Origin of the sequence: Leclercia adecarboxylata, assembly GCF_006874705.1 — a bacterium.
Taxonomy (GTDB): domain Bacteria; phylum Pseudomonadota; class Gammaproteobacteria; order Enterobacterales; family Enterobacteriaceae; genus Enterobacter; species Enterobacter adecarboxylatus_C.
Genome location: NZ_CP035382.1, coordinates 2,005,407 through 2,928,152, shown reverse-complemented (window position 1 = coordinate 2,928,152; position 922,746 = coordinate 2,005,407). Strand labels below are relative to the sequence as shown.

The 922,746-nt window shown below is 55.9% G+C and carries 818 protein-coding genes, 19 tRNA genes, 6 rRNA genes, 1 other RNA gene, 8 pseudogenes, 2 riboswitches and 1 other annotated feature (1 of these 855 cut by a window edge); of the genes and pseudogenes, 380 read left to right on the top strand and 472 right to left on the bottom strand.

All coding sequences use genetic code 11. The features are described 5' to 3' along the window. Nucleotides 1-177 precede the first annotated feature (177 nt). Nucleotides 178-1,746, top strand: coding sequence for an EAL domain-containing protein (locus tag ES815_RS14890; RefSeq protein WP_142488460.1), 1,569 nt, complete (start codon nt 178-180; stop codon nt 1,744-1,746). A gap of 32 nt (nt 1,747-1,778) precedes the next feature. Here the strand turns inward: ES815_RS14890 and ES815_RS14885 are convergent, their stop codons facing one another. From ES815_RS14885 to ES815_RS14870, 4 genes are all read right to left on the bottom strand, one after another. Further along, on the bottom strand, nt 1,779-2,132 hold the full coding sequence (locus ES815_RS14885) for a DUF1428 domain-containing protein (protein ID WP_142488459.1): 354 nt from the start codon (nt 2,130-2,132) through the stop codon (nt 1,779-1,781). A 59-nt stretch (nt 2,133-2,191) separates the two neighbouring features. After that, a complete protein-coding gene (locus ES815_RS14880; protein WP_142488458.1) occupies nt 2,192-5,278 on the bottom strand; it encodes a beta-galactosidase in 3,087 nt (1,028 codons plus the stop codon). A 103-nt stretch (nt 5,279-5,381) separates the two neighbouring features. Further along, nucleotides 5,382-6,455, bottom strand: coding sequence for a LacI family DNA-binding transcriptional regulator (locus ES815_RS14875; RefSeq protein WP_142488457.1), 1,074 nt, complete (start codon nt 6,453-6,455; stop codon nt 5,382-5,384). A gap of 76 nt (nt 6,456-6,531) precedes the next feature. Next, entirely contained in the window at nt 6,532-7,140 is a 609-nt protein-coding gene (locus ES815_RS14870; RefSeq protein ID WP_142488456.1) for a YczE/YyaS/YitT family protein, read from the bottom strand. Nucleotides 7,141-7,224: 84 nt separating this feature from the next. Between ES815_RS14870 and ES815_RS14865 the strand changes: the two genes are divergently transcribed. After that, the gene (locus tag ES815_RS14865) at nt 7,225-8,646 is read left to right on the top strand and encodes a PLP-dependent aminotransferase family protein (RefSeq protein ID WP_142488455.1); all 1,422 of its coding nucleotides are present in this window, start codon (nt 7,225-7,227) and stop codon (nt 8,644-8,646) included. A 145-nt stretch (nt 8,647-8,791) separates the two neighbouring features. Here ES815_RS14865 and ES815_RS14860 read toward each other — a convergent pair whose 3' ends face one another. The 3 genes from ES815_RS14860 to ffs all read right to left on the bottom strand — a co-directional run bounded on the left by ES815_RS14860 (nt 8,792) and on the right by ffs (nt 9,660). Next, nucleotides 8,792-9,010 (bottom strand): hypothetical protein, encoded by a 219-nt coding sequence (locus tag ES815_RS14860; protein WP_142488454.1) that lies wholly within the window; start codon nt 9,008-9,010, stop codon nt 8,792-8,794. After that, nucleotides 9,007-9,258, bottom strand: coding sequence for a hypothetical protein (locus ES815_RS14855; RefSeq protein ID WP_142488453.1), 252 nt, complete (start codon nt 9,256-9,258; stop codon nt 9,007-9,009). The genes ES815_RS14860 and ES815_RS14855 overlap by 4 nt, the downstream gene beginning before the upstream one ends. A gap of 305 nt (nt 9,259-9,563) precedes the next feature. Continuing rightward, nucleotides 9,564-9,660: signal recognition particle sRNA small type (ffs, locus tag ES815_RS14850), an RNA gene on the bottom strand. A gap of 166 nt (nt 9,661-9,826) precedes the next feature. On the opposite strand from ffs, the pseudogene ES815_RS14845 reads away from it, so the two are divergent. After that, nucleotides 9,827-10,150: pseudogene (locus ES815_RS14845) on the top strand (MGMT family protein); the annotation flags it as partial. 33 nt (nt 10,151-10,183) lie between these two features. Here the strand turns inward: ES815_RS14845 and ES815_RS14840 are convergent. After that, the gene (locus ES815_RS14840) at nt 10,184-10,753 is read right to left on the bottom strand and encodes a YbaY family lipoprotein (RefSeq protein WP_142488451.1); all 570 of its coding nucleotides are present in this window, start codon (nt 10,751-10,753) and stop codon (nt 10,184-10,186) included. A gap of 208 nt (nt 10,754-10,961) precedes the next feature. Here ES815_RS14840 and tesB point away from each other — a divergent pair, with 208 nt between their 5' ends. Further along, the gene (tesB, locus tag ES815_RS14835; protein WP_106992157.1) at nt 10,962-11,822 is read left to right on the top strand and encodes an acyl-CoA thioesterase II; all 861 of its coding nucleotides are present in this window, start codon (nt 10,962-10,964) and stop codon (nt 11,820-11,822) included. Between the two features lie 95 nt (nt 11,823-11,917). Here tesB and amtB read toward each other — a convergent pair whose 3' ends face one another. From amtB to ES815_RS14810, 5 genes are all read right to left on the bottom strand, one after another. Then, a complete protein-coding gene (gene amtB, locus ES815_RS14830; RefSeq protein ID WP_142488450.1) occupies nt 11,918-13,204 on the bottom strand; it encodes an ammonium transporter AmtB in 1,287 nt (428 codons plus the stop codon). A 33-nt stretch (nt 13,205-13,237) separates the two neighbouring features. Next, complete coding sequence (gene glnK / locus ES815_RS14825; protein ID WP_142488449.1) at nt 13,238-13,576, bottom strand: P-II family nitrogen regulator; 339 nt, start codon at nt 13,574-13,576, stop codon at nt 13,238-13,240. 196 nt (nt 13,577-13,772) lie between these two features. After that, nucleotides 13,773-15,551: a SmdB family multidrug efflux ABC transporter permease/ATP-binding protein gene (locus tag ES815_RS14820; RefSeq protein ID WP_142488448.1), complete on the bottom strand. Its 1,779-nt coding sequence runs from the start codon at nt 15,549-15,551 to the stop codon at nt 13,773-13,775. Beyond that, the gene (locus ES815_RS14815; protein ID WP_142488447.1) at nt 15,544-17,316 is read right to left on the bottom strand and encodes a SmdA family multidrug ABC transporter permease/ATP-binding protein; all 1,773 of its coding nucleotides are present in this window, start codon (nt 17,314-17,316) and stop codon (nt 15,544-15,546) included. Before ES815_RS14815 ends, ES815_RS14820 begins: the two co-directional genes overlap by 8 nt. Nucleotides 17,317-17,358: 42 nt before the next feature. Further along, complete coding sequence (locus ES815_RS14810; RefSeq protein ID WP_106992153.1) at nt 17,359-17,817, bottom strand: Lrp/AsnC family transcriptional regulator; 459 nt, start codon at nt 17,815-17,817, stop codon at nt 17,359-17,361. A 115-nt stretch (nt 17,818-17,932) separates the two neighbouring features. Here ES815_RS14810 and ES815_RS14805 point away from each other — a divergent pair, with 115 nt between their 5' ends. Beyond that, the gene (locus ES815_RS14805) at nt 17,933-18,979 is read left to right on the top strand and encodes a PLP-dependent cysteine synthase family protein (RefSeq protein ID WP_142488445.1); all 1,047 of its coding nucleotides are present in this window, start codon (nt 17,933-17,935) and stop codon (nt 18,977-18,979) included. 40 nt (nt 18,980-19,019) lie between these two features. Here ES815_RS14805 and cof read toward each other — a convergent pair whose 3' ends face one another. Then, nucleotides 19,020-19,838: an HMP-PP phosphatase gene (gene cof / locus ES815_RS14800; protein ID WP_142488444.1), complete on the bottom strand. Its 819-nt coding sequence runs from the start codon at nt 19,836-19,838 to the stop codon at nt 19,020-19,022. Between the two features lie 102 nt (nt 19,839-19,940). Here cof and ES815_RS14795 point away from each other — a divergent pair, with 102 nt between their 5' ends. Further along, entirely contained in the window at nt 19,941-21,641 is a 1,701-nt protein-coding gene (locus ES815_RS14795; RefSeq protein ID WP_142488443.1) for an SgrR family transcriptional regulator, read from the top strand. 66 nt (nt 21,642-21,707) lie between these two features. Continuing rightward, a complete protein-coding gene (queC, locus tag ES815_RS14790; RefSeq protein WP_142488442.1) occupies nt 21,708-22,403 on the top strand; it encodes a 7-cyano-7-deazaguanine synthase QueC in 696 nt (231 codons plus the stop codon). 54 nt (nt 22,404-22,457) lie between these two features. On the opposite strand, the gene ES815_RS14785 is transcribed toward queC, so the two are convergent. The 9 genes from ES815_RS14785 to bolA all read right to left on the bottom strand — a co-directional run bounded on the left by ES815_RS14785 (nt 22,458) and on the right by bolA (nt 32,808). Further along, complete coding sequence (locus tag ES815_RS14785) at nt 22,458-22,856, bottom strand: YbgC/FadM family acyl-CoA thioesterase (RefSeq protein WP_142488441.1); 399 nt, start codon at nt 22,854-22,856, stop codon at nt 22,458-22,460. Between the two features lie 96 nt (nt 22,857-22,952). Beyond that, nucleotides 22,953-23,321 carry a helix-hairpin-helix domain-containing protein gene (locus ES815_RS14780; protein ID WP_142488440.1) on the bottom strand — a complete coding sequence of 123 codons (369 nt, stop codon included), beginning with the start codon at nt 23,319-23,321 and terminating at the stop codon, nt 22,953-22,955. A 148-nt stretch (nt 23,322-23,469) separates the two neighbouring features. Then, nucleotides 23,470-25,341 (bottom strand): peptidylprolyl isomerase, encoded by a 1,872-nt coding sequence (ppiD, locus tag ES815_RS14775; RefSeq protein ID WP_142488439.1) that lies wholly within the window; start codon nt 25,339-25,341, stop codon nt 23,470-23,472. Between the two features lie 211 nt (nt 25,342-25,552). Beyond that, nucleotides 25,553-25,825 (bottom strand): nucleoid-associated protein HU-beta, encoded by a 273-nt coding sequence (hupB, locus tag ES815_RS14770; protein ID WP_002444653.1) that lies wholly within the window; start codon nt 25,823-25,825, stop codon nt 25,553-25,555. A gap of 210 nt (nt 25,826-26,035) precedes the next feature. Next, entirely contained in the window at nt 26,036-28,390 is a 2,355-nt protein-coding gene (gene lon / locus ES815_RS14765; RefSeq protein ID WP_142488438.1) for an endopeptidase La, read from the bottom strand. 184 nt (nt 28,391-28,574) lie between these two features. Then, the gene (clpX, locus tag ES815_RS14760; protein ID WP_032616836.1) at nt 28,575-29,849 is read right to left on the bottom strand and encodes an ATP-dependent protease ATP-binding subunit ClpX; all 1,275 of its coding nucleotides are present in this window, start codon (nt 29,847-29,849) and stop codon (nt 28,575-28,577) included. A gap of 127 nt (nt 29,850-29,976) precedes the next feature. After that, nucleotides 29,977-30,600 (bottom strand): ATP-dependent Clp endopeptidase proteolytic subunit ClpP, encoded by a 624-nt coding sequence (clpP, locus tag ES815_RS14755; protein WP_032616835.1) that lies wholly within the window; start codon nt 30,598-30,600, stop codon nt 29,977-29,979. Nucleotides 30,601-30,860: 260 nt separating this feature from the next. Beyond that, nucleotides 30,861-32,159, bottom strand: coding sequence for a trigger factor (tig, locus tag ES815_RS14750; RefSeq protein WP_142488437.1), 1,299 nt, complete (start codon nt 32,157-32,159; stop codon nt 30,861-30,863). A gap of 331 nt (nt 32,160-32,490) precedes the next feature. Further along, complete coding sequence (gene bolA, locus ES815_RS14740; protein WP_039032378.1) at nt 32,491-32,808, bottom strand: transcriptional regulator BolA; 318 nt, start codon at nt 32,806-32,808, stop codon at nt 32,491-32,493. A 303-nt stretch (nt 32,809-33,111) separates the two neighbouring features. Between bolA and ES815_RS14735 the strand changes: the two genes are divergently transcribed. The 8 genes from ES815_RS14735 to ES815_RS14700 all read left to right on the top strand — a co-directional run bounded on the left by ES815_RS14735 (nt 33,112) and on the right by ES815_RS14700 (nt 41,983). Continuing rightward, nucleotides 33,112-33,690: a lipoprotein gene (locus ES815_RS14735; RefSeq protein WP_142488435.1), complete on the top strand. Its 579-nt coding sequence runs from the start codon at nt 33,112-33,114 to the stop codon at nt 33,688-33,690. A 45-nt stretch (nt 33,691-33,735) separates the two neighbouring features. After that, nucleotides 33,736-35,211, top strand: a complete 1,476-nt coding sequence (gene ampG / locus ES815_RS14730; RefSeq protein ID WP_142488434.1) for a muropeptide MFS transporter AmpG — start codon at nt 33,736-33,738, stop codon at nt 35,209-35,211. Between the two features lie 477 nt (nt 35,212-35,688). Beyond that, a complete protein-coding gene (gene cyoA / locus ES815_RS14725; RefSeq protein WP_142488433.1) occupies nt 35,689-36,636 on the top strand; it encodes a cytochrome o ubiquinol oxidase subunit II in 948 nt (315 codons plus the stop codon). A gap of 16 nt (nt 36,637-36,652) precedes the next feature. Then, entirely contained in the window at nt 36,653-38,644 is a 1,992-nt protein-coding gene (gene cyoB / locus ES815_RS14720) for a cytochrome o ubiquinol oxidase subunit I (RefSeq protein ID WP_142488432.1), read from the top strand. Next, on the top strand, nt 38,634-39,248 hold the full coding sequence (locus ES815_RS14715; protein ID WP_142488431.1) for a cytochrome o ubiquinol oxidase subunit III: 615 nt from the start codon (nt 38,634-38,636) through the stop codon (nt 39,246-39,248). Before cyoB ends, ES815_RS14715 begins: the two co-directional genes overlap by 11 nt. Continuing rightward, nucleotides 39,248-39,574, top strand: a complete 327-nt coding sequence (locus tag ES815_RS14710) for a cytochrome o ubiquinol oxidase subunit IV (protein WP_142488430.1) — start codon at nt 39,248-39,250, stop codon at nt 39,572-39,574. Before ES815_RS14715 ends, ES815_RS14710 begins: the two co-directional genes overlap by 1 nt. A gap of 11 nt (nt 39,575-39,585) precedes the next feature. After that, complete coding sequence (gene cyoE / locus ES815_RS14705) at nt 39,586-40,473, top strand: heme o synthase (protein ID WP_142488429.1); 888 nt, start codon at nt 39,586-39,588, stop codon at nt 40,471-40,473. Between the two features lie 148 nt (nt 40,474-40,621). Then, complete coding sequence (locus ES815_RS14700) at nt 40,622-41,983, top strand: MFS transporter (RefSeq protein ID WP_142488428.1); 1,362 nt, start codon at nt 40,622-40,624, stop codon at nt 41,981-41,983. 29 nt (nt 41,984-42,012) lie between these two features. Here the strand turns inward: ES815_RS14700 and ES815_RS14695 are convergent, their stop codons facing one another. Then, a complete protein-coding gene (locus ES815_RS14695; protein ID WP_106992136.1) occupies nt 42,013-42,504 on the bottom strand; it encodes a YajQ family cyclic di-GMP-binding protein in 492 nt (163 codons plus the stop codon). A 129-nt stretch (nt 42,505-42,633) separates the two neighbouring features. Between ES815_RS14695 and panE the strand changes: the two genes are divergently transcribed. Continuing rightward, complete coding sequence (gene panE / locus ES815_RS14690; protein ID WP_142488427.1) at nt 42,634-43,545, top strand: 2-dehydropantoate 2-reductase; 912 nt, start codon at nt 42,634-42,636, stop codon at nt 43,543-43,545. Next, entirely contained in the window at nt 43,508-44,101 is a 594-nt protein-coding gene (gene yajL, locus ES815_RS14685) for a protein deglycase YajL (protein ID WP_142488426.1), read from the top strand. Before panE ends, yajL begins: the two co-directional genes overlap by 38 nt. Before the next feature lie 83 nt (nt 44,102-44,184). Here the strand turns inward: yajL and thiI are convergent, their stop codons facing one another. After that, nucleotides 44,185-45,633, bottom strand: coding sequence for a tRNA uracil 4-sulfurtransferase ThiI (thiI, locus tag ES815_RS14680; RefSeq protein ID WP_142488425.1), 1,449 nt, complete (start codon nt 45,631-45,633; stop codon nt 44,185-44,187). A gap of 193 nt (nt 45,634-45,826) precedes the next feature. On the opposite strand from thiI, the gene xseB reads away from it, so the two are divergent. The 4 genes from xseB (at nt 45,827) to ES815_RS14660 (ending at nt 49,896) form a co-directional block, all read left to right on the top strand. Further along, a complete protein-coding gene (gene xseB / locus ES815_RS14675) occupies nt 45,827-46,069 on the top strand; it encodes an exodeoxyribonuclease VII small subunit (RefSeq protein WP_142488424.1) in 243 nt (80 codons plus the stop codon). After that, nucleotides 46,070-46,969, top strand: a complete 900-nt coding sequence (ispA, locus tag ES815_RS14670; RefSeq protein WP_142488423.1) for a (2E,6E)-farnesyl diphosphate synthase — start codon at nt 46,070-46,072, stop codon at nt 46,967-46,969. Nucleotides 46,970-46,993: 24 nt separating this feature from the next. After that, on the top strand, nt 46,994-48,856 hold the full coding sequence (gene dxs / locus ES815_RS14665) for a 1-deoxy-D-xylulose-5-phosphate synthase (RefSeq protein ID WP_142488422.1): 1,863 nt from the start codon (nt 46,994-46,996) through the stop codon (nt 48,854-48,856). A 65-nt stretch (nt 48,857-48,921) separates the two neighbouring features. After that, on the top strand, nt 48,922-49,896 hold the full coding sequence (locus ES815_RS14660; protein ID WP_142488421.1) for an aldo/keto reductase: 975 nt from the start codon (nt 48,922-48,924) through the stop codon (nt 49,894-49,896). A gap of 86 nt (nt 49,897-49,982) precedes the next feature. On the opposite strand, the gene thiL is transcribed toward ES815_RS14660, so the two are convergent. The 5 genes from thiL to nrdR form a co-directional block, all read right to left on the bottom strand. Beyond that, complete coding sequence (gene thiL, locus ES815_RS14655; RefSeq protein WP_142488420.1) at nt 49,983-50,954, bottom strand: thiamine-phosphate kinase; 972 nt, start codon at nt 50,952-50,954, stop codon at nt 49,983-49,985. A 78-nt stretch (nt 50,955-51,032) separates the two neighbouring features. Then, nucleotides 51,033-51,452 (bottom strand): transcription antitermination factor NusB, encoded by a 420-nt coding sequence (gene nusB, locus ES815_RS14650; RefSeq protein ID WP_032616814.1) that lies wholly within the window; start codon nt 51,450-51,452, stop codon nt 51,033-51,035. Between the two features lie 21 nt (nt 51,453-51,473). Next, nucleotides 51,474-51,944: a 6,7-dimethyl-8-ribityllumazine synthase gene (gene ribE / locus ES815_RS14645; RefSeq protein WP_142488419.1), complete on the bottom strand. Its 471-nt coding sequence runs from the start codon at nt 51,942-51,944 to the stop codon at nt 51,474-51,476. A gap of 90 nt (nt 51,945-52,034) precedes the next feature. Continuing rightward, a complete protein-coding gene (ribD, locus tag ES815_RS14640; protein WP_142488418.1) occupies nt 52,035-53,141 on the bottom strand; it encodes a bifunctional diaminohydroxyphosphoribosylaminopyrimidine deaminase/5-amino-6-(5-phosphoribosylamino)uracil reductase RibD in 1,107 nt (368 codons plus the stop codon). Between the two features lie 4 nt (nt 53,142-53,145). Then, nucleotides 53,146-53,595, bottom strand: coding sequence for a transcriptional regulator NrdR (gene nrdR, locus ES815_RS14635; RefSeq protein ID WP_032616812.1), 450 nt, complete (start codon nt 53,593-53,595; stop codon nt 53,146-53,148). Between the two features lie 153 nt (nt 53,596-53,748). Here nrdR and ES815_RS14630 point away from each other — a divergent pair, with 153 nt between their 5' ends. Next, the gene (locus tag ES815_RS14630; RefSeq protein ID WP_142488417.1) at nt 53,749-54,288 is read left to right on the top strand and encodes a DUF3251 domain-containing protein; all 540 of its coding nucleotides are present in this window, start codon (nt 53,749-53,751) and stop codon (nt 54,286-54,288) included. A 262-nt stretch (nt 54,289-54,550) separates the two neighbouring features. Next, nucleotides 54,551-55,435 carry a nucleoside-specific channel-forming protein Tsx gene (locus tag ES815_RS14625; RefSeq protein ID WP_039032359.1) on the top strand — a complete coding sequence of 295 codons (885 nt, stop codon included), beginning with the start codon at nt 54,551-54,553 and terminating at the stop codon, nt 55,433-55,435. Between the two features lie 130 nt (nt 55,436-55,565). Here ES815_RS14625 and ES815_RS14620 read toward each other — a convergent pair whose 3' ends face one another. The 7 genes from ES815_RS14620 to queA form a co-directional block, all read right to left on the bottom strand. After that, nucleotides 55,566-56,246 (bottom strand): helix-turn-helix transcriptional regulator, encoded by a 681-nt coding sequence (locus ES815_RS14620; protein ID WP_142488416.1) that lies wholly within the window; start codon nt 56,244-56,246, stop codon nt 55,566-55,568. A gap of 25 nt (nt 56,247-56,271) precedes the next feature. Continuing rightward, nucleotides 56,272-56,637 (bottom strand): VOC family protein, encoded by a 366-nt coding sequence (locus tag ES815_RS14615; protein ID WP_142488415.1) that lies wholly within the window; start codon nt 56,635-56,637, stop codon nt 56,272-56,274. A 141-nt stretch (nt 56,638-56,778) separates the two neighbouring features. Continuing rightward, nucleotides 56,779-57,750 (bottom strand): protein translocase subunit SecF, encoded by a 972-nt coding sequence (secF, locus tag ES815_RS14610; protein ID WP_142488414.1) that lies wholly within the window; start codon nt 57,748-57,750, stop codon nt 56,779-56,781. Nucleotides 57,751-57,760: 10 nt separating this feature from the next. Continuing rightward, nucleotides 57,761-59,608: a protein translocase subunit SecD gene (secD, locus tag ES815_RS14605; RefSeq protein WP_142488413.1), complete on the bottom strand. Its 1,848-nt coding sequence runs from the start codon at nt 59,606-59,608 to the stop codon at nt 57,761-57,763. Between the two features lie 25 nt (nt 59,609-59,633). Further along, on the bottom strand, nt 59,634-59,966 hold the full coding sequence (yajC, locus tag ES815_RS14600) for a preprotein translocase subunit YajC (RefSeq protein WP_142488412.1): 333 nt from the start codon (nt 59,964-59,966) through the stop codon (nt 59,634-59,636). Between the two features lie 22 nt (nt 59,967-59,988). Further along, nucleotides 59,989-61,116, bottom strand: a complete 1,128-nt coding sequence (gene tgt, locus ES815_RS14595) for a tRNA guanosine(34) transglycosylase Tgt (protein WP_106992120.1) — start codon at nt 61,114-61,116, stop codon at nt 59,989-59,991. A 53-nt stretch (nt 61,117-61,169) separates the two neighbouring features. Beyond that, nucleotides 61,170-62,240, bottom strand: coding sequence for a tRNA preQ1(34) S-adenosylmethionine ribosyltransferase-isomerase QueA (queA, locus tag ES815_RS14590; protein WP_142488411.1), 1,071 nt, complete (start codon nt 62,238-62,240; stop codon nt 61,170-61,172). Nucleotides 62,241-62,331: 91 nt separating this feature from the next. On the opposite strand from queA, the gene acpH reads away from it, so the two are divergent. Then, on the top strand, nt 62,332-62,913 hold the full coding sequence (gene acpH / locus ES815_RS14585; RefSeq protein ID WP_142488410.1) for an ACP phosphodiesterase: 582 nt from the start codon (nt 62,332-62,334) through the stop codon (nt 62,911-62,913). Between the two features lie 127 nt (nt 62,914-63,040). Then, nucleotides 63,041-63,643 carry a peroxiredoxin C gene (locus tag ES815_RS14580; RefSeq protein WP_142488409.1) on the top strand — a complete coding sequence of 201 codons (603 nt, stop codon included), beginning with the start codon at nt 63,041-63,043 and terminating at the stop codon, nt 63,641-63,643. Nucleotides 63,644-63,758: 115 nt separating this feature from the next. Here ES815_RS14580 and malZ read toward each other — a convergent pair whose 3' ends face one another. The 5 genes from malZ to phoB form a co-directional block, all read right to left on the bottom strand. After that, nucleotides 63,759-65,576, bottom strand: coding sequence for a maltodextrin glucosidase (gene malZ, locus ES815_RS14575; RefSeq protein WP_142488408.1), 1,818 nt, complete (start codon nt 65,574-65,576; stop codon nt 63,759-63,761). A gap of 131 nt (nt 65,577-65,707) precedes the next feature. Beyond that, nucleotides 65,708-67,081 (bottom strand): proline-specific permease ProY, encoded by a 1,374-nt coding sequence (gene proY / locus ES815_RS14570; RefSeq protein WP_142488407.1) that lies wholly within the window; start codon nt 67,079-67,081, stop codon nt 65,708-65,710. A 79-nt stretch (nt 67,082-67,160) separates the two neighbouring features. Next, complete coding sequence (brnQ, locus tag ES815_RS14565) at nt 67,161-68,480, bottom strand: branched-chain amino acid transporter carrier protein BrnQ (RefSeq protein WP_142488406.1); 1,320 nt, start codon at nt 68,478-68,480, stop codon at nt 67,161-67,163. A 409-nt stretch (nt 68,481-68,889) separates the two neighbouring features. Then, nucleotides 68,890-70,185 carry a phosphate regulon sensor histidine kinase PhoR gene (gene phoR, locus ES815_RS14555; RefSeq protein WP_142488404.1) on the bottom strand — a complete coding sequence of 432 codons (1,296 nt, stop codon included), beginning with the start codon at nt 70,183-70,185 and terminating at the stop codon, nt 68,890-68,892. Nucleotides 70,186-70,206: 21 nt separating this feature from the next. Next, on the bottom strand, nt 70,207-70,896 hold the full coding sequence (phoB, locus tag ES815_RS14550; RefSeq protein ID WP_032616792.1) for a phosphate response regulator transcription factor PhoB: 690 nt from the start codon (nt 70,894-70,896) through the stop codon (nt 70,207-70,209). Between the two features lie 194 nt (nt 70,897-71,090). Here phoB and sbcD point away from each other — a divergent pair, with 194 nt between their 5' ends. Next, on the top strand, nt 71,091-72,296 hold the full coding sequence (sbcD, locus tag ES815_RS14545) for an exonuclease subunit SbcD (RefSeq protein ID WP_142488403.1): 1,206 nt from the start codon (nt 71,091-71,093) through the stop codon (nt 72,294-72,296). Continuing rightward, nucleotides 72,293-75,424, top strand: a complete 3,132-nt coding sequence (gene sbcC / locus ES815_RS14540; RefSeq protein ID WP_142488402.1) for an exonuclease subunit SbcC — start codon at nt 72,293-72,295, stop codon at nt 75,422-75,424. The genes sbcD and sbcC overlap by 4 nt, the downstream gene beginning before the upstream one ends. 36 nt (nt 75,425-75,460) lie before the next feature. Here sbcC and mak read toward each other — a convergent pair whose 3' ends face one another. Further along, a complete protein-coding gene (gene mak / locus ES815_RS14535; protein WP_185902337.1) occupies nt 75,461-76,366 on the bottom strand; it encodes a fructokinase in 906 nt (301 codons plus the stop codon). A 124-nt stretch (nt 76,367-76,490) separates the two neighbouring features. Here mak and rdgC point away from each other — a divergent pair, with 124 nt between their 5' ends. Continuing rightward, complete coding sequence (rdgC, locus tag ES815_RS14530; protein ID WP_142488400.1) at nt 76,491-77,402, top strand: recombination-associated protein RdgC; 912 nt, start codon at nt 76,491-76,493, stop codon at nt 77,400-77,402. Nucleotides 77,403-77,458: 56 nt separating this feature from the next. Here the strand turns inward: rdgC and ppnP are convergent, their stop codons facing one another. The 5 genes from ppnP to ES815_RS14505 form a co-directional block, all read right to left on the bottom strand. Further along, nucleotides 77,459-77,743 carry a pyrimidine/purine nucleoside phosphorylase gene (gene ppnP / locus ES815_RS14525; protein ID WP_106992107.1) on the bottom strand — a complete coding sequence of 95 codons (285 nt, stop codon included), beginning with the start codon at nt 77,741-77,743 and terminating at the stop codon, nt 77,459-77,461. Between the two features lie 72 nt (nt 77,744-77,815). After that, entirely contained in the window at nt 77,816-78,493 is a 678-nt protein-coding gene (locus tag ES815_RS14520) for an AroM family protein (protein WP_142488399.1), read from the bottom strand. Nucleotides 78,494-78,732: 239 nt separating this feature from the next. After that, a complete protein-coding gene (gene yaiA / locus ES815_RS14515) occupies nt 78,733-78,924 on the bottom strand; it encodes a protein YaiA (RefSeq protein WP_142488398.1) in 192 nt (63 codons plus the stop codon). Nucleotides 78,925-78,969: 45 nt separating this feature from the next. Beyond that, entirely contained in the window at nt 78,970-79,494 is a 525-nt protein-coding gene (gene aroL / locus ES815_RS14510; RefSeq protein ID WP_142488397.1) for a shikimate kinase AroL, read from the bottom strand. A 273-nt stretch (nt 79,495-79,767) separates the two neighbouring features. Beyond that, complete coding sequence (locus tag ES815_RS14505) at nt 79,768-80,226, bottom strand: YaiI/YqxD family protein (RefSeq protein ID WP_142488396.1); 459 nt, start codon at nt 80,224-80,226, stop codon at nt 79,768-79,770. Nucleotides 80,227-80,312: 86 nt separating this feature from the next. Here ES815_RS14505 and proC point away from each other — a divergent pair, with 86 nt between their 5' ends. Then, nucleotides 80,313-81,122: a pyrroline-5-carboxylate reductase gene (gene proC, locus ES815_RS14500; protein WP_142488395.1), complete on the top strand. Its 810-nt coding sequence runs from the start codon at nt 80,313-80,315 to the stop codon at nt 81,120-81,122. A gap of 14 nt (nt 81,123-81,136) precedes the next feature. Here the strand turns inward: proC and adrA are convergent, their stop codons facing one another. The 6 genes and pseudogenes from adrA to ES815_RS14470 all read right to left on the bottom strand — a co-directional run bounded on the left by adrA (nt 81,137) and on the right by ES815_RS14470 (nt 85,655). After that, nucleotides 81,137-82,252: a diguanylate cyclase AdrA gene (gene adrA, locus ES815_RS14495; protein WP_142488394.1), complete on the bottom strand. Its 1,116-nt coding sequence runs from the start codon at nt 82,250-82,252 to the stop codon at nt 81,137-81,139. Between the two features lie 90 nt (nt 82,253-82,342). Continuing rightward, entirely contained in the window at nt 82,343-82,663 is a 321-nt protein-coding gene (gene psiF / locus ES815_RS14490) for a phosphate starvation-inducible protein PsiF (RefSeq protein ID WP_142488393.1), read from the bottom strand. 82 nt (nt 82,664-82,745) lie between these two features. Continuing rightward, nucleotides 82,746-82,950: pseudogene (locus tag ES815_RS23965) on the bottom strand (alkaline phosphatase); the annotation flags it as partial. A gap of 99 nt (nt 82,951-83,049) precedes the next feature. Then, on the bottom strand, nt 83,050-83,310 hold the full coding sequence (gene iraP / locus ES815_RS14480) for an anti-adapter protein IraP (protein WP_142488392.1): 261 nt from the start codon (nt 83,308-83,310) through the stop codon (nt 83,050-83,052). A gap of 238 nt (nt 83,311-83,548) precedes the next feature. After that, nucleotides 83,549-84,772, bottom strand: coding sequence for a multidrug efflux MFS transporter (locus ES815_RS14475; protein WP_142488391.1), 1,224 nt, complete (start codon nt 84,770-84,772; stop codon nt 83,549-83,551). 133 nt (nt 84,773-84,905) lie between these two features. After that, a complete protein-coding gene (locus ES815_RS14470) occupies nt 84,906-85,655 on the bottom strand; it encodes an extensin family protein (RefSeq protein WP_185902336.1) in 750 nt (249 codons plus the stop codon). A 76-nt stretch (nt 85,656-85,731) separates the two neighbouring features. Between ES815_RS14470 and ddlA the strand changes: the two genes are divergently transcribed. Continuing rightward, on the top strand, nt 85,732-86,832 hold the full coding sequence (ddlA, locus tag ES815_RS14465) for a D-alanine--D-alanine ligase (RefSeq protein WP_142488389.1): 1,101 nt from the start codon (nt 85,732-85,734) through the stop codon (nt 86,830-86,832). Here the strand turns inward: ddlA and ES815_RS14460 are convergent. Further along, a complete protein-coding gene (locus ES815_RS14460) occupies nt 86,829-87,047 on the bottom strand; it encodes a DUF2754 domain-containing protein (protein WP_142488388.1) in 219 nt (72 codons plus the stop codon). The genes ddlA and ES815_RS14460 overlap by 4 nt on opposite strands. A gap of 247 nt (nt 87,048-87,294) precedes the next feature. Here ES815_RS14460 and ES815_RS14455 point away from each other — a divergent pair, with 247 nt between their 5' ends. Next, the gene (locus tag ES815_RS14455) at nt 87,295-87,597 is read left to right on the top strand and encodes a DUF2755 family protein (protein WP_106992096.1); all 303 of its coding nucleotides are present in this window, start codon (nt 87,295-87,297) and stop codon (nt 87,595-87,597) included. Here ES815_RS14455 and ES815_RS14450 read toward each other — a convergent pair. Both ES815_RS14450 and sbmA read right to left on the bottom strand, forming a co-directional pair. Beyond that, a complete protein-coding gene (locus ES815_RS14450; RefSeq protein WP_142488387.1) occupies nt 87,594-88,694 on the bottom strand; it encodes a DUF1615 domain-containing protein in 1,101 nt (366 codons plus the stop codon). The genes ES815_RS14455 and ES815_RS14450 overlap by 4 nt on opposite strands. A gap of 14 nt (nt 88,695-88,708) precedes the next feature. Then, entirely contained in the window at nt 88,709-89,929 is a 1,221-nt protein-coding gene (gene sbmA, locus ES815_RS14445) for a peptide antibiotic transporter SbmA (protein ID WP_142488386.1), read from the bottom strand. A 286-nt stretch (nt 89,930-90,215) separates the two neighbouring features. Here sbmA and ampH point away from each other — a divergent pair, with 286 nt between their 5' ends. Next, entirely contained in the window at nt 90,216-91,385 is a 1,170-nt protein-coding gene (gene ampH / locus ES815_RS14440; RefSeq protein WP_142488385.1) for a D-alanyl-D-alanine-carboxypeptidase/endopeptidase AmpH, read from the top strand. Here ampH and ES815_RS14435 read toward each other — a convergent pair. Continuing rightward, nucleotides 91,382-92,008: a helix-turn-helix domain-containing protein gene (locus tag ES815_RS14435; protein ID WP_142488384.1), complete on the bottom strand. Its 627-nt coding sequence runs from the start codon at nt 92,006-92,008 to the stop codon at nt 91,382-91,384. The two genes, ampH and ES815_RS14435, sit on opposite strands and share 4 nt — an antisense overlap. 67 nt (nt 92,009-92,075) lie before the next feature. Continuing rightward, nucleotides 92,076-94,850 (bottom strand): autotransporter outer membrane beta-barrel domain-containing protein, encoded by a 2,775-nt coding sequence (locus tag ES815_RS14430; protein WP_142488383.1) that lies wholly within the window; start codon nt 94,848-94,850, stop codon nt 92,076-92,078. 529 nt (nt 94,851-95,379) lie between these two features. Between ES815_RS14430 and hemB the strand changes: the two genes are divergently transcribed. Further along, nucleotides 95,380-96,354, top strand: coding sequence for a porphobilinogen synthase (gene hemB / locus ES815_RS14425; protein ID WP_106992090.1), 975 nt, complete (start codon nt 95,380-95,382; stop codon nt 96,352-96,354). 118 nt (nt 96,355-96,472) lie between these two features. Continuing rightward, nucleotides 96,473-98,161, top strand: coding sequence for a lysophospholipid acyltransferase family protein (locus ES815_RS14420; protein WP_142488382.1), 1,689 nt, complete (start codon nt 96,473-96,475; stop codon nt 98,159-98,161). 468 nt (nt 98,162-98,629) lie between these two features. On the opposite strand, the gene tauD is transcribed toward ES815_RS14420, so the two are convergent. The 4 genes from tauD to tauA are packed head-to-tail and all read right to left on the bottom strand — an operon-like array spanning nt 98,630 to nt 102,041. Continuing rightward, on the bottom strand, nt 98,630-99,481 hold the full coding sequence (tauD, locus tag ES815_RS14415) for a taurine dioxygenase (RefSeq protein WP_142488381.1): 852 nt from the start codon (nt 99,479-99,481) through the stop codon (nt 98,630-98,632). Next, complete coding sequence (gene tauC, locus ES815_RS14410) at nt 99,478-100,305, bottom strand: taurine ABC transporter permease TauC (RefSeq protein ID WP_142488380.1); 828 nt, start codon at nt 100,303-100,305, stop codon at nt 99,478-99,480. The genes tauD and tauC overlap by 4 nt, the downstream gene beginning before the upstream one ends. After that, nucleotides 100,302-101,069 carry a taurine ABC transporter ATP-binding subunit gene (gene tauB, locus ES815_RS14405; RefSeq protein ID WP_142488379.1) on the bottom strand — a complete coding sequence of 256 codons (768 nt, stop codon included), beginning with the start codon at nt 101,067-101,069 and terminating at the stop codon, nt 100,302-100,304. Before tauB ends, tauC begins: the two co-directional genes overlap by 4 nt. A gap of 9 nt (nt 101,070-101,078) precedes the next feature. Continuing rightward, a complete protein-coding gene (tauA, locus tag ES815_RS14400) occupies nt 101,079-102,041 on the bottom strand; it encodes a taurine ABC transporter substrate-binding protein (RefSeq protein WP_142488378.1) in 963 nt (320 codons plus the stop codon). 290 nt (nt 102,042-102,331) lie between these two features. Between tauA and ES815_RS14395 the strand changes: the two genes are divergently transcribed. The 10 genes and pseudogenes from ES815_RS14395 to ES815_RS14350 all read left to right on the top strand — a co-directional run bounded on the left by ES815_RS14395 (nt 102,332) and on the right by ES815_RS14350 (nt 112,558). Beyond that, nucleotides 102,332-102,961, top strand: a complete 630-nt coding sequence (locus ES815_RS14395) for a response regulator transcription factor (RefSeq protein WP_142488377.1) — start codon at nt 102,332-102,334, stop codon at nt 102,959-102,961. Then, nucleotides 102,961-104,502 (top strand): MASE1 domain-containing protein, encoded by a 1,542-nt coding sequence (locus ES815_RS14390; RefSeq protein WP_142488376.1) that lies wholly within the window; start codon nt 102,961-102,963, stop codon nt 104,500-104,502. The genes ES815_RS14395 and ES815_RS14390 overlap by 1 nt, the downstream gene beginning before the upstream one ends. Before the next feature lie 85 nt (nt 104,503-104,587). After that, entirely contained in the window at nt 104,588-105,889 is a 1,302-nt protein-coding gene (gene uhpC, locus ES815_RS14385; protein WP_142488375.1) for an MFS transporter family glucose-6-phosphate receptor UhpC, read from the top strand. 13 nt (nt 105,890-105,902) lie between these two features. Next, nucleotides 105,903-106,934 (top strand): ABC transporter substrate-binding protein, encoded by a 1,032-nt coding sequence (locus ES815_RS14380; protein WP_106992080.1) that lies wholly within the window; start codon nt 105,903-105,905, stop codon nt 106,932-106,934. Nucleotides 106,935-107,004: 70 nt separating this feature from the next. Next, complete coding sequence (locus ES815_RS14375) at nt 107,005-109,083, top strand: ABC transporter permease (protein ID WP_142488374.1); 2,079 nt, start codon at nt 107,005-107,007, stop codon at nt 109,081-109,083. A gap of 4 nt (nt 109,084-109,087) precedes the next feature. Further along, complete coding sequence (gene fbpC / locus ES815_RS14370) at nt 109,088-110,134, top strand: ferric ABC transporter ATP-binding protein (protein ID WP_142488373.1); 1,047 nt, start codon at nt 109,088-109,090, stop codon at nt 110,132-110,134. A gap of 398 nt (nt 110,135-110,532) precedes the next feature. Then, nucleotides 110,533-110,986, top strand: a pseudogene (locus ES815_RS14365) (hypothetical protein). A 176-nt stretch (nt 110,987-111,162) separates the two neighbouring features. Beyond that, entirely contained in the window at nt 111,163-111,726 is a 564-nt protein-coding gene (locus tag ES815_RS14360; protein WP_142488372.1) for a type IV secretion protein Rhs, read from the top strand. After that, entirely contained in the window at nt 111,723-112,055 is a 333-nt protein-coding gene (locus ES815_RS14355; protein ID WP_142488371.1) for a putative T6SS immunity periplasmic lipoprotein, read from the top strand. Before ES815_RS14360 ends, ES815_RS14355 begins: the two co-directional genes overlap by 4 nt. A gap of 2 nt (nt 112,056-112,057) precedes the next feature. Beyond that, nucleotides 112,058-112,558 carry an Hcp family type VI secretion system effector gene (locus tag ES815_RS14350; RefSeq protein WP_142488370.1) on the top strand — a complete coding sequence of 167 codons (501 nt, stop codon included), beginning with the start codon at nt 112,058-112,060 and terminating at the stop codon, nt 112,556-112,558. A gap of 169 nt (nt 112,559-112,727) precedes the next feature. Here the strand turns inward: ES815_RS14350 and mmuM are convergent, their stop codons facing one another. Together mmuM and mmuP are read right to left on the bottom strand one after the other, a co-directional pair. Continuing rightward, on the bottom strand, nt 112,728-113,660 hold the full coding sequence (mmuM, locus tag ES815_RS14345; protein ID WP_142488369.1) for a homocysteine S-methyltransferase: 933 nt from the start codon (nt 113,658-113,660) through the stop codon (nt 112,728-112,730). Continuing rightward, on the bottom strand, nt 113,647-115,044 hold the full coding sequence (gene mmuP / locus ES815_RS14340; RefSeq protein WP_142488368.1) for an S-methylmethionine permease: 1,398 nt from the start codon (nt 115,042-115,044) through the stop codon (nt 113,647-113,649). The genes mmuM and mmuP overlap by 14 nt, the downstream gene beginning before the upstream one ends. Before the next feature lie 420 nt (nt 115,045-115,464). Here mmuP and ES815_RS14335 point away from each other — a divergent pair, with 420 nt between their 5' ends. The 9 genes from ES815_RS14335 to ES815_RS14295 all read left to right on the top strand — a co-directional run bounded on the left by ES815_RS14335 (nt 115,465) and on the right by ES815_RS14295 (nt 125,373). Beyond that, entirely contained in the window at nt 115,465-116,574 is a 1,110-nt protein-coding gene (locus ES815_RS14335; RefSeq protein WP_142488367.1) for an AI-2E family transporter, read from the top strand. Nucleotides 116,575-116,588: 14 nt separating this feature from the next. Further along, nucleotides 116,589-118,373, top strand: coding sequence for a diguanylate cyclase (locus ES815_RS14330; RefSeq protein WP_142488366.1), 1,785 nt, complete (start codon nt 116,589-116,591; stop codon nt 118,371-118,373). 78 nt (nt 118,374-118,451) lie between these two features. Next, nucleotides 118,452-118,784, top strand: coding sequence for a DUF1294 domain-containing protein (locus tag ES815_RS14325; RefSeq protein ID WP_142488365.1), 333 nt, complete (start codon nt 118,452-118,454; stop codon nt 118,782-118,784). A gap of 60 nt (nt 118,785-118,844) precedes the next feature. Then, complete coding sequence (locus ES815_RS14320; RefSeq protein ID WP_185902335.1) at nt 118,845-119,789, top strand: bifunctional helix-turn-helix transcriptional regulator/GNAT family N-acetyltransferase; 945 nt, start codon at nt 118,845-118,847, stop codon at nt 119,787-119,789. A 253-nt stretch (nt 119,790-120,042) separates the two neighbouring features. Continuing rightward, nucleotides 120,043-120,717, top strand: coding sequence for an aldehyde dehydrogenase iron-sulfur subunit PaoA (gene paoA / locus ES815_RS14315; RefSeq protein ID WP_142488364.1), 675 nt, complete (start codon nt 120,043-120,045; stop codon nt 120,715-120,717). Then, the gene (locus ES815_RS14310) at nt 120,714-121,670 is read left to right on the top strand and encodes an FAD binding domain-containing protein (protein WP_142488363.1); all 957 of its coding nucleotides are present in this window, start codon (nt 120,714-120,716) and stop codon (nt 121,668-121,670) included. Before paoA ends, ES815_RS14310 begins: the two co-directional genes overlap by 4 nt. After that, nucleotides 121,667-123,865 carry an aldehyde oxidoreductase molybdenum-binding subunit PaoC gene (paoC, locus tag ES815_RS14305; RefSeq protein ID WP_142488362.1) on the top strand — a complete coding sequence of 733 codons (2,199 nt, stop codon included), beginning with the start codon at nt 121,667-121,669 and terminating at the stop codon, nt 123,863-123,865. Before ES815_RS14310 ends, paoC begins: the two co-directional genes overlap by 4 nt. Before the next feature lie 9 nt (nt 123,866-123,874). Beyond that, the gene (locus ES815_RS14300; RefSeq protein WP_142488361.1) at nt 123,875-124,810 is read left to right on the top strand and encodes an XdhC family protein; all 936 of its coding nucleotides are present in this window, start codon (nt 123,875-123,877) and stop codon (nt 124,808-124,810) included. After that, entirely contained in the window at nt 124,810-125,373 is a 564-nt protein-coding gene (locus tag ES815_RS14295; RefSeq protein WP_142488360.1) for an NTP transferase domain-containing protein, read from the top strand. The genes ES815_RS14300 and ES815_RS14295 overlap by 1 nt, the downstream gene beginning before the upstream one ends. Nucleotides 125,374-125,390: 17 nt before the next feature. On the opposite strand, the gene ES815_RS14290 is transcribed toward ES815_RS14295, so the two are convergent. Both ES815_RS14290 and ES815_RS14285 read right to left on the bottom strand, forming a co-directional pair. Further along, nucleotides 125,391-125,783, bottom strand: a complete 393-nt coding sequence (locus ES815_RS14290; protein WP_142488359.1) for a VOC family protein — start codon at nt 125,781-125,783, stop codon at nt 125,391-125,393. Between the two features lie 33 nt (nt 125,784-125,816). Next, a complete protein-coding gene (locus tag ES815_RS14285) occupies nt 125,817-126,728 on the bottom strand; it encodes an alpha/beta fold hydrolase (protein WP_142488358.1) in 912 nt (303 codons plus the stop codon). 92 nt (nt 126,729-126,820) lie between these two features. Between ES815_RS14285 and ES815_RS14280 the strand changes: the two genes are divergently transcribed. The 4 genes from ES815_RS14280 (at nt 126,821) to ES815_RS14265 (ending at nt 130,215) form a co-directional block, all read left to right on the top strand. Beyond that, a complete protein-coding gene (locus ES815_RS14280; RefSeq protein WP_142488357.1) occupies nt 126,821-127,396 on the top strand; it encodes a CGNR zinc finger domain-containing protein in 576 nt (191 codons plus the stop codon). A 130-nt stretch (nt 127,397-127,526) separates the two neighbouring features. Beyond that, nucleotides 127,527-128,093 (top strand): TetR/AcrR family transcriptional regulator, encoded by a 567-nt coding sequence (locus tag ES815_RS14275; RefSeq protein WP_142488356.1) that lies wholly within the window; start codon nt 127,527-127,529, stop codon nt 128,091-128,093. A gap of 480 nt (nt 128,094-128,573) precedes the next feature. Continuing rightward, nucleotides 128,574-129,050, top strand: a complete 477-nt coding sequence (locus ES815_RS14270) for a DUF1348 family protein (protein WP_106992061.1) — start codon at nt 128,574-128,576, stop codon at nt 129,048-129,050. A 190-nt stretch (nt 129,051-129,240) separates the two neighbouring features. After that, complete coding sequence (locus ES815_RS14265) at nt 129,241-130,215, top strand: alpha/beta hydrolase (RefSeq protein WP_409518836.1); 975 nt, start codon at nt 129,241-129,243, stop codon at nt 130,213-130,215. 443 nt (nt 130,216-130,658) lie between these two features. On the opposite strand, the gene ES815_RS14260 is transcribed toward ES815_RS14265, so the two are convergent. The 12 genes from ES815_RS14260 to ES815_RS14205 form a co-directional block, all read right to left on the bottom strand. Then, a complete protein-coding gene (locus ES815_RS14260) occupies nt 130,659-132,437 on the bottom strand; it encodes an ATP-dependent nuclease (protein ID WP_142488354.1) in 1,779 nt (592 codons plus the stop codon). Between the two features lie 676 nt (nt 132,438-133,113). After that, nucleotides 133,114-133,386, bottom strand: a complete 273-nt coding sequence (locus tag ES815_RS14255; protein ID WP_142488353.1) for an ogr/Delta-like zinc finger family protein — start codon at nt 133,384-133,386, stop codon at nt 133,114-133,116. A 279-nt stretch (nt 133,387-133,665) separates the two neighbouring features. Continuing rightward, a complete protein-coding gene (locus ES815_RS14250; RefSeq protein WP_142488352.1) occupies nt 133,666-136,350 on the bottom strand; it encodes a DUF927 domain-containing protein in 2,685 nt (894 codons plus the stop codon). Then, on the bottom strand, nt 136,347-136,757 hold the full coding sequence (locus ES815_RS14245) for a hypothetical protein (protein ID WP_142488351.1): 411 nt from the start codon (nt 136,755-136,757) through the stop codon (nt 136,347-136,349). Before ES815_RS14245 ends, ES815_RS14250 begins: the two co-directional genes overlap by 4 nt. Beyond that, nucleotides 136,747-136,986, bottom strand: coding sequence for a hypothetical protein (locus tag ES815_RS14240; protein WP_142488350.1), 240 nt, complete (start codon nt 136,984-136,986; stop codon nt 136,747-136,749). The genes ES815_RS14245 and ES815_RS14240 overlap by 11 nt, the downstream gene beginning before the upstream one ends. Then, entirely contained in the window at nt 136,983-137,555 is a 573-nt protein-coding gene (locus ES815_RS14235; protein ID WP_375373819.1) for a host cell division inhibitor Icd-like protein, read from the bottom strand. Before ES815_RS14235 ends, ES815_RS14240 begins: the two co-directional genes overlap by 4 nt. 107 nt (nt 137,556-137,662) lie before the next feature. Further along, nucleotides 137,663-138,667 (bottom strand): P2 family phage major capsid protein, encoded by a 1,005-nt coding sequence (locus tag ES815_RS14230; RefSeq protein ID WP_142488348.1) that lies wholly within the window; start codon nt 138,665-138,667, stop codon nt 137,663-137,665. An 18-nt stretch (nt 138,668-138,685) separates the two neighbouring features. Further along, nucleotides 138,686-139,552, bottom strand: a complete 867-nt coding sequence (locus ES815_RS14225; protein ID WP_142488347.1) for a hypothetical protein — start codon at nt 139,550-139,552, stop codon at nt 138,686-138,688. A 47-nt stretch (nt 139,553-139,599) separates the two neighbouring features. Further along, a complete protein-coding gene (locus tag ES815_RS14220) occupies nt 139,600-139,806 on the bottom strand; it encodes a helix-turn-helix transcriptional regulator (protein ID WP_142488346.1) in 207 nt (68 codons plus the stop codon). Between the two features lie 106 nt (nt 139,807-139,912). Beyond that, nucleotides 139,913-140,707 carry a hypothetical protein gene (locus ES815_RS14215; RefSeq protein WP_142488345.1) on the bottom strand — a complete coding sequence of 265 codons (795 nt, stop codon included), beginning with the start codon at nt 140,705-140,707 and terminating at the stop codon, nt 139,913-139,915. A 6-nt stretch (nt 140,708-140,713) separates the two neighbouring features. Next, a complete protein-coding gene (locus ES815_RS14210) occupies nt 140,714-141,895 on the bottom strand; it encodes a phage integrase central domain-containing protein (RefSeq protein ID WP_142488344.1) in 1,182 nt (393 codons plus the stop codon). 164 nt (nt 141,896-142,059) lie between these two features. Next, nucleotides 142,060-142,135, bottom strand: a tRNA-Thr gene (locus tag ES815_RS14205). A 317-nt stretch (nt 142,136-142,452) separates the two neighbouring features. On the opposite strand from ES815_RS14205, the gene ES815_RS14200 reads away from it, so the two are divergent. Further along, nucleotides 142,453-145,086: an EAL domain-containing protein gene (locus ES815_RS14200; RefSeq protein ID WP_312845870.1), complete on the top strand. Its 2,634-nt coding sequence runs from the start codon at nt 142,453-142,455 to the stop codon at nt 145,084-145,086. A 30-nt stretch (nt 145,087-145,116) separates the two neighbouring features. On the opposite strand, the gene proA is transcribed toward ES815_RS14200, so the two are convergent. Beyond that, nucleotides 145,117-146,370 carry a glutamate-5-semialdehyde dehydrogenase gene (proA, locus tag ES815_RS14195; protein ID WP_142488343.1) on the bottom strand — a complete coding sequence of 418 codons (1,254 nt, stop codon included), beginning with the start codon at nt 146,368-146,370 and terminating at the stop codon, nt 145,117-145,119. A gap of 10 nt (nt 146,371-146,380) precedes the next feature. Then, complete coding sequence (gene proB / locus ES815_RS14190; protein ID WP_032616689.1) at nt 146,381-147,484, bottom strand: glutamate 5-kinase; 1,104 nt, start codon at nt 147,482-147,484, stop codon at nt 146,381-146,383. 304 nt (nt 147,485-147,788) lie between these two features. On the opposite strand from proB, the gene phoE reads away from it, so the two are divergent. Further along, nucleotides 147,789-148,841 carry a phosphoporin PhoE gene (phoE, locus tag ES815_RS14185; RefSeq protein WP_142488342.1) on the top strand — a complete coding sequence of 351 codons (1,053 nt, stop codon included), beginning with the start codon at nt 147,789-147,791 and terminating at the stop codon, nt 148,839-148,841. Between the two features lie 67 nt (nt 148,842-148,908). Here the strand turns inward: phoE and crl are convergent, their stop codons facing one another. The 3 genes from crl to gpt all read right to left on the bottom strand — a co-directional run bounded on the left by crl (nt 148,909) and on the right by gpt (nt 151,169). Beyond that, complete coding sequence (gene crl, locus ES815_RS14180; protein ID WP_142488341.1) at nt 148,909-149,310, bottom strand: sigma factor-binding protein Crl; 402 nt, start codon at nt 149,308-149,310, stop codon at nt 148,909-148,911. Nucleotides 149,311-149,367: 57 nt separating this feature from the next. Then, nucleotides 149,368-150,612, bottom strand: a complete 1,245-nt coding sequence (gene frsA, locus ES815_RS14175; RefSeq protein WP_142488340.1) for an esterase FrsA — start codon at nt 150,610-150,612, stop codon at nt 149,368-149,370. Between the two features lie 98 nt (nt 150,613-150,710). Continuing rightward, the gene (gene gpt, locus ES815_RS14170; protein WP_106995995.1) at nt 150,711-151,169 is read right to left on the bottom strand and encodes a xanthine phosphoribosyltransferase; all 459 of its coding nucleotides are present in this window, start codon (nt 151,167-151,169) and stop codon (nt 150,711-150,713) included. Between the two features lie 260 nt (nt 151,170-151,429). Between gpt and pepD the strand changes: the two genes are divergently transcribed. Next, nucleotides 151,430-152,887 (top strand): cytosol nonspecific dipeptidase, encoded by a 1,458-nt coding sequence (gene pepD, locus ES815_RS14165; protein WP_142488339.1) that lies wholly within the window; start codon nt 151,430-151,432, stop codon nt 152,885-152,887. A gap of 92 nt (nt 152,888-152,979) precedes the next feature. Here the strand turns inward: pepD and dinB are convergent, their stop codons facing one another. Next, on the bottom strand, nt 152,980-154,038 hold the full coding sequence (gene dinB / locus ES815_RS14160) for a DNA polymerase IV (protein WP_142490061.1): 1,059 nt from the start codon (nt 154,036-154,038) through the stop codon (nt 152,980-152,982). 159 nt (nt 154,039-154,197) lie between these two features. On the opposite strand from dinB, the gene ES815_RS14155 reads away from it, so the two are divergent. Next, nucleotides 154,198-155,043: a glycerophosphodiester phosphodiesterase family protein gene (locus ES815_RS14155; protein ID WP_142488338.1), complete on the top strand. Its 846-nt coding sequence runs from the start codon at nt 154,198-154,200 to the stop codon at nt 155,041-155,043. 31 nt (nt 155,044-155,074) lie between these two features. Here ES815_RS14155 and nqrM read toward each other — a convergent pair whose 3' ends face one another. Genes nqrM through ES815_RS14120 form a run of 7 tightly spaced genes read right to left on the bottom strand, consistent with a single transcriptional unit; the run spans nt 155,075 to nt 161,131 of the window. Continuing rightward, entirely contained in the window at nt 155,075-155,290 is a 216-nt protein-coding gene (gene nqrM, locus ES815_RS14150) for a (Na+)-NQR maturation NqrM (RefSeq protein WP_185902334.1), read from the bottom strand. Next, nucleotides 155,290-156,513 (bottom strand): NADH:ubiquinone reductase (Na(+)-transporting) subunit F, encoded by a 1,224-nt coding sequence (gene nqrF, locus ES815_RS14145; protein WP_142488336.1) that lies wholly within the window; start codon nt 156,511-156,513, stop codon nt 155,290-155,292. The genes nqrM and nqrF overlap by 1 nt, the downstream gene beginning before the upstream one ends. An 11-nt stretch (nt 156,514-156,524) precedes the next feature. Next, complete coding sequence (nqrE, locus tag ES815_RS14140) at nt 156,525-157,121, bottom strand: NADH:ubiquinone reductase (Na(+)-transporting) subunit E (RefSeq protein ID WP_142488335.1); 597 nt, start codon at nt 157,119-157,121, stop codon at nt 156,525-156,527. 6 nt (nt 157,122-157,127) lie between these two features. Further along, a complete protein-coding gene (locus ES815_RS14135; RefSeq protein WP_032616678.1) occupies nt 157,128-157,766 on the bottom strand; it encodes an NADH:ubiquinone reductase (Na(+)-transporting) subunit D in 639 nt (212 codons plus the stop codon). Continuing rightward, complete coding sequence (locus ES815_RS14130; protein WP_142488334.1) at nt 157,759-158,553, bottom strand: Na(+)-translocating NADH-quinone reductase subunit C; 795 nt, start codon at nt 158,551-158,553, stop codon at nt 157,759-157,761. Before ES815_RS14130 ends, ES815_RS14135 begins: the two co-directional genes overlap by 8 nt. Then, nucleotides 158,546-159,784, bottom strand: coding sequence for an NADH:ubiquinone reductase (Na(+)-transporting) subunit B (locus tag ES815_RS14125; protein ID WP_142488333.1), 1,239 nt, complete (start codon nt 159,782-159,784; stop codon nt 158,546-158,548). The genes ES815_RS14130 and ES815_RS14125 overlap by 8 nt, the downstream gene beginning before the upstream one ends. 3 nt (nt 159,785-159,787) lie before the next feature. Next, a complete protein-coding gene (locus ES815_RS14120; protein WP_142488332.1) occupies nt 159,788-161,131 on the bottom strand; it encodes a Na(+)-translocating NADH-quinone reductase subunit A in 1,344 nt (447 codons plus the stop codon). Nucleotides 161,132-161,556: 425 nt separating this feature from the next. On the opposite strand from ES815_RS14120, the gene dpaA reads away from it, so the two are divergent. After that, entirely contained in the window at nt 161,557-162,297 is a 741-nt protein-coding gene (gene dpaA, locus ES815_RS14115) for a peptidoglycan meso-diaminopimelic acid protein amidase (protein WP_142488331.1), read from the top strand. Here dpaA and ES815_RS14110 read toward each other — a convergent pair. Together ES815_RS14110 and lpcA are read right to left on the bottom strand one after the other, a co-directional pair. Continuing rightward, nucleotides 162,268-163,035 carry a class II glutamine amidotransferase gene (locus ES815_RS14110; RefSeq protein WP_142488330.1) on the bottom strand — a complete coding sequence of 256 codons (768 nt, stop codon included), beginning with the start codon at nt 163,033-163,035 and terminating at the stop codon, nt 162,268-162,270. The genes dpaA and ES815_RS14110 overlap by 30 nt on opposite strands. A gap of 46 nt (nt 163,036-163,081) precedes the next feature. Then, the gene (lpcA, locus tag ES815_RS14105; protein ID WP_059308682.1) at nt 163,082-163,660 is read right to left on the bottom strand and encodes a D-sedoheptulose 7-phosphate isomerase; all 579 of its coding nucleotides are present in this window, start codon (nt 163,658-163,660) and stop codon (nt 163,082-163,084) included. A 238-nt stretch (nt 163,661-163,898) separates the two neighbouring features. Between lpcA and fadE the strand changes: the two genes are divergently transcribed. Continuing rightward, nucleotides 163,899-166,343, top strand: coding sequence for an acyl-CoA dehydrogenase FadE (gene fadE, locus ES815_RS14100; RefSeq protein ID WP_142488329.1), 2,445 nt, complete (start codon nt 163,899-163,901; stop codon nt 166,341-166,343). Nucleotides 166,344-166,452: 109 nt separating this feature from the next. Beyond that, nucleotides 166,453-167,223 (top strand): amidohydrolase, encoded by a 771-nt coding sequence (locus ES815_RS14095; protein ID WP_142488328.1) that lies wholly within the window; start codon nt 166,453-166,455, stop codon nt 167,221-167,223. Between the two features lie 101 nt (nt 167,224-167,324). On the opposite strand, the gene ES815_RS14090 is transcribed toward ES815_RS14095, so the two are convergent. Then, nucleotides 167,325-167,401: transfer RNA gene (locus tag ES815_RS14090), tRNA-Asp, on the bottom strand. Between the two features lie 130 nt (nt 167,402-167,531). Continuing rightward, a complete protein-coding gene (gene dnaQ / locus ES815_RS14085; RefSeq protein WP_142488327.1) occupies nt 167,532-168,275 on the bottom strand; it encodes a DNA polymerase III subunit epsilon in 744 nt (247 codons plus the stop codon). 145 nt (nt 168,276-168,420) lie between these two features. Between dnaQ and rnhA the strand changes: the two genes are divergently transcribed. Then, a complete protein-coding gene (gene rnhA, locus ES815_RS14080) occupies nt 168,421-168,888 on the top strand; it encodes a ribonuclease HI (protein WP_103793497.1) in 468 nt (155 codons plus the stop codon). On the opposite strand, the gene ES815_RS14075 is transcribed toward rnhA, so the two are convergent. Next, nucleotides 168,889-169,605, bottom strand: coding sequence for a class I SAM-dependent methyltransferase (locus tag ES815_RS14075; RefSeq protein ID WP_142488326.1), 717 nt, complete (start codon nt 169,603-169,605; stop codon nt 168,889-168,891). A gap of 32 nt (nt 169,606-169,637) precedes the next feature. On the opposite strand from ES815_RS14075, the gene gloB reads away from it, so the two are divergent. Continuing rightward, the gene (gene gloB / locus ES815_RS14070; protein WP_142488325.1) at nt 169,638-170,393 is read left to right on the top strand and encodes a hydroxyacylglutathione hydrolase; all 756 of its coding nucleotides are present in this window, start codon (nt 169,638-169,640) and stop codon (nt 170,391-170,393) included. Nucleotides 170,394-170,464: 71 nt separating this feature from the next. Further along, nucleotides 170,465-171,832, top strand: a complete 1,368-nt coding sequence (gene mltD / locus ES815_RS14065) for a murein transglycosylase D (protein ID WP_142488324.1) — start codon at nt 170,465-170,467, stop codon at nt 171,830-171,832. A gap of 53 nt (nt 171,833-171,885) precedes the next feature. Here mltD and ES815_RS14060 read toward each other — a convergent pair whose 3' ends face one another. From ES815_RS14060 to ES815_RS14050, 3 genes are all read right to left on the bottom strand, one after another. After that, nucleotides 171,886-172,656, bottom strand: a complete 771-nt coding sequence (locus ES815_RS14060) for a class I SAM-dependent methyltransferase (RefSeq protein WP_142488323.1) — start codon at nt 172,654-172,656, stop codon at nt 171,886-171,888. 78 nt (nt 172,657-172,734) lie between these two features. Further along, complete coding sequence (locus ES815_RS14055) at nt 172,735-173,535, bottom strand: endonuclease/exonuclease/phosphatase family protein (RefSeq protein ID WP_032616661.1); 801 nt, start codon at nt 173,533-173,535, stop codon at nt 172,735-172,737. Nucleotides 173,536-173,674: 139 nt separating this feature from the next. Continuing rightward, nucleotides 173,675-174,850, bottom strand: a complete 1,176-nt coding sequence (locus tag ES815_RS14050; protein WP_142488322.1) for an MFS transporter — start codon at nt 174,848-174,850, stop codon at nt 173,675-173,677. Between the two features lie 104 nt (nt 174,851-174,954). On the opposite strand from ES815_RS14050, the gene yafC reads away from it, so the two are divergent. Next, the gene (gene yafC, locus ES815_RS14045) at nt 174,955-175,857 is read left to right on the top strand and encodes a DNA-binding transcriptional regulator YafC (protein ID WP_142488321.1); all 903 of its coding nucleotides are present in this window, start codon (nt 174,955-174,957) and stop codon (nt 175,855-175,857) included. A 34-nt stretch (nt 175,858-175,891) separates the two neighbouring features. Here yafC and dkgB read toward each other — a convergent pair whose 3' ends face one another. From dkgB to gmhB, 8 genes are all read right to left on the bottom strand, one after another. Beyond that, the gene (gene dkgB, locus ES815_RS14040; RefSeq protein WP_142488320.1) at nt 175,892-176,695 is read right to left on the bottom strand and encodes a 2,5-didehydrogluconate reductase DkgB; all 804 of its coding nucleotides are present in this window, start codon (nt 176,693-176,695) and stop codon (nt 175,892-175,894) included. A gap of 163 nt (nt 176,696-176,858) precedes the next feature. After that, nucleotides 176,859-176,935, bottom strand: a tRNA-Asp gene (locus tag ES815_RS14035). A 55-nt stretch (nt 176,936-176,990) separates the two neighbouring features. Then, a 5S ribosomal RNA gene (gene rrf / locus ES815_RS14030) occupies nt 176,991-177,106 on the bottom strand. 91 nt (nt 177,107-177,197) lie between these two features. Then, nucleotides 177,198-180,103: ribosomal RNA gene (locus ES815_RS14025) — 23S ribosomal RNA — on the bottom strand. A gap of 207 nt (nt 180,104-180,310) precedes the next feature. Further along, nucleotides 180,311-180,386, bottom strand: a tRNA-Ala gene (locus ES815_RS14020). A gap of 110 nt (nt 180,387-180,496) precedes the next feature. Then, a tRNA-Ile gene (locus ES815_RS14015) sits at nt 180,497-180,573 on the bottom strand. A 71-nt stretch (nt 180,574-180,644) separates the two neighbouring features. Then, a 16S ribosomal RNA gene (locus ES815_RS14010) occupies nt 180,645-182,186 on the bottom strand. The 16S, 23S and 5S rRNA genes sit together here with 3 tRNA genes alongside, the layout of an rRNA operon. Nucleotides 182,187-182,555: 369 nt before the next feature. After that, the gene (gmhB, locus tag ES815_RS14005) at nt 182,556-183,122 is read right to left on the bottom strand and encodes a D-glycero-beta-D-manno-heptose 1,7-bisphosphate 7-phosphatase (RefSeq protein ID WP_142488319.1); all 567 of its coding nucleotides are present in this window, start codon (nt 183,120-183,122) and stop codon (nt 182,556-182,558) included. A gap of 187 nt (nt 183,123-183,309) precedes the next feature. Here gmhB and metN point away from each other — a divergent pair, with 187 nt between their 5' ends. From metN to proS, 6 genes are all read left to right on the top strand, one after another. Further along, the gene (gene metN / locus ES815_RS14000; protein ID WP_142488318.1) at nt 183,310-184,341 is read left to right on the top strand and encodes a methionine ABC transporter ATP-binding protein MetN; all 1,032 of its coding nucleotides are present in this window, start codon (nt 183,310-183,312) and stop codon (nt 184,339-184,341) included. After that, nucleotides 184,334-184,987 (top strand): methionine ABC transporter permease MetI, encoded by a 654-nt coding sequence (locus tag ES815_RS13995; RefSeq protein WP_142488317.1) that lies wholly within the window; start codon nt 184,334-184,336, stop codon nt 184,985-184,987. The genes metN and ES815_RS13995 overlap by 8 nt, the downstream gene beginning before the upstream one ends. Nucleotides 184,988-185,026: 39 nt before the next feature. Then, complete coding sequence (metQ, locus tag ES815_RS13990; protein WP_142488316.1) at nt 185,027-185,842, top strand: methionine ABC transporter substrate-binding lipoprotein MetQ; 816 nt, start codon at nt 185,027-185,029, stop codon at nt 185,840-185,842. Nucleotides 185,843-185,949: 107 nt separating this feature from the next. Continuing rightward, nucleotides 185,950-186,354 carry an Rcs stress response system protein RcsF gene (rcsF, locus tag ES815_RS13985; protein ID WP_142488315.1) on the top strand — a complete coding sequence of 135 codons (405 nt, stop codon included), beginning with the start codon at nt 185,950-185,952 and terminating at the stop codon, nt 186,352-186,354. After that, nucleotides 186,351-187,058 (top strand): tRNA (N6-threonylcarbamoyladenosine(37)-N6)-methyltransferase TrmO, encoded by a 708-nt coding sequence (gene tsaA / locus ES815_RS13980; RefSeq protein ID WP_142488314.1) that lies wholly within the window; start codon nt 186,351-186,353, stop codon nt 187,056-187,058. The genes rcsF and tsaA overlap by 4 nt, the downstream gene beginning before the upstream one ends. Before the next feature lie 111 nt (nt 187,059-187,169). Beyond that, a complete protein-coding gene (gene proS, locus ES815_RS13975; RefSeq protein WP_142488313.1) occupies nt 187,170-188,888 on the top strand; it encodes a proline--tRNA ligase in 1,719 nt (572 codons plus the stop codon). A 40-nt stretch (nt 188,889-188,928) separates the two neighbouring features. Here proS and nlpE read toward each other — a convergent pair whose 3' ends face one another. The 3 genes from nlpE to ES815_RS13960 all read right to left on the bottom strand — a co-directional run bounded on the left by nlpE (nt 188,929) and on the right by ES815_RS13960 (nt 190,626). Then, the gene (nlpE, locus tag ES815_RS13970; protein WP_409518835.1) at nt 188,929-189,576 is read right to left on the bottom strand and encodes an envelope stress response activation lipoprotein NlpE; all 648 of its coding nucleotides are present in this window, start codon (nt 189,574-189,576) and stop codon (nt 188,929-188,931) included. Nucleotides 189,577-189,661: 85 nt separating this feature from the next. Then, nucleotides 189,662-190,084 carry an alternative ribosome rescue aminoacyl-tRNA hydrolase ArfB gene (arfB, locus tag ES815_RS13965; RefSeq protein WP_106994315.1) on the bottom strand — a complete coding sequence of 141 codons (423 nt, stop codon included), beginning with the start codon at nt 190,082-190,084 and terminating at the stop codon, nt 189,662-189,664. Beyond that, nucleotides 190,081-190,626 carry a YaeQ family protein gene (locus tag ES815_RS13960; RefSeq protein WP_142488311.1) on the bottom strand — a complete coding sequence of 182 codons (546 nt, stop codon included), beginning with the start codon at nt 190,624-190,626 and terminating at the stop codon, nt 190,081-190,083. Before ES815_RS13960 ends, arfB begins: the two co-directional genes overlap by 4 nt. Before the next feature lie 198 nt (nt 190,627-190,824). Between ES815_RS13960 and ES815_RS13955 the strand changes: the two genes are divergently transcribed. Both ES815_RS13955 and rof read left to right on the top strand, forming a co-directional pair. Next, the gene (locus ES815_RS13955) at nt 190,825-191,025 is read left to right on the top strand and encodes a YaeP family protein (RefSeq protein WP_142488310.1); all 201 of its coding nucleotides are present in this window, start codon (nt 190,825-190,827) and stop codon (nt 191,023-191,025) included. Continuing rightward, nucleotides 191,012-191,272: a Rho-binding antiterminator gene (gene rof, locus ES815_RS13950; RefSeq protein ID WP_059308693.1), complete on the top strand. Its 261-nt coding sequence runs from the start codon at nt 191,012-191,014 to the stop codon at nt 191,270-191,272. The genes ES815_RS13955 and rof overlap by 14 nt, the downstream gene beginning before the upstream one ends. A 28-nt stretch (nt 191,273-191,300) precedes the next feature. Here rof and tilS read toward each other — a convergent pair whose 3' ends face one another. The 20 genes from tilS to rpsB all read right to left on the bottom strand — a co-directional run bounded on the left by tilS (nt 191,301) and on the right by rpsB (nt 214,775). Further along, nucleotides 191,301-192,587, bottom strand: coding sequence for a tRNA lysidine(34) synthetase TilS (tilS, locus tag ES815_RS13945; protein WP_142488309.1), 1,287 nt, complete (start codon nt 192,585-192,587; stop codon nt 191,301-191,303). Nucleotides 192,588-192,649: 62 nt separating this feature from the next. Then, nucleotides 192,650-193,039, bottom strand: a complete 390-nt coding sequence (locus ES815_RS13940) for a VOC family protein (RefSeq protein WP_142488308.1) — start codon at nt 193,037-193,039, stop codon at nt 192,650-192,652. A 59-nt stretch (nt 193,040-193,098) separates the two neighbouring features. Continuing rightward, nucleotides 193,099-195,237 carry a lysine decarboxylase LdcC gene (locus ES815_RS13935; RefSeq protein ID WP_142488307.1) on the bottom strand — a complete coding sequence of 713 codons (2,139 nt, stop codon included), beginning with the start codon at nt 195,235-195,237 and terminating at the stop codon, nt 193,099-193,101. Between the two features lie 100 nt (nt 195,238-195,337). Further along, nucleotides 195,338-196,297, bottom strand: coding sequence for an acetyl-CoA carboxylase carboxyl transferase subunit alpha (gene accA, locus ES815_RS13930; protein ID WP_106994311.1), 960 nt, complete (start codon nt 196,295-196,297; stop codon nt 195,338-195,340). A gap of 12 nt (nt 196,298-196,309) precedes the next feature. Next, entirely contained in the window at nt 196,310-199,792 is a 3,483-nt protein-coding gene (gene dnaE, locus ES815_RS13925) for a DNA polymerase III subunit alpha (RefSeq protein WP_142488306.1), read from the bottom strand. A gap of 34 nt (nt 199,793-199,826) precedes the next feature. Continuing rightward, nucleotides 199,827-200,423: a ribonuclease HII gene (rnhB, locus tag ES815_RS13920; RefSeq protein WP_142488305.1), complete on the bottom strand. Its 597-nt coding sequence runs from the start codon at nt 200,421-200,423 to the stop codon at nt 199,827-199,829. Then, the gene (lpxB, locus tag ES815_RS13915; protein ID WP_142488304.1) at nt 200,420-201,568 is read right to left on the bottom strand and encodes a lipid-A-disaccharide synthase; all 1,149 of its coding nucleotides are present in this window, start codon (nt 201,566-201,568) and stop codon (nt 200,420-200,422) included. The genes rnhB and lpxB overlap by 4 nt, the downstream gene beginning before the upstream one ends. Beyond that, nucleotides 201,568-202,356, bottom strand: a complete 789-nt coding sequence (gene lpxA / locus ES815_RS13910) for an acyl-ACP--UDP-N-acetylglucosamine O-acyltransferase (protein ID WP_142488303.1) — start codon at nt 202,354-202,356, stop codon at nt 201,568-201,570. Before lpxA ends, lpxB begins: the two co-directional genes overlap by 1 nt. A gap of 3 nt (nt 202,357-202,359) precedes the next feature. Next, nucleotides 202,360-202,815, bottom strand: a complete 456-nt coding sequence (gene fabZ, locus ES815_RS13905; RefSeq protein WP_007373234.1) for a 3-hydroxyacyl-ACP dehydratase FabZ — start codon at nt 202,813-202,815, stop codon at nt 202,360-202,362. A 102-nt stretch (nt 202,816-202,917) separates the two neighbouring features. Then, nucleotides 202,918-203,943 carry a UDP-3-O-(3-hydroxymyristoyl)glucosamine N-acyltransferase gene (gene lpxD, locus ES815_RS13900; protein ID WP_142488302.1) on the bottom strand — a complete coding sequence of 342 codons (1,026 nt, stop codon included), beginning with the start codon at nt 203,941-203,943 and terminating at the stop codon, nt 202,918-202,920. Nucleotides 203,944-203,946: 3 nt separating this feature from the next. Next, nucleotides 203,947-204,441 carry a molecular chaperone Skp gene (skp, locus tag ES815_RS13895; RefSeq protein WP_032616621.1) on the bottom strand — a complete coding sequence of 165 codons (495 nt, stop codon included), beginning with the start codon at nt 204,439-204,441 and terminating at the stop codon, nt 203,947-203,949. A 118-nt stretch (nt 204,442-204,559) separates the two neighbouring features. Next, nucleotides 204,560-206,977 (bottom strand): outer membrane protein assembly factor BamA, encoded by a 2,418-nt coding sequence (bamA, locus tag ES815_RS13890; RefSeq protein ID WP_142488301.1) that lies wholly within the window; start codon nt 206,975-206,977, stop codon nt 204,560-204,562. 29 nt (nt 206,978-207,006) lie between these two features. Continuing rightward, a complete protein-coding gene (rseP, locus tag ES815_RS13885) occupies nt 207,007-208,359 on the bottom strand; it encodes a sigma E protease regulator RseP (RefSeq protein ID WP_142488300.1) in 1,353 nt (450 codons plus the stop codon). Between the two features lie 11 nt (nt 208,360-208,370). Then, nucleotides 208,371-209,228, bottom strand: coding sequence for a phosphatidate cytidylyltransferase (cdsA, locus tag ES815_RS13880; protein ID WP_142488299.1), 858 nt, complete (start codon nt 209,226-209,228; stop codon nt 208,371-208,373). Between the two features lie 12 nt (nt 209,229-209,240). Next, complete coding sequence (gene ispU / locus ES815_RS13875) at nt 209,241-209,999, bottom strand: (2E,6E)-farnesyl-diphosphate-specific ditrans,polycis-undecaprenyl-diphosphate synthase (protein WP_142488298.1); 759 nt, start codon at nt 209,997-209,999, stop codon at nt 209,241-209,243. Between the two features lie 185 nt (nt 210,000-210,184). Then, on the bottom strand, nt 210,185-211,384 hold the full coding sequence (gene ispC, locus ES815_RS13870; RefSeq protein WP_142488297.1) for a 1-deoxy-D-xylulose-5-phosphate reductoisomerase: 1,200 nt from the start codon (nt 211,382-211,384) through the stop codon (nt 210,185-210,187). Between the two features lie 95 nt (nt 211,385-211,479). Beyond that, nucleotides 211,480-212,037, bottom strand: coding sequence for a ribosome recycling factor (gene frr / locus ES815_RS13865; protein ID WP_032616614.1), 558 nt, complete (start codon nt 212,035-212,037; stop codon nt 211,480-211,482). Nucleotides 212,038-212,204: 167 nt separating this feature from the next. Continuing rightward, a complete protein-coding gene (gene pyrH / locus ES815_RS13860) occupies nt 212,205-212,930 on the bottom strand; it encodes a UMP kinase (protein WP_032616613.1) in 726 nt (241 codons plus the stop codon). 150 nt (nt 212,931-213,080) lie between these two features. Then, on the bottom strand, nt 213,081-213,932 hold the full coding sequence (gene tsf, locus ES815_RS13855) for a translation elongation factor Ts (protein WP_142488296.1): 852 nt from the start codon (nt 213,930-213,932) through the stop codon (nt 213,081-213,083). Between the two features lie 117 nt (nt 213,933-214,049). Further along, nucleotides 214,050-214,775, bottom strand: coding sequence for a 30S ribosomal protein S2 (gene rpsB / locus ES815_RS13850; RefSeq protein ID WP_032616611.1), 726 nt, complete (start codon nt 214,773-214,775; stop codon nt 214,050-214,052). A gap of 321 nt (nt 214,776-215,096) precedes the next feature. On the opposite strand from rpsB, the gene map reads away from it, so the two are divergent. The 4 genes from map (at nt 215,097) to ES815_RS13830 (ending at nt 219,985) form a co-directional block, all read left to right on the top strand. Further along, nucleotides 215,097-215,891 carry a type I methionyl aminopeptidase gene (gene map, locus ES815_RS13845; RefSeq protein WP_142488295.1) on the top strand — a complete coding sequence of 265 codons (795 nt, stop codon included), beginning with the start codon at nt 215,097-215,099 and terminating at the stop codon, nt 215,889-215,891. A 62-nt stretch (nt 215,892-215,953) separates the two neighbouring features. Beyond that, nucleotides 215,954-218,629 (top strand): bifunctional uridylyltransferase/uridylyl-removing protein GlnD, encoded by a 2,676-nt coding sequence (gene glnD, locus ES815_RS13840; RefSeq protein WP_142488294.1) that lies wholly within the window; start codon nt 215,954-215,956, stop codon nt 218,627-218,629. Between the two features lie 30 nt (nt 218,630-218,659). Beyond that, nucleotides 218,660-219,484: a 2,3,4,5-tetrahydropyridine-2,6-dicarboxylate N-succinyltransferase gene (dapD, locus tag ES815_RS13835; protein WP_008501915.1), complete on the top strand. Its 825-nt coding sequence runs from the start codon at nt 218,660-218,662 to the stop codon at nt 219,482-219,484. Nucleotides 219,485-219,595: 111 nt separating this feature from the next. After that, entirely contained in the window at nt 219,596-219,985 is a 390-nt protein-coding gene (locus ES815_RS13830; protein WP_032616607.1) for a DUF3461 family protein, read from the top strand. Nucleotides 219,986-220,079: 94 nt separating this feature from the next. Here ES815_RS13830 and cdaR read toward each other — a convergent pair whose 3' ends face one another. From cdaR to dgt, 3 genes are all read right to left on the bottom strand, one after another. Beyond that, on the bottom strand, nt 220,080-221,237 hold the full coding sequence (gene cdaR, locus ES815_RS13825; RefSeq protein ID WP_039030313.1) for a DNA-binding transcriptional regulator CdaR: 1,158 nt from the start codon (nt 221,235-221,237) through the stop codon (nt 220,080-220,082). Between the two features lie 159 nt (nt 221,238-221,396). Then, the gene (degP, locus tag ES815_RS13820; protein ID WP_142488293.1) at nt 221,397-222,827 is read right to left on the bottom strand and encodes a serine endoprotease DegP; all 1,431 of its coding nucleotides are present in this window, start codon (nt 222,825-222,827) and stop codon (nt 221,397-221,399) included. 130 nt (nt 222,828-222,957) lie between these two features. Continuing rightward, nucleotides 222,958-224,472: a dGTPase gene (gene dgt / locus ES815_RS13815; RefSeq protein WP_142488292.1), complete on the bottom strand. Its 1,515-nt coding sequence runs from the start codon at nt 224,470-224,472 to the stop codon at nt 222,958-222,960. 82 nt (nt 224,473-224,554) lie between these two features. Between dgt and mtnN the strand changes: the two genes are divergently transcribed. Genes mtnN through ES815_RS13800 form a run of 3 tightly spaced genes read left to right on the top strand, consistent with a single transcriptional unit; the run spans nt 224,555 to nt 226,687 of the window. Continuing rightward, a complete protein-coding gene (gene mtnN / locus ES815_RS13810; RefSeq protein WP_142488291.1) occupies nt 224,555-225,253 on the top strand; it encodes a 5'-methylthioadenosine/S-adenosylhomocysteine nucleosidase in 699 nt (232 codons plus the stop codon). Beyond that, nucleotides 225,246-226,061 (top strand): vitamin B12 ABC transporter substrate-binding protein BtuF, encoded by an 816-nt coding sequence (gene btuF / locus ES815_RS13805; RefSeq protein ID WP_142488290.1) that lies wholly within the window; start codon nt 225,246-225,248, stop codon nt 226,059-226,061. The genes mtnN and btuF overlap by 8 nt, the downstream gene beginning before the upstream one ends. 2 nt (nt 226,062-226,063) lie before the next feature. Further along, a complete protein-coding gene (locus tag ES815_RS13800) occupies nt 226,064-226,687 on the top strand; it encodes a TRIC cation channel family protein (RefSeq protein WP_142488289.1) in 624 nt (207 codons plus the stop codon). 40 nt (nt 226,688-226,727) lie between these two features. On the opposite strand, the gene erpA is transcribed toward ES815_RS13800, so the two are convergent. After that, nucleotides 226,728-227,072, bottom strand: a complete 345-nt coding sequence (gene erpA, locus ES815_RS13795; RefSeq protein ID WP_142488288.1) for an iron-sulfur cluster insertion protein ErpA — start codon at nt 227,070-227,072, stop codon at nt 226,728-226,730. Nucleotides 227,073-227,151: 79 nt separating this feature from the next. Next, the gene (clcA, locus tag ES815_RS13790; RefSeq protein ID WP_142488287.1) at nt 227,152-228,528 is read right to left on the bottom strand and encodes a H(+)/Cl(-) exchange transporter ClcA; all 1,377 of its coding nucleotides are present in this window, start codon (nt 228,526-228,528) and stop codon (nt 227,152-227,154) included. 177 nt (nt 228,529-228,705) lie between these two features. Here clcA and hemL point away from each other — a divergent pair, with 177 nt between their 5' ends. After that, nucleotides 228,706-229,986: a glutamate-1-semialdehyde 2,1-aminomutase gene (gene hemL / locus ES815_RS13785; RefSeq protein WP_142488286.1), complete on the top strand. Its 1,281-nt coding sequence runs from the start codon at nt 228,706-228,708 to the stop codon at nt 229,984-229,986. Nucleotides 229,987-230,081: 95 nt separating this feature from the next. On the opposite strand, the gene fhuB is transcribed toward hemL, so the two are convergent. From fhuB to hrpB, 6 genes are all read right to left on the bottom strand, one after another. Beyond that, complete coding sequence (fhuB, locus tag ES815_RS13780) at nt 230,082-232,064, bottom strand: Fe(3+)-hydroxamate ABC transporter permease FhuB (RefSeq protein WP_142488285.1); 1,983 nt, start codon at nt 232,062-232,064, stop codon at nt 230,082-230,084. Next, nucleotides 232,061-232,951, bottom strand: coding sequence for a Fe(3+)-hydroxamate ABC transporter substrate-binding protein FhuD (gene fhuD / locus ES815_RS13775; RefSeq protein WP_142488284.1), 891 nt, complete (start codon nt 232,949-232,951; stop codon nt 232,061-232,063). Before fhuD ends, fhuB begins: the two co-directional genes overlap by 4 nt. Continuing rightward, nucleotides 232,951-233,748, bottom strand: a complete 798-nt coding sequence (gene fhuC / locus ES815_RS13770; RefSeq protein ID WP_142488283.1) for a Fe3+-hydroxamate ABC transporter ATP-binding protein FhuC — start codon at nt 233,746-233,748, stop codon at nt 232,951-232,953. The genes fhuD and fhuC overlap by 1 nt, the downstream gene beginning before the upstream one ends. Before the next feature lie 54 nt (nt 233,749-233,802). Continuing rightward, the gene (fhuA, locus tag ES815_RS13765) at nt 233,803-236,013 is read right to left on the bottom strand and encodes a ferrichrome porin FhuA (RefSeq protein ID WP_142488282.1); all 2,211 of its coding nucleotides are present in this window, start codon (nt 236,011-236,013) and stop codon (nt 233,803-233,805) included. 231 nt (nt 236,014-236,244) lie between these two features. Beyond that, nucleotides 236,245-238,770 (bottom strand): bifunctional glycosyl transferase/transpeptidase, encoded by a 2,526-nt coding sequence (gene mrcB / locus ES815_RS13760; protein ID WP_142488281.1) that lies wholly within the window; start codon nt 238,768-238,770, stop codon nt 236,245-236,247. Between the two features lie 139 nt (nt 238,771-238,909). Next, the gene (gene hrpB, locus ES815_RS13755; protein WP_142488280.1) at nt 238,910-241,339 is read right to left on the bottom strand and encodes an ATP-dependent helicase HrpB; all 2,430 of its coding nucleotides are present in this window, start codon (nt 241,337-241,339) and stop codon (nt 238,910-238,912) included. A gap of 73 nt (nt 241,340-241,412) precedes the next feature. Between hrpB and thpR the strand changes: the two genes are divergently transcribed. The 14 genes from thpR to ES815_RS13685 all read left to right on the top strand — a co-directional run bounded on the left by thpR (nt 241,413) and on the right by ES815_RS13685 (nt 254,215). Further along, entirely contained in the window at nt 241,413-241,943 is a 531-nt protein-coding gene (gene thpR, locus ES815_RS13750) for an RNA 2',3'-cyclic phosphodiesterase (protein WP_142488279.1), read from the top strand. A gap of 12 nt (nt 241,944-241,955) precedes the next feature. Further along, nucleotides 241,956-242,660, top strand: a complete 705-nt coding sequence (sfsA, locus tag ES815_RS13745) for a DNA/RNA nuclease SfsA (RefSeq protein ID WP_142488278.1) — start codon at nt 241,956-241,958, stop codon at nt 242,658-242,660. A 177-nt stretch (nt 242,661-242,837) separates the two neighbouring features. Next, complete coding sequence (dksA, locus tag ES815_RS13740; RefSeq protein ID WP_012016093.1) at nt 242,838-243,293, top strand: RNA polymerase-binding protein DksA; 456 nt, start codon at nt 242,838-242,840, stop codon at nt 243,291-243,293. Between the two features lie 69 nt (nt 243,294-243,362). Next, entirely contained in the window at nt 243,363-244,253 is an 891-nt protein-coding gene (gluQRS, locus tag ES815_RS13735; protein WP_409518834.1) for a tRNA glutamyl-Q(34) synthetase GluQRS, read from the top strand. 53 nt (nt 244,254-244,306) lie between these two features. Continuing rightward, nucleotides 244,307-245,704 carry a polynucleotide adenylyltransferase PcnB gene (gene pcnB / locus ES815_RS13730; RefSeq protein WP_221888537.1) on the top strand — a complete coding sequence of 466 codons (1,398 nt, stop codon included), beginning with the start codon at nt 244,307-244,309 and terminating at the stop codon, nt 245,702-245,704. Beyond that, entirely contained in the window at nt 245,701-246,180 is a 480-nt protein-coding gene (gene folK, locus ES815_RS13725) for a 2-amino-4-hydroxy-6-hydroxymethyldihydropteridine diphosphokinase (RefSeq protein WP_142488275.1), read from the top strand. Before pcnB ends, folK begins: the two co-directional genes overlap by 4 nt. 122 nt (nt 246,181-246,302) lie before the next feature. After that, the gene (panB, locus tag ES815_RS13720) at nt 246,303-247,094 is read left to right on the top strand and encodes a 3-methyl-2-oxobutanoate hydroxymethyltransferase (RefSeq protein WP_142488274.1); all 792 of its coding nucleotides are present in this window, start codon (nt 246,303-246,305) and stop codon (nt 247,092-247,094) included. 11 nt (nt 247,095-247,105) lie between these two features. Continuing rightward, nucleotides 247,106-247,960: a pantoate--beta-alanine ligase gene (gene panC, locus ES815_RS13715; protein WP_142488273.1), complete on the top strand. Its 855-nt coding sequence runs from the start codon at nt 247,106-247,108 to the stop codon at nt 247,958-247,960. An 84-nt stretch (nt 247,961-248,044) separates the two neighbouring features. Then, nucleotides 248,045-248,425 carry an aspartate 1-decarboxylase gene (panD, locus tag ES815_RS13710; RefSeq protein WP_032616579.1) on the top strand — a complete coding sequence of 127 codons (381 nt, stop codon included), beginning with the start codon at nt 248,045-248,047 and terminating at the stop codon, nt 248,423-248,425. Nucleotides 248,426-248,585: 160 nt separating this feature from the next. Next, complete coding sequence (locus ES815_RS13705) at nt 248,586-249,329, top strand: fimbrial chaperone (RefSeq protein ID WP_260609622.1); 744 nt, start codon at nt 248,586-248,588, stop codon at nt 249,327-249,329. Between the two features lie 40 nt (nt 249,330-249,369). Continuing rightward, nucleotides 249,370-251,889: an outer membrane usher protein gene (locus tag ES815_RS13700; RefSeq protein ID WP_142488272.1), complete on the top strand. Its 2,520-nt coding sequence runs from the start codon at nt 249,370-249,372 to the stop codon at nt 251,887-251,889. Nucleotides 251,890-251,903: 14 nt separating this feature from the next. After that, nucleotides 251,904-252,485, top strand: coding sequence for a fimbrial protein (locus ES815_RS13695; RefSeq protein ID WP_260609621.1), 582 nt, complete (start codon nt 251,904-251,906; stop codon nt 252,483-252,485). Nucleotides 252,486-252,508: 23 nt separating this feature from the next. Then, entirely contained in the window at nt 252,509-253,063 is a 555-nt protein-coding gene (locus ES815_RS13690) for a fimbrial protein (RefSeq protein ID WP_142488271.1), read from the top strand. A gap of 57 nt (nt 253,064-253,120) precedes the next feature. Further along, nucleotides 253,121-254,215 carry a fimbrial protein gene (locus ES815_RS13685; RefSeq protein WP_142488270.1) on the top strand — a complete coding sequence of 365 codons (1,095 nt, stop codon included), beginning with the start codon at nt 253,121-253,123 and terminating at the stop codon, nt 254,213-254,215. A gap of 2 nt (nt 254,216-254,217) precedes the next feature. Here ES815_RS13685 and ES815_RS13680 read toward each other — a convergent pair whose 3' ends face one another. The 4 genes from ES815_RS13680 to ES815_RS13665 form a co-directional block, all read right to left on the bottom strand. After that, nucleotides 254,218-255,465 (bottom strand): polysaccharide deacetylase family protein, encoded by a 1,248-nt coding sequence (locus ES815_RS13680; protein ID WP_185902333.1) that lies wholly within the window; start codon nt 255,463-255,465, stop codon nt 254,218-254,220. Between the two features lie 62 nt (nt 255,466-255,527). After that, nucleotides 255,528-255,968, bottom strand: a complete 441-nt coding sequence (locus tag ES815_RS13675; RefSeq protein ID WP_142488268.1) for a PTS sugar transporter subunit IIA — start codon at nt 255,966-255,968, stop codon at nt 255,528-255,530. A 105-nt stretch (nt 255,969-256,073) separates the two neighbouring features. Next, nucleotides 256,074-256,844 carry an ABC transporter permease gene (locus ES815_RS13670; protein ID WP_032616576.1) on the bottom strand — a complete coding sequence of 257 codons (771 nt, stop codon included), beginning with the start codon at nt 256,842-256,844 and terminating at the stop codon, nt 256,074-256,076. Further along, nucleotides 256,841-257,767, bottom strand: coding sequence for an ABC transporter ATP-binding protein (locus ES815_RS13665; protein WP_106994272.1), 927 nt, complete (start codon nt 257,765-257,767; stop codon nt 256,841-256,843). Before ES815_RS13665 ends, ES815_RS13670 begins: the two co-directional genes overlap by 4 nt. 107 nt (nt 257,768-257,874) lie before the next feature. On the opposite strand from ES815_RS13665, the gene can reads away from it, so the two are divergent. After that, complete coding sequence (can, locus tag ES815_RS13660; protein WP_142488267.1) at nt 257,875-258,537, top strand: carbonate dehydratase; 663 nt, start codon at nt 257,875-257,877, stop codon at nt 258,535-258,537. Between the two features lie 102 nt (nt 258,538-258,639). On the opposite strand, the gene hpt is transcribed toward can, so the two are convergent. Further along, a complete protein-coding gene (hpt, locus tag ES815_RS13650; protein WP_142488266.1) occupies nt 258,640-259,176 on the bottom strand; it encodes a hypoxanthine phosphoribosyltransferase in 537 nt (178 codons plus the stop codon). A gap of 205 nt (nt 259,177-259,381) precedes the next feature. Between hpt and ES815_RS13645 the strand changes: the two genes are divergently transcribed. Beyond that, entirely contained in the window at nt 259,382-261,769 is a 2,388-nt protein-coding gene (locus ES815_RS13645) for a glucose/quinate/shikimate family membrane-bound PQQ-dependent dehydrogenase (protein WP_142488265.1), read from the top strand. Between the two features lie 73 nt (nt 261,770-261,842). Here the strand turns inward: ES815_RS13645 and cueO are convergent, their stop codons facing one another. Further along, nucleotides 261,843-263,384: a multicopper oxidase CueO gene (gene cueO, locus ES815_RS13640; RefSeq protein WP_142488264.1), complete on the bottom strand. Its 1,542-nt coding sequence runs from the start codon at nt 263,382-263,384 to the stop codon at nt 261,843-261,845. Between the two features lie 145 nt (nt 263,385-263,529). Between cueO and ES815_RS13635 the strand changes: the two genes are divergently transcribed. From ES815_RS13635 to speD, 3 genes are all read left to right on the top strand, one after another. After that, nucleotides 263,530-263,877: a YacC family pilotin-like protein gene (locus tag ES815_RS13635; RefSeq protein WP_103178301.1), complete on the top strand. Its 348-nt coding sequence runs from the start codon at nt 263,530-263,532 to the stop codon at nt 263,875-263,877. A 110-nt stretch (nt 263,878-263,987) separates the two neighbouring features. Further along, the gene (gene speE, locus ES815_RS13630) at nt 263,988-264,845 is read left to right on the top strand and encodes a polyamine aminopropyltransferase (RefSeq protein ID WP_142488263.1); all 858 of its coding nucleotides are present in this window, start codon (nt 263,988-263,990) and stop codon (nt 264,843-264,845) included. A gap of 5 nt (nt 264,846-264,850) precedes the next feature. Continuing rightward, nucleotides 264,851-265,645 carry an adenosylmethionine decarboxylase gene (gene speD / locus ES815_RS13625; RefSeq protein ID WP_142488262.1) on the top strand — a complete coding sequence of 265 codons (795 nt, stop codon included), beginning with the start codon at nt 264,851-264,853 and terminating at the stop codon, nt 265,643-265,645. A gap of 30 nt (nt 265,646-265,675) precedes the next feature. Here speD and yacL read toward each other — a convergent pair whose 3' ends face one another. Both yacL and acnB read right to left on the bottom strand, forming a co-directional pair. Further along, a complete protein-coding gene (yacL, locus tag ES815_RS13620) occupies nt 265,676-266,038 on the bottom strand; it encodes a protein YacL (protein WP_142488261.1) in 363 nt (120 codons plus the stop codon). A gap of 163 nt (nt 266,039-266,201) precedes the next feature. Then, on the bottom strand, nt 266,202-268,799 hold the full coding sequence (gene acnB, locus ES815_RS13615) for a bifunctional aconitate hydratase 2/2-methylisocitrate dehydratase (RefSeq protein ID WP_142488260.1): 2,598 nt from the start codon (nt 268,797-268,799) through the stop codon (nt 266,202-266,204). Nucleotides 268,800-269,208: 409 nt separating this feature from the next. Here acnB and ES815_RS13610 point away from each other — a divergent pair, with 409 nt between their 5' ends. Both ES815_RS13610 and ES815_RS13605 read left to right on the top strand, forming a co-directional pair. After that, complete coding sequence (locus ES815_RS13610) at nt 269,209-270,804, top strand: DUF3300 domain-containing protein (RefSeq protein WP_142488259.1); 1,596 nt, start codon at nt 269,209-269,211, stop codon at nt 270,802-270,804. Between the two features lie 11 nt (nt 270,805-270,815). Beyond that, entirely contained in the window at nt 270,816-271,610 is a 795-nt protein-coding gene (locus ES815_RS13605; protein WP_142488258.1) for a DUF2950 family protein, read from the top strand. 58 nt (nt 271,611-271,668) lie between these two features. Here the strand turns inward: ES815_RS13605 and lpdA are convergent, their stop codons facing one another. The 4 genes from lpdA to pdhR all read right to left on the bottom strand — a co-directional run bounded on the left by lpdA (nt 271,669) and on the right by pdhR (nt 278,743). Further along, nucleotides 271,669-273,093: a dihydrolipoyl dehydrogenase gene (gene lpdA, locus ES815_RS13600; RefSeq protein WP_142488257.1), complete on the bottom strand. Its 1,425-nt coding sequence runs from the start codon at nt 273,091-273,093 to the stop codon at nt 271,669-271,671. 175 nt (nt 273,094-273,268) lie between these two features. Next, the gene (gene aceF, locus ES815_RS13595; RefSeq protein ID WP_142488256.1) at nt 273,269-275,179 is read right to left on the bottom strand and encodes a pyruvate dehydrogenase complex dihydrolipoyllysine-residue acetyltransferase; all 1,911 of its coding nucleotides are present in this window, start codon (nt 275,177-275,179) and stop codon (nt 273,269-273,271) included. Nucleotides 275,180-275,193: 14 nt separating this feature from the next. Continuing rightward, nucleotides 275,194-277,857: a pyruvate dehydrogenase (acetyl-transferring), homodimeric type gene (aceE, locus tag ES815_RS13590; RefSeq protein ID WP_142488255.1), complete on the bottom strand. Its 2,664-nt coding sequence runs from the start codon at nt 277,855-277,857 to the stop codon at nt 275,194-275,196. 121 nt (nt 277,858-277,978) lie between these two features. Continuing rightward, nucleotides 277,979-278,743: a pyruvate dehydrogenase complex transcriptional repressor PdhR gene (gene pdhR / locus ES815_RS13585; RefSeq protein WP_103947083.1), complete on the bottom strand. Its 765-nt coding sequence runs from the start codon at nt 278,741-278,743 to the stop codon at nt 277,979-277,981. Between the two features lie 538 nt (nt 278,744-279,281). Between pdhR and aroP the strand changes: the two genes are divergently transcribed. The 3 genes from aroP to ES815_RS13570 all read left to right on the top strand — a co-directional run bounded on the left by aroP (nt 279,282) and on the right by ES815_RS13570 (nt 283,172). Continuing rightward, nucleotides 279,282-280,652, top strand: a complete 1,371-nt coding sequence (aroP, locus tag ES815_RS13580; protein WP_142488254.1) for an aromatic amino acid transporter AroP — start codon at nt 279,282-279,284, stop codon at nt 280,650-280,652. A 161-nt stretch (nt 280,653-280,813) separates the two neighbouring features. Further along, a complete protein-coding gene (locus ES815_RS13575) occupies nt 280,814-282,211 on the top strand; it encodes a glycoside-pentoside-hexuronide (GPH):cation symporter (RefSeq protein WP_142488253.1) in 1,398 nt (465 codons plus the stop codon). Nucleotides 282,212-282,221: 10 nt separating this feature from the next. Next, nucleotides 282,222-283,172 (top strand): family 43 glycosylhydrolase, encoded by a 951-nt coding sequence (locus tag ES815_RS13570; RefSeq protein WP_142488252.1) that lies wholly within the window; start codon nt 282,222-282,224, stop codon nt 283,170-283,172. A gap of 18 nt (nt 283,173-283,190) precedes the next feature. On the opposite strand, the gene ampE is transcribed toward ES815_RS13570, so the two are convergent. Together ampE and ampD are read right to left on the bottom strand one after the other, a co-directional pair. Beyond that, the gene (ampE, locus tag ES815_RS13565) at nt 283,191-284,045 is read right to left on the bottom strand and encodes a beta-lactamase regulator AmpE (protein WP_142488251.1); all 855 of its coding nucleotides are present in this window, start codon (nt 284,043-284,045) and stop codon (nt 283,191-283,193) included. Beyond that, nucleotides 284,042-284,605 (bottom strand): 1,6-anhydro-N-acetylmuramyl-L-alanine amidase AmpD, encoded by a 564-nt coding sequence (ampD, locus tag ES815_RS13560; protein WP_142488250.1) that lies wholly within the window; start codon nt 284,603-284,605, stop codon nt 284,042-284,044. The genes ampE and ampD overlap by 4 nt, the downstream gene beginning before the upstream one ends. 87 nt (nt 284,606-284,692) lie before the next feature. Here ampD and nadC point away from each other — a divergent pair, with 87 nt between their 5' ends. The 4 genes from nadC to hofC all read left to right on the top strand — a co-directional run bounded on the left by nadC (nt 284,693) and on the right by hofC (nt 288,791). Continuing rightward, nucleotides 284,693-285,586: a carboxylating nicotinate-nucleotide diphosphorylase gene (gene nadC / locus ES815_RS13555; RefSeq protein WP_142488249.1), complete on the top strand. Its 894-nt coding sequence runs from the start codon at nt 284,693-284,695 to the stop codon at nt 285,584-285,586. 184 nt (nt 285,587-285,770) lie between these two features. Beyond that, on the top strand, nt 285,771-286,223 hold the full coding sequence (gene ppdD, locus ES815_RS13550; RefSeq protein WP_142488248.1) for a prepilin peptidase-dependent pilin: 453 nt from the start codon (nt 285,771-285,773) through the stop codon (nt 286,221-286,223). After that, nucleotides 286,220-287,605, top strand: coding sequence for a type II secretion system protein GspE (gspE, locus tag ES815_RS13545; protein WP_142488247.1), 1,386 nt, complete (start codon nt 286,220-286,222; stop codon nt 287,603-287,605). The genes ppdD and gspE overlap by 4 nt, the downstream gene beginning before the upstream one ends. Continuing rightward, complete coding sequence (gene hofC / locus ES815_RS13540; RefSeq protein WP_142488246.1) at nt 287,595-288,791, top strand: protein transport protein HofC; 1,197 nt, start codon at nt 287,595-287,597, stop codon at nt 288,789-288,791. Before gspE ends, hofC begins: the two co-directional genes overlap by 11 nt. 31 nt (nt 288,792-288,822) lie before the next feature. On the opposite strand, the gene ES815_RS13535 is transcribed toward hofC, so the two are convergent. After that, nucleotides 288,823-289,866 carry a GMP reductase gene (locus tag ES815_RS13535; protein WP_142488245.1) on the bottom strand — a complete coding sequence of 348 codons (1,044 nt, stop codon included), beginning with the start codon at nt 289,864-289,866 and terminating at the stop codon, nt 288,823-288,825. 235 nt (nt 289,867-290,101) lie between these two features. Between ES815_RS13535 and coaE the strand changes: the two genes are divergently transcribed. The 3 genes from coaE to yacG are packed head-to-tail and all read left to right on the top strand — an operon-like array spanning nt 290,102 to nt 291,660. After that, a complete protein-coding gene (gene coaE, locus ES815_RS13530; protein WP_142488244.1) occupies nt 290,102-290,713 on the top strand; it encodes a dephospho-CoA kinase in 612 nt (203 codons plus the stop codon). After that, entirely contained in the window at nt 290,713-291,456 is a 744-nt protein-coding gene (gene zapD, locus ES815_RS13525) for a cell division protein ZapD (protein ID WP_142488243.1), read from the top strand. Before coaE ends, zapD begins: the two co-directional genes overlap by 1 nt. A gap of 9 nt (nt 291,457-291,465) precedes the next feature. Further along, the gene (yacG, locus tag ES815_RS13520) at nt 291,466-291,660 is read left to right on the top strand and encodes a DNA gyrase inhibitor YacG (protein ID WP_142488242.1); all 195 of its coding nucleotides are present in this window, start codon (nt 291,466-291,468) and stop codon (nt 291,658-291,660) included. Between the two features lie 34 nt (nt 291,661-291,694). Here yacG and mutT read toward each other — a convergent pair whose 3' ends face one another. The 23 genes from mutT to leuO form a co-directional block, all read right to left on the bottom strand. Further along, nucleotides 291,695-292,087: an 8-oxo-dGTP diphosphatase MutT gene (gene mutT, locus ES815_RS13515; protein ID WP_142488241.1), complete on the bottom strand. Its 393-nt coding sequence runs from the start codon at nt 292,085-292,087 to the stop codon at nt 291,695-291,697. 57 nt (nt 292,088-292,144) lie between these two features. Then, nucleotides 292,145-294,850: a preprotein translocase subunit SecA gene (gene secA, locus ES815_RS13510; RefSeq protein ID WP_142488240.1), complete on the bottom strand. Its 2,706-nt coding sequence runs from the start codon at nt 294,848-294,850 to the stop codon at nt 292,145-292,147. Nucleotides 294,851-294,909: 59 nt separating this feature from the next. Next, entirely contained in the window at nt 294,910-295,413 is a 504-nt protein-coding gene (gene secM, locus ES815_RS13505) for a secA translation cis-regulator SecM (RefSeq protein ID WP_142488239.1), read from the bottom strand. Nucleotides 295,414-295,664: 251 nt separating this feature from the next. Beyond that, nucleotides 295,665-296,582 carry a UDP-3-O-acyl-N-acetylglucosamine deacetylase gene (lpxC, locus tag ES815_RS13500; RefSeq protein WP_142488238.1) on the bottom strand — a complete coding sequence of 306 codons (918 nt, stop codon included), beginning with the start codon at nt 296,580-296,582 and terminating at the stop codon, nt 295,665-295,667. 101 nt (nt 296,583-296,683) lie between these two features. Continuing rightward, nucleotides 296,684-297,835, bottom strand: coding sequence for a cell division protein FtsZ (ftsZ, locus tag ES815_RS13495; RefSeq protein ID WP_142488237.1), 1,152 nt, complete (start codon nt 297,833-297,835; stop codon nt 296,684-296,686). A gap of 63 nt (nt 297,836-297,898) precedes the next feature. Beyond that, on the bottom strand, nt 297,899-299,155 hold the full coding sequence (gene ftsA, locus ES815_RS13490) for a cell division protein FtsA (protein WP_032616543.1): 1,257 nt from the start codon (nt 299,153-299,155) through the stop codon (nt 297,899-297,901). Between the two features lie 2 nt (nt 299,156-299,157). Next, nucleotides 299,158-299,994, bottom strand: coding sequence for a cell division protein FtsQ (gene ftsQ, locus ES815_RS13485; protein WP_142488236.1), 837 nt, complete (start codon nt 299,992-299,994; stop codon nt 299,158-299,160). A 1-nt stretch (nt 299,995) separates the two neighbouring features. Continuing rightward, entirely contained in the window at nt 299,996-300,916 is a 921-nt protein-coding gene (locus ES815_RS13480; RefSeq protein ID WP_142488235.1) for a D-alanine--D-alanine ligase, read from the bottom strand. Continuing rightward, on the bottom strand, nt 300,909-302,384 hold the full coding sequence (gene murC / locus ES815_RS13475) for a UDP-N-acetylmuramate--L-alanine ligase (RefSeq protein ID WP_142488234.1): 1,476 nt from the start codon (nt 302,382-302,384) through the stop codon (nt 300,909-300,911). Before murC ends, ES815_RS13480 begins: the two co-directional genes overlap by 8 nt. 59 nt (nt 302,385-302,443) lie before the next feature. Continuing rightward, the gene (gene murG, locus ES815_RS13470) at nt 302,444-303,508 is read right to left on the bottom strand and encodes an undecaprenyldiphospho-muramoylpentapeptide beta-N-acetylglucosaminyltransferase (RefSeq protein ID WP_142488233.1); all 1,065 of its coding nucleotides are present in this window, start codon (nt 303,506-303,508) and stop codon (nt 302,444-302,446) included. Beyond that, the gene (gene ftsW / locus ES815_RS13465; protein ID WP_142488232.1) at nt 303,505-304,749 is read right to left on the bottom strand and encodes a cell division protein FtsW; all 1,245 of its coding nucleotides are present in this window, start codon (nt 304,747-304,749) and stop codon (nt 303,505-303,507) included. Before ftsW ends, murG begins: the two co-directional genes overlap by 4 nt. Continuing rightward, entirely contained in the window at nt 304,749-306,065 is a 1,317-nt protein-coding gene (gene murD, locus ES815_RS13460) for a UDP-N-acetylmuramoyl-L-alanine--D-glutamate ligase (RefSeq protein WP_142488231.1), read from the bottom strand. The genes ftsW and murD overlap by 1 nt, the downstream gene beginning before the upstream one ends. A 2-nt stretch (nt 306,066-306,067) precedes the next feature. Beyond that, nucleotides 306,068-307,150, bottom strand: a complete 1,083-nt coding sequence (gene mraY / locus ES815_RS13455; RefSeq protein WP_142488230.1) for a phospho-N-acetylmuramoyl-pentapeptide-transferase — start codon at nt 307,148-307,150, stop codon at nt 306,068-306,070. Beyond that, nucleotides 307,144-308,499: a UDP-N-acetylmuramoyl-tripeptide--D-alanyl-D-alanine ligase gene (murF, locus tag ES815_RS13450; protein WP_142488229.1), complete on the bottom strand. Its 1,356-nt coding sequence runs from the start codon at nt 308,497-308,499 to the stop codon at nt 307,144-307,146. The genes mraY and murF overlap by 7 nt, the downstream gene beginning before the upstream one ends. Beyond that, on the bottom strand, nt 308,496-309,983 hold the full coding sequence (gene murE / locus ES815_RS13445; RefSeq protein ID WP_142488228.1) for a UDP-N-acetylmuramoyl-L-alanyl-D-glutamate--2,6-diaminopimelate ligase: 1,488 nt from the start codon (nt 309,981-309,983) through the stop codon (nt 308,496-308,498). The genes murF and murE overlap by 4 nt, the downstream gene beginning before the upstream one ends. Beyond that, nucleotides 309,970-311,736, bottom strand: coding sequence for a peptidoglycan glycosyltransferase FtsI (locus ES815_RS13440; RefSeq protein ID WP_032616530.1), 1,767 nt, complete (start codon nt 311,734-311,736; stop codon nt 309,970-309,972). The genes murE and ES815_RS13440 overlap by 14 nt, the downstream gene beginning before the upstream one ends. Before the next feature lie 15 nt (nt 311,737-311,751). Next, the gene (ftsL, locus tag ES815_RS13435; protein WP_142488227.1) at nt 311,752-312,117 is read right to left on the bottom strand and encodes a cell division protein FtsL; all 366 of its coding nucleotides are present in this window, start codon (nt 312,115-312,117) and stop codon (nt 311,752-311,754) included. Next, entirely contained in the window at nt 312,114-313,055 is a 942-nt protein-coding gene (rsmH, locus tag ES815_RS13430; RefSeq protein ID WP_142488226.1) for a 16S rRNA (cytosine(1402)-N(4))-methyltransferase RsmH, read from the bottom strand. Before rsmH ends, ftsL begins: the two co-directional genes overlap by 4 nt. Before the next feature lie 2 nt (nt 313,056-313,057). Then, nucleotides 313,058-313,516: a division/cell wall cluster transcriptional repressor MraZ gene (gene mraZ / locus ES815_RS13425; RefSeq protein ID WP_103178262.1), complete on the bottom strand. Its 459-nt coding sequence runs from the start codon at nt 313,514-313,516 to the stop codon at nt 313,058-313,060. Nucleotides 313,517-314,114: 598 nt separating this feature from the next. After that, nucleotides 314,115-315,119 carry a catabolite repressor/activator gene (gene cra / locus ES815_RS13420; protein WP_142488225.1) on the bottom strand — a complete coding sequence of 335 codons (1,005 nt, stop codon included), beginning with the start codon at nt 315,117-315,119 and terminating at the stop codon, nt 314,115-314,117. A 178-nt stretch (nt 315,120-315,297) separates the two neighbouring features. Further along, nucleotides 315,298-315,789, bottom strand: coding sequence for an acetolactate synthase small subunit (ilvN, locus tag ES815_RS13415; protein ID WP_032616525.1), 492 nt, complete (start codon nt 315,787-315,789; stop codon nt 315,298-315,300). Between the two features lies 1 nt (nt 315,790). Then, nucleotides 315,791-317,515: an acetolactate synthase 3 large subunit gene (ilvI, locus tag ES815_RS13410; RefSeq protein WP_142488224.1), complete on the bottom strand. Its 1,725-nt coding sequence runs from the start codon at nt 317,513-317,515 to the stop codon at nt 315,791-315,793. Nucleotides 317,516-317,901: 386 nt separating this feature from the next. After that, entirely contained in the window at nt 317,902-318,846 is a 945-nt protein-coding gene (gene leuO, locus ES815_RS13405; RefSeq protein ID WP_142488223.1) for a transcriptional regulator LeuO, read from the bottom strand. Between the two features lie 635 nt (nt 318,847-319,481). On the opposite strand from leuO, the gene leuL reads away from it, so the two are divergent. The 5 genes from leuL to leuD all read left to right on the top strand — a co-directional run bounded on the left by leuL (nt 319,482) and on the right by leuD (nt 324,343). Next, nucleotides 319,482-319,568, top strand: a complete 87-nt coding sequence (leuL, locus tag ES815_RS24155) for a leu operon leader peptide (protein ID WP_142490058.1) — start codon at nt 319,482-319,484, stop codon at nt 319,566-319,568. 93 nt (nt 319,569-319,661) lie between these two features. Then, nucleotides 319,662-321,233, top strand: coding sequence for a 2-isopropylmalate synthase (gene leuA, locus ES815_RS13395; protein ID WP_142488222.1), 1,572 nt, complete (start codon nt 319,662-319,664; stop codon nt 321,231-321,233). Next, complete coding sequence (gene leuB, locus ES815_RS13390) at nt 321,233-322,324, top strand: 3-isopropylmalate dehydrogenase (protein WP_142488221.1); 1,092 nt, start codon at nt 321,233-321,235, stop codon at nt 322,322-322,324. The genes leuA and leuB overlap by 1 nt, the downstream gene beginning before the upstream one ends. A gap of 2 nt (nt 322,325-322,326) precedes the next feature. Then, nucleotides 322,327-323,727 carry a 3-isopropylmalate dehydratase large subunit gene (leuC, locus tag ES815_RS13385; RefSeq protein WP_142488220.1) on the top strand — a complete coding sequence of 467 codons (1,401 nt, stop codon included), beginning with the start codon at nt 322,327-322,329 and terminating at the stop codon, nt 323,725-323,727. A gap of 10 nt (nt 323,728-323,737) precedes the next feature. After that, on the top strand, nt 323,738-324,343 hold the full coding sequence (leuD, locus tag ES815_RS13380; protein WP_142488219.1) for a 3-isopropylmalate dehydratase small subunit: 606 nt from the start codon (nt 323,738-323,740) through the stop codon (nt 324,341-324,343). 89 nt (nt 324,344-324,432) lie between these two features. Here the strand turns inward: leuD and ES815_RS13375 are convergent, their stop codons facing one another. The 3 genes from ES815_RS13375 to sgrT form a co-directional block, all read right to left on the bottom strand. Next, complete coding sequence (locus ES815_RS13375; RefSeq protein ID WP_142488218.1) at nt 324,433-324,585, bottom strand: Hok/Gef family protein; 153 nt, start codon at nt 324,583-324,585, stop codon at nt 324,433-324,435. A gap of 197 nt (nt 324,586-324,782) precedes the next feature. Beyond that, on the bottom strand, nt 324,783-325,988 hold the full coding sequence (locus ES815_RS13370; RefSeq protein WP_142488217.1) for a sugar efflux transporter: 1,206 nt from the start codon (nt 325,986-325,988) through the stop codon (nt 324,783-324,785). A gap of 103 nt (nt 325,989-326,091) precedes the next feature. Continuing rightward, nucleotides 326,092-326,244, bottom strand: a complete 153-nt coding sequence (gene sgrT, locus ES815_RS13365; protein ID WP_142488216.1) for a glucose uptake inhibitor SgrT — start codon at nt 326,242-326,244, stop codon at nt 326,092-326,094. Nucleotides 326,245-326,331: 87 nt separating this feature from the next. Here sgrT and sgrR point away from each other — a divergent pair, with 87 nt between their 5' ends. The 4 genes from sgrR (at nt 326,332) to thiQ (ending at nt 331,406) form a co-directional block, all read left to right on the top strand. Next, complete coding sequence (sgrR, locus tag ES815_RS13360; RefSeq protein WP_142488215.1) at nt 326,332-327,987, top strand: HTH-type transcriptional regulator SgrR; 1,656 nt, start codon at nt 326,332-326,334, stop codon at nt 327,985-327,987. 36 nt (nt 327,988-328,023) lie between these two features. Further along, nucleotides 328,024-328,123, top strand: a riboswitch (TPP riboswitch). A 34-nt stretch (nt 328,124-328,157) separates the two neighbouring features. Continuing rightward, a complete protein-coding gene (thiB, locus tag ES815_RS13355) occupies nt 328,158-329,141 on the top strand; it encodes a thiamine ABC transporter substrate binding subunit (protein ID WP_142488214.1) in 984 nt (327 codons plus the stop codon). Then, nucleotides 329,117-330,727: a thiamine/thiamine pyrophosphate ABC transporter permease ThiP gene (gene thiP, locus ES815_RS13350; RefSeq protein WP_142488213.1), complete on the top strand. Its 1,611-nt coding sequence runs from the start codon at nt 329,117-329,119 to the stop codon at nt 330,725-330,727. The genes thiB and thiP overlap by 25 nt, the downstream gene beginning before the upstream one ends. Further along, a complete protein-coding gene (thiQ, locus tag ES815_RS13345) occupies nt 330,711-331,406 on the top strand; it encodes a thiamine ABC transporter ATP-binding protein ThiQ (RefSeq protein WP_142488212.1) in 696 nt (231 codons plus the stop codon). The genes thiP and thiQ overlap by 17 nt, the downstream gene beginning before the upstream one ends. Nucleotides 331,407-331,412: 6 nt before the next feature. Here the strand turns inward: thiQ and ES815_RS13340 are convergent, their stop codons facing one another. Then, nucleotides 331,413-332,180: a DedA family protein gene (locus ES815_RS13340; protein ID WP_142488211.1), complete on the bottom strand. Its 768-nt coding sequence runs from the start codon at nt 332,178-332,180 to the stop codon at nt 331,413-331,415. 129 nt (nt 332,181-332,309) lie between these two features. After that, a complete protein-coding gene (gene araC, locus ES815_RS13335; RefSeq protein ID WP_142488210.1) occupies nt 332,310-333,155 on the bottom strand; it encodes an arabinose operon transcriptional regulator AraC in 846 nt (281 codons plus the stop codon). A gap of 335 nt (nt 333,156-333,490) precedes the next feature. Between araC and araB the strand changes: the two genes are divergently transcribed. The 6 genes from araB (at nt 333,491) to rluA (ending at nt 343,647) form a co-directional block, all read left to right on the top strand. Next, nucleotides 333,491-335,200 carry a ribulokinase gene (gene araB / locus ES815_RS13330; RefSeq protein WP_142488209.1) on the top strand — a complete coding sequence of 570 codons (1,710 nt, stop codon included), beginning with the start codon at nt 333,491-333,493 and terminating at the stop codon, nt 335,198-335,200. A 10-nt stretch (nt 335,201-335,210) separates the two neighbouring features. Next, complete coding sequence (araA, locus tag ES815_RS13325) at nt 335,211-336,713, top strand: L-arabinose isomerase (RefSeq protein WP_142488208.1); 1,503 nt, start codon at nt 335,211-335,213, stop codon at nt 336,711-336,713. A gap of 51 nt (nt 336,714-336,764) precedes the next feature. After that, a complete protein-coding gene (gene araD / locus ES815_RS13320; RefSeq protein ID WP_142488207.1) occupies nt 336,765-337,460 on the top strand; it encodes an L-ribulose-5-phosphate 4-epimerase in 696 nt (231 codons plus the stop codon). Between the two features lie 121 nt (nt 337,461-337,581). Continuing rightward, on the top strand, nt 337,582-339,939 hold the full coding sequence (polB, locus tag ES815_RS13315; protein ID WP_142488206.1) for a DNA polymerase II: 2,358 nt from the start codon (nt 337,582-337,584) through the stop codon (nt 339,937-339,939). A gap of 129 nt (nt 339,940-340,068) precedes the next feature. Further along, the gene (gene rapA, locus ES815_RS13310) at nt 340,069-342,975 is read left to right on the top strand and encodes an RNA polymerase-associated protein RapA (protein ID WP_142488205.1); all 2,907 of its coding nucleotides are present in this window, start codon (nt 340,069-340,071) and stop codon (nt 342,973-342,975) included. 12 nt (nt 342,976-342,987) lie between these two features. Beyond that, nucleotides 342,988-343,647 (top strand): bifunctional tRNA pseudouridine(32) synthase/23S rRNA pseudouridine(746) synthase RluA, encoded by a 660-nt coding sequence (gene rluA / locus ES815_RS13305; RefSeq protein WP_142488204.1) that lies wholly within the window; start codon nt 342,988-342,990, stop codon nt 343,645-343,647. A gap of 39 nt (nt 343,648-343,686) precedes the next feature. Here rluA and djlA read toward each other — a convergent pair whose 3' ends face one another. Next, a complete protein-coding gene (djlA, locus tag ES815_RS13300) occupies nt 343,687-344,505 on the bottom strand; it encodes a co-chaperone DjlA (protein ID WP_142488203.1) in 819 nt (272 codons plus the stop codon). Nucleotides 344,506-344,744: 239 nt separating this feature from the next. Between djlA and lptD the strand changes: the two genes are divergently transcribed. Genes lptD through apaH form a run of 6 tightly spaced genes read left to right on the top strand, consistent with a single transcriptional unit; the run spans nt 344,745 to nt 351,469 of the window. Continuing rightward, nucleotides 344,745-347,093, top strand: coding sequence for an LPS assembly protein LptD (gene lptD / locus ES815_RS13295; protein WP_142488202.1), 2,349 nt, complete (start codon nt 344,745-344,747; stop codon nt 347,091-347,093). 53 nt (nt 347,094-347,146) lie between these two features. Beyond that, complete coding sequence (gene surA, locus ES815_RS13290; RefSeq protein ID WP_142488201.1) at nt 347,147-348,433, top strand: peptidylprolyl isomerase SurA; 1,287 nt, start codon at nt 347,147-347,149, stop codon at nt 348,431-348,433. After that, nucleotides 348,433-349,419: a 4-hydroxythreonine-4-phosphate dehydrogenase PdxA gene (pdxA, locus tag ES815_RS13285; RefSeq protein ID WP_142488200.1), complete on the top strand. Its 987-nt coding sequence runs from the start codon at nt 348,433-348,435 to the stop codon at nt 349,417-349,419. Before surA ends, pdxA begins: the two co-directional genes overlap by 1 nt. Further along, nucleotides 349,416-350,237 carry a 16S rRNA (adenine(1518)-N(6)/adenine(1519)-N(6))-dimethyltransferase RsmA gene (gene rsmA / locus ES815_RS13280; protein WP_142488199.1) on the top strand — a complete coding sequence of 274 codons (822 nt, stop codon included), beginning with the start codon at nt 349,416-349,418 and terminating at the stop codon, nt 350,235-350,237. The genes pdxA and rsmA overlap by 4 nt, the downstream gene beginning before the upstream one ends. A gap of 3 nt (nt 350,238-350,240) precedes the next feature. Further along, the gene (gene apaG, locus ES815_RS13275) at nt 350,241-350,618 is read left to right on the top strand and encodes a Co2+/Mg2+ efflux protein ApaG (protein WP_142488198.1); all 378 of its coding nucleotides are present in this window, start codon (nt 350,241-350,243) and stop codon (nt 350,616-350,618) included. A 2-nt stretch (nt 350,619-350,620) separates the two neighbouring features. Next, complete coding sequence (gene apaH / locus ES815_RS13270) at nt 350,621-351,469, top strand: bis(5'-nucleosyl)-tetraphosphatase (symmetrical) ApaH (RefSeq protein WP_142488197.1); 849 nt, start codon at nt 350,621-350,623, stop codon at nt 351,467-351,469. Nucleotides 351,470-351,512: 43 nt separating this feature from the next. Here the strand turns inward: apaH and folA are convergent, their stop codons facing one another. From folA to ES815_RS23960, 4 genes are all read right to left on the bottom strand, one after another. Further along, nucleotides 351,513-351,992, bottom strand: coding sequence for a type 3 dihydrofolate reductase (gene folA, locus ES815_RS13265; RefSeq protein ID WP_039030411.1), 480 nt, complete (start codon nt 351,990-351,992; stop codon nt 351,513-351,515). A 114-nt stretch (nt 351,993-352,106) separates the two neighbouring features. Beyond that, nucleotides 352,107-353,972 carry a glutathione-regulated potassium-efflux system protein KefC gene (gene kefC / locus ES815_RS13260; RefSeq protein ID WP_142488196.1) on the bottom strand — a complete coding sequence of 622 codons (1,866 nt, stop codon included), beginning with the start codon at nt 353,970-353,972 and terminating at the stop codon, nt 352,107-352,109. Then, nucleotides 353,965-354,495 carry a glutathione-regulated potassium-efflux system oxidoreductase KefF gene (gene kefF, locus ES815_RS13255; RefSeq protein ID WP_142488195.1) on the bottom strand — a complete coding sequence of 177 codons (531 nt, stop codon included), beginning with the start codon at nt 354,493-354,495 and terminating at the stop codon, nt 353,965-353,967. The genes kefC and kefF overlap by 8 nt, the downstream gene beginning before the upstream one ends. 363 nt (nt 354,496-354,858) lie before the next feature. Beyond that, nucleotides 354,859-355,470: a hypothetical protein gene (locus ES815_RS23960; RefSeq protein WP_231313090.1), complete on the bottom strand. Its 612-nt coding sequence runs from the start codon at nt 355,468-355,470 to the stop codon at nt 354,859-354,861. A gap of 283 nt (nt 355,471-355,753) precedes the next feature. On the opposite strand from ES815_RS23960, the gene ES815_RS13250 reads away from it, so the two are divergent. After that, on the top strand, nt 355,754-357,697 hold the full coding sequence (locus tag ES815_RS13250) for an autotransporter outer membrane beta-barrel domain-containing protein (protein ID WP_260609620.1): 1,944 nt from the start codon (nt 355,754-355,756) through the stop codon (nt 357,695-357,697). A 51-nt stretch (nt 357,698-357,748) separates the two neighbouring features. Here the strand turns inward: ES815_RS13250 and ES815_RS13245 are convergent, their stop codons facing one another. The 11 genes and pseudogenes from ES815_RS13245 to ES815_RS23955 all read right to left on the bottom strand — a co-directional run bounded on the left by ES815_RS13245 (nt 357,749) and on the right by ES815_RS23955 (nt 370,584). After that, a complete protein-coding gene (locus ES815_RS13245; RefSeq protein WP_142488194.1) occupies nt 357,749-357,982 on the bottom strand; it encodes a YgdI/YgdR family lipoprotein in 234 nt (77 codons plus the stop codon). Between the two features lie 92 nt (nt 357,983-358,074). Beyond that, on the bottom strand, nt 358,075-358,563 hold the full coding sequence (locus tag ES815_RS13240) for a toxin-antitoxin system YwqK family antitoxin (protein WP_142488193.1): 489 nt from the start codon (nt 358,561-358,563) through the stop codon (nt 358,075-358,077). A gap of 126 nt (nt 358,564-358,689) precedes the next feature. After that, the gene (gene carB, locus ES815_RS13235; RefSeq protein WP_142488192.1) at nt 358,690-361,914 is read right to left on the bottom strand and encodes a carbamoyl-phosphate synthase large subunit; all 3,225 of its coding nucleotides are present in this window, start codon (nt 361,912-361,914) and stop codon (nt 358,690-358,692) included. An 18-nt stretch (nt 361,915-361,932) separates the two neighbouring features. Continuing rightward, nucleotides 361,933-363,081, bottom strand: a complete 1,149-nt coding sequence (carA, locus tag ES815_RS13230) for a glutamine-hydrolyzing carbamoyl-phosphate synthase small subunit (RefSeq protein WP_142488191.1) — start codon at nt 363,079-363,081, stop codon at nt 361,933-361,935. Between the two features lie 455 nt (nt 363,082-363,536). Then, entirely contained in the window at nt 363,537-364,358 is an 822-nt protein-coding gene (gene dapB, locus ES815_RS13225) for a 4-hydroxy-tetrahydrodipicolinate reductase (protein ID WP_142488190.1), read from the bottom strand. Between the two features lie 192 nt (nt 364,359-364,550). After that, nucleotides 364,551-365,501 (bottom strand): 4-hydroxy-3-methylbut-2-enyl diphosphate reductase, encoded by a 951-nt coding sequence (ispH, locus tag ES815_RS13220; RefSeq protein ID WP_142488189.1) that lies wholly within the window; start codon nt 365,499-365,501, stop codon nt 364,551-364,553. After that, nucleotides 365,482-365,952, bottom strand: coding sequence for an FKBP-type peptidyl-prolyl cis-trans isomerase (fkpB, locus tag ES815_RS13215; RefSeq protein WP_142488188.1), 471 nt, complete (start codon nt 365,950-365,952; stop codon nt 365,482-365,484). The genes ispH and fkpB overlap by 20 nt, the downstream gene beginning before the upstream one ends. Nucleotides 365,953-366,069: 117 nt before the next feature. Further along, nucleotides 366,070-366,570 (bottom strand): signal peptidase II, encoded by a 501-nt coding sequence (gene lspA / locus ES815_RS13210; RefSeq protein ID WP_039030431.1) that lies wholly within the window; start codon nt 366,568-366,570, stop codon nt 366,070-366,072. After that, nucleotides 366,570-369,386 carry an isoleucine--tRNA ligase gene (ileS, locus tag ES815_RS13205; protein ID WP_142488187.1) on the bottom strand — a complete coding sequence of 939 codons (2,817 nt, stop codon included), beginning with the start codon at nt 369,384-369,386 and terminating at the stop codon, nt 366,570-366,572. The genes lspA and ileS overlap by 1 nt, the downstream gene beginning before the upstream one ends. A 33-nt stretch (nt 369,387-369,419) precedes the next feature. Further along, the gene (ribF, locus tag ES815_RS13200; RefSeq protein ID WP_142488186.1) at nt 369,420-370,358 is read right to left on the bottom strand and encodes a bifunctional riboflavin kinase/FAD synthetase; all 939 of its coding nucleotides are present in this window, start codon (nt 370,356-370,358) and stop codon (nt 369,420-369,422) included. Between the two features lie 7 nt (nt 370,359-370,365). Then, a pseudogene (locus ES815_RS23955) lies at nt 370,366-370,584 on the bottom strand (DUF2575 domain-containing protein). Between the two features lie 101 nt (nt 370,585-370,685). On the opposite strand from ES815_RS23955, the gene rpsT reads away from it, so the two are divergent. After that, nucleotides 370,686-370,949, top strand: coding sequence for a 30S ribosomal protein S20 (gene rpsT, locus ES815_RS13185; protein ID WP_012015991.1), 264 nt, complete (start codon nt 370,686-370,688; stop codon nt 370,947-370,949). Nucleotides 370,950-371,006: 57 nt separating this feature from the next. Here rpsT and nhaR read toward each other — a convergent pair whose 3' ends face one another. From nhaR to dnaK, 4 genes are all read right to left on the bottom strand, one after another. Then, nucleotides 371,007-371,906 (bottom strand): transcriptional activator NhaR, encoded by a 900-nt coding sequence (gene nhaR / locus ES815_RS13180; protein WP_142488185.1) that lies wholly within the window; start codon nt 371,904-371,906, stop codon nt 371,007-371,009. 59 nt (nt 371,907-371,965) lie between these two features. Then, nucleotides 371,966-373,141, bottom strand: coding sequence for a Na+/H+ antiporter NhaA (gene nhaA, locus ES815_RS13175; RefSeq protein ID WP_142488184.1), 1,176 nt, complete (start codon nt 373,139-373,141; stop codon nt 371,966-371,968). A 172-nt stretch (nt 373,142-373,313) separates the two neighbouring features. Further along, nucleotides 373,314-374,450 carry a molecular chaperone DnaJ gene (dnaJ, locus tag ES815_RS13170; RefSeq protein WP_142488183.1) on the bottom strand — a complete coding sequence of 379 codons (1,137 nt, stop codon included), beginning with the start codon at nt 374,448-374,450 and terminating at the stop codon, nt 373,314-373,316. An 86-nt stretch (nt 374,451-374,536) separates the two neighbouring features. Beyond that, on the bottom strand, nt 374,537-376,456 hold the full coding sequence (gene dnaK / locus ES815_RS13165; RefSeq protein ID WP_142488182.1) for a molecular chaperone DnaK: 1,920 nt from the start codon (nt 376,454-376,456) through the stop codon (nt 374,537-374,539). A 296-nt stretch (nt 376,457-376,752) separates the two neighbouring features. On the opposite strand from dnaK, the gene satP reads away from it, so the two are divergent. The 4 genes from satP (at nt 376,753) to ES815_RS13145 (ending at nt 380,579) form a co-directional block, all read left to right on the top strand. Beyond that, complete coding sequence (satP, locus tag ES815_RS13160) at nt 376,753-377,322, top strand: acetate uptake transporter (protein WP_142488181.1); 570 nt, start codon at nt 376,753-376,755, stop codon at nt 377,320-377,322. A gap of 255 nt (nt 377,323-377,577) precedes the next feature. Continuing rightward, nucleotides 377,578-378,651: a FecCD family ABC transporter permease gene (locus ES815_RS13155; protein WP_142488180.1), complete on the top strand. Its 1,074-nt coding sequence runs from the start codon at nt 377,578-377,580 to the stop codon at nt 378,649-378,651. Further along, a complete protein-coding gene (locus ES815_RS13150) occupies nt 378,648-379,424 on the top strand; it encodes an ABC transporter ATP-binding protein (protein WP_142488179.1) in 777 nt (258 codons plus the stop codon). Before ES815_RS13155 ends, ES815_RS13150 begins: the two co-directional genes overlap by 4 nt. An 18-nt stretch (nt 379,425-379,442) precedes the next feature. After that, nucleotides 379,443-380,579, top strand: a complete 1,137-nt coding sequence (locus ES815_RS13145) for an ABC transporter substrate-binding protein (RefSeq protein WP_142488178.1) — start codon at nt 379,443-379,445, stop codon at nt 380,577-380,579. A gap of 33 nt (nt 380,580-380,612) precedes the next feature. Here ES815_RS13145 and ES815_RS13140 read toward each other — a convergent pair whose 3' ends face one another. The 3 genes from ES815_RS13140 to tal all read right to left on the bottom strand — a co-directional run bounded on the left by ES815_RS13140 (nt 380,613) and on the right by tal (nt 383,677). Continuing rightward, nucleotides 380,613-381,902: an MFS transporter gene (locus tag ES815_RS13140; protein WP_142488177.1), complete on the bottom strand. Its 1,290-nt coding sequence runs from the start codon at nt 381,900-381,902 to the stop codon at nt 380,613-380,615. A gap of 123 nt (nt 381,903-382,025) precedes the next feature. Beyond that, nucleotides 382,026-382,613, bottom strand: coding sequence for a molybdopterin adenylyltransferase (mog, locus tag ES815_RS13135; RefSeq protein ID WP_077227125.1), 588 nt, complete (start codon nt 382,611-382,613; stop codon nt 382,026-382,028). A 110-nt stretch (nt 382,614-382,723) separates the two neighbouring features. Next, on the bottom strand, nt 382,724-383,677 hold the full coding sequence (gene tal / locus ES815_RS13130) for a transaldolase (protein ID WP_142488176.1): 954 nt from the start codon (nt 383,675-383,677) through the stop codon (nt 382,724-382,726). A gap of 261 nt (nt 383,678-383,938) precedes the next feature. Between tal and ES815_RS13125 the strand changes: the two genes are divergently transcribed. Further along, nucleotides 383,939-385,369, top strand: coding sequence for an alanine/glycine:cation symporter family protein (locus tag ES815_RS13125; RefSeq protein WP_142488175.1), 1,431 nt, complete (start codon nt 383,939-383,941; stop codon nt 385,367-385,369). Nucleotides 385,370-385,435: 66 nt separating this feature from the next. After that, entirely contained in the window at nt 385,436-386,209 is a 774-nt protein-coding gene (yaaA, locus tag ES815_RS13120) for a peroxide stress protein YaaA (protein WP_142488174.1), read from the top strand. A gap of 30 nt (nt 386,210-386,239) precedes the next feature. Here the strand turns inward: yaaA and ES815_RS13115 are convergent, their stop codons facing one another. The 7 genes from ES815_RS13115 to yjjY form a co-directional block, all read right to left on the bottom strand. Then, nucleotides 386,240-386,527 (bottom strand): DUF2502 domain-containing protein, encoded by a 288-nt coding sequence (locus tag ES815_RS13115; RefSeq protein ID WP_142488173.1) that lies wholly within the window; start codon nt 386,525-386,527, stop codon nt 386,240-386,242. Nucleotides 386,528-386,809: 282 nt separating this feature from the next. After that, nucleotides 386,810-388,096, bottom strand: a complete 1,287-nt coding sequence (gene thrC, locus ES815_RS13110; RefSeq protein WP_142488172.1) for a threonine synthase — start codon at nt 388,094-388,096, stop codon at nt 386,810-386,812. Between the two features lie 3 nt (nt 388,097-388,099). Further along, the gene (gene thrB, locus ES815_RS13105; protein WP_142488171.1) at nt 388,100-389,029 is read right to left on the bottom strand and encodes a homoserine kinase; all 930 of its coding nucleotides are present in this window, start codon (nt 389,027-389,029) and stop codon (nt 388,100-388,102) included. 1 nt (nt 389,030) lies between these two features. After that, nucleotides 389,031-391,493, bottom strand: coding sequence for a bifunctional aspartate kinase/homoserine dehydrogenase I (gene thrA, locus ES815_RS13100; protein WP_142488170.1), 2,463 nt, complete (start codon nt 391,491-391,493; stop codon nt 389,031-389,033). A gap of 25 nt (nt 391,494-391,518) precedes the next feature. Then, nucleotides 391,519-391,636: a sequence feature (Thr leader region), on the bottom strand. Beyond that, nucleotides 391,575-391,643, bottom strand: coding sequence for a thr operon leader peptide (gene thrL / locus ES815_RS13095; RefSeq protein WP_103181027.1), 69 nt, complete (start codon nt 391,641-391,643; stop codon nt 391,575-391,577). It overlaps the preceding feature by 62 nt. Nucleotides 391,644-391,854: 211 nt before the next feature. Continuing rightward, entirely contained in the window at nt 391,855-392,541 is a 687-nt protein-coding gene (locus tag ES815_RS13090; RefSeq protein ID WP_142488169.1) for a tRNA/rRNA methyltransferase, read from the bottom strand. Nucleotides 392,542-392,940: 399 nt separating this feature from the next. After that, the gene (gene yjjY / locus ES815_RS13085; RefSeq protein WP_001541509.1) at nt 392,941-393,081 is read right to left on the bottom strand and encodes a protein YjjY; all 141 of its coding nucleotides are present in this window, start codon (nt 393,079-393,081) and stop codon (nt 392,941-392,943) included. Between the two features lie 95 nt (nt 393,082-393,176). Here yjjY and arcA point away from each other — a divergent pair, with 95 nt between their 5' ends. Further along, complete coding sequence (gene arcA / locus ES815_RS13080) at nt 393,177-393,893, top strand: two-component system response regulator ArcA (RefSeq protein WP_032616427.1); 717 nt, start codon at nt 393,177-393,179, stop codon at nt 393,891-393,893. Nucleotides 393,894-393,938: 45 nt separating this feature from the next. On the opposite strand, the gene creD is transcribed toward arcA, so the two are convergent. The 4 genes from creD to creA are packed head-to-tail and all read right to left on the bottom strand — an operon-like array spanning nt 393,939 to nt 397,945. Next, nucleotides 393,939-395,288 (bottom strand): cell envelope integrity protein CreD, encoded by a 1,350-nt coding sequence (gene creD / locus ES815_RS13075; RefSeq protein ID WP_142488168.1) that lies wholly within the window; start codon nt 395,286-395,288, stop codon nt 393,939-393,941. Between the two features lie 58 nt (nt 395,289-395,346). Then, nucleotides 395,347-396,771 (bottom strand): two-component system sensor histidine kinase CreC, encoded by a 1,425-nt coding sequence (creC, locus tag ES815_RS13070; protein ID WP_142488167.1) that lies wholly within the window; start codon nt 396,769-396,771, stop codon nt 395,347-395,349. Beyond that, nucleotides 396,771-397,460 carry a two-component system response regulator CreB gene (gene creB / locus ES815_RS13065; RefSeq protein ID WP_142488166.1) on the bottom strand — a complete coding sequence of 230 codons (690 nt, stop codon included), beginning with the start codon at nt 397,458-397,460 and terminating at the stop codon, nt 396,771-396,773. The genes creC and creB overlap by 1 nt, the downstream gene beginning before the upstream one ends. 14 nt (nt 397,461-397,474) lie before the next feature. Further along, complete coding sequence (gene creA, locus ES815_RS13060) at nt 397,475-397,945, bottom strand: protein CreA (RefSeq protein WP_142488165.1); 471 nt, start codon at nt 397,943-397,945, stop codon at nt 397,475-397,477. A 213-nt stretch (nt 397,946-398,158) separates the two neighbouring features. On the opposite strand from creA, the gene robA reads away from it, so the two are divergent. Next, a complete protein-coding gene (gene robA / locus ES815_RS13055) occupies nt 398,159-399,028 on the top strand; it encodes an MDR efflux pump AcrAB transcriptional activator RobA (RefSeq protein ID WP_142488164.1) in 870 nt (289 codons plus the stop codon). On the opposite strand, the gene gpmB is transcribed toward robA, so the two are convergent. Then, entirely contained in the window at nt 399,025-399,672 is a 648-nt protein-coding gene (gene gpmB / locus ES815_RS13050) for a 2,3-diphosphoglycerate-dependent phosphoglycerate mutase GpmB (RefSeq protein WP_142488163.1), read from the bottom strand. The genes robA and gpmB overlap by 4 nt on opposite strands. Before the next feature lie 49 nt (nt 399,673-399,721). Here gpmB and yjjX point away from each other — a divergent pair, with 49 nt between their 5' ends. Beyond that, nucleotides 399,722-400,237, top strand: coding sequence for an inosine/xanthosine triphosphatase (gene yjjX / locus ES815_RS13045; protein ID WP_142488162.1), 516 nt, complete (start codon nt 399,722-399,724; stop codon nt 400,235-400,237). A gap of 41 nt (nt 400,238-400,278) precedes the next feature. Here the strand turns inward: yjjX and trpR are convergent, their stop codons facing one another. Together trpR and sltY are read right to left on the bottom strand one after the other, a co-directional pair. Beyond that, complete coding sequence (trpR, locus tag ES815_RS13040) at nt 400,279-400,608, bottom strand: trp operon repressor (protein ID WP_142488161.1); 330 nt, start codon at nt 400,606-400,608, stop codon at nt 400,279-400,281. Nucleotides 400,609-400,664: 56 nt separating this feature from the next. After that, nucleotides 400,665-402,602, bottom strand: a complete 1,938-nt coding sequence (gene sltY / locus ES815_RS13035) for a murein transglycosylase (protein ID WP_142488160.1) — start codon at nt 402,600-402,602, stop codon at nt 400,665-400,667. 220 nt (nt 402,603-402,822) lie between these two features. Here sltY and ettA point away from each other — a divergent pair, with 220 nt between their 5' ends. Then, entirely contained in the window at nt 402,823-404,490 is a 1,668-nt protein-coding gene (gene ettA / locus ES815_RS13030) for an energy-dependent translational throttle protein EttA (RefSeq protein ID WP_106994160.1), read from the top strand. A 96-nt stretch (nt 404,491-404,586) separates the two neighbouring features. On the opposite strand, the gene nadR is transcribed toward ettA, so the two are convergent. From nadR to serB, 3 genes are read right to left on the bottom strand one after another with little or no spacing between them, the layout of a single operon-like run. Then, nucleotides 404,587-405,819 (bottom strand): multifunctional transcriptional regulator/nicotinamide-nucleotide adenylyltransferase/ribosylnicotinamide kinase NadR, encoded by a 1,233-nt coding sequence (gene nadR, locus ES815_RS13025; protein ID WP_142488159.1) that lies wholly within the window; start codon nt 405,817-405,819, stop codon nt 404,587-404,589. Between the two features lie 35 nt (nt 405,820-405,854). Then, entirely contained in the window at nt 405,855-407,240 is a 1,386-nt protein-coding gene (gene radA, locus ES815_RS13020; protein ID WP_106994158.1) for a DNA repair protein RadA, read from the bottom strand. An 11-nt stretch (nt 407,241-407,251) separates the two neighbouring features. Beyond that, nucleotides 407,252-408,220, bottom strand: a complete 969-nt coding sequence (serB, locus tag ES815_RS13015) for a phosphoserine phosphatase (protein ID WP_142488158.1) — start codon at nt 408,218-408,220, stop codon at nt 407,252-407,254. Nucleotides 408,221-408,341: 121 nt separating this feature from the next. Between serB and ES815_RS13010 the strand changes: the two genes are divergently transcribed. Beyond that, nucleotides 408,342-408,986, top strand: coding sequence for a YtjB family periplasmic protein (locus ES815_RS13010; protein ID WP_142488157.1), 645 nt, complete (start codon nt 408,342-408,344; stop codon nt 408,984-408,986). A 39-nt stretch (nt 408,987-409,025) separates the two neighbouring features. Beyond that, nucleotides 409,026-410,042: a lipoate--protein ligase LplA gene (gene lplA, locus ES815_RS13005; protein WP_142488156.1), complete on the top strand. Its 1,017-nt coding sequence runs from the start codon at nt 409,026-409,028 to the stop codon at nt 410,040-410,042. Nucleotides 410,043-410,116: 74 nt separating this feature from the next. On the opposite strand, the gene deoD is transcribed toward lplA, so the two are convergent. From deoD to deoC, 4 genes are all read right to left on the bottom strand, one after another. Next, complete coding sequence (deoD, locus tag ES815_RS13000) at nt 410,117-410,839, bottom strand: purine-nucleoside phosphorylase (protein WP_010427122.1); 723 nt, start codon at nt 410,837-410,839, stop codon at nt 410,117-410,119. Between the two features lie 104 nt (nt 410,840-410,943). Further along, entirely contained in the window at nt 410,944-412,167 is a 1,224-nt protein-coding gene (gene deoB / locus ES815_RS12995; RefSeq protein WP_142488155.1) for a phosphopentomutase, read from the bottom strand. A gap of 51 nt (nt 412,168-412,218) precedes the next feature. Continuing rightward, nucleotides 412,219-413,541: a thymidine phosphorylase gene (deoA, locus tag ES815_RS12990; protein WP_142488154.1), complete on the bottom strand. Its 1,323-nt coding sequence runs from the start codon at nt 413,539-413,541 to the stop codon at nt 412,219-412,221. Nucleotides 413,542-413,596: 55 nt separating this feature from the next. After that, nucleotides 413,597-414,376: a deoxyribose-phosphate aldolase gene (deoC, locus tag ES815_RS12985; RefSeq protein WP_197090557.1), complete on the bottom strand. Its 780-nt coding sequence runs from the start codon at nt 414,374-414,376 to the stop codon at nt 413,597-413,599. 261 nt (nt 414,377-414,637) lie between these two features. On the opposite strand from deoC, the gene ES815_RS12980 reads away from it, so the two are divergent. After that, on the top strand, nt 414,638-416,188 hold the full coding sequence (locus ES815_RS12980) for a YjjI family glycine radical enzyme (protein ID WP_142488152.1): 1,551 nt from the start codon (nt 414,638-414,640) through the stop codon (nt 416,186-416,188). Next, nucleotides 416,160-417,020, top strand: a complete 861-nt coding sequence (locus tag ES815_RS12975) for a YjjW family glycine radical enzyme activase (protein ID WP_142488151.1) — start codon at nt 416,160-416,162, stop codon at nt 417,018-417,020. The genes ES815_RS12980 and ES815_RS12975 overlap by 29 nt, the downstream gene beginning before the upstream one ends. Here ES815_RS12975 and ES815_RS12970 read toward each other — a convergent pair. The 8 genes from ES815_RS12970 to ES815_RS12935 all read right to left on the bottom strand — a co-directional run bounded on the left by ES815_RS12970 (nt 417,015) and on the right by ES815_RS12935 (nt 423,422). Next, the gene (locus tag ES815_RS12970; RefSeq protein ID WP_142488150.1) at nt 417,015-417,797 is read right to left on the bottom strand and encodes a metal-dependent hydrolase; all 783 of its coding nucleotides are present in this window, start codon (nt 417,795-417,797) and stop codon (nt 417,015-417,017) included. The two genes, ES815_RS12975 and ES815_RS12970, sit on opposite strands and share 6 nt — an antisense overlap. Further along, the gene (locus tag ES815_RS12965; RefSeq protein ID WP_142488149.1) at nt 417,794-418,864 is read right to left on the bottom strand and encodes a patatin family protein; all 1,071 of its coding nucleotides are present in this window, start codon (nt 418,862-418,864) and stop codon (nt 417,794-417,796) included. Before ES815_RS12965 ends, ES815_RS12970 begins: the two co-directional genes overlap by 4 nt. 149 nt (nt 418,865-419,013) lie before the next feature. Continuing rightward, nucleotides 419,014-419,175, bottom strand: a complete 162-nt coding sequence (locus ES815_RS12960; protein ID WP_002887716.1) for a DUF1328 domain-containing protein — start codon at nt 419,173-419,175, stop codon at nt 419,014-419,016. A 124-nt stretch (nt 419,176-419,299) separates the two neighbouring features. Further along, nucleotides 419,300-419,917 carry a molecular chaperone OsmY gene (gene osmY / locus ES815_RS12955; protein ID WP_142488148.1) on the bottom strand — a complete coding sequence of 206 codons (618 nt, stop codon included), beginning with the start codon at nt 419,915-419,917 and terminating at the stop codon, nt 419,300-419,302. 304 nt (nt 419,918-420,221) lie between these two features. Beyond that, the gene (prfC, locus tag ES815_RS12950) at nt 420,222-421,811 is read right to left on the bottom strand and encodes a peptide chain release factor 3 (protein WP_142488147.1); all 1,590 of its coding nucleotides are present in this window, start codon (nt 421,809-421,811) and stop codon (nt 420,222-420,224) included. 90 nt (nt 421,812-421,901) lie between these two features. Further along, complete coding sequence (gene yjjG / locus ES815_RS12945) at nt 421,902-422,579, bottom strand: pyrimidine 5'-nucleotidase (protein WP_142488146.1); 678 nt, start codon at nt 422,577-422,579, stop codon at nt 421,902-421,904. Between the two features lie 17 nt (nt 422,580-422,596). Next, entirely contained in the window at nt 422,597-423,040 is a 444-nt protein-coding gene (gene rimI / locus ES815_RS12940) for a ribosomal protein S18-alanine N-acetyltransferase (RefSeq protein ID WP_142488145.1), read from the bottom strand. Then, the gene (locus ES815_RS12935) at nt 423,009-423,422 is read right to left on the bottom strand and encodes a DNA polymerase III subunit psi (RefSeq protein WP_142488144.1); all 414 of its coding nucleotides are present in this window, start codon (nt 423,420-423,422) and stop codon (nt 423,009-423,011) included. Before ES815_RS12935 ends, rimI begins: the two co-directional genes overlap by 32 nt. Before the next feature lie 102 nt (nt 423,423-423,524). Between ES815_RS12935 and rsmC the strand changes: the two genes are divergently transcribed. The 4 genes from rsmC (at nt 423,525) to ES815_RS12915 (ending at nt 425,012) form a co-directional block, all read left to right on the top strand. After that, complete coding sequence (gene rsmC / locus ES815_RS12930; protein WP_142488143.1) at nt 423,525-424,553, top strand: 16S rRNA (guanine(1207)-N(2))-methyltransferase RsmC; 1,029 nt, start codon at nt 423,525-423,527, stop codon at nt 424,551-424,553. Between the two features lie 140 nt (nt 424,554-424,693). Beyond that, nucleotides 424,694-424,779, top strand: a tRNA-Leu gene (locus tag ES815_RS12925). A 29-nt stretch (nt 424,780-424,808) separates the two neighbouring features. Next, nucleotides 424,809-424,894, top strand: a tRNA-Leu gene (locus ES815_RS12920). 32 nt (nt 424,895-424,926) lie between these two features. Beyond that, nucleotides 424,927-425,012, top strand: a tRNA-Leu gene (locus tag ES815_RS12915). A gap of 39 nt (nt 425,013-425,051) precedes the next feature. Here the strand turns inward: ES815_RS12915 and ES815_RS12910 are convergent. After that, on the bottom strand, nt 425,052-425,282 hold the full coding sequence (locus tag ES815_RS12910; RefSeq protein WP_142488142.1) for a DUF1435 domain-containing protein: 231 nt from the start codon (nt 425,280-425,282) through the stop codon (nt 425,052-425,054). Between the two features lie 156 nt (nt 425,283-425,438). On the opposite strand from ES815_RS12910, the gene fhuF reads away from it, so the two are divergent. Further along, nucleotides 425,439-426,227, top strand: a complete 789-nt coding sequence (gene fhuF / locus ES815_RS12905; protein WP_142488141.1) for a siderophore-iron reductase FhuF — start codon at nt 425,439-425,441, stop codon at nt 426,225-426,227. Between the two features lie 60 nt (nt 426,228-426,287). Here the strand turns inward: fhuF and ES815_RS12900 are convergent, their stop codons facing one another. Then, on the bottom strand, nt 426,288-427,631 hold the full coding sequence (locus ES815_RS12900) for a PTS sugar transporter subunit IIC (RefSeq protein WP_142488140.1): 1,344 nt from the start codon (nt 427,629-427,631) through the stop codon (nt 426,288-426,290). A 328-nt stretch (nt 427,632-427,959) separates the two neighbouring features. On the opposite strand from ES815_RS12900, the gene ES815_RS12895 reads away from it, so the two are divergent. After that, complete coding sequence (locus ES815_RS12895) at nt 427,960-428,418, top strand: YbaK/EbsC family protein (RefSeq protein ID WP_142488139.1); 459 nt, start codon at nt 427,960-427,962, stop codon at nt 428,416-428,418. 44 nt (nt 428,419-428,462) lie between these two features. On the opposite strand, the gene bglJ is transcribed toward ES815_RS12895, so the two are convergent. Together bglJ and ES815_RS12885 are read right to left on the bottom strand one after the other, a co-directional pair. After that, on the bottom strand, nt 428,463-429,098 hold the full coding sequence (gene bglJ, locus ES815_RS12890) for a DNA-binding transcriptional activator BglJ (protein WP_142490054.1): 636 nt from the start codon (nt 429,096-429,098) through the stop codon (nt 428,463-428,465). Then, complete coding sequence (locus ES815_RS12885) at nt 429,098-429,829, bottom strand: helix-turn-helix domain-containing protein (RefSeq protein ID WP_142490055.1); 732 nt, start codon at nt 429,827-429,829, stop codon at nt 429,098-429,100. Before ES815_RS12885 ends, bglJ begins: the two co-directional genes overlap by 1 nt. A 436-nt stretch (nt 429,830-430,265) precedes the next feature. On the opposite strand from ES815_RS12885, the gene ES815_RS12880 reads away from it, so the two are divergent. From ES815_RS12880 to opgB, 8 genes are all read left to right on the top strand, one after another. Then, complete coding sequence (locus tag ES815_RS12880; RefSeq protein WP_142488138.1) at nt 430,266-431,042, top strand: threonine/serine exporter ThrE family protein; 777 nt, start codon at nt 430,266-430,268, stop codon at nt 431,040-431,042. Continuing rightward, the gene (locus tag ES815_RS12875) at nt 431,033-431,506 is read left to right on the top strand and encodes a threonine/serine exporter (RefSeq protein ID WP_142488137.1); all 474 of its coding nucleotides are present in this window, start codon (nt 431,033-431,035) and stop codon (nt 431,504-431,506) included. The genes ES815_RS12880 and ES815_RS12875 overlap by 10 nt, the downstream gene beginning before the upstream one ends. 66 nt (nt 431,507-431,572) lie before the next feature. Then, entirely contained in the window at nt 431,573-432,214 is a 642-nt protein-coding gene (locus tag ES815_RS12870) for a TetR family transcriptional regulator (RefSeq protein ID WP_142488136.1), read from the top strand. Between the two features lie 32 nt (nt 432,215-432,246). Beyond that, entirely contained in the window at nt 432,247-432,675 is a 429-nt protein-coding gene (locus ES815_RS12865; RefSeq protein WP_142488135.1) for an organic hydroperoxide resistance protein, read from the top strand. 105 nt (nt 432,676-432,780) lie between these two features. After that, complete coding sequence (gene dnaT / locus ES815_RS12860; RefSeq protein ID WP_142488134.1) at nt 432,781-433,326, top strand: primosomal protein DnaT; 546 nt, start codon at nt 432,781-432,783, stop codon at nt 433,324-433,326. Continuing rightward, nucleotides 433,323-434,060, top strand: coding sequence for a DNA replication protein DnaC (gene dnaC / locus ES815_RS12855; RefSeq protein ID WP_039030489.1), 738 nt, complete (start codon nt 433,323-433,325; stop codon nt 434,058-434,060). The genes dnaT and dnaC overlap by 4 nt, the downstream gene beginning before the upstream one ends. 84 nt (nt 434,061-434,144) lie before the next feature. After that, the gene (locus ES815_RS12850) at nt 434,145-434,651 is read left to right on the top strand and encodes a DUF2501 domain-containing protein (protein WP_142488133.1); all 507 of its coding nucleotides are present in this window, start codon (nt 434,145-434,147) and stop codon (nt 434,649-434,651) included. 211 nt (nt 434,652-434,862) lie between these two features. Next, nucleotides 434,863-437,154 carry a phosphatidylglycerol--membrane-oligosaccharide glycerophosphotransferase gene (opgB, locus tag ES815_RS12845; protein ID WP_142488132.1) on the top strand — a complete coding sequence of 764 codons (2,292 nt, stop codon included), beginning with the start codon at nt 434,863-434,865 and terminating at the stop codon, nt 437,152-437,154. Between the two features lie 116 nt (nt 437,155-437,270). Here opgB and tsr read toward each other — a convergent pair whose 3' ends face one another. After that, complete coding sequence (tsr, locus tag ES815_RS12840; protein ID WP_142488131.1) at nt 437,271-438,935, bottom strand: methyl-accepting chemotaxis protein; 1,665 nt, start codon at nt 438,933-438,935, stop codon at nt 437,271-437,273. Nucleotides 438,936-439,020: 85 nt separating this feature from the next. Continuing rightward, complete coding sequence (gene hpaR / locus ES815_RS12835) at nt 439,021-439,461, bottom strand: homoprotocatechuate degradation operon regulator HpaR (RefSeq protein WP_142488130.1); 441 nt, start codon at nt 439,459-439,461, stop codon at nt 439,021-439,023. Nucleotides 439,462-439,733: 272 nt separating this feature from the next. Between hpaR and hpaG the strand changes: the two genes are divergently transcribed. The 10 genes from hpaG (at nt 439,734) to ES815_RS12785 (ending at nt 449,593) form a co-directional block, all read left to right on the top strand. Continuing rightward, a complete protein-coding gene (hpaG, locus tag ES815_RS12830) occupies nt 439,734-441,020 on the top strand; it encodes a 4-hydroxyphenylacetate degradation bifunctional isomerase/decarboxylase (protein WP_142488129.1) in 1,287 nt (428 codons plus the stop codon). Beyond that, nucleotides 441,020-442,486: a 5-carboxymethyl-2-hydroxymuconate semialdehyde dehydrogenase gene (hpaE, locus tag ES815_RS12825; RefSeq protein WP_142488128.1), complete on the top strand. Its 1,467-nt coding sequence runs from the start codon at nt 441,020-441,022 to the stop codon at nt 442,484-442,486. The genes hpaG and hpaE overlap by 1 nt, the downstream gene beginning before the upstream one ends. A gap of 1 nt (nt 442,487) precedes the next feature. Beyond that, nucleotides 442,488-443,339, top strand: coding sequence for a 3,4-dihydroxyphenylacetate 2,3-dioxygenase (hpaD, locus tag ES815_RS12820; protein WP_142488127.1), 852 nt, complete (start codon nt 442,488-442,490; stop codon nt 443,337-443,339). A gap of 9 nt (nt 443,340-443,348) precedes the next feature. Further along, a complete protein-coding gene (locus ES815_RS12815; RefSeq protein ID WP_142488126.1) occupies nt 443,349-443,729 on the top strand; it encodes a 5-carboxymethyl-2-hydroxymuconate Delta-isomerase in 381 nt (126 codons plus the stop codon). A 202-nt stretch (nt 443,730-443,931) separates the two neighbouring features. After that, the gene (gene hpaH, locus ES815_RS12810; protein WP_142488125.1) at nt 443,932-444,735 is read left to right on the top strand and encodes a 2-oxo-hept-4-ene-1,7-dioate hydratase; all 804 of its coding nucleotides are present in this window, start codon (nt 443,932-443,934) and stop codon (nt 444,733-444,735) included. Nucleotides 444,736-444,744: 9 nt separating this feature from the next. After that, nucleotides 444,745-445,542, top strand: coding sequence for a 4-hydroxy-2-oxoheptanedioate aldolase (gene hpaI, locus ES815_RS12805; RefSeq protein ID WP_142488124.1), 798 nt, complete (start codon nt 444,745-444,747; stop codon nt 445,540-445,542). Nucleotides 445,543-445,563: 21 nt separating this feature from the next. Beyond that, on the top strand, nt 445,564-446,910 hold the full coding sequence (gene hpaX, locus ES815_RS12800) for a 4-hydroxyphenylacetate permease (protein ID WP_142488123.1): 1,347 nt from the start codon (nt 445,564-445,566) through the stop codon (nt 446,908-446,910). A gap of 9 nt (nt 446,911-446,919) precedes the next feature. Continuing rightward, nucleotides 446,920-447,810, top strand: coding sequence for a 4-hydroxyphenylacetate catabolism regulatory protein HpaA (gene hpaA, locus ES815_RS12795; RefSeq protein ID WP_142488122.1), 891 nt, complete (start codon nt 446,920-446,922; stop codon nt 447,808-447,810). A gap of 99 nt (nt 447,811-447,909) precedes the next feature. Beyond that, nucleotides 447,910-448,683: a type IV toxin-antitoxin system AbiEi family antitoxin gene (locus tag ES815_RS12790; protein WP_142488121.1), complete on the top strand. Its 774-nt coding sequence runs from the start codon at nt 447,910-447,912 to the stop codon at nt 448,681-448,683. A gap of 94 nt (nt 448,684-448,777) precedes the next feature. Further along, nucleotides 448,778-449,593, top strand: a complete 816-nt coding sequence (locus tag ES815_RS12785; RefSeq protein ID WP_260609705.1) for a nucleotidyl transferase AbiEii/AbiGii toxin family protein — start codon at nt 448,778-448,780, stop codon at nt 449,591-449,593. A 99-nt stretch (nt 449,594-449,692) separates the two neighbouring features. Here the strand turns inward: ES815_RS12785 and ES815_RS12780 are convergent, their stop codons facing one another. Beyond that, nucleotides 449,693-450,148 (bottom strand): hypothetical protein, encoded by a 456-nt coding sequence (locus ES815_RS12780; protein WP_142488120.1) that lies wholly within the window; start codon nt 450,146-450,148, stop codon nt 449,693-449,695. Between the two features lie 377 nt (nt 450,149-450,525). On the opposite strand from ES815_RS12780, the gene hpaB reads away from it, so the two are divergent. From hpaB to ES815_RS12655, 25 genes are all read left to right on the top strand, one after another. Then, nucleotides 450,526-452,088, top strand: a complete 1,563-nt coding sequence (gene hpaB / locus ES815_RS12775) for a 4-hydroxyphenylacetate 3-monooxygenase, oxygenase component (RefSeq protein ID WP_142488119.1) — start codon at nt 450,526-450,528, stop codon at nt 452,086-452,088. A gap of 17 nt (nt 452,089-452,105) precedes the next feature. Next, complete coding sequence (locus ES815_RS12770) at nt 452,106-452,618, top strand: 4-hydroxyphenylacetate 3-monooxygenase reductase subunit (RefSeq protein ID WP_142488118.1); 513 nt, start codon at nt 452,106-452,108, stop codon at nt 452,616-452,618. Between the two features lie 484 nt (nt 452,619-453,102). Beyond that, the gene (locus ES815_RS12765) at nt 453,103-453,477 is read left to right on the top strand and encodes a hypothetical protein (RefSeq protein ID WP_032174571.1); all 375 of its coding nucleotides are present in this window, start codon (nt 453,103-453,105) and stop codon (nt 453,475-453,477) included. Between the two features lie 17 nt (nt 453,478-453,494). Then, nucleotides 453,495-455,258, top strand: coding sequence for a polysaccharide biosynthesis/export family protein (locus tag ES815_RS12760; protein WP_032174572.1), 1,764 nt, complete (start codon nt 453,495-453,497; stop codon nt 455,256-455,258). A 53-nt stretch (nt 455,259-455,311) separates the two neighbouring features. Next, entirely contained in the window at nt 455,312-456,112 is an 801-nt protein-coding gene (locus ES815_RS12755; RefSeq protein ID WP_142488117.1) for an ABC transporter permease, read from the top strand. A gap of 10 nt (nt 456,113-456,122) precedes the next feature. Further along, nucleotides 456,123-456,773: an ABC transporter ATP-binding protein gene (locus ES815_RS12750; RefSeq protein ID WP_142488116.1), complete on the top strand. Its 651-nt coding sequence runs from the start codon at nt 456,123-456,125 to the stop codon at nt 456,771-456,773. A gap of 14 nt (nt 456,774-456,787) precedes the next feature. Continuing rightward, a complete protein-coding gene (locus tag ES815_RS12745) occupies nt 456,788-457,990 on the top strand; it encodes a sugar transporter (RefSeq protein ID WP_142488115.1) in 1,203 nt (400 codons plus the stop codon). A 142-nt stretch (nt 457,991-458,132) separates the two neighbouring features. Continuing rightward, complete coding sequence (locus ES815_RS12740; RefSeq protein ID WP_241097578.1) at nt 458,133-459,125, top strand: glycosyltransferase; 993 nt, start codon at nt 458,133-458,135, stop codon at nt 459,123-459,125. A 48-nt stretch (nt 459,126-459,173) separates the two neighbouring features. Next, a complete protein-coding gene (wecB, locus tag ES815_RS12735; protein ID WP_142488114.1) occupies nt 459,174-460,349 on the top strand; it encodes a non-hydrolyzing UDP-N-acetylglucosamine 2-epimerase in 1,176 nt (391 codons plus the stop codon). A gap of 69 nt (nt 460,350-460,418) precedes the next feature. Then, nucleotides 460,419-461,669, top strand: coding sequence for a UDP-N-acetyl-D-mannosamine dehydrogenase (gene wecC, locus ES815_RS12730; protein ID WP_142488113.1), 1,251 nt, complete (start codon nt 460,419-460,421; stop codon nt 461,667-461,669). Between the two features lie 53 nt (nt 461,670-461,722). Further along, nucleotides 461,723-465,985, top strand: coding sequence for a glycosyltransferase (locus ES815_RS12725; RefSeq protein WP_142488112.1), 4,263 nt, complete (start codon nt 461,723-461,725; stop codon nt 465,983-465,985). Continuing rightward, complete coding sequence (locus tag ES815_RS12720; protein ID WP_221888526.1) at nt 465,975-468,113, top strand: glycosyltransferase; 2,139 nt, start codon at nt 465,975-465,977, stop codon at nt 468,111-468,113. Before ES815_RS12725 ends, ES815_RS12720 begins: the two co-directional genes overlap by 11 nt. Continuing rightward, nucleotides 468,110-471,181: a heparinase II/III family protein gene (locus ES815_RS12715; RefSeq protein ID WP_142488111.1), complete on the top strand. Its 3,072-nt coding sequence runs from the start codon at nt 468,110-468,112 to the stop codon at nt 471,179-471,181. Before ES815_RS12720 ends, ES815_RS12715 begins: the two co-directional genes overlap by 4 nt. A gap of 86 nt (nt 471,182-471,267) precedes the next feature. Continuing rightward, entirely contained in the window at nt 471,268-472,323 is a 1,056-nt protein-coding gene (locus ES815_RS12710) for a galactosyltransferase-related protein (protein WP_221888525.1), read from the top strand. 217 nt (nt 472,324-472,540) lie between these two features. Continuing rightward, nucleotides 472,541-473,626: a dTDP-glucose 4,6-dehydratase gene (rfbB, locus tag ES815_RS12705; RefSeq protein ID WP_142488110.1), complete on the top strand. Its 1,086-nt coding sequence runs from the start codon at nt 472,541-472,543 to the stop codon at nt 473,624-473,626. After that, entirely contained in the window at nt 473,626-474,513 is an 888-nt protein-coding gene (gene rfbD, locus ES815_RS12700; protein ID WP_142488109.1) for a dTDP-4-dehydrorhamnose reductase, read from the top strand. The genes rfbB and rfbD overlap by 1 nt, the downstream gene beginning before the upstream one ends. A 147-nt stretch (nt 474,514-474,660) precedes the next feature. Further along, the gene (rfbA, locus tag ES815_RS12695) at nt 474,661-475,533 is read left to right on the top strand and encodes a glucose-1-phosphate thymidylyltransferase RfbA (RefSeq protein WP_142488108.1); all 873 of its coding nucleotides are present in this window, start codon (nt 474,661-474,663) and stop codon (nt 475,531-475,533) included. 52 nt (nt 475,534-475,585) lie between these two features. Continuing rightward, the gene (gene rfbC / locus ES815_RS12690) at nt 475,586-476,134 is read left to right on the top strand and encodes a dTDP-4-dehydrorhamnose 3,5-epimerase (RefSeq protein WP_142488107.1); all 549 of its coding nucleotides are present in this window, start codon (nt 475,586-475,588) and stop codon (nt 476,132-476,134) included. 50 nt (nt 476,135-476,184) lie between these two features. Beyond that, the gene (locus ES815_RS12685) at nt 476,185-478,188 is read left to right on the top strand and encodes a capsular polysaccharide biosynthesis protein (protein WP_142488106.1); all 2,004 of its coding nucleotides are present in this window, start codon (nt 476,185-476,187) and stop codon (nt 478,186-478,188) included. An 89-nt stretch (nt 478,189-478,277) separates the two neighbouring features. Next, nucleotides 478,278-479,522, top strand: coding sequence for a capsule biosynthesis protein (locus ES815_RS12680; protein ID WP_113412065.1), 1,245 nt, complete (start codon nt 478,278-478,280; stop codon nt 479,520-479,522). A gap of 206 nt (nt 479,523-479,728) precedes the next feature. Continuing rightward, entirely contained in the window at nt 479,729-480,484 is a 756-nt protein-coding gene (locus tag ES815_RS12675) for a helix-turn-helix transcriptional regulator (protein ID WP_142488105.1), read from the top strand. Between the two features lie 200 nt (nt 480,485-480,684). Beyond that, nucleotides 480,685-482,835: a carbon starvation CstA family protein gene (locus tag ES815_RS12670; RefSeq protein WP_142488104.1), complete on the top strand. Its 2,151-nt coding sequence runs from the start codon at nt 480,685-480,687 to the stop codon at nt 482,833-482,835. Nucleotides 482,836-482,920: 85 nt separating this feature from the next. After that, nucleotides 482,921-483,124, top strand: coding sequence for a YbdD/YjiX family protein (locus ES815_RS12665; RefSeq protein ID WP_032616354.1), 204 nt, complete (start codon nt 482,921-482,923; stop codon nt 483,122-483,124). Nucleotides 483,125-483,134: 10 nt separating this feature from the next. After that, complete coding sequence (yjiA, locus tag ES815_RS12660; RefSeq protein ID WP_142488103.1) at nt 483,135-484,088, top strand: GTPase; 954 nt, start codon at nt 483,135-483,137, stop codon at nt 484,086-484,088. A gap of 364 nt (nt 484,089-484,452) precedes the next feature. Next, nucleotides 484,453-484,998 carry a YfaZ family outer membrane protein gene (locus ES815_RS12655; protein WP_142488102.1) on the top strand — a complete coding sequence of 182 codons (546 nt, stop codon included), beginning with the start codon at nt 484,453-484,455 and terminating at the stop codon, nt 484,996-484,998. Nucleotides 484,999-485,092: 94 nt separating this feature from the next. On the opposite strand, the gene ES815_RS12650 is transcribed toward ES815_RS12655, so the two are convergent. From ES815_RS12650 to ES815_RS12620, 5 genes are all read right to left on the bottom strand, one after another. After that, nucleotides 485,093-487,630: a penicillin G acylase gene (locus tag ES815_RS12650; protein ID WP_142488101.1), complete on the bottom strand. Its 2,538-nt coding sequence runs from the start codon at nt 487,628-487,630 to the stop codon at nt 485,093-485,095. Between the two features lie 223 nt (nt 487,631-487,853). Beyond that, entirely contained in the window at nt 487,854-489,224 is a 1,371-nt protein-coding gene (locus ES815_RS12645) for an NAD-dependent succinate-semialdehyde dehydrogenase (RefSeq protein ID WP_142488100.1), read from the bottom strand. Between the two features lie 131 nt (nt 489,225-489,355). Then, nucleotides 489,356-489,835 carry a type VI secretion system tube protein TssD gene (locus ES815_RS12640; RefSeq protein WP_142488099.1) on the bottom strand — a complete coding sequence of 160 codons (480 nt, stop codon included), beginning with the start codon at nt 489,833-489,835 and terminating at the stop codon, nt 489,356-489,358. Between the two features lie 250 nt (nt 489,836-490,085). Next, a complete protein-coding gene (locus ES815_RS12630; protein ID WP_142488097.1) occupies nt 490,086-490,778 on the bottom strand; it encodes a hypothetical protein in 693 nt (230 codons plus the stop codon). Between the two features lie 442 nt (nt 490,779-491,220). Beyond that, nucleotides 491,221-491,643 (bottom strand): hypothetical protein, encoded by a 423-nt coding sequence (locus ES815_RS12620; protein ID WP_142488096.1) that lies wholly within the window; start codon nt 491,641-491,643, stop codon nt 491,221-491,223. Nucleotides 491,644-491,802: 159 nt separating this feature from the next. Between ES815_RS12620 and ES815_RS12615 the strand changes: the two genes are divergently transcribed. Both ES815_RS12615 and ES815_RS12610 read left to right on the top strand, forming a co-directional pair. Beyond that, nucleotides 491,803-492,546: a helix-turn-helix transcriptional regulator gene (locus ES815_RS12615; RefSeq protein ID WP_142488095.1), complete on the top strand. Its 744-nt coding sequence runs from the start codon at nt 491,803-491,805 to the stop codon at nt 492,544-492,546. Nucleotides 492,547-492,593: 47 nt separating this feature from the next. Next, on the top strand, nt 492,594-493,250 hold the full coding sequence (locus ES815_RS12610; protein ID WP_142488094.1) for a LysE family translocator: 657 nt from the start codon (nt 492,594-492,596) through the stop codon (nt 493,248-493,250). 37 nt (nt 493,251-493,287) lie between these two features. On the opposite strand, the gene ES815_RS12605 is transcribed toward ES815_RS12610, so the two are convergent. Together ES815_RS12605 and ES815_RS12600 are read right to left on the bottom strand one after the other, a co-directional pair. After that, nucleotides 493,288-493,593, bottom strand: a complete 306-nt coding sequence (locus ES815_RS12605; RefSeq protein WP_142488093.1) for a type II toxin-antitoxin system YafQ family toxin — start codon at nt 493,591-493,593, stop codon at nt 493,288-493,290. Then, complete coding sequence (locus tag ES815_RS12600; protein ID WP_106995684.1) at nt 493,580-493,852, bottom strand: type II toxin-antitoxin system RelB/DinJ family antitoxin; 273 nt, start codon at nt 493,850-493,852, stop codon at nt 493,580-493,582. The genes ES815_RS12605 and ES815_RS12600 overlap by 14 nt, the downstream gene beginning before the upstream one ends. Nucleotides 493,853-494,067: 215 nt before the next feature. Here ES815_RS12600 and ES815_RS12595 point away from each other — a divergent pair, with 215 nt between their 5' ends. Next, a complete protein-coding gene (locus tag ES815_RS12595) occupies nt 494,068-495,348 on the top strand; it encodes a DUF445 domain-containing protein (protein WP_142488092.1) in 1,281 nt (426 codons plus the stop codon). A 3-nt stretch (nt 495,349-495,351) separates the two neighbouring features. On the opposite strand, the gene ES815_RS12590 is transcribed toward ES815_RS12595, so the two are convergent. The 9 genes from ES815_RS12590 to ES815_RS12550 form a co-directional block, all read right to left on the bottom strand. Next, on the bottom strand, nt 495,352-496,419 hold the full coding sequence (locus ES815_RS12590; RefSeq protein ID WP_142488091.1) for a DUF2955 domain-containing protein: 1,068 nt from the start codon (nt 496,417-496,419) through the stop codon (nt 495,352-495,354). Between the two features lie 5 nt (nt 496,420-496,424). Further along, complete coding sequence (locus ES815_RS12585) at nt 496,425-497,492, bottom strand: HlyD family secretion protein (RefSeq protein ID WP_142488090.1); 1,068 nt, start codon at nt 497,490-497,492, stop codon at nt 496,425-496,427. Further along, nucleotides 497,492-497,959 carry a MarR family winged helix-turn-helix transcriptional regulator gene (locus ES815_RS12580; RefSeq protein ID WP_142488089.1) on the bottom strand — a complete coding sequence of 156 codons (468 nt, stop codon included), beginning with the start codon at nt 497,957-497,959 and terminating at the stop codon, nt 497,492-497,494. The genes ES815_RS12585 and ES815_RS12580 overlap by 1 nt, the downstream gene beginning before the upstream one ends. A gap of 115 nt (nt 497,960-498,074) precedes the next feature. Next, the gene (locus tag ES815_RS12575) at nt 498,075-498,416 is read right to left on the bottom strand and encodes a hypothetical protein (protein WP_142488088.1); all 342 of its coding nucleotides are present in this window, start codon (nt 498,414-498,416) and stop codon (nt 498,075-498,077) included. A 17-nt stretch (nt 498,417-498,433) separates the two neighbouring features. Further along, nucleotides 498,434-498,997, bottom strand: coding sequence for a helix-turn-helix domain-containing protein (locus ES815_RS12570; RefSeq protein ID WP_185902332.1), 564 nt, complete (start codon nt 498,995-498,997; stop codon nt 498,434-498,436). 307 nt (nt 498,998-499,304) lie between these two features. Then, on the bottom strand, nt 499,305-499,694 hold the full coding sequence (locus ES815_RS12565; RefSeq protein ID WP_142488086.1) for a hypothetical protein: 390 nt from the start codon (nt 499,692-499,694) through the stop codon (nt 499,305-499,307). Nucleotides 499,695-499,989: 295 nt separating this feature from the next. Further along, on the bottom strand, nt 499,990-500,685 hold the full coding sequence (locus tag ES815_RS12560) for an ArsR/SmtB family transcription factor (RefSeq protein ID WP_142488085.1): 696 nt from the start codon (nt 500,683-500,685) through the stop codon (nt 499,990-499,992). Next, the gene (locus ES815_RS12555) at nt 500,660-501,055 is read right to left on the bottom strand and encodes an amino acid-binding protein (protein ID WP_142488084.1); all 396 of its coding nucleotides are present in this window, start codon (nt 501,053-501,055) and stop codon (nt 500,660-500,662) included. Before ES815_RS12555 ends, ES815_RS12560 begins: the two co-directional genes overlap by 26 nt. Continuing rightward, nucleotides 501,048-501,371, bottom strand: coding sequence for an antibiotic biosynthesis monooxygenase family protein (locus ES815_RS12550; protein ID WP_142488083.1), 324 nt, complete (start codon nt 501,369-501,371; stop codon nt 501,048-501,050). Before ES815_RS12550 ends, ES815_RS12555 begins: the two co-directional genes overlap by 8 nt. Nucleotides 501,372-501,533: 162 nt before the next feature. On the opposite strand from ES815_RS12550, the gene ES815_RS12545 reads away from it, so the two are divergent. Continuing rightward, nucleotides 501,534-501,803, top strand: coding sequence for a DUF1778 domain-containing protein (locus ES815_RS12545; protein ID WP_142488082.1), 270 nt, complete (start codon nt 501,534-501,536; stop codon nt 501,801-501,803). Nucleotides 501,804-501,827: 24 nt separating this feature from the next. Then, complete coding sequence (locus tag ES815_RS12540; protein ID WP_142490051.1) at nt 501,828-502,328, top strand: GNAT family N-acetyltransferase; 501 nt, start codon at nt 501,828-501,830, stop codon at nt 502,326-502,328. Nucleotides 502,329-502,416: 88 nt separating this feature from the next. On the opposite strand, the gene ES815_RS12535 is transcribed toward ES815_RS12540, so the two are convergent. Next, a complete protein-coding gene (locus ES815_RS12535) occupies nt 502,417-503,832 on the bottom strand; it encodes an aldehyde dehydrogenase family protein (RefSeq protein ID WP_142488081.1) in 1,416 nt (471 codons plus the stop codon). A 100-nt stretch (nt 503,833-503,932) separates the two neighbouring features. On the opposite strand from ES815_RS12535, the gene ES815_RS12530 reads away from it, so the two are divergent. Next, a complete protein-coding gene (locus tag ES815_RS12530; RefSeq protein WP_142488080.1) occupies nt 503,933-504,835 on the top strand; it encodes a LysR family transcriptional regulator in 903 nt (300 codons plus the stop codon). Here the strand turns inward: ES815_RS12530 and ES815_RS12525 are convergent. Next, the gene (locus tag ES815_RS12525) at nt 504,822-505,301 is read right to left on the bottom strand and encodes a carboxymuconolactone decarboxylase family protein (RefSeq protein WP_142488079.1); all 480 of its coding nucleotides are present in this window, start codon (nt 505,299-505,301) and stop codon (nt 504,822-504,824) included. The two genes, ES815_RS12530 and ES815_RS12525, sit on opposite strands and share 14 nt — an antisense overlap. A 100-nt stretch (nt 505,302-505,401) precedes the next feature. Here ES815_RS12525 and ES815_RS12520 point away from each other — a divergent pair, with 100 nt between their 5' ends. Both ES815_RS12520 and ES815_RS12515 read left to right on the top strand, forming a co-directional pair. Then, on the top strand, nt 505,402-506,793 hold the full coding sequence (locus ES815_RS12520; protein ID WP_142488078.1) for a PLP-dependent aminotransferase family protein: 1,392 nt from the start codon (nt 505,402-505,404) through the stop codon (nt 506,791-506,793). 114 nt (nt 506,794-506,907) lie between these two features. Continuing rightward, complete coding sequence (locus ES815_RS12515) at nt 506,908-507,162, top strand: DUF4282 domain-containing protein (RefSeq protein ID WP_142488077.1); 255 nt, start codon at nt 506,908-506,910, stop codon at nt 507,160-507,162. 90 nt (nt 507,163-507,252) lie between these two features. Here ES815_RS12515 and ES815_RS12510 read toward each other — a convergent pair whose 3' ends face one another. Further along, nucleotides 507,253-507,414, bottom strand: a complete 162-nt coding sequence (locus tag ES815_RS12510; protein WP_142488076.1) for a DUF1127 domain-containing protein — start codon at nt 507,412-507,414, stop codon at nt 507,253-507,255. Nucleotides 507,415-507,590: 176 nt separating this feature from the next. Here ES815_RS12510 and ES815_RS12505 point away from each other — a divergent pair, with 176 nt between their 5' ends. Next, nucleotides 507,591-509,006, top strand: coding sequence for a PLP-dependent aminotransferase family protein (locus ES815_RS12505; protein WP_142488075.1), 1,416 nt, complete (start codon nt 507,591-507,593; stop codon nt 509,004-509,006). A gap of 98 nt (nt 509,007-509,104) precedes the next feature. On the opposite strand, the pseudogene foxA reads toward ES815_RS12505, so the two are convergent. The 3 genes and pseudogenes from foxA to ES815_RS12490 all read right to left on the bottom strand — a co-directional run bounded on the left by foxA (nt 509,105) and on the right by ES815_RS12490 (nt 512,696). Continuing rightward, nucleotides 509,105-511,214: pseudogene (foxA, locus tag ES815_RS12500) on the bottom strand (ferrioxamine B receptor FoxA). Nucleotides 511,215-511,334: 120 nt separating this feature from the next. Then, the gene (locus tag ES815_RS12495; protein WP_142488073.1) at nt 511,335-512,315 is read right to left on the bottom strand and encodes a helix-turn-helix domain-containing protein; all 981 of its coding nucleotides are present in this window, start codon (nt 512,313-512,315) and stop codon (nt 511,335-511,337) included. Nucleotides 512,316-512,462: 147 nt separating this feature from the next. Then, complete coding sequence (locus ES815_RS12490; RefSeq protein ID WP_106995659.1) at nt 512,463-512,696, bottom strand: DUF2171 domain-containing protein; 234 nt, start codon at nt 512,694-512,696, stop codon at nt 512,463-512,465. Nucleotides 512,697-512,908: 212 nt separating this feature from the next. On the opposite strand from ES815_RS12490, the gene ES815_RS12485 reads away from it, so the two are divergent. From ES815_RS12485 to ES815_RS12470, 4 genes are all read left to right on the top strand, one after another. Continuing rightward, nucleotides 512,909-513,094 (top strand): DUF2767 domain-containing protein, encoded by a 186-nt coding sequence (locus ES815_RS12485; RefSeq protein ID WP_142488072.1) that lies wholly within the window; start codon nt 512,909-512,911, stop codon nt 513,092-513,094. A gap of 386 nt (nt 513,095-513,480) precedes the next feature. Beyond that, a complete protein-coding gene (locus ES815_RS12480) occupies nt 513,481-514,815 on the top strand; it encodes a DUF262 domain-containing protein (protein WP_142488071.1) in 1,335 nt (444 codons plus the stop codon). Further along, nucleotides 514,805-516,757, top strand: a complete 1,953-nt coding sequence (locus ES815_RS12475; RefSeq protein ID WP_142488070.1) for a DUF262 domain-containing protein — start codon at nt 514,805-514,807, stop codon at nt 516,755-516,757. Before ES815_RS12480 ends, ES815_RS12475 begins: the two co-directional genes overlap by 11 nt. A 29-nt stretch (nt 516,758-516,786) precedes the next feature. Continuing rightward, the gene (locus ES815_RS12470) at nt 516,787-517,446 is read left to right on the top strand and encodes a hypothetical protein (protein ID WP_142488069.1); all 660 of its coding nucleotides are present in this window, start codon (nt 516,787-516,789) and stop codon (nt 517,444-517,446) included. 51 nt (nt 517,447-517,497) lie between these two features. Here the strand turns inward: ES815_RS12470 and ES815_RS12465 are convergent, their stop codons facing one another. Beyond that, nucleotides 517,498-518,619, bottom strand: a complete 1,122-nt coding sequence (locus ES815_RS12465; RefSeq protein WP_142488068.1) for a cupin domain-containing protein — start codon at nt 518,617-518,619, stop codon at nt 517,498-517,500. A gap of 206 nt (nt 518,620-518,825) precedes the next feature. On the opposite strand from ES815_RS12465, the gene ES815_RS12460 reads away from it, so the two are divergent. Next, the gene (locus ES815_RS12460; RefSeq protein WP_142488067.1) at nt 518,826-519,122 is read left to right on the top strand and encodes an SH3 domain-containing protein; all 297 of its coding nucleotides are present in this window, start codon (nt 518,826-518,828) and stop codon (nt 519,120-519,122) included. On the opposite strand, the gene ES815_RS12455 is transcribed toward ES815_RS12460, so the two are convergent. Next, a complete protein-coding gene (locus tag ES815_RS12455; RefSeq protein ID WP_142488066.1) occupies nt 519,119-519,889 on the bottom strand; it encodes a DeoR/GlpR family DNA-binding transcription regulator in 771 nt (256 codons plus the stop codon). The two genes, ES815_RS12460 and ES815_RS12455, sit on opposite strands and share 4 nt — an antisense overlap. A gap of 98 nt (nt 519,890-519,987) precedes the next feature. On the opposite strand from ES815_RS12455, the gene ES815_RS23755 reads away from it, so the two are divergent. The 6 genes from ES815_RS23755 to ES815_RS12430 all read left to right on the top strand — a co-directional run bounded on the left by ES815_RS23755 (nt 519,988) and on the right by ES815_RS12430 (nt 523,768). Beyond that, entirely contained in the window at nt 519,988-520,146 is a 159-nt protein-coding gene (locus ES815_RS23755) for a hypothetical protein (RefSeq protein WP_156262813.1), read from the top strand. Beyond that, nucleotides 520,143-521,300, top strand: a complete 1,158-nt coding sequence (locus tag ES815_RS12450) for an MFS transporter (RefSeq protein WP_142488065.1) — start codon at nt 520,143-520,145, stop codon at nt 521,298-521,300. Before ES815_RS23755 ends, ES815_RS12450 begins: the two co-directional genes overlap by 4 nt. Nucleotide 521,301: 1 nt before the next feature. Next, a complete protein-coding gene (locus tag ES815_RS12445; protein WP_142488064.1) occupies nt 521,302-521,688 on the top strand; it encodes a VOC family protein in 387 nt (128 codons plus the stop codon). A gap of 155 nt (nt 521,689-521,843) precedes the next feature. After that, nucleotides 521,844-522,305, top strand: coding sequence for a helix-turn-helix domain-containing protein (locus tag ES815_RS12440; protein WP_106995644.1), 462 nt, complete (start codon nt 521,844-521,846; stop codon nt 522,303-522,305). A gap of 71 nt (nt 522,306-522,376) precedes the next feature. Continuing rightward, complete coding sequence (locus ES815_RS12435; protein ID WP_231313182.1) at nt 522,377-522,880, top strand: PIN domain-containing protein; 504 nt, start codon at nt 522,377-522,379, stop codon at nt 522,878-522,880. A 288-nt stretch (nt 522,881-523,168) separates the two neighbouring features. Continuing rightward, nucleotides 523,169-523,768: a response regulator transcription factor gene (locus ES815_RS12430; protein WP_142488062.1), complete on the top strand. Its 600-nt coding sequence runs from the start codon at nt 523,169-523,171 to the stop codon at nt 523,766-523,768. Nucleotides 523,769-523,777: 9 nt separating this feature from the next. Here ES815_RS12430 and ES815_RS12425 read toward each other — a convergent pair whose 3' ends face one another. From ES815_RS12425 to ES815_RS12405, 5 genes are read right to left on the bottom strand one after another with little or no spacing between them, the layout of a single operon-like run. Continuing rightward, nucleotides 523,778-529,381, bottom strand: a complete 5,604-nt coding sequence (locus ES815_RS12425) for an ATP-binding sensor histidine kinase (RefSeq protein ID WP_142488061.1) — start codon at nt 529,379-529,381, stop codon at nt 523,778-523,780. Nucleotides 529,382-529,437: 56 nt separating this feature from the next. Then, nucleotides 529,438-529,806: a response regulator transcription factor gene (locus tag ES815_RS12420; protein WP_142488060.1), complete on the bottom strand. Its 369-nt coding sequence runs from the start codon at nt 529,804-529,806 to the stop codon at nt 529,438-529,440. Nucleotides 529,807-529,832: 26 nt separating this feature from the next. Beyond that, nucleotides 529,833-530,090: a DUF1427 family protein gene (locus ES815_RS12415; RefSeq protein WP_142488059.1), complete on the bottom strand. Its 258-nt coding sequence runs from the start codon at nt 530,088-530,090 to the stop codon at nt 529,833-529,835. Further along, complete coding sequence (locus ES815_RS12410) at nt 530,087-530,296, bottom strand: DUF1427 family protein (protein WP_032616311.1); 210 nt, start codon at nt 530,294-530,296, stop codon at nt 530,087-530,089. Before ES815_RS12410 ends, ES815_RS12415 begins: the two co-directional genes overlap by 4 nt. Nucleotides 530,297-530,355: 59 nt before the next feature. Beyond that, nucleotides 530,356-531,048: a hydrolase gene (locus ES815_RS12405; RefSeq protein ID WP_142488058.1), complete on the bottom strand. Its 693-nt coding sequence runs from the start codon at nt 531,046-531,048 to the stop codon at nt 530,356-530,358. A gap of 239 nt (nt 531,049-531,287) precedes the next feature. Here ES815_RS12405 and ES815_RS12400 point away from each other — a divergent pair, with 239 nt between their 5' ends. The 4 genes from ES815_RS12400 to ES815_RS12385 are packed head-to-tail and all read left to right on the top strand — an operon-like array spanning nt 531,288 to nt 536,034. Continuing rightward, complete coding sequence (locus ES815_RS12400; protein WP_142488057.1) at nt 531,288-533,159, top strand: amidohydrolase; 1,872 nt, start codon at nt 531,288-531,290, stop codon at nt 533,157-533,159. 5 nt (nt 533,160-533,164) lie between these two features. Then, nucleotides 533,165-533,575, top strand: a complete 411-nt coding sequence (locus ES815_RS12395; RefSeq protein WP_142490050.1) for a DoxX family protein — start codon at nt 533,165-533,167, stop codon at nt 533,573-533,575. Beyond that, a complete protein-coding gene (locus ES815_RS12390; protein WP_142488056.1) occupies nt 533,572-535,182 on the top strand; it encodes an MFS transporter in 1,611 nt (536 codons plus the stop codon). The genes ES815_RS12395 and ES815_RS12390 overlap by 4 nt, the downstream gene beginning before the upstream one ends. Before the next feature lie 30 nt (nt 535,183-535,212). Continuing rightward, on the top strand, nt 535,213-536,034 hold the full coding sequence (locus ES815_RS12385; protein WP_142488055.1) for an alpha/beta fold hydrolase: 822 nt from the start codon (nt 535,213-535,215) through the stop codon (nt 536,032-536,034). A gap of 52 nt (nt 536,035-536,086) precedes the next feature. On the opposite strand, the gene ES815_RS12380 is transcribed toward ES815_RS12385, so the two are convergent. The 6 genes from ES815_RS12380 to ES815_RS12355 all read right to left on the bottom strand — a co-directional run bounded on the left by ES815_RS12380 (nt 536,087) and on the right by ES815_RS12355 (nt 540,917). After that, nucleotides 536,087-536,512, bottom strand: a complete 426-nt coding sequence (locus tag ES815_RS12380; protein ID WP_142488054.1) for a FosA8 family fosfomycin resistance glutathione transferase — start codon at nt 536,510-536,512, stop codon at nt 536,087-536,089. Then, the gene (locus ES815_RS12375) at nt 536,488-536,943 is read right to left on the bottom strand and encodes a hypothetical protein (protein ID WP_142488053.1); all 456 of its coding nucleotides are present in this window, start codon (nt 536,941-536,943) and stop codon (nt 536,488-536,490) included. The genes ES815_RS12380 and ES815_RS12375 overlap by 25 nt, the downstream gene beginning before the upstream one ends. A gap of 226 nt (nt 536,944-537,169) precedes the next feature. Continuing rightward, entirely contained in the window at nt 537,170-537,562 is a 393-nt protein-coding gene (locus tag ES815_RS12370; protein WP_142488052.1) for a hypothetical protein, read from the bottom strand. Between the two features lie 11 nt (nt 537,563-537,573). Next, nucleotides 537,574-537,858, bottom strand: coding sequence for a hypothetical protein (locus ES815_RS12365; protein ID WP_142488051.1), 285 nt, complete (start codon nt 537,856-537,858; stop codon nt 537,574-537,576). A gap of 120 nt (nt 537,859-537,978) precedes the next feature. After that, nucleotides 537,979-539,403 (bottom strand): aminobutyraldehyde dehydrogenase, encoded by a 1,425-nt coding sequence (patD, locus tag ES815_RS12360; RefSeq protein ID WP_142488050.1) that lies wholly within the window; start codon nt 539,401-539,403, stop codon nt 537,979-537,981. A 32-nt stretch (nt 539,404-539,435) separates the two neighbouring features. Then, nucleotides 539,436-540,917, bottom strand: a complete 1,482-nt coding sequence (locus tag ES815_RS12355; protein ID WP_142488049.1) for an APC family permease — start codon at nt 540,915-540,917, stop codon at nt 539,436-539,438. A 353-nt stretch (nt 540,918-541,270) separates the two neighbouring features. Here ES815_RS12355 and glaH point away from each other — a divergent pair, with 353 nt between their 5' ends. Genes glaH through csiR form a run of 5 tightly spaced genes read left to right on the top strand, consistent with a single transcriptional unit; the run spans nt 541,271 to nt 547,028 of the window. Then, a complete protein-coding gene (gene glaH, locus ES815_RS12350; RefSeq protein WP_142488048.1) occupies nt 541,271-542,248 on the top strand; it encodes a glutarate dioxygenase GlaH in 978 nt (325 codons plus the stop codon). 11 nt (nt 542,249-542,259) lie between these two features. Continuing rightward, nucleotides 542,260-543,528, top strand: a complete 1,269-nt coding sequence (gene lhgO / locus ES815_RS12345; protein ID WP_142488047.1) for an L-2-hydroxyglutarate oxidase — start codon at nt 542,260-542,262, stop codon at nt 543,526-543,528. 21 nt (nt 543,529-543,549) lie between these two features. After that, nucleotides 543,550-544,998, top strand: a complete 1,449-nt coding sequence (gabD, locus tag ES815_RS12340) for an NADP-dependent succinate-semialdehyde dehydrogenase (protein WP_142488046.1) — start codon at nt 543,550-543,552, stop codon at nt 544,996-544,998. A 17-nt stretch (nt 544,999-545,015) separates the two neighbouring features. Further along, nucleotides 545,016-546,299, top strand: a complete 1,284-nt coding sequence (gene gabT / locus ES815_RS12335; RefSeq protein WP_142488045.1) for a 4-aminobutyrate--2-oxoglutarate transaminase — start codon at nt 545,016-545,018, stop codon at nt 546,297-546,299. A 45-nt stretch (nt 546,300-546,344) separates the two neighbouring features. Then, nucleotides 546,345-547,028 carry a DNA-binding transcriptional regulator CsiR gene (gene csiR, locus ES815_RS12330; protein WP_142488044.1) on the top strand — a complete coding sequence of 228 codons (684 nt, stop codon included), beginning with the start codon at nt 546,345-546,347 and terminating at the stop codon, nt 547,026-547,028. A 184-nt stretch (nt 547,029-547,212) separates the two neighbouring features. Here csiR and ES815_RS12325 read toward each other — a convergent pair whose 3' ends face one another. Both ES815_RS12325 and ES815_RS12320 read right to left on the bottom strand, forming a co-directional pair. Next, complete coding sequence (locus ES815_RS12325; RefSeq protein ID WP_142488043.1) at nt 547,213-547,446, bottom strand: type II toxin-antitoxin system CcdA family antitoxin; 234 nt, start codon at nt 547,444-547,446, stop codon at nt 547,213-547,215. Between the two features lie 358 nt (nt 547,447-547,804). Continuing rightward, nucleotides 547,805-548,136 (bottom strand): annotated as a pseudogene (locus tag ES815_RS12320) (DUF1493 family protein). A 219-nt stretch (nt 548,137-548,355) separates the two neighbouring features. Between ES815_RS12320 and symE the strand changes: the two are divergent. Further along, nucleotides 548,356-548,688, top strand: a complete 333-nt coding sequence (gene symE / locus ES815_RS12315) for an endoribonuclease SymE (protein WP_142488042.1) — start codon at nt 548,356-548,358, stop codon at nt 548,686-548,688. Between the two features lie 109 nt (nt 548,689-548,797). On the opposite strand, the gene ES815_RS12310 is transcribed toward symE, so the two are convergent. Both ES815_RS12310 and ES815_RS12305 read right to left on the bottom strand, forming a co-directional pair. Further along, entirely contained in the window at nt 548,798-550,468 is a 1,671-nt protein-coding gene (locus ES815_RS12310; protein ID WP_142488041.1) for a DnaJ-like cysteine-rich domain-containing protein, read from the bottom strand. Between the two features lie 295 nt (nt 550,469-550,763). After that, nucleotides 550,764-551,792 carry a hypothetical protein gene (locus ES815_RS12305; protein ID WP_142488040.1) on the bottom strand — a complete coding sequence of 343 codons (1,029 nt, stop codon included), beginning with the start codon at nt 551,790-551,792 and terminating at the stop codon, nt 550,764-550,766. Between the two features lie 230 nt (nt 551,793-552,022). Here ES815_RS12305 and ES815_RS12300 point away from each other — a divergent pair, with 230 nt between their 5' ends. Together ES815_RS12300 and ES815_RS12295 are read left to right on the top strand one after the other, a co-directional pair. Then, nucleotides 552,023-553,036 (top strand): HNH endonuclease domain-containing protein, encoded by a 1,014-nt coding sequence (locus ES815_RS12300; protein ID WP_142488039.1) that lies wholly within the window; start codon nt 552,023-552,025, stop codon nt 553,034-553,036. Then, the gene (locus tag ES815_RS12295; RefSeq protein ID WP_142488038.1) at nt 553,036-553,614 is read left to right on the top strand and encodes a class I SAM-dependent methyltransferase; all 579 of its coding nucleotides are present in this window, start codon (nt 553,036-553,038) and stop codon (nt 553,612-553,614) included. The genes ES815_RS12300 and ES815_RS12295 overlap by 1 nt, the downstream gene beginning before the upstream one ends. 123 nt (nt 553,615-553,737) lie before the next feature. On the opposite strand, the gene ES815_RS12290 is transcribed toward ES815_RS12295, so the two are convergent. Both ES815_RS12290 and ES815_RS12285 read right to left on the bottom strand, forming a co-directional pair. Then, entirely contained in the window at nt 553,738-554,451 is a 714-nt protein-coding gene (locus ES815_RS12290; RefSeq protein ID WP_142488037.1) for a hypothetical protein, read from the bottom strand. 231 nt (nt 554,452-554,682) lie between these two features. Beyond that, a complete protein-coding gene (locus ES815_RS12285; RefSeq protein WP_142488036.1) occupies nt 554,683-555,690 on the bottom strand; it encodes a restriction endonuclease in 1,008 nt (335 codons plus the stop codon). A 426-nt stretch (nt 555,691-556,116) separates the two neighbouring features. Between ES815_RS12285 and ES815_RS12280 the strand changes: the two genes are divergently transcribed. From ES815_RS12280 to ES815_RS12270, 3 genes are read left to right on the top strand one after another with little or no spacing between them, the layout of a single operon-like run. Further along, nucleotides 556,117-558,708, top strand: a complete 2,592-nt coding sequence (locus ES815_RS12280) for a type I restriction-modification system subunit M (protein WP_142488035.1) — start codon at nt 556,117-556,119, stop codon at nt 558,706-558,708. A 1-nt stretch (nt 558,709) separates the two neighbouring features. Then, nucleotides 558,710-559,930 (top strand): restriction endonuclease subunit S, encoded by a 1,221-nt coding sequence (locus tag ES815_RS12275; RefSeq protein WP_142488034.1) that lies wholly within the window; start codon nt 558,710-558,712, stop codon nt 559,928-559,930. 17 nt (nt 559,931-559,947) lie between these two features. Then, entirely contained in the window at nt 559,948-563,175 is a 3,228-nt protein-coding gene (locus tag ES815_RS12270) for a type I restriction endonuclease subunit R, EcoR124 family (RefSeq protein ID WP_142488033.1), read from the top strand. A 182-nt stretch (nt 563,176-563,357) separates the two neighbouring features. Here the strand turns inward: ES815_RS12270 and ES815_RS12265 are convergent. The 4 genes from ES815_RS12265 to rraB form a co-directional block, all read right to left on the bottom strand. After that, nucleotides 563,358-563,442: transfer RNA gene (locus tag ES815_RS12265), tRNA-Leu, on the bottom strand. A gap of 104 nt (nt 563,443-563,546) precedes the next feature. Further along, nucleotides 563,547-564,278 (bottom strand): topoisomerase II, encoded by a 732-nt coding sequence (locus ES815_RS12260; protein ID WP_142488032.1) that lies wholly within the window; start codon nt 564,276-564,278, stop codon nt 563,547-563,549. Nucleotides 564,279-564,312: 34 nt separating this feature from the next. Beyond that, nucleotides 564,313-565,071: a tRNA isopentenyl-2-thiomethyl-A-37 hydroxylase MiaE gene (miaE, locus tag ES815_RS12255; protein ID WP_142488031.1), complete on the bottom strand. Its 759-nt coding sequence runs from the start codon at nt 565,069-565,071 to the stop codon at nt 564,313-564,315. A gap of 45 nt (nt 565,072-565,116) precedes the next feature. Continuing rightward, nucleotides 565,117-565,539: a ribonuclease E inhibitor RraB gene (gene rraB, locus ES815_RS12250; protein WP_142488030.1), complete on the bottom strand. Its 423-nt coding sequence runs from the start codon at nt 565,537-565,539 to the stop codon at nt 565,117-565,119. Here rraB and argL point away from each other — a divergent pair. Both argL and argF read left to right on the top strand, forming a co-directional pair. Next, on the top strand, nt 565,429-565,794 hold the full coding sequence (argL, locus tag ES815_RS24150) for a putative translational regulatory protein ArgL (protein ID WP_409518826.1): 366 nt from the start codon (nt 565,429-565,431) through the stop codon (nt 565,792-565,794). The genes rraB and argL overlap by 111 nt on opposite strands. Then, nucleotides 565,704-566,708, top strand: a complete 1,005-nt coding sequence (gene argF, locus ES815_RS12245; RefSeq protein ID WP_142488029.1) for an ornithine carbamoyltransferase — start codon at nt 565,704-565,706, stop codon at nt 566,706-566,708. The genes argL and argF overlap by 91 nt, the downstream gene beginning before the upstream one ends. A gap of 84 nt (nt 566,709-566,792) precedes the next feature. Here argF and ES815_RS12240 read toward each other — a convergent pair whose 3' ends face one another. Beyond that, nucleotides 566,793-567,152 (bottom strand): hypothetical protein, encoded by a 360-nt coding sequence (locus tag ES815_RS12240; RefSeq protein ID WP_221888534.1) that lies wholly within the window; start codon nt 567,150-567,152, stop codon nt 566,793-566,795. Between the two features lie 268 nt (nt 567,153-567,420). Here ES815_RS12240 and ES815_RS12235 point away from each other — a divergent pair, with 268 nt between their 5' ends. Beyond that, entirely contained in the window at nt 567,421-568,179 is a 759-nt protein-coding gene (locus tag ES815_RS12235; protein ID WP_142488027.1) for an IclR family transcriptional regulator, read from the top strand. 33 nt (nt 568,180-568,212) lie between these two features. Here ES815_RS12235 and ES815_RS12230 read toward each other — a convergent pair whose 3' ends face one another. From ES815_RS12230 to ES815_RS12220, 3 genes are all read right to left on the bottom strand, one after another. Continuing rightward, nucleotides 568,213-570,180, bottom strand: coding sequence for a YjhG/YagF family D-xylonate dehydratase (locus tag ES815_RS12230; RefSeq protein ID WP_142488026.1), 1,968 nt, complete (start codon nt 570,178-570,180; stop codon nt 568,213-568,215). A 14-nt stretch (nt 570,181-570,194) separates the two neighbouring features. Further along, nucleotides 570,195-571,103 carry a dihydrodipicolinate synthase family protein gene (locus ES815_RS12225; protein WP_142488025.1) on the bottom strand — a complete coding sequence of 303 codons (909 nt, stop codon included), beginning with the start codon at nt 571,101-571,103 and terminating at the stop codon, nt 570,195-570,197. A 188-nt stretch (nt 571,104-571,291) separates the two neighbouring features. Beyond that, complete coding sequence (locus ES815_RS12220) at nt 571,292-571,744, bottom strand: YhcH/YjgK/YiaL family protein (RefSeq protein ID WP_142488024.1); 453 nt, start codon at nt 571,742-571,744, stop codon at nt 571,292-571,294. Nucleotides 571,745-571,947: 203 nt separating this feature from the next. Here ES815_RS12220 and ES815_RS24145 point away from each other — a divergent pair, with 203 nt between their 5' ends. The 5 genes from ES815_RS24145 to gbpA all read left to right on the top strand — a co-directional run bounded on the left by ES815_RS24145 (nt 571,948) and on the right by gbpA (nt 575,596). Further along, nucleotides 571,948-572,052 (top strand): pyrBI operon leader peptide, encoded by a 105-nt coding sequence (locus ES815_RS24145; protein WP_185902407.1) that lies wholly within the window; start codon nt 571,948-571,950, stop codon nt 572,050-572,052. A 34-nt stretch (nt 572,053-572,086) separates the two neighbouring features. Then, nucleotides 572,087-573,019 carry an aspartate carbamoyltransferase gene (gene pyrB / locus ES815_RS12210; RefSeq protein WP_142488022.1) on the top strand — a complete coding sequence of 311 codons (933 nt, stop codon included), beginning with the start codon at nt 572,087-572,089 and terminating at the stop codon, nt 573,017-573,019. Nucleotides 573,020-573,031: 12 nt separating this feature from the next. Beyond that, a complete protein-coding gene (pyrI, locus tag ES815_RS12205) occupies nt 573,032-573,493 on the top strand; it encodes an aspartate carbamoyltransferase regulatory subunit (protein WP_142488021.1) in 462 nt (153 codons plus the stop codon). A gap of 72 nt (nt 573,494-573,565) precedes the next feature. Beyond that, a complete protein-coding gene (gene ridA / locus ES815_RS12200) occupies nt 573,566-573,952 on the top strand; it encodes a 2-iminobutanoate/2-iminopropanoate deaminase (protein ID WP_142488020.1) in 387 nt (128 codons plus the stop codon). A gap of 183 nt (nt 573,953-574,135) precedes the next feature. Further along, the gene (gene gbpA / locus ES815_RS12195) at nt 574,136-575,596 is read left to right on the top strand and encodes an N-acetylglucosamine-binding protein GbpA (protein WP_142488019.1); all 1,461 of its coding nucleotides are present in this window, start codon (nt 574,136-574,138) and stop codon (nt 575,594-575,596) included. Nucleotides 575,597-575,722: 126 nt separating this feature from the next. Here the strand turns inward: gbpA and ES815_RS12185 are convergent, their stop codons facing one another. Both ES815_RS12185 and mgtA read right to left on the bottom strand, forming a co-directional pair. Further along, entirely contained in the window at nt 575,723-578,107 is a 2,385-nt protein-coding gene (locus ES815_RS12185; protein ID WP_142488017.1) for a beta-N-acetylhexosaminidase, read from the bottom strand. Nucleotides 578,108-578,261: 154 nt separating this feature from the next. Then, nucleotides 578,262-580,964 carry a magnesium-translocating P-type ATPase gene (gene mgtA, locus ES815_RS12180; RefSeq protein ID WP_142488016.1) on the bottom strand — a complete coding sequence of 901 codons (2,703 nt, stop codon included), beginning with the start codon at nt 580,962-580,964 and terminating at the stop codon, nt 578,262-578,264. A gap of 390 nt (nt 580,965-581,354) precedes the next feature. Between mgtA and treR the strand changes: the two genes are divergently transcribed. The 5 genes from treR to nrdG all read left to right on the top strand — a co-directional run bounded on the left by treR (nt 581,355) and on the right by nrdG (nt 588,633). Beyond that, nucleotides 581,355-582,302 carry a trehalose operon repressor TreR gene (gene treR / locus ES815_RS12175; protein ID WP_142488015.1) on the top strand — a complete coding sequence of 316 codons (948 nt, stop codon included), beginning with the start codon at nt 581,355-581,357 and terminating at the stop codon, nt 582,300-582,302. 125 nt (nt 582,303-582,427) lie between these two features. Beyond that, nucleotides 582,428-583,846: a PTS trehalose transporter subunit IIBC gene (gene treB / locus ES815_RS12170; protein ID WP_185902406.1), complete on the top strand. Its 1,419-nt coding sequence runs from the start codon at nt 582,428-582,430 to the stop codon at nt 583,844-583,846. Between the two features lie 48 nt (nt 583,847-583,894). Then, nucleotides 583,895-585,550, top strand: a complete 1,656-nt coding sequence (gene treC, locus ES815_RS12165; protein WP_142488013.1) for an alpha,alpha-phosphotrehalase — start codon at nt 583,895-583,897, stop codon at nt 585,548-585,550. A gap of 373 nt (nt 585,551-585,923) precedes the next feature. After that, nucleotides 585,924-588,062, top strand: a complete 2,139-nt coding sequence (gene nrdD / locus ES815_RS12160) for an anaerobic ribonucleoside-triphosphate reductase (RefSeq protein ID WP_142488012.1) — start codon at nt 585,924-585,926, stop codon at nt 588,060-588,062. 106 nt (nt 588,063-588,168) lie between these two features. Further along, nucleotides 588,169-588,633, top strand: coding sequence for an anaerobic ribonucleoside-triphosphate reductase-activating protein (gene nrdG / locus ES815_RS12155; protein ID WP_142488011.1), 465 nt, complete (start codon nt 588,169-588,171; stop codon nt 588,631-588,633). A gap of 2 nt (nt 588,634-588,635) precedes the next feature. On the opposite strand, the gene ES815_RS12150 is transcribed toward nrdG, so the two are convergent. From ES815_RS12150 to ES815_RS12105, 10 genes are read right to left on the bottom strand one after another with little or no spacing between them, the layout of a single operon-like run. Beyond that, complete coding sequence (locus tag ES815_RS12150) at nt 588,636-590,546, bottom strand: BglG family transcription antiterminator (RefSeq protein WP_142488010.1); 1,911 nt, start codon at nt 590,544-590,546, stop codon at nt 588,636-588,638. A 19-nt stretch (nt 590,547-590,565) separates the two neighbouring features. Further along, on the bottom strand, nt 590,566-591,702 hold the full coding sequence (locus tag ES815_RS12145) for a lactonase family protein (protein ID WP_142488009.1): 1,137 nt from the start codon (nt 591,700-591,702) through the stop codon (nt 590,566-590,568). A 58-nt stretch (nt 591,703-591,760) separates the two neighbouring features. Beyond that, nucleotides 591,761-592,501 (bottom strand): 2-dehydro-3-deoxy-phosphogluconate aldolase, encoded by a 741-nt coding sequence (gene dagF / locus ES815_RS12140; RefSeq protein ID WP_142488008.1) that lies wholly within the window; start codon nt 592,499-592,501, stop codon nt 591,761-591,763. After that, complete coding sequence (locus ES815_RS12135) at nt 592,498-593,616, bottom strand: DgaE family pyridoxal phosphate-dependent ammonia lyase (RefSeq protein ID WP_142488007.1); 1,119 nt, start codon at nt 593,614-593,616, stop codon at nt 592,498-592,500. Before ES815_RS12135 ends, dagF begins: the two co-directional genes overlap by 4 nt. Then, a complete protein-coding gene (locus tag ES815_RS12130; protein WP_142488006.1) occupies nt 593,600-594,733 on the bottom strand; it encodes an amidohydrolase/deacetylase family metallohydrolase in 1,134 nt (377 codons plus the stop codon). The genes ES815_RS12135 and ES815_RS12130 overlap by 17 nt, the downstream gene beginning before the upstream one ends. A gap of 42 nt (nt 594,734-594,775) precedes the next feature. Further along, a complete protein-coding gene (locus ES815_RS12125; RefSeq protein WP_142488005.1) occupies nt 594,776-595,417 on the bottom strand; it encodes a DUF4310 family protein in 642 nt (213 codons plus the stop codon). 13 nt (nt 595,418-595,430) lie between these two features. After that, nucleotides 595,431-596,207, bottom strand: a complete 777-nt coding sequence (locus tag ES815_RS12120; protein WP_142488004.1) for a DUF4311 domain-containing protein — start codon at nt 596,205-596,207, stop codon at nt 595,431-595,433. Nucleotides 596,208-596,229: 22 nt separating this feature from the next. Next, nucleotides 596,230-596,529, bottom strand: a complete 300-nt coding sequence (locus ES815_RS12115) for a DUF4312 family protein (RefSeq protein WP_142488003.1) — start codon at nt 596,527-596,529, stop codon at nt 596,230-596,232. 2 nt (nt 596,530-596,531) lie between these two features. Then, the gene (locus ES815_RS12110) at nt 596,532-596,894 is read right to left on the bottom strand and encodes an SFCGS family glycine-rich protein (RefSeq protein ID WP_002437459.1); all 363 of its coding nucleotides are present in this window, start codon (nt 596,892-596,894) and stop codon (nt 596,532-596,534) included. Nucleotides 596,895-596,904: 10 nt separating this feature from the next. Continuing rightward, entirely contained in the window at nt 596,905-597,243 is a 339-nt protein-coding gene (locus tag ES815_RS12105) for a glycine dehydrogenase (RefSeq protein WP_106994092.1), read from the bottom strand. 299 nt (nt 597,244-597,542) lie between these two features. Between ES815_RS12105 and ES815_RS24060 the strand changes: the two genes are divergently transcribed. After that, nucleotides 597,543-597,818 carry a Hok/Gef family protein gene (locus ES815_RS24060; protein ID WP_312845928.1) on the top strand — a complete coding sequence of 92 codons (276 nt, stop codon included), beginning with the start codon at nt 597,543-597,545 and terminating at the stop codon, nt 597,816-597,818. A 70-nt stretch (nt 597,819-597,888) separates the two neighbouring features. Here ES815_RS24060 and cybC read toward each other — a convergent pair whose 3' ends face one another. Together cybC and pmbA are read right to left on the bottom strand one after the other, a co-directional pair. Then, the gene (gene cybC, locus ES815_RS12095) at nt 597,889-598,272 is read right to left on the bottom strand and encodes a cytochrome b562 (RefSeq protein WP_142488001.1); all 384 of its coding nucleotides are present in this window, start codon (nt 598,270-598,272) and stop codon (nt 597,889-597,891) included. Nucleotides 598,273-598,326: 54 nt separating this feature from the next. Further along, nucleotides 598,327-599,679: a metalloprotease PmbA gene (gene pmbA / locus ES815_RS12090; protein ID WP_142488000.1), complete on the bottom strand. Its 1,353-nt coding sequence runs from the start codon at nt 599,677-599,679 to the stop codon at nt 598,327-598,329. Nucleotides 599,680-599,774: 95 nt separating this feature from the next. Between pmbA and yjgA the strand changes: the two genes are divergently transcribed. Then, nucleotides 599,775-600,326, top strand: a complete 552-nt coding sequence (gene yjgA / locus ES815_RS12085) for a ribosome biogenesis factor YjgA (protein WP_142487999.1) — start codon at nt 599,775-599,777, stop codon at nt 600,324-600,326. 105 nt (nt 600,327-600,431) lie between these two features. Here the strand turns inward: yjgA and mpl are convergent, their stop codons facing one another. Next, nucleotides 600,432-601,805 (bottom strand): UDP-N-acetylmuramate:L-alanyl-gamma-D-glutamyl-meso-diaminopimelate ligase, encoded by a 1,374-nt coding sequence (gene mpl / locus ES815_RS12080; protein WP_142487998.1) that lies wholly within the window; start codon nt 601,803-601,805, stop codon nt 600,432-600,434. Nucleotides 601,806-601,984: 179 nt separating this feature from the next. Between mpl and fbp the strand changes: the two genes are divergently transcribed. Together fbp and ES815_RS12070 are read left to right on the top strand one after the other, a co-directional pair. After that, entirely contained in the window at nt 601,985-602,983 is a 999-nt protein-coding gene (gene fbp / locus ES815_RS12075) for a class 1 fructose-bisphosphatase (protein WP_032616238.1), read from the top strand. 203 nt (nt 602,984-603,186) lie between these two features. After that, nucleotides 603,187-603,540: a LysR family transcriptional regulator gene (locus tag ES815_RS12070; RefSeq protein ID WP_142487997.1), complete on the top strand. Its 354-nt coding sequence runs from the start codon at nt 603,187-603,189 to the stop codon at nt 603,538-603,540. Here ES815_RS12070 and ES815_RS12065 read toward each other — a convergent pair. From ES815_RS12065 to ytfQ, 5 genes are all read right to left on the bottom strand, one after another. Then, nucleotides 603,515-605,083 carry a methyl-accepting chemotaxis protein gene (locus ES815_RS12065; protein ID WP_142487996.1) on the bottom strand — a complete coding sequence of 523 codons (1,569 nt, stop codon included), beginning with the start codon at nt 605,081-605,083 and terminating at the stop codon, nt 603,515-603,517. The two genes, ES815_RS12070 and ES815_RS12065, sit on opposite strands and share 26 nt — an antisense overlap. Before the next feature lie 96 nt (nt 605,084-605,179). Continuing rightward, nucleotides 605,180-606,178 carry a galactofuranose ABC transporter, permease protein YjfF gene (yjfF, locus tag ES815_RS12060; RefSeq protein ID WP_142487995.1) on the bottom strand — a complete coding sequence of 333 codons (999 nt, stop codon included), beginning with the start codon at nt 606,176-606,178 and terminating at the stop codon, nt 605,180-605,182. Continuing rightward, nucleotides 606,165-607,190, bottom strand: coding sequence for a galactofuranose ABC transporter, ATP-binding protein YtfT (ytfT, locus tag ES815_RS12055; RefSeq protein ID WP_142487994.1), 1,026 nt, complete (start codon nt 607,188-607,190; stop codon nt 606,165-606,167). Before ytfT ends, yjfF begins: the two co-directional genes overlap by 14 nt. 10 nt (nt 607,191-607,200) lie before the next feature. Then, nucleotides 607,201-608,703, bottom strand: coding sequence for a galactofuranose ABC transporter, ATP-binding protein YtfR (ytfR, locus tag ES815_RS12050; protein WP_142487993.1), 1,503 nt, complete (start codon nt 608,701-608,703; stop codon nt 607,201-607,203). Between the two features lie 103 nt (nt 608,704-608,806). Beyond that, complete coding sequence (ytfQ, locus tag ES815_RS12045) at nt 608,807-609,763, bottom strand: galactofuranose ABC transporter substrate-binding protein YtfQ (protein ID WP_032616231.1); 957 nt, start codon at nt 609,761-609,763, stop codon at nt 608,807-608,809. 309 nt (nt 609,764-610,072) lie between these two features. Here ytfQ and ppa point away from each other — a divergent pair, with 309 nt between their 5' ends. Both ppa and ES815_RS12035 read left to right on the top strand, forming a co-directional pair. Then, nucleotides 610,073-610,600: an inorganic diphosphatase gene (gene ppa, locus ES815_RS12040; protein ID WP_103178006.1), complete on the top strand. Its 528-nt coding sequence runs from the start codon at nt 610,073-610,075 to the stop codon at nt 610,598-610,600. 219 nt (nt 610,601-610,819) lie between these two features. After that, nucleotides 610,820-612,403: a methyl-accepting chemotaxis protein gene (locus ES815_RS12035; RefSeq protein WP_142487992.1), complete on the top strand. Its 1,584-nt coding sequence runs from the start codon at nt 610,820-610,822 to the stop codon at nt 612,401-612,403. 37 nt (nt 612,404-612,440) lie between these two features. Here ES815_RS12035 and ES815_RS12030 read toward each other — a convergent pair whose 3' ends face one another. From ES815_RS12030 to tamA, 3 genes are read right to left on the bottom strand one after another with little or no spacing between them, the layout of a single operon-like run. Further along, complete coding sequence (locus ES815_RS12030; RefSeq protein ID WP_142487991.1) at nt 612,441-612,785, bottom strand: gamma-glutamylcyclotransferase; 345 nt, start codon at nt 612,783-612,785, stop codon at nt 612,441-612,443. Nucleotides 612,786-612,787: 2 nt separating this feature from the next. Then, the gene (tamB, locus tag ES815_RS12025) at nt 612,788-616,564 is read right to left on the bottom strand and encodes an autotransporter assembly complex protein TamB (RefSeq protein ID WP_142487990.1); all 3,777 of its coding nucleotides are present in this window, start codon (nt 616,562-616,564) and stop codon (nt 612,788-612,790) included. After that, on the bottom strand, nt 616,561-618,294 hold the full coding sequence (tamA, locus tag ES815_RS12020; RefSeq protein ID WP_142487989.1) for an autotransporter assembly complex protein TamA: 1,734 nt from the start codon (nt 618,292-618,294) through the stop codon (nt 616,561-616,563). Before tamA ends, tamB begins: the two co-directional genes overlap by 4 nt. Nucleotides 618,295-618,518: 224 nt before the next feature. Between tamA and msrA the strand changes: the two genes are divergently transcribed. Beyond that, nucleotides 618,519-619,160, top strand: coding sequence for a peptide-methionine (S)-S-oxide reductase MsrA (gene msrA / locus ES815_RS12015; RefSeq protein WP_142487988.1), 642 nt, complete (start codon nt 618,519-618,521; stop codon nt 619,158-619,160). 188 nt (nt 619,161-619,348) lie between these two features. Beyond that, nucleotides 619,349-620,686: a hemolysin family protein gene (locus tag ES815_RS12010; RefSeq protein WP_142487987.1), complete on the top strand. Its 1,338-nt coding sequence runs from the start codon at nt 619,349-619,351 to the stop codon at nt 620,684-620,686. Nucleotides 620,687-620,744: 58 nt separating this feature from the next. Here ES815_RS12010 and ES815_RS12005 read toward each other — a convergent pair whose 3' ends face one another. Further along, complete coding sequence (locus ES815_RS12005; protein ID WP_032616223.1) at nt 620,745-620,951, bottom strand: DUF1107 domain-containing protein; 207 nt, start codon at nt 620,949-620,951, stop codon at nt 620,745-620,747. A gap of 325 nt (nt 620,952-621,276) precedes the next feature. On the opposite strand from ES815_RS12005, the gene ES815_RS12000 reads away from it, so the two are divergent. Next, complete coding sequence (locus ES815_RS12000) at nt 621,277-621,834, top strand: YtfJ family protein (RefSeq protein ID WP_142487986.1); 558 nt, start codon at nt 621,277-621,279, stop codon at nt 621,832-621,834. Here ES815_RS12000 and cysQ read toward each other — a convergent pair. After that, a complete protein-coding gene (gene cysQ / locus ES815_RS11995) occupies nt 621,828-622,568 on the bottom strand; it encodes a 3'(2'),5'-bisphosphate nucleotidase CysQ (protein WP_142487985.1) in 741 nt (246 codons plus the stop codon). The two genes, ES815_RS12000 and cysQ, sit on opposite strands and share 7 nt — an antisense overlap. 190 nt (nt 622,569-622,758) lie before the next feature. Here cysQ and cpdB point away from each other — a divergent pair, with 190 nt between their 5' ends. Then, nucleotides 622,759-624,702 (top strand): 2',3'-cyclic-nucleotide 2'-phosphodiesterase, encoded by a 1,944-nt coding sequence (gene cpdB / locus ES815_RS11990; RefSeq protein ID WP_142487984.1) that lies wholly within the window; start codon nt 622,759-622,761, stop codon nt 624,700-624,702. Nucleotides 624,703-624,750: 48 nt separating this feature from the next. Here cpdB and ES815_RS11985 read toward each other — a convergent pair whose 3' ends face one another. After that, nucleotides 624,751-625,131, bottom strand: coding sequence for a winged helix-turn-helix transcriptional regulator (locus tag ES815_RS11985; protein WP_185902405.1), 381 nt, complete (start codon nt 625,129-625,131; stop codon nt 624,751-624,753). An 89-nt stretch (nt 625,132-625,220) separates the two neighbouring features. Between ES815_RS11985 and ES815_RS11980 the strand changes: the two genes are divergently transcribed. From ES815_RS11980 to ES815_RS11970, 3 genes are all read left to right on the top strand, one after another. Continuing rightward, nucleotides 625,221-626,069 carry an SDR family oxidoreductase gene (locus ES815_RS11980; protein WP_142487982.1) on the top strand — a complete coding sequence of 283 codons (849 nt, stop codon included), beginning with the start codon at nt 625,221-625,223 and terminating at the stop codon, nt 626,067-626,069. Nucleotides 626,070-626,149: 80 nt separating this feature from the next. Beyond that, on the top strand, nt 626,150-626,974 hold the full coding sequence (locus ES815_RS11975; protein ID WP_142487981.1) for an AraC family transcriptional regulator: 825 nt from the start codon (nt 626,150-626,152) through the stop codon (nt 626,972-626,974). 75 nt (nt 626,975-627,049) lie between these two features. Further along, nucleotides 627,050-628,015 carry a DMT family transporter gene (locus tag ES815_RS11970; protein WP_142490049.1) on the top strand — a complete coding sequence of 322 codons (966 nt, stop codon included), beginning with the start codon at nt 627,050-627,052 and terminating at the stop codon, nt 628,013-628,015. Between the two features lie 116 nt (nt 628,016-628,131). Here ES815_RS11970 and ES815_RS11965 read toward each other — a convergent pair whose 3' ends face one another. Continuing rightward, complete coding sequence (locus ES815_RS11965; RefSeq protein WP_142487980.1) at nt 628,132-629,781, bottom strand: methyl-accepting chemotaxis protein; 1,650 nt, start codon at nt 629,779-629,781, stop codon at nt 628,132-628,134. Between the two features lie 242 nt (nt 629,782-630,023). Here ES815_RS11965 and ytfE point away from each other — a divergent pair, with 242 nt between their 5' ends. Continuing rightward, nucleotides 630,024-630,686, top strand: a complete 663-nt coding sequence (gene ytfE / locus ES815_RS11960; protein WP_106994067.1) for an iron-sulfur cluster repair protein YtfE — start codon at nt 630,024-630,026, stop codon at nt 630,684-630,686. Between the two features lie 65 nt (nt 630,687-630,751). Here ytfE and cycA read toward each other — a convergent pair whose 3' ends face one another. Both cycA and fklB read right to left on the bottom strand, forming a co-directional pair. Further along, nucleotides 630,752-632,161, bottom strand: coding sequence for a D-serine/D-alanine/glycine transporter (cycA, locus tag ES815_RS11955; protein WP_142487979.1), 1,410 nt, complete (start codon nt 632,159-632,161; stop codon nt 630,752-630,754). A 306-nt stretch (nt 632,162-632,467) separates the two neighbouring features. Continuing rightward, nucleotides 632,468-633,088, bottom strand: coding sequence for an FKBP-type peptidyl-prolyl cis-trans isomerase (fklB, locus tag ES815_RS11950; protein WP_185902404.1), 621 nt, complete (start codon nt 633,086-633,088; stop codon nt 632,468-632,470). Between the two features lie 231 nt (nt 633,089-633,319). On the opposite strand from fklB, the gene ES815_RS11945 reads away from it, so the two are divergent. Next, complete coding sequence (locus ES815_RS11945; protein ID WP_142487977.1) at nt 633,320-633,955, top strand: OapA family protein; 636 nt, start codon at nt 633,320-633,322, stop codon at nt 633,953-633,955. A gap of 23 nt (nt 633,956-633,978) precedes the next feature. On the opposite strand, the gene ES815_RS11940 is transcribed toward ES815_RS11945, so the two are convergent. From ES815_RS11940 to rpsF, 5 genes are all read right to left on the bottom strand, one after another. Further along, complete coding sequence (locus tag ES815_RS11940; RefSeq protein WP_142487976.1) at nt 633,979-634,920, bottom strand: DMT family transporter; 942 nt, start codon at nt 634,918-634,920, stop codon at nt 633,979-633,981. Nucleotides 634,921-635,072: 152 nt separating this feature from the next. Further along, nucleotides 635,073-635,522, bottom strand: coding sequence for a 50S ribosomal protein L9 (gene rplI / locus ES815_RS11935; protein ID WP_142487975.1), 450 nt, complete (start codon nt 635,520-635,522; stop codon nt 635,073-635,075). Between the two features lie 41 nt (nt 635,523-635,563). Then, on the bottom strand, nt 635,564-635,791 hold the full coding sequence (gene rpsR, locus ES815_RS11930) for a 30S ribosomal protein S18 (protein WP_000135199.1): 228 nt from the start codon (nt 635,789-635,791) through the stop codon (nt 635,564-635,566). A 4-nt stretch (nt 635,792-635,795) separates the two neighbouring features. Then, nucleotides 635,796-636,110 carry a primosomal replication protein N gene (gene priB, locus ES815_RS11925; protein ID WP_006178996.1) on the bottom strand — a complete coding sequence of 105 codons (315 nt, stop codon included), beginning with the start codon at nt 636,108-636,110 and terminating at the stop codon, nt 635,796-635,798. 6 nt (nt 636,111-636,116) lie between these two features. Beyond that, a complete protein-coding gene (rpsF, locus tag ES815_RS11920; protein WP_011915632.1) occupies nt 636,117-636,512 on the bottom strand; it encodes a 30S ribosomal protein S6 in 396 nt (131 codons plus the stop codon). 343 nt (nt 636,513-636,855) lie between these two features. On the opposite strand from rpsF, the gene yjfY reads away from it, so the two are divergent. Further along, nucleotides 636,856-637,131 carry a DUF1471 family protein YjfY gene (gene yjfY, locus ES815_RS11915; protein WP_142487974.1) on the top strand — a complete coding sequence of 92 codons (276 nt, stop codon included), beginning with the start codon at nt 636,856-636,858 and terminating at the stop codon, nt 637,129-637,131. A gap of 79 nt (nt 637,132-637,210) precedes the next feature. On the opposite strand, the gene ES815_RS11910 is transcribed toward yjfY, so the two are convergent. Genes ES815_RS11910 through ulaA form a run of 6 tightly spaced genes read right to left on the bottom strand, consistent with a single transcriptional unit; the run spans nt 637,211 to nt 641,619 of the window. Next, complete coding sequence (locus ES815_RS11910; protein ID WP_142487973.1) at nt 637,211-637,897, bottom strand: L-ribulose-5-phosphate 4-epimerase; 687 nt, start codon at nt 637,895-637,897, stop codon at nt 637,211-637,213. After that, a complete protein-coding gene (locus ES815_RS11905) occupies nt 637,884-638,750 on the bottom strand; it encodes an L-ribulose-5-phosphate 3-epimerase (protein ID WP_142487972.1) in 867 nt (288 codons plus the stop codon). Before ES815_RS11905 ends, ES815_RS11910 begins: the two co-directional genes overlap by 14 nt. Before the next feature lie 9 nt (nt 638,751-638,759). Beyond that, a complete protein-coding gene (locus tag ES815_RS11900; RefSeq protein ID WP_142487971.1) occupies nt 638,760-639,410 on the bottom strand; it encodes a 3-keto-L-gulonate-6-phosphate decarboxylase UlaD in 651 nt (216 codons plus the stop codon). 12 nt (nt 639,411-639,422) lie between these two features. Next, entirely contained in the window at nt 639,423-639,890 is a 468-nt protein-coding gene (gene ulaC, locus ES815_RS11895; RefSeq protein WP_142487970.1) for a PTS ascorbate transporter subunit IIA, read from the bottom strand. A 10-nt stretch (nt 639,891-639,900) separates the two neighbouring features. Next, nucleotides 639,901-640,206 carry a PTS ascorbate transporter subunit IIB gene (ulaB, locus tag ES815_RS11890; protein ID WP_108476136.1) on the bottom strand — a complete coding sequence of 102 codons (306 nt, stop codon included), beginning with the start codon at nt 640,204-640,206 and terminating at the stop codon, nt 639,901-639,903. Nucleotides 640,207-640,218: 12 nt separating this feature from the next. Beyond that, nucleotides 640,219-641,619 carry a PTS ascorbate transporter subunit IIC gene (gene ulaA / locus ES815_RS11885; RefSeq protein WP_142487969.1) on the bottom strand — a complete coding sequence of 467 codons (1,401 nt, stop codon included), beginning with the start codon at nt 641,617-641,619 and terminating at the stop codon, nt 640,219-640,221. Nucleotides 641,620-641,973: 354 nt separating this feature from the next. On the opposite strand from ulaA, the gene ulaG reads away from it, so the two are divergent. Both ulaG and ulaR read left to right on the top strand, forming a co-directional pair. Then, nucleotides 641,974-643,038, top strand: coding sequence for an L-ascorbate 6-phosphate lactonase (ulaG, locus tag ES815_RS11880; protein ID WP_142487968.1), 1,065 nt, complete (start codon nt 641,974-641,976; stop codon nt 643,036-643,038). Nucleotides 643,039-643,146: 108 nt separating this feature from the next. Continuing rightward, a complete protein-coding gene (gene ulaR, locus ES815_RS11875) occupies nt 643,147-643,902 on the top strand; it encodes an HTH-type transcriptional regulator UlaR (protein WP_142487967.1) in 756 nt (251 codons plus the stop codon). Here the strand turns inward: ulaR and yjfP are convergent. After that, nucleotides 643,899-644,630, bottom strand: a complete 732-nt coding sequence (yjfP, locus tag ES815_RS11870; RefSeq protein ID WP_142490048.1) for an esterase — start codon at nt 644,628-644,630, stop codon at nt 643,899-643,901. The two genes, ulaR and yjfP, sit on opposite strands and share 4 nt — an antisense overlap. A 138-nt stretch (nt 644,631-644,768) precedes the next feature. Here yjfP and bsmA point away from each other — a divergent pair, with 138 nt between their 5' ends. From bsmA to ES815_RS11855, 3 genes are all read left to right on the top strand, one after another. After that, nucleotides 644,769-645,098, top strand: coding sequence for a biofilm peroxide resistance protein BsmA (bsmA, locus tag ES815_RS11865; protein ID WP_142487966.1), 330 nt, complete (start codon nt 644,769-644,771; stop codon nt 645,096-645,098). Between the two features lie 136 nt (nt 645,099-645,234). Next, nucleotides 645,235-645,522: a DUF1471 family protease activator YjfN gene (yjfN, locus tag ES815_RS11860; RefSeq protein WP_142487965.1), complete on the top strand. Its 288-nt coding sequence runs from the start codon at nt 645,235-645,237 to the stop codon at nt 645,520-645,522. Nucleotides 645,523-645,694: 172 nt separating this feature from the next. Beyond that, the gene (locus tag ES815_RS11855) at nt 645,695-647,620 is read left to right on the top strand and encodes a methyl-accepting chemotaxis protein (protein ID WP_142487964.1); all 1,926 of its coding nucleotides are present in this window, start codon (nt 645,695-645,697) and stop codon (nt 647,618-647,620) included. A 3-nt stretch (nt 647,621-647,623) separates the two neighbouring features. On the opposite strand, the gene ES815_RS11850 is transcribed toward ES815_RS11855, so the two are convergent. Further along, on the bottom strand, nt 647,624-649,246 hold the full coding sequence (locus ES815_RS11850; protein ID WP_142487963.1) for an isovaleryl-CoA dehydrogenase: 1,623 nt from the start codon (nt 649,244-649,246) through the stop codon (nt 647,624-647,626). Between the two features lie 183 nt (nt 649,247-649,429). Between ES815_RS11850 and ES815_RS11845 the strand changes: the two genes are divergently transcribed. Further along, nucleotides 649,430-650,719 carry an MFS transporter gene (locus ES815_RS11845; protein ID WP_142487962.1) on the top strand — a complete coding sequence of 430 codons (1,290 nt, stop codon included), beginning with the start codon at nt 649,430-649,432 and terminating at the stop codon, nt 650,717-650,719. 91 nt (nt 650,720-650,810) lie between these two features. On the opposite strand, the gene rlmB is transcribed toward ES815_RS11845, so the two are convergent. The 4 genes from rlmB to ES815_RS11825 all read right to left on the bottom strand — a co-directional run bounded on the left by rlmB (nt 650,811) and on the right by ES815_RS11825 (nt 656,013). Next, nucleotides 650,811-651,542: a 23S rRNA (guanosine(2251)-2'-O)-methyltransferase RlmB gene (gene rlmB, locus ES815_RS11840; RefSeq protein ID WP_142487961.1), complete on the bottom strand. Its 732-nt coding sequence runs from the start codon at nt 651,540-651,542 to the stop codon at nt 650,811-650,813. Between the two features lie 63 nt (nt 651,543-651,605). Next, nucleotides 651,606-654,047: a ribonuclease R gene (rnr, locus tag ES815_RS11835; protein WP_142487960.1), complete on the bottom strand. Its 2,442-nt coding sequence runs from the start codon at nt 654,045-654,047 to the stop codon at nt 651,606-651,608. Nucleotides 654,048-654,085: 38 nt separating this feature from the next. Beyond that, complete coding sequence (gene nsrR, locus ES815_RS11830) at nt 654,086-654,511, bottom strand: nitric oxide-sensing transcriptional repressor NsrR (RefSeq protein WP_142487959.1); 426 nt, start codon at nt 654,509-654,511, stop codon at nt 654,086-654,088. A 203-nt stretch (nt 654,512-654,714) separates the two neighbouring features. Beyond that, complete coding sequence (locus tag ES815_RS11825; RefSeq protein ID WP_142487958.1) at nt 654,715-656,013, bottom strand: adenylosuccinate synthase; 1,299 nt, start codon at nt 656,011-656,013, stop codon at nt 654,715-654,717. A gap of 371 nt (nt 656,014-656,384) precedes the next feature. Between ES815_RS11825 and ES815_RS11820 the strand changes: the two genes are divergently transcribed. Next, complete coding sequence (locus ES815_RS11820; protein WP_142487957.1) at nt 656,385-656,675, top strand: hypothetical protein; 291 nt, start codon at nt 656,385-656,387, stop codon at nt 656,673-656,675. A 52-nt stretch (nt 656,676-656,727) separates the two neighbouring features. Here the strand turns inward: ES815_RS11820 and hflC are convergent, their stop codons facing one another. The 9 genes from hflC to nnr all read right to left on the bottom strand — a co-directional run bounded on the left by hflC (nt 656,728) and on the right by nnr (nt 666,985). Next, entirely contained in the window at nt 656,728-657,729 is a 1,002-nt protein-coding gene (hflC, locus tag ES815_RS11815) for a protease modulator HflC (protein WP_142487956.1), read from the bottom strand. A gap of 2 nt (nt 657,730-657,731) precedes the next feature. Then, the gene (hflK, locus tag ES815_RS11810) at nt 657,732-658,985 is read right to left on the bottom strand and encodes an FtsH protease activity modulator HflK (protein ID WP_142487955.1); all 1,254 of its coding nucleotides are present in this window, start codon (nt 658,983-658,985) and stop codon (nt 657,732-657,734) included. Nucleotides 658,986-659,101: 116 nt separating this feature from the next. Next, on the bottom strand, nt 659,102-660,382 hold the full coding sequence (gene hflX / locus ES815_RS11805) for a ribosome rescue GTPase HflX (protein WP_142487954.1): 1,281 nt from the start codon (nt 660,380-660,382) through the stop codon (nt 659,102-659,104). A gap of 77 nt (nt 660,383-660,459) precedes the next feature. Further along, nucleotides 660,460-660,768: an RNA chaperone Hfq gene (gene hfq, locus ES815_RS11800; protein ID WP_032616179.1), complete on the bottom strand. Its 309-nt coding sequence runs from the start codon at nt 660,766-660,768 to the stop codon at nt 660,460-660,462. Between the two features lie 85 nt (nt 660,769-660,853). After that, nucleotides 660,854-661,804, bottom strand: coding sequence for a tRNA (adenosine(37)-N6)-dimethylallyltransferase MiaA (gene miaA / locus ES815_RS11795; protein WP_142487953.1), 951 nt, complete (start codon nt 661,802-661,804; stop codon nt 660,854-660,856). Next, nucleotides 661,797-663,644, bottom strand: a complete 1,848-nt coding sequence (mutL, locus tag ES815_RS11790; RefSeq protein WP_142487952.1) for a DNA mismatch repair endonuclease MutL — start codon at nt 663,642-663,644, stop codon at nt 661,797-661,799. Before mutL ends, miaA begins: the two co-directional genes overlap by 8 nt. A gap of 9 nt (nt 663,645-663,653) precedes the next feature. Continuing rightward, the gene (amiB, locus tag ES815_RS11785; RefSeq protein WP_142487951.1) at nt 663,654-664,988 is read right to left on the bottom strand and encodes an N-acetylmuramoyl-L-alanine amidase AmiB; all 1,335 of its coding nucleotides are present in this window, start codon (nt 664,986-664,988) and stop codon (nt 663,654-663,656) included. Nucleotides 664,989-665,004: 16 nt separating this feature from the next. After that, entirely contained in the window at nt 665,005-665,466 is a 462-nt protein-coding gene (tsaE, locus tag ES815_RS11780; RefSeq protein ID WP_142487950.1) for a tRNA (adenosine(37)-N6)-threonylcarbamoyltransferase complex ATPase subunit type 1 TsaE, read from the bottom strand. After that, nucleotides 665,459-666,985: a bifunctional ADP-dependent NAD(P)H-hydrate dehydratase/NAD(P)H-hydrate epimerase gene (gene nnr, locus ES815_RS11775; RefSeq protein ID WP_142487949.1), complete on the bottom strand. Its 1,527-nt coding sequence runs from the start codon at nt 666,983-666,985 to the stop codon at nt 665,459-665,461. Before nnr ends, tsaE begins: the two co-directional genes overlap by 8 nt. On the opposite strand from nnr, the gene queG reads away from it, so the two are divergent. Next, nucleotides 666,984-668,123 carry a tRNA epoxyqueuosine(34) reductase QueG gene (queG, locus tag ES815_RS11770; RefSeq protein ID WP_142487948.1) on the top strand — a complete coding sequence of 380 codons (1,140 nt, stop codon included), beginning with the start codon at nt 666,984-666,986 and terminating at the stop codon, nt 668,121-668,123. The two genes, nnr and queG, sit on opposite strands and share 2 nt — an antisense overlap. A gap of 270 nt (nt 668,124-668,393) precedes the next feature. On the opposite strand, the gene ES815_RS11765 is transcribed toward queG, so the two are convergent. The 4 genes from ES815_RS11765 to orn form a co-directional block, all read right to left on the bottom strand. Then, nucleotides 668,394-668,469: transfer RNA gene (locus ES815_RS11765), tRNA-Gly, on the bottom strand. A gap of 36 nt (nt 668,470-668,505) precedes the next feature. Further along, nucleotides 668,506-668,581: transfer RNA gene (locus tag ES815_RS11760), tRNA-Gly, on the bottom strand. A 150-nt stretch (nt 668,582-668,731) separates the two neighbouring features. Then, nucleotides 668,732-668,807, bottom strand: a tRNA-Gly gene (locus tag ES815_RS11755). Between the two features lie 198 nt (nt 668,808-669,005). Then, complete coding sequence (gene orn, locus ES815_RS11750; RefSeq protein WP_142487947.1) at nt 669,006-669,551, bottom strand: oligoribonuclease; 546 nt, start codon at nt 669,549-669,551, stop codon at nt 669,006-669,008. A gap of 107 nt (nt 669,552-669,658) precedes the next feature. On the opposite strand from orn, the gene rsgA reads away from it, so the two are divergent. The 3 genes from rsgA (at nt 669,659) to mscM (ending at nt 675,119) form a co-directional block, all read left to right on the top strand. After that, the gene (rsgA, locus tag ES815_RS11745) at nt 669,659-670,711 is read left to right on the top strand and encodes a small ribosomal subunit biogenesis GTPase RsgA (RefSeq protein ID WP_185902403.1); all 1,053 of its coding nucleotides are present in this window, start codon (nt 669,659-669,661) and stop codon (nt 670,709-670,711) included. A gap of 98 nt (nt 670,712-670,809) precedes the next feature. Further along, nucleotides 670,810-671,778, top strand: a complete 969-nt coding sequence (gene asd / locus ES815_RS11740) for an archaetidylserine decarboxylase (protein WP_142487945.1) — start codon at nt 670,810-670,812, stop codon at nt 671,776-671,778. A gap of 17 nt (nt 671,779-671,795) precedes the next feature. Further along, complete coding sequence (gene mscM, locus ES815_RS11735; RefSeq protein WP_142487944.1) at nt 671,796-675,119, top strand: miniconductance mechanosensitive channel MscM; 3,324 nt, start codon at nt 671,796-671,798, stop codon at nt 675,117-675,119. 81 nt (nt 675,120-675,200) lie between these two features. Here mscM and epmA read toward each other — a convergent pair whose 3' ends face one another. Then, complete coding sequence (gene epmA / locus ES815_RS11730) at nt 675,201-676,178, bottom strand: elongation factor P--(R)-beta-lysine ligase (RefSeq protein WP_142487943.1); 978 nt, start codon at nt 676,176-676,178, stop codon at nt 675,201-675,203. Nucleotides 676,179-676,488: 310 nt separating this feature from the next. On the opposite strand from epmA, the gene frdA reads away from it, so the two are divergent. From frdA to blc, 5 genes are all read left to right on the top strand, one after another. After that, nucleotides 676,489-678,279 (top strand): fumarate reductase (quinol) flavoprotein subunit, encoded by a 1,791-nt coding sequence (gene frdA / locus ES815_RS11725; RefSeq protein WP_142487942.1) that lies wholly within the window; start codon nt 676,489-676,491, stop codon nt 678,277-678,279. Further along, entirely contained in the window at nt 678,272-679,006 is a 735-nt protein-coding gene (locus tag ES815_RS11720) for a succinate dehydrogenase/fumarate reductase iron-sulfur subunit (RefSeq protein ID WP_039028428.1), read from the top strand. Before frdA ends, ES815_RS11720 begins: the two co-directional genes overlap by 8 nt. A 10-nt stretch (nt 679,007-679,016) precedes the next feature. Beyond that, complete coding sequence (gene frdC, locus ES815_RS11715) at nt 679,017-679,412, top strand: fumarate reductase subunit FrdC (protein ID WP_039028427.1); 396 nt, start codon at nt 679,017-679,019, stop codon at nt 679,410-679,412. Nucleotides 679,413-679,422: 10 nt separating this feature from the next. Continuing rightward, nucleotides 679,423-679,782, top strand: coding sequence for a fumarate reductase subunit FrdD (frdD, locus tag ES815_RS11710; RefSeq protein ID WP_142487941.1), 360 nt, complete (start codon nt 679,423-679,425; stop codon nt 679,780-679,782). A gap of 86 nt (nt 679,783-679,868) precedes the next feature. Next, nucleotides 679,869-680,399 carry an outer membrane lipoprotein Blc gene (gene blc / locus ES815_RS11705; RefSeq protein WP_142487940.1) on the top strand — a complete coding sequence of 177 codons (531 nt, stop codon included), beginning with the start codon at nt 679,869-679,871 and terminating at the stop codon, nt 680,397-680,399. Here the strand turns inward: blc and sugE are convergent. Further along, nucleotides 680,396-680,713 (bottom strand): quaternary ammonium compound efflux SMR transporter SugE, encoded by a 318-nt coding sequence (gene sugE, locus ES815_RS11700; RefSeq protein ID WP_032616159.1) that lies wholly within the window; start codon nt 680,711-680,713, stop codon nt 680,396-680,398. The genes blc and sugE overlap by 4 nt on opposite strands. Nucleotides 680,714-680,984: 271 nt before the next feature. Here sugE and ES815_RS11695 point away from each other — a divergent pair, with 271 nt between their 5' ends. After that, complete coding sequence (locus ES815_RS11695) at nt 680,985-681,572, top strand: helix-turn-helix transcriptional regulator (RefSeq protein ID WP_142487939.1); 588 nt, start codon at nt 680,985-680,987, stop codon at nt 681,570-681,572. 49 nt (nt 681,573-681,621) lie between these two features. On the opposite strand, the gene ecnB is transcribed toward ES815_RS11695, so the two are convergent. From ecnB to efp, 3 genes are all read right to left on the bottom strand, one after another. Beyond that, nucleotides 681,622-681,768, bottom strand: coding sequence for a lipoprotein toxin entericidin B (gene ecnB / locus ES815_RS11690; RefSeq protein WP_142487938.1), 147 nt, complete (start codon nt 681,766-681,768; stop codon nt 681,622-681,624). A 106-nt stretch (nt 681,769-681,874) separates the two neighbouring features. Further along, on the bottom strand, nt 681,875-682,006 hold the full coding sequence (locus ES815_RS11685; RefSeq protein WP_142487937.1) for an entericidin A/B family lipoprotein: 132 nt from the start codon (nt 682,004-682,006) through the stop codon (nt 681,875-681,877). 66 nt (nt 682,007-682,072) lie between these two features. After that, nucleotides 682,073-682,639 carry an elongation factor P gene (efp, locus tag ES815_RS11680; protein ID WP_032616155.1) on the bottom strand — a complete coding sequence of 189 codons (567 nt, stop codon included), beginning with the start codon at nt 682,637-682,639 and terminating at the stop codon, nt 682,073-682,075. A 40-nt stretch (nt 682,640-682,679) separates the two neighbouring features. On the opposite strand from efp, the gene epmB reads away from it, so the two are divergent. After that, nucleotides 682,680-683,708, top strand: coding sequence for an EF-P beta-lysylation protein EpmB (gene epmB, locus ES815_RS11675; RefSeq protein ID WP_142487936.1), 1,029 nt, complete (start codon nt 682,680-682,682; stop codon nt 683,706-683,708). Between the two features lie 80 nt (nt 683,709-683,788). Here the strand turns inward: epmB and ES815_RS11670 are convergent, their stop codons facing one another. Beyond that, nucleotides 683,789-684,376: a transcriptional regulator gene (locus ES815_RS11670; RefSeq protein ID WP_142487935.1), complete on the bottom strand. Its 588-nt coding sequence runs from the start codon at nt 684,374-684,376 to the stop codon at nt 683,789-683,791. 719 nt (nt 684,377-685,095) lie between these two features. Here ES815_RS11670 and ES815_RS11665 point away from each other — a divergent pair. The 9 genes and pseudogenes from ES815_RS11665 to yjeJ all read left to right on the top strand — a co-directional run bounded on the left by ES815_RS11665 (nt 685,096) and on the right by yjeJ (nt 696,030). Next, complete coding sequence (locus ES815_RS11665; RefSeq protein ID WP_142487934.1) at nt 685,096-685,671, top strand: fimbrial protein; 576 nt, start codon at nt 685,096-685,098, stop codon at nt 685,669-685,671. A gap of 53 nt (nt 685,672-685,724) precedes the next feature. Further along, a pseudogene (locus ES815_RS11660) lies at nt 685,725-686,439 on the top strand (molecular chaperone). Between the two features lie 18 nt (nt 686,440-686,457). Beyond that, nucleotides 686,458-688,995 carry a fimbria/pilus outer membrane usher protein gene (locus ES815_RS11655; protein WP_142487933.1) on the top strand — a complete coding sequence of 846 codons (2,538 nt, stop codon included), beginning with the start codon at nt 686,458-686,460 and terminating at the stop codon, nt 688,993-688,995. Between the two features lie 16 nt (nt 688,996-689,011). Further along, the gene (locus ES815_RS11650; RefSeq protein ID WP_185902402.1) at nt 689,012-690,025 is read left to right on the top strand and encodes a fimbrial protein; all 1,014 of its coding nucleotides are present in this window, start codon (nt 689,012-689,014) and stop codon (nt 690,023-690,025) included. Between the two features lie 465 nt (nt 690,026-690,490). Continuing rightward, complete coding sequence (locus ES815_RS11645; protein WP_142487931.1) at nt 690,491-690,856, top strand: hypothetical protein; 366 nt, start codon at nt 690,491-690,493, stop codon at nt 690,854-690,856. Between the two features lie 121 nt (nt 690,857-690,977). Then, nucleotides 690,978-691,370, top strand: a complete 393-nt coding sequence (locus tag ES815_RS11640) for a hypothetical protein (protein WP_142487930.1) — start codon at nt 690,978-690,980, stop codon at nt 691,368-691,370. 352 nt (nt 691,371-691,722) lie between these two features. Continuing rightward, a complete protein-coding gene (locus tag ES815_RS11635) occupies nt 691,723-693,009 on the top strand; it encodes an HlyD family secretion protein (RefSeq protein ID WP_142487929.1) in 1,287 nt (428 codons plus the stop codon). Beyond that, a complete protein-coding gene (locus tag ES815_RS11630) occupies nt 693,002-695,119 on the top strand; it encodes a peptidase domain-containing ABC transporter (RefSeq protein ID WP_142487928.1) in 2,118 nt (705 codons plus the stop codon). Before ES815_RS11635 ends, ES815_RS11630 begins: the two co-directional genes overlap by 8 nt. Before the next feature lie 26 nt (nt 695,120-695,145). Continuing rightward, nucleotides 695,146-696,030 (top strand): YjeJ family protein, encoded by an 885-nt coding sequence (gene yjeJ / locus ES815_RS11625; protein ID WP_142487927.1) that lies wholly within the window; start codon nt 695,146-695,148, stop codon nt 696,028-696,030. A 94-nt stretch (nt 696,031-696,124) separates the two neighbouring features. Here the strand turns inward: yjeJ and ES815_RS11620 are convergent, their stop codons facing one another. The 3 genes from ES815_RS11620 to ES815_RS11610 all read right to left on the bottom strand — a co-directional run bounded on the left by ES815_RS11620 (nt 696,125) and on the right by ES815_RS11610 (nt 698,600). Next, entirely contained in the window at nt 696,125-696,478 is a 354-nt protein-coding gene (locus ES815_RS11620) for a DUF4156 domain-containing protein (protein WP_142487926.1), read from the bottom strand. 137 nt (nt 696,479-696,615) lie between these two features. Then, nucleotides 696,616-698,262 carry a chaperonin GroEL gene (groL, locus tag ES815_RS11615; RefSeq protein WP_142487925.1) on the bottom strand — a complete coding sequence of 549 codons (1,647 nt, stop codon included), beginning with the start codon at nt 698,260-698,262 and terminating at the stop codon, nt 696,616-696,618. Between the two features lie 44 nt (nt 698,263-698,306). Beyond that, nucleotides 698,307-698,600: a co-chaperone GroES gene (locus ES815_RS11610; RefSeq protein WP_032616151.1), complete on the bottom strand. Its 294-nt coding sequence runs from the start codon at nt 698,598-698,600 to the stop codon at nt 698,307-698,309. Nucleotides 698,601-698,777: 177 nt separating this feature from the next. On the opposite strand from ES815_RS11610, the gene yjeH reads away from it, so the two are divergent. Then, nucleotides 698,778-700,016 (top strand): L-methionine/branched-chain amino acid transporter, encoded by a 1,239-nt coding sequence (gene yjeH / locus ES815_RS11605; RefSeq protein WP_142487924.1) that lies wholly within the window; start codon nt 698,778-698,780, stop codon nt 700,014-700,016. Between the two features lie 74 nt (nt 700,017-700,090). Here the strand turns inward: yjeH and ES815_RS11600 are convergent, their stop codons facing one another. Further along, a complete protein-coding gene (locus ES815_RS11600; protein ID WP_142487923.1) occupies nt 700,091-700,561 on the bottom strand; it encodes an FxsA family protein in 471 nt (156 codons plus the stop codon). A gap of 336 nt (nt 700,562-700,897) precedes the next feature. Between ES815_RS11600 and aspA the strand changes: the two genes are divergently transcribed. The 5 genes from aspA to ES815_RS11575 all read left to right on the top strand — a co-directional run bounded on the left by aspA (nt 700,898) and on the right by ES815_RS11575 (nt 706,483). After that, nucleotides 700,898-702,334 (top strand): aspartate ammonia-lyase, encoded by a 1,437-nt coding sequence (gene aspA, locus ES815_RS11595; protein WP_106994018.1) that lies wholly within the window; start codon nt 700,898-700,900, stop codon nt 702,332-702,334. Nucleotides 702,335-702,448: 114 nt separating this feature from the next. Further along, a complete protein-coding gene (locus tag ES815_RS11590) occupies nt 702,449-703,750 on the top strand; it encodes an anaerobic C4-dicarboxylate transporter (protein ID WP_142487922.1) in 1,302 nt (433 codons plus the stop codon). A gap of 113 nt (nt 703,751-703,863) precedes the next feature. Beyond that, complete coding sequence (cutA, locus tag ES815_RS11585) at nt 703,864-704,187, top strand: divalent cation tolerance protein CutA (protein ID WP_106994016.1); 324 nt, start codon at nt 703,864-703,866, stop codon at nt 704,185-704,187. Further along, nucleotides 704,163-705,860 carry a protein-disulfide reductase DsbD gene (locus ES815_RS11580; RefSeq protein ID WP_142487921.1) on the top strand — a complete coding sequence of 566 codons (1,698 nt, stop codon included), beginning with the start codon at nt 704,163-704,165 and terminating at the stop codon, nt 705,858-705,860. The genes cutA and ES815_RS11580 overlap by 25 nt, the downstream gene beginning before the upstream one ends. A gap of 47 nt (nt 705,861-705,907) precedes the next feature. Continuing rightward, nucleotides 705,908-706,483 carry a transcriptional regulator gene (locus ES815_RS11575; RefSeq protein WP_142487920.1) on the top strand — a complete coding sequence of 192 codons (576 nt, stop codon included), beginning with the start codon at nt 705,908-705,910 and terminating at the stop codon, nt 706,481-706,483. On the opposite strand, the gene ES815_RS11570 is transcribed toward ES815_RS11575, so the two are convergent. After that, nucleotides 706,480-707,070, bottom strand: a complete 591-nt coding sequence (locus ES815_RS11570; RefSeq protein WP_142487919.1) for a LysE family translocator — start codon at nt 707,068-707,070, stop codon at nt 706,480-706,482. The genes ES815_RS11575 and ES815_RS11570 overlap by 4 nt on opposite strands. 36 nt (nt 707,071-707,106) lie before the next feature. After that, the gene (locus ES815_RS11565) at nt 707,107-707,949 is read right to left on the bottom strand and encodes an AraC family transcriptional regulator (RefSeq protein ID WP_142487918.1); all 843 of its coding nucleotides are present in this window, start codon (nt 707,947-707,949) and stop codon (nt 707,107-707,109) included. Between the two features lie 171 nt (nt 707,950-708,120). Here ES815_RS11565 and ES815_RS11560 point away from each other — a divergent pair. Then, nucleotides 708,121-708,196, top strand: a tRNA-Phe gene (locus tag ES815_RS11560). Between the two features lie 148 nt (nt 708,197-708,344). Next, nucleotides 708,345-709,016: a hypothetical protein gene (locus ES815_RS11555; RefSeq protein WP_142487917.1), complete on the top strand. Its 672-nt coding sequence runs from the start codon at nt 708,345-708,347 to the stop codon at nt 709,014-709,016. A 174-nt stretch (nt 709,017-709,190) separates the two neighbouring features. Here the strand turns inward: ES815_RS11555 and ES815_RS11550 are convergent, their stop codons facing one another. Continuing rightward, nucleotides 709,191-710,615: a DUF4832 domain-containing protein gene (locus ES815_RS11550; protein WP_142487916.1), complete on the bottom strand. Its 1,425-nt coding sequence runs from the start codon at nt 710,613-710,615 to the stop codon at nt 709,191-709,193. 230 nt (nt 710,616-710,845) lie between these two features. Between ES815_RS11550 and ES815_RS11545 the strand changes: the two genes are divergently transcribed. Beyond that, nucleotides 710,846-711,772, top strand: coding sequence for a hypothetical protein (locus ES815_RS11545; RefSeq protein WP_142487915.1), 927 nt, complete (start codon nt 710,846-710,848; stop codon nt 711,770-711,772). A gap of 121 nt (nt 711,773-711,893) precedes the next feature. Further along, nucleotides 711,894-712,910: a UDP-glucose 4-epimerase GalE gene (galE, locus tag ES815_RS11540; protein WP_142487914.1), complete on the top strand. Its 1,017-nt coding sequence runs from the start codon at nt 711,894-711,896 to the stop codon at nt 712,908-712,910. Here the strand turns inward: galE and ES815_RS11535 are convergent, their stop codons facing one another. The 11 genes from ES815_RS11535 to proP form a co-directional block, all read right to left on the bottom strand. Further along, nucleotides 712,911-713,318: a hypothetical protein gene (locus ES815_RS11535; protein WP_142487913.1), complete on the bottom strand. Its 408-nt coding sequence runs from the start codon at nt 713,316-713,318 to the stop codon at nt 712,911-712,913. Between the two features lie 2 nt (nt 713,319-713,320). Beyond that, nucleotides 713,321-714,433 carry a glycosyltransferase family 4 protein gene (locus ES815_RS11530; protein ID WP_142487912.1) on the bottom strand — a complete coding sequence of 371 codons (1,113 nt, stop codon included), beginning with the start codon at nt 714,431-714,433 and terminating at the stop codon, nt 713,321-713,323. A 1-nt stretch (nt 714,434) separates the two neighbouring features. Then, entirely contained in the window at nt 714,435-715,646 is a 1,212-nt protein-coding gene (locus tag ES815_RS11525; RefSeq protein ID WP_142487911.1) for a glycosyltransferase family 4 protein, read from the bottom strand. Further along, nucleotides 715,646-716,644, bottom strand: coding sequence for a glycosyltransferase (locus tag ES815_RS11520; protein WP_142487910.1), 999 nt, complete (start codon nt 716,642-716,644; stop codon nt 715,646-715,648). Before ES815_RS11520 ends, ES815_RS11525 begins: the two co-directional genes overlap by 1 nt. Beyond that, nucleotides 716,641-718,017 (bottom strand): capsular biosynthesis protein, encoded by a 1,377-nt coding sequence (locus ES815_RS11515; RefSeq protein ID WP_142487909.1) that lies wholly within the window; start codon nt 718,015-718,017, stop codon nt 716,641-716,643. Before ES815_RS11515 ends, ES815_RS11520 begins: the two co-directional genes overlap by 4 nt. Next, nucleotides 718,014-719,225, bottom strand: a complete 1,212-nt coding sequence (locus ES815_RS11510) for an oligosaccharide flippase family protein (RefSeq protein ID WP_142487908.1) — start codon at nt 719,223-719,225, stop codon at nt 718,014-718,016. Before ES815_RS11510 ends, ES815_RS11515 begins: the two co-directional genes overlap by 4 nt. Continuing rightward, complete coding sequence (locus ES815_RS11505) at nt 719,222-721,339, bottom strand: GumC family protein (protein ID WP_142487907.1); 2,118 nt, start codon at nt 721,337-721,339, stop codon at nt 719,222-719,224. The genes ES815_RS11510 and ES815_RS11505 overlap by 4 nt, the downstream gene beginning before the upstream one ends. 2 nt (nt 721,340-721,341) lie before the next feature. Continuing rightward, nucleotides 721,342-721,899, bottom strand: coding sequence for a polysaccharide biosynthesis/export family protein (locus ES815_RS11500; protein ID WP_142487906.1), 558 nt, complete (start codon nt 721,897-721,899; stop codon nt 721,342-721,344). A 1-nt stretch (nt 721,900) separates the two neighbouring features. Continuing rightward, nucleotides 721,901-723,187: an outer membrane beta-barrel protein gene (locus tag ES815_RS11495; protein WP_142487905.1), complete on the bottom strand. Its 1,287-nt coding sequence runs from the start codon at nt 723,185-723,187 to the stop codon at nt 721,901-721,903. Next, a complete protein-coding gene (locus ES815_RS11490; RefSeq protein WP_142487904.1) occupies nt 723,177-724,592 on the bottom strand; it encodes an undecaprenyl-phosphate glucose phosphotransferase in 1,416 nt (471 codons plus the stop codon). The genes ES815_RS11495 and ES815_RS11490 overlap by 11 nt, the downstream gene beginning before the upstream one ends. Nucleotides 724,593-724,910: 318 nt before the next feature. Further along, nucleotides 724,911-726,413, bottom strand: coding sequence for a glycine betaine/L-proline transporter ProP (gene proP, locus ES815_RS11485; RefSeq protein WP_142487903.1), 1,503 nt, complete (start codon nt 726,411-726,413; stop codon nt 724,911-724,913). A 655-nt stretch (nt 726,414-727,068) separates the two neighbouring features. Between proP and kdgT the strand changes: the two genes are divergently transcribed. Continuing rightward, a complete protein-coding gene (gene kdgT, locus ES815_RS11480) occupies nt 727,069-728,064 on the top strand; it encodes a 2-keto-3-deoxygluconate transporter (RefSeq protein ID WP_142487902.1) in 996 nt (331 codons plus the stop codon). 40 nt (nt 728,065-728,104) lie between these two features. Here kdgT and ES815_RS11475 read toward each other — a convergent pair whose 3' ends face one another. Next, nucleotides 728,105-728,983, bottom strand: coding sequence for a diguanylate cyclase regulator RdcB family protein (locus tag ES815_RS11475; RefSeq protein WP_142487901.1), 879 nt, complete (start codon nt 728,981-728,983; stop codon nt 728,105-728,107). Further along, nucleotides 728,980-731,337: a clamp-binding protein CrfC gene (gene crfC, locus ES815_RS11470; protein ID WP_142487900.1), complete on the bottom strand. Its 2,358-nt coding sequence runs from the start codon at nt 731,335-731,337 to the stop codon at nt 728,980-728,982. The genes ES815_RS11475 and crfC overlap by 4 nt, the downstream gene beginning before the upstream one ends. 591 nt (nt 731,338-731,928) lie before the next feature. Here crfC and ES815_RS11465 point away from each other — a divergent pair. The 16 genes from ES815_RS11465 to phnP all read left to right on the top strand — a co-directional run bounded on the left by ES815_RS11465 (nt 731,929) and on the right by phnP (nt 744,028). After that, the gene (locus tag ES815_RS11465; protein ID WP_142487899.1) at nt 731,929-732,264 is read left to right on the top strand and encodes a zinc ribbon domain-containing protein YjdM; all 336 of its coding nucleotides are present in this window, start codon (nt 731,929-731,931) and stop codon (nt 732,262-732,264) included. 123 nt (nt 732,265-732,387) lie between these two features. Then, on the top strand, nt 732,388-732,816 hold the full coding sequence (yjdN, locus tag ES815_RS11460) for a VOC family metalloprotein YjdN (protein ID WP_142487898.1): 429 nt from the start codon (nt 732,388-732,390) through the stop codon (nt 732,814-732,816). 173 nt (nt 732,817-732,989) lie between these two features. After that, the gene (gene phnC, locus ES815_RS11455) at nt 732,990-733,778 is read left to right on the top strand and encodes a phosphonate ABC transporter ATP-binding protein (protein WP_142487897.1); all 789 of its coding nucleotides are present in this window, start codon (nt 732,990-732,992) and stop codon (nt 733,776-733,778) included. A 23-nt stretch (nt 733,779-733,801) separates the two neighbouring features. After that, a complete protein-coding gene (gene phnD / locus ES815_RS11450; RefSeq protein ID WP_142487896.1) occupies nt 733,802-734,818 on the top strand; it encodes a phosphonate ABC transporter substrate-binding protein in 1,017 nt (338 codons plus the stop codon). Between the two features lie 100 nt (nt 734,819-734,918). Next, on the top strand, nt 734,919-735,698 hold the full coding sequence (gene phnE, locus ES815_RS11445; protein ID WP_142487895.1) for a phosphonate ABC transporter, permease protein PhnE: 780 nt from the start codon (nt 734,919-734,921) through the stop codon (nt 735,696-735,698). A gap of 20 nt (nt 735,699-735,718) precedes the next feature. Beyond that, the gene (phnF, locus tag ES815_RS11440) at nt 735,719-736,444 is read left to right on the top strand and encodes a phosphonate metabolism transcriptional regulator PhnF (protein WP_142487894.1); all 726 of its coding nucleotides are present in this window, start codon (nt 735,719-735,721) and stop codon (nt 736,442-736,444) included. After that, nucleotides 736,445-736,897, top strand: coding sequence for a phosphonate C-P lyase system protein PhnG (phnG, locus tag ES815_RS11435; RefSeq protein WP_142487893.1), 453 nt, complete (start codon nt 736,445-736,447; stop codon nt 736,895-736,897). Then, on the top strand, nt 736,894-737,478 hold the full coding sequence (gene phnH, locus ES815_RS11430; protein ID WP_142487892.1) for a phosphonate C-P lyase system protein PhnH: 585 nt from the start codon (nt 736,894-736,896) through the stop codon (nt 737,476-737,478). The genes phnG and phnH overlap by 4 nt, the downstream gene beginning before the upstream one ends. Continuing rightward, nucleotides 737,478-738,542 (top strand): carbon-phosphorus lyase complex subunit PhnI, encoded by a 1,065-nt coding sequence (locus tag ES815_RS11425; RefSeq protein ID WP_142487891.1) that lies wholly within the window; start codon nt 737,478-737,480, stop codon nt 738,540-738,542. The genes phnH and ES815_RS11425 overlap by 1 nt, the downstream gene beginning before the upstream one ends. Beyond that, nucleotides 738,535-739,380, top strand: coding sequence for an alpha-D-ribose 1-methylphosphonate 5-phosphate C-P-lyase PhnJ (gene phnJ / locus ES815_RS11420; protein WP_142487890.1), 846 nt, complete (start codon nt 738,535-738,537; stop codon nt 739,378-739,380). The genes ES815_RS11425 and phnJ overlap by 8 nt, the downstream gene beginning before the upstream one ends. Next, nucleotides 739,377-740,132 carry a phosphonate C-P lyase system protein PhnK gene (gene phnK / locus ES815_RS11415; RefSeq protein ID WP_142487889.1) on the top strand — a complete coding sequence of 252 codons (756 nt, stop codon included), beginning with the start codon at nt 739,377-739,379 and terminating at the stop codon, nt 740,130-740,132. The genes phnJ and phnK overlap by 4 nt, the downstream gene beginning before the upstream one ends. 339 nt (nt 740,133-740,471) lie before the next feature. Beyond that, a complete protein-coding gene (gene phnL, locus ES815_RS11405; RefSeq protein ID WP_142487888.1) occupies nt 740,472-741,152 on the top strand; it encodes a phosphonate C-P lyase system protein PhnL in 681 nt (226 codons plus the stop codon). Further along, nucleotides 741,149-742,285: an alpha-D-ribose 1-methylphosphonate 5-triphosphate diphosphatase gene (gene phnM, locus ES815_RS11400; protein ID WP_142487887.1), complete on the top strand. Its 1,137-nt coding sequence runs from the start codon at nt 741,149-741,151 to the stop codon at nt 742,283-742,285. The genes phnL and phnM overlap by 4 nt, the downstream gene beginning before the upstream one ends. Beyond that, complete coding sequence (phnN, locus tag ES815_RS11395) at nt 742,282-742,839, top strand: ribose 1,5-bisphosphokinase (protein WP_142487886.1); 558 nt, start codon at nt 742,282-742,284, stop codon at nt 742,837-742,839. Before phnM ends, phnN begins: the two co-directional genes overlap by 4 nt. Next, the gene (gene phnO, locus ES815_RS11390; RefSeq protein WP_142487885.1) at nt 742,826-743,260 is read left to right on the top strand and encodes an aminoalkylphosphonate N-acetyltransferase; all 435 of its coding nucleotides are present in this window, start codon (nt 742,826-742,828) and stop codon (nt 743,258-743,260) included. Before phnN ends, phnO begins: the two co-directional genes overlap by 14 nt. A 9-nt stretch (nt 743,261-743,269) precedes the next feature. Continuing rightward, on the top strand, nt 743,270-744,028 hold the full coding sequence (phnP, locus tag ES815_RS11385) for a phosphonate metabolism protein PhnP (RefSeq protein WP_142487884.1): 759 nt from the start codon (nt 743,270-743,272) through the stop codon (nt 744,026-744,028). A 106-nt stretch (nt 744,029-744,134) separates the two neighbouring features. Here the strand turns inward: phnP and yjdP are convergent, their stop codons facing one another. The 3 genes and pseudogenes from yjdP to ES815_RS11370 form a co-directional block, all read right to left on the bottom strand. Then, on the bottom strand, nt 744,135-744,461 hold the full coding sequence (gene yjdP, locus ES815_RS11380) for a DDRRRQL repeat protein YjdP (protein ID WP_142487883.1): 327 nt from the start codon (nt 744,459-744,461) through the stop codon (nt 744,135-744,137). Nucleotides 744,462-744,569: 108 nt separating this feature from the next. Beyond that, nucleotides 744,570-744,947 (bottom strand): annotated as a pseudogene (locus ES815_RS11375) (GNAT family N-acetyltransferase); the annotation flags it as partial. Between the two features lie 107 nt (nt 744,948-745,054). Continuing rightward, nucleotides 745,055-747,361 (bottom strand): hybrid sensor histidine kinase/response regulator, encoded by a 2,307-nt coding sequence (locus ES815_RS11370; RefSeq protein WP_142487882.1) that lies wholly within the window; start codon nt 747,359-747,361, stop codon nt 745,055-745,057. 130 nt (nt 747,362-747,491) lie between these two features. Here ES815_RS11370 and ES815_RS11365 point away from each other — a divergent pair, with 130 nt between their 5' ends. From ES815_RS11365 to ES815_RS11340, 6 genes are all read left to right on the top strand, one after another. Next, nucleotides 747,492-749,006 (top strand): sugar ABC transporter ATP-binding protein, encoded by a 1,515-nt coding sequence (locus tag ES815_RS11365; RefSeq protein ID WP_142487881.1) that lies wholly within the window; start codon nt 747,492-747,494, stop codon nt 749,004-749,006. A gap of 2 nt (nt 749,007-749,008) precedes the next feature. Continuing rightward, a complete protein-coding gene (locus tag ES815_RS11360) occupies nt 749,009-750,004 on the top strand; it encodes an ABC transporter permease subunit (protein ID WP_142487880.1) in 996 nt (331 codons plus the stop codon). A 31-nt stretch (nt 750,005-750,035) separates the two neighbouring features. Continuing rightward, the gene (locus tag ES815_RS11355) at nt 750,036-750,977 is read left to right on the top strand and encodes an ABC transporter substrate-binding protein (protein ID WP_142487879.1); all 942 of its coding nucleotides are present in this window, start codon (nt 750,036-750,038) and stop codon (nt 750,975-750,977) included. Nucleotides 750,978-751,060: 83 nt separating this feature from the next. Continuing rightward, a complete protein-coding gene (locus ES815_RS11350) occupies nt 751,061-751,747 on the top strand; it encodes a D-lyxose/D-mannose family sugar isomerase (RefSeq protein WP_142487878.1) in 687 nt (228 codons plus the stop codon). Between the two features lie 10 nt (nt 751,748-751,757). Further along, a complete protein-coding gene (locus tag ES815_RS11345; RefSeq protein WP_142487877.1) occupies nt 751,758-752,618 on the top strand; it encodes a ketose 1,6-bisphosphate aldolase in 861 nt (286 codons plus the stop codon). Beyond that, complete coding sequence (locus tag ES815_RS11340) at nt 752,618-753,628, top strand: carbohydrate kinase family protein (RefSeq protein WP_142490046.1); 1,011 nt, start codon at nt 752,618-752,620, stop codon at nt 753,626-753,628. The genes ES815_RS11345 and ES815_RS11340 overlap by 1 nt, the downstream gene beginning before the upstream one ends. Here the strand turns inward: ES815_RS11340 and ES815_RS11335 are convergent. Continuing rightward, nucleotides 753,625-754,356 (bottom strand): response regulator, encoded by a 732-nt coding sequence (locus ES815_RS11335; RefSeq protein ID WP_142487876.1) that lies wholly within the window; start codon nt 754,354-754,356, stop codon nt 753,625-753,627. The genes ES815_RS11340 and ES815_RS11335 overlap by 4 nt on opposite strands. A 265-nt stretch (nt 754,357-754,621) precedes the next feature. On the opposite strand from ES815_RS11335, the gene fdhF reads away from it, so the two are divergent. The 3 genes from fdhF to ES815_RS11320 all read left to right on the top strand — a co-directional run bounded on the left by fdhF (nt 754,622) and on the right by ES815_RS11320 (nt 758,036). Further along, nucleotides 754,622-756,769, top strand: a complete 2,148-nt coding sequence (gene fdhF / locus ES815_RS11330; protein WP_142487875.1) for a formate dehydrogenase subunit alpha — start codon at nt 754,622-754,624, stop codon at nt 756,767-756,769. Nucleotides 756,770-757,091: 322 nt separating this feature from the next. After that, nucleotides 757,092-757,244, top strand: coding sequence for a Hok/Gef family protein (locus ES815_RS11325; protein WP_142487874.1), 153 nt, complete (start codon nt 757,092-757,094; stop codon nt 757,242-757,244). Nucleotides 757,245-757,361: 117 nt separating this feature from the next. Continuing rightward, entirely contained in the window at nt 757,362-758,036 is a 675-nt protein-coding gene (locus ES815_RS11320) for a tetratricopeptide repeat protein (RefSeq protein WP_142487873.1), read from the top strand. 85 nt (nt 758,037-758,121) lie between these two features. On the opposite strand, the gene gltP is transcribed toward ES815_RS11320, so the two are convergent. Next, nucleotides 758,122-759,435 (bottom strand): glutamate/aspartate:proton symporter GltP, encoded by a 1,314-nt coding sequence (gltP, locus tag ES815_RS11315; protein WP_142487872.1) that lies wholly within the window; start codon nt 759,433-759,435, stop codon nt 758,122-758,124. Nucleotides 759,436-759,855: 420 nt separating this feature from the next. On the opposite strand from gltP, the gene acs reads away from it, so the two are divergent. The 3 genes from acs (at nt 759,856) to actP (ending at nt 763,862) form a co-directional block, all read left to right on the top strand. Beyond that, on the top strand, nt 759,856-761,814 hold the full coding sequence (acs, locus tag ES815_RS11310) for an acetate--CoA ligase (RefSeq protein WP_142487871.1): 1,959 nt from the start codon (nt 759,856-759,858) through the stop codon (nt 761,812-761,814). An 87-nt stretch (nt 761,815-761,901) separates the two neighbouring features. Then, the gene (locus ES815_RS11305; protein WP_142487870.1) at nt 761,902-762,216 is read left to right on the top strand and encodes a DUF485 domain-containing protein; all 315 of its coding nucleotides are present in this window, start codon (nt 761,902-761,904) and stop codon (nt 762,214-762,216) included. Then, nucleotides 762,213-763,862 carry a cation/acetate symporter ActP gene (gene actP / locus ES815_RS11300; protein WP_142487869.1) on the top strand — a complete coding sequence of 550 codons (1,650 nt, stop codon included), beginning with the start codon at nt 762,213-762,215 and terminating at the stop codon, nt 763,860-763,862. Before ES815_RS11305 ends, actP begins: the two co-directional genes overlap by 4 nt. A 210-nt stretch (nt 763,863-764,072) precedes the next feature. On the opposite strand, the gene ES815_RS11295 is transcribed toward actP, so the two are convergent. Next, nucleotides 764,073-765,650, bottom strand: a complete 1,578-nt coding sequence (locus tag ES815_RS11295; RefSeq protein WP_142487868.1) for a hypothetical protein — start codon at nt 765,648-765,650, stop codon at nt 764,073-764,075. Nucleotides 765,651-765,697: 47 nt separating this feature from the next. Between ES815_RS11295 and ES815_RS11290 the strand changes: the two genes are divergently transcribed. Together ES815_RS11290 and ES815_RS11285 are read left to right on the top strand one after the other, a co-directional pair. After that, nucleotides 765,698-766,993: a Gfo/Idh/MocA family protein gene (locus ES815_RS11290; RefSeq protein ID WP_142487867.1), complete on the top strand. Its 1,296-nt coding sequence runs from the start codon at nt 765,698-765,700 to the stop codon at nt 766,991-766,993. 95 nt (nt 766,994-767,088) lie between these two features. Next, complete coding sequence (locus ES815_RS11285; RefSeq protein WP_260609704.1) at nt 767,089-768,366, top strand: ABC transporter substrate-binding protein; 1,278 nt, start codon at nt 767,089-767,091, stop codon at nt 768,364-768,366. 76 nt (nt 768,367-768,442) lie between these two features. Here the strand turns inward: ES815_RS11285 and ES815_RS11280 are convergent, their stop codons facing one another. Both ES815_RS11280 and ES815_RS11275 read right to left on the bottom strand, forming a co-directional pair. Continuing rightward, nucleotides 768,443-769,132, bottom strand: coding sequence for an LrgB family protein (locus ES815_RS11280; protein ID WP_142487865.1), 690 nt, complete (start codon nt 769,130-769,132; stop codon nt 768,443-768,445). Beyond that, entirely contained in the window at nt 769,125-769,535 is a 411-nt protein-coding gene (locus ES815_RS11275; RefSeq protein ID WP_142487864.1) for a CidA/LrgA family protein, read from the bottom strand. Before ES815_RS11275 ends, ES815_RS11280 begins: the two co-directional genes overlap by 8 nt. A gap of 101 nt (nt 769,536-769,636) precedes the next feature. Here ES815_RS11275 and ES815_RS11270 point away from each other — a divergent pair, with 101 nt between their 5' ends. After that, nucleotides 769,637-770,524, top strand: coding sequence for a LysR family transcriptional regulator (locus tag ES815_RS11270; protein WP_142487863.1), 888 nt, complete (start codon nt 769,637-769,639; stop codon nt 770,522-770,524). Between the two features lie 78 nt (nt 770,525-770,602). On the opposite strand, the gene ES815_RS11265 is transcribed toward ES815_RS11270, so the two are convergent. The 4 genes from ES815_RS11265 to soxR form a co-directional block, all read right to left on the bottom strand. Next, nucleotides 770,603-772,249 (bottom strand): Na+/H+ antiporter, encoded by a 1,647-nt coding sequence (locus tag ES815_RS11265; protein ID WP_142487862.1) that lies wholly within the window; start codon nt 772,247-772,249, stop codon nt 770,603-770,605. Nucleotides 772,250-772,400: 151 nt separating this feature from the next. Continuing rightward, nucleotides 772,401-773,750, bottom strand: a complete 1,350-nt coding sequence (ghxP, locus tag ES815_RS11260; RefSeq protein ID WP_142487861.1) for a guanine/hypoxanthine transporter GhxP — start codon at nt 773,748-773,750, stop codon at nt 772,401-772,403. A 298-nt stretch (nt 773,751-774,048) separates the two neighbouring features. Next, nucleotides 774,049-774,720, bottom strand: coding sequence for a glutathione S-transferase family protein (locus ES815_RS11255; RefSeq protein ID WP_142487860.1), 672 nt, complete (start codon nt 774,718-774,720; stop codon nt 774,049-774,051). A gap of 275 nt (nt 774,721-774,995) precedes the next feature. Beyond that, nucleotides 774,996-775,454 carry a redox-sensitive transcriptional activator SoxR gene (gene soxR / locus ES815_RS11250; protein WP_142487859.1) on the bottom strand — a complete coding sequence of 153 codons (459 nt, stop codon included), beginning with the start codon at nt 775,452-775,454 and terminating at the stop codon, nt 774,996-774,998. A 98-nt stretch (nt 775,455-775,552) separates the two neighbouring features. Between soxR and soxS the strand changes: the two genes are divergently transcribed. Beyond that, on the top strand, nt 775,553-775,879 hold the full coding sequence (gene soxS / locus ES815_RS11245; protein ID WP_039031951.1) for a superoxide response transcriptional regulator SoxS: 327 nt from the start codon (nt 775,553-775,555) through the stop codon (nt 775,877-775,879). Here the strand turns inward: soxS and ES815_RS11240 are convergent. Both ES815_RS11240 and ES815_RS11235 read right to left on the bottom strand, forming a co-directional pair. After that, entirely contained in the window at nt 775,876-777,462 is a 1,587-nt protein-coding gene (locus tag ES815_RS11240; protein ID WP_142487858.1) for an EAL domain-containing protein, read from the bottom strand. The two genes, soxS and ES815_RS11240, sit on opposite strands and share 4 nt — an antisense overlap. Nucleotides 777,463-777,800: 338 nt before the next feature. After that, nucleotides 777,801-779,129, bottom strand: a complete 1,329-nt coding sequence (locus ES815_RS11235) for a GGDEF domain-containing protein (RefSeq protein ID WP_260609696.1) — start codon at nt 779,127-779,129, stop codon at nt 777,801-777,803. A gap of 611 nt (nt 779,130-779,740) precedes the next feature. On the opposite strand from ES815_RS11235, the gene ES815_RS11230 reads away from it, so the two are divergent. Then, a complete protein-coding gene (locus ES815_RS11230; RefSeq protein ID WP_106993942.1) occupies nt 779,741-780,022 on the top strand; it encodes a YjcB family protein in 282 nt (93 codons plus the stop codon). Nucleotides 780,023-780,086: 64 nt separating this feature from the next. Here the strand turns inward: ES815_RS11230 and ssb1 are convergent, their stop codons facing one another. Then, nucleotides 780,087-780,617 carry a single-stranded DNA-binding protein SSB1 gene (gene ssb1, locus ES815_RS11225; protein WP_032615999.1) on the bottom strand — a complete coding sequence of 177 codons (531 nt, stop codon included), beginning with the start codon at nt 780,615-780,617 and terminating at the stop codon, nt 780,087-780,089. A gap of 249 nt (nt 780,618-780,866) precedes the next feature. Here ssb1 and uvrA point away from each other — a divergent pair, with 249 nt between their 5' ends. Then, nucleotides 780,867-783,689, top strand: a complete 2,823-nt coding sequence (uvrA, locus tag ES815_RS11220; RefSeq protein WP_142487856.1) for an excinuclease ABC subunit UvrA — start codon at nt 780,867-780,869, stop codon at nt 783,687-783,689. A 3-nt stretch (nt 783,690-783,692) separates the two neighbouring features. On the opposite strand, the gene ES815_RS11215 is transcribed toward uvrA, so the two are convergent. From ES815_RS11215 to dnaB, 6 genes are all read right to left on the bottom strand, one after another. Continuing rightward, nucleotides 783,693-784,046 carry an MmcQ/YjbR family DNA-binding protein gene (locus tag ES815_RS11215; protein WP_142490045.1) on the bottom strand — a complete coding sequence of 118 codons (354 nt, stop codon included), beginning with the start codon at nt 784,044-784,046 and terminating at the stop codon, nt 783,693-783,695. A gap of 2 nt (nt 784,047-784,048) precedes the next feature. Continuing rightward, nucleotides 784,049-784,465: a secondary thiamine-phosphate synthase enzyme YjbQ gene (locus ES815_RS11210; protein ID WP_142487855.1), complete on the bottom strand. Its 417-nt coding sequence runs from the start codon at nt 784,463-784,465 to the stop codon at nt 784,049-784,051. A gap of 110 nt (nt 784,466-784,575) precedes the next feature. Next, entirely contained in the window at nt 784,576-785,289 is a 714-nt protein-coding gene (aphA, locus tag ES815_RS11205) for an acid phosphatase AphA (RefSeq protein ID WP_142487854.1), read from the bottom strand. 194 nt (nt 785,290-785,483) lie between these two features. Continuing rightward, nucleotides 785,484-786,677: an aromatic amino acid transaminase gene (tyrB, locus tag ES815_RS11200; protein WP_142487853.1), complete on the bottom strand. Its 1,194-nt coding sequence runs from the start codon at nt 786,675-786,677 to the stop codon at nt 785,484-785,486. A gap of 145 nt (nt 786,678-786,822) precedes the next feature. Further along, the gene (gene alr / locus ES815_RS11195; RefSeq protein WP_142487852.1) at nt 786,823-787,902 is read right to left on the bottom strand and encodes an alanine racemase; all 1,080 of its coding nucleotides are present in this window, start codon (nt 787,900-787,902) and stop codon (nt 786,823-786,825) included. Between the two features lie 31 nt (nt 787,903-787,933). Further along, entirely contained in the window at nt 787,934-789,346 is a 1,413-nt protein-coding gene (gene dnaB, locus ES815_RS11190) for a replicative DNA helicase (RefSeq protein WP_032615986.1), read from the bottom strand. Between the two features lie 71 nt (nt 789,347-789,417). Here dnaB and ES815_RS11185 point away from each other — a divergent pair, with 71 nt between their 5' ends. Beyond that, nucleotides 789,418-790,401: a quinone oxidoreductase gene (locus ES815_RS11185; RefSeq protein WP_142487851.1), complete on the top strand. Its 984-nt coding sequence runs from the start codon at nt 789,418-789,420 to the stop codon at nt 790,399-790,401. A 183-nt stretch (nt 790,402-790,584) separates the two neighbouring features. On the opposite strand, the gene pspG is transcribed toward ES815_RS11185, so the two are convergent. The 4 genes from pspG to ES815_RS11165 all read right to left on the bottom strand — a co-directional run bounded on the left by pspG (nt 790,585) and on the right by ES815_RS11165 (nt 794,008). Further along, a complete protein-coding gene (gene pspG, locus ES815_RS11180) occupies nt 790,585-790,827 on the bottom strand; it encodes an envelope stress response protein PspG (protein WP_142487850.1) in 243 nt (80 codons plus the stop codon). A 142-nt stretch (nt 790,828-790,969) separates the two neighbouring features. Further along, the gene (dusA, locus tag ES815_RS11175; protein WP_142487849.1) at nt 790,970-791,965 is read right to left on the bottom strand and encodes a tRNA dihydrouridine(20/20a) synthase DusA; all 996 of its coding nucleotides are present in this window, start codon (nt 791,963-791,965) and stop codon (nt 790,970-790,972) included. Nucleotides 791,966-792,045: 80 nt separating this feature from the next. Continuing rightward, nucleotides 792,046-793,356, bottom strand: coding sequence for a conjugal transfer protein TraF (locus ES815_RS11170; protein ID WP_142487848.1), 1,311 nt, complete (start codon nt 793,354-793,356; stop codon nt 792,046-792,048). 163 nt (nt 793,357-793,519) lie between these two features. Continuing rightward, nucleotides 793,520-794,008 (bottom strand): cupin domain-containing protein, encoded by a 489-nt coding sequence (locus ES815_RS11165; RefSeq protein WP_142487847.1) that lies wholly within the window; start codon nt 794,006-794,008, stop codon nt 793,520-793,522. Between the two features lie 112 nt (nt 794,009-794,120). On the opposite strand from ES815_RS11165, the gene zur reads away from it, so the two are divergent. Beyond that, nucleotides 794,121-794,636, top strand: coding sequence for a zinc uptake transcriptional repressor Zur (gene zur, locus ES815_RS11160; protein WP_032615974.1), 516 nt, complete (start codon nt 794,121-794,123; stop codon nt 794,634-794,636). A 69-nt stretch (nt 794,637-794,705) separates the two neighbouring features. Here zur and ES815_RS11155 read toward each other — a convergent pair whose 3' ends face one another. The 4 genes from ES815_RS11155 to ES815_RS11140 all read right to left on the bottom strand — a co-directional run bounded on the left by ES815_RS11155 (nt 794,706) and on the right by ES815_RS11140 (nt 797,526). Beyond that, entirely contained in the window at nt 794,706-794,915 is a 210-nt protein-coding gene (locus tag ES815_RS11155; RefSeq protein WP_032615972.1) for a CsbD family protein, read from the bottom strand. 141 nt (nt 794,916-795,056) lie between these two features. Then, nucleotides 795,057-796,376, bottom strand: coding sequence for an MATE family efflux transporter DinF (gene dinF / locus ES815_RS11150; RefSeq protein WP_142487846.1), 1,320 nt, complete (start codon nt 796,374-796,376; stop codon nt 795,057-795,059). 63 nt (nt 796,377-796,439) lie between these two features. After that, on the bottom strand, nt 796,440-797,048 hold the full coding sequence (gene lexA / locus ES815_RS11145) for a transcriptional repressor LexA (RefSeq protein ID WP_032615967.1): 609 nt from the start codon (nt 797,046-797,048) through the stop codon (nt 796,440-796,442). Between the two features lie 109 nt (nt 797,049-797,157). Further along, complete coding sequence (locus ES815_RS11140; protein ID WP_142487845.1) at nt 797,158-797,526, bottom strand: diacylglycerol kinase; 369 nt, start codon at nt 797,524-797,526, stop codon at nt 797,158-797,160. 155 nt (nt 797,527-797,681) lie between these two features. Between ES815_RS11140 and plsB the strand changes: the two genes are divergently transcribed. Then, a complete protein-coding gene (gene plsB / locus ES815_RS11135) occupies nt 797,682-800,102 on the top strand; it encodes a glycerol-3-phosphate 1-O-acyltransferase PlsB (RefSeq protein ID WP_142487844.1) in 2,421 nt (806 codons plus the stop codon). Between the two features lie 88 nt (nt 800,103-800,190). Here plsB and ubiA read toward each other — a convergent pair whose 3' ends face one another. The 5 genes from ubiA to malK all read right to left on the bottom strand — a co-directional run bounded on the left by ubiA (nt 800,191) and on the right by malK (nt 805,322). Beyond that, nucleotides 800,191-801,060, bottom strand: a complete 870-nt coding sequence (gene ubiA / locus ES815_RS11130) for a 4-hydroxybenzoate octaprenyltransferase (protein ID WP_142487843.1) — start codon at nt 801,058-801,060, stop codon at nt 800,191-800,193. A gap of 12 nt (nt 801,061-801,072) precedes the next feature. After that, entirely contained in the window at nt 801,073-801,570 is a 498-nt protein-coding gene (gene ubiC, locus ES815_RS11125) for a chorismate lyase (RefSeq protein ID WP_142487842.1), read from the bottom strand. A gap of 181 nt (nt 801,571-801,751) precedes the next feature. Next, nucleotides 801,752-802,714, bottom strand: coding sequence for a maltose operon protein MalM (malM, locus tag ES815_RS11120; protein WP_142487841.1), 963 nt, complete (start codon nt 802,712-802,714; stop codon nt 801,752-801,754). A 113-nt stretch (nt 802,715-802,827) separates the two neighbouring features. Next, nucleotides 802,828-804,141 (bottom strand): maltoporin, encoded by a 1,314-nt coding sequence (locus tag ES815_RS11115; protein WP_142490044.1) that lies wholly within the window; start codon nt 804,139-804,141, stop codon nt 802,828-802,830. Between the two features lie 71 nt (nt 804,142-804,212). Beyond that, complete coding sequence (gene malK / locus ES815_RS11110; RefSeq protein WP_142487840.1) at nt 804,213-805,322, bottom strand: maltose/maltodextrin ABC transporter ATP-binding protein MalK; 1,110 nt, start codon at nt 805,320-805,322, stop codon at nt 804,213-804,215. A 369-nt stretch (nt 805,323-805,691) separates the two neighbouring features. Between malK and malE the strand changes: the two genes are divergently transcribed. From malE to malG, 3 genes are all read left to right on the top strand, one after another. Then, nucleotides 805,692-806,882: a maltose/maltodextrin ABC transporter substrate-binding protein MalE gene (malE, locus tag ES815_RS11105; RefSeq protein ID WP_106993919.1), complete on the top strand. Its 1,191-nt coding sequence runs from the start codon at nt 805,692-805,694 to the stop codon at nt 806,880-806,882. 120 nt (nt 806,883-807,002) lie between these two features. Beyond that, nucleotides 807,003-808,547, top strand: coding sequence for a maltose ABC transporter permease MalF (malF, locus tag ES815_RS11100; protein WP_142487839.1), 1,545 nt, complete (start codon nt 807,003-807,005; stop codon nt 808,545-808,547). Between the two features lie 14 nt (nt 808,548-808,561). Then, nucleotides 808,562-809,452, top strand: coding sequence for a maltose ABC transporter permease MalG (gene malG, locus ES815_RS11095; protein ID WP_142487838.1), 891 nt, complete (start codon nt 808,562-808,564; stop codon nt 809,450-809,452). A gap of 94 nt (nt 809,453-809,546) precedes the next feature. Here the strand turns inward: malG and psiE are convergent, their stop codons facing one another. Together psiE and pgi are read right to left on the bottom strand one after the other, a co-directional pair. Then, on the bottom strand, nt 809,547-809,957 hold the full coding sequence (gene psiE, locus ES815_RS11090; RefSeq protein ID WP_142487837.1) for a phosphate-starvation-inducible protein PsiE: 411 nt from the start codon (nt 809,955-809,957) through the stop codon (nt 809,547-809,549). Nucleotides 809,958-810,136: 179 nt separating this feature from the next. Then, a complete protein-coding gene (pgi, locus tag ES815_RS11085; protein ID WP_142487836.1) occupies nt 810,137-811,786 on the bottom strand; it encodes a glucose-6-phosphate isomerase in 1,650 nt (549 codons plus the stop codon). 304 nt (nt 811,787-812,090) lie between these two features. Between pgi and lysC the strand changes: the two genes are divergently transcribed. Next, a complete protein-coding gene (lysC, locus tag ES815_RS11080) occupies nt 812,091-813,440 on the top strand; it encodes a lysine-sensitive aspartokinase 3 (protein ID WP_142487835.1) in 1,350 nt (449 codons plus the stop codon). Between the two features lie 33 nt (nt 813,441-813,473). Here lysC and ES815_RS11075 read toward each other — a convergent pair whose 3' ends face one another. Further along, entirely contained in the window at nt 813,474-814,262 is a 789-nt protein-coding gene (locus ES815_RS11075; RefSeq protein ID WP_142487834.1) for a DNA polymerase beta superfamily protein, read from the bottom strand. A gap of 5 nt (nt 814,263-814,267) precedes the next feature. Further along, nucleotides 814,268-815,494 carry an RtcB family protein gene (locus ES815_RS11070; protein WP_142487833.1) on the bottom strand — a complete coding sequence of 409 codons (1,227 nt, stop codon included), beginning with the start codon at nt 815,492-815,494 and terminating at the stop codon, nt 814,268-814,270. 188 nt (nt 815,495-815,682) lie between these two features. Here ES815_RS11070 and rtcR point away from each other — a divergent pair, with 188 nt between their 5' ends. The 3 genes from rtcR (at nt 815,683) to ES815_RS11055 (ending at nt 818,649) form a co-directional block, all read left to right on the top strand. Further along, nucleotides 815,683-817,257: an RNA repair transcriptional activator RtcR gene (rtcR, locus tag ES815_RS11065; RefSeq protein ID WP_142487832.1), complete on the top strand. Its 1,575-nt coding sequence runs from the start codon at nt 815,683-815,685 to the stop codon at nt 817,255-817,257. Between the two features lie 111 nt (nt 817,258-817,368). Next, nucleotides 817,369-818,313: a ketopantoate/pantoate/pantothenate transporter PanS gene (gene panS / locus ES815_RS11060; protein WP_142487831.1), complete on the top strand. Its 945-nt coding sequence runs from the start codon at nt 817,369-817,371 to the stop codon at nt 818,311-818,313. A gap of 63 nt (nt 818,314-818,376) precedes the next feature. After that, nucleotides 818,377-818,649 carry a DUF3811 domain-containing protein gene (locus ES815_RS11055; RefSeq protein WP_142487830.1) on the top strand — a complete coding sequence of 91 codons (273 nt, stop codon included), beginning with the start codon at nt 818,377-818,379 and terminating at the stop codon, nt 818,647-818,649. On the opposite strand, the gene rluF is transcribed toward ES815_RS11055, so the two are convergent. The 3 genes from rluF to metH form a co-directional block, all read right to left on the bottom strand. Further along, nucleotides 818,650-819,525 (bottom strand): 23S rRNA pseudouridine(2604) synthase RluF, encoded by an 876-nt coding sequence (rluF, locus tag ES815_RS11050; protein WP_142487829.1) that lies wholly within the window; start codon nt 819,523-819,525, stop codon nt 818,650-818,652. 145 nt (nt 819,526-819,670) lie between these two features. Beyond that, nucleotides 819,671-821,302: a Na/Pi cotransporter family protein gene (locus ES815_RS11045; RefSeq protein WP_142487828.1), complete on the bottom strand. Its 1,632-nt coding sequence runs from the start codon at nt 821,300-821,302 to the stop codon at nt 819,671-819,673. 306 nt (nt 821,303-821,608) lie between these two features. Then, entirely contained in the window at nt 821,609-825,292 is a 3,684-nt protein-coding gene (gene metH / locus ES815_RS11040) for a methionine synthase (protein WP_142487827.1), read from the bottom strand. 194 nt (nt 825,293-825,486) lie between these two features. On the opposite strand from metH, the gene iclR reads away from it, so the two are divergent. Further along, nucleotides 825,487-826,311, top strand: coding sequence for a glyoxylate bypass operon transcriptional repressor IclR (gene iclR, locus ES815_RS11030; RefSeq protein ID WP_142487825.1), 825 nt, complete (start codon nt 825,487-825,489; stop codon nt 826,309-826,311). A gap of 113 nt (nt 826,312-826,424) precedes the next feature. On the opposite strand, the gene aceK is transcribed toward iclR, so the two are convergent. From aceK to ES815_RS10990, 8 genes are all read right to left on the bottom strand, one after another. Then, the gene (gene aceK / locus ES815_RS11025; RefSeq protein ID WP_142487824.1) at nt 826,425-828,152 is read right to left on the bottom strand and encodes a bifunctional isocitrate dehydrogenase kinase/phosphatase; all 1,728 of its coding nucleotides are present in this window, start codon (nt 828,150-828,152) and stop codon (nt 826,425-826,427) included. Between the two features lie 75 nt (nt 828,153-828,227). Beyond that, nucleotides 828,228-829,532, bottom strand: coding sequence for an isocitrate lyase (aceA, locus tag ES815_RS11020; protein ID WP_142487823.1), 1,305 nt, complete (start codon nt 829,530-829,532; stop codon nt 828,228-828,230). Between the two features lie 32 nt (nt 829,533-829,564). Next, nucleotides 829,565-831,166 carry a malate synthase A gene (gene aceB, locus ES815_RS11015; RefSeq protein WP_142487822.1) on the bottom strand — a complete coding sequence of 534 codons (1,602 nt, stop codon included), beginning with the start codon at nt 831,164-831,166 and terminating at the stop codon, nt 829,565-829,567. A 269-nt stretch (nt 831,167-831,435) separates the two neighbouring features. After that, the gene (gene metA, locus ES815_RS11010) at nt 831,436-832,365 is read right to left on the bottom strand and encodes a homoserine O-succinyltransferase (RefSeq protein WP_142487821.1); all 930 of its coding nucleotides are present in this window, start codon (nt 832,363-832,365) and stop codon (nt 831,436-831,438) included. Between the two features lie 255 nt (nt 832,366-832,620). Then, a 5S ribosomal RNA gene (gene rrf, locus ES815_RS11005) occupies nt 832,621-832,736 on the bottom strand. 92 nt (nt 832,737-832,828) lie between these two features. Continuing rightward, nucleotides 832,829-835,734, bottom strand: a 23S ribosomal RNA gene (locus tag ES815_RS11000). A 210-nt stretch (nt 835,735-835,944) separates the two neighbouring features. Further along, nucleotides 835,945-836,020, bottom strand: a tRNA-Glu gene (locus tag ES815_RS10995). 86 nt (nt 836,021-836,106) lie between these two features. After that, nucleotides 836,107-837,648, bottom strand: a 16S ribosomal RNA gene (locus tag ES815_RS10990). Nucleotides 837,649-838,209: 561 nt separating this feature from the next. Here ES815_RS10990 and purH point away from each other — a divergent pair. Continuing rightward, the gene (purH, locus tag ES815_RS10985; protein WP_142487820.1) at nt 838,210-839,799 is read left to right on the top strand and encodes a bifunctional phosphoribosylaminoimidazolecarboxamide formyltransferase/IMP cyclohydrolase; all 1,590 of its coding nucleotides are present in this window, start codon (nt 838,210-838,212) and stop codon (nt 839,797-839,799) included. 15 nt (nt 839,800-839,814) lie between these two features. Next, entirely contained in the window at nt 839,815-841,107 is a 1,293-nt protein-coding gene (purD, locus tag ES815_RS10980) for a phosphoribosylamine--glycine ligase (protein ID WP_142487819.1), read from the top strand. A 42-nt stretch (nt 841,108-841,149) separates the two neighbouring features. Here the strand turns inward: purD and ES815_RS10975 are convergent, their stop codons facing one another. The 6 genes from ES815_RS10975 to nudC all read right to left on the bottom strand — a co-directional run bounded on the left by ES815_RS10975 (nt 841,150) and on the right by nudC (nt 845,506). Then, the gene (locus tag ES815_RS10975; RefSeq protein WP_142487818.1) at nt 841,150-841,842 is read right to left on the bottom strand and encodes a DUF1481 domain-containing protein; all 693 of its coding nucleotides are present in this window, start codon (nt 841,840-841,842) and stop codon (nt 841,150-841,152) included. 11 nt (nt 841,843-841,853) lie between these two features. Continuing rightward, nucleotides 841,854-842,126: a nucleoid-associated protein HU-alpha gene (gene hupA / locus ES815_RS10970; protein ID WP_032615913.1), complete on the bottom strand. Its 273-nt coding sequence runs from the start codon at nt 842,124-842,126 to the stop codon at nt 841,854-841,856. A gap of 186 nt (nt 842,127-842,312) precedes the next feature. Continuing rightward, on the bottom strand, nt 842,313-842,903 hold the full coding sequence (locus ES815_RS10965; protein WP_106996058.1) for a YjaG family protein: 591 nt from the start codon (nt 842,901-842,903) through the stop codon (nt 842,313-842,315). A 41-nt stretch (nt 842,904-842,944) separates the two neighbouring features. Further along, on the bottom strand, nt 842,945-843,616 hold the full coding sequence (gene nfi / locus ES815_RS10960) for a deoxyribonuclease V (RefSeq protein WP_142487817.1): 672 nt from the start codon (nt 843,614-843,616) through the stop codon (nt 842,945-842,947). A 9-nt stretch (nt 843,617-843,625) separates the two neighbouring features. Beyond that, nucleotides 843,626-844,690, bottom strand: a complete 1,065-nt coding sequence (gene hemE, locus ES815_RS10955; RefSeq protein ID WP_142487816.1) for a uroporphyrinogen decarboxylase — start codon at nt 844,688-844,690, stop codon at nt 843,626-843,628. Between the two features lie 42 nt (nt 844,691-844,732). Further along, entirely contained in the window at nt 844,733-845,506 is a 774-nt protein-coding gene (gene nudC / locus ES815_RS10950) for an NAD(+) diphosphatase (RefSeq protein WP_142487815.1), read from the bottom strand. A gap of 95 nt (nt 845,507-845,601) precedes the next feature. Between nudC and rsd the strand changes: the two genes are divergently transcribed. From rsd to ES815_RS10905, 9 genes are all read left to right on the top strand, one after another. Continuing rightward, complete coding sequence (rsd, locus tag ES815_RS10945) at nt 845,602-846,099, top strand: sigma D regulator (protein ID WP_142487814.1); 498 nt, start codon at nt 845,602-845,604, stop codon at nt 846,097-846,099. A 53-nt stretch (nt 846,100-846,152) separates the two neighbouring features. Further along, nucleotides 846,153-846,261: riboswitch (TPP riboswitch) on the top strand. Between the two features lie 76 nt (nt 846,262-846,337). After that, nucleotides 846,338-848,233 carry a phosphomethylpyrimidine synthase ThiC gene (gene thiC / locus ES815_RS10940; RefSeq protein WP_142487813.1) on the top strand — a complete coding sequence of 632 codons (1,896 nt, stop codon included), beginning with the start codon at nt 846,338-846,340 and terminating at the stop codon, nt 848,231-848,233. Beyond that, nucleotides 848,233-848,868 (top strand): thiamine phosphate synthase, encoded by a 636-nt coding sequence (gene thiE / locus ES815_RS10935; protein WP_142487812.1) that lies wholly within the window; start codon nt 848,233-848,235, stop codon nt 848,866-848,868. The genes thiC and thiE overlap by 1 nt, the downstream gene beginning before the upstream one ends. Then, nucleotides 848,861-849,616 carry a HesA/MoeB/ThiF family protein gene (locus ES815_RS10930; protein WP_142487811.1) on the top strand — a complete coding sequence of 252 codons (756 nt, stop codon included), beginning with the start codon at nt 848,861-848,863 and terminating at the stop codon, nt 849,614-849,616. The genes thiE and ES815_RS10930 overlap by 8 nt, the downstream gene beginning before the upstream one ends. Next, entirely contained in the window at nt 849,600-849,800 is a 201-nt protein-coding gene (gene thiS, locus ES815_RS10925; RefSeq protein WP_142487810.1) for a sulfur carrier protein ThiS, read from the top strand. The genes ES815_RS10930 and thiS overlap by 17 nt, the downstream gene beginning before the upstream one ends. 1 nt (nt 849,801) lies before the next feature. Beyond that, nucleotides 849,802-850,572, top strand: coding sequence for a thiazole synthase (gene thiG, locus ES815_RS10920; RefSeq protein ID WP_142487809.1), 771 nt, complete (start codon nt 849,802-849,804; stop codon nt 850,570-850,572). Beyond that, nucleotides 850,569-851,702: a 2-iminoacetate synthase ThiH gene (gene thiH, locus ES815_RS10915; protein ID WP_142487808.1), complete on the top strand. Its 1,134-nt coding sequence runs from the start codon at nt 850,569-850,571 to the stop codon at nt 851,700-851,702. The genes thiG and thiH overlap by 4 nt, the downstream gene beginning before the upstream one ends. 292 nt (nt 851,703-851,994) lie before the next feature. After that, on the top strand, nt 851,995-852,300 hold the full coding sequence (locus ES815_RS10910) for a PTS sugar transporter subunit IIB (protein WP_039028885.1): 306 nt from the start codon (nt 851,995-851,997) through the stop codon (nt 852,298-852,300). A 3-nt stretch (nt 852,301-852,303) separates the two neighbouring features. After that, nucleotides 852,304-852,621: a PTS lactose/cellobiose transporter subunit IIA gene (locus tag ES815_RS10905; protein WP_106996047.1), complete on the top strand. Its 318-nt coding sequence runs from the start codon at nt 852,304-852,306 to the stop codon at nt 852,619-852,621. A 143-nt stretch (nt 852,622-852,764) separates the two neighbouring features. Here ES815_RS10905 and rpoC read toward each other — a convergent pair whose 3' ends face one another. From rpoC to ES815_RS10840, 13 genes are all read right to left on the bottom strand, one after another. Next, nucleotides 852,765-856,988: a DNA-directed RNA polymerase subunit beta' gene (gene rpoC, locus ES815_RS10900; RefSeq protein WP_142487807.1), complete on the bottom strand. Its 4,224-nt coding sequence runs from the start codon at nt 856,986-856,988 to the stop codon at nt 852,765-852,767. A gap of 76 nt (nt 856,989-857,064) precedes the next feature. After that, nucleotides 857,065-861,093, bottom strand: a complete 4,029-nt coding sequence (rpoB, locus tag ES815_RS10895; RefSeq protein ID WP_142487806.1) for a DNA-directed RNA polymerase subunit beta — start codon at nt 861,091-861,093, stop codon at nt 857,065-857,067. Between the two features lie 318 nt (nt 861,094-861,411). Beyond that, nucleotides 861,412-861,777 (bottom strand): 50S ribosomal protein L7/L12, encoded by a 366-nt coding sequence (rplL, locus tag ES815_RS10890; protein ID WP_142487805.1) that lies wholly within the window; start codon nt 861,775-861,777, stop codon nt 861,412-861,414. Nucleotides 861,778-861,843: 66 nt separating this feature from the next. Continuing rightward, a complete protein-coding gene (rplJ, locus tag ES815_RS10885) occupies nt 861,844-862,341 on the bottom strand; it encodes a 50S ribosomal protein L10 (protein ID WP_001207203.1) in 498 nt (165 codons plus the stop codon). A gap of 291 nt (nt 862,342-862,632) precedes the next feature. Next, on the bottom strand, nt 862,633-863,337 hold the full coding sequence (rplA, locus tag ES815_RS10880) for a 50S ribosomal protein L1 (RefSeq protein ID WP_142487804.1): 705 nt from the start codon (nt 863,335-863,337) through the stop codon (nt 862,633-862,635). A gap of 3 nt (nt 863,338-863,340) precedes the next feature. Further along, nucleotides 863,341-863,769, bottom strand: coding sequence for a 50S ribosomal protein L11 (rplK, locus tag ES815_RS10875; RefSeq protein ID WP_032615878.1), 429 nt, complete (start codon nt 863,767-863,769; stop codon nt 863,341-863,343). Between the two features lie 154 nt (nt 863,770-863,923). Next, nucleotides 863,924-864,469: a transcription termination/antitermination protein NusG gene (gene nusG / locus ES815_RS10870; RefSeq protein WP_003862341.1), complete on the bottom strand. Its 546-nt coding sequence runs from the start codon at nt 864,467-864,469 to the stop codon at nt 863,924-863,926. 1 nt (nt 864,470) lies between these two features. Continuing rightward, nucleotides 864,471-864,854: a preprotein translocase subunit SecE gene (gene secE, locus ES815_RS10865; RefSeq protein ID WP_003862342.1), complete on the bottom strand. Its 384-nt coding sequence runs from the start codon at nt 864,852-864,854 to the stop codon at nt 864,471-864,473. Between the two features lie 230 nt (nt 864,855-865,084). After that, nucleotides 865,085-866,269 (bottom strand): elongation factor Tu, encoded by a 1,185-nt coding sequence (gene tuf / locus ES815_RS10860; RefSeq protein ID WP_142487803.1) that lies wholly within the window; start codon nt 866,267-866,269, stop codon nt 865,085-865,087. 118 nt (nt 866,270-866,387) lie between these two features. After that, nucleotides 866,388-866,463, bottom strand: a tRNA-Thr gene (locus ES815_RS10855). A 6-nt stretch (nt 866,464-866,469) separates the two neighbouring features. Beyond that, nucleotides 866,470-866,544, bottom strand: a tRNA-Gly gene (locus ES815_RS10850). 118 nt (nt 866,545-866,662) lie between these two features. Beyond that, nucleotides 866,663-866,747, bottom strand: a tRNA-Tyr gene (locus ES815_RS10845). Nucleotides 866,748-866,755: 8 nt separating this feature from the next. Next, nucleotides 866,756-866,831, bottom strand: a tRNA-Thr gene (locus ES815_RS10840). 338 nt (nt 866,832-867,169) lie between these two features. Between ES815_RS10840 and coaA the strand changes: the two genes are divergently transcribed. After that, complete coding sequence (coaA, locus tag ES815_RS10835) at nt 867,170-868,120, top strand: type I pantothenate kinase (protein ID WP_142487802.1); 951 nt, start codon at nt 867,170-867,172, stop codon at nt 868,118-868,120. Between the two features lie 51 nt (nt 868,121-868,171). Here the strand turns inward: coaA and dppF are convergent, their stop codons facing one another. The 9 genes from dppF to ES815_RS10785 all read right to left on the bottom strand — a co-directional run bounded on the left by dppF (nt 868,172) and on the right by ES815_RS10785 (nt 878,775). Beyond that, nucleotides 868,172-869,185: a dipeptide ABC transporter ATP-binding subunit DppF gene (gene dppF / locus ES815_RS10830; protein ID WP_142487801.1), complete on the bottom strand. Its 1,014-nt coding sequence runs from the start codon at nt 869,183-869,185 to the stop codon at nt 868,172-868,174. Beyond that, a complete protein-coding gene (gene dppD / locus ES815_RS10825) occupies nt 869,182-870,165 on the bottom strand; it encodes a dipeptide ABC transporter ATP-binding protein (protein ID WP_142487800.1) in 984 nt (327 codons plus the stop codon). Before dppD ends, dppF begins: the two co-directional genes overlap by 4 nt. A gap of 10 nt (nt 870,166-870,175) precedes the next feature. Continuing rightward, the gene (dppC, locus tag ES815_RS10820; RefSeq protein ID WP_142487799.1) at nt 870,176-871,078 is read right to left on the bottom strand and encodes a dipeptide ABC transporter permease DppC; all 903 of its coding nucleotides are present in this window, start codon (nt 871,076-871,078) and stop codon (nt 870,176-870,178) included. Nucleotides 871,079-871,087: 9 nt separating this feature from the next. Continuing rightward, nucleotides 871,088-872,107, bottom strand: a complete 1,020-nt coding sequence (gene dppB, locus ES815_RS10815) for a dipeptide ABC transporter permease DppB (protein WP_142487798.1) — start codon at nt 872,105-872,107, stop codon at nt 871,088-871,090. A gap of 177 nt (nt 872,108-872,284) precedes the next feature. After that, a complete protein-coding gene (dppA, locus tag ES815_RS10805) occupies nt 872,285-873,892 on the bottom strand; it encodes a dipeptide ABC transporter periplasmic-binding protein DppA (RefSeq protein WP_142487797.1) in 1,608 nt (535 codons plus the stop codon). Nucleotides 873,893-874,537: 645 nt separating this feature from the next. Further along, nucleotides 874,538-874,614: transfer RNA gene (locus tag ES815_RS10800), tRNA-Pro, on the bottom strand. Nucleotides 874,615-874,705: 91 nt separating this feature from the next. Further along, on the bottom strand, nt 874,706-876,397 hold the full coding sequence (gene eptB, locus ES815_RS10795) for a kdo(2)-lipid A phosphoethanolamine 7''-transferase (protein WP_142487796.1): 1,692 nt from the start codon (nt 876,395-876,397) through the stop codon (nt 874,706-874,708). 266 nt (nt 876,398-876,663) lie between these two features. After that, on the bottom strand, nt 876,664-877,866 hold the full coding sequence (locus tag ES815_RS10790) for an MFS transporter (RefSeq protein WP_142487795.1): 1,203 nt from the start codon (nt 877,864-877,866) through the stop codon (nt 876,664-876,666). A 204-nt stretch (nt 877,867-878,070) separates the two neighbouring features. Next, nucleotides 878,071-878,775 carry an autotransporter domain-containing protein gene (locus ES815_RS10785; protein ID WP_142487794.1) on the bottom strand — a complete coding sequence of 235 codons (705 nt, stop codon included), beginning with the start codon at nt 878,773-878,775 and terminating at the stop codon, nt 878,071-878,073. Between the two features lie 180 nt (nt 878,776-878,955). On the opposite strand from ES815_RS10785, the gene tag reads away from it, so the two are divergent. Continuing rightward, nucleotides 878,956-879,537, top strand: a complete 582-nt coding sequence (gene tag, locus ES815_RS10780) for a DNA-3-methyladenine glycosylase I (RefSeq protein WP_142487793.1) — start codon at nt 878,956-878,958, stop codon at nt 879,535-879,537. Continuing rightward, complete coding sequence (locus tag ES815_RS10775; protein ID WP_142487792.1) at nt 879,515-879,961, top strand: N-acetyltransferase; 447 nt, start codon at nt 879,515-879,517, stop codon at nt 879,959-879,961. Before tag ends, ES815_RS10775 begins: the two co-directional genes overlap by 23 nt. Here ES815_RS10775 and ES815_RS10770 read toward each other — a convergent pair. Further along, nucleotides 879,924-882,203 carry a molybdopterin guanine dinucleotide-containing S/N-oxide reductase gene (locus ES815_RS10770; protein WP_260609703.1) on the bottom strand — a complete coding sequence of 760 codons (2,280 nt, stop codon included), beginning with the start codon at nt 882,201-882,203 and terminating at the stop codon, nt 879,924-879,926. The genes ES815_RS10775 and ES815_RS10770 overlap by 38 nt on opposite strands. A gap of 216 nt (nt 882,204-882,419) precedes the next feature. Here ES815_RS10770 and ES815_RS10765 point away from each other — a divergent pair, with 216 nt between their 5' ends. The 6 genes from ES815_RS10765 (at nt 882,420) to ghrB (ending at nt 888,385) form a co-directional block, all read left to right on the top strand. Beyond that, complete coding sequence (locus tag ES815_RS10765; RefSeq protein ID WP_142487790.1) at nt 882,420-883,082, top strand: OmpA family lipoprotein; 663 nt, start codon at nt 882,420-882,422, stop codon at nt 883,080-883,082. Nucleotides 883,083-883,214: 132 nt separating this feature from the next. Next, nucleotides 883,215-884,231: a substrate-binding domain-containing protein gene (locus tag ES815_RS10760; protein ID WP_142487789.1), complete on the top strand. Its 1,017-nt coding sequence runs from the start codon at nt 883,215-883,217 to the stop codon at nt 884,229-884,231. A gap of 102 nt (nt 884,232-884,333) precedes the next feature. After that, nucleotides 884,334-885,083, top strand: a complete 750-nt coding sequence (locus ES815_RS10755; protein WP_142487788.1) for a sugar phosphate isomerase/epimerase family protein — start codon at nt 884,334-884,336, stop codon at nt 885,081-885,083. 4 nt (nt 885,084-885,087) lie between these two features. Further along, nucleotides 885,088-886,026, top strand: a complete 939-nt coding sequence (locus tag ES815_RS10750) for a sugar kinase (RefSeq protein WP_142487787.1) — start codon at nt 885,088-885,090, stop codon at nt 886,024-886,026. A 76-nt stretch (nt 886,027-886,102) separates the two neighbouring features. After that, nucleotides 886,103-887,383 (top strand): MFS transporter, encoded by a 1,281-nt coding sequence (locus ES815_RS10745; protein WP_142487786.1) that lies wholly within the window; start codon nt 886,103-886,105, stop codon nt 887,381-887,383. A gap of 27 nt (nt 887,384-887,410) precedes the next feature. Continuing rightward, nucleotides 887,411-888,385, top strand: coding sequence for a glyoxylate/hydroxypyruvate reductase GhrB (ghrB, locus tag ES815_RS10740; protein ID WP_142487785.1), 975 nt, complete (start codon nt 887,411-887,413; stop codon nt 888,383-888,385). Nucleotides 888,386-888,440: 55 nt separating this feature from the next. On the opposite strand, the gene cspA is transcribed toward ghrB, so the two are convergent. After that, entirely contained in the window at nt 888,441-888,653 is a 213-nt protein-coding gene (gene cspA / locus ES815_RS10735; protein WP_032615822.1) for an RNA chaperone/antiterminator CspA, read from the bottom strand. A gap of 269 nt (nt 888,654-888,922) precedes the next feature. After that, on the bottom strand, nt 888,923-889,633 hold the full coding sequence (locus ES815_RS10730) for a DUF3053 domain-containing protein (RefSeq protein WP_142487784.1): 711 nt from the start codon (nt 889,631-889,633) through the stop codon (nt 888,923-888,925). 331 nt (nt 889,634-889,964) lie between these two features. Between ES815_RS10730 and ES815_RS10725 the strand changes: the two genes are divergently transcribed. Next, nucleotides 889,965-890,255, top strand: coding sequence for an HTH-type transcriptional regulator (locus tag ES815_RS10725; protein WP_142487783.1), 291 nt, complete (start codon nt 889,965-889,967; stop codon nt 890,253-890,255). A gap of 41 nt (nt 890,256-890,296) precedes the next feature. Here ES815_RS10725 and ES815_RS10720 read toward each other — a convergent pair whose 3' ends face one another. The 4 genes from ES815_RS10720 to ES815_RS10705 all read right to left on the bottom strand — a co-directional run bounded on the left by ES815_RS10720 (nt 890,297) and on the right by ES815_RS10705 (nt 895,619). After that, the gene (locus ES815_RS10720) at nt 890,297-891,916 is read right to left on the bottom strand and encodes an ATP-binding cassette domain-containing protein (protein ID WP_142487782.1); all 1,620 of its coding nucleotides are present in this window, start codon (nt 891,914-891,916) and stop codon (nt 890,297-890,299) included. A gap of 256 nt (nt 891,917-892,172) precedes the next feature. Continuing rightward, nucleotides 892,173-894,242 (bottom strand): glycine--tRNA ligase subunit beta, encoded by a 2,070-nt coding sequence (glyS, locus tag ES815_RS10715; protein ID WP_142487781.1) that lies wholly within the window; start codon nt 894,240-894,242, stop codon nt 892,173-892,175. Between the two features lie 9 nt (nt 894,243-894,251). After that, the gene (gene glyQ, locus ES815_RS10710; RefSeq protein ID WP_003860141.1) at nt 894,252-895,163 is read right to left on the bottom strand and encodes a glycine--tRNA ligase subunit alpha; all 912 of its coding nucleotides are present in this window, start codon (nt 895,161-895,163) and stop codon (nt 894,252-894,254) included. A 159-nt stretch (nt 895,164-895,322) separates the two neighbouring features. Further along, nucleotides 895,323-895,619 carry a YsaB family lipoprotein gene (locus ES815_RS10705; RefSeq protein ID WP_370462902.1) on the bottom strand — a complete coding sequence of 99 codons (297 nt, stop codon included), beginning with the start codon at nt 895,617-895,619 and terminating at the stop codon, nt 895,323-895,325. A gap of 189 nt (nt 895,620-895,808) precedes the next feature. Here ES815_RS10705 and ES815_RS10700 point away from each other — a divergent pair, with 189 nt between their 5' ends. Further along, on the top strand, nt 895,809-896,804 hold the full coding sequence (locus ES815_RS10700; RefSeq protein WP_142487779.1) for an acyltransferase: 996 nt from the start codon (nt 895,809-895,811) through the stop codon (nt 896,802-896,804). Nucleotides 896,805-896,883: 79 nt separating this feature from the next. Here ES815_RS10700 and xylB read toward each other — a convergent pair whose 3' ends face one another. After that, entirely contained in the window at nt 896,884-898,338 is a 1,455-nt protein-coding gene (gene xylB, locus ES815_RS10695; protein WP_142487778.1) for a xylulokinase, read from the bottom strand. Between the two features lie 58 nt (nt 898,339-898,396). Further along, nucleotides 898,397-899,719: a xylose isomerase gene (gene xylA, locus ES815_RS10690; protein WP_142487777.1), complete on the bottom strand. Its 1,323-nt coding sequence runs from the start codon at nt 899,717-899,719 to the stop codon at nt 898,397-898,399. Between the two features lie 370 nt (nt 899,720-900,089). Between xylA and xylF the strand changes: the two genes are divergently transcribed. The 4 genes from xylF (at nt 900,090) to xylR (ending at nt 905,075) form a co-directional block, all read left to right on the top strand. Further along, on the top strand, nt 900,090-901,082 hold the full coding sequence (gene xylF, locus ES815_RS10685; protein ID WP_142487776.1) for a D-xylose ABC transporter substrate-binding protein: 993 nt from the start codon (nt 900,090-900,092) through the stop codon (nt 901,080-901,082). A 71-nt stretch (nt 901,083-901,153) separates the two neighbouring features. Continuing rightward, nucleotides 901,154-902,695, top strand: a complete 1,542-nt coding sequence (locus ES815_RS10680) for a xylose ABC transporter ATP-binding protein (protein WP_142487775.1) — start codon at nt 901,154-901,156, stop codon at nt 902,693-902,695. Next, complete coding sequence (gene xylH, locus ES815_RS10675; protein ID WP_142487774.1) at nt 902,673-903,854, top strand: xylose ABC transporter permease XylH; 1,182 nt, start codon at nt 902,673-902,675, stop codon at nt 903,852-903,854. Before ES815_RS10680 ends, xylH begins: the two co-directional genes overlap by 23 nt. A 42-nt stretch (nt 903,855-903,896) precedes the next feature. Next, nucleotides 903,897-905,075 (top strand): D-xylose utilization transcriptional activator XylR, encoded by a 1,179-nt coding sequence (xylR, locus tag ES815_RS10670; RefSeq protein WP_142487773.1) that lies wholly within the window; start codon nt 903,897-903,899, stop codon nt 905,073-905,075. A gap of 39 nt (nt 905,076-905,114) precedes the next feature. On the opposite strand, the gene ES815_RS10665 is transcribed toward xylR, so the two are convergent. After that, nucleotides 905,115-905,939 (bottom strand): protein bax, encoded by an 825-nt coding sequence (locus ES815_RS10665; RefSeq protein WP_142487772.1) that lies wholly within the window; start codon nt 905,937-905,939, stop codon nt 905,115-905,117. Nucleotides 905,940-906,252: 313 nt separating this feature from the next. Between ES815_RS10665 and ES815_RS10660 the strand changes: the two genes are divergently transcribed. Both ES815_RS10660 and avtA read left to right on the top strand, forming a co-directional pair. After that, nucleotides 906,253-908,283 carry an alpha-amylase gene (locus tag ES815_RS10660; protein WP_142487771.1) on the top strand — a complete coding sequence of 677 codons (2,031 nt, stop codon included), beginning with the start codon at nt 906,253-906,255 and terminating at the stop codon, nt 908,281-908,283. Between the two features lie 176 nt (nt 908,284-908,459). Then, entirely contained in the window at nt 908,460-909,716 is a 1,257-nt protein-coding gene (avtA, locus tag ES815_RS10655; RefSeq protein ID WP_142487770.1) for a valine--pyruvate transaminase, read from the top strand. 4 nt (nt 909,717-909,720) lie between these two features. On the opposite strand, the gene ES815_RS10650 is transcribed toward avtA, so the two are convergent. Then, complete coding sequence (locus ES815_RS10650; protein WP_142487769.1) at nt 909,721-910,191, bottom strand: 4Fe-4S binding protein; 471 nt, start codon at nt 910,189-910,191, stop codon at nt 909,721-909,723. Nucleotides 910,192-910,317: 126 nt separating this feature from the next. After that, entirely contained in the window at nt 910,318-911,136 is an 819-nt protein-coding gene (locus ES815_RS10645; RefSeq protein ID WP_142490043.1) for an AraC family transcriptional regulator, read from the bottom strand. A 226-nt stretch (nt 911,137-911,362) separates the two neighbouring features. On the opposite strand from ES815_RS10645, the gene ES815_RS10640 reads away from it, so the two are divergent. Together ES815_RS10640 and ES815_RS10635 are read left to right on the top strand one after the other, a co-directional pair. Next, the gene (locus tag ES815_RS10640) at nt 911,363-912,763 is read left to right on the top strand and encodes an MFS transporter (RefSeq protein ID WP_142487768.1); all 1,401 of its coding nucleotides are present in this window, start codon (nt 911,363-911,365) and stop codon (nt 912,761-912,763) included. A 10-nt stretch (nt 912,764-912,773) separates the two neighbouring features. Further along, nucleotides 912,774-914,729, top strand: coding sequence for a glycoside hydrolase family 127 protein (locus ES815_RS10635; RefSeq protein ID WP_142487767.1), 1,956 nt, complete (start codon nt 912,774-912,776; stop codon nt 914,727-914,729). Between the two features lie 51 nt (nt 914,730-914,780). On the opposite strand, the gene ES815_RS10630 is transcribed toward ES815_RS10635, so the two are convergent. Further along, nucleotides 914,781-915,521, bottom strand: coding sequence for a MipA/OmpV family protein (locus tag ES815_RS10630; RefSeq protein ID WP_142487766.1), 741 nt, complete (start codon nt 915,519-915,521; stop codon nt 914,781-914,783). A 119-nt stretch (nt 915,522-915,640) separates the two neighbouring features. On the opposite strand from ES815_RS10630, the gene ES815_RS10625 reads away from it, so the two are divergent. Next, nucleotides 915,641-916,603, top strand: a complete 963-nt coding sequence (locus tag ES815_RS10625; RefSeq protein WP_142487765.1) for a LysR family transcriptional regulator — start codon at nt 915,641-915,643, stop codon at nt 916,601-916,603. Here the strand turns inward: ES815_RS10625 and aldB are convergent. Then, nucleotides 916,600-918,138 (bottom strand): aldehyde dehydrogenase AldB, encoded by a 1,539-nt coding sequence (aldB, locus tag ES815_RS10620; RefSeq protein ID WP_142487764.1) that lies wholly within the window; start codon nt 918,136-918,138, stop codon nt 916,600-916,602. The two genes, ES815_RS10625 and aldB, sit on opposite strands and share 4 nt — an antisense overlap. A gap of 167 nt (nt 918,139-918,305) precedes the next feature. On the opposite strand from aldB, the gene ES815_RS10615 reads away from it, so the two are divergent. After that, complete coding sequence (locus tag ES815_RS10615) at nt 918,306-919,193, top strand: ROK family protein (RefSeq protein WP_142487763.1); 888 nt, start codon at nt 918,306-918,308, stop codon at nt 919,191-919,193. Here ES815_RS10615 and selB read toward each other — a convergent pair. From selB to ES815_RS10600, 3 genes are all read right to left on the bottom strand, one after another. Beyond that, complete coding sequence (gene selB, locus ES815_RS10610) at nt 919,190-921,046, bottom strand: selenocysteine-specific translation elongation factor (RefSeq protein ID WP_142487762.1); 1,857 nt, start codon at nt 921,044-921,046, stop codon at nt 919,190-919,192. The two genes, ES815_RS10615 and selB, sit on opposite strands and share 4 nt — an antisense overlap. Continuing rightward, nucleotides 921,043-922,428: an L-seryl-tRNA(Sec) selenium transferase gene (gene selA / locus ES815_RS10605; protein ID WP_142487761.1), complete on the bottom strand. Its 1,386-nt coding sequence runs from the start codon at nt 922,426-922,428 to the stop codon at nt 921,043-921,045. The genes selB and selA overlap by 4 nt, the downstream gene beginning before the upstream one ends. 102 nt (nt 922,429-922,530) lie before the next feature. After that, on the bottom strand, nt 922,531-922,746 hold the end of the coding sequence (locus ES815_RS10600; protein WP_142487760.1) for a glutathione S-transferase. It continues 393 nt past the right edge of the window; only the last 216 of its 609 coding nucleotides appear in the window; its start codon lies beyond the right edge, outside the window — the gene reads right to left on this strand; its stop codon occupies nt 922,531-922,533.

Below are 922,746 nucleotides of genomic sequence, written 5' to 3'. Positions count from 1 at the left end.
TATGATTTGTTATAACATAACAATTAGCATATCCGAGTGGCGGTGGAAAAACAACTCAGGGCGGATAAGCGGCACGTAAACTCATCTAAAATAGTTCTACACTTCAGCATAGCTTTCCGTTTTAATGTCATCGACTTGTGCGCCCCACGCCCGGCGTTATAAAAAGGAAACAGGAGCATGACAACCCGACACCTGGTTAGTGTGGTGACCTGCGTACTGATTATTGCAGTGCTTGTTCCTGTCTGCCTGAGCGTCTGGCTGGCGCATCGTAATGCGGAAGATAAGTTTGTTGATGACCTGAACGATTACTCTGCCCGCGTCCAGATCCGTACCGACAGAGTGATTACCCAGGCCAAATCCGCTCTGAACGAAATGCAATCCTTCAAAGGCATTCCCTGTAGTCGCGAACATGCGCTGGTAATGCGCCGCGCCTCTTTCTCCTGGCGCTATATCCAGGAAGTGATCTACGTTGACGATCTCAAGCCACGCTGTTCCTCCCTGGAACAGGAGAGCCACGCCGCCCCCTTTCCGCCAGCATTACGCATCACCCCCGACGGCTATCGGGCCTGGGTTACCTCGCACAACGATCTGAATCTTAAACGTTATATGGCCGCCATTGGTACAGGCCACTATATCGTGATGATCGACCCCGCCTCGCTGATCGACGTGATCCCCTTTGGATCCTGGCCGATCGACGTTGCGCTGGTGGGTATCCGTCGAAATATTGTTTTCGCCAGCAGTAACAGCCTGGATATGCAGGTGTTCAATGAAATGCAGCGCAATGGCAGCTCGCACTTCCAACATAACGGCGCTATGTATGATGTGCATAATGTGCCCGACCTGGGGTTTGCCATCGTGGCGTGGGCTTCCCTGAAGCCATTAAAAGAGAGCTGGCATCACCAGCTCTATTTCTGGCTGCCTTTTGGCGTGTTGATCAGTTTGTTGACGGCATGGTTTGTCTTGCGCGTGTTACGCCGCCTGCAATCCCCCCGGCATCGCCTGCAGGATGCTATCAATGCCCGGGAATTCCAGGTCCATTTTCAGCCAATTGTCGCGCTGAACAGTGGCAGACTGACCGGAGCGGAAGCACTCGCCCGCTGGCCACAGCAGGACGGCAGCTATCTGTCTCCCGATATTTTCGTCTCTCTGGCGGAGCAGACGGGCCTGATAAATCAGTTAACCGCCCTGATCGTTGAAAAAGTGTTTGAGGAGATGGGCGAATGGCTACGCCAGCATCCGGACCAGCATATCTCGATTAACCTTGCCCCCACGGATTTGATCTCGGGTGCAGTGCCCCCGCTATTGAGCCGTCTTCTGAATCAATGGCAGCTCCCGCCGTCGCAGATTGCGCTGGAGCTTACCGAGCGGGGTTTTGCCGACCCCACCGTCAGTGCCCCCGCTATTGCCGGGTTCCGGCGCGCAGGACACTCTGTCTATATTGACGATTTCGGCACCGGCTACTCAAGTCTCAGCTACCTGCAGGATCTGGACATCGATACCCTGAAAATTGATAAATCATTCGTTGACGCGCTGGAGTATAAAAACGTGACGCCGCATATCATTGAGATGGCCCGATCGCTCAATCTGGCGATGGTGGCGGAAGGGATTGAAACCGAAGGTCAGCTGACCTGGCTGCGCCGCCACGGTGTGCAGTACGGTCAGGGTTGGTTTTACAGTAAGGCGCTGCCAAAAGAGGATTTTATTCAGTGGGCTGAACAGAATCTCGACCCGGAATCACACGAATAACGCCCGGCGGGAAGTGCCGCCGGGCACCACGCCTATTCGTCCAGCAGCGGCGAAAAGCCGCCATAAATCATCCGTTTACCGTCAAACGGCATCGATTCGCCAAATTCTTTCATTCTGGGATCGTTCATCATCTTCTGATTCGCTTCGTCGCGAACCGCTTTTGAAGGATATTCGATCCAGCTGAAGACCACTTCTTCGTTCTCTTCCGCCTTCACTGCCAGGCGAAAGTCCGTTAATTTGCCGTCGGGTACATCATCTGCCCAACACTCTACGATGCGAAGCGCGCCAAACTCCTTAAACAGCGGCGCGGCTTTCGCTGCCATCTCGCGATAAGCCTCCTTATTATTCGCAGGAACGGCCACCACAAAACCATCGACATACTTCATCAGATAAACCTCCGAAGTGAATGTGCGGCCACATGGTGTGGCCGCATCAGCGATTAAGTTTAGTTCTGTTGCCAGCTAAAGGCGTAACGCACCTTTTTCCCCTGCAGGATAAACTCCGGCGACACGCTGGGGCTCCAGGAGTCATCGCCCCCGACGCCCATATGAAACGCATCCAGGTTCAGCCAGCAGCCGGGCTCTTCCCGTAACAGATGGTGATGGGTAGTCTCGCGCAGCTGCGTCTGGCTATAGCGACTCACCCCGAAGTGGAAGTTGCCATCGAGCTGATGCTGCCCCAGCTTCAGCTGGCGGGTATCGCAGCGCAGGCCGTTTTCGGTTGGGAAAATGTAAGGAGTATGCAACGCCGCCAGCGGCAGCTCCCAGCGTCCCTGGCGGGCGGCAAGCTTGCGATCCGGGTAGTTCTCACAGGGACCGAGCCCACTCCAGTTCACCGTTTGCGGCACCTGCGCCAGCTGACAGGTCAGCCCGATACGCGCGGGCTCCGGCATGTCGCTTGCCACCTGCACCTCAACATCGCCATGCAGCACGCCATGGTTATCGATGCGCCAGCATTTTCGGCTCAGGAACAGCACCTGGTTGTTGTACTCCCAGGCATGCAGGGTGGTGATGACCACTGCCTGCTCCAGCTGCTCGCCGTCGCACTGCAGCAGGCGTGGCGACAGACTGTACATCCCGGCCGCCTTCCAGCGTTCTACCCAGGCATTCGGATCGATACGGGTCGCTTCGCTGACGCCGATATCGTTATCCAGCGGAGCGCGGGTAAAGTTGTCGGTCAGCGGCGCGAGCAGCGTCGCCTCCCCTTCGCGCCACCACTGGGTCAGGTCGCCGCTGGCGCGGTTAAACTGCCAGCGCTGCTGCTGATGGGTGACTACCAACGCATCATCTTCACGCGTGAGCTGAGGGGTTAACCCGGCAACTTTCGGCGGAGCAATGAGTAACGGGGCGGGAAGCGACCATTGATCCCAGGCGCAGAGATGATTTTCCGCAGACCACGGCGTGGCCGCGGGCTGGAATACCTCAACGTTCAGCCACAGTTCGCCCGGGGTCGCCGCCCACTGCGGCAGCGCGATCTCCAGCCGTTGTGTACTTTGCGCCACGATATTGAGCACCACCACATCAGAAGCCAGCACCTCGCCATCACGCATCACCGACCAACGTAGCTGCTCGTTATCGGTCTGACGGAAGAGATAGTCACTGTGCACCTCTATCACCAGCGGCGAGTGGCTGATCAGGGTAAAAGTGAAAAACTGCTGCGCGCGCTGGGCCTCATACAGGGCCGGATGCGGCGTGCGGTCGGGGAAGACCAGCCCGTTCAGACAGAACTGTCGGTCGTTAGGTTTATCGCCAAAATCGCCGCCGTAGGCCCAGAAGGGGTTGCCCTGTTCGTCATGCTTCGTCAGGGCCTGGTCCACCCAGTCCCACACAAAACCGCCCTGCAGGCGAGGATGTTTGCGGAAAGCGTCCCAGTATTTAGCGAATCCGCCAAAGCTGTTGCCCATCGCGTGGGCATATTCGCAGAGGATCAGCGGACGTGTCTCATCCGGCATACCGATCCACTTTTTAAGTGACCATTTCGGTACCGCCGGGAAGGGCTGATCCTGATCGACGCGGGCATACATCGGACAGACGATATCGGTGGCAGCCGTATTGGCCCCGCCCCCCTCATACTGTACCGGACGGGTGGGATCGGTCGCCTTCACCCAGTGGTAAAGGGCATCATGACTGGCCCCGTGACCGGACTCATTACCCAGGGACCAGATAATGATCGACGGGTGATTGCGGTCGCGCTGCACCATACGGGTGACGCGCTCGCTCATGGCAGGCAGCCAGCGGGGATCGTCAGCCAGACGGCTCATCGGTACCATGCCGTGGGTTTCGATGTTGGCCTCATCCACCACGTACAGCCCGTAGCGGTCGCACAGGCGATACCAGAGAGGGTGGTTAGGGTAGTGCGAGCAGCGGACGGCATTAAAGTTGTGCTGCTTCATCAGCTCAATGTCGCGGCGCATGGTGGCTTCATCCATCACCTGCCCGCGCTCAGGGTGATGTTCGTGACGGTTCACGCCCCGGATCAGCAGCGGCTTACCGTTAAGCTTCAACAGTCCGTTGCTGATTTCGACCCGGCGGAAACCGACGTCGCAGGCTTCAACGTCCAGCACCTGGCCCTGCCCGTCGCGCAGCACAAGGGTTAAGCGGTACAGGGCGGGGATCTCCGCGCTCCACAGCGCAGGTTGATCCACCTTCAGAGAGACATTCACCCTCTCCTGCCAGTGGCCACGCTCGTCGACAATGGCCGAGCCAGGCGTGCCGGTGGTGCTGGCGATACACTCCCCTGCCCGCCAAAGATTGACGCTGACCTCGCAGTCCTTGTAGCCGGCCCCACCGAGGGTCAGCGCCAGCTGCAATTGGGCGCGGTCGTAATCGGCGTTCAGCTCGGTCACGACATGGTAATCGGCAATATGGGTGTCAGGTTTGTGCAGCAGGGTCACATCCCGGAAGATGCCGCTCATGCGCCACATGTCCTGATCTTCAAGGTAGCTGCCGTCGCACCAGCGAAGCACCATCACCGCCAGGCGGTTGCTGCCCACGCGCAGGAACGAGGAAACGTCAAACTCCGCAGGCAGACGGCTGTCCTGGGAATAGCCCACCCACTGCCCGTTGCACCACAGGTAAAACGCGGAATTAACGCCCTCAAACACCAGGCGCGTCTGCCCACTCTCCAGCCAGCTGGCATCCATGTCGAATGTGAGCGAGTAACAACCAGTCGGGTTCTCTGCCGGTACGAACGGTGGATTGACCGCGATGGGATAGGTGACGTTGGTGTAGATCGGAGTGTCAAAGCCCTGCATCTGCCAGTTGGAGGGAACAGGCATCACGACCGCATCAGCGCAATCTTCCTGCGTCCAGCTATCGGGAACCTGTTCCGGCGCGGCAAAGAAGCTGAACTGCCAGTCGCCGTTCAGCGAGCGGATGGAGGAGGAGTCGCCCTCCTCCCGCGCAGTCTGCTCGTCGCCCCAGCCGCTGAGGGGCACGTGGGCAGGGAGTCGATTCCATTGGGTGACGCCGGGGTTTTCCCAGTCACGACGGGCAAGCAGAGTGCTGAGAATCAGCGGAGCGGGATGGGACATAATTACCTCTTTGCGAAGCGCTCACAATTTTTATTACAATGCCCTGCCTGGAGGACAGGGTAAAGCAGGAGAGCGTCATGAAGCGATGGCGATCACAAAAGCGTTAACGGCGCGCCAGCTGTTCAGCCAGCAGGGCCAGGGATTTTAGCTGCTGAGCGAGATCTTCACTCCCCTGTGGGATCCCTTCCCGGGCGGTGGAGTGTCGTTCGACCAGGGTGACAGGGAGACGGGTTTGTGCGGGCTCCTGCCCGGCGTGACCCTGCTGCCCCAGCAGCCACTCCACGCTGCGCAGCCCTGCCTCGCGAAAGGCCTGGCGAACGGTGGTCAGTGGCGGGGTGAACCACGCGCTGTCGGTGGTATCGTCAAACCCTACCACCGAGAGCTGGCCCGGCACGGTAATGCCTTTTTCGGCGCAGGCACGCATCACGCCGAGCGCCATCTGATCGTTTGCCACCAGAATCGCTTGCGGGAGTGTGGCACCGGCCAACAGCTGATGGCCTTTCTCGTAACCCGAGGCAGCGCTCCAGTCGCCCTGGGCGATGGCGCAGGGCTCCACCCCTGCCGCCTCCAGAGTGGACAGCCAGCCCGCAAGACGGGCACGCGCCGAAACGGAACTTCGTGGCCCACCGAGCAGGGCGATCCGCTGATGGCCCAGCGCCAGCAGATGATGCGCGCCGAGCGTTGCGCCCTGTTCGGCATCAAACACCAGGCTGTGCACCCGGGCGGTGGGCGAGACATCAAGAAATAACACCGGTACCGGGGCGGCCTGCGCCTGCAAACTTTCTGCCAGCTCGTCCTCCAGCGGTACGTTGACCAGCAGACCCTCCACGCGCTGCGCCAGCAGCTCCTGCACTGCCGCAAGACACTGCTGCGGATTTTCGACCATGGAGATCAGCACGCTCGCCCCGCGCTCGCCTGCGCGGGTCTTGACCGCCGAGGCAATCTGCGAGGGGGCATGCAGGGCCAGGTCGGTGGTGATCAGCCCCAGGGTGCGGGTGCGCTTTCCCGCCAGCTGCTGGGCCCCGCGGTTGGGGACATAGTGCAATTCGGCCATCGCCTGGAGCACTTTTTCCCGGGTCCGGGCGGAGACATGCGCCGCATCATTAATGACCCGCGAGACGGTTTGATAGGAAACGCCCGCCAGGCGGGCAACATCGTAAAGGGTTATGGCTTTCATGCGCGTCGCGTTGCAATGACTGATGCGCGTATTCTGTCATAACCCATCGCGTAAAGCATGTGAGCGCTTCGCAAAATCAGACAACGCGCTCAGGCTGCGGAGCTAAGAGGCGCGGCTTCTGACGAAACCACGGCAGACAAATCTGGATCAGCGGGCCGATGCTTAAGGCATACAGCACGGTTCCCACACCAAAAGTGCCTCCCAGCACCCAGCCAAACAGCAGGACTGAAACCTCAATCGCCGTGCGCACGCTGCGTACCGACCAGCCGGTACGGGCGTTGATCCCGGTCATCAGGCCGTCGCGCGGCCCGGCGCCAAACCCGGCGCCAATGTACATGCCCGTCGCCAGCGCATTGACGATCACCGCGCTCACCAGTAACAGGCTGCGCGCCACCAGGGAGTCGATAGCCGGGATAAACGTCAGTGCGACGTCGGCCGCTAGGCCAATGGCAATCACGTTACTGATGGTGCCGAGACCCGGGCGCAGTCGCAGCGGGATCCACAGCAGCAGCACCAGCACGCCGGTCAGGATGATGACGGTGCCAATATCCATGGCCAGCAGTTTTGCCACCCCGAGGTGGAAGACATTCCAGGGATCGGCCCCCAGATCCGATCGTATAAACATCGCCGTTGACAGGCCATACAGGCTTAATCCGACGTAAAGCTGAAGTAATCGACGCAACATGATCTTTCTCCGGTTAGCGGTGCTTTCATCATTACCTGAAATGGCACTATGATTAATGTCCAGTTTTGAAAAAGTGGACTGCTTATGTCATCGCGTCGATTTGGAAGCCAGTCATTAGTTCGCCTGTTGGGCCACTGGCAGCAGGAGCCCTCCCGTACCCCGCTATGGCGTCAGCTGGCCGATGCGTTACGCCTGCTGATCCTCGACGGCAGGCTGGCGCTGGATACGCGCCTGCCGGGCGAGCGCGAGCTGGCCTTAACCCTGGAGGTGAGCCGTACCACCGTCAGCAGCGCGCTTGCGCATCTGCGCGATGAAGGCTATCTCGAAAGTCGCCATGGCAGCGGATCCCGGGTAATCCTGCCCGACAGCCGCACGCCCCCGACCCGCGCCAATGCCAGCGCGGCGCTGGATCTCTCCACCGCTGCACTGGGCGCCGGACCGAAGATCCATCAGGCCTATACCCACGCCCTGACCGCTATTACGCAGCATCTGACGCAAACCGGCTACGACCAGCTGGGTTTGCTGGGGCTGCGCGAGGCCATCGCCGCGCGCTACAGGGCACGAGGACTGCCTACCCGCGCGGAAGAGGTGATGGTGGTGAACGGTGCCGTCAGCGGGCTGGCGCTGGTGCTGCGGATGTTCACCGGACCCGGCGACAGGGTGGTGGTGGATCACCCTACCTACCCGCTGGCTATCGCCGCCATTCAGGGAGCCTCCTGCCGGCCAGTTGGTGTGTCGCTGCCGCAGACCGGCTGGGATATCGACGGCTTTGCCGCCACCCTCGCCCAGACCGCGCCTCGCCTGGCGTACCTGATGCCGGACTTTCACAATCCCACCGGCCGCTGCATGGACGCGGCCAGCCGTGAGGCCATTGCCGCTATTGCTGCCCGGGCCCGCACCACGCTGGTGGTGGATGAAACCATGGCCGATCTCTGGTTCGATGCCCCTCCACCGCCGCCGCTGGCGGCCTTCTGCCCGAACGGCAATGTCATTACGCTGGGCTCGGCGGGAAAAAGTTTCTGGGGAGGCCTGCGTCTGGGCTGGATTCGCGCCCCGGCGCGCACTATCGCAACCCTGGCGCAAACCCGCGATACCCTCGATCTCGGCTCGCCGCTGCTGGAGCAGCTGGCAACCCTGTGGTTGATTGAGAACGGCGACACATTTTTACCGGCGCGGCGTCAAATGCTGCGTGAGCACCGCGATCGCTGTGCGACGTTACTGAGGGAACATTTTCCCCAGTGGCGTTTCCAGATGCCGGAAGGTGGGCTCTCCTACTGGGTGGAGCTGCCGGATATGTTAGCCACCCAACTGGCTACCCGCGCCGAAGCGGCAGGTATTCATCTGGGAACCGGTACGCGCTTCGGTCTTTCCGGGGCCTTTGATCGCTATCTGCGGATGCCCTTTTCGCTGGAGCCGGCGGAGCTGGAAAGCGCGCTGATGCGGATCAAGCCGCTGTGGCTGGCGCTGAATGAAAGCGGACAAGTGTTAAAACGCCCCCTGGTATAATCGTCTGCCTGCAAAGGAGCGACTGTAACAGCGACATTTATTACCGGGAAGAAGTGAGCGGGCGCACAAATAACGGCGTAAAAACGACGATTTAAAAATGTCTGACTGTAATAGTTACAGTCAGACATTTTCAGCAGGAAAGAAGTCAGTGCTGAGCAGGGATAGGGAAACCTTTCAGGGAAATAACAAAACTATCGCCTTCTTTCTTTATTTTTGCGCCGGTATCACACCAGTCAGACGCAATTCGAAAGAACTCATCACTGCCAACATCCCAGCCCAGGCGGACATGTTTGACATAGCCAGAGCGCAGAAGCGTGCAGGCTTCCGAGTAGCTGCTGGCGGTGGATTGCTGATATTGTTTCATTTTTTCTTCTTCAGAATTTTTCTTAATGCTTTGATTTCTTTAGGAGTAAAAGGTGCTACGTTCTCTTCTTCCGTATGTTGATTGTCGATATCCTCTTCCGTTACTCCCGCCTCGTCTGCTACAGCAAAGGCCATTTGCAGCAGTTTCTCTGTGGTAACGCTGAGATTCTCATTGTTCACTTCTGCGTAATGACGAAGCTTCTCTTTCAGCGCTTCGTCGATTTTTACATTCAGCACGGCAGTGGTCATGGTGGCTACGTCCTTGACATCAATTTGTTAAATTAATACACGAAGTTATCATTATTATCCAGATATATATTGCCTGCTTATATATCATAAAAATGTCACACTTACCCTGCACAACATTTATGACAGAATAATGACAACCACATTTCAGTATGATGACAATTAACGAAATAAACAGGTCAGTTCAGAAATATATAATGTGCTTAGGGTTGCTATGGGTAAACGAAAAGAAGTTGGGCCTGTGGCATGAAAGTGCTGAATGATGGGAGAAGACGAAAAATTTTGCGGAAGGCAGAAATGGGTGGGGGCCCTGCCAGCTACATCCCGGCACACACGTCGTCTGCCCTGGCTGCTTCCTTCCGGACCTGACCTGGTGAACAGAGTAGCGTTGCGGGAGAACCAACAGAGCCCCCATTGAGAGCGTTGTTAACCAACGCGCTGGCGCATTATCACTGTACCAGATAGCAATTGCAAGTTAACGGCGTCCGGGTGATGGTTTATTGCGCAAAGCGTTTACAGAGTGCACGCTTTCTTCCTGTCTTGCCGGGTAATCTTTATTATGCCCTCAACACAGGAGCAAAAAATGGATGAGCACGACTCTTTTCCTCAGCGGGTCTGGCAGATAGTAGCCTCAATTCCCGAAGGTAGCGTCACCACCTATGGCGAAGTAGCACGCCTGGCAGGTTCTCCACGCGCTGCACGGCAGGTGGGCGGCGTACTTAAACGGCTACCGGAAGGCAGTACCCTGCCCTGGCATCGGGTGGTGAACCGCCACGGGGCGATCTCCTTAACCGGCCCTGATTTACAGCGTCAGCGTCAGGCCTTGCTCAGCGAAGGGGTACAGGTATCAGGTAGCGGGGAGATTGATTTGCAGCAATACCGCTGGCGGTATTAAACAGCCCCTCTCAGGCGAGAGGGGCTGGCGACATTAAAGCTGGGTAGGTGCCGGGGTGGCCGTAGACGGGCTCACCTGAGTTGGCGAAGTGGAAGGTACGGTCGTGGGCGCACCGCCGCCAGGCTGTAACGGCAACTCGGTCTGCTGTACAGGCACCAGCACCAGATCGGCTTTGGTCCCGCCCTGATTAATTACCGGTTTCACGATATCGGTCACCAGTACGACCTTATCGTTAATGGTGATCGCGGCACTCAGCAGAATACGCGCGTTAGGCTGCACGTCCGCCGGGTTAAACGGCAGTTCAAACTTGAACGGAGCCTGTTTACCTTCGGTACGGGTCGCCTGCTGCGCCAGTACTTTCGACGGTGAGTCGGCCAGAGAGGCATCAGACAGGGTGACGGTTAATATCGCATCCGGCGGCAAAGCCACTTTCTGACGGATCCAGATGGTCCCGGAAACATTTGGCTGCTGAATGGTGGGTTGAGCCGCCACGGCAGCAGTGTTTGGGTTTGGCGCTGGCGTCTGGATGTCTGCACTTTTATCTGCACAGGCAGAGAGAGCAACCGCTACCGCTAAACCACTTAACGCGTGCACGAGTTTCATTGAGTTCTCCTTATCATCAATGCACCAGCGGGATCGATACCGCCAGATGAGTGGTTAATACCAGGTTAACGAGAGTAAGTGTGGCACACATCAATTATTTATGCCTGGAATCTCCCTGTTATTCAGATTATTGCACCCATCGGACCACTTCCATTTCTGCGTTATACTCTGCCTATCTTTCGCCACGGCGTTTTAATTGAGGACGACTATGAGTCAGGCACTAGGCAATCTGCTGACATTATTAAACCTGGAAAAAATTGAAGAAGGACTCTTTCGGGGACAAAGCGAAGATCTGGGCTTGCGCCAGGTATTCGGCGGTCAGGTTGTGGGGCAAGCCCTCTACGCAGCTAAAGAGACAGTACCTGCGGAACGCTTTGTGCACTCCTTTCACAGCTACTTTTTGCGCCCTGGCGACAGCCAGAAACCAATCGTTTATGACGTAGAAGTCCTGCGTGATGGCAACAGCTTCAGCGCCCGCCGCGTGGCCGCGGTGCAGAACGGTAAGCCGATCTTCTATATGACGGCGTCGTTCCAGGCACCGGAGCCGGGCTATGAGCATCAGAAAACGATGCCCCCTGCCCCGGCACCGGACGAATTAAAGTCTGAAACGGATATTGCCCGCGCGCTGGCGCATCTGCTGCCCCCGCAGGTGAAAGAGAAGTTTCTCTGCGACAAACCGCTGGAGATCCGCCCGGTTGAGTTCCATAACCCGATGAAGGGCCATACCGCCGAGCCGGCGCGTCAGGTCTGGATCCGCGCCAACGGGACGGTGCCGGAAGATTTCCGCGTCCATCAGTATCTGCTGGGTTACGCGTCCGATTTCAACTTCCTGCCGGTCGCGCTGCAACCGCACGGCGTAGGTTTCCTTGAAAAAGGGATGCAGGTTGCCACTATCGACCACTCGATGTGGTTCCACCGTCCGTTCGATATGAACGACTGGCTGCTGTACAGCGTGGAGAGCACGTCGGCGTCGAGCGCCCGTGGGTTTGTTCGCGGTGAGTTCTATACGCAGGACGGCGTCCTGGTGGCTTCTACGGTGCAGGAAGGGGTGATGCGTAATCGGGGATGATGTGAAAAAGCCGGGCGGCGGCTTCGCCTTACCCGGCCTTCAAAAGCATAATCCGTAGGCCCGGTAAGCGTAGCACCACCGGGCAATACCTCACATTACGCGTTATACGCATTCTCGCCGTGGCTGTTGACGTCCAGACCTTCACGCTCCTGCTCTTCCGGCACGCGCAGACCCACCGTCATGTCCGCCAGTTTATAGCCGATAAAGGCCACTACGCCCGACCAGACCACCGTGATGGCGATACTTTCCAGCTGAACCAGAACCTGATGTCCCATGGTCACGCCTTCTGCGTAGCCGACGCCGCCCAGTGAGGTAGAGGCGAAGAAACCGGTCATAATACAGCCGATGATGCCGCACACGCCGTGCACGCCAAAGACATCACAAGGATCGTCCACACGCAGCACACGTTTCAGCGCAGTGACGCCCCACAGACCGGCCAGACCCGCGACGATACCGATGATCAGCGCACCGCCGACACCGACAAAACCACAGGCCGGGGTGATGCCCACCAGACCGGCAATGGCACCGGAACAGGCACCCAGCAGGGATGGTTTACCGCGTACCGCCCACTCGCCAAAGATCCACGAGAGGATAGCGCCCGCCGTGGCCACAACAGTGTTCACGAAGGCCAGCGCCGCAATTTCGTTGGCTGCACTGGCGGAACCGGCGTTAAAGCCAAACCAGCCGAAGTAGAGGATGGCGGTGCCGGTAAAGACCATCGGCAGGTTATGCGGTTTGAAGGCCTCTTTGCCAAAACCGACGCGTTTACCGATCAGGTATGCCCCCACCAGGCCCGCCACTGCGGCGTTGATGTGAACCACGGTACCGCCCGCAAAGTCCAGCGCGCCATGTGAGCCCAGCAGACCGCCGCCCCAGACCATATGCGCCACCGGCACATAGGAGAGCGTCAGCCATACCACGACGAAGATCAGCACCGCGGAGAAGCGAATACGTTCCGCCAGCGCCCCGACAATCAGCCCGACGGTGATACAGGCGAACGAGCCCTGGAACGCCACGTGGATGTACTGATAGAAGCTGCCCATCACCGCGGTCAGCTCGATATTTTTCAGCATCGCCCAGTTGAAGCTGCCGAAGAAGGCGTTACCTTCACCGAAGGCCAGCGAGTAGCCGTAAACCACCCACAGGACGCACACCAGGGCGAAGGTCACCGTCACCTGAGTGAGCATGGAGAGGACGTTTTTGCCGCGGATCAGGCCGCCGTAAAACAGCGCAATCCCCGGAATAGTCATAAACAGCACCAGCGCGGTGCAAATCATCATAAAGGCGTTATCGGCTTTGTCTGCCACCGCTGGTGCAGCCATTGCCAGCCCCGGCAGCAGTGCCAGAGACCCCAGACCTGCTTTGAATGTTGTTGTGTTCATTTTCTCGATCCCTATCACTGTGTGCCTGATTTTTTACAGTGCCGCTTCGTCGGCTTCGCCTGTACGAATGCGAATAACGCGTTGCAGCTCAGCAACGAAAATTTTGCCGTCGCCAATTTTGCCGGTGTAGGCTGCTTTGCTAATCACGTCGATAACGTCATCCAGCTGATCGTCGGCGATCGCCACGTCAATCTTCACTTTTGGCAGGAAGTTGACGCTGTACTCGGCGCCACGGTACAGCTCCGCATGACCTTTCTGTCGCCCAAAGCCTTTCACCTCGGTGACGGTTAGTCCCTGAATACCCATTGAAGAGAGTGCTTCACGCACGTCTTCGAGCTTGAATGGTTTGATGACCACGGTAACCAGCTTCATATATCTCTCCAGTCAGAATTCGGTAATGGCTCGCGAACGGATTAGGTATTGCAAGTGGTGTGCCAGAATTGAAAAGAGAGGGGGGACGAGGCGTGGCGTAGAGAAGGCGAAAAAAAACGCACCATGACAGTGCATGATGCGTTTCATTTTTGCACCAACCGATTCAGCGGCTGGCAGGTTGCTTAATTTTAGTGCATCAGGCGCTGAGCGACTCTTCGCGCGTGCTGGCGGCCAGCTCTTCACCGGCCAGTTGCAGCTGATACATCTGCCAGTAACGCCCTTTCGCCTCAAGCAGTTGCTTATGGGTACCGCGCTCAACCGCCTGGCCGCGATGAAGCACCAGAATGGTATCCGCCTCAACAATGGTCGACAGGCGGTGGGCGATCACCACCAGCGTAGTGTGTTCACGTACCGCGGTCAGCGCCTGCTGGATCGCCTGCTCGGTGCCGGAGTCAATGCTGGCCGTGGCTTCATCGAGGATCAGCACCTGCGGCGTATCAATCAGCACCCGCGCCAGGGCCAGCAGCTGTTTTTGCCCCACGGAGAGGTTATTCCCCTGCTCGCCGAGGCGGGTGTGAATGCCGTCATGCAGGCCACGCGCCAGTTCTGCCAGCTGCACTTTCTCCAGCACGTCCCAAACCTGCTCCTCGTTAAACGGCCGCCCGAGCGTGACGTTGGCGAAGAAGGTATCGGCCAGCACCACCGGATCCTGCTGCACCATCGCCACCCCTTTACGCAGCGCGGCGTGGCTCAGGGTCGAGAGCGGACGCCCGTCGAGGCGAATTTCCCCTTCGGTGAGCGGGTAGTACCCCATCAGCAGGCTGGCGAGGGTACTTTTACCGCTGCCGGTATGGCCTACCAGCGCCACAAAGCTCCGGGAGGGGACCTTCAGATCGATATCCTGCAACACCAGCCGATCGTCGCGATAGGCGAAAGAGACCTTATCAAACTCAATGGTGCCGCTTTGCAGGTCGCGATTGTCATGACCGTAGGCCTGACGCGGACGATCCATCAGCTCAAAGACGCGCTCGCCGGCAACCACCGCCTGTTGCAGCATCGACTGCTGGGTGGTCAGCTCGATCAGCGGCTCGTTAAGACGGCCCAGATAGCTGATAAAGGCATAGAGCACGCCGACCTCAATGGTGCCGCCAGCGGCAAAACCAAACTGCATCAGCAGTCCGCACAGCACCAGTGCCGAGAACAGGCTGAGCAGCGGGCGCAGGAGAAAACCATCCAGCCGCAGGGTCTGCATGCGGGCCATATAGTGGGAGCGGCTGGCCTCGCCCATCCGCTCGCCAAAGCGCTCCTGCTGGCGGAACTGCTGGATAACGCTCATGCCGTTGATAACTTCGTTGAAGCCATCGTTGATATCCGCCAGATAAGCCCGCACGCGACGGACAATCGGCGTGCTGTAGCGCTGGTAGATAATCATCACAATCATCACCGCCGGGAAGATGGCCATCGCCACCAGCGCCATGCGCCACTCGAGGCTGAACATCGCCACCAGCATGGCGCCGACAAGGGCGGCGCTGCGCAGCACCGTGGCGACCACCGTGACATAGAGATCGCGGATCACTTCCGTATCGTTGGTGACGCGGGAGATGATCTGCCCGACGGGCTGGGTATCGAATTCGCTCAGCGGCTGACGCAGGGCGGCATCCATTACGTCGGTACGCAGTTGCTGTACCACCCCAACGGCGGCCTGGTTAAACAGCAGCGACTGGGCATAGTGCAATCCGGCCGCAAGCAGTTGCAAGCCAACATAGGCCACAGCCAGCCCGGTCACCAGGCCGAGCGGGAGATAGTTCTTTGCCACCATATTGTCGATGAAATAGCTGATCAGCAGCGGGCCGGTCACTTCGGCGATCGCCGCAATCCACAGCAACACCACCGCCAGCGAGAGGGGTTTGCGCCACGGCGAGCCATACGCCAGCAGGCGTTTAAGGGTCGGCCACAGCTGGGAAAAACTACGCATCGGCGGCCTCCTCGTTCATGTCCGGCACGTCATCCAGCGCCGCTTCCAGTTGTTGATAGCGATACATATCGCGATACCATCCCGGCTGGTCCGCCAGCTGTTCATGCTGCCCGCGCTGGGCAATATGCCCGTGCTGCATCACCAGAATCTCACTCGCCTCGGTCAGGGCCGACAGACGATGGGCGCTGATAATTACCGTACGCCCTTCCCCCCACTGGCGCAGGTTATGCAGGATCTGATGTTCGGTGCGGCCGTCGACGGCGGAAAGGGCATCGTCGAGGATCAGGATCTCGGCATTGAGCAGCAGCGCGCGGGCAATGGAGATACGCTGTTTCTGCCCGCCCGAGAGCATCACGCCGCGCTCGCCCACTTCGGTTTCATAGCCCTGGGGCAGGCGCAGAATATCCTCATGCACGCTGGCGAGACGGGCGACGTGCTCGATCGCTTCCCGGGTCGCCTGCGGGCAACCCAGCGCAATATTGTTGGCGACAGTGTCGGAGAAGAGGAACGGCGTCTGGCTCACTACCGCCAGCCGGCTGCGCCAGCTATCCAGCTGCAGCTGCGGCAGCGGGATGTCGTGGAAACGGATCTCGCCCTGGTCAATATCAAAGTGGCGCTGGATCAGCGACAGGATAGTGCTTTTTCCGGCGCCCGTTGGGCCACAGATGCCCAGCATCTGTCCGGGTTGCAGCCTGAAGCTGACGTTTTCGAGCGTCGCCTGCTCCGTGTGCGGGTAGCTAAAGGCGCGGATAGCAACCTTCAGCTCGCCGCGTCCCTCCGGCACACGTTCGCTGCCATCGTTGACCACTGGCGCTTCGGCAAGCATAGCGCGGATCCGGCTGTAGGCCGCGCTGCCGCGCTCGACGATATTAAACATCCAGGCCAGGGCCAGCATCGGCCAGATCATCAGCCCCAGATACATGGCAAAGCTGGTCAGCTGGCCGAGGGTCAGCGAACCGTTAATCACCATCCAGCTGCCACCGCCAATCGCCAGCAGGTTGGCGGTGCCAATGGCGATATAGATCGTCGGATCAAAGCGGGCGTCGATGCGGGCGACGCGCAGGTTTTTAGCCCCGGTATCCGCGGCATCGGCGGCAAACAGCGCCGACTGGCGATCTTCCAGGCCGAAGGCTTTGATCATCCGGATACTGGTCAGGCTCTCCTGGGTACGGTCGTTGAGTGAGGAGAAGGCCGCCTGCGCCAGCTTGAAGCGTTCATGCAGCTGGTCGCCGTAGCGTTTGATCGCCAGCGCCATAATGGGCATTGGCAACAGGGCCAGCAGCGTCAGCTGCCAGCTGATCTGCGTGGACATCACAATCAGCACTGCGCAGCCCATCACCAGCGAGTCCACCAGGGTCAGTACGCCCTCCCCGGCGGCAAAGACCACGCGGTCCACATCGTTAGTGGCGCGGGCGATCAGGTCCCCGGTGCGGTGGCGCAGATAAAATTCCGGATGCTGGCGGCTGAGCTGGCGGTAAAAATCCTCCCGCAGTTCCACCGCCAGCTGGTAGGAGGCCCCGAACAGCAGCACGCGCCAGACATAGCGCAGCAGATAGACCACTACCGCCGTCAGCACCAGGGTGCCGATCCACATCATCACCCGTGCGGTGGTGTAATGCTGTTCCGTTACGCCATCCACGACATAGCCCACCACTTTCGGCGGGATGAGCTGCAGAACGGCAATGATAATAAGCAGGGCCACTGCACCGAGATAGCGTTGCCACTCCCGGCGGAAGTACCAGCTTAACTGAGCAAATAATCGCACGCGGTCTTTTCCTGAGGATCGTATTCCGGCAGGGCCGGGAAGTTATTCAATGGGTAAGGCGGTGGTGTATTTTATCTGTTCCATCGCAAAGCTGGAGGTGACATTCGACAGACCTGGCACGCTGTTGACCAGCCGTTTATAGAAATCATCATAGCGTTTCATGTCCGCCACCTGAACGCGCATCAGGTAGTCGTATTCGCCCGCCATCCGCCAGAAGCCCAGCACTTCCGGCATCTCCGATACTACGCTGACGAATCCGCAGTACCAGTCGCTGCTGTGGTGCTGCGTTTTTATCAGAACAAACGCGGTCAGTCCAAGCCCCAGTTTTTCAGGATCGAGCAGCGCCACGCGTCCCAGCAGGATGCCTTCGTCTTCAAGTCGCTTAAGGCGTTTCCAGCAGGGCGTGGTGGTCAGATTAACGGCATCCGCCAGCGCCTGCAAAGAGAGGGTGCAGTCGCTTTGCAGTAAGGACAGCAGCTTACGGTCAATTTTATCTAGCATATCCATCCTCCAGAGAAAATTTTTCTCCTTACATTCTATTTTAAAGGCCAGATAGCAACAATTTTTTCTGTGCTTTTCGCTATGCTGGGCACAAAATGACAAACGGATTACCGAGATGAATAGCGCCTGGGTTAAAAACGCCATCAGTGAAATTAACGCCGATTATCAGCGATCGGCGGACACACACCTCATTCGCCTGACCCTGCCGGGTTTTGCCGGTATTCAGCTCTATCTGAAAGACGAAAGCACCCACCCGACCGGCAGCCTGAAGCACCGTCTGGCACGCTCGTTGTTCATTTACGGGCTATGTAATGGATGGATCAAAGAAGACTCGACAATCATCGAATCCTCTTCGGGGTCCACTGCCGTCTCGGAAGCCTGGTTTGCCCGCCTGCTCGGCCTGCCGTTTATCGCCGTTATGCCTTCCTGTACGGCAAAACGCAAAATCGAACAGATCGAATTTTACGGCGGCCGCTGCCACTTTGTTGAAAGCGCCTGCGAAATTTATGCCGCCTCAGAGATGCTGGCCCGGGAGCTGAACGGTCACTATATGGATCAGTTTACTTATGCGGAGCGGGCAACGGACTGGCGCGGCAATAACAACATTGCCGACAGTATTTTCCGCCAGATGCAAAACGAGCCTCATCCGGTGCCGGCCCATATCGTGATGAGCGCCGGGACCGGCGGCACCTCGGCCACCATTGGCCGCTATATTCGTTGCCAGGGCTACGATACCCGCCTGATGGTGGTGGATCCGCAGAACTCGGTGTTTCTCGATTACTGGCAGCAGCGCGACCCTGCCCTGCGCAGCCCGGTGGGCAGCAAAATCGAAGGGATTGGCCGCCCGCGCGTCGAGCCGTCGTTTATCCCTGACGTAGTGGACGAGATGCTCCGCGTGCCGGATGCCGCCAGCGTCGCCACCGCCCACTGGCTGGAAACGCAGCTTGGCCGGAAGGTTGGGGCCTCTACCGGGACCAATATGTGGGGTGCGTTGCAGCTGGCCGCGCGGATGCGGGAGGCAAGACAAACCGGCTCCATCGTTACGCTGTTATGCGACAGCGGCGAGCGCTATCTGGATACCTACTACAACGCAGAGTGGGTGCAGACCAACATTGGCGACGTGACGCCGTGGCTGGCGGAGATTACCCGGCTGGTAAAATAAAAAAAGCCAGACTCTCGTCTGGCTTGCTGGAAGGGTCTCACTATTCGGGGGAATAAGGAAGATCAGGTGTATCCAGCCAATGGGTTAAGAAATGGGACACGGCCTCGTTGCGGCAGTGTCCGATAACCGGTAAATGCGAGAGCTCAGCGATCAGTTGTGGCATCGCATTGCCCATAATCAGGCCGCGGCCCACGCTGCCCAGCATCTCGCGATCGTTCATCGCATCGCCAAACGCCATACACTCCTGCAACGTTAAGCCAAGATGATCGCTCAGCACCGCCAGGGCAGAACCTTTGTTGCACCCGACCGGCAGCACTTCCAGACAATCGATCGCCGAGAAGGTGAGATGCGCGCGACTCCCCAACGCCTCGTTAAGCTGGATGCGCAGGCGGCACAGATCGTCGTGATCGCCACAAAAACAGATTTTGGTCACCGCATGGGCCGGAATACGGCGCAGATCGGTCAGCTGATACTGGAAGCCGCTGTAGACGTGCGCCTCCAGCAGTGCCGGGATTTCCTTTCCGGTCAGCCAGCCGGTGTCGTTAAACACGTGAATGCTGGCCTGGGTATCCCAGGTGGTGTGCAGCACCTGCTCCGCTACATCCGGGGCCAGATCCTGACGATAGAGCACCTCCCCCTCCAGAGAGTGAATGCGCGTCCCGTTGCCGGTAATCAAAAAGGCATCAAGGCAGAGCGCGCCCATCAGGTGGCGCATCTCCAGCACATGTCGGCCCGTGGCAAAGGTGAGCGTAATGTCGCGCTCGTGCAGCCGCTTAAGCACGCTCAGCGTCTTGTCGCCTAAACGGTGGTCCGGCATTAACAAGGTGCCGTCCATATCAAATGCAGCCAGCCGCGCCATGGGAACTCCGAAAAATGTGAGGGGGTTAACTTGTGCATCAGTATTGCGTGATATATACGGAAGTAATACTGAATAGATAAAAATTATTGTTCCGGGTTTCCTATGCGCCAGCTCAATCGACTTAATCAGTACCAACGGCTGTGGCAACCCTCAGCCGGTGCGCCACAGCAGGTGAGCGTGGCTGAACTGGCCAGCCGCTGTTTTTGCAGTGAACGACACGTGCGTACGCTCTTGCGTCAGGCCCAGGAGGCGGGCTGGCTAAGCTGGCAGGCCCAGTCCGGGCGCGGTAAGCGCGGCGAGCTGCGCTTTCACGTCACGCCGGAATCATTGCGCAATACGATGATGGAACAGGCGCTGAAAAACGGCCAGCAGCACAATGCCCTGGAGCTGGCCCAGCTGGCACCCCAGGCGCTGCGCGCCCTCCTGCATCCTTTTCTCGGTGGGCAGTGGCAGAACAACACCCCGACGTTACGCATTCCCTATTACCGGCCACTCGATCCGCTCCATCCGGGCTTTTTACCCGGACGTGCCGAGCAGCATCTGGTCGGGCAGATCTTTTCCGGCCTGACGCGGTTCAACGACACCAGCAGCGAGCCGGGGGGCGACCTGGCACATCACTGGGAGATCGCCGCTGATGGATTACGCTGGCACTTCTACATTCGCTCCACGCTGCACTGGCATAACGGTGACAAAGTCGAGGCGGCCCAGCTACAGAGCCAGCTGGCACGACTGCTCACCCTGCCCGCGCTGCGTAAACTGTTTAACAGCATCAAACAGATTGAGGTGACCCCCCCCCAGTGCCTGACCTTCGTGTTACATCAGCCGGATCACTGGCTGGCGCATCGCCTGGCAAGCTACTGTAGCCGTCTTGCCCACCCTGAACAGCCTCTGACGGGGAGCGGGCCGTTCCGGCTGGCGATCTTCGATGCGGATCTGGTCCGGCTGGAAAGCCACGAGCAATATCATCTGGGACATCCGCTGCTGAAAGCGATTGAATACTGGATCACTCCCCAGCTTTTTGCCCAGGATTTAGGCACCAGCTGCCGTCATCCGGTGCAGATCGCCATTGGCGAACCGGAGGAGCTTGCCAGTTTGCGGCTGGTCAGTAACAGCATCAGCCTCGGCTTTTGTTATCTCACGCTGAAGCAGAGCGGTCGGTTAAGCGAGGTGCAGGCCCGCAGGCTGATCGACATCATTCATCACACCTCGCTGCTGCATACGCTGCCGCTGGACGAGAATCTCATTACCCCAACCCAGGAGTTGCTGCCGGGCTGGTCAATCCCACAGTGGCCGCAGGCGAACACCACCGCTCTGCCGAGGGCGCTCACCCTGATTTACCACCTGCCGGTGGAGTTACACACCATGGCGGAGCAGCTTAAACGCTATCTGGCCCATGAAGGCTGTCAGCTGACGGTGATTTTTCATGACGCGAAAACCTGGGATGGCTGCACTGCCCTGCCGGATGCCGATATCATGATGGGCGACAGGTTGATTGGCGAGGCCCCGGAATATACCCTGGAGCAGTGGTTGCGCTGCGATACTCTCTGGCCGCACCTGCTCAGCGCCCCGCAGTTTGCGCATCTGATGGCAACCCTGGATGCGGTTCAGGTTCTGCCCGACGCCGCAGCGCGCCATCTGGCGTTAAAAGAGGTGTTCTCCCAATTGATGGAGCGTGCCGTCCTGACGCCGCTGTTCAACTACCAGTATCAAATCAGCGCCCCGCCGGGGGTAAACGGCATCCGCCTGAATCCGCGCGGCTGGTTTGATTTTACCGAGGCCTGGCTACCGGCCCCGAAAACGTGAAGAAGCTGGTCGCCGCCACGGGCAGACGTTACCATAGGTTTTTAACCGTCCAAGTTGGGAAGATTTATGAAACGTGCCGTTGTCGTGTTCAGTGGAGGTCAGGACTCCACGACCTGTCTGGTTCAGGCTCTGCAGCAATATGATGAAGTCCACTGTGTGACTTTTGACTATGGTCAGCGCCATAGCGAAGAAATTGAGGTCGCGCAGAAACTGGCGGTGAAACTCGGTGCACGGGCGCATAAGGTTCTGGATGTCACCCTGCTCAACGAACTGGCGGTGAGCAGCCTCACCCGCGACAGCATTCCGGTGCCGGATTACGAACCGGATGCCGAGGGGATCCCGAATACCTTCGTGCCGGGACGTAATATTCTCTTCCTGACCCTGACTGCCATCTACGCTTACCAGGTGAAAGCCGAGGCGATCATTACCGGCGTGTGCGAAACCGACTTCTCCGGTTACCCGGACTGCCGCGACGAGTTTGTGAAAGCCCTTAACCATGCCGTGAATCTGGGGATGGCCAAAGATATCCGCTTCGAAACGCCGCTGATGTGGCTCGATAAAGCCGAGACCTGGGCGCTGGCCGATTACTGGGGCAAGCTGGAGCTGATACGTAACGAAACGCTGACCTGCTACAACGGCATTCAGGGCGATGGCTGTGGCCAGTGCGCTGCCTGTAACCTGCGTGCCAACGGTCTGAACCACTATCTGGCCGATAAAGCCGGAGTGATGGCAGCCCTGAAAAAGAAAACCGGTCTTAACTGATCCGGGCCAGTCTGCCGGGGGAAGTCTCCGCTTCACCCGGCATCAGAAGCGGCGTTATTTGATTAACAGCTCCAGCTTCTCACGTAACTCTCCTTCCAGCGGCAGCGCTTTTTGCGTTTTTAGATCAATGCAGACAAAGGTAATTAACGCATCTGCCACCACCTGCCCTTCCGGCTCGAGAGTTACTACCTGACTCAACACTCCACTTTTACCGTTCAGCTGTTGTAGCTGGCTGATGACGGTGAGGAGATCGCTGAGGACTGCGGGACGGCGATAGTTAATGTTAATGTTCGCCACCACAAAGGCGATACGCCGCTCGGTCATCCACTGAAAACTTTCGCTGTTTTCCAGCCCGTCCCAGCGCGCCTCTTCGAGAAACTCCAGATAACGTGCGTTATTAACGTGTTGATAAACATCGAGGTGGTAGCCGCGTACTTTGATTTGAGTCTGCATAGCGCAATAGCCTTAAGAGTTGTTATTTATAAGATTCAGAGGTCATAACTGGTATGACCTCTTTATCCTGGCAAATTTTTGCCACTGTGCAAGTGATTACAGCGTCAAATACGCAAGGTTACGCTCCACCAGCGCTCCGCCCATGCCGGGCACCTGCTTGAGATCGTCGAGGGTTTTAAACGGGCCGTATTCTTCACGGTAGCTGACGATCGCCTGGGCTTTCTTCAGCCCCACGCCGTTCATCACCCGCGCCAGCGCCTCCGCCGAGGCAGAATTGATGCTGATCCGCCCCTTCTCCGCTTCCGCCGCTTTCGACTGCTGGGGTGATGTGGCGAGGGGTGGCGCATCAGACTTACCTTGTGCGGCCTGCGTTTTGGCGGCTGGTGTCGCCGCCAGCGCGCAGTGGCTCATTCCTGCAGACGCAAGGGCAAGCGTAATAAAAAGGGCTTTGATTCCAGGTTTCATGCTGTTTTCTCCTTGTTTGTTGACAGCCCACTCACCATAAACGGGCCGCTTTTGCGGGACAAACAGCAGATTGCAGAAATGGAAAAGGCCGCGAAAGCGGCCTTTTAGTGTTGCAGTACGTTGCTCAAATTTGCGAGCAGCAACGTAATTACTGCTGGGTGATGATATCGCCCAGCTTGATTTTGGCTTCTTTACGCAGGTTGCTCATCAGTGCTTCGAAAGCAATTTGCGCGTTGTTCTGGGTGATGCCCTGAACCATTGCTTTCTTCTGCGCTTCCGGCATGGTGCCCGCTTTCACTTCGTCCAGCGCCAGAACCACTACGTTGCCCTGCATATCGTTGGCGATACCGAAGCTTGGCTTGTCTTTTGCCGGCAGGCTCAGACCGAATGCCGCCTGGCTGATCGGATCCTGACCGGTACGGCTCAGCGTTTTCGCCTCGCCAAAGCTCAGGCCAGCCGCTTTCAGCGCCTCGTCACCTTTACCGGCTTTCAGCTCAGCCAGCAGCTTCTCAGCGTCCAGCTTCGCCTGTTGCACGGCTTTGTTATGCTTAACCAGCGCTGTAATCTGATCTTTCACTTCTTCCAGCGGCTTGATCGCTTCAGGCTTGTGCTCGCTCACGCGCAGTACAAAGGCGCGGTCGCCGTCGACGGTGATGATGTCAGAGTTGCTGCCCGGGGTGCCGTTTTCGCCTACCAGACCACCATTGAAGATGGCATCCGCAACCGGTTTGAAGTTCAGCTCTTCCGGCAGGTTGTCATGACCAAACCAACCGGTAGTCACCGCTTTCGCACCCGCAGCCTGCTCAGCGCCGACCAGCGATTCGTTGTCATTGCTGGCCGCGTCGCTCACTTTCTGCTGCAACGCATAGAATCCATCCAGCGCTTTCTCCTGCTTCACTTTCGCCGCGATATCATCGCGAACGTCAGCCAGCGGTTTGGTGGTCGCAGAGGTGATGTCATCCAGACGCACTACCAGGAAACCGACGGAGGATTTAATCACACCAGAAAGTTGACCTTTCTCTTTCAGGCCGGCATTTTTCAGCTCGTCCGGTGTGGTGCCCTCTTCCAGCCAGCCCATATCACCGCCGTTTTTGGCAGAGATGATGTCGGTAGATTTCTCTTTCGCGACCGTCGCGAAGTCGGTGCCTTTGTTCAGCTCGTCCAGTGCCGCTTTGGCCTCGGCTTCAGTTTTAGTCTGAATGATGCTGAAACGGTTACGCTGTGGTTGGGTGAACTGATCCTGATGCTGATCGTAGTAAGACTGGATCTCCGCATCGGTTGCGTTTTCCTGCATCGCAGCCGCATCCAGCTTGATGTAGCTCACGCGGAACTGCTCCGGGGCGGTAAAGTTGTTTTTGTTCTGCTCGTAGTAGCTTTTCACCTCTTCGTCGCTCGCCTGCTGTTTCGCAGCAAGGGCGTTAACGTCGAAAGTGGCTTCACGCACGATGCGTTGCTGAGAAACCAGCGTCGCCAGCTCATCCGCTTCGCCTTTGAGCATGAAATCCGTACCCACCACGGCGTTGATCAGCTGCTGAGTGGTCAACTGGTTACGCAGCGCCTGAGCGTATTGATCCGGCGTCATCCCCATCTGGTTCACGATCGCGTTATAGCGGGTATTATCGAATTTGCCGTCATTCTGGAAAGCCGGGGTAGAGAAAATGGCTTTCTTGACCTGATCGTCGCTGATGCTCAGACCGATTTCACGAGCGTACTGATCCAGCAGCGCTTCGTCGATAAGACGGTTAAGCGTCTGCTGACGCAGGTTTTTCATGTACCCTTCATTCGCCGCCAGCTCAGAGAACTGATCGCCCAGCTGTTGCTGCATGCGGTTACGTTCACCGGCAAATGCATTTTCAAACTGCCCACGGCTGATTTCCTGGTCGTTCACTTTTGCGGCGTAGTTTGCACTACCGCCAATCAGGTATCCGCTCACGCCGGTCAAAATGAACGACACGATAATGATACCGAAAATAATCTTGAGCACGAGACTGTTAGCAGCCGTGCGTAAGCTGTCCATCATGGTGTAACCACACTCCGCTGTAGGTGACTGGTGACCTGACGCTGGCGGAAATCCTGACCGCAGCGCGTAAAGACGTATTGTGACAAGAAACCGGGGCGATTGTCAGCCCACAACTCGCATAAACTCACATAAATCAGGCCTGGACAAACAAAAAAGGCACATCAAATGATGCGCCCTTGTACTTTTCGACTTCCCTGACGTAAGAAAGCGATCAGTTTACTGCGTCTTTCAGCGCTTTGCCGGCGCGGAAGCCCGGAACTTTAGCAGCAGCGATGGTGATCTCTTTACCGGTCTGAGGGTTGCGGCCAGTACGGGCAGCACGCTCTTTAACAGCAAAAGTACCAAAACCTACCAGCGCCACGTCGTCCCCAGCCTGCAGAGATTCGGTAACAGAAGCAATCAAAGCATCTAACGCACGTCCAGCCGCAGCTTTGGAGATATCAGCACCCGCAGCAATTTTGTCAATCAGTTGAGATTTATTCACTCTTCTCTTCCTCTCTTTATAATTTATATCGCGCCTGAATCCTTCAAAACGCGACCGCGCAGCAGTTATATCAGGCCTGCCATGACCTTACAACACCCGTTGTTGATGGCTGGCCCAATCAGCAATCTAAATTAGCTATACAAAAAAAGGCTGGCAAGCCCGAAATCGCTCACCAGCCTTGTTTTTATTGACGCTCTTTGCGCGAGGTCACTATTTTGCGGTTACAACCTGCATTCCGTAAGGCTCGTTCTGCAGTGCAAGGGTCAGAACTTCCTCAATACGTTTCACCGGATGGATATCCAGATCGGCGATAACGTTATCCGGAATCTCTTCCAGATCGCGCTTGTTTTCATACGGGATCAGGACCGTTTTAATGCCGCCGCGGTGAGCTGCCAGCAGTTTTTCTTTCAAGCCGCCAATCGGCAGAACCTGGCCACGCAGGGTGATTTCGCCGGTCATCGCCACATCAGCACGCACCGGGTTGCCGGTCAGGCAGGACACCAGGGCGCTACACATTGCGATACCCGCGCTCGGGCCATCTTTCGGCGTTGCCCCTTCCGGCACGTGAACGTGAATGTCGCGTTTTTCGTAAAAGTCCGGATTAATACCCAGTTTTTCCGCACGCGCGCGCACCACGGTCAGCGCAGCCTGAATGGACTCCTGCATCACTTCACCCAGCGAGCCGGTGTAGGTCAGCTTACCTTTACCCGGCACACAGGCGGTTTCGATGGTCAGCAGATCGCCGCCCACTTCCGTCCACGCCAGACCGGTCACCTGACCGACGCGGTTTTCGCTGTCCGCACGGCCATAGTCGTAACGCTGAACACCCAGGTATTCGTGCAGGTTGTCGCCATTAATCACAATGTGCTTCAACGTCTTGTCGAGCAGCAGCTGTTTCACCGCCTTACGACACAGCTTGGAGATTTCACGCTCCAGGCTACGCACGCCCGCTTCACGGGTGTAGTAACGAATAATGCCGATAATCGCGCTGTCATCAACGGTCAATTCGCTCTCTTTCAGGGCGTTACGTTCAATCTGCTTCGACAGCAGGTGACGGCGGGCAATGTTCAGTTTTTCGTCTTCGGTGTAGCCAGAAAGCCGGATCACCTCCATACGATCCAGCAGCGGGGCCGGGATATTCATGGAGTTGGAGGTCGCCACGAACATCACATCGCTCAGATCGTAGTCCACTTCCAGGTAGTGATCGCTGAACGCCACGTTCTGCTCAGGATCCAGCACTTCCAGCAGGGCTGAAGCCGGATCGCCACGCATATCGGAGGACATTTTGTCGATCTCATCCAGCAGGAACAGCGGGTTTTTAACCCCCACTTTTGCCATTTTCTGGATCAGTTTGCCCGGCATTGAACCGATATAGGTTCGACGGTGACCGCGGATTTCCGCTTCGTCACGCACGCCGCCCAGCGCCATACGGATGTACTTACGTCCGGTCGCTTTAGCAATGGACTGGCCCAGGGAGGTTTTACCCACCCCCGGCGGCCCCACCAGGCACAGAATTGGGCCCTTGAGCTTGTTAACACGGCTTTGAACCGCGAGATACTCGAGGATACGGTCTTTGACGCGCTCCAGACCGTAGTGGTCGGTATCCAGGATCTCCTGGGCCTGACGCAGGTCTTTTTTGACCTTGCTGCGGGCGTTCCATGGAACCTGAACCATCCACTCGATATAGCCGCGTACAACCGTCGCTTCCGCTGACATCGGAGACATCATTTTCAGCTTCTGCAGCTCTGCTTCGGCCTTCTCTTTTGCCTCTTTCGGCATTTTCGCCGCGTCGATCTTACGCTTCAGCGCTTCGTTTTCGTCCGGTGCGTCATCCATCTCACCGAGCTCTTTCTGAATGGCCTTCATCTGCTCGTTCAGATAGTACTCACGCTGAGATTTCTCCATCTGCTTTTTCACGCGGTTGCGAATGCGCTTCTCAACCTGCAGCAGATCGATTTCAGACTCCATCATCGCCATCAAATATTCCAGACGCTCGTTAACGTCGGACATCTCCAGCACGGACTGTTTGTCAGCCAGCTTCAGCGGCATGTGCGCTGCGATGGTATCAGCCAGACGTGCAGGATCGTCGATGCTGTTCAGCGACGTCAGCACTTCTGGTGGGATTTTTTTGTTCAGCTTGATATAGCCTTCAAACTGACTGATTGCGGTGCGAACCAGCACCTCCTGCTCACGCTCGTCAAGCTGAGGCGAGTCCAGGTATTCGGCTTTTGCTGCGAAGTGTTCGCCATCATCAGATAGCGTGGTAATACGCGCACGCTGCAGCCCCTCGACCAGCACCTTCACGGTGCCATCAGGCAGCTTCAGCATTTGTAAAATAGAGGCCACGGTCCCGACGGTGAAAAGATCGTTTACACCCGGCTCATCCGTTGATGCTTCTTTCTGCGCAACCAGCATGATTTTTTTATCATGATCCATGGCGGCTTCAAGGCAACGGATAGATTTTTCCCGCCCTACAAATAAGGGTATGACCATGTGCGGATAAACCACCACATCGCGCAACGGCAATACGGGGATTTCAATGCGTTCAGAACGCTCAGGATTCATAGAGCTCTCTCTTAGTTTAGTGTCCGCCAGGTAATCAGGTTGCAGGACTGTGCTTCATGCAACCATTAACATGTAATCCAGTATATGGGGATGATTCCCACACATTCAACGCCATGTTTACGGAAAAATAAAAGGGGGGATTAAATCCCCCCTTTTTGATCAACTGCTTGTATGACCTGGTGAATTATTCGCCAGAGGCCTGCTGAGCTTCCGGGGTACCGTAAATCAGCAGCGGCTTGCTTTGGCCGGCAATGACGGACTCGTCGATAACCACTTTTTCGACTTCTTCCATCGAAGGAAGATCGTACATGGTATCGAGCAGGGCAGCTTCAACGATTGAACGCAGACCACGTGCACCAGTTTTACGCGCCATTGCTTTTTTAGCAATCGCGTCCAGTGCTTCGTCGCGGAACTCCAGCTCAACGCCTTCCAGATTGAACAATGCCTGGTACTGCTTAGTCAGGGCATTTTTCGGCTCTTTCAGGATCTGAATCAGCGCGTCTTCACTCAGTTCTGTCAGGGTGGCGACAACCGGCAGACGACCGATGAACTCAGGGATCAGACCAAACTTGATCAGATCTTCTGGCTCAACCTGGGTCAGCAGTTCGCCCTCTTTCGCTTTTTCAGACTTCGCCTTCACCGTCGCGCCAAAGCCAATACCCGAGCCGGTTTCAACGCGGTTAGCAATGACTTTATCCAGACCAGCAAACGCACCGCCACAGATAAACAGGATCTTGGACGTATCAACCTGCAGGAACTCCTGCTGAGGATGCTTACGACCGCCCTGCGGTGGAACAGCGGCAACCGTCCCTTCGATCAGTTTCAGCAATGCCTGCTGTACGCCTTCACCGGACACGTCACGGGTGATGGACGGGTTATCGGATTTACGTGAGATTTTGTCGATCTCATCGATATACACGATACCGCGCTGGGCTTTCTGGACGTCGTAATCGCACTTCTGCAGCAGTTTCTGGATGATGTTTTCCACATCCTCACCCACATAACCGGCTTCGGTCAGGGTGGTGGCGTCCGCCATGGTAAACGGAACATCCAGCAGACGTGCCAGTGTTTCTGCCAGCAAGGTTTTGCCGGAACCGGTTGGGCCAATCAGCAAAATATTACTTTTGCCCAGCTCAACGCCGTTGCTGTTATCCCCGTTACGCAGACGTTTGTAGTGGTTGTACACCGCCACTGCCAGCACTTTCTTCGCCTGTTCCTGACCGATGACGTAGTCATCAAGGTGATGACGGATCTCATGCGGCGTCGGTAACGCGCTGCGCTCACGGTGTGGTGCGACTTCTTTAATCTCTTCGCGGATGATGTCGTTACATAAGTCGACACATTCGTCGCAGATATACACGGATGGCCCGGCAATCAGTTTGCGCACTTCATGCTGGCTTTTGCCGCAAAAAGAGCAGTACAACAGTTTGCCCGATCCATCTTTGCGTTTATCTGTCATGAGTCAAAACCTCTTTTTAAGTTCTTTGTGCCGCACATGACGACGCAAATGCCATTCTCAGACGCAGGCTGCTCGTAAGCCAGGTGCCGCCCTACCATAGTATAGCGGCACACCCGCGCCGTGGGCATCAATTACGGTGGGTCAAAATGGAGTCGACTAAGCCGTACTCTACTGCCTCTGGTGCGGACAGGAAGCGATCGCGCTCGGTATCACGCTCGATCTGCTCTAGTGATTGACCCGTATGGTGAGCCATAAGTTCATTCATGCGCCCTTTTACCTTCAGGATTTCACGGGCATGAATTTCAATATCTGTCGCCTGGCCCTGATACCCGCCCAGCGGCTGGTGAATCATTACGCGCGAGTTTGGCAGGCAGAAACGCTTGCCTTTCGCCCCTGCGGTCAGCAGGAATGCGCCCATCGATGCCGCCTGGCCCATACAAATGGTGCTCACATCAGGCTTGATGAACTGCATGGTATCGTAAATGGACATCCCGGCAGTGATCACGCCACCTGGGGAGTTGATGTACAGGTAAATGTCTTTTTCCGGGTTTTCCGCTTCCAGAAACAGCATCTGCGCTACGATCAGGTTCGCCATGTGGTCTTCCACCTGGCCGGTCATGAAAATAACGCGTTCTTTAAGCAGACGGGAGTAGATATCAAAAGAACGTTCACCTCGAGAGGTCTGTTCAATAACCATTGGCACCAGCGCCATATGGGGTGCAAAGTTATCTCGTTCGCCACTGTATGACATTTCCGTCTCCTGGATAAAAAATGAAAATACCTGCTGTACTGATTGTAACCTTGCGGACGGATTATCAGCCAGTCTCTTTAATACTGCTTCCCCACTAATGGGGGCGGCTCAGCCCTATTTCAAGCATAACAATCTTTTGTTTTAACGCTAACACTGAAAAGGCGTTTTATCACGCTTCAAGGCCTGGAACTGTGATAAAAAAAACCCGCCGCCGGGAGGCAACGGGTTTTTTGCTCAAACTTTAAACAAAGCAGGCAGAATTAAGCCTGTTGGTTCATCAGTTCGTTGAAAGAAGTGGCTTTTTCGGACACTTTCGCTTTGGCCAGAACGGCTTCAACAGCCTGCTCTTCCAGTGCGACGTTGCGCATGTTTTCCATCAGCTCTTTGTTGCTGCCGTAGAAAGCAACCACTTCTGACGGATCTTCATAGGCAGAAGCCATCTCTTCGATCAGGCCTTTAACACGCTCTTCGTCAGCTTTCAGCTCGTGGGTACGAATCACTTCACCCAGCAGCAGACCAACAACAACGCGGCGTTTAGCCTGCTCTTCGAACAGCTCACGAGGCAGTTCCAGAGCTTGTTTCTCATTGCCACCGAAACGCTGTGCAGCCTGACGACGCAGAACGTCGATTTCGCTGTCGATCAGTGCAGATGGGATCTCGATTTCGTTAGCTTTAACCAGACCTTCGATCGCCTGAGACTTAACGCGGTTACGCACGGCGCCTTTCAGCTCGCGTTCCATGTTTTTACGCACTTCAGCACGCAGGCCTTCAACAGAACCATCTTCAACGCCGAAACGCTTGATGAAATCTGCAGTCAGTTCTGGCAGTTCGCGGTCTTCAACTTTCTTCAGGGTAATCGCGAATTTCGCGGCTTTACCTTTCAGGTTTTCAGCGTGGTACTCTTCCGGGAAGGTCACGTCGATAGTGAACTCTTCGCCTGCGCTGTGGCCTTTGATACCGTCTTCAAAGCCTGGGATCATACGACCCTGACCCATCGCCAGTACGAAGTCAGACGCTTTGCCGCCTTCGAACTCTTCGCCGTCTACAGAGCCGGAGAAGTCGATGGTGACACGGTCTTCTGCATCCGCAGCGCCGTCTTTGTCTTTCCAGGTCGCCTGCTGCTTACGCAGGGTGTCCAGCATGCCGTCAACGTCGGCTTCAGTCACTTCAACGATTGGTTTTTCAACTTCGATCGCGTCCAGACCTTTCAGCTCAACTTCCGGGTAAACTTCGAACTCTACCGCGTAGGTGAAGTCTTCGCCCAGTTTGTATTCACCCGGAACATAGGTCGGGGAACCGGCTGGATTGATTTTTTCTTTGATGATCGCGTCAACGAAGTTGCGGCTCATCAGGTCACCCAGCACGTCCTGGCGAACAGAAGCGCCATAACGCTGAGCAACGACATTCATCGGTACTTTGCCCTTGCGGAAGCCGTCAATACGGACTTTCTTTGCTACGTTGACCAGCTCGCTTTTTACAGCGTTTTCGATGCTGTCAGCAGCGATTGTAATCGTTACACGGCGGCCAAGGCCTTGAGTGGTTTCAACTGAAACTTGCATCTTGTTACCTCAAAAAAATCACAGTGCTCGGTCAACTCTGAATTTGCCTCGCAATACCGGGATGCTCTCTTAGCAGATTCACATTCCCTGTCGCCAGAATCATCCCGAAGACATTCATATTAAGACGCGGCATTATAGCGGCATCACTTTAGTGAGTCGAGAACGGTTGGCGCATGTTGCTGCGGCTTTTTTCACAATTTCAGGCTATTTTCGGCCTTAAAATCGCGCCACCGGCTCAAAACCCGGACAAAACAAAACGGCCCGCAGGCCGTTTTGACGTAATCTTTATGCAACATACTGGAAAAGCTCCCGCTGTTGCAAACAGGATTTGTTACGCGATCGTCCCTGCCCCCCGGCAGGGTGGCGACGCGAAAATCGTATCCTGTAAGCCCTTCCACTCTTTGATCGTATAAGTATGCAACGCCAGCGCATGGACTGTGGTCGAGAGCTCTTCCGTCAGGGTTCCGTAAATCATACGGTGACGATTAAGAAAACGCTCACCAGCGAAACGATCGCTGACCAGCACCACTTTAAAGTGGCTCTCAGAGCCTGCCGGTACGTTATGACGATAACTTTCGTCGACGACTTCAAGGAACACAGGTTCAAAGGCCGCCCTTAACTTATCTTCAATCTGTTCACGTATCATCATGAAATTACTCCTCCGACAACGCTGAGATGTCACCCATCCCTTTAAATATTAGCCGCTTTTACCGCTTGCATAACAAGAAGACAACAAAAATTTAGCTTTCATCTGATTTTCTCATTCAACCGAATGAAGTCCTATAAGGGGGAGTCGTTTTGTCGTCCGAATAACGGAAAAGCGTTTCAGTTGGTCAGTTTTCAGACAAGGCGATGAATTTACATGCGTTGACCACTTCCCCTTGCCGTTGGCGATGTTATGATGGCGGCAATTTTTTTCTATATATGCTTACGATTCGTTGAGAGCCTGAACATGTTAAAAAAACTCTTTTTCCCTTTAGTCGCCCTGTTTATGCTGGCCGGCTGTGCAACCCCACCCACCACCATTGATGTTTCTCCGAAGATCTCTCTGCCGCAGCAGGATCCAAGCCTGATGGGCGTCACCGTGAGTATCAACGGTGCAGATCAGCGTAAAGACCAGGCGCTGGCGAAAGTCACCCGTGACAACCAGCTGGTGACCCTGACGGCCTCTCGCGATCTGCGTTTCCTGCTGCAGGAAGTGCTTGAGAAGCAAATGACCGCACGCGGCTATATGGTTGGTCCAAGCGGCGCGGTTGATCTGCAGATCATCGTTAATAACCTTTACGCTGACGTCTCTCAGGGCAACGTGCGCTATAACATCGCGACCAAAGCGGATATCGCCATCATCGCCACCGCGAAGAACGGCAACAAGATGAATAAGAACTACCGTGCAAGCTACTCTGTTGAAGGCGCCTTCCAGGCCACCAACACCAATATCGCTAATGCCGTAAACAGCGTGCTGACCGACACCATCGCCGATATGGCGCAGGACACCAGCATTCACGAATTCATCAAGCAGAACGCACGTTAATTCAGCCTGCTGACCCGACTTCCGGTCGGGTCAGTTAACCTGCCCATGTCCAGTCAATACCTACGTATTTTCCAGCAACCTAAATCAGCTATCCTGCTGATCCTTGGTTTCGCCTCCGGTTTACCCCTTGCACTGACATCGGGCACGTTACAGGCGTGGATGACCGTAGAAGATATCGATCTTAAAACTATCGGCTTCTTCTCGCTGGTCGGCCAGGCCTATGTCTTCAAGTTTTTATGGTCGCCGATGATGGACCGCTACACCCCGCCTTTCCTCGGCAGGCGTCGTGGCTGGTTGCTGATGACCCAGGCGATGCTGCTGCTGGCGATTGCCGCGATGGGCTTCCTCGAACCTGCCTCGCAGCTTCGCTGGATGGCCGCGCTGGCGGTGGTGATTGCCTTCTGCTCCGCGTCGCAGGATATCGTTTTTGATGCCTGGAAAACGGATGTGCTCTCGGCCGACGAGCGTGGGGCCGGGGCCGCCATCAGCGTGCTGGGCTACCGTCTGGGTATGCTGGTCTCCGGTGGGCTGGCGCTATGGCTGGCAGACCGCTATCTCGGCTGGCAGGGCATGTACTGGCTGATGGCCACCCTGCTGATCCCGTGCATGATCGCGACCTTCCTGGCGCCGGAACCGAGCGATGTTATTCCCGTTCCCCGCTCACTTGAGCAGGCGGTTGCCGAACCGCTGCGCGACTTCTTTGGCCGCAACAATGCCTGGATCATTCTGCTGCTGATTGTGCTGTATAAACTCGGTGATGCGTTTGCCATGAGTCTGACCACCACCTTTCTGATCCGCGGCGTGGGCTTTGATGCCGGTGAAGTGGGTGTGGTCAACAAGACGCTGGGGTTAATCGCCACTATTATCGGCGCGCTGTATGGCGGAGTCCTGATGCAGCGTTTAAGCCTGTTCCGCGCGCTGCTGATCTTCGGCATCCTGCAGGGTGTGTCGAATGCCGGTTACTGGCTGCTCTCCATCACCGATAAGCATATGCTCAGCATGGCGGCGGCGGTATTCTTTGAAAACCTGTGCGGTGGGATGGGGACGGCTGCGTTTGTCGCCCTGCTGATGACCCTGTGCAACAAATCCTTCTCCGCAACCCAGTTTGCCCTGCTCTCTGCGCTCTCAGCCGTGGGGCGGGTTTACGTCGGCCCTATCGCGGGCTGGTTTGTGGAAGCGCACGGTTGGGCTGAGTTTTATCTCTTCTCCGTCTTTGCGGCCATTCCGGGACTGCTGTTGCTATTACTATGCCGCCGCTCGCTGGAATATACCCAGCAGACGGAACACTTTATGGTCAGGACGCGTTTCCCGTCAGCCTATCGCTTCGCGTTAAGAATATTGCTGGTGGGATGTCTGACGCTCGCACTGTGGCTCATCGTAACGATCGTCAATGCCACCACCACCCTCGTACTGCCGTTTAGCCTGCTCCTGCTGGACATCGGCGCGCTGCTGGCGCTGACCGGGATCCTTACGGGAGCACTCCTTGACTATCTGGCCATGCGTGAGAGCCAGAGGGTGTAAAACCGGCGCAAAATGTTATTTTCCGTTGTAATCACCCATGTAAATTATAACGGCAAATAAATTTGGTCATGGAAAAATAATATTTGTTGTTTCGTGCCTCTTAGAATTCCGGAAATTATTGGAGCATGGGATATAGGGTATTTTTCGTTAACCGATTCAGCAAACGAAACATTAATTTTACGTTTTTTATTTGTCTCTTTATTGATGATTATTTGTTAATAAATTGTTTGTTTTCAGCAATGGTTATACCAATTGCCCTTTTTACCCTACCTACAGAGTCTGTTTCGTTATAACGCCCGTCTGGCGGTGCTTGCGTCTGAAAAACGGTTATAATTTGCAACATCTGTGACTTCCCTGGCAGAACCTGGTAACACGTTCCTGACACAGGTCTAATGATGTTTACAGTAATGTAACGTTCCCGTAAAATGCCCCCACACTTTAAACGCCACCAGGTCCCCGTGGAATTGAGGTCGTTAAATGACACTTAGGAAATACAATAAAAGTTTGGGATGGTTGTCGTTATTTGCAGGCACTGTATTACTCAGTGGCTGTGATTCTGCGCTGCTAGACCCCAAAGGACAGATTGGACTGGAGCAACGTTCGCTCATTCTGACGGCTTTTGGCCTGATGATGATCGTCGTGATTCCCGCCATCTTGATGGCTGTTGGTTTCGCCTGGAAGTATCGTGCGAGCAACAAAGATGCGAAGTATAGCCCTAACTGGTCACACTCCAATAAAGTGGAAGCTGTGGTCTGGACGGTGCCGATTCTGATCATCCTGTTCCTTGCCGTACTGACATGGAAAACCACTCACGCGCTCGAACCTGCAAAACCGCTGGTTCACGATGAGAAACCGATTACGATCGAAGTCGTCTCCATGGACTGGAAATGGTTCTTCATCTACCCGGAACAGGGCATTGCTACCGTAAATGAAATCGCCTTCCCGGCGAACGTCCCGGTGCAGTTCAAAGTAACGTCTAACTCCGTGATGAACTCCTTCTTTATCCCGCGTCTGGGTAGCCAGATTTACGCGATGGCCGGTATGCAGACCAACCTGCACCTGATCGCGAATGAAGCAGGCACCTATGATGGTATCTCCGCCAGCTACAGTGGCCCGGGCTTCTCTGGTATGAAGTTCAAAGCCATTGCCACGCCTGACCGTGCCGCTTTCGACCAGTGGGTTGCTAAAGCGAAACAGTCTCCGAACACCATGTCTGACATGGCTACGTTCGAAAAAGTGGCAACACCTAGCGAATACAACAAGGTGGAGTACTTCTCTAACGTGAAACCGAATTTGTTCAAAGACGTTATTGGCAAATTTATGGACCACGGCAAGAGCATGGACGTGACCCAACCTGAAGGCGAGCATAGCAAGCACGAAGGGATGGAAGGCATGGACATGAGCCACGCGGAAACCTCTCACTAAGGGGCCGAGGAAGAAAATGTTCGGAAAATTGACACTGGATGCGGTGCCGTACCATGAACCAATTATCGTGGTTACGCTTGCTGCAATTATCATTGGTGGCGCAGCCTTAATTGGCCTGATCACTTACTTCGGTAAGTGGAGCTATCTGTGGAATGAGTGGCTGACTTCGGTCGACCACAAAAAACTCGGTATCATGTACTGCATCGTCGGTATCGTCATGTTAATTCGTGGCTTTGCCGATGCAATCATGATGCGTAGCCAGCAGGCGCTTGCCTCCGCTGGCGAAGCAGGCTTCTTGCCACCGCACCACTACGATCAGATCTTTACCGCGCACGGCGTGATTATGATCTTCTTCGTGGCGATGCCGCTGGTTATCGGTCTGATGAACGTGGTTGTGCCGCTGCAAATCGGCGCGCGCGACGTTGCGTTCCCGTTCCTGAACAACCTGAGCTTCTGGTTCACGGTTGTCGGTGTGATTCTGGTTAACCTGTCACTGGGTGTGGGCGAATTTGCTCAGACCGGCTGGCTGGCTTACCCGCCGCTTTCAGGAATTGAATACAGTCCTGGTGTAGGGGTTGATTACTGGATTTGGGCGCTGCAGCTCTCCGGTGTCGGTACGACCCTGACCGGTATTAACTTCTTCGTGACTATCCTGAAGATGCGTGCCCCAGGTATGACGATGTTCAAGATGCCAGTATTTACCTGGGCATCTCTGTGCGCCAACATCCTGATTATCGCCTCCTTCCCAATCCTGACTGTTACCGTCGCGCTGCTGACCCTGGATCGCTATCTGGGTACCCATTTCTTCACCAATGATATGGGCGGCAACATGATGATGTACATCAACCTGATTTGGGCATGGGGTCACCCTGAAGTGTACATCCTGGTTCTGCCGGTCTTCGGTGTGTTCTCCGAAATCGCAGCGACCTTCTCGCGTAAGCGTCTGTTTGGTTACACCTCGCTGGTGTGGGCAACCGTGTGTATTACCGTTCTGTCGTTCATCGTTTGGCTGCACCACTTCTTCACTATGGGTGCGGGCGCGAACGTAAACGCCTTCTTCGGTATTACCACCATGATTATCGCGATCCCAACCGGGGTTAAGATCTTCAACTGGCTGTTCACCATGTACCAGGGCCGTATCCAGTTCCACTCAGCAATGCTGTGGACTATCGGCTTCATCGTGACCTTCTCCGTAGGTGGGATGACCGGCGTACTGCTGGCTGTACCGGGTGCTGACTTCGTTCTGCACAACAGCCTGTTCCTGATTGCGCACTTCCACAACGTTATCATCGGCGGCGTCGTCTTCGGCTGCTTCGCTGGCGTAACCTACTGGTGGCCAAAAGCGTTCGGCTTCACGCTGAATGAAAAATGGGGTAAACGCGCGTTCTGGTTCTGGATCATCGGCTTCTTCGTCGCATTTATGCCGCTGTACGTGCTGGGCTTCATGGGTATGACCCGTCGTCTGAGCCAGCAGATCGATCCGCAGTTCCACCCAATGCTGGTTGTTGCAGCCGTGGGTGCAGCGCTGATTGCCTGTGGTATCGCGTCTCAGCTGTATATGTTCTACGTCTCTATTCGCGACCGTGAACAGAACCGTGACCTGACCGGTGACCCATGGGGTGGCCGTACGCTGGAGTGGGCAACCTCTTCTCCACCGCCGTTCTATAACTTTGCCGTTGTGCCGCACATTCATGAGCGTGACGCATTCTGGGAAATGAAAGAAAAAGGGGAAGCGTACAAGCAGCCAGCGCATTACGAAGAGATCCACATGCCGAAAAACAGCGCAGCGGGCATGGTTATCGCCGCCTTCGCTACGGTATTTGGTTTCGCTATGATCTGGCACATCTGGTGGCTTGCGATCGTCGGCTTCGCTGGCATCGTGATCAGCTGGATTGTGAAGAGCTTTGATGAGGACGTGGACTACTACGTACCAGTCCGTGAAGTTGAAATCCTGGAAAAACAGCATTTCGACGAGATTGCTAAAGCGGGGCTGAAAAATGGCAACTGATACTTTAACCCACGCGACTGCCCATGCGCATGAACACGGGCACCATGATACAGGGCCGATGAAAGTCTTCGGCTTCTGGATCTACCTGATGAGCGACTGCATCCTGTTCTGCTGTCTGTTCGCGACCTATGCCGTTCTGGTGAACGGCACAGCGGGCGGCCCGACCGGTAAGGACATCTTCGAGCTGCCGTTCGTTCTGGTTGAAACCGCACTGCTGCTGTTCAGCTCCATCACCTACGGCATGGCCGCAATTGCCATGTATAAGAACAACAAGAGCCAGGTCGTCTCCTGGCTGGCGTTGACCTGGCTGTTTGGTGCTGGATTTATCGGGATGGAAATCTATGAGTTCCACCACCTGATCGTGGAAGGTTTCGGTCCGGACCGCAGTGGCTTCCTGTCAGCGTTCTTCGCGCTGGTAGGTACTCACGGTCTGCACGTAACCTCCGGCCTGATCTGGATGGCGGTACTGATGTTCCAGGTATCCCGTCGCGGCCTGACCAGCACTAACCGCACCCGTATTATGTGCCTGAGCCTGTTCTGGCACTTCCTGGATGTGGTTTGGATCTGTGTGTTCTCTGTAGTGTATCTGATGGGGGCGATGTAATGAGTCATTCAAACGATCATGGCGCTTCCCATGGCAGCGTAAAAACCTACATGACAGGTTTCATCCTGTCGATCATCCTGACGCTTATCCCGTTCTGGATGGTGATGAACGGTTCTGGTTCTAAAGCGGTCATTCTGGGCACGATTCTGGTGACTGCCGTCGTTCAGATCCTCGTGCATCTGGTTTGCTTCCTGCACATGAACACTAAGTCCGATGAAGGCTGGAACATGACGGCATTCATCTTTACCGTGATTATCATCGCAATCCTGGTAGTCGGCTCCATCTGGATTATGTGGAACCTTAACTACAACATGATGGTTCACTAAGAGCGGCGAGTATGTTTAAGCAATACCTGCAAGTCACAAAACCAGGCATCATCTTTGGCAACCTGATCTCCGTGATCGGAGGGTTCCTGCTGGCCTCTAAGGGCAGCATCGATTACACCCTCTTTATTAACACGCTGATTGGGGTGTCATTGGTTGTTGCGTCCGGTTGTGTATTTAACAACTACATCGACATGGATATCGACAGGAAGATGGAAAGGACGAAAAATCGGGTGCTGGTTAAAGGCCTGATGTCCCCTGCCGTCTCGCTGGTGTACGCCACCTTGCTGGGTATTGCTGGCTTTATGCTGCTGTGGTTCGGCGCCAACCCTCTGGCCTGTTGGCTGGGGGTGATGGGTTTCGTGGTGTATGTTGGCGTCTACAGCCTGTATATGAAACGTCACTCCGTCTACGGTACGCTGATTGGTTCGCTCTCCGGCGCTGCGCCGCCGGTGATTGGCTACTGCGCGGTCACCAACGAGTTCGACAGCGGTGCGGCTATCCTGCTGGCTATCTTTAGCCTGTGGCAGATGCCGCACTCCTATGCCATTGCGATTTTCCGCTTTAAGGATTATCAGGCAGCGAACATCCCGGTTCTGCCGGTGGTGAAAGGCATTTCCGTCGCCAAGAACCATATCACGCTCTACATCATTGCTTTTGCGGTTGCTACGCTGATGCTCTCTCTGGGCGGTTACGCTGGGTACAAATATCTGGTGGTTGCTGCGGCGGTGAGCGTCTGGTGGCTCGGCATGGCACTGCGAGGCTATAAAGTGGAAGACGACAAAGTCTGGGCACGCAAACTGTTTGTGTTCTCGATTGTCGCTATCACTTCCCTCTCGGTGATGATGTCCGTCGATTTTATGGTGCCCGATTCACAAAATCTGCTGACTTACGTCTGGTAAGATTCGGATAGATAAAAAGGGTGCTTCGGCACCCTTTTTTTATTCATAAAATCCATTAATAACGTATGTAATATTTGTTAAATAACAGGTTGTTTACCCCGCCCCTTCCCCGCACTACACTAATGCCTGCTTTTGAGTTGAGGTGGTAATGAACGATTATAAAATGACGCCAGGCGAGTTACGCGCCACCTGGGGTTTAGGGACTGTTTTCTCATTGCGTATGCTCGGCATGTTTATGGTCCTGCCCGTTCTGACCACTTATGGCATGGCATTACAGGGAGCAAGCGAGGCGTTAATTGGTCTTGCCATCGGTATTTACGGTCTGGCTCAGGCGGTCTTTCAGATCCCCTTTGGTTTGCTCTCCGATCGCGTTGGTCGTAAACCGCTTATCGTTGGCGGGCTGCTGGTATTTGTGCTTGGTAGTGTGATTGCCGCCCTCTCCCACTCCATTTGGGGCATCATTCTCGGACGTGCATTACAGGGTTCCGGCGCCATCGCCGCTGCGGTCATGGCGCTGCTTTCCGATCTGACCCGCGAACAGAATCGCACCAAAGCGATGGCCTTTATTGGCGTGAGCTTCGGCGTGACCTTTGCTATCGCGATGGTTCTCGGCCCGATCATTACCCATGCGCTGGGTCTAAACGCCCTGTTCTGGATGATCGCCGTGCTGGCGACCCTCGGTATCGCCCTGACAATCTGGGTTGTACCGGACAGTAAAAACCATGTGCTCAACCGCGAATCGGGGATGGTCAAAGGCTGCTTCAGCAAAGTGCTGGCGGAACCGCGTCTGCTGAAACTCAACTTCGGCATCATGTGTCTGCATATCCTGCTGATGTCTACCTTCGTCGCCCTCCCAAGCCAGCTGGCCGCGGCTGGTTTTCCGGCGGCAGAGCACTGGAAAATCTACCTGTTCACCATGCTCATCTCTTTTGTGTCCGTGGTGCCGTTTATTATTTATGCCGAAGTGAAGCGCCGGATGAAGCGCGTCTTCCTGGCGTGCGTCGCCCTGCTGTTGATTGCCGAAATTGTGCTCTGGGGCTCAGGCCCGCACTTCTGGGAACTGGTCGCGGGTGTGCAGCTGTTCTTCCTTGCCTTCAACCTGATGGAAGCTTTGCTGCCATCGCTAATCAGTAAAGAGTCCCCGGCAGGCTATAAAGGAACGGCGATGGGGATCTACTCCACCAGCCAGTTTATCGGCGTGGCGATCGGGGGATCTCTCGGAGGCTGGGTCGATGGCATGTTCGATTCACAAACCGTATTCCTGGCGGGTGCGCTGCTGGCAACGGTCTGGCTGCTGGTCGCCAGCACCATGAAAGAGCCGCGTTATGTCAGCAGCCTGCGGGTTGAAATTCCGCATGATGTCGAGGTGAGTGAGGCATTGAAACAGCGTCTTGAAGCTAAAGAGGGTGTCAGCGAGGTATTACTGGTGCCGGAAGAGCGCAGTCTGTATGTCAAAATCGACAGTAAAGTGACAAACCGATTTGAAGTTGAGCAGGCGCTGAAAGCCTGAAAAAAAGCCCGGCATCGCCGGGCTTTTTCTTAATCGCGGAAGTTCTTGAACTGGAATGGCTGGCCGAGATCGCCGCCACGCACCAACGCCATCACACCCTGCAGATCGTCACGAGATTTGCCAGTAACACGAATCTCTTCGCCCTGAATTTGCGCCTGCACCTTCAGCTTGCTGTCTTTGATGAGCTTAACGATTTTCTTCTGCATCGCGCTCTCAATGCCCTGCTTCAGTTTGGCTTCAACAAACCAGGTTTTGCCGCTGTGAACGAACGTTTCCGGCACATCGAGAGAGGTCCCTTCGATGCCGCGCTTCAACAGCTTGGCGCGCAGAATGTCCAGCAGCTGGGTGACCTGAAAATCGGACTCGCTCAGGATCTTAATGGTCTTATTTGCGTCGTTCAGCTCAAAACTGGCCTCAACGCCACGAAAATCGAAACGTGATTCAACTTCACGGCTGGCGTTGTCCACGCCGTTACGTACTTCCTGGATATCAACTTCGGAAACAATATCGAAAGATGGCATCTTTTCTTCTCCCTTCACTTTTGTTGCGTTGCATAATACCCGCTACGGGGCATAACTCAACAGAAGCTTAGTTGTCGACGCTATACTACATGTTGTAACACCTGGCGCAGTTGCAGGTGAGGAGGAACGATGAAAATTACCGTGCTCGGATGCGGGGCACTGGGACAACTTTGGCTCGCCGCACTTTGCAAACAGGGACACGAAGTCCAGGGCTGGATGCGCGTGCCACAGCCCTATTGCAGTGTAAACCTGATTGAAGAAGACGGGAGTATCTTTAACGAATCTCTTATCGCTAACGATCCTGATTTCCTGGCGCAAAGCGATCTGCTGCTGGTTACCCTGAAAGCCTGGCAGGTCTCGGATGCCGTACGGGCGTTGGCGTCCACTCTTCCGCAAACGTCGCCTGTTATGTTGCTCCACAACGGGATGGGCACCATCGAAGAGCTCAAAAGCGTTCACCAGCCGCTGATGATGGCTATTACCACCCATGCAGCCCGCCGTGACGGCAACGTAATTGTTCATGTCGCCAGCGGGATGACCCACATCGGCCCGGCAAGAGCGCAGGAGGGGGACTACAGTTATCTGGCGGTTCGCTTCCAGCAGGTGCTGCCGGATGTTGCCTGGCACGATAACATCCGCCCGCAAATGTGGCGCAAGCTGGCGGTAAACTGCGTGATCAACCCGCTGACCGCCCTGCTGGATTGCCCAAACGGTGAGCTTAAAAACCATCCGCAGGCCATAGCAACGCTGTGTGCCGAGGTCGCGGCCGTCGTGGAGCGCGAGGGCATCCATACCTCGGTGGACGATATTCGCTATTACGTTGAAGAGGTCATTGAGAGTACCGCCCAGAATATCTCTTCGATGCTGCAGGATATCCGCGGGCTACGCCATACCGAAATTGATTACATTACCGGCTACCTGCTAAAACGCGCCCGCGCGCACGGTATCAGCGTGCCGGAGAATGTCCGACTGTATGAACAGGTTAAACGTAAGGAGAGTGAGTATGAGCGCGTCGGCACTGGTATGCCTCGCCCCTGGTAGCGAAGAGACCGAAGCGGTCACGACTATCGATCTGCTGGTTCGCGCCGGGATTAGCGTCACGACGGCGAGCGTCGCCAGCGATGGTAACCCGATCATCACCTGCTCGCGCGGGGTAAAAATTGTGGCCGATGCCCCGCTGGTGGAGGTCGCCGACGGTGATTACGACGTCATCGTCCTGCCGGGCGGTATCAAGGGCGCGGAGTGCTTCCGTGACAGCCCCCTGCTGGTCGAAACCGTCAGGCAGTTCCACCATTCCGGGCGCATCGTCGCTGCCATCTGCGCCGCCGCGGCCACGGTACTGGTGCCGCACAACATCTTCCCGATTGGCAATATGACCGGTTTCCCGACGCTGAAGGATAAAATCCCCGAAGAGCAGTGGGTGGATAAGCGTATGGTCTGGGATCCGCGCGTCAACCTGCTCACCAGCCAGGGTCCGGGCACGTCGATTGATTTTGCGCTGAAGATTATCGAACTGCTGGTCGGGCGTGCAAAAGCCTATGAAGTGGCCTCATCGCTGGTGATGGCGGCGGGCATTTATAACTATTACGAAGCGTAGGTATTGCCCGGCGGCGCTACGCTTGCCGGGCCTACAGAGATCAACCAGGCCGGGTAAGACGACGTCGCCACCCGGCATTGCGACTACGGGCGATACACCTTCACATTGGTAAAGCCCTGCTCGCGCAGATAGAGCGCCTGAAGACGGCTCATCACCCCGCGCTCGCACCACAGCAGATAGGTTTTGCTCTTATCCAGATCGCCAAATTTGGTGCTCAGCTTGTAGAACGGCAGCGAGGCCACTTCCACACCTTCTGGCTCAAACGGCTTCGCGTCTTGTTCATCCACAGAGCGGATATCCAGCAGCACGTCGTCAGGACCGAAACCGTTAACGGTTTCGACTTCCACCACCTCCTGCTCGGTCTGCTGGGCAATCTCGCGGATATCGATGTTATTGGCTTCAGCCACCACTTTCTCAAGAATGCTGAAATCGAAGTTCTCTTCTTCCGCTTCGATCTTCGCCTTCACCGCCTTCACGGTTGGGCTCTTGGAAATCACACCGCAGTATTCCGGCATGGTGCGGGCGAAGTCTTCGGTACCGATTTCACGCGCCAGATCGATGATGTGCTCTTTATCGTGAGAGATCAGCGGACGCAGGATCAGCGTATCCGACACGTTATCAATAAGACGCAGGTTGGTCAGGGTCTGGCTGGAGACCTGGCCCAGCGCTTCGCCGGTAACCAGCGCCTGCACGCCGTAACGCTCAGCCACTTTCGAGGCTGCACGCACCATCATACGCTTCAGCACTACGCCCATCTGGCCGTCGTCCACTTTCTCCAGGATCTCGCCGACCACAGGCTCAAAGTTGATCGCCACAAAACGCACGCGGTGGGAGCTGCCAAAGCGGTTCCACAGATAGTGAGCCACCTGACGCACGCCAATTTCGTGCGCCGCACCGCCGAGGTTAAAGAAGCAGTAGTGCACGCGGCAGCCGCGACGCATCAACATATAGCTGGAAACGCCGGAGTCGAAACCGCCGGAGATCAGCGACAGCACATCTTCCTGCGTCCCAATCGGGAAGCCGCCGATACCTTCATAGCGGCCTTTCACCAGCAGCAGGCGGTCGTTTTCGATTTCCAGATTAACGGTCACTTCCGGGTTGGTCAGACGCACGCGCGCAGACTCAACGTGCTGATTCAGCCCGCCGCCCACGTAGCGTTCAACTTCAATGGAGCTAAACTCATGCTTGCCGCGACGCTTGGCGCGCACGCAGAAGGTTTTGCCTTCGATCAGATCGCGATACTGCGCCAGCGCTTTTTCGAAGATGTCGTGCAGGGAAGTAAAGGGAACATCCTCCACTTCCAGAATATGATGGATACCCGGAATACGGGTTAAGGCATCACGAATGTCCAGGCGCTTGTTTTCATCTTTAGCGCGGACTTCAACGTGATCCCAGTGACGCACGACGGCCAGCGTCTCGTCGTAGTGCTTCAGAACGTTACGAATGTTCCCGGTTAAAATTTTAATAAAGCGCAAACGCACAGATTGGCTTTTGATGGTGATTTCCGGGAACAATTTAATGATAAACTTCATGGCGGCAATGTTTCTTTGGCAAGCGATAAGGCTTGTAATGGAAAAGTACAGCAGCCCACATTTCCAGGGCTGCATCCAGGCGCGGAAGTATACCACCATCGCGTGGCTCCTGTGCACATTGCGCGTTATTTGATAATTACCCTGAGTCCGATACCATATCAGGGATATAAAAACTGAGAGTCAGACATTCACTATGCCGAAGAAAAACGATGCACCCGCCAGTTTCGAAACTGCGCTGAGTGAACTGGAGCAAATCGTTACCCGTCTGGAAAGCGGCGACCTGCCGTTAGAAGAGGCGCTTAATGAATTCGAACGCGGCGTGCAGCTGGCGCGCCAGGGTCAGGTTAAGCTGCAGCAGGCGGAACAACGCGTGCAGATCCTGCTCTCCGATAGCGAAGATACCGCCACGACCCCCTTCACACCGGATGCCGAGTAGATGGACTTTTCGAACCAGCTTCAGGCGTGCGTCGGGCGTGCTGACGACGCATTGCGCCGTTTTATTGCTCCGCAGCCTTTTCAGAACACTCCACTGGTTGAGGCCATGCATTATGGCGCACTGTTAGGCGGTAAACGCCTGCGTCCTTTTCTGGTGTATGCCACCGGCGGAATGTTCGGGATCAGCGCCGATACGCTGGATGCGCCAGCGGCTGCGGTGGAGTGTATTCACGCCTACTCGCTGATCCACGACGATCTGCCGGCGATGGACGACGACGATCTGCGTCGCGGCCAGCCGACCTGCCACATTAAGTTTGGCGAAGCGAACGCCATTCTGGCAGGCGATGCCCTGCAAACCCTGGCATTCTCGATTCTGAGCGATGCGCCGATGGTGGAAGTGGCGGATCGAGATCGTCTGGCGATGGTTTCCGAGCTGGCAATGGCCAGCGGCGTGGCGGGCATGTGCGGCGGTCAGGCGCTGGATTTAGAGGCCGAAGGTCGTCAGGTTAATCTGGAACAGCTGGAGCGTATTCATCGCCACAAGACCGGGGCATTGATTCGCGCCGCCGTTCGTCTGGGCGCGCTGAGCGCGGGTGAGCAGGGTCGCAAAGCCCTGCCGGTTCTGGATCGCTACGCAGAAAGTATCGGTTTAGCCTTCCAGGTTCAGGATGACATTCTGGATGTCGTGGGCGATACTGCAACATTGGGTAAACGTCAGGGTGCCGATCAGCAGCTTGGCAAAAGTACCTATCCCGCCCTTCTGGGCCTTGAGCAAGCCCAACAAAAAGCCCGGGACCTGATTGCGGATGCCCGCCAGTCGCTTGAGCAACTGGCCGCGCAGTCACTGGACACTTCGGCACTGGAAGCGCTAGCGGACTATATAATCCAGCGTGATAAATAACGAAAACACCACGATGAGTCTCTGATGAGTTTTGATATTGCCAAATACCCGACACTGGCGTTGGTTGACTCCACCCAGGAGTTACGTCTGTTGCCGAAAGAGAGTCTGCCGAAGCTGTGCGACGAGCTGCGTCGCTATCTGCTCGACAGCGTAAGCCGCTCCAGCGGCCATTTCGCCTCCGGGCTTGGCACGGTGGAGCTCACCGTGGCGCTGCATTATGTCTATAACACGCCGTTCGATCAGCTGATCTGGGACGTGGGCCATCAGGCTTATCCGCACAAAATTCTCACCGGCCGTCGCGATAAAATTGGCACCATTCGCCAGAAAGGCGGCCTGCATCCTTTCCCGTGGCGAGGCGAAAGCGAATACGACGTGCTGAGCGTCGGCCACTCCTCCACCTCCATTTCTGCCGGGATCGGGGTAGCCGTCGCGGCGGCCAAAGAGAACAAACAGCGCCGTACCGTCTGCGTCATTGGCGATGGGGCAATCACCGCCGGGATGGCCTTCGAGGCGATGAACCACGCGGGCGATATCAAACCAGACATGCTGGTGGTGCTCAATGACAACGAGATGTCGATTTCCGAAAACGTCGGGGCGCTGAACAACCACCTGGCGAATCTGCTCTCCGGCAAACTCTACTCCAGCCTGCGCGAAGGCGGCAAAAAAGTCTTCTCCGGCGTACCGCCAATTAAAGAGCTGCTGCGTCGTACCGAAGAGCACATCAAAGGCATGGTTGTTCCCGGCACGCTGTTTGAAGAGCTCGGCTTTAACTACATCGGTCCTGTGGACGGGCACGATGTGCTGGGGCTGGTCTCGACGTTAAAAAACATGCGTGACCTGAAAGGCCCGCAGTTCCTGCACATCATGACCAAAAAAGGCCGGGGCTACGAACCGGCGGAAAAAGATCCGATCACCTTCCACGCGGTACCTAAGTTCGACCCGACCAGCGGCTGCCTACCAAAAAGCAGCGGCGGGATGCCGAGCTATTCTAAAATCTTCGGCGACTGGCTGTGCGAAACCGCGGCTAAAGACAGCAAACTGATGGCCGTGACCCCGGCGATGCGCGAAGGCTCCGGTATGGTAGAGTTTTCCCGCAAATACCCGACGCAATATTTTGATGTCGCTATTGCCGAGCAACATGCGGTGACCTTTGCCGCAGGCCTGGCGATTGGCGGTTACAAGCCGGTCGTGGCAATCTACTCCACCTTCCTGCAGCGCGCCTACGACCAGGTGATCCACGATGTCGCCATTCAGAAACTGCCGGTCCTGTTCGCCATTGACCGGGCGGGTATTGTCGGCGCCGACGGCCAGACGCACCAGGGGGCGTTCGATCTCTCCTTCCTGCGCTGTATCCCGGATATGGTGGTGATGACCCCAAGTGACGAGAACGAATGCCGTCAGATGCTGTTCACCGGCTATCACTATCAGGATGGCCCTACCGCCGTGCGTTATCCGCGCGGTAACGCCGTGGGCGTGACCCTGGAGCCGCTGGCAAAACTGCCGATTGGTAAAGGCGTTGTCAAACGTCGCGGTGAGAAGCTGGCGATCCTGAATTTCGGTACGCTGATGCCGGAAGCGGCAAAAGTGGCAGAGTCCCTTAACGCGACGCTGGTGGATATGCGCTTTGTGAAGCCGCTCGATGAGGCGCTGATTCTGGAGATGGCGTCACGGCACGAGGCGCTGATCACCCTGGAAGAGAATGCCGTTATGGGTGGCGCAGGCAGCGGTGTGAATGAAGTACTGATGGCGAAGCGTAAAGCCGTGCCGGTGCTGAACCTCGGCCTGCCGGATCACTTTATCCCGCAGGGTACGCAGGACGAAGCCCGCGCCGACATCGGCCTGGATGCTGCCGGTATCGAATCCCGTATTAACGCCTGGCTGGCATAATCCCTCCCCTTTCCGCTCCTGCTATGCTTAACGGTACGTTTTAAGTAATCAGCAGGAGTGGAACCATGCAATACAATACATTAGGAAAAACGGATCTTAAGGTTTCCCGTCTTTGCCTGGGCTGCATGACCTTTGGCGAACCGGACCGGGGTAAGCACGCCTGGACGCTGCCGGAAGAGAGCAGCCGTCCGATCATCAAACACGCCCTTGAGGGCGGCATTAACTTCTTTGATACCGCCAACAGCTACTCCGACGGCAGCAGCGAAGAGATCGTTGGCCGGGCGCTGCGCGAATTCGCCCGCCGCGACGAGGTGGTGGTCGCCACCAAGGTTTACCATCAGGTGGGCGATCTGCCGGAAGGCCTCTCCCGGGCGCAGATCCTGCGCTCCATTGATGACAGCCTGCGACGGCTGAACATGGATCACGTCGATCTACTGCAGATCCACCGCTGGGATTACAACACCCCAATTGAAGAGACGCTGGAAGCGCTGAACGACGTCGTCAGATCGGGTAAAGCGCGCTATATCGGCGCCTCCTCGATGCATGCCGCCCAGTTTGCCGAAGCGCTGGCGCTGCAGGAACAGCACGGCTGGGCGCCCTTTGTCACCATGCAGGATCACTACAACCTGATCTATCGCGAAGAAGAGCGCGAGATGTTGCCCCTGTGCTATCAGCACGGCGTGGCGGTGATCCCGTGGAGTCCGCTGGCGCGCGGGCGGTTAACCCGCCCGTGGGGAGAGACCACTGCCCGCTCGGTATCGGATGAGTTTGGCAAAACGCTGTATGACGAAACCGAAGCCAATAACGCGCAGATTGCCGAGCGTTTAACCGGGATTTCAGAGGAGCTTGGGGTAACGCGCGCTCAGGTGGCGCTGGCATGGGTGCTGAGCAAGCGGGGCGTTGCTGCACCGATTATCGGTGCGTCGCGCGAAGAGCAGCTGGACGAGTTGATCAACGCCGTGGATATCACCCTGACCCCGGAACAGATAGCCGAGCTGGAGACGCCGTACAAGCAGCATCCGGTGGTGGGATTTAAGTAATAAAAAAGCCGGGTGGCAGCTTCGCCTTACCCGGCCTACGGTGCGTGCATGGTTTTTTAGGCCGGGCAAGCGCAGCGCCCCCGGCATCACGCAAAGTGGTCGTAACCCTTCCAGTCGAGCGTCACCGGCGAACCGTTCTGCACGAACTGCATCCCTTCGCTTTCCGGCATAATCTGGCCGATACAGGTAAATCCGGCCCCAAGATTGGCTAAGGCCACATCCAGCGTGCCGCGGTTCAGCTCGGGAACGGTAAAGCACAGCTCATAGTCTTCACCGCCGGAGAGCGCCCAGCGCAGCGCCTGCTCGGGCTCCACGTGCCTGCGCATCGCGTCAGAGAGCGGGAACAGATCAAGGTCAATGCGCGCGCCCACGCCGCTGGCTTTCAGGATATGGCCGAGATCGGAGATCAGGCCATCCGAGAGGTCAATAGCCGAGCTGGCGCGATCGCGCAACGCCTGGCCGTGCAGTATCCGCGGCGTCGGGCGCAAATGGCGTTGCACAAAATAAGCCGCATCCCGGTCGTTATCGACCGCCAGGCGCTTCTGCAATATAGCCAGCCCTGCCGCGCTGTCACCCGGCGTACCGGTGACGTAAATCCAGTCGCCCGGTTTCGCGCCCGAGCGTTTCAGCGCCCGCCCCACCGGCACATAGCCGTGGATCGCCAGGGTCATCGACAGCGGTCCGGCGGTGGTATCGCCACCGATCAGCTGCATATCGTAATAGTTAAGCTGTTCAAACAGCGCGTCGCTAAAGGCCTCAAGCCAGCATTCATCGACCTTCGGCAGGGTCAGCGCCAGCGTTAACCACGCCGGATCGGCCCCCATCGCCGCCAGATCGCTCACGTTCACCGCCAGCGCTTTATACGCCAGATCGGCAGGATCGATATCCGGCAGGAAATGATGCCCCGACACTAAGGTGTCAGTGCTGATCGCCAGGGTCTGTTTTTCGGGGATATTGAGAAGTGCACAGTCGTCGCCGATGCCGGTTTCTACATCGCGACGCGAGTTTCTGACTCGGTCAAAATAACGGGCAATCAGGGAAAATTCGCCACATGCCATACGTTATGCCTCAGCAAAGAAAATAAAAAAACCGGAGCCCGCACCGCCCGAAGGCGATACGAAACTCCGGCTTGCGGATCACTTTTTACGGGGACGGATCGCAGGTGCAGCTTTATCCAGTACGCCATTCACAAATTTATGGCTGTCTTCAGCACCGAAGGTTTTCGCCAGTTCGATCGCTTCGTTGATGGCCACTTTGTAAGGCACATCATCACGCTTCGACAGCTCAAACAGTGCAATACGCAGCACAGCTTTTTCAACCTGGCCCAGCTCTTCGAGCAGACGGGACAGGTACGGCTTCATCAGACCGTCGAGATACGCGCTATTAGTCGCCACTCCCGACAGCAGTTCACGGAAGTACACGACGTCAACGTCTTTGACGTCTTGTTCCGCCAGGAACTGGTATTCAACATCAGCGATGTCGTTCTGGGACAACTGCCAGGAGTAAAGTGCCTGGACGGCACATTCACGGGCGCGGCGACGAGCAGCAGGTTTCACGGAATTCCCCTTACAAAAAAATCAGGCCTTGATGGCTTTCAATACATTGATCATTTCAAGCGCGGTCAGTGCAGCTTCTGCACCTTTGTTACCGGCTTTGGTGCCAGCGCGTTCGATGGCTTGTTCAATACTTTCAGTGGTGAGTACGCCGAAAGCGACAGGAATTCCTGCATCCTGTGCCACGTGCGCCAGACCGTTGCTTGCACCACCCGCAACATATTCAAAATGCGCGGTGCCGCCACGAATCACGGTACCCAGCGCGATAACCGCATCGTACTTGCCGGTTTTCGCCAGTGCGCCCGCTGCCAGAGGCAGTTCGTAAGCACCCGGAACCCAGACAACGGTAATGTTTTCGTCTTTCACCTGGCCGATACGTTTCAGGGCGTCAATCGCACCATCCAGCAGGCTGTCGTTGATGAAGTTGTTGAAACGCGCAATGGTGATGGCGACGCGAGCGTCCGGGGTAGCAACGGCTGCTTCAATAATGTTCATACTCTTCCTTAACGGGTTCATTTGGTGGCCCCGCAGGGGGGCGGATTTTATCATAATATTTTGCGCACTGCTTCCCTATTTAGGCAAGCCTTACGCGGTGGTCAGGTGGAGACACAGATCCGGTCCAACCGGGCGTATCTCGCTAAAGTTAAACGCGGGCGCATCCGCCAGTTTTTCCAGCCCTGGCAACATGCACAGACCGCGGGCGTCGCTGCCTAACAGTTTAGGTGCCAGATAGACAATCAGCTCATCCACCAGCCCGGCCTGCAATAACGCCCCGGCCAGCGTTGGGCCGGCTTCGACCCAGATGCTGTTGATCTGCTGCTGTTTACCCAGCAGCATCATCAGTACCACTAAATCCAGATGCCCATTGTGCTCCGGAACCATAATGCTGCGCACGCCTTCCGGCCAGCTGCGCGCATCTTCCTGCGTGCGGGCAAACCAGGTCTCGCCCGGCTGCTGCACAATGCGGTGCTCAGGGGTGACCCGATTCTGCCGATCAACCACAATCCGCAGCGGCTGGCGTAAATTCTCCTGCGGGTAGAGCGCCTGGGTATCAGCGTTTAGCTCATCCCAGCGCACGGTCAGCGCAGGATCGTCGGCCAGCACGGTGGCATGGCTGGTGAGAATAGCATGGCTTTGCGCGCGCAGACGTTGCACATCGCGCCTTGCCTGCGGAGAGGTGATCCACTGGCTTTCGCCGCTGGCCATTGCCGTGCGGCCATCCAGCGAGGCGCCTAGCTTCAGCTGGATATAGGGAAAACCGGTGCGCATCCGCTTGAGGAAGCCTTTATTCAGGCGTTCGGCTTCGCTCATCATCAGCCCGTGGCTGACCTCAATACCCGCCTGCTGCAGGCGATAGAGACCGCGACCGGCCACCTGCGGGTTGGGATCCTGCATGGCTGCGACGACACGAGAGACACCCGCCGCGATAAGGGCATCGCAGCACGGCGGCGTGCGGCCATGATGGCTGCAGGGCTCCAGCGTGACGTAGGCCGTAGCGCCGCGCGCCTTCTCGCCGGCCATGCGCAAGGCATGTACTTCGGCATGCGGCTCACCGGCACGGTAGTGAAAACCTTCTCCGACAATCTCGCCATCTTTAACGATAACGCAGCCGACGTTCGGGTTCGGGTGGGTGGTAAACCGCCCGCGTTGCGCCAGCTTCAGCGCTCGCGCCATGTAAATCTCATCCTGCATGTGCTTAGTCCTGTAGGCGGGCAATCTCTTCACCGAACTCTTTGATATCTTCGAAGCTGCGGTAAACAGAGGCAAAGCGGATATAGGCCACTTTATCGAGCTTTTTAAGCTGCTCCATCACCAGGTTGCCGATCATTTTGCTCGGCACCTCGCGCTCGCCGGTGGCGCGCAGCTGGGTTTTGATGTGGTTAAGCGCCATTTCGACGTCATCTGCGCTGACTGGCCGTTTTTCCAGTGCTTTTAGCATCCCGCTGCGCAGCTTTTCTTCGTTAAAGGGTTCGCGGACGTCGTTGCTTTTCACGACGCGGGGCATCACCAGCTCCGCCACTTCAAAGGTGGTGAAGCGTTCGTTACACACCAGGCACTGACGACGGCGGCGCACGGATGAGCCCTCTCCCACGAGTCGGGAGTCGATTACTTTGGTATCCACGGCGAGACAGAATGGGCAATGCATACGGTGTCCTGGCTATCGGGTTGACTGAACTCCATTTTACCCCGAACTGGGCTGACAACAAAGAAGGAGCGTTTTTGAGATAAAGGATCTATGCGCAGGGCAGCGTCGTTGACTACCCTTAGCAGAATCCGTTATTTCAGGGAAATAATTGCCATGACAAGACGTTACCTTCATGTTCTGCTGCTGGGAAGCCTTTTTAGCCTCAGCGCCTGCGCACAGCAAAGCGAAGTGCACCAGATGAAGCAGAGCATTAGTTCACTGAACACCACCATGAACAAGCTCAACCAGGAAACGGTCAAAATTACCCAGCAGAATGCGCTGAACGCCAAATCAACCAGCGGCGTCTATCTGCTGACCGGATCCAACACCCCTGCCCGGCTGAACAGCCAGATTGGTACGCTGAAGATGTCGCTGGTCAACGTCGCGCCTAATGCCGACGGCACCCGCGCCACGCTGCGTATTCAGGGGGAATCAAACGATCCGCTGCCGGCCTTCAGCGCCACCGTAGAGTGGGGCCAGATCCAGGGCACCACCGACAGCTTCCAGGAGCTGAACGTCCAGACCCAGCTAATTAACGCCCCGGCCAGCGTGCTGGCACCCAGCGATGTTGATATTCCGCTTCAGCTCAACGGCCTGACGCCCGATCAGCTCGGTTTTATCCGTATCCACGATATTCAGCCCGTCGCGCAATAATCCCCCTGCGGAACGTGTTACACGTTCCGCCCTCTTCTGAGCTTTCAAACATTGGCAACAGAAATGTTTGCCATTACAATCCGCTCCGTTAAAAATACGCAAACGTGAACGCAATCGATTACGTATGTGAGAGAACTGTGAAACAACACATATTTTTGTGAGCAAGGATTCCTATAATAGGCTCCCAGAAACACGAAATATTTAGAAACGCAATTCGCGCCTTTTTCACTCCCGTAAGGGATTTCAAATCAGTGGCATTATTATGAAAAAAACATTACTGGCAGCCGGTGCAGCGCTGGCACTCTCCTCTACTTTCGCTGTGCAGGCAGCCGAAAACGATAAACCAGAATACGTTTCCGACTGGTGGCACCAGAGCGTCAACGTCGTCGGCAGCTACCACACCCGTTTTGGACCACAGATCCGCAACGATACCTACCTGGAATACGAAGCGTTCGCCAAGAAAGACTGGTTTGATTTCTATGGTTACATGGATGCGCCGGTCTTCTTCGGTGGTAACACTGACGCGAAAGGTATCTGGAACCACGGTTCCCCACTGTTCATGGAGATCGAACCGCGCTTCTCCATCGACAAACTGACCGGCACCAGCCTGGCGTTTGGTCCGTTCAAAGAGTGGTACTTCGCAAACAACTACATCTACGACATGGGCCGCAATAAGTCCGGTCGCCAGAGCACCTGGTATATGGGTCTGGGTACTGACATCGACACCGGTCTGCCGATGAGCCTGTCCATGAACGTGTATGCGAAATACCAGTGGCAGAACTACGGTGCAGCGAACGAAAACGAGTGGGATGGCTACCGTTTCAAAGTGAAATATTTTGTGCCAATCACCCAGCTGTGGGGCGGCAACCTGAGCTACATCGGCTTCACCAACTTTGACTGGGGTTCAGACCTGGGCGACAACGACTTCCGTGACCTGAACGGTAAGAAAGCGCGTACCAACGACTCTATCGCCTCCAGCCACATCCTGGCGCTGAACTACGATCACTGGCACTACTCTGTTGTGGCCCGTTACTGGCACAACGGTGGTCAGTGGAACGACGACGCCAGCCTGAACTTCGGCGACGGCGACTTCAGCGTCCGTTCTACCGGCTGGGGTGGTTACCTGGTTGTGGGCTATAACTTCTAATACGCTGTGCCTGTATCGCCGGGTGGCGGCTACGCCTTACCCGGCCTACAAAACCCGATAACGGCACAAACCGTTGGCCGGGTAAGCGAAGCGCCACCCGGCATAAAAGCCAGCTAAAAAGCTGGCTTTTTTATTGCTTCACCTTCCTCAAAAAATCCGCCAGTGACCTGTCCGCGCTTTCGCTAAAGCGTCTGTCCGTCAGGGTGATATTCAGGCACCTGTCAAGCCGGAAACAGCGATAGTCATCGCGCCGTTCGCACCATGCCGCCAGCAGCCAGTGCTCGCCCCAGAAGAACAACCCCAGCGGCTGCACGTCGCGGGAACTCAGCTGCCCGCTCTCATCACGATAGTGCAGCCCCAGCACCCGCTGAGCGGAGATCGCCTGATGGATCACATCGAAGCCGCTGCGGGAGTGGGGTTGCATGGCGATATCCGGCGCGTAAATCCGGGTCTGCTCAGCCTTGCGACGGCTCTCCTCCGGCAGGATCGCCAGCACCTTTTCCTGCGCCGACTCCAGCTCACGCGACAGCGACTCCCCGCCCCAGGTTTTAAGCAGGCGGATCGCCACCATCAGCGCCTCGGATTCTTTGTTGGTCAGCATCAACGGCGGCAGGTCAAAGCCCGACATCAGCCGATAGCCACTTCCTGCCTCCCCTTCCACCGGCACGCCAGAGAGCGACAGATCCCGGATATCGCGATACACCGTGCGCTCAGAAACGCCGAGCCTGTCCGCCAGATGCGCAGCGGTGGTCAGTCGCCTGCCACGCAGGATCTGCACAATCTGAAACAAACGGTCGGCGCGTCGGGTCATCGGTTCTTCGCTTTACAGGTGGATATCAGGCGGGTTGATGAAGTCCAACCCGGTTGCCTTCGCTGTCAGTAAACAGTGCAATAGTGCCAATACCGTGCGGCAGCTCCAGCGGGCCAAACACGCACGCGCCGCCGGCTGACGCCACGCGATCCAGGGTTGCCGCCAGGTTGTCAGTATGCAGGTAAATAATAGCGCCCTGCGACGAGGGTGTAATGCCGTCAAATTTTGCCAGCGCGCCGCCGGTGGCCGGATCCTCATGCGGGAAAACGGCCAGCTCAGCGCAGTCCATTTTCTCGCGCCGCAGCGCCACCTGCATCACCGGCTCGTAAAATTTGATGGCACGATCCATATCCGCGACCGCAATTTCAAACCAGTTAATCACACTTTTCATACATCCTCCTGCCTGTTGTTTGGGTTCAGAAGGAGTCTACGACAGGTCTCCTGACAGCATACTGTCAGGAGTGTTTGTCAGGAGCAGGCAAAAAAAATCCCGGCCATAAGACCGGGATTTCGCTGACAAATAAATGTCGTGTTACGGCAGAATGGACGGCTGATCCGCCCCTTCTTTTTCTACTTTCTGCTGAAGCAGGTGCTCGCGCTTCATGCCCAGCTTCAACGCCAGCGCGGACGCGACGTAGATGGACGAGGCCGTACCGATGGAGACACCGATCAGCATGGTCAACGAGAAGCCTTCCAGAATCGGGCCGCCGAAGAGATACAGCATCAGGATCACCATCAGGGTAGTCCCGGAGGTGATCAAGGTACGGTGCAGTGTCTGGGTCAACGACACGTTAAAGATTTCGTACGGCGTACCGCGACGGATCTTACGGAAGTTTTCACGGATACGGTCCGATACCACGATACTGTCGTTCAGCGAGTAACCGATAACCGACATCAACGAGGCCACGATGGTCAGGTCAATCTCGATATGGAACAGCGACAGAACGCCCATGGTGATCACCACGTCGTGCGCCAGAGCGATAACCACCCCGGCCGCCAGACGCCACTCGAAGCGGAAACCGACATACGCCAGGATACAGAGCAGCGCCACCAGCAGTGCCATCGCACCGGTCTGGGCCAGATCCGCACCCACGCTCGGGCCAACGAATTCAATACGTTTAACCGTCGCATTCTGGCTGGTCGTTTCGTTAATCACGGTCACAACCTTGCTGCCCAGCTCCTGGCTGCCGTTGGCATCTTTCACCGGCGGCATGCGCACCATGATGTCGCGGCTGCTGCCGAAGTTCTGCAACAGCGGCTCTTCAAAGCCCGCCTTCTCGAGCGACTGACGCATCTGGTCCATATCGACCGGTTTTTCCAGGGTGATCTCAATGACCGTACCACCGGTAAAATCGAGACCCCAGTTGAAGCCCTTCACGCCGATGATGGCGATGGAGAGGATCAGCAGAAAACCTGATATGCCAAAGGCCCAGTAGTCCCAGCGCATAAAGTCCCAGACTTTACGGCCGTAGTTCAATTGTTCAACAGTATATTCCTGTGCCACAACGCACTCCTCAGATAGACAGCTTTTTAACGCGCTTGCCGCCGTACAGCAGGTTCACGATGGCACGGGTGCCGACGATAGCGGTAAACATTGACGTTGCCACACCAATACCGGTGGTAATAGCAAAGCCCTTGATCGCGCCGGTACCCACTGCATACAGGATAATAACCTTAATCAGTGTTGTTACGTTCGCATCAAAGATGGAGCTGAAAGCACCACGATAACCTTCGTCAATCGCCTGTTGGACAGAGCGACCGTTGCTCAGTTCTTCTTTGATACGTTCGTTGATCAGTACGTTGGCGTCGACCGCCACCGCAAGGGTCAGAACGATACCCGCAATGCCTGGCATGGTGAGCGTCGCCCCCGGCAGCAGGGACATAATGCCCACAATCAGCACCAGGTTAGCGATCAGCGCACTGGTCGCAATCAGGCCGAACTTCTTATAGAAGAAGATCATAAAGATGATGGAGATAATCAGACCCGCCAGGCAGGCTTCCAGACCCTGGGTGATGTTCTGCATACCCAGGGTTGGACCGATAGTACGCTCTTCCACAATCTGAATCGGCGCAATCAGCGCACCGGCACGCAGCAGCAGCGAGAGCTGACGCGCTTCGTTCGGGTTGTTGATACCGGTGATACGGAAGCTGTTACCCAGGCGAGACTGGATGTTGGCGATGTTAATCACCTCTTCCTCTTTCACCAGGATGGAGCGACCGTTAGCATCTTTTTTACCGCTGTCTTTGTACTCCACGAACAGGGTCGCCATCGGCTTACCGATGTTGTCCTTGGTGAAGTTAGACATAATGTTACCACCCGCGCTATCAAGCGAGATGTTAACCTGCGGCTGGTTGTATTCGTCCTGGCTGGAGGTCGAGTCGGTGATATGGTCACCGGTCAGGATCACCCGCTTGTACATGACAACCGGCTGGCCTTCACGGGTCTGTTTCACTTCAGAATCGCCCGGAACGCGGCCAGAGGTGACGGCGGACTGATCGACGCTGGTGTTCACCAGACGGAATTCGAGGGTCGCAGTCGCGCCCAGAATTTCTTTCGCACGCGCGGTATCCTGGATACCCGGCAGCTCAACCACGATACGGTCAGCCCCCTGACGCTGTACCAGTGGTTCAGCAACGCCAAGCTGGTTTACACGGTTACGCAGGATGTTGATGTTCTGCTGAACCGCGTATTCACGCGCTTCTTTCAGACGTTCATCGGTCATCACCGCACGCAGCTGGTTGCTGCCCTGAGAAGAGAGCACCAGGTCGCGATGACGCTGGGTCAGGTAATCCATCGCCTGATCGCGGGCGTTGCTGTCGCGGAACGCGATGCTCATCCCGTAATTATCTTCCTTACGCACGGTGGTGTAAGGGATGCCTTTGTCGCGCAGATCGCTACGCAGGCTGTCGATGTTTTGTTCCTGGAGTTTGCCGAGCGCGGTTTCCATATCCACTTCCATCAGGAAGTGCACGCCGCCACGCAGGTCGAGACCGAGTTTCATCGGCTCCGCGTTGATAGCAGCTAACCAACGCGGCGTTGCAGGAGCAAGGTTCAACGCCACGACATATTTATCACCCATCACGCCCATCAGCGCTTCACGAGCGCGGAGCTGCGTGTCGGTGGAGTCGAAGCGAGCAAGAATAGCGCCCTCTTCCAGTGCCACAGACTTAGCGGTAATTTTTTCTTCTTGTAAAGTTTTCTGGACCTGGATCAGCGTTTGCTCACTGGCGGCGACGCCGCGCGCGCCAGTGATTTGAACAGCCGGATCCTCACCATACAGGTTGGGAAGCGCATACAGCAGGCCGACGACAATGACGACGACCAGCATGACGTACTTCCACAAAGGATAACGGTTTAACACGGCAGTTCCCTTTGGGAAAAGTTAATTACAGCGCTTTCATGGTGCCTTTCGGCAGAACGGCAGCGACGAAGTCACGTTTAATCACTACTTCAGTAGTATCGTTCAGCGCGATAACGATGTAGCCGTTTTCTGCTACTTTGCTTACACGACCTACCAGACCACCGTTAGTCAGCACTTCATCGCCTTTCGCGATGGAGTCCATCAGCTTTTTGTGCTCTTTGGTGCGCTTCTGCTGTGGACGCAGGATCATGAAATAGAAGATCAGACCGAACACCACCAGCATCAGAATCAGAGACATCGGGCTGCCCTGCGCCGGTGCACCTGTTGCCGCTACCGCATCAGAAATAAAAAAGCTCATTAAAATTCCCTCATTAAATAAATTAATCAACGTTCAAAGGTGGAACATCCCGACCCTGTCGTTGGTAAAAATCGGTCACGAAGCTCTCTAATTTACCCTCTTCGATAGCCTTGCGTAAACCAGCCATTAAGCGCTGGTAATAGCGAAGGTTATGAATCGTGTTGAGACGCGCGCCCAGTATTTCATTACAACGATCAAGATGATGCAAATAGGCACGAGAATAATTGCGACAGGTATAGCAATCGCACTCGGCATCAAGCGTGCTGGTATCGCTTTTATGCTTCGCATTACGGATTTTTACCACGCCGTCGGTCACGAACAGGTGACCATTACGGGCGTTGCGGGTCGGCATAACGCAGTCGAACATATCAATGCCGCGACGCACGCCTTCAACCAGATCTTCTGGTTTACCTACGCCCATCAGGTATCGAGGCTTATCTGTTGGAATTTGCGGGCAAACATGCTCCAGAATACGGTGCATATCTTCCTTCGGCTCACCCACAGCCAGACCGCCGACAGCGTAGCCATCAAAACCTATCTCTACCAGACCTTTAACAGAGATATCGCGTAAATCTTCGTAAACGCTTCCCTGAATAATGCCGAACAGCGCATTTTTGTTACCGAGGCCATCAAAGCGGTCGCGGCTGCGCTTCGCCCAACGCAGCGACATCTCCATCGAGCGTTTAGCGTAGTCCCAGTCTGCCGGGTATGGCGTACATTCGTCGAAGATCATTACGATATCGGAACCGAGATCGTACTGAATCTCCATCGATTTTTCCGGATCGAGGAAGATCGGGTCGCCGTTGATAGGGTTACGGAAATGGACGCCTTTTTCGGTGATCTTACGGATGTCACCGAGGCTGAAGACCTGGAATCCGCCGGAGTCGGTCAGGATTGGGCCCTTCCACTGCATAAAGTCATGCAGATCGCCGTGCAGCTTCATCACTTCCTGGCCCGGGCGCAGCCACAGGTGGAAGGTGTTGCCGAGGATAATTTGCGCGCCTGTGGCTTCAACTTCTTCCGGCGTCATTCCTTTTACGGTGCCGTAGGTGCCCACAGGCATGAAAGCAGGCGTTTCTACTACGCCACGATCGAACACCAGACGGCCACGGCGAGCGCGACCATCGGTGGTATCAAGTTCAAATTTCATTTTTTCTCCAGCGTCAGAAAAACAGTCCGGCGCGTTAGACCAGTGCCGCGGCGTTATTCCCCGACACGTTCATTCAAAGCCTGCGGATTGTACGTGATAAACATCGCGTCACCGTAGCTAAAAAACCGATATTTTTGTTCTACCGCAGCCTTGTAGGCATTCATGGTGTTTTGATAACCAGCAAAAGCCGACACCAGCATGATCAAAGTCGACTCCGGCAGGTGGAAGTTGGTCACCAGCGCATCGATTACCTGATATTGATAACCCGGGTAGATGAAGATTTGTGTGTCGCCAAAGAAGGGTTCGATCAGATCGTTTTTGGCAGCCTGGGCAGCGCTTTCCAGCGAGCGAACCGAGGTGGTACCGACGGCAATGACGCGGTTACCGCGCGCTTTCGCCGCCATCACGGCATCCACAACCTCCTGCGGCACTTCGGCGTACTCGGAGTGCATGATGTGGTCTTCAATGCTGTCCACCCGCACCGGCTGGAAGGTGCCTGCACCCACATGCAGGGTCACAAACGCCATCTCAATGCCTTTTGCACGCAGCTTTTCCAGCAAAGGTTCATCAAAGTGCAGGCCCGCCGTCGGCGCAGCTACCGCGCCAGGCTTCTGGCTGTAGACGGTCTGATACAGCTCACGGTCAGCCTCTTCATCCGGACGCTCAATGTACGGCGGCAGCGGCATGTGGCCGATGCTGTTCAGAATATCCAGCACCGTACGCTCGTCATTAAACTCAACTTCAAAGAGCGCGTCGTGGCGCGCCACCATGGTGGCGTTGATGCTCTCGTCATCGCCCAGCAGCAGCTCCGCGCCCGGCTTTGGTGCCTTGGAGGCGCGAATATGTGCCAGAATACGTTTATCATCGAGCATTCTTTCGACCAGCACTTCGATCTTGCCGCCGCTGGCTTTGCGGCCGAACAGACGGGCCGGGATCACCCGGGTGTTGTTGAACACCAGCAGGTCGCCTGGGTTGAGCTTGTCGAGCAAATCGGTGAAAGTACCGTGCGTCAGCGCACCCGTCGGCCCATCCAGCGACAATAAGCGGCAGCTACTGCGCTCAGGCATAGGATAGTGGGCAATCAGGGACTCGGGTAAATCAAAGGAGAAATCGGCGACGCGCATGGCATATACTCGTGACTTAAAAACAGGCGGCTTAGTCTAGTGCTCACACCTCTTTGCTGCAACAACTAGCCGACCCCGGATAACGAATCGCATGAATTTTCTCGCTCACCTGCACCTCGCCCATCTCGCTGAAAGCTCTCTTTCCGGCAATTTGCTGGCCGATTTTGTGCGCGGCAATCCCGCCGAGGATTACCCCGCCGATGTCGTAGAGGGCATTTTTATGCATCGCCGGATCGACGTCATGACCGACAATCTGCCCGAAGTAAAAGAAGCGAAGGAGTGGTTCCGCCCGGAGACCCGCCGTGTCGCCCCCATTACGCTGGATGTGATGTGGGATCACTTCGTCTCCCGCCACTGGGAACAGCTCTCCCCGGAGATGCCCCTGCCGGCGTTTGTACGCTATGCCCACGCCCAGGTGGCAATCATTCTCCCGGACTCTCCCCCACGCTTTGTGAATCTGAATAATTACCTGTGGTCGGAGCGCTGGCTCGAGCGCTATAGCGAGATGGGCTTCATTCAGCGGGTGCTCAACGGGATGGCCAGCCGCCGCCCGCGTCTCGACGCCCTGCGCGACTCCTGGCAGGATCTGGATGCCCACTACGACGCGCTGGAGACCCGCTTCTGGCAGTTCTATCCGCGAATGATGGAGCAGGCGAAATCTAAGCAGCTTTAATACAACCGCGATTGATAGGTAAAAGCTGGATTAACGATTGTCAGCGCCTCTTTGTCTTTAGGGCGAACACTCTCTATACTGGCCCGCGTTGCGTTCCAAATAACCTTAGTATCTACAGGAGAATCATATGGTTCTGGTAACTCGTCCTGCCCCGGATTTTACAGCTGCAGCCGTTCTGGGCAACGGTGAAATCGTTGAGAACTTCAACTTCAAACAGCACACCAACGGTAAAGCCACCGTTCTGTTCTTCTGGCCAATGGACTTCACCTTCGTTTGCCCGTCTGAACTGATCGCGTTCGACAAGCGTTACGAAGAATTCCAGAAGCGTGGCGTGGAAGTGGTTGGCGTCTCCTTCGACTCTGAGTTTGTACACAACGCATGGCGTAACACCCCTGTCGACAACGGCGGCATCGGTCCAGTGAAATACGCGATGGTTGCGGACATCAAACGTGAAATCCAGCAGGCTTACGGTATCGAGCATCCGGACGCGGGCGTTGCCCTGCGCGGCTCCTTCCTGATCGACGCTAACGGTATCGTGCGTCACCAGGTCGTGAACGATCTGCCACTGGGTCGTAACATCGACGAAATGCTGCGTATGGTTGACGCGCTGCAGTTCCACGAAGAGCACGGCGAAGTGTGCCCGGCTCAGTGGGAAAAAGGTAAAGAAGGTATGGCCGCTTCTCCAGCAGGCGTTGCTAAATACCTGACCGAGAACGTATCCAGCCTGTAATCGGCACGGTTTACGAAAAAGGCCCGCAGATGCGGGCCTTTTTTATGGAGGCGGTTTAGGCGACCCCGCTTTTTGTAGGCCGGGCAAACGTAGTGCCGCCCGGCAACGCAAAGGATTAATTGCCGAACCAGACGGTGGCAGAGATCGCTGGAAGAGAGAGAACGCCCTCCTGCGCCACCCCTTTCCCCTCTTTTAGCTGCCACTGTTTGACCTTCAGCAGCGGCGAATCGTCGATCACCACCTCACAGGCATCGCCCCGATTGATGGCTACCAGCACCCGCTGCTGGTTGTAGACGCGCATAAACACCACCACGTTGTCATGGGCGTAGACCACCTGGCAACCGCCGTAGCGCAGCGCCTGGCTCTGTTTACGCAGTTTAATCAGCCGCTGATAGAGCTTAAACAGTACCGGGTCCTGCTTTTCGGTCTCCCACGGGAAGGTCTTACGGCAGAACGGATCGTTATTGCCGTCCAGCCCCACCTCGTCCCCGTAATAAATACACGGCACGCCAGGCCAGGTAAACAGCCAGGTGACCGCCAGCGGCAGGCGCGCGACATCCTTGCCGAGCAGCGACTTAAAGCGGGCAGTGTCATGGCTGTCGAGCTGGTTAAACATGCGGAGCTGCTGCTGATGCGACAGGCTGGCGCGATAGTTATCCATCCATTTCATGCAGGTTTCAGCGTCGATGTGCTGCGGATCGTAGGAGATATCGGTATTGGCGAGGAAGCCCCACAGCGGGAAGGTGAAGCCGCGGTAGTTCATCGCCGAATCTTCCGCATCGGCCTGCAGCCACTGGCGGGCGTCACCAAAATGCTCGCCAAAGACGAAGGCATCGGGTCGGGCCTGCTTCGCGGAACGGGTGATCCCGGCCACGTGCTGCAGGTTATGGCGTGCCCCGCCCCCTTCTCCCAGCATGTGCACCACATCCAGCCGCCAGCCGTCCATATTCCACGGCGCTTTCAGCCAGTGGCGGACGATACTGTCCTCGCCGCCGTAGATCTCGTTTACCAGCGTCGGGGACTGGTAATCCAGCTTAGGTAAGCTGGCATAGCCCAGCCAGTCGAGGGCGCGGCCCTCGTCGTCAAAGCTGTACCAGTCCCGCTGGGACGAGTCCGGGTTATGGCAGGCGCCGCCGGTTCCGCGGTTATGGCGGTCGAACCAGGCGTGGGAATCGCCGCTGTGGTTAAACACGCCGTCCAGGATCAGGCGCATCCCTTCCCGGTGGGTATTTTCCCGCAGGCGTAACAGGGCCTCATCGCCGCCAAACTGCTCATCCACGTGACGGTAATCTTCGGTGTCGTACTTATGCACGCTGGGAGCGACAAACACCGGGTTGAGGTACAGCGCCGTAACGCCGAGTTTTTTCAGGTAGGGCAGCTTCTCGCTGATGCCGTCCAGATCGCCGCCGTAAAAGGTTGAGCCCCCCGCCTGGGCGGTGACCGGTTCATCCCATTCATGGAAGATGGTCTCGTGGCCGGCGGCATGGTGATAGTGCGTTTTGTCCCGCTCCGGATCGCGCTGCTGGCTGCGGGCGAAGCGGTCCGGGAAGATCTGATAAAAGACCTGTTCCACCACCCACTCTGGCCCGGCATCCGGGTAGTCGACGGCGAACTGCTCCAGCCGGGCGGGTGGAAAGCGGCTGAACCCCTGCGGGGTGAACCACAGCTGGCGGTTATGCCAGAGCATTTTAAAGCTGTAGCGGTGGCGCGGCTGCCCTTTGGTTGTGTCGATGGTCGCCCGCCAGGCGGTGACGCCGGGCTGCGGCTGGCTGCGCAGCTTGTGCATCGGCAGCGAGGTCTCTTCATTATCGAATTCAGCGCGCATTGTCACCCGCTCAGGCAGGTGCTCACCCGTCAGCCACAGCGTGATGACGAGTTTATCGTTGTTTTGCTTAACAAATGGGGCAACCGGCAGGTGCCATGCATTCAACATCTCTTATCCCCTTTCCCAGAAATGAGGTCACCTTGCCACAGGGTAGTTGATGTTCACTCCTCACGAAGAGGTTTATTGGGGGAGGAGGAAGGGGGAGGAGAAAAATGCCCGGCTTTTGCCGGGCATTCTGATTACTGCACTTCCGCTAACTGGCGCTCGCGGCGGCGTTTAAATACCCAGCCCACCAGCAGCAGGGCAATCCAAGCGAAGCCGACATACAGCGAGATGCGGGTTTCCGGGTGGTAACCAATCAGGCCGATAATAAAGACCAGGAAGATCAGACCGCCAACGGTACTTGCCACGCCGCCCGGCACTTTAAACTTCAGCGCTTTTACCTCTTCAGGCGACAGACGACGACGGAAGCCAATCTGCGACATCAGGATCATGATCCACACCCAGACGGTGGCGAAGGTCGCCAGGGAGGCAATCACCAGGAAGACGTTCTCCGGCATGATGTAGTTCAGATAGACCGACAGCAGCAGCGCAACGGTCATCACCAGCACCGTCACCCACGGCGTGCCGCGGCTGGAGGTTTTGGCGAAGGCCTTCGGCGCGCTGCCCTGCTCTGCCATGCCGTGCAGCATACGCCCCACGCCAAAGACATCGGCGTTAATGGCGGAGAGCGAGGCGGTCAGCACCACAAAGTTAAGGATGCTGGCGGCAAAGGTGATCCCCAGATGCTGGAAGGTGAGCACAAATGGGCTGCCGTTAGTACCAACCTGGTTCCACGGGTAGATGGACATGATCACGAACAGCGTCCCCACGTAGAAGACCAGAATACGCATCGGCACCGAGTTGATGGCGCGCGGAATAGACTTCTCTGGATCTTTCGCTTCACCGGCGGTAATGCCGATGATTTCGATCCCGCCGTAGGCAAACATCACCATCTGCAGCGACATCACTATGCCTATCCAGCCGTTACTGAAGAAGCCGCCGTTGCTCCACAGATTATGGATCCCGGTCGGTTGTCCGCCGTTGCCAATTCCCCAGATGATGATGCCAATACCGGCAGCAATCATGATGATGATGGTGGCGACTTTAAAGAAGGAGAACCAGAACTCCAGCTCGCCAAACACCTTCACGCTCATCAGGTTGATGGCGCAGATGATCAGCACCACGCTGAGTACCCAGACCCAGTGCGGCACGGTCGGGAACCAGACGCCCATATAGATGCCAAAGGCCGTCACGTCGGCGATGGCCACAATCAGGATTTCGAAGCAGTAGGTCCAGCCGGTGATATAGCCGGCGAGCGGGCCTAAGTTTTCCTGGGCATAGCGGGAGAAGGAGCTGGCCGACGGGTTATGAACGGACATCTCCCCCAGCGCACGCATGATGATGTAGGCGGCAACACCGCCGATAAGATAAGCCAGCAGAACGCTGGGACCGGCCATTTTGATGGCATCTGCCGAGCCATAAAAAAGACCGGTGCCGATTGCAGAACCCAGCGCCATAAAGCGGATGTGGCGGGCGCTCAATCCACGCTTGAGTTTGTTAGTGCTTTCCATTTGTTGTCATGCCATTCAGACTAAAAAAAACAAAAAACCACGGGGCATTACGCCCCGTGGTTTAACATTCAGCCGTTGATTAGTGCGCGTTCGATGTAACCTGACGCCCTGCAGCACGATCCCAGATAATAGCCAGTACCAGTGCAACAACGGTAGGCATCAGCCACGCCAGACCCTGTTCAGACAGCGGCAGACGCTGTGTCCAGGCGGGCAGCATGGCGCTGATTGCCGATGCCTTAATACCGTCAAGCATACCAAAAAGCAGACTGATAAACATGGCCGGAGCGATAATTCGTGTGGAATTATTCCACCAGCCGCGGGTGAAGCTCAACACCACCAGCACGATGCACGGCGGGTAGATGGTGGTCAGCACCGGAATAGAGACCTGAATAAGATGGCTCAGCCCCAGGTTCGACACCGCCATCGAGAAGCCGCCGAGGATAAACACCAGCGTACGGTAAGAGAGCGGAACGTACTGAGCAAAGAACTCCGCACAGGCACAGGTCAGGCCAACCGCCGTCACCAGACAGGCCAGGAAGATCAGGATAGCCAGCATCATGCTGCCCGCGCCGCCAAAGGTGTGCTGAACGTAGGCATGCAGAATAGCCGCACCGTTCGCGCCCTGGTCAACCAGCACGCTGCTGTCGGAACCCAGACGGAACAGCGCCAGATAGAGCAGCGCCAGCCCAGCGCCCGCCATCAGGCCAGCCCAGACGGTGTAGCGGGTCAGCAGACGCGCTTCGGTCACGCCGCGGGAACGCGCAGCGTTAACGATCACGATACCGAATGCCATTGCGCCCAGCGTATCCATGGTCAGGTAACCGTTCACGAAACCGTTAGAGAAAGCGGCGTTCTGATAGGCTTCGGTGGCGGAGCTCAGCGGGCCAGCAGGCCAGACAATCGCCGCTACAGCCAGCACCAACAGGGCCAGAATCTTCATTGGGGCCAGGAAGTTGCCCACGGTATCCAGCAGCTTGCCAGGATAGAGCGACACCAGGATCACGATGGCGAAATAGACCAGGCTGTAGATAAACAGCGGCAGCGGGCCATCGCCGGTCAGCGGGGCAATTCCCACTTCGAAGGAGACGGTCGCGGTACGCGGGGTCGCAAACAGCGGACCGATCGCCAGGTAGCAGACCACGGCCAGCATCACCCCGGCGACTTTACCAATTGGCGCGCTGAGGCTGTCGACGCCGCCGCCTACTTTCGCCAGCGCCACGACGGTCAGTACCGGCAGGCCCACTGCGGTGATCAGAAAGCCGATCGCCGCGGTCCAGACGTGTTCACCCGCCTGAAGACCCACCATTGGTGGAAAGATGATGTTGCCCGCGCCAACGAACAGCGCAAATGTCATAAAGCCCAGTGCGATGATATCGCGCGATTTCAATTGATGGGTCATAAAACCTTACTGCCTGTGGATGTGGTGTTGAAAACGTTGAATTTTTCGCTATCCCATGCGGAACAAAACAGCGGAAAAAATGTGCAATTTCAGCGGGAAATGCTCCCCTGCTGCCGTGGTCAGGAATATTTTTTCGATTTACCACGCAAATACAGTCTGTCCGACAATATCAGGAGGGCAATTTAAACGCTTATAACGTTTAAAGGCAATATGGGATCGCAAAACCAGAACAATATGCCAGGTTGAAAGTAAGACCTGAAACATTACACCAATTATCAGAAAAACCCATGGCTAATCATGCGAACAAAAAAGCATCAGGCGTATAAAATTTACCCGCGCTTCGGTTGACTGCAAAGCAAACAGGCCAGCTTACGCTGGCCTGTGGCAATATCTGATTACAGGAGGGGCGTCAGGCGCTGTTACTGGCAATCAAACGTTCCGGGATCACGAAACTGAAACGCGTACTTTTGCCCGGCGTGCTGACGATATCGAGACGGCTGTCGTGGTGATTGATGGCGTGCTTCACGATAGCCAGCCCCAGTCCGCTGCCGCCCGTCTGGCGAGAACGGGCTTTATCCACCCGATAAAAACGCTCGGTAAGACGGGGAATGTGCTCCGGACCGATACCCGGGCCATTGTCTTCCACGCTGAACTCCGCCCCCGTGGGCGCATGCTGCCAGCGCACGGTGATGTGGGTTCCCGCCGGAGTGTGATTCACCGCGTTATAGACCAGGTTGGAGATGGCGCTGCGCAGCTCATCGGTACTGCCGCGCACTTTGAGGCTGTTATCTACCTCGAAGGTGAGCTGATGTTGCTGCTGGCTCAGGGTTTGCGCCTCGCGCTCTAACATCCGCAACATCATCGGCACGTCGATGGTTTCGTTGAGCGCCAGGGTTGGCGCAGCCTCAATACGGGAGAGGGTCAGCAGCTGCTTCACCAGCCCCTCCATGCGCTGCGTCTGCTCGCGCATGGTCTGGAGCGCTTTTTCCCGCGGCGCGCCTTCCAGGGTCTGCTCCTGCATCATCTCCAGATAGCCCTGCAACACCGTCAGCGGGGTGCGTAACTCATGGCTGACGTTGGCGAAGAAGTTGCGCCGCGCCCCTTCCAGCTGGTGCATTTGCGTCACATCGCGTGCCACCATCAGCCACTGTTTGTCGCTGTAGGGCATGACGCGGATCTCCAGATGGCGACCGTTGTTCAGCACCAGATTGTGCGGGCGGGTGAAATCGCGTTTCTTCAGATACTGCGCGAACTCGGGGTAGCGCAGCAGGTTGAGGATGTTCTGTCCATTATCGTCAGGCCAGCGCAGGCCCAGCAGCTGTTGCGCCAGTCCGTTACACCAGAACATCGCTCCCTCTTCGGTGGTGAGCACCACCGCATCCGGCAGAGATTCCGCACCACTGCGAAAGCGTTTGATCAGGCTACCTAGCTCGCGTCGGCGTTTTTTATTACGCATCTGCATCTGGTGCAGGCCATACAGAAGGGGTTCCCAGCTGCCGCTGCCTGGCGGTGGGGTCATACTTCTGTCAACCCACAGCCACCATGAGAGGCGGAGCAGATTCCAGAAGTGCCAGATCAGCAATCCCGTGACTGCTGTCAGCAAAAACCAGGGTAAATAACCGAAAACGGCCCCGAGGATCAGGGCCGGGATACAGCAAAGGACCAGTTCAAAACAGAGCCTTTTCCATGACAGACGTTCCAGCACGCGTCACACTCCTGTCATTGTTCAGAAACGGGTTGAGAAACGATAACCCGTGCCGCGGACGGTCTGTACCATGCGATCGTGACCGCTGGTTTCCAGGGCCTTACGCAGACGACGAATATGCACATCCACCGTCCGGTCTTCAACATACACGTTAGTGCCCCAGACATTATTGAGCAACTGCTCGCGGCTGTAGACGCGTTCCGGGTGGGTCATGAAGAAGTGCAGCAGTTTGAATTCGGTCGGTCCCATATCGAGAGGATTTTCACCGGTCATCACGCGGTGCGAAGTAGGATCCAGGCTCAGGCCCTGCATCTCAATCACCTCTTCCACCGCCATCGGTGAAATACGGCGCATCACCGCCTTGATACGCGCCACCAGCTCTTTCGGGGAGAAAGGTTTGGTAATGTAGTCATCCGCCCCGGTCTCCAGACCGCGAACGCGATCTTCCTCTTCGCCGCGGGCCGTCAACATCATCACCGGGATATCGCGGGTTAAGGCTTCACGTTTGATATGTTTGATGAATTGCAGACCAGAGCCGCCGGGCAACATCCAGTCGAGCAGGATCAGATCGGGCCAGGGTTCGTTGAGCTGATTCACCGCGCTGTCGTAATCTTCGGCTTCCACCGGTTGAAAGCCATTTTGTTCGAGCACGAAACAGACCATTTCACGAATGGGTGCTTCATCTTCTACGACCAGAATACGTCTCGCCATACTTAGCCCTGTCTTATTTAGGTTACATGTTTGTAATACGGCGTCATTATGCGTCAGATTTATGACAGATTTATGAAAAACCTGCCCACCAATAAAGGCAAGCCGTTGTTTTCTGGCCGCCCTGATTGTAGCGGTTATCTTCCTTCCCCTGAATGTTTATAATCCCGCTTACTTTTTTTTGCCACGGATCTGTTATGCGCATACTTCACACCTCGGACTGGCATCTGGGACAAAACTTTTACAGTAAAAGCCGCGCCGCCGAACATGAAGCGTTTCTCAACTGGCTGCTTGAGATGGCACAATCTCACCAGGTGGATGCCATCCTCGTGGCCGGGGACATCTTCGACACCGGATCGCCGCCCAGCTATGCGCGAGAGCTGTATAACCGTTTCGTGGTCAATCTGCAGAAGACCGGCTGCCATCTGGTGATTGTTGCGGGCAATCATGATTCCGTGGCCACGCTGAATGAATCCCGTGAGATTCTGGCGTTTCTCAACACCACCGTGGTCGCCAGCGCCGGTCACGGGCCGCAAATTCTGCACAAACGCGACGGTACCCCCGGAGCGGTGCTCTGTCCGATCCCGTTCTTACGTCCTCGCGACGTGATGAAAAGCCAGGCGGGCCTCTCGGGGATGGAGAAACAGCAGCAGCTGTTAGCCGCCATCACCCACTATTATGCCGATCAGTATACCGCCGCCTGCCAGCTTCGCGGCGACAGCGTCCTGCCGATTATCGCCACCGGGCACCTCACCACCGTCGGCGCCAGTAAAAGTGACGCAGTACGTGACATCTATATCGGGACGCTGGATGCCTTCCCCGCCCAGCATTTCCCGGCGGCGGACTATATCGCGCTGGGCCATATCCACCGCGCCCAGAAGATTGGCGGCTGCGACCACATTCGCTACTGCGGATCCCCTATCCCCCTCAGCTTTGACGAAACCGGCAAAAGCAAATGCGTGCATCTGGTGAGTTTTGACCAGGGTAAGCTCAGCGCCGTTGAATCTCTGGAGGTGCCCATCACCCAACCGCTGGCGGTGCTGAAGGGCGATCTGGCGGCCATCGCCGCCCAGCTGGAGCAGTGGCGCGGCGTGGAGCAGACGCCCCCCGTCTGGCTGGATATCGAAATTGCCACCGAGGAGTACCTGCACGACATGCAGCGTAAGATTCAGCGCCTGACGGAAGATCTGCCGGTGGAGGTGCTGCTGGTGCGGCGCAGTCGAGAGCTGCGCGAGAAGCTCCTCGCCAACAGCCTGCGTGAAACCCTCAGTGAGCTGCGCGTGGAAGAGGTGTTCGAACGCCGCCTGGCGCAGGAGACCCTCGACGACGCCCAGCGAACCCGGTTAAACGAGCTGTTCAGCCATGCGCTGCACGCCCTGGATAACGAGGAGGATAACGCATGAAAATTCTCAGCCTGCGCCTGAAAAACCTCAACTCGCTCAAGGGCGAATGGAAAATCGATTTTACCGCCGAGCCCTTCCTCAGCAACGGCCTGTTTGCCATCACCGGCCCTACCGGCGCCGGGAAAACGACCCTGCTGGATGCCATCTGCCTCGCGCTCTACCACGAGACGCCGCGCCTCAACACCGTATCGCAATCGCAGAACGATCTGATGACCCGTGACACCGCCGAGTGTCTGGCGGAGGTGGAGTTTGAGGTGAAAGGGGTGGCCTATCGCGCCTTCTGGAGTCAGAACCGGGCGCGCAATCAGCCGGACGGTAATCTCCAGGTGCCGCGCGTGGAGCTGGCCCAGTGCGAGGACGGCAAAATCCTCGCGGATAAAGTGAAAGATAAGCTGGAGCTTGTCGCCTCGCTGACCGGGCTGGACTATGACCGCTTTACCCGCTCGATGCTGCTCTCCCAGGGGCAATTTGCCGCTTTCCTCAACGCCAGGCCGAAAGAGCGCGCCGAGCTGCTGGAGGAGCTGACCGGCACCGAAATTTACGGCCAGATTTCGGCGATGGTATTTGAAAAACACAAAGCGGCGCGCAGCGAGCTGGAAAGACGTGAAGCTCAGGCCGCCGGCGTGGTATTACTCAGCGACGAGCAGCAACTGCAACTTCAGCAAGGTTTGCAGGTACTCACTGACGAAGAACAACAGCTGCTGGCTCAACAGGAAGCGCAGCAGAAAGATTTTCACTGGCTGACCCGCCACGATGAGCTGTTGCGTGAGCAGCAACGGTCGATGGCCGCCCGGCAGCAGGCGCAGCAGGCCCTGGCCGACGCTACGCCAGAGCTGGAAAAGCTGCATCTGGCCCAGCCCGCCGCCCTGCTGCGTCCGCAGTGGGAGCGGCAGCAGGAGCAGAGCATCCGCCTGGCGCAAACGGAACAGCAGATGCTGGATGTGAATACTCGCTTACAGTCCAGCGAGGCGCTGCGCGCGCGGATCCGCAACGGAGCACTGCGTGCGCAGGAACAGCTGCAGACCGAGCTCACCACCCTGACGCAGTGGCTGGCCGACCACGACCGCTTGCGCCAGTGGGGTCAGGAGATGGCAGGCTGGCGTGCACACTTTACCCAGCTGAATCGCGATAAAACGCAGCTCGCGACGCTGACCCGGCGTATTGCGGAATTACGGCAGAAGCTGGCAGGTCTGCCGGAAAACAGGCTGACGCTCACGGCGGAACAAGTCACCGCCGAAATGGCGCTGCAAAACCAGGCCCGCGCGGCGCGCCAGCGTCTGACCACCTTGCATGCCCGCTATCAGCCTCTGCAAAAGCGCCTCAGCCAGAATAACGAAAGCGTGCAAAAGGCGCAGGGCGAGCTGGCAAAACTCAACGAAACGCTGACGCTGCGCCGCCAGCAGTACAAAGAGAAAAACCAGCACTATCTCGATCTGAAAGTCCTGTGCGAGCAGGAAGAGAAGATCAAGAAGCTGGAGAGCTATCGGGCCGAACTGGAATCCGGAAAACCCTGCCTGCTCTGTGGCTCCACCGAACATCCGGCGATCGCGCAGTACCAGGCCTTAGCGCTCACGGAAAACCAGCGCCGCCGGGACGCGATGGAAAAAGAGGTCGCCGCCCTCAAAGAGGAAGGCCTGCTGCTGCTGGGCCAGGTGAATGCCCTCACCACCCAGCTGCAGCGGGAAACAGACGAGGCGCAGACGCTGGCCCGGGACGCGCAGGCGCTCACCGAGGAGTGGCAGCAGGTTTGCGCTTCCCTGACGGTGACGTTGAATATTCAGGATGATATCGCTCCCTGGCTGAATCAGCAGGAGCAGTACGAGCAGCAGCTTTACCAGCTTAGCCAGCGCCTGGCGCTGCAAAACCAGCTAACAGATGAGGAAGCCCAGGAGCAAAGCTATCTCCAGCAGCTGGCGGCAACCCGCACCACTATGGAGAAATCCCTCCAGGAATTGTCGCTGGCGATGCCTGAGGACGGCGGGGAGCCGGCCTGGCTCGCGGAACGTGAAAAAGAGGCGCAGCACTGGCAGGCGCTGCAGTCCCAGCATAGCGCCCTGCGGGAACGCATGGCTGCCCTGACGCCGCTGCTGGAGACCCTTCCGGTGGCGGAGACCATTGAAGCAGAAAGCGTTATTCCGGAAAACTGGCGCGAAATTCATACCGAATGCGTCTCCCTGCGCAGCCAGCTTGCCACCCTGCAACAGCAGTTCAGGCTGGAAAGTGAACGCCTGCAACACGCCCAGGAACAGTTTGCCGCCGCGCTGGCCGCCAGCGTCTTCAGCGATCGCGAGGCGTTTCTCGCGGCCCTGCTGGATGATGCGACCCTTCACCGTCTCGAGCAGCTGAAACAGACTCTGGAAAATCAGATCCAGCAGGCCACGGCGCTGCTTCAGCAGGCCGGTCAGCGCCTGAAGGAACATCTGGAACATCGCCCGGACAACCTGACGACAGACGTGCAGCTTTTACAGGCGCAGCTACAGCAGCTCGCGCAGAAGCTGCGTGAAAACACCACCCGCCAGGGGGAGATCCGCCAGCAGCTCAAGCAGGACAGCGATAACCGCCTGCACCAGCAGGCGCTGATGCAGGAAATTGCGGCCGCAGCCCGGCTGGCGGATGACTGGGGTTATCTCAACGCGCTGATCGGTTCTAAAGAGGGGGATCGCTTCCGTAAGTTTGCCCAGGGCTTAACCCTCGACAACCTGGTGTGGCTCGCCAACCAGCAGCTGACCCGCCTGCATGGCCGCTACCTCCTGCAACGCAAGGCCAGCGACGCGCTGGAGCTGGAAGTGGTAGATACCTGGCAGGCGGATGCCGTGCGCGATACCCGCACCCTTTCCGGCGGCGAAAGTTTCCTCGTGAGTCTGGCGCTGGCGCTGGCGCTCTCCGACCTGGTGAGCCACAAAACGCAGATTGACTCGCTGTTCCTTGATGAGGGTTTCGGCACCCTGGACAGCGAAACGCTGGATACCGCTCTGGATGCCCTGGATGCACTGAATGCCAGCGGCAAAACCATCGGCGTCATTAGCCACGTCGAGGCGATGAAAGAGCGCATTCCGGTACAGATCAAAGTGAAGAAAATTAACGGGCTAGGGTACAGCAGACTGGATAAAGAATTTGCCGTTTCGTAGGCCGGGCAAGCGCAGCGCCGCCCGGCATTCACACGATCAGTGTGGCCATAACCAGGCGGCGCCGCGCACGCCGCTGGAGTCGCCGTGTACCGCTTTGCGGATCGGCGTTTCACATTCACCGCCAAACACCCACTGCTTCACCAGCTGCGGTACGGTGGTATAGAGGCGATCCACGTTGCTCATTCCGCCGCCCAGCACGATCACGTCCGGATCGAGAATATTCACTACGTGCGCCAGCGATTTAGCCAGCCGCATTTCGTAGCGGCTGAAGGCCAGCTCCGCAACGGCGTCCTGCTCTTCCACCAGACGCATGATCTCATTGCCTTTCAGCGGATGTCCGCTCAGACGACGATAATCGGTGGCGAAACCGGTGCCGGAAATAAAGGTTTCGATACAGCCCTGTTTTCCGCAGTAGCACGGCACTTCGGCGCGGTACTTCAGCTCGTCCTCATCCATCCACGGCAGCGGGTTATGTCCCCACTCGCCTGCGGTGCCGTTGCCGCCGATATGGGCCCGGCCACCAAAGGCCACGCCTGCCCCACAGCCGGTGCCGATGATTACCGCGAATACCGTCTGCGCCCCCGCTGCCGCGCCGTCGATCGCCTCCGATACTGCCAGGCAGTTGGCGTCGTTCGCCAGCCGCACTTCCCGGTTCAGGCGCTGGCTTAAATCGCGGTCGAAGGGCTGGCCGTTAAGCCAGGTGGAGTTAGCATTTTTCACCACCCCGGTATAGGGCGAAATCGAACCTGGAATGCCCATGCCCACCGTGCCCGTCTGGCCGGTGGCCTTTTCGGCCTTCTCCACCAGGCTAGCAATGGTTTCAATGGTCTGCCGGTAATCATCGCGCGGGGTCGGCAGGCGATGGCGGAACAGCTGTTCCCCCTGCTCGCCCAGGGCAATGACTTCTGTTTTGGTGCCGCCGAGATCAATACCAATTCGCACAGGACGTTCCTCATTTTTTTGATTATCAACAGAGTAGAAGCCTGCTACCCGATTAGCAATGCAAGCGATGCGACAATTCGCTATCATGCCCGCTGAATTAAACGACAAGACCGTGGAAATTATCATGCTGTGGTTCAAAAATTTGATGGTTTACCGTCTCAGCCGCGACATCGAGCTGCGCGCCGACGAGATGGAAAAACAGTTAGACCTTTACGCATTTACCCCGTGTGGCAGCCAGGACATGGCGAAAACCGGATGGGTTCCGCCTATGGGATCACAGAGCGATGCGCTGACCCACACCACCAATGGTCAAATCATTATCTGCGCGCGTAAGGAAGAGAAGATCCTGCCGACGCCAGTAGTGAAACAGGCGCTGGAAGCCAAAATTTTCAAGCTGGAAGCCGAACAGGGCCGTAAGCTGAAAAAAACGGAAAAAGATTCGCTGAAAGATGAAGTTCTGCATTCGTTGCTGCCGCGTGCCTTTAGCCGCTTCAGCCAGACAATGATGTGGATCGACACGGTTAACGGCCTGATTATGGTCGACTGCGCCAGCGCCAAAAAAGCGGAAGATACGCTGGCATTGCTGCGTAAAAGCCTCGGTTCACTGCCGGTGGTGCCGCTGACGATGGAAAACCCGATCGAGCTGACCCTCACCGAATGGGTGCGGGCCAACAACGTCCCGCAGGGTTTGCAGCTGCTGGACGAAGCCGAGCTGAAAGCGATCCTTGAAGACGGCGGCGTGATCCGCGCCAAGAAGCAGGAGCTGGTCAGCGACGAGATCGCGGTGCATATCGAAGCCGGCAAGCTGGTGACCAAGCTGGCACTCGACTGGCAGCAGCGTATTCAGTTCATGATGTGTGACGATGGCTCCATCAAGCGCCTGAAGTTCTCCGATGAGCTGCGCGATCAGAACGACGATATCGACCGGGACGACTATGCCCAGCGTTTTGATGCTGATTTCATTCTGATGACGGGTGAACTGGCGGCGTTGATTCAGAGCGTGGTGGAAGGGCTAGGCGGCGAAGCACAGCGTTAATGCTTCATGCCAGGCTTTATGCCAGAAACAGGGGCCGGGTTAACCCGGCTCTTTTTTTACAGATAACGACACAGATAGGACGCAGGCTCAGCCACCTGCAGATGGAATTCGCTGTGGCCTGGCACGTTGAAAACATCGCCCGGGTTATAGACCTTCCACTCGGTTTCCCCCGGCAATAACACTTTCAGTGAACCGCTGACCACGGTCATCTCTTCAGGCTGCGCGGTACCGAAGGCATACTCCCCTTCCGCCATCACGCCAACACTGGCACGGCCAGTAATGCTGCTGGTAAAACCAATGGACTTCACTTTACCGGAAAAGTATTCATTACTCTGAAGCATGGACGGGTCCTTATTGTCATTGGATGTGAATCCAATATAGGGGTGACGCTCCATGCCTGTCACGCAAAATCATCAGACCAGCAATTCCGAGGCCAGCCGGGCGACCAGCACGTTTGACAGCAGCACCGGCACATCCAGGGTTTTTTGCAGTAAATCGCGGTGACGTTGATGGAAACCGAGGCAATCGAGCATCAGCACATCCGCGCCGCGCTCCAGCAGATCGCGCCCGGCGGCGATCAGTTTTGTTTCGCTGTCCCAGAATGGATTGGCCACGGCGAGCAGTGGGGTATTCACCAGCCCACGCCACTTATGCGACTGGTTTTCCAGCAGTTCGGGGATCGGCACGATCACCCCCACCTGATGGCTGTCGACAATCGATCCCACCAGCGGCGGGATGATCCGCATCGGCTCAAGCAGGATCGCATTACGGGCAACGAGACCGGTGACAGGCGCCGTGCTCATCAACAGGATCACCTCATAGTCCCGGTTATCGAGGACTTCAATCACGCTCTGCAGGGCGCGTTCGATCTTTGGCAGCGAAACGTTGCCCAGCTCGCCGTCGCTGAGCAGGGTTGGCAGCAGCGCCTCACCCGGTTCAGGGGCGTAGTCTTCCATGACCTCTTCCCTGCTCAGCGTACCGAGCAGACTGTGGTGCGTGATCTGTTGTTCAGAGATATGCTCCGTTAAGAGCGGGAGCACTTCGCTTACCGGGACTACCCCAATGGTGAGGATCGCCAACGTCGCTTTCATCATTCTCGCCTTTCTTTACTACCACCGACCGTGACACAGAGACAGGCTCGCTTCGCTGTACAGTGCGCTGTTCAGGAAAAAGTGCTGAAAAGCGTAGCAGCAGATTAACGTACCGGAATGTAAAGATCCGCGAGCCTGACAGGATGTGTCTGTAAAACCTGTACATTACCCTCCGTTTAAGGTTATCGCTTTTTAAATAGTGTGATTAGCGTTCGGTTTTTTCCGCTTTCAGATTTTGATCAGGCCTTATCCGGGTCTTCGTAACGCACTTTGGCATCCTGCGCTTCGAGCTCCGTTTCGTGCTCGCTGATCAGCGAATCGGGTTTTGGGTGGTCAGCACGCAGCTGATACCAGGTGACAGTCTGGCCCGTCGCGCCTTTTTCAACGGCAACGATACGGGCTTCACGCGGATAGGGAGGTCTGGTTGGCATAGTTCATCCTTTTTTTAATGGCTGAACTATCAGTATAGACATCAGTTAGCTGGCGCATGCCAGATGCAGTGCGATTACGATGTTTTGTACCACCTGGGCCGGTGGCAGCGAAGCATCGACGACGTGGTGAGCGGCTTCGCGATAGAGGGCGTCGCGCTCTGCCAGCACCGCACTCACCTCTTCGCTGATGGGCTTGCCGGTCAGGGTCGGGCGCTGGCCCTCTTCCGGGAAGGCTTCGAGGCGTTCAACCAGAACCGGCACCGGCGCGCTAAGGTAAATCACAGTACCCTTTTCGCGCATAAACTGCCGGTTCCAGGCCGACAGAATAATGCCGCCGCCGGTAGCAATAATGCCGGAACCCGCCGTCACCGCCTCGAGGGTCGCCGTTTCGCGGGCGCGGAAACTCTCCCACCCTTCCTGCTCAACGATCTCGGCAATGCTTTGACCGGCGTGGGTCTGCAACCAGTGATCGGTGTCGACAAATTCGCTCTGGCACAGACGAGCCAGTTCCAGACCGACGGTTGTTTTTCCACAGCCGCGGGGGCCAATTAAAAAAATAGGCTGGGTCATAACCAGGAGTTCCCTTTGAGGCCGCGCACATGCGGTAGGTAAAGTCGAAAAGCGTGCAATGATACCATTAAACTAGTACATAAGTTAATCGTAAAAATATTATTACACCAGATGTGGTATTAAAATGACATTCCAGTCAACCCCGGATATACAAAGGGGGATTCTGTAAAGAAATAATGGCACTGAATGGTGCGCTCACCTTACCTGAAGCCACCCGCCGCTGACAACCCCGGAACAGGGTAATCCTGGTCAAATCATATGTCATGGTGATGATTAACCCTGGCGGCGCTTCACTTCCAGCAGCCATTTATCGAGCTCGGCGGCAAACAGCTGCCTGTCGCGCGGGGATAAACTGTCCGGCCCGCCGGTCTGCACGCCGCTGGCACGCAAGGTATCCATAAAATCGCGCATCGTCAGCTTTTCGCGAATGGTGGCCGGGGAGTAACGTTCCCCGCGCGGGTTCAGTGCCGCCGCCCCTTTCTCCAGCACTTCTGCCGCCAGCGGGATATCGGCGGTGATCACCAGGTCGTCGGCGCTGCACAGACGCACGATTTCGTTATCGGCCACGTCAAAACCGGCCGGTACCCGCAGGGTGCGAATAAAGCGGGACGGCGGCACGCGCAGGGTCTGATTCGCCACCAGCGTCATCGGCATCTGGACGCGCTCGGCGGCACGAAACAGGATCTCTTTAATGACATTCGGACACGCATCGGCATCCACCCAAATCGCCATCTTCTCTCTCCGGCATATAATGCTGCGTAATAAAACCTGATAGGCTAAAGTTCCACAATCATAACAAAGTTTAAGAGGGAGACGTGATGGAGAAGAAAATCGGTTTTATCGGCTGCGGTAATATGGGCAAAGCCATTCTCGGCGGTCTGATTGCCAGCGGTCAGGTCCTGCCTGGCCAGATTTGGGTCTATACCCCCTCGCCGGACAAAGTCGCCGCCCTGCACGACCAGTACGGGATCAACGCCGCGCAAAGCGCTCAGGAAGTGGCGCAGGTAGCCGATATCGTCTTCGGGGCAGTGAAGCCGAACATGATGGTGAAAGTCCTGAGCGATATCACCTCCAGCCTGAATAAAGAGACGCTGGTGGTCTCCATCGCCGCAGGCGTCACCCTCGATCAGCTGGCGCGCGCGCTGGGACATGATCGTAAAATCGTTCGCGCCATGCCTAACACGCCGTCGCTGGTCAATGCGGGCATGACCTCCATCACCCCTAACGCGCTGGTGACCGCCGAAGAGGTGGCCGATGTGATCAACATTTTCCGCTGTTTCGGGGAAGCCGAGGTGATTGCCGAGGCGATGATCCACCCGGTGGTCGGGGTCAGCGGGTCGGCACCCGCCTACGTATTTATGTTTATCGAAGCGATGGCCGATGCGGCCGTTCTCGGCGGGATGCCGCGCGCGCAGGCCTATAAATTTGCCGCGCAGGCGGTGATGGGCTCAGCCAAAATGGTGCTCGAAACCGGTAAACATCCGGGCGAGCTGAAAGATATGGTCTGCTCCCCGGGCGGCACCACTATTGAAGCAGTGCGGGTGCTGGAGGAGCGCGGCTTCCGTGCCGCCGTCATTGAAGCCATGAATAAGTGCATGGAAAAATCAGAGCTGCTGAGTAAGTCCTGACCGACTGCCGGACGTCAGGCCGCCACTTCGGTGCGGTTACGTCCGGCATTTTTCGCTTTGTAGAGCGCGATATCCGCCGCTTTAAGCCACTCCTGATAATGCACCATCGACGTCGTGAGCGGCGCTACGCCGACGCTGATGGATATCTTTACCTGGAGCGATCCCGGCAGATGTAAATCTACCAGCCGTTCGTGTACCCGCGACATTGCCGCAATGGCGCTTTCCGCCTGCGTGCCGCTCATGATCACCGCGAACTCATCCCCGCCAAAGCGGCCAATCATATCGCTGGCGCGTAGCGTGAGCTGTAGCTGCCGGGTGACGGCGACAATCGCCTGATCGCCAACGTCGTGGCCCCAGGTATCGTTAATGCTCTTGAAGTGATCGATATCGATCAGCAGGAGCGTGGCGCTACGGTGATAGCGGCGGCAGTTTTCATATTCCGTGCGCAGCAAAACTTCCCAGTGGCGACGATTAAACACCCCCGTCATGCCATCAAGAGTACTCATCAGCTCAAGCCGGCGCTTATGTTCCACCAGACGACTCGTCGTATGGAAACTCACCCAGGCAAACAGCATCGGGTAAAAGACGATCACCGGCAGCGCGAGCCAGAGTTCCAGCGGCGTGCTGACGTAGTCCGGCGTCACGCGCGTGAGCTGCAGGGAGACCAGCGCCGCCAGTGCGGTCATCATCACCCCGGGGCCGTACAGCCGGATCCCGCCCACGCCAATAAGGTTCATGCTTATCATCATAACCAGCGCCGCGCTTGGCATGGCATTAATTCCCATCACCCCAATCCAGACCCCGGCCACAATGGCGTCGACTTTGAGGTTAAACATCTCGCCGTTATAGGGATCGGTAGAACGCGCTGCTAATTGCCAGGCCAGATGGGGCCAGACAAACGCCCAGCCAACCAGCAGCAGCCACCAGACACCGTTGACCGGCTGCGCGACCAGCACGCTGGCAATCGGTAAGAAGAGAATGCCCAGCCCCACCGCTCGCGGCCAACGCAGCCGACGAGCCAGTCGGATACCCGCACGGTGATACTCATCCGCTGAATGCGCCTGACTCATTCCTTCCCGGGCATAGACTTTGCTGTAAAAGTTTTCATCATTCATAATTTTTGGGAACACTCAAAAGCATTTTCCCAAATTATAGAAAGGCTTACTCAAGGCTAAGTATGATATTTCGGGTGAGCCACCGGGCTCGCTCACCCGTTTGAACTAGCCGTTTTTCTTCAGACAGGCACTCATAAACTTATTTCGATCGTCGCCTTTAAGGGATTGTTGGGTCGCCTGACTGTTGCATTCGCGCATCCTTTGTTGCTGCGGCGTCAGGCTTTTTTCGCCGGGTTTAGAGGAGGCGTTTTTCAGGCAGTCGCTCATATAGGTCTTACGGGAATCGCCCTTCAGCGCCTGGGCGGTGGCCTGTTGATTGCAGGTGGTCATACGTTGCTGCTGCGGGGTTTGCTGTTTATCCTGGGCCCCCACCGGGGTAAGAGAAAACAGACCAAAGAGCAGCGTAACCAGCAGTGTGATTTTCATAGCACTTTCCTTCTGTGGATGATCACAGTAAGTCTGGTTCGTGCTGCTGAAAAAACCACCCGTTAGGTGTTTTTTCGTGCCGGGCAGTGGAGTCGGTGACGCCATCTGGCTTGCCGGATTTTTTATCAGGCACATAGTGGATATATTGCCCTGTCAGGGGCAGGCTGGGTGATATCACCCTGAGCGGCACGATTATCCAGAACCCTGGTCGATGCCACAGTTTCAGCATAAATTGTGGGGGTAAATAACAGGGACAGTAATGCAATATAAAGTGCGCTCTGTTTCACTTATTTTTTCCATGTAGAAATACATAAAAAAATAAAACAGAGCGACTATAGGCAACCGATGTGACGGTTCTATGACATGAAATTACGTCAGATGACCGTTCAGTTGCGCGGGTGCCGTAACAGCTTTTTTACGTATTGCTGCAGCATTTCGCTGTCCTGCTCAGAGACCTGTGTGTCTGGTCGGGCCTCATCCAGCGCGCCTTCCACGCTATCAATCAGCGCCTGCTGCTCACTTTGCGCCATCTGTCGTAACAGCGCGGTTACCACAATTTCTAACGCTTCGACCTGGGCCACCAGCTCTTTTGACTCTTCTTCCTTTTGTGCAAGCTTCAGCAACAACTCAGCAATGAGATTTTTCACAGCGCTATTTCCTTATGAGATTTTTTCCGACGTTATCATTATGCCTGAGGCTTGCAAAGTAGTTAAAAGTACTATTTTTAGCCGGACAACACACTCCTGATAAATTAATCTGCCGGGCAGCCGGGAAAGAGGCACTTTAAATTAAATTAAAGCGTCGAGGCAGTGCAAAATAAAAGCAGAACCGCCATTTCAAATAAAAGATAATGACAGCCCTGCTTAAATATATTATACAGCAAGGCTACAACCGCTTATTCCCCCGAATGCTGGCTTCCTGCTGGCGTCGCCGCCGCATGGCCCATGCCAGCTGGATTATATTCAGTAAGACCACCACCGCGGTGGCGGCAAACACCCAGCGGAATCCGGCCATCGCCGAGACTGCCGCCCCCATCAGCGGACCGGCGACGTTCCCCAGATACATAAACGACTGGTTATAACCGAAGATCCGCCCGGTTACCCGATCGCTGGAGTATTTAATCAGCAGCGTCTGTACGGCAGGCAGCATGGCACCATCGGCAAAGCCCAGCAGGAAGCGCAGCACCCCAAGCTGGAAGGGGGTGGTAACAAAGGACATGGCAAAAAAGAGCACCACCGCCACGATAAGCGTCGCCATCAGAATGCGACCGGTGCCGATGCGATCCCCCAGCTTGCCCAGACGCGGGGCAGACATCAGCGCGGAGATGCCCGGCACGGCGGCAATCATCCCGCTGAGGAAGGCGATATTGTTGCTGTCCGGCGCCATCGACTGAATAAACAGTGCGAGGATCGGCCCTACCGAACCGTTACAGAGCTGGATCACCATAGTGGTGATAAACAGGCTGATCATCAGCCATGGGTAGGGTAGCGAGGCAAACACCGCCTTACCGCTCAGCCGCTCCGCTTTGCTCGTCGTCGGGCGAGCCCCCTCTTTAATCAGAAACAGCGTCACCAGAAAGCTGATCACCAGCAGGACCGCGGTGATGAGGAACACCGCGCGCAGCCCCACGTGGTCAGCCAGAAAGCCCCCCATCAGCGGGCCGCCGATCACGCCGCTGATCTGCGCCGTCGACAGGGTACTGATGGCCCAGCCGCTGCGCTCCCGGGGCACCTGTGAGGCCACCAGCGCCATGGCATTCGGGATATAGCCGGAGGTCAGCCCCATCAGCGCACGCAGCAGGAACAGCTGCCAGACGTTAGTGGCAAAAGCCTGGAGCAGGATCGCAATCGCCATTCCCAGCGAGGCGCGCAGCAGCATCAGCTTGCGCCCTTTGCGGTCGGCCAGGCTGCCCCACATTGGCGAGACAATGGCCGAGACCAGAAACGTGACGCTGAAAGTCAGGCCCGACCACATCGACAGCGCCTCGTGGGACGAGACGCCAAGCTGGGACACGTACAGCGGCAAAAAAGGTAAAATCTGGCTGATGGCAAGACCGGTGAAAAAACAACCGAACCAGACCGAAATGAGGTTAACTTTCCACGATTCCATAGGCGGATACTGTCTTCGTTTTGCATGAATTCGCTATCAGATTACCAACTCAGGCTGCGCCGAAAGTTATCAGAGATGCGCCTGCCGCGACTTCGGTGTTTTATCTTCCCAGTCATCATATCTGTGAAACATGTCACATATTTTTGCCTTTTGTCTGGTGATTTATACTTTGCGGGCAGTAGCCAAAACCGCGCATGCCCAGATGAAAATGGTTGGCGTGGGCGGCATTGTAATCCGGGCCGAGGGCATTGCCGAAGTAGCCGCAGCTGGCCCCCAGCAGCGCCCGCAGCCATGGCTGGGTGGTGGCGCTTTGCCAGCCGCGCAGGACCGAGATCCGCTGCCCGTTCTCCAGCGTAAAGCCGCTGATATCCAGCGCCTCGGCGCTGGCATGCTCGCTGCGCCGGGCATTCGGACGATGATAGATGTTCCGACAGGCAAAGCTTCCAAGATGGTCAATGCGCGACAGGCTGCTGCCCATCATGGTTTGGGTAAGGGGCCGGGCCTGCTGGTTGACGAACAGCGCCGAGCTGAGCGCCAGCGGGCAGCTGGCGAGAAAGCTGCTGCTGAGGCTGACGCTGCCAAAGCTACGCACGCGCACCACGTCGTTCAGCGGACACTCTCCCGTGCTGTCGGCCACCGTCTGGGTGCGGATCAGCTGGCGCGCATTGGCCTGCGCCAGCAGTATTTCACAATGCTCAGGGGACAGGCGTCTGAGCTTAAACTGGGTCAGGGTCCCGGGAGGATCGTCGAGAGATAGCGGGGCAAAGGGGTTGTAATACGACGGCAGCCAGCGGTAGCTTGCGATGGCCGCAGCAATGACAGCAAGACAGATAATCAGGCTTTTCCCTTTCACTCCCCCTCCTGAAACAATGTGCCAAAACATTATGGCAGAAGGCGGCGAATTCCGCCGGGCATCGTGATAGGGTAAGCGTTTTGAGTCAGAGTGGATGAGCGAAGTGATGGCGAAGTTGCGGGTAGGTATTGTCTTTGGGGGAAAATCAGCCGAGCACGAAGTGTCGCTGCAATCGGCCAAAAATATCGTTAACGCGATTGATAAGAGCCGCTTTGAGGTCGTGCTGTTAGGCATTGATAAACAGGGTCAATGGCACATTAACGACGAGCAGGGCTATCTGCTCAACGCTGACGATCCGGCGCACATCGCGCTGAACCCGTCTGAGATTAGCGTTGCCACTGTGCCAGGCGTGATGCAGGGCCAGCTGATCAATGCCAGTACCGGGCAGACACTGTCGCAGATCGACGTCATTTTCCCGATTGTCCACGGCACGCTGGGCGAAGACGGCTCCCTGCAGGGGATGCTGCGGATGGCTAACCTGCCGTTCGTCGGCTCCGACGTGCTCGGTTCCGCCGCCTGCATGGATAAGGACGTCACCAAGCGCCTGCTGCGCGATGCCGGGCTGAACGTGGCCCCCTTTGTCACCCTGACCCGCGCCAACCGCGACCAGCATACCTTTGCCGATCTCAGCGCCCGCTTTGGCCTGCCGCTGTTCGTCAAACCGGCGAACCAGGGCTCCTCCGTCGGCGTCAGCAAAGTGAACAGCGAAGCGCAGTTCAGCGACGCGGTGCGTCTGGCCTTTACCTTCGATCACAAAGTGGTGGTGGAACAGGGAATCAAAGGCCGTGAGATTGAGTGCGCGGTGCTGGGGAATGATTTCCCGCAGGCCAGCACCTGTGGTGAAGTGGTGCTGAACAGCGATTTCTACTCTTACGACACCAAATACATCGACGACCAGGGCGCGCAGGTGGTGGTGCCCGCCGCGCTGGATCCAGAGGTGAACGACGCGATCCGCGCCATTGCCATCGAGGCGTATCAGGCGCTGGGCTGTCGCGGCATGGCGCGTGTCGATGTCTTCTTAACGGCAGATAATCGCGTCGTGATCAATGAAATCAACACGCTGCCAGGCTTCACCAACATCAGCATGTACCCGAAACTGTGGCAGGCCAGCGGCCTCAGCTACCCGGATCTGATTACCCGCCTGATTGAACTGGCGCTGGAGCGACATGCCGCTGACAGCGCGCTACAGATTTCCGTTAACGGTTAATCCGCGTCGTTCGCCGTCGTCTCTTCCGGGCGACGGCGAATGATAAACCCTGCCAGCCAGAAACTGATAACCCAGGTCACCAGCCCTACCGCATAGGTTTGCCAGCCCTTCGCTTCGAAGCCCAGCAGCCCCACCACCCCGTTCAGAATAAAAATCAGCCCAATAGCAAAGGCGTAGAAGTGCCAGTCACGGCGGATTTTGGCAGGCAGTTTCATGGTCGCTCCAGAAGAAAAAATCTATCCTCGCACAGTTTTGTCGTCAGGTCTGCGGCGTATGCGGAAAATCTGAAATGAGAGTGAATTTCACTTAAGTAAAAAATCTGTGATGCGCGGCAAAAATTGCACATCCAGGAGAATTCTCCAGGCCAAATTACCATCATTCCGATATTGACATCCGCCATGAGCTGTCAAACTCAGCGTGTACAACAGGCATATAGCCAGGCAGAACATTCCGGAGGTAGTTATGGCAGACTTTACTATGTCGAAGCCGATTTTCAGCACCAGACAACCTAAGACCTCCACGGCAGGAAATATCGCATACGCTCTGTTTGTGCTGTTCTGCTTCTGGGCAGGCTCACAGCTGCTGAATATCCTTGTGCATGCTCCCGGCGTGTATGAGCACCTGATGCAGGTCGAAGACTCCGGTCGCCCGCGCGTGGAGATTGGGCTGGGCGTCGGGACCGTATTCGGGCTGATCCCGTTCCTTGTGGGGCTGGTGGTGTTGGGCGCCGTTGCCCTGGTCGTGCGCTGGCGCCGCTACCGCTAATTTAGCGCCATACACTTCGCCCGGCGATCGTCAACGCGCTGGGCAAACCAGGCGGTAGTCAGATTGCGGGTGATTTTCGGGCTCTCAAGCTGGATCCCCGGTAATATCGCTTTCGGGAGTTTCTTTCCGCTCTTCTGCTCCGCCAGCTTGTACACCTGCTGATAAAGTTCGGTTTTCTCAAATGCCAGGCTGTCGCCTTTCGCCAGCTGCTGGCGAATCTCACTGTCGCTCATATCCAGCTTGCTTTTAAGCTTACGCACCGCCAGTTCCGTCTTCCCTGCCTCGCTGCTGCCGTAGACGATCAGATCTCCGTCCAGCGCCAGCTTCACCCCGCTGGCGCGGCTGACTGCACTCTGGAATGCCGCATTGCGGCTGGCGTACCAGCCGGCGTTGAAGTCAGCAAAGCGGTAGAGCGGCACATCGTAGCTGGCGGGATAGTTCAGCAGATGGTAGGTGCCAAACCACAGGCCGCCGCGCAGGGAAAAGACCTCCTGACGCACCGTATTCTCGATTTTCCACGGATAGCCGTCGGTATGCTTTTCCGCGAAGGCGATACTGACCTGCATTGGCCCACCGGTATGCACCGGGTTCAGGGAGCCAAACAGGGTCTGCCCCATCGGCACCGTACCGATCATATCGTCGAAGATGGCGCTCAGCTGTTTCTCGGTTTTCACCGTATCCAGCCGCTCGCTGTAGCTTTTCCCGTTCGGCGAGGTGATTTTCAGCGCCGTATGGACCAGGAACGCCGGGATGTGCAGCTTTTCTGCCCGGCGATCGATCTCTTTCCAGGCGATTTTGTTCAGCCCCGGTACCGCCGGATCGGACTGATACAGCGACTCCTGCTGCGCCACCGCCAACACCGAGCAGATATTCTCCTCGGTGGGGGCAATCTTCTGGCTCTCAAAGGTTTTTGCCAGCGCCGAGGCCCACTGGTCCCGGTCTTTCACCGTGGCGGGCATTTTTTGCCGCACGACGCTGGCCACATCGACGGGCTTTTCGCCCTTTTTCAGTGGCGCAGCTTCCCTCTCAGCACACCCGGCTAACACCAGGGCGGCAAGCAGCGAAAAGGGTAATGCACGCGGTACGATAAAAGACATAACGACTCCCTGTATTAGCTCAACGTATGGGTCACTTCCTGTAGATCCTGACCATCCAGCTCACGTTCAAAACTGCGTAAACGTTTATAGATGGACATCAGCTCCACCAGCGTGGTCCATGAGCTGATCAGATACTGGAACGACCCTCGTACCTGACCAAACACATTGGTGATTTGCGTCATCAGACCCAGGGTGATAGTACCGGCCACAATCGACGGGAACAGCAGGAACAAGCCGAAAACGTTATCCACCTGCAGATAAAGGATGCGGGCGATGTTGAAGTACATGTAGTGGAAATAGAGGCGGAAATAGTTGCGACGCACCGCGCCGAACAGTTCGCGCACCGTCGGCGGCGAGGCGCGGCTGGCGTCGTCTTCGCCATAGACCAGCTCTTTACGGTAGGCCGCTTCGACGCGCTGGTTTTTAAACTCCAGCCCCGGCAGTTTGATCCCCACCGCCGCCAGCAGACCCGTACCCATCAGCGACCAGACAATCGCAGCGATCACCAGGCCGTACGGCAGATGGCCGACAATTGGCAGTTCCGGCACGTGGGCAGACAGCGTAACCAGCACCGGCAGGAAGGCGATCAGGGTCATGATGGCGTTGATAAAGCTGACCCCCATATCTTCAAGGGTGGATGCGAAGCGCATGGTATCTTCCTGCACACGCTGGGCGGCACCTTCGATATGGCGCAGCTGCTGCCAGTGGGCCATATAGTATTCGTTCATCGCGGTGCGCCAGCGGAACACGTAGTGGCTGACAAAGAAATTATTCATCACGCCAATAACAACGGCGATCAGCGCGATCCCGAGGAACACGCCGACTTCATGATAAAACTGGTTAATAGTGACTTTGTGCGGCGCGCTGAGCGCGGTCTGGATCAGATCATAGAACGGCGCATACCAAGCGTTGACCGCCACCCCGACCTCCACCAGAAACCAGGTGACAAAGATAATCAGCGAGGTGCCGAGAATCGACCAGTACTGCCAGCGGTGCGGCGAGTAGATAAACCAGAACAGGGCAAACGCCCCGATGCAGAAGGCGTAATAAGCATAAAAGAGCAGATAGCCCGGCGACCAGAAACGCGCCGCGCTGATTGGCACATCGCCTGTGGCACCGACCAGACGCGCAAAACCGTCAGCGCCACCGGCCTGCCAGAAAATGACAGCGATCAGGGCCCAAATAAAGGCCGAAAGGAAAAAGGGCCCCGGTTTGGGGAAAAACGACTTAAACATAACGCTTCCTTCTTGTAGTTATCGCTACTGCTGTGGACGACGGATTATCAGACCTGCCGGCCTGGTTTTAGTTCGCCGTCAACCGCCACCTGCGCGGAAAAGTAAATGAGCTGACAAGTATCATAAGCGCAATGTCACAAAACATGAGATCGGTAATAACGAAATTGTTTGTATTTACCCATGGTTACGTTTTTCACGCTATCGTTATGCTGTTCAGGCCTTTGCAATACGCCGTTTAGTAGTATAAATACGCATACTTTTCTCATTCACTTCATGGATGCTTTCGTTGAAACGTAGTCTGTTACTCTCCGCCGCGCTGTATGCGGCCAGCCTCACCTGCGTGCAGGCTGCCCCTGCCCAGTCGATTGCCGATCCGGCCTTCGCCTCCGATGTGGTCGATCGCTATGCGAATCTTATTTTTTACGGCAGCGGCGCAACGGGGATGGCCCTGGTGGCGATTGACGGTAACCAGCGCGTATTCCGCAGCTTTGGCGAAACACGTCCGGGTAATAATGTTCACCCGCAGCTGGATTCGGTGGTACGCATTGCCTCCCTGACCAAACTGATGACCAGTGAGATGCTGGTGAAGCTGCTCGATCAGGGCGTGGTGAAGCTGAACGATCCGTTAAGCAAATACGCCCCGCCGGGGGCCCGGGTGCCGACATATCAGGGCGCGCCCATTACGCTCGTCAACCTTGCCACCCACACCAGCGCCCTGCCGCGCGAACAGCCCGGCGGTGCCGCCCATCGTCCAGTATTTGTCTGGCCGACCCGGGATCAACGCTGGAACTGGTTATCGACGGCGACCCTGAAATCATCACCGGGTTCGCAGGCCGCCTACTCAAACCTGGCCTTTGATCTGCTGGCCGATGCGCTGGGCAACGCAGCGGGCAAACCCTACGCTCAGCTGTTCGACGAGCAAATCGCCCGTCCGCTGGGAATGAAAGACACCACCTTTACCCCCTCCCCCGATCAGTGCAAGCGCCTGATGGTGGCGGAAAAAGGGGCCAGCCCGTGTAACAACACTCTGGCGGCAGTGGGCAGCGGCGGGGTTTACTCCACCCCGGGCGACATGATGCGCTGGATGCAGCAGTTCCTCTCCTCTGATTTCTACGCGCGCAGCAATCAGGCCGACAGAATGCAGACGCTGATCTATCAGCGCAGCCAGTTAACGCGAGTGATTGGCATGGATGTGCCAGGCCGCGCGGACGCGCTGGGCCTCGGCTGGGTCTATCTGGCGCCGAAAAACGGTCGTCCGGGCATTATCCAGAAAACCGGCGGCGGCGGCGGATTCATCACCTATATGGCGATGATCCCGCAGTCTAACGTTGGGGTATTTGTGGTGGTGACGCGCTCGCCGCTTACGCGTTTCGTCAATATGAGCGACGGCGTCAACCAGCTGGTGGTGGAGCTGAGCGAGAACAAGCCGCAGGCGATCACCGCTTCCCTGGACTAATATTCAGCGGGCAAACGGTTGACGCTAACCAGTTTGCCCCGCTCCATCGTGATGTAGTTCCCCTGCCGTAACGCCGCCAGCACCTCTGCCACCACCGAACGCGAAATACGCGTGCGGCGCTGAATGTAGCTCATCACCCCCACCCGCATACGTAACGCTTCATCCCACTGGGCCATATCCAGCAGCGTGGCGCGGATCTGGCTGTACGAGTTATTGCCCACCAGCTGCTTGTCGCGGATCTCCATCACCCGGTGGTGCCAGGAGAGCCAGCAGAACGCATCAGACCATAAACCGGCCTGCTGGATCAGATGGCGGGCGCTGGCGGCGGGGAGATAGAACCCGGAACAGGGCGATTGTGATATCAGCAGGTACTCTGTGCTACAGCCCATCATGCCGGCGTTAATCCCGAAGATGTAGGGCGCGGCGACAATCTCGACCAGTAAATCATCCTGCTGGCGGTGAATGCTGAGCGATCCAGACTGCAGCACCACCGCGCAGTGATTTTCTTCGTTGCGCTCGCCAAACACCGGAAGCTGGGCAGACAGTTTGAACGGCGTGCTGTGCGCAGAGAGGCACTTTTCGAGCCGGGAGAATTCAGAAAGGGGTTTTGCATACCGGTTCATGCAGGTCTCGAGTCATCCTTAACTGACGCTAAAAAGCGGGGAGGCACGCCTCCCCGCATCAGGCGTGTTACCAGGTGTATTTCACACCGAGGTTGGCGCCCCAGTTTTGATCAACATCACCACCACCGAGGTAAGTGGCATCAGTGTAAGCACTGAAGTTTTTGGTGAAGCTAAACTGCGTACCCAGTCCCACACGCACCGCGGAACCTTTCACACCGTTATCGATGTTGTCGCCGTTAACTTTGGCATCTTCACCGGCATCGTCGTAGACGTACGCCAGTTTGAAGAACGGCGTCAGCGCCTGATCGTCGCCGTAACCGAAGGTGTAACCCGCGTCGAAACCGGCTTCATAACGCATGCTGTCGTAGGACTGGCTGCCCACGCGCAGATCGTTGCTCAGACGATAATCGTCGCCAGACTGGAACAGGCCGGAGATGGCGGCATACGGGGTGAGGTAACCGGCATCGTTCGGTTTCCAGTCGTAGCCCAGCTTCAGCCCGAAGCCCCAGGCGTCGGTGGTGGTGTTGCCATCGACGTACTCGCCATTGCTCATGTTGGCAGAGAGATCGTTATTGAAGCGCGAGTAGCTCAGGGAGCTGTCGATGAAGACATCGTTAGCAAAGCGCGCGGCGGAGTACAGCATCGCGGTCTGGCTGTCCTGATCCACCTGGCCGCTGCGATCGTTCATATCGCCTTTGGCAAAGCCCGCTGCCGCACCGAAGATCCAGTCGGCGTTGTTGCCATCAATATGGGTATCAAGACCCACCATGATGCCGCTGACGTCCTGATCGTAGTGAATAGTGCCGTTATCGCCGTCGAAATTGCCGCCGAAGACGTTCACCCATGCGCCACCCTTGTCGGCCAGGCCGTGACGGCTGTTGGTCAGACGGTTAGCCAGGGCATCCTGTTGCAGATGCCAGATGTTGGTGTTGGCAGACGGAATGCTCAGCGCCATGTTGGCATAATCGGTCAGGCGCTCCTGATGCAGCACCACGGTGTCGCCCTGCTGCTGAGCCTGGTAAGTATAAGCCCCGAGATCCGCTTTGTTGGCCGCGGTGAAGCTGGCCTGCGTATCCGCATTGTTATCGTAAATGCGGACAATCTCTTTGTTTTTGTAGTCGGCAACGGAGCCGGCACCGGTCGCGTTATCCAGACGGACTTTATAGTTACCGGACACTTCACCGTTCACCGCCAGGTGACCATCCGAGTTGAGGGCGATTGTCCCGTAATCGTACTCTGCCTGGTGGATATCGTTGGTGACGTAGCGGGCGTTGTTCAGATCGGAATTGAACACGTAGTCGCGACTGGCAACGTTCAGCACGCCGCCGTCGGTCAGCACCAGTTTATGGGTGTCGACCTGGCCCAGACCCAGCGCCAGCTCTGCACGGTTATCCACGGTGATGGTGTTGGCATACAGCTCTGCCGTCTCCTGAGTCAGGGTGGCGAGACTTGAACTGTCGAGATACAGGCTGTCGGTTGCCACTTCACCGGAATCGCCGATGTTCATGGTCGACGCGTTGGTCAGGGTGATGCTGTCAGCCAGCAGGCCGGAGCTTTCGACATTAACCTGCGAACGGTTGTTAACGGTCAGAGCATCAATGTTGGATTGCTTACGGGTATCCCATTCGGAACCGTTATCCAGGGTGACGTTGAACAGACCGCTCTGATAAACCTGATTGCCCACCAGATGACCGTTGCTGTTGAAGGTCGATTCAGGCCAGATGCTGTTTGCTGCCAGGGTACGCCAGTCGACGCTGCTGTAGCCCAGACCATACATCTGAGAAGGCCCGATCGCCTCTACGCTGGAGACGGCGGCACCGACCCACTTGCTGCCGTTGGTGAGGGTCAGATCCAGCTTGTCGGTACCGTCCCAGCCGTTGGTGGTCGGGTTATAAACGCCGTCAGCAGTGGTATCGGTAGCCGGATCGCCATTCGGATAGAAGTTGTTGTCGAAGGTGTTGGTGAACAGCACATCGCCGGTCAGGGTGGAGTGATCGAAGTTTGCCGTGGTGCGCATGGCGTTATCCGCGCGGCTGGCCGACACGATCAGCGCCGCATCGTCCGACGCCGTAGCGTTATTTTCGCCGTAATCGCTTGGTTTTGCCGACTGACCATAGAAGCCGCTGGTGCCCAGATCGCTATAAGCGCCAGAGGTCACAACGGAATCTTTCACCTGGAGGGTGTTGGTGAAGACGTGGCTGTTGTCTTCAATACCGGTGTCAGCATCGTACGGTGTGTTGTCAAGCTGGTGATAGCCCTGAGTCAGGGTGATACCGGCGATGCGGGAGTTGTTCTGGATAACGATGTCAGATTCCACGTCAAGGGTAATGGCGTTGCCCAGCGCGTGAGTATCCCAGTATTGAGTGGTGGTTGTAGAGCCGTTCACCACATCGTAAGCGTAATGCTCATAGGTGTCGTTGATGGTGGTATTGTCCACCGTCAGCGCAAAACGATCGTACTGCTGATGGGTAGTGCCGTCGGCATTCAGACCGCCCGCACATTCGGTGGTCATACACTCAGAGGTGATCATCCCGTTGATCGTGCTGTCAGAGATGTTCAGTGAATTTGCACGACCGCCCACGCCATCATCCAGGTAATACGTTGAGATAACGCCGTTTACGGTGGATTTGTTGATGACAGGATAGATATCGCTGTCGTGCGTTGCGCTGGAGTCATTCCAGTCGGAATATCCATTAAACCAGGCTGACGTCGCGGTATTATCATAACCAAAGGTGTTGTAAGTGCTACCAGAAATATCTTTTGCATTGGCCTGAGAAGCGATAGCCAGCGTGCAGGCTAATGCAAGTTGAGATACAACAAGTTTCTTTTTCCATGTTTGCATTGGGTCATCCCTCCTCAGGGACGTAAGCAAGTTTGTCCGTAAATACAGTGCAAATATATTGCGAGGAGAATTATGCAGCCTTAAAACAAAATGGTTCAATGAATCCGACAATTAAGTCCGAAAACAGACAGAATAATATAAATACTTTTTAAAATATAAAAAATATTAAAAATAACCATATATTTCAATGTATTATATTTATTCGAAAGGAAATTTATAAAAGGTGAAAGATCATTGTAAGTTATAAAATAAAAGCAAATGAGACATAAAATAAATACGTAACGCTGAGAACCGTAAAAAAGAATCTGGCCTGGTTAGGATATTACCTGGGCAGGATATATTTTTTGAACCAACTTTATCCTGCATAGAAAGAGCGTAAACTTATTTCGGGTAATAAATTGAAAAAGCAGGAAATAATGGCTGGCCATCCCACCCCACATTCTGCGAGCTAAACGACAACTTTAGTAAAACAGCCGACGGCCATTTCGGGTACACTGTCCCTCTTTGATTCACACTCGTCAGGCATATCATGAACGATTTAATTGCTCGTCCCCGTCGTCTGCGCAAATCCCCTGCTCTGCGCGCGCTTTTTGAAGAGACAACACTGACCTTAAACGATCTGGTGTTGCCGATTTTTGTTGAAGAAGAGATTGATGACTACAAAGCCATCGAGGCCATGCCGGGCGTCATGCGTATTCCGGAGAAACACCTGGCACGCGAAATTGAGCGTATCGCCAACGCTGGCATCCGGTCGATCATGACCTTCGGCATCTCCCATCATACCGACGCCACCGGCAGCGATGCCTGGAAAGAGGACGGTCTGGTGGCGCGCATGTCGCGCATCGCCAAAGAGACGGTGCCAGAGATGATCGTCATGTCCGACACCTGCTTCTGCGAATACACCTCCCACGGCCACTGCGGCGTGCTGTGCGATCATGGCGTGGATAACGACGCGACCCTGCTCAACCTGGGCAAACAGGCCGTCGTGGCCGCCGCCGCAGGCGCTGACTTTATCGCCCCGTCTGCCGCTATGGACGGCCAGGTGCAGGCCATTCGCCAGGCGCTGGACGCCGCGGGCTTCACCGATACCGCGATCATGTCCTACTCCACCAAGTTCGCCTCCTCCTTCTACGGTCCGTTCCGTGAAGCGGCAGGCACCGCGCTGAAAGGCGATCGCAAAACCTATCAGATGAACCCGCTGAACCGCCGCGAAGCGATCCGCGAATCGCTGCTCGACGAAGCCCAGGGCGCCGACTGCCTGATGGTGAAACCGGCAGGTGCCTACCTCGACATCCTGCGCGATATCCGCGAACGCACCGATCTGCCGCTGGGCGCCTATCAGGTGAGCGGTGAGTACGCGATGATCAAATTCGCCGCGCAGGCGGGGGCGATCGACGAAGAGAAAGTGATCCTCGAAAGCCTGGGGGCGATCAAACGCGCGGGCGCGGATCTGATCTTCAGCTACTTCGCGCTGGATCTGGCCGAGAAGAAAATTCTGCGTTAATCGGCAGCGCCGGGCGGCGGCTTCGCCTTACCCGGCCTGTGACAAACCTTCACCACACTGCAATACAACCGACATCTGGCGCTTCTACTGTCTGAGCAGGACAGCAGGAGGTGCCACCATGTTTAGTCTCGACAGCGTTCTCGATGACCTTTGGCCGCAGGCGAGGCCTGCACCCTGGCAAAAAAGGCTGTTAAAGAAGTTATTCCACGAAGAGGAGTTCCGGCAGTTTGCCGCCGACCATCGCCACCTGAAAGGGCTGGATATGGTGGAACAGGTTCTGGACCATCTCGATATCCTCTGTACCCTTCCGGCTCACGACCTCGAACAAATCCCCGCTCACGGCCCGCTGATTGTTATGGCTAACCACCCTACCGGTACGCTGGATGGACTGGCGCTGCTGTATGCCGTCTCCCGGGTGCGCCGCGATGTCAAAGTTGTCACCAACCGCATGCTGACGCATCTGGAGCCGCTGAGCTCGCTGTTTATTCCGGTGGACAACATGGGCGGACGGACGGCGAAATCGTCATTCACCCTGATGGAGCAGCACCTGCAAAACGCCGGAGTGCTGATTTTCTTCCCAGCGGGGGAAGTATCCCGCCCGACGCGCACCGGGATCCGCGATAAAAAGTGGCACCCCGGCTTTATTAAGCTGGCGGGAAAATTCCGCGCGCCGCTGCTGCCGGTGAGTATCCAGGCCCGCAACAGCCTGCTGTTCTATGCCAGCACCCTGCTCTCCCCGAACCTGTCGATGCTGCTGCTGATGCAGCAGATGTTTCGCCGTCGCCACAGCCGCCTGCCGGTGAAAATCGGTCAGCAGATCGGCTGGAGCCACTGGTTCAGCCCCACGCTCTCCCCGCGGGAAATGGCCGAACGGTGCCGCCAGCACGTGCTGCGTCTCGGCAAAGGGCTACCGGGAGTGTTCAAAACCGAGTCCGCCATAGCCCGTGCGGAAGACCGGGCCACCCTGAAGCGAGAGCTGGCGCAGGCGGAGTGTCTGGGCACCACCGCCGATGGCAAAACCATTTACCTGTGGCAGCGCAACGGCCAGGAAGATGTCCCGATCCTGCGTGAGCTGGGGCGGCTTCGGGAGATCGCCTTTCGCGCGGTAGGAGAAGGCAGCGGCAAGCGCCGGGACACCGACAGCTACGACGATGACTATCTGCACCTGATTTTGTGGGATAACGAGGATCTGGAGATCGTCGGCGCATACCGTTTTATCCCGACGGCGATGCGGGAGCCGGAGGCGCTCTACAGCTACAGCCTGTTCCACTACGATGACAAAATGCAGGACATCCTCGAGCATGGGATTGAACTGGGGCGCAGCTTTATTCAGCCGCGCTACTGGGGACGGCGCGGGCTGGACTACCTGTGGTCCGGGATTGGCGCTTATCTGGCGCGCTATCCGCACTACCGCTACCTGTTCGGCCCGGTGTCGATCTCCGGTGGATTACCGCCCGCGGCGCGGGATCTGCTGGTGGCCTTCTACCGGCTGTGGTTCCCGGCTAGCCATCCGCTGGCCGCCTCGCGACGTCCTTATCCCGCCTCGCTACCCGAGGTGCTGGCGCAGTTTAGCGGCGAGGATTACGTGGAGGATCTGACCCGGCTGAAATCATTGCTCGGCAATCTGGGATGCGGCATCCCGCCGCTGTACAAGCAGTACTCCGAGCTGTGCGAGCCCGGCGGCGTGCAGTTTATCGATTTTGGCAGCGATCCGGCGTTCAACAACTGCGTGGACGGACTGGTGCTGGTGGATCTCTGTTATCTGAAAGCCAACCGCTATCAGCGTTATATCGAAGCGCATCTGTAACGCCCTGTGGCGGCTACGCCTTACCGGGCCTACGGGAATCATGGTGCGCATTTGTCACGCCCGGTGGCGCTACGCTTACCGGGCCTACGGGAATCATGGTGCGCATTTGTCACGCCCGGTGGCGGCTACGCCTTACCGGGCCTACGGGAATCACGGCGCACATTTGTCACGCCCGGTGGCGCTACGCTTACCGGGCCTACGGGAATCACGGTGCGCATTTGTCACGCCCGGTGGCGGCTACGCCTTACCGGGCCTACGGGAATCACGGCGCACATTTGTCACGCCCGGTGGCGCTACGCTACCGGGTCTACGGGAATCACGGCGCACATTTGTCACGCCCGGTGGCGCTACGCTTACCGGGCCTACGGGAATCACGGTGCGCATTTGTCACGCCCGGTGGCGCTACGCTTACCGGGCCTACGGGAGCGGGTGTTGTAGGCCGGGTAAGGCCTAGCCGCCACCCGGCAATCAGCCCGCACGGAAGAAAGGTTTATCCCCCAATATCGTCGCCCGCTGCATAATCCGCCGCTGCGGCAGGTAATCGGCATTAGCGTAATGCTGCGTCACCCGGTTATCCCAGATCGCCAGATCGTTCTCCTGCCAACGCCAGCGCACCTGGAACTCCGGCTTCGTGATATGGGCAAACAGGAACGTGAGCAGCGCCTCGCTCTCTTTCTCGCTCAGATCCACAATCCGCGTGGTGAACCCTTCGTTGACGAACAGCGCCTGCTTGCCGCTGACCGGATGGGTACGCACCACCGGGTGCAGCAGCGGAGGGTGTTTGGCGACCGCCTCCTGCCAGCGCTGATGCTCCTCTTCCGTTTTACGGTACTTGTACTCCTGGAAGGATTTTTTGAAATCATGCTCCGCCCGCAGGCCGCTCAGCAGCTGGCGGAACGGCGCGGATAAGGCCTCAAAGGCCGCAATCCCGCTGGCCCACAGGGTATCTCCCCCGCTCTCCGGGAGCTGTTTGGCCGCGAGGATCGCCCCGGCGGGCGGGGTCTCAATAAAGGTGACATCGGTGTGCCAGTTGTCATTGTCCGGCGGGTTATCGTTGTGGGTATCCAGGACGATGATCTCCTCCACCCCCTCGGCGTGCGGATAGACCGGGTGAATATGCAGATCGCCAAAACGGAGCGCCAGAGCGCGCTGCTGCTGCGGGGTGATCGCCTGCTCGCGCAGGAATACCACCTGATGGCGCAGCACCGCGTGATAGAGCTGCTCAAACTGGTTATCGCTTAATGGCCGGGTCACATCCAGGCCGGAAATCTGCGCGCCAATGTACGGCCCCAGCGGGGTAATGGTCAGACGTTCACTCATTGTCTCTCTCCATGCCAGGGCGTCAGGCGGCGCTGTAACGCGCGCAGCCCCAGTTCTAATCCGAAGGCGATCACGGCGATCACCGCGATCCCTGCCAGTACCACGTCCGTCGCCAGGAACTCCCCCGCCGACTGGACCATAAAGCCTAACCCGCGCGTGGCGGCGATCAGTTCTGCTGCCACCAGCGTCGACCAGCCTACCCCGAGCCCGATACGCAACCCGGTCAGGATCTCCGGCAGCGCGCCGGGTAAAATCACAAACCACAGCACCTGCGCCCGGCTGGCACCCAGCGACTGCGCGGCGCGGATCCGCACCTGCTGGGCGCTTTTGACTCCCGCCACCGCCGACATCGCCACCGGGGCGAAAATCGCCAGGTAGATCAGCAGGATCTTCGAGGTCTCGCCGATGCCAAACCAGATCACCATCAGCGGCAGATACGCCAGCGGCGGCACCGGACGATAAAGCTCAATCAGCGGATCGAGGATCCCGCGCACCGTCGGGCTTAAGCCCATCGCAATACCCACCGGGATACCGAGGATCACCGCCGCCAGCAAGGCCACCAGAATGCGTCCCAGGCTGGCCGCCAGATGCTGCCACAGGGTGGCATCCATAAATCCTTGCGGACCGGCGATAGTGAACAGTTTCACCAGCACCTGGCCCGGCGGCGGCAGGAACAGCGGGCTGACCCACTGCTGCGCCGCCACGGCCCACCACACGGCCAGCAGCACCAGCAGGGTGCTGACGCTGAGCGTCAACTGGCGGGAGAAGGGCCAGTGCAGGGTCAGGCGTTTACGCGCCGTTTTGTCATTCACCACAATGCTCATGAGAAGGCCTCCCGCTGTTCAAACACGCGGCTCAGCACGTATTCGCGCTGGGCAATAAAATCGGGGTCGGACTTGATGCTGCGCACCGGCTCGCCTGCGACAAAGCGGTGGGCAAAGTTGAGCGGCAGGCGCTCCAGCACCCGGCCCGGCCCCGGCGACAGCAGCACCAGTTCGGTAGCCATAAACACCGCTTCTTCGATGTCATGGGTGATGAGCAGTACCTGCTTGCCGGTCTCATGCCACAGACGCAGCAGCAGGGTTTGCATCTGCTCGCGGGTAAAGGCATCCAGCGCCCCGAACGGCTCATCCAGCAGCAACAGCTGTGGATTGGCCGCCAGCGCCCGGGCGATGCCGACGCGCTGACGCTGGCCGCCGGAGAGCTGCCAGATATAGCGCTTCTCCGCCCCCTCCAGCCCCACTTTTTTCAGCATCTCCCGGGCGATGGTCAGTCGTTCTTCCCGCGAGGTGCCCGCCAGCTGCAGCCCAAAAGCGACGTTCTCCTGTACGTTACGCCACGGCAGCAGCCCTTCGTTCTGGAAGACCACGCCGCGCTCGGCGCCTGGACCCTCCACCTTTTTACCTGCCAGTTGGATGGTGCCGTGCTGCCAGGGTACAAACCCGGCGATCAGATTCAGCAGCGTGGTCTTCCCGCAGCCGGACGGGCCGAGCACCACCAGCAGCTCGCCGCTATCCAGCGTCAGGTTGATATCCTCCAGCGCAGGCTTGCCAGCGTAATCTGCGTGCAGATTTGTAATATTCAGCATACGGCCCCCTTACTTCACAAAGCGGTCGGTCACGTACTGGCTGTAGTCAGCCGCCACCGCGGGTACTTTGCCCTGCTCTTTCAGGAAGCCTGCGGTATCCACAATCGCTTTATTCACCGGTCCCGCCAGCTGCTGCAACTGCTGGGCAGGCGTCAGGTAGGTATTGCCCTTCACCAGTCCCGGCACGTCGGCTTCCGGCACGCCGCTCAGGCGGGCAAGTTTCTCGAGGTTGGCTGGCTGCTTCAGCCACTCATCCGGGTTGGCAATGTAGGGCTGCTGGGCGTCGATGGCGCTTTTCGCGAAGGCTTTCACGATCTCCGGGTGCTTCTCGGCAAAGTCTTTGCGCACCACCCAGACGTCGAGGGTTGGCGAGCCCCACTGGCCCACCTGGGCGGAGTCGGTCAGCACGCTGCCGTCTTTCTCCAGTTCGTTTACCGCAGGCGACCAGACATAGGCCCCGTCAATATCGCCCCGCTGCCAGGCGGCGATAATTGCCGGGGGTTGCAGGTTGATAATTTCCACCTGCCCCGGCTTGATGTTCCAGTGTTTCAGGGCCGCGAGCAGACTGTAGTGAGTGGTAGAGATAAACGGCACCGCGATGCGTTTGCCGATCAGATCTTCGGGCTTAGTGATGTTTTTCTTCACCACCAGCGCTTCGGAATTGCCGAGCTGCGAAGCCAGCAGGAAGACTTCGATCGGCACCTGCTGACTGGCGGCTACCGCCAGCGGGCTGGAGCCGAGGTTGCCAATCTGCACATCGCCGGAGGCCAGCGCCCGCACGATGCTGGCGCCGCTGTCGAACTTGCGCCAGTCCACTTTGGCACCGCTCGCTTTTTCGAAAGTGTTATCCGCCTGCGCCACTTTTGCCGGCTCAGCGGAGGTTTGATACGCGATGGTGACGTCCACCGCCTGCGCCTGAACGGCCCACAGCGCCAGTGCGCCAAATAAGGTAAAACGCGATGAAATTGCCATAATGTCTGCTCCCTTGGTTGTTATGGAGGCAGTATTTCCGGCGGCGGAATTTTGATAAAGGAATTAAAAAGCATCGTTAATGCCGAATCGTTTTTAGAAAAAAAGCGGCAATAGATAGTGAATTTTGTGCGGTCAGCATTGCCCGGCGGCGCTGCGCTTGTCGGGCCTACAAAATCGCCACCCGGCATTTATTGCATTTTTGTTACATGGGTTACATAACCGCAGCCGCACAATTGCCAGCCCGACGCGGACAGGCATCATAGAGACACTATTCCCCAAAGGTATCTGAGATGATCAAAGTGGTGCTGGTGGACGATCACGTGGTGGTGCGTTCCGGGTTTGCCCAGCTGTTAAATCTGGAAGACGATCTGGTTGTCGAAGGCCAGTACAGCAGCGCCGCCGAGGCCTGGCCCGCGCTCACCCGCGATGCCGTCGACGTGGCGGTGCTCGACGTCGCCATGCCCGATGAAAACGGCCTGAGCCTGCTCAAACGCCTGCGCCAGCAGCGCCCGGGGTTTCGCGCGATAATCCTCAGCATCTACGATACGCCTGCCTTTGTGCAGAGCGCTCTGGACGCCGGGGCCAGCGGCTATCTCACCAAACGCTGCGGCCCGGAGGAGCTGGTGCAGGCCGTGCGTTCCGTCGGGATGGGCGGCCATTATCTCTGTGCCGATGCGGTTAAAGCCCTGCGTGGCGGCGAACCGGTGTCCCAGGCGCTGGCGGTGTTAACCCCGCGCGAGAAAGAGGTCTTCGAGCTGCTGGTTCAGGGGGAAAGCGTGAAGGAGATCGCCTTCAGGCTCGAGCTTAGCCATAAAACCGTCCACGTGCATCGCGCCAACGTGCTGGGCAAACTGCAGTGCAACAGCACCATCGAACTGGTGCATTTTGCCCTCGACCACCAGCTGCTGACCGGCCACTGATGCGGCGCTCCCTGCGGCACATCATCCTCTCGCTGTTTATTATGCTGGCCTGGGGCACCGGCTGGCTGATGCTGTGGACGCTCAGTTTTTACCTCACCCGCAACGGGCAGCAGGCGGCGCTGTTTTTGCCCCAGGGCGTCTATCTGGCGCTGCTGATCGTGCTCTCGCGCCGCTTCTGGCCGGCGTTGATCCTCCCCCCGCTGGCCGCCATGCTCTGGCTGCACGGCGAACAGCTTTTGACCCATTACCTGATGCTGGTCGTGCCGCTGGTAGGCACCGTCTGCGCGTGGCTGGCGCAACGCTACTGGCACCGCTTTCCTCTTTACTGGCAGCGCCTGTCGCTGCTGATCGCCGCGGTGACCCTCAACGCTCTGCTTCAGACCCTGATCCTGGCGCCCTTTCTCGACAGCCCGACCACCCTGCTGGCGCTGGCCTCCTTTACCGGCGGGGTGCTGCTGACCCCGTTCGTCTATCTGGTATTTGAGTTTTTACGCCAGCAGCACCGCTATCACCTGCTGGGGCTCGATACCAGCAACCCGCCCCTGCGCACCTCGCTGATCATCTGGTGCAGCCTGTTTTTTATCATCGGCATCGGCACCCAGATGGTGCTCTCTCCGGCCCTGGAGCGGCTGCTGCTGATCGTGGTGTTCCTGCCCAACGTGGTGATGGCGTGGAAGTTCGGCTGGCAGGGCGGCGTGCTCTCCGGGCTGCTGGGCAGCATGATGATCACTATCGCCCGTCAAGTCGGGGTGGGGTTCAGCGACCTGCTGGAGCTGGAGATTTTCCTCGCCACCCAGTCGCTGCTGGGGATTGGGCTGGGGATCGCCATCAGCCGCCAGCAGCATCTGGCGATGAACCTCGATCACTACCGCCGTCGGCTGGAGGCTGAACTTCAGGCCCGCCGCGCGCTGGCAGAAAAGCTGATCCACACCGAAGAAGATACCCGCAAGCACCTGGCCCGGGAGCTGCACGACGAAATCGGGCAGAACATCACCGCCATTCAGATCCAGTCCCAGCTGGTGAAGCGGGCGGGCGATACCCCGCAGGCGTTAGAAGCCGCCGGGCAGATCAACGAGCTGGCGCGGCGCATCCATCACTCCACCCGCCAGCTGCTGCGTCAGCTGCGCCCCCCGGTGCTGGATGAACTCTCCTTAAACGAGGCTCTGCACCACCTGGTGAACGAGTTCGCCTTTGCCGAGCGCGGGATCGAGTGTCGGTTTGATTACCGGCTCACCGCCCCGCCGCAGAGTGAAACCCTGATCTTTACTCTCTATCGCCTGCTGCAGGAGCTGCTGAATAACGTCAGCAAACACGCCAATGCCAGCGAGGTCAGCGTCCTGCTCTGCGAGCACGGTAGCCAGCTGCGCCTGGAGGTGCGTGATAACGGCAGCGGCATCAGCCCGCAGCAGATCCCCGGTTTTGGTATTCAGGGGATGCGCGAGCGCGTGCATGCCCTGGGCGGAGAGTTAACCCTCGAGTCGCAGGGCGGCACGCGCGTAATTGTTAACCTGCCCACAGTTTTGCAACAAACACACCGCTAACCAGGAAAAAGTCTTAGCCACGCCAGACTTTCTCTCATCCCTTTTTCGTCGCGCTTTCATACAGTCATTGCAAACGGAGAACGCCATGCCCGCACTGTCCGCTGAACAGGTTACTCAACGCTACCGCCGGCTGCGCCCGCGACTGCTGATCTGCATGGTGATTGGTTACGCCGCGTTCTACCTGACGCGCAAAAGCCTCAACTACGTCCTGCCGGCATTGCAGATGGATCTGGGGCTGAGCAAAAGCGACATCGGCCTGATCGGGTCGCTGTTTTACCTCAGCTATGGCCTGTCGAAATTTGCCGCCGGACTGTGGCACGACAGTAAGGGCCAGCGGGCGTTTATGGGCATCGGCCTGATGGCGACCGGAGTGTTGAACGTGCTGTTCGCCTTCGGGGATTCTCTGCCCATGCTGCTGTTTATCTGGACGCTGAACGGCTTCTTTCAGGGATGGGGATGGCCGCCCTGCGCCAGATTGCTTACCCACTGGTATTCGCGCAACGAGCGCGGCTTCTGGTGGGGATGCTGGAACACCTCTATCAATATCGGCGGAGCCATTATTCCGCTGATCTGTGCCTTCGCCGCCCATCGTTGGGGCTGGCAGGCAGCGATGCTGACACCGGGGATCATCAGTATCGTGCTCGGCCTGTGGCTGACCACACAACTGCGGGGCACACCGCAGGAAGAGGGTCTCCCGACGGTCGGGGAGTGGCGCAACGATCCGCTGGAGCTGCGCCAGGAACAACAGAGCCCGCCGATGGGGCTGTGGCAGATGTTACGCACCACCATGCTGCAAAACCCGATGATCTGGCTGCTCGGGGCGTCCTATGTGCTGGTCTATCTGATCCGCATCGCCCTCAACGACTGGGGCAACATCTGGCTGGCGGAGAGCCACGGGGTCAACCTGCTGAGCGCCAACGCCACGGTGATGCTGTTTGAGGTCGGCGGCCTGCTCGGGGCGCTGTTTGCCGGATGGGGGTCGGATCTTCTGTTCAGCGGCCAGCGGGCGCCGATGATTTTGCTGTTTACGCTGGGGCTGATGGTATCGGTCGCCGCCCTGTGGCTGGCCCCGGTTCACCACTACGCCCTGCTGGCAATGTGCTTTTTTACGGTGGGATTTTTTGTCTTTGGTCCGCAGATGCTCATCGGCCTTGCCGCCGTGGAGTGCGGGCACAAGCAGGCGGCGGGCTCAATTACCGGTTTTCTCGGCGTGTTTGCCTATCTGGGGGCGGCGCTGGCCGGATGGCCGCTGTCACAGGTTATTGAACGCTACGGCTGGTCGGGGATGTTCAGTTTGCTCTCGATTGCCGCGGTGCTGATGGGTTTACTCCTGATGCCCCTGCTGATGGCGGGCATCACCGCTTCTCGCAGTCACATAACGTCATAACAAGGGCTGAATAATGAAAACAACGCTTCTCTCTACCCTCATTGCTTCCGGGATCGCGCTGGCTACCTTAACCGGTGCCGCACAGGCCAAAGGCCGTCTGGTGGTCTACTGCAGCGCCACCAACGAAATGTGTGAGGCCGAAACCAAGGCGTTTGGCGATAAGTACGACGTCAAAACCTCGTTTATCCGCAACGGCTCCGGCAGCACCCTGGCGAAGGTGGATGCCGAGAAGAAAAACCCGCAGGCCGACGTCTGGTACGGCGGCACCCTGGATCCGCAGTCCCAGGCCGGTGAGATGGGGCTGCTGCAGCCGTACAAATCCGCCAACCTCGAGCAGATCATGGAGAAATTCCGCGATCCGGCGAAGGTGAAAGGCAACCTCTCCTCGGCGGTCTACGTGGGTATTCTGGGCTTTGGCGTCAACACCCAGCGCCTGAAAGAGAAGAACCTGCCGGTACCGCAGTGCTGGAAAGATCTGACCAAACCTGAATATAAAGGCGAGATCCAGATTGCCGATCCGCAAAGCTCCGGCACCGCCTACACCGCGCTGGCGACCTTCGTCCAGCTGTGGGGGGAAGATCAGGCCTTCGACTACCTGAAGCAGCTCAACGGCAACGTCTCCCAGTACACCAAATCCGGTATTGCCCCGGCGCGTAACGCCGCGCGCGGTGAAACCGCCATCGGCATCGGCTTCCTGCACGATTATTCGCTGGAAAAAGAGCAAGGCGCCCCGCTGGAGCTGATCTCTCCGTGCGAAGGCACCGGGTATGAAATCGGCGGGGTCAGCATCCTGAAGGGCGCGCGTAACGAAGAGAACGCGAAGCTGTTCGTGGACTGGGTGCTGTCGAAAGAGGCCCAGGAGCTGGCGTGGAAGCAGGGCAAGTCCTATCAGATCCTGACCAACACCACCGCAGAGACCTCCCCGAACTCGCTGAAGCTGGATGACCTGAAGCTGATCAGCTACGACATGGACAAGTACGGCTCAACGGACGTGCGCAAAGCGCTGATCAACAAGTGGGTCAGCGACGTGAAGATGGGTAAATAAGCCCACTCCTGCGAACATTTGCCGGGTGGCGGCGTAAACGCCTTACCCGGCCTACAACACCGGAATACCTATGTCACAGACACTCGCTCTTCATCCCGTGAAAAAACGGGATGCGGTCTTCCTTTGGGTTTTCGTTGGCTGGCTGGCCTTTGTCCTGCTGCCAAGCTGGAGCCTGGATTATGGCCTGCTGGAATCCACAAGCGACGAGATCCTCGATGCCTACAGCTGGTCGCACTTCAATATCAGCTGGCTGTGGTATCTGCTCCCCACGCTGCTGTTGGTACGCCCGTTTAGCGAGGCGAAGCGCGAACAGCGCAGCCGCCACTACCTCGACGCCGGCTGGGCGCTGCTGTGTATGGCGTTTATCGTCATCAGCGCCACGATTGAAGGGCGTGGTTTAGGCTACGCCACCATCGTGCTGTTTGTGGCGCTGGGGGCGATCATGACCCTGGCCCTGACCCGCCTGGAGTGGCTGGGCGGCGACCGCTTTGTGATTGGCTCGCTGATCGCCATCGTCGCGCTGATCGGCATCTTTATCGTCTGGCCGAGCATCGCCATCTTTATTCCGATGTTCACCAACGACGCGGGCAAGTTCGCCCCGCTGGCGTTTATGAACGTGCTGTCGCAGTCGCACATCATTCAGGTGATCGTTAACTCGATCCTGCTCTCCATAGCGGTAGGGATCGGCTGCACCTTCTTCGGCCTGGTGCTGGCGATCTACACCACCCGCATCGCGAAGCGCAGCGCCATCATTGGCCGCATCTTCTCGATCCTGCCGATCGTCACTCCGCCGTTCGTGGTGGGTCTGGGCGTGACGCTGATGATGGGGCGCTCCGGCTACGTTACCGAGCTGATGGTCGACTGGTTTGGCCTGACCAACACCAACTGGCTGTACGGCTTTACCGGCATCTGGCTGGCGCAGGTGCTGGCCTTCACCCCGATGGCGTTTATGATCCTCGACGGGGCGATCAAGACCATTCATCCGTCGCTGGAAGAGGCATCATACACCCTGCGCGCCAGCCGCTGGCAGACCTTTAACGGCGTCTTTGTCCCGCTGCTGAAGCCGGCGCTGGCGAACGCCTTCCTGATCGTCATCGTGCAGTCGCTGGCCGACTTCAGTAACCCGCTGGTGCTCGGCGGTAACTTCGACGTGCTGGCGACGCAGATCTACTTCTACATCACCGGCTCGCAGCTCGATTACCAGGCCGCCAGCACCCTCGGGGCGTTCCTGCTGCTGTTCTCGCTGCTGGTGTTCTGCATCCAGTACATGTGGATCGGCAAACGCTCCTACGTGACCGTCTCCGGCAAGTCCTATCGTGGTGACGTCCAGCCGCTGCCGGTGACCCTGGTGTGGGGCGTCGTCGCCCTGCTGACGGTGTGGATCGCTTTTAACGCCCTGCTCTACGGCAGCATTTTCTACGGCAGCTTTACCGTCAACTGGGGGGTGGATTACACCCTGACGCTGGATAACTTTATCAAGCTGTTCGGCCAGGGGATGAGCGACGGGGCATGGCCTTCGCTGCTGGATACCCTGCTCTACGCCGGGATCGCCGCGCCGATCACCGCCGCCTTCGGGTTGCTGATCGCCTGGATCGTGGTGCGCCAGCAGTTTAAAGGCAAAAAGACCATCGAGTTCACCACCATGCTGTGCTTCGCCGTACCGGGTACCGTGGCGGGCGTCTCCTACATCCTCGCCTTTAACAGCGCCCCGGTGTACCTCACCGGCACCGCTGCCATCGTCATTATCTCAATGGTGATGCGTAACGTGCCGGTGGGCATTCGCGCCGGGATTGCGGGCTTAGGCCAGATCGACAAGTCGCTGGATGAGGCCTCGCTGAGCCTGCGTGCCGGGTCGCTGCGCACCATTACGCACATCCTGCTGCCGCTGCTGCGCCCGGCCATTCTGTCGGCGCTGATCTACAGCTTTGTGCGGGCCATTACCACCGTCAGCGCCATTGTGTTCCTCGTCACGCCGGATACCCGCGTGGCTACGGCCTACATTCTGAACCGCGTGGAAGACGGCGAATACGGCGTGGCGATTGCCTACGGCTCGATCCTGATTGTGGTCATGCTGGCGATCATTTTCCTCTTTGACTGGCTGATCGGTGAGGCACGTATCTCCCGCTCCAAAGCCAAAAACCAGGCGTAACACTATGACTCAGAAACATTTCGTTGAACTGCGTAACGTGACCAAGCGCTTTGGCGCGAATACGGTGATTGAAAACATCAACCTGGCGATCCCGCAGGGGCAGATGGTGACCCTGCTCGGCCCGTCGGGCTGCGGTAAAACCACGGTGCTGCGTCTGGTGGCCGGGCTGGAGAAACCCACCGACGGGCAGATCTTTATCGACGGCGAGGACGTGACCCACAGCTCCATTCAGCAGCGTGATATCTGCATGGTATTCCAGTCCTACGCCCTCTTCCCGCACATGTCGCTCGGCGAGAACGTCGGCTACGGCCTGAAGATGCTCGGCGTATCGCGCGCCGAGATCAAAACCCGCGTGAAAGAGGCGCTGGCGATGGTGGATCTGGAGGGCTTCGACGATCGCTATGTGGATCAGATCTCCGGCGGCCAGCAGCAGCGCGTGGCCCTGGCCCGGGCGCTTATCCTCAAACCGAAAGTGCTGCTGTTTGATGAGCCGCTGAGTAACCTCGACGCCAACCTGCGCCGCAGCATGCGCGACAAGATCCGCGAGCTGCAAAAGCAGTTCAACATCACCTCGCTGTACGTGACCCACGATCAGAGCGAGGCCTTTGCGGTCTCGGATACCGTGCTGGTGATGAATAAGGGCAATATCATGCAGATTGGCTCGCCACAGGATCTCTATCGCCAGCCGGCGTCGCGCTTTATGGCGAGCTTTATGGGCGATGCCAACCTGTTCCCGGCCAGCTTCAGCCACGAGTCCGTGGCGATCCACGGCTACCGCCTGCCGCGCCCGCTGCACTTTGCCGCGCAAGGTACGGGCACCGTCGGCGTGCGCCCGGAGGCGATCACCCTGAGCCAGCACGGCGAAGAGAGCCAGCGCTGCGTGATCCGCCACGTCGCCTATATGGGGCCGCAGTACGAAGTGATTGTGGAGTGGCACGGGCAGGAGATTTTGTTGCAGGTCAACGCCACACGATTGCAGCCTGACGTCGGGGAGACGTATTACCTGGAGATCCACCCGTACGGGATGTTTGTGTTAGCAGAGGTGGCCTGATAGATGCCCGGCGGCGCTGCGCTTGCACGGGCCTACAAAACCCAAAAATGTAGGCCGGGGTAAGGCGCAGCCGCCACCCGGCATAACCACCCCACCTTAATTTCTTGTTTTGCGAGGCCGCTTCCGGGAATGCCCCTTGTTGCAACAGGGATATCACAGTATCGTTTTCCCACGCCTGCAAAATCAGGCGTCGGGATTAGCCTCCTGGACTTCATACTGGCGACATGTGTTTAATATGTCGTGCGTACGGTTACACCTCAATGGTGGGCCGGACGGGGGCATCGTAAGATGCGCCGGTTTCCAGTATGGCCGGTAAGGCTAACTCCGTTCGGCGCCACCACCCGCGAGATTAGCCTCTCCGGTGGTGGTTCAAACACTACATACTGGAGGATGCCTTTATGGCGACGACCCTAACCCACGCTCATGCGTTATTAACCCTGCCCTTCAATCACAGCACCGCCTTTACTGAGCTGGCGGACAACTGCGAGCGCTTTATGGATGCGCTGCTGGAGTGCGATATTCCCGCAGAAAAATTCGCCCTTTACGGACGACTTGCGGCCTGTCTGTCGCTGCTGCAACCCACGCTGCTCGAGCCGGTTCCGGAGGCGCTATAAAGAAAGCCTGACGGTAGACGATTTCCCGACCCGTCTTCCTGTGTTTGAGCCCGAGGCCGATCAACTGGGGCGCTATTGCCAGGTACTGACCCAGCAGCTAATCGGTGGCTCACTCACTCCGGACGCGGAAAGAGTCATCCAGGATCTGCTGGGAGAACTGGTCAGCTTCTACGCCGATACGCTTAAGATGCCGCGCTGGCTCAGAACAGATGAAGGGGTGATTGAACTGCTGGCGTAAGCAGAGGTGCGGTCTGATGCCCGGCGGCGCTGCGCTTGCCGGGCCTACGGTTCATCCTACCAGTTTCACTTAAAGCCTTTTAATTTTAAGGGCTTTTCTGTAAACCATGCTTCCTCTCTCCCGTTGCATGCTGTACGATTAACATACAAAACCAACAGCAATTAGAGGGATACTAAATGCCAGTTGATGAAAGTATAAAACCCACATCAGGAACACCCATTATACCCGGTGGAGTCAGACAACTGACGATAGGTGAAATTGCATTAGCCAGGACTTTGTTTGGTGGAAGTCTGATCTATAGCCGCATTTGGGTACATCGTGAAGGTTATTTACCATTCAACCTGCAACCTGTAGATGTTGCAATGGCTCCTGACGGCGAATTATGGTTTAGAGAGGGAACCTATTCACCAGATTTTTCTTTAGAAAGAGAGCTGCAGAAGAAACATAGATTTATGCATGAAATGGTTCATGCATGGCAAGCACAAAAGGGAATGTTTGTCAGAACCAGAGGGTTATTCTCTCGCTTCGCTGATTATAGTTACAGGTTAGATAAAGCTAACTTCCTCCATTATGGGCTAGAACAACAAGCATCAATTGCCAGCGATTATTGGCTACTTCTTACATATGGGTTTAATAGCGATACGTTATATTTAACAGAATATAGAGATTATCATCCGAATGTATCCACTCATGAATTAATTAGAAAATACAAATCAGTTTTGAAAGGATTCCCGGGATGAAGAAATTATTCACATTATCTTTCATTCTTATCCTTACGGGTTGCCCTGGTGGAGGAAAACCAGCACCTATGCATCGTAGTGTGTTTATGCAAGATAATACCATCTGCTTTACTATAAATAAGAATGATATTCTGGAACGCTATAGCATTTACTATTGGCCTGATAAAAAATACACGGTTGTAAAAGCCAATGATAAAATTTCATTATCATACCCTGATACATGCGTGAGCGTTAAATTACCAAAGGGATATAACTATAATATTGCATATAGTTTAAATGGAATCAGTTATTCTGATTCGTTCTTTATAGACAACGATGGAAACCGCTAATTATGTCACTGCCAGCTTATTTATTTCTGTATGATGAAAATGGAATGCATATTCCCGGGGATTGCATGGCTTCAGGCCGTGAGGGTGCAATAGAAGTTATGAACAGTAGTTACGGTGTAAGGCAGCCAGTAGATAGTAATACAGGAAATATGACAGGATGTAGACAACATAGCCCTGTAGTAATTCATAAGCAACTTGATAAAATCAGCCCTTTCTTTGCTATCGCTGTGTGTGAGCAAAAGAGATTACAAAAAGCGGTTCTTAAATATTATGAAATCGTAGAAGCAGGAATAGAGGTTGAGATTTATAATATTAAGCTAGAGAGTGTTGTAGTTTCTTCTGTGGATTTCACGCATGTTTATTATCCTGGTAGTTCTACCCCAAACATGCATGAAGTAGTGGGGCTAAGATTCCGAGGTATTGAATGGAATTATGTAAGAGGAAATATTAAATATGATGATACATGGATGAAGCCAGCAAAACAGAATGAGACGCAAAAATAAAATAAATGGGGCAATCGTAAAGCCAGTCAGTGGCTTAAATGACTGGCTCTACAAATTTGGTTGCCGTTTTCGTATTTGTTGCCTCTCCCCCAGTGAACAGAGGGAGCCGCCCGAGAAATGAATTTTTAACGGAAGTCCCTCAACCGAAACCGATCGTGCGGCACTATCCTCAGCGCTGAGCAGTAATCTCCGCAATATCCTTCGGCGTTGTGCGGCAGCACCCGCCGATCAGCTTCGCGCCTGCCGCTAACCACTGCGGCAGATACCCCGCCAGCGTTTCGCAGGCTTCGCCGTGGTGATGCCAGGTTTTGCTCACCGCATCGTAATGCTCGCCCGAGTTCGGGTAGACCACCAGCGGCAGCGCGGTCAGGCTCTGCAGATGTTGCAGCACGGCAGTGGTGTTCTCCAGCGCGATACAGTTAATGCCCAGGGCAACAATCTGTGGATAGTTCGCCAGCACCGACACCACCTCGCGCAGCGGGGTGCCGTCGCTCAGGTGCTCGCTGTCGCGCAGGGTGAACGAGAACCACGCCCGGGCACGCGGGTATGCCGTCAGCAGCTCCGCCAGCGCCTTCATCTCAGCAAACGACGGCAGGGTTTCGCAGGCCAGCAGGTCGGCTCCGGCATCCAGCAGCGCTTCCACCCGCGGGCGGTGAAACGCCTGAAACACCTCAGCACTACGCACGTAGTCGCCGCGGTATTCCGACCCGTCGGCCAGATAAGCCCCATAAGGCCCGACCGAGCCCGCGACCAGCAGCGCGCCGGCCTGCGGATTTTCCGCCAGGTACGCCTCCCGCGCCTTGCGGGCCAGCTCGACGCTTTTACCGATCAGCGTCCGGGACTGCGCCTCGTCCAGCCCGCGGGCGGCAAAGCCGTCCGGGGTGGCCTGATAGCTGGCGGTGATCGCCACCTGCGCTCCGGCGCGGAAGTAGTCGAGATGCACGTCGCGGATCAGCTCCGGGTTTTCCATTAACACTTTGGCCGACCACAGGCTGTCGGCCAGGTTACAGCCACGCGCTTCCAGTTCCGTTGCCATCGCCCCGTCCAGCACCACAAACGGCTGGGTCTCAAGGAGGGCGGTAAGCGGATTATTCTGCGACATGTTCAGGCTCCTGGGATTTCAGATTTTGAGTAAGGTAGTACGCGCCATAGCACAGCGCCACAAACGGCAGCCCACAGTAAAGGGCAATGCGCTGGCTCGAGTCAAAGGCCAGACCGACGCAGGCCACCAGGCACAGAATAAAGCCCAGCACCGGCACCAGCGGATACCAGGGCGCGCGGTAGTGTAAGTCGCCGAGCGGTTTACCGGCCTGCAAATGACGGCGGCGGAAGACAAAGTGCGAGGCGCAGATGCTGATCCACACCGCCACCACCGCAAAGCCCGAGATGGCCGACAGGGCGACAAACACCGTGTCCGGGGCCACTACGCTGGAAAAGAGCGCCAGCACGCCGCCGAGCATCGACACCGACAGCGCCGTCAGCGGCACGCCGTTTTTGTTAACCCGGGCAAAGCAGCGCGGCAGGGTTTTCTCGTTCGACAGCGACCACAGCATGCGCCCGGAGGCATACAGCCCGGAGTTGGCCGCCGAGAGGATCGCCGTCAGGATCACGAAGTTAACGATATCCGCGGCATACGGAATGCCGACCTTCTCAAACACCAGCACGAACGGACTTTTTTCCACCCCGGCCTGCTGCATCGGGATCAGCGCCGCCAGCACGAAGACGGTGCCGATAAAGAAGATGATCAGACGGGCAATGGTGGTGCGGATGGCGACAGGGATCACCTTGTGCGGATTTTCGGTTTCACCCGCTGCAATGCCGATCAGCTCGGTGCCGGAGAAGGCAAAGTTAACCGCCACCATGGTCATCAGGATCGGCAGCCCGCCGTGCGGGAACCAGCCTTCAGCGGTGATGTTGCTCAGCCCCGGCGCGGGAGAACCGTCCTGCATCGGGATAAAGCCAAAGATCGCCGCCCCGCCGAGGATAATAAAGGCGATGATGGTGATGACTTTCACCAGCGAGAACCAGAACTCGCCTTCAGCAAAGAAGCGGGTCGAGATAACGTTGAGGGCGAAAATCACCGCGCAGAAGACCACACACCAGACCCAGACCGGCACCTGTGGGAACCAGTACTGCATGCAGAATCCGGCAGCGGTAAAGCTCGATCCCAGCGCCACCGTCCAGGTGAGCCAGTAGAGCCACGCCACGGTGTAGCCGGTCGCCGGGCCGAGATAGCGCGCGGCATAGACGTGAAAGGCGCCGGTCTCCGGCATCGCCACGGAGAGTTCGCCGAGGCACTGCATCACCAGCCAGACCACCAGCGCGCCAATCAGATAGGCCAGCAGCGTCCCCGCCGCCCCGGTGGTGGAAATAATGTATCCCGTATTAAAAAACAGCCCGGTACCAATCACGCCGCCGAGGGAGAGCATGATCAGATGGCGGGTCTTCATGGTGCGCTGTAGCTGCCCGTTTTGTTGTGTTTGCATATCACCTTCTATACGTATGGACATCTAAACATCCAAAGAAGGTGTTTTTATACCGCGATTGTTAACAAATTGCTAGCCATGCACCAGACGAAGACGCGCGCGGCGGGCGCTCAGCCGGGGCCGCACCGTATAAATAACGTAAAGATAGGGTCGCCATGCCATAGGACACCTCCTGCAAGCCGGTACTTACAGCATGCACCGCGCCGGTCATCCCGTCGGTCAGGCGAAAGTGGTATCTGTTTTTTACACGCTAAACTGGCGGGCGTTGCGGCCTGTCGCCCGGCGGCGCTGCGCTTGCGCGGGCCTACCAATCCACGTAGGCCGGGTAAGGCGCAGCCGCCACCCGGCGTCATATCGCAATATGTTAAATTACGCAAAACACTCTATAGTCGTAGTGTTTCATTAATAAAGGATGAGCTAATGCGATTTAACGGACTGACCAAAGGGTTTTTCATTCTTATACTCCTGCTCGTCACCTGGGCGTTTTTTGATGTCCTGTCGCCCTACTTCTCGGCGATCCTGTGGGCCGCGATCCTGGCGGTGATTTTTTACCCGGTCAAAAATACGCTGCGTATCAAAATGGGCGATCGCAACGGGCTGGCGTCGCTGTTGAGCGTGCTGCTTATCTGCCTGATCGTCTTTATCCCGTTGATGGTGATCTTTTCCTCGTTAGCCTTTGAACTCAATATCGTCTACACGCGCCTGCAGCAGAACGACACCCAGTTTTCCGGGGTGTTCGCGAGCCTGTTCTCTCACCTGCCCGGCTGGCTGCGCGCGCTGATGATCGAGCATGACCTGGATACCGCCTCGCAGATCCAGCAGAAGCTCTCTGACGCGGCATTAAGAGGCGGGCAATACCTCGCCGGAAGTGCGTTCCTGATCGGTAAAGGCACCTTTGGCTTCGCCATCAGCTTTGGCGTGATGGTCTATCTGCTGTTTTTCTTGCTGAAAGATGGCCCCTGGCTGGTGCGCCAGATCCTCGACAGCCTGCCGCTGTCGAATTTCGCCAAACACCACCTGTTTGCCAAGTTCGCCGGGGTCGCCAGAGCGACGGTGAAGGGCACAGCCGTGGTGGCCATTGTCCAGGGGGTGCTGGGCGGGCTCGCCTTCTGGTTCGTCGGTATTAACGGCAGCATCTTGTGGGGCGCGCTGATAGCGTTCCTGTCGCTGATCCCGGCGGTCGGCTCGGCCATCGTCTGGGTACCGGCGGCCATATTCCTCTTCGCCACCCATCAGCTGTGGCAGGGCCTGTTTATCGTCGGGTTCTTTGTGCTGGTGGTGGGCCTGGTGGATAACCTCCTGCGTCCGTTGCTGGTGGGGAAAGACACCAAAATGCCCGACTACCTCATCCTCATCACCACCCTCGGCGGGATGGAGATTTACGGTATCAACGGCTTTGTGATTGGTCCGCTCATCGCCGCGCTGTTTATCGCCTGCTGGAACCTGCTCTCGGGTCGCGATCATGCCGGTAATGCCGAAGAGATTGACGACGCGATTATCGAAGAAGGGAAAAATTCCCCTGATTTATGAAAAAGGAATAAGCCGTGCGTATCGCCACCATCACTAACTGGGCATACGGCGCCACGGTCTGCCTGACCCTCGCTTCCGGGGTGGCCATGTTGATGGCCTCCAGCGCCGAAAACGTTGAGCGGCAGGCCGTTGAACAGCGCTATATATTCGATCGGCTCACCGAAGAGGTGGAGACCGACGCCTGGGCGCTCTCTGACCTGGCGCGGCTGTACGTCATCAAACAGGATCCTGCGACGGCCGACGAGTACCGCCAGAAAGCGGCATCCATGGCCGGGATTGAGCATCGTCTGCAGAAGCTGAAAGACGTGGGCGCCAGTGAGGATGAGCTGGCGCTGCTGCATGAAGGTTTGCAGGTGGCCGATGCACTGCAGGATGAGCAGCAGAGCGCTATCGCCAGCGTGGGGCGCGGGGAGCAACCCCAGGCCATCGCGCTGATGTATGGCGAGCGCTATGAGAACGAGCTGGAGCAGGTACAGAATCAGCTCGACCATTTTCGTCAGATGCTGGACAGGCGTACCGACGCGGCGATTGACGATGCCACGGTAAAATCCCGCGGGCTGCGGACGCTCTCGGAGGTGATGGTCGGCCTGACCGCGCTGATGTTTTTGTTTGTGCTCGGTTTTATCCTTAAACGCCGGGTGCTGCGCCCGGTGGTGCGCCTGAGCGATGTGGTCAACCGGCTGGCCTCGCAGGATTATGCGGTCGAAGCCCCGGACTACCGCCAGATCGATGAGATTGGCGATATGGCACAGGCGATCCGTATCTTTCGCGAAAACGGCCTTGTGCGACAGCGGCTGGAACAGGAGCGTGATGCCGACTGGGCGATCCGCGAGCTGCTGGCGCGCATGACCCAGCGCCTGCAGGGCTGCGAGTCGGTCGAAGATGTCCTGAACGTGGCGCGGCTGTTTGCGCCCGGCATTGCCCCGGGCATTCCCGGACGGCTCTGGCTTCTCGAACGGGATCCGTGGCAGATGCACTGCGCCGCCGAATGGCTCGACCCGCAGGGTGAGTCCGAACCCTTCCACCCGGACCAGTGCTGGGCAGTGCGCCGCGGACAGAGCCATCCGCCGGTGACCGGCGAGCCGGATATTACCTGCTATCACCTGCCCGACGCCTGCGCCAGTCATTCACTCTGCGTACCGCTGATTGCCCAGGGCGAGACCATCGGCCTGCTCTCGTTCCAGAACGTGACCCCGGCAATGGCTCCGTCCCGCGCCTATCTGGAGCTGATGGCTGAGGCCCTCGGCCTGGCGCTGGCCAACCAGCGCCTGCGTGATGCCCTGCTGGAGAAAGCGTTATTCGATCCGCTGACCAATCTGCGTAATCGTCATCATCTGGACGATGCCCTGCGCACCCAGATGAGCCAGGCGCAGCATACCGGGCAGCCGGTAAGCTGTCTGATGATCGATATCGACCACTTCAAAGCCATTAACGACAAGTTTGGTCACGATGCCGGCGATCTGGTGATTAAAAGCGTGGCGACGGTGGTGCAGCGGGCGGTGAGCAACAAGGGGATGGCGTTTCGCTATGGCGGGGAGGAGTTTCTGGTCCTGCTTCCTGGGGCGGACGAGGCCGCGGCCTTTGCCTGCGCTTCCGAAATTCATACCAACGTGCACGGCCTGGCGCTGCGCTATGAGCTGGCGGAGATTGGCACGGTGGATGTGTCGATTGGTATCGCCAGCTATCCGCAGCACGCCCAGAGCGACGCCCTGCTGCGCGCCGCCGACGTGGCGCTGTACCGGGCGAAGGAGCTGGGGCGTTCAAGGATTGTCAGCTTCGGGGGGCTGGAGGCGGGGTGATCGGTATGACGCGATTCTTCTCCCCGTAGAATCGCGTATCATTGCCCTCCCTGTTTTCGTTCATGCCATTGCTGTCCTATGAATCTTAATTACCTCTGTTACTTTCTTCTGGCCCTCGCCGCTGCGGGCAGTGCATCGCTGCCACACCCTTTGCCAATTTGGTTTGTACTTGCCAGCGTGCTGACGTTCGTTATCTATGGCGCGGATAAAATGGCGGCCCGTAAGGCCTGGCGCCGGGTGCCTGAAGCCACGTTGCTGATATTTGGCGTGGTAGGTGGCTGGCCGGGGGCGATCCTCGGCCAGCAGCTGTTTCGCCATAAAACCCAGAAACAGCCGTTTAAGACCCGGTTTATGCTCAGCGTGATACTTAACGTCGCGGTGCTACTAGCAGCGTGGCGGTTCTGGCCTTAATTGACAGCCACTTGTGAAACATGGTTGTATAATACAACTATATTTTAAAGGTTAAGGTTAATGATGGCTGAATCATCGATTGTTGAAGACATCCGTATCTCGTCGCGCCTGATGGTGCGGGAGCTCGGCTTTATGAACCAGACGCTGGCGGCAACGGACTACTCCCCTTCTGTTGTGCATACCCTGCTGGAAATGGAGGCCCGGGGCTCAATGACGGCAGCCCAGATAGTGCAGGTTCTGGGGCTTGAGAAATCCAGCGTCAGCCGGATGCTCGCCAAACTGATTAAGGCCGGTGAGCTGGAAGAAACTCCCTCCACGGAAGATGCACGGTTCAAGCAGCTGAGCCTTAGCGCACAGGGCAAAGAAACCGTGCGGAAGATTAATGCCTACGGCAATGAACGCGTCATTTCAGCCCTGCAAAAAATGGACGCCAGCCAGCAGCGCATCGTTTCCGAGGGTCTTGGCGTCTATGCCAACGCCCTGAAAGCCTGCCGCGATGATGCCGACCTGAACACCAGAAGCGCCATCGAAATTGTCTCTGGCTATCACCCGGGAATGATTGGTCGCATAACGGAAATGCACGGCAGCTTTTATGCACGCGAACACAATTTCGGCAGCTTCTTTGAGAGTAAGGTCGCCGCAGGCCTGGCGGAATTTTCAGGGCGTCTGGATAAGCCATGCAATCAAATCTGGCTGGCAATGCTCAACGGGCGCATCGTCGGATCTGTCGCTATTGATGGCGAAGATCTGGGAAACAATGAGGCGCATTTGCGCTGGTTCATCCTTGACGATGGCTGTCGCGGCGGCGGCGTGGGCAGAAAGCTGATTGCCGAAGCGATGAAATTTTGCGATGAGAGAGCGTTTTCTGCGGTTCAGCTGTGGACCTTTAATAAGCTGGCGGCGGCACGGCGCTTGTATGAGTCATTCGGCTTTGAATTAGCGAAAGAGTGGCAAGGCGATCAGTGGGGTAGCTCTATCACCGAGCAGCAGTTTACGCGCAGATGAGTTGATAAAAGATGGCAGGCATTATTTCATGCCTGCCATCACCGTTATGTAGCGCAACAGACCCGTGCTTGCCGGGGCCGGGTAAATTCTCACGTATTAAAACCTCCACACATTTATCAACTCCCCTCATAACAGCATTCACGATTTAAGAATAATCCCGCCCGCATCGCCGTCTATGCTTAACGTTTAAAAAACAGACGACACAGTCGCGCCCTCTTTCTTTTTATCCCCCTTTAAATACCGGAGGCCTGGCATGAGCAACCAAGGCGAATATCCTGAAGACGGACAGAAACACGATTTCAGCCTCTCCCGACGGGATCTAATCAAAGTCAGTGCCGCTGCGGCAGCGACCGCAGCGGTGTACCCTTGTGGTGCACTGGCCGAGGGCGAGCCCGCCGTCACGCCCGCGCCGGAGATCCTGCCCCTGACGCTGCGCGTGAACGGCAAAAGTCAGCAACTTGATGTCGATACACGCACCACCCTGCTGGATGCGCTGCGTGAAAATTTGCAGCTGACCGGCACCAAAAAAGGCTGCGACCACGGACAGTGCGGGGCCTGTACCGTGCTGGTGGATGGCCGCCGGATTAACGCCTGTCTGACGCTGGCGATCATGCATCAGGATGCAGAGATCACCACCATCGAAGGGCTGGGCACGCCTGACAATCTGCATCCCATGCAGGCGGCATTTATCAAACATGATGGTTTCCAGTGCGGGTACTGCACATCAGGGCAGATCTGCTCTTCTGTCGCGGTACTGAAAGAGATCGAGGCGGGTATTCCCAGCCACGTCACGCTCGATCTGGTCTCTCCTCCACAAATGAATGCGGATGAAATTCGCGAACGCATGAGCGGTAACATCTGTCGCTGCGGCGCGTACGCCAACATTCTGGACGCCATCGAAGACGCCGCGGGGGAGCTCAAATCATGAAGGCCTTTACATACGAGAAGGTAAAAACCCCGGCCGAGGCTGCCGCCAGCGCCCAGGCTAAAAGCGGCGCAAAATTTATCGCCGGGGGCACCAATCTGCTCGATCTGATGAAGCTGGAGATCGAAACCCCTACCCATCTGATCGACATGAACGGGCTCGGTCTGGACCAGATTGTTGCCACCGACGAGGGCGGTCTGCGTATTGGCGCGCTGGTGCGAAACACCGATCTGGCCGCGGATGAACGCGTGCGCCGTGACTATGCCGTCCTTTCCCGGGCGCTGCTTGCCGGAGCCTCCGGCCAGCTGCGCAACCAGGCCACCACGGCAGGTAATCTCCTGCAGCGTACGCGCTGCCCCTATTTTTACGACACCAATCAGCCCTGCAATAAGCGCCTTCCCGGCAGCGGCTGCGCGGCGCTTGAGGGCTTTAGCCGCCAGCATGCGGTCGTGGGCGGCAGCAAAGCCTGTATTGCCACCCATCCCGGCGACATGCCTGTCGCAATGCGCCTGCTGGACGCGGTAGTGGAAACCATTTCCGCCGACGGGAAGGAACGTAAAATCCCGCTGGCCGACTTCTATCGCGCCCCCGGGAAAACGCCCCATATTGAAACCGTCCTGACGCCAGGGGAGCTGATCACCGCCGTCACCCTGCCGCCGCCCGTGGGTGGGCAGCATATCTACCGTAAAGTTCGCGATCGCGCCTCCTACGCCTTTGCGCTGGTCTCGGTCGCCGCGATTGTCCAGCCAGACGGCAGTGGACGCGTCGCCCTGGGCGGCGTGGCCCATAAACCCTGGCGGGTTGAGCAGGCCGATGCGCAAGTCTCTCAGGGCGCTCAGGCCGTCTATGACGCGTTATTTGCCGACGCTCACCCGACGCCTGAAAACGCGTTCAAATTAACCCTAGCAAAGCGAACGCTTGCCTCCGTGCTGACAGAAGCGAGGGCTGTGGTATGAAATTCGATAAACCCGCAGGTGAAAACCCGATCGATCAGCTGAGGGTGGTCGGCCAGCCCCGGGATCGTATTGACGGTTCATTAAAAACCACCGGCACGGCGCACTACGCCTACGAGTGGCATGATAAGGCGCCCAACGCGGCCTATGGCTATGTCGTCGGCTCCGCGATCGCTAAAGGCGAGATAACGACTATCGACACCCAGGCTGCGAAAAATGCGCCAGGCGTGTTAACGGTAATCACCGCCAGTAACGCGGGCGAGCTCGGCAAAGGCGAGAGAAACGCAGCCACGCTGCTGGGGGGCCCGAAGATAGAGCACTACCATCAGGCCGTGGCGCTGGTGGTGGCAGAGACCTTTGAGCAGGCCCGGGCGGCGGCGTCGCTGGTGCAGGTGAGCTACCGGCGTGAAAAGGGATCTTACTCGCTGGCGGAGGAAAAACCCGCCGTCAAACAGCCCCCTGAGAAGACGCCCGATAAAAACACCGGGGATTTTGACGCCGCTTTTTCCGCCGCCGCGGTGAAGCTGGATGCGACCTACACCACCCCCGACCAGAGCCATATGGCGATGGAGCCGCACGCCTCGATGGCCGCCTGGGAGGGCGACAAGGTGACCCTCTGGACCTCCAATCAGATGGTGGCCTGGTGCCGTACCGACCTGGCGGAGACCCTGAAGATCCCGCAGGAGAATGTGCGTGTTATCTCCCCCTATATCGGCGGCGGCTTTGGCGGCAAGCTGTTCCTGCGAAGCGATGCCCTGCTGGCCGCGCTGGCTGCCCGCGCCATCAAGCGCCCGGTTAAGGTGATGCTGTCGCGACCGACGATCCCCAATAACACCACCCACCGTCCGGCCACCATTCAACATATCCGTATCGGGACTGACAGCGCCGGGAAAATTACCGCCATCGCGCACGACAGCTGGTCCGGTAATCTTCCCGGCGGCACGCCGGAGACCGCGGTTCAGCAGACCGAGCTGCTCTACGCTGGCGCGAATCGCCATACCGGCCTGCGGCTGGCAAAGCTGGATCTGCCTGAAGGCAACGCCATGCGCGCGCCCGGCGAAGCGCCGGGTATGATGGCGCTGGAGATCGCCATCGACGAAATGGCGGAAAAAGCGGGCGTCGATCCGGTTGAATTCCGCATCCTCAATGACACTCAGGTCGATCCGGCCGATCCCAGCCGTCCTTTTTCACGTCGTCAGCTTATCGAGTGCCTGCGTACCGGTGCCGAGGAGTTCGGCTGGAAACAGCGCAACGCGACGCCCGGGCAGGTTCGCGACGGGCGCTGGCTGGTGGGCATCGGCATGGCGGCCGGTTTTCGTAATAACCTGTTAGATAAATCCGCCGCCCGGGTGCATCTGGACGCCGCCGGAAACCTGACGGTAGAAACCGACATGACCGATATCGGCACCGGGAGCTATACCATCATCGCCCAGACGGCGGCGGAGATGCTGGGCGTGCCGCTGGAAAAGGTGACGGTTCACCTCGGTGATTCCAGCTTCCCGGTCTCCGCCGGTTCTGGCGGCCAGTGGGGAGCCAACACCTCCACCTCGGGGGTCTACGCCGCCTGCGTCAAGCTACGCGAAGCCATTGCCACAAAGCTGGGTTTCGATCCCGACCAGGCGCAGTTCAGCGACGGCAAGATAACGACTGATACCCGCAGCGCGGACATTGCCGAGGCCGCCGCCAACGGCACGCTGACCGCCGAAGACGGTATCGAATTCGGCGATCTCGATAAGCAGTATCAGCAGTCGACCTTTGCCGGACATTTCATCGAGGTGGGCGTGGACAGTGCGACCGGAGAGGTGCGGGTGCGTCGCATGCTCGCGGTGTGCGCGGCCGGACGCATCCTGAACCCGAAAACCGCCCGCAGCCAGGTGATTGGCGCGATGACCATGGGGCTGGGCGCGGCGCTGATGGAAGAGCTGGCGGTGGATACCCGCCTGGGCTATTTCGTCAACCACGACATGGCGGGGTATGAAGTCCCGGTCCATGCCGATATTCCCGAGCAGAAGGTGATTTTCCTCGATGACACCGACCCCATATCCTCCCCGATGAAGGCCAAAGGCGTGGGCGAGCTGGGCCTGTGCGGCGTGGGCGCGGCCATTGCCAATGCGGTGTATAACGCGACGGGGGTGCGAGTCCGGGACTATCCCATCACCCTGGATAAGCTGATCGCCGACCTGCCGGATGCGGTTTAAGGAGGAACGATGCCCCAACTTTTTAATCTGGCGGACGATCTGCGCCGGACGCCGGAACGGGCGTTTCTGACTGACGACAGCCGGGAGATATTGCGCTTCGCGGTAGAGTCCCTGATATCCGGTAAAGAGGCGGCGCTGGTGATGCTGACCGAGATACGCGGCGGCGCGGCGCGATCCCTGGGGGCGCAGATGGTGGTGCGCGAGGACGGCCAGTACTGTGGCTTTGTCTCCGGGGGCTGCGTCGAAGCGGCGGCGGCCTTTGAGGCGCTGGAGGTCATCGCGACCGGCCAGGATCGCGAGGTGCGTTATGGTCAGGGCTCGCCGTATTTCGATATTGTCCTCCCCTGCGGAGGTGGGATCACGCTGTCCATTCATAAGCTGCGTTCCGCGCAGCCGCTGCTGGCGGTGCTGAACTGCCTCGAGCAGCGCCAGCCCACCGGGTTGCGCTACAGCCCGCAGACCCGGACGCTCACCTGCCTGCCCGCGCCAACCCTCACCGGCTGGCATAACCAGAATATCGAAATTGGTTTCCACCCTTGCGTGCGGATGCTGATCCACGGCGGGTCTATCGAAGCGCAGGCGACGGCGGAACTTGCGGCGACGGCAGGGTATGACATTTGTCACTTTGACCCCTGCTCCGGGAATCATGCCTCGCACATTGATGCCGACACGGCGGTGATCCTGCTGTGGCACGATCTTCACCGGGAGCTGCCCGTCCTGCAGGCCGCCCGCGACGCTAATCCGTTTTACATCGGCGCGCTGGGCAGCCAGCGAACCCACAGTCAGCGACGGCAAAAGCTCAGCGAGCTGGGCTGGCGAGAGGAAGAGATAGATCGCATTAAGGCCCCGATCGGGATCTTCCCGAAAGCCCGGGATGCGCGCACCCTCGCCCTGTCCGTTCTGGCAGACGTGGCTGCCGCGCGCCTGCGCCAGGACGATCGTTAATGCCCTCGCCGGTCGTGATTATTCTCGCCGCCGGACGCGGCGAACGCTTTCTCGCCTCGGGAGGCGAAAGCCATAAGCTGGATGCGCTGTTGGGCGGTCAAACCGTGCTGGCGCATGTGATTGAGGCGGTGGAAGCCGCGCACCTGCCCTGGCATCTTGTCAGGCCCGAGGGCGGCACGGGTGGCATGGGCGAGTCGATTTCGCTTGGGGTCCAGGCGACTTCTGAGGCGTCGGGGTGGTTGATTCTGCCTGCGGACCTGCCGCTGATTCAGCCTGCCTCTTTGCTGAGGGTTGCTGAAGGGCTTAGGGAGAAAGGGGTTGTGGTGCCTTACTATCAGCAACAGGCCGGGCACCCGGTGGGGTTTCGGCGGGAATACGGCGAGGCGTTGCTGGCGCTAAAGGGCGATGTGGGGGCAAAGGAGATAGTGATGGATGCGCGACGGCGGGGGGATGTGGGGGATGTCTGGCTATCTGATATTGGAATTACGTATGATATTGATACGCTAGCAGATTTGCGGACAGCGCAGGAAATACGATACGTAATTTCCAGTGTTCCAGACTGAGACTGTTTTAATTACCCTTATCCAGGGTAATAAAATTCAATTCTTATCCCGCTGGGTTCGTAACACATCATATGCATTGACGGCCCCTCTCTGATAAAGGTTGGCTCAAATTCAATTTCAACCTGATTTGCCTTTAATACATCAAGAAGCTGAAACAGTTCCTCCTTATTTTCGACCCGTAAAGCTAAGTGATGGAGCCCTATATTCGTTTTACGATCGAATTTAACGGGCTCATCGGTTTGTGTTTTCCAGAGCGTTATCGTCAGCGCATTATCCCTCACGAAGATGGCGGGATAATCTTCGCGTCGTTTCACTTCTTCCCAGCCCAATATTTTAGTAAAGAATTCAGCGCTTTCTTCAAGTTTAGATACCGCTAAGCCAATATGTTGCACACCATGCGTCACTGACATTATCTTGATCTCCTGCTCTAACCGGAATGAGCGTTAATTTGACTGGCGGACATGCCGGTCGAGAAAATTACGCACGTCAGCACCAATCTCCTTAGCATGCGTTTCAAGCGCGAAATGGCCGGTGTCATAAAAGTGTATTTCAGCTTTTGGCAAATCACGTTTCCAGGCTTCTGCTCCCGCCGCCATGAAAAACGGATCGTTTTTCCCCCATACGGCTAATAACGGGGGCTGATACTGGCGAAAATAGTGCTGAAACAGCGGGTACATTTTCACGTTAGAGGCGTAATCCAGTAACAGGTCCAGCTGTATCTCCGCATTACCCGGCCGTAATACCTGCATCCCTTCAAGCGAATAGCCATCAGGTGAAACCAGACTCCGATCGGCAACGCCTTCCAGATACTGCCATTTGATTGAAGCCGGCGTCGGAAATTCGCTCAGCGCACTTCGGTTTTCAGCAGTGGGCTCACGCCAGTATTTCTGTATCGGCGCCCAGGCCTCTCCCAGCCCCTCTTCGTAGGCATTGCCATTCTGGGAAATAATGGCTGTCACGCGCTGTGGATGGGCTAACGCCAGTCGCCATCCGACAGGTGCACCGTAGTCGTGGACCATCAGAGCATAGCTATTGAGATTGAGCGCTTCGGCAAACTGACCAATGGTCTTAGCAAGCTGGTCAAAGGTATAAGCATATTCACCTTGCGCTGGCGCGTCGGTAAAACCAAAGGCCGGCAAATCTGGTGCGATTACATGATAACGATCGGCCAGTTGGGGAATAAGGTCACGGAACATAAATGATGAGCCAGCGAAGCCGTGAAGCATCAGTAATACGGGTGATGCCGGATCGCCAGCCTCACGGTAGAAAACATTAACATCGCCTGACTGTTTATAGCGGTAATGGATCTGCATAGCTGGCGAGGCAGATGCGTTATTTGTAATGGAAGTGGTCATGATAAATCCTTTGTAACCGTTAAAGTGATGATTTGAAGGTTACACGCAAATTTGGTAACCTGTCAAAATGATTTTATGAGTTACAGGTAAGTATGGAAATCAAGCAACCCTCTTCTCCGCCTCTCTTCCTGGCCGATAACCTCGCACTGGATTTTATTAACAGTGAATATGGGACAGGTGAGGAGCGGCATGATTGTTTTGAAGACAATCTCAGCGTTATCGACTGGCTGGAAACGGCAGGCCTTGTGCCGAAAGGCACTGAGGCACCCGATGACTTACTGTTTGAAGCCCGTCAGCTGCGCGATGCCGCCAGAGCAGTGGTCCACGCCGCGATGAAATCCGTTGCGGCTAACCTGACGGTGATTAACAAGGTGCTGCAGGCAGGACGTCCCGAGATCGCGCTGCAATGGGATGAAAATACACAGCGATACCGTGTTGAAGTTTGTTCAGACGCGCTTAGCTCCGCAGGCCTGCTCTGGCCCATTGCTGATGCACTGGTGAAACTGGTCACTGACGACAAGTTTGAATACGTGAGGCAGTGTGAAGCCCATAATTGTATTTTGCTTTTCCATGATCTAAGCAAATCGCATCGCCGCCGCTGGTGCAGTATGGCGACGTGCGGTAATCGCATGAAAGTGGCGGCATACCGAAACAGAAAGGGTTCATAGCGATTCTGGTCGCCTGGTTTGCGTTAGTTGACGCGTTCAGGCTGACCGCACCCATCTCATTAACCCATCGGGTCAAAAAGAGTGTTGACGAACCCTTGACCGAGGAGAACGATCGTTCTACCATTAACCTATGAACAAAAACACGACTGACACACGAGAAAAAATTCTCGCGACCGCTGAACATCTGATTTACCAGAACGGTATTCATGCCACCGGTATGGATCTTCTTGTAAAAACTTCAGGTGTGGCCCGCAAAAGTATTTATCGCTATTTCGCCAACAAAGACGAAGTGGCGGCAGCCGCGCTGAACGCCCGGGATGTACGCTGGATGGAATGGTTCAGGACGGAGTGCGACAAAGCGGATACGCCGCAGGATCGCATCCTGAATATGTTCACCGTGCTCAAAGGATGGTTTGAGTCAGAGGGCTATCGCGGGTGCGCATTTATCAATACCGCGGGGGAAGTAGGTGACAGTGCCGATCCCGTTCGCCAGATTGCCAGGCTGCATAAACAAAAAATACTGGATTACGCCCTTGAACTTACCCGCCAGCTGAATATTGATCACTCCTCATCCCTGGCAAGGCAGTTGCTGTTATTGATTGAAGGTGCCATCACCATGTCACGTGTTATGGGCGATTACAGCGCCGCAGATGATGCCAAAGATATTGCTCAGCTGTTACTAAAACAGGTCTCATAAAAGAGGCCTGAATTCCAGGGATGCAATACTCATTGAAATATCCGGTTATACTGGAGGCCCTGCCATATATGTAATTCATTTCATTCCCGAGTGCCCTCGGGAATAGTATCACTTCACATCGACTATTTTATTATCGTTAATCCAAACGTAACGATTCTATCGCATTTCATTTTTCCGCCACCTTATACCCCGCCACCAATTACCACTACAAGTAACTGTTATTAAACAAAAATAAATAGACTTCAATAGCGGTATTTTGTTTTTTTAATCATTTTCAAAAATACTATCTTGACGAGGTAGAACGATCGTTCTACCATCAATTCATAGACAAGACGAACCCTCTGCAAATGAATGTCAGCGCTAATGGATAATGTTGAACCATCAGGGATACCAGGGGCGTTAAATAACAGGGGAGGATTTATGTCTAAGTCCCGAAAAGCAAGTCATACCGGTCTATCCAAATTTACAGGAGTCTTTACCATGTCTGATGCACAAATCCGTCCGCCCCTTCCGCCGTTTACGCTTGAATCAGCGATTGAAAAAGTAAGGCTTGCTGAAGATGGCTGGAACAGCCGCGACGCTGAAAAGGTCTCGCTGGCATATTCCCTGGATACCAAATGGCGTAACCGCGCAGAATTTGCCAATAATCGCGAGGAAGCCAAAGGATTCCTTGAGCGCAAATGGAAAAAGGAACTTGAGTACCGTCTTATTAAAGAATTGTGGGCCTTTGGCGGCAACCGCATTGCAGTCCGATATGCCTACGAGTGGCGTGATGATTCAGGTAACTGGTTCCGTTCTTACGGCAACGAGAACTGGGAATTCGGCGAAGATGGTCTGATGCAACGTCGTTTCGCGTGTATTAATGATATGCCTATCAAGGAAAGCGAGCGCAAATACCACTGGCCGCTGGGGCGTCGTCCGGACGATCATCCAGGGTTATCTGAGCTGGGACTGTAACGCCCCGCTTTATTCCGCAAAGCCCGGCTACTGTCCTGGTCGGGCGCTTGTCGACTTCAAATAATGCCCAGGGCTTATCAGATAGTAATAAGCCCGACGGTTCGCTCATGTAAAAAGCACACAAAATATTGGCATGTATTATTAATCAGGTGACACTATGAATATCAAATCCGCGTTATTGTCTGTCGCAATGGCTGCTGTTTCAGCCAACAGCTTTGCTGATACAGCAGGCCCAGAACGTCATGTTCAACAATTCCTGAATGCGCTGAACGGAAGCGGAGGGAAGCCCATTGAGCAATTGTCTACTGAGGCAGCACGTCAGGTGCTGATCGATGCGCAAAAAGGGGTAACGCTGCCTGCGGCCGACGTCAGTGAAAAAACGATTGAGGTTAATGGGCAAAAAATAACACTGAATATTGTGAAGCCTCATAACGCGACGGGAACATTGCCGGTATTTATGTTCTTCCACGGCGGCGGCTGGGTCCTGGGCGATTTCCCGACACATGAGCGTCTGGTTCGCGACCTCGTAAATGCATCCGAAGCGGTGGCCGTTTTTGTTAACTACACACCCTCCCCGGAAGCGCATTTCCCAGTTGCAATTAATCAGGCTTATGCCGCAACCCGCTGGGTAGCCGAGAACGGTAGTGAAATTGGCGTTGATGGCAAACGCCTGGCGCTGGTAGGTAACAGCGTCGGCGGTAATATGGTAGCGGCCGTAGCGCTTCAGGCCAAACAACATAAAACGCCTGCAATTCGCTATGACGTCATGCTCTGGCCTGTAACTGACGCGAATTTTAATACCGATTCTTATAATCAGTATGAAAACGGCTATTTTCTGACGCGCAACATGATGAAGTGGTTCTGGGATGCCTACACCACCAATGAGAGCGACAGAAATAACATTCTTGCCTCTCCGCTGCGAGCAACAACAGAACAGTTGCAAGGGCTGCCACCCACGCTGATTCAGACTGCTGAACTTGATGTGCTGCGCGATGAAGGTGAAGCTTTTGGTCGCAAGCTTGACGCCGCGGGTGTAGACGTGACGGTTACGCGTTACAACGGGTTAATCCATGATTATGGTCTGCTGAACGCGCTGAGCGACGTTCCTGCCGTACGGACTGCTATTGGTCAGGCGGGTTATCAGCTGAAAGAACATTTGAAATAATGACAAGGCGACCAGCGGGGCTTACCGGCTGGTCATTCTCTACAGATTTCCCCCGCCTTCCTGTGCCGGTTGCCTGATTCGCTCAATGTCCTCTGAAACTCATGTTCATCTTTGTAGGCCGAACAGCATATGCCCCCGCATCTACCCCAGATGCATGTAAATTGCGGGCATATCAGTAGACGCTGGAATACGAGTAATAGATTCAGATTAACAGGGATTTTGGGGAGCTTGAGTGGACGTTGAGAGATGCTTGAGTGGTGCGATAATAGGAACAGAATTGCTAGACAACCAATTGATTATAATGATTTTATAAAAAGAAAAATGATAGATGCCCCCAATAATGCCCCCACCCGCTCTTTTAACCTTCATATCTATGTATTGTTAGTGAAGAATCCTATCTAGAAAGACCCCACAATTTAGGGTCTTTCTAACTTTATAAATTATCAATACGGTTCTTGTACATTTTCGTGAAGATAATCTTGAGTATATTCAATACCAGATGATTCCGTTGAAGCAATTTCCTTCAGAAAAGTAATTATTGGCAAATTAATATCATCTAACCCTATAGTTTTAGAAAATTCATATGCAGATAAAGGTTTCCCTTTTAGTTTATCGTACTGATAGTTATGTGCATGTTCAAAATTTCTAATAGATACATACCGTTTTGCGTAACCACCATTATTAGAAATATTTTCTACAGATTTCCATATTGTATCGTTAAGTGACCAAGCACTATTAGCTTTAGGAGTTTTATTATCCTTTTTTAGCACTCGCACGCCTTTTTCATAAATATATCTTTCATCTGAATCATGGATGATATGAAGTCTAATTTTAAATGTACTTAGGACTTCCAAGAAAAAAGGTATATTATTTTTACTACCCGTATTCAAAACAAAAATCTCTTTATTAGCATAAAATCTGTCTAATAACTCTCTCAATACAATCGCTTCTGTATCACCTTCAACAAGTATAACTTCATCTGCAAAAAAACTTTCGCAAATATGCGGGTTGAATCTATTAAGCATCATGACCTTTTCTTTTACTTCTTCGCTTTTTGTAAATAAATTCTCTTTGGTTTGATATATGTGTGTTGCTCCATCCTCCCCAGCTACAAATCTTACGAGAGATGTATGCTCCTTACTAAGATCTATTAGTTGAGGGTCATGTGATATACAAATAATTTGATAGTTATCTTGGGAAGCTATATCGTACAAAGTTTCGCGAAACCTTCGCTTATTACTTGGATGCAAGTAAAGCTCCGGTTCTTCAAAAAGAATGATATTCTTTTTAACATCAGCTCCATCAGAGCCGTCCTTTGTATCTCTAAAAATACCTAATATATTTACTATAGCTTGCCTTATCAAAGCGTGTCCATGTAAGTCAAACTGTCTATAGTTCCCAGAGCTATCCATTTCCTCAATTTCAGATTTAATAACTTGTAATTTTTCCACAATGGCTATATCTACATTGTCGTCAGATTTCGGCCCAATGGAAATGCTAAAATCACTTTCAAAAGCTTTACAAAGATCCATCGGTTTAAATGGATCCGACTGTATCTTTATTTCCATTTCAGGAAACGTTTTATTGAAATACCTATTTGCTTTTGTGGCTATTTCACTTAATAAATCTTCCCCTTCTACTTTCTCTTGTAAAGCTTTAACTGCTCTAAAAGCCTCATCATATTCTTTTTGATGGTTTTTCTGCAAATTTTTGATGATCCTGCTTTTGATTTCCTTATCCAGCCAAGAAGTTAATGCTTTGATATTTGGTATCGCTTCTATATAAATTATATTAGGGCACGCATTTGTCAATATAGTATCTATGCCACCAAACCCACCTACTACATATTGTTGCGTGTTAGGATCAAACGTTTCTTTTTTTGCCGTCTCGTTTATCTTAACCCAGACCTTTCTTATTTTCACTTGATTTTCACGATCAACCCATTTATCAAGCCCTTTGCCAGCAAAACTTTTATCATCTAATTCCTCTTTTATAAATACAGCTTCAATAATTATTGGTTTTTTAAAATCATGATTATGAAAATCAGTGGGCATTGCTTTTTCAGAAGGTGACGTAAAATATTTATAAGCATGTAGTATGCTTGATTTGCCAATGTTATTCTTACCAAATACAAATACTATATTATTCTCATTAAAGGTAATAACATTATCGTCGCCATTAATAGCTCTAAAATTTTCTATCTTTAGTGTCTTAAGTTTCATACATCCTCCATGCAAATCATGTCAAGAAAGGTAACGCCCTAAGATACCTCCGAAAACTCTGACAAAAAATTTATTTCGCACACTTAAATATTTGGATAAATAAACACTGTTTTTTTATCCAAGAAAAAATATATTTACGGATAGTTAACTTCCATGTTCGGTTAGATATTTTGTGGCCCTCGGCATGCTCATCAGAACGCCCATAGTCTCCACGTACAGATTATCTATCTCATATCTCATTTTCTATGGCTAACCTCGCTACGTTGTTCTGACGCAGCCATACAGCTGCAAAATAAAAACATTGTGGACAAAAACGGCACTACACCGCACCCGCCTGCCACTTTCATACCAGTAAATTTTTTCAGTTTTATTTTTCTACAAATCAGGAAGCCAGCCCGTGCCAGTGCTGGCTCTCTGGCATGAAAACCGGACTGAAAAAAATGAAACTAATTTCACTTTTTTTCAGTTTCTGCACTTTCACGACTGGCGCTAATTTTTTCAGGTGATTGTTTCAGAAGGGATTTTTAATTTTACGTCACTGTTTGGGAAGGGATAACGTCGAACACGAAAATAGTAATATGATTAAATTCAGTTAGTTATTAGAGGTGGATACTGAAAAAGTTTCATCACATTTCAGCAGTGCCGGGCATGCGTCCCACCTCCCGGTCTGCCGCCGTTAAGCCCGTTTTTTTGCCTGAAGCAGAAGTTCCAGCGCCTTATCGCGATCCGGTTCCGGCAGGGCATCAATCAGTTCTTTTACCCTTCCCTGCCCCTTAAGGGCGCTGGGGCTGATGGTATGCGAAAAGGATACGCTCATCACAAAGGTGTGGCCGCATTCAACGTTGGTACAACTACAGTAAACGTCCGCCAGCTGCGGATGCTTGCGGTTGGTCTTGCGGATCGTGGCGTCGGCAAGACATTCGGGGCAGGTCATTTTCATTATGCGCATGCTGTTTCCTTAATTAATTGCCTGCCAGAAAAGGGCTGACAGGATAAGTCTGTTTACCTGAGAGCGTGTAACAGCGGTAACACTGGTAACAACATTGATTTATAAAGATAAATACCGTTACCTCTGCATTTTTCCTTGAGGTAACGTGTGGTAACACGCTATTTTTGTTACCTCTGTTACCACTCCTGTTTTTTAACTGGTAACACCCGCAGCCCCTGTGGCGTCTGGCTGTTACCTCTGTTACCTGTGTTACCTCATAAAAATAAGACTCACGCGACGCTATTCTTCCGGGTCGCCCAGTACATTCGTATTAAACTGATACACCCGTTTGAGGCCTATTTCTGGCAGGCGAAGACTTGTCTGGGTTCGTCCATCCCTGCCCGGCTCCAGCCAGCCCGCGCTGACGCAGAGTTTTGCCACCTTACTGGCATTGAAGCCCTTACAGATTTCCTTCCAGCCTGACGGCAGGACATAAAATGTCGTGACCGTTTCCGTGGTCTGACTGCCCGTATCCACTTTGCGAAAGCCCATCATGGCCATCGGACGGTTCCTGTCGTCGTGCCAGTCTGCAAAACGGCTGTACTGGTTACGCGTGAGAAAGTCGCGTACCTGTTCCAGCGCGGCGCGATCTTCCTGATTGGCAGAATGGCCACGATCCACCATCCACGACGCCAGACAACGCTCTGCCGCTGCGTAAGCCTCCCCTTCTGTCCAGCCGGTGATACCGGCGCGGGTGGCCAGCTCCCCGGCCATCGCCACCAGGGCAAAGCGGGTCACTGCCCGCCCGACCTGATTCCCCGCATCCTGCGGCGTCAGCCTGCGCGTGAACTCTTTCAGCATCGCCTTAGCCTGGCTGGTCACCTCCGGCAGCGAAGCCGTGATGTGGCGCAGCCAGTCACGGAACGGCGCACCGTGGAACTGCGCAACACTCTGTTCCAGATGCTCAGACAGCGCCTTTCCGCCGCTGAAACCATGCAGTTCTTCAAACACCCCGTATTTGCCGGAATCGCTGGGGATCTGGATCATCCGCACTTCAACACCGGCGTAAGTGCGTTCCCCCGCGTTTGCCGCATGCTCCACCAGGGATAATTCGCCGGTGGAGAGAAACAGCAGGTTCCAGCGATTCGTTTCCCGCACGGAACCGTCTGTTCTGGCTCTGGCCTTGCCCTGGCCATTCGCCAGCATGTAAGCAATATTCCCCGCCTCGCGTCCGTCCACCTCGCGGATTTCATCCAGCATCAGTGTGGCGTCATTGCGGCGGCTTGCTGTTCCCTCCAGCGCGTTACCCGTTGCGCGCCATGTATGCCAGAAATCCGTTCCGCCGCAGACGGACGCCGCCACTTTCATGGTGGTGGTTTTGCCGTCCGTCGATTCCCCTTTCAGGTGATAGCCGCCGCCGCTCATGCCGACCAGTTGCAGCAGTGGTGCAGCAAAGGCCAGGCTGACGCTGAAAGCCAGTCTTGCATTCCCGGTGCAGTAGCGCCCGATATGCTCCCGCCACTCTTCCGATGTGCCATTCACCCGGAAATCCCGTCCCTGAACGCTGGAAGTCTGGAGAATGACCGACCGCGCATCGCGGCCAATTACTTCATCCTGTAAAACGTACACGCCGCCATGCCAGCCGGTTCGGTTCACGCAGGTAACTTTGTTTTCCGGCTTACACAGTGAGATGTATTCCATCAGGTGCGCCCTTGCCGCACCGTTAACATTGATATAGGAAAGCCCGTTAACCAGCAAGACGCGACGCAGCTCTTCCCCGCTGCCACCCAGCATTTCCATCGGCATCGCCCATTTGCGGGGATTGCCGTTGGTGTCCTCCCACTCCAGCAGCCGCCCGTAATTGCTGCCATCGGCATCGCTGGTAATGGCCGTTACACGGATAGGGCTGGAAATCTTGATATTGCGGATCTCTGTGTCCCCGTCCGACTTATTAACCAGCTTGTCATACCACAGGTATTCTTTAGTGAGGCGGAACCCCTCCGGCAGCCGTGTCTGCCCCCGGCCATGCAGGGTCATTTCGTCCCGGAACGCCTCGCGGGCGCGTTCCAGACCATTTTCCTGACGGAAATCATCCCAGTCAGCTTTATGGCGGGTCGGCGGCAGGGTCACCCAGCCGTTAACCGCTTTTGCCGCCTTCTCTGCCCATAGACGCCCGGTGTTTTCTTTCCCGTCCAGCAGATCGTTATCAGCGGCCAGCACAATGCGGGTATCCGGCCATTTCTGCCGTATTTTTTCAGCCGTTTTAAGGAGATTCGTCGCCGCCACGGCGGCAATAACCCAGCCGGAAGCGATCAGGGAAACCGTGAGCGCGGTGGCGAAACCCTCTGTGATGATGACCTGCTCAGGTGCCGTCATGGGAATGTCAGCGAGCGCGATAAAACTGCCGCTCAGCTGGCTGCCCGGTAACAGACTTTTATCCCCTTCGGGGCTGATAAGCTGACCGCCGGTAATATCGCCGTCGCTGTCAGTCAGTGGCAGCAGCAGAGAACCGGCAGGAAAAACCGTTCCTGCCACCGTGACAGGCTGCTCAGGCAGGCTAAAAGCGTGGCCATGAAGACCGCGATCGCTCAGGTAGCGGCTTTCTCCCTGCCTGCTATTCTTCATCAGCTGATGAAAGCGCGCCCGGCCATTTGCCTGCCGTGCAGCTTCATTCCTGGCTGGCTTAACGGGTTGCTGGCTCACTTCTGCCAGAGACAGCGTTTCGGCCACCATGCCCGATGCCTCTTTCACCCCTTTACCGGTCACCAGACGAACGAGATCCAGACCATCACCGTTACCGCACTGATTGCAGAACCACGTTCCGCGCCCCTCTTTATCATCCAGGCGAAAACGATCCGTGCCGCCACATTTCGGGCATGCGCCGTGGCGGTGGCCTGCCGGTATGTCGATCCCCAGCGCCGAAAGAATATGAGGCCAGCGGCCACGTGCGGCAGAGGCTACCGATGTTACAGAGACAGGTTTCACTGGCTCTCCTCCCGCTCACCGCAGCACATGAATTCATAGCCCGGCGGCAGTTCTCCGTCAGGCGCGCCAAAAATAATGTCCCGGTAAACCTCACGCATCTCCGTAACGCCCTCAACCGACAGCCGGAGCGTTTCGCCCATAAAACCCGGTGCGAGCATTTTTTCCAGCACCTCTGCGGCAAGACGACTGCCCTCTTCGATACCAAACTCATCTATCCACGGCATTTCAAGGTGATAAAGAATGTTCATGGCCACTTTGTCAGGCGTCAGCGCCAAGCGTTCGCCATCTTCGATATAAGCGGCCTCGCCATTGACGCGCCGCATCAGGGAAATGAAAGCCTCTGCGATATAGCGGCGCAGTAATGCGGTACGAAAGGCAGGGGACATAAAGGATTCTTTACTGATCATTGTGGTTCCCCTTCATGGTGCTGGTTTCTTTAACAACGCCGTCGAGCTGTTCGGCCAGACAGGCAAACATCGCCGCAGCCCCTTCAGCAGAAACGGTTCGTGAACCGGAAGAACCGCACCCGGATAACAAATCAGCAAGGAATTCACTGGCCAGCGTCACGCGCAACAGCCGGTTTTCGCCGGTATCAGACAGGGTGCAGCCAGGCTGCACAGCAGAAATCTCTTTCATACCCTTACCTCCCCGGAAGTTCTGGAGGGAATACGGCCAGCAAAGCAGAGAACAAATTCGGTAATCAGTTGCAGACGGGCGTCACGTTCGTTATGCGCAGTAATACGAACCGGCGCAGGCAGGGCTTTACCGTCGGTACGACGCACAGCAAGAAACAGAAAGGTGTATTCGGGGTGCAGCAACGCGGGGACTGTAGCCATAATGGCAATCTCCTTCAGATAGCGGTTAACGCTACCACCGGAGTTTCCACGCTCACTGGTGGTAGCCCAGACGGGGGTGGAAATACCGGCTCTGAAGGATACCGGCCTGACCGAAGTCAGCCCCGCCTGAGCCACCATTACGCGATAGCTACAACGGTATAGAAACCGCTGCGCATGTAACAGGTGTGCAAAGACAAAGACACAAAAAAAGACGCATGGCGCGTCTGGTGTCGCCTTCAGATTACACGGGTTTCCACGCCCGGTTGCCGATTTTGCGGCAACGGGGAAACTATAGCCCGCAGGATTAAGGCTATGCAAGAAATTTATAACCGAATTTATTGTATTGTTCATTTCTGAAAATCCTGGCATTCTGAATGTGCTCACAGGGTTTGCCACTCTGTAAGTTTCATTTTTCCACCTGAATATGTTCTCAAAGCCCGCTAAATAATCAGCGGGCTTTTTTATTTGCGGGAACATTACTCAACGAGAGAAATAGCGCTCTCATCTACAGCGGCATAGAGTTCCGGATTGCCCAGCGCGTAGCCTTCGTTACGCAGATAGGAATGCACATATTCGCAATTATCGTCGTCAAATTCGGCACGGAAATAACGCGTATTCGCCTGCGTATAGATATGCAGATTACTCAGCGTGGTTACAGCGAGACGCTTACCGGGCATAAAAGGCGGAATGAAAGCAAAGCGACCGGCAATGGAACTGGTGGCCATCTGTGCGGCACTGATATCTGCCGGGCGTTCAGCGGCATTAAACAGGCGCAGGCGTTGTTGTGCGGCAAGCTCAGCGCCGACCATTACCACCAGTCGGGGATCTTCCCGGAACGGCTCGGCAATAACACTGGTGATGAGATGGTTAGCCAGTAAATCGATATTTTTCCAGTGCCCCGTTTCACCTAGGGTCAGCGGTTCAGAAATGATCTGCTTTCCTTTCAGATAATCCTTTGCCAGCGCATGCCAGCCAATATTGACGTCTTCGCCTTTCTTATTTACTTTCGGATCGGTCGTTTCTGAAATGGATAAACCATTAAAACCCGTTCGTAACATATCTAGTGAATAAGCCTGGCTGAAAAAGGCATCCATAACCTCATCAAAATTACCGGCCTGGCCAAGGTTATAAATATCTGACATTTCGCCGTAACCGATAGTGGCGCAGGTCTCCGTTTCTGATAGCCAGAACTCGGTTCCATTTATTGCTACCTTTTTACGAAAGCGCCCGCCCGCAACCCGGCCAGTATGCAACTCACTGGCACCGACATTGATGGCATTACCGGAGACAGCATTAACATCACGCAGCGTGATCTGCCCCATCATCCAACCTGATTCCAGAATAGATGTGCGGAGAATATTTTCTTTATTTGCGGATAGAGAGAAACGACGACCTTCAGTAATATGACTTTTAGAACTACTGGTTAATTTCTCATGGTAGAGACGTGCCGCATCCGGCTTGTGATTTTTAAAAGCAAACATAAATACACCCTGAATAAATTAGACGGAAAAAAGTTTTTCTTTTCGCTCGGTCAGTTTATGGCATTGCAGACGGTAATCTGCATAATCTTCACCGGTAACCACCGCACGTAACAGGGTATTATCCGCCCTGTAATACTCTTTATAAGCAGCCACCCGCAACAAACCACCATTATTTAAGGCGTACCTGTCAGATGGCGGAGTACAGTGTTTAATGATTTCACGCACTGCTTTTACCAGCTCATCAAGGGTATCCATAACAAACCGGGCGGCACTGGAAATTGCCGGATTCTGATTAGAGGACGTAATTTCTGCCGGGACTCGCAGGGAAGCGGGAAATGAATGCAACACCGGTTTATCCACGCCCTTTCCGATACACTTTGCTTCTTCAATAAGTAAGCCAGGTAAAGACCGGAAATGGTTTACCCGCTTTCGTTGTTCTTCAACCCGGCTTTGCGCGGCCTGATAATGATATTCAGCATCAGCACGGCTGACAGGATGTGAACCCCGGTTTTTCATCTCGGCAACACTGCGAGCGGTATAAACCTGCTTTGTTGCCACTTTAGCTTCAGCTGCTGCACGTTCTCTATAGCCAAGCTCCTCTTCCTCATGCCGGCAAAGCTGAATGCAGCGCTTTAGCAACATGTTGATTTCACCAGCTTCAGCGCCGGTATCAGGAATGACCAGGCCGGTTAACGCAAACAGGTTTTCACCTTCTGCGCGTATTTTGTTTAGCGTAAAAATTTCAATAATACGTGCAACACACGCAGCGTCACTGTTCGAATCATTAAATGGAATGATTTTATAGTTTTGAATTTTGGCAAGGTAATTACTTTTAGTAAATTGCAGAGCGAGTGAAGCCGCCCCCTCTAACTGAAGGTTATTCATTATTCGCCTCTAAGTTATCTATTATTTAAGTAAAGATGGAACATTGATTAATTATTGATAGTTGAATGACTATCACGCCATGCGTAGTAGTCACCTGCTCGCCAACGAGACATTCTTCCAAGTTTTATTGGTTTCGGGAATTTACCTAATGATATAAGTTTGTAAATCCACTTATCTGTAAACAAACAGTCTGAAGTAATAAACTTCATATCAATAAGCGAATCCGCAGCAGGTCGAGTATCAGTAAAGGTCATTTGTAATTCCTCTCTATTCATCAATCTATGTCAACGGAGAGGATTACAACACCGCATTAAACAGTAAAAAAGGCAAGTAAGAAAAAAAACTTACTTGCCACTTTTGTTAATTTTTTGTAAAAACGGACTTATTGAATATTGAAGCCACTAATTTCGTCATGACAGGATGTGATAGTGGAGGCTGTTTTTCATCTGGCCAGAACTCTTCCGCTCGGTTAAACAATAGATCGACTAATGCCGTTGCATTCTCTTTTCTGAATGCCGAGTTTTCTTTATATAAATATATAATTGCACTAAGCACTTCATTTCTTTTAACTGCATGCCTTTCTTGCTGTGCTGCGGATAATGCTTCGTATTTATCATCAGACTGCTCAGATTCGCTCAAGACAAGATGAATCTTTTTTATATAGTCACGTTCTATATGACCTTCATTATCATAGCCAATACCCTCGTCATTTTTCCAGTCAACCTGTATAAACCTAACCATTTCTGAATATATCTTTCCTGAAGGAGTATACAGTGAAGGATACTCAGGAAAATCTCCTTCATAATAAATAAAATCATTCCTGACTTTAGAAGGCATTGAAAAAAAACCTTTTGTACTGGCTAAAATTAAATTCTTTTCTTTCTTCACTTCATTAATTTTAATCAAACTGAATTCAGAAATATAACTAAAGCCTTCATGATCTTTATCTAAAGAATCAATGTGTTTAATAAATGCATCAACATCTCTTACTTTGTGTTTTGAAAAAGTACACTGTCCGGACATTCTCATGACGAATGGAATATTCTTTTGCGTAGCAATATAAAAAATATCTCGCTCATCACAACCTAATAATTTCGCTGCTTCACTGATACTATAATGAATACGATGTAGCTTGAGGGTGCTATTTTTTGCCATTCTAAATTAAGCCCCTAGTCCATTAATAAAATCGCCATACCATTGCATCATTTCTCTACGTCCATCAAGATACTGAGCATGGTTATAAATGCCGCGAATTGAATTTTTATCAAGATGAGCTAGTTGAATTTCAATCCATGCACTATTAAATCCTTTTTCATGCAAAATTGTACTCATCGTATGCCTAAAACCATGACCAGTAACCCGTCCACCATAGCCTATACGCTTAAAAACCTGATTTATACTGGCTTCACTCATGAACTTACTGGGATCGTTACGACCGGGGAACATCAGCGGATAATTCCCTGTCAATTCTTTCAACCTTTCAAGATGGACTAAGGCTTGTTTTGAAAGCGGAACAATATGAGCACGACGCATTTTCATGCGTTCTTTAGGGATTTCCCACACCGCGCTGTCGAAATCCACTTCACGCCATTCAGCTGCGCGTAGTTCTCCAGTTCTCAATCCTGTCAGAATAAGCAAATGTGCCCCCAATAAAACTATGGGGCTTCCAGTGTAGGCATTCAGTGCCGTGTAAAATTCAGGCAGTTCGCTGGCTTTAAGGAAAGGATAATGAACGGCCTCATGCCCTTGCATTGCACTAGCGAGATCAGGCGCAGGATTATAGATAGCCCGCCCCGTTACGATGGCGTAGCGGAAAACCTCTCCACAACGCTGGCGAACTTTCTTCGCTTTTTCCATCGCCCCTCTTGCTTCTATCAGCCTCAGGACTTCCAGTAGCTCCAAAGGCTGAATGCCAGCTATAGGACGGTGGCCAATATGCGGGAAAATATCTTTATTAAATGCCTCAAGAATGTCGGAAGCGTAACCCTCTGACCATTTAGGCGACTTCATCTTATGCCACTCTAACGCAACCTCTTTGAACGGGTTGAGGATCTCAGTGGAAGCGGTTAAAGCCAGCTTCTTTGCTTTCTTTACTTCACCGGGGTCGTCACCCGCTGCGAGTAGTTTCTTTGCCTCTTCGCGTTTTTGTCTGGCATCAGCAAGAGAGACGGTGGGATAGACACCAAAGGACAGGCGTTTTTCTTTACCACCAAAACGGTACTTCATACGCCAGTAGCGCGAGCCATTGGGTTCAACTTGAAGATACAGACCACCACCATCAGATAGCTTGTAGCTCTTCTCTTTTCCTTTCGCGGCTTCAACCTTTCGGGCATTCAGCATCATTGGGGGCACATTTCCTAGACCGAACAGAAGATGCCCCTGATTGTGCCCCCAAAGGCATGTTGATTTCAATAGATAGAGGTTGACGTCAAATGACTGAAATCAGGACAGAGACTATGTTTTTAAAGGATTTTGTTGATGTTAGTTGACTTGAGAAAACTAGGGGATGGTGCCGATAATAGGAGTCGAACCTACGACCTTCGCATTACGAATGCGCTGCTCTACCAACTGAGCTATATCGGCTTTCAGGAGAGAGACTACGGTGTAAAAGGGTAAGAAAAAGCGCCCACCCCGTCAACCCCTCACCTTTTAGTCGTTGTTTTTTACACCAACACGCGCAAAAACCATACATAATAAAGGGATTACACCCCGTCTTTCGCTCTTCCATAACGCATACTCGTCACATTTTGCGGCAATTTGCTCGCGCCAGTTACGCCATCTCCCCTCTTCCTTCCAGGATCGGCTATCTTCAAATTTATCTTTTTGAAATCAAGCCCCGCCAGAACAGGTCGATATTAATTAGATCGGAACACAGAAATGCCTGAGAGAGTGGGTAAATAATGCATAAATTTTTTGTCACCGATGACATATCCGGCCCGGACCTCGAGCCGAAAAGGACAGCGACCTTAATCAAACGCGCCCTGGTGCTGATGTTTTCCCTGCTGTCAGTGCTGTTTATCATCGCCATCATCGCGCTGCTGACGATCGTGCGAAACATCAATCAGGACAGCGACAAGCACAGCGCCATGCTGCTGGAAAAGGCGATCCATAACCGGGTTGATACGCTCACCACCCACATCAAAGACTACGCCTGGTGGGGCGAAGCCTACCAGCATCTTCATCCGAGGGTGGATACCGACTGGGCCTATACCCGTCAGAACATGGGGGCCACGCTGTGGCGCGATTTTGAGTATGAAGGGCTGTTCGTGCTGGACGGTAACGGGCAGACCCGTTACAGCGTGGTTGACGGCAAGCTGGTGAAAGACTCTCTGCAATCCTGGCTAGGAGACGACCCCTTACCCGAGCTGATTCAGAAAATAAACAAGCCGGACGCTATCCCACTGTCCAGTACGGTGGTAATGAGGAACGGCCATCCGGCGCTGGTGGCCGCAGCGCGCATCACCACGGGTGATGACGCCAGGATCCCTGTTGTCCCCGGCCCGGCCTCGGTGCTGGTCTTTGTTGACGTGCTGGATGACCGTAAGCTCATCGCGCTGGGTGAAGAGTACGGTATCACCCAGACCCGCGTGCAGCACAAGGGGACGACGAAGCTGGCAGGGCGACGCGGAGTCGCAACGCTCCCCATTGATGGCCAGCAAATCACTTTTGAGTGGAAAAGCGAAGATCCGGGACGCGAGCTGCTGCGCTACATCCTGCCGCTGCTGATCCTGCTGGCGCTCTGTACCGCTATTCCCGGCGTAATGCTGGGACGCAACGCGCTCAAAAAGGCGCGGATGTATGATGAAAACACCTTTCTGCTGGCACAGAACCGCCTTGCCCTCACCGCCAGCGAACGCCGTTTTCGTGACGTAGCTGAGGCCACCACGGACTGGATCTGGGAGACTGACGCAGAGCTACGTTTTACCTGGCTTTCCGAGCGTTTTCCCGGCATTACCGGGCACAGCATATCGGCCTGGATCGGTCGCCCGCTCAGCGAGTTCATGGCCGCAGACAACCAGTCGCTGGCGGAGTGGATCACCCAGCCCGGCCAGACGGGCCATCGTCGTCTGCTGCACTGTCGCTATCTCTCCGTGATGGGCCACCAGCGCTACTGCCATATTGCGATCAAACCCGTCGTCACGCCGGAGGGGATAACCGGCTACCGTGGCACCGCCACGGATGTCACCCTGGAGGTCGAGGCGCAGGCGCGCGTTGAGTATCTCTCCCGCCACGACGAGCTCACCGGGCTGCCCAACCGGGTGCGAATGCGCGAATTTCTCGAGGGCAAGCTGCGGGCGCAGCCCACGCAGGCGCATCCTCTGGCGATGCTCAGCCTGGATCTCGATAAGTTTAAACCGGTCAACGATCTGTTCGGCCATAGCGCCGGGGATACCGTCCTGCATGAGGTCTCAGCCAGGCTACGGCACTGCATCCGTGATTACGATCTGGTGGCGCGCCAGGGCGGGGACGAATTTATTCTGATTATCTCGGACATTCATGACCGGCGGTACATTGATACCCTTTGCGAACGCATTATTGCCGAACTGACGCGCCCCTTCCTGATCAACGGGAATGAGATCGTGATCGGTGCCAGCATCGGGATCGCTATCGCGCCGCATGACGCCGTCGACGCGGGTGAACTCCTGCGCTTCTCGGACATCGCGTTGTACAAAGCCAAAAGCACTGGCCGCAACAGATGGGTGTTTTATACGCCTGAAATGGCCGAGCAGATGGTGCAGCGCCGGGAGATGGAACAGAGCCTGCGCGACGGTATTAAGAAAGAGCAGTTCCGTCTGGTTTACCAGCCGCGCTACGGCCATGACTCCTCACGGATCATCGCCGTAGAGGCGTTAATCCGCTGGGATCACCCTGAACTTGGCCTGATCATGCCGGATCAGTTTATTTCTCTCGCCGAAGAGACCGGGCTGATTATTCCTCTCAGCGACTGGGTGCTGAAGACCGCCTGTCGGGACGCGCAGCAGTCTCTACACGGCCTCTCTGTTTCAGTAAATATCTCTGCCGTCGAGTTCCAGTCCTGGCAGGTGGTGGACCGCATCCGGGATGCGCTGCAGCAGTCGCAGTTAGATCCGGCCCGGCTGGAGATCGAAATTACCGAAAATGCTACCCTGTGGAACCCGGAAAACAGCCTCGAAATCATGCTGGCGCTGAAGAAACTTGGCGTGAAGCTGCTGATGGACGATTTCGGGACCGGCTACTCCTCCCTGAGCTATCTGCGTAATTTCCCGTTCGATGGCATCAAGCTGGATAAATCCTTTATCGACGGCATGCCCGAAAGCGACAGCGCCAATACTATCGTCGAGAATATTATCGGCCTGGGCAAGGCCTTCTCGCTGAGTATTACGGCAGAAGGGGTGGAAACCGAAGGGCAGCTGCAGAAGCTGATGATGATGAAGTGCGATGAAACACAGGGCTATTTAATCAGCAGGCCGCTCAGCCTGGCGGCATTGCAGGAACAGATCGCCGCACTGGACTCGGCGGCACAGGGGCGGGTAGAGCAGAATTCACAAGGATAGCGCGGGCAGCAGAGGCCGCCCGCGTGGAGATTACGCCCGAATGGTATCGTCACCGAAGCCGACCCACTTGTAGGTGGTCAGCGCTTCCAGCCCCATTGGGCCGCGCGCGTGCAGCTTCTGGGTGCTGACCGCGACTTCAGCCCCGAGGCCAAACTGGCCGCCGTCGGTAAAGCGGGTGGAGGCGTTTACGTAAACGGCTGAAGAGTCCACTTCGTTCACAAAACGGTTGGCGTTGCTCAGGGTGCGGGTGAGGATCGCATCCGAGTGCTGGGTGCCGTGGGCGCGAATATGGGCGATGGCATCGTCCAGATCGGCAACCACCTTCACGTTCAGATCCAGCGACAGGAACTCGTCGTCGTACTGCTCTGCTTTCACTTCCTCAACCTTCGCCGGGCCCGCTTGCAGCGGGGTCAGCGCATTGATATCGGCGTGCAGGGTGACGCCGCTTTGCGCCATCTGCTGGCTTAAGGCTGGCAGGAAGCGATCGGCGATATTCTGATGCACCAGCAGCGTCTCCACCGTGTTACAGGTACTCGGGCGCTGGGTTTTGGCGTTGACGATGATCTTCAGGGCCGGTTCAAACTCGGCCGTGTCATCGACAAAGATATGGCACACCCCAATACCGCCGGTGATCACCGGGATCGTCGACTGCTCGCGGCACAGCTTGTGCAGCCCTGCCCCGCCACGCGGGATCAGCATGTCGATGTATTTGTCCATCCGCAGCATCTCGTTGACCAGGGCACGATCCGGGCTTTCAATCGCCTGCACCGCACCGGCGGGCAGGCCGCACTCTTCCAGCGCCTGCTGGATCACTTTTACCGTTGCGGCGTTGGTGCGCCAGGTCTCTTTCCCGCCGCGCAGGATAGCGGCGTTGCCGGTTTTCAGGCACAGGGAGGCGACATCAAGAGTCACGTTCGGGCGCGCTTCGTAGATCACACCGATCACGCCTAGCGGCACGCGGCGACGTTCAATGCGCAGGCCGCTGTCCAGCAGTCCGCCGTCAATCACCTGCCCGACCGGATCGGCCAGGCTGCATACCTGACGCACGTCGTCGGCAATGCTTTTCAGGCGCGCGGGGTTTAAAGCCAGGCGATCGAGCATCGCCTCGCTCAGGCCGTTGCGGCGGGCTTCTAATAAATCCTGCTCATTGGCGAGCAGGATCTCGTGTGACTGGGCTTCCAGAAACTCTGCGATTTTTTCCAGCACGCGGTTTTTCTCGCGGCTGGAAAGGAGCGCCAGTTTGTACGAGGCGGCTTTGGCAGCGGCGCCCATTTGTTCCAGCATGTCCTGCTCCTTAACGGGTGATCATATCGTCGCGATGGACAGCAACCGGGCCATACTCATAGCCAAGAATGGCATCGATCTGCTGTGAATGGTGGCCTGCAATACGGCGCAGCGCGTCGCTGTTGTAGCGGCAGACGCCGTGGGCAATATCGCGCCCTTCCAGATTACAGATACGGATCACTTCACCACGGGAGAAGTTGCCTGTCACGTTTTTAATTCCTTTTGGAAGCAATGAGCTGCCTCGTTCCAGAATCGCGGCAGTGGCACCTTCATCCACGGTGATCTCACCTGCAGGCGGCGCGCCAAAAATCCAGCGTTTGCGGTTTTCCAGCGGAGTGGCTTCGGCGTGGAAACGGGTTCCAACAGAAATGCCTTCCATCACATCGCCAATCACGCCCGGACGGCTGCCGGCGGCGATGATGGTGTCGATACCCGCCCGGCACGCCACGTCGGCGGCCTGCAGTTTGGTGCCCATGCCGCCAGTGCCGAGGCCCGACACGCTGTCGCCGGCAATGGCGCGCAGCGCATCGTCGATGCCTTTCACGTCGGTGATCAGCTCAGCCTGCGGGTTGGTGCGCGGGTCAGCGGTGAACAGCCCCTGTTGATCGGTAAGCAGCAGCAGCTTATCTGCGCCCGCCAGGATCGCCGCCAGCGCCGAGAGGTTATCGTTGTCACCTACTTTGATTTCTGCGGTAGCGACCGCATCGTTTTCGTTAATGACCGGAACGATATTGTTATCCAGAAGCGCGCGCAGGGTATCGCGGGCGTTCAGGAAACGCTCGCGGTCTTCCATATCGGCACGGGTCAGCAGCATCTGCCCGACGTGTATGCCATAGATAGAGAACAGCTGTTCCCAGAGCTGAATCAGGCGGCTCTGACCCACGGCCGCCAGCAGCTGCTTGGAGGCAATAGTGGCGGGGAGTTCGGGGTAACCCAGGTGCTCACGTCCGGCGGCAATCGCCCCGGAGGTCACAATCACAATACGGTGCCCTGCGGCATGCAGCTGTGCGCACTGGCGCACCAGTTCGACAATGTGGGCGCGATTAAGGCGGCGCGATCCGCCTGTTAACACACTGGTACCGAGTTTTACCACCAGCGTCTGGCTGTCACTCATGATTCTCTGCCGTTTAACAATAAGGGAAATGATATCAATCAGACTTTTTATCAGGACTGGGGCCCGTTGCCAACCGCCTTAACACACAGGCTACGACTTTGTTGCGCGGGATCAGGAAGCGTAGCGGCAAACTTTGACACTTTTATTACTGAAATAAAAAAATACCCTTTTTTAAACTTATTCTGGAATTGTCATAAAACGTTCATTTCAGAAAGTTAAAACCCTTCCTGTTTTTTCACGGAACAAAAGCATGAGCTTACTGTTCAGCGAATATTAGCGCGTTTATAAGAAACCAGGATTGAAAATGAAAAAGAGTACTCTGGCATTAGTGGTCATGGGCGTTGTAGCAACTTCATCTGTACAGGCAGCCGAAGTATTTAATAAAAACGGCAATAAACTGGACGTGTACGGTAAAGTGAAAGCCATGCATTATCTCAGCGATGATGATGCCAAAGATGGTGACCAGACTTATGTGCGTTTCGGCTTTAAAGGCGAAACTCAAATCAATGAACAGCTGACCGGCTATGGCCGTTGGGAAGCTGAATTCTCCGGCAATAAAACCGAAAGCGACTCTTCCCAGAAAACCCGTCTGGCCTTTGCCGGTATTAAGCTGAAGGACTTCGGTTCATTCGACTACGGTCGTAACCTCGGTGCCCTGTACGACGTTGAAGCCTGGACCGACATGTTCCCGGAATTCGGCGGTGACTCTTCCGCGCAGACCGACAACTTCATGACCAAACGCGCCAGCGGCCTGGCAACCTACCGTAATACCGACTTCTTCGGCGCCATCGACGGTCTGGACCTGACCCTGCAATATCAGGGTAAAAACGAAGGACGTGAAGCGAAGAAACAGAACGGTGACGGTTTCGGTACCGCTCTGACCTATGATTTCGGCGGCAGCGATTTCGCCATCAGCGGCGCTTACACCAACTCTGACCGCACCAATGCTCAGAACCTGCTGGCACGTGGCGAAGGTGAAAAAGCTGAAGCCTGGGGCACCGGTCTGAAATATGACGCAAACAACATTTACCTGGCGACCATGTATACCGAAACGCGTAATATGACGCCAATCTCCGGTGGCTTCGCCAATAAAGCACAGAACTTCGAAGCGGTTGCGCAATATCAGTTTGATTTTGGTCTGCGCCCGTCCCTGGGTTATGTCCAGTCTAAAGGCAAGGATATTGAAGGCATCGGTGATGAAGATATCGTGAAATATATCGACGTCGGCGCGACTTACTATTTCAACAAAAATATGTCCGCGTTTGTTGATTATAAAATCAACCAGATTGATGACGATAATAAACTGGGCGTGAGCAGCGATGATATCGTTGCCCTGGGTATGACCTACCAGTTCTGATTTAGCGAAATAAAAAACCCGGCGCTGTATGGCCGGGTTTTTTTATTGTCTGTTTTCGCGTCGGACGTTAAGCAGTCAGCTTCACCGGCTCGTTGGTGAAATCATCAGCAGGCTCGAGTTTCAGATCGAACGTCGCCAGCAGCGTGCGGGCTTTCTCGTGGAATTCACGCAGGGTATGCTCCAGGCGCTGAACCACTTCAGGATCTTTAATCGCCATCGCCTGCCAGTGGCCCTCTTTATTGAACAGGCCAAACTGGTAGTTATAGGTGAAGCGTGACGCTTCGGCTTCCATTTCCATCCACCATCCCCAGAATTCGCGCTTTTCCGGCGCTGGCTTTACGTTAACGCACACGGCCAGGCAGTCGAAAAAAAAGCGATTCTCTTCGCACTGCTCTTCGCGGATGTAGGGGCCAAGAGCCATAAACTTCTTGATCATTCTACTTTTCGGATGTCCACTCGGTAACGTCATTGCGATCTCCTTTTATGAAGCCACTGTTGTACCAAACCTTAAGAAATTAGCAATCTCTTAACACAATCTCTGATGGATCCAACGCGTAATCTGCTGCAATGCCTTGTCAAAATTCTGATACACCGGGGTGAATGGCACCTCCAGCAGCTTGCCATCGACAGATGACGAGGTGATTAAGCGGGACTCCTCTTCCGGGCTGAAGGGATCGTTTTTCCAGAAGCCAGAGAGCATCGGCGTCGGACACCGGCGGCCCAGCAATCCCTGGGTTTTCAGCGAGTAGCGATTAAGCTCCACGCGCAGCGCCTCGTCGGACGCATCATGCATGCCCAGGCTGCTGGCCAGCACGTCGAGGTACATTTCCGGCACGCTGCCCTGGCGCGCAGGCTCGCTTAACAGCGCATGCACCACCGGCCCGAGACAGGCCACCGCTTTCAGGCGTGAAGATTCCAGATAGGCCAGACGCACGGCGACGTTAGCGCCAAAGCGGAAGCCAAACGCCGCCACCCGGGTGTGATCCACCCACGGATTCTGTTCCAGCGCTTTCAGGGCGTGCTGGTGGAGCAGGCTGGAATCCTGGGTCAGCTTCCATTTGGACGAGAAGCCAATCGACGGCATGTCGAGGGTCAGCATCGCCAGCCCTTTCGGGGCTAAGTAACGCTCATACAGGCTGTAGTAATCGGTTTGCAGCGAGTCGAGGCCACCGCACATCATCACCGTCGGGAAGGGGCCATCGCCCGCCGGCAGATGCAGGAAGCCGGTCACCGCAGGGCCGCCGGGAACGGTAAAGGTGAGTTCGCGCATCTGGCCCGGCAGATGCTGGGCTGCTTCCTGGTAGGCACGGTTTGCCAGGGCCTGTGCCTGTTCCGCCAGTTCGTCGCCTTTCAGGTGCGGATAAGCCGCGATGCTGTAAAGGTTACAGGCATGCAGCCAGTGTTTGCCGCTCAACAGGGGATCGTCTTCCTGGCTCGCCTTTTGCTGCCAGATCATCGCCTGTTTTGCCCATTCGTAGATCCAGTTGCCGCCGCGATAGCCCACCACCGTGTCGTACAGATCCTCATCGGTACGTTCGGCCTGGCTCATCACGATACGCGCCTGCACGTCCAGAATTTCACGGGGATCGATGCCGCGCCAGATCCACATCAGACGGTTAACCATGCGGTACCAGTGCGGGATGTTTTTGCCATCCAGCGCCGATTGCACTGACGGTTGTACGCCACTGTTAAAGCGACGAACCAGCGTCGAAGTTTCCGGATGTTTGAATTTGGGCTTGAAGAGAATTTCGCTGAGATTCGCCTGGGACATTGCGCGCTGCCTCTTAAGATACGTCAGAGGGCATCATTGTAACGCGACAAAGGCGAAAAAATAACGCCCGGCATCACCGGGCGTTAAAAATGTATGGATTAGCGGCCTGAAATAGGTGGGACGAATACTACGCCCATATCCCATGGCTGTTCGATCCAGGTATCCTGCGGGATATCAATGACATAATCGTCAACCAGCGGCTGACCAGCCGGCTTAGCGAAGATAGTCACGAAATGCGCTTTTGGATACATTTCACGGATGGCTACTGCCGTACCGCCGGTATCAACCAGATCGTCAATCACGATGAAGCCTTCACCATCGCCTTCGGCGCGTTTCAGCACTTTCAGCTCACGCTGGTTGTCGTGGTCGTAGCTGGAGATGCACACGGTATCGACATGGCGAATACCCAGCTCACGTGCCAGCAATGCCCCCGGTACCAGGCCACCGCGGCTAACAGCGATGATGCCTTTCCACTGTTCAGATGGCATCAGGCGCGCAGCCAGTTTACGTGCATGAATCTGCAACATGTCCCAGGTGACGATGTATTTTTCGCTCATGTGAATTGTCCCAGCCTGTTTATATACGGCTTAAAAAGTGTTCGAGGGGGAAAATGGTTGCGCGAGATTATAGAGATCTGAAGCACTAAAAACCAGTGCTAAGCGGTTCCGCCCGGAGTTTTTACTTGCTTACCCCTACCAGCCGCCAGAGAAAGTGGTATTCTCAAACCCACCTCGCAAGTCTGACTTGTGGTAACTCTAAACCTGCTAACCCCGTGACCTGCAACATTGTCTGCCGGCCATCGACAAGGAGACTTACTGTGTCTGAACTGTCTCAGTTATCGCCACAACCGCTGTGGGATATTTTTGCCAAAATCTGCTCCATTCCTCACCCGTCTTATCACGAAGAACAGCTTGCCGAACACATCATGGGCTGGGCGAAGGAAAAAGGGCTGCACGCCGAGCGCGACCAGGTTGGCAACATTCTGATCCGTAAACCTGCCACCGCCGGGATGGAAAACCGTAAACCGGTTGTGCTGCAGGCGCACCTGGACATGGTTCCACAGAAGAACAACGATACCGTTCACGACTTCACCAAAGATCCGATTCAGCCGTACATCGACGGCGAGTGGATCAAAGCCCGTGGCACCACGCTGGGTGCAGATAACGGCATCGGTATGGCCTCTGCGCTGGCGGTGCTGGCAGACGATCGCGTTGAGCATGGTCCGCTGGAAGTGCTGCTGACTATGACCGAAGAAGCCGGTATGGATGGCGCCTTTGGTCTGCAACCGAACTGGCTGCAGGCGGATATCCTGATCAATACCGATTCCGAAGAGGAAGGCGAAATCTATATGGGTTGCGCGGGCGGTATCGACTTTATCTCCACGCTGCCGCTGACCCGTGAAGCGATCCCGGCAGGCTTCCAGACCTTCAAGCTGACGCTGAAAGGGCTGAAAGGCGGCCACTCCGGCGGTGACATTCATTTAGGGTTAGGCAATGCCAACAAGCTGCTGGCCCGTTTCCTCGCCGGTCACGCTGCCGAGCTGGATCTGCGTCTGGTGGATTTCAACGGCGGTACGCTGCGTAACGCGATCCCGCGTGAAGCCTTCGCTACCGTGGCCGTGGCCGCAGACAAAGCCGATGCGCTGAAAAAGCTCTCCACCGTTTACCTGGATATCCTGAAAAACGAACTGGAAGCGAAAGAGAAGAACCTGACCGTGGTGCTGGAAGCGGTTACCACTGATAAAGCCGCGCTGACTGAACAGTCCCGCGACCGCTTTGTTCAGCTGCTGAATGCGACCCCGAACGGCGTTATCCGCAACTCAGACGTAGCGAAAGGCGTGGTGGAAACCTCCCTGAACGTCGGCGTGGTGACCATGGCTGACGACAGCGCAGAGATCATCTGCCTGATCCGCTCCCTGATCGACAGCGGTAAAGATTACGTGGTGAGCATGCTGGAATCTCTGGGCACCCTGTCTGGCGCGAAGACCGTTGCCAAGGGCAGCTATCCGGGCTGGCAGCCAGATGCGAGTTCACCGGTGATGGCGCTGGTGCGTGAAACCTATCAGCGTCTGTTCAACAGCACGCCGAACATTCAGGTGATCCACGCGGGTCTGGAGTGCGGTCTGTTCAAGAAACCGTACCCGGATATGGACATGGTTTCCATCGGGCCAACCATTACCGGTCCTCACTCTCCGGATGAGCAGGTGCATATCGAAAGTGTGGGCCATTACTGGACCCTGCTGACGGAACTGCTGAAAGCGATTCCGGCGAAGTAATCAGCCATGTTGCCCGGCGGCACTGCGTTTGCCGGGCCTACGGGTTACGCGCCCGTTGTAGGCCCGGTAAGCGTAAGCGCCACCGGGCTTTTTTACAGCCCCAACACCAGCTGCCGCTCCAGCTGCGGATCCAGCAGTGTGACGTGTAATCCCACCAGCCGTACCCCCCGCCCTGCCCGACGCTCTTCCCAGGCTTTCTTTGCTGTCGCAATCAAATCGTCTTTGTTCAGCCGCGGCCAGACGTGCTCCTGGGTGGTTTGCTGAAAGTCGTTGAACTTGAGTTTTACCCCCTGGCGGGCAATCAGCAGATCCGGTTTGACCTTAGCCAGCCGCCGCTCCAGCTCGGGATAAAGCTGCCCGACGATAATGGCTTCGCAATCTGCCCAGTCATGGATATCCTCCGCCAGGGTACGTTCCACTCCCACCGATTTACGCAGCCGCTCGCTGTTAACGTTGCGTTCATCAATGCCCTGACTCCGCTCCCACAACACCCGGCCAAACTTACCAAAACGCTTTAGCAGCATCCCCAGATCGCTGTTCTGTACATCCCCGCAGGTGCGCAGCCCCATGCTCTCCAGCTTTGCCGCAGAGACTTTACCCACGCCGGGGATCTTACCCAGCGGCAGCGTTTTGATAAATGCCAGCACCTCATCAGGGGTAATCACATACTGGCCGTTGGGCTTATTGAGATCCGAGGCGATTTTGGCGAGAAATTTCACCGGCGCAACGCCCGCCGAGGCGGTGAGCTGCAGTTCATCAAAAATCGTCTGACGGATCTCCTGGGCCATCAACGTGGCGGAGCCGTGGCAGTGCAGGCTGTCGGTGACGTCCAGATAGGCTTCGTCCAGCGACAGAGGCTCAATCAGGGAGGTATAGCGGGAGAAGATTTCGCGAATATGGTGGGACGCTTCTTTATAGGCCTCGAAACGTCCGGGTAATAAGGTCAGGTGCGGGCAGAGTTTTAACGCCATCGCGGTCGGCATGGCGCTGCGCACGCCAAACTTGCGTGCCGGGTAGTTCGCGGTGCTGATCACCCCGCGTTGTACACGACTGCCGCCAATGGCAATGGGGATATCCCGCAGCGCCGGGTTGTCGCGCATCTCTACCGCAGCAAAAAAACAGTCCATATCAACATGGATTATCTTGCGCATCATCGTCACCACACCTGTAATTATGCACAGTATAACAAAGTGCAAAAAATGCGTCAGCAGATTTACCGTCTCATGGCTGTCATTAAAGCGTGGTACAAGAATAAGCCGCCAACCCGTCACAAGTCATTGAATTAAATGATTTAAAATGGAAAATTATTAATGAAAAAGATGATTATCGCCTCACTTCTGCTGTCGTCCTCCGCATGGGCTAGCCCACAAATGATTGCTCACCGCGGAGGAACCGCCGACGCGCCGGAGAATACCCTTCCGGCCATCAAGCTAGCGCTGGAAAACCGCGCTCAGGCAATCTGGGTCACCGTGCAGCTCAGCCGTGACGGCGTTCCCGTTCTGTATCGTCCCAGCGATCTCAGCGCGTTAACCGCGGCAAAGGGAAAAATCTCTCAGTACACCCAGGCCGAACTGGCGACATTTGATGCCGGTGCAAAATGGAAAGAAAAGGTCGCCGGAACTACAATTCCGACCCTGAAAGCGGTGCTGGAACGCTGGCCTGACGTTCAGTTCTATATCGATATTAAATCCCCCGACGCCGATCCGGCTGAGATGGGCAAACAGCTGCTTGGCGTGTTGAAAGAAACCAACAGCCTGACGCGTGTTCGCGTCTATTCAACGGAGGATCGCTATCTTGATGCCCTACCTGCAGAGGTGCCGCGCTTTGTCACCCGGAGTGAAACGCGCACCCGGCTGGCGAATATCTCCCTGAACCACGTTTGCCTGCCGCCGGCAAAGAAAATGGATGCCTGGTGGTACGGGCTGGAGCTGAATCGCAAAGTGGAAGTGGTGGAGAAATTTACGCTGGGCGAGGGCATCTCCCCGGCGACCCTGACGTGGGATAAGGAGGCGATGGACTGCTTCCGCTCCCAGGGGAATGCCCATGTGATCCTGCTTGGCGTTAACTCCGCGGAGGATTACCAGAAAGCACAAGATTTGGGGGCTGACGGCGTGATGGTGGATTCACCCACCCAGGCCAGAGCGTGGATGAAGTAAAAAAACAGGCCGCTGCTGCGGCCTGTTTCGTTCAGAGGATCCTGTTTTGCTGGCGCTGTGCTTCGCGTTGCATGCGCTTTTTACGCGCGTCGCACGGCTCGGGGCAGTCGCAGACCTTCTCCATCCCCAGCGAGGAGATGCCGCCGCAGCTGCCCTGAATGCTTTTGCGCTTAATCAGCCAGCCGAGCGACATGCCAAATATCACCAGCACAAAGATCGCAAAGGTCAGCACAAAGGTCACCATCATCAGCCTCCAAAATCATCCAGCATGATGTTCTCATCTTCCACGCCGAGATCCTGCAGCATTTTGATGACGGCGGCGTTCATCATTGGCGGCCCGCACATGTAGAACTCGCAGTCTTCCGGCGCGGCGTGGTGTTTGAGATAGTTTTCATACAGCACGTTATGAATGAACCCGGTATAGCCGGTCCAGTTGTCTTCCGGCTGCGGATCGGAGAGCGCAATATGGAAGCTGAAGTTCGGGTTGTCCCGCGCCAGCTGTTCAAACTCCTCCTGATAGAACATCTCCCGCAGTGAACGGGCGCCGTACCAGAAGCTGATCTTACGTTTACTACCCAGACGCTTAAGCTGATCGAAAATGTGCGAACGCATCGGCGCCATCCCGGCTCCCCCGCCGATAAAGACCATTTCGGCGTCGGTCTCTTTGGCAAAGAACTCACCAAACGGACCGGAGATCGTCACCTTATCACCCGCCTTCAGCGACCAGATATACGACGACATGATCCCCGGCGGTGCATCCGGTACGCCTGGCGGCGGCGTGGCGATACGCACGTTGAGCATGATAATGCCTTTCTCGTCCGGGTAGTTGGCCATAGAGTAGGCGCGCAGCGTTGGCTCTTTGACTTCAGAGACAAAGCGGAACAGGTTGAATTTGTCCCAGTCGCCGCGGTACTCCTCCGGCACGTCAAAGTCTTTGTAGGCGACAGTGTGCTCCGGGCATTCGATCTGAATGTAGCCGCCCGCGCGGAACGGCACGTCTTCGCCATCGGGAACCCGCAGCTTCAGCTCTTTAATGAAGGTGGCTTTGTTATCGTTGGAGATAACCTCGCACTGCCACTTTTTCACGCCGAAGATCTCCTCCGGCAGCTCAATCTTCATGTTCTGACGCACCGCCACCTGGCAGGCCAGACGACAACCCTCTTTCGCCTCGCGCTTGCTGATGTGTGACAGTTCGGTCGGCAGGATATCGCCCCCGCCCTCTTTGACCGTGACCCGGCATTGCCCGCACGAGCCACCGCCGCCGCAGGCAGAAGAGATAAAAATGCCATTGCCCGAGAGGGTGTTCAGCAGCTTGTCACCCGCAGGGGTACGGATCTGCTTATCCGCCTCGTCGTTAATCTCAATGATCACATCGCCGGAGTTCACCAGCTTTGAGCGCGCCACCAGGATCAGCCCCGAGAGCACCAGCACAATCAGCGTGAACATCACTACGCCAAGTATAATTTCCATACATTTAGCCCTTACAGCTGCACACCGGAGAAGGACATAAAGCCCAGCGCCATCAGACCGGTGGTGATAAAGGTGATCCCTAAGCCGCGCAACCCGGCCGGCACGTTGGCATACTTCATTTTTTCGCGCAGGCCCGCCATCGTCACGATAGCCAGCATCCAGCCAATACCGGAGCCGAAGCCGTACACCACCGACTCGCTAAAGTTGTAATCACGCTGGACCATGAACGACACGCCGCCGAAGATGGCGCAGTTCACGGCGATCAGCGGCAGGAAAATGCCCAGCGCCGTGTAGAGTGACGGGAAGTATTTATCGAGGATCATTTCGAGGATCTGCACCAGCGCCGCAATCACGCCGATAAAGGTGATGAAGTTGAGGAAACTCAGATCAACGCCGTCCACCAGCGCGCCGTCGCGCAGCACCAGGTTAAAGACCAGGTTGTTAATGGGCACCGACAGCCCCAGCACCACCGTAACGGCAACACCCAGACCGAAGGCGGTCGACACCTTTTTGGAGACCGCAAGGAACGTACACATGCCGAGGAAAAACGCGAGCGCCATGTTTTCGACAAACACCGCCCGCACAAACAAACTCAGGTAATGAGCCATTGTCGGTTACTCCTTTTCCTGCTGCTCGGGGCGCCAGGTTCTCACCGCCCAGATCAGCAAACCGATAATGAAGAACGCGCTGGGGGCCAGCAGGAACAGGCCGTTCGGCAGATACCAGCCGCCGTTTTGCACGGTATCGAGCACGGTGATGCCAAACAGCTTGCCGCTGCCGATAAGCTCACGCAGGAAACCGACCGTCAGCAGGATCACGCCGTAGCCGAGACCGTTGCCGATGCCGTCCATAAAGCTCGCCAGCGGCGGCATCTTCATGGCATAGGCTTCTGCGCGCCCCATCACGATGCAGTTGGTGATGATCAGGCCGACAAACACCGACAGCTGTTTTGAGGTTTCGTAGGCAAAGGCCCGCAGCAGCTGATCCACCACGATCACCAGCGAGGCGATGATCGCCATCTGCACGATGATACGCACGCTGTTGGGGATGTGGTGGCGGATCATCGAGATGAACATGCTGGAAAAAGCCGTCACCAGGGTTACGGCCAGAGTCATCACCACGGCGGTTTCCAGCTTGGTGGTGACCGCCAGCGCTGAACATACGCCCAGCACCTGCAGGGTAATCGGGTTATTGGCGATGAGCGGCCCGATAAGAACCCGTTTAACTTCTTTCAGTTCGCCCGCATCAGCCATTGTTCAGCTCTCCTTCACGTACCTTTTTAAGAAAGGGTCCAAAACCCAGCTCACCCATCCAGAAATCAAAGCTGTGCTGAACGCCGTTTGAGGTCAGCGTGGCCCCGGAAAGGCCATCGACGGCGTACTCGTCACCCGGACGCGCGGCTCCTTTCATCACCTTCAGCGCCGGCTGGCCGTTATCGTCCAGCACTTTTTTGCCGACAAACTGCGCCCGCCAGGCCGGATTCTCTACTTCGCCACCCAGTCCCGGGGTTTCGCCCTGGTCGTAATAGGTGATGCCTTTGACCGTGCGGCCATCGGTGTTGAGGGCGACGAAGGCATACATCATCGACCACAATCCGTTGCCGTACACCGGCAGCACCAGCTCCTGGACGCGTTGTTGCTCATCGCGCACCAGGTAGATCTCTGCCGTATTGCTGCGGCGTTTAATGCCCGCCGGATCCTGGCTGGCTTCCAGTTCGGTGCTGCGCTGCGGATCTTTCAGCGCTTGCGCCTGGTTATAGCCCGACGGATCGCTCTCCAGCAGCTCGCCGGTATTGAGATCCACCAGACGCGGCGTAATACGTTCAGCGAAGATCTGCGCCACATCATCGGCACTCATTTCGCCCTGCATCAGCCCGGCCACCGCCAGAATGTTACGCTGCTTGTCGAGGGCGCGTTGCTCCTGCTGGCGGGACTTAAGCCCTACCGCAGAGCCCGCCACCACGATGGAGCAGACCAGACACAGCACGATGACCACCATCAGCGTCTTGCCGATGCTGTCATTATTTTTCATCTCAGCCACGCGCCTTCCTCCGTTTGATGTTGGCACGCACCACCAGGTAATCGAACAGCGGCGCAAACAGGTTGGCGAACAGGATCGCCAGCATCATCCCTTCCGGGTAGGCCGGGTTCACGACGCGGATCAGCACGCACATCACGCCGATCAGCGCCCCGTACCACCATTTGCCTTTGTCGGTAAAGGAGGCCGACACCGGGTCGGTGGCCATAAACATCATGCCGAAGGCGAAACCGCCCAGTACCAGATGCCAGTACCACGGCATGGCGAACATCGGGTTGGTCGCTGAGCCGATCAGGTTAAACAGCGTGGCGGTGAGGATCATGCCGAGCATGACGCCAGCCACGATGCGCCAGGAGGCGACGCGGCCAAACAGAATGATGGCGCCGCCAATCAGGATCATCAGCGTAGAGACTTCACCAATCGAGCCCGGAATGGTGCCGATAAAGGCATCGAACCAGCTGACCGGCTGGCCGGTGGCGTTGTTGACCAGCGCCTCTCCGCCGTGAGCGGCCCACTGCGACAGCGGCGTCGCACCAGAGAAGCCGTCCGCCGCCGTCCAGACCAGATCGCCGGAGATTTGTGCCGGGTAGGCAAAGAACAGGAACGCACGTCCGGCGAGAGCCGGATTGAGGAAGTTGCGTCCGGTGCCGCCGAAGATCTCCTTCGCCATCACCACGCCAAAGCTGATGCCCATCGCCGCCTGCCACAGCGGCAACGTTGGTGGCACAATCAGGGCGAACAGAATGGAGGTGACAAAGAAGCCTTCGTTGATCTCGTGCTTGCGGATAATCGCGAACAGTACTTCCCAGAAACCGCCGACCAGAAATACCGTCATGTAGATGGGCAGGAAGTAGACCGCCCCTAGGGTCATCATGCTGATCCACCCGGCATCAGGGGTAAAGCTGACGCCCAGCATTTGCGCCACCCGGTAGTGCCAGTCGCCCGCGATAATCTGCGGTAGCTGCTGGGCATCATAAAGATGCGTCAGCGCCGGGATGGTTTGCAGGCCGACGTTGTACATGCCCCAGAACATCGCCGGGAACACCGCGAACCAGACGAGGATCATCATGCGCTTGAGGTCGATGGCGTCGCGCACGTGCGCGGCCCCTTTGGTGACCTGGCCTGGCGTATAGAGGAGCGTCGCGGTCGCTTCAAACAGCGGGTAGTACTTTTCCAGCTTGCCGCCGTGGGTAAAGTGCGGCTCCAGCTTTTCAATGAGATGTTTCAGGCCCATCAGTTATCCTTCCTGCTCAATGCGGGTTAACACCTCGCGCAATACGGGTCCGTATTCATATTTACCGGGGCAAACATAGGTGCACAGCGCCAGATCTTCTTCATCCAGCTCAAGGCAGCCCAGCGCCTGAGCGCCGTCGGTATCGCCCGCCAGCAGATCGCGCAGCAGCAGGGTCGGCAGGATGTCGAGCGGCATTACGCGCTCGTAGTTGCCGATGGGCACCATCGCCCGCTCGCCGCCGTTGGTATCGGTGGAGAAGTTAAACAGCTTGTTGCGCAGGAAGTGGCCCAGCGTGGTGCGGGTGACGGAGAACTTCCCTCTGCCGGGCATTACCCAGCCGAAGAGCTCTTTCTCACGCCCCTCCTTCACTACGCTTACCTGTAAATGAAAACGTCCGAGCCAGGCCTGCGCGCCTGTGGCATGCCTGCCGCTCAGCACAGAACCCGAAATGTGACGGTTTTCGCCATCCAGGGTTTCGTCCACCAGCAGGTCATTAATGTCTGCGCCCAGGCAGGTGCGCACCAGACGCGGGTTACGCATCTGCGGCCCCCCGAGGGCAATAACCCGCTCGGTGCACAGCTCGCCGGTGGTGAACAATTTGCCGATGGCGATCGCGTCCTGGTAGTTCAGATGCCAGACCTGTTTGGTCAGGCTGACGGCCTCCAGGAAATGGATGTGCGTCCCTGGCAACCCAGCCGGGTGCGGCCCGGCGAAGGCATTGAACGTCACTTTCCCCTGCGGGTGCCCGCCCAGCTTGCCGCCACCCGCCTGGCAGACATGCACTTTGCCCTCCGTCAGGCGCGTGAGGATCGTCAGCCCGGCATCAAATGCCTGACGCTGCGCCAGAATAATCGGCTGCGGGTCGGCGCTGAGCGGGTTGGTGTCCATGGCGGTGACGAAAATGGCGGCCGGCACGGTATCGGGCACCGGGGTTTTGCTGAAAGGACGGGTACGCAGCGCCGTCCACAGGCCAGATTCAAGCAGTTGCGCCTGCACAGCCTGGCGGGAGAGTGTGGGCAGTTCGGCGATATCGTGGCGGGCAAACTCGCGCTGCCTATCGCCTTCCAGCCGGATCACCACCGATTGCAGCACCCGACGCTCGCCGCGATGGATAGCCGCGATCGTCCCGCTGGCGGGTGCGGTAAACAGAACGCCGGGATTTTTTTTATCCTCGAATAGCGCCTGGCCCTTAATGACGCTATCGCCTTCCTGCACCAGCATGGTGGGACGCATACCGACGTAGTCGTCCCCGAGGATCGCCACATGGCGGGGTGTCGCACAGGGCGAAATCTGCTGTACGGGGATGCCGGAAATCGGCAAATCAAGTCCTTTTCTGATTCTAATCATAGTGTTAGTTGTTATCCATGAATAACCGTTCCGGCCAGGGAGCCGGACGAGTCAGAAGTCGTTGCACAGGATAAAGAAAGGTGGCGAGAGCTCGCCTGCGTGACCAGCAGGATCGCGGATGATCCTGAAAAAGCGTCCTTTCTTACCCTTCGGTCATAAGACGGGCGCAGTGTACCATTTTCACCGATTGGGCGGCAGCGATAACGCAGCGGCAGGTGTTAAAATGCGACCGATTACGCAAAGTTCTCAATGCCAGCGTGACCAATCCAGGTTATAAGGGAAAACTATTTTGTAAACCGACGTGCGGATGCTTGCGAAAAAATGCAGTGGTGCTAATGTGAGCACCCCTGGTACAGATAAATCTGATTTCGGGTCTCTTTTGCCGTCCTGGCAAGTTGGTTATGTTTTATCAAGGAACATGTAGTATGCGTAAAATCGCATTGTTCATTGCGATGCTTCTTATTCCGTGCGTTTCGTTTGCCGGGCTGCTCAGCAGCAACAGCTCCACGACGCCAGTGAGCAAAGAATATAAGCAGCAGTTGATGGGCTCTCCGGTCTATATCCAGATCTTTAAGGAAGAGCGCACGTTAGACCTGTTCGTGAAGATGGGTGAGACGTATCAGCTGCTCGACAGCTATAAAATCTGTAACTACTCCGGTGGCCTCGGTCCGAAACAGCGTCAGGGCGACTTTAAAAGCCCGGAGGGGTTCTACAGCGTTCAGCGTAGCCAGTTAAAACCGGACAGCCGCTTCTATAAAGCGATCAACATCGGCTTCCCGAATGCCTATGACCGTGCGCATGGTTATGATGGTAAGTATCTGATGATCCACGGAGCCTGTGTTTCTGTAGGCTGCTATGCCATGACCGACAGCGGCATTGACGAGATCTTCCAGTTTGTGACCGGTGCGCTGGTGTTTGGCCAGTCTGCCGTGCAGGTAAGCATCTATCCGTTCCGCATGACCGACGCCAATATGCAGCGTCACAGAACGTCCTATTATGCGGATTTCTGGAAGCAGCTGAAACCGGGTTACGACTACTTCCAGCAGACGCGTAAGCCGCCGACCGTTTCGGTGGTGGATGGACGTTACGTGGTCAGCAAGCCGCTGAGCCACGAAGTTGTCCAGCCACAGCTGGCGTCAAACTACACGCTCCCCGAGACAAAATAAGATCCACTCGCCTGGCATAATCTTTTGCCAGGTTTCGTTGCCCGTCAGCGGCTGCGTCGCAATCACAGTGACCACATCGTTCGGTGTGGTCTCTGTCTGAAAGTCAATTTCCACATCCTGATCCAGAAGCTTTGCCACGCCAAACGGTGCCCGCCGGGTGATCCAGAACAGATTGGTAGAGCAGAACGCCATCACGTAGCGCCCGTCAGACAACAGCATGTTAAACACCCCCTTCTCACGTAACTCAGACGCCAGCGAGGCAATGTATTTAAACACCGCGGTCATATTGCTGGGGGTGCGTGGGTAGCGCTCGGTCAGCTTATGCAGCAGCCAGCAGAAGGCTTTTTCACTGTCGGTTTCCCCCACCGGCCGGAAGTTGCCGGTCTCCAGCGATTTATAGCCGCTCAGCTGGCCGTTATGGGCATAGGTCCAGTTGCGTCCCCACAGCTCGCGGGTAAACGGATGGGTATTTTCCAGCGCCACTTCACCACGGTTGGCCTGGCGAATATGGGCCACTACCGAGCAGGATTTAATCGGATAATCCTGCACCAGTCTGGCAATCGGGGAGTTGTAGCTGGGTTGTGGATCCTTGAACGTGCGACAGCCTTTCCCTTCATAGAAGGTGATACCCCAGCCGTCTTTATGCGGCCCGGTTCCTCCACCGCGCTGCACCAGCCCGGTGAAACTAAAGCAGATATCGGTCGGCACATTGGCGCTCATCCCGAGCAGTTCGCACATACATCACCTCCACAACAGCGGGGGGCGCTAACCCCCCAGCGAAGTCTTATTTAACCATCTCTTTTTCGATCAGCTGGATCAGGATATGAATGACTTTGATGTGAATTTCCTGAATACGGTCAGCGTAACCGAAGTGAGGCACGCGAATTTCGATATCCGCCGTACCCGCCATTTTGCCGCCGTCTTTGCCGGTCAGGGTGATCACTTTCATCCCCTTCTCACGTGCCGCTTCAATCGCTTTGATCACGTTGCCGGAGTTGCCGGAGGTGGAAATCCCCAGCAGAACATCTCCTTCACGACCCACCGCTTCGACATAGCGGGAGAAGATGTGATCGTAACCGAAGTCATTACCCACGCAGGAGATGTGGCTGACGTCAGAGATAGCGATCGCCGGATAGCCCGGACGGTTTTCACGATAACGACCGGTCAGCTCTTCGGCAAAGTGCATGGCATCACAATGTGAACCGCCATTGCCGCAGGAGAGCACTTTACCGCCCTCTTTGAAGCTGTCGGCCAGCAGGACCGCCGCGCGCTGAATAGCGTGAATATTGGCTTCATCTTTCAGAAAGTTAGCCAGCGTTTCCGCCGCTTCGTTCAGTTCGTTACGAATAAGATCCTGGTACATGAGGATAATCCTTCAGTATTGATGAAATAACAGAGCAAGTTTACCGGATAGCGGTAAAAGCGAGAAGCTAAAGCCGCATGAATCGACGGGCGTTTTGCTTTTTTGTGCCGCGTAAAACATGAACAATGTGAACCAGGTTGTAATTATTTTGTGAATGCATTGCTAAAAGAAATAACATCCACTACAACCATATCATCACAAGTGGTCAGACCTCCTACAAGACAGGGAGCATTTCTTTATGATGATTTTAAGTATTCTCTTATCCGTTGTTCTGCTCGGGGTGTTGTTCTATCACCGGGTCAGCTTACTACTGAGCAGCTTTATCTTACTGGCCTGGACCGCGGCGCTTGGCGTCACCGGCATCTGGACCACCTGGGTGCTGGTCCCGCTGGCGATTATTCTGGTGCCATTCAACGTCCGCTCCATGCGTAAATCACTGATTTCGGCTCCGGTATTCCGTGGCTTCCGTAAGGTCATGCCACCGATGTCGCGCACCGAAAAAGAGGCGATTGATGCCGGTACCACCTGGTGGGAAGGCGACCTGTTCCAGGGCAGACCAGACTGGAAAAAGCTGCATAACTATCCGCAGCCGCGCCTCACTGCGGAAGAGCAGGCGTTTATCGATGGTCCGGTGGAAGAAGCCTGCCGGATGGCGAATGATTTCCAGATCACCCATGAGATGGCCGATCTGCCCCCTGAACTGTGGGCATTTTTAAAAGAGCATCGCTTCTTCGCGATGATCATCAAGAAAGAGTACGGCGGCCTCGAGTTCTCTGCATATGCTCAGGCTCGCGTACTGCAAAAACTGTCCGGTGTCTCCGGGATCCTGGCGATCACCGTCGGCGTGCCTAACTCCTTAGGCCCGGGTGAACTGCTGCAACATTACGGTACTGAAGAGCAAAAAGATCACTACCTGCCGCGTCTGGCACGCGGTCTGGAAATTCCGTGCTTCGCACTGACCAGCCCGGAAGCGGGTTCTGATGCGGGTGCCATTCCGGATACCGGCGTGGTCTGCATGGGCGAGTGGCAGGGTGAGCAGGTGCTGGGCATGCGCCTGACCTGGAACAAACGCTACATTACGCTGGCGCCAATCGCTACCGTACTGGGCCTGGCCTTTAAACTCTCCGATCCGAACAAGCTGTTAGGGGGTGAAGAAGATCTGGGTATTACCTGTGCGCTGATCCCTACCTCTACCCCAGGTGTGGAAATTGGTCGTCGTCACTTCCCGCTGAACGTACCGTTCCAGAACGGCCCGACCCGCGGTCAGGATATCTTTGTCCCGATTGATTACATCATCGGCGGCCCGAAAATGGCCGGTCAGGGCTGGCGTATGCTGGTGGAATGTCTGTCCGTTGGCCGCGGCATCACCCTGCCGTCGAACTCAACCGGTGGTCTGAAATCCGTGGCGATGGGGATTGGTGCTTACGCCCATATCCGCCGTCAGTTCAAAATCTCTATCGGCAAGATGGAAGGGATTGAAGAGCCGCTGGCGCGTATCGCAGGCAACGCCTACGTGATGGATGCGGCCGCTTCCTTAATTACCTACGGCATTATGCTGGGTGAAAAACCGGCCGTGCTCTCCGCCATCGTGAAGTACCACTGTACCCACCGCGCGCAGCAGTCGATCATCGACGCGATGGATATCGCCGGCGGGAAAGGCATTATGCTCGGCGAAGGCAACTTCCTGGCGCGCGGCTATCAGGGCGCACCTATTGCCATCACTGTGGAAGGGGCCAACATTCTGACCCGCAGCATGATGATCTTCGGTCAGGGCGCGATCCGCTGTCATCCATACGTACTGGAGGAGATGGCGGCCGCGCAGAACAACGACGTGGATGCCTTCGATAAGCTGCTGTTTAAACACATCGGGCACGTCGGCAGCAACAAAGTGCGCAGCTTCTGGCTGGGCCTGACCCGCGGCCTGACCAGCGCCACGCCAACCGGCGATGCAACCCGTCGTTACTACCAGCACCTGAACCGTCTGAGTGCTAACCTTGCGCTGCTCTCCGACGTATCGATGGCGGTGCTGGGCGGTAGCCTGAAGCGCCGGGAACGTATCTCTGCGCGTCTGGGTGATGTGCTGAGCCAGATCTTCCTCGCCTCGGCGGTACTGAAACGCTACGACGATGAAGGCCGTCATGAAGCGGATCTGCCGCTGGTGCACTGGGGCGTGCAGGATGCGCTGTATCAGGCTGAACAGGCCATCGACGATCTGCTGGTGAACTTCCCGAACCGCTTTGTCGCAGGCGCCCTGCGCGTGGTCATCTTCCCGACCGGTCGTCACTATCTGGCGCCGTCCGATAAGCTGGATCATAAAGTGGCGAAGATCCTGCAGGTACCGAGTGCAACCCGCTCCCGTATCGGTCGCGGTCAGTATCTGGCCCCAACCGAGCATAACCCGGTCGGTCTGCTGGAAGAGGCGCTGCTGGATGTAATGGCGGCCGATCCGATTCATCAGAAGATCTGCAAACAGCTGGGCAAAAACCTGCCGTTCACCCGCCTGGATGAGCTGGCGAAACAGGCCCTGGCTGGCGGTATCATCGGCAAGGATGAAGCCGCTCTGCTGATCAAAGCCGAAGAGAGCCGTCTGCGCAGTATCAACGTCGATGATTTCGACCCGGAAGAGCTGGCGACGCAGCCGGTAAAGCTGACAGAGATCGTACGTAAACCTGAAGCCGCATAATCCGTTTCAGGGCTAAACAACCCCGCCTGGTGCGGGGTTTTTTATTGCCACCCGTTTCTCTGATTGTCGTGCTACAGTGTCAAAATGTGGTTCTTCGAGGAGTCTTACTGTGCCTGGTTTGAAGATTACGCTTTTGCAACAACCGCTGGTGTGGATGGATGGCCCCGCCAACCTGCGCCATTTTGATCGTCAGCTGGAAGGGATCGCCGGGCGCGATATCATTATCCTGCCGGAAATGTTCACCACCGGGTTTGCCATGGAAGCGGCAAAACAGTCCCTGCCACAGGAGGATGTGGTCGCCTGGATGCAGGCCAGAGCCCAGCAAACCCAGGCGTTAATCGCTGGCAGCGCCGCGCTACAGACCGAACGCGGGCCGGTTAACCGTTTTCTGCTGGTTGAGCCCGAGGGCAAGGTGCATTTCTATGATAAGCGCCACCTGTTCCGCATGGCGGATGAGCATCAGCACTATGAAGCGGGTAACGAGCGGCTGGTGTTTGAGTGGCGCGGCTGGCGCATTCTGCCGTTAGTCTGTTACGACCTGCGCTTCCCGGTGTGGTCGCGTAATCGTAACGATTATGACCTGGCGCTGTATGTCGCTAACTGGCCGGCCCCACGCTCGCTCCACTGGCAGGCGCTGCTGACGGCACGGGCGATTGAGAACCAGGCCTATGTGGCAGGCTGCAACCGGGTCGGTACCGACGGCAATGGTCATCACTATCGTGGCGACAGCCGGGTGATTAATCCGCAGGGCGAAATCATCGCCACCGCAGAGCCGCACCATGCGACGCGCATTGACGCCGAGCTGTCGCTGACGGCACTGAGAGAGTATCGGGAGAAGTTTCCTGCATGGCAGGATGCGGATCCGTTTAGCATTAACTAAACATCTGCCGGGCGGCAGCAGAGCTTGCCTGCCCGGACAAATCAGCAGCGCGACAAAATGAGAAAGGCCTGAATCATTGCTGATTCAGGCCTTCTGAATAGTGGCGGAACGGACGGGACTCGAACCCGCGACCCCCTGCGTGACAGGCAGGTATTCTAACCGACTGAACTACCGCTCCGCTGTGTTCCCTTGGGAACGAGGCAGATATTACGTTTTGCCTCCGATCCCGTCAATGCTTTTTCTCTGCTTTTGAATCGTTTGCTGCAAAAACGATCCAAACGGTCATTTTACCAGCATTTCCGCCGCATTTAACCGCGCCAGAGGCAGCTTCCGCCCTTCTTCTGCACCAGATCCAGGCGCGATTCATGTGCCAGTAACTCTTCATCGCTGGCGAGAATGACGCGCAACGCGCTGGACTGACGAATAATGCGCTGGATTTCGCTCTCTCCGGACTGCTGCTGCGAATCGTTATCGGCGTTGAAGGCTAGGGCTGTCTGGCCACCCGTCATGATCAGATAGACATCGGCCAGGATCTGGGCATCGAGCAACGCCCCGTGCAGCGTTCGTTTGCTGTTATCTATTTCATAGCGCGAGCACAACGCATCGAGGCTGTTACGCTTGCCGGGGAACATCCTCCTCGCCATCGCCAGACTGTCGGTGACTTTACAGAAGGTGTCGGTTTTCGGCAGGCCGCGGTTGAGCTTGCTGAATTCATAGTCCATAAAGCCAATATCAAACGAGGCGTTATGAATGACCAGCTCGCCGCCTTTGATGTAGTCGATGAATTCATCGGCGACGTCGGCAAAGGTGGGTTTATCCAGCAAGAATTCATCTGCGATACCGTGAACGCCAAAAGCTTCCGGGTCCACCAGCCGGTCTGGCTTCAGGTAGACGTGGAAGTTATTGCCGGTAAGACGGCGGTTGATCACCTCTACCGCACCGATCTCGATGATCTTGTGCCCTTCATAGTGAGCACCGATCTGGTTCATACCCGTGGTTTCGGTATCGAGGACGATGATCCTGTCGGCGTTATGTGTGTCTGCAATACTCATTCTGAAAACCTGCTCTGTTCAACGGCGACATTGTAAACAACCTGACCAGGCGTTCAAAGGCTAATTCGCACTGACTTGATTTTGCAGTGCTGATGGCAAACATTTATGTCAGACTTACCGTTTTGATTACAGGATGTCTGCCAGGATGCGTAAACAGGTAGAGATTTACACCGACGGATCGTGCCTCGGCAACCCGGGCCCGGGGGGCTACGGTGCGATTTTGCGTTATCGCGAACATGAAAAAACCTTTAATGAAGGCTATCGCCTCACCACCAACAACCGTATGGAGTTGATGGCCGCGATTGTGGCTCTCGAGGCGCTGAAAGAGCATTGCGATATTGTGCTGAGCACCGACAGCCAGTATGTGCGTCAGGGGATCACCCAGTGGATCCATAACTGGAAAAAACGGGGCTGGAAAACAGCAGATAAAAAACCGGTGAAGAATGTCGATCTCTGGCAGCGCCTGGATGCGGCGCTCAGCCAGCACAAAATCCAGTGGGAGTGGGTGAAAGGCCACGCCGGACATCCCGAGAACGAACGTTGCGACGAGCTGGCCCGTGCTGCCGCCATGAATCCGCAGCATGAAGACGTAGGGTATAAACCAGAAGCTTGATCAGGGCTTACGGTATTGTCGCGTGGCGCCGACGGCGGCACGCAAACGCGTTTTCGCCTTGCTTTGCTTCATGGGATTGAGCGTCAGGGGGATGGTTCGCTTGCGCGCCACAATCAGCTGCATACAGCCCAGCGCCGGGAAATGGGTGGTGAGCATCTTCCCGCCCTGCCGCGTCCAGGGTAAGACCTGAAAACCGCTATGGTGCATCACCTCAAAGTTGAGCAGCGATAGCCAGTCCAGCTGGCGCATCAGGGTGAACATCCGGCTGTTGTACGGCGGGGTACGGCGCAGCACCGGCACCAGCTTGCGTAAGCCCATCAGACTCATCGGGTTAAATCCGCTGATCACCAGCCAGCCATCGTCAATCAGCACCCGGTCTGCTTCGCGCAGTAACCGGTGCGGATCGTCGCACCAGGGCAGCGCATGCGCCAGCAGGCAGGCATCGACAGATTTTTCCGCAAACGGCAGATGCAGCGGATTGGCCTTCACCTGAACCGGCTCGCCCCCCAGCGAAACGTTGACCTGATGTGAAATCGCGCAGCTTTCAGAGTTGATTTCTGCGCTCAGATTGCCAATCTTAAGCAGGTGAAAACCATACATTTTCGCAAACCAGGGCTTAAGCTGCTGCTCAAGCGCTTCGCGATAGTATTCACCCCAGGGCAATTCCGCCCAATGTGCAGGTGCTGAGACAATCTGAGGTATCCTTGCCGGTTTCATCAAAACACCCGCCACGCTATGAGAGGTAATGTATGAATCTTATCAGTATTCCTGCTTTTCAGGACAATTACATCTGGGTTTTAACCGATGATGAGGGACGTTGCATTATTGTCGATCCTGGCGAGGCAGAGCCGGTACTGAAGGCCATTGAGCAAAACCACTGGCAACCAGAAGCGATCCTGCTGACGCATCATCACCACGACCATGTGGGCGGCGTAGCGGCAATCTGTGCAAAATTTCCGCATCTTGTGGTCTATGGCCCCGCAGAGACACAAGATAAGGGAGCGACCCGCGTAGTCGAAGATGGAGAAAAGATCCTCATTCTCGCGTCGGAGTTTTCCGTAATTGCCACACCCGGTCACACTTTAGGACATATCTCGTTCTTCAGTTTTCCTTATCTTTTCTGTGGCGATACAATGTTCTCTGGCGGCTGCGGAAGGCTGTTCGAAGGCACGCCAGCCCAGATGTACCAGTCCTTCCAGAAAATTAACGCACTTCCCGAAGATACCCTCATTTGCTGCGCGCACGAATACACTTTAGCGAATATGAAGTTTGCAATGCACGTTCTGCCAGAGGATGTGGCGATTCAGGATTATTACCGCAAAGTGAATGAGTTACGAGCAAAAAACCAAAAAACACTCCCCGGAATTCTGAAAAATGAACGTAAAATTAATTTATTTCTCAGAACAGATGATATTGATTTAACTAACAAAATTAATGAAGAAACAAATATGCAACAACCAGAAGAGTTTTTCGCATGGTTAAGGGCGAAGAAAGATAACTTCTGATAATTGCGTGTTGCCTTTTCAAATATTCGTCGTTATCATCGCTCGTCTTTTAAGCAACTATTGACACACACATGAAGGCAAAAGCGATATTACTCGCCTCTGTCCTGCTTGTGGGTTGCCAGGCGTCTCAGAACACTGGCAACGTACAACAGCACGCACAGAGCCTTTCTGCAGCTGGTCAAGGGGAAGCAGGGAAGTTTACAAGTCAATCGCGATGGGCAGACGATGGGACGTCTTTCGCACAGGATCAAGACTTGTGGGTCTCTATTGGCGACGAGCTAAAGATGGGAATTCCGGAAAACAGCCGGATTCGCGAACAGAAACAGAAGTATTTAAGCAATAAGAGCTATCTCCACGATGTAACTTTACGGGCAGAGCCGTATATGTACTGGATAGCAGGGCAAGTTAAGAAACGCAACATGCCCATGGAACTGGTACTACTACCCATAGTGGAGAGCGCTTTTGACCCACATGCAACGTCTGGCGCCAAGGCCGCAGGCCTTTGGCAGATCATACCGAGCACAGGGCGAAATTATGGTTTAAAACAGACCCGCAACTACGATGCGCGTCGTGATGTGGTCGCTTCGACGACTGCAGCACTCGACATGATGCAACGTCTGAACAAGATGTTCGACGGTGACTGGCTGCTGACTGTCGCTGCGTATAACAGCGGTGAGGGTCGTGTACTGAAGGCAATGAAAGCGAATAAAGCACGGGGTAAACCTACCGACTTTTGGTCGCTTCCACTGCCACGGGAAACCAAATTATACGTACCAAAAATGCTGGCTTTGAGTGAAATATTCAAAAACAGCCAACAGTACGGCGTGAAGCTGCCGACCTCGGACGAGAGTCGTGCCCTGGCGAGAGTGCGTATCAACAACCCTGTTGAATTGCGACAGGTTGCAGATATGGCAGGTATCTCGGTCACCAAACTGAAAGCCTTCAACGCAGGTGTGAAGGGCTCCACGCTTGGTAACAGCGGGCCGAAGTACGTTCTGGTGCCGCAGAAACACGCTGAACAGTTACGGGTATCTTTGGCAGCGGGTGAAATTGCTGCGGTTCAGTCTACGCTGATCGCGGATAATTCACCGGTTAACAGCCGTAGCTATCAGGTACGTACAGGCGATACGCTTTCAGGTATTGCATCACGTCTTGGCGTGAGCACGAAAGATCTGCAGCAGTGGAACAAGCTGCGCGGCTCTACTCTGAAAGTGGGTCAGAACCTGACGATTGGTGCGGGTAACAGCGCGCAGCGTCTCGCCAATAACAGCGATAGCATTACCTATCGCGTGCAAAAAGGCGATTCGCTCTCGAGTATTGCTAAGCGTCACGGCGTGAACATCAAAGATGTGATGCGCTGGAACAGCGATACCGACAATCTGCAGCCTGGCGATCGGATAACGTTGTTTGTGAAAAACAACGCCACCCCGGATTCCTGATTTCAGAGACCAGATGTAAAAAAGGCACCGATTCCCCCGGTGCCTTTTTTGTTTTATCCCGCCTTCCGGGCTTCAGCGAAGAGCGTATCGCTGGTGAATGAGCCCTCTTCCTGCAGCTCAAAGTAGGCTTTCACCTCCGCGGAGGCACTCTGCTGATACAGCCTGATCGCCTGGCTTAACGCCTCAGGCGTGCGCATACGGGCAATCCACGACGAGAACTCCAGCGTCAGCCTGTCAGTCTGCAACGTGCGCGTAATCAGCCCGGCTTCCGTAAACATTGATAACCACTCGCCGCTGGAATAATTGCGCACATGGGAGGTATCACGCAGGGCTTCAACCGTCTGCAACCAGATATCCCGCACCGGATGGCCCGGCGACATAATATCCATGATGATCACCAGACCGCCCGGCTTCAGCACCCGTTTAACCTCGCGCAACGCCTGGCCAACATCGTGCCAGTGATGCGCCGAGTAGCGGCTGATGACGATATCAAAGGAGCTATCGGCAAAGGGTAATGATTCGGCATAGCCCTGGCGGGTGGCGATATTCCCCAGTCCCTTCTCACTGGCGGCCGCAGAGACCACCTCCAGCATCTGGCTGGATAAGTCGTAAGCCGTCACATGCGCAACCTGCTGTGCCGCCACAAAGCTGGCATGGCCCGCCCCGCAGCCTAAATCCAGCACGTTGGCATCGGGGAAGTCGGCCAGACGTTCAGCCAGACGCTGCAGATCGCGGCCGGATGCGTGAACTGCGCTGGTGAGATAGGCCTTCGCCTGGGAGCCAAACTGTTTTTCTACGTTGTCATGATGGGACTGTGTTGTCATTTTTTGCTGTCCTTCGGTTGATGAAAAATAAAGGGCAGCACCCGCGCAGGCCTGCCCCACGGCAGACCTGACACACCTCTATCGTTCAGGCTTGCCGGGACTGAATTCGACTAGTAGCGGATTGTGATCGGAGGCACGCGTCACCAGCACTGAGGCTTCGTGCACGTTCAGACCACGATAGAAGACAAAATCGAGGGGACGGCCAAACGCCTTGCGACGCTGGTCATCGGTAAAACGAACTTCGCGCAGCGACATCTCACGCGCAAAGCGATAAAGCGCATTCATCCGCGGGCGGCTCCAGGCATTGAAATCACCGGCCATGACGACCGGACCGCTGTGATGCGCGATCTGATCGCCGATGGGCAGTAACTGTTTGCTGTAGACGTCAACGCCGAGGCTGAAATTGACCGCATGAATATTCACCACCATCAGCAGACGGGTGTCCGGCAATGGGTAGACGGTGACCAGGGCAGATTTTGCCAGGCGCAGGAGCGGTTCACGTTCGCGCAGCGGGCAGCAATAAACAGGATGCGCGGCAGAGAGTGTCATCACTCCCGACGGATGCTGAGGGAGGACAAAGGCCGGAACCTGGTCAGCCGCGAGGTAGTTAGTGGTCGCAAACCTGACCAGCTCAGGGGTGGTTTGCGCCTCCTGCAACAGCACCAGGTGGGCATCCTTACCAAAATTCTGCAGAACGGATAACCATTCGGCGCGCTGCTGTTTGAAGATATTCCACACCAGCACCCGGATTTTTTCATCACTGCTTAAAGGTGCGCCGGCGGGCAACGCCTGGCCAATGCTCGCAAACGACCCCGGAGGTAAGATCCTCTCCGCGGGTTGTCCGGCAACATAACGCATGGCATAGGTATTTTTTCGCACGATGTGAAACGACCTCTATAGACAGAACCCGTCCAGAAATAGGAGCGGGTTCTAATGTTATAGGGTTTTCAGCTTACACTTTCAACGCAATTACCGAGAAACCGCTGTTTCGTTTTGTTAGCAAGTGCTTACACCAGGCTTATCCCAGCACCACACGAGCGGGCTTATCCAGGCGACCGCTGAGGCCAATCAACAGAAATGCCGCGAGAACGATAACCGCCCCAATCCACGGCGTTTGTGCCAGACCGAAGTGCTCCACAGTCTGTCCGCCAATAATAGACCCCAGCGCGATGCCCACGTTGAAAGCAGCAATATTCAACCCAGACGCCACATCCACGGCATTCGGGGTATACAGCTCGGCTTTCTGTACCACGTAGACCTGCAGGCCCGGTACGTTACCGAAGGCGAAGATCCCCATCACCAGTACTGTCGCCAGCGCGGCATACTGCATCGAGGCGGTGAACTGGAAGATCAGTAGCAGAACAACCAGTGCGGCAAAGATAATTTTCAGTGCCGGAACGGCGCCGTGCTTATCGGCCAGCTTGCCGCCCCAAATGTTGCCGATCGCCACCGACACGCCATAGCCCAGCAGGATCCAGCTGACCGCACTCGGTGAGAACCCGGCCAGATCCTGCATCATTGGCGCGAGGAAGGTAAAGGCGGTAAACACGCCGCCATATCCCAGCGCGGTAATGGCATAGATCATCAGCAGACGGGGGTGGGTCAGCACCTTCAGCTGATCGCGCAGCGTCGCTGCCGCACGCCCCGGAATGTTCGACGGGATCAGCACCAGACTACTGATCAAGGCGATCACCCCAAGCAGAGAGACCGCGAGGAAAGTTTCACGCCAGCCAAAATGCTGACCGATAAAGGTGCCCAGCGGGACCCCGGTAACCAGCGCCACGGTTAAACCACCGAACATGATGGCAATGGCTGAGGCGGCTTTCTCTTTTGGCACCAGACTTGTCGCGATGGTCGAGCCGATAGAGAAGAAGACCCCATGGGCAAGGCCGGTCAGTAGACGGGCAATCACCAGGGTCGTGTAATCAGGCGCCTGCCAGGCAAGAATATTGCCGGCGGTGAACAGCACCATCAACGCCATCAGCAGCTGTTTACGCGGCAGGCGGCCTGTAAGGGCTGTCAGCACAGGCGCGCCGATCGCCACGCCGAGGGCATAGATAGAGACCAGCAAACCAGCAGAAGGCAGGGAGATGGTAAGTTGGTCAGCAATCGTAGGAACCAGTCCTACAATTACAAACTCGGTTGTGCCGATTGCGAAGGCACTGATCGTCAGGGCAAGTAGCGCCAGAGGCATAAAAAACTCCGTCTCATCAGGATTAAGATGACACGAAGTATGCGCCAGTGTTTAAATAACAAAAATGCTCAAAGTATCAATATAATTTTGCGGATTAAGCAACAATGAAAGCAACCTCTGAGGAACTGGCGATCTTTGTCGCCGTCGTAGAGAGCGGCAGCTTTAGCCGCGCCGCCGAACAGCTGGGTCAGGCCAATTCTGCCGTCAGCCGTTCGGTCAAAAAGCTGGAGATGAAGCTGGGTGTCAGCCTGCTGAACCGGACTACCCGGCAGCTCAGCCTGACTGAGGAAGGCGAACGCTATTTCCGCCGCGTGCAGTCTATCCTGCAGGAGATGGCGGCGGCAGAAACAGAGATTATGGAGACGCGCAGCACGCCGCGCGGCCTGCTGCGCATTGACGCCGCCACGCCCGTGGTACTGCACTTCCTGATGCCTTTAATTAAACCTTTCCGCGAACGTTATCCGGAAATGACGTTGTCTCTGGTCTCGTCAGAAACCTTTATCAATCTGATTGAGCGCAAGGTGGATGTGGCGATCCGCGCCGGGACGCTGACCGATTCCAGCCTACGGGCACGCCCGTTGTTCACCAGCTATCGTAAAATCATTGCCTCTCCGGCCTATATTGCCCGTTTCGGCAAGCCTGAGACGATTGATGAGCTAAAGCAGCATCTGTGCCTGGGCTTTACGGAGCCGGTATCCCTTAACACCTGGCCCCTCGCCTGCCACGATGGCCAGCTTCATGAAGTGGTCAGTGGTTTATCGTCCAACAGCGGCGAGACGCTCAAGCAGTTATGCCTTGAAGGGAACGGGATTGCTTGTCTTTCGGATTATATGATTGATAAAGAGATTGCACGGGGGGAGTTAGTCGAGCTGATGGCCGATAAACGTCTGCCGGTAGAGATGCCCTTCAGTGCGGTCTACTACAGCGACAGAGCAGTGAGCACCCGGATACGGGCATTTATCGACTTTCTGAGCGAGCATGTAAAACAGCTCCCTAAGGAGCTGTAAGAGGGTTTCGTGAGGATACAGAGGGAGGGTTAAATCAATCCCACTTCGGCGCCAGGCCTTCCGGGCTCACCAGGCGATCGTTGCAATCCAGTGCGGCGATCGCTTTTTTATCGTCCTGATCCAGCGTCAGATCCTGGGCCCGCAGGTTGCTTGCCAGATTCTCACGTTTGGTTGAAGAAGGGATCACCGCATAACCCTCCCCCATTGCCCACGCCAGGATAACCTGCGCAGCGGTGGCATTATGTTTGGCAGCAATGCGCAGAATGGTTTCGTCTTTCAGCGCTTTACCATAAGCCAGCGTCATATAAGAGGTGATATGGATGCCGTGCTGCTGCGCCCATTCCACCACCTGACGGTTCTGCAGATAAGGAGAAAGTTCGATCTGGTTGGTCGCGATATTTTCTGCGCCAACAGCCGCAATCGCCTTTTCCATCAACGGGATAGTGAAGTTAGAAATACCAATTTCACGCGTCAGTCCCTGGGCTTTGGCTTCCAACAATGCCTGCATAAACTCTTCAACTGACACGGCATCGTTCGGGGATGGCCAGTGGATCAGGGTCAGATCGACATAATCGGTGCGCAGTTTTTTCAGGCTCTCTTTCAGGCTTGGGATCAACTTCTCTTTGCTGAGATTTTCAATCCAGATCTTGGTGGTGAGAAAAAGTTCGTCGCGCGGTACGCCGCTCTCTTCGATAGCCTGGCCGACCGCAGCTTCGTTATCGTAGATCTGCGCGGTATCAACCGTGCGATAGCCGAGTTCAAGAGCAGTTTTAACGGATGCGATAACAACGTCGTCTTTCAGGCGGAAAGTGCCTAGACCAAATGCAGGGATAGTCATTGAATTCCTCTTTTCTTCATCATGTTTGTTAATAAAGAGGATTATCTCTGCCGGAGATGTGTGAAAAAAGAGTGTATTAAGCAGAGGATTTTTGCGTTTAAAGCAATAATCAGACGACAGATAAGAAAAAAGCCCTGAGCGTTAGCTCAGGGCTTTCAATAGGTGGCGGAACGGACGGGACTCGAACCCGCGACCCCCTGCGTGACAGGCAGGTATTCTAACCGACTGAACTACCGCTCCACCGAATACTTCTGTAACCACCGGTTTAATGCCCCGGTTCACTACGTAATTTGATGCCTGGCAGTTCCCTACTCTCGCATGGGGAGGCCCCACACTACCATCGGCGCTACGGCGTTTCACTTCTGAGTTCGGCATGGGGTCAGGTGGGACCACCGCGCTACAGCCGCCAGGCAAATTCTGTTGTCACCCCACCCGCAGGCGCAGTGAATAATCTGTATCAGCTGAAAATCTCTCAAATCCGCCGAAACAGCTTCGGCGTTGTAAGGTTAAGCCTCACGGTTCATTAGTATCGGTTAGCTCAACGCATCGCTGCGCTTACACACCCGACCTATCAACGTCGTCGTCTTCAACGTTCCTTCAGGAGCCTTAAAGGCTCAGGGAGAACTCATCTCGGGGCAAGTTTCGTGCTTAGATGCTTTCAGCACTTATCTCTTCCGCATTTAGCTACCGGGCAGTGCCATTGGCATGACAACCCGAACACCAGTGATGCGTCCACTCCGGTCCTCTCGTACTAGGAGCAGCCCCCCTCAATTCTCCAGCGCCCACGGCAGATAGGGACCGAACTGTCTCACGACGTTCTAAACCCAGCTCGCGTACCACTTTAAACGGCGAACAGCCGTACCCTTGGGACCTACTTCAGCCCCAGGATGTGATGAGCCGACATCGAGGTGCCAAACACCGCCGTCGATATGAACTCTTGGGCGGTATCAGCCTGTTATCCCCGGAGTACCTTTTATCCGTTGAGCGATGGCCCTTCCATACAGAACCACCGGATCACTATGACCTGCTTTCGCACCTGCTCGAGCCGTCACTCTCGCAGTCAAGCTAGCTTATGCCATTGCACTAACCTCCTGATGTCCGACCAGGATTAGCTAACCTTCGTGCTCCTCCGTTACTCTTTAGGAGGAGACCGCCCCAGTCAAACTACCCACCAGACACTGTCCGCAACCCGGATTACGGGTCTACGTTAGAACACCAGCCATTAAAGGGTGGTATTTCAAGGATGGCTCCACGCAGACTGGCGTCCACGCTTCAAAGCCTCCCACCTATCCTACACATCAAGGACCAGTGTTCAGTGTCAAGCTATAGTAAAGGTTCACGGGGTCTTTCCGTCTTGCCGCGGGTACACTGCATCTTCACAGCGATTTCAATTTCACTGAGTCTCGGGTGGAGACAGCCTGGCCATCATTACGCCATTCGTGCAGGTCGGAACTTACCCGACAAGGAATTTCGCTACCTTAGGACCGTTATAGTTACGGCCGCCGTTTACCGGGGCTTCGATCAAGAGCTTCGCGTTGCCGCTAACCCCATCAATTAACCTTCCGGCACCGGGCAGGCGTCACACCGTATACGTCCACTTTCGTGTTTGCACAGTGCTGTGTTTTTAATAAACAGTTGCAGCCAGCTGGTATCTTCGACTGATTTCAGCTCCACCCGCAGGGGCTTCACCTACATATCAGCGTGCCTTCTCCCGAAGTTACGGCACCATTTTGCCTAGTTCCTTCACCCGAGTTCTCTCAAGCGCCTTGGTATTCTCTACCTGACCACCTGTGTCGGTTTGGGGTACGATTTGATGTTACCTGATGCTTAGAGGCTTTTCCTGGAAGCAGGGCATTTGTTGCTTCAGCACCGTAGTGCCTCGTCATCACACCTCAGCGTTAACAAGGTTCCGGATTTACCTGGAACCTCCGCCTACATGCTTAAACCGGGACAACCGTCGCCCGGCCAACATAGCCTTCTCCGTCCCCCCTTCGCAGTAACACCGAGTACAGGAATATTAACCTGTTTCCCATCGACTACGCCTTTCGGCCTCGCCTTAGGGGTCGACTCACCCTGCCCCGATTAACGTTGGACAGGAACCCTTGGTCTTCCGGCGAGCGGGTTTTTCACCCGCTTTATCGTTACTTATGTCAGCATTCGCACTTCTGATACCTCCAGCATGCCTCACAGCACACCTTCAACGGCTTACAGAACGCTCCCCTACCCAACAACACATAGTGTCGCTGCCGCAGCTTCGGTGCATGGTTTAGCCCCGTTACATCTTCCGCGCAGGCCGACTCGACCAGTGAGCTATTACGCTTTCTTTAAATGATGGCTGCTTCTAAGCCAACATCCTGGCTGTCTGTGCCTTCCCACATCGTTTCCCACTTAACCATGACTTTGGGACCTTAGCTGGCGGTCTGGGTTGTTTCCCTCTTCACGACGGACGTTAGCACCCGCCGTGTGTCTCCCGTGATAACATTCTCCGGTATTCGCAGTTTGCATCGGGTTGGTAAGCCGGGATGGCCCCCTAGCCGAAACAGTGCTCTACCCCCGGAGATGAATTCACGAGGCGCTACCTAAATAGCTTTCGGGGAGAACCAGCTATCTCCCGGTTTGATTGGCCTTTCACCCCCAGCCACAGGTCATCCGCTAATTTTTCAACATTAGTCGGTTCGGTCCTCCAGTTAGTGTTACCCAACCTTCAACCTGCCCATGGCTAGATCACCGGGTTTCGGGTCTATACCCTGCAACTTAACGCCCAGTTAAGACTCGGTTTCCCTTCGGCTCCCCTATACGGTTAACCTTGCTACAGAATATAAGTCGCTGACCCATTATACAAAAGGTACGCAGTCACACCACAAGGGTGCTCCCACTGCTTGTACGTACACGGTTTCAGGTTCTTTTTCACTCCCCTCGCCGGGGTTCTTTTCGCCTTTCCCTCACGGTACTGGTTCACTATCGGTCAGTCAGGAGTATTTAGCCTTGGAGGATGGTCCCCCCATATTCAGACAGGATACCACGTGTCCCGCCCTACTCTTCGAGTTCACAGCAAGTGTATCTTCGTGTACGGGAGTATCACCCTGTACCCTGCGACTTTCCAGACGCTTCCACTGACACACATGCTGATTCAGACTCCGGGCTGCTCCCCGTTCGCTCGCCGCTACTGGGGGAATCTCGGTTGATTTCTTTTCCTCAGGGTACTTAGATGTTTCAGTTCCCCTGGTTCGCTTCGTTAAGCTATGTATTCACTTAACGATAGTGTGTCGAAACACACTGGGTTTCCCCATTCGGAAATCGTCGGCTGTAACGGTTCATATCACCTTACCGACGCTTATCGCAGATTAGCACGTCCTTCATCGCCTCTGACTGCCTAGGCATCCACCGTGTACGCTTGGTCGCTTAACCTCACAACCCGAAGATGTTTCTTTCGATTCATCATCGACTTGCGAAAATTTGAGAGACTCTGACACACCGCTTATCTGCTCTTATTACGGAGAACAGACACGGCGTGTCGTTTCAATTTTCAGCTTGATCCAGATTTTTAAAGAGCAAAACTTCGCAGCGCACCTTCTCAGGTACACTCTGAAGTTTTCTTGTTGTCGCAGTAAAGGATGGTGGAGCTATGCGGGATCGAACCGCAGACCTCCTGCGTGCAAGGCAGGCGCTCTCCCAGCTGAGCTATAACCCCATCGCAAAATGCTAATCTCTGTACCGCTAATTCTTTCTGAGACAAGGCGTGGAATAACGAAGCATACTTAAGTATGTGAGTTATTCTGCAACGCAGTATCAGGAAGAATTTGGTAGGCCTGAGTGGACTTGAACCACCGACCTCACCCTTATCAGGGGTGCGCTCTAACCACCTGAGCTACAAGCCTGCAGAGATTTTTTACTGCTGTTTTTTCATCAGACAATCTGTGTGGACACTACAAAGGCAGGTTCTTTAAGGTAAGGAGGTGATCCAACCGCAGGTTCCCCTACGGTTACCTTGTTACGACTTCACCCCAGTCATGAATCACAAAGTGGTAAGCGCCCTCCCGAAGGTTAAGCTACCTACTTCTTTTGCAACCCACTCCCATGGTGTGACGGGCGGTGTGTACAAGGCCCGGGAACGTATTCACCGTAGCATTCTGATCTACGATTACTAGCGATTCCGACTTCATGGAGTCGAGTTGCAGACTCCAATCCGGACTACGACGCACTTTATGAGGTCCGCTTGCTCTCGCGAGGTCGCTTCTCTTTGTATGCGCCATTGTAGCACGTGTGTAGCCCTACTCGTAAGGGCCATGATGACTTGACGTCATCCCCACCTTCCTCCAGTTTATCACTGGCAGTCTCCTTTGAGTTCCCGGCCTAACCGCTGGCAACAAAGGATAAGGGTTGCGCTCGTTGCGGGACTTAACCCAACATTTCACAACACGAGCTGACGACAGCCATGCAGCACCTGTCTCAGAGTTCCCGAAGGCACCAAAGCATCTCTGCTAAGTTCTCTGGATGTCAAGAGTAGGTAAGGTTCTTCGCGTTGCATCGAATTAAACCACATGCTCCACCGCTTGTGCGGGCCCCCGTCAATTCATTTGAGTTTTAACCTTGCGGCCGTACTCCCCAGGCGGTCGACTTAACGCGTTAGCTCCGGAAGCCACTCCTCAAGGGAACAACCTCCAAGTCGACATCGTTTACGGCGTGGACTACCAGGGTATCTAATCCTGTTTGCTCCCCACGCTTTCGCACCTGAGCGTCAGTCTTTGTCCAGGGGGCCGCCTTCGCCACCGGTATTCCTCCAGATCTCTACGCATTTCACCGCTACACCTGGAATTCTACCCCCCTCTACAAGACTCTAGCCTGCCAGTTTCGAATGCAGTTCCCAGGTTGAGCCCGGGGATTTCACATCCGACTTGACAGACCGCCTGCGTGCGCTTTACGCCCAGTAATTCCGATTAACGCTTGCACCCTCCGTATTACCGCGGCTGCTGGCACGGAGTTAGCCGGTGCTTCTTCTGCGAGTAACGTCAATTGCTGCGGTTATTAACCGCAACACCTTCCTCCTCGCTGAAAGTACTTTACAACCCGAAGGCCTTCTTCATACACGCGGCATGGCTGCATCAGGCTTGCGCCCATTGTGCAATATTCCCCACTGCTGCCTCCCGTAGGAGTCTGGACCGTGTCTCAGTTCCAGTGTGGCTGGTCATCCTCTCAGACCAGCTAGGGATCGTCGCCTAGGTGAGCCGTTACCCCACCTACTAGCTAATCCCATCTGGGCACATCTGATGGCAAGAGGCCCGAAGGTCCCCCTCTTTGGTCTTGCGACATTATGCGGTATTAGCTACCGTTTCCAGTAGTTATCCCCCTCCATCAGGCAGTTTCCCAGACATTACTCACCCGTCCGCCGCTCGTCACCCAGGGAGCAAGCTCCCCCGTGCTACCGCTCGACTTGCATGTGTTAGGCCTGCCGCCAGCGTTCAATCTGAGCCATGATCAAACTCTTCAATTTAAGTTTGATGCTCGTGAATTAAACTTCGTAATGAATTACGTATGTTCACTCAGAGACTTTGGTATTCATTTTTCGTCTTGCGACGTTAAGAATCCATGTCACTTTGAGTGCCCACACAGATTGTCTGATAAATTGTTAAAGAGCAGTGCAACGCGGCTTTCGCTCACCGTTGCGAGGTGGCGTATATTACGCTTTCCTCTTTCAGAGTCAAGCGTTTATTTTTCGCTTTTCTCTTCAACCGACCCGGCTGTTTGTGTGAAGTGATTCACATCCGCCGTGTCGATGGAGGCGCATTATAGGGAGTTCTCTGGCAGTGACAAGCGGAAAACGACAATTTTATTTCAACCGCTCACCTTTTCGCCAGAATGCCTATTTTTGCTGCTTTTTGATGGTTTCCGGCAGCGCAGCCAGGCTATTAATCACCCAATCCGCTGCATTTTCTGCTTCTGGGGTGACGGGTTTACCGGTACGCACCAGAATTTTATGTCCCACACCTGCCGCGGCAGCTGCCTGCATATCTTCAAGTTTGTCGCCCACCATATATGAAGCGCTCATATCTATATGAAGAAACTCTTGTGCCGAGATGAACATGCCCGGATGCGGTTTACGGCAATCACAGGTCTGACGATACTCTTCTACGGTTCCCTGCGGATGGTGAGGACAATAATAGATACCGTCCAGGTCAACGCCACGATCGGCCAGCGACCAGTCCATCCATTCGGTTAATGTCTCAAACTGAGCTTCGGTGAATTTACCGCGCGCGATACCTGACTGGTTAGTCACCACCACCAGCGCAAAACCCATCTCTTTTAATTCACGCATGGCTTCTATTACGCCATCAATGAATTCGAATTCGTCTATCTCATGCACGTAGCCATGATCGACATTAATCGTGCCATCACGATCGAGAAAAATTGCGGGTACTGATTTTGCCACCGGTTTGCTCCTGAAAAGGGATGTCCGGCTAGTATCTCATGAATCACCGCGCAATAAAGTGCTCATCGCGCAGAGTTGGATTGATTTAGACGTCTGGATGCCTTAACATCCGTTTTGTTGACGGTCATCGCCCGTACAAGGCAGCAGAAAATGCCACGGCTAACTTACATACGATAAAAATAATCTAATGATTAAACTTTCGAATATCACCAAAGTGTTCCAGCAAGGGAACCGTACCATTCAGGCGTTGAACAACGTTAGCCTGCATGTTCCGGCTGGACAGATTTATGGCGTCATTGGCGCCTCAGGTGCAGGTAAAAGTACGCTCATCCGTTGCGTTAACTTGCTCGAGCGTCCGACCGAAGGTCAGGTTCAGGTTGATGGTCAGGAGCTGACGACCCTTTCCGAAGCGGATTTAACCAAAGCTCGCCGCCAGATTGGCATGATCTTCCAGCACTTCAACCTGCTCTCCTCGCGCACCGTATTTGGCAACGTCGCCCTGCCGCTGGAACTGGACAATACGCCTAAAGAAGAAATCAAACGTCGCGTCACCGAGCTGCTGGATCTGGTCGGCCTGAGCGATAAGCATGATATCTACCCTGCAAACTTATCCGGCGGACAAAAACAGCGTGTAGCCATTGCACGAGCGCTGGCCAGCAACCCAAAAGTGTTGCTCTGTGACGAAGCCACCAGTGCCCTGGATCCTGCAACCACTCGCTCGATACTGGAACTGTTAAAAGACATCAATCGTCGCCTGGGACTGACCATCCTCCTTATTACGCACGAGATGGACGTGGTTAAACGCATCTGCGATTGCGTGGCGGTGATCAGTCAGGGTGAGCTGATTGAGCAAGACACCGTCAGCGAAGTGTTCTCCCATCCGAAAACCCCTCTGGCGCAGCAGTTTATTCAGGCCACCCTGCATCTGGACATTCCGGAAGACTATCTGGCACGTTTAAAAGCTCAGCCTGAAGCCAACAGCGTTCCGATGCTGCGAATGGAGTTTACGGGCAAGTCAGTGGATGCCCCGCTGCTGTCCGAAACCGCCCGTCGTTTCAACGTCAACAACAACATTATTAGTGCGCAGATGGATTACGCAGGTGGTGTGAAGTTCGGCATCATGCTGACCGAAATGCACGGCACGCAACAGGATACCCAGGCGGCTATCGCCTGGCTGCAAGAGCATCATGTAAAAGTAGAGGTACTGGGTTATGTCTGAGCCAATGATGTGGTTGCTGGCGCGCGGCGTATGGGAAACGCTGGCGATGACTTTCGTATCCGGCTTTTTCGGTTTTGTTATTGGTCTGCCGGTAGGCGTACTGCTGTATGTCACCCGCCCGGGTCAAATTATTGAGAACGCAAAGCTGTATCGCACGCTCTCTGCGCTGGTGAACATCTTCCGTTCGATTCCCTTCATTATTCTGCTGGTGTGGATGATTCCATTTACCCGCGTTATTGTGGGAACGTCCATCGGCCTGCAGGCGGCGATTGTTCCTCTTACCGTAGGGGCCGCGCCCTTTATTGCCCGTATGGTTGAGAACGCGCTGCTGGAGATCCCGTCGGGTCTGATTGAAGCCTCACGCGCCATGGGTGCGACGCCAATGCAGATCGTACGTAAGATCTTGCTGCCAGAAGCTCTTCCGGGCCTGGTCAATGCGGCAACCATCACGCTGATCACCCTGGTGGGTTACTCTGCGATGGGCGGTGCTGTCGGTGCAGGCGGTTTGGGTCAGATCGGTTATCAGTACGGCTACATTGGCTACAATGCTACCGTCATGAATACCGTGCTGGTTCTGCTGGTTGTGCTGGTTTATCTCATTCAATTCTCTGGCGATCGCATCGTCCGGGCTGTTACGCACAAATAACGTTACACAACACAAACTCGACGAGTTAAGGATAAGAACATGGCGTTTAAATTGAAGACCTTTGCTGCGGTAGGCGCGCTGATCGGCTCTCTGGCACTGGTAGGCTGCGGCCAGGATGAAAAAGATCCAAACCACATCAAAGTGGGCGTTATCGTCGGTGCGGAACAGCAGGTTGCCGAGACGGCAGCCAAAGTGGCGAAAGAGAAGTATGGCCTCGACGTCGAGCTGGTGACCTTCAACGATTACGTTCTGCCGAACGAAGCGCTGAGCAAAGGCGATATCGATGCTAACGCCTTCCAGCACAAACCGTATCTGGATCAGCAGATCAAGGATCGCGGCTACAAGCTGGTTGCGGCAGGCAATACCTTCGTATACCCAATCGCGGGCTACTCTAAAAAGATCAAATCTTTAGAAGAGCTGCAGGACGGTTCTCAGGTTGCGGTACCGAACGACCCAACGAACCTTGGCCGTTCCCTGCTGCTGCTGCAGAAAGTGGGCCTGATTAAACTGAAAGACGGTGTAGGCCTGCTGCCAACCGTTCTGGACGTTACTGAGAACCCAAAAAACCTGAAAATTGTTGAGCTGGAAGCACCGCAGCTGCCGCGTTCTCTGGATGATGCGCAGATCGCTCTGGCGGTTATCAACACCACTTACGCCAGCCAGATCAACCTGACTCCGGCCAAAGACGGTATCTTCGTTGAAGACAAAGATTCCCCATACGTTAACCTGATCGTGACCCGCGAAGATAACAAAGACGCGGAGAACGTGAAGAAATTCGTACAGGCTTACCAGTCTGACGAAGTTTACCAGGAAGCTAACAAAGTCTTTAACGGCGGAGCAGTTAAAGGCTGGTAATCTGACCTCTGTGTAATATCATTCATGACGGGCGTAAGCCCGTCTTGTCATTTATGCAGGCAACTGATTCAATATCTGACGATTTGATTATTCATAGAGGAAATATTATGCGTGCTTTACCGATCTGTCTTTTAGCACTGATGCTGAGCGGCTGTTCTATGCTAAGCAGATCTCCTGTTGAACCTGTTAAAAGCACAGCAACCCCGCCTAAAGTGGAGCCTGAAAAGCCAAAAGCGCCACGCCCTGCGCCAGTCAAAATCTATACCAGCGCTGAAGCCTTAGTGGGTAAACCGTTCCGCGATCTGGGTGAGGTCTCCGGCGAATCTTGCCAGGCCAGCAATCAGGACTCTCCTCCGAATATCCCGACTGCGCGTAAACGCATGCAGGTGAATGCCTCTAAAATGAAAGCCAATGCGGTTCTGCTACACAGCTGTGAAGTGACCAGCGGCACGCCAGGCTGCTACCGCCAGGCCGTCTGCGTAGGTTCTGCCCTTAACGTCTCGGCAAAATGAGTGCATTCCAGTTCGAGCAGATAGGCGTTATCCGCTCTCCTTATAAAGAGAAGTTTGCCGTACCCCGCCAGCCAGGGCTGGTAAAAAGCGGTGGCGGTGAGCTTCACTTGATCGCTCCGTATAATCAGGCAGATGCCGTGCGCGGACTGGAAGCCTTTAGCCACCTGTGGGTACTGTTTATCTTCCATCAGACCATGGCAGGCGGCTGGCGGCCGACCGTTCGCCCGCCTCGTCTCGGCGGCAACGCAAGAATGGGGGTATTTGCCACGCGCTCTACCTTCCGCCCGAATCCTGTCGGGATGTCGCTCGTTGAGCTGAAAGGCATTCGCTGTCAGAAAGATCAGGTGATCCTCGAGCTTGGCAGTCTGGATCTGGTCGACGGCACGCCGGTGGTGGACATCAAACCCTATCTGCCCTTTGCCGAAGCGGTGCCGGATGCACGCGCCAGCTATGCCCAGCAGGCCCCTATGGCGGGTATGCCCGTTTACTTTACCGATGAGTTGGCCCCCCGATTAGTCCAGCTGGAAAAGCGCTACCCTCGCCTGCGGGATTTTATCGTCGAGGTGCTGGCCCAGGATCCCCGTCCGGCCTACCGAAAAGAGGAAGAAGCCGGGAAAACGTATGCCGTCCTGCTGCTGGATTTTAACGTTCGCTGGCGCGTCACGGCGGCGGGCTTTGAAGTGTTTGCCCTCGAGCCGCAGTAATTTTATTCTCTTCTCTTTTGGCATCATTGCCACACTGGTAAACTAAACCACTTTTTTTGTGTCAGGCTGCCGGTCAGCCTGTTCCAATCGTCGAAATGGAACCGTAACAACATGCGTACTAGCCAATATCTGCTCTCCACCCTGAAGGAGACACCTGCCGACGCCGAAGTTATCAGCCACCAGCTGATGCTGCGCGCCGGGATGATCCGCAAGCTGGCCTCCGGGTTGTATACCTGGTTGCCGACCGGCGTGCGCGTCCTGAAAAAAGTCGAAAATATCGTGCGTGAAGAGATGAATAACGCCGGTGCTATCGAGGTGTTAATGCCGGTAGTTCAGCCCTCTGAGCTGTGGCAGGAGAGTGGACGCTGGGAGCAGTATGGTCCGGAACTGCTGCGTATTGCCGATCGTGGCGATCGTCCGTTTGTTCTGGGTCCAACGCATGAAGAAGTCATTACCGATCTGATCCGTAATGAGCTGAGCTCTTACAAGCAGCTGCCGCTGAACTTCTTCCAGATCCAGACCAAGTTCCGTGACGAAGTGCGCCCACGCTTTGGCGTCATGCGTTCTCGTGAATTCCTGATGAAAGATGCTTACTCTTTCCATACTTCTCAGGAGTCTCTGCAAGAGACCTATGACAAGATGTATGAAGCGTACAGCAAAATCTTTTCCCGCATGGGGCTGGATTTCCGTGCTGTTCAGGCTGATACCGGCTCCATCGGCGGTAGCGCATCTCACGAGTTCCAGGTACTGGCGCAGAGCGGTGAAGACGATGTGATCTTCTCTGACTCCTCTGATTACGCTGCTAACATTGAGTTTGCAGAAGCCCTGGCGCCTAAAACGCCGCGTGCTGCTGCGACTGAAGAGATGAAACTGGTTGATACACCAAACGCGAAAACTATCGCCGAACTGGTTGAGCAGTTCAATCTGCCAATCGAAAAAACGGTAAAAACCCTGCTGGTAAAATCTACCGAAGGCAGCGCATACCCGCTGGTTGCCCTGCTGGTGCGTGGCGATCACGAGCTGAACGAAGTGAAAGCAGAGAAGCTGCCGCAGGTTGCAAGCCCATTAACGTTCGCAACGGAAGCAGAAATCCGTGCCGTCGTGAATGCCGGTCCGGGTTCTCTGGGCCCGGTCAATATGCCAATCCCTGTTGTTGTTGACCGCACGGTCGCAGCGATGAGCGATTTCTCTGCCGGTGCTAACGTTGACGGTAAACACTTCTTTGGCATCAACTGGGATCGCGATGTGGCGACCCCTGAAGTGGCTGACATTCGTAACGTGGTCGCAGGCGATCCGAGCCCGGACGGCAAGGGCACCCTGATGATCAAACGGGGTATCGAAGTGGGTCACATCTTCCAGCTGGGTGATAAATACTCCCGCGCAATGAATGCTGCCGTTCAGGGCGAAGATGGTCGTAACCAGGTCCTGACCATGGGCTGCTACGGTATTGGGGTCACTCGTGTGGTTGCTGCTGCTATCGAGCAAAACTACGACGAACGCGGTATTGTCTGGCCGGACAACATTGCGCCGTTCCAGGTGGCGATCCTGCCAATGAACATGCACAAATCCTACCGCGTGCAGGAGCTGGCCGAGAAACTGTACAGCGAACTGCGTGCCCAGGGTATCGAAGTGCTGATGGACGATCGTAAAGAGCGTCCGGGCGTGATGTTTGCCGATATGGAACTGATCGGTATTCCTCATACCGTGGTCATTGGCGATCGTAACCTTGATAACGACGAGATCGAGTACAAGTATCGTCGTAACGGCGAGAAGCAGATGATTAAAACCGGTGACGTGCTTGATTACCTGGTGAAAGCCATCAAGGCATAAGCCACAAAAAACCCCGCTCCGGCGGGGTTTTTTATTTCAGCTATTTGCTGTCGCAATTCTTACCGGCTTCAAACCTGGCATCCCGGTCCGGCACCAGCGTTTTGACTCTCTCGCCGCTGTCCGGATTGGCTTCCAGCGTAAAATGCCCGTCGACCGTGAGCAGTACCGGTTTGGTATCACTCCCGCGCGCCGCCGCGTAATCCCGCTCCAGTTGGGCGTTATTCGCCACGCTCACCTTTTTGCCGGTGGCACAGTCGGTGAAGATCGCTGCATCAGCCATATAGAAATACATGCCGCGCATCGCCATTGGCGTCGCCGGCAGCGCGGCGGTTACCGGCGCCAGGGTGTAATTAAACTGTGATTCTATGGGATTGCCCTGCATGTCGAGCATCTCCAGCCCTTCGCCTTTGGCACGGAAATAGCGCTTTTCGCCCGCCGTATCCGTTAGCACCAGCTTATCGGCGGTGCGAGCCCAAGTGCCGTAGCTGGCAAAGGAGGAAGGTGCCTTCGCCCCCTGGTAGTGCTGGTTCATCACCCAGGAGCCATCTTTTTCCAGAAACAGCGAGGTTTCGATACCTTCGCAATCGGCACAGGGCAAGACGCCACGCCAGCTCTGCTGCATCGGTTTTAACGCCTCTGCCTGGGTCGGTTCCAGCGCCTGCATCTCTGCGCGGTTATGGCACCCCATCAGGACGAACAGCGTGCTTGCTGCCACCACTGAAAATATCGCTGTTTTCACTCTCTATTCCTTATCGTATTCCGACTGTCGCCCGTTAATCCTGAGGGCGTCGGACTTTGCCGCGCAGCGCTTTAACGGACGATTTCTGTGATTTCGAAGCCAGCCGGCGCTCTTTCGAGGCGCGGGTCGGACGGGTGGCCCGACGGCTTTTTTGTACTACGGTTAACTCCTGGATCAGCGCCACCAGCCGGGCCAGCGCCGCCTCCCGGTTCATCTCCTGACTGCGGTACTCCTGCGCCTTGATGATAATCACCCCTTCGCTGGTGATCAGATGATGGCTGGCGGCGAGCAGGCGTTCTTTATAGTACTCTGGCAGGCTGGATGCCCGAATGTCAAAGCGCAGATGAATGGCCGTTGAGGTTTTATTCACATGCTGGCCACCCGCGCCCTGTGCGCGGATCGCGGTGATCTCAACTTCATTATCAGGAAGGGTGACAGTTCGGGACAGGACAATCATGAGCGGGACTGCCAGGCTTCAGGATGAATTTCCAGATTATTCTCAGCATCCGATAACCAGATGGCGCCATCCTGGATCGTTGCCTGCAGGATCATGGTTCGTCCGGCAAATGCGCTCAGCGCAGCAAGCTGTTCATCATTCAGGTACCAGACGGACAGGTTATTGAATTGCGAGCACTTGTTCTTATTCTGCTGCCACCAAATCTCCGCGGCACGGCTGTTATAGGTAAAGAGCGCCACCTCCGCAGACTGGGTACAGGCTTTCTTAATGCGGCGCTCATCCGGCAGGCCAAGCTCAATCCACAGATCGATGCCCAGATGATCGTTGAGCAGCCAGGCTTCCGGCTCGTCTTCCGCGCTTAATCCGCGGGTAAACTGCAGTCGCTCGTTGGCATACTTAATCCATGCCAGCAGGCGCAGCATCATGCGCTCCTGCGTTTCTGATGGATGACGCGCCAGCGTCAGGGTCGCATCCAGAAACTGATTGCGGTCTAAATCCGCCACATTGACCGCGGCTTTGTAAATTGTCGCTTTAAGCGCCATGAGAGAACTCCTTTCGAATCAGGTGCGCATTGTAGCGAAATCTCCGCCAAAAGGCTGTTACAGGCTCGCGAATGTCTGCGACATCAACCTGCTGATATTGCTTAAATGAGTATGGTATAGTCACCTTGCTAAACCGGGTTTATGCTCGTAGGCTTAATTGTATCTCACAGTAAAGTCAGTGCGCTGGCAGGAGGGGATGTGAATAATTATTGTGAGTTAATTCGCAAACGGTATGCGGAAATTGCCAGCGGCGATCTGGGGTACATCCCTGATGCGTTGGGCTGTGTATTGAAAGTTCTGAATGAAATGGCGTCGGATGACACGCTTTCAGAATCGGTCAGAGAAAAAGCAGCATATGCTGCTGCGAATTTACTGGTGAGCGATTATGTCAATGAATGAAACTTATCAACCCATCAATTGCGATGACTATGACAACCTCGAACTCGCCTGCCAGCATCATCTGGTCCTGACGCTGGCGTTAAAAGATGGCGAAGTCCTGAAGGCTAAAGCGAACGATCTGGTATCCCGTAAAAACGTGGAGTACCTGGTGGTCGAGGACGGCGGCGCAACGCGTGAACTCCGTCTCGATAAAATTGCCAGCTTCAGTCATCCCGAAATCGGCACCGTCGTGGTGAGCGAGTCCTGATCCTCTGTAACGGGCAGCCCGCTGTCCGTTACGCTTTCCACTCCAGCTGTACGCCCGTCTCCGCCGCCCCTTCCCGCGTCACAAACACGCCCGCAGCCGCTACCAGCGTTTCGCCGTAGAACAGCAGCGGAGTGGCATCCCGCTGCCAGGGGGCAACATTAAGTTCCTGCCAGATTTTTTTAATCTTACGTCCACCGTTTCGCCCGACGATGTGCAGCGTTCCGCTGGCGCGGAAGCGTACCGTCACCGGCTCGCCGGGCTGCGGCAGACGTAGATTACCGCCCGCCTCAATGTGCAGAGCACCCAGGCCTTCCGGCAGCTGTAGGGGTTGATCCAGCGAGGGCCAGTCGATCACCCGATCGGCCAGCGGCGCGTGGCTTTTCACCCACCACAGCTGCCCCTTAAAGCGCCTGATCTCTCCCTCCCCGGAACGCAGTTGCGGTGCCGCATCTTCCCGGGCAAGCGCCACCTCCTCCCAGAGCCGGGTGAGCATGGCCCGCGACGGCATTAAGGCCCCCTGTGTCGCCAGCCATCTTCGCAGCAGCGCCGCCCGACGTACCGCGCTCATCGCCTCCAGCGGCGCGATAGCCAATGCCCCCTCGTCGGAAACCAGGGACGATAGCTCGTCAGCCAGCAGCTCATCAAGCAGCTGCTCCTGCTCCGCGCACAGCGTGGCGCTGCGCGAGGTGGCTTGCGCAAAATGCGGCCAGCGTTGTGCCAGCAGGGGAACTACGCGCAGGCGCAAAAAGTTGCGGTCATAGCTGTCGTCCTGGTTGCTTTCATCCTCTATCCAGCGAAGACCCCAACGCTGCGCCTCGCCAAGCAGTGATTCGCGCGTCTCGCCGAGCAAGGGACGAATCTGTTCGGTATCGGCAAAACGCGCCCGCGCGGGCATGGCCGACAGCCCTGCCGGACCACTCCCACGCTTAAGCGCCAGCAGAAAGGTTTCACACTGATCGTCCAGGTGTTGCGCCGTGACCAGCGCTTCACCCGGCAGAAGCGCCTCGCGAAAGGCGGTATAACGTGCTTTACGCGCCTGCGCTTCCAGCCCCAGTCCCTCATCCGCCAGCGTCACCCGCACCACGACAAGCGGGATACCCCACGCGCGACAGAGGCTTTCGCAGTGCGCGACCCAGCTGTCTGCGTGCGGACTCAGGCCATGATGAATATGGATAGCGCGCAGTCCGAGACCGGGATCCTGTTCACGCCAGCGCATCAACTGATGCAGCAAAACCGTGGAATCCAGGCCACCGCTAAATCCCACCAGCAGACGGCGGTACGGGTGGAGAGCTTGCTGAAGATCGGCTGTGGTCATCGTCGTTATTTATGCAGGAGGATGCCCGGCACGTTACCGGGCATTTCTTTTAGAGGCAAGCGTTACTGCTGGTATAGCTCCAGCGGGAGGCCATCAGGATCGTTGAAGAATGTGAAGCGTTTCCCGGTGAAAGGGTCGATACGAATGGCTTCACACTTTACGTCATGCGATTCGAGGTGCTGCACGGCCTGGTCAATATCATCCACGCTAAAGGCGAGGTGGCGTAAACCGCAGGCTTCTGGTCGGGACGGACGCGCCGGCGGGAAAGGGAATGAAAACAGCTCAATGACGTACTGGCCGTTCAGTGCCAGATCTCCCTTCCAGGAGTCGCGCTCTTCGCGGTAAAACTCACTCTGCAGGGTAAATCCCAGCGTATCGCAGTAAAACGCCTTACTGATAGCGTAGTCGGTGGCAATAATTGCAATATGGTGAACCTGCTTTAAGCCCAGCATAGTCTCTCCTTTTTAATGTGCCTGAACGTTATAACCGAACCCCCGTGCCGTGCAAGGGGTCACTGCGCTTTTAAGACCCGTACCCTGTAGATGCCGTTTTCATCCCGTTTGGCACCGTGGATGTCCGTTTCGAACCCGGGATAATGACGACCAATTGAGCAGAGCATGAGCAGGAAATCGAGCACCGCCCTGCTCTTCTCGGTGATCATCTCCCCTGGCATCAGCAGCGGCACCCCCGGCGGATAAGGCAGGATCATGTTGGCCGAGATCCGCCCGACCAGATCCTCCAGATCGACGGTTTCCACCTCCCCTTTCACCTGGCGCTGCCAGGCATGATGCGGGGTAAGCTTCATTTCTGGCAGAACGTCAAAGGCCTGCAGCATCAGGCGCGGCAGATCGTGCTGGCGGATCAGCTTATGGATCCCCTGGGCCAGATCCTGGATGCGCATGTTGCGGTAAAAGTCAGGATCCTCGGCGTAGAGATCCGGCAGCATGTTTTTGACCCGCAGGTTCAGATCGTAGGCGCGCTTAAACTCCATCAGGCCGCGCAGCAATCCCATCGCCCGGGTTTTGTCGATACCTATACTAAACAGAAACAGTAGGTTATACGGCCCGGTCTTTTCGACCACTACGCCGCGCTCATCAAGGAACTTCGCCACCAGCGCGGCCGGGATCCCCTCCTCGCTCATTACCCCCTGCTCGTCCATGCCCGGTGTGAGTATGGTGACTTTGACCGGATCGAGGAACATATGATCCGCATCGGCATCGCGGAAGCCATGCCAGCTCTCTCCTGGCGCCACCGGCCAGCATTCGGCTTCGTCGATATCGTCCGGCTGCCAGATATCGAAGAACCAGCTGTCGGCTTCGTCTTTAAGGCGCTGGACCTCTTTGCGAAAATGCAGAGCACGCTCAACGGAACGGTTGATCAGACGCTTGCCGGGATTGCCGCGCAGCATCGCCGCGGCGGTTTCAATCGAGGCCACCAGGGGGTAACTCGGCGAGGTGGTGGTGTGCATCATAAAGGCTTCGTTGAAGGTCTCTTCGTCGTATTCGCCCTTAATGTGGATCAGCGAGGCCTGCGAAAACGCCGCCAGCATCTTGTGCGTGGACTGGGTTTCGAAGAACACTTTTCCCGGCACCCGATCGCCGCTCATCCCGCTTTTACCGGCATAGATTGGGTGGAAATTGGTATAGGGCACCCACGCCGAGTCAAAATGGATCGAGGGCACATCCAGGGTCTGTTTCACCCAGTTGGTATTGTAGAGCAGGCCGTCGTAGGTGGAGTTGGTGATCACCGCGTGAACCGGCCAGCTTGCGCCCGGTACGGCGGCCACTTTGCTCTCAATCGCCGCATGGGAAAACTCCCGGCGCGGGATCCCGCCCAGAATACCCAGCGCGTTACGGGTGGGTGACAGCCAGATCGGTACCACGTCGCTCATCATCAGCAGATGCGCCAGCGATTTATGGCAGTTGCGGTCAATCAACAGGGTACTGCCATCCGGGGCGGCGTACATGCCGACAATCTTATTGGAGGTCGAGGTGCCGTTGGTCACCATGTAGCTCTGTTCGGCGCCAAAGGTGCGGGCGATATACTCTTCGGCTTCAAGATGCGGGCCGGTATGATCCAGCAGCGATCCCAGCTCCGTCACCGAGATCGACACATCCGCCTTCAGCGTATTCCCGCCAAAGAAATCATAGAACAGGCAGCCCACCGGGCTTTTCTGATACGCCGTTCCCGCCATATGGCCCGGAGTGCAGAAGGTGTACTTCCCCTCTTTCACATAGGTAAAGAGTGCCCGGGTAAACGGTGGCGTGATGGTATCCAGGTATTCGCCGGTATATTGCTGTATGCGGGTGGCGATATCCTCTGCCACGCCCAGCGAATACTCAAAGAACCACAGCGCCATCCGCAGATCGTGGGCGCTGACGTCCATCGTGGAGTGGGTATTGATAAAGGCGTATAGCGGCAGATATTCATTGAGTTGATTGATATCGCTGCACAGCTCGAGATCGTATTCGTCCCAGTCGAAGATGACGCCGCAAATGCGCGGGTTGTGTTCGATGAACTTCAGTAGATCGGCGCTGTTTTGCGGCCAGATGAGTTGAAACCCGCGCGACGCTAACGCCTGCTCCAGCTCCTTGATGGGTTCGTCTTTATAAAAGACGCCGTGCGGCCCCATAATGGCAATGATGTTCACGGTTTACCTCCTTAAAAAACATTCACTAAGCATAGTTGAGGTAAACCGCAGGCATAAAAAAAGCCGCAACGATGTGCGGCTTTTCGGAGTATGACCTGACTTACGCGTAACCGTAGCTCATCAGACGCTGGTAACGACGGTTAAGCAGATCTTCTTTGCTCAGCACGTCGAGGTCTGCGAGGTCAGCCAGCAGCTGCGCCTTCAGTGAGGCCGCCATCACTTCTGGCTTACGGTGCGCGCCACCCAGTGGTTCCGGGATAACGGTATCGATCAGCTTCAGCTCTTTCAGGCGTGGGGCGATAATGCCCATCGCTTCTGCGGCCAGCGGCGCTTTGTCAGCGCTTTTCCACAGAATAGATGCACAGCCTTCCGGAGAGATAACGGAATAGGTGCTGTACTGCAGCATATTCACTTTATCGCCCACGCCAATCGCCAGCGCACCACCGGAACCACCTTCACCGATAACGGTGCAGATAACCGGCACGCTCAGGCGTGACATTTCGCGCAGGTTGCGGGCAATGGCTTCAGACTGGCCGCGCTCTTCTGCACCGACGCCCGGATAAGCACCCGGGGTGTCGATAAAGGTGATGATCGGCATGTTGAAACGCTCGGCCATCTCCATCAGACGCAGGGCTTTACGGTAACCCTCCGGCGCTGGCATCCCGAAATTGCGGCGAATTTTTTCTTTGGTTTCGCGCCCTTTCTGGTGGCCAATAATCATCACTGGACGACCGTCGAGGCGTGCGATACCGCCAACGATAGCTTTATCGTCGGCATAGGCGCGATCGCCTGCCAGCTCGTCGAATTCATCGAACGCCAGGCGGACATAATCCAGGGTGTACGGACGCTGTGGATGGCGTGCCATCTGGGCAACCTGCCATGCGCCGAGATCGGCAAAGATTTTGCGCGTCAGTTCTACGCTCTTTTCACGCAGACGATGCACTTCTTCGTCGATGTTAATATCCAGTTTTTCATCCTGACGGCCAACGGCGGTCAGAGAATCGATTTTCGCTTCCAGCTCTGCAATCGGCTGTTCGAAATCAAGGAAATTCAGACTCATAGTATTCCTGTATTAGTCAAACTCCAGTTCCACCTGCTCCGAACCAATGAGGCCACGGAGATCGTTAAGTAAACGATCGCTCGGAGAGACACGCCACGACGCACCAAAGCGCAATCGTGCACGCGCATCCGCCCTCTGATAGTAGAGATGTACTGGAATGGTCCCCGAGCGGTGGGGTTCCAGAGACTGACGGAGTCGGTTTAAAAGCTGGTCATCAATTTGCCTGTCCGTCAGCGAGATAGCAAGCCCGCGAGCATATTTTTCCCGGGCTTCGTCAATGTCCATCACTTCGCGGGCGGTCATTTTAAGCCCCCCGCTGAAGTCATCAAAGCTGACCTGTCCGCTGACGATAAGTATGCGGTCTTTTTCCAGCAACTGCTGGTATTTATCCAGCGCGTCGGTGAATAACATCACCTCCAGACGCCCGGAACGGTCATCCAGCGTACAGATGCCGATACGATTGCCGCGCTTGGTGACCATAACCCTCGCGGCAATGACGAGCCCCGCAGCCGTGGTAATCTTACCACGTTCTGTCGGATGCATGTCTTTCAGCCGGTAGCCTCCGACATAGCGCTCAATTTCTTTAAGATACTGGTTGATCGGGTGCCCGGTCAGGTACAGACCCAGCGTTTCACGCTCGCCGTCCAGTACCGTCTGTTCCGGCCACGGCTGACAGCTGGCATAGGATTGTTCGATCTGCTCCGGCTCTTCTGCCAGCACGCCAAACATATCTGCCTGACCAATGGCTTCGGCTTTCGAGTGCTGATCGGCAGCCTTCAGGGCGTCGGCCAGCGAGTTCATCAGCGCGGCGCGATGCGGCCCAAGACGGTCAAACGCCCCGGACATGATCAGCTTTTCCAGCACCCGGCGGTTAAGCTTTTTGATATCGGTACGGGCGCAGAGGTCGAACAGCTCGCGGAAGTACCCTCCCTGGTTACGGGCTTCGATGATCGCTTCGATCGGGCCCTCACCCACGCCTTTAATGGCGCCAATACCGTAAACAATCTCCCCGTCATCGTTAACGTGAAAATGGTACTGACCGGAGTTAATGTCCGGTGGCAGGATCTTCAGCCCCATGCGCCAGCACTCATCCACCAGACCCACCACCTTCTCGGTGTTGTCCATATCGGCGGTCATTACCGCGGCCATAAACTCTGCCGGATAGTGTGCTTTCAGCCACAGCGTCTGATAGGAGACCAGCGCGTAGGCAGCGGAGTGTGACTTGTTAAACCCATATCCGGCAAATTTCTCTACCAGATCGAAGATTTTTATTGCCAGTTCGCCGTCAACGCCGTTTTTCCTGGCCCCTTCTTCAAAGGTGCCGCGCTGCTTGGCCATCTCTTCCGGCTTTTTCTTACCCATCGCACGACGCAGCATGTCCGCGCCGCCGAGGGTGTAGCCGGAGAGTACCTGGGCGATCTGCATAACCTGTTCCTGATACAGGATGATACCGTAGGTAGGCTCCAGTACCGGTTTCAGGCTTTCGTGCTGCCACTGCACATCAGGATAAGAGAGCTCTTCGCGACCGTGCTTACGGTCGATAAAGTTATCTACCATTCCCGACTGCAGCGGACCCGGACGGAACAGTGCCACCAGAGCGATCATGTCCTCGAAGCAGTCAGGCTGCAGACGTTTGATCAGATCTTTCATGCCGCGGGATTCAAGCTGGAACACCGCCGTGGTTTCCGAACGCTGCAGCATGTCGAAGCTTTTCTTGTCATCCAGCGGGATCGCGGCGATATCAATCGGCTCCAGGCCCTGTTTGGCCCGGCGCGGGTTGATCATCTTCAACGCCCAGTCGATGATGGTGAGCGTACGCAAGCCGAGGAAGTCAAACTTCACCAGGCCGGCGTATTCCACGTCGTTCTTATCGAACTGGGTAACCGGGTGCGAGCCGGTTTCGTCGCAGTACAGCGGCGCAAAATCGGTAATTTTGGTCGGGGCAATAACCACCCCACCGGCGTGCTTACCGGCGTTACGGGTGACGCCTTCCAGCTTGCGCGCCATGTCGATCAGCGCTTTGACCTCTTCGTCGGCCTCGTAGATTTCCGGCAGCTGCGGTTCTGCTTCGAAGGCTTTCGCCAGGGTCATGCCCGGATCGGGCGGCACCAGCTTCGAGATGCGGTCGACAAAACCGTACGGATGGCCCAGCACGCGGCCCACGTCGCGGATAACCGCTTTTGCCGCCATCGTACCGAAGGTAATAATCTGCGATACCGCATCGCGACCGTACATGTCCGCCACGTGCTCGATAACCTGGTCGCGTTTCTCCATGCAGAAGTCGACGTCGAAGTCGGGCATCGAGACACGTTCCGGGTTAAGAAAACGTTCGAACAGCAGGTCAAATTCCAGCGGATCGAGATCGGTAATTTTCAGCGCATAGGCCACCAGCGATCCCGCACCCGAACCACGACCTGGCCCAACCGGTACCCCGTTGTCCTTCGACCACTGGATAAACTCCATGACGATCAGGAAGTAGCCGGGGAACCCCATCTGGTTAATAACCTGGAGTTCAATATCCAGACGCTCGTCATATTCCGGGCGCTTCTCGGCGCGAACGGCCGGGTCCGGGAAGAGGAATTCCAGACGCTCTTCCAGACCCTCTTTCGATTTCAGGACCAGGAAGTCTTCGGTGGTCATGTCGCCGGTCGGGAACTGCGGCAGGAAATACTCGCCCAGGCGGACGGTGACGTTGCAGCGTTTGGCAATCTCTACGCTGTTTTCCAGCGCTTCCGGAATATCGGAAAACAGCTCGCACATCTCCTCTTCGCTGCGCATATACTGCTGCGGCGAATAGTTGCGCGGGCGTTTCGGATCGTCGAGGGTAAAGCCATCGTGGATAGCGACGCGAATTTCATGGGCGTCAAAATCATCGGCGTTGATAAAGCGCACGTCGTTCGACGCCACAACCGGTAGCCCGTGCTCTTCTGCAAGGGCAACTGCGGTATGCAGATAGCTCTCTTCATCAGGACGGCCGGTACGGATCAGCTCCAGATAGAAGCGGTCCGGGAAGTATTCTTTATAAAAATGGACGCACTGTTCCACCAGCGCGCCATTACCGCGCAGCAGGCATCGGCCAACGTCGCCCATGCGCCCGCCGGAGATCAGCAGCAGCCCCTCATTCAGTTCCGCCAGCCACGCGCGATCGATCCACGGCCCCTGCGGACCGTAGCCGCGCTGATAGGCCCGGGAAATCAGCAGCGTCAGGTTCTGATAGCCGGTGTTATTCATCGCGAGAACGGTAATCTGCGTCATTTCATCGGCGAGAAGCTCGCTCTGAACGTGAAAATCGGCACCAATCACCGGCTTCATACCGGCACCGTGCGCCGTTCCGTAGAACTTCACCAGACCGCACAGGTTGGTGAAGTCGGTGATCGCCAGCGCAGGCATGCCAAGGATGGCCGCCTTTTTCACCAGCGGCCCGGTCTTTGCCAGCCCATCAATCATGGAATAGTCGCTGTGCACCCGCAGGTGTACGAAACGTGGTTCAGCCATTTTCAGATCCCGCGTTACTTATTGGCGTCTTGATTCAGGACATCAGTCCCAGTGCGCGTTTCACCGGTCCAAAACTGCGACGATGGTGTTCAGTTGCGCCGTGTTCAGCCAGTCTTTCCAGGTGGAAAGCGGTAGGATACCCCTTATGCTGAGCAAAGCCATACTGGGGAAAAGTGATATCGAGCGCGGCCATTTCGGCATCGCGGGTGACCTTAGCAATGATCGAGGCGGCGCTGATTTCAGCCACCCGGCTGTCGCCTTTGACGACCGCCAGTGACGGCATGGGCAGTGCCGGACAACGGTTTCCGTCGATCAGCACATACTCCGGCACTACCTTCAGCCCCGCCACCGCACGCTGCATCGCCAGCATGGTGGCATGCAGGATGTTCAGCTCGTCTATCTCATGCGGCTCCGCCCGCCCCAGACTCCAGGCCAGCGCTTTCTCTTTAATTTCATCGTACAGCGCCAGGCGGCGCTTTTCGGATAATTTCTTCGAATCATTCAGACCGATAATAGGACGAGCAGGATCGAGGATCACCGCGGCAGTGACAACGGCACCCACCAGCGGACCACGCCCCACTTCATCCACACCCGCCACCAGATGGGTGTGAGGGTAAATAAATTCCATCATTGTGCTAACTCCAGCACCGCGTCAGCCGCCTGCTCATCGGCATTACAGCGGATTTGCTGATGCAGTTCCCGGAAGGTATCGTGCATTTCATGGCTGGTTTTGCCGTCGGCCAGCAGCGGTAACAGCGCAGCGGCTAGCGCCTGCGGCTGGCACTCATCCTGCAGCAGCTCTTTCACCAGCTCGCGTCGGGCGAGCAGGTTTGGCAGGGAGACGTAATCGGTTTTCACCAGTCGTTTCGCCAGCCAGAAGGTGAACGGCTTCATGCGATAGCCCACCACCATCGGGCATTTCGCCAGCATGCACTCCAGCGCGGCGGTCCCCGACGCCAGCAGCGCGGCATCGCTGGCGACCATCGCTTCACGGCCTTTACCATCTAACAGATGGACATGCAGATCCGGAGCGACCTCAGCCTTAATACGTTCGAACTGCTCCCGGCGTTTGGCGTTTACCAGCGGCACGACCACTTCGAGGTCAGGGTAGGTCTGACGCAGGATCTGCGCCGTTTTCAGAAAGTCTGCGCTGAGCATTTCCACTTCTGCACCACGGCTCCCCGGCAGCAGGGCCAGGCAGTGAACGTGGTGGGGAATGCCGAGTACGTCGCGTGCCGCATTTTTATCGGGATCCAGCGGCATGGCATCGGCCATGGTGTGGCCGATAAAGCGGCACGGCACGTTGAATTTATCGTAAAACGCTTTTTCGAAAGGCAGGAAAGCCAGAACGAGATTCGTCGATCTGCCTATTTTGAAAACACGTTTCTGTCGCCACGCCCAGACGGACGGACTGACGTAATGGATGGTTTTAATCCCCTGCTTTTTCAGATTACCTTCGAGGGTAATGTTGAAGTCAGGCGCATCAATGCCGACGAACACATCGGGCTTCAGTTCGGTAAAACGGCGCGTCAGATCGGCGCGGATGTACAGCAAACGACGCAGGCGACCCAGCACCTCAACGATGCCCATCACCGCCAGCTCTTCCATCTCATACCAGGCTTCACACCCTTCAGCCTGCATCAATGGACCGGCAACGCCGACAAAGCGCGCGTTGGGAACGCGCGCTTTGAGCGCTCGAATAAGACCTGCACCAAGAATATCGCCGGAGGTTTCTCCGGCGACAAGGGCGATCGTCAGCGGGCGACTATCAACCATTAACGAATCAGACCGCGAGTTGAGCGTGCGAAGAATTCCACGAACGCGTTCACCTCAGGATGCTGTTTCGCCAGTTCAGCGATTTCCGGCTTCGCCTCTTCCAGCGTTTTACCGTTACGGTACAGCTGTTTGTAGGCGTTACGGATAGCCATAATCGCTTCACGGCTGAAGCCGCGGCGCTTAAGGCCCTCGATGTTGACGCCAAACGGCGTCGCATGGTTACCCTGCGCAATCACATACGGCGGGACGTCCTGCGCCACGCCGGAGCAGCCGCCAACCATCACGTGCGCACCAATGATGCAGAACTGATGGACCGCGGTCATGCCGCCAATGATGGCATGATCGTCTACTGATACGTGTCCCGCCAGCGTTGCGTTGTTGGCGAGAATACAGCGATTACCGACGGTGCAGTCATGCGCGATATGCGCGTTGACCATAAACAGGTTGTCGCTGCCCACCTTCGTCAATCCACCGCCCTGTACTGTGCCACGATGAATGGTGACGCTTTCGCGAATGCGGTTACGATCGCCAACTTCGACACGGGTCGGTTCACCAGCATATTTCAGATCCTGGTTCGCTTCGCCGATGGTGGCGAACTGATAGATCTCGTTGTCGCGGCCAATGGTCGTATGACCATTCACAACGACGTGAGATTTCAGTACGGTACCCTCACCAATTACGACATGGGGTCCAACAATACAAAACGGGCCGATGTGGGCGTTAGCACCGATAACGGCACCCTCTTCCACAATGGCGGTTGGATGAATAAAGGCGGTTTTATCAATCACGTATCAGGCCTCCCGGCTACGCGCACACATCATGGTAGCTTCGCAAACAACCTTGCCGTCAACCAGAGCTACGCCTTTAAAGCGAGTCAGGCCACGACGCGTTTTTTCAAAAGTCACTTCCATGATCATCTGATCACCAGGCACAACCGGGCGCTTAAAGCGCGCTTCGTCGATACCTGCGAAGTAATACAGCTCACCCGGCTCCAGTTTACCGACGCTTTTAAACGCCAGAATACCAGTCGCCTGAGCCATCGCTTCCAGGATCAATACGCCCGGGAAGATAGGCTTCCCAGGGAAGTGCCCCTGGAAGAATGGCTCGTTTACAGAAACATTTTTCACTGCGCGCAGAAAACGACCTTCTTCAAAATCCAGCACACGGTCTACCAGCAAAAACGGGTAGCGGTGCGGCAGAAGTTCTAAAATCTCTTCAATATGCAGAGTATGAGTGTCAGTAGTCAAAATACTCTTCCTGTCAAAATATCTGAATGGCAATAATAACACGGCCTGCCGGTTTATAAGAAAGCCGACAGGCCGGGAAGTGTGCGTTAAACGGGTGAACGCTTAGTCTTGTTGATCGATTTTGCGCTCAATAGCCTTGAGGCGCTTGCTCATATCATCAATATTCATCACCAGGGCTGCAGTTTTACGCCACGCCTTGTTAGGCTGCAACGGTATGCCTGAGGAGTAGACGCCCGGTTCAGTGATAGGACGCATAACCATGCCCATCCCTGTGACCGTGACTTTATCGCATATTTCCATATGCCCGTTAATGACGCTGGCGCCGCCAATCATACAGTAACGGCCAATCTTCAGGCTGCCTGCCATAATAACGCCGCCGGCAACCGCAGTATTGTCGCCAATCACAACGTTATGTGCAATCTGGCACTGGTTATCGATGATAACACCATTACCGATAATCGTGTCATCAAGCGCACCACGGTCGATGGTCGTGCATGCGCCGATTTCGACGCGATCGCCGATGATCACCCGGCCCAGCTGCGGGATCTTCACCCAGTTACCACGATCGTTGGCATAACCGAAACCATCCGCGCCAATAACGGTGCTGGACTGGATCAGGCAATGTTCACCGATTTCGATCTCATGGTAAATGGAGACGTTGGCCCACAGGCGAGAGCCTGCACCAATTTTTGTTTTTTTACCCACGAAGCAACCGGCGCCAATCACCACGTTATCGCCCAGCACGACGTCTGATTCGATAACCGCATTGGCACCAATTGATACGTTGTTACCCAGCTGCGCCGTCGGATCAATCACCGCACTGGGTGCGATGTCCTGTGCCGGCTGCGGCGTGGTATCGAGAATTTGTGCCATACGGGCATACGTCAGGTAGGGGTTCTTCACTACCAGCGCTGCACCTGCGGCAAACGGCAAATCGTCCTGCGTCAGTACGACAGCAGACGCCTGGCAAAGCGCCAGATGTTCACGGTACTTTGGGCTTACCATGAAGGTGATAGTGCCTGCTTTAGCAGACTGCATGGACGCAACAGCGGTGATGACGATATCGCCATCACCGTGTAATTCTGCATCCAACTGCTGAGCTAAATCAGCGAGTCGAATTGAAGGCATTACTTATTTAACCTGTTTCAGGACATCAGCGGTGATGTCTTTAACATCGCTGCTGTTGAATGCAACAGCGTTGCCATCAACAACCAGATCGATATTCTGATCGGCGGCAACAGCTTTCACAGCGGACTGGATACGGGTAACCAGCTTGCCACGTTCTTCGTTAGAACGACGTTGACGATCCTGTTCAAAAGCTTGCGCTTTCTGAGAGAAAGTCTGACGCTGAGCCATTACGTCTTTTTCCAGTTTGCTACGCTCGCTCGCTTTCATGGTAGAACCATCGCGCTGCAGACGCTGCATTTTGGATTGCAGATCCTTTTCCATACCCTGCAGTTCGCTTGCACGGCCTTTGAACTCGTTTTCCAGCGTGGCAGAAACACCTGTTTTCTGCGCAACCTGCTGGAACAAGTTACCCATATTGACGATTGCAATTTTGTCTGCTGCCTGAGCAGAAGTTGCCATCGCTAAACCGAGACCTGCAGCTAATAACCACTTTTTCACAATTAACTCCTTACCATCCCATTGGTACCCGAAGGTACCGTTCTTTGCGTGGCAAGGCGATCCTGCGATCGCCAGTTGTCAGCGCTACACTGCCAACGCATTCCTTTGCAACGGACAATTACCAGGTTTTACCAATGTTAAACTGGAACTGCTCCGCTTTGTCTCCCTCGTATTTCTTAAACGGCTGGGCGTAAGAGAAGACCAACGGCCCCAGCGGTGACATCCATTGTAGTGCGAGACCCGCAGACATACGAATATTGCTCGGATCGCTGTAGTCCGGAATACCTGCAGCCCTGGTCGCACTGGTATTTTCCCAGTTAGTATCCCATACGGTACCCGCATCCAGGAAGAAGGAGGTACGTACGGAATTGGCATACTTATCGCTGATAAACGGCGTAGGGGTAATAAACTCCAGGCTGGCGACACCCATAGCGTTACCACCGACCGCATCATCAGAGCTACACACTTCGCTTGATGAGGTTTTAGCGCAGTTATCTTCGTCGTTACCGCCGTAATATGCCGCTTTCGGACCAATGTTATTGGACTGGAAGCCACGTACGGTGCTTGAGCCGCCCGCGTAGAAGTTTTCATAGAATGGCAACTCTTTGCCACCTAAACCGTCGCCGTAACCCCAGCGCGTACGACCCAGAACCACCCATTTATGATCTTCGTCGATCGGGAAGTAGGACGCGGTATCGAGAGTAACTTTATAGAACTCGTTATCAGAGCCCGGGACCGTAACTTTACCGTTCAGGTTGACGCGTGAACCTTCGGTCGGGAAGAAACCACGGTCGAGGCGGTTGTACGTCCAGCCATAGTTGAAGGTAAAGTCATCTGCGGCAAACCCGTTATCATCATTCGAGGTGCTTGCAGACTGTCCGATAGAGTCCAGATAACGCCACATTGCCACCTGCGGCTGCATGTTGGACAGGTCGTTATGCACATAACCTAAGCCGGCACGCAGGGTGTTGTATTCGTTAATAGGGAAGCCGAGCGTACCATCAACGCCGTAGCTTTTGTTGGTATACGAAGACAGGTCCGCATCATCCGCTTTAAAGTCGTTATAGAAAATACGACCGCCCAGACTCACACCATCAACGGTGAAGTAAGGGTTAGTAACGGAGAGCTCAGAGTAAGTCTGGTAGTCGTTCTTGGTACCGTTGATACCCACGGAATAGCCGGTACCTAACCAGTTATCCTGCTGTACGCCCACCTGGAAGCTGACGCCACTTTCGGTACCGTAACCGACACCAAAGTTAAAGCTACCGGTATTACGCTCTTTGACCTTGTAAACGACGTCTACCTGGTCCGGTTTACCCGGCACGCGCTGAGTGTCGGTATCGACGGTTTCGAAATAGCCCAGACGGTTCAGACGCTCTTTACCCTGATCGACCAGATCGCTACCCAGCCACGCCCCTTCCATCTGGCGCATTTCACGGCGCAGAACGGCATCCTTCGAGGTGTCGTTACCTTCAAAACGGATCTTACGCACGTAGAAACGGTTACCCGCATCGACGTTAACGTGGAGCTTAACGGTTTTATCCGTATCGTTGATTTCAGGCTGAGTCTGTACGCGTGGGTAAGCGTAACCATAACGGCCGAGCAGCTTTTTAATGCCGTCTTCCATTTTGGTCACTTTCGAGCCGCTATACAGTTCACCCGGCTGCAGTTTGGTCAGGCTTTCGATCTCGGCAGAGTGTCCCGCCAGATTACCACTCACTTCCACACCAGAAAGCTTGTACTGATCGCCTTCGGTAATGTTAACGGTGATGTAGATACCTTTCTTGTCCGGCGTCAGGCTAACCTGAGTCGAATCGATGTTAAAGCGCGCATAGCCGCGATCCAGATAGTAGCTGCGCAGGGTTTCGAGATCGCCCGCCAGTTTCTGTTTCTGGTATTTACGGTCGCCCACCACGTTCCACCACGGCACTTCGTCACGCAGCTGGAAGGTAGAGATCAGCTCATCGGTGCTGAACGCATGGTTACCAACGATGTTGATCTGCTGGATTTTCGCGGAAACACCTTCCTGGAACACCAGCTTCAGATCGACGCGGTTACGTGGCAGCGGAGTAACAACCGCTTTGACGCTCGCGCTGTATTTACCGACGCTGTAGTAGAAATCTTCCAGCCCTTTCTCAATATCAGAGAGGGTGGTGCGATCCAGAGATTCGCCGACACGCACGCCAGAGGCCTCAAGGTTTTGCTTGAGCATGTCGTCTTTCACCGACTTGTTGCCGGAGAAGGTGATGCTGGCAATCGTTGGACGCTCTTTTACCTGAACCAGCAGCGTGTCACCATCGCGCAGAACGCGAACGTCCTCGAAGTTGCCGGTGGCAAACAGAGCGCGGATGGTATTACTAATGTCTTCATCATTAACCGTGTCGCCTGGGCGCACTGGCATACTGAGGAGGGCCGCACCAACGGCGACACGCTGAAGGCCTTCGAAATGAATATCTTTCACTACGAACCCGTCAGCACCGTATACGGTCGCGCTGCTAAACAGCAGCGACGCTATGAGCAACTTTTTCATCGCCATCGTTATTATGCGTTCTTCCTAACACTCTCTTACAACCGAGAGAAATCATTGAAAAGTGCAAGCCCCATTAACAGCACCAGTAAAATCGAACCAATGCGATAACTAAAGTCTTGAACTCGCTCGGATACCGGCCCGCCTTTTAGCTTCTCGATCGCTAAAAACAGCAGATGCCCCCCATCTAAAACAGGCAGTGGGAACAGGTTGATTATCCCGAGGTTCACGCTAATGAGCGCAAGAAACATGAGATAGTAAATCACCCCGAACTCTGCTGACATCCCAGCCCCCTGAGCGATCGAAATCGGCCCACTGAGGTTGTTCAGTTTTACGTCACCGGTAATCAATTTCCCCAGCATTTGCACGGTCAGCTTCATCAGTTGCCATGTTTTATCCGTGGCTTCAAGAATGGCGCTGAACGGCCCATACTGGCGTATTGTCTTGTACTCATCGGGCAGCGGAATCACTTTCGGCACCACGCCTGCAAACCCTTCCGCCTTTCCACCGCCCGGTTTGGTATCCGGGATGAGCGTTAAGGAGAGTGGGCTCCCCTGCCTTTCTATCTCCAGCGCCAGCGGCGTACCTGGATTATCACGCACCAGAGTAACAAAGGTCATCCAATGCGTTAAAGGTTGACCATCGACTTTAACGATCCTGTCGCCTGCTTGCAAACCTGCTTTACGCGCTGCGGAATCGGACTGGACTTCTGCCAGCACCGGTTCAATCTGCGCGCCGCGTGGACGAATGCCTAACGCCGCAACGGGATCTTCTTTATCTGGCTCAAAGGTCCAGTTGCGTAAATTCAGGATTTTATCCTGACGCGTACTGGATCCGAAAGGTGACACGCTGACGGTAGTTTGCTCGTCGCCAATTTTGGCAACCAGCTGTAACCGCACGGCATCCCAATCAGGGGTTTCGATGCCATCAATCGCTTTAAGTTCCATGCCCGGATTAATTTGCGCGCTTGCCGCGATGGAGTTGGGTGTAATTTCACCAACAACCGGACGAACGCCAGGGACACCGATGATAAACACCAGCCAGTAAGCAAAGATGGCGAAGATGAAGTTTGCCACCGGACCGGCAGCAATGATTGCGGCGCGCTGGCCGACGGTTTTGTTGTTGAACGCGTAGTGGCGCACTTCAGGCGCCACTGGCTCCAAGCGTTCATCCAACATTTTGACGTAGCCGCCGAGTGGGATAAGGGCAATAACAAATTCTGTGCCGTGGCGATCGTTTCGACGCCAGAGCGCCTTACCAAAGCCAATTGAAAAGCGCTCTACCCGCACGCCACAGCGCCGAGCAACCCAGAAATGGCCAAATTCATGCACCGTGATAAGTACACCCAGTGCAACAATGAATGCCGCCAGATTCCAGAGAATGCTAAGCATAAAACCTTCCGTTAAATCGTCCCAAACACCAGCAAAAACAGGCAGGCAAACACGGGAACTGCCGCCGTCAGGCTGTCTATGCGATCCAGGATACCGCCGTGCCCTGGAATAAGATTGCCACTGTCTTTGATCCCTGCTTCACGCTTAAACATACTTTCGGTCAAATCACCCAGCACGGAAGCCAGCGCTGCGATGATAGAACAGACCAATAATGTTGCCGGTGCCACCTCAAGGTTGGCCCACACGCCATAACCCCAGGAGATAATCGCTGCTGTAAACAGACCACCGATAAAACCCTGCCACGTTTTACCCGGAGAGACCTTCGGTGCCAGTTTATGTTTGCCAAACAGTTTACCAAACATATAGGCGCCAGAGTCAGCCCCCCAGACGAGAATCATGACGTAAAGGAGCCATAACGCCCCGCTGTAAGGGTTGTCGTCGTAGTGCCAGGTACGGAGGGCAAGCATTCCCCAGAAGAAAGGAACGATGGTGAACAGCCCAAAACAGAGACGCAGTATTTTCGAATTACGCCATAGCGATGCAGAGCCGGGATAGAAGAGCACCAGCAGCAGCGCTGCCAGCCACCATCCCAGCGAAAGCCAGAGCGAACCTGCGATTATCGGCTGATGAATATTGTGATGGTACTCCGGCAGCATAAAGAGCATCAGCGCCAGCATCAGACCGCACAGCACCGCCAGCCATACCCGCTGAGAACGCGAGGTAAAGCCGCTAAGCTGCCCCCATTCCCACGCCGCCAGCATGCAAACGACCAGTGTGACAATAGCAAATCCCACCGGAGGCAGTAAAAACAGCGCCGCGATGACAACAGGTATTAAAACAAACGCGGAAATCAGGCGATACTTCAGCAAAAGCTACCCCCATCAGGCGTTGTCGCCACCAGGCTCGGTACCACCGAAACGACGCTCTCGATTAGCAAAGGCATGCAGCGCACCTTCAAAGTCTTGTTCATCAAAATCGGGCCAAAGAACATCTGTAAAGTAAAGTTCGGCGTAGGCAATTTGCCATAGCAAAAAATTACTGATGCGATGTTCTCCCCCTGTCCTAATTACTAAATCCACGGGTGTCAGTTCACTCATGCAGATTTGCTGACTCAGCGCCTCTTCATCAATCTGGTCCGGCTGTAATAGCCCTTCCTGAACCTGTTCAGCCAAATGCCGTACACCCTGGACAATATCCCAACGTCCGCCATAATTCGCCGCGATATTGAGCGTTAAACCGGTATTTTGCCCGGTCAGCGCTTCCGCTTTTCGAATGCGTTCCTGCAGACGTGAGTTAAAACGACTGGTATCCCCGATAATACGCAGGCGAACGTTGTGGCGGTGCAGGCTTTTTACTTCGCTGTCGAGCGCCCACACGAACAATTCCATCAACGCGCTAACTTCCTGCGCAGGTCGATTCCAGTTTTCACTGCTGAAAGCATAGAGCGTTAACGCGTCAATGCCGTTATTGGCGGCAAAAGAAACGGCGCGGCGAACAGATTTCGCCCCAGCTTTATGCCCAAAGGCTCGGATCTTCCCTTGTCTTTTCGCCCAGCGGCCATTGCCATCCATGATGATTGCGACATGACGACAGCCATGTGCTGGCAAGTTTTCGCTTATTGGTTGATTCGCAGACAACATAACGCGTTTTTGGTCCCTGAAAGGATTTAACGGTACTCAGGAATACTGAAGCCTTTACGTAAAAAAGCCGTGTCATACCACGGCTTACCTGACCACATAACGTCAACTACCCGCAATCAGGTGGCGCAGACTATATCACTGAAGCCCAACGCTAACAAATAGCATGACCACCCACGGCTGGATTATCACCAGCTTGCGAGGTGCGTCACCGCTTTTTGCGCCGTGAGCCTGGCTTTCGCATCGACGGTCAGCACATCATCCACACTTTGCGGCTCGCGCAAATCCATTGCCTCAAGAACAGACAGGTTCAGCGCAGCGATATCCGTAAAGCGGATCCGCTGTTCGAGGAAGGCGGCGACAGCAATTTCATTCGCCGCATTGAGGGCGGTTGTCGCCGCTTGTCCCTGCTCGAATGCCTCCATCGCCAGCTTCAGGCACGGATAGCGCTGATAATCTGGCGCACTGAACGTCAGCGCACTTAATTTGCAGAAGTCGAGCGGCTTAACGCCGGAGACCACGCGGTTTGGCCACGCCATCGTATGGGCGATAGGCGTACGCATATCGGGTTCGCCTAATTGCGCCATCACGCTGCCATCCCGATAACGGACCATGGAGTGGATCACCGACTGTGGGTGAATTAACACTTCCATCTGCGCTGCCGAGGCGTTAAACAACCAGCGGGCTTCAATGTATTCCAGACCTTTATTCATCATGGTGGCAGAATCGACAGAGATTTTACGCCCCATCGACCAGTTCGGATGACGACATGCCTGATCCGGGGTCATTGAGACCAGATCAGACAACGGCGTATCACGGAACGGGCCACCAGACCCGGTGAGCAAAATAGAAGAGACGCCATTCTGCTCCAGATCAGCGTACCCCAGGTTTTGCTGAAACGGTTGCGGTAAACTCTGAAAAATAGCGTTATGTTCGCTATCTACCGGCAAAAGTTGCGCGCCGCGCTGCTTTACCGCCTCCATAAACAGGCGTCCACAAGTCACCAGCGACTCTTTGTTGGCCAGCAACACCGTCTTCCCGGCATCAATCGCCGCCAGCGTTGGCAGCAGTCCTGCTGCGCCCACGATTGCCGCCATCACCTGGTCTACGTCATCCAGGGCGGCCATGTCGCAGGCAGCCCGTTGACCGCTTAATACCTCGGTCCGGCTGCCGTGCTCGGCCAGCAATGCTTTTACCTGGCGAGCACTCTCCTCGTCGTCCATAACCGCATAGCGTGGCGCAAACTCGAGACACTGCTCAACCATCCGCTGAACGTTTTTCCCGGCGACAAGCGCGGTCACGGTGTAGTGTTCAGGATTGTGGCGAACGACGTCGAGCGTGCTGCAACCGATGGAGCCGGTTGAGCCGAGGAGTGTTAATTGCTTCATGAATTATCCAGAAGTAGTGAAACCAGCAAAGCAAAACGCCGCCAGCAAAGCCCATCGGGCCTTCTGTACGGCGTTTTATCAGATTACGTCAGAAATCAGAACTGCATCAGTTCCGCTTCTTTTTCTGCCAGCGCCGCATCAAGTTTCTTGATTGCCGCATCGGTCAGTTTCTGCACGTCGTCCTGAGAACGGCGATCATCATCTTCGCTGATCTCTTTGTCTTTCAGCAGCGCTTTCACTTTATCGTTCGCGTCACGGCGAACGTTACGCACGGCAACACGGCCCTGCTCTGCTTCACCACGTACCACTTTGATCAGATCTTTACGACGCTCTTCGGTCAGCGCAGGCAGTGGAACACGGATATCCGTGCCTGCGGAGCTTGGGTTCAGACCCAGATCGGATGCCATGATGGCTTTCTCAACGGCCGGGCCCATTGAACGATCGAAGACGTTAATTTTCAGCGTACGGGTATCTTCTACCGTCACCTGCGCCAGCTGACGCAGAGGGGTTGGCGTACCGTAGTATTCCACGACGATGCCATCCAGCAGGCTTGGAGAAGCACGGCCAGTACGAATTTTGCTGATTTGGGTTTTGAACGCTTCTACGCATTTGTCCATGCGTACTTCAGCATCTTTTCTGATGTCGTTAATCACGTTACGAATCCTTGGAAACTTGTCTCAGGCAGACTATCCACCAGCACATCGCTACAGGTGTGCTAAGTATAGTCGCGTTTAATTCATGACAACGCCAAAGGCGCGTCCAGGTAAGATATCACTACAAAGTAAAGCGGAATCTTACCTGTATTTATCGTCGACGGAAATTATTCCGTGATCAAAGTGCCTTCTTTTTCACCCATGACCACGCGACGCAGCGCGCCAGGCTTGTTCATGTTGAAGACACGGATCGGCAGTTTGTGGTCGCGAGCCAGCGTGAAGGCGGCAAGATCCATCACTTTCAGCTCTTTATCCAGCACTTCGCTGTAGGTCAGCTGATCGTACATGGTGGCAGCAGGATCTTTTGCCGGATCGGCAGTAAACACGCCATCTACTTTGGTCGCTTTCAGTACCACATCGGCTTCGATCTCAATACCGCGCAGGCAGGCCGCGGAATCGGTGGTAAAGAACGGGTTACCCGTACCGGCGGAGAGGATCACCACGCGGTTGTTGCGCAGCAGGCTGATGGCTTCGGCCCAGCTGTAGTTATCGCAAACGCCATTCAACGGAATAGCGGACATCAGGCGTGCATTCACATAGGCACGATGCAGTGCATCACGCATAGCCAGGCCATTCATGACCGTTGCCAGCATACCCATGTGGTCGCCCACCACGCGATTCATGCCTGCTTTTGCCAGACCCGCGCCACGGAAAAGGTTACCACCGCCAATGACTACGCCAACCTGGATGCCCAGTTCAACCAGTTCTTTGATTTCCTGCGCCATGCGGTCAAGGATGCTTGCGTCAATACCGAAGCCTTCCGACCCTTGCAGCGCTTCGCCACTCAGCTTAAGCAGAATGCGTTTGTAAACGGGTTTTGCATTGGTAGCCATATTTCTTTCCTGGGACTGTCAACGATTAAGATGGGGTTAATTCTGGCGACATGATATATCGCATCTCAACACAGACACTATAGGCGTCTGGCTGATTTACACATAACGTACACAAAAAGAAGCCGCCCTCAGGCGGCTTCTTTTCGCTGATTAAGACTGCTTGGACATTGCAGCAACTTCTGCTGCGAAGTCAGTCTCAACTTTCTCGATGCCTTCGCCCACTTCGAAGCGGATGAAGCCAGTTACGTCAGCGTTGTGCTCTTTCAGCAGCTGAGCAACAGTTTTGCTTGGATCCATAACGAAAGGCTGGCCAGTCAGAGAAACTTCGCCGGTGAATTTCTTCATGCGGCCTTCAACCATTTTCTCTGCGATTTCTTTTGGCTTGCCAGACTGCATGGCGATGTCCAGCTGAACCTGGTACTCTTTTTCTACAACTTCAGCAGACACGTCTTCTGGCTTAACGAATTCTGGCTTGCTTGCAGCGATGTGCATTGCCAGCTGTTTAACCAGCTCTTCGTCAGCGCCTTTAGCCGCAACCAGAACACCGATACGCGCGCCGTGCTGGTATGAACCCAGTACTTCGCCTTCCAGGGAAGAAACGCGACGGATGTTGATGTTCTCACCGATTTTAGCAACCAGGGCAACACGCTCTTCTTCGAACTGTGCTTTCAGAACTTCAACGTCGGTGATTTTGCCAGCAACAGCTGCGTCCAGAACTTTGTTAGCAAATGCCTGGAAACCGCCATCTTTAGCAACGAAGTCAGTCTGGCAGTTAACTTCCAGAATGATGCCGTAGGTGCCGTCGATCTTAGTGATGATCACGCCGTCAGCAGCAACGTTGCCTGCTTTCTTAGCTGCTTTGATCGCACCGGATTTACGCATGTTTTCGATTGCCAGCTCGATGTCGCCGTTCGCTTCAGTCAGCGCTTTTTTGCAATCCATCATGCCTGCGCCAGTACGCTCACGCAGCTCTTTTACCAGGGATGCGGTAATTTCAGCCATTCTTAAATCCTCGGGAGATGTGAACTGCCCGGCCAGAAGCCAAACAGTATAAATTGAAAAAAGGGGCCGATAATTGGCCCCTATTCATACACGGTACTAATAAGGGGTAGAACCTTATTATTCAGCTTCTACGAAGCTTTCTTCCGCCTGAGAAGCCAGATCCTGGGAACGGCCTTCACGAACGGTAGCAGCTACAGCGCTCAGGTACAGGCTAACAGCACGGATTGCATCGTCGTTACCCGGGATAACGAAGTCAACACCGTCCGGATCGGAGTTGGTATCAACGATTGCGAATACTGGGATACCCAGGTTGTTAGCTTCTTTGATTGCGATGTGCTCGTGGTCAGCATCGATAACGAACAGCGCGTCTGGCAGGCCGCCCATATCTTTGATACCGCCCAGGCTGTTTTCCAGCTTGTCCAGCTCACGAGTGCGCATCAGCGCTTCTTTTTTGGTCAGCTTTTCGAAAGTACCGTCCTGAGACTGGGTTTCCAGATCTTTCAGGCGCTTGATAGACTGACGAACGGTTTTCCAGTTAGTCAGCATACCGCCCAGCCAGCGATGGTTCACGAAGAACTGGTCGCAGCTGTTAGCAGCTTCTTTCACAGCTTCGCTTGCAGCGCGCTTAGTACCAACGAACAGAATCTTACCTTTACGGGAAGAGATCTTGTTCAGCTCAGCCAGGGCTTCGTTGAACATTGGTACAGTTTTCTCAAGGTTGATGATGTGAACTTTGTTACGTGCGCCGAAGATGAAAGGCTTCATTTTCGGGTTCCAGTAACGGGTCTGGTGACCGAAGTGAACACCAGCCTTGAGCATGTCGCGCATGGAAACAGTTGCCATGTTTTAAAACCTCTATTTAAAAGTTGGGGTTATGCCTCCACGTATCCCATATTACCGACCCCAAAGGGCACCCCGGAATATGTGCCGATACGTGTGTGTTGTTACACAAAGTGAGATTTGTCGCTCCCGTCCATCCTGTGTATCTGAAATGGATCGGAAGTCCGGCGCGCTTTATACCACAAAATGCTACCCGAAACCAACAATTGTTGGCGGTGTGTGCGGTGAAGGAATCTCAATTTGGCAGCATGTGCGCCAGACTGATACCATTGACAACACTTAGACTAGTATTGTCGAAAAAAACGACACTGATGGACAGATTACATGGCTATCTCTATTAAGACACCTGAAGAAATTGAAAAAATGCGCGTCGCCGGTCGCCTGGCCGCTGAAGTGCTGGAAATGATCGAGCCATTCGTCAAACCGGGCGTCAGCACCGGTGAGCTGGATCGCATCTGTAATGATTACATCGTGAACGAGCAGCAGGCAATCTCCGCTTGCCTTGGCTACCACGGCTTCCCGAAGTCAGTCTGCATCTCTATTAATGAAGTGGTCTGCCACGGTATCCCGGATGACGAAAAGCTGCTGAAAGATGGCGACATCGTTAACATCGACGTCACCGTCATTAAAGACGAGTACCACGGTGACACCTCTAAGATGTTCATCGTCGGCAAACCGACCATTCTGGGCGAGCGCCTGTGTAAAGTGACCCAGGAAAGCCTCTACCTGGCACTGAAGATGGTCAAGCCCGGCATTCGCCTGCGTACCCTCGGTGCGGCTATCCAGAAATTCGTTGAAGCAGAAGGTTTCTCCGTGGTACGCGAATACTGCGGTCACGGTATTGGCCGCGTCTTCCATGAAGAGCCACAGGTTCTGCACTATGATGCAGACGACGGCGGCGTGGTGCTGCAGGCGGGCATGACCTTCACCATTGAGCCGATGGTCAACTCGGGCGACTACCGCATCCGAACCATGAAAGATGGCTGGACGGTGAAAACCAAAGACCGGAGCTTGTCTGCCCAGTATGAGCATACTATTGTGGTGACCGACAACGGCTGCGAAATTCTGACGTTACGCAAGGATGACACTATCCCGGCGATACTCTCGCAAGACGCATGATAAGAAGCCGGCAAATGCCGGCTTTTTTAATGGCTATCGTTTTTTCTTATGGGTGGCGCGCAATGAGTAACCTTTTACCCGAACAGTATGCCAATACGGCCCTCCCCACCCTGCCTGGCCAGCCGGATAACCCCGGCGTCTGGCCGACGGCCGAGCTGACCTGCGCCGGTATCAAAGCGCATATCGATACCTTCCAGCGCTGGCTGGGTGACACCTTTGACAGCGGGATCTCCGCTGAAGCGCTTATCGAAGCGCGCACGGAATTTATCGATCAGCTCCTGCAGCGCCTATGGATTGACTACGGTTTTGGTCAGTTGGGCGATGTGGCGCTGGTCGCCGTCGGCGGCTATGGCCGCGGCGAGCTGCATCCCCTTTCAGATATCGACCTGCTGATCCTGAGCCGGAAAAAGCTGCCTGACGAACAGGCGCAGAAGATCGGCGAGCTGCTGACCCTGCTGTGGGACGTTAAGCTTGAAATCGGCCACAGCGTGCGCACCCTGGAAGAGTGCCTGCTGGAGGGGTTATCCGATCTCACCGTCGCCACCAACCTGATTGAATCGCGCCTGCTGATTGGCGACGTGGCCCTGTTCCTTGAGCTGCAAAAGCACATCTTCAGCGACGGCTTCTGGCCCTCGGAGAAGTTCTTCGCCGCCAAGGTCGATGAGCAGCAGGTGCGCCACCAGCGCTACCACGGCACCAGCTATAACCTGGAGCCGGATATCAAAAGCAGCCCCGGCGGCCTGCGCGATATCCATACCCTGCAGTGGGTGGCCCGCCGCCATTTCGGCGCCACCTCGCTGGATGAGATGGTCGGTTTTGGTTTTCTCACCGAAGCCGAACGTACCGAGCTGAATGAGTGTCTGCATCTGCTGTGGCGCATCCGTTTTGCCCTGCATCTGGAAGTGACCCGCTACGATAACCGCCTGCTGTTTGACCGTCAGCTGAGCGTTGCCCAGCGCCTGCACTACAGCGGCGAGGGCAACGAGCCGGTCGAGCAGATGATGAAGGACTTCTTCCGCGTCACCCGTCGGGTGGGTGAACTGAATCAGATGCTGTTGCAGCTGTTCGACGAGGCGATCCTGGCCCTGACCGCCGACGAAAAACCGCGCCCGATTGATGATGAATTCCAGCTGCGCGGCACCTTAATCGACCTGCGCGACGAGACGCTGTTTATCCGTAAGCCGGAAGCGATCCTGCGCATGTTCTACGCCATGGTGCGTAACAGCACCATCACCGGGATCTACTCCACTACCCTGCGCCACCTGCGCCACGCCCGCCGCCATCTGACTCAGCCTCTGTGCTACATCCCGGAAGCACGGTCGCTGTTCCTGAGCATGTTGCGCCACCCTGGCGCGGTAAGCCGCGGGCTGCTGCCGATGCACCGTCACAGCGTGCTCTGGGCCTATATGCCGCAGTGGTCGCATATCGTCGGCCAGATGCAGTTTGACCTGTTCCATGCTTATACCGTTGACGAACACACCATCCGCGTAATGCTGAAGCTGGAAAGCTTCGCCCAGGAGGAGGTGCGCAGCCGTCACCCGCTCTGCGTTGAACTCTGGCCGCGCCTCACCAACCCGGAGCTGATCCTGATTGCCGCCCTGTTCCACGATATCGCCAAAGGGCGCGGCGGCGACCACTCAATCCTCGGCGCGGAAGACGTGCTGAAATTTGCCGAGCTGCATGGGCTCAATTCGCGCGAAACGCAGCTGGTGGCCTGGCTGGTTCGCCATCACCTGCTAATGTCGGTCACCGCTCAGCGGCGCGATATTCAGGATCCCGAGGTCATCAAACAGTTTGCCGAAGAGGTGCAGACCGAGAATCGCCTGCGTTTCCTGGTCTGCCTGACGGTGGCGGATATCTGTGCCACCAACGAGACGCTGTGGAACAGCTGGAAGCAGAGCCTGCTGCGCGAACTTTACTTCGCCACCGAGAAGCAGCTGCGTCGCGGCATGCAGAGCACGCCGGACATGCGCGAACGCGTGCGTCATCACCAGATGCAAGCCCTGGCGCTGTTGCGGATGGAGAATATAAATGAAGAGGCGCTGCATCTGATCTGGGCGCGCTGTCGCGCCAACTATTTTGTACGCCACAGCCCGAACCAGCTGGCCTGGCACGCCCGTCATCTGCTGCAGCACGATCTGACCAAACCGCTGATCCTGCTCAGCCCGCAGGCAACCCGCGGGGGAACGGAGATCTTTATCTGGAGCCCCGATCGCGCTTACCTGTTTGCCGCGGTCTGCGCCGAACTCGACAGACGTAACCTCAGCGTACACGACGCGCAAATCTTCACTACCCGCGACGGCATGGCGATGGATACCTTTATCGTGCTGGAGCCGGACGGCAGTCCGCTGTCCGCGGATCGTCACGAGCCGATTCGCTACGGGCTGGAGCAGGCGATCACCCAGCACAGCTGGCAGCCACCGCAACCGCGTCGACAGCCGGCGAAACTGCGCCACTTTACCGTCGATACCGAGGTCAATTTCCTGCCGACGCATACCGACCGGAAATCCTTCCTCGAGCTGATCGCCCTTGACCAGCCAGGGCTGCTGGCCCGGGTCGGGCAGGTGTTTGCCGATCTGGGAATTTCGCTGCATGGGGCCAGAATTACAACCATTGGCGAGCGAGTAGAAGATTTATTTATAATCGCCACAGCCGACCGTCGTGGGCTTAATAATGCCCTGCAACAGGAAGTGCAACAACGGTTGACAGCAGCCCTCAATCCAAACGATAAAGGGTGATGTTTTTTTTTACCTGGAAAGAGTTGAACTATGCAGCAGTTACAGAACGTTATTGAGTCCGCTTTTGAGCGTCGCGCCGAAATTACTCCGGCAAATGTGGATACCGTGACCCGCGAGGCGGTCAATCAGGTGATTTCTCTGCTTGATTCCGGCGCGCTGCGTGTAGCCGAAAAGATCGACGGTCAGTGGGTCACTCACCAGTGGCTGAAGAAAGCGGTACTGCTCTCTTTCCGTATTAACGATAACCAGGTTATCGACGGTGCGGAAAGCCGCTACTTCGATAAAGTCCCGATGAAATTCGCTGATTACGACGAAGCGCGTTTCCAGAAAGAAGGTTTCCGCGTGGTGCCACCGGCAGCCGTTCGTCAGGGTGCGTTTATCGCCCGCAATACCGTGCTGATGCCATCCTACGTGAACATCGGCGCTTACGTTGATGAAGGCACCATGGTGGATACCTGGGCAACCGTGGGTTCCTGTGCGCAGATCGGTAAAAACGTACACCTCTCCGGCGGCGTGGGTATCGGTGGTGTTCTGGAGCCGCTGCAGGCGAACCCGACCATTATCGAAGACAACTGCTTCATCGGCGCGCGCTCCGAAGTGGTTGAAGGCGTGATCGTGGAAGAAGGCTCCGTGATCTCCATGGGCGTTTATATCGGCCAGAGCACCCGTATTTACGATCGCGAAACCGGCGAAGTGCATTACGGTCGCGTACCGGCGGGTTCGGTAGTGGTATCCGGTAACCTGCCATCAAAAGATGGCAAATACAGCCTGTACTGTGCGGTGATTGTCAAAAAAGTCGATGCAAAAACCCGCGGCAAAGTTGGCATCAACGAACTGCTGCGTACCATCGATTAATCGGGTATAACAAAAAGCGGGGGCAACCCCGCTTTTTTTATATCTCAGGGTGGCGAAAATAGATTTTTTCGTGAATTATTCATGGGTTATGTTGAGATCAAGGGTACCGCTATGTACGATAATCTGAAAAGTCTGGGCATTACTAATCCTGATGAAATTGACCGTTACAGCCTCCGTCAGGAAGCCAACAACGATATCCTGAAAATCTATTTCCACAAGGATAAGGGCGAGTTCTTCGCCAAGAGCGTGAAGTTCAAGTACCCGCGCCAGCGTAAAACTGTCGTTGCCGATGGCATCGGTCAGGGTTACAAAGAGGTGCAGGAGATCAGCCCGAATCTGCGCTATGTGATTGATGAGCTGGATCAGATTTGCCAGCGCGATCGCACTGAGGTGGATCTGAAGCGGAAGATCCTGGATGACCTGCGTCATCTGGAAAGCGTCGTTGCCCACAAGATCACGGAAATCGAAGCGGATCTTGAGAAGTTGACCCGTAACAAGTAATCCGTCGCTGTGTGCCGGGTGGCGGCTTCGCCTTACCGGGCCTACATTCGTGGTTTTGTAGGCCCGGTAAGCGCAGCGCCGCCGGGCGATTCACTCACCGCTGCTCATCCAGTTGCAACGCCACATACAGCAACAGCCGGTCGTCAAAATTCCCCAGATCCAACCCCGTTAGCTCCGAAATACGGTTCAGGCGGTACTCCAGCGTATTGCGGTGAATAAAAAGTGCCTTTGACGTGGCCAGCGGCTGCACGTTATGACGGAACCACGCTTGCAGCGTACGCCGCAGCAGGCCGTTGTTATCCATCGCTTTCAGACGTACCAGCGGACGGGCCAGTTCGTTGGCCTGCCAGCCGCCGCGCAGGCTGTCCAGCAGCACCGGCAGCATCAAATCCTGATAAAAATAGCTGCGGTTTTCCGGCATACGCTGCTTGCCGACCATCATTGTGGTCCGTGCCGTACGCCAGGAGCGGGCAATGCTGCCCGGGCCGGTAAAGTAGTTGCCTAATGCCACCCGGAAACGCAGCTGTCCGTTCTCTTTCATCCGCGCAATCAGCTGTTCCACGCGCCGACGGTGATCTTCCGCATCCCAGCGACCAAACTGGTTTAACGCCGGTTTGAGTACCACCATCTCGGTCAGCGAGACGATCGCCACCAGGTTATTGCGCTCCGGCGTCGCCAGCGCGTTCTGCAGCTGCTGTAGCTCAACCATCGCGCTATCGACTCCGAGCTGACCACTGTCGACCTCAATCACCGCCACCACGCGGGGCTGGTTGAGATCGATGCCCAGCCGCTGCGCCCACTCGGTCAGCGCCGGGGTATGCTCTTCCGCCTGGATCAGGTTCATGACCAGCTCTTCACGCAGGCGGCTGTCCTGCGCCAGAAGGTGCATCAGGCGGGATTGTTCCAGCATCATTTCTGCCGTCATACAGACCAGCTCACCGTATTTGCGCAAAGACTCCGGCTCACCGGTCAGACCGATCACCCCGACAATCTCGCCTTCCAGACGCAGCGGCAGGTTGATCCCCTGGCGCACGCCATGCAGATGCCGCGCCACCGCGTCATCAATATCCACCACGCGCCCCTGAGAGAGCACCAGCAGCGCACCTTCGTGCAATTCCCCAATACGCTCGCGATCGCCACTGCCGATGATCCGGCCACGTGCGTCCATCACGTTGATATTGGTGTCGATGATGCGCATTGTTCGCGCCACGATATCCTGCGCCATTTTGGTATCAAGATGCCAGCCAGCCATGTCGCCCTCCTCTGAGCAGAGCTCAAGCATAAGGAAGATCAATCAGGGCCGCATTGTGCGAATGCACAAACTGTGAAGGAGAAGTATGGACTTGTGGAAAGGTTCACAGAAAGGAATGAAAAAGCCCCTGTTTCCAGACAGAAACAGGGGCAGAACAGATTACTGCATCAGCAGATAAAGAGAGGTGTCGCCACGCTGGATATTCAACGCCAGCACCGATGGTTTGCTGTCGAGAATTTTGCGCAGTTCAGCGATGTTCTTAACCGGCTGCTGGTTGGCGCCGATAATCACATCCCCTTTCTTCAGGCCAATACGGGCAGCCGGGCTGTTGGCTTTGACGTTATCCACAGATACGCCTTTATCCTGCCCTTTATTGCTCATATCCGCACCTTCGATACCGCTGAAGATAGTGCCGGCATCCACCTGGTTCTGGCTGCTCTGCTGCAGTTCCAGCTGCACGTTCACCGGTTTACCTTCACGCAGCAGACCCAGGGACACTTTGCTGCCCACCGGCATGGAGCCGACTTCTGCACGCAGTGCCGCGAAGCTGCTAACCGGTTTGCCGTTCAGGGTAGTGATCACGTCCCCGGCCTTTATCCCCGCTTTCGCCGCGGAGGAGTTTGGCATCACCTGGCTGACAAAGGCGCCGCGCTGGGCATCAACCTTCATCGCTTTCGCCAGCTCGGAGTTCAGCTCGGTGCCGAGAATCCCCAGCTCGCCGCGTTTCACCTGGCCAAACTCGACCATCTGTGCGGTCAGGTTTTTCACCATGTTGCTTGGGATCGCGAAGCCAATCCCAATGTTGCCGCCGTCCGGGGCGAGGATCGCGGTGTTAATCCCGATCAGCTCACCGTTCAGGTTGACCAGCGCGCCACCGGAGTTACCGCGGTTTATCGCCGCATCGGTCTGGATAAAGTTTTCATAGTTTTCTGCATTCAGGCCGCTACGACCGAGGGCAGAAACGATACCGGAGGTCACCGTCTCACCCAGACCAAACGGGTTACCGATTGCCACGGTGTAATCCCCGACGCGCAGGGCATCAGAGTCGGCCAGCTTAATTGCCGTCAGGTTTTTTGGATCCTGAATCTGTATCAGCGCGATATCAGAGCGCGGATCCTTCCCGACGATTTTGGCATCAAGCTTGCGCCCGTCGCTCAGCTGAACCTTGATGCTGCTGGCATTGTCCACCACGTGGTTGTTGGTGACCACATAGCCTTTGGCCGCATCAATGATCACGCCGGAACCCAGCGCCATAAACTTCTGCTGCTGACCGCCGCCGTTGCCATCACCCGCCCCGCCCTGGCAGAACGGTGAGCTCTGGAACGGGGAACCTTCCTGGCAGAACGGCGAGTTATCACCGAAGAACTGCTGGAAGTTACGCGGCATGCGCGGCGTGTTGACGGTGGTGCTGCCTTCCACGTTGATACTCACTACCGACGGCATCACTTTTTCCAGCATCGGTGCCAGGCTTGGCATCTGTTGCGCAGTGGCTGCGGAAGAGACGGTCTCTGCTGCGCTGGCAGACAGAGGGGATAACGCTAAACCTAAACTCAGAGCCAGTGCACTCATTGCTAAAGTGGTTTTTTTCATGTTTCTTAATCTCGATTTACAGGTCACGCACAATTGCTGTGTATATCAGATTCGTTTCGACGCGCTTAGTTCCGGCATTAAGTTTCTGGAAAAAGTAAAAATTTATTGGCCGTCTTTACAAAACTCCGCCTTATTCCACCGCCATCAACTTGCGGTATTCATCCCAGGCATATAAGTCTGTCATTCCGCTGATATAGTCCTGAATCAGGCGACAGCGATAATAAAACTCCAGTACCGGCCAGTCTGGCTGCTGGCGATTAAATTTACTGACCGACTCAACATAAGCCAGCCGATGGCGCGGTGAAAGTTTGTGAAATAGCCGGGATTCAATCGGAAAACGGCGGACCCGCTCTTTTTCTACCAGTTCGCTGAACTCCTCGGCGGATAATTGCAGCAGTGGACGGTAGATCTCCAGCAGGCCGGTTATCACCCGATAGCCCTGTAATTCCAGCTGTTCGACCTCCGGATGGCTGAACACATGCCGCATGGCGACATTTTTATAGAGTTCAAGCAGTTGGCTAAAACTGCTGTCATCTTCCAGCAGCGCATGATTAAACTCGCCATGGTAAATTTGTTCAATGTTGTCGATAAAGCGCTCAGCCGCGTAGGGCACCAGTTTATTTAATGTATTGACGCGTAAATACATAAAGAACTGATCTTCGGTGCTACGACTGAGGGAATTGGAGCGCGATTTCTCCCAGGCGTTTTCGACAACCTGTGAGAACAAGGACCCTTTCTCGTGGTTACTCCAGGCATCATAAAGATGCTGATAAAGCCCCTCGACGCTGAATATTCTTTTTTCAACCGCATCTTCCAGATCGGCCACACAATAGGAAATATCGTCTGCCGCTTCCATAATCCAGGTCAATGGAAAACGGGCATACTGCGTGAGGGAAAGTTCCTGCCGGAGCCGCTCGATATACGCCTCTTCCGAGAAATAGTAGCCCGGTTTTTTCATTAAATAATTGTGCGTCGCGGGAGGTTCACCCTGCCACCAGGCGGGACGGGTATATTTCAGGATGCACCCTACCTGCGCCCAGGTAAGATTCATGCGCATCAGGGAGTGTACCAGACGGATGCCCTGCGCATTGCCTTCAAAATGACACAGATCCTGACGCACCTTGCGCCGCAGCCCGTTCAGGGTCTCTTCGCCATCACGCAGCCGCAGAGCCTGAACCACGCAGCGATCGTCGCTCAGCGGCTGGCTGGCGGTATCCGAGGGGAACAGGCGCTGGCGGAACCAGTCATTGATGGCCGCTTCGCCAAAATGACCAAAGGGGGGATTGCCGATGTCGTGCATCAGGCACGCCATCTCAACGATACTTTCGAACGGCCCGGTCAGCTCATCCAGTCCGTAGGTTTCCAGCAGGCGCTGCTCCTTAAGGCGGCTTAAGATCTCTTTGGCGATATAGCGCCCAACCTGCTGCACCTCCAGCGAATGGGTCAGGCGGGTGCGCACGGCGGCGTTGCGTTCGAGGGGAAAGACCTGCGTTTTTTGCTGCAGGCGGCGGATCGCCGGCGAGTTAACGATACGTCCGCGGTCGCTTTCGAAAATCCGCAGGATCTCATGTTCGTTCTTGTTCCCCTGCGGAGAGCGGTACCGGCGATGCCAGTTAATTTTGGTGCGAAAATCGATTGGTGCCATATGCTCCCCCGCGTGAGAATGCGTTTCCCCTAAATCGCATGATAGACTATGCATCTTAACAAGGCACATCGCGAGTAAATCTATGAAAATCGGTATTATTGGAGCAATGGAAGAAGAAGTTACGCTGCTGCGTGACAAAATTGAGAACCGCCAGACCCTCTCTCTGGGTGGTTGCGAGATTTATACCGGCACGCTGAACGGTACAGAAGTTGCTCTGCTGAAATCCGGTATCGGTAAAGTCTCCGCAGCGCTGGGCGCTACCCTTCTGCTGGAGCGCTGCAAGCCAGACGTGATCGTTAACACCGGCTCTGCGGGCGGCCTGGCGCCAACCCTGAAAGTGGGCGATATCGTGGTTTCTGACGAAGCGCGCTATCACGACGCCGATGTGACCGCCTTCGGTTACGAGTACGGCCAGCTCCCGGGCTGCCCGGCCGGTTTTAAAGCCGACGAAAAACTGGTTGCCGCTGCAGAAAGCTGCATCGCGGAACTGAACCTCAACGCCGTGCGTGGCCTGATTGTCAGCGGCGATGCCTTTATCAATGGCTCCGTGAACCTGGCGAAAATCCGTCATAACTTCCCTCAGGCGATTGCCGTTGAGATGGAAGCAACCGCCATTGCCCACGTCTGCCATAACTTCAGCGTGCCCTTCGTGGTAGTTCGCGCCATCTCCGACGTCGCGGATCAGCAGTCTCACCTGAGCTTCGACGAGTTCCTCGTGGTCGCAGCCAAACAGTCCAGCCTGATGGTTGAGACCCTGGTGCAGAAACTGGCGCGTGGCTAAGCCGCTCCTCAGGGCGCTGCTGGCGCTGTTTCTGCTGACACCGGCGTGGCTTCTGGCCGCGCCGCGTGTTATCTCCCTCTCCCCAGCCAATACCGAGCTGGCCTTTGCCGCCGGGATCACCCCCGTCGGGGTCAGCAGCTTTTCCGACTATCCCCCTGAGGCGGCAAAGATTGAACAGGTCGCTACCTGGCAAGGCATGAATGTCGAACGTATCGTCGCCCTGAAGCCCGATCTGGTGCTGGCCTGGCGCGGCGGTAATGCAGAACGTCAGGTGAACCAGCTGGCCTCGCTGGGGATAAAAGTGCAGTGGATCGATGCCACCAGCATTGAACAGGTCGCGCAGGCCCTTCGCGATCTCGCCCCCTGGAGCCCGACGCCAGACCAGGCCCGACAGGCCGCACAGCAGATGCTCAACGATTATGCCGCCTTAAAAGCCACCTACGCCACCCTGCCGAAAAAGCGGGTATTTATCCAGTTCGGCCAACAACCTCTGTTCACGACCAGCCAGGGCTCCCTGCAACATCAGGTCATTGAGCTCTGTGGCGGGGAAAACATTTTTGCCGCCAGCCGCGTTCCCTGGCCCCAGGTGAGCCGCGAGCAGGTTCTGGCGCGCCAGCCTCAGGCGATTGTGGTAGGCGGTTCGGCGGGCGATATTCCTAAAATAGAACAGTACTGGCAAAGCCAGCTAAAAATACCCGTGATTGCGCTGAACAGCGACTGGTTTGAGCGCGCAAGCCCGCGTATTATCCTCGCCGCAAAACAACTCTGCTCTGCGCTGTCGCAGAGCCACTCATTTTCCCGAGGATGATAATGCTCGTTTATTGGCTGGATATTCTTGGCACAGCCGTTTTTGCGATCTCCGGCGTTCTGCTGGCCGGTAAATTACGCATGGATCCTTTTGGCGTGCTGGTGTTAGGGGTGGTCACCGCCGTGGGCGGAGGGACGATCCGCGATATGGCGCTCGATCATGGCCCGGTATTCTGGGTCAAAGATCCTACCGATCTGGTGGTCGCTATGGTCACCTGTATGTTAACCATTATCCTCGTCCGTCAGCCGCGTCGCCTGCCGAAATGGCTGCTGCCGGTGCTGGATGCGGTTGGCCTCGCGGTGTTTGTCGGTATTGGCGTCAACAAAGCCTTTATGGCCGGCACCGGCCCGATGGTGGCGATCTGTATGGGAGTGGTCACCGGCGTGGGCGGCGGGATTATTCGCGATATTCTGGCGCGCGAAGTGCCGATGATCCTGAGAACGGAAATCTACGCCACGGCCTGCATTCTGGGTGGGATCGTTCACGCTACGGCCTGGTACACCTTTCACGTTCCGCTGGAACAGGCGGCGATGCTGGGAATGGTAGTTACTCTGGGGATCCGCCTGGCGGCAATCCGCTGGCACCTGAAGCTGCCAACCTTTGCGCTGGATGAGAATGGAAGATAGCGAACAGGCCCGGTAAGCGAAGCGCCACCGGGCATTACAGTCAAATGCTGAACGACGATCCACACCCGCAGGTGCTGGTTGCGTTCGGGTTGGTCACCACAAAGCGGGAACCTTCCAGACCTTCGGTGTAGTCCACCGCGCCGCCCACCAGATACTGCAGGCTCATCGGGTCAACGACCAGCGCGACGCCCTGCTTCTCAATGGTCATGTCGCCGTCGTTAACCTGATCGTCAAAGGTGAAACCATACTGGAAGCCGCTACAGCCGCCGCCCGTAATGTACACACGCAATTTCAGCGCCGGGTTGTCTTCATCGGCAATCAGGTCTTTTACTTTTTTGGCTGCTGCTTCGGTAAACTGCAACGGCAGCGCTACGTCATCACTCATCTTATGCTCCCATGAATACTGCTAGTGGGTAAAAATCACCCAATTCTTGTTGTCATTATCTAATACCCTGGTAATTCATTCAAGTATTCTGCTTCGCCAGGGTACGGGCAAGAATGGTGGAGTATAACGGTTTTCCGCCGAGAAACTGGGCTAATAGTGTGGCCCCCAGGCAGGTAATGATCATTGGCAAAATGAGCTGGTAATTGTCGGTCATCTCCAGTACCAGCACGATGCCGGTCAGCGGCGCGCGCAACGATGCCGCCAGTAGCGCCCCCATCCCGGCGATGGCAAAGGTGCCGGCCTCAAGATGATACGCCGGGAAACCTGCGGCAGCGGCCATGCCAAAGGCCGTACCCAGCAACGTGCCTAATGCCAGCATCGGGGCAAAAATGCCGCCAGGGGCGCCGGAAGAGAAGCAAAGTACGGTGGTGATGACCCGGGAGATAAACATAAACAGCAGCAGGCCGATGCTGAAATTACCCGCCGCCGCAATGGGGATCAGGCCAAAGCCACCGCCAGCCGCGTTGGGTTCGATAAAGCCCAGCACGCCGCACACGCCCCCGAGCAGGCCGCCCACCAGCACCCATTTGGTCGTATTGCCGCCGTGGATCCGCTGGAACATATCCTGAGCACGAATAATAAGGGCATTAAACAGCGGGCCGACAATGCCAAAAACCATGCCAAGGATCAGATACAGCCACAGCGTATTGACCGGCGCGTTGGTCAACTTGCCTACCTCAATGACCGCCCCTTCGCCATTGAAAAGCCGAAAGACAATGCTCGACATAATTACGCCGGTAAAGACCGCTTTAATCGAGATCAGGTTATAGCGAAACTGAGCGCGCATCTCTTCGATGATAAACAGGATCCCCGCCAGCGGGGCATTAAAGGCGGCGGAAAGCCCCGCGGCGGCACCGGTTGCCAGCAACGTATGGCGTGCTTCCGCGCTGTGCATTCTGAACAGGTCGCTGACCATACGGCCAATATTACCGCCCAGCTGTACGGTCGGCCCTTCCCGCCCGAGCACCATCCCTGCACCAAGCGTTCCCATCCCGCCGATAAACTTAACAGGAAGGACGCGCCACCAGCGGACCGGACGCAGCTCTTCGAGCGCCCCTTCTATCTCAGGGATCCCCGACCCGCCCGCTTCCGGAGCGAATCTACGCACCAGAAAATAACCGACCATCGCGAACAGGGCAGATAAACCAAAGGCCAGGATCCAGACCAACCCTTCACGATCGGCATAACCCGCCACGGTGCCAATACGCCAGTTAAGCACGCCATTGACGGCCTTTTCGAATGCGACGCCTACCAGGCCCGCCAGGGTGCCGACAACGGCTGCGCCCAGCAAAATCGCCAGCGGTGTTTTATCGCGGTTGAGCAGCCGCCGGACGCTGATACGATATCGCGCCCGCGCAAACTGTTGTTCTTCAAATGAGGGAGAATCTGCTTTCATTGCCTGTTTTCTTTCGTCATACAAATAGCCGCAGGGATTTTACCAGAGACCGCCCAGCCGTCTCCTGAAAATTGCTTAACAATTGTTAATGCATTACCAGGGTAAAAATTTCATAACCTTCAACGAATCACTTAGAATAGTGGGCTTAATCATTTTATACGAGCCAGGAACGACGCCATGAGCAAGTCTGAAAACCTCTACAGTGCAGCCCGCGAGCTTATCCCTGGCGGTGTTAACTCCCCGGTCCGTGCCTTTACCGGCGTGGGCGGTACACCGCTGTTTATCGAACGTGCCGATGGCGCCTATCTGTACGATGTGGATGGCAAAGCCTATATCGATTATGTCGGCTCATGGGGCCCGATGGTGCTGGGCCACAACCACCCGGCGATCCGCAACGCGGTGATTGAAGCGGCGCAGCGCGGGTTAAGTTTCGGTGCACCGACCGAGATGGAAGTGAAAATGGCGGCGCTGGTGACCGAGCTGGTGCCGACCATGGATATGGTCCGCATGGTGAACTCCGGTACCGAAGCGACCATGAGCGCCATACGTCTGGCTCGCGGTTTTACCGGCCGCGACAAAATCATCAAGTTCGAAGGCTGCTACCACGGTCACGCGGACTGCCTGCTGGTGAAAGCCGGTTCCGGCGCGCTAACTCTCGGCCAGCCGAACTCCCCGGGCGTGCCGGCAGACTTCGCGAAGCACACCCTGACCTGCACCTATAACGATCTCGATTCGGTGCGTGCGGCATTTGAACAATATCCGCAGGAGATCGCCTGCATCATCGTCGAACCGGTGGCAGGCAACATGAACTGCATTCCACCGCAGCCTGGCTTCCTGCAGGGGCTGCGTGCGCTGTGCGACGAGTTCGGCGCGCTGCTGATCATCGACGAAGTGATGACCGGTTTCCGCGTTGCCCTGGCGGGTGCGCAGGCGTATTACGACGTAGTGCCGGACCTGACCTGCCTGGGCAAAATCATCGGCGGCGGTATGCCGGTAGGCGCCTTTGGCGGCCGCAGAGAGGTGATGGACGCGCTGGCGCCAACCGGTCCGGTCTATCAGGCCGGTACGCTCTCCGGTAACCCGATTGCCATGGCGGCAGGTTTCGCCTGTCTGAACGAAGTGGCGCAGCCGGGTATCCATACCACCCTGACCGAGCGCACCACGCAACTGGCAAACGGCCTGCTGGACGCGGCTGAAGACGCAGGTATTCCGCTGGTGGTAAACCACGTTGGCGGCATGTTTGGCATCTTCTTCACCGAAGCGAAAACCGTGACCCGCTATCAGGATGTGGTGAAGTGCGACGTTGAGCGCTTCAAGCGTTTCTTCCATCTGATGCTGGAGGAAGGTGTCTATCTTGCACCGTCAGCGTTTGAGGCAGGCTTTATGTCGGTCGCGCACAGCGAAGAGGATATCAATAACACCATCGACGCGGCGCGTCGGGTGTTTGCGAAGCTCTGATGACGTTGTTTGCCGGGTGGCGGCTTCGCCTTACCCGGCCTACAAAAATCTTCGGACCGTAGGCCGGGTAAGCGTTAGCGCCACCCGGCATTTTTTTACCGGCTCTGTTTCCGCAGCAGATAGATAAAGTACGGCGCACCGATAAAGGTGGAAAGCAGCCCCGCCGGGATCTGATACGGGAACAGCACCATCCGGCCGCACCAGTCGGCGAACACCAGCAGGATCCCCCCCGTTAGCGCCGACATCACAATGTGCGGCATCGTCCGGCGGAACCCCATCATCCGCGCGATATGCGGTGCCATCAGACCAATAAAGCTCAGCGGACCAATCGTCAGGGTGGCGGTGGCCGTCAGCGATGCCGCCAGCAGCAGCAGGCCGATGCGCGAGGCGCTCAGCGCCATTCCCACCGAACGGGCAGTATCACCCCCCAGCGGCAGCACCGTCAGCCAGCGACGGCACAGCGGCACCAGCGCCAGCAGGACAATCATCGCCAGCCCGGTGCTCACCACCTGTTCGGTGGTGGCGTTATAGGTTGATCCGGCAATCCAGGTCAGGATCTGCGCCATACGCGGATCGCCGCTGGCCTGCAGCATCATCAGCAGCATGGTGAAGGCGGTGCTCAGCGCCATCCCCGCCAGCAACATCCGGTGCGGCGAGAAGCCACCTCGTCCGGCGGCAATCATAATGATCAGCAGCGTGACCGCCGCACCGATACTGCCTGCGGGCATCAGCCAGCCGAAGGCATTACCCGGCACGAAAAAGAGCATCAGCACCACGCCGAACGCCGCCCCGGAGCTGATCCCCAGCACTTCCGGGCTCGCCATCGGGTTGCCGGTCAGACGCTGGATAATGCACCCGGCGACCGCCAGCATCACCCCGGCAATCAGCGCGGCGAAAATACGCGGCGCGCGCCACGGTAGCAGCTCATCAAGCATCGCCCCGCTCGCCCAGTGCCAGCCCTCTGCATCCCGGCCAAACGCCAGCGCCGCAATCACCACCAGCAGCAGTACCGCGCCGCCCGCCAGGGCAAACCACAGCACGTGGTGACGCTCCGCCTGTACTTTATCTCCAGCATTCATCGCCGGGGCACTCATGCTGCGCAGGCGCGGCAGCAGCCACAGCAGCAGCGGCGCACCGATCAGCGCGGTCACGGAACCGGTAGAGACTTCCATCCATACGCGCGTCAGCCAAAGGATCACCTGATCGGAGAGCCAGAGGATCAGCGCACCAATCAGCGGGGCGAGGATCAGGCGGGAGAGCAAGCGCCGCGCGCCGAGCATTTTTGCCAGCAGCGGCGCGAACAGGCCGATAAACCCGATGATGCCCACCGCATTTACCAGCAGGGCGCTGATGACAATCGCCAGCGTCAGCGCCGCCAGACGGGCCAGCGACAGCGCCAGACCGAGGTTGCGCGCCACGCCATCGTCAAGCCCCATCAGGGTCAGCGGGCGCAGCAGCAGCAGGGTCAGCAATACGCCGCCGAGCAGCTGCGGCCACAGGCGCTGAACGATGCTCCAGTCGGTCTGCGTCAGCGTCCCGGTGCTCCAGAGGAACATGCTCTGCAGCTGGTCGTGATGGAAAATCACTAAAAGCTGATTAACCGCCCCGCAGTAGAGGCTGACCACCAGGCCTGCCAGAATCAGCGTGACCGGCGAGAGGCGTTTACCCCAGGCCACGCCAAAGACAATCGCCCCCACCACGCAGGCGCCCACCAGCGCGGCAAACTGCGGTGCCAGTGCCCCCGGCAGCGCCCACAGGGTGATGATGGTCATCCCCAGCTGCGCCCCGGTTGCCACCCCCAGGGTGGTCGGTTCCGCCAGCGGGTTACGCAGCACCTGCTGGAAGAGCACACCCACCAGACCCAGCCCGGCACCCACCAGCAGCGAGATCGCCAGCCGCGGCAGCAGGCTGTAGTGGAACAGCATCTGTTGAATATTATCGATATCCGGGGCGACCAGCGCGCTGCCCCACTGGCTGCGCGGCAGCGCAATGTTCAGGTTCCACCAGGTTAAGCCCAGCGCAACGATCAGCAGCAGTGCCATGAGCAGCGCCGGGAAAAAGGCTATCCGTGACCTCATGCCTGGCCTCCCAATGCGCTATCCAGCACGCGGGCAAAGTGCATGGCCGACAGGGTCGCGCCGTAGAACCACACCGCCGGGACGCGCTTCACGCGCTGCTGGCGGACAAAGGGCATCGCCTGCCACAGCGGCGTCGCCATCAAGGCCTGCATCTCGCGCTCGTTGCCGTGATCGAAGCACAGCACGTCCACATCGCGGAACATGGCCAGACGGTCGATACCGACGGCGGTGCTGCCCCAGAAGGTCATCTCCCCTTCCCAGGCGTTTTTAATCCCATAGCGATCGAGCACTTCCTGGAACAGACAGTTATTGCCAAACACCAGCATATGGCGGGCATCGAGCAGGGTGACCATCAGCAGCGGGCGATCGCCGCGGCTTGCAAAACGGGGTTTGTAGCTGTCAATCACGCTGTCGAAATGATCCAGATGCTCGCGGGCTGCCGCTTCCATATTCAGCAGCTGCGCCATCTCGCTTAAGGATTTGCGGGCGTTGGTCAGCGGTTTTTTGCCGTCGCTAAAGGCGAACCCGCGCCCCGGCGCAATCCGCGCCAGCTTTTCTTCCGACGGACCGTACCCGGCCGACCAGACCAGATAAGAAGGTTTCATCTGGGTGAGCAGTTCGAGGTTCGGCTCGGTACGCAGGCCAATGTCGATCACCGATTCCGGCAGGCGAGGCTCGTTTACCCACAGGGTGTAGTTAGGAATGTCGGCCACGCCGTAGGGGGTAACGCCGAGCGCCAGCAGCAGCTCGACCGGCAGCCACTCGAGGGCCACAATCCGATGGGGATCAACGGCGGCGGCATGCGCCGTGCCCATTTTCCACAGCAGCGGCGAAAGGGCCATCGCCGTCAACAGTCGACGACGGCTAATGTGTGTTAACTCAGGCATCAATAGACAAAGCTCACCGGTGCCGCTCCGGCAGGATGCGGCAGAATACCCATTGGAATTCCGTAAATATGTTCCAGCGTTTCACTGCGCATCAGCTCGGCTGGCGTGCCCTGGGCGATCATCTCGCCACCGCGCAGCGCCACCAGATAGTCGCAGTAGCGCGCCGCCATGTTGATATCATGCAGCACCGCAATCACCGTGAGGCCGCGCTGCTGGCTTAAGCGATGCACCAGCGCCAGCACGTCCACCTGATGGGCAATGTCCAGCGCCGAGGTCGGCTCATCCAGCAGTAAACAACGGCTGTCCTGCGCCACCAGCATGGCGATCCACGCCCGCTGGCGCTCGCCGCCGGACAGGCTATCCACCAGACGATGAGCCAGCGGCTTTAAACCCACCAGCGCAATAGCCTCTTCCACTTTCTCGCGATCGGCTACGCCGAAGCGGCCCAATGCACCATGCCAGGGATAACGCCCTATCGCCACCAGTTCGCGGACGGTCATGCCCTCCGCCTGCGGCAGCTGCTGCGGCAGATAGGCCACCTTGCGGGCAAAGGCTTTGCTGTTCCAGCTCTCCAGCGGCTGTCCGTCGAGCAGAATATCCCCCTCGGACGGCGACTGATGGCGGCCAAGCATTTTCAGTAAGGTGGATTTGCCGGAGCCGTTATGGCCGATCAGGCCTGTCACCTGGCCTGCGGGAAAGGTCAGCGAAAGCGGATGCAGCAGCGTGCGTCCGGGAACGCGAAAGGAGACGCCATCAAGCGCAAAAGTGGTATCGGATTGCGGGTTGTTTTCCTGCATGTTAGCCAACTTAAGTAAAGAAAAGGGCACGAAAATCGTGCCCAAGTTTAAAGGTTAGAAGCGGAAGGTCGCGGTCGCAACAACCTGGCGTTCTGCACCCCAATAGCATGCATACTCGCTGTAGCAGCTCGAGACGTATTCACGGTCAAAGATGTTGTTCACGTTAATGCCGACTGATGAACCCGGCAGTCCGAAGCGCGCCAAATCGTATTTCACGGTCGCATCCGCCAGCGCATAGCCCGCCACATTAAACGACTGGTAAGCCTTTGGCGATCCGGCTGAATAGTAGGAGACGGTGTTACCGATGTAGCGGGTTCCTGCACCGACAGTCAGACCGCTCAGCGCCGTCTCGTGGAAGGTGTAATCGGCCCACAGAGAAGCCATGTTACGTGGCACCTCCGCCGGACGACGTCCTTCATACCAAGTATCGTGTGTGTATTCTGCATCGGTGTAGCTGTAGGACGCCGTCACATCAACATTGGCCGTTATGGCTGCTTTGGCTTCCAGTTCGATACCACGTGAGCGGATTTCACCGCCCTGCACGCTAAAGCCACTAGTCGGGTTCGCCGGATCGGCAGTCAGGTTGTTGTTTTTGGTCAGCTGGTACACAGCAGCAGTCACAACAACTGGTAGATCTTTTGGTACGTATTTCACGCCCGCTTCATACTGCTTGCCGCGGGCCGGATCGAAGGGTTTACCGCCCTGAGTTCCACCGGAGATAGGCTCGAAGGATTCGCTGTAGCTGAAGTACGGAGTAATGCCGTTATCGAACAGGTAGTTGATTCCACCGCGCCAGGTGAATGCCTGGTCGTTGATTTCAGCCGTAGTGTTCGAGGAACGTGTCAGCGTTGACGTTTTAGCGAAATCATAACGTCCGCCGAGGGTCAGAACCCATTTATCCCATTCCGCCTGATCTTGTGCGTACAGGCCCGTTTGTTCCTGACGATTGAGAACGGCATACGGGAAGTTCACGTTGATATTCGCATTGTCGTGTTGCGGATTGGTCATGCTGATAGGGTCAGCAGTGCCATAGTCAGCATCAATATCGTTACGCATGCGCAGGTAATCGACACCCGTTAACAGGGTATGATCAACGGCACCGGTCGCGAACTTAGATTGCAGCTGCGTATCCACCGTGAACGAGTTAAGATCTTCATCAGAGCGCACATAGGCGCGGCTTATTTGTGCCGGGGCGATATAGCCATTGCCGTAAACAGAACGGTAAAGGGTATTAATTTGGGTATAACGCAGGTTTTGACGCACGGTAAAGGTATCGTCAAATTGATGCGAGAAGCTGTAGCCCACCATCTTCTGGCGACGGGAGATTTTGTTGTCCTCATCCCCTTCATTGAAATCGGTCGGCAGCTTGTGCGCGTTTCCGTTGGCATCATAGTAAGGCACAACGGTACCTTCCCGCGGAAGCCAGCCATAGTAGCCTGCATCCGGATCGCTCTGGAAGTTACTCAGGAACGTGAAATCGGTTTTGTCGTCAGGACGCCAGCTGAAAGCAGGCGCAATAGCGTAGCGGGTAGATTTGACCATCTCCTGTTGCGCATTCTCACTGCGGCCCAGCCCGGTCAGGCGGTATGACCATACGCCGTCATCGTCGATCGCATCGCTGAAATCAAACCCGGTTTGCCACAGGTTATCGGTACCCATTTTGAACTGAATTTCTTTCAGCGGTTCGGTGGTTGGGCGCTTGCTGACCATGCTCACTACGCCGCCTGGGTGGCTTTTGCCGTACAGAACGGATGTAGGGCCACGCAGCAGTTCAACGCGTTCAAGGAAATACGGATCCATGGACGCTTCAGAATAGTTATCACCCTGCAGCTTCATGCCATCCAGGTACTGGTTAGTATTCACAGTACTGGAAGTCGTAAACCCACGAATAGAGACCACATCATATGTCGTGGAGGCACCGCGCGTAGCAAAGACGCTTGGCGTATAGGCCAGGGCTTGCTTGACTGTGCCCGGCTGCTTCATATCCATCTCTTCACGGGTTACCACTGAAATAGACTGCGGCGTCTTTTCAATAGGCGTATCGGTTTTGGTCGCCGTTGCGGTACGTTTTGCCGCAATCGTTGGTGCAGGACCCCAGGCGCTCTCCTGCGGAGCAGGCGCTGCGGTTACGGTGATGGTTTCTTCTTTTTTAGGGGTGTCAGCAGCCTGGGCATAAGCAGACATGCCGCTAACCGCTGTGGCTACAACGACTGCGATTTTACGCAGCGAAGATTGCATTGGCTGAGCAGTTTTTGAAAGCGCCATTGGTATGTCTCTTTGAAAGAGTGAATGATAACGTAAACGAGAATTATTATTATGACCGCAGCATATTATGCGAAACGCAGACGGCATAGCAAGTGATATGCGGCCCTACAGGAATTGAGGGTATAAGAATTAAACAACGGAAAATGCAGGGTTAATAAACGGAGGTTTTACTGTTGGAGGGATGTTTAATTGAGGTGAAAATCCCCCCTCCCGCAGGAGAGGGGATTTTGATTAGTTACCGCCGAACATATCCTTGATCCAGCCCGCGACGCCGTCACTGTCCTTCTTCTCATTCTGCTGCTGCGGCTGTTGCTGCTGTTGCTGCGGCTGCTGCTGAGGAGAAGACTGCTCAAACGGGTTACCCGTCGGCTGCGGCGCTGGCGCCTGGCACAGGGAGTCCGGGTTGGTGGTCCAGACCGGAACGCTACGCATCCCGCCGCCACACACGAAGGTACCCGACTCATCCACGCCCATATCCACGATATCTTCCGGTGGCGTCAGGGTTAATGGAACCGGCGACTGGTTCGCCAGATAGCGCTGGTAAATCGACATCGCCCCGCTGGCGCCGTACAGTTTCGTCGGCTGGTTGTTGTCGCGGCCTACCCAGGTGATCACCACTTCACGTCCGTCGATGCCTGCAAACCAGGTATCAACGTTATTGTTGGTGGTCCCGGTTTTACCCGCCAGATGCAGCCCCGGATACTTCGCGCCAAGCTGACGACCGGTTCCGCGCTGCACCACCTGCTGCATGGTCCACAGCGTCATGTAAGCTGCCTGCGCCGGAACGGCACGCTCCGCCTGCGGGAAGCTCTGGTACAGCGGGGTGCCATCTTCGGCAATCACCGAACGCAGCGCAGAGAGCGGCGCACGGTTACCGCCGCTGGCGATGGTCTGGAACGCCTGCGCCACTTCAATTGGCGTCAGGTTCAGGGCACCTAACAGCATGGCCGGCACCGGATGCAGCTGATCTTTCGGCACGCCCAGCTTCAGCCAGGTATCGGTGACCGCCGGCAGACCCAGCGCCATCCCGAGGTTGACCGTTGGCACGTTCATGGAACGCGTCAGGGCGTCCACCAGCATCACCTGGCCGCTGTACTGTTTGTCGTCGTTCTGCGGCGACCACACCTGGCCATTCGGCTGGCGCAGGGCAATCGGGGCATCGGCGATCCAGGTGTTCAGTCGATACTGGTTCGGCTGGCTCAGGGCGGTGAGATAGGTCGCCGGTTTTGCCAGAGAACCGATCGAACGGCGTGCCTGCATGGCGCGGTTATAGCCCGCAAACTGCGGCTCTGCCCCGCCGACCATCGCCCGTACTTCGCCGGTGGTACGATCGACCACCACCATCGCAGTTTCCAGATCGCTCAGCTTACGCTGCTTTTTCAGGGCCGGAATGCCTTCCACCGCCGCTTTCTCTGCGGCGTCCTGCGCCACGGAGTCAAAGGTGGTGAAGATCTTCACGCCAGAGAGATCTTTAACCTTGTCGCCCAGTTTGGTCTGCAACTCCTGACGCACCATCTGCATAAAGGCAGGTTGCGGGGAGATCACGCCGCCGCGCGGCTGCACGCCTAACGGACGCGCGCTGAGCATGTCGTACAGCTCCTGGTCGATCACCTGCTGCTGTTGCAGCAGACGCAGCACCAGATTACGACGCTCCAGGGCCAGCTTCGGGTTACGCCACGGGTTGTAGATCGACGCCCCTTTCACCATGCCCACCAGCAGCGCCTGCTGGTCGAGACTCAGCTCTTCCACCGGACGGCCAAAGTAGTAGAGGCTCGCCAGCGGGAAGCCGCGGATTTCATTGTCGCCGCTCTGACCGAGGTAGACCTCGTTCATATACAGCTCAAGAATGCGATCTTTGCTGTAGCGGGCGTCCATCAATACCGCCATGTACGCTTCGTTGGCCTTACGCCAGTAAGAGCGTTCGCTGGAGAGGAACAGGTTCTTCACCAGCTGCTGGGTCAGGGTACTTGCCCCCTGCACCGTCCGTCCGGCGGTCAGGTTCGCCAGCACCGCACGACCGATGGAGTACAGGCTGACGCCATCATGCTCGTAGAAGTGACGGTCTTCGGTCGCCAGCAGGGTATCCACCAGCAGATCCGGGAAGCCGTTACGCGCCACAAACAGACGCTGCTCGCCGTTTGGCGAGGAGAGCATGGTGATCAGGCGCGGATCGAGACGGAAGAAACCGAACTGGCGGTTGTTATCCATGTTCTCGATGGTGTCGATATGATCGCCGTCGAAGGTCAGACGCGCGCGCACCTGCCCCTCTTTGCTGTCCGGGAAGTCAAACGGACGGCGGATCATCTCGATGCTTTTCGCCTGCACCGTAAACTCGCCGGGACGCGTCATCTTCGTCACCTGGCGGTACTGGGTGGCCTCCAGCAGTTTGACCATCTCGTTCTTGCTGATGGTCATTTCCGGCTCGAGGTTGACCATCCGGCCATACACTGCCGCAGGCAGCTGCCAGACTTTTCCGTCGATACGGCTACGGATCTTCTGATCCAGATAGACGCCGTAGATCGCCAGTAAAACGACGAAAACAATAAACAGCTTCAGCAGCAGCCAGAACCAGCCGCGCTTGCCACGAGGTTTACCTTTTTTGCCTTTTCCTTTACGTGGCACGGACGCTTCATCCTCATACTCATTATCAACGTCGTCATACTCCTCATCTCTGAGGCGACGACGGCCTGCCTTTTCTTTCGCCGGACGTGTAGGCTTTCCTTTACGTCCAATTGGCTCGCGGTCATTCCCCGCCATGCTCTCTCTCCGCAACTATCAGGCGCAAGGGCCCGATTCTCAGTTCTTCCCCCTGATGGAGGAAGAAGAAATCTCTCAAAGTTACCCTCTCAACGAGGGCTTTTGCCGGGTGGCGCTGCGCTTACCCGACCTACAACGGCTACGAATACTTCTTCGTGCGCCGGGTTGGCGCGGTATTCGCCGGATCGTCCGGCCAGACATGTTTGGGATAGCGCCCCTTCATCTCCTTTTGCACCTCGCGGTAGCTTCCGGCCCAGAAGGCACCCAGATCGCGGGTGATCTGCAGCGGACGCTGGGCCGGCGACAGCAGCTCCAGCACCAGCGGCACGCGGCCCTGGGCAATGGCAGGCGTGGTCGCCTCGCCAAACATCTCCTGCATCCGCACCGCCAGCGCCGGAGGATTATCCTCATGATAACGAATGGCTATCCGGCTGCCGGTGGGCACAGTGTAATGCCCCGGGAGCTCGGTATCCAGACGTTGGCGTAACGACCAGTCGGTTAAGTTCTGTAACGCCGCCTTAACATCCAGCGCCTTCAACGCGCGCAGGGAGTGTACGCCACTCATTTGCGGCAGTAACCAGTTTTCCAGATTTGCCAGCAGCGACGCTTCATCCACCGCCGGCCAGTCAAATTCCGGCAGCCATTGTGCTGCGCAGTGCAGGCGGATCCGGTACTGCTCCGCCTCAGGCGTCCAGTTCAGCACGCTGAGCCCTTTATCGCGAATGCCGTTGAGCATCGCCTGGTGCAACTCCTCTTCCGAGGGTTTCGCCAGCGGTTTGACGTTCACCGTCAGGCGACCAATCTGTGCCCGGCGAAAGGCCTTCAGCGTGCCCTGAGCATCATCCCATTCGACGGTGTCAGATTGTTCCACCAGGCCTGGGGCGGCGGCGATCAGGGCATCAATGTCCACGGCTAAGCCCAACAAAATGCGGGCATCCGGCGACTGGCTGCCCTGCAACAGCAGCGGCGCAATCAACCACTGGTGGCGGGTCATGGCGTCGTCGCTCTGCAGCATCGCCCCCATACCGTTCGCCAGCTGATAGCGCCCGTCAAGCCCGCGGCGGCGGGCAATCCGATCGGGAAACGCCTTTGCCAGCAGCGCGGGTACGCGGTCGCTGTCCGGGGCTCCACCCCGGCTGTTGAGCCGCGAACTTAACAGTCGGGCGCGCTGCTGCCACTCCGGCTGATTGCGGGAGAAGGCCTGGGCCAGATCGCAGCTGCCGCCTCGCGGGGGCTGTTCAAGGATAGCCGCCAGTTTTGCCGCCGTCGCAATTTCGTCTTCGCCCACGGCGCTGGCCAGCATCGCCGCCAGCCGCGGATCGTTGCCGAGCTTCGCCATCTTCTGACCAAAGGCGGTGAGTTGTTCCCCCGCCAGCGCCCCAAGCTGAGTTAACAGACGGCGGGCCGCAGCAAGGTTAGTCGCAGGCGGCAGATCCAGCCAGTTCAGCTGGGCGGGATCCCGGCAGCCCCACTGCAGTAGCTCCATCAGCAGGCCGCTGAGATCGCTTTGCAAAATTTCCGGCGTGCCCTGCGTCGCCGCGCGCTCGGCCTGCTCAAAGGGCGTCAGGTGCAGGCAGATACCCGGCTCCAGACGGCCGGCTCGTCCGGCCCGCTGGGTCATCGAGGCCTGGCTGACGCGCTGGGTGAGCAGGCGGGTCAGGCCGGTGCGCGGATCGAAACTCGCCACCCGCTCCTGGGCCGAATCCACCACCAGCCGGATGCCTTCGATGGTCAGGCTGGTTTCGGCGATGTTGGTCGCCAGCACCACTTTGCGCTTCCCTGCCGGGGCAGGCAGGATCGCCTTACGCTGCTCGGTCAGCGACAGCGCGCCATACAATGGGCAGAGCACCACATCGTCGGCCACGCGACGGGCCAGCTGCTCCTGCACGCGCTGGATCTCGATCACGCCCGGCAAAAACAGCAGCAGCGAGCCGGACTCCTGGCGCAGCAGTTCGGCGGTAGCGACCGCCACCGCTTCGTCGAAACGCTGCTGGGTGGAGAGCGACTGATAGCGCCGCTCAACCGGAAAGGTGCGACCCTCAGAGACGATCGCAGGGGCCTCCGGCAGCAGACGCTGGAGCCGGTCATTATCCAGGGTCGCGGACATGATCAGCAGCCTGAGATCCTCGCGCAGCCCCTGCTGGACATCCAGCAGCAGCGCCAGAGCCAGATCCGCCTGCAGGCTGCGCTCGTGAAACTCATCGAGGATCACCAGCCCCACGCCGGTCAGCTCGGGATCCTGCTGCAGCATCCGGGTGAGGATCCCCTCGGTGACCACCTCCAGTCGGGTATTCGCTCCCACGCAGGTTTCGGCGCGCATCCGGTAGCCGACCGTTTCTCCCGGCTTTTCCCCCAGCAGATCCGCCAGCCGCTGCGCCACGTTGCGGGCAGCGATCCGTCGTGGTTCGAGCAGAATAATTTTGCCGTTAATCCCTCCCTGCGCCAGGATCTGCAGCGGTAGCCACGTCGATTTCCCGGCACCGGTAGGCGCAGTAAGCAGAACCTGGGGGGCGTGTTGTAACGCGAGGAGAAGTTCAGGAAGGACAGCGGCGACCGGCAACAGGGACACGAAAGGCTCCAGAGGGTTAACTTTAGACGGCGTACATTGTAGCATCGCCACAATTCATTACCGAGTACCCCGTATGTCTGAGTCGAAAAGGCTGTTTTTTGCCATTGAAATGCCTGCCCCGATCCAGCGCCAGATCGTGCGCTGGCGCGCCGACCATTTTGCCCCGGAAGCGGGCCGCCCGGTGGCCGGGGCCAACCTGCACCTGACGCTGGCGTTTTTAGGCGATGTCAGCGATGAGAAACGTCAGGCGCTGGCGGCGATGGCCGGACGCATCTGCCAGCCGGGGTTTACCCTGACGCTGGACGATGCCGGACAGTGGCTGCGCTCGCGGGTCGTCTGGCTCGGCACCCGCCAGCCGCCCCGGGGATTATTGCAGCTGGCTAACATGCTGCGGGCCCAGGCGGCGCGTAGCGGCTGTTACCAGAGCCCACAGCCGTTTCATCCGCATATCACCCTGCTGCGCGATGCCAGCCACGCGGTGGCCATTCCGCCGCCGGGTTTTCAGTGGGCGTTTCCGGTGAATGAATTTGTGCTTTACGAGAGCCGTTTTGCCGGCGGGCGCACGCGCTATACGCCGCTCCAGCGCTGGCGGCTTACCGAATAACAAGGAATCTGTATGCAGTTTATCCCTGCCCTGCAACCCGCCACGCTCGTGCAACGCTACAAGCGTTTTCTGGCCGACGTGGTAACGCCGGAGGGCGTTGCCCTGACCCTGCACTGCCCGAATACCGGGGCGATGACCGGCTGCGCCACGCCCGGCGATACGGTGTGGTACTCCACCTCCGAAAATACCAAACGTAAATACCCCCATACCTGGGAAATAACCCAGACTGCCGACGGAGAATATATTTGCGTTAATACGCTGCGGGCAAACCAGTTGGTCAAAGAGGCGATTAGTCTGGATTTAATTCCAGAACTGCGCGGCTACAACGCCTTAAAAAGTGAAGTGAAATATGGTGCGGAAAACAGCAGAATCGACTTTATGTTGCAGGCAGAGGATCGACCCGAGTGCTATATTGAAGTGAAATCAGTGACGTTAGCTGACAGGGATTACGGCTACTTTCCGGATGCGGTCACGCTGCGAGGGCAGAAGCATCTTCGGGAGTTGATAAGTGTGGCGGCGGCAGGCAAGCGCGCCGTGCTGTTATTTGCGGTATTGCACAGCGCAATTGGACGATTTTCACCCGCCCGCCATATTGACCCTAAGTACGCGCAACTGTTGAATGAGGCACAAAAGCAGGGGGTGGAGGTTTTGGCTTATAAAGCGGAACTTTCTGCCGATAATATGACTCTGAGATCCGCTCTTCCCGTCACGTTATAAAAGGGGTTGAGTGTTGTTTATTAAGTGTTCTGGTCGTGTGCGCAAATACGCTTTTCCTCACAGGCTTGTCAAGTGTTACGTTTAGATAATTGCCATCCGGAAAAGCATCTGCTATTTATAGCGGCCTGATTTTTCCCCCAACACGGGGATCGATAGTGCGTGTTAAGGAGAAGCAACATGCAAGAAGGGCAAAACCGTAAAACATCGTCCCTGAGTATTCTCGCCATCGCTGGGGTGGAGCCGTATCAAGAGAAGCCGGGCGAAGAGTATATGAACGAAGCCCAGCTGTCGCACTTCAAGCGAATTCTTGAAGCATGGCGTAATCAACTCAGGGATGAAGTCGATCGCACCGTTACTCATATGCAGGACGAAGCTGCTAACTTCCCGGATCCGGTAGACCGTGCCGCCCAGGAAGAAGAGTTCAGCCTTGAACTGCGTAACCGTGACCGCGAACGCAAACTGATTAAGAAGATTGAGAAGACGCTGAAAAAAGTCGAAGACGAAGATTTCGGCTTCTGCGAATCCTGCGGTGTCGAAATCGGTATTCGTCGTCTGGAAGCCCGTCCAACAGCCGACCTGTGCATCGACTGCAAAACGCTGGCAGAAATCCGCGAAAAACAGATGGCCGGTTAATCCCGACCCTGTCGTAACGCTATCACAGGCGGGAGTCTTCTCCCGCCTGATTACTTTCTGCGCTGTGTAATTATGCCTGTTGACTACATTGGGCGCTTCGCGCCATCCCCCTCTGGCGAACTGCATTTTGGCTCGCTCATTGCCGCCCTTGGCAGCTATCTGCAAGCCCGTGCCCGTCAGGGTATCTGGCGCGTGCGTATCGAAGATATTGACCCCCCGCGTGAAGTTCCCGGTGCAGCAGCGACCATTCTGCGTCAGCTGGAACATTACGGCCTGCACTGGGACGGCGAGGTGCTGTGGCAGTCCCAACGTCACGATGCCTATCGCGAACGTCTGGCCTGGCTCCACGCCCAGGGACTCTCTTACTACTGCACCTGCACCCGCGCGCGCATTCAGAGCGTCGGCGGGGTCTATGACGGCCATTGCCGCACGCTGCATCACGGCCCGGAAAACGCTGCGGTACGCGTGGTGCAACAGCATCCGGTCACCCGGTTTACCGATCGGTTGCAAGGCGAACTCCATGCCGATCCACGGCTGGCGGACGAGGATTTTATTATCCATCGCCGGGACGGGCTGTTTGCTTACAATCTGGCGGTCGTGGTGGACGATCATTTCCAGGGGGTAAACGAAATTGTCCGCGGGGCCGATCTGATCGAACCTACCGTGCGGCAGATTTCGCTCTACCAGCTGTTTGGCTGGCCGGTACCGGACTATATCCATTTGCCGCTGGTGGTGAATGAAAAAGGGATAAAACTCTCGAAACAGAATCATGCCCCGGCATTACCGACAGGCGATCCTCGCCCTGTTCTTATCAATGCTTTACAATTTCTAAACCAGGATGTAACACATGAGTGGCAGGATCTGCGAACCGAAGAATTACTGGAAAAAGCGGTGGCCCAGTGGTCGCTAAACCGCGTGCCGAAAATCCAGCATTCTCAAATGCGTCTCGCTGAGCTATGATTAGCCGCTATTTTTTGTCCTGAATTCTGAAACACACACTACCGAGGTGTATTATTTTTACCCGAGTCGCTAATTTTTGCCGTAAGGTGCTGAGCCGCGATGAGAGCATGGCGGATGACGTCATTGTTCAAAATACGATGTCGGTTATTCCGCGCGAGCAGCATGCTATTTCCCGCAAAGATATCAGTGAAAACGCCCTGAAGGTCCTTTATCGCCTGAATAAAGCCGGCTATGAGGCGTATCTCGTTGGTGGCGGGGTGCGTGACTTACTGTTGGGCAAAAAGCCAAAAGATTTTGACGTGACCACCAGCGCCACGCCTGAGCAGGTGCGTAAATTATTCCGCAACTGCCGCCTGGTCGGTCGTCGCTTCCGTCTCGCCCACGTCATGTTTGGGCCTGAGATCATCGAAGTGGCAACCTTCCGTGGTCATCACGAAGGCACGCCATCAGACCGTACGACCTCTCAACAGGGTCAGAACGGCATGCTGCTGCGTGACAACATCTTTGGCTCTATCGAAGAAGATGCCCAACGTCGCGATTTCACCATTAACAGCCTCTATTACAGCGTGGCTGACTTTACCGTCCGCGATTTCGTGGGTGGGGTACCGGACCTTAAAGCCGGTGTGATCCGCCTGATCGGCAACCCGGAAACGCGCTACCGTGAAGATCCGGTGCGTATGCTGCGCGCCGTGCGCTTTGCCGCCAAGCTGGATATGCAGATCAGTCCCGAGACCGCCGAGCCGATCCCGCGCCTGGCGACGCTGATCAACGATGTGCCGCCGGCGCGTCTGTTTGAAGAGGCGCTGAAGCTGCTGCAGGCGGGCCACGGTTTTGCTACCTATCAGCTGCTGCGTGAATACAGCCTGTTCCAGCCCCTGTTCCCGACCATCACGCGTAACTTCACCGAAAAAGGTGACAGCGCGATGGAACGCATCATCGATCAGGTGCTGAAGAATACCGATAACCGCATTCAGAACGATATGCGCGTTAACCCGGCGTTCCTGTTTGCCGCGATGTTCTGGTATCCGCTGCTGGAAACGGCGCAGAAGATTGCCCAGGAAAGCGGCCTTGCCTATTACGATGCCTTCGCCTTAGCCGCCAATGACGTGCTGGATGAAGCCTGCCGCTCGCTGGCGATCCCGAAACGCATTACCACGCTGGTGCGTGATATCTGGCAGCTTCAGCTGCGGATGTCCCGTCGTCAGGGTAAACGCGCCTGGAAGTTAATGGAGCATCCAAAATTCCGTGCGGCTTACGATCTGATGGCCCTGCGTGCCGAAGCGGAAAACAACCGCGAGCTGCAGCTTCTGGTGCAGTGGTGGGGTGAGTTCCAGGTTTCTGCACCGCCGGCGCAGAAAGACATGCTGGGCGATCTGGACGAAGAGCCGGCACCGCGTCGTCGTCACCGTCGTCCACGCAAGCGCGCCCCGCGTCGCGAAGGCGCGGCATGACGCTGGCGTATATCGCCATCGGCAGCAACCTGGCTTCTCCGCTGGAGCAGGTCAATGCTGCCGTCCAGGCGCTGGGCGACATCCCGCAGGCCCGCGTTGTCGCCCTCTCCTCGTTTTACCGCACGCCTCCGCTGGGCCCCCAGGATCAACCCGACTACCTGAATGCTGCTATCGCGCTCGACACGGCGCTCAACGCCGAGGCGCTGCTGGACAACACTCAGCGCATCGAGTTGCAGCAGGGTCGCGTGCGCAAAGAAGAGCGCTGGGGACCGCGCACCCTCGACCTGGACATCATGCTGTTTGGTGATGCGGTGATTAACACCGAGCGCCTGACGGTGCCGCATTACGACATGAAGCGCCGCGGCTTTATGCTCTGGCCGCTGTTCGAAATTGCCCCTGACCTGATCTTCCCCGATGGCAAAAGCCTGAGCGCCCTGCTGGCGCAGCTTAACGCCGAAAAACCTGCCCGCTGGTAACAGCAAAATTTTATTGATTAACCACAAAATATTTGTGGTTAATCGGTTGCCTAAAATCATTGTTCCCTCGAATGTTACTGTTAGAATGCGCAAAGATTCGCTTTGGGCTATCAGGAAACAGTATGAAACCAACCACCATCGCCACCTTGCAGAAATGCAAACAGGACAAGCAGCGCTTCGCCACTATTACGGCCTATGACTACAGCTTCGCCAAACTCTTTGCCGAAGAGGGTATTAACGTCATGCTGGTGGGCGACTCGTTAGGGATGACGGTCCAGGGACATGACTCCACTCTGCCGGTGACGGTAGAGGATATTGCTTACCACACCCGGGCGGTGCGGCGCGGCGCGCCTGCCTGCCTGCTGCTCGCCGATCTGCCGTTTATGGCTTACGCCACGCCGGAACAGGCGTTTGAGAATGCCGCCACGGTGATGCGGGCCGGGGCCAACATGGTCAAAGTGGAAGGCGGCGCCTGGCTGGTCGACACCGTACGCATGCTCACCGAGCGCGCGGTGCCGGTCTGCGGCCATCTGGGATTAACCCCGCAGTCGGTCAATATCTTTGGCGGTTATAAGGTGCAGGGGCGCGGTGACGCCGCCCAGACGCTGTTTGATGATGCGCGGGCTTTAGAAGCCGCGGGCGCGCAGCTGCTGGTGCTGGAGTGTGTGCCTGTCGCGCTGGCGAAACGTATCACCGAGGCCCTCTCCATTCCGGTGATCGGCATTGGGGCCGGTAACGTCACCGACGGCCAGATCCTGGTGATGCACGATGCGTTTGGGATCACCGGTGGGCATATCCCGAAATTTGCGAAGAATTTCCTTAGCGACGCAGGCGACATGCGCGGCGCGGTCAGGCAGTATATTGCCGACGTTGAATCGGGTGTTTACCCGGGTGAAGAACACAGTTTCCAGTAAGGAGTCTTGTTGTGCTAATCATTGAAACCCTGCCGCTGCTGCGCCAGCACATCCGCCGCTTGCGCCAGGAAGGTAAACGTATCGCGCTGGTGCCCACCATGGGCAACCTGCATGAGGGCCATATGAAGCTGGTGGACGAAGCCAAAGCCCGCGCCGATGTGGTGGTGGTGAGTATTTTCGTTAACCCGATGCAGTTCGACCGTGCTGACGACCTGGCGCGCTACCCGCGTACGCTGCAGGAAGACTGCGAGAAGCTGAAAAAGCACCAGGTGGATTTCGTCTTCTCCCCTGCCCCGAATGATGTCTATCCGAAAGGCACGGAAGAGACGACCTTTGTCGACGTGCCGGGCATCTCCACCATGCTGGAAGGGGCCAGCCGTCCGGGTCATTTCCGCGGCGTCTCCACCATCGTCAGCAAGCTGTTTAACCTGGTGCAGCCGGATATCGCCTGCTTCGGTGAGAAAGACTTCCAGCAGCTGGCGCTGATCCGCAAAATGGTGGCCGACATGGGCTACGACATCGATATCGTTGGCGTGCCGATCGTGCGGGCCAAAGACGGCCTGGCGCTGAGCTCGCGCAACGGCTACCTCACCGCCGACCAGCGTAAAATCGCCCCGGGTCTGTATAAGGTGATGAGCACCATGGCGACCCAGCTGAAAAACAAAGAACTGAGCAGCGAAGAGATCGTGGCCCTGGCGGAACAGGCGTTGAACGATAAGGGATTGCGTGCTGACGATGTGCAGATCCGCGATGCCGACACCCTGCTGGCGCTCTCCACTGACAGCAAGCGGGCAGTGATCCTGGTCGCCGCATGGCTCGGCCAGGCGCGACTTATCGATAACACAGTAGTTGAACTGGCTCAGTAAGTACTGAGCATATCCATGCTAACGGATTAGTTTTCTTCAGCCCCTTCTTCGGGAGGGGATACGACAAAGAGTTAAGGTAACGTCATGATTCGCAAAATGCTGCAAGGTAAGCTTCACCGTGTGAAGGTCACGCAGGCCGATCTGCATTATGAAGGCTCCTGCGCGATCGATCAGGATTTTCTCGACGCAGCGGGTATTCTTGAAAACGAAGCCATTGATATCTGGAACGTGAGTAACGGCAATCGTTTCTCAACCTATGCTATCGCGGCTGAACGCGGTTCTAAAATTATCTCCGTCAACGGTGCGGCAGCGCACTGTGCCAACGTGGGTGATATCGTCATCATCGCCAGCTTTGTCATGATGTCCGATGAAGAAGCGCGCCGCTGGCAGCCTAAAGTCGCCTACTTTGAAGGTGACAACGACATGAAACGTACCGCGAAGGCGATTCCGGTTCAGGTCGCCTGATGCTAACGCCCGGAATTGCCTGAACATCAGGCAATTCCACTTTTTTTCCCTCTTTTTTTACTCGCGTTATTCCTCTTCTCTCCCTCGCGGCTGCCTTACTATTTTCCCCATTCACACACCTCTCTTAATGCAATGCCGTTGATTACCGCCGGGAGCCCTCATGCCACTGTTTATTTCCCCGTTCAGCAAAAGCGTATGCGCCCTGACGTTAGCTATCGCCGCCTGCACCTCCTGGCAGGCCAGCGCGGATATTGTGATTTCCGGCACCCGGATTATTTACCCGCAGGTGGCGAAAGACGTCACCGTCAATCTGCAAAACCGGGGCGATAAGCCGCTGCTGGTGCAGTCCTGGCTTGATGATGGCCGCGATACGGTCGATCCCCAGCAAATTAAGTTGCCGTTTATTATTACCCCACCGGTCAGTCGCGTGGATCCACAGCAGGGGCAGGCCATCCGCATTACCTGGCTCGGCCAGACCATGCCAAAAGACCGGGAATCCCTGCTGTGGTTTAACGTCCTCGAAGTCCCGCCGAAAGCGAAAAATGACGGCGATCGGAGCCGCTTACAGCTGGCTTTCCGCACGCGCATCAAGCTCTTCTTCCGCCCCGACGGGCTGGCGGGCTCCCCTGCTGACGCCCTCAAGCAGCTGAGCTGGCAGATGAAGCGCGAAGCGAAGGGTCAGTATCTGGTCGCCAGCAATAACACGCCGTGGAATATCTCGCTGGCCAGCGCCAGCTTCGCCGCAGCAGGCAAAAACCTGGCGGTGGAGAGCCACTCCATCAAACCCTTCTCCCGCGAAGAGATGAAGATCGGCGGCGCGACGACGGCCACTTCCGGCACGGTGAAATGGGTGGCGATTAATGATTTCGGCGGCACGGAAGAACATCAGTCAGCCGTGAATTAATTCCTGCTTATCCCCACCTCAGGATACGGACATCCTTGATATGAACAGGCGTTTCTCCTTTATCTGCTTATCGATTTGTACGGCGATCTCCGTCAGCGCGCAGGCCCGGGATGATGTCGAATTTAACGAGCAGTTTCTGTTTAATACCGGCAGCAAAATCGACGTAAGCCGCTATTCCCGGGGCAACCCGGTGATGCCCGGAGAGTATCGCACCGCAATCCGCGTCAACGGCGTGGCGAAAATGACCACCGCCGTGGTGTTTAACGATAACGGCACCCCGCAGGCCAGCCCCTGCCTGACCTTGCCGCTGCTGAAACAGCTGGATCTACAGACCGCGCAGCTGACAGACGATGGCAGGTGTGTGGATATGGCGAAAGCGTATCCCGGCTCCTCGGTGGCGTTCGATACGGCGACCCAGTCCCTTGATCTTACGATTGCGCAGGTCGACCTGGTCAGGCGCCCGCCGGGCTACGTTGACGCTTCGCGCTGGGATGCAGGTATTCCCGTCGGCCTGCTGGCATACGATCTCAACGCCTGGCACAGCCAGAATCCACAGTCAACGCAGGATACGGCCTACGCGGGGCTCCGCTACGGCTTTAACCTCGGCGCATGGCGGTTCCGTTCCCGCGGCAATGCCAACTGGGACAGGGAAACCGGCTCGCGCTATGTCCAGCAGGATATCTACCTGCAGCGGGATATCATCCCCCTGAAAGCCCAGATGCTGGTGGGGGACTCTTATACCCGGGGCGATGCTTTTGATTCCGTCTCCCTGCGAGGGGTGCGTCTCTACAACGATGACCGGATGCTGCCCAACGGCTTATCCAGCTATGCCCCGACGATCCGCGGCGTAGCCAACAGCAACGCCAAAGTCACGGTAACGCAAAGCGGGAATACCATCTACCAGACCACGGTACCGCCCGGTGCCTTCGAGATTAACGATCTCAACACCACCGGGTACGGTAACGATCTGAACGTCACCATCACCGAGGCGGACGGCAGCCAGCACGCCTTTTCGGTGCCCTATTCGTCGGTGGCGCAGATGTTGCGCCCGGGATTTGCCCGCTGGGATACCGGCGCAGGGCAGTTGAAGGACGATACCCTGCATGACAAGCCGCAGCTGGCCTATGGCGATATCTATTACGGGCTCAACAATACCTTCACCGGTTACACCGGGGCGCAGTATCTGGACGTAGGCTTTTATGCCCTCCTCGCCGGGCTGGCAATGAATACCCGCATGGGGGCGTATGCTCTGGATATCACCCGGTCCCGGGCGCAGATCGCTGACCTGCCCGCCATGGAGGGGGAACGGTATCGTCTGTCGTATAACAAAACGGTAAGTGAAACCCAGACCTCCCTTAACCTCTCCGCCAGCCGGTATGCCAGTGAAAAATATCTGAGCCTGTACGATGCCGCCGAACTGCATGAACGAATGACCTATCGGGACGAGCGCGAAGACATCCACGCCCTGCAACGCATGAAGAACCAGCTCCAGGTCAACATTAACCAACCCCTGAAAACCCGGACCACCGATCTCGGTTCGCTGTACGTCAACGGCAGCTGGCAAAGCTACTGGAACGCCAGCGGCACGACCTCCAGCTATTCGATGGGCTACAGCAATACGTTTCGCTACGGCAGTTACACCGTTTCGCTGCAGCGCACCTATGACGACACCGGCAGGCAGGACGACAGCCTCTACCTGAGCGTCAGCCTGCCGTTTGATTCGCTGCCGGGCAGTCATCATCGCCCGGGGGGCTTTTCCAGCCTGAATATCGGGATGAATTCCGACTTCAAAGGCAGCAATGGTCTCAATATGACCGCCAACGGCAGCTCTGCTGACAACCGTCTGAGCTATAGCGTCACCACCACTGCTAACCAGAGCCCGGACAGCAACCTGAGCCAGATCAGTACCTACGGCAGCTACAACAGCGCCTGGGGCCCGCTTGGCATCTCCGCATCAACCAGCAGCGATCGCAGCCAGCAGTACTCCGCCACCTACAGCGGCGGCATGCTGCTCCACGCCGGGGGCCTGACCTTAACGCCGGGCAGCCCGGGAGAGGCCGACGCGCTGGCGCTGGTGAAAGCCAGTGGCGCGACGGGCGCGAGGTTGACCAACGGCAACGCTGAGATTGGAACGTCTGGCTATGCCGTGCTGCCGTATCTCTCGGCGTACAAAGAGAACCGCATCACTCTCGACACCAGCACGCTGACGGCTGACGTTGAAGTGAAAAACAACAGCACGGTGGCAATTCCGCGCAGCGGCGCCGTCGTGATGGTTGATTTTGCCACCAACCAGGGACGTTCGGCGGTGCTGGAGTTACAGCGTGATGACCTGGGGTTTATTCCCCTCGGGGCTGACGTTTTTAATCAAAAAGGAGAAGAAATTGGCACAGTCGGACAGGCTGGCCAGGCCTATGTCAGAGGTATCGAAAAGAGTGGAACGCTGCGCGTGGTATGGGGCGCAGGCAAAGAAAGCACCTGTACCGTGCGTTATCGAATGGATTCTGGCGCTCAGAAGGTGGGACTGACCACGATTTTGAACAACCAGATATGTCACCTATAGATGGAACAAACATCATGACTATCTTTTTAAACAAACTCCCCCGGCAGGCAATGTGCTCTGCCGCCCTGCTCCTTATCTGCAGCAGCTACGCTCAGGCGGCGGATAACCTGGATGTCACTTTTAGCGCGAATATTCGCGAAACCACCTGCGATATCAAAATTGATGGCGGTACCGGAGATGGCACCAGCAATACCATCACGCTGGGTACCGACGGCAAAGCCCGGGTCGACGATATTGCCAACGGGGCGGTGAAATTTCCTTTCAAGCTGGTGATCACAGAATGCCCGTCCAGCCTGACCGCGCTGAAAACCGTGGTCAGCGGCACGGCGTCGGATGTCAAAACCGCGCTGGACAACAGCGTTACGGTGCCTGAAGGCGGAGCGAGTAACGTAGCCCTCACCATTTCCCGCGCCGACGCCCCTGAAGCGCCGTTTGAAATTAACGCTACCGATGACAGTAAACGCCTGGTCTGGACAAGCAGTGAAATCAACAGCAAGGAAGTTGACCTGCTGGCTACGCTGATCGAAACCAAAACTGACGGCGCCATGACCGGACAGTTCTCGACGCTGGCGACCTTTAATTTTACCTATGAATAACCCTGCAGAGTAAGGAAACAAGGATGAAAAACAACACTGCAATTCTCGCGTTGGTCCTCGCTGGTGGGTTATTTTCCGCCTTTTCCAACGCGGCGATAACCGGCACCAGCTCGCTGAGCGCCACCTTTGTCTCCACCGTTGTACCGGGAACCTGTACGGCAAACGTGACGGATGCCGCGGGTGCAGAGGCAACGGAGATTAAATTTAACGACGTATTTAAATCCGATCTGATTAACAAGAGCCGTACTGAAGCCTTCAACGTTGTTCTGAGCAATTGTTCGGGAGTGCGTACCGCACAGGTCACGGCGATGGCAGGTGCTGGCAGCGACTGCTCGACCTCCACCAGCGATAACTTTGGCGCAACCCATTCCACGGCATTCGAGCTCTGGAATGGCGACGTGGATAACGGCATTCGTCTGAGCTGTAAAACCCGACAGTTACAAAAGGTGGTGATTGCCGACGGCGGCGCCAGTCTGGCGATGAATGCCCGTATCGTGATTGCCGATGACAAAACCATCGACGATGTGACGCCCGGCGATGCCTCATCGCTGATCACCTTCCTGGTGGAATACCAGTAAATCTGTGCGCAGGGCAAATCTGCCCTGCGCCCTGCCGTAAGAAAAAGAGAGATCGGTGTGAGAGCCTTGCTTATTTTACTCGCCGGGTTGTTCGTCCTGCTGTTGACCCGTCCGGCGCTGGCTGACATGAGTTGCTACATCAATGAAGACGCGGCGGGGGCTTACGCAGTGGGCAACTCACCGCTTATGGTGCTGGAGCCGGGCAGAGTCACTACACCAACCCGTCTGAACGCTACCTACACCTTTGTTATCCCCTTCAGGGGGGGGAATCCGCTGGGGTGTAAAACGCTTGAGCCCTGGGACAACGCGGTGCATTTCATTACCGACGCCGGCGCCAGCCTGGACACCCGCTACACCACGCCTGAAGGCTATGCCCTGATCAAGACGACCATTCCGGGGATCGATTTTACCCTCGAGCTGACCTGCTATACCGCCGACGGCTGTGGCAACAGCGGCGATCATCCCGACCTGTCGCTGTTTCTGAAAGGCGGCAACGGTTCGGAAGATGTTTTCCCCTCCATCAGCAGCGGGTACCCGTGGGAAAGCGCCGATGCCCAGTGGCGGCTGAAGATGACGATGTGGGTAACGCCTGATTTCCGGCCGCAAAAGGGCGTACCGAACGGATTTTCCCTGAACGGTACGCTGGCACGTTTTCAGATTGGGGGAACCACCCAGCCGGTCATCACCTTTGTGGCCTCATCCAGCACCCTGAATTTCACCGTTCCAGCCAGTAGTTGTGCATTAGGCGTGGCGCAGGGCAGCAACGTCAGCAATAACAACGTGGCGCTCGGGGACTATTTTTTAAGCGACGTGAAGCAGGAGATGACGCGAGAAATTCCGTTCTCACTGACGCTCGAGAACTGCTATACCGCGAAGCTGTCGGTGAAGATGACTACCGCGTATCTCTCTGCCGACAATGAACTGCTGGGAAAAAGCAGCGGCAGCGCCAGCGGGATGGGGGTAAAGGTGACCAATACCGATAAAAACCTCAGCATGATGCCGGACGGTTCAAACAGCGCTGTCTACGATCGCAGCAATGACTGGTCAGCCCAGGAGAACCTCAACTTTTCGGCGCAGCTGAAAAAGGATGGTCAGACGCTCAAAGCGGGCGACTTTAACGCCGCCGCCACCTTTACACTCGATTATGAGTAGCCCTACCCCCGCGGCTGGTTGCTGATCAGCCGCGACATCCTCTCCAGCGAATCGGTGCGCAGGATATAGAGACGTTTTAACAGAAACGGATTATCCCCCGGCTTCACTTTGCCCTGCACCGTGGTCACTGCCAGGTGAAAACCGGCGTCGTTGGCCGCTTTTACCGCGATGTCGTTATAGCCGCCGAACGGATAAGAGAGATACAACACGTGCGGATTAAACTGCGCCAGCGCCCGGCGGGAGTGTTTAAAATCCATCAACACGTTGTGGTAGCTGCGGCTCAGCAGGATTGGATGGCGGTTGTTATCCACCCGATGCAGGAAATGGGTGTGCGACTGCACGTCAAAGACATCCTGGATCTCACGCAGCTCGGAAATGCTCATAAACTGCAGCGTCTTCGGATCCCATTTCAGCGGGTGGGCTTTGATCCGCGAGGAGATAATGAACGCCGTGGCGTGAAAACCGTACTGCTTCAGGATCGGCCAGGCGTAGCGGCTGACTGACTTCAGGCCGTCGTCAAAGGTGATGACCACCGCGCGCGCCGGCAGGTTCATCTTGTTGCGTACATAGCCCTCCAGCTGGTACATCGTCAGCGTGGTATAACCCTGATCGCGTAGCCAGGCCATCTGGTTATTGAAGGCGCGCACGCTGGTGGTGGTGGAGGTATGCCGATAGCGGGTGTTCTCTTCGTCCCGCAGGATATGGTGATAGGTCAGCACCGGCAGGCCATTATCCTCCTGCGCGTCCAGGCTACTGACCCAGGCCAGGCGGTTGGCGATACGGATCTGGTACCAGGTCTGATTAAGTCGATCCTTTAGCTTGCTGAGGATCGGATAGCGCAGATTGTCTGTCAGGGTGCCGAACGGGGCGCTGCCGGCATTGGGGGCATTGTAGACCGGCGTATCCTTCCAGGTGATCAGGTTCTGGTTGCTGAGCGGCTTGTTCAGATCGCCGAGGCTGTCCTCCACGCGCTGCTTTCCCTGCACCTCGCCCAGATGCTCTTTGTCGATAAAGCCGGTGCCAAAGCCAAAGCGAAACTCATAGTAATCCGCCGCGGTGGGCACCACTGCAATAATCTGCCCGGCGCGCACGTTGCCGACGGTCACGACTTTGTTACCCACCTGCGCCCAGATGGCGGCATCTTCGGTGGTTTGCATATAGCGAGGCGGGAGCCCTTGCTGGCTGAGCAGACTGGCAGACACGCCGCCGGAGACCAGCAGCAGAAGCAGGAAAAAAATACGCGAGAGCATAGGGATTTATTCAGTACGAAAAACGGACGCCATTGTAACAAAAGCGCCAGCAATACCAATGCTTAATATTTCTCCGGGCTATGGAGCAGGACAAAGGGCGGGTTTTTCTGCTGCTGATGCCACAGGCTGCTGACCTGCGGCGCGCCACGGGCAACGATGGTGTCGCGAAAGCCGATGCTGTCGGTCATCTCCCGCAGAGGATACATCATCTCCAGCAATGGATAGCTGATGCCGGAGATCACCTCGCAGTTGTCGTGCTTGTGGCTAAGCAGTGCCGCCGCACGATAGGGCGCCGCGCTGGAGATGTCGGTCAGAAAGATTACCCCGTCTCCGCTGTCGACATGATGCTGGGCATCGCACAGCATGCGGCTGAGCATATTGACGCTTAATCCGCGCCAGAAATTAACCACCTGGCACTGCACCAGCGGCCCAAACCGGACGGCGAGCTTCTCCGCCATCTCCTGCGCATGTTCATCATGGCACGTGATCACCCAACCCAGCATCGTCACCTCTCCTCAGAAAGGGGTAGTCTAGCGGGGATAGGGGAATGAGGGGGTGATGGTGGTCAATAAACCGGCCCGGCAGCAGGACGCCGCCGGGCCTGAGGATCAGCTGCGCAGTCCGCGTCCGCGCTGGATGAGGTTCCAGCACAGCAGGTAGAAGGCAACGATGAAGATCACCAGCACGCCGACGGTGGTTGCCAGCGGCACGTCGGAAATGCCGAGGAAGCCAAAGCGGAAGCCGCTGATCATATAGACGATCGGGTTCAGGTGTGACAGCCCCTGCCAGAACGGCGGCAGCAGCGTCAGGGAGTAGAACACCCCGCCGAGGTAGGTCAGCGGCGTCAGAACGAAGGTCGGGATCAGGCTGATATCGTCAAAGGTTTTGGCGAATACCGCATTCAGCAGACCGGCCAGCGAGAACAGGACCGCCGTCAGCAGCAGCGTCAGGCCGACAAACAGCCAGGAGTGCACCTGGAACGGCACGAAGAACAGAGAAATGGCCGTTACCAGCACGCCGACGCACAGGCCGCGCGCCACGCCACCGCCGACGTAGCCGGCAATGATAACGTGGGTGGGCACCGGGGCCACCAGCAGCTCTTCAATGTTGCGCTGGAACTTGGCGCTGAAGAACGACGACGCCACGTTGGCATAGGCGTTGGTGATCACCGCCATCATAATCAGGCCAGGCACGATAAACTGCATATAGGTGAAGCCGTGCATCTCACCGATCCGCGAGCCAATCAGGTTGCCGAAGATAATAAAGTAGAGGGTCATGGTGATCACCGGCGGCACCAGGGTCTGGATCCAGATGCGCATGAAGCGGTTGATCTCTTTGGCCCAGATACTTTTCAGCGCCACCCAGTAAAGCTGCATCATGCGCGATCTCCTTGTTTCTCATGGACCAGGGAGACGAACAGCTCTTCCAGTCGGTTTGCTTTATTACGCATACTTAATACCTGAATCCCCTGCTGGCTCAGCTGGCTGAAGACGCTGTTGATCCCCTGCTCGCGCAGGACTTCCACTTCCAGCGTTGAGGTATCCACCAGACGGTACTGATAACCTTCCAGCTTCGGCAGCGCGCTTTTCGCCGCCAGATCGAGGATGAAGGTTTCGGATTTCAGCTTGGAGAGCAGGCTCTTCATTGAGGTGTTCTCCACCAGCTCGCCGTGCTGAATGATGCCGATATTACGGCACAGCATCTCCGCCTCTTCCAGATAGTGAGTGGTCAGAATAATGGTGGTGCCTTTGTCGTTTAAATCCTTCAAAAAGCCCCACATCGAGCGGCGAAGTTCGATATCCACCCCGGCGGTGGGTTCATCCAGAATCAGCAGTTTTGGTTCGTGCATTAACGCCCGGGCAATCATCAAACGACGCTTCATCCCGCCGGACAACATCCGCGCACGTTCGTTGCGTTTTTCCCACAGATCGAGCTGCTTAAGATATTTTTCGCTGCGCTCAACCGCCTCTTTACGCTCCACGCCGTAGTAGCCCGCCTGGTTGACCACAATCTGCTGCACGGTCTCAAACGGGTTGAAGTTAAACTCCTGCGGCACCAGCCCCAGCTGGCGTTTGGCGTTCACCACGTCCTTTTCCAGGTCGTAGCCGAAGACTTTTACATGGCCGGAGGATTTATTCACCAGCGAGCTGATAATCCCGATGGTGGTGGACTTACCTGCCCCGTTGGGCCCCAGAAGCGCATAAAAATCACCGGCTTCGACTTTAAGATCTATGCCGCGCAGTGCCTGGACACCACCCGGATAGGTTTTTTTAAGCTGCTCGAGCTCCAGTGCAATGGTCATGAAATAGAGTTACCTATAGTGCTGACACGCGAAGTGTTGTTTTAAAAAAAATCGAGTTGCCCTATATTAGCGCAACGCATTAACCCGGTTACAGGCCGTTTATCTCCATGAATGACATAGATACACTCATCAGCAATAACGCACTATGGTCAAAGATGCTGCTGGAGGAAGATTCCGGATTTTTTGAGAAACTGTCTCAGGCGCAGAAACCACGCTTTCTCTGGATTGGATGCTCCGACAGCCGCGTTCCCGCTGAACGTCTGACTGGCCTCGAACCGGGCGAACTCTTTGTTCACCGTAACGTCGCGAACCTGGTGATCCACACCGACCTGAACTGCCTGTCCGTAGTGCAGTATGCGGTCGACGTGCTGGAAGTGGAACACATCATTATTTGCGGTCACTACGGCTGCGGCGGCGTTCAGGCGGCGGTCGAGAACACGGAACTGGGTCTGATCGACAACTGGCTGCTGCACATTCGTGATATCTGGTTCAAACATAGCTCACTGCTGGGGCAAATGCCGCAGGAGCGTCGCCTGGATACCCTCTGTGAACTGAACGTGATGGAGCAGGTGTACAACCTCGGTCACTCCACCATTATGCAGTCGGCCTGGAAACGCGGGCAGAAAGTGACGATCCACGGCTGGGCGTATGGCATTCACGACGGCCTGCTGCGCGATCTGGAAGTGACCGCCACCAACCGGGAAACCCTGGAGCAGCGCTACCGTCGGGGCGTCTCAAACCTGACCCAGAAGCACGAAAATCACAAATAAGCCTGTAAAAAAGCCGGGTGGCGGCGTCGCCTTACCCGGCCTACAAAAGCGCGGTCCGTAGGCCCGGTAAGCGTAGCGCCACCGGGCAATACCCACCTTACTTTACTCGTCCAGCAGCACCACTTTGCCGACATACGGCAGATGACGATAGCGCTGAGCATAGTCAATGCCGTAGCCCACCACGAATTCGTCCGGAATTGAGAAACCGACATACTCCACGGGAACCTGAACTTCACGGCGGGTCGGTTTGTCCAGCAGGGTACAGATCGCCAGCGATTTTGGTCCACGCAGGCTGAGAATTTCGCGCACCTTCGACAGGGTGTTACCGGAGTCGATGATGTCTTCAACAATCAGAACATCTTTGCCGCGAATGTCTTCATCCAGGTCTTTGAGAATTTTCACATCACGAGTGGTCGACATACCGCTGCCATAGCTGGAGGCGGTCATAAAATCGACTTCATGGGAGACCTGCACTTCGCGGCAGAGATCGGCCATAAACATGAAGGAACCGCGTAACAGACCCACCAGCACCATCTCGCTGCCGCTGTCTTTATAGTGTTCGGTGATCTGACGACCGAGTTCGGCGATACGCGCTTTGATCTCCGCTTCCGGGATCATCACTTCAACAGTATGTTTCATTTTACTAACCGTATGTTTTTATAACGAATTTCTCAATGCCGATGGCTTCACGTCCGGCATCGCTACATAAGCCCTGAAGTATACCAGCAAATAGATCCTCCTGGCGCATCTGTTCATAAAAGCCAGATTTGTGATTCCGATCACACTTGTTAAGTCCTATACTTAATTGCTATCAAAAAATTAACAAACTTAAAGAGTACTTTTTATGGCGGAAACAAAAGTTCAACATTCACGGTTACTCGTGAAGCTAACAGCGCTGTTCGCAGCCCTGTGCGGGCTCTACCTGTTAATAGGTGGAGTCTGGCTGGTAGCCATTGGTGGTTCCTGGTACTACCCCATTGCTGGCGTAGTCATGTTAGGTGTCGCCCTGATGTTATGGCGCAGTAAACAATCAGCACTGTGGCTTTATGCCGCCTTACTGCTTGCCACGATGATCTGGGGCGTCTGGGAGGTCGGCTTTGACTTCTGGGCTCTGACCCCGCGCAGCGATATCCTGGTCTTCTTCGGTATCTGGCTGATCCTGCCCTTCGTCTGGCGTCGCCTGTTCGTGCGCTCCGGCGGTGCCGTTACCGCGCTGGTCGTGGCGCTGCTGATCAGCGGCGGGATTCTGACCTGGGCTGGCTTTAACGATCCGCAGGAGGTGAAAGGCACGCTGAATGCCGACGCCACCCCTGCCGCACCGATTTCCGAAGTGGCAGATGCCGACTGGCCTGCCTATGGTCGTAATCAGGAAGGCCAACGCTACTCCCCGCTGAAGCAGATCAATGCCGATAACGTGCACAATCTGAAAGAGGCCTGGGTATTCCGTACCGGCGACCTGAAGCAACCCAACGATCCGGGCGAACTGACCAACGAAGTGACGCCGATTAAAGTGGGCAATATGCTTTACCTCTGTACCGCTCACCAGCGTCTGTTCGCGCTGGATGCCGCCACCGGTAAAGAGAAGTGGCACTTCGATCCGCAGCTGAAGACCAATAACTCGTTCCAGCACGTGACCTGCCGTGGTGTCTCTTACCACGAAGCACGCGCTGATAACGCCAGTCCGGAAGTGATCGCCGACTGTCCGCGCCGCATTATGCTGCCGGTCAACGACGGTCGTCTGTTTGCCATTAACGCCGAAACCGGCAAGCTGTGTGAAACCTTTGCCAACAAAGGCGTGCTGAATCTGCAGACCAACATGCCGGATCAGACTCCGGGTCTGTATGAGCCAACCTCGCCGCCAATCATCACTGACAGAACCATCGTGATTGCCGGTTCGGTAACGGATAACTTCTCCGTGCGCGAAACCTCCGGCGTTATCCGCGGTTTTGACGTCAACACCGGTAAACTGCTGTGGGCCTTTGATCCGGGTGCGAAAGATCCAAACGCCATCCCGTCGGATGAACACACCTTTACCTTCAACTCGCCGAACTCCTGGGCACCAGCGGCCTATGACGCGAAGCTGGACCTGGTCTACCTGCCGATGGGCGTGACCACACCGGATATCTGGGGTGGTAACCGTACGCCGGAACAGGAACGTTATGCCAGCTCTGTCCTGGCGCTGAACGCAACCACCGGTAAACTGGCGTGGAGCTATCAGACCGTTCATCACGATCTGTGGGATATGGATATGCCGTCCCAGCCGACGCTGGCGGACATCAACGTTAACGGCCAGACCGTACCGGTGATCTACGCCCCGGCGAAAACCGGCAATATCTTCGTGCTGGATCGTCGTAACGGCCAATTGGTCGTGCCGGCGCCGGAAAAACCGGTTCCGCAGGGCGCAGCGAAAGGCGACTACGTTACCAAAACCCAGCCGTTCTCGGATCTGAGCTTCCGTCCGAAGAAAGACCTCAGTGGGGCAGACATGTGGGGCGCCACGATGTTTGACCAGCTGGTGTGTCGCGTGATGTTCCACCAGATGCGCTATGAAGGCATCTTCACACCACCGTCCGAGCAGGGCACGCTGGTCTTCCCGGGTAACCTGGGGATGTTCGAATGGGGCGGTATCTCCGTGGATCCGAACCGTCAGGTGGCGATTGCCAACCCGATGGCGCTGCCGTTTGTCTCGAAGCTGATCCCACGCGGTCCGGGCAACCCAATGGAGCAGCCGAAAGACGCGCAGGGTACCGGTACCGAATCCGGTATTCAGCCGCAGTACGGCGTGCCGTACGGCGTGACGCTGAACCCGTTCCTCTCTCCGTTTGGCCTGCCGTGTAAACAGCCTGCCTGGGGTTATATCTCCGCGCTGGATCTGAAAACCAATCAGGTCGTATGGAAAAAACGTATTGGTACGCCACAGGACAGCATGCCGTTCCCGATGCCGATCCCGGTGCCGTTCAATATGGGTATGCCAATGCTGGGTGGCCCAATCTCCACCGCCGGTAACGTGCTGTTTATTGGTGCAACTGCCGATAACTACCTGCGCGCGTACAACATGAGCAACGGTGAGAAACTGTGGCAGGGTCGCCTGCCAGCCGGTGGACAAGCCACGCCAATGACCTATGAGGCCAATGGTAAGCAGTTTGTGGTGATCTCCGCAGGTGGTCACGGTTCATTTGGGACGAAGATGGGCGACTATATTGTTGCCTACGCGTTGCCTGACGAGAAGTAAAAGCAAAACGGCAACGAAAGTTGCCGTTTTTAGAACTGTAGGCCGGGTAAGGCGTAGCCGCCACCCGGCTTTTTTACACCGTAAATCCGAGCATCATCCCCGTATCTTCATGCTCTAACAGATGGCAGTGCGCCATATAGGCATACTCTTTCGGCGCGTCATGATCGAACTTCACTAATACCTCGCTCACCCCGCCCTCAACGCGCACCGTATCCTTCCAGCCCGCGCGATGCATCGCAGGCGCTTTACCGTTTTCCGTCAGGATGCGGAACTGGGTGCCGTGAATATGGAACGGATGCAGCATCATGTCCCCTTCCCCGGAGATCGTCCAACGCTCATACCGCCCTTTCGCGGCCGCGAACTGCGGCGTGTGCATATCGAAGGCTTTGCCGTTAATTCGGTTGCCGTTACGGAAGTCGAACCCATGCATGCTGTGATCCATCCCGCCCATGTTGCCATGATCCATCTGGCCGTGATCCATCCCCGCCATGGCCTGATGGCCGTACTTCTTCATTAAGGCCTGCATGCCCATCATGTCGAGCATCGGATCCATCGACAGCTGCAGTTTTCGCTCAGTCAGCCCCTCCAGCGACGGCAGAGCCGGCATGCTGGTCAACGTATCCGGCAACTCGCCGGAAGCCGTCACCAGCAGCGGCTGAATGCGCAGCACCGGCTGCGGCTTATCGAACGGCGCCACCGCCATTCCCATCTGGCTGACCGGCAGGGTCATCAGGTCAAACGCCTTACCGTCGCTGATATCCACCAGCACCTCAAAACGCTCGCCCATCAGCATCGGCAGCTCGGTCACTTTCACCGGCTCAGCCAGTAGCCCTCCGTCGCTGGCGACTACGTACAGCGGGCGTTTATCGCTGGCGGCAAAGTTAAGCGAGCGCGCATTACAGCCGTTGAGCAGGCGCAGGCGTAGCCAGCCTTTCGGGGCATTGTGCTGCGGGTAGATCGCGCCGTTGGTCAGCAGCGTATCGCCAAACCAGCCCACCGCGGCGCTCATCACATCCAGCTGATAGTCAATCTGCCCGTCAGCGGCGAACTTTTTGTCCTGGACGATCACCGGCACATCGTCGATGCCCCACTGCTTTGGCAGGCGCAGCAGGCGGCTTTCGTCATCCTCAATCAGCACCAGCCCGGCGAGCCCCATCGCCACCTGATGCCCGGTTTTTCCGTGCTGATGAGGATGGAACCAGCAGGTCGCCGCCCGCTGCTCCGGGGTGAAGGTCACCGTTCTCTGGCCGCCGGGTTTGATGATGCCGTGCGGGCCCCCGTCCACCTCGCCCGGCACTTCCAGACCATGCCAGTGGACGGTGGTCTCTTCATTAAGGGTGTTGTGAATATTAACGGTTAACGCTTTTCCCTTGCGTAGCTGAATGGCCGGGCCCAGCAGATTGCCGTTGTAGCCCCAGGTGGTGGCGTTGTGCGGTCCGAAGGTCGTTTTGCCCGCCTGCACCACCAGCTTCACCTGATTACGCGCATCGGGGGTGAGTAAATTGGGGATTGGCAGAACGGGATGCTCAGCGGCAAAAGCAGCTCGGCTCCACAGCGGTAACGCACTGGCGACACCCAGTGCGGCAGAATATTTTAAAAAATCACGGCGTTGCATGTTCATCTCCTTATTCGCAGCAGGCGATGCCATGAGCATAAACCCTCCCCTTGCCGGAAGGTCAAGAAAAGCGGAAATAATAAAGATCGTCGCACCGGCGGGAAGTGTGCTAACGTTGAATTTCCGTGACGTATTGGTAGAAGCAATGAAGACGTTTTTCCGAACAATCCTGTTCAGCACCCTGATGATAAGTTGCGCAAACAGCTATGCGCTGAGTGAAAATGAAGCCGAAGACATGGCGGATTTAACGGCGGTGTTTGTATTTCTGAAAAACGACTGTGGCTACCAGAATTTACCTAACGGTCAGATTCGTCGCGCGCTGGTCTTCTTTGCTCAGCAGAACCAGTGGGATCTGAGCAACTACGACAGTTTCGATATGAAAACCCTCGGTGAAGACAGCTACCGCGATCTCAGCGGCATCGGCATTCCCACGGCAAAAAAATGTAAAGCCCTGGCTCGCGACTCGCTGAGCCTGCTCGCCTACGTTAAGTAACTCCCCTCCCGATGCCCTTTTGCTGAATTGATGACCGTGCAACTACGGTCATTGTTAGCTATGATGTTTCGCCCGTTTTAACCGGGTGTTAACAAAGGAGGTATCATCCCATGGCCGAAAAGACATTGTGGCACGAAACGCTGCATGACCAGTTTGGACAGTACTTTGCCATTGATAACGTGCTCTATCACGAGAAAACCGATCATCAGGATCTGATCATTTTCGAAAACGCGGCCTTTGGCCGGGTGATGGCGCTCGATGGTGTGGTGCAAACCACCGAGCGTGATGAATTCATTTATCACGAGATGATGACCCATGTACCATTGCTGGCCCACGGCAATGCGAAACATGTGCTGATCATCGGCGGCGGCGACGGCGCTATGCTGCGTGAAGTGTCCCGCCACAAAACGATTGAAAGCATCACCATGGTAGAGATCGACGCCGGGGTGGTCTCCTTCTGCCGCCAGTATCTGCCCAATCACAATGCCGGAAGCTACGACGATCCGCGCTTCCAGTTGGTGATCGACGACGGCGTTAATTTTGTTAACCAGACGACGCAGACCTTCGATGTGATCATCTCCGACTGCACCGATCCGATTGGGCCGGGTGAGAGCCTGTTTACCTCTGCGTTCTATGAGGGCTGCAAACGCTGCCTGAACCCCGGCGGCGTCTTTGTCGCCCAGAACGGCGTCTGCTTCCTGCAGCAGGATGAGGCCCTCGACAGCCACCGTAAGCTGAGCCATTACTTTACCGACGTGAGCTTCTATCAGGCGGCGATCCCGACCTACTACGGCGGCGTGATGACCTTTGCCTGGGCGACGGATAATGAAGCCCTGCGTCATCTCTCTACCGGCATTATTCAGGCGCGCTTCCAGCACGCCAATCTGACCTGCCGTTATTACAACCCGGCCGTCCATACCGCAGCCTTTGCTTTGCCGCAATATTTGCAAGACGCTCTGAGGGGGTGAATGAATTGAAAAAGCTGAAACTGCATGGCTTTAACAACCTGACCAAAAGCCTGAGTTTTTGTATTTACGATATCTGCTATGTGAAAACGGCGGAAGAGCGCGATGGTTATATCGCCTATATCGATGAACTCTATAACGCCAACCGACTGACCGAGATCCTGTCAGAAACCTGCTCTATTATCGGCGCCAATATCCTGAACATCGCCCGTCAGGATTATGAGCCCCAGGGTGCCAGCGTCACTATTCTGGTCAGCGAAGAGCCGGTTGACCCCACGCTTATCGATAACACCGAGCACCCTGGCCCGCTGCCGGAAGCGGTGGTGGCCCATCTCGATAAGAGCCATATCTGCGTGCACACTTATCCGGAGAGTCACCCGGAAGGCGGGCTATGTACTTTCCGTGCCGATATTGAAGTGTCGACCTGCGGTGTGATTTCGCCCCTCAACGCGCTGAATTACTTAATTCATCAACTTGAGTCCGACATCGTAACCATTGATTACCGCGTGCGCGGCTTTACCCGTGATATCAACGGCATGAAGCACTTTATCGATCATGAAATTAACTCGATTCAGAACTTCATGTCTGAGGACATGAAATCGCTGTATGACATGGTGGATGTGAACGTCTATCAGGAAAATATCTTCCATACCAAAATGCTGCTGAAGGAGTTCGACCTTAAGCACTATATGTTCCACACAAAACCGGAAGATTTAAGCGAAGACGAGCGCAAGGTCATTACCGATCTGCTGTGGAAAGAGATGCGCGAAATTTACTACGGCCGCAACATTACGACCGTATAAGATGCGTCCGGAGCAGGGAGGCTCCGGATATTACTTCTGTTTCATGAAATCGCGGTAGGCCGCCACCACCTGAAGAAAGTCCTCCACGCCGCATAGCGACAGGCTCTCTTCATCGTAGTAGTTCATCCCCTCTTCCATCTCGTCACCGGAAAACTCCAGCTGGTTGGCGCGCACCATCACCTCTTCGCCATCCATCCACAGCGTGTATTCATGCCCGGTGCGTTGCCAGGATCGTTCACTGCCTTTAATCGCGCGCGCAGCCTGTTCCACTTCATCGAGCAGGCTCAGGTTCTCTTTCACTTCCTCATTGAACCAGTGACCGACCACCTCGTGGCCCATCGACATACGCACTTTCACCACCCCGGTGATATCACGCAGAAATTCGTAATCCATAGTATTTTCCTCTGCAAAGCCCTTGAAGTAATTATCGCAGCACAGGGGAAGAAAAAAAGCGGAACGCGTGGAAGGAATGAAAATAAAAAACCCACCGCGGTTGCGATGGGTCTTGTAGGCCCGGTAAGCGTAGCGCCACCGGGCATTCAGACGGGTGCGGTGATTATACTGCTGTCTGGAAGATCACCCCGTCAGCCTTCTCGGTGTACTGAGAGAGCTGATCGAAGTTCAGATAGCGATAGGTATCTACCGCAGTCTTATCAACCTGCGCCACAAAGGTCTGGTACTCTTCCGGCGTTGGCAGCTTGCCAATCAGCGCCGCAACTGCCGCCAGCTCCGCAGAGGCCAGGTAGACGTTTGCACCGGTACCTAAACGGTTCGGGAAGTTACGGGTTGAGGTGGAAACTACAGTCGCACCGTCAGCCACGCGCGCCTGGTTGCCCATACACAGGGAACAGCCAGGGATTTCGATACGCGCCCCGCTCTTACCGAACACGCTGTAGTAGCCCTCTTCGGTCAGCTGCGCCGCGTCCATACGGGTTGGCGGTGCCACCCATAGACGGGTCGGCAGCTGGCCTTTGTGGGTATCCAGCAGTTTACCGGCAGCACGGAAGTGACCGATGTTGGTCATACAGGAACCGATGAACACTTCGTCGATCTTATCGCCCTGGACGTCAGAGAGCAGACGCGCGTCGTCTGGATCGTTTGGTGCACACAGGATTGGCTCTTTGATGTCGGCCAGATCGATGTCGATAACCGCCGCGTATTCTGCGTCAGCATCGGCTTCCAGCAGCTGTGGATCCGCCAGCCATTTTTCCATGCCCTGAATACGACGCTCCAGGGTACGACGGTCGCCGTAGCCTTCAGCGATCATCCACTTCAGCAGCACGATGTTGGAGGTCAGGTACTCTTCGATTGGCGCCTGGTTCAGCTTGATGGTACAGCCCGCAGCGGAACGCTCAGCGGAGGCATCGGTCAGTTCGAACGCCTGCTCCACTTTCAGATCCGGCAGACCTTCGATCTCGAGGATGCGGCCAGAGAAGATGTTTTTCTTACCTTTCTTCTCAACGGTCAGCAGGCCCTGTTTGATGGCATACAGCGGGATGGCATGAACCAGGTCGCGCAGGGTGATACCCGGCTGCATTTTACCTTTGAAGCGCACCAGTACCGATTCCGGCATGTCCAGCGGCATCACGCCGGTTGCAGCGGCAAAGGCCACCAGACCAGAGCCCGCCGGGAAGGAGATCCCAATCGGGAAACGGGTGTGGGAGTCACCACCGGTACCGACGGTATCCGGCAGCAGCATGCGGTTCAGCCAGGAGTGGATCACGCCGTCGCCCGGACGCAGAGAGACACCGCCGCGGTTCATAATGAAGTCCGGCAGCGTGTGGTGCGTGGTAACGTCAACCGGCTTCGGATAGGCCGCGGTGTGGCAGAAGGACTGCATCACCAGGTCAGACGAGAAGCCCAGGCACGCCAGGTCTTTCAGTTCGTCACGGGTCATTGGACCGGTGGTGTCCTGAGAGCCCACGGAGGTCATCTTCGGCTCGCAGTAAGCACCCGGACGGATACCGGCTACGCCGCATGCGCGACCCACCATTTTTTGCGCCAGAGAGTAACCACGGTTGCTTTCCGCAACGTCTTTCGCCTGACGGAATACGTCGCTGTGCGGCAGACCCAGCGCTTCACGCGCCTTGGTGGTCAGGCCGCGACCGATGATCAGCGGGATACGGCCACCGGCACGCACTTCGTCGATCAGCACGTCGGTTTTCAGCTCAAAGCTTGCCAGCAGTTCGTTGGTTTCGTGGTTGCGCACTTCGCCTTTGAACGGGTACACGTCAATCACGTCGCCCATGTTCAGGTTATTCACGTCAACTTCGATTGGCAGTGCGCCAGCATCTTCCATGGTGTTGAAGAAGATAGGGGCAATTTTGCCGCCGAGGCACAGACCGCCGCCGCGCTTGTTCGGCACGTGAGGGATGTCATCGCCCATAAACCACAGCACGGAGTTGGTCGCGGATTTACGGGAAGAACCGGTACCGACGACGTCACCGACGTAGGCCAGCGGGAAACCTTTCTGCTGCAGCGCTTCGATCTGCTTGATCGGGCCTACGGCACCCGGCTGATCCGGCTCAATGCCTTCACGGGCGTTTTTCAGCATCGCCAGGGCGTGCAGTGGGATATCCGGGCGTGACCAGGCATCCGGCGCCGGAGAGAGGTCATCGGTGTTGGTTTCGCCGGTCACCTTGAAGACGGTGACGGTCATTTTTTCCGCCAGCGCAGGGCGGCTCAGGAACCATTCAGCGTCAGCCCAGGACTGCATGACCTGCTTCGCGTAGGTATTGCCCGCTTTCGCTTTCTCTTCGACGTCATAGAAGTTATCGAACATCAGCAGCGTATGGGACAGGGCTTTGGCGGCAATCGGCGCCAGCGTATCGCTGTCCAGCGCATCAATCAGCGGATGAATGTTATAACCACCCTGCATGGTGCCGAGCAGTTCAATCGCTTTTTCAGGGGTAACCAGTGGGGAGGTTGCGTCGCCTTTGGCAATCGCAGCAAGGAAACCGGCTTTGACGTAGGCGGCTTCATCGACGCCTGGCGGTACACGGTTGATCAACAGATCTAACAGGAATTCTTCTTCGCCTTGTGGCGGATTCTTCAGCAGCTCGACGAGCCCAGCCATCTGGGTAGCATCTAAGGGTTTCGGTACAATCCCCTCGGCGGCACGTTCTGCTACGTGCTTACGGTATTCTTCTAGCACGACGGTTCTCCTCGCTCTCATTGTCATATGCGGCCGGCGTTCTCTTCACGCTCCTGTGAGACAGCAGTTTGTAGGGTAAATGCCCGATACCGCGTCGGGCAGCATAGCAGGATTTTCACACAGTGTTAATCCGTTTACAAAAAAGCAACATTAAATTGTTTGCTGAATCGTTAAGCATGGTATAGCGGCGTGGCGGGAAGAATTTTCTCCGCAAAAAAGCAGCTTGCGAGTGTCTTTTGAAACCCCAACGGATTCTGCGTCATCGGATATAATCTGTGTAATAAATGCTCACACTCTTTCTCCGGCCGGTCGGCACGGTTCCCAGTTTAAGTCAAAAAAGTAATACCCGGGTGCATATACTCGCGGCAACGTAAACGCCTTACGGCCTCGCTCTCGTCGGAGTCTTATTATGAAGTTGCCCCTTAAGCCACATCTGCTTGCTCTCCTGTGTAGCGCCGGACTGTTAGCCGCCTCAGGCGTCGTCTACGTTAATAGCCGCGCACCGGATACCCTCACTCAGCCACCGCCACCCGTACAGCCCGCGCCGACAGCGCAAACCGCCCCGGCGGCTGTACCTCAGGTGCCGGTGGCCTACACCGCAGCGCAAATCGATCAGTGGGTTGCCCCGGTTGCCCTCTACCCGGACGCACTACTGTCGCAAGTGTTGATGGCCGCCACCTATCCGGCGAACGTGATCCAGGCGGCCCAGTGGTCGCGGGATAATCCCCGCATGCAGGGGGATGCGGCGGTGCAGGCCGTGGCGGGGCAGCCCTGGGATCCGAGCGTGAAATCGCTGGTCGCCTTCCCGCAGCTGATGTCGCTGATGGGGGAAAATCCGCCCTGGGTGCAGAATCTCGGCGACGCGTTTCTCGCCCAGCCGAAGGATGTGATGGACTCCGTTCAGCGCTTACGCCTGCTGGCGCAGCAGACCGGCGCGCTGCAGTCCACGCCGCAGCAGACGGTGACGACGGTGGCGAAAACCGAACCACCAAAAGCCTCTGCTTCGACCTCAACCTCAACGTCGACATCATCCCCTGCCCCGACGGTCATCAAGATTGAATCCGCCGATCCGCAGGTAGTGTACGTCCCGACCTACAACCCCAGCACAGTTTACGGCACCTGGCCGAACACCAGCTACCCACCGGTCTATCTGCCGCCGCCTCCGGGGGAGCAGTTCACCGACAGCCTGGTCAAAGGGCTGGGCTTCAGCCTCGGGGTCGCCACGACCTACGCCATCTTCAGCAATATCGACTGGGATGACGATGATGACTGGGATCACGACCGTCATGGGGGCGATCACCACGGTGGCTATTCGCGTAATGGCGATAACAACATCAACATCAACGTGGATAACTTCAATAAAATCAGTGGCGAGCGACTGGATGCCAACCGCGGCTGGCAGCACAACCCGGCCTATCGCGGCGGCGTGCCCTACGCCACCAGCCAGCTGAATAACCGCTATCCGCAGAACAACACCGCCGTGCGCCGGACCGCCAATACCAGCGTCAGGGCCACAACGCCGCAAAGTACGGTTAATCGCGACGCCCAGCGCCAGGCGGCAATGACCCAGATGGAGCGTTCAACGGGCAAAAATCTGTCCCAGACGGCGCGTCCGGCCACCCGTGACGGGCAGCGTCAGGCGGCAAACCAGCAGCTGAATCAAATCTCCCGGCGCGATAACTACCGGGGATACGACAGCGATCGCCCGCATACCGCAAAACGCGAAAGCAATACCCAGCGTCTTGCGGCACGTCAGGAGACCGCCCGCAAGACGCAGCCGCAACAGCGTAGCGAGCAGACACGGCAGCGGGCAACGCAGACGCACCAGCGGGCCAACGCCCTCAGCGGCAACGACAGCCGCTCGGCCAACTGGCAGGCGCAGCAGCAGCGTGGGATGCAGAGCCGTCAGCAGTCGGCCCGCAATCTGGAACAGCGCAGCGGCGGCAGAGCCCAGATGTCTGAACGCCGGGGCGGCGGTGAACACCGTGAACTACGTCATCGTTAAGGGAGACGACAATGAAAAGTAAATTACTTAGCGCAATGATGCTGTTCATGGTATCGACCGGCGTCTTTGCCCAACAGCATTTCAGCACGCCCGAACAGGCAACCGATGCGCTGGCGAAGGCGATTAACGAGCAGAACGACAAAGAGCTCGGCAACCTGCTCGGCGAGGACTGGCGCACCTTTTTACCGTCCGATGGCGTTGACCCGGAAGCGGTGGATCGCTTTAAGCGCGACTGGCAGGTGAACCATCACATGGTGATCGACGGCGACATGGCCTGGCTCACCGTGGGCGAGTACCACTGGCAGCTGCCAATCCCGGTGGTGAAACGCGCCGAGGGCTGGCAGTTCGATATGCAGGAAGCCAAAGAGGAGATCCTCAACCGCGAAGTGGGCCGCAACGAGCTGGCCGCCATCGAGGCACTGCACGCTTACGTGGATGCACAGGAGAGCTATTACGCCCTCACCACCCAGTATGCGCAGAAAATTGTCAGCAGCGAGGGTAAAAAAGACGGGCTCTACTGGCCGGTGAAACCCGGTGAAACGCCCAGCCCGCTCGGCCCGGCTTTCAGCCCGAAAGAGCCGGGTCAGGGGTATCACGGCTACCATTTCCGCATCCTGCCGGACAGCAAATCAGGCTTTGCGATGCTCGCCTGGCCGGTGAGCTACGGCGAGACCGGAGTGATGAGCTTTATGATTAACGGCGACGATCGGGTGTGGCAGGCCAATCTGGGCGAGAAGTCAGCGGAGGAAGCGAAAGCGATGCCGACCTTTAACCCGGACGATGGCTGGCAACTGGTGGCGCAGTAGGTTTTTGCAGGATAAAAAAAAGCGGCTCGAGAGCCGCTTTTTTCATGCCGGAAGAAAATTACTTTTTCTTCGCTTTCGCGTTTGGCAGGTCGGTGATGCTGCCTTCGAACACTTCTGCCGCCAGGCCAACAGACTCGTGCAGAGTCGGGTGAGCGTGGATGGTCAGCGCGATGTCTTCAGCGTCACAGCCCATTTCGATCGCCAGACCGATCTCACCCAGCAGCTCGCCGCCGTTGGTGCCGACAATCGCACCACCGATCACACGGTGAGTCTCTTTGTCGAAGATCAGTTTGGTCATACCGTCTGCGCAGTCGGAAGCGATAGCACGGCCAGAAGCAGCCCACGGGAAGGTGGCGGTTTCGTAGCTGATGCCTTTCTCTTTCGCTTCTTTCTCGGTCAGACCCACCCAGGCAACTTCTGGCTCGGTGTAAGCGATAGATGGGATCACTTTCGGATCGAAGTAGTGCTTCATGCCGGCAATAACTTCTGCGGCAACGTGGCCTTCGTGAACACCTTTGTGCGCCAGCATTGGCTGACCGACGATATCGCCGATAGCAAAGATGTGCGGCACGTTGGTGCGCAGCTGCTTGTCAACGCGGATGAAGCCACGGTCGTCAACTTCCACGCCCGCTGCGCCTGCATCCAGGTTTTTACCGTTCGGCACACGGCCGATAGCCACCAGCACGGCGTCGTAACGCTGTGGCTCGGATGGGGCTTTTTTGCCTTCCATGGAAACGTAAATACCGTCTTCTTTCGCTTCAACGGCAGTCACTTTGGTTTCCAGCATCAGGTTGAACTTCTTGCTGATGCGTTTGGTGAAGACTTTAACGATGTCTTTGTCAGCAGCCGGGATAACCTGGTCAAACATTTCAACCACGTCAATCTGTGAACCCAGCGCATGGTATACGGTGCCCATTTCCAGACCGATGATACCGCCACCCATAACCAGCAGGCGTTCAGGAACGGTTTTCAGCTCCAGCGCATCGGTGGAGTCCCACACGCGTGGATCTTCATGTGGAATGAATGGCAGTTCGATCGGACGGGAGCCCGCCGCGATGATCGCGTTGTCGAAGTTGATCACGGTTTTGCCGTTTTCGCCTTCCACTTCCAGGGTGTTTGCCCCGGTAAATTTACCCAGACCGTTTACCACTTTCACTTTACGGCCTTTGGCCATACCGGCCAGACCACCGGTCAGCTGAGTGATAACTTTCTCTTTCCAGGTACGAATCTTGTCGATATCGGTTTTCGGCTCGCCGAAGACGATACCGTGTTCAGCCAGCGCTTTGGCTTCTTCGATAACTTTGGCTACGTGCAGCAGCGCTTTAGAAGGGATACAGCCGACGTTCAGACAAACACCACCGAGGGTGTTGTAACGTTCTACGATGACGGTTTCCAGACCTAAATCCGCTGCACGGAATGCTGCGGAATAACCTGCCGGGCCTGCCCCAAGTACTACGACCTGAGTTTTGATTTCTGTGCTCATCATGACCTCTTAATTTATACCCGTCGTCCACCGGGTCGTTCTATCCGCTCGCATTTTACAAAATTGTTAACAATTTTGAAACAACAAACGGCTCACGAATTTTTGCTTTCGCCAATAAACTCACGAACTGCATGAGATTACCAGAAAAAAGCCGGCCGTCAGGCCGGCTCTTCGATTACATCACCAGGCGGCGAATGTCGCTCAGGGTGTTGTTGATGATGGTAATGAAGCGCGCACCATCAGCACCGTCGATCACGCGGTGGTCGAAGGAGAGAGAAATCGGCATCATCAGACGCGGCATAAACTCTTTACCATTCCACACCGGCTCCATCGCAGACTTGGAGACACCGAGGATCGCCACTTCCGGCGCGTTCACGATCGGCGCGAAGTGGGTGGTGCCCAGGCCGCCGATGCTGGAGATAGTGAAGCAGCCGCCCTGCATTTCGCCGGCAGTCAGCTTACCATCACGCGCTTTCTTGGAGATCACGGTCAGTTCACGGGACAGCTCAGTGATGCTCTTCTTGTTCACGTCTTTGAAGACCGGAACAACCAGACCATTTGGCGTATCAACCGCAACACCGATGTTGATGTATTTCTTCAGCGTCAGCTTCTGGCCGTCTTCGGACAGGGAGCTGTTGAAGCGTGGCATCTGCTCAAGCGCCGCAGCAACGGCTTTCATGATGAAGACCACTGGGGTGAATTTCACGTCCAGTTTACGCTTCTCAGCTTCGGCGTTCTGCTGTTTACGGAACGCTTCCAGATCGGTGATATCAGTTTTGTCGAAGTGGGTAACGTGCGGGATCATCACCCAGTTACGGCTCAGGTTCGCACCAGAGATCTTCTGGATACGGCCCAGTTCCACTTCTTCGATTTCGCCGAACTTGCTGAAGTCCACTTTCGGCCATGGCAGCATGCCCGGGATACCGCCACCGGTGGCAGCAGCAGGAGCTGCTTCAGCACGCTTAACAGCGTCTTTCACGTAAGCCTGAACGTCTTCGCGCAGGATACGGCCTTTTCGACCGGTGCCTTTCACTTTCGCCAGGTTCACACCAAATTCGCGCGCCAGGCGACGAATCAGCGGAGTCGCGTGGACGTAAGCGTCATTTTCAGCGAACTCAGATTTGCCTTCCGCTTTCGCAGCTGGTGCCGCAGGTTTAGCAGCCTGAGCCGGTGCAGCAGCAGGTGCCGGAGCGGCAGCCGGAGCCGCAGCAGGCGCAGCGCCTTCCACTTCGAAGACCATAATCAGGGAGCCGGTAGACACTTTGTCGCCGGTGCTGATTTTGATCTCTTTAACGGTACCCGCGAACGGCGCAGGCACTTCCATAGAAGCTTTGTCGCCTTCAACGGTGATCAGTGACTGTTCAGCAGCAACTTTGTCGCCCACTTTCACCATCACTTCGGTCACTTCAACTTCGTCACCGCCGATGTCCGGTACGTTAACGTCTTTCGCACCGCCAGCCGCAGCTGGAGCAGCAGCCGGTGCCGGAGCAGCAGCCTGAGCCGGGGCAGCAGCCTGAGCCGGGGCAGCAGCAGGCGCTGCGCCTGCCACTTCGAAGACCATGATCAGGGAGCCGGTAGACACTTTGTCGCCGGTGTTGATCTTGATCTCTTTAACGGTACCCGCGAACGGCGCCGGGACTTCCATAGAGGCTTTGTCGCCTTCTACGGTGATCAGAGACTGCTCGGCCGCAACGGTATCGCCTACTTTCACCAGGATCTCAGTGACTTCAACTTCGTCACCGCCGATGTCAGGCACGTTGACTTCTTTCGCGCTCGCGGCAGCTGCTGGAGCAGCGGCGGCCGGAGCGGCTTCTTTCTTCTCTTCCTGCGCAGGTGCAGCAGCTGCTGCACCGTCGGCGGAATCGAAAATCATGATCAGTTTGCCAGTCTCGGTTTTATCGCCAACAGAGACTTTGATCTCTTTAACGATGCCAGCCTGTGGAGACGGGACTTCCATAGAGGCTTTGTCGCCTTCTACGGTGATCAGCGACTGTTCAGCTTCAACTTTGTCGCCTACTTTGACCAGGATCTCGGTGATTTCAACTTCATCAGCCCCGATGTCCGGTACATTGATTTCGATAGCCATTATTCTTTTACCTCTTACGCCAGACGCGGGTTAACTTTTTCTGCATCGATGTTGAATTTGGTAATTGCATCCGCAACCACTTTCTTATCGATTTCGCCACGTTTAGCCAGTTCGCCCAGTGCTGCTACAACCACGTAAGAAGCATCAACTTCGAAGTGGTGACGCAGGTTTTCGCGGCTGTCAGAACGACCGAAGCCGTCAGTACCCAGAACGCGATAGTCATCAGCTGGTACGTAAGTACGAACCTGCTCAGCGAACAGTTTCATATAGTCAGTAGAAGCCACCGCTGGCGCGTCGTTCATCACCTGAGCGATGTACGGAACGCGTGGGGTTTCCATTGGGTGCAGCATGTTCCAGCGCTCACAATCCTGGCCATCACGTGCCAGTTCGGTGAAGGAGGTTACGCTGTAGACGTCAGAACCTACGCCGTAGTCGTTCGCCAGGATCTGTGCTGCTTCACGGACGTGACGCAGGATAGAGCCGGAGCCCAGCAGCTGAACTTTACCTTTGCTACCTGCAACGGTTTCGAGTTTGTAGATACCTTTACGGATACCTTCCTCGGCACCTGCTGGCATGGCCGGCATGTGGTAGTTTTCGTTCAGGGTGGTGATGTAGTAGTAAATGTTCTCTTGCGCTTCACCGTACATACGGGTCAGACCGTCATGCATGATGACTGCCACTTCGTACGCGTACGACGGGTCGTAAGAGATACAGTTAGGGATAGTCAGAGACTGAATGTGGCTGTGACCATCTTCGTGCTGCAGACCTTCACCGTTCAGGGTCGTACGACCGGAAGTACCACCTACCAGGAAGCCGCGAGCCTGTTGGTCGCCAGCCTGCCAGCACAGGTCACCGATACGCTGGAAACCGAACATGGAGTAGTAGATGTAGAACGGGATCATCGGCAGGTTGTTAGTGCTGTAAGAGGTCGCAGCAGCCAGCCAGGATGCGCCTGCACCCAGCTCGTTGATACCTTCCTGCAGGATCTGACCTTTCTCGTCTTCTTTGTAGTATGCAACCTGCTCGCGGTCCTGCGGGGTGTACTGCTGACCGTTCGGGCTGTAGATACCGATCTGACGGAACAGACCTTCCATACCGAAGGTACGCGCTTCGTCAGCAATGATTGGAACCAGACGATCTTTGATCGACTTGTTCTTCAGCATCACGTTCAGGGCACGCACGAAGGCGATAGTGGTGGAGATCTCTTTGTTCTGCTCTTCCAGCAGCTGAGAGAAGTCTTCCAGCGCTGGCAGTTCCAGTTTCTCAGTGAAGTTCACCTGACGGGACGGCAGGTAGCCGTTCAGTTTCTGACGCTGAGCGTGCAGATAGGTGTGCTCTTCGGAACCTTCAGGGAAGGTGATGTAAGAGAGGTTTTCAACCTGCTCGTCGGTCACTGGAACGTTGAAACGGTCGCGGATATAACGCACGCCGTCCATGTTCATTTTCTTAACCTGGTGCGCGATGTTTTTACCTTCGGCAGTGTCACCCATGCCATAACCTTTAACGGTATGAGCCAGGATTACAGTTGCTTTGCCTTTGGTTTCCTGCGCTTTTTTCAGTGCAGCGTAGACTTTCTTCGGATCGTGACCACCACGGTTCAGGGCCCAGATCTGATCGTCAGTCCAGTCTGCAACCAGCGCTGCGGTCTCAGGGTATTTACCGAAGAAGTGCTCACGTACATAGGCACCGTCTTTAGATTTGAAGGTCTGGTAGTCGCCGTCAACGGTTTCCTGCATCAGCTGAAGCAGCTTACCGCTGGTATCTTTACGCAGCAGCTCATCCCAACGACCGCCCCACATGACTTTAATCACGTTCCAGCCAGCACCTGCGAAGATGCCTTCCAGTTCGTTGATGATCTTGCCGTTACCGGTTACCGGACCATCCAGACGCTGCAGGTTACAGTTGATGATGAAGCACAGGTTGTCCAGCTTCTCACGGGTCGCGATGGTGATCGCACCTTTAGATTCTGGCTCATCCATTTCGCCGTCGCCCAGGAAGGCGTAAACGGTCTGCTGAGAGGTGTCTTTCAGACCACGGTGTTCCAGATATTTCAGGAATTTAGCCTGGTAGATCGCACCGATTGGACCCAGACCCATGGATACGGTCGGGAACTGCCAGAATTCTGGCATCAGTTTCGGGTGCGGATAAGAAGACAGGCCTTTACCGTGAACTTCCTGACGGAAGTTGTTCATCTGCTCTTCAGTCAGACGACCTTCCAGGAACGCACGTGCGTAGACGCCCGGAGAGATGTGGCCCTGGAAGTACACCAGGTCGCCGCCGTCTTTCTCGGTGCGCGCGCGGAAGAAGTGGTTGAAGCACACTTCATAAACGGTTGCAGAAGACTGGAAGGAAGCCATGTGGCCGCCCAGCTCCAGATCTTTTTTGGACGCGCGCAGAACGGTCATGATGGCGTTCCAGCGAATTGCAGAACGGATGCGGCGTTCCAGATCCAGATTGCCCGGGTATTCCGGTTCGTCTTCGACGGCAATCGTGTTTACGTAGTTATTAGCCCCTGCACCTGCAGCTACTTTCACGCCACCTTTGCGGGCTTCAGAAAGCATCTGTTCAATCAGATACTGAGCGCGCTCAACACCTTCTTCACGGATGACCGATTCGATCGCCTGTTGCCAGTCGCGAGTTTCGATCGGATCCACGTCATTTTGGAGACGTTCTGACATGGGGGTATTCCTTATCTATCTAATACGTTGATTTGTCTGGAACCTGTCCCATTGTATTCTTGGGCAAGAACACAATAAGACAGGTTCTGCGTTTAGTTGCCGCGCTCTAAAAAACTGGCGCTTAATCCTTTCGTTGCTGTATGCGGCGCAGTGAACGTTCTCTACGACTCTGTTCACGGCTGCGGTCCAGCAAGATTTCCTCAATGAAAGCCAGGTGACGGTGCGACGCTTCACGCGCCTGCTCCGGCTCCCCGGCCATTATCGCCTCGAATACACGAGTGCGATGGTTGCTGACCAGCGGGAGCATCTCCCGACGGGCATACAACAATTCAAAATTCTGACGAACGTTCTGGGCAAGCATTGGCTCCATGCAGCGTAGCAGATGGAGGAGCACCACGTTGTGGGCTGCTTCAGTGACGGCAATTTGATACTGGACGACGGCGTCGGACTCGGCGTCGAGATCGCCGGACTGTTGGGCCCGTTCAATGGCCTGATGGAGTTCGCGAATGCGTTCACGATCTTCATCATTGCTGCGCAGCGCCGCGTAATAAGCCGCGATGCCTTCCAGCGCGTGACGGGTCTCAAGCAGATCGAACTGGGATTCTGGGTGGTCGGAGAGCAGCTCCACTAACGGGTCGCTGAAACTCTGCCACAGGCTGTTTTGCACAAAGGTTCCGCCACCCTGGCGACGAAGCAGTAAGCCCTTGGCTTCGAGACGTTGGATCGCCTCACGCAGCGAGGGACGGGAAACGTCGAACTGTTTAGCCAGTTCGCGTTCAGGTGGCAGTTTTTCACCGGGGCGCAGGGTCCCCTCAAGGATCAAAAACTCCAGCTGCTGCTCAATCACATCGGATAATTTTGGTTGGCGAATTTTGCTGTAGGCCATATTCCCTGTCTTACGCCTTTTTGCCCGGAGTCAATTGGTCTTACCAATTTCATATTCGTATCGCTAAAGTAACAAAGTATTCACCTTCTGTCCATATTGGTTTTGACCGAAATCAGTAAACCCTGCTTATTTTAACAACCTTACAGAAATAACGTTTCAAAAATGTAACTCTGCACAAATGAATTGATTACTCCCAAAGGGGCAGTTTTAACTTTATCGAAACGGGGAAAAGTGCGATCTGAACCGATTTAGCGGAGCAAAAAGTGAAAAACTGCCCACTTATGGAGCATTTTTATTCTATAGGTTGATAAAGGGACTTAAACGGGACGATTTACAAATGCTTTCTTTTTATTCGAACTCGCTTTCTCCTCGCATAAAGCAGGTGCATTCGCCGTCGCTTAACACTATTCTTCCGAATACGGAAGACACATCCGGTTTTTTCATTCAATTGAACCGTAAACTAATAAATACATGAAATGGAATTTCATAATTACACACGCTAGAGCGTGAACATAACAACCACACACGAGGTTTCATAATGGATGGTCAACAGCACGGCGATCAGCTGAAGCGCGGCCTTAAAAACCGCCATATTCAGCTTATTGCTCTCGGTGGCGCTATTGGTACCGGCCTGTTCCTGGGCAGCGCATCGGTTATTCAGTCTGCCGGTCCGGGAATTATTCTGGGTTACGCCATTGCCGGTTTTATCGCCTTTCTTATTATGCGTCAGCTGGGTGAAATGGTGGTCGAAGAGCCGGTAGCCGGTTCCTTCAGCCATTTTGCCTATAAATACTGGGGCAGCTTTGCCGGATTCGCGTCCGGCTGGAACTACTGGGTGCTGTATGTGCTGGTGGCGATGGCGGAACTGACCGCGGTCGGTAAATACGTCCAGTTCTGGTGGCCTGAGATCCCGACCTGGGTCTCCGCGGCGGTCTTCTTCGTGGTGATCAACGCCATTAACCTCACCAACGTGAAAGTGTTCGGTGAGATGGAGTTCTGGTTCGCCATTATTAAAGTTATCGCGGTTGTGGCGATGATCCTGTTTGGCGGCTGGCTGCTGTTCAGCGGCAACGGCGGTCCGCAGGCCAGCGTGAGCAACCTCTGGGATCAGGGCGGCTTCCTGCCGCACGGTATGACCGGTCTGGTCATGATGATGGCGATCATTATGTTCTCCTTCGGTGGTCTGGAGCTGGTGGGTATCACCGCCGCTGAAGCAGACAACCCGGAGCAGAGCATCCCGAAAGCGACCAACCAGGTGATCTACCGTATCCTGATCTTCTATGTGGGCTCGCTGGCCGTGCTGCTTTCCCTGCTGCCGTGGACCCGCGTCACCGCTGACACCAGCCCGTTTGTCCTGATCTTCCATGAGCTGGGCGACACCTTCGTGGCTAACGCCCTGAACGTAGTGGTACTGACCGCGGCGCTGTCGGTCTATAACAGCTGCGTTTACTGCAACAGCCGTATGCTGTTCGGCCTGGCCCAGCAGGGCAACGCCCCGAAAGCGCTGCTCAATGTCGATAAGCGTGGCGTGCCGGTTAACACCATTATCGTGTCGGCGGTTGTGACAGCGCTGTGCGTGCTGATCAACTACCTGGCACCGGAATCGGCCTTCGGCCTGCTGATGGCGCTGGTGGTTTCCGCCCTGGTAATCAACTGGGCGATGATCAGCCTGGCACACATGAAATTCCGTCGTGCGAAGCAGCAGCAGGGCGTGAAAACGCGCTTCCCTGCCCTGCTCTACCCGCTGGGTAACTGGGTCTGTCTGCTCTTCATGGCGGCGGTGCTGATTATCATGCTGATGACCCCGGGCATGGCGATTTCGGTCTACCTGATCCCGGTCTGGATTATCATCCTCGGCGTCGGCTATATGTTTAAAGAGAAAAATGCCAAAGCCGTAAAAGCGCATTAATGTTCTACCCCTCTGCGTCCCGCTGGACGCAGAGGGTTGTTACCTTCCTCACACTTTCCCGTCTACAGCCATTTTATCCATATCACCGACGTTAAACTGCAACGCATATTTTGCTTTGGTAGCGAATAATTCTCTCCATACCGTAACTCGGAGAATCGTCGATGGATAACAATAAACTGTCAGTAAAAGAAAAGATCGGCTATGGAATGGGGGATGCCGGATGCAATATCATCTTTGGCGCCATCATGTTGTTTGTGAACTATTTTTATACGGATATTTTCGGCCTGGCCCCGGCGCTGGTGGGCGTGCTGCTGCTCTCCGTACGCGTCATCGATGCCGTTACCGACCCGATTATGGGCGCCATTGCCGATCGTACCCGCAGTAAGTATGGGCGTTTTCGTCCATGGCTTTTATGGATCGCCTTCCCCTATGCGCTGTTCAGCATCCTGATGTTTACCACCCCGGACTGGACCTACAACAGCAAAGTTATCTATGCCTTTGTTACCTACTTCCTGCTCTCTCTGACCTATACGGCCATCAATATTCCTTACTGCTCGCTGGGCGGCGTGATCACCAACGATCCGAAAGAGCGCGTGGCCTGTCAGTCCTACCGCTTCGTGATGGTCGGCATCGCCACGCTGCTGCTGTCGCTGACGCTGCTGCCGATGGCCGACTGGTTCGGCGGCGAGGACAAAGCTAAAGGCTACCAGATGGCGATGACCGTGCTGGCGCTGATTGGCACCTGCATGTTCCTGTTCAGCTTCTCTACCGTGCGCGAGCGCGTGCGTCCGGCGGTGCAAACCAATGACGAACTGAAAAACGATCTGAAAGACGTGTGGAAGAACGACCAGTGGGTCCGCATTCTGCTGCTGACCCTGTGCAACGTCTGCCCGGGCTTTATCCGCATGGCGGCAACCATGTATTACGTCACCTGGGTCATGGGCCAGAGCACCCACTTCGCTACCCTGTTTATAAGCCTGGGCGTGGTGGGCATGATGCTCGGCAGCGTGCTGGCAAAAGTGCTGACCGACCGCTGGTGTAAGCTGAAGGTCTTCTTCTGGACCAACATCGCCCTGGCGATTTTCTCCTGCGCCTTCTACTTCTTCGACCCGCAAGCCACCGTGACCATTGTGGTGCTCTACTTCCTGCTGAACATCCTGCACCAGATCCCGTCTCCGCTGCACTGGTCGCTGATGGCCGACGTGGATGACTACGGCGAATGGAAAACCGGTAAACGCATCACCGGGATCAGCTTCTCCGGCAACATCTTCTTCCTCAAGCTGGGGCTGGCGATTGCCGGGGCGATGGTGGGCTTCCTGCTCTCCTGGTACGGTTACGACGCGGGTGCAAAAGCGCAAAGCGCGGACGCCATCAACGGCATCGTGCTGCTCTTTACCGTGATTCCTGGCGTCGGGTACCTCATTACCGCGGGCGTGGTTCGTCTGCTGAAGGTCGATCGCGAAACCATGAAGCAGATTCAGGAAGACCTGGAAAAACGCCGGAACAACTATCGCGAGCTGAACGATTTTCAGGAACTCAAAGCCGCTGAGACTAAATAAGGAAAGCCGAATGCAAACCTGGCCAAACCCGTTTATTGAACAACGTGCTGACCCGTACATTCTTCATCATGAAGGGCAATACTACTTTATTGCCTCGGTGCCGGAATACGACCGGCTGGCGATCCGTCGCGCCAACACGCTGGAAGGGTTACGCAGCGCCGATGAAGTGGTGGTCTGGCGCAAGCCGGCCACCGGCCCAATGAGTCAGCTGATCTGGGCCCCGGAACTGCACAGCATTGACGGCAAGTGGTACATCTATTTTGCCGCGACGCACACCCAGGCACTGGATAAACTCGGGATGTTCCAGCACCGGATGTTCGCCCTGGAGTGTAGCGACAGCGACCCGTTCACCGGCACCTGGGTCGAGAAAGGGCAGATCGAAACCCCGTTCGATACCTTTGCGCTGGATGCGACCACCTTTGTTCACCAGGGGAAACGCTGGTACCTCTGGGCGCAAAAAGCCCCGGATATCACCGGTAACTCGAACCTGTACCTGTGCGAAATGGAGAATCCCTGGACGCTAAAAGGCAAGCCGGTAATGCTCAGTAAACCGGAGTATGACTGGGAGTGCCGTGGGTTTTGGGTCAACGAAGGCCCGGCGGTGCTGTTCCACGGCGAGCGGTTGTTTATCAGCTACTCCGCCAGCGCCACGGATGAAAACTACTGCATGGGGCTGCTGTGGATCGACCTCAATGCCGACCCGCAGAACCCGGAGAACTGGCATAAATCGCCGCAGCCGGTGTTCACCACCAGCTACGAAAATCGCCAGTACGGCCCGGGGCACAACAGCTTTACCCAAACACCGGACGGCGAAGACGTGCTGATTTACCATGCACGTAATTACACCGAAATCGAGGGCGACCCGCTCTACGATCCGAACCGCCACACCCGCCTGAAACTGATTCGCTGGAATGAAAACGGGATGCCTGAATTTGGCATCCCGTCAGCGGATACAGTGTAAGACCTGCGGCACGCTGGTTTAGATCAGCGTGCCGTAAATCGTCAGCAGCGCCACAATCACCACCACTACAAAAGAGGTTTTCTTGGCCATTGAAACGGCTGCTTTCGGCGTTTCGATCTTATCGGTATGCGGCTCACGCGCCAGGGAGAACTGCGCCAGACGCGTTAACACCAGGTACTGCGAGGTATGGCGATCCCCTAGCGAGGCGAACCATGCCGGCAGGGCTTTCTCGCCATGTCCAATCAGGGCATAAACCACCCCGAACAGCCGCACCGGCAGCCAGTCCAGCACGTGCAGAATGGCGTCGATGCCGGACTGCAACCGCTCGTGCGGGGTCAGGTAGCGCGCCAGCCAGCTCTGCCAGGCGCGTAAAAACGCATAGCCCATCAGCAGAACCGGGCCCCACGCGCCGCCCACCACAAACCAGAACAGCGGTGCCAGATAGAAGCGGAAGTTAATCCACAGCAACGCGTTCTGCAGCTCGCGTAAAAATTCGCGTTCGTTGCACTCCGGCGGAACGCCGTGGATCAGGGTCAGCTCGCTGGCCATCGCCCCACGGGCATGGGCATCATTGTTAGTTGCTGCCTTCAGGTAGGCATGGTAGTGCAGACGCACCTTGCCGGCGCCAATGCAGAGGACGCCGAGCAGGATCCACACCACCAGCAGCGGCACATTAAAGAAGAGGCCATACAGCGAACGCAGCAGCAGGAACACGACAAGCATCACCCCCGCCGTCATCAGCAGGGTGCGGATCATGGAAAAATGGCGGATGCGACGAAACAGCACTTCCATCCGGTGATCCAGATGCCAGTGCTCGCCCAGCTTGAACAAACGCTCAGCAATCATCACCAGCAGCATGGTAAATAACGTCATGTCATCTCCTTATCTGACAGGGCGGTAAGCAGTGTGTTGAATCTTTGCCAGTCAAATGCCGGGCCAGGATCGGTTTTGCGCTGCGGCGCAATATCGCTGTGCCCGGTCACGTTGTGGGCGATACCCGGGTAGAGGCTAATGAGGGTGCGCGTCACCGCGGCCAGCTGCTGATACTGCGCATCGGTGTAAGGCAGCGTATCCGTTCCTTCCAGCTCGATGCCGATAGAGAAGTCATTGCAGCGTTCACGCCCCTGATATTGAGACACGCCTGCATGCCAGGCTCGTTTATCGAAGGGAACATACTGGACGATTTCACCGTCACGGCGAATCAGACAATGGGCAGAAACGCGCAGGTGGGCGATCTCCGCAAAAAAGGGGTGAGCATCGGGATCGATTGTCCCGGTGAATAGCGCGTCAATCCACGGGCCGCCAAACTCGCCAGGCGGCAGGCTGATGTTATGCACCACCAGCAGCGACGGGATCTCATCCTCCGGACGGCAATCGTGGTGTGGCGAAGGAACACGCCGTGCATCTGCCAGCCAGCCATGTTCTGAGTGCATGCAGGATCTCCTTATATATGGTGCTGATTCCCGGTTCAGAGTAGCATGTTTCAATCTTATGATTCGTTACCAATTTGGAGTTTTAACATGCCGCCTCGCCGCTACAACCCCGACCACAGACGTAACGTACTGCTGGAACGTATTAATCTCGATATTCCGGTAAGCGTCGCCAATGCGCTGCGCGAAGATCTGGGTGGAGACGTTAATGCTGACAACGACATTACCGCCCAACTGCTGGCGGAAGATGCCCGTTCCCATGCGGTCGTGATCACCCGTGAGGACGGTGTTTTCTGTGGTAAACGTTGGGTGGAGGAAGTCTTTATTCAGCTGGCCGGTGACGGTGTGAAGGTGACGTGGCATGTCGAGGATGGCGACAGCATCAACGCTAACCAGCCGCTGTTTGAGCTTGAGGGCTCATCACGCGTCCTGCTGACCGGTGAACGCACCGCGCTGAACTTTGTTCAGACCCTCTCCGGCGTCGCCAGCGAAGCACGCCGCTATGTCGACCTGCTGGAAGGGACAAATACCCAGTTGCTGGATACGCGTAAAACGCTGCCGGGCCTGCGTACCGCCCTGAAATATGCCGTGCTGTGCGGCGGCGGTGCCAACCATCGTCTGGGGTTGTCCGATGCGTTTCTGATCAAAGAGAACCACATTATTGCCTCTGGCTCCGTACGCCAGGCCGTGGAAAAAGCCTTCTGGCTGCACCCGGATGTGCCGGTTGAAGTGGAAGTGGAGAACCTGCAGGAGCTGGACGATGCGCTGAAAGCCGGTGCCGACATCATCATGCTGGATAACTTCAAAACCGAAGAGATGCGTGAAGCGGTGAAACGCACCAACGGCCAGGCCCGTCTGGAGGTTTCCGGTAACGTGACGCACGAAACCTTACGCGAGTTTGCCGAAACCGGCGTCGATTTCATCTCCGTTGGCGCCCTGACCAAACACATTCGCGCCCTCGATCTGTCGATGCGCTTTCGCTAAGTGACAGAAAGCCCGGTCTGCACAGGCCGGGCAAGCCCGATTTACGACCCGCCCCGCAAATCTGCTGCATTGTTCTGTAACGCGCGCACATCCCGCTGAATCACGCTTCACGAATCAATTTTTACCCCTCGCCCCCGGTCTGACCCGCTGCCACAGTAGCCTGCGTCAACATAAGGAGCGACCCATGGAAAGACAAAAAGGATTTACCCTCATCGAATTAATGGTAGTTATCGGCATCGTGGCTATCCTCAGCGCGATTGGCATTCCGGCTTACCAGAACTACCTGAGAAAAGCTGCCCTCACCGATATGCTGCAAACCTTTATGCCCTACCGTACCGCAGTCGAACTCTGCGCCCTCGATCATGGCGGGACAGAGAGCTGCGATGCTGGCGTCAACGGTATTCCCTCCCCGGCGACCAGCCGCTATGTCTCCGGGATGAGCATCGCCAAAGGCGTCGTCACTCTGACCGGACAGGAGAGCCTCAACGGTCTCGATGTAGTGATGACCCCGCAGTGGGATAACGGCAATGGCATCACCGGCTGGAAGCGACTCTGCACAGTGGGCGAGGACAGCGCGCTGAAGCAGGCCTGCGAAGAGGTGTTCCGCTTTACGGCCGAACAGGAGAGCGAGCAATGAATGCCGATCGCTTAACGGCCCTCTGTCGGCGCCACAACGCCCTGCTGCTGACCTGCGCCCCGGACCGGATCAATATTGCAGTGGTCGACAACCCACCGCCCGAACTGCTGGAAGCGTTACGTTTCGCGACGCAGAAAAGAATCGATATCGAATGCTGGACCGCCGAGCGCATGGAAAAGCACCAGCAAACCAGCCAGGAGGCGCATCTGCCCGTGGTCGCCACCTCGACGCGTTCCGCCATCGAAACACTCAACCACACCCTGACCCAGGCGCTGAGCCAGCGGGCGTCGGATATTCATATTGAGCCCGCCGAAGAGAGCTGGCAGATCCGGTTACGCATTGACGGCGTGCTCTACCCGCAACAACCGCTCCCGGCCGAACTGGGCACAACGCTTATCGCCAGGCTGAAAGTACTGGGCAACCTGGATATCGCAGAGCGTCGCTTACCTCAGGACGGGCAATTCACGGTCGAGCTTTCGGGCTCTCCGGTCTCGTTTCGTATTGCCACGCTCCCGTGTCGCAGCGGCGAAAAGATCGTGCTGCGGCTTCTGCAACAGGAGCAACAGGCGCTACGGCTTGAGCAACTGGGGATGAGTGAAACCCAACAGCGGCTATTCGCCAGCGCGCTGCAAAAATCGCAGGGGCTGATCCTGGTGACCGGCCCCACCGGCAGCGGCAAAACCGTCACCCTCTACAGTGCATTGCAGTCCCGGAACACACCTAAGGTGAACATCTGCAGCGTTGAAGACCCGGTCGAAATTCCGCTGGACGGGCTGAATCAAACGCCCATCAATCCCCGGGCAGGGTTAACCTTCCAGAGCGTGCTGCGGGCGTTTTTGCGCCAGGATCCTGACATCATTATGGTGGGTGAAATACGCGATGGCGAAACGGCGGAGATCGCCATCAACGCCGCGCAGACAGGCCATCTGGTATTGTCAACGCTGCATACTAACTCCACCGCGGAGACGCTGGTGCGCCTGCAACAGATGGGCGTGGCGCGCTGGATGATCTCCTCGGCGCTGTCAATGGTGATCGCCCAGCGGCTGGTGCGCCGACTGTGCCCACACTGTCGTACAGAGATGCACCGGGATACACCATTACCCCAGGCGCTATGGCCTCGCCCTTTGCCGCACTGGCAGCCGGTGGGCTGCGACCGCTGCTATCACGGCTTTTATGGCCGGGTAGCAATCTTCGAGGTAATGGTGATCACTCGTGAACTGCGTACTGCCATCGCCAACGGAGCGCCGGTCGAAGAGATCGAAAAGCTGGCCAGGCAGGCGGGCATGGTCACGCTGTTTGAGCATGGCTGTATGGCGGTAGAGCAAGGCCACACCACGCTCGGGGAACTGGTGCAGATGCTGGGCGAATCGGATGGCAGGTAATCAACTCTGGCGCTGGCGGGCACTTAGCCAGCAGGGGGAGCAACAGACAGGCGCGCTCTGGGCCCCCGACAAACAAACGGCGTGGAGCGTCCTGTTGGGTCGGGATCTTTTTCCTCTTGAGCTCAAACGAAGCCTGCAGCAAGCGCGCTGGCAGGCGCAACATCGCTACGAGGCGATCCACCAGCTGGCAACGTTGCTGCAGGCGGGCTTAACGCTCTCGGCAGGTCTGACGCTTCTGGCGCAGCAGCACCCTGCCCGACAGTGGCAGGCGCTGCTGCAAAGCGTAGCTGACGATCTCAGCGCCGGATGCGCCTTTTCTGACGCCCTGAGAAAATGGCCGCATGTCTTCCCTCCCCTCTATATTTCGATGATGAAAACCGGGGAGCTGACCGGCAAGCTCGTTGAGTGTTGTCGTCAGCTGGCGCAACAGCAAAAAACGCAGCAACAGCTCAGCGCGAAGGTCAAAAAGGCGCTGCGCTATCCGCTGATTATTCTTGCCCTGGCCGTCGCCGTGGTGCTGGCGATGGTGACTATGGTGCTGCCGGAATTTGCCGCGATCTACAAAACCTTCAATGCGCCCTTACCTGCTCTGACCCGGACCGTGATGACGCTGGCAACCACGCTTCAGGAGTGGGGGGCGGGGCTGATGCTAAGTCTGCTGGCGGCGGCATCTGGACTGGTATTTTTTCGCCGTAACCGCCGATGGCAGCGCCTCATACAGCGTCTGCTGCTGAGCAGTCCGGTGATTGGCCCGCTGGTCCGTGGGCAAAAGCTCAGCCAGATTTTTACCGTCCTGTCACTCACACAGCAGGCAGGCATCACCTTTCTACAGGGGCTGGAAAGTACGGAGGAGACCCTAACGTGCCCCTTCTGGCAGGAGAAACTACAGACGATACGCCATCGCGTTATGCAGGGTGCACCCATCTGGTTAGCCCTGAATGAAGCTGAGATCTTTACGCCGCTCTGTATTCAGCTCGTGCGTACCGGCGAATCGTCAGGGGCGCTGGATACTATGCTGAGTAATCTGGCACAGCATCATAATGAACAGACTTTTCAGCAGGCCGATAATCTGGCCTCGCTACTGGAGCCGCTGCTGTTAATTGTGACGGGGTTAATTATCGGCACGCTGGTGGTCGCGATGTACCTGCCGATCTTTCATCTGGGGGATGCGATGAGTGCGGGATAACGCTGGCACGAAACGCGCCAGCGAGAGAGCATTAGAGGCTGTTGAAAATGCGGTTTTCTTGTTCCTGTACGCGGATAAAGGTAGTGCGCTTGGTCAGCTCTTTCAGACGGGATGCGCCCACATAGGTGCATGCAGAGCGCAGGCCACCGAGAATGTCACGCGCGGTATTCTCAACCGGGCCGCGCAGTGGCAGCTTGACGGTTTTACCTTCTGCCGCACGATACTGAGCAACACCGCCTACGTGACGGTTCATCGCCGATTCAGAGCTCATGCCGTAGAAGAGCATGAATTTTTCACCGTTTTCATCAACAACGGTACCGCCGCTCTCTTCGTGACCCGCCAGCATCCCGCCAAGCATCACGAAGTCTGCCCCGCCACCGAAGGCTTTCGCCACGTCACCCGGCATGGTGCAACCGCCGTCGCTGATGATCTGGCCGCCGAGGCCATGGGCTGCATCAGCACACTCGATCACCGCAGAAAGCTGCGGATAGCCAACACCGGTTTTCACGCGGGTGGTGCAGACAGAACCCGGGCCGATACCCACTTTAACGATATCTGCCCCGGACAGGATCAGCTCTTCACACATTTCACCGGTAACCACGTTACCCGCAATAATGGTTTTGGTCGGCCAGGCCTGACGCGCTTTGCTGACGAACTGCACGAAATGCTCAGAGTAACCATTCGCGACATCAATGCAGATGAAGTTCAGGTTCGGGTTAGCGACCAGGATCTGTTTCGTTTTTTCGAAATCGGCGTCAGAGGTGCCGGTGGAAACCATCACGTGCTTGAGAATGGTTTCAGATACGGAGCCTGCAAACGCATTCCACTCTTCAACGCTGTAGTGCTTGTGCACGGCGGTCAGAATATCGAAGGAGGCCAGTGCTTTAGCCATCGCAAAAGTCCCAACCGTATCCATATTGGCGGCGATAACAGGTACGCCAGACCAGGTCTGACCGGAATGCTTAAAGGTGAATTCACGTTCAAGTTCAACGTCGGAGCGACTTTTCAGAGTAGAACGTTTAGGGCGGATAAGTACGTCTTTGAAACCTAACTTCAGATCTTCTTCGATACGCATTTGCGGATTCCTGGGGTACTGGGGTAAATGTCGAAAAACGAAACACACAACTCCAGTGACGCTATCATACGCACTAATACCTGTTGCGCAAGACTGCGAAAATCACTTTTTTTACGCTACAATCCTATAAATTTACCTGGTAAAAAGTCCGTAAGCAGCGCTTAACCTTTGCTGCCAAAAGATTAAATCTTAAGCAATTGATATCAATAATGAATATTTCCCAGGATTTTAATTAATGGGGTACATCGTTGCGTTAACGGGGGGCATTGGCAGTGGCAAGAGCACTGTGGCCGACGCCTTCTCTCGTCTGGGTGTCACGATTATTGATGCCGACATCATTGCTCGCCAGGTGGTAGAGCCCGGTACACCGGCATTATGTGCTATCGCAGAACATTTCGGCCACGACACCATCGCGCCTGACGGTACCCTTAACCGTCGGATGCTGCGCGAACGCATTTTCTCGCATCCTGAAGAAAAAGCCTGGCTTAACGCCCTCCTCCATCCGCTGATACAGCAGGAGACACAGAGGCAGATCTCTCAGGCGACCTCACCTTATGTTCTCTGGGTTGTACCGCTTCTGGTGGAAAACAAGCTCCATGAGAAAGCTGACCGGGTACTGGTGGTGGATGTCTCTCCGGCAACCCAAATTCAGCGCACCATCGCCCGCGATAACGTCGCGCGCGAGCATGCCGAACAAATTCTTGCCGCGCAGGCCACGCGTGAAGCGCGCCTTGCCGTCGCGGATGATGTTATTGATAATAACGGCGCACCGGATGCCATTGCCTCCGATGTTGCCCGCCTGCATCAGCACTACCTGGCGCAGGCTGTTTTACAGGAAAAAGCATAATGCACACCCACGTTCTTTTTGAGCATCCGCTCAACGAAAAAATGCGTACCTGGCTGCGCATCGAGTTTTTAATCCAGCAGCTTTCAGGCCTCCTTCCGGTACACGACCACACCACGGCGCTGCATTTTTTCCGTAACGTAAGTGACCTGCTGGATGTGCTAGAGCGCGGCGAAGTCCGCACTGAATTACTGAAAGAGCTGGAGCGTCAACAGCGTAAATTGCAGGCCTGGGCCGAAGTCCCCGGTGTGGATAACAGCCGCATCGACAGCCTGCGCCAGCAGCTGAAACACCACAGCACGGTGTTGATGGCTGCGCCGCGTATCGGCCAGTTTCTGCGTGAAGATCGTCTGGTGGCGCTGGTTCGTCAGCGCCTGAGCATTCCTGGCGGCTGCTGCAGTTTCGATTTACCGACCTTACATATCTGGCTGCATATGCCGCAGGAGCAGCGTGATGTCCAGATACAAAGCTGGCTCGGCAGCCTTGAGCCGCTGACGCAGGCGTTGTCGCTGATCCTTGATTTGATTCGCAACTCCGCACCGTTCCGCAAGCAAACCAGCCTGAACGGTTTTTATCAGGATAACGGCGAGGATGCAGACCTGCTGCGCCTGCAGCTGACCCTTGCCGATCAGCTTTATCCGCAAATTTCAGGTCACAAGAGCCGCTTTGCGATTCGTTTCATGCCGCTCGACAGTGAACATGGTCTGGTGCCGGAACGTCTCGACTTTGAGCTGGCGTGTTGTTAAGGAGTCATGATGTCTGATGTTACCACCGTGAACTGTCCCACCTGTGGGAAGCCCGTTATCTGGGGCGAGCAGAGTCCTTTCCGTCCTTTTTGCTGCAAACGTTGCCAGCTGATCGATCTCGGTGAATGGGCTGCGGAAGAGAAACGCATTCCGAGCGAAGGCGGTCTCTCTGACAGCGATGACTGGAGCGAAAGCCAGCAGTAACAATAACAGCCTGCTGGCGTTTCGCCGGGCAGGCTTACAGGTTGCCCACTAACCGGGCAATAACAGGCGCATTTGCCGGCGGGAACTTGTCGGCATCCTCTGCGCTCAGTGCAACCCAGTTTCCAGGCTGCCCCTCTTTACCCCACGGCTCGCCTTCCCAGCTTTCCACCAGAAAGAACCACAGCGTGATATGCCGATCGGGGAATGCATATTCCAGTTTATCGAACAGGGTCGCTCCCAGCGAGGTGATCCCCACCTCTTCCTGAAGTTCGCGGATCAGCGCCTGTTCTGGCGTTTCGCCAGACTCGATCTTTCCGCCAGGGAACTCCCACTTATTCGCCATGTGCGCATCGGCTGCACGTTGGGTAATAAAGATGTTGTTATCGGAATTGCGAATGATCCCGACAGCGATTTGCAGTGTTTTCATTGTCTTGATTCCATAAAAAAGGCGCAGATATCTGCGCCTTTTCAGTTGGTTTAATGCTTAGCTCAGACGGCCATGGCACTGTTTGTATTTTTTACCGGAACCACATGGGCATGGATCGTTACGACCGACCTTACGCTCACCGGCCTGTGCGGCGATCGCGGCCGCAGCGGCTTCTTCATCGTCCTGATGGCTAAGCTGCTGCATCTGGGCCAGACGTTCAGCCTCTTCGCGGCGCTGCTGTTCCATCTCTTCAACTTCTTCCGGCATACGCACCTGCACCTTGCTCAGGGTGCTGATCACTTCATATTTCAGCGATTCAAGCATTGAGGCAAACATGGCGAAGGATTCGCGCTTGTACTCCTGCTTCGGATCTTTTTGCGCATAGCCGCGCAGATGGATCCCCTGGCGCAGATAGTCCATCGCCGCCAGGTGCTCTTTCCACAGGGAGTCCAGCGTTTGCAGCATCACGCCTTTCTCGAAGTGACGCATCATCTCAGCGCCGACCACTTCTTCTTTACGCTGATAAACCTCAATGGCGGTCGCAAAAATACGCTCGCGAAGGGTCTCTTCATGCAGCTCCGGCTCTTTATCCAGCCACTCCTGGATAGGCAGATCCAGGTCAAAGTCGTTCTTCAGACGCGCCTGCAGGCCTTCGATATCCCACATTTCTTCCAGAGATTGCGGAGGAATGTGGCCATCGAGAGTCGCCTTAAAGACGTCTTCGCGGATGCTGTTGATGGTTTCGCTCACATCGCTTACATCCAGCAGTTCGTTACGCTGGGTGTAGATAGCGCGACGCTGATCGTTGGCCACGTCATCGTACTCAAGCAGCTGCTTACGAATATCGAAGTTACGGCTTTCCACCTTACGCTGGGCGTTAGCGATGGCTTTGGTCACCCATGGGTGCTCAATCGCTTCGCCCGGTTTCATGCCCAGTTTACGCATCATGCCTGACACACGGTCAGAGGCGAAAATACGCATCAGCGCATCTTCCATCGACAGGTAGAAGCGAGATGAACCGGCATCACCCTGACGACCCGCACGACCACGCAGCTGGTTGTCGATACGGCGGGACTCATGACGTTCAGTACCGATGATGTGCAGACCGCCCGCGGCCAGGACGGCATCGTGGCGAACCTGCCAGTCGGCTTTGATCTGTGCGATCTGTTCCGGGGTTGGGTCTTCCAGCGCGGCCACTTCTGCCTGCCAGCTACCGCCCAGCATAATATCGGTACCACGACCCGCCATGTTGGTGGCGATGGTCACGGCTGACGGGTAACCCGCCTGAGCAACGATATCCGCCTCTTTGGCGTGGAACTTGGCGTTCAGAACGTTGTGTTTGATACCGGCTTTGGTCAGCTCTTCGGACACCACTTCGGATTTTTCGATGGAGATAGTACCCACCAGAACTGGCTGGCCCGCGGCGGTACGATCGCGAATATCTTCGATGATGGCCTGAATTTTCTCCGCTTCGGTCATGTAGACCAGGTCCGGCATATCCTTACGAATCATCGGACGGTTGGTTGGAACCACTACGGTATCCAGCTTGTAGATAGAGCTGAATTCAAAGGCTTCAGTATCCGCCGTACCGGTCATCCCCGCCAGCTTCTCGTACAGACGGAAGTAGTTCTGGAAGGTAATGGAGGCCAGAGTCTGGTTCTCGTTCTGGATATCGACGTTCTCTTTGGCTTCAACCGCCTGATGCAGACCATCGGACCAGCGGCGACCCTGCATGGTACGGCCGGTGTGTTCGTCGACGATAATGACTTCGCCATCTTTGACGATGTAGTCCACGTCGCGGGTGAAGAGCACGTGTGCGCGCAGCGCTGCGGTCACGTGGTGCATCAGCATGATATTGCTCGGAGAGTAGAGCGACTCACCCTCTTCCATAATACCCTGGGCAACCAGCAGCTCTTCGATCTGAACCAGACCACGCTCGGTCAGGTTCACCTGACGGGCTTTCTCGTCCACGGAGAAGTGGCCTTCACCCTGGAAGGTGTCAGAGTCTTCTTTTTCCTGACGGATCAGGTGTGGAATGATTTTGTCGACTTTGCGATACATCTCGGAGCTGTCTTCAGCCGGGCCGGAGATGATCAGCGGGGTACGCGCTTCATCGATCAGAATGGAGTCAACCTCATCCACCAGCGCATAGTGCAGTTTACGCTGGACGCGCTCTTCCGGGCTGAATGCCATGTTATCGCGCAGGTAGTCAAAACCGTATTCGTTGTTGGTGCCGTAAGTGATATCCGCGCCGTAGGCTTCGCGTTTCGCCGGAGCCGGCAGGCCTGACATGTTGATCCCGACGCTCATGCCGAGGAATTCAAACAGCGGGCGGTTGTTTTCGGCGTCACGCTGCGCCAGATAGTCGTTGACGGTCACGACGTGTACGCCTTTGCCGGACAGGGCGTTCAGGTAAGCTGGCAGGGTCGCGGTCAGGGTTTTACCTTCACCGGTACGCATCTCGGCGATGCAGCGGTCGTTCAGGACCATACCGCCCAGCAGCTGCACGTCGAAGTGACGCATGCCGAACACGCGCTTACTCGCTTCACGAACGACGGCAAAGGCTTCAGGGATCAGGCTTTCAACGGTTTCGCCTTTTTCGAGGCGGGCACGGAATTCGGCGGTTTTTCCTTTCAGCTCGTCATCAGAGAGCTTTTCCATCGCCGGCTCAAGGCCATTGATGACGCTGACAGCTTTGCGCATACGGCGCAGGGTACGATCGTTACGACTACCGAAAACTTTAGTTAGTAATTTGATTAACATAATAAATTCTCAAACGCCCCATCATGGGCAGTTAAATTAAGGTATTGAAAAGCGTTAATTTAGCTGAGGCGTTGAGGTCCGGCGCGGATGCCTTGTACCTGGCTAATCCAGGCAGACACGGAGAAAACGGATTGAGGATAGAATGCGGTAAGAGCAATCTGGCGAACAATGACCGGCGGCTCGCTCTGCTGGGTAAGCAGTGTATTGAGCGTATCCAGCAGCGCCAGATGGTGCGCCTGAACCGGCAGGGATTCTTCAACGGCAGGCAACGCCTGCGGCGCCATGGCGAAAGAGAGATGGCGAATAACGGTGCGGATAGCGTGCTGATGCCAGTAATCCACCGTGAAATTGGGTCGGCGGTTCGCTTCCAGCAGGGCGAGATTAGTGAAATTAACCCGCGTGGTCAGATCTTGTCGGGTGGTGGTGGTCTTCGCAGGATTCGCAGCTTCGGCGTTATTACAGAGCGCGGGCAGGCCAAGACTCGCCGCGACCATCCCCAGAAGGAGATGCGGCCAGAAGTAACGTCTGCCAAATTGTCGCCAGCGCGTCAGAATTCCGCTCAATTGCCCCACCACAAGTATGCAAGCCTTCTGGCTTACCCTAAGATTTTTTATTTTTCGCGCCCAGATATTACCACTAAAGCTACTTCACAGCAGCAGTAATGAGCCTCGGAGAAGGTTAAAAATGGTGATGAAATCAGCAAACGCGCCATTGACCAGGGCAATTCGGGAAGGATAAAAACAAAAACGACTGGTCTTGCTGGCCGGAGAGAGTGCCAGGTCAACCAGTCGAATTTAGATAACGGGATCTGCCGTTACGCCAGAACCGTGCTCGGTGCTTTGAACGCCAGTGGCAGTTCAGCTTCGTCTTCGAAGGTCACATATTCCCAGGCTTCCTGTTTTGCCAGAACAGCCTGCAACAGTTTGTTGTTCAGAGCGTGACCGGATTTATACGCGGTAAACGCACCAATAATATTGTGACCACACATGAACAGGTCCCCAATCGCATCCAGCATTTTGTGACGAACGAATTCATCTTCAAAACGCAGGCCGTCTTCGTTCAGTACGCGATAATCGTCAACAACGATGGCACAATCGAAGCTGCCGCCCAGGCACAGGCCGCGGGACTGCAGATATTCGATATCACGCATGAAACCAAAAGTACGTGCACGACTGATCTGACGCATAAACGCATCAGCAGAGAAGTTCATCGCATAGCGCTGGGTGCTGGAATCAATCGCCGGATGGTTGAAGTCGATGGTGAAATCCAACGAAAAACCATTAAACGGCTTGAATTCAGCCCATTTGTCGCCATCCTGGACACGAACGGTCTCTTTTATACGCACAAATTTCTTCGCACTGTTCAGTTCTTCGATGCCGGCATCCAGCAACAGATAAACGAACGGTGCAGCGCTGCCATCCATAATCGGGATTTCTGGCGCATCGACTTCAACAACGATGTTGTCGATACCCAGACCCGCCAGGGCGGCATTCAGGTGCTCTACGGTAGAGATCCGCACGTCATGCTCGTTCACCAGGCAAGTACAGAGCATAGTATCACGCACAGATTTGGCATCAGCCGGGAAATCTACCGGTGGATTCAAGTCGGTGCGACGATAGATGACCCCGGTATTGGCCGGCGCAGGGCGCAACGTCAGTGTGACTTTCTTGCCGGTATGCAAACCGACACCTGTCGCCTGAACGATACGTTTTAATGTCCTTTGTTTGATCATCGTATAATCTCGCCAAGTTACTTATCCAACCGAGAGTGTATATCACTATCGGGCGGCCAGTTTAGCACAAAGAGCGTAAATTCCCTAATTCCAGCTAATTCTTAATCAGCTTGCTTACGCAGGAACGCAGGGATATCCAGATAATCCGGCTCTTTCTGGGTCTGTGTTGTGTTGTCATTAACCACTTTCGCGGCCGGTTTCTGCTCTTGCGTCAACGGTGCCATACCGTGCGGCTGGTAGCGATCCATCACCGGCTGTTGAGCAGGTTTGTTGGTCACCAGGGTGATCTCAGGACGTTTGTCCATGCCGATACCGGTAGCAACAACGGTTACGCGCAGTTCATCGTTCATTTCCGGATCAAGGGACGTACCGATTACCACGGTGGCATTGTCGGATGCGAACGCACGGATAGTGTTACCCACGGTTTCGAACTCATCCAGACGCAGGTCGAAGCCGGCGGTAATGTTGACCAGCACGCCGCGCGCGCCAGACAGATCGATATCTTCCAGCAGCGGAGAAGAGATCGCCATTTCAGCGGCTTCTTCTGCACGATCTTCACCTTTCGCTACGCCGGAGCCCATCATCGCGTAGCCCATTTCGGACATCACGGTGCGCACGTCAGCAAAGTCGACGTTCATCAGACCCGGACGGGTAATCAGCTCTGCGATACCCTGCACTGCGCCTTTCAGCACATCGTTTGCGGCGCCAAAAGCGTCCAGCAGAGAGATGCCACGGCCCAGCACTTTCAGCAGCTTGTCGTTCGGGATAGTGATCAGCGAGTCCACGTGTTTAGAGAGCTCGGTGATACCCTGCTCGGCAAACGCCATACGCTTCTTGCCTTCAAAGTTGAAAGGCTTAGTCACGACGGCAACCGTCAGGATACCTAAATCTTTAGCGACTTCAGCAACCACTGGCGCAGCACCGGTTCCGGTACCACCGCCCATGCCCGCGGCGATAAACACCATGTCTGCACCATCAAGCGCAGCACGCAGTGCTTCACGATCTTCTTCTGCAGCATTACGGCCGACTTCCGGGTTTGCCCCAGCGCCCAGCCCTTTGGTGATGCCGCCACCGATTTGGATCGTCTGGCCAACCGCCGTCTTACGCAGTGCCTGCGCATCGGTGTTCACCGCGAAGAACTCTACACCTTCGATGCGCTCGCGCACCATGTGCTCTACAGCATTACCGCCGCCGCCACCGACGCCGATGACTTTAATCACCGCGTCGTTGGTCAGTTCCATAGGTTCAAACATAGTTTCTCTCCGTTTTGTGCCTGTCGCCCGAAACCGTTAATTCTCGCCGGTCTCTTACTAAAATTAAAATTCTTTTCGCAGCCAGGTATTGATTCGCTTGAACCACGAACCTACCGACGCGCGTTTTTCTACTTCTGCTTCGCCACTGAGATGCGTTTCTTTCCCGTAATGAAGCAAGCCCACTGCCGTTGAGTAATACGGCTCCTGAGCATAATCCGTCAGACCGGTGATGTTCAGCGGTGCACCGATGCGCACCTGCGTATGGAACACGCGCTGAGCACAGGCCGCAAGACCTTCAATTTGCGCCGCGCCGCCGGTTAATACAATCCCCGCCGCAAGATGGTGTTTGACACCCTGCTGGCGAAGCTGTTCCTGTAACTGCAAAATCTCTTCGTTGACCAGGTTGAGCAGCTCGGTATAACGCGGCTCAATAACCTCAGCTAACGTCTGGCGCTGCAGGCTGCGCGGTGGACGTCCACCGACGCTTGGCACTTCAACGCTCTCATCTTTGCCCACAATGGAGCCCAGTGCACAACCGTGGCGCACTTTAATTGCCTCTGCATCGCTGGGAGGCGTGCCGAAGGCGTAGGCGATATCGCTGGTCACCACGTTACCCGCATAAGGGATAACTTTGGTGTGGCGCAGCGCACCGCCGGTATAGACGGCCATGTCCATGGTACCACCACCGATATCCACCACACAGACGCCCAGTTCACGTTCGTCTTCGGTCAGCACAGAATAACTTGCCGCCAGACCGGCGAAAATCAGTTGGTCAACTTTAAGACCACAACGTTCCACGGCTTTGACAATGTTCTTCGCCATATCGTTGTGACATGTGATCAAGTGCACTTTTGCCTGCATACGTACGCCGGAAAGTCCTACCGGATTTTTAATCCCTTCCTGGTAGTCGATCGCATACTCCTGCGGAATCACATGCAGTACACGATGCTCATCGCGAACGCGTACAGACTTCGCAGTATGCACGACGTTTTCGACGTCTTCCTGCGAGACTTCTTCTTCTGAGATCGGCACCATGCCAATCTCGTTCTGGCAGCTGATATGCTTGCCAGAGAGCGCCAGATACACGGAGGAAATCTGGCAATCTGCCATCAATTCGGCCTGATCGATGGCGCGCTGAACGCATTTCACCACCGATTCGAGGTCATTTACCCCACCTTTATCCATACCACGAGACGGGCAGCTGCCCACACCAATGATATTGACCATACCGTCGGGCAGAACTTCCCCTACTAAAGCGGCAACCTTCGCAGTGCCAATCTCCAGTCCTACAACCAGTTTTCTGTCCGTCGCCTTGATCATTGTTATTCTGCCTGTACCTGAGCCTGATTCTGTTGCTGATTAGGTTCCTCAACCGGCGCCGGGCTCCACCCGACCGATGCGCCTGAGTCATAGCGCAAATCAACGTAGCTAATCCTTTTGCCTTCAGCCTGCGCCTGTTGCTGCAGAACGGGATAAAGTTCTACAAAACGGGCCAGACGCTTCATCGTGTCACCCCGGCCAAGATTCAGCTTAATGTCGTTCGTCAGCGTCAACTGCCAGGAACGACGCGCCGTCATCGCGGCTTGTTTCAGGGTAAAACGATCTTTAGCCAGCACCTGCCCCATGTTACGGAAGCCTTCCAGCACTTCGTTTTCGCTGCCTTCCGGACCATACAACATGGGTAAATTTTGCTTGCTGACACGATCGGCCGGGACGCTGAAAGAAATACCATCTACGTCAACCATATGCTGATCATTCCAACGCGCAATGGGTACATATTCAACCAGATGAATCTTCAATTCATCCGGCCACTGCTTTCTGACGCTCGCCTGTTTAATCCATGGCAAACGCTCAATCTGGCTCTGGATAATATTCACGTCCTGCGTCATGAAGGTGCCGGGCGATCCTAATGCCAGAATCGACTGCCGGATATCATCATTACGCGTGTAGTGACGGTCACCCGTTACCACCAGTTTCGACAGAGGCAGACGTTGTGCATCTTCCATCCAGCCGAGCACCATCCAGCCGCTGACAAACACCGTACACAGCACGGCAAGCAGGAAGGTAATCCCTGCAAGACGCGTTCCATTACTCCGCCGTGAAGAGGAATACTCTTCTTCTTCGTCACGGTTTCGCGTGTTCAGCGCAGCCTGAGACATATCAGCCCGCCTGGTCCAGAATGCGAACCACTAACTGCGAGAAGCTCATCCCTGCCTGGCGCGCTGCCATTGGCACCAGGCTATGACTGGTCATACCCGGTGAAGTATTGGCTTCCAGCAGATAAAACTGTCCATCGCTATCCTGCATCACGTCGATTCTTCCCCAGCCACGGCAGCCAAGTACTTGCCAGGCTTTAAGCACCAGAGCGTTTAAAATGGCCTCACGCTCCGCTTCCAGACCACTTGGGCAGAAATATTGCGTCTCATCAGAGAGATACTTCGCCTCATAATCATAGAAGGTTCCGGCTGGTTGGATACGAATTGACGGTAAAATTTCTTCACCAAGCATCGCAACGGTAAATTCCGGTCCGCTTAGCCATTTTTCAATCAGAACTTCTTCATCATGTTGAAATGCCAGCGCTAATGCAGATGATATATCGCCTGCTTCGTCAACTTTAGACATTCCTACGCTTGAGCCTTCGCGGCTCGGCTTAACGATTACCGGTAATCCCAGCGCAGCGATACGATCCGCGACGCTGGCGTCAAGACCCTGCTCAAATTCACGACGGGTCAGTGCCACCCACGGCGCAACCGGTAAACCAGCCCCTTGCCACAGCAGTTTGCTGCGCAGCTTATCCATGGAGATGGCCGAAGCCATCACGCCACTGCCGGTATAAGGCAGGCCGATGATGTCCAGCAAGCCCTGCAGCGTACCGTCTTCACCACCGCGACCGTGCAGCGCGATAAAGACTTTAGCAAAACCCATCTCTTTCAGGCGCGTCACGTCAGTCTCTTTCGGATCGACCTGGTGCGCATTAACGCCGCCTTCGCGAAGCCCTGCCAGTACCGCAGCACCGGAATTCAGAGAAACTTCGCGCTCAGCAGAGGTACCGCCAGACAGGACCGCAATCTTATCAGCCATGACGCTCTTCCTCCGAAATTTGCGGCGTAAGTTTGATTTCAGCCAGCGTACGGGCGATCTTGCCGATATTTCCGGCACCCTGCACCAGAATCAAATCATTGCCGGTCAACACCGGAGCAAGCATCGCTGCCGCCTGGGCATGATCGGAGACCAGAATCGGGTCGATCTTGCCGCGACCACGAATGGTGCGACACAAAGAACGACTGTCTGCCCCCGGAATCGCCGCTTCACCCGCCGAGTAAACATCCAACATCAGCAGGGCATCAACCTGTGACAGCACGTTAGCGAAATCGTCGTACAGGTCACGCGTACGGGTATAACGGTGTGGCTGGAACAGCATAACCAGATTTTTATCCGGCCAGCCCGCGCGCGCCGCTTTGATCGTTGCATCCACTTCGGTCGGGTGATGACCGTAGTCATCAACCAGCATCGCGGTCCCGCTTTTCCCGTTCACGTTTTCCAGCGGGAACTCGCCAAGAAAATCGAAACGACGGCCGGTTCCCTGGAAGCTTTCCAGCGCCCGCAGAATGGCCTCGTCTTCAATACCCTCTTCTGTTGCTACCGCAACGGCGGCCGCGGCGTTCAGGGCGTTGTGACGGCCTGGCGCATTAAGGGTCACCTGCAGCAGCTCTTTGTCCTGACGCGCCAGGGTGAAATGCCCCTGCGCACCGATCTGTTTGTAATTTTCCACACGGACGTCGGCATCTTCGCTGAAACCGTAGGTGGTGATCTGACGACCGACACGCGGCAGCAGCTCGCGGATCACCGCATCGTCAACACACATCACCGCCCGTCCATAAAACGGCAGATTGTGGAGAAAGTTTATAAATGTTTGCTTTAAATTTTCGAAGTCGCCCTGGTAAGTATCCATATGGTCGGCTTCGATGTTGGTGACAATCGCCACCATCGGTTGCAGATGCAGGAAGGACGCGTCACTTTCATCTGCTTCGGCAATCAGATAACGGCTGTTGCCGAGGCGCGCGTGCACCCCTGCAGCTTTCACCAGGCCGCCGTTAACGAAGGTCGGATCGAGGCCCGCTTCGGCATAAATGCTGGAGACCATAGCCGTGGTGGTGGTTTTACCGTGAGTCCCGGCAATGGCGATGCCGTGACGAAAACGCATCAGCTCGGCCAGCATCTCCGCGCGGCGGATCACCGGGATACGCGCTTCGTGTGCGGCAACGATTTCCGGGTTGTCGGCAGAGATGGCGCTGGAGACCACGACCACGCTGGCATCAAGGACGTTTTCCGGGCGATGGTTAAAATAGATGGTCGCGCCAAGCGACGCCAACTGTTGCGTAACAGGGTTCGGCGCCAGATCGGAACCGCTGATCTGGTAGCCTTCATTCGCCAGCACTTCGGCAATACCGCCCATACCGGCGCCGCCGATGCCAACAAAGTGAATGTGCCGGACGCGACGCATCTCGGGCACGATTGAACGCAGTTTCGCCAGTTGTTGTGTATTCATTCTCTAAACGCCATCGACTACTTCAAAAAATTCGTGCAACGCAACACGCGCTGCGAGGGTTAAACCTGGGCTGCCAGGCTCACTTCTTTCGCCACCCGTTCCGTTGCATCCGGGATCGCTGCGGCACGTGCGTGCTGCGCCATCTCCAGTAATGTCTCCCGGTTCCAGCCCGCCAGGGTGGTGGCGACCGCGTCTGCGGTAAACTGCGGCTGTTCAAAAATTTTCGCGGCGCCGGCTTTCTCAAGCGGCAACGCATTCCAGTACTGCTGACGATCTTTGTGCTGGAACGGCACAAACAGCGCCGGTAAGCCTGCGGCGGCAATTTCGCTCACCGTCAGCGCGCCGGAGCGGCAGACCACGACATCGGCCCAGGCATACGCCGCCGCCATGTCGTCGATAAATTCAGTGACTTTATGCTGCGGCTGGCCCGCGTCGGCATACGCCTGCTCCACCGTCTGCTGACCGCCCTTCCCGCTTTGATGCCAGATGGTCACCGCGTCGCCGAGCTTCGCCGCCACCTGCGGCAGCGTCTGGTTCAGAATGCGCGCCCCCTGAGAGCCACCCACCACCAGCACGCGCACCGGGCCTTCGCGCCCGATAAGGCGCTCCTGCGGCAACGGCAGCGCCAGCACATCTACACGCACCGGGTTACCCACCACATCCGCGTTCGGAAACGCGCCAGGGAAGGCCTGCATCACTTTACTGGCGATGCGGGAGAGCCACTTGTTGGTCAGACCCGCAATGCCGTTCTGCTCGTGCAGCACAACCGGGATACCCAGCGACCATGCCGCCAGCCCGCCAGGACCAGAGACATACCCCCCCATCCCCAGCACTACGTCCGGCTTAAAGCGCTTCATGATCGCCCGCGCCTGACGCCAGGCGTTAAAAATACGCACCGGCGCCAGCAGCAGGGCTTTAACACCCTTGCCGCGCAGGCCGGAGATATGGATAAAGTCGATCTCAATCCCGTGCTTCGGCACCAGATCGGCCTCCATGCGGTCTGCGGTTCCCAGCCAGCGTACCTGCCAGCCCTGATCCATTAAATGGTGCGCAACCGCCAGTCCCGGGAACACATGTCCACCAGTACCGCCCGCCATCACCATTAACCGCTTCGGTTGATTCATCGTGAACCTCGTGTAAACGCCTGGGCATTTTCCAGACGCGTTTCATAATCTATGCGCAGCAAAAACATAATGGCGGTCGACATGATCAGCAGACTCGAACCACCGTAACTGATTAACGGCAACGTCAGACCTTTGGTTGGCAGCATACCTGCTGCGGCACCGACGTTGACTAAAGCCTGAAAACTGAACCAGATACCGATTGAACAGGCTAAAAAACCCGAGAACCGGTGGTCGATAACCAGTGCTTTCCGGCCGATCGACATCGCACGGAAAGCGACGAAGAATACCATTAAAAGTGCCAATACCACACCGATATAACCCAGTTCTTCCCCGATGATGGAGAAGATGAAGTCGGTGTGCGCCTCGGGTAAATACTCCAGTTTTTGCACTGAGTTCCCCAGGCCCTGGCCCCACACTTCACCGCGGCCAAATGCCATCAGTGACTGGGTCAGCTGATAGCCGCTGCCGAAGGGATCTTCCCAAGGGTTCCAGAAAGAGGTTACACGGCGGATACGGTACGGCTCGGCAAGGATCAGCAGCACCACTGCTGAAATCCCCATCCCGATGATGGCGATGAACTGCCAGAGTTTCGCCCCCGCCAGGAACAGCATCGCAAGGGTGGTGACGAACAGCACCACCACGGTACCGAGGTCAGGCTGGGCCAGCAGCAGAACCGCCAGCACCAGGATTACGCCCATCGGTTTTAAGAAGCCGCGCAGGTTGTTACGGACTTCATCCACCTTACGCACCAGATAGTTGGCGAGATAGCAGAACAGCGACAGCTTGGTGAATTCTGCAGGCTGAATACGCAGCGGACCAAAGGCAATCCAGCGCGATGCCCCGTTCACCGAGCTCCCGACCACCAGTACAATCAGCAGCATAGCGATCGAGGCGATCAGCATGGCGGTACTGTGCCGCTGCCAGAAGGCCATCGGCAGACGTAGCGTTACCATCGCCAGACAGAACGCCAGAATGATGTACAGCCCGTCACGCTTGGCAAACAGGAAGGGATCGTTAGCCAGACGCTGTCCGACAGGCATCGAGGCCGAGGTGACCATAATAAAGCCAATCGCCGCCAGCCCCAGCGTGAGCCAGAGCAGCATGCGGTCGTACATCACCAGGCTATCGGAATCTTTGTCCCGGGAGCCCATGACCCAGCCTTTTAACGCCGACGAGATCCACACCAGGATGCCAAATCCTGGCAGGCGCGGCATTCTCAGGCGAGGGAGAGAGAAGCGCATCAGCCTAACTCCTTCGCCAGGCGGGTGAAGAGATCGCCACGCTGCTCGAAATTCTTGAACTGATCGAGACTGGCACAGGCCGGAGAAAGCAGCACCATGTCACCGGGCTTCACGCGCGGAGCAATCAGCCGCATCGCCTGCTCCATGGTGTCGGTTTGCTCAGCGATCTCCGGACGCAGCGCCGCCAGTTCGGCACCATCTCTGCCAAAGCAGTAAAGATGCACGTTATCACCGCTGAGATACTGTTTCAGCGAAGAGAAATCGGCAGATTTGCCGTCGCCGCCCAGCAGCAGATGCAGGGTACCGTCAACGTGCAGGCCATTCAGCGCCGCTTCGGTACTGCCGACGTTGGTGGCTTTTGAATCATTGATCCACCGTACGCCGTTATGCTCCAGCGCCAGCTGGAAACGATGCGCCAGGCCGCTGAAGGTGGTCAGGGCTTTCAGGCTGGTGGCGCGCGGCAGACCGGCGGCATCCGCCAGCGCCAGTGCGGCAAGCGCATTGGTGTAGTTATGCTGACCCGTCAGGTGCATCTCTTTTACGTTCAGCACCTTCTCACCCTTCGCCCGCAGCCAGGTTTCGCCCTGCTGACGGTTCAGGTGATAGTCGCCCATGTTGATGCCAAAGCTCACGCAGCGCTCGTCCGCCCCGCGTACCGGCATGGTCAGCGCATCATCGGCATTCACCACGCAGACGCGGGCATTTTCATAGATACGCAGCTTGGCGGCACGGTACTGCTGCAGACCAAACGGATAGCGATCCATATGATCTTCGGTGACGTTGAGGATGGTTGCCGCCACCGCCTGCAGGCTTGAGGTGGTTTCCAGCTGGAAGCTGGAGAGCTCAAGGATATACAGCTCGCGGGCCGCATCGAGCAGCATCAATGCCGGCAGACCGATATTACCGCCTACGCCTGCATTAACCCCTGCCGCTTTCGCCATTTCACCGACCAGGCTGGTGACGGTACTTTTCCCGTTGGAACCAGTAATAGCAACGATCGGCGCCTGAGCCTCACGGCAGAACAGTTCGATATCGCCGACAATCTCGACGCCCGCGTCCGCCGCGGCGCTCAATGCCGGGTGGGCCAGGGCGATGCCCGGGCTGGCGACAATCAGATCGGCGGTATTGAGCCACTCTTCATTCAGACCACCAAGGTGGCGTTCGACCTGCTCCGGCAGTTTATCCAGACCAGGCGGAGAGACACGCGTATCCATCACCCGAGGCGTAACGCCCCGCGCGAGGAAAAAGTCCACGCAGGAGAGGCCGGTTAAGCCTAACCCGATGATAACGACTTTTTTACCCTGGTAATCTGCCATGATTAACGTACCTTCAGCGTTGCCAGGCCAATCAGCACCAGCATCAGCGAAATAATCCAGAAGCGCACGATAACGCGCGGTTCCGGCCAGCCTTTCAGTTCATAGTGGTGATGGATTGGCGCCATCCGGAAGATGCGCTGTCCGCGCAGCTTGAAGGAGCCTACCTGCAGGATCACCGACAGGGTTTCAACCACAAATACACCGCCCATGATCACCAGCAGGAACTCCTGACGCAGCAATACGGCAATAATGCCCAGCGCGCCGCCCAGTGCCAGTGAACCGACGTCACCCATAAAGACCTGCGCCGGGTAAGTGTTAAACCACAGGAAGCCTAAGCCCGCGCCGACAATCGCCGTACAGACGATCACCAGCTCACCGGCGTGGCGCAGGTACGGGATGTGCAGGTAGCTGGCGAAGTTCATGTTACCGGTCGCCCATGCCACCAGCGCAAAGCCGCCGGCAACAAAGACGGTTGGCATAATGGCCAGGCCGTCCAGGCCGTCGGTCAGATTCACCGCATTGCCGGTCCCGACAATCACGAAATAGGCCAGCAGGATGTAGAAGATGCCCAGTTGCGGCATCACATCTTTAAAGAACGGTACTACCAGCTCGGTCGCCGGGGTGTCTTTACCCACCAGATAGAGCGCAAACGCGACGCCCAGCGCAATCACCGACATCCAGAAATACTTCCAGCGGGCGATGAGCCCTTTAGTGTCTTTACGCACCACTTTGCGGTAGTCATCGACAAAACCGATGATGCCATAGCCCACCAGCACAACCAGTACGCACCAGACATACGGGTTTGACGGGTAAGCCCACAGCAGCACAGACACCACAATCGCGGTGAGGATCATAATGCCGCCCATGGTTGGCGTGCCGCGCTTACTGAAGTGTGATTCCGGACCGTCGTTACGCACAACCTGGCCGAAAGAGAGTTTTTGCAGACGGGCAATCATGCGCGGGCCCATCCACAAGGAGATGAACAACGCAGTCAGCAGGCTGACGATGGCGCGAAACGTCAAATAGGAAAAGACGTTAAAGCCGGAATAATATTTGACCAAATGCTCGGCCAGCCAAACTAACATGTCCCATTCTCCTGTAAAGCGTGCACAACCTCTTCCATGGCGGCACTGCGTGAACCTTTCACTAAAACTGTCACAATTTGTTGTTCTTCAACCAGGGCCTTAAGGCGGGCGATCAACGCCGCTTTATCGGCAAAATGCTCTCCGACGCCGCTGGCCTGGCTGATATTTTTACTGAGATGACCGGCGCTTAACACGCGATCGATACCGGAGGCTTTCGCCGCTTCACCCACCTGGAGATGACAGGCTTCGCTCTCATCGCCCAGTTCGGCCATATCGCCCACCACCATCACGCGATAACCCGGCATCTCTGACAGCACCTGTACCGCAGCGGTCATGGAGCCGACATTAGCGTTATAGGAGTCATCCAACAGCAGTTTGTTTTCCGCCAGCGGGATCGGGAACAGGCGTCCGGGGACAGCTTTCAGGTTTGCCAGCCCGGTTTTGATCGCCGACAGTGGTGCGCCAACGGCCATCGCCAGCGCGGTGGCGGCCAGGGCATTGGCAATATTGTGACGACCCGGCAGCGGCAGCAGTACATCCACATCACCCGTTGGGGTCTGCAGCGTAAATTCGGTGCCGTGGGAGGTCACATGAACGTTGGTGGCGGTGAAGTCGCTATTGGCAGCATTCGGTGAGAAGCGCCAGGTTTTGCGGTCCCCGATGACGCTTTTCCAGTTCAGCCAGTCGTTGTTGTCGGCATTCATGATAGCGATGCCGTTGACCGGCAGGCCGGTGTAGATCTCGCCCTTCGCTTTCGCCACACCTTCCAGCGAGCCAAAACCTTCGAGATGCGCCGCGGCAAGGTTATTCACCAGCGCCGCTTCCGGCTGCGTCAGGCTCACGGTCCAGGCGATTTCGCCCTGGTGATTAGCACCCAGTTCGATCACTGCATATTCATGCTCGCGATTCAGACGCAGGAGCGTCATCGGCACGCCGATATCGTTATTCAGATTGCCTGCGGTATAAAGCGTGTTGCCACACTGGCTGAGGATCGCAGCGGTCATCTCCTTAACGGAGGTTTTACCGGACGAGCCGGTCAGCGCCACAATGCGCGTCGGAACCTGCTGGCGAACCCATGCTGCCAGCTCACCAAAGGCCAGGCGGGTATCTTTTACCACCGCCTGCGGCAGGTCGATATCCAGTTTACGGCTCACCAGCAGCGCACCCGCGCCTGCTGCTTTCGCCTGCCCGGCAAAGTCGTGCGCATCGAAACGCTCACCCTTCAGCGCCACAAAAAGGCAGCCGGGGGTGATTTTACGCGTGTCGGTGGTGACCGCATCGAAGGTCAGCTCGCCGCTGACGTCAGCGCCCAGGATAGTGGCCAGCTGGCTTAGCGTTACGCTAATCATGCCACCACTCCCAGCAGACGCGCCGCGGTCACACGGTCGGAGTAGTCCAGACGGTTGGTGCCGACGATCTGATAATCTTCATGGCCTTTACCGGCCAGCAGCACCACGTCGTTCTCACCGGCCTGCATAATGGCGTTGGTCACCGCTTCGGCGCGCCCCTCCACAACGCGGGCACGCCCGGCATCGAGCATCCCGGCCAGAATGTCGTTGATAATGGCGCTCGGCTCTTCGGTACGCGGGTTGTCATCTGTTACCACGGCGATATCGGCGAACTGCTCGGCAATGGCACCCATCAGCGGGCGTTTGCCTTTGTCGCGATCGCCGCCGCAGCCAAAGACGCACCACAGCTTACCGGCACAGTGCAGGCGAGCCGCTTCCAGCGCTTTCTCCAGCGCATCCGGCGTGTGGGCGTAATCCACCACCACGGTAGGTTTGCCTGGGGCGGTGAACACTTCCATCCGTCCGCAAACCGGTTGCAGACGCGCGGAGGTGCTGAGCAGATCCGCCAGGGGATAACCCAGCGCCAGCAAGGTGGCGAGAGCCAGCAGCAGGTTGCTGACGTTGAACGCCCCCATCAGACGGCTTTCGATTTCGCCCTCACCCCAGCTCGATGCAAAACGGATAGTCGCACCGCTGTCGTGATAGATAACCTCGGTGGCTTTCAACCAGCGGCCGTGGCAGTTCGGATTGATATGGTCGGCCATGGAGACCGCTACGGCATCCGGCAGCTTAGCCAGCCAACGGCGGCCTACTTCGTCATCGGCATTAATGATCGCCTGACCGAAGTGGTGCGTGGCATACAGCTGCCATTTCGCCGCTTCGTAGTTGTCCATGTCGCCATGGTAGTCGAGATGGTCCCGGCTCAGGTTAGTGAACACGGAGGCGGCAAATTTCAGCGCCGCGACACGGTGCTGGACCAGCCCGTGAGAAGAGACTTCCATTGCCGCGAAGGTTGCGCCCTGCCCGGCCAGACCGGCCAGTACATGCTGCACGTCGACGGCGGAGCCGGTAGTGTTTTCCGTTGGGTTCACTTTGCCCAGCAGGCCGTTACCCACGGTGCCCATTACCGCGCTGGTTTCACCCAGCAGCTGCGCCCACTGCGCCATCAGCTGCGTGGTGGTGGTTTTACCGTTGGTGCCGGTTACGCCAACCAGGCGCAACTGGTCTGAAGGTTCGTTATAAAAACGCCCCGCCAGCGCGGAGAGACGTTCGGTTAACTGGCTGAGATAGATGACCGGCACGCCGTGCATTTCACGGATTTCACCATCCGCGGCTTCATCTTTTGCCTCAGCAATAATGGCAGCTACACCTTGCGCTATCGCCTGCGGGATATACCGACGCCCGTCCGCCTGATGACCTACTACTGCCACAAAAAGATCGCCCGAGGCAGCCACACGGCTGTCGAGTACCATCTCTCGCAGTACTCGCGCAGGTAAACCTGATACCCACGGAGCAAGAAGGTCGCGCAAATTACGATCTGCCACCTGTTCCCTCGCCTTGATTAATTACAAATTCACTTTTCTCGCCCGTTGTCAGCGCATCCGGCTCGATGTTCATGGTGCGCAACACGCCGCCCATGATGGCACCGAAGACCGGCGCGGAAACGGCGCCACCGTAGTATTTACCCGCCTGTGGATCGTTGATAACTACCACCAGCGCAAAACGCGGATTGCTTGCAGGCGCCACGCCTGCGGTGTAAGCAATGTATTTATTGATGTAGCGGCCATCTGGCCCGACTTTTTTCGCGGTACCGGTTTTAATCGCAATGCGATAGCCTTTGATCGCCGCCTTCACGCCGCCGCCGCCGGGCAGGGCCACGCTTTCCATCATGTGCACGACGGTGCGGACGATCGATTCCGGGAAGATACGCTCACCGGGCACCGGCGGATCGACTTTTGTGATCGACAGCGGGCGATAGACGCCATAGCTGCCAATCGTTGCATAGACACGCGCTAACTGTAACGGCGTTACCATTAGCCCGTAGCCGAAAGAGAAGGTGGCCCTCTCTATGTCAGACCACCGTTGTTTTTGAGGATATAAGCCACTGCGTTCTCCGACCAACCCCAAATTGGTCGCCTTTCCGAGTCCAAAACGTGAGTAAGTTTCTACCAACGCTGAGGACGGCATCGCTAACGCCAGCTTAGAAACGCCGACGTTACTCGACTTCTGTAGAACCCCGGTGAGGGTCAATTCGCTGTAACGTGCCACGTCTTTAATTTCGTGGCCGTTGATTCGGTAAGGCACCGTGTTGAGCACGGTATTTTCATTGACGATGCCGCGCTGCAGGGCCGTCATCACCACCATCGGTTTAACCGTTGATCCCGGCTCGAAGACGTCGGTGATCGACCGGTTACGCATAGCGTCTTTGGCCGTTCCGGCAAAGTTATTCGGGTTATACGAAGGACTGCTGGCCATCGCCAGCACTTCACCGGTGCTGACGTCCACCAGTACCGCGCTGCCCGATTCCGCCTTGTTAAAGGCCACGGCGTTGTTCAGCTCACGATAGACCAGCGCCTGTAGACGCTCGTCAATGCTCAGCGCCAGGTTATGCGCCGCCTGGCTGTCGGTTGAAGAGATATCTTCAATGACGCGGCCATAACGGTCTTTACGCACCACACGCTCGCCCGGCTGGCCGGTCAGCCATTTATCGAAGCTCTTCTCAACGCCTTCAATGCCCTGGCTATCGACGTTGGTAAAGCCGATAAGGTGCGCGGTCACTTCCCCGGACGGGTAGTAGCGACGCGACTCTTCGCGCAGATGAATGCCGGGCAGCTTCAGCTTTTTGATGTAGTCGGCCATGTCAGGGTTAACCTGACGCGCCAGATAGATAAAGCGCCCTTTCGGGTTGGCATTGACGCGGGCTGCAAGCTGATCGAGAGGCATTTTCAGCGCGTCAGAGAGGGCTTTCCAGCGGTTATCGAGGGAGATCCCGCCAGCGTCATGCAGCTCTTTAGGATCCGCCCAGATCGCTTTCACCGGCACGCTGACCGCCAGTGGGCGACCGGAACGGTCGGTGATCAGCCCACGCGAGGTCGAGACCTCCTGCACGCGCAGGGAACGCATGTCGCCCTGACGCACCAGCATATCGGGAGCAATGATTTGCAGCCACGCCACACGTCCCAGCAGGAAACCCAGCGCCAGTAAAATACAGCCGCAAAGCAACGCAAAACGCCAGCTGATAAAGCTGGCCTGTTCTTCCTGACGTTTTGGTTTTAGCGCCTTCGCCGCCGATTTCATGCGTCGCGTTTTCCCTTATTTTTGTACTACGATATTTTCCTGAGAAGGATCAACATGCTGCATCTGCAGCTTTTCCGTTGCGATCCGTTCAACCCGGCTATGATCGCCGAGCGCATTTTCTTCGAGGATCAAATTTCGCCACTCGATATCCAGCGCATCACGCTCCAGCACCAGCTGTTCGCGCTGCGCCGTTAACAAACGGGTATGGTGCGCGGTGGTCACCACGGTGACCGCCGACACGATAATGCAAATGAAGAGGCACAGTGGCAGCTTGCCGAAACGCAGCAGGTCGTCCCAGATGACGCCCGGCAAAGCATGACGCTCGGTGCTGCCTAACGTCTCTTTCACCTTGCTGAGGGTGTCTGCCACTCTGCCGATCATGCACTGGTCCTTTCTGCGATGCGCAGCACTGAACTACGGGCGCGCGGGTTCTCTTCCACTTCCGCTTCGCCCGGCATTAACTTACCTAAGGCGCGCAGCTGACGGCCGCCCAGTTTTTTGAGCTGTTCTTCCGTCATCGGTAGCCCCGCTGGCACCTGCGGACCGCGGCTTTGCTCGCGCATAAAGCGCTTCACAATGCGGTCTTCCAGCGAGTGGAAGCTGATCACCGACAAACGGCCACCCGGGGCCAACACGCCAAGCGAGCTTTTCAGCGCCTGCTCGATCTCGTCGAGCTCGCTGTTCACCCAGATACGAATTGCCTGGAAGGTGCGGGTCGCCGGGTGTTTGTACTTGTCCTTCACCGGCGTTGCCGCGGCGATCACTTCCGCCAGCTCTTTGGTGCGGGTCATGGGTTCGATGCGGTTACGCTCAACGATGGCGCGGGCAATACGTTTGCCAAAGCGCTCTTCTCCGAAGGTTTTGATTACCCAAGCGATATCCGCTTCTTCTGCCGTTTGCAGCCACTCGGCGGCGGACTGGCCGCGCGTCGGATCCATACGCATATCCAGCGGGCCATCGCGCATAAAGGAGAAGCCGCGTTCAGCATCGTCAAGCTGCGGTGAGGAGACGCCAAGATCGAGGAGGATCCCGTCAATCTTACCGGTTAAATCGCGCTCGCTGACGTATTCAGCCAGCGCGGAGAAAGGTCCATGTACGATGGAAAAGCGTGAGTCATCGATGGTTTTCGCCACGGCGATAGCCTGCGGATCGCGATCGATTGCCAGCAAACGGCCGTCCGCGCCCAGTTGGGAGAGGATCAAACGTGAGTGGCCACCCCGGCCAAAAGTGCCATCAATATAGATGCCATCAGGACGAATATTCAGGCCGTTGACGGCCTCATCCAGTAGCACCGTCGTATGTTTATAATTTTCCATCATATTTATAGAGACAAATCCTGCAATCGTTCCGACAATGTTGCGGAATCGGACTGCTCAGCGTCGATATCTTCCTTGACCCGTTGATACCAGGCCGTTTCATCCCACAGTTCAAACTTATTGAACTGTCCGACCAGCATCACTTCTTTTGTCAGACCGGCATGCTGCCGCAGCACGGGCGCAATCAATAAACGCCCCGCGCTGTCCATCTGACATTCACTGGCATGTCCCAATAACAGCCGCTGCACGCGGCGTTCCTGCGGGTTCATGCTCGACAGTCGAGACAGCTTTTGCTCAATGATTTCCCATTCAGGCAAGGGGTAAAGCAACAGGCAGGCGTGGTTGATGTCAATGGTGCAGACCATTTGACCAGAAGCGCTCTCGTTCAGCTGGTCGCGATATCGGGTTGGTACCGACAAACGCCCTTTGCTGTCGAGATTGACTAACGTCGCTCCACGGAACATGCCAGTCTCACCCCTCCTCACCACTTTAACCCACAAATTCCCACTTAAGGGAGTTTACGGAGCGATGGAAAAGCTTGTCAAGCCAGGACTTCCGCGACATCTGTCTAAATGTCACTGATTTACGAATGGAAGTTAACCCGACTATTAACTGCACAACTGGCGCGGCAAAATTAACGTGATGAATATTTGTGAGAAAAAACGCGAATATGCATACCCGCCTTAAAAACCACTCATATCATCGCAGGGAAATATAAAGTGTCAGTTTGCGACGCGGGCGGCATTTTAAGCCATATTGCGGGGGGATAACAGCGCCAGATTCACTGCGGGCGCGAACCCGCTGGCGGGCAGGGGTATGCTGACAAATCCTGAAGGAAAAATGGCTGATAATTCAGCACTGGCGATCGGTTATGTAACAAAATAATACAATTCCCTGCACTTATGATAATAAAATAAGCATGAAACGAAGTTTTAAACAGTAAAGGGAATTAAAAAGCGTAGCAGGCAAAGATTTTAAAGGAATTATCTTAAAAAGACTGTGGGAATTAATACGTTGATTGCGGATAAGAAATTCAGGGCAGCTTCCGCTGCCCTGACGTCATTACGCGCGGCTTAAGATTCCGCGACGATAAAGATTACGACGGATGCGCGTGAGCCCCGGTTTCGGCTTACGCGGCTCATCGAGGCTCGCCAGCACAATTTCCAGCACCCGCTCGGCCACGTCGCGATGACGCTGCGCAACGGCCAGCACCGGGCACTGCAGGAAATCGAGCAGCTCATGATCGCCAAAAGTGGCAATCGCCAGATCGGACGGCAGCTTTCCTTCACGACGCAGCGTCACGTCCATGACCCCCTGCAACAGCGCAAACGAGGTGGTGAACAGGGCCTGCGGCATCGGATGCGTCTCCAGCCACTTTTCGAACAGTTGGGCCGAGGCTTCACGCTCATAGCTGTTGGCATAGAGGTAGTCGACTTCACGAGGATCGTCTTTCCAGGCAGTGCGGAACCCCTGCTCGCGCAGGAAACTCACGGAGAGTTCAGGCAGTGCCCCCAGGTAAAGGACGTTTTCTGCCGGGAATGTGCGCAGCTCTGCCGCCAGCATTTCAGCATCGTCCTGATCCGCACCCACCACGCTGGTGAAATGCTCGCGGTCTAACGCACGGTCGAGGGCGACAATCGGAAACGCATCATTGGCCCAACGCTGATAGAAAGGATGCTCAGGGGGTAACGAGGTAGAAACGATAATGGCATCAACCTGGCGTTGCAGCAGATGCTCAATGCAGCGCATCTCATTATCGGGCTGGTCTTCCGAACAGGCGATCAGCAGTTGATAGCCGCGCTGACGAGCCTGGCGCTCCAGGTAGTTTGCGATCCGGGTGTAGCTGGTGTTTTCCAGATCCGGGATCACCAGACCGATCGAACGGGTGCGCCCGGCACGTAAACCGGCCGCGACGGCGTTCGGATGGTAGTTATGTTCTCGAACCACTGCCATGACTTTCTCAACGGTTTTATCGCTGACACGATACTGCTTCGCTTTACCGTTAATCACATAGCTTGCCGTCGTTCGCGACACACCGGCTAGCCTGGCGATTTCATCCAGTTTCACAATTGCCCCTTAAAAAAAGAAAAGAGTCCATGACCTCGTCAGGGTTATGGCTAAATCTTGTAACATCTAAGCGCAGAATAGCCTGTCCGGCAACCGCTTTTGTCGGTACAGCGACATCGGCGCACAAAAAAAAGCCCGGTCATTCATACCGGGCAAGCTAGAGGCGAACCTTTTATGCTTAACGCATCACTTTGTCACCGCGGGAAAGTCCCACGACGCCTGAACGCGCCACTTCAACAATTTTGGCGACATCCCGCACCGAGGCGAGGAAGGCGTCCAGTTTATCACTGGTGCCGGCCAGCTGAACGGTATAGATAGAGGGAGTGACGTCAATGATCTGCCCGCGGAAAATGTCCGCATTGCGTTTCACCTCTTCCCGCCCGTAACCGGTGGCCTGAATTTTTACCAGCATGATCTCACGTTCAACGTAAGCCCCCTGCCCCAGCTCGCTGACGCGTAACACATCAACCAGTTTGTGCAGTTGCTTTTCGATCTGCTCCAGCACCTTTGCATCCCCAACCGTCTGGATGGTCATGCGGGAGAGTGTGGGATCGTCCGTCGGGGCGACCGTCAGGCTTTCGATGTTATAGCCACGCTGTGCGAAGAGCCCAATTACGCGCGACAGCGCGCCGGACTCGTTTTCCAGTAATACAGATAATATCCGGCGCATATCAGGTTCTCTCCGTTTTGCTTAACCACATTTCATCCATACCGCCGCCGCGAATATGCATCGGATAGACATGCTCGGTGCCATCAACCACGACATCGACAAACACCAGGCGGTTATTGTTGACGTGCTCAAGGGCTTCGCTGAGCTTTGCTTCCAGCTGTGCCGGATCGCTGATGCGCATGCCAATATGTCCGTAGGCTTCGGCCAGACGGACAAAATCAGGCAGTGACTTCATATACGATTGTGAATGGCGGCCGGAATAGATCATGTCCTGCCACTGCTTCACCATGCCCAGATAACCGTTATTCAGGTTGAGCACCAGCACCGGCAGGTCGTACTGCAGTGCGGTGGAGAGTTCCTGAATGTTCATCTGAATACTGCCATCGCCGGTCACGCAGACCACCGTTTCATTCGGTAACGCCAGCTTCACGCCAAGCGCGGCTGGCAGGCCAAAGCCCATGGTGCCGAGACCGCCGGAATTGATCCAACGGCGTGGCTTATCAAACGGGTAGTAAAGGGCAGCAAACATCTGGTGCTGACCCACATCCGAGGTCACGTACGCCTCGCCTTTTGTCAGTCGCCAGATGGTTTCAATTACCGCCTGTGGCTTGATGCTCTCGCTTTGGGTGTCATATTTCAGACACTGACGCGCGCGCCACTGCTCAATCTGCAGCCACCAGTCGCGGATCTCATCGAGCGGCTGAACATTGCTCTCCAGCGCCAGTAGCTCCAGCATCTGTTCCAGGACCTGACGCGCGTCGCCAACAATAGGCACATCTGCCGGGACGGTTTTGGAAATTGAGGTCGGATCGATGTCAATGTGCAGCACCGTGGCATCAGGACAATACTTCGCCAGGTTGTTGGTTGTGCGATCGTCAAAGCGCACCCCCACGGCAAAAATGACGTCGGAATTGTGCATCGTCATATTGGCTTCGTAGGTGCCGTGCATGCCGAGCATGCCGAGCGCCTGACGGTGGGTGGCCGGAAAAGCCCCTAAGCCCATTAATGAAGAGGCCACCGGCAGATTCAGTTTTTCGATAAGCGCGCGCAGCTGCGTTTCGCACTTCGCGTTCACCGCTCCGCCGCCGACATACACCACCGGTTTTTTAGCGGCGATCAGGGTTTGCAACGCGCGTTTGATCTGGCCCTTATGCCCCTGAGTGGTGGGGTTGTAAGAGCGCATGCTGACCGACTCCGGCCAGACGTAAGGCAGTTTGTTCGCCGGATTGAGAATATCTTTAGGCAGGTCAACCACCACCGGACCCGGACGCCCGCTCGCGGCCAGCCAGAAGGCTTTCTTCAATACGCCGGGAATATCCTCTGTCTGTTTGACCAGAAAACTGTGTTTCACCACCGGACGGGAGATGCCGACCATATCGCACTCCTGAAAGGCATCGTAGCCAATCAGCGATGTCGCCACCTGACCGGAAAGCACCACCATCGGAATGGAGTCCATGTACGCAGTGGCGATACCCGTAATGGCGTTGGTCGCGCCCGGGCCGGATGTCACCAGCACCACGCCAACCTCCCCTGTCGCGCGCGCCAGTCCGTCGGCCATATGTACGGCAGCTTGCTCATGACGCACCAGAACGTGATCGATACCGCCAACGGTATGTAGCGCATCGTAAATATCGAGGACCGCGCCCCCGGGGTAACCGAACACTTGCTTCACGCCCTGATCGATTAACGATCGGACGACCATTTCGGCGCCAGATAACATCTCCATGATTAGCCTCCAGGCTTATCGTTTCAGACGGACAGGAGAAATATGCACTGAGCCGTCTTTTTTGTCAGGGTCACCCCTGGCGTTTTTTTATTGTGCAGAGTGACAGTTACCATAACCGCTCGCCGGAAGGCAGGCAATTAGCAAACCTGCGCGGGCACATAAAGGCGAAAGAAGAATTATGAGGTATTAATATTTGTTATGGATAAATCAACTACGATAACGAAGAGCCGTGAGCATTCATCATTTAAAAAGGGAAAGGTGCAGTAATTCATGCAATTTTACGGCCCGGAAGCGGCAGTGAAAAAAACATCAACAGAATAAAATTTCAGTAATAAAAAGAAAGTCAGGATAAATAACAACAACCGTGCGATTTATCCTGAGGTTGATTAGCGGCGGCAGACGCTCACCAGCAGCTCTTCCATCCACTGATGGCCTTTATCGCGCCCGGCAGCTTCGTGCCAGGAGAGATAGCACGTACGCGAGTTAAGATTCAAAGGTAACGGTAATATCCGTAGATTCAGCGGCTCGGCAAATTCTTCCACCAGCCAGCGCGGCGCGATAGCAACCAGCTGCGTTTGCGAAACGATATTTAATACGCTGACCATTGCCATCCCCTGATACGCTACGCAGGCCTGTTTATCCGGAGTGTCGTACCACGGTTGGCTAAAGGAAGCGTAGCGATCGAGGGCGACAACGGCATGCTGTTCGCGATAAATATCGCTCTCCAGCAGTGTGCCATGCAGGCGTGGGTGTGTTTTGCTGGTTACCAGCACCATTTCATCTTTGAATAACGGCACGCAGGAAAATTCCGGCCGGCGGAACTCTTCATAGCCAATGACAAACTCGGTTTCCTGATAACGCAGCTGATGTTCCGTATTCTGGTTAAGTGAAGACTTAAACACCAGGTGTATATTAGGTGCGACCTGTTCAACCTTATTATAAATAAGCGAGGTCAGGTAATTATCGAGAGGGCTGCAAACGCACAAATGGAAAATACGCTCGCTGCTGGAGGAATCAAACCCTGACCCCGGCAGTTCATTCTGCACGAGCTGCAAGGCCTGACGCACCGATGCAAACAGCTGAAATGCACGCGCCGTAGGCTGGATCCCGCGGCCATAGCGCACAAACAATTCATCGTTAAACATTACCTTGAGCCTGGCAACGGCATTACTGACGGCGGGCTGTGACATCCCCAGCGACTGGGCGGCGCGCGTGATATTTTGCTCCTGCATCACCGCATCAAATACCGTTAACAGATTCAGATCCACCGTACGGAGCTGTGGTTTTGCCCCATCGAATGCTGCCGGTTTTTCAATTTTTTCTTCAGACATATCCTGCTCCACTGTCACGCTAAACTCCCTTTACTCGTCAGCAACAATCATTTTTAAAAATATGATTTATCACGCATATAAAAAAAGAAAAAGAGAAATGTTACAAATTAGGAATATATAAATACCCGTCAGCCGTGACAGGGGTACGGAATAAAATATAAAAACATGTTCAGATAAGGAAAAAGCATATCCACAAGCTAATAATTCGAATGAAACCATAAATCACACAAATAAACAACATGGTGTTTAGTTAAGGATTATTTAAGTTTTAATGAAATATTAATAGCAACTTAATTTAAAACTTTAACACTTTATTATCACTAACATTACCTTCGCATACTTTATGCGCTTAGCATCAGGCTAAGATAATGAAAGTTAACGCATTCAAAAGGCCGCTCTATTGTTTCTAAAGTTTGAACAATTGCAATCAAGTATATTCAAATAATTCTGTCGATGTATTCAGCATCATCCTACAGACGAACAAAATTGTCAGAAAGGGAAAAACCAGCACAATAAGCTAATTTCGTGAATGGCGGTCGGAAGGGCAAATGACGGTTTTCACCTCACAGGGGTTGACATCAAACCCTGTATCCAGTACCACTAAAAGCATATCTTATTTATCTGGGGCATGATTCATGATTCGCAGCATTCGTTTCACCGGTCTACTACTACTAAACGCATCCACTGTGCGCGGTAGACTGGCGGGCGAAATTCAGCATTGAATCGTTCTCTGGTTAAGACAAAAAACCCGCGCCACTGCGCGGGTTTTTTTATGCTCGTAGCAAGGCGCCCAAATTCAGACAAGGACCTAACCCATGAGCCAGCAAGTCATTATTTTCGATACGACCTTACGTGATGGTGAACAGGCATTACAGGCAAGCCTGAGCGTGAAAGAGAAATTGCAGATTGCTCTGGCCCTTGAACGTATGGGCGTAGACGTAATGGAGGTAGGCTTCCCGGTCTCTTCTCCGGGTGATTTTGAATCCGTTCAGACCATTGCCCGTACCATCAAAAACAGCCGTGTATGCGCTCTGGCGCGCTGCGTCGAGAAAGACATTGATGTGGCGGCTGAGTCGCTGAAAGTGGCTGAAGCCTTCCGCATTCATACCTTTATTGCTACCTCGCCAATGCATATCGCCACCAAGCTGCGCAGTACGCTGGATGAGGTGATTGAGCGCTCCATCTATATGGTGAAACGCGCCCGTAACTATACCGACGACGTTGAGTTCTCCTGTGAAGACGCAGGCCGTACGCCGATTGAAGATTTGGCCCGCGTGGTTGAAGCGGCCATCCGTGCCGGCGCCACCACCATCAATATTCCTGACACCGTCGGCTACACCATGCCGTTCGAGTTCTCCAATATCATTTCCGGGCTGTATGAGCGCGTGCCGAACATTGATAAAGCGATTATCTCCGTTCACACCCATGACGATTTAGGCCTGGCGGTCGGTAACGCCATCGCGGCCGTCCATGCCGGCGCGCGTCAGGTTGAAGGCGCCATGAACGGTATCGGTGAGCGCGCAGGCAACTGTTCGCTGGAAGAAGTGATTATGGCGATCAAGGTACGCAAAGACATCATGAACGTGCAGACCCGCATTAATCACCACGAAATCTGGCGCACCAGCCAGACCGTCAGCCAGATCTGCAACATGCCGGTTCCTGCGAACAAAGCCATTGTCGGCACCGGCGCCTTCGCCCACTCCTCCGGTATCCACCAGGACGGCGTGCTGAAGAACCGCGAAAACTACGAGATCATGACCCCGGAATCCATCGGTCTGAACCAGGTGCAGTTGAACCTGACCTCCCGCTCTGGCCGTGCCGCGGTAAAACACCGCATGGAAGAGATGGGTTATAAAGAGACCGACTACAACATGGATCACCTCTACGACGCCTTCCTGAAGCTGGCCGATAAGAAAGGTCAGGTCTTCGATTACGATCTGGAAGCGCTGGCGTTTATCAACAAGCAGCAGGAAGAGCCAGAGCATTTCCGTCTGGACTACTTCAGCGTGCAGTCAGGTTCAAGCGATATCGCCACCGCCTCCGTCAAGCTGGCCTGTGGCGACGAGATCAAAGCCGAAGCCGCCAACGGCAACGGTCCGGTCGATGCTATCTACCAGGCGATTAACCGCGTTACCGAGTACGACGTTGAACTGGTGAAGTATGACCTGACGGCTAAGGGCCAGGGCAAAAACGCGCTGGGCCAGGTCGATATCGTGGTCAATTATAACGGCCGACGCTTCCACGGCGTGGGCCTGGCGACCGATATCGTCGAGTCCTCCGCCAAAGCGATGGTTCACGTGCTGAACAATATCTGGCGCGCCGCGGAAGTGGAAAAAGAGTTGCAACGCAAAGCTCAGAATAAAGAGAACAATAAGGAAACCGTGTAATGTCGAAGAATTACCATATTGCTGTGTTACCGGGCGACGGAATTGGCCCCGAAGTTATGGCACAGGCGCTGAAGGTTCTGGAAGCTATCCGCACCCGTTTTGCGATGAAGATTACCACCAGCCACTACGATGTTGGCGGTATCGCAATTGATAATCACGGCACGCCGTTGCCGCAGGCGACCGTGACCGGCTGTGAGAATGCCGACGCGGTGCTGTTTGGCTCCGTGGGTGGCCCGAAATGGGAACACCTGCCGCCGGCCGAACAGCCAGAGCGCGGCGCGCTGCTGCCGTTACGTAAACATTTCAAACTGTTCAGTAACCTGCGTCCGGCGAAGCTGTACCAGGGACTGGAAGAGTTCTGTCCGCTGCGCGCCGACATCGCGGCGAACGGTTTCGACATTCTGTGTGTCCGCGAGCTGACTGGCGGCATCTACTTTGGTCAGCCGAAAGGCCGCGAAGGCAGTGGTCAGCACGAAAAAGCCTTTGATACCGAGGTCTATCACCGTTTTGAGATCGAACGAATCGCCCGTATCGCGTTCGAATCTGCCCGCAAGCGCGGCCATAAAGTGACCTCGATCGATAAAGCGAACGTGCTGCAATCCTCGATCCTGTGGCGTGAAATCGCCAACGAAATCGCCCGGGAATACCCGGACGTGCAGCTGTCGCATATGTATATCGACAATGCCACCATGCAGCTGATTAAAGATCCGTCCCAGTTCGACGTGCTGCTGTGCTCCAACCTGTTCGGTGACATTCTCTCTGACGAGTGCGCGATGATCACCGGCTCGATGGGGATGTTGCCATCCGCCAGCCTGAATGAAGAAGGGTTTGGCCTGTACGAACCGGCAGGCGGTTCAGCACCGGATATCGCGGGCAAGAACATTGCTAACCCGATTGCGCAGATCCTGTCCCTCGCGCTGTTGCTGCGCTACAGCCTGGATGCCAACGACGCGGCGACGGCGATTGAAAACGCCATTAACCGTGCGCTGGAAGAAGGCATTCGCACCGGTGATTTGGCCCGTGGCGCTGCTGCTGTTACTACCGATGAAATGGGTGACATCATCGCCCGCTATGTTGCTGAAGGGGTGTAATCATGGCGAAGACGTTGTACGAAAAGTTGTTTGATGCGCACGTAGTCTTCGAAGCGCCAAACGAAACCCCACTGCTCTATATTGACCGTCATCTGGTGCACGAAGTGACCTCACCGCAGGCGTTTGACGGCCTGCGCGCGCACCATCGCCCGGTGCGTCAGCCAGGCAAAACCTTTGCGACGATGGACCATAACGTCTCGACGCAGACCAAAGACATCAACGCCTCCGGTGAGATGGCGCGCATTCAGATGCAGGAGCTGATTAAGAACTGCAACGAGTTTGGCGTTGAACTGTACGATCTGAACCACCCGTATCAGGGCATTGTCCACGTGATGGGCCCAGAGCAGGGCATCACCCTGCCGGGGATGACCATCGTCTGCGGTGACTCCCACACCGCTACCCACGGTGCCTTTGGTGCACTGGCGTTCGGGATCGGCACCTCAGAAGTAGAACACGTGCTGGCGACGCAGACCCTGAAGCAGGGCCGCGCGAAGACCATGAAAATTGAAGTTACTGGCCAGGCCGCACCGGGCATCACCGCCAAAGACATCGTGCTGGCGATCATCGGTAAAACCGGCAGCGCCGGCGGCACCGGCCATGTGGTGGAGTTCTGCGGCAGCGCGATCCAGGCCCTGAGCATGGAAGGTCGTATGACCCTCTGCAACATGGCCATTGAGATGGGCGCAAAAGCCGGTCTGGTTGCCCCGGATGAGATCACCTTCGCGTATGTGAAGGATCGTCTGCATGCCCCGAAAGGCCAGCACTACGACGATGCGGTCGCTTACTGGAAAACCCTGAAAACGGACGAAGGCGCGCAGTTTGACACCGTGGTGACCCTGCAGGCCGAAGCTATCGCGCCGCAGGTGACCTGGGGGACTAACCCGGGCCAGGTGATCTCCGTTAACGACAGTATTCCTGACCCGGCCTCGTTCGCCGATCCGGTTGAGCGCGCCAGCGCAGAGAAGGCGCTGGCCTATATGGGCCTGAAACCGGGCGTGCCTTTGACCGACGTGGCGATTGATAAAGTGTTTATCGGCTCCTGCACCAACTCACGTATCGAAGATTTGCGCGCGGCGGCAGAAGTGGCGAAAGGCCGTAAAGTGGCCCCGGGCGTGCAGGCGCTGGTGGTGCCAGGTTCCGGCCCGGTAAAAGCGCAGGCGGAGGCCGAAGGTCTGGATAAGATTTTCATTGAAGCAGGCTTTGAATGGCGTCTGCCAGGCTGCTCCATGTGTCTGGCCATGAATAACGATCGCCTGAATCCGGGCGAGCGTTGCGCCTCTACCAGCAACCGTAACTTTGAAGGTCGTCAAGGGCGCGGCGGGCGCACACACCTGGTCAGCCCGGCGATGGCCGCGGCAGCCGCAGTGACCGGCCATTTCGCCGATATTCGCAGCCTGAAATAAGGAGACCATCATGGCAGAGAAATTTACCCAACATACTGGCCTGGTGGTCCCTCTGGACGCGGCCAACGTCGATACCGACGCTATTATTCCGAAGCAGTTTTTACAGAAGGTCACCCGCACCGGTTTTGGCGCCCACTTGTTTAACGACTGGCGTTTTCTGGATGACAAAGGCGAAGTGCCGAATCCGGAGTTCGTGCTGAACTTCCCGGAATTCAAAGGTGCGTCGATCCTGCTGACGCGGGAAAATTTCGGCTGCGGCTCATCCCGCGAGCATGCGCCCTGGGCCCTGACCGACTACGGTTTCAAAGTGGTGATTGCGCCGAGCTTTGCCGATATCTTCTATGGCAACAGCTTCAACAACCAGCTGCTGCCGGTGACCTTAAGCGATGAGCAGGTCGACGAGCTGTTTGCGCTGGTACAGAGCAACCCAGGGATTCGCTTTGTGGTGGATCTGGAAGCGCAGGAAGTGAAAGCCGGGGATAAAACCTATGGCTTTAACATCGATGCGTTCCGTCGCCACTGCATGATCAACGGTCTGGACAGCATCGGGCTGACGCTGCAGCACGAAGATGCCATTGCGGCCTACGAGAACAAGCAGCCGGCCTTTATGAGTTAAATTAATGGCCCGCGATGCGGGCCATTAAAAAGGTGCCTGAGCCAACCAACCACTCTGGAAAGGCGGGGAAACATCTCCCCGCCCTCGCCTTAACGTTTCACTTCGCAAGCTAACACTGCCGCCAGCTCTGTATGGTCCTGTCTGAATCGCAGCTCACACAGCGAGTCGCGAACCATCCAGGTGAAGATCAATAACGTCATACAGATCATCAACAAACCTAACAGCAGAGTACGTTTTGGCATTCCAGCCTCCTTATTGCTTTCCAGCGATGAAGAGGCTACCCTCATAGGGTCAAGTATGTTTGTTTGGGTAGCCTCACATCAATGTTAAGTTGAGTGGGGCTTTCTTCTGTCTATCCTTCCAGCAATGCTTCAGGCAAACAGCCTCAAGCACCCGCGTGAACTCTATGCGTTATCCGTCCTGCTGTCAGAATGGGCTCTCAATTCGTGAAGCCGCCTTCCAGAATTTCACTCTCTTTTACCCGCCAGGTCAGCACCAGCGCCACCAGCGAAATGGCCGCAATTACCCAGTAAACCACGTAATGACCATAGCTTTGCGCCACCGCGCCCTGAATAATCCCCGCCAGAATCACCCCGGTTGAAATGCTGTTGGTAAACAGGGTAGTGGCCGAACCTGCCCGCCCCGGCATCAGATCCTGGAACCAGAGCATGCCAATCCCGGCAACAATGCCGATAAAGACCGCGTTAAACAGCTGCAGGGCAAGTAACGCTTCGCGGCTGTGAAAGAGGATCAGCCCCAGATAAAACAGCACGCCCGCCGCCACCGCAATCACCATCATCCGCCGTTTACCGACGTGTTTGACGTAATAACCGGCGAGGATCATCGCCGGGATTTCCAGCCCGGCGGCGGTGCCCATTAAGATCCCGGCCAGCTTGTCCGGCAGGCCCAGATCGCTGCTGATCCACAGCGGCATATCGATGATGTACATGGTGTTGCAGGTCCACATCAGAGTGGAGGCGATAAACAGCCTGCGGACATTTTTGTCTTTCCAGCCGCTGACCTGGGTCACCGGTATCGCACCTGCAGAGTCCACCCGGGAAACGGAGGGCAGCGCGAAGGCGATCAGCCCCAGGCTAATGGCAAAAATGGCCGCCGCAATGGAGAACATGGCGGTAAAGCCATAGTTGAGCGCCAGCATAAAGGCCAGCGGCGGGCCGATAACCCACGCCAGCGACAGCTGGGCACGCATCACCGAGCTGAACATCACGACTTCCCGCGCCGAGCTGTCGGCGTATTCCCGCGCGAGGGCAAACAGCTGCGGCATGGCGGTGTTGGCAAGCGCTGCCAGCAGCACGCCGCAGGTGATCAAGGTCAGATAGTGACGGTTAAAGGCAAACAGCAGCGCGTTGCCGATCGCCATCGCGCAGCAAAAGAGGATCAGCTTGCGGCGGTCGCCCTGGCTGTCCGATCGCTTCGCCAGCCACAGGCTGACCAGGATCCCGGCGACAGCATTGACGGTGTAAAAAATCCCCACCCAGAAGGGTTGGGCACCCACCTCACGGCTCAGGAACAGGCTCAGGGTCGGGGCCTGCAGCGCACCGGCGACGCCCATCATAAAAGCCACCATTAAAAAGGCGGCATAAACACCGTTGAGCCGGCGTCCCATCGTCATTAACCAGAGCATTACCTGTTCCCTTTAGCGCAAGTGAAAACGAAAAAAGCCAGCAGATAATACCTGCTGGCGTGGTGATTCGCACCAATACTCAGTCACACATGATCGAAGCAATTCAGCGTTCCGAGGTCGACGTTGTCACCTCCCACTGCATCAGATCTTCCAGTATTTTCAGCCGCTGCTCTGCACACCGGCGGGCCAGCCAGGACACTCCCTTTGTCGCTGAGAAGTACTGTTGGTAAAACTGATTCGCGGTAGACCTCTTCATATTCACCTCCTCGCTTCATCGAAGTGAATTATTGGCTTAATATAGGGATTAATAAATTGCTGATTTTTTGTCAGGAGTTCCTCTTTTATGCCCTCTGGTCGTCTGCAACAACAATTTATCCGCCTGTGGCAGTGCTGTGACGGCCAGACCCGGGACACCACGCTCAGCGAACTGGCCGAGCTGCTCAGCTGCTCGCGCCGCCATATGCGCACCCTGCTCAACACCATGCAGCAGCAGGGCTGGCTGAGCTGGGAAGCCGAAGCCGGCCGCGGCAAGCGTTCCCGCCTCACCTTTCTTTATACCGGTCTGGCGCTACAGCAGCAGCGGGCGGAAGATCTGCTTGAACAGGATCGCATCGAACAGCTGGTGCAGCTGGTGGGTGAAAAGGCCGCGGTGCGCCAGATGCTGGTCTCCCACCTGGGCCGCAGCTTCCGCCAGGGCAGGCATATCCTGCGGGTGCTCTATTATCGTCCGATGAAAAACCTGTTGCCGGGCAGCGCATTACGGCGCTCCGAAACCCACATGGCACGGCAGATTTTTAGCGGACTGACGCGCATAAATGAGGAAAACGGGGAACTGGAAGCCGACATTGCCCACCACTGGCAGCAACTTTCCCCGTTGCACTGGCGTTTTTTCCTGCGGCCCGGCATCCACTTCCACCACGGACGCGAGCTGGAGATGGCCGACGTCATCGCCTCGCTGCAGCGCGCCCGCGAGCTGCCCCTCTATTCACATATCACCCGGATCCAGTCGCCCACCGCCTGGACCCTGGATATTCAGCTTTCGCAGCCCGACCGCTGGCTGCCGTGGCTGCTGGGATATGTCCCCTCGATGATCCTGCCGCGCGAATGGGAAACGATGAATAACTTTGCCAGCCTGCCGGTGGGCACAGGGCCTTACGCCGTCTCGCGCAACAACAATAACCAGCTCAAGATCCGCGCCTTCGATGACTACTTTGGCTACCGGGCGCTGATTGATGAGGTGAACGTCTGGGTCCTGCCGGATATCAACGAAGAGCTTAGCGTCGGCCTGACGCTGGAAGGGCCCACCGAGGGGGAAAAGGCGGTGGAGAGCCGGCTTGAAGAGGGCTGTTACTATCTGCTGTTCGACGCCCGCTCCCACCGCGGGGCTAGCGCCGAGGTGCGTCAGTGGGTAAGCCGGATCCTCTCTCCTGCGAACCTGATCTATCAGGCTGAGGAGGTCTATCAGTCCTACTGGTTCCCGGCGTATGGCCTGCTGCCGCGCTGGCACCACGCCCGCCCGGGACGCGGCGATAAACCGGCCGGACTGGAGAGCCTCACCCTGACCTTCTACCGCGAGCATATCGAACACCGGGTGATCGCCCGAATGATGAGCGAACTGCTGGCCGCCGAGCAGGTGACGCTCAACATTCGGGAGGTCAGCTACGAGGAGTGGTATCGTGGTGAGACGGTGAGCGACATCTGGCTCAACAGCGTCAATTTCACCCTGCCCCTCGACTTCTCGCTGTTTTCACATCTGTATGAAGTCCCGCTCCTGCAGCACTGCATTGGGCGCGACTGGCAGCAGGATGCCGCCGAGTGGCGTGCGGGCGAGATGAACCTTGCTGTCTGGTGCCAGCAGCTGTTGTCCCAGCAGGCGATTGTCCCGCTGATCCACCACTGGCTGATGATCCAGGGGCAGCGCAGCATGCGTGGTTTGCGCATGAACACCCTCGGCTGGTTTGACTTTAAATCCGCGTGGTTTGCGCCGCCGGAACCATAATACTTTCGTAATATTCACCAAATCATTACAATACCGCCGTTCTCAACGGGGTGCTGCGCGCAAGCGTGTGCTGAGAAAATACCCGTCGAACCTGATCCGGATAACGCCGGCGAAGGGATTTGAGGCTGTCGCTCAAAATCCTTTGCCACTCTCAAATACAGAGGTGCAAAGTGTTCAAAACTGTTCTTCCCCTGCTGGCGCTGATCGCGCTGCCTGCCGTTGCCAGCCCTGTCCTGACGGTCTACACCTATGACTCTTTCGCCGCCGACTGGGGCCCTGGCCCGGCGGTCAAAAAAGCCTTTGAAGCCGACTGTAACTGCGAGCTGAAATTCGTGGCGCTGGAGGATGGTGTCTCGCTGCTCAATCGCCTGCGTATGGAAGGTAAGAACAGCAAAGCCGACGTGGTGCTGGGTCTGGATAACAACCTGCTGGAAGCGGCAACGCAAACCGGGCTGTTCGCTAAAAGCGGCGTGGCGACCGATGCGGTTAACGTCCCTGGCGGCTGGAAGAATGACACCTTTGTGCCGTTCGATTACGGCTACTTCGCCTTCGTGTATGACAAAAACAAGCTGAAAAACCCGCCGAAGAGCCTGAAAGAGCTGGTTGAGAGCGATCAAAAGTGGCGTGTGATCTACGAAGATCCGCGCACCAGTACCCCGGGGCTGGGTCTGCTGCTGTGGATGCAAAAAGTGTACGGGAATAAAACCCCGGAAGCCTGGCAGAAGCTGGCGGCCAAAACCGTCACCGTCACCAAAGGCTGGAGCGAGGCTTACGGCCTGTTCCTGAAAGGGGAAAGCGACCTGGTGCTGAGCTACACCACCTCTCCGGCGTATCACATTATTTCGGAGAAAAAAGAGAACTACGCCGCGGCTGATTTTGCCGAAGGCCACTACCTGCAGGTCGAAGTCGCCGCCCGGACCTATGCCAGCAAACAGCCGGAACTGGCGGAGAAGTTCCTGAAATTTATGGTCTCGCCGTCGTTCCAGAATACGATCCCCACCGGCAACTGGATGTACCCGGTCACGAACGTGGCTTTACCGGCCGGTTTCGATGCTCTGGTGAAACCTCAAACCGCACTGGAATACTCCCCGCAGGAAGTAGCCGGGAAACGTGCCGCCTGGGTCAGTGAATGGCAACGCGCCGTCAGCCGCTGATCGCCGGCTGGTTACTCCCGGGGCTGATCGCCGCCATCTTAATGGTGGCCGTCGCCCTGGGGGCATTTCTGGCGCTGTGGTTTAACGCGCCAGCCACCGACGTTACGGCGCTGCTGCACGACAGCTATCTGTGGCACGTCATTCGCTTCTCGTTCTGGCAGGCGTTTCTTTCCGCCCTGCTCTCCGTCGTGCCCGCCATATTTCTTGCCCGCGCCCTCTACCGGCGTCGTTTCCCCGGACGACAGGCGCTGCTGCGCCTGTGCGCCATGACCCTGATCCTGCCGGTGCTGGTGGCGATATTTGGCATCCTCAGCGTCTACGGACGTCAGGGCTGGCTTGCCGCGATCTGCCAGGCCCTCGGGCTGGAGTGGACCTTCTCGCCATATGGCCTGCAGGGCATCCTGCTGGCACACGTCTTTTTCAACATGCCGATGGCGACGCGGCTGCTGCTGCAGGCGCTGGAGAACATCCCCGGCGAGCAGCGCCAGCTTGCCGCCCAGCTCGGGATGCGCGGCTGGTCCTTTTTCCGCTTCGTTGAGTGGCCATGGCTGCGCCGCCAAATTCCGCCCGTTGCCGCGCTGATCTTTATGCTCTGCTTTGCCAGCTTCGCCACCGTGCTCTCGCTGGGCGGCGGGCCGCAGGCCACCACCATTGAGCTCGCCATCTATCAGGCCCTGAGCTACGACTACGATCCGGGCCGCGCGGCGCTGCTGGCGATGGTGCAGATGTTCTGCTGCCTGGGGCTGGTGATGCTGAGCCAGCGGCTGGGTAAAGCCATTGCCGTGGGCAGCAGCCAGCTTGCCGGCTGGCGCGATCCACAGGACAGCCTGCACAGCCGCCTGACCGATGGCCTGCTCATCACCCTCGCCCTGCTGCTGTTGCTCCCGCCGCTGCTGGCGGTGGTGGTGGATGGCCTGAATCTTAATCTGCTGTCGGTGCTGCAACAGCCGGTGCTGTGGCAGGCGCTCGGCACCTCGCTACGCATTGCGCTGGGGGCGGGGCTTCTCTGCGTGCTGCTGACCATGATGCTGCTGTGGACCAGCCGCGAGCTGTATGCCCGGCAGGCAATGGTGGCCGGGCAGGCGCTGGATCTGAGCGGAATGTTGATCCTGGCGATGCCCGGCATCGTACTGGCGAGCGGGTTTTTCCTGCTGTTCAACAGCACTATCGGCCTGCCCGAGTCGGCCGATGGCATCGTCATCTTCACCAACGCCCTGATGGCTATTCCGTATGCGCTGAAAGTGCTGGAAAATCCGATGCGCGACCTCAGCGCCCGCTACACCCTGCTCTGCGATTCGCTTGGGATGCACGGCTGGCAACGGCTGAAGGTGGTTGAACTCCGCGCCCTGAAACGCCCCCTGGCGCAGGCGCTGGCCTTTGCCTGCGTGCTGTCGATCGGAGATTTCGGGGTGGTGGCGCTGTTTGGCAATGATGATTTCCGCACCCTGCCGTTCTGGTTGTATCAGCAGATTGGCTCGTATCGCAGTCAGGATGGCGCCGTTACGGCGCTGCTGCTGTTGCTGCTGTGCTTTGCGTTATTTACCGTTATCGAAAAAATCCCGGGGCGTGATGCTAACTCTCACTGATGTAACCTGGCTTTATCAGCACCTGCCGATGCGCTTCACGTTGTCCGTGCGCCAGGGCGAACTGATCGCCGTGCTCGGCCCCAGCGGCGCGGGGAAAAGTACGCTTCTCAATCTGGTGGCCGGTTTTCTGCAACCGGCTAACGGCCGCATCACCATTGAGGGCCAGGACCACACCCACACGCCGCCTGCCGCGCGCCCGGTGTCGATGCTGTTTCAGGAAAACAATCTCTTTACTCACCTGAGCGTGCGCCAGAATATCGGTCTCGGTATGCATCCGGGCCTCAGGCTGAACGCCGGGCAACAGCAGAAGCTGGGTGATATCGCAGCGCAAATGGGGATTGGCGATCTGCTGGACCGGCTGCCGGGCGAGCTCTCGGGCGGTCAGCGTCAGCGCGTCGCCCTCGCCCGCTGCCTGGTACGCGAGCAGCCGATCCTGCTGCTGGATGAGCCCTTTTCAGCGCTCGACCCGGCGTTACGTCAGGAGATGCTGCTGCTGGTCAAAGAGGTGTGTGAACGCCAGAACCTGACGATGCTGATGGTATCCCACAGCGTGGAAGATGCGGTTAAAATTGCCCCTCGATCGGTGGTGATTGCCGATGGCCGTATCGCCTGGGACGGCGCTACGGAACAGCTGGTGAGCGGCAAGGCCAGCGCGTCGGGCCTGCTGGGGATCCACTGACAGCGGTCAGCGGCTGACGACCTTCAATAAAATCTCGCCGTAGACCGGCATCAGCGGGTGGCGGATCAGCGCCACCAGCGCCGCCACAGCGATACCCAGGGTGACGGGTGCCAGCCAGAACAGGCGCCCGCGCGGCAGGTAATTGCTCAGCCGATCCGCAGAGGCTTTTTTGCTGCGCCACAGCCGCCAGCAGAGCCATGCCGCCAGCCATAGCAGCAGCGCGGTCGCCAGCAGCAGCCACTTAAAGCCGCCGCTCTGAACCCCGGCAGGAATATCAATGGCCGCCCCGGCCAGAATGCCCGGCAGGAAGTAGATCGGCGGCCAGAACAGGCAGCCCAGCAGGTTCGGCACGATGAACTTGGTCACCGGCAGATCCAGCATCCCCGCCACCATCGGCACCAGCGGACGCGTCGGACCAACAAAGCGGCCCACCAGAATGGTAAACATGCTGTGCTGGTGCAGGGCATGCTCGGTTTTATCGAGCAGGGCTTTGTTCTTCTTCATGAACGACCAGCGGTGAAGCGGCTTTTTAAAGCGCCAGCCCAGCCAGAATGAGATCCAGTCCCCCAGCAGACACCCGACGATCCCCGCCAGCCACGCCTGCCAGAAGTTAACCTCGCCGCTGCCGATCAGGGCGCCGAGCCCGCTCATCATCACCGTGCCGGGTAAAATCAGTCCGACCAGCGCCAGGGATTCAAGAAAGGCCACTAACGCCACAGCGACAAGCGAGTAAGTAACGGACTGGGTAATGAAATGTTCCAGCAATGCCTGCATAACAGTTCCGGTCAGGTGACGAAGCAGGGATTCTGCGAAGAGAGGCCTGCTGCGTCAAGACAACAATTGTCTGAATAGTTTACCGGGTGTGAACGGCATTCAGCGAATATGTTTAGTTTTATTTACCTTCTATTCACAACCGGCGCGAAATTCGCTCGGGCTTGCGCCTGTGCATTTTTTGAAGACCCGGGAAAAATAGAGCTGATCCTCAAAGCCGACGTTGCGCCCGACGGTAGCAATCGGCATCCGGGTAGTGCTGAGCAGCAGCTTGGCCTGACTGATGCGCTGATCCTCGCGCCAGCTCAGCACGCTTACCCCCAGTTGCTGGCGGAACAGGTGCGACAGACGCGACGGCGACAGGCAGACGTGCTGGGCAACGCTGGCAATATCAAACTGGCTGTCCGCCAGATGATCGCTGATGTACTGGCAGGCTTCGCGCACCCGGTGATCCAGCGGCGGGTTCAGGGATTCGTTGATCGCCTCCATCCGGCGCAGCAGGAGCTGCTCCAGCAGGTTGATTGCCAGCAGCTCGGCATAGCGCCCCCCGGCCTGCCCGGCCTCGATGATCTGGGCGAAGAGTTCACGAAACTGAGGCTGATGGACCTCATCCGGGCGATAAAAGCCGGTATGGGCAAACATCGACGGCCAGGCCAGCCATTCGTGCCAGTAGGCGCGGGGACGGAAGTAGACCCACTGGTGATACCACTCCCGGGCATCGGGATGGCGGCCATAGTGGTGAATTTCGCCCGGCGGAAAGAGCAGGATATCTCCCGGACGGCAGACGAAGGTCCGATCGCCATTCTTGATCACCCCCTCCCCGCGCACGGTCAGGTTGAGGATATAGCCCTTCATCCCCAGCGGTCGGTCAACGTAAAAGTCGAGATAGCCTTCGGCCTCAATGGGCGTCAGCCCCGCCACCAGATGCGCGTTAAATGAGTAGCCCGGCAGCAGGGGATCACTTTGCGTTTCAGCCATATTGTCTTTACTCCTGACGGTCCTGAAGGAAACCATTTGTCCATATCAACAAAAGCGGCATAAAAAGGGGCCAGCGAAAGAGCGAAAAGGTATCAGCCCGCTTTTAGGTCCGCCATCTAAACGCTTCCGTTGCGATTTAACCGTAACATCGAGCGGGTCGGCAGTAACAAAAGTGTCTATAACCACGGCAGAAATGTCCACATAGATTATTTGCACGGCGTCACACTTTCCCATGTCACAGCAAAATCATCCATAAGATTAGCGGATCCTGCCTGACGATTTTTCCCCTCACTCTCTAATGTTCATTCATATCTGTTTTTTGATGGAGCAACACCATGGCAATTGCGATTGGCCTCGATTTTGGCAGTGACTCAGTACGCGCCCTGGCAGTGGAGTGCACAACGGGTCAGGAGATAGCAACCAGCGTTGAGTGGTACCCGCGCTGGCAGGAGGGGCGCTTCTGCGATGCGCCGAACAATCAGTTCCGCCATCATCCTCGCGACTACATCGAGTCGATGGAAGCGGCGATCAAAACCGTGCTGGCTGAATTAAGCGAAGCGCAACGCAGCCAGATCGTCGGCATTGGCGTGGACAGTACCGGCTCCACCCCGGCCCCGATTGACGCCGACGGCCACGTGCTGGCGCTGCGCCCGGAGTTTGCCGATAACCCGAACGCCATGTTCGTGCTGTGGAAAGACCATACCGCGGTGGAAGAAGCCGAGGCCATCACCCGTTTGTGCCATCAGCCTGGCAAAAGCGACTACTCCCGCTACATCGGCGGCATTTACTCCAGCGAATGGTTCTGGGCGAAGATCCTGCACGTGACGCGCGAGGATCGGCGCGTTGCCGAGGCGGCGGTGTCATGGATTGAGCTGTGCGACTGGGTTCCGGCCCTGCTCTCCGGCACCACCCGCCCTCAGGATATCCGTCGCGGCCGCTGCAGCGCCGGGCACAAATCCCTCTGGCATGAAAGCTGGGGTGGCCTGCCGCCTGCCGCCTTCTTTGACGAACTCGACCCAATCATCAACCAGAACCTCGACTACCCGCTGTTTACCGACACCTGGACTGCCGATATCCCGGTGGGCACCCTGTGCGCCGAGTGGGCGGAACGCCTTGGCCTGCCGCAGCAAGTCGCCATCTCCGGCGGCGCATTTGACTGCCATATGGGCGCGGTCGGTGCCGGTGCCCAGCCGAATACGCTGGTGAAAGTGATCGGCACCTCCACCTGCGACATTCTGACGGCGGATAAAGCCAGCGTCGGCGACCGCGCCGTGAAAGGCATCTGCGGCCAGGTGGACGGCAGCGTGGTGCCGGACTTTATCGGCCTCGAAGCGGGGCAGTCCGCCTTCGGGGATATCTACGCCTGGTTTGGCCGGGTGCTGGGCTGGCCGCTGGATCAGCTGGCGGTCGTACATCCGGAACTGAAAACCCAGATCGACGCCAGCAAGAAACAGCTCCTGCCGCAGCTGACCGAGGCCTGGGCCAAAAATCCGTCCCTCGACCATCTCCCGGTGGTGCTCGACTGGTTTAACGGCCGCCGCACGCCGAATGCTAACCAGCGTCTTAAAGGGGTCATTACCGATCTGAATCTCGCCACCGACGCCCCGGCGCTGTTCGGCGGGCTGGTGGCCGCCACCGCCTTTGGCGCACGCGCCATTATGGAGTGCTTCACCGAGCAGGGGATCGCCGTTAATGAAGTGATGGCCCTGGGCGGTATCGCCCGTAAAAACCCGGTGATCATGCAGGCCTGCTGCGACGTGCTGAATCGGCCGCTGCAGATTGTCGCCTCCGATCAGTGCTGCGCCCTGGGCGCGGCGATCTTCGCCGCGGTCGCTGCGGGGGTACATGCCGATATCCCGACGGCGCAGCAGCATATGGCGAGCCAGGTGGAAAGCACCCTGCAGCCGCGCCCACAGCAGGCGCAACGATTTGAACAGCTTTATCAGCGCTACCAGCAGTGGGCGAAGAGCGCTGAGCAGCACTATCTCCCTGTCGCCGCCCCGGTTAAGAGCATCCCGGAATCTACGGCAACCCTGACACATTAAGGACACGATAATGACGATTTTTAATAATTATGAAGTGTGGTTTGTGATTGGTAGTCAGCATCTTTACGGGCCGGAAGCCCTGCGCCAGGTGACTCAGCACGCAGAACATGTGGTCAACGCTCTGAATGCGGAAGCAAAACTGCCGTGCAAACTGGTATTGAAGCCGCTGGGCACCTCGCCGGACGAAATTACCCATATCTGCCGCGATGCCAACTATGACGACAAATGCGCCGGGCTGGTGGTGTGGCTGCACACCTTCTCCCCGGCCAAGATGTGGATCAACGGCCTCGCGATCCTCAACAAACCGCTGCTGCAGTTCCATACCCAGTTCAACGCGGCTCTGCCGTGGGACAGCATCGACATGGACTTTATGAACCTGAACCAGACCGCGCACGGCGGCCGCGAGTTCGGCTTCATCGGCGCGCGTATGCGCCAGCAGCACGCGGTGGTGACCGGACACTGGCAGGATAAACAGGCCCACCAGCGTATTGGCTCGTGGATGCGCCAGGCGGTATCGAAGCAGGATACCCGTCAGCTGAAAGTGGTGCGCTTCGGCGACAACATGCGTGAAGTGGCGGTGACTGACGGCGACAAAGTGGCCGCACAGATCAAATTTGGTTTCTCCGTCAATACCTGGGCGGTGGGCGACCTGGTGCAGGTCGTCAATGAGGTCAGCGACGGTGACGTCGGCGCGCTGGTCGATGAGTACGAAAGCAGCTACCGCCTGACCGCCGCGGCGCAAATCAACGGCGACAAACGCCAGAACGTGCTCGATGCGGCCCGTATTGAGCTGGGTATGAAGCGCTTCCTGGAACAGGGCGGCTTCCATGCCTTTACCACCACCTTTGAAGATCTTCACGGCCTCAAGCAGCTGCCTGGCCTGGCGGTACAACGTCTGATGCAGCAGGGCTACGGCTTTGCTGGCGAAGGCGACTGGAAAACTGCCGCTCTGCTACGCATCATGAAAGTGATGTCGACCGGTCTGCAGGGCGGCACCTCCTTTATGGAGGATTACACCTACCACTTCGAGAACGGCAACGATCTGGTGCTGGGCTCGCACATGCTGGAAGTCTGTCCGTCGATCGCAGTGGATGAAAAACCGATCCTTGACGTTCAGCACCTCGGCATCGGCGGCAAAGCCGATCCGGCGCGTCTGATCTTCAACACCCGCACCGGCCCGGCCATCAACGCCAGCCTGATCGATCTGGGGGATCGTTTCCGCCTGCTGGTTAACTGCGTTGACGCCGTGGAAACGCCACACTCGCTGCCAAAACTGCCGGTGGCTAACGCCCTGTGGAAAGCCCAGCCGGATCTGGCGACCGCGTCCGAAGCCTGGATCGTGGCGGGCGGTGCCCACCATACCGTCTTCAGCCATGCGCTGGATCTCAACGGCATGCGTCAGTTCGCGGAGCTGCACGACATCGAGCTGACCGTGATTGATAACGACACCCGTATGCCGGCGTTCAAAGACGCCCTGCGCTGGAACGAAGTCTATTACGGTTCAAAACGTTAACAGGGGAACCTTTGGCCTGCCGCAGGGCGGGCCTTTTTTCCTGGAGGATACATGCTGGAAGATCTTAAACGTCAGGTACTCGAAGCTAACCTGGCCCTGCCGGAACATAATCTCGTCACCCTGACCTGGGGCAACGTCAGCGCGGTCGACCGCGAAGCTGGCGTATTCGTCATTAAACCGTCCGGCGTCGACTACCGGGTGATGACCGCCGACGATATGGTAGTGGTCAGCATCGCCACCGGCGAAGTGGTGGAAGGAACGAAAAAGCCCTCCTCCGATACGCCGACCCACCGTCTGCTGTATCAGGCTTTCCCGTCGATTGGCGGCATCGTCCACACTCACTCCCGCCACGCGACCATCTGGGCGCAGGCCGGACAGCCCATCCCGGCGACCGGCACCACTCACGCTGACTATTTCTATGGCACCATCCCCTGCACCCGCAAGATGACCGATGCCGAAATCAACGGCGAGTACGAGTGGGAAACCGGTAACGTGATCGTCGAAACCTTTGAGAAACAGGGGATCGACGCGGCGCAGATGCCAGGGGTACTGGTTCACTCCCACGGCCCGTTCGCGTGGGGCAAAAACGCTGAAGATGCGGTACATAACGCCATTGTGCTGGAAGAGGTGGCCTATATGGGCATCTTCTGCCGCCAGCTGGCGCCACAGCTGCCGGATATGCAGCAGACCCTGCTGGACAAACATTATCTGCGCAAGCATGGTGCGAAGGCGTATTACGGGCAGTAAAAGCCGCCCGGTGGCCAGATAAGCGCAGCGCCATTCGGCAAAAGCACACTGTATAAAACCCCAGCAAAACACCCACAACCAGGCTATACTCACGCCTGGTTTTGTTTTATGAGACAACAGCGTGGCGCAGGCGCAAGAAGGCTTTTTACTGACCCGACACTGGCGGGATACCCCCCAGGGCACCGAAGTGGAGTTCTGGCTGGCGACCGACAAGGGCCCGCTGCACATCACCCTGCCGCCGCAGGAATCCGTGGCCTTTATTCCTGAGCCTGACGTCGAAAAAACCAAACAGCTTCTGCGCGGTGAGAACGGCTGGCGGCTGGCCCCCCTTGAACTGAAAGATTTCCAGCGTCGCCCGGTCTACGGCCTCTACTGCCGCGCCCATCGCCAGCTGATGCGCTATGAAAAACTGCTGCGTGAAGCGGACGTGACTTTGTACGAAGCCGATGTCCGCCCCCCGGAACGCTTTCTGATGGAGCGCTTTATCACCGCCCCGGTCTGGGTGGACGGGACGCCCCGGGGCGATCGGCTGATCAATGCTCGCCTTAAACCCAACCCGCACTATCGACCGCCGCTGAAATGGGCGTCGGTGGATATTGAAACTACCCGCCATGGCGAGCTGTACTGCATCGGGATTGAAGGCTGCGGCCAGCGGGTGGTCTACATGCTCGGCCCGGCAAACGGCGATGCGTCCGGACTCGATTTTGAGCTTATCTACGTGAACAGCCGTCCGCAGCTGCTCGAGAAACTGAACGCCTGGTTTGCCCGGCACGACCCGGACGTCATTATCGGCTGGAACGTGGTGCAGTTCGACCTGCGGGTGCTGCAAAAGCACGCCGAACGCTACCGCATTCCGCTGTTGCTCGGGCGCGGTAACAGCGAGCTGGAGTGGCGCGAGCACGGCTTTAAAAACGGCGTCTTCTTTGCCCAGGCGAACGGGCGCCTGATTATCGACGGCATCGAAGCGTTAAAATCGGCGTTCTGGAGTTTCTCATCGTTTTCGCTGGAATCGGTGTCGCAGGAGTTGCTCGGTGAAGGCAAGTCCATCGACAACCCCTGGGACAGGATGGACGAAATTGACCGCCGGTTCGCCGAAGATAAACCGGCCCTGGCCACCTATAACCTAAAAGATTGCGAGCTGGTGACGCGCATTTTTCATAAAACCGACATCATGCCGTTCCTGCTGGAGCGCGCCACGGTCAATGGTCTGGCGGTCGACCGGCACGGCGGTTCCGTAGCGGCCTTCAGTCATCTCTATTTTCCGCGTATGCACCGGGCGGGTTATGTGGCCCCGAATCTCGGTGACGTGCCGCCCCAGGCCAGCCCCGGCGGCTATGTGATGGACTCCCGGCCCGGCCTGTACGACTCGGTACTGGTGCTGGATTATAAAAGCCTCTATCCGTCGATCATCCGCACCTTCCTTATCGATCCGGTCGGGCTGGTGGAAGGCCTGGCCCAGCCGGATGAACAGCACAGCACCGAAGGCTTCCTCGGGGCGCGTTTCTCCCGGGAAAAACACTGCCTGCCGGAGATTGTCAGCCAAATCTGGCACGGGCGCGAAGACGCCAAACGTCACGGCAACAAACCCCTCTCTCAGGCACTGAAAATTATCATGAACGCCTTCTACGGCGTGCTCGGCACCAGCGCCTGCCGTTTCTTCGACCCGCGTCTGGCCTCGTCAATTACCATGCGGGGCCACGAAATCATGCGCCAGACCAAAGTGCTGATCGAATCTCAGGGCTATGACGTGATTTATGGCGATACTGACTCGACCTTCGTCTGGCTTAAGGGCGCCCGTAGCGAAGCGGAAGCGGCCGCTATCGGCCAGACACTGGTGACGTACGTTAACGACTGGTGGCGGGCCCATCTGCAGCAGGCTGGCTTAACCAGCGCCCTGGAGCTGGAGTATGAGAACCACTTCTGCCGCTTCTTAATGCCCACTATCCGCGGCACCGACCAGGGCAGCAAAAAGCGCTACGCCGGGCTTATCCAGGAGGGGGACAAACAGCGGATGGTATTTAAAGGGCTGGAGACCGTACGCACCGACTGGACCCCGCTGGCGCAGCACTTCCAGCAGGCGCTGTATCTGAAAATCTTCCGCCGCGAGCCCTATCAGGAGTTTGTGCGAGAGACCATTGCCAGCCTGATGGCGGGTGAACTGGATGACCAGCTGGTCTACCGCAAACGCCTGCGCCGCCCGCTGGCGGAGTATCAGCGCAACGTGCCGCCACACGTTCGCGCCGCCCGGCTTGCCGATGAGGAGAACGTCCGTCTCGGGCGGGCACCGCAGTATCAGAATCGTGGCACCATCAGGTACGTCTGGACCACCAGCGGCCCGGAGCCGGTGGATTATCAGCGCTCTCCTCTTGACTATGAACACTACCTCAGCCGCCAGCTACAGCCCGTCGCGGATGGAATATTGCCCTTTATGGACGACGACTTTGCTACACTGATGACAGGTCAGTTGGGGCTATTTTGACAGGTGACGAAATCGCTGCCATCCAGTACCATAGCGCCCTTTCCATTCCCGGACCCATTATTCGATTACCGTCATTTCTGATCGGTGGTTGAACTATTGCCTGCAATTAAAGATTAGAGCCGAACAAATATGCCTTTTACACTTGGTCAACGCTGGATCAGCGACACAGAAAGCGAACTTGGATTAGGAACGGTAGTGGCGCTGGATGCGCGTATGGTCACTCTCCTCTTCCCCGCCACCGGTGAAAACCGTCTGTATGCTCGCAATGATTCCCCTGTTACCCGCGTGATGTTCAACCCGGGCGACACCGTTACCAGCCATGAAGGCTGGCAGCTGAAGATTGAAGACGTAAAAGAAGAGAATGGACTGCTCGCCTACATCGGTACTCGCCTCGATACCGACGAGACCGGTGTGATGCTGCGCGAAGTGCTGCTCGACAGCAAACTGGTGTTCAGTAAGCCGCAGGATCGCCTGTTCGCCGGTCAGATTGATCGTATGGATCGCTTCTCGCTGCGCTACCGCGCCCGTAAGTTCCAGAGCGAACAGTACCGCATGCCGTGGAGCGGCCTGCGCGGTCAGCGTACCAGCCTGATCCCCCACCAGTTAAATATTGCCCATGATGTTGGTCGCCGCCATGCGCCGCGTGTCCTGCTGGCCGATGAGGTCGGTTTAGGTAAAACCATCGAAGCAGGGATGATTTTGCATCAGCAACTGCTCTCCGGCGCGGCCGAGCGCGTGCTGATCGTGGTGCCAGAAACCCTGCAACACCAGTGGCTGGTGGAGATGCTGCGTCGCTTCAACCTGCGCTTCTCCCTCTTTGACGATGAACGCTACGCCGAAGCCCAGCATGACGCCGATAACCCGTTTGAAACCGAACAGCTGGTGATTTGCTCCCTGGACTTTGTCCGCCGCAGCAAGCAGCGTCTCGAGCACCTGTGTGATGCCGAATGGGACATCATGGTGGTCGATGAAGCGCATCACCTGGTGTGGAGCCTCGATGCGCCAAGCCGTGAGTATATGGCGATTGAACAACTGGCCGAGCGCGTGCCGGGCGTGTTGCTGCTGACCGCAACGCCGGAACAGCTGGGTCTGGAGAGCCACTTTGCGCGTCTGCGCCTGCTGGATCCAAACCGCTTCCACGACTTTGAGCTGTTTGTCGAAGAGCAGAAAAATTACCGCCCGGTCGCGGATGCCGTAGCCCTGCTGCTGGCGGGCAAACATCTCTCCAATGAGGAGCTCAATACCCTGAGCGATCTGATTGGCGAACAGGATATCGAGCCGTTGCTGCAGGCCGCTAATAGCGATCGTGAAGGTGCCGATGCCGCGCGTCAGGAGCTGGTTTCCATGCTCATGGACCGCCACGGTACCAGTCGCGTCCTGTTCCGTAACACCCGTAACGGGGTGAAAGGCTTCCCGAAACGTGAACTGCACACTATCCGTCTGCCGCTGCCGACCCAATACCAGACCGCCATTAAGGTCTCCGGCATCATGGGTGCGCGTAAAACGGCGGAAGAACGTGCCCGGGATATGCTCTACCCGGAACAAATTTACCAGGAGTTTGAAGGCGACAGCGGCACCTGGTGGAACTTCGACCCGCGCGTTGAGTGGCTGATGGGCTACCTGACGGCCAACCGCTCGCAAAAGGTGCTGGTGATCTGCGCCAAAGCGACCACCGCCCTGCAGCTCGAACAGGTTCTGCGCGAGCGTGAAGGCATCCGCGCGGCGGTGTTCCACGAAGGCATGTCGATTATCGAACGCGACCGCGCGGCGGCGTGGTTCTCAGAAGAGGACAGCGGCGCACAGGTACTGCTGTGTTCCGAAATCGGCTCCGAAGGGCGTAACTTCCAGTTCGCCAGCCGTCTGGTGATGTTCGATCTGCCCTTCAACCCGGATCTGCTTGAGCAGCGTATCGGCCGTCTGGATCGTATTGGCCAGGCGCACGACATTCAGATCCACGTTCCGTATCTGGAAAAAACCGCCCAGTCCGTGCTGGTGCGCTGGTTCCATGAAGGGCTGGATGCGTTTGAACATACCTGCCCGACCGGTCGTACCATTTACGACAACGTACATAGCGAGCTGACAGGCTACCTGGCGACGCCGGAAAACACCGATGGCTTCGATGATTTGATCAAAACCTGTCGCGAACAGCACGAAGCGCTGAAAGCGCAGCTGGAGCAGGGCCGTGACCGTCTGCTGGAGATCCACTCCAACGGCGGCGAAAAGGCCCAGGCGCTGGCAGAGAGCATCGAAGAGCAGGATGACGATACCAGCCTGATCAGCTTCGCCATGAACCTGTTTGATATCGTCGGTATCAACCAGGACGATCGCGGCGAAAACATGATTGTGCTGACGCCGTCCGATCATATGCTGGTCCCGGACTTCCCGGGCCTGCCGGAAGATGGCTGCACCATCACCTTTGAGCGTGATGTGGCGCTGTCCCGTGAAGACGCGCAGTTCATCACCTGGGAGCACCCGCTGATCCGCAATGGTCTGGATCTGATCCTCTCCGGCGATACCGGCAGCAGCACCATTTCGCTGCTGAAGAACAAGGCGCTGCCGGTGGGTACACTGCTGCTGGAGCTCATCTACGTGGTTGAAGCCCAGGCACCGAAACAGCTGCAACTTAGCCGTTTCCTGCCTGCCACGCCGGTGCGTCTGCTGCTGGATAAAAACGGCACCAACCTGGCGGCGCAGGTGGAATTTGAGAGCTTTAACCGTCAGCTGAGTGCGGTGAATCGCCACACCGGCAGCAAGCTGGTGAACGCGGTGCAGCAGGACGTATATACCATTCTGCAGCAGGGTGAACCTCAAATTGAGAAAGCGGCGCGCGCACTGATTGACGCGGCGCGCAGCGAAGCGGATGAAAAACTGTCGGCAGAGCTGTCGCGTCTGGAAGCCCTACGTGCGGTGAACCCGAACATTCGTGACGATGAACTGGCGGCGATTGAGAGCAATCGTCAGCAGGTGCTCGAAAGCCTGAATCAGGCGGGATGGCGTCTGGATGCGCTGCGTCTCATCGTCGTGACGCATCAGTAAGCGGAGCGCAATATGTTGATGGAACCCTACAATCCGCCGCAGGATCCGTGGCTGGTCATTCTGTATCAGGATGAACATATCATGGTGGTCAACAAGCCGAGCGGCTTGTTGTCCGTGCCGGGCAGGCTGGATGAGCACAAAGACAGCGTGATGACGCGCGTTCAGCGCGATCATCCGCAGGCGGAGTCGGTTCATCGTCTGGACATGGCGACCAGCGGTGTGATTGTGGTCGCGCTGACCAAGGCGGCAGAGCGTGAACTGAAGCGTCAGTTTCGTGAGCGCGAGCCGAAAAAGCAGTACCTTGCGCGCGTCTGGGGACATCCACAACCGGCGGAAGGGCTGGTTGACCTGCCGCTGATCTGCGACTGGCCGAATCGCCCGATGCAGAAGGTCTGCTACGAGACCGGCAAAGCGGCGCAAACCGAGTATGAAGTGCTGGAATACGCGGCGGATAATAGCGCCCGCGTGCTGTTAAAACCGATTACCGGCCGCTCGCATCAGCTGCGTGTGCATATGCTGGCGTTGGGTCACCCGATTCTGGGTGACCGCTTTTACGCCACGCCAGAAGCCCGGGCCATGGCGCCGCGTCTGCAGCTGCATGCGGAGATGTTGACCATCACCCATCCGGAATATGGCACGCCGATGACCTTTAAGGCCCCGGCGGACTTTTGACCTGTTGCCCGGCGGCGCTTCGCTTGCCGGGCAATCCTCTTACTTGAAGCCCTTCTGCTCTTTAATGAGCTCGTAAGCTTTTTGAATTTCCTGCGCTTTTTGCTTCGCCATCTCCATCATCTCCGGCGGTAACCCTTTTGCCACCAGCTTATCCGGATGATGTTCGCTCATCAGTTTGCGATAGGCGCGCTTAATGGTCGTAGGCTCATCGGTCGGCTTCACGCCCAGCACGTTACAGGCATCTTCCAGAGTAGGGCCACGCTGCGCCTGCTGCCAGCCGCCACCGCCCGCCTGCTGTTGCTGATAGCCGTCGCCAAACTGCGCGCCGCCCTGCATCATGCGCAGAAACTGATCGAACTGGGTGCGGGAAATCCCCAGCTCTTCGGCAATCACGTACAGCACCGCACGCTCGTTCGGGTGGAGCGATCCATCGGCAAACGCCGCCTGGATCTGAATCTCCAGAAACATCCGAATTAAGTCGAAGCGCCCGAAGCAGATGCTGCGGAACTGGCGCATTTTTTCGCGCAGGGGATAGTTATCCGCCTTGCCGATGCGAAATGCATGCTGCGCCGCCGCCCGGGAGTCGCCGTGCAGATTCATACGATCCATAAACTGGCTGGCGATATGGATGTCGGCCTCGGTCACCCGTCCTTTCGATTTGGTCAGATGGCCCATCACCTCAAAGGTCGTGGCAAAAAAAAGCGCCTGACGCTCACGCTGGTTGGCAAACCAGGCCATCTTACGACTTCGAGCTTTATCAAACATATGGCCGATAATCAGCCCCAGAACGATACCCCAGAAGCCCGCGCCCATCAGTAAAGCGAACGCCACGCCGATAATTTTTCCCCAATACTGCATATACTCCCCAAATGGTGATGTATTTGATCCCGCGAACGCCATCATTCCGGTGGCCTGGCCACGGTCAATTGAAGGACATCGCCTATAATTTGCATTATCATACTCGTCATTCAATAACGAGCCTATCACCACGGCTTGTTTACGGGCAGGATTAACGCTGGCACTGTGATGATGAGTAAGATAGTCTCTGACCGTTTGCCAGCGATAAGCCACTGATGACGGAACAATAAATAAAACGTATGAAAAAACGTATCCCCACCCTCCTGGCCACGATGATAGCTACTGCCCTGTACAGCCAACAGGGTATGGCAGCCGATCTCGCCTCGCAATGTCTGCTGGGTGTTCCCAGCTACGATCGCCCGCTGGTTCAGGGTGATACGAACACGCTACCGGTCACCATCACTGCTGACAATGCGAAAGGGAATTATCCTGACGACGCCGTGTTTACCGGCAATGTGGATATTAACCAGGGCAACAGCCGTTTGCTGGCTGATGAAGTGCAGTTGCACCAGAAACAGCCAGAAGGCGCGGCAGAACCGGTACGAACAGTGGATGCACTGGGTAATGTGCACTATGACGATAATCAGGTCATCCTGAAAGGTCCGAAAGCCTGGTCGAACCTGAACACTAAAGATACCAACGTCTGGGAAGGTGATTACCAGATGGTGGGCCGTCAGGGGCGCGGTAAAGCCGACCTGATGAAACAGCGCGGTGAAAACCGTTATACCATTCTGGAGAACGGGACTTTTACCTCCTGTCTGCCGGGATCTGATACCTGGAGCGTGGTCGGCAGCGAAGTGATCCACGACCGCGAAGAGCAGGTTGCGGAGATCTGGAACGCCCGCTTTAAGCTCGGCCCGGTACCGGTCTTCTATAGCCCGTATCTGCAACTGCCCGTCGGTGATAAACGTCGTTCGGGCTTCCTGATCCCGAACGCTCAGTACAGTACCTCCAACTATTTCGAATTCTACCTGCCGTATTACTGGAACATCGCGCCCAATATGGACGCCACGATTACGCCGCACTATATCCATAAGCGCGGCAATATCATGTGGGAAAACGAGTTCCGTTATTTGACGCAAGCGGGCTCAGGCCTGATGGAGCTGGACTATCTGCCATCGGACAAAGTCTATGAAGATGAGCATCCCACCGAGGGCGATCGCCACCGCTGGTTGTACTACTGGCAACATGGCGGGGTGATGGATCAGGTCTGGCGTTTTAACGTTAACTACACCAAAGTCAGCGATCCGAACTATTTCAACGACTTCACGTCAAAATACGGCTCCAGCACCGACGGCTACGCCACGCAGATCTTCAGCGCAGGCTATGCCGTTAAAAACTTTGACGCCACGGTGTCCACCCGCCAGTTCCAGGTCTTCAGCAGCCAGAACGCCAGTACCTATGGTGCGCAACCGCAGCTGGACGTCAACTGGTACCAGAACGATGTCGGTCCGTTTGATACCCGCGTTTACGGCCAGGCCGTGCATTTCGTGAATACCAACTCCGATATGCCTGAAGCTACCCGTATCCACCTTGAGCCGACGATCAACCTGCCGGTGTCGAACGACTGGGCCAGCCTGGATACTGAAGTCAAGCTGATGGCGACCCACTATCAACAGGACAATCTGGAAACGTACAACGCCAATAACGGCACCCATCTGGAAGAGTCCGTTAACCGTACGCTGCCGCAGTTTAAAATGGACGGCAAGCTGGTCTTAGAGCGCGACATGAACTGGAGTGAGGGTTACACCCAGACGCTGGAGCCGCGCGCGCAATATCTGTACGTGCCGTATCGCGATCAGAGTAAAATCAATAACTACGACTCTTCATTCCTGCAATCCGACTATAGCGGTCTGTTCCGCGACCGCACCTATGGCGGTCTGGACCGTATTGCCTCGGCCAACCAGGTCACGACCGGCGTCACAACCCGCGTTTATGATGATGCTTCCGTTGAACGTTTTAATGCTTCTGTGGGTCAAATCTACTACTTCACAGAATCGCGTACAGGCGATGACAACATCAACTGGGAGAAAAACAACAAAACGGGTTCCCTGGTCTGGGCGGGTGACACCTACTGGCGCATGACCGATCGCTGGGGTCTGCGTGGCGGTGTGCAGTACGATACGCGTCTGGATAACATTGCCACCAGCAGTGCCACCATTGAGTATCGCCGTGATGAAGACCGGCTGGTGCAGCTGAGTTACCGTTACGCCAGCCCGGAGTATATCCAGGCGACACTGCCTAACTTTGCTACGTCCGAACAGACCAAAGAGGGTATTTCGCAGGTGGGCGGTACAGCAAGCTGGCCGATCGCCGATCGCTGGTCGCTCGTCGGGGCGTACTACTTTGATACCAATCAGAGTAAGGCGGCCGATCAGATGCTGGGGCTGCAATACAGCTCATGCTGTTACGCGATCCGTGTCGGTTACGAGCGTAAGCTGAATGGCTGGGATCCTGACAAAGGTCAGAGTGAATACGATAACGTCATCGGCTTTAACATCGAATTGCGTGGTCTGAGTTCCAACTACGGTCTGGGTACGCAGCAGATGCTGCGCTCACCGATTCTGCCGTACCGTAGTTCCTTGTGATGTAATTGATTTACAACGTAATCCGCATTGCGGTTAATTGATATGGAAAAAGTATGAAGAACTGGAAAACGCTGCTGCTCGGTATCGCTATGGTTGCGAATACCAGTTTCGCGGCCCCACAGGTTGTCGACAAAGTCGCTGCCGTTGTGAACAACGGTGTGGTACTTGAGAGCGACGTTGATGGTTTAATGCAGTCTGTGAAGCTCAACGCGGGTCAGGCAGGTCAGCAACTTCCGGATGATTCCACCCTGCGTCATCAGATCCTTGAACGTCTGATCATGGATCAGATCGTTCTGCAGATGGGTCAGAAGATGGGTGTGAAGATCTCTGATGAGCAGCTCGATCAGGCTATCGCTAACATTGCGAAGCAAAACAACATGTCAGCTGACCAGATGCGCAGCCGTCTGGCCTACGATGGCATCAGCTATTCGACCTACCGTAATCAGATCCGTAAAGAGATGCTGATTTCAGAAGTGCGTAACAACGAAGTGCGTCGTCGCGTAACTATCCTGCCACAGGAAGTGGACTCGCTGGCAAAACAGGTAGGCAATCAGAATGATGCCAGCACTGAACTGAACCTGAGCCACATCCTGATCCCACTTTCAGAAAACCCATCATCTGACCAGGTGGCTGAGGCGGAAAGCCAGGCGCGTTCTATCGTCGATCAGGCGCGTAATGGCGGCGATTTCGGTAAACTGGCTATTACCTATTCGGCTGACCAGCAGGCGCTGAAAGGTGGCCAGATGGGCTGGGGTCGTATTCAGGAGCTGCCTTCTATCTTCGCCCAGGCGCTGAGCACCGCGAAGAAAGGCGATATTGTGGGTCCAATCCGTTCCGGCGTTGGCTTCCATATTCTGAAAGTGAACGATCTGCGCGGCCAGAGCCAGAGCATTTCCGTCACCGAAGTGCATGCTCGCCACATTCTGCTGAAACCTTCCCCTCTGATGAATGACGATCAGGCGCGGGCGAAACTGCAGCAGATTGCCGCCGATATCCGCAGCGGTAAAACCTCCTTCGCCAACGCCGCGAAAGAGTTCTCTCAGGATCCTGGTTCAGCGAATCAGGGCGGCGATCTGGGCTGGGCGGCAGCGGATATTTACGATCCGGCCTTCCGCGATGCGCTGATGCGCATGAACAAAGGTCAGCTGAGCGAACCGGTTCACTCTACCTTCGGCTGGCACCTGATTGAGCTGCTGGACACCCGTAACGTAGATAAAACCGATGCGGCACAGAAAGACCGCGCATACCGCATGCTGTTCAACCGTAAGTTCTCGGAAGAAGCGGCAACCTGGATGCAGGAACAACGCGCCAGCGCTTACGTCAAAGTTCTGAGCAACTAATGAAACAACATCGTGTTGTCATCACTCCCGGCGAACCTGCCGGGATTGGTCCCGATCTGGTCGTCCAGCTTGCCCAGCGCAGCTGGCCTGTCGAGCTGGTGATCTGCGCCGACGCCAGCGTGCTTGAAGCGCGGGCGAAGCTGCTCAACCTGCCGCTCACGCTGCTGCCCTATCAGGCAGAAAATACTCCCCTTCCCCAGCAAGCGGGCACCCTGACGCTGATGCCTGTTCCACTGCGCACGCCCGTTGTCCCCGGTCAACTGAGTACCGAAAACGGCCATTATGTAGTGGCAACCCTGGCGCGGGCCTGTGATGGCTGCCTGAGCGGAGAATTTGCAGCACTGATCACCGGACCGGTGCATAAAGGGGCGATCAACGATGCCGGCGTGGTCTTTACCGGCCATACCGAGTTTTTTGAAGAGCGTTCCCACAGCGAAAAAGTAGTAATGATGCTGGCAACCGAGGAGCTGCGCGTTGCGCTGGCTACCACCCATCTGCCGATCAAAGCGGTTTCCGAGGCCATTACGCCGGATCTGCTGCGCGATGTGATTGCCATCCTGCACCATGACTTACGCACTAAATTCGGTATTGCCGATCCGCACGTGCTGGTGTGTGGCCTGAATCCGCACGCGGGCGAAGGCGGCCACATGGGAACGGAAGAGATCGACACCATCATTCCGGTGCTGGATGAGATGCGGGCCCAGGGGATGAATCTCAGCGGGCCGCTGCCTGCGGATACTCTCTTTCAACCAAAATATCTCGATCATGCAGATGCCGTGCTGGCGATGTACCACGATCAGGGCCTTCCCGTGCTAAAATACCAGGGATTTGGCCGCGGCGTGAACATCACCCTCGGTTTACCCTTTATTCGCACTTCTGTTGACCATGGTACTGCGCTTGATTTAGCGGGCCAGGGGAAAGCAGATGTCGGCAGTTTTATTACGGCGCTTAATCTCGCCATCAAAATGATTGTTAATACTCAATGAATACTCGCGTCCACCAGGGCCATTTAGCCCGTAAACGTTTCGGGCAAAACTTCCTCAACGATCAGTTCGTGATCGAAAGTATTGTTTCGGCTATCAATCCACAAAAAGGCCAGGCGATGGTTGAGATCGGGCCGGGTCTTGCCGCCCTGACCGAGCCGGTTGGCGAGCGTCTGGATGAACTGACCGTCATCGAACTGGACCGCGATCTGGCGGCACGTCTCCAGACGCATCCGTTCCTCGGGCCGAAACTGACGATTTATCAGCAGGATGCCATGACCATGAACTTCGGTGAACTTTCCGAGAAGCTTGGTCAACCGCTGCGCGTGTTCGGCAACCTGCCGTACAACATCTCCACCCCGCTGATGTTCCATCTGTTTAGCTATACTGATGCCATTGCTGACATGCACTTCATGTTGCAAAAAGAGGTCGTCAACCGACTGGTTGCAGGGCCAAACAGTAAAGCGTATGGTCGTTTAAGCGTGATGGCGCAATACTTCTGCAACGTGATCCCGGTTCTCGAAGTGCCGCCATCTGCCTTCACGCCGCCGCCAAAAGTGGATTCTGCGGTTGTGCGTCTTGTGCCTCACAAAACGAAGCCGTACCCGGTTAAAGAATTGCGCGTGCTGAGCCGTATCACTACAGAAGCCTTTAACCAGCGCCGTAAAACGATTCGTAACAGCCTTGGCAACCTGTTTACTGTTGAAGTGTTAGCTCAGTTGGGTATCGACCCGGCAATGCGTGCGGAGAACATCTCGGTAGAACAGTACTGCAAGCTGGCTAATTACATCAGTGAAAATGCGCCGCCGAAGGAGAGCTAAGCCATGATTGATTCGCCCCGCGTATGTGTTCATGTACAAAGCATCTATATTGAGTCCCAGTCCACCCCGGATGAAGAGCGCTTTGTCTTTGCTTACACTGTAACCATTCGCAACCTGGGGCGGATGCCTGTGCAGCTGCTCGGTCGCTACTGGCTTATCACCAACGGCAACGGTCGTGAAATTGAAGTGCAGGGCGAAGGTGTAGTCGGTGAACAGCCGCACATTGATCCCGGCGAAGAGTATCAGTACACCAGCGGCGCGGTGATCGAAACGCCGCTGGGTACCATGCAGGGCCATTATGAAATGGTCGATGCCGACGGCAATGCATTCCGCATTGCCATTCCTGTTTTCCGTCTGGCTGTTCCAACACTCATTCACTAAACATGTCTACATATCTCATTGGCGATGTTCATGGTTGCTACGATGAACTGATCGCGTTGTTAAAGCAGGTGGATTTTACCCCGGGTACGGACACGCTGTGGCTTACCGGCGATCTCGTTGCGCGTGGCCCTGGCTCGCTGGAAGTGCTGCGTTATGTGAAGTCGCTGGGTGACAGCGTGCGGCTCGTCCTTGGCAATCACGATCTGCATCTGCTGGCGGTCTACGCCGGGATCAGCCGTAATAAACCGAAAGACAGGATCACCCCGCTGCTGGATGCGCCTGACGCCGATGAGCTCATTAACTGGTTGCGTCGCCAGCCGTTGCTGCAGGTCGATGAAGAGAAACAGCTGGTGATGGCGCATGCGGGGATTACGCCGCAGTGGGATCTGCAAACGGCAAAAGAGTGCGCACGTGACGTCGAAGCTGTACTCTCCAGCGACTCTTATCCCTTCTTCCTTGATGCTATGTATGGCGACATGCCCAACAACTGGAGCACGGAACTCAGCGGTGTGGCGCGCCTGCGTTTTATCTCCAACGCCTTCACCCGTATGCGCTATTGCTTCCCGAACGGTCAGCTGGACATGTACTGCAAGGATGTGCCGGAAAACGCGCCGACCCCGCTTAAACCCTGGTTTGCGATCCCCGGACCGGTGACGGATCATTACAGCGTGATCTTTGGTCACTGGGCATCGCTGGAGGGCAAAGGCACGCCTGAGGGCATCTACGGCCTGGATACCGGCTGCTGTTGGGGTGGAGAACTTACCTGTCTGCGCTGGGAAGATAAAGCGTACTTTGTTCAGCCGTCGAACCGGCATCAGGATTTAGGCGAGAATGAAGCGGTAGCGTCGTAGAAGAGAGCTGCACCTCTCCCGTCGGGAAAGGTGCAGAAAAACATTAGCGGCGTTCAAGGATCTCAAAGCAGTAGCTATGCGAATTTTGCGCATCCGCATCGTGGAATTCACTGAATACGGATTCCCACTCGTCAGGATCGTAGTCAGGGAAATGCGTATCCCCTTCCACTTCAGCATCAATGTGTGTCAGATATAATTTCTGCGCTTTCGGCAGAAATTGCTCGTACACACGGCCTCCACCAATCACCATTATCTCTTCGGCATCACCGCAGGCAGCAATGGCTTCGTCAATGGATTTTACCCACTCAACACGCTCATCCGTGCCGGGCTGGCTGCTTATTACGATGTTTTTACGGCCCGGCAATGGACGCCCGATTGACTCCCAGGTCAGGCGACCCATTACTACCGGCTTGTTCAACGTTGTACGTTTAAACCACGCGAGATCGGCAGGCAGGTTCCACGGCATGGCGTTTTCCATACCAATCACGCGATCTACCGCAAGCGCCGCAATCAGACTGATCATTGATTATTTCCCGGATGCAAAAAATTGCCGCCACTATACGGAAAGCTTAATCTTTCGTCGACTGGCGGCAGAGTAAAGAACAGGAAATTTTTTATATTTGCTGGCAACCCCTCTTCACGCCAGCGGTTTACTCTCCAGCTCGTCTCCCGGATCGCCGGTATGCTTACCCTCTTCCGTTCCCTGCCAGCCGTGACGCTGGGTCAGCGAGAGATGATTACGATCTTCATTGATGATGTCCATCAGCATGGCGCTGGTGCGTTTAACCACCGCCGCGCGTGACGTGGCATCGTTCTCCGCCATTTCAGCCATCTCCTCGAGCATCTCAATATTAAAACGTCGGAACAGGTCTGCCCGCTCCCGGGCCTCATACGCCCCGAGTCCAAGGCTCTCAAGCGCCAGCTGGCCGGATTTCAGCGCCCCTTCAAAGGTTTCACGCTCTGGTGCATCGACACCTGTCTGACGCAGTTTGATGTAATGGTCGATATCGCGCGCGCGGGAGATGATTTTCAGATGCGGGAAATGCGTCTTCGCCAGCTCAACCAGCTGCAGGCTATTCTTCGGATCGTCTATGGCGTTGATCAACACTTCGGCCTTCCGCGCCCCGGCGGACTCCAGTAAATCCACGCGCGTGGCATCGCCGTAAAAGACCTTCATGTCAAACTTACGCAAGGTTTCAATATGGTCGGGATCGTGATCGAGGATGACCATCTTCACGCCACTGGAGAGCAACAAACGGCCGGTAATCTGACCGAAGCGACCAAACCCGGCAATGATCACCCGCGGCTGTTCTTCGTCTATTTCATCCGCCTCGCGCTCTTGTCCGCTGTCGGCCGCTTCCAGGCGGGTCAACACCACCAGCAGCAGCGGCGTCACCGCCATCGAGAGCGCCACCGCCAGCGTCAGCGCCTTAGCCCACTCCGGATCGAGCACGTTCGCCATGCTGGCCGCGCCAAACACTACAAACGCAAACTCACTCCCCTGCCCCAGCAGCACCGCAAACCAGCGGCGCTGTTTCCCGGGCACCTTCAGCGGACGGGCCACCAGCCAGAGCATCACCATCTTAATCACCAGGAAGCCCACCAGCAGAATGGCGATGCGCAGCGGATGGGTTACTAAGGTCCCGAAATCTACGGACATGCCGACGCCGATGAAAAACAGCCCCAGCAGTAGACCTTTGAAAGGCTCGATATCGCTTTCCAGCGCGTGGCGGTATTCCGAACTCGCCAGCAGGACGCCGGCCAGAAACGCGCCCATCGCCATGGAGAGCCCCGCCTCTTCCAGCATCAGGCCAAAGCCGAAGACCAGGAACAAGGCCACGGCGCTGAACACTTCCCGCAGGCCGGAACGGGCGACAAAGCGCAGCAGCGGTCGGCTAACGTATCGGCCAAGCAGGACCACCAGGGTCAGCGCCCCGGCGACCTTTAATGCCGAAAGCGCAAAGGCGCCGAGGGTGGTGGAGGCCCCGGACACGGCCAGCAGCGGGATCATCGCCACCAACGGAATGGCCGCGATATCCTGGAACAGCAGCACCGAAAAGGCGCTGCGTCCCATCTGGGAAATCGTCAGGTTACGCTCGTTCATGGCCTGCATAGCGATAGCCGTGGAGGAGAGAGCCAGAGTCATGCCGATCAGCTCCGCCACCTTCCAGTCCATGCCCAGCAGGATGCAAAATCCGCCCAGCAGCAGTCCACAGGCCAGCATCTGTAGTGCCCCGCCACCAAATACCGATGCGCGTAGCTTCCACAGACGACGCGGATCCAGCTCGAGGCCAATGACAAACAGCATCAGCACCACACCGATTTCGGCAAAGTGCAGGATCGACTCGGCGTCGGTAACCAGTCGGAATCCCCACGGTCCAATGACGCATCCGGCGATCAGATACCCTAGCACCGAACCCAGGCCGAGGCGTACCGCAACCGGTACAATCAGCGCCGCGGCGCCTAAATAGATCAGCGCCTGAATCAACGTATGGCTATCCATGGTGCGCCTCCTGCCAGTCGAGTAAACGTTGTTTATAGTGCCGGGCCTGTGCCTGCAGCGTTTCGTCGTCACAGACAAAAGTGCAATGCATGGCAAACGGCGGGAGCCAGTTCAGACCGCAATACAGAGCGGTCGCCTGCAGCGGTTGCGCCAGGACGTCAAAACCGGGGAAGGAGCCGATATCAAAATGGCTTTCGCCGCCACCGGTGGTCACGGCCCACAGCAGGCTTTTCCCTCTGAGGGCCTTGCCGTTATGGCCGTATGCCCAGCCGTGAGAGAACACTTTATCGATCCACAGCTTGAGTAGCGGCGGTGTGCTGTACCACTGCATCGGATGCTGCCAGACGATTAAATCGGCTCTGGCGATCGCCTCCTGTTCGGCAGCGATATCGATATTGAAATCGGGATAGAGCTGATAGAGAGAGCGGATCTCTACGCCCTCAAGCGTCCTTACCTGATCGAGCATTCGCTTATTCGCATGGGAGTGATGCGGATAGGGGTGGGCGTAAATAATAAGTATCATGATTAACCTGATTGCACTGCTTTCTTGTTGTGTCAGTCAGTGTAGACAGGAAAGCGAGGCGTTTGAAGGGGTCTGCGGCCGTGATGACGTTAACCGCAACGATTGATAAATGCCTTTGGGTCAAAATCTATTATTTTGATTAGACCCATAATGATAAAAAATAATATTTACCATTAAAATAACACAGCCTAAAACAATACAAAAAATATGATAATAAAATTGAATTTAATCCATATTTTAAAATAAGCACCCATGCTAAAAAATTATATAACTCAATGAATTAAGACTTTATCAATAAATAAAATCCTAAAAGGCCGCCGTTTACAAAAAATTACCTCATTATTAAAGTATGCATCCTTTTAATCACAAAATGGATGTGAACATGAAAAACAAAACTCCGCAATTAAACAGGACAACAAAGTCATTAAAAGCTATTTTTCCAGCTTTATCAGCGTTAATCGTATTTACGCCGCCAATGGTATCCGCAGAAACGACGATCAGCGGATCGACGACTAAAGCTTTGGCTTTCGAAGAAGATGATAAGTACATCATCACTGAAGGCGTCATTATTTCCCCCTCCACTACCGGTCCCTCTGTCTCTGTTCTTGGTGCCGACGTTGTGAGTATCAATAACAGCGGGCAGATTACTGGCTCTGGCGACGGCATGCTGATCCAAACGGGCGGACAAAGAATTACGCTCAATAACAACCAAAATGCGCTGATAAACTCCACCGGTGCCGACGGAATTAACATCGTTAAAATGGGTGGGGAAATAAAAAACGCCGGGAAAATTAGTGGCGCAGAAAATGGCATCAAACTTGAGAAAGATTCAGGTACTGTCAACATTGATAATACGCAAACAGGCGTTGTTGAAGGTAAAACAGCACTCTCAGCCGATACAACTGTCCAGGTCGTTAATAACGGTATTTTCAGTGGCAGTACCGACAATGGTGTAAAGCTTAGCAATGTAGGCATTAGTAACGTTGAGAATAACGGGACAGTCGAAGGTGTTAAAAATGGCGTCATCGTGACCGATAATCACAGCGTTCAGCTCATTAATGCTGGTCTGATTAAGGGCGCAGAAAGTGCAATCACCTTTGCAAGCAATCAAACTAACACGCTAACGTTAAAAACCGGTTCGGTACTTGATGGCGATGTTATCTCAAGCAATTCAAAAACAAACACTTTGTCTTTAAGTGGTCAGGGTTCGGAAGACAGCAATTTCCGCGGCCTCACTGAGGGCGACGGTTTCGCTTCGATGACCATGAACGGTACAGAGTGGGCTCTGACCGGCAATGTCGATGTGATTGGCTCGGGCGATTCCATCAAGGTCAACAAGGGTAAACTGACTTTCGCTGGCGACGTAAAAAATGGCGCGGGAAATACGCTGGTTGCCAACAACACTACGCTGCAACTGGGCGACGGCGTTAATACTGGCTCTCTGACCGGTACCGTCACCAATAACGGGACTTTCATCTTTAACCAGGGGTCCGATTCCACCTTCACTTCGGACATGACCGGCAGCGGCAGCGTAGAAAAAGTGGATGCCAACCTGTTAACCCTGACAGGCAACAACAGCTACACCGGCAACACACTTCTGCGTAGCGGGACAACCCTGGTAGCCGAAGGCGCAACTCTGGGTGGCGATGGCAACACGGCTACCATCACCGTGCAGGATGGCGCAACCTTTGCCAGCGCAGGTACTGTAAACAACAACGTTGATATCCTCAGCGGCGGCGTGCTGGCGTCATGGAATGCCGTGCAGGGGAACAGCGCGTCCAGTTCTTCTACCCTCAACACTATTAACGGCAACGTCACTAACAGCGGCACGCTACAGATCGCCGGGCTGAACGACAGCGTGGGCAACAGGTTCACCATCAACGGTGACTACACCGGCGTAAGCGGTAGCCTGATCGCCATGAACAGCGTGCTGGGCGATGACAACTCTGCTACCGACCATCTGACCATCACCGGCAACAGCGCGGGTGAATCTGGTATTCGCATCTCCAATATCGGCGGAGCGGGCGCGCAGACCGTCAACGGGATGCAGGTGGTGAGCGTAGGCGGTAACTCCGATGCCGCGTTTTCTCTCTCCAGACCGGTCGTGGTCGGCGCATGGGAATATAGCCTGAACCAGCACGCTGATGGCAACTGGTACCTGGAATCTTTAGATACTACGCCTGCGCCTACGCCGGATCCAACACCAGACCCAACACCGGATCCAACGCCAGACCCAACACCAGCTCCAACGCCTTCACCGGCACCGGCCAACCTCGCACCTGAAGTGGGCGCCTATTTAGGAAACTACCTCGCCGCCCAGGACATGTTCCTGCATAAACGCGACGATCGCGATCAGCTGACGCTGCGCAATGATGAGGATCTCAACACCTGGATGTACGTCAAAGGCCGCTATCATGAAAATGACGTGGCGGGTGGCAAAGTTAACTATGACACGACTCAGTACGTGATGCAGGTCGGCAGTGATTTCATCAGCAAGAAGATGGATACAGGGGTTCTGCATAGCGGGATGATGTTCGGTGCCGGCCAGGCTAAAACCGATTCCACCGCGCGCCATAACTCGCGCAGTGCACAAGGCAAAGTCGACGGTGTCAATGTCGGCTTTTATGCTACCTGGCAGGAAGATCAGCAGCTGCGTAAAGGCAGCTACATCGATAGCTGGGCCTCTTTCGGCTGGTATCACAACAAGCTGAGAAGCGATGGTCGCAGCAACGAGTCTTATAACAGCCACGGCTTTGCTGCCTCGCTGGAAGCGGGTCACGCCTGGATTGTTGACTCAGAGAGCGAAAGAACCTGGAAAATCGAACCGCAGATTCAGGCTGTCTATAGCTATCTTGATCAGGAAAATCACACGGACGCTGACGGGGTGCGTATTTCCACCCTCGATAATGACAGCATTCTGGGACGTATGGGTGTAAAAACCAGCTATTTCAACCAGAAAGATGTGCAGGCGTGGCAGCCTTATGTGGCAGTTAACTGGCTGAAAGGTGCCGGGCAGAACGATATCGCCTTCAACGGCGAAGCGTTCAGCAACGATACCCCGGACGATCGCGGTCAGCTGGAGCTGGGCGTTACCGGCAAGCTGAACGAGACCACGCTGATCTCGTTGCGTGCCAGCGGCGAATGGGGTGAAAACAGCTACGACGCCTACGGCGGCCATATCCTGCTCAACCATCGTTGGTAATTGCTTTACTACGACAGGAAGTGCAGTGGCGCAGGCCACTGCACTTTTTTATCAGTTATCCAGCTCACCCATAGATTTAACCTGATCGCGGTTAATCTGCTCGGTTTGCCCGGTTTCCGCATTCTCATATGAGACCAGGCCGGTGTCATCATCTACCTGCGGCTTACCATCGGTGATAATGGTTTTACCGTCGGTAGTTTTCACCGCCTGATTAGATGAACACCCTGCCACGGTAAATAAAGTTGCAGCCGCAAAGACAGAAGCCATCAGTAGTTTGTTTTGCATCGTATTCTCCCTGTTGGTCGTCATTTTTATCATCAGGGTAAACTGTAGTGGAATACGCCATACTCAGGGATAAATGCAGAACACTCTGAAGGTTAGCTTTTCTGCGGGAAGCCATCTTTGTAGATCACCGTCTGCACGACTTTGCCGCTCGCGTCATAGGTTTTTGCCTCGCCGTTCGCCACACTCTGTTTGAACGTAATGGTCGAGCGCAGCTTCCCTTCCTGGGTATAGCCCTGTGACAGCCCTTCCGCCTGACAGTTAACCAGCGGCGTATGGCTTCTGAGAACGCCGTTCGGGTAATAGACGTCGATATAGTCGTTAAAGCAACGGTTCTTAATGACGGTCTCAAACTTCTTATTACCATTGTCATACTTCTCGACGAGCTTGCCCTCAGGCACGGTATCAGCCACCTTCACCACCGGCGTGGCTAACTTTTTCTGCGGCTCAAGATCGTCCTTTAAGCCTTTTGCATAGTCGGGGGTCATCCCCATTCCATCTATGGTGTTGGTCACCGACGAGGCAAAATCGGCGCAGCCGGCAAGCAGCACCACCAGAGGTATCAACGTAAGGGCCTGTTTCACAGTGAACTCCTTTTTTTCAGGTTCACCGTAAAGTGCGATGTATGCGGGAGCAGCACAACCGCCAAAATTGGTCGGAAAGGGATAAAAAAACCCGCCGTAGCGGGTTTTAAGAACAATCTGAAGCGATTACTTCGCGATCTGCGCGTGCATCTCCTGCACCGAAATCACCTTCTCGGTGGCATCCGCGTTCAGCGCCATGGCTGTCGCGAAACCGCCGTTCAGGGTGGTGTCGTAGTGCACTTTATACTGCAGCGCGCTGCGGCGAATCAGCTTGGAATCTTCAATCGCCTGACGCCCTTCGGTGGTGTTGATGATGTAGGTGTATTCGCCATTCTTGATACGGTCCTGAATGTGCGGACGACCTTCATGCACCTTATTCACCAGACGCGGGTTGATACCGGCTTCACCCAGTACAATCGCGGTACCGTGGGTCGCATCCAGCTCGAAGCCCTGCTTCAGCAGTTTCGCTGCCAGGTCCACTACGCGCTCTTTATCCCCTTCACGCACGGACAGCAGCGCACGACCCTGCTTTTTCATGGTGGAGTTACTGCCCAGCTGCGCTTTAGCGAACGCTTCTGCGAAGGTGCGGCCAACGCCCATCACTTCACCGGTAGAGCGCATTTCTGGCCCTAACAGCGGGTCGACGCCCGGGAATTTGTTGAACGGCAGTACCACCTCTTTCACCGAGTAGTACGGTGGGATGATCTCTTTGGTCACGCCCTGCTGAGCCAGGGTCTGACCCGCCATCACGCGCGCCGCCACTTTCGCCAGCGGAACACCGGTGGCTTTGGAGACGAACGGTACGGTACGCGCCGCACGCGGGTTGACTTCAATCAGGTACACTTCGTTGTCTTTCACCGCAAACTGCACGTTCATCAGACCGCGCACCTGCAACTCGAAGGCCAGTTTCTGTACCTGGTCGCGCATCACGTCCTGAATTTCTTTGCTCAGCGTATAGGCTGGCAGTGAACAGGCGGAGTCACCGGAGTGTACGCCTGCCTGCTCGATGTGCTCCATGATGCCGCCAATCAGCACCATTTCGCCGTCGCAGATGGCATCGACGTCCACTTCCACCGCATCATCCAGGAAGCGGTCCAGCAGCACTGGCGCATCGTTAGAGACGCTGACCGCAGTCTGGAAGTAACGGCGCAGGTCAGCTTCGTCGTAGACGATTTCCATCGCCCGGCCGCCCAGCACGTAAGATGGACGCACTACCAGCGGGTAGGTGATCTCTTTTGCCTTCTCAACCGCCTGCTCAATCGCAGTCACGGTGGCGTTGGCTGGCTGTTTCAGCTTCAGACGGTCAACGGCATGCTGGAAACGCTCGCGGTCTTCAGCGCGGTCAATCGCATCCGGGCTGGTGCCGATTACCGGTACGCCTGCCGCTTCCAGGGCTCGCGCCAGCTTCAGCGGGGTCTGGCCGCCGTACTGCACGATAACGCCTTTTGGCTTCTCGATACGTACGATTTCCAGCACGTCTTCCAGGGTAACCGGCTCGAAGTAGAGGCGGTCGGAAGTGTCGTAGTCAGTAGACACAGTTTCCGGGTTACAGTTGACCATGATGGTCTCGTAACCGTCTTCGCGCAGCGCCAGCGAGGCGTGTACGCAGCAGTAGTCGAACTCAATGCCCTGGCCGATACGGTTTGGACCACCGCCCAGCACCATGATTTTGTCACGGTCAACGGACGGGTTCGCTTCGCACTCGTCTTCATAAGTGGAGTACATGTACGCGGTGTCGGTGGCAAACTCTGCCGCACAGGTGTCCACGCGCTTGTAGACCGGGTGCAGGTTGTACTGGTCACGCAGCTTACGGATTTCCGCTTCGCGCACGCCCGCCAGTTTTGCCAGACGCGCATCGGCAAAGCCTTTACGCTTCAGCATGCGCAGGAAGTCAGCGTCGAGGCCGTTGATACCCAGCTCCGCAACTTTCTCTTCCAGACGCACCAGCTCTTCAATTTGCACCAGGAACCAGCGGTCGATATTGGTCAGGTTGAATACGCCATCGACGGAGAGACCGGCACGGAAGGCGTCGGCGATGTACCAGATACGCTCGGCACCGGCGTCTTTCAGCTCGCGACGGATTTTGGTTAGCGCTTCCGGGTCGTCCAGGCTCACTTTCGGGTCGAAACCAGTGGCGCCTACTTCCAGGCCACGCAGGGCTTTCTGCAGGGATTCCTGCTGGGTGCGGCCAATCGCCATCACTTCACCGACGGACTTCATCTGGGTGGTCAGACGGTCGTTCGCACCGGCAAATTTCTCGAAGTTGAAGCGAGGAATTTTGGTCACAACGTAGTCGATAGACGGCTCGAACGAGGCCGGCGTGCGGCCACCGGTGATGTCGTTCATCAGCTCGTCGAGGGTGTAACCCACTGCCAGTTTCGCCGCCACTTTAGCAATCGGGAAGCCGGTCGCTTTCGATGCCAGGGCGGAGGAGCGGGATACACGCGGGTTCATCTCAATAACAATCAGACGACCGTTCTTCGGGTTAACCGAGAACTGAACGTTAGAGCCACCGGTTTCGACGCCAATCTCACGCAGTACCGCCATCGAGGCGTTACGCATGATTTGGTACTCTTTGTCGGTCAGCGTCTGGGCTGGTGCCACGGTGATGGAGTCACCGGTGTGGATGCCCATGGCGTCGAAGTTTTCGATGGAGCAGACGATGATGCAGTTGTCGTTTTTATCACGCACCACTTCCATCTCGTACTCTTTCCAGCCGATCAGCGACTCATCAATCAGCAGCTCTTTGGTTGGGGAGAGGTCCAGACCGCGTTCGCAGATCTCTTCAAACTCTTCGCGGTTATAGGCGATACCGCCGCCAGTGCCGCCCATGGTGAAGGACGGACGGATGATGCACGGATAACCCACGTCAGCGGCAACCGCCAGCGCTTCTTCCATGTTATGGGCGATACCGGAGCGCGCGGTGTCGAGGCCGATTTTCTTCATCGCCACGTCGAAGCGACGGCGGTCTTCCGCTTTATCAATCGCATCGGCGGTCGCGCCAATCATGGTCACGCCGAACTCGGCCAGCACGCCCTGACGCTCCAGCTCCAGCGCGCAGTTCAGCGCCGTCTGGCCGCCCATGGTCGGCAGTACCGCATCAGGACGCTCTTTTTCGATGATCTTACGTACCACTTCCCAGTTAATCGGCTCGATGTAGGTCGCATCGGCCATTTCCGGGTCGGTCATGATGGTTGCCGGGTTGGAGTTCACCAGGATAACGCGGTAACCCTCTTCGCGCAGGGCTTTACACGCCTGAGCGCCGGAGTAGTCGAACTCACAGGCCTGGCCGATAACAATCGGGCCAGCGCCAAGGATCAGGATGCTTTTTATGTCTGTACGTTTTGGCATGGTCTTCTCGGCTCCTGATTATTTAGCGGTCTTACGGTATTGCTCAATGAGTTCGATGAAGTGATCGAACAGCGGCGCGGCATCGTGCGGGCCTGGGCTGGCTTCCGGGTGCCCCTGGAAACTGAACGCCGGTTTGTCGGTACGATGAATCCCCTGCAGGGTGCCGTCGAACAGCGACTTGTGCGTTACGCGCAGTGTTGCCGGCATGGAGGCTTCATCCACCGCAAAGCCGTGGTTCTGCGCGGTAATCATCACGGTATTGTTATCGATATCTTTCACCGGGTGGTTACCACCGTGGTGACCGAACTTCATCTTCACGGTTTTGGCACCGCTCGCCAGCGCCAGCAGCTGATGGCCGAGGCAGATCCCGAAGACCGGAATATCGGTTTCAAGGAAGGTCTTAATCGCGTCGATTGCGTAGTCGCACGGTGCCGGGTCACCCGGGCCGTTGGAGAGGAAGATCCCGTCCGGGTTCATCTTCAGCACGTCGTCTGCCGGGGTTTTCGCCGGCACAACGGTCAGACGGCAGCCACGGTCCACCAGCATGCGCAGGATATTGCGCTTGGCACCGTAGTCATACGCCACCACGTGGAACGGCAGCTCGTCTTCTTTTTTCGCTTCCGGCAGCTCACCTGCCAGCGTCCAGCTACCCTGAGTCCAGCTGTAGGCCTCAGCGGTGGTCACTTCTTTTGCCAGATCCATGCCGTTCAGCCCCGGGAAGGCTTTGGCTTTTTCCTGCGCCAGAGCCGCGTCCAGGTTGTCCCCAGCGATGATGCAGCCGTTCTGGGCACCTTTTTCTCGCAGCAGACGCGTCAACTTACGGGTATCGATATCGGCAATCGCCACGATGTTATGGCGTTTCAGGTAGGAAGAGAGGTCTTCGGTATTGCGATAGTTGCTGGCAATCAGCGGCAGGTCGCGAATAATCAGACCTTGTGCATGTACCTGGGAGGACTCTTCATCAGCGGCGTTAGTGCCGACATTACCGATATGGGGATAAGTTAGAGTGACGATTTGGCGGGAATAGGAAGGATCAGTGAGGATTTCTTGATAACCGGTCATTGAAGTATTGAAAACGACTTCCCCAACCGCCGAACCTGTTGCCCCAATGGCCCGACCGATAAACTGGGTTCCGTCTTCCAGAACCAATAGCGCTGACTTAATCAAAACACCCTCCAGAGAATATTCACTCACTTTATTTGCATATTAATTCATAACCGTAGTACGAAGCAATGCAAATCTGCTGCCAGTGGATTTTCGGCAAACGGCGGCATTCTGGAGATTTGGCGGGGGAAAGTCAACTTAAAAAGTGGGTTTTGTTTGTAGTTTTTGCGGCACTGATGAGCAGGAAGGTTGTTAACGGGCAAAAAGATCAACTAAATCACTTAAGAAAACGCTTGCGAGACAGTTTTAGTATAAAGAATTCACCCACAGCCCCAAAAAGTGGACCATTTGGTCAAAATTCACAATATCGAAACAAAAATAATGGAGATAAAACTGATTTATGAACCATTATCATTAAAAAATGAATAAAATGGATAAAATTGAAGGGCAATAAAATATTGCCCTCTGCAATCAACTGTTTATGACTGCAATAACCACATCACGAAGGGTAATCATGATTATAAATTGTTAAGATTGAGCACATCTCGCATGTCAAAAAGACCATCTTTTTTGCCTTTCAACCAAATTGCAGAACGAACCGCCCCATTTGCAAAAGTCATACGGCTGGACGCTTTATGGGTGATTTCAACCCGCTCGCCGATATCGGCAAACATCGCGGTATGTTCGCCCACAATGTCACCCGCACGAACGGTAGCAAACCCAATAGTGCCTGGGACACGTTCTCCCGTATGACCTTCCCGGGTGTAGACTGCACACTCTTTCAAATCCTTATCCATCGCCTGAGCAATCGCCTCGCCCATGGCCAGCGCGGTGCCAGAAGGAGCATCGACTTTATAACGATGATGCGCCTCGATGATTTCGATATCGGTGTAATCCCCCATCACCTTCGCCGCTTTCTCAAGCAGTTTGAGCATGACGTTCACGCCCACGCTGAAGTTCGCTGCAAAGACGATAGCAACCTCGTTGGCGGCATCCTGAATAGCCTGCTTGCCAGCATCATCGAAACCGGTGGTGCCAATAACCATTCCTTTGCCATGCTGACGGCAAAACGCCAGGTGAGTCAGCGTACCTTCAGGACGGGTGAAGTCGATGAAGACATCGAAGTCGTCTTTAACCGCCTCAAGGCTGCTTTGTACGGTGACGCCTGACTTACCTGCCCCCGCCAGTTCCCCGGCATCGGCACCCAGCAGCGATGAGCCTTCACGCTCCAGAGCCGCGCCAAGCGTGACGCCATCCATCTGCAATATCGCCTGAATTAACTGACGGCCCATACGGCCACCCGCGCCAGCAATGGCGACGCGGACCTGTGCATCATGCATAGTTATTCTCTTACGTTAAAATGATGTAAACCGTTTTCAGATTAACCAGCCTCTGTCGATGCCGCTATCCGAAAACGCCAATAATTAGAATTTAATGATAAACAGCGGGAAGTATCAGTAAAAGACATGATTTCGCCGTACAAAGCGGCAAATAAAAAGCCAGCAACGGATGTGCTGGCTTGATTTGGTGGGTTATTCCACTTCCCGGGCGTCGATACGCAACTCTTTCGGCACTTCGAAGACGATATTCTCTTCACGGCCTGCCAGAGGAATAGCTTCCCCGCCGCCCAGCTCCTGCAAACGTGCAATGACGTTCTGTACCAGAATATCCGGAGCGGAGGCACCGGCTGTCACGCCGACGCACTGGGCCTCTTTCACCCAGGCTTCCTGAATATCGGTAGCATCGTCAATCAGGAACGCCGCTTTCCCCATCCGCTGCGCCAGTTCGGCCAGACGGTTGGAGTTCGAGGAGTTTTTCGAGCCGACGACCAGCACCACATCCGCCTGTTCCGCCAGGGCGCGTACGGCTTCCTGACGGTTAGTGGTGGCGTAGCAGATATCGTCTTTGCGCGGGCCGACAATTTTCGGGAAGCGCTTACGCAGCGCATCAATAACGTCAGAGGTGTCATCCACCGAGAGCGTGGTCTGGGTCATAAACGACAGCTTCGCTTCGTTTTTGACGTTCAGCGTCAGCACATCGTCCGGAGACTCCACCAGGTACATCCCCCCTTGCGGGTTGCTGTACTGGCCCATGGTGCCTTCCACTTCCGGGTGACCGGCATGACCAATCAGGATCGACTCTTCGCCGCGACGGCTTGCACGTGCGACTTCCATATGCACTTTAGTGACCAGCGGACAGGTGGCGTCAAAGACAGTGAGATCGCGATTTTTCGCTTCGTTACGCACCGCCTGGGAGACGCCATGTGCGGAGAAGATCAGGATCGCGCCATCCGGCACTTCGTCGATCTGCTCAATAAAGATCGCCCCGCGGGTACGCAGGCTATCCACCACGTAGCGGTTATGCACTACTTCGTGACGGACATAAATCGGCGCGCCATAAAGCTCCAGCGCGTTTTCAACAATGCTGATAGCGCGGTCTACTCCGGCACAGAAACCGCGCGGGTTAGCCAACAGGATCTGCATTCACATCCTCCAGTACCGGGTCAATTTCCAGCACTTCAACATCAAAATGGACGGTACGCCCGGCGAGCGGGTGGTTAAAATCGACGGTAATGGAATCGCCGTTGATTTCACGGATCACGCCAGGCATTTCGCTGCCATCCATAGCGGTAAAGAGCATAATCGCCCCGATTTCCGGTTCGCCCGCATCCATAAATTCACGGCGCGAGAAGTACTGGATCAGGTCCGGGCTCGGTACGCCAAACGCGGCATCCGGCTCCAGAGAGAAGGTTTTCTTCTCCCCCTCTTTCAGCCCCAGCAGCTGTTGCTCGAGACCTTCCGACAGAGAGGTGTCGCCAAGACGGAACAGCGCCGGTTTGCCGTTATTGCGGGTGGACTCCGCAGTGGAGCCATCATCAAGTTTCAGCGTGAAATGAACCAGCATCGCGCTGTTGCTCTGTACGGATTTAGACATGCAAATTGCTCGCTTGTTTTGGGTCACCTGTTGCCCGGTGGCGCTGCGCTTACCGGGCCTACGGGAGGCCACAAATTCTGTAGGCCGGGTAAGCTCAGCGCCACCCGGCATTTACAATTACGCCTGCTCTTTCGCTGCGGGTTTTGGCAGGAAGCCTTCCAGCACAATCAGCGCCGCACCGATACAAATCGCCGTATCGGCAAGGTTGAAGGTGGCGAAGTGCCAGTTGCCGACATAGAAGTCGATCATATCGACCACAAAGCCGTGCCACAGACGGTCGAACAGGTTGCCCAGCGCGCCGCCAATGATCAGCGCGTAGGCGATGTTATTCAGCTTTTGCGTGGCTTTACCGCGGTACATCAGCACTGCCAGCACCACGCAGATACCAAGCGCGATACCCGCGAAGAACCAGCGCTGCCAGCCGCCGCTGTCAGCCAGGAAGCTAAACGCCGCGCCATAGTTGCGCGCATAGTGCAGATTAAGCGATGGGAACAGCGGAACCGTATCCCCCAGAGCAAAGTTCTGGAGGATCAGGTACTTGCTGCCCAGATCGATAATCAGCACGACCACTACCAGCCACAGCCAGCGCAGCCCTGTTGAAGAGAGTGATTTACTCATCAGGCAAACTTACGTTTTTCGCCATCACCGGCGACGTTGCTGACACAGCGTCCGCAGATCTCTGCGTGTTCCGCCACCTTGCCGACATCGGTAGTGTAATGCCAGCAGCGCGGGCATTTCTCACCATCGGCTTTCACCAGCGCCACTTTCAGCCCTTTGAGCAGTTCGCTCTGCTGGGCATCCGCGCTCGCGTCGGCATAATCCGCAACATTCGCCCCAGAGGTCAACAGGACAAATCGCAATTCATCGCCCAGTGCCGTCAGCTTCGCCGCCAGCTCAGGTTCAGCGTACAGGGTCACTGACGCTTCCAGAGAGCCGCCCACTTTCTTGTCGGCACGCGCCTGCTCGATCACCTTGTTCACTTCGCCGCGCACTTTCAGCAGCTCGTCCCAGAAGCTGTCGTTCATGGCTTCGGTCTCTGCCAGGCCAAACAGCCCCTGGTACCACTCGCCGGTGAAGACATACTTCTCACGATCGCCAGGCAGGTAGCCCCAGATCTCATCCGCAGTGAAGGACATGATCGGTGCCATCCAGCGCACCAGCGCTTCTGCGATATGGAACAGCGCGGTCTGGCAGCTGCGACGCGCCACGCTGTCTGCTTTGGCGGTGTACTGACGGTCTTTGATGATGTCGAGGTAGAACGAACCCATCTCGATGGAGCAGAAGCGCATCAGGCGCTGCACCACTTCGTGGAAGTCGTAAGACTCATAGGCCTTCAGGATATCTTCCTGCGCCGCTTGCGCGCAGCCTACCGCCCAGCGATCCAGCACCACCATCTCTTCCGGTTTCACCATGTCTTTCGCCGGATCGAACCCGTTCAGGTTCGCCAGCAGGAAGCGCGCGGTGTTACGGATACGACGATAGCTGTCGGCAGCACGTTTCAGGATCTCGTCAGACACCGCCATTTCGCCGGTGTAATCGGTGGATGCCACCCACAGACGCAGAATGTCTGCGCCCAGTTTGTTCATCACATCCTGCGGAGAAACGGTGTTACCGATAGATTTGGACATCTTACGGCCCTGACCATCCACGGTGAAACCGTGAGTCAGTACCTGGCGGTAAGGTGCCTTGCCCTTCATGGCGGTGGAGATCATCAGGGATGACATGAACCAGCCGCGGTGTTGGTCAGAACCTTCCAGATACATGTCGGCGGCGTGGCCGGCAAACTCCGGACGCACGTCAACTACGGAGGCGTGGGTAGAGCCGGAGTCGAACCAGACGTCCAGGGTATCCGGCACTTTCTCGTAGTTGTCCGCGTCAGCGCCCAGGATGTCGCGGGAATCGAGATCCCACCACGCCTGAATGCCGTCAACTTCGACGCGTTTCGCTACTTCTTCCATCAGTTCCAGCGTGTTCGGGTGCAGCTCCTGGGTCTCTTTATGCACGAACAGAGACATCGGCACGCCCCAGGTACGCTGACGGGAGATACACCAGTCAGGACGGTTGGCAACCATAGATTCGATACGCGCCTGGCCCCAGTCCGGGATCCACTGCACGCCTTTGATCTCAGAAAGCGACTGCGCGCGCAGGCCTTTCTGATCCATGCTGACAAACCACTGCGGGGTCGCACGGAAGATGATCGGTGACTTGTGACGCCAGCAGCACGGATAGCTGTGCTGCATTTTTTCAACGTGCAGCAGCGAGCCGTTGTCGCGCAGCATGTTGACGATGATGTCGTTGGCTTTAAAGACGTTGATGCCGTCCAGGGTCGGATACGTGCCTGGCAGGTAAGCGCCGTCCGGGCCAACCGGGTTAGCGATCTCCAGACCGTATTTCAGGCTGATATTGTAGTCGTCCGGGCCGTGGCCACCGGCGGTATGCACCGCACCGGTACCCGCTTCCAGGGTGACGTGATCGCCGAGAATTGCTGGCACATCGAAATCGAGGAACGGATGCTTAAAGCGCAAATGCTCCAGCTCGGCACCTTTAACGGTACCCAGAATGCTGTATTCGGTGATGTTCGCGCGTTTCAGCACGCTCTCAACCAGGTCTTTGGCCAGGATCAGCGCACGGCCTTCAACCTGTACCAGCGCATAGTCGAACTCCGCAGAGAGGGAGATCGCGCGGTTAGCAGGCAGGGTCCACGGGGTGGTGGTCCAGATCACCAGCGAGATTGGGCCTTCTACGCCCGGCAGGCCAAATTTGCCCTGCAGCGCTTCCTGATCGACGCCTTCAAAGGCCACGTCGATGGACGGGGAGGTTTTGTCGTAATACTCGACTTCCGCCTCAGCCAGCGCAGAGCGGCAGTCCACGCACCAGTGCACCGGCTTGGCGCCTTTGTGCAGGTGGCCGTTGCCGATGATTTTGCCCAACGCACGGATGATGTTTGCTTCGGTTTTGAAGTCCATGGTCAGGTAGGGGTGCGACCAGTCGCCCAGCACGCCAAGACGGATAAAGTCTTCACGCTGACCATCAACCTGGGTCGCGGCGTATTCGCGGCATTTCGCACGGAATTCAGCGGCGGTGAACTTCTCGCCTGGCTTACCGAACTCTTGCTCCACTTTCAGCTCGATCGGCAGGCCGTGGCAGTCCCAGCCTGGAACGTAAGGCGAGTCAAAGCCCGTGAGGCCTTTGGACTTCACGATAATGTCTTTCAGAATCTTGTTTACAGAGTGACCAATATGAATGCTGCCATTCGCATAAGGAGGGCCATCATGCAGAATGAAGGTTTTTTTCCCTTTTTTGGCTGCACGGATGATGCCGTACAGGTCATCATCGGTCCAACGCGCCAGCATTCCCGGTTCACGCTTGGCGAGGTCGCCGCGCATCGGGAACCCTGTTTCCGGCAAATTCAGGGTTGATTTATAGTCACTCATCAGATTCTCGGTTCCGTATTTATATCTCAGGCATTAAGCCGGGTTTGATAGCCCAAAAATTTCGCGGGCTGTTAACTCATCTCTCGCGATTTGCGCTTTCAGCTCATCAAGCGAGGCGAATCGCTGCTCATTGCGTATTTTTTTACGCAGGATTACATCTATATGGCGACCGTAAAGGTCCATTACAACGTCCAGCAAATGCACTTCGAGCTGCTGGCGTACGCCAGCCACTGTTGGACGGGTACCAATATTGGCCACGCCGGGCAGAGGCTTATCGCCCAGCCCCGTCACTTCTACCGCAAAGACCCCTTTTACCGGGGAAACCTGACGGCGCAGCGGTAAGTTCGCCGTAGGGAAACCAATGGTGCGGCCCAGTTCATCGCCATGCACGACGCGCCCGGAAATTGAGAACGGGCGTCCGAGCAGCGTTGCGGCGGCATCCAGGTCGTCTTCCGCCAGCGCCTGGCGTACTGCCGTGCTGCTGATGCGTACGCCGCCTTCGCAAAAGGTCTGGGTGCTGGTGACGTCAAAGCCATACTCCAGGCCAGCCTTCTGTAATAGCAAGAAATCCCCCTGACGACCAGCGCCAAAGCGGAAATCATCTCCTACCGCCAGAAAGCGCACGCCGAGGCGATCGACCAACAGGTCGCTGACAAAATTTTGTGCCGTCAGCGCGGCGAAGCGCCGATCAAAACGCACGCACAGGACGTAGTCCACGCCGCACTGCGCCAGGTAACGCAACTTTTCACGCAGGCGGGTCAGGCGCGCAGGCGCCTTCTCGCTGGCAAAAAGCTCCAGCGGCTGCGGCTCAAAAATCATGACTACTACCGGCAGACCTCGTGCCCGCCCCTCTTCACGTAACCCCTGCAACAGCACCTGATGTCCACGATGCACGCCGTCGAAATTACCAATAGTCAGCACACACCCATGCGGGGCCTGACTGAGATTATGTATGCCGCGTATCAGCTTCATGACTGGCTCAAAACAGTGAAAATCGCCAAAGTATACCTTGTACAGCGGTTAAGGTTAACCGACGATTGTTCACGCAAAACAGAAAGCCGTAATGATTTCATCAGGGTTGCCTTTCACAGCGAAAAAATCTGTCCGCAGATGACGATTTTTATGTCGAAAAGCTGTATTCAGGAGAGACAAGCTGGTAGAATCCTGCGCCATCACTACGTAACGTAGCGTCGCTCATTAACGGCGCTTATTTGCACAAATCCATTGACAAAAGAAGGCAGAGAGGGCATATTCCTCGGCCTTTGAATTGTCCACATAGATCATATTTGGGAGTTGGACTTGGCTAATATCAAATCAGCTAAGAAACGTGCCGTTCAGTCTGAAAAGGCTCGTAAGCACAACGCAAGCCGTCGCTCTATGATGCGTACTTTCATCAAGAAAGTATACGCAGCAATCGAAGCTGGCGACAAAGCTGCAGCGCAGAACGCATTTAACGAAATGCAACCAATCGTGGATCGTCAGGCTGCTAAAGGTCTGATCCACAAAAACAAAGCAGCGCGTCATAAAGCAAACCTGACCGCGCAGATCAGCAAACTGGCTTAATCGCCACTTGTTGTTGCTTGTTTAAAGAACCCGCTTAACGCGGGTTTTTTTATGCCTTCAGATTGCCGGAGGCGTAAACAGCGCCGAGTAGTCACGGTTACAGATACGCTGCACCGCCGGATGCTGAATCATCCTTTCGGCAAATATCGCGTGATACTCCTCCATCACGTTATCCACCCTGCCAATCTCCGTAATCCTGATGTCCGAATAGAGATCCTGCGCGTAAAGCGTCGGGGCAACGAAGATCGCGTTATGCGCTTCGCCAAAGGCTTTCATCAGCGCGGCATCATCGAACTCACCCAGAATTTCCACTTTCAGCCCCTGCGAGTTAAACCAGTTCAGCAGCTTGCGTCCGAGCATGGAGCGTCTGCCTGGCACCAGCAGCCGGCGCTCCTCCAGGCAGGCCGGGAAAGGTTTTTCCGGCGGCGGGTTAATACACCAGAAGCTGACGCCACACTCGCCTATTTTCACCGAGAACAGCCCTTCCTGCTGGGTGGAGTCGATCGGGCAGTCGGAGATAATCATGTCCAGCTTGTGCTGACTCAGCTGCTCCAGCAGCATCTCGTGGGTGGATTCAAAACAGCGCAGGTGGATCTGTTCATCCTCAACCACCGCCGCATCCAGCACGCCGCTCACCAGCCGTTTTGACAGCGCATCCGCGACACCGACGTCAAAGAGCAGGTTCGACTCTTTGCGATAGTTGACGATATCGAGCATCTCCTGGCTCAGGGTGAACATTTTGTCGGCGTAGCGAAACACCAGCTCGCCAAGTTCGCTGGGTTCGATCCCCCTCCCCTTGCGCTTGAATAACTTCCCCTGCAGACGCTCTTCCAGGGCTTTGATCTGCCCGGTAATCGTCTGCGGCGTCAGGTAGAGCGCCTCTGCAGCGCCGACAACCGAGCCCTCTTTATAGACATGCCAGAAGTAGTACAGATGGTTGTAGTTAAGATGAGACATACGATCCTCGCTCCCTGATAGTGTTAGTGGGAGGGCGGCCTGTCCCTCCCAAAGTCCCGTTAAGCCGGATGCACCTGCCCCGACAATTTCATTTTCAGTAAGGCATAGCCAATAAACGCCGCCAGCAGCGAACCGACCAGGATACCCAGTTTAGCCCAGACGATAAGCTCCGGGGCATGCGGGCCAAACGCCAGCGTCGAGATAAAGATCGACATCGTAAAGCCAATCCCGCACAGCACGCCAACGGCCATGATCTGCCGCCAGGTAGTGCCATGTGGCAACGAGGCCAGCTTCAGTTTCAGCGCCAGCCAGCAGAAGAGGCTGATGCCCAGCGGCTTGCCGATAAACAGGCCGGCAATGATCCCCAGCGGTAACATTGAGGTCAGCCCACCGAAAGTCACCCCTTCAAGGGAGACGCCCGCGTTAGCAAAGGCAAACAGCGGCAGGATCATAAAGGCCACCCACGGATGCAGGACATGCTCTAACTGCTTCGCCGGAGATTTGCCTCCCTGCGCCTTCAGCGGCACGAAGAAGCCAATAATCACTCCCGCCAGGGTGGCATGTACGCCCGATTTCAGCACTGCCGTCCACAGAACCACTCCCACCAGCACATAGATGCCGATCCTACGGACATTGAAGATATTCAGCAGCGCCAGCGCCGCAATGGCCGCCGCCGCAACGCCCAGCGACAACACCGACAGCTCGCTGGTGTAGAACAGGGCAATAATGATAATCGCGCCCAGGTCATCGATGATCGCCAGCGCCATCAGGAAGATTTTAAGCGCCATCGGCACGCGGTTGCCCAACAGGGCCAGAACGCCCAGCGCAAAGGCAATGTCCGTCGCGGCCGGGATCGCCCAGCCGTGGCGGGCAACCGGATCCTGATAGTTAAAGGCCAGGTAGATCAACGCCGGTACGACCATCCCGCCGATAGCGGCAATCACCGGAAACGCAGCGCGCTGGCGGCTGGCCAGGGAGCCCTGTACCAGCTCACGCTTGACCTCCAGGCCTACCAGCAGGAAAAAGACCGCCATCAGCGCATCGTTGATCCACAGCAGCATGTTCTTGTTAATTTCCAGCACGCCGACGCGAAGTTCAACGGGAGTTTCCAGAAAAGCGTGATACAGGTCGCGGGTAGCGCCCAGGTTAGCCAGCAGCATTGCCAGCGCAGCGGCCAGAATAAGAATGATGCCACCGGAGGCCTCATTCTGGAAAAAACGGTGCAGAAGTTTCACTATTACTCTCTCTCTTTACGACAATCCCTCGATAAAACCATCATACTCGCGGCAATTAATCGGTAAAAGCAGGTTAATATTGAGTATGCACTCAGTTTTTTCGAGCTATCTTTTCAACCATAAAAAAGCCCGGAATCGCTTCCGGGCTTTGAGAATAACGTCAGCTCACCGATTAGCGAGTCAAATCGTCAAAGAATTTTTTCACGCCATCAAAGAAGCTTTTGGAGCGCGGGCTGTTGTTCTCACCCGTTGGGCCGCCGAAGCTCTCCTGCAACTCTCGCAGCAGCTGCTTCTGTTTTTCATTCAGGCCAACCGGGGTTTCAACTACCACACGACACAGCAGGTCGCCCTGCGCGCCGCCACGCACCGATTTAACGCCTTTACCGCGCATGCGGAACAGCTTGCCGGTCTGGGTTTCCCCAGGCACTTTCAGGTTTACGCGACCGTCAAGGGTTGGCACTTCGATTTCACCGCCCATCGCCGCCATCGCAAAGTTGATCGGCACTTCGCAGTACAGGTTGTTGCCTTCACGTTCGAAAATCGCGTGCTGCTTCACCTGCACCTGAACGTACAGATCGCCTGCCGGTGCGCCATGTTCACCCGCTTCGCCTTCGCCAGACAGACGAATACGATCGCCAGTATCCACCCCTGCCGGAATTTTAACGGACAGGGTTTTTGTCTTCTCAACGCGACCATGACCGTGGCACTTGTTGCACGGATCCTTGATCAGCGTACCGCGACCCTGACAGTGCGGACAGCTCTGCTGCACCGCAAAGAAGCCCTGACGCATCTGCACCTGGCCGGAACCGTGACAGGTAGGACAGGTCTGCGGCTTGGTACCCACTTTCGCGCCGCTGCCGTGGCAAATGTCGCACTCTTCGAGGGTTGGAATGCGGATCTCTTTCGTTACGCCGCGTACGGCCTCTTCCAGCGACAGCTCCATGTTGTAGCGCAGGTCTGCGCCACGGGCCGCACGCTGACGACCGCGGCCGCCGCCGAAGATGTCGCCAAAGACGTCACCAAAGATATCGCTGAAATCTGCGCCGCCGCCGCCAAATCCGCCGCCGCCGCCCATGCCGCCCTGTTCAAACGCAGCGTGGCCGTACTGATCGTAGGCCGCACGTTTCTGGGCATCGGTCAGGATTTCGTAGGCTTCTTTGATCTCTTTAAACTTGGCTTCGGCCTCTTTGTCACCCTGGTTGCGGTCCGGGTGAAATTTCATGGCCAGGCGCTTATACGCCTTTTTGATTTCACGCTCTTCCGCTGTTTTGGAAACGCCTAAAATCTCGTAATAGTCTTGCTTAGCCATCTTGTTTTATCTGCCCCTAACATGCGTGCACGGGCGGAGAGGAAACCTCTTCGCCCGTGCCAGTGTATTACCCGTTCAAAGGGCGATTATTTTTTGTCTTTCACTTCTTCAAACTCTGCGTCGACAACGTCGTCATCTTTCGCGTTGTTTGCAGAAGCGTCAGCACCCGCGCCAGCCTGCTGCTGTGCGTGTTGCTGCTGCGCGATCTCCATCAGCTTCTCGGAAACCTGAGCCAGCGCCTGCATTTTCGCTTCGATATCGGCTTTGTCTTCACCTTTCAGGGACGCTTCCAGCGCGCTCAGTGCAGACTCGATAGCGGTTTTGTCGTCAGCTGGCAGTTTGTCGCCGGCTTCTTCAACCTGCTTACGAGTGCTGTGCAGCAGATGGTCACCCTGGTTACGGGTCTGAACCAGCTCTTCGAACTTACGGTCAGACTCGGCGTTTGCTTCCGCTTCGCGAACCATTTTCTGGATCTCTTCTTCGTTCAGACCGGAAGAGGCCTTGATGGTGATTTTCTGCTCTTTACCGCTGTTTTTGTCCTTCGCGGAAACGTGCAGGATACCGTCAGCATCGATGTCGAAGGTAACTTCGATCTGTGGCATACCGCGTGGTGCCGGGCTGATACCATCGAGGTTAAACTGACCCAGATCTTTGTTATCTGCGGCACGTTTACGCTCACCCTGCAGCACATGGATGGTTACCGCAGACTGGTTGTCTTCAGCGGTAGAGAACACCTGGCTGTGCTTGGTAGGGATGGTGGTGTTTTTGGCGATCAGCGCCGTCATCACACCGCCCATGGTTTCGATACCCAGAGACAGCGGGGTAACGTCCAGCAGCAGTACGTCTTTAACTTCACCAGTCAGCACGCCACCCTGAACGGCAGCACCGATAGCAACGGCTTCGTCCGGGTTAACGTCTTTACGCGGCTCTTTACCAAAGAATTCAGCCACTTTCTTCTGAACCATTGGCATACGGGTTTGACCACCCACCAGGATAACGTCCTGGATTTCGGAGACGGACAGACCCGCATCCTGCAGAGCAACTTTCAGCGGCTCGATGGAACGGTTAACCAGGTCTTCAACCAGGCTTTCCAGTTTCGCGCGAGTCACTTTGATGTTCATGTGTTTTGGACCGGTGGCATCTGCAGTGATATACGGCAGGTTCACGTCGGTCTGCTGCGCAGAAGAGAGCTCGATCTTCGCTTTTTCTGCGGCTTCTTTCAGGCGCTGCATTGCCAGCGGGTCGTTACGCAGGTCAATGCCCTGATCTTTCTTAAATTCGTCAACGAGGTAGTTGATCATACGGCTGTCAAAGTCTTCACCACCCAGGTGGGTATCACCGTTGGTCGCCAGAACTTCGAAGGTTTTTTCGCCGTCAACTTCGTCGATTTCGATAATAGAGATATCGAAAGTACCGCCACCGAGGTCGTATACCGCGATAGTACGGTTGCCGACTTCTTTATCCAGACCGTAGGCCAGCGCCGCTGCGGTTGGTTCGTTGATGATACGTTTGACTTCCAGACCCGCGATACGGCCCGCGTCTTTGGTTGCCTGACGCTGAGCATCGTTGAAGTATGCAGGAACGGTGATAACCGCTTCAGTTACCGCTTCACCCAGGTAATCTTCAGCCGTTTTCTTCATTTTCTTCAGCACTTCAGCAGAGATCTGCGGCGGTGCCATTTTCTGACCTTTAACGTCAATCCATGCGTCGCCGTTCTCGGCGCCGATGATTTTGTACGGCATGATGGCTTCATCACGCTGCACTTCTTCGTCCTGGAAGCGACGGCCAATCAGGCGTTTGATCGCAAACAGGGTGTTTTGCGGGTTTGTCACTGCCTGACGTTTAGCCGGCTGACCAACCAGAGTTTCACCATCCTGGGTATAAGCAATGATAGAAGGCGTGGTGCGATCGCCCTCGGCGTTCTCCAGCACACGTGCAGTAGTGCCATCCATAATCGCTACACAAGAGTTGGTAGTACCCAGGTCGATACCAATAATTTTACCCATCTAAACGTCTCCACTAAAAATTCAGTCAACATGTGGTTGTGTACCTGTAATAAGGGCAGAAGGTGCTTTTTCAACTGCCCAGATTTGAATTTTTTCAGGTCCACACACTGCGGTTGACTACAAGATGGGGTCGCAACGGCATGCATCAAGGGGGAAGGATAAAAAAATTTTTAATTTCACCCTGATTAGATCATAGACGGCGTTGATGGCGCCCATTATGATGCCGCGCCCCGCCAGGGAGAATTGGCGTGGGATTCACCATTTCACCATATTAATGATGATTTTTTTGAGGACTTATGGGCAACACTAAGTTGGCTAATCCGGCTCCGCTGGGCCTGATGGGTTTCGGCATGACCACCATTCTGCTGAACCTGCACAATATCGGGATGTTCCCGATGGACGGCATTATCCTGGCGATGGGCATTTTTTACGGCGGTATCGCACAGATCTTCGCGGGCCTGCTGGAATATAAGAAAGGCAATACCTTCGGTTTAACTGCATTCACCTCTTACGGCTCTTTCTGGCTGACCCTGGTCGCCATTCTGCTGATGCCGAAAATGGGTCTGACCGAAGCGGCGAACCCACAGTTCCTGGGCGTCTATCTGGGCCTGTGGGGCGTGTTCACGCTGTTCATGTTCTTCGGCACCCTGGTAGGTAACCGCGCGCTCCAGTTCGTGTTCCTGAGCCTGACCGTGCTGTTCGCCCTGCTGTGTGTGGGCCACCTGGTGGATAACGGCGAGTCCATTATCCACGTGGCGGGCTGGATTGGCCTGGTCTGCGGCGCCAGCGCCATCTATCTGGCGATGGGTGAAGTACTGAACGAGCAGTTCGATCGCACCATTCTGCCGATTGGTGAAAAACACTGATCCCCCTTCGTGCCCGCCCTGCGGGCGCGAAATCGTCTCCCCTGTGAATGCCCCTTCGCGTTTAAACCCGGTCAATTTTCAGCCACAACAGAAACGATGATTAAACGGGATGGCAATAATCACCTTATTCAATTGATAAGCATTATCATTGCGATTAGTGTGACCCGGCACATCCCGGATAATGGATATCAGGCAGTACCCGACATGGAACGCAAGGGGATGAAACGATTCTGTTGTGTTGCATAAGGTTAACTGATGAATTCCAGCCTTGCCGCCAGCGATCACACTGGCGAATCCATTATTGCGTCACATTACCGTAAGGTTCTCATCCGGCGCTTTGCCCTGGCAGGGGTGCTGTTCTTCTTTATTATTTGCTCCCTGATCCTCGATTTCACGCTTGGTCCGTCAGGCATCTCCGTTTCCACTCTCTGGCATACCTTAATCAACGCCGCCGCGGCCGACGCCGGGACGCGGGTGATCGTCTGGGAGCTACGGCTGCCGTTCGCCCTGATGGCCGTCGCCGTCGGCATGGCGCTGGGGCTGGCCGGGGCCGAGATGCAGACCATCCTCAATAACCCGCTCGCCAGCCCGTTTACACTTGGTGTCTCCTCTGCCGCCTCTTTTGGTGCCGCTCTGGCGATTGTGCTCGGTTTAGGCATTCCCGGCATTGCCGATAAGTGGTTCATTCCGGCGAATGCCTTTGTCTTCGCTCTGCTGGCCTGCTTTATTCTGGATGGCATCAGCCGCTGGACCCGCGTGGCGACCTCCGGCGTGGTGCTGTTTGGTATCGCCCTGGTCTTTACCTTTAACGCACTGATTTCCATCCTGCAGTTCGTTGCCAGCGAAGATACCCTGCAGGGGCTGGTCTTCTGGACGATGGGCAGCCTGGCGAGAGCCTCGTGGGATAAGCTGGCGATCCTGGCCGTGGCGCTGCTGATTATCGTGCCGCTGTCGCTGAAGAACGCCTGGAAATTGACGGCGTTACGTCTGGGTGAAGATCGTGCCGTCAGCTTTGGTATCAACGTGAAAAAGCTACGCCTGTCGACGCTGTTACGCATCAGTATTATCTCGGCCCTGACGGTCGCCTTTGTCGGCCCGGTCGGCTTTATCGGCCTGGTGGCACCGCATATCGCCCGCATGATGTTTGGCGAGGATCACCGGTTTTATCTGCCCGGCAGCATGCTGATTGGCGCGCTGGTGCTCTCCCTGGCCTCGGTATTTTCCAAGAACATCGTTCCCGGCGTCATTATTCCCGTGGGTATCGTCACCTCGCTGGTGGGCGTGCCGTTCTTCCTCAGCATTATTATCCGTAACAGGGGGAACGTATGACCGAGGGCCTGCGCGTCCGCGATCTGCACACCGGCTATCGCAAGAAAAAGATCATCAGTGGGCTGAACACCCCATTACTCCCTCGCGGGCAGATCACCGCCCTGCTGGGGCCGAACGGCTCGGGGAAATCCACCCTGCTGCGCGCTCTGGCTGACCTCAACCCCGCCCAGGGAGCGTTACAGCTCAACGGCGAAGATCTGATGACCTTGCCCGCGGCAAAACGCGCGCAGAAGGTAGTTTATCTGCCGCAATCATTGCCGCAGGGGGTACATCTGCATGCCCTGGAGTCGGTCATCGTCGCCCGCCGGGCCAGCGGCAGCCCTTCTGGTCGCAATGTCGAACAGGAAGCGTATTCCATTCTGGAAAAACTGGGCGTCGCCCATCTGGCGATGAGCTTTCTCGACCAACTCTCCGGCGGACAAAAACAGCTGATTGGCCTTGCCCAGTCCCTCATCCGCGAGCCGGATCTGCTGCTGCTGGATGAGCCCTTAAGCGCGCTCGACCTCAACTACCAGTTCCATGTGATGGATATCGTCGCCCGCGAAACGCGGCTGCGCAATATCGTCACCGTCGTGGTGATCCACGACATCAACATTGCCCTGCGCCATGCGAATTTTGCCCTGATGCTGAAAGGCGGCGAGCTGATTGCCAGCGGTCTGCCGGGTGAGGTTGTCACCCCCGCCAATCTGGCGACGGTATACGGCGTGGATGGCCGGGTTGAATACTGTTCCCGTGGGCTGCCGCATGTGGTGGTCGACGGGTTAACGCCATAAGAAGAAGACGGGGAAAACATGACGCTGAAAAAACTCATTGCCGCCGCAGGCGGCCTGGCACTGTTACTTTCACCTTTACTCACCCAGGCACAGAGCTGGCCGGTGACGGTGAAGGATCTGGATAACCGCACGGTCACTGTTGAACACAAGCCGCAGCGCATCATTCTGCAGGACGGACGCGACATCTTCGCTCTGGCCCTGCTGGAGCGTGATAACCCCTTCTCCAGAGTAGTAGCGTGGAACAACCTGCCGAAGAAGCAGGACACCGAAACCTGGAACGTCCTGAAGCGCAAATGGCCGGAAGCGGAGACGATCCTCGACATGAAGTTTTCCGACCAGGGAAATGTCGATCTCGAAACGGTGATCTCCCGCCAGCCCGATCTGATGATTGCCCAGCTTCGCGCTAAGCCGTCGCTGGTGCAGACAGGCGTCCTGGCGCAGCTCGAAGCCCTGCATATTCCGGTTGTCTTCGTGGATTACGAACTGCACCCGGTGGAGAACACCCTGCCGAGCATTGCCCTGCTGGGTAAAGTCATGGGCCAGACCGATCGTGCGCAGGCCTATATCGATTTCTATCAGCAGCGTCTGGATACGATCCACCAGCGTCTGGCAACGACCAGCAAAAAACCGCTGGTCTTTATCGAACCGATTGCCGGTGTGGGCGGGCTGGATAACGGCTGCTGCTTCACCCACGCGCGTAACGGCTGGGGTGGGCTGGTCGAAGCCGCAGGCGGGACTAATATCGGTTCGCAGCTGCTGCCGGGGGCAACCGGGAATATCGCGGTGGAGAAGATTATCTCCCTCAATCCGGATTACTACCTGATGACCGGCTCAAAACGCCCGGGCAAAGGCACGGCGATCATCCCGTTTGGCTATAACGTCCCGGCAAATGATGTCAGCGCAGCCTTTACTGCCCTGCTGACGCGTCAGGGCGTCGCCAGTATTCCGGCCGTCGCGCAAGGCCACACCGGGGCGCTCTATCACCACTTCTACAACAACCCGTACAACATCGTCGCCATTGAGATGCTGAGCAAAATCTTCTACCCGACGCTGTTTAAGGATGTGGATCCGCTGGCGGACTACCACGCCATTATCAAAAACTTTACCCACATTCCGGATGACAATATCGTCCTGAGCTTTACCCCGTCGCACTAACAAAAAGGCCGGGCACATTGCCCGGCCTTGTCTTTATCCGGCGAGGACCGGCGCTTCTACGGGCTTCTGGCGCAGCCAGAGGCCTAACCCCAGGCCCATCAGCGAGAGCGCCAGCACGTACCAGGCCGGGGCCATTGGCGACACCCCCATCAGCAGGGTAACCGCAATCGGCGTCAGCCCGCCGAAGATGGCGTAGGAGACGTTATACGAGAAGGAGATCCCGGTGAAGCGCACTTCCGGCGGGAAGGCGCGGACCATCACGTACGGCACGGCCCCCACCACGCCGACGCACAGCCCGACCATGCCGTACAGCAGGAACAGCTGCTCAGGATGGCTGCCCGCCAGGTGATAAAATGCCCAGCTCGCCCCGGCAAGAAGCAGGCTGCCGATGATAAAGGTCAGGCTGGAACCGATACGATCCACCGCCAGCCCGGCAATCAGGCAGCCGAAGCACAGCATAATGGTCGCGATGCTGTTGGCCTGCAGCGTTACCGCCGGGGCAAAGCCGTACTGTTTTTGCAGCCAGACCGGCGACATCAAAATCACCACCACGATGCCCGCCGACAGCAGCCAGGTGAGCAGCATTGACACCACCACCGCTTTTCTGTGTCTTACCACCACCGCTTTGACCGGCAGCTCCTGCGCCAGCGCCTTGCGCTGCTGCATTTCAAGGAAGACCGGCGTCTCCTGCAGCCAGCGGCGCAGATACATCGCCACCAGACCAAAGGCACCGCCCAGCAGGAACGGAATACGCCAGCCCCAGTCGTGCACCGCCTGTTGGGTCATGCTGGTGTTCACCAGCGTCGCCACAACCGAGCCCAGCAGAATACCGACCGTCAGCCCTGCGGTCAGCGTGCCGCAGGCAATGCCGATCCGCCGGGCCGGAACATGTTCCGCCACAAAGACCCAGGCGCCAGGTACTTCCCCGCCAATCGCCGCCCCCTGCAGGATCCGCATCAGCAGCAGCAATACCGGGGCAATAATTCCCATCGATGCATAGGTCGGCAGCAGGCCGATAGCCAGGGTCGGAACGGCCATCAGCAGAATGCTGAGGGTGAACATCTTTTTGCGTCCCACCAGGTCGCCGAAGTGGGCCATCACGATGCCGCCCAGCGGACGCGCCAGATACCCGGCGGCAAAAATGCCAAAGGTCTGCACCTGACGCAGCCATTCAGGGATATCAGCCGGGAAGAACAGCGCCCCGACGACAGCCGCGAAAAAGACGAAAATAATGAAGTCATAAAACTCCAGCGCGCCGCCGAGTGCGGCCAGCGTGAGAGTCTTATAATCCTGACGATTGAGAGGCCGGTTGTAATGTGACATAGCGAACCATTATGGGCTGAATTGTTGAGTTATATTTACAGCTATCGTAAAGAAAAAATTACTATACCGTAAATCAATTAGCCCGCTACTTCCGTTACAGCTTATGTCACATTATTGTTAATTTCAGGAGATTGTTTCACGTCTCGCGCTTTTCGGGCGAAAAGCTGCTACCACCTGCGGATCGGTTTCGACGTAAGGCCCCTCAAGAAGCTGTACACAATAAGGTACACTGGCGAAGATACCTGCGACCACCACCTTACCGTCGGCCTCTTTCACCCCTTCCAGCGTCTCTTTAATCGACTTTGGCTGGCCCGGTAAATTGAGGATCAGCGCCTGCTTGCGGATCACCCCCACCTGACGGGAGAGGATCGCCGTCGGCACAAAGTGCAGACTGATCTGGCGCATCTGTTCGCCAAAGCCCGGCATTTCACGATCGGCGATGGCGAGAGTCGCATCCGGCGTCACGTCGCGACGTGCCGGACCGGTACCGCCGGTAGTCAGCACCAGGTGGCAGCTCATTTCATCAACCAGTTCACACAAGGTTTGCTCGATGATCGCCTGTTCATCGGGGATCAGGCGGGTTTGCACTTCAAAAGGGGTGGTCAGGGCAGAAGCCAGCCAGGCTTCCAGCGCGGGGATGCCTTTATCTTCATAGACACCGCTGGAGGCGCGATCTGAGACGGAAACTAAGCCAATGCGTAAGGTATTCATATCCATTCCATTCAAACAATACAGATTGAGGGAATGATACACGCAGCAGGAGGATTCAGACAGGGAACAAGAGAAGTAGCGTGACCGGAGGCCCGGTCACGCGGGAATGATTACAGTAGTTCGCCGATCATTTTTTCCAGTTTTTCCTGGTCGATAGCAAACTTACGGATACCGTCCGCCAGTTTGTCTACCGCCATTGGATCCTGGTTGTGCTGCCACAGGAATTCGGATTCAGTGATGCGCTCAGGACGGGCTTTCACTTCGCCGCTGAAGCTCAGCTTACGCTCGATCGCGCCTTCGCTTTCTGCCAGCTCTTTCAGCAGCGCAGGTGCGATGGTCAGGCGGTCACAGCCAGCCAGCTCCAGGATTTCGCCCACGTTACGGAAGCTTGCGCCCATCACCACGGTTTCATAGCCGTGCTGTTTGTAGTACTCGTAAATCTCGGTAACGGAAACCACGCCCGGATCTTCAGACGCCGCGTACTCTTTCTTGTCGGTATTGGATTTGTACCAGTCCAGAATACGGCCAACGAATGGAGAGATCAGGAACACGCCCGCTTCTGCACAGGCACGCGCCTGAGCGAAGGAGAACAGCAGGGTCAGGTTACAGTTGATGCCCTCTTTTTCCAGCTGTTCTGCAGCGCGGATGCCCTGCCAGGTGGAAGCCAGTTTGATCAGGATACGGTCGTTGCTGATGCCAGCATCGTTGTACAGCTTGATCAGGCGTTTGGCTTTGGCGATGGACGCTTCGGTGTCGTAGGACAGACGCGCATCCACTTCAGTCGAGATACGGCCCGGAACCAGCTTCAGAATTTCCAGACCAATGTTAACGGCCAGCTTGTCGGTAGCATCCACTACCTGCTGTGCACGATCGCTGCTCTGGCTTTTCGCCCAGGCAACGGCGTCGTCGATCAGTTTGCGGTATTCAGGGATCTGTGCAGCGTTAAGGATCAGAGAAGGGTTCGTTGTGGCATCCTGCGGCTGGTACAACTTCATTGCCGCGATATCTCCGGTGTCAGCGACAACAGTCGTGAACTGACGAAGGGAGGTTAATTTATCCGTCATGATAGTGTTTCTCTTTAACTTGCCCTGGATCATTCGCGTTACCAGCAGGATGCCAGAAACGGAAAAATGACAGGTTTACTTGTTAGGGGGATGTAACCGGTCTGCCCTGATGATAACACGACGGAAGGTCAGCGCAACCGCAGACAATGCGCTGAAGGATCCTGTGATAAACTTGGCAAAATTCCGCACTGCTAATTACCTGTTTACTCACTCATTAGTAGCGATTACCTATGCACTTTGGCATCAACAAGAGGGACGTTAATGCCTGATTATCTGTCGTTTATTAATGAAATCCTGTGGGGTTCGGTGATGATTTACCTGCTGTTTGCGGCAGGTATCTGGTTCACTTTTCGCTGCGGTTTTATTCAGTTTCGCTCTATTCCCCAGCTGCGCAATAATCTGAAAAACAGCCTGAGCCCCCAGCCGGGAGGTTTAACCTCGTTCCAGGCGCTCTGTACCAGCCTGGCGGCCCGGGTCGGCAGCGGTAACCTGGCCGGGGTCGCGCTGGCGATCTCGGCGGGCGGACCGGGGGCCATCTTCTGGATGTGGATGACCGCCATCATCGGCATGGCCACCTCCTTTGCCGAGTGTTCGCTGGCCCAGCTGTATAAGGAAGCGGATAAACAGGGGCAGTTTCGCGGCGGCCCGGCCTGGTATATGGCCCGCGGCCTCGGTATGCGCTGGATGGGCGTGCTGTTTTCTCTCTTTTTACTCGTCGCCTACGGTCTGATCTTTAATACCGTTCAGGCCCACTCCGTTGCCCACGCCCTGCGTTTCGCCTTCAACTGTCCGGAATTTATCACCGGCGGCGTGATGGCGCTGTTCACGCTGGTGGTGATCCTCACCGGCATCAAAGGCGTTGCCCGGCTGATGCAGTGGATGGTGCCGGTGATGGCGCTGCTGTGGGTGATCGCCAGCATGGTGGTCTGTGCCTGGCATGCCGACCAGCTACCGGCGGTCTTTACCCTGATCGTAAAAAGCGCCTTTGGCTGGCGTGAAGCCGCCGCAGGTGCGCTGGGCTATACCCTGAGCCAGGCCCTGACGGCCGGTTTTCAGCGCGGAATGTTTTCCAACGAAGCGGGCATGGGGTCAACTCCCAATGCCGCTGCTGCCGCAGCCTCCTGGCCCCCTCACCCGGCCTCCCAAGGGATCGTGCAGATGATTGGCGTCTTCGTTGATACCATCATCATCTGTACCGCCAGCGCGATGATCGTGCTGTTGGCAGGGCCGGTGGATCTCCCGGCCAATACCGCAGGCGTGCAGCTGATTCAACAGGCGCTGGTCAATCTCACCGGAAGCTGGGGTGCCGACTTCGTGGCCTTTATCATCCTTTTGTTCGCTTTCAGCTCCATCGTGGTGAACTACATCTATGCCGAAAACAACCTGATCTTTTTGCATCCCGATGCCCGGAAATCCCGCTGGCTGTTACGGGGTGGCGTAGTGCTGATGGTGCTGCTCGGCTCCCTGTTAAGCCTGCCAGTGGTCTGGCAGCTGGCGGATATCATTATGGCGCTGATGGCAATCACTAACCTGACGGCGATCCTGCTGCTCTCCCCGGTCATTACGCTGATTGCCCGGGATTACCTGCGCCAGCGGAAGCTGGGGGTCCAGCCTGTTTTTGATGTCTCGCGTTATCCCGAGATCGCTTCGCAACTGGCCCCTGGCGCCTGGGATGATTTGCCGCGTCAATAACAGCCATCGATCAATCGAGGCGGTTTTTTTGTTAAAATCGCACCAAATCTCCTGCAAGGACTGGATATGCTGATTCTGATTTCACCTGCTAAAACGCTCGACTACCAGAGCCCACTCGCCACCGAGCGTTATACCCAGCCTGAACTGCTGGATCACTCGCAACAGCTGATCCGCGAGGCACGCAAGCTTTCAGCGCCGCAAATTGCAACCCTGATGAGCATCAGCGACAAGCTGGCGGATCTTAATACCACCCGCTTCCACGACTGGCAGCCGGATTTCACGCCTTCGAACGCACGCCAGGCGATTCTGGCCTTCAAAGGCGACGTCTATACCGGCCTGCAGGCGGAAACCTTCAGCGAGGCTGACTTTGATTTTGCCCAACAGCATTTACGCATGCTCTCCGGCCTGTACGGTGTGCTGCGTCCGCTGGATTTGATGCAACCCTACCGTCTGGAGATGGGGATCCGTCTGGAGAACGCGAAAGGCAAAGATCTCTATCACTTCTGGGGCGAGACCATCACCAACACGCTGAACGATGCATTGCAGGCGCAGGGCGACAATGTCCTGATCAACCTGGCGTCGGATGAGTACTACAAATCGGTAAAACCGAAAAAGCTGAACGCGGAGATCGTTAAGCCGGTGTTCCTCGATGAGAAGAACGGCAAGTTCAAAGTGATCAGCTTCTACGCCAAAAAAGCGCGCGGACTGATGAGCCGTTACATCATTGAAAATCGTCTGACGCAGCCAGAGCAGCTGAAGGCATTTAACAGCGAAGGCTATTTCTTTGACGAGGAAGCGTCAGGGAAAGGTGAGCTGGTGTTTAAGCGCCACGAGCAGTAATGCAAAACCCCGCCGGTTGGCGGGGTGAGTTTAATGATGTTTCCGGTCCGGCCCGGGACGATGGTCATCATGACGATCGTGATGGCGATTATCATGATGCTCGCCATGCGGACGCCAGCGGTTGTCGCGCCACTCGTAGTGAGACTTCCACCAGTCATTGTCACGCCAGCGGCCGCCATCCCAGTGATGGCCCCGATTATCCCGATCGCCAATCTGCAGTTTGACCGCCGGTACCAGGGTGATCTCAGCGGCCTGAACCGCCATCGGAGCCACCAGCATCAGCGAAAGTGCGATAAGTGCAGGTTTCAGTTTAGACATAGGTTACTCCTTATTATTCTTGCCCGATGTGGGCCGATGTAAGGAGATTACGTGAGGGGCGGGGAGGATGTTATTCTCTGCAATCCTATTCTGTAAGTGACCGCATTTATTGGGAATTTCTGCTTTTTCCCTGCTAGTTTTCTCCTTAATTTCTCCATAAAAAAGCCGGGTGGCGATGGCGCGCACCCGGGCTGGATTTTTGCCGGGCGGCGGCTTCGCCTTACCCGACCTACAAATGCTTTGCGTAAGCCCGGTAAGCGTAGCGCCACCGGGCAAACAGGCTTACCCGCGGGTCATCATCAACTGACGCAGCGCGGCGAAATCGGCCGGCAGGTTGTGCGACAGCAGCGGCAGATCGGCACGCTCGGCCAGCTCTTTGGGCATCGGCAGCGACTCACCGAGGATCTCGTCCACGCTCTCCTTAAACTTCGCCGGATGGGCGGTGCCGAGGAACAGGCCGTACTCGCCCGGGTTCAGCTGATCGCGCAGAGCGCGATACGCCACCGCCGCGTGCGGCTCGGAGGTGTAGCCCACCTGCTTCAGCTCACGCATGGTCTCTCTGGTAGTGTCGTCCGTTACCGCAGCATAGCCCAGCTCATTGAGACGCCAGATTTTACGGCGGAACAGCTCTTCCACGCGCGGCCAGTTGTTAGGCTGTGACACATCCATCGCATTGGACAGGGTGGCCTGCGTAGTGTTTGGCGTCCACTTGCCCTCTTTCAGGAAACGCGGCACCGTGTCGTTGGCATTGGTGGCAGCGATAAAGCGTTTCACCGGCAGGCCCAGTGACTTCGCCAGCAGGCCGGCAGTCAGGTCGCCAAAGTTGCCGCTCGGCACCGAGATCACCAGCTGGTTACGCGCTTCCTGCGGCAGCTGGGCTACCGCTTCGAAGTAGTAGCAAATCTGCGCCAGCAGGCGGCTGATGTTGATGGAGTTGGCGGAGTTAAGACCCAGCGCCACCTTCAGCTCTTCGTCGTCGAAGGCCTGTTTAACCAGCGCCTGGCAGGCATCGAAGTCCCCGTCGATGGCGACGGTTTCAATGTTGCCGCCGAGGGTACAGAACAGTTTTTCCTGCAGCGGGCTGATTTTTCCCTGCGGATAGAGGATCACCACGCGCACGTTTTTCAGGCCGTAGAAGGCATGCGCAACTGCCGCACCGGTATCGCCGGAGGTCGCGGTCAGAATGGTAACCGGCTTATCGCCGCTGATATGGGTCAGCATCTGCGCCATAAAGCGCCCGCCAAAATCTTTAAACGCCAGCGTCGGGCCGTGGAACAGCTCCAGACAGCCGACGTCCGGCTCAACCTGGCTTACCGGTGCCGGGAAAGCAAAGGCCGCGCGGACGCGCTCCTCCAGCAGCTCCTGCGGAATTTCGTCCCCGATAAACGCGGAGAGAATTTTGGTGCTGCGGGTAACGAAATCCTGTTTCAGCATCTCGTCGATTTCGGTCAGACCAAACTCCGGCAGGTCGTGCGGGAAGAACAGCCCCTGGTTTTTGCCCAGACCTTGTGTGACGGCCTGTGCAAAGCTCACCTGCTCGTTATGATCTTTAAGATTGTAGAGTTTCATTGTTTATCCCAGTACTCGTGCGCCGGCCGTATCCAGACGGCAAATATGAACAAAGCCTTCCTGATTTTGCAGGTAATTTTTCCCCAGCCACTCCGCGACCCGCTGCGCCGTATCCGGTTTGTCGCACAGGGCAAACAGGGTCGGACCGGAACCGGAAATACCGCAGGCCAGGGCGCCGATATCCAGCGCCGCGCTACGCGCTTCGTTGAAGCCAGGCAGCAGTTTGGTGCGGTATGGCTCGGCAATAACATCTTTCATCAGTTTTGCCGCCAGTAGCGGCTGACGGGTATAGCAGGCATGAATAAAGCCAGCCAGATGACGACCGTGCGCAATACAGTCCTGACGGCGGTACTGCGCTGGCAGTATGGCGCGCGCTTCGGCGGTCGACACTTTAATGCCCGGGTAGGCAAGCACCCACAGCCACTCGTCAAAGCCTGGCACCTGTTGGCTGATGATGCCGTTCTCTTCGATCATCAGCTGCATGCCGCCCAGGAAACAGGGGGCGACGTTATCGTAATGAATGCTGCCAGAGATGCGCCCTTCCAGCTCGCCCATCAGGGCCAGCAGGCGGGTGTTATTCAGCGGCTTGCCGCAGTGCTCGTTCATCGCCACCAGCGCGGCCACCACTGAACAGGCACTTGAGCCCAGCCCGGAGCCAATCGGCATGCTTTTTTCCAGGGTCATGGCAACCGGCACGTTTTTACCGATCTCCTGACAAAAACGCTCCCAGCACTGATAAACGATATTCTCACGCGGATCGGACGGCAGCTTGCTGGCGAAACGCCCGACGTTGCTCAGACTGAAACTGTCTGCGGCCTCAACCGTGACAGTATCCCCCAGCGATGAACCATCCACCGGCGTCACCGCCGCGCCCAGCACATCAAACCCGACGCTCATATTGGCGCTGGAAGCCGGGGCATAAACTTTAACCATGTTAAACTCCTAACTTCCATGACAGGGTACGCAGCAGATCGGCAAATACGCCCGCCGCCGTCACATCGTTCCCTGCGCCATAGCCGCGAAGGACCAACGGCAGTGGCTGATAATAGTGGCTGTAAAACGCGAGGGCATTTTCGCCATTTTTCACTTTGAACAGCGGATCGTTACCGTCTACCGCCGCCATCTTCACCCGGCAGACGCCGTCTTCTTCGATGTTGCCAACATAGCGCAATACCTTCCCTTCATCACGGGCTTTTGCAACGCGGGCTGCGAAGGCGTCATCCAGCTGCGGCAGATTCGCCATAAAGGTCGCCACATCGCCGGAGTCGTCAAAGCTTTCTGGCAGAACCGGCTCGATCACGATATCCGACAGCTCCAGTTCACGTCCCGTTTCACGGGCGAGGATCAGCAGCTTACGCGCCACGTCGGTTCCGGAGAGGTCGTCACGCGGATCCGGCTCGGTGTAACCCAGCTCGCGCGCCACTTTGGTCGCTTCTGACAGGCTCATCCCTTCGTCCAGCTTGCCGAAGATAAAGGAGAGCGAGCCCGACAGGATGCCGGAAAAACGCTGCAGTTCATCACCGGCATTGAGCAGGTTTTGCAGGTTTTCGATAACCGGCAGCCCCGCGCCGACGTTGGTGTCATAGAGGAACTTACGGCGGGATTTCGCCGCCGCGTGGCGCATCTGATGGTAGTAATCCATCGACGAGGTGTTGGCCTTTTTGTTCGGCGTGACCACATGGAAGCCTTCACGCAGGAAGTCGGCGTACTGATCGGCCACCGCCTGGTGCGAGGTACAGTCGACAATCACCGGGTTCAGCAGATGATACTCTTTCACCAGACGGATCAGGCGGCCCAGATTGAACGGCTCTTTCGCCTCCGCCAGCTCTGCCTGCCAGTTCTCGAGGTTCAGCCCGTGAACATTGGTCAGCAGGGCTTTGGAGTTTGCAATGCCGCAGACGCGCAGATCGATATGCTTTTTCTTGAGCCACTCTTGCTGACGCTTGAGCTGCTCCAGTAACGCACCGCCCACGCCACCGACGCCAATCAGGAACACTTCAATGACCTGATCGGTGTTGAACAGCATCTGATGAGTGACGCGTACGCCGGTGGTAGCATCGTCGTTATTCACCACCACGGAGATGGAGCGCTCTGAGGAGCCCTGGGCAATGGCGACAATATTAATGTTCGCCCGCGCCAGCGCCGCAAAGAATTTCGCCGAGATGCCGCGCAGAGTGCGCATGCCATCACCCACCACAGAGATGATCGCCAGATGCTCCTGGATGGCAATGGGCTCCAGCAACTCTTCTTTCAGCTCGAGGTAGAACTCCTCCTCCAGCGCCCGACGGGCACGCAGGCAGTCCACCTGCGGGACGCAGAAGCTGATGCTGTATTCGGAAGAAGACTGGGTGATCAGCACTACCGAGATGCCGTTGCGCGACATAGCGGCAAAGACGCGTGCCGCCATCCCCACCATGCCTTTCATACCCGGCCCGGAGACGTTGAACATCGCCATGTTGTTGAGGTTGGAGATGCCTTTAACCGGCAGGCCGTCCTCGTCATTACTGGCACCAATCAGCGTGCCTGGCGCCTGCGGATTACCGGTGTTTTTAATCAGGCATGGGATCTGGAACTGGGCGATGGGGGCAATGGTGCGAGGATGAAGAACTTTGGCGCCGAAGTAGGAGAGCTCCATCGCCTCCTGATAAGACATCGACTTCAGCAGACGGGCATCCGGCACCTGGCGCGGGTCGCAGGTATACACGCCGTCGACGTCGGTCCAGATCTCGCAACAGTCGGCACGCAGACAGGCGGCCAGCACGGCGGCAGAGTAGTCGGAGCCGTTACGGCCCAGCACCACCAGCTCCCCTTTTTCATTCCCGGCGGTGAAGCCCGCCATCAGGATCATATGGTCAGCAGGAATTTTGCCTGCCGCAATGCGACGGGTAGATTCGGCAATATCTACGGCGGATTCGAGGTAATGGCCAACAGCGAGCAGTTTTTCAACCGGATCGATCACCGTGACGTTATGGCCACGTGCTTCCAGCAGACCCGCCATGATGGCGATAGAGAGTTTTTCACCGCGGCAGATCAGCGCCGCGTTAATGCTGTCCGGGCACTGCCCCAACAGGCTGATACCATGCAGAACGTGTTTAATCTGGGCAAACTCTTGCTCAACAAAAGCTTTCAGCTGGGCATGCGGAAAGCCAGGTTGGGCATCCGCCAGGCCCTGCAGCAGGTTAGCAAAGATCTGCTCTGCGTCGCTGATGTTCACCAGTGCATCCTGACCCCCAATGGTCTTTTCAATCATCGCCACCAGGTGGTTGGTAATTTTAGCCGGGGCAGAGAGTACCGTCGCCACCTGCCCCTGCCTGGCATTGCTCTCCAGGATGTCGGCAACACGCAGAAATCGTTCTGCATTTGCCACTGATGTACCGCCGAACTTCAACACTCGCATGGTTGTTACCTCGTGATCTTTAGCCGAAAAAAAAGCCCGCACTGTTCAGGTGCGGGCTTTTTTCTTTCTTTCCTGTACGCGTCAGCCCGCACCGTTACCTGTGGTAATGATGATGGTTGTGGTAATGGTGGTGATGCTGATGCGTTTCATGGATGTTGTGTACTCTGTATTATTATCTGTCTGTGCTGTCTACCTCTATTGGTTAAAGCATACGTGCCGCTAAGTCAACGAATTTCTGATTTAAGCGCCTTTCCCGACCCTGTCACGTCTCGCTGTCTGAGATTTTATTTCTGCCCGGATCGGGCCGTATGCAACCCATAGTCTGGAATATTTAACCATAACTAAAAGATATGACGGACTTTTACTCTGCCAGCTTTTTTTCGATATCGTGCAGCAATCGGTGCAACATTGCCGTGTCTCGCTGAGCTAACAGGCCCAGCCGCTGCTGTAGCCACTCCACCATTTTTTGATCGTCAGCGACGTTCAGCGATGTCAGCAGACGATCGGTGCGCGCACGTAAAGCGGCAAGCTGGTTTTCATCTACTTCGGCCACCGGGGCAACCGGCATTTGCATCAGAGAGGCTAATTGATAGCAATACACCATCACCGCCTGACCTAAATTCAACGACGGGTAATCCGCCACCATCGGCACGCCGGTCAATACATCTGCCAGGGCGAGCTCGTCATTGGTCAGGCCGGAATCTTCGCGCCCGAAAACCAGCGCCATCTTCGGCATCCACTGGCTTTTCTCTGCCATCAGCGGCACCAGTTCAGCCGGCGTGGCATAGTAATGGAACTTCGAACGGCCGCGGGCAGTGGTGGCAACCGTAAAAGAAATGTCGTGCAGCGCGTCTGCGAGCGTTTCATAAGTCGTTAAATTATCGAGAATATCTCCCGAGCCGTGCGCAACACGCCGCGCCGCCGGATCGTTCTGGGCGTCACTGGCAACGATACGTAGATCGGTAAACCCCATGGTCTTCATGGCGCGCGCGGCGGCACCAATGTTTTCTGCTCTTGCGGGGGATACCAGTACGATTGACAAATGCATTTATGCTCTCTTTTTAAGCAGTTAGCCGACAAAAATGTGATGGACATCATCATATTACGCGGCACGAATTTACAAAATTGCAACACAAATCACCGAAATAGCGTTTCACTACAAATTAAAATTACTAAACTATTTCATCAGTGAACCTTACACGATAATGTTACAGAATAGCACTTATCCTTATGTTTAATAATGATAATACTTTCTTTTACCGGGTGTTGACATTGGATTCGCCTTGTTTATTAATTAATGAACGCAACTGGTTGGTTTATTGAAAAAATGTGACAAAGGCTAGCAATCCGCTACGATGATTTCATCAAACTGTTAACGTGCTACAATTGAATTTGATATATGTCAACGAAGCGTAGTTTTATTGGGTGTCCGGTGCCTCTTAACCTGTTATGTTGCTGTTAAAATGGTTAGGATGACAGCCGTTTTTGACACTGTCGGGTCCAGAGGGAAAGTACCCACGACCAAGCTAATGATGTTGTTGACGTTGATGGAAAGTGCATCAAGAACGCAATTACGTACTTTAGTCACGTTACGCCGGTCATGTTAATTTGTGGCATGTATCAGGCAGGTCAGGGACTTTTGTACTTCCTGTTTCGATTTAGTTGGCAATTTAGGTAGCAAACATGCAGACCCCGCACATTCTTATCGTTGAAGACGAGTTGGTAACACGCAACACGTTAAAGAGCATTTTCGAAGCAGAAGGCTACGATGTCTTTGAAGCGACCGATGGCGCAGAGATGCATCAGATCCTTTCTGAAAATGATATCAACCTGGTCATCATGGACATTAACCTGCCGGGTAAAAACGGCCTTCTGCTGGCGCGCGAGCTGCGCGAGCAGGCGAACGTTGCGTTAATGTTCCTGACCGGCCGCGACAATGAAGTTGATAAAATTCTTGGCCTGGAAATCGGTGCGGATGACTATATCACCAAACCTTTTAACCCTCGCGAGTTAACCATTCGTGCACGCAATCTGCTGTCCCGCACCATGAACCTGGGCACGGTCAGCGAAGAGCGTCGTAGCGTAGACAGCTACAAATTCAACGGCTGGGAACTTGATATTAATAGCCGTTCGCTGGTGAGCCCTCAGGGCGACCAGTACAAACTGCCGCGCAGCGAATTCCGCGCCATGCTGCACTTCTGCGAAAATCCGGGCAAGATCCAGTCCCGTGCAGAACTGCTGAAAAAAATGACCGGCCGTGAGCTGAAGCCGCACGACCGCACCGTTGACGTTACCATCCGCCGTATTCGTAAACACTTCGAATCCACGCCGGATACCCCAGAAATCATCGCCACCATCCACGGTGAAGGCTATCGTTTCTGCGGCGACCTGCAGGAGTAATCCCGCAGATCGGCCATAAAAAAACGGCGCTTTCGCGCCGTTTTTTTATTTCCATAACCGCATCGCATCTTTATCCGGTTCGGCTGGTGGCTCCGGGCGTTTCGGCTGGGAAAGCGAGTACCAGTCAAAGTGACGGGTGAGATACATCACTGCGAACAACGCCAGTGCCAGAACGGCAGAACCCAGCAGCAGTGCGCTGTCTTCCGAACGCAGCAGGAACCACATCACCACGTCCAGCCCCAGCAGCGCCACCACAAACATGCCGCTGCGTCTCCAGCTTTTCAGCACCGCCTGCAGATAAACGCCGTTCATCACCGCTCCCACCAGGCTGGCAATAATCCAGGCGGGTGTAAAACCAACATGCTCTGACAGCGCCAGCAGCACCAGATAGAACAGCACCAGCGACAGACCGACCAGCAGATACTGCATCGGATGCAGGCGCAGCCCGGTTAAGGTTTCAAAGACAAAGAAAGCCATAAAGGTCAGGGCAATCAGCAGAATGGCGTACTTAATCGCGCGGTCCGTGAGCTGATACTGATCCGCGGGGGTGGCGACCGTCACGCTAAAGGCCGGGATAGTCTGCCATTCGGGCGTCTCCCTGTCGTTGAACCAGCCCGCCAGGTTGTTGGCAAACCAGCTGCTTTTCCAGTTCGCCTGGAAGCCCGAGTCGCTAATCTGGTGCTTAACCGGCAGGTAGTCACCCATAAAACCCGGATGCGGCCAGTTGCTGGTCAGGGTCAGTTCGCTGTTGCGCCCCACCGGAACCACTGCGAAACTGCCGGTGCCCGCCAGATTCAACGACATCTCCAGGGTGAAGGTTTTAAGCGCCAGCGCGTTGTCGGTCAGGGGCATATGGATGCCGGATAACGCCCCGTGCACACCTGAGCCGGGCTCAATGCTTAAGGTCTCACCGTTGATTTTTGACGCGCTCACCACGCCAATTCCGCGCGCATCACCGACGCCAACCACGATAAAAGGCTGCCCCAGGGTCATGGTTTCACCCTTCAGCTGCGCCAGTTTATCGGTATTAAACTGGGCTTTGATCCTGAGATCGGTGTTCCAGATTTGCCCGTCATAGATGCCGATATTGCGCGTCTCAACGTGCTGATTACCTTCGACTAACAGCGACTCCGGCAGGATGAAGTGCATATAGCTTTTCTTATACTCAACTTTTTTCTCGTCCTCCAGCTTGTAGTAAATCTCCGTCACCGGAATGGCGATCAGCGGGCCAACCAGCTGCTGTGGGCCACTGGTGCTTTGACGCAGCGTGTTTTCGACCGCGTTGCGGTAGCTCTCGCGCTCCGAAATCAGATTACCCACCATAAACAGCGGGACGAGTAACAGCAGAATGCACCCCAACAGGGTGCTGACTTTCCAGAACAGGGGGGATTTCATAGTGGCTCTCCTTTGTGATGAAGAGAGCCTAACTGCGCTATGTGGGGCCAGTTTGAAGTTATGTGAAGGGACGGTGAAGTGTCAGCGTGGCCGTCACGCCGACTTCGGGCCGGTTTTGCAAATCGATGCTGCCCTGATGCAGACGCGCTACCTCCTGCACAAAGGCCAGCCCGAGCCCGCTGCTTTTCAGCCCGTTCGAGCGCGGGAGCGAGTAGAAGCGTTCATAAATCCGCGCCAGGGCGTAATCCGGGATCCCACCGCCGCTGTCGGTTACGGTGATGTTCACCTGCCTGTGGGCTTCCGTGGCCGCAAGCTGGATTGCTCCACCCGGCGGGGTGAAATCGATGGCGTTATCCAGCAAATTGCCCAGCGCCTGCTCAAGCAGCTCGGGATCGCCCGCCACGCGGCACGAAGTGCTCTGAAATGTCAGGGTGATGTTTTTCGCTGCCAGCGTTGCCGCGCGCGCATCGGCAAGCCGCGTAAAGAGTACATCAACGCTGACGCTCACCGGGACAATCTCTATCCGATTCTCAAGACGAGCCTGGGCGAGGAGCTTTTCCACCAGCGACTGCATGCGCGTATTTTGCACCAGGATATTGTCGATAAACCGCGCGGCCACCTGAGGCGGCGGCTGTTCGGACAGAATTTCCGCCGCGCCGCGAATTGCGGCCAGCGGACTTTTCAGCTCGTGGGTAAGCGCATGAACATAGTGTTCAATATAATTCTTCCCTTCGAGGCGAATACGCATATTCTCCAGCGCCTGTGCCAGCTTGCGAAGTTCGCTGCTGCCCGGATCGGGCAACGGCAGCGGGGTATCGCTGGTGACCGAGTCGGCATAGCGCGACAGGGTGTGAATCGAGCGGTTGATCCACCAGGCCACGGCCAGGCCAATCAGCAACGCAATGCCCAGCAGCGCCCCGCCGGCCCAGAGGATCCGCCGCTCGCTGCGCTTGATGACCGGCGCCATTGCGCTATTGGGCTTTCCGACCGACAGCACGCCGATGATCCTGCCCCGATCGACCACCGGCGCGGCAACGTACATCACCGTACTCTCGGGATCATCCGGGTTGCCCGGGGTGCTGCGGGCGCCATATTCACCGCGCAGGGTCAGCCAGACGTCGTTCCAGCGCGAGTAATCCTTCCCCACCGCAAGGCCAGCGGAATCAAACACCACACGGCCCTGGGCATCGGTCATGTAGACATGATACTCGTTGCGCACTTTGTGAATGCCGCCGATGTTGGCGCGAAAGGGTCGCTGATGGAGCTGCGAAAAGGCCTGCGCCAGCCTGCCCTGCTGCGCATCACCCGAAAGCAGATCCTCCCGTCCGACTTCGGCCAGCAGCGTGGCGGTGTCGATCAGCATCCCTTCCGTTGCCCTGCGCACGCCGGGCTTCACCTCCTGGACAAAGATCGACAGCACAAACCACGCGGCAATGGCCACAATCAGGAAGTACCCCAGCAACAGCCGCATGCCGATGCGCATTAATATAATCCCAGGCTGTAGCCCATGCCGCGGTGGGTGCTGATGGGAGAAAGCCGATCGTTCACCGCCCGCAGCTTGGCACGCAGGGTTTTAATATGGGTGTCGACGGTGCGATCGAAGCTGTCGCCCTCCTCCCCCCAGACTTTATCCATCAGCTGCTGCCGGGAATAGACGCGGCCTGGCGCATGCAGCAGCGTTTTGAGCAGCAGGAATTCGTAGCGCGTCAGCGGCAACGGCTCTCCGCACCAGCTGATGCGGGCGGCGGGCTCGTTCAGCTCAAACTGGCCGATACGGACGATCTCAGACGGCGCAGCGGATTTTTGCATCCGCCGTAAAATCGTTCGCACCCGGGCGCACACTTCCCGGGGCGAGAAGGGCTTGGCGACATAATCATCAGCCCCGATCTCCAGCCCGAGCAGCTTGTCCACCTCATCGCTGCGGGCCGTCAGGAACAGCACCGGCAGCGCGGGATGCTGCGCCAGCAGCTGGCGGCACAGCTCAAAGCCGCTGATGTCCGGCAGGCCGACATCAAGAATGGCGAGCGCCGGGATCTGCCGGCGCGCCTCCTCCAGCACGGGCAGGCCGCGTTCGAAGGCCTTCACTGCAAAGCCCTCCTGCTGAAGCATGTAGATCAGCGTTTCAGCGATACTGATTTCGTCTTCAACCAGCCAGACCACGGGTTGCTGCATGGGGTATTCCTGACTTAATGCCACGGCATAATCGGCACCGCGCTCAGCGCATTTTTTGGCGATCCCTCCACGACCTTATCCGAGTAGGCGAGATAGGCCAGCGCGTTACGCTTCGCATCATAGAAACGTACGACCTGCAGTTTTTTGAACACCAGTGAGGTGCGTTTCTGGAATACGACTTCGCCCTGTGACTTGCCGTTTTTGATCTTATCGCTCAGCTCAACCGGCCCCACCTGCTGACAGGAGATCGCCGCATCGGAAGTGTCTTCCGCCAGCCCCAGTCCGCCTTTGATACCGCCAGTTTTCGCCCGGCTGATATAGCAGGTGACGTTTTTCACATCGGGATCGTCAAAGGCTTCAACGACAATTTTATGGTCAGGCCCGAAAACCTTAAATACGGTATCAACGGAACCAATTTCTTCTGCCTGCGCGGCATGACCGGTTAATAACAGCAGCGTGGTGAGGATCAATGTCTTGTATTTCATATTGTTACCATATTTAAAAATTGCACTGAGTCATTATTCAACAATCATATGAAAAAAAGCAGCAAGATCACAGGATTAGAATATATCCTTCCGGAATAGAGGGCGAAACGCATTTAAGCGCAAAAAAAACACTGAATGCTAAAACATCAAAAAATGCTATTATCCGCTAACCTGTTAGCAGGGTATCTGCTGTATTAAGGATGAGGATAGTATATGGATCAGGCTGGAATTATTCGCGATCTTCTTACCTGGCTGGAAGGCCATCTGGACCAGCCTTTGTCACTCGATAATGTGGCGGCAAAAGCGGGATATTCTAAGTGGCATTTACAAAGAATGTTCAAGGATGTCACCGGTCACGCTATCGGCGCCTATATCCGCGCGCGTCGTCTTTCCAAATCCGCCGTGGCGCTTCGCCTGACTGCGCGTCCTATTCTGGACATCGCCTTACAGTATCGCTTTGATTCGCAGCAGACCTTTACCCGCGCGTTCAAAAAACAGTTCTCGTTGACCCCTGCGCTCTATCGCCGCTCGCCGGACTGGAGCTCGTTCGGTATGCGTCCGCCGCTGCGTCTGGGCGAGTTCGAAATGCCGAAGCACGAAATGGTCACCCTGCCGGAAACTCACCTGGTCGGCACGACCCAAAGTTACTCCTGCTCGCTGGAGCAGATCTCCGAATTTCGTCATCAGATGCGTGTCCAGTTCTGGCGTGATTTCCTCAGCCACGCCCCGGCCATTCCGCCATTGCTCTATGGCCTGAACGAGACGCGTCCAAGCCTTGAAAAAGATGACGAGCAGGAGGTCTTCTACACCACGGCGTTAACGCCTGAGATGGCCAACGGCTATATTCAGGGCTCGAAACCGGTGGTACTGGAAGGGGGTGAATACGTGATGTTCACCTATGAAGGGCTGGGAACCGGCGTGCAGGACTTTATCATGACGGTCTACGGTACCTGCATGCCGATGCTGAACCTGAATCGCAGAAAAGGTCAGGATATTGAGCGTTACTATCCGTCAACGGATGTTAAGCCGGATGAACGCCCAATCGATTTGCGCTGCGAATATCTGATCCCCGTTCGCCGTTAACGCTGCAGCTCATCTAACGCAGGGGCATCGAGATGCGAGATATCCCCTGCCATCTCCACAATCCAGCCTGACGCCAGCCACGGACTCTGCTGATAGTCGATGCGGGAAAGCGAGCAGTTACGCAGACGCAGGCGGCGCTCAGCCCATGCCGGCAGCCCGAGGATCGTACTGACCAGGCAACCTAACGCCATACCGTGACTGACCAGCAGCGGTCGACTGCCCTCGGGCAGCTCCAGACAGGCCGCCAGCGCCGCGTGCATACGCTCGCTCAGCTCCAGCATCGATTCACCTTCCGGTATGCGACCCTCTTCAGTGCCGTTAACCAGCGTGCGACGCCATGCCTCTTCCTCTTCGGTCAGGGTATCAATAAGGCGCTGTTCCAGCACCCCCATATCCAGCTCGCGCAGGCGAGCATCCACAGTGACATCGCAGCCGCAGGCCTGCGCGATAATCTCTGCTGTGCGTCGCGTGCGACCTAAATCGCTGGCGATGATATGGGTGATGCCCAGTGTTCTGGCGCGTTCGCCAACCTGACGGGCCTGTTCCTCGCCCTTGGCAGTAAGTGGACTGTCTGACTGGCCTTGAATACGTCGCTCGGCGTTCCACTGCGTTTCACCGTGGCGAACAAGGTATACCTGTAACATGCTTTTTTTCCGTTATACTGCGATGATATTTTTAGAGTTAGGCTTAATTATGCACCAGGTTGTCTCTGCTACCACTAATCCTGCCAAAATTCAGGCAATTCTAAGGGCATTTGACGAGATCTTCGGCGAAGGATCCTGCCATATTGCGTCCGTCAGCGTCGAGAGCGGCGTCCCGGAACAGCCATTCGGCAGCGAAGAAACACGCGCTGGCGCACGAAACCGCGTGGCGAATGCCAGAGCCGCCTGTCCCGAAGCGGACTTTTGGGTGGCGATTGAAGCGGGCATTGACGAAGGCGCAACCTTTAGCTGGGTGGTGATCGAGAGCCGGGATCGGCGCGGTGAAGCGCGCTCGGCCACTCTGCCGCTACCAGAGATCATTCTGGATAAAGTGCGCGAAGGTGAAGCGCTCGGCCCGGTGATGTCGCAGTACACGGGCATCGATGAGATTGGCCGTAAAGAGGGGGCGATTGGGGTCTTTACCGCCGGGGTGCTGACGCGCTCAAGCGTTTACCACCAGGCGGTGATTCTGGCGTTGAGCCCGTTTCATAATGCGATTTACCGTTAATTGCCGCAGCATTGCCGGATGGTGGCTTCGCCTTATCCGGCCTACGGTTTGCCCTCAAGCAATACCTGTTCGAGCCAGTGGCGCAGCTCAACCGGCGCCGATTTCAGGCTGTTCGATCCGCGGGTGATGGTTGCGATCCCCGCTCCCAGCTCGCTTTTCAGCTCACGCTGGCTCATCTCGCCGCGCAGCAACTCCTCGATGATCCGCACCCGCGTGCCCAGCGCCTCGCGCTCGTCGGGGGTGAGCATCAGCTGCAACAGCGGCAGATGCAGATCCTGTTCATAAGACTGGCGAAGCAGCTCCACAAAACGAAGCCACTCCTGATGACGTTGCTCGGCCATAGCCGATGAATAAGGGGAATGCTGGGTCATGTTATGCCGCCTGTTGTACTCTTAAACGAGTACAAGCATAACATAACCCACACCGATCAGTAACGTCGCTGCCACTCACTGTCGCTCATCAGGGCATCTTTCTGTCCCATGAAGTAGCGATAGTAAGCATCATACGCCAGCACGTTCTTCACATAGCCGCGGGTTTCCGAGAACGGAATGCTCTCGACAAAGGCCACCGCGTCGATGCGTCCGGCGCTGTTGCCAAGCCAGGTGCGCACCCGCCCCGGGCCAGCGTTATAAGCTGCTGACGCGAAGATGCGGTTATCACCGAACTGGTTGTAGACGCTCTGCAGATAGGTAGTGCCAATGTTGATGTTGGTTTCGGGATCCAGCAGCTGCGACGGACTGCTGTAGCCCGGCAGATTAAACTTCTTCACCGTATGGGCGGCGGTGGCAGGCATCACCTGCATCAGACCGCTGGCCCCCACCGGCGAGCGCACTTTCGGGTTCCAGGCGCTCTCCTGGCGGGCGATCGCCATCGCATAGCTCTGCGGAATGTCTTTCCCGCTGGTGTAACGATCGAAGAGATCTTTATAGGCCAGAGGGAAACGCTCTTCGAGATGATCCCACAGCTTGCCGGCGATCGTCGCCTGCACGCTCAGATCCCACCAGCGGTTATCGAAGGCATAGCGCGCCAGCTGGGCTTTCTCCTGTACGGTGCGGCTGGTAACCAGATTGGCCCATTCACTGCGGGCGGTGTTATCCAGATTCCAGTACATCAGCTCGCGCACCCGCGCCATTTCCGGCCCGTTTACCAGCGCCGCGTTGACGCCGGCCGGCGCTTTATCAATCCTGAGGCTGTACTCTTCGCCAAGGCGCTGAGCCGCCACCATCGGATAGAAACCACGCTGCTGCATCAGAGCATGCAGAATCGATTTCGCCTCGTCGTCGCGCCCCCGCTCCAGCAAGAGATCGGCCTGCCAGTAGCGCCATTCATCTTTCTCTTTAGCTTCCATTGGCAGACGCCCCAGCCAGGTGTTCAGGCCGCGGCGATCGCCGTTGCCCAGCGCCATACGCACCCGTCGCTCCACCAGCGAGGTGGACTGCGACCGCATAATCGCATCGTCGCGCCAGCGGGCCTGTTCATCAGTGACATCGCTGCCCATCAGTCGCCACGCCACGATATCGCGCAGCTCCTGGGTCTGATCTTCATTCAGCTGCTGGGCCTGGGCCAGGGTCGGGATCATCAGCCGGGCATTTTCCACGTCGTCCCGCGCCACGCTGGTAAAGGCCACCGCCGCCATCTGACGGGTAAAATCGGTAGCCCCGGTGTTGCGGGCAAAATCCATCACCGTCTTCGGATCGTTTGCCAGCTGGATTAAGGCGCTGGAAATGGTCTGATACTCCGGCGGCATCTGCCCGGCGAGGGTGGTCACCAGGCGGGTGTTGCCCGCTTTCATCGCCAGGCGGATCCGCTCGAGATACGCCAGCGGATCCTGTTTGCCGGACGCGCGCCAGGCGCCGAACAGCGAGTCACAGGCGTTGGGCTGGCTTTTCCCGGTCAGCCACAGCTCTTTGGCGCCGTTCCAGGCCTCTTCCTGCTGACCCGTCGCCCACTTCGCATAGTAGTAGTTACACTGCGCTTCGGTGGTGCCCGGCTTCTCCGGACTAAAGGCCAGCAGGCCACGCCAGTCTTCACGACGCGCCAGCTCGTTCACAAATCGCGACTGCAAGGTGCGGGCGGGCGGCAGCGTCGGGTTGGCCTGAATAAAGTTTTTGACGGTGATCGTCGGCTGGTTCATCAGATCGTCGGTCAGCTGACGGTATTCCAGATACGGATACAGCGGATAGTCTTTCAACGTCGGCATCAGGGCCTGCACCGTCTCCATCTGTCGCTGATCCCACGCCTGTTTGATCTGTGCATAGCGGTTACGTTGTTCATCCAGTGAATCGGCTCGCGCCGCGCTGCTGATGGTCAGCACGCAGACGCTGGCAGCAAGCACTCGCCAGGCCACCTGTTTGGCTTTTACCACACGCTCGTCCTCTGTTAATCGTCATTAAATGCAGCATCGTGCCGCGCAAAAGCGTAATTAACTTATGCTAACCAGGCATCCTCTAATGCGCCACGTCATGGACACATTTTTACCTTTCTTGCGCGCTTTAACACTCCCGGCGTCGATGGCTGGGATTAGGCAGGGAAAAAGGCTACACTTCGCCACTATTCTCATCACGATAAAAGAGGCGAAGTCCAACGTGGCTCAATTCGTTTATACCATGCATCGTGTCGGCAAAGTGGTACCGCCGAAACGTCATATTCTCAAAAATATCTCGCTGAGCTTCTTCCCGGGCGCAAAAATCGGTGTTCTGGGTCTCAACGGTGCCGGTAAGTCCACCTTGCTGCGCATCATGGCGGGCATCGATACAGACATCGAAGGTGAAGCCCGTCCACAGCCAGGCCTCAAAATCGGTTACCTGCCGCAGGAACCGAAGCTGAATCCTGAGCACACCGTTCGCGAGTCCGTTGAAGAAGCCGTTGCCGAAGTGGTTAACGCGCTGAAAGGACTGGATGAAGTGTACGCGAAGTACGCCGAGCCGGATGCCGACTTCGATAAGCTCGCGGCCCAGCAGGGTAAATTTGAAGAGATCATCCAGGCACATGACGGCCACAACCTGAACGTGCAGCTGGAGCGCGCGGCCGATGCCCTGCGTCTGCCAGACTGGGATGCCAAAATTGAAAAACTGTCCGGTGGTGAACGCCGCCGCGTCGCGCTGTGCCGTCTGCTGCTGGAAAAGCCAGACATGCTGCTGCTCGACGAACCGACGAACCACCTGGATGCGGAATCCGTCGCCTGGCTGGAGCGCTTCCTGCACGACTTCGAAGGGACCGTTGTGGCGATCACCCACGACCGTTACTTCCTCGATAACGTCGCGGGCTGGATCCTGGAGCTGGACCGCGGAGAAGGTATTCCGTGGGAAGGTAACTACTCCTCCTGGCTGGAGCAGAAAGATCAGCGTCTGGCGCAAGAAGCTTCTCAGGAAGCCGCTCGTCGCAAGTCGATTGAGAAAGAGCTGGAGTGGGTTCGTCAGGGCGCGAAAGGCCGTCAGTCTAAGGGCAAGGCCCGTCTGGCACGCTTTGAAGAGCTGAACAACGCCGAATACCAGAAACGTAACGAAACCAACGAACTGTTCATTCCACCTGGAGCCCGTCTGGGTGACAAAGTGGTTGAAGTCAGCAACCTGCGTAAATCCTACGGCGATCGCGTGCTGATCGACGACCTGAGCTTCTCGGTACCGAAAGGCGCAATCGTGGGCATCATCGGTCCGAACGGCGCGGGTAAATCCACGCTGTTCCGCATGATGTCCGGTCAGGAAGCGCCTGACAGCGGCACCATCACTCTGGGTGAAACCGTGAAGCTGGCCTCCGTTGACCAGTTCCGTGACGCGATGGACAACAGCAAAACCGTATGGGAAGAAGTCTCCGGCGGGCAGGATATCATGCGTATCGGCAACACCGAGATGCCAAGCCGTGCCTACGTGGGCCGCTTCAACTTCAAAGGTGTCGATCAGGGTAAACGCGTGGGCGAGCTGTCCGGCGGTGAGCGTGGTCGTCTGCACCTGGCTAAGCTGCTGCAGGTTGGCGGTAACGTCCTGCTGCTCGATGAACCGACCAACGACCTGGACATCGAAACCCTGCGCGCGCTGGAAAACGCCATGCTGGAGTTCCCGGGCTGCGCGATGGTTATCTCGCACGACCGTTGGTTCCTCGACCGTATTGCGACCCACATTCTGGATTATCAGGATGAAGGTAAAGTGGAGTTCTTCGAAGGTAACTTCACCGAATACGAAGAGTACAAGAAACGCACGCTGGGCGCCGACGCGCTGGAGCCGAAGCGTATCAAGTACAAGCGTATCTCGAAATAAAAGCACTGATTGCCGGGTGGCAGCTTCGCCTTACCCGGCCTGGGAAACCGTAGGCCCGGCAAGCATAGCGCCGCCGGGCAATTAGCGGCAGAAGCGTTACCCCTTCTCCCCCATCATCTCTTTCACCAGCTCCACGCAGCGCAGGAAGCGGGCGTCATAATCGGCCTCTTCCACATGCACAAAGTCGATATTGTTCGCTTCCAGCATCTCCACCAGCATGGTCTGGAACTCTTTCCTGTCCACCGAGCTGCCCAGGCTGCGCATCCCATCTGCCACCCACGGCGTGTTGTTCTCCAGCAGGATCACCAGATCAAAGCGGTACTCGTCGATCAGCGCCTGCACAAAGGGGTGCTCGCGCCCCTCGTATTTTTTACAGAACGCCTGGGTGGTGACGAAGTCGGTATCGACAAACGCCACTTTATTAGCGTATTTCACCGCAAAATCAATGTACTGGGCGTGTCCGAGCGCAATTTTGTCGTAGTCGGAATACTGCAACGCCATCTCATCGCCGCCGAGGTGCGAGAAGACATAGTCCCGGCCATACTCCCAGGCGCTGGTGGTGTTGAAGATGTTCGCCAGCTTGTTGACCAGCGTCGATTTGCCGCTGGACTCCCCGCCGAGGATCGCCACGGTACGCACGAAGAACGGCTTCACCTCTGTCGGGATATACTCCCAGTAGCGGAACGGGTTCTCTCGGATCTGTGCCCCGCTGATGTTCATAAAGGTGCGTTTAGGATCGATCAGCACCGTTTCTGTGCCCAGGTGCTGGGGATACTGCGAGGCATCAGACTCTTCAGAAGTGTAGATCCAGTTAGGCTGGATCCCTTTCTCTTCCATGAACGCTTTTATGCCGTTGCTCCACACGTCCCAGCCGTGGGGATAGGGTTCCATCCCCTCTTCGTTAAAGGCATGAATGCGGATGTTCTTCTGGTACTTAAAGGTCTGTAGCAGCCAGCGCAGGCGGTCAGAAACGGTAGGCTGCTGGGACATGGCGCTGGCTTCGAACAGTTCGCGGTCGCGCTTGTCATCGTAGCCCATGATGATATGCAGTTCGTCCACCTGGCTACAGGCGCGCTGGATCAGATAGACATGGCCGGTATGCAGCGGATAAAACTTGCCGAACACCACGCCGATGTTCTTCTGCATCCGCGGGAATTCGAGCCCCAGAAAGCGATGCAGCGCTTCCAGCTTCTGCGCGCTGGGGCTTTTGATTTTGGCATTCAGCAGCTGGCTTAAATAGCCCTTGGTCATACCGCTGGCTTCCGCCACCTGCTGCAAGGTGCAGCCCTTCTGGCGGATCGCGGTCTTGATATAGTCAAATGACGACATAAATTACGGTGCCTCCTGCAACAACGAATACGTAATTATAAGTCGTCAAAGACACTTAGCGCATCAGAGAGTTTTTTAACGGGGAAAACCGTCATCCCTTCCGGCAGCTTTTTCGGCACGTTAGCGGCGGGCACAATCGCCCGACGGAAGCCGTGTTTTGCCGCCTCGGAGATACGCTCCTGGCCGCTCGGCACCGGACGGATCTCCCCGGCCAGCCCGACTTCGCCAAAGACCACCAGATCCTGCGGTAGCGGACGGTCGCGCAGGCTGGAGACCATCGCCAGCAGCAGCGCCAGGTCGGCACTGGTTTCGGTCACTTTAACCCCACCGACCACGTTGACGAACACGTCCTGATCCGCCATCTGCAGGCCGCCGTGGCGGTGCAGCACCGCCAGCAAAATCGCCAGACGGTTTTGTTCCAGGCCCACCGCCACGCGACGCGGGTTACCCATCATCGAATGATCGACCAGCGCCTGGATCTCCACCAGCAGCGGGCGCGTCCCTTCCCAGACCACCATCACCGAGCTGCCGGAGGTGACTTCATCGCCGCGGCTCAGGAAGATGGCCGACGGGTTGCTGACTTCACGCAGCCCCTGCTCGGTCATGGCAAACACGCCCAGCTCATTCACCGCGCCGAAGCGGTTTTTATGGCTGCGCAGGGTACGGAAACGGGTGTCGGCGTCGCCGTCCAGCATCACGGAGCAGTCGATACAGTGCTCGAGCACTTTTGGACCGGCCAGGGCGCCATCTTTGGTGACGTGACCGACCATGATGATCGCCACCCCGCGGGTTTTGGCGAAGCGCGTCAGGTAGGCCGCGGTCTCACGCACCTGGGCGACGCTGCCCGGCGAGGACTGCACGTCGGCCATGTGCATCACCTGGATGGAGTCGATCACCATCAGCTTCGGCTGCTCTTCTTCGGCAATCATGCAGATCTGCTCGATGCTGGTTTCGGAGAGCATATTCAGGTCCTGGGTCGGCAGCGCCAGGCGGTGCGCGCGCATCGCCACCTGCTGCAGCGACTCTTCCCCGGTAACGTACAGGGTCTTCATCTGCGACGCGAGCTTGCACAGGGTTTGCAGCAGCAGGGTGGATTTCCCGGCCCCCGGGCTGCCGCCAATCAGAATGGCGCTCCCCGGTACCACGCCGCCCCCCAGCACCCGGTCGAACTCCTTAAACCCGGTGGAGAAGCGCGGCAGGGCTTCAAGGCTGATATCGGAGAGCTTCTGCACTTTCGATACGCCCGCGTTGCCCGCATAACCGCTTAGACGCTCGTTACGGGCAACGGTGGGTGAAGCGGCAACTCCGCGCACTTCGGTGATGGTGTTCCAGGCATGACAGGCGCTGCACTGCCCCTGCCAGCGCGGATAATCCGCACCACATTCATTACAGACAAATGCGCGTTTTGGAGCTTTCGCCACGTTTTACCTCTTTATTTCTGATTCACGCTGCCGGAGAGAATGCAGAACACCCCCATCAGGTCAGCATGACGGATAATGACTTCCGTCTTTTCATTCACGGTCGGTTTGGCATGGTAAGCAATGCCAAGCCCGGCCACTTTGATCATCGGCAGATCGTTCGCGCCGTCGCCAATCGCCACGGTCTGGGCAACCGGGATATCATATTTTTCCGCCAGACGCGTCAGGGTGCTGGCCTTGAACTGAGCATCGACAATCTGGCCGATCACGTTCCCGGTCAGCTTCCCGTCCCTGATCTCCAGTTCGTTGGCGACCACGGCATCCAGACGCAGCTTGTCGCGCAGATACTCGGCAAAGAAGGTAAACCCGCCGGAGGCGATGGCCACTTTCCAGCCCAGGGTTTCCAGCTTCAGCACCAGCTGCACCAGACCGGGCATCAGGGGCAGCTTTTCGCGCACCTGCATAAGAATATTGGCGTCGGCATCTTTCAGGGTTGCGACGCGCTGTTTCAGGCTGGCGGTGAAGTCCAGCTCGCCGCGCATGGCGCGCTCGGTCACTTCGGCCACCATCTCCCCGGTACCGGCCAGTTTGGCGATCTCGTCGATGCACTCGATCTGAATGGCGGTGGAATCCATGTCCATCACCAGCAGTCCCGGGGTTTTCAGATGCGGGATTTTACCGAGCGGGGCGACGTCCAGCCCGGCATCGTGCGCCAGACGGGTAGCGCGCTGGGTCAGGGAACCGGCCAGACGAATGACCTGATAATCTTCCACGCACCAGGCGGCGACGATCACCATCGCTGCCCCCAGCTTGCTCTGATACTGGGTTAACTGCTGTTTATCCAGGCCGCGTCCATACAGCAGCCAGCCGCTACGGCCCGCATGGTAATCCAGTGGCATTACCTCATCACCACTTAATGAGAGCGGCAATCCTGGCCATAAAGAGACATCGTTGGGCAGGTCGCACCAGGTAATGTTTGGCATTAAAGCTCCTGTAAAATCGTTCGCGCCGGGAATCATCCAGGGGGGGAAAATAACGCATGAGGCTACCTTGTAACCATCACTTCTGGCAACATTAACCCCGAAAATTTTCAGCAGGTGGAATATGGCTCGTGCAAAACTGAAATTCCGGCTTCATCGTGCCGTGATTGTCCTCTCCTGTCTGGCCCTGTTAGTGGCGCTGATGCAGGGCGCATCCTGGTTCAGCCAGAATCACCAACGCCAGCGTAACCCGCAGCTTGAAGAGCTGGCGCATACCCTGGCGCGCCAGGTGTCGCTCAACATCGCCCCGTTGATGCGTACCGAAACGCCGGATGAAAAGCGCATTGCGCAGGTGCTGCGGTTGCTGACCGACGAGAGCCGCATCCTCGATGCCAGCGTCTATGACAATGAAGGCGAGCTGATCGCCCGGGCAGGCGAGCATGTCGAGGTGCGCGACAGGCTGGCGCTGGACGGTAAAAAAGCCGGCGGCTACTTTAATCAGCAGCTGGTGGAGCCGATTCAGGGCAAAAACGGCCCGCTCGGCTACCTGCGTCTGACCCTCGACACCCATACCCTGGCCACCGAGGCAAAACAGGTGGATAACACCACCAACATCCTGCGCCTGATGCTGCTGCTGTCGCTGGCGATTGGCGTGGTGCTGACCCGCACGCTATTGCAGGGCAAACGCACCCGCTGGCAGCAGTCGCCGTTCCTGCTTACCGCCAGCAAGTCGGTGCCCGAAGAGGAAGAGAGTGACAAGAAGGAATAGTGTTAAAGTAGCCAGACGATTCAGAAAAGGAACTTTGCCATGACGACGTTACGCCTGCTTATCTCTGACTCTTACGATCCCTGGTTTAACCTTGCGGTGGAAGAGTGCATCTTTCGCCAGATGCCCGCCACGCAGCGGGTGCTGTTCCTGTGGCGCAACGCCGATACGGTGGTCATTGGCCGGGCGCAAAACCCGTGGAAAGAGTGCAACACGCGACGCATGGAAGAGGACAACGTGCGCCTGGCGCGTCGCAGCAGCGGCGGCGGCGCGGTGTTCCACGACCTCGGCAATACCTGCTTTACCTTTATGGCGGGGAAGCCGGAGTACGACAAAACCATCTCCACCAACATCGTGCTTAGCGCACTACAGGCGCTGGGGGCGACGGCGGAAGCGTCCGGGCGCAATGACCTGGTGGTGAAAACCCCAGAAGGTGACCGGAAGGTCTCCGGATCGGCCTATCGCGAAACCATGGACCGCGGTTTCCACCACGGCACCCTGCTGCTGAACGCCGATCTCAGCCGCCTGGCAAACTACCTCAATCCCGACCAGAAAAAGCTGCAGGCCAAAGGTATCACTTCCGTGCGCGGCCGGGTGGCGAATCTGGTGGATCTGCTGCCGGGCGTGACCCACGACCAGATCTGCGACGCGATCCGCGAGGCATTTTTCGCCCACTATGGCGAACGCGTGGAAGCGGAAGTGATCTCCCCGGACAAGACGCCGGATCTGCCAAACTTCGCTGAGACCTTTGCCCGCCAGAGCAGCTGGGAGTGGAACTTCGGCCAGGCCCCCGCCTTCTCGCATCTGCTGGATGAGCGTTTCACCTGGGGCGGCGTGGAGCTGCACTTCGACGTCGAGAAGGGTCACATCACCCGCACGCAGGTGTTTACCGACAGCCTGAACCCGGCCCCGTTAGAAGCCCTTGCGGCCCGTCTGCAGGGCTGTTTGTACCGGGCGGATATGCTGCAGCAGGCGTGCGATGCGTTGATCGGCGATTTCCCGGAGCAGGAGATGGAGTTGCGGGAGCTGTCGGCCTGGATTGCGCGGGCGGTGCGGTAATAAAAAAGCCCGCTGACGCGGGCCTGTAAACCGTAGGCCGGGTAAGACGAAGCCGCCACCCGGCACAACAGCTCTTACTCTTTATCGCCCAGCAGAACGGATTCCAGCGCGATTTTGATCATGTCGTTGAAAGTGGTCTGACGCTCAGCGGCAGTGGTCTGCTCGTGAGTACGGATATGGTCAGACACGGTGCAGATGGTCAGGGCTTTCGCACCGAACTCAGCCGCCACACCGTAGATGCCTGCCGCTTCCATTTCCACGCCCAGGATGCCGTATTTCTCCATCACGTCGAACATCTCGCCGCCGTCCGGCGCGTAGAACAGGTCCGCAGAGAAGATGTTACCCACGCGTGCTTCAACGCCCAGCGCTTTGGCAGCGTCAACCGCGTCACGCACCATGCCGAAGTCTGCAATCGCCGCGAAGTCATGATCTTTGAAACGCATGCGGTTAACTTTGGAATCGGTGCAGGCACCCATGCCGATAACGATGTCACGCAGCTTAACGTCCATACGCACGGCGCCACAGGAGCCCACGCGGATGATTTTCTTCACGCCGAAATCGGTGATCAGCTCTTTGGTGTAGATGGAGCAGGATGGGATACCCATACCGTGGCCCATTACGGAGATTTTGCGGCCTTTGTAAGTCCCGGTGAAGCCCAGCATGCCGCGCACGTTGTTCACTTCACGCACGTCTTCGAGGAAGGTTTCTGCAATGTGCTTCGCGCGCAGCGGGTCGCCAGGCATCAATACGACGTCAGCGAAATCACCCATCTCTGCATTAATGTGAGGAGTTGCCATCTTCAGTTCCTTTTAATTTGAATTTTTTTGCCCGGTGGCGCTTCGCTTACCGGGCCTACGGTTTTGTAGGCCGGGTAAGGCGCAGCCGCCACCCGGCAATGACATCAGAACATGGCCTTGCCATATTCCATGTCGGACGTACCAAAGTATTTCGCGATGGTCTGGCCGATGTCCGCGAAGGTTTCACGGTGGCCCAGCGAGCCTGGTTTGACTTTCGGACCGTACACCAGCACCGGAATGTGCTCACGGGTGTGGTCGGTACCGGTCCAGGTCGGGTCGCAGCCGTGGTCCGCGGTCAGGATCAGAATGTCATCTTCCCCCACCAGCTCCATCAGCTCCGGCAGACGGCGGTCGAACAGCTCCAGACCCGCAGCATAGCCTGCAACGTCGCGACGGTGGCCCCAGGAGGAGTCGAAGTCCACAAAGTTGGTGAAGACGATAGTCTTGTCGCCCGCTTCCTTCATCTCTTTCACGGTAGCGTCGAACAGCGCATCCAGACCGGTGGCTTTCACTTTTTTGGTGATACCGCAGTTGGCGTAGATATCCGCGATTTTACCCACGGAAACCACCTGCCCCTCTTTCTCATCAACCAGTTTCTGCAGCACGGTCGGTGCGGGTGGCTCAACGGCCAGGTCGTGACGGTTGCCGGTACGCTGGAAGTTACCCGCTTTGTCGCCCACAAACGGACGCGCGATGACGCGACCAATGTTGTAGCCGCCTTCGGTCAGCTCTTCACGGGCGATTTCGCACAACTCGTACAGGCGATCCAGGCCAAAGGTCTCTTCGTGGCAGGCAATCTGGAACACCGAGTCCGCCGAGGTGTAGAAGATCGGTTTGCCGGTCTTCATGTGCTCTTCGCCGAGCTGATCCAGGATCACGGTACCGGAAGAGTGGCAGTTGCCGAGGTAGCCTGGCAGGTTGCCACGCTCAACCAGCTTATCCAGCAGCTCCTGCGGGAAGCTGTTTTCGTGGTCAGAGAAATAGCCCCAGTCGAACAGAACCGGTACACCGGCGATTTCCCAGTGCCCTGACGGGGTGTCTTTCCCGGAAGAGAGCTCGTGCGCCCAGGCGTATGCGCCCACCACTTCCGCGTTGCCATCCATACCCGCGGCAACCTTGCCGGTGGAGCCTTCGTGGGCTTTCACCAGGCCCAGACGGGTCAGGTTTGGCAGGTTCAGCGGGCCCTGACGGCCGTTGTTCGCTTCGCCTTTTGCACAGGCTTCTGCGATGTGACCCATGGTGTCTGCACCCGTGTCACCAAAGCGATCTGCGTCTTCTGTAGCGCCGATGCCGAATGAGTCCAGCACCATAATAAATGCACGTTTCATATGTTCTCCGTACTCAGTGCTTCATAAAAAAGCGATCAGATCAGTATACCGCTATTCGGTAATGCGACGATAGACGGTCGGTGTGCTTTCTGGCGCTTTATCTGCCAGGGTGATGGCCGCTTTCACGGCTTTCGCCGCATCCTGCCAGCTGTTTTCATCTTTCGCGTGGATCACCGCCAGCGGACGTTGACCGTCAACGCTGTCGCCCAGACGGGCCATCTCGGTGAAGCCAACGCTGTAATCAATGGTGTCGGAGGCCTGACGACGACCGCCGCCCATCGAAACGACCGCCATACCCAGCGCGCGGGTGTCCATCGCCGAGACAAAGCCTTCGGTGTCCGCGTACACCGCTTTGCTGAGCATCGCGGTCGGCAGGTATTTGGCGTAGTTTTCCACGAAGTCGGTTGGGCCTTTCTGCGCGGCGACCATCCGGCCAAAGATATCGGCCGCTTTGCCGTTACCCAGCACCGCCTGCAGTTTGGCGCGGGCTTCGGCGTCATCTTTCGCCAGGTTGCCTGAGATCAGCATCTCGACGCACAGCGCCATGGTCACGTCGAACAGACGCGGGTTACGGTATTCGCCGGTCAGGAACTGCACCGCTTCGCGCACTTCGACGGCGTTACCGGCGCTGGAGGCCAGAACCTGGTTCATGTCGGTGAGCAGCGCGGTGGTGCGCACGCCTGCACCGTTGGAGACGCCAACGATCGCTTCGGCCAGTGCGGAAGAGAGTTCATAGGTCGGCATAAAGGCGCCGCTGCCCACTTTCACGTCCATTACCAGCGCATCCAGCCCTTCAGCCAGCTTCTTGGCGAGGATAGAGGCGGTGATCAGCGGGATGGAGTCGACGGTCGCGGTAATGTCACGCGTGGCGTAAAAACGCTTATCCGCCGGGGCGAGGGAGCTGGTCTGGCCGATAATTGCCACACCAACGTCCTTAATAATTTCGCGGAAGCGATTGTCATCCGGGAAGATATCGAAGCCCGGAATGGCTTCCAGTTTGTCGAGCGTGCCGCCGGTATGGCCAAGGCCGCGCCCGGAGATCATCGGAATATAGCCGCCGCAGGCAGCGACCATTGGCCCCAGCATCAGCGAGGTGACATCCCCCACGCCGCCGGTGGAGTGTTTATCCACGATTGGGCCATTGAGGTTAAGGCTCTTCCAGTCCAGAACGGTTCCTGAATCCCGCATCGCCATGGTCAGCGACACGCGCTCCGGCATCGCCATATCGTGGAAGAAAATGGTCATCGCCAGGGCCGCAATCTGCCCTTCAGAGATGGTATTGTCGCGAATGCCGTTGATAAAGAAACGGATCTCTTCGTCGCTTAAAGCATGACCATCACGTTTTTTACGAATAATTTCTTGTGCGAGAAACACGGTAACCTCCCGAAAGTAGGCCGGGTGGGCGTCGCGCCACCCGGCAATTCAAATCTTAGTAGCTGCTTGCGCTCTTACCGTCGCCGTGACCCAGCGCTTTCAGCAGGCTGGCCAGCAGGCTGGAGGCACCAAAGCGGTAGTGACGGGAGTCAGCCCAGTCGGCACCGAACAGCTCGTCGGCAATCGCCAGGAACTGCTGCGCATCTTCAGCGGTACGCACGCCGCCCGCCGGTTTGAAACCTACGGTTTTTTCCACGCCCATATCGCGGATCACTTCCATCATGATGCGTGCGCTTTCCGGGGTGGCGTTGACCGGCACTTTACCGGTAGAGGTTTTGATAAAATCAGCACCCGCTTTGATGGAGATTTCAGACGCTTTACGAATCAGCGCTTCTTCTTTCAGCTCGCCGGTTTCGATGATCACTTTCAGCAGCACGTTTGCCGCAGCGCAAGCCTCTTTACAGGCTTTCACCAGATCGAAGCCTACCTGCTCGTTACCCGCGATCAGCGCGCGGTACGGGAAGACCACGTCCACTTCGTCAGCACCGTAAGCGATAGCGGCGCGGGTCTCTGCCAGCGCGATCTCGATATCGTCGTTACCGTGCGGGAAGTTAGTGACGGTCGCGATGCGCACGTCCGGCGTCCCCTGCTCTTTCAGGGTTTTACGCGCGATCGGAATGAAGCGCGGATAGATACAGACAGCGGCGGTGTTACCCACTGCGGTTTTCGCCTGATGACACAGGGCGATCACTTTCTCGTTGGTGTCGTCGTCATTCAGGGTGGTCAGATCCATCAGTTTCAGGGCGCGCAGGCTGCTTGCGGTTAAATCGGTCATAACATTCTCCCGGCGTATAGCCGTAAAATTTTACCTTGCGGGTCTGTGAGTATTCTAACATCCACCCGCATTCTCACTTCGACATTCATCACAGTTAATGAAATATGCGTACAAATTTGCATAACCATAATGAGATCAACTTCAAATAATTTCGCTACAACTGCTGATTAAAGCGTCAGGCACACGCGCAGGATCAAAGGCGGCCGACGGGACTCTTTCTACAATCCTTCCCCATCATTGCAGAAGAATAAGGAAGCGACCATGTCCCCATCCAGCCCCGATGCCCTGCAACAACGTTGCCAGAAAATTGTGACAAGCCCGGTGTTAAGCCCCGAACAAAAACGCCACTTTCTGGCGCTGGAGGCGGAAAACAACCTGCCTTATCCGACGCTTCCCCCTGAAGCGCGTCAGGCGCTGGAGGCGGGATTTATCTGCGATATGTTTGAGGGCCACGCACCGTACAAGCCGCGCTATGTGTTACCCGACTATGCGCTGTTCCTGAAACAGGGCTCGGAGTGGCTGGAGCTGGAAGGGGCGCAGGATCTGGACGATGCCCTGTCGCTGTTAACCATCCTCTACCACCATGTTCCGTCCGTGACCGGCATGCCGGTGTTCCTTGGCCATCTCGATTCGCTGTTGCAGCCGTATGTTAGAATTCTAACACAAGAAGAAATCGATATTCGAATAAAACGTTTCTGGCGCTATCTCGACCGCACCTTGCCGGATGCCTTCGTGCATGCCAATATTGGCCCGGCCGACGGCCCGGTGACGCGCGCCATTTTGCGCGCCGATGCAGAGCTTAAGCAGGTTTCCCCCAATCTGACCTTTATTTATGACCCGGCGATCACCCCGGACGATCTGCTGCTGGAGGTAGCCAGCAACATCTGCGAATGCAGCAAGCCCCATATCGCCAACGGGCCGATAAATGATAAAATTTTCACAAAAAATGGCTTTGGCGTGGTCAGCTGTTACAACACCCTGCCGCTGGCGGGCGGAGGCAGCACTCTGGTGCGCCTCAACCTGAAAGCCATCGCCGATCGGAGCGATACCCTGGAGGATTTCTTCACCCGCACGCTGCCGCACTACTGCCAGCAGCAGATCGCCATCATCGATGCCCGCTGCGACGTCCTGTACCAACAATCCGGCTTCTTTGAGAATAGCTTCCTGGTTAAGGAAGGGTTGATCGATCCCGACCGTTTCGTGCCGATGTTTGGCATGTATGGCCTGGCCGAGGCAGTGAACGTGCTGTGCGAAAAAGCCGGGATGAAGGGGCGCTACGGCAAGGACGACCGGGCCAACGCGCTGGGGTACCGCATCAGCGAGCAGCTGGCGGCCTTTGTGGAAAATACCCCGGTCAGACATGGCTGGAAGCAGCGCGCCCTGCTGCATGCCCAGTCGGGGATCAGCTCTGACGTCGGCACCACGCCGGGGGCGCGCCTACCCTATGGCGAGGAGCCCGACCCCATCAGCCATCTGCTGGCGGTGGCGCCGCACCACAGGCACTATCACGCCGGGATCAGCGACATCCTGACCCTGGACGAAACCATCAAGCGCAATCCGCAGGCGGTGGTGGAGCTCTGCCTGGGCGCCTTCCGCGCCGGGATGCGCGAGTTCAGCGCCAATATCTCGGGTAACGATCTGGTGCGCGTCACCGGCTATATGGTGCGTCTCTCCGATCTGGAGAAATACCGCGCCGAAGGTTCACGCACCAACACCACCTGGCTGGGTGAAGAGGCCGCCCGCAACACCCGTATCCTGGAGCGCCAGCCGCGCGTGATAAGCCATGAACAACAGATGCGCTTTAGTCAGTAAGGTTATCCCGTTCTCCTGCGTCGACGGGCCCGGCAGTCGCCTGGCCCTGTTTCTGCAGGGCTGTAACCTGCGCTGCAAAACCTGCCACAATCCGTGGACGATAGGACGATGCAACGACTGCGCCGCCTGCGTACCGCACTGCCCGCATGACGCACTGAACATTCAGGCCGGTCGGGTCTGGTGGGATGATGCGCATTGCCAGCAGTGCGACACCTGCCTGCAGATGTGCCCGCAACAGGCGACGCCCATGGCGCTGCGTTTAAGCGTGGAGGAGGTGATGGAGCAGGTCCGCAAGGTGTCGCCCTTTATCTCCGGCATCACCGTCAGCGGCGGGGAAGCTACCACCCAGCTGCCGTTTCTGGTGGCGCTGTTTACTGCCCTGAAAGCCGATCCGCAGCTACAGCATTTGTCCTGTCTGGTAGACAGCAACGGCCTGTTAAGCGAAACCGGCTGGCAAAAACTGCTCCCGGTATTTGACGGGGCGATGCTGGATCTCAAGGCCTGGGACAATGAACATCACCGCTATCTGACCGGGCGCGACAACACCGTCATCAAGCACAGCATCCGCTGGCTGGCCGCCCACAACCGGCTGAGCGAGCTGCGTCTGCTGGCGATCCCGGAGCACAGCGATTATCTGACGCACCGCCGGGAACTGGCCGCTTTTATCCGCCGGTTAGGGGACGTGCCCGTCCGGATCAACGCCTTTCATGCGCACGGCGTCTACGGTGAAGCCCGGCACTGGCGGAGCGCCACGGCAGAGGATGTCGAACCGCTGGCCGGGGTGCTGGAGCGGGAGCGGATCAGGGTGATCCGCCCGGCGCTCTACTTATAACGGCAGATCGAACAGCGTGCGGGTGTTATTCAACAACGCCTCCGCGATCTCATCCGCGGGCTCGTCACGCAGTTCGCACAAGGTGGCAAACACCCGCGCCGCCTGCTCAGGGCGGTTAGGCTGGCCCTGAAAACCGTTGAGGGGCATGTCGGGGGCATCCGTTTCAAGCAGCAGGGCGGAAAGCGGTAATTGCGCCATCACATCCCGGGTTTTACTGGCCCGGGGATAGGTGATGGTGCCGCCAACGCCAATTTTATACCCCATCTCCACAAAGCGCTGCGCCTGCTGCAGGCTGCCGGCAAAGCCGTGTACCACCCCGGTGCGCGGCAGATCCTGGCGCTTAAGGTGCATCGCCAGTTTGTCATGGGTGCGTCGGGAATGGAGGATCACCGGCAGATCGTAGCGTTTCGCCAGCTTCAGCTGCGCGTCGAGGATCGCCTCCTGACGTTCGAAGTGGGGATCCTCCCGATAAAGATCGAGGCCGATCTCCCCCACCGCCACCAGCCTCTCCGGTCGCGCCGCCAGGATCGCTTCCAGCTGGTCAAGATGCTCGTCGCGATGAGATTCGATCACAATCGGATGCAGGCCCAGCGCCATATAGAGCGCAGGAAAGCGCGCACCGAGACGCAGAACGCGATCGATGCTCGCCACATCAATGGCCGGCACCACAATCGCCGTTACCCCCGCGTCGGCGGCACGCTGAATGCTGGCGGGTTCATCGTCGGTAAAAGGAGGAAAATCAAAGTGGCAATGGGTATCGATAAAGCGGTAAGTCACGCCAGATCCTCGTTATCAAACAGGGTGTCATTGGCCTCAGGCGCAATCACCAGCGGCGTGGTGACCACGTCGTTGGCCACGCTCGCCGGGGGAACCACCACCGGGGCGGGAGTGATGAGCTGCTGATGGCGGCGCAGCGGCGGGCGTTCGGCCAGCAGCTTGCCCACCGTGGCCAGGAAATAGCGCCCGCACAGGCGCCCGGTTTTGTAGTCGTCCCGCAGGGCGGGTATGCGGCTGCCCAGCGCCATGCTGTTGAGCGGGCGTGGGGGATAAATTTCAAAGATCCTGAGCTTGCCCGGCGGCTTCTCGATAAAGCGCTGGATGGTGTGGTAGCTGGCCTCATGGTGTGCAACCAGGTTCAGCATCGGTTGCAGGCTGCTGTCGCCCAGCCAGCGCTCCATCCGCTTAAACCACTGCGGCGTATAGTACATTTGCGATGGCACGGTGCGGATCACCACGATGGTCTGGGCCCCGCGTCGGGCCGCCTCCTGCACCGGGATCGCGTCGCTCACCCCGCCGTCCAGATAGGCGATGCCGTCCAGCGCCGCGCCGGTGCGGTAGAAACCGGGGATGGCGCTGGAGGCGCGAAGGATGTCCAGCCAGTTCTCTTTTTGTGGGGAGAAATAGCTGGCCGAGTAATCGTCGCCGCGACAGGCGCACATCCAGAGAGCTTTTCCGGTATCGAACAGGCGCGAGGCGGTGTCCATCGCCAGCGGCATTTGACTGGCGGTAGCATCCAGCAGCCAGTCGAGATCGATAAGATTTCCGCCGCGCACAAAGCGCAGCGGATCGAAGAAATCGCGGGAAGTGGTGTAGCGCATGATCACTTTGCGGGCGTAACCCGGCTGATTGCAGACGTAGGCCGAGAGATTCTGCGCCCCGGCGGAGGTGCCGAAATAGAGGTCGAATGGATTAAACTGCGCGCGCATAAATTCGTCCAGCACGCCAGCCGTGAAGATCCCTCGCTGTCCGCCGCCCTCACACACCAGGGCAATCTGGCCTGGTCGAAAAGGTTTAAGCGCCAGCGGCGCAATGTTGCCGAGCGTTACCGGAATTCGCTGCCCCACCTCTGCTTTCCTGTTTTTTTATTTGTTCTGTCCCTACACAGTAGCGTACACCCGGTGTTTTACTCAAATCGGATGCGGGCAAACGTCAGCCATAAAAAAAGGCTCATGCTGTGCATGAGCCTTTTTCGTCAACGTACCCATAACCTGAGCTATGGACGACGGCGTCCGGTGAACAGGCTAACCAGGAACAGGATAATACCGACGACGAAGACAATTTTCGCCGCGCCCGCCGCTGTACCTGCCAGACCACCAAAACCCAGAGCGGCGGCAATTAACGCGATAACCAGAAAAATAATGCCCCAACGAAACATAAGACTCTCCTTAACCATAGTTAATGTCGACCGCATGGTGAGCGCTCAGGTTGCTCACGGCGATATCTAAGGTGTAATTCTTATCTCGCCTTCTGGCCTCAGCCAGAAGGACGATTGTCGTGTTTTATTTAACTTTCAGATCGTTTTTAACGCTTTTCACGCCATCAATGGCTTTTGCGATGCTCTCGGCACGGTCACTTTGTGCCTTGGAATCCACCGTACCGCTCAGCTGAACCACACCGTCGGTGGTTTCAACCTTCACTTTACGTGATGGCACGATGTCATCAGCTAACAGTTTAGCTTTGATTTCGCTGGTGGTTGCAGTATCGCCGGCATAGCCTTTGGCGGACTGCTCTTTGCCGTCACGCACGTGCAGTTTGTCGCTGACGGAGGTCACACCCTCTACCTTTTTCGCCACGGCAACGGCTTTTTCAGCCTGCGCCTGGCTTTCGACAAAGCCACTCAGCGTGACCACGTTTTTCTCGGTTTCTACGGAAATATCGGTGCTCTTGATATCATCAGCGTCTACCAGTGCAGCTTTTACTTTTGCTGTGATAGAGCTGTCGTCCATGAAGTTACCGACTTTATTCATAGAGTTATCGATTTTTTCCCCTGCGGTGTTCGCTGCGGATTGCGCTTTATCCGTGGTCGTGGTTTCCGCCATTGCAGAACCGCATACCAGAGCGCTACCCATCATCACCGCCAGCAGAGTTTTCGAAATCGTCAGTTTTTTAGTATTCATCGATGTATTCCTGTGGTTTGCTCCGAATTCGAGCGTCAAACATCACGTGTAAGTAGTCTTTCATACTACCAATCAACACTCGGGCGAGATGAGAACCTTATCAACACGCATTGAGTGGAGCTTTCATCTGCGCCCGGTGTTAAACACTGAGTTAAATATAGATCACTCTCGGCGCGCCGCTTTCAGAATTGGCTAAAAAATGACCAACAAGTAACAAAAGATGATGAATTAAGAACATTCCGCAAGGGATTAAAAAGGCAGGGATTTAAGCAGAGCACGGCGGCTGCCGTGCTCTGAGAAGGGATTAGTGCTCGCGGGTTTTACGGAACTGAACGTCCGGGTAACGATCGTGTGCCAGGTTCAGGTTAACCATGGTTGGGGCGATATAGGTGAGGTTATCACCGCCATCCAGCGCCAGCTGGATCTCGTTCTTGCGCTTAAATTCTTCGAATTTCTTCACGTCAGAACACTCAACCCAGCGCGCCGTCGCCACGTTGACCGATTCGTAAATCGCTTCAACGTTGTATTCGCTCTTCAGGCGGGCTACGACCACGTCGAACTGCAGCACCCCAACGGCGCCGACAATCAGATCGTTATTGGAAATTGGACGGAACACCTGCACCGCACCCTCTTCCGACAGCTGAACCAGCCCTTTCAGCAGCTGTTTCTGCTTCAGCGGATCCCGCAGACGGATACGACGGAACAGTTCCGGCGCGAAGTTCGGAATACCGGTGAACTTCATCATCTCGCCCTGGGTGAAGGTGTCACCAATCTGGATGGTACCGTGGTTATGCAGACCAATGATGTCGCCCGGGTAGGCCTCTTCCACATGGGAACGGTCGCCGGCCATAAAGGTCAGCGCATCGGAGATCACCACGTCTTTACCGGTACGCACCTGGCGCAGCTTCATGCCCTTTTCGTACTTACCGGACACCACGCGCATAAAGGCCACGCGGTCACGGTGTTTCGGGTCCATGTTGGCCTGGATCTTAAACACGAAGCCGGTGAACTTCTCTTCGCTGGCGACCACTTCACGGGTGTCGGTGTTACGCGGCATCGGCTGCGGCGCCCACTCCACCAGACCGTCCAGCATATGGTCGACGCCGAAGTTACCCAGCGCGGTACCGAAGAAGACCGGGGTGATTTCACCCGCGAGGAACAGATCCTGGTCAAACTCGTGAGATGCGCCTTTTACCAGCTCCAGCTCGTCACGCAGCTGCTCTGCCAGCTCATCGCCGACCGCCGCGTTCAGCTCCGGGTTATCCAGCCCTTTAACGACGCGTACTTCCTGGATGGTGTGACCTTTACCGGTCTGATACAGGTAGGTTTCGTCTTTATAGAGGTGGTAGACGCCTTTAAACAGCTTGCCGCAGCCGATTGGCCAGGTGATCGGGGCACAGGCGATCTTCAGCTCGCGCTCCACTTCGTCCATCACCTCCATCGGATCGCGGATGTCGCGGTCGAGTTTGTTCATAAAGGTAAGGATCGGCGTATCGCGCAGACGGGTCACTTCCATCAGCTTGCGGGTACGATCTTCAACGCCTTTTGCGGCATCGATAACCATCAGACAGCAGTCCACCGCCGTCAGGGTACGGTAGGTATCTTCGGAGAAGTCTTCGTGCCCCGGGGTATCGAGCAGGTTCACCAGGCAGTCGTGATACGGGAACTGCATCACGGAGGTGGTGATTGAGATACCACGCTGCTTTTCCATCTCCATCCAGTCAGATTTTGCATGCTGGCTGGAGCCACGGCCTTTTACCGTACCGGCGGTCTGGATCGCCTGTCCGAACAGCAGCACCTTTTCGGTGATGGTGGTTTTACCGGCATCCGGGTGAGAGATAATGGCAAAAGTACGGCGCTTCGCCACCTCTTGCAGATAAGGAGACAACGTCATAATAGAATCTTCTATAAAAAGCGCGGCAGCAGGCCACGCATCATGAATACGAAAATGCGGCTATTTTACCCATCAATGGGGGGCAGGCAATCAATGTTTACACAGGAGTTGCTCCAGTTCGCTCAGGGAGGCCACGGTCCAGGTCGGTTTGATTCCCTCCGGCAGGGGGCGGTTGTGCGCATTCAGCCAGCAGGTAGACAGCCCGGCATTCATCCCGCCAAGGATATCGGACTCTGCCGTATCGCCCACCATCAGGACTTTTGATCGGTCAGGATTGCCCGCCTGGGCCAGCGCATAATCAAAGATTTTCGCTGCCGGTTTGGCCACGCCTACCTGTTCGGAGATCACTAATAAATCAAAATAGTCACGAAAACCGGTGCGTTCCAGGCGGATCTGCTGCAGCGCGGTAAAGCCGTTGGTGATGATCCCGAGCTTCGCCTTTCCTTTAAGGGAGGCAAGCAGCGACGCGGCGCCCGGCAGCGGGGCGCAGATTTCAGCCATCGCGTTAAGGAAAGCATGGTTCAAATCGCCAGGCGGAACGTTCAGGCGCTCGGACCAGCCCTGGAAACGTTGATGCTGCAGGTGTAACGCGGTGATCGCCCCGTTCTGGTAATCCACCCACAGCGGTTTGTTCACCATCTGGTAATCCTGGAAATCTTCAGCGGTAAAGGTCACGCTGTAGTCGAGAAACATCCGCTGTAAGCCGCCAAACGCATCGAAGGTAAACAGCGTTTCGTCAGCATCAAAGAAAATCCAGTCCCAGTTCATCGTTACAACCTTTTTAGTTATCCAAGCGGCAGAGCCATGATGATGGCGTTTTCACGTCCTTCTGCGGTGGGGTAATAGTTACGGCGGATCGTCGCCTCATTGAAGCCCAGGCTTTCATAGAGTGCGATGGCGGCGGCGTTCGAGGCCCGTACTTCCAGCCACAGCGTGAAAACGTCTCGTGCTTCCAGCTCGCGAATTAAATGTTCCAGCAGCTCTCTGCCCAGCCCACGGCGCTGAAAGGCAGGATCCACGGCGATGTTAAACAGCGTCGCCTCATCCAGAACGACCTGCGTAATGGCGAAAGCCGCCAGGGTATTATCGACATCCAGCCGATAGTTGAGGTAGCGCTCGCCCTGGTTGCTGGCAAACGTTTTTTCACTCCACGGAAAGGCGTGGGCGCGTTTTTCGATGTCAAAAGCCTGCGCTAAATCAGTCGTCGTGAGGGAAGAAATTGTGTTCATGTTCGCAGATTTGTTGCCACAGCGCGCGACGTGCCGCCGGGTTAGCGTTAAGTTCGTCCAGTACCGGGGTGGCCAGGTTGCCGCCCTCCAGCGTTATCTCTTCCATCACGCCCAGCTGCCAGCTGTTACAGCGTCCCTCAGGGGGCAGCATGGCTACGCGCTCGGGCGTCAGCTGCAGCACCTGATCGGCACTCAGCTTAAGTGCGCGCAGCACGTCGGCAATCAGCGGCTCGCTCAGCGCGGGCAGGCTCTGCGCCACCATCACCAGACGAACGTGCGCCGGAAGCGAGATGGCGATTTCGCCCTGCAAGGCCGCCGGGCGGCGCAACGCCCACTGGGTGATGCCCAGTTGCTGTAATTGCCTGTCTCGTCGGGATGCCATTGCGAAAACTCCTGTCTGTCAGGCGCGCAAATATAGCAAATGTGTCGAATCTGCGCCATCTACCTACTATAATCCCCGCCTGAGTTTATTGAGGAACAATTCATGTCTGCATTTACCCCGGCAAGTGAAGTCTTGCTGCGTCACAGTGATGATTTCGAACAAAGCCGTATTCTGTTTGCCGGAGATATGCAGGATGACCTGCCTGCCCGTTTCGAGTGCGCCGAAAGCCGCGCGCACACCCAGCAGTATCACCACTGGCAGGTGCTGAGCCGCCAGATGGGCGAGCGTGTCCGTTACAGCCTGGTAGCGGAACAGAGCGACGTGGCGGACTGCGATACGCTGATCTACTACTGGCCGAAGAACAAGCCTGAAGCCCAGTTCCAGCTGATGAACCTGCTCTCCCTGCTGCCGGTGGGCTGCGACATCTTCGTAATCGGTGAAAACCGCAGCGGCGTGCGCAGCGCCGAGCAGATGCTGGCGGAGTACGCCACGCTGAACAAAGTCGACAGCGCCCGTCGCTGTGGCCTGTACCATGGCCGGCTGGACAAAAAACCGACCTTCGACGCGGAAAAATACTGGGGCGAGTACCAGCTGGATGGCCTGACCATCAAAACGCTGCCGGGCGTCTTCAGCCGTGACGGTCTGGACGTCGGCAGCCAGCTGCTGCTTTCCACCTTCACGCCGCATACCAAAGGTAAAGTGCTGGATGTCGGCTGTGGCGCGGGCGTGCTCTCGGCCGTACTCGCCAGCCACTCACCGAAAGTGCGTTTAACCCTCACCGATGTCGGCGCGTCCGCCATTGAAGCCAGCCGCGCGACGCTTGCCGCAAACGGCATTGAGGGCGAAGTATTTGCCTCCAACGTGCTCTCCGACGTGACCGGCCGTTTCGATATGATCATCTCCAACCCGCCGTTCCATGACGGGATGGAAACCAGCCTCGAAGCAGCACAAACGCTGATCCGCACCGCAGTGCGCCATCTGAACAGCGGCGGCGAGCTGCGTATCGTGGCGAACGCCTTCCTGCCGTATCCGAAAGTGCTGGATGAAGTCTTCGGCTTCCACGAAGTGCTGGCCCAGACCGGCCGCTTTAAGATCTACCGCGCGATCATGACCCGTCAGGCGAAGAAATAACGTCTCCCTCCGGCCTGATCTGCCCGATCAGGCCATTTTTGCAACAAAAAAAACATCCAGCACAATTATCAGTTGACGAACAGCTGAAAACATCTAGAATGCGCCTCCGTGGTTGCGATACTTTTTTGTATCGTTGGTATGCGAAGGTGGCGGAATTGGTAGACGCGCTAGCTTCAGGTGTTAGTGTCCTTTGGATGTGGGGGTTCGAGTCCCCCCCCTCGCACCAACAACCATGATTGATATTGCTCGCACTGGGCGAAGGTGGCGGAATTGGTAGACGCGCTAGCTTCAGGTGTTAGTGTCCTTAGGATGTGGGGGTTCGAGTCCCCCCCCTCGCACCAACGAGGCGATATCAACAAAATAAGATGACTGTGCGAAGGTGGCGGAATTGGTAGACGCGCTAGCTTCAGGTGTTAGTGTCCTTAGGATGTGGGGGTTCGAGTCCCCCCCCTCGCACCAATTATCTTATCTCTCCTGACGTTCTCTCTTGTTATCCCTTCAGTTCAGATTCATCGCCAGAACCCACATTCCCGCAATAAGCGCTACACATGATGGCAGCAGCACAAAGTGCCGCAGTTGTTTATGCCAGATCATGGCGGATGACATCAGCAATCCCGACACGATAATCAGTTTCCAGACCGCCAGCGACAGATCGATAAAGGCCAGCCCGGCAATCATCGCCCCCGGCAGTATCACTCCCCAGCCACTCCCTAACGCTCTGCTCAACATGATCCGTCTCTCACTTCGATAATGATAACCAATATCATATGATATAATTTCTCATTTGTCAGCGTAGGACGTAATTGTGTAAAAAATCTTGCGCACGGTTTTATCTATAGTTAGGATTGGCAATCATTATCATTTAGATTTTTATCCAGCCCAATTATGGCCATACGCTCTGCACACGTCATTGAGAATGTTATCTGGCAAACCCGCCTTCCGACCGGGCCTTCAGGGCTTGCGGATGCGGTGCGTGACGCCATTGCCGAGACGCGTGCGCATATGCTGGATGTCATCAAGCTGGATGAGCCCCCTCCGCATCACGCCCTGACGCTGGCGCAGTGGCAACGCCCTGCTGAACTGCAGTCGTTGCTGGCGACTTACTCCGATCATATCTACCGCAATCAACCGACGCTGGCGCGCGAGAATAAGCCGCTGCTGTCGCTGTGGGCGCAATGGTATATCGGGCTGATGGTGCCGCCGATGATGCTGGCCCTGCTTACCCAGGATGTGGCGCTGGATCTCTCCCCTGAACATTTCCACGTTGAGTTTCACGAAACCGGGCGCGCCGCCTGCTTCTGGATCGACGTCCAGGAAGACAGCCACACAACCTCGCTTTCTGCGCAGCAAAGAATAGAAGTGCTGATTACCCGGGCACTGATCCCGGTGGTTGAGGCGCTGGAAGAGACGGGTGAGATCAACGGCAAACTTATCTGGAGCAATACCGGGTATTTAATTCACTGGTATCTGAACGAAATGAAAACCCTGCTGGGTGATGAGAAGGTCGACGCGCTGCGCCAGGCCATTTTCTTCGCTCGTCAGCTGTCGGATGGACGTGATAACCCGCTTTACCGCACTGTGGTTCCGCGCGACGGGCTGCTGGTGCGCCGCACCTGCTGTCAGCGCTATCGCCTGCCGGATGTTCAGCAATGCGGCGACTGCACGCTTAAATAGTTCCGTGCGGGCTTGAGGGCACACACTAAAACGGCAACCTGGGTTGCCGTTTCGCTTTTATTACGCCACCTGCTGACTTTCCTCTTCGGCACGCTGGGCCTCTTCAGCCTCCTGCGCCAGCAGCTGCTTCTCGTACACTTTAAAGAACGGGTAGTAGATGATGGCGGAGACCAGGGCTAACAGTACCACCAGTACCGCCGCGCGGAAATCCCAGCCCAACGCCCATGCCGCACCCACCGGTGCAGGCGCCGTCCACGGCACCACGGAGATCACGCGGCCAATCAGATCCAGCTTCATCGCGGCCCACGCCAGCACCGCATTCACCATCGGAGCCAGCAGGAACGGAATGAAGAACACCGGGTTCATCACGATCGGCGTACCAAAAATCACCGGCTCGTTAATGTTGAAAATACTCGGCACCACGCTCAGACGGCCAATCGAACGCAGGTGCGCCGAGCGGCTGCGCAGGTAGCAGAACACCAGCCCCATTGTTGCTCCGGAGCCGCCAATCACAATGAAGAAGGTCCAGAACGCCTCCATAAAGATGTGCGGCAGCGGCGCGCTCTGCGCCAGCGCGGTCTGGTTCATCCCGAGGTTAGTCAGCCAGAACATCTGCAGCATCCCGGAGACAATCGCCGCCCCGTGAATGCCTGCAAACCACAGCAGATGACCAATCAGCACCGCCAGCAGGATCGCCGGCAGGGAGTCCGCTGCGGAGACCAGCGGCTTAAAGATGGCCATAATCGCCTGCGGGATCAGCATGCCAAACTCAGACTGGATAAAGAGGCTTAGCGGATAAAGGGTTAACACCACTACCAGCACCGGAATCAGCAGATCGAAGGAGTTTTTGATCATCGGCGGCACCTGATCGGGCAGGCGGATACCGATATTGTGCGCCTTCAGAAAACGCATCATCTCCACACAGTAGATCGCCACCAGAATGGCGGTGAAGATCCCCGTCCCACCGAGGCTGTCTACCGGCAATGCACCTTTGGTTTTTGGCGCAGCAATCAGCAGGAAGGCCATCAGCGACAGCATGGCGCACATGAAGGGATCGAGCTGGTGCGACTTAACGTAGTGTTTGCCGAGGTTGTAGGCGATAGCAGCACATATATAGAGTGACATCACCCCCATCGTCATATCGAAGGGGGTCAGGATCTGGCCTTCAAACTGTTTCGCCATATCCAGCCAGGCGCGGGCAAAGCCCCAGGTTGTGTCCGGTGAAAATGGCGGGTAGGCAAAAACTAATAAGAACGAGCCGACGATCATAAACGGCATGGCGGAGATAAAACCGTCGCGGATCGCCATCACGTGACGCTGGGAAGAGATGCGTCCGGCAATGGGGCTGACATAGTTTTCAACAAAGCGGAATATCAGGTTAAACGCAGCATGGTTGGCAGACATAACGGCTCTCCTGTCAGACGATCGTTTCGGGCGCGATTACGCCGCACGGTGTTCCATATACCACTTTCACCACCTTGCTGGTTCGTATACCAGCGGTACTGCTCAAACGGATAGGTTTCATAATCGACTCTTATTATTGGATACAGGGGAAATGACGTAATCAGTATTAATCTCTGCTTCACGGTCTGCAACCGGTTACTGTAACCGGTTTCCGTGAATGTGAAGAGGATCCAGAAATCGCTGATGTTGGAGTTTTGTTACTTAGGGAATATTTACAGAGCATAATTTCTTATGACAGATTACGCAGAGTATTTTTCTGGAGGAAACAATGAGTTTGCAGTCTGTGCGCCAGTTTTTTGCTGACCATGCCCCTGACGTTGAAGTCATCGAGCTGGGTCAAAGTACCGCTACCGTTGCGCTGGCTGCCGAGGCGCATAATGTCGCGCCGGGTCAGATAGCGAAAACGCTGTCGCTGAAAATTAAAGATGAGGTGATTCTGGTTGTTGCCAAAGGTGACGCGCGCCTGGATAACAAAAAGCTGAAGCAGACGTTTGGGGCGAAAGCCCGCATGCTGAGCAGCGATGAAGTGGTGACGATTACCGGACATCCCGTTGGCGGCGTATGCCCTTTCGGGCTGGAAAATCCGCTGGCGATCTACTGCGATGTTTCGCTCAGGGAGTATGCCGAAGTCCTGCCCGCCGCAGGTGCCATTCACAGCGCGGTGCGCATCTCCCCACAGAGAATGGCCGAGCTCACTAAAGCAACCTGGGTGGACGTCTGTCAGTAAAATCCGAGCCAGATCCAGGTCTGGCGCGGGCGGGAGATCCTGGATCAGGACTGAAGTGCAGAGAGGAAGCGTGGTGTCCGGTGATCCGGTACCGGGAAATGCGTCAGAATATCGGCCGCATCCAGTAACCCCACGTCGGAGTGCACGCCAAGTTTCATCATGGCATTAAATTTATGCGCACGAATAGTTTTGATGTTGCGTTCCAGTCGGGTGGCAATTTCCTGGATGGAAAAGCCACACGACATAAATTGCAAAATGGCGCGTTCGGTCGGGCTTAGCAACCGTCCGCGATGAATGTTCCAGTGATTGCTTATGCTGTCATTCACCCGTCGGGTCTCATTCAACAATTTACCCAGCTGCTCCTGTAGAGCGGCCAGCGGATCGGATTTGAGAACGATTCCGTGCAGACGTGAAGGGGAAAGCTGATTCATCAGGCTCGCTTCTCGCGCGTCTGAGGCCAGTACAATTCGCTGAATCATACCGTGGGTGGCAGCCACTTCCTTGAGACACACCAGACAGTTGCGCCGCTCTTCTCGCTCATCAGAGAGTGAATAAATCAGCGATGAATACGGGACAAAATTAAGTGTGGACTGAAAACTGGCGATGTTACTAAAAAGATGTATTTCGTAGCCATTAAGTGATGGGTTGGCAAAAAGATGCTTCAACCCCATAGCACTCATCATGCACTTTTCGACGATAGCGATATGTCTTTTTGTAGCGCTCTTTTCCATTCGTCTTGCTCTCCATAGGCTGAGAATAAACTCAGCTCTTTCATTCCCTTGGTGCTATTAATCCACGCATACATTTCGGCATTACTGGTTAAGGAGAGTCGTCTCATCGCGCTATTTTTTTGCGCACTCACTGTTTTATTACTTTTTTTCAGTAATGCAGCGATCTGATTAATCCCCCATCCTTTGCCAAGCAGGCGCAGTACTTTTCGTTCCGAAAAGGTCAACATGACATCATCCTGATTGTCATTAAACTCTTCCGGCTCGGGTTTTAATAATGTCTGGCTAATACGCTCCGCGTGCTCGCTCCCGGATCGAATGGCTTTCACTAAACTTTCAATGGGCTCTATATCGGAAAGTAAGGAACTTTCCGGGCGCATTAAGAGTTCGACGGCGAGGGGATAAATGGCGCGCGGAACCAGATAAATCCAGTGAATATCCCGATACTGGTTCTGTAATGTGTAATATTGATCGCAGTGGCTACGCGGATTACGCTGGTCGCCTGAGATATCCACGATGACCACGATGGCGCGGCGTAACTGAAGAAACGTCAGCTCTTCCTGAGACCGGCAAAATGCGCGCTCATAATCCGGAAAATAGCGTGACATAATGCTGCCGAGACCGGTTTGCATTATGGGTGATTTACTGATTATTATTACGCTCTTACAACTTATTGACGGCATTTTCGCTCCGAATCCATTCATACGGCCATTCCACGTCATTCATCCAATTGAAATACCTGTTTGTTTAACAGGGCGACGTAAAAATGTAATGTTTTCCTTTTTCATTAACTGAGCGAAATGAGAGTGCGATAAGAACCAGCATCACAAATTTATACACCGCCAAAAACGGCATTAATATTGCAAAATTAGCATTAAATGTTAACCCCTACCCCGTGATATTTTCAAAAACAGCAAATTAGATATTCTAAATATAAAATAAATAAATATATTAATATAAAAAGCATAGAGATTAATAATTATTGAGGCTGTTTTTCACTAATACAGCGAGCACGAATCTGCTTAAACCTTGATCTGACCCAGAGCAAGCGACACCGGGTTGTGTGCTAAAAGTAGACATCAGGATCATCCAATCGTCACTCTCTCCTCAGGGCAACAGATGCAGGCAGATCAATCATCACAACGCGCCGCCACGCGACTGTGTATTCAGTGCGGCCTTTTTTTATTGCAGCACGGCGCAGAAAGCGCCCTGGTCGAGGAGCTCTCCACCCGTCTGGGGCTGGCGCTGGGCATGGACAGCGTGGAGAGTTCAATCTCATCCAATGCCATCGTGCTGACCACCATTAAAGCGGGCCAGTGTCTGACCTCAACGCGCAAAAACCACGATCGCGGGATCAACATGCACGTGGTGACCGAAGTGCAGCACATCGTCATTATGGCGGAACATAAGCTGCTGGATGCGCAGGGGATCGAAAAACGCTTCAGCCAAATCAAGCCGCTACGCTATCCGCGCTGGCTGGTCGTGCTGATGGTCGGTCTCTCCTGCGCCTGCTTCTGCAAACTCAATAATGGCGGCTGGGACGGCGCCTTTATTACCTTTATCGCCAGCTTCCTCGCCATGTATGTACGCCAGCTACTGACGCACCGGCATTTGCACCCGCAAATTAATTTCTGCATTACCGCCTTTGTCGCGACAACGGTTTCCGGTTTGTTGCTGCGGATACCCGCCTTCACCAGCACGCCGACCATCGCCATGGCAGCCAGCGTGCTGCTGCTGGTGCCGGGATTTCCGCTGATTAATGCCGTGGCCGATATGTTTAAAGGGCACATCAATACTGGCCTGGCGCGCTGGGCGATTGCCAGTTTACTGACGCTCGCCACCTGTATCGGGGTGGTGATGGCCATGACCTTATGGGGGCTCCGCGGATGGGCGTGATCGATTTTCTGTGGGCGCTGGCCCAGGACATGATGCTGTCGGCCATCCCGGCAGTGGGGTTTGCCATGGTGTTTAACGTCCCCCGCCGCGCGCTGCCGTGGTGTGCACTGTTGGGGGCGATAGGGCATGGCACGCGCATGGCGATGATGACCGCCGGGCTGAATATCGAATGGTCGACCTTTATGGCCTCAATGCTGGTCGGCAGCATCGGGATCCAGTGGTCGCGCTGGTATCTGGCCCACCCCAAGGTCTTTACCGTCGCCGCGGTCATTCCGATGTTTCCGGGCATTTCGGCCTATACCGCGATGATTTCGGCGGTAAAAATCAGCCATTTTGGCTACAGCGAAGCGCAGATGATCATGCTGTTAACCAACTTCCTGAAAGCCTCGTCGATTGTCGGCGCGCTCTCCATCGGGCTGTCGATCCCCGGGCTCTGGCTCTACCGCAAGCGCCCCCGGGTCTGAGAGTTGTGTTATCCCGCTGGCATGGCGATAATCCTCTGTCCTCATGTGGCTAAGTAAGGAACGGATGTGTCTACCCCTGACAGCGAACACGCAGAAAACAGCGACGGATCCCGCCTGAAAGATAAAATTTTTCTCAGCGCCCTCTCGCTGTTTGCCGAGTACGGACTGAACGGCGCGCGCATGGAGCAGATTGCCGAGAAGGCAGGCACCACCAAACGCATGGTGGTGTATCACTTTAAAACCAAAGAAAACCTCTATTTGCTGGTGCTGGAGTATGTTTACACCCAGATCCGCGCCAGTGAAAAGCAGCTCAGTCTGGATGCGCTGCCGCCGGTTGAAGCCCTGGTACATCTGGTCGAAACCACCTTTGATTATCATGCTGACCACCCGGACTACATCCGTATTATCTGCATGGAGAACATGCAGCGCGGGCGGTTTATGCAGCAGTCGGCGCTACTGCGCCAGGTGAATCGCAGCGCGCTGGATCTGCTGGAAACGATCCTTGAGCGTGGCAAAGCGAAGCAGCTGTTTAACCAGACGGTGAACGCCCGCGATTTGCACCGCCTGATCAGCAGCTTCAGCTTTCACTATGTGGCCAACAGCTACACCTTCACCCTGCTGTTTGAGGACGGGGCCGATGAGCTGGCCCAGCGTCAGCACTACCGAAAGATGGCGGTTCAGGTTGCCTTGCGTTATACCTGTCCATAGCTTGCACACAACCCTGAAATAAGGAACCTGCCATGTCTTTAGATAAAGTTGTCTATACCGCCAAAGCCAAAGCCACCGGGGGCCGTGATGGCCGCGCGACATCGTCCGATGGCGTTCTGGATGTCAAACTGGGTGTCCCCAAAGAGATGGGCGGCGCGGGCGGTGAAGTGACCAACCCGGAACAGCTCTTTGCCGCAGGCTATTCAGCCTGTTTCCTCGGCGCGATGAAATTTGTGGCTAACCGCGACAAAATCACCCTGCCGCAGGATGCCTTTATCGAAGGGGAGGTGGGGATCGGTCCGCTGCCAACCGGGTTTGGTATTGAAGCGAAACTGAATATCCACCTGCCGGGTATGGACGCCGCCGAGGCGAAAAAGCTGGTCGATGCGGCGCATATTGTCTGCCCGTACTCCAACGCCACCCGCAACAATATTGATGTGACGCTGAACATTATCTCCTGATTTTTCAGGGGGGCAGAGAGCGGTTGTCAGACCCCTGCCTGCCCCCTCCTCTCTGTGCTACCATAAGCCCATATCACGTCCGCAGTAATCCAGTAGAGAAGTATTATGTCCTCCAGAATCCTGACCACCAGCGTCACTGGCATTGATGCCTTTATGCACGATCCCCGCGGCGTGCTGGCCAATGCTGAAGGCGGTACTGTCGCCGTTTTTGCCGATAACACACCGGCTTTTTATGCGATCACGCCACAGCGTCTGGCCCAGCTGCTGGAGCTGGAAGCGCGCCTGTCGCGCCCGACCAGCGATGTCACTCTGGATACGCAATTCTTCGACGAACCCACCAGCGCGCCGGTTGCGGTGCCGATGGGCAAATTCGCCATGTATAACGGCTGGCAGCCCGACCCCGATTTTCAACGCCAGGCGGCGCTGTGGGGCATCGCCCTCACCCAGCCTGTTGCCCCGGAAGAGCTGGCCGCCTTCACCGCTTACTGGCAGGCGGAAGGAAAAGTCTTCCATCATATCCAGTGGCAGCAAAAGCTGGCGCGCAGCGTGCAGATCAACCGGGCCAGCAGCGGCGGGCAGGCTAAACGCGACGTGAATGCCTTTTCAGAACCGGATAAACAGATCCCCCACGGATTCCGAGGTGCCAAATGAAAGAGTTCGGCGAACTGATGAAGCGTCTGCAAAAGATGATGCCCGCCAACGTCAAACCGGCCTTTACCACCGGCGAAGAGCTGCTGGCGTGGCAGAAGGAGCAGGGTGAGATCCGCGCCGCAGCGCTGGCGCGTGAGAACCGCGCCATGAAAATGCAGCGCACCTTTAACCGCTCCGGTATTCGCCCCCTGCATCAAAACTGTTCCTTCGATAACTATAAAGTCGAGAGCCAGGGGCAGCTAAAAGCCCTGCAACAGGCGCGCCAGTATGTCGAGGAATTTGACGGCAATATCGCCAGCTTTATCTTCAGCGGCAAGCCGGGCACCGGCAAAAACCACCTTGCGGCGGCGATCTGCAATGAGCTGCTGCTGCGGGGCAAATCGGTGCTGATTATCACCGTGGCCGATATCATGTCGGCGATGAAAGATACCTTCAGCAACCGGGAAACCAGCGAAGAGCAGCTGCTGAACGATCTGAGTAACGTGGATCTGCTGGTGATCGATGAGATCGGCGTACAGACCGAATCACGCTATGAAAAAGTGATCATCAACCAGATCGTTGACCGTCGCTCCTCCTCCAAGCGCCCTACCGGCATGCTCACCAACCACAACGTGGATGAGATGACCCGCCTGCTGGGTGAACGGGTGATGGATCGCATGAAGCTCGGCAACAGCCTGTATGTGATTTTTGACTGGGAAAGCTATCGCAGCCGCGTTACCGGTAAAGAGTATTAGGATATTTTCCCGGGAAGTCGGGTGCCGCGGGGGTTTATACTGCCAGCCATTCCGCCCCGGCGGGCCATCGACAGAGTAGCCTTTATGAAAACACATTTTCTTCTCAGCGCCGCAGTAAGCGCCCTGCTGGTCACCGGCGCGGCACAGGCGGCCTCCTCCTGGCAGGATACGCTCAACAGCGCCGCCAGCCAGCTTAGCGCGGGCAACAACAGCACCAGTACCACCACATCCCAGAACGGCGGCCTCTCCCTCTCCTCGCTGACCGGCCTGCTCAACAGCGGCACCGAGTCGCTCAGCGCCAGCAACATGAATAACGCGGCCGGGATCCTTGAATACTGCGCCAAAGAGAAGCTGGCCTCGATGACCGATGCCACCAATATTAAAAATCAGGTATTAGGGAAACTGGGGCTGGAAACCCCGCAAGAGCAGCAGCAGGACACCAACTATCTGGAAGGGATCCAGGGTCTGCTGAATGCGAATAACGGCGAGCAGCTTAATCTGGAAACCATCGGCAACACGCCGCTGGCGAAAAAGGTCAAAGCCCAGGCCTGTGATTTTGTCCTGAAACAGGGGCTCAGCTTTATCTCCTGATCCCCCTGCGCCGCGACGAGAGTCGCGGCCTTTATCCCTTCTGCATAAAGCGACGCCCGTCAAACATTGCGTTTTCTAAACCAAATCCTAACAACAGCACAATTCCGTGACACTACAATTGCAGCTAAATGGCATCGCCATTACATTGTATCACCCAAAAATTATACAGTTAGTCCGCTAACCAGCGACTGCCCTTATTGAGGATAAGTTGTTGTCAGAGTTTATTTCTGTTGCCCTGTTTATCGCCTCGGTGGTGATTTATGCCCGCAAGGCGGGACGTAATACCTGGTGGTTTGCCGTCACCCTTCTGGTGCTGGGGCTTTTTGTCGTTTTAAACATTACTCTCTACGCCAGCGACTATTTTACCGGGGATGGTATTAACGATGCCGTCCTCTATACCCTGACCAACAGCCTGACCGGCGCTGGGGTTAGTAAGTACATACTTCCGGGTGTTGGCGTGGTGGTTGCGCTGGTGGGCGTGTTTGCCCTGCTGGGCTGGATCCTGCGTCGCCGCCGTCATCATCCACATCACCTCGGCTACAGCCTGCTGGCGCTGGTGCTGGCGCTCGCCTCGGTGGATGCCAGCCCGGCGTTCCATCAGATCACCGAGCTGGTGAAATCGCAGTCGCGCGACGGCGATCCCGACTTTGCGGCGTATTACAAAGAGCCGGGCAAAACGATCCCCAACCCGAAACTCAACCTCGTCTATATCTATGGCGAAAGTCTTGAGCGCACCTATTTCGATAATAATGCCTTCCCGGACCTCGCCCCGGAACTGGGTGCCATTAAGAACGAAGGGATCGATTTCAGCCACACCGCACAGCTACCGGGCACCGATTACACCATCGCCGGGATGGTCGCGTCTCAGTGCGGCATCCCGCTGTTCGCGCCCTTTGAAGGCAACGCCTCGGCCTCGGTCTCCAGCTTCTTCCCGAAGAATATCTGCCTTGGCGATATCCTGAAAAATTCCGGATACGAGAACTATTTCATGCAGGGTGCCAACCTGCGCTTCGCCGGGAAAGACGTCTTCCTGCAGTCCCACGGCTTTGACCACCTGTACGGCGCAGAGGAGTTAAAAACCACCGTCGCGGACCCGGCATACCGCAACGACTGGGGCTTCTACGACGACACGGTGCTGGATGAAACCTGGAAAAAATTCGAGGAGCTGTCGCAGTCCGGCAAACGCTTCTCGCTGTTTGCCCTGACGGTAGATACCCACCACCCGGATGGCTTTATCTCCCGCACCTGCCAGCGCAAGAGCTACGCGATTGACGGTAAACCGAATCAGTCGTTCAGCGCGGTGGGCTGTAGCCAGGAGCATATCGCGGCGCTGATCGAAAAAATCAAAGCCTCGCCGTACTTTAAAAATACGGTCATTGTGGTCTCTTCCGATCATCTGGCGATGAAGAACACCGCCTGGGATGCGCTCAACAAGCAGGATCGCAGCAACCTGTTCTTTATCCTGCGTGGCGACAAACCTCAGCAGGAGGTCATGGCCGTTAAGCGCAACACTATGGATAACGGCGCAACGGTGCTGGATATTCTCGGCGGGGATAACTTTATCGGCCTCGGCCGCAGCAGCCTCTCCGGGCAGTCGCTGTCAGAGGTATTCCTCAACATGAAGGACAAAATGCTGGCGTGGAAACCGGACGTTATCCGCCTGTGGAATTTCCCGAGAGAGCTGAAAGATTTCACCATCGACAGTCAGAAAAGCATGATGGCGTTCTCAGGGAGCCACTTCCGTCTGCCGCTGTTGCTGCGCGTCTCCGATAAGCGCGTCGAACCGATGCCGGAAAGCGAATACTCGACCCCGCTGCGCTACCAGCTGGCCGACTTCGCCCCGCGGGATAACTTCGTCTGGGTCGATCGCTGCTACAAGATGGGTCAACTGTGGTCGCCGCCGCTGGCGCTCTCCACCGACTGGTGTGTTTCTCAGGGCCAGCTGGGTGGCGAGCAAACCGTGCAGCGTGTCGATAAAGCGCATTGGAAGGGCAAAACGGCCTTTAAAGATACCGTCATCAATACTGACCGGTATCAGCATAACGTTGATACGCTGAGAGTGTCCGATAACGATATTCGCTACAAAGCTGATAGCTTCATCTTTAACGTCGCCGGTGCGCCGGAAGAGGTGAAGCAGTTCAGCGGCATTTCCCGCCCGGAATCCTGGGGACGCTGGTCTAACGCCCAGCTGGGGAATGAGGTGAAAATCGAATACAACCAGCCGCTGCCGACGAAATTCGACCTGGTGATCACCGCCAAAGCCTGGGGGCCAAACGCCAATAAACCTATTCCGGTGCGGATAGGCGATAAAGAGCAAACCCTGACCCTCGGTAATGACGTCACCACTACCACGCTGCATTTCGACAACCCGTCGCGCAGCAATACGCTGGTGATTGTGCCTCCGGCACCGGAGTCCACCAACGAGGGAAATATCCTGGGTCACTCTCCGCGCCAGCTGGGGATCGGCATGGTGGAGATCAAAGTGGTGAACGCCGAAGGGTAACGAGCATTGCCCGGCGGCGCTGCGCTTGCGCGGGCCTACGGTCTTGTAGGCCGGGTAAGGCGAAGCCGCCACCCGGCAACTAAACGCGCCCTGCCTGAACAGGGCGCTTTTTTACATCAGAAGGTTTCCCAGTTATCACCGCTGTCGGAAACGGCCGCTTTACGCGTCGTTAACGGCGTTGCGACGGTTTTTACCGCCGCGTGCGCGCGGGCTTTCTGCTGCTCCTGCTGAATACGGAACACCGCGACCGCCTGAGTCAGGCGGCTCGCCTGCTCTTCCAGTGCCGCCGCCGCTGCCGCAGATTCCTGCACCAGCGAGGCGTTCTGCTGCGTCACACGATCCATCTCGGCGACCGCCAGACCCACCTGGTCGATACCGCGGCTCTGCTCGTCAGAAGCAGAGGCGATTTCGCCCATGATGTCGGTCACGCGGGTCACCGCGCTGACGATCTCGCCCATGGTTTCACCGGCGCTCTCAACCAGGGTAGAACCCAGCTCAACGCGACCCACGGAGTCTTCAATCAGACTCTTGATCTCGCGGGCTGCCTGGGCGCTGCGCTGCGCCAGGTTACGCACTTCACCGGCCACCACCGCAAAACCACGACCCTGCTCACCGGCACGCGCCGCTTCAACCGCAGCGTTCAGCGCCAGGATGTTGGTCTGGAAAGCAATACCGTCGATCACGCTGATGATGTCGGCAATCTTCTGCGAACTGCCGGCGATGTCACGCATGGTCTGCACCACGTTATCCACCACTTTACCGCCTTTCTGCGCGGTTTCGGACGCGCTCAGCGCCAGATGGCTTGCCTGACGGGCGTTCTCGGCGTTCTGCTTCACGGTAGCGGTCAGCTCTTCCATGCTGGCAGCGGTCTCTTCCAGGGAAGCGGCCTGCTGCTCAGTACGGGAGGAGAGATCGTTGTTGCCCATGGAGATTTCGCTCGCACCGCTGTAAATGGCATTGGCGCCATTACGCACGTCGCCCACGGTACGCATCAGTTCAGCCTGCATATGACGCAGCGTATCGGCCAGCTGCCCCATCTCGTTAGAGCCTTCCACCTCGATGCGCTTCACCAGGTCGCCGCTGGCGATATGGCGAATGCTGTCGGTCAGGCGGTTCAGCGGCACGATCAGGGCGTGACGGATGCCACCCCAGACGGCAACGATCACCACCAGCACCAGGATCAGCACGCTGAGCAGGATCCAGATGGCCTGGCTGTAGGAGCTGTTGCTGTCATCGACGGCAGTCTGGTACAGATGGTCGTTCTGCTGCAGATAGTTAACGTACTGCTTCTCAAAACCGTCCTGGTAGCTCTGGGTCGGCTGATCGAAGAACTCGTTAATCTTGCCTGCGCCCAGGAGCTGGATCAGCTCGGCCAGCGCACCGTGATAGATGTCGTAGTTACGTTTGATTTCCAGCGCGGCGCCTTCGCTCTGACGCGGGTCACGCGGCAGGGCTTCGTATTCCGCCCAGCTTTTTTCCGCCTGCTTCAGGGAAGCAGAAGCAATCTGCATCAGATCGTTTACGGTCGCACCGCTACCGATGTTGTTCTGATCCATCATGTAGCGGATACCCGCGCGGTTCAGGGTGTTACGGGTTTGCAGCAACGCGACCCAGCTGCTGTTAAGCGTGGATTGTTGCTGACGAATGGTTTGCAGGACGGTGAAGTTTTCTTTGTCATGCTTTAAGGCATTAAAGAAAAGACCACCGGATGTGAGTTGTAAAAGGCCAAAAATAACCAAAACCAGCAATAAGCTGGTAACAATCTTGATACGATTTAACATGATTTCTCATTCCACCAGACAGGTACAGAATTTTCGGCCTGGGAAGCGAAAACTTTACGGAAATCGTGCTGATGAGTGAACGGCCCTACTCATCTTCCTGTCTGGCATTATGCCGATCGCCCAGTGCAATAAACTCCCGCAGCAGCGCGGTCAGCTGTTGCATCTTCTCTGGCGAATATTGCGCCTCGAGTTGCCGGTAAACCTCTTCCACCTGCGCCTGCGCGGTTTCATACAGCTTCTGCCCGGTCTGCGTCAGGGAGACGTACAGCTTGCGCTGGTCGTTGAGCGGCTTTAAGCGCAGCACCAGCCCGTCGCGCTCCATGCGCGTGAGGATGCCGGTCAGGCTCGGACGCAGAATGCAGGTGCGAAAAGCCAGATCGTGAAAATCCATCGACGGGTGTTCCGCCAGCACGCGTACGATCCGCCACTGCTGCTCCGTCAGGTTGTGCTGCTTGATAATCGGGCGAAAAAAGGTCATCGCGGTTTCCCGCGCCTGGAGTAGTGCGATAGTTAACGAATCGTGCATGGCGCTCCCACCTCAACATCATTAATAACGAAACAATCAATACCTCACGCGGCTTTCCGGCACCCGCGGCGCGGACGAAAAGTCTAACAGATATCACATAAAAATATTATTCCACTGATTTATAACAGAAAATTAAAACACATGTAAATTTATTGTTATTGATATCACAAATTATTTACTTCTGTTTGCCAAATGCACAGCAAGGGGCTAAAACCTAATCATTAACATATTAATGAACTCAAAACCCGCTAACCGGGCCAGAGGAGAAAGGAATGAAAGGTACTGTTTTCGCGGTGGCACTCAATCACCGCAGCCAGCTCGACGCCTGGCGCGACGCATTTAACCAGCCCCCTTACAACACGCCGCCGAAAACCGCCGTCTGGTTTATCAAACCGCGCAATACCCTGATCCGCTCCGGCGATGCCATCCCGCATCCCGAAGGCGAACAGGTGCTGAGCGGCGCGACGGTCGCGCTGATTGTCGGTAAAACCGCGAGCAAAATCAGCCCGGAAGAGGCCGCCGACTACATTGCCGGGTACGCGCTGGCGAACGAGGTAAGCCTGCCGGAGGAGAGCTTCTACCGCCCGGCGATCAAAGCCAAATGCCGGGACGGGTTCTGCCCCGTGGGTGAAAGCGCGTCGATTAATAACGTCGATAACCTGACGATCGTCACCGAGATCAACGGCCGGGAAGTGGATCGCTGGAGCACTGCCGATCTGCAGCGCAACGCCGCCACCCTGTTGAGCGAGCTGAGCGCCTTCGCCACCCTCAATCCGGGCGACGCCATTCTGCTGGGCACCCCGCAGTCCCGCGTGGCCCTGCACCCGGGCGACCGCGTGCGCGTGCGGGCTGAAGGGCTGCCGACGCTGGAAAACAGCGTGGTTCACGCCCGCGAGCTGGCAAAAGAACGCACCTTCGCCTGGCCGCTCTCCACCAGCGGCACGCTGTTTGCCCTGGGGCTGAACTACGCCGATCACGCCAGCGAGCTGGACTTTAAACCGCCCACCGAGCCGCTGGTATTTATCAAAGCGCCGAACACCTTTAACGAGCACAACCAGACTTCCGTGCGCCCGGACAACGTCGAGTACATGCACTATGAAGCCGAGCTGGTGGTGGTGATCGGCAAAACCGCGCGTAACGTCACCGAAGCCGACGCCATGGAGTACGTGGCGGGGTACACGGTCTGCAACGACTACGCGATCCGCGATTACCTGGAAAACTACTACCGTCCGAACCTGCGGGTGAAAAGCCGCGACGGCCTGACGCCCATCGGCCCGCAGATCGTCGATAAATCGGCGATTGCCGATCCGCACAACCTTACCCTGCGCACCTGGATCAACGGCGAGCTGCGCCAGCAGGGCAGCACCGCCGATCTGATCTTCAGCATCCCGTTCCTGATCGCGTATTTGAGTGAGTTTATGACCCTGCAGCCGGGCGACATGATCGCTACCGGCACGCCAAAAGGGCTGGCCGACGTGCGCCCGGGCGATGAAGTGGTAGTGGAAGTGGAAGGCGTTGGCCGTCTGGTCAACCGGATTGTCAGCGAGGAGGCAAAGTAATGAAAAAGATAAACCACTGGATCAACGGCAAAAACGTGGCGGGTAGCGAGACTTTCCACACCACCAACCCGGCTACCGGCGAGGTGCTGGCAGAGGTGGCTTCGGGGGGTGAAGCCGAGATTAACCAGGCGGTAGAGGCGGCGAAAGCGGCGTTCCCGAAATGGGCCAACCTGCCGATGAAGGAGCGCGCGCGCCTGATGCGCCGCCTGGGCGATCTCATCGACCAGAACGTGCCGGAGATCGCGGCGATGGAGACCGCCGATACCGGCCTGCCGATCCACCAGACTAAAAACGTGTTGATCCCCCGGGCGTCGCACAACTTCGAGTTCTTCGCCGAAGTGTGCCAGCAGATGAACGGCAAAACCTACCCGGTCGACGACAAGATGCTCAACTACACCCTGGTGCAGCCGGTAGGCGTTTGTGCCCTGGTGTCACCGTGGAACGTGCCGTTCATGACCGCCACCTGGAAGGTTGCGCCCTGCCTGGCCTTAGGCAATACCGCGGTGCTGAAGATGTCTGAACTCTCCCCGCTGACCGCCGACCGGCTGGGCGAACTGGCGCTGGAAGCCGGCATTCCAGCGGGCGTGCTGAACGTGGTGCAGGGCTACGGCGCAACGGCAGGCGATGCGCTGGTGCGCCATCACGATGTACGCGCCGTCTCCTTCACCGGCGGCACCGCCACCGGACGCCGCATCATGCAGACCGCCGGACTGAAAAAATACTCGATGGAGCTGGGCGGAAAATCCCCGGTGCTGATTTTTGAGGATGCCGATATCGAACGCGCCCTGGACGCCGCCCTGTTCACCATCTTCTCGATTAACGGCGAACGCTGCACCGCCGGCTCGCGCATTTTCATCCAGCAGAGCATCTACCCGGAATTCGTCAAACGCTTTGCCGAGCGCGCCAACCGTCTGCGCGTAGGCGACCCGACCGATCCGAACACCCAGATCGGGGCGCTGATCAGCCAGCAGCACTGGGAGAAGGTCTCCGGCTACATCCGCCTCGGCATTGAAGAGGGGGCCACCCTGCTGGCGGGCGGGCCGGACAAACCGGCGGATCTGCCTGCCCACCTGAAGGGCGGCAACTTCCTGCGTCCGACCGTGCTGGCGGACGTCGACAACCGCATGCGCGTGGCCCAGGAGGAGATCTTCGGCCCGGTGGCCTGCCTGCTGTCATTTAAAGATGAAGCGGAAGGGCTGCGGCTGGCCAACGACGTGGAGTACGGCCTGGCCTCCTACATCTGGACCCAGGACGTCAGCAAGGTGCTGCGCCTGGCCCGCAACATCGAAGCGGGCATGGTGTTTGTGAACACCCAGAACGTGCGCGATCTGCGCCAGCCGTTTGGCGGCGTGAAGGCCTCCGGCACCGGCCGTGAAGGCGGGGAATACAGCTTTGAGGTGTTCGCGGAGATGAAAAACGTCTGTATCTCCATGGGCGATCATCCGATCCCAAAATGGGGGGTATGAGATGGGCAAGTTAGCGTTGGCCGCAAAAATTACTCACGTGCCGTCGATGTATCTCTCTGAGATACCCGGTAAAAACTTTGGCTGCCGTCAGGGGGCCATCGACGGACATAAAGAGATCAGCAGACGCTGCCGCGAGCTGGGGGTCGATACCATCATCGTCTTCGACACCCACTGGCTGGTAAACAGCGCCTACCACATCAACTGTGCGGACCATTTTAAAGGCATCTACACCAGTAACGAGCTGCCGCACTTTATCCGCGACATGACCTACGACTACGACGGCAACCCCGAGCTGGGCCAGCTGATTGCCGACGAAGCGGTAGCGATGGGCGTGCGCGCCAAAGCGCACAACATCCCGAGCCTGAAGCTGGAGTACGGCACCCTGGTGCCGATGCGCTACATGAACGCCGATAAGCACTTCAAAGTGGTCTCCATCTCGGCGTTCTGCACCGTGCATGACTTTGCCGACAGCCGCAGGCTGGGCGAGGCCATTGTCAGCGCCATCGAAAAATATGACGGCACCGTGGCGGTGCTGGCCAGCGGCTCGCTGTCGCACCGCTTTATCGACGACCAGCGCGCAGAGGAAGGGATGAACAGCTACACCCGCGAGTTCGATCGCCAGATGGACGAGCGGGTGGTGAAGCTGTGGCGCGAAGGCCAGTTCAGGGAGTTTTGCAGCATGCTGCCGGAGTATGCCGACTACTGCTACGGCGAAGGCAATATGCACGACACGGTGATGCTGCTCGGCATGCTCGGCTGGGACAACTACGACGGTAAGGTGGAGTTTCTCACCGAGCTGTTCCCCAGCTCCGGCACCGGCCAGGTTAACGCCGTCTTCCCTCTGCCCGCTTAAGGACGCCCCATGCCGCACTTTATTGTCGAATGTACCGAGAACATCCGTGAGCAGGCCGACCTGCCGGGCCTGTTTGCCCGCGTCAACGAGGCGCTGGCCGCCACCGGGATCTTCCCCCTCGGTGGGATCCGCAGCCGCGCGCACTGGGTGGACACCTGGCAGATGGCCGACGGCAGGCACGATTACGCTTTTGTGCATATGACGCTGAAAATCGGTGCCGGGCGCAGCCTTGAGAGCCGTCAGCAGGTGAGTGAGATGCTGTTTGCGCTGATTAAAGACCATTTCGCCGGGCTGATGGCCGCCCGTTACCTGGCGCTGTCGTTTGAAATCGAAGAGCTGCACCCGACGCTGAACTTCAAACAGAACAACGTGCACGCCTTATTTAAGTAGCGCGCCCTGATGCCCGGTGGCGCTTCGCTTACCGGGCCTACAACGTCAACGACCCCGAACCGTAGGCCGGGTAAGCGAAGCGCCACCCGGCACAGCAGCACCGAACCGTAGGCCGGGTAAGCGAAGCGCCACCCGGCACAGCAGCACCGAACCGCAGGCCGGGTAAGCCCAGCGCCACCCGGCAATGCCACAGGAAACCGCCATGCTCGACAAACAGACCCATACCCTGATTGCCCATCGCCTGCATCAGGCGGAACAGACCCGGGAGCAGATCCGCGCGATCTCGCTGGATTACCCGGCGATCACTATTGAAGACGCCTACGCCGTGCAGCGCGAATGGGTGAGCCTGAAAATCGCCGAAGGCCGCATCCTGAAGGGCCACAAGATCGGCCTGACTTCAAAAGCGATGCAGGCCAGCTCGCAGATCAGCGAGCCGGACTACGGCGCCCTGCTCGACGACATGTTTTTCCACGACGGCAGCGATATCCCCACCGACCGCTTTATCGTCCCGCGCATCGAAGTGGAGCTGGCCTTCGTGCTGGCGAAACCGCTGCGCGGCCCGAACTGCACGATGTTCGACGTCTATAACGCCACGGATTACGTCATCCCGGCGCTGGAGCTGATCGACGCCCGCTGCCACAACATCGATCCTGAAACCCAGCGCCCGCGCAAAGTGTTCGACACCATCTCCGACAACGCCGCCAACGCCGGGGTGATCCTCGGTGGCCGCCCGATCCGCCCGGACGAGCTGGATCTGCGCTGGATCTCCGCCCTGCTCTACCGCAACGGGGTGATCGAAGAGACCGGCGTCGCCGCGGGGGTGCTCAACCACCCGGCCAACGGCGTGGCCTGGCTGGCGAACAAGCTGGCGCCGTATGACGTGCAGCTGGAGCCGGGACAGATCATCCTCGGCGGCTCCTTCACCCGCCCGGTCACCGCCAGCAAGGGCGACACCTTCCATGTCGATTACGGCAACATGGGCTCCATCAGCTGCCGCTTTGTATAAGGAAAGAGCATGAATAACGCCTTTAAAGACGCCCTGAAAGCCGGAACACCGCAAATCGGCTTATGGCTGGGGCTGACCAGCAGCTACAGCGCCGAACTGCTGGCCGGAGCAGGCTTCGACTGGCTGCTGATCGACGGCGAGCACGCCCCCAACAACGTGCAAACCGTCCTGACCCAGTTGCAGGCCGTGGCCCCCTACCCCAGCCAGCCGGTGGTGCGCCCGTCGTGGAACGATCCGGTGCAGATCAAACAGCTGCTGGACGTGGGCGCGCAAACCCTGCTGGTGCCGATGGTACAGAATGCCGACGAAGCGCGTCTGGCGGTGCGCTCGACACGCTATCCGCCTGCGGGTATTCGCGGCGTCGGCAGCGCGCTGGCGCGAGCGTCACGCTGGAACCGCATTCCCGATTACCTGCATCAGGCCAATGAGGCCATGTGCGTGCTGGTGCAAATCGAAACCCGCGAGGCGCTGAAGAACCTGCCGCAAATCCTGGACGTGGACGGGGTGGACGGCGTCTTTATCGGCCCGGCGGATCTCAGCGCCGACATGGGCTTTGCCGGTAACCCCCAGCATCCGGAGGTGCAGGCCGCCATCGAGCAGGCGATCGCGCAGATCCGTGCCGCGGGTAAAGCCCCCGGCATCCTGATGGCCAACGAACAGCTGGCCCGTCGCTACCTCGAACTCGGGGCGCTGTTTGTTGCCGTCGGCGTGGATACCACCCTGCTCGCCCGCGGCGCCGAGGCGCTGGCGGCACGCTTTATCGATAAACCGGTTACGTCAGTTAATAACAATAAATCCGTCTACTAAACGTAAGATCTGGAGCGCACCATGACGACCCCTACCCTGCAAGATAATAAAGCCGTTGAACATCGCGTCATTAATAAGCTGTTCCGTCGTTTGATCGTGTTTCTCTTTATTCTGTTCGTTTTCTCGTTCCTCGATCGCATCAACATCGGCTTTGCCGGGCTGACGATGGGGAAAGATCTGGGTCTGACTTCAACCATGTTTGGCCTGGCCGCCACGCTGTTTTACGTCACCTATGTATTGTGCGGGATCCCCAGCAACATCATGCTGGCGAAGATCGGCGCGCGCCGCTGGATCGCCGGGATCATGGTGGTGTGGGGCATCGCCTCGACCTGCACCATGTTCGCTACCAGCCCGCAGACGCTTTACGTTCTGCGTATGCTGGTGGGCATTGCCGAAGCCGGCTTCCTGCCGGGGATCCTGGTCTATCTGACCTGGTGGTTCCCCGCCTATCATCGCGCCCGCGCCAACGCGCTGTTTATGATCGCCATGCCGGTGACCATGATGCTGGGCTCGATCCTCTCGGGCTATATTCTGGCGCTGGATGGGCTGTGGAACCTGAAGGGCTGGCAGTGGTTGTTCCTGCTGGAGGGGCTGCCGTCGGTGGTGCTTGGCGTGGTGACCTGGTTCTTCCTGAACGACACGCCGGATCAGGCCACCTGGCTGGACGACGAAGAGAAGCAGACCCTGAAAACGATGATCGCCCGCGAGCAGGAGAACGCCGTGGCGCATGCCGCTACGCCGCGTTCGACGCTACGTGAAGTGCTGACCCCGGCGGTGCTGCTCTACACGCTGGCCTATTTCTGTCTGACCAACACCCTGAGCGCCATCAACATCTGGACGCCGCAGATCCTGCAGAGCTTTAACACCGGCAGCAGCAACATCGTGATTGGCCTGCTGGCGGCGATCCCGCAGTTTTGTACCATCCTTGGCATGCTGTGGTGGAGCCGCCGCTCGGACAGGCTGAAAGAGCGAAAAAAGCACACCATCCTGCCGTACCTGTTTGCGGCGGCGGGATGGCTGCTGGCGTCGGCGACCGATCACAGCCTGATCCAGCTGCTTGGCATCATCATGGCCTCAACCGGGTCGTTTACCGCCATGGCGATCTTCTGGACCACCCCGGATCAGGTTATTAGCCTCCAGTCCCGGGCGGTGGCGCTGGCGGTGATCAACGCCATCGGCAACGTCGGTTCCGCCGTCAGCCCGCTGCTGATCGGCATTCTGCGCGACGCCACCGGCAGCTTCAGCTCCGGGCTGTGGTTCGTGGCCGGACTGCTGGTGGTGGGAGCGCTGGTACTGACGCGGATCCCGATGACCCGCCAGGAGAGCCGTGAAAGCGCGCCGGGGATGGCGGCGCAGAAGATCCATTAAGGAGCGATTATGTGCCAGAGCCCGATTGCCAATATCGACATCAGCAAAGAGTACGACGAGAGTCTGGGGACGGACGATGTGCATTATCAGTCCTTTGGCCGTATGGCGGCCTTTTTTGGCCGCGATATGCAGGCCCATCGCCACGACCACTATTTTCAGATGCACTTTCTCGATACCGGGCAGATTGAGCTGCAGCTGGACGATCATCGCTACTCGGTGCAGGCGCCGCTGTTTGTCCTCACCCCGCCGTCGGTACCGCACGCGTTCTTTACCGAATCGGACAGCGACGGCCACGTGCTGACGGTGCACGAGGATCTGATCTGGCCGCTGCTTGAGGTGCTCTATCCCGGCACCCGGGAGACCTTCGGGCTGCCGGGGATCTGCCTGTCGCTCGCCGATAAACCCGACGAGCTGGCGGCGCTCTCTCATTACTGGCGGCTGATTGAACGGGAGTCCACCGCCCAGCTTGCCGGGCGGGAACATACTCTGGCGCTGCTGGCTCAGGCGGTATTTACCCTACTGCTGCGCAACGCCCCTCTGGACGATCACGCCGCCAACGGCATGCGCGGCGAGCTGAAACTGTTCCAGCGTTTCAACCAGATGGTTGACGGTCACTACCACCAGCACTGGACGGTGCCGGATTTTGCCCGCGAATTGCACCTCACCGAGTCGCGGCTGACCGACATCTGTCGCCGCTTCGCCAACCGGCCACCAAAACGCCTCATCTTCGACCGCCAGCTGCGCGAGGCCAGGCGGCTATTGCTCTTCTCCGACAACACGGTCAGCGAAATTGCCTGGCAGCTGGGGTTTAAAGACCCGGCCTATTTTGCCCGGTTTTTTAACCGGCTGGTGGGATGCTCGCCGAGTATGTATCGGGCGCAGAAAGTGCCGGTGTCGTGAGTTTCCCCGGTGGCGGAGAGTATTGAAAAAGCATGTTCTTGACATCTCACTCAGCGGATAGTTTACTTTTTTGATTATAGTGACACCCTGAGTGAATCTATGTCCTCAAAATTAAACTGGCTGCTGCAAAACACCTCTCCCGGAAGCCTGGTTTTGCAATCCTGGCTGACCCGGAACAACATCTCGCCATCTCTGGCATTTAAATATGCGCAAAATGGCTGGTTAAACAAACTGCGTGCCGGTGTTTATGCGCGCCCGGGGCGTGAACCAGACTGGAGCGATGCGCTGGCGTGTCTGCAAAACCAGCTTGCTGCCCCTGTTTATCTCGCCGGACTAACCAGCTTGTCCTGGCAAGGACGTTCCCATTACCTGCAGCTTAAACAGAGCCAATGTTGGCTTAGTGTTGAAAACAAAACGCCACTCCCGAAATGGTTTAAAGAATTTCCCGGCGTTGAATGGCGAGTGATATCAGGCCTGAAGCTCCCGCAGCTGGATGAAAAATACCGTATTGATCTTGAGGTAACAGGGAAAAAATTAACTGCCAGCGCGCCAGAACTGGCAGCATATGAACTGTTAAGCACGGTGCCTCAGGACATCTCATTTGAGCACGCAGCCGAGCTTTTTCAGGGGCTCGTTAATCTCAATCCGCGCAAAGTAGAGGAAATGCTTGTACTCAGCCAGGCAGTGCAAACCAAGCGTCTGTATCTGTTTTTCGCCAGTTTCTATGAGCATGCGTGGCTCAAACGCGTTGATATCAGCAAAGTCGGCCTGGGGTCGGGCAACCGACAAATCGTTGCTAATGGTAAGCTGAACACGCAATTCCAGATCACCGTGCCCGAAAATTTCACTACGAAGGGAAGAAACTATGGATAGAAGCTCCCCCTACTACCGCCAGGTCGCTTTGCTGGTACGAGCACTGCCTTATGTCGCTAACGAGACCTGTTTTGCACTGAAAGGTTGAACGGCGATCAATTTGTTCATTCGCAATTTTCCCCGTCTGTCAGTTGATATCGATCTTGCATATATTCCGCTGGAGAGCAGAGAATTGGCGCTACCTAAGGTACGGGAAGCACTTAGCCGCATCGCCACTGAACTGGAGATGCAAGCCGGGATAAGCGCGGTGCTGCAAACGAATAATTCTGATGAGATGCGCATAATTGTCACCAGTGACGATGCACAAATTAAAATAGAAGTCTCGCCGGTTGCACGGGGAACATTGTATCCCCCGCAAGAACGTGATGTCGTGGAAGTCGTAGAGGACGAATTTGGGTTTGCCACGATCCCGGTCGTTTCACTTCCTGATTTGTATGGCGGCAAATTATGCGCTGCGCTGGATCGCCAGCATCCCAGAGACTTTTACGATGTAAAAATGCTCCTGGATACACAAGGAATCGACCGCGCTATTTTCAATGGTTTTATTACTTACCTGCTCAGCCATAATCGTCCGTTGTCCGAGATCCTCAGCCCACGCTGGAAAGATATTACCGAGCCCTTTCATAGTGAATTTAGCGGCATGACCTTTGACAATGTGTCTCTGGAAGAGCTTGTTGAAGTTCCAGGAAGGATGTTAAGCGTGTTGAAAGCGCATTTCACTCAGCAAGACTTCGATTTTTTGATGTCATTTAAACGTGGCGCACCTGACTGGAATTGGGCGCCGGAAAGCCATATTAAAAATTTGCCAGCTATTCAATGGAAATTGCGCAACGTTGGCAGGATGTCAGAGGATAAACGTGCTCAGTCGCTAGAGAAACTGGAAAAGGTTCTGGACGAATGGGTAAGCTAATTTATTAAATGCTTTTCCCCGGTGGCGCTGCGCTTACCGGGGCTACGGATCGTAGGCCGGGTAAGCGTTAGCGCCACCCGGCAACCAGAGCGCACAGAATCAATGCACGGTCAGGTACGGCTCCTTCACAAATTCCGCCAACAGATACACCACGTCATGCAGCAACCCTTTTAAGGATTTTGCCACCGGTGGTGGCAGCGTATTGCTCAACAATGCCTGGGTAAGCGCCTGGGCATACTCCACCAGCGTGGCGGTCTCCTGCCAGCAATCGGGAATGCACGAGGTTACGCTTTCACCCGCGATCAGCTGCTCAATGAGATGCGGCGATAAATCCTCATCACAAAGATGGCGAAACTGGTTTAACGCCTGCAATAAACGCCCGTACAGGGCATGGCTTGCTTCATCGTCGTGAGTGTCGATGAGGACGCAAACAAATGCGGCGCACGCGTCCGCGACGTCGAAGAGATCTGCCGAAGCCGGGAGGGGTTGGGTAATGATTTGGTGGAGAACGTCTTCTTCAAAGTGGGAGTAAGACGGGGTTGGGATAGTAGCCATAAGGCACTCCTTACATTATGAATGGAAGTTACCTCGTATTTTTCAGGTTCTCACGCCCGGCTGCGGTTATCGCCGCAACACAGGCAGCTTACGACTCAACGAACACAAAAAAAAGCCAAAACCTTGTGTTTCATCAGGTTACTTTGAACTTTGCGAGCATGCTTCCAGAAGTAGGTGGCTACAGAACGTAGGCCGGGTAAGGCGAAGCCGCCACCCGGCAAAACCCACCCCGATCACAATTCTCACCTCCGCCTGAAAAGTACCCGTCGTTGACCCATTCGTCCCTTCACGTCCCGCCTCTCTCACGCTTCAATTAAACAACAAAAACAACACATAAATTTAACATTTAATATCCGATAAATACTGAAGAGGTCGCCATGAAACCTGAAGATTTCCGCGCTAGCACTACCCGCCCGTTAACCGGCGAAGAGTACCTGAAGAGCCTGCAGGATGGCCGGGAGATCTACATCTACGGCGAACGCGTAAAAGATGTGACCACCCATCCGGCGTTTCGCAATGCGGCGGCCTCGGTCGCGCAGCTGTACGATGCGCTGCACAAACCCGACATGCAGGACACGCTGTGCTGGAACACCGATACCGGCAGCGGCGGTTACACCCATAAGTTCTTCCGCGTCGCGAAAAGTGCCAACGACCTGCGTCAGCAGCGCGATGCCATCGCCGAGTGGTCACGTTTGAGCTACGGCTGGATGGGACGCACCCCGGACTACAAAGCGGCCTTTGGCTGTGCGCTGGGCGCTAACCCGGCCTTTTATGGTCAGTTCGAGCAGAACGCCCGCAACTGGTATACCCGCATTCAGGAAACCGGCCTGTACTTTAACCACGCTATCGTCAACCCGCCGATCGATCGCCACAAGCCGGCCGACGAAGTGAAAGATGTCTATATCAAACTGGAAAAAGAGACCGACGCCGGGATCATCGTCAGCGGCGCGAAAGTGGTCGCTACCAACTCGGCGCTGACCCACTACAACATGATTGGCTTTGGCTCGGCGCAGGTGATGGGCGACAACCCGGACTTCGCCCTGATGTTTGTTGCCCCGATGGATGCCGAAGGCGTGAAGCTGATCTCCCGCGCCTCCTACGAGCTGGTGGCCGGCGCGACCGGCTCCCCTTACGACTACCCGCTCACCAGCCGCTTCGACGAGAACGATGCGATCCTGGTGATGGATAACGTGCTGATCCCGTGGGAGAACGTGCTGATCTACCGCGATTTCGACCGCTGCCGCCGCTGGACCATGGAGGGCGGCTTCGCGCGAATGTACCCTCTCCAGGCCTGCGTACGTCTGGCGGTGAAGCTCGACTTCATCACCGCCCTGCTGAAAAAATCGCTGGAGTGCACCGGTACGGCCGAGTTCCGCGGCGTACAGGCCGATCTGGGTGAAGTGGTGGCCTGGCGCAATATGTTCTGGGCGCTGAGCGACTCCATGTGCTCGGAAGCAACGCCGTGGGTGAACGGCGCATACCTGCCGGATCACGCGGCGCTGCAAACCTACCGCGTCATGGCACCGATGGCCTACGCGAAGATCAAAAATATCATCGAGCGCAACGTCACCAGCGGCCTGATCTACCTGCCGTCCAGCGCCCGGGATCTCAACAACCCGCAGATCGATAAATACCTGGCGAAATACGTGCGCGGCTCCAACGGCATGGACCACGTGGAGCGCATCAAGATCCTGAAACTGATGTGGGATGCCATCGGCAGCGAGTTCGGCGGCCGTCACGAGCTGTATGAGATCAACTACTCCGGCAGCCAGGACGAAATCCGCCTGCAGTGTCTGCGCCAGGCGCAGACCTCCGGCAACATGGACAAGATGATGGCGATGGTCGACCGCTGCCTGTCTGAGTACGACCAGAACGGCTGGACGGTTCCACACCTGCACAACAACACCGATATCAACCTGCTCGACAAGCTGCTGAAATAACGCAGCGGGAGGTCAATATGCAACATGATGAACAACGCCTGCGTTTTCGCGACGCGATGGCCAGCCTCTCTGCGGCGGTCAATGTGATTACCACTGATGGCGACGCCGGACGCTGCGGCATCACCGCCACCGCGGTCTGCTCGGTGACGGATACCCCACCGTCGGTGATGGTGTGCCTGAATGCTAACAGCGCCATGAACCCGGTATTTCAGGGCAACGGCAAGCTATGTATTAATGTGCTCAACCACGAGCAGGAGATAATGGCGCATCATTTTGCCGGGATGACCGGTATGGCAATGGAAGAGCGGTTTACGCTCTCCTGCTGGCAAAAAGGCCAGCTGGACCAGCCGGTATTAAAAGAGGCGCTGGCCAGCCTGGAAGGTGAGATAACCCAGGTGCAGACCATCGGCACCCATCTGGTTTACCTGGTGGCGATCAAAAATATCATCCTGAGCCAGGAGGGACACGGCCTGATTTACTTTAAGCGCAGATTTCATCCGGTGTTAATTGAACAAGAAATAACCGTTTAATACCCCTTCGCCAGCCGAATTTCGGCTGGCGCTTATTTGTTTTCCATTCTCTTAAATTGAAACAATCACTATCAGAAACTAATGTCCAATATACGCTTTTGCCACCCCCACCAGAGTTAATAGTCTTTCGGACTTTTCCCCTTTTTCAGAGCTGATTTCTGAAATTTGAAATGACACAATCTGCAAATTTATGTAATCTTCGCCTCACAAAAACACTTTCATGAATAATAAAAAACGATTTAGTTGTTTACTGAATAGTTTTTTTATGGCAGCACCCTAAAGCAAATTGAACACTTTATAACCGGAATCGTCATTTTCCGTGCGGTAGCCTACCTTTTTTTTGCCCTTTATTGCTTCACTTCCTCAGCTATGCGCCTCTGCTCCCTGGCCTTCGGGTCAACTTTTTGGGCAATATAAACAGTCGGGTACCTACGAATTTTTATATTTACACGCCAGGTTCCGAATACATGGAAAATATTTACAAATGAAGAACGCAACTCGCCTTCTGGTGATTTCGCTCGCCCTCATCCTGAGTGGCTGTGCATATTCCCCGAAGCAGGTTGAAGCCTCAAGACCGCTTGTAAATCAAGCCGCTTCGACCGATCTCCACGCTATGGCAGCTAACCTGCAACAACCTCTGAACACCCTGCCACAGGGCGCTACTCTTAGCGCCAATGGCACCACCTTTACCCTCGGTCAGCGCTATGTCTCTGCCCTGGGGCTGGAATGCATTGAACTGCTGCGTAACCGTAACTATAACCAGTCGCAGCGCGGCGTGACCTGCAAGAACGGTGATACCTGGTATCTGATACCGCAACTGGAACAGGCATCTGCCAGCAACTTGCTTGCCGTTCAATAATTTTGAAGAGAAATGTTGTGAAGATAACGAAATTTCGGCAATTGAGTGCCATTCTGCTGCTGGCCTGCGCCTCTTGCGCCGCCATTGCCGCCCCTTCTAAGGAAGATGCTCAGGCCTTTGGAATGAACACCCCGGCAGATACCGGCGACGGCCGACTGCAACTCGGCGGTGACCAGGCGATGAGCGGTCAGGCGAACACCTCCTCTACCACCGGGACTTTTACGCAGCAAAACCGCCAGGGCATGTTACTGCCAGGCGAGTCCGACGTGCGTAAATTACTCCCGCAGTCCGAGTCCGGTCTGCCCCCTCCTTACGGTGCCAACCTGTTTGCCGGTGGCTATGAAACCGAGCGCAGCGACGGTCTGACTGATAATTACCTGATCGCTCCCGGCGATAAGCTGAATATCTGGATCTGGGGCGCAGTCAATTTCTCCAACGTCGTCACCGTTGATAATCAGGGTAATATTTTCATCCCTGATGTCGGGCCGATTAATGTAAAAAACGTAGCGGCAAGTAAAGTCAATAACTTAGTTACCAGCCACATCAGTGAAGTATTTACCAATAACGTTAATGTTTACGTAAATTTACTTACGGCAACGCCGGTCAGCGTATTTGTGACCGGCCCGGTGATCCGTCCGGGGCAATATGCCGGCCAGTCTTCCGACAGCGTGCTCTATTTCCTGAAACGCGCAGGCGGTATCGACTCCGATCGCGGCAGCTACCGTCATATTAAGGTCTTGCGTCAGAACCGGGTCATTCAACAGATCGACCTGTACGAGTTTATGCAGCAGGGCAAAATGCCGAAGCTGGCGCTGAAGGATCAGGACGTGATCCTGGTTGAACCGCAGGGGCCGATGATCAACGTGGCCGGTAAAGTGCGCAACCCGTTCCGCTTCGAGTTAAAGAACAGCAGCGCGCTGGGCTCCGAGCTTATCGATTACGCCCTGCCGCTCGCGAAGGTGAGCCACGTGGGCGTGATTGGCGATCGCGCCAGCGGCCCGTTCTCGGTCTATATGCCGTATAAAGATTTTGATCGCATTCAGCTGAGCGACGGCGACAAAGTGCTGTTCAATGACGATATGCATGCCCAGGTTTACGACGTGCAGGTGATGGGCAGCTACCGTGGGCCATCTTACTTCACCGTGCGTAAAGAGACCCGACTGCACGATCTGCTGAACCATATTCCGATTGACCCAAACATGGCAGATTACGGCTCGATCTACATCATGCGTAAGAGTGTGGCCGCGCGGCAGAAAGAGATGCTGGAAGACTCCCTGAACCGCCTGGAGCGCAGCGTGTTTACCGCGCCAGCAAATTCCGACGGTGAGGCTTCCATTCGTACCAAAGAAGCCGAGCTGGTGATGCGCTTCGTGGAAAAAGCCCGCAAGATCCAGCCGCTGGGGAAAGTGGTGGTGTCGGATAAGGGCGTGATTGCCAACATCCTGCTGGAACAGGGCGACCAGATTGTGATCCCGAACAAGACCGACCTGATTCAGGTGGGTGGCGAAGTGATGATGCCGCAGGCTGTGGTCTACAACAAAAGCGCCACACTGGAAGACTATGTGGCCTGGGCGGGCGGCTTTACCGACCGTGCGAACGACAAGCGTATTGCCGTGGTACATGCCAACGGGCTGATGGAGTTTAAAGACGGCGGTGATGTGATGGCAGGCGATCAGATTCTGGTCATGCCGAAAGTGGACAGCAAAATGATGCAGTCCATCAAAGATATTACCCAGGTCATCTATCAGGTTGCCGTGGCGGCCAACGTGGTCCTGAATTAACCCTATAGCGGGCTCGCCTCATCGCGGGCCCGTTCTGTTATATCGGCCTTCTCATGCTTAAACCTGTTCTCAATCAAACGCCCCGCAGCTCGTTCCAGGTGCTGCGGGATGTAACGTTTGGCCTGCTTATACGTGAACTGAAAACACGATTTGGGAGTTACCGACTGGGGTATGCCTGGGCGCTGTTGGATCCGTTGTTGATCATTATTGTATTTAGCCTGATTTTCGGTATGCGCGGTCACAGTGGTTTTGGTGGTGCACCAGCCCCCCTGTTTATCACCGCTGGGTACCTGCCATTTCTCTTTTTCAGAAATGTGGTGAGTAAACTGCAATCGGCAGTCAGCTCCAATATGGGTTTGTTTTGTTATCGCCAGGTGACTCCTTTTGCCACCTTTATTGCTCGTTTTATTCTTGAAGTAATGGTTGGTATGGTCGTTGGGTGCATTCTGGTATTGGGATTACTGTGGATTGGTTTTGATGCCGTACCTAGCGATCCCTTGCTCGTACTACTCATCTATTTATTGCTCATGATATTCTCGTTTTCACTTGGCATTGTCTTCTGTGTAGTAGGAAGTTTATTTCAGGAAGCAGACAAATTCCTCCGGTTGATAATGATGCCGCTAATGTTTATCTCATGCGTCATGCACCCGCTAATGACTATTCCTACTCAGTATCAACATTGGTTTTTATGGAACCCCTTGGTACATGCTCTTGAGTTAATCAGATGTGGCTGGATTACTGGTTATAGCAGTCCGAACGTTAGCTGGGTGTATTTATCAACGGTCACTTTACTAATGCTCACATTCGCCATGAGCTGCTATCGACTCAGCCATCGTCGCCTGATTGCTAGTTAATGTGAATAACATGATCACTCTTGATAACGTATCGAAGTATTACCCAACAAAATTTGGCCGTAATTATGTATTACGCGATGTAAGTATTGTTTTGCCACGTGATCGCAACATTGGCATTTTGGGGGTAAACGGGGCGGGTAAATCAACCCTGTTGCGCCTGCTGGGTGGGATGGATATGCCTAGCAGGGGAAAAGTATCACGCCATTGCCGCGTCTCATGGCCCCTGGCGTTGGGAGGTGGGTTTCAGGGCAGTATGACTGGACGAGAAAATACCCGTTTTGTCTGCCGTATTCATGGGGTACGTGATACCCAGGCAGTTGAAGAGTGGGTAAAGGAATTTTCCGAAATTGGTCAGCATTTCGAACTGCCCATCAAAGGCTACTCCAGCGGAATGAGGTCTAAATTCTCCTTTGCCGTCAGTATGGCCTTCGATTTTGATATTTACCTTACAGACGAAATTATGTCAGTAGGGGATGCTCGATTCAAAAAGAAATGCATTGATACCTTTAATCAAAAACGTGAAACCGCCAGCCTAATCATGGTTTCACATGATATGAAAAACTTACGGCAACAATGCGATATGGGTATTTTACTGCGTAACAGCACCCTTGAGATATTCGACAATATCGATGACGCCATTCGCATTTATCAGAATCTATAACTAGTCAAAAAATTATGACCCAGCCAACCCGCTTTAATAAAACTTCCGGTTTTATGCGCAAATTGCATAAATTAAAAACTAAACCTAAACATTTTATTGTCGACTCCAGTGGATATCGTCTTGCCCATCGCTCCTGGAAACAGAGCCTCAAACTGGGTAGCTTTTTATGGGTAGTAGCCTGTTTTGTCATCGCTGCGATCTATATTGGTATAATTGCCTCAGATCGCTATGTCAGCCGCGCAGAGTTAGTTATCAAACAAGCAGACCAGATAAAAATGCTGCCCGATGCCCTATCGATGTTGGGCATTGGTGGAAGTAATCATGAGGATGTGTTGTTAATCCAGGATTATCTCAATTCTCCCGACATGCTTAACAAGCTTGATAAAGACCTGAATATTAAGGCGCATTATCAGAACCATAATATTGACTACTTTTCTCGCCTGCCAAAAGATGTGAGCCGTGAAGATTTCCTTAAGTATTATCGTGACCATTTATCTTTACATCTGGACGAGATTTCTGGCGTTCTAACAATTGAGTTACAAGCTTTTGATCCAGCCTACGGTCAGCGCGTGGTTGGCGTGATGCTTAAAGAATCTGAAAGCTTTATCAACAAACTGAGCCATCAGGTAGCGCTGGAACAGCTGGCATTTGTTGAAAAAGAGGTTAATCGCGCCTATCAGCGGGTGCAGGATGAAAAAGCTAAGGTGCTGGATTTTCAAAACACCCATCATTTGATTAGCCCGGAAACAACCAGCACAGCACGGTTGGGCGTAGTCAGCCAGATTGAAGGTGAACTGGCCCAACAACAGGCGCAGCTCAAACAGCTGCAGAGCTATATGAAAGCCACAGCTCCCGCCGTCATTTCTGTGCAAGCCCGGGTTGATGCCTTAACGGAGCAACTGGCTCAGGAACAAAGAAGGCTGACCGGTACAGATAAAGATGCGATGAACGAAGTTACTGCACGCTATATGGATGTGCAGACTCAGGCCACTCTGGCAGCTGATATCTATAAAACCGGTCTTATCAGTCTGGAACAAGCTCGCGTCGAGGCGTATCGCAAACTTAAACACCTGCTGGTTATTACACAGCCTACCCAGGCTCAGGATGCTGAATACCCGCGTCGTCTCTATAACCTCGCAACCATTGGCGTACTGCTTTGCCTGTTCTATGGCCTGATTGTGATGGGCCTGGCAACCTTGCGTGAGCATCAAGACTGATAGCAAGATTATGTTGAAATAAAACAAAGGGTTCTGCGCTGACAAAGGTAGGGTTTATCCTCACTGGCTCAGGGAATATAATGGTGTGTTAATGCAGAATCGAATATCCACTACAATCGAATCTCACTGTGAGTAAATTGTTTTGAATAATAAAAAACGACCACGCATCGCAATAGTGGCGGATATTTTCACAACATTTAGTTTGTCACCAGATGCAGATCTTATTCAGATAACACCGACTGACTGGCAATGGAAGCTCAGATTTTTCAAACCCGACTTTCTGCTTGTAGAGTCTGCCTGGCGAGGATATAAAAATAGCTGGCAAGGTAAAATTGCCAGCTATGGGCATACCTCTCCCACTAAACCCGAACTCAGTAAGTTACTGGATTTTTGCCATAAACGAAAAATAACGACCATATTCTGGAATAAAGAAGATCCTTTCCATTTTGATCGCTTTGCAGACGCAGCCGCCATGTTCGATGTGGTGTATACCACGGATGCAAATTCTTTAGATCGCTATCGTGCCCTGCCCCACCATTCTTTCCAGCATGTTGGGGTCTTGATGTTCGCTGCCCAACCCCGTTGGTTCCATCAACCCGTCAGGGATGAACGCAAATCAGGGGTGGTCTTTTTAGGAGGCTATTATGGCAATGAACTGGTGGAACGGAGCAAGGCGCAGGAAGAGATACTATATGCACTCCGCAGCCATGGATTGATCATTTTTGACAGGTTCTGGCAAAAGAGCAAAGCCTGTAGTTTTCCTGATAAGTTACAGCCTTATTGCAAGCCCGCCATATCACCATTATTGGTAGCAAAGGCCTATCAGCAATATCAGATTTACCTTAATTTTAATACAATCAGCCATTCACCAACCATGTTATCCCGCAGAGTCTTTGAGTTAGCGGCAGCAGGCTGCCCTATTATTAGCACCCCTTCGGTTGCTATGGATAATATGTTTGGCGACAGTATTATCTCTGTCAAAGACGGTACCGAAGCACGCGACTGGTGTAATGACTTACAAAACAATAGCCAGCAACGAAATCAACTGGGCCAACAAGCCAGAGATATCGTGCTTGATCAGCACACATGGCAGCATCGGTTGAAGCAAATAAAAAGTGATATTGGCCTCAATTAAAAACACAGCCAATTAATAAAACCAATTAACTCATAAAGGAATATTTCTATGCCTATAAAAGTGCAGCGGGTTCTGATCGTATTTGGTACCAGACCAGAGGCGATTAAGATGGCGCCAATCGTCAAGGCCTTTCAGGCTACCCGTGATATTGATGTCAGAGTCTGCGTGACCGGCCAACACAGAGAGATGCTGGATCAGGTACTTAATCTGTTTGAAATAACGCCTGAATATGACCTCAACATCATGAAACCAGGCCAGGATCTGACCGATGTCACCACCGCCATCCTGCAAGGGCTGAAACCGGTGTTTGCCGATTTCCAACCCGATCGCATTCTGGTGCATGGCGACACGGCAACCTCTTTTGCCGCTACCCTCGCAGCTTACTATCATCGCATTGCTGTCGGCCACGTCGAAGCGGGCCTGCGCACAGGCAACATTTATTCTCCATGGCCAGAAGAGGGAATGCGTCGCCTGACCGGCGGGATTGCTGACCAGCACTACACCCCGACCATCAGTTCGTTGAAGAACCTGATTATGGAAAACATTGCTCCGGAAACCATCTTCGTGACGGGCAACTCGGTCATCGATGCTCTGCTTGAGGTTTCTCAGCGAATCGACAGCAACGTAAACATGAATGCCGATCTCGCCGGGCGCTTCCCGTTCCTGGATCAAAGCAAAAAATTGATCCTGGTAACCGGCCACCGCCGTGAAAACCATGGCGACGGTTTTGAGCGTATCTGTAAAGCCCTGGCAACCCTGGCCCAGCGTGATGACGTACAGATTGTGTATCCGGTTCACCTTAACCCTAACGTGCAGGAGCCGGTTAATCGCAACCTTAAGGGGCTGAACAATGTGCATCTGATCGAGCCGCAGGATTATCTGCCATTTGTCTATCTGATGAAACAGAGCTACCTGATCCTGACCGATTCCGGTGGCATCCAGGAAGAAGCGCCAACGCTGGGTAAACCTGTACTGTGTATGCGCGACACAACAGAACGCCCTGCAGCGGTAAAAGCTGGCACTGTGCGTCTGGTGGGTACCAGTGACGAGGCCATCGTAAGTGAAACCGTGCGCTTACTGGACGATGAGCTGGCCTATAAGATGATGAGCCAGGCGAATAACCCTTATGGGGACGGCAAAACCAGCCAACGCATTGTTGAGGCAGTGCTGGGTCTGGATGGTGCTTTAGCACAACAGATCAATAGCAGCCTGCAGGTTGCCTGATCCACACATTTCACGATTGTCTTTAGGGACAAAGATAAATACCTTTCTATAACTGTCGAGAGCATAAAAATGAAATTCGAAACCATCTCTGTTGTTGGGCTGGGATATATTGGTTTACCAACAGCAGCGGTGATCGCCAGCAACGGCATCCGTGTCGTTGGTGTGGATGTTAATCAGCACGCCGTTGATACCATCAATCAGGGCATGATTCACATCGTCGAGCCGGGTCTGGAAGACCTGGTTAAACGGGCCGTCAATGATGGTCATCTGACTGCCCATACCAGCCCGCAGAAAGCTGATGCCTTCCTGATTGCGGTACCGACCCCGTTTAAGGGTGAAGAGCACGAACCGGACCTGAAATACATTGAGAGCGCCTCCCGTGCCCTGGCCCCAATGCTGGAAAAAGGCAATCTGGTGGTTCTGGAATCCACCTCCCCGGTAGGTGCAACGGAGCAGATGGCCAAATGGCTTGCCGAGGAACGCAGTGATTTGACCTTCCCACATACGGTGGGTGAAGGCCAAACCCCTGATATCTTTGTTGCACACTGCCCAGAGCGCGTATTGCCGGGCCAGGTGATCCGCGAGCTGGTCGAAAACGATCGCATCATTGGCGGTATGGACGAAGCCAGCACCGCAGCGGCGACGCAGGTTTATAAGATGTTCGTTAAGAAAGGTGAGTGCATTGCGACAAGCGCGCGCACTGCCGAAATGAGCAAGCTGACCGAGAATGCTTTCCGTGACGTCAATATCGCCTTTGCCAACGAGCTGTCGCTGATCTGCGATCAGCAGGGTATCAATGTGTGGGAACTGATCTCTCTGGCTAACCGCCACCCACGCGTGAATATTTTGCAGCCGGGTTGTGGCGTTGGTGGTCACTGCATCGCAGTGGATCCATGGTTTATCGTTAACCAGAATCCAGAGACGGCTAAAATGATCCGTCAGGCACGTCTGGTCAATGACTACAAACCACAATATGTTGTTGAACAAGTAGAAAAGGCTGTTGCTGGTATTAATAATCCAAAGATTGCTTGTTTTGGGTTAGCATTTAAGCCGGATATTGATGATCTGCGTGAAAGCCCGGCACTTGATATTACCAAGACTTTATCAAACAATCCTCATTATGAAATATTAGCGGTTGAACCTAATATCCATGTACTACCAGCATCTCTTGAAAATATTCAGAACGTTAGACTGACAAACGTGTCAGATGCATTACAGCTTGCAGATGCTATTATAATTCTTGTTAAACATAAAGAATTCATTGGTATCCAAGCTTCAGATCTTAGCACCACAAAACTACTCGACTTTGTAAACATCTAACATTGTGAGCATAAGCCTTAAACGCTTATGCTCGTATTAAATAAGAATACCACATGAATAATTTAGAAAAAGAATTAGAAAAATATAAAAAAGAAAATAATGAACTTAAACTACGTAATAGCAAAATAAAAAATACCATTTCATTTCGATTAGGAAATATATTGGTCACAGGCACAAGGAGCTATCGTGATTTTTTCAAAATCCCTTACGAGCTTTTCAAATTAAGACGTGATGTAAGAAATTTTAAAAAAAATATCAACAAAGCCTTTTCGCCAGTTAATGAAAAAAAAGTTATACTTAGTCAACATGATTATTTTATCTTAAGAGAAAAATCTGTTTCTGGTTTTATAATTCCTGATAGTAGTAGCATTACTCTAGTAGGAGAAATCATCGCACTAGCTGAAGAAAAGCCTAATGCAGCCATCCTGACATTCGAAATCGCAGAACAAAACTCTAGTAGGGAGCTTGCTACATCATTAGGATTGAGCTGGTCAAAAAAAGTCGGGATGTATTGTTACTTACCAACAAATAAGGGATCAACGAAATTCTCAGTTAGCTTAAAAAACCTTCCTAATGGAAGAGTAAACGTTGCAGCACGACGCTGGTATAGTAAAGGTCACGTAAAAATTAGTGGTACCCTTTCTGCTAGCGAAGTAGAATTAAAAACAAATAATAAATTAAATAATTACAATCTAGAAGCACTTGATGCATTACTACATACAAAAGACATTAAAGCTATATCGGATGAAATTAACAAAATAACAAAATCATCTGACCTAGAAAGAGGATATTTATTATCTGCACTGATTAAATATTACAGCGTACAAGATCGAGAAATCATATCTATAATTGTAGATTTAATGGTAGACAAGCCAAATATTAACAGAAGTGATATCGAAACCGCTTGTCAACACCTATATAAAGAAGGGTGCTATAAAGAAGCTCTAAAAATATATGAAAAATTAAGGCATGGACTTACTCCATTGCAATGTAAATATATTAAGGACCTAGTAGTTCTACTTGAGAGTGGTTTTAAAGTCTCACTACAAAAATCACCTTACTCTCTGCCTTCGAGTGATGTCGTCAGATATTTCATTCACTGCTCCTTACCCCATCATTCAAATGGATATGCAACAAGGAGTCATTCTGTTCTAACTGCTCTGAAAGAACTTGGGCTAAATGCAATTGGAGATACTAGACCAGGTTATCCCTGGGACGTTCGTTTTGATAAAAAGCCTAAAAACCTAACAAAACATGTCATTGATGAAGTTAAGTACGAACATCTCCCAGGTATCATTCAACGTGAAATGACCATTTCTGATTATATTAATGAAGCATCAAAACTAATCGAAATGGAAGTCACAAAGAACGGTGCAAAAATAATTCATGCGTGTTCAAATTATCTCAACGCATTCCCTTCACTCATTGCAGCCAGACGACTTGGTTTACCCTTTATATATGAAGTGAGAGGTTTTTGGGAAATAACAGAAGCATCACGTAACCCCGGTTGGGTTAAATCTGATAAGTACGCTGTTGATAAAAAAATGGAAAGCTTACTGATTAGGAATGCTGATGCAATTATTACTCTTACAGAGTCAATGAAGCAAGAAATAGTTAGCCGAGGTGCTAGCCAAGAAAAGATTTTTGTGGCACCAAACGCAGTATCTATCGATAAATTTACTCCTATTAAAAAAGACACGGCACTACAATCCGAGATTGGACTAAGTGAAAGCATCACCATTGGATATGTTGGCTCAATCGTTGATTATGAAGGATTAGATGATTTAATTACCGCATCTTATCAGCTATTAAATGCCGGATATAAATTTAATCTTTTAATAGTTGGTGATGGTGCAGCACTTGATAATCTAAAATATCAAGTAAGTAGTCTTGGAATTGAGAAGCATGTCTTTTTTACCGGGCGCGTTCCACATGAAGACATAGTTAAATATTACTCACTTATAGACATAGCACCATTCCCAAGAAAAGCCATAGAAGTATGCGAACTTGTTTCTCCATTAAAACCATTTGAGGCAATGGCACTTGAAAAGTGTGTTATTGGATCCGATGTAAATGCAATTAAAGAGTTTATTATTGATGGAGTCAATGGTTATCTTTTCAAGAAAAATGATACTAATTCATTAAGAGATATATTAGCCACGTTAATCGACAACCCTAAGCTTAGATATAATGTGATGGGAAAATCGAGAGAATGGGTTTCGTCCAATAGAACATGGCTAAAATCAGCGGGCATTATTAGTAGGGTTTACGAATTATTACCATCTTTAATGCTAGATAATAATTCCTTAGTAAAAAATATAGATAATAATTCCGGTATGGTAAGCCTCCTGCATCCTGTAGAACTTCATCACTCAAATCCTTTTTGGTATGCGATGTCAGTAACAGCGGGACAGAAAGTGGTGATTGAGGCAGCGATAGAATATAAAACAACGAATAATTCCACTAATCGTAAAGCAGTTATTTTATTTAAAAGCTTTAATGCTGACGGTAAAATCATTGATATTCCCTGTGGTAAAGTCACCAAATCTATTAGTTTAAATGCTTTTTTTAAATATTTACCATGCACTCAAAACCTAACAAAAATATTACATGTATTTACCGTACCTGACGGTATTAAAGAGATTCATATTGGTTTAAGAGGATTTAATCTAACTGATGGAGAGAAAGTTTATGTAAACTCTCTGTCTATTCAACCAGAACAACAAATATCTAAAATTCCGGATTTTATTGAACCAAGTGATTTAGCCGCTGCTATAAGCATTCATGGCTGGCCTGAATTACCAGATAATAATAAACCTATTATTTTAGGTATTATGGATGAATTTACCTCCGGTTGCTTTGAGCAGGATGTAAACCTTATTCAGGCTCGACCTGACAACTGGTATGCTTTAGCAGAAAAATATAGACCAGAATTAATATTCATTGAAAGCGCTTGGAAAGGTAATTTTGGGAGTTGGCAATATAGAGTTGCTGAATATAGTAACAAACCAGGTCATGAGATAGCTCACATTTGTCAGTATGCTAATAAAAAAGGCATCCCAACGTTATTTTGGAACAAAGAGGATCCTGTGCATCATGAAAAATTCATGTGTACAGCAAAACTAGTCAATTATATTTTTACTACTGATATTAATATGACAGAATCCTATCATTCCAAAACTGGAAATGAGAATGTTTATGCTCTTCCATTTGCAGCACAGCCAGCATTACATAAACCAGCCCCGCTCCTTGGTCGTAAACAGCGTATATGTTTCGCTGGGAGTTGGTACGGTGGTCGCCATGCAGAACGTGAAGAGGCTATGTCGTGGCTATTAAGAGCAGCTAAGCAGCATGGTCTTGATATTTTTGATAGAAATTATGGGACTGATGTTTTTCCTTTCCCTGAAGACTTTCAAACCAATATTATAGGCAGCTTACCCTACAAGGCACTTTGTGATGAATATAATCGCTACAGGGTGTTTGTTAATGTAAACTCAGTAATTGACTCCCCCACAATGTTCTCGCGCCGAGTATTTGAGCTAATGGCCTGCGGGACGCCAGTTGTAAGTACATATGCAAAGGGTATAGATAATATTTTTAGCTCTGATGCTGTATGGTTAGTAAATAATAAAGAAGAAGCTGAAGAAGCTCTTTTGACACTAATGACTGATGATAATGAATGGCGGCGCCGTAGCTTAGCCGGGATTAGAGAGATTTTTAAAGGGCACACTTACGCTCACCGATTGAACTATATTTTCGAGCTATTAGGTCGCGCCACAAAAATATCAACAGGACCAGCCATATTGCTCATGGCAAAAGCTTCTACTCACGATGACATTGAATATTTTGAAGATTTTGCTAACAAACAAGAGTATCGCAATTTCAAAATTTGTGTTGAATGTCAGGAAAATGCGACGTCTATGCGACTTAGTTATTCAGATAATATTAAAATGCTAAAGCCTAACGAAATACCATCTTGGCTGTCTGGACAACAAACCATCTACCCACTTGCAGGATGGATAAGCTCCAAAAACAATTATGGAGAACACTATCTACGAGATTTAGTAAATGCAAGCCTTTATGAGCCACAAGCCTGTGGTTGGGCTAAAGCTCAAGACCAAGACCTATTCTCGTATGGTTGCACTACAAAGCAAGGTGCAACATTGTGGAAGATATTAGAATTTATCAATGGGCCTATTAATTCTCATCCGGATGAGGCTGTAACCCACCCTAATGTTTATCTTGCAGACAGCTCTCAGTTCCAAATGATAGCGCAGCAAAGTAACAAAAACTATGGAATGATAAATGATGACTAAGCGTGTGCTCATCTGCGGTAATCCAGATCTTAATTTTATTGATGGTTCCTCCATCTGGGCTCAAACAATTGCTTTAGCCACCGCTGCTACCGGAAGAACTCAGGTAGATTTTTTAGCAAAAAGTACTCCAGAACGTGATGAATTATTTAACTCACTAATGTCGGCTAGCAATCTGAATATTATTGATGGTACTAAACATTCATTCTGGCAGGGGAAGAAATATAAGCGGTTGACTTTGCCCATGATGGCTGATCTAGCAGTGGTGCTAGATAGCGATAAACAATATGATGTCATCATTGTTCGTGGTTTAGAAATAGCCACACATTTATTGACTAGTCCTAAAGTAGTTGCAAAATGTTGGATGTATTTGACAGATATCCCTCAGAGTATTTCAGAGTATTCACCCGAGCAAAGAAAAATCATATCTAATATTGCATATACATGCAATCTCCTGTTATGTCAGACCCAAGGTTTTAAAGAGCTTTGGCAAGCACTTGCTCCAAGTTTGGAAGAGAGCAAGTTACGTATTTATAGTCCAGTCATCCCTGACCTTCCTCAACGGATACCATCAATTGAGGAGCGCCCACTACAAGCCATATATGCTGGCAAGTTTAAAGGTGAATGGATGACTCTGGAGATGGCAAATCTCTGGCCTCTAATCCATAATCGAGTACAAGGTAGTGAATTAGTTATAATTGGTGATAAAATTCACAACGAACCAGACTATCCCGACTATAAAAATCTCATGCAAACAGCTTTGGAGAATACGCCAGGCTTATCATGGCTAGGTGCCCAGTCACGTGAATTAGTCCAAGAGCAATTGCAGAGTGCCAGAGTAGGTCTTTCGTGGCGTGCGGAAAGCATGAACGATACTGTTGAGTACTCAACTAAACTCTTGGAATATGGTGGTGCAGGATGTGCCGCTATAATTAACAGGAATTCCTTACATGAAAAATTACTAGGTCGTGATTATCCATTATTTGTAAATAGTGCAGAAGAATTTGTTGAGCAGCTTACTCGAGTTCTTAACGAACCCAAAGTAGCCCAACAAGCTGCGGATGTATTAATGGAATTAGCAAAGCGCCATACATTCTCTATGCGCGTAGCTGAAATCACTGAATGGCTGGACATCTCAAATACAAAGCAAAAAACGTGTGTATTAGTTGCAGGTCATGATCTCAAATTTTTTAATCTCCTACAAAGAAAGCTGGAGGCAACTGGTCAATTTGAATTCTTGGTTGATCAGTGGGAGGGCCATAACAAGCATGATGAAGAGCGGAGTAGGGCACTATTAAAACAAGCTGATGTTATTTTCTGTGAATGGTGCTTAGGAAATCTTAAATGGTATTCGCAAAATAAAGCATCTCATCAGCGTTTAGTCGCACGATTTCATTTGCAGGAAAGAGAGTTGTCATATGTTGCGGAATCTAATTGGGATAATATCAACCACATCAGTTACGTAAGCGAATATATCCGCCGTGAAGGGCAGAAGGTTTTTGGTTTTCCTTATGAAAAAACCTCAGTTATTCCAAACTTATTAGACGAGAAGAAGTTTACTACTGAAAAAAAAGTCAGTGATGCTCGTTACACTCTTGGTATTATTGGTGTGACACCCGCTAGAAAACGCTTAGATCGGGCTATTGATTTGCTCGAAGAATTACTGAAAAAGGATAGCCGATACTGTTTGCGAGTTAAAGGGAAGCACCCTCTTGATTATGCTTGGTTACTCAAAAGAGAAGAAGAACTCGTATATTACCGCCAGATCTTTGAACGTATAAATAGCAATCCAGTCCTTAGACATAAGGTCATATTTGATCCCCCTGGTGATGATATAAATCAATGGTTTACTTTAGTTGGATTTATTTTATCACCTTCAGATTTCGAATCATTTCATATGGCAATTGGTGAAGGAATGTTAACTGGCTCTGTCCCTGTTATCTGGAACTGGGATGGGGCGGATGAAATATGGGGCCGCGAATGGGTTGTAAACTCGCTTTTCGATGCAACAAATGTTGTCCTTAACAGCACCCCAAGGGACGAAATTGCTGAACAAATATTAAATACAATGTCTTCTCATGACATTAGTGAGTGCTGGAAAAAAGTAATACAAGAGCAGACTACAACATGACATTATCGTTATTTTTGTCCAGCGCGACACCTCAATCAACTGATTACATACTAAACAATACAAATCAGAAAAATAATGCAGATTATCATAAACTAAAAAAGTTATTTGATTGCCAGCTTTTTGAAGCAAGAAGCTTTAGTGATACAAGGATTGATATTGTTGCGTTTGACTGGAAAACTGTTGAACAAGATCGTAATTGGTGGTGGCAACTACAAGCTCTACCATTCTTAAATTGGTTTACTAACAGTTTTGAAATACAAAGTAAAGAAGAACAATTAATTTATTTCTCAATATGTTTAGATGCTCTTCAGTGCTGGATTGAGCATGCGAAAGAAAATAAAGAGTCCCCACTTGTTTGGCATGATCATGCTGCGGCCTATCGAGTCAGGAATATCACTAATTGGTTGCTATTTTGCCAAGTTGTTAATCTTCCACTCATCAATGATACTCGTTCTACTCATCTTGCAAGCTTAATCATCGAGCATCTTGAATGGCTAAAACAAGATAACAATTATTCGCAATATACTAATCATGGCTTTGATCAAGCCATGATCTCCCTAACAATCGGGCTTATGTTTTCTTATGAAGGTTTTAATGAATATAGTCAACTTAATCGCCAGCGTCTTAAAGAAGAGTTGACTTTTGCCTTTACCGATGAGGGGGTTCACAAAGAAAATAGCCCCGGCTACCAAAAGATGATGCTAGGTAGGCTTAAACAACTCCGAACTCTTACACCTTTAGGTGAAAAAGAAATTTCAGAGTTAGGTGAAAAATATATTATAAATGCAGAAAACTTTTTACGAGCAATAACCTTACCAAATGGCTATTTACCTATGATCGGTGATACCCGCGGAAATGATAGCGGACTACCGTACTTACAAAATAATGACATTGACATCTTAGATTATACTAACTCTGGTTATGTTATAATCCGTGGAAGAATTTTAGATAAAGATATTCACATTGTTTTTAAAGCCTGCCATATGTCACATTATCACCGCCATGATGATGATCTATCAATACACTTATATTTTGATGGAAAGATTATTCTAGCCGATGGTGGTCTCGGTTCACATAATGAAAAAGATATTGAAAGAATTACCCTGAGAGCGTACTCCGCACACAATTCGCCTTATTTTACAGATACACCTGCAAAAAGGAATGTTGCAGAGCTAAACGACCTTCAACCCACGGTAGAAATAAATGGCGACTTTATCGTAGGTGAAAGTAATTGCTATGGTTATAAAATTCGCAGGGAAATAAACTTATCAAGAATATCTGAAGGCGTTATAGGAATAATAGATTCATCCAATCATGATGGGCACATTATTTTGGCTTCAAATTTCTATTCTACATTAGGATTATTTAGTGCTGGAGATAGATTATTAGCACCTATTTATCCAGATAAGTCATTAGAAATAAAACCGAAATCGCCAACCCTCCCTGAAATAAATAAATCGTTTTCATCATATTTATTTGGGGATTACAATGATATAAATTCTTTTAGTTATTTATGTGGTAGTGCAAAAAATAAGTCTATCGAAGTAAATGTCAATCTACAGTACACGCCTAAATTACTCCACTGCATATATTACCGAAACTTCGGTCCGATTGAAATAAAAGAGACTAATCAATGGTATTTTGACGAGCTTTTTCCTGGTAATGTGTGCCATCATATAATGTCTCTAAGATGGATTAAAGATATTAAAAACCCATCGATCAAAAAAGAGATCATCAAGTCATTTATAAGCTACAATCAATCACCCTATCAAGCTAAAAGTAAATTTTATCTTGGCGAGCAAGCAGATCATACAACAAGTATCAGACTTGAGATATTAACTAATTTAATTAAGGAATTTGATGACGATGAGGAATTAGTCATCTTAATTAGATATGAATTATTAAAAAACATTGAGTCATGTATAAGTGATACATATAAAAAGGGTAACAATCATGGCTTAATGGTTGATAAGGCTGTTCTTGATTCTATTTTCACTGACGAAGCAATATTCTCTAATGCGCAACATCACATCCCATTTTTAATTAATCGTGTAAAATGTCAACTTGATAGTATATTTGACGAAAATGGTTTTTGTAAGGAGCATTCGATATCATACCAAGAGTATAACCTTGGCATTGCTTTTGATTTGATTTCTGTAATGAAAAAGAGCCAATCTCGCGATTTTTACAATGAGGTATCATTATTAGAATGTTACTTTAATAAAATTAAGGAAGCCTCGAGGGAGTCGCTAGGTTTTGCATTAAAGAGTGATGGTACATATATAACTATAGGTGATTCGTTCTCAGCACCAAAGCCTTTCTTGTTGAATACAATTTTCGGAAACAAAAACCCAACAACAGCATTTCATCCTGAATCAACAAGAAGTGGAGTATTCTTTAATAAAACTCTTGGGATAGCAGTATTTAGAAATGATAATATGCATATTGCAATAAATGCAGCATGGCATTCATATGTTCATAAGCAGAATGATGATTTATCCTTTTTCTTGAGATTTAATAACGAAGATATATTTATTGATGGAGGATATTCAGATATTATACCTACTTCAGTTGTTGATACTAAATCTGAGCTTCTACATTCTACAATAATCCCAAAAAACAAGTCTTGGATGAATAGGAATGCTTACTCCCGTGGCAAATCCGAAGTTAACTTACCTGAAGTTGTTGGAGAGGGAATCATACAATTCTCCGGTGAACACTCGAGAATCCATGATTTAACCTTAGAAAGAAGCGTGCTTATTGAAGCCGATAAAAACTCTATAACTATAGATGATAATGTTTCTATCAATACAGAAACCTTACATCGATTCATTACCCCAGCAACATTCAAAATTACGATAAACGAAGATGAATATGTTACTATAACTTCTGATGCTAATATAATTAGAATCATTGACAGAAAATTAAACAACAAAAGAAATAATTGTTGGAAACTGTCTGAAATAACATGCATAAAAAACAATGAAGTGATTTCTTGTTATGCTATTGATTATATTTCAGATGGCTCCTCTTCTCTTGAAATAGTAATGAATAAAAAAAGCAGGTAAGCAACTCATATCTATCAAATCTTGTTAACTCACGATAGCTCGACTTCTAACCATTATAGTAATACTTGAGATGACAGGTAGAAAATATGTCTAATGACCTCAGTGCTGTTACTCCATTTCACTTTCAAAAAAGTGGTCGCGGAAGTCTGGATGCTGCAAAAAAAAGACTGCAAGCTTGCCTACAGTCTCTTTCTAACAAACCAGACATGGATATATTAATTTCTACGAATCAAGCGATAGAATTGGCTAAGGTAACAAATATTCGCTTGATCGAGGATGCTCAGCACTGCCCTATTTATTCTCCTGGAATTGCACGCGACAATGCTATTCATTATTGTACTACAAAAACTATCTTCCTAATGGATGCAGATCTACTCTGTGCCCCTTCACTGGTAGAGCATTTTTCTATAAGTAATCAGAACCTGAGCCATAAAAATATTAATGCCTTCGAAATGTACCCCTGTCTCTACCTAACAAAAGAAGAAACAGAGCGGTTCGACGGTGATTTCCAGGGCTGTCTTGAATCCTTCCTGCGCGGCGAAAACCACAGAGTAGAAGGCATTGCCCTTGCCAGCAGTTGCCTGTTACTCAACCGCGAGTGGTTTTTACAGCTGGGTGGCTTTGATGAGCGGTTCGTCGGTCATGGCGGCGAAGACCTGGAGCTAATAGATCGGTTGTGCCAGCACTATCCTATTGGGCCACGCCCTTCGGATTATGGTCTGAATATCAAAGCCCAGCATCCGGGGGACTATCAGGGATTCCGGCGTTACTTCAGTTATTACGCCCTGCCCCATCTGTTCGCCGGGCGTTTCCTGGTTCACCAGTGGCATCCACGCCCGTTGACTCACCCTTATCACAAGCGTAGAGCGGGCAACGACGCATTGCTTGAGCAAATGCTGGCAAATCCGGGCCCTCTAAAAGGTCCTGTCATCCCTTGCAACGATCTGAATGGCGAGCTTCCAGATTTTCGGGAATGGATGATCCGTCTGCAGGAAGATGCCGGTTATCCCGTCAGTGAATATCCGGGATTACTGCGCTGGAAGGATGGCGTAACGGTGAAACGCCCGCTGTGGCGAAAAATGCGTAAGTTATACCTGAACCCGAAAGCGTTTTTTAAAGACATGATCAAATCAAAATCCTGATAAACACCTTACTCTGAGCAATTTGCATGACCTTATGGATGCAATCAGGCGACATTTTCACTCAGAATGCATAGTTCAATGCCTGCCTGGGCGAACCATCGGGTCGTTTTACCACCCCTGAAGCCGCGCATTCCACCCATATGTTGCTAGCCGCCACAACGGAAAGCTAAAATCAGTTCCGATTCCTGTTCCATCAAAATAAAAGTAAAAAACGCTTATGAAAATCCTTGTAACCGGTGGAGCCGGTTTTATCGGTTCTGCTGTTGTTCGCCATATCATCCGTGACACTCAGGATGCGGTGATCAACCTTGATAAGCTCACCTACGCGGGCAACCTTGAGTCGCTGGCCGATGTCGCAGCAAGTGACCGTTACGCCTTTGAGCAGGTGGATATCTGCAACCGCGCGGAGCTGGATCGGGTCTTTGCCACCCACCAGCCGGATGCGGTAATGCATCTGGCCGCCGAGAGCCACGTAGATCGCTCTATCACCGGCCCGGCCGATTTTATCGAAACCAATATCGTCGGTACCTACACGCTGCTCGAAGCGGCCCGCGCCTACTGGAGCGAGCTGGATGAAGCCCGCAAGCAGGCGTTCCGTTTCCACCATATCTCTACCGACGAAGTGTATGGCGATCTGCCGCACCCGGATGAAGTGAGCGCGGGCACTGCGTTACCGCTCTTCACCGAAACCACCCCGTACGCGCCAAGCAGCCCTTACTCGGCGTCGAAAGCGTCCAGCGATCATCTGGTGCGCGCGTGGCGTCGTACCTATGGCCTGCCGACCATCGTCACCAACTGCTCCAATAACTACGGCCCGTATCACTTCCCGGAGAAGCTGATCCCGCTGGTGATCCTCAATGCGCTGGACGGTAAAGCGCTGCCGATCTACGGCAAAGGCGACCAGATCCGCGACTGGCTGTACGTTGAAGATCACGCCCGTGCGCTCTATACCGTGGTGACTACCGGCATGGTGGGTGAGACTTACAACATCGGCGGCCACAATGAGAAGCAGAACCTCGACGTGGTCCACACCATCTGCGACCTGCTCGACGAGATGGTGCCAAAAGCCGGTTCTTACCGCGACCAGATCACCTACGTGACTGACCGCCCGGGTCACGATCGTCGCTACGCCATCGATGCCAGCAAAATGAGCCACGAGCTGAACTGGCAGCCGCAGGAGACCTTCGAGTCCGGCATCCGCAAAACCGTGCAGTGGTATCTGGATAACCAGCAGTGGGTCAATAACGTGAAAAGCGGCAGTTATCAGGACTGGATCGCGAAGAACTACCAGGAGCGCAACTGATGCATATTCTGTTATTCGGCAAAAATGGTCAGGTGGGCTGGGAGCTGCAGCGCGCGCTGCTGCCGCTGGGTCGTATTACGGCGGTAGATTTTGACTCCACCGATTACTGCGGTGACTTCAGCAATCCGGAAGGCGTGGCCGAGACCGTGCGTCAGCTGAAGCCGGACGTGATCGTCAATGCCGCGGCCCATACCGCGGTGGATAAAGCCGAGAGCGAGCGCGACTTTGCCGAGCTGCTCAACGCCACAAGCGTCGCAGCCATCGCCAAAGAAGCCGAGGCGCTCGGCGCCTGGCTGGTGCACTACTCCACCGACTACGTTTTCAACGGCAGCGGCGAAAAGCCGTGGGTAGAGACCGACCAGACCGACCCGCTGAACGTCTACGGCGAAACCAAGCTGGCGGGTGAACAGGCTGCCGCGCTCTGCTCGCGCCATCTGATCTTCCGCACCAGCTGGGTCTATGCCGCCCGTGGCGCCAACTTCGCTAAAACCATGCTGCGCTTTGGTAAAGAACGCAGCGAGATGTCGGTCATCAACGATCAGTTTGGTGCGCCGACAGGGGCAGAGCTGCTGGCCGACTGCACGGCCCATGCGATCCGTATCGCGCAGGATAAACCTGAGGTTGCCGGGCTTTATCACCTGATCGCCGCTGGCACCACTACCTGGTTCGACTATGCCCAGCGGGTGTTCGCTACCGCACGCGCGGCAGGCGTTGAGCTGGCCGTCACCCAGGTAAATGCCGTGCCGACCAGCGCCTTCCCGACGCCGGCAAAACGTCCGCATAACTCACGCCTCGATACCAGCAAGTTCCAGCGTACCTTCGGGATGACGCTGCCGGACTGGACCATCGGCGTCGATCGCATGCTGGCTGAAATTCTCGGGAAGTAAGTGCAAACCAAGGTATGCTATGCATGCCTTGTTTTAGCGACACGGACCTTTGTCAGGGAGCGGCTTTTCGCCCCCTTTACAGCAATCAAACAGATGTCAGGGGGCGACATTTCGCCCCTTGCAGCAAAACAGAAGAATTGAAGGATTATGAGCAAGCGTAAAGGTATTATTCTGGCCGGTGGGTCAGGGACTCGTCTCTATCCGGTCACCATGGCGGTGAGCAAACAGCTGCTGCCAATCTACGACAAACCGATGATCTACTACCCGCTGAGCACCCTGATGCTGGCAGGTATCCGCGATATCCTGATCATCAGCACCCCACAGGATACGCCGCGCTTTGAGCAGCTGCTGGGCGACGGCAGCCAGTGGGGCCTGAACCTGCAGTACAAAGTGCAGCCAAGCCCGGACGGTCTGGCCCAGGCCTTTATCCTCGGCGAAGAGTTTATCGGCGACGACGACTGCGCGCTGGTGCTGGGCGACAACATCTTCTACGGTCACGATCTGCAAAAACAGCTGGAATCCGCCGCGGCGAAACCCACTGGCGCCACCGTCTTTGCCTATCATGTACAGGATCCGGAGCGTTATGGCGTGGTGGAGTTTGACCATGCAGGCACTGCCATCTCCCTGGAAGAGAAGCCGTTGGAACCGAAGAGCAACTATGCGGTTACCGGCCTCTACTTCTACGACAACCGCGTGGTTGAGATTGCCAAAAGCCTGAAACCGTCGCCGCGCGGCGAGCTGGAAATCACTGACGTGAACCGCATCTACCTTGAGCAAGGTGATCTGTCGGTCGCCATGATGGGCCGTGGTTATGCCTGGCTTGATACCGGCACCCATGAGAGCCTGATTGAGGCCAGCAACTTCATCCAGACCATCGAAACCCGTCAGGGGCTGAAAGTGGCCTGTCCTGAAGAGATTGCCTACCGTCTGAAGTTTATCGATTCCGACCAGGTCCGCAAATTAGCCGCGCCGCTGTCGAAGAATGCGTACGGGCAATATCTGCTGAAAATGCTCAAGTAGTCATCATTAATTCCTGGGGCGTGATGCCCCATTTACGAATCAGGCCGTTATCATGAACGTAATTCAGACCGCAATTCCCGACGTATTCATCTTTGAGCCAAAAGTGTTCGGGGACGATCGTGGATTTTTCTTCGAAAGCTTTAACCACCAGCAGTTTGAAGCTGCCATTGGCCGCAGCGTAAACTTCGTCCAGGACAACCACTCCAAATCCTCCAAAGGCGTGTTACGTGGTCTGCACTACCAGCTGGCGCCGCATGCGCAGGGCAAACTGGTGCGTTGCGTGGCCGGGGAAGTGTTCGACGTGGCGGTGGATATCCGTAAAAGCTCCCCGACCTTTGGTCAGTGGGTGGGCGTGCATCTGTCTGGCGAGAACAAGCGTCAGCTGTGGATCCCGGAAGGTTTCGCCCACGGCTTTATGACCCTGAGCGACACCGCAGAGTTCCTGTACAAAACCACCAACTACTATGCGCCGGAGAGCGACCGTGGTATCCGCTGGAACGATGAGACCATTGCGATTACATGGCCGGAAATCGACAGCGAGATCCTCACCTCCGCCAAAGACAGCGTTGCCAAATCCTTCCCTGACGCAGAGTACTTCTGAGTCACACGCCCCGCAGTGACGCGGGGCGTTTTCTGATGCACAGAGCGCACATGAAATTCTACACAGGTTCAGCCGGGATCCTGGCCCGAAAGGCACAGCTTGAGCCGATGCTTGGCCGCCCGTTACACGCCTTCAGGGCCAGCATGCCGCTGGCGCAGGACGATGTACTGGTCGGCTGGGGCCAAAAAGCCAATACCCGCCAAATAAAACAGAAAGCCCATGATCTTGGCCTGCCGTACTGGCAGCTGGAAGATGGCTTTATCGGTTATATTGGTCACCCCGCCAGAGGGGGCAAGGCCGTCTCCCTGATCGCCGATCCTGTGGGCATTTACTACGACGCTCGCCAGCCCAGCCGCCTTGAGCAGCTGATCGCCACCCCGTGCGATACCGCGCTGCTGGCGCGGGCTGAAGCGCTGTCCAGCGAACTGCTGCGTCTTGGCATCACCAAGTACAATTGCTATGCCGCAGGCAGCGCTCTACCCGACGCGCTGGCCGCCCGCCTGCACAGCGACGCCCGTCCTAAGGTGCTGCTGATCGACCAGGTGGCGGGGGATCTCTCCATTCCCGGCGCGCTCGCCAGCGAGGCAGATTTTGTTGAAATGGTTGCCGCTGCGCGGCGTAACCACCCCGGCGCCCGCCTGCTGCTGCGTACCCATCCGGATACCCGGCTGGGCAAGAAGCGCGGCGTGCTGGCGCAGATGCAGCTGGATGACGTGGAAAGGGTCACCGATCACTGCCATCCCCATGCCCTGCTGAATGAGGTTGAAGCGGTCTATACCGTCTCCTCGCAGATGGGGTTTGAAGCCCTGCTGCTGGGCAAAGCGGTCTGGTGCTTCGGCATGCCGTTTTACGCCGGCTGGGGATTGACCCATGACAGCAAATCCTGCCCGCGTCGCCAGGCGCAGGTCAGCCTGCCGCAGCTGGTGGCAGCGGCGCTGATCCTCTATCCCCGCTATCTGGATCCGGTGCTGGGCCAGCGCTGCGAAGTGGAGCAGGTGTTTGAGATCATTGCGGATCAGCTGAATCCTGCCCCGCGCTATTGCCGCCTGTATATGGTGGGCTTCTCGCTGTGGAAACGCGCCTTTATGCGCGCCTTCTGTCAGCCGCTGGCTGAGGAGCTGCGTTTTGTTCGCACCCCACCCAAACGGCTGGCCGCTGACGAGCAGGTGCTGGTGTGGGGCAGTCGTTATCCCGATCTGGCAAACGCAATTCGGGTGGAGGATGGTTTTATCCGTTCCCGGGGACTGGGCTCGAACCTGTGCCGCCCTTCCTCGCTCTCCATCGACCCGGTGGGGATCTACTTCGACAGCCGCCGTCCGAGCGGGCTGGAGCAGTTGCTCAACCAGCAGCAGCTCAGCGAACAGGCGCTGGGACGCGGCGCCGCGCTGGTGGATCTGCTCCGCCAGCATGGGGTCAGCAAGTATAACGTCGGCACCGTGCAGCCGTTCACGCCGCCGGCCGACGGGCGAACGCTGGTGCTGGTGGTGGGCCAGGTCGATGGCGATGCCTCGATCCTCACCGGCAGCCCGGTCATTCGCAGCAATGAACAGCTGCTGTGGGCCGTGCGTGCCGCCCGGCCAGAAGCGCATATCCTGTTTAAACCGCATCCGGACGTGGTGGCGGGAAACCGGGCCGGTGCCATCTCGGCCGAATGCCTGGCACGCTGCGTTGACAGCCAGGTGCTGGATCTCGGCCTCACCAGTCTCTATCCCCATGTGGATGAGCTACATACCATGACCTCCCTCAGCGGGTTCGAAGCGCTGGTGCAGGGGGTGAAGGTCACCACCTGGGGCCAGCCGTTCTACAGCGGCTGGGGGCTGACCGAAGATATCCACCCGGCGGAGCGCCGTCAGCGCACCCTGCCCCTGGCGGCACTGGTTTATCTGACGCTGGTCGCCTATCCGCGCTATATCGACTGGCAGAGCGGCCTGTGGATGAGCCCGGAACAACTGATCCGCCAGCTGGCAGCGCAGGGAAACTCCTCATCGCAGAAGGCCAGCCGCTGGCAACGCTGGCAGATCAAGCTGAGCTATCTGGCACAAACATTTCGTTAGCACACTATTTATCCCGATTTATTAAAGAAAAACGGTCATCAAGCCGTTAACTCACCTGTCTCATCAACGGAACCGATCTGGGAAAAAAAATGGAAGAGCAAGCTATCCGCCATCTGCTGAATGGCCGCCGATATCTTTTATTACAAGGACCGATGGGCCCCTGCTTTTCACGTCTGGCAAGCTGGTTGCAGAGCAGCAAGCGTGAAGTGAAGCAGGTCTGCTTTAATGCCGGGGACTCATGGTACGCCGCGAAAGAGACCGCGCTGCACTACACCGGCTCAGTAAAAAATTTTGCCTTCTGGCTGCGCGAGTTACATAAAACCTACCCCTTCGACACCATCGTCTGTTTTGGTGACTGTCGCCCGATGCATATCGAAGCGAAGAAGTGGGCGCGCAGCAAATCCATCGATTTTCTGGCGTTTGAAGAGGGCTATTTCCGTCCCTTTTACATCACCCTGGAAAAAGGGGGCGTGAATGCCTTCTCCTCGATGCCCATTGATGCGAAGTATTATCGCGAGCAGCCGCTGCCGGAGCTGAAAACCCCAACGCCGTGGAAACCGAGTTCCTTTAACCGTGCCGCCCATGCCATGCTCTACTATGCGGCGGGCTGGTTTGGCCGCCATCGCTACCGGGGCTACCGCCACCACAAGTCGTTCTCCCCGTGGTATGAGATGCGCTGCTGGTTCCGTGCCGGTCGTCGTAAGCTGTGGTATCGCTGGCAGCAGCGCCACATGCTGAGCCATATCACTGAAAAACTGGATAACCAGTACTACCTGGCGATTTTGCAGGTCTACAACGACAGCCAGATTATTCATCACAGCCCGTATAAAGACGTGCGTGACTATATCGAAACCGTGATCCGCTCCTTTGCCCGCCATGCGTCGAAAGAGCGTTATCTGGTGTTCAAGCATCACCCGATGGATCGTGGTCACCGTTTTTACGGCATCCTGATTAACAAGCTGACCGAAAAGTATGACGTCAGCGGCCGGGTGCTCTATGTCCACGATCTCTCCCTGCCCGCCCTGCTGACCCACACCCGGGGCGTCATCACCGTGAACAGCACCGCCGGCCTGTCGGCGCTGATCCATAACAAGCCGCTCAAGGTGATGGGCAAAGCGCTGTACGACATCGAAGGGTTAACCTGGCAGGGGCCGCTGAACCAGTTCTGGCAGGCGGATTTTGCTCCAGATGCAAAACTGTTCCAGCGTTTTCGTACCCACCTGCTCTATCAAACGCAGATCAACGCCGTCTTTTACGGCAAGTCCGACTGGCTGAACATCCCGACAGAAATTCCCCTGACGACACCGCTTGCCGATTCCGAGCTCGAACGCTAATTCATCTCCACGCCGGGGAAATTGCCCCGGCGGATCCGATCTATACCGCGCTTTTATCCCGCCGCTGTAAAAATTCCTAATGTTTACCCCAATTCTGGCCGTTATAACCTAAGACAAATTTTTATGCTGAATTCTGTACTGACATATTTTGTCAGCCGCACCGGCATAATGTTCACTGCAATGGCTTAAATAACGGGAAAGCATATATGACAATTCCGACCAGGAGTCGCTCGGCTGAAAGGTTGGTTGATATTCTGCTGGAGCTCCATTTACACGGCGTGGTTAACCGCCAGGCATTGATGCATAAATTTAATATCACTGAGCGCACGGTTTATCGCGATCTGAATGCCCTTTCGCCCATTGTGGAGCACACCGGAGACGGGCAGTACCGGCTTATTCATGCTCTTCAGGTGCCTGACGCACCCGGTGCGATGCATCGTCTGTTACCGACCCTGGAAAAAGCCATTAAGCACCGGCAAGTTTGCCAGATCCTGTATAAAGATAAATCGCGACTGATTAAACCCTATAAACTAATTAACAAAAATAACCTCTGTTATTTACAAGCCACTGATAATAACAAACTGAAATCATTTAGCCTGAGCCTGATCCAGTGGCTGGATATTCGCAGCGAAAACTTTATTCCGGAGAATGAAATCCTCGAATTAGTTGAAACCAGCCTTGAGCCCTGGGTCAGCGAAGAGACTTTCGAGGTGGATATATTTATTCCTGCGAGCATGGCGCACTATTTTAAGCGTCGCGAGCTGCTGCCCGGTCAGGAGATGTTGAGCGACGGACAGCAGGGGATCACCCTGCGCTGCCGGGCCGCACATGAGAACCAGATCCTGCCGCTGCTCTTCTACTGGCTGCCCAACATTCAGGTGCTGGAACCGGCCTGGCTTAAGCAGAAGTTTGTCGCCATCCTGGAAAGCTATCTGGCAACGGAGCTGACCGAAGTAGAGTGATCCTCCTCACACAATTTTCCCCACTGACGGCGAGCCTGAACCACTCGCCCTCCCTGTAGACCGCTCATCCCGCCATACAACCACTCACCGATTTACCCTCCTTTACGCGCGTAAGGCTCTGGCAAGATCGCCTCAGCATTACTCAATATCTCTCACAGCGAACCCTGACCCTTTTTTCATCTAAAAAACCAGGTTTTATTATGGACATTAAAAAACTACTTAAGCACGTTCCCTGGCTGCTGCTCGGGATCCTCGGTGCCTGTTGCCTTGCCGTCGTCGCCCTGCGCCGCGGAGAGCACATCAGCGCCCTGTGGATCGTCGTGGCCTCGGTATCGGTCTATCTGGTGGCGTACCGCTACTACAGTCTCTATATCGCGCAGAAGGTCATGAAGCTCGACCCGACGCGTGCCACCCCGGCAGTCATCAACAATGACGGCCTGAACTACGTGCCAACCAACCGCTACGTGCTGTTTGGTCACCACTTTGCCGCCATCGCAGGCGCGGGCCCGCTGGTCGGCCCGGTGCTGGCCGCACAGATGGGCTACCTGCCGGGTACCCTGTGGCTGCTGGCGGGCGTGGTGCTGGCGGGTGCGGTGCAGGACTTTATGGTGCTGTTTATCTCTTCCCGCCGTAACGGCGCGTCTCTGGGTGAGATGATCAAAGAAGAGATGGGCCGCGTGCCGGGGACTATTGCCCTGTTCGGCTGCTTCCTGATTATGATCATCATCCTGGCGGTGCTGGCCCTGATCGTGGTGAAAGCCCTGGCCGAAAGCCCGTGGGGCGTGTTCACCGTCTGCTCCACCGTGCCGATTGCGCTGTTCATGGGGATCTACATGCGATTCCTGCGTCCGGGCCGCGTGGGCGAAGTGTCGGTGATCGGTATCGTGCTGCTGGTGGCGTCTATTTACTTCGGCGGCGTGATTGCGCACGACCCGTACTGGGGCCCGGCGCTGACCTTCAAAGACACCACCATCACCTTCGTGCTGGTTGGCTATGCCTTTGTCTCTGCCCTGCTGCCGGTATGGCTGATTCTGGCGCCGCGTGACTACCTCGCGACCTTCCTGAAAATCGGCGTGATCGTCGGGCTGGCGATCGGCATCGTGATCATCAACCCTGAGCTGAAAATGCCTGCGGTGACCCAGTACATCGACGGTACCGGTCCACTGTGGAAAGGCGCGCTGTTCCCGTTCCTGTTTATTACTATCGCCTGTGGCGCGGTCTCTGGCTTCCATGCCCTGATTGCCTCCGGCACCACGCCGAAGCTGCTGGCGAACGAAAACGACGCCCGCCTGATCGGTTACGGCGCGATGCTGATGGAGTCCTTCGTGGCGGTCATGGCTCTGGTGGCGGCGTCCATCATCGAGCCGGGTCTCTACTTCGCGATGAACACCCCGCCTGCGGGCCTGGGCATTACCATGCCAAACCTGCATGAGATGGGCGGTGACAATGCGGCGCTGATCATGGCGCAGCTGAAAGACGTGAGCGCCCACGCGGCGGCAACCGTCAGCTCCTGGGGCTTTGTGATCTCGCCTGAGCAGATCATGCAGACCGCGAAGGACATCGGTGAACCGTCGGTGCTGAACCGTGCCGGTGGCGCGCCAACCCTGGCAGTGGGTATCGCCCACGTGTTCCACAAAGTGCTGCCGTGGGCGGACATGGGCTTCTGGTACCACTTCGGTATTCTGTTCGAAGCGCTGTTCATCCTGACCGCGCTGGATGCAGGTACTCGTGCAGGCCGCTTTATGCTGCAGGACCTGCTGGGTAACTTCGTGCCGTTCCTGAAGAAAACCGACTCGCTGGTGGCCGGCATTCTGGGTACTGCGGGCTGCGTCGGCCTGTGGGGCTACCTGCTGTATCAGGGCGTTGTCGACCCGCTGGGCGGCGTGAAGAGCCTGTGGCCGCTGTTCGGGATCTCTAACCAGATGCTGGCAGCCGTTGCCCTGGTGCTCGGCACCGTGGTGCTGGTGAAGATGAAGCGCACCAAATACATCTGGGTGACCGTGGTGCCTGCCCTGTGGCTGCTGCTCTGCACCACCTGGGCGCTGGGTCTGAAACTGTTCAGCACCAACCCGCAGCTGGAAGGCTTCTTCTTTATGGCTAACCAGTACAAAGAGAAGATTGCGGCAGGCGATGAGCTGACTGCCCAACAGATTGCCAACATGAACCATATCGTGGTGAACAACTACACCAACGCGGGTCTGAGCATTTTGTTCCTGGTGGTGGTCTACAGCATCATCTTCTACGGCATCAAAACCTGGATGAAAGTGCGTAACGCCGACGGTCGTACGGATAAAGAGACCCCGTATGTACCGGTACCGGAAGGCGGCGTGAAGACCTCTTCACACCATTAATCCACTCTCCCTTTGGGAGAGGGTTGGAATACTCACAGGCCCGGCAAGCCTAGCGCCGCCGGGCTTTTTCTATCTGGATGGCACAATGTTTGGTAACTTAGGCGAAGCTAAAAAATACCTCGGTCAGGCGGCGAAAATGCTGATTGGCATCCCGGACTATGACAACTACGTTGAACATATGAAGACCAACCATCCGGATAAGCCGTACATGACCTACAACGAATTCTTCCGCGAGCGTCAGGAAGCGCGCTACGGCGGAGGAGGAGAAGGCGGCGTACGCTGCTGCTAAAGGAGAGACCATGACACCGATTGCCGTTACCCTACTCACCGGTTTTCTCGGCGCGGGCAAAACCACCCTGCTGCGCCACATCCTGAACGAACAACACGGCTTTAAAATCGCGGTCATCGAAAACGAGTTCGGGGAAGTCTCGGTTGACGACCAGCTGATTGGCGATCGCGCCACCCAGATCAAAACCCTGACCAACGGCTGCATCTGCTGCACCCGCTCGAATGAACTCGAAGACGCCCTGCTCGACCTGCTCGACAGCCGCGATCGCGGCGAGATCGACTTCGACCGCCTGGTGATCGAGTGCACCGGCATGGCCGACCCCGGCCCGATTATTCAGACCTTCTTCTCTCACGAGATCCTCTGCCAGCGCTACCTGCTGGACGGCGTGATCGCCCTGGTGGACGCGGTCCACGCCGACGACCAGATGAACCAGTTCACCATCGCCCAGTCGCAGGTGGGCTACGCCGACCGCATCCTGCTGACCAAAACCGACGTGGCGGGCGAGAGCGAGAAGCTGCGCGAGCGCCTGACGCGCATTAACGCCCGCGCGCCCATCTTTACCGTTACCCATGGCGATATCGATCTCGCCCAGCTGTTCAATACCAACGGCTTTATGCTGGAAGAGAAGGTGACCTCGAAGCCGCGTTTCCACTTTATGGCCGACAAGCAGAATGATGTCTCCTCTATCGTGGTTGAACTGGATTACCCGGTGGATATCAGCGAAGTTTCCCGGGTGATGGAGAACCTGCTGCTCTCCTTTGCCGATAAACTGCTGCGCTACAAAGGCATGCTGTGGATCGACGGCGAGCCGAACCGCCTGCTGTTCCAGGGCGTCCAGCGCCTCTACAGCGCCGACTGGGACCGCCCGTGGGGCGAGGAAGCGCCGCACAGCGTGATGGTGTTTATCGGGATTGAACTGCCGGAAGAAGAGATCCGCGCGGGGTTTGCCGGGTTGAAAAAATAACATCTGCACTCCCTTTTCTCCAAAAGGGAGTGGCTTCTTTGCGGCGCAGATAACGATGAATCAATGTAAATAAAGGTTATAAACTGTAAAGCTGAAAATGGATTACGTAATGATAATAATCACCATTATTTCGTTGCTCACTATTTTCTATGCTCTATTCAGCGTCTGTTTAGGGAATAAACTAAATCGATCTTAAACCCCTTGAGATCAATGATTGACCCCGCAACAAAGTCACCATTTCGCAACAATAACACTGAAATAAATTCACACAATCAGCATAAAAATCCGACCCTGATCACATTTGCAGTCATAAACGTCGCTTGTTAAGGTGCCCTCAGATTAATTTGATGACGAGGCATAAAACATGAAAAAGCTTAATATCCTTCTCCTTTCCGCGCTGACTGCGGTATCAGGTTCTGCCCTGGCCATGGGCGGCAGCATTGAACAGGGTAAAAACTTCACCAACCTGAATGTGGAAATGGGTAAATCCTCATCCGGTCTGTATACCGAAGGTCACTGGCTCAAAAATACCGATGACGGCACCCAGACCGGTGGCGTTGGCGCAGGCTACAACTTTGAAGTCGGCCCGGTGATGCTGAATGCGGGTGCGAAAGCCATCTACGTTGGCCCGAAAAAAGGCGATAACGGCGTGGCATTCCCGGTCGGCGGCGGCGTGAACGTGGCGCTGACGGACAGCATTAACCTGTTCGGTGAAGGTTACGTTGCCCCGGACGGCCTGAACAACAGCGTTAAAAACTACGTTGAAGCAAACGGCGGCGTAAGCTGGACGCCGGTCAAACCGGTTACGCTGAAAGTGGGTTACCGCCACGTAAGCGTTGATGGCAAAGACAATCGTCCAAACCACACTCTGATTGACGGCGCCTACGTTGGCGGCGGCGTGAGCTTCTAACCCAACAAACTGCCGGGTGGCGCTGCGCTTACCCGGCCTACAAAACCGTAGGCCCGTGCAAGCGCAGCGCCGCCGGGCGAAACGGCACTCACTCTTACCGCTGTACCTGCAAAATCTCCTGCGACTCCTGATGCGCCGCCACCTCCTGCGGGGTTAACCACAGCGGTTTACGCCCGAAGGTTTCATACAGTTTTTGCTGATCGCGATAGTGCTTATCCGGAGTACCGTCCGGGGCGATAAAGCCGCTCTGTCCGGGTGCCATCACGTCCCATGCCAGAACCGGTGCTTCCTGCGAAGTCGGCGAGAAGACAATCATGTCGTTTTCCGTGCCGCGATTCTGATACTCCGCCTGATGGACGGCCTCTTCCGGAGCCGCCTGCGGAACGCCGAAGAAGTTACTGGCGCGGAAGGTCAACGCCATCGCCGGGGTTTTCCACTGCGTAATATCGTTGCCGTACTGTTGCGACAGCGTCTGCCAGGCTTCCTGCAGGGCAGCAAGGATCACCTCCTGCTGCGGCTTGCCGCCGAACAGATCCACCGCCTGTGGGATCGCAGATTTTTCCCCCTGCAACGCTTCATACAGCACTTTCGCCCCCACGCTGATATTCAGCGATCCGGTCGGCCCGTCCTGCGTGGTTTCGTAGCCGCTGGCGCTATACCATTTGTTGAACGGCTCCGGCACCGCCGCCGCGACGGTCTGTTTCAACATGCTGCTCAGCCAGACGTTTAAAATCGCCGAGCCCGGCTGTTGCAGTGTTTTGCCATCCTCATTGAGAAGGTTTACCCCATCCCAGTCGCTTAACCGTTTTACCAGCTGCTGGCGCGGATCGTCACCCGGCAACTGTGCCGTGGCGTTTTGCAGAGCGGGTAAAAACAGCCGACGGGTCAGATCCTGACGGCTGGTCTGCCGGATCAGATCCCAGGCCTGCTCGTAAGTAAAGGTGGGTTGTTTATCGATAAGCTGGCTAATCTCGGTCACGCGATCCGCGCTCCCCCATAAGAAGGCAAACAGATCCGAGGCCGGATAGCCCTGCTGGGGTGAGTTGTTCCAGTTGGCGATATAGCCCGACTTCGGGTTATAGACCTTAGGATTAAGATCGAACGGCAGCAGCCCCTGCCAGTCCCACTTGCCGGTGCCCGGCACCGGCAGACGCGGATCGTGCCCTGGCTGACGCTGCGGATAAGCCCCGCCATGCACGTAGCCAATGTTGCCGTCGATATCGGCGTAATACCAGTTGATGGTCAGGGCCTGCTTCGCCGCCTGCTGCGTCCACTCCTGCCAGTTTTTCGCCTTCATCTGATGGGTCCAGGCCAGCAGGGAGGCCACCTCTTTGCCGTCCCAGGCCCGCGCTTTGGCATACGCCGTTTGCGTGGCCGGGTCGGTTTTTATCACGTTGCCATGTAGGGTGCGATAGACGGTAAAGGTCTCTGGCTGCCCGTCTTTAACGGCGATTTTCTCTTCGCGGCTGAGCATCTTGATCCACTCGCCGTTATGCAGGTACTGCCCTGGCTTTTGATCGGAAAGTTGTTCCGCAAAAATGTCGACATCATCGCCAAATCCGGCGGTTGATCCCCATGAAATGGTGCCATTATGGCCAAACACCAGCCCCGGATAGGCAAAGGGCGTATTGCCCGTGACATCATAGCCCGCGCCGTGCAACCCAATACCGTAGGTGTACGCCGGCGCATACCAGCCGAACTGCGGCCCATTGACCATGATCGCTTTGGCATCCTGGGTTTTGCCCTTACCCAGCACCCACATGTTGCTGGTGGTGGGATATCCCGCCAGGCCGTTGGCTCCGCCGTGAACAAACTGCGCCATGATCGTCTCGCGGTTCTGCGCCGGGGTCAGCGCCAGCAGGCCACCATCATCACCTTTGGCCGGTCGATCCAGCATCGGCGGCGACATATCGTAACGCGGCAACAGGGCGGCGGTTTGCGTGGTGTTGAGATCGAACTTAACCGGATACTGACTCTCCTGCGGAGCGATGGTGGTCGGCGCCGCCGGATTCACCAGCCATTTCAGCTGGTTGAAAACCGCCATTCCCTTGTCGCCATACTTATCTTTTAACGCCGTCAGCAGAGCGAGGTTGTCGATCTCGCTGGTGGCATCAGAAAAACGGTTCGCCATGGTCCCGACAAAGACCATTGCCACATCAAAAGGCTCCCAGCGTTTTGGCGTAAAGCCGAAGGTGGAGAATTGTTTTGGCAACAGTTTGCCGGGATCGCCGTTCACCCGGTCGATCCAGGCGTTCATCCCATCGGCATAGCCCTGCAGAATGGCTTTATCATCCGCACTGAGCGCAGCGATTTGCGCGCGGATCGAATCCGGCCAGTAGTTCTGGCGGATGTCCTTATCGAATTTAACAAAAGTACTGCCGAGGACTTCGGCAACCTGTCCCTGGGTGCTGCGACGCGCCATCTCCATCTGGAACAGGCGGTCCTGCGCCACCACGTAGCCGTAGCCATAGAACAGACGGTAGGTGTCATCGGCGTAGATGTGCGGCATGCCGTATTGATCGCGCACGATTTTGACTTCGGTTGCGGGATGTTCAGCTCGCGCTGTCAGGGTCCATGTACAGGCCAGGGAAGCCACAATACCGTTCACGATCATACGATTTCTGTTTATCATTGTATCCTCTTGCAGGTGTATGATTAGCGAATTCATACTAGCAACGGACCAATGGTTATCCAGAATGGCGGGATGGTTTCTCTGCGAACTGTGAGGGCGCTAGCTAATTTGCGACACACAAATAATTCTATGTCACATTTATGCGAATCACTTAACGAGCCTATGGACTGCGGGTTGGTTCCCTCTCCCCTTTGGGGAGAGGGTCAGGATGAGGGGAAAATACCTACCGGCGGATGACCACCAGCTTCTGGTTCACAAACTCTTTAATCCCCAGATCCGACAGCTCGCGACCGTAGCCGGAGCGCTTCACGCCGCCAAACGGCAGCTCGGCGGCGGTATCGGTGAGCCAGTTGATCCACACCATCCCGGTCTCGATTTTCGAGGCCATCTTTTTAGCGCGATCGATATCCTTACTGAACACCGCACCGCCCAGGCCGTAGTGCGAGTCGTTGGCCAGCTTCACCGCCTCGTCATCGTTTTTCACCACGTAGATCTGCGCCACCGGGCCAAAGAACTCTTCGAAATACGCCGGGTTATCGCGGGTAATGTTGGTCAGAATGGTCGGCTCAAAGAAGCTGCCTTCACGCTGGACCGGTTTGCCGCCGAAATGCAGCGTCGCGCCATTCTTCACCGCCTCGTCCACCTGTTTCGTCAGGGTCTCCAGCGCCTCTTTCGATGACAGCGGCCCGAGTCGGGTGCTCTCGTCGAGCGGATCGCCTATTTTGATGTTGCGGAAAGCCTCGGTGTATTTCGTCAGGAACTGCTCGGCCACCTTCTCGTGCACGATAAAGCGCTTGGCGGCAGTACAGACCTGCCCGGCATTGGCAAGGCGGGCGTTGACGCCGATCTTCACCGCTTTCTCCAGATCCGCATCGTCCAGCACTACGAACACGTCATTACCGCCCAGTTCGAGAGTCGATTTCTTGATGTGCTTCGCCGCCTGAGCGGCCACCACGCTACCGGCCTTCTCGGACCCGGTCAGGGCCGCGCCCTGCACGCGATCGTCGGCGATAATATTCGCCACCTGATCGGAAGAGATAAACAGGTTAGTCCATGCTCCGTCCGGCGCACCAGCTTCGCGCACCAGATGGGCGAAGGCCTCCGCACAGTGCGGAACGATGCTGGCATGTTTGGCAATCACCGGGTTACCTGCCGCCAGGTTCGGGGCCAGCACGCGCATCAGCTGGTAGTAAGGGAAGTTCCACGGCTCCACGGCCATCACCACGCCGATCGGATGGTGCTCTACCCACGCCTCGCCCATTTCAGAGGGGTATTTCACCGGGGCGAGAAATTGTTTGGCATTATCCGCGTAGTAGCGGGCAATCTGCGCGCAGAGCTTCACCTCGCCGCGGCTCTGGGCAATGAGTTTACCCATCTCCTCGCTGGCAATTTTTGCCAGCTCTTCGCTACGGGAATCAATCAGATCCGCCAGCTTGTGCAGCACCGCCAGGCGCTTGTCGATGCTGCCTTTTGACCAGTCGGAATGGTAGAGCGCGTCGGCGGTACTCAGCGCCGCCTCGACATCAGCATCGGTATGAGAAGGATATTCTTTGATGAGTTTGTTGTTGGCAGGATTCACTGTCTTATAGGCCATTGTTGCCTCCTTTTTTACCGCGTTGGGTATTAAGGGTAGTCAAAATGGCTGAGTTCGCAGGTAAAGTTAGGTATACAGGTAACGCCACCGGGAGGGTGGCGTGAGAGATTAAAGCCTTAGAGCACAGCCATCTATGCGACGCAGCGTTCGTTCCAGCTGTCTTTAAAGACAATATTTCCGTCAACATACTTCCACTGAATAGACTCGTAGCGAAGCTCAATATTTTCTAAATGAGTTCCTGTACCAGAGCCGGGATGAAGACTGGGTGTAATACCCGTGATTTTTACATTTTCCATATAGATATTAAAATATTCAACTTCTCTTCCCGAGTCCACTATTTGGTGCATTTTAATTTCAGCGGATTTAAGGAGGTAGCCCCGACTAATAGCGCGATATAAAAGTGGTGTTACACGGTCAAACTCTTTTTGTATTAATATTGGCGTATGGATTCGTGTACCGGTTAATTTCCCCGTATTAGAATCTGTCGGGATAGTCATGTGATGTGACAATGATTTTATCTCGATGGATCCCACACGGCCCAACACGCAACAACCTCCCGCGACAGGAGATCCATTTTCATCTGTTAACCATAAATAAGCTGGATTAGACATATTATTTCCCTATTATCTATTTTTGTTTCTATCACGGTAGTTTTCTAAAAAACTAACAACTTTTGAACATATGTAGAATACTATCAACCATAAAACGGCATAAATGAACTTCATGGGCCACACGACAGGTAATATAAGGCAAACTATAAAACCACCTACAAACAGTACAGATTCGAAGAAACCCCAGGTGTGAACCATCATTAATATTAACGCATTTAAAACATGCTTATACATAAAAGAGAGAGGACTGTTATTCGGCATTTAATTTACTCTCAACGATTTCTATTATTTTATTAAAATAAGGCTGCCCAAGTTGGTTTGCTATATGAACGGCTTCCACAAAGGGTTTTACAGCAGGTTCAAAAAGAAAATATGTCAGATCATAATCATGCGGACGAAGTAGCTCATATATTTCAGGAGCCTTGATAGCAAGCTCTTCAGAAATGCTAATGGAACGCTCAGCCATCCCGCCAACAAGCAACACCATAGTGACTCTGCCGATCCAGTTGTTCGCTGTCTTTGCACCAATGAAGGATACACGTGTGAGGACAGCCGCCCCTATTGTTGAAATGATTTTAGCGGTAATTAAGCGACCAGCAATGGATGAAACAACACCGCGATAAACATTATCTTGATGGCTTACAGTGAGGTATTTGTTGAATTTTTCAAATATTTTTTCAATTGCATTTGTGATGTGATCATAATTTAAAATATCGTTATGAATTGCCTCTGCTATGCGGATTCGCTGAGTTTGACGAGAAAAACGCGAATCCGTATCGAAATAGCCTATAGCAAGATACCCTAAATCAAGTGGAACGGTAAGCCCCCCATTTATTAACCCAGGAATGATCCCGGGTGATACGATTATATCATAAATCCTGTTAGCAACCTTTTTTACATCATCCGTAGCTATATTTCCCACAAAAATAGCGGTGTCGACCATGATATCCCTCTCCTGTTTCTTACTCCTTATACTTTATATCACCCCAGTGGTGATGTGGATATAGTTATTAAATTGCGAAAACACACATTCAGTAAAGTTATTACTGTTACGCTTTGTATAAATATCTTGAGTGAGATAGTATATATTGAGCTTTTATTGACAACGGTTATTAATTAAAAGGGTTTATTTCCTCCATTTTTTATAGGAAGAGTATTTTAGTGCGCCACCTACAGGATGGCGCCGGTTATTTTAAATCACTAAAATTTGCCGCGAACCGCGTCATTCCACTGTTCTTCGGTAGTTTCAGGGATATCACTATAATCGATTGCATTATCAGTCTTTTCTGCCAATGCCAGTAGTTCATTTGTATGCAATGTTCTGCATGATGGCATCTCATCGCGTCTGAACCTCATCACTTCTTGCGTCTTCATATGCATATTAATTAGCGTACTCCTAATGCAGTAAGATTTATCACCGGGATAACCAGATTTTCCTGAGCGTAGAACATCGTCAGATTACTGAAAGAATAAATACGCCCTGATAACTTAACATTGACGGTATTACCGTAGCCGCTAATTATCGCATTACCATTATCTGAAACGAGAAAAGGCTCGCTTTTCCTGAGATGCGCTATCGTCTGATTTTTATCATCCAGGTAATAGCGATAAATATCAGGTACGGTTGCCCCACCCCCATACTGCGTGACGTAAAGCGTCACGTTTTCTGTCACCTCTTTTTTTATCACTAAACGATCGTCGCTTCGGCTCTTCATAAAGTATTCATAAGAAAAATATCCTGCAACGATAATAAGTAACAGGATGGTGGTCAGCCGATGCAACCATTTAATAGCCGTGCTGACGTGCATAGTTTATTCCCTTAATAATTATCCCTGATATTCCTGTGATGCCGTTGCGGTATTTTATGTACCACTATTCCTGTCACATAGCGACCTCTTTCTAAATTATCACAGGCGACACTCTTCTCCGCTCATGCTATAACCACTTAAACGCCTCCGGTAGCCACTATGACCCACACCCGTCACGTCAATCAGACCTTCCGCCGTCAGCCCGGCGTTGAACTGCGCAGCACCTGGCAAAGCGCCCAGGCCTACAAGCTTCACAGCCATGCGCAGCTGTCCATTGGCGCTATCCTGGAGGGGCAAACTTGTTGCACCTGCAACGGCGAGCCGTTCACCCTTTATCCTGGCGATCTGATCGTCATCCCCGCGCACATGCCGCACAGCTGCAATCCGCTGGCAGGTCAGCCGCGCAGCTACCATATGCTGTATCTGGAGACCGACCTTCAGCCCGCCATGCAGGTGATCCGCAATGAGGCGCTGTTCCGCCAGTATCTGAGGGTCGTTGAGACGCTCTCGGGGACGGCCATCGACACGCTTCTCTCCCGGCTTGCCGCCGGGCCAACGCCGCCCGCCTCCCTTCGCCCCACCAGCCTTGCGCTTCAGCAGACGCTCCGTCACAGCCTGCACAAGCCGCCTTCTCTGGACGCCTTAGCCCGACGCTTCTCGCTGCGCAAAGAGACGCTTATCAGAACCTTTAAGCAGGACACTGGCCTGACGCCCGGCACTTTCCTGAACATTTCCCGGATAGAGTTCGCCAAAGCGCGCCTGCGCGCCGGGGATGACATTGCCGACGTCAGCTACCAGAGCGGCTTCGCCGATCAGAGCCACTTCCATAAAACCTTTGTCAGCTACACGGCCGCTACGCCACGCCAGTACGCCACCGGGCGATCAATATCCGACAATAATTAGCGCTTACGCCAGCGTAGCCTGACCTCAGTTTTGCTGATGAGGTCACTATGGAACTGCTTACCCCAATTTTTCCGCCCGCTTTTCTGGCCCTCGCGCTGGCGCATTTTGTTGCCCTGCTCAGCCCGGGCCCGGATTTCTTTCTGCTGATGGGATTCGCCGCCCGACATCGCCTGCGCGGCAGCGCCGGGCTGTGCGTGGGGATCGCCGCGGGCAACGGGCTCTATATTCTGCTGGTGATCCTTGGCTCAAGCGCGCTGCGCCAGTTCACGCTGCTTTTTAGCGCCATCGAACTCCTGGGCGCACTCTATCTGCTGTGGATCGGCTGGCATCTGGTGCAAAGCCGCGCCCGCACGCTGGCGCTGGATTACGCGGAGCCAGAATGTCCCTCCTGGCGCAGGCAGCTCCTGTTCGGGCTGGGATCGGCGGTGTTAAATCCGAAAAACGCCCTTTTTTATCTGGCGTTGATGACCGCGCTGCTGGGTCCGAACGTTACTCTGCTGCAGCAGTCGGTCAGCGGTATATGGATGGTCACGGTGGTGCTGGTGTGGGATCTGGCGGTGGTGTCATTTATCGCCCTGCCCGGCGTACAACGGCGGTTGAGCAACAACATCTGGAAAATCGAACGCGTGGCGGGAGGGGTGCTGATGGTGTTTGGCGCAGGGATCCTGTGGCGATTGTTACCGCTTATCCTTGAATCCCTGTAAACACGCGGAACATGGCTTGTAGTGCCGGTAAACGCCTCTATTCAAAAAGCTCTGCGTGGGTGCCCAGGTCGGTAAACACGACCAGATGCTTTTTATCATCGATCCGATAAACCAACAGATAGTCACCGCCAATATGCAGCTCGCGGAAGCCTTGCATATCGCCTGTCAGGGGATGATCGCTGTACTCAGAAGGGATGGGATTACCGGAGAGCACCAGCGACATAATCTCCGCCGTGGCATGCATATCTCTCCGGCCTGCTTTGTTGTAGCGATCCCAGGCTTTAACAAAGGTTTTAGTGTAATCAGAACGGTACGGAAGTGGCGCGCGTTTACTCTTTCCCATCGTTTAAGCTCTCCATGAGCTGGTCAACACCATCAAAGCGTCCGTTCTGGTGGGTGGAAATATCTTCGGCTTCGCGCATCGCATTGCGTAACCGTGCGGTGGGTTTGCGGGTCACCTCAAACGGGATCCCTTCATTTTTGACAATCTGCTCGGCGAACAGGCGTATCGCCGTGCTCCAGGTTAAGCCACAGCTCTCAAGGACAGAACCCGCCTGAGCTTTGAGCTCGCTGTCGATACGCGATCGGATTACGGAATCCATAGTGCCTCCTTATGGTTTGTAGCTACATTGTAGCTACAAAAAGACTGTCTTGCACCTCCTTCAGGGCTATCTGGAAAAACGCCTGGTGGCGCTGCGCTTATCAGGCCTACAAAACCAGACCATCGCACTCCTCGTAGCCCCGGTAAGCGCAGCGCCACCGGGGAAAATACCTGCTCCCTTGCCCCTTCGCCTTTTCTCCCTCTATCCTTAACCCTATGGAAAAACTCGCTGAACTCAAACGCGCCAAGCTCCTGGCGCTGTCGCTGCTGCTGATTGCTGCCGCGACCTTTATCGCCACCCTCTTCCTGCCACAGACTTTCTGGGTGCGGGGGGTGAAAGCTATTGCCGAAGCGGCGATGGTCGGCGCCCTGGCCGACTGGTTTGCCGTGGTGGCCCTGTTCCGCCGGGTGCCGATCCCCTTTATCTCGCGTCATACGGCAATTATCCCGCGCAACAAGGACAGGATTGGCGACAATCTTGGCCAGTTCGTGCAGGAGAAATTCCTCGATACCCAGTCGCTGGTGGCGCTGATCCGCCAGCATGAACCGGCTCTGCTTATCGGTAACTGGTTCAGCAAGCCGGATAACGCCCAGCGCGTCGGGCAGCATATCATGCAGGTGATGAGCGGTTTCCTTGAGCTGACCGACGACGGGCGCATCCAGCGGATGCTTAAGCGGGCGGTGCATAAGGCGCTGGATAAGGTCGATTTCAGCGAAACCAGCGCCGCGATGCTGGAGAGCATGACCAAAAACAGCCGTCATCAGGTACTGTTGGATGCGGTGATTAACCGCCTGATTACGCTCCTGCAACGCGACAGCACCCGCGACTTTATCGCCGCGCAAATCGTTCACTGGCTGAAGACCGAGCACCCGCGCAAGGCGATGATCCTGCCCACCGAGTGGCTGGGAGATCAGAGCGCCGAGCTGGTCTCCAATGCGGTGAATGCCATCCTGGACGACGTCAGCCACGACCGCACCCATCAGATCCGTCAGGCCTTCGATCGCGCGGTGCTTAAGCTGGTGGATAATCTGAAAAACGATCCTGAAACCGCGGCCAAAGCCGAGAACATCAAAGAATATCTGAAGAACGACGAGGCCTTTAACCGCTATCTGGGGGAGATGTGGGCCGACCTGCGCCAGTGGCTGAAAGCCGACATGCAGAGCGACGACTCCCGCGTGAAGCAGCGCCTCGCCAACGCTGGCCTGTGGTTTGGTGAAACCCTGGTGGCGGATACCAACCTGCGCGCCTCCCTGAACGAGCATCTGGAGCAGGCCGCCCATCGCGTGGCGCCGGATTTTGCCCGCTTCCTCACCCGCCACATCAGCGACACGGTCAAAGGCTGGGATGCCAAAGATATGTCCCGGCAGATTGAGCTCAACATCGGCAAGGATCTGCAGTTTATCCGCGTCAACGGCACCCTGGTGGGCGGCACCATCGGGCTGATCCTGTTCCTGCTGTCGCAACTGCCCGAGGTGCTGCCCCTGCTCACCCGGTAAGGGCTACGGATTACGGATCACGTAGCGCGTCGGGGCAAAGCAGTTAAGGATCAGATGCATCAGGAACACCAGGGTCAGGGTCGCCACCAGAGCCACCGTCACCGAGACGATACGGTAGAGATCGCTGAACACCAGGTCGCCGTCAGGGTGCATGTTCTGGCCGAACATAATCCCGATAGTGGTGATGCTGGCAAAACCGACCCCGGCCCCGACCTTCTCCATCACGTGCAGGCGGGCGCCAAACGCCAGCCCGAGGCCGATCAGCGGCATCATCAGCAGCATGTGGCTGCTGTGATCGTACAGCACCAGCTGCACCACCAGAATGTACAGGCAGCCGAGCACCACCCCGACCACGCGCCACAGGGAGCTCATCACCGCCCCGCGGTAGTGCATCGGGAAGAGTATCAGGACCCCAGCCATCAGCGCCGACAGCGAATCGCTGAGATCGCTTATCTGGAACACTACAAAAATCAGCGTCGCCACGGTGCCGGAGAGCAGCGACTCATGGCGCACCCGGGCGGCATCTTTCTCCAGACGTGGCGGCGGCGTACGCGGTTCGACATCCGGCAGCAGATAGTGCATCAGCGCGCTCAGGCACACCGCCATCACGCTGGCTTCGAGATTGGAGAATAAAAGCGTGTGCCAGTTAGTGGTGGGGTAGCTCATAAAGTTGAGCATGGTGCTCTGGCACACCACCCCCATCGAGCCAAACAGAAACAGCGGCCCCTGGCTCATAAAACGAAAACGCATCACGTAGAGGCCAAACACCACCAGGGTCATGATCAGTGGCCACTGCGCCAGATAGCCGATAATGAACACCATTTCGAGGCAGTTCAGCGCGGAACTGAACACAAACTGTTTTGCGACGTGGCGGTTAAATACCGGCACCAGCGACAGGAGCATAATCGGGTAGATCACAAAGAAGACCCCGTAGCTGGTGTTGTAAAAGCTCGACACGCTCAGGGCAATCATCCCGGCAAACACGATCCGCAGCGTCTGACGAAAGTCGTTGGCGGTGTAGACGATGTTGCCGTGCGGGGTAAAGACCCGCGCCAGGGTATTAATAGACATGATGATCAGTAGACATAGTGCAGCAGGCTGACGAGGTGGATCTGCATCCCGGAGAAGAAGCGGGCAAACGGACCTTCGCTGTTATAGAGCTGCACGGTGGCGCGCGCCCCGGTCGGCAGGTGCTTCGGCAGGGCTTCGTCCAGCGCCACGTGGATGCGCATGCGCTGGGCATCACGCACCCAGCGGTTGGAGGTCTCGGGCTCCGACAGTTGGCCATTGACCGCCTCCTGTCCCGCTAAAATACCGGCGTCGCTGCTGGTGACGTGAGCGCGGAATACGCGGCCCGGGAAGGCGTCAAACACCACCGCGGCATCGGTGTCCTGGTGGGTATGGCGCAGGCTCTTTTCGCGGAAATCGGCGACGATATCGCTCTGGTTGTTCACCAGCGCCAGCGCCGCCGAGCCGGAGGCGGCATAAAAGCCGGGGCTCAGCTGGACGTTGCTGACCGTGCCGTCAGCTTCGGCGTAGATCTTCGTCCAGCCGAGGTTGAGTTCGGCCTCGTCCAGCGCGTTGCGGTATTTTTGCAGGGTCACGTTACGGCTTTCGTCACGCTCGCCGCGCTCAATGCGCAGCTGATGAATGCTGGCGTCCAGATTGGCAACGGCCTGCTCGCTGCTCTGCCACGTAGTGCGGACTTTATCCAGATCCGCCTGGGAGACGTTCTGCAGGGTGCTGAGTTTCTGATAGCGATCAAAGGTCACTTTATCGTTGCGGGCGGTGAGCTGGGCGGTTTTCAGGCTGGCCTGGGCCGCCACGATTTGCGCATCCAGCTGCTGGTTGGCGAGACGCGCCTGCTGCAGAGCAATCTCGGCGGCCTCGACCTTATTGCGGAACGGGGTCGGGTCGAGCTCAAACAGCAGATCGCCCTTCTTCACCTGGCTGTTGTTGTGCACGTGCACCGCCGCCACATAGCCGGAGACGCGCGCCGATACCGGCGTCACCACGCGCATCACGGTGGCGTCCGGCGTCAGCGGGATCCAGATATCCGCGACAATAAAATAGACAAACATCAGCAGGAAAGAGGCAATACTCACCCTTACCCAGCGGGCAAACTTTTGTTCAGGGGTCATGATTATTCGGTCTTGTTATCTTCTTCGCGGATTGTCCGCAAATTGCAGGCGATTTGATTGAGTGTGGCGCTAAAAATGTCGAGATGCTCCGGGGCGATATTCTGCGATACCCGCGACTGGAACGTTTCGATTACCTGGGTCAGCGTTTTCAGCACCGCGTTCCCCTCGGGCGTGAGCGTCAGCAGCCGGATGCGCTTGTCATAAGGCGATGTGGTGCGCAGCAGGTAGCCCTGCTTTTCCAGCTGTGAAAGGGTGCGCATCAGCGGCGGCAGTTCAATACCCTGCACTTCCGCCAGTTCGCTCACCGAGACGTTATCCCCCAGCTGCTTCAGCTGCATCATCACCGTCCAGCTCGACTGGGTTAACCCGGTCTCAAGAATGGCGTCGTCAATCACCGCGCGCCACTGACGCACAATCATTGCCATCCGCATGCCCATTGGCCTGCGGCAGAACAGATCTTCTTCACGCATGGGGAAACCTCGCTTCACACGCTGAGAAGATAATAGTTATCAGGGTAAGTATCAAGAAACGAGGATCTAAACAGCAGGAATTGCGAAAGCGGGCCCTGCCTGCGCACGATCGATCTTATCTGGAGGAAACATGCCTCTTGCGGAGATACGCTTCAACAGATAACCACTCGGTCAGACGCTTATAAAGCAGAAGAATAGCCATCGGTAGCAGGGCGTTGATCCCCTGGCTGGTATCAGGGCCGGCAGGCGACATTTTTCCGGCGCTGTTAAACGGCACGTTGGCCAGCCTTAACAGACTAAAATAGTCCATGCGTAACAGATGCGGGAGGCTCTCCTGAGTGATCTTGCACAGACATTCGCGGTAAATACGCCACTGTTTCTCTTCGCTATCGGCAGTTTCGATCAGGATCAACAACGCTTTTTCCAGACTTTTTTGTGCAGTAATCATTCTTTCCATACAGGTCCCTTACACCATCAAACACGTTCATCAAATTTCTTATACAACCCGGTCAGACTGGTCACGGCAAACTTACGATAAATATTGCGTCGATGATGGCTGACGGTTTTTCCGGTCACATCCAGGTAGCGCGTAATCTCTTTATTCTTTTTTCCCGACACAATATAAGGCAGCAGCATCGTCTCCATTTTGGTTAAAGGTTGTTGTTTTTCAAGATGATGCCAGCGAACATTTTTAAAAATAGTCACCGGCTGATCTTCCAGCGCAAAGTGTGCAAGGCAGGCGCGTAGCTGGCGTACAGCACTTTTACAGTCGATGGTGTAATCAGCGATGGTGTTAATTAAAATATTATCAATCGTGCTTTCGTAGCAGACATCGCGGGTGATAAAAATAAAATAGCTCTGCTGATAACGATTTTTGACCTCCAGCAGGGCATTCAGAACGTTAATGTCGGATTGACCATAATCCACCACAATGGCTTTTGTCCGGACCAGATCGTCTTTTGTCGCGTCGTTAATATCATCCAGATAAAGCACCCGTTGAAACGACGGTGAGTCGTTCATAAGCTGATCGGCCAGCATGGCAAAGCCCTGCTGAAAATATCTACAGGATGTTAATACTATAATCATCGTCTATATCCCTGGCATCACTGTGGATTCATTCATAATCATCGAGAATGTAATAATTTTCAATTAACACTTTTCCCGATGATTATAGGAATAGTCTTAAGCGCTTCGCGGCAATTCGTGCCTTCCCTTACAAAAAAGCCTATTTCTGGGGAATGTTATGCTGGAATTACAGAGGGCTATCTGTCTGTTAAGACTTTTCCAATAAAAAAGAGAGCCGCATACCCGAGGATGCAGCTCTCTTTTTATAGAGGAAAGAATATTAATTGATCACGCTATGCGAAGGATTCTGAGTTCCATTATTCGCGTCAGAAAATAAGAGAAACTGTGACGCCGAAATGTACTGTTCAACCGCATTCCAGGCCACCACGTCGGTATACAGCTCCGTAATCTGAGTCAACAGACACTGATGCCCGTTCACGCCTGGTGCATAAGCGACTGTATTACCGTTACTTGTTTCGATAAGGACAGCCAGAAGGGCTTTAACATCCTTAAGCGCCTTGCGCAGCGTAAGGGGGACATCGTTATGGCCGAGACGTGAAATATAATTTTCTGACAGACAGGCAAGACTGCCGGGTGTACAGGCCGTATTCGATAATGAAATAATACTCTGGAACAATACGCTTTCGGCGTAACTTTTTATTTTAGACACAATATATTCCCTTCCCTGTTAATAAATTACATCTTATAAGCATTCGAATGGTGAGCTGATAACAGCATCGGCTAATTTTTCATGCTGCGCTATTTTTGGCAAGCGCAAAAATTATAAACTTTGACATGAGACAATTCTCAAGCTTTACGTATTTAGATAAGAAATGATTTTTATTTTATATATAGTTCAGATGAATAAATAACCGTAGAAATGGTTGATGTTTTCTTACCTGGGCTGCGGGTCGTGCGGTCGGTGTTTTTGCAGGCCCGGCAAGCTTGCGCCGCCGGGCGTTTCCTCAGCGGCTAAAATGCCGATCGATGGCACGCTGGCCGGACGGGGTTACGCTCACTTCGCGAAACCCCGCTACCCGCTGGATCCAGCCTTTGGTGTCCATATGAACCAGCAGCGCCGCGCCCGCCTCACCGCCCAGATGGAAGCGGCGCTCGCTCCAGTCCAGACAGGCGCAGCAGGCTTTACGCCGCGTATTGGCATTAAGCGCGATCCCAAGGGAGAGGAACGCCTCGCGCCCGCTCAGCGTGAGGGCCGATCCGTCCGCCGCCAGCCAGCCTGCCGCCTGCATAAAATCATATATCTGCACCGCGACCGTGCCCGCCAGATGGTCGTAGCAGGTGCGGGCGTGACGCATCGATTCCGGTGCCGTCGTCTCCGGCGGCGTGATCCGCCCCCACGACAGCCCCATCATCTGCTCCACCAGTGCCGCAACGTCATGCCCCGCCAGCCGGTAGTAGCGATGCCGCCCCTGAGAAAGACAGGTTATCAGCCTCCCCTCCAGCAGACGGGTGAGATGCCCGCTGGCGGTAGAAGGCGCCACATCCGCCACGGCGCTGAGTTCGGTGGCGGTCCACGCCCGTCCGTCCATCAGGGCGCAGAGCATTTTTACTCGTGACGGGTCGGCCATCGCCGCGGCGACCGCAGCCACGGCCAGCTCCAGCGTGGCGCTGTTATCAGGAGGTAAACTGGTCTTTAGCATTGGCAACCCACGGCCCGGTGATCTCTGCGGCCAGCTTATCATTATCCGTCAGCAGAATAAGGTGGTTCGCATGATCGCTGTACTGGGTCAGGATGGACACCCCCTGCGCAGCCAGCGCGGCGGCAATCTCTCCCAGCTCGCCGGGGCGCTCCTGTTTCAGCTTTCGGATCAGCGGTTTTCGCACCGCCTGCACGTTAAAACCGCCGTCGAGCAGCACGCGCCGGGCTTTTTCGCCCTCCTCCACCAGAAAATGCGCCTCCACGCCAAAGACGCCCCCGCCCTCAAGCCCCACGCCATTGCGCCCCAGCAGCTGACCAAAGCGCGCCAGTTCGCCCGGCACAGTGTTGAAAATCACATGAACGTCATACATCGGCATGTCCTCCGGTCTCTGAGGCGTATTCCCGCACCACCTGCGCCACGCGAATCCGGTAAGAGGCAAAGATCGACGCCCGCCCTTCGGCCTGCGCGGCCTGGTGAAAGACGTTTTGCTTCCACTTCAGGATCGCTTCCTCATCCCGCCACCAGGAGAGGGAGAGGATTTTGCCGTCGTTGGTCAGGCTCTGGAAACGTTCGATATCGATAAAGCCGTCGATATCCGCCAGCAGCGGTTTTAGCCCGGCGGCCAGCTGCAGGTAACGCGCCTGATGCGCGGGTTGCGCTCTGGCTTCAAACAGGACTGCAATCATGAGGATCTCTCCGTTGTGGGGTTAAGGAGAGGATGCAGGAAAGAAAAACGTGATGCTTCGGTGAGGAGCGAAATGTTATCGCCCGGATTGAAAAAAATCCTGTTCAGTTTTATAGTTCGTGTACGGAATCTATCCGTACATAAAGATAACCCCGGAGTAAAAATGCCAGCACTGAAAAAACAGCGCATCGACCTCAGGTTAACTGACGAAGACAAAGATCTGATCGAAGAAGCTGCGGCGATGACTAACCAGACAATCACCCAGTTTATGGTTAACAGTGCCTCGGAACGGGCTGCCGAAGTCATTGAGCAGCATCGCCGCCTGATCCTTAATGAAGATTCGTGGAAACGCGTTATGGATGCACTCGACAACCCGCCAGAGCCCAATGAGAGGCTGAAACGCGCAGCAAGACGTCTGCAAAACATGGAGTAAGACGTGGCTAATCTGACGATAAGGATGTTTTCGCAAACGACTCACTATGATTTAACAGGCTTCAACTGCGGGGAAGATACCCTCAACCGTTTTCTGTGTGAGCATCTTGCACGCCAGCACGTTGGGCGCTTGTTACGCGCTTATCTTCTCGTCACCGATGACCCTACGCCTAAAGTGCTGGGCTACTATACGTTGTCCGGCAGTTGCTTTGAGAAAGAGACCCTGCCATCAAAAACGCAGCAGCGCAAAGTGCCCTATGTCAATGTACCCAGCGTCACGTTAGGGCGCCTCGCAATACACCAGGATCTGCAGGGTCAGGGCTGGGGGATGACGCTGGTGACACATGCCATGAAAGTGGTCTGGCTGGCGTCGCAGGCTGTGGGCATTCACGGCATGTTTGTGGATGCGCTCAACGATAAGGCGAAAGATTTTTATCTGACGCTCGGCTTTATTCCTTTAACGGGTAGCAACGCCGATGCTCTTTTTTATCCCACCAAATCCATTGAAAAGCTGTTTGCCGAATAAACCGCGAATTGCCGGGTGGCGCTGCGCTTACCCGGCCTGGAAAGGCACTAACTGTAGGCCCGGCAAGCCTGCGCCGCCGGGCGGTGCTTTAGCCGAGGATCGACTTCGGCTCCATAAACGCGCTGATCCCCCAGGTTCCCATCTCGCGCCCCACGCCGGAGTGTTTGAACCCACCAAAGGGCGCTTGAGGCTCATGGGCGAGGGTATTCACCAGCACGCGACCGGACTGGATCTGCGCCGCCACACGGCGGGCACGAGCCACATCGCCGCCCAGCACCAGCGCGCTCAGGCCGTAGTCGGTGTCGTTGGCAATGGCGATGGCTTCGGCCTCGTCGCGATAAGCAATCACACACAGCACCGGACCAAAAATCTCTTCGCGGGCGATGGTCATCTGGTTGTGGACATCGGTAAACAGCGTCGGGCGGACAAACCAGCCGTCCCGGGTGCCTTCCGGTCGCCCTTCTCCGCCCGCCAGCAGGCGCGCCCCCTCTGCCAGCCCTCGCTGGATATACCCCTGCACCCGCTGCCACTGTTTCTCGCTCACCATCGGGCCGACCCCGGTGGCGCTGTCGCGCGGATCGCCGGACTTCACCGCTGCGATGGCCTGAGCCAGCGCCTGCTCGAATTCCGCTTTCCGCGACTGCGGCACCAGAATGCGCGTACCGGCCACACACGCCTGCCCGCTGTTCATCAGACCGGCCTGCACCGCCAGCGGAACGGCCTGTTTGATATCGGCATCGTCGAGGATCAGGGTCGGGGATTTGCCGCCCAGCTCCAGGGTGACGCGGGTAAAGTTCTCCGCCGCGTTACGCAGGATCGCTTTGCCGGTCTGCGTTGAACCGGTAAACGAGATTTTCGCAACAAGAGGGTGACGGCTGATTGTCTCCCCCACCGTGTCGCCGCGCCCGGTGACGATGTTAAACACCCCCGGCGGCAGGTCGGCGGCGTGCAACGCCTCGGTCACGATCTGCGTCTGCAGGGCGCTCATCTCGCTGGGCTTGATCACCGCCGTGCAGCCTGCGGCCAGCGCTGCCGCCAGTTTGCCGCAGATAAAGCCCGCATCGCTGTTCCACGGGGTGATGAGCCCGGCGACGCCGAGCGGCGTCATCTCTACCCGGGCCGCCCCGGCCGTCATCACGAATTCAAACGCCTCCAGCGCCGCGATGGCCTGGCCGATCGCCTCCGCCGGATAGCTCGCCATCCACGCCGAGCGCGACGCGGGGGCACCATACTCCTCAATCACCGCCTCCAGCAGATCGTCGTGCCGGGCCGCCACGGCAGCCTGCATCCGCTGTAGCGCGGCAATGCGTTCCTGTTTGCGGGTTTGCGACCACGCCGGAAAAGCGGCTTTTGCGGCGGCAATAGCGCGTTCGGCATCCACTGCATCGGCCAGACGCACCTGGCCCATCACCCGGGCCGTCGCCGGGTTAAAGAGATCAAAACGTTCGGTGCCGTGTGGGGTAACAAATTCGCCGTTGATATAAATCTGTTCGATGTGATGCATATAAACCTCCTCAGGCTGGATGCACCCAGTCTGGCACGCCTTCTCCGTTACGATAATCCACGCTATGCTGCAAAGGTTGTTTCGATTTTCAGGATAATCTATGCACCGTTCAGGACTGACCGAGCTGGAAGTGGTGATGGCCGTGGTGCGTCGCGGCAGCTTTCGCGCCGCCGCCCAGGAGCTGGGAATGTCGGCCACCGCCGTGAGCAACGCCGTTGCCGGGCTGGAATCCCGCCTGCAAACGCGCCTGTTTAACCGCACCACCCGCAGCGTGGGGCTCACCGACGCCGGGCAGCGCTATGTGGCACGCATCGGCCCAGCGTTGCAGGAAATTCGACAGGCGGACGAAGAGATCCACAGCGAGACCGACGAACCTGCCGGCACCCTGCGCCTGAACGTTCCCAATAACGTCGGCACGCTGTTCCTGGATGCGCTGCTGATCGACTACATGATCCGCTACCCGAAAATGCGCGTCGAGGCGGTGAGTGAAGCGCGGATGATCGATATCGTGGCGGAAGGTTACGACGCCGGGGTGCGCCTTGCGGAGTCGGTGCCGCAGGACATGATCGCCGTGCCGCTCACCCCCGATATTCGTCAGCTCGTCACCGCCACGCCGGACTATTTTGCCCGCTACGGCACCCCGCAAACCCCGGACGATCTGCTGCATCACCAGGGGATCGGCATGCGGATGGCCCACGGGGGGATCTATCGCTGGGAGCTGGCGCGACGCGGGGAACAGATCGCCCTGGCGGTGCCGCCGCGTTTTGCCACCTCAGATCTCTTTGCCTCGATCCGGGCGGTGAAAGCCGGGCTGGGGATCGGGTTTTTACCGGAACTCTATATTCAGCAGGAGCTGGAAAACGGGGAGCTGGTGAGCGTGCTGGACGAGTGGTCGCAGCCCTTTGCCGGGCTGCGCCTCTACTACCCCGGCCATCGCCACGTCCCGCCGGGGCTGCGGGCGCTGGTGGCGATGATCCGTGAGCGCGGTCTTACTCGAGGTTAGCTTTGTTCAGGCCGTAGGCGCCATCCAGCGCGCCGGGTTCCATACGGGAAGTGATCCCCAGACGGTTCCAGGCATTGATCGCCACGATCGCAAAGTTCAGCTCGGAGATCTCAATCTCCGAATAGTGTTCCGCCACGCTGCGGTACAGCACGTCGCTGACGCCGTGGGGGCCGATCTGGGTCAGGGCTTCGGTGAAGGCCAGGGCCGCTTTTTCACGGGCGCTGAACAGCGGTGACTCGCGCCATGCGGTCAGATGGTACAGGCGCAGCTCGCGCTCGCCGGCAATTTTGGCCTCTTTCGAATGCATATCCAGACAGAAGGTGCAGCCGTTGAGCTGGGAGACGCGGATGTCGATCAGGTGCTTCAGCGCCGGGTCGATGGAGGTCTGGCTCACCGCCATGCTCAGGTCGGACAGCGCTTTAGCGAGGGCAGGTGTGGCTTTATGGTGGTTAACGCGAGTGCTCATTGTCTTTCTCCGGGTGTGCGGCATAGGAAATGCGATGGGGCAAATTTACGCCGTTCATGACATAGTAAAAAGATACAAAAAGCGCGAAACGAGGTAGGACATGAAGCCGGGCTATCATGAAATTTATACCCGCTATCGGGACAACATCACCCGCGGCGTCCTCAAGCCCGGCGACAAGGTGCCTGCCATCCGCGTGCTGGCGGAAGAGCTGAAGGTGGCGCGCAAAACGGTTGAAACCGCCTACGCCATTCTGACCGGCGAGGGCTATCTGGTGAGCCAGGGCGCGCGCGGCACGCGGGTGAACCCGGATCTCACTCTTCCCGTCACGCCCCCGCCGCCCGACGATCCGCTTACCGGCCAGCTGCCGGAATCGTTGGTCAGCCAGCGGGAACGGGCGGGCTTTTTGCGCCCCGGCATCCCGGCGCTGGACAGCTTCCCGTATAAGAAATGGCTGCTGCTGGCGGGCCATGCGGTGCGCGCCATGCGTCAGGAGGAGATGCTCAACCCGCCGGTGATGGGCTGGTCTCCCCTGCGCCAGGCGATCGCCAGCTACCTCAACATTTCGCGCGGCTTGTCCTGCACGCCAGAGCAGGTGCTGATCACCAGCGGCTACAGCGGCAGCCTGCGGCTGATCCTCGACACCCTCGCCAGCCGTAACGATAAGGTGGTATTTGAAGATCCGGGCTATTTTATGGGCCAGCAGCTGCTCCGGCGGATCGTGCCGCGCCTGCACACCGTGCCGGTGGATCGTTCAGGCATGGACACCGGGTATCTGCTGCGCCACCACCCCGACGCCCGGTTCGTTATCGTTACCCCGTCGCACCAGAGCCCGCTGGCGGTCACGCTGTCGCTGCCCCGTAGACAGCAGCTGCTCGACTGGGCCGGGCAGAACGATGCCTGGATCATTGAAGATGACTACGACGGCGAGTTTCACTACACCCGTAAGGTGCTGCCGTCACTGAAAAGCCTCGATCGTCAGGATCGGGTGATCTACATGGGCACCTTCAGCAAAACCGTGATGCCGTCCCTGCGCCTCGGCTACGTGGTGATGCCCGCCAGCACGGTATCAGCTTTCAACGATTGCGCCGATCTGCTTGCCAGCGGCCAGCCGGTGCTGACGCAAAAGATCCTCACCGCCTTCCTCAACGAGGGCCACTTCTTCCGCCATCTGAAAAAGATGCGCGCCCTCTATCAGCAGCGCCGCGACTGGATGATTGCCGCCCTGCACGAGGTCTACGGGGATCGATTCTTCACCGAGCAGAACGACGGCGGGATGCATATCGTGGCGTTTCTAACCACAGGCAGCTGCGACCAGGCGATCGCCCACTGCTGGCAACAGCAGCAGTTGCAGGTGAATGCCCTGTCGGCGTGGTACAGCGGGTCGGATAAACGTTACGGGCTGGTGATGGGGTATAACAACGTGCGCAGCTATGAAGAGGCCGTTGCGCTACTCACGCGGCCAAAAAGCCAAACCTGCGATCTTCTGAAATAACAACTCCCTGATTTTGCACCACAAAAAGCCGTTTCCAGATAATCATTAAGGTATGAATTACCGCCACTGCCTTTATAATCAACGCGCAAAATAAAACTTCTAAGGACAAGAAAAATGAAATCACTACTGGGATTCGACTATCTGTTAACGCCGCGCGTGCTGGTCTTTTTCTACTGGATCGCCATGCTGTTTATCTTCATCGGCGGGCTCTACTCCATGTTTACCGAGCATCTGTTCGCCGGATTTTTCGGCATGGTGTTCAGCCTGATCGGCACCCGCGTGATGTTCGAGCTGATCATGGTAGCGTTTAAAAATAACGAATATCTACGCCGTATCGCAGAGAACACCGGGAAATCCACCGTAGAGTGAGGCCTTTATGCCGGGTGGCGGCTACGCCTTACCCGGCCTACGGTTCGTGCCCTTCCAGGCCCGATAAGCGCAGCGCCACCGGGCAATACCCTACATATCAAATCGCGACAGCCCGACATCCTTGAGCTGCTCATCGCTCATCTGGCTCAGAATGCGGCGCGTGCGGTTAACGCGATACCATTTTTTCACTGCCCGCCCGATCCAGATAAACACCGCAAACGGCCGTTTGGCCCGGTTTTCGTAAAATTCCATGATGCGCTCCTCATCGTGTCTGTGGAGTTATCATCACGGAAATCGGGGCCTGCAATACAGATTCAAAAACAACTTTTGTTTAACATACAGATCCGCTAAAACAGTATCTGAATGCCGTTTTTCGCGGCACTCTGTACTGGTTTTTAGATCTGTATGGTGACAACCAAGGATACAGCATGACGCGCTACCAACATCTGGCCAATCTCCTGGCGCAACGCATTGAACAAGGACTGTATCGCAGCGGGGAGCGTTTACCCTCGGTGCGCGCGCTGAGCCAGGAGCACGGAGTCAGCATCAGCACCATCCAGCAGGCCTATCAGATCCTCGAAAATTTACAGCTGATCACCCCCCAGCCGCGCTCCGGCTACTTCGTCTCCTCGCGCAAAGCGCAGCCGCCCGTCCCGGCGATGACCCGCCCGGTGCAGCGTCCGGTAGAGGTGACCCAGTGGGATGAGGTGATGATGCTCCTCGATGCCCGCGCCGATAAGGAGATGATCTCTTTTGGCGGCGGCTCGCCGGATCTGAACCAGCCGAGCCTGAAGCCGCTGTGGCGCGAGATGAGCCGCATTGCCCAGCACCATCCCGGGGAGATGCTAAGTTACGACGTGCTGGAGGGGCGGCAGGAGCTGCGCGAGCAGATCGCCCGCCTGTTGCTGGACGGCGGCTCGACGGTGGCGGCGAACGAAATTGTGATCACCAACGGCTGCCACGGGGCGCTGTCGCTGGCGCTGCTTTCAGTGTGCCAGCCGGGGGATATCGTGGCGGTAGAATCGCCGTCGTTCCACGGCACCATGCAGATGCTGCGCGGGTTTAACATCAAGGCGATCGAGATCCCCACCGATCCGCAAACCGGGATCAGCATTGAAGCCCTGGAGCTGGCGCTCGAGCAGTGGCCGATCAAAGCGGTGATCCTGGTGCCCAACTGCAATAACCCGCTCGGGTTTATCATGCCGGAGGCGCGCAAACGCCAGGTGCTGGCCCTTGCCCAGCGCCACGATATCGTCATCGTGGAGGATGATATTTACGGCGAGCTGGCGGCGGAGTACCCGCGCCCGCGCACCATCCACTCCTTTGATATCGACGGTCGCGTGCTGCTGTGCAGCTCCTTTACCAAAACCGTGGCCCCCGGGCTGCGCGTCGGCTGGATTGTGCCGGGGCGGTATTACGACCGGGTGATGCACATGAAATATGCCGCGGGCGGGTTTAACGTGCCCGGCACGCAGATGGCGGTGGCGGCGTTTATCCGCGACGGACACTACCATCGCCACGTGCGGCGTATGCGCCAGATTTATCAGCAGAATATGGAGCGTTACACCTGCTGGGTGCGGCAGTATTTCCCGGCGGAGATCTGCGTCACGCGCCCGCAGGGCAGTTTCCTGCTGTGGGTGGAGCTGCCGGAGAAGGTGGATATGGTGTGCGTCAGCAAGCAGCTGAGTCGCCTGAAGATCCAGGCCGCGGCGGGGTCGCTGTTTTCGGCGTCAGGGAAGTATCGTAACTGCCTGCGGATCAACGTGGCGTTACCGCCGAATGAGAAGAACCGTGAGGCGTTGAAGAAGATGGGCGAGGCGATTCATATTGCGATGGAGGAATAGTGCGGTCTCTTCCCCTCACCCTGACCCTCTCCCCAAAGGGGAGAGGGGATAGTCCCGTAGGCCCGGTAAGCGTAGCGCCACCGGGCAATGCTAACGACTCAGAACTTCCACGACACGCTGCCAACAATGCTGCGTTCGGCACCAAAGTAGCAGTATGAGAGTGAGTTACAGGCCGCCACGTAGCTTTCGTCCGTCAGGTTGTTGACGTTCAGCTGGGCGCTCACTCCGGTCAGCCCCACCTTCGACAGGTCATAGCCTACCGCCAGATCCACCAGCGTGTAGGACGGCAGCGTGTGGGTGTTCATGCGATCGCTGGTCACGCCGTTGACGTAACGCACGCCGGAGCCCACCGTCAGGCCGTCGAGCGGCCCGGTTTTGACGTCATAGCTGAGCCAGCCGCTGGCCATATTGCGCGGCGCATAGACCGCACGCTTGCCCTCTTCCTCCGGGCTGCTCTTCTTGTAGCGGATGTCGGTATAGGTATAGGCCGCCTGCAGGCGCAGGCTGTCGGTCAGCTGCCCCACCGCTTCCAGCTCCACCCCTTCAGATTCGATCTCACCGATAGAGCGGTACGGATCGGTCGGCTCCTCTTTGGTGGCGATGTTTTTCTGGTTAATGCGGAACACCGAGGCGCTGAACTGGCTGTTCATCCCTTCCGGCTCAAACTTCACCCCTGCTTCCCACTGCTTGCCTTCCATCGGATCCAGCAGATCGCCGTTGGCATCGGCAAAGCTGGTCGGCGTAAAGGCGGTGGAGTAGCTGACGTACGGCGCGATGCCGTTATCAAACAGGTACAACAGCGCCGCGCGGCTGCTGAAGTTGTTCTTGTCCAGATCGCTGCGGGTATCGTTGAGCTTGTCGATATTCGAGACGCTCACCTGATCGTAGCGCCCGCCCAGGGTCAGACGCCAGTTGTCCAGCGAGAGCTGATCCTGCAGGTAGTAGCCGGTCTGCCGCAGCTTGTGCTTCTCCTGGCTGTACATGGTGATGTAGTCCGGCTTCGCGCCGTACACCGGGTGGAAAGCGTCGATCGGCGGGAAGCCGCCGTAGTAGCCGGTGGTATTGTTGCTGCGATCCTGATAATCGAGGCCGATCAGCACCCGGTGGTTCACCGCCCAGGTATCGAAGCTGCCGTCGATCTGGTTATCGAGGGTGATGGCATCCATCTTCTCGTCGGAGCCGGAGTAGCCGCGGTTAAGCTCGGTTTCGTTCAGCCAGCCGGCGGCATAGACCTGATTCAGCTCCACTTTGGTATGCAGATAGCGCAGCTTCTGGCGCACCGACCAGCCGCTGTCAAACATGTGCTCGATGTTGTAGCCGACCATCTCCTCGCGACGATCGTACTTGTCGTAATCGTCCTCACCTTCGAAGAAGGTGTTGGAGATCGTCTTGCCATCGTGCGGGACCACGGTGCCGTCGTACGGCAGGCCGGAGTGGCTGCCGCCCTCGGGATCGCGGTGCAGATAGGCCATCAGATCCAGACGGGTGTTGTCGGTGATGCGCCAGGTCAGGCTCGGCATCAGGGCGTAACGCTCTTCCTTCAGGGGATCAAACTGGGAGTCGGCGTAGCGGGTCATGCCGCTCAGACGGGCCGCCACGCGGTCGTTGTCGTCCAGCGCGCCGGTAACGTCAAACATCGCCCCGCGCTGATCGTTATTCCCGGCGAACAGCTTGATCTCGCCGCCCGGATCGAACGAGGGTTTACGCGAGGTAAGCGCCACGATCCCGCCCGGTGAGGAACGGCCATACAGCACCGAGGCCGGGCCGCGCACCACTTCGATATTTTCCAGGAACCAGGGGTCAACCACCAGCGAGCTGTGGGAGTTGGTGTCGCCCATCATCTTCAGGCCGTCGAGATAGACGTTATCCAGGCTGCCGTCGGAGAAGCCGCGCAGCACGATATAGTCGAAGCGGTTTGAGGCGCCAATCTGATTGCTGTAGACGCCCGGGGTGTAGCTCACCGCCTGGCGAACGCTGGTGGCGCCCTGCTCTTCAAACTGCTCGCGGGTGACGATCGACACCGCCTGCGGGGTTTCGATATCCGGGGTCGCCAGCTTGGTGGCACCGCTCTGCATCTGCGAGGTGACAACAACGGTTTCGGTTTTCGGCGTCTCCTGCGCCATCAGGGGGAGCGCGACGCTCCCGGTAACCCATCCCACCAGCAGTGCCAGCCGCGTTTTAGCGAACATGAAAAATCTCCAAAGGCATTTCTAATTGTTAATAAGAATTATTACCTTTTTCATTTCTAAGATAGCTATGCGCGCCGCCAGAGTACGTATGCGCAATGCCAAACCGCACAAATGGCGTTGGCGATCGGGGAAAAGCGGATTAACGGTCGCTGCGCACAGCGCCGGGGCAGACGCCGTAGCGACGACGAAATGCGGTGGCGAAGTTGGTGGCGTGCTGATAGCCCGACATCCATGCCGCCTGCTGTACGCTGTGGCCTTCCAGCAGATAGCGACGCGCCAGTCCGAGACGGCAGTCGCGCAGGTAGTCGAACACCGTGCAGCCGTAGGCCTGGCGGAACTTGCTGCGCAGGCTGCTGGGGCTCATCGCCGCCCGGGCCGCCAGCTGGGCGAGGGTGTAGTCCTGCTCCGGAGCCTGTGCCAGCAGGTGGCGGATCTGCTCCAGCCGGGCGTGCTCCCCGCCGGACGCGCCCGCCAGTGCCGTGCCCTGCTGCTCACGCAGATGCAGGCCATGGCCCAGCAGCTGATACATCACCCCTTCCAGCAACAGCTGGCGCGACAGGCTGCTTCGCTCGCGCTGTCGGGCATGCTGAATACCGGCCAGCACAAAATCCGGCACCTGCCAGACAAAGGTGGGCGCGTTGAGCTTCTCCCACTGATCCAGCAGGGAGGCGAGCAGGCTTTCGCGGCGGGCATCGTCGGGGTAAACGCCAAAGGAGAGGGTTTTCAGGGCGATATCGGCGTCATGACGGGCAGACATCGCCTGCTGCTCGCTCAGCCTGGCGCTGAACGCCATCCCGGGCCGTACTGCGTAAACTTCGCCGCTGAGGGTCAGGGTCACACAGCCTTCCAGCACCACCAGCACGTACAAAGGGCTGCTGTGACGGGAGGTGGTTTCATAGGGTTGCAGCACGCGCACGTCGGAATGGGTTAACGAAATGCCGGACGGGAGGGTCATCTCTTCGACATCACCGTGCAGCACGGGGCTGGTGTTGGCACAGGTATCGGTCAGCAGGGGAAAGCGGTAGTCAATGCCGTAGCGCTCGCCAAATACCTTGAAGTCTGCCACGGAAAAGGTTTTTTTCGTTGCAGCGGTCGGATTATGGAGCCTTGTGTTGGACATGCCTGCGCCTGGAGGAAGCTATTAAAAATAAAACAGTATCACTCCTTTAGCGCGGCGGCAATGCAGGTAAAATTGCCGCCTTAGCATCAATATTAAGCTCCGGCGAAACGCCAGAGCCAAATATTAATAAAGTGGATCGTCAGAGAATTACGCCTCTTGCCAGCTGGCAAACGTCTCTTCATGATTTTTATTCAGCACCACTTTATTGCCGTCAATTTTATCGACCCATTCCAGCGGGATATAATGGTGTTTGCCGCCAGATTCGGAATCGTTTTTTGCCAGCTTAATACGCTCGCCGTCAAGATGGTCAACCGTGCCGACATGGTGACCGCAGCTTGCAACAACCGGAGCATGTTCCTTGATTTCACTCTTGTTTACCATGGTTAATTCTCCTCATCATGTGTTTGCGCGTTGTGATACGAAACTAACTGTAGACCATAAATCCGTTATTTACCGCTTCATTAGCATTTCGAAACATTATTCCCGCTGCATGTTTATGCCCTGAGTGAAATATATAAGAATGGACTGAGAAATATTCCAGACCCGGTGTTATGCCGCATAATTACCCTGACGCACTCAACACGGAGGCATATATGGTAGAAGCCAATCGTACCGAAATATCCCTGGCTCTTGGTGAAGCGGTTTTAGATGTTGTACAAAAAGGCCAGGAGGTGTCGAGAGAGAATCTGGCACGGGCCATGAAAAGTAAAGCCGAGCGAGAACCTAATGACGAGCGCCTTCTTGATTACTGGAAAGCCTGTCACATCCTCGCGGCGTAAAGATGACGGCGTGGGGCTTCGGCCCCGCGCCGCACAACTATCAGCGGGAGGCGGTAGTCAATGCCATAGCGCGTGCAGAAGCCGATAAAACAGTCGATATCGAAGAAACGTTTTGTGTATATTTTCGACGTTAGGGCGCTGTTCATAAATCAATCCGTGCAGAGCATAAACGCCTCAGTTTTAACCTTCCCCGAACATATCAATAGCTATCTGTTTTATAGAATTAATAAGATCATGCGAAACCGAAATAGTTGAGAATGAAAAAAAAACCTGATGTGATGTCACCTTCAAAAACGCTATAAAAATCAGTAGATTTATCTTCTTTATGATATCTATTAGACTATCAAAAAAACCCTTCCTTCCACTATTTCCTTACAGTTATTACTATGGCCATTCTGAGTAAAAATATAGTCACGGTAAAAGAGGCTCTGGAAAAATCTCTTTCTATCCCTGATTACCAGCGCCCCTATAAGTGGCGTGAGTTTCACGTAAATCAACTCCTTGAAGATATCATTCAGCACCGACATCAATCACGGTACCGGCTAGGAACCATTGTGTCGTATAAAAACAGGCACAACAGTCCAGCAGAAGAGATCGTTGATGGTCAGCAACGGTTACTGACTTTGAGCCTCCTGTGCGCACTGCTTGATGAAAAACAAGAGTATTGTTCACCTTCACTACTGCGCCACGCCTTCAATAACAGCATTACACAGCATAATGTCGAAAAAAATGTCGAGCTTATTCGTCGTCGTCTGAGCCAGGTATCCACCGAAGATCAAAAGAGTATTTATCATTATCTCCTTCACAGTTGCGAACTGATCTGCGTGACATTAGATAATCTCAGCGAAGCATTTCAGTTCTTCGATTCGCAAAATGCTCGTGGCAAACCGCTTGAAGCCTACGATCTGCTTAAGGCCTTTCATTTACGAGAGATGGATGAAAACACCCCAGAAGAACGGCAGCGTTGCGTCAAAACCTGGGAAAACGATGTCAAACCTAAAAAGGATCGCTTTGCTCGTCCAAACCTCGATCAGTTAATGAGTAAAACCCTTTACCCCCTACGATGCTGGGCAAATGGTGAGCCTGGCCACGCTCTGACAAAAAGTCAGATCCATATTTTTAAAGGGGTTTCTGCCAACAAGAATAGCTGGCGCTACGCGACAAACCTGGTCACATTAGACAAGCTGATGGATGACTTTAACCGGGATCCCCAACGCCAGATAAATGGGGAGAAAATGCTGTTTCCCTTCCAGATCGATCAGTACCTGATTAATGGGAAACGCTTTTTTGAATATATAGATCATTACGGTTCGCTGTATGAATCGCTGTTTCACCCTCAATCCTCCCCTGTTAATGCCCTGCTGAACATTCTGACCCGGTATGAAGGTGCCACCCGCATCGGCGATCGCTATGTGCGTAACCTGTTCAACTGTGCGTTGTTCTACTATCACGACAGGTTTGGCGATGAAGAACTCGAAAAAGTCGCTGAAGTTTGTTTTGCATGGAGCTACCGGCTTCGCCTCCAGCATCACCGTATAACGGTGGAAACGATCGAGAATGCAGCTCTTAGTTCACAGGGGTTGCTACGCAGGATAAAGCTGGCACATCAGCCAGGCGATGTTCTCAATTACCTCGTTCCCATCATCTATATCGATGATATTAAAGGAACGAAAGTTGATCTTCTTACCAGTACATTAAAAGAGAAAGGCTATGTTAGATAACTCATCTGCGCAAAAGTACGTGGCGGCGCTGACGGTTGGCCAACTCTTCCGAAATGGTCATTATACGATACCGATTTATCAACGTAATTACGCATGGGGCCAGGAAGAGATTGAGCAATTAATTCAGGATATATGGGATGTTGCCCAGATAAACCGGGGAGATAACCAGTATTTTATTGGTAGTCTGGTCGTTGCGGAAAAAGGTGCTGGCCGTTTTGAAACGATCGATGGGCAGCAACGATATACCACGCTCAGCATTTTGCTTGCGGTGATGAAAAATGCGTTTTATTTACGCTTACCCGACATTGTGAAACTTAATCTTCATTTTGACTGCCGGGACGAATCAGATGCGACGTTGAAGAGCTTGTTTGAAATGGGTGACATTCCCGCCGATGAAAAGAATGTGGAACCCATGATCGCTCAAGCCTGGCGCATTATGGTGAGTTTCATTGCCAAAAAAGATATCGATCGGCAGGCCTTCCTTCGCTTTCTCCTGGAAAACGTCGTCGTTTTACGTGTAACTGTTCCTGCTGATACCGATTTGAATCATTATTTTGAGATTATGAATAACCGTGGGGAGCAGTTAGAAAAACACGAAATCCTCAAAGCCCGGTTGATGGACAAATTGGGGGAAAGTGCCAGCAATAGTGAACGCGCCGTGTTTTCTATCCTCTGGGATGCCTGCGCCAATATGCAACGTTATGTGCAATTAGGTGTGCATCACTCGCTGCGGGATCAGTGGTTTGGCCACAACTGGGATAGGATCCCGCAAGATTTTGACACCCTCCAGTCCCCACGCCTGGAGCGCGATAAAAACGACGAAAACCGTACCCTGCACGATATTATCTTCCACCCAAGGGGCAATCTCCCGGAGCCTGCCAGTAAACACGAATCTGATGAAGAACATCCTGGCACCTTTGGTTCGGTCATTACTTTCCCCAATTTTCTGTTGCAGGTGCTCCGTCTTACGTGGCCCGACACTCCTCTGGACGATAAGCGCCTGCTGGATACGTTCATCGCAAACAACCCTGATCCCCGGCAATTTATAATGCAGTTATTAAGATGCCGGATGCTATTTGATAACTATATTATTAAGCGCAAGCATGATAATGCCTGGAGCCTGCAAGCTCTGACGCGCTATCAAAAAAGCTTCAGTTATAAAAGCGCCTTCCCCTCGCCGGAAAAAGCGTCAGTACGTGAGCAAAATATTCCCCTTAATGACAATCTGATCATGTTGTTATCCATGTTCCACGTTTCGTTTCCGGCGCAAATCTACAAACACTGGTTAAACGGCGCATTATTTTGGCTGAATAAATACGCAGCTCCCGACCAGCTCAATGTGAATGGTCGGGACTATCTCAATTATCTGGAAAATTTAGCAAATCATTTCTTGCTCGAGCGATTAATGGGCACTGCAAACGAGCATACCTATCGCTTCGACGTGTTGGAAAATGCGCCTACCTGCTTCCCCGCGACCCTCGACGAAGCCCCGCTGCACAGAGGCACCGCAGTACAAAACTATATCTTTAACCGCCTTGATTATCTGCTGTGGTTAAACCTTAAAAATAAACGATCTTTTTCTGGCGTGAATATGGCATATATCCAGAAGAGGCTTGAGGGCTTCGCGTTTACCTTCAGAACCTCAGTGGAACATTACTGGCCACAGCATCCTCAGGGCAATGCGCTGCCGCTTGAAAAATCTAAAGATTTAAGCGAAGGCGTCGATAATTTTGGCAATCTTTGTCTTATCAGCCACAGCAATAATTCAAAGTTAAGCAACTATTCTCCTTTAGCAAAAAAAGAGCACTACGAGGAGAGTACAAGCGTCGAAAGCCTGAAGCAGGTGTTCATGATGAGTTACGACCATTGGGGTCCCCTGGCAGTGAAAAATATCCTTCATCATAAAAATATGATGATAAATGTTCTGCTCTACCGGCACTAACAACGCGAAGAAAAAAGGAGCTGCATACAGTGACATTACTTAAATTACAAACCAGCAAAGGGGCACTGCCCACCATCGAAATTGATATGGACATGCTGGATAAATCGGGCATATCACTTAACGATTTCGTCGGCCCTGTGCTTTCTGCACTGGCTCGCTGTTCACCCCACCCGCGCTGCACGATTTACCAGTACATGACCGCCAGCGTAAATTTTATGCGCCATTGTTGGTCTGTTTTTTTGATTGTGGACGGTAAAGAAGAGATTCTGAACGCGTTTGGCGATGCCGTTCGCTATAAAAAAGAGAGTGAATCTCGTTTTAGTGATGAGATTCCCTCGTCATATGGCACTCCGCTTTATCATCTCCAGGACGGTGTCGCATGGGTGATGGAGAACGGCGACTGGAAGCTATTAGAAGCTGAAGACGACCTTACTGAGCCCGAAGGAGAGGATGACTTTGAAGAAGAGGCTCCAGAAGATGTGGATACAGTCAACGCCACTCCACCCGGAAAGAAAGGTCGCCTGCGAGCAGCCCGCGGCGATGCGCGTGTGGGAAGTATCAGAAATACGATTGAATCACTCTTCGGTTTACCGGAAGGCTCCGTCGCTCTGGTCGGCCCGGACGGGCGTGCGCTACGCGCAGATGCATTTATACGCACTCTGAGAACCCGATGGGGTTATGACGATTAATTGCAGTAACTAGCCTGCGTCGGCCAGACTCCCGACGCAGGCTTTCTATAATCACTCGTCAAAGAACCAGTAGCCCTGGTTAATCAGCCCGGTCAGCTCTTCCACAAACACCGGGTTTTGCAGGGCAGCGCCCAGCTCCACCTGGCCCAGCTCGGTGTAGCGACACAGCGCATCCGCCGCCGTCGCGTCCACCGTCTCCAGCTGCTCGCTGTTGATAAAGAAACTGCCGCCGATATTCAATACCCGCAGCCCGCTCAGGCGAGTCAGGGTTTCGCCGCCCAGCAGCGCGTCGAGCACCTCTTCCGGGACATACTCCGGCTCGGCAGGGGCGATATCCAGCTCGTGGCGCGGGGTGGAGATAAAGCTGCCAAACCACTGCTTAAAGGTGTCCGGCTGGCTAATCATCTCGAACATCATCTTACGCAGCCGCTCGAGCTCGTACTCTTCCACCCGGCCCGGGTGTTCGCGACAGGTCAGATCCGGATCGCTGTAGTGCTCCCCACCCAGATCGTTTTCCAGGGCGTAATCGGCAAAGCTGCTGATCAGATCCCGGCCGTTCGGGCCACGGAAGCCTACCGAGTAGTTAAGCGCCGTCTCGTGGGTAAAGCCGTCGTGCGGGAATCCAGGCGGAATGTAGAGGATGTCGCCCGGGGCCAGATCTTCATCGATGATCGGCTCGAACGGATCGACATGCAGCAGCGCCGGATGCGGGCAGAACTGGCGCATCGGCAGTTTGTCCCCCACGCGCCAGCGGCGGCTCCCCATCCCCTGGATGATAAACACATCGTACTGGTCGATATGCGGGCCCACGCCGCCGCCCGGTACGGAGAAGGAGATCATCAGATCGTCCAGACGCCAGTCCGGCAGCACGCGGAACGGACGTACCAGCTCGGCAGCCGGTGCGTGCCAGTGGTTGACCGCCTGCGCCAGCAGCGACCAGCCGGTTTCGCCTAAGCCATCGAAGTGCTCGAACGGACCGTTGCTGGCATGCCATTTACCCTCTTTATGGCTGACCAGGCGACTGTCCACTTCCGGCTCCATCGCCAGCCCTGCCAGCTCGTCGGGGCTGATAGGATCGATAAAATTGGGCAGGGCGTTCTTTAAAACGACAGGTTTCTTTTGCCAGTATTTTTCTAAAAATTCCGGCCAGTTCAGGTTGAGTTGATACGCCATGGTTAGCACCAGTGAAAAGACAAACGGGCCTGATTATAGAAAGAGGCCGGGCCAGGCTGCCTTGTCGTGGGTCAAGCGGGGATGAAATCTGCGGCATTCAGCCTTTCGCATGACACCGCCTGACAGTTTCACGCTTTATCGTGAGCGCAAGATAAAGAGCGACTTATATCGTTAATCACAAAGAGTGCACTGTTATGAGGCCTGCCATGAGCCCGTTCATCGAACTTCCCATTTCTGCCCATGTGAAGACCCTGATGGAGGTCTGCACGCGCAAAGAGAGCCCGTCCGTGTTTGCGCCTGTGGCCCACGCGCTGCCCGCGGGGAGCCGCATCAGCGTGCAGGCGGCGGTGGTGGGCGATGCGGTACAGGGCAATCCGCACTGGTACCGGATTGATGACGACACCTTTATCTGGTCAGGGGCCTGTAGCCGAATCGACCCCTGCCCCGAGTTTCCGCCCTGCACCAGGGTCAGCTGGACGGCAGTGGTGTTTGAGGTGCGTTAGGCGCAGATAATCCGCACATCCTGGGCTTCAAAGGCGGCGATCGCCTCCTGATCCAGGTCTGCCTCCACCACCAGCACGTCGATTTCGCTGCTTTGCGCCACCACAAAGCGCGCCACCCCGGGGATTTTATCGGTGGTGAGCGCCACAATGGTCTGGCTGCTCTGGCCGATGACCGCTTTTTTGAACTCGCAGTCGGCGAAGTCGAACCCGGTCAGCCCCATCCCCGGATCCATCGCGCAGCCGCCGATAAACGCCTGATCGAAAATAATCCCCTGGATCTGGCTCGCCGCCGTGGCCCCCACCGCACCGCCGGAGCTGCGCTGGATCTGTCCGCCGGTGATGATCACCTCGCACAGAGGATGACGCAGCAGCTCGGCGGCGATGGCCGGGGAGTTGGTCACCACGGTGATCGCCAGATCCGGCGGCAGGGCCTTCGCCAGTGCGAGGTTGGTGGTGCCGGTATCAATAAAAATACAGCTGCCTGCTTTGATCAGGGTTGCCGCTTTCTGCGCGATCGTGATTTTTTTTGCGTGATTTTTTTGCTCGCGGCTGTAGAAGTTTCCGGCATCCGCCAGCAGCAACACCGCCCCACCGTAGACCTTCTTACAGAACCCCTCTTTGCTAAGCTCATGTAAATCCCGGCGAATGGTATGTTCCGACACCTGCATCCGGATCGCCAGTTCGGCGCACACTACCCTGCCATTTTCCTGCAGGATCTGGCGGATCAGATCTTGTCGTTGTTCCGGGAAAGCTGCATAATCGAGCATAAATTATCTTCTCTGGATTTGAATCGAGCAACAATGCGCATAATGTTGCATGACGGCGCGCTCTGTCAATCCACCAGGCCCGAAACCGGAGCGTCACGATGAAATACTATGATAGTTACCGTCAGCAGGTACCCGCCACCAAACCCCATGACGGCTTCCTGTTTGAACCTGTGACCTCACATGCGCGCGCCGGGGAGAAGGTGCAGCACAAAACGCCCGCCTCCCCGTCACTGAAACCTTATAAGGATGTGAAATGACCCAGCAGACCACCGGAGCCGTCCAGCGGCTTGCCACCCGGATCGTCTTTTTTATTGCCGGCTACGTCACCGCCACCTGGGCGGTGCTGGTGCCCTATGCCAAAGCCAATACCGGCGTTAACGAGGCCACGCTCGGCTCGCTGCTGCTGTGCCTGGGGATGGGGGCGCTGATCGCGATGCCGCTCACCGGGATGCTGACCAGCCGCTACGGCTGCCGTCGGGTGATTGTCACCGCGATGGCGCTCGTGCTACTCACCACGCCCCTGCTGGCGATTATTCCGGATCCGCGCCTGCTGGCCGCCGCCCTGCTGCTGTTCGGCGTCGGCGTCGGCGTGACGGACTGCGCCATGAACATTCAGGCGATCATTGTCGAACGCGATTCGCCCACGCCGGTGATGTCCGGCTTCCACGGCATGTACAGCGTCGGCGGCATCGCGGGGGCGGGGGCGATGACCCTGCTCCTGACCCTCGGGGCCAGCGCCTTTGTCGCCTGCCTGATTATTATCCTGAGCGTTATCCTGATGCTGGCCTTCAGCCTGAAAGGGCTGCTGCCGTGGGCTAACCCCGCCTCCGGCCCGGCGTTTGCTGTTCCGCGCGGCGTGGTGCTGCTGATTGGCGCCATCTGCTTTGCGGTGTTCCTCGCCGAAGGGACGGTGCTGGACTGGAGCGCGGTATTCCTGACCGAAGTGCGCGGCGTACCGGAGTCGCTGGGCGGGCTGGGCTTCACCTGCTTTGCGGTGGCGATGACGATTTTCCGCTTAACCGGCGATAAGCTGATCGCCCGCACCGGCGCCCTGCGCGCCGTGGTGGGCGGCGCGATCGTGGCCGTTATTGGCTTTGCGCTGGTGATCTTTATGCCGCTGTGGCAGCTGTCGCTGCTGGGCTACGTGCTGGTGGGTGCCGGCTGCGCCAATATCGTACCGGTGATGTTCTCCGCCGTTGGCCGTCAGACCCGCATGCCGCAGGCGGTCGCCGTGCCGGCCATTACTACTCTGGGCTATCTCGGCGTGCTCGCCGGACCCGCGATTATCGGCTACGTGGCGCATGCCACCTCTCTAACCCAGGCGTTTATGGTCATTATGCTGCTGATGCTGGTCGTCGCGGCGCTGTCCGTAACCGTCACCGCTAACCAACCCGCCCGCAGCGAGGGATAATATGAATATTGCACATGTCGCACTCTGGACCCACAACCTCGACGCCCAGGTCCACTTCTGGGAGACGGTGTTTGGCGCACGCCGCAACGAACGCTACCTGAGTAAAAACCGCCCGGGGTTTGCGTCGCACTTTATGACCCTCAGCGACGGTCCGACCATCGAGCTGATGACCGTCCCGGCGCTGGCCGGGTCACCACCGCACGCGGAGTTTGTCGGTTGGGCGCATATCGCCCTGAACGTCGGTAGCAAAGCGGATGTGGATCGGATGGCGGAGCAGGCGCGGTTAAACAACACGCTCCTGAGCGCCCCACGGATGACCGGCGATGGCTATTATGAGGCGGTGATTGCGGATCCGGACGGGAACCGTATTGAGCTGGTGGGGGAGTGATCACCTACTGAATACTATCTGAAGTAAAAGCTCCGCAATGCGGGGCTTTTCGTTTATTTCGTTTGTTGTGTTTTTCGTTTGTTTCGATTACAGTTCTCTATGGTGTACTTTTACTCACCCTAAACCTGAAACTCGACACTAACTGGAACACTAAAATGACAAACTCACTTCTGAACAGCCTTACGTTACCGGCTCCAAAGGAGATTGAGGCAGCTGTACGCGGACAAAGGGAGCTTGCTACGTTCCTGTCCACAAAGCAGGAAACGCAGAAAATTACGATTCAGGATGCACAGGATGTGACCCATCAAATAGAGCTTCCAACCTCTTCACTGACGCTTCTGATGAGTATCCTCGGTGAACTGGCTGCGGGCAATGCCGTCCAGGTTGTGCCCGTGCATGCTGAATTAACGACGCAGGAAGCTGCCAACATCCTGAACGTTTCGCGCCCACATATGGTGAAACTTCTGGAGGAAGGAAAGCTGCCTTTCCATAAAACTGGCCGTCATCGCCGCATTCTTTTTGCAGACTTGATGAAGTACAAAGATCAGCGTGATGCAGAAAGCATACAAGCCCTTCGCGAGCTGGCGGAACAAAGTCAGGAGCTTGGATTTTACTGATGACACACTCACCCTATCCCGTCGTTCTTGATGCCTGCGTGCTATACCCATCAATGCTGCGGGATCTTCTCATGCACATTGGGAAGACTGGCTTATATCAGCCCAAATGGACTACTCAGATACACGATGAATGGCAGCGTAATCTGCTTATTAATCGCCCTGATATCACCGCAGACCAGCTGAAGCGCACCGAAATGCTCATGAATAAAGCCTTCGGCGACGCCTGCGTATCAGGGTATGAGAGTATTATTGATGGCCTTAGCCTGCCGGATCAGGATGACAGGCATGTACTCGCCGCGGCGATTCGTTCGGATTCCGAAGTGATTGTAACCTACAATCTTGTCGATTTTCCCGGCGGAAACCTGGCTGAATTTGATGTTGAAGCGCTCCACCCGGATGAGTTCTTATCAGACCTTTTTGACCTGAACCATGCGCTGGTTCTCGAGGCGGTGAGAATGCAGCGATCGCACCTGCGTCATCCTCCCCTCAACCCAGACCAATTTTTGCAAGGCCTGCTGCAACTGGGCTTGCCGAAAACAGTGACTGAGCTGGAAAAATACAGAGTAATGATTTAGCCTTTTTTCGGCAGGCGCCTGAACCCGCTGCGTTTATCACTCTCCCCTTCTCAATTGACGACAATTTGACCAATTCTGACCTACGCTTACCCAATGTGAAAAGCGGTTTTGAATACTCACCCCTCGCTTTCATACAGTTATCATATTGTTAAATGATAATGATAATTAATGTGTTAGAGTAGTTGCGTTCGAAAGCTGCCACCATAACCGCTTGAACATCAGGAAGGTGGTTTTCACGCTGAGCGAAAATCCTCTCATCTCTGTCAGGCTGAATCATTGGGGCTATTAATGGAACACATTGTTTACGTCGTTGATGATGATCACGCTGTCAGGCGGTCCGTGGTCGGGCTGCTGGAGTCCGCCGGGCTGAACGCCCTCGACTTCTCTTCGGCAGAATCTTTTCTGCAACACACCTTTGAAGATGTGCCCTCCTGCGTGATCCTCGATATGCAGATGCCCACCATCAGCGGGTTTGAGGTGGCGGATACCCTGAAGGCGAGCGGGCGCGAAATCCCGATTATCTACCTCACCGGCCACGGCACCATCCCCATGTCAGTGAAGGCGATGAAGGGCGGCGCGTATGAGTTCCTCACCAAGCCGGTGGCGTCGAACGATCTGATCGACTCCATTAGCGCAGCGCTGAAGCAGGCGGAAGAGAACGCCTCGCACCTGCGCGAGCAGTACTCCCTCAGGCAGCGCCATCTCTCCCTCACCCCGCGCGAGCAGCAGGTGTTACAGCTGGCGATCAGCGGGATGCTGAACAAGCAGATCGCCGCCGAGCTGGGGGTGAGTGAGATCACCGTCAAAGTGCACCGCCGACGGGTGATGGACAAAATGCAGGCCCGCTCGCTGGCGGATCTGGTCAGGGCCGCCGGGCGCCTGACCTGAAGCCTGCCGTCAGAGCGGCTCCACGCTCGTCGCCAGCGGCAGGGTAAAGGCAAAGATACAGCCGTGCGGCTCGCGGTTGCGGGCCGTCAGCTTACCCCGGTGGCGCTCAATAATCGTGTAGCTGATGGTCAGCCCCACCCCCATCCCCTGGGCTTTGGTGGAGTAGAACGAGTCAAAGATGCGCTCGCTCATCCCCGGCCCGATGCCGGTGCCGCTGTCGGCCATTTCAAAAGTAATGCCCCCGCGCTCCGGGTTCGACGTCGACAGCACCAGGCTGCCTGGGCGATCCTTGATCTCCGCCATCGCCTCTACCGCGTTCATCACCAGGTTCAGCAGCACCTGCTGGATCTGCACGCTGTCCCCCACGATAAAGCTGTCTGCCGCCGCCAGGTCATAGCTGACGCTGATGCGCCGCTGCTCCAGCTCGCTGCGCGACAGGGTGATGATGTGTCGCACCAGATGGTGCAGATCGATGCGGGCGAAGGTCGGATCCTGTCTGCGGGTGAGGGATTGCAGGCTGCGGATGATCTCCCCTGCCCGCTCCCCCTCGGAGACAATCTCCTCCAGCCCGATGCGGGCCTTGTCCAGCCGGGCCGGATCGCGATTGAGCCAGCGCAGGCTGGCCCCGGCGTTGGCGACAATCGACATCAGCGGCTGGTTGATCTCATGGGCGATGGACGAGGTGAGCTGCCCGACGGTGGTGGCGCGCGCCACGCGGGCCAGCTCGGCCTGGGCCACGCGCATCGCGTCTTCCGCCGTCCGCTGGGTGGTGATGTCGGTGATGATGCCGTAATACTCGTTCACTTCGCTGCCCACGCCTACCGGATCACCAATCCCCAGAATGGTGCGGGTGGCACCGTCGGCGCGGATAATGCGGAACTCGGCGCGCATGGTCAGGCCGTCGCGCACGCTCTCGGTTACCAGGGTGCTGATGCGCGGATAGTCATCGGGATGCACAAAGGTCAGGAACTCGGCCATCGAGATCATCTTCTGCTTCTCAGGCAGGCCGAGGATGCGGGCGTACTCTTCCGGCATAAACATCAGATCCTGCTCCAGCTCCCAGCGCCAGCTGCCGGTGTGGCTGATCTGCTCTCCCAGCATCAGCGAAGTCTGGCTGGCCCGCAGCTCTTTCTCGACCCGACGACGCTGGAGGTTCTCTTCCAGCAGCTCGGCATAGAGCCGGGCGGTCTCCAGCGAGATGGCGGCATGCGCGCCCAGCAGGCTCACCACCCGGGAGTGTTCCACGGTAAAGACCTCCGGCATCAGGCGGTTCTCCAGATAGAGCACCCCCACCAGCCGCGCCTGCTTGAACATCGGGACGCACATCACCGCCGCCCCGGAGGTCACCAGATATGGGTCCTGGCTGAAGGGGTGGAACTCCTCCGGCTTGCCGGTGTGGATCTCCTGCCCGGTGCGGATCACCGCCGCCAGCACCGTCAGCGGCATGTCGGTGGCCATCGGCACCTCTTTGCGGATCTGCACCCGCACCCCGTCGGTGGTGGTGCTGGCGCTGGCCTCGATCTCCGGAATGTTGTTGTCATTCACCCGGATCAAAAAGCCGCGCTGGGCGCCGGCCCGCTCCAGCAGGATGGTCATCAGGGTTTCGATCAGCCGTTCGAGATTGATCTCCTCCGACAGGGCGCGCGAGGCCTTGATCACGCTCTGCAGATCGCGGATCTCCTCGTTGCGGGCAAAGGCCACCGTGTCCCAGGCGTTGGCCTGTCCGGGGGCCAGCAGGTAAGGGAAATCCAGCTCCAGCTGGCGCACCTTGGACCGCGCTCCGGCCCGGCCCCAGGCGGTCATCGCCCCGCGGAAATGGGCATCGGCGGCGGTGGTGTAGCCGCAGGCGTGGGCGAAGCGCCCGGCCAGCTCATGGGCCAGGGCGTTGAACGGGTTAAAACCGCCGTCGCGCGACAGGCGCACCGCCTTCTCGTACTGCTCGAGGGCGATGCTGTTCATGCCGTCCAGCCGCACGATCTCGGCGTAGATCAGCGCCTCTTTATCGGCAAAGGTGCCCGGGTTGATCCGCGCCCAGAGGGCGATTTTGTCATAGTGAAGGTGGATCTGACGGCGCAGGTCGGCGGAAAAGGTCTCCGGGGTCAGCTGCTGAGAGAGCGTCAGGGCGCTGTAAAGATGGTAATCCAGGAGATGAATATGGCCGGGGGCGGACCAGGCAAACCGCCCGGCCTGGGCGAGGTTATCTGCCGCCTGCGGGAATTCGCCGCAGGCGAAGTGGGCCATGCCGCGATAGAGCCAGAACCAGAACAGCATGGTGGAGGTCTGCTCCGTGGCCTGCTCCGGGGCGACCGGCAGCAGGGAGTGCGGCAGCACCTCGCTGGCGCTCCAGTGGCCGCTCACCGGGGTGCGCAGGTGCTCCACGTAGTGGCGCTGCATCAGCAGGATCGCCTCCACGTCCTGGTAATGGGTTTTGCGCACGAAGGCCAGCCCGCGCTCGATGCTGGTCAGTACCCCGTCGAGGTGATCGCCCCGGGTGAGGAAGTTGATCACCTGATGGCAGGCGGCAAAGCAGGCCACCGTCATGTCCCCGTGGGTCACGGCGGAGGTGAAGCAGGCCTTGGCGCACTCGATGGTGTAGCCCAGCGGCTGGGTCCAGACGCTGAGCTGATCCAGCGGCAGCAGGGTTTTGGCCTCAAAGGCGTCGTAGCCGTGGCGGTTGACCAGCTCCCGGGCCAGGGTGCCGTACTGGAAGCCGAGGCGATATTCGGCGTAACGGTGGCCGATCAGCACCCCGAACCACGCCATCGCCGGGGCCGACGCGCCGGTAATGCCGTGATCCAGGGTCAGGTGCATCATCCGGCACAGCAGGATGAAATGCAGGCGCGAGCTGGTAAAGCTGGCAAACAGGCTGGCACTGTTGAGCAGATTCATCACCGCTTCGGTGTCGCCGTCGGTCATCCGCGGCAGTCCGGCAAAATGGCCCTGCGGGTTATCGCCGACGCGGTTGCACAGGCTGTGCCAGGCCTCGTCGCACTCGGCGGCCTCCGGGTAGCGGCTGACGTGAATGCCAAACACCGCCAGCCAGCTCAGGGCCGCCTCCAGCGCCAGCCGGTTGTCGGACTGGCGCATATAAACTTCGGCCAGCAGGTTGGCCGCCAGCGCTTTTTCCGCCAGCCCGCCGGGGGAGCTGAGAATGCGGTCGCAGAGTCGGCGGGTGGCATCGAGATTGCCCAGCGCGAACTGGCACCCGGCCTCCTCGCTGTCCAGCGTGAAGTCGCTGGCGCTCTCCGGCAGCGCACCGGCGTTACCCAGCGCGCGGGCGGTCTGGATATAGCTCAGGGCCGAGAGGTAATCCCCCGAACGGCGGGCGCGGCGGGCCGCCAGCAGGCTCAGCTCGCGGAACATCTGGCGCTGGGGAGCAGGCTGAATGCAGTCCAGCGCCGCCGTGACGTGATGCACGGCGCGGAACAGGATCTCGTTGCCCGCCGCCTGACGGGCCGACTCCGCCAGCAGGCTGGCGGTGGTGAGGTGCAGACGGCTGCGCTCGGCATTATCCAGCAGGGCGAAGGCTGCCTCCTGAACCCGGTCATGGGTAAAGGCATAGCTGTCGGCGCTGAGCGTGATCAGCTGCGCCGTTACCGCCGGATGCAGGGCATAGCGGATCTCCGCCACCGACATCGCCACCACCCGGCAGACCATCTCCAGCTCGCCGCTGCCGCCGAGGCAGGCGATGCTGCCCAGCAGCCGCCGGGTGTCGTCCGGCATCTCCTCCAGCTGCTGCAACACCAGCGTGACCACGTTTTCGGTGTAGTGCCGGGTGCGGATGGCGTGCAGATCGTAGTGCCACTTATCCTGATATTTGTTGTGCGTCACCAGCCCGTCATCAACGATGCGGCGGAAAAATTCATGCACAAACAGCGGGTTGCCGCCGGTTTTTTCGTGGATCAGCCCGGCCAGATCGAGGGTGCTGGCCGAGCGGGTATGGAAGATGTTCCCCAGCCAGCGCGACACCGCTTTCACCGACAGCGGCTCCGGACGCAGCTCGGTGGTGTTGCGCGAGGCCAGGTGCAGATTCGCCAGCTGGTGATGCAGGGCGCTGTCCGGCAGCGAGCAGGCATCCCGGTGCGCCACCACCATCAGCAGCGGCACGGCGCTGGCGTGGATCAGCAGGTATTCCAGAATTTGCAGGCTGGCGGGGTCGATCCAGTGGATATCGTCCAGCAGCAGCACCAGCGGGCAGCCCGCGCTGGCGAAGGCTTTCACCAGCGCCAGCACCATGTGGCTGAAGCGCGCCCGGGCGTCGATGGAGAAGGTATCGCTGGAGAAGCGCGGCTTGTTATCCAGCAGCAGCCGCAGCTCCGGCACCAGGCTGACGGCTAAGGCTTCGTAGCCCTCCAGCTCGCGGGACAGGCGAACCTTCCACAGGGCCACCTCCTCCGCCGGCAGCCCCAGCAGATGCAGCACCAGGTTACGAAACGCCGAGGTCAGCGCCGCATAAGGCAGCGTGGGGGAAAACTGATCCACCTTGCCCACCGCCAGCAGCACGCTGCGGTGTTGCAGGGCCTTCAGCCCCGAGGCGATCAGCGACGATTTGCCGATCCCCGACGGGCCGCTAATCGCCACGAATCCGGCGATGGCATCGCGATTGACCCGCTCAAAGGCGTGAAGCAGCTCCGCCGCCTGGGGATGGGCGGTGTAAAGGGTGTCGGTAAGATGAAACGCGGGAGAGCGATCCTGCAGGCCGGGGGTAAAGGCGGCGATCTCCCCGTCGTCGCTCAGGGTCGCCTGGCAGCGACGCAGATCGGCAATCAGGCCATCCACGGTCTGATAGCGGTTCTCCGGTTTTTTCGCCAGCAGCTTGAGGACGATGGTCGACAGCATGGCGGGCACGCCGGGACACACCGCGCCAGGGGCGCGGGGCTCGGAGGCGATGTGATAGTGCGCCCATTTGCCCTGATCCTCGCCGCCCAGCTCAAACGGCAGGCTGCCGGTGAGCAGCTCGTAGAGCACCACCCCGAGGCTGTAGAGATCGCTGCGGTTATCCACCGAGCGATGGGTGCGGGTGGTGTGCTCCGGCGACATGTAGGCGGGAGTACCGCCCACCACCGCCAGCCGGGATTGCTGGATCTCTTCCGAGGTGCCGGACGACAGGCCAAAGCCCCCCAGCCGACAGCGGTTGTCCTCGTGAATAAAGATATTGCCGGGCTTGATATCCCCGTGCACCAGGTTGCGCAGATGCATCAGGCGCAGGGGCAGGCTGATGCGGATCGCCAGCTCAAGAAAGCTCTGGATGCAGGCCATCGGCGCGCCGACAATTCGCGTCAGCAGCACAAACGAAAAGGGGGCATAAACCAGTGCAAAGCGCCCGTGGTACTGCGTGCTGGCCACCGGGCGGATGGCCCAGTCGTCGCTCAGGTACTCCCGCAGGGCAAACTCGTTGCGCAGCAGGCGCGTTGCGCTGGCCTCTTCTTCATCGCTCACCCCGGTGGCGATGATAAACGACCCACCGGAGCTGGGCAGGCGGGCATTGAGCCAGCAGAGGCTCCCCTCCTGCCCCAGCGGGGTAAAAATGACGTCTTCTTTAAGCACAAAAGCCCGCCCTTCCGCTAAATTTTCGGGGGCAGGCCAGCGAGCAGGCAGCGATGTATTGGTCATCCACGTTCCTTTTTTTCTTCGTTAATGGTTCTCGTGGGATTGGTTTGCAGGTGTTGTCAGGTGGCGAGCGCGCGTTGAATGTGCGCCAGCAGCACATCGACATTAATCGGCTTGCGCAAAAAAGCAACAGCGCCGTGATCAACAGCGTAGCGCTGGATGTTGTCATCCGCATGACCGGAGATAAAAATAAGCGGCGGCGGCGAGGGGGCGATAAGGCGCAGTTTGTCGAGCATCTCGAGTCCGTTCATCCCCCGCAGGCGGATGTCGGCAATCACCAGCGCGACCTCTGCCAGCGCGGTAGGGTGGCTGAGAAACACTTCCGCCGAGTCGAAGGCCTCTGTGGCATACCCCTCCGACTGCAGCAGGTTGCTTAAACCGCTGCGGACAGACCGTTCATCATCAATGATGGCTATGCGCTGCGGCATGCTCGTGTTCCTCAAACTAAAGGTGATTAACCCTCGCTACCGTCGCCGGGACGGGCCGGAGGTGCAGTGCCGCTGATTTTGGGGACGCATTCGTGACGAAACCACGCCATCGTCAGCTGACGGCTGAACAGGCGGCGGCCAATCGGGATCAGCTGTTCCCCCACCAGCATGCCAAACAGCCCCAACAGAGCGACAACCGGCGGCGCGGGCGAGTGTACATCAATTGCGGCATAAATCACCCCTGCCAGAATTCCACAGCTCAGTGAAACGACCCAAGCTTTCATGACGAGGCTCCTGTGGAGAGGGTGACGGGCGCCTTTTGCGCGGTGTCGTCAGCATGCAGAAAATGGCGGGTGGCCTGTTCGCCAGCCAGCATCCCCAGCAGGCCAATCAACGCCAGCGCGGGCGGGGCGGGGGAGCGGACTTTCAGCAGCGCGTACAGCAGGCCGATTAACACGCCTGCCGCGAGGGAAATTAACCCAGTACTCATGATGGACTCCAGAGAGGTCAGCAGCAGGCCGGATGAGGGCCCAGCCTGCCGCTGAAAACTTAGCGAACCGGGGCCGGAACCGGCGCCAGGGTTTCGTGCTCGCTCTTCTGGCGAGACGGGGCTTTGTGCACCATGGTGTAGGCGTAATCCACGCCCATGCCGTAGGCACCGGAGTGCTCACGCACGATATCCATTACCGCGTTGTAGGTCTCTTTGTGCGCCCAGTCGCGCTGCCACTCCAGCAACACCTGCTGCCAGGTTACCGGGATCACGCCGGCCTGGATCATGCGCTGCATGGCGAAGTCGTGGGCCTCTTTCGAGGTGCCGCCGGAGGCGTCCGCCACCATGTAGATCTCGTAGTCGCCTTCCAGCATTGCACACAGGGCGAAGGTGTTGTTGCACACTTCGGTCCACAGGCCGGAAACCACTACTTTCTTCTTGCCGTTGGCCTTCAGGGCGTCACGCACTTTCTGGTCGTCCCAGGAGTTCATGGAGGTACGCTCAAGAATGTCCTGGCCCGGGAAGACGTCCAGCAGCTCCGGGAAGGTGTTGCCGGAGAAGCTCTGGGTTTCAACGGTGGTGATGATGGTCGGGATGTTGAACACTTTGGCCGCTTTCGCCAGCCCTACCACGTTGTTTTTCAGCACCTGACGATCGATAGACTGCACGCCAAACGCCATCTGCGGCTGCTGGTCGATGAAGATCATCTGACAGTTATCGGGGGTTAACACTTCGAGTTTTGAGTTAGACATAATGGTATCCAGTGAGGTGAACAGGTGAAATCCGTCGCGGAACACTGCGACGATGCGATGCCTGTATCCTGGATGACTCTCTGCCCTGGCGTAATTATCTCTTTGTATAATTAACCTTTCGTATAGTTATACACAGGTATAGTTATACTTTGGTATAGCTATCCCATTGTATAACTGGTTTTTTTCGGTAACCGGTTCCAATAATCCTGACATTTCCCCTCTCTCAGTCAGGAGCAGTTATGACTTCCTCTGCTAAAGCAGATTTGATTCTGGTGAATGGCCAGTTTCATACCGTCGATCGTGAAAATCCTCTCGCCGAAGCGGTCGCCGTGCGCGACGGCAAATTCCTTGCCGTAGGCACCGCTGCGGAAGTAATGCAGTACCACGACGACGCCACTAAAGTCGTGGATCTGAAAGGCCACACCGCTATCCCCGGCCTGAACGACTCGCACCTGCACCTGATCCGCGGCGGGCTGAACTACAATCTCGAACTGCGCTGGGAAGGCGTTCCCTCGCTGGCCGACGCCCTGCGGATGCTGAAAGAGCAGGCCCTGCGCACCCCGTCACCCCAGTGGGTACGCGTGGTGGGCGGCTGGAACGAGTTCCAGTTCGCCGAGCGCCGGATGCCGACCCTGGACGAGATCAATGCCGCCGCGCCGGATACCCCGGTGTTTATTCTGCACCTGTACGACCGCGCCCTGCTCAACCGCGCGGCGCTGAAGGTCGTCGGTTACACCAAAGACACGCCGAACCCGCCGGGCGGCGAGATCCAGCGCGACGCTAACGGCAACCCGACCGGGATGCTGATCGCCCGTCCGAACGCCATGATCCTCTACGCCACTCTCGCCAAAGGGCCAAAACTGCCCCTGGAGCAGCAGGTGAACTCCACCCGCCAGTTTATGCGCGAGCTGAACCGTCTGGGCTTAACCAGCGCCATCGATGCGGGCGGTGGTTTCCAGAACTACCCGGAAGACTACGAGGTGATCGCCGAGCTGCACGAGAAAAAGCAGATGACGATCCGCATCGCCTACAACCTCTTTACCCAGCGCCCTGGTCACGAGCTGGAAGACTTCGAGAAGTGGACCGACATGCTCAAGCCGGGCCAGGGCACCGACTTCTTCCGCCATAACGGCGCGGGCGAGATGCTGGTCTTCTCCGCCGCCGACTTCGAAGATTTCCTCGAGCCGCGCCCGGATCTGGCTCCCGGCATGGAGGACGAGCTGGAGCGCGTGGTGCGCCATCTGGTGGAGCATCGCTGGCCGTTCCGCCTCCACGCCACCTACGACGAGTCCATCAGCCGGATGCTGGACGTCTTCGAGAAGGTCAACCGCGAGATCCCGTTCGACGGCCTGCACTGGTTCTTTGACCACGCCGAGACCGTTACCCAGCGCAACATCGACCGCATCAAGGCCCTGGGCGGCGGCATCGCCGTGCAGCACCGTATGGCCTTCCAGGGCGAGTACTTCGCCGAGCGCTACGGGATGGAAGCGGTTCGCCACACCCCGCCGGTTACCCGCATGCTGGAGACCGGCGTGCCGGTAGGTCTGGGCACCGACGCCACCCGCGTGGCGAGCTACAACCCGTGGACCGCGCTCTACTGGCTGGTCTCAGGCCGCACCGTTGGCGGGATGCAGATGTACGATCACAGCGCCCGTCTGGATCGCGACACCGCCCTGATGCTCTGGACCCAGGGCAGCGCGTGGTTCTCCAACGAGCAGAGCCAGAAAGGTCAGATCAAAAAGGGCCAGCTCGCGGATCTAGCGGTGCTGAGCAAAGACTTCTTCCGCGTGCCGGAAGAGGAAATTAAAGGCATCGAGTCGGTGCTGACGGTGGTGGACGGTAACATCGTTTACGCCGCAGGCAGCTTCGGCCCGCTGGCGCCGCCTGCCATCCCGGTCCTGCCGGAGTGGTCGCCGGTGGTCAAGGTGCCGGGTCACTACCGCAGCGCACCACCGCAGGCCGCCCGCGTGGGGATGCAGCCTGCTCACCACTGTAGCGGCCCGTGCGGAGTGCATAACCACGCGCACGATTTCGCCCGCACGGCAGAGATGCCGGTGGCCGACGATAACGCCTTCTGGGGGGCGCTGGGCTGCAGCTGCTTCGCGTTCTGATCATGATGAACTCAACTCAACAGACCCTGCCCCGGATTGACCTGGGGCTGTTCTTCCTGCGGATCACCGGCAGCCTGCTGCTGCTGTACGTGCACGGCCTGCCGAAGATCGTGCATTTCAGCGAAGAACTGACGCGGATCGAAGATCCCTTTGGCTTCGGGCCGTACTTCAGCCTGATCCCGGCGATCGTCGCCGAGGTGATCTGCCCGATCCTGATCCTCTTCGGCGTGGCGACCCGGCTGGCCTGCGTGCCAATCATTGCCGTGCTGCTGGTGGCGATGCTGGTGGTGCATCCGGGCTGGTCGATTGCGGAAGGCCAGTTTGGCTGGCTGCTGCTGATCATCTTTACGACGCTGGCGATCACCGGCCCCGGCGCGTGGCGGGTCCGTTCGCGGGCCACGGAGAGATTCGCATGACCCAGATCACCGACGCGCACGTGGAGCATCCGCCTGCCCCGACGATGTCCACCTGGCAGCCGCTGCACCAGCGGGTGTTCCGCATGCTGTGGATCGCCACGGTGGTGTCCAACGTGGGCTCGTGGATGAGCGACGTGGGGGTCAACTGGAGCATGCTGACCCTCAGCGCCGATCCGCTGGATATCGCCCTGGTGCAGGCGGCAAGCAGCCTGCCGATGTTCCTCTTCGCCCTGCCCTCCGGGGTGATGGCGGATATCGTCGACCGGCGTAAGTACCTGCTCTTCTCCCAGCTGTGGATGTTTATTGCCGCTGCGGGGCTGGCGATCCTCTCCTTTACCGGGCAAGTCACGCCAACGGTGCTGCTGGCCGCGGCGTTTCTGCTGAGCGTCGGCAGCGCCATGAGCTCGCCGCCGTTCCAGGCGGTGGTGCCGGATCTGGTCAGCAAGGCGGAGCTGGGCCCGGCGGTGGCGCTGAACTCGCTGGGGGTCAACATCAGTCGCGCCATCGGCCCGGCGCTGGGGGGCTTTTTGCTCTCGCTGGCCGGACCCTGGATGGTGTTCCTGCTCAACGCCCTGTCGGTGCTGGGCGTGGCCTGGGTGCTGTGGCGCTGGAAGCCTGCCGCCTCGGTGCAGCGCCTGCCGCCGGAGCATTTCTTCTCGGCGGTGCGCGCCGGGGTGCGCTACGTCCACGCTGCCCCGGTGCTGCGTAACGTGTTGATCCGCACCGTGGCATTCTTCGTCTTCGCCAGCGCGGGCTGGGCGCTGTTGCCGCTGGTGGCGCGTCGGGAGCTGGGCCTCGGCCCGGCGGGGTACGGCATTATGCTGGCCTGTATCGGGCTGGGGGCGATTGCCGGGGCGGTGCTGCTGCCGCGTCTGCGCCAGCGCCTGAACGCCGATCGGCTGATGGTGGCGGCGAGCCTGGTCTTCGCCCTCACCATGCTGGCCCTGGCCTTTGTGCGCCACTTCTGGCTGCTGAACCTGTTTGAGTTCTTCACCGGCTTCGCGTGGATCGCAGTGCTCTCCACCCTGAACCTGGGGGCGCAACGCAGCGCCGCCCGCTGGGTAAAAGCCCGGGCGCTGGCGGTCTATCTGACGGTCTTCTTCGGCTCGATGACCGCGGGCAGCGCCATCTGGGGACAGATTGCTTCCCACGTTAACACCGCCACGTCACTCTGCGTAGCGACGGTCGGGATGCTGCTGGCCAGCGCCACGGTGCTGCGCTGGAAGCTGGAGAAAGATCCCAATCTGAACCTCGATACCAGCGGCCTGATTGCCGACGACGCGCGGGAGAGCATCCCCAACGAGCGCGGCCCGGTGCTGGTCTCCTGCGAGTATCTGATCGATCCTGAAGCGGCCAGCGACTTCCTGCAGGCGGTCCACGAGCTGCGCCGGGTGCGCCGCCGCGCGGGCGCCATCAGCTGGGCGGTGTATGAAGATATCGACCAGCCGGGTCTCTATATCGAGACCTTCCTGATGGGCTCCTGGGTGGAACACCTGCGCCTGCAGGAGCGCCACACCATGAATGACCACCTGCTGCAAAGCCGCGTGCTGGCTTTTCATCAGGGCGATGCACCTCCGGCGACCCGCTACCTGGTAGCGCCGGTTTAAAACCTAAAACAACACTTTGAGGAAGAGACTATGGCGACGATTAAAGCGAAAGACGGCACTCAGATTTATTATAAAGACTGGGGTGCAGGTAAACCGGTGCTGTTCAGCCACGGCTGGCCGCTGGATGCCGACATGTGGGACAGCCAGCTTAACTATCTGGCGGAACGCGGTTTCCGCGCCATCGCCTTCGACCGCCGCGGCTTTGGCCGTTCGGATCAGCCGTGGAATGGCTATGACTACGACACCTTTGCCTCCGACATCAACGACCTGATCACCGCGCTCGATCTGCGCGATGTGACGCTGGTGGGCTTCTCGATGGGCGGCGGCGACGTGAGCCGTTATATCGGCACTTATGGCACCGATCGTGTGGCAGGCCTGGCGCTGCTGGGTGCGGTGACGCCGATCTTTGGCAAATCCGACTCTTACCCGCAGGGCGTGGATCAGTCGGTGTTCGCCGGCATTCGTGACGGGCTGCTGAAAGATCGCGCCCAGTTCATCAGCGATTTCGCCACCCCGTTCTACGGCATCAACGCCGGGCAGAAAGTCTCTGAAGGCGCGCTGACCCAGACCCTGAACATCGCCCTGCTGGCCTCGCTGAAAGGGACTATTGACTGCGTGACCGCCTTTGCCGAAACCGACTTCCGTGCGGATATGGCGAAAGTCGACGTGCCGACGCTGGTGATCCACGGCAGCAACGACCAGATCGTACCGTTCGAAACCACCGGTAAAGTGGCGGCAGAGCTGATTAGCAAGGCGGAACTGAAGGTGTATGACAACGCGCCGCACGGCTTTGCGCTGACGCATCAGGACCAGCTGAATGAAGATCTGCTGACGTTTGTGAAGTCGCTTTAAGTTCAGCGCTTAATGCCGGGTGGCGCTACGCTTACCCGGCCTACTTTCCCTGTTAATCCTCATCCGACGTAAAAACCATTCCCGCGTAAGGCTTCTCCCGACACGCCGCCAGCCGCGCGGCCAGATCCCCCACGTGCAGTTCCAGCTTGTGCCCGTCCGGATCGAGAAAGTAGAACGACTCCCCTTCGCTTTTGTTCTCCTTCCAGACGATAACACCTGCGTCCTGGAGCTTTTGCGTGAACGCTGCGAAGTGCTCTTGTGCGATGGAGAAGGCGTAATGGGTGTAGTCGCTGTTCTGCGGTAGGATGAATTTTCGGGTGCCATCATACGACAGACAGAGCCAGAGATTGCCGCAGGTGAGATAAGCTCCGGTGTGCCATTCGGCGTGCAGACGCAGGCCAAGAAGATCGCGCCAGAAAGCAATGCTGGCGGGCAGATTACTGACGGCGAGGGTCAGGTGGTTGAGGGCGTGGAGCATGGGGGCTGATCCTGGATTTTTGCTAACCTCACTTCTTTAGCATGTTTATCGACGTATAAATAGAGAGGGCCTCTCCCCTCCTTATTCGGCTGACACCACACTTCCATTCCACGCAGCCTGTGTTGCTCTCTGACATACCCTAATTTCATGAGGTAAGCACGAAGCGGTTCGGGGTCGGTGGCATCTTTGAAAATGATGGCATTTGATGGCGCATATCCGTCGCCGGGTTGAAATTCGAAATAATAATTTTGCGAGATTCTTGGCGCGTTTTGAATTTCTTGGTACGTGAGAGAGTAATAGTTATAGCGATCGGTTTCTTTGTAGACCGTCACCCCGTTTATGTTGGATGCGATGAGGGAGATAAATAGCCCGCAGAGGATTAATGCGGTGATGGATATAGCAATGAGGGATCTACTAAAAATAAACACCATCCCTGATATCTGATTGTGAACACACAATTTATATCCTTATAAATGAGTGCCCTGATGGTACGTACTCTGTTTTATCGTTGTCTATATCGCCTGATATTATTAGGATTTTCGCCCGACAAGCTGCCGGGTGGCGCTGCGCTTACCCGGCCTACAAAAGCCTGCGATATTAAAATCCGGTGCATTCCCTGTAGGCCCGTGCAAGCGGAGCGCCGCCGGGCAATGCCGGTTACCCTCTTTTCGCCCAGGCGGCACGCATCACAGGAATAAACACGGGTGGAATCACCCCCATTTTGGGTAACGGCGTATTGATCTCCACGCCCGGCGCAACCGCGAACCACTCCGTATTAAACGGCAATTTTTGCAGCCGGTTAAGATCAAACTTTGTCGGCCAGCTTAGTCCTGCCGTATCAAGCTGATCGTCGATGACGAACTCGCCCTGATAAACGTGGTCCGTCCGGGAGGTTCCATAAACAATCAGCACGGCATGCAGATCCGGGAAGACATTCAAAATCAGGCCGGGGCACGCTTTTGGCCCCGGATGGCCCAGATCCTCATGTTGAGGAAACTTGCACCAGATGATGTCACCGATTGCCGGTAACGGGTTGTAATTATTAATCATAAGCGTCCTGCTTATTTAAATAATGGAGAGTCCAGATCGTCCTCTGAAATGTCGAGGCCAGACAGTTTTTTGACGGCGGCGTGTTGTGCGTCGGTCAGTGGGCCATCGTCCTGTTGGTAGGCGGGTAGTACCTCTTTCGCGAGGTTGCGTAACGCCTTGTGGACCAACTCGGTCTGGTTCAGGGAGAGCTCTGCCATCAGTCGGGAAAAGGTCTCCTCGCTGACGCCAAATTCGTTATCAACAGAACGGAGCTGGAACAGGAATTTTTTCGGCGCAGTACGTGTTGGGGTGGGCATGATTAACCTCTCTATAAAACTATATGTAAAGTATATAGAGAGAGATAAAAATGATCCATATAGAATGTATATAACAGTCTCGGCGGCAACATCACAGGATATTGCCGCCGCGTAATAAAATCAGTGCTTCACCATCACATGCCGTACCACGGTGTAATCCTCCAGGCCGTACATCGACATATCCTTGCCGTAACCGGACAGCTTCTGCCCGCCGTGCGGCATCTCGCTCACCAGCATAAAGTGAGTGTTCACCCAGGTGCAGCCATACTGTAAGCGGGCGCTCATGCGGTGCGCACGGCCCACGTCACGGGTCCAGACCGACGAGGCCAGGCCGTACTGCGAGTCGTTGGCCCACTCCAGCACCTGCTCTTCGTCGTCGAACATGCTGACGCTCACCACCGGTCCGAAGACCTCGCGCTGGATGATCTCGTCCTCCTGCTTTGCCCCGGCCAGCAGGGTTGGCTGATAGTAATATCCGCCGCCGCCCGCCACGTTTCCGCCGGTCACCACGTGGATGTGCGGCAGGGCTTTGGCGCGTTCCACCGCCTCGCTGACTCGGGCCAGATGGGCGGCGGAGCTGACCGGCCCGAGCTCGGTGATCTCATCTTCCGGGGCACCCATTTTCAGGCTGGCGACGGCGACGCCCAGCTTTTCCACCAGCGTGTTATAGACCGCTTTCTGGGCATAGATACGACAGGCCGCGGTGCAGTCCTGCCCGGCGTTGTAGAACCCAAAGGTGCGCACGCCTTCGACCACCGCGTCGATATCGGCGTCGTTAAAGACAATCACCGGCGCTTTGCCGCCCAGCTCCATATGGGTGCGCTTAATCGTCGGCGCGGTATGGGAAATAATGTGCTCCCCGGTGGCGATGGAGCCGGTCAGGGAGACCATCCGCACCTTGTCGTGGCCGGTCAGCGGGTCGCCCACGGTTTTACCCCGGCCAAACAGGACGTTAATCACCCCGGCCGGGAAGATATCTTTTGCCAGCTCGGCCAGCTTCAGGGCGGTCAGCGGGGTGATCTCCGACGGCTTAAGCACCACGCAGTTCCCGGCCGCCAGCGCCGGGCCCAGCTTCCACGCCGCCATCATCAGCGGGTAGTTCCAGGGGGCGATGGAGGCCACCACGCCCACCGGATCGCGGCGGATCATTGAGGTGTGCCCTTCCATGTACTCCCCGGCGGCGAGGCCGTTCAGGCAGCGGGTGGCACCCGCAAAGAAGCGGAACACATCGACAATGGCCGGGATCTCGTCGTTCAGCACGCAGTGCAGCGGTTTGCCGCAGTTCAGCGACTCCAGTCGGGCGAAGGTGTCAGCGTTCTGCTCAATCACATCCGCCAGCTTCAGCAGGCACTCCGCGCGCGCTTTCGGCGTGGTCTGGCCCCACTGGCGGAAGGCGCGATCGGCGGCCTGCACCGCGGCGTCCACCTGCTCCGGGCTGGCCTCGGCAATCTCGAGCAGCACCTCGCCGGTGGCCGGGTTGTAGACGGGCTGCTTCTCACCTGAACCCGCAATCAGTTCGCCATTGATCAATAAGTTGTCTTGCATAACCGACTCCATTGTTTTTATGTTCCGGGAAATTACAGAGGTTGTCCTGCGTTAAGCCGTTTTGCATGCTCAATCGCGTCATTTTCCGGCGCGTTTGAACGCCCGAACGGACGGGCCAGCGCCATGTAAATCAGACCGGAGATCACCACCACCGCCAGCCCCACCAGCACCGTCCAGCGGTCGATAAAGCTCGCGCTCTCGGCCGGTTGCGCCAGCAGCCAGATCCCGCACAGGCCGTAGGCCAGCGCCAGGATATTGACCAGCATGCCCCAGCCGCCGACGCTCCACTCCCCGGCCGGTTTCCAGCCCTTCAGACGCTGACGCAGCGCCGCCAGGACCACCATCTGGAAGGAGATGTAGATGCCGATAACCGCAAAGGCGGTGATGCGCGCCAGGTTATCCGGCTGGAAGTAGACCCACACGCAGATCAGCACCGGCAGCAGGCAGCTGACGATCATCGCGTTATCCGGGACGCTGTTTTTCGACAGCTTCGACATCCAGGTGCTACCCGGCAGCATCTGATCGCGGGAGAAGGAGAAGATCAGGCGGCTTAAGGCGGCCTGCAGGGAGAGAATGCACGACAGCATGGCGATCACCGCGATGATGATAAACACCGTGGCGCCAGTCTCGCCGAGGGCTTCGTTGAGGATCGCCGGGATCGGATCGGCAATTTGGCCGTTAACGATATTCATCAGGTTCGGGGAGGCCAGCAGGTAGCCGAGGATCGAGACCATCGCCGAGAGGGCGCCAAACACGATGCTGAGGATCATCGCAATCGGGATCTTTTTGCTCGGGTTTTTCACCTCTTCCGCCACGTTGCCGCAGGCTTCAAAGCCGAAGAACATAAACAGGCCGATCAGCGCCGCCGCCATAAATGCCGGCTGGTAGCTGCCGTCTTTGGCGATCACCCCCATCGAGTCGAAGACTACCGAGAAGGGCTGCGCGCGATGGAACAGCAGCAGATAAATCCCCAGCGCAATCACGCTGACAATTTCACACCAGAAGCCAATCCGGGCGACCCGGGCGAGGTTTTTGGTCCCCGACATGTTGATGGCCATCATCATCAGCAGCAGCACCACCGAGGTGATCAGCATGTTGCCGGCCGAAGTTTCAAAGCCGAACAGCGATCCGACGAAGGTGGCGGTATATTCCGCCACCGAGGTGATGGTCACCACCAGCGCCCAGAGGTAGATCCAGGCGGCGATCCACGCATATTTCCGGCCCCACAGGCGACGCGCCCAGGGATAGAGACCGCCGGTAATCGGATACTGCGACGCCACTTCGCCAAACACCAGCGCCACCAGCAGCTGTCCGCAGGCCACAATCGGGATCCACCAGATGGCCGGCGGCCCCGCCAGCGTCACAGCCAGCGCAAACAGGGAGTAGACCGCCGTCAGCGGCGAGAGGTAGGTGAACCCGAGCGAGAAGTTAGAGATAAGGCCGATGGAGCGGTGAAATTGCTGTGTATTATCGCTATGAATTGCTTCACTTTTCTTGCCAGAAGTCTGTTCCATACGTTTATTCTCTGTGATGGGGTTGAGTCGCAGGTAACACGAATCAAGGTATAGAAGAGCGCCTCAAGGCCGTACAGCGTTGCCCTCGCGATTTGTTAATATTTGTATGGATATGTCACGTTTTTGTTAAGGATAACCGGCATTTTCCGTGAGCCGCATCACGTCAGGTCTGCGAGATCGCGACCTGAGCCCCTCTTTTCCCGGCCATTTCCCCTGTTTTTTACGCCTTCATCACAAAATTCAAACAATCAGCACTGAACAGGCCCATTTCGTCAAAACGTAGATATTTTTAATTTATGGCTACGAAATGCACTGCCCTGTCTCCTGAATACTTTCTGAGAGGATTGATTCTGATGAATGCACTTACCGCCGTAAAACAGCCCGACGAGGCGTTGTCCCGGACCATCACCGGTTTCAGCATCACCACATCCGTGCAGTCTCCGCGCTTGCTGGAGCTGACGTTCTCAGCGGAGGTCACGCAGCAGTTCCTGCGGGAGGTGGAGCAGTGGCCCATTCAGGCCCTGGAGTACAAATCGTTCCTGCGCTTTCGGGTGGCGAAGATCCTCGATGACCTGTGCGGCAACCAGCTCCAGCCCCTGCTGCTGAACACCCTGCTCAGCCGTGACCAGGGCGCGCTGCTGATTTCCGCCGAGGGGGTGGATAACGTCACTCAGGCCGACGAGATGGTGAAGATCGCCACCGCGGTCGCGCACCTGATCGGTCGCTCCAATTACGACGCCATGAGCGGCCAGTACTACGCCCGCTTTACGGTAAAAAACGTCGATAATTCCGACAGCTATCTCCGCCAGCCGCACCGCGTGCTGGAGCTGCACAACGACGGCACCTTCGTCGACGAAGTGACCGACTATGTGCTGATGATGAAGATCGACGAGCAGAACATGCAGGGCGGCAACTCCCTGCTGCTGCACCTCGACGACTGGGAGTCGCTGGATACCTTCTTCAGCCATCCGCTGGCCCGTCGCCCGCTGCGCTGGACCGCGCCGCCGAGCAAAAACGTGGCCGCAGATGTGTTCCACCCGGTGTTTGACGTCGACCAGCAGGGCCGCCCGGTGATGCGCTATATCGACCAGTTCGTCCAGCCGAAAGATTTTGAAGAGGGCGTCTGGCTGAGCGAACTTTCTGACGCGCTGGAGGGCAGCAAAAACATCGTCTCCATTCCGGTACCGGTGGGTAAGTTCCTGCTGATTAACAATATGTTCTGGCTGCACGGCCGGGATCGCTTCACCCCGCACCCGGATCTGCGCCGGGAGCTGATGCGCCAGCGCGGGTATATCAGCTACGCCACCAGCCACTATCAGACTCATCAGTAGGAATTGAGCGGATGTATGACTTCGTGATTATCGGCGGCGGCATTATCGGCATGTCGACCGCCATGCAGCTGATTGAACTCTACCCGGACGCCCGCATCGCCCTGCTGGAGAAGGAGGCGGGCCCCGCCTGCCACCAGACCGGGCACAACAGCGGGGTGATCCACGCCGGGGTCTACTACACCCCCGGCAGCCTGAAGGCGCAGTTCTGCCTGGCGGGCAACCGGGCGACCAAAGCCTTCTGCGATCAACACAACATCCGCTACGACACCTGCGGCAAGATGCTGGTAGCCACTTCTCCGCTGGAGATGGAGCGCATGCGGGCCCTGTGGGACCGCACCGCCGCCAACGGCATCGAGCGCGAATGGCTCAGCGCCGCCGAACTGCGCGAGCGCGAGCCCAACATCACCGGGCTGGGCGGGATTTTTGTCTCCTCCAGCGGGATCGTCAGCTATCGCGAGGTGGCGGCGGCGATGGCGAAACGCTTTCAGACGAAGGGCGGAGAGGTGATTTATCGCGCCGAGGTCAGCGCCCTGAAAGAGCATGCCGACCGGGTGGTGATCCACACCCACGACGGACGCGAGTATGAAGCCTCCACCTTAATCAGCTGCTCCGGGCTAATGGCCGACCGGCTGGTGAAAATGCTCGGCATCGATCCCGGGTTTATTATCTGCCCGTTCCGCGGGGAGTATTTCCGCCTCGCGCCGGAGCACAATCAGATCGTCAACCACCTTATCTACCCGATCCCCGACCCCGCGATGCCGTTTCTCGGCGTGCATCTCACCCGGATGATCGACGGCAGCGTGACGGTGGGGCCAAACGCGGTGCTGGCCTTCAAGCGCGAGGGCTACCGCAAGGGCGATTTCTCCCTGTCCGATATGCTGGAAATTATTGGCTCGACGGGCATCCGCCGGGTACTGCAGAACAACCTGCGCTCGGGCCTGGGCGAGATGAAAAACTCCCTGTGCAAAAGCGGCTATCTGAAGCTGGTGCAGAAGTACTGCCCGGGGCTGACGGTGAAAGATCTGCACCCCTGGCCCGCGGGTGTGAGGGCGCAGGCAGTTTCGCCAGAAGGTAAGCTGATCGACGACTTTTTATTTGTCACCACGCCACGCACCATCCATACCTGTAATGCCCCCTCCCCGGCGGCGACCTCGGCGATCCCCATCGGGGCGCATATTGTGAGCAAGGTTCAGACCCTGCTCGCCAGCCAGCACAACCCCGGGCGTTCACTGCGGGCTGCCGGTAGTGTGGAGACCTTACATGCCGCGTTTACCCGTTAATCATTCAGACAGGAAGCCATCATGCAACTCAACGATCCCAGCTTATTCCGCCAGCAGGCTTATATAGAAGGAGAGTGGTGCGACGCCCACAGTGGTGAGACCCTCGCCGTGACCAACCCGGCGAACGGCCAGACTCTGGGCAGCGTGCCGAAAATGGGTGCCGACGAGACCCGCGAGGCGATTGAGGCGGCGAACCGCGCCCTGCCCGCCTGGCGAGCCCTCACCGCCAAAGAGCGCGCCAACATCCTGCGCCGCTGGTTCGATTTGATGATGGCGAACCAGGACGATCTGGCCCGGCTGATGACCCTCGAGCAGGGCAAACCCCTGGCGGAAGCGAAAGGCGAGATTAGCTATGCCGCCTCCTTTATAGAGTGGTTCGCCGAAGAGGGGAAACGCGTCTACGGGGATACCATTCCGGGCCATCAGGCGGACAAGCGGTTGATCGTGATTAAACAGCCGATTGGCGTGACCGCCGCCATCACCCCGTGGAACTTCCCGGCGGCGATGATCACCCGCAAGGCCGGTCCGGCCCTGGCGGCAGGCTGCACCATGGTCCTCAAACCCGCCAGCCAGACCCCCTACTCCGCGCTGGCGCTGGCCGAACTGGCGCAACGCGCCGGGATCCCGGCAGGGGTGTTTAACGTGGTGACCGGTTCGGCGTCCGATATCGGCAACGAGCTGACCGGCAACCCGCTGGTGCGCAAGCTCTCCTTTACCGGCTCGACCGGGATAGGCCGCCAGCTGATGGCCCAGTGCGCGAAGGACATCAAAAAGGTCTCGCTGGAGCTGGGGGGCAACGCGCCCTTTATTGTCTTTGACGATGCCGACCTCGATAAGGCCGTGGAAGGGGCGCTGGCCTCGAAGTTCCGCAACGCCGGGCAGACCTGCGTCTGCGCCAACCGCCTGTACGTGCAGGACGGCGTCTACGATCGCTTTGCCGAAAAACTCCAGCAGGCGGTGGAGAAGATGCAGATCGGCGACGGCCTGACCCAGGGCGTGACCATCGGGCCGCTGATCGACAGCAAGGCGGTGGATAAGGTCGAAGAACACATTGCCGACGCGGTGGAGAAAGGCGCGCGGATTATTACCGGCGGATCGCAGCATAAACTCGGCGGCAACTTCTTCCAACCGACTATTCTGGTAGATGTACCCGGTGATGCCAGAGTGGCAAAAGAGGAGACCTTCGGCCCGCTGGCGCCGCTGTTCCGCTTTAAAGATGATGCCGATGTTATCCATATGGCTAACGACACCGAATTCGGCCTCGCCGCCTACTTCTATGCCCGTGATTTGAGCCGCGTGTTCCGCGTCGGCGAGGCGCTGGAGTACGGCATCGTCGGGATCAACACCGGTATTATCTCCAACGAAGTTGCCCCGTTCGGCGGCATTAAAGCCTCCGGCCTGGGTCGGGAAGGTTCCAAATACGGCATCGAAGATTACTTAGAAATCAAATATATGTGCATCGGCCTTTAATCTTTCAGGAGATTTAAATGAGCAGCAATAAAGAATTAATGCAGCGTCGCAGCAATGCCATTCCCCGTGGCGTGGGTCAGATCCACCCAATTTTTGCCGCCCGGGCCGAGAACTGCCGGGTGTGGGACGTCGAAGGCCGGGAGTATCTTGATTTCGCCGGGGGGATTGCGGTGCTGAACACCGGGCATCTGCACCCGGAGGTGGTCAGCGCCGTGGAAGCGCAGCTGAAAAAGCTGTCGCACACCTGCTTCCAGGTGCTGGCCTATGAACCCTATCTGGAGCTTTGCGAAACCCTGAACCAGAAAGTGCCGGGGGATTTCCCGAAAAAGACCCTGCTGGTGACCACCGGCTCCGAAGCGGTCGAGAACGCGGTGAAGATTGCCCGCGCGGCGACAAAGCGCAACGGCACCATCGCCTTTACCGGGGCCTATCATGGCCGCACCCACTACACCCTGTCGCTCACCGGGAAAGTGAACCCTTACTCAGCGGGCATGGGGCTGATGCCGGGCCACGTCTATCGCGCGCTTTATCCCTGCGCCCTGCACGGCATCAGCGATGATGACGCCATCGCCAGCATCCACCGCATCTTCAAGAACGATGCCGCCCCGGAAGATATCGCCGCCATCGTGATCGAGCCCGTGCAGGGTGAAGGCGGCTTCTATGCCACCTCCCCTGCCTTTATGCAGCGCCTGCGCGACCTGTGCGACGAGCACGGCATCATGCTCATCGCCGATGAAGTGCAGAGCGGCGCGGGCCGCACCGGCACCTTCTTCGCCATGGAGCAGATGGGCGTGGCGGCGGATATCACCACCTTTGCCAAATCCATTGCCGGCGGCTTCCCGCTGGCGGGCGTTACCGGACGCGCCGAGGTGATGGACGCCATCGCCCCGGGCGGGCTGGGCGGCACCTACGCCGGGAGCCCGATCGCCTGCGCCGCCGCGCTGGCGGTAATCAAGGTCTTCGAGCAGGACGATCTGCTGGGCAAAGCCAACAAGCTGGGTAACACCCTGCGCGAAGGCCTGCTGGCTATCGCTGAAAAACACCCTGAGATCGGCGACGTTCGCGGCCTGGGGGCGATGATCGCCATCGAGCTGTTTGAAGAGGGCGACCACCATAAGCCGAACGCCGCCCTGACGGCGCAGATTGTGGCCCGGGCGCGGGATAAAGGGCTGATCCTGCTCTCCTGCGGCCCGTACCATAACGTGCTGCGCATCCTGGTGCCGCTGACCGTGGAAGAGGCGCAGCTTCAGCAGGGTTTGGCGATTATCGCTGAATGTTTTGACGAGGCGAAGCAGGGTTAATCTTTACGCCCGGTGCAGGCCGGGCCGTATTCAAGGAGCACGACCATGACCATCATTTCCCAGGCAACGGCCATCGACGGCTACCGCTGGCTGAAGAACGACATTATCCGCGGCGTGTATCACCCGGATGAGAAGCTGCGGATGAGCCTGCTGACCTCCCGGTATGAACTGGGCGTCGGCCCGCTGCGCGAAGCGCTGTCGCAGCTGGTTGCCGAGGGGCTGGTCACGGTCATTAACCAGAAAGGCTACCGTGTGGCCCCCATGTCCGAACAGGAGCTGCTCGATATCTTTGATGCCCGCGCCAATATGGAGGCGATGCTGGTGCGCCTCGCTATAGAGCGCGGCGGCGAAGAGTGGGAAGCCGACCTCCTCGCCCGGATGCATCTGCTGAACAAGCTCGAATCCCGCGATGCCAGCGAGACGATGCTGGACGAGTGGGACCAGCGCCATCAGGCGTTTCATACGGCGATTGTGGTGGGGTGTGGGTCGCGGTATTTGATGCAGATGCGGGAGCGGCTGTTCGATCTGGCGGCGCGGTATCGGTATGTGTGGTTGCGCAAGACGGTTTTGTCTGTTGCGATGTTAGAAGAGAAGCATGTGGAGCATCAGAAGCTGATGGATGCGGTGCTGGCGCGGGATGCGGATAAGGCGGGGGAGCTGATGTATCAGCATTTATTGACGCCGATTCCGATTATTAGAGGGGCGATGGGGGTGGGTTTGGCGACATGAAAAGTTAAAGTCACCTTAAAACAGGCACTTTGAAGTGGATGTGTGTTTGTGGGCCTGGAAGCGATGCGGCACTGGCGGGTGCGCCGCGCCGCTCCCCCGGATACTCATCCGCCAGGGGACTGTACCTCAAGCAGGTACGGATAGGTCTTGTTCTTTCCTTTATGGCGTTAAACGCAGAATTACATCATAGCTTCCCAGGTTCGTTAGAAAAACGGCCGTGGGTTTCAAAGAAGCGGCGCATCTCTTCCAGCCCTTCCCTGCTCTCCTCTGTCCAGCGAGCGGCCTGCAGCCGTTTCTGTTCTTCGAGCAATGCTTTATTTAGGAGAGCGGATATGTTCGCCCCGGATTGCTTCACTTCATCGTAGAGAGCTGGGTCCACGATTAGGGTAACAGTTCTCTTTGGTTCAGTATGAGTCATGATATTTATCCTTATATTTATTGTGGTAAATATCCATTATGGCTGGTCCGCTCGTGAAAGCAGAATGCCTTTAAGCACAACCTTCCAACAAGATAATCGGGAAGGTCGTGTCAGAGCGCGAGGAGGAATGACTAAGAGACGCTATTTTTCCTTACCTGCGGGCTTAACATCCGCCACCCAGGTGCAAATTACGGCACATCCCGGTCGTAGCCTGGATACTTTTTCGGAATGTCTCACTATCCCAACGCTCTCTCGTCTTACCCTTTTAAAAGCAAAGCCCCCAATAAAGCTGGCTTTTTTAGGATCAGTCAAAAATAAGTGTACAGGTACCGGAATTTATTTAGCTTTTTGATTATGATTAGTCGTACAACCATTTCCCGGCTTTAGCTGATTCGATCAACATGCTAATCGTAAAATCGGGAACAGGAACAGGGGCAGATTTCTTAAACGGATTCCAGGAAAAAGGCTCGTCGGGATAATAGATCTTTATATTAAAGCTTCCTCTATTAACGTTAAATTCTCTAAAAAATTCCTCCATGAGTGCTTCTGCCTCGTCGACATCCAGCAACATATCCGTATCGAGGTCTGTACTGGCATTGAGTAATTGTTGGTTTTCTCGTTATTGATGAGGTACACGCCGTTATAACGTCTGGCAAGCGCATAGATACGTTGTTCGATATTCCCGGTCATAACTTATCATTTCCTTATGCGTAAAATTATAAATCACAGTGAATTAATATATTTAATGGATATTCGAAAGCAGCCGAATAACGCTTATTACGTTTTATATTAATCTGGACTTATTTTAATTTACTGGTTAGATTTACAGGTGTTATTTAACGCAATACGGGCATGCGCCAACATGCCCGTATCGCTCATCACAATCACTATTTAACGAGAATAGTAATCATGACTGATATCGATTGTATTGCAGAATCACTGCAACCAGAAGTATTTGCAGCCGACGACCGGGTATTTACCGTAAGTTATGCGACGCGGTACGGGGATTACACCCGCATCCCTGCATTTATTATGAAAGGCCTATGGCTCAATGAAGCCGGGTTCAGCACCGGAACGAAGGTGGATGTGAAGGTGATGAAGGGCTGTATGATCCTGACCTCCCGGCAGGGAGAGCCGGAGATAGAGACGCTGATGCGTGAGGTGAGTCAACTGTCGGACCAGGCGCAACAGCAGGTGATGGACTTTGTTGGGGTGATCTCCGGGAAGCTTCGAAAGGCTTAAGACAGCGATAGTATGATTAAGGCGCCGGTGGGCGCCTTTTTGTTGGTTGCGAAAGGCAGCCAGGTAAAAATAAAGGCTCCCTGAAAACATACCGGGAGCCCTGGTCGTATTATCTTAGAAACTGAGCAACCCAGCGAATTAACTCAATTAAGGAATACTGCCCAAAGAGTTCTCCCTCATTTGTCACCCAGATCGGGAAAAACAGCAACAGGGAAGCTGTGAGCAGGCTGGTCAGAAGAAGGCTCATGAACCAACCGCTACGTAAAATCTTCTGATTAACCGCCCATTTAGCCAGATGCTGGCCCATTCGCCAGCGGACCCAGCCCCTGCGCCATAAATACCCAAGCAAAGAGATAACAATGGCAACGATGGCAATAAACAGGCCACAGTAACGCGCCAGTACCTCCAGGGAAGCGAGTAAATTATGCTGATTATCCCAGTTAGTGAACGGGGTAAGATAGACCCGTCCTGTCGCCCTGTCATTGGACCAGATATCGCCATACGCTGTGTACAGAGGCATAAACAGATAGATAATGACAGCGCTGAAGATTGACCACTTCACCACCGACCAGTTCTGGACAGCCTGCGTGATGGCTTTCAGGCTGGTCAGGGCTTCATCAATATAGGTTGTGGTGACTCCACGATTCATCGCTTCGCGGAGCATCTCGCCGGATTTACCCGCGCGGTTCGCATCCAGCATATCCTGATGAGCTTCCGATTCCATAAATGTGGCCACCGTTTTACGGCTACACGTAGCAACAAGCGGATTCAGCAATTTCCCTCGGGTGGTTCGATAGACAAGCTCATTCAGATCGTTTTTCAGCATCAACTCAACGACATGCCCCGCATCCAGTATTTGCGGACGACGACCGTAAACGATCCAGTTAACAGGCTGCGCAGCAAGCTGAGCCTGGCGTAGCTGGCTCGTAAATCGGGCAAAGGGTACGCTGGCACTGTAGATAAAGTTAACGTTACGCAAACCCTCATCAATACTGGAATCTGCCAGCTCAACGGCGCCAAAACTTGCCAGTTCCGGGATACCCGCTTTGTAGAGGCCATCTTTAATGAACGTCGGCACATCCTCACGATGGTAGATCAACTGGTAATGAGGCACGGCAACGCTGGCAAGCCGGGTAATGCGGGTTGTTTCGCCTGTCCCCTCGCAGGGAGAACAGCGCTGGTTTCCCGAGCCGCTACAGTGGCCGCAGTTCACCTTACCACCTGTGCAGGTGTAGCACATCCGGTAGTGGCTCTCCGTGCGATACTGATTGGTGTAGTGATCGAAATGGCTTCGCTGTTCCAGTACCTGCCCGCTTCCTCCACAGGTTGTGCAGCTCACGCGGCCAGAACCATAGCACCAGGAACAATTGACCTGTCCGCGTCCATTACAGTTAGTGCAGTTTTCAGTTAAACAGAGGCGCGTTGGATGGGAATAGATTTCTTGCTCTTTTTGAAGCGCACCGTAAGGGTGGGAAAGCACCAGTGCTTGTGCTTCACGAAGAGTTTCTGCGCGAGATAAGACAGCGCTGGTTTCAGCCTGAAGCGCCTCGGCGTACTGGAAAGTACTGGTAAAAACGCGGGTGCCGCTCCCGACGCTGACTCTTCCCACCTGAGTGTGATCTGTCGTCTCAACACGAAAATGGAGACTTAAGTTAATCTGGTAGTCAAAATCGATTTTTTCGACCAGGTCCAGTTCAAGATTATCTGGCTGTAACCTCGTCGAGCGTTCCACGAAGTTTTGGATGGTGGTAGAGCACGTATCCAGCCACGCGTCTTTCATCTTTATTACCTGAATTGAGAGTTGTTATCGGCAGAATGATATGGCTTTGCCTACATCAGGCAACTACTAATAAACGGAGTTGGGGGCATTAAGCATGACGCATCTTGCATATATAAAACATAGTGACTGGAAATCGAACTGAATTAACGCCTCGCGTAAAGCCAATAATTAATTCATTTTTATTAAATGTCATCCCACGCCTGAAAGTCCTAAAAAACGCATAACCTCAATTTTTTAAAGGTTGCTGATCGACTGAAGCCGGAGCCAGCGCTCTTAGCCTCAGCGCATCTTCGATTTAAATCTCCACCCGCTCAAGGATCCTTCCCAGATATTCCCCAAGCTGATGTTTATGCAAATAAGCCTCAATTTCCCACGCCCAGTTTTCTCCGTCGCCAAGCAGGGCGCGACTATGGGTTGAAGCATAGAGATAGCGGGTATCATAGAGATTAATCAGCGTCTGATTTATCCCCTCAACGCTGCATGCGGGGTTTTTACGTTGCTGTAGCTCCAGTGCCCGGACAATACGCTCCTGATGCTGCGGATCGGAGGGAAACTCTCTCTCATGCAGTTCACTGAGCACCAAAAACTGCGGTGGGATCCCTTCTGCAATGGCCGCCTGCAGACGATAATGACCATCAAGGATCACAAAAGACGCCAGCCCGGCAATGTGCCGGACCAACACCGGCGGCAGTGTGCCCTCACGGCATTTTTTACGCCACCATTTCAGCCGCCCCGCATCGGTGTTTATCGGATAACGTCCCAACAGCAAATTGCCGCCCCACCACCAGTCTACGTACCTGACTTTTTGCGGATCCGCTAAATCAGGGAAGTCCTCGCCATAGAGCACCCAGTCGCAGCCCATATTTCCGGCGCTGGCGGGGGAATCAAAACGCCAGTCTGCGATGGGTACAGAGGATTGCGCGGTGCGGCTTACCGGTGCCATAGGCCTTAACAGCCACCGGCCCGCCGTCAGCAATGGCGCTGGCGAATCCATCAGCCGCCGGGCAAAGTAGCGACACCATTCGCCTGTCCATGCCTGCGCGCCCTGCGCTTTAACCGACTCCACATCTGCCGAGGACACTGACGGTAATAGCGCCTGCTGACCGGGATGGTCGGCGTTAAAGACCAGCCAGACGCCGGAATGATCTTTCAACACTGTGGCCCAGAACAGCGTCTCGCCCTGAAACTGCAATGCCATGCGCCCATGGTGGCCGCTGAGCATCTCCATGGCATGACCGGGATGCTGCTCAGCCCGGACCGTCAGCTCCAGCCCCTGCCAGCGATTGTTCCGATCCAATAAATCTTTCCACCAGTATTGCGTCATTTTTCCTTCCCTGTGAGCGGCTTGCAGCGCATTAAAATATAGGTGATGGGCATTGCAGAGTAAATTTGGTCACCTGATTTAAGGTGTTGGAGTCCGCTCTTCAACTGCCAATACATCACAAATTCACCAAATACATAGATTCACCGTTTACATCACCATTCATTTATTGTGTGATCCTGTTACAGGTTTCGGTAGTTAGCTACCTCACCCACCGTAACAGGATTTCATTGATGGATTTTTACCAGGCTGACCCTACGCTGGAGAACTACTGGCGCGGGGTGATTCTTTTTGGAAAGAACGTCGCATCGTATAAGTTCGCGCTTGCCCATGCCCTGTATGAGATTGATAAGACGGGCAGCGACATCATCACCCTCGACGAACTCGCCGTGCCGTTCAGCCGCCATCTTTGCGAACACCTGAAACACGCGCCGAAGCAGATCACCTCGAGCCGCAGCCAGTTTCTGGATACCTGCGCGCAGTTCAATAACGGTGAAATTTCACATAACCAGCTGAATGAAACCACGGTACGCCGAGGCTTTGCCAACGTGATTGATGCTTTCCACAATGTGAATGGCGGCGAGATCGAGAAACGATTTTTCATTGATGAGCGAAAGACCCATAACGGCATCCGCCTGACGGATAACTTCTTTCATCTGGGCGAGCGTCAGCAGTATCAAAACCTGGCTTTTGAAACTACTGCGCGCTGGAACCTGGTCGAACAGGCCTGGGCGATGGGCGTGTCCCGCAACCTTGTTGGCGTCGAGTTCGACGAAGATAATCAGTTGTTGTTCAGTCGCGTGAACGCGCGTCGGGTTGATATCACCAGCTGTCGCGACAGTTTAAACGGCTACCAGAAAGGACGCTGCTTCTACTGCTTCAAACCCATCAGCCTGTCCCCGGGCGATCCTGACCTGGCCGATGTTGACCACTTTATCCCTTGGGCAGCCCGCAATGAGGTTGCCAATATCAATGGCGTGTGGAATCTGGTGCTGGCCTGCCAGTGCTGTAATCGTGGTGCTGAAGGGAAGTTCGCGCGCCTGCCTGGACGCACACTCCTGCAACGGTTAAATGCCCGCAATGAGTATTTTATCCAGAGCAAACTTCCGCTGCATGAAACCATTGTCCAACAGACCGGAAACCAGCCCGTCGCACGGAAAAATTTTCTTGAAAATAACTGGAATGCTGCCAAAGTGAGGCTCTTCCATACTTGGGAACCTAAAGCCGAAGGCGAGGCCACATTCTAATGACGCTTAAATACTATCAGGCCAATGCACAGACCTTCTTCAACGGGACGGTGAATGTCGATATGTCCTCTCTGTATGAGACCTTTACCAAACATCTCGCGCCTGGGGCACGGGTGCTGGATGCGGGGTGTGGTTCAGGGCGCGATGCAAAGGCGTTTTTGGAGATGGGGTATCAGGTGGAGGCATTCGATGCGTCCTCAGCGATGGTTGAACTGGCGCGGGAACATACTGGGTTACCGGTTCAGCTGATGACCTTTGCGGATGTTGAGTGGAAGGAAGAGTTTGATGGGATTTGGTGCTGTGCTTCGTTGTTGCATGTTCCGGCTGTGGAGTTGCCGGGAGTGATGCGGAGGTTGGCAGATGGGCTGAAACCGGGCGGGGTTTGGTATGTGTCGTTTAAGTATGGAGATGGAGAGCGGGAGGTTGATGGAAGGCGATTTACGGATATGGATGAGCTGGGGTTGAGGGCGCTGTTGGGTACGGTAGTGGGGATTGAGCTCGCTGAGATGTGGGTGACGCGGGATAAGCGTCCGGGTAGGGATGAACGTTGGGTTAATGGAGTGTTGAGGAAGGGGTAAAGAGGCTGTGCCTGTCTGACATTTTTTGTGTGGCGTCAGCTCTCTTCAATTTAACAATGGGGAAATAGTGCGGCTCGATAATTTTAATATTATCTTTCCCCGTCCGTCGTGATTTTCATATCGCTATAAACACATATATTTCTTTTCAAGATAATTATGCCAATATTTTAACAATTTCGGTGTAATGACTAATGGCGAACATAGTGCCATTATAAAAAACAACGCATAAACTCCAAAAACCAATAATAGCACACCAACAAAAACACGATCTACTTCAAATTTGTCAACAAGCGCTTTTATTTTTACGCGTTCTTTATCAAGCCCTACAGTTGTACACACCATAAAAAGCAAATCATAACTAATGTTGAAATGCTTGCTTAGATTTTGATAAGTATCAGAATGACAAACATCTTGGTTTAAACGCCATTGAGATTTATCAGGATAACTAATGGCATCATGCTCAGATAGAGTGAATTTTTCATTTGTGTCTATAAACTTAAGGTTAGTATAACCTTTTGGTGTTTCAATGACTATCTTTACTGTGTAATACGAAAACCCTCCAATTATCAAGGCAATGATAAAAGAGCAAGAAATTGCAACCTTTTTCTGTTTAGCTGATAAAGGTTTGATTTTTTCTAGCGGAATTTCTTTATAAAAGAAACGAAAAAGTAGAGAATTTACTCCAGCCTCCTTTACATAACAAGGGATTTCCTTAAAGAATTTTTTATTTAGCCTTAATGATTCAATATTAATTTGTAGTAAAGTAGCTAGAATTACACAAACCACGCCAGAAATAAGAGGTGTGTTTAATAAACTCCATAAACCATCATTTTCCATGATAACTCCATAAACTTTCATTTCCGAACAATATAAAGAAAATCATGTAAACAATTTTCTCCACCAAACAATACTTGCATTTCCCGATCACAACAGAGTAATCATACAAATGCAATATTATATAAATCAAAGAGGATCTAATGAAAGAACATCCGCTCTAGCTTTAGGTGCGTAACAATACACAAATAAAGCCATATCAGTAAAACACCGATATGGCTATCAAAGTAAGATTCAAGCAGGCAGGAAAGTTTTCTTCAGAGGCACCAGAAGCTTGGTCTCGATATCTACTTGCTCGTAGTTTTCGATAAGCGCTCTGACAAGATCGTCAAGTGTCCAAAGCGTCAGAGGTATAGTCGAACGGTCGGCTTCATATCGAGCATCCTTCGAAAAGCCCCCTGTACTGACATACAGCCCGCGATCGTCTTTATGGCGACCGCCGATAAAGCTGCGAATCTGCTGACTCCCCATCTGCTCCCTGCGATGTTTTACCTCAACGATAATGCGTGGATTTTCAAAACCAAAACCATCAGGTGAAGCAATGATATCTTTACCCCGATCGGCACCCGCAGGTGAAACCTGCGTTTTATAGCCCATGCTGCGTAAAACTCCTGCAACCAGATTTTGCATCTCGTCCCAATCAAGAGAATTTATACGATCTTTGATACCCTCAAATGCCAACATTTCCATATCCCGGAGTGGATCAGAAATGACTTCATCCTCGTCCATCGCAATTGGGTTTTGAGTAATAACGTCTACAGAAGGTTTCTTATCCTGTAAAAGCTCTTCTAACGCATATTCTGGAAGCTGGAATACAGTCAGCGTGGACCCCAATGTATTTTTGGTAGCAATAGATAATCGATCACGGTCGATTTCTTGACCATTCCATTTAACCTGGCGAGCAATGCCCATCCCCTCTTCTTCCCATTCAGGATGGTACTGGAAGTCAGATATTACTTTGCCTAACAGGTAAGTACGGTTGGCTGGCGAATAGGTAATGACCCAATCGCCCTTTTGAATCTCATTCACAAAACGCCAGACCTGCGATGCACCAGAACGGGCCGTCCCTAGTTTTGTTAACGGATCTGCTTCTTGATACAACGCAAGTAGCTGGGCTCGGGACAGGCCGGGTTTGACTAAAGGAGCCAAAAGAGACCAACCGATGCCAACAATTTGTTTATCACGGAAATCGTCATAGAGTTTGCCGCCATCGCCACGGATCATCCACATTCTGTTGCCCATACCCTGTCCTTTAAGAAGAAAAGAATTTGCGAGGGATCATATGCTTGATATCTAGGAGCGTCAAAACTCTCTGCAGCCACTGCGCTAATATCCCCAGATAATGGTTCCTGGAAATGATGCGTTCATCCTCTCGATCAACGCCAGGCGCTAGAAGGCACCATTCGGAATACCATTCTTAAAGTAACGAATGTTGAAGAACGTATCATCGTAATCATCTTATCGCGATATGTAAGTACTCGCGTTGTTTAAAGTAATATCAAAGCTGTGTCAGATGAAGAAAGATTTCTTGGTAGGGTTCTAGACTATTAACTACTCACTGACACTTCCTCGTTAAGCCTTGCCGCTAGCATGAAGCTCTTATCAAACGTACAATCAAAACCCTAAAATAGCCCTTTACGAACAAAACTGTTATCAACGGGAATTATTGTGAATAAACAGCAGCTTGCATCAAAAATCTGGGAATCAGCCAACCAGATGCGTTCTAAGATTGAAGCCAACGAATACAAAGACTACATACTCGGCTTTATCTTCTACAAGTACCTAAGCGACCAATTGGTACAGTTTGTCACCAAGCAGGGGATGACGCCCGCAGATATCAAAGCCCTCACTGAAGAAGATGCTGACACCGTTAAATACGTTCAAGACAACCTGGGCTACTTTATTGCCTACGATAATCTGTTTTCTACGTGGGTTAACCCAACATCCGAATTTGATGAATCTAACGTGCGAGATGCACTCTCAGCCTTTAGCCGTTTGATTTCACCAACTTACAAAAAATTGTTTGAAGGCATTTTTACAACGTTAGAAACAGGTTTAAGCAAATTGGGTGAAAGTGCTGGCAAACGCACCAAAGCCATAAGCGACTTACTACACCTGATCAAAAGCATCCCCATGAATGGCAATCTAGGCTATGACGTACTGGGCTACATTTACGAATACCTGATTGAAAAATTTGCCGCCAATGCCGGTAAAAAAGCCGGTGAGTTTTACACGCCTCATGAAGTTTCGGTACTAATGTCGAACATCATCGCCCATGAGTTAAAAGACAAAGATACCATCAAAATTTACGATCCTACTTCCGGCTCTGGTTCGTTACTGATCAATATCGGTGAGGCGTTCGAGAAATATGCTAAAAATAAAGATAGCATCACCTATTTTGCTCAAGAATTAAAAGCCAACACCTACAACCTAACTCGTATGAACCTCATCATGCGTGGTATTAAAGCCAGCAACATTAAAACCCGTAATGGCGACACGCTCGAAGAGGATTGGCCATATTTTGATGACAGCGATCCTCAAGGCTCATACTATGCCTTGCATGTCGATGCAGTAGTTTCCAACCCGCCTTACTCACAAAACTGGGACCCCAGCTTTAAAGAGAGCGATCCGCGCTATTCACGTTTTGGCCTGGCGCCTAAAACCAAAGCCGATTTTGCTTTTTTACTGCACGATCTTTACCACCTGAAGCCTGATGGCATTATGGCTATCGTACTGCCCCATGGTGTTTTGTTCCGTGGGGGTGAAGAAGGTCAAATTCGCAAGCAACTCATTGAGCAAAATCATATTGATGCCATTATCGGTTTACCGGCTAATATCTTTTTTGGCACCAGCATTCCCACGGTGATTTTGGTACTCAAACAAAAACGCCAAAACACCGATGTATTGGTGATCGATGCCTCCCGTCATTTTATGAAAGAAGGCAAAAACAACAAACTGCAAGCCAGTGATATCAAGCGCATTACTGATGCTGTAATTACCCGCGAAAATATCGATAAGTTCTCGCAGCTGGTAAGTAAAGAAACCCTGCGCGACAATGACTACAATCTCAACATATCGCGCTATGTGGACTCATCTGCGGCAGCGCAGAGCTGGGATTTACACGCCACCATGCTCGGCGGCATCCCTAACAGCGAAATCGCCGAGTTACATAGCTATTGGCAGGCTTTCCCACTATTGCACAATACCTTGTTTAGGCCAACATCTGCCGCTTACAGTGAGCTAGCCATTGCCAGACAAGACGTCAACGCCAGTATTAGCGGACACCCGCAAGTGTCAGCGTTTATCGGTGCCTATAACCAAGCCTTTAATGGCTTTGATGTCCAGCTAAACACTTGGTTAATACAAAACTGGGAAAGCGTAAAGCGTAACCAACAAGAGGCGGTTTTAAGTGCCGGGCTATTTACTCGCTTAGCCCCCATTGCTTTAATCGACAAATATCAAGCTTACCAATACTTAAACAACCAATGGCAACTCATCAGTGCAGATCTAGAAATGATGCAAACCGAAGGTTTTTCTGCCACTAAACAAGTTGACCCTAATATAGTCATCAAGAAGAAAGATAGCAAAGACACCGAAGTACAAGACGGCTGGAAAGGCCATATTTTGCCCTTTGATTTAGTGCAACAAACTTACTTAAATGATGATTTAGAAGCCTTGGCAGCTAAAGAAACCCGCTTGGCTGAAATTGCCAGCACGCTTGAAGAAATTTTTGAATCCCTGACCGAAGAAGAAAAAGAACAAATTACAGTCAAAGAGAGCAAAGATGGATTTGCAAATGTCGAAGTAGGTAAAGCCGCCAAAACCTTCCTGAAAGAACAAAAAGACAGCGAAGTTAAATTTGCAGAAGAAAGTTATGAAGCCAAAATTATTGGTGCAAACGAATTAATCGAGGAAGAAAAAGCCTTGAAAAAAACGGTCAAAGATGCAGCCATTACCCTGCACTTAAAAACCAAAGCAACTATCGAAGCCTTAACCGATGAACAAGTGAACAATCTGCTGCATCTTAAATGGATTGCACCATTAAGCACAGAATTCGCCGCCATGCCAAACGCCGTAATTAGCCAACTTACCAGCCGAGTGCAAGCTCTTGCCGACAAATACGCCGTTACCTATTCGCAAGTGGCCCATGAGATAAAAACCACCGAGCAAGAACTGGCTGAAATAATGGGCGATCTCACTGGTAATGAGTTTGATATGCAGGGCTTGGCTGAACTCACCAGCTTACTGAAGGGTAAATAAGATGAGTATACAAAACAAGGTGCCAGAAATTCGATTTAAAGGGTTTAGTGGGGATTGGAAAAACCTATATTTGGGTGATCTAGGTTCTATCGCTATGAATAAAAGAATTTTCAAGCATCAAACGTCTGAAAATGGTGACGTTCCATTCTTTAAAATAGGTACTTTTGGAAAACAACCTGATGCCTTTATTAGTAAAGCTCTATTTGATGAGTATAAAAAGAAATACCCATACCCAATTGAGGGAGATCTTCTGCTTTCAGCTTCTGGTAGTATTGGTCGCGTTGTTGAATACAAAGGGGAAGATGAATACTTTCAGGATTCAAATATTGTTTGGCTAAAACATGATGGAAAAATAGATAATGCTTTCTTGAAAGTTTTTTATTCTATGGTTAAATGGAGTGGATTAGAAGGCAGTACTATTAAACGACTCTACAACAAAAACATCTTAGACACGGAAATCAGTATACCCGAAAGACCTGAACAAATCGCCATCGGCAATACCTTCCAAAAGCTTGATACACTAATCATTCAGCATCAAAAAAAGCATGACAAGCTTATCAATATTAAAAAAGCCATGCTGGAAAAAATGTTTCCTAAACAAGGTGCAACCATTCCAGAAGTCCGTTTTAAAGGATTTAGCAACAATTGGTTTGAGGTTAAATTAGGTGAAATTGCCAGAATTAAAGGTCGTTTAGGTTGGAAATCCCTCAAGCAAAATGAATATCTCAGCGATGGTCCTGCAATGATTGCCGGTAAACATATAGAAAATGGTCATATCAACTGGAGTAAGATCGACCATATCCCAGAATGGCGTTACATAGAGTCGCCAGAGATTATGTTGAAAAATGATGATGTAATATTTTCGAAGGATGGTTCATTGGGCAACCCTGCCGTAATAAGTAATCTACAATGCAAGGCTACCATAAATTCTACAATGATGCTTGTAAGGCCTAGTGATAATCTAGACTCTAACTTTTTTTATCAAATCTTGAATTCAGAACTGTTCAAAGAATTAATAAAAGAGAAGGTCTCTGGGAGCAGTATCCCACATTTATTTCAAGCAGACATGAAGCTATTTAAGTTTTATAGCACTAGTTTAGAAGAGCAATATGAAATAGGTATTTACTTCAAGAAACTCGATACCCTAATTAACCAACATCAACAACAAATTAACAAACTCAACAATATCAAGCAGGCCTGCTTGAGTAAAATGTTTGTTTAGCGGGGGTAGCAGAAATCATGAACACCTTTAAAACCGAAGCACAATTTGAGCAGGCTTTTATTGAGGTACTCACCTACAAAGGCTGGGAACCAGAGATCCTCAAAAACAAAACCGAAGCGGATTTACTGCAAAACTGGGCAAACATTTTGTTTGAAAACAATCGCCAGCGGGATCGTTTAAACGATGTCCCGCTTACCGCGACTGAAATGCAGCAAATTATTGAGCAAATCAAAGAGCTTAAAACCCCGCTTAAGCTCAACGGTTTAATTAACGGTAAAACCGTGGCGATTAAGCGCGATAACCCAGCCGATATTTTGCATATGGGCAAAGAAGTCAGCTTAAAAATATACGATCGCCAGGAAATTGCCGCTGGCCAAAGCCGTTATCAAATTGTGCAACAGCCAAAATTTGAACGCGGCAGCCCTTTGCGTAACGACAGACGCGGTGATGTGTTATTGCTGATTAACGGTATGCCGGTGATCCATGTAGAGCTAAAGCGCAGCGGTATTCCAGTTAGCCAGGCCGTAAACCAAATTGAAAAGTACAGTAAAGAGGGCTTATTTAACGGCCTGTTTTCGCTCATCCAAGTGTTTGTGGCCATGGAGCCAAACGAGACAAAATACTTTGCCAACCCCGGACTAGACGGCAAATTTAATCCTGATTATCAGTTTAACTGGGCCGATTTTAATAACGAACCCATGAACTACTGGAAAGACATTGCCTCTACCTTGCTTTCTATCCCTATGGCGCACCAGTTAATTGGCTTTTATACCGTCGCCGACGATACCGATGGCGTGCTTAAGGTAATGCGCAGTTATCAGTATTACGCCGCTAATGCGATATCAGACAAAGTAGCTAAAACCAACTGGAAGCAACTGGGTAGCACGGCCAATAATCCCGAGCGCCTCGGAGGTTACGTGTGGCATACTACTGGTTCGGGTAAAACCATGACCAGCTTTAAATCGGCGCAATTGATTGCACAATCCAAAGATGCCGATAAAGTGATTTTTTTAATGGACAGGATTGAACTGGGCACCCAGTCGCTCGCGGAATATCGCAATTTTGCTGGCGATGGCGAAGACGTTCAAGCCACCGAAAATACTCACGTACTCATTACCAAATTAAAAAGCACCGCCCCCGCTGATACCTTAATTGTTAGCTCTATTCAAAAGATGAGTAATATTTTTGAAGCGGCATACGATGAAGGCACGGTTACAAACGCTGCGGATATTGAAACAATTCGCGCTAAGCGTTTGGTGTTTATTGTCGATGAGGCGCACCGTTCAACCATGAGCGGCGGCAAAGATAATAAAGACGGAATGTTAGTTACCGTCAAAAAGACGTTCCCTGCCGCCTTGTTTTTTGGTTTTACGGGTACACCTATCCATGATGAAAACCATATTAACAAGAACACGACCGCTGATGTTTTTGGAAACGAGTTACACCGTTACAGCATTGCCGACGGTATTCGCGATGGCAACGTTCTGGGCTTTGATCCTTACAAAATCTGTACCTTTAAAGATAAAGAGCTACGCCAAGCCGTCGCCCTCGAACAGGCCAAAGCCGATTCGGTGGCGGATGCTATGTCAGTACCTGCCAAAAAGAAAAAATTTACTTATTTTATGAATGATGTATCTATGGCTGGCCATAAAGATGCTATCGGCAAGTATATCAAAGGCATAGAAGATTTTATGCCAAAAGAACAGTATCTTACTGCAGACCATCAAGAAAAGGTAGTAGAAGATATTCTGGCCGAGTGGGATGTGCTCAGTCAGGCCAATAAATTTCACGCAATTTTAGCCACAAGCAGCATTGCTGAAGCCATTGACTATTACCGCCGTTTAAAAGCAGCCAAACCTGAGCTTAAAATTTCGGCTTTGTTTGACCCGCACATTGATAACGATGGCAGTAGCGATCGTGGACCTACTTTTAAGGGCGATGGTTTGGAAGAAATTATAGCCGACTATAACGCACGTTACGGTCATGATTTTGATTTTGCCCGCCACGCAGCATTTAAAAAAGATTTAGCGTCACGGCTTGCACATAAAAAGCCTTACGAGCGCATTCATACTGAGCCTTTAAAGCAGTTAGATTTACTAATTGTTGTGGATCAAATGCTCACTGGCTTTGACTCTAAGTGGCTTAATACTTTGTATTTAGACAAGGTGATTAAGTACCAAAATATCATCCAGGCGTTTTCGCGGACCAATCGATTGTTTGGCCCCGACAAACCCCACGGAATTATCCGTTACTATCGCTATCCGCACACCATGGAGCAGCACATTAATGCTGCGGTAAAACTCTATTCCGGCGACAAACCTATAGGACTCTTCGTAGATAAGTTAGGGAACAATATTAAAGCCATGAATGATTTAATGGTGGACATTACCAATTTGTTCGTCAGTGCGGGTATTCAGAACTTTGAAAAACTACCAGATGATGTGGAAGCCAGCGCTCGATTCGCCAAATTATTTAATACCTTTAGTAAGCACCTGGAAGCAGCTAAAGTACAAGGCTTGCACTGGGAACAATCGGTTTATCCCCCTACTGAAAATGGTGTGGGGTATGAGGTAACGCTGACTATCGACGAACAAACTTACCTGAGCCTAGTCTTGCGTTATAAAGAGCTGGTAGGCAAAGGGGAAGGAAATGTTGCAGGCGGCGGTGATGTGCCTTTTGATATCAGTGGTTATTTAACTGAAATAGATACTGGTAAAATCGATGCAGATTATATGAACAGCCGCTTCGATAAATTTTTAAAAGAGCTGAACATGCACCAAGACTCAGCGAGCATTGAAGCCACATTAAATGAGCTGCACAAGTCTTTTGCATCGCTCACCCAAAACGAGCAAAAGTACGCCAAGCTCTTCTTGCATGACCTGCAGCGCGGCGATGCTGAGTTAATTGAAGGCCATACTTTTAGAGACTATATCAACACTTACAAAGATAACGCTGAAAATGCACAATTAAATGCTGTTGTTAATGCTCTTGGTTTAGATAAAGGGCTACTCATCGCATTAATGGCTGATAATATTAATGATAATAATATCAACGAATTTGGTCGCTTTGATGCTTTAAAAGATACGGTAGACAAATCAAAAGCAAAAATCTATTTTGAAAAACAAGACGGCGTAACCATACCTCTGTTTAAGCTGAACATACGCATTGATCAGTTCTTAAAGCAGTTTATTTTGGCGCAATCGAACGAATTATTAAATGACAATGATGTTGGTGTAGTCCTTTAATAGATGCCGTTTCCTCGGCATAAGTCATACGACACTTATGCTGAGGATGGAGTATTGCACAGGATCTTGATAAAAATCATCGGTACCAGCATCAGAAATTCAAAAAGTAAGGAACCTTCTTCCAATAACAAATTCCAGACACAAAAAAAGCCGCCCTTAAGCGACTTAATTTTTGCATCTTATGGTGCCGAAGGCCGGACTCGAACCGGCACGTATTTCTACGGTTGATTTTGAATCAACTGCGTCTACCGATTTCGCCACTTCGGCACTGAAGGGGATGCGGAAACGTTGTGGATTATACCTGTCGCGCGCCGCCATGCAAGCGGCGACGCGCTAAACCGCGCTAAGTGCCCAAAAAACCAGCGCCCCCCTCAATCCAGTTCCATCACCGCCAGCCGAATCACCCTCGCCGCCTTCTGCTCCGGCAGCGCAAGCACCTTCGCCCACATCGCCTGCACCAACTCGCAGGTGAGCTTCTCTTTGCCTACCGCGTTCTCCGGCATCACCAGCAGCTGGATCGCCACCCCGTACTGGCTGGCGAGGGACTGCATAATCGGCCGCACATCCTCCACGGCGGCGGCATGTTCCTCCGGACTAACGGTATGGCGGTTTTTCCCCCAGCCCGTGCGCATCATGTCGGCGTCGGCCTGCAGGCGGCGCTGCATCATATCTTTATCCAGCACACGCATCGGGTTGATGCCGCCCTTTACGGCAGGGAATAAGAAGCGGAAGCAGGCATCGTCACTCACCTTCTGAATGGCGGCGGTCTGCTCCATATTGATCGTCATCCAGGCCACCGCATTGGCGTCGGGGGCATATTGCAGGCGCGACATCTGCAGCTCGAGGATCTGCGGCTGGACCACGTCGATAATCTCCTGCTCAGACTCCCCCGCTTTCTGCATGGTGAGGATCTGCTCGCGGATACGTGCCACAAATCGGGGGTCCTGCTCTCTCAGCACCTGCCAGGAGGGCATGGCGTTAAGGACGGTATCAAGTCGATGTTCGGGGGTGTTTTGCAGGCGCTGCTTGTCGTAATAAACCCAGAAGGCCACTGCTGCGGAGATAACCGCTACCACTGCTATACGAGTCCACGCTCTTCTCATCGTTACGCATCCTTGATCCTTTAGCTATGCCGGTTTACACCGGCACGCCGCTATGGAAGCGAAACTCGTTGTCCGGTGATGAGATCAGTGTGGCTTCAATTTCACCAAAAAGCTGTATGCGGGGAGAGATATCCTCGTCGCTCACCTGTTGGGCAAGCGTCAGATAGTCCTGATAATGCCGCGCCTCGGAGCGCAGCAGCGACAGGTAAAACTTCTGCAACTCCTCGTCGAGGAACGGGGCCAGCGCGGCGAAGCGTTCGCAGGAGCGGGCTTCGATATAGGCCCCGCAAATCAGTTTGTCGATCAGCGTCAGCGGCTCGTGGGTGCGCACGGCTTTCAGCATCCCTTTGGCATAGCGGCTGGCGGTGATTTTGACGTAGGGGATGTTGCGGGACAGCATCGCCTCGCGCACCTGCCAGAAATGGTGCAGCTCCTCTTTAATCAGCAGCACCATGCTGTCGATAAGCGCCTGACCCCAGGGGTCGTCGGTCTTCGGCATCACGCTTTTGCCAATCTGCTTATGCAGGGCGACGAAATCCGGTTCCGGGCCTTCGCGGAAGGTAAAGGCTTCATAGGGCTTGAGCCACTCGAGCAGCGCGTCGGCACCGCTCTCGTCGGCGACGTATTTGCGCACTAATAACAGCGCGGTCTGGGCAGCTTTGAGTTCGCACACCATATGGTCGGTGAGCAGCAGCGGCAGGTTAGCCGGGTCGCGGGCTTTATCAATCCACGCTTGCGGGGTCGGGCACTGGAGGAAGTTGAGAACAGGGGCGAGTATCTGCGGGTAATCCATCATTGAACCTTGCAAAGCGGCAGCCGAAGCTGCCGCAAATCATACTTAGTGACGCACGCCGTCGTCGTCTTCGTCAAAATCTTCGTCGTCTTCGTCGTCACCCTCTTCGCCGTTCGGATCTTCGAAGTAGGTGCCCCAGCCGTCGTATTCCACTTCAAAACGTTCGGCCAGGTCCATCAGCTGTTCAACCTGGGCGTCGATCAGCTCTGCCTTCAGCGCGCCTTCGCTCAGGATGTCGCAGCAGATGACGGTGTCGCCCTCTTCCACTTCCAGCTCTTCTGGCTCCGTCACTTCGTAACCCAGACGGAAGGCTTCAACCGCCAGCTTTTCCAGCGCTTCGAAATCATCCGCAGAGAAATGGTGCTCGATGGTGTACAGCGCATCCGGATCGCTGCCGTCTTCCAGCAGTTCTTCAATAATCAGTCGCGTCTCTTCGCGCTGTTCTTCCAGCAGTTCTGGGTTTGCCATGGCTCGTTCCTCTTTAAAGTGCGGCAGATACTTCTATTTTCACACACGGATGTGTTTGCCTCCACCTTTGTAAGAAAGATTTGTGAATCGGGGTTGCAAGTGAATATTGATACAGATAAAGTGAATTTTAATTCAATAAGTGGCCTTTGCCATGTGAGGATAAAATGTCTGAACTGTATAAAAAACATTTTCTTAAATTGCTCGATTTTACTCCCGCACAGCTCACCTCTCTGCTTGCCCTCTCGGCACAGCTGAAAGCCGATAAGAAAAAAGGGACTGAAGTACAGAAACTTACTGGCAAAAACATCGCGCTCATCTTCGAAAAAGACTCTACCCGTACCAGATGCTCTTTCGAAGTTGCCGCATTTGACCAAGGCGCACGCGTCACGTATCTCGGGCCGAGCGGCAGCCAGATTGGGCATAAAGAATCAATTAAAGATACCGCCCGCGTGCTGGGCCGGATGTACGACGGCATTCAGTATCGCGGCCATGGTCAGGAAGTTGTCGAAACCCTGGCGGAATATGCCGGCGTGCCGGTGTGGAACGGGCTGACCAATGAGTTCCATCCAACCCAGCTGCTGGCGGACCTGCTCACCATGCAGGAGCATCTGCCGGGCAAAGCCTTTAACGAGATGGTGCTGGTCTATACCGGCGACGCGCGTAACAACATGGGTAACTCGATACTGGAAGCGGCGGCGCTCACCGGGCTGGATCTGCGTCTGGTGGCCCCGAAGGCCTGCTGGCCGGAAGAGAGCCTGGTGGCGGAGTGCAGCGCGCTGGCAGAGAAGAACGGCGGCAAAATCACCCTCACCGAAGACGTGGCGGCGGGCGTGAAGGACGCCGATTTCATCTACACCGACGTGTGGGTGTCGATGGGCGAAGCCAAAGAGAAGTGGGCCGAGCGGATTGCGCTGCTGCGTGGCTATCAGGTGAACAGCCAGATGATGGCCCTGACGGGGAACCCGGACGTCAAGTTCCTGCACTGTCTGCCGGCATTCCACGACGACCAGACCACGCTGGGCCAGCAGATGGCGAAGGAGTTCGATCTGCACGGCGGAATGGAAGTGACGGACGAGGTATTTGAGTCGGCGGCGAGCGTGGTATTTGACCAGGCAGAGAACCGGATGCACACCATTAAAGCGGTGATGGTCGCCACTCTGGGTGAATAACGCCTGCTTTTAAAATGACGGGAGGGTTGCCGCCCTCCTGATATTTATATTATTTACTTGTCGACAGAATAGTTTACCGGCTTATTAATTTGCCCTCACCCTCATCTTGCCGAACGGGCACTGTTTAAAAATACATTTTACCGGAGCATCGCACGTCTTGCTCTCCGGGTCGCGATGGCCGGGGCAGCTGGACATCTTATTCATTACGCGCCACAGGGTGTGGCTGTATTTGTCGATCTGCAGAATATTAATATCGCAGGGCTCGTCGTTAATAAATAAACGATTATAAATGACTTTTATCCGATCGCCGGGTTTAAAAAGCTGCTCGCCGTTATACCACAGGATATATTTATGATTATGTTGAGTCAGAATTTTTGAAAATAACGTCCCTGTGGCCGGACTGGCAATGGTGCCTAAAGAAACCCAAGTTTTAGAAGCAGTCATCAAAATACCTTTTAAACGAGCCATAAAAAATGCAGAAAGCCTTACGGTTAATGAGTGTAAAAGAACAATGAAAATGTGAGTAATAGGCACAGCCTATCTTTTTAACTTGAATCCATAAGTATCAGGAATGACTTATGTCAAATTTTTCCGCCATGATTGCCTGTGACGGTAACAGGATCGTCAAAGCCCCCGCCTCCCTTGTCGATTGATTTTTCAACGTAAACAGGGTACGTTTTCGCCTTAATTCCAGCGCGGATGTGCCGAACTTATGCCTATTATTCAATCTGTTGAACGTGCCTTACAGATCCTCGATCTGTTTAACGAACAGGCGACGGAACTCAAAATCACCGACATCAGTAAACAGATGGGCCTGAGCAAGAGCACCCTCCACTCGCTGCTTAAAACCCTGCAGCTGCACGGCTATATCGATCAGAACCCGGAGAACGGCAAATATCGCCCGGGCATGAAGCTGGTCGAGCGCGGCCACTTCGTGGTGAGCACCATGGATATTCGCCAGAAGGCGAAGCACTGGCTGACGGCGATGTCGGAGCGCACCGGGCAGACCACCCATCTGGGCATTCTGGACGGGCGCGAAGGGGTCTATATCGAGAAGATTGAAGGCAAGCTGGCGGCCATCGCCTACTCGCGCATTGGCCGTCGCCTGCCGGTGCATGCCACCGCCATCGGCAAAGTGCTGATCGCCTGGCTGAGCGACACCGAACTGAACACGCTGCTCGACGGTTATCAGTACACCACTTATACCCCCGCGACTCTGGCCTCACGCGAGGCGCTGCTGGCCGCGCTGGCACAGACCCGCGAGCAGGGTTATGCCCTCGACAGCGAAGAGAACGAGCAGGGGGTGCGCTGCGTGTCGGTCCCGGTGCGTAACCATGAATCCCGGGTTATCGCCGCCCTGAGCCTGTCGACCCTGACCTCCCGCGTCGACGACGATGAGCTGGCGCGTTTTCGCGAGCAGCTACAGGAGGCCGGGCGCCAGCTCTCACGCGCCCTGGGCTACCCGGCCTGAGGTTAATCTGCTCCCGGTATCTGGCTGAAGGGCTTATAAACCGAGCGCTTTTTTACCGGCGTTAATGACCTCGATAATTTTATCCGTGTCGTAAATACAGCCTTTCCAGGTCCCGCCGCTCACCGACTGTAAGGCCGCCCACAGGCGCGTATCGTCAGGTAAAAAATCATGGGCGTGCAGTTCCGGATGCGGCTGACGACGCGCCAGCTCTGTTGCCCCCTCTTCGGGCGTGAGCGGTGCCAGCGGCGTGCCGATAAAGTTGACGCTGCCGGTCAGGGAGAGGCGATCCACCACAATTTCGATGATGTCGTTATCGCGCAGTTTGCCAATCGGCCCACCCGCCAGCGCTTCAGGCGCCACATGACCAAAACAGGCTCCGGTCGAGACGCCCGAGAAGCGGGCATCGGTGATCAGCGATACGGTTTTTCCCCAGGAGACATGCTTGAGCGCCGAGGTCAGCTGATAGGTCTCTTCCATCCCGGTGCCGGACGGCCCGCCGCCGATCACCACCATGATGTCGCCCTGCTCGATCTCGCCGCTTTTGATCGCCTTGATTGCTCGGGCTTCCGAGACAAACACCCGCGCCCGACCGGTGTGGCGATAAACGCCGTCCTCACCCACCACCGACGGGTCGATCGCCGTAGCCTTGATCACCGATCCTTCCGGGGCGATGTTGCCCACCGGGAACGCCACCGTAGAGGTGAGCCCGCGGGCGTTGGCGCGTTCCGGGGGCAGGATCACATCGTCAGGATCCACCCCGTCCTGCTCGCGCAGGCACTGGCGGAAGCGCTCCCGGCGTTCCGAGGCCTGCCACCAGTCGAGGTTTTCCCCCACGGTCTGGCCGGTGACGGTCATGGCATCCAGATGCAGCAGGCCAAGATCGCGCAGATGGAGCATCACCTCCGGCACGCCGCCCGCGAGGAACGCCCGCACCGTCGGGTGATAATCCGGCCCGTTCGGTAATACGCTCACCAGCCGCGGCACCTTACGGTTGACGCGGGTCCAGTGGTCGACGTCAGGAATAGTGCAGCCCGCCGCGTGGGCAATGGCCGGGATGTGCAGCAGCAGGTTGGTGGAGCCGCCGAACGCGGCGTGGATCACCATCGCGTTCTCAATGGCCTTGTCGGTAAGGATATCGCGGGTGGTGATGCCGCGGTTATCCAGCTCGACCACCGCCCGCGCCGACTGGCGGGAGATCTCCAGCCACACGTCCTGTCCGGACGGGGCCAGCGCCGAGTGCGGCAGCGCCAGGCCTAAGGCTTCGGCCACCACCTGTGAGGTGCCTGCGGTGCCGAGGAACTGGCAGCCGCCCCCCGGTGAGGCGCAGGCGCGGCAGCCCAGCTCGGCGGCCTCCTGCAGGGAGAGCTCATGGTTAGCGTAACGCGCCCCGATGGTCTGCACCTTGCCGGCGTCCTCGCCGAAGGTGGGTGGCAGCGTGGCGCCGCCCGGCACCAGAATGGTCGGCAGGTTGTGCATAGACGCCAGCGCAATCATGGTGGCGGGGAGGCCTTTGTCGCAGGTGGCGACGCCAATCACCGCCCGGCGCGTGGGCAGGGAGCGGATCAGCCGCCGAAAGACGATCGCCGCATCGTTGCGGTACGGCAGGGAGTCAAACATCCCGTGCGTGCCCTGGGAGCGCCCGTCGCAGGGGTCGCTGACAAAGGCGGCAAAGGGGATCCCACCGTTGCGGGTGATCTCTTTTGCCGCGGCCTGCATCTGCAGGCCAATCTCCCAGTGTCCGGTGTGGTAACCCAGCGCCACCGGGCGGCCATCGCCCGCGCGGATCCCGCCCTGGGTGCCGATAATCAGCACCTCTTTGCCGGTGAGTTTATTGGCATCCCAGCCCATTCCGGCGTTCTGGGTCATGCCAAACAGATTGCCGCTCGGGGATTCCATCAGCATCTGCGGGGTCAGGGGCAGCGCCCCCTGCGGCCCGGCCGCGTGGGTGATCACCGAGTAGAAGGCGTCATCCTGCGGGGTAAAAATCGTCTCTATCGACATCGTCACCTTCCGGTTCAGCAGAGCTTGAGCTGTTGCAGCAGCGCTTTCAGCTGCGCCTTGCGCGGTTCATCCAGCGGCCCGGCAGGCGGCAGCACGTGGGTGGACACCGGACGCACGCAGAGGGCAATCGCCTCTTTAATCACGTTCACGAACGGGGCATCCAGCTGATACATCTGTGGGATTTGCAGCATGGTCTGATGATAGTGCGCAGCCTGCGCCAGGTCGCCGTCGCGGTAGGCCTGCAGCAGTTTCACCGAGATCTGCGGGGCGAAGTTGCCGCTGGCCGAGATCGCCCCATCGCCGCCCAGCAGCAGGGTATTGAACAGGTGATCGTCATAGCCGCAGAGCACCACAAAGTGCGGGTGCGCCGCCTTAACGGTGAGGATCATGCTGCGCAGGTGGGCCACGGAGTCGATGGTGTCTTTGATCCCCACGATATTGCGGCGGGAGTCCACCAGGGTTTTGACCAACTGCGGGGTCAGATCCTGTCCGGTCAGGGCCGGGAAGTTATAGAGGATCACCGGCAGGGTGACGCTGTCGGCCACCTGCCCAAAGTAGCGGATCAGGTTCGCTTCCGACACTTTCCAGTAGTAGGGGTTAATCACCACGATGCCGTCTGCCCCCGCCTGCTGCGCGTGCTGGCTCAGCTCGATGGTTTCCCGGGCGTTGGTGCCCCCGGTGCCGATCAGCACCGGCACGCGGCGATTCACATGGGCGATGGCAAATTCGGCGATCGCTTTACGCTCCTGGGTGTTGAGCTGGGAAAACTCCCCGCCGCTGCCGAGAAAGAACAGGCCATTGACGCCTGCGTCGATCATGCTGTCGATCAGCGCGGCGGTACCGGCTTTATCCAGTGCGCCATCGGCGGTGAAGATAGTGGAGACGGGGGGAATAATCCCCGAGAACTGTAGAGTCTGCTGCATGCGATCTCCTTGCTGAATCATTTTGTTCTACATTATAGAACAGCGTTCATTTATTTAACGATCATACTAGAACGTGGGGAAAGCGAAGGACAATGCGGAAAAAGGAGGGAGTGCGTGTTTTTTAAGCTGGATCACAGAATGGGAGGCGTGTTCCCTCTCCCTGGGGAGAGGGTCAGGGCGAGGGGAAATTATCCCACTAACATCTTCACCACCACCTTGCGCACCTGGGCCGGGTTGCCCACCGCGCACAGCGGTTTGTGCACTTCGCCCGGGTAGAAGACCACGAAGTCGCCTTCGTTCAGCACTACGGTTTTCTCCTGCTCACCTTCCGGCAGGAAGGCGATGTCTTTATCCGCCAGCCAGTCGGTGTCCGGCGTGCCGTTTGGCAGGGTGCTGAAGGTCATCCCTTCCTGGCCTTTCAGCAGGATCTGGATGTCCAGATAACGGGCGTGATACTCCGCACGGCGCTCGGCAAACGGCTGGGTCATGTCTTCGGAAACCAGATAAAACAGGTTGTTGCCGTCGATATCATGTTTGCCGGTTGGGGTCGCGTCAGTCACGTTTGCTTTAACGTGTTCGATCGCCTGACGCAGCGCCTGCGGCAGCCAGGACTGGAGGTTGTGAATGTTGCCAACGATCATAGTGAAATCCTCAATATAAAACATCGTTTCATTTTCAACTTTTATACGAGAAATTCAGCTGCCATACCACCACTTTTTGGTGGGGATTTGCTCTTGCGCATAACCATGCACGCGGAAACCTTTACGTTGCTTAAAGTGTGCATTATTCGCTTGATCCGCGATTCAGGCTGCGTATAATGCCCCACAATTTGCCAGGAGGAAGCATGCTCAAACATGTTCGACAGAGTGCCGTTGCGCGTCTTAAAACAGACGCTGGCCTGCCGTTTTTCTTCCCATTGCAATCCCTATTCCAGAAGCTCCTCATTTGAGGGGCTTTTTTTTGCCCGGCGTCAGGAGATAAAAATGAATCCGCTTTATCAAAAACACATCATTTCCATCAACGACCTCAGCCGTGAAGAGCTGGAGCTGGTTCTGGCAACCGCGGCAAAACTGAAGGCCAATCCACAACCGGAGCTGCTGAAGCACAAGGTGATCGCCAGCTGCTTCTTCGAAGCCTCCACCCGCACCCGTCTGTCGTTCGAGACCTCCATCCACCGTCTGGGCGCCAGCGTGGTGGGCTTCTCCGACAGCAGCAACACCTCGTTGGGCAAAAAAGGCGAGACCCTGGCGGACACTATCTCGGTGATCGGCACCTACGTTGACGCCATCGTGATGCGTCACCCGCAGGAGGGCGCCGCGCGTCTGGCGACCGAGTTCTCCGGCGGTGTTCCGGTACTGAACGCCGGTGACGGGGCCAACCAGCACCCGACCCAGACCCTGCTGGATCTGTTCACCATTCAGGAGACCCAGGGCCGTCTGGAAAACCTGAACATCGCCATGGTGGGCGACCTGAAATATGGCCGCACCGTCCACTCCCTGACCCAGGCGCTGGCGAAGTTCAACGGCAACCGCTTCTACTTCGTCGCTCCGGACGCGCTGGCGATGCCGCAGTACATCCTCGATATGCTCGATGAAAAAGGTATTCAGTGGAGCCTGCACGCCAGCATCGAAGAGATGATGGCCGAGGTGGATATTCTCTATATGACCCGCGTGCAGAAGGAGCGTCTTGACCCGTCTGAGTACGCCAACGTGAAGGCGCAGTTTGTCCTGCGCGCCAGCGACCTCGAAGGTGCACGCAGCAACATGAAAGTGCTGCACCCGCTGCCGCGTATCGATGAGATCACCACCGACGTGGATAAGACGCCGCACGCCTGGTACTTCCAGCAGGCCGGGAACGGCATCTTTGCACGCCAGGCGTTACTGGCACTGGTTCTGAATCGCGACTTAGCTCTGTAAGGGGAAATGACCATGACACACGATAACAAACTCCAGGTCGAAGCCATCAAACGTGGCACCGTAATTGACCACATCCCTGCGCAGGTGGGCTTTAAGCTGCTGACCCTGTTCAAACTGACCGAAACCGACCAGCGCATCACCATCGGCCTGAACCTGCCATCCGGCGAGATGGGCCGCAAGGATCTGATCAAAATTGAGAACACCTTCCTGACCGACGAGCAGGTTAACCAGCTGTCCCTGTACGCGCCGGACGCGACCGTCAACCGCATCGACGACTACGAAGTGGTGGGCAAATCCCGTCCGAGCCTGCCGGAACGCATTGATGGCGTGCTGGTGTGCCCGAACAGCAACTGCATCAGCCATGCTGAGCCGGTCAACTCCAGTTTTGCAGTGAAAAAACGCGCCGATGACATCGCGCTCAAATGCAAATACTGCGAAAAAGAGTTTTCCCATAATGTGGTGCTGGCCAACTAATCGCAGTGGTAATGCATGCCTGCCTCTCTATAATGGCAGGCATATTCATAACGCTGTTATTCAGGAGAAATCATGACCAAAGTACTCGCGACGGAAAATGCACCTGCAGCTATCGGCCCATACGTTCAGGGCGTTGATCTTGGCAGCATGATCATCACCTCCGGCCAGATCCCGGTGAACCCAAAAACCGGTGAGGTGCCGGAAGACGTCTCTGCGCAGGCGCGCCAGTCGCTGGAAAACGTCAAAGCGATCGTTGAATCCGCTGGCCTGAAAGTGGGCGACATCGTTAAAACTACGGTCTTCGTGAAAGATCTCAACGACTTCGCCACCGTTAACGCCACCTACGAAGCTTTCTTCACCGAGCACAACGCGGGCTTCCCGGCGCGCTCCTGCGTGGAAGTGGCACGTCTGCCAAAAGACGTAAAAATCGAAATTGAAGCGATTGCCGTGCGTCGCTAATACCTGATTTTGATACGTAAAAGGCAGCCTGCGCTGCCTTTTTTATTTTCTGAATACACAGAGAGAAATAACCTTCAAGCCTTTTCATTATTCTTTTTCATCGCAGCTTAAAATGACTAATTTTTTATTCCGGACAACACTAAACCCGCCCAAATGCATTAATCCCTTTTAATGGAATAAAAAATGAAACTGTCTAAAATTGCGTTGGCACTTGCCACACTCACGGTTGCCTCATCGGCTTTAGCACATGGTTATGTAGAATCTCCGGCCAGCCGCGCTTATATGTGTAAGCTCGGTAAAAATATCGATTGCGGTACTGTTCAATATGAACCCCAGAGCGTTGAACGTACTTCTGGCTTCCCGACTGGCGCGCTGCCGCCGGATGGACAGCTGGCCAGCGCCGGTATTTCCCAATATTCCCAGCTCGATCGCCAGAGCCTGAATGCGTGGACTAAAACACCGATTACTGCGGGTAAAAATACCTTTACCTGGTATCACACCGCACCACATAAAACCGTTAACTGGCGCTGGTATATTACGAAACAAGACTGGAATCCAAATAAACCGCTGACCCGCGATCAATTTGAGTCCACCCCATTCTGTACCGTAAATGGTAATGGTCAGGCTCCGGCTCAGCGTCAGCAAATGACCTGTAATGTTCCGCAGCGTACTGGCTACCAGGTTATTTACGCGGTATGGGAAATTGCGGATACCACTAATAGCTTCTACCAGGCGATCGACGTTGATTTCGGTAATGGCGGCAACGTCACCCCAGACGAAACCCCGGCAGTGGTTTCCGAATGGACCAACACCCTGAACGGCCAGATTTCGGGTAACAACGTCAACGCAGGCGACAAAGTGATCGCCCGCTTCTTCGACGCAAATGGCGAAGTGGTCTCCATGCGTACCGAACTGACCGTCTCCTCGGCGTCTCAGGGCCAGGCAAGCCAGTGGGCATTCGATCTGGCGCAGGCGATCAACGCCGCGCACAACGATGTCCGCGTCGGCATGAAAGACGAAAGCGGCGAGGTGAACCCGGTTCACGGCGCGAACAACGTCTACGTGAAAGACGGCAGCACCCTGAAATCTGTCGCTGTCTCTTATGAGGAACAGCAGTCGCAGGTGAGCGAAGCTATCGCCGTCACTAACGTGAAGTTCAGCAAAATCAAAAACGGTGCGGCAACCGTGACCTTCCACGTGAATACCCAGGGTAACGTCAACCTTGAAGCACGCGTGATGAACCACGCCGGTGCAGAAAAAGGTTATGTGAAGCAGGACATGAACAACGCCAACCAAGATGTGACCATGAACCTGTCTGACGTCACGCCGGGTCACCACATGCTGAAATACTACGCGTCCAACAAAGATGGCGTCATGTTCGCGCAGGACGTGATTGACATGATGCTGGAAGGCGAAGCGTCAAACACCGATAACGGTACCGCAGGTAAATACGACTACACCTATCCGCAGAATATCGCCTCCTACAAAGCCGGTACCGTGGTTCTGCAGCCGAAAAATGGCAAAACTTACAAGTGTAAGACTGCGCCATACAGCGGCTACTGCATTCAGTACGCAGCGGGCGCTAACCAGTTCGAACCGGGTGTCGGTTCCCACTGGACCATGGCGTGGACCCTGAAGAAATAAGTTGTTCTGTTTGCCGGGTGGCGGCTTCGCCTTACCCGGCCTACGGTTGGTGCGGTTTGTTTGTCCGACAAACGGAACCGTACGGATTTTGTAGGCCCGGTAAGCGTAGCGCCACCGGGCATTTTTTTACTGATTGCGCGTTGCGCGCAGCAGTTTCTCCAGCGGGTAGACCGCCGCAATCACCACTTCATCCTGAATCTGCGCCGCCTTATCCAGCTCGCCCTGAATCGACGCAATCTCGTTATCATCCAGCGTTCCCTGGCGCGCCACCAGATCCGTTAAGCGCAGCCCAATCGTCGCCAGCTTATCCACCGTCTGAATCACCGGCTTCAGCGCTTTCAGCTGATAGCTGTTTTCGGCCAGCGCCAGCGCGTCCGGGGTGTTGGTCTGCCAGCGGGTAAAGAGATGACGCAGGGACTCCGCGCTTTCGCTGTCTTCGGCATCGCTCACCAGCCGCTCGGCCCAGCGGTCCATCTGCCGCACCTGGTTGCTCTCCGGAGGCAGCGCGTCGGCCAGGCGGTTCAGGGGCTCAAACAGATCGTAGTTTCCGGCCTGGAACTTGAGATGATTGCGGGTGTAATACTGGGCAGGCTCCAGCGCCTGGGCGAGGATGTTCAGCGCCATCGTGTCGGTGGTGTTCCCCAGACGGGTGAACTGCACCTGCTGACGGGCATGTTGTTGTAAGCCCACCGATACCGTCGACCAGCTGTCCATTGCCTGCAGGCGGGTGTACATGTTATCGACATCCGTTACGTCCTGCGCCGACCACAGCCGCTCCGCCACCGCAAACGCCCGCGGCCACAGCTTGATATCCAGCACCGGGGCAGACACATTTTCCGCCCACAGCGCCGTCTCGCCGCCCAGCAGATTCGCCTGCTGGCTGGCGTCAGGCACCGCCGGGGCGATCCCTTCCGGCACCGCATCCAGCCGCTGACCCGTCACCGGATAGCGGCTGTTGCCCAGCAGGAAATAGCCTTCAATCTTGTCGTCCTTCACCGTTACCACCGGGCGGGTTTCCCCCATCCAGGTATCGACGGTGAAGCTCACCTGGTTGTCGCTGCGCCAGTCGATGTCCTGTACCGCCCGCCGCGATTTGCCGCTGAAATCGATAAACCCGCGCCAGCCCGCGTCGCCTTTCACCAGCGTGAAGCTCCCCTCCACCGGCTTGCCCTTCAGGCGCGGCAGGGTAAAGGACCAGCTCTGGGCGCTGTCGCGATCGGTGATGACGTCCACGTTGTTGAGCCCCTGGGGCACGATCTCATTGCGGTAGTGATAGGCGGTGTACTGGGGCTGATCGAGATAAAACCCGGTGGAGAGAATTCCTTTGTAGCCCTGCTTCGCCACCTCGCCCAGCGCGTCCTGCCCCTGCCAGGACTGGATCAGAATGCTTTTCGGCAGATCCGGGTGGAAGATCTCATCCCAGCCCACCATCTGGCGCTGGTTTTTCTCGAGGATCGTCTCCAGCTTGCGGTTGAAATACGCCTGCAATGCGTGGCTGTCGGCCAGCTTGTTGTCGCGCATAAACTGCTGGATGGCGGGGTTCGCTTTCCACTGGCTGTCGTCCACCTCATCGCCGCCGATATGCAGGTAGGGATCCGGGAAGATCGCCGCCAGTTCGGCGATCATCGCCCCGGCAAAGACGTAAGTGGCCTCTTTGGTGGGATCCATCACCGGCTTGAGCACGCCCCAGTGACGCTCCATCTCATAGGGCCCCGGGGCGCTCATCAGCTCCGGATAGGCCACGGCAATGGCCGAGGCGTGGCCGGGCATGTCAATTTCAGGCACCACGCGAACGCCACGCGCGGCGGCGTAGCGCACCACGTCACGCATCTGATCCTGGGTATAGAACAGGCCGTCGCTGGCGAGTTCGGTCAGTTTCGGGTAGCGCTTTGAGGCAAAGCGCCAGCCCTGATCGTCGGTTAAATGCCAGTGCAGCACGTTGAGCTTCGCCGCCGCCATGCCGTCGATCTGGCGCTTGATGTCGTCGAGCGGAATAAAGTGGCGGGCCGAATCGAGCAGCAGGCCACGCCACGGGAAGCGCGGGGCATCCTCAATGCTGACCCACGGCAGGGAGGTATTTTCCGCACCGTTCTGGATCAGCTGCAGCAGGGTCTCCATCGCCCGCAGCGCGCCGAAGCGGGTATTGGCGGTGATAGTCACCCCGCTGGCGTCCACGGTGAGTTTGTAGCTTTCATCGCTGTCCGGTTTAGGCTGGGGGGCCACCTTCCGGGCGATGGCGATGGACACCGTCGGTTTTTCGGGTTTGTCGGCCTGGGGCTGGAGGGTCCAGCCGGTTTGCAGCGCCACCCGCTGACGCAGGCGTGTCACCGCGTCACCGAGATCGTCCCCCGAGACGCTAACGGAGAAGTTATTGTTGATGACCAGCGCGCCCGGGGTGACAGGACGTTCGACCTTTGCAGGCCAGGGCATCAGAGGGAGATCGCCTGCCGGGGCGGCAAACGCAGAAAAACCGAGCATAAGCCCGGCGGTCAGGAGGCTGTACCGTAACATGAATGTTCCTTATTTGACGGGCCGAAAAAAGGCAAAACATTCTGTTAACATGTGCGCAAATTAGCGTCAAGCGATTTGCCGGGTGGCGGCTTCGCCTTACCCGGCCTACATCGGGATAGTAGGCCGGGTAAGCGCAGCGCCACCCGGCAAAAAACTACTGCCAACCGTACCGGCGGCTATAGAACCCTTTCACCAGCTGCGTCAGGACCATGTACCCGGCGAGGATCGCCACCAGCCACGGGAAGTAGCCGAGCGGCAGCGCCTGCAACTGCAGATACCCTGCCAGCGGCGAGAACGGCAGCGCGATGCCGAGCACCATCACCAGCCCCGTCATCAGGATCAGCGGCCAGGCGGCGCGGCTCTGGAGGAACGGAATGCGGCGGGTGCGGATCATATGCACAATCAGGGTTTGCGACAGCAGCCCAACCACGAACCAGCCGGACTGGAACAGGGTCTGCTGATCCGGCGTGTTGGCGTGGAACACAAACCACATCAGGCAGAAGGTCAGAATGTCGAAGATCGAGCTGATCGGGCCGAAAAAGAGCATGAACCGGCCGAGTTCTGCCGGATCCCAGCGCTGCGGCTTGCGGATCTGATCCTCGTCGACGTTATCAAAGGGGATCGCCACCTGGGAGACGTCGTACATCAGGTTCTGGATCAGCAGATGCAACGGCAGCATCGGCAGGAACGGCAGGAACGCGCTCGCCACCAGCACGCTGAAGACGTTGCCGAAGTTGGAGCTGGCGGTCATTTTGATGTACTTGAGCATGTTGGCGAAGGTGCGGCGACCTTCGATCACCCCCTCCTCCAGCACCATCAGGCTCTTCTCCAGCAGAATGATATCCGCCGCTTCCCGGGCAATATCCACCGCACCGTCAACCGAAATCCCGATATCCGCCGCACGCAGCGCGGGCGCATCGTTGATGCCATCCCCCATAAAGCCCACCACGTGCCCCTCGCGCTTCAGCAGGGTAACAATGCGCTCTTTGTGCATCGGGGTCAGGCGCGCAAACAGCGTGGTGCGCTTTGCAAGCAGAGCCAACGCGTCGTCGGAAAGCGTTTCGATCTCGCTGCCCGTCACCACCTCGCCCGCATCCAGCCCCACCTCGCGGCACACTTTCGCCGCCACCAGCTCGCTGTCGCCGGTAAGGATTTTCACCGTGATGCCGCTGTTTTTCAGCGCCCTGAGCGCCGGAGCGGTGGTCTCTTTCGGCGGATCGAGGAAGGCGATGTAGCCTTCGAGGATCAGATCCGATTCGTCGATGCGCTGGTAATCCCCCTCGCGGGCCGGCAGAAACTTGCTGGCCACCGCCACCACACGCAGCCCCTGGCGGTTGAGGTTATCGGTGACGCGGCGGATGCGCCGCAGCATGCTGTCGTCCAGCGGGACAATCTCGCCGTTGTGCCGCACCTGGGTCGACACATTCAGGATCTCCTGCAGCGCCCCTTTGCAGATCAGCTGATGCACGCCCTGCTCTTCACTGACCACCACCGACATGCGGCGGCGCTCGAAATCAAAGGGGATCTCATCCACTTTCTGCCAGCGGGTCGAGAGGGTGCGGGCTGTGGCTTCATCCACCCCTTCCAGCACCGCGACGTCGAGCAGGTTCTTCAGCCCGGTCTGGTAGTGGCTGTTCAGCCAGGCGGTATTCAGCACCCGCTCGCAGACCTTGCCCGACACGTCGGTGTGATGCTCCAGCACGATCTTGTCCTGAGTCAGGGTGCCGGTTTTGTCGGTGCAGAGGATATCCATCGCGCCAAAGTTCTGAATGGCATCGAGGTGCTTGACGATCACCTTTTGCTTCGAGAGTTTTACCGCCCCGCGCGCCAGGGTCGAGGTGACAATCATCGGCAGCATCTCCGGAGTGAGCCCCACCGCCACCGAGAGCGCAAACAGCGCCGCTTCCCACCAGTCGCCTTTGGTGTAGCCGTTAATCAGCAGCACGATGGGGGTCATCGCCAGCATAAAGCGGATCAGCAGCATGCTGACGCGGCCAATCCCCTGCTGGAAGGCGTTGGGCTCGCTCTCCTGTTCGCTGACGCGCCCGGCCAGCTGTCCAAACCAGGTGTTTCCTCCGGTGGCGATCACCATCGCCTGTGCCGTGCCGCTGACCACCGTGGTGCCCATAAAGCACAGGGTGTCGCACTCCAGCGGGTTGCTCTGCTGCGGATCGCGGCTGTGGGCGACCTTCTCCACCGGCAGGGATTCGCCGGTCAGCGAGGCCTGGGCCACGAACAGGTCCCGGGCCTGGAGAATGCGTAAATCCGCCGGGATCATGTCCCCGGCCGCCAGCTTCACCAGATCCCCCGGCACCAGCTGGTCAATAGGCACCTCCCGCCAGCCGCTTTCCCCTTTATCGTTGAGGGTGCGCAGGACGGTGGCGGTGTTGCTGACCATCGCCTTCAGGGCATCCGCCGCCCGGGTGGAGCGGGCCTCCTGGATAAAGTTCAGCAGCGTGGAGATGCCCACCATCAGGGCGATCACCCCGGCGGCAAACAGGTCTTCGGTGGCATAGGAGATAACGCCCAGCACCGTCAGCAGCAGGTTGAAGGGGTTGCGGTAGCAGGCCCACAGATGCACCCACCAGCGGGCCGGTTTTTGCGCCGGGATCTGATTCTCGCCGTGCGTGGCGCGAGCGGTTTCGACCTCAGCGGCCGTCAGCCCTTCCGGATGGCTGGCAAAGGTCCGCCACAGCGCGGGCTCTTCCATTGCGGCCACCCGCAGACAGTGGGCGGCAAGCGCGCCGGGCATGACGGTATCGGTTTTGCCCGTTGCCATCGGGTCGCGCTGCACCAGACGGCGCGGCAGGTGGCGGCTCAGCCGGGCCAGCAGCTGTTGTGTGAAATTTTTGAACATAACACGTCCTCCGCACCCGTGAAAACGGGCGCAGTCTTGCCTTCAGACGTGACAAAGCCACGCCTGAGCGGCGGTATCAGTTATGCAGGAACGTTGAATAACGTTACTGCCTTACGCATCCGGTAAGGCAGTGAGTACAGGCTTACCGGAAAGAAAGGGTTCTCCCTCGCGGGAGAGGGGTGGGATCGGGATCCATACAGCCTCCGGTAAGTAAAAAAAGGTAAGTCGGCGCGCAGTATAGTGTTTTAGCCATACCGTTCGTGACAATTCGGGCGGTATGATACCGGCCGGGCATTAAACCAAACGTAAACCAGACTTTGCCCATTGCGGAACCGGACACCCGATTTAGGCTTATTGATTATTTCATCAATGCGTTACAGGAATGAAAGCATGCAGAATCGCCTCACCATTAAAGACATTGCGCGTCTGAGCGGCGTGGGTAAATCCACCGTCTCACGGGTGCTGAACAACGAAAGTGGTGTCAGCGAGCGCACCCGCGAACGCGTCGAGGCGGTGATGAATCAGCACGGCTTCTCTCCGTCCCGCTCGGCGCGCGCCATGCGCGGGCAGAGCGACAAAGTGGTGGCGATCATCGTCACCCGTCTGGATTCGCTGTCGGAAAACCTGGCGGTACAGACCATGCTCCCCGTCTTCTATGAACAGGGTTACGATCCGATCATGATGGAGAGCCAGTTTTCGCCGCAGATGGTCGAGGAGCACCTCGGGATGCTGAAGCGACGCAACATCGACGGCGTGGTGCTGTTTGGCTTTACCGGCCTCAGCGAGCAGATGCTCACCCCGTGGCAATCGTCTCTGGTCATGCTGGCCCGGGATGCCCGCGGCTTCGCCTCGGTGTGCTATGACGATGAAGGGGCAATTCACGTTCTGATGCAGCGCCTGTACGACGGTGGTCACCGGCATATCAGCTATCTTGGCGTGCCGCACAGCGACGTCACCACCGGCCAGCGCCGCCATAATGCCTACCTGGAATTCTGCAAACAACATGCCCTGCCTGCGGTCGCCGCGTTACCCGGTCTGGGGATAAAACAGGGCTATGAGAAGGTGGCTGACGTGCTGACCCCGCAGACTACCGCGCTGGTCTGCGCCACGGATACTCTGGCTCTGGGCGCTAGTAAGTACTTACAAGAACAGCGCATCGACAGCCTGCAGCTGGCGAGCGTTGGCAACACGCCGCTGATGAAGTTCCTCCATCCGGAGATCGTTACCGTCGATCCCGGCTACGCCGACTCCGGCCGCCAGGCCGCTATGCAGCTGATTGAGCAGATCAACGGCCGCAGCGAACCGCGCCAGATCGTCATTCCCGCCGCCCTCTCCTGAGCGTCAAAAGACGCTTTATTGTGATCCTCGCCCGATTTCGGGAACGTTCCCATTTTCCGCGTTACGCTGAAAGAGTAGGCTTGCCACCAGTCCATAACCCCTACCATCTGTCATGAGGTTTCATGATGAGCAAAGTAAAACAAACGGATATCGACCAGCTGATCGTGCTGGTTGGCGGACGTGACAACATCGCCACGGTCAGCCACTGCATTACCCGCCTGCGTTTTGTGTTAAACGATCCGGCCAAAGCTAACCCCAAAGCCATCGAAGAGCTGTCGATGGTGAAAGGCTGCTTCACCAACGCCGGGCAGTTCCAGGTGGTGATCGGCACCGAGGTGGGCGACTACTACAAGGCGCTGCTGGCGACCACCGGTCATTCATCGGCGGATAAAGAGCAGGCCAAAAAGGCCGCGCGCCAGAACATGAAGTGGCATGAACAGCTCATTTCACATTTCGCAGAGATTTTCTTCCCGCTGCTGCCGGCGCTGATCAGCGGGGGCCTGATCCTCGGCTTCCGTAACCTGATTGGCGATGTGCCGATGAGCGACGGCAAGACCCTCGCCCAGATGTACCCGGCTCTGCAGAGCATCTATGACTTCCTGTGGCTGATTGGCGAGGCGATCTTCTTCTATCTGCCGGTGGGGATCTGCTGGTCGGCGGTGCGCAAAATGGGCGGCACGCCGATTCTGGGTATCGTGCTGGGCGTGACGCTGGTCTCTCCACAGTTAATGAACGCTTACTTACTTGGGCAGCAGGTGCCTGAGGTGTGGAACTTCGGCCTCTTTACCATCGCCAAAGTGGGCTATCAGGCGCAGGTGATCCCGGCCCTGCTGGCCGGTCTGGCGCTGGGGATGATCGAGACCCGCCTGAAGCGCATGGTGCCGGATTATCTCTATCTGGTGGTGGTGCCGGTCTGCTCCCTGATCCTGGCGGTGTTCCTCGCCCACGCCTTTATCGGTCCGTTCGGCCGCATGATTGGCGATGGCGTGGCGTATGCGGTGCGTCACCTGATGACCGGCAGCTTCGCCCCGATTGGCGCCGCGCTGTTTGGCTTCCTGTATGCCCCGCTGGTGATCACCGGCGTGCATCAGACCACCCTGGCGATTGATATGCAGATGATCCAGAGCCTCGGCGGCACCCCGGTGTGGCCGCTGATTGCCCTATCGAACATTGCGCAGGCCTCGGCGGTCACCGGCATCATCATCGTCAGCCGTAAGCATAACGAACGTGAAATCTCGGTGCCGGCAGCGATCTCCGCCTACCTCGGGGTCACCGAACCGGCGATGTACGGCATCAACCTGAAATACCGCTTCCCGATGCTGTGCGCGATGATCGGCTCCGGGCTGGCGGGCCTGCTGTGCGGGCTGAACGGCGTGATGGCTAACGGCATCGGCGTCGGCGGTCTGCCGGGCATCCTCTCTATCCAGACGAGCTACTGGCAGGTCTTCTCCCTGGCGATGGCCGTGGCGATTATCGTCCCGATGTTGCTGACCACCGTTATCTATCAGCGCAAGTTCCGTCAGGGCGCGTTGCAGATTGTTTAATCTCTTTCGGGGCGCAGTTGCGCCCCTTCGCATTTGCAGGAACGCACTATGAATACCCTTCCTCACTGGTGGCAAAACGGCGTCATCTATCAGATCTACCCCAAGAGCTTCCAGGATACGACCGGGCGCGGCACCGGGGATTTGCGCGGCGTGACCTCGCGTCTCGACTACCTCAAAACCCTCGGCATCGACGCTATCTGGCTGACACCGTTCTATATCTCTCCGCAGGTGGATAACGGCTACGACGTGGCAAACTACGTCAGCATCGATCCGGCCTACGGTACGCTGGATGATTTCGACGCGCTGGTGGCCGCAGCCCATCAACGCGGGATCCGCATCGTACTGGATATGGTGTTTAACCACACCTCCACCCAGCACGCGTGGTTCCGCGAGTCGCTCAATAAAGAGAGCCCGTACCGCGAGTTCTACATCTGGCGCGACGGCACCCCGGAGCAGCTGCCCAACAACTGGCGCTCCAAGTTCGGCGGCAACGCCTGGCGCTGGCATGCCGAAAGCGAGCAGTACTATCTGCACCTGTTTGCCCCCGAGCAGGCGGATCTCAACTGGGAAAACCCGCAGGTGCGCGCCGAGCTGAAAAAAGTGTGCGAGTTCTGGGCCGATCGCGGCGTGGACGGCCTGCGTCTCGACGTGATTAACCTGGTATCGAAAGACCAGGATTTCCCCGACGATACGATCGGCGATGGCCGCCGCTTCTATACCGACGGGCCGCGCATTCACGACTATCTGCAGGAGATGAGCCGGGACGTCTTTACCCCGCGCAACATGATGACGGTGGGCGAAATGTCCTCCACCCGCCTGGAGCACTGCCAGCAGTACGCCGCGCTCGACGGGCGGGAACTGTCGATGACCTTTAACTTCCACCATCTGAAGGTGGATTATCCCAACGGCGAGAAGTGGACGCTGGCGAAACCGGATTTCGTGGCGCTGAAAGCCCTGTTCAGCCACTGGCAGCAGGGGATGCACAACCGGGCGTGGAACGCACTGTTCTGGTGTAACCACGACCAGCCGCGCATCGTCTCACGCTTTGGCGATGAGGGAGAGTATCGCGTCCCGGCGGCGAAGATGCTGGCGATGGTGCTGCACGGGATGCAGGGCACCCCTTACGTCTATCAGGGCGAAGAGATTGGCATGACCAACCCGCACTTCACCCGCATCACCGACTACCGCGACGTGGAGAGCCACAACATGTTCGCCGGGCTGCGCGCCCAGGGACGGGACGCCGACGAGCTGCTGGCGATCCTCGCGAGCAAATCCCGCGATAACAGCCGCACGCCGATGCAGTGGGATGCCTCAGCCAATGGCGGGTTTACCACCGGCGAGCCGTGGATCGCCCAGGGTAATAACGCGGAAACGATCAACGTCGAGGCGGCGCTGGCCGATCCCGACTCGGTGTTTTACGCCTACCAGAGGTTGATCCAGCTGCGTAAAACCCTGCCGGTGCTCACCTGGGGGGATTATCAGGATCTGCTCCCGGATCACCCATTCCTGTGGTGCTATCGCCGCCAGTGGCAGGGCCAGACGCTGATGGCGATCGCCAGCCTGAGCCGCGAGTGCCAGCCGTGGCAGCCGCAGGCGGTTGAGGGCGACTGGGAGGTGGTGATGAGCAACTATCCTGAAGTCTCGCCGCAGCCTGGCGCCATGACCCTGCGTCCGTTTGAAGCGGTATGGTGGCTACAGTCTTAACGGTCATGCCGGGCGGCTCGAGGGCTGCCCGGCATGCGGATTAATTTTGTTTATTAATTATACAATTACTGAACTGTTGTCTTTACAATTCCTCAATCGCCCACCCGCTGTACTCTTCCCTGGATACCTTGTTCTGAATCAAATAAATCGCAAACTTGTTTGATGCAAATCACTATATGTAGCGCTTAGAATGCACGCCGACCCAACATCTTGTATTTAACGTCTACAATTTCAACAATAAGACGGCGTCAACGCTGGCCGGAATTGTGGATAACATGTGTTGGTAACCCGGGAAGTGGCTGGGCTGACTGTTGTTATGCCAAAAACCCACTTTCCTCTTCTCTGTGGATAACCTGTTTCTAAAGGAGTGGTCATGACACCGCATGTGATGAAACGAGATGGCTGTAACGTGCCTTTCAAATCAGAGCGCATCCAGGAAGCGATTCTGCGTGCAGCTAAAGCAGCGGGAGTCGATGACGCAGATTACTGCGCCACCGTCGCAGAAGTCGTCAGCAATCAGATGAAGGACCGCAGCAAGGTCGACATCAACGAGATCCAGACCGCGGTGGAAAACCAGCTGATGTCGGGCCCGTATAAGCAGCTGGCGCGCGCCTATATTGAATACCGTCACGATCGGGATATCGAACGTGAAAAACGCGGTCGTCTGAACCAGGAGATCCGTGGCCTGGTCGAGCAGACCAACTCTGCGCTGCTCAACGAAAACGCCAATAAAGACAGCAAAGTGATCCCCACCCAGCGCGACCTGCTGGCCGGTATCGTCGCCAAGCACTACGCCCGTCAGCACCTGCTGCCGCGCGACGTGGTGCAGGCCCACGAGCGCGGGGATATTCACTATCACGATCTCGACTACTCGCCGTTCTTCCCGATGTTCAACTGCATGCTCATCGACCTGAAAGGCATGCTGACCCAGGGCTTCAAGATGGGCAACGCCGAGATTGAGCCGCCAAAATCAATCTCCACCGCCACCGCGGTGACCGCGCAGATCATCGCCCAGGTCGCCAGCCATATCTACGGCGGCACCACCATCAACCGCATCGACGAAGTGCTGGCCCCGTTTGTCGCCGCCAGCTATGCCAAGCATCGCCAAGTGGCGGAAGAGTGGCAGATCCCGGATGCGGAAGGTTATGCCCGCTCCCGCACCGAGAAAGAGTGCTACGACGCCTTCCAGTCGCTGGAATATGAAGTGAACACCCTGCACACCGCCAACGGTCAGACGCCGTTCGTCACCTTCGGCTTTGGTCTGGGCACCAGCTGGGAATCGCGCCTGATCCAGCAGTCCATTCTGCGCAACCGTATTTCCGGTCTGGGCAAAAACCGTAAAACCGCGGTGTTCCCGAAACTGGTGTTCGCCATCCGCGATGGCCTGAACCACAAGTTTGGCGATGCCAACTACGACATCAAACAGCTGGCGCTGGAGTGCGCGAGCAAGCGCATGTATCCGGACATTCTGAACTATGACCAGGTGGTGAAAGTCACCGGCTCGTTCAAAACCCCGATGGGTTGCCGCAGCTTCCTCGGCGTGTACGAAGATGAAAACGGCGAGCAGATCCACGACGGGCGCAACAACCTGGGCGTGATCAGCCTGAATCTGCCGCGCATCGCGCTGGAAGCCAGAGGCAACGAGGCCGCCTTCTGGACGCTGCTGGACGAGCGCCTGCTGCTGGCGCGTAAGGCGCTGATGACCCGTATCGCCCGTCTGGAAGGGGTCAAAGCGCGTGTCGCGCCGATCCTCTATATGGAAGGGGCCTGCGGGGTGCGCCTGAAGGCTGACGATGACGTGTCTGAGATCTTCAAAAACGGTCGTGCGTCTATTTCGCTGGGCTATATCGGGATCCACGAAACCATTAACGCCCTGTTTGGCGACCAACACGTCTATGACAGCGAAGCCCTGCGGGCGAAAGGTATCGCTATCGTGCAGCATCTGCGCGACGCGGTAGATAAGTGGAAAGATGAAACCGGCTACGGCTTCAGCCTCTACAGCACCCCGAGCGAAAACCTGTGCGACCGCTTCTGCCGCCTGGATACCGCCGAGTTTGGCGTGGTGGAGGGTGTCACCGATAAGGGCTACTACACCAACAGCTTCCACCTCGACGTGGAGAAGAAGGTGAACCCGTATGACAAGATCGACTTTGAAGCGGCCTACCCACCGGTGGCGAGCGGCGGTTTTATCTGTTACGGCGAGTACCCGAACATTCAGCACAACCTGAAGGCGCTGGAAGACGTGTGGGATTACAGCTATCAGCACGTGCCCTATTACGGCACCAACACGCCGATCGACGAGTGCTACGAATGCGGCTTTACCGGCGAGTTCGAATGTACCAGCAAAGGCTTCACCTGCCCGAAATGCGGTAACCACGACGCCGCCCGCGTCTCCGTGACCCGCCGCGTATGCGGTTACCTCGGTAGCCCGGATGCACGTCCGTTCAACGCCGGCAAGCAGGAAGAGGTGAAGCGCCGCGTGAAGCATCTGGGGAATGGGCAGATCGGTTAATCCTCTGCCACATTGATGCCCGGTGGCGCTGCGCTTACCGGGCCTACGGACCGCACTCTCATTGTAGGCCGGGATCGCTACTCGACACCCGGCGTGGTTACACGCTATGAACATCCATCAATACTACCCGGTCGACATCGTCAATGGTCCCGGCACCCGCTGCACCCTGTTTGTCTCCGGCTGCATCCACGAATGCCCCGGCTGCTACAACAAAAGCACCTGGCGGCTGAACTCCGGAATGCCGTTCACCGCAGATATGGAACAGCGGATCATCGACGATCTCAACGACACACGCATCAAACGCCAGGGGATCTCCCTCTCCGGCGGCGATCCCCTGCATCCACAGAACGTGCCGGATATTTTGCGGCTGGTGCAGCGCATTCGCGCCGAGTGCGCAGGCAAAGATATCTGGGTCTGGACCGGCTATAAGCTGGATGAATTAAACGATGACCAGATGCAGGTGGTGGACCTGATCAACGTGCTGATCGACGGCAAGTTTGTGCAGGATCTGAAAGATCCGATGCTTATCTGGCGCGGCAGCAGTAATCAGGTGGTGCATCATTTGCGTTGAGCTCAAAACCGGCTCAAACACTCCATCGCCACGGTTTTAAACTCGTCGAAGTCGTGGCAGCCGCACAGCCGGGTCATCGCCCGTTCGCGCAGGAAGGTGACGAAGATATCGTAGATCGCCATCGCCTCCTCATACTCGCTTTTACTGATCGCCAGCAGGAAAATGACGTGCGCGGTGTCATCGCCCCACTGGATGCCCTGCGGGGCCAGCACGGTGTAGACCACGGTTTTTTGCGCCAGCAATCCGAGGGAGTGCGGCAGGGCGATACCGTCGCCGAGCAGGGTGCTGACGATGGCCTCGCGCTCCACCACCGAGTCGAGAAACTCCGCGTCCACAAATCCCTCCTCCTGCAGCTGGTCGCACAGCTCCCGGAACAGCGTCTGCTGGTCGATGGGGCGATCGATGACGCGGAAATGGCTGGCGTCGAAGAACTTCTCCAGCATCCACGGGCGCGTTCTGTCCACCAGCACCAGCTTGCCGATCTGCTCCAGCTGATAGTCGGTCGGGAACGGGGCGATCAGCACCACCGGCTTGGCTTTTTCCGCGATCCGCGCGGTGGATATCACGAAGTCCTCGCTGATGCTTTCGCACTGCTCGTACTCCCGCAGGGTCAGGGTGCGCGTCACCTCGATTTGCGGGTATTTACGCTGCAATACCGCCTCGATCATCCGCACCATCGCGTTGCCCGCATCGCAGACCAGCATCACCCGCGGCTGGCGCTGATAGCCAATATTGTAATGGCGCTCCAGACCGACGCCGATGTGCAGCACCAGGAAACCGATCTCGTTTTCGCTGATCACATAGGGGGTGTATTTTCCCCAGCTGGAGACCGCCGCAAGGGTCATGTCCCACGCCATCGGGTAATGCTGCTTGATGTTATCCAGCAGCGGATTGGGGATCATGATCTGGTAGCGCACGCGGGTGATCATGGTTTTTATATGGGTCAGGAGATCCGCGTGCAGCTGGGTGTCGTCGAGCAGATTGTAGTTAAAGTGAGTGTTGATATAGCGCAGGATGTAGTTCACCAGCGCCTCTTCATCATCGGCGTTGATGGCGCTGGGGGAGATCTCCTGCACCTGGCGGGCGGCGATATGCACCCCCAGCCAGGTCTCTTCCGCAGGCGAAAGGGTCTTATCGGCCAGCCGGGCGATGGCGCTGGCGATGTCCCGCGCGGCATCGCGCACGTTCTCAGCCACCTCTTCGGCGTTAAATTCTGGCAGCGGATAGCCTTCGCTGATGCGCCGCACCGTCACCGCGCCGTAGAGGCGTAAAAACAGCTCGCCTTCGTCGGTGAGGCGAATATGGTGGCGGGTGAAGGTCTCATGCAGCACGGCGGCGAGCTGTTCCGGCACGCCTGCATTCAGCGCCACTTCGGTGACCAGCGGATTGAGGTTGTCCTGCTGCGCCAGCTGCCACAGCAGATCGGTCAGACAGGCGCGGATCGCCATCTCGCTGCCAAACAGCTTCATGCCGTGGCGCGGGCGGGTCTCCAGCGTCAGGCGATAGCGGTGAAACCACTCGCGCACCTCCGCCATATCGCTTTGCAGCGTGGCGCGGCTGACAAACCACTCGTCGGCCAGATCCTCCAGTTTGAGGGAGAACGCCGAAGTGAGAAAGCGCACCACCAGGTAGTGCACCCGCTCCGGGCCGGTGCGCGGGATCCGCAGCATCCGCGGGTGGGAATCCTGCAGCTGCTGGTAGCGGGCCTGATCGTCAATTTTCAGCTGATAGCCGTTCCCGCGGCTGAGGATAAACTGCGCCCCGTTCCCCGCCAGCAGCGCGTTGAGCGCGGTAATGTCAGCCCGGACGGTACGCGTGGATACCGACAACCGTTGCGCCAGTTCGTCCTGAGGCAGCGTCTCGTTCTGCAACATTTCAAACAGTTGCGCTAAACGTTGGTTGGGAAATCGCACGGGGTTGTCCTCTTACTGCTTAAGGTGAAATGACCATCTGGGATGGGCTGCCGACCGGGGTATAGTCTGGCTCGAAGCTCAGCTTGCCGTCCTGCGCCACGCGGAAACGGGTGATGTTGTCGCTGCGCTGGTTCATGACGTACAGCCAGCGTCCCTGTTTATCCAGCGTCAGGGTGCGCGGGTAATCGCCACGCGTCCAGACATCGTCCCGATGCGTCAGCGTGCCATCCGCCGTTACGGTAAAGTGCCCGATGCTGTTATGCAAACGGTTAGCGACATACAGCTGCTTTCCATCGGCACTGAGTGCCAGCCCGGCGGCAAAACTGGTGCCTTTATACCCTTCCGGCAGCGCAGAGATCGTCCTGCCCTCTTTCAGCGTGCCGTTGGCTTGCACGGCATAATGGGTGAGCGTAGACGCCTCTTCGTTAATCAGCCACAGGGCATCGCCTTTTGGCGTAAAGACGAAGTGGCGCGGCCCGGCGCCTTTCGAGGAGGCGCTGATAAACGGCGGATCGTTCGGGGTCAGCTTGCCGCTTCGATCGTCAAAACGGTACTGATAGATGCGATCCAGCCCCAGATCGGTGGAAAAGACAAATTTCCCGCTCGGATCGGCGGCGATCATGTGCGCATGGGGACCGTTGTGATCGCTGATGGCAAAACTGCCTTCGGCTGCCGCTTCGGGTTTTGCGGCGCCCGGCTCGCCCCGATCCTGATGTTTATCGGTGGCATCACCCAGGCTGCCGTCTGCGTTGATCGGCAGAACGGCAATGGATCCGCTGACGTAGTTGGCCACCAGCAGGTGCTGGCCGTTTGGCGTCAGGGAGAGATACACCGGGCCCGCACCGCCGGACGCCACCTGATTCAGCTCACTCAGCTCGCCGTTTTCGCCCACCCGCAGCGCCTGCACCACGCCCTGCTCCACTTCGCTGGCCAGATAGATCGTTTTGCCGTCGTGTGAAACGGCCAACTGCGCGGCGTTCGGCAGTTTACTCACCAGCGTTTTGTTGCCGAGCGCGCCGGACTGCGGGTCGAGGGTAAAACGATACAGCCCTTCACCGTTCGGATTGTAGGTCCCCACCCAGGCATACTGCGTCTGGGCGACAGCGGCGGTAGCAAGTAGAGAGAGTGAAGCGACAAGCAGGTTACGGGTGTGCATGGTGGCTCCTGATCGTTATTCCCTCTCCCTGTGGAGAGGGTTAGGGTGAGGGATAGTTTTACTTCACCAGCTTCTTCGTCATTTCCAGCAGCGTACGCACGTCTTCCGGGCGCGTGTCGCCGCTGGCTTTGTCGATGATCGAGCTGTAGATATGCGGAATGATCTTGCTCACACCCGCATCCAGGGCGATCTGCAGGATCGCTTCATAGTTCTCCAGATCGATTCCCCCGGTCGGCTCCAGCCAGAAGTCGTGACGGACGCAGGCTTCCGCCACCGCTTTGTATTCGTCACGACATTTCAGGCCGCCCATCGGGAAGTATTTGATCGAGCTGCCACCGAAATCCTTCAGCAGGGCAATGGCGGTTTCCACCGGGACGATGCCGTCCGGTGCCGCGCTGCTCAGCGGGCCGGTGGAGATTTTCACCATCCCGACGGTGCCGGTCGGGGAGACCAGGCCGTTAACCACGGACTCGCTCTGCCCCAGCAGCGCGCGGCTGGTAGCCACCCCGGTGAAGACCTGGTTGACGTGCTGCGGCTGCACCTGGCGGGAGATTTCGCTCACCATCGCCGACTGGTTCGGATCCCCCGCCCCCAGGCCCACGGAGAGGGCGTTATCGATCAGGGCTGCGTACTCGCGCATGTCCGCCACGGCGCTGTCCACGTCCGGGTAGTTTTTGGAGAGCACACCCACCAGCACATGGCCTTCTGCCGCTTCATAGATGGCGCTGGCGTTGGCTTTGGATCCGGCCAGCACGTTCAGACACACGCGGTCGCGGTAAAAATTGGGGGTCAGTTTCATGCCTTTTTCTCCTGGCCTAATACTTCGCTGATGCGGCGATAGACGATATTCAGTTGGTCTGCGCTGACGCTGCGCACGTCGGCTTCGATAATCCCTTCGTTAGCTTTGTAGCCACGGAAGTAGATAGCGTATTCGCCCTGCTTCAGGGCATGCACCAGGTCGCCGGTGCCGACACCGGTAGTGGCTTCGTCAAACTTAATCTCGGTGCGGGCGATATCGCGACCCGCGCTGTCCCAGACCACGCGCGCGGTGACGCCGTTCAGGGTGTTGAGCGCGTCGATAAACGGCGTCATCTTCGCCACCATTTCCGCACCGCTCTCTTTAGTCGCCGTCAGGTAGTGTTCGATGGCGCAGGTCAGGCCCAGAATGCCCTCTTTACCCACCTTCATGGCGCGGCCAATGCCTGCCGTCTGACGCTTGACCCACTCGACGTACTGGGTTCTGCCGATCACCAGGCCGCTGGTTGGCCCTTCGATGGCCTTCGCGCCGCTGTAGATCACCAGGTCCGCGCCGGAGCGGTAGTAAGCGTGCAGATCTTCTTCTGCCGCCGCGTCGACGATCAGCGGCAGGTCGTGTTTACGCGCCACCACTGCCGCCTGCTCCACGCTGAGCATGCTCTTCTGCACGCAGTGGTGGGATTTGATATAGAGGATTGCCGCAGTGCGCGGGGTGATCGCCGCCGCCAGCTGATCGGCGGAGCATTCGTTGGCGTAACCGGCTTCCACCAGCCTGCCGCCGCCCAGCGCCACCATGGTGCCCACCGGGGCGCCAAAGTTAACGTTGTGGCCTTTCGGCAGGACAATCTCGTTGTTCTCAATCGGGGTGACGTGCAGGTTCTCCAGCAGCCAGTCGCTCTCTTTCACCAGCACCGCCGCCACCGACTGGGCAATGCCCGCCGAGGCGCAGGAGACGACGGTCGCCCCTTCCACATCCAGCAGCTTCGCGATGTACTCGCCGGTTTTGTTGACCAGATCCTTCATCTCGAAGTACTGGTTCATGCCGTCCATCGCCGCCTGCACCACTTCCGGGCGCGGGGTGGAGACGCCGAGCGCCGTCATGCGCCCGGAGGTGTTAATCACTTGTTTTAAATTATATTTCTCAAAAATTGAAGGCATGTTCCGTGCTCCCTTGTTCGGTCATGTAGCCCTTGCCCGCGCGGATCGCGGCAAGCGGCACCAGAATGTGTTCAGCCTGCAGGCTGTCGTTTTCCGCATCCGTCAGCACGGTTGGCTGGCGTTTAATCGTAAACAGCGTCAGGTCGGCGTCGAGACCTGGCTGAATGCGGCCTTTATGGGCCAGGCGCAGGCCGTCGGCGGCGTTGGCGGTCACGCACTCGATCACCTGCGGCAGCGACATGCCGATGGCGAGAAACTTCGACATCACGCTCGAAAGCGAGCCTACAGGGCCGTTGATGCGGTTGCGGCAGTAGATATCCGAGCTGATGGTGTGCGGCAGAATGCCCATCGCGATGGCGCGTTTCGCCACCTCAAAGCTGAAGCTCGCGGTGCCGTGGCCGACGTCCAGACGCACGCCGCGCTTCAGGGCGTTGGTGACGGAGGCGCGCAGTTCCCCGGAGGGGGTCAGAATGCGGTTCGGTTTGCCGTTGTAGCAGTGGGTGATGATATCGCCGGAACTCAGCAGGTCGGCGATTTCGTCGAGATTCGGCGGGTTGTTGCCGATGTGTACCATCAGAGGCAGATCGCCGTTCTCTTTCTGGATCGTTTTGGCGCGCTCCAGCGGCGTAATGCCGTTCTCACCGACCACGCTGCTGCTCATGCGCGCTTTCAGGCCGACGATAAAATTCGGGTGGCGTTGTACCGCCTGCTTCACCGCGTCAGCGTCGATGTTGGCCATGTTGGCCAGTTCGTTCTGGGCAATCAGCCCCACGCGGGAGATGTTCAGCAGGGCAAATACCTCGGTGGAGGCCTTACGGGTGATGGCGCAGAAGTCGTCCACGTCATCCGCCCCGGTGCTGCCGGCGTCCACTACCGAGGTGACGCCGGTGGCAATGCCCACGCTGTCCGGCTCGTCGTGGTAAATCGGGGAGTTCGGGTAGCAGTGGACGTGGGAGTCAATCCAGCCTGCGCTGACAAACACTTCGCCGTTCAGCTCCACCGTTTTTTGGGCAGGCGCGGCGATGTTGCCCACCGCTGCGATCTTCCCGTCCTGAATGGCGATATCGGTCAGGGTATCGTCGGTGAGGCGCGCGCGGCGCAGGAGTAAATCAAACATGGGGTTCTCCTGATAAGGCGGGCGCCTGAGCGCCCGCGGGTATTAAAGGGCGACCGGGAACAGCCAGCCCAACAGCATCGCACCGAGGATGGCGCCACCGGTAATCGGCTTCTGCCAGATGTAGAACAGCAGGGCGCCTAACAGGGAACCGATGCCGATGGGAATCGACGCGGTCATCGCGCTGAGGATAATCAACGGCCCGAGGAAGCGGCCGGAGGCGTTACCCGCCCCCATCATCACGTCAGCCCCGTAGGTGGAGTTGCTCTGATTGATGGTGAACTTACGTGCCAGGATGATGATGTAACCAATCGCCAGGCCAATAATCAGGCCGGTCGCCAGCGAGGCGATAAAGTTGGTCACCGGGAACATGATGCCCGCCCCCAGCAAGAGCGCCGGAACGCCGAGGCCCACCCCGGTCTGGATCGCCCCGCCGATATCGAGGATCCCCACCAGGGAGCCTTCGATAATACGGGCAAACAGGAAGCTGGCGCCGAACGCCGCCACCGCGCCGTAGGCACCGGTATCGATACCCGCTTTCAGCATCGCCACGAAGGCCACTTCGTTAAAAGCGCCGATACCGTAGAGGTAGTACATGTGCGTCCCGGCGAACACGCCGGAGGAGAGCAGGCCAACGAAGATCGGGAACGACCAGTCGGCATACCAAAAACCTTTATTCTGTTCCATTTAGAGGCTCCTGTTACTTGCCGCTGAGCGAGTTGTGGATCATGTCGAGCCAGTTCGGCACGGTCAGATGGAAGGATTCAATCATCTTCATGTCGAAGCCGCGGAAGAAGCCGCTCAGCACGAACAGCGCGACGATGGCGACCATCATCACTTTGGTGACGTGGTTCCAGCCGCTCTCTTCCACGCCTTTACCGATCAGGATCCCCAGCACCAGGCCCGGTACGGCGTTACCCATAATCAGCTGCGCCGCGCCGCCAAAGACGGTGGCCCAGAAGCCCGATTTTTTACCCGCATCGATAGCCGCCAGCCAGAAGATCACCGGCATCACGGTGTTCACCAGCAGGTTAGCGGCAGGTACCAGCACCTTCACGGCGGTCACCTGAAGCGCAGCAGGAACGGACGACGCGGTGAGGTTCAGGAAGGTGACGACAATCATGCCGATCACGCCGCAGGCGATCGCCATTTTGCGGGGATCGTGCAGCGTCTCGCCGACGTTGCGGTTTTTGATCATCAGCGCCGCGGCACCCCAGTTCGGGATGATGCGGTGGTCAACGTCCTGGGTGAAGGAGCCCGCCGCAACCGACGAAGCCCAGGCGTTGAAGAAGAAGCCTAACCCAAAGGAGAAGTGAGACGCTGGGTCTCCCTCACAGGAGTTCAGCTCCCCCAACGTACGAAACGCGCCCATACCCTGTGTGGTAGGCGCATGAAACATGCGTGCAGCCCCGGCGCCCACGCCGACGCCAACCAGGCCGCCGATGATGAGCGATTTTATTAAAATTATCAGGAACATTAGTCTGCCCTATTAGTAAGAATCAGCGTTGCGTGACAAAGTCCACCTGGTCCAGATTGATGGCAGTCACGTTGACGGTCACGTCCAGCTCCACGCTGTAGGTGCGTCTTTCCCGGCGCAAAAAGAAGAACAGAAACGCCTCTTTACGCACCGCTTCTTGCGCCTGAACAACCTGCACATCCTGTGGCTCAATACGCAGTAAGATATGCGGCGATGCTCTCATCACCGCGGCCTGAACGTGGTTCAGCGCGTCGGCAAAGGCGCGCGCTTTGGCGTCACCCTTGCCTTTCACTCTCACCGTGGTGGTGAACTGTTCTTTCATGCTTATGCGCCGTGCTTCTTCTGCCACGCCTGTACCAGACGCTCGCCCAGCTCTTCTTTATCCATAAAGCCAAAGCCCAGCACGTTGCAGCCTTCGTTGATGGCGGTAACGCCCTCTTCCACGGAACGCATGCCGTACTTGGCTTTGTAGCCATATTTGGTCTGAGCGGTGATGGCACCCGCGCCGCCGCTGCCGCAGAAGGAGATGCCGAAGGTGGCGTTTTCCGCCTTCATCACGTCACCCAGCTTCATGTCCGCCGCCACGCCTGGTACCACCACTGCGCGGCCGCCCGCTTTTTCAACGCCTGCTGCAACCTTCTGACCTTTACCCAGGCGATCGCCGATAACGACTGTAATTTGTTCCATGATGTGCTCCTTAAAGGTTGTCTTTTGCGACTTCAAAGTGGACGGAGAGCAGCCAGGCTTCTTCATCAGGAAGGTTGCCAAACTGCGCCACGACTTCGCGGGCAAGCCGCATTGATTCAGGTGAAATTTCGTCGAACAGGTCAGCCTCGACCTCCGGCAGCGGCTCGCCGGTCACCGACCGGTGCGCCATGGCGCGAACGTGGGAGGTCAGCATCTGCTCCTGAACGGCATTGGGGATAATGTGGTGATGACTAAGCAGCGTGAAGGTCTGCTTGAGCATGGTGTCGGCCAGCTGTTCAGTTTGCGCCGCCTGGTCTCCAGTGTCGTTTATTACCGTTCCGTTAATCACTCGTCTTACCCCGTTATTGGCTCTGGGATAAAACTAACGCCCGCTGTTATGGGTTTGTAGCGAGTTGTTTTCCACTTCGAAGTGGAAAGGAGAGCGGCGCCAGTGATCTGTGCCACATAATTGCGCTGAATGATGATTTTTCGCTGGTCTAACGTGATGAATATCACGCTCCTGAGCGGGTAAAGCGGGGTTGTGGAAGTGAAAAAGTTTACGAGCAGACTCGTAGAAATGTGAGCTGGATAAGGTTTTCTTATGCGGATTGGGTAGAGTGGCCGTGGGTGCTTGAGACTGACCGTCTCATGCATGGGACGGGAAGTGGAAAGCCCCACCTGAATAAAAATCAGGGATGGGGCCCGAAACGACACGTCCTGACACGTGAAGTTCGCTGCCTTACCCGCTTAAAAAGCAAGGAGGCATCCATGAAACGCAGAGATCCCAGTATCGGGGTTTTGATGATTATTTCTTTGACAATAATCATCTTAACGCTGGTGACGCGGAAGACACTGTGCGAGATCCGTTTTCGAAACGGTTCGCTTGAAGTGATTGCGCAAATGGACTGTCGCTCCGGATCGTAGGGAGCAAACATGCGGAGGCGTTTAGTACGCCTCCGCAACACGGGGAGAGGACGTGCGGCTCAGGCACCCATTAACGGTATTTTTTGTGATAAGTATTGCGCGTGGTGACAAACCCGTCGGCTGCCGCCTGCGCCTCTTTCACTTTGCCTTCGTTGGCCAGCTTCAGCGCGCCGTCAATCTGCCCGACCAGCGTCTCCAGACCGTGACGGTAATCTTTCATCTCGGCGCTGTCTTCCGCTTTGCCTTCCAGCTTCGGCGGGGTCTCTTTTTGCGCATCTACCGCAGCAGCACGCATTTTGGTCAGGGCGCCTTTCATCTCCGCCGCATTGTCCGTTTTCTGCACCACCTTCAGGTTTTCGCTGAGGGTGTCCATATTGTCTTCCAGGTCGGCAAACACCGACGAACTCAATACCAGCGTTGAGGCTGCGAGGATGGCTAACAGGTTTTTACGCATTGCTCACTTCCTTTTTTATTATCAAAAAAAAGCGCACCGGAGTGCGCTTGAGTGTTACTGGCCGGCGATCTTCATCTCCGGCAACAGCACCGATCCGCACTGGATATTGCTGCGGGTTTCAATATCGTTACCCACCGTCACGATATTGCGCCACATATCCTTTAAGTTGCCGGCGATGGTAATTTCGCTCACCGGATACTGAATTTCACCGTTCTCGACCCAGAAGCCGGACGCCCCGCGCGAGTAGTCGCCGGTGACGCCGCTGACGCCCTGGCCCATCAACTCGGTCACTACCAGCCCGGTGCCCATCTCTTTCAGCATCTGCTCAAAGCTCAGGCCGCGGCCAGGGATCCGCCAGTTGTGGATGCCGCCCGCATGGCCGGTGCTTTGCAGCCCCAGTTTGCGCGCGGAGTAGCTGGTCAGCAGCCACTGTGTCAGGATGCCGTCTTTGATGATATCGCGACGCTCCGTGCGCACGCCTTCGCTGTCGAACGGCGTGGAGGCCAGCCCTTTCAGCAGGTGCGGATGCTCTTCAATGGTCAGCCATTCCGGCAGGATCTGCGTGCCCAGCGCGTCGAGCAGGAAGGTCGACTTACGGTATACCGCCCCACCGGCAATAGCGCCCACCAGATGCCCGAACAGCCCGGTCGCCACTTCATTGGCAAAGATCACCGGTGCTTTCATGGTAGACAGTTTTCGTGGAGCGAGGCGGGACAATGTGCGTTTTGCGCACTCCATCCCAACCCACTCCGGCGACTGAAGATCGCCCAGCGCGCGGCCAATGGTGTAGGCGTAATCGCGCTCCATGTCGCCATTCTCTTCGGCGATGACGCAGCTGGAGAGCGAGTGACGGGTGGAGCTGTAGCCCTGCAGCATACCGTGGCTGTTGCCAAAAACTTTGATGCCGTAGTGGCTGTTAAAGCTGCCGCCTTCGGTGTTGGTGATGCGCTTATCGGCGTTAAGGGAGGCTTGTTCCGCGCGAGCCGCGAACTCAATGGCTTCGTCAGGGGTCACTTCTGCCGGGTGGAACAGATCCAGATCCGGGGCCTCAAAAGCCAGCAATTCGCGGTCTGCGACGCCTGCGTAAGGATCCGGCGAGGTGTAGGCGGCGATATCCAGCGCCGCCTGCACGGTACGCGCTATGGCGTCCGGGCTGAGGTCGGTGGAGGAGGCACTGCCTTTACGGTTCTGGTGATAAACAGTAATCCCTAACGCGCCATCGCTATTAAATTCAACGGTTTCCACCTCGCCATAGCGGGTGCTGACGCTCAGACCAGTGGTTTTGCTGACGGCGACTTCTGCCCCGTCGGATTTCGCTGACGCCAGCTCCAGAGCCATGGAGACGGCCTCTTCCAGTGCTTTACGCTGCGCTGCAACTTGTGAGATCACTTTCATCGTAAATGCCATAATGTAAGGTGTAGTTAGCTGAAGTCTATCAGAGAACCGTTTCTCAGTACGCGCCTAAACTGGTAAGATTAGCCTCTTTTTTTAAGGAGCCTGACATGACTAAGCAGCCCGAAGACTGGCTCGACGACGTTCCCGGTGATGACATCGAAGACGAAGATGATGAGATCATCTGGGTCAGTAAAAGTGAAATTAAACGCGACGCCGAAGAGTTAAAACAGCTTGGTGCGGAAATGGTAGAGCTGGGCAAAAACGCGCTGGATAAAATCCCGCTCGACCCCGATCTGCGTGCCGCCATCGAACTGGCACAACGCATCAAGAAAGAGGGCCGCCGTCGCCAGCTTCAGTTGATTGGTAAAATGCTGCGCCAGCGCGATGTAGAACCCATTCGCCAGGCGCTGGACAAGCTGAAAAACCGCCACAACCAGCAGGTTGCCCTGTTCCATAAGCTGGAGCAGATCCGCGATCGCCTGATTGATAATGGCGATGACGCCCTGGCGGAGGTGCTGAACCTGTGGCCGGACGCCGATCGCCAGCAGCTGCGAACGCTTATCCGTAATGCGAAGAAAGAGAAAGAAGGGAATAAGCCGCCGAAGTCTGCGCGTCTGATCTTCCAGTATCTGCGCGAACTGGCAGAAGCCGAAGGTTAATATCGTGCATGCTGTTTGCCGGATGGCGGCGTAAACGCCTTATCCGGCCTACAAAAGCGTGCGAATTGCAGGCCCGGTAAGCGTTAGCGCCACCGGGCTTTTTTATTACTCTGCGACTTCCGCTTTCTTCGCCAGACCGTCCAGCAGCTTCTGATGGATGCCACCAAACCCGCCGTTGCTCATCACCAGAATGTGATCCCCCGGCTGCGCGGTCTTCACCACCATCTCCGCTAACGTATCCACATCGGCACTCCAGTGCGCAGGCTGGATGCAGGCTTCAGCCACTTCCGCCACCTGCCAGGGAATATGCTGCGGCTGCAGGAGGAAGACTTCATCGGCACGGCCTAACGACGGGGCCAGGTCATCTTTGCAGACGCCCATTTTCATGGTGTTGGAGCGCGGTTCCAGGACGGCCAGAATGCGTGCCGTGCCGCCCACTTTGCCGCGCAGCGCCGCCAGCGTCGCGAGGATCGCCGTCGGGTGATGGGCAAAATCGTCATACACCGTCACGCCATTCGCTTCGCCGCGCAGTTCCAGGCGGCGACGGGCGTTGATAAACGATCCCAGCGCATGAGCCGCATCGGCAGGCAGCACGCCCACATGACGGGCCGCGGCAATCGCCATCAGGCCGTTATGCATGTTGTGTTCGCCTACCAGCGCCCAGTGTACTTCCCCAACTTTTTCGCCATCCAGCAGAACTTCCCACTGGGAGGCATCGTTGGTGAGCTTTTTCGCCTGCCAGTGGCCCTGCTCGCCCACCAGCTCCTGCTCGCTCCAGCATCCCATCGCCAGGGTCTGCTTCAGGTTGATGTCGTTTTCCGGCAGGATAATACGTCCCTGACCCGGCACGATGCGCACCAGGTGGTGGAACTGCTTCTGAATCGCTTTCAGGTCGTCAAAGATGTCCGCGTGATCGAACTCAAGGTTATTGAGGATCAGCGTCCGCGGGCAGTAGTGGACAAATTTAGAGCGTTTGTCAAAGAAGGCGCAGTCATATTCATCCGCCTCAATGACAAAGAACGGGCTGTCGCCCAGGCGGGCAGAAACCTCGAAATTCCCCGGTACGCCACCGATCACGAAGCCCGGCTTGTAGCCGCAGGCCTCAAGGATCCAGGTCGCCATCCCGGCGGTGGTGGTTTTGCCATGAGTACCGGCAACGGCCACAACCCAGCGATCGCGCAGCACAAAGTCGTGCAGCCACTGCGGGCCCGACATGTAGGGAATATTCTTTTCCAGCACGGCTTCTACGCAGGGGTTGCCACGGGTCATGGCGTTACCGATGATCACCAGATCCGGCTGCGGATCGAGCTGGCTGGCGTCGTAACCCTCAATAAGTGAGATGCCCTGGTTTTCCAGCAGCGTGCTCATCGGCGGATACACATTGGCGTCCGAACCTGTCACTTCATGGCCAAGAGCGCGCGCCAGCATAGCCAGGCCGCCCATGAAAGTGCCACAAATCCCCAATATATGAATGCGCATACGTCACTATCCTTCTTCAATGTGGCGCACATTTTACGCATATGTCAGCAGCAGAGAAACGCATTTCAGGAAAATCTGTACTCAGCTGGCGCGATTCACCTCTGCGCGAAGATTTGAAAGTTTGTTAAGATTGTTGGGCATCAACAACTTTACTCAACATCCAATGCAGGGAAGGTGTTATGAAAACGTTAGGTGAATTTATTGTCGAAAAGCAGCACGAGTTCTCGCATGCTACCGGTGAGCTCACTGCTTTGTTGTCGGCAATAAAGCTGGGCGCCAAGATCATCCATCGCGATATCAACAAGGCCGGTCTGGTCGATATCCTGGGTGCCAGCGGTGCTGAAAACGTGCAGGGCGAAGTTCAACAGAAACTCGATCTGTTCGCGAACGAAAAACTGAAAGCTGCACTGCGCGCACGCGACATCGTTGCGGGGATCGCCTCGGAAGAAGAAGACGAAATCGTCGTCTTTGAAGGGTGTGAACATGCAAAATATGTCGTTCTGATGGATCCGCTGGATGGCTCCTCCAACATCGACGTTAACGTCTCTGTCGGCACGATTTTCTCCATTTACCGCCGGGTCACCCCTGTCGGCACCCCGGTAACCGAAGAAGATTTCCTGCAGCCGGGCAACAAGCAGGTCGCGGCGGGCTATGTGGTTTACGGCTCCTCCACCATGCTGGTCTACACCACCGGCTGCGGCGTGCATGCCTTTACCTACGATCCGTCACTGGGTGTGTTCTGCCTGTGCCAGGAGCGCATGCGCTATCCGCAGAAAGGCAGCACCTACTCCATCAACGAAGGGAACTACATTAAATTCCCGGCGGGCGTGAAGAAATACATCAAATTCTGCCAGGAAGAGGATAAAGCGACCCAGCGTCCCTACACCTCGCGCTATATCGGCTCCCTGGTGGCGGATTTCCACCGCAACCTGCTGAAAGGCGGGATCTACCTCTATCCAAGCACCGCCAGCCACCCGGAAGGCAAGCTGCGTCTGCTGTACGAGTGCAACCCGATGGCCTTCCTCGCCGAGCAGGCGGGCGGTAAAGCCAGCGACGGTAAAGAGCGGATTATGGATATCATTCCTGAGAGTCTGCACCAGCGCCGTTCGTTCTTCGTCGGCAACGATCATATGGTGGAAGACGTCGAACGCTTAATCCGTGAATACCCGGATGCCTGATTTATTCGATTGATCAAAAGGGGCCATACGGCCCCTTTTTATTGTCGGTATGTTTGACCAAAAGGGGCCGCCCGGCCCCTTTTGTTTTTCCAGTGATTTATACCTTTGTCGGTATAACACTATATAAAAATGCTGCTGTAACCCACCGACTCAATCCGTCATCATTACGGCGTTCAAATAGTGTTCAACGGAAATCAGCAGAAATGAAAAATCTCTCTCGCTCATCCACTGGTATCGACCTCAATCTGATTCCGGTATTTATTGAAGTCGTCAGGTGCGGGAGCATGGCCAAAGCCTCTTTACGTCTTGATATGTCCAGACCGGCCGTGAGCCTGGCGCTGAAACGCTTTGGGATGCTGTTTAATGAGCCGCTGTTTACCCGCAAAGGCCTGTTTCTTGAGCCAACGCCCTATGCGCTGCATCTGACCGCCGAGATGGAAAAGCTGCTGGGCTTGATCCACGACCATATCGCCAGCGCGCCGTCCGCCGGAGAGAGCATCCCGACGCCAGCGGCGCCGGAACGCGATGACGCTATGCCTGTTGCGTCGACAGTTTAAACGACGACATCGCCTCGATAAGCTCGCGTGATTGCTCTTCCAGCGAGCGCGTCGCGGCGGAAGACTGCTGGACCAGAGCCGCGTTTTGTTGCGCGGTTTCGTCCATCTGATTGACCGCAATATTCACCTGCTCAATACCCCGGCTCTGCTCGTGCGACGCGTTGGCAATCTCACGCATCAGGCGGGTCATGCGCATCACTTCGGTGGCGATCTCATCCATGGTTTCACCCGCCTGCTGGGCCAGATCGCTGCCTTCACTGACGTGTGACTGCGAATCACTAATCAGGGTGCGGATCTCTTTTGCCGCATCGGCGCTGCGGCTGGCGAGGATACGCACTTCACCGGCCACCACCGCAAAACCACGACCCTGCTCACCCGCGCGGGCCGCTTCTACCGAGGCGTTCAGCGCCAGGATATTGGTCTGGAAGGCTATGCCGTCGATGACGCTAAGAATATCGGCGATGCGGTCGGCGCTGCCGGAGATGTCGCGCATCTTCTCAATCACGTAGCACACCATTTCGCTGCCGCGATCGGCAGTATCAGACATCGTCTTCGCCACCTGGTGTGCCTGCTCGGCGTTGTGGGCGTTCTGTTTCACCGTGGCGGTGAGTTCTTCCATGCTGGCCGCGGTCTGCTCCAGCGAGGTAGCGGTCGACTCCGTACGCTGGGCCAGGTGCATGTTGCCGGCGGTCAGCTCCCGGCTGCCGGTATCGATCTGCGAACTGGCATCGCGCACGCGCAGTACCGAGCCCATCAGCGACTGGCGCATCTCTTCGATGGCGGCATTCAGGCGGTTAAACTCCTGGCTGGCGGGTGCGCTGAGGGCGTGGGTCAGATCGCCGGCCGCCACGTGCTCAAGCTGGGCGATAGAGGTGGAGAGCGGCTTCAGCAGCATATGACGCAGGGCCAGCCAGGCCAGCACAATGATGCCCGCGGTCAGCAGCGCGGCGACGATAATCAGCAGCATCACCCGCTCTTTGCTGGCCTGCACCGCCGCCACTTCGGCTTTACCGCGGCTGTCGCTCCAGGCCTGGAAAGCCTGCATGTCGTTATCAAACTGACGCGCCACCGGCACCAGGTGGTTCTCCAGCAGATCGTAATAGGCATCGGCGCTCTGCTCTTTCAGCGCGTTCTGCATCGGCACGATCCCCTGGGCGTTATAGGCCGCAAGGCTCGCCGCAACCTTCTTCAGCAGTTGCTCGCCTTCGGGATCCTTTACTCCGCCATCGATCACGTTTTTCAGCGTGGTTTGTGCCTGAGTGATTTCGTCATTGATGTTCTTCACCGATTTGGCGGCATCATCCAGCAGGCCGACCTCCATCATGCGCACGGCCTGCCCCGCCTCGTTGCGCGCGCGCAGGATCAGGGTGTAGCCCGAATTGAGCTGCACCAGCTGCTCGCCCTGAAGATGATTAATGCGCTGCAGTGAAGCGGAACTCTGCGTGAGGGCATAAATGCCAATACCGCTGACGAGCAGCAGCAGGAGGGTCATGACGGCCAGTAACGAAAGCAAGCCGGTACGAATCGATAGCGTTTTAAGCATGATGTTATTTCCGGTAGCGAGATAAATCTGGACAGAATTAAAGGTTATCGGCCGCTACCGGAAAAGATTTAGACTTACAGTAAATTCAGTATGTTACTACTTTGTAGTTGTTGTGCTAACCCGTGTTACAGGCGAGCTCTGGCGGTTCTCCCACAATACCGTCAGCCCGCGCTGCAGGGCGATAAAGATGAACAGCAGGATGCCAATCGCAATCTTGGTCCACCACGAGCTGAGGGTGCCGTCGAAGTTGATATAGGTCTGGATCAGCCCCTGGATTGCCACCCCGAACAGCGTACCCAGCACCGTACCGACCCCGCCGCTGAGCAGCGTGCCGCCAATCACCACCGAGGCAATGGCGTCCAGCTCCACGCCCACTCCCGCGAGGGCATAGCCCGCCTGGGTATAGATAGAGAAGACGATCCCCGCCAGCGTCGCCAGCCCGGTTGAGAGCATATAGATACGAATGGTGGTGCTGCGGGTGGAGATCCCCATCAGGTTGGCAGAGGTCGCGCTGCCGCCGATGGCATACACCTCATTGCCGAAGCGGGTGCGGTGGGCGAGGAAAATGCCAATCACCACCACCGCCAGCATCACCAGCCCGAGAATGCTCAGACGCCCGCCGCCGGGAATTTTCCACGCCAGGCTGGAGAGGGTGTCGTAGACCGGATGGTTGATCGGGATCGACTCCTCGGACACCAGATAGCTGACCCCGCGCAGGAAGAACATCCCGGCGAGGGTGATAATGAATGCCGGGATCTTCAGGGCGTCGATCAGCAACCCCATAAAGGCCCCGAAGGCGCAGCCCATCGCCAGCACCAGCGGGAAGGCCAGCAGCGGAGAGATACCCCAGTAACCGATCGCTTTCGCCAGGAAGACGCCGGTAAAGGCGATCACCGACCCCACGGAGAGATCGATCCCGCCGGAGAGGATCACGAAGGTCATACCGACGGCGATGATCCCGAGGAAGGCGTTATCGGTCAGGATGTTGCAGATCACCCGCGTCGAGGCAAAACCGGGGAATTGCGTCAGACAGTAGAGATAGCCCAGCACGAACACGCCCAGGGTGATCATTAACGGTAAATTACGTTTTATCATGGCCACGCATCCCCTTAATTAGACTGATAAAGCGCGGCGACTGGACGATCAGCACGCAGAGCACCACTACCGCTTTCACCACCTGATTGAGCTCCGGCGGGAAACCGGACAGCAGGATCCCGGTGTTCATCCCCTGGATAATCAGCGCGCCAATCACCGACAGCAGCAGGTTAAAGCGTCCGCCCATCAGCGACCCGCCGCCGATCACCACCGCAAGGATCGCATCCAGCTCCAGCCACAGGCCAGCGTTGTTGGCGTCCGCCCCGCGAATATCCGCCGCGACGATAATCCCGGCAATGGCGGCGCACACCCCGCTTAAGACGTAGGTCAGCATCACCATCAGGCGGGTACTGACCCCGGCGTTTTTCGCCGCGCGAATGTTAATCCCCACCGCTTCAATAAACATCCCGAGGGCGGTTTTGCGGGTGAACAGCCAGAAGGCAATCAGCGTCACCACCACGATGATCACCGGCGTCGGGAAGAACAGCAGCGAGCCGCTGCCGATCCATGCCAGATTGGGGGCGTTGAAGGTGACGATCTGCCCGGAGGTGATCAGCTGCGCCACCCCGCGTCCGGCCACCATCAGGATCAGGGTAGCAACGAAGGGCTGTATTTTGAGGATCGCCACCAGGATGCCGTTCCACAACCCTGCCAGCACACCGGTACCCAGCGTCACCAGCAGTACCACCGGCAGGCTGTGTCCGGCTACGGTCATCGAGGCTGCCGTGGCACCCGCGATAGCCATCACCGCCCCGACCGACAGGTCGATACCGCCGGTAGCGATCACCAGGGTCATACCAATCGCCAGCAGAGCCACCGGCGCGGCGCGGTTTAAAATATCAATCGGGCTGCCGAACAGGCGGCCATCCTGAAGGATAATCTGATAAAAATGCGGTGAAACGAGGCTATCCACCAGCAGCACCAGCAGCAGCGCAATGATTTGCGGCATACCGGTGGGCCAGCGGAAGCGGCGCTTCGGCTCGCCGGTCTGAGAGAGTGAACGTGACATCACGATGTACTCCTTATGCCGCAATGGCGTTCATGATTGCCGGAACGGACAGCGCGTCCAGCGGGATCTCGGCCACCTGTTGCCGGTCACGCATGATGATCACGCGATCGGCGTAGCCCACCAGCTCCTCCAGCTCCGACGAGATAACCAGCAGCGCCAGGCCGTCGGCGCAGAGGGTTTCGATCAGGCGGATGATCTCCGCATGCGCCCCCACGTCGATACCGCGCGTCGGCTCGTCGAGGATCAGGAACTGCGGTTTGGTCAGCAGCCAGCGCGACAGCAGCACCTTCTGCTGGTTGCCGCCGGAGAGAAACTCGATCGGCTGCTCCGCGCTCGGGGTGCGGATGCCCAGCTGGCGAATAAAGCGTTCGGCAATGGCGTTCTGCTCTTTACGCGGAATGGGCCGCAGCCAGCCGCGCTGGGCCTGCAGGGCCAGAATGATGTTTTCGCGCACCGAGGCCGCGGCAATTATCCCGTCGGTTTTCCTGTCTTCCGGGCAGAAACCGATCCCGAGGCTGGAGGCCTGATGCGGGGAGCGCAGCGCCTGGAGCTTGCCTTTAATCAGGGCAGTGCCGGTGTCGGCAGGCTTAATGCCGAAGATCACCTCGGCGGTTTCGGTACGACCGGAGCCTAACAGCCCCGCCAGGCCGACGATCTCGCCGGGACGCACCTCCAGGTTAAAGGGCGCAATGGTGCCCTTCCTGCCGTAATCCTTAAATGCCGCAATGGGTTTCTCGCTGAGCAGCGTCCGGCCCGCACGCTGCAGGGCGTTAGTCTCCAGCTCGCGGCCGAGCATCATTTTCACCAGCTCGATTTGCGGCAGCTCGCGGGTTTCGCGGCAGCCGACAAAGCTGCCGTTACGCAGCACGGTAATGCGGTCGCTCACCTCATAGACCTGATCGAGGAAGTGGGTGACGAAGATCAGGCTTACCCCCTGATCGCGCAGCTGGCGCATCAGGGTGAAGAGCATCTCCACCTCCTGGGTGTCCAGGCTGGCGGTGGGTTCATCGAGGATCAGCACTTTGGCGGAGAGATCGATGGCGCGGCAGATGGCGACGATCTGCTGCATCGCCACCGAAAAGCGGTTTAGCGGTTCGCGCACGTCGAGGGAAAAGCCGTAGGACTCCATTAGCTTCGTGGCGCGGGCTTCCATCTCTTTGCGGCGCAAAAAGCCAAAACGACGCGGCTCGCGACCGATAAACAGGTTATCGGCCACCGACATGTTCGGCAGCAGGTTCACTTCCTGATAAACCGTCCCGATCCCCAGCTGCTGGGCATGGGCGGTATTTTTGGGCGAAATGGCCTGGCCTTCCAGCCAGATGGTGCCGCGATCGGCGTGATACACCCCGGTCAGGGCTTTAATCAGGGTCGATTTCCCGGCGCCGTTCTCGCCCAGCAGCGCCATAATCTCGCCACGGCGCAGGCTGAAATCGACACTATCCAGCGCTTTCACGCCGGGAAAGTACTTGCTCAATCCTTCTGTGCGGAGGATTTCCTGGTGTTGGTCTGTGGTCATGGTTCCCCCTGCATCACGCCGGATGGCGCTACGCTTATCCGGCCTACAAAAAGCGTATCGTAGGCCGGGCAAGCGCAGCGTCGCCCGGCATTTTCACTGGAGCTTAGTAGCCCATATTTTTCTTCTTCTCTAACTCTTCTTTAGCGGTATCAGGCAGGTAGAGGGTGGATTTGGTAATGGTGACTTTCTCCGGCATGGTGCCGTCTTTCTTGAATTTTTCCAGCGCGTCGAAGGCCGGGCCTGCCATGTTTGGCGTCAGCTCAACGCTGGCGTTGGCCTCTTTATCGATCATCGCCTTATAGATATCCGGCACGCCGTCGATGGAGCCGGTCAGAATATCGGTGCCCGGTTTCAGACCCGCTTCTTTAATGGCCTGAATGGCGCCGATCACCATGTCGTCGTTATGGGCGTAAACCATGCAGATGTTTTTGCCGTTGTTCTCGGCTTTGATGAAGCTCTCCATAACCTCTTTCCCTTTACTGCGGGTGAAGTCGCCGGACTGAGAGCGGATAATCTTGATGTTTGACGCTTTGGAGATGGCATCAGCAAAGCCTTTCTTACGATCGATGGCCACGCTGGCGCCGACGGTGCCCTGCAGCTCAACCACGTTACACGGCTTTCCATCCACCTGTTTCACCAGCCACTCACCGATTAATTTACCTTCCAGGACGTTGTCGGCGGTAACGGTAGTCATATAGAGAGATTTGTCTTTTACATCGATGGAACGATCGAGCAGAAACACCGGAATTTCGGCATCTTTGGCTTCTTTCAACACCGGCTCCCAGCCTGTTGCCACGACCGGCGCAATGAAGATGGCGTCAACGCCTTGGGCGATAAAAGAGCGTACCGCTTTGATCTGGTTTTCCTGCTTTTGCTGACCATCTGCGATTTTCAGCGTGATGCCGCGCTTTTCGGCCTCGCTTTTCGCGACGTTGGTTTCAGCCGCTCGCCAGCCTGATTCCGAGCCGACTTGTGCGAATCCTACGGTTAATGGGGCGGCCATCGCCATAGACGACATGGCTGCTGAAACTGCTGTGACAAGAAGTAAGCGCTTCCACATAAGAACGTCCTCGTAGGGTAGTTTATTGTTGGGTAAAAGGTGTTCTGCGAACAGACTATAGACAATGCGAGATGTAACGGAGTGTGTTACATCACACTTCAGAGAAGTGAATAAAACGTTAATCACAAGTTTGTAATCGCTTTCATTGAGCCATTAAAAATGCGGCTGAGTTTATGGATTATCTTGTCATGAGAAAGGGCTGATAGTGGCATCCGCGAGAAGGGAATGGCGAAAACAGGCGAAGACATTCGGCGCCAGTTGGCTATAATACTCGCCACTTGATTACCAATCATTTTAAAGGACACAGACATGAGCTTACTCAACGTCCCAGCGGGTAAAGAACTGCCGGAAGACATCTACGTAGTTATCGAAATCCCGGCGAACGCTGATCCTATCAAATACGAAATCGACAAAGACACCGGCGCGCTGTTCGTTGACCGTTTCATGTCTACCGCGATGTTCTACCCGTGCAACTACGGTTACATCAACCACACCCTGTCCCTGGACGGTGACCCGGTAGACGTGCTGGTCCCAACACCATACCCACTGCAGCCGGGCTCCGTGATCCGCTGCCGTCCGGTTGGCGTGCTGAAGATGACCGACGAAGCCGGTGAAGATGCGAAACTGGTTGCGGTACCGCACACCAAGCTGAGCAAAGAGTACGATCACATTAAAGATGTGAACGACCTGCCAGAACTGCTGAAAGCGCAGATCGCCCACTTCTTCGAGCACTACAAAGATCTCGAGAAAGGCAAATGGGTGAAAGTGGAAGGCTGGGACAACGCAGAAGCTGCTAAAGCGGAAATCGTTGCCTCCTTCGAGCGCGCTAAGAAGTAATTCTTACCCTGCGAAACGCCCCGACACGTCGGGGCTTTTTTATGCCCGTCAATTGTCACTAAACTGTCACATAGACTTTTTCTCCTGAAGTATTAGTTAGATAGCGTGTTTCTCCTGCCCTAATCCCCCTTCGCTCTCTTAAAGTCTGTCAGCCGTCGGTCGATACCTTCGTTACGTGATCACGATCGCTTTATTTCACCAGGGAAATACCTGCTACAGATGAAACTCAACACCCTTACCATTGGCCAGCGGCTGGGGCTGCTGGCCGCACTGTTGCTGCTTGCAACGCTCTTCACCGGCCTGCGCGGGCTGGCGATTAACAACGACAGCCTGAGGCAGCAAGAACAGATTATGACGATGGAGCAGTCCATCACCGAAAGCATCGATACCGCGCGTAGCGCCCAGGTGCAGTTCAAGATCCAGGTGCAGGAGTGGAAAAACACCCTGCTGCGCGGAGCACAGGGACAGGAGGCGTTCGATAAATACAAAAATGCCTTTAGTCGCGAGAGCCAGGCCACCCAGGCGCTGCTCACCCATTTGAGCGAGCTGCTGCCCAAAATCGGTATGGATAATCGCGAGGTGCTGGCAACCCGTCAGATCCACGCCGGGCTGGAGCAACAGTACCTGAAAGCGCTGGCCGATTATCAGGTGGGGGATGTGACCAGCGCCCAGCGCGTGGATAGGCAGGTCACCGGCATTGACCGCGAACCGACCAGAATGATCGACGAGGTGGTGGCAAACACCCTCCGGCACGCAAAGGTGCTTCACCAGCAGATCGCTGACCAGAACCAGGCCCGCTATCAGCAGACCCGCTGGATGCTGGTGCTGACGATGGCATTAACTCTCGGCGCCGGAATGCTGGTGACCTGGTGGTTAATTCGCAGCATCACCCGGCCCCTGGCCCAGGCGGTCAGCATCGCCCGTACCGTGGCCGCCGGGGATTTACAGTCCCGCTTTACGGTTGCCGGTCGCGATGAGACGGCCGAACTGATGCATGCCCTGCAGGAGATGAACATCAACCTGACCCGCATTGTGTCCGGGGTACGCAGCGGCACCGAGACCATCGCCACCGCCTCGGCACAGATTGCCAGCGGCAGCCATGAACTCTCTTCCCGTAACGAAGCCCAGGCCAGTGCCCTGGAGCAGACCGCCGCCTCAATGGAAGAGCTGACCTCGGTGGTCAAAAGCAACGCGGAACATTCACGCACCGCCAGCGATCTGGCCCGCAATGCCCGTCTGGTGGCGCGTCAGGGGGAAGAGGCCGTGGATCGTGCCATGCAGACCATGAGCGAGATCCATAATTTCTCCAGCGAGATCAACACCATCATCAGCATGATCGACAGTATCGCCTTCCAGACCAACATCCTTGCGCTGAACGCCGCGGTCGAAGCCGCCCGGGCGGGAACCGAAGGCCGTGGATTCGCGGTGGTGGCTGCTGAAGTGCGCGCCCTGGCCCAGCGTTCCGCCTCGGCCGCCAAAGAGATCCGCGTCCTTATCGATCGCTCTGTCAGCCGCATCGATGAGGGTAATGGTCAGGTCAAAGAAGCCGGGGTTGCCATGGCCGGTATTCTGCACAGCGTCAGCAAGGTGAGTGAACTGATTGAGGCGATCTCGTTAGCCAGCCACGAGCAGAGCACCGGCATCGATCAGGTGAACGTGGCCGTCACCCATATGGATGCCGCCACGCAGCAAAACGCTACGCTTTCGCAGGAGTCGTCCGCGGCGGCGCAGGCGATGCATCGCCAGGCTGAACAGCTGCTGGAGACGGTGCAGATCTTTAAGCTGCGCCAGGAAGGGGCATAACAAAAAACAACGCCACCCGAGGGTGGCGTTGTTTATCTCAGTACTGGTCTCTGTCTAACCAGTTACCGCTTTCAATCAGCGTCAGGCCGTCCACCGAACGTTGGTACACGTACATCCATGCACTGCCGTAAGGTGTCTGGATCAACTGGCGAGCGTATTCCCCGCCTCTTGTGCGCAAGGCATCAAGTTCGGCCAGCGTGGCATTATCAATACGATACACTTCACCGTGCACTGCTCCGTTCCCCGGAACCGCGCCTGGATAGTGGCCCAGGCTGTACAACTGGTAGTTCTCGATACTGTAATCCCCCAGCAACTGGGCGTTGGTCATCCAGTGGCTGTTGCCTTGCCTGGTTCGTAAACTACCGTAGACAAATATTCGCATTGCTAGAACTCAAACTGATAGAGCAAATCGAGTGCCTGATCTACGCCAGACACCGCTTCCAGATATAGCTTAGGCATCAGGCGATAGCGTAACGTGAGTGTCGCCAGCGAGTCAAAGATCCCCACGCCATATTTCACCTGCAGACCCGGCAGTACATAGCCGCTGACCACCACCTGGGAAGAGTCACCGACTCCCTGGGTGTCCAGCGCCAGATTGCTTACGCCAAACGTCTCCCCGATTTTACCCACAACCTGACCACTTTGTGCAACCCCCAGGCCGACTAACATTGAGGTCATCGCAGCACTGTCGCTCTGATTGCTGTCCAGACCTTGCCCGCGCAGCAGGTATGAGAGCGCTTCCTGCTGGGACATCGCCGGGTCGGAGAAAATTTCCGCTTTCGGTTCGTCCGCGGTGCCGGTCACGCGCACCCCGGCGATCACGTCATTCTCGGTAGCTTCCGGGTTACGGATCGCTTCGATATTCAGCAGGGGCTGATCTGGCGGACCGGAGAACAGCAGCTCGCCTTTACGCACAATCAGATCCTGCCCGTAAGCGTGGAAGCGCCCTTCCGGAATGGTGATCTGCCCGTTCAGGCCCAGCCCCTGTTTATCCTGCGCGACCTTCAGATCGCCGGTCAGCCTCGCCTTCAGGCCAAAGGCATCCAGCCGCACGTTGTTGCCCACATGCACGATCAGGTTGCTGTTGATCGGGATAGAGGCCCGCTGCGTCTCCTCCGGCTGCAGATTGTTATCGAGCATGACCTCATCGCTGGAGACGCCTACCGCGCTCTCCGGCAGGTCATGGACTACGATGCGCGCCCATGGGACATCGACCCGGCCGTCGAGGGTGAACAGCTGCGGCGTGGCCTCAAAGACCACGTCCGGCGAGACGTCCAGCCGCACCATCGGCGGCACGGTGATGCGCACCTTGCTGCCCTTGGCCGCCACCCGCGCACGCCAGTTGTCGATCTGGCTCCAGTCGGCATCGCCGCTGAGGTTGATCTGCCCCTGCTGGGTGCGAACGGTCCCCGCCAGCGTCGAGCTCATGCCGTTGAAATTCATCGCCAGCTGGCTCGGCAGCATATCGAACGGCATAAAGTTGCCGTCGATATCCACTCCGTTAAGCTGCATCTGACCAAACAGCTGCGGGCTTTGCGCGCTGCCGGCCAGCCGCAGGTTGGCGTTCAGCATCCCGGCCGCCTTCTCGCCGCGGGAGAAAATGGCGTTTGCCATCGCCAGGTTGAGATTGCGGATGTTGACGTTGCCGCCCAGATTGCGCTGCCCCTGCGGATCGGTCACCTGGATCTGGCCGTCAAACTGGCCGTTGTTGGCGAGGCGGATGAGCCAGCCCAGTTCGGCGCGGTTGTTATGCAGATCGGCGGTCAGATTCAGGGTAGTAAACGCCAGCGGCAGCGGCGCATCGTTCACCACCTGCGTCACCTTCACGTTACGCCCGGAGAGCGTGACGTTGCCCTGCGGCAGTCCTGGTTTGGTGGCATCCCAGGCGACATCGGCCTTGCCGCTAAACACGCCGCTGGCCTGGGTAGACTCCGGCATAAACGGCTTGAGCATCGCGAGGTCAAAGCGGTTGAGGTTCACCACCGCCCGCCCTTCGGCCCCTGCATCAACGGTTTGCGGCACGCACAGCTCGGCGTTCGGGTTGGTCCAGCAGTGCGGCCCGATGCTGATCTTCTGCTCCGCGTTGCGGTAATCCAGCGCAATGGAGCGGGTTAACGACCAGGGTCCCACCGGGGTGGCGAAGCGGGTGTTATCCAGGGTGCCTTTCCAGCGCATCTCTTTACGGTCAAAACTGCCGGCCAGGTGCAGCTGGCCGGAGACCGGCTCGCCCTGCACGCGCAGCTGGAGATCGTGCTGCTTCTCGCTACCTTTGGCTTCCAGCGTCACCTGACTGAGGTTTACGCCCGGCTGGGAAATACGATCGACGCGCAGGTTCAGGTGCCCGGCGATCTGGTCGGTGGATTTGACATCGCCGTCGACGCGAACGCGGGCGATGGTGAGCTCCTGCCAGCGCAGGCCGTTGGCGGTGATATCGGCCAGCAGCTGCGGGGCCTCGACCGTGCCGCGCACCTTAACCAGCCCTTTCGCCGTTCCGCCCAGCCCTGGCAGGGCGTTATCAAGATTCGGTGCGTCGATGGTGGCATCCAGATCCAGATCTTTCACCCCCAGCTCACCCTTGATGTCGGCGGTATTGCGGCCCAGCGCCACGTGCAGACCCGGGATGATCCACTGCAGGTAGCTGTTGCCCTTCAGCGAGCCATGTACATCCACCTTGTTCTGCTTCACGTTGCCGGTGATTTTCAGCTCCGGTACGTCCATCTGCCAGCTGCCGCCGTACAGGCTGCCGCGGGTTTTAATCAGTCCGTCGAGCTTCGATGGCCAGTCCGGCACCTCTTTGGCGGTGTTAATCCCGGTGAGCTTCAGCTCCCCGCGCCAGCTGATCGCCTTCTGCCAGTCGAGCAGCGCCGTCAGCTCGGTTTTCCCCTCCAGCGCCGCAACCGTCAGCTTATCGAGGTTGATCTGCTGCTCGTTCCCCTTCGCATCCAGTGTGATACCGGCGGGAGGCAGCCCCTCCCCTTTCACCGCGGTGCGGAACGACAGGGTGTAGTCGGTCATTTTGCCGGTGAGCTTCAGCTTCACGTCATCAGCCTGATACTGCTTCTCGCCGGTGAAGGGCCAGTAGAGCTGTTCGCTAACCACTTCCAGGTTAAGCGGCAGGCCCGCCTCGGCAAGCCGGGTCTGGCCGCGCAGCACCAGATCCACCGGGCCGGAGAGGTTCACGCCAAACTCCAGCTGCTCGCGCAGGGCGCCGCCGACCTTCAGCTTCACCTTCTCGCCCTTGATCGGGTCGATGTTCAGGCTGCTGTTGAGGGTGATATCCACCGGCCAGTTATCCCGCAGCTGCGCATTGCCGGTGGCGTTGACGCTCCCCTGGTTGGTGTCGATATCCAGCGCGTCGAGCTTCATGTTGCCGTCGATACTGCTCACCTTCAGCAGCATATTGAAGACCGTCAGATCGGTATCGCCGGTCAGGCGCAGCTGCTCGCCCTTAAACTCTTCGATATTGAGGTTCAGCGGCAGATGAACGTCGGTCATCTCCGGCAGGACAGGTTTAGAGAAGAGATCTTTCAGCGTTTCGCCCAGCGGCTTCTCTTCCGGCTGCGGATTCTGAATTTTTGGCTCGACGATCTCTTCCTGCGCCACCTCCGCCACTTTCGGCAGGGCAATCAGCAGCCCCTGCAAAGCGGTAGGGGTCAGGGTCAGGTTCTTCTCCTGCCAGCGCAGGCCGGAGGTGAAGTCCATCACCGACACGGTGGTGTCGTCGATTTTGACGTTGACGTTATTCAGCGCCACCCGGCTAAGGGTAATCGGGTATGGCGTGGAGAGGTCCAGCGGCCCGCTCTCCTCTTCGGCGGGCGGCGCCGCTTCCGGCATTTTTTTCGAATCTATCGTCACGAAGACATCCTTTAACGACAGATCGTTGATGCACAGGCTGCTGTCGCGCAAACAGCTGAGCTTCACCGCCAGGTGCAGATCCCCGGCGTTGACCGCCACGCCCGGCTGATCATAGCGGACGTTTTTCAGATGCAGGTCGCGCCAGCCGCCGGTGACCTGGCCAATCTCCAGCCCCGGTACCCAGCGGTTAGCCGCCTTAAACAGCAGATGCAGCCCGCTGGTGGTCCCCACCAGAAAGGCCACCGCGGACAGCAGCAGCAGGATAAACAGCACAACACCGAGGCTGACTTTCTTCCATAAACTCATAATTCAGGCCCCAGACCGATGTAAAACTGTAAACCGTGTTCATCTTTATCCCCCACCGGCACGGCGAAATCGAGCTTGATCGGCCCGACCGGTGACTCCCAGCGCACCCCGACGCCCGCGCCGGTTTTAAAGTCGCTGCGGCGGATATCGCTCACCGCTTCCCCGCTGTCGATAAAGGTCGCCCCCCACCATTTTCCGGTGACGTTGTACTGATACTCCAGCGAGCCGGTAGCCAGCTTCGAGGCCCCGATCAGCTTGCCGTCGTCATCTTTCGGCGCGATGGATTTGTATTTATAGCCACGAATGCTGCGATCGCCCCCGGCGAAGAAGCGCAGATCCGGCGGCACTTTCTCGAAGTCGCCGGTTTCAATCCAGCCCAGATTGCCGCGCATCACGAAGCGATGCCGGTCATAGAGGGTGCGGATCCAGGCGTTCTGCGCCTGCACCACCACAAAGTCAACATCCGAGCCCCAGGCGGTATTGGAGTAGTCCACCGAATAGCGCTGGGAGTCGCCCCAGGTCGGCATCAGCCCGCCGCGGGAGCGGGTCCGGCTGATCATCACCCCAGGATAGAGCAGCATGGTGGTGTTGGTGACGTTGGCCTGGGTAAAGTGATCGAGGCTCCAGCGCAGGTTAATGGCGCGCTGCCAGCCGCTGGAGAGGTCCCAGTAGCGTGACACGGCGAGGGTCGTGGAGTCGGCTTCGGTATCGTTCAGATCGGTACGCTTAAAGCCGCCCTGCACCAGGTAATACTGCTCGAGCGGGTTTTTCAGCAGCGGCATTTTATAGCTGAAATCGAGCTGCTGCTCGGGCGCAGAGATACTGGCGTTGGTGGTCAGGCTGTGGCCGTATGAGTTCATCCACGGCTTTTTCCACGTCGCTTTTACCCGCGGACCGACGTCGGTGGAGTAGCCGACCCCGGTCTCGATGGTGTTCTCGGTGCGCGGCGAGACCACGCCATGCAGCGGCAGCACTTTGGTCTTGCGCGCTTTATCAAACTCCGGGGCCACCACTACCGAGTTAAACCAGCCGGTAGCAGAGAGGCGGCGGTTAAGCTCGGCCAGATCTTTCGACTGGTAATAGTCGCCTTCTTTAAAGGGGATCAGGTTCTGCAGGTACTCGTCGCGGATTTGCGAGCCTTCGAAGGTCACATCGCCGAAGCGGTAGCGTTCCCCGCTGTCGTAATCGATGTCCCAGAACGCCTGATGCCGGTCGAGAGAGACGCCCAGCTGGCTTTTGTTGAACTGGCTGTCGAAGTAGCCTTTGCGCAGCGCCACTTTAGTGAGATCTTTTTTGAAGCCGTCATAATCGCTGTGATTGAGCACGGTGCCGTTCTTCGGCCGCGTATTCAGCAGATCAAGGTAGTCATGGTCGGTGCGCGCGCCGCCACGCAGCACCACGTCCGTGCCGCCGATCAGCACCGGCTCGCCCGGCTTGACGCGGGCAATCAGCACCTGCCGCCCTTTGGCCGGCGGTGGACGCAACTCAAAGTCGATGGTGGGTTCGTAATAGCCGAGCGCTTTTAAACCGCCGCGGATGGCGTCATCCACGCGGGCGCGGAAGCGACGGTCTGGCGTCACTTCGTCGCTCTGGATCGTGGAGAGCTGTGCGCGTACGTTTTTTTGCAGCGCGCCGGATAGCCCCTCAACCTGCAAACGAACATTCGCCGCATCGGCGACTCCGCTTGTCAGCAAGAAACTGACTAAACATAACTGGCGGATTTTTGGCACGTTTTCTCCTGAATATCCTTGTTTCCACCCCTGGAAGCATATGAAGTGCCGCTCCGCAGCAGATCACGGCATAAAGCCCAAAACCCAATTCACGGGTTGAAAAATGGTTAAACAACCTAATATTTCTTATGTTTAAATCTAGACTCATTCACCGCATTTATTGTGTTCAATTAAACGCGTCGTGACAACCTTAACCCAAACATCACCTACCCGGAGGTCACACCGTGAGTTTATTCGATAAAAAGCACCTTGTTGCTCAGGCGGATGCATTACCGGGACGTAACACCCCTATGCCCGTCGCCACGCTGCACGCCGTGAACGGTCACTCGATGACCCATGTTCCCGACGGGATGGAGATCGCCCTGTTCGCGATGGGCTGCTTCTGGGGCGTAGAGCGCCTGTTCTGGCCGCTGCCGGGGGTCTACAGCACTGCGGCGGGCTACACCGGCGGCTATACCCCTAACCCAACCTACCGCGAAGTCTGCTCCGGCCAGACCGGCCATGCCGAGGCGGTACGGGTGGTGTATGACCCAAACGTCATCAGCTATGAACAGCTGCTGCAGGTGTTCTGGGAAAACCACGACCCGGCGCAGGGCATGCGTCAGGGTAATGACCACGGCACCCAGTACCGCTCGGCGATCTATCCGCTCACTCCGGAACAGGACGCAGCGGCCCGCGACAGCCTGGCGCGCTTCCAGCAGGCGATGCGCGACGCCAACGACGACCGTCAGGTGACGACCGAGATCGCCACCGCTCTGCCGTTCTACTACGCAGAAGACGATCACCAGCAGTATCTGCATAAAAATCCGTACGGCTACTGCGGTATCGGTGGTATTGGCGTTTGCCTGCCGCCTCAGCTGGCATAACAGTAAACCGGTTCTGCCTGTTTGTGGGCAGAACCGGCTCAAAAAGTGATCTCTGGCGACTTTACAGTTCGTTACGCTATACTAGCCGCTGAAATAACCGGCCTACCGCTTCGGACCGGTGTTCAAAATGTCTACAACCCTGTGTGACCAACTTCCCTCCGAGGATCTGGCGAGAAGCCGGATAAGATATGTTAAACAGTATTTTAGTAATACTTTGTCTGATAGCCGTCAGTGCATTTTTCTCAATTTCAGAAATTTCCCTGGCCGCATCCCGTAAAATTAAACTCAAACTTCTCGCCGATGATGGCGATATTAATGCTCAACGTGTGCTGAAAATGCAGGAAAACCCGGGGATGTTCTTCACCGTGGTGCAAATTGGCCTCAATGCGGTCGCCATCCTGGGCGGTATTGTCGGCGATGCCGCCTTCTCCCCGGTGTTCCATAGCGTGTTCTCTAAGTACTTTTCCCCAGAACTCTCCGAGCAGCTGAGCTTTATCCTCTCCTTCTCGCTGGTGACCGGCCTGTTCATTCTGTTTGCCGATTTGACCCCGAAACGCATCGGTATGATTGCGCCCGAAGCCGTGGCTTTGCGCATCATCAACCCGATGCGCTTCTGCCTGTTCGTGTTCCGTCCGCTGGTGTGGTTCTTTAACGGCCTGGCGAACACCATTTTCCGCCTGTTCAAGCTGCCAATGGTGCGTAAAGACGACATCACCTCTGATGACGTTTACGCCGTGTTCGAGGCCGGTGCGCTGGCAGGGGTGCTGCGTAAGCAGGAGCATGAGCTGATCGAGAACGTATTTGAGCTGGAGTCCCGTACCGTGCCGTCATCAATGACCGGCCGCGAGAACGTGATCTGGTTCGATCTGCACGAAGACGAGCAGAGCCTGAAGACCAAGGTGGCGGAACATCCGCACTCCAAGTTCCTGGTCTGTAATGAAGATATCGATCACATCATTGGCTATGTCGACTCCAAGGACCTGCTCAACCGCGTGCTGGCGAACCAGAGCCTGGCCCTGAACAGCGGCGTGCAGATCCGCAATACGCTGATTGTCCCGGACACCCTGACGCTCTCCGAGGCGCTGGAAAGTTTCAAAACCGCCGGGGAAGACTTCGCGGTGATCATGAACGAATACGCGCTGGTGGTGGGAATCATCACCCTCAATGACGTGATGACCACCCTGATGGGTGACCTGGTGGGCCAGGGTCTGGAAGAGCAAATTGTGGCGCGCGATGAGAACTCATGGCTGGTGGACGGCGGCACGCCGATTGACGACGTGATGCGCGTGCTGGATATCGACGAGTTCCCGCAGTCCGGCAACTACGAGACCATTGGCGGCTTTATGATGTTTATGCTGCGTAAGATCCCGAAACGCACCGACTCGGTGAAGTTCTCGGGCTACAAGTTCGAAGTGGTGGATATCGACAACTACCGCATCGACCAGCTGCTGGTGACGCGCATCGACAACAAGCCCACCGTGCTGGTGCCGAAACTGCCGGATGCCGAAGAGAACGCTTCGGCCTAAGCCAGAAACATCAACGGCTCCCTTTGGGAGCCGTTTTTTTTACTGCATAGCACGTTGGTTAAGCCATCTCAGTTTGCAGACGCATAACCTGACGGTTGACTTCGGACATCACAGAAAAGTGCTGTTTATCCTTCACTTTTGGGACAAGGATTTTGCCCTTATCAAACTCAAAAGCGCCAACATCCTTGATATACAACCGTCCACGGAACAGGATTTTTACGTATTTCGCCACCTGAAGCGGATTGTAGCGTTGAAAAATTTTCATTCTATTATCTCCTGCGAATCATACGCTCTTGCGGCGCCACAATCGGGCCGACTCTCTGGAGCGCAAATTTTGTTGCCCAATGACTATAGACGAGAAAAACGGTGACACCCAGTCTGCATAAGTTTATTTACCTTTTGATGACAAATAATCAGAATATTCTTTGCAATGGTCACTTTCGAACAGTATATGCCTTCGTTTTTGTGCAGATATGTGCGTTCCCCCTCACTCTGGCACCGGGATTGCGGGTAAAGCGCCGCGATCGCACTTATGATTAAAACCTATGACCAAGTGGTCGGATCACCTGCCAAAAAAATAAGGAAACACCATGACCCTACGTAACATCCTGGCAACTGCCTGCCTGTTGCTGCCACTGATGGCTTCTGCACATAATTTCGAGAAGGGACAACGTGTGCCGCCGGTGGGCATTGCCGACCGGGGAGAATTGATCCTCGACAATAATGAGTTTAGCTACAAAAAATGGAATAGCGCGCAGCTCCCAGGCAAAGTGCGAGTTGTGCTACATATTGCCGGCCGCTCGTCGGCAAAAGAGAAAAACGCAACCTTGATTGAAGCGATCAAGTCGGCACATTTACCAAAAGATAGCTACCAGACCACTACCATCGTCAACACCGACGATGCGATCCCGGGCTCGGGCATGTTTGTGCGCAGCAGCCTGGAGAGCAATAAAAAGCTCTATCCGTGGTCGCAGATCATCGTCGACAGTAACGGTACGGCACGCGGCGCGTGGCAGCTGGAAGAAGAGAGTTCAGCGGCGGCCGTACTGGATAAAGAGGGCCGCGTTCAGTGGGCGAAAGACGGGGCGCTGACCCAGGAAGAGGTGCAGCAGGTGATTGCCCTGCTGCATAAGCTGCTCGGTCAGTAAAGCGAGACCCGGAAGCCGGGATTGAGGAAGGATTCACGCGGGGTATAGTCGAGCGGCTTGCCCTGCCAGTCGTGAACGTGCGCTCCCGCGGCGGCGGCAACGGCGTGGCCTGCCGCCGTATCCCAGACGTTGGTCGGCCCGAAACGAGGATAGAGCTGCGCCTGCCCTTCTGCCACCAGGCAGAACTTCAGCGAGGAGCCAATCGAGGTTGTCTGATGCTCACCCAGCTGATGCAGATACTCCTGCAGTTCGTTATCCGAGTGCGAACGGCTGATCACCACCAGCGGCGGACGGGCATCACGCACCTGAATCTGCTTACGCACGCCGCACTCTTCTTTCCACGCTTTGCCGTCGGCGGCGCTGTACATCACCTTCAGCACCGGGGCATAGACCACCCCCAGCACCGCTTTGCCTTTCTCAATCAGGGCAATGTTCACGGTGAATTCACCATTACGTTTGATGAACTCCTTGGTGCCATCCAGGGGATCGACCAGCCAGTAACGCTGCCAGTGCTGGCGCTCATCCCAGGGCTGAGGATCTTCTTCTGACAGCACCGGAATATCGGGCGTCAGCGCCTGCAGACCCTGCAGGATCACCCCGTGCGCCGCGAGATCGGCGGCGGTCACCGGTGAGTCATCGATTTTTTGGATCACGTCCATCGGGATCTTGCCATCATAGACCTGCATGATGGCATCGCCCGCATCCCGTGCGAGCTGACAAATTTTATCTAACATTCTCCACCTCTTTGTTAACACAGTGGGTTTAACTCTTTGTTTTATTTATATCGCATTGTGAATAAATCCGCTATCTGTGAAGCAATTCCGGTTTCAGGGCTCTTTTTTCTGGCAGGATTCACAATTCTGTAAGCAAAAAAATATAGATACATATTCTTTTGTGGCCTGGTTCAAAAAAAGGACTCCTCTGATGATTAAGTTTAGCGCAACGCTCCTGGCGACGCTGATTGCAGCGAGCGTACAGGCGGCGACGGTCGATCTCCGCATTCTGGAAACGACCGACCTGCACAGCAATATGATGGACTTCGACTACTACAAAGATGCGCCGACGGAAAAGTTTGGTCTGGTGCGCACCGCCAGCCTGATTAACGCCGCCCGCAGCGAAGTGAAAAACAGCGTGCTGGTCGATAACGGGGACTTAATTCAGGGTAGTCCGCTTGGCGATTACATGGCGGCGAAAGGTCTGAAAAAGGGCGATATCCACCCGGTTTACAAGGCGCTGAACACGCTGGATTACGCGGTGGGCAACCTCGGTAACCATGAGTTTAACTACGGGCTGGATTATCTGCACATGGCGCTGTCCGGGGCCAAATTCCCGTACGTTAACGCCAATATCATCGACGTTAACACCAACAAGCCGCTGTTCACCCCTTATCTGATCAAAGAGACTTCCGTGGTCGACCAGGACGGGAAAGCGCAGATCCTGAAGATTGGCTATATCGGCTTTGTGCCGCCGCAGATCATGACCTGGGATAAGGCCAACCTGAGCGGCAAAGTGACGGTCAATGACATTACCGAAACCGCCCGTAAGTATGTGCCGGAGATGCGCGAGAAAGGCGCCGATCTGGTGGTGGTGGTGGCCCACTCCGGTCTCTCTGCCGATCCGTATCAGGCGATGGCGGAAAACTCGGTCTACTACCTCAGCGAAGTGAAAGGCGTCGACGCCATTCTCTTCGGCCATGCTCACGCGGTATTCCCGGGCAAAGATTTCGCCAGCATCAAAGGGGCGGATATTGCCAGAGGGACGCTGAACGGCGTGCCCGCGGTGATGCCGGGCATGTGGGGCGATCACCTTGGGGTGGTCGATCTGGTGCTGAATAATGACGGCGGCAAATGGCAGGTCACTGAGTCGAAGGCCGAAGCGCGACCGATTTACGATCTGGCGGCCAAAAAAGCGCTGGTGGGCGAGGATAAAAAGATCGTCGAGGCGCTGAAGCACGACCACGACGCCACCCGCGAGTTTGTCAGCAAGCCGATCGGTAAGTCTTCCGACAACATGTACAGCTACCTGTCGCTGGTGCAGGACGATCCCACCGTGCAGGTGGTGAACATGGCGCAGAAAGCCTACGTGGAGCGCTATATTCAGGGCGATCCGGACCTGGCGAAACTGCCGGTGCTCTCCGCCGCCGCGCCGTTTAAGGTGGGCGGGCGCAAGAACGATCCGGCCAGCTACGTCGAAGTGGAAAAAGGCCAGCTGACCTTCCGTAACGCCGCCGACCTCTATCTCTATCCGAACACCCTGGTGGTGGTCAAAGCCACCGGTCAGGAGGTGAAGGAGTGGCTGGAGTGCTCGGCCGGACAGTTCAACCAAATCGATAAGAACAGCACCCAGCCGCAGTCGCTGATCAACTGGGACGGGTTCCGCACCTATAACTTCGACGTGATCGACGGCGTGGAGTACCAGATTGATGTCTCCCGGCCGGCGAAATATGACGGCGAGTGCCAGGTGGTGAATGCTCAGGCGGAGCGTATCAAAAACCTGACCTTCAACGGCAAACCCATTGATCCAAAAGCGACCTTCCTGGTAGCAACCAACAACTATCGCGCCTACGGCGGCAAGTTTGCCGGGACCGGCGACAGCCATATCGCCTTCGCCTCACCGGACGAGAACCGCTCGGTGCTGGCGGCATGGATCGGTGAGCAGTCGAAAAAATCGGGTGAAATCCACCCGGCAGCGGATAACAACTGGCGTCTGGCGCCGATCCACAGCGACGTGAAGCTGGATGTTCGCTTTGAGACATCGCCATCAGAGAAAGCGGCGGCGTTTATCAAAGAGAAAGCGCAGTATCCGATGCATCAGGTAGCCACCGATGAGATCGGATTCGCGATTTATCAATTAGATTTGAGCAAATAGCAGCAAGTGCGTTTTGTAGGCCGGGTAAGGCGCAGCCGCCACCCGGCATCACGCCGCACGCTCGTCCCGGTTGCTCATCACCTGGGGTAAATTCAGCTCGATCCAGTCGGCCAGCGCCGCTACTTTCTCGCTCACCTCCTCTCCCAGCGGCGTCAGGCTGTACTCCACGTGCGGGGGTACCACCGGGTACGACACGCGATTAATAAACCCATCCTGCTCCAGGGCCTGCAGCGACTGGGCCAGCATCTTCTCGCTCACCCCGCCCATCTTGCGGCGCAGATCGCTAAAGCGGTGCGTCCCCTGACGCAGCGCCACCAGGATCAGCACGCCCCAGCGGCTGGCCACATGCTTGAGCACATCCCGGGAAGGGCACTGCTCGGCAAAGAGATTGCCGTCGCGCAGTTGCTCGCTAAGGGTTGGATTCGTCATTTGATACTTACCTTTTTGTACGTACTTACTAAAAGTTAGCTTGAGTGTTAGTGTGCCACAACATTCACACGAGACGAAGGATATTCATCATGATCGCGATTACCGGCGCTACCGGCCAGCTTGGCCAACTCGTTATTGAACAGCTGCTGAAAACCGTTCCGGCCAACCAGCTGGTCGCCATTGTGCGTAACCCGGCGAAGGCCGACGCGCTGAGCCAGCAGGGGGTGACCGTCCGTCAGGCCGATTACACCGACCAGGCCGCCTTTACTGCCGCGCTTGCGGGCGTGGATAAACTGCTGCTGATCTCCTCCAGCGAAGTGGGCCAGCGTGCGCCGCAGCATCAGAACGTGATTAACGCGGCGAAGGCGGCGGGCGTGAAATTTATCGCCTACACCAGCCTGCTGCATGCCGACACTTCCCCGCTGGGGCTGCACGTGGAACACGTCGACACCGAAAAAGCGCTGGCAGCCTCCGGCATTCCTTACGCCCTGCTGCGTAACGGCTGGTATACCGAAAACTACCTCGCCAGCGCCCCACCGGCTCTGGAGCATGGCGTCTTCATCGGCTCTGCGGGTGAAGGCAAAATCGCCTCTGCCACCCGCGCCGACTATGCCGCCGCTGCGGCCCGCGTCATCAGCGAAGAGGGTCATGCCGGGAAAGTGTATGAGCTGGCGGGTGACCAGGCGTGGACGTTAAGCGACCTGGCTGCCGAACTGAGCCGCCAGAGCGGGAAAAACGTGGCGTACCAGGACCTGAGCGAGGCCGATTTTGCCGCCGCGCTGAAGGGCGTGGGCTTGCCGGCGGGCCTGGCGGATATGCTGGCCGACTCCGACGTTGGTGCCTCGAAGGGCGGTCTGTTTGATGACAGCCATACTCTGCGCGCGCTGCTGGGCCGTCCGACTACCCCCTTGGCCGAGAGCGTGAAGGGCATCCTGTAATTGTTAAAAGCTGGTTAATTATTGTGGCATCCCCGCGGGTCATCTCTGATAATGAAATCTGACCCGCGAGGAGGCTCACCGTGCAAGGCGTACCCGAACAGTTCTTCGATGAGAGAGACAGCGCGCGCTTCCGCCATCTGGCGCAGCTGCCGGGCGTGGAGCTGTATCACGCCCATATCTCCCGCTACGCCTTTGAGCCCCACACCCACGAGGCCTTCGGTATCGGCGCTATTGAAGCCGGTGCCGAACGCTTTCGCTATCGCGGGACGCAGTACGTCGCTCCCGTCCATTCCGTTGTCACCATGAATCCCGATGAGCTGCATACCGGTGAGGCCGAAACCGCCGACGGCTGGCGCTACCGGATGATCTACCTCGAGCCGGATCTGCTGGAAGAGGTGACGGGCATCCGCCACTGGTGGTTCAGCGAGGTCACCCGCCACGATCCCCGCCGTTCGCAGCAGATCGGGCAGCTGATCTATGGCCTGTGGCATACCGACGATCCGCTGGCGCAAAAGGGAATGCTGCTGGATCTGATTGATACCTTCCAGCCGCTGGCGCGCCATGCCCCGGTTCTGCACGAAGGGACGCATCGCTTCGAGCGCGTGCGCGACTATCTGCATGACAACTATATGCACTCCCTGACCCTCGATGAGCTGGCGCAGGTGGTGTCGCTCAGCCCGTATCATTTCCAGCGCCAGTTTAAGGCCCATTTTCACGTCACGCCCCACCAGATGCTGATGGCGATCCGCCTGTGGCGCGCCAAAGCCTTTCTTACTCAAGGGCTCCCGGCGGCAGAAGTGGCCGCCGCGACGGGCCTGACCGATCAGTCGCACCTGACCCGGGCGTTTACGCGTCGGTACGGCATCACCCCCGTGCGCTACCAGAAACAGGTCGCGAAGCGCTAATGCGCAATCTCATACAATACGCCCCCCTTTTGCCTTTCTACACTGCCAGCAGGTTCAGCGAAAATGGATAGAAAAATGGTTAGCGGCGTGTTGTATGCCCTGCTTGCAGGGTTGATGTGGGGGCTGATTTTTGTCGGCCCGTTGATTGTGCCGGAGTACCCGGCGGCGTTGCAGTCGATGGGGCGTTACCTGGCGCTGGGGCTGATCGCCCTGCCGATCGCCTGGCTCGGCCGCGCGCGGTTACGCCAGCTTACCGGTCGCGACTGGCTGACCGCGCTGGCGCTGACCATGATGGGCAACCTCATCTATTACATCTGTCTGGCGAGCGCCATTCAGCGTACCGGGGCCCCCGTCTCAACGATGATCATCGGCACGCTGCCGGTGGTGATCCCGGTGTTCGCCAATCTGCTCTACAGCCAGCGCGACGGCAAGCTGGCATGGTCGAAGATGGTGCCCGGGCTGATCGCCATTGCCCTGGGGCTGGCCTGCGTCAACATTGCCGAGCTGCGGCACGGCGTGGCCGGAGGCAGCGGCTGGCGCTATGTCTCGGGGATCCTGCTGGCGTCGGTGTCGGTGGTCTGCTGGGCATGGTATGCCCTGCGTAATGCCCGCTGGCTGCGGGAAAATCCGGACAAACATCCGATGATGTGGGCTACCGCGCAAGCGCTGGTAACGCTGCCGGTATCGCTGCTGGGCTATCTCGCCGCCTGCGCCTGGCTGAACGTGCAGCAGCCGGACTTCGCCCTGCCGCTGGGGCCGCGTCCCTGGGTCTTCCTCGGGCTGATGGTGGCGATTGCCATCTGCTGCTCGTGGGTAGGTGCTCTGTGCTGGAACGTCGCCAGCCAGAAATTGCCGACGGTGATCCTGGGGCCGTTGATCGTTTTCGAAACCCTGGCTGGACTGCTGTATACCTTCCTGATGCGCCAGAGTCTGCCGCCGCTGTTAACCGGAACGGGGATTGTGTTGCTGGTGGTGGGAGTGGTGATCGCGGTCAGCGCGAAGCCGGAAAAACCCCTGGTCGTTCCGGCTTCGGAGCTGTAGATATTGCCCGGCGGCGCTACGCTTGCCGGGCCTACGGTTTCCCAGGCCGGGTAAGGCGAAGCCGCCACCCGGCAGGTTTCGTAGGCCGGGTAAGCGTTAGCGCCACCCGGCGTCTGTCAGAAGGTTTCCCAGTTAGCGTCCGTTGTGGCCAGCACCGGTTTCGCTTTTGCGGTATAGGTTTTCACTGGTACCGCTTTGGCCGCCTGACCGTGAACAATCTTAAACACCGCCACCGCCTCGTTCAGGCGCGCCGCCTGCTCTTCCAGCGCCGCCGCCGCCGCCGCAGACTCCTCAACCAGCGAGGCGTTCTGCTGGGTCACACGATCCATTTCGGCCACCGCCTGACCCACCTGGTCGATACCGCGGCTCTGCTCATCCGAAGCGGAAGCGATTTCGCCCATGATGTCGGTCACGCGGGTGACGGCGCTGACGATTTCCGCCATCGTCGCGCCGGCTTCATTCACCAGTGCGGAACCCGCGCTGACGCGCGCGCCAGAGTCGTCAATCAGGCCTTTGATCTCTTTCGCGGCCTGGGCGCTGCGCTGGGCCAGGGTACGGACTTCCCCTGCCACCACCGCAAATCCGCGCCCCTGCTCGCCGGCACGCGCCGCTTCTACCGCCGCGTTCAGCGCCAGAATGTTGGTCTGGAAGGCGATGCCATCAATCACGTTAGTGATCTGGGCAATCTTGCTGGAGCTGGTGGCGATCTCGTCCATGGTGCGCACCACGCCTTCAACCACGTTTCCGCCTTTCTTCGCGGTAGAGGAGGCATCCAGCGCCAGCCGTGACGCCTGACGGGCGTTATCGGCGTTCTGCTTCACGGTGGCGGTTAACTGCTCCATGCTGGCTGCGGTCTCTTCCAGCGAGGCCGCCTGCTGCTCGGTGCGGGAAGAGAGGTCGTTGCTGCCTGCGGAGATTTCACCGGCGCCGGTGAAAATGGTGTCCGCCCCATCGCGGACCACGCCCACGGTGTTGGCCAGCGCCTTTTGCATTTCGTGAACGTTATGCGCCAGCAGCGCCATTTCATTTTGACCCCGGGCATCGATCGGTTGCGTCAGATCGCCGGCGGCAATGGCGCGAATATGCGCAATCACCTCATGCAGCGGCTTCAGCAGCACGTTGCGCATGGCGATCCAGCTGGCGACAATCACCGCCACCACAACCACCATAATGGCCGAGAGGATCCACAGGATACGCTGGTAGTCGTTCTCGTTATCGGTGATGCCCGCGCTGGTCAGCTTCGCCTGCGCTTCACGCCATTCGCGGTAAACAGCCTGCATCGCCACCTGCTTCTTCTCGGCATTCTGCTTGAACATATCGTCCAGCTTGCCCTCGGCCAACAGCGCGTTCATTTTCGTCAGCGTGGTGTGGTAAGCGCGATACTGCTCTTCCAGCCGATCGGCCAGCTTCTCATCCATACCCGGTGTTTCCGGCAGGGCATAGTATTTGTCGTAGTGCCCCTGCGCTTCGGCCAGCAGGGATTTCCCGGCGGTGACCAGCTCGCCCAGCTGCGTGCCGTTGATCTCGGTCGCCGTACTGCTTTGCAGACGAAGCATGCCGCGGTTAAGGGTAACGCGCGCCTGGTTCAGACTGATCCACGCGTCGGTAAACTCTGCCACGTTCTGGCTTGACAGCTGGGAGACGGTGAAATTGCTCTTATCATTGTTCAGGGCATTGATAAAAACCGTCGCGGCGATGATTTGCATCAGCCCGAGCACCAGCAGTACCGAGACTAACAGGGTGATTACTTTAATCCGTTTAAACATTCTTAACCTTATGTGCAGGACATTGTCTGTTGAGGACATATCGGCAGAGCAGGCGTGTTATTTAACGTTTCGTGGTCTAACCACCCTATTTTTTGGAAATAATCAAATCCATTCAGCAAGTTAAACCATAAGAAAGTTTTGTGAATTACCCTCCTTTTTACCCTCTGCTCCTAAAGGGTTATATCTTCAACTTAAAGATGCATTTAAAATACATCTTATCAAATAACGATGAGGTAACGACCATGGCCTTCCGCGACCAACCTTTAGGCGAGCTGGCGCTCTCCATCCCACGCGCTTCCGCGCTGTTTCGTAAATACGATATGGATTACTGCTGCGGCGGTAAGCAAACCCTGGCGCGGGCGGCATCGCGTAAGGAACTGGATCTGGACCTCATCGAAGCTGAACTGGCAAAACTGGCTGAGCAGCCGCTGGAAAAAGACTGGCGCAGTGTGGCGCTGGGCGAAATCATCAATCACATCATCGTCCGCTACCATGACCGCCACCGTGAGCAGCTGCCGGAACTGATCCTGCAGGCGACCAAAGTTGAGCGCGTCCATGCGGAGAAAGCCTCTGTCCCGCGCGGTCTGGCGAAGAACCTGACCATGCTGCACGAAGAGCTCTCCAGCCACATGATGAAAGAGGAGCAGATCCTGTTCCCGATGATCAAACAGGGGATGGGTAGCCAGGCGATGGGGCCCATCAGCGTGATGGAAAGCGAGCATGACGACGCCGGTGAACTGGTGGAGGTGATCAAGCACATCACCAACAACGTGACCCCGCCGGCAGATGCCTGCACCACCTGGCGCGCAATGTATAACGGGATTAACGAGATGATCGACGACCTGATGGAGCACATCAGCCTCGAGAATAACGTGCTGTTCCCGCGGGCGCTGGCCGGGGAATAAAAAAAGCCCGGTGGCGCTAGCGCTTACCGGGCCTACAAACGGCAACCGACGTTGCCGTTTCGCTTTTACCTTACGCCAGCCATTCTTTTCTTACCAATAAACAGCCAGCCCAGTCCCAGCGCGATAAACCACAGCGGCGTCACGATCAGCGCCTGACGGGTATCCTCTTCCAGAGTCAGCAGCACCAGCACAAACACGAAGAACGCCATGCAGACCCAGCACATCAGCTTGCCAAGCGGCATCTTGTAGATGGATTTTTCATGCAGGTGCGGACGCTGTTTGCGGTACACCAGGTACGAGCACAGGATGATGGTCCAGACGAACATGAACAGGATCGCCGAGACCGTGGTGATCATGGTGAACGCGCCAATCACGCTTGGGTTCACGTAGAGCATCACCACGCCGCCCAGCAGGCAGATACAGGAGAAGGTCAGCCCTTTTGCCGGTACCGCACGCTTTGAGAGCTTGGCGAACGCGCTCGGCGCCACGCCTTCCTGCGCCAGGCCGAACAGCATACGGCTGGTGGAGAACACGCCGCTGTTAGCCGACGAGGCCGCGGAGGTCAGCACCACGAAGTTAATCAGGCTCGCCGCTGCCGGCAGACCCACCAGCACAAACAGCTCAACGAAAGGGCTCTTGGTTGGGACAACGGAACTCCACGGCGTGACCGACATAATTACGATCAGCGCGAAGACGTAGAACATGATGATACGCACGGGAATCGAGTTAATCGCCCGCGGCAGAGACTTCTCAGGATCTTTGGTTTCAGCAGCTGTCGTACCTACCAGCTCAATCCCCACGAAGGCGAAGACCGCAATCTGGAAGCCGGCAAAGAATCCGCTCAGCCCTTTCGGGAACCAGCCGCCGTCATTCCACAGATGGGAGAACGAGGCCTCAACGCCGCTCGGGGAGGTAAAGTGAGTCATGACCATCACCAGGCCGACCACAATCAGGCCGACAATGGCGACGATTTTGATCATCGCGAACCAGAACTCCATCTCACCGAACATTTTTACGGTGGCGAGGTTAAGGCTCAGCAGCAGAACAATTACCGCCAGCGAGGCAACCCAGTCCGACAGCCCGGGGAACCAGAACTGCGCATAGGCCGTAATGGCGACGACGTCGGCCATCCCGGTGACCACCCAGCAGAACCAGTAGGTCCAGCCGGTAAAGTAACCCGCCCACGGCCCGAGAAGGTCGGAGGCAAAGTCGCTGAAGGATTTGTATTCGAGATTCGAGAGCAGCAGCTCTCCCATTGCCCGCATCACGAAAAAGAGCATAAAGCCGATGATCATATAGACAAAAATGATCGACGGACCGGCAAGGCTGATGGTTTTGCCTGACCCCATAAACAGCCCGGTGCCGATGGCCCCGCCGATGGCGATAAGCTGAATATGACGGTTTGTGAGATTACGCCGTAGCGACTGTTCAGACGGTGCCTCTTCGTCGGCAACGACTTTTACCTGATCTACCATGTGATGTTTTCCTGTTGTAACTGCCTGTGTTGTTTAGGCTCTTCTGGCCCTTTATTACGTCGAAAAGCGACGGCCCGGTTAAGGACTCATCGATATTAGGTAAGAATCAGCGGGATGAATACTATGATTTAAATATTATGTTAACAATATGTTGAAAATGAGTGTCATATCACTCAAGCCACGCAAAACAGCTCACAAAAATACACTTAATGCGGTTATTTGCAAGATAATCTGTTGATTGGCGCGTAACTATAGGTTTTTTAACTGATTTCCCCTCCCCTGCTGGGGAGAGGAAAGTGCGCGGAATTACAGAATTTCCAGCAGCTCGACTTCAAAGACCAGGGTGCTGAATGGCGGAATGGATGCGCCTGCGCCACGCTCGCCGTAGGCCAGGTTCTGAGGGATAGTCAGTTCCCATTTGGAGCCAACCGGCATCAGGGTCAGAGCTTCGATCCAGCCTGGGATCACGCCGTTTACCGGGAATTCAGCCGGTTCGCCGCGGGCAACGGAGCTGTCGAACACGGTGCCGTCGATCAGTTTACCGGTGTAGTGCACGCGAACGTGGTCGGTACGTGCCGGGATTGCGCCGTCACCCTGATTGATCACGCGGAACTGCAGGCCGGTTTCAGTGCTGTTCACGCCTTCGCGCTCACGGTTCTCTTCGAGGAACTTCTCGCCTGCCGCTGCCATCTCTTCAAAACGCGCGCGACGCACGGTGTCAGCACGCTCGTGGATTTCGCGCAGCGCGCGGTGAACCACATCAACCGGAACCGCCGGGTGCTTGCCTTCCAGCGCATCGGCGATACCCGCCACCAGCGCTTCCGGTAACAGACCCTGCAGACCTGATTCGCTCAGCTGCTGTCCTACCTGCAAACCAATACCGTAGCTTGCCTGCGCTTCGATTGTGTCAAAAGTCGGGGTGGTCATGGGATTTCCTTCCATCACATTTAAAGTAGCGGGCAGCATAACAGCCACCTTCCATCCGGTAAAACTTTGTCTTATGGAAAGATGACAAATTGCGATGAAACGGAAACAATAGAGACTATCTGGATTTTTCCCGAATGTGTGTCACGGAAGCCGGCTTTGCAATGCTCATCAGGCAGTTAGCAAACTATACTTCTCGGGACAGGAAAAAAGACGCGGAGCAGGAGGAGAGCCATGCCCGGGCCATTTGAACTAAAACCTACCCTGACGAAAATCTGGCATGCGCCAGACAACTTTCGCATCATGGACCCGCTGCCGCCCCTGCACCGCAGAGGCATTATCATCGGTGCGCTGATGGTTATTGTTGGTTTTCTGCTGCCAGGCGCTGACGACAGCGCGACTGCGCCTGTGCGCCGGGATGCCGAACTGGATTTCCGTTCGCAGACGCAGCCGCAGCCCGATAGCCAACCGATGCAGACGCAGCTGGTTTCCCCCTCTAACGATCCGGGCCAGATGGCGCCGGTTGAGCCGGAGCCGATTCAGGAAGAGCAGCCCCAGGAGCAGGCCGCCGCGCCCGTGCAGTCGCAGCCGGTGCCGGGTATCGAACAGCAGTGGCGTTCCTACCGCGTAGAGCCGGGCAAAACGATGGCGCAGCTGTTCCGCGATCACAACCTGCCGCCGACCGATGTCTATGCGATGGCGCAGGTTGAAGGTGCGGGCAAGCCGCTGAGCAATCTGCAAAATGGTCAGATGGTGCAGATCCGCCAGAATGCGAGCGGCGTGGTGACAGGGCTGACCATTGACAGCGGCAATGGTCAGCAGGTGCTGTTTACCCGTCAGTCTGACGGCAGCTTTATCCGCGCTAAATAGCAGTTCGCCCGGTAGCGCGTTGCTTACCGGGCCTGTTTTCCACTCACTTTGTTGACCCACCAGATCCCCGAGCAGACCAGCACCAGCGCCACGGCATATTTGATCTCAAGGATATTCTCCCCGAGGAAAATCGCAGAGAGGACGGTTCCAGCCACCGGCACTAAGAAGTTGAAGGGTGCAATCATACTGACGCGGTTGTACTTCAGCAGCAAACTCCACAGCGCAAACGCCACCGAGGAGAGCAGGGTCAGATAACCGAGGATGGCCGCCGCTTTGACGCTGGGTACTGCCAGCGTTCCGCCTGTGATATAGCCTCCGACAACCAGCATCACCCCGCCTATCGCCAGCTGCCAGCCGGTCATCACCATCGGGTCGACCGTCTGAGAAATACGTTTGCCATACAGCGTGGCGGCTGAAAGGATAAACGCCGCCAGCACCACAAAACCGTCTCCATTCCAGACAAAGTGGAAGTCCTGCAGGCCGCTATTGAAGTTCACGATCATCACCCCGGCAAAACCGAGGATACAACCGAGGGCTTTGTTGTAGCTGATCTTGTCGTTCTGATAAATAAAGTGCGCCAGCATGACGCTAAAGAAGGTGGCGGTCGCGTTCATGATCGATCCTTTGGCACCCGTCGTGTAAGCGAGACCGATATAAAAGAACGTGTACTGGATAGCCGTCTGCGTCAGGCCCAGTACCGTCAGCTGTCCAAACTGCCGCGGGCTGAGTCGACCAATTGGCTTGCGCTGGGCAAGGGCTAACAGCAGCAACAGCAGGCCGGCAAACACAAAGCGATAACCCGCAAAGACGACTTTTGATGAAATATCGTTGGTCGCAATCTGAAAGAGTTCGTAGCCGCTTTTAATGGCGGGATAGGAGCTTCCCCATAACAAACAGCACAGCGTCGCGCTGGCGAAAACGATGTTTTTACGGGCAAAAATCGGCGTGGGCAGAACGGAGTCCATAGCAAATCTCGAAGATAAAATGGCGTTTCATTTTATTATCAGAGAACGCGGCAGGAATAGCTACCCTGGAAGGCAAAAGGTGGGACAGGGCGCGTTAAAAAAGCAAAACGCCGGCACAAGGCCGGCGCTTCGACGTGGTGACGAGTAATTACTTACTCAGCAACAACGTTAACAACCAGTTTAGCGAAGACTTCGCTGTGAACCTGGAAGTCCACTTCGTGCTCACCGGTGGTACGCAGAACGCCGTTCGGCAGACGAACTTCGCTCTTAGCCACTTTAACGCCAGCTGCAGTTACTGCATCAGCGATGTCGCGGGTACCGATGGAACCGAACAGTTTACCTTCGTCGCCAGCTTTAGACGCGATGGTAACAGTGCCCAGTGCGTTGATTTCTTCAGCGCGAGCGTTAGCAGCCGCCAGAACGTCAGCCAGTTTGGCTTCCAGTTCAGCACGACGTGCTTCGAAAAACTCTACGTTTTTCTTGGTAGCAGGAACAGCTTTACCCTGTGGAACCAGGAAGTTACGAGCGTAGCCCGCTTTAACGTTTACCTGATCACCCAGGCTGCCCAGGTTTGCTACTTTATCAAGCAGAATAACTTGCATTACCTTATCCTCTTAAAGTCGTATTAATGGACCGTGCCCGATTACTGATGACGATCAGTGTACGGCAGCAGGGACAGGTAGCGAGCGCGTTTGATAGCGCGAGCCAGCTGACGCTGGTATTTTGCACGAGTACCGGTGATACGGCTTGGGACAATCTTACCGCTTTCGGTGATGTAGTTTTTCAGCGTTGCGATATCTTTATAGTCGATCTCTTGAACGCCTTCCGCGGTGAAACGGCAGAACTTGCGACGACGGAAATAACGTGCCATATGGCTAGTCTCCAGAATCTATCAAATCAATCTGCTCGGCATGCAGAACCATTTTGCTCAGACCGTTCTTTGCCTTGTGGCAAGAGATGAACCCCTGAACGGTTACTGCGCTACCGACCGTTATACTGTGAGTAATGGCCTGGTTTTCGTGTCCGCTAATAATAACGGGCATTTGGCACCACGCCTGCCGGTGAAACCCGGCTTCCTCCTGCACTGAACGATGCTCAAGCACGAACTGGCAGTGAGGAATTCCTGATGGGCTGACCTTACGAAGGGGGGTCCTGCACACGGTACCGGACAACACCAGACGGTTGGTCATCAGAAATTACTCTTCAGAATCCCCAGCATCAGAATCATCTGCGGTTTCGTTTGCGAAATCATCGCGACGCTCACGGCGCTCGTCTTTCGCTTTAACCATCGGAGATGCTTCGGTCACTGCGTTTTTGGTACGCATAACCATGCTGCGGATAACGGCATCGTTGAAGCGGAAGTTAGTTTCCAGCTCATCGATCGCTTCCTGCGGTGCTTCAACGTTCAGCAGAACGTAGTGAGCTTTGTGCAGTTTGTTGATCGGATAAGCCAGCTGACGGCGGCCCCAGTCTTCCAGACGGTGGATCGTGCCTTCTGCTGCAGTGATTGCACCAGTGTAGCGCTCGATCATACCCGGAACCTGTTCGCTCTGGTCAGGATGGACCATAAAAACGATTTCGTAATGACGCATCGAATTGCTCCTTACGGATTATTCAGCCTCCTGTCTGGGTCAGCCGAGGCCCGGGGAGGCAAGGAACGTGTTAAAGGTCGGCTGAAAAATTGACGCGTCATAATACTTGCGGCCCCCTGGAAACTCAAGCGCATTGCACAAATAATTCGCACAAAGCGCAAAGCTCGTCTAAGTGGGTGATTTACCATAGCTCACGGACGATCGCGGCGCTTTTTTGAACAACAGCATCAGAAATGGTCGCCATTGCCCACCAGATAAGGGGTTACACTTTAATCAGACCCCTTCTGAGGACAAAACCCGAAGTGATTATCGTCGCACCGTAGTTTGTCGTGGAGCGCATATCATGAAAAAGATAAACCTTGCCATTCTGGCTGCGCTTTTGCTCAGTGCAAACGCGACAGCAGCGATTCAGGTTGACGGCCGACAGGCCAGGAATATGGATGATGTGCAAAGTCTGGGCGTCATTTATATCAACCACAACTTCGCTACGGAAAGCGAAGCAACAGAAGCCATTACTGCAGAAGCCGAAGCGCGGGATGCCCGCTACTATCACGTCATGCTCACCCGTGAACCGGGCAGCAACGGCAATATGCACGTCAGCGCAGATATCTACCGGTAATGCTTTGACGCTAGCACCAGGAAAGCCAACAACGAAAATATTGTCATAGTCTAATTAGCCCCCTGCCCGGGGGCTTTTTTTATTTTTGCCCGTAATAAGCATTCGGGCCATGCTTGCGCATAAAGTGCTTGTCCATCAGGTAGCTGTCTATAGGTTGCAGATGAGGGTTGATGCCGCGAGCTATCCACGCCATTCGCGCCACCTCCTCCATCACCACGGCATTATGCACGGCATCGTGCGCATCTTTACCCCAGGCGAAGGGGCCATGCTGATAGACCACTATCCCCGGCCTGTGCAGCGGTTCGCTCTCACCCAGAGTTTCAACGATCACCCTGCCGGTATTGAGTTCGTACTCCCCCTGCACCTCCTCTTCGGTTAATGCCCGCGTACAGGGAATATCGCCAAAAAAGTAGTCTGCATGGGTAGTGCCCAGTGCCGGAATAGCCAGCCCCGCCTGCGCCCAGGCCGTGGCGTGGGTGGAGTGGGTATGCACCACGCCGCCAAGGGAGGGGTAACGCCGGTACAGCGCCAGATGGGTCGCGGTATCGGACGAAGGCCGCCATTGGCCCTCCACCACCTTGCCGTCGAGATCCACCACTACCATGTCTTCCACGCGCATGGTCTCGTAGGCCACGCCGCTGGGTTTAATCGCCACCAGCCCACGGCTCCGGTCAATCGCGCTGACGTTTCCCCAGGTAAAGGTGACCAGAGCGTAACGCGGCAAATCCATGTTTGCCTCAAATGCCTGCTGTTTAAGCTGCTGCATTTTCGCCTCCCATAAGCCCGGCCCGCGCCATCCGCTCCAGCACCCAGTCCCGGGCTTTTGCCACCTCTTGCAGCGGATCTTCTGCGGTTTCGCTCCACATCTCAATCAGCCAGGGCCCGCAATAGCCACTCTCTTTCAGCGTCTGGAAACAGCGCTCAAAATCCACTACGCCACTGCCGAACGGCACGTTTTTGAATACGCCTGGCCGCGTGTCTTTGACGTGTACCGCCACGATATGACCAATACCCGCCTGTAGTTCCATCTGAACGTCGTTATCCCACGCGGACAGGTTGCCGATATCGGGATAGAGCTGGAACCACGGGTTATTAAGGTAATGGGCATAACCCAGCGCCTTGCTGATGGAGTTCATCAGCGGGTAGTCCATGATCTCCATCGCCAGCATCACCTGGGCGCGGCTCGCCATCTCGACGCTCTCTTTCAGACCATCACGGAAACGACGGCGCGTTTCGTTGTTGGCCTGCTGGTAGTAAACGTCATAGCCTGCCAGCTGGATGACGCGGATCCCTACGTCCTGGGCAAAGCGAATCGCTTTACGCATGATCGCCAGCCCCTGTGCGCGCACGGCGTCATCTTCACTACCCAGCGGAAAGCGACGATGGGCACTCAGGCACATTGAGGACACGCGCACGCCGGTTTCGGCCACCGCATTCACCAGCGCCAGACGCTGCTCGCGGCTCCAGTCGAGACGGGAAAGGCGCGCATCCGTCTCATCCACCGACATTTCGACGAAATCGAAACCCAGCGATTGCGCCAGTTTCAGTCGCTCGAGCCAGCACTCCCCGGCGGGGAGTGCCTTTTCATAGATACCTAGCGGCACCTGCTTGCTTAACATAACCGCTCCTTATCCCCACAGCTGGGCAATGGAACGTTTAAACTGGCGCGCCGCTTCCACCGGCGAAGCAGCATCACGAATGCTGCGCCCGGCGATAAAGACATGAATCGGGATACCTTTGAACAGCGGCAGATCCTCCAGCGCCAGGCCACCGGTGACGGTGACCTTAAAGCCCATCTCCGCCAGGCGCTTAACGGCACTGATATCCGCATCACCCCAGGCGACTCCCGCGGCCTGCGCATCGCGGCTGCGGTGATAGACCACCTGCTGAATGCCTGCATCGCGCCACTCTTCCGCCTGCTTCCAGGTCCAGAAACCGGTGAGTTCGATCTGCACGTCGCCGTTAAACTCTTTAGCAACGTCCAGCGCCCCTTTGGCGGTATTGATATCCGCACAGCAGATCACTGTCACCCAGTCGGCGTTAGCTTCGAAGCACATCCGCGACAGGATTTTGCCCGCATCTGCGATCTTGGCGTCAGCCAGCACAATTTTGTGAGGATAGAGCGCTTTCAGATCGCGCACGGCGCGAACGCCTTCCCCCACGCACAGAATGGTGCCCACCTCGATGATGTCCACCTCTTCGGCGATCAGACGTGTCGTTTCGTAAGCGTGGGCCAGGGTTTGGTTATCCAGCGCGACCTGCAACATTGGTAATGACATTTCCGTTCCCTCTTAAAGTGCCGCCGCAGTGGCGTTATCGATTAAATCCAGGACGTCCTGCCCGGTGCGGCAGGCGCGTAATCGGTCAAAGTTGGCTTCATCTTCAAACAGATTGACGATCTGCATGATGCCCACCTCCTGATGGGTGTTGGCATCGACGGCCGCCATGGTGATGAGGATATCGACCGGATCGTTATCTTCGTGGTTAAACACCAGCGGCGTTTTCAGGGTGACCAGGGCGAAACCGGTTTTTTTAACGCCCTCTTCCGGACGGCCATGCGGCATCGCCAGCCCCGGGGCAATCACAAAGTACGGCCCAAACTGCTCAACGCCATCGAGAATGGCCTGGTAATAGCGCGGCTCAACAACATCGGCCTTAACCAGCAGGTCAACGCTCAGCTTTACCGCTTCCTGCCAGGTGCTGGCCTCGGCCTGTAACAGGATTGAGTCATTTTCAGCCAGCGAATCACGGAGTTTCATATGGCTCCCCTTACTTCACGTCTTGTGGAAAGTGCTCTTTGATCACTTCCAGCAGTTTTGGGCCAAAGTCCGCAGGCGACAGCATGTTGCGCACCCCCACCACATATTTATTGCCTGTGACGCTGATTTCACCGGCGATATGGGTAGAGGCGATGATGATATCCGCGCCGTTCAGTTCACTTTTGTATTCACCTACCGCACAGCTGTTCACCGTGTGGTCAATGTTTGACTGGGTTAAAAATTGGTCCACTTTCATCTTCATGATCATGGAGCTACCTTGCCCATTGCCACACACAGCCAGGATACGTACGGTCATAGTCAAAACTCCTTAGTGAGCAGAAACTTCTGCTGTTTGTTGTTCCGCATCTTCTTCCGCCCGCAGCGAACGGCCAGCGAAGAACATATACGCCAGGGCAATCAGAATAATGACGGCCATAAAGACGATGCCGAGGGAGGCGAAGCCCTGCATCATTGGCGGGGCCAGAATTGACCAGTCGGCCATCCCCATCCAGGCGCTCATGCCGGTGAGCTTGACCGCCCACACGCAGCCGAAGATTTCAATCATCCCCATCACCAGGCAGATCTTGAGCGCCGCGCGCCAGCCGCCAAAGTGGTTAGCAAACACGCCAATGGTGGCGTTGGAGAAGAACATCGGGATAAAGCCTGGAATGATGAGGATGGAAGAGCCGCAGCCCACCAGAATACCGACCGCAATCAGCTGACCGATGGTGCCCCACATAAAGCCCCACACCACCGCATTCGGCGCAAAGCTATAGATAGCCGCACAGTCGATCGCCAGAACCGCGCCGGGGATCAGGCGCTGAGAGATACCGTTGAAGGCTTCGGAGAGCTCGGCCACGAACATGCGCACGCCCTGGGTAATAATGAAAATGGCCACCGCAAAAGAGAAACCGGTTTGCAGGATGTAGATCGTCCAGTGGGTTTTACCCGCCATCGCCTGGACAACGTCAATCCCGAACGAGAGCAAAATCGCGCCGAAGAAGATGGTCATGACTATCGCCGTCGAGACGATGTTGTCGTGGAAAATATTCAGCCAGCCCGGCAGCTTGAGATCTTCCACGCTCTCCTCTTTTTTGCCGAGGTAAGGCGCGACTTTATAGGCAATCCAGGAGGCGAACTGCTGCTGGTGGCCGATGGAGAAGCCGCAGCCGTCAGTCACTTCCTGGGTCGGCTTGAACATCATGTTGGAGGTGATACCCCAGTAGAGCGACACCAGCACTGCGGTGCAGATGATGGTGGTCCACATTGGGTAGCCGCAGATATAGAAGAAAACGGCAATTAGCCCGGCCTGCTGGAACATGATGTGGCCGGTCAGCATGATGGTACGAATGCCTGTAATACGGCGCAGCAGGACATAAATAATGTTCAGCGCCAGCGCCAGCAGCACGGCGTATCCCACCCAACTGTAGGCATCGCCCATGCGTTCGATGGTGGCCATCATGGAAGCATAGGTGTCAGATATGGCGCCGTTAATGCCATAAACTTCGGACATTTTGGCGACAACGGGCTTAAAGGTGCTGGTTAAAATACCTGAACCTGCCTGAAGCAGCATAAAACCGATGATGGTCTTAATGGTGCCTTTGATTATCACGCTCACGCTTTTACGCAGCAGGATATAACCCAGGCAAGTCACGATACCCAGCAGCAGCGGGGCATTGGTCATGACCTGATTAAAAAAGACGGTAAAGACGCTGTAGAGGATCTCCATAACACTCTCCGGTAAAGGCAGTACGATGCGTAGTGCTCGTACAACAGGCCACCACTCTAGTAATCACAAATAATCACCACAAGATTGCATTTGATTATTTGTGACGCATCACGCAAATTATTTCCCTGCACAGAGCAATGTCTTTACCGACAATAGACCAACCTAATACAAATCATTTAATTTCAATAAGATATGTAAATATAACAGCTAAAATCATAGATCGTTTTTGTCAGAGACGTCCTTTCAACGCGACATTTTGCTGTAATCAGGCCATTGCATTACTGACTCATTGGTGACAATATCAATCAAATTAAATCACCATATGATTAATTGTGAGAAAGAGGGAGTCTGACAATGAGTAAAGTGAACACCATCACCCGCGAATCATGGATCCTCAGCACCTTCCCGGAATGGGGAACCTGGCTGAATGAAGAGATTGAACAGGAGCAGGTTGCGCCAGGCACCTTTGCCATGTGGTGGCTGGGCTGTACCGGGATCTGGTTGAAATCCCAGGGTGGCGCGAATGTCTGTGTCGACTTCTGGTGCGGGACCGGCAAGCAAAGCCACGGTAATCCGCTAATGAAGAAAGGGCATCAGATGCAGCGTATGGCGGGGGTGCAAAAGCTGCAACCGAACCTGCGCACCACGCCGTTTGTCCTCGATCCGTTCGCCATCCGTCAGATCGATGCCGTGCTGGCAACCCACGATCATAACGATCACATTGATGTGAATGTCGCCGCCGCCGTAATGCAAAACTGTGCGCCAGACGTGCCCTTTATCGGCCCGCAAACCTGCGTGGATATCTGGATCGGCTGGGGCGTGCCACAGGATCGCTGCATCGTGGTGAAGCCGGGCGATGTGGTGAAAATCAAAGACATTGAAATCCACGCGCTGGATGCGTTTGACCGTACGGCGCTGATTACGCTGCCGGCAGATCAGAAGGCAGCCGGTGTGCTGCCGGACGGCATGGACGAGCGCGCGGTAAACTATCTGTTTAAAACCCCGGGTGGTACCCTGTACCACAGCGGCGACTCGCACTACTCCAACTACTATGCCAAACACGGCAACGAGCACCATATCGACGTGGCGCTGGGTTCCTATGGCGAGAATCCACGCGGCATCACCGATAAAATGACCAGTGCCGATATTCTGCGCATGGCAGAAGCCCTCAATACTCAGGTGGTGATCCCGTTCCACCACGATATCTGGTCAAACTTCCAGGCCGATCCGCAGGAGATCCGCGTGCTGTGGGAGATGAAAAAAGATCGACTGAAATATGGCTTTAAGCCGTTTATCTGGCAGGTGGGCGGCAAGTTTACCTGGCCGCTGGATAAAGACAATTTTGAGTATCACTACCCGCGCGGCTTTGACGACTGCTTCACCATTGAACCGGATCTGCCGTTCAAATCTTTCCTGTAATTGCTTCCCCCTCGCCAGGCGCTGCGCCTGGCGAGCCCATCATTTACTTAGTAATTTCAGGCTATTTCAAATATCATCTTTTAACATCAATTTATTTCGGAATAGCTCATGACAGAAGCACAGCGGCATCAAATCTTACTCGAACTCCTGGCGCAGATGGGGTTTGTTACCGTGGAACAAGTGATTGCCCGGCTGGGCGTTTCCCCTGCCACCGCGCGCCGGGATATTAATAAACTTGATGAAAGCGGGAAGCTGAAAAAAGTCCGTAACGGTGCGGAAGGGATCAGCCAACAACGCCCGCGCTGGTCTCCGATGAACATTCATCAGGCACAGAATCATGACGAGAAAGTGCGTATTGCCCGGGCCGCCTCCCAGCTGGTGAATCCCGGTGAAAGCGTGGTGATTAACTGTGGCTCAACTGCCTTTCTGCTGGGTCGCGAAATGTGCGGCAAGCCGGTGCAGATCATTACCAACTACCTGCCGCTGGCCAACTACCTCATCGATCAGGAGCACGAAAGCGTGGTGATCATGGGCGGACAGTACAACAAGAGCCAGTCCATTACCTTAAGTCCGCAGGACAGCGAGAACACGCTCTATGCCGGGCACTGGATGTTTACCAGCGGGAAAGGACTTACCGCCGAAGGGCTGTATAAAACCGATATGCTGACGGCGATGGCGGAACAGAACATGCTGAACGTGGTCGGCAAACTGGTGGTGCTGGTTGACAGCAGCAAGGTCGGGGAGCGCGCGGGGATGTTATTCAGCCGCGCCGAGCAGATAGACCTGGTGATCACCGGTAAAAGTGCTGACCCACAGATCCTCCAGAAACTGGAAGATCAGGGGGTGAAGATCCTGCGCGTTTAAAGATGCTGACGGAAAAACGCCACCGTGGCATCGAGGACAGTCGGCGTAATGCGATGTTTCACCCCTGCCTCCCACAGGCAGGTCAGGTTTTTGTCCAGCCCTTCATGCCGCAATGCCTGCTGCAAACGAAAGGTCTCTGCGGCGGGCACCACATCATCCTCTTCCCCGTGCCACAGCAGCAGCGGACGATCGGCCAGCCGGGGTAGCCTGGTCGTTACCTCCCAGTCGGCAAGCGGAGAGACCATCTCCGCGAAGGACGCAGATGGCTGTGGGGGGAACAGCGTAGGGGCTAGCGAGGTAAAGTAGCCAGAGCCCATCAGGCTTGCCACGCATTTCACCTCCGGATGGCGCGCCATGATGCCCAGCGCGGTCATCCCGCCCATCGAGGCCCCGGCCACCGCAAGACGTTCATCCGCCACCAGCCCAGCCTGATACAACCCATCCCGTAGCGCGGCAAATTCAGTGAGGTTGCCATGCAGGATCGGCCAGAACTGCCCCAGACGAGCCTGCTCATCCCCCGTAAAGCGTGCGCCATGATCCGGTGCATCCGGCATTACCACCCGAAAACCGGCCTGCGCCAGGGCAACCGCAAAATAGCTGTAGACCAGCTTTGATGAGGTAAAACCATGATAAAAAATAACAACCGGCAACGGCTGAGACAGTTTTCCCGCCGGAACGGCATGTACACTCTCAAGGTCGCCAAATTGTCGTATTTCAAGTTCAATCATCATTGGGCCTCATGCTAAAGGGTGATTTAAAATGTTGAGAACTGGATTACGCTTTCGCACAATTTTCATTCGAAATTTACGCCACAGCTAACAATTTGGGAACATTCCCCCAATCCTAAATCAACAGAGTTCTACACTATGGCTATCAGGAAACGAGATATGGTTATGCGATGGTTTGCTGCTTTATTGCTGATGCTGGTGTTGGGCGGATGTAGCGCGTTAGAAGGCACGCCACAGCCTGCACCACCGGTTGCCGACCACCCACAAGAAATTCGTCGTAATCAGACGGAAGGATTACAACGGATGGGTACCGTCACCGCACTTGAGCGAGGCTCTCCCGCAGATGTGGAAGATGCCATCAAAGCAAAAGCCGTCGCCGCGAAAGCAGATTACTACGTCATTATCCTTATCGATGAAACCATCGTGACGGGACAATGGTACTCGCAGGCCATTTTATACCGTAAATAACGCGCGGTATTTAAACGACATTTACACTGCTTTGCGTCCATAGACGTTTTCCTGTCCACAATAAACTCCATGCCTGGGACAATGGAAGCGAGTTTATTAGCGAAGGATTGCCCGGCGGATACCGGGGACACGTAAAATGGAGCTGACGATGAAACGATCTCTTGCTTTGACCTCACTGTTACTCTCAGCCGGTCTGGTGAGTACTGCCGCTCAGTCAGCCGAATTTGCCAGCGCTGATTGTGTGACGGGTTTGAATGAAATTGGACTGATTTCCGTGAGTGATATCTCAGGGAGTCCGCAGGATGTAGAGCGCATGATCGCGCTTAAAGCAGATGAACAGGGAGCGTCGTGGTATCGCATCATAACCATGCAGGAAGACAGCCATGTTGATCGCTGGCGGGTACAAGCCATTCTCTACGCCTGAAAAGCGCCGATAAAAAGCCACTAAAAAAGAGTGGCTTTTTAACATTTACAATTCTATTATCCTTGCCGCTACTACCCCGAGACATTCTTGTAACATTTTGTTACATAAACCCAATAAATGTTATCCCTGCTCTGCCGTTGAAAAGCGTTACCTTTTTAGCAATGAGCAATTTATGATCAACTTTTTTCGCCGTGCAGGTCTGGGCACAAAGCTATCGCTGCTTACCGGCTTGAGTGTCGCTACACTCTTTCTGCTTTTCACTTTTCTCCTGAGCTATAACACCAGTCAAAAACTCGAATCCCTGGCTATAGAAGACCTGCATAATCAGTCCACCGGCGTGGTGGACATGGTGCAGATGTTCAATACCAGCCTCACCGAAGAGGTGGAGAGCTATACCCGTCTGTTCACCACCTTTTTGCCGCAGCCGCTGAGCCTTGACGTCAGCCAGCCCCGCACCATCAACGGTCAGAACGTTCCGCTGCTGAAAGGCGGCGATACGGAACTCCATGAGAACAACACCACGCCCGATGATTTCCTGAATCGCACCGGTGCTATCTCGACGCTGTTTGTCCGCAACGGCGATGACTTCGTCCGCGTGGCAACCTCGCTGCGTAAAGAGAACGGCGATCGGGCCATCGGGACGGTACTGGATCATGCCAGTCCTGCCTGGGCGGTAGTCACCAAAGGTGAGGTTTATCGCGGCCTCGCCCTGCTGTTCGGCAAACGCTATATCACCCAGTATCAGCCGGTAAAAGACGCGGACGGGCAGGTAATCGCCATTATCTTCGTTGGGGTCGACATTACTCACTCGTGGAACGTCATGCGCGAGAAGATCCTCAGCCGTCGTCTGGGCGAGAGCGGTCACTTCTTTGTGCTGGACCGCAGTAACGGCAAAAATCACGGCCAGTACCTGTTCCATAGCGCAGAAGAGGGGCGGTTGCCGACGTGGGAGAACGGCGTTCAGCAGCAGCTGTTGGGGGATAAATCCGGCACCCTGGAGCGCCAGAGCGCCGATGGTCGCACGCTGATTATGGCCTGGACGCCGCTCCCGGGCTGGAACTGGACCATCGTGGGCGAGGTGGATAAAACCGTCCTGCTGGCCGATGTGACCAGCCTGCGGGATCGCTTCCTGCTGGCCGGCGTGGCCCTGTCCGCACTCTTTGCCATGCTGTTCGTGTTTATCATCCGCCGCTGGCTTTCACGCCCGCTGCGCGATGTGATTGGTCTGGCAGAACAATATGCTGCCGGCGATCTACGCGCTACCCTGCCTGCCACTCGTCAGGATGAGGTGGGCCAGCTGATCAATGCCATCAACGGCATTGGCGGCGGTCTGCAAAAAATCGTGCTGCAGGTGCGCGAAGCCGCGGGAGATATCCATCTGGGAACCAACGCCCTGGCAGCGGATACCAGCGAGATCTCTGAGCAGATCAACAAGCAGGCCAGCAGCGTGGAAGAGACCTCCGCCAGCATGGAGCAGCTGGCGGCCAGCGTGCAGCAGAATGCGGCCAATATGGAGCAGACCCAGCAGCTGGTGGGCGAAACCTCCCGGGCGGTGCATCAGGGCGGAGAGACCGTCAGCAATGCTGTTGCCACCATGGACGATATTCGCGAAGCATCGAAACGCATCGAAGCCATCACGCGGGTAATTGAAGGGATCGCTTTCCAGACCAATATTCTGGCGCTGAACGCCGCTGTAGAAGCCGCCCGGGCGGGAGAGCACGGTAAAGGCTTCGCCGTGGTGGCCCAGGAAGTCCGTGCCCTGGCAGCGCGCAGCGCCAATGCGGTGAAGGAGATTGAACAGCTGATTGGCGATACGCTCAGCAAGGTAAGCGAGGGCCACGCCCTGTCGGAGCAGACCCGGCATGCGATGGAGAGCATCATCGAGCACATCGACAATATCAATCAGCTGGTCACGGAGATAAACCATGCCTCCCGCGAGCAGTCGGCAGGCATTGGTCAGGTGAACCTGGCGATGACGCATATCGGCGAAGCGTCGCATATCAACGCCGACCGCGTCTCGCGCAGTGAACAGACGGCGCAGGTTCTGCGCGGGAAGGGTTCACACCTGACCGATCTGGTCAGCCTGTTCCGCCTGTAAGGATCAGGCCACGCCGCCCGTGGCGCGCAGCAGCAGGTCGTCCTGGACCTGCTCGCTGAGCAGGGATCCTCCCCGGGCGTCGAGCATTTCACGGCACCAGGCCTGCGCCACCGGCGGTGATGCATGGCGCAACATCTGTGCCCCCGCGCCCAGCAGGAAGATCTGCCGGGCGATCTCCCTTCCCTGCGCCTCCTGTGGTTTACGTAGCTTCTGCTGTAGCTGACGCCAGCTGCGATCGAAGTGCCGATCCTGCCCCTTCACGTCGGCAAAATCATCGGCCAGCAGATCCATCACCGCTGGCTGCTTCGCCAGCACCCGCAGCACATCCAGCCCCATGATATTGCCCGAGCCCTCCCAGATACTGTTGACCGGCATCTCCCGGTACAGGCGCGGCAGCTCGCTCTCTTCGCAATAGCCGATGCCGCCAAGGACCTCCATCGCTTCGGCGACGAACGGGATCCCCGCTTTACAGATCGCCAGTTTCGCGGCCGGGGTAAACAGCCGCGCCCACAGAGCTTCGTGCTCGCTGTCACGGCGATCCCAGGCCCGCGCCAGGCGGAACAGGAGCGCCGTCTGCCCCTCCAGCTGGAGCGCCATGCGACTTAACACATCGCGCATCAGCGGCTGATCGATCAGGTTTTTGCCAAAGGTCTGTCGCTGGTGGGCATGATATAACGCCACCGAGAATGCCCGGCGCATCAGGCCGTGGCTGCCCAGCGCGCAGTCGAAACGGGTGAGGCCGCCCATCTTCAGGATCTGGCGCACGCCTTCACCCTCTTCGCCCAGCAGCCAGCCGGTAGCGTCGAGAAACTCGGCTTCACTGCTGGCGTTGGAGCGGTTGCCCAGCTTGTCTTTCAGACGCTCCAGATGCACGGCATTGCGCAGGCCGTCAGGCAGAAAACGGGGAACGAAAAAGCACGACAGGCCGCCTTTCGTCTGTGCCAGCACCAGGTGCGCATCGCTTTGCGGCACCGAGAAAAACCACTTATGGCCCACCAGCCGGTAGCTGCCGTCGCTGCAGCGCTCTGCCCGGGTGGTATTGCTGAGGACATCCGATCCGCCCTGCTTTTCCGTCATCCCCATACCGATTAACAGACCGCGCTTCTGGTTGCCCGGCGCCAGATGGGAGTCATACCGATCGCTAAGGAGCGGCGTCAGCCAGTCGTGGAAGGATCGCGGTAACGCCTGTTGCAACAGCGGCGTGGCGGCATGGGTCATGGTGATCGGGCAGAGCGTGCCGGCTTCTACCTGCGCATGCAGGATAAAACGCGCTGCCCGGGCTACGAAGGCCCCTTTGCGCGCCTCCTCTTCCCACGCCAGGTTATGTACCCGGTTGGCGCAGAGGCCCTGCATCAGCAGATGCCACGCGGGATGAAAGCGCACATCGTCCAGCCGGGTTCCGCTGGCGTCAAAACGCAGCAGCTCGGGTGGATTGACGTTGGCGAGGCGGCCCAGTTCCAGTGATTCTGCGGTACCCAGCTGCTGGCCGATACTGGCGAGTAGCTCGGCGTCCCAGTCGGCACCTTCACGGCTGACCGCTTCACACAGGGCTCGGTCGGAAAGAAAAAGGTTGCTGTTGGTGAGTGGCGCAGGCTGATTAAAAACAGTGTGCGTCTGCCAGTGCATAATGTATCCCTCCTTCTATGGCAATGAGGTAATTATGGACAGAGCGGGCAGACGCTGCACGAAAGCGGTCGCAAAATATCGCCCCTTGCAAGCGTGAATTAGCTCACACAATGAACGAATAATAAATTTCTCATCTGTTTTTATGGTGAATAATTTATTCTTACCCTCATGGAGAGAATAACGATGCAATCCACTCAGCGGGCGCCGGATGCCCATAAGCGTGCTTTAGTTGCTGGCTCTATTGGTAACTTTATCGAATGGTATGAATTTGCAGTGTACAGTTTTCTGGCCACCGTGATTGCAAAAAACTTTTTCCAGCTCAGCGGTGAGGCCGGGCTGACCAGCCTGATCCTCACCTACGCCTCTTTTGCTATCGCCTTTTTCTTCCGTCCGCTGGGCGCCATCGTCTTCGGGCGGCTCGGCGATCGTATCGGGCGCAAGCCCACGCTGATCATCGTGCTGGTGATGATGACCCTGGCCACGGCGGCGATCGGCGTCGTGCCGGTGTATGCCAGTATCGGCATTACCGCGCCGCTGCTCATCACCAGCCTGCGGATCCTGCAGGGGCTGTTCGCCGGCGGCGAGTATGGCGGCGCAGTGTCGCTGATGACCGAGTTCGCTCCACGCGGCAAACGCGGACTGTACGGCGCATGGCAGTCCTTTACCGTTGCGCTGGGTCTGCTGGCCGGGGCGGGGATCGTGGCGCTGCTCTCGGCGTTGCTGACGCCAGAAGCTTTACACGACTGGGGCTGGCGCATCCCGTTCTTTATCGCCCTGCCGCTGGGGGCGGTGGCCCTGTGGCTGCGGGTGAGCATGGAAGAGACGCCGAGCTTCGTGAAACAGCAAACCAAACCGGTGGCGGTGAAGGCGCGGACCGGTGACACCCTGAAGGCCATCGTGATGGGGATCGGCCGGGTGATGGTGTGGTCTGCCGCGGGCTATACCTATCTGGTGATCATGCCCGCCTATCTGCAATCAGCCCTGCATACCGGCTTTAACCAGGCGCTACTGATTGCGGTGATCTCCAATATCGGCTTTGCGCTGACCATTATTCCGTCGGGGATCCTAAGTGACCGCATCGGACGGCGCACGGTAATGGTGATTGCCGCCGCACTGCTGCTGATCCTTGCCCTGCCGCTGCTGAAAATTTTGCAGGCGGAATCCAGCACCCTGGCGGTGAAAGCGATAGTGGTGCTGATTGCCGGTGGACTGGTGGGGATGCTGGCAGGGCCAGGACCCGCCATGTTGTCAGAGATGTTCCCGACGCGAGTGCTCTATACCGGGCTGGGGCTGGCTTATTCACTGTCGAACGCCATATTTTCGGGGTGCGCGGGCTTAATCATTACCGGACTGATAAAAGAGACCGGGAATCTGGATATTCCGGCGTATTACGTCATGGCGACGGCGGTGGTGAGTATTGTGGCGCTGATGACGCTCAGGAAGGATGACCATTTGCGGTCGCTGGAGGAGTGAGGTATGTGCCGGGTGGCGCTGCGCTTACCCGGCCTACGGAATCGAGCTTTTGTAGGCCGGGTAAGGCGAAGCCGCCACCCGGCACAACAGGCTACCCGCGCTGGCGCACCGCTTCAAACAGGCAGATGCCGGTTGCTACGGAGACGTTCAGGGACGAAACGCTGCCCGCCATCGGAATGCTGATCAGCTCATCGCAGTGCTCGCGGGTCAGACGACGCATACCTTCGCCTTCGGCACCCATCACCAGCGCCATGCGGCCGGTCATTTTGCTCTGGAACAGGGTATGGTCCGCTTCACCTGCGGTACCTACGATCCAGATATTCTCTTCCTGCAGCTGACGCATGGTGCGCGCCAGGTTGGTCACGCGGATCAGCGGCACATTTTCCGCCGCGCCACAGGCCACTTTTTTGGCCGTCGCGTTGAGCTGTGCGGAACGGTCCCGAGGCACGATCACCGCGTGGACACCCGCCGCATCAGCGCTGCGCAGGCAGGCACCGAGGTTGTGCGGATCGGTCACGCCGTCGAGGATCAGGAAGAACGGATTATCCAGAGTTGCGATGAGATCCGGCAGATCGTTTTCCTGATACTGGCGGCCCGGCTTCACGCGGGCGATGATCCCCTGGTGTACCGCGCCTTCGCTTTTCTCATCCAGATACTGACGGTTCGCCAGCTGGATCACCACGCCCTGCGCTTCCAGGGCATGGATCAGCGGCATCAGGCGTTTGTCTTCACGCCCTTTCAGAATAAATACTTCCTGAAAACGCTCCGGTGCGCGCTCCAGCAGGGCCTGCACCGCATGGATGCCGTAAATCATTTCACTCATTGATGATTCTCATTAATTACTGTTCTCCTCTCCCAAAAGGGAGAGGATCAAGGTCAGGGAAAATTATTCCGCTACTTTTTTCTTCGCTGCGCGCTTCGCTTTGGTCGCGGCGGCGATTTTCTGGGATTTAGCCGAGGGCTTTTTCGCTGCTCTGGCTTCTTTCTTCGCGGCCTTCGGCTTCTGTTTTTTCTCGCCGCGGAAGGCGCTGTCCGGCTCGAAGTTTACCTTTTTACCGGCCTGACGTCGTTTGCCGCTGGTTTTACCGGCAGTCCCTTTCTTCGCTTTCTCACGCTCGGTTTTACCCAGGTTGCGCGGCGCACGCTCGCTGGAGATCAGGCTGAAATCAATCTTGCGCTCGTCCATATTGACGGCTTCAACCTTCACTTCCACGCGATCGCCCAGACGATAGGTTTGACCGCCCGATTCGCCAATCAGACGCTGGCCGACCTGGTCAAAACGGTAGTAGTCATTATCCAGGCTGGAGACATGCACCAGACCATCAATGAACAGTTCATCAAGACGCACAAAGAAGCCAAAGCCGGTAACGCTGGCAATCACGCCCTTAAACACGTTCCCGACCTGATCCAGCATGAAGTCACACTTCAGCCAGTCAGCAACATCACGGGTCGCTTCATCCGCACGGCGTTCCGCCATCGAACAGTGCTGGCCCAGCTGCAGCATCTCTTCCATGGAGTAGTGGTAACCCCCGGTTTCCGTGGTGTTGCCCTTATGACCCTGCTCCTGCGCCAGCAGATATTTAATGGCGCGGTGCAGGGAGAGGTCCGGGTAACGACGGATCGGCGAGGTAAAGTGGGCGTATGACTGCAATGCCAGGCCGAAGTGGCCGCGGTTTTCCGGATCGTAAATCGCCTGCTTCATGGAGCGCAGCAGCATGGTTTGCAGCATTTCCGCGTCAGGACGATCGCTGATGGACTCCAGCAGCTCGGCGTAATCGCGCGGCTCGGGTTTGTTGCCGCCCGGCAGCTCAAGGCCCAGCTCCGCCAGCACGGTACGGAACGAGGTGATGGCTTCGGTGGTCGGTTTATCGTGAATACGGAACAGCGCGGGCTCTTTGGCTTTCTCAACGAAGCGCGCCGCGGAGATGTTCGCCAGGATCATGCACTCTTCAATCAGCTTGTGCGCATCGTTACGCTGGGTCTGTTCGATCCGCTCGATGCGACGTTCGGCGTTGAAGATGAACTTCGCCTCTTCACTCTCAAATGAGATACCGCCGCGCTCTTCACGCGCCTGATCCAGCACTTTATAGAGGTTATGCAGCTCTTCGATATGCTTCACCAGCGGCGCATACTGTTCACGCAGATCCTGGTCACCCTGCAGCATATGCCACACTTTGGTGTAGGTCAGGCGAGCATGTGAACTCATCACCGCTTCATAGAATTTGTAGCCGGTTAAACGCCCTTTGGTGGAGATGGTCATTTCACACACCATGCACAGACGGTCAACCTGCGGGTTGAGCGAGCATAAACCGTTGGAAAGCACTTCCGGCAGCATCGGCACAACCTGCGACGGGAAGTAAACCGAGGTGCCACGGTTGCGGGCTTCACCATCCAGCGGGGTGCCGGTCCGAACGTAATAGCTCACATCCGCAATCGCCACCCACAGGCGCCAGCCCCCGCCGCGTTTTTTCTCGCAGTAGACGGCGTCATCAAAGTCGCGGGCGTCTTCGCCATCAATAGTGACCAGCGGCAGGCTGCGCAGATCCACCCGGCCCGCTTTTGCCGATTCCGGTACCTGCTCTTTCAGGCCTTCAACCTGCTCTTCAACCGCTTTTGGCCAGACGTACGGAATTTCGTGGGTACGCAGCGCCATGTCCACGGCCATGCCGGTGCCCATGTTATCGCCCAGCACTTCGACGATCTTACCGATCGCTTTGGTACGGCGGGTTGGACGCTGGGTCAGTTCAACCACCACCACAAAGCCCATCCGCGCGCCCATCACCTCTTCCGGCGGAATCAGGATGTCAAAACTCAGACGACTGTCGTCCGGCACCACAAAACCGACACCGGCGTCGGTGAAGTAGCGGCCCACGATCTGGCTGGTTTTCGGCACCAGCACGCGCACCACGCGCGCCTCACGACGACCTTTACGATCGGCGCCCAGCGGCTGGGCCAGGATCTGGTCACCGTGAATGCACATCTTCATCTGTTCAGAGGAGAGGTACAGGTCGTCCTTGCGGCCTTCGACGCGCAGGAAGCCGAAACCATCACGGTGACCAATCACCATGCCTTTCAGCAGGTCGAGACGTTCAGGCAGGGCATAGCACTGACGGCGGGTAAAGACCAGTTGTCCGTCACGCTCCATAGCGCGCAGACGACGGCGAAGGGCTTCAATTTGCTCTTCGCCTTCAATGTTTAATTCAACGGCAAGTTCTTCACGATTAGCGGGTTTTTCGCGTTTAGTTAAGTGTTCAATGATGAACTCGCGGCTTGGGATAGGATTAGCGTATTTTTCAGCTTCGCGTTCCTGGAAAGGATCTTGTGACATATCGGTTCCTCCGTTGTCATCTCCGGTGGAAATTTTCTTCATTCCACCAGCAATAATTTATACAGCGGTTGATTCTCTTCAACCAAATCGGCCAGCGTGTAGTTATCCAGCTCCATGAGAAAACTTTGCACGGCCTTAGAAAGCGCCTGTTTCAGACGACAGGCGGGGGTAATGTGGCAGAACTCGCTGCTGCAGTTCACCAGAGACAACGGCTCCAGTTCACGTACCACATCGCCAACACGAATACTCTGTGCCGGTTTACCGAGGCGGATGCCGCCATTTTTCCCTCGGACGGCAGCAACATATCCGGCACGGCTAAGTTGATTGATTATTTTGACCATATGATTACGGGACACACCGTACACCTCTGTCACCTCAGAGATACTGGTCATCTGCCCATCGGGTAACGACGCCATGTAGATCAGCGCGCGTAATCCGTAATCGGTGAAACTTGTTAACTGCACATCAACCTCAGGAAAAGGGTAAATCGCGGTGTATCCGCAGAGATATTCATTAATGATGATAAACCAGCCAGATAGTCAACGGCGAATTTATTTAAACTGAAAGGAGGGAAGGAGAAGGAAAAAGCCGGATACGCGATGCTTATCCGGCCTACGATGGGGTTTTGTAAGCCCGGCAAGCGCAACGCCGCCGGGCAAAACCATCATTATGCGTCGAACGGATCGCGCAGAATCATCGTTTCACTACGGTCCGGGCCGGTAGAGATAATATCAATCGGCACACCGGTCAGTTCTTCAATGCGCTGGATATAATCCAGTGCCGCCTGCGGCAGGCCGCTACGCTCTTTCACGCCGAAGGTGGTTTCAGACCAGCCTGGCATGGTTTCGTAGATTGGCTCAATGCCCTGCCAGTCATCAGCTGCCAGCGGAGTGGTGGCCACTTCGCGGCCATCCGGCATACGATAGGCAACGCAGATTTTCACTTCTTTCAGGCCGTCCAGGACGTCCAGTTTGGTCAGGCAGAAGCCAGACAGGGAGTTGATCTGCACCGCACGGCGCACAGCAACCGCATCCAGCCAGCCGGTACGACGACGACGACCGGTGGTCGCGCCAAACTCGTTACCCTGCTTGCAGAGGAACTCGCCGATGTCATCAAACAGCTCGGTCGGGAATGGACCCGCACCCACGCGAGTGGAGTAAGCTTTGATGATACCCAGAACGTAATCCACATAACGTGGGCCCAGGCCAGAGCCGGTTGCCACGCCACCCGCGGTGGTGTTTGAGGAAGTTACGTACGGATAGGTACCGTGGTCGATATCCAGCAGCGTACCCTGCGCACCTTCGAACATGACGAAATCGCCACGCTGACGCGCCTGGTCCAGCAGATCGGAAACATCAACAACCATACCGGTCAGGATGTCGGCAACCGCCATCACATCGTCCAGTACTTTCTGGTAGTCAACCGCGTCAACTTTATAGAAATTCACCAGCTGGAAGTTGTGATATTCCATCACTTCTTTCAGTTTTTCAGCAAAGGTGGCTTTGTCGAACAGGTCGCCAACGCGCAGACCGCGACGGGCAACTTTATCTTCGTAAGCCGGGCCGATACCACGACCGGTGGTACCGATCGCTTTCGCGCCACGCGCTTTTTCACGAGCCAGGTCCAGCGCAACGTGGTAGTCGAGGATCAGCGGACAGGCTTCGGAGAGCAGCAGACGTTCGCGAACCGGGATGCCACGGTCTTCCAGGCCTTTCATCTCTTTCATCAGCGCAGCAGGAGACAGCACAACACCGTTACCGATGATGCTGGTCACATTGTCACGAAGAATGCCTGATGGAATAAGATGGAGGACGGTTTTTTCACCGTTGATTACGAGAGTATGGCCCGCGTTGTGACCACCCTGATAACGCACAACAAATTTAGCACGTTCAGTCAGAAGATCGACGATCTTCCCTTTACCTTCGTCACCCCATTGGGTGCCCAGTACGACGACGTTGTTACCCATTTTTCAAAATCACCGATTGCTTAAAAATGGATTCTACCATCGGTTTTGATGATGTTCAGCTTTTTTTGTATACAAATTTCGTCGAAATTGACGGGTTCATCAGCAGTTAAACGATTACCTCAATATCTTGTGTGACAGACCGATTCTTATCACAAGCGGTGCGGTAGAGACGTAATAATGCCGTGTTGAAATAGTCACAATATCTATTTCATCTTCAGAAATTACCGCTTTCTGTTATGCGCCAATGTGATTCAAAGAGATGAGATAAAATTCACAACCCACTGGTATTGCTGAATATTTCAAAGGTTGTCAGGATCGTTTCGCGCCGCCAGAGGGCGGAGCTAAATAACTAAATAATTAGGATGATTATAATGAAAGAATTAACAGCGTTTGAAATTGAATGTGTCAGCGGTGCTGGCTGGCTGCAGGATGGTCTGGCTTCTTTAGGTAGCAAAATTGGGACTGCTGCATGGTCAATGGGTACCGATCTGCTGAGTGTTGACCTGCCGCTGATTGGCACCGTTAATCTTTCCACTATCGCCCCGGACCTGGGAGAAAAAGTGGGTTCAACCATTGGTTCTACTGTGGGTGGTATGATTGAATCAACCCTGGCAAGCCTGCCAATTGTCGGCGGCCTGCTGAATAAACTGCTGGGTAACTAAACCTTACTTTTGTGGTAAAAAAATGGCGCCTCAGTGAGGCGCCATTTTAGTTTTAGCGGCTGGCAGCAGGTGATTTCATGTAGCGGAAGAAATCGCTGTCCGGGCTCAGCACCATCACATCCTGGTTGCTCTGGAAGCTGCTTTCGTAAGCGCGCAGGCTACGGATAAAGGCGTAGAAGTCTGGATCCTGGCTGAACGCATCGGCGAACAGTTTTGCCGCTTCAGCATCACCTTCACCACGCATTATACGACCCTGACGCTCAGCTTCCGCCAGCGTTTTAGTGACTTCATAGTCTGCCGTTGCGCGCAGCTTTTCAGCCTCTTCCTGACCCTGTGAACGATGGCGACGGGCTACAGCTTCACGCTCAGCGCGCATACGGTTGTAGATCGCTTCAGACACCTCGGCCGGGAGGTTGATCTGCTTGATACGCACGTCAACCACTTCAATACCCAGCGCAGCCATACTGTTCGGGTTGATCACCGGCACTTTGCCGTTGGTTTCAGCCTGAACGCGCTCGGCGGCTTTGGCAATCGCATCGTCTGCTGCCGGTGTTTCGACTTCATCTTCTGTGCCTGCGGATCCAGAGTTCAGCGCATCGCGCACTTCCAGGGTCAGACGACCACGGGAGTCGGTCACGATGTCTTTCACATCCAGACGACCAATCTCAGAACGCAGACGGTCAGAGAACTTACGTTTCAGCAGAACTTCCGCCTGAGAGACGTCACCGCCGCCTGTTGCCAGGAAGTAGCGGCTGAAATCACTGATACGCCATTTGATGTAAGAATCAACGATCAGGTCTTTCTTCTCTTTAGTCACGAAACGGTCGGCCTGGTTATCCATCGTCTGGATACGCGCATCAAGCGTTTTCACGGACTGGATAAAAGGAACCTTAAAGTGCAGGCCCGGCTCATAGATCACCGGGCGCTTGTCACCGTCACGCACGACGCTGCTGAACTGGAATTTAATCCCTCGCTCGCCCTCTTTCACCACAAAGATCGAGGTGTAAAGCACGACCAGTACGATAATGATGATCGCAATAACTGACTTACGCATCCTTATTCCCCCTGACGCTGGTAGTCGTTACGCTGCGCGTTAGCACGGCGTTGGTCCATAATGTCACCATCGTTAGAAGAAGGCGTTGTGTTCGCGCTGGCGCTGCCTGATGAGGCAGGAGGCAGACGCAGCAGATTGTTGGCACCGCTGTTATCGTTTTTCGCCGGAGCGTTACCGCCTTTCAGCATCTGATCCAGCGGCAGAACCATCAGGTTGCCATTTTTGCTGTCATTAACCAGTACCTTACGAGTATGGCTTAGCACTTTCTCCATGGTCTCGATATAGAGACGCTCACGGGTAATTTCCGGAGCCGCTTTATATTCTGGCAGGATGCGCGCAAAGCGAGCCACTTCACCCTGTGCTTCCAGCACGGTCTGCGTCTTATAAGCACGCGCCTCTTCGAGAATACGCTGGGCCTGGCCGTTCGCACGCGGCTGTACTTCGTTGGTGTAGGCTTCTGCTTCACGGATGTACTGCTGTTCGTTTTCACGGGCAGCAATGGCATCGTCAAACGCCGCTTTCACCTCTTCCGGTGGACGAGCAGCCTGGAAGTTAACGTCCAGCAGGGTGATACCCATGTTGTACGGACGAATAGTCTCTTCCAGCTCGCGCTGGGTATCGCTACGAATAACGGTACGACCTTCAGTCAGGATGCGGTCCATGGTGTATTTGCCGATCACGCCGCGCAGGGCGCTGTCGGTAGCCTGACGCAGGCTGTCGTCCGCGCTGGCCACGCTAAACAGGTAGCGTTCCGGATCGGTCACGCGGTACTGCACGTTCATCTCAACGCGCACCACGTTTTCGTCAGACGTCAGCATCACGCCGGATGCCGCCAGCTCACGCACCGATTCAACGTTCACCGCCGTGACGTCATCAATAAAGGTTGGTTTCCAGTTCAGGCCTGGCTCAACCAGATGGCTGAATTTACCAAAACGGGTAACAACACCGCGTTCGGCTTCTTTGATAGTGTAGAACCCGCTGGCAGCCCAGATAATTACGGCTGCTGCCGCAACAATAGTCACCACGCGACCGCCCATATGAGGACGCGGCCCCTGGCCAGTACCGCCGCCAGTGCCTTTACCACCGCCAAGACCGCCCAGCTTTTTACTCAGCTTGCGGAAGATATCATCCAGATCGGGTGGCCCCTGCTCACGACCACCTTTGTTGCCATTTCCCCCGGAGTTGCCGCCTTGATTATTGCTGCTCCCCCACGGGTCGCGGTCTTGTCCGTTATTACCGGGCTGATTCCACGCCATGTATGTGCTCCATATTTGTTATGCGGTGATATACCTTCAAACGCCTGGCATGCCGGGGCATCCACTGCGATGCAGGTATCCCAAAGGGCAAAAACCTTCAGGCATCTCCTTTCCGGTCAGACGACGTAGTCGACCAGCGCAGGTTCTTGTTTACAGAGGCGACGCCAGTCAACGATCGGCATACGCACTTGCAACCCCACGCTGCCGTCATCCTCCATCCACTCTTTTTCTATCGCCTGAAGCTGATAAAAACGGCTGCGCAGTCGGCCTTCCTCGGGCGGTAAACGCAGCGTGTGCTGAGCCACTTCACCGGAAAGACGTTCTGTTAAGGCCTGGAAAAGCAGTGGTACACCAACACCGGTCTGGGCAGAAAGCCAGACCCGAATCGGTATGTTCTCTTCATTCCTGTCGATACGCGGCTCGAAGCCGTCCAGCATATCGATTTTGTTCATTACCAGCAGCGTCGGGATCTCGTGCGCGTCAATTTCTTCCAGCACAATATTCACTGCATCAATGTTTTCCTGCAGGCGTACATCCGCAGCGTCAATAACGTGCAACAGCAACGTCGCCTGACGGGTCTCCTGCAGGGTGGCTTTAAATGCGGCCACCAGATCGTGCGGCAGATGACGGATAAAACCAACGGTATCCGCCAGCACGGTTTCTCCGACATCCGCCACGTCAATGCGGCGCAGCGTCGGATCCAGGGTTGCAAACAGCTGGTCTGCGGCATACACCTGGGCCTCAGTTATCTGGTTAAACAGGGTGGATTTACCTGCGTTGGTATAACCGACAAGCGACACCGTCGGAATGTCTGCTTTTTGTCGCGATCGGCGCCCCTGCTCACGTTGCTTCTCCACTCTTTCGAGCCGTGAGAGGATCTGGGTTATACGGCCACGTAACAAGCGGCGGTCGGTTTCGAGCTGGGTTTCACCCGGGCCGCGCAAACCAATCCCGCCTTTCTGTCTTTCAAGGTGTGTCCAGCCGCGCACCAGGCGCGTTGCCAGATGGCGCAACTGCGCCAGCTCAACCTGCAATTTCCCCTCATGGGTACGTGCACGTTGAGCAAAAATGTCTAAAATCAAACCCGTCCGATCGATAACCCGGCATTCACACAGACGTTCCAGGTTGCGTTCCTGGGCCGGCGTCAGGGCGTGATCAAAAAGCACGACTGATGCGCCAGTCGCTTTAACGGCATCCGCAATCTCTACTGCTTTACCTTCACCAACAAAATACTTTGGGTGCGGCGCTTTACGGCTACCGGTAATCACCTGCATTGCTTCGACACCGGCGGAAGAGACCAGAGATTCAAACTCTTGGAGATCTTCCATATCTTTGTCTTGCGAAAAATAGATGTGTACCAGCACCGCCTGCTCACCGGCATCGTAACGGTCAAACAAGCGTAAACCTCTCAAAAAAGATCAGCGGGGAACGCAGAAAACCTGGCTCCCCGATATGGAAATAACAGCCAGTAACCTTATTCGGTTTCTTCACTGTCCTGCGCAGGCGCAGAAGAACCCTGCGCGTTGCTGCCATGATGGTAGTTACTGGAACCGCCGCCAGCGTTATTGCTGTGATGAGATACCGGGCGAGACGGAACAACAGTAGAAATCGCGTGCTTGTAGACCATCTGGCTGACCGTGTTTTTCAACAGGATCACGAACTGATCGAAAGACTCAATCTGACCTTGCAGCTTAATACCATTCACCAAATAAATAGAAACTGGAACACGTTCACGACGCAGTGCGTTCAAGAACGGATCTTGTAAAGATTGCCCCTTAGCCATTCTATCTTTTCCTTATATGCTTGTTTTGTACTTAGAACCTTGCGATTCTGAAAAATTGCGCACGATACGGCTTAATTGTACACATTCAGTCTGCGATATCACCAACAACCTGTAATACATCATGTAACGCCTGTTGTGGCTTTTCACTGTCTAACCAGTGAACACCGTCCCAACCGCGCAACCAGGTTATCTGGCGTTTCGCCAACTGTCTCGTGGCGCAAATACCTCGATAAACCATTTCATCATGTGAAATCTCACCTTCAATGTATGACCACATCTGGCGATAACCCACACAACGAATGGAAGGCATATCCGTATGCAAATCTCCACGGGCAAATAGCGCCCGCACTTCTGCTTCAAAATCTGAAGCTAACATCTGATGAAAACGCTGCTCAATTCGCTGATGGAGCAGTTCACGGCTCGCCGGGGCGATGGCGAACTGATGCACCTGATACGGCAGAGCCTCTCCTGACGTTTGCGTCAGTTCCGTTAAAGTTTTACCCGAAATGAAAAAAACTTCCAGTGCCCGGGAAAGCCTTTGCGGATCATTTGGATGAATACGTGCTGCGGCAACCGGGTCGATCTCAGTCAGTTGCTCGTGCAGCGCACCCCATCCCTGCTCTGCCGCCTGTTGCTCAATCTTTGCTCTTACCGCCGGGTCTGCCGATGGCAATGGCGACAACCCTTCCAGTAAGGCCTTGAAATAGAGCATTGTTCCACCCACTAACAGGGGAATACGTCCTGCTGCGGTGATCTCTGCCATCTGGGCCAGCGCATCGCGACGAAAATCTGCCGCTGAGTAAGCCTGCGCCGGGTCGAGAATATCCAGTAATCGGTGCGGTGCCGCGCGTAACTCGTCTGCGTTAGGCTTTGCCGTACCGATATCCATCCCCTGATAAATAAGGGCGGAATCAACGCTAATCAACTCTACTGGCAAAACTTTACGTAACTCAATGGCTAACGCGGTTTTACCGGAGGCCGTTGGCCCCATCAAAAATATCGCCTTTGGCAGGCTGGTATTACTCAAGTCACTCATTTTTCAGGGCGTTCATCGCCAAATGTAGATCTACAGGTTGCAACAAACCACCCGGCGGCGCTTTCACCAGCTGCGGGCAGAGGCGTTCGACCTCCGCCAGCACCGTGATCGCCTGCGCCATATTCCACGACGAATGCTCGCTGGCCAGCTGGCGGGCGATCCACTGCGCGGTGTTGGCGGCATCAAACGTCGTTTGTTGCGCCAGGTAGCCTATCAGTTCAGGAATCAAGTTTTGTAAATTTTGTTGGCGTAAGGGTAAAGGCACCGCCCGAAGCGTGACATGGTGCGCTTCGGTTACGACTTCGATACCCATTTCAGCCAGCGGCTTTTGATAGCGCTGGATGACCTGCGTCTCTTGCGCTGAGATTTTTATCCGCACCGGAATCAGCAGCGGCTGGGCACAGGCCTGGTGTGGCCCGGGCGCAAGCTGCGCCTGTTTTAACCAGCGTTCGGCTACCGGCAGGGATAACAGCGCCAGCTGGCCGTCACGCTCCAGCAGGGCCGCATCTGGCGATACAATGGTCAGCACCCGGCCAAAGCTCTGGCTATGCCCCACCAGCGTAGAGGCCGCAGGCGCGACATCCTCTGTTTTCTGCGCAGGGGCCGGGGTATCAAGCAGCGTCCGATAGACCGCCCCCGCCTGCTTCTGATAACCCGGCTGCGCATGCGGGTAGCTGGCGCCCGACGCGCGAGGGGCTGCGCCGCCGGATGCAAAGCGCGGTGCGGCTGGCTCACGCGCGACAGCCGGTTCGGCAAACTGGTTTCTTCCCGCCGCAACGCGGTTTTCCGGAATGGGACGCGGCGCAGGCTCCACCTCACTCAACGGGAGAGTTGGCTCAGCCTGCTGCTGCAGGACGCTCAGCACGCCCTGGTAGATAAAGTCATGCACCAGCCGCGACTGATGAAAACGCACCTCATGCTTCGCCGGATGGACATTAACATCCACCTGATGCGGGTCGATTTCAAGATAGAGTACAAAAGCGGGCTGCTCTCCGGCACCGAGTTTATCCTCGCAGGCCTGGCGGATAGCATGGTTGATCAAACGGTCACGCATCATGCGCCCATTTACGTAGCAATACTGGATCTCAGCAAAAGCCGCACTGCTCGCTTTCGGATCGGCCACCCAGCCGCGCAGGGTAAGATCTCCATGCTGCCACTCGATGGCCAGCGCCTGTTCAAGAAACGGCGTGCCGCAGATGGCGCCCAGCCGGCGCTCTTTCTGCCCGCCCTGCGCCACAGCGCGGTACTGGCGCATCATCTTGCCGTTATGGCTCAGATTGATGGTGACATCGAAACGCGCCAGGGCGATGCGGCGAATAATCTCGTCGATATGGCCGAATTCGGTTTTCTCGGTGCGCATAAACTTGCGCCGCGCCGGAGTGTTGTAGAACAGATCCAGCACTTCCAGCGTCGTTCCCACCGGGTGTGCGGCAGGTTTCACCGTCACGTCCATATCCCTGCCTTCGGCGTAAGCCTGCCAGGCTTCCGGCTGTTCGGCGGTACGGGAGGTGAGCGTCAGACGCGAGACGGAGCTGATACTGGCCAGCGCTTCGCCGCGGAAACCGAGACTGATAATGGCTTCGAGATCGTCGAGAGAGGCGATTTTGCTGGTTGCGTGACGAGCCAGCGCCAGCGCCAGCTCCTCTTTTTTAATACCGCAGCCGTTATCGCGGATCCGAATAAGTTTCGCACCGCCGCGTTCAATATCAATGTCGATACGGGTTGCTCCCGCATCGAGACTGTTTTCCACCAGCTCTTTCACTACCGACGCAGGTCGCTCTACCACCTCACCGGCGGCGATTTGGTTCGCAAGCTGCGGCGGCAGAACCTGAATCGGCATGAAATCTCCTTAGTTGGTCGAGGTCGACTCGCCCGGTAATACGGCGCTGGCGGTCTGCCCCGCGCCACTCTGCGGTGCAGACTGGAGCGGATGCGTATCAAAATACTTACGCAGGCCTTTATAAATCGCTTCGGCAATCTGCTGCTGGTAGCTGTCGCTGCCCAGCAAACGCTCTTCGCCGTTATTACTGATAAAGCCCGTTTCCACCAGAATGGACGGGATATCCGGCGAACGCAGCACGCCCAGGCTGGCATGTTCCGGGCGGCGCTTGTGCAGGGAACCGACGCTTTGCAGCTGATTCAGGACGTTAGTCGCCACATCATACCCGACACGCTGAGAATGGCCGAACTGTAAATCCAGTACCGCCTGACTCAGGTAGGGATCCGACTGGCTGTTCGCCAGCACATCACCTGCCCCGCCTAACAGTTCGGATTGTTTTTCATGTTCCTCAAGCCAGTTTGCCATTTCGCTGTTAGCGCGACGGTTGGAAAGCACCCATACGGATGCCCCCGTCGCGTTGCGGTTGGGAGCGGCATCGGCATGCACAGAGACCAGGAAATTTGCATTCTGCTGACGCGCGACGTCAGAACGCCCCATGACCGAGATAAAATAATCGCCGTCGCGGGTCAGGACGCCTTTAAACATCGGGTCGTCGTTCAGCAGTGTCCGCAGCTTACGGGCAATGGCGATGGTCACGTTCTTCTCACGCGTACCACCCGGCCCGATGGCGCCAGGATCCTCGCCACCGTGTCCGGCATCAATCGCAATAATGACTTTATCACCGTTTACCTGGCGCGCCTGCGCTGCAGGACGGGTCACCGTGTTGCTGCTGGTGACGCTGGTAATACGATCGCTGCCGGATTTAAACGGATTGCGGGCCGGCTCTGAAGGGCGCGGCGCCACGACAGGTGCTTCCACCCGCTTCGCCACCACTGGAGGAGGAGGCGGCGGCGGCGGTGCATCGGCATTGATGGTAAAGATCACCATATAGTTCGCGCCATTCTGTTGCTTAACCGCCCGGGTCTTGCCGTTTTGGGTTAAATCGACCACCAGACGCAGGGACTGATCGTCTTTCGGCGTACCGGAACGAATGCTGTGCACCAGGTTGTTGCCGCTGAACTGGAGCGGCAGCCCCTTAATGACGCCGGTCTGTTTAATATCCAGCGCGACGCTGCGTTTATCGTCCTGCGAAAACGCATACTCAGGATCGCCCATAAAGCTGAAGGTGATCCTGGCCTGATTGTCGCCGTTGGACACCTGAATATCGGACAAGGTTGCTGCCCCGGCCTGCGCACAAAACAGCACCGTTGCAGCCATCAACCAACTCTTAACGCGATTAATCATCCCGTTATCTCTTTTTTTAACCGGCTAACCGGGCCAGTATGGCGTTTCCTGATTCGGAGACAGCAGTGACGCGGGCTTCACGCCCTTGCGCCTGATACTCCAGGTGAATTTCAACATCCGGATCAGGCAAGACACCTGTTCCCTGCTGCGGCCACTCTACCAGGCAGATGGCATCGTTGGCGAAATAGTCACGGATCCCCATAAATTCCAGCTCTTCAGGATCGGCAAGGCGATAGAGATCGAAGTGATACACCATCAGGTTGTCCAGGGTGTAGGGCTCAACCAGCGTATAGGTCGGGCTTTTCACATTTCCCTTATGCCCCAGCGCCTGTAAGAAGCCCCGGCTAAAGGTGGTCTTCCCCGCGCCAAGGTCGCCATACAGATAAATGACGGTTGTGCCCTCGCAGGCCTGCGCCACGCGCTGGCCAAGATCTAAAGTTGCCTGTTCGTCGGGTAAAGGGATCACTCGATTAATCATTTTCTACGTCAATTATTTCCGGGTTAACAACACGCCGCAGCGTGTCAAAAAGATCGGTTGCCAGCATGCCGCGCGTGCCGTACTGGTCGGCCAGCCGATCGGCTGCTGTACCATGGGCGACGCAGCCTGCGCAGGCGGCATCATAAAGCGCCAGTTTCTGTCCGAGCAACGCCCCGATAATACCGGAGAGCACATCGCCCATGCCGCCGCTCGCCATTCCGGCATTACCGGCATCAATGATGCCTGACATCCCGCCCTCGCTGGCGACGACGGTGCCAGCGCCTTTCAGCACCACCACACCACCGTAACGTTTTACCAGACGCTGGGCAGAATGTAAGCGATCGCTTTCAATTTCTGCAACGCTGCAGTTAAGCAGGCGCGCGGCCTCGCCGGGGTGCGGCGTCAGGATGCGATTGTGACGTTTATCCGGGTTGATTGCCAGAAGGTTCAGCGCGTCAGCATCCCACAGCATGGCGTGGCGAAAATTCTCGACCTTCCGTAGCGCCTCTTTCCCCCACGGCTCCTGACCCAGACCGGGGCCAATCACCACCACATCGGCCCATTGCAGGCTGTCGTCCAGCGCCTGAATGGTGAGTTCGTGCACCATCAGCTCAGGCCGGGCGGTAACGATCGGAGCAATATTTTCGCGGCGAGTGAGGACGCGCACCAGCCCTGCGCCCGTCCGCAGTGCCGCTTCACCGGTCATGCGGATGGCCCCTGCAGTGCCGTGGTCGCCGCCGATAATCACCAGCCGGCCGTGATCGCCCTTATGGGATGTTGGGCGACGTGAGGGAAGCCACTGCGCCAGTTGCGAGGCGTCAAAGCGGTCGATCGCCGTCTCCTGCCCGGCCAGCCAGCCCTCCAGCCCGAGGGCGTTATGGTGCAATGCCCCGACCACATCCCGTGCTTTCCCGGTCAGCAGGCCGGGTTTAAGAGCAATAAAGGTCACCGTATGGTCGGCGTGAATGACTTCGCCGGGCGTGGCGCCCGTCTGCGCATTCAGCCCGGACGGGATATCCAGCGCAACGACAGGGGCCGGATGATGATTGGCATGAGCGATTAATCGGGCGACTTTATCGCGCGGCGCGCTGCGTAAACCGGTTCCCAGCAGGCCGTCGACGATCAGATCGACGTCTTCGGGCCAGGCCTTATCCGCGGCGTGGATAACCCCCGCCGCCTCCAGCCAGCTTTCCCGGGCTTTTGCCGCCTCTTCGGGAAGCGGTTTTTCGCTCTCCAGCGCCAGCAGCGTCACGGTCATACCGGCGGCCATCGCCAGGCGAGCAACGACATAGCCATCGCCGCCGTTGTTGCCATGGCCGCACAGAATCAGCCAGTGCCTGGCCCGCGGATACGTCGTGCGGGCAACGGCAAAAGCCGCCTCGCCCGCGCGCTGCATCAGCTCATAAAGCGTCATGCCGATGCTGTCCGCAGCCTCTTTTTCGGCGCGACGTAGCGCCTCCGCGGGCCAGACAGAATGTGGTATACTTGCGGGGTTTTTCTTCACAGTATGGTCCGTCATGTCACAGCCCCTCGATCTCAATCAGTTAGCGCAAAACATTAAACAGTGGGGCGCTGAGCTTGGTTTTCAACACGTGGGTATCACCGATACCGATCTTTCTGCCAGTGAACCAAAGCTCCAGGCATGGCTGGATAATCAATACCACGGCGAGATGGAGTGGATGGCGCGTCACGGCATGATGCGCGCCCGCCCGCATGAACTGTTGCCGGGGACCCTGCGCGTGATCAGCGTGCGGATGAACTACCTTCCCGCCAAAGCCGCCTTTGCCAGTACGCTGAAAGATCCTACTCTGGGATACGTCAGCCGTTATGCCCTGGGGCGTGACTATCATAAATTGTTGCGTAACCGGCTCAAAAAGCTTGGGGAAATGATCCAGCAGCAGTGCGCCACGCTGAATTTTAGACCCTTTGTCGATTCTGCGCCTGTACTTGAGCGCCCGCTGGCTGAAAAAGCGGGACTTGGCTGGACAGGTAAGCACTCACTTATCCTCAGCCGCGACGCCGGCTCGTTCTTCTTCCTCGGTGAACTGCTGATTGATCTTCCCCTGCCGGTGGATAAGCCGGTTGAGGACGGCTGTGGGCGGTGCGTGGCCTGCATGACCATCTGTCCCACAGGCGCCATCGTTGAGCCTTACACCGTCGATGCCCGTCGCTGCATCTCCTATCTGACCATCGAACTCGAAGGATCGATCCCGGAAGAGTTTCGGCCATTAATCGGCAATCGCATTTATGGCTGCGATGATTGTCAGCTCATCTGCCCGTGGAACCGTTATTCGCAGTTAACGGAAGAGGACGACTTCAGCCCACGTAAGGCCCTGCACGCGCCACCGCTTATCGAGCTGTTTGCCTGGAGCGAAGCCTGGTTTCTGAAGGTAACGGAGGGATCGGCTATTCGCCGCATCGGACATCTGCGCTGGCTGCGCAATGTCGCGGTCGCGTTGGGAAATGCCCCCTGGGACGAAGCCAATCTTCAGGCTCTGGAAAGTCGCCGAGGTGAGCACCCACTTCTTGATGAGCACATAGAGTGGGCGGTTGAGCAGCAGATCGCCAAACGAAACGCCTGCGTGGTAGAGGTGCAATTACCGCAGAAAATCAGGCTGGTACGGGTGGTGGAAAAAGGGCTCCCACGGGATGCATGATGTTTCCACAGGCTGTGAATAAAATTTAAAAGCCAGAAGTAGTCTGGGCCTGGCAGCAGGTCAAGTGATCGGCTTAACATTTTGAAATGAAATTTTCTTTATTATTTTCAACGAATTATAAAGTTACTATTCATCAGGCGAAGTATTCGCATATTCACTGAAAAAAGACAAAGCTGTGGATAAGTCTGTTAAGAAGAGTTTGTCAGAAATAAAACAAATCATCCCCGGCGGGGCTTTCCGCGGTGGATATCTGGAGGAGGAGAAAAAATTTGGAGCGGGAAACGAGACTCGAACTCGCGACCCCGACCTTGGCAAGGTCGTGCTCTACCAACTGAGCTATTCCCGCTTGGGTGGTGCGTATCTTGCGATACCTTTCAAATTTTGGAGCGGGAAACGAGACTCGAACTCGCGACCCCGACCTTGGCAAGGTCGTGCTCTACCAACTGAGCTATTCCCGCTTAATCTTCGTCTTTCAAGCCGCCACTGCGTTGGCTGCCTTCACTCACCTTAGTCACTTACTTTAGTAAGCTCCTAAGGATTCGTTCAGTTGCCGCCTTGTTGCAACTTGAAATCCTGCGATTGGTGGTCTTACTGCACAGCGAAAGATTTGGAGCGGGAAACGAGACTCGAACTCGCGACCCCGACCTTGGCAAGGTCGTGCTCTACCAACTGAGCTATTCCCGCAAAATCTGTGCTGTCGTAACGATGAATTCTCTGTCGTTACGGGAGGCGCATTATACGAGAAATCCTTTCTGCTGCAACCCCCCTAAAAGCGTTTTTTTATAAATTTAGTTCAAGTGCTGCAATATTCGTCATATTGAGCATTTTTAAATCGTTTTAGCCGCTTAGGCCCGGCAAGTGCTGCCCTGCCGGGCCTGTCGCTTATAATTTAATGAAATGTTCGCGGTAGTAAGCCAGTTCCGCCACAGACTCACGGATATCGTCCATCGCCTGGTGGGTGCCCTGCTTCTTAAAGCCATCCAGCATCTCGGGCTTCCAGCGACGGGCCAGCTCTTTCAGGGTGCTGACATCGAGATAACGGTAGTGGAAATACGCTTCCAGCTCCGGCATGTACTTAAACAGAAAACGGCGATCCTGGCCAATACTGTTACCACAGATAGGCGATTTGCCCTGCGGCACCCACTGCTTGAGGAACTCAATGGTGGCCAGTTCGGCTTCACGATCGCCCTGCGTACTGGCCTTAACGCGATCCACCAGCCCGCTACCGGTGTGGGTGCGCACGTTCCAGTCGTCCATCAGCGCCAACTGCGCGTCGGACTGATGCACGGCAATGGTGGGCCCTTCCGCCAGCACATTCAGGTTCGCGTCGGTCACCAGCGTGGCGATCTCAATAATGCGATCGCGCTCGGGATCCAGGCCGGTCATCTCCAGATCGATCCAAATCAGATTGTTTTCATCTGCACTCATGTTATTTTCCACCCTTCTCGTATAACCGGCCGTGGCAGGTTAACTAGTATTAATTAGTGTGTATCATAGAGGTTTTGCCCAATATGGGCGACCAGGAGCCAGCACGATTGAGTAAAAATAAACTCTCCAAAGGGCAGCAGCGCCGCGTGAAAGCCAATCACCAGCGCCGTCTTAAAACCACTTCGGAGAAGGTCGATTACGACGACAACCTGTTTGGCGAACCCGCGGAAGGCGTGGTGATTAGCCGCTTCGGTATGCATGCCGATGTGGAATCCGCCGATGGCGACGTTCACCGTTGCAACATTCGCCGCACCATCCGCTCGCTGGTGACCGGTGACCGCGTGGTATGGCGTCCGGGTAAAGCCGCAGCAGAAGGCGTGACGGTGAAAGGCATCGTTGAAGCCGTGCACGAACGCACGTCGGTCCTGACGCGCCCCGACTTTTACGACGGCGTAAAACCCATTGCCGCCAATATCGATCAGATCGTGATTGTCTCTGCGATCCTGCCCGAGCTGTCGCTGAATATTATCGACCGTTATCTCGTCGCCTGTGAAACTCTGCAGGTTGAACCGCTGATCGTCCTGAACAAGATTGATCTGCTCGACGGTGAAGGCATGGACTTCGTTAATGAGCAGATGGATATTTATCGCAAGATTGGCTATCGCGTGCTGATGGTCTCGAGCCGGACGCAGAATGGCCTGAAGCCGCTCGAAGAGGCATTGACCGATCGCATCAGCATTTTTGCCGGTCAGTCCGGCGTGGGCAAATCCAGCCTGCTGAACAACCTGCTCGGTTTGCAACAAGAGATCCTGACCAACGACGTCTCTGACAACTCCGGTCTGGGCCAGCACACCACCACCGCCTCACGGCTGTATCACTTCCCGCACGGCGGCGATGTGATCGACTCCCCGGGAGTGCGTGAATTTGGCCTGTGGCATCTCGAACCCGATCAAATCTTTAACGGCTTTGTCGAATTCCTCGACTATTTAGGCGAGTGTAAATACCGCGACTGCAAGCATGACAACGATCCTGGCTGTGCCATACGCGCAGCGGTCGAAAACGGTGAAATTGCGGAAACCCGTTTTGCAAACTATCACCATATTCTCGAAAGCATGGCGCAGGTAAAAACGCGTAAAAGCTTTTCTGAATCTGATGACTGACAACTAAGCTAAGCGTCGCTAAAATCGTCCCCTTTTTTCAGGTTCCGGCTGTCTGACAGCCGGATCAGGAACGACAAAACAATGGCCTGGAGGCTACCTTGTTAAACTCATTTAAACTTTCGCTTCAATACATTCTGCCAAAACTGTGGCTCACTCGCCTGGCGGGCTGGGGCGCGAGCAAACGAGCGGGCTGGCTGACGAAGCTGGTGATCGATCTGTTCGTGAAATACTACAAGGTCGATATGAAGGAAGCGCAGAAGCCGGATACCGCCAGCTACCGCACCTTCAACGATTTCTTTGTGCGTTCACTGCGCGATGAAGTGCGCCCCCTGAATACCGATCCGAACGTGCTGGTGATGCCTGCTGACGGCGTGATCAGCCAGCTGGGCGCGATTGAAAACGACAAGATCCTGCAGGCCAAGGGCCACAACTACAGCCTGGAAGCCCTGCTGGCAGGCAACTATCTGATGGCGGATCTGTTCCGCAATGGCTCCTTTGCCACCACCTACCTGTCGCCGCGCGACTATCACCGCGTGCATATGCCGTGCAACGGCATTCTGCGGGAGATGATCTACGTTCCGGGTGACCTGTTCTCGGTAAACCATCTGACCGCGCAAAACGTCCCTAACCTTTTTGCCCGTAACGAGCGCGTGATCTGCCTGTTTGACACCGAGTTTGGTCCGATGGCGCAGATTCTGGTGGGCGCGACAATCGTTGGCAGCATTGAGACCGTCTGGGCAGGCACCATTACGCCACCGCGTGAAGGCGTGATCAAACGCTGGACCTGGCCTGAAGGTGAAAACGAAGGCTCCGTGGCGCTGCTTAAGGGCCAGGAGATGGGCCGCTTCAAGCTCGGCTCTACCGTGATCAACCTGTTTGCTCCGGGTAAAGTGAAGCTGGTTGAGCAGCTCGAAAGCCTGTCGGTAACCAAACTCGGCCAGCCGCTGGCGGTTTCGACAGAAACCTTCGTGACAACGGATGCAGAGCCTGCGCCGCTGTCAGACGAAGAGATCGCTGCCGAACTCGAAGCCAGCCCGCTGGTTGATGACAAAAAAGACGAAAGCTAAGCAAAAGGTAGACTGACGTGCGCCTGATTATCACTTTGCTGATGGCCTGGTGCCTCAGTACGGGGGCGTACGCCGCTACGGCCCCCGACAGCAAACAAATCTCACAGGAACTGGAGCAGGCGAAGGCGGCGAAGCCCGCCCAGCCGGAAACCGTTGAGGCGCTCGAGGCTGCGCTGAACGCGCTTGAGGAGCGTAAAGGCTCTCTCGAGCGTGCCACGCAGTATCAACAGGTCATTGATAACTTCCCCAAACTTTCCCAAACCCTGCGCGCGCAGCTGAGCGATCTGCGTGAAGAGCCGCGCCAGGTGCCTGCGGGCATGACTTCTGACACCCTGAATCAGGAGATCCTACAGGTCAGCAGTCAGTTACTGGAAAAAACCCGCCAGGCGCAGCAGGAGCAGGAGCGCGCCCGTGATATTGCAGACTCCCTGAACCAGCTGCCGCAGCAGCAAACCGATGCCCGCCGTCAGCTCAATGAGGTTGAACGCCGGGCCGGGGCGCAAACCGGCAATAACGCCCTTAGCCAGGCTCAAAATCTGGGCATACAGGCGGAATCTGCCAGATTAAAAGCGCTGGTAGATGAGCTCGAGCTGGCGCAGCTTTCGGCCAACAATCGCCAGGAGCTGGCGCGAATGCGCTCTGAGCTGGCGAAAAAACAGGGCGAGCAGCTGGATGCTTATCTTCAGGCGCTGCGCAATCAGCTCAACAGCCAGCGTCAGCGTGAAGCAGAGCGGGCGCTGGAGAGCACCGAATTACTGGCTGAAAACAGCGAAAACCTGCCCTCCGGCATTGTTGAGCAATTCAAGGTCAATCGTGAGCTTTCGGCCGCGCTCAACCAGCAGGCGCAGCGTATGGATCTGGTGGCCTCCCAGCAACGCCAGGCCACTAATCAAACCCTACAGGTGCGTCAGGCGCTGAATACGCTGCGCGAGCAGTCACAGTGGCTGGGCTCCTCGAACCTGCTCGGTGAAGCGCTGCGTGCCCAGGTCGCCCGCCTGCCCGAGATGCCAAAACCCCAGCAGCTCGATACCGAAATGGCGCAGCTGCGTGTGCAGCGTCTGCGCTTTGAAGATCTGCTGAATAAGCAGCCACAGCTGCGTCAGATCCACCAGCCGGATGGCAAGCCGCTCACCGCCGAGCAGAACCGCATTCTGGAAGCGCAGCTCCGTACGCAACGGGAATTACTGAATTCACTGTTGCAGGGCGGCGATACGCTGCTGCTCGAGCTGACCAAACTGAAGGTTTCAAACAGCCAGCTGGAAGATGCGTTAAAAGAGGTCAACGAGGCGACTCACCGCTACCTGTTCTGGACCTCGGACGTACGGCCGATCTCCTTCTCCTGGCCGATTGATATTGTTCAGGATCTGCGGCGGTTAATTTCGCTGGATACTGTCAGCCAGCTCGGCAAAGCCAGCATCATGATGCTCACCAACAAGGAGACGATTTTCCCGCTGCTGGGAGCGCTGATTCTGGTCGGGTTCAGCATTTACTCGCGCCGGCACTTCACCCGCTTCCTCGACCGCTCCAGCGCCCGCGTCGGCAAAGTAACCCAGGACCATTTCTGGCTCACGCTGCGCACGGTCTTCTGGTCAATCCTGGTCGCCTCGCCGCTGCCGGTCCTGTGGATGACCCTGGGCTATGGCCTGCGCGAAGCCTGGCCTTATCCGCTGGCGGTGGCTATCGGTGCCGGCGTAACCGCCACCGTGCCGTTGCTGTGGGTGGTGATGATCTGCGCCACCTTCGCCCGCCCGAATGGGCTGTTTGTCGCGCACTTCGGCTGGCCGCGTAGCCGCGTGGCGCGGGCGATGCGCTACTACCTGATGAGCATCGGGCTTATTGTCCCGCTGATCATGGCGCTGATCATGTTTGATAACCTGAACGACCGGGAGTTTTCCGGCTCGCTCGGCCGTCTGTGCTTTATCCTGATTTGCGGTGCGCTGGCCGTGGTGACGCTGAGCCTGAAGAAAGCCGGCATCCCGCTCTATCTCGATAAAGAGGGCAGCGGCGATAACATGGTCAACCATATGCTGTGGAATCTGCTGCTTAGCGCGCCGCTGGCGGCGATTCTGGCAGCAGCCGTCGGCTATCTGGCTACTGCCCAGGCACTGCTGGCGCGTCTTGAAACCTCGGTAGCGATCTGGTTCCTGTTGCTGGTGGTCTATCACGTCATTCGCCGCTGGATGCTGATTCAGCGCCGTCGTCTGGCGTTTGACCGGGCGAAAAACCGCCGGGCCGAGATCCTCGCCCAGCGAGCGCGCGGCGAAGAGGAACCGGCCCATATGCTCAGCACGGAAGGAACCGTGGAGGTCGATGAAACTGAGCTGGATCTGGATGCCATCAGTACCCAGTCCCTGCGCCTGGTACGATCTATTCTGATGCTGGTCGCGCTACTGTCCGTCATTGTGCTGTGGTCGGAAATTCATTCGGCGTTTGGCTTCCTGGAAAATATTACCCTCTGGGATGTGACCTCGACGGTACAAGGGGTGGAGAGCCTGGAGCCGATTACCCTCGGGGCGGTGCTGATTGCCATTCTGGTATTTATCATCACCACTCAGCTGATCCGTAACTTCCCGGCGCTGCTGGAGCTGGCCCTGTTGCAGCATCTGGATTTAACGCCGGGTACCGGATACGCCATCACCACCATCACCAAATACCTGCTGATGCTGTTTGGCGGGCTGGTGGGCTTCTCGATGATCGGTATTGAGTGGTCTAAATTGCAGTGGCTGGTGGCGGCACTCGGCGTCGGGCTCGGGTTTGGTTTGCAGGAGATCTTCGCCAACTTTATCTCTGGCCTGATTATTCTGTTCGAAAAACCAATCCGTATTGGCGATACCGTGACGATCCGCGATCTGACCGGCAGTATTACAAAGATCAACACCCGCGCCACCACTATCAGCGACTGGGACCGTAAAGAGATCATTGTTCCCAACAAGGCGTTTATCACCGAGCAGTTTATTAACTGGTCGCTGTCGGACTCCGTGACGCGTGTGGTGCTGACCGTGCCGGCCCCGTCGGATGCTAACAGCGAAGAGGTCACGCAAATTCTCTATACGGCGGCCGAGCGCTGCTCGCTGGTGATCAGCACGCCAGAGCCGGAAGTGTTCCTGGTGGATTTACAGCAGGGGATCCAGATTTTCGAACTGCGTATTTACGCGGCCGAGATGGGTCATCGCATGCCGCTGCGCCATGAGATCCACCAGCTGATTCTGGCGGGCTTCCGTGAACACGGTATTGATTTGCCGTTCCCACCGTTCCAGATGCGTCTGGAAAGTCTGGACGGGCGTAAGACGGGAAGAACCTTGACGTCGGCGGCGAAGACGCGACCAGCGGGGAGTTTGTAATGCAAATGCCCGGCGGCGCTGCGCTTGCACGGGCCTACATGTTTCGTAGGCCGGGTTAGCGCAGCGCCACCCGGCGCGCAGTCAGGCGCGGTCTACGGTGAACGCAATCACATCACCCAGCTGCTCAGCGCCCAGCGCCAGCATCACCAGACGATCAACACCCAGCGCCACGCCGGAGCAGTCCGGCAAACCGGCTTTTAACGCCTCTAGCAAATTTTGGTCGATAGGTTGCTGCGGCAGGCCACGCGCGGCGCGCTTGCGGTTATCCTGAGCAAAACGCTGCTGCTGTTCACGGGCGTCGGTCAGTTCATGGAAACCATTCGCCAGCTCAATACCTTTAAAGTACACCTCAAAACGCTCCGCCACGCGGTGATCTTCAGTGCTGATCTGGGCCAGCGACGCCTGGCTTGCCGGGAAGTGATAGACAAAGGTCGGGCGATCTTTACCAATCTGCGGTTCAACGCCAAAGGTAAAGAGCAGCTGTAGCAGCGTGTCGCGATCCTCTTCAGTATCCGCAACATTGCTAAGATCCAGTTTTGCCGCCACTTCACGCAGCTGGGTTTTGTCCGCAGAGAGCGGATCGATCTCCAGATGGCGCTGGAAAGCCTGCTGATAAGAGAGGGTTTCGGCTTCCGGGCACTCCAGTACCTGCTGCAGCAGATCGTCCACTTCATTCATCAGGCGATACATATCGTAATGCGGGCGGTACCACTCCAGCATGGTGAATTCCGGGTTGTGGTGACGCCCCATCTCTTCATTGCGGAAACTGCGACACAGCTGATATACCGGCCCACATCCCGCTGCCAGCAGGCGCTTCATGTGGTATTCCGGGCTGGTCATCAGGTAGAGATTCATCCCCTGGGAGTGACCAGGGCCAACAAAACGGGTTTCAAACGGCACCAGATGAATATCCGTTACCGTCGCCTGACTCATGCAGGGCGTTTCCACCTCCAGCACACCGCGGTCCGCAAAGAAGCGACGAATCTCCGCCATAATTGCTGCGCGTTTTAACAGATTGGGGATGGATGCGCTCGGCTGCCAGGTGGCCGTTTCGCTCATGAGAATTTCTCCGATTTCAGACAAGGGGACGAAGTCTACTCGTAACCCATGGCGGAGACAAATTTTGCACAGTCAATTTTGGGGTTTTTATAACTACCAATAATTTCGTGACGTGATTCATCAATTGCAATGATAAATCGAGGGAAAGAACCGCAAAAAAATCGAACACGTCAAATTTCCCTCTCTTTCCTACGGCTATACTGCGTTACCCATAAAGGAGCAGTGGAATCGCTTTCGCATTTGCCCTCCCGGGCCGTGCACTACCTTAGGGTAGGTGAGATGCGAAATATCAAAAATCTGGAGGAATGTCGTGCATACCTTTCAAGCCGATCTTGCCATTATTGGCGCTGGCGGAGCGGGATTACGCGCAGCAATTGCAGCTGCCCAGGCTAACCCAAACGCTAAAATTGCCCTGATTTCAAAAGTCTACCCGATGCGTAGCCATACGGTCGCTGCGGAGGGGGGATCCGCTGCCGTCGCGCAGGATCATGACAGCTTTGATTATCACTTTCACGACACCGTAGCTGGTGGCGACTGGCTTTGCGAACAGGATGTCGTTGATTATTTCGTACATCATTGCCCGACGGAAATGACCCAACTGGAGCAGTGGGGTTGCCCGTGGAGCCGTCGTGATGACGGTAGCGTCAACGTGCGTCGCTTCGGCGGCATGAAGATTGAGCGCACCTGGTTTGCCGCCGACAAGACCGGCTTCCATATGCTCCACACCCTGTTCCAGACCTCGCTGCAGTTCCCCCAGATCCAACGCTTCGACGAACATTTTGTCCTCGACATTCTGGTTGATGACGGCCAGGCCCGCGGCCTGGTGGCGATGAACATGATGGAAGGTACGCTGGTTCAGATCCGCGCCAATGCCGTGGTGATGGCGACCGGCGGTGCCGGACGTGTTTACCGTTATAACACCAACGGCGGCATCGTGACCGGCGACGGGATGGGCATGGCGCTGCAGCACGGCGTTCCGCTACGCGATATGGAGTTCGTGCAGTATCACCCGACCGGCCTGCCGGGTTCCGGGATCCTGATGACCGAGGGCTGCCGCGGTGAAGGCGGCATTCTGGTCAATAAGGATGGCTATCGCTATCTCCAGGATTACGGCATGGGCCCGGAAACGCCGCTGGGTGAACCAAAGAACAAATATATGGAGCTTGGCCCGCGCGATAAAGTCTCTCAGGCCTTCTGGCATGAGTGGCGCAAAGGCAACACCATCCCCACCCCACGCGGCGATGTGGTCTATCTCGACCTGCGCCACCTGGGCGAGAAGAAGCTGCTGGAACGTCTGCCGTTCATCTGTGAACTGTCGAAAGCCTATGTCGGCGTCGACCCGGTTAAAGACCCGATCCCGGTACGTCCAACTGCGCACTACACCATGGGCGGTATCGAAACCGATCAGCAGTGTGAAACCCGAATTAAAGGCCTGTTCGCGGTGGGTGAATGCTCCTCCGTCGGCCTGCATGGCGCTAACCGCCTGGGCTCCAACTCGCTGGCCGAGCTGGTAGTATTTGGTCGCCTGGCGGGTGAGCAGGCCATGGCCCGCGCAGCAACAGCCGGAGCCGCTAACGGTGCCGCGCTCGATGCGCAGGCTACCGATGTCGAGCTGCGCCTGAAAAAACTGGTGAATCAGGAAGGGAGTGAGAACTGGGCGAAAATCCGCGATGAGATGGGACTTTCCATGGAAGAAGGCTGTGGTATTTACCGTACGCCGGAGCTGATGCAGAAAACCATCGACAAACTGGCTGAGCTACAGGAACGCTTCAAACGCGTGCGGGTGACGGATACCTCCAGCGTCTTCAACACCGATCTGCTCTACACCATTGAGCTGGGTCACGGCCTGAACGTTGCTGAATGTATGGCGCACTCCGCCCTGGCGCGTAAAGAGTCGCGCGGCGCCCACCAGCGTCTGGACGAAGGCTGTACGGAGCGTGACGACGTCAACTTCCTCAAGCATACCCTCGCTTATCGCGACGCGGACGGCTCTACTCGTCTGGACTATAGCGACGTGAAGATCACCACGCTGGCACCGGCGAAACGCGTTTACGGTGCAGAAGCGGAAGCAGCCGAGAAAAAGGAGACGGCGAATGGCTGAAATGCAAACTCTGAAAGTTGAAGTGGTGCGCTATAACCCGGAAGTGGACAGCGCGCCGCACAGCACTTTCTATGAAGTTCCTTACGATGAGCAGACCTCCCTGCTGGATGCGCTGGGCTACATCAAAGACAATCTGGCGCCGGACCTGAGCTACCGCTGGTCCTGCCGTATGGCGATTTGCGGCTCCTGCGGGATGATGGTCAACAAAGTGCCAAAGCTGGCCTGTAAAACCTTCCTGCGTGAATACCCGAAAGGGATGAAGGTCGAAGCCCTGGCTAATTTCCCAATCGAACGCGATCTGGTGGTCGACATGACCCACTTTATCGAAAGCCTGGAAGCCATTAAGCCGTACATCATTGGCAACCCGCGTACGCCGGATCAGGGGCCGAACAAGCAGACCCCGGCGCAGATGGCCAAGTATCACCAGTTCTCCGGCTGCATCAACTGTGGCCTGTGCTATGCCGCCTGCCCGCAGTTTGGCCTGAATCCCGAGTTTATCGGCCCGGCCGCCATTACCCTGGCACATCGTTACAACGAAGACAGCCGGGATCACGGGAAGAAAGAACGTATGGCGCAGCTGAACGGCCAGAACGGCGTCTGGACCTGTACCTTTGTCGGCTACTGCTCGGAAGTCTGTCCGAAGCATGTCGATCCGGCCGCCGCGATCCAACAGGGCAAAGTAGAAAGCTCGAAAGACTTTCTTATCGCCACCCTGAAACCACGCTAAGGAGTGCATGATGACGACTAAACGCAAAGCCTATGTGCGGCCGATGCCGTCCACCTGGTGGAAAAATCTGCCGTTTTATCGCTTCTATATGCTGCGTGAAGGCACGGCGGTACCGGCGGTGTGGTTCAGCATCGAACTGATGTACGGCCTGTTTGCCCTTAAGCATGGTCCGGAAACCTGGGCCGGTTTTGTCGGGTTCCTGCAGAACCCGATAGTGGTGATCCTGAATATCATCGTGCTGGCGGCAGCGCTGTTGCATACCAAAACCTGGTTTGAGCTGGCGCCGAAAGCAGCAAATATTATCGTCAAAAATGAAAAACTGGGGCCAGAGCCGATCATTAAAGGACTCTGGGTGGTGACTGCGGTCGTGACCGTGGTGATTCTTGGCGTAGCCCTGTTCTGGTAAGGAGACCACTGTGATTAATCCAACTCCAAAACGTTCTGACGAGCCCGTCTTCTGGGGGCTTTTTGGGGCAGGCGGCATGTGGTGCGCTATCATCGCGCCGGTCATTATTCTGCTGGTGGGCATTATGCTGCCGCTGGGGCTCTATCCCGGGGATGCCCTGAGCTACGAGCGGGTGCTGGCCTTTGCCCACAGTATTATTGGTCGGATATTTATCTTCCTGATGATTGTTCTGCCGCTGTGGTGTGGTCTGCACCGTATTCATCACGCCATGCACGACCTGAAGATCCACGTCCCTAACGGGAAATGGGTGTTCTACGGGCTGGCGGCCATCCTGAGCGTGGTCACGCTGGTTGCCGTGGTCTTTATGTAATCCTTCTCCGCTCTCCCGCCAGCCGGTGGGAGAGCAAAATTCCTGACAGGTTCTACACTTATCAAAAATCCTGTAAGGAAACGCCTATGCGCATCCTGCCCGTCATCGCCGCCGTTGCCGCTGCATTTCTGGTTGTTTCCTGTAGTGCCCCTACTCCGCCCCGGGGCGTGACTGTCGTCCGGCCCTTTAACGCCCAGCAATTCATGGGCTCCTGGTATGAAATTGCCCGTTTTGATCACCGCTTTGAACGTGGTCTACAAAAGGTGACGGCTCACTACAGCCTGATGAGCGATGGCGGTATTCAGGTTATCAACCGGGGCTACAACCCTGAGCGCGACATGTGGCAAAAAGTGACGGGAAAAGCGTACTTTACCGGCGCGTCTGACACCGCAGCGCTGAAAGTCTCTTTCATCGGTCCTTTTTATGGTGGCTATAACGTGATTGCGCTGGATAAAGATTACCAGCATGCGCTGGTGTGCGGGCCCAATCGTGACTACCTGTGGATCCTCTCCCGCACACCGACGATTTCAGATGAGATGAAACAGAGGCTACTGAATTCTGCCACCCGTCAGGGATTTGATATCAGCCAGTTGGTCTGGATTGAACAACCCCATTAGTGGGTGCTGAGCTTCAGCCCAATAATACCGGCAACAATCAATGCGAGGCTGGCAATACGCGCCAGGCTCGCTGACTCACCCAGCAGTAAAATCCCGGTAATGGCCGCACCTACCGCGCCAATCCCCGTCCATACTGCATACGCCGTTCCCACGGGCAGCGAGCGCATAGCCCAGGAGAGCAGCACGATACTGACGATCATGGCGGAAACGGTAATGATGCTGGGCGTGAGTCGCGTAAAGCCGTGGGTATATTTCAGACCAATGGCCCATACCACTTCGAGCAAACCGGCAATAAAAAGAATAATCCAGGACATAAAGGCTCCTTAACTTAAATAACAGTCTGGGGCCGTCCCCGATGAGAGAAGCGCTTACAGGTCGTCCTGCAAGGCGGGTGAATCTCATATTTTGAAGAGCATGAATTCATTTTTCAACGTGTTTATTTCAGACATTAGTTGAGCGTTTGAAAGCGAGAAATAGACGTAATTAGCAGCGAAATTCACTCATTTATAACTCATCCGACTTCTTTATTATGGGACACTTCCTGATAGCAGGAAGCGACTACACTTTGCCGATTGCGAAAAACTAATGTTCAAAATTCTTTTGATTGACCGATGTCATTACACCCGCACGGGCCTGGAAATGTGGATCAATCATTCAGGGCTGTTTCCTTCCCCTGTGTTGGTGACAGGCCTCAACAATCTCTTTCTTGCCAGAGAGCATATTCTGCAGTGGAAGCCGACGCTGGTGATTGCAGATTTGCAGGGGTTTACGTCAGACCTTCAGCACATCCATCAGCTCTCATCCGTAATGAATGCCAGTGAAACCGCGCCTTTTGTTTTGCTGCATTCAGAGGAACAACCTGAAATGTCTGCATTTATGAACGCCTTTCCCCTGTGGGCATCGTTGGCCAAAACGACCCCACTGGAGGTACTGGCGCAGACAATTAATAAGGCGCTAGCATCCCAGGAAAGCAGTGAACCTGCATCGGCAGCATCGCCATTGTTGACGCGTCAGGAAGAGAAAGTGTTAACGCTGTGGATGGAGGGTGCCAGCAATCAGAAAATTGCCTGCAAACTGAGCATTCATGGGAAAACGGTATACACCTACAAGCGCAATATTCGAATGAAACTACACATGGATACACGGTATTCACCGTTTCTGTCACTGCCCTGAGCGGTAAACTGAGGGTACGGAGACGTATTAAGCCCCGTACCGCCCAAAATTACTGCTGTGCTTTAGTTGCCGCACCAGAGATCGCGCTGCCGCCAGAGGAGATATCTTCACCAACGCCGCGAGTGGTATTACAGGCAGTTAATACTGATGAAAGCACCAGGACAGAAAAGATCGCTACACATGTTTTCTTAAGCATAATGTCTTCCTTTTTTAGGCAAAGTTATTGTGTACAGCCACATAAGCATAGCCAGGATCCCGGCGAGTGACGGAAAAGGAAGCATTTTTAGGAAAAGTAGAAGATATCAGGAGGCGGCGTGCGAAATAGCATGACCCAGGCTTTTAATGTCTTCCCCGACACCACGGGCCGTGTTGCATCCGGTGAGAAGAGAGCCAGCAAGAACCATCAGCAGTAAGATTTTGATTGTGCGCGGCATCGTCCATGAACCTTTTATCGATCGATAAGGCGCAGCAAAACGCTGCGCCTTCCATCCCGAGATGAATTACTTCACGCGAGAAACGTACTCACCAGAGCGGGTATCCACTTTGATGATTTCGCCAGTCTGAACGAACAGTGGAACTTTAACCACTGCACCGGTGGACAGCTTGGCTGGCTTGCCGCCAGTACCTGCGGTGTCGCCTTTCAGACCTGGATCGGTTTCAACGATTTCCAGTTCAACGAAGTTTGGCGGGGTCACAGCGATAGGCTGGCCGTTCCACAGGGTTACGATGCACTCAGCCTGATCCAGCAGCCATTTAGCGCTGTCACCAACGGCTTTCTCGTCAGCAGACAGCTGCTCGAAAGTGGAGTTGTTCATGAAGTGGTAGAATTCACCGTCGTTGTAGAGGTAAGTCAGGTTCATATCAACAACGTCTGCGCCTTCAGCGGAGTCGGTGGATTTGAAGGTTTTCTCTACACGGGTACCGGTCAGCAGGCGGCGCAGCTTAACGCGTGCGAATGCCTGACCTTTACCTGGTTTAACGAATTCGCTGGCTTCAACCGCGTACGGTTCGCCGTCCATCATGATTTTAAGACCGGCACGAAAATCGTTGCTATAGTAAGTCGCCATAAGGCCCTCTGAAATTGTTAACTGGTAGCTAAGCCACAAAATGGCGCATATTGTAACCCTAAACACCCCATCCAGAGAAGATTGGTTATTGCAACTTGCTGATGTAATCACCAGTCCTGATGAACTGCTGCGTCTTTTAAACCTGAACGCAGATGAAAACCTCCTTGCCGGACGTGAAGCGAAACGCCTGTTTGCGCTACGTGTTCCACGTGCTTTTGTTGCACGAATGGAGAAAGGCAACCCTGACGATCCTCTGTTAAAACAGGTTCTTACGTCGCAGGATGAGTTTGTCGCTGCCCCCGGGTTCAGCACCGATCCCCTTGAAGAGCAAAACAGCGTGGTGCCCGGTCTATTGCATAAGTACCGCAATCGCGCATTGTTATTGGTTAAGGGCGGTTGTGCGGTAAATTGCCGTTACTGTTTTCGTCGTCACTTCCCTTATGCCGACAATCAGGGGAACAAACGTAACTGGCAGGCTGCTCTCGACTATATTGCTGCCCACACCGAGCTCGATGAGATCATCTTCTCGGGTGGCGATCCGCTGATGGCGAAAGATCATGAGCTGGACTGGCTTATCACTCAGCTGGAAGCGATCCCGCATATAAAGCGGTTACGTATCCATAGTCGTTTACCGATTGTGATTCCGGCAAGGATCACCGATGAGCTGAGCGCCAGACTGGCACGCTCATCGCTGCAAATCCTGCTGGTGAACCATATCAATCACGCTAATGAAATTGATGATAGCTTCCGGGCGGCAATGAAATACCTGCGTCAGGCTGGCGTAACACTGCTCAACCAAAGCGTCCTGCTACGTGGCGTTAACGACAATGCTACGACACTGGCCGATCTGAGCAACGCGCTGTTTGATGCAGGCGTGATGCCCTACTACATCCACGTGCTGGATAAAGTACAGGGCGCTGCTCACTTTATGGTCGGTGATGAGGAAGCCCGCGCCATTATGCGTGAGCTACTGACCCTCGTTTCTGGGTATATGGTACCGAAACTGGCGCGTGAGATCGGTGGCGAACCGAGTAAGACGCCGCTGGATTTGGGGCTGAAGCAGTGCTGAAGAAAAACTTGTCTGGCCTGCCAACCAGACAAGTATCAATACAGACTATATTTAAGCGGCGGTAGTCAATATTTCATGAATTAGAAATAATTAATAATAAAACTCATAACATCAACAATGATTAACGCTGCAAGAATCATTTTAACCCACGCAGGGATATAGGTTGCCTTTAAGGAGGACGGTTGAACATGTTCAAGTAAGCTGTTAAAAGGTGCCCCTAAATTTTTACGAAAACCTATTTTATTTTCTGTGTTGTCAGCTATAGATGGAGGGTTTGTTGATGAATATTGTGAATTAATTACTGGTAAATCTAATTCTTCTTCGAGCCGTTCAATTTTAGTATCTGTCGAAATAGTAAAACCCTTGCGCCTGACGGTAATGATAATCTCAACACTGAGCCCAGCTTTTTTTAAAGATTTACGTAATAAAGAAATATTTTGGTAAAACGTATTTTGTGAAACAACAATACCTCTGGCATTCCAGACTTGCAAAAGGAAGTCCTCTCTTGAAACGACGCGGCCTTGACACTCCAGCAAAAGCTGTAAACAACGAGCCGTAGGCACATTCAGTATTATGTTCTCACTTGATTCAATAGTAACAGACTTCACCTCACAAGAATTCATATCAAATATAACTTCACTGTTAATAATAAATTTATTGTATTTCATAATCCGTCAGCCTTCCTTGTACTGTCGAAAATTATTAATCAGCATCCACTTTTTATTCAGCGCCCTGATGAACGAACGATAACATGTTCACAACTGCCTACTTAATAAAAGAAGAAGTGCATAAGAGATCACGGCTTTAACTAAGCAATACATATTCAAGCAAAGCAGCCGGAACTTCGACTCATGGTTGGTACTTAAAATAGAATAAAATGATATAAAATTCAAATTCAGGAAAACTGGATTGACCATGATAACATTCATAAAAAAAATGAAGAAAGTATTGCAATGACATCAGAGCGCGTAAATGAGTCTAAAGCATGTCAAATATCAATAAAAACCACCATAAAGAAATTAAAAGCATTTTTAAAATCAATAAATAGATAAATTAAATAGACATTATCTGAATCGCATCCATAACAAATACCAGAGTAAATTCAGAATTAATAAATAATTCAATTCTATACAATCATCTCAACCCATACAAATATCTTATTACTAAAAGTGAAAGCGATATAATGAAGTAAAAATTCACATGACTCATTAGCCCCTCCCCCATTACACTCTTTCCCGCTAGTCTATTGAGGATGACCATACAACTCTAATTGGCGATCTTCTGGATTAAGCGCAACAATAGAGAAGATGCATTACGTTTATTGCTACTTAATATATCAAAATGCATTTTCCTATTAGGACTAGTTTTAATAATATGGATTAATCAAATGAATAAAACAATTTTAGCTGTAATCGCGGCTGCTTCAGTAGCGATGAGCGCACAGGCTATGGCTGTTAACACTGCTGAAGTAACTGTTATGGGTGAAGTAAATGACGCAGCAACATCCTGTGTTATTAAACCAACAGGTACTTTAAATAATGGCATCGTTCGTCTGACGACTATTACTACCTCTGAAGCAAATGGCCAGAGTGAAGGCGCTCTCTTTAAATCTCAGGATTTCGGCTTCGAAGTATCCGACTGCGCGAAAGGTAGCACCAACGCAGCCAAAGTAAACTCGCTTACAGTTGCCGTAACAGGTACCACTAATTCCAACCCTGACATTCTGGTAAACACTGCAGATAATGGCGCACAAGGAATCGGCATTGGTATCGCCAAAAAGGATGATAACTCACGTCTGACTTTTGACGGCTCAAAAACAATGACTGAAACTTATAAACCAGATGAAACGTCAACTCTGAAGTACACTGCTGGTTACGTAAAAATTAATAAGGACACAACAGTAACTGAGGGTCCAGTAAAAGGCGTTGCTACCTTCACTATTGATTATACCGTCTCCAACTAATAATTCCCTTGGGCTCGCCAGACGAGCCCATTTATTACCCCTGAGAAATAATCATGTTGAAATTCATTATCAATACATTGGTTTTACACTCAATTTTTTTATGCAGCTTCTCATATGCTGGCATTGTAATAGAATCAACCCGCTATCTTTATAAAGAAGGAACACGTGAAATTTCTGCTCAGGTTGAAAACAAGGATGAGATGCCATATTTAATTAAATCCTGGGTGGAGTCAGCGGAGGGGCAAGCACCATCATTTTTAGCTACGCCACCTCTGTTTCGCCTTGAAGCAAAACAAAAAAATACCTTAAGGTTATTTGCAACACCGAATATCAAGGTGCCTTTAGATCGTGAGTCTATTTTTTTCTTTAACATTATGGCTGTGCCACCAACTGACGATTCATATGCTAATAGCAATACAATACAATACAATACAATACAATACAATACAACTTGCTGTTCGCCATCGCATGCGCCTGATTTATAGGCCAAAAGCATTGTCCAGCATGTCAAATATTGAGGAAGCAAAAAAAATAGAATGGAGAAAAGTTACAGGGAAAATCATAGTTAAAAACCCAACGCCTTTTTTTTATTACTTTAACACAGTACAACTTGGAAACAAAAATATAACGCAAGATGTAGGTTCAATAGCACCTTTTGCTTCAAAAGAAATAACATTAAAGAAAGAGCAAAACGATCCGACAAAAATCACATGGCGAATAGTTAATGATTATGGCGGAGCAGGTACATTTTACTCAATGTCTTTATAAATGCATTAACATAAGGATATGCATATGCAAACTAAAAAATATTTTAATACTTCAATATTATGCATGGCTATAATTTCCGCATTACTATCCGAAAAAAATGATGCATATGCGAGAGAATATTTTGATCCTTCTTTTATCAATTCCGTGAATGGAAACGCTGATTCTCCCCCACCAGATTTAAGCATGTTCGAAAGCAAAAATGCCCAAGCCCCGGGAGAATATCGCGTTGATATTATGTTAAACGGCCGCTATATTGAAACAAAAAACATCAAATTTGTAATTGATGACAGCGATTCAACTAATAATAGCGGAAATCTAAAACCTTGTCTAAATATAAATTTGCTGAGCCAATATGGCGTCAAAATAAAATCATTCCCTGGGCTAATCGAGGATGCGAAAGGTTGCGCCAATCTTAACGCCATCCCTGAAGCTCAAATTAATTTTGATTTTAGCTCACAACGTCTGATTATTTCAATACCTCAGGCAGCAATGGTAGTTAATGCGCAAGGATACATTCCGCCAGAGCAGTTTGATGATGGGATCAATGCCCTAATGATGAACTACCAATTCAGTAGCGCTCAAGACTCTCAATCTAATGATGAACATTATAATTTGAATCTTCAGAGCGGGGTAAACTTTGGTGCCTGGCGCATACGAAACTATAGCACCTGGAATAAAAATAATGGAGACTCATCGAAATGGGACTCAGTTTATTTATATATGCAACGTAGTATCAGGACGATAAATAGTAATGTTATATTTGGAGAAAGTTCTTCGCTATCCTCTATTTTCGATAGCGTACCTTTTACGGGTATACAAGTGGCAACAGATACTACCATGCTTCCTGAAAGCATGCGTGGTTATGCACCAGTCATCCGCGGTATTGCTAAAACGAATGCCCGGGTTGTAATTAAGCAGAACGATTATCAGGTATATCAGACATATGTAGCGCCAGGTGCGTTTGAAATAACGGATATGTACCCTAGCGGTGGTAGCGGTGACTTATACGTTACGGTTGAAGAGTCTGATGGAACAACTCAAGAATTTGTTGTTCCTTTTGCAACACTGCCGGTAATGGTCAGAGAAAACTATTTTGAATATGAGGTTACATCAGGTAAATACCGACCTTATGATGGTAACGTTGATGAACAGCCATTCACTCAGGCAACAGCAACTTACGGTGTTTCAACTAACGCTACAGTTTATGGCGGCATACAAGGAGCGTCCCATTATCAAGCGTTGTCTGCAGGGCTAGGATATAATCTTGGTGAATGGGGCGCAATGTCCTTAGATGTGACACATGCCTGGTCGAAAAAACAGGAGCAAGATAAACAATCGGGGCAATCATGGCGTATACGTTATGGGAAAAATATACTGCAAACTGGGACTAATGTAACTATTGCAGGCTACCGCTATTCAACAAAAGGATTTAATACTTTAACTGAGGTTTTAGATACTTATTCAGATGATAGTGATGGCATCAACTATTCAAGCTATTCCTTAAAAAATAGAACCAATCTCATCTTAAATCAAAGCCTCGGTAAAGATTTAGGAAGTTTGTCAATTAGCGGCATAATTGAAGATTATTGGGACAATCAAAGAACCAATAAATCTATTAGTGTAGGCTATAACGGGGGCTGGAGAGGCATTAACTATTATTTAGGTTATAGTTATAATCGTTATACGTGGGATTCGAAAGGTTCAAGCCGTGAAGCCAGGGATGATCAACGTATATCTCTGACAGTTACAGTTCCTTTCAGCAATTGGCTAACGCATTCATATGCAAGTTATCAAGTTGTGAACACTAATCCAGGCTCAACGGATCAATTTATCACATTAGGAGGGTCTGGACTCGAGAATGACAAATTAGACTGGAGTATTCAGCAAGGTTATGGCAATCGCGAGCATTACAGTGGCAATGTTCGGGCAACTTATGATGATTCTTTTGGCACTGTTAATGCTGGCTATGGCTATGATAAAGATAGTCGTCGTCTGGATTATGGCTTAAGCGGAAGTATTATCGCTCACGCTGATGGTATTACGCTTGGTCAGAGCATCAATGATTCAGCCGTATTAATTAAGGCCCCTGGTCTGAGCCATGTTCAACTAAGTACTGATAATACAATAGAAACCGACTATCGTGGCTACGCAGTTGTTCCATATGTAACCCCTTATCGCAGAACTGATATTACCCTCGATTCAACTTCACTTGGTGATGAAATGGAATTACCAGAAACAACGAAGCAGGTTATACCTACACGTGGAGCAATTGTTCGGGCAAATTACGCAGGTAATATTGGTAAAAGAGCTTTTGCGATACTTAAAACAACTGATGGCAAATATGTACCATATGGAGCAACTGTGACCTATCAAACTAATGAACGGAACCAAACCAGCATTGTTTCGGATGCTGGAATGGTATACCTATCAGGTCTACAGGATAATGGTATTATCACTGTGCAATGGGGTAACCAACCTGAGCAAAAATGTACAGCGAAATATAACTTGAGTGGTGTGAATGGAAGTATTTTGCAAACGACAGCGGTGTGCATTTAAACAGGGAAAATTCGGAATGAAAAGATTTGCCATTTTATTAGGGTTATTATTCAGCTTCCAGGTAACAGCAAACTGTACTTACGGCGGGTCGATACAAACGATCAACTTTCCGATGCCATCCAAAATTCTTGCGGATGATTCAATACCAGCGGGAACAGTGTTAGCAGTCCAAACCTATGGCGGCAATGTTTCAGGAATGAGGACTACTTCTAACTGTGCCGCAACGGATGTCTATGCGGTGGAGGCATCCCCTTCTGTAAGCCCTGCTCCGGGTGTAACAGGCATTCAAGGTAAACCCGTGTACGAAACAGGTATCAAAGGTATTGGTTTTCAAATCTCCGATGCAACAACAGGTAATAACTATCGGCCAGTCCCAGCCGAATTTGGTACAGTTCCAATAATTAATGGTGGAACTTCCAAAACAGAACAGATAACTGTTTGGTTGATCAAAACTAAAGATCCTATTGATACAAGCATTGCAGGCCCGATACTAATAGATGTAACTTATCGTGCAGGTACTCCTAAGCAAATTCAAACTAAGACACGAGATGCATTACTGTTGCAGGTATATTTAAAGCTCGGGGCTTTTAACTATCGACAAACGAGTTGTAATATCTCCCCTGGGAAAAGTGTCATTAATTTACCTAAAATTGAGTTGTCTGAACTTATCAAAGCAGGTAAAGCTATGACAGCTAAAAAGCAAGCAATTAATCTAAGCATTAACTGCCCGGCAACCTCTTCTGGAGCTAAACATATTTACTGGTTCAACCCGATAACGATGTCTTCATCGACAACCAATGGAGTGTTGTTGAATTCAGTTTCACCGCCAATTGGCGCAGAAAATGTTGGTTTCATGATTAGAGACAAAGACTCCAATCCAATAAAATTTTATAACTATAAGGCATATAGCTTTGTAAGCACAGCCACCACCCAATCAATTAATCTCACCGCAGATTACTATATTACTGGTAGTTCTCCAAAACCAGGAAAAGTAAATGCTATATTCGAGGTTATTGTTCAAGAGGAATGATCAGAGACACGCCATAGCTTCCTACTCTTGAGAGCTATGGCGTACACTATCTCCAGAATCAAAGTTAAAGCCCTGCGAATCGTACTCTAACTCGATAGAATGAAAGCTTCGTCAACTCTTCATTGTAATATTTTTTACATCTATATTTGAACCTTTAAGATTTATAGAATCAGTCAATGCTTTATATCTTTGTATCTTCACTTCTGATTTTACTACCGAAGAACTTATTGCAAACAACCATTGATACGTACATGAATGAGGCTCATTACCATTTAATTTATACATGAACAGTTTAAAACATTAGTGAATTATTCAGCATTAGATTGATTCAAATTTTTCTGTGTATATAGAATAGCTCCCGGTATGTTAGTTATGCTCTAACGACCTTGATTTCAATTATTAACGAAGCCAGCATTAGCAAAAATATAGTTGCATAATGTTTATCAACAGATAAAGGGAATGAAAATGAAAGAATTAACCATTTTTGAAATGAATGAAGTATCTGGCGCAGGCATCAAACAAATTCTTGATGGTAGCCAGAATGTTCTGCAAGGTTTGGCAGATGCTGTACTTGGCGGGGCTCTGGGTCTTGTAGCTTATGCAATGCCAGGCGCACTGCAAGGTGGCCTGACTTCCCAAGGACCTAATGCGGGTATTTTTGGTATAGGGGCTATCGCGCTTTTAGTTGCTACCACCTGGGGCTGCATCCAAGGGGGGATACTGGGTATTATTAATGGTGCATACTTTGGTTCCGAACATTCAGCTAATGTTGCAAATCAGTTTTTTGAAGGCGTTCTGAATGGCACTGGCGGTGGTTACAAACCAAACTAAACAGTAACATAAAGGTTATAAGAAATATTACTCTTAATTTCTGTAACAATTTTACTTTAAAATATCATAAAATAAATCAGTATATTTTAACTGTTTTTATTTTAATCAAGGAAGAAATAAAATGAAAGAATTATCGTTAATCGAAATGAATGAAGTATCCGGTGCTGGTTTGAAGCAACTTATGGACGGTAGCCAAAACTTCTTTATGAGTATTGTAGATGGCGCTGTCGGTGGTATTCTTGGCTTTTCTAGCGCGGCTACAGCAGGTGCTCTTCAGGGTGCTCTTCAGGGTGCTCTTTCGTCTCAAGGAGCAACCGGAGGCATTCTGGGCGTCGGCAACGTCTCTTTGATTGTTTCATCCATCTGGGGATTTATTCAGGGTGGACTTAGTGGTGCTATTTTAGGCGCTTATAATGGTGCTGCATGGGCTGAACAGATGGCTCTCTCTGTCGTTGATAGCGTTCTGAACGGTACTGGCGGAGGTTTTAAACCGAATGCTCCTAGCTATTTGTAATTAAAAGCTAAGCCAGATAATGATGATAACTCGAAAATCGGTATTTAGTAAATCTAAATTGCTATTTTCTTTTTAGTTAGCATATATTATTTAGCGATAAGCAGATGATGAGCATTTGCTGAATAAATATTTAAGCGTCATTTAATTCGATAATATAAAGGATTTTATGGCGCTTTATTTTTATTTTGTCTGTAATAGTATTAATATGCATATTATTTATTAGCACAATAATTACTATAATATCAATGAATCAAATGATGCCGTGATATTTTCGCTAAAACAAGATAATGTTATATTTCTAACCTGTATTAGCTTATCTTTAAAACCATTCGAGATTAATAAAGTGATTTAAATGGCAAACAATTTATATAGAAAGGAAGCTATTGAATATAAAAAGAGTCACTGGAAGGGGAAAGCGTTGCTTTTGGCGGGAATTCCCACCTGGATTGTAACTCTACTCTCGCTAGTTTTTTTTATATCACTGATTTTAACACTACGTTTTTGTAGCTATACCCAACGCATTGATGTTCGTGGGGAGGTCATCACAGTCCCACATTCAATTAATGTATTTTCCCCACAACAAGGTTTTATACTTAATAAATATATCAATGTAGGAAGCATTGTTGAAAAAGGAACCCCCCTTTATGAGATTGATGTATCGAGGAATACGACAGTAGGTAATGTCTCCGATACTATGAATGAAGTATTTAGTCAAAAAATCGCTAATGCCGAAAAAATCATTCAGAAAACGCTTCAAAGCAAACAAGAGACGTTAGATGTATTGAATAAGCAAATTCATCGGCATAAGGTTTCACTGAAAGAAACTAATAAAATGCTCGCTGATACAAATGTAGGGTTAGCTAAAATGAAAGAGAATTTAAGCAGCTATGATACGTATTTGAAAAAAGGCTTAATTACTAAGGATCAATACAATTATCAACATTCTCTTTACTTTCAGCAGCAAAGTACTTATCAGTCACTTGTCAGTCAAAAGATGCAACAAGAGTCACAATTGAATCAATTAGAAAGCGACTTGGTAACCAAGGCAGGTGATTTTGATAATCAAATCACCAGCCAAGAAAATTTTATTAATGATTATAAAAATCAAAAATTAGAATCAAATGCAAATGGTACCATAGTAATCAAAGCTACCGCAGATGGGAAGATTGAATCAATAGCAGCTACAGTAGGCCAAATGATTGATAGAGGAAGCAGTTTGGCTCAAATTAAGCCTACAGGTAATGTGGAATATTTTTTGGTACTATGGCTGCCTAACAATAGTATTCCTTATGTTAAAAAGGGAGATATTGTAAATATACGCTATGATGCTTTTCCTTCAGACAAATTTGGTCAATTCCCTGGTGAAATAGTCTCGATATCAACGATCCCTTCATCAAGGCAAGAAATGAATGAATATACAAACATTTCTAATGGAACCAACCAGCAAGAATTAGCTCTTTATAAGACCATAATAAAAATAAAAAACACAGGTTTTATTTATAACAATAAGAAATTATATTTAACAAACGGATTAAAGGCTCAAGCCATTGTATTTCTTGAGAAGCGGCCTTTATACATGTGGATGTTTACTCCTTTTTATAATATCGCTCAAAGTGTAAGAGGCCCGATCAGTGACTAACACGTTATTTGACAATATCACGAAAAGATTAAATTTTTCATTTTTTAAGAAAACACCTGTAATTTTACAATCTGAAGCAACTGAATGTGGTATCGCGTGTCTTGCCATGGTTTGCGGATATTATGGGCTTGAAATCGACCTGTTTAATTTCCGTTCTCGCTATGGCAGTCCAGCGCAGGGCGTAACGCTTCTTTCATTGAGCAAAACGGCTACCCATGCTGGATTGCAATCGCGGGCATTATCATTAGATCTCGATGAGATTAACCAGCTAAAATTACCTTGTGTTCTTCATTGGGATATGAATCATTATGTTGTATTAACTAAAGTTCGTAAATCTAGCTTTGTTATTCATGATCCATCTCTTGGTAAGCGTATTATCGGCATTCAGGAGATGTCAAATAACTTTTCTGGGGTGGCGTTAGAATTATGGCCTACCCAAAATTTCCAGCAGGAAAAACTGAAAACGCGCTTGCGTTTACTGGATTTAATGCGGAATATTGTTGGGCTTAAAAGCACGTTACTAAAGATATTCGCTTTTTCGGTAGTTATCGAAGCTATCGGCTTGTTACTACCAATTGGCACGCAGTTAGTTACAGACCATGTAATTATGGCACATGACCAAAGCCTGCTCGCTGTTATCTGTATAGGTTTGGTCGCTTTTACACTATTTAGTTCTTTTATTAGCATGCTCAGGGCATGGACGTCGTTGACGCTTAATACTTTAACTAATATTCAATGGAAAACAACTTTATTCGACCATTTAAGTAGTTTACCACTTTCTTATTTTGAAAAAAGGCATTTAGGCGATATTCAATCCCGATTTTCATCTCTGGATACGATTCGCTCAACGTTCACCAATAGTATTGTTTCTGGAATCATAAACACAATAATGACGATCGGACTACTCATTATGTTATTCCTGTATGGTGGATGGCTGAGTTGGGTCGTAATAGGATTTACGTTATGTTATGCAATTATGCGACTCGCTACCTATCGCTTTTACCGCCGTGTTTCAGAAGAACAGGTCATAAAGGGCGCACGTTCCAGTTCTCACTTTATGGAATCGCTATATGGCATTTCAACAATTAAGGCATTGAATTTAAAAGAACGCCGTTCAAAACACTGGCTTAATATTAATATTGAAGCCTGTAATGCTGGTATAAAACAGACAAGATTTGATATGATGTTTGGTGGGATAAACACATTAATTTCATCAATTGATCAAGTTGCTATACTATGGCTTGGGGCCCTTATGGTCGTTGATAATAAAATGACACTTGGTATGTTTATGGCGTTTAATGCCTATCGTGGTCAGTTTTCTCAACGCGCATCAAGCCTTGTCGATCTATTTATGCAGTTAAGAATGTTATCTCTTCATAATGAGAGGATTTCCGAAATTGTTTTCAGTGAGCCTGAAGCGGAACTACCATCACGCCGCGTTTTTGAAGAAAATGTTGGTATAAAACTTGAAGTCGATAATATTAGTTATCAATATGATCCATTCTCACAGCCTGTTTTTGCAAATTTATCATTAACTGTGTCGCCAGGCGAGTCAGTTGCGTTAATTGGGCCTTCAGGAGTAGGAAAAACCACATTACTGAAAGTGATGTGTGGGTTACTTTCGCCAACAACAGGTAAAGTGCTGGCTGATAACCTTGACATTACCAAGATTGGTTTAAACAATTTCCGACAAAGTGCTGTATGTGTTCTCCAGGAAGACAGGCTCTTCTCAGGTTCTATCTTCGAGAATATTTGTGGTTTTGAGGATAATGGCGATCAAGATTTTGTTATTGAATGCGCGCGGCGTAGTAATATCCACGACGAAATAATGAAGATGCCGATGGGTTACGAAACAATTATTGGTGAGCTTGGCTTGGGCATTTCTGGAGGCCAAAAACAACGTTTGCTGATTGCTCGCGCATTATATCGCAAACCAAGTATATTATTTATGGATGAAGCAACCAGTCATCTTGATTTAGCTAATGAATCATATATTAATAAATCCATTTCAGATTTAAGCATTACCCGTATAATTGTTGCTCATCGACCCTCTACTATTGCATCTGCAGATCGCATCATTGATTTGTCAGTGTATGCAAAGCAAGCTTAATATTGAAATACCGAAAAGGAATTCATATGAACATTGACAAAAATACTATTACAGGCATGAATTCGGCGGCCATAAAATATGAAAACCGCCTTTTAGCAATCGCTTTAAAATTTAAAACCATTAGCGATGCTAACCATCTTATCTATTTACGGCCAACGGAATTGCTTGAACTATTGATTATACTGAAGAGTAGGCACGATAAGTTACAGCAGGCTTCTCCTGAAAATGTCGAAATTTCTAAAAGTAAATCAATGGATGCGACTAAGGCACTTATCAATAACATCCCTGCTATTGATATTTCTGAATTAGAACAACCTAATGAAGCATTGCTGGTTACGTCTTTAGCATTAAAAAATAAAGATGAACATTTTAATTTAATTTTGATGATGCAGGATCAAAGCATTATTAACCTTAATATTAATGATTTTCAGATAGAAATCATCATTGCTTCTATCCAAAAATCTATGACAATTATTGAAGATCCTGATACTACAAATCAGATAATTTCGTTAGTAGATTTTATTCTTATGTATTCGGTTGACTTGGTGGATCATGAATATTTCAACTACAAAGAAATAGAACATCCTGATTGGAAAAAAAGCTTGTTCGCTAATTACATGGCTATACTTTATAGCTTTGGCACAGATAAAGGTGAGCGAATCCTTGCAGGGGTAATTATCAAGACTAATATTCAGCCTAATACAAAAGAGCTTAACGATTTAATATATCGTTTAAGTATGTTAATACCTATCATTACTGAATTAAAGAGTAAATATACTTTGCAGCAATCTTTTTGGAGAATTATCCCTTCAAAATCAGATGAGGTTTTAACCATGCAACAAAGCCTGGACTATTTGCATAAATTCTGTAAAGAAAGCCAAAAAAATCTGGTTTACGCTGAAAATAAATAACGGAAAATGTGAACAGTTAATTTTCCCGTTCAAAGATTACTCCCGTCTTTTATTCATATTGTTTATACAAAAGACGGGAATAAATAGTTATATATCAGTTCGGGCACTTATAAACCTGGCCCTGCATCTCACTGGCGGTCGGAACAAAGCTGGATAACAGCCCTTGCGTCGGGCTACTCACCCCATAAATCACATTCCCGCCCATCTCAGCCGCCTGATTACGTAGGCCATTCGCCGCGCCGCGCATCGAACCGCCCTCTTCGCCATGCTGCCCGGAGAGCCAGTTGCTTTGCTTGCCCGTGGCGGTGCCAACCAGCTGGCATTCGCTTCCCGGCTTATCTTCTACAAAGCGAACGCTCTGCCCACCCGCAGACAGCTCGTTGCCGGAGCTGCAACCCACCAGCAGCAACGCTGCTCCCACAATCCCTGCATAAACGTTAACGCGCATGTTATTCCTCGTTTTCAATAAGCTGGGCAGGTGCTGCCCGCGTCTAAACCTTATACTAAAAAGATGACCAAAAGAAAAACCCCCGATCATTTCTGACCGGGGGTTTGTTCATTTCTGCGAGGTGCAGAACAACATGATTACATCATGCCGCCCATACCACCCATGCCGCCCATACCACCAGCAGCACCTAAGTCAGGCGCGTCGCCTTTTGGCAGGTCGGTGACCATGCACTCGGTGGTGATCATCAGGCCAGCAACAGATGCCGCGTACTGCAGAGCAGAACGGGTTACTTTAGTTGGGTCCAGAATACCGAAGTCGATCATGTTGCCGTACTCTTCGGTAGCAGCGTTGTAACCGTAGTTACCTTCGCCCGCTTTCACCATGTTCGCCACAACAGACGGCTCTTCACCGGCGTTGGAAACGATCTGACGCAGCGGAGCTTCCATTGCGCGCAGCGCAACTTTGATACCCACGTTCTGGTCTTCGTTCTGAGCGGTCAGGCCAGCCAGTTTCGCTGCAACGCGAACCAGAGCAACACCACCACCGGCAACCACGCCTTCTTCTACCGCAGCACGGGTCGCGTGCAGGGCATCGTCAACGCGTGCTTTCTTCTCTTTCATCTCAACTTCGGTGGCTGCACCGACTTTGATTACTGCTACGCCGCCTGCCAGTTTCGCTACGCGCTCCTGCAGTTTTTCACGGTCGTAGTCAGAGGTCGCTTCTTCGATCTGCTTACGGATCTGAGTCACACGGCCCTGGATTGCATCTTCTTCACCCACGCCATCGATGATGGTGGTGGTGTCTTTGTTGATCACAACGCGTTTCGCCTGACCCAGATCTTCCAGGGTCGCTTTTTCCAGCTCCATACCGATCTCTTCAGAGATTACGGTACCGCCAGTCAGGGTTGCGATATCCTGCAGCATGGCTTTACGACGGTCGCCGAAGCCAGGTGCTTTAACCGCAGCCACTTTCACGATGCCACGCATGGTGTTAACCACCAGGGTCGCCAGCGCTTCGCCTTCAACGTCTTCAGCGATGATAACCAGCGGCTTGCCTGCTTTCGCAACGGCTTCCAGTACTGGCAGCATTTCGCGGATGTTGGAGATTTTTTTGTCGGCCAGCAGGATGAACGGGCTTTCCAGCTCAACAGCACCAGTTTCCGGCTTGTTGATGAAGTATGGGGACAGGTATCCGCGGTCAAACTGCATACCTTCAACCACGTCCAGTTCGTCTTCCAGACCGGTACCGTCTTCAACGGTGATCACGCCTTCTTTACCGACTTTATCCATCGCTTCAGCGATCAGTTTACCTACGGTTTCGTCGGAGTTAGCGGAGATGGTACCAACCTGGGCAATAGCTTTAGAGTCAGAGCACGGTACGGACAGCGTTTTCAGCTCTTCTACAGCAGCAACGACAGCTTTGTCGATACCACGTTTCAGATCCATCGGGTTCATACCCGCAGCAACGGCTTTCAGGCCTTCAGTGATGATAGCCTGTGCCAGTACGGTTGCAGTGGTGGTGCCGTCGCCCGCAGCGTCGTTCGCTTTAGAGGCAACTTCTTTCACCATCTGGGCACCCATGTTTTCGAACTTGTCTTCCAGCTCGATTTCACGCGCTACGGAAACACCATCTTTGGTGATGGTCGGCGCGCCGAAGGATTTGTCCAGAACCACGTTACGGCCTTTCGGGCCCAGGGTCACTTTAACTGCGTCTGCCAGTACGTTTACGCCGCGCAGCATTTTCACACGAGCGTCGTTACCGAATTTTACGTCTTTAGCTGCCATTTTAATCTTTCCCTTAAATTCGTATGTTCAGTGTCGTTCGCGGATTACGCTTCAACAATTGCCAGAATGTCGCTTTCGGACATGATCAACACTTCTTCATTGTCGATTTTCTCGGACTTCACACCGTAGCCATCGTTGAAAATTACGATGTCACCAACTTTAACGTCCAGAGGCTGCACATTTCCGTTTTCCAGAATGCGACCCTTACCGACAGCGATGATTTCGCCACGAGTTGATTTTGCTGCTGCAGAACCGGTCAGAACGATGCCGCCAGCAGATTTGGTTTCAACTTCTTTACGTTTGACGATCACACGATCATGTAACGGACGAATACTCATTGATAGCTCTCCTTTGAGAAAGTCATTATCAGTTATGGGTGACGCCGGGCCGTAAGCGGTTTTCCGGCTAGTGCCCTGAGAGATGGGGATGGGGTTTTACCCCTTCAAGGGGTAGTCGAAAAAAAATTTGTGAAAGTGTTACCATCGCCTCTCTTTTGATGGTGGCAGGACAACGGAATGAGTGGACTCAAACAGGAGCTTGGACTCGCGCAGGGTGTTGGCTTACTTTCAACCTCTTTATTAGGTACGGGGGTGTTTGCCGTGCCGGCGCTGGCTGCGTTGGTGGCAGGGGATAACAGTCTCTGGGCATGGCCGGTGTTAATCGTGCTGGTGTTCCCGGTGGCGATTGTGTTTGTCATTCTCGGGCGACACTTCCCGAGTGCCGGCGGGGTGGCGCATTTTGTCGGGATGGCGTTTGGCCCGCGACTGGAGCGCGTCACCGGCTGGTTATTCCTTTCCGTCATTCCCGTGGGGCTGCCTGCCGCCCTGCATATTGCGACGGGTTTTGGCCAGGCGCTGTTTGGCTGGCATGATGCGCAGCTGTTGCTGGCCGAGCTGGGTACGCTGGCGATTGTCTGGGGGGTCGGATCTCGTGGGGCCAGTTCCAGCGCCAACCTGCAAACCCTGGTGGCGGTGCTGATTGTGGCGCTGATTGCCGCCATCTGGTGGGCGGGCGATATTCAGGTAACGGAGATCCCCTTCCCTGTCGTAACCGATGTTGACCATTCTCAGCTTTTTGCCGCGCTTTCCGTTATGTTCTGGTGTTTTGTCGGCCTTGAAGCTTTCGCCCATCTGGCGTCAGAGTTTAAACAGCCGGAACGCGATTTCCCGCGGGCGTTAATGATCGGCCTACTGCTGGCGGGCACGGTCTACTGGGCCTGTACGGTGCTGGTGCTCCACTTCACTGCCTATGGTGCCGATATGGCAGCGGCGGCCTCGCTGCCTGCCATTGTGGTGCAACTCTTTGGTGTGAAGGCACTGTGGATCGCCTGCGTTATTGGCTATCTCGCCTGCTTCGCCAGTCTGAATATCTACATTCAGAGCTTTGCCCGACTGGTCTGGTCCCAGGCACTGTATAAGCCGAAAAGCCGTCTCGCGCGTCTGTCCAAACGTCAGCTACCGCTCAATGCGCTGAATACGGTGCTGGGCTGCTGTGTAATGAGTACGCTGGCGATCTACTGGCTGGACATCAACCTCGACGCGCTTATCGTCTATGCCAACGGCATATTCATCATGATCTATCTGCTGTGCATGCTGGCGGGCTGCCGCCTGCTGAAAGGTCGTTATAAAGCGCTGGCCGTGATCGGTGGGGTGCTCTGCTTACTGCTGCTGGCGATGGTGGGATGGAAGAGTCTGTACGCCATTGTGATGCTGGCGGGACTTTGGCTGTTCTTGCCGAAGCGGAGTGCGGTGTAAACGCCGGATGGCGCTTCGCTTATCCGGCCTACAATCGTAGGCCCGGCAAGCGCAGCGCCGCCGGGCAACGTCTCTTAACGGTCGTCTTTATGATCCAGACGATCGCGCTGGTCATCCTTGCGCTGATACTCCCCGTCAAACGTCTCCCCACCGCCTGTTCCGGCGCTGAATCCGCCGCCCGGCATCCGGTTAAAACGCAAATGCGGCATCAGTTTCAGCGTCAGGAGCTTTTGCACTGGCGGGATCAGTAGTAACAGGCCGAGGAAGTCGGTGAAAAAGCCGGGAATAATCAGCAGGATACCGCCAATAATCAGCGACACGCTTTTGACCATCTCTGCCGCCGGGCTTTCGCCTGCGGCCATCTTCTGCTGCATTAACAGGAAATTTTTGAAACCCTGGTTGCGCACCAGCGACATGCCAATAACCGACGTGAAAATCACCAGTATTAGCGTCAGCAGGACGCCAAACACGTGGGCGACCTGAATAAAAATAGAAATCTCTATGTAAACATAGAGAAAGATTGCAGCTAACGGTATCCAGCGCACGGGCTTCTCCTGTGTGGCAGACGCCGTTGTGGCCCCTGTCGGTATCAATTTGCGATTCGCGTCTGTCAGAAATGGAGGCGTTTAGTCAAAATTCAATCGGTTTGCACGGATATTTTTTCTGGAAATATTAAAGCGGTGATTCATTTCACAGATTGATAAATATCATGCCACCGGGTCGATAATAAGTGATCCAGGTTACGGCATTTCGCTATCATCAGCATATCATTCCGGGTATCTGGTCGATTCAGGGGATAATCGTCGGTCAGAAAATAGACATAACCACAGATGTACTGTGTGTTTAGTACAATCAATCGGCAGCTTTAAAAGAAGGTTCACATGTTAAACAACATTCGTATCGAAGAAGATTTGTTGGGTACCAGGGAAGTTCCAGCGGATGCCTACTATGGTGTTCACACTCTGAGAGCGATTGAAAACTTCTACATCAGCAACAGCAAAATCAGCGACATCCCTGAGTTTGTGCGTGGCATGGTGATGGTGAAGAAAGCCGCAGCCATGGCAAACAAAGAGCTGCAAACCATTCCGAAAAGCATCGCCAATACCATTATCGCCGCCTGCGATGAAGTGCTGAACAACGGCAAGTGCATGGATCAATTCCCGGTCGACGTCTACCAGGGCGGCGCGGGTACATCGGTGAACATGAATACCAACGAGGTACTGGCCAACATCGGCCTCGAGCTGATGGGCCACCAGAAGGGTGAGTACCAGTACCTGAACCCGAACGATCACGTCAATAAATGCCAGTCCACCAACGACGCCTACCCGACCGGTTTCCGTATCGCCGTCTACGCCTCGGTAGTGAAGCTGGTGGATGCCATTAACCAGCTTGGCGAAGGCTTCCAGAACAAAGCCGTCGAATTCCAGGATATCCTGAAAATGGGCCGCACCCAGCTGCAGGATGCGGTCCCGATGACCCTCGGCCAGGAATTCCACGCGTTTAACGTGCTGCTGAATGAAGAGACCCGCAACCTGATGCGCACCTCTGAACTGCTGCTGGAGGTGAACCTCGGCGCAACGGCGATTGGTACGCGTCTGAATACCCCGGATGGCTATCAACAGTTGGCGGTGCAGAAGCTGGCCGAAGTGTCCAACCTGGCGGTTGTCCCGGCAGAAGATCTGATTGAAGCCACCTCCGACTGCGGCGCTTACGTAATGGTGCACAGCGCGCTGAAACGTCTGGCGGTGAAGCTGTCCAAAATATGTAACGACCTGCGCCTGCTCTCTTCGGGCCCGCGTGCGGGTCTCAACGAGATCAACCTGCCGGAACTGCAGGCGGGCTCGTCCATCATGCCAGCCAAAGTGAACCCGGTGGTGCCAGAAGTGGTAAACCAGGTGTGCTTCAAAGTCATCGGTAACGACATTACTGTCACCATGGCATCGGAAGCAGGTCAGCTACAGCTGAACGTGATGGAGCCGGTGATTGGCCAGGCGATGTTCGAGTCCATTCATATTCTGACCAACGCCTGCTACAACCTGCTGGAAAAATGCATCAACGGCATCACCGCCAATAAAGCGGTATGTGAAAGCTACGTCTATAACTCCATCGGTATCGTTACTTACCTCAACCCGTTCATCGGTCACCACAACGGCGACATCGTCGGTAAAATCTGTGCTGAAACCGGTAAGAGCGTGAGAGAGGTCGTACTTGAGCGTGGCTTGCTGACAGAAGCCGAGCTGGATGATATCTTCTCGGCACAGAACTTAATGCACCCGGCCTATAAAGCAAAAAGATACACGGATGAAAGTGAACAATAACAGTTCAGGTTAAACTTCATGAAGGCACGTCACTTGACGTGCCTTTTTTGTTTTTAGGCTTTACCAAACCACAACAATTCAATATCAACTTGTTAATAAGCAAGGTAGGCACTCATGTTTGGAGCAGAACTCGTCATCGTCCTGTTGGCGATATACTTAGGCGCAAGACTCGGGGGGATCGGCATCGGTTTCGCCGGGGGTCTTGGCGTACTTGTACTCACTCTCTTTTTTCAAATTAAACCCGGCGCTATTCCGTTTGACGTTATTGAAATCATCATGGCGGTTATCGCCGCTATCGCTGCCATGCAGGTCGCGGGCGGTATGGACTACCTGGTGAGCCTCGCGGAGCGTATGCTGCGCCGCCACCCGAAATACATCACCTTCCTTGCCCCGTTGGTCACCTGGTTTATGACCATTCTCGCGGGTACCGGCCATACCGCGTTCTCCACCCTGCCGGTGATTACCGAAGTGGCGAAAGAGCAGGGCATCCGTCCATCCCGTCCACTCTCCATCGCCGTTGTCGCGTCGCAGATTGCCATCACCGCGTCACCTATCTCTGCGGCGGTAGTGTTCTTTGCCGGGATCCTCGAGCCACTGGGCGTAAGCTACCTGACGCTGCTGGCGATCTGTATTCCGGTGACGCTGATTGCGGTGATGATCACCGCCGTCTTCTGTAACTTCCTTGGCGCCGAACTGAAAGACGATCCGGTCTATCAGGAACGTCTGGCGAAAGGTGAAGTGAAGCTGCGCGGCAGCCAGGCTTTTGTCCTGAAGCCACACGCGAAACGCTCCGTGCTGCTGTTCCTGATCGGGATTATCGCGGTGATGTTTTACGCCACCGCCATCAGCGATACCGTTGGACTGATTCAGAACCCGGTCCTGCCGCGTAACGAAGCGATCGTGGTATTTATGCTGACCATCGCCACGCTGATTAGCATCACCTGTAAAATCGACACCAGCGAAGTGCTTAACGCCAGCACCTTCAAATCCGGTATGAGCGCCTGCGTGTGCGTACTGGGTGTGGCCTGGCTGGGTGACACCTTCGTCAAAGCCCATATCACGGATATCCAGACCGTAGCGGGCGACCTGCTGCATAACTACCCATGGCTGCTGGCGGTGGTGCTGTTCTTTGCCGCTACCCTGCTCTACTCCCAGGCGGCGACCACCAAGGCGCTGATGCCCGCGGCCCTGATGCTGGGCGTCTCTCCGCTGACGGCGATTGCCTCTTTTGCTGCCGTTTCCGCACTGTTTGTGCTGCCAACCTACCCGACCCTGCTGGCCGCGGTCGAGATGGATGATACCGGCTCCACCCGTATCGGTAAGTACGTGTTTAACCACGCCTTCCTGATCCCGGGCGTGATTGCTATCACTCTGTGTGTCGTCCTCGGCTTCATCATCGGCGGGATTGTGCTGTAAACCTCTTTTGGTTGTAAAAAGAGTTAAAGTCGGGCCGCTTAGCGGCCCGATTCATTAATGAGCAGTGGCCGGTCGTGATATAGTGATTTTTTTCGCGATACCGAGGTCGACTTGTGAATACGCCCGACACTGTTGTTGTTCTGTGTACCGCTCCCGATGAAGCTACCGCCCAGGATCTTGCCGCCAAAGTGCTGGCAGATAAGCTCGCTGCCTGCGTGACCATCCTCCCCGGCGCCACTTCCCTCTACTACTGGGAAGGCAAACTGGAACAGGAGTACGAAGTGCAGATGCTGCTTAAATCCAGTGTGGCCCATCAGCAAGCACTCCTCGACTGCCTCAAATCGCATCATCCTTACCAGACTCCGGAACTGCTGGTGCTGCCAGTGCTCCACGGCGATAACGACTATCTCTCATGGCTCAACGCTTCCTTACGCTAATCCTGCTGCTGTGCAGCACGTCAGTCCTTGCCGGGTTGTTTGATGCACCCGGCCGCTCGAATTTCACGCCTGCCGACCAGGCTTTTGTCTTCGATTTTCAGCAAAATCAACATGAACTGAATCTCAACTGGCAGGTGAAAGAGGGGTACTACCTCTACCGCAAGCAGATCGGTATTACGCCCGCTCAGGCACAGGTTGGTGCCCTCCAGCTGCCCGCCGGGGTGGCGCACGAAGATGAATTTTACGGCAAAAGCGAAATCTACCGGGGTCAGCTGTCGGTGCCTGTCACCGTCGTGCAGGCGGATAAAGGCGCTACGCTGACGGTGACTTATCAAGGCTGTGCCGACGCCGGTCTGTGCTACCCACCCGAAACCAAAGTCATTCCTCTCAGCGAAGTGAAAGCGGCCGCCGTCCTTGCGGTTTCCCCTCTCCCCTTAGAGGAGAAGACCAGCACAGGAGGCGAACTGCCCTTCCCCGCCCTCTGGGCCTTATTGATCGGCATCGGTATCGCCTTCACACCGTGCGTGTTGCCCATGTACCCGCTGATCTCCGGCATCGTCCTCGGTGGCAAACAGCGGCTCTCCACCGGCCGCGCGCTGCTGCTGGCGTTTATCTATGTTCAGGGGATGGCGCTCACCTATACTGCGCTCGGTCTGGTCGTCGCGGCGGCCGGCCTGCAGTTCCAGGCGGCGCTCCAGCACCCAGGGGTGCTGATCGGGCTCTCGGTAGTCTTTATCCTGCTGGCGCTGTCGATGTTTGGCCTGTTCAGTCTGCAGCTCCCCTCCTCCCTGCAAACCCGCTTAACGCTGATGAGTAATCGCCAGCAGGGCGGCTCGGTAGGCGGCGTCTTTGCCATGGGGGCCATTGCCGGGCTGATCTGCTCGCCCTGCACCACCGCCCCGCTCAGCGCCATCCTGCTCTATATCGCCCAGAGCGGAAATATGTGGCTCGGCGGCGGCACGCTGTATCTCTACGCCCTCGGGATGGGGCTACCGCTGATCCTGGTGACGGTATTTGGCAACCGCCTGCTGCCGAAGAGCGGCCTGTGGATGGAGACGGTAAAAACCGCGTTTGGTTTTGTCATTCTGGCGCTGCCGGTGTTCCTGCTGGAGCGCGTGATCGGTGATGTCTGGGGCCTGCGGCTGTGGGCCATGTTAGGTGTGGCGTTCTTTAGCTGGGCCTTTATCAGCAGCTTAAACGCCAGTAAGCCGTGGATCCGCGTCGTGCAAATCCTGCTGCTGGCCGCCGCGCTGGTCAGCGTGCGTCCATTGCAGGACTGGGCCTTTGGCTCGCCTGCCGCGCAAAGCCAGGCGCACCTCAATTTCACGCCGATCGAAAATATCGACGCGTTACATCGCGCCCTGGCGCAGGCGGAGGGAAAGCCGGTGATGCTCGACCTCTACGCCGACTGGTGCGTCGCCTGCAAAGAGTTCGAAAAATACACCTTCAGCGACCCACAGGTGCAAAATGCCCTGAAAGACACCGTCCTGCTGCAGGCCAACGTTACGGCGAACAGCGAACAGGATAAAGCCCTGCTGAAGGAGCTTAATGTGCTCGGCCTGCCCACCATCTTGTTTTTCAACGCACAAGGTAAAGAGCAGCCCGCACAGCGGGTAACGGGTTTTATGGATGCCGCAACGTTCAGTGCGCATTTGCGCGATCGCCAACCGTAAACGACACTTTAAGCGGGAAAGTACGAAAGTAAACGGAGGAGAAAACCGTGCAACGTGAAGATGTTCTGGGCGCAACCCTGCAATTGCTTGAAATTCAAGGGATAGCCAGCACCTCGCTGGAAATGGTTGCCGAACGTGTTAATTATCCTCTGGATGAAGTACGCCGTTTCTGGCCCGATAAAGAGGCGCTGCTGTACGATTCCCTGCGTTATCTCAGCCAGCAGGTGGATACCTGGCGCAGGCAGTTGATGCTCAACACCGAGCTCTCGGCAGAGCAAAAGTTACTGGCGCGCTACTCTGCGCTTACCGAATGCGTGCGTAACCACCGCTACCCGGGGTGCCTGTTTATTGCCGCCTGCACCTTTTTCCCGGATCCGGGGCACCCGATCCACCAGCTTGCCGACCAGCAAAAGCGCGCCTCGCATGATTTTACGCATGAACTGCTGACCACCCTGGAAGTGGACGATCCGGCGATGGTGGCAAAGCAGATGGATCTGATTATGGAAGGCTGCCTCAGCCGGATGCTGGTTAACCGCAGCCAGGCCGATGTCGATACGGCACAGCGGCTGGCGGAAGATATTCTTCATTTCGCGCAGTGTCGCAAAGGCGGGGCGCTGACTTAAGCCAGCATTCCCGCCCAGGCAGAAATGAAGAGACACAGCGCCATCAGGCGCTGAAAACGCACCATCGCCGCAGCGGTCCGAAACAGCCTGTTTACCGCCTGTCCCAGCCATGCCCAGCACATCAGGCAGGCTACGGAGATCAGCAGGAACCAGAGCGCCATCAGCGCGACATCCCGTAACACATGCTCTCCCGCAGGGGCAAACAGGCTGACGACCGCCAGCGCCATCATCCAGGTTTTGGGATTGATCACCTGCAGTAACGCTGCCGCCCGTGCGGTAAAGCGGGTATGCCCTGGGCGGGAGACGTTTGCCGCGGGGGCACAAAACAGCTGCCAGCTCATCCAGCTTAACCACAGCACCCCAGCCCAGCTCATCACCTGACGCACCAGCGGATACTGACGCAGCAGCTCCCCCGCCCCGGCTCCCGAAATCAGTACAATGGCGCTGGCCGCCGCGCAGGCGCTCACCAGCGCGGGCAGAGTTGCCTTCATCCCGTAGTGCTGGCTGTTGGTCAGAACAAGAATATTGGTTGGCCCCGGCGTTATCGAGGCGACAAAAGCAAATAACAGAAACGGCATCAGGTTCACAGGCGACTCCTTTTTATCAGAGCCCTGACATTGCCGCTATTTTCTGGAAACGTCTGGAAGGTTTGTGCATAACCGACGGTAGTGGGCCGGCGTAATACGGTAAGCCCGCTGGAACCAGCGACCTAAATGGCTTTGATCGGCAAACCCCAGCGCCGCCGCCACGTCGACGGGCTGCTCCCCGCGCGCCAGAAACTGCCGTGCTTTGGCCAGCCGCAGCTGTATGAGCCAGGCATGCGGCGCCAGATGAAACTCGCGCTTGAAGCAGCGGGTGAGCGTGAAGCGATCGGTGCCGGTCTCCCGGGCCAGATCGGAGAGGCCGATATTGTCGCCCAGATGAGCATAAAGATAGTCCCGGGCCCGGTGCGCTACCGCCGCGCTCTGCACCTGCGACGGTAATTTTTTGCGCCAGTGACAATGAGACGTGAGCTGCGCCAGCAGATTATCCATCGTGCTTTGCTGCACGATCTTCATTTCGTCATTGTGCAGGGTCGCAAAGGTATCACCAATGGTTCGCACCAGCTGCGGCTCGCGGGTCAGGGTTTGGGTGAAATGCAGGGAATAGCTGCCGGGCGTGGAATCATACAGGCCATGCAGGGTGTTGGTGAGCCAGCGTTCATCAAGGTAGAACGTCAGATAGGTGAAGCCGCCCGCGACGGGGGCGTCGCCATCGTGTATCTCGCCTGGCTCAAGCAGGAACGCATCCCCCGGATGGCTACGGTGACGCTCACGGCGGCAATGGAACTGCTGGGTGCCGCTGAGGGTGATCCCCACCAGATAGCTGTCGTGCCAGTGCGGATCGTAGGCGTGCCCTTCAAAGTGCGCCTTGATAGTTTCAATCCCCGTATCCGCATGCTGTCGCAGTTCAAGCCAGTCCTTCACTGTCGTCCCCCTTTTTCGCTGTCAGCATTGCCCGGGCTTATCTTTCTGTCTGGAAGATTTGTGCAGAATCGACGCGCAAACCGACAGATTGCCGCAATCTTAAGCAGTTGAACAGCTTTTCCCGAAATAAGGTTGACGACCGTACCTGATTGCGGTTTAATGCGCCCCGTTGCCCGGATAGCTCAGTCGGTAGAGCAGGGGATTGAAAATCCCCGTGTCCTTGGTTCGATTCCGAGTCCGGGCACCACTATTTAGAAGAACCCGCCTATGGCGGGTTTTTTGCTTTTGATTCGGCGCAATCCTGTCAACTGACCCACCCAATGCTTCCACAGTTACAACATTTCAGATAGCCTATACGGCTGGATTTCTCCCAGCGAACATTCGCAGAGATGCCCATGGGCCGCAAACATACGCCATTCACCTCTCTTTCGCGTCGAAAACGTCGGGCTAAAACCTTACACATCAAAAACCTTATTTATCGTGAACGCGATAGGCTGGGCGGCATCTTCTATGATGAATGCGACCAGGCGGTAGCTCTCGCCAGTGGCCGCTGGACCTGGAGCGATATCATTTTTCTCAGCAAGGATCCCGCTATTTTCTGGAATGCGGAGATCATCACAGCGAATGTGGCTTTTGCCGATGCCGTAGAAAATATTGCTTTCAACGAGGCTTTTTCGAAGCTGAATGCCGCTGAAACACAGCAGGAAATGCACCTTGATTTCACACCTGACGTCAGTAGCAATGGCAAGAGATGGCTGCGCAAGCCCGCACTAAAGTACCCGCAGTTTGACGGCTTAACCTTTAATGATTTTATCGATAAACGCGCGCTGGAAATCGCACGGGATAATCCGCCAGCCATTTACTGCGGTTACCGCATCTTACCTGGATACGCTTCCGGGATTGGTTTGCAGATTGTCGTTGAGGCTGACAGATTAAACCGGGCTGTGATTGAAACGGCTATTGCAGATTTTCGTAGTCGTGGAGAACGTAACTGGATTTCTGATGTGCCTGCACGTGTCTGCTACTCAGATAAAACGATCTCCACGCCACTGAAAATTAAAGAATAAGCCTGCCCCGTATGTATATGACCAGGCCACGTCGGGCAAAGGAGTCCACAGCTATCGCACGTATCAGGAAGGGAGCCGATCCCGATGGCGTTCTGTTCCCTCATCCCACTAAGCCCTATGTCTATTATTACTGAGCACAGCCCCTTCTGCGGGGCTTTTTACTGGAGCTAATCTTCAGTTAATCATCACCGACGACAGCCGGTACCAGCCATCGCTCAGCTTTCCCTCGTTGGCGAGCTGAATACGCGCCTTACCGGTTTTATCCACCAGCGCCACATCCAGCTGGTAGCGTCCTGCCGCCAGGCCAGGCGGGGTTGCCAGCTGATACGCCGAGCTGTGGCTACCCGGTAGCCATTGACGAATATCATCCCCGGCGTTGCCCTGCACGACCGTGCTTCCGCGCTTGTCCTGTAAACGCCAGGCGAGGGTATAGCGCAAATATATCGGCGCCACGCCGTCGTTTGACCACTGGCTGCTGAGCGAAACGGCCTGTCCGGCACCAGCACTTGCCGGATGGGTCAGCGACACCACCCGGAAGCGATAACCGATCTTCGTCAGCGCCTTATCGAGGATATCGCGGTACACCTGCGGCACGTCGGTAGATTTCAGGTTCAGGGTGCTGGCATGCTGTGCCAGGGCCCAGTCAAAGGTGGCCTGTACCTTTTCCCGGGTATACTTCTGCTCGCTCAGCCATTCCGCCATGTGGCCGCAAATCTCCAGGCTGACGGGCGCTTTTTTCCACGCCTGGTTGAACCCCGGCCAGGCCGCCTGTGCCGCCGCAATGCGCTCCGGGTAATCATTGCCCATATGGCTCCAGCTGGGGCTAAAGTTACGCCAGTCGCCCCAGCAGTCCGCACGCCAGCCTGCCCCTCTCTTCGACGCCCAGGCCACAGAATCATAACCGTTGAGCAGCATGATTTTAGGGGTATCAGGGAAGGCACTGAAGTGCATGTCGACATAGCGATTGAGCAGTTCGGGAGGGTAACGTTCCTGCAACGGCTTCAGGGTCGGGAAATTACTGTTGTGCCACTCCCCCCATGAGCCCACCATCCCGATATCGATAAAGGCCAGCTCGGGGTTATTGTTATAACGCGCGCCAAAGGCCTGAAGAAGACGCTGGGCGTAGGCAATATAGGTAGGATCGTCCAGATCGGGGACAAAGGTCTTATGATCCGGCGTCCATGTGCCTTTGATCCCCTTGTTGATCAGCCACTCCGGGATCTCAGAGCCTGACTCAGGCCCGTCGAGGATCATAAAACGCAGACCAACGTTCATTGCCGGCTGATGCGCTGCCGCAGCGGCAAACCCCTCATCCACCAGCGCAAAATTGTACTGCCCTTCCCGCGGTTCAACTTCGCTCCAGTAGTAGCGACGATACTCGAGGCCCGTCGCCGGATACTGCGCGATGCTTAGGTCCTGGTTGTGAAAACGGGCCACGCCATTGCCCGGATTGGTCAGCAGTCCGCCGATGGCTGGAGGATTCACCGTTTGCAGCGGTTCCGCACTCTCCGCCTTCGCCCACCCCGACGAGAGCGCAAGCGCCCCGGCGACCCACAACAAATACCGATTTTTTTTGCATAGCAGATCGTGTAAATGCATCAATGCCTCTTTTCCCGGGAGCGAGTATTACAGGCGCGGCTGACAAGCCCGCGCGAAAGATGACCTCATTTTATTTCATAAGATATATCCCGGACTCACCCTTTTACATTATTTATTTAAAGAAACATTGGTCATATGGTTGTTATACACATGACGTACCGCTTTTCCTCGTGCTGTTTATGACAGCACATTCTGGATTTATTCATATTTCCTCTGAGAAGCAGGATAAAATGTTTAATAAAAATAACAGGATAATCAAAAAGCTGTTCTTCCATGAGTCCTGGGACATCATGGTCATTAACAGCTATGGCCAGCACGTTTTCCCGGAGAACACGCTGGATATCCTCAGTAACGCCAAAGCACAGCAGCTTGATAAAAAATATATCTTCCAGGCCGATCCTTTTATTATTGATAAAGACGATCTGCTGTATGTTTTTTATGAAGCGTTTTCCTTCCTTAACTCAAAAGGGGTGCTGCGATGCCGCATCCTGAATAAAGATCTGGAAGAGATTGATGACGTGAAGCTGGAAGGGTTTGATGAATTAAAATGTCATCTCTCTTTCCCGTTCCTGTTCCAGCTCGACGGTAAGCTGTTCATGATCCCGGAGTCGGCAGAACGCAAAGAGGTGATTCTGTTCCAGTCCGTCGATTTCCCCGCGCGCTGGGAAAAGGTCAAAGTGCTGGTCTCCGATATGGCCGTCACGGATAACGTCGTCTTCGAGTTGAATGGCGTCAGTTATCTGGTCTCGACGACCATGGATAACGAACTGGTTATTCACACTTCTGATGGCATTCTTGGCGACTGGAAGCTGATCTCCCCAAACCTGGATGTCTGCAACGTGCATTTCAGAGGTGCCGGCAAGCCGTACTCGATCAACAACAAAACCTACCTCTTTACCCAGGAGTGCAATCCTGATGTATACGGAAAATCCATCTTCATCAAAGAATTGACCAGCTTAACCCCGGATAAATATGAAGAAAAACTGGTAGGGAAAATAAGCGCGTCGATCAATAACAGTGATGGTATTCACACCTTAAACTTCACCGACAATTATATTGTCTACGATACCAAGCACCTGACATTCAGCCTGCTCTCTACGCTTAAAAAACTGGCGTATAAAATTATGGTCAACCACCGTAAGCGGCTGCTTAGCTAAGTGACAATATGGGGAAGTCGCACTACGCTAACCAGAGCGGCAAAATAAAACACTGTGAAAGCGCATCTCTGTTCCGGCAACTTTTTGTGTCGGCCGGCGATGGCTTTTTGGGGGATTTATTATGGCAATTCTGGTCACGGGTGGCGCAGGCTATATTGGTTCACACACGGTGCTGGCTTTACTGGAGAGAGGTGAAGATGTCGTCGTCATTGATAACCTCTCCAATGCCTCGCAGGAGTCATTAATCCGGGTCGCAGAATTAACGGGCAAACAGCCGGTGGTCTGCATCGCTGATATTCTGGATCGCGACGCGTTAAAAAAACTTTTCGCGCAACATACCATTTCTGACGTTATCCATTTCGCCGGTCTTAAATCGGTTTCAGACTCTATTGTCCGGCCTCTCGCCTATTATGAAAATAATGTCGTCGGAACCATGGTGCTTTTGGATGAAATGCAGCGTGCGGGCGTGCACAGTCTTATTTTCAGCTCATCGGCAACGGTATATGGCAACCCCGAATCCGTTCCTTTAAGCGAACAGTCCCGCACCGGCGGTACCACGAATCCGTACGGTACCTCCAAGCTGATGGTGGAGCATATTTTACGTGACTTCTCCGTTGCCGAGCCGTACTTCAGGATCGCCTGCCTGCGCTATTTCAATCCCGTTGGCGCACACCCCTCCGGGCGTCTGGGGGAGGATCCGAACGGTATCCCGAATAACCTTGTGCCCTATATTTCACAGGTGGCCATCGGCAAGCTGGCGTGCCTGACCGTCTTTGGTGATGATTATCCAACGCCGGATGGCACCGGCGTGCGTGACTATATTCACGTGATGGATCTCGCCTATGGCCACCTTGCCGCGCTGGATCATAAAGATGACGGCGAGGCGTTTAAGGCCATCAATCTCGGCACCGGGGTGGGCTATTCAGTGATTGACCTGATCAGGGCCTTTGAAAAAGCCGCGCAGACCAAAATCAACTACCGAATTGTCGGCAGGCGTTCCGGCGACGTGGCAGAGTGCTGGTCGGATTCATCGCTGGCGCGCCAGCAGCTGGGATGGCAGGCCACGCGCAACCTCGAGGAGATGATGCGCGACGCCTGGAACTGGCAGAAGAACAATCCCGGGGGCTACAGCGCCTGATTACTGATATTTCAGGTTGAGCCACCAGTCCCAAATCCCGACGTGATAGTTCTGGAAAACGTCTATGCCCAGCGCGGATTTGATCATATACAGCGTCAACAGCACGCAACACAGCAAGAACAAGGTGGCGAACAGGATCAGAAACGTCACCACGATCCGCGACAGCTTTGACTCCGGACGCGAGCGAGCACGGTGATCCCGCCCCAGTAAGAACACCATATAGAGGCGTTTGCCGAAGAAAGGAAAACTTTTACGGACATCGATGCGGTGGCGCGACGCCAGGGTAATCGTGATGATGGCGCTCTCGATCTCCTCTTTTTGCTCCGGGGTCAGCTGGGCGCTAACATCCTTATCAAGCACTTCATAAAAACGGTCGATAACAACCGGGTTTCTGGTCTTACTGGTCAATTTTAACCTATTGTTTTATCTAATCTATGGTAAATGGATACGGTTTTCCTGGCGATTTCATCCCAGTTGTAGCGCTGCAGAAAATCGCCATAATCAATCCGCGGAGAGTTCGCCCACCGGGTCATTTTGTCTGCCAGGTCAGCGACATCACCCAGCTTAAAACTGGTCTCAGCCGGTAAGCCGACCTCCAGGTTCGGCAAAATATCGCTCACCACCACCGGCAGCGAAAACGACATCGCCTCCAGCAGCGCAATAGGTAATCCCTCATGGTAAGAGGGCATCACAAACAGCGAAGCCTGTGAGAAGATGACCTGCAGCGCCTCGCCTTTTAAAAAGCCGGTCATGACGACGCCAGGCGTCTGAAACGCCAGCTGCTTCAGGTGTATGCTGTACTCCGTGTCATGATCCGCATCCCCGACCAACACCAGCGGCAGCGTCAGGCCCGACTGTTGATAAGCGGCAATGGCATCATGCATCCCCTTCTCTTCAACGAACCGCCCGACCATCACGATATAATGCCCGGGCTGCAACGCATAACGCCCGAGGATCCTGTCGATCGTCTCGTCAGCCAGCGGCGCCGGCACATTAGCGCCGTTATAAACCAGATGCGCATCATAGCGATGGTATTTCTGCTGGATCAGCTGGTTGATCACCTCAGAAATGACAATCACTTCGTTGGCATACTTCACCGCCACTTTCTCACCGAGCATCAGGATTTTTTTCGCCATCCAGCCCCACTTCTGGCGCTCGTAGTCCGGCCCATGATGGGTAAAGACCACGCGTTTGCCCAGCAGGCGTAACAGCGGCACCACGAGGCCGGGTCCGATGGCGTGAACATGCACAATATCGGATCGGTCAACAAATGTCCTCAACGCCGCAATAACAGAATGCACAATGGCTTCGAAACTGCGTTTTTTAGGCGCCCAGAGCGCCAGCGTCTCGACGTTTTTATAACTCGAGCGCCGGTAGGGCACGTAGGGTGACCGGGCAATCACGCAAATCTCCACGTCATATTGCTGCCGGATAGCCGGGTACAGGTTCTGACAATGGGTTTCGACGCCGCCTAATACATCGGGGATCCCGCGTGTCCCCAATACCGTGATTTTTTTTGGCATATTATGGCCTGTCGAGCAGTTCGCGATAGAGCGACTGCAACGTTTCCATGTGCTTGCGCAGTGAGTATTTCTGGCAAAGCCTGACCCGGCCTTTCAGCCCCATCTCGTGGGCCTGCCCCGGGTTTTCCGCCAGCACGTCCAGCGCATCGGCCAGATCCTGAGCGTTGCCAGGTTCAAACAGCAATCCTTCCACACCGTGACGTATCTGCTCCGGGATCCCGCCAATGCGGGCCCCTACCACCGCCCGGGCGAATGACATCGCCTCCAGCACCGCCATGGAGCAGTTTTCATAACACTCTGATGGCAGCACCACGGCCCGGGCGTTTTGAATTAGCGCATCCAGCGCCGGGCCCTGTTGCACATAGCCGAGGAACTCCGCGTTGGGGTAGTCCACCACCATCTCGTCATACAGCGGCCCGTGGCCGACGATTTTTAACGGCATTTTATTGCGCATTAACTGATGCGCCCGGGTCAGGGTCGGGACCCCTTTCTCCGGACTCAGGCGCCCGACGTACAGCAGATAACCCTGATCCGCACCCGCCTCTGGCGTGTGGCTGTCGTCTATACCGTTCACAATCACATCGATGCGGGAATCCGGGAGCGAGCGTTTCAGCTCGTTACGCAGAAACTCGCTCGGGGAGATAATCACGTCCAGCGCCTGATAATTTTGCGCGATGTACTGCCAGGTCGCTTCTAACGACAGCAGCAGACTCTTCGCCGCCGAGCCCTCCTGACAGCGATAGCGAAACGCATTAAATACGCTGCCCGTCACGCACGCATCGCACACTTTGCCGTCGCGCAGCATCGAGTACGACGGGCACATAATCTTATAGTCGTGGGCGGTTAAGACGGTTCTACAGCCGAAGTCCCGGGCAACCTTGATCAGAGCCGGGGTCAGCTGGTGATAGATATTGTGGAAATGGACGATCTCCGGGCGCGTCTGCTCCAGCAGCGCCTGCATTTTTTTACAGGCTTCGCGGTTGTGAATAAAGCTGATGGCGGTCTTCACCCCCGCCAGCAGCCCGCCCTCTTTGTGATAATCGACATTGCTGACGAAGTAGTCGGCATAGTCAGACGGAAAGTTCTTCTCATGCTGCATGGAGAAATCGATCACCTCCACACCGGCCTCTTTCAGCATATTGCGTTCCTGAAAATAGACCGTCTCCGCTCCTCCCTTGATAAAGAAGAACTTATTCACCAGTAAGACTTTCATTACTCTACCTGTTCATGAATAACTTTATTGTCCGGCGGAACCCGGGGATCGCGCTGCGGGTGGAAAAGACCTTTCACCAGCCCGGCAGAGAGCACGGCAAGGTTGATTACGCTATTCAGGCCGTTTTTTAATGAACGGTTCTGAATGGTTTTTAGCAGGATAAAGGCCAGCAGCGGCAGCAGCGCGATATCAATCAGGCTGACGTCGAAGGTGAAGAATGCAATCAGCACGATGAAGATGTAACTCGCAAAGATCACTTCGTTTTTCACCAGCATCAGCGCATCGCGGAACCAGGGTTTACCCCACGCGCTGCGCAACAGCTCACCGGGCGCCTGATGGAAGCCGCTTTTCCAGCGATAGCGCAGCATCCTGAAGGTCGGCATCGTATAGGAGGTATGACGAAAATAGGGTACGTTCAGGCGATGCAGTTTATAGCCTGCGGTCAGCAGGCGAATGCCTAACTCCGCCTCTTCATAGGCGTGCAGGCTGCGGTTGGTGAGATAACCAATATCGGCAATCGCCGACAGACGATAAAGGCCGCCGCCGCCCAAATGATCGTTATCGCCCAGCGGGTAGATTTTATTGATGCGCTGCTTGCGGGAGGTAAATTCATAGTTTGAGGCGTCGTCCATCTCCACCGTACCGGCCACGCCAGCGTACGTCGGGTTGTTCTGCAGAAACGCCACCGCATGATCGATAAAACCGGGCTCCAGCTCCATGTCGCCATCCATCAGCAGGATAAACTCCCCTTCGCTGTGAAGGTAGCCCAGCTGATGCCCGACACCGCAGCTGCGGTCCGCCGGTTCGGTTAACGACACCACCATCACCCCTTTATCGCTGGCCAGCTGCTGGGTGTTGTCCGTTGAAAGACTGTCAGCAACAATAATTTTATGCGGATACTCACCGATCTGGCTGCGAATACTGTCGATGGTTTTCTCAATACACTCGGCTTCGTTAAAGGTTTTGATACTTACGGTAATAAAGGGTTTGTACATCAATAGTGCCCCGTATAACGGCGTACGGTCCGGCGAATAATCAAACTGGAACCTAACGACATGTAAAACAAGAACTGCAACATCGGCGTGATCATCATTATCTGGCTGTACGGCAGACTGAGCAGACAGGCAATGGCGAAGACGTTAAACGCTGGCGCGAAACTCAGAAGGTGAACGTCAGGCGCATCAAGCTGTTCAACCGACAGCACCGGTTCGGGCCGGGCCGCCTTCAGGGTGTAGATAATCAGGCCCACAAACAGCAGGGTCCCCACCACACCGACTTCCCATAGCAACATACTGAGGGAAGTACTATCGAGATACAGGTTGTAATACTGATGCAGGAAGCCCGGCGAGACGGAACTGCCGCTGTTAGTAGCGTTCAGGCCATAGCCGAACAGCGTTCCCGGCAGCCCCGACAGATCGTTATGCTGTATCCAGAACAGCAGGGAGGTGAATCGTCCCACTTCCCCGCCCGGCGTAATGAAATCGGGATCGAAGATGTAGTCCATGGAACCGAGGAAGACTTCAAAAGGGTTATCCGCCGTGTCGCCGCCATAGGCTGACGAGTAGGAGTAGGCCAGGGCGATGACCGCCACCACGATCAGCAGCGCCATGCCGATCAGAATAGAGAGCAGCACGGTTAAGTTGACCTTGCTTGCCTCTTTGACCCAGGAGGGCGTCAGCCACACCCAGCCCAGCAGCAGCGGCGACAGCAGGATCACGAATTTCACTTCGCCAATGATGCACATCACAAACCCCAGCACGATATGCAGCGCCATAGATTTAAAGCTGGTCAGCCCATGCTTATATTCCGAGACTTTCAGCAGCATGATCAGCAGACAGAACAGCCCCATAGCGGCCGTGTTACCGCCCCCCATAGGATCGCCGCCAAAGGTCCCCACTACGGAGTCCCATTTCTCGCCCTCGCCATACAGCGCCACGCGCTCCGGCAGGACAAAGATCAGCTGGTAAATGGCCACCGGGAACTGAATATAAAAGACCCAGTACAGCGCGCGAGTCACCTGATAGATCTGCGATTCCCGGCAGAACCCGAGCAGCAGGCAGACCATCACCAGCGACAGCCCAATTTCGTTTTTGAACCCGACGAGGGTAATCAGCGCCCCGCCCTGGAAGAGCGTTGAAATGACGGACAGCACGATAAAGGCGCCATACAGCGTCAGGATGATGGCCTCCTGGGCATCCAGCCGCAGGGGTTCATCGCGGGTCTGCAATACCAGGAAACCGGCCATCAGCAGCGTCATGACAAAGGGCAGCCACAGTACCGCCAGCTCACCGGTAAAATACTGCACCAGCCCGCAGAAGATCAGGGTAAACAGCGCGAAGGTCTGTAAATAATGTCCGGTATTAAGATTCATGATGCCACTGACCCGTTTTTCAGAATGTCGGCGCGCTTATTCACCTTCAGATAGATGAAGGCGTAGCGAATGAACGTCAGAATCGAAAATAAGATGATGGAGGTCGCATAGTCATTGTAGAGATACGGCACGACGACAAACGCGATGACCACGATCGCCAGTTGCTCAAGCTGGATCCGCAGGAAATAGCGGTGCGAGCCGAAAATCAGCTCTATCACCGTCAGCGGACAGACCGCCAGCGCCGGGAACAGGTACGGCAGCATATAGCGCGAGGTGGGCACAGAGGCAATCCACTCCTCGCTGAAACCCAGATTCATCACAATCGGATAGAAGATAAATACGCCCAGCGTGCAGACCACGCCCAGCACCAACAGCAGCAGACGGACCTTCGTGTACTCTTCGTAGTTGAAGATGTTGTTTCTGAAATCAATCGACCACTTCGAGAAAATGGTATTGCGCACCGCATTGCCGATAATCACCACCGGGGCCAGGCAGAAGCGGCTGACCACCGAAAAGTAACCCGCCGTTAAGGCCGAGAACCAGAAGTTGATCAGCATAATCGGCAGGTTGTTGCTCGCCATCGCCAGCACTTCTGCACTGCCCACCTTCGTGACGTGATGAATATTTTTTTTCAGGAACGCCAGGTTACTGGAGGGCCGCAGGTGATGCAGGGTGATAGAGCGAATATCAAATGTCCGCAGGATGCAGGCGCTGGTCAGCACCATCATCAGGATCGCCCACATCCAGTAAAATGCCATCACCTGTTGGGTGAGCAGAACAGAGACTACCACCACTACCGAGACGGAGATGCGCTGGACCACCAGAAAGCGAAAGTTCGCCGTACGCAGCGACAGGTTTTCTGCCACCAGCACCCAGGTATTCGAGAGCGTAAGCAGGTAAAGGAACAGCACATTCTGATGAAACAGCCAGCCCGTCAGCACGGCATAGGGGATGGCAATCGTCAGGCTTTGCAGGAGACAAAACACCACGTTCTGGGCCAGTTCGTCATCCTGCTGCCGGGGAATTAACAGCTGCGAGGCAAAGGTGCATACCTGTGCCCCGATCAGGGCAATACTGTAATTGAGCGCGTAGAGCCCCACTTCGCCAAGATCGTACTTATGCGAAATGAGCCAGATCGACAGGGCGCCAATCAGTTGTGAAATAACTGATGACCCTGCGATCGTGGAAGCGCTCCTGAGCAGACTCATGCCCGGCCTGTGTTATTCATCAGTTCATGCGTATGGTAGTTAAGTGAACGCAGCCCCTCTTTGCTCTCCAGGTTTTTATCCACCACCTGATTCAGCACCCCACCAATCACCACGCAGCGATTGCTGACAGCTTTATCAATGGCATGTCCAACGGTGTCGGCACTGTTCTGGCCCGCTTTCAGGACGAAGATCAGACCGTCCGTCACCTGGCTCACCAGCTGCACTTCCTGGCTCTGATTCACCGCGGCCACATCAATGATGATGCGCTGGTAACGGCTGCGCAGCGTCCCGAGCAGCGGTTTCAAGCGTTCGGGCGACAGCAGCAACAGCGCAGAGACCGGCGTATTGCCGCGCGGCAGGAAGTCGAGCTTATCGTTGACCTTCACCAGCACGCTGTCGGTATCGCTGTCGCCGCGCAGGACTTCCGCCACGCCCGGCGCCTTCGGTGAGCCCAGCTCGCCCGACAGACCGTCATTGTTGAAGAAGTCCATGTCGATCAGCAGCGTTTTCTGGTCAAAGCTAAAGGAGTTCGCCAGCAGGTTCGCCAGTAGCGTCCGCCCCTCTCCGGCTTCCGCCGACGTAACGGCAATAACCTGCAACGGGTGACTGCTCAGCATGATCTGCGTGCGCATGCTGTGAATGATGTCGGCATTCAGCGGATCGCTGGTAATCAGATCGCGGATCTTGCCTCGCCCTCCCACGCCCTTAAAGCGGCGGATCTCACCCAGCGGCACCAGGTTAAGGCGCTTTTGCATCTGGCTGAGGGTGTTCACTGAGCGATCCGTGGCGGCTTTCACCATGACGTACATCACGTAGAAGAGCATCACCAGCAGCACGATCATCAGCATCAGCAGCGGTTTATTTGGCTTAACAGGACGCGCGGCGGGCACGGCAGGATCGTAGAGCTCCGCGTCAGCATCGGTATAGGTGCCCGGCAGCGTCAGCTCCTGCGTACGCTGGTAGATCACCTTGTACATCTCTTCCGTCTTATCCAGCGCCAGCTTTAGCTCGTTGTAACCTTCGCGCTTCATCGACAGCCGCTGGAAGTTCTCTCTCTGCTCATCCAGCTGCTTCTGGTAATTTTTTTCATCCGCCACCGCCGCCTCGTAGTTCTGGCGTAATCCGGCCTCCTGCTCTCTGAGCGTCATCGCCGTTTGCGCCTGGATCGCGCCGATACGCGCCCGGGCCTGGATCACTTTGTCATGCTGCGGTCCGTAGGTTTTCTCCAGTTGCGAAAGCTCGCTGTTCGCCTGGATCAACGCAATGCGTAAATCCTGGATCTGGGCATGATTTGAAATCGACGGCAGCGAGATGGCCTTACCGCCACCGGAACGCACTTCGTTATAGATAGATTCTGCCGCCACCCGGCGTTCGGTAGCATTTGCCAGCCGGTTGGTGACAATGCCCATCTGTTCAGTTTCAAAACCGTCAACGCCGCGGAAGGTCAGTAACCCCGCTTTCGCCAGATAGTTATCCAGCGCCGTTTTTTGCTGGATCATTTGCTCCTTGAGCAGCGCCAGCTTGTGCTGGGTATCTTCACTGGCCTGCAGCGTTTTCTGCTGCTTGAGCCCCAGGCTATAATTGATAAACGACTCGGCTACCCCGTTGGCAACGTCTGCCGACAGCTGCGGGGAGGTGGACTCATACGAGACGGTGGCAAGATGGGTGGTACGCACGCTGTTAATGGTGAGGTTTTTACCTAACGTCTTGAGCGCATTTTCAACCCGCTGCTGCTCGTTCTCTTTCCCCGTTGCACCATCGTCGCCCCCGTTGAAAGCCGGATTTTGATCCAGCTTCAGGGTACGCACCGCCTGTTCCAGCACCACGCGCGACTGCATCAGCGCGTTTTGGGTTTCGTAGTAGCCGTTACGGGTGGAGTCATACCCCTCAACCTTCTGGAAAGGGGTCACATTATCGGGCTGGGCTTTAAGCAGGACCGTTGCCGTAGAGACATATTTTGACGGCATCAAACTCATTAGTGGCCAGGCAATCGCCCCGGCAATGACGCCGGAGAGAATGATTTTCCAGGAGTTCTTTTTAATTTCACTGGCAAATCTGGAGATATCGATAGCGCTTTCTCGCTTTTTGCCATTTTCCACTATTGATAGTTTCATGGTCAGAAGAACCCTATGCCAATAATTACGAGATCACCGGGGAGCACGGAGTGAGTCACATCAACATTTTCGAGTAACTCGCCAGTGGATGATTGTCGAATACTAAGGTCACTGCGGTCTGCACGGTCGGTATATCCTCCGCCTAAGGCGATAGCTTTTTCCACGGTCAGCCCTGGTTCATAGGCATAACCATTGGGATTCTCGATCTCACCAGAGATATAGAATTTGCGGAATTCAGCAATATTCACGGTCACCATGGGATTGAGCACAAACCCTTTGCGCAGGCGTTGCGTAATCTCTGCATCAACCTGACTTGCGGTTTTGCCCTTTAATTCCAGCTTGCCAATATAGGGGTAATTAATAGCCCCACTATTATCAAGTACTACCTTCATGGTCAGGTCAGGTTGACCGGCAACGTTAATGTTGACGGTATCGCCAGAGCCCAGTAAATAATTTGCTGTATCAACCACGCTATTGTCCATTAACGTCGGCTGTGGTGATTTGCAGCCGGCGAAAACAACGCTGAGGAGTAAAAACGCGCACAGTTTCATTATTTTCATTTTAAATCTGAACCTTAGCTGTAAGCATAATCAAAGATTGATCATAGCCCAACGTTTCAGTCACTACGCGGTCATCGTTGGGGCCGATGGTAAACGTATCTGTATCTTTATTAGACTTAAGCGTATCAAGATGATATTCCACACCAAAGTTAATCGATGGTGTGAGGTCATAACCTACGATAAATGAAAACACGCCATTCTTGTCGTGACGATCCTTGTCCTGATCTTTGTAGTCTTCTGTAATGTATGCATAATCAAGCAACGTCGTTAAACGGTTGTTCATCCATAGGTGTTTGTAAGAAATACCGTATTCCGTTACTAAATTATATCCTCCCGCTTCGGAAGGGTCCTTAATACTTTGGGATGTTCTTAATGTAAAAAGTGACTGTTGCAAAGGTCTCCATTCACCCAGAATATCCCAGTTAATCCCGTTGAAATCCTTCGACCCGGGGTTATTTTCAAAGGTTTTATAGAGCCACGACACGTTCGCATCGACGTTTGTTTTGCCCGTTAGCTGCGATTGAACGCCGTATCGCAAATAATATTCATTACTGTCTTTTTCTGACGCATGGCCATAACGAAACTGGTTGGTAATAAAACTATAGCGAAAACGCGTCTTAGATGTGTACTGATCGAAAATTTCTGCAATCAGCGTATTTTCATCCCACTCCTGCTCATCGATATATTCTGCAAAGTCCGCATCCTGGCTTTCAACCTGACCGGTATTGCCAAAGGTCCACTTGCGGTGCATCAACGCCAGGTCTGCTCTTCCACGTCCGTCCGGCGCACCATAACTATAGCGTAGCTCGCTGTTGAACAGATTGGTGGTTAGGGGTGAATTGACGCCAAATTGCCGGAACTGTTCCGGCAGGAACCCTTCCGTCACGCCGCGCCCGCGTGCCTCATGGCCGAGTGAATCTTCGAGATTCAGGGTCAGGCCATGCATCAAACCAAAGCGCCAGTCGCCTTTGAAGCGGAAAACGTGGTCATCGTAATCATCCGCAGAATCGCTGGAGTAGTGACGATAGTCCCCGGAGTACATCAGCAGATACTTATCCTGCCCACGCTCCCCGTTCAGGCTGATAACGGGCTTGAGGCTCTGGAAGTCGGAGCCTTTCGCATCGCTGTCATCGTGCTGGTAGGTCACGTTATCGTTATGCCCGTAATCAACAGCGACGTTGCTCTGAAAGTCGATGCCCGCAATGCCGATGTGTGATTTTGGCGTTAATTCTGCCAGGGCGACCGGAGACGCTATAATCCCAGCGATAATAATAATTTTAGTATGCATTCTTACCGACAAATCCCTTAAAAATGGTTTTAATGATGATTTTTATATCTAACCAAAAGGACCAGTTCTGAATATATTCAATGTCGTACTGGACTCGCTTTTCCATTTTGTATAGCGCATCAATTTCGCCACGATAGCCATTAATTTGCGCTAAACCTGTGATCCCAGGCTTTACTTTATGGCGAATCATGTAGTTTTCGACCTGCTTACGGTAAAGCTCGTTGTGCGCCACAGCGTGCGGCCGTGGACCGACAATAGACATATTCCCCTGTATTACATTAATGAATTGCGGCAGTTCATCCAGAGATGTCCGACGTAAGAATGCGCCAAAGCGGGTGACCCGAGGATCGTCTCGTGTCGCCTGTACCACCGTGTCGGTATTTTCCATCACCTTCATCGTCCGGAACTTCCAGACTTTAATCTTCTGCCCGCTCAGGCCATAGCGATCCTGTTTGAAGAAAACAGGCCCACGTGAAGTGAGTTTGATACCAATAGCAATAGCGATCATTAACGTGGCAATCATTACCATAATCACGCTGCCCAATACCAGATCTTCTGCTCGTTTTATAAACGACCCGCCCCCGTCCAGCGGGGAGGTAAAAATGCCAATGGTCTGCAGGTTGTGGATGGAACGGATCTGGGAGGTATTAGTGCTGTAGGCGTAAAAGTCCGGCACAATATAGGTGTTGACCGTGGTATCAGACATCATCGCCAGAAAATGGCGGATGCGCTCCAGGGCCACCATCGGCAGGGCAATATAGATCTCGTCGACTCTGCTGGCTTTGGCTTCTTCAACCAGCTTGATCACCGGCCCGTTATAGGGGCTGGTAATTCTGGTGGCCAGCTCGCCGAGCCGCTCAGGACCGCGTTCATCGTAGAAGGCCAGGTCCAGCTGCACATCAGAGTACTCCAGGCGCAGCGCCCGCTCAGCCGCCAGGCCGTTATCCGTAATGCCGATAATAGCCACCCTTATTTTCTTTTTTGCCGACAGCTTGAAAATAATCAGACGGACGACGTAGAGAAAAGGGATCGGCGAGGCATACCAGAGCGGCATAGCAGGTATATTACGCACATCGATAAAGCTGACGTAGCCCAGAGCGTATAATTTCGCGACCAGCAGACGCACCAGGCCGATAAAAAGAATGGCAAAAAAAGCCGTCAGAAAGAGGCGTCTTTGGTTACGCAACTTGTTGTTTTTAGGACGATAGAGATAGCACTGCGTGTATTCACCAAACAGTAAAAAAGCGGTGGAGTACAATAAGCTGATCAAAATTACAGTATCGAAAGACTCCATTTTCAATACCCACCCACTCAGCATTAAAATTAAATTAATTGAGAAGAAATCAATTAATGTAATGAATACCGAGTATCCTCCATGGGTAATCTTTTGCGAATTTCTCAGCATGTCCAGACCTACTTATAATTAAGCTTGGTATTATTTTTTTGTTGTACTAATTGCATAAGCAAATAGTTTAGAAAATAAAATGCTGTTTCATGCAAGGGAGAGTGACAGGAATTGTCAACACCCTGTGTAATGCCTGCGTTTACAACTATGTCGGTGTAAAACTCAGCATACACACCCCTAATAGAGAAGAAAGCGTCGATTTTATAGAGACATCCGCTTATATACAGCGTAAGCACTATTCAATAAAATCGCCAATAAACTTTCGTTGTATTCCATTTGGATATGAAAAAAAAACCCGGCCGAAGCCGGGTTTTTTATTTACTCATTTATGCGGGGATGTTGATCGACCAGTCTGGAACGCTTCGCCTGTAGCTCGGCAATTTCAGCATCGATATCTTCTATCTTCTGCTCAATGTTGTCGTGGTGCTCGCGGAGGATCTCTTTGGCTTCCTGAAGGTCAGACGCAGCAGGCGTCGCCCCTTTCAGCGGCAGGTTCGCCGTCTCTTTCATGTAAATACCGGTAATCAGGCCAATCACCGCAATCACCATCAGATAGTAGGCAGGCATCATCAGGTTCTGGGTGCTCTCCACCAGCGAGGCTGCCAGCGTAGGCGTCAGACCGGCAATCAGTACCGAGATGTTAAAGGCCGCCGCCAGCGCGCTGTAACGGATATGCGTCGGGAACATCGCCGGCAGCGTCGAGGCCATCACGCCAATAAAGCAGTTGAGGATCACCGCCAGCATCAGCAGGCCGGCAAAAATCAGGCCGATCACATCACTGTTAATCATGATGAAGGCCGGGATAGCCAGCACAAAGAGCGCGATACTGCCGAAGATAATGAACGGACGACGTCCGAAGCGGTCGCTCAGCAGGCCCATGATCGGCTGCACAAACAGCATCCCCACCATGATGGCGATGATGATCAGCACACCGTGATCTTCTGAGTAGTGCAGGTTGTGCGAGAGGTAGCTCGGCATGTAGGTCAGCAGCATGTAATAGGTCACGTTGGTGGAGATCACCAGACCAATACAGGTCAGCAGGCTACGCCAGTGGCGAGTCGCGATCTCTTTGAACGAGACTTTCGGTCCATCCTGCAGACCTTCGCGATCGCCCTGCTCCAGCTTTTCAACATGCTGCTGGAACGCCGGGGTCTCTTCTAACGCGTGACGCAAATAGAGGCCAATAAGCCCCAGCGGCAGCGCCAGGAAGAACGGAATACGCCAGCCCCAGGAGAGGAAGTTCTCTTCGCCCACCACGGTGGAGAGCAACACCACTACGCCCGCACCCAGCACGAACCCGGCGATGGAACCAAAGTCGAGCCAGCTGCCCATAAAGCCGCGCTTACGGTCCGGAGAGTATTCGGCAACAAAAATAGATGCCCCGGTGTACTCACCCCCAACCGAGAAGCCCTGAGCCATCTTACACAGCAGCAGCAGGATGGGTGCCCAGATGCCTATGCTCGCATACGACGGGATCAGGCCGATACAGAACGTACTGACCGACATAATCACTATCGTGATAGCGAGGATTTTCTGGCGACCATACTTGTCCCCCAGCATCCCGAAGAACAGCCCCCCTAACGGGCGGATAAGGAAAGGAACAGAGAACGTCCCGAGCGCGGCAATCATCTGCACGCTGGGATCGGCACCAGGGAAGAAGACTTTACCCAGCGCGTAGGCCACGAAGCCATACACACCGAAATCGAACCATTCCATCGCATTACCGAGCGAGGCGGCGGTGATCGCTTTGCGCAGTTTCCCGTCATCAATAATGGTGACGTCGCGCAGGGTGATCGGTTTAACTTTTTTCCTTTTCAGCATGGCTATCCTCGTTGACTAAGCCCAGTCCTCACCACAGCGCCTAAAAAGTGCGCTCTGTGGAACCCGGGAAGCGCCTCATGCGCATTCTCCTTTCTCAAGCGTAGCAGGTTTACTTACACTGACCTTTCGGAGCGGTACAACCGAACCTGTGACGCCTGTCTGGGCTGTTAATGATGCCTTTACCCTACCAGCGTTTATATTTGTGATCAACTTCACATATATTTTTAAGGTTTCTACCAGAAGTGTCAAAAGTGTAAATACAGCGTAATGCGTTGTTTCTTATACCCGGCACTGAAAATATTCTTTCAGGCGTTATTATTTGCTACCAAATCAAAAAATAACGACATTTTTTTACAATGCATTCACAGCCATTTTAATAATCAAGAAGCAAATATCGTGTTTCCTTAAAATATGTGATGGAGATAACTAAAACACTGTTTTATTTTCATTGAATCATCATTCCAACGATCGCATCATAAGCCCGTCAAAACGAGTCTGGTGACCTTCAAGCGAAGGTTTAAAAAGCCAAACTGGTTATATCTGCTGTATGAACGACGAATCGCCTGACGCATCTTTGTCACAATTCGTTGAATTCATTAGATTATTAAATATCACTTGTCCGCGGGCGATGCGTGATGAGATGTGAGGGTTAATGATGAAGATTAAAGCCGCGATTGAACGCATCCCCGGAGGGATGATGCTGGTACCGCTGGTACTGGGTGCAATTTTAAATACCTTAGCACCTAATACCGGAGCCTATTTTGGTGGTTTCACCAAAGGCATGATTACCGGGACAGTTCCGATTCTGGCGGTATGGTTCTTCTGTATCGGCGCCTCCATTAATTTACGGGCAACGGGCACAGTATTACGTAAATCCGGTACGCTGGTGATTACCAAAATTGCCGTAGCCTGGATTGTGGCGATGGTTTGCGCCATGTTTATCCCGGAAAATGGTATTCAGACCGGCTTCTTCGCCGGCCTCTCCGTGCTGGCGATCGTCTCTGCAATGGACATGACCAACGGCGGCCTGTATGCCAGCCTGATGAACCAGTACGGCACCAAAGAAGAGTCCGGCGCCTTCGTTCTGATGTCTCTGGAATCTGGCCCGCTGATGACCATGCTGATCCTCGGCTCCGCCGGTCTGGCCTCCTTTGAACCGCACCACTTTGTCGGCGCCGTCCTGCCGTTCCTGATCGGTTTTGCCCTCGGCAACCTCGACCACGATCTGCGTGACTTCTTCAGCAAAGCGACCCCGGTTCTGATTCCGTTCTTCGGCTTCGCGCTGGGTAACACCATCAACCTGAACGTGATTCTGGATACCGGCCTGCTGGGTATCGTGCTGGGTGTGGCGGTTATCATCATCACCGGTATCCCGCTGATTATTGCCGACCGTGTAATCGGTGGAGGGAATGGTACTGCGGGTGTCGCCGCCTCGTCCGCAGCGGGTGCCGCCGTGGCGAACCCGGTCATTATCGCCCAGATTAACCCGGCCTTCGAACCGGTTGCCGCTTCCGCCACCGCGCTGGTTGCCGCGAGCGTCATCGTGACGGCGATTCTGGTGCCGATTATTACCGCCCTGTATGCCAAACGCTTTGGCAAGGTCCCAGAAAATACCGCGGAACAGAGCCCGGTTGAATCACTGCACCACTAATACGTAGCCCTCTCCCCGCCCGGGGAGAGGGTGAAAATCCTTACTCGCCAAACACCTCTTCCACCATCGCCTTTGCCAGCCTTGCCGCCGAACAAAGCCTCGGCATTCCCAGCGCCACATTCTGCCAGCTCTGCGTCACCGACCAGCACACCGGATGCCTGTCGGCATCGCACCAGTCCCCCAGCCAGCCAAGCATATCTTTATGATCGATAATCCCCGGCGTACTGGGTGTGGTCAGCCACTGATGGTAAAAATGACGGGTCGCGGGCGCCGCATTGATCCCCTGCGCCAGGTAGTTGGCCACCATGCTGCGCAGATTATCTTTGAGCATGGCGCTGACATCCGCATTCGCCAGCCGACAGGCGTCACCGAACGCCCCCCAGCGCAGCTCCTCCAGCACCACATAGCCGCGCCCGGCCAGCGACCAGCCGTCATAATGTCCGGCCCGCCAGCGGGTAAAAATCTGTTCGCTGTGAACGCCCGCCTGCACCGTTAACCCACGCTGGGTTAATGCCTTCTCTTTAAACTGGGCGCGTTGCTGAAAATGGGCAGAAAGGATTTCGTACTGTTGCACCACGCCGATGGGGGGTTGATTGCGCAGGTTGGCCTGCTGGCGCAGCGTGGTCAGGGTCTGGGTCATGCGGGTCAGCGCCAGATGGCCGGGATCGACCATGCCCGCCAGTTTCTCTGCCAGCCCGAGCCGCAGCACAGCATTTTCGCTGAACATTCCCCCCATCGCCCACTGGCGAAGCTGAGTCTGCGCCATGATCTCCTGGGTTAAACGTTCACGAAAGTGCTGCTGTTGCGACCCCACAGAGGTGTGACGCTGTGCGTCAGCCCCCTGAACCAGGTCGACCATAAATTTAGGATGTATGCATTCCAGCGTCCGCCCGGGACCGTCCAGTAATTGTTTTGTCATGGTTGCTCTGCCGCGAATAGCGTTTGAATATCATCGCGTAACAGTCGGGTATCTTCCTGAATCCACGCTGCAGTCGTAATACATTGCTGCAGCAGCTGGCTGAGCGCGCGCGTGGCATGCTCATTCTGCTGGCGCACCGCGAGGCTATCACGCAAGCTTTCCTGTAACCCTGCAAGGCATAACGAGAACTCGGCAAAGAATGTCGCCATACCTGCTGTAACAGAGACATCGACCTGGGCGGCCAAAGCTTTACGGATTTGTTCACAAAATTGATCGATATGTTGTTTAAATTTCTCATGAAGCTGTGACACGTTGATAACATACCGCGTCCGCGTCATCACATAGTCTTCCCAGCCCCAGCCCGGATTGTTCAACCAGCGGGAGACCGTCTCACGCAGCACGCTGCCGGCTCCCTGGGACTGACTGGCAGGCTGACTCTCCTGGGCGATAGCATCGCTGAACAGCCCCCGGGTATTAAAGTTAAGCTGGTTGGCCTGAAACGCCGGGAAGCTGATCCGCGCGCGAAAACCGGCGTGGCTCAACTCTTCTTTAATGCGCGTTTCAATCGGACGCATGGCATCGTTCAGCGCCCGCGCCAGCGTGGACTCCAGCTGGTCGAAACGCAGCGCCAGCTCACGGCCGATTTTCGCCTGCGCATCCAGCATGATCATCTCGCAGGAGGAGCGGATTTTGCTCAACAGGATCTGCGCCTGGCCTTCATCCTCCAGTACCAGCTGACCGGGCGTCGCCGCGGCATCTGCACGCTGTTTATGCGGATCAAACCCCGCCAGGTCGAGCAAATTGTCGGGATTAAAGATATGCGCGATGGCGAGTTTAATATCGTTCTGCTGGGAGGTGAGAAACAGATCCGTGGCGCTCAGCGCCTGGCTCACCTCATGGCGAACCTCATCGCTTACCGACGCCTGGCGGGAGTGCAGCAGCGCCATGTCATCTTCCAGACGGGCAATATTGTGCTGTAACTCGTCAAAGGCTACCGTCAGCCCCTGATAGCGGAAATCCAGGTACTCCCGGGCGTTCTGGGCGTAGTTCAGCAGCTTATGCGACGCGGAGCGCAACGCATACAGCGAGGCGTTGGAGTAGGCGGCATAAATCAGCTTGCGGATCGGCTGCTCAAACAGGGAGTCCTCCCACAGCAGATCGGCGGAGTGGCGAAGGTGTTCAATATCATCCAGATCGGCGGTTCGCCAGCGGCGGCCCAGTGCGGCCTCGGCAAAATCCTGCACCCAGCGCTGCTCCTGGTGATCGGGCAATTTACCGTGCATAGCCAGTTCGTGACGCGCCCGGTTCGCCAGGTATCCCCACATCGACGAGACCGGGAAGATCTGACCCGGGGAGATATGGCCCTTCATCAGGGTGCCGGAAATCATCGCCCGCACCTGCTCTTCATCATCGCTGTTGCGGTCTTTCTGATCGAACTTATTAACCAGGGCGTACAGCGGCACCGCTTTGCCGACGGCGGAGATGGCCAGCCGCACTTCGGCATCGGAGATCGACTTCAGTTGGGTATAGTCCATCACCGCCAGCACCGCCGATGCCCGGGCGAGCTGCTCGGTGAGCATTTTTTGCAGATGCGGCTGTCCGGCCTCGTTCGGTCCCGGGGTATCCAGCAGGGTTAATTGCCCCAGATGGACATCCAGCCCGGCCAGATGGACAAACTCCACTTCGATAACCGGGATATTCTCGATCGCAGCATAGGCCGGGAACGGAAAATCCGTGCCCAGCGCCTGAGAAAGCCGCACTAAATCGTTCAGGTTTTTTAAACAATTAAATATCGGCTGCGCACCTAAATAATGTTTTTCAAATGCCGCGCCGGTTTCGATACGCCCAAGTAGCGCATTCATATCTTTGTCAATTTCCAGCTGCTGCGCCAGCTTGCCGCGATCGTAATTGGCAAGCTTCTTTTGCATTTGTTTTATTAATGTATCAATGGGGGCGACATGAGAAAAATGCAGCACCGGCTCTTTCTGGCCAGGAGTGTGACGGATCAGCGTCGGCAACGCGGTCATCGGGCGGTTGCGATTGGGTAACACTTCGGTGCCCACGATGGCGTTGATGGTGGTGGACTTTCCGGCCTTCATGGTGCCCACGATCGCCAGCACCATCTCCAGGCGGGTAATTTTGCGCAGCTCATTATTCAGCATCGACTGCTGCGCCTCTAAGCCACGGGCACTAAAATGCAGAGGTAAGACATTGCTGGTTTCGCCGGTAATGGCCGACGTGGCGTTGTCCAGCATGGCAACAGGCATGGCGCTCAGCGACTCAAGATTCTGCAACGAGAGCTGCAGCAGCCTTTCGGCCTCCTGGCTCAATTCAAATATTGTCTGTGTGTGCATAGTAAAAGCCTTCCCTTAACACAAATTTTATATAACCGAATTGTTTATAAGAATGAAGGATCGGCTTATATGATTACGTGTTGTAAATATGTTCGAAGCCATATAATTGTGTAATGACAGTAAAAATATATTCTTTCAGCGCTTAAAGCAGCAGAGCGCGCTCCTTCGGTCAGGGAAACCGAAAGATTAAGAGCGTAGCTCAATTTTTAAAAACTTCAGGAAAAATCATCGTTAGTTACCCACCAAAAATGAGGGGTAAATCATCCCTTGCAGACCAGGGAGGGTTATTAAAGCAAGTCAGTAAAATATCATTAGCGTCTTAACCTTATCTGAAATGACACGGCGTATCAATTTGCCGCAATAAAATATTATCGCTTTTAATCAGGCGCGTTTATCCCCTGTGTCTGACTCTTAACATTGCCCCAATCGCTGACAAATTCTGTCATCGAAAAGACCCTTTTCGCTAAAAGCGAAAAACAATATCACCGACAACAGTAAGGACATGCGTTATACTTGCCGCCTTTTTCGACAACCTGTCGATTTTTGGCGGGCCTGATTGCCGCCGCTTCGCACTATTTTGAGGAGAACACCATGCAACTACCACAGTGTCCAAAATGCAGTTCTGAATATACCTATGAAGATAACGGTATGTTCATTTGCCCGGAATGCGCTTACGAATGGAACAACGCAGAACCCGCGCAAGAGAGCGATGAGCTGATTGTTAAAGATGCCAACGGCAACCTGCTGGCCGACGGCGACAACGTCACCGTGATTAAAGATCTGAAAGTCAAAGGCAGCTCGTCGATGCTGAAGATCGGCACCAAAGTCAAAGGCATCCGCCTGGTTGAAGGCGACCACAACATCGACTGCAAAATTGACGGTTTCGGCCCGATGAAGCTGAAATCCGAGTTCGTTAAAAAGAACTGATGCTTTTTTGTAGGCCCGGCAAGCGAAGCGCCGCCGGGCGCTTTTGCCGGATGCGCTACGCTTATCCGGCCTACAAATACCGAACTACACTTAACGGGCTTCTCTTTACCTGAGGTAATGATTATGCCGTTAAGTCCCTACATTTCATTCGCCGGTAACTGCGCAGAGGCCACGGCCTTCTATCAGCAGGCCGTCGGCGCGGAACTCCTCTATAAAATCACCTTCGGCGAAATGCCCAAAGACGACAACCGCGAAGAGGGCTGCCCGTCAGGCATGGCGTTCCCGGACTCCGCTATCGCCCACTCCAACGTGCGCATCGCCGGCAGCGTTATCATGATGAGTGACGGTTCGCCCGGCACAAACGCCACCTACGCCGGCTTTACGCTGGTGCTCGACACCCAGGACGTGGCGGAAGGCAAACGCTGGTTCGACAACCTGGCCGCAGGGGGTACCATCGACATGGCCTGGCAGGAGACCTTCTGGGCGCACGGCTTCGGCAAGGTGACCGATAAATACGGCGTTCCCTGGATGATCAACGTCGTTAAACAGTAAGCCGGATAAGCGCAGCGCATCCCGCAACAGCGCCCGGTGGCGCTGCGCTTAAAGGGCCTACAATGATTGTCATCGCTTTTACGTCAACTCTTCAAACTCCCGCAACCAACACTTAACCTAAATGTCATATTGATCCGCCAGCATGAGGCCACATTTGAATCGAGGCCTCCCCCATGCAAACTGTCATCCGCGTCGAGAAACTGAGCAAGACCTTCCATCACAATAAGGCTCTGCATGCCGTTGATCTGACCGTCCAGCAGGGCGAAATGGTAGCGCTGCTGGGGCCATCCGGTTCAGGTAAATCCACCCTTCTGCGCCACCTGAGCGGCCTTATCACCTGCGATAAAACCCCGGAAAGCCACGTTGAGCTGCTGGGCAATACCGTGCAGCGCGCGGGGCGTCTGGCGGGCGATATCCGCAAAAGCCGCGCGCAGACCGGCTACATCTTCCAGCAGTTCAACCTGGTGAACCGCCTGACGGTGTTTGAAAACGTGCTGATTGGCGCGCTCGGCAGTACCCCGTTCTGGCGCACCTGTCTGCGCTGGTTTTCGCCCTCGCAAAAACAGGAGGCGCTGCAGGCGCTGACCCGCGTCGGCATGGCCCACTTCGCCCACCAGCGCGTCTCCACCCTGTCCGGTGGCCAGCAGCAGCGCGTGGCGATTGCCCGGGCGCTGATGCAGAAAGCCAAAATTATTCTTGCCGATGAGCCGATTGCCTCGCTGGATCCGGAGTCGGCCCGCATCGTGATGGAAACCCTGCGCGACATTAACCAGCACGACGGCATCACCATCGTGGTGACGCTGCATCAGGTGGATTACGCCCTGCGCTACTGCGAGCGCATCGTCGCTCTGCGTCAGGGGCACGTGTTCTTTGATGGCGCCAGCCATCAGTTTGATAACGAACGTTTTGACCATCTCTACCGCAGCATTAACCGCGTCGAAGAGAACGCGCAGGCTGCTTAACGTCTCCACAATGAGGAATGGAAATGAGCTATAAAACGGTTGCCGCGCTGGCCTTCACCAGCATGTTCAGTATCAGCACCCTGTTAAGCCCGGCGTATGCGGAAGAGCAGGAAAAAGCACTGAACTTTGGCATCATTTCGACGGAATCACAGCAGAACCTGAAGCCACAGTGGGAACCCTTCCTGAAAGACATGGAAAGCAAGCTGGGGATCAAAGTGAACGCCTTCTTCGCCCCGGACTACGCGGGCATCATCCAGGGGATGCGCTTTAATAAAGTGGACATCGCCTGGTACGGCAACCTCTCCGCCATGGAAGCGGTGGACCGCGCCAACGGTCAGGTCTTTGCACAGACCGTTGCGGCAGATGGCTCCCCGGGTTACTGGAGCGTGCTGATCGTCAACAAAGACAGCCCGATCAACAACCTCAACGACATGCTCGCCAAACGCAAAGAGCTGACCTTTGGCAACGGCGACCCGAACTCCACCTCCGGCTTCCTGGTCCCGGGTTACTACGTCTTCGCCAAGAACAACGTCTCCACCAGCGAATTCAAACGCACGGTCAACGCCGGGCATGAAACCAACGCCCTCGCCGTCGCCAACAAGCAGGTGGATGTTGCCACCAACAACACCGAAAACCTCGACAAGCTGAAGACCTCCGCACCGGACAAACTGAAAGAGCTGAAGGTGATCTGGAAATCGCCGCTGATCCCGGGCGACCCGATTGTGTGGCGTAAAAACCTCTCCGAAAGCACCAAGGACAAGGTGTACGACTTCTTTATGAACTACGGCAAAACCGCCGAAGAGAAAACCGTGCTGGAACGCCTGGGCTGGGCGCCGTTCCGCGCCTCCAGCGATTTGCAGCTGGTGCCGATTCGCCAGCTGGCGCTGTTCAAACAGATCCAGGGCGTGAAGGAGAACAAGGGCCTGAAGGACGAAGAGAAGAGCAGCAAGATGTCTGAAATTCAGGCGCAGCTGGACGATCTCGACCGCCTGACCGCGGCGCTGGGCGCGATGACCAGCGTGAATAAAGCGGTGCAGTAGTGCTTTTTGCCCGGTGGCGCTTCGCTTACCGGGCCTACTTTCTGGATCGTAGGCCGGATAAGCGTAGCGCCATCCGGCACACAAACCGCAAGGAACCTACATGCAAACCATCACTCTCCCACCGCCAAAGCGCAGCTGGTTCTCGCTGATCGGCTGGGCCGTTCTGCTGGCGGTGCTCGTTGTCTCCTGGAAGGGGGCGGAAATGGCGCCGCTCACGCTGATTCAGGACTCTGGCAACATGGCGACCTTCGCCGCCGACTTTTTCCCGCCGGACTTCAGCCAGTGGCAGGACTACCTCAGCGAAATGGCCATCACCCTGCAAATCGCCGTCTGGGGTACCGCGCTGGCGGTGGTGCTCTCCATTCCGTTTGGCCTGATGAGCGCCGACAACATCGTGCCCTGGTGGATTTACCAGCCGGTGCGTCGCCTGATGGACGCCTGCCGCGCCATCAACGAAATGGTCTTTGCGATGCTGTTCGTGGTGGCGGTCGGTCTCGGGCCGTTCGCCGGGGTGATGGCGCTATTTATTCATACCACCGGGGTGCTCTCCAAACTGCTCTCGGAAGCGGTGGAAGCCATCGAGCCCGGCCCGGTGGAAGGCATTCGCGCCACCGGGGCCAACAAGCTGGAAGAGATCCTCTATGGCGTCCTGCCGCAGGTGATGCCGCTGCTTATCTCCTACTCCCTGTACCGCTTTGAATCTAACGTTCGCTCCGCAACGGTGGTGGGGATGGTCGGCGCGGGGGGGATTGGCGTCACCCTGTGGGAAGCGATTCGCGGTTTCCAGTTCCAGCAAACCTGCGCCCTGATGGTGCTCATCATCGTGACGGTCAGCCTGCTGGATTTCCTCTCTCAACGTTTGCGTAAGCACTTCATCTGAGAAGCGAGGCTTTGATTTGTATGCACTTATCCAGACATCCGACCAGTTACCCGACACGCTGGCAAGAGATTGCCGCGAAGCTTGAAGTGGAGCTGCGCACCCACTACCGCTGCGGGGATTATCTGCCTGCTGAACAGCAGCTTGCGGATCGCTATGAAGTGAACCGCCATACCCTGCGCCGCGCCATTGACCAGCTGGTTGAACGCGGATGGGTACAGCGTCGTCAGGGCGTCGGCGTGCTGGTGCTGATGCGCCCGTTCGACTACCCCCTCAACGCTCAGGCGCGCTTCAGCCAGAACCTGCTGGATCAGGGCAGCCACCCCACCAGCGAAAAACTGCTCTCGGTGCTGCGTCCGGCCTCCAGCCACGTGGCAGACGCGCTGGGGATTTCGGAGGGCGATAACGTCGTCCACCTGCGCACCCTGCGCCGGGTCAACGGCGTGGCGGTGTGTCAGATCGACCACTACTTCGCTGACCTGACCCTCTGGCCGGTGCTGCAGAACTTCGCCAGCGGCTCGCTGCACGACTTCCTGTTCGAAGCCACCGGGATTGCGCTCAGGCGCACCCAGACCCGCATCAGCGCCCGCCGCGCGCAGGCCAAAGAGAGCAAGGTGCTGGAGATTCCCAACATGGCGCCCCTGCTCTGCGTGCGCACCCTTAACCACCGTGACGGCGAGGTCAACGCGACGGAGTACTCCGTCAGCCTGACCCGCGCCGACATGATTGAATTCACCATGGAGCACTGAATGCATTTCGATACCTCCACCCGCCAGCACTGGATGGCCGTTCTCGCCCACAGCCAGCCTGCGGCGCTTGCCGAGCGGATGTCGGCCCTGAGCCTGACGCCCGCTTATGAACCGATCCGCGCCCCGGAAACCGGGCTGGTGCAGATCCAGGCGCGGATGGGCGGCACCGGGGCACGCTACTTTGCCGGTGATGCCACCCTGACCCGCGCCGTGGTGCGCCTTGCCAGCGGCACGCTCGGCTACAGCTACGTGCTGGGGCGCGATAAACAGCACGCAGAGCGCTGCGCGGTGATCGACGCCCTGCTGCAGGAAGCGCCGCACTTTCAGACCTTAATGGAAACCCTTATTGCCCCGCTGGAAGCCGACCGCGCCGCACGCCTTGCCGCGCGTCAGGCCGAGGTGAACACCAGCCGGGTCGACTTCTTTACGCTCGTTCGCGGAGACAACGCATGACCCTTCAACCCGCTTTTACCCTTGCCGTGCAGGATGCCCAACACAGTTTTCGCCGTCTGCTAAAAGCGATGAGCGAACCGGGGGTGATCGTCTCCCTGCATCAGCTTAAACACGGCTGGCAGCCGCTGAACCTCGCCACCACCAGCGTGCTGCTGACCCTGGCCGATAATGACACTCCGGTCTGGCTGTCGGGCGCGGTGAGTAACGATATCGTCAGCTCTAACCTGCGTTTTCATACCAGCGCCCCGCTGGTGGATCAGCCCCAGCTGGCGGTGTTTGCCGTTGCCGACGAGCAGATTAGCCACGAGCAGCTCAACGCCCTGAGCGAAGGCAGCGCCGTCGCGCCGGAGACCAGCGCCACCCTGATTTTGCAGGTGCCGAGCCTGAGCGGCGGGCGCATGCTGCGCCTGACCGGAGCCGGAATTGCCGAAGAACGCATGGTCGCCCCGCAGCTGCCGGAGTGCATTATTCATGAACTGACCGAGCGCCCGCACCCGTTCCCGCTGGGGATCGACCTGCTCCTGACCTGCGGCGAACGCCTGCTGGCGATCCCGCGAACCACCCACGTGGAGGTGTGCTGATGTACGTTGCCGTCAAAGGGGGCGAAAAGGCGATCGCCGCCGCCCATGCCCTGCAGGAGCACAGACGCCGGGGCGATGAGCAGCTCCCGGAGCTGAGCGTCGCCCAGATCGAACATCAGCTCAACCTGGCCGTGGACCGGGTGATGACCGAAGGCGGCATTGCCGACCGCGAGCTGGCAGCGCTGGCGCTGAAGCAGGCCAGCGGCGATAACGTCGAGGCCATCTTCCTGCTGCGCGCCTACCGCACCACCCTGGCGAAGCTGGCGGTGAGCGAGCCGATTAACAGCGCAGAGATGCGCCTTGAGCGCCGAATTTCTGCCGTTTATAAAGATATCCCGGGTGGTCAGCTGCTCGGCCCGACCTACGACTACACCCACCGCCTGCTCGATTTTACCCTGCTGGCGAACGGCGAGGCCCCTCGCCTGACCACCTCAGACGCCCCGCAGGATGCCGCCCCGCACGTCTTCAGCCTGCTGGCACACCAGGGGCTGGCGAAGGCGGAAGAGGATCGCGGCGATGAGCCGGACGACATCACCCGCACCCCGCCGGTCTACCCCTGCTCCCGCGCCTCGCGCCTGCAGCAGCTGATGCGCGGCGACGAGGGCTACCTGCTGGCGCTGGCCTACTCCACCCAGCGCGGCTACGGGCGTAACCACCCCTTTGCTGGCGAAATTCGCAGCGGTTTTATCAACGTTGAAATCGTGCCGGAAGAGCTGGGTTTCGCGGTGAACGTCGGTGAACTGCTGATGACCGAATGCGAAATGGTTAACGGCTTTGTCACCCCAGACAACGACGCCCCGCACTTCACCCGCGGCTACGGGCTGGTGTTCGGCATGGGCGAACGCAAGGCGATGGCGATGGCGCTGGTCGACCGGGCGCTACAGGCCCCGGACTACGGCGAGAACCTCGCCGGCCCGGCGCAGGACGAGGAATTTGTGCTGGCCCACGCGGATAACGTCGAGGCTGCCGGATTTGTCTCGCACCTCAAGCTGCCGCACTACGTCGATTTCCAGGCCGAGCTGGAACTGCTGAAACGTCTGCAACAGGAGCGCAAGAATGGCTAACCTCAGCGGCTATAACTTTGCTTATCTGGATGAGCAAACCAAACGCATGATCCGCCGCGCCATTTTAAAAGCGGTGGCGATCCCCGGCTATCAGGTGCCGTTCGGCGGTCGTGAGATGCCGATGCCTTACGGCTGGGGCACCGGGGGGATCCAGATCACCGCCAGCGTGATTGGCGAAGCCGACGTCCTGAAGGTGATTGACCAGGGCGCTGACGATACCACCAACGCCGTGTCGATCCGCCAGTTCTTCCAGCGCGTCACCGGGGTGAATACCACCGAGCGCACCGAAGACGCCACGCTGATCCAGACCCGCCACCGCATCCCGGAAACCCCGCTCGTTGAAGACCAGATTTTGATTTTCCAGGTACCGATCCCCGAGCCACTGCGCTTTATCGAACCCCGCGAAACCGAAACCCGCACCATGCACGCGCTGGAAGAGTACGGCGTGATGCAGGTGAAACTCTATGAAGACATCGCCCGCTTCGGCCATATCGCCACCACCTACGCCTACCCGGTGAAGGTCAACGGGCGCTACGTGATGGACCCGTCGCCGATCCCGAAATTCGATAACCCGAAGATGGACATGATGCCCGCGTTACAGCTGTTCGGGGCCGGGCGCGAAAAACGCATTTACGCCGTGCCGCCGTACACCCGCGTGGAGAGTCTCGATTTCGACGACCATCCGTTTACGGTGCAGGAGTGGGACGAGCCGTGCGCCATCTGCGGATCGAAACACAGCTATCTCGATGAAGTGGTGCTGGATGACACGGGCAACCGGATGTTTGTCTGCTCCGATACCGATTACTGCCGCCAACAGAGCGAGGCCAACAGCCAATGAAACCGCTGCTTTCGGTCAATAACCTGACCCACCTCTATGCGCCGGGTAAAGGCTTCAGCGACGTGTCGTTCGACCTGTGGCCGGGGGAAGTGCTGGGCATTGTCGGCGAGTCCGGCTCCGGCAAAACCACCCTGCTGAAGGCGATCTCTGCCCGTCTGGCCCCGCAAAATGGCGAGATTCTGTATGAAGACCACTCCCTGTACGGCATGAGCGAGGCCGAACGCCGCCGCCTGCTGCGCACCGAGTGGGGCGTGGTGCATCAGCACCCGATGGACGGCCTGCGCCGCCAGGTGTCGGCGGGGGGCAACATCGGTGAGCGGCTGATGGCCACCGGTGCACGCCATTACGGCGACATCCGCGCCACGGCGCAGAAGTGGCTGGAAGAGGTAGAGATCCCGGCGTCGCGCATCGACGACCTGCCAACAACGTTTTCCGGCGGGATGCAGCAGCGTTTACAGATTGCCCGCAACCTGGTCACCCATCCGAAGCTGGTGTTTATGGATGAACCCACCGGTGGGCTGGACGTGTCTGTTCAGGCACGCCTGCTGGATCTGCTGCGCGGCCTGGTGGTGGAACTGAACCTGGCGGTGGTGATTGTCACCCACGATTTGGGCGTCGCCCGTCTGCTGGCGGACCGTCTGCTGGTGATGAAGAGCGGCGAGGTGGTGGAAAGTGGGCTGACTGACCGGGTGCTCGACGATCCGCATCATCCGTATACCCAGCTGCTGGTGTCGTCCGTGTTGCAGAATTGAGGTTGCTGTTGCCGGGTGGCGGCTTCGCCTTACCCGGCCTACGGACCGCGCTCTTTGTAGGCCGGGTAAGCGAAGCGCCACCCGGCAAGAATCCAGCACCTTGTAGGCCGGGTAAGCGCAGCGCCACCCGGCAAGAATCCAGCACCTTGTAGGCCGGGTAAGCGCAGCGCCACCCGGCAAGAATCCAGCACCTTGTAGGCCGGGTAAGCGAAGCGCCACCCGGCAAGAATCCAGCACCTTGTAGGCCGGGTAAGCGAAGCGCAACCCGGCAATGAATCCAGCACCTTGTAGGCCGGGTAAGCGCAGCGCCACCCGGCAAGAAAACGCCACGAGGCCAAGATGATCCACGTACAAAACGTAAGTAAAACCTTCGTGCTCCACCAGCAAAACGGCGTGCGCCTGCCGGTGCTGCAAAATGCCTCTCTGGAGGTCAGCAGCGGCGAGTGCGTGGTGCTGCACGGCCACTCCGGCAGCGGCAAATCGACCCTGCTGCGATCCCTGTACGCCAACTACCTGCCGGACGAAGGCCATATCCATATCCGTCACGGCGACGAATGGGTGGATCTGGTGCAGGCCCCGGCGCGCAAGGTGCGGGACGTGCGCCGCACCACCATCGGCTGGGTCAGCCAGTTTTTACGGGTCATCCCCCGCGTCCCGGCGCTGGAGGTGGTGATGCAGCCCCTGCTGGATCTCGGCGTGCCGCGCGATACCTGCGCCGCCAAAGCCGCCAGCCTGCTGACGCGCCTCAACGTGCCGGAGCGCCTGTGGCATCTCGCGCCCTCCACTTTTTCTGGCGGAGAGCAGCAGCGGGTCAACATCGCCCGGGGCTTTATCGTCGATTACCCGATTTTACTGCTCGATGAACCGACCGCCTCGCTGGATGCGAAAAACAGCGCCGCAGTCATGGAACTGATCGAAGAAGCCAAAGCGCGCGGCGCGGCGATCGTCGGGATCTTCCACGACGACGCGGTGCGGGATCGCGTAGCGGATCGTCTGCACCCGATGGGGATCACCGCATGATCGTAAACAACGTAAAACTGGTGCTGGAAAACGAGGTTGTCGACGGCTCCATCGAGGTTCAGGACGGCGTCATTCGCGCCTTTGCTGAAACCCCGAGCCGCTCGCCGCAGGCGATGGACGGCGAAGGCGGCTGGCTGCTGCCGGGGCTGATTGAGCTGCACACCGACAACATGGACAAGTTCTTCACCCCGCGGCCAAAGGTAGACTGGCCCGCCCATTCGGCGATGAGCAGCCACGACGGAATGATGGTCGCCAGCGGCATCACCACCGTACTGGACGCGGTGGCGATCGGTGACGTGCGCGACGGCGGCGACCGGCTGGAGAATCTGGAGAAGATGATCAACGCCGTGGAGGAGACGCAGAAGCGCGGCCTCAACCGCGCCGAGCACCGCCTGCACCTGCGCTGCGAGCTGCCCCACCACACCACCCTGCCGCTGTTCGAGAAGCTGGTCGGCCGCGAACCGGTGACTCTGGTGTCGCTGATGGATCACTCCCCGGGCCAGCGCCAGTTCGCCAACATCGAAAAGTACCGTGAATATTATCAGGGCAAATACTCTCTCAACGACCAGCAGATGGCGCGCTACGAAGAGGAGCAGCTGGCTCTGGCCGCCCGCTGGTCGCAGCCCAATCGCCAGGCCATTGCCGCCCTGTGCCGGGAGCGCAATATCGCACTGGCGAGCCACGACGACGCCACCGCGGATCATGTACTTGAATCCCATCAGCTTGGCAGCACAATTGCCGAATTTCCCACCACGTTCGAGGCGGCAGAAGCCTCCCGCCAGTACGGGATGAACGTCCTGATGGGTGCGCCGAACATCGTGCGCGGCGGATCGCACTCCGGCAACGTGGCGGCAAGCTCGCTGGCCTCGCTCGGCCTGCTGGATATTCTCTCCTCCGATTATTACCCCGCCAGCCTGCTGGATGCGGCGTTCCGGGTGGCCGACGATGCGGGCAACGGCTTTACCCTGCCGCAGGCGATCCGTCTGGTGACGAAGAATCCGGCGCAGGCGCTAAATCTGCACGATCGCGGGGTGATTGGCGAAGGCAAACGCGCGGACCTGGTGCTGGCGCACCGCAAAGGCGAGCATATTCATATCGACCACGTCTGGCGTCAGGGAAAAAGGGTGTTCTGATGGGAAGAGTGATCTGGTTAATGGGGCCGTCCGGCTCCGGAAAGGACAGCCTGCTGGCGGCGTTGCGCCAGCAGACCCACCCGCAGCTGCTGGTGGCGCACCGCTACATCACCCGCCCCGCCAGTGCGGGGAGCGAAAACCACATCGCCCTCAGCGAGCCGGAGTTTTTTACCCGCGCCGGGCAGCAACTGTTTGCCCTGAGCTGGCACGCTAACGGCTATTATTATGGGGTGGGTCTGGAGATCGACCTCTGGCTGCATGCCGGATTCGACGTGGTAGTGAACGGCTCGCGCGCCCATCTTCCCCAGGCGCGGGCGCGCTATGCGGGGGCGCTGCTGCCGATCTGCCTGCAGGTGTCGCCAGATATTCTGCGCAGCCGACTGCAAAGCCGTGGTCGGGAGAACGCCAGAGAGATCGACCAGCGGCTTGAGCGCGCCGCCCGCTATACCCCGTCCGATTGTCCTGTCCTGAATAACGACGGAAGCTTGCTCCAGTCCGTCGAACACTTTCTTTCACTGATTCACCAGAAGGAGAACAACCATGCCCGAGTGTGAGTTGCGTCCCGCCACCGCGGAGGACGTCGACGCCGTCTATGGCCTTATTTGTGAATTAAAACAGGCGGAGCTTGACAGGTCAGCGTTCCATGCCGGGTTCGCGGCCAATTTGCAGGATCACAATATGCGCTACCAGCTGGCCGAACAGGATGGACACATCATCGGCATGATCGGCCTGCACATGCAGTTTCATCTGCATCATGCCAACTGGATCGGCGAGATCCAGGAGCTGGTGGTAATGCCGCAGGCGCGCGGGCTCAGGGTTGGCAGCCAGCTGCTGGCCTGGGCAGAAGAAGAGGCCCGTCACGCCGGGGCTGAGATGACCGAGCTTTCCACCAGCGTAAAGCGCCTCGACGCGCACCGCTTTTATCTTCGTGAAGGGTACACACAGAGCCATTTCCGCTTTACCAAACCGCTGTAAGGGGGCGCTATGAGTCTGACCATTACGTTAACAGGAACCGGTGGCGCCCAGCTGGTGCCCGCTTTTGGCTGTGACTGTCCGGCCTGCTGCCGGGCGCGTTTGCAGGACGACTATCGCCGTCGCCCCTGTAGCGCGGTGGTCAAATTCAACGACGCGGTAACGCTGCTGGACGCGGGGATCCCGCACCTGATGGACGACTGGCCCGCAGGCAGCTTTCAGCAGTTTTTACTCACCCACTACCATATGGATCATGTCCAGGGGCTGTTCCCGATGCGCTGGGGCGTGGGGGCGACCATTCCGGTATACGGCCCGCCGGACGAAGCCGGCTGCGACGATCTGTTTAAGCACCCCGGCATTCTCGACTTTAGCCACACGCTTGAGCCCTTTGTGGTGTTTGAACTCCAGGGGTTACGCGTGACCCCGCTGCCGCTCAACCATTCGAAGCTGACGTTTGGCTATCTGCTGGAGAGCGCCCACAGCCGCGTCGCCTGGCTGTCGGACACCGCCGGGCTGCCGGACAAAACGGTGAAGTTTTTACTCAACAACCACCCACAGGCGATGGTGATTGACTGTAGCCACGAGCCGCGCGCGGAGACCCCGCGCAACCATTGCGATCTGAATACGGTTATTGCGCTGAATCAGGTGATTGGCTGTCCACAGGTGATCCTGACCCACATCAGCCATCAGTTTGACGTGTGGATGATGGACAACCCGCTGCCGGAAGGGTTCGAGGCGGGGTATGACGGGATGGTGCTGGTGCTGGATTAACGATTTTCTCCCTCTCCCTGTGGGAGAGGGCCGGGGTGAGGCATCAGGCCGCACGTTACTGCCGGGTGGCGGCTGCGCCTTACCCGGCCTACGGTTTTGTAGGCCCTTACCGCCGATCGTAATCATCCTCTAACCGCCGCTCGTCATCTTCAAGGCGACGTCGATCTTCGTCCAGCTGGCGCTGGCGCTCATCTAAACGCTGGCGTCTGTCCTCCAGCTGCCTGCGACGATCGTCATACTGGCGGCTGTCGCTGCTGCGACGGCTATCTTCGTAGCGATCGTCGTCGGCATTGCGATTATTGCTGTTGGGGTTGTAGGCGTCGTTGATGGCCTGCTGGATATTGCCGATCGCATCGTCAACGATGTCGGCATGCGCCAGCTGGCTGGTTAAAGAGATCAGACCAAATAACAGAGCGGTAAAGGTACGTTTCATAAAGCCAGTCTCGCAGGGTGAGCTGGCCTTACGGTAATAAACGGCAGGTAGAGCGAGTAGCGGAGGAATCTCAAATTCTGGAAGGCAGAGTTGCTCCCATTATTACTATTGGTCAAAAACGCATATTAATGGGATACCGCATCGTAGGATTAACGCCTCATACAAGCGGGTTGCCAGCCCTTTATCTCGCTCTGCAGGATCGACACAAATCCCCTCGACCTGAATAATATTGGCATCTTCCCAGCAGCGTTCGACAGCAACAATATCTTTCCCCAGGGTGGGTTTTCGCTGTAAATCCAGCGCCGCCACCACACGATGGCGCGGTACCCCTTCAAAGGTTTCGATATCCGCTTCAATAATGGCCGCACGAGGCGTCTGTGGATCGTAGATAACATGCAGCAGTCGCCCGGAGAGTTCAAACTCTTCCACCTGTTTAAAGGCGCGCGCGACTGTCATCGGGCTATAGGTTGTAGGCATCACGATCATATGTGAGTCCCCTCTCGTCAGTACCGGCATAATTCCCTTTATATCCTAATCCGCTTATTTTTGCGCAGATTAGCACCACCGATACCGCGCAAACGATTGATTAATTCTTAAACACTGCGGCGAATTTTCTCCGCATTCGTATCGATTTTACGCAGCGCCTGCGCCAGCTGCCCGCGGGTGAACGGCTTACGCAGCAGCTCCACCTCGGGCAGCTGTGGGTTGTGCGCCGGACGCAGATCCTGGCCGCTCATCAGCAGCACCGGGAGATGGGGGAAATGCTGGCGCACATGCTGGATCACCTCCGCGCCGCTCAGGTTGCCGGGCAGCATTAAGTCGCTGATAAAGATCTCGATATCCGCAGAGGCGCTCAGCATCTGTATCGCCTGCTCGCCGGTTTCGGCCTCCAGGGTCAGGTAGCCCAGCTGGTGGAGCTGTTCGCACAGCGTCTGCCGGACGTCGGTCTGGTCGTCCAGCACCAGCACCAGCCGGTCGCCTGGCGGCGAGGCGGGGGTTGCCCCGTTTTCCGACGAGGGTAGCGCCTGTAAGGTGGCGCGCGGCAGATGCAGCCGCACGGTGGTGCCCTGGCCGGGCGCGCTTTCGATCTCCACCCGCCCGCCGGACTGGCGCACGAAGCCATACACCATCGACAGCCCCAGCCCGCTGCCGCTGCCGGTCTGTTTGGTGGTGAAGAAGGGTTCAAAGACCTGAGATTTAATCGCCTGCGACATCCCGGCGCCGTGGTCGATCACCTCCAGCGCCACCATGTCCTGCTTACGCCCGTCGCTGCGGGTCACGCGCTGGTTCCAGGTGCGGATTTTGATGGTGCCGCTGTGCCCTTCCATCGCATCGCGGGCGTTCATCACCAGGTTGATGATGGCGTTTTCCAGCTGGCCAACGTCAATCCACGCGGGCCACGCCGGCGTTTGCGCTTCGATATCCAGCGCGACCGTGGCGGGCAGAGAGTGGCGCATCAGCTCGGCCAGGTTTTCCAGCAGGGGCTTCATCTCCACCGCGTGCGGGTTCAGGGACTGCTTACGGGAGAAGGCCAGCAGGCGCTGGGTTAACAGCGCCCCGCGCTCGGCGGCCTTCAGCGCACGGCCAATGCGTGCGGCATCCGGCGAGTGGGGATCGGCCAGCTCCAGGCTGCCGATGATCACCGCCAGCAGGTTATTGAAATCATGGGCCAGCCCGCCCGTCAGCTGCCCGACCGCCTTCATCTTCTGGCTGTGCAGCAGCGCCTCCTCCAGCCCCTGGCGTTCAAGGCGATCCACCTCCATCTGCGAGGTCTTCTCCTTCAGCAGTCGGGTGGTGTGCTCCAGCGAGGCGGTATTGCGGGCAAAGACGTTAAACGCCCTCGCCAGCTCGCCCAGCTCATCCCGGCGCTGCAGCGCAGGCACCGAGACATCCTGTTCCCCGTGGGCCAGCCGCGACATCGCCCGGGAGATAGCGGTCAGGTTGGTGCCCAGATTGCGGTAGATATACCAGCAGGCAAAGGCGGTGATGATCAGCGCCAGCACGGCGGACACCGTGATAAAGACGCTGATCGAGCGCAGCTCCCGATGGCTCTCAGCGGTGCGCAGCTGCGAGGCCTCGGCCACCTGCTCCACATACTGATTGATATCGCTGTTTAAGATCGCCACCAGCGCCTTGATGTGGAACATATACCAGCTGATAGCGAGATCGCTCTCTTCCAGCTGCCCGGAGAGCGGGCCGAGCTTGTTGAGTTCGGCGTAAAAATCAGGCAGGACGAAGCTCACCACCGGCTGCGCGGCCTGGCGGGGCAACATCGCCGTCACCGTATCCAGCTGCTGAAGGGTCGCGCGCGGCGAGGGGGTTTGGATGGCGGCGACGATCAGCCGATCCATCTCGCTGAGCAGCCGGGCGTCAGGCAGGTTACTGGCGTAGCGGCGATTGATGTCCTGCAGATGGCGGAGATAGCTCTGGCTCTGGTAGAGCGAGCTGAGCAGGGCGTTACGCTCCAGATGGCGTCGCTGCCCGCGCTCCAGCATGCCGGTCACGCTTTGCTGGAGCTCATTGCTGCGCTGGATGATCCGCGCCACCAGCGCCGGCTCCTGCTGCGCCAGCGGCGCATCGGCAAGCTGCTCCAGCGAACGGCCCAGCGCCGTCTGGGTCTGTTTGAGCCGGTTAGCTTCATCTTTATATTCCAGCGCCCCCACGACCTGCGACAGCCGCACCGCCGCCGTCGCCACGTTGGCGGTTTCACGCGCCAGGTTCATGCTGCCGGTCATATCGTCCAGGGTCTGGCGCTGCACCTGCTCCTGAATATGGCTGGCATGACGAAAGCCCAGCACCGCCACGCCGCTGACCATTAACGTTACCGCCACCACCAGCAGATTGAAGATCAGCAGGCGGCCACGGGCGCTGGCGAAGAAGGGGGGACGGCGTGAGGGCATATTGGCTCCGCGGCGTAACTGTGATCCATATTAACTATTCATAACTATGACAAATATGAACGACTTCTGACATTTTGCATTTACCGGGGTGTGATGAAGTGCGGATATCGACCTTCACAGGAGATCCGCCATGAGCAGAACCCCGGTTTTAGAGATGCGCAGCATTGCCAAAACCTTTGGCAACTTCCACGCGCTGAAGGGTGTGGATCTGACGGTCTTCCCCGGCGAGATCCATGCCTTAATGGGCGAAAACGGCGCCGGGAAAAGCACCCTGATGAAAATCCTCGCCGGGGCCTACATCGCCACCGGCGGCGAGATCCTGATCGACGGCAAGCCGTTTCATATCAAAGGCCCAAAAGATGCGCTGGCGGCGGGCATCACCCTGATCTATCAGGAGATGCAGCTGGCCCCTAACCTTACCGTGGCCGAGAACATCTTCCTCGGCAGCGAGCTGTCGCGCGGCGGGCTGGTACAGCGCAAAGAGATGGCCGCCCAGGCCCAGGCGGTGATCGATCGCCTCGGCGCTAATTTCAAAGCCACCGATCTGGTGATGAAGCTGACCATCGCCGAGCAGCAGCAGGTGGAAATCGCCCGCGCGCTGCACCGCAACAGCCGCATCCTGGTGATGGATGAACCCACCGCCGCCCTCTCCTCGCGCGAAACCCACCGCCTGTTCGAGCTGATTTTGCGTCTGCGCGACGAAGGGATGGCGATTATCTATATCAGCCACCGCATGGCGGAAGTGTATGAATTATCCGACCGGGTCAGCGTGCTGCGCGACGGCCAGTACGTCGGTAGCCTGACCCGCGACAAGCTCAACGCCCCGGAACTGGTGCGAATGATGGTCGGGCGACCACTGAGCGATCTGTTCAACAAAGAGCGCGATATTCCTCTCGGCAGCCCGCGCCTGAACGTCCACCACCTGACCGACGGCGGCAAAGTGCAGCCCTGCAGCCTGCAGGTGCGTTCCGGCGAAATCGTCGGCCTCGCCGGGCTGGTGGGTGCCGGGCGTTCGGAGCTGGCGCAGCTGATTTTCGGCGTGCGCAAGGCCACCGGCGGGATGATTGAGGTGGATGGCGAGCCGGTGGTGATCCACTCCCCGCGCGCCGCCATCGACCACGGCATCGGCTTTTTAACCGAGAACCGCAAGGAGCAGGGGCTGTTCCTCGAGCTGGCGGCGCAGGAGAACATCACCATGGCGACGCTGGAACGCGATGCCAGCTTCGGCTGGCTGAACCGCAAAAAAGCCCAGTCGATCTCCGATAATGCCATCGCCCTGCTCAATATTCGCGTGCCGCACTCCCAGGTGCGGGCGGGCGGACTCTCCGGCGGCAACCAGCAAAAGCTGCTCATCTCCCGCTGGGTGGCGATTGGCCCGCGCATTCTGATCCTCGACGAGCCGACCCGCGGCGTGGACGTCGGGGCCAAAAGCGAGATCTACCGGATCATGAACCAGATGGCGCGTAAAGGGGTGGCGATCCTGATGATCTCCAGCGAACTGCCGGAAGTGGTCGGCATGAGCGATCGCGTGTACGTCATGCGCGAAGGGAGCATTGCCGGGGAACTCCATCGGGCCGATATCTCACAAGAAAACATCATGACGCTGGCGACCGGCGTTAACGACTCTCATCATCGGGCGGTATAACCATGACGCAACCTAATACTCCGCAACAGGTGGCCAAAGCGGCCTCCGCCAAAAAAATGCTGATGGGCGATCTGATGCAAACCATCGGTATCCTGCCGATATTGATCCTGATCGTCGCGGTATTTGGCTTTATCGCGCCGAACTTTTTTACCGAAAGTAACCTGCTGAACATCACCCGTCAGGCGTCGGTCAACATCGTGCTGGCGGCGGGGATGACCTTCATAATTTTGACCGGCGGCATCGACCTGTCGGTGGGCTCGATTCTGGGCACCACCGCGGTGGCGGCGATGGTGGTCTCGCTGATGCCGGAGCTGTCGATGCTCTCGGTGCCGGCGGCGCTGATGCTCGGCATGGTGCTGGGGCTGTTCAACGGCGCGCTGGTGGCCTTTGCCGGGTTGCCGCCCTTTATCGTCACGCTAGGCACCTACACGGCACTGCGCGGCGCGGCCTACCTGCTGGCGGACGGCACTACGGTCATCAACTCCAGCATCAGCTTTGAATGGATCGGCAATAACTATCTCGGGCCGGTGCCGTGGCTGGTGGTGATTGCCCTGGCGGTGATCGTTGTCTGCTGGTTCATCCTGCGCCGCACCACCCTCGGGGTACATATCTACGCGGTGGGCGGCAACATGCAGGCCGCGCGCTTAACGGGCATCAAGGTCTGGATGGTGCTGCTGTTTGTCTACGGTATGAGCGGCCTGCTCTCGGGCCTCGGCGGGGTGATGAGCGCATCAAGGCTGTACAGCGCCAACGGCAACCTCGGTACCGGCTATGAGCTGGACGCTATCGCGGCGGTGATCCTCGGCGGCACCAGCTTTGTCGGTGGGATCGGCACCATCACCGGCACGCTGGTGGGGGCGCTGATTATCGCCACCCTTAACAACGGCATGACGCTGATGGGCGTCTCCTATTTCTGGCAACTGGTGATCAAAGGGGCGGTGATCATCATTGCGGTGCTGATCGACAAATACCGTACCCGACACCATCAAAGTGCATAACAACAATACCCTACATAACGAGGACGAAAATATGCGTTTAAAACCTCTTGTTACCGCGCTCTGTGCTGGCGCACTGCTTGCAGCAAGCCCGTTTGTGCAGGCCAAAGAGCTGAAGTCCATCGGCGTGACGGTGGGCGATCTGGCGAACCCGTTCTTTGTGCAAATCACCAAAGGGGCGGAGCTGGAAGCGCGCAAACTGGCAGGAGACAACGTGAAAGTGACGCTGGTGTCCAGCGGCTACGATCTCGGCCAGCAGGTTTCTCAGATTGATAACTTTATCGCCGCCAAAGTCGATATGATCATTCTTAACGCCGCCGATTCGAAAGGAATTGGCCCGGCGGTGAAGCGCGCGAAAGACGCCGGGATTGTGGTGGTGGCGGTTGACGTGGCGGCAGAGGGTGCCGATGCCACTATCACCTCCAACAACACCCAGGCCGGAGAGATGGCCTGTAAGCTGATCACCGACCGCCTGAAAGGCAAAGGCAACGTGGTGATCATCAACGGACCGCCGGTCTCTGCGGTACAAAACCGTGTGGAAGGCTGTAAGGCTGAATTTAAAAAACATCCGGATATCAAAGTCCTTTCGGATAACCAGAACGCCAAAGGCAGCCGTGACGGCGGGCTGGAGGTGATGACCTCCCTGCTGGCGGCCAATCCGAAGATCGACGGCGTGTTCGCTATCAACGATCCGACGGGGATCGGCGCCGATCTGGCGGCAAAACAGGCACAACGTAACGAGTTCTTTATCGTCGGCGTCGATGGCTCGCCGGATGCGGAAGAGGCGCTGAAGCGGGAAAACTCCCTGTTTGTTGCTACCCCGGCGCAGGACCCGCAGGTGATGGCGGCGAAAGCGGTGGAGATCGGCTATGACATTCTGCAGGGCAAACCGGCGCCGAAAGAGCCGGTGCTGATCCCGGTGACGATGATCGATAAGAGCAACGTCGGCAACTATAAGGGCTGGACGGTTAAGTAATGACTGTACGCCTCTCCCCACAGGGGTGAGGATGTTCACGTTCCCTCTCCCCTGCGGGGAGAGGGTCAGGATGAGGAGTTTTCATGAAACGCTCCGAAATTAACGAGATCCTCGGCCACACGCGACAGTTTTTCTCCATGCACGATGTGCATCTGCCCCCCTTTGCCAGCTTCCCTCCTGGCCGCTGGCAGCAGCTTGACGGCGACGCCTGGCAGGAAGTGTTCGACCTGCGGCTCGGCTGGGACGTGACCGCGTTCGGCGGCGATAACTTTGCGGCGCAGGGCTTAACCCTTTTTGCCCTGCGCAACGGCTCTCCCGGCGGCAAGCCATGGGACAAATGTTATGCCGAGAAGATCATGCATGTGCGTGAGGGCCAGGTGACGCCTTTGCACTTTCACTGGCGCAAACGCGAGGACATCATCAACCGCGGCGGCGGCAACCTCATTGTCGAGCTGTGGAACGCCGATGAGCATGAACAGAAAGAGGAGGGAGATATCAGGGTCGCCATCGATGGTTGCCAGCAGACCCACGTGGCGGGCAGCCATATCCGCCTCGCGCCGGGGGAGAGCATCTGCCTGCCGCCCGGCCTGTACCACAGTTTCTGGGGTGAGGTGGGCTTTGGCGACGTGCTGGTGGGTGAAGTCTCCTCGGTGAATGACGACGAGACGGACAACCACTTCCTGCAACCCACCGCCCGTTATAACAACATTGATGAAGACGAACCGGCCGTGCTGGTGTTGTGCAATGAATACAGCCTGTTTCGCCTGTAAGGAGTGAACCATGCCGCTTATCTCTCTCGCCGACGGGCTGGCCCATGCCCGCGAACATCGTTATGCGCTGGGGGCGTTTAACGTCCTCGACTCCCACTTCCTGCGGGCGCTGTTTGCCGCCGCCCGTCAGGAGAACTCGCCCTTTATCATCAACATTGCCGAAGTGCATTTTAAGTACGTCTCCCTCGACTCACTGGTGGAGGCGGTCAAATTCGAAGCCGCCCGGCATGATATTCCGGTGGTGCTGAATCTCGATCATGGCCTGCATTTCGAGGCGGTGGTGCGGGCGCTGCGCTTAGGGTTCAGCTCGGTGATGTTCGACGGTTCCACCCTGAGCTACGAGGAGAACATCCGCCAGACGCGGGAAGTGGTGAAGATGTGCCACGCGGTGGGCGTGTCGGTGGAGGCGGAACTCGGCGCGGTGGGGGGCGATGAGGGCGGTGCCCTGTACGGCCATGCCGACAAAGCCTTTTTCACCGATCCTGGGCTTGCGCGGGAATTTGTCGACCAGACCGGCATCGACGCCCTGGCGGTGGCAATCGGTAATGCCCACGGCAAATATAAGGGCGAGCCGAAGCTCGATTTCGCCCGTCTTGACGCCATCCGCCAGCAAACCGGCCTGCCGCTGGTGCTGCACGGCGGGTCCGGGATCGGCGACGCCGATTTCCGCCGCGCCATTGAGCTTGGGATCCACAAGATTAACTTCTACACCGGCATGTCCCAGGCGGCGCTGGCGGAGGTGGAGCAGCGAATGGCCAACCGCCAGCCGCTGTACGATGAGTTTGCTGAACTGCTGCTGGGCATCGAAGAGGCCATTACCGATACCGTCGCCGCACAGATGCGCACCTTCGGCAGCGCGGGGTTTGCGTGATGGAACGCCGGGGCATTATCGCGGCGGGCAATATGCTGGTGGATCACGTCCACCAGATTGTGCAGTGGCCGGAGCGCGGCTGGCTGGCGGAGATCGTCCACAGCGAACGCGCCACCGGCGGGGCGCCGCTCAACGTGCTGTTAACGGTGGCGAAAATGCACGCCGGGATCCCGCTGCAGGCGGTGGGACTGGTGGGGGATGACCACGACGGGGATTACATTCTCGCCATGCTCGACCAGTATCACGTCAACCGCCAGCGGGTGCAGCGCACCACCTTCGCCCCCACCTCCATGTCGCAGGTGATGACCGACCCCAGCGGCCAGCGCACCTTTTTCCACTCCCCGGGGGCCAACCGGCTACTGGATCTGCCCGCCTTCGACCGGCTCGACTCCAGCCTGAAGATCTTCCATCTGGGCTATCTGCTGCTGCTGGACAGCCTGGATATGCCGGACGAGGAGTACGGCACCCGCAGCGCGCGCTTGCTGGCGCAGATGCGCGAGCTTGGGTTTCAAACCTCTCTCGACCTGGTGTCGCGCAAGGGCGATCCGCGCTATCAGCCGTTGGTGCTCCCTGCCCTGCGCCATCTCGACTATCTGGTGATCAACGAGCTGGAGGCGGGCGAGTTCAGCGGCCTGGCAATGCGCGATGACCAGGATGCGCCGACGATCGCCAATATTGCCGCGGCGGCGGCAGAGCTGCTGGCAGCGGGCGTGAAGTCGCGGGTGGTGATCCACTGCCCGGAAGGGGCCTGGGGACAGGAGCCGGATCGGGAGGGGTGCTGGATCCCCTCGTGGCGGCTGACCCGTGAGGAGATCGTCGGCAGCGTCGGGGCGGGAGATGCTTTCTGCGCCGGATTTTTGTATGGCTGCCACGAATCGCTGTCGCTGGCGGAGAGCATCCGGATGGCGCACGCCTGCGCGCGGGCCAGCCTGCTGGCGGCCAACGCTATCGACGGGGCGAAAACCCTGCAGGAGTTACAGCTGTTTATTCAGGAGAACCGGTTGGCCTAGGCCGCCCTGTCGCCATGCAGCACGTCGGCGGCAAAGACATAGCCCAGCCCGCGGATGGTTTTAATCAGCAGCGGCTGATGGGGATTGATTTCGATTTTGCGGCGCAGGCGCATGATCAACACGTCGATGGTGCGATCAAAAACCTCCGCGCTTTCGCTGTGGGTCAGCTCCAGCAGCTGTTCGCGGCTCAGCACCCGCCGGGCGTTCTGCGTCAACGCCAGCAGCAAACCGTACTCGCCCTGGGTCAGGGCGACCACGCCGCGCTGAGGGTCAATCAGTTCACAGCGGGTGGTATCCAGCGTCCAGCCGTTAAAGCCGATCCCGGCCGCCCGCGTAACGATCGGTTCTGCCGCCAGCGCGCCGGTGCGGCGCAGCACGGCTTTGACGCGCGCCACCACCACCCGGGGATTGAAGGGTTTGCCGATGTAGTCGTCCGCCCCCATCTCAAGGCCCACCACCACGTCCGACTCGCTGCCGAGCCCGGTGAGCATGATGACCGGCAATTCCGGGCGCTGCTTTTGCAGCTGCTGTAACACCTGCAGGCCGTTAATATCCGGCAGCATCATATCCAGCAATACCAGCGCGATATCCGGTGCCTGCTGCGCCAGACGCAGAGCATCCTGACCGGTATGGCACAGGTGGACGGTGAAGACGTGCTCGTTAAGCACATCCTGCAACAGTTCGCACACCGCGGTGTCGTCATCGACCACCAGAATTGCTGGTTTCATCACTGGATTCCATTAGGGGGATAGAGATCAGTCTGGCCCATTCTGTGCAAGGCTCCAGCCAAAACGCCCTTTCCGTCACGGATCTTCAACCGCCGTCACATCCCCATCGCCACCAGGGCCGCAATTTTTGACGCGGGCCTGTTTTTCGTCAGGGTTTTGACCAGGATTCGCCCGTAAAGTCAGGGGAAATCCACAACAAAATTGTGGCATAGAGGCGGCATACTAAACCGACATCTCAGCGTCATTTGAAACTGGAGCAAGACTGATGAAAAACGTCATCACGGTGTGCCCCTATTGCGCATCAGGCTGCAAGATAAACCTGGTGGTCGATAACGGCAAAATCGTCCGGGCGGAGGCAGCCGGGGGGAAAACCAACCAAGGCAAACTGTGCCTGAAGGGCTATTACGGCTGGGACTTTATTAACGACACCCAGATTCTAACCCCGCGGCTGAAAACCCCGATGATCCGCCGCGTTCGCGGCGGCAGGCTGGAGCCCGTCTCCTGGGATGAGGCGCTGGACTATGTTGCCCGCCGCCTCAGCGACATCAGGGCGCAGCACGGTCCGGATGCGATCCAGACCACCGGCTCCTCGCGCGGCACCGGGAATGAAACCAACTACATCATGCAAAAATTTGCCCGCGCGGTGATTGGTACCAACAACGTCGACTGCTGCGCACGCGTCTGACACGGCCCCTCGGTTGCAGGTCTGCACCAGTCGGTCGGTAATGGCGCCATGAGCAATGCCATCAACGAGATTGATGGCACCGATCTGGTGTTTATTTTTGGCTATAACCCGGCGGATTCGCATCCGATCGTCGCAAATCATATTCTGCGCGCAAAGCAGAACGGGGCAAAAATTATCGTCTGCGATCCGCGGCGCATCGAAACCGCGCGCATTGCCGATATGCATATCGCGTTGCGAAACGGCTCAAACATCGCCCTGCTCAATGCCATCGGCCACGTGATTATTGCCGAGCAGCTCTACGATCGGACCTTCGTTGCCACCCGCACGGAGGGCTTTGATGAGTACCGTAAGATCGTTGAAAACTATACGCCTGAGTCGGTCGAAACCATTACCGGCGTAAGCGCGCGGGAGATCCGCCAGGCTGCGCGTCTGTATGCCGGAGCGAAAACGGCCACCCTGCTGTGGGGAATGGGCGTCACCCAGTTCTGGCAGGGGGTGGAGACCGTGCGTGCGCTCACCAGCCTCGCCATGCTGACCGGCAACCTCGGCAAAGCCCACGTCGGGGTCAACCCGGCGCGCGGGCAGAATAACGTGCAGGGTGCCTGCGACATGGGGGCGCTACCGGACACCTACCCGGGATACCAGTTTGTTCAGTTCCCGGAAAACCGAGAGAAATTCGCCAGAGCCTGGGGCGTCAAGAGCCTGCCGGCGCATCCCGGCTACCGTATCAGCGAGCTGCCGCACCGCGTGGCCCACAAAGAGGTGCGCGCGGCGTACATCATGGGCGAAGATCCGCTCCAGACCGATGCTGAACTGTCGGCGGTGCGTCAGGCGTTTGACGATCTCGAGCTGGTGATTGTCCAGGATATCTTTATGACTAAAACCGCGGCGGTGGCGGATGTTGTCCTGCCGTCTACCTCGTGGGGCGAGCATGAAGGGGTTTACACCGCAGCCGATCGCGGCTTCCAGCGCTTCTTTAAGGCGGTCGAGCCGAAGTGGGATTTGAAAACCGACTGGCAGATCATCAGCGAGATCGCGACCCGGATGGGTTATCCGATGCACTACGACAACACGCAGCAAATCTGGGATGAGCTGCGCCAGCTGTGTCCGGGATTCAAAGGGGCAACCTACGAGAAGATGGGCGAACTGGGCTACATCCAGTGGCCGTGCCGGGACGAGTCGCCGGCGGACCAGGGCACCTCGTTCCTGTTCGAGGAGAAATTCGATACCCCGAACGGGCTGGCGCAGTTCTTAACCTGCGACTGGATGGCGCCGATGGATAAACTGGATGACGATTACCCGATGGTGCTCTCCACCGTGCGCGAAGTGGGCCACTACTCCTGCCGCTCGATGACCGGCAACTGTGCGGCCCTGTCGGCACTGGCCGATGAGCCCGGCTATGTGCAGATCAACACCGAGGATGCCGCAAGGCTGGGCATTGAGGATGAGGCGCTGGTGTGGGTTAACTCCCGCAAAGGTCGGGTTATCACCCGGGCTCAGGTCAGCGATCGGCCTAACGTCGGGGCGGTATACATGACTTACCAATGGTGGATCGGGGCCTGCAACGAGCTGGTGACGGAAAACCTCAGCCCGATAACCAAAACGCCGGAATATAAATATTGTGCCGTGCGCGTCGAGCCGATAGCGGATCAATCCGCCGCCGAAAACTATGTGGTTGAAGAATATAATAAGCTGAAAAAATCGTTACGGGAAACCGCGATGGGTTGATGCAATTAAAGGTGCAATTAATAAAACGGGGTGAAATATTCATCCCGTTTTTATTTGCATAATAGAAATAATATATGGTGAATATTATTTTGCGAGCAGTATTCCAGAGAAATGTAATTCCCCACAAAGTGAATTACATCTTTTCTTTTGAGTTCATAGGGATAAGATTATCGGCGGGTGCTTAAGGCTTTCTGTCTTAAGCCGTATTGAGGGACAGAAAGTGAAAAACCCCGGAAATGTTTCCATTAACCGGGGGCTATCCCTCAACCACTCACAAGTTGAGGGTAGCCCCTTATTCTTTTATTAGCAAGGAGTAAAGGGCATGACGCCATTAAAAACCGTGCCAGGCATAATATTAATTATTTGCCTGACCATAGTGATATTCGCCTTTATTAATCGCGGCACGTTATGCGAACTGACAATAAAGAGCGAGCAGCTTGAAGTGGCGGCTAAATTAGCCTGCGCAGCAGGCTAACGTCAGCGGGCGGGGAAACCCGCCCGGCTTGTGGGGAGTGGAGGTCTTAACGCACCCATTTTTTTCTTCTCATCCCGCGCTTATACTGCCCGTTATCTACCCCTACGAAAATAACGCATGAAACCTCTTTATCTGTTGTTGATCCTTTTTTCTTCCCTGGTTTGCGCCGAGGAGATTGGCGGCCAGTACCTGAAGCAGGCTGAGGCCGGCGACAGCCGGGCGCAGTATTATCTTGCCGAAACCTATTACAGCTCGGGGGATGATAAGCAGGCCGAAACCTGGGCCGAAAAAGCGGCCAAAAACGGCGATATCGATGCTATGGCGCTGCTGTCACAAATCAAGTTTAAGCACGGCGATTTAGCCCAGGCAAAAGGGCTGGCGCAGCAGGCCACGGTGGCGGGCAGCTCGCCGGGTGCGGTGATGCTGGCACGTTTGCTGGTCAATACCCGGGCCGGAAAAACTGACTACCCGCAGGCGCTGAGCTTACTGCACAAAGTCGCAGAGAATACCGAGGATGATGCCGCGGTCGATGCCCGGCAGCTGCTGGGGCTGATCTACGCCAACGGCGTGGAGGTGGCGCAGGATGATGTCCAGGCCGCACAGTGGTTTAAGCAGAGCTCCACCCTCTCGCGTACAGGTTACGCGGAGTACTGGGCGGGTCAGGTATTTCAGCAGGGCGAGGACGGGTTTATCACCCCGAATAAACAGAAGGCGCTGTACTGGTTTAATCTGAGCTGTAGCGAAGGTTTTGATACCGGCTGCGAAGAGTTTGATGCGTTAAGCGGGGAGTAAATGCCCGCCGACGGGACCGAGCGGTCTGCGTGCCGGGGGCGCTTCGCTTGCCCGGCCTACAGGACCGTAGGCCGGGCAATGTACTTTACTGGTCAGCGGTTTTATCAAAACGACCCAGCACATCGCGTTCATACGCCAGGGCTTTCTTACGGTCGAACTGATGTTCCCACTTGGCAATCACCAGTACCGCCAGCGCATTACCGACCACGTTCAGCGCGGTACGCGCCATGTCGAGAATACGGTCAACACCGGCGATAAACGCCAGCCCTTCCAGCGGAATACCCACGCTACCCAGGGTCGCCAGCAGCACCACAAAGGAGACGCCCGGCACGCCGGCAATCCCTTTTGAGGTCACCATCAGGGTCAGCACCAGCACGATCTCCTGCCACAGGGAAAGGTCGATACCGTAGAGCTGGGCAATAAAGATCGCGGCGATGCTCTGGTACAGCGTAGAGCCGTCGAGGTTGAACGAGTAACCGGTCGGCACCACGAAGCTGGTGATCGATGCAGGCGCCCCATAGGCTTCCATCTTCTCAATAATACGCGGCAGCACGCTCTCGGAGCTGGCGGTGGAGTACGCCAGAATCAGCTCGTCTTTCAGGATGCGGATCAGGATCCAGATGCTCAGGCCACACATCCGCGCCACCAGCCCCAGCACCACCAGAGCGAAGAACAGGATCGCGAAGTGCACCAGCAGCACCAGCTTCGCCAGCGGCCACAGGGAGGCAAAACCGAAGTTCGCTACCGTCACCGAGATCAGCGCGAACACCCCTACCGGCGCATAGCGCATCACCATGTGGGTCACTTTGAACATGGTTTCAGAGATGGAGCGGAACACGGTCACCAGCGGCTGGCGGTGAGTGGACGGCAGTGACGCCAGGCCCAGACCAAACAGCACCGAGAAGAAGATGATCGGCAGCATTTCGCCCTTCGCCATCGACGCCACGATATTGGTCGGCACCAGCGAGAGGATGGTCCCCATCAGGCCATGAGAATGGCTTTGCACATCCGCGGTCGTGCTTTGGTATTTCGAAATATCCACCGTCGCCAGCTGCGACATATCAATGCCCGCGCCAGGCTGGAACACATTCGCCAGCGTGATGCCGAGAACGATCGCCACCGTAGTGATCACTTCGAAATAAAGGATGGTTTTTGCACCGATGCGGCCCAGCTGCTTCGCGTCACCCACCCCGGCAATCCCTACCACCAGCGTCGAGATGACAATCGGCACCACAATCATTTTGATCAGATGGATAAAGATATCACCGGCAGGCGACAGTAAATTCGCGATCAGCCATTCGCGGCTGTCACTGTGATAATGCAGATAACTACCCAGCAAGATACCCAGCACAAGGGCCAGCAAAATTTGCCAGGCCAGGCTGACTTTCAAATTTTTCATGACAAGAAACTTCCTCAATGAAGTGTTCGTACTCGTAAAACGATGGGGACGACACATACTGAAAGGGTATGAATTGTGTTGCGTTCATTTATGGGGTTTTTTAACGCGCGGTATCAGTACCATTTGCACGGCATGCTACGCAAGCCTTTAAGAACGAGGCATTTGACTGACAAAAGGCGTTATCACGCTAATTTGTATTAGTCATGATAAATAACCTTTTGTTATAAAAACGCTTTTTTATGCAGTAATGCAAATAATCATTTCAGGCAATTATTTTTTTTCAAAGTGTCATTTGCTCATTTTTTATACTCTCTAATTTTTGCGTGATCTGTCGCCCAAATAGTAAACAAAGCTGGCAAAGCCCCTACAATTAACGTTTTTGCGACATATTATTAACATTCTACAAGGAGAACAAAAACCATGAGCCAGGTCCATAAACACGACATTCCCGCAAATATTGCGGACCGCTGCCTGATTAACCCGGAGCAGTACCAGGAGAAGTACCAGCTGTCTATTACTGACCCTGACGCCTTCTGGGGCGAGCAGGGCAAAATCCTTGACTGGATGACCCCGTATCAGACGGTCAAGAATACCTCTTTTGCCCCCGGCAACGTCTCTATTAAATGGTATGAAGACGGCACGCTGAACCTCGCCGCCAACTGCCTGGATCGTCACCTCGCCGATCGCGGCGACCAGACGGCAATCATCTGGGAGGGCGACGACGCGACCCAGAGCAAAAATATCACCTACCGCGAACTGCACCGCGATGTCTGCCGCTTTGCCAACGTGCTGCTGGCCCAGGGCATCAAAAAAGGCGACGTCGTGGCTATCTATATGCCGATGGTGCCGGAAGCGGCCGTGGCGATGCTGGCCTGCGCCCGCATCGGGGCCGTGCACTCCGTTATCTTCGGCGGCTTTTCGCCGGAAGCGGTGGCCGGACGCATCATCGACTCCAGCTCAAAGCTGGTGATCACCGCCGACGAAGGCGTGCGTGCTGGTCGTGCCGTTCCGCTGAAAAAGAACGTCGACGACGCGCTGAAAAACCCGAATGTGAACAGCGTCAACAGCGTGATTGTGCTGAAGCGCACCGGCAATGCCATTGAATGGCATGAGGGCCGCGACCTGTGGTGGAGCGACCTGATTGAGCAGGCCAGCGACCAGCATCAGCCGGAAGCGATGAACGCGGAAGATCCGCTGTTTATCCTTTATACCTCCGGCTCCACCGGCAAGCCAAAGGGCGTGCTGCACACCACCGGCGGCTATCTGGTCTATGCGGCCACAACCTTCAAATATGTCTTTGATTATCATCAGGGCGATATCTACTGGTGCACCGCCGACGTGGGCTGGGTCACCGGTCACAGCTACCTGCTGTACGGCCCGCTGGCCTGCGGCGCCACCACCCTGATGTTCGAAGGCGTACCTAACTGGCCGACCCCGGCGCGTATGAGCCAGGTGGTGGACAAACATCAGGTCAATATTCTCTACACCGCCCCTACCGCCATCCGCGCCCTGATGGCCGAAGGCGACAAGGCGATTGAAGGGACCGACCGCTCCTCCCTGCGCATCCTCGGATCCGTGGGCGAGCCGATCAACCCGGAAGCCTGGGAATGGTACTGGAAGAAGATCGGTAACGAGAAGTGCCCGGTGGTCGACACCTGGTGGCAGACCGAAACCGGCGGGTTCATGATCACCCCGCTGCCGGGCGCTACCCAGCTGAAAGCCGGCTCTGCCACCCGTCCGTTCTTCGGCGTCCAGCCTGCGCTGGTGGATAACGAAGGCAACCCGCTGGAAGGGGCCACCGAGGGCAACCTGGTAATCGTCGACTCCTGGCCGGGTCAGGCGCGTACCCTGTTTGGCGATCACGACCGCTTCGAGCAGACCTACTTCTCCACCTTCAAAAACATGTACTTCAGCGGCGACGGCGCGCGTCGTGATGAAGATGGTTACTACTGGATCACCGGCCGCGTGGACGACGTGCTGAACGTCTCCGGGCATCGACTGGGGACCGCCGAGATTGAATCAGCGCTGGTGTCGCATCCGAAAATCGCCGAAGCGGCGGTGGTCGGTATTCCGCACAGCATCAAGGGCCAGGCGATCTACGCCTACGTCACCCTGAACCATGGCGAAGAGCCGTCGCCGGAGCTGTATACCGAGGTACGCAACTGGGTGCGGAAAGAGATCGGCCCGCTTGCCACCCCGGATGTGCTGCACTGGACCGACTCGCTGCCGAAAACCCGCTCCGGCAAGATCATGCGCCGTATTCTGCGCAAGATTGCCGCGGGGGATACCAGCAACTTAGGCGATACCTCAACGCTCGCCGATCCTGGCGTGGTGGACAAACTGCTCGAAGAGAAGCAGGCCATCGCCATGCCATCGTAACGCCACACCCTCACCCTAACCCTCTCCCTTAAAGGGAGAGGGAATAAAAACAACCCCTCCCCCTACAATACGTCTGGAGACTCTGTGATGAATGATAATATTTGTCAGCAGATAGAGAATAGTGCGCACTACAGGGAGCTCGTCGATAAGCGGCAACGGTTTGCCTTCACTTTATCTATCATCATGTTAATCATTTATGTCGGCTTTATTCTGCTGATTGCTTTTGCCCCACACTGGCTGGGCACACCGCTGCACGCCGGGACCAGCGTCACCCGCGGTATCCCTATTGGGATCGGGGTGATCGTCATTTCGTTTGTGCTGACCGCCGTGTACGTCATTCGTGCTAACGGTGAGTTCGACCGTCTGAATAAAGCCGTTCTGCGTGAGGTAAAAGCATCATGAAGAGAGTTCTGACGGCGCTCGCCGCCACCCTCCCCTTTGCGGCAAATGCCGCCGATGCCATTACCGGCGCAGTTGAACGCCAGCCAACCAACTGGCAGGCGATCGTGATGTTCCTGATCTTCGTCGTGCTGACGCTGTATATCACCTACTGGGCCTCGAAACGCGTGCGCTCCCGTAATGATTACTACACCGCAGGCGGCAACATCACCGGTTTCCAGAACGGCCTGGCGATCGCGGGCGACTTTATGTCGGCGGCCTCCTTCCTCGGGATCTCCGCGCTGGTGTACACCTCCGGCTACGACGGGCTGATCTACTCCCTTGGCTTCCTCGTCGGCTGGCCGATTATTCTGTTCCTGATCGCCGAACGTCTGCGTAACCTCGGACGCTATACCTTTGCCGACGTGGCCTCCTATCGCCTGAAGCAGGGGCCGATCCGTACCCTCTCCGCCTGCGGCTCGCTGGTGGTGGTGGCCCTGTACCTGATCGCCCAGATGGTGGGTGCCGGTAAACTCATCCAGCTGCTGTTCGGCCTGAACTACCATATCGCGGTGGTGCTGGTGGGCGTGCTGATGGTGATGTATGTCCTGTTTGGCGGCATGCTTGCCACCACCTGGGTGCAGATCATCAAAGCCGTACTGCTGCTGTTCGGTGCCAGCTTTATGGCCTTTATGGTAATGAAGCACGTCGGTTTCAGCTTCAACAACCTGTTCAGCGAAGCGATGGCGGTCCACCCGAAAGGGGAAGCGATCATGAGCCCGGGCGGGCTGGTGAAAGATCCGATCTCGGCGCTGTCGTTAGGCCTGGGCCTGATGTTTGGTACCGCCGGTCTGCCGCATATCCTGATGCGTTTCTTCACGGTGTCAGATGCGCGCGAAGCGCGTAAGAGCGTGCTCTACGCCACCGGCTTTATGGGTTACTTCTACATCCTGACCTTTATTATCGGCTTCGGCGCCATCATGCTGGTAGGCGCAAACCCGGCGTTTAAAGACGCGGCGGGCGCGCTGATTGGCGGCAACAACATGGCGGCGGTGCATCTGGCTGACGCGGTGGGTGGCAACCTGTTCCTCGGCTTTATCTCTGCCGTGGCCTTCGCCACTATCCTGGCGGTGGTCGCAGGCCTGACGCTGGCCGGAGCCTCTGCGGTCTCCCATGACCTCTATGCCAACGTCTGGCGTAAAGGCGCCTCCGAGCGCGAGGAGCTGAAAGTCTCCAAAATTACCGTGCTGGTGCTGGGCGTGGTGGCGATCCTGCTGGGTATTCTGTTCGAGAACCAGAACATCGCCTTTATGGTGGGGCTGGCCTTCTCGATTGCCGCAAGCTGTAACTTCCCGATCATTCTGCTCTCCATGTACTGGTCAAAACTGACCACCCGTGGGGCGATGATTGGCGGCTGGCTGGGCCTGCTCACCGCGGTGATCCTGATGATCCTCGGCCCAACCATCTGGGTGCAGATCCTCGGCCACGAAAAAGCCATCTTCCCGTACGAATACCCGGCGCTGTTCTCCATCGCCGTGGCGTTCATTGGGATCTGGTTCTTCTCCGCCACGGATAACTCGGCGGAAGGGAACCTGGAGCGTGAGAAGTTCCGCGCCCAGTTTATCCGTTCCCAAACCGGCCTGGGTGTTGAACAGGGCCGCGCGCACTAAAATCCCCTCCCCGGCCGCTGGTCGGGGATCACATTTTTTTCCCCTTCAGGTGACGTTTATCACGTCACCAAAACAGAAAAAGCCGATGCGCATCACAGGCTTTATCTGCGATCCGCAAAGGCCATCACACTTTTCCCGATTTCACGCCAATCCCCGGCTTTCCCTCTGCCCCCCGTACAGACAATCCCCCTTCCAGTTTTTATGCTTTAGTCACAGCGACTCGCTCAGGCTTCTGGCAAAGCGCTCCAGCCGCGCCGGGCTCAGCAGTAGCGGCAGGAATAGCGGGCCGCTGGCGGGCGGGTCCACCAGCCAGCGATCCAGGGTGTCGGCGTAGTGAAGCAGCCGCTGCTGATGCTTCTGCAGGGTATCAGCAGGCAGGCTGTTCGCGCCGTAATGGTCGAGCCAGAGCACGTCGGTCACGGCGGCAGCCACGTGGGAGAACATCTGGCTGTAGATCTCCGCGCTGCGCCAGGCAGCCAGCAGGATCGCCAGCGTGTCGTCCGGGCAGGTAATACGCGGCATCAGCTCACGCAGGTTTTGCAGCGTGCGGGATGCGAGGAAGCAGGCGGCCTCTTTCTCCAGCGCCATCCGCTCCCGCTGCTCTTTGCCAAGCTCGGGATCGTCGGTGGGCATCAGCGGTTGCCAGGCGTGCAGCCAGTTGGCGCTGCGGGTGTCCATATGCAGCAGCTGTTGCGCCTGAGCGATGCTCTCCGGGATCTGGCTCTGATAGTGCAGCCGTCGACCGAGGAGGTTCGGTGTTTTACACAGCCAGTCGTAGCTGGCATGCACGATGGCCGAGAGCTGATGCTTGTCCTGCAGGGAGCGAAAGCCGAGCTGATGATGTTCCGCCCAGCGATCGAAGGTGGCGGGCAGCGCTGCGTCGGCGGCCTGGTTGGCGGCGGTAAGACCGAATAGATTGATGGCGTTGGCGGAGTCCATCACCCGGCTGTCGGGTAGCCACTGCCAGCTCACGCGGGAGGTAATAGCTTCAATTTCGTTTTCGGCGACGCTGAGCGCCCAGCTTAAGCGGCCGCTGATCTCATCGGCCAGATAGCACGGCAGCGCGGTCCAGCCGTAGCCGGTGCCAAAGAGGTCGTACTCGATCCACTTTTTATGCCCCGGCAGGGTGGCGATGTGCGGATGGTTGGCAAAGCCGGGGTGGTAATCCAGCTCGGTGGCTTTTACCGAGGCGCGCACGTCGTCCGGGAGCGTCGCCAGAATGTTAGCGAGCTGCTGGCGCGGCCAGCTGTTATCAATAAAGTCGCGCAGGATGAGCTTTTTGCCCCGGGCGCGCAGCAGGCTCCAGACATCATGCAGGCTTTGCTGCCAGCGGGCGGTCTGAAAGTCCGGCGTCGTCAGGCTGAGAATAAGCCCGCTGAGATGGGGCAAGGCGTGTAATAGCGGATGCAATATCGCGGCATAAAAATGGTGCCAGAAATCCGGCGCGCTTTTTTCGTCGAACGTCAGTTCCGGAAATTTACGCTTAATAATGTCGTCATTGGGCGCGGCTTCACCCTGAAGCCAGAACGACAGATTATTTTCCGCCAGATAGCGATCGACGCGGATTAAATATTGCAGGGCGTAATGTTGCTGATGAATAAGGTTCTCGACGTTGAGCTTCTGGCTTAACGGCGAGGGCGTCGCAAGTACCGAAAGCAGTTCCTGTTGGTGCAGGATGATCCCAGTGAAACCGTGCTCCTTCGCGCTTTTTACTCCCTGAATAAACCAGGGCCAGTGCCAGATAAAAGTGCTGTTCAGCTCCATCAGCTGATGTGGAATACGTTTCATTGCGTCACCTTGCTGATATTTATTTTGCTACTTTAGCTGAGGATGCCATGAAAAAATATGCTCTGGTCGGGACCGGTGGGCGTGCCGGTTTATATATTTCCGCCATCGGGGGGGCCTGGCGGGAAAATGCCAGAATGGTCGCGTTCTGCGATACCAATACCACGCGCATGCACTACGCCAATCAGCTCTTAAAAAACGAAGGCGCGGCCCCGGTTTCCACCTGGCAGGCGACGCAGTTTGAGGAGATGATCCGCGAGACGCGCCCTGATGTAGTTATCGTCACCACCATGGATCGTACCCATGACGACTACATCGTTCGCGCCCTGCACGCCGGCTGCGATGTGATCACCGAAAAGCCGATGACCATCGATGAACAGCGCGCCCTGCGCATTCTCGACGCTATCGAAGAGACCGGTCGCAGCGTGCGGGTGGCCTTCAACTACCGCTACGCCCCGCACCACAGCAAGGTGCGCGAGCTGCTGATGCAGGGGACGATTGGCAAGGTCACTTCGGTGCACTTCGAATGGCTGCTCAACACCGAACATGGCGCAGACTACTTCCGCCGCTGGCACCGGGAAAAACGCAACAGCGGCGGCCTACTGGTGCATAAATCCACCCACCATTTTGACCTGATGAACTTCTGGCTGGACAGCTACCCGGAGCGGGTTTACGCCGAAGGCAGCCTGCAGTTCTACGGCAGGGAGAACGCGGAGAAGCGCGGCGTGACGCACTTCTACCCCCGCGCCCACGGCTTCGCCGAGGCGAAAGCGGATCCCTTTGCCCTGCAGATGGCGGAGAACGCCCAGCTTAAAGCGCTCTATCTCGACGCCGAACACGAAGATAACTACTTCCGCGACCAGAGCGTGTTCAGCGACGGCATCACCATCGAAGACACGATGTCGGTGCTGGTGAAGTATCAGAACCAGGTCCAGCTCACTTACTCCCTCAACGCCTACCTGCCGTGGGAAGGGCTGAACGTGGTCTTTAACGGCACCGAAGGCCGGCTAGAGATGAAGATCGTCGAGAAGTCCTACGTTAACGCCGGGGGCGAGCGCGAAAACGAGGGCAGCCTCGAGCAGTGCGATCTCGCCGTCTTCCCGCTGTTTGCCGAATCCTGGAAAGCAACGTTCAGCCTCGGCGAAGGGGGCCACGGCGGCGGCGACAACGCCATGCTGGCCGACCTGTTTGGTACGCCGGGCCACGACCCGCTGCAGCGTGCGGCGGACCACCGTGCCGGGGCGATGTCGATCCTCACCGGGATTGCGGGCAACATCTCCATGCAGCAGCAGCGTCCGGTCAACTTTAAGGAGTTTGAGCTGGTTTCCCGTCTGACGAAACGCTAAAGGCATGGTGAAGGCGCGGCAGGAGACCGCGCCGGAGCCACTGGTCAGTATTGTGCCGTTACTCACCTGTTTAATAATAAAAAATCCGGAGATAAATAATGAATAAACTCCTGTCAGGTGTCATCGCATCGCTGTTATTTTCCTGTACCTCTACATGGGCGCAACCCGTTGAATTACGTATGTCGTGGTGGGGTGGCAACAGCCGCCACCAGGCCACGCTGAAGGCGCTCGACGCCTTTGAAAAAGCACATCCGGATATTAAGGTGAAGCCCGAATACACCGGCTGGGACGGGCATCTTTCGCGCCTGACCACCCAGATGGCGAGCGGCACCGAGCCGGATGTGATGCAGACCAACTGGCCGTGGCTCATCATCTTTTCCAAAAACGGCGAAGGTTATTACGATCTCGACAAGCTGAAAGCGGAGCTGGATTTAAGCCAGTACCAGGCCCAGGATCTGCAATCCACCACCATCAAAGGCAAGCTCAACGGCCTGCCGATCTCGGTCAATGCCCCGGTCTTTTACTACAACGACGTAACCTGGCAGAAAGCCGGGCTGGCGTACCCGAAAACCTGGGATGACTTTTTTGCCGCCGGGAAAGTGTTCCAGCAGAAGCTCGGCAACAGCTACTACCCCTACGCGATGGTCGATCAGGACGTCATCCTGCTACTCAATGCCTGGATGATGCAGACCCATCACAAACCAATGTTCAACAGCGATGGTACCTTCGCCTGGAACGACGCCCAGTGGGAGGAGGCCTTCAGCTTTGTGAAGCGCCTGAGCGACGACCATGTTCTCCCGTCGCCAAAGACCCTCTCCTCCTACGGCAAAGGCAATCTCTATGAGATGAAGCCGTGGATCAACGGCGAATGGGGCGGCCTGTTCACCTGGAACATCACCATCCGCATGTTTGCCAACAACATGACGCCGCCGGCAAAGCTGGTGCTGGGCGACTATGTAATGCAGCCCGGGACGGAAGAATCGGGTGTGTACTTCAAAACGGCGCAGATGCTGTCGGTGGCGAAATCAACGAAGCATCCAAAAGAGGCGGCGATCCTGGTCAACTACCTGCTCAACGATCCGCAGTCGGTTGAAGCCCTGGGGCTGGAGCGCGGCATTCCGCTCAACAAGGCGGCGGAGGCGCAGCTTATGGAGAAAGGGGTAATTAACCCGCAGGATCCGGTAATTGCCGGGCTGCGCCAGGCGCAGGCGCTGCACACCACGGTTGTCGCCACGCCCTATATTGAGGACTTGCAGGTAATCGACAGGTTTACCTCGGCGCGGGAAAAGCTGGAGCAGGGGCAAACGCCCGCTCAGGTCGCGGCGGATTTCCGCCAGCAGGTGGAGCGTATTGTACGGCGTGTGAACCGTTAGCATTGCCGGGTGGCGCTACGCTTACCCGGCCTACAGAACCGTAGGCCCGTGCAAGCGCAGCGCCGCCGGGCAAAACTCAGAACATCAACCAGCCCACCAGCGGGGCCACCAGCACCATCACCACCCCGGAGAGCATCATCACCAGGCTGGCGACCACGCCCTCCTGCTGGCCCAGCTCATAGGAGCGGGCGGTGCCGGCACCGTGGGAGGCCGCGCCAAAGCCGGCCCCTTTCGCCATCCCTTCGCGGATCGAGAGCCGCAAAAACAGCATATCCCCTACCGCCATGCCAAACACCCCGGTGACCACTACGAACAGCGCCACCAGATCCGGCTGCCCGCCGAGCGGTTTTGCCGCGGCCAGGGCAAAAGGCGTGGTGACGGAGCGCACCGCGAGGCTGCGCTGGATCTCATCCGACAGGGTAAACAGCCGCGCCAGCCAGACCGAGCTGGTGACGGCTACCACCGTGGCGGTGATCACCCCGGCGGAGAGCGACATCCAGTGGCGTTTGATCACCGCGAGGTTGTCATACACCGGCACCGCAAAGGCGATGGTCGCCGGGCCGAGCAGCCACAGCAGCCAGTGCGCTTCACCGATATAGTTCTGCCAGGAGATATGGCCCCACACCAGCATCATCACCAGCAGAATCGGGGTGAAGACCAGCGGCATCAGGGGCAGTTTACGAAAGCGGCGGTAGAGACGTTTGTTGGCAAAATAGATAACCAGCGTCACCACCAGGCAGAGGACGCTGACCTGAAAGTTAGTCATGTTTCTGCCTGCTGATTTCATAGCGATAGACTTTATCCACCACCCACGCGGTGGCACCCAGCACCATTAGCGTGCTCAGGGCGATCACCGCAAAGATACGCCAGCCGTCCACCATCAGCAGCTGGACGTAATTGACCACCGCCACCACCGCCGGCACAAAAAAGAGCAGCATTTCCGCCAGCAGCCAGCGCGAGCCCGCCCGCACCCAGTTCAGGGGAATAACGCGACAGAGGATCAGGCTGAACATCAGCACCATGCCGACCAGATTGGCCGGCAGGGGCAGATGCAGCCAGCCAACAAGGTATTCAGCGAAGACAAAAAGACCCGCATAAAGCAGTACCTGAACCGGTACCTGGAGTCGTTGCACGACGGCAGGCGTAACGCGACCTAACGCCACGGTCATGGGGGATTTCCTCAAAATGAGATGGAGCGCCAGTATAGTCAGCGCCCGTAATTGACTGAAATGAATTAAAATCATCAAAGGTATAGTTTCGAGGAATAGTCATGGACATACGCACGCTGCGTTACTTTGTCGAAGTGGTACGCCAGCAGAGTTTCACCCGCGCCGCGGAGAAGCTTTTTGTCACCCAACCCACCATCAGCAAGATGCTGAAGAACCTCGAAGATGAACTGAACTGTACTCTGCTGATCCGCGACGGACGCAAGCTGCTGTTAACCGACACCGGCCGGGTGGTGTTTGAGCGCGGGCTGGCGATCCTCGCGGAGTTTCGCCAGCTGGAGGCCGAGCTGGGCGACATCAACCACCTCAACAAGGGGATACTGCGCCTCGGTATTCCCCCAATGGTGGGGATGATGATGGCCGGGCCCATCGGCCTGTTTCGCCAGCGCTATCCCGGCGTGGAGCTGAAAATTTCTGAATTTGGCGGTTTAACCGTCCAGCAGGCGGTAATCAACGGCGAGCTGGATCTGGCGATGACCGCCCTGCCGGTAGAGGAAGACAGCGGCCTGACGGCCCTGCCGCTGTTCAGCCATCCGCTGTGCGTGCTGGTGCCGCGCTCCGGCAGCTGGCTGACGCTTAAGGCTATTAATCCGGCGCTGCTGGCCGAGCACCCGTTACTGATCTACAACGAAGATTTTGCCCTCAGCCGCCAGCTGATGCAGCTCTTCAGCCAGCACGGCGTTAAGCCGCGCATCGCGGTGCGCAGCGGGCAGTGGGACTTTCTGGCGGCGATGGTGCAGGCGGGGGTGGGAATTGCGATACTGCCGCAGCCCATCTGCGAGCGGCTGGATAAAAACACCCTGCGCTGGATCCCGCTGCAGAGCGATCTGCACTGGCAGCTGGGGATGATCTGGCGGGAAGGGGTGTATTTGTCGAACAGCGCCCAGGCGTGGCTGAAATGCTGTGAAGGATTTTGGACTTCGGTGGAATAACGCCGGGTGGCGGCTTCGCCTTACCCGGCCCAGGGTTTAACAGGCCCGGTAAGCGTAGCGCCACCGGGCAATCAACGGCTACTGCTTCTCAATCAACAACGCTTCCATCAAATCGAGATCGTGCAGCAGCTTTTGCAGCGTCTCGTTGCTGATCTCCCGGGTGGCGCGCAGGTGATACAGCTCCGCGCGTTCAGAACGCAGCGCGGCAAGGCGGAAGCGGCGCTCGAGGTTCTCTTCCATCAGCGAGCTTTCCACGTCGTTGCGGCCATCCGCACGGCGGCGCAGGTTACCAATTACTCGCGAACTCACCTCTTTCAGCAGCTGGTTATCGATGTTCTCTTCGGTATCCGCGGCCAGACGTTCCTCCATCTTCTGGATGGCGACAATGGCTACCTCCGCCGTTGCCGCCCGGGCGATACGCGCCTCTTTATGCTGCTGAACGTGATCGCCCACCTCCATGTGTTGCAGCAGGATCGGCAGCATCACCACGCCAACAAACAGTGAGAACAGAATCACCCCTGCGGCGAGGAACACCAGCTCGTAGCGGGCCGGGAAGACGTCGCCGGTCGGCAGCAGCAGCGGAATGGAGAGTACACCGGCAAGGGTGATGGCCCCACGCACCCCGGCGAAGGTGGAAATCAGCAGCTCACGGGTGGTCCAGGAGCCAAACTCCATCGGTTTCTTTTTCAGGAAACGCATGCTGAAGTTTTTCATCGTCCACAGCCAGCCAAAACGCACCAGCATCAGCGCGGCGTAAATCAGCACGATGTCGGTAAACAGCATCCAGGTTTCGACATTCGGATCGGCCTCGGCCGCCACCAGCGAGGACTCAAGGATACCCGGCAGCTGGAGGCCCAACAGCAGGAACACCATGCCGTTAAAGACAAACTCCAGCATCGACCAGGTGCTGTTGGCGCGCAGGCGCATCGCCAGCGGCGCGCGGCGCATAACCCCGGCGCGGGTGATGGTCATCCCGGCCGCTACCGCCGCCAGAATGCCCGATACGCCGATGTGTTCCGCAATCAGGTAAGAGGCGAATGGCAGCAGGAACAGCAGCACGATCTGCGTGGCGGGCTCGTCGCCGCCCCAGCGGCTGAGGAAGCGCAGCGAACGACCGTACAGCCAGCTCACCACAAACCCCGCCAGAATGCCGCCAATGGCCACTTTAAAGAATTCAACGGACGCCCCGCCGATGGTGAAGACCATGGTGCCCATCGCCACGGCGACGGCAAACTTCAGCGCCACCAGGCCGGAGGCGTCGTTCATCAGCGCCTCGCCCTGCAGGATGCCCATGATTTTTTTAGGGATGCGTCCTTCGCCAACGATCCCGGACAGCGCCACGGCATCGGTGGGCGACAGTACCGCCGCCAGCGCAAAGGCCGGTATCAGCGGGATCCCCGGCACCACCCAGTAGATGAGAAAACCAATCCCCACCACGGTGACCACCACCAGCGCCAGCGCCAGACCTAAGATCTCGCGCCCGTGTTCGAGAAACTCACGGGTTGGGGTTTTCCAGCCGTCGGCAAACAGCAGGGGCGGAATAAACAGCACCAGAAACAGTTCGGGATCAAACTCGACATGCAATCCGAACGTCGGCCACGCCAGCAGAGCACCGATGGCGATCTGCATCAGCGGCAGCGGTAACTGGAAGGGCAGTACGCGGGTAACTACCCCGGAGAGGGAGACCAAAAGGGTCATGATGAGTATTGTGAAAAAGATTTCCATGCGTTCCCTGTTTGCGAGATTTCTGTACGTTTACATCACTGGCATCTTGCCACAGTGTATCTCCCCCAGAGTAACGCATAAGGCAACAAGATGTGTTCCGAAAATAAAAACGGGCGGCCTGAGCCACCCGTCTTTTTACGCAGTTGACGGCTTAGATAGCCCAGCCGCCCGCGTAGAAGGCCACCAGCGCCACGGCAATCACCACCGTACCGATGTTCAGCTTACGCCATTCGCCGGAGACGATGCGGCCGATCACCAGCGATGCGAAACCGATCATGATGCCGGTCACGATGTTACAGGTCAGCACGATGAACACCGCGGTGATCAGACCGGCCATCGCGTCAACGAAGTCGGCAAAATCAATTTTCGCCACGTTGCTCAGCATCAGCAGACCAACGTACATCAGCGCAGGCGCGGTCGCATACGCCGGAACCAGATACGACAGCGGAGCGAGGAACAGGATCAGCAGGAACAGCACGCCGATGGTAATCGCCGTCAGACCGGTTTTACCACCTGCCGCCGTACCCGCTGCAGATTCGATATACACCGCCGCCGGGGCTGCACCCACCAGACCGGAGAAGACGCTGCTCAGGGAGTCGGTGGTCAGCGCTTTGCCGCCATCGATAATCTGACCGTCTTTATCCAGCAGGTTCGCCTGGCCCGCCACCGCGCGGATGGTGCCGGTGGCGTCGAAGACCGCAGTCATCACCAGCGCCAGCACGCTTGGCAGCACAACCGGGTTCAGCGCGCCCATGATATCCAGACTGCCGATCAGGGAGTTGCTGTTTTCATCGCTCAGGGATGGCATGGCGAACACGCCGGAGAAGTGCACCGCGGGATCGAAAATCAGGCCCACAACAGAGACGCCAATGATGGTCAGCAGAATGCCGCCCGGCACTTTCAGTTTTTCCAGACCGATGATCACCGCCAGGCCAATCAGGGACATGATCACCGGGAAGCTGGCGAAATTACCCAGCGCAACCGGCAGACCGTCCAGCGGGTTCTTGATCACAAGGCCAACGCCGTTGGCGGCAATCAGCAGCAGGAACAGGCCGATACCAATCCCGGTGCCGTGCGCAACGCCCTGCGGCAGGTTGCGGAGGATCCAGCTACGGATGCCGGTAGCGGAGATGATGGTAAACAGCACACCCATCAGGAACACGGCGCCCAGCGCAACCGGGACGCTGATCTGCTGGCCCAGCACCAAGCTGAATGCGGTAAAGGCAGTCAGGGAGATAGCGCAACCGATCGCCAGCGGCAGGTTGGCCCACAACCCCATCACGATGGAGCCGACACCGGCCACCAGACAGGTGGCGACAAAGACCGCCGCCGGTGGGAAACCGGCTTTGCCCAGCATACCCGGCACCACGATCACGGAATAGACCATGGCCAGGAAGGTCGTCAGACCGGCAACGATCTCCTGACGCACGGTGCTGCCGCGAGCAGAAATTTTGAACATGGCGTCGAGTGAACCGCCGGTACGCGCAGATGGCGTAGACATAGAAAACATCCCCTGAAAATGATAATCGTCGTCGGTCAGCGTGATGGACACTCCACGACCAGCGAAACGTCATATCCCTGTGCTGCGTTTATGACAAAAAGGGGCGTCATAAAAAAAGCAAACGTTTAGCTTCGCGCTGACAAAACGGGTGTTGAATTAAAGGCAAACGATTATCCGTCCTGAAGATGGGCGTTTTCAACTTAACTTTGCCGTTTTTCGCTAATTTCCCTACGCAGTGGTGAAGAAGTAGACAGAGTATGCGCAAACGTTATCGTGAATGCGCAATTTGATAACATTTTCAGGACTCGCCAGGGATTTCGAACGGACCGCCCTGCTGGATCGCACGCTGCCAGGCGGGACGCATTTCGACATTTTTCTTCCACGTCTGCAGGTGAGGGAGATCCGTGATACCGCCACGTTCCAGCAGGGCAAATACCGGAAAGCTCATTTGGACATCCGCCATGCTGAGGCGATCCCCGGCAAACCAGCGGTGATCCTTAAGCCAGGATTCCAGAAAACGGGCGTGGGTTTCCAGCTGGCGGTTGAGATACGCTTTCTGTACTCCCTGCCCCAGCACTTTGCCCAGCGAGCGCAGGCCAAACGGGATCGGCGGTTTACCGAGGCTGGAGAAGACCAGCTTCATCAGCAGCAGCGGCATCAGGGAGCCTTCCGCGTAGTGCAGCCAGAATCGGTAGTGCAGTTTCAGCTCGCGATCCTGCGGCTTAAGCTGCGACCCGGGATCGTAGGTCTCCTGCAGGTATTCAAGAATAGCGCCCGACTCCGCCAGGATCAGACCGTTATCTTCCAGCACCGGAGATTTACCCAGCGGGTGGACTTTGCGCAACGCGGCGGGTGCCATCATGGTTTTATCGCGCTGATAGCGCTCAATCTGATAGGGCAGCGAGAGCTCTTCCAGCGCCCAGAGCACGCGCTGGGATCGGGACTGGTTGAGGTGGTGGACCTTAATCATGGTCATCTCCAGTTGGGCTTATCCACTAACTATAGAAAATTGCACAACCTGGCGAAAAAATTTCGCCGAGTTTTTGCTCAGTGACGCTGGCAAACCCGGGCCCCCGGCCTAGACTTAAATTGTCAGCACAAACCGGAACCTCCAAAGCATGCTCGACTGAGGGGTGTTGATGTCGGGGGAAACCCTCCTGTGAACCAGCGGGATAGAGAGAAAGACAAAGACCGGGAATAAACTAAAGCGCCCTGTTGTGGCGCTTTAGTTTTTTATGCGTCGGGCTAATCCTCTTCCAACAGCCGCGCGCCGGTGCCCTGCTCGCCCAGCTTATCGCCAGGGTTACGCAGCGGACAGTCGCTGCGCGACAGGCATCCGCAGCCAATGCAGCCGTCAAGCTCATCGCGCAGCGCTTCCAGGGTGTGGATGCGCCGATCCAGTTCGTCGCGCCACTGGGAGGAGAGCGCTTTCCACTCTTTCGCACTCAGGGTATGCCCCTCCGGCAGGATACCGAACGCCTCGCCAATGGTGGCCAGCGGGATGCCGATACGTTGGGCAATCTTAATGATCGCCACGTAGCGCAGCACGTCGCGGGTATAACGGCGCTGGTTGCCGGTGTTGCGGATGCTCTTAATTAACCCTTTGCTTTCATAGAAATGCAGCGCTGACACCGCCACGCCGCTGCGCCGGGCCACCTCGCCCGGGGTGAGCAGCGGTTTTATCCGCGGTAATTTCTTTTCCATAAAACCTCTTTACCTCAAGTTAACTTGAGGAATTATACTCGCCCGCAGACAAAACGACGAATTAACCGATACAGGTGTAACCAGAAAGAGGCTGCTCTATGTCGCATCAACAAATTATTCAGACACTTATTGAATGGATGGATGACCATATCGATCAACCCTTGAGTATCGATGTGGTGGCTAAAAAGTCGGGTTATTCGAAGTGGTACTTACAGAGGATGTTCCGCGCCGTTATGCACCAGACGCTCGGCGAGTACATTCGTCAACGCAGATTATTGCTGGCCGCCCAGGCGTTACGCACCACCCAGCGCCCTATTTTTGATATCGCCATGGATTTGGGTTATGTCTCCCAGCAGACGTTTTCCCGCGTATTCCGCCGCGAGTTTGATCGTACCCCCAGCGACTATCGTCATCAGCTGAATTAATGGCTGTGGGCGAGTGTTGCCGCGACAGGCTGTTGCTGCCAGGTCATGAAATCCTGCGGCGACATTGCCTTTGCAAAGTGCCAGCCCTGACAATACTGCACGCCGCGCTTGTTTAACCACGTGACCTGTTCCGCCGTTTCCACCCCTTCCGCGATGGTTTTTAAGCGCAGGCTTTGGGCCATTTCGATAATGTGCTCGACGATCAGATGGCTGGTGCTGTTAGTGGTCAGCGTATCAATAAAAGATTTATCGATTTTCAGGATATCCACGTTCAGCGAGTAGAGGTTGTGCAGGTTGGAATAGCCGGTACCAAAATCATCGATCGCCACTTCATATCCTGCCTGTCGAAACGCCTGAATCACCGGCGTCGTTTTCGGCACGTCGATAAACCCGCGCTCGGTCACTTCGATTTTGATTTGCTGGGCCCGGACGTTGTAGTGGCGGGCTTTATCGGAGATCATCGCAATCAGGCGTGAAGAGTGAAAGTCCGTGGCCGACAGGTTAATGGAGATATAGATATGTGGGTTGCAGGCCAGGAAAGGACCCAGATCGCTGAAGACTTCTTCCACCACGTAGTCGGTAATGCGCTCGCTCATGCCCTCTTTTTCTGCCAGCGGGATAAACTCTACCGGGCTCATCACCGGACCGTTAAACCCAGGCCATCGCAACAGTGCCTCTGCCCCGACACAAAGGTTGGTTTTAATATCGATAATCGGCTGGTAGTGCAGACAAAGCTGTCTTTTATTTAATGCCCGATGCAATAAGCGACCCGGGGAGTTAAATTCGCGTCGTGTTCTCGACCACATCAGTAAAATAATAATGCTGCTGATCATCCCCAGCGGCAGGGTTAATGTCGCCTGATGATAGAGCACTTCATAAAAGCGCTGGTTAGTCGTTGAAACAATAGCGGCAATCGGGCGCTTGTCCGAGCGAACAATAGTATAAAAGCGGCCTTCATTCTGGAACGCCAGATCGTTATCGCTAATCAGCGTTTTTAATTCATTCTGATTGGCCTGTTCGCTGACGGAGAAAAAGGCATTGGTTATCGTATCAAATACACCCCATGCCAGAGAACGATCCGAAGACATCACTTCGCTATAGGTTAGCGGATTAACCACCACCACATAATGACCTAATTGCATATAAGTCATCTTATATCCCGCATAAAATGGGGTGTCGCGGTAATAATAGATAGAGACGTCAGGCTGGCGTTGGTAATTGGCGGCGGAAATAATATAGGGATTATCGGGGGTGCTCGTCGTTGAGCAGAGGAATTCACGCCCTTCAGCATAGAGCAGGTCGGCAATGTAAAGCCGGCCCCGGACGATATTTAACATATTTTGCCGATGTGCCGGCGTGCAAATATCACCCGAATACTGTTCAGCCGCTTGCCGGGCCAGATCCACCTGCTGAATGACCAGTTCAGTTTTGTCTAAAGCGAGTTGAGCAAAGGATCGAAGCTGACTACTTGTTTCGTTGACCGCGCGTTGCTGGGCAAACCATAGCGCAAGCATCACAGGTAGCAAAACTACCATGATAACCCCGACTATCCTCAGCACCTTGTCCCGTGCGCTACGATTCATTTCCGCCCTATATCCCTGCTTTTTATGTGCCTGTAATCATGAAGGCCGGATGCTTTGCTAAACAGGTGATTACGTTGCATGAATCATGCGAAGTTAGCAACTGACTTTTAACACCAATAACCTAATATTTGGTTATGCCGATAATATTTGTCCGTAAGCCAAACTGAAAGTATTCGTTTCCTGTTTATTAAGTAAAATAATTACCGGTGGCGAAAGCCAGGCTCCCGGATAACTCAACAGAATGTCGTCGATTAAGTCAAACTACCGACAGCGTCAAAAAAGCGCAACTTCATCATGAAATTTTGTGCTATTTATCCCATGATAATGATTAAAGTGATTTATAAATAATCAACCGCGACGATTGTTTTTCCTCTTCCCGCGCGTTTGGCATCATAAAGTGCCTTATCTGCGCTAATGAGTAGCGAGGAGGTATCGTGCTGTTCACCGCTTACCTCCACCACCCCCGCGCTAAAGGAGAGGATCAGCGTCCGGCTGCCAACGTTAAGCGGCGTCACGGACAGCGCCTTGCGAAGCCGGGTGGAGAGCTGCACCGCCGCGTCGCTGCGGCTCTTCGGCAGCAGCAGTAAAAACTCCTCTCCACCGACCCGGCCCAGCGCCGAACCGGGCGGGATCAGCGCCCGCAGGCAGTCGCAGAAGTGCACCAGCGCGGCATCCCCCACCAGGTGGCCCCACTGGTCATTAATCTGTTTAAAGAAATCCAGGTCAAACATCAGGACCGAGAAATGGCTATCGGCCTCCTGCCGCCGGCTGGCCTCCAGGGCAGCGGCAATCCGCTGCAGGATGGCAAAGCGATTTAAACAGCGCGTCAGATCGTCGGTCATGGCCTTCATCTCCAGCTGCCGCTCCGCTTTTTTACGGGCGGTGATATCGAGCCCGATATTGAGGATCGAGCCGTCCGGCAGGGCGATATTCGACCACAGGACCGTCAGCTGCGTACCGTCCCGGCGTACCGGGTGCCATTCATACATATCGTTCAACGGGGAGCTGTTCACCGACTCGTGCACCCGGCGTCGCATCTCCGGGTCAGGATAAAACAGCGCCAGCGGCTCGGCATGGGCGTTAATCTCCGCCATCGACCAGCCAAACACCTTTTCGCATTCGGCATTCCACAATACGCAGCGGCTATGCCTGTCGAAAGAGTTCATCAGCACCGGCGCCCGTTCAAACAGCGTTTTGTACTGGGCGATCATCCGCTGCATCTCTTTTGCCGTGCGTTCACGCGCGACAAGCCCGGTGACAAAATCCTTTAGCTTTTCTACCAGGATAATCACCACCTCTTTCAGCACGGTGATAGTGCTTTGCGGTTGCGTAAACCCCAGGAAGAAGTAACCGTGCTGATGCGGGGCCATTTGACACAGCACCCCGCACTGTAACTGGCGATGTCCCGGATGCCCTGGAGGAAATATCAACGCACCCATATTCTCTTTCCAGCCGATGACCTGCCACGGACGGCGATGGCGTTGCAATAACAGGCTGGCAAGAAATGCATTAATTTCCAGCGGATGGCAGGTTAATTCCCCGGCACTGACAAACTGCGGCTGGCCCGTATCATCCTGCATCATCACCCAGCTAAGCTGGGCACCAAAGGTATGATTAATCGTCTCCAGCAGATCCGTTAAGGTGGCGTGGGACGATAATTTTGGCATTAATTTAGCTAATGCGTGCAGGGCTCGGGTACTGTCTTTAATATTCTCTCGATTTACTTGCGTCATTGTTTATTCGCAGCTCATTAACGAGACAGAAATACCGCAACGAATTAATCAGGAATAAAGTGATATTCAGTCAGCATACATTAATGCGACTCTCTTACTGGGATGCGTGTGTAAAAATAAAAGGACAAAGAATAATAAACAACAAAAAGCACAAGCCTGATTTATTTATTACGAACAGAGTAAGCAACGGAAAGAAGCATAATCTATAGCCCTGAGGCTGTAAATATTGTACATCAGCTGCCGCGCTGTACATGTTTTCTTATCCCGATGAATTATCAGTAAAGTTGTCATAAATACACCGGTTAGCAGGCTAAATATATATTTTCGCTCGCAATAACCACGTTAATATAGAGGTTATAAAAAGCCATTTTTATGCATTTGCCCAGTGGCGAATAAAAGAACAAACGTGATATAGTTCACATATCTTATGTAACAAGAAACATCGTTTCATTGTTGTGAGTCTGAGCCTGCCGATAGCCAGTTTGCCACAGCGTGTGGGCAACGTCGCGCTTTACCCGGCGGCGGTTATCTTTGAGGATCGTTTTATGGCAGCTATTACCACCGGTGTTGTGTTTGCACGCTGGGAGTTGTTGAGCGCAGTGCTGATGTTTCTGGCCAGCACGCTGAACATTCAATTTCGTAAATCGGATTACACCGCGCTGGCGGTGATCAGCACCTGTCTGGGTCTGGCGGCGGCATGCTGGTTCGCGACCGGCCTGCTGGGCATCACCCTGCTGGATGTGGCCGTTATCTGGAACAACGTTAAAGCGGTAATGGTCGAGGCGATGAGCCATACGCCACCAGACTGGCCAATGATGTACACCTAGTAGATATAAAAAAACCCAGACATCGTCTGGGTTTTTTGTTGTTACGAAACGCAGGTTCTGATTATCAGAACGGGATATCGTCGTCGAAATCCATTGGCGGTTCGTTGGACTGCGCCGGTGCAGACGGCTGCTGCTGCGGACGGGACTGTGCGCCGCCGCTGAACTGGTTGCCGCCCTGCGGCTGCTGAGGCTGACCCCAACCGCCCTGCTGCTGCTGGCCGCCACCTGCTGGTGCGCCACCGCCCTGACGGCCACCCAGCATCTGCATGGTGCCGCCAACGTTGACCACCACTTCGGTGGTGTATTTTTCTGCGCCGGACTGATCGGTCCATTTGCGGGTACGCAGCTGGCCTTCGATATAGACCTGGGAGCCTTTACGCAGATATTCACCGGCCACTTCGGCCAGTTTGCCAAACAGCACAACGCGGTGCCATTCGGTCTGCTCTTTCATCTCACCGGTCGCTTTATCACGCCAGGATTCGGAAGTAGCCAGCGTAATGTTGGCCACTGCACCACCACTCGGCATATAGCGTACTTCCGGGTCCTGGCCCAGATTACCGACGAGAATCACCTTGTTTACGCCTCTGCTGGCCATGATCGTGTCTCCTGAAAACTTGTCTGAATAGTGTAAGCGCGCGAGTGTACCATTTCCACGTGGTCTTCCGATAGTTGGGAAGCATCTTCCAGACTTCTCACGAAGGATACATTGTTGCACAAGTAATCAGAATTTGCATTCCAATACTGTATATCCAGCCAGGTCAATTTGTGTCATAATTAATCGTTTCTGCCGGTTGTCCTTCAAACAAACCAGGCATTCCGTGTATCTACCTACCGGGAAAGGTGAATGGATAAGATAGAAGTTCGGGGCGCCCGCACCCACAATCTCAAGAATATCAACCTCGTCATCCCTCGCGACAAACTGATCGTCGTGACCGGGCTTTCAGGCTCAGGCAAATCCTCACTGGCTTTCGACACCCTGTATGCCGAAGGGCAGCGTCGTTACGTTGAATCGCTCTCTGCATATGCGCGCCAGTTCCTGTCGCTGATGGAAAAACCGGACGTCGACCATATCGAAGGGTTGTCGCCGGCCATCTCCATTGAGCAGAAGTCGACTTCTCACAACCCGCGTTCCACCGTCGGGACCATCACCGAAATCCATGATTACCTGCGTCTGCTGTATGCCCGCGTGGGCGAGCCGCGCTGCCCGGACCACGATGTCCCGCTGGCGGCCCAGACCGTCAGCCAGATGGTGGATAACGTGCTGGCGCAGCCGGAAGGCAAACGCCTGATGCTGCTGGCGCCAATCATTAAAGAGCGCAAAGGCGAGCACACCAAAACGCTGGAAAACCTGGCCAGCCAGGGCTATATCCGCGCCCGTATCGACGGGGAAGTGTGCGATCTCTCCGATCCACCGAAGCTGGAGCTGCAAAAGAAACACACCATTGAGGTCGTGATCGACCGCTTTAAGGTGCGTGATGACCTGACCCAGCGCCTGGCGGAGTCGTTCGAAACCGCGCTGGATCTCTCCGGCGGCACGGCCGTGGTGGCCGATATGGACGACCCGCAAGCGGAAGAGCTGCTCTTCTCTGCCAACTTCGCCTGCCCGGTGTGCGGCTACAGCATGCGCGAGCTGGAACCGCGCCTGTTCTCGTTCAACAACCCGGCTGGCGCCTGCCCAACCTGTGATGGCCTGGGCGTGCAGCAGTATTTCGATCCTGACCGGGTGATCCAGAACCCGGAACTGTCGCTGGCTGGCGGCGCGATCCGCGGCTGGGATAAGCGTAACTTCTACTACTTCCAGATGCTGAAGTCGCTGGCTGAACACTATAAATTCGACGTCGAAGCGCCGTGGGGCAGTCTGAGCCCAACCGTGCACAAAGTGATCCTGTTCGGTTCCGCTAAAGAGAACATCGAGTTTAAATACATGAACGATCGCGGCGATACCTCGGTGCGCCGTCATCCGTTTGAAGGCGTGCTGCACAACATGGAGCGCCGTTACAAAGAGACGGAATCCAGCGCGGTACGTGAAGAGCTGGCGAAGTTCATCAGCAACCGCTCCTGCGCCACCTGTGACGGTACCCGTCTGCGCCGCGAAGCGCGCCACGTGTATGTTGAGAACACGCCGCTGCCGACCATCTCAGACATGAGCATCGGCCATGCGATGGACTTCTTCAACAACCTGAAGCTCTCCGGTCAGCGGGCGCAAATCGCTGAGAAAGTGCTGAAAGAGATCGGCGATCGCCTCAAGTTCCTGGTCAACGTCGGTCTGAACTACCTCACTCTTTCCCGCTCGGCAGAGACCCTGTCCGGCGGTGAAGCCCAGCGTATCCGTCTGGCGAGCCAGATCGGCGCGGGCCTGGTGGGGGTAATGTACGTGCTGGATGAGCCGTCCATCGGCCTGCACCAGCGCGACAACGAGCGTCTGCTCGGGACGCTGATCCATCTGCGTAACCTCGGCAACACGGTGATTGTGGTTGAGCACGATGAAGACGCGATCCGCGCGGCCGACCACGTGATCGACATCGGCCCCGGGGCCGGCGTCCACGGCGGCCAGGTGGTAGCGGAAGGTCCACTGGACGCCATTATGGCGGTACCAGAATCCCTGACCGGCCAGTACATGAGCGGCAAGCGCAAGATTGAAGTGCCGAAACAGCGCGTACCCGCCAACCCGGAAAAAGTGCTGAAGCTCACCGGGGCGCGCGGTAACAACCTGAAAGACGTGACCCTGACCCTGCCGGTCGGCCTGTTCACCTGTATCACGGGTGTCTCGGGTTCCGGTAAATCAACGCTGATTAACGACACCCTGTTCCCGATTGCTCAGACCCAGCTGAACGGGGCAACCCTTGCTGAACCGGCGCCGTATCGCGAGATCCACGGCCTGGAGCACTTCGACAAGGTGATCGATATCGACCAGAGCCCGATCGGCCGTACGCCGCGCTCGAACCCGGCCACCTATACCGGCGTGTTTACGCCGGTACGTGAACTCTTTGCCGGCGTGCCGGAATCGCGTTCGCGCGGCTATACGCCTGGACGTTTCAGCTTTAACGTCCGCGGTGGCCGCTGTGAAGCCTGTCAGGGCGATGGGGTGATCAAGGTCGAAATGCACTTCCTGCCGGATATCTACGTGCCGTGCGACCAGTGCAAAGGCAAACGCTATAACCGCGAAACGCTGGAGATTAAGTACAAAGGCAAGACCATCCACGAAGTGCTGGATATGACCATCGAAGAGGCCCGTGAGTTCTTTGATGCCGTTCCGGCGCTGGCGCGTAAGCTCCAGACCCTGATGGATGTCGGTCTGACCTACATTCGTCTGGGCCAGTCGGCAACCACCCTGTCGGGCGGCGAGGCGCAGCGCGTGAAGCTGGCGCGTGAGCTCTCCAAACGCGGCACCGGGCAGACGCTGTACATTCTGGATGAGCCGACCACCGGTCTGCACTTTGCCGATATCCAGCAGTTACTCGACGTGCTGCACCAGCTGCGCGATCAGGGCAACACTATCGTGGTGATTGAGCACAACCTGGACGTGATTAAAACCGCAGACTGGATTGTCGATCTCGGTCCGGAAGGCGGCAGCGGCGGCGGCGAAATCCTGGTTTCCGGCACCCCGGAAACCGTCGCGGAGTGCGAAGCCTCGCACACGGCCCGCTTCCTTAAACCGCTTCTGTAGTCGTCACACTGACAGCTGCTGCCGGGTCATCTCCGGCAGCAGTTCCACCGCCTGCTTGTACGAGGCATCCACCAGATAGTAAATCTGCGAATCCGGTATCGACCCATCCAGATAGACCGTGCTCCAGTGCGCTTTATTCAGGTGCTTGCTGGGACGCACGTCGGTGTGCTGCTGGCGCAGCAAATCCGCCAGTTCCGGGCTGGTTTTTAGCGAGGCCGCCGGACGCCCCTCCACGTCTTTCACCATCGCAAACAGCACGTCTGCGACCTTGATCTGGGTGGCCTTCCAGTCACTGTGCACGCTTTGCTCCGCGCCCGGCTTATTCATGCAGTACTGAAGTATCTCCGAAATGGTCATCATTATTCCCCTTGTAGCGTAGCGATAATTTTGCGCGAACCGCCATGGATACGGTGTTCTCCCAGCCAGATCCCCTGCCAGGTGCCGAGCTGCACGCGGCCGTGATTCACCGGCAGCAGCAAAGAGACGCCCAGCAAGGAGGATTTAATATGGGAAGGCATGTCGTCTGGCCCCTCATCATCATGTTCCCAGCGGGCATCGTCGGGAACGGTTTTGAGAAAATGCTGCTCCATATCGGAACGGACGGTGGGATCGCAATTCTCGTTGAGGGTGAGGGAGGCTGACGTGTGTTGCAGCAACAGATGCAGTAAACCGACGTTAATGCGGGGAAGATCGCGGATCTGTCCAAGGACCTCGTCCGTCACCAGATGAAAACCACGAGACCTGGCGCGCAGGGTCAGGGTTTGCTGATACCACATGTGCTGCTCCGTTTTACAGGATAATCCTTCTAAGTGTGCAGCAATACGACGAAAGGTAAAACCCGTAGCGGGAAAATGTGCTTAAAAAAGCGTCTTTTCTGCCCGAACACTCAGTATTCTGAATTGACGATCACCTCTTCGCCAAACGCTCCCGCCTGTGGGAGCGGTTTGTACGTCGAGTTGGAGGCGCGCAGCACCCGGATGCCTCTGGCACCCGCCTCGCGAGCCGCAGTTATGTCGTTGTCCGCATCGCCGTAGTAAATCTTGATCTGCTTCTGCTCCATCCACTGGGCTTTGTTGTTTCTGCCAGATTTCTCACCGGCAAAAATGACCGGATTCATGGCCGCGGCAGGGATCAGGAAAGCGTCCTGCAACGTTTTGGTGACGGTTTCGGTTTTAGTGGGATGACGCCCGGTAATAAACCAGATCCTGTCGCCACGCTTGACGTGCATGGCAATCAGCGCGCGGGCCACCTCTTTCGGAATGCTGAACTCGTCCCAGCCGTTGTTCATCTGCTGCCAGAAGGCCGGGTTTTTCAGGTAGTCATCACTGTCCGGTGACCAGGTTTTTTTACCCCGCCAGAAGCCCGGGCTGGAGAACAGCACGGTGTCATCAATATCAAATCCCACCGACATGGGCGGACGCCCCATCAGGCTGTTTTCAATCTGGGCAACAGACACCCAGTGGATCGGTGCCTGCTCGGCCAGTCTGGCGGTGGTGGTGCCGGTGTATAACGGTGGAGGTGATGAGGGGCGCGCCACCACCGGGTGGCTGAGCGGGAGCAATAAGCAGACGGCGCTGAGCGCCAGTGTGATTTTGCGCATGTTTTCCCCTGAATATTGAAACCGTTATTTTTTATTTTGAGCGGATGGTCAAAAACCACCTCGAAAATAACCGTAGCCGGAGGGGAATGAAAGGGAATTCTTTATATAAACCATAATAAAAAGAGGGGTATCACAAAGCGGGGTTTACCTATTCCGGCCCCCTTCGCCAACGGAAGGAGACCGTGAGTAAGTGCTTACATCACAGCGGCAAAAGCCTGCGCCACGCGCTGAACGTTGCTGCTGTTCAGACCCGCCACGCACATGCGTCCGCTGGCAATCAGGTAGACGCCAAACTCATCACGCAGGCGATCCACCTGCTGCGCGCTGAAGCCGGTGTAGCTGAACATGCCGCGCTGCTGTAGCAGGTAGTCGAAGTTGTGCCCCGGAACCGCCTCTTTCAGCACGTCGACCAGCGTCTGACGCATGGAAAGGATACGGGTACGCATCGCTTCCACTTCCGCCAGCCACTCGGCCTTGAGTTCATCATCGCCCAGCACGGTCGCCACCACCTGCGCGCCAAAGTTTGGCGGGCTGGAGTAGATGCGACGCACGGTGGCTTTCAGCTGGCCGAGCACGCGTCCGGCAGCATCCTGATCCTCGCAGACTACCGACAGGCCGCCGACACGCTCGCCATACAGCGAGAAGATTTTGGAGAAGGAGTTACTGACCAGTGCCGGCAGGCCTGCGCTGGCGATGGCGCGAATGGCATAGGCGTCCTCTTCCATCCCGGCACCAAAGCCCTGATAGGCAATGTCGAGGAAGGGGATCAGGTTGCGGGCCTTCAGCACTTCAATGACCGCATCCCACTGATCGTTGGTCAGATCGGCACCGGTCGGGTTATGGCAGCACGGGTGCAGCAGCACAATGCTGCGTTCCGGCAGGGTGCTCAGTTTTTCCAGCAACGCGCCAACGCACACGCCGTTGGTCTGGTCGTCAAACCACGGGTAGGTTTGCACCGTGAAACCGGCACCTTCAAAGATGGCAACGTGGTTTTCCCAGGTCGGGTCGCTCACCCAGACACCGGATTCCGGGAAATACTTGTGCAGGAAGTCGGCACCGACTTTCAGCGCGCCTGAGCCGCCCAGGGTCTGGATAGTGGCGACGCGCTTTTCCACCAGCACCGGATGCTCTGCGCCAAACAGCAGCGGAGCAATGGTGTGACGATAGCTGTTCAGCCCTTCCATCGGCAGATAGAGCGACGCGCCGTGCGGCGTGGCATTAAGACGCGCTTCGGCTTTGGCCACCGCCTGCAGCTGCGGAATAATGCCTGCTTCGTTGTAGTACAGACCGATACTGAGGTTAACTTTATCGCCCCGGGGATCTTCTTTGAAACGCTCCATTAAGGAGAGGATGGGGTCGCCAGCATAGGCGTCGACTTTCTGGAACACGCGATGGTTCTCCGGATAATAATGAGGCAGGGAATTCAACAATAAACCGGAAGCAGCAGAAGATCGAGAGGATGTTAAGGAAGATGGGGGTTGGGCAACAGAACCTGCTTTACTCCCTCTCCCATCAGGAGAGGGAGTAAAGCCGTCAGTCGAGGTAGTGCATCGCCACCCGCGACGTCAGGCGTGTGATAAGTTCGTAAGCACTCACTTTTGTGATTTCCGCGATCCGCTCTACGAGTAACCCTTCGCCCCAAAGGGTCACCGGATCGCCCGCTTTCTCCTGCGCCTCGGGCCCGAGGTCAATACAGATCATGTCCATCGCCACGCGTCCGACGATGGTCACTTCGCGGCCGTTCACCAGCACCGGCGTACCGGACGGCGCGGCGCGCGGGTAGCCGTCGCCGTAGCCCATCGCCACCACGCCCAGACGGGTATCGCGCTCGCTGACCCAGGTGCCGCCATAGCCCACCGGTTCCCCGGCTTTATGCTCGCGCACCGCAATCAGGCTGGAGGTGAGCGACATCACCGGCTGAAAACCAAAGTCTGGCCCCCAGGGTTTACCCTCCAGCGGCGAGACGCCGTAGAGGATAATGCCCGGACGTGCCCAGTCGAAATGGGACTGCGGCCACAGCAGAATGCCGCCGGAGGCCGCAATCGAGCGCATCCCTGGCTTGCCTTCGCAGAAGGTATTGAAGATATCGAGCTGCTGCTCGGTCGCACCGCATTCGGGCTCGTCGGCCCGGGCAAAATGGCTGACGATATTGACCGGCTGGTGAACGTTCTGGCACTGGCTTAAGCGCTGATAAAAGGCCTCTGCCTGCTCCGGGCGAATGCCCAGACGGTGCATGCCGGTGTCGAGCTTCATCCAGACGGTGACAGGCTCGCTGAGTACCGCGCTCTCCAGCGCCTCGAGCTGCTCCAGGTTGTGCACCGCGGTATGCAGCCGTTTTGCGGCGATGGTCGGCAGGTCGGTGGCGTTAAAGAAGCCCTCGAGTAGCAGGATCGGCTGGGTGATCCCCCCTTCGCGCAGGCGCAGGGCTTCTTCGAGACGGGCGACGCCAAAGGCGTCGGCATCGGGGAGCGTTCGCGCGGTCTCGATCAGACCGTGTCCGTAAGCGTTCGCTTTCACGACTGCAACCAGTTTGCTGGCGGGCGCCAGTTCACGCAGGCGTTGCAGGTTGTGTCGCAGAGCGCGGCGGTTAATGACTACAGTTGCCGCTTGCATTGCAATTCCTTGTTAAAAGAATGTCGGAGAGTTATTCATCGTCGTATTGCGGTCCCGCATAATTATCAAAGCGCGACCACTGGCCGTTAAAGGTCAGCCGCACCGTACCGATCGGGCCGTTACGCTGCTTACCGATAATAATTTCGGCGATCCCTTTCAGGTCGCTGTTCTCGTGATAGACCTCATCACGGTAAATGAACATGATCAGGTCGGCATCCTGCTCGATGGAGCCGGATTCACGCAGGTCGGAGTTGACCGGACGCTTGTCGGCGCGCTGTTCCAGGGAGCGGTTAAGCTGCGACAGCGCCACTACCGGTACCTGTAGCTCTTTCGCCAGCGCTTTCAGCGAGCGGGAGATTTCGGCAATTTCCAGGGTACGGTTGTCCGAGAGCGACGGAACGCGCATCAGCTGGAGGTAGTCAATCATGATCAGCCCGATGCCGCCATGCTCGCGGGCGATACGGCGCGCGCGGGAGCGCACTTCCGTCGGCGTCAGGCCGGAGGAGTCATCGATATAGATGTTTCGTTTTTCCAGCAGGATGCCCATGGTGCCGGAGATCCGCGCCCAGTCCTCGTCGTCGAGCTGGCCGGTACGAATGCGGGTCTGGTCCACGCGCGACAGCGAGGCCAGAGAACGCATCATGATCTGCTCGGAGGGCATCTCCAGACTAAAGATTAAAACCGGTTTATCCTGCAACATCGCCGCATTTTCGACGAGGTTCATTGCAAAGGTGGTTTTACCCATCGACGGACGCGCGGCGACGATAATCAGATCCGACGGCTGGAGCCCGGCGGTCTTTTTGTTCAGATCGTCATAGCCGGTATTGACCCCGGTGACCCCGTCATGCGGCTGCTGGAACAGCTGCTCAATACGCGAGACGGTGGCATCCAGCACCTCGGCGATGTTTTTCGGCCCTTCGTCTTTATTGGCGCGGCTTTCAGCGATTTTGAAGACCCGCGACTCGGCCAGATCGAGTAGCTCGTCGCTGTTACGCCCCTGGGGGTCGAAACCGGCTTCGGCGATCTCGTTGGCGACGGAGATCATGTCGCGCACTACCGCACGTTCACGCACGATATCGGCATAAGCGCTGATGTTCGCCGCACTTGGTGTGTTTTTCGATAACTCAGCCAGATAGGCGAAGCCACCCACCGACTCCAGCTGCCCCTGACGCTCCAGCGATTCCGCGAGCGTGATCAGGTCGATGGGGCTACCAGATTCCTGCAGACGCGCCATCTCGGTAAAGATATGGCGGTGCGGGCGGGTATAGAAATCGTCGGTGACGACGCGCTCGGCAACGTCGTCCCAGCGCTCGTTATCCAGCATTAAACCGCCCAACACCGACTGTTCCGCTTCAATCGAGTGCGGCGGGACCTTTAACCCGGCTAACTGCGGATCGCGCTCGCGGGGCTCAGTCTGTTTGTTGAAGGGTTTGTTTCCTGCCATAGTGAATGGAGTTACCGAGATAGAGAGTGGGTCGAAAGATTACCATATTTTCTAAGTCTAATGGAGGGAGCATGGCAACGCGTATTGAATTTCATAAGCACGGCGGCCCGGACGTTCTCAGGGCGGTAGAGTTTACCCCCACCGCGCCTGGCGATAACGAAGTCCAGGTGGAAAACAAAGCCATTGGCATTAACTATATCGATACCTATATCCGCGGCGGCCTCTATCCGCCCCCGGCCCTGCCAAGCGGGCTGGGCACCGAGGCGGCCGGAGTGGTGGTCAAAGTGGGCAGCGCCGTTAAGCATATAAAGGAGGGCGACCGCGTGGTGTATGCGCAATCCGCCCTCGGCGCCTACAGCTCGGTCCACAACGTCCCGGCGGATAAAGCCGCCATTCTGCCGGATGCCATCTCCTTTGAGCAGGCCGCCGCCTCCTTCCTGAAAGGGCTGACGGTCTTTTATCTGTTACGCAAAACCTATGAGATCAAACCTGACGAACAGTTTCTGTTCCACGCAGCCGCAGGCGGCGTCGGGCTGATTGCCTGCCAGTGGGCAAAAGCGCTGGGGGCCAAGCTGATCGGCACCGTCGGCAATGCGCAAAAGGCGCAGCGCGCGCTGCAGGCCGGCGCCTGGCAGGTGATCAACTATCGCGAAGAGAGCATCGTCGAGCGGGTGAAAGAGATCACCGGCGGTAAAAAGGTGCGCGTGGTCTATGACTCGGTGGGCAAAGATACCTGGGAAGCCTCGCTGGACTGTCTGCAACGCCGCGGCCTGATGGTCAGCTTCGGCAACGCCTCCGGCCCGGTGACCGGCGTCAATCTGGGTATTCTTAACCAGAAAGGTTCGCTGTTCGCCACCCGCCCTTCGCTACAGGGCTACATCACGAATCGTGACGAACTGGTTGAGGCCAGCAACGAGCTGTTCTCGTTGATTGCCAGCGGCGTGATTAAGGTGGATGTGGCAGAGGCGCAGAAGTATCCGCTGAGTGACGCGCAGCGTGCGCATGAGGTACTGGAGAGCCGGGCGACACAGGGGTCAAGTTTACTGATCCCCTAAAAAGAAATTGGGCTTCCCGTAGGAAGCCCTTTTCTTTTCTTTTTTTAGTTCGGCTGTATGTAGGGTACAGCGCGATGAATTCTTTAACGGCGGCAATAGTGACAGATTCGATAACTAAATCCTATTCTGTTCTAAGCAATGCTGCCGTAAAAGTTGCAAGGATGTGACGAACCACTCAATACCTTAGTAACGAAAGCGGTTATTGCGCTGATAGCGTGGGATTTTTGGCGATTTAATCGCCCGTATCGCCCACACCACCGCCACGGCCAGCAGCAACCACGGCAGCAGTTTCAGCATCAGGGCAAACAGTCCGCCGATAAACATCACCACGGTAGCGACCACCAGTGCGGCAACAATACCCAGCAGTGAGACGCCGGTGACTAACAGCATGACAAAAAATCCAATCACAAAAAGTAGTTCCAGCATGGCTCTCTCCCGAATGCATCACAACGATACGCTGCTATCGCCATTACAAGATCCGTGCCAAAAATTAACACATTGATATAAAAAGAAAACGCCCGGCAATGCTGCGCCGGGCGTGGTGAATTTGACGAACTTTTAGTGAAAATTATCGCTTGTCTGCCACCAGACGCAGCGCCTGCTCTAGCACCTCGATATCGGCGCCCGCCTTATGGGCGTTTTCACTCAGGTAGCGGCGCCACTGGCGCGCGCCCGGGATCCCCTGGAACAGACCCAGCATGTGGCGGGTCACATGGCCCAGATAAGTACCATTGCTTAGCTCGCGCTCAATGTAGGGGTACATCGCCCGCACCACCGCCACCGGATCGCGATCGGCGGCGTCCATACCAAAGATTTCGCGGTCCACCGCTGCCAGCACGCCCGGGTTCTGGTACGCCTCGCGCCCTACCATGACGCCGTCCATATGCTGTAAATGCGCTTTCGCCTCGTCAAGAGACTTGATGCCGCCGTTGATCGACATGGTCAGCTGCGGGAAATCGCGCTTCAACTGATAAACGCGTGGGTAATCCAGCGGCGGGATCTCACGGTTCTCTTTCGGACTCAGGCCAGAGAGCCAGGCTTTGCGGGCATGGATGATAAACATCTCGCACTCGCCCTTGCCGGCCACCGTGCCGATGAAGTCACAGAGAAATTCGTAGCTGTCCTGCTCGTCGATGCCGATACGGGTTTTGACCGTCACCGGAATGGAGACCACATCGCGCATCGCTTTCACGCAGTCGGCCACCAGCTGCGCATTACCCATCAGACAGGCGCCAAACATGCCGTTCTGGACGCGATCGGACGGGCAGCCGACGTTGAGGTTAATCTCGTCGTAACCGCGTTCCTCTGCCAGCTTCGCACAGCGCGCCAGCGCGGCCGGATCGCTGCCGCCAAGCTGCAACGCCACCGGATGCTCCTCTTCGCTGAAGGCGAGATAGTCGCCCTTGCCATGAATAATCGCCCCGGTGGTCACCATCTCGGTATAGAGCAGGGTATGACGCGACAGCTGGCGCAGGAAGTAGCGGCAGTGTCTGTCTGTCCAGTCGAGCATCGGCGCGATGGAAAAACGGTGAGCAGGATAGAGGGACGAGTTTTCTGACGACATGGCGAAGTTTTAAGCATCTGCTGAAAATGGGGCGCTACTATAGCACATATTCGCCGGAGGCAGAGCGCCTCCGGATCCCGTCAGAAGGTGACGCTGAATTGCGCCCCGGCACCCCAGGTTTCATCCTCGCCGTAAATGCCGGTTAAATCGATATGCACGGTATTGAAGGGGGCAAAGCCAAAGCCGCCGGTGAAGACGTTACTGTCGTTGCCCTTCACGTCCCCGCGAAAGCCGCCGCGCACCGCCAGCCAGCCCAGCAGGGACACTTCTGCCCCCACCCCGACATACTGCGAGTCTTCTTCACTCCTGAAGCCCCGGGTTTTGGTCAGATCGCCATCGGCGCTGAGGGTGAGCAGGCCGGTATGCCAGGCCACCCCTGCCGTGACCAGAGGGCGGATCTGGTACGTGTCCTGATAGCTCACCTCCTGCCCGGTACGCCCATTGAGAATGCGAATATCGTTGGTATCAATATCCCGTGAGAACAGGTTCTGCCCGCTCAGGCCGACCGTCCAGTTTTCACCGAAGTCGACCGCGACGCCGACATCGACGTTAAAACTGGTATCGTCATTGCGGTTACGGCTGCTGTTAAAATCGCTGCTGTCGTAGGTATAGATGGAGGTGGTGTAGTTGTAGAGCCAGGTTTGCTGCAGTTTTGGCGTCACGCCGACCGAGACCGGCAGGCCGTTGAAATCAAACTGGCGGGCAACCGCCACGCCGTAGTCGGAAACGATCGCCGCCCTGCCCATGGCGACGGAATTCAGGTTGCGGGTAATCACGTCGCTGCCGTTTCGCGCTGCCCCCAGCGCCATCTGGTTTGTCATGCCTGCGTTGCCCTGCAATCTGCGCAGGAATGCAATGTCCTGCTGATCGATCTCCGAGCTGATGCGCGCGTGAGCATTGGCCTTAGCGACAAACGCCAGCGACAGCCCCGAACCCGGAATGCTGACGGCTATCCCTGCCCCCGCGTTGCCGTGGGCGGTTTTTCCTTCGAGGAACTCCAGCTGATCGGCCAGATTGCCCGCGGCCCCCTGAAGCTCACTGAGCGTTCCCTGCGGATCGGCCAGGATCCGCGCCACGGTCAGATCGTCGATCATCTCCCGATCGGCCCTGATCTCATCGCTGATCTCATCGATCTTGTCCTGCAGATTGTCTTTATCGCTGATCTGCGCCCCCACCGAGGGGAATATAATGGCGACGTCGTCTTCTGCTTTGGATTTTGCCAGCAGGGCCGGGTTGATCAGCACCCCGCTGCTATAATGCGCCGACGCAACGCCCGTTCCACCCATTGCATCGCCGCGTGCTTCCGTCCAGGTATTTGCTGCTCCAGCCTGATTAGCCAAAAGAATACCGGTGGCAATTCCCGCCACAGAAAGTTTGAGTTTTATTTTCACAGGACACCTGACTTATTTTGGGTGAATAAACCCCGGCGGCTAAATACCGCGCAGGGGCATACGTCCTTTGTGAAAAAAGTATGAGGAGCCGAATTTATCTAAACTTTAGTATTAGATTAAGTTATTGATTTCCTTATTTCTTTAATATGTATAGAACAAGAAATTACTTTTGCCCTGGTTTTCCGTCATGAGGACCAAAAAATTGCGGGGGATGATCGATCCAGCGATCTTCACGCGTGGCGGCATATACCGCATTCAGCGGATAATAAATTCGGTTATGTTTTTTATTCGCCTCTCCCACCACTAATAACCGCACTTCTACACTGGTATTATTAATAAAGGTGTGGCAGACGCCCGTCCCGGCAGGAAAACCGACGCTGTCTCCTGGCTCCAGTTTCCATAAATAACCGTTTATCCAGGCTTCGGGATAACCCTCGAGCACAAAGATGAACTCCTCTTCATCGCTTTCGGCATGCGGGTACGAAGTACGGCGCCCTGGCGGGAGGCGCTCATGATGGATACCGAGGCGGCCCAGCCCCAGCGCACGGGCCAGCGGCGCGCCAATGGAGAAACGTTCTGTGCTGTCGGGATAGGTCGAGTTGTCGGCGCCTTCTACTTCACGCCAGTGTCGAATGCAGTCCGGTCTTTTCATCTTTTCACCCCCAGTGGTTTTTCGTCAGGGTAGCACACCCGGTGGATCTCGGCGTTTAGGTCAGAACATGGTAAACTGGCGGTTTGTTATTCCACGTCATTCGAGGTGCAAAATGGAAACGACCACAATGCAGGCACTGTTAGCGCAAGCCGAAAAGCTGTGCGCGCAACGCAATGTGCGCCTGACTCCGCAGCGCCTTGAAGTGTTGCGTCTGCTGAGCCTGCAAAACGGGGCCATCAGCGCCTACGATCTGCTCGACCTGCTGCGCGAGAGCGAGCCTCAGGCCAAGCCGCCCACCGTCTATCGGGCGCTCGATTTTTTACTCGAGCAGGGCTTTGTGCATAAAGTGGAGTCAACCAACAGCTACGTGCTGTGCCATCTGTTCGATCAGCCGACCCACACCTCAGCGATGTTTATCTGCGACCGCTGTGGCAGCGTGAAGGAAGAAGGCGCTGAAGGGGTGGAAGATATCATGCACACTCTGGCCGCGAAGATGGGCTTTGCCCTGCGCCACAACGTGATTGAAGCACACGGTCTGTGCCGCAACTGCGTTGAAGTGGAAGCCTGTCGCCATCAGGAGGATTGTCAGCACGATCACTCCATCCAGCTGAAGAAAAAGCCGCGCTGAGGGCAAAAAAAGGGGCGACCTGAAAGGTCGCCCTGGGCGTACATCCGTGTACCTGCGGGTATAGGTTAATTACCAGCGATAGTTGTTACGGGTTTCCCAGTCACCAACCTCTTTCTCCGCCTGGTCTTTCTCATAACCATAGCGTTCCTGAATTTTACCCACCAGCTGGTCACGTTTACCTTCAATGACGGTCATATCGTCATCAGTCAGGTCGCCCCACTGTTCTTTCACTTTACCTTTAAATTGCTTCCAGTTACCGCCGACTTGGTCTTTATTCATCATCGATTCCTCTTCGTTCGGTCGTTAAGGTTAAGTTCGTCCTGAAATACGTTTCGTGCTGGACGTGATAATAATTATAGATAAGCCTGCGGCGTTGGGTTTGTTATTCGGAATCTTTTACCATTCAGTCGGGTGAAGCCGCTATGAAAACCAGCTGCCGTTGCGCCAGTGCCGGTGCCAGATCCAGGCCAGAGAGAGCCCCCGCAGGGCAAGAAACACGCACAGAGCCAGCCACAGGCCATGATTGCCCAGCCACGGCAGGGTGAACAGCGTCAGGCCAAAGCCGGCGGCCGCTACGGCCATGCTGTTGCGCATCTCTGCGCCGCGGGTTGCGCCGATAAACATCCCATCCAGCAAATAGCACCAGACGCCCACCACCGGTAAAACCACCTGCCAGATAAGATAGTGGCTCGCCAGCGCGCGCAGTTCGGGCAGCGAAGTTAGCAGGGCAATGATCCGATCGCCTGCCAGGGCATAGACGAGCGCGAAGGCGAGCGCCACCAGGCCGGACTGACGGCAGGCCGCCCGCCACACTTCCCGCAGCTGGCCGCTTTCCCGTGCGCCATAGGCCTGCCCGGAGTGGGCCTCAACCGCGTAGGCGAAGCCATCCAGCGCGTAGGCGGTAAAGGTCAGCAGGGTCATCAGCACGGCGTTGACGGCGATAATCTCCGGCCCCAGCCGCGCGCCCATTACCGTCAGCGCCCCGAAACAGAGTTGCAGCAGCAGCGAGCGCAGCATGATGTCGCGATTGAGGGCCAGCAGTTTGCGGATGTTGCCCCGCCAGCTCGCTTTCAGCAGCGCCAGCGAAATACCGCGCAGGGCCAGCACCCGCCAGACCATCCATAAGCCGATCAGCAGGGTGGCGTACTCTGCGATAGCGGTCGCCAGCGCAGCCCCCTGCACGTTCATCTGCAGGCCCATCACCAGCCAAAGATCCAGCACGATGTTGAGCAGGTTCCCCACTACCAGCAGGATCACCGGCGCCCGGGCATACTGCACCCCCAGCAGCCAGCCGAGCAGCACCAGGTTAGCCAGCGATGCCGGGGCGCTGAGCCAGCGGATCTCAAGGAAGCGCCTCGCCTGATGAAGAACGGCCTCGCTGCCGCCAACGATATGCAGCGCCAGATCGATGAGCGGTGTGCGCAACAGCACAATCAGCAGACCGGCACCGAGGGCCAGGATCAGCGGCTGCACCAGCGCGCGGGCCAGACGCTGCGGATCCTTCGCGCCATAGGCCTGGGCAGTAAGCCCGGTGGTACTCATGCGCAAAAAGAGCAGCAGCATAAACAGGAAGCTGGTTGCCGTCGCGCCGATGGCGACACCGCCCAGATAGACGGGCGAATCGAGATGACCAATGACAGCCGTATCCACCAGCCCGAGCAGAGGGACGCTGATATTGGAGACGATCATAGGAAGTGCAAGACGCCACAACGCCTTGTCTGAAGCAGTCAGGAGAGACATGAAAATGTTCGCCGGAGGCAAGAAAAGCAGACTGCGACAGGGTCGCAGTCTGTCAGAAAGGCGTTATAACCACTCACCGTTGCGGATGACGCCAACCGCAAGACCTTCGATGGAGAAGTTATTTTCACGCAGGTCGACAACAATCGGGGAAAACTCGCTGTTTTCCGGCAGCAGCTGCACGGTGTTGCCCTGCTTTTTCAGTCGCTTAACGGTGACTTCATCATCGATACGCGCCACAACCACCTGACCGTTACGCACGTCCTGCGTTTTGTGTACTGCCAGCAGATCGCCATCCAGAATACCGATGTCTTTCATCGACATACCGCTTACGCGGAGCAGAAAGTCTGCGCTCGGTTTAAACATGCCCGGATCGACCTGATAGTGGCCTTCAATGTGCTGCTGCGCCAGCAGCGGTTCCCCGGCGGCGACGCGGCCGACGAGCGGAAGGCCCTCTTCGGCTTCAACCAGCAGGCGAATACCGCGAGACGCTCCGGAGACAATCTCAAGCACACCCTTACGCGCCAGTGCCTTAAGGTGCTCTTCGGCGGCATTTGGAGAACGGAAGCCCAGACGCTGCGCGATTTCTGCACGCGTCGGCGGCATACCCGTCTGGCCGATATGATCCCGAATGAGATCAAACACCTCTTGCTGCCTGGTCGTTAACGCTTTCATTCCGCCCCCTGGGTGTATATACAGTTATGCTGTGAGTATATACAGCTAAAGGTGATTTTGGAACCACAAACCGCATAAAAAACCAGAGACTTGTTCGGTTTCTGAAGGCTTATCGTAAATGTCCCCAAAGCAGCGTGACCCAGGTAAACAACGCAACGATAATCGCCATCAGCACCGCGGCAGAACCCATATCTTTTGCCCGGCCCGAGAGCTCGTGAAAGTCAGTGCCGATACGGTCGACCACCGCCTCGATCGCACTGTTCAAAATTTCGACTATCATCACCAACATCACCGAGCCAATCAGTAATACGCGAGTGATGGGATCAACATCCAGCCAGCAGGCAATAATAATCGCCGCGACGACAGCAACCCCCTCCTGGCGAAATGCGGCTTCATTGATCCAGGCAGCACGGATGCCTTTCCATGAATAGCCGGCAGCTTTAATGATTCGGGTTAACCCAGTGGTATTATTGGCCATTAAAAGAAACCTTTCTTCGAAAATAGCGTCAGAAACGGTGGTTTAAGCGCCTGGCGCAGCCACCGGAAGTATGACGGGTAACAACAGAAATTTTGCGCGCTTTCTGTTATCCTTGCGCCGCAATTGCATTTTTAACCAGAGGCTTTACATCGTTTATGTCTGGCTGGCCACGAATTTACTACAAATTACTTAATTTACCATTAAGCGTCCTGGTAAAAAGCAAGTCTATTCCGGCGGTTCCCACGCTGGAGTTGGGACTCGATACCTCGCGTCCTATTATGTACGTTTTGCCTTATAACTCGAAGGCCGACTTGCTGACGCTGCGCGCCCAATGCCTGGCGCACGATCTTCCCGATCCGCTGGAGCCGCTGGAGATCGACGGCACTCAGCTGCCGCGCTACATCTTTATTCACGGTGGCCCTCGTGTGTTCACCTGGTACACGCCGAAAGAAGAGTCGATCAAGCTGTTCCATGACTACCTCGACCTGCACCGCAGTAACCCGCTGCTGGACGTGCAGATGGTGCCCGTATCGGTCATGTTTGGCCGTCGTCCGGGGCGTGATAAAGGCGAAGAAAATCCGCCGTTGCGCATGCTTAACGGGGTGCAGAAATTTTTCGCCGTTAACTGGCTCGGCCGCGACAGCTTTGTCCGTTTCTCGCCGTCAGTCTCACTGCGCCGCATGGCCGATGAGCACGGTACGGATAAGACCATCGCCCAGAAGCTGGCCCGCGTGGCGCGCATGCACTTTGCCCGTCAGCGTCTGGCCGCGGTAGGCCCACGCCTGCCGGCACGTCAGGATCTGTTTAACAAGCTGCTGGCCTCGAAAGCGATCGCCCGCGCCGTCGAAGACGAAGCGCGCAGCAAAAAAATCTCCCACGAGAAGGCGCAGCAAAACGCCATCGCCCTGATGGAAGAGATTGCGGCCAACTTCTCCTACGAGATGATCCGCCTTAGCGACCGTATCCTGAGCTTTACCTGGAACCGTCTCTATCAGGGGATCAACGTGCACAACGCCGAGCGTGTGCGCCAGCTGGCCCACGACGGCCATGAGATTGTTTATGTGCCCTGCCACCGCAGCCACATGGACTATCTGCTGCTCTCGTATGTGCTCTATCACCAGGGGCTGGTGCCGCCGCACATCGCTGCGGGTATCAACCTCAACTTCTGGCCGGCTGGCCCGATCTTCCGCCGTCTGGGTGCGTTCTTCATTCGCCGTACCTTTAAGGGCAATAAGCTCTACTCTACCGTGTTCCGTGAGTATCTGGGCGAGCTGTTCAGCCGCGGCTACTCTGTGGAATATTTCGTGGAAGGCGGCCGTTCCCGTACCGGGCGTCTGCTCGATCCGAAGACCGGCACCCTGTCGATGACCATTCAGGCGATGCTGCGTGGCGGTACGCGTCCAATCACTCTGGTGCCGATTTACATCGGTTACGAGCACGTGATGGAAGTGGGTACTTACGCCAAAGAGCTGCGCGGCGCCACCAAAGAGAAAGAGAGCCTGCTGCAGATGCTGCGCGGCCTGAGCAAGCTGCGCAATCTTGGTCAGGGATATGTTAACTTCGGCGAACCTATGCCGTTGATGACTTATCTCAATCACCGTGTGCCGGAGTGGCGCGAGTCCATCGATCCGATCGAAGCGGTGCGTCCGGCCTGGCTGACGCCAACGGTGAACGCCATAGCCGCCGATCTGATGGTACGTATTAACAACGCCGGGGCGGCCAACGCCATGAACCTGTGTTGTACCGCTCTGCTGGCCTCTCGCCAGCGCTCGCTCACCCGTGAACAGCTGACCGAGCAGCTCGACTGCTACCTGAACCTGATGCGCAACGTGCCGTACGCGGCAGATGCCACGGTGCCGACCGCCAGCGCCAGCGAGCTGATCGAGCACGCGCTGCAGATGAACAAGTTTGAGGTCGAGAAGGACACCATCGGCGATATCATCATTCTGCCGCGCGAGCAGGCGGTACTGATGACCTACTACCGCAACAACATTGCGCATATGCTGATGCTGCCGTCGCTGATGGCGGCCATCATCACCCAGCATCGCCAGATCACCCGTCAGGCGCTGCTGGAGCATGTCACCGCCCTCTACCCGATGCTGAAAGCCGAGCTGTTCCTGCGCTGGGAAAACGACGAGCTGGCAGAGGTGCTGGATAAGCAGATTGAAGAGCTGACCCGCCAGGGACTGATTTCGCAGAAAGATGACCTTCTGCTGATCAACCCGTCCCGGGCACGCACGCTGCAGCTGCTAGCGGCGGGCGCACGCGAAACCGTGCAGCGTTATGCCATTACCTTCTGGCTGCTGAGCGCCAACCCGTCGATCAACCGCGGGACGCTGGAGAAAGAGAGCCGCACGCTGGCACAGCGTCTGTCGATGCTGCACGGCATCAACGCGCCGGAGTTCTTCGATAAAGCGGTCTTCAGTTCGCTGGTGTTGACGCTGCGTGACGAGGGCTACATCAGTGACAGTGGTGATGCCGAGCCGGAAGAGACGATGAAGGTGTACCAGATGCTGGCGGACCTGATTACCTCGGACGTGCGCTTAACGATTGAGAGCGCGACGCAGGGAGAATAAAAAACGCCCGGTGGCGCTAACGCTTACCGGGCCTACAGGGTTTGCCAGATCGTAAGCCGGGTAAGGCGAAGCCGCCACCCGGCTTTTTTTATGCCCAGTAACTCACCGCCAGGCCTAAAAACAACACCAGCCCCACATAGTTATTGTTCAGAAACGCTTTAAAACAGGCGTCGCGCTCGCGGTTGGCGATAAGCTTTTGCTGGTAGATAAACAGCACCCCTGCCGCCGCGACCGCCGCGTAAAAGACCCCGTTCAGCTGGTTCAGATAACCAATCGCCACCATCAGCCCCAGCACCGCGACCTGCAGAATCCCGATGATCAGCTTGTCCTGACGCCCAAACAGAATGGCGGTGGATTTGATGCCGATCTTCAGGTCATCGTCCCGATCGACCATCGCGTACTGGGTATCGTAGGCCACCGCCCAGAGGATGTTGGCCAGGAACATCAGCCAGCAGCTCAGGGGCACGCTTTCGCTGACGGCGGCAAACGCCATCGGGATCGACCAGCCAAAGGCGGCACCCAGCACCACCTGCGGCAGATGGGTGTAGCGCTTCATAAACGGATAGACCCAGGCCAGGGCCAGCGCTGCTACGGAGAGCAGAATGGTCATGGTATTCAGGGTCAGCACCAGCAGGAACGAGAGCAGGACCAGCACTACAAACAGCGCGCGCGCCTCTTTCTCGGTGACATCGCCGCTCGGTAGCGGACGTTTAGCGGTGCGTTTCACATGGCCGTCAAACTTACGGTCGGCATAGTCGTTGACGACACAGCCTGCCGCGCGCATTAACCAGACGCCCGCCACAAACACCGCCAGGATCCACAGCGGCGGCAGCCCGGGGGTCGCCACCCACAGCGCCCACAGGGTCGGCCACAGCAGCAGCAGCGCACCAATCGGCTTGTCGGTTCGCATCAGGCGGTGGTACGCCAGCAGCTTGTTCTGCGTCAGACTCCACTCCATTTTCTCTTCCTCTTAGTACAACGGCGACGCCGGTAAAAACAGCTCGGTCAGCATCAGGGGTTTACCACTTAAGCGCAGGCGGGAACGACGTCCCAACAGCCCGGCATCGCGACCAATCTCAATAAAATCTCGGGTAAGCTCGGAGGAGGTAAACAGATAGCGGCCCAGCGGGGTTTTGCCCATCTGCTGCAGCGCCAGCTCCGGTCCGGTGAGGGTGGATTCAGGCACCACGGTGCGTCCGGCCAGCCACGGCTCGCCGTCGGCACAGAGCAGGATCTCCCGCAGCCAGTAGCGTGCCTCTTTCGGCAGTAATGGCAGTTCGTCCGCTACCGCATCAGGCGTGACAAATCCCTCCTGAATGAGGGTGACGGTAACCTTTTTGCCCTGCTGCTCAAAACGTTTGGTCATGGAATCTTCCAGCAGCAGCCAGTCGAGCTGCTCCGGTTCCAGCGCAGGTATTTCGTCAAAATAACGCAGCGCGCGCAGGAGCAAAAGCGCGGGGTGTGACATGCCAGACTCTCCGATACATAACGTGAAGCTATTGTATCGCAGAAACGTGGAATGGGGGCGGGCAAACGTGAACTAGCGAACATTATCGCAACAGAGGTGCAACAGCGGCAGAGATCGCAAAAAAAGTGCGCCCGCAAGGGCGCACCAAACTACTGACAAAATCAGCACTGTGGGGAGACGGTCACCCCTTGCCTTTTACACTGCTGATAAAGGTGGAACGGGCAGTGGTCGAGCCTAAACGCTCGGCTTCATCAAGGAGTTTCAGCGCCTTGTCGACATCGCCTTTATCTACTGCCTGTTTAATGGCCTGATTGAAGTAGGTTTCGGTGTCGTTAAGCACCGGCTCGCTCTTCTTCGCGGCGACCGGGGCAGCGACAGGGGCAGCAGCGGTGGCAGGTGCTGCGGCTGGCGCGGCATAGACCGGGGCAGGTGCTGCGGTGTTACCCACGGTGACCGGGCCCGGGCCGGAGGAGCCAAACAGTGGGCCGACCAGCACGCTGGAGGCGCTGTTGGTGGAGACTTTCAGCTTCAGCTCACCATCAGTGACGTGACGGGCAAGCGGGTCCGGAATATCCGGTACGGCATTGCCGGTGCCTTTGGCATAGGCTTTTGCCGGGTTGATAAGCTTGGTGGTTTTTTGCAGATCGCTATCGGTGGTAAACACCAGCACATAGAGTTTTTGCTGGCCCAGCGCAGGCGTCAGGCGCATGACCCCTTCCAGGCGGTCGGCGCTCATGACGCCCGGCTCCTGATAGGTGAAGTATTCGCTTGGGAAGTAGGCCGATGGCGTCAGGTTCTGATCCAGTATCAGCACGTTCGGTGCGAATACGCTGGTTTGTTTGTTCACTTCACTGGTCAGCGTAAGCGTGATTTCACCAATATTAGCCGGCACGCTGTAGGCTGCCACCGGGCCGGTGATGCCCGCCACATTTAAGGACTGGCCGCCGGTTGAAAGCTGGGTGGTCTGGGCTTTGGACTGATCGACAGGCGTCCAGACTAACTGTTGCAGCGCGGCAGCCGGGACAGCAGGCGCGGCGCTGGTGTTTTGCGGTACAAAATTAACGTTGGCGAGCGTGATGGCTGGAGCACCTGCCAACAACCCTGCGGAGAGGCACAGCGCGACGAGACTTTTCTTCATTTTCATTGTTTTTACCTCAGATAGCATAAGCACTGCGGTGGCCAGGCAATAGCGCGCAGAACTCTATGAAAAGAGGGGCTTGCGCCCCTCTTTCAGGTCAATACATCAGATACTACGTATTACCACCAGATTTCCATCTGGGCACCGAAGGTCCACTCATCGTTGTCGCCACGGCTGAAGGTACGTGCAGAAGTGTCGTTATACGCTACGCCAGAGGTGTAGCCTGCATTCGTGTCGCCGTTGTTTGCGTAACCCCATTTCTCATCCCACTTGGCGTAGGTTGCGAAGACACGGATAGCCGGACGAGACCAGATGCTGTCGCCTGCCTGCCACTGTTGTGCCAGGGTGATTTTGTACTGGCTGTTGGTGTCGTCAGTTTTCTGAGACTTAACGTTGTCGTAGCCAACTTCCAGCAAGGTGGACATGATTGGCGTCCATTTGAACATCGGACGAACACCGACGGTCCACCACTCGGTACCGTTGTTGTTGTCCAGGTCGATGTTCTGGTACATACCGACGTACATCAGATCCCATTGGTCAGCCAGAGTGATTGCACCGTGGTCGATGACGCGAATCAGGGAGCCGTCGTTGTTCAGGCTTGCACCCTGCGGAATACCTTTACCGTTGGAGGTCATGGAATCCGTTGCGTACTGAACCACAAACTTGTTGAAGCCTTTCATCATGCTCTGGGTATGTTCAGCGGTGAACATCCAGCCATCTTTAGAGGCGCCAGGCTGCAGATAGTAGTCGTCAGGAATGTTGGTGTGACCGTAGTCAACGCCCAGCTCCAGGGTACCGCCTGGGTTGATTTCCATACCGGCTAAACGGATATCGAAGACGTCGTTTGGTACAACGTTGTCGTAAATACGGTCGCCGTTTGCATCGAAATCTGCGAACGCGGAAGAGCCGCCGGATTCAGATGAACGGGTCGCTGCCATAGACAGTTTACCGAAGCCCAGATCGATGTTTTCGATACCGGCACCAGGACCTGAAATATCCCAGTAGTAGAAGTCGATCATGTGAACGTCATGACGCTGATAGAAGCGCTTACCGGCCCAGATAGTGGAGCCTGGCAGCCATTCGATCAGGTTTTTACCCTGCACGTTTGCTTCACGGAATGCCGGATCGGTGGCTTCCCAGTCATTACGCTGAGAAACGGAATACGCTACGTTGGTGTCGAAGTAGAAGCTCTTGTCGCCCTCTTTCCACACTTCCTGGCCAAGTTTCAATTCAGCATAGGTTTCACATTCGTTACCAAGACGGTATTTACTTTGTGCACCTGTTGCCTGGAAACACTGCTGTTCGCCACCACTCCCGGTCCAGCCAATGCCAGAACGAGCATAACCTTTAAAGTCTACAGCGCCGGCCTGGGCAGACAGGATGCCTGCCGCAATGGCGACCGCCAGAGGGACTTTGCGCAGAGTAATCATTATTCTATCTCCTGAGATCATTGCTTTTCTTTGAACACTTCACCTGATGGTTTCGTGCTTATTATTGGGATTCCTTAAACGCCTGGCTCCTGGTGCAGCCGACGACATGCAGTGCCATCTTCCCGGAAGAGATGGCAGCGCTCTGGCGGCAAGCCGATAGCGAATGTGGCACCCTCTTTTACCAACACCACGTCATTCTGGCGGTACACCAGGTTCTGACGAATGGCGGGGATCTGGATATGAATCTGTGTTTCATGACCAAGTTGCTCAACCACCTGAACCTCGCCTTCCAGCGTCACATCAGCGATGTGGCTCGGCAGTAGATGCTCAGGGCGGATCCCGAGGGACATGTTCGCCCCCACGTTGACGTTTGCACTGTCTACCGGTAACCACACCTGCTGGCGGTTCGGCAGTTCAACCTGAACCTGTTCAATGGCGGTGGCGGTGACTTTGACCGGCAGGAAGTTCATCTTTGGCGAGCCAATAAAGCCCGCAACAAAGCGGTCTGCCGGGTAGTGATAGAGTTCCAGCGGTTTACCTACCTGCGCCACGCGACCGGCATCCAGCACCACAATCTTGTCGGCCAGAGTCATCGCTTCGACCTGATCGTGGGTGACGTAAATCATGGTGCGGCCCAGACGCTTGTGCAGGCGGGAGATCTCAATACGCATTTGCACGCGCAGCGCGGCGTCGAGGTTCGACAGCGGCTCATCGAGCAGAAACACGCGCGGTTCCGCCACCAGCGTACGGCCAATCGCCACACGCTGACGCTGACCACCGGAAAGTGCCTTCGGCTTACGCTCCAGCAGGTGCGCCAGCTGCAACACTTCGGCAACCTGGGTCACACGCTGGTTGATGGTCTCTTTTTTGGCGCCGGCCAGCTTCAGGCCGAACGACATATTCTCGGCAACGGAGAGATGGGGATAGAGGGCATAAGACTGGAATACCATCCCGACGCCGCGTTCCGCTGGCGGGATATCGTTCATCCGGGTATCGCCAATCATCAGATCGCCGCTGGTGATCGTTTCCAGACCGGCAATCATGCGCAGCAGTGTGGATTTACCGCAGCCTGACGGGCCCACAAAAACCACGAATTCGCCTTCCTGGATATCGAGATTGATATCTTTCGACACCACCACGTCACCCCAGGCTTTCGTTACGTTACGCAGTTCTACGCTCGCCATGCCCTACTCCCTTCGTTACAACCTGTCATCGACAGAAACATTCAATATGGGCTGACTATGCGGTATCGCGCGGCACCGCGAATCCTCCACCCCCTGCCTTTTTTATGGGGGAGGAGGTGGGAGGATGAGAGAGAGGACTCAGCCAGCGCGACCCGGGGGCTGAGGCTAAATTCGTGATGTCACTGGCAAAATTCAGCGTACTTTTATGTGCGCTGGGACACATAACTCAATTTTATGCAACGCAGATCACATAAAACGGGGGTGGGGCGTAGGGGACGGGAGGATGGAAAGAGGATGTCAAATAAGGAGACTGAGCGACGTTGAACCACCTCATGTATCCACAGCACATCACCAAAAAGGATGGCAGATATGAATATCAAGACTGGCGCACGCGTTTTCGCATTGTCCGCCCTTGCAGCAATGATGATCTCCGCTCCGGCGCTCGCCAAAATTGAAGAAGGTAAGCTGGTAATCTGGATTAACGGCGACAAAGGCTACAACGGCCTGGCCGAAGTGGGTAAGAAATTCGAGAAAGACACCGGCATCAAAGTCACCGTTGAACACCCGGACAAACTGGAAGAGAAATTCCCGCAGGTTGCGGCGACCGGCGACGGCCCGGACATTATCTTCTGGGCGCATGACCGTTTCGGTGGCTACGCACAGTCTGGTCTGCTGGCGGAAGTCTCTCCGGATAAAGCCTTCCAGGACAAGCTGTTCCCGTTCACCTGGGATGCCGTGCGTTACAACGGCAAGCTGATTGCTTACCCGGTCGCGGTTGAATCGCTCTCCCTGATCTACAACAAAGACCTCGTACCGAACCCGCCGAAAACCTGGGAAGAGATCCCGGCTCTGGATAAAGAGCTGAAGGCGAAAGGTAAGAGCGCGCTGATGTTCAACCTGCAAGAACCGTACTTCACCTGGCCGCTGATTGCTGCCGATGGCGGCTACGCGTTCAAATTTGCTGACGGCAAATATGACGTGAAAGACGTCGGCGTGGACAACGCAGGCGCGAAAGCGGGTCTGACCTTCCTGGTTGACCTGATCAAGAACAAACAGATGAACGCGGACACCGATTACTCCATCGCCGAAGCAGCGTTCAACAAGGGCGAAACCGCGATGACCATCAACGGTCCGTGGGCGTGGTCCAACATCGACAAGAGCAAAATCAACTACGGCGTCGCGGTGCTGCCAACCTTCAATGGCAAGCCGTCTAAACCGTTCGTTGGCGTGCTGAGCGCCGGTATCAACGCCGCCAGCCCGAACAAAGAGCTGGCGAAAGAGTTCCTGGAAAACTACCTCCTGACCGATCAGGGTCTGGAAGAAGTGAACAAGGATAAACCGCTGGGTGCCGTGGCGCTGAAATCCTTCCAGGAAACGCTGGCGAAAGATCCACGCATCGCCGCCACCATGAGTAACGCCGAGAAAGGCGAAATCATGCCGAACATCCCGCAGATGGCTGCCTTCTGGTATGCCACCCGTACTGCGGTGATCAACGCCGCCAGCGGTCGTCAGACTGTGGATGCCGCGCTGAAAGATGCTCAGGGTCGTATTACCAAGTAGTAAGTAACAGCGGCGGGTGGCGCTTCGCTTACCCGCCCTACAACTACGGTTCGAACCGTAGGTCAGGTAAGCGGAGCGCCACCTGACAATAAGTTTTCACAGTTGTAGAGGAAGATCCCCATGGATGTCGTTAAAAAGAAACACTGGTGGCAAAGCGACACGCTGAAATGGTCAGTGATTGGTCTGCTGGGCTTGCTGGTGGGTTACCTTATTGTTGTAATGTACGCCCAGGGGGAGTACCTGTTTGCCGCCATGACGCTGATCTTAAGCGCCGTCGGCCTCTATATTTTCGCCAATCGTAAAGCCTACGCCTGGCGCTATGTCTATCCGGGCGTGGCCGGGATGGGGCTGTTTGTCCTGTTCCCGCTGATCTGCACCATCGCCATTGCCTTCACCAACTACAGCAGCACCAACCAGCTCGCGCAAGAGCGCGCTCAGCAGGTGCTGATGGATCGTTCCTATCAGGCCGGTAAGACCTTCAACTTTGGCCTCTACCCGTCCGGTGACGAGTGGAAGCTGGCCCTGACCGACGATGCCGCGGGCAAATACTACGTTTCCGATGCCTTTAAATTTGGCGGCGAGCAAAAACTGGCCCTGAAAGAAGCGGACGCGCTGCCGGAAGGGGAACGCGCTAACCTGCGTGTTATCACCCAGAACCGCCAGGCGCTGACCCAGGTGACCGCCGAGCTGCCGGATGAAAGCAAAGTGATCATGAGCTCGCTGCGCCAGTTCTCCGGCACACGTCCGCTCTACACGCTGGGCGATAACAGCACGCTCACCAACAACCAGACCGGCGTGAAGTACCGCCCAAACAATGAGATTGGTTTCTACCAGTCCGTCAATGCCGACGGTAACTGGGGCGACGATAAGCTCAGCCCGGGCTACACCGTGACCATCGGCTGGGACAACTTTACCCGCGTCTTCACCGACGAAGGCATTCAGAAGCCGTTCTTCGCCATCTTCGTCTGGACCGTGGTCTTCTCGATACTGACCGTGATCCTGACCGTGGCTGTCGGCATGGTGCTGGCCTGCCTGGTCCAGTGGGAAGCACTGAAAGGGAAAGCGATTTACCGCGTCCTGCTGATCCTGCCGTATGCCGTGCCGTCGTTCATCTCGATTCTGATTTTCAAGGGTCTGTTCAACCAGAGCTTTGGTGAAATCAACATGATGCTGAGCGGGCTGTTTGGCATCAAGCCGGCCTGGTTCAGCGATCCGACCACCGCCCGCACCATGATCGTCATCGTCAACACCTGGCTTGGCTATCCGTACATGATGATCCTGTGCATGGGGCTGCTGAAGGCCATCCCGGATGACCTGTACGAAGCCTCGGCGATGGACGGTGCGACCCCGTTCCAGAACTTCTTTAAAATTACGCTCCCGCTGCTGATCAAGCCGCTGACGCCGCTGATGATTGCCAGCTTCGCCTTTAACTTTAACAACTTCGTGCTGATTCAGCTGTTGACCAACGGTGGCCCGGACCGTCTCGGCACCACCACGCCAGCCGGTTATACCGACCTGCTCGTAAGCTACACCTACCGTATCGCCTTCGAAGGCGGCGGCGGCCAGGACTTCGGTCTGGCGGCAGCGATTGCCACCCTGATCTTCCTGCTGGTAGGCGCGCTGGCGATTGTAAACCTGAAAGCTACTCGCATGAAATTTGACTAAGGAGGGCACTGATTATGTCTATGGTTCAACCCAAATCTCAGAAGTTGCGCCTCTTTGCGACCCACCTGGGCCTGCTGATTTTTATCGCGGCGATCATGTTCCCGCTGCTGATGGTTATCGCCATCTCCCTGCGTTCGGGTAACTTCGCGACAGGCAGCCTGATCCCGGATGAGATCTCCTGGGAGCACTGGAAGCTGGCGCTGGGCTTCAGCGTGGAGCACGCCGATGGCCGCGTGACGCCGCCGCCGTTCCCGGTGCTGCTGTGGCTGTGGAACTCGGTGAAAGTCGCCACCATCACCGCGATCGGTATCGTGACCCTCTCCACCACCTGCGCCTACGCGTTTGCCCGTATGCGCTTCAAAGGGAAAGCGACGCTGCTGAAAGGGATGCTGATTTTCCAGATGTTCCCGGCGGTACTGTCGCTGGTCGCCCTGTACGCCTTGTTTGACCGCCTCGGCCAGTACGTGCCGTTCATCGGCCTGAACACCCACGGTGGGGTGATCTTCGCCTACCTCGGCGGGATCGCGCTGCACGTCTGGACCATCAAGGGCTATTTCGAAACCATCGACAACTCGCTGGAAGAAGCGGCCTCGCTGGATGGCGCCACCCCATGGCAGGCGTTCCGCCTGGTGCTGCTGCCGCTCTCCGTGCCGATTCTGGCGGTGGTCTTTATTCTGTCGTTTATCGCCGCCATCACCGAAGTGCCGGTCGCATCACTGCTGCTGCGGGATGTGAACAGCTACACCCTGGCGGTAGGGATGCAGCAATACCTCAACCCACAAAACTACCTGTGGGGCGACTTTGCCGCAGCCGCCGTACTCTCCGCTATCCCGATCACCGTCGTGTTCCTGCTGGCTCAGCGCTGGCTGGTGAACGGCCTGACCGCGGGGGGTGTGAAAGGTTAAGTTTCATTGTTATGCCACTGCAACCCTCAACTTTGCCTTGATGTCTTGATCCAAACTTGTGACTGTATTCGGCGGCCCTCGGGCCGCCCTTTTTTTATTCCCGTTTTAATCGCTTCGAGTTGCACAGCCAGAGTGTGACCACCAGCAGCAGGATTGCCGCCGAGTAGAGCAGCACGTCGAGGGGCGATTTATGATCGACGATAATCAGTCGCACAATCGCGGTGATACCAATGTAGATAAAGTAGCGCAGCGGGAAGTGAAAGCCAGACTGAAAGTACTTCACGATCAGGGCGATAAATTCGAAGTAGAGAAAGTAAACCACCAGCCCTTCAACCAGCTCGTATTTGCTGGTTTGCTCAGGGGCAAAAAGCACATCAGCCAGATGCACCGTCTCTTTACCGAGGAAGACGACCAGGATCAGGCCAAGGCTCAGCAGACCCAGGTTCAGCACGGTCTGCAGAATGGTTGAGATAAACTCAACGCGTGGGCGAGTCAGGGATGTCATACAGCACCTCATTCTCCGGGGCGAGGTTCCTGTATAACGCAAAAATGTGACGGGGATCTATATTTTTTGTTTATATTTTGTGCAGATCTGCCGGGCGGCACTCCGTTTGCCCGGCCTACGGGGTTTTGTAGGCCCGGTAAGCGTAGCGCCACCGGGCACACAGACCGCAGCAGACTTACTTATGCGCGCCAGGCTTTATAACGGTTAATCAGACCGTTGGTGGAGCTGTCGTGGCTGTTGATATCCTGGTTATCACCCAGCTCTGGCAGAATGCGGTTAGCCAGCTGTTTGCCCAGCTCTACGCCCCACTGGTCAAAGGTGAAGATATTCAGGATTGCGCCCTGGGTGAAGATTTTATGCTCATACAGGGCAATTAGCGCGCCCAGGCTGAACGGGGTGATCTCACGCAGCAGGATGGAGTTAGTCGGACGGTTGCCTTCGAACACTTTGAACGGTACCACGTGGTCCAGCGTCGCCGGATCTTTACCCTGATCGCGATACTCCTGCTCAACCACATCACGCGCTTTACCGAACGCCAGCGCTTCAGTTTGCGCGAAGAAGTTCGACAGCAGCTTCGGATGGTGGTCAGACAGCGGGTTATGCGTGATGGCCGGGGCGATGAAATCGCAAGGAACCATCTTGGTGCCCTGGTGGATCAGCTGGTAGAACGCGTGCTGACCGTTGGTGCCTGGCTCGCCCCAGATGATTGGGCCAGTCTGGTAATCCACGGCGTTGCCGTTACGGTCAACGTATTTACCGTTGGATTCCATGTTGCCCTGCTGGAAGTAGGCCGCGAAACGGTGCATGTACTGGTCGTACGGCAGGATCGCTTCGGTTTCAGCGCCGAAGAAATTGTTGTACCAGATGCCGATCAGCGCCAGCAGTACCGGCAGGTTTTTCTCTGGGGCGGTGGTGGAGAAGTGTTTATCCATCGCGTGCGCGCCGGAGAGCAGCTCAACAAAGTTGTCGTAGCCCACGGAAAGGATGATCGACAGGCCGATAGCGGACCACAGGGAGTAGCGTCCGCCAACCCAGTCCCAGAATTCAAACATGTTGGCAGTGTCGATACCGAACTCGCCTACCGCTTTGGCGTTGGTGGAGAGCGCCGCGAAGTGTTTCGCTACGTGCTGCTGGTCACCGGCCGTTTTCAGGAACCAGTCGCGCGCGCTGTGGGCGTTGGTCATGGTTTCCTGAGTGGTGAAGGTCTTAGACGCCACCAGGAACAGGGTGGTTTCCGGGTTCACGTTTTTCAGCACTTCCGCGATGTGGGTTCCATCGACGTTAGAGACAAAGTGCATGTTGAGGTGGTTTTTGTACGGACGCAGCGCTTCGGTCACCATGAACGGGCCGAGGTCGGAGCCGCCGATACCGATGTTCACCACGTCGGTGATCGCTTTGCCGGTGTAGCCTTTCCATTGACCTGAGATGATCGCTTCAGAGAAGGATTTCATCTTTTCCAGGACGGCGTTCACTTCCGGCATCACATCTTTGCCGTCAACGATAATTGGGGTATTGCTACGGTTACGCAGGGCCACGTGCAGCACCGCGCGGTCTTCGGTGCGGTTGATCTTCTCACCGGAGAACATGGACTTGATGGCACCGCTCAGATCGGTCTCTTTCGCCAGATCCTGCAGTTTTGCCAGCGTCTCTTCAGTGATGCGGTTTTTGGAAAAATCCACCAGCATCCGATCGTCGAAGGTCGCGGAGAACTTGCTGAAACGATCGCCGTCTTTCGCGAACAGTTCCGCGATGGTGACGTCTTTCATTTCTTCAAAATGTTTCTGTAATGCCTGCCAGGCTGAAGTCTGCGTTGGATTGATATTTTTCATAGCAATACTCTTCTGAATTGAGAATTGTGACCTCGGTCGATTGTAGCCTCTGTCGCCAAAAATTGTGATGGTTTTTATGCCATTGGCCTGGCCTGCATCAAGTGCAGCGTAAAAGCTCCAAAAGTATAGCTGTTATAAGTCCTGTTTCTCATATGGAAGGCAGCATGAAAAATCCGCATAATCCCGGCGTTGACAGGATCCCCTGCACATTTTATTTATACACACGGTATTTGCGCCTGCACCGATAAAACTATTTTGTCCTTGTGCCATGGTCGCTTTTTTCCTTCCCTGACACGAGGTTGTTATGACGAGTTTTGTTGTCGCCAAATTTGGCGGTACCAGCGTGGCCGATTTTGATGCCATGAACCGCAGCGCCGATGTGGTGCTGGCCGATCCTGATACCCGCCTGGTGGTGTTGTCCGCTTCGGCTGGCGTCACCAATCTGCTGGTCGCCCTTGCTGAAGGGCTGGAAGCGAGCGAGCGCCAGACTAAGCTCGAAGCGCTGCACAAAATTCAGTTTGATATTCTTGGCCGCCTGCGCGATCCGAGCGTGATCAGCGAAGAGATTGAGCGCCTGCTGGAAAATATCATCACCCTGGCGGAAGCCGCCTCTCTGGCCACCTCCACCGCCCTGACCGACGAGCTGGTCAGCCACGGTGAGCTGATGTCGACCCTGCTGTTTGTCGAAGTGCTGCGCGAGCGTAACGTTCAGTCGCAGTGGTTTGACGTGCGTAAAGTGCTGCGCACCAGCGACCGCTTTGGCCGCGCCGAGCCGGACGTGACCGCCATTGCCGAACTGACCACCCAACAGCTGGCGCCGCGCCTGGCGGAAGGGATTGTCATTACCCAGGGCTTTATCGGCAGCGAAATCAAAGGCCGTACCACCACGCTGGGCCGTGGCGGCAGCGACTACACCGCAGCCCTGCTGGGTGAAGCCCTGCAGGCCTCCCGCGTCGATATCTGGACGGACGTGCCGGGTATCTACACCACCGACCCGCGCGTGGTGCCTGCGGCAAAACGTATTGATGTGATCGCCTTTGAAGAAGCCGCTGAGATGGCGACCTTTGGCGCGAAAGTGCTGCACCCGGCGACGCTGATGCCTGCGGTACGCAGCAATATCCCGGTGTTTGTGGGTTCCAGCAAAGATCCGAAAGCGGGCGGCACTATCGTGTGCAACACCACTGAAAACCCACCGCTGTTCCGCGCCATCGCCCTGCGTCGCAAACAGACCCTGCTGACCCTGCACAGCCTGAGCATGCTGCACTCCCGCGGCTTCCTGGCAGAAGTGTTTAGCATTCTGGCGCGCCACAGCATCTCGGTGGACCTGGTGACCACCTCAGAAGTGAACATTGCCCTGACCCTGGATACCACCGGCTCAACCTCCACCGGCGATACCCTGCTGACGCAGTCCCTGCTGATGGAGCTTTCAGAACTGTGCCGCGTCGAGGTGGAAGAAGATCTCGCCCTGGTGGCGATCATCGGTAACGAGCTGTCCCGCGCCAGCGGCGTGGGCAAAGAGGTGTTTGGCGTGCTGGAGCCGTTCAACATCCGCATGATTTGCTATGGTGCTTCCAGCTACAACCTGTGCTTCCTGGTGCCTGGCGCCGAAGCCGAGCAGGTCGTGCAGAAACTGCATCATAACTTGTTTGAGTAACAGAAAAATGGCCCGGGAAACCGGGCCATTTTTTTATCCTGCCAGTACCGTTCTCATCAGCAGCGAATCCAGCGAGGCTATCTTGCCATTACGGCTGTCCGGCAGCGTAGGAGGGTTTTCACCCCGCGCCAGCTCCTGAGTGATGAAAGCATGCAGCAAAGGCCGTCTGGGGCCGTATTGCGCTTCTCCCGCACGCTGTTTTATCGCCAGCAGGTCATCGATTTCCTGACGTAACGGCGCATCAAGCTCGCTTCCCGCCAGCAGTTCGGCAAAACGCATCGGTGGCATACCTTTTCCGGCCTCCACCCACCGCACCGCTAATAGAGGACGCAGGACGTAAAAGTACTTTTTCAGTCGGACCTCTGCGTCCTGCAAATAGCCGCGGAAATTTTTGCGCGCCATAGAGTAGTAGTGCCAGCGTGCACGCACGGGGGAGAACCAGGCGGGCACCTGCTTGCGTAGCTCGGTTATCACCTTGTCGCTCTGCTGATAGACCACCGGCGAATCCAGCCACTCGATAAGCGTGGGGTTAGCCGCTTTCAGCAGGCCAAGCGCCTTGCGCCACTCCCAACCGCTCACGTCGAGTTCGTCGTCTATGGGCAGCTCAATGACATCCCGCTGCGGCTCGACGCGCAAATACCAGTCAGGTTTATGCACATACAGGAAGCGCACGTCATAATCGCTATCCGGCGATGCAAAGCCCCAGCCGCGGCTGCCCGATTCACAGGCATACAGCACGGTCACATTGAATCGTTGCTCTATTTCGTTGAGTTGCTGCCGCACACGCTCGCGCATGGCGGTATCCACACCGTTATCAGCCATTTGCTTTATCCTTTTACACATACCACCTGGCGCAACGTATGGACGATTTTGACCAGGGATGCTTGCGCCGCCATGACGGCATCAATGTCTTTATAGGCCATCGGGATCTCATCGATGACCTCGTTGTCTTTTCTGCACTCGACGTGGGCCGTGGCGCGGATCTGATCGGCAACGGTGAAGCGTTTTTTGGCCGCCGTGCGGCTCATCACCCGTCCTGCCCCATGGCTACAGGAGCAGAAGCTCTCCTCATTGCCCAGGCCGCGCACGATAAAGCTCTTCGCCCCCATCGAGCCGGGGATGATCCCCATTTCGCCCTTCTGTGCCGACACCGCCCCTTTGCGGGTCACCAGCACCTCTTCACCAAAATGACGCTCTTTCTGCACATAGTTGTGATGGCAATTCACCGCCTCCTGCTGGGTCAGAAAAGGCTTTGGCACAATGCGCGAGAGCACGGCCAACACGCGCGACATCATCACCTCGCGGTTATGGCGGGCAAAATCCTGCGCCCACTCCACGGCCTCGATGTAGTCGTTATAGTGTCGGCTCCCCTCCTGGAAATAGGCCAGATTCCTGTCAGGAAGGTTGGCGATATGCTGCTGCATATCCTTCTGCGCCAGGGTGATAAACACGTTGCCAATCGCATTACCCACGCCACGCGAGCCGCTGTGCAGCATGACCCACACGCGTTGCTGCTCGTCCAGGCACACCTCGATAAAGTGGTTCCCGGTGCCCAGCGTCCCCAGATGCTGATGGTTATTGGTTTTCAGCAGTTGCGGATACTTATCCGTCAGCCGCTTAAAGCGCGGCGCCAGCTGTCGCCAGTGGTTATCCACTTCATCCGGCGTCTTTTCCCACGCCCCCTTGTCGCGACGGGAGCGGGTGTTGGTGCGTCCGTGCGGCACCGCCTGTTCAATGGCGCTGCGCAGCCCGTGAAGGTTATCCGGCAAATCCCCTGCCAGCAGCGACGTCCGCACGGCGATCATCCCACAGCCGATATCTACCCCCACCGCCGCCGGAATAATGGCCCCTTTGGTGGGGATCACGCTGCCAATGGTGGACCCTTTCCCGAGATGCACATCCGGCATCACCGCCAGATGTTTGAAAATAAAAGGCATCTTCGCAGTGTTCAGCAACTGCTCGCGCGCCTCTGGCTCTACGGGAACCCCGTGCGTCCACATTTTTACCGGTGCGCTGTGATGCGCCGTTAATACGTCAAAATCATTCTGTTTCATGGTGCTCACCCTCAGGGATGTCTGTTACTGAGAAGTATTGCCAGAAGCGTGCCAGAATATTAAGCCTTCATAAATAAAACATATCCTTTTGATTATATTTACTTTAATTCACATAGTTTCTTCAGACATTGCTTAAGCCGCAGAATATTTTTATCTTTTAGTATCGGTTTTTATCTTGAAGGATAAACATGAAAAAGCGGCGAGTGGTTATTGGGGTCCTGGGCACGGTGATGGACAAACGCGGCAAGCGGGCCAACCGCTTACGCAAATGGCGCCCGACGGTCGGGCTTTGCCAGCAGCCCGACCTCCCCGTCGACAGGCTTGAGCTCCTCCACCAGCCCCAGGATCGGGGAATGGCGGAACAGATAACGGAAGATATCAGGCTGCTCTCGCCCCATACCACCGTGCGCCCGTGGCCCGTCACCATTGCCGATCCCTGGGATTTTGAAGAGGTCTACGCCGCGTTCCTCGACTTCGCCACCCACTACAAGTTTGACACCGAGCATGAAGAGTACCTGGTGCATATCACCACCGGCACGCACGTGGCGCAGATCTGCTGGTTTTTGCTGACCGAAGCGCGGTATCTTCCCGCCAGCCTGATCCAGACCGGCCCTGCCAGCAGGGATGCGCCCGAAGAGGCAGTGCCTGTCGGAAGTTACTCGATCATCGACCTGGATTTAAGCCGCTATGCCGCGCTGACCAGCCGCTTTCAGCGCGAGCAGCAGGAATCCGTTTCGTTCCTCAAAGCCGGGATTGATACCCGCAATGCCACCTTCAACGCCCTGATCGATCAGATTGAACGCGTGGCGCTGCGCTCGACCGCCCCTGTATTACTGACGGGCCCAACGGGGGCCGGAAAATCCTTCCTCGCCAACCGTATTTACCAGCTTAAGCAATCCCGCCATCAGCTGACGGGCAGGCTGGTGGCAGTAAACTGCGCCACGCTGCGGGGTGACAACGCCATGTCGACCCTTTTCGGCCATGTCAAAGGGGCATTTACCGGGGCGGCAACGGCGCGTGCCGGGCTGCTGCGTGAGGCTGACGGCGGCGTGTTGTTTTTAGATGAGATCGCCGAACTGGGCCTCGACGAACAAGCCATGCTGTTGAAGGCCATCGAAGAAAAAACCTTCTTCCCGTTTGGCTCCGATAAAGAGGTCAGGAGCGATTTTCAGCTGATTGCCGGTACGCACCGGGATATGCGCCAGTGGGTGGCGGAAGGTCGTTTCCGGGAGGATCTCTGGGCCCGTATCAATATGTGGAGTTTTGCCCTGCCCGGCCTGGCGCAGCGTCGGGAGGATATCGCCCCCAACGTGGAGTACGAACTGCAACGCTTCGCGACTGAAGCGCAATCCCAGGTGCGTTTCGACAGAGAGGCGCGTGAGCGCTATCTGCGTTTTGCTGACTCGCCTCAGGCGTTGTGGCGGGGTAACTTTCGGGAACTGGGTTCCTCTGTGGCGCGGATGGCCACGCTTGCCGAACAGGGGCGCATCACCTTAGCGCTTGTTGAGGAAGAGATCGTCAGGCTGCAGGAGAGCTGGCAAATCGCCACGCCATCCACGGCGATGGCGCTCGATCTCTTCGACCAGCGACAGCTGGAAACCGTGCTGGAGGTGTGCCGCCGTAGCGCCTCATTATCCGAGGCCGGTCGCGAACTCTTTGCGGTTTCCCGGATGAAAAAGGTCAACCCTAACGATGCCGACAGGCTGCGCAAATATCTCACCCGCTTTGGGCTGAGCTGGGAAAGTCTTCACCCGGGATCATGAAGACAATTTGGTTGAACAAAATTCATTAGCAGGATAAACAATATCTCTAAGCCGGGCTCGAACCCGGCTTTTTTATAACTACATGACACAACACAATCGCAAGGAATCCGTATGTTATCCGCCATTACCCGGCTGTTCCCGTTATGGGCGCTGCTGCTCTCTGTTCTCGCGTATTACACGCCATCTACCTTTACCGCTATCGGCCCGTGGGTCACCACGCTGCTGATGCTGATCATGTTCGGCATGGGCGTGCACCTGAAAGTCGACGATTTTAAACGCGTGCTGTCACGCCCGGCCCCGGTCGCGGCGGGTATTTTCCTGCACTACCTGGTGATGCCGCTGGCGGCATGGGCGCTGGCTATCGCCTTTAAGATGCCGCCTGACCTCTCCGCCGGGATGGTGCTGGTGGGAAGCGTGGCCAGCGGTACGGCCTCCAACGTGATGATCTATCTGGCGAAAGGCGATGTGGCGCTGTCGGTGACCATCTCCTCCGTCTCCACGCTGGTGGGCGTGGTAGCAACCCCGCTGCTGACGCGTCTGTACGTGGATGCCCACATTCAGGTGGATGTAATGGGAATGCTGCTGAGCATTCTGCAGATCGTGGTGATCCCGATTGCGCTGGGGCTGATTATCCACCATCTGTTCCCTCGACTGGTGAAAGCCGTGGAGCCGTATCTGCCGGCGTTTTCGATGGTCTGTATTCTGGCCATTATCAGCGCCGTGGTCGCCGGTTCTGCGGCGCATATCGCCTCTGTCGGTTTTGTGGTGATTATCGCCGTGGTTCTGCATAACACCATCGGCCTGCTGGGCGGTTACTGGGGCGGAAAGCTGTTCGGCTTTGACGAATCCACCTGCCGCACGCTGGCGATTGAGGTAGGGATGCAGAACTCCGGCCTGGCCGCTGCGCTCGGCAAAATTTACTTCTCGCCGCTGGCGGCTCTGCCGGGTGCGTTGTTCTCGGTATGGCATAACCTGTCCGGCTCGCTGCTGGCGGGTTACTGGTCGGGTAAGCCGATCGATGAACAAAAGAAACGCGATGTGGTGAAGGAAGGTTAATTCAGCTTCGCGACTGCGAAGGCATGCTTTACACTGAAGCCTCTCTCACAGGAGGCTTCAGGTATGTCCACACCGAGATTGACCCAGAAAGACATGACGGAAAGCGAGCAGCGCGAACTGAAAACCCTGCTCGATCGCGCCCGTATCGCCCATGGCCGACTGCTGACCAACGCCGAAACCAATCACGTTAAGAAAGAGTACATCGACAAACTGATGGCGCAGCGTGAACTGGAAGCCAAACAAGCCCGCAAGCTTAAAAAAGCGCAGGCTTATAAGGTGGATAAAGAGGCGACATTCTCCTGGTCGGCGAATACCCCAACCCGTGGAAGGCGCTGATCAGCGCCCTTTCTTTTTGCGCCCTGGCTGGGTAAAGCGTTTTCCGTTCCCGGCCGGTTTGGCTTTACTTTTCTCTTCCGCCTGTGGGGCCTTGACCACCGGTCGCTTGATGCCCTGCGTTTTCGGTTTTGCCTTCGCTTTCGGCTTCGCTTCTGAGGATGAGTTCTCGATCAGCTTAAACAGCTCAATCAACTCGTCCCCGGTCAGATCGCGCCACTCGCCCAGCGGAATGCCGGAGAGGCTGACGTTCATGATGCGCGTACGCTCCAGCTTCGTCACTTCAAAGCCAAAATGTTCGCACATACGGCGGATCTGGCGGTTTAAGCCCTGAACCAGGGTGATACGGAAGGCGAACGGCGCCTCTTTCTTCACCTTGCACTTCTTCGTGACCGTGCCGAGGATCGGAACGCCCGCCCCCATCCCGCGAATGAATTCGTCCGTCACCGGCTTGTTGACCGTGACGATGTACTCTTTCTCGTGGTCGTTACCGGCCCGCAGGATTTTATTCACCAGATCGCCGTGGTTGGTGAGGAAAATTAATCCCTGGGAGTCTTTATCCAGACGGCCAATCGGGAAGATACGGCTGCTGTGGTTGACGAAATCAACGATGTTGTCGCGCTCGCCATCTTCCGTGGTACTGACAATGCCAACCGGTTTATTCAGCGCGATAAACACCAGGTCTTCTTCGTCCCGGGGCTCGATCAATTGACCATTCACTTTGACCACGTCGCCAGGGACGACCTGATCGCCAATGGTGGCGCGTTTACCGTTGATAAACACGTTGCCCTGTTCAATGTAACGGTCAGCCTCGCGGCGCGAGCAGATCCCGCTCTCGCTAATGTATTTGTTTAATCGGGTAGATTGAGTTGGCAGCATAATTTCTCCTGTAGAGGCGAAATATACCCCAGGTTTGGGCTGGTAAAAAGCTAAGTACCAGGAAATACGAGACGCATTCAGTATGGTCCTGGCTATCTTGCGCAAGCCCCCGGCGTCGTTGCCCGCGCCAAAGGCTTAACGCAGATTAATACTCATCCCGGCCATCATCTTCATCCGGCTGCTCCATCACGCTGTACGCCACCGCGCAGAACAGGGAGTTCAGACGCTTCATGTCGCCCAGTAGCCCCATATGCAGGGAGCTGGTCTCGATACTTTGCACGTTCTGCTGGTGCAGCCGGTCAACGTGCGCGTGGGAATAGCGGCGGTTGAGGATGCGGAAACGGTGCTTGTTACGACGCAGGCGGCGGGCGCTGGCCAGATCGCTGGAGAAAAAGACCGACATCGCCAGCTTGAGGTTGGCAAGCAGCTGATCGTGCAGCGCATCCAGCTCTTTGACCCCTTCGAGGGAAAACGCCCGGCGGGCCGCCAGCGATTTGTCAGCGATTTCACTCCCCATGCGTTCGACGATATCGGAGGCCTGCTCCAGGTTGAGCGACATCTCTATGATCTCCGCCCAGCGGCGGGACTCTTCTTCCGCCAGCTCATCTTTTGGCATCCGCGCCAGATAGAGCTTGATGGCGGTATAGAGCACGTTGATGTCATCCGCGAGCTTGCGCAGCGCTTTCTCTTCCCGCGGTTCGCCGTGCATCACCTTTTTCAGCCCCTCCAGCATCTGCTCCATGGCATCGCCCATGCGCAGCGTTTCCCGAGCGGCATTGGCCAGCGCCAGCGCCGGGGTATCCAGAGCTGAGGTGTCCAGATGTTTCGGTTTCAGGCGCGCATCGAGCTCGGGTTCATCGCGGATAATCCGTTCACAGAACCGCGCCATCACCCCGGCAAAGGGTACCATCGCCAGGCAGCGCACCAGGTTATAAAAGACGTGGAAGTAGATCACCATCTCCGATTCCGGCAGCGACAGGTTATCCATCAGATTCGCCAGCGGATAGACGAAAGGCAGGATGGCCAGGCTACCCACCAGCTTAAACAGCAGGCTGCCGAGCGCCACGCGACGGGCCGCGGCGTTGGCGGCGCTATTATTGAGTACCGCCAGCAGGCCGGAGCCGAGGTTAGCGCCAATCACCAGACACAGGGCCACCGGGAAGGAGATGATCCCCGCCGCGGTGAGCGTGGCGGTTAGCAGCACCGCCGCCAGGCTGGAGTAGCTAATCAGGGCAAACACCGCGCCAATCAGCGCATCCAGCAGGATATCGCCGGTCAACGAGGCGAAGATGACCTGCACGCCGCTGGCCTGGGTAATGGGTGTGACGGCCTGGACGATCAGCTCCAGCGCCAGCAGAATCAGGCCAAGGCCGATCCCCACCCGTCCCAGCTGTCCGGCGCGGGTCTGTTTACGGCCAAGGAAAAATATCACGCCGATGAAAATCAGCAGCGGCGACAGCCAGGAGAGATCGAAGGTTAACACCCGCGCCATCAGCGCGGTCCCCACGTCGGCACCGAGGACAATCACCAGCGCAGGGGTCAGCGCCACCAGATCCTGCGCCACAAACGAGGTGACCAGCATGGTGGTGGCGTTGCTGCTTTGCACCAGCGCGGTCACGCCAATGCCGGCGCAGAACGCGAGCGGTTTTTTCTCAATGCTGCGGCTGAGTACAGTACGTAAGCGGGCACCAAAAACACGCATCACGCCGGTACGGACAATGTGCGTGCCCCAGACCAGCAACGCCACGGCAGAAAGCAGATGTAGCAGAGTCAGCACGGATGTAGGTTCTCCTTTTCGTTATACGTTTTCCTGAGGCTCGTTGCGCGCTGTAGGCCCGGTAAGCGAGAGCGCCACCGGGCAATGCCGAAGGAGCCTTCGATCAGTATAAGGGTTCAAACGTAAGAAAGAGACAGGGCACCCTGTGGGTGCCCTGTTTGTTGTAAGGAAACGTGACGTGAACCGGACACTGACCGTCGGCGGCGCAGTCAGATTGCACACGGACTGCCCGCAGTGAGGGGAGCGTACACAAAGTACGTGACCCGAGTGAGGACAGCCCTGGTGCAAGCTGGCAAGTAAGCCAGGTCAGTCTGCGTCGTAGCCGAGGTTCGGTGCTAACCAACGCTCCACTTCCGAAACGCTCATCCCTTTACGCAGGGCATAATCCTCCACCTGATCGCGCTGGATCTGCGCCACGGCGTAGTACTTGCTGTCAGGATGGCTGAAATACCAGCCGGACACCGACGCCCCAGGCCACATGGCGAAAGATTCGGTGAGCTTCATGCCGGTATGGGTTTCAACATCCAGCAGCTGCCAGATAGTGCCTTTCTCGGTGTGCTCCGGGCAGGCCGGATAACCCGGGGCCGGACGAATGCCCTGGTAGTTCTCGCGGATCAACTCCTCATTGCTGAGGTTCTCGTTCGGGGCATAGCCCCAGTACACTTTACGCACCCGCTCATGCAGGTATTCGGCAAAGGCCTCGGCCAGACGGTCGGCAATCGCTTTAATCATGATTTTATTGTAATCATCATGCTGCGCTTCGTAGGTATCCGCCAGCGCGTCCTCCTCCAGCCCGCCGGTTACGGCAAAGGCACCGATGTAGTCCGCTTTACCGCTCAGCTTAGGCGCGACGAAATCGGCCAGGCAGTAGTTGGCAAAACCGACCTTCTCGGTCTGCTGACGCAGATGATGGCTGACCGTCAGCACGTGGGTGCGAGTTTCATCGCGATAGATCTCGATGTCATCGCCCACACGGTTGGCCGGGAACAGCCCCACCACACCGCGCGGGTTGAGGGTTTTCTCCGCGCTGAGCTGATCGAGCAGGTCGTTGGCATCCTTAAACAGGCGCTGGGCCTCTTCACCCACCACTTCATCTTCGAGGATGCGCGGATATTTTCCGGCCAGCGACCAGGTCATAAAGAACGGCGTCCAGTCGATGTAGTTGCGCAGGGTTTCAATGCTGGCCGTCACCTCCTGCACGCCCAGACGATGGGCAACCGGCGGCGTATAGCTTGACCAGTCAAAGGCCAGGTCGTTATCACGAGCCGCGGCCAGGGTGACCGGCGGGGTGCGCGGCTTTTTGCGCGCGTGTTGGATACGTACCGTCTCGTACTCTTTGCGGGTTCTGGCAACAAAGTCGTCGCGCTGGGTTGCTGAAAGCAGCGCCGAGACCACGCCCACCGTGCGCGACGCGTTCTGTACGTACACCGTCGGCCCGCTGTAGTTCTGCTCGATCTTCACCGCCGTGTGCGCTTTCGAGGTAGTCGCCCCGCCAATCAGCAACGGCAGGGTAAAGCCCTGGCGCTCCATCTCTTTCGCCACGTTGACCATCTCGTCAAGCGACGGGGTAATCAGCCCCGAGAGGCCAATCAGGTCAGCATTCACCTCGCGCGCGGTTTTGAGGATTTTATCCGCCGGCACCATCACGCCGAGGTCGATAATCTCGTAGTTATTACACTGCAGTACTACGCCGACGATGTTTTTGCCGATGTCGTGTACGTCGCCCTTCACGGTGGCAATCACCATCTTGCCGTTGCTGGAGCCTTTCTCTTTGCTGGCTTCGATATAGGGCTCGAGATACGCCACCGCCTGCTTCATTACGCGGGCCGATTTCACCACCTGCGGCAGGAACATTTTACCCTCGCCGAACAGATCGCCGACCACGTTCATGCCGTCCATCAGCGGGCCTTCGATCACCTCAATCGGGCGCGCGGCCTGCTGGCGGGCCTCTTCGGTATCCAGCTCGATAAACTCAGTGATGCCTTTTACCAGCGAATATTCGAGACGCTTTTTCACGTCCCACGAGCGCCACTCGGCCTGCTGAACGTTGGCGCCGTCGTCGGCTTTGCTGCCGCGGTATTTCTCCGCCAGCTCCAGCATGCGCTCGGTCGCGTCGTCTCGGCGGTTAAGGATCACATCTTCTACCGCATCGCGCAGCTCCGCTGGCAGATCGTCGTAAATCGCCAGCTGGCCAGCGTTAACGATCCCCATGTCCATCCCGTTGCGGATGGCGTAGTAAAGGAACACCGCGTGGATGGCTTCACGCACCGGGTCGTTACCGCGGAACGAGAACGACACGTTCGACACGCCGCCGGAGATCAGCGCGTGCGGCAGCTCGCGCTTGATGTCTTCACACGCCCCGATAAAGTCCTGGGCGTAGTTGTTGTGCTCTTCAATCCCGGTCGCGACGGCGAAGATATTCGGGTCAAAGATGATATCTTCCGGCGGGAAGCCCACCTCTTCGGTCAAAATCTTGTACGCGCGGCGGCAGATCTCGATTTTACGCTCGCGGGTATCCGCCTGGCCCACTTCATCAAAGGCCATCACCACCACGGCGGCACCGTAGCGGCGCACCAGTTTGGCATGATGGATAAAGGGCTCAACCCCCTCTTTCATGGAGATGGAGTTAACGATGCCCTTGCCCTGAATGCACTTCAGCCCTTTCTCGATAACTTCCCATTTCGAGGAGTCGATCATGATCGGCACGCGGGCAATGTCCGGCTCACCGGCGATCAGGTTGAGGAAACGCACCATCGCCGCTTCGGCGTCGAGCATCCCCTCATCCATGTTGATATCGATAATTTGCGCGCCGCTCTCTACCTGCTGGCGGGCAACATCCAGCGCTTCGCTGTATTTCTCTTCTTTGATCAGACGCTTGAACTTCGCGGAGCCGGTGACGTTGGTACGTTCCCCGACGTTCACAAACAGGCTCTCATCACCAATGTTCAGCGGTTCAAGCCCGGCCAGTCGGCAGGCAACCGGCAGCTCGGGTAATTTACGCGGCGGCAGGCCTGCCACGGCGTGGCTCATGGCGGCGATATGCTCCGGCGTGGTGCCGCAGCAACCGCCGACAATATTCAGGAACCCGGACTCGGCCCATTCGCGGATCTGCGCCGCCATGGTCGCGGCGTCGAGATCGTATTCACCGAAGGCGTTCGGCAGGCCGGCGTTCGGGTGAGCGGTCACGTAGCATTCGGCGATGCGCGACAGCTCCTGTACGTACTGGCGCAGTTCGTCCGGCCCCAGGGCACAGTTCAGGCCAAAGCTCAGGGCATCGGCGTGACGCAGGGAGTTGTAAAAGGCTTCCGTGGTCTGTCCGGAGAGGGTACGGCCAGAGGCGTCGGTGATGGTGCCGGAGATCATGATCGGCAGATCCACGCCCAGGGCTTCGAACTCCTCTTTCACCGCATAGATAGCGGCTTTGGCGTTGAGGGTATCGAAGACCGTTTCAATCATGATCAGATCGGAACCGCCTTCCACCAGCGCACGGGTCGACTCGCGGTACGCGGCCACCAGCTGGTCAAAGGTGATATTACGAAATGCCGGATCGTTGACGTCCGGTGAGATAGAGGCGGTGCGGTTGGTCGGGCCGAGCACCCCGGCCACGTAGCGCGGTTTCTCCGGCGTGCGGGCCGTCCACTCGTCGGCACAGGCACGCGCCAGCTTCGCCGCCTCGTAGTTGATCTCCGCCGACAGGGATTCCATCTCGTAATCCGCCATGGCGATGGTTGTCGAGTTGAAGGTGTTGGTCTCAACGATATCCGCACCCGCCTCGAAATAGGCGTAATGAATGGCGGCGATAATCTCTGGTTTACTGAGCACCAGCAGGTCGTTGTTACCTTTCAGATCGCAGGGCCAGTCGGCGAAGCGGTCGCCGCGAAAGTCGTCTTCACTCAGACGATAGCTCTGGATCATGGTGCCCATACCGCCATCCAGCACCAGAATGCGTTCATTTAACTGCGCACGAAGTTGATCTACTTTGCTGCTCACACTTGCTCCCGACAACGCTCAACCAGGCCAAAAGGCCAGCAGACCATACTGGCATAATCTTGCAAAGGGGAAAAGTCACACTGCGGTAACATGAGACATGTTCACCATAACTCCTCCGATCAGTAAGGATAGCGGTTGCAAAACAGCCAAATAAAACGAAAATGATTTCCACGATACAGAAAAAGGAGCCTGCCATGGTCGCCACCGTTCCCGCTAAACGCGGCAGAAAACCCGCCGCCGCAGCCGCCCCGGCGGGCGGACAAGTCCAGTCCCTGACGCGGGGCCTTAAACTGCTGGAGTGGATAGCCGAGTCGCACAGCAGCGTGGCGCTGACCGAGCTGGCCCAGCAGGCTGGCCTGCCGAACTCCACCACCCATCGCCTGCTAACCACCATGCAGCAGCTGGGCTTTGTCCGTCAGGTGGGCGAGCTGGGGCACTGGTCCGTGGGTGCCCATGCGTTTATCGTCGGCAGCAGTTTTTTGCAGAGCCGTAACCTGCTCGCTATCGTGCACCCGATCCTGCGCAAGCTGATGGAGGACTCCGGCGAGACGGTCAACCTGGCGGTGCTCGACCAGAGCGATCACCAGGCGATTATTATCGACCAGGTGCAGTGTACCCAGCTGATGCGCATGTCGGCGCCGATTGGCGGCAAGCTGCCGATGCACGCCTCCGGAGCGGGAAAAGCATTCCTGTCCCAGCTCAGCGAAGAGCAGGTTACCGGGCTGCTGCACCGCAAGGGCTTGCACGCCTATACCCACGCGACGCTGGTGTCACCGGTGCATCTGAAAGAGGATTTGGCCCTGACGCGCAAGCGCGGCTACTCCTTTGATGACGAAGAACATGCGCTCGGTCTGCGCTGCCTGGCAGCCTGTATTTTTGACGAACACCGCGAGCCTTTTGCCGCCATCTCCATTTCCGGGCCGATCTCGCGAATGACCGATGACCGGGTGACCGAGCTGGGGGCGCTGGTGATTAAGGCGGCGAAAGAGGTGACGCTGGCGTATGGTGGGATCCGTTAAGATGGGTTTGCCCGGTGGCGAGGTAAATGCAAAACGGCAACCTTGTTGCCGTTTTTAGTGTTTGTTCCCTCTCCCCGTGGGAGAGGGTCAGGGTGAGGGCACCAGACCGCACGTTATGCAGCATACCGCACGCTAAAGCGCTGCTTACGCCGGTAAGCATATACATCTTCCACATGCCCGTTCTGGATGCGCGTCTGCAGGCTCCGCCAGTAGTCAGCGCGGAACAGATCGGCATGCATCTCCTCAAACAGCGTCCCGATGCGTGGGTCGGCGCAGAGCCAGTGACGAAACTCCTCCGGGAAAACATCCCCCGGTGAGACGCTGTACCAGGGCTCGCTGGCGAGCTCATCCTCCGGATAACGCGGGGGTGGGATCTCGCGGAAATTCACTTCCGTCATGTAGCAGATTTCGTCGTAATCGTAGAACACCACCCGCCCGTGTCGGGTGACGCCGAAGTTTTTAAACAACATATCGCCCGGAAAGATGTTGGCCGCCGCCAGCTGACGGATAGCGTTGCCGTACTCTTCGATGGCGTCGTGCAGCGCCTGCCCCTCCGCCTGCTCCAGCCAGATATTGAGCGGCACCATCCGCCGTTCGATATAGAGGTGGCTGATGGCAATCCGGTCGCCCAGATCGCTGATTTTTCCCGGCGCCTCCCGGAGCAACAGCGCCATCAGTTCCGGCGCAATCTGCCGCTTATCGAGTACGAAGTTCTCAAACTCCTGGGTATCCGCCATGCGCCCGACGCGATCGTGCTCCTTAACCAGCTGATAGCAGGCACGGACGTGAGCAGCAGTCATCTCTTTTTGCGGGGCGAACCTGTCCTTAATCACCTTAAAGACCCGATCAAATCCCGGCAGGGTGAAGACCAGCATCACCATACCGCGAATGCCCGGCGCCTCGATAAACTGCTCGTCGGCACGGGCGATATAGTGCAGGTACTCCCGATAGCTCTCGGTTTTGGCGTGCTTCTGACACCCTATCGCCATATAGAGCTCGGCGGTGGTTTTACCGGGCAGGATCTCCCGCAACCACTCCACCAGCGCGCCCGGCTGCGGGGCATAAACCATAAAATAGGAGCGGGCGAAACCGAAAACGATGCTGGCCTCGGCGTTGGTGGTCAGGCAGGTATCCACCGCCAGCTCCCCTTCATCGCTGCGGTGAATGGGCAGCAGAAACGGTAGCGTGGCGTCCGGCGTAACCAGCTTGCCCACCAGCCAGGCGGCTTTGTTGCGATAAAAGAGTTCGTTAGCGACCTGCAGATGACAGTTGCGCAGGTTGTCTGCACCCAGCGTTTCAGACAGATGGGCGATGATATACCCGACATCACGCGGGCGATTTTGCCAGGGCAGACGCAGAGGAAGGTCGGCTAACACCTTGGTTAACAGCGCCTCCCAGCCCTGGTCGGGAAAGAAATCTTTCGCCAGCGGGCGCGACAGGGTGCGAAAACGTTGTCCGGGCTGAGAGCTGAAAATAAAGAGCCGCTCCGGTGACAGGGAGCGGTGGTCAAAAAGCCGACAGTAGACGGAGTTGAAAAAGCTCTCCGCAATTTCAAAGCGAGGGTAATCCGGCAGCAGATGGGTGTAATGCTCTTTCACACGCAATAAGAACGCGGCATCGGTACTGGTGTGCCCGGTGATGCAGCGCAATTGCTCCACGACCAGGCCCACATGGTGATCGTAGAGGTGGATACGCTGCTTCATGGCCTGCTGCACCGCGTGCCAGTCGGCCTGCTCAAAGCGCTGCTGCGCCCCGGCAGTCACCTCCAGAAAGCGGCCATACTGGGCATCAAAGCCCTGCAGGATGGTTTGTGCAATCAGTAACTCCATGCCACGCGACATAGCTTCCCCTCACCCTAACCCTCTCCCCAGGAACCGTAGGCCCGGTAAGCTTAGCGCCACCGGGCGTTTCCGTTATCAGAACTGTGCTTCTTCGGTCGACCCGGTCAGCGCGGTCACGGAGGAGGCGCCGCCCTGAATGATGGTGGTGACGTTATCGAAGTAGCCCGTTCCCACTTCCTGCTGATGCGAGGCAAAGGTATAGCCCTTTTGGCTTGCTGCGAACTCTGGCTGCTGGACCTTCTCGACGTAGTGCTTCATGCCCTCGCCCTGGGCGTAGGCGTGTGCCAGATCGAACATGTTGAACCACATGCTGTGAATGCCCGCGAGGGTGATGAACTGATACTTGTAGCCCATGTCCGACAGCTCTTGCTGGAAGCTGGCGATGGTTTTATCGTCCAGGTTTTTCTGCCAGTTGAAGGACGGTGAGCAGTTATAGGCCAGCAGTTTGCCCGGATATTTCGCATGGATGGCGTCAGCAAAGCGTTTAGCCAGGGCCAGGTCCGGGGTGGAGGTCTCGCACCACACCAGATCCGCATAAGGGGCGTAGGCCAGACCGCGGCTGATTGCCTGTTCAATGCCGGCATGGGTACGATAGAAGCCTTCGCTGGTACGCTCCCCGGTAATAAACTGGCTGTCGTAAGGGTCGCAATCGGAGGTGATCAGGTCCGCGGCATCGGCATCGGTACGGGCAATCACCAGCGTCGGGACGCCCAGCACGTCAGCGGCCAGACGGGCGGCCACCAGTTTCTGAATCGCCTCCTGCGTTGGCACCAGCACTTTGCCGCCCATGTGTCCGCACTTCTTCACCGAGGCCAGCTGATCTTCGAAGTGAACGGCCGCTGCACCGGCTTCAATCATCGATTTCATCAGCTCGAAGGCATTCAGCACCCCGCCAAACCCCGCTTCAGCATCGGCGACGATCGGCAGGAAGTAATCCACAAAGCGCGGATCGTTTGGCTCAATCCCGGACGCCCACTGGATCTGATCCGCCCGACGGAAGGTGTTGTTGATCCGCTCCACCACCGCCGGGACAGAGTTTGCCGGATAGAGAGACTGATCCGGGTACATGCTGGACGCCAGGTTGGCGTCCGCCGCGACCTGCCAGCCCGACAGATAGACCGCTTCAATGCCCGCTTTCGCCTGCTGCAACGCCTGGCCACCCGTCAGCGCGCCGAGGCTATTGATGTAACCCTTCTTCGATTCGCCGTGCAGCAGACGCCACATTTTGGCCGCCCCCAGCTGCGCCAGAGTGCACTCCGGGTTGACCGAGCCGCGTAACTTCACCACTTCCTCTGCGCTATAAGGGCGTTCAATGCCTTCCCAGCGCGGTTGAGTCCACTCGTTCTGTAATGCTTCGATTTGTTGGGTACGGGTTTTCATGTGCAGATGCTCCATATTGTTATGTGGTGAAATCAGGCCAGCAGGCGATAGCCAGGCAGCGTCAGGAAGTCGATGAGCTCATCTGAGGTGGTGATCTGTTCCATCAGGCGTGCGGCGGCGTCGAAGCGGCCGCTGCTGAAGCGGTGCTCGCCCAGTTCGTCCTGAATGTTCAGCATCTCTTCCGACAGCATCTCGCGGAACAGGGCTTTGGTGACCGGTTTGCCGTTGCTGAGGGTCTTCTGATGGTGGATCCACTGCCAGATAGAGGTACGGGAGATCTCAGCGGTAGCGGCATCCTCCATCAGACCGTAAATCGGCACACAGCCGTTGCCGGAGATCCACGCTTCGATGTACTGCACCGCCACGCGAATATTGGCGCGCATTCCCTCTTCAGTGCGCTCGCCCTCGCACGGCTCGAGCAGCTGTGCGGCGGTGACTGGCGTATCCTCTTCGCGGGTTACGTGCAGCTGATTTTTGTTATCGCCCAGAATGCGGTTGAACACCTCCATGGCGGTATCGGCCAGTCCGGGATGCGCCACCCAGGTGCCGTCATGGCCGTTGCTGGCTTCCAGCTCTTTGTCGGCCTTCACCTTGTTCAGCACCTGATTGTTACGCTCGCTGTCTTTGCTCGGAATAAAGGCCGCCATGCCGCCCATCGCGAAGGCACCGCGTTTGTGGCAGGTTTTGATCAGCAGACGCGAGTAGGCATTCAGGAATGATTTGTCCATGGTCACCACCTGGCGATCCGGCAGAACACGATCGGGATGGTTTTTCAGGGTCTTGATATAGCTGAAAATGTAATCCCAGCGGCCGCAATTCAGGCCAACGATGTGGTCACGCAGGGCATGCAGGATCTCATCCATCTGGAACACCGCCGGCAGGGTTTCAATCAGCAGCGTGGCTTTGATGGTGCCGCGCGGCAGGTCGAAACGATCTTCGGCATAGCTGAAGACCTCACCCCACCAGGCCGCTTCCTGCCAGGACTGGGTTTTCGGCAGGTAGAAATAGGGGCCGCTGCCTTTTGCCAGCAGATTTTTATGGTTATGGAAGAAGTAGAGGGCAAAGTCGAACAGGCTGCCCGGGATCGCTTCCCCGTTCCAGGTAACATGCTTTTCCGGTAAATGCAGGCCGCGCACGCGGCAGACCAGGACCGCCGGGTTAGGTTTAAGCTGATAAATTTTGCCGGCTTCATTGGTGTGACTGATGGTGCCGTTCACCGCGTCGCGCAGATTGATCTGACCTTCGATCACTTTGTTCCAGTCAGGCGCCAGCGAATCTTCAAAATCCGCCATAAAGACTTTCACATTGGCATTCAGCGCATTGATCACCATTTTGCGTTCTACCGGCCCGGTGATCTCGACGCGTCGGTCCTGCAGATCCTGCGGAATGCCGCGTATCGTCCAGTTACCTTCACGAATGGAAGCGGTTTCCGAAATAAAGTCAGGCAGCTTTCCGTTATCAATGTCTTGCTGCTGCTGGATACGTGCGGCCAGTAACTTATTGCGTTTTGGCGTGAAGCGGGTCACCAGCTCGGTAAGAAACTCAACGGCATCTGGCGTCAGAATCTGCTGCTCCTGCTCGCCATGCGGTTGGTTAAAGGCCAGTTCATCGATAATGGTTGCCTGTTGATTCATTCCACTGCTCCTCGTCGTTGATCCGAATTCATTTCCCCACGCGAACGAAAGATCGTTGTGTAGTTTTCGTTCAGCAAAATTAAGACTATCCATATTTATCGCAAAATCAAAAACTATTTCCATTTTTAATTTTAAATGAACTTAAGCGATTGATATTTATTAGATTAAAAATCATTCATCAATCGGAGGGGATTTCGGAAATAAAAAAGGCACCCGAAGGTGCCTTAACTGGAGAGCTGAAACGCTACAGGATCAAGATCCTCAGAGGATTACTCCAGTGTCGGATTCATGTGGCGCAGATCGTATGGCGTGATCTGGTAGACGTAATAGTTGAGCCAGTTAGTAAACAGCAGGTTGCCATGACTGCGCCAGGTTGCCCGCGGTTTGTTCTGCGGATCGTTTTGCGGGAAATAGTTGTAGGGCACGTCCGGGTTCAAACCCGCTTCCACATCGCGGAAATATTCGCTCGCCAGAGTATCGGGATCGTACTCGGGATGACCGGTAACAAAAGCAATACGCTTATCTTTGCTGGCGAACAGGTAGGCATCCCCCTCCTCGCTTTCTGCCAGGATCTCCAGATCGGTGTAGTCACGGATCAGTGCTGCCGGGAAATCGGCATAGCGTGAATGGGGAGCCAGGAAGGTGTCATCAAAGCCCCGCGTCAGCAGTGCATGGGGGTGCAGAATATGGTGTTCGTAGACGCCAGAAAGTTTTTCGCTGCGGGTCTGCTTAGGGATACCGTAAAGAATATTGAGTGCCGCCTGCACCGCCCAACAGACAAACAACGTGGAGGTGACGTGATCTTTGGCCCACTCCAGCACCTGCTTAATCTGCGGCCAGTAGGCCACGTCGTTGAACTCAACCAGGCCCAGCGGCGCACCGGTGACAATCAGTCCATCGAAATTGTCGTCGCGGATATCATCAAAGTTACAGTAGAAGTTATTAAGATGCTCCGAAGGCGTGTTGCGGGACTCACGCGCATCAATACGCAACAGCTGAATATCGACCTGGAGGGGGGAGTTTGAGAGCAAGCGGAGGAATTGATTCTCCGTCTCAATCTTCTTCGGCATCAGGTTGAGGATAAGCACCTTCAGAGGACGAATTTCCTGACCTGTAGCGCGCGATGCCTTCATGACAAAGACATTTTCCTCACGCAAGAAATTGACGGCTGGTAGCTCGTCCTGCACCCGAATCGGCATAACCTTAGATCCTCAAAGCATACGTATAAACGTTTAGACATCCAGATAGCTGACAATAACCAGGAATAAGGCAAATGTCGAGTCTGCATGTGAAAGGTGAGAAAGTTTCAAGGAAGGGGGTTGGGTGCGGCAGGATTGCCCGGTGGCGCTACGCTTACCGGGCCTACTAAAGCACTGGAAGGCGCAGCCGCCCGGCGGGTTTCCCGGCGCAACGCAAAAAGCCCATCCGTGAGGATGGGCTTTCGCGTGTTTGATGCCTGGCAGTTCCCTACTCTCGCATGGGGAGACCCCACACTACCATCGGCGCTACGGCGTTTCACTTCTGAGTTCGGCATGGGGTCAGGTGGGACCACCGCGCTACAGCCGCCAGGCAAATTCTGTTGTTCACCCCGCCCGCAGGCGCAGTGACTAATCTGTATCAGCTGAAAATCTCTCAAATCCGCCGAAACAGCTTCGGCGTTGTAAGGTTAAGCCTCACGGTTCATTAGTATCGGTTAGCTCAACGCATCGCTGCGCTTACACACCCGACCTATCAACGTCGTCGTCTTCAACGTTCCTTCAGGAGCCTTAAAGGCTCAGGGAGAACTCATCTCGGGGCAAGTTTCGTGCTTAGATGCTTTCAGCACTTATCTCTTCCGCATTTAGCTACCGGGCAGTGCCATTGGCATGACAACCCGAACACCAGTGATGCGTCCACTCCGGTCCTCTCGTACTAGGAGCAGCCCCCCTCAATTCTCCAGCGCCCACGGCAGATAGGGACCGAACTGTCTCACGACGTTCTAAACCCAGCTCGCGTACCACTTTAAACGGCGAACAGCCGTACCCTTGGGACCTACTTCAGCCCCAGGATGTGATGAGCCGACATCGAGGTGCCAAACACCGCCGTCGATATGAACTCTTGGGCGGTATCAGCCTGTTATCCCCGGAGTACCTTTTATCCGTTGAGCGATGGCCCTTCCATACAGAACCACCGGATCACTATGACCTGCTTTCGCACCTGCTCGAGCCGTCACTCTCGCAGTCAAGCTAGCTTATGCCATTGCACTAACCTCCTGATGTCCGACCAGGATTAGCTAACCTTCGTGCTCCTCCGTTACTCTTTAGGAGGAGACCGCCCCAGTCAAACTACCCACCAGACACTGTCCGCAACCCGGATTACGGGTCTACGTTAGAACACCAGCCATTAAAGGGTGGTATTTCAAGGATGGCTCCACGCAGACTGGCGTCCACGCTTCAAAGCCTCCCACCTATCCTACACATCAAGGACCAGTGTTCAGTGTCAAGCTATAGTAAAGGTTCACGGGGTCTTTCCGTCTTGCCGCGGGTACACTGCATCTTCACAGCGATTTCAATTTCACTGAGTCTCGGGTGGAGACAGCCTGGCCATCATTACGCCATTCGTGCAGGTCGGAACTTACCCGACAAGGAATTTCGCTACCTTAGGACCGTTATAGTTACGGCCGCCGTTTACCGGGGCTTCGATCAAGAGCTTCGCGTTGCCGCTAACCCCATCAATTAACCTTCCGGCACCGGGCAGGCGTCACACCGTATACGTCCACTTTCGTGTTTGCACAGTGCTGTGTTTTTAATAAACAGTTGCAGCCAGCTGGTATCTTCGACTGATTTCAGCTCCACCCGCAGGGGCTTCACCTACATATCAGCGTGCCTTCTCCCGAAGTTACGGCACCATTTTGCCTAGTTCCTTCACCCGAGTTCTCTCAAGCGCCTTGGTATTCTCTACCTGACCACCTGTGTCGGTTTGGGGTACGATTTGATGTTACCTGATGCTTAGAGGCTTTTCCTGGAAGCAGGGCATTTGTTGCTTCAGCACCGTAGTGCCTCGTCATCACACCTCAGCGTTAGTAAGGCTCCGGATTTACCTGGAACCTCCGCCTACATGCTTAAACCGGGACAACCGTCGCCCGGCCAACATAGCCTTCTCCGTCCCCCCTTCGCAGTAACACCGAGTACAGGAATATTAACCTGTTTCCCATCGACTACGCCTTTCGGCCTCGCCTTAGGGGTCGACTCACCCTGCCCCGATTAACGTTGGACAGGAACCCTTGGTCTTCCGGCGAGCGGGTTTTTCACCCGCTTTATCGTTACTTATGTCAGCATTCGCACTTCTGATACCTCCAGCATGCCTCACAGCACACCTTCGACGGCTTACAGAACGCTCCCCTACCCAACAACACATAGTGTCGCTGCCGCAGCTTCGGTGCATGGTTTAGCCCCGTTACATCTTCCGCGCAGGCCGACTCGACCAGTGAGCTATTACGCTTTCTTTAAATGATGGCTGCTTCTAAGCCAACATCCTGGCTGTCTGTGCCTTCCCACATCGTTTCCCACTTAACCATGACTTTGGGACCTTAGCTGGCGGTCTGGGTTGTTTCCCTCTTCACGACGGACGTTAGCACCCGCCGTGTGTCTCCCGTGATAACATTCTCCGGTATTCGCAGTTTGCATCGGGTTGGTAAGCCGGGATGGCCCCCTAGCCGAAACAGTGCTCTACCCCCGGAGATGAATTCACGAGGCGCTACCTAAATAGCTTTCGGGGAGAACCAGCTATCTCCCGGTTTGATTGGCCTTTCACCCCCAGCCACAGGTCATCCGCTAATTTTTCAACATTAGTCGGTTCGGTCCTCCAGTTAGTGTTACCCAACCTTCAACCTGCCCATGGCTAGATCACCGGGTTTCGGGTCTATACCCTGCAACTTAACGCCCAGTTAAGACTCGGTTTCCCTTCGGCTCCCCTATACGGTTAACCTTGCTACAGAATATAAGTCGCTGACCCATTATACAAAAGGTACGCAGTCACACCACAAGGGTGCTCCCACTGCTTGTACGTACACGGTTTCAGGTTCTTTTTCACTCCCCTCGCCGGGGTTCTTTTCGCCTTTCCCTCACGGTACTGGTTCACTATCGGTCAGTCAGGAGTATTTAGCCTTGGAGGATGGTCCCCCCATATTCAGACAGGATACCACGTGTCCCGCCCTACTCTTCGAACTCACAGTGCATGTATTTTTGTGTACGGGAGTATCACCCTGTACCCTGCGACTTTCCAGACGCTTCCACTAATACATACGCTGATTCAGGTTCTGGGCTGCTCCCCGTTCGCTCGCCGCTACTGGGGGAATCTCGGTTGATTTCTTTTCCTCAGGGTACTTAGATGTTTCAGTTCCCCTGGTTCGCTTCGTTAAGCTATGTATTCACTTAACGATAGTGTGTCGAAACACACTGGGTTTCCCCATTCGGAAATCGTCGGCTGTAACGGTTCATATCACCTTACCGACGCTTATCGCAGATTAGCACGTCCTTCATCGCCTCTGACTGCCTAGGCATCCACCGTGTACGCTTGGTCGCTTAACCTCACAACCCGAAGATGTTTCACTTCTGATTGCGAAAATTTGAGAGACTCTGACACACCGCTCATCTGCTCTTATTACGGAGAACAGACAGGGCATGTCGTTTCAATTTTCAGCTTGATCCAGATTTTTAAAGAGCAAATATCTCAAACGTAACTCAGAGAGTTAGTTTTGAGATATAAAGGCAGGTGACTTTCACTCACAAACCAGCAAGTGGCGTCCCCTAGGGGATTCGAACCCCTGTTACCGCCGTGAAAGGGCGGTGTCCTGGGCCTCTAGACGAAGGGGACACTGAAGTCTGCTTCGGCAAGACGCCTTGCTTTTTACTTTTCATCAGACAATCTGTGTGAGCACTACAAAGGCAGGTTCTTTAAGGTAAGGAGGTGATCCAACCGCAGGTTCCCCTACGGTTACCTTGTTACGACTTCACCCCAGTCATGAATCACAAAGTGGTAAACGCCCTCCCGAAGGTTAAGCTACCTACTTCTTTTGCAACCCACTCCCATGGTGTGACGGGCGGTGTGTACAAGGCCCGGGAACGTATTCACCGTAGCATTCTGATCTACGATTACTAGCGATTCCGACTTCATGGAGTCGAGTTGCAGACTCCAATCCGGACTACGACGCACTTTATGAGGTCCGCTTGCTCTCGCGAGGTCGCTTCTCTTTGTATGCGCCATTGTAGCACGTGTGTAGCCCTACTCGTAAGGGCCATGATGACTTGACGTCATCCCCACCTTCCTCCAGTTTATCACTGGCAGTCTCCTTTGAGTTCCCGGCCTAACCGCTGGCAACAAAGGATAAGGGTTGCGCTCGTTGCGGGACTTAACCCAACATTTCACAACACGAGCTGACGACAGCCATGCAGCACCTGTCTCAGAGTTCCCGAAGGCACCAAAGCATCTCTGCTAAGTTCTCTGGATGTCAAGAGTAGGTAAGGTTCTTCGCGTTGCATCGAATTAAACCACATGCTCCACCGCTTGTGCGGGCCCCCGTCAATTCATTTGAGTTTTAACCTTGCGGCCGTACTCCCCAGGCGGTCGACTTAACGCGTTAGCTCCGGAAGCCACTCCTCAAGGGAACAACCTCCAAGTCGACATCGTTTACGGCGTGGACTACCAGGGTATCTAATCCTGTTTGCTCCCCACGCTTTCGCACCTGAGCGTCAGTCTTTGTCCAGGGGGCCGCCTTCGCCACCGGTATTCCTCCAGATCTCTACGCATTTCACCGCTACACCTGGAATTCTACCCCCCTCTACAAGACTCTAGCCTGCCAGTTTCGAATGCAGTTCCCAGGTTGAGCCCGGGGATTTCACATCCGACTTGACAGACCGCCTGCGTGCGCTTTACGCCCAGTAATTCCGATTAACGCTTGCACCCTCCGTATTACCGCGGCTGCTGGCACGGAGTTAGCCGGTGCTTCTTCTGCGAGTAACGTCAATCGATGAGGTTATTAACCTCACCGCCTTCCTCCTCGCTGAAAGTACTTTACAACCCGAAGGCCTTCTTCATACACGCGGCATGGCTGCATCAGGCTTGCGCCCATTGTGCAATATTCCCCACTGCTGCCTCCCGTAGGAGTCTGGACCGTGTCTCAGTTCCAGTGTGGCTGGTCATCCTCTCAGACCAGCTAGGGATCGTCGCCTAGGTGAGCCGTTACCCCACCTACTAGCTAATCCCATCTGGGCACATCTGATGGCAAGAGGCCCGAAGGTCCCCCTCTTTGGTCTTGCGACATTATGCGGTATTAGCTACCGTTTCCAGTAGTTATCCCCCTCCATCAGGCAGTTTCCCAGACATTACTCACCCGTCCGCCGCTCGTCACCCAGGGAGCAAGCTCCCCCGTGCTACCGCTCGACTTGCATGTGTTAGGCCTGCCGCCAGCGTTCAATCTGAGCCATGATCAAACTCTTCAATTTAAGTTTGATGCTCGTGAATTAAACTTCGTAATGAATTACGTATGTTCACTCAGAGACTTTGGTATTCATTTATTGTCCGAAGACATTAAGAATCCATGTCACTTTGAGTGCCCACACAGATTGTCTGATAAATTGTTAAAGAGCAGTGCAACGCGGCTTTCGCTCACCGTTGCGAGGTGGCGTATATTACGCTTTCCTCTTTCAGAGTCAAGCGTTTATTTTTCGCTTTTCTCTTCAACCGACCCGGCTGTTTGTGTGAAGTGATTCACATCCGCCGTGTCGATGGAGGCGCATTATAGGGAGTTCTCCGCAGCCCGCAACCCTTAAATGACAGAAAAATGACTGACTGCTGCATTCCCCAGCAAAACCCCGCCTTATACCTGATTACTCACAGACTTATCCACAATGCGACGAAAAAGTGAAAATGTGCGAGCGTTGCGCAAACGTTTTCGTTAAAATGCTCGCGCTAAATAAAGCGGCCCCGCCAGGTGTGTTAGTTGAGTTTTTATGTGGAAAATTCACCTAACGCTCTCTGTAATCGTCAAATCCAGGGGATTTACCATGCAACAACGTCGTCCAGTCCGCCGCGCTCTGCTCAGTGTTTCTGATAAAGCCGGTATCGTCGAATTCGCTCAGGCACTTTCTGCACGTGGTGTGGAGCTGCTGTCCACTGGCGGTACCGCCCGCCTGTTAGCAGATAAAGGCCTGCCGGTAACCGAAGTGTCCGATTACACCGGTTTCCCGGAAATGATGGATGGACGCGTCAAAACCCTGCATCCAAAAGTCCACGGCGGCATTCTGGGTCGTCGCGGTCAGGACGACGGCATTATGGATCAACACGGGATTGCGCCAATCGATATGGTTGTTGTTAACCTCTACCCGTTCGCTCAGACCGTTGCCCGTGAAGGCTGCTCTCTGGAAGATGCGGTAGAGAATATCGATATCGGCGGCCCGACCATGGTGCGCTCCGCCGCCAAGAACCATAAAGATGTTGCCATCGTAGTTAAGAGCAGCGACTACGAGGCCATTATTAAAGAGATGGATGCCAACGAAGGCTCCCTGAATCTCGAGACCCGTTTCGACCTCGCCATTAAAGCGTTCGAACATACCGCCGCCTACGACAGCATGATCGCCAACTACTTCGGTAGCCTGGTGCCAGCCTATCATGGCGAAAGCAAAGATCCTTCCGGCCGCTTCTCACGCACCTTAAACCTGAACTTCATTAAGAAGCAGGATATGCGCTACGGTGAGAACAGCCACCAGCAGGCTGCCTTCTATATAGAAGAAGAGGTTAAAGAAGCCTCCGTTGCCACTGCACAGCAGGTTCAGGGCAAAGCGCTCTCCTATAACAACATCGCGGACACCGACGCGGCGCTGGAGTGCGTGAAAGAGTTCAGCGAGCCGGCCTGCGTGATCGTCAAACACGCGAACCCATGCGGCGTGGCGGTCAGCACCTCGATTCTGGATGCCTACGATCGCGCGTACAAAACCGACCCGACCTCTGCGTTCGGCGGCATTATCGCCTTCAACCGTGAACTGGATGCTGAAACCGCTCAGGCAATTATCTCCCGTCAGTTTGTGGAAGTGATTATCGCCCCTTCCGCCACCGAGGAAGCCCTGAAGATCACCGCGGCGAAACAGAACGTTCGCGTACTGACCTGCGGCCAGTGGGCAGAACGCGTTCCGGGCCTGGACTTCAAGCGTGTGAACGGCGGTCTGTTAGTTCAGGATCGCGATCTGGGTATGGTGACAGAAGCCGACCTGCGCGTGGTCAGCAAGCGTCAGCCGACCGAACAGGAACTGCGTGATGCGCTGTTCTGCTGGAAAGTAGCGAAGTTCGTGAAATCCAACGCCATCGTCTATGCGAAAGAGAACATGACCATCGGGATAGGCGCAGGCCAGATGAGCCGCGTCTACTCCGCGAAAATTGCCGGTATCAAGGCAGGCGATGAAGGTCTGGAAGTGAAAGGCTCCGCCATGGCCTCTGACGCCTTCTTCCCGTTCCGCGACGGTATCGACGCGGCTGCGGCTGTGGGCATCACCTGCGTGATCCAGCCTGGCGGTTCTATCCGCGATGACGAAGTCATTGCCGCTGCCGACGAACACGGTATCGCGATGATCTTCACCGACATGCGTCATTTCCGCCATTAATTTCCGGAGCAGAGAATGAAAGTATTAGTGATTGGTAACGGCGGGCGCGAGCACGCCCTGGCGTGGAAAGCGGCGCAGTCACCGCAGGTGAACACCGTCTTCGTGGCACCGGGTAACGCCGGTACGGCGCTGGAGCCCGCCCTGCAGAACGTCGCCATCGGCGTGACCGATATTCCGGCGCTGCTGAGCTTTGCCCAGAATGAAAAGATCGACCTGACCATCGTCGGCCCGGAAGCACCGCTGGTGATTGGCGTAGTAGACGCTTTCCGCGCGGCGGGTCTGACCATCTTCGGCCCAACCGAAGGCGCCGCCCAGCTGGAAGGCTCTAAAGCCTTCACCAAAGATTTCCTCGCGCGTCATAACATCCCGACCGCGGAATATCAGAATTTCACCGAAGTGGAGCCCGCTCTGGCGTATCTGCGTGAGAAAGGCGCGCCGATTGTGATCAAGGCCGACGGTCTGGCCGCCGGTAAAGGCGTGATCGTGGCGATGACCCTCGAAGAGGCAGAGGCCGCGGTTCAGGATATGCTGGCGGGTAATGCCTTTGGCGACGCGGGCCACCGCATCGTGATCGAGGAGTTCCTCGACGGTGAGGAGGCGAGCTTTATCGTGATGGTCGACGGCGAGCACGTCCTGCCGATGGCCACCAGCCAGGATCACAAGCGCGTGGGCGATGCCGATACCGGCCCGAATACCGGTGGTATGGGTGCCTACTCCCCTGCCCCGGTAGTGACGGATGAAGTGCACCAGCGCACCATGGACCGCATCATCTGGCCTACTGTGAAAGGCATGGCGGCTGAAGGCAATACCTACACCGGTTTCCTCTATGCCGGCCTGATGATCGACAAGCAGGGCAACCCGAAGGTGATCGAGTTCAACTGCCGCTTTGGCGATCCGGAAACTCAGCCGATCATGCTGCGCATGAAATCCGATCTGGTGGATCTGTGCCTGGCGGCCTGCGAAGGCAAGCTGGACACGAAAACCTCCGAGTGGGACGAGCGTGCGTCGCTGGGCGTGGTGATTGCGGCGGGTGGTTATCCGGGCAACTACAGCACCGGGGATGAGATCCACGGTCTGCCGCTGGAGCAGGTTGAAGGCGCGAAGGTGTTCCATGCAGGCACTACGCTGTCTGATGACGATCGCGTACTGACCAACGGCGGCCGCGTCCTGTGCGCCACCGCGCTGGGACATACGGTCGCGGAAGCGCAGCAGCGCGCCTATGCCCTGATGGCGGATATTCGCTGGAACGGCAGCTTCAGCCGTAACGATATTGGTTATCGTGCGATTGCGCGGGAGCGAGGGGAGTAACTTTTCCCCCATCCTGACCCTCTCCCTCAAGGGAGAGGGAACTTAAAAACTCTTCTCGGTCGGCTGCCAGGTACAGAAATCTTCGTTAGCCACCAGCAGCAGCTGTGACCCTTCCGGCGCTTCCAGCCACGCCACGCTTACTTCCATAGAGGAGTGGCTCTGACGCCGTCCAATATGTTCCGTCGCCCAGCTATCAAGATCCGGCTTCAGGGTCTGGCCTTCGCAGGTGGTCACGGTGCCATCGGCATGCCAGCGCCCCTGATGCAGCACTACCCGTCCCTGTCGCAGCGCGTCACTGGTCTGACGAACCTGGTCGGCACGGTAGCGATAGAGGTCAATTTGATCGGTAGAGAGTTGCTGCTTAAGACCGCCGATTTCGCGCTGCATAAAGCTCAGCTCACCGTGGTCGTCAAAACGCACCCGCACATGCTCGGGCACCTTGCTGTAGATATTCACGTCAATATAAGCAAGCGTATCACCCTGCCAGCGGTACTCACTGGTGGTGGTGCTGCCGCTGTGCCAGGGACTAAAGGCGGAGAGCAGATGGACTTCATCGTCCGTGTCTTTACGCCAGATACGTACCGCACCCCGATCGTCAGCGTAACCGCTGGCGGTAAAAGGCGGCAGAGAGGAATCATGGCTGCAGGCGGACAGCAAAAGTATGCCTGCCAGCGCTATTGCCTGGCGCCAGACAGACAAAAGGGGCGAAACCGCCCCCTCGATAAAACTGTTCACTGCTACGCGGCTTACTTAACTGCGTCTTTCAGTGCTTTGCCAGAAACAAATGCTGGCACGTTAGCTGCAGCGATTTTGATTTCGTTACCGGTCTGCGGGTTGCGGCCAGTACGCTCAGCGCGGTGGTTCACTTTGAAGGTACCGAAACCTACCAGTTGTACAGCATCGCCTTCTTTCAGAGACTCAGTAATAGCAGCCAGGGTGGATTCCAGAGCAGCTTTAGCCTGTACTTTAGACAGATCAGCCTTGTCCGCAATTACATCAATCAGTTGAGTCTTGTTCATAAGTTATCCTTTCAATGTGTTTATCGCTTGCTAAGCATCGAGTGCGACGAAAATGCCAAAAAAGCACTCTCCTGCATACACGCACCGATAGCCACTTATTTTCGCCCCCCAAATGTAGACCAGACGGGGGGCAGAAGGGAAGAGTACAGGCATGACAAAACAGGCGTAAAATCACGTTTTATTGTTTCACTGGTGAAGATTTATACCAATGTTACTCTCGCCTGCCTCACGCAAGTCTGCACGCAGACCTTTAATCAGCTCGATATCGCGTTCTTCGCACTCTGCCAGCAAACGGAATATTTCCCACTGGATGTCCCATTCCTGCTCAACGGCCGGGTTTAAACGGAGCTCTTCATCGGTCATTTCACGACCTTCCTGGGTCATCTCCAGCATCGCCACGGAAGTAATTGAGGCCTTACTGACTTCGATGGCATGTTCCAGAGTTTCGCCACTCAGGCGCGAGTGAATCAGTTCACTTAATGCCACACAGGCATCGATCGCCGGATAGACGCCATAGACATCATAGTCATCGGCAGCCGGGATCGCCTCTTCCAGCTTATCGAGCTGAGAATCGAAGTTCACCTTCGCATCTTTGACCGTCAGCGTCTCCCATACCAGATCGAGAATACGGCGATACAGCTGGCCGTCACCAAATTCAGTCTGCTTGCAGAACATGGCGTAGTTCGGGTACATGCGTTCGCACAGGCAGGCCATAAAGGTGACATGCTGCCAGCTTTCCAGCTTCTCGAGGCGCAGGTGAATCGGGTTTTGTAACATGATGAAGTCTCGAATCGAAAATTAGCCGCAGTTTACCTGAATCAGCGCTGAATTTCCTGCCATCGCACAAAAGCGGGACGGCCGGAAGCCACCGCATCGGCCCAGCGGGTCGGCTCCGGTAATCGATAGCCCTTCATGCAGCGCTGGACCCACGCCAGCGCGGTGTCGGTACTGACGCGATGGCCGGTGGCGATGAACAGCGGATTGCAGCGCGCCTTACTGCGCCAGACCCACGCCAGCTGTTCGCCTTTGTCCATCAAGGGTGCCAGGGCGCCGGGCTCTGCCGACAGAGGTTCAAACTTACCGCAGAGGCGCTTTTTCGCTACCCCGATGGTCGGCACATCCACCAGCATGCCAAAATGGCTGGCAACGCCGAGACGGCGCGGATGGGAGATCCCGTGGCCATCGACGAACATCAGGTCGGGTCTTTGCGAAAGCTGGTCCCACGCGGCCAGCAGCGCGGGATATTCACGAAAAGAGAGGAATCCGGGGATGTAAGGCATGGTGGTGGCGATACGCGCTACCTGATACTCGACCAGCTCCAGTTCGGGCCAGGTCAGGAGTACTATCGCCGCCCGCGTCACCTCACCGCCCTGCTCAAACCCGACATCCGCCCCGGCAATCAGCGCGGGTGGGTCTTTATCCAGCCGGTCTTCACGGGAAACCGACGCAGCAAGTTTAAGTTGTTGAGCGCGAAGTGACGCAAGATCCATAACGACTCCTTACAGGTGATACTGGGCAGAAAGTCGGTGCACCGCCTCCACAAACACGCCTGCATGTTCTGGCGGTACATCCTGATGAATACCGTGCCCCAGGTTAAACACATGGCCTTCGCCCTGACCGAAGCCCGCCAGAATGGTCGCGACTTCTTCTTCAATACGGGCGGCCGGAGCATACAGCATAGACGGATCCATGTTGCCCTGCAGGGCGACTTTGTCCCCAACGCGGCGGCGCGCATCGGCAATATCGGTAGTCCAGTCGAGGCCCAGCGCATCACAGCCAGTGTCTGCCAGGGCTTCCAGCCACTGACCGCCGCCTTTGGTGAACAGGGTCACCGGCACGCGACGACCTTCGTTTTCACGCAGCAGGCCATCGACAATTTTATGCATGTAGTAGAGCGAGAACTGTTGGTAATCGCGGCCCGTCAGCACCCCACCCCAGGTGTCGAAGATCATCACCGACTGGGCGCCAGCTTTGATCTGCGCGTTCAGGTAGAGGGTGACGCTTTTCGCCAGCTTATCCAGCAGGGCGTGCAGCGCCAGCGGATCGGCGTACATCATCTTCTTGATCACGGTGAAGGCTTTGCTGCTGCCGCCTTCGACCATGTAGGTCGCCAGCGTCCACGGGCTGCCGGAAAAACCGATCAGCGGCACGTCGCCTTTCAGCTCGCGGCGAATGGTGCGCACCGCATTCATCACATAACCGAGCTCCTGCTCCGGGTCCGGGATCGGCAGGTTGTCGATGTCCGCTTTGCTCTTAATCGGCGAGCTAAAGCGCGGGCCTTCGCCGGTTTCAAAGTACAGGCCAAGCCCCATCGCGTCGGGGATAGTCAGGATATCGGAGAAGAGGATCGCCGCGTCCAGCGGATAGCGGCGCAGCGGCTGAAGGGTCACTTCACAGGCCAGCTCCGCATTTTTGCACAGCGACATAAAATCGCCCGCCTGCGCGCGCGTGGCTTTGTACTCCGGCAAATAGCGGCCCGCCTGGCGCATCATCCATACCGGGGTGATATCAACGGGTTGGCGCAGCAGCGCACGCAGATAACGATCGTTCTTCAGTTCGGTCATTTTTGCAGTTCCTTAAGCGTCTTATCTCCAGTGTAACATGTCTCACACATCGTCAGCCCGACACATTGCCACGGTATCTTCTATCAGGCGGCGCGCCACGGTGCCCGGCGGTGGCAGCAGGGGTAAATCGTCGTAGCGATACCAGTCGGCGGACAGCAGCTCTTTCGGATCGATGACGATCTCGCCGCTGTCGTACTCGGCCATAAAGGCGGTCATCAGCGACTGTGGGAACGGCCACGGCTGGGAGGTGACATAACGTAAATTTTTTACCTTAATCCCGCTCTCCTCCATCACTTCTCGCGCCACGGCCTGCTCCAGGGTTTCGCCCACTTCGACAAATCCGGCGAGCACGGTATGCACCCCGTTGCGATGACGGGTGTGTTGCGCCAGTAAGATGGAGTCATCCCGACGGATGGCGACAATAATGCACGGCGCGATTTGCGGGTAATAGCGTTCCCGGCAGTGGCTGCAGAGCATCGCCCACTCGGTTTTGCTCGGGTGCATGGTGTGGCCACAGTAGCCGCAGAACTTATGCGAGCGATAAAACTCGGCAAGCTGCACAGCACGACCCGCCAACTGGAACAAGCCGACATCGAGATCGAGCACCTGGCGCACCGATCCCATATCGTGACGACGATTTTGTTGGATCAACCACACAGAATCGCCCTTCCACTCACCTATATTTAGTGCGTGTTGCCCCGCAAGATCGAAATTTCCGGCCTCGCCATATGGTAATTCACCACTGGGCAACCATAATTTTTGTTCATGGCTGACTAACCACCAGCCACGATCCGATTTTTCAATTATACGATCCATATCTATTGCACTACCTTTGCTTCACAGGCATGTTGGTAACAATACTATTACATTTTGGGTGGGCAGCTTTTAATCTTAACCTTGCGGAGTCAAACATGCTAAACCAGCTAGAAAACCTGACAGAGCGCGTTGGCGGAAGTAACAAACTGGTCGATCGCTGGCTGCACGTGCGGAAACATCTGCTTGTTGCCTACTACAATCTCGTTGGCATTAAGCCTGGCAAAGAGTCCTATATGCGCCTGAATGAAAAAGCGCTGGACGATTTCTGTCAGAGCCTGGTCGACTACCTTTCCAACGGTCATTTCAATATTTATGAACGTTTTATCCGTGAAATGGAAGGCAACAGCCCGTATTTAGCGGCAACCAAACTCTATCCCCTGCTGGAGGCCAATACCCAGCAAATCATGGATTACTATGACTCCACGCTGGAAAACGCCATCGATCAGGATAACTACCTGGAATTTCAGCAGGCGCTTTCCGATATCGGCGAGGCGCTGGAGCAACGCTTTACGCTGGAAGATAACCTGATCGCCCTTGCGCTGGATCACAATCTGAAAGCGAGCAACGAAGATAACGTCGCCCGACCGGCTTGAGTTATTCCTCGTTAACGCGTAGTTTACATTCACTGCTCCCGCTGTAGGGGAGCCTATTCTTGTCGGAGTGCCCAGTGCGAAAGCCGGGCTGAGACCGTTAATTCGGGATCCGCGGAACCTGATCAGGTTAAGACCTGCGAAGGGAACAAGAGTCAATTTATTGTATCGCCCCCGGGCGATCCTCTCTTGCTTCATCCGTCGTCTGACAAGCCACTTCCTGAACTTACTGGAACGAGCTATGTCTGCCACAAAAATGACCCGCCGCGAACAGCGCGCACACGCCCAACACTTTATCGACACCCTGGAAGGCACTGCTTTCCCCAACTCAAAACGCATTTACCTGACGGGTTCGCAGGAGGATATCCGCGTGCCAATGCGCGAGATCCAGCTCAGCCCGACGTTAATCGGCGGCAGCAAAGAGAACCCGCAGTTTGAAGAGAACGAAGCGGTGCCGGTGTACGACACCTCCGGCCCGTACGGCGATCCGGCTGTGGCGATTAACGTCCAGCAGGGTCTGGCGAAGCTGCGCCAGCCGTGGATTGAAGCCCGTAACGACAGCGAAACCCTGAATGCGCAAAGCTCAGCCTATACCCGGGAACGTCTGGCCGATGACGGGCTGGACGAGCTGCGCTTTACCGGACTGCTCACGCCGAAGCGTGCCAGAGCGGGTAAATGTGTGACCCAGCTGCATTACGCCCGCCAGGGGATAGTGACGCCAGAGATGGAGTTTATTGCCATCCGCGAAAACATGGGCCGCGAGCGCATTCGTGGCGAAGTGCTGCGCCACCAGCATCCGGGAGAAGGCTTTGGTGCCCGCCTGCCGGAGAACATCACCCCGGAATTTGTACGTGACGAAGTCGCCGCTGGCCGCGCCATTATTCCGGCCAACATTAATCACCCGGAATCAGAGCCGATGATCATCGGACGTAACTTCCTGGTGAAAGTGAATGCCAATATCGGTAACTCGGCGGTCACCTCCTCCATCGAAGAAGAGGTGGAAAAACTGGTCTGGTCCACCCGCTGGGGCGCGGACACGGTGATGGACCTCTCTACCGGGCGCTATATTCACGAAACCCGCGAGTGGATCCTGCGTAACAGTCCGGTGCCGATTGGCACGGTACCCATCTACCAGGCGCTGGAGAAGGTGAACGGCATTGCGGAAGATCTCACCTGGGAAGCGTTCCGCGATACGCTGCTGGAGCAGGCCGAGCAGGGCGTGGACTACTTCACCATCCACGCGGGCGTGCTGCTGCGCTACGTGCCGATGACCGCCAAACGCCTGACCGGCATTGTCTCCCGCGGCGGTTCTATTATGGCGAAATGGTGCCTGTCCCATCATCAGGAGAACTTCCTGTATGAACACTTCCGCGAGATCTGCGAAATCTGCGCCGCGTACGACGTATCGCTGTCGCTGGGCGATGGCCTGCGTCCGGGTTCCATTCGCGATGCCAACGACGAAGCCCAGTTTGCCGAGCTACATACCCTGGGCGAGCTGACCAAAATTGCCTGGGAGTATGACGTCCAGGTGATGATTGAAGGCCCGGGCCATGTGCCGATGCAGATGATCCGCCGCAACATGACCGAGGAGCTGGAGCACTGCCACGAAGCGCCGTTCTACACCCTGGGACCGTTGACCACCGACATCGCACCGGGCTATGACCACTTCACCTCCGGAATTGGCGCGGCGATGATCGGATGGTTTGGCTGCGCGATGCTCTGCTACGTCACGCCGAAAGAGCATCTCGGCCTGCCGAATAAAGAGGACGTGAAGCAAGGATTGATCACCTACAAGATTGCCGCCCATGCTGCCGACCTGGCGAAGGGCCATCCGGGGGCGCAGATCCGCGATAACGCCATGTCAAAAGCGCGCTTTGAATTTCGCTGGGAAGATCAGTTCAACCTCGCCCTTGACCCGTTCACCGCCCGCGCCTACCACGACGAAACCCTGCCGCAGGAGTCGGGCAAAGTGGCGCACTTCTGCTCCATGTGCGGGCCAAAATTCTGCTCGATGAAAATCAGCCAGGAAGTGCGCGACTACGCCGCGGCGCAGACCATCGAAGTGGGGATGGCCGATATGTCGGAAACCTTCCGCGCCCGGGGCGGCGAAATCTACCTCAAAAAAGAGGAGGCGTAATGTATCAACCCAACTTTCCGCCGGTGCCCTTTCGTCTGGGGCTCTATCCGGTAGTCGACAGCGTGGCGTGGATCGAACGCCTGCTTGCCGCGGGCGTACAAACGCTCCAGCTGCGCATCAAGGACAAGCAGGAGGATGAGGTCGAAGCCGATATCGTGGCGGCCATTGCCCTGGGGCGTCGCTACAACGCCCGGCTGTTTATCAATGACTACTGGCGCCTGGCGATTAAACATCAGGCTTACGGCGTGCATCTGGGTCAGGAGGATCTGGAGACCACCGATCTTGAGGCCATTCGTGCCGCCGGGTTACGTCTCGGCGTCTCGACCCACGACGATATGGAGATCGACGTGGCGCTGGCGGCGAGTCCGTCCTATATCGCCCTGGGGCACGTTTTCCCTACCCAGACCAAGCAGATGCCTTCCGCCCCTCAGGGGCTGGAGCAGCTGGCCCGGCATATCGAACGACTGGCGGATTACCCCACCGTTGCCATCGGCGGTATTAGTCTCGAGCGCGCCCCGGCGGTACTGGCGACCGGCGTCGGGAGCATCGCGGTAGTAAGCGCCATCACCCAGGCCGATGACTGGCAGGCAGCGACGGCGCAGTTACTGCAACTGGCGGGAGCAGGCGATGAATGACCGTGACTTTATGCGCTACAGCCGCCAGATCCTACTGGACGATATCGCCATCGACGGGCAGCAGAAGCTGCTCGCCAGCCGGGTCCTGCTGGTCGGTCTCGGCGGATTAGGCGCCCCGGCGGCGCTGTACCTGGCCGGGGCCGGGATCGGCACTCTGGTGCTGGCCGACGATGACGAGGTTCATCTGAGTAATTTGCAGCGCCAGATCCTCTTCACCACCGACGACATCGCCCAGCCAAAGGCGCAGGTAACGCAGCGTCGGCTGCAGCAGCTCAACCCGGATATCCGGCTGATTGCCCTGCAGGCGCGCCTGGAAGGCAAAGCGCTGGAGGAGGAGATCGCCCGCGCCGACGTGGTGCTGGACTGCACCGATAACATGGCCACGCGCCAGGCGATCAACGCCGCCTGCGTGATGCTCAATACTCCGCTCATTACCGCCAGCGCTGTGGGTTTTGGTGGCCAGATGATGGTGCTGACGCCGCCCTGGGCGCAGGGCTGTTACCGCTGTCTGTGGCCGGAGGATGACGAGCCGCAACGCAACTGCCGCACCGCAGGGATCGTCGGGCCGGTGGTTGGCGTGATGGGAACCTTGCAGGCGCTGGAGGCGATCAAGCTGCTCAGCGGCATTGAGACCCCGCGCAATGCGCTGCGCCTGTTTGATGCCCGGGCGGGCAGCTGGCGACAGCTGGGCCTGCAGCGCGCCAGCGGCTGTGCGGTGTGTGGAGGGCAGCATGCAGATCCTGTTTAACGACGAACCGATGCAGTGCGTGGAAGGTTTAACCGTCGCCACCCTGCTCCACCAGCTGCGCCAGTTAAAACCCGGGGTCGCGCTGGCCCTGAACCAACAGATCCTGCCGCGCGAGCAGTGGGATAAACAGCAGGTCCGCGAAGGCGATCGGATCCTGCTCTTTCAGGTGATTGCCGGAGGCTGAGATGTTACGTATTGCTGATAAAACCTTTGATTCGCATCTGTTTACCGGCACCGGCAAGTTCGCCTCGCCGCAGCTGATGGTGGACGCCATTCGCGAGAGCGGCAGCCAACTGGTGACCCTGGCGATGAAGCGGGTCGATCTGCGTCATCACAATGACGCTATTCTGGCGCCGCTGCTGGAGGCGGGCGTGAGCCTGCTGCCCAATACTTCCGGAGCCAAAACCGCGGAGGAAGCCGTGTTCGCCGCCCGACTGGCGCGCGAGGCGCTGGGGACGCACTGGCTCAAACTGGAGATCCATCCCGATGCCCGCTGGCTACTTCCCGATCCCATCGAGACGCTGAAAGCGGCGGAGATGCTGGTCAAAGAGGGGTTCACAGTGCTGCCCTACTGCGGCGCCGATCCGGTGCTGTGCAAACGGCTCGAAGAGGCGGGTTGCGCCGCGGTGATGCCGCTCGGAGCGCCGATAGGTTCCAATCAGGGGCTGGAAACCCGCGCGATGCTGGAAATTATCATTCAGCAGGCGACGGTGCCGGTGATCGTGGACGCCGGCATCGGCGTGCCCAGCCATGCAGCGCAGGCGCTGGAGATGGGTGCCGATGCCGTGCTGGTCAACACCGCCATTGCGGTCGCGGACGATCCGGTGAGGATGGCACGGGCCTTTCGGCTGGCGGTAGAGGCGGGCGTGCTGGCGCGTCAGTCTGGCCCCGGTTCACGGAGCCCTGAAGCCCAGGCCACCAGCCCGTTAACCGGATTTCTGGAGACCTTCTCATGAACACCTTTACCGATCGCTGGCGCCAGCTCGACTGGGACGATATTCGCCTGCGCATCAACAGTAAAACCCCGGCGGACGTTGAACGCGCCCTGAATGCCCGGCAGCCGACGCGCGAGGACATGATGGCCCTGCTCTCCCCCGCCGCCAGCGCGTATCTTGAGCCGATGGCGCAGCGGGCCCAGCGTCTGACGCGCCAGCGCTTTGGCAACACGGTGAGCTTTTATGTTCCGCTCTATCTCTCCAACCTGTGCGCGAACGACTGTACCTACTGCGGCTTTTCAATGAGCAACCACATCAAGCGCAAGACGCTGGATGAACATGAGATTGCCCGGGAGTGTGCCGCGATCCGCGAGATGGGGTTTGAGCATCTGCTGCTGGTGACCGGCGAGCACCAGACTAAGGTCGGGATGGACTATTTTCGTCGCCATCTTCCGGCCATTCGCCGCCAGTTCGCCTCGTTGCAAATGGAGGTTCAACCCCTGTCAGAAGCCGAATATGGCGAGCTGAAAACGCTGGGGCTGGATGGCGTGCTGGTCTATCAGGAAACCTATCACGAGGCGGTATATGCTCAGCACCATCTGAAAGGTAAAAAGCAGGACTTTTTCTGGCGGCTGGAGACGCCGGATCGACTGGGCCGCGCCGGGATCGACAAGATCGGACTTGGGGCACTGACCGGGCTCTCCGACAGCTGGCGGGTCGACAACTTTATGGTGGCGGAACATCTGCTGTGGCTGCAGCAGCGCTACTGGCAGAGCCGGTACTCGATCTCTTTCCCACGGCTGCGCCCCTGTGCCGGGGGGATCCAGCCTGCGTCGATCATGGATGAACGCCAGCTGGTACAGACCATCTGCGCGTTTCGTCTGCTGGCACCGGAGGTGGAGCTGTCGCTGTCGACCCGGGAATCTCCCGCGTTTCGCGATCGCGTCATTCCTCTGGCCATTAACAACGTCAGTGCTTTTTCAAAAACGCAGCCAGGCGGCTATGCCGACAATCGCCCCGAGCTGGAACAGTTTGCGCCGCACGACAATCGTCGCCCGGAAGAGGTTGCCGAAGCGCTCAGCCTGCAGGGATTACAGCCGGTGTGGAAAGACTGGGATAGCTGGCTGGGACGCGCCTCGCAGCCGGGCTGAGAAAGAATGCAACCCGATGAAGTTATTACGAGGCGTCACGTAACCTGATCAACGGGCCATTGCCAGACTGTGCCCGTATTTTTTACGCTTACTTCGTCAGCAGGGGATGCTGACCAGGGCGGAAAGCTTCTTCCTCGTTTCGCCCTGCCTTTCCCCGTTCTGTAACAGTTGTAACCGGTTTCAGAAAATGCGGGTTTCTTTGTGATGCCTCACACACAATCGCGGTAACGCGGTTGTCGAAGCGGGCGGCGCGGGATAATTATCAATAAACACATGTACATTGAGGCTGACTATGAAGAACATCGTTTTATGCTGTGCAGCGGGAATGTCCACCAGCATGCTGGTTCAACGCATGAAAGACGCCGCGCAGAAAAAAGGGGTCGAAGTAACCATTAAAGCCGTACCGGTTGCTGAGTTTAAAGATGAAATCGCCGCAGCCGACATTGTGTTGCTTGGCCCGCAGGTCAAATACGAACTCAATAATCTTCAGGCACAGGCAGAACCGCTGGGCAAAAAGGTCGCGGTTATCGACATGATGGATTACGGCATGATGAAAGGCGATGCCGTCCTCGAAAAAGCCCTCAAACTGCTGGAGTGACCCATGGACGATTTAGAAACCATCATTATGGAGCTGCTGGTGAATGCCGGTGCAGCCCGCAGTTCAGCATTAACCGCCCTGCAGATGGCGCGTAAAGGCGATTTTGCCGACGCAGAAAAGGCGATGGAAGAGTCGCGCGAATTCGTTAAGCATGCGCACACCATCCAGACGAAGCTGATTGGTATGGATGAAGGCACCGGCAAGCTGCCGGTTAACCTGATTACCGTTCACTCCCAGGATCATCTGATGAACGCGATGGTGATTCAGGATCTGGCGGGAGATATGATCGAGCTGTATCGCCGGTTACCGCTGGTGAACTAACACGCCCGGTGGCGCTACGCTTACCGGGCCTACAACGGCCCCGAACCGTAGGCCCGGTAAGCGCAGCGCCACCCGGCAAAAACCTCACCAAACAGACAAAAAAAACCCGCCGAAGCGGGTTTTTTTATGGGCTGACGTAACGATTACTCGTTGTCAGAACCGCCCAGGCCTGCGTTCAGCAGCTCTGCCAGGCTGGCAGATGCATCTTCAGCAGTCACCTGTGGTGCAGCAGGAATTTCGCCCGCTGCGCGACGGCGCATACGATCCTGGTGGTACGCATAACCGGTACCGGCCGGGATCAGACGACCCACGATAACGTTCTCTTTCAGACCGCGCAGTTCGTCGCGTTTGCCCGCAACAGCTGCTTCGGTAAGCACACGAGTGGTCTCCTGGAACGATGCCGCGGAGATGAAGGACTCGGTTGCCAGAGACGCTTTGGTGATACCCAGCAGATCACGTGCGAAGGTCGCACTGAGTTTGCCGTTCGCTTCCAGATCGCGGTTAGCAATCTTGACGCGAGAGTATTCAACCTGCTCACCTTCGAGGAAGTCGGAGCTACCGGCATTCACGATGGTGGCTTTACGCAGCATCTGACGAACGATAACTTCGATGTGCTTATCGTTGATCTTAACGCCCTGCAGACGGTAAACGTCCTGTACTTCGTTGGTGATGTAACGCGTTACCGCGTGGACGCCACGAAGACGCAGAATGTCGTGCGGTGCTTCCGGACCGTCGGAAACCACGTCACCACGTTCTACACGTTCACCTTCAAACACGTTGAGCTGACGCCATTTTGGAATCATCTCTTCGTACGGATCGCTGCCATCCAGCGGCGTGATCACCAGACGGCGCTTCCCTTTGGTCTCTTTACCGAAGGAAATGATACCGCTGATTTCAGCCAGGATTGCCGGCTCTTTCGGACGACGTGCTTCGAACAGGTCCGCAACGCGCGGCAGACCACCGGTAATATCTTTAGTACCGCTGGATTCCTGAGGAATACGCGCCAGAGCATCACCCGCACCGATCTGAACACCATCTTCCAGCTGGACAATCGCTTTACCTGGCAGGAAGTACTGAGCCGGCATGTCGGTGCCCGGGATCAGAACGTCGTTGCCGTTAGCATCAACGATTTTCAGAGCTGGACGCAGATCTTTACCACCCGCGGTACGTTCTGCAGAATCCAGAACCACCAGGGAAGAGAGACCGGTCAGGTCGTCGGTCTGACGAGTAATCGTCTGGCCATCGATCATGTCAGTGAAGCGAATGAAACCACTTACTTCGGTGATAACCGGCATGGTGTGTGGATCCCAGTTCGCTACGGTTTCGCCGCCGGCAACCTGCTCGCCATCACCTTTCGCCATAACAGCACCGTAAGGCACTTTATAGCTCTCTTTGGTACGACCGAATTCGTCGATCAGCTTCAGCTCGGTGTTACGAGAAGTCACAACCAGCTTGCCTGCGGAGTTAACAACAGACTTCGCATTGCTGAGCTTGATGCTACCTTTGTTTTTCACCTGGATGCTGGATTCAGCAGCCGCACGAGATGCCGCACCACCGATGTGGAACGTACGCATCGTCAGCTGTGTACCCGGCTCACCGATGGACTGTGCCGCGATAACGCCGATGGCTTCACCTTTGTTGATGATGTGGCCACGCGCCAGGTCACGACCATAGCAGTGCGCACATACACCAAAGTCGGTGTCACAGGATACAACGGAACGTACTTTCACTGAGTCAACAGAGTTGGCTTCCAGCAGGTCACACCAGTGCTCGTGCAGCAGCGTGTTGCGTGGAACCAGGATGTCTGCAGTACCCGGCTTCAGAATGTCTTCCGCAGTAACACGACCCAGAACGCGATCGCGCAGTGGCTCTTTAACATCACCACCCTCGATAACCGGGGTCATGGTGATACCTTCGAGGGTGCCACAATCGTCTTCGGTAACAACCAGATCCTGTGCAACGTCAACCAGACGACGCGTCAGATAACCGGAGTTTGCTGTTTTCAGTGCGGTATCCGCCAGACCCTTACGAGCACCGTGGGTGGAGATGAAGTACTGGAGTACGTTCAGACCTTCACGGAAGTTCGCGGTGATTGGCGTTTCGATGATGGAGCCATCTGGCTTCGCCATCAGACCACGCATACCTGCCAGCTGACGAATCTGTGCTGCAGAACCACGCGCACCGGAGTCGGCCATCATGTAGATGCTGTTGAAGGAAACCTGCTGCTCTTCGACGCCGTCACGGTTGATAACGGTTTCGGTCTGCAGGTTGTCCATCATCGCTTTGGATACACGATCGTTCGCCGCTGCCCAGATATCGATAACTTTGTTATAGCGTTCGCCCGCGGTTACCAGACCAGACTGGAACTGCTCCTGGATCTCAGCAACTTCGGCTTCCGCTTCAGAGATGATTTCATGTTTCTTCTCTGGGATGACCATGTCATCAATACCAACAGATGCACCTGAACGCGCTGCATAAGCAAAGCCGGTGTACATTGTCTGGTCAGCGAAGATAACAGTCGGCTTCAGGCCCAGGATGCGGTAACAGGTGTTCAGCATCTTGGAAATTGCTTTCTTGCCCAGCGCCTGGTTGACGATGGAGAAAGGCAGACCTTTCGGTACGATCATCCACAGAATTGCACGGCCAACGGTCGTGTCAATCAGGCTGGTTTTCGCAACGAGTTCGCCGTTTTCAGCTTTTTCATACTCGGTGATACGCACTTTTACACGCGCATGCAGAGAGGCCAGGCCAGCGCGATAAATACGCTCAGCTTCTTTCGGGCCAGTCAGCACCATGCCTTCGCCTTTGGCGTTAACACAGTCACGGGTCATGTAGTACAGACCCAGTACAACGTCCTGAGAAGGAACGATAATTGGTTCACCGTTCGCTGGAGACAGGATGTTGTTGGTAGACATCATCAGCGCACGCGCTTCGAGCTGGGCTTCCAGCGTCAGCGGTACGTGAACAGCCATCTGGTCACCATCGAAGTCGGCGTTATATGCCGCACAGACCAGCGGGTGCAGCTGGATAGCTTTACCTTCGATCAGTACTGGCTCAAAGGCCTGGATACCCAGACGGTGCAGGGTTGGTGCACGGTTCAGCAGTACCGGGTGTTCGCGGATCACTTCGTCCAGGATATCCCAAACGACAGCTTCTTCACGCTCAACCATCTTCTTAGCGGCTTTGATGGTGGTGGCCAGGCCACGCAGTTCCAGCTTGCCGTAGATGAACGGTTTGAACAGCTCCAGTGCCATTTTCTTCGGCAGACCGCACTGATGCAGACGCAGGTATGGACCTACGGTGATTACAGAACGACCGGAGTAGTCAACACGCTTACCGAGCAGGTTCTGACGGAAACGACCCTGTTTACCTTTGATCATGTCGGCCAAAGATTTCAGAGGACGTTTGTTAGAACCGGTGATCGCACGACCGCGACGACCGTTATCCAGCAGGGCATCTACCGCTTCCTGCAGCATACGTTTTTCGTTGCGTACGATGATATCTGGCGCAGCCAGATCCAGCAGACGCTTCAGACGGTTGTTACGGTTAATGACGCGACGATACAGATCGTTCAGGTCAGAAGTCGCAAAACGACCACCATCCAGCGGAACCAGCGGACGCAGATCTGGCGGCAGAACCGGCAGAACGGTCAGGATCATCCACTCTGGTTTGTTACCAGACTGAACGAACGCTTCCAGCAGCTTGATACGCTTGGTCAGCTTTTTACGCTTGGTTTCGGAGTTGGTTTCGTTCAGCTCTTCACGCAGAGTTTCACACTCTTGCTCCAGATCCATGCTCTTCAGCAGGGCCTGGATAGCTTCCGCACCCATCTTCGCGTCGAATTCGTCACCGAACTCTTCCAGCGCGTCGAGATACTGTTCTTCGGTCAGAATCTGGTTACGTTCCAGGTTCGTCATCCCGCCTTCGATCACAACATAAGATTCGAAGTACAGAACACGTTCGATATCGCGCAGCGGCATATCCAGCAGCAGACCGATACGGGACGGCAGAGATTTCAGGAACCAGATGTGGGCAGTCGGAGACGCCAGCTCGATGTGGCCCATGCGCTCACGACGCACTTTAGTCTGGGTCACTTCAACGCCGCACTTCTCACAGATCACACCACGGTGTTTCAGGCGCTTGTACTTACCGCACAGGCACTCGTAATCTTTTACTGGCCCGAAAATACGCGCACAGAAAAGGCCGTCACGCTCAGGTTTGAACGTACGGTAGTTGATGGTTTCTGGCTTTTTAACTTCACCAAAAGACCATGAACGGATCATGTCTGGCGAGGCCAGAGCAATTTTGATCGCATCAAACTCTTCGGTTTTAGTTTGCGCTTTCAGAAACTTTAATAAGTCTTTCACGGATTTGCTCCCGTCGGAGTTAGCACAATCTGGTGCCGGAAACTACTCCGGCACCAGTGACCTGTTTGAGCGAGAGTTACTCGTCTTCCAGTTCGATGTTGATACCCAGCGAACGAATCTCTTTCAACAGTACGTTGAAGGATTCTGGCATGCCCGGTTCCATCTGATGGTTGCCGTCCACGATGTTTTTATACATCTTGGTACGACCGTTCACGTCATCAGACTTAACGGTGAGCATTTCCTGCAGGGTGTATGCCGCGCCGTATGCTTCAAGCGCCCACACTTCCATCTCCCCGAAGCGCTGACCACCGAACTGCGCCTTACCACCCAGCGGCTGCTGAGTAACCAGGCTGTAAGAACCGGTAGAACGCGCGTGCATCTTGTCATCAACCAGGTGGTTCAGTTTCAGCATGTACATGTAACCCACGGTTACCTGGCGCTCGAACTGCTCACCGGTACGACCGTCGAACAGTGTGATCTGGCCAGAGCTTGGCAGGCCACCCAGCTGTAACAGTTCCTTGATTTCAGACTCTTTCGCACCATCGAAGACTGGCGTTGCGATTGGCATACCTTTTTTCAGGTTCTCAGCCAGGCGCAGCACTTCTTCATCGCTGAAGGTGTTCAGGTCGACTTTCTGACGAACATCAGTACCCAGATCGTACGCACGCTGGATGAATTCGCGCAGTTTCGCGACTTCCTGCTGCTGTTTCAGCATGGCGTTGATCTTATCGCCAATACCTTTTGCAGCCATACCCAGGTGAGTTTCGAGGATCTGACCAATGTTCATACGAGACGGTACGCCCAGCGGGTTCAGTACGATATCTACCGGCGTACCGTTAGCATCGTGCGGCATATCTTCGATCGGGTTGATCTTAGAGATAACACCCTTGTTACCGTGACGACCTGCCATCTTATCACCAGGCTGGATCTGACGTTTAACGGCCAGATAAACCTTAACAATCTTCAGCACGCCCGGTGCCAGATCGTCGCCCTGAGTGATTTTACGGCGTTTCGCTTCGAGTTTTTTCTCGAACTCGTGTTTCAGTTCGTCATACTGCTCAGCCAGCTGTTCCAGCTGATTTTGTTTCTCTTCGTCGGCCAGGCCCAGTTCCAGCCAGCGGTCACGTGGCAGCTTGTCGAGCTTCTCAGCTTCAACACCACCGGCAACCAGCACCGCGTAGATACGACCAAACAGGCCAGCTTCGAGGATCTGCAGCTCTTCAGACAGGTCTTTCTTAGCCTGCTTCAGCTGCATCTCTTCGATTTCCAGCGCACGTTTGTCTTTTTCTACGCCATCGCGAGTAAAGACCTGAACGTCGATAACCGTACCGGAAACACCGTTCGGCACACGCAGAGAAGAGTCTTTAACGTCAGACGCTTTCTCACCGAAGATCGCGCGCAGCAGTTTCTCTTCTGGCGTCAGTTGGGTTTCACCTTTCGGCGTAACCTTACCAACCAGAATGTCGCCGCCGGTCACTTCTGCACCGATGTATACGATACCGGATTCATCCAGTTTGGAGAGCGCAGCTTCACCCACATTAGGGATGTCAGCGGTGATCTCTTCTGGCCCCAGCTTGGTGTCACGGGACACACACGCCAGTTCCTGGATGTGAATAGTGGTGAAACGATCTTCCTGAACCACACGCTCGGAGACGAGGATGGAGTCTTCGAAGTTGTAACCATTCCACGGCATGAACGCTACGCGCATGTTCTGACCGAGCGCCAGTTCACCGAGGTCGGTGGACGGACCGTCAGCCAGCACGTCGCCGCGCTCAATTGGCTCACCCAGAGACACACATGGCATCTGGTTGATACAGGTGTTCTGGTTAGAACGGGTGTACTTGGTCAGGTTGTAGATGTCGATACCCGCTTCGCCTGCATGCATCTCGTCTTCGTTAACTTTGATAACGATACGGGAAGCATCGACGTACTGAACAGTACCGCCACGTTTAGCAACTGCAGTAACACCGGAGTCAACGGCAACAGCACGTTCCATACCGGTACCAACCAGCGGCTTATCAGCGCGCAGAGTTGGAACCGCCTGACGTTGCATGTTCGCACCCATCAATGCACGGTTGGCGTCATCGTGTTCCAGGAACGGGATCAGGGACGCACCGACGGAAACCACCTGCTGGGTGGAAACGTCCATGTAGTCAACCTGGTCGCGGCTGAACAAGCTGGATTCGCCTTTGCTACGGCAAGTTACCAGGTCTTCTACAAAGTGGCCTTCGTCATCCAGGTTGGAGTTCGCCTGAGCGATGACGTAGTTACCTTCTTCGATAGCAGACAGGTAGTGAATTTCGTCGGTTACAACACCGTCCGTCACTTTACGATACGGGGTCTCAAGGAAACCGTATTCGTTAGTCTGTGCGTACACGGACAGGGAGTTGATCAGACCGATGTTTGGACCTTCAGGCGTTTCGATTGGACATACGCGACCGTAGTGAGTCGGGTGTACGTCTCGAACTTCAAAGCCTGCGCGCTCACGGGTCAGACCGCCCGGGCCGAGTGCAGAGATACGACGCTTGTGCGTGATCTCAGACAGTGGGTTGTTCTGGTCCATAAACTGGGACAGCTGGCTGGAACCAAAGAACTCTTTCACTGCTGCGGAGATCGGCTTGGCGTTGATCATATCCTGAGGCATCAGGGTATCCAGATCGCCCAGAGACAGACGCTCTTTCACCGCACGCTCAACACGTACCAGGCCAACGCGGAACTGGTTTTCCGCCATTTCGCCTACGGAACGGATACGACGGTTGCCGAGGTGGTCGATATCGTCCACTTCGCCTTTACCGTTACGGATATCGATGAGCTTCTTCATCACTTCGATGATGTCTTCTTTGCTCAGGATACCGGAACCTTCGATCGCGTCACGCAGCAGAGAACGGTTGAACTTCATACGACCAACCGCGGACAGATCGTAGCGGTCTTCGGAGAAGAACAGGTTCTCGAACAGGCTTTCAGCCGCTTCGCGAGTCGGCGGCTCACCCGGGCGCATCATGCGGTAGATTTCTACCAGCGCGCTCAGACGATCGGTGGTTGGGTCGACACGTACGGTTTCGGACATGTACGGACCGTGGTCCAGATCGTTGGTGAACAGCGTTTCGATACGCTTGTGGCCAGACTGGCTCAGCTTAGCCAGCAGATCCAGGCTCAGCTCCATGTTAGCCGGGCAGATCAGCTCGCCAGTGGATGCATCAACGTAATCTTTTGCAGCGACTTTTCCAGCAATGTATTCAACCGGGACTTCGATGTGTTTGATATCATCTTTTTCCAGCTGACGGATGTGGCGCGCAGTAATACGGCGGCCTTTTTCCACATACACTTTGCCGTCGGCTTCGATGTCGAACGACGCGGTATCACCACGCAGACGCTCAGGCACCAGCTCCATTTGCAGCTTGTTGTCGCGAATTTCGAAAACAACTTTCTCAAAGAACAGATCAAGAATCTGCTCAGTGGTGTAGTTCAGCGCACGCAGAATGATGGTCGCAGGCAGTTTACGACGACGGTCGATACGGACAAACAGGTTGTCTTTCGGATCGAACTCGAAGTCCAGCCAGGAACCACGGTAAGGAATGATACGCGCGTTATACAGTACTTTACCGGAAGAGTGCGTTTTACCTTTATCGCTGTCGAAGAAGACGCCCGGGCTACGGTGCAGCTGGGAAACGATAACACGCTCGGTGCCGTTGATGACGAAAGTACCGTTGTCGGTCATGAGCGGAATTTCGCCCATGTAGACTTCTTGTTCTTTAATGTCTTTAACGGTGCCTTCCGGCGCTTCGCGCTCGTAGATCACCAGACGCAGCTTAACGCGCAGCGGTGCCGAGTAGGTCACGCCACGGATTTGACATTCCTGAACGTCAAATACCGGTTCGCCAAGGCGGTAGCTGACGTATTGCAGCTCGGAATTACCGCTGTAGCTCTTAATCGGGAACACGGAACGGAAGGCTGCTTCCAGACCGTACTGCCCTTCAGGATCTTGCTCGATAAACTTCTGGAACGAGTCAAGCTGGATAGAAAGGAGATATGGAATGTCCAGAACTTGTGGACGTTTACCAAAATCCTTACGAATACGTTTTTTCTCGGTATAGGAGTAAACCATAGGGTTCCTCAGCTCGCTGACAAGTCGACCCATCTGTCCATTGGCGGACAGTTTGTGCAACACCATTTTGTTGATCGGAAAATCGAACACTTTCCGCAATGCCTGTTGCTATCACGCTTAAACCATTTCATTGCGATTTACCCAGAGCGAGCACCCTGTCGCAGTATATTAAGTCGTCGATAGAAACAAGCATTGTCAGGACAGCCAGCAGTCAAACAGTGTGAAACTCTACTGGCGCCTTACAGCGCAAAAAGGCTGGTGACTAAAAAGTCACCAGCCATCAGCCTAATTTCTCAGGCTGCAACCGGAAGGGTTGGCTTATTTAACTTCAACTTCAGCGCCAGCTTCTTCCAGAGATTTTTTCAGTGCTTCTGCGTCGTCTTTGCTCACGCCTTCTTTCAGCGCAGCTGGAGCAGATTCTACCAGGTCTTTAGCTTCTTTCAGACCCAGGCCAGTTGCAGCACGTACTGCTTTGATTACGGCAACTTTGTTCGCGCCAGCAGCTTTCAGAACTACGTCGAATTCAGTTTTTTCTTCAGCAGCTTCAGCCGGGCCAGCAGCTACAGCTACAGCAGCAGCAGCGGAAACACCGAATTTTTCTTCCATTGCAGTGATCAGTTCTACAACGTCCATTACGGACATAGCTGCAACTGCTTCAATGATTTGATCTTTAGTGATAGACATTTAAATTGTTCCTGAAAATCAGAATAAGTTTATACGTAAGCGAATACTTGATAAAGATGACTGCTATTAAGCAGCTTCTTTCGCATCGCGAACAGCAGCCAGAGTGCGAACCAGTTTGCCAGCCGAAGCTTCTTTCATGGTTGCCATCAGGCGTGCAATTGCTTCTTCGTAGGTCGGCAGGGTTGCCAGGCGATCGATTTGCGATGCCGGGATCAACTCACCTTCAAAGGCTGCAGCTTTAACCTCGAATTTTGCATTCGCTTTCGCGAACTCTTTGAACAGACGAGCAGCAGCGCCCGGGTGTTCCATAGAGTATGCAATCAAGGTTGGACCAACAAACGTGTCTTTCAGGCACTCGAACTGAGTACCTTCAACTACGCGGCGCAGCAGGGTGTTACGAACAACACGCATGTAAACGCCAGCTTCACGACCTGCTTTACGCAGTTCAGTCATTTTATCTACAGTAACGCCACGGGAATCCGCAACTACTGCAGACAGCGCGCCTTTGGCTACTTCGCTGACTTCAGCAACAATCGCTTGTTTGTCTTGAAGATTTAAAGCCATTAGCTTTGCTCCTGGATGTTTGCCGGAACTCATGTTCCGGAACTCACTTCACTCTTCCCAACGGGAAGAGCGTCTTAATACGGTGAGCAGAAACAAGCCAGAGTATCCAAAAATAATCTTAGCGTTCTGTCACCGTCTACGCAGGGCATTAAGTCTCTTGCGAAACACCTGCGGTCTTCGACGGAGGCCTGGATTAGGCCAGGCTCCAACGAACAAATCTTTTAGCCGCTAACTATTGTTAGCAAACGTGGGGGTAAGATTGTAGACAAATCCACCGCCCACGTAAAGGCATTAGTTTGCAGCAGCGCTCAGGCCAGCCTGGTCAACTGCAACACCTGCACCCATGGTGGTGGAGATGCTAACTTTCTTGATGTACACGCCTTTCGCCTGAGTTGGTTTTGCTTTTTTCAGCGCAACCAGCAGAGATTCCAGGTTTTCTTTCAGTTTGTCAGCGTCAAAGTCCACTTTACCGATGGTGGTGTGGATGATGCCGTTTTTGTCGTTACGATAACGAACCTGACCTGCTTTAGCGTTCTTAACCGCTTCAGCAACGTTAGGGGTTACAGTACCAACTTTTGGGTTTGGCATCAGGCCGCGTGGACCCAGAACCTGGCCGAGCTGGCCAACAACGCGCATTGCATCCGGGGAAGCAATAACAACGTCAAAGTTCATTTCGCCTTTCTTGATCTGATCAGCCAGATCTTCCATACCTACCAGTTCAGCGCCGGCAGCTTTAGCAGCTTCAGCGTTTGCACCCTGAGCAAATACAGCTACGCGTACGGAACGGCCAGTACCGTGTGGCAGTACAGTTGCGCCACGAACGTTCTGATCGGATTTACGAGCGTCGATACCGAGGTTAACAGCAACGTCAACGCTTTCTACGAACTTAGCGGTAGCCAGTTCTTTCAGCAGAGCGATTGCTTCGTTGATGTCGTATTGTTTGGTCGCATCAACTTTGCCACGGATTACGGACATGCGCTTGGTCAGTTTAGCCATTTCTTAGTCCTCCACTACCAGGCCCATGGAACGTGCAGTACCTTCGATGGAGCGAGTCATCGCTTCAACGTCGGAACCAGTCATGTCGGCAGCTTTGGTCTGCGCGATTTCCTGCAGCTGAGCGCGGGAAATTTTACCAACTTTGTCTTTGTTCGGCTTGCCGGAACCAGACTTGATACCAGCCGCTTTTTTCAGCAGAACTGCTGCCGGCGGGGTCTTGGTAACGAAAGTGAAAGAACGGTCAGCGTAAACAGTGATTACGACTGGGATTGGCAGACCTTTTTCCAGGGATTCGGTTTTGGCATTGAACGCTTTACAGAATTCCATGATGTTCACACCCTGCTGACCCAGAGCTGGACCAACTGGTGGACTTGGGTTTGCCATACCAGCTGCAACCTGCAGCTTGACATAGGCTTGTACTTTCTTAGCCATTGTAAAATCCTCTGATTGGGTTATAGCGCCTCAAGGAGGCTCCCCGTGATAAAATTCGTTTTACGGATGCAATCCATAAAAACAAAAGGCGCGAAATTGTAGTCCAATCTCGCGCCCTGTGCAACGGTTAAATCGTCGCTTTTTTGATCGCTGCTTAGGCTTTTTCTACCTGGGCAAAGTCCAGCTCTACCGGGGTCGCACGACCGAAGATAGAAACGGAAACTTTCAGGCGGGACTTCTCGTAGTCCACTTCTTCAACCACGCCGTTAAAGTCAGCAAACGGACCGTCATTAACACGAACCATTTCACCCGGTTCAAACAGCGTTTTCGGACGCGGCTTATCACCAACCTGCTGCAGGCGGTTCATAATCGCATCAACTTCTTTGTCGCTGATTGGCGCCGGACGGTCAGACGTGCCGCCGATAAAGCCCATTACGCGCGGTACGCTGCGCACTAAGTGCCAGCTTGCATCGTTCATCACCATCTGAACAAGCACGTAACCCGGGAAGAATTTGCGCTCGCTTTTGCGACGCTGGCCGCCACGGATCTCGACCACTTCTTCGGTCGGAACCATAACTTCGCCAAACAACTCTTCCATATTATGTAATTTGATATGCTCACGCAGCGACGTTGCTACGCGGCCTTCAAAACCGGAAAACGCCTGAACGACGTACCAGCGCTTTTTAGGGGCTTCAGACATCTCAGAACCTCAGGCCAGTGATAAAGGATACCAGGCGAACCAGAATACCATCCAGTCCCCACAGGATCAGTGACATTACAGCGGTAACCGCAGCTACAATCAGCGTGGTGTGCAATGTTTCCTGGCGAGTCGGCCAAATGACCTTACGGACTTCGGTTCTCGCTTCGCGGGCAAAAGCGACGGTCGCTTTACCTTTGGTCGTCAACAGCGCGACACCACCCGCTGCAGCAATCAGAATTACCACTGCCAGCGCGCGTAGCGGCAGCATCATGTCGCGATAAAGGTAGTTGCCAACGATTGCCACGATCAGCAATACAGCTACTACTACCCATTTCATCGCTTCCAGGCCGCGCCCGCTCCCTTGAGCTTCGGTATTCGCACTCATAAACCAACCTGTCAGAAGTATTCTACAAACATTTTCACCCCGCGATAGCGAGGCGAACCAAACCGAAATGCTCTGTTGCGTTTCGGACTAAAACGCCCTCTTCAGAGCCTGTCTCAGCAATGATTATGACAAATAAAATCACTGATGAGCCAGGTTCTGGTTCGAAAGCGTGCAAAAAGGGCATCAAATGATGCCCTTTTCATGCGCATTGCGTCAAATGTTATCAGCAATTAGCCGAGAACTTTAGCAACAACGCCCGCGCCAACAGTACGGCCGCCTTCACGGATTGCGAAACGCAGACCGTCATCCATCGCGATTGGGTGGATCAGGGTAACAACCATCTTGATGTTGTCGCCTGGCATTACCATCTCAACGCCTTCTGGCAGTTCGATGGTACCGGTCACGTCAGTAGTACGGAAGTAGAACTGTGGACGGTAGCCTTTGAAGAACGGAGTATGACGGCCGCCTTCGTCTTTGGACAGGATGTACACTTCAGATTCGAACTTGGTGTGCGGCTTGATGGAGCCTGGCTTAGCCAGAACCTGACCACGTTCGATTTCTTCACGTTTGATACCACGCAGCAGAACACCAACGTTCTCACCGGCACGGCCTTCGTCCAGCAGTTTGCGGAACATTTCAACGCCGGTACAGGTAGACTTGGCAGTCTCTTTGATACCAACGATTTCAACTTCTTCGCCAACTTTAACGATACCGCGCTCTACACGACCGGTAACAACGGTACCACGACCGGAGATGGAGAATACGTCTTCGATAGGCAGCAGGAACGGCTTGTCAATCGCACGCTCTGGCTCTGGGATGTAGGAATCCAGGTAGCCAGCCAGTTCGATGATTTTCTCTTCCCACTCTGCTTCGCCTTCCAGCGCTTTCAGCGCGGAACCGCGAACGATTGGGGTATCGTCGCCCGGGAAGTCGTACTGGGACAGGAGTTCACGAACTTCCATCTCAACCAGTTCCAGCAGCTCTTCGTCATCAACCATGTCGCATTTGTTCAGGAACACGATGATGAAAGGAACGCCTACCTGACGACCCAGCAGGATGTGCTCACGGGTCTGAGGCATAGGGCCGTCAGTCGCAGCAACAACCAGGATCGCGCCGTCCATCTGCGCAGCACCGGTGATCATGTTTTTAACATAGTCGGCGTGGCCCGGGCAGTCTACGTGTGCGTAGTGGCGAGTCGGGGTGTCATATTCAACGTGGGAAGTGTTGATGGTGATACCACGAGCTTTTTCTTCTGGTGCGTTATCGATCTGGTCGAATGCACGAGCAGAACCACCGTAGGTTTTTGCCAGAACGGTAGTGATTGCAGCGGTCAGCGTTGTTTTACCATGGTCAACGTGGCCGATAGTACCGACGTTAACGTGCGGTTTTGTACGTTCAAACTTTTCTTTAGACATCGATTGTCCCTCTAAGACACGGATAAATCGGTGATATCACCACATCAACCAGGCGAAATGCCTGAACTGTTGAATACATTTAAATTGAAACAGAGAGAAACGGGAGGGAGAAGTGAAGTGGTGCTGATACCCAGAGTCGAACTGGGGACCTCACCCTTACCAAGGGTGCGCTCTACCAACTGAGCCATATCAGCACGTATTGGAGCGGGCAGCGGGAATCGAACCCGCATCATCAGCTTGGAAGGCTGAGGTAATAGCCATTATACGATGCCCGCATCCTGAAACTCGGCTACCCAGTTCTTTCTGTAACAAAAAAAGAGATTTCTCTCTTTTTAAGTTCGAGCTGGTCAATTTTTTCCAACCAGCTCCGGCGGCTTTAACGCTGCCAGAAAGTGGTGGTGGGGGAAGGATTCGAACCTTCGAAGTCTGTGACGGCAGATTTACAGTCTGCTCCCTTTGGCCGCTCGGGAACCCCACCGGACTTGATGGTGCCGACTACCGGAATCGAACTGGTGACCTACTGATTACAAGTCAGTTGCTCTACCTACTGAGCTAAGTCGGCATCAAGTAGCGCGCATTTTAGGGAGCCCTGCAGGTTCATGCAACTAAAAATTTGCATAAATCGTTCTTTCGCTCACATTTTGTGCGAGAAGAGAGAATAACGCTGTATTTCCAGGCAAATGCGCGCAAATATTCATCATTTACGGTCCTCAAAAGGGGTGAAACCCGGTCTGTGACGTTTCACGCTTAACGCAACACTCGGCCACTTTTTTTCTTATTATTCGGCCCATCTGGTGTTAACCTCCTGCGCATTGTCCAAAATTAACTATATATGTGATGTGCTCTACCCCGCACGGCTAGCCTCTGGTGTGGGATAAGACGCCTCACTCAAGCGTGCTTATGAGCAAAAAAGAGCAAACGTTAATGACGCCTTATCTCCAGTTTAGCCGCAGCCAGTGGGCTGCTCTGCGTGACTCCGTTCCCATGACCTTAACGGAAGGCGAAATCGCACGGTTAAAAGGGATAAACGAAGACCTGTCGCTTGAAGAAGTGGCTGAAATTTATTTACCTCTCTCGCGTTTGCTGAATTTCTATATCAGTTCCAACCTCCGCCGACAGGCCGTACTTGAGCAGTTCCTCGGTACGAACGGGCAGCGCATTCCTTATATTATCAGTATTGCCGGCAGCGTCGCCGTGGGGAAAAGCACCACCGCGCGTGTTCTGCAGGCGCTGCTGAGCCGCTGGCCGGAACACCGCAGCGTGGAGCTGATCACTACCGACGGCTTCCTGCACCCTAACGAGGTGTTAAAAGAACGCGGTCTGATGAAGAAGAAAGGCTTTCCGCTCTCTTATGATATGCACCGTCTGGTGAAATTCGTGTCGGATCTGAAATCCGGCGTGCCAAACGTGACGGCTCCGGTATACTCGCATCTGATTTATGACCGCATCCCTGACGGGGACAAAACGGTGGTGCAGCCGGACATTCTGATTCTGGAAGGATTAAACGTTCTGCAGAGCGGGATGGACTATCCTCACGATCCGCATCATGTGTTTGTCTCTGACTTTGTCGATTTCTCTATCTACGTGGATGCGCCGGAAGATCTCCTGCAGAGCTGGTACATCAACCGCTTCCTTAAGTTCCGCGAAGGGGCGTTCACCGACCCTGACTCCTACTTCCATAACTACGCCCAGCTCTCGAAAGATGAGGCTGTTAATGTGGCCACCTCGCTGTGGAATGAGATCAACTACGTGAACCTGAAAGAGAACATTCTGCCGACGCGTGAGCGCGCCAGCCTGATCCTCACCAAGAGTGAGAAACACGCTGTCGACCAGATTCGTTTACGGAAATAGCTATTCACCGCCCCAATAAAAAAACCGGCTTATCGCCGGTTTTTTTATGACTTACGCCAGGGGCTTCTCGCCGTTTTCATCCTGATCGACGGCGAAGCAGGCCACCAGTTGACCGCCGTAGTCTTTTAACTGCGGTTGCAGCTGGGTGCACGGCCCAAAACGACGACGGCAGCGGGCGTTGAAAGCACAGCCCGGCGGCGGGTTGAGCGGGCTTGGCAGCTCGCCGGTCAGCTTAATACGCTCCCGACGTTCATCCGGGTTCAGGCGCGGTGTCGCAGAGAGCAGCGCCTGCGTATAAGGATGGCGCGGGTTATTAAAGATCTGATCTTTCGTCCCCTTCTCCACGCAGCGGCCCAGATACATCACCATCACTTCATCGGCAATGTGCTCCACCACCGACAGGTCATGGGAGATGAAGACATACGACAGGCCTAAATCCTGCTGCAGATCCATCATCAGGTTCAGCACCTGCGCACGGACGGAAACGTCGAGCGCGGAGACCGGTTCATCGGCGATCACCACATCCGGGTCAAGCATCAGACCACGGGCGATAGCAATACGCTGACGCTGACCGCCGGAGAACATGTGCGGATAGCGATCGTAGTGTTCGGTCTTGAGCCCCACTTTCGCCATCATCGCCAGCGCCTTCTCGCGACGCTGCTCTTTGCTCAACGTGGAGTTGATCTGCAGCGGCTCCTCCAGAATCTGCCCCACTTTCTTACGCGGGTTCAGGGAACCATACGGGTTCTGGAACACAATCTGGATTTTCTGGCGACGCAGTTTCTGCGCGTCAGGATCGTGCTTGAGCAGATCCTGCCCCTGATAGTACAGCTCGCCCCCGGTCGGGGTTTCAATCATGGTCAGCAGACGGCCCAGGGTGGATTTCCCGCAGCCGGACTCCCCCACCACCGCCAGCGTTTTGCCGCGCTCCAGAGTAAAGGAGACGCCATCCAGCGCTTTCACCAGGCGTTCCGGAGCAAACAGCCCCTTCTTGACCGGGTAGTGTTTTTTCAGATCGATAGCCTGCAACAGCGGCTGTTGCATGGTGGCCTCTTGCGAACTCATAGTGTGGGCCTCCCGGCGTCATCGAGTGGGTAGTGGCATTTAGACTGACGGCCATCGTTGAGGGTATAAAGATCCGGCTCATCGATGCGACATTTGTCCGTGGCATACGGGCAGCGCGGGTTCAGCAGACAGCCGGTCGGGCGGTCGTATTTACCCGGTACCACGCCCGGCAGTGACGCCAGACGCGCCTTGTCCTGGGCAAACTCCGGCAGCGCGCGCAGGAGCGCCTGAGTATAAGGATGGCGCGGTGCGCGGAAGATATCGTGCGAGCTGCCGGTTTCCACTACCTGCCCGGCATACATCACGATGATTTTATGCGCCGCTTCGGCCACTAACGCCAGGTCATGGGTGATCAGGATCAGCGCCATGTTCTCTTTCTGCTGCAGCTCCAGCAGCAGCTCGATGATCTGCGCCTGAATGGTCACATCCAGCGCGGTCGTCGGTTCATCGGCAATCAGCAGCTTCGGACGACAGGCAATGGCCATGGCGATCATAACGCGCTGGCTCATCCCACCGGACAGCTGGTGCGGATAGACATCCAGACGCGAGGCCGGGTCAGGAATACCTACCTGGGTCAGCAGGTCGATTGCCCGCTGACGACGGGTTTTCTTATTCCCACCCTGATGCACCTTAATTGCTTCCATAATCTGGAAACCGACGGTGTAGCATGGGTTGAGGCTGGTCATCGGATCCTGGAAGATCATCGCCACTTCGGCGCCAACCAGGTTGCGACGCTCTTTTTCAGAGATCCGCTTCAGATCCTGGCCGTTGAACTCCAGGCTTTCCGCCATTACGCGGCCAGGGTAATCAATCAGCCCCATGATCGCCAGAGAGCTTACCGATTTACCGGAACCTGACTCGCCCACGATGCCGACAACTTCACCCTGATTTACGCTGTAGCTAACCCGATCTACGGCGCGAAACTCGGAGCCCACGTCACCGAAGTGCACCGATAATTTATCTACATTTAATAACGCCATCTCGTGCCTCTTACTGCTTCAGTTTGGGATCAAGTGCATCACGCAGACCATCACCCATCAGGTTAAATGCCAGCACCGTCAGGAGGATCGCCAGACCCGGGAAGGTCACAACCCACCAGGCGCTTTGCGCGAACTGCAACACATCGGAGAGCATGGTGCCCCACTCCGGTGTTGGCGGCTGCGCACCCATGCCAAGGAAGCCAAGAGCGGCCATATCGAGAATGGCGTTAGAGAAACCGAGCGACGCCTGAACAATCAGCGGCGCAAGGCAGTTTGGAAGAATATTGACGAACATCTGGCGCATCGCGCCCGCACCCGCCACGCGAGAGGCGGTCACGTAGTCACGGTTCACTTCCACCAGCACCGCCGCACGCGTTAATCGCACGTAGTGAGGAAGCGCCACGAACGTCAGGGCCAGGGCGGCGTTGCCGATTGACGGCCCAAAGACCGCCACCAGCACCAGCGCCAGCAGCAGGCTTGGCAGCGCCAGCATGATGTCGACAACACGCATAATGATGTTATCCACCACACCGCCGAAGTAGCCAGCCACCAGACCGAGTACCACCCCCATAATCAGGGACAGTACCACTACCAGGCAGCCCACCAGCAGCGAAAGACGCGCGCCGTACATCAGACGGGACAGCACATCACGGCCTACATCGTCAGTACCCAGCAGATGCGTCAGGGTACCGCCGTCCTGCCATGCAGGTGGTGCAAGCAGCGCATCACGGAACTGCTCCGCCGGGTTGTACGGCGCAAGAAAGTTCGCGAACACCGCGATCAAGATCATGATGACAACATACACCAGCCCTACTACCGCGCCTTTGTTGCGTTTGAAGTAGTGCCAGAACTCCTGCAGCGGCGTCATTGGCACCGGTGCAGCGACCACTTTATTTTCAGATACTTGTGACATGATGGCCCCTTACTTCTTATGACGAATACGCGGGTTCACCACGCCGTACAGCAAATCGACCAGCAGGTTGACGAGAATAATCATCGTCGCCACCAGCAGTACACCGCCCTGTACCACCGGATAATCACGGCGTTGCAGTGCGTCAATCAGCCAGCGCCCCAGGCCCGGCCAGGAGAAGATGGTTTCGGTCAGGATCGCCCCTGCCAGCAACGTCCCTACCTGCAGGCCGATAACCGTTACTACCGGCAGCATGGCGTTACGCAGGGCATGAACGATGATCACCCGCATGCGGGTCAGACCTTTGGCGCGGGCGGTACGGATATAATCCTCGCCCAGCACTTCCAGCATCGACGAACGGGTCATACGCACGATAACCGCCAACGGGATCGTACCGAGCACCATGGCCGGCAGGATCATATGCGCCAGCGCATCGATAAAGTTGCCCTCTTCACCCCAGATAGCCGTGTCGATCAGCATAAAGCCGGTCAGCGGGTTGGTGTCATCAAGGAAGACCATATCACTGACGCGCCCGGACACCGGGGTCAGGTTCCACTGCACCGACACCAGCATGATCAGCATCATGCCCCACCAGAAGATAGGCATGGAGTAACCGGTCAGCGCCAGGCCAACGGCGGTATGATCAAAGATAGAGCCACGTTTCACCGCAGCCAGCACGCCCACCGGAATACCCACGGAGACGGCAAAAATCATGGCGCAGACACCGAGTTCCAGCGTTGCTTTAAATCGTGGTACGAACTCTTCCCACACCGGCAGACGGCTTTTCAGCGAAATACCTAAATCACCATGCAACACGCCCCAGATATAGTGGAGATACTGCTGCCACATAGGCTTATCCAGCCCCAGTTCGGCTAACAGCTGCGCATGACGTTCAGGAGAAATACCACGCTCGCCCGCCATAATCATTACCGGGTCACCGGGGATCATATGGACGAAGGCAAAGGTGAGAAGGGTGATACCGATAAACGTGGGGATAACAAGTCCCAGACGTCGGAGGATGAACTGCAACATAACCCGGATTCTCTCTAATGACGTACGCCTGGAGGCGCGACGTCTGTATTGCTCACAAATCTTATTCCCTCCCCTTTCAGAGAGGGAATAAAGCACTGCTGCCGGGTTGCGCTACGCTTACCCGGCCTACATTCCGTAGGCCAGTGCAAGCGCAGCGCCGCCTGGCATTGCTTTTAATTATTCAACAGAAACGTTTTCGAAGTGGTGTTTGCCCAGTGGATCAACCACATAGCCTTTAACTTCTTTACGCACTGGCTCGTACACGGTTGAGTGAGCCACGATCAGCGCTGGTGCCTGTTCATGCATGACAACCTGAGCCTGTTTGTACAGTTCGATACGCTTGTTGTGATCTTCTGCAGCACGTGCCGGCTGAATCAGATCTTCGAACGGCTTGTAGCACCAGCGAGAGTAGTTAGAACCGTCTTTCGCCGCTGCACAACTGAACAGGGTTGCGAAGAAGTTATCCGGATCCCCATTGTCGCCAGTCCAGCCCATCATGACCGCCTGGTGCTCGCCTGCTTTAGCACGCTTCAGGTACTCGCCCCACTCGTAGGTCACGATCTTGGCCTGAACGCCGATTTTCGCCCAGTCAGCCTGAACCATCTCGGCCATACGGCGTGCGTTCGGGTTGTAAGGACGCTGTACTGGCATTGCCCACAGCTCAACGGTAAAGCCTTTATCCTGGCCCGCTTCTTTCAGCAGTGCTTTCGCTTTCTCAACGTCATAGGTGTAATCCTTAACGTCGTCGTTGTAGCCCCACATTGTTGGTGGGATCAGGTTCTTCGCGGCAACACCTGCGCCCTGATAAACGGCCTTGATGATCGCTTCTTTGTTGACCGCGTAGGTCAGCGCCTGACGCACTTTCACATCATCAAACGGTTTTTTCTCGGTGTTGAAAGAGAGGTAGCCGACGTTCAGACCCGCCTGCTCCAGCAGGTTGATGTTTTTGTCCTGCTTCATGCGCGCGATATCAGCCGGGTTCGGGTACGGCATTACCTGGCACTCGTTCTTCTGCAGCTTGGCGTAACGCACGGAGGCGTCAGGCGTGATGGAGAAGACCAGACGGTCGATCTGCGGCTTGGTGCCCCAGTAACCTTCGAACGCTTTGTACAGAATGCGGGAGTCTTTCTGATACTGCAGCAGCTGGAACGGACCGGTACCAACCGGGTTCAGGTCCACTTTCTCCGGCGTGCCGGCTTTCAGCATGTTGTCGGCATATTCTTTCGACAGAATAGAGGCGAAGTCCATGGCCAGGTCAGCCAGGAACGGTGCTTCAGGACGAGTCAGCACGAACTGAACGGTGTTGTCGTCCACTTTTTTGATTTCGCTGATCAGGTCTGGCAGGCCCATCCCTTCGAAGTACTCATAGCTGCCGCCAGAGACTTTGTGGTACGGGTTCTGGGCATTCTTCTGACGGTCGAAGGAGAACACCACGTCGTCTGCATTCAGATCGCGCGTTGGTTTGAACTCTTTGCTGTCCTGCCACTTCACGCCCTGACGCAGGTGGAAGGTATAGGTTTTACCGTCTTCGCTGACTTCCCACTTCTCAGCCAGACCTGGAATAACTTCCGTGGTGCCGGTTTTGAATTCAACCAGACGGTTATAGATAGGTACAGAGCTTGCGTCGTACGTCGTACCAGAGGTAAAGAGCTGTGGGTTAAAGCCTTCCGGCGAGCCTTCAGAACAGTAGACCAGGGTTTTTGCCTGTACGCCTGCTGCGACGGTCATAGCCACCAGGCTCAGACCAAGCTTCAGCATCCCTGACTTCTTCAAGGAAATACTCATTGTTATTCTGCTCCAATGTGATGTTTTTTGTTGTGTTACTCCGCCTGACCTTTAATTTATTTTTTACCCGGTCCGGTCGGTGTTGCCCTGAGGCGTTATAAGGGATGGAGATTCCTTTCAGAAGAGCGACTGAGTTGCAGCGCAGATCCTCCCTGAAGTGCCCCTCGTGCCCTACAATCTGTCAACAGAATGTGAAAACGTCAATACAGGTGACGGGGATTTACGCTAAGTGTGAGAATTGGCAAACAAAGATTAAAAAAACTACCGGAGCGTATTTTCAGCAGGGAAATTTATGCTACCCGCCATGACGCAGCACAACTCTCTACGCAATCTGCTACAACCAGTGATTAACATTTATTCAACCGGGGTAAATTTTCTTACAGAATGGCGATTATCTGCGCACTAAATACCATGAACGTTAAAACGCACAGGGGAAAATGCTGAGGTTATCCATAAGCAACGCGAAAAAAGATCAATCTAAAGATAAAAAAATACAATGGAATATGTCACAAATACGTTAACAGGCAGGGCTAAACAGAGGTAAGGCGTATTTTGGTGTGTTAAGTCGGATAAGTCTTGCGGAGCAATAATTTCTGCAGGTGATAAATGCAAAAAACCCCGCTCAAAGAGCGGGGTTTTCGAATGTGGTCGGCGAGAGAGGATTCGAACCTCCGACCCACTGGTCCCAAACCAGTTGCGCTACCAAGCTGCGCTACTCGCCGAATGCGGAGCGCATCTTACTGCTACGCTCTGTCTCCGTCAATCCCTTATTTTGCAAAAGCCTTTCGATCGGCTATAAAGTCGCCAGGCCTGTTACTTTGCGGCTTTCGCAGCGCCGTCCGGCACTTTACACCAGTTGTTATTCTCGTTAATCCCGCCGTCTGGCGAGGTATAACCGAGGCAACCGAGAATGGTGTCGTAGAGCTCAACATGACGCCGTGCCACTTTCATATCCGCCTGCTCTTTAAGATGGGCGAACATTTTGGCTTTATCCGGGTTCTCCAGATACTTGTCGGACATCCACAACATCATCGGCACGCGGAACTGCTCCGGCGGTGCCATCTTGCGCGGCGTACCGTGCAGGTGCTCTTTCTCGTTAATCGACTCACCGTGGTCGGCGGCGTAGAAGACAATCGCCTTCTTATCGCGCACCTGGTCAATCACGCTATCGATAAAGTGATCTACATAGGTCACTGAGTTGTCGTAGGAGTTGATCAGCTGCGCTTTGCTGCAGTCTTTATCCACGCCCTTACACTCCGGCGTCCATTTGGCAAAGCTGCGCGGATAACGCTGGGTGTAGTTAAAGTGCGACCCTTTGGTATGCAGGATGATCATATGCTTACCATCCTGGTTGCTCTGCAGGGAGCGTTGCATCTCGTCGATCAGCAGCATGTCGTCCACGCTCTTACCGCGGTTACGCGGCTCGGCGCCAATCTGCTCACGGTAGGCGATGTTGTTGGCCATGGTGTTGCTGTAGAACCACATCTCGCTTTGCATCGCGTAGAGGTCGGAGCTAAAGCCCAGCTGACGCAGTACCGAGAAGACGTTCTGCTCTTTCAGCGTCCGCTGCGGGTTATCGCTCGCCCCGCCCTCGCGCACGAACATACAGCGCAACGAGAGCTTGGTGGCGGTATCACAGGAATACCCGCGGAAGGCGACAAGGTTTTTCTCCTGCGCCAGCTTCGGAGTGGTATCCCGCTCATAGCCCAGAATACCCATATGATCCCAGCGCGTGGTTTCGCCAATAATGAAAATCACGTAGGTATCGTCGATATCAGACGGCGCCTGATAGGTGAATTTCTTCGCCGGGTTCATCAGCGATTTATTATCGGAGGACTCATCCACCTGCGCCCAGGCATATAACCCCAGCGCGGAGATCCAGTTGGACGGCAGATAGGAGTTTGCCACCACGCCGCCGTAGCTCGGCATATCCACGCCGGAGGTACGCTCAACGTTCTTCTGCTGCAAATCCAACAGCCGGATGGGTCCCCAGACCATTAATCCCGCCAGTACCACGACCGCGGCGCTGCGGATGCGCTGCCCTGGGGTACGCAGCTGGCGCAATAACGTATAGCGGCAGCGGTTGTTCCAGATAAGCAGCAGCGGCAGGATGCTGACGCAAACCAGCCAGAGAATAAAATGTATACCGACCACTTCTTTCGAGAGGTCGATATCCGTGGTCATGACCGAGGCAATAATGCCGTAGCCAATCACCACGTTCATAAAGGTCATGTAATAGCTGGCACCCGCCGAGCACAACACTACCAGCGTGGCGAGTACGCGCCAGATACGCCGTCCAAACAGCGACAGCAGACGCAGCAAAAAGAAGGTGACCAGCACAGTGCCCACCAGTTCAACGACCGCAGCGACTCCTTTCCAGGCGGTAAAATCTTGCGCATAACCATCAAACCGACGGAAAAAAACCGCGCCATTCATAAACAGACCGATGTACAACGCGAGCAAAAAGCTGAGCTTTTGTTGCGTCATCGCTTTGATATATTTCATTAATGCAACCTGGAAAAAGGTAAAGTAGAGCCGCTCCACTCTTGGTCAAAAAGTGAACAGGGTATTTCATTGCTCAGGGGATCGTTATCGGAAACGTCTTTAAGCGCGGTAAGTAGACCACAGGGAAAAGAAAAAGTGGCAACAGAGAATGTGATCCCTGCAAATATTTACAAAAAAACAAGTCCGATGACATACCTGCGGCCTGTTCTTTGCCTCCCGAAGAAACAAAAAAGGCCGGAATATCCGGCCTTTAGAGGGAGTTTCAATCAGGCATGCGCTTCTTTAAATATTTCGCGCTGCGGCTGGCGAATAGTGGTGGAAAGCGCCAGGGAGAGGATTAGCAGGGCGAATATAACGCAGAAGGTGACATAAAAGCCGCCAAACAGCGAAGCAATAAGCGAACCGCAAATACTGCCGATACCAAAGCCTAAATAAATAACGCCGTAGTTTTTCGCCAGGTTATTCAGGCCGAAGAATTCACTTACCAGCGACGGGAATACGGTAATGGTGCCGCCGAAGTTAAACGCGACGCAGGCGATAGCGGCGAAGAAGGTCACTTCGTTGAGCGGGGCGAATAACAGCGCTGCCATGCCTACCAGCGACACCACCTGGCCGAGAGTAATTACGCGGATACGGGCAATCTTATCGGAGAGGATCCCCAGCACCAGGCGGCCAGAGAGGTTGGCGATAGAGATAATGGTGACCGCGTTGGCCGCCGTTGCGGCATCCAGTTTCACCATCCCCTGAGCGATATCTTTCGCCACGCCAATCACATACAGACCACTCATGCAGGCGGTCAGGAACATCACCGCCAGCATCCAGTACTGTGGTTTACGCATGGACTGGGCCAGGGTGAAGTCATTCTCAACCACGCCGTTAACGGATTTAACTTCCTGCTGTGGGGCATCTTTCATCAGCGTGGCCCCGAACAGGATCATCACCAGCACGATAGCGCCCCAGATCATGAAGGTCTTTTCCAGACCGACGGTGGCCAGCAGATGGCTGTCGATAAACTTAAAGCCCAGGCTGCCGAGACCATAAGAGCCAATGGCGAAGGCGGAGATCAGCCCCTTACGCTCCGGGAACCATTTCACGCAGTTCGACAGGGTTAACAGGTAGCCAGCGCCATCCGCCAGCCCCACCAGCACCCCGGCGCTCAGCCACAGCATCATCAGGTTGCTGGAGTGGGCGGTCAGGAAGAAGCCGACCCCCAGCAAAATCCCGGAAGCCATAGTGACGCGCTTCACGCCGAAGCGTTCCTGTAATTTACCGGCAATGGAAGATGAGAGCGCCAGACCCAGGCTCAGCAAGCCAAAGGAGAAGGCGACCTGGCTGACCGGGGCATCGAGTTTTTCGGAGAGTGCGCTGTTAAACAGACTCCAGGTGTAGACTGAACCCAGGGCAAACTGGGTCACGATGGTGCCGATAAGGGTCAGCCAGCGGGTGCGGTTGTAATTTGAGGTATTCATGGCAGTTGTCCTGCAGCAGAAAAAAGGGAAATTCACTGCTGACAACGATAACCAAAACCCTACATGAGCAGGGGTAAAACGGCATGAAATGCAGAGGTGCCGGAATGAAATGCCGAAAATCAGGAATGAATGACCTGGACTGCTGTCTGAACCCGCCCCGAAAAAGATGAACCCGGAGTCGCTCAGGTCATTCATCCACGGGTTTCAGAATCTCGCGCTGACGCCGAGGGTATAGAGATAATCTTCTCCGGTGGACATGTTTTCGGCCTGCGACATCGAAGCATAGGCCGCCATATACGGGTTGATCAGCATATCGGCCCCGACGGTGACATCCATCCAGTTGCCGTACTGCGTTGAGGGTGCCAGGCGCCCCAACCCGGACTGCATCTTCCACTGGTTATCGCCGAACTGCTGGTTATAGCTGATTTGCGCCCATGGCCGCACATCGCCCAGGCGCGTATCGACGCGCCAGCCCAGCGTACTCACGCTGGCATGCCACAGCGGGTCGGTGAGCGACTGCGTGTTCACGCTGTCGCCAAACTCGTTGTACATATTGGGCGTGGAGCCATCGTAATGCCAGGCGGCAACCGGTCCGGTGGTGAAACGGCGGGCAACGGGAATACTCCAGCCCACGCTCATCGTGCTGGTCGCCTCTGCCGGTGACGAATCGGGCAAATTCAGCGCCAGACCGGGCATATTCTGTGAAGAGAGGATCCGCTCTTTGAGAATATCCTCGTAACGCGGTTGGTGATCGTCATCCCATGTATAACGCTCAGTGGTATTACTTTTTGTATCCGAAACGATATATTCCTGTTGCCAGGCATTTGCTGTGTTGCCTGTCAGCAGACAGGCCAAGAAACTCACCAGACCGGTTACGGCATGGCGGCCACTTATTTTTTTTATAATCATCAAAGCGACTCCAGAGAAGAGCCGAATTCGGCGATATTTGTGATTGTTTATAGTGAGGCTACGCGGCTACATGAAGAATGTTGCGTATCAGCCTGTATTAACTATTGTCTCTTTAGGTGACACGTCAAGCCGGGTCGATTGAAATTTTTGTAATTTCAGGAGCAACAAGGGAGAGAACCGATGCAACGTTGTGGCTGGGTTAGCCAGGATCCGCTCTACATCGCCTATCACGATAAGGAGTGGGGCGTGCCGGAAACTGACGGAAAGAATTTGTTTGAGATGATCTGCCTTGAGGGCCAGCAGGCCGGATTATCCTGGATCACCGTGCTTAAGAAACGGGAAAATTATCGCCAGGCCTTCCACCGGTTCGATCCGGTTCTTGTCGCCGGGATGACCACTGCGGACGTCGACAGGTTAGTGCTGGATGCAGGCATTATCCGCCATCGCGGCAAAATCGAGGCCATTATCGGCAACGCCCGGGCTTCCCTGGCGATGGAAGAGAACGGCGAGCGGTTCTGTGATTTCGTCTGGTCCTTCGTCGATAACACCCCGCAGGTGACCCAGGCGGCAACGCTGGCAGAGATCCCCACCTCTACGCCCGCCTCTGATGCCCTGTCGAAAGCGCTGAAAAAGCGCGGCTTTAAGTTCGTCGGCACCACCATCTGTTACTCCTTTATGCAGGCCTGCGGGCTGGTTAACGATCACGTCACCGCCTGCCACTGTCATCCTGGAGGTCAACATGATCCGCAAATGGCTCAGTGACGATGTCGAACCTCTGCTGACCCTCTGGCTGGAGAGCACCACCGTCGCCCACCCCTTTATTGATGCGCAGTACTGGCAGGAGAGCGAGGCGGTCGTGCGGGAAGTCTATCTGCCGTCGGCAGAGACCTGGGTGTGGGAAGAGGAAGGCCAGCTTCGGGGCTTCATCAGCGTGATGGAGTCGGCCTTTGTCGGCGCGCTCTTTGTCGATCCGGCGTATGCCGGAAAGGGGATCGGGCATGCGCTGATCCACCATGTGCAGCAGCGCTACCCGTCGTTAAGCCTGGAGGTTTACCAGAAGAACAGCCGGGCGGTGAATTTCTACCATGCTCAGGGCTTTCGGATTGAAGATAGCGCCTGGCAGGAAGATACCCAACACCCGACCTGGCTTATGAGCTGGCAGGCGGATCAAACGCCGTCAGCGTAAGCGTCGGCCCCTGATATTTTTCCAGCCACGCCAGCGCGGTATTTCCCGCACAGCCGTTCCCCAGCTTCGAGCTGGGGAGATCTTTGGTCAGCACGTTGACCGCCCCGTTCTTACAAATTCCGCCATTTTCAGCATCCAGGTCCGGCCACGCCCCCTGATGAATGCAGATCACGCCCGGCTTGATGCCGTCGCTGACCACCGCCCCGGCCAGCACCTGACCGCGATGGTTCCAGACGCGCACCACGTCGCCATCGGCAATGCCGCGCGCTTTGGCATCATCCGGGTGTAGCGTCACCGGCTCGCGCCCGGCCACTGCATACTGCTCGCGCAGTGAGGAGTAGTTCAGCTGGCTGTGCAGACGGTGCGCCGGATGAGCAGACAGGATCTGCAGCTGCTCCGGCTCGGCGTTGCCATGCCACTCGTCCGGCTCCAGCCACATCGGGTGCGGCGGACAGTCGGCATACTGGTAGCTGGCGATACGCTCGGAGTGGATCACAATTTTGCCGCTCTCGGTTTTCAGCGGATGGCTCACAGGATCGCGACGGAAATCAGCGAAGCGCACGAACTTCGCGTTCTCGTCAGACTCCGGCATTTCAACGATGGCATTGGCTTCCCAGAATTCGGCAAAGGGTGCCAGCGTCACCCCCTGTGCCGCGCCGCGCTGCCCGGCGATCTGATAGAAGGTCTCAAGCCACTCCAGATCGGTTTTGCCCTCGGTAAAGCGCTCACCGCCGCCCTGCTCCCAGCGCTCGCTCAGCTCGGCAAATACCTCAAGATCGTCACGCGCTTCATCGCGCGGCGGCACGACCCGCTTCATCGGCACCATATGCTGGTTGCTGTAGTCGCCGGTCATGGTCATGTCGTTACGTTCAAACGAGGTGGTGGCTGGCAGCACGATATCGGCATGCTTCGCCGCCGCGGTCCAGAAGCACTCGGAGATCACCACCAGCTCCGGCTTTTGCCAGGCGCGGATCAGACGATTAGTGTCCTGGTGATGGGTAAAGTTGGCGCCGCCCGCCCACCAGACGAAGCGAATGTCCGGGAAGTGGCGATCCAGCCCGTTGTGCTGATAGAAGCCGCCCGGGTTTTCCAGCGCCTCCACGATGCGAGCGACCGGGAATTTATCCACCGCGTCCGTCCCGCCCTTGACCGAGCCCTGCATGGAGGCCAGCACCGCCGCGCGCCGCGTCGGGTTTCCGCCGTTGGCAAAGTGGTACGAAAGACCAAAGCCGCCGCCCGGGGTGCCGATCTGACCGAGCATCGCCGCGAGGGTGACCAGCATCCAGTGTTTCTGCTCGCCAAACTGCTGGCGCTGCATCCCCCAGCCGGACATGAGCATAGTGGTATTGCTGTGGAACAACGCTGCCAGTTCACGAATTTTCGCTGCCGGAACGCCGCAGATGTCGGCAGCCCAATCGGCGGTTTTGGCGATACCGTCCGTTTCCCCGGTCAGGTAGTCGGCAAATTTTTCATAACCGCTAGTACAGCGCGCGAGGAATTCCTCGTCCTGCCAGCCGTTCTCCACCAGCGTATGGGCGATACCGAGCATCATCGCCACATCAGTGCCCATATGCGGGGCGATCCACTCGGCGCTCTCGCCAAAGAAATCCATGGTTTCGGAGCGCATCGGATCGATACAGATCAGGCGCTTGCCGCTTTTACGCAGCGCGTCGAAGTACGGGATCCCCTGCTCGTCGCTGGCGTTCCAGGCTATTTTCAGGGTGTTAAGCGGGTTGGCACTCCACAGCACCACCACGTCGCTGTGCTCCAGCACCAGCGGCCAGCTGGTCTGCTGCTGGTACACCTCGTTGCCGCCCACCACATAAGGCATGATGGCCTGTGCCGCGCCGGTGGAATAATCCCCCAGATGACCGGTGTAGCCGCCCGCCAGGCTCATATAGCGTTGAAGCAGGGTCGCGGCCTTGTGCAGCACGCCGTTCGAGCGCCAGCCATACGACCCGGCAAAAATGGACGACGGACCATAGTTCTCACGAATACGTTTGTGCTGCGCGTCGATAAGATCCAGCGCCTGATCCCAGCTGACGCGCACAAACTCATCCTGCCCGCGCACGCCCTGTGGATTATCCGGCGACGCCAGAAATCCCTTACGGACCATCGGCCAGCGCACGCGGGCTTTGCTGTGCACCTGGTCGCGCACTGCGGTTTGCAGGGAGTTAGGGTGCTGCGTCGGCAACGCGCCACGGGATGAGATCACCGTATCGCCGTCGGTTTCGACCAGCATGGGCCCCCAGTGGGCTGCCGTCAGAATGGTTTTTGTAGAAGTGGTCACAGCGTGTGCTCCTGGATTGCCGGTTGCAGGTTTTCTCAGCCTTCATTGAGACTGTTTATGATTTGACACAAATTTAAGAGTTATCCCCGGAATTTTCTCCGTAACTGCACGTCATAATCAACCGCCACGCCCGTCGTGGCAAAGAATAAAAAAGCTTAAGGAAAGAAGATGAAAAAAAGCGCACTTATGATTGCCGCCGTAGTCAGCGGCGCACTGGTTGTTTCAGGCTGCACCACCAACCCATACACCGGCGAACGCGAAGCGGGTAAATCAGGCATTGGCGCAGGCATCGGCTCCCTGGTAGGCGCAGGTGTAGGTGTCCTCTCCTCCTCGAAAAAAGATCGCGGTAAAGGCGCCCTGATTGGTGCCGCAGCAGGCGCAGCGCTGGGCGGCGGTGCCGGTTATTACATGGACGTGCAGGAAGCGAAGCTGCGCGACAAAATGCAGGGTACCGGCGTGAGCGTCACCCGTAGCGGCGACAACATCATTCTGAATATGCCGAATAACGTCACCTTCGACAGTAACAGCGCAACGCTGAAACCGGCGGGTGCCAACACCCTGACCGGCGTGGCGATGGTGTTGAAAGAGTACGAAAAAACCGCGGTGAACGTGCTGGGTTATACCGACAGCACCGGCAGCCAGGATCTGAACATGCGTCTCTCCCAGCAGCGTGCGGACGCGGTAGCCAGCGCGCTGATCACCCAGAACGTCGCGGCGACCCGCATCCGCACCAGCGGCATGGGCCCGGCGAACCCAATCGCCAGCAACAGCACGGCGGAAGGCAAAGCGCAGAACCGCCGCGTTGAGATCACCTTAAGCCCGGTGCAGTAAGTTTATTGCCGGGTGGCGGCTTCGCCTTACCCGGCCTGGAAAATCTCGCTCTGACTCCGTAGGCCCGGTAAGCGTAGCGCCACCGGGCATTTTCGCGCTAAGGTGTACGCACCAATAGCAAGGAAATCAGCGATGAGCAAATCAACACGGCCCACCATCAGCGACGTGGCGAAAGCCGCGAAAACCGGTAAAACCAGCATCTCCCGTTATCTCAACGGCGAAAAACACCTGCTTTCCGACGCGCTACTGGCCCGTATTGAACACGCTATTGCCGAACTCGACTACCGCCCGAGCCTGATGGCCCGGGGTCTGAAGCATGGCCGCACCCGTCTTATTGGGCTTATCATCGCCGATATCACTAATCCCTACTCCGTTAATGTCCTCAGCGGCATCGAAGCCGCCTGCAGGGAAAAAGGATTCACCCCGCTGGTGTGTAATACCAATAACGAAGTCGATCAGGAGCTGCACTACCTCGATCTGCTGCGCAGCTATCAGGTGGAGGGCATCGTGGTCAACGCCGTGGGGATGCGCGAGGAGGGGCTGAACCGCCTGCAACAGTCCGCCCTGCCGATGGTGCTGATTGATCGCAAAATCCCCGATTTCGCCTGCGATGTGGTGGGACTGGATAACACCCAGGCCGCCACTACCGCCACCGAGCACCTGATTGAACAGGGTTTTGAAGCGATCCTGTTCCTGAGCGAGCCGCTGGGAATGGTCAATACCCGCCGCGAGCGCCTGAGCGCCTTTCGCACCACCCTGGCCCGCTATGCCGGCGTGGTTGCTGAAAACGTCGAAATCCCCCTTCACGAGTCTGAGCAGCTGGACAACGCCCTGCGCCAGTTTCACACCCGCCATCGCGGGATGCGCAAGGCGGTCATCTCCGCTAACGGCGCGTTAACGCTACAGATCGCCCGTTCGCTGAAGCGCATTGGCCTGCACTGGGGCAGCGACATCGGTCTGCTGGGCTTTGACGAGCTGGAGTGGGCCGAGCTGGCAGGCGTGGGCATTACCACCCTCAAACAGCCCACCTGGCAGATTGGCTTTGCCGCCGTCGAGCAGGTAGTCCGCCGGATCAACGGTGCCGATGAGGCTGTGCGCGAGCAGGTCTTCTCCGGCGAACTGATCGTGCGCGGTTCCACGGCGCGTTAAGTTCCCTTCGTGATGGCGATCATAAATCCAGCATACTGAACTTTTCTTTGGAACCGGTTCCATCTAGCGTAAAGAGTATCAGCTACGTGATGGAGTCCGCCAATGGGCAGAAAAATTATTGTTGTCACCGCCGCGTATGGCGCTGACAAGGTACGTGAAGCAGGTGGCCAGCGCGCCATGCTGCACGTCATCGCCGGCGCGGGTGCCGACGGGGTCGAGATCCGCCGGGAGTTATTTAGCGACGCCGAACTGGCGTCCCTCCCTACGCTTGCCGGATCCATTGAACTGCTCGGTCTGCTGGCCTGCTACTCCGCCCCCGATGCCCTCTTTACCCCGGACGGCACCCTCAATCCCATGCTGCCCCGCTACCTTGCCGAAGCCGCGACGCTTAATGCCCTGTGGCTGAAAGTCTCTCTCGGCCACTTCAGCGATAAGCAGCAGCTCGATGCGCTGCGCGTCCTACTCGATGAAACCGGCATGACGCTGGTGGTGGAAAACGACCAGACGCGCTGCGGCCAACTGGCCCCGATGCAGCGTTTCAAGGCGGCGTGCCGGGTGATGAATCTGCCGGTCACGCTGACCTTTGATATGGGCAACTGGCTGTGGGTAGGTGAATCTCCGGAGGAGGCCGCGAAGCATCTGGCGCCTGCGGTGAGCTATATCCACGTTAAAGCCGCCGTTCCCCATCAGCAACAGTATCGTGCCGTGCCGCCGGATAACGATGATGCCCGCTGGCAGGCGCTGCTGGATCAGCTCCCCTCCGACGCCCCGCGCGGAATCGAATTCCCGCTGGAAGGACCAGACCTGACGGCTGTCACCCGTCACTACGTCAATTTACTGCGCGAGGAGTAATCCCATGCCGCACGCTCTGGATGTCATCACCATTGGCGAAGCCATGGCCATGTTTGTCGCCACGAAGACCGGCGAACTCAGTGCCGTCGACCACTTTATCAAGCGCGTTGCCGGTGCCGAACTGAATGTCGCCACCGGGCTGGCGCGCCTTGGCCTGAAGGTGGGCTGGGTGAGCCGCGTGGGCAATGACAGCTTCGGTCAGTTTGTGCTCGACACCCTGAAAAAAGAGGGGATCGAAACCGCAGGCGTGACCCTGGACGACCGGTATCCGACGGGCTTCCAGCTCAAATCGAAAGTCACTGATGGAACCGATCCCATTGTGGAGTACTTCCGCAAAGGCTCGGCGGCCAGCCACCTGTCGGTAGAGGACTTCAACCCCATCTGGTTTACCGCGGCAAGGCATCTGCATCTGAGCGGCGTGGCGGCGGCGCTGTCTGCCAGCTCGTATGCCCTGCTCGATCATGCCGCGGGCGCCATGAAAGCGGCGGGCAAAACCATTTCATTCGACCCGAACCTGCGCCCGGTGCTGTGGAAAAGCGAAGCGGAGATGGTGGAAAAGCTGAACCACCTCGCCTTCCAGGCCGACTGGGTATTACCCGGCGTGAAAGAGGGCCAGATCCTGACCGGGGAAAAGACGCCGGAAGGGATCGCGGATTTTTACCTGAACCGGGGCGTGAAGGCGGTGATCCTGAAGACCGGGGCCGACGGCGCCTGGTTTAAAACCGCCAACGGTGAGCAAGGAGCCGTAGCGGCGGTGAAGGTCGAAAACGTCGTCGATACCGTCGGCGCGGGAGATGGCTTTGCCGTTGGCGTGGTCAGTGCCCTGCTGGAGGGGAAAACGCTCCATCAGGCTATCACTCGCGGCAATATCATCGGCTCGCTGGCGATCCAGGTTCAGGGCGACAGCGAAGGATTACCCACCCGGGAACAGTTAGGGGAATAACTCCCCGCAACATAATTAAGCCACCCTGTACCCTACAGACAGCGGCGGTTACTCCCTCAACCACAGAGGCAAGCCTATGAACAGTGCAACAAATGCAGTAAAACGCTGGTGGTACATCATGCCTGTCGTGTTCATCACGTACAGCCTGGCGTATCTCGACCGCGCGAACTTCAGCTTCGCGTCCGCCGCAGGCATCACCGAAGATCTGGGGATCACCAAAGGCGTCTCCTCGCTGCTGGGCGCCCTGTTCTTCCTCGGCTATTTCTTCTTCCAGATCCCCGGCGCGATTTACGCCGAACGCCGCAGCGTGCGCAAACTGATCTTCGTTTGCCTGATCCTCTGGGGGGCCTGTGCGTCACTCACCGGGGTAGTGAATAACATCCCGGCGCTGGCGGCCATTCGCTTTATTCTCGGCGTGGTGGAAGCGGCAGTTATGCCCGCGATGCTGATCTACATCAGCAACTGGTTTACCAAATCCGAACGCTCGCGCGCCAATACCTTCCTTATTCTCGGTAACCCGGTCACGGTGCTGTGGATGTCGGTAGTCTCCGGGTATCTGATCCAGTCCTTCGGCTGGCGCGAAATGTTCATTATTGAGGGCGTTCCGGCGGTGATCTGGGCCTTCTGCTGGTGGGTGCTGGTGAAAGACAAACCGGCGCAGGCCAAATGGCTCTCTGAAGATGAAAAAGCGGCCCTGCAGGCGCAGCTAGATAAAGAGCAGCAGGGGCTGAAAGCGGTGCGCAACTACGGCGAAGCCTTCCGGTCACGCAACGTGGTGCTGCTGTGCATGCAGTACTTCACCTGGAGCATCGGGGTTTACGGTTTTGTTCTGTGGCTGCCTTCCATCATCCGTAGCGCGGGCGATAACCTCGGTATGGTCGAGGTCGGCTGGCTGTCATCCGTGCCGTATCTGGCCGCGACCATCGCCATGATCGTGGTCTCCTGGGCGTCGGATAAACTGCAAAACCGTAAGCTGTTCGTCTGGCCGCTGCTGTTAATTGCTGCCTGCGCCTTTATCGGTTCCTGGGCGGTGGGCGCAAACCACTTCTGGGTTTCCTATACGCTGCTGGTGATCGCCGGTGCCGCAATGTACGCCCCTTATGGTCCGTTCTTTGCCATCATCCCGGAAATGCTGCCGCGTAACGTGGCGGGCGGCGCGATGGCGCTGATCAACAGCATGGGGGCGCTGGGCTCGTTCTTTGGTTCATGGTTCGTGGGTTATCTGAATGGCGCAACCGGCAGCCCGTCGGCCTCGTACATCTTTATGGGGGTGGCGCTTTTTGCCTCAGTGTGGCTTACTTTAATTGTTAAGCCTGCTAATAATCAGAACCTTCCCGTCGGCGCACGCCACGCCTGAACCCTTTTAAAATCAACGGAGATTAGCATGAAGCCGTCCGTCATTTTGTATAAAGCCCTGCCTGATGCGTTACAGCAGCGCCTTGAAGATCATTTCACCGTTACCCGGGTCAACAACCTGAGCCCGGAGACGGTGCAGCAACACGCTGACGCGTTCGCCGGTGCCGTCGGGCTGCTTGGCTCCAGCGAAAAAGTGGATGCCGCGCTGCTGGAGAAAATGCCGGCGCTTCGTGCAACCTCCACTATTTCGGTGGGCTATGACAACTTCGACGTCGATGCGCTGAATGCCCGTAACGTCCTGCTGATGCACACGCCAACCGTACTGACCGAAACCGTGGCCGATACGCTGATGGCGCTGGTACTCAGCAGCGCGCGTCGGGTGGTGGAAGTGGCCGAACGCGTTAAGGCCGGGGAGTGGACCAAAAGCATCGGCCCGGACTGGTTCGGCACCGACGTGCACGGCAAAACGCTGGGTATCGTCGGGATGGGCCGCATCGGCCTGGCGCTGGCGCAGCGCGCCCACTTCGGTTTCAACATGCCGATCCTCTACAACGCACGTCGCCAGCATAAAGAGGCCGAGGAGCGTTTTAACGCCCGCCACTGCGACCTGGACACGCTGTTACAGGAAGCGGACTTTGTCTGCCTGATCCTGCCCCTGACCGATGAGACGCATCATCTGATGGGCAAAGCGCAGTTTGAGAAGATGAAGAAGTCCGCCATCTTTATTAATGCAGGTCGTGGGCCGGTGGTGGATGAGCAGGCGCTGATTGCAGCGCTGAAAAATGGTGAGATCCACGCCGCAGGGCTGGACGTGTTCGAGCAGGAGCCGCTGCCGGCCAGCTCAGAGCTGCTGAAGATGCCTAACGTAGTGGCACTGCCACACATTGGCTCGGCGACGCACGAGACGCGCTACAACATGGCAGCCTGTGCGGTGGATAACCTGATCGACGCCCTGCAGGGCAAGGTCGATAAAAACTGCGTGAATCCACAGGCCAAACCCTGAACGAAAAAAACCCGCCAGAGGCGGGTTTTTAAATTCTTTTAGCTGAGTTGGAAGCTTACAGGCTTACAACGTTACCAGCTGCTGGGCCTTTAGCGCCGCTTTCGATGGTGAAGGAAACTTTCTGACCTTCGTCCAGAGATTTGTAGCCATCGTTCTGGATAGCAGAGAAGTGTACGAACACGTCTTTAGAGCCATCGTCAGGAGTGATGAAGCCGAAACCTTTATCAGCGTTGAACCATTTTACCAGACCAGTCATTTTACCAGACATAGATATTACCTTTTTAAAAATTTGTTTTGCCTTCCGGCGCGATGATGGAATGTGTTACAGATTTTTAAGCGATGAAGGAAGGGTCACTACGAAGGGTATCTAAGGATAACGCATCTGGACTGCTTAACTAAACTGCTTTAGGTCTGTGTAACAAACCGACGAGGACTATTAAACATAGTTACGGGATCAAAGACAAGCTTTATTTTCTGGCAGAATAAAAAACCCGCTTTTCAGCGGGGTTTTTATTCTGGCAATGTGCGCGTCTGACGTTATTCCGTTGCGGCCATCGCCGCGCCCCAGGCCTGGCTAAACGCCTGGTGCTGTGCTGCAAGCGGCCCAATCAGCGTATTGTACTGGCTGGCCTGCTGCGAGGTCGGGAACTGGATGCCGTTCGAGACAAAGCTTACCTGGGTACCCTGCTGCGAAATATAATCCGCCACCTGTACCAGCTGCTGAGTGAAGATCTGCGCGGCCGGAATGAGTGGCTGCAGCGCATCGGCAGGTTTGGTCACCACCTTTTCATACACTTTGTCGAACACAGGTTTCAGGTCTTCGCCCTGTTTCAGCGCAGAGCGCGCGCCATCGGCCTGCATTTTGGCGTTCTGCAGCTGCTGGCCCAGCACACCCAGTGCGCCGTTTGACTGGCTCAGCGGCTCACGCTGGGTCACATAGTCCTGCGGGACGCGAATCGCATTCACGCTGTCCACCACCGGACGCAGACCGGCGTCCATCGCCTGATTCACCTGCTGTGAATAGCCGTACAAAATGGCATAGTCGGAAACGAAGGGACCAAACTGTTTTTTCTGATCCGCAGTCAGCGTTGGCAAACGCTCGCCACTGCGCATCGCAGTATTTTGCAGGAAATCGATAAACGCTTTGCGCTGATCGCCTTCCTTATCGAAACACCCACTCAGGCTAACCACCATTAATAACGCCGCAAGCGGCGCAAACCAGCGAGAGCAGGGCTTTCCTGTCGCCATTGTTATTACTCCTTTCACCCAAAAAAGCGCACACCGGCACAGGCGTGCCCGACGCTGACAAGAATAGTCCAGGTCAGGCCTGCAAGATACCCTTTTCATGTAAAACGGCTATTGCCATATAAATTCTTACGATTTACAAAAATATACCTGATGCTATTGCGCTACTGAATAATCAAGTCATTAGCACTGGTGCTCACACCGAAAACAAGCGAGCGAAACGTATCTCTCAAAATTAATCACGTACGTTACGATCTCCTGTCAGTTTTAGCGACTATTCTTAAATTGCTCTCTATGTTCACGATCCCGCAGTGTGATTTAAGAGGAGTCCTCAATGGAATTAAAAGATCCTATGTTCGATCTGCTAAGCAGTCTGGAACAGATTGTTTTTAAAGATGTACCGCAGACGGTGACCCGTTCGCAAAAGTCTAACCCCTTTACGGAATTTGAGCGCTTACGCAAAGGGACAGGGATGAAAACAGATGATTTCGCCCGAGCAATGGGTGTCAGCGTAGCAATGGTTCAGGAGTGGGAATCGAAAAGAGTGAAGCCCTCTATGACCGAGCTGAAGCTGATGAGTCTGATTCAGGCTAACCCGGCACTCCGCAAGCAGTTGACTGAATGAAGTTGTTTTTGCCCCCGCATTTGCGGGGGTTTATGTTTTTGTCACCGCCGTTCAGCACGCCACTCCCCATCCAGCCATACCAGTTCATCCGTCAGGTTCAGCCCGTTCAGAAAATGATCGTCATGCGACACCACCAGCAGTGCGCCTGCAAAGCCTGCCAGCGCCGCCTCGATAGCCTGCGTTGAGGCCAGGTCCAGGTGGTTGGTCGGTTCATCAAGCAGCAACAGCTGCGTCGCCTCTTCCCGCCACAGGACGCAGGCAAGCGCTGCTTTTAACCGCTCGCCGCCGCTCAGCTCTGCCAGCGGCAGCGTAACTTTCCCGGCACCCAGCTGGAGTTGCGCCAACCGGCTGCGCAGCACGCCCTCCTCAAGCGGCGTGTTGTGCAGATTGAGATGGCTGATAACCGACTGCGTCAGATCCAGCTGCGATAAATGCTGGTCGAGGTACGCCGTGTTGACCGACACGCGGCAGGTCCCGGCGACGGGCGCGCACTCCCCGAGGATCGCTTTCAGCAGGGTAGATTTCCCGCAGCCGTTCGGCCCGCGCAGGGCCACCCGCCTCGGCCCGTCCATGCGCCAGGTGAGCGGCAGCATCGTGACATACGGCAGCACCAGATCGTCCAGCACCAGCACCTGTTTGCCCTCCGCAATCTGGCTGCCCGGCAGGGTAAACATCACCGGGTTTTCCTCTTCGACCCGCTCCCGCGCCTGATTGACCGCAGCATTCAACGCATCCTGTTGATCGTGATGCTGTTTGCGCCATGCGCCTGGACGCTCCTTTGCCGCCCCTTTATATTTCACGCGCTCAAACGAGGCGATATTAAGGGTATCCACCGTGCGCAGGGTTTTAGCCGAGCGGCGCAGGCTGTCGTCATGCTCTTTCTGCTGACGTGTGCGGGTGCGTTTGCGCTCGTGAGTTGCATGATCCAGCGCCGCTCGGGCAGCCTGCTGTTCCGCATCCCGCTGACGCTGATAATCGGCATAATTCCCGCCATAGCTGTGCAAACCGGAAGCGCTGAGTTCCAGTATGCGCGGCACCTGCGCCAGCAGCTCACGATCGTGGGATGCGACCAGCACGCCGCCGGTATGGCGGGCAAGCTGAGCGTAAAACCACTCCCGCCCCTGTCGGTCGAGGTGGTTGGTCGGTTCATCCAGCAGCAGATAATCCGTATTCGCCGTAAACGCGCCGCACAGCAGAGCGCGAATCCGCTCACCGCCGCTCAGTTCGGAAGCCGGTTTGTCGGGTGTAAACGTCGGAAGCTGCGCGTCCCTGAATGCCTCGCTCAGCCGTTCGGCGATATCCCAGAAACCCTCCAGGCGCTCTAAATCGTCAGGCTGGTAATCACCGCTATCGATCCGCGCCCGGGCCGCAAAGATATCCTCATAGCCAAGTAGCCCGGCCAGCGTGGTTTGCGGAGAAATATCGTGCTGTTGCGCAACATAGCTGTGCGTGCCGAAACGTTCGATATGACCGCTGGCAGGCTCGTCCAGACCGGCCAGCAGGCGCAGGAGCCGGGTCTTACCGCTGCCGTTGCGGCCAACCAGCGCGCAGAGCGACGACTCCAGCGAGAAATTCAGCGGACCAAAAAGGGTATCGCCCGTCGCAAACTGACAGGTGACCTGATGCAAAATAAAAGAAGGGGATTGCGCAAAATGAGCCATAAGCACTCCTGAATGAAATCAAAACATCCCCTGCCGACGCGGTGGCGTTTAGCAAGGATCGAAATTCATCAGTCGTGGTTGTTCATTTTTGGGGGGCGCTCCAGGGGGAGAAAGTTAACGTGGATAAGGATAACGGTAATTTGTTGACCGTTTCAAGGTTAAATTTTCAACGGCACGGCATAAAAAAACCCGCCGAAGCGGGTTTCTAGCACTCCCGGTGCCCGTGCAAGCGTAGCGCCGCCGGGAAAAGGGCGCATTACTGCAGCAGGGAAATATCCGCCACGCGCAGGAACAGCTCGCGCAGTTTTTCGAGCATCGAGAGACGGTTGATACGCAGATCTTTATCTTCTACGTTCACCATCACTTTCTCGAAGAAGGCGTCGATCACGTCGCGCAGTTCGGCCAGCTCCACCAGCGCTTCCTGGTAGCGACCTTCCGCGAAGACCGGCTCCAGCTTGTCGCGCAGTACCACAACCTGCATCGCCAGGGCGATCTCTTCCGGCTCTTTCAGCGTCGCGGCGTTGACACGCTCGTTCAGCTTTTCATCGGACTTCGCCAGAATATTGGATACACGCTTGTTGGCCGCCGCCAGAGCAGACGCCGCTTCCAGGGTACGGAAGTGGGAAACCGCCTTCATACGGGCATCGAAATCAGCCGGACGGGTCGGACGACGCGCCAGCACCGCCTGGATGGTGTCGACGGTGTAACCTTCGTCCTGATACCAGGCGCGGAAACGGCCCAGCATAAAGTCGATAACGTCATCTACCACGTTGGCGTTGGTCAGCTTGTCGCCGTACAGACGCACCGCTTCTTCAGTCAGGGTCTGCAGATCGAGGTTGAGGTTCTTCTCAACGATGATGCGCAGCACGCCCAGCGCAGCACGACGCAGCGCAAACGGGTCTTTATCGCCTTTCGGATGCTGACCGATACCGAAGATACCCGCCAGGGTGTCCATCTTGTCGGCAATCGCGACGGCACAGGCCACCGGGTTGGACGGCAGATCGTCACCGGCAAAGCGCGGCTGATACTGCTCGTTCAGGGCCACAGCCACATCTTCCGCTTCGCCATCGTGACGCGCATAGTGCATGCCCATCACGCCCTGGGTGTCGGTAAATTCGAACACCATGTTGGTCATCAGGTCGCACTTGGAGAGCAGGCCTGCGCGGGTGGCGTGGTTGACGTCCGCGCCGATTTCACGGGCGATCCAGCCGGACAGCTCCGCGATACGGTCGGTCTTGTCGCGCAGCGTACCCAGCTGCTGCTGGAACAGCACGGTCTGCAGGCGCGGGAGGTGATCTTCCAGACGCTTTTTACGGTCGGTATTAAAGAAGAACTCGGCATCCGCCAGACGCGGACGCACCACTTTCTCGTTACCGGAGATAATCTGAATCGGATCTTTCGATTCAATGTTGGCCACGAAGATGAAGTTCGGCAGCAGTTTGCCGTCATTGGCATAGACCGGGAAGTACTTCTGGTCGCCCTTCATGGTGTGAACCAGCGCTTCTGCCGGTACCGCGAGGAATTTCTCTTCAAACTTCGCGGTCAGGACCACCGGCCATTCCACCAGCGAGGTCACTTCTTCCAGCAGGCTTTCGCTCAGATCGGCGTTACCGCCAATCTGACGTGCCGCTTCTTCCGCGTCCGCTTTAATACGGGCTTTACGCTGTTCATAGTCAGCGATGACCTTACCGCGCTCCAGCAGGATTGAAGGATACTGGTCGGCATTGTCGATGGTGAACTCCGGCTCGCCCATAAAGCGGTGGCCGCGGATCACGCGATCGGACGCCACGCCCAGAATGGTGGCAGGGATCACGGTGTCGCCCAGCAGCAGGGTCACGGTATGAACCGGACGCACGAAGTGGACGTCGCTTGCGCCCCAGCGCATCAGTTTTGGGATCGGCAGCTTAGCCAGCGAGGTGGCGATCATGTTCGGCAGCAGCGCTTCTGCGCTCTCGCCCTTCACATGGGCGCGATACAGCAGCCATTCGCCTTTGTCGGTAGTCAGACGCTCGGCCTGGTCAACGGTGATCCCGCAACCACGCGCCCAGCCTTCTGCCGCTTTGCTCGGCTTGCCTTCAGCGTCGAACGCCTGAGCAATGGCCGGGCCGCGCTTTTCAACTTCGCGATCGGGTTGGGAAGCCGCCAGGTTTGCCACTTTCAGCGCCAGACGGCGCGGGGCAGCAAACCATTCGATTTTACCGTGTGCGAGGCCAGCGTTATCCAGCTCGGCAGTCACGTTCGCAGCAAAGGACTCCGCCAGGCTGCGCAGGGCTTTTGGTGGCAGCTCTTCGGTGCCGATTTCCACCAGGAAAGTTTTCTCAGACATGGCCGCCTCTTATTTGTTTCGGTTGCACATCGGGAAGCCAAGGGCTTCACGGGACGCATAGTAAGCTTCTGCAACGGCTTTGGTCAGGGTACGAATACGCAGAATGTAGCGCTGACGTTCAGTCACGGAGATCGCTTTACGGGCGTCCAGCAGGTTGAAGCTGTGGGCGGCCTTCAGAATACGCTCATAGGCGGGCAGCGGCAGCGGAGTCTCCAGCGCCAGCAGCTGCTGGGCTTCTTTCTCGTACTGCTCGAAGCAGGTGAACAGGAAGTCCACGTCCGCGTATTCGAAGTTATAGGTGGATTGCTCCACTTCGTTCTGATGGAACACGTCGCCGTAGGTGGTTTTACCCAGCGGGCCGTCGCTCCAGACCAGGTCGTAAACGCTGTCTACGCCCTGAATGTACATGGCCAGACGTTCCAGACCGTAAGTGATTTCACCGGTGATCGGCTTACATTCCAGACCGCCAACCTGCTGGAAGTAGGTGAACTGCGTCACTTCCATACCGTTCAGCCACACTTCCCAACCCAGACCCCAGGCACCCAGCGTCGGGTTTTCCCAGTTATCTTCCACGAAACGGATGTCGTGGATGGTTGGATCCATACCCAGCTCTTTCAGCGACCCAAGGTACAGCTCCTGAATATTGTCCGGTGATGGCTTAATGACCACCTGGAACTGATAGTAGTGCTGTAAGCGGTTCGGGTTTTCACCGTAGCGACCATCGGTCGGACGACGGGATGGCTGCACATAAGCGGTCGCCATTGGCTCTGGCCCCAGCGCGCGCAGGCTGGTCATCGGGTGTGAGGTGCCGGCGCCGACTTCCATGTCCAAAGGTTGAACAATGGTGCAGCCCTGACGAGCCCAGTAATCCTGTAAGGTCAGGATCAGGCCCTGGAAGGTCTTAGTATCGAACTTTTGCATAGTATTTCGTGCTGGATACGTGTGGTTTTAAATGGAAGGGATCAGTATACCCGTCGGATGCAAGATATACAGTACGAAACGGCGTTGTTTAGGGAAAATTGGGAAATAAGCATAGCTGACAACGCCCTCGGGGCACAGCCAGCTCATGACGCGACGGCCTTAACGCATCGAAAGATGTAAAAAATGGCCTTCTGGGTCAAAAGAACAGATGAAACTCTCATTGCGGGCAGTGAAGCCCTGCATTTCATAGCTACCCTGGAACTGTTCGAATGCGGTGACGTCGATTTTTTGCGCACCGGTATTGTAGCGCTGAGCCGCCCGATCCTTACACAGCTGTTCCATGTCCAGCGAACGCACCGGACTGACTTTCTTCGTTTGCGCTTTTTGCGCGGGGGACGTCTCCTGAGCCGCGCAGCCGGCCAGTAACGCGGGGATCAGGATCCACATTGCACGCATCATCATTTTTATTACCGCCCTGTGCTGTGGCTATTATTTTTAAACTCTAAACTTTATAGATTATGGCCCGGCATTCTGCGAATCTCACCGCCCGGGCACAAGCAGGGCGATGCAAACTCAGAATTTTCCAGTGAGCGTCTTTAGCAATACCACAGTCAGACTCTTTTTAATGCGAAAACAGAGGGATGGATGCAGGAAAAAATTAACTGGATTGATAATCTGCGGGGAATTGCCTGTTTAATGGTGGTGATGATCCATACCACGACCTGGTATATCACCAATGCCGCAAGCGTCAGCCTCGTTAACTGGGATATCGCCAATATTCTCAACTCCGCTTCACGCGTGAGCGTGCCGCTGTTTTTCATGATCTCCGGCTATCTCTTTTTTGGCGAGCGCAGCGCGCAATCGCGCCACTTTTTACGCATCGGGCTGTGTCTGCTGTTTTACAGCACCGTGGCGTTCCTTTATATCGTGCTGTTTACCTCGATTAACAGCGAGCTGTCGCTGAAATACCTGCTGCAAAAGCCGGTGTTCTATCATCTGTGGTTTTTCTTCGCCATTATCGTCATTTACCTGCTCTCCCCGCTGCTGCAGGTGAAGAGCGCGAACGGCAAAATGCTGCTGGCGCTGATGATCGTGATCGGCATCGTGGCCAACCCCAACACCGTCTCGCAAAAAATAGGCGGATTTGAATGGCTGCCGATCAACCTGTATATCAACGGCGACACCTTCTATTACGTGCTGTACGGTATGCTGGGCCGCGCTCTGGGTATGATGGATACCCGTAAACGCTGGCTGAATGGGATTTGCGCCGCGCTGTTTATTGCTGCGGTTGCGATCATCTCCCGCGGTACGCTGCATGAACTGCAGTGGCGCGGCACCTTCGCCGACACCTGGTATCTCTACTGCGGCCCGATGGTCTTTATCTGCGCGGTGTCATTATTTACCCTAGTGAAAAACACGCTCAATGCACGCCCCCTGCCGCTGCTGGGGTTAATTTCGCGTAACTCACTGGGGATTTATGGTTTTCACGCGCTGGTGATCCATGCTCTGCGCACGCGTGGCGTGGAGTTAAAGAGCTGGCCGCTGCTGGATATTGTCTGGATATTCTCGGCCACGCTGGTGGTCAGTTTGCTGCTGTCTATGCTGTTGCAGCGGATTGATACGCGCAGGTTTGTCAGTTAAGCACGGCTTGCTTGCCCGGCGGCGCTTCGCTTGCACGGGCCTACAAGGCTGTGCAAACGAAACGCCACCCGGCAACGTTTCACGACATCAATGGCAGAAGCTGCTGATAGATCTTGCGGAACACATCGCGTTGCCCGGCATAGCGGGCATGACGCGCGGTATCAGGGATGTGCTGCTGTTCCAGCGCCAGCTGTGGCAGCAGCGCCGACAGCGGTTTATCCGGATTCATCGCGATCTGCGCCAGTCGCGCCGCACCGAGAGCAGGTCCGACGTCACCACCGGTACGGTAATCCAGCTGCTGACCGCTGATATCCGCCAGCATCTGACGCCAGTACGGGCTACGCGCCCCGCCGCCAATCAGCGTAATGCTGGTTGGTTTGAGTCCGCATTCATGTACTACATCCATGCCATCAGCCAGGGCATAACCTACCCCTTCCAGTACCGCGCGCGCCAGTTCGGCCGGACCGTGCTGATGGGTTAAGCCAAAGAACACCCCTTTCGCCTGCGGGTTGTTATGCGGCGTGCGCTCGCCGGAAAGATAGGGCAGGAACCAGAGGGTACCCGCGTTTTCATCGGCCTGTTGCGCAGCATCGAGCAGGGCCGGAACGCTGCCTAAGCCGGTCAGTTTTGCCGCCCAGTCCAGGCACGACGCCGCGCTGAGCATCACCGACATCAGATGCCATTTGCCGGGTAACGCATGGCAGAAGCTGTGCACCGCGCTGTCAGGGTTACTGCGATAACCGTCGCTGACGGCAAAGTAGACGCCGGATGTGCCCAACGACAGCATGGCCTGTCCGGCATCGGCCATCCCCACACCAACCGCGCCCGCGGCGTTATCACCGCCCCCCGCCACGACCGGAACGGCCGGCATATCCCACCGTTGCGCGACCGACGGCAGCAGCGTGCCGGTCTGCTCACAGCCTTCGAACAGAGCAGGCATATGGTCGCGGGTGAGATGGCAGGCGTCGAGCATCGTCTCGCTCCAGTCGCGTTTAGCGACGTCGAGCCACATAGTGCCTGCCGCATCGGACATATCGCTGGCGTACTCGCCGGTCATCCGCAGACGCAGATAATCTTTTGGCAGCAGCACCTTCGCCACCTGGCTAAAAATCTCGGGCTCGTGGCGCTGGACCCACAGCAATTTGGGTGCGGTAAAGCCCGGCATCATCAGGTTGCCGGTGATCTCCCGGGATGTCGGCACGCGTTCTTCCAGCAGGGCGCACTCTTCACCGCAGCGGCCGTCATTCCATAAAATGGCCGGACGCAAAACACGGTTGTCCTTGTCCAGCAGCGTAGCGCCATGCATCTGCCCGGCAATTCCCAGGGCTTTGACTTCCCTCAGCGAATGCTGCTCGCCAAGCGCCTTCAGAGCGCGATCCGTTGCCAGCCACCAGGCTTCAGGATCCTGTTCAGACCAGAGCGGATGTGGCCGTGAAACCTGCAATTTTTCTGTTTGCGCTGCCAGCACGTCGCCCTGTTCATTTAACAGAATGGCTTTCACACCCGATGTGCCAAGATCGATCCCGATATACATGCCCTGGGCTCCTTAAAATTGTAGGCCGGGCAAGCGTAGCGCCGCCCGGCGATACCCGTTACTTGTCGAACAGGTAATGATTCACCAGATTTTCCAGCAGCTCCTGATGACCACTCTGATGCTGCGGCGCCAGGTTATGCTGTTCAGCGTACTTCGCCAGTTCCGTCAGCGATAACTGGCCTTTCAAAATTTGCTGACCCAGTTCACTGTTCCAGCCGCCATAGCGTTTCGCCACGCGCTTATCCAGCTCGCCGTCTTCAATCATGCGGGCGGCCACTTTCAGCGACAGCGCCATGGTGTCCATCGCCCCAATATGACCATAGAACAGATCGTATTTATCGGTACTCTGACGGCGCACTTTGGCGTCAAAGTTCAGGCCGCCGGTGGTAAACCCACCCGCTTTAATGATTTCGTACATCACCAGCGCGTTTTCTTCCACGCTGACCGGGAACTGATCGGTATCCCAGCCCAGCTGCGGATCGCCGCGGTTAGCATCCACGGAGCCGAAAATGCCCAGCGCGATAGCGGAGGCGATCTCGTGGTGGAACGAGTGGCCGGCCAGGGTCGCGTGGTTGGCTTCGATGTTCACTTTGATCTCTTTTTCCAGCCCGAACTGCTTGAGGAAGCCGTACACCGTTGCCACGTCGTAATCGTACTGGTGCTTGGTCGGCTCCTGCGGTTTTGGCTCAATCAGCAGCGTGCCCTGGAAACCGATTTTGTGTTTATGCTCCACCACCATTTGCATGAAGCGGCCAATCTGCTCGCGCTCCTGGCGTAAATCGGTATTGAGCAGCGTTTCGTAGCCTTCGCGCCCGCCCCACAGGACGTAGTTTTCGCCGCCCAGCTGATGGGTCGCGTTCATCGCTGTCACGACCTGGGTGGCCGCCCAGCTGAACACTTCAGGATCCGGGTTGGTGGCAGCCCCTGCGCCATAGCGCGGATGGGTAAAGCAGTTGGCGGTGCCCCACAGCAGCTTCACGCCGCTCTGCTGCTGTTTTTCAGCCAGTACGTCGACCATCTGCGCAAAGTTATTCAGGTACTCTTTCAGCGAGGCGCCTTCCGGGGAGACGTCCACGTCGTGGAAGCAGTAGTAAGGCACGTTCAGCTTGTGGAAGAATTCAAAGGCAACGTCCGCTTTGCGCTTCGCCAGCTCAAGCGCGTCGCCCGGCTGCTGCCAGGGACGATCGAACGAGCCCACGCCAAACATATCGGCCCCGCTCCAGCAGAAGGTATGCCAGTAGCAAGCGGCGAAACGCAAATGATCTTCCATGCGCTTACCCAACACCAGCTCGTCCGGGTTGTAATGACGAAACGCTAAAGGATTAGAGGATTTCGGGCCTTCATAACGAACGCGATCGAGTTGATCGAAATAAGCTTGCATAGTGAGCTCCATAATCAGGGGTGCGGCGAAGAGTAGATACTGGAGTAATAGTGAATAGTGATCGCAGCTTGCTCAATTACGTTATTTCACACTGCTATTGAGAGAATGCACAAACGTGCGCTGGCTCGCAAAATCAATTTGCAGCCAAAGGAATTTCACAGCGTAAATTCCAGAATCATGTGTAATTAAGAAGTTATGTAATTTAAAATAAGATCGCGGTCATAAATTCGAAAATAAACCAAATATCATAACGAGAAGATAAAAATCTGTAATTGCCAGTCTGCCGTTCCCCGTTAAGAATTTGCTACGTCTCTTGCAATGATTGTTTCTTTTATCTCAGTTACCTAACCCTACAAAAGGCAATACAATTATGAAGATAAAGAACCTGTGCCTCACTCTTTGTGCATCGCTGCTGCTGGCGAGTACGGCGAGTCATGCAAAAGAAGTCAAAATCGGCATGGCGATCGATGACCTTCGCCTGGAGCGCTGGCAAAAAGATCGCGATATTTTTGTCAATAAGGCAGAAGCATTAGGAGCAAAAGTTTTTGTCCAGTCGGCCAATGGCAATGAAGAAACCCAAATGTCGCAAATCGAAAATATGATTAACCGCGGCGTCGATGTGCTGGTTATTATTCCCTATAACGGTCAGGTTTTAAGTAACGTGGTAAAAGAAGCCAAACGCGAGGGCATTAAAGTATTGGCCTATGACCGCATGATTAATAACGCCGACATCGATTATTATATTTCCTTCGACAATGAAAAAGTCGGTGAATTACAGGCGCAAAGCCTGGTAGCGAAAGTGCCACAAGGGAACTATTTCCTGATGGGCGGCTCGCCAGTAGACAACAACGCCAAATTATTCCGCGCCGGGCAGATGAAAGTGCTGAAGCCGTACATTGACGAAGGCAAAATCAAAGTGGTTGGCGACCAGTGGGCAGATGGCTGGCTGCCAGAAAACGCACTGAAAATTATGGAAAACGCCTTAACTGCCAACAATAACAAAATTGACGCCGTGGTCGCGTCTAACGATGCCACCGCTGGCGGCGCAATTCAGGCGCTCAGCGCTCAGGGGCTGGCCGGAAAAGTGGCGATCTCCGGGCAGGATGCAGACCTGGCCGGGGTGAAACGCATTGTGGCCGGCACCCAGACCATGACGGTGTATAAACCGATCACCGAGCTGGCCACCACCGCCGCAGAAATTGCCGTTGAGCTGGGCAATGACCAGCAGCCTAAAGCCGACACCAGCTTAAACAATGGCCTGAAAGATGTGCCGTCCCGACTGTTAACCCCTATCGAAGTCAATAAAGAGAACATTGACGCCACCGTTGTGAAAGACGGTTTCCATAAAAAAAGCGAACTGTAGTCCATCATCGCCCCTGCCTGGCGGGGGCGCATCGACTTGCACTGTTTTCCTTCGGGTCATGTGGGGCAGTTATGTCTTATCTCCTTGAAATGAAAAGCATCACTAAGGCGTTTGGCGCGGTGAAGGCCGTGGACAACGTCAGTCTGCGTTTAAATCCCGGCGAGATCGTCTCGCTGTGCGGTGAAAATGGCTCCGGCAAATCGACGTTAATGAAAGTGCTGTGCGGCATTTACCCCCACGGCAGCTATGACGGCGAAATTATTTTTTCCGGCGAAGCCCTGCAGGCCACGCACATCCGCGATACCGAACGTAAAGGCATCGCCATCATTCACCAGGAGCTGGCGCTGGTGAAGCACCTCACCGTGCTGGAGAACATCTTCCTCGGCGCCGAGATCGCCCGTCACGGGGTGCTGGATTACGACACCATGACCCTGCGCTGCGAAAAGCTGCTGGCACAGGTGAGCCTGGCGATCTCTCCCGATACCCGGGTGGGCGAGTTAGGTTTGGGGCAACAGCAGCTGGTGGAGATCGCCAAAGCGCTCAACAAACAGGTGCGCCTGCTGATCCTCGATGAACCGACCGCTTCGCTGACGGAACAGGAAACCGCGGTATTGCTGGACATCATTCGTGACCTGCAAAACCACGGTATTGCCTGCATTTACATCTCCCACAAGCTCAACGAAGTGAAAGCTATTTCGGACACGGTCTGCGTCATTCGCGACGGGCAGCATATCGGCACCCGCGAAGCGCAGGGAATGAGCGAGGATGACATCATTACTATGATGGTGGGCCGGGAGCTCACTGCGCTCTACCCAAATGAACCGCATACCCTCGGGGAGGAGGTGCTACGCGTGGAGCATCTCACCGCCTGGCATCCGATCAATCGTCATATCAAACGGGTGAACGACGTCTCCTTCTCGCTGCATCGCGGTGAAATTCTTGGCATAGCCGGGCTGGTCGGCGCCGGGCGTACCGAGGCCGTGCAGTGTCTGTTCGGCGTCTGGCCCGGTCGCTGGGAAGGCCGTATCTTTATTGACGGGCAGCCGGTCGATATCAAAAACTGTCAGCAGGCGATTGCCCACGGCATCGCGATGGTGCCGGAAGATCGTAAGAAAGACGGCATCGTGCCGGTGATGGCGGTAGGTAAAAATATCACCCTCGCCGCCTTAGATCAGTTCAGCGGAAAGCTAAGCAGCCTTGATGACGCCGCCGAGCAGCACTGCATTCTGCAGTCCCTTCAACGGCTGAAGGTCAAAACGTCTTCCCCGGATCTCGCCATTGGTCGTCTTAGCGGCGGCAATCAGCAGAAGGCCATTCTTGCCCGCTGCCTGTTGCTCAACCCGCGCATCCTGATCCTTGATGAACCCACCCGCGGGATCGATATCGGTGCGAAATACGAAATCTACAAGCTGATCAACCAGCTGGTTCAGCAGGGTATTGCCGTAATTGTGATTTCGTCAGAGCTGCCTGAAGTGCTGGGTCTGAGCGACCGGGTGCTGGTGATGCACGAAGGAAAACTGAAAGCCAACCTGAACAACCAGAACCTGACGCAGGAACAGGTGATGGAAGCCGCATTAAGGAGCGAACGCCATGTCGAAAAGCAATCCATCTGAATTAAAAGCCACGGCGCCCGCACCGGGTCTGTTTTCAGGGTTGAAAGCGCTTAATCTGCAGGTCTTTGTCATGATTGCCGCCATTGTAGCGATCATGCTGTTCTTTACCTGGACCACTGACGGCTCGTATCTCAGCGCCCGTAACGTCTCCAACCTGCTGCGTCAGACCGCCATTACCGGCATTCTGGCGGTGGGGATGGTGTTTGTGATTATCTCGGCGGAGATCGACCTCTCCGTAGGTTCGATGATGGGCCTGCTCGGCGGCCTGGCGGCGATTTTCGACGTCTGGCTGGGCTGGCCGCTGCCGCTCACCATCGTGGTTACCCTGCTGCTCGGTTTACTCCTCGGCACCTGGAACGGCTGGTGGGTGGCCTATCGTAAAGTGCCGTCGTTTATCGTCACCCTGGCGGGGATGCTGGCCTTCCGCGGCATTCTGATTGGCGTGACCAACGGCACCACCGTCTCTCCCACCAGCGCCTCCATGTCGCAGATTGGTCAGAGCTATCTCTCCAGCGGGGTCGGTTTTAGCCTCGGCGCAATTGGCCTGATGGCGTTTGTTGCCTGGCAGTGGCGGAGCAGAATGCGTCGTCAGTCCTTAGGGTTAGCCACGGCGCCATCCACCTCGGTGGTCGGACGCCAGGCGCTGACGGCGGTGATTGTCCTCGGGGCGATCTGGCTGCTGAACGACTATCGCGGCGTGCCGACGCCGGTGCTGCTGCTGGTTCTGCTGCTGCTGGCCGGGATGTTTATGGCCACCCGCACCGCCTTTGGTCGGCGCATTTATGCCATCGGCGGCAACCTCGAAGCCGCGCGCCTGTCCGGCATCAACGTTGAGCGCACCAAGCTCGCGGTCTTTGCCATTAATGGCCTGATGGTCGCCGTGGCGGGTCTGATCTTAAGCTCGCGCCTGGGGGCAGGCTCGCCGTCGGCAGGGAACATTGCCGAACTCGACGCCATCGCTGCCTGCGTCATTGGCGGAACCAGTCTGGCGGGCGGGATCGGCAGCGTCGCCGGGGCGGTGATGGGTGCCTTTATTATGGCGTCGCTGGATAACGGAATGAGTATGATGGACGTCCCGACATTCTGGCAGTATATCGTTAAGGGTGCCATTCTGTTGCTGGCAGTATGGATGGATTCCGCGACCAAAAGGCGCGCCTGAGGATGCTTTATCGTCTGTCACTGATTCTGGAAAAAGAGCGCCATGTTTGAGAAGCGTCACCGCATAACGTTGTTATTCAATGCCAATAAAGCTTATGACCGTCAGGTTGTAGAGGGTGTGGGTGAATACTTGCAGGCGTCGCAGTCCGAGTGGGATATCTTCATCGAAGAAGATTTCCGGATGCGTATCGATAATATTAAAGAGTGGCTGGGCGACGGCGTTATCGCGGATTTTGACGATGCCGTTATCCAGCAGCTACTGGTGGATGTCGACGTCCCCATCGTCGGCGTCGGCGGCTCCTACCACAAGCCGGAAAATTACCCTCCCGTGCACTATATCGCGACCGACAACCACGCTCTGGTGGAGAGCGCCTTTCTCCATCTGAAGGAGAAAGGGGTACACCGCTTCGCCTTTTATGGCCTGCCCGTCTCCAGCGGCAAAGGCTGGGCGGCGGAACGTGAGTATGCGTTCTGTCAGCTGGTGGCAAAGGAGAAGTATCGCGGCGTTGTCTATCAGGGGCTGGAGACGGCCCCGGAAAACTGGCAGCACGCGCAGAATCGTCTCGCCGACTGGCTGCAAACCCTGCCGCCGCAGACCGGGATTATCGCCGTGACCGATGCCCGCGCCCGGCACGTGTTACAGGTGTGCGAGCATCTGCACATTCCGGTACCGGAAAAGCTGTGCGTCATTGGTATCGATAATGAGGAACTAACGCGTTACCTGTCACGGGTGGCGCTCTCCTCCGTGGCCCAGGGAACGCGTCAGATGGGCTATCAGGCAGCCAAGCTACTGCACCGGCTGCTGGATAATGAAAACCTGCCGCTGCAACGGCTGCTGGTACCGCCGATGCGCGTTGTGGAGCGGCGATCGACCGATTACCGTTCACTGAACGATCCGGCGGTGATTCAGGCGATGCACTACATTCGTAACCACGCCTGTAAAGGCATCAAAGTGGACCAGGTGCTGGATGCGGTAGGGATTTCACGTTCAAATCTGGAGAAGCGTTTTAAAGAAGAGGTGGGCGAGACGATCCATGCGGTGATTCACGCCGAGAAACTGGAGAAAGCCCGCAGCCTGCTAATTTCGACGTCGCTTTCGATTCATGAGATTTCGCAGATGTGCGGTTATCCCTCTCTACAATATTTCTATTCGGTATTTAAAAAAGAGTATGACACCACGCCGAAAGAGTATCGCGATCGCTACAGTGAAGTGCTGATTTAAATAAAAAAAGGCCTCCCGGATGGAAGGCCTTTTTTACTATTACATATGTGCGGCGATTAAGCGCTGGTTATCCTGGTACATCGCAAACAGATAGTTGTTATAGCGTTGGCCCTGGGTTGAGTAACCTTTCAGCTTATGGATCATGGTGCTTGCCGTCACTTCCTGGTCTGCTTTACGCAGCTGCGCGCGCGACTTACGGAAGGATTTATAAGCAGGATGCGTGTTCAGATTCACAACATAAGCATTCACGGAATCTTTTACCGATTCAAACTGTGAGTAGCCTTTCACCTTGCCCGGCGCATTGTTACAACGCCCTTTCGCACATTTCATGCCGAAGAGGTTGTTATTACTGCGCGCCAGCTTCGAGGTACCCCAGCCACTTTCGGCTGCAGCCATCGTTGCGACCATGCTGCCTGGAATAATATCTACGCGCTCTAAGAGAGAGTTCCACGGCACACGACGCGTGTTTCCGTTCCAGCTCACCTTATAGCGTTTCGAAATTTCTTTCAGACGCGTGCGTTCTGATGGCGACCAGCGGCTATCGTACTGCTTGGAGATCAACCAGTTACGATCCGCCGTAATCGCGGCATTTTGACTTGTAATATAAGGCATTACCGTCCGGAGAAACGCTTTTTTCCTTGGTGTCCCGGAAGGGTATTTTCGCAAATCAGGAAGTGAACTACTCTTTGCACTATTGCGAGAATACTCTTGTTTACTGCTAACCTTACTACTTGTCGTCTTTATGACGTGGGCCTTCTTACTCGTTGTATCCGTGTGCGTCTTCGCAAGCACCTCACCAGAAATTGCCATGGTGAGTAACATGAGTATCGCGGCCCCATATCGTCGAATGGGAGTCGATATCATTAAGTCTCCTGGTCGGATAGAAACATTCCAACACCTTATTTTTTTCGTAAAATGAGAAGCGAATCTCAGATCCTAGCAAAAATAGACGAGAAGAGCATTCAAAGAAATAGTCTAAATCCGAAACCCTGTCATCCAGAAAGCGTTCGCTTAAGCATCATTTTCACCAAAATGTGCTCAATATCGCAGTTAATACGCCCGTTTAGCGTGAGATCACTCACCCTCATTGCTCCTCCCTGCGCGATAGCGCCAGGGGAGGAGTTAGCCTTCTACAATAGATGGCAAACTGAGCAAAACGCTGTGACAGGAAACCGGTATGAAACATTCCGCTCTCGCTCTTCTCCTCTTGCCTGCCATGGCCAGCGCCGACTGGTCAGCCCCGGGTTTTCCGACCTTTACGGCTGAAGGCTCGGGGGTCTTCACGGCACAGGCAAAGCTGACGAAGGGTATCCGCCCGCTGACGGTGAATCTTGACAAGACGTGCTGGCAGCCTACAAACGCGATAAAACTCAACGAGATGATGTCACTCAAGCCGTGCGAAGGGGATCCGGTGCAGTGGCGACTGTTCCGCGACGGTGATTATCAGGCACGGATTGATACCCGCTCCGGCACGCCTACCCTGATGTTGACCGTCGCCAGCGAGAGCGAAAAAGCGGTAACCAACGTGGTGCGCCAGTGCCCGAAATGGGACGGCACCCCCCTGACGGTCGACGTCAGCAACACCTTCCCGGAAGGAAGCGTGGTGCGTGATTTTTACAGCAAACAGACCGCCACCGTGCAGCAGGGCAAAATCACCCTGCAACCCGCCCCGGACAGCAACGGCCTGCTGTTACTGGAGCGTGCCGGGACGGACAAACCCGCCCCGTTCAGCTGGCAAAACGCCACCGTCTATTTTGTCCTGACCGATAGGTTTGAGAATGGCGATCCGGGCAACGACAACAGTTACGGACGCCATAAAGATGGCATACAGGAGATCGGCACCTTCCACGGCGGCGACCTGAAGGGGCTCACCAGCAAACTGGATTATCTGCAACAGCTCGGCGTCAACGCCCTGTGGATCAGCTCGCCGCTGGAGCAGATCCACGGCTGGGTCGGCGGCGGCACCAAGGGTGACTTCCCCCATTACGCCTATCACGGTTACTACACCCAGGACTGGACCCGACTCGATGCCAACATGGGCACGGAAGACGATTTACGCCAGCTGGTGGATGAAGCCCATCGTCGGGGGATCCGCATCCTGTTTGACGTGGTGATGAATCACACCGGTTATGCGACGCTGGCCGACATGCAGGAGTACCAGTTCGGCGCACTCTATTTACAGGGTGATGAGCTGAAGAAAACCCTGGGTGAACGCTGGACCGACTGGAAGCCTGCCGCCGGACAGAGCTGGCACAGCTTTAACGACTACATCAATTTTAGCGACAAAGCCGCATGGGAAAACTGGTGGGGCAAACAGTGGATACGCACCGACATTGGCGATTACGACAACCCCGGCTTCGACGATCTGACCATGTCGCTGGCCTTCCTGCCGGATCTGAAAACCGAATCCACCACTCCTTCGGGCCTGCCGAACTTTTATCGCCATAAACCCGACACCGGGGCAAAAGCCGTCGATGGCTACACGCCCCGGGACTACCTCACCCACTGGCTGAGCCAGTGGGTACGGGAATACGGGATTGACGGTTTCCGGGTCGATACCGCCAAGCACGTGGAGCTGGCAGGCTGGCAGCAGCTGAAGGACCAGGCCAGTGACGCGCTAAAAGCGTGGAAAGCGGCCAACCCGGAGAAAAAACTCGACGATGCGCCCTTCTGGATGACCGGTGAATCCTGGGGTCACGGGGTGATGCAGAGCGATTACTACCGTCACGGCTTCGATGCGATGATCAATTTTGATTATCAGGAGCAGGCGGCGAAAGCGGTAGATTGCCTGGCCGATATCGACCTGACCTGGCAGCAGATGGCAGAAAAGCTGCAGGGCTTTAACGTCCTGAGCTACCTCTCTTCCCACGATACGCGTCTGTTCCGCGAGGGCGACCAGCGGGCGGCAGAGCTGCTGTTACTCGCGCCGGGCAGCGTGCAGATATTTTATGGTGATGAATCCGCCCGACCGTTCGGCCCGACGGGCTCCGACCCGCTGCAGGGGACGCGCTCGGACATGAACTGGCAGGATATCAGCGGCGCGCAGGCCGCCACCGTCGCCCACTGGCAGCGGCTCGGGCAGTTCCGCGCCCGCCATCCGGCAGTGGGGGAAGGAACGCAAACCACGCTGTCCCTGCCCCAGGGCTATGGCTTTGTACGTGAGCACCAGGGCGACAAGGTGATGGTGGTATGGGCGGGTAATCGCTGATCGTTACGTTCAGAATCCCTCTCCCGACGGGAGAGGGAAAATACAGCATAATTCACTGCCTGATGGTAAACTGATAACATAAAGCAATCATTCTGTCTTTCCACGCTGATTTGCACCTGCGCAGTTGTAGCGTTATGGTGAGCCACTCTTAGAACAAGCCCGACAGAACACCTGCTATGACTTTTTCACTTTTCGGCGACAAATTCACCCGCCATTCAGGCATTACCCGCCTGATGGAGGATCTCAACGACGGTCTGCGCACACCGGGCGCTATCATGCTCGGCGGCGGTAACCCGGCACAAATTCCGGAGATGAACGCCTATTTTCAGACGCTCCTTGCGGACATGCTGGAAAATGGCAAAGCCACTGATGCGCTGTGCAATTATGACGGCCCGCAGGGGAAAACCGAGCTGCTCGCTGCCCTGGCAGAGATGCTGCGCGACACCCTCGGCTGGGAGATCGAACCACAGAATATTGCACTGACAAACGGCAGCCAGAGCGCGTTTTTCTACTTATTTAACCTCTTCGCGGGCCGACGTGCCGACGGCACCACCAAAAAGGTGCTCTTCCCGCTGACGCCGGAATACATCGGTTACGCCGATTCCGGCCTTGAGGATGACCTTTTCGTCTCCGCACGTCCGAACATCGAGCTGCTGCCGGAAGGCCAGTTCAAATATCACGTCGATTTTGAGCACCTGCATATTGGCGAAGAGACCGGCATGATCTGCGTCTCCCGGCCCACCAACCCAACCGGGAACGTGATCACCGACGAAGAGCTGATGAAGCTGGATGCGCTGGCGAACCAGCACGGCATTCCGCTGGTGATTGATAACGCCTATGGCGTGCCCTTCCCGGGCATTATCTTCAGCGAAGCGCGCCCGCTGTGGAACCCGAACATTGTCCTGTGCATGAGCCTTTCCAAGCTGGGTCTGCCTGGCAGCCGCTGCGGGATCATCATCGCCAATGAGAAAATCATCACCGCCATCACCAATATGAACGGCATTATTAGCCTGTCACCGGGTGGGATTGGTCCGGCGATGATGTGCGAGATGATTAAGCGCAACGATCTGCTGCGTCTGTCGAATGAGGTGATCAAGCCTTTCTACTATCAGCGCGTACAAGAGACGATCGCCACCATTCGCCGCTACTTACCGGAAAATCGCTGCCTGATCCATAAACCCGAAGGGGCGATTTTCCTCTGGCTGTGGTTTAAGGACCTGCCGATCACCACCGAGCTGCTGTATCAGCGTCTGAAAAAACGCGGGGTGTTGATGGTACCGGGGGACTACTTCTTCCCGGGGCTGGATAAACCCTGGCCGCATACCCATCAGTGCATGCGCATGAACTACGTGCCGGACCCGGAAAAAATCGAAGCCGGCGTTAAAATTCTGGCAGAAGAGGTTGAGCTCGCCTGGCGGGAAAACGGCCAGTAACGTTTTACGCCAGATAACGCAGCCTTTCGGCGCGTAATCTGGCAGGATCGACGCAGCTTAACGCATAGGTGGGACAGGCCGCCACGCAGGCCGGTCCCGCTTCGCGGTGCGCGCAGCGGTCGCACTTCAGGGCCTGAACCTGCTCAGCGCTCCCCGTCACCTGCATAGCCCCAAACGGACAGGCGACCATACAGCTTTTACAGCCGATACAGCGCGCCTGATCCACCTGCCACACTCCCGCCTGCCGCTGGATGGCCTGCGTCGGGCAGACGTTGGCGCAGGGCGCATCTTCACACTGATGACAGGTGACCGCCGTGGTAAAGGTCCCGCCTTTCACCACCCGAATGCGGGAAGTAAACGTCCTTGCCGTCACGGCCGCACAATTCTGATCTTCCTGATGCGATACCACACAGGCCACTTCGCAGGTGCGACAGCCAATACATTTCGCCGGGTCCGCAACAATAAACGGGTTCATTGCCTGCTCCATCCTTGCTGAAAAAAATCAGGTTGCCAGAGGGTTCGGGTTGAGCGCCTTGATCAGACAGGGTAAAAGCCCCGATTTGTGCGCCCTGCCGTGAAAACTGGCCATCTGCCAAAGAACTCAGGCAGAATTGATGTGTTCTTTACAGTAGCGGCGTTTCCAGACTCCGGGCGTTAAACCTGTATGCTTGCGAAAGATTTGCCGGAAGTAGCCAGCATCGTTAAAACCGCAGCGGGTTGCTACCTCTTTCAGCGATACGGCATCGTTGAGCAACAGCTTCTCAGCGGCCCTGACACGCTGGCGGTGGATCGCCTCGGTCAGGGTCAGATTGAAGACCCGTCGAAACACCCGCCCCAGGTAGTCCGCGTTGCAGTGCAGCTCTTTGGCAAGCGTAGAGGTGGAGATCGGCAGATGAAACTGGGTGCCGATTAGCTGCCGCGCCTTCCACGCCAGATTCACTCCCGCTTCATCCGGCGGCAGTTCCTGCCCGGCCGCCAGGGAGAGCTGCTGCAGTATCAGCAGCAGAAGAAATTCCAGCGCCGGGCTGCGCTGAAGCTTCTCCTGCTCGGTCAGAAATTGCCGGAAAAGCGCAACCATTGCCTGCGGATCGCCGGTTTTTCCGTGCTGTTGTACAGACAGCAGCGTGCTCCTGGCAGAGGGCAGGCTCTGCTCGTCGACCTCAAAATGCAGCCAGTAAAAGCGTAAATCGGCGGGAAAATCCTCAATGCCCTTATGCAGACGATGCGGCCAGAGCAGTAGGCTCTCACCGGCATGCACCTCAAACACGCTCCCCTCCTCCTGGATCGTTAATGTTCCCTTTTCGACAAAAATCACTTCCCACGAATCGAGCTTGCGTGCCGGATGACGCCCCACGCCCCGGGAGATGAAATACCCGCCATTCTGGACCCTGATCGGAAGTACTATGGACAATTCGAGCATTGGCATTCACTTTTCCGCTATTAATAGACAATTTATGACGCTTTATTACTGATTATTAACAGATAATTTCCTTTCACCCCGATCGAAATCACATTTTGAGAATAAGGTCGGAATCCTCACCTTTTTATACTTTTCCCTTCCCTTGTTGAGGCCGGGGATCGGTGCAAAATTAATCGGGTACCTGACAAAACAATATAAAAAATCCGATAACCCGAGGAGTTACCTCATGACTTCCACTCCGATTACGCAGACAGAGATTGCCCGGCAGGCCGTCAACGAGCGCCTTTCAGTACGAGAAAAAATTGGCTACGGCCTGGGTGATGCGGGCGGGACGGTCATCACCTGTCTGATCATGAATTTTCTTACCTTCTTCTATACCGATGTCTTTGGATTAACCCCGGCGCTGGTCGGCACGCTGTTTATCGCCCTGCGCATTTTCGACGCCATATCCGACCCGGTGATGGGGATCATTGCCGACCGCACCCAAAGCCGCTGGGGACGCTTTCGCCCTTGGCAGCTGTGGGTCGCCCTGCCGATTGGCGCGATCGGCGTCCTGACCTTCACCGTGCCGGATGCCGGAATGGGAGTCAAAATCGCCTGGGCGTTCGGCACCTATCTGCTGCTCTCGGTGGGCTATACCGCCATCAACGTGCCCTACTGCGCGCTGATCAACACCATGACCACCCGCCACAGCGAGGTGCTCTCCTGTCAGTCCTGGCGCTTTGTGCTGTGCGGCGTGGCCGGTTTCCTGGTCTCGGTCGGCCTGCCGTGGCTGGTCTCGGAGCTCGGCCAGGGCGACACGGCTCAGGGGTATCAACTGGGCGTGGGGGTGTTGTGCGCCATTGCGGTGGTGATGTTCCTGTGCTGTTTCTTCTGGGTGCGTGAGCGCGTGCCGCTGGCAATGATGGGGAAATTTACCCTCAGGGAGCATCTCGCCGGTCTGCGCCAGAACGATCAGCTGCTGCTGATGCTGGTGATGTCCTTCCTGCTGATTAACGTCTTCAACATCCGTGGCGGCGGCTACATGTATTTCATCACCTACGTGCTGAAGGGCAGCACCGCGTATACCTCGCTGTTCTTCACCATGGTGACCTTTGCCGCCATTCTCGGGGCGGTGATCGTCAACCTGCTGTCGCGCCGCAGCGATACAGTCAAACTCTACTATTACACTAACCTGGTGCTGGCGGCACTGGCAGTGGGAATGTGGTTCCTGCCCGGCGGCCCGGCGCATCAGACCCTGTGGCTGGTGGTGATTCTGGCGAACGGAGTGATCCTCGGCTTTACCCTGCCGCTGCACTTCGCGTTAATGGCCTTTGCCGACGACTACGGCGAGTGGAAAACCGGCGTGCGCTCCTCCGGGATGAACTTCGCCTTTAACCTGTTTTTCATCAAGCTGGCCTGGGCATCCAGCGCCGGGATCATCAGCCTGGTATTCATTTTTGTCGCCTATCAGCCGGGCGCTGGTAACCAGACGGCCGCCTCGCTGCAGGGCATCACCACCATGGAAACCCTGCTGCCTGCCCTTTTCCATCTGCTGCTGGCGCTGGCGATCCGCAAGTGCCAGCTCAATAACCCGATGATGGCGCGCATTGCCACCGACCTGCGCCAGCGTCACGCTCAAGCCTGAGGAGAATATGATGTCCATAATGGAACCCGACCTGCATAAACTGAAAATCAGCGACCCGTTTCTGGGCCAGTATCAACAGCTGGTGCGGGATGTGGTTATCCCCTACCAGTGGGATGCCCTGAACGATCGCATCACCGAGGCCGAACCGAGCCATGCGATCGCCAACTTCCGCATTGCGGCGGGCCAGCAGAGCGGCGAATTTTACGGGATGGTCTTTCAGGACAGCGACGTGGCGAAATGGCTGGAGGCGGTCGCCTGGTCGTTGTGCCAGAAGCCCGACGCTGAGCTTGAAAAGACCGCCGACGAGGTGATTGAGCTGGTAGCCGCCGCGCAGTGCGAGGATGGCTACCTGAATACTTACTTCACGGTAAAAGCTCCGGACGAGCGCTGGACAAACCTGGCGGAGTGCCATGAGCTGTACTGCGCCGGGCACATGATTGAAGCGGGCGTGGCGTACTTCCAGGGCACCGGCAAGCGCCATCTGCTGGAGGTGGTCTGCAAGCTGGCCGACCATATCGACAGCGTCTTTGGTCCGGGCGAGCAGCAGCTGCACGGCTATCCGGGTCACCCGGAGATTGAGCTGGCGCTGATGCGCCTGTTCGATGTCACCCAGGAGCCACGCTATCTGGCGCTGGTGAAATATTTCGTCGAGCAGCGCGGGACTCAGCCGCACTTCTACGATATCGAATATGAAAAGCGCGGAAAAACCTCTTACTGGAACACCTACGGTCCGGCGTGGATGGTGCAGGACAAAGCCTACAGCCAGGCGCATCAGCCGCTGGCGGAACAGCAGACGGCCATCGGCCACGCGGTGCGCTTCGTCTATCTGATGACCGGCGTCGCGCACCTGGCCCGCCTGAGCCAGGACGAAAGCAAACGCCAGGACTGTTTGCGTCTCTGGAACAACATGGCCCAGCGCCAGCTGTATATTACCGGCGGGATTGGCTCCCAGAGCAGCGGCGAAGCTTTCAGCAGCGATTACGATCTGCCGAACGACACCGTCTATGCCGAGAGCTGCGCCTCGATCGGCCTGATGATGTTTGCCCGGCGGATGCTGGAGATGGAGGCCAACAGCCAGTACGCCGACGTGATGGAGCGGGCGCTGTATAACACCGTACTGGGCGGCATGGCGCTGGACGGGAAGCACTTCTTCTACGTTAACCCACTGGAGGTGCATCCGAAAACGCTGAAGTTTAACCATATTTATGATCACGTGAAGCCGGTTCGCCAGCGCTGGTTCGGCTGCGCCTGCTGCCCGCCGAATATCGCCCGGGTGCTGACCTCCATCGGCCACTACATCTATACCGTCCGTGAGGATGCGCTGTTTATTAACCTCTATATCGGCAACAGCATGACCTTCCCGGTGGGCGATGAGGAGTTAACGCTGCGCATCAGCGGCAACTACCCGTGGCAGGAGCAGGTCACTATCGAGATCACTTCCCCGGTGGCAATCGACCATACCCTGGCTCTGCGTCTGCCGGACTGGTGCGACAATCCGCAGCTGACGCTGAATGGCGACCTCGTCGCCGGCGAGGTGCGTCAGGGTTATCTCTACCTAACCCGCCGCTGGCAGGAGGGCGACAGGCTGCAGTTAACCCTGCCGATGCCGGTACGTCGGGTTTACGGGAATCCGCAGGTACGCCAGCAGGCCGGGAAAGTGGCGATTCAGCGCGGGCCGCTGGTCTACTGTCTCGAACAGGCGGATAACGGCGCCGGACTGCATAACCTGACCCTGCCCGCCGAGAGCGAATTTAAGCTCGTGGAAGGAAAAGGGATTTTTGCCCATAAGGTGCTGATCCAGACCCAGGGTTATGCCCGCCACGCCGCGAACGCAGAACAGCGACCGCTGTGGCAGTACGATCGCGCCCCGACCATGCAGCAGGCGCAGACCCTGACTTTTATTCCGTGGTTTAGCTGGGCGAATCGCGGCGAGGGAGAGATGCGCATCTGGGTGGATGAGGCGTAAGAAGAAAACGATTGAGGCTGCCCTCGTCCCTGAGGGCAGATTGCTGAAAGATCAGAACTTCCAGGAGAGACCGGTCATCAGCGCGAAGCTGTCGTCACGGTCGATCATCGGGCTGTTTTTCACGTCGTCAGGCAGTACGATATAGACCGCGCTGGCGTTCAGATAGAGGTTATGCGTCAGCGGGTATTTCGCCGCCAGGCCGATATAGGGAGTCACACTTTCACCGGCAGTGTACTGCTGCAGACCACTGCGGCGGGACTCTTTCGCAGAGACACCGTAGTAGTAATCGTTGAAGCTTTCGTCGTGGAAGAACACGCCCACCGACGGCGTCAGGGTCAGGCGCTCCATCCGGATCGGGTGGAAGTAAGACATCTCGCCCACCACGCCGCCGCTCTCGTCCATCGCATCGGCCGCCAGGGCAAACTTCAGGCTACCCCAGCTTTCGTGACGGTAGTAGGCCCCACCCAGCATCGCGGAGGCTTTACGCTCATCCAGCTGCTTCATCACGTGGTCGTCGTTATCTTCCGGGTCGAAGTGCAGCGGCATCCAGGAGGCGGTCAGGCTCAGTTCGTTTTTCGCATCTTTCCAGACGATCCAGCCGCCGGTGGTCTGACGCACGTAGAAATGTTCGCCTTCGTAGCTAATTAAAGGGGCAGCGGAGACGTTCTCGTTATAGCCTTTATAGGGTGATTCATTAAACACTGCGCCAGCGCCAACTGAAAAATCATCGGCCATTGCGGATGTCGCCGTAAATAAAGCGGCCGCGATGAGTAAATTCTTTTTAAACTTCATTGTTTGCAATCCATTAAATGTCATACGACGCGGCGCATAATAATGGTTACAAAAATCGCGATGCAAATGGGATATTTGTATAATATTATATATAAATTCATATAGATGGGCGTCAGGCAATGAACAAGCTGCAAATCAAACCGCGAGAATTAAAAATTATTTCCGTCATTGCCGCGACCCACAGCATCGGAGATGCTGCTGCATTGTTGGGAATGGCCCAGGCCAACGTCAGTAAATATCTCGCTGATTTCGAAACCCGCGTCGGGCTGAAAATTTTTGAGCGCACCACCCGCCAGCTGGCGCTGACCCAGTTCGGTGAATCCCTGCTGCCCTTCGTCAATGCATCACTGGAAAAAAACGAACAACTGGTTAATTTTATTGCTGATTACAAACACGAAAAACGCGGCAAGGTCACCATTTATGGGCCGTCGGGGATCGTCACTTATCTGGCCCGCCACGTGATTCATGAGATCGAAAATATTGGCGATATTCGTATTAGGCTGAAGACCTACAACCTGGACAAGAATGAGTTTTTCGAAGGGGTCACCTTTCCCGATGATTGCGATATTTTAATTACCTATGCTCAACCGAAAGATGAAAACCTGGTTGCCAGCACCTTAACCAAATATTCTGTTACTGCTTTCGCCACGCCGGAATATATTAAAAAGCACCCTGTTAATCATCCTGACGATCTCATTAACCACTCCTGCATTCTTATCGATTCAATGATAATCGATGACGCTAATATCTGGCGTTTTCGCGTGAATAATAGCGAGCAGGTAATCGATTATAAAGTCACGGGTAATTATATTTGCGACAACACCCAGACGGCGCTGGAGCTGGCCCGAAATCATCTGGGGATCGTCTTTGCGCCAAAAGAGAGTCTGCTACGGGAGATAGAAGAAGGCTCAATGGTGCCCTGTTTCACCCATCAGGAGGAGTGGTGGCTGGATCTGGTAGCGATCTTCCGCAAACGTGACTATCAGCCGTGGCGGGTGCAGTTTGTGCTGGACGGGGTGTTGAATACCCTGCGTAAACAGATTGAGCAGACCCCCCTGGGGCGGCCTGCTCTCAGAGGTTAGAACAGGCCCAACGGTTTATCGGAGTAGCTGACCAGCAGGCATTTGGTCTGCTGGTAATGTTCCAGCATCATCTTGTGGGTTTCGCGGCCAATGCCCGACTGTTTGTATCCGCCAAACGCAGCGTGCGCTGGATAGGCGTGATAGCAGTTGGTCCAGACGCGTCCGGCCTGGATCCCACGCCCCATCTGATAGGCCAGATTGCCGTTACGGCTCCAGACCCCTGCACCCAGGCCATACTGCGAATCGTTGGCCAGCTCCAGCGCCTCCTCCATGGTTTTGAAGGTGGTCACCGCCAGCACCGGGCCGAAGATTTCTTCCTGGAAGACGCGCATGTTGTTTTTACCGGACAAAATCGTCGGCTCGAGGTAGTAACCCTCTTTCAGCTCGCCGTCCAGCTGCTTGCGCCGTCCGCCGGTTAAGAGCTCGGCCCCCTCTTTCTTACCGATATCGATATAGTTGAGGATGGTCTCCAGTTGCCCGTGCGACACCTGGGCACCCATCTGGGTGATGCTGTCCAGCGGGTTGCCGCTGCGGATCGACTCCACGCGACGAATGGCGCGCTCCATAAAGCGCTCGTAGATCGACTCCTGCACCAGCGCCCGGCTTGGGCAGGTGCAGACTTCGCCCTGGTTGAAGGCAAAGAGGGCAAACCCTTCCAGCGCCTTATCAAAGAAGGCATCCTCTTCGTCCATCACGTCGGAAAAGAAGATGTTCGGGGATTTGCCGCCCAGCTCCAGCGTCACCGGAATGATGTTCTGGGTGGCGTACTGCATGATCTGCTGACCCACTTCGGTGGAGCCGGTAAAGGCCACTTTGGCGATCCGTTTGGAGGTCGCCAGATATTCACCGATTTCGCCCCCGGCGCCGTTGACCACGTTCACAACCCCAGGCGGGAGCAGGTCGCCTACCACTTCCATCAGCAGCAGGATCGACAGCGGCGTTAAGCGCGCCGGTTTCAGTATCACGCAGTTGCCGGCTGCCAGCGCGGGTGCCATTTTCCAGGCAGCCATCAGCAGAGGGAAGTTCCACGGGATGATCTGGCCGACCACGCCCAGCGGCTCATGGAAGTGATACGCCACTGTGTCCTTATCCACCTCGCTGATACCGCCCTCCTGGGCACGAATACAGGAGGCGAAATAGCGGAAATGGTCGATCGCCAGCGGCACGTCGGCGGCCATGGTTTCGCGGATCGGTTTCCCGTTGTCCCAGGTCTCTGCCGTGGCCAGCAGCTCCAGATTCTGCTCCATGTGATCGGCAATTTTGAACAGGATCGCAGCGCGATCCTGTACCGAGGTATGCGCCCATTTGTCTTTGATCTTGTGGGCGGCATCCAGCGCCAGATCGATATCGCGCTTCCCGGAGCTGGCAATTTCGCACAGCGGCTGGCCGGTCACCGGGGTCAGGTTCTGGTAATAATCGCCGTCGGCCGGGGGAACCCAGTCGCCGCCGATAAAGTTGTCATAACGGGCTTTCAGTTTGAGGGGGAAACCATATTCGCCGGGCAGGATACGTGCTGAGGGAGGGTTATTCGTCATGACTGTCTCCTTGCGTGAAGTGTCCTTCAAAGGTAGACCGCGGCGGTGAAAACATCGCCAGTCATCGCCTGCTTTGCGAGCCCCTTCACGCATTACCTTACTTTACGTTTGGTTTCCTGCCCTGAGCCATACTTAAAGCGCACAAACAGGGGAGAGGGTGAGGATAAATGCAGCTTTTTATCGGCTTTGACGTGGGCGGAACCCATATTAAACACGGCGTGATCGACGAGGACGGTAACGAACTCACCACCGATCAATTTGATACCCCAGAGGATGAAGAGGCCTTTAAGCAACGGTGGCGCGAGGTGGTCGAGGCGTACCAGAAAGAGCACGAGATTACGGCGATTGGGGTGAGTATCCCCGGCCACATCAATACCCATACCGGCGAAGCCGCGAAAGCCGGCGCGCTGGAGTATCTGGATAACGTCAACCTCTACACGCTTTTCGCAGAGCTGACCGACCTGCCGGTGGTGGCCGATAATGACGCCAGCTGTGCTGCGCTGGGCGAACGCTGGTGCGGCGCTGGACATGAGTACGAGAATTTTGTCTGCATGACGATCGGCACCGGGATCGGCGGCGGGATTGTGCTCGGGGGCGATCTCTATCGCGGCTCGCACTATCGCGCCGGGGAGTTCGGGGTTATCCCGGTCGGCAAAAACGGCGAAGGAATGCACGAGGTGGCCTCTGCCAGCGGACTGATGGCGACCTGCCGCCGGGCGCTGGGGGTTTCCGGGGAGGATATGCCGGAAGGCGAAGAGCTGTTCGAGCGGATGGAGAACGATCTGCACCTGCGCGAAGCGGTGGAAGAGTGGGCCCTGTTTCTGGCCCGCGGGGTCTATAGCGTGATCTCCCTGTTCGACCCGCAGGTGGTGCTGATCGGCGGCGGCATCAGCGAGCAGGAGAAAATTTATAAACTCCTCGACCGACACCTGCAAACCTTTGAAGAGTGGGAATCCCTGCAGGTGCCCATCCTGCCCTGTCAGCTGGGTAACCAGGCGGGCAGGCTGGGCGCCGTCTGGCTGGCGAAACAGAAGTTCGCCAGCAAAAAGGATTAACCTTGCTGCCCCTCGTCGGCAAAGAGCTGCGCATCCCGCAGAAGGTGATCGTTACCGCGGCGGCGGGTAAAGCCAATGCGGTTGAAGTATTCGAGGATCTGGATCGCCAGCTTACGGCCGACGTTCAGCCGGTCGCGGAAATCCGCCGCGCAGGTGGAGCCGCGCTCGTGGTCCAGCGCGCGGATCAGGTTCGCAAAGGTGACGATCCGATGGTGGCGGTAGTAGCGGTCTTTAACAATCGCGGTGATCAGCCCCTGCTGCGCCGCATGTTTCAGCACCTGACGCATGGTCTGCTCGTCAGTGGCGGTTTCACGGGCCAGATCGCGCACCCACCAGGGTTCATCGCCAAAGAGCGCGTCCGCTTTTTCCCAGACGGCCTGCTGCGCCGGGGTAAAGCCGGCTTTATGATCCGGCAGGTGCAGCCAGCCGTGGTAGCTGTGCAGTTCCCCGCTCTCGCGCATCCGCTCGATCAGCAGCAGGACGAGGGCCTCGTCTTCCATCGGCAGCGCCATCCGCCGCAGGCGCTCGCGCCCCGGACCGGGTTCATCCTGATGTTGCTGATGATAGGTCGTCAGCACCTCCAGAATCTTACGCTGCCAGCGCGCCGCGACGGCAGTGTTTAACAGGCTGACGCCGGCCTGGATAAACTCCGGCTGTTGGGTCAGCTGACGCAACCCTTCCCTGCTGAGCTGGCGTGCCCAGCCGAACGCATCCAGGTTTACCGCCCCGCGCTCCAGATGCGCCAGCAGCGCGGCACGATCATCCGTCGCCGGTGCCAGCGTGGCCAGCCAGTGCAGATACTCCGGTTTGCGCTTGCCGCGACGCGGCGGGTTGAGAGTGACCACCCGCGCCCCGGCGAGGGTGACGCGGGCAGAGATATCGCGCAGCACCAGCCGATCGTTGTCAGCCAGCCACAGCGGGGCATCGAAGACCAGTTCCGCCAGCGCCCCCTCCAGCAGCGAGACGCGTCCGGTGACGTGGCTGGCGGCATGGTGAATATGCAGCGGCTGCCACTGCGTCAGCGGCACATCTCCTTGCAGCGTGACGATGACGCGCGTGGTCGGCTCCGGCGGCGCTTCGGCCAGCAGCCAGTCCCCGCGGTTCAGCTCTGCTTTTTCCGTATCGCCCACCAGGTTCAGGGCAATGCGCTGCCCGGCGTGGGCCTGTTCAACAGGCTGGTTTTGCGCATGCAGTCCACGAATACGCACCGGCTTATTCACTCCGGTCAGCCACAGGCTGTCACCCACCCGCACCTCACCGGACAGCGCCGTGCCGGTGACCACCAGACCGGCCCCTTTCACGGTAAAGGCACGATCGATAGCCAGACGAAAGCGGTGATGGTCTGCATGAGCGCGGGCCGGGAGCTGTTGCAGATGGGCGCGCAGGGCATCAATTCCCCGCCCCTCGGTGGCCACGGTGACAAACAGCGTCGCGTCAGCAAAGCCAAAGTCGCGCAGGGTGGCGAGCACCTCGTCGCGCACCGCCTCCACCCGGGCGTCGTCGACGCGGTCGGCTTTGGTCAGGGCTACCGTCAGCTGCGGGTTGCCGGTCAGCTGGAGGATTTGCAGGTGCTCGCGCGTCTGCGCCATTACCCCGTCATCGCAGGCCACCACCAGCAGGGCATGGTCAATCCCACCGACCCCGGCCAGCATGTTGGACAAAAACTTCTCGTGCCCCGGCACGTCGATAAATCCCAGCACCTGGCCATCAGGCTGCGGCCAGTAGGCATAACCCAGATCGATGGTCATGCCGCGCTTCTTCTCTTCCGGCAGGCGGTCGGCGTTGACGCCGGTGATCGCCTGCAGCAGGGTGGTTTTGCCGTGGTCAACATGACCGGCGGTGGCAATAATCATTTCAACAACATCTCCAGAAACTGAGCTTCATCTTCCAGACAGCGTAAATCCAGCCACAGACGGCCGTCTTTTATCCGGCCGAGCACCGGCACCGGCAGGGATCGCCAGCGTAACGCCAGCGCCTCCAGCTGAGCGCCGCGCCCGTCTCGCGGGGTAAAAGTCAGGGCCGCTCCCGGCAGGCGATCCACCGGCAGCGATCCGCTGCCCGGCTGTGACAGGCAATCTTCTACGCGAACCTCAAAGTCGGGGTAGTGCGCTGCGACCTGCGCCAGCAGGCGCTCCCCCTGATGATGGATCGCGGCGGCGTCGCGGCTCAACAGGCGCAACGTCGGTAAGCGTTCGGCCAGCGTCTCCGGGTGGAGATAGAGGCGTAAGGTGGCCTCCAGCGCGGCAAGCGTCATTTTATCCGCACGCAGGGCGCGTTTCAGCGGGTGCTGTTGCAATCTAGCAATCAGGTCGCGCTTGCCGACGATGATCCCGGCCTGCGGGCCGCCCAGCAGCTTGTCGCCCGAGAAGCTCACCAGGCTGACGCCAGCGGCAATTAACGCCTGCGGCATCGGCTCTTTCGGCAGGCCATAGCGGCTGAGATCCACCAGCGAACCGCTGCCCAGATCGACGACCACAGGCACGTCTCTCTGCTGGCCGATGCGCACCAGATCCGCCTCGTCAACGGCATGGGTGAAGCCTTCAATCTGGTAGTTGCTGGTGTGCACCTTCATCAGCAGGGCGGTGTTGTCATCAATCGCCGCCGCATAGTCCCGCTCGTGGGTGCGGTTGGTGGTGCCCACTTCCCGCAGCCGGCACCCGGCCTGGGTCATCACGTCCGGGATGCGAAACGCCCCGCCGATCTCCACCAGCTCACCGCGGGAAACCACCACCTCTTTACCGCTGGCGGTCGCGGCCAGCATCAGCAGCACCGCCGCGGCGTTGTTATTCACAATGCAGGCATCTTCCGCGCCGGTGAGCTGGCACAGCAGCGCCGCCAGCGGCCGGTCGCGGTGGCCGCGTCCGGCGCCGTCGAGATCGTACTCCAGCGTGACCGGCATCTGCATCGCCTGGGTGACCGCGGCTACCGCCTCCTGGGCCAGCAGCGCACGCCCCAGATTGGTGTGCAGCACCGTACCCGTCAGGTTGATGACCGGACGCAACCCCTGTACTTCATCCGTCGCCAGCCGCTTTTCGGTCTCCTGCGCCCAGTCGTCACACCAGGCCGGCAGGCGGTTGTCGGCGCGGATCCCGGCGCGGGCTTCGTCCTGCAACTGGCGCAAGGTTTCGACCGTTCGGCTGTGGCCGAAGCGGGCAATGATGGGCGTAAGACGGGCGTCGCGAAGCAGACGATCGGTCGCGGGAAGTTGGCTATAGAGTGCGTGCTGAGTAGTCATGGAAGCGCCTGACGGTTGGGTATCTTCCCCCCTCCCGACGGGAGAGGGAGTCAATGTCAGGCCGATTGTACCGCGTCCGGCCAGGAAGTGTTATCGACGACATCAAGCCTTTGGCGGTTCGGTGCGGGCAAAACTTTCGCGCTGGAACAGGGTTTCCGCCAGCTTAATCAGCAGCGGGCGATCGACGCACCAGCCCGGCGAGACGCGACGGAAATTGAGGTAGCCAATAGCGCAGGCAATGGCGATGGTCGCCAGGTTAACGCTGTCGGTGGCAATTTTCCCTTCGCGGATGAGCTGTTCACAGTGATCCAGGCTGCG

Coding starts and splice junctions, on each gene's coding strand:
- ES815_RS14890 (WP_142488460.1), top strand. CDS start 178: ATGACAACCCGACACCTGGTTAGTGTGGTGACCTGCGTACTGATTATT.
- ES815_RS14885 (WP_142488459.1), bottom strand. CDS start 2,132: ATGAAGTATGTCGATGGTTTTGTGGTGGCCGTTCCTGCGAATAATAAG.
- ES815_RS14880 (WP_142488458.1), bottom strand. CDS start 5,278: ATGTCCCATCCCGCTCCGCTGATTCTCAGCACTCTGCTTGCCCGTCGT.
- ES815_RS14875 (WP_142488457.1), bottom strand. CDS start 6,455: ATGAAAGCCATAACCCTTTACGATGTTGCCCGCCTGGCGGGCGTTTCC.
- ES815_RS14870 (WP_142488456.1), bottom strand. CDS start 7,140: ATGTTGCGTCGATTACTTCAGCTTTACGTCGGATTAAGCCTGTATGGC.
- ES815_RS14865 (WP_142488455.1), top strand. CDS start 7,225: ATGTCATCGCGTCGATTTGGAAGCCAGTCATTAGTTCGCCTGTTGGGC.
- ES815_RS14860 (WP_142488454.1), bottom strand. CDS start 9,010: ATGAAACAATATCAGCAATCCACCGCCAGCAGCTACTCGGAAGCCTGC.
- ES815_RS14855 (WP_142488453.1), bottom strand. CDS start 9,258: ATGACCACTGCCGTGCTGAATGTAAAAATCGACGAAGCGCTGAAAGAG.
- ES815_RS14840 (WP_142488451.1), bottom strand. CDS start 10,753: ATGAAACTCGTGCACGCGTTAAGTGGTTTAGCGGTAGCGGTTGCTCTC.
- tesB (WP_106992157.1), top strand. CDS start 10,962: ATGAGTCAGGCACTAGGCAATCTGCTGACATTATTAAACCTGGAAAAA.
- amtB (WP_142488450.1), bottom strand. CDS start 13,204: ATGAACACAACAACATTCAAAGCAGGTCTGGGGTCTCTGGCACTGCTG.
- glnK (WP_142488449.1), bottom strand. CDS start 13,576: ATGAAGCTGGTTACCGTGGTCATCAAACCATTCAAGCTCGAAGACGTG.
- ES815_RS14820 (WP_142488448.1), bottom strand. CDS start 15,551: ATGCGTAGTTTTTCCCAGCTGTGGCCGACCCTTAAACGCCTGCTGGCG.
- ES815_RS14810 (WP_106992153.1), bottom strand. CDS start 17,817: ATGCTAGATAAAATTGACCGTAAGCTGCTGTCCTTACTGCAAAGCGAC.
- ES815_RS14805 (WP_142488445.1), top strand. CDS start 17,933: ATGAATAGCGCCTGGGTTAAAAACGCCATCAGTGAAATTAACGCCGAT.
- cof (WP_142488444.1), bottom strand. CDS start 19,838: ATGGCGCGGCTGGCTGCATTTGATATGGACGGCACCTTGTTAATGCCG.
- ES815_RS14795 (WP_142488443.1), top strand. CDS start 19,941: ATGCGCCAGCTCAATCGACTTAATCAGTACCAACGGCTGTGGCAACCC.
- queC (WP_142488442.1), top strand. CDS start 21,708: ATGAAACGTGCCGTTGTCGTGTTCAGTGGAGGTCAGGACTCCACGACC.
- ES815_RS14785 (WP_142488441.1), bottom strand. CDS start 22,856: ATGCAGACTCAAATCAAAGTACGCGGCTACCACCTCGATGTTTATCAA.
- ES815_RS14780 (WP_142488440.1), bottom strand. CDS start 23,321: ATGAAACCTGGAATCAAAGCCCTTTTTATTACGCTTGCCCTTGCGTCT.
- ppiD (WP_142488439.1), bottom strand. CDS start 25,341: ATGATGGACAGCTTACGCACGGCTGCTAACAGTCTCGTGCTCAAGATT.
- lon (WP_142488438.1), bottom strand. CDS start 28,390: ATGAATCCTGAGCGTTCTGAACGCATTGAAATCCCCGTATTGCCGTTG.
- clpX (WP_032616836.1), bottom strand. CDS start 29,849: ATGACAGATAAACGCAAAGATGGATCGGGCAAACTGTTGTACTGCTCT.
- clpP (WP_032616835.1), bottom strand. CDS start 30,600: ATGTCATACAGTGGCGAACGAGATAACTTTGCACCCCATATGGCGCTG.
- tig (WP_142488437.1), bottom strand. CDS start 32,159: ATGCAAGTTTCAGTTGAAACCACTCAAGGCCTTGGCCGCCGTGTAACG.
- bolA (WP_039032378.1), bottom strand. CDS start 32,808: ATGATGATACGTGAACAGATTGAAGATAAGTTAAGGGCGGCCTTTGAA.
- ES815_RS14735 (WP_142488435.1), top strand. CDS start 33,112: ATGTTAAAAAAACTCTTTTTCCCTTTAGTCGCCCTGTTTATGCTGGCC.
- ampG (WP_142488434.1), top strand. CDS start 33,736: ATGTCCAGTCAATACCTACGTATTTTCCAGCAACCTAAATCAGCTATC.
- cyoA (WP_142488433.1), top strand. CDS start 35,689: ATGACACTTAGGAAATACAATAAAAGTTTGGGATGGTTGTCGTTATTT.
- cyoB (WP_142488432.1), top strand. CDS start 36,653: ATGTTCGGAAAATTGACACTGGATGCGGTGCCGTACCATGAACCAATT.
- ES815_RS14715 (WP_142488431.1), top strand. CDS start 38,634: ATGGCAACTGATACTTTAACCCACGCGACTGCCCATGCGCATGAACAC.
- ES815_RS14710 (WP_142488430.1), top strand. CDS start 39,248: ATGAGTCATTCAAACGATCATGGCGCTTCCCATGGCAGCGTAAAAACC.
- cyoE (WP_142488429.1), top strand. CDS start 39,586: ATGTTTAAGCAATACCTGCAAGTCACAAAACCAGGCATCATCTTTGGC.
- ES815_RS14700 (WP_142488428.1), top strand. CDS start 40,622: ATGAACGATTATAAAATGACGCCAGGCGAGTTACGCGCCACCTGGGGT.
- ES815_RS14695 (WP_106992136.1), bottom strand. CDS start 42,504: ATGCCATCTTTCGATATTGTTTCCGAAGTTGATATCCAGGAAGTACGT.
- panE (WP_142488427.1), top strand. CDS start 42,634: ATGAAAATTACCGTGCTCGGATGCGGGGCACTGGGACAACTTTGGCTC.
- yajL (WP_142488426.1), top strand. CDS start 43,508: ATGAGCGCGTCGGCACTGGTATGCCTCGCCCCTGGTAGCGAAGAGACC.
- thiI (WP_142488425.1), bottom strand. CDS start 45,633: ATGAAGTTTATCATTAAATTGTTCCCGGAAATCACCATCAAAAGCCAA.
- xseB (WP_142488424.1), top strand. CDS start 45,827: ATGCCGAAGAAAAACGATGCACCCGCCAGTTTCGAAACTGCGCTGAGT.
- ispA (WP_142488423.1), top strand. CDS start 46,070: ATGGACTTTTCGAACCAGCTTCAGGCGTGCGTCGGGCGTGCTGACGAC.
- dxs (WP_142488422.1), top strand. CDS start 46,994: ATGAGTTTTGATATTGCCAAATACCCGACACTGGCGTTGGTTGACTCC.
- ES815_RS14660 (WP_142488421.1), top strand. CDS start 48,922: ATGCAATACAATACATTAGGAAAAACGGATCTTAAGGTTTCCCGTCTT.
- thiL (WP_142488420.1), bottom strand. CDS start 50,954: ATGGCATGTGGCGAATTTTCCCTGATTGCCCGTTATTTTGACCGAGTC.
- ribE (WP_142488419.1), bottom strand. CDS start 51,944: ATGAACATTATTGAAGCAGCCGTTGCTACCCCGGACGCTCGCGTCGCC.
- ribD (WP_142488418.1), bottom strand. CDS start 53,141: ATGCAGGATGAGATTTACATGGCGCGAGCGCTGAAGCTGGCGCAACGC.
- nrdR (WP_032616812.1), bottom strand. CDS start 53,595: ATGCATTGCCCATTCTGTCTCGCCGTGGATACCAAAGTAATCGACTCC.
- ES815_RS14630 (WP_142488417.1), top strand. CDS start 53,749: ATGACAAGACGTTACCTTCATGTTCTGCTGCTGGGAAGCCTTTTTAGC.
- ES815_RS14625 (WP_039032359.1), top strand. CDS start 54,551: ATGAAAAAAACATTACTGGCAGCCGGTGCAGCGCTGGCACTCTCCTCT.
- ES815_RS14620 (WP_142488416.1), bottom strand. CDS start 56,246: ATGACCCGACGCGCCGACCGTTTGTTTCAGATTGTGCAGATCCTGCGT.
- ES815_RS14615 (WP_142488415.1), bottom strand. CDS start 56,637: ATGAAAAGTGTGATTAACTGGTTTGAAATTGCGGTCGCGGATATGGAT.
- yajC (WP_142488412.1), bottom strand. CDS start 59,966: ATGAGCTTTTTTATTTCTGATGCGGTAGCGGCAACAGGTGCACCGGCG.
- tgt (WP_106992120.1), bottom strand. CDS start 61,116: ATGAAATTTGAACTTGATACCACCGATGGTCGCGCTCGCCGTGGCCGT.
- queA (WP_142488411.1), bottom strand. CDS start 62,240: ATGCGCGTCGCCGATTTCTCCTTTGATTTACCCGAGTCCCTGATTGCC.
- acpH (WP_142488410.1), top strand. CDS start 62,332: ATGAATTTTCTCGCTCACCTGCACCTCGCCCATCTCGCTGAAAGCTCT.
- ES815_RS14580 (WP_142488409.1), top strand. CDS start 63,041: ATGGTTCTGGTAACTCGTCCTGCCCCGGATTTTACAGCTGCAGCCGTT.
- malZ (WP_142488408.1), bottom strand. CDS start 65,576: ATGTTGAATGCATGGCACCTGCCGGTTGCCCCATTTGTTAAGCAAAAC.
- proY (WP_142488407.1), bottom strand. CDS start 67,081: ATGGAAAGCACTAACAAACTCAAGCGTGGATTGAGCGCCCGCCACATC.
- brnQ (WP_142488406.1), bottom strand. CDS start 68,480: ATGACCCATCAATTGAAATCGCGCGATATCATCGCACTGGGCTTTATG.
- phoB (WP_032616792.1), bottom strand. CDS start 70,896: ATGGCGAGACGTATTCTGGTCGTAGAAGATGAAGCACCCATTCGTGAA.
- sbcD (WP_142488403.1), top strand. CDS start 71,091: ATGCGCATACTTCACACCTCGGACTGGCATCTGGGACAAAACTTTTAC.
- sbcC (WP_142488402.1), top strand. CDS start 72,293: ATGAAAATTCTCAGCCTGCGCCTGAAAAACCTCAACTCGCTCAAGGGC.
- rdgC (WP_142488400.1), top strand. CDS start 76,491: ATGCTGTGGTTCAAAAATTTGATGGTTTACCGTCTCAGCCGCGACATC.
- ppnP (WP_106992107.1), bottom strand. CDS start 77,743: ATGCTTCAGAGTAATGAATACTTTTCCGGTAAAGTGAAGTCCATTGGT.
- ES815_RS14520 (WP_142488399.1), bottom strand. CDS start 78,493: ATGAAAGCGACGTTGGCGATCCTCACCATTGGGGTAGTCCCGGTAAGC.
- yaiA (WP_142488398.1), bottom strand. CDS start 78,924: ATGCCAACCAGACCTCCCTATCCGCGTGAAGCCCGTATCGTTGCCGTT.
- aroL (WP_142488397.1), bottom strand. CDS start 79,494: ATGACCCAGCCTATTTTTTTAATTGGCCCCCGCGGCTGTGGAAAAACA.
- ES815_RS14505 (WP_142488396.1), bottom strand. CDS start 80,226: ATGGCGATTTGGGTGGATGCCGATGCGTGTCCGAATGTCATTAAAGAG.
- proC (WP_142488395.1), top strand. CDS start 80,313: ATGGAGAAGAAAATCGGTTTTATCGGCTGCGGTAATATGGGCAAAGCC.
- psiF (WP_142488393.1), bottom strand. CDS start 82,663: ATGAAAATCACACTGCTGGTTACGCTGCTCTTTGGTCTGTTTTCTCTT.
- ES815_RS14475 (WP_142488391.1), bottom strand. CDS start 84,772: ATGGAATCGTGGAAAGTTAACCTCATTTCGGTCTGGTTCGGTTGTTTT.
- ES815_RS14470 (WP_185902336.1), bottom strand. CDS start 85,655: ATGTTTTGGCACATTGTTTCAGGAGGGGGAGTGAAAGGGAAAAGCCTG.
- ddlA (WP_142488389.1), top strand. CDS start 85,732: ATGGCGAAGTTGCGGGTAGGTATTGTCTTTGGGGGAAAATCAGCCGAG.
- ES815_RS14460 (WP_142488388.1), bottom strand. CDS start 87,047: ATGAAACTGCCTGCCAAAATCCGCCGTGACTGGCACTTCTACGCCTTT.
- ES815_RS14455 (WP_106992096.1), top strand. CDS start 87,295: ATGGCAGACTTTACTATGTCGAAGCCGATTTTCAGCACCAGACAACCT.
- ES815_RS14450 (WP_142488387.1), bottom strand. CDS start 88,694: ATGTCTTTTATCGTACCGCGTGCATTACCCTTTTCGCTGCTTGCCGCC.
- sbmA (WP_142488386.1), bottom strand. CDS start 89,929: ATGTTTAAGTCGTTTTTCCCCAAACCGGGGCCCTTTTTCCTTTCGGCC.
- ES815_RS14435 (WP_142488384.1), bottom strand. CDS start 92,008: ATGAACCGGTATGCAAAACCCCTTTCTGAATTCTCCCGGCTCGAAAAG.
- ES815_RS14430 (WP_142488383.1), bottom strand. CDS start 94,850: ATGCAAACATGGAAAAAGAAACTTGTTGTATCTCAACTTGCATTAGCC.
- hemB (WP_106992090.1), top strand. CDS start 95,380: ATGAACGATTTAATTGCTCGTCCCCGTCGTCTGCGCAAATCCCCTGCT.
- ES815_RS14420 (WP_142488382.1), top strand. CDS start 96,473: ATGTTTAGTCTCGACAGCGTTCTCGATGACCTTTGGCCGCAGGCGAGG.
- tauD (WP_142488381.1), bottom strand. CDS start 99,481: ATGAGTGAACGTCTGACCATTACCCCGCTGGGGCCGTACATTGGCGCG.
- tauC (WP_142488380.1), bottom strand. CDS start 100,305: ATGAGCATTGTGGTGAATGACAAAACGGCGCGTAAACGCCTGACCCTG.
- tauB (WP_142488379.1), bottom strand. CDS start 101,069: ATGCTGAATATTACAAATCTGCACGCAGATTACGCTGGCAAGCCTGCG.
- tauA (WP_142488378.1), bottom strand. CDS start 102,041: ATGGCAATTTCATCGCGTTTTACCTTATTTGGCGCACTGGCGCTGTGG.
- ES815_RS14395 (WP_142488377.1), top strand. CDS start 102,332: ATGATCAAAGTGGTGCTGGTGGACGATCACGTGGTGGTGCGTTCCGGG.
- ES815_RS14390 (WP_142488376.1), top strand. CDS start 102,961: ATGCGGCGCTCCCTGCGGCACATCATCCTCTCGCTGTTTATTATGCTG.
- uhpC (WP_142488375.1), top strand. CDS start 104,588: ATGCCCGCACTGTCCGCTGAACAGGTTACTCAACGCTACCGCCGGCTG.
- ES815_RS14380 (WP_106992080.1), top strand. CDS start 105,903: ATGAAAACAACGCTTCTCTCTACCCTCATTGCTTCCGGGATCGCGCTG.
- ES815_RS14375 (WP_142488374.1), top strand. CDS start 107,005: ATGTCACAGACACTCGCTCTTCATCCCGTGAAAAAACGGGATGCGGTC.
- fbpC (WP_142488373.1), top strand. CDS start 109,088: ATGACTCAGAAACATTTCGTTGAACTGCGTAACGTGACCAAGCGCTTT.
- ES815_RS14360 (WP_142488372.1), top strand. CDS start 111,163: ATGCCAGTTGATGAAAGTATAAAACCCACATCAGGAACACCCATTATA.
- ES815_RS14355 (WP_142488371.1), top strand. CDS start 111,723: ATGAAGAAATTATTCACATTATCTTTCATTCTTATCCTTACGGGTTGC.
- ES815_RS14350 (WP_142488370.1), top strand. CDS start 112,058: ATGTCACTGCCAGCTTATTTATTTCTGTATGATGAAAATGGAATGCAT.
- mmuM (WP_142488369.1), bottom strand. CDS start 113,660: ATGTCGCAGAATAATCCGCTTACCGCCCTCCTTGAGACCCAGCCGTTT.
- mmuP (WP_142488368.1), bottom strand. CDS start 115,044: ATGCAAACACAACAAAACGGGCAGCTACAGCGCACCATGAAGACCCGC.
- ES815_RS14335 (WP_142488367.1), top strand. CDS start 115,465: ATGCGATTTAACGGACTGACCAAAGGGTTTTTCATTCTTATACTCCTG.
- ES815_RS14325 (WP_142488365.1), top strand. CDS start 118,452: ATGAATCTTAATTACCTCTGTTACTTTCTTCTGGCCCTCGCCGCTGCG.
- ES815_RS14320 (WP_185902335.1), top strand. CDS start 118,845: ATGATGGCTGAATCATCGATTGTTGAAGACATCCGTATCTCGTCGCGC.
- paoA (WP_142488364.1), top strand. CDS start 120,043: ATGAGCAACCAAGGCGAATATCCTGAAGACGGACAGAAACACGATTTC.
- ES815_RS14310 (WP_142488363.1), top strand. CDS start 120,714: ATGAAGGCCTTTACATACGAGAAGGTAAAAACCCCGGCCGAGGCTGCC.
- paoC (WP_142488362.1), top strand. CDS start 121,667: ATGAAATTCGATAAACCCGCAGGTGAAAACCCGATCGATCAGCTGAGG.
- ES815_RS14300 (WP_142488361.1), top strand. CDS start 123,875: ATGCCCCAACTTTTTAATCTGGCGGACGATCTGCGCCGGACGCCGGAA.
- ES815_RS14295 (WP_142488360.1), top strand. CDS start 124,810: ATGCCCTCGCCGGTCGTGATTATTCTCGCCGCCGGACGCGGCGAACGC.
- ES815_RS14290 (WP_142488359.1), bottom strand. CDS start 125,783: ATGTCAGTGACGCATGGTGTGCAACATATTGGCTTAGCGGTATCTAAA.
- ES815_RS14285 (WP_142488358.1), bottom strand. CDS start 126,728: ATGACCACTTCCATTACAAATAACGCATCTGCCTCGCCAGCTATGCAG.
- ES815_RS14280 (WP_142488357.1), top strand. CDS start 126,821: ATGGAAATCAAGCAACCCTCTTCTCCGCCTCTCTTCCTGGCCGATAAC.
- ES815_RS14275 (WP_142488356.1), top strand. CDS start 127,527: ATGAACAAAAACACGACTGACACACGAGAAAAAATTCTCGCGACCGCT.
- ES815_RS14270 (WP_106992061.1), top strand. CDS start 128,574: ATGTCTGATGCACAAATCCGTCCGCCCCTTCCGCCGTTTACGCTTGAA.
- ES815_RS14265 (WP_409518836.1), top strand. CDS start 129,241: ATGGCTGCTGTTTCAGCCAACAGCTTTGCTGATACAGCAGGCCCAGAA.
- ES815_RS14260 (WP_142488354.1), bottom strand. CDS start 132,437: ATGAAACTTAAGACACTAAAGATAGAAAATTTTAGAGCTATTAATGGC.
- ES815_RS14255 (WP_142488353.1), bottom strand. CDS start 133,386: ATGCGCATAATGAAAATGACCTGCCCCGAATGTCTTGCCGACGCCACG.
- ES815_RS14245 (WP_142488351.1), bottom strand. CDS start 136,757: ATGATCAGTAAAGAATCCTTTATGTCCCCTGCCTTTCGTACCGCATTA.
- ES815_RS14240 (WP_142488350.1), bottom strand. CDS start 136,986: ATGAAAGAGATTTCTGCTGTGCAGCCTGGCTGCACCCTGTCTGATACC.
- ES815_RS14235 (WP_375373819.1), bottom strand. CDS start 137,555: ATGCCAGGATTTTCAGAAATGAACAATACAATAAATTCGGTTATAAAT.
- ES815_RS14230 (WP_142488348.1), bottom strand. CDS start 138,667: ATGTTTGCTTTTAAAAATCACAAGCCGGATGCGGCACGTCTCTACCAT.
- ES815_RS14225 (WP_142488347.1), bottom strand. CDS start 139,552: ATGAATAACCTTCAGTTAGAGGGGGCGGCTTCACTCGCTCTGCAATTT.
- ES815_RS14220 (WP_142488346.1), bottom strand. CDS start 139,806: ATGACCTTTACTGATACTCGACCTGCTGCGGATTCGCTTATTGATATG.
- ES815_RS14215 (WP_142488345.1), bottom strand. CDS start 140,707: ATGGCAAAAAATAGCACCCTCAAGCTACATCGTATTCATTATAGTATC.
- ES815_RS14210 (WP_142488344.1), bottom strand. CDS start 141,895: ATGATGCTGAATGCCCGAAAGGTTGAAGCCGCGAAAGGAAAAGAGAAG.
- ES815_RS14200 (WP_312845870.1), top strand. CDS start 142,453: ATGCATAAATTTTTTGTCACCGATGACATATCCGGCCCGGACCTCGAG.
- proA (WP_142488343.1), bottom strand. CDS start 146,370: ATGCTGGAACAAATGGGCGCCGCTGCCAAAGCCGCCTCGTACAAACTG.
- proB (WP_032616689.1), bottom strand. CDS start 147,484: ATGAGTGACAGCCAGACGCTGGTGGTAAAACTCGGTACCAGTGTGTTA.
- phoE (WP_142488342.1), top strand. CDS start 147,789: ATGAAAAAGAGTACTCTGGCATTAGTGGTCATGGGCGTTGTAGCAACT.
- crl (WP_142488341.1), bottom strand. CDS start 149,310: ATGACGTTACCGAGTGGACATCCGAAAAGTAGAATGATCAAGAAGTTT.
- frsA (WP_142488340.1), bottom strand. CDS start 150,612: ATGTCCCAGGCGAATCTCAGCGAAATTCTCTTCAAGCCCAAATTCAAA.
- gpt (WP_106995995.1), bottom strand. CDS start 151,169: ATGAGCGAAAAATACATCGTCACCTGGGACATGTTGCAGATTCATGCA.
- dinB (WP_142490061.1), bottom strand. CDS start 154,038: ATGCGCAAGATAATCCATGTTGATATGGACTGTTTTTTTGCTGCGGTA.
- ES815_RS14155 (WP_142488338.1), top strand. CDS start 154,198: ATGAAAAAGATGATTATCGCCTCACTTCTGCTGTCGTCCTCCGCATGG.
- nqrM (WP_185902334.1), bottom strand. CDS start 155,290: ATGATGGTGACCTTTGTGCTGACCTTTGCGATCTTTGTGCTGGTGATA.
- nqrF (WP_142488336.1), bottom strand. CDS start 156,513: ATGGAAATTATACTTGGCGTAGTGATGTTCACGCTGATTGTGCTGGTG.
- nqrE (WP_142488335.1), bottom strand. CDS start 157,121: ATGGCTCATTACCTGAGTTTGTTTGTGCGGGCGGTGTTTGTCGAAAAC.
- ES815_RS14135 (WP_032616678.1), bottom strand. CDS start 157,766: ATGGCTGATGCGGGCGAACTGAAAGAAGTTAAACGGGTTCTTATCGGG.
- ES815_RS14125 (WP_142488333.1), bottom strand. CDS start 159,784: ATGGGCCTGAAACATCTCATTGAAAAGCTGGAGCCGCACTTTACCCAC.
- ES815_RS14120 (WP_142488332.1), bottom strand. CDS start 161,131: ATGATTAGAATCAGAAAAGGACTTGATTTGCCGATTTCCGGCATCCCC.
- dpaA (WP_142488331.1), top strand. CDS start 161,557: ATGCGTAAAATCGCATTGTTCATTGCGATGCTTCTTATTCCGTGCGTT.
- ES815_RS14110 (WP_142488330.1), bottom strand. CDS start 163,035: ATGTGCGAACTGCTCGGGATGAGCGCCAATGTGCCGACCGATATCTGC.
- lpcA (WP_059308682.1), bottom strand. CDS start 163,660: ATGTACCAGGATCTTATTCGTAACGAACTGAACGAAGCGGCGGAAACG.
- fadE (WP_142488329.1), top strand. CDS start 163,899: ATGATGATTTTAAGTATTCTCTTATCCGTTGTTCTGCTCGGGGTGTTG.
- dnaQ (WP_142488327.1), bottom strand. CDS start 168,275: ATGAGTATTGCAGACACACATAACGCCGACAGGATCATCGTCCTCGAT.
- rnhA (WP_103793497.1), top strand. CDS start 168,421: ATGCGTAAACAGGTAGAGATTTACACCGACGGATCGTGCCTCGGCAAC.
- ES815_RS14075 (WP_142488326.1), bottom strand. CDS start 169,605: ATGAAACCGGCAAGGATACCTCAGATTGTCTCAGCACCTGCACATTGG.
- gloB (WP_142488325.1), top strand. CDS start 169,638: ATGAATCTTATCAGTATTCCTGCTTTTCAGGACAATTACATCTGGGTT.
- mltD (WP_142488324.1), top strand. CDS start 170,465: ATGAAGGCAAAAGCGATATTACTCGCCTCTGTCCTGCTTGTGGGTTGC.
- ES815_RS14060 (WP_142488323.1), bottom strand. CDS start 172,656: ATGACAACACAGTCCCATCATGACAACGTAGAAAAACAGTTTGGCTCC.
- ES815_RS14050 (WP_142488322.1), bottom strand. CDS start 174,850: ATGCCTCTGGCGCTACTTGCCCTGACGATCAGTGCCTTCGCAATCGGC.
- yafC (WP_142488321.1), top strand. CDS start 174,955: ATGAAAGCAACCTCTGAGGAACTGGCGATCTTTGTCGCCGTCGTAGAG.
- dkgB (WP_142488320.1), bottom strand. CDS start 176,695: ATGACTATCCCTGCATTTGGTCTAGGCACTTTCCGCCTGAAAGACGAC.
- metN (WP_142488318.1), top strand. CDS start 183,310: ATGATTAAACTTTCGAATATCACCAAAGTGTTCCAGCAAGGGAACCGT.
- ES815_RS13995 (WP_142488317.1), top strand. CDS start 184,334: ATGTCTGAGCCAATGATGTGGTTGCTGGCGCGCGGCGTATGGGAAACG.
- metQ (WP_142488316.1), top strand. CDS start 185,027: ATGGCGTTTAAATTGAAGACCTTTGCTGCGGTAGGCGCGCTGATCGGC.
- rcsF (WP_142488315.1), top strand. CDS start 185,950: ATGCGTGCTTTACCGATCTGTCTTTTAGCACTGATGCTGAGCGGCTGT.
- tsaA (WP_142488314.1), top strand. CDS start 186,351: ATGAGTGCATTCCAGTTCGAGCAGATAGGCGTTATCCGCTCTCCTTAT.
- proS (WP_142488313.1), top strand. CDS start 187,170: ATGCGTACTAGCCAATATCTGCTCTCCACCCTGAAGGAGACACCTGCC.
- nlpE (WP_409518835.1), bottom strand. CDS start 189,576: ATGGGGTGCCATAACCGCGCAGAGATGCAGGCGCTGGAACCGACCCAG.
- arfB (WP_106994315.1), bottom strand. CDS start 190,084: ATGATTGTCCTGTCCCGAACTGTCACCCTTCCTGATAATGAAGTTGAG.
- ES815_RS13960 (WP_142488311.1), bottom strand. CDS start 190,626: ATGGCGCTTAAAGCGACAATTTACAAAGCCGCGGTCAATGTGGCGGAT.
- rof (WP_059308693.1), top strand. CDS start 191,012: ATGTCAATGAATGAAACTTATCAACCCATCAATTGCGATGACTATGAC.
- tilS (WP_142488309.1), bottom strand. CDS start 192,587: ATGACCACAGCCGATCTTCAGCAAGCTCTCCACCCGTACCGCCGTCTG.
- ES815_RS13940 (WP_142488308.1), bottom strand. CDS start 193,039: ATGCTGGGCTTAAAGCAGGTTCACCATATTGCAATTATTGCCACCGAC.
- accA (WP_106994311.1), bottom strand. CDS start 196,297: ATGAGTCTGAATTTCCTTGATTTCGAACAGCCGATTGCAGAGCTGGAA.
- dnaE (WP_142488306.1), bottom strand. CDS start 199,792: ATGGCTGAACCACGTTTCGTACACCTGCGGGTGCACAGCGACTATTCC.
- rnhB (WP_142488305.1), bottom strand. CDS start 200,423: ATGATGGAATTTATTTACCCTCACACCCATCTGGTGGCGGGTGTGGAT.
- lpxB (WP_142488304.1), bottom strand. CDS start 201,568: ATGGTTGATAGTCGCCCGCTGACGATCGCCCTTGTCGCCGGAGAAACC.
- lpxD (WP_142488302.1), bottom strand. CDS start 203,943: ATGCCTTCAATTCGACTCGCTGATTTAGCTCAGCAGTTGGATGCAGAA.
- bamA (WP_142488301.1), bottom strand. CDS start 206,977: ATGGCGATGAAAAAGTTGCTCATAGCGTCGCTGCTGTTTAGCAGCGCG.
- rseP (WP_142488300.1), bottom strand. CDS start 208,359: ATGCTTAGCATTCTCTGGAATCTGGCGGCATTCATTGTTGCACTGGGT.
- ispU (WP_142488298.1), bottom strand. CDS start 209,999: ATGTTGTCTGCGAATCAACCAATAAGCGAAAACTTGCCAGCACATGGC.
- ispC (WP_142488297.1), bottom strand. CDS start 211,384: ATGAAGCAATTAACACTCCTCGGCTCAACCGGCTCCATCGGTTGCAGC.
- pyrH (WP_032616613.1), bottom strand. CDS start 212,930: ATGGCTACCAATGCAAAACCCGTTTACAAACGCATTCTGCTTAAGCTG.
- tsf (WP_142488296.1), bottom strand. CDS start 213,932: ATGGCTGAAATTACCGCATCCCTGGTAAAAGAGCTGCGTGAGCGTACT.
- rpsB (WP_032616611.1), bottom strand. CDS start 214,775: ATGGCAACTGTTTCCATGCGCGACATGCTCAAGGCTGGTGTTCACTTC.
- map (WP_142488295.1), top strand. CDS start 215,097: ATGGCTATCTCTATTAAGACACCTGAAGAAATTGAAAAAATGCGCGTC.
- glnD (WP_142488294.1), top strand. CDS start 215,954: ATGAGTAACCTTTTACCCGAACAGTATGCCAATACGGCCCTCCCCACC.
- dapD (WP_008501915.1), top strand. CDS start 218,660: ATGCAGCAGTTACAGAACGTTATTGAGTCCGCTTTTGAGCGTCGCGCC.
- ES815_RS13830 (WP_032616607.1), top strand. CDS start 219,596: ATGTACGATAATCTGAAAAGTCTGGGCATTACTAATCCTGATGAAATT.
- cdaR (WP_039030313.1), bottom strand. CDS start 221,237: ATGGCTGGCTGGCATCTTGATACCAAAATGGCGCAGGATATCGTGGCG.
- degP (WP_142488293.1), bottom strand. CDS start 222,827: ATGAAAAAAACCACTTTAGCAATGAGTGCACTGGCTCTGAGTTTAGGT.
- dgt (WP_142488292.1), bottom strand. CDS start 224,472: ATGGCACCAATCGATTTTCGCACCAAAATTAACTGGCATCGCCGGTAC.
- mtnN (WP_142488291.1), top strand. CDS start 224,555: ATGAAAATCGGTATTATTGGAGCAATGGAAGAAGAAGTTACGCTGCTG.
- ES815_RS13800 (WP_142488289.1), top strand. CDS start 226,064: ATGCTCGTTTATTGGCTGGATATTCTTGGCACAGCCGTTTTTGCGATC.
- erpA (WP_142488288.1), bottom strand. CDS start 227,072: ATGAGTGATGACGTAGCGCTGCCGTTGCAGTTTACCGAAGCAGCAGCC.
- clcA (WP_142488287.1), bottom strand. CDS start 228,528: ATGAAAGCAGATTCTCCCTCATTTGAAGAACAACAGTTTGCGCGGGCG.
- hemL (WP_142488286.1), top strand. CDS start 228,706: ATGAGCAAGTCTGAAAACCTCTACAGTGCAGCCCGCGAGCTTATCCCT.
- fhuB (WP_142488285.1), bottom strand. CDS start 232,064: ATGAGGTCACGGATAGCCTTTTTCCCGGCGCTGCTCATGGCACTGCTG.
- fhuD (WP_142488284.1), bottom strand. CDS start 232,951: ATGCCTGAGTTAACACACATTAGCCGTCGTCGACTGTTGACGGCGATG.
- fhuC (WP_142488283.1), bottom strand. CDS start 233,748: ATGCAGGAAAACAACCCGCAATCCGATACCACTTTTGCGCTTGATGGC.
- fhuA (WP_142488282.1), bottom strand. CDS start 236,013: ATGGCGCTTTCAAAAACTGCTCAGCCAATGCAATCTTCGCTGCGTAAA.
- mrcB (WP_142488281.1), bottom strand. CDS start 238,770: ATGGCGGGGAATGACCGCGAGCCAATTGGACGTAAAGGAAAGCCTACA.
- thpR (WP_142488279.1), top strand. CDS start 241,413: ATGTCTGAGTCGAAAAGGCTGTTTTTTGCCATTGAAATGCCTGCCCCG.
- sfsA (WP_142488278.1), top strand. CDS start 241,956: ATGCAGTTTATCCCTGCCCTGCAACCCGCCACGCTCGTGCAACGCTAC.
- dksA (WP_012016093.1), top strand. CDS start 242,838: ATGCAAGAAGGGCAAAACCGTAAAACATCGTCCCTGAGTATTCTCGCC.
- folK (WP_142488275.1), top strand. CDS start 245,701: ATGACGCTGGCGTATATCGCCATCGGCAGCAACCTGGCTTCTCCGCTG.
- panB (WP_142488274.1), top strand. CDS start 246,303: ATGAAACCAACCACCATCGCCACCTTGCAGAAATGCAAACAGGACAAG.
- panD (WP_032616579.1), top strand. CDS start 248,045: ATGATTCGCAAAATGCTGCAAGGTAAGCTTCACCGTGTGAAGGTCACG.
- ES815_RS13705 (WP_260609622.1), top strand. CDS start 248,586: ATGCCACTGTTTATTTCCCCGTTCAGCAAAAGCGTATGCGCCCTGACG.
- ES815_RS13700 (WP_142488272.1), top strand. CDS start 249,370: ATGAACAGGCGTTTCTCCTTTATCTGCTTATCGATTTGTACGGCGATC.
- ES815_RS13695 (WP_260609621.1), top strand. CDS start 251,904: ATGACTATCTTTTTAAACAAACTCCCCCGGCAGGCAATGTGCTCTGCC.
- ES815_RS13690 (WP_142488271.1), top strand. CDS start 252,509: ATGAAAAACAACACTGCAATTCTCGCGTTGGTCCTCGCTGGTGGGTTA.
- ES815_RS13680 (WP_185902333.1), bottom strand. CDS start 255,465: ATGCTCTCGCGTATTTTTTTCCTGCTTCTGCTGCTGGTCTCCGGCGGC.
- ES815_RS13675 (WP_142488268.1), bottom strand. CDS start 255,968: ATGCTGGGTTGGGTGATCACGTGCCATGATGAACATGCGCAGGAGATG.
- ES815_RS13670 (WP_032616576.1), bottom strand. CDS start 256,844: ATGATGCAGCTTTACTGGGTGGCGCTGAAAAGTATCTGGGCCAAAGAG.
- ES815_RS13665 (WP_106994272.1), bottom strand. CDS start 257,767: ATGACCATTGCACTGGAGCTCGAGCAGCTTAAAAAAACCTATCCGGGT.
- can (WP_142488267.1), top strand. CDS start 257,875: ATGAATGACATAGATACACTCATCAGCAATAACGCACTATGGTCAAAG.
- hpt (WP_142488266.1), bottom strand. CDS start 259,176: ATGAAACATACTGTTGAAGTGATGATCCCGGAAGCGGAGATCAAAGCG.
- ES815_RS13645 (WP_142488265.1), top strand. CDS start 259,382: ATGGCGGAAACAAAAGTTCAACATTCACGGTTACTCGTGAAGCTAACA.
- cueO (WP_142488264.1), bottom strand. CDS start 263,384: ATGCAACGCCGTGATTTTTTAAAATATTCTGCCGCACTGGGTGTCGCC.
- ES815_RS13635 (WP_103178301.1), top strand. CDS start 263,530: ATGAAGACGTTTTTCCGAACAATCCTGTTCAGCACCCTGATGATAAGT.
- speE (WP_142488263.1), top strand. CDS start 263,988: ATGGCCGAAAAGACATTGTGGCACGAAACGCTGCATGACCAGTTTGGA.
- yacL (WP_142488261.1), bottom strand. CDS start 266,038: ATGGATTACGAATTTCTGCGTGATATCACCGGGGTGGTGAAAGTGCGT.
- ES815_RS13610 (WP_142488259.1), top strand. CDS start 269,209: ATGAAGTTGCCCCTTAAGCCACATCTGCTTGCTCTCCTGTGTAGCGCC.
- ES815_RS13605 (WP_142488258.1), top strand. CDS start 270,816: ATGAAAAGTAAATTACTTAGCGCAATGATGCTGTTCATGGTATCGACC.
- lpdA (WP_142488257.1), bottom strand. CDS start 273,093: ATGAGCACAGAAATCAAAACTCAGGTCGTAGTACTTGGGGCAGGCCCG.
- aceF (WP_142488256.1), bottom strand. CDS start 275,179: ATGGCTATCGAAATCAATGTACCGGACATCGGGGCTGATGAAGTTGAA.
- aceE (WP_142488255.1), bottom strand. CDS start 277,857: ATGTCAGAACGTCTCCAAAATGACGTGGATCCGATCGAAACTCGCGAC.
- pdhR (WP_103947083.1), bottom strand. CDS start 278,743: ATGGCCTACAGCAAAATTCGCCAACCAAAATTATCCGATGTGATTGAG.
- aroP (WP_142488254.1), top strand. CDS start 279,282: ATGGATGGTCAACAGCACGGCGATCAGCTGAAGCGCGGCCTTAAAAAC.
- ES815_RS13575 (WP_142488253.1), top strand. CDS start 280,814: ATGGATAACAATAAACTGTCAGTAAAAGAAAAGATCGGCTATGGAATG.
- ES815_RS13570 (WP_142488252.1), top strand. CDS start 282,222: ATGCAAACCTGGCCAAACCCGTTTATTGAACAACGTGCTGACCCGTAC.
- ampE (WP_142488251.1), bottom strand. CDS start 284,045: ATGACGTTATTTACCATGCTGCTGGTGATGATTGCTGAGCGTTTGTTC.
- ampD (WP_142488250.1), bottom strand. CDS start 284,605: ATGCACTCAGAACATGGCTGGCTGGCAGATGCACGGCGTGTTCCTTCG.
- nadC (WP_142488249.1), top strand. CDS start 284,693: ATGCCGCCTCGCCGCTACAACCCCGACCACAGACGTAACGTACTGCTG.
- ppdD (WP_142488248.1), top strand. CDS start 285,771: ATGGAAAGACAAAAAGGATTTACCCTCATCGAATTAATGGTAGTTATC.
- gspE (WP_142488247.1), top strand. CDS start 286,220: ATGAATGCCGATCGCTTAACGGCCCTCTGTCGGCGCCACAACGCCCTG.
- hofC (WP_142488246.1), top strand. CDS start 287,595: ATGGCAGGTAATCAACTCTGGCGCTGGCGGGCACTTAGCCAGCAGGGG.
- ES815_RS13535 (WP_142488245.1), bottom strand. CDS start 289,866: ATGCGTATCGAAGAAGATCTGAAGTTAGGTTTCAAAGACGTACTTATC.
- coaE (WP_142488244.1), top strand. CDS start 290,102: ATGGGGTACATCGTTGCGTTAACGGGGGGCATTGGCAGTGGCAAGAGC.
- zapD (WP_142488243.1), top strand. CDS start 290,713: ATGCACACCCACGTTCTTTTTGAGCATCCGCTCAACGAAAAAATGCGT.
- yacG (WP_142488242.1), top strand. CDS start 291,466: ATGTCTGATGTTACCACCGTGAACTGTCCCACCTGTGGGAAGCCCGTT.
- mutT (WP_142488241.1), bottom strand. CDS start 292,087: ATGAAAACACTGCAAATCGCTGTCGGGATCATTCGCAATTCCGATAAC.
- secA (WP_142488240.1), bottom strand. CDS start 294,850: ATGTTAATCAAATTACTAACTAAAGTTTTCGGTAGTCGTAACGATCGT.
- lpxC (WP_142488238.1), bottom strand. CDS start 296,582: ATGATCAAACAAAGGACATTAAAACGTATCGTTCAGGCGACAGGTGTC.
- ftsZ (WP_142488237.1), bottom strand. CDS start 297,835: ATGTTTGAACCTATGGAACTGACCAACGACGCGGTGATTAAAGTCATC.
- ftsA (WP_032616543.1), bottom strand. CDS start 299,155: ATGATCAAGGCGACGGACAGAAAACTGGTTGTAGGACTGGAGATTGGC.
- ftsQ (WP_142488236.1), bottom strand. CDS start 299,994: ATGTCTCAGGCTGCGCTGAACACGCGAAACCGTGACGAAGAAGAAGAG.
- ES815_RS13480 (WP_142488235.1), bottom strand. CDS start 300,916: ATGGCTGATAAGATTGCGGTCCTGTCTGGCGGTACCTCTGCTGAGCGC.
- murC (WP_142488234.1), bottom strand. CDS start 302,384: ATGAATACACAACAACTGGCGAAACTGCGTTCAATCGTGCCCGAGATG.
- murG (WP_142488233.1), bottom strand. CDS start 303,508: ATGAATCAACCGAAGCGGTTAATGGTGATGGCGGGCGGTACTGGTGGA.
- ftsW (WP_142488232.1), bottom strand. CDS start 304,749: ATGCGCTTCTCTCTCCCTCGCCTGAGAATGCCGCGCCTGCCAGGATTT.
- murD (WP_142488231.1), bottom strand. CDS start 306,065: ATGGCAGATTACCAGGGTAAAAAAGTCGTTATCATCGGGTTAGGCTTA.
- mraY (WP_142488230.1), bottom strand. CDS start 307,150: ATGTTAGTTTGGCTGGCCGAGCATTTGGTCAAATATTATTCCGGCTTT.
- murF (WP_142488229.1), bottom strand. CDS start 308,499: ATGATTAGCGTAACGCTAAGCCAGCTGGCCACTATCCTGGGCGCTGAC.
- ES815_RS13440 (WP_032616530.1), bottom strand. CDS start 311,736: ATGAAATCGGCGGCGAAGGCGCTAAAACCAAAACGTCAGGAAGAACAG.
- ftsL (WP_142488227.1), bottom strand. CDS start 312,117: ATGATCGGCAGAGTGGCAGACACCCTCAGCAAGGTGAAAGAGACGTTA.
- rsmH (WP_142488226.1), bottom strand. CDS start 313,055: ATGATGGAAAATTATAAACATACGACGGTGCTACTGGATGAGGCCGTC.
- mraZ (WP_103178262.1), bottom strand. CDS start 313,516: ATGTTCCGTGGAGCGACGTTAGTCAATCTCGACAGCAAAGGGCGTTTG.
- ilvN (WP_032616525.1), bottom strand. CDS start 315,789: ATGCGCCGGATATTATCTGTATTACTGGAAAACGAGTCCGGCGCGCTG.
- ilvI (WP_142488224.1), bottom strand. CDS start 317,515: ATGGAGATGTTATCTGGCGCCGAAATGGTCGTCCGATCGTTAATCGAT.
- leuO (WP_142488223.1), bottom strand. CDS start 318,846: ATGTCTGAAGAAAAAATTGAAAAACCGGCAGCATTCGATGGGGCAAAA.
- leuL (WP_142490058.1), top strand. CDS start 319,482: ATGATTCGCAGCATTCGTTTCACCGGTCTACTACTACTAAACGCATCC.
- leuA (WP_142488222.1), top strand. CDS start 319,662: ATGAGCCAGCAAGTCATTATTTTCGATACGACCTTACGTGATGGTGAA.
- leuB (WP_142488221.1), top strand. CDS start 321,233: ATGTCGAAGAATTACCATATTGCTGTGTTACCGGGCGACGGAATTGGC.
- leuC (WP_142488220.1), top strand. CDS start 322,327: ATGGCGAAGACGTTGTACGAAAAGTTGTTTGATGCGCACGTAGTCTTC.
- leuD (WP_142488219.1), top strand. CDS start 323,738: ATGGCAGAGAAATTTACCCAACATACTGGCCTGGTGGTCCCTCTGGAC.
- ES815_RS13375 (WP_142488218.1), bottom strand. CDS start 324,585: ATGCCAAAACGTACTCTGCTGTTAGGTTTGTTGATGATCTGTATGACG.
- ES815_RS13370 (WP_142488217.1), bottom strand. CDS start 325,988: ATGCTCTGGTTAATGACGATGGGACGCCGGCTCAACGGTGTTTATGCC.
- sgrT (WP_142488216.1), bottom strand. CDS start 326,244: ATGAAGAGGTCTACCGCGAATCAGTTTTACCAACAGTACTTCTCAGCG.
- sgrR (WP_142488215.1), top strand. CDS start 326,332: ATGCCCTCTGGTCGTCTGCAACAACAATTTATCCGCCTGTGGCAGTGC.
- thiP (WP_142488213.1), top strand. CDS start 329,117: ATGGCAACGCGCCGTCAGCCGCTGATCGCCGGCTGGTTACTCCCGGGG.
- thiQ (WP_142488212.1), top strand. CDS start 330,711: ATGCTAACTCTCACTGATGTAACCTGGCTTTATCAGCACCTGCCGATG.
- ES815_RS13340 (WP_142488211.1), bottom strand. CDS start 332,180: ATGCAGGCATTGCTGGAACATTTCATTACCCAGTCCGTTACTTACTCG.
- araC (WP_142488210.1), bottom strand. CDS start 333,155: ATGGCTGAAACGCAAAGTGATCCCCTGCTGCCGGGCTACTCATTTAAC.
- araB (WP_142488209.1), top strand. CDS start 333,491: ATGGCAATTGCGATTGGCCTCGATTTTGGCAGTGACTCAGTACGCGCC.
- araA (WP_142488208.1), top strand. CDS start 335,211: ATGACGATTTTTAATAATTATGAAGTGTGGTTTGTGATTGGTAGTCAG.
- araD (WP_142488207.1), top strand. CDS start 336,765: ATGCTGGAAGATCTTAAACGTCAGGTACTCGAAGCTAACCTGGCCCTG.
- rapA (WP_142488205.1), top strand. CDS start 340,069: ATGCCTTTTACACTTGGTCAACGCTGGATCAGCGACACAGAAAGCGAA.
- rluA (WP_142488204.1), top strand. CDS start 342,988: ATGTTGATGGAACCCTACAATCCGCCGCAGGATCCGTGGCTGGTCATT.
- djlA (WP_142488203.1), bottom strand. CDS start 344,505: ATGCAGTATTGGGGAAAAATTATCGGCGTGGCGTTCGCTTTACTGATG.
- lptD (WP_142488202.1), top strand. CDS start 344,745: ATGAAAAAACGTATCCCCACCCTCCTGGCCACGATGATAGCTACTGCC.
- surA (WP_142488201.1), top strand. CDS start 347,147: ATGAAGAACTGGAAAACGCTGCTGCTCGGTATCGCTATGGTTGCGAAT.
- pdxA (WP_142488200.1), top strand. CDS start 348,433: ATGAAACAACATCGTGTTGTCATCACTCCCGGCGAACCTGCCGGGATT.
- rsmA (WP_142488199.1), top strand. CDS start 349,416: ATGAATACTCGCGTCCACCAGGGCCATTTAGCCCGTAAACGTTTCGGG.
- apaG (WP_142488198.1), top strand. CDS start 350,241: ATGATTGATTCGCCCCGCGTATGTGTTCATGTACAAAGCATCTATATT.
- apaH (WP_142488197.1), top strand. CDS start 350,621: ATGTCTACATATCTCATTGGCGATGTTCATGGTTGCTACGATGAACTG.
- folA (WP_039030411.1), bottom strand. CDS start 351,992: ATGATCAGTCTGATTGCGGCGCTTGCGGTAGATCGCGTGATTGGTATG.
- kefC (WP_142488196.1), bottom strand. CDS start 353,972: ATGGATAGCCATACGTTGATTCAGGCGCTGATCTATTTAGGCGCCGCG.
- kefF (WP_142488195.1), bottom strand. CDS start 354,495: ATGATACTTATTATTTACGCCCACCCCTATCCGCATCACTCCCATGCG.
- ES815_RS23960 (WP_231313090.1), bottom strand. CDS start 355,470: ATGCCTACATTGCTAAGCTTTACACCATTGTCGGTACTGCCACTGAAA.
- ES815_RS13250 (WP_260609620.1), top strand. CDS start 355,754: ATGACCATGAACGGTACAGAGTGGGCTCTGACCGGCAATGTCGATGTG.
- ES815_RS13245 (WP_142488194.1), bottom strand. CDS start 357,982: ATGCAAAACAAACTACTGATGGCTTCTGTCTTTGCGGCTGCAACTTTA.
- carB (WP_142488192.1), bottom strand. CDS start 361,914: ATGCCAAAACGTACAGACATAAAAAGCATCCTGATCCTTGGCGCTGGC.
- dapB (WP_142488190.1), bottom strand. CDS start 364,358: ATGCATGATGCACAGGTCCGCGTCGCCATTGCTGGCGCGGGTGGCCGT.
- ispH (WP_142488189.1), bottom strand. CDS start 365,501: ATGCAGATCCTGTTGGCTAACCCGCGCGGTTTCTGTGCCGGAGTAGAC.
- fkpB (WP_142488188.1), bottom strand. CDS start 365,952: ATGTCTAAATCCGTACAGAGCAACAGCGCGATGCTGGTTCATTTCACG.
- lspA (WP_039030431.1), bottom strand. CDS start 366,570: ATGAGTAAATCACTCTCTTCAACAGGGCTGCGCTGGCTGTGGCTGGTA.
- ileS (WP_142488187.1), bottom strand. CDS start 369,386: ATGAGTGACTATAAATCAACCCTGAATTTGCCGGAAACAGGGTTCCCG.
- ribF (WP_142488186.1), bottom strand. CDS start 370,358: ATGAAGCTGATACGCGGCATACATAATCTCAGTCAGGCCCCGCATGGG.
- nhaR (WP_142488185.1), bottom strand. CDS start 371,906: ATGTCTCATCTTAACTACAACCATCTGTACTACTTCTGGCATGTCTAT.
- dnaJ (WP_142488183.1), bottom strand. CDS start 374,450: ATGGCTAAGCAAGACTATTACGAGATTTTAGGCGTTTCCAAAACAGCG.
- dnaK (WP_142488182.1), bottom strand. CDS start 376,456: ATGGGTAAAATTATTGGTATCGACCTGGGTACTACCAACTCTTGTGTA.
- satP (WP_142488181.1), top strand. CDS start 376,753: ATGGGCAACACTAAGTTGGCTAATCCGGCTCCGCTGGGCCTGATGGGT.
- ES815_RS13155 (WP_142488180.1), top strand. CDS start 377,578: ATGAATTCCAGCCTTGCCGCCAGCGATCACACTGGCGAATCCATTATT.
- ES815_RS13150 (WP_142488179.1), top strand. CDS start 378,648: ATGACCGAGGGCCTGCGCGTCCGCGATCTGCACACCGGCTATCGCAAG.
- ES815_RS13145 (WP_142488178.1), top strand. CDS start 379,443: ATGACGCTGAAAAAACTCATTGCCGCCGCAGGCGGCCTGGCACTGTTA.
- ES815_RS13140 (WP_142488177.1), bottom strand. CDS start 381,902: ATGTCACATTACAACCGGCCTCTCAATCGTCAGGATTATAAGACTCTC.
- mog (WP_077227125.1), bottom strand. CDS start 382,613: ATGAATACCTTACGCATTGGCTTAGTTTCCGTCTCAGATCGCGCCTCC.
- tal (WP_142488176.1), bottom strand. CDS start 383,677: ATGACGGATAAATTAACCTCCCTTCGTCAGTTCACGACTGTTGTCGCT.
- ES815_RS13125 (WP_142488175.1), top strand. CDS start 383,939: ATGCCTGATTATCTGTCGTTTATTAATGAAATCCTGTGGGGTTCGGTG.
- yaaA (WP_142488174.1), top strand. CDS start 385,436: ATGCTGATTCTGATTTCACCTGCTAAAACGCTCGACTACCAGAGCCCA.
- ES815_RS13115 (WP_142488173.1), bottom strand. CDS start 386,527: ATGTCTAAACTGAAACCTGCACTTATCGCACTTTCGCTGATGCTGGTG.
- thrC (WP_142488172.1), bottom strand. CDS start 388,096: ATGAAACTCTACAATCTTAAAGATCATAACGAGCAGGTGAGCTTTGCA.
- thrB (WP_142488171.1), bottom strand. CDS start 389,029: ATGGTTAAAGTTTATGCCCCGGCTTCCAGCGCCAATATGAGCGTCGGG.
- thrA (WP_142488170.1), bottom strand. CDS start 391,493: ATGCGAGTGTTGAAGTTCGGCGGTACATCAGTGGCAAATGCAGAACGA.
- ES815_RS13090 (WP_142488169.1), bottom strand. CDS start 392,541: ATGCATTTGTCAATCGTACTGGTATCCCCCGCAAGAGCAGAAAACATT.
- arcA (WP_032616427.1), top strand. CDS start 393,177: ATGCAGACCCCGCACATTCTTATCGTTGAAGACGAGTTGGTAACACGC.
- creD (WP_142488168.1), bottom strand. CDS start 395,288: ATGAAATCCCCCCTGTTCTGGAAAGTCAGCACCCTGTTGGGGTGCATT.
- creC (WP_142488167.1), bottom strand. CDS start 396,771: ATGCGCATCGGCATGCGGCTGTTGCTGGGGTACTTCCTGATTGTGGCC.
- creB (WP_142488166.1), bottom strand. CDS start 397,460: ATGCAGCAACCCGTGGTCTGGCTGGTTGAAGACGAAATCAGTATCGCT.
- creA (WP_142488165.1), bottom strand. CDS start 397,945: ATGAAATACAAGACATTGATCCTCACCACGCTGCTGTTATTAACCGGT.
- robA (WP_142488164.1), top strand. CDS start 398,159: ATGGATCAGGCTGGAATTATTCGCGATCTTCTTACCTGGCTGGAAGGC.
- gpmB (WP_142488163.1), bottom strand. CDS start 399,672: ATGTTACAGGTATACCTTGTTCGCCACGGTGAAACGCAGTGGAACGCC.
- yjjX (WP_142488162.1), top strand. CDS start 399,722: ATGCACCAGGTTGTCTCTGCTACCACTAATCCTGCCAAAATTCAGGCA.
- trpR (WP_142488161.1), bottom strand. CDS start 400,608: ATGACCCAGCATTCCCCTTATTCATCGGCTATGGCCGAGCAACGTCAT.
- nadR (WP_142488159.1), bottom strand. CDS start 405,819: ATGTCGTCATTTGACTATATCAAGACCGCGATCCGCCAGAAGGGCTGC.
- serB (WP_142488158.1), bottom strand. CDS start 408,220: ATGCCAAACATTACCTGGTGCGACCTGCCCAACGATGTCTCTTTATGG.
- ES815_RS13010 (WP_142488157.1), top strand. CDS start 408,342: ATGGCTCGTGCAAAACTGAAATTCCGGCTTCATCGTGCCGTGATTGTC.
- lplA (WP_142488156.1), top strand. CDS start 409,026: ATGACGACGTTACGCCTGCTTATCTCTGACTCTTACGATCCCTGGTTT.
- deoD (WP_010427122.1), bottom strand. CDS start 410,839: ATGGCAACTCCTCACATTAATGCAGAGATGGGTGATTTCGCTGACGTC.
- deoB (WP_142488155.1), bottom strand. CDS start 412,167: ATGAAACGTGCATTTATTATGGTGCTGGACTCATTCGGCATCGGCGCT.
- deoC (WP_197090557.1), bottom strand. CDS start 414,376: ATGACCGATTTAACCGCAAGCAGCCTGCGCGCCCTGAAACTGATGGAT.
- ES815_RS12980 (WP_142488152.1), top strand. CDS start 414,638: ATGTCCCCATCCAGCCCCGATGCCCTGCAACAACGTTGCCAGAAAATT.
- ES815_RS12975 (WP_142488151.1), top strand. CDS start 416,160: ATGAACAACAGATGCGCTTTAGTCAGTAAGGTTATCCCGTTCTCCTGC.
- ES815_RS12960 (WP_002887716.1), bottom strand. CDS start 419,175: ATGTTTCGTTGGGGCATTATTTTTCTGGTTATCGCGTTAATTGCCGCC.
- osmY (WP_142488148.1), bottom strand. CDS start 419,917: ATGAATACTAAAAAACTGACGATTTCGAAAACTCTGCTGGCGGTGATG.
- prfC (WP_142488147.1), bottom strand. CDS start 421,811: ATGACGTTGTCTCCTTATCTGCAAGAGGTGGCGAAGCGCCGTACTTTT.
- yjjG (WP_142488146.1), bottom strand. CDS start 422,579: ATGAACTGGGACTGGATTTTCTTTGATGCTGACGAAACGCTGTTTACC.
- rimI (WP_142488145.1), bottom strand. CDS start 423,040: ATGAACACAATTTCTTCCCTCACGACGACTGATTTAGCGCAGGCTTTT.
- ES815_RS12935 (WP_142488144.1), bottom strand. CDS start 423,422: ATGGCATCCCGACGAGACAGGCAATTACAGCAACTGGGCATCACCCAG.
- rsmC (WP_142488143.1), top strand. CDS start 423,525: ATGTCTGCATTTACCCCGGCAAGTGAAGTCTTGCTGCGTCACAGTGAT.
- ES815_RS12910 (WP_142488142.1), bottom strand. CDS start 425,282: ATGTTGAGCAGAGCGTTAGGGAGTGGCTGGGGAGTGATACTGCCGGGG.
- fhuF (WP_142488141.1), top strand. CDS start 425,439: ATGGCCATACGCTCTGCACACGTCATTGAGAATGTTATCTGGCAAACC.
- ES815_RS12900 (WP_142488140.1), bottom strand. CDS start 427,631: ATGTCTGCCAACCATGCTGCGTTTAACCTGATATTCCGCTTTGTTGAA.
- ES815_RS12895 (WP_142488139.1), top strand. CDS start 427,960: ATGAGTTTGCAGTCTGTGCGCCAGTTTTTTGCTGACCATGCCCCTGAC.
- bglJ (WP_142490054.1), bottom strand. CDS start 429,098: ATGAGTGCTATGGGGTTGAAGCATCTTTTTGCCAACCCATCACTTAAT.
- ES815_RS12885 (WP_142490055.1), bottom strand. CDS start 429,829: ATGCCGTCAATAAGTTGTAAGAGCGTAATAATAATCAGTAAATCACCC.
- ES815_RS12880 (WP_142488138.1), top strand. CDS start 430,266: ATGCAGGCAGATCAATCATCACAACGCGCCGCCACGCGACTGTGTATT.
- ES815_RS12875 (WP_142488137.1), top strand. CDS start 431,033: ATGGGCGTGATCGATTTTCTGTGGGCGCTGGCCCAGGACATGATGCTG.
- ES815_RS12865 (WP_142488135.1), top strand. CDS start 432,247: ATGTCTTTAGATAAAGTTGTCTATACCGCCAAAGCCAAAGCCACCGGG.
- dnaT (WP_142488134.1), top strand. CDS start 432,781: ATGTCCTCCAGAATCCTGACCACCAGCGTCACTGGCATTGATGCCTTT.
- dnaC (WP_039030489.1), top strand. CDS start 433,323: ATGAAAGAGTTCGGCGAACTGATGAAGCGTCTGCAAAAGATGATGCCC.
- ES815_RS12850 (WP_142488133.1), top strand. CDS start 434,145: ATGAAAACACATTTTCTTCTCAGCGCCGCAGTAAGCGCCCTGCTGGTC.
- tsr (WP_142488131.1), bottom strand. CDS start 438,935: ATGTTAAATCGTATCAAGATTGTTACCAGCTTATTGCTGGTTTTGGTT.
- hpaR (WP_142488130.1), bottom strand. CDS start 439,461: ATGCACGATTCGTTAACTATCGCACTACTCCAGGCGCGGGAAACCGCG.
- hpaG (WP_142488129.1), top strand. CDS start 439,734: ATGAAAGGTACTGTTTTCGCGGTGGCACTCAATCACCGCAGCCAGCTC.
- hpaE (WP_142488128.1), top strand. CDS start 441,020: ATGAAAAAGATAAACCACTGGATCAACGGCAAAAACGTGGCGGGTAGC.
- hpaD (WP_142488127.1), top strand. CDS start 442,488: ATGGGCAAGTTAGCGTTGGCCGCAAAAATTACTCACGTGCCGTCGATG.
- ES815_RS12815 (WP_142488126.1), top strand. CDS start 443,349: ATGCCGCACTTTATTGTCGAATGTACCGAGAACATCCGTGAGCAGGCC.
- hpaH (WP_142488125.1), top strand. CDS start 443,932: ATGCTCGACAAACAGACCCATACCCTGATTGCCCATCGCCTGCATCAG.
- hpaI (WP_142488124.1), top strand. CDS start 444,745: ATGAATAACGCCTTTAAAGACGCCCTGAAAGCCGGAACACCGCAAATC.
- hpaX (WP_142488123.1), top strand. CDS start 445,564: ATGACGACCCCTACCCTGCAAGATAATAAAGCCGTTGAACATCGCGTC.
- hpaA (WP_142488122.1), top strand. CDS start 446,920: ATGTGCCAGAGCCCGATTGCCAATATCGACATCAGCAAAGAGTACGAC.
- ES815_RS12790 (WP_142488121.1), top strand. CDS start 447,910: ATGTCCTCAAAATTAAACTGGCTGCTGCAAAACACCTCTCCCGGAAGC.
- ES815_RS12780 (WP_142488120.1), bottom strand. CDS start 450,148: ATGGCTACTATCCCAACCCCGTCTTACTCCCACTTTGAAGAAGACGTT.
- hpaB (WP_142488119.1), top strand. CDS start 450,526: ATGAAACCTGAAGATTTCCGCGCTAGCACTACCCGCCCGTTAACCGGC.
- ES815_RS12770 (WP_142488118.1), top strand. CDS start 452,106: ATGCAACATGATGAACAACGCCTGCGTTTTCGCGACGCGATGGCCAGC.
- ES815_RS12765 (WP_032174571.1), top strand. CDS start 453,103: ATGAAGAACGCAACTCGCCTTCTGGTGATTTCGCTCGCCCTCATCCTG.
- ES815_RS12755 (WP_142488117.1), top strand. CDS start 455,312: ATGCTTAAACCTGTTCTCAATCAAACGCCCCGCAGCTCGTTCCAGGTG.
- ES815_RS12750 (WP_142488116.1), top strand. CDS start 456,123: ATGATCACTCTTGATAACGTATCGAAGTATTACCCAACAAAATTTGGC.
- ES815_RS12745 (WP_142488115.1), top strand. CDS start 456,788: ATGACCCAGCCAACCCGCTTTAATAAAACTTCCGGTTTTATGCGCAAA.
- wecB (WP_142488114.1), top strand. CDS start 459,174: ATGCCTATAAAAGTGCAGCGGGTTCTGATCGTATTTGGTACCAGACCA.
- wecC (WP_142488113.1), top strand. CDS start 460,419: ATGAAATTCGAAACCATCTCTGTTGTTGGGCTGGGATATATTGGTTTA.
- ES815_RS12725 (WP_142488112.1), top strand. CDS start 461,723: ATGAATAATTTAGAAAAAGAATTAGAAAAATATAAAAAAGAAAATAAT.
- ES815_RS12720 (WP_221888526.1), top strand. CDS start 465,975: ATGATGACTAAGCGTGTGCTCATCTGCGGTAATCCAGATCTTAATTTT.
- ES815_RS12715 (WP_142488111.1), top strand. CDS start 468,110: ATGACATTATCGTTATTTTTGTCCAGCGCGACACCTCAATCAACTGAT.
- ES815_RS12710 (WP_221888525.1), top strand. CDS start 471,268: ATGTCTAATGACCTCAGTGCTGTTACTCCATTTCACTTTCAAAAAAGT.
- rfbB (WP_142488110.1), top strand. CDS start 472,541: ATGAAAATCCTTGTAACCGGTGGAGCCGGTTTTATCGGTTCTGCTGTT.
- rfbD (WP_142488109.1), top strand. CDS start 473,626: ATGCATATTCTGTTATTCGGCAAAAATGGTCAGGTGGGCTGGGAGCTG.
- rfbA (WP_142488108.1), top strand. CDS start 474,661: ATGAGCAAGCGTAAAGGTATTATTCTGGCCGGTGGGTCAGGGACTCGT.
- rfbC (WP_142488107.1), top strand. CDS start 475,586: ATGAACGTAATTCAGACCGCAATTCCCGACGTATTCATCTTTGAGCCA.
- ES815_RS12685 (WP_142488106.1), top strand. CDS start 476,185: ATGAAATTCTACACAGGTTCAGCCGGGATCCTGGCCCGAAAGGCACAG.
- ES815_RS12680 (WP_113412065.1), top strand. CDS start 478,278: ATGGAAGAGCAAGCTATCCGCCATCTGCTGAATGGCCGCCGATATCTT.
- ES815_RS12675 (WP_142488105.1), top strand. CDS start 479,729: ATGACAATTCCGACCAGGAGTCGCTCGGCTGAAAGGTTGGTTGATATT.
- ES815_RS12670 (WP_142488104.1), top strand. CDS start 480,685: ATGGACATTAAAAAACTACTTAAGCACGTTCCCTGGCTGCTGCTCGGG.
- ES815_RS12665 (WP_032616354.1), top strand. CDS start 482,921: ATGTTTGGTAACTTAGGCGAAGCTAAAAAATACCTCGGTCAGGCGGCG.
- yjiA (WP_142488103.1), top strand. CDS start 483,135: ATGACACCGATTGCCGTTACCCTACTCACCGGTTTTCTCGGCGCGGGC.
- ES815_RS12655 (WP_142488102.1), top strand. CDS start 484,453: ATGAAAAAGCTTAATATCCTTCTCCTTTCCGCGCTGACTGCGGTATCA.
- ES815_RS12650 (WP_142488101.1), bottom strand. CDS start 487,630: ATGATAAACAGAAATCGTATGATCGTGAACGGTATTGTGGCTTCCCTG.
- ES815_RS12645 (WP_142488100.1), bottom strand. CDS start 489,224: ATGGCCTATAAGACAGTGAATCCTGCCAACAACAAACTCATCAAAGAA.
- ES815_RS12640 (WP_142488099.1), bottom strand. CDS start 489,835: ATGTCTAATCCAGCTTATTTATGGTTAACAGATGAAAATGGATCTCCT.
- ES815_RS12630 (WP_142488097.1), bottom strand. CDS start 490,778: ATGGTCGACACCGCTATTTTTGTGGGAAATATAGCTACGGATGATGTA.
- ES815_RS12620 (WP_142488096.1), bottom strand. CDS start 491,643: ATGCACGTCAGCACGGCTATTAAATGGTTGCATCGGCTGACCACCATC.
- ES815_RS12615 (WP_142488095.1), top strand. CDS start 491,803: ATGACCCACACCCGTCACGTCAATCAGACCTTCCGCCGTCAGCCCGGC.
- ES815_RS12610 (WP_142488094.1), top strand. CDS start 492,594: ATGGAACTGCTTACCCCAATTTTTCCGCCCGCTTTTCTGGCCCTCGCG.
- ES815_RS12605 (WP_142488093.1), bottom strand. CDS start 493,593: ATGGGAAAGAGTAAACGCGCGCCACTTCCGTACCGTTCTGATTACACT.
- ES815_RS12600 (WP_106995684.1), bottom strand. CDS start 493,852: ATGGATTCCGTAATCCGATCGCGTATCGACAGCGAGCTCAAAGCTCAG.
- ES815_RS12595 (WP_142488092.1), top strand. CDS start 494,068: ATGGAAAAACTCGCTGAACTCAAACGCGCCAAGCTCCTGGCGCTGTCG.
- ES815_RS12590 (WP_142488091.1), bottom strand. CDS start 496,419: ATGTCTATTAATACCCTGGCGCGGGTCTTTACCCCGCACGGCAACATC.
- ES815_RS12580 (WP_142488089.1), bottom strand. CDS start 497,959: ATGCGTGAAGAAGATCTGTTCTGCCGCAGGCCAATGGGCATGCGGATG.
- ES815_RS12575 (WP_142488088.1), bottom strand. CDS start 498,416: ATGGAAAGAATGATTACTGCACAAAAAAGTCTGGAAAAAGCGTTGTTG.
- ES815_RS12570 (WP_185902332.1), bottom strand. CDS start 498,997: ATGCTGGCCGATCAGCTTATGAACGACTCACCGTCGTTTCAACGGGTG.
- ES815_RS12560 (WP_142488085.1), bottom strand. CDS start 500,685: ATGCTAAAGACCAGTTTACCTCCTGATAACAGCGCCACGCTGGAGCTG.
- ES815_RS12555 (WP_142488084.1), bottom strand. CDS start 501,055: ATGTATGACGTTCATGTGATTTTCAACACTGTGCCGGGCGAACTGGCG.
- ES815_RS12550 (WP_142488083.1), bottom strand. CDS start 501,371: ATGATTGCAGTCCTGTTTGAAGCCAGAGCGCAACCCGCGCATCAGGCG.
- ES815_RS12545 (WP_142488082.1), top strand. CDS start 501,534: ATGCCAGCACTGAAAAAACAGCGCATCGACCTCAGGTTAACTGACGAA.
- ES815_RS12540 (WP_142490051.1), top strand. CDS start 501,828: ATGTTTTCGCAAACGACTCACTATGATTTAACAGGCTTCAACTGCGGG.
- ES815_RS12535 (WP_142488081.1), bottom strand. CDS start 503,832: ATGCATCACATCGAACAGATTTATATCAACGGCGAATTTGTTACCCCA.
- ES815_RS12530 (WP_142488080.1), top strand. CDS start 503,933: ATGCACCGTTCAGGACTGACCGAGCTGGAAGTGGTGATGGCCGTGGTG.
- ES815_RS12525 (WP_142488079.1), bottom strand. CDS start 505,301: ATGAGCACTCGCGTTAACCACCATAAAGCCACACCTGCCCTCGCTAAA.
- ES815_RS12520 (WP_142488078.1), top strand. CDS start 505,402: ATGAAGCCGGGCTATCATGAAATTTATACCCGCTATCGGGACAACATC.
- ES815_RS12515 (WP_142488077.1), top strand. CDS start 506,908: ATGAAATCACTACTGGGATTCGACTATCTGTTAACGCCGCGCGTGCTG.
- ES815_RS12510 (WP_142488076.1), bottom strand. CDS start 507,414: ATGGAATTTTACGAAAACCGGGCCAAACGGCCGTTTGCGGTGTTTATC.
- ES815_RS12505 (WP_142488075.1), top strand. CDS start 507,591: ATGACGCGCTACCAACATCTGGCCAATCTCCTGGCGCAACGCATTGAA.
- ES815_RS12495 (WP_142488073.1), bottom strand. CDS start 512,315: ATGTCCAACACAAGGCTCCATAATCCGACCGCTGCAACGAAAAAAACC.
- ES815_RS12490 (WP_106995659.1), bottom strand. CDS start 512,696: ATGGTAAACAAGAGTGAAATCAAGGAACATGCTCCGGTTGTTGCAAGC.
- ES815_RS12485 (WP_142488072.1), top strand. CDS start 512,909: ATGGTAGAAGCCAATCGTACCGAAATATCCCTGGCTCTTGGTGAAGCG.
- ES815_RS12480 (WP_142488071.1), top strand. CDS start 513,481: ATGGCCATTCTGAGTAAAAATATAGTCACGGTAAAAGAGGCTCTGGAA.
- ES815_RS12475 (WP_142488070.1), top strand. CDS start 514,805: ATGTTAGATAACTCATCTGCGCAAAAGTACGTGGCGGCGCTGACGGTT.
- ES815_RS12465 (WP_142488068.1), bottom strand. CDS start 518,619: ATGGCGTATCAACTCAACCTGAACTGGCCGGAATTTTTAGAAAAATAC.
- ES815_RS12460 (WP_142488067.1), top strand. CDS start 518,826: ATGAGCCCGTTCATCGAACTTCCCATTTCTGCCCATGTGAAGACCCTG.
- ES815_RS12455 (WP_142488066.1), bottom strand. CDS start 519,889: ATGCTCGATTATGCAGCTTTCCCGGAACAACGACAAGATCTGATCCGC.
- ES815_RS23755 (WP_156262813.1), top strand. CDS start 519,988: ATGAAATACTATGATAGTTACCGTCAGCAGGTACCCGCCACCAAACCC.
- ES815_RS12450 (WP_142488065.1), top strand. CDS start 520,143: ATGACCCAGCAGACCACCGGAGCCGTCCAGCGGCTTGCCACCCGGATC.
- ES815_RS12445 (WP_142488064.1), top strand. CDS start 521,302: ATGAATATTGCACATGTCGCACTCTGGACCCACAACCTCGACGCCCAG.
- ES815_RS12440 (WP_106995644.1), top strand. CDS start 521,844: ATGACAAACTCACTTCTGAACAGCCTTACGTTACCGGCTCCAAAGGAG.
- ES815_RS12435 (WP_231313182.1), top strand. CDS start 522,377: ATGCACATTGGGAAGACTGGCTTATATCAGCCCAAATGGACTACTCAG.
- ES815_RS12430 (WP_142488062.1), top strand. CDS start 523,169: ATGGAACACATTGTTTACGTCGTTGATGATGATCACGCTGTCAGGCGG.
- ES815_RS12425 (WP_142488061.1), bottom strand. CDS start 529,381: ATGACCAATACATCGCTGCCTGCTCGCTGGCCTGCCCCCGAAAATTTA.
- ES815_RS12420 (WP_142488060.1), bottom strand. CDS start 529,806: ATGCCGCAGCGCATAGCCATCATTGATGATGAACGGTCTGTCCGCAGC.
- ES815_RS12415 (WP_142488059.1), bottom strand. CDS start 530,090: ATGAAAGCTTGGGTCGTTTCACTGAGCTGTGGAATTCTGGCAGGGGTG.
- ES815_RS12410 (WP_032616311.1), bottom strand. CDS start 530,296: ATGAGTACTGGGTTAATTTCCCTCGCGGCAGGCGTGTTAATCGGCCTG.
- ES815_RS12405 (WP_142488058.1), bottom strand. CDS start 531,048: ATGTCTAACTCAAAACTCGAAGTGTTAACCCCCGATAACTGTCAGATG.
- ES815_RS12400 (WP_142488057.1), top strand. CDS start 531,288: ATGACTTCCTCTGCTAAAGCAGATTTGATTCTGGTGAATGGCCAGTTT.
- ES815_RS12395 (WP_142490050.1), top strand. CDS start 533,165: ATGAACTCAACTCAACAGACCCTGCCCCGGATTGACCTGGGGCTGTTC.
- ES815_RS12390 (WP_142488056.1), top strand. CDS start 533,572: ATGACCCAGATCACCGACGCGCACGTGGAGCATCCGCCTGCCCCGACG.
- ES815_RS12385 (WP_142488055.1), top strand. CDS start 535,213: ATGGCGACGATTAAAGCGAAAGACGGCACTCAGATTTATTATAAAGAC.
- ES815_RS12380 (WP_142488054.1), bottom strand. CDS start 536,512: ATGCTCCACGCCCTCAACCACCTGACCCTCGCCGTCAGTAATCTGCCC.
- ES815_RS12375 (WP_142488053.1), bottom strand. CDS start 536,943: ATGGTGTTTATTTTTAGTAGATCCCTCATTGCTATATCCATCACCGCA.
- ES815_RS12370 (WP_142488052.1), bottom strand. CDS start 537,562: ATGATTAATAATTACAACCCGTTACCGGCAATCGGTGACATCATCTGG.
- ES815_RS12365 (WP_142488051.1), bottom strand. CDS start 537,858: ATGCCCACCCCAACACGTACTGCGCCGAAAAAATTCCTGTTCCAGCTC.
- patD (WP_142488050.1), bottom strand. CDS start 539,403: ATGCAAGACAACTTATTGATCAATGGCGAACTGATTGCGGGTTCAGGT.
- ES815_RS12355 (WP_142488049.1), bottom strand. CDS start 540,917: ATGGAACAGACTTCTGGCAAGAAAAGTGAAGCAATTCATAGCGATAAT.
- glaH (WP_142488048.1), top strand. CDS start 541,271: ATGAATGCACTTACCGCCGTAAAACAGCCCGACGAGGCGTTGTCCCGG.
- lhgO (WP_142488047.1), top strand. CDS start 542,260: ATGTATGACTTCGTGATTATCGGCGGCGGCATTATCGGCATGTCGACC.
- gabD (WP_142488046.1), top strand. CDS start 543,550: ATGCAACTCAACGATCCCAGCTTATTCCGCCAGCAGGCTTATATAGAA.
- gabT (WP_142488045.1), top strand. CDS start 545,016: ATGAGCAGCAATAAAGAATTAATGCAGCGTCGCAGCAATGCCATTCCC.
- csiR (WP_142488044.1), top strand. CDS start 546,345: ATGACCATCATTTCCCAGGCAACGGCCATCGACGGCTACCGCTGGCTG.
- ES815_RS12325 (WP_142488043.1), bottom strand. CDS start 547,446: ATGACTCATACTGAACCAAAGAGAACTGTTACCCTAATCGTGGACCCA.
- symE (WP_142488042.1), top strand. CDS start 548,356: ATGACTGATATCGATTGTATTGCAGAATCACTGCAACCAGAAGTATTT.
- ES815_RS12310 (WP_142488041.1), bottom strand. CDS start 550,468: ATGAAAGACGCGTGGCTGGATACGTGCTCTACCACCATCCAAAACTTC.
- ES815_RS12305 (WP_142488040.1), bottom strand. CDS start 551,792: ATGACGCAATACTGGTGGAAAGATTTATTGGATCGGAACAATCGCTGG.
- ES815_RS12300 (WP_142488039.1), top strand. CDS start 552,023: ATGGATTTTTACCAGGCTGACCCTACGCTGGAGAACTACTGGCGCGGG.
- ES815_RS12295 (WP_142488038.1), top strand. CDS start 553,036: ATGACGCTTAAATACTATCAGGCCAATGCACAGACCTTCTTCAACGGG.
- ES815_RS12290 (WP_142488037.1), bottom strand. CDS start 554,451: ATGGAAAATGATGGTTTATGGAGTTTATTAAACACACCTCTTATTTCT.
- ES815_RS12285 (WP_142488036.1), bottom strand. CDS start 555,690: ATGGGCAACAGAATGTGGATGATCCGTGGCGATGGCGGCAAACTCTAT.
- ES815_RS12275 (WP_142488034.1), top strand. CDS start 558,710: ATGAGTATACAAAACAAGGTGCCAGAAATTCGATTTAAAGGGTTTAGT.
- ES815_RS12270 (WP_142488033.1), top strand. CDS start 559,948: ATGAACACCTTTAAAACCGAAGCACAATTTGAGCAGGCTTTTATTGAG.
- ES815_RS12260 (WP_142488032.1), bottom strand. CDS start 564,278: ATGAGAAGAGCGTGGACTCGTATAGCAGTGGTAGCGGTTATCTCCGCA.
- miaE (WP_142488031.1), bottom strand. CDS start 565,071: ATGGATTACCCGCAGATACTCGCCCCTGTTCTCAACTTCCTCCAGTGC.
- argL (WP_409518826.1), top strand. CDS start 565,429: ATGGTGCTCGATGGTGTACAGCGCATCCGGATCGCTGCCGTCTTCCAG.
- rraB (WP_142488030.1), bottom strand. CDS start 565,539: ATGGCAAACCCAGAACTGCTGGAAGAACAGCGCGAAGAGACGCGACTG.
- argF (WP_142488029.1), top strand. CDS start 565,704: ATGTCTGAACTGTATAAAAAACATTTTCTTAAATTGCTCGATTTTACT.
- ES815_RS12240 (WP_221888534.1), bottom strand. CDS start 567,152: ATGACTGCTTCTAAAACTTGGGTTTCTTTAGGCACCATTGCCAGTCCG.
- ES815_RS12235 (WP_142488027.1), top strand. CDS start 567,421: ATGCCTATTATTCAATCTGTTGAACGTGCCTTACAGATCCTCGATCTG.
- ES815_RS12230 (WP_142488026.1), bottom strand. CDS start 570,180: ATGTCGATAGAGACGATTTTTACCCCGCAGGATGACGCCTTCTACTCG.
- ES815_RS12225 (WP_142488025.1), bottom strand. CDS start 571,103: ATGCAGCAGACTCTACAGTTCTCGGGGATTATTCCCCCCGTCTCCACT.
- ES815_RS12220 (WP_142488024.1), bottom strand. CDS start 571,744: ATGATCGTTGGCAACATTCACAACCTCCAGTCCTGGCTGCCGCAGGCG.
- ES815_RS24145 (WP_185902407.1), top strand. CDS start 571,948: ATGCTCAAACATGTTCGACAGAGTGCCGTTGCGCGTCTTAAAACAGAC.
- pyrB (WP_142488022.1), top strand. CDS start 572,087: ATGAATCCGCTTTATCAAAAACACATCATTTCCATCAACGACCTCAGC.
- pyrI (WP_142488021.1), top strand. CDS start 573,032: ATGACACACGATAACAAACTCCAGGTCGAAGCCATCAAACGTGGCACC.
- ridA (WP_142488020.1), top strand. CDS start 573,566: ATGACCAAAGTACTCGCGACGGAAAATGCACCTGCAGCTATCGGCCCA.
- gbpA (WP_142488019.1), top strand. CDS start 574,136: ATGAAACTGTCTAAAATTGCGTTGGCACTTGCCACACTCACGGTTGCC.
- ES815_RS12185 (WP_142488017.1), bottom strand. CDS start 578,107: ATGTTACGGTACAGCCTCCTGACCGCCGGGCTTATGCTCGGTTTTTCT.
- mgtA (WP_142488016.1), bottom strand. CDS start 580,964: ATGTTCAAAAATTTCACACAACAGCTGCTGGCCCGGCTGAGCCGCCAC.
- treR (WP_142488015.1), top strand. CDS start 581,355: ATGCAGAATCGCCTCACCATTAAAGACATTGCGCGTCTGAGCGGCGTG.
- treB (WP_185902406.1), top strand. CDS start 582,428: ATGAGCAAAGTAAAACAAACGGATATCGACCAGCTGATCGTGCTGGTT.
- treC (WP_142488013.1), top strand. CDS start 583,895: ATGAATACCCTTCCTCACTGGTGGCAAAACGGCGTCATCTATCAGATC.
- nrdD (WP_142488012.1), top strand. CDS start 585,924: ATGACACCGCATGTGATGAAACGAGATGGCTGTAACGTGCCTTTCAAA.
- nrdG (WP_142488011.1), top strand. CDS start 588,169: ATGAACATCCATCAATACTACCCGGTCGACATCGTCAATGGTCCCGGC.
- ES815_RS12145 (WP_142488009.1), bottom strand. CDS start 591,702: ATGCACACCCGTAACCTGCTTGTCGCTTCACTCTCTCTACTTGCTACC.
- dagF (WP_142488008.1), bottom strand. CDS start 592,501: ATGAAACTGACCCCCAATTTTTACCGCGACCGCGTGTGTCTGAACGTG.
- ES815_RS12135 (WP_142488007.1), bottom strand. CDS start 593,616: ATGCCTTCAATTTTTGAGAAATATAATTTAAAACAAGTGATTAACACC.
- ES815_RS12130 (WP_142488006.1), bottom strand. CDS start 594,733: ATGTTTGATTTACTCCTGCGCCGCGCGCGCCTCACCGACGATACCCTG.
- ES815_RS12125 (WP_142488005.1), bottom strand. CDS start 595,417: ATGGAACAGAATAAAGGTTTTTGGTATGCCGACTGGTCGTTCCCGATC.
- ES815_RS12120 (WP_142488004.1), bottom strand. CDS start 596,207: ATGTTCCTGATAATTTTAATAAAATCGCTCATCATCGGCGGCCTGGTT.
- ES815_RS12115 (WP_142488003.1), bottom strand. CDS start 596,529: ATGAAAGAACAGTTCACCACCACGGTGAGAGTGAAAGGCAAGGGTGAC.
- ES815_RS12110 (WP_002437459.1), bottom strand. CDS start 596,894: ATGGAACAAATTACAGTCGTTATCGGCGATCGCCTGGGTAAAGGTCAG.
- ES815_RS24060 (WP_312845928.1), top strand. CDS start 597,543: ATGCATGGGACGGGAAGTGGAAAGCCCCACCTGAATAAAAATCAGGGA.
- cybC (WP_142488001.1), bottom strand. CDS start 598,272: ATGCGTAAAAACCTGTTAGCCATCCTCGCAGCCTCAACGCTGGTATTG.
- pmbA (WP_142488000.1), bottom strand. CDS start 599,679: ATGGCATTTACGATGAAAGTGATCTCACAAGTTGCAGCGCAGCGTAAA.
- yjgA (WP_142487999.1), top strand. CDS start 599,775: ATGACTAAGCAGCCCGAAGACTGGCTCGACGACGTTCCCGGTGATGAC.
- mpl (WP_142487998.1), bottom strand. CDS start 601,805: ATGCGCATTCATATATTGGGGATTTGTGGCACTTTCATGGGCGGCCTG.
- fbp (WP_032616238.1), top strand. CDS start 601,985: ATGAAAACGTTAGGTGAATTTATTGTCGAAAAGCAGCACGAGTTCTCG.
- ES815_RS12070 (WP_142487997.1), top strand. CDS start 603,187: ATGAAAAATCTCTCTCGCTCATCCACTGGTATCGACCTCAATCTGATT.
- ES815_RS12065 (WP_142487996.1), bottom strand. CDS start 605,083: ATGCTTAAAACGCTATCGATTCGTACCGGCTTGCTTTCGTTACTGGCC.
- yjfF (WP_142487995.1), bottom strand. CDS start 606,178: ATGATAAAACGTAATTTACCGTTAATGATCACCCTGGGCGTGTTCGTG.
- ytfR (WP_142487993.1), bottom strand. CDS start 608,703: ATGACCACAGACCAACACCAGGAAATCCTCCGCACAGAAGGATTGAGC.
- ytfQ (WP_032616231.1), bottom strand. CDS start 609,763: ATGTGGAAGCGCTTACTTCTTGTCACAGCAGTTTCAGCAGCCATGTCG.
- ppa (WP_103178006.1), top strand. CDS start 610,073: ATGAGCTTACTCAACGTCCCAGCGGGTAAAGAACTGCCGGAAGACATC.
- ES815_RS12035 (WP_142487992.1), top strand. CDS start 610,820: ATGAAACTCAACACCCTTACCATTGGCCAGCGGCTGGGGCTGCTGGCC.
- ES815_RS12030 (WP_142487991.1), bottom strand. CDS start 612,785: ATGCGAATATTTGTCTACGGTAGTTTACGAACCAGGCAAGGCAACAGC.
- tamB (WP_142487990.1), bottom strand. CDS start 616,564: ATGAGTTTATGGAAGAAAGTCAGCCTCGGTGTTGTGCTGTTTATCCTG.
- ES815_RS12010 (WP_142487987.1), top strand. CDS start 619,349: ATGTTAAACAGTATTTTAGTAATACTTTGTCTGATAGCCGTCAGTGCA.
- ES815_RS12005 (WP_032616223.1), bottom strand. CDS start 620,951: ATGAAAATTTTTCAACGCTACAATCCGCTTCAGGTGGCGAAATACGTA.
- ES815_RS12000 (WP_142487986.1), top strand. CDS start 621,277: ATGACCCTACGTAACATCCTGGCAACTGCCTGCCTGTTGCTGCCACTG.
- cysQ (WP_142487985.1), bottom strand. CDS start 622,568: ATGTTAGATAAAATTTGTCAGCTCGCACGGGATGCGGGCGATGCCATC.
- cpdB (WP_142487984.1), top strand. CDS start 622,759: ATGATTAAGTTTAGCGCAACGCTCCTGGCGACGCTGATTGCAGCGAGC.
- ES815_RS11985 (WP_185902405.1), bottom strand. CDS start 625,131: ATGACGAATCCAACCCTTAGCGAGCAACTGCGCGACGGCAATCTCTTT.
- ES815_RS11980 (WP_142487982.1), top strand. CDS start 625,221: ATGATCGCGATTACCGGCGCTACCGGCCAGCTTGGCCAACTCGTTATT.
- ES815_RS11970 (WP_142490049.1), top strand. CDS start 627,050: ATGGTTAGCGGCGTGTTGTATGCCCTGCTTGCAGGGTTGATGTGGGGG.
- ES815_RS11965 (WP_142487980.1), bottom strand. CDS start 629,781: ATGTTTAAACGGATTAAAGTAATCACCCTGTTAGTCTCGGTACTGCTG.
- ytfE (WP_106994067.1), top strand. CDS start 630,024: ATGGCCTTCCGCGACCAACCTTTAGGCGAGCTGGCGCTCTCCATCCCA.
- cycA (WP_142487979.1), bottom strand. CDS start 632,161: ATGGTAGATCAGGTAAAAGTCGTTGCCGACGAAGAGGCACCGTCTGAA.
- fklB (WP_185902404.1), bottom strand. CDS start 633,088: ATGACCACCCCGACTTTTGACACAATCGAAGCGCAGGCAAGCTACGGT.
- ES815_RS11945 (WP_142487977.1), top strand. CDS start 633,320: ATGCCCGGGCCATTTGAACTAAAACCTACCCTGACGAAAATCTGGCAT.
- ES815_RS11940 (WP_142487976.1), bottom strand. CDS start 634,920: ATGGACTCCGTTCTGCCCACGCCGATTTTTGCCCGTAAAAACATCGTT.
- rplI (WP_142487975.1), bottom strand. CDS start 635,522: ATGCAAGTTATTCTGCTTGATAAAGTAGCAAACCTGGGCAGCCTGGGT.
- rpsR (WP_000135199.1), bottom strand. CDS start 635,791: ATGGCACGTTATTTCCGTCGTCGCAAGTTCTGCCGTTTCACCGCGGAA.
- priB (WP_006178996.1), bottom strand. CDS start 636,110: ATGACCAACCGTCTGGTGTTGTCCGGTACCGTGTGCAGGACCCCCCTT.
- rpsF (WP_011915632.1), bottom strand. CDS start 636,512: ATGCGTCATTACGAAATCGTTTTTATGGTCCATCCTGACCAGAGCGAA.
- yjfY (WP_142487974.1), top strand. CDS start 636,856: ATGAAAAAGATAAACCTTGCCATTCTGGCTGCGCTTTTGCTCAGTGCA.
- ES815_RS11910 (WP_142487973.1), bottom strand. CDS start 637,897: ATGCAGCAGCTTAAACAGCAGGCATTTGAGGCAAACATGGATTTGCCG.
- ES815_RS11905 (WP_142487972.1), bottom strand. CDS start 638,750: ATGTTAAGCAAGCAGGTGCCGCTAGGTATCTATGAAAAGGCACTCCCC.
- ES815_RS11900 (WP_142487971.1), bottom strand. CDS start 639,410: ATGTCATTACCAATGTTGCAGGTCGCGCTGGATAACCAAACCCTGGCC.
- ulaC (WP_142487970.1), bottom strand. CDS start 639,890: ATGAAACTCCGTGATTCGCTGGCTGAAAATGACTCAATCCTGTTACAG.
- ulaB (WP_108476136.1), bottom strand. CDS start 640,206: ATGACCGTACGTATCCTGGCTGTGTGTGGCAATGGGCAAGGTAGCTCC.
- ulaA (WP_142487969.1), bottom strand. CDS start 641,619: ATGGAGATCCTCTACAGCGTCTTTACCGTCTTTTTTAATCAGGTCATG.
- ulaG (WP_142487968.1), top strand. CDS start 641,974: ATGAGTAAAGTGAACACCATCACCCGCGAATCATGGATCCTCAGCACC.
- ulaR (WP_142487967.1), top strand. CDS start 643,147: ATGACAGAAGCACAGCGGCATCAAATCTTACTCGAACTCCTGGCGCAG.
- yjfP (WP_142490048.1), bottom strand. CDS start 644,630: ATGATTGAACTTGAAATACGACAATTTGGCGACCTTGAGAGTGTACAT.
- bsmA (WP_142487966.1), top strand. CDS start 644,769: ATGGCTATCAGGAAACGAGATATGGTTATGCGATGGTTTGCTGCTTTA.
- yjfN (WP_142487965.1), top strand. CDS start 645,235: ATGGAGCTGACGATGAAACGATCTCTTGCTTTGACCTCACTGTTACTC.
- ES815_RS11855 (WP_142487964.1), top strand. CDS start 645,695: ATGATCAACTTTTTTCGCCGTGCAGGTCTGGGCACAAAGCTATCGCTG.
- ES815_RS11850 (WP_142487963.1), bottom strand. CDS start 649,246: ATGCACTGGCAGACGCACACTGTTTTTAATCAGCCTGCGCCACTCACC.
- ES815_RS11845 (WP_142487962.1), top strand. CDS start 649,430: ATGCAATCCACTCAGCGGGCGCCGGATGCCCATAAGCGTGCTTTAGTT.
- rlmB (WP_142487961.1), bottom strand. CDS start 651,542: ATGAGTGAAATGATTTACGGCATCCATGCGGTGCAGGCCCTGCTGGAG.
- rnr (WP_142487960.1), bottom strand. CDS start 654,047: ATGTCACAAGATCCTTTCCAGGAACGCGAAGCTGAAAAATACGCTAAT.
- ES815_RS11825 (WP_142487958.1), bottom strand. CDS start 656,013: ATGGGTAACAACGTCGTCGTACTGGGCACCCAATGGGGTGACGAAGGT.
- ES815_RS11820 (WP_142487957.1), top strand. CDS start 656,385: ATGAAAGAATTAACAGCGTTTGAAATTGAATGTGTCAGCGGTGCTGGC.
- hflC (WP_142487956.1), bottom strand. CDS start 657,729: ATGCGTAAGTCAGTTATTGCGATCATCATTATCGTACTGGTCGTGCTT.
- hflK (WP_142487955.1), bottom strand. CDS start 658,985: ATGGCGTGGAATCAGCCCGGTAATAACGGACAAGACCGCGACCCGTGG.
- hfq (WP_032616179.1), bottom strand. CDS start 660,768: ATGGCTAAGGGGCAATCTTTACAAGATCCGTTCTTGAACGCACTGCGT.
- miaA (WP_142487953.1), bottom strand. CDS start 661,804: ATGAGTGACTTGAGTAATACCAGCCTGCCAAAGGCGATATTTTTGATG.
- mutL (WP_142487952.1), bottom strand. CDS start 663,644: ATGCCGATTCAGGTTCTGCCGCCGCAGCTTGCGAACCAAATCGCCGCC.
- amiB (WP_142487951.1), bottom strand. CDS start 664,988: ATGATTAATCGCGTTAAGAGTTGGTTGATGGCTGCAACGGTGCTGTTT.
- tsaE (WP_142487950.1), bottom strand. CDS start 665,466: ATGATTAATCGAGTGATCCCTTTACCCGACGAACAGGCAACTTTAGAT.
- queG (WP_142487948.1), top strand. CDS start 666,984: ATGTCACAGCCCCTCGATCTCAATCAGTTAGCGCAAAACATTAAACAG.
- nnr (WP_142487949.1), bottom strand. CDS start 666,985: ATGACGGACCATACTGTGAAGAAAAACCCCGCAAGTATACCACATTCT.
- orn (WP_142487947.1), bottom strand. CDS start 669,551: ATGAGTGCAGATGAAAACAATCTGATTTGGATCGATCTGGAGATGACC.
- epmA (WP_142487943.1), bottom strand. CDS start 676,178: ATGAGCGAAACGGCCACCTGGCAGCCGAGCGCATCCATCCCCAATCTG.
- ES815_RS11720 (WP_039028428.1), top strand. CDS start 678,272: ATGGCTGAAATGCAAACTCTGAAAGTTGAAGTGGTGCGCTATAACCCG.
- frdC (WP_039028427.1), top strand. CDS start 679,017: ATGACGACTAAACGCAAAGCCTATGTGCGGCCGATGCCGTCCACCTGG.
- blc (WP_142487940.1), top strand. CDS start 679,869: ATGCGCATCCTGCCCGTCATCGCCGCCGTTGCCGCTGCATTTCTGGTT.
- sugE (WP_032616159.1), bottom strand. CDS start 680,713: ATGTCCTGGATTATTCTTTTTATTGCCGGTTTGCTCGAAGTGGTATGG.
- ES815_RS11695 (WP_142487939.1), top strand. CDS start 680,985: ATGTTCAAAATTCTTTTGATTGACCGATGTCATTACACCCGCACGGGC.
- ecnB (WP_142487938.1), bottom strand. CDS start 681,768: ATGCTTAAGAAAACATGTGTAGCGATCTTTTCTGTCCTGGTGCTTTCA.
- ES815_RS11685 (WP_142487937.1), bottom strand. CDS start 682,006: ATGCCGCGCACAATCAAAATCTTACTGCTGATGGTTCTTGCTGGCTCT.
- efp (WP_032616155.1), bottom strand. CDS start 682,639: ATGGCGACTTACTATAGCAACGATTTTCGTGCCGGTCTTAAAATCATG.
- epmB (WP_142487936.1), top strand. CDS start 682,680: ATGGCGCATATTGTAACCCTAAACACCCCATCCAGAGAAGATTGGTTA.
- ES815_RS11670 (WP_142487935.1), bottom strand. CDS start 684,376: ATGAAATACAATAAATTTATTATTAACAGTGAAGTTATATTTGATATG.
- ES815_RS11665 (WP_142487934.1), top strand. CDS start 685,096: ATGAATAAAACAATTTTAGCTGTAATCGCGGCTGCTTCAGTAGCGATG.
- ES815_RS11655 (WP_142487933.1), top strand. CDS start 686,458: ATGCATATGCAAACTAAAAAATATTTTAATACTTCAATATTATGCATG.
- ES815_RS11650 (WP_185902402.1), top strand. CDS start 689,012: ATGAAAAGATTTGCCATTTTATTAGGGTTATTATTCAGCTTCCAGGTA.
- ES815_RS11645 (WP_142487931.1), top strand. CDS start 690,491: ATGAAAGAATTAACCATTTTTGAAATGAATGAAGTATCTGGCGCAGGC.
- ES815_RS11640 (WP_142487930.1), top strand. CDS start 690,978: ATGAAAGAATTATCGTTAATCGAAATGAATGAAGTATCCGGTGCTGGT.
- ES815_RS11635 (WP_142487929.1), top strand. CDS start 691,723: ATGGCAAACAATTTATATAGAAAGGAAGCTATTGAATATAAAAAGAGT.
- yjeJ (WP_142487927.1), top strand. CDS start 695,146: ATGAACATTGACAAAAATACTATTACAGGCATGAATTCGGCGGCCATA.
- ES815_RS11620 (WP_142487926.1), bottom strand. CDS start 696,478: ATGCGCGTTAACGTTTATGCAGGGATTGTGGGAGCAGCGTTGCTGCTG.
- groL (WP_142487925.1), bottom strand. CDS start 698,262: ATGGCAGCTAAAGACGTAAAATTCGGTAACGACGCTCGTGTGAAAATG.
- ES815_RS11610 (WP_032616151.1), bottom strand. CDS start 698,600: ATGAGTATTCGTCCGTTACATGATCGTGTGATCGTCAAACGTAAAGAA.
- yjeH (WP_142487924.1), top strand. CDS start 698,778: ATGAGTGGACTCAAACAGGAGCTTGGACTCGCGCAGGGTGTTGGCTTA.
- aspA (WP_106994018.1), top strand. CDS start 700,898: ATGTTAAACAACATTCGTATCGAAGAAGATTTGTTGGGTACCAGGGAA.
- ES815_RS11590 (WP_142487922.1), top strand. CDS start 702,449: ATGTTTGGAGCAGAACTCGTCATCGTCCTGTTGGCGATATACTTAGGC.
- ES815_RS11580 (WP_142487921.1), top strand. CDS start 704,163: ATGGCTCAACGCTTCCTTACGCTAATCCTGCTGCTGTGCAGCACGTCA.
- ES815_RS11555 (WP_142487917.1), top strand. CDS start 708,345: ATGGGCCGCAAACATACGCCATTCACCTCTCTTTCGCGTCGAAAACGT.
- ES815_RS11550 (WP_142487916.1), bottom strand. CDS start 710,615: ATGCATTTACACGATCTGCTATGCAAAAAAAATCGGTATTTGTTGTGG.
- ES815_RS11545 (WP_142487915.1), top strand. CDS start 710,846: ATGTTTAATAAAAATAACAGGATAATCAAAAAGCTGTTCTTCCATGAG.
- galE (WP_142487914.1), top strand. CDS start 711,894: ATGGCAATTCTGGTCACGGGTGGCGCAGGCTATATTGGTTCACACACG.
- ES815_RS11530 (WP_142487912.1), bottom strand. CDS start 714,433: ATGCCAAAAAAAATCACGGTATTGGGGACACGCGGGATCCCCGATGTA.
- ES815_RS11525 (WP_142487911.1), bottom strand. CDS start 715,646: ATGAAAGTCTTACTGGTGAATAAGTTCTTCTTTATCAAGGGAGGAGCG.
- ES815_RS11515 (WP_142487909.1), bottom strand. CDS start 718,017: ATGAATCTTAATACCGGACATTATTTACAGACCTTCGCGCTGTTTACC.
- ES815_RS11510 (WP_142487908.1), bottom strand. CDS start 719,225: ATGAGTCTGCTCAGGAGCGCTTCCACGATCGCAGGGTCATCAGTTATT.
- ES815_RS11505 (WP_142487907.1), bottom strand. CDS start 721,339: ATGAAACTATCAATAGTGGAAAATGGCAAAAAGCGAGAAAGCGCTATC.
- ES815_RS11500 (WP_142487906.1), bottom strand. CDS start 721,899: ATGAAAATAATGAAACTGTGCGCGTTTTTACTCCTCAGCGTTGTTTTC.
- ES815_RS11495 (WP_142487905.1), bottom strand. CDS start 723,187: ATGCATACTAAAATTATTATTATCGCTGGGATTATAGCGTCTCCGGTC.
- ES815_RS11490 (WP_142487904.1), bottom strand. CDS start 724,592: ATGCTGAGAAATTCGCAAAAGATTACCCATGGAGGATACTCGGTATTC.
- proP (WP_142487903.1), bottom strand. CDS start 726,413: ATGCTGAAAAGGAAAAAAGTTAAACCGATCACCCTGCGCGACGTCACC.
- kdgT (WP_142487902.1), top strand. CDS start 727,069: ATGAAGATTAAAGCCGCGATTGAACGCATCCCCGGAGGGATGATGCTG.
- ES815_RS11475 (WP_142487901.1), bottom strand. CDS start 728,983: ATGACAAAACAATTACTGGACGGTCCCGGGCGGACGCTGGAATGCATA.
- crfC (WP_142487900.1), bottom strand. CDS start 731,337: ATGCACACACAGACAATATTTGAATTGAGCCAGGAGGCCGAAAGGCTG.
- ES815_RS11465 (WP_142487899.1), top strand. CDS start 731,929: ATGCAACTACCACAGTGTCCAAAATGCAGTTCTGAATATACCTATGAA.
- yjdN (WP_142487898.1), top strand. CDS start 732,388: ATGCCGTTAAGTCCCTACATTTCATTCGCCGGTAACTGCGCAGAGGCC.
- phnC (WP_142487897.1), top strand. CDS start 732,990: ATGCAAACTGTCATCCGCGTCGAGAAACTGAGCAAGACCTTCCATCAC.
- phnD (WP_142487896.1), top strand. CDS start 733,802: ATGAGCTATAAAACGGTTGCCGCGCTGGCCTTCACCAGCATGTTCAGT.
- phnE (WP_142487895.1), top strand. CDS start 734,919: ATGCAAACCATCACTCTCCCACCGCCAAAGCGCAGCTGGTTCTCGCTG.
- phnF (WP_142487894.1), top strand. CDS start 735,719: ATGCACTTATCCAGACATCCGACCAGTTACCCGACACGCTGGCAAGAG.
- phnG (WP_142487893.1), top strand. CDS start 736,445: ATGCATTTCGATACCTCCACCCGCCAGCACTGGATGGCCGTTCTCGCC.
- phnH (WP_142487892.1), top strand. CDS start 736,894: ATGACCCTTCAACCCGCTTTTACCCTTGCCGTGCAGGATGCCCAACAC.
- ES815_RS11425 (WP_142487891.1), top strand. CDS start 737,478: ATGTACGTTGCCGTCAAAGGGGGCGAAAAGGCGATCGCCGCCGCCCAT.
- phnJ (WP_142487890.1), top strand. CDS start 738,535: ATGGCTAACCTCAGCGGCTATAACTTTGCTTATCTGGATGAGCAAACC.
- phnK (WP_142487889.1), top strand. CDS start 739,377: ATGAAACCGCTGCTTTCGGTCAATAACCTGACCCACCTCTATGCGCCG.
- phnL (WP_142487888.1), top strand. CDS start 740,472: ATGATCCACGTACAAAACGTAAGTAAAACCTTCGTGCTCCACCAGCAA.
- phnM (WP_142487887.1), top strand. CDS start 741,149: ATGATCGTAAACAACGTAAAACTGGTGCTGGAAAACGAGGTTGTCGAC.
- phnO (WP_142487885.1), top strand. CDS start 742,826: ATGCCCGAGTGTGAGTTGCGTCCCGCCACCGCGGAGGACGTCGACGCC.
- phnP (WP_142487884.1), top strand. CDS start 743,270: ATGAGTCTGACCATTACGTTAACAGGAACCGGTGGCGCCCAGCTGGTG.
- yjdP (WP_142487883.1), bottom strand. CDS start 744,461: ATGAAACGTACCTTTACCGCTCTGTTATTTGGTCTGATCTCTTTAACC.
- ES815_RS11370 (WP_142487882.1), bottom strand. CDS start 747,361: ATGCCCTCACGCCGTCCCCCCTTCTTCGCCAGCGCCCGTGGCCGCCTG.
- ES815_RS11365 (WP_142487881.1), top strand. CDS start 747,492: ATGAGCAGAACCCCGGTTTTAGAGATGCGCAGCATTGCCAAAACCTTT.
- ES815_RS11360 (WP_142487880.1), top strand. CDS start 749,009: ATGACGCAACCTAATACTCCGCAACAGGTGGCCAAAGCGGCCTCCGCC.
- ES815_RS11355 (WP_142487879.1), top strand. CDS start 750,036: ATGCGTTTAAAACCTCTTGTTACCGCGCTCTGTGCTGGCGCACTGCTT.
- ES815_RS11350 (WP_142487878.1), top strand. CDS start 751,061: ATGAAACGCTCCGAAATTAACGAGATCCTCGGCCACACGCGACAGTTT.
- ES815_RS11345 (WP_142487877.1), top strand. CDS start 751,758: ATGCCGCTTATCTCTCTCGCCGACGGGCTGGCCCATGCCCGCGAACAT.
- ES815_RS11340 (WP_142490046.1), top strand. CDS start 752,618: ATGGAACGCCGGGGCATTATCGCGGCGGGCAATATGCTGGTGGATCAC.
- ES815_RS11335 (WP_142487876.1), bottom strand. CDS start 754,356: ATGAAACCAGCAATTCTGGTGGTCGATGACGACACCGCGGTGTGCGAA.
- ES815_RS11325 (WP_142487874.1), top strand. CDS start 757,092: ATGACGCCATTAAAAACCGTGCCAGGCATAATATTAATTATTTGCCTG.
- ES815_RS11320 (WP_142487873.1), top strand. CDS start 757,362: ATGAAACCTCTTTATCTGTTGTTGATCCTTTTTTCTTCCCTGGTTTGC.
- gltP (WP_142487872.1), bottom strand. CDS start 759,435: ATGAAAAATTTGAAAGTCAGCCTGGCCTGGCAAATTTTGCTGGCCCTT.
- acs (WP_142487871.1), top strand. CDS start 759,856: ATGAGCCAGGTCCATAAACACGACATTCCCGCAAATATTGCGGACCGC.
- ES815_RS11305 (WP_142487870.1), top strand. CDS start 761,902: ATGAATGATAATATTTGTCAGCAGATAGAGAATAGTGCGCACTACAGG.
- actP (WP_142487869.1), top strand. CDS start 762,213: ATGAAGAGAGTTCTGACGGCGCTCGCCGCCACCCTCCCCTTTGCGGCA.
- ES815_RS11295 (WP_142487868.1), bottom strand. CDS start 765,650: ATGAAACGTATTCCACATCAGCTGATGGAGCTGAACAGCACTTTTATC.
- ES815_RS11290 (WP_142487867.1), top strand. CDS start 765,698: ATGAAAAAATATGCTCTGGTCGGGACCGGTGGGCGTGCCGGTTTATAT.
- ES815_RS11280 (WP_142487865.1), bottom strand. CDS start 769,132: ATGACTAACTTTCAGGTCAGCGTCCTCTGCCTGGTGGTGACGCTGGTT.
- ES815_RS11275 (WP_142487864.1), bottom strand. CDS start 769,535: ATGACCGTGGCGTTAGGTCGCGTTACGCCTGCCGTCGTGCAACGACTC.
- ES815_RS11270 (WP_142487863.1), top strand. CDS start 769,637: ATGGACATACGCACGCTGCGTTACTTTGTCGAAGTGGTACGCCAGCAG.
- ES815_RS11265 (WP_142487862.1), bottom strand. CDS start 772,249: ATGGAAATCTTTTTCACAATACTCATCATGACCCTTTTGGTCTCCCTC.
- ghxP (WP_142487861.1), bottom strand. CDS start 773,750: ATGTCTACGCCATCTGCGCGTACCGGCGGTTCACTCGACGCCATGTTC.
- ES815_RS11255 (WP_142487860.1), bottom strand. CDS start 774,720: ATGATTAAGGTCCACCACCTCAACCAGTCCCGATCCCAGCGCGTGCTC.
- soxR (WP_142487859.1), bottom strand. CDS start 775,454: ATGGAAAAGAAATTACCGCGGATAAAACCGCTGCTCACCCCGGGCGAG.
- soxS (WP_039031951.1), top strand. CDS start 775,553: ATGTCGCATCAACAAATTATTCAGACACTTATTGAATGGATGGATGAC.
- ES815_RS11240 (WP_142487858.1), bottom strand. CDS start 777,462: ATGAATCGTAGCGCACGGGACAAGGTGCTGAGGATAGTCGGGGTTATC.
- ES815_RS11235 (WP_260609696.1), bottom strand. CDS start 779,129: ATGCCAAAATTATCGTCCCACGCCACCTTAACGGATCTGCTGGAGACG.
- ES815_RS11230 (WP_106993942.1), top strand. CDS start 779,741: ATGGCAGCTATTACCACCGGTGTTGTGTTTGCACGCTGGGAGTTGTTG.
- ssb1 (WP_032615999.1), bottom strand. CDS start 780,617: ATGGCCAGCAGAGGCGTAAACAAGGTGATTCTCGTCGGTAATCTGGGC.
- uvrA (WP_142487856.1), top strand. CDS start 780,867: ATGGATAAGATAGAAGTTCGGGGCGCCCGCACCCACAATCTCAAGAAT.
- ES815_RS11215 (WP_142490045.1), bottom strand. CDS start 784,046: ATGACCATTTCGGAGATACTTCAGTACTGCATGAATAAGCCGGGCGCG.
- ES815_RS11210 (WP_142487855.1), bottom strand. CDS start 784,465: ATGTGGTATCAGCAAACCCTGACCCTGCGCGCCAGGTCTCGTGGTTTT.
- aphA (WP_142487854.1), bottom strand. CDS start 785,289: ATGCGCAAAATCACACTGGCGCTCAGCGCCGTCTGCTTATTGCTCCCG.
- alr (WP_142487852.1), bottom strand. CDS start 787,902: ATGCAAGCGGCAACTGTAGTCATTAACCGCCGCGCTCTGCGACACAAC.
- dnaB (WP_032615986.1), bottom strand. CDS start 789,346: ATGGCAGGAAACAAACCCTTCAACAAACAGACTGAGCCCCGCGAGCGC.
- ES815_RS11185 (WP_142487851.1), top strand. CDS start 789,418: ATGGCAACGCGTATTGAATTTCATAAGCACGGCGGCCCGGACGTTCTC.
- pspG (WP_142487850.1), bottom strand. CDS start 790,827: ATGCTGGAACTACTTTTTGTGATTGGATTTTTTGTCATGCTGTTAGTC.
- dusA (WP_142487849.1), bottom strand. CDS start 791,965: ATGTCGTCAGAAAACTCGTCCCTCTATCCTGCTCACCGTTTTTCCATC.
- ES815_RS11165 (WP_142487847.1), bottom strand. CDS start 794,008: ATGAAAAGACCGGACTGCATTCGACACTGGCGTGAAGTAGAAGGCGCC.
- zur (WP_032615974.1), top strand. CDS start 794,121: ATGGAAACGACCACAATGCAGGCACTGTTAGCGCAAGCCGAAAAGCTG.
- ES815_RS11155 (WP_032615972.1), bottom strand. CDS start 794,915: ATGAATAAAGACCAAGTCGGCGGTAACTGGAAGCAATTTAAAGGTAAA.
- dinF (WP_142487846.1), bottom strand. CDS start 796,376: ATGTCTCTCCTGACTGCTTCAGACAAGGCGTTGTGGCGTCTTGCACTT.
- lexA (WP_032615967.1), bottom strand. CDS start 797,048: ATGAAAGCGTTAACGACCAGGCAGCAAGAGGTGTTTGATCTCATTCGG.
- ES815_RS11140 (WP_142487845.1), bottom strand. CDS start 797,526: ATGGCCAATAATACCACTGGGTTAACCCGAATCATTAAAGCTGCCGGC.
- plsB (WP_142487844.1), top strand. CDS start 797,682: ATGTCTGGCTGGCCACGAATTTACTACAAATTACTTAATTTACCATTA.
- ubiA (WP_142487843.1), bottom strand. CDS start 801,060: ATGGAGTGGAGTCTGACGCAGAACAAGCTGCTGGCGTACCACCGCCTG.
- ubiC (WP_142487842.1), bottom strand. CDS start 801,570: ATGTCACACCCCGCGCTTTTGCTCCTGCGCGCGCTGCGTTATTTTGAC.
- malM (WP_142487841.1), bottom strand. CDS start 802,714: ATGAAAATGAAGAAAAGTCTCGTCGCGCTGTGCCTCTCCGCAGGGTTG.
- malK (WP_142487840.1), bottom strand. CDS start 805,322: ATGGCGAGCGTAGAACTGCGTAACGTAACGAAAGCCTGGGGTGACGTG.
- malE (WP_106993919.1), top strand. CDS start 805,692: ATGAATATCAAGACTGGCGCACGCGTTTTCGCATTGTCCGCCCTTGCA.
- malF (WP_142487839.1), top strand. CDS start 807,003: ATGGATGTCGTTAAAAAGAAACACTGGTGGCAAAGCGACACGCTGAAA.
- malG (WP_142487838.1), top strand. CDS start 808,562: ATGTCTATGGTTCAACCCAAATCTCAGAAGTTGCGCCTCTTTGCGACC.
- psiE (WP_142487837.1), bottom strand. CDS start 809,957: ATGACATCCCTGACTCGCCCACGCGTTGAGTTTATCTCAACCATTCTG.
- pgi (WP_142487836.1), bottom strand. CDS start 811,786: ATGAAAAATATCAATCCAACGCAGACTTCAGCCTGGCAGGCATTACAG.
- lysC (WP_142487835.1), top strand. CDS start 812,091: ATGACGAGTTTTGTTGTCGCCAAATTTGGCGGTACCAGCGTGGCCGAT.
- ES815_RS11075 (WP_142487834.1), bottom strand. CDS start 814,262: ATGGCTGATAACGGTGTGGATACCGCCATGCGCGAGCGTGTGCGGCAG.
- ES815_RS11070 (WP_142487833.1), bottom strand. CDS start 815,494: ATGAAACAGAATGATTTTGACGTATTAACGGCGCATCACAGCGCACCG.
- rtcR (WP_142487832.1), top strand. CDS start 815,683: ATGAAAAAGCGGCGAGTGGTTATTGGGGTCCTGGGCACGGTGATGGAC.
- panS (WP_142487831.1), top strand. CDS start 817,369: ATGTTATCCGCCATTACCCGGCTGTTCCCGTTATGGGCGCTGCTGCTC.
- ES815_RS11055 (WP_142487830.1), top strand. CDS start 818,377: ATGTCCACACCGAGATTGACCCAGAAAGACATGACGGAAAGCGAGCAG.
- rluF (WP_142487829.1), bottom strand. CDS start 819,525: ATGCTGCCAACTCAATCTACCCGATTAAACAAATACATTAGCGAGAGC.
- iclR (WP_142487825.1), top strand. CDS start 825,487: ATGGTCGCCACCGTTCCCGCTAAACGCGGCAGAAAACCCGCCGCCGCA.
- aceK (WP_142487824.1), bottom strand. CDS start 828,152: ATGTCGCGTGGCATGGAGTTACTGATTGCACAAACCATCCTGCAGGGC.
- aceA (WP_142487823.1), bottom strand. CDS start 829,532: ATGAAAACCCGTACCCAACAAATCGAAGCATTACAGAACGAGTGGACT.
- aceB (WP_142487822.1), bottom strand. CDS start 831,166: ATGAATCAACAGGCAACCATTATCGATGAACTGGCCTTTAACCAACCG.
- metA (WP_142487821.1), bottom strand. CDS start 832,365: ATGCCGATTCGGGTGCAGGACGAGCTACCAGCCGTCAATTTCTTGCGT.
- purH (WP_142487820.1), top strand. CDS start 838,210: ATGCAACAACGTCGTCCAGTCCGCCGCGCTCTGCTCAGTGTTTCTGAT.
- purD (WP_142487819.1), top strand. CDS start 839,815: ATGAAAGTATTAGTGATTGGTAACGGCGGGCGCGAGCACGCCCTGGCG.
- hupA (WP_032615913.1), bottom strand. CDS start 842,126: ATGAACAAGACTCAACTGATTGATGTAATTGCGGACAAGGCTGATCTG.
- ES815_RS10965 (WP_106996058.1), bottom strand. CDS start 842,903: ATGTTACAAAACCCGATTCACCTGCGCCTCGAGAAGCTGGAAAGCTGG.
- nfi (WP_142487817.1), bottom strand. CDS start 843,616: ATGGATCTTGCGTCACTTCGCGCTCAACAACTTAAACTTGCTGCGTCG.
- hemE (WP_142487816.1), bottom strand. CDS start 844,690: ATGACCGAACTGAAGAACGATCGTTATCTGCGTGCGCTGCTGCGCCAA.
- nudC (WP_142487815.1), bottom strand. CDS start 845,506: ATGGATCGTATAATTGAAAAATCGGATCGTGGCTGGTGGTTAGTCAGC.
- rsd (WP_142487814.1), top strand. CDS start 845,602: ATGCTAAACCAGCTAGAAAACCTGACAGAGCGCGTTGGCGGAAGTAAC.
- thiC (WP_142487813.1), top strand. CDS start 846,338: ATGTCTGCCACAAAAATGACCCGCCGCGAACAGCGCGCACACGCCCAA.
- thiE (WP_142487812.1), top strand. CDS start 848,233: ATGTATCAACCCAACTTTCCGCCGGTGCCCTTTCGTCTGGGGCTCTAT.
- ES815_RS10930 (WP_142487811.1), top strand. CDS start 848,861: ATGAATGACCGTGACTTTATGCGCTACAGCCGCCAGATCCTACTGGAC.
- thiS (WP_142487810.1), top strand. CDS start 849,600: ATGCAGATCCTGTTTAACGACGAACCGATGCAGTGCGTGGAAGGTTTA.
- thiG (WP_142487809.1), top strand. CDS start 849,802: ATGTTACGTATTGCTGATAAAACCTTTGATTCGCATCTGTTTACCGGC.
- thiH (WP_142487808.1), top strand. CDS start 850,569: ATGAACACCTTTACCGATCGCTGGCGCCAGCTCGACTGGGACGATATT.
- ES815_RS10910 (WP_039028885.1), top strand. CDS start 851,995: ATGAAGAACATCGTTTTATGCTGTGCAGCGGGAATGTCCACCAGCATG.
- ES815_RS10905 (WP_106996047.1), top strand. CDS start 852,304: ATGGACGATTTAGAAACCATCATTATGGAGCTGCTGGTGAATGCCGGT.
- rpoB (WP_142487806.1), bottom strand. CDS start 861,093: ATGGTTTACTCCTATACCGAGAAAAAACGTATTCGTAAGGATTTTGGT.
- rplL (WP_142487805.1), bottom strand. CDS start 861,777: ATGTCTATCACTAAAGATCAAATCATTGAAGCAGTTGCAGCTATGTCC.
- rplJ (WP_001207203.1), bottom strand. CDS start 862,341: ATGGCTTTAAATCTTCAAGACAAACAAGCGATTGTTGCTGAAGTCAGC.
- rplA (WP_142487804.1), bottom strand. CDS start 863,337: ATGGCTAAACTGACCAAGCGCATGTCCGTAATCCGTGGCAAAGTTGAT.
- rplK (WP_032615878.1), bottom strand. CDS start 863,769: ATGGCTAAGAAAGTACAAGCCTATGTCAAGCTGCAGGTTGCAGCTGGT.
- nusG (WP_003862341.1), bottom strand. CDS start 864,469: ATGTCTGAAGCCCCTAAAAAGCGCTGGTACGTCGTTCAGGCGTTTTCC.
- secE (WP_003862342.1), bottom strand. CDS start 864,854: ATGAGTGCGAATACCGAAGCTCAAGGGAGCGGGCGCGGCCTGGAAGCG.
- tuf (WP_142487803.1), bottom strand. CDS start 866,269: ATGTCTAAAGAAAAGTTTGAACGTACAAAACCGCACGTTAACGTCGGT.
- coaA (WP_142487802.1), top strand. CDS start 867,170: ATGAGCAAAAAAGAGCAAACGTTAATGACGCCTTATCTCCAGTTTAGC.
- dppF (WP_142487801.1), bottom strand. CDS start 869,185: ATGAGTTCGCAAGAGGCCACCATGCAACAGCCGCTGTTGCAGGCTATC.
- dppD (WP_142487800.1), bottom strand. CDS start 870,165: ATGGCGTTATTAAATGTAGATAAATTATCGGTGCACTTCGGTGACGTG.
- dppC (WP_142487799.1), bottom strand. CDS start 871,078: ATGTCACAAGTATCTGAAAATAAAGTGGTCGCTGCACCGGTGCCAATG.
- dppB (WP_142487798.1), bottom strand. CDS start 872,107: ATGTTGCAGTTCATCCTCCGACGTCTGGGACTTGTTATCCCCACGTTT.
- dppA (WP_142487797.1), bottom strand. CDS start 873,892: ATGAGTATTTCCTTGAAGAAGTCAGGGATGCTGAAGCTTGGTCTGAGC.
- eptB (WP_142487796.1), bottom strand. CDS start 876,397: ATGAAATATATCAAAGCGATGACGCAACAAAAGCTCAGCTTTTTGCTC.
- ES815_RS10790 (WP_142487795.1), bottom strand. CDS start 877,866: ATGAATACCTCAAATTACAACCGCACCCGCTGGCTGACCCTTATCGGC.
- ES815_RS10785 (WP_142487794.1), bottom strand. CDS start 878,775: ATGATTATAAAAAAAATAAGTGGCCGCCATGCCGTAACCGGTCTGGTG.
- tag (WP_142487793.1), top strand. CDS start 878,956: ATGCAACGTTGTGGCTGGGTTAGCCAGGATCCGCTCTACATCGCCTAT.
- ES815_RS10775 (WP_142487792.1), top strand. CDS start 879,515: ATGATCCGCAAATGGCTCAGTGACGATGTCGAACCTCTGCTGACCCTC.
- ES815_RS10770 (WP_260609703.1), bottom strand. CDS start 882,203: ATGCTGGTCGAAACCGACGGCGATACGGTGATCTCATCCCGTGGCGCG.
- ES815_RS10765 (WP_142487790.1), top strand. CDS start 882,420: ATGAAAAAAAGCGCACTTATGATTGCCGCCGTAGTCAGCGGCGCACTG.
- ES815_RS10760 (WP_142487789.1), top strand. CDS start 883,215: ATGAGCAAATCAACACGGCCCACCATCAGCGACGTGGCGAAAGCCGCG.
- ES815_RS10755 (WP_142487788.1), top strand. CDS start 884,334: ATGGGCAGAAAAATTATTGTTGTCACCGCCGCGTATGGCGCTGACAAG.
- ES815_RS10750 (WP_142487787.1), top strand. CDS start 885,088: ATGCCGCACGCTCTGGATGTCATCACCATTGGCGAAGCCATGGCCATG.
- ES815_RS10745 (WP_142487786.1), top strand. CDS start 886,103: ATGAACAGTGCAACAAATGCAGTAAAACGCTGGTGGTACATCATGCCT.
- ghrB (WP_142487785.1), top strand. CDS start 887,411: ATGAAGCCGTCCGTCATTTTGTATAAAGCCCTGCCTGATGCGTTACAG.
- cspA (WP_032615822.1), bottom strand. CDS start 888,653: ATGTCTGGTAAAATGACTGGTCTGGTAAAATGGTTCAACGCTGATAAA.
- ES815_RS10730 (WP_142487784.1), bottom strand. CDS start 889,633: ATGGCGACAGGAAAGCCCTGCTCTCGCTGGTTTGCGCCGCTTGCGGCG.
- ES815_RS10725 (WP_142487783.1), top strand. CDS start 889,965: ATGGAATTAAAAGATCCTATGTTCGATCTGCTAAGCAGTCTGGAACAG.
- ES815_RS10720 (WP_142487782.1), bottom strand. CDS start 891,916: ATGGCTCATTTTGCGCAATCCCCTTCTTTTATTTTGCATCAGGTCACC.
- glyS (WP_142487781.1), bottom strand. CDS start 894,242: ATGTCTGAGAAAACTTTCCTGGTGGAAATCGGCACCGAAGAGCTGCCA.
- glyQ (WP_003860141.1), bottom strand. CDS start 895,163: ATGCAAAAGTTCGATACTAAGACCTTCCAGGGCCTGATCCTGACCTTA.
- ES815_RS10705 (WP_370462902.1), bottom strand. CDS start 895,619: ATGCGTGCAATGTGGATCCTGATCCCCGCGTTACTGGCCGGCTGCGCG.
- ES815_RS10700 (WP_142487779.1), top strand. CDS start 895,809: ATGCAGGAAAAAATTAACTGGATTGATAATCTGCGGGGAATTGCCTGT.
- xylB (WP_142487778.1), bottom strand. CDS start 898,338: ATGTATATCGGGATCGATCTTGGCACATCGGGTGTGAAAGCCATTCTG.
- xylA (WP_142487777.1), bottom strand. CDS start 899,719: ATGCAAGCTTATTTCGATCAACTCGATCGCGTTCGTTATGAAGGCCCG.
- xylF (WP_142487776.1), top strand. CDS start 900,090: ATGAAGATAAAGAACCTGTGCCTCACTCTTTGTGCATCGCTGCTGCTG.
- ES815_RS10680 (WP_142487775.1), top strand. CDS start 901,154: ATGTCTTATCTCCTTGAAATGAAAAGCATCACTAAGGCGTTTGGCGCG.
- xylH (WP_142487774.1), top strand. CDS start 902,673: ATGTCGAAAAGCAATCCATCTGAATTAAAAGCCACGGCGCCCGCACCG.
- xylR (WP_142487773.1), top strand. CDS start 903,897: ATGTTTGAGAAGCGTCACCGCATAACGTTGTTATTCAATGCCAATAAA.
- ES815_RS10665 (WP_142487772.1), bottom strand. CDS start 905,939: ATGATATCGACTCCCATTCGACGATATGGGGCCGCGATACTCATGTTA.
- ES815_RS10660 (WP_142487771.1), top strand. CDS start 906,253: ATGAAACATTCCGCTCTCGCTCTTCTCCTCTTGCCTGCCATGGCCAGC.
- avtA (WP_142487770.1), top strand. CDS start 908,460: ATGACTTTTTCACTTTTCGGCGACAAATTCACCCGCCATTCAGGCATT.
- ES815_RS10650 (WP_142487769.1), bottom strand. CDS start 910,191: ATGAACCCGTTTATTGTTGCGGACCCGGCGAAATGTATTGGCTGTCGC.
- ES815_RS10645 (WP_142490043.1), bottom strand. CDS start 911,136: ATGCTCGAATTGTCCATAGTACTTCCGATCAGGGTCCAGAATGGCGGG.
- ES815_RS10640 (WP_142487768.1), top strand. CDS start 911,363: ATGACTTCCACTCCGATTACGCAGACAGAGATTGCCCGGCAGGCCGTC.
- ES815_RS10635 (WP_142487767.1), top strand. CDS start 912,774: ATGTCCATAATGGAACCCGACCTGCATAAACTGAAAATCAGCGACCCG.
- ES815_RS10630 (WP_142487766.1), bottom strand. CDS start 915,521: ATGAAGTTTAAAAAGAATTTACTCATCGCGGCCGCTTTATTTACGGCG.
- ES815_RS10625 (WP_142487765.1), top strand. CDS start 915,641: ATGAACAAGCTGCAAATCAAACCGCGAGAATTAAAAATTATTTCCGTC.
- aldB (WP_142487764.1), bottom strand. CDS start 918,138: ATGACGAATAACCCTCCCTCAGCACGTATCCTGCCCGGCGAATATGGT.
- ES815_RS10615 (WP_142487763.1), top strand. CDS start 918,306: ATGCAGCTTTTTATCGGCTTTGACGTGGGCGGAACCCATATTAAACAC.
- selB (WP_142487762.1), bottom strand. CDS start 921,046: ATGATTATTGCCACCGCCGGTCATGTTGACCACGGCAAAACCACCCTG.
- selA (WP_142487761.1), bottom strand. CDS start 922,428: ATGACTACTCAGCACGCACTCTATAGCCAACTTCCCGCGACCGATCGT.